Source organism: Amycolatopsis roodepoortensis (assembly GCF_024628825.1).
Lineage (GTDB): Bacteria > Actinomycetota > Actinomycetes > Mycobacteriales > Pseudonocardiaceae > Amycolatopsis > Amycolatopsis roodepoortensis.
Genome location: NZ_CP102415.1, coordinates 4,138,753 through 5,033,301, shown reverse-complemented (window position 1 = coordinate 5,033,301; position 894,549 = coordinate 4,138,753). Strand labels below are relative to the sequence as shown.

At 68.5% G+C, this 894,549-nt stretch carries 912 protein-coding genes, 12 tRNA genes, 1 other RNA gene and 8 pseudogenes (2 of these 933 cut by a window edge); 524 read left to right on the top strand and 409 right to left on the bottom strand.

The features are described 5' to 3' along the window. The 4 genes from NQK81_RS23955 to NQK81_RS23940 all read right to left on the bottom strand — a co-directional run. On the bottom strand, positions 1-13 hold the beginning of the coding sequence (locus tag NQK81_RS23955; RefSeq protein WP_126736232.1) for a flagellar basal body-associated FliL family protein. 803 nt of this gene lie to the left of the window's left edge; the window shows 13 of its 816 coding nt (coding positions 1-13); it begins with the start codon at positions 11-13; its stop codon lies beyond the left edge, outside the window. 187 nt (positions 14-200) lie between these two features. Next, positions 201-1,046, bottom strand: a complete 846-nt coding sequence (locus NQK81_RS23950) for a lysozyme (protein ID WP_257483335.1) — start codon at positions 1,044-1,046, stop codon at positions 201-203. Positions 1,047-1,238: 192 nt separating this feature from the next. Next, positions 1,239-2,054, bottom strand: coding sequence for a lysozyme (locus tag NQK81_RS23945; RefSeq protein WP_257483334.1), 816 nt, complete (start codon positions 2,052-2,054; stop codon positions 1,239-1,241). A 104-nt stretch (positions 2,055-2,158) separates the two neighbouring features. After that, a complete protein-coding gene (locus tag NQK81_RS23940) occupies positions 2,159-2,785 on the bottom strand; it encodes a type VII secretion system-associated protein (RefSeq protein WP_257489828.1) in 627 nt (208 codons plus the stop codon). A gap of 53 nt (positions 2,786-2,838) precedes the next feature. Here NQK81_RS23940 and NQK81_RS23935 point away from each other — a divergent pair, with 53 nt between their 5' ends. Further along, entirely contained in the window at positions 2,839-3,219 is a 381-nt protein-coding gene (locus NQK81_RS23935; protein WP_126736229.1) for a sterol carrier family protein, read from the top strand. A gap of 58 nt (positions 3,220-3,277) precedes the next feature. Here the strand turns inward: NQK81_RS23935 and NQK81_RS23930 are convergent, their stop codons facing one another. Then, complete coding sequence (locus tag NQK81_RS23930; RefSeq protein WP_257489827.1) at positions 3,278-4,075, bottom strand: SAM-dependent methyltransferase; 798 nt, start codon at positions 4,073-4,075, stop codon at positions 3,278-3,280. 202 nt (positions 4,076-4,277) lie between these two features. Here NQK81_RS23930 and NQK81_RS23925 point away from each other — a divergent pair, with 202 nt between their 5' ends. The 6 genes from NQK81_RS23925 (at position 4,278) to arfB (ending at position 9,552) form a co-directional block, all read left to right on the top strand. Continuing rightward, complete coding sequence (locus NQK81_RS23925) at positions 4,278-5,156, top strand: Sco1979 family transcriptional regulator (protein WP_257483333.1); 879 nt, start codon at positions 4,278-4,280, stop codon at positions 5,154-5,156. Between the two features lie 284 nt (positions 5,157-5,440). After that, positions 5,441-5,680: a DUF397 domain-containing protein gene (locus tag NQK81_RS23920; RefSeq protein WP_038521375.1), complete on the top strand. Its 240-nt coding sequence runs from the start codon at positions 5,441-5,443 to the stop codon at positions 5,678-5,680. Next, entirely contained in the window at positions 5,664-6,065 is a 402-nt protein-coding gene (locus tag NQK81_RS23915) for a hypothetical protein (RefSeq protein ID WP_257483332.1), read from the top strand. Before NQK81_RS23920 ends, NQK81_RS23915 begins: the two co-directional genes overlap by 17 nt. A gap of 273 nt (positions 6,066-6,338) precedes the next feature. Further along, the gene (gene purF / locus NQK81_RS23910) at positions 6,339-7,877 is read left to right on the top strand and encodes an amidophosphoribosyltransferase (RefSeq protein ID WP_007032554.1); all 1,539 of its coding nucleotides are present in this window, start codon (positions 6,339-6,341) and stop codon (positions 7,875-7,877) included. A 30-nt stretch (positions 7,878-7,907) separates the two neighbouring features. After that, positions 7,908-8,978 (top strand): phosphoribosylformylglycinamidine cyclo-ligase, encoded by a 1,071-nt coding sequence (gene purM / locus NQK81_RS23905; RefSeq protein ID WP_126736225.1) that lies wholly within the window; start codon positions 7,908-7,910, stop codon positions 8,976-8,978. Positions 8,979-9,120: 142 nt separating this feature from the next. After that, positions 9,121-9,552: an alternative ribosome rescue aminoacyl-tRNA hydrolase ArfB gene (gene arfB, locus NQK81_RS23900; protein WP_257483331.1), complete on the top strand. Its 432-nt coding sequence runs from the start codon at positions 9,121-9,123 to the stop codon at positions 9,550-9,552. On the opposite strand, the gene NQK81_RS23895 is transcribed toward arfB, so the two are convergent. The 5 genes from NQK81_RS23895 to NQK81_RS23875 form a co-directional block, all read right to left on the bottom strand. Continuing rightward, a complete protein-coding gene (locus NQK81_RS23895; protein ID WP_257483330.1) occupies positions 9,541-10,299 on the bottom strand; it encodes a GNAT family N-acetyltransferase in 759 nt (252 codons plus the stop codon). The two genes, arfB and NQK81_RS23895, sit on opposite strands and share 12 nt — an antisense overlap. Before the next feature lie 177 nt (positions 10,300-10,476). After that, the gene (locus NQK81_RS23890; protein ID WP_257483329.1) at positions 10,477-11,130 is read right to left on the bottom strand and encodes a VanZ family protein; all 654 of its coding nucleotides are present in this window, start codon (positions 11,128-11,130) and stop codon (positions 10,477-10,479) included. A gap of 222 nt (positions 11,131-11,352) precedes the next feature. Continuing rightward, a complete protein-coding gene (locus tag NQK81_RS23885; protein ID WP_257483328.1) occupies positions 11,353-12,252 on the bottom strand; it encodes a Gfo/Idh/MocA family protein in 900 nt (299 codons plus the stop codon). Between the two features lie 95 nt (positions 12,253-12,347). After that, on the bottom strand, positions 12,348-13,208 hold the full coding sequence (locus tag NQK81_RS23880) for a 3-hydroxybutyryl-CoA dehydrogenase (RefSeq protein ID WP_126736221.1): 861 nt from the start codon (positions 13,206-13,208) through the stop codon (positions 12,348-12,350). A gap of 88 nt (positions 13,209-13,296) precedes the next feature. Next, positions 13,297-13,482: a DUF3073 domain-containing protein gene (locus NQK81_RS23875; protein ID WP_007032561.1), complete on the bottom strand. Its 186-nt coding sequence runs from the start codon at positions 13,480-13,482 to the stop codon at positions 13,297-13,299. Between the two features lie 207 nt (positions 13,483-13,689). Here NQK81_RS23875 and NQK81_RS23870 point away from each other — a divergent pair, with 207 nt between their 5' ends. Then, positions 13,690-14,589, top strand: coding sequence for a DUF8083 family protein (locus NQK81_RS23870; protein ID WP_257483327.1), 900 nt, complete (start codon positions 13,690-13,692; stop codon positions 14,587-14,589). Here NQK81_RS23870 and NQK81_RS23865 read toward each other — a convergent pair. The 3 genes from NQK81_RS23865 to ygfZ all read right to left on the bottom strand — a co-directional run bounded on the left by NQK81_RS23865 (position 14,586) and on the right by ygfZ (position 17,716). Further along, complete coding sequence (locus NQK81_RS23865) at positions 14,586-15,533, bottom strand: asparaginase (protein WP_257483326.1); 948 nt, start codon at positions 15,531-15,533, stop codon at positions 14,586-14,588. The two genes, NQK81_RS23870 and NQK81_RS23865, sit on opposite strands and share 4 nt — an antisense overlap. Then, positions 15,530-16,093: an RsiG family protein gene (locus NQK81_RS23860; protein WP_007032564.1), complete on the bottom strand. Its 564-nt coding sequence runs from the start codon at positions 16,091-16,093 to the stop codon at positions 15,530-15,532. Before NQK81_RS23860 ends, NQK81_RS23865 begins: the two co-directional genes overlap by 4 nt. A gap of 495 nt (positions 16,094-16,588) precedes the next feature. Then, on the bottom strand, positions 16,589-17,716 hold the full coding sequence (gene ygfZ, locus NQK81_RS23855) for a CAF17-like 4Fe-4S cluster assembly/insertion protein YgfZ (RefSeq protein WP_257483325.1): 1,128 nt from the start codon (positions 17,714-17,716) through the stop codon (positions 16,589-16,591). A 30-nt stretch (positions 17,717-17,746) separates the two neighbouring features. Between ygfZ and NQK81_RS23850 the strand changes: the two genes are divergently transcribed. Beyond that, positions 17,747-18,601, top strand: a complete 855-nt coding sequence (locus NQK81_RS23850; protein WP_257483324.1) for an aminodeoxychorismate lyase — start codon at positions 17,747-17,749, stop codon at positions 18,599-18,601. Here NQK81_RS23850 and NQK81_RS23845 read toward each other — a convergent pair. The 9 genes from NQK81_RS23845 to NQK81_RS23805 form a co-directional block, all read right to left on the bottom strand. After that, a complete protein-coding gene (locus NQK81_RS23845; RefSeq protein WP_126736215.1) occupies positions 18,594-19,007 on the bottom strand; it encodes a hypothetical protein in 414 nt (137 codons plus the stop codon). The genes NQK81_RS23850 and NQK81_RS23845 overlap by 8 nt on opposite strands. Further along, a complete protein-coding gene (locus tag NQK81_RS23840) occupies positions 18,995-19,867 on the bottom strand; it encodes a 5-oxoprolinase subunit C family protein (RefSeq protein ID WP_257483323.1) in 873 nt (290 codons plus the stop codon). Before NQK81_RS23840 ends, NQK81_RS23845 begins: the two co-directional genes overlap by 13 nt. Continuing rightward, positions 19,864-20,475, bottom strand: a complete 612-nt coding sequence (gene pxpB, locus NQK81_RS23835) for a 5-oxoprolinase subunit PxpB (RefSeq protein ID WP_257483322.1) — start codon at positions 20,473-20,475, stop codon at positions 19,864-19,866. Before pxpB ends, NQK81_RS23840 begins: the two co-directional genes overlap by 4 nt. A 10-nt stretch (positions 20,476-20,485) precedes the next feature. Then, complete coding sequence (locus tag NQK81_RS23830) at positions 20,486-21,109, bottom strand: heme-binding beta-barrel domain-containing protein (RefSeq protein ID WP_034312615.1); 624 nt, start codon at positions 21,107-21,109, stop codon at positions 20,486-20,488. 228 nt (positions 21,110-21,337) lie between these two features. After that, a complete protein-coding gene (locus tag NQK81_RS23825) occupies positions 21,338-21,655 on the bottom strand; it encodes a DUF1416 domain-containing protein (protein ID WP_126736211.1) in 318 nt (105 codons plus the stop codon). Continuing rightward, positions 21,655-22,491: a sulfurtransferase gene (locus NQK81_RS23820; RefSeq protein WP_257483321.1), complete on the bottom strand. Its 837-nt coding sequence runs from the start codon at positions 22,489-22,491 to the stop codon at positions 21,655-21,657. Before NQK81_RS23820 ends, NQK81_RS23825 begins: the two co-directional genes overlap by 1 nt. Before the next feature lie 21 nt (positions 22,492-22,512). Beyond that, positions 22,513-22,947, bottom strand: a complete 435-nt coding sequence (locus NQK81_RS23815; protein WP_257483320.1) for a DUF4395 domain-containing protein — start codon at positions 22,945-22,947, stop codon at positions 22,513-22,515. A gap of 235 nt (positions 22,948-23,182) precedes the next feature. Further along, positions 23,183-23,602, bottom strand: coding sequence for a TlpA family protein disulfide reductase (locus NQK81_RS23810; RefSeq protein WP_257483319.1), 420 nt, complete (start codon positions 23,600-23,602; stop codon positions 23,183-23,185). Between the two features lie 7 nt (positions 23,603-23,609). Continuing rightward, positions 23,610-24,503, bottom strand: coding sequence for an LmeA family phospholipid-binding protein (locus tag NQK81_RS23805; RefSeq protein WP_257483318.1), 894 nt, complete (start codon positions 24,501-24,503; stop codon positions 23,610-23,612). 143 nt (positions 24,504-24,646) lie between these two features. On the opposite strand from NQK81_RS23805, the gene NQK81_RS23800 reads away from it, so the two are divergent. The 6 genes from NQK81_RS23800 to pstB all read left to right on the top strand — a co-directional run bounded on the left by NQK81_RS23800 (position 24,647) and on the right by pstB (position 30,516). Then, positions 24,647-25,399, top strand: a complete 753-nt coding sequence (locus NQK81_RS23800) for a winged helix-turn-helix transcriptional regulator (protein WP_257483317.1) — start codon at positions 24,647-24,649, stop codon at positions 25,397-25,399. Between the two features lie 62 nt (positions 25,400-25,461). Next, the gene (gene mshD, locus NQK81_RS23795) at positions 25,462-26,337 is read left to right on the top strand and encodes a mycothiol synthase (RefSeq protein ID WP_257483316.1); all 876 of its coding nucleotides are present in this window, start codon (positions 25,462-25,464) and stop codon (positions 26,335-26,337) included. 229 nt (positions 26,338-26,566) lie between these two features. Then, positions 26,567-27,691 carry a phosphate ABC transporter substrate-binding protein PstS gene (gene pstS, locus NQK81_RS23790; RefSeq protein ID WP_126736206.1) on the top strand — a complete coding sequence of 375 codons (1,125 nt, stop codon included), beginning with the start codon at positions 26,567-26,569 and terminating at the stop codon, positions 27,689-27,691. Positions 27,692-27,891: 200 nt separating this feature from the next. Continuing rightward, positions 27,892-28,809, top strand: coding sequence for a phosphate ABC transporter permease subunit PstC (gene pstC, locus NQK81_RS23785; RefSeq protein WP_126736300.1), 918 nt, complete (start codon positions 27,892-27,894; stop codon positions 28,807-28,809). Between the two features lie 2 nt (positions 28,810-28,811). Beyond that, a complete protein-coding gene (gene pstA, locus NQK81_RS23780) occupies positions 28,812-29,729 on the top strand; it encodes a phosphate ABC transporter permease PstA (protein ID WP_126736205.1) in 918 nt (305 codons plus the stop codon). Between the two features lie 10 nt (positions 29,730-29,739). Further along, positions 29,740-30,516 carry a phosphate ABC transporter ATP-binding protein PstB gene (gene pstB / locus NQK81_RS23775; protein ID WP_005152681.1) on the top strand — a complete coding sequence of 259 codons (777 nt, stop codon included), beginning with the start codon at positions 29,740-29,742 and terminating at the stop codon, positions 30,514-30,516. Positions 30,517-31,207: 691 nt separating this feature from the next. Here pstB and phoU read toward each other — a convergent pair. From phoU to NQK81_RS23735, 8 genes are all read right to left on the bottom strand, one after another. Continuing rightward, the gene (phoU, locus tag NQK81_RS23770) at positions 31,208-31,870 is read right to left on the bottom strand and encodes a phosphate signaling complex protein PhoU (RefSeq protein WP_016337999.1); all 663 of its coding nucleotides are present in this window, start codon (positions 31,868-31,870) and stop codon (positions 31,208-31,210) included. A gap of 80 nt (positions 31,871-31,950) precedes the next feature. Next, the gene (locus NQK81_RS23765) at positions 31,951-33,345 is read right to left on the bottom strand and encodes an LCP family protein (RefSeq protein WP_257489826.1); all 1,395 of its coding nucleotides are present in this window, start codon (positions 33,343-33,345) and stop codon (positions 31,951-31,953) included. A 799-nt stretch (positions 33,346-34,144) separates the two neighbouring features. After that, positions 34,145-34,873 (bottom strand): GGDEF domain-containing protein, encoded by a 729-nt coding sequence (locus NQK81_RS23760; protein WP_126737525.1) that lies wholly within the window; start codon positions 34,871-34,873, stop codon positions 34,145-34,147. Between the two features lie 65 nt (positions 34,874-34,938). Continuing rightward, entirely contained in the window at positions 34,939-35,550 is a 612-nt protein-coding gene (gene idi, locus NQK81_RS23755; RefSeq protein ID WP_126737526.1) for an isopentenyl-diphosphate Delta-isomerase, read from the bottom strand. A gap of 58 nt (positions 35,551-35,608) precedes the next feature. Further along, positions 35,609-36,442, bottom strand: a complete 834-nt coding sequence (locus NQK81_RS23750) for an alpha/beta fold hydrolase (RefSeq protein WP_257483315.1) — start codon at positions 36,440-36,442, stop codon at positions 35,609-35,611. 22 nt (positions 36,443-36,464) lie between these two features. Then, positions 36,465-37,610, bottom strand: a complete 1,146-nt coding sequence (dusB, locus tag NQK81_RS23745) for a tRNA dihydrouridine synthase DusB (RefSeq protein WP_257483314.1) — start codon at positions 37,608-37,610, stop codon at positions 36,465-36,467. A 45-nt stretch (positions 37,611-37,655) separates the two neighbouring features. Continuing rightward, entirely contained in the window at positions 37,656-37,925 is a 270-nt protein-coding gene (locus NQK81_RS23740) for a hypothetical protein (protein ID WP_257483313.1), read from the bottom strand. Positions 37,926-38,029: 104 nt separating this feature from the next. Continuing rightward, positions 38,030-38,245 carry a hypothetical protein gene (locus NQK81_RS23735; RefSeq protein ID WP_257483312.1) on the bottom strand — a complete coding sequence of 72 codons (216 nt, stop codon included), beginning with the start codon at positions 38,243-38,245 and terminating at the stop codon, positions 38,030-38,032. Between the two features lie 212 nt (positions 38,246-38,457). On the opposite strand from NQK81_RS23735, the gene NQK81_RS23730 reads away from it, so the two are divergent. Together NQK81_RS23730 and NQK81_RS23725 are read left to right on the top strand one after the other, a co-directional pair. Next, a complete protein-coding gene (locus tag NQK81_RS23730) occupies positions 38,458-40,449 on the top strand; it encodes a DUF2339 domain-containing protein (RefSeq protein ID WP_371878807.1) in 1,992 nt (663 codons plus the stop codon). A gap of 43 nt (positions 40,450-40,492) precedes the next feature. Beyond that, positions 40,493-40,894 carry a TIGR03667 family PPOX class F420-dependent oxidoreductase gene (locus NQK81_RS23725; RefSeq protein WP_126737533.1) on the top strand — a complete coding sequence of 134 codons (402 nt, stop codon included), beginning with the start codon at positions 40,493-40,495 and terminating at the stop codon, positions 40,892-40,894. Here NQK81_RS23725 and NQK81_RS23720 read toward each other — a convergent pair. Next, positions 40,891-41,442 (bottom strand): superoxide dismutase family protein, encoded by a 552-nt coding sequence (locus tag NQK81_RS23720; RefSeq protein WP_126737534.1) that lies wholly within the window; start codon positions 41,440-41,442, stop codon positions 40,891-40,893. The genes NQK81_RS23725 and NQK81_RS23720 overlap by 4 nt on opposite strands. A gap of 83 nt (positions 41,443-41,525) precedes the next feature. On the opposite strand from NQK81_RS23720, the gene NQK81_RS23715 reads away from it, so the two are divergent. Both NQK81_RS23715 and NQK81_RS23710 read left to right on the top strand, forming a co-directional pair. Further along, the gene (locus tag NQK81_RS23715) at positions 41,526-42,488 is read left to right on the top strand and encodes a DMT family transporter (RefSeq protein ID WP_126737535.1); all 963 of its coding nucleotides are present in this window, start codon (positions 41,526-41,528) and stop codon (positions 42,486-42,488) included. Beyond that, positions 42,433-42,897 carry a DUF6328 family protein gene (locus NQK81_RS23710; protein ID WP_126737536.1) on the top strand — a complete coding sequence of 155 codons (465 nt, stop codon included), beginning with the start codon at positions 42,433-42,435 and terminating at the stop codon, positions 42,895-42,897. The genes NQK81_RS23715 and NQK81_RS23710 overlap by 56 nt, the downstream gene beginning before the upstream one ends. Here NQK81_RS23710 and NQK81_RS23705 read toward each other — a convergent pair whose 3' ends face one another. Beyond that, entirely contained in the window at positions 42,898-43,425 is a 528-nt protein-coding gene (locus NQK81_RS23705; RefSeq protein WP_257483309.1) for a hypothetical protein, read from the bottom strand. Positions 43,426-43,503: 78 nt separating this feature from the next. On the opposite strand from NQK81_RS23705, the gene NQK81_RS23700 reads away from it, so the two are divergent. Beyond that, positions 43,504-45,318 (top strand): LamG-like jellyroll fold domain-containing protein, encoded by a 1,815-nt coding sequence (locus NQK81_RS23700; protein WP_257483308.1) that lies wholly within the window; start codon positions 43,504-43,506, stop codon positions 45,316-45,318. Positions 45,319-45,490: 172 nt separating this feature from the next. Next, complete coding sequence (gene helR / locus NQK81_RS23695; RefSeq protein WP_306855991.1) at positions 45,491-47,695, top strand: RNA polymerase recycling motor ATPase HelR; 2,205 nt, start codon at positions 45,491-45,493, stop codon at positions 47,693-47,695. A gap of 80 nt (positions 47,696-47,775) precedes the next feature. Here helR and NQK81_RS23690 read toward each other — a convergent pair whose 3' ends face one another. From NQK81_RS23690 to NQK81_RS23665, 6 genes are all read right to left on the bottom strand, one after another. Next, the gene (locus NQK81_RS23690) at positions 47,776-48,270 is read right to left on the bottom strand and encodes an Lrp/AsnC family transcriptional regulator (RefSeq protein ID WP_005167158.1); all 495 of its coding nucleotides are present in this window, start codon (positions 48,268-48,270) and stop codon (positions 47,776-47,778) included. Between the two features lie 168 nt (positions 48,271-48,438). Continuing rightward, positions 48,439-49,782, bottom strand: a complete 1,344-nt coding sequence (gene lysA / locus NQK81_RS23685; RefSeq protein ID WP_257483306.1) for a diaminopimelate decarboxylase — start codon at positions 49,780-49,782, stop codon at positions 48,439-48,441. A 283-nt stretch (positions 49,783-50,065) separates the two neighbouring features. Then, positions 50,066-50,224, bottom strand: a complete 159-nt coding sequence (locus NQK81_RS23680) for a DUF6307 family protein (protein WP_185927419.1) — start codon at positions 50,222-50,224, stop codon at positions 50,066-50,068. Between the two features lie 9 nt (positions 50,225-50,233). Then, complete coding sequence (locus NQK81_RS23675) at positions 50,234-50,419, bottom strand: RGCVC family protein (protein WP_126737541.1); 186 nt, start codon at positions 50,417-50,419, stop codon at positions 50,234-50,236. Beyond that, positions 50,416-51,441, bottom strand: a complete 1,026-nt coding sequence (locus tag NQK81_RS23670; RefSeq protein ID WP_126737542.1) for a fatty acid desaturase family protein — start codon at positions 51,439-51,441, stop codon at positions 50,416-50,418. The genes NQK81_RS23675 and NQK81_RS23670 overlap by 4 nt, the downstream gene beginning before the upstream one ends. A 433-nt stretch (positions 51,442-51,874) precedes the next feature. Then, positions 51,875-52,789 carry a dihydrodipicolinate synthase family protein gene (locus NQK81_RS23665; RefSeq protein ID WP_257483305.1) on the bottom strand — a complete coding sequence of 305 codons (915 nt, stop codon included), beginning with the start codon at positions 52,787-52,789 and terminating at the stop codon, positions 51,875-51,877. A 122-nt stretch (positions 52,790-52,911) separates the two neighbouring features. Here NQK81_RS23665 and NQK81_RS23660 point away from each other — a divergent pair, with 122 nt between their 5' ends. Then, positions 52,912-53,295: a hypothetical protein gene (locus NQK81_RS23660; protein WP_257483304.1), complete on the top strand. Its 384-nt coding sequence runs from the start codon at positions 52,912-52,914 to the stop codon at positions 53,293-53,295. A gap of 5 nt (positions 53,296-53,300) precedes the next feature. Here NQK81_RS23660 and NQK81_RS23655 read toward each other — a convergent pair whose 3' ends face one another. Continuing rightward, positions 53,301-53,771 carry a heme-degrading domain-containing protein gene (locus tag NQK81_RS23655; protein WP_257483303.1) on the bottom strand — a complete coding sequence of 157 codons (471 nt, stop codon included), beginning with the start codon at positions 53,769-53,771 and terminating at the stop codon, positions 53,301-53,303. A 33-nt stretch (positions 53,772-53,804) separates the two neighbouring features. Next, a complete protein-coding gene (locus tag NQK81_RS23650; protein WP_257483302.1) occupies positions 53,805-55,034 on the bottom strand; it encodes a M20 metallopeptidase family protein in 1,230 nt (409 codons plus the stop codon). A 76-nt stretch (positions 55,035-55,110) separates the two neighbouring features. Here NQK81_RS23650 and NQK81_RS23645 point away from each other — a divergent pair, with 76 nt between their 5' ends. The 3 genes from NQK81_RS23645 to NQK81_RS23635 all read left to right on the top strand — a co-directional run bounded on the left by NQK81_RS23645 (position 55,111) and on the right by NQK81_RS23635 (position 56,360). After that, a complete protein-coding gene (locus tag NQK81_RS23645; protein WP_197684721.1) occupies positions 55,111-55,593 on the top strand; it encodes a tRNA adenosine deaminase-associated protein in 483 nt (160 codons plus the stop codon). A 74-nt stretch (positions 55,594-55,667) separates the two neighbouring features. Then, positions 55,668-56,069: a nucleoside deaminase gene (locus NQK81_RS23640; RefSeq protein WP_306856063.1), complete on the top strand. Its 402-nt coding sequence runs from the start codon at positions 55,668-55,670 to the stop codon at positions 56,067-56,069. An 84-nt stretch (positions 56,070-56,153) separates the two neighbouring features. Then, positions 56,154-56,360, top strand: coding sequence for a CsbD family protein (locus NQK81_RS23635; protein ID WP_126737547.1), 207 nt, complete (start codon positions 56,154-56,156; stop codon positions 56,358-56,360). 47 nt (positions 56,361-56,407) lie between these two features. Here NQK81_RS23635 and NQK81_RS23630 read toward each other — a convergent pair. Together NQK81_RS23630 and NQK81_RS23625 are read right to left on the bottom strand one after the other, a co-directional pair. Next, a tRNA-Ser gene (locus NQK81_RS23630) sits at positions 56,408-56,495 on the bottom strand. 42 nt (positions 56,496-56,537) lie between these two features. Next, on the bottom strand, positions 56,538-57,083 hold the full coding sequence (locus tag NQK81_RS23625) for a DUF305 domain-containing protein (RefSeq protein WP_126737548.1): 546 nt from the start codon (positions 57,081-57,083) through the stop codon (positions 56,538-56,540). A gap of 94 nt (positions 57,084-57,177) precedes the next feature. On the opposite strand from NQK81_RS23625, the gene NQK81_RS23620 reads away from it, so the two are divergent. Continuing rightward, the gene (locus tag NQK81_RS23620; RefSeq protein ID WP_257483301.1) at positions 57,178-57,636 is read left to right on the top strand and encodes a limonene-1,2-epoxide hydrolase family protein; all 459 of its coding nucleotides are present in this window, start codon (positions 57,178-57,180) and stop codon (positions 57,634-57,636) included. 291 nt (positions 57,637-57,927) lie between these two features. On the opposite strand, the gene NQK81_RS23615 is transcribed toward NQK81_RS23620, so the two are convergent. Continuing rightward, positions 57,928-58,110, bottom strand: coding sequence for a hypothetical protein (locus tag NQK81_RS23615; protein ID WP_126737549.1), 183 nt, complete (start codon positions 58,108-58,110; stop codon positions 57,928-57,930). 125 nt (positions 58,111-58,235) lie between these two features. Continuing rightward, positions 58,236-59,564: a BNR-4 repeat-containing protein gene (locus tag NQK81_RS23610; RefSeq protein WP_257483300.1), complete on the bottom strand. Its 1,329-nt coding sequence runs from the start codon at positions 59,562-59,564 to the stop codon at positions 58,236-58,238. Positions 59,565-59,721: 157 nt separating this feature from the next. Here NQK81_RS23610 and NQK81_RS23605 point away from each other — a divergent pair, with 157 nt between their 5' ends. Continuing rightward, positions 59,722-62,199: a DUF8508 domain-containing protein gene (locus NQK81_RS23605; RefSeq protein WP_306855990.1), complete on the top strand. Its 2,478-nt coding sequence runs from the start codon at positions 59,722-59,724 to the stop codon at positions 62,197-62,199. 335 nt (positions 62,200-62,534) lie between these two features. On the opposite strand, the gene NQK81_RS23600 is transcribed toward NQK81_RS23605, so the two are convergent. The 6 genes from NQK81_RS23600 to NQK81_RS23575 form a co-directional block, all read right to left on the bottom strand. Next, complete coding sequence (locus NQK81_RS23600) at positions 62,535-62,906, bottom strand: hypothetical protein (RefSeq protein ID WP_126737551.1); 372 nt, start codon at positions 62,904-62,906, stop codon at positions 62,535-62,537. Next, positions 62,899-65,640 carry an FtsK/SpoIIIE domain-containing protein gene (locus NQK81_RS23595; RefSeq protein ID WP_257483299.1) on the bottom strand — a complete coding sequence of 914 codons (2,742 nt, stop codon included), beginning with the start codon at positions 65,638-65,640 and terminating at the stop codon, positions 62,899-62,901. The genes NQK81_RS23600 and NQK81_RS23595 overlap by 8 nt, the downstream gene beginning before the upstream one ends. Positions 65,641-65,655: 15 nt before the next feature. Beyond that, positions 65,656-65,901, bottom strand: a complete 246-nt coding sequence (locus NQK81_RS23590; RefSeq protein ID WP_016337967.1) for a hypothetical protein — start codon at positions 65,899-65,901, stop codon at positions 65,656-65,658. A 1-nt stretch (position 65,902) separates the two neighbouring features. After that, complete coding sequence (locus NQK81_RS23585; RefSeq protein ID WP_005167132.1) at positions 65,903-66,163, bottom strand: hypothetical protein; 261 nt, start codon at positions 66,161-66,163, stop codon at positions 65,903-65,905. A 140-nt stretch (positions 66,164-66,303) separates the two neighbouring features. Then, positions 66,304-66,388, bottom strand: a tRNA-Ser gene (locus tag NQK81_RS23580). Between the two features lie 72 nt (positions 66,389-66,460). Further along, on the bottom strand, positions 66,461-67,207 hold the full coding sequence (locus NQK81_RS23575; protein WP_257483298.1) for a PP2C family protein-serine/threonine phosphatase: 747 nt from the start codon (positions 67,205-67,207) through the stop codon (positions 66,461-66,463). A gap of 77 nt (positions 67,208-67,284) precedes the next feature. Here NQK81_RS23575 and NQK81_RS23570 point away from each other — a divergent pair, with 77 nt between their 5' ends. The 5 genes from NQK81_RS23570 to NQK81_RS23550 all read left to right on the top strand — a co-directional run bounded on the left by NQK81_RS23570 (position 67,285) and on the right by NQK81_RS23550 (position 76,628). Further along, complete coding sequence (locus NQK81_RS23570; RefSeq protein ID WP_257483297.1) at positions 67,285-68,955, top strand: N-6 DNA methylase; 1,671 nt, start codon at positions 67,285-67,287, stop codon at positions 68,953-68,955. A 21-nt stretch (positions 68,956-68,976) separates the two neighbouring features. Beyond that, the gene (locus tag NQK81_RS23565) at positions 68,977-69,861 is read left to right on the top strand and encodes a serine/threonine-protein kinase (RefSeq protein WP_257483296.1); all 885 of its coding nucleotides are present in this window, start codon (positions 68,977-68,979) and stop codon (positions 69,859-69,861) included. A gap of 93 nt (positions 69,862-69,954) precedes the next feature. Beyond that, complete coding sequence (locus NQK81_RS23560) at positions 69,955-70,605, top strand: L,D-transpeptidase (protein ID WP_257483295.1); 651 nt, start codon at positions 69,955-69,957, stop codon at positions 70,603-70,605. A 122-nt stretch (positions 70,606-70,727) separates the two neighbouring features. Continuing rightward, entirely contained in the window at positions 70,728-73,715 is a 2,988-nt protein-coding gene (locus tag NQK81_RS23555) for a PQQ-dependent sugar dehydrogenase (protein WP_257483294.1), read from the top strand. Positions 73,716-73,802: 87 nt separating this feature from the next. Next, complete coding sequence (locus tag NQK81_RS23550) at positions 73,803-76,628, top strand: PQQ-dependent sugar dehydrogenase (protein WP_257483293.1); 2,826 nt, start codon at positions 73,803-73,805, stop codon at positions 76,626-76,628. Between the two features lie 50 nt (positions 76,629-76,678). Here the strand turns inward: NQK81_RS23550 and NQK81_RS23545 are convergent, their stop codons facing one another. After that, entirely contained in the window at positions 76,679-78,202 is a 1,524-nt protein-coding gene (locus NQK81_RS23545) for a 3-hydroxyacyl-CoA dehydrogenase (protein ID WP_257483292.1), read from the bottom strand. Between the two features lie 169 nt (positions 78,203-78,371). Between NQK81_RS23545 and NQK81_RS23540 the strand changes: the two genes are divergently transcribed. Continuing rightward, complete coding sequence (locus NQK81_RS23540) at positions 78,372-78,566, top strand: hypothetical protein (RefSeq protein ID WP_126737559.1); 195 nt, start codon at positions 78,372-78,374, stop codon at positions 78,564-78,566. 9 nt (positions 78,567-78,575) lie between these two features. Beyond that, positions 78,576-79,199: a TetR/AcrR family transcriptional regulator gene (locus NQK81_RS23535; RefSeq protein ID WP_257483291.1), complete on the top strand. Its 624-nt coding sequence runs from the start codon at positions 78,576-78,578 to the stop codon at positions 79,197-79,199. Here the strand turns inward: NQK81_RS23535 and NQK81_RS23530 are convergent. After that, positions 79,183-79,872, bottom strand: a complete 690-nt coding sequence (locus NQK81_RS23530) for a TetR/AcrR family transcriptional regulator (protein ID WP_257483290.1) — start codon at positions 79,870-79,872, stop codon at positions 79,183-79,185. The two genes, NQK81_RS23535 and NQK81_RS23530, sit on opposite strands and share 17 nt — an antisense overlap. A gap of 117 nt (positions 79,873-79,989) precedes the next feature. Here NQK81_RS23530 and NQK81_RS23525 point away from each other — a divergent pair, with 117 nt between their 5' ends. Beyond that, positions 79,990-80,478, top strand: a complete 489-nt coding sequence (locus NQK81_RS23525; protein WP_257483289.1) for a nitroreductase/quinone reductase family protein — start codon at positions 79,990-79,992, stop codon at positions 80,476-80,478. Between the two features lie 780 nt (positions 80,479-81,258). On the opposite strand, the gene NQK81_RS23520 is transcribed toward NQK81_RS23525, so the two are convergent. The 3 genes from NQK81_RS23520 to NQK81_RS23510 all read right to left on the bottom strand — a co-directional run bounded on the left by NQK81_RS23520 (position 81,259) and on the right by NQK81_RS23510 (position 83,355). Then, positions 81,259-81,465, bottom strand: coding sequence for a hypothetical protein (locus NQK81_RS23520; protein WP_126737250.1), 207 nt, complete (start codon positions 81,463-81,465; stop codon positions 81,259-81,261). Between the two features lie 67 nt (positions 81,466-81,532). Next, complete coding sequence (locus tag NQK81_RS23515) at positions 81,533-82,189, bottom strand: response regulator (protein ID WP_126737249.1); 657 nt, start codon at positions 82,187-82,189, stop codon at positions 81,533-81,535. Next, positions 82,186-83,355, bottom strand: coding sequence for a sensor histidine kinase (locus NQK81_RS23510; RefSeq protein WP_257483288.1), 1,170 nt, complete (start codon positions 83,353-83,355; stop codon positions 82,186-82,188). Before NQK81_RS23510 ends, NQK81_RS23515 begins: the two co-directional genes overlap by 4 nt. Positions 83,356-83,407: 52 nt before the next feature. Between NQK81_RS23510 and NQK81_RS23505 the strand changes: the two genes are divergently transcribed. After that, positions 83,408-84,472: an AAA family ATPase gene (locus tag NQK81_RS23505; RefSeq protein WP_257483287.1), complete on the top strand. Its 1,065-nt coding sequence runs from the start codon at positions 83,408-83,410 to the stop codon at positions 84,470-84,472. Here NQK81_RS23505 and NQK81_RS23500 read toward each other — a convergent pair. Further along, positions 84,466-85,011, bottom strand: a complete 546-nt coding sequence (locus NQK81_RS23500; RefSeq protein ID WP_126737246.1) for a hypothetical protein — start codon at positions 85,009-85,011, stop codon at positions 84,466-84,468. The two genes, NQK81_RS23505 and NQK81_RS23500, sit on opposite strands and share 7 nt — an antisense overlap. A 169-nt stretch (positions 85,012-85,180) precedes the next feature. Here NQK81_RS23500 and NQK81_RS23495 point away from each other — a divergent pair, with 169 nt between their 5' ends. Further along, positions 85,181-85,930 carry a response regulator transcription factor gene (locus NQK81_RS23495; protein WP_125679704.1) on the top strand — a complete coding sequence of 250 codons (750 nt, stop codon included), beginning with the start codon at positions 85,181-85,183 and terminating at the stop codon, positions 85,928-85,930. Further along, on the top strand, positions 85,908-87,389 hold the full coding sequence (locus NQK81_RS23490) for a sensor histidine kinase (RefSeq protein WP_257483286.1): 1,482 nt from the start codon (positions 85,908-85,910) through the stop codon (positions 87,387-87,389). Before NQK81_RS23495 ends, NQK81_RS23490 begins: the two co-directional genes overlap by 23 nt. Here NQK81_RS23490 and NQK81_RS23485 read toward each other — a convergent pair. After that, entirely contained in the window at positions 87,367-88,257 is an 891-nt protein-coding gene (locus NQK81_RS23485; protein WP_257483285.1) for a serine/threonine dehydratase, read from the bottom strand. The genes NQK81_RS23490 and NQK81_RS23485 overlap by 23 nt on opposite strands. Before the next feature lie 46 nt (positions 88,258-88,303). On the opposite strand from NQK81_RS23485, the gene ffs reads away from it, so the two are divergent. Beyond that, an RNA gene (ffs, locus tag NQK81_RS23480) (signal recognition particle sRNA small type) lies at positions 88,304-88,398 on the top strand. 10 nt (positions 88,399-88,408) lie between these two features. On the opposite strand, the gene NQK81_RS23475 is transcribed toward ffs, so the two are convergent. Then, a complete protein-coding gene (locus tag NQK81_RS23475) occupies positions 88,409-89,242 on the bottom strand; it encodes a spermidine synthase (RefSeq protein WP_257483284.1) in 834 nt (277 codons plus the stop codon). Between the two features lie 29 nt (positions 89,243-89,271). Here NQK81_RS23475 and NQK81_RS23470 point away from each other — a divergent pair, with 29 nt between their 5' ends. Next, positions 89,272-91,299 (top strand): DNA polymerase III subunit gamma and tau, encoded by a 2,028-nt coding sequence (locus tag NQK81_RS23470; protein ID WP_257483283.1) that lies wholly within the window; start codon positions 89,272-89,274, stop codon positions 91,297-91,299. Between the two features lie 24 nt (positions 91,300-91,323). Here NQK81_RS23470 and NQK81_RS23465 read toward each other — a convergent pair whose 3' ends face one another. Beyond that, positions 91,324-92,280: an ArsR/SmtB family transcription factor gene (locus tag NQK81_RS23465; RefSeq protein WP_257483282.1), complete on the bottom strand. Its 957-nt coding sequence runs from the start codon at positions 92,278-92,280 to the stop codon at positions 91,324-91,326. A gap of 275 nt (positions 92,281-92,555) precedes the next feature. Beyond that, positions 92,556-93,419, bottom strand: a complete 864-nt coding sequence (locus NQK81_RS23460) for an N-acetylmuramoyl-L-alanine amidase (RefSeq protein WP_257483281.1) — start codon at positions 93,417-93,419, stop codon at positions 92,556-92,558. A gap of 68 nt (positions 93,420-93,487) precedes the next feature. Here NQK81_RS23460 and NQK81_RS23455 point away from each other — a divergent pair, with 68 nt between their 5' ends. Together NQK81_RS23455 and recR are read left to right on the top strand one after the other, a co-directional pair. Continuing rightward, positions 93,488-93,844: a YbaB/EbfC family nucleoid-associated protein gene (locus tag NQK81_RS23455; protein WP_007035126.1), complete on the top strand. Its 357-nt coding sequence runs from the start codon at positions 93,488-93,490 to the stop codon at positions 93,842-93,844. 1 nt (position 93,845) lies between these two features. Beyond that, a complete protein-coding gene (recR, locus tag NQK81_RS23450) occupies positions 93,846-94,442 on the top strand; it encodes a recombination mediator RecR (protein ID WP_005166260.1) in 597 nt (198 codons plus the stop codon). Positions 94,443-94,536: 94 nt separating this feature from the next. Here the strand turns inward: recR and NQK81_RS23445 are convergent, their stop codons facing one another. Further along, positions 94,537-95,649, bottom strand: a complete 1,113-nt coding sequence (locus tag NQK81_RS23445; protein ID WP_257483280.1) for a UDP-N-acetylglucosamine 2-epimerase — start codon at positions 95,647-95,649, stop codon at positions 94,537-94,539. A gap of 61 nt (positions 95,650-95,710) precedes the next feature. On the opposite strand from NQK81_RS23445, the gene NQK81_RS23440 reads away from it, so the two are divergent. Both NQK81_RS23440 and NQK81_RS23435 read left to right on the top strand, forming a co-directional pair. Continuing rightward, positions 95,711-96,727, top strand: a complete 1,017-nt coding sequence (locus tag NQK81_RS23440; RefSeq protein WP_257483279.1) for a glycosyltransferase family 2 protein — start codon at positions 95,711-95,713, stop codon at positions 96,725-96,727. After that, positions 96,724-98,007, top strand: coding sequence for a polysaccharide biosynthesis protein (locus NQK81_RS23435; RefSeq protein WP_257483278.1), 1,284 nt, complete (start codon positions 96,724-96,726; stop codon positions 98,005-98,007). The genes NQK81_RS23440 and NQK81_RS23435 overlap by 4 nt, the downstream gene beginning before the upstream one ends. Before the next feature lie 147 nt (positions 98,008-98,154). On the opposite strand, the gene NQK81_RS23430 is transcribed toward NQK81_RS23435, so the two are convergent. Continuing rightward, positions 98,155-100,206, bottom strand: a complete 2,052-nt coding sequence (locus NQK81_RS23430; RefSeq protein ID WP_257483277.1) for a DUF6541 family protein — start codon at positions 100,204-100,206, stop codon at positions 98,155-98,157. Positions 100,207-100,483: 277 nt separating this feature from the next. Here NQK81_RS23430 and NQK81_RS23425 point away from each other — a divergent pair, with 277 nt between their 5' ends. The 9 genes from NQK81_RS23425 (at position 100,484) to NQK81_RS23385 (ending at position 109,240) form a co-directional block, all read left to right on the top strand. After that, positions 100,484-101,185 carry a glycosyltransferase family 2 protein gene (locus NQK81_RS23425; RefSeq protein WP_257489823.1) on the top strand — a complete coding sequence of 234 codons (702 nt, stop codon included), beginning with the start codon at positions 100,484-100,486 and terminating at the stop codon, positions 101,183-101,185. A gap of 12 nt (positions 101,186-101,197) precedes the next feature. Further along, positions 101,198-101,635 (top strand): DUF2304 domain-containing protein, encoded by a 438-nt coding sequence (locus NQK81_RS23420; RefSeq protein WP_257483276.1) that lies wholly within the window; start codon positions 101,198-101,200, stop codon positions 101,633-101,635. 44 nt (positions 101,636-101,679) lie between these two features. Next, on the top strand, positions 101,680-102,180 hold the full coding sequence (locus NQK81_RS23415) for a uridine kinase family protein (protein ID WP_257483275.1): 501 nt from the start codon (positions 101,680-101,682) through the stop codon (positions 102,178-102,180). 338 nt (positions 102,181-102,518) lie between these two features. Further along, complete coding sequence (locus tag NQK81_RS23410; RefSeq protein WP_443092886.1) at positions 102,519-104,192, top strand: ABC transporter substrate-binding protein; 1,674 nt, start codon at positions 102,519-102,521, stop codon at positions 104,190-104,192. Positions 104,193-104,278: 86 nt separating this feature from the next. Further along, positions 104,279-105,280 carry an ABC transporter permease gene (locus tag NQK81_RS23405; RefSeq protein WP_126737231.1) on the top strand — a complete coding sequence of 334 codons (1,002 nt, stop codon included), beginning with the start codon at positions 104,279-104,281 and terminating at the stop codon, positions 105,278-105,280. Beyond that, positions 105,277-106,212: an ABC transporter permease gene (locus tag NQK81_RS23400; protein WP_126737230.1), complete on the top strand. Its 936-nt coding sequence runs from the start codon at positions 105,277-105,279 to the stop codon at positions 106,210-106,212. The genes NQK81_RS23405 and NQK81_RS23400 overlap by 4 nt, the downstream gene beginning before the upstream one ends. Positions 106,213-106,218: 6 nt before the next feature. Beyond that, a complete protein-coding gene (locus NQK81_RS23395) occupies positions 106,219-107,214 on the top strand; it encodes an ABC transporter ATP-binding protein (RefSeq protein ID WP_257483273.1) in 996 nt (331 codons plus the stop codon). Further along, positions 107,211-108,329: an ABC transporter ATP-binding protein gene (locus NQK81_RS23390; protein WP_257483272.1), complete on the top strand. Its 1,119-nt coding sequence runs from the start codon at positions 107,211-107,213 to the stop codon at positions 108,327-108,329. Before NQK81_RS23395 ends, NQK81_RS23390 begins: the two co-directional genes overlap by 4 nt. A gap of 269 nt (positions 108,330-108,598) precedes the next feature. Continuing rightward, positions 108,599-109,240 carry an SDR family oxidoreductase gene (locus tag NQK81_RS23385; RefSeq protein ID WP_257483271.1) on the top strand — a complete coding sequence of 214 codons (642 nt, stop codon included), beginning with the start codon at positions 108,599-108,601 and terminating at the stop codon, positions 109,238-109,240. On the opposite strand, the gene NQK81_RS23380 is transcribed toward NQK81_RS23385, so the two are convergent. Beyond that, the gene (locus NQK81_RS23380) at positions 109,233-109,796 is read right to left on the bottom strand and encodes a CGNR zinc finger domain-containing protein (protein ID WP_257483270.1); all 564 of its coding nucleotides are present in this window, start codon (positions 109,794-109,796) and stop codon (positions 109,233-109,235) included. The genes NQK81_RS23385 and NQK81_RS23380 overlap by 8 nt on opposite strands. A gap of 87 nt (positions 109,797-109,883) precedes the next feature. On the opposite strand from NQK81_RS23380, the gene NQK81_RS23375 reads away from it, so the two are divergent. Further along, positions 109,884-110,582, top strand: a complete 699-nt coding sequence (locus tag NQK81_RS23375; RefSeq protein ID WP_257483269.1) for an SDR family oxidoreductase — start codon at positions 109,884-109,886, stop codon at positions 110,580-110,582. Between the two features lie 183 nt (positions 110,583-110,765). Further along, complete coding sequence (erm, locus tag NQK81_RS23370) at positions 110,766-111,500, top strand: 23S ribosomal RNA methyltransferase Erm (RefSeq protein WP_257483268.1); 735 nt, start codon at positions 110,766-110,768, stop codon at positions 111,498-111,500. On the opposite strand, the gene NQK81_RS23365 is transcribed toward erm, so the two are convergent. Further along, positions 111,403-112,326, bottom strand: a complete 924-nt coding sequence (locus NQK81_RS23365; RefSeq protein ID WP_257483267.1) for an EamA family transporter — start codon at positions 112,324-112,326, stop codon at positions 111,403-111,405. The two genes, erm and NQK81_RS23365, sit on opposite strands and share 98 nt — an antisense overlap. Before the next feature lie 87 nt (positions 112,327-112,413). Here NQK81_RS23365 and NQK81_RS23360 point away from each other — a divergent pair, with 87 nt between their 5' ends. Next, positions 112,414-113,373 carry a LysR family transcriptional regulator gene (locus NQK81_RS23360; protein WP_192742625.1) on the top strand — a complete coding sequence of 320 codons (960 nt, stop codon included), beginning with the start codon at positions 112,414-112,416 and terminating at the stop codon, positions 113,371-113,373. On the opposite strand, the gene NQK81_RS23355 is transcribed toward NQK81_RS23360, so the two are convergent. After that, positions 113,309-113,914: a TetR/AcrR family transcriptional regulator gene (locus NQK81_RS23355; RefSeq protein WP_371878806.1), complete on the bottom strand. Its 606-nt coding sequence runs from the start codon at positions 113,912-113,914 to the stop codon at positions 113,309-113,311. The genes NQK81_RS23360 and NQK81_RS23355 overlap by 65 nt on opposite strands. Before the next feature lie 58 nt (positions 113,915-113,972). Between NQK81_RS23355 and NQK81_RS23350 the strand changes: the two genes are divergently transcribed. Continuing rightward, the gene (locus NQK81_RS23350; RefSeq protein ID WP_257483266.1) at positions 113,973-114,599 is read left to right on the top strand and encodes a peroxiredoxin-like family protein; all 627 of its coding nucleotides are present in this window, start codon (positions 113,973-113,975) and stop codon (positions 114,597-114,599) included. A 115-nt stretch (positions 114,600-114,714) separates the two neighbouring features. On the opposite strand, the gene leuA is transcribed toward NQK81_RS23350, so the two are convergent. Beyond that, on the bottom strand, positions 114,715-116,472 hold the full coding sequence (gene leuA, locus NQK81_RS23345) for a 2-isopropylmalate synthase (RefSeq protein ID WP_185927396.1): 1,758 nt from the start codon (positions 116,470-116,472) through the stop codon (positions 114,715-114,717). Between the two features lie 244 nt (positions 116,473-116,716). Here leuA and NQK81_RS23340 point away from each other — a divergent pair, with 244 nt between their 5' ends. Next, the gene (locus NQK81_RS23340; protein WP_257483265.1) at positions 116,717-117,082 is read left to right on the top strand and encodes a hypothetical protein; all 366 of its coding nucleotides are present in this window, start codon (positions 116,717-116,719) and stop codon (positions 117,080-117,082) included. Positions 117,083-117,095: 13 nt separating this feature from the next. Here the strand turns inward: NQK81_RS23340 and NQK81_RS23335 are convergent, their stop codons facing one another. Both NQK81_RS23335 and NQK81_RS23330 read right to left on the bottom strand, forming a co-directional pair. Beyond that, a complete protein-coding gene (locus tag NQK81_RS23335) occupies positions 117,096-117,695 on the bottom strand; it encodes a hypothetical protein (RefSeq protein ID WP_257483264.1) in 600 nt (199 codons plus the stop codon). A 159-nt stretch (positions 117,696-117,854) separates the two neighbouring features. Continuing rightward, the gene (locus NQK81_RS23330) at positions 117,855-118,685 is read right to left on the bottom strand and encodes a helix-turn-helix transcriptional regulator (protein ID WP_257483263.1); all 831 of its coding nucleotides are present in this window, start codon (positions 118,683-118,685) and stop codon (positions 117,855-117,857) included. Between the two features lie 103 nt (positions 118,686-118,788). Between NQK81_RS23330 and NQK81_RS23325 the strand changes: the two genes are divergently transcribed. Continuing rightward, positions 118,789-120,249: an MFS transporter gene (locus NQK81_RS23325; protein WP_257483262.1), complete on the top strand. Its 1,461-nt coding sequence runs from the start codon at positions 118,789-118,791 to the stop codon at positions 120,247-120,249. Here NQK81_RS23325 and NQK81_RS23320 read toward each other — a convergent pair. Further along, entirely contained in the window at positions 120,210-120,806 is a 597-nt protein-coding gene (locus NQK81_RS23320) for a nitroreductase family protein (protein WP_257483261.1), read from the bottom strand. The two genes, NQK81_RS23325 and NQK81_RS23320, sit on opposite strands and share 40 nt — an antisense overlap. Positions 120,807-121,033: 227 nt before the next feature. Here NQK81_RS23320 and NQK81_RS23315 point away from each other — a divergent pair, with 227 nt between their 5' ends. From NQK81_RS23315 to NQK81_RS23300, 4 genes are all read left to right on the top strand, one after another. Next, complete coding sequence (locus tag NQK81_RS23315; protein ID WP_125679736.1) at positions 121,034-122,299, top strand: aspartate kinase; 1,266 nt, start codon at positions 121,034-121,036, stop codon at positions 122,297-122,299. Further along, the gene (locus tag NQK81_RS23310; protein ID WP_257483260.1) at positions 122,299-123,339 is read left to right on the top strand and encodes an aspartate-semialdehyde dehydrogenase; all 1,041 of its coding nucleotides are present in this window, start codon (positions 122,299-122,301) and stop codon (positions 123,337-123,339) included. Before NQK81_RS23315 ends, NQK81_RS23310 begins: the two co-directional genes overlap by 1 nt. Before the next feature lie 136 nt (positions 123,340-123,475). After that, positions 123,476-124,666 carry an RtcB family protein gene (locus NQK81_RS23305; protein ID WP_034314834.1) on the top strand — a complete coding sequence of 397 codons (1,191 nt, stop codon included), beginning with the start codon at positions 123,476-123,478 and terminating at the stop codon, positions 124,664-124,666. A 73-nt stretch (positions 124,667-124,739) separates the two neighbouring features. After that, positions 124,740-125,111 (top strand): DUF8711 family protein, encoded by a 372-nt coding sequence (locus NQK81_RS23300; protein ID WP_257483259.1) that lies wholly within the window; start codon positions 124,740-124,742, stop codon positions 125,109-125,111. A 72-nt stretch (positions 125,112-125,183) separates the two neighbouring features. Here the strand turns inward: NQK81_RS23300 and NQK81_RS23295 are convergent, their stop codons facing one another. Continuing rightward, positions 125,184-126,326: an MFS transporter gene (locus NQK81_RS23295; protein WP_257489821.1), complete on the bottom strand. Its 1,143-nt coding sequence runs from the start codon at positions 126,324-126,326 to the stop codon at positions 125,184-125,186. 207 nt (positions 126,327-126,533) lie between these two features. Between NQK81_RS23295 and NQK81_RS23290 the strand changes: the two genes are divergently transcribed. Together NQK81_RS23290 and NQK81_RS23285 are read left to right on the top strand one after the other, a co-directional pair. After that, positions 126,534-127,976: a catalase gene (locus NQK81_RS23290; RefSeq protein WP_126737213.1), complete on the top strand. Its 1,443-nt coding sequence runs from the start codon at positions 126,534-126,536 to the stop codon at positions 127,974-127,976. A 433-nt stretch (positions 127,977-128,409) separates the two neighbouring features. Continuing rightward, positions 128,410-128,940, top strand: a complete 531-nt coding sequence (locus tag NQK81_RS23285; protein WP_257483258.1) for a hypothetical protein — start codon at positions 128,410-128,412, stop codon at positions 128,938-128,940. 102 nt (positions 128,941-129,042) lie between these two features. Here NQK81_RS23285 and NQK81_RS23280 read toward each other — a convergent pair whose 3' ends face one another. Further along, entirely contained in the window at positions 129,043-130,089 is a 1,047-nt protein-coding gene (locus tag NQK81_RS23280; protein ID WP_034314667.1) for an alpha/beta hydrolase, read from the bottom strand. Between the two features lie 148 nt (positions 130,090-130,237). Between NQK81_RS23280 and NQK81_RS23275 the strand changes: the two genes are divergently transcribed. The 6 genes from NQK81_RS23275 (at position 130,238) to thmT (ending at position 134,239) form a co-directional block, all read left to right on the top strand. Then, complete coding sequence (locus NQK81_RS23275) at positions 130,238-130,813, top strand: NADPH-dependent FMN reductase (RefSeq protein WP_257483256.1); 576 nt, start codon at positions 130,238-130,240, stop codon at positions 130,811-130,813. Between the two features lie 138 nt (positions 130,814-130,951). Beyond that, the gene (locus tag NQK81_RS23270) at positions 130,952-131,374 is read left to right on the top strand and encodes an organic hydroperoxide resistance protein (RefSeq protein ID WP_126737210.1); all 423 of its coding nucleotides are present in this window, start codon (positions 130,952-130,954) and stop codon (positions 131,372-131,374) included. 56 nt (positions 131,375-131,430) lie between these two features. Continuing rightward, positions 131,431-131,907: a Dps family protein gene (locus NQK81_RS23265; protein ID WP_125679743.1), complete on the top strand. Its 477-nt coding sequence runs from the start codon at positions 131,431-131,433 to the stop codon at positions 131,905-131,907. Between the two features lie 73 nt (positions 131,908-131,980). Further along, the gene (gad, locus tag NQK81_RS23260; RefSeq protein WP_257483255.1) at positions 131,981-133,354 is read left to right on the top strand and encodes a glutamate decarboxylase; all 1,374 of its coding nucleotides are present in this window, start codon (positions 131,981-131,983) and stop codon (positions 133,352-133,354) included. 62 nt (positions 133,355-133,416) lie between these two features. Further along, the gene (locus NQK81_RS23255) at positions 133,417-134,043 is read left to right on the top strand and encodes a TIGR03085 family metal-binding protein (RefSeq protein WP_257483254.1); all 627 of its coding nucleotides are present in this window, start codon (positions 133,417-133,419) and stop codon (positions 134,041-134,043) included. A gap of 10 nt (positions 134,044-134,053) precedes the next feature. Then, entirely contained in the window at positions 134,054-134,239 is a 186-nt protein-coding gene (gene thmT / locus NQK81_RS23250; RefSeq protein WP_101611157.1) for a 2-hydroxymuconate tautomerase, read from the top strand. A 13-nt stretch (positions 134,240-134,252) separates the two neighbouring features. Here thmT and NQK81_RS23245 read toward each other — a convergent pair whose 3' ends face one another. After that, a complete protein-coding gene (locus NQK81_RS23245) occupies positions 134,253-136,097 on the bottom strand; it encodes a prolyl oligopeptidase family serine peptidase (RefSeq protein WP_126737207.1) in 1,845 nt (614 codons plus the stop codon). A 39-nt stretch (positions 136,098-136,136) separates the two neighbouring features. On the opposite strand from NQK81_RS23245, the gene NQK81_RS23240 reads away from it, so the two are divergent. Next, the gene (locus NQK81_RS23240; protein ID WP_257483253.1) at positions 136,137-136,829 is read left to right on the top strand and encodes a class I SAM-dependent methyltransferase; all 693 of its coding nucleotides are present in this window, start codon (positions 136,137-136,139) and stop codon (positions 136,827-136,829) included. A 512-nt stretch (positions 136,830-137,341) separates the two neighbouring features. On the opposite strand, the gene NQK81_RS23235 is transcribed toward NQK81_RS23240, so the two are convergent. From NQK81_RS23235 to NQK81_RS23225, 3 genes are all read right to left on the bottom strand, one after another. After that, positions 137,342-137,415, bottom strand: a tRNA-Pro gene (locus NQK81_RS23235). Positions 137,416-137,444: 29 nt separating this feature from the next. Then, on the bottom strand, positions 137,445-138,371 hold the full coding sequence (locus NQK81_RS23230) for a metallophosphoesterase (protein WP_257489820.1): 927 nt from the start codon (positions 138,369-138,371) through the stop codon (positions 137,445-137,447). A gap of 275 nt (positions 138,372-138,646) precedes the next feature. Then, on the bottom strand, positions 138,647-140,815 hold the full coding sequence (locus NQK81_RS23225; protein WP_257483252.1) for a transglycosylase domain-containing protein: 2,169 nt from the start codon (positions 140,813-140,815) through the stop codon (positions 138,647-138,649). Between the two features lie 350 nt (positions 140,816-141,165). Between NQK81_RS23225 and NQK81_RS23220 the strand changes: the two genes are divergently transcribed. Beyond that, positions 141,166-141,483, top strand: coding sequence for a WhiB family transcriptional regulator (locus NQK81_RS23220; RefSeq protein WP_005166974.1), 318 nt, complete (start codon positions 141,166-141,168; stop codon positions 141,481-141,483). Between the two features lie 63 nt (positions 141,484-141,546). On the opposite strand, the gene bagB is transcribed toward NQK81_RS23220, so the two are convergent. From bagB to NQK81_RS23200, 4 genes are all read right to left on the bottom strand, one after another. Continuing rightward, positions 141,547-142,677 (bottom strand): ATPase BagB, encoded by a 1,131-nt coding sequence (gene bagB, locus NQK81_RS23215; RefSeq protein ID WP_126730022.1) that lies wholly within the window; start codon positions 142,675-142,677, stop codon positions 141,547-141,549. Further along, positions 142,677-143,681, bottom strand: coding sequence for an ATPase BagA (gene bagA / locus NQK81_RS23210; RefSeq protein WP_126730023.1), 1,005 nt, complete (start codon positions 143,679-143,681; stop codon positions 142,677-142,679). The genes bagB and bagA overlap by 1 nt, the downstream gene beginning before the upstream one ends. Before the next feature lie 22 nt (positions 143,682-143,703). Further along, on the bottom strand, positions 143,704-143,952 hold the full coding sequence (locus NQK81_RS23205) for a hypothetical protein (RefSeq protein ID WP_257483251.1): 249 nt from the start codon (positions 143,950-143,952) through the stop codon (positions 143,704-143,706). A gap of 83 nt (positions 143,953-144,035) precedes the next feature. Beyond that, on the bottom strand, positions 144,036-144,980 hold the full coding sequence (locus tag NQK81_RS23200) for an esterase/lipase family protein (RefSeq protein WP_257483250.1): 945 nt from the start codon (positions 144,978-144,980) through the stop codon (positions 144,036-144,038). A 129-nt stretch (positions 144,981-145,109) separates the two neighbouring features. Between NQK81_RS23200 and sp36 the strand changes: the two genes are divergently transcribed. From sp36 to NQK81_RS23165, 7 genes are all read left to right on the top strand, one after another. Then, positions 145,110-145,271, top strand: coding sequence for a Sp36 family protein (gene sp36 / locus NQK81_RS23195; RefSeq protein WP_005166970.1), 162 nt, complete (start codon positions 145,110-145,112; stop codon positions 145,269-145,271). Positions 145,272-145,283: 12 nt separating this feature from the next. Beyond that, the gene (locus NQK81_RS23190; protein ID WP_257483249.1) at positions 145,284-145,739 is read left to right on the top strand and encodes a RidA family protein; all 456 of its coding nucleotides are present in this window, start codon (positions 145,284-145,286) and stop codon (positions 145,737-145,739) included. Beyond that, the gene (locus NQK81_RS23185; RefSeq protein WP_016337887.1) at positions 145,739-146,368 is read left to right on the top strand and encodes a hypothetical protein; all 630 of its coding nucleotides are present in this window, start codon (positions 145,739-145,741) and stop codon (positions 146,366-146,368) included. The genes NQK81_RS23190 and NQK81_RS23185 overlap by 1 nt, the downstream gene beginning before the upstream one ends. A 38-nt stretch (positions 146,369-146,406) precedes the next feature. Next, the gene (locus tag NQK81_RS23180) at positions 146,407-147,552 is read left to right on the top strand and encodes a hypothetical protein (RefSeq protein ID WP_257483248.1); all 1,146 of its coding nucleotides are present in this window, start codon (positions 146,407-146,409) and stop codon (positions 147,550-147,552) included. Positions 147,553-147,641: 89 nt separating this feature from the next. Further along, the gene (locus NQK81_RS23175) at positions 147,642-148,454 is read left to right on the top strand and encodes an NUDIX hydrolase (protein ID WP_257483247.1); all 813 of its coding nucleotides are present in this window, start codon (positions 147,642-147,644) and stop codon (positions 148,452-148,454) included. Further along, on the top strand, positions 148,451-149,221 hold the full coding sequence (locus NQK81_RS23170) for an MBL fold metallo-hydrolase (protein ID WP_257483246.1): 771 nt from the start codon (positions 148,451-148,453) through the stop codon (positions 149,219-149,221). The genes NQK81_RS23175 and NQK81_RS23170 overlap by 4 nt, the downstream gene beginning before the upstream one ends. Next, entirely contained in the window at positions 149,218-149,469 is a 252-nt protein-coding gene (locus tag NQK81_RS23165; protein ID WP_034314716.1) for a glutaredoxin family protein, read from the top strand. The genes NQK81_RS23170 and NQK81_RS23165 overlap by 4 nt, the downstream gene beginning before the upstream one ends. Positions 149,470-149,711: 242 nt before the next feature. Here NQK81_RS23165 and dnaN read toward each other — a convergent pair whose 3' ends face one another. From dnaN to NQK81_RS23145, 4 genes are all read right to left on the bottom strand, one after another. Further along, complete coding sequence (gene dnaN, locus NQK81_RS23160; protein WP_257483245.1) at positions 149,712-150,776, bottom strand: DNA polymerase III subunit beta; 1,065 nt, start codon at positions 150,774-150,776, stop codon at positions 149,712-149,714. Between the two features lie 9 nt (positions 150,777-150,785). Next, positions 150,786-152,048: an MFS transporter gene (locus NQK81_RS23155; RefSeq protein WP_371878914.1), complete on the bottom strand. Its 1,263-nt coding sequence runs from the start codon at positions 152,046-152,048 to the stop codon at positions 150,786-150,788. 462 nt (positions 152,049-152,510) lie between these two features. Continuing rightward, a complete protein-coding gene (locus NQK81_RS23150) occupies positions 152,511-153,185 on the bottom strand; it encodes a Crp/Fnr family transcriptional regulator (protein ID WP_003081747.1) in 675 nt (224 codons plus the stop codon). A 159-nt stretch (positions 153,186-153,344) separates the two neighbouring features. Continuing rightward, entirely contained in the window at positions 153,345-153,596 is a 252-nt protein-coding gene (locus tag NQK81_RS23145) for a hypothetical protein (RefSeq protein ID WP_005166943.1), read from the bottom strand. 237 nt (positions 153,597-153,833) lie between these two features. Here NQK81_RS23145 and nth point away from each other — a divergent pair, with 237 nt between their 5' ends. Genes nth through NQK81_RS23125 form a run of 4 tightly spaced genes read left to right on the top strand, consistent with a single transcriptional unit; the run spans position 153,834 to position 157,005 of the window. Beyond that, positions 153,834-154,517, top strand: coding sequence for an endonuclease III (gene nth, locus NQK81_RS23140; RefSeq protein WP_126730625.1), 684 nt, complete (start codon positions 153,834-153,836; stop codon positions 154,515-154,517). Further along, positions 154,514-155,110 carry a TlpA family protein disulfide reductase gene (locus NQK81_RS23135; RefSeq protein ID WP_257483243.1) on the top strand — a complete coding sequence of 199 codons (597 nt, stop codon included), beginning with the start codon at positions 154,514-154,516 and terminating at the stop codon, positions 155,108-155,110. The genes nth and NQK81_RS23135 overlap by 4 nt, the downstream gene beginning before the upstream one ends. Then, positions 155,107-155,814 carry an NUDIX hydrolase gene (locus NQK81_RS23130; protein WP_126730037.1) on the top strand — a complete coding sequence of 236 codons (708 nt, stop codon included), beginning with the start codon at positions 155,107-155,109 and terminating at the stop codon, positions 155,812-155,814. The genes NQK81_RS23135 and NQK81_RS23130 overlap by 4 nt, the downstream gene beginning before the upstream one ends. A gap of 6 nt (positions 155,815-155,820) precedes the next feature. After that, positions 155,821-157,005, top strand: coding sequence for a MarP family serine protease (locus tag NQK81_RS23125; RefSeq protein ID WP_257483242.1), 1,185 nt, complete (start codon positions 155,821-155,823; stop codon positions 157,003-157,005). On the opposite strand, the gene NQK81_RS23120 is transcribed toward NQK81_RS23125, so the two are convergent. From NQK81_RS23120 to nhaA, 4 genes are read right to left on the bottom strand one after another with little or no spacing between them, the layout of a single operon-like run. Beyond that, positions 157,002-157,406, bottom strand: a complete 405-nt coding sequence (locus NQK81_RS23120; protein WP_257483241.1) for a DnaJ family domain-containing protein — start codon at positions 157,404-157,406, stop codon at positions 157,002-157,004. The genes NQK81_RS23125 and NQK81_RS23120 overlap by 4 nt on opposite strands. Then, positions 157,403-158,326 carry an alpha/beta fold hydrolase gene (locus NQK81_RS23115; protein WP_257483240.1) on the bottom strand — a complete coding sequence of 308 codons (924 nt, stop codon included), beginning with the start codon at positions 158,324-158,326 and terminating at the stop codon, positions 157,403-157,405. The genes NQK81_RS23120 and NQK81_RS23115 overlap by 4 nt, the downstream gene beginning before the upstream one ends. 15 nt (positions 158,327-158,341) lie before the next feature. Next, positions 158,342-158,845 carry a phage holin family protein gene (locus tag NQK81_RS23110; RefSeq protein WP_126730044.1) on the bottom strand — a complete coding sequence of 168 codons (504 nt, stop codon included), beginning with the start codon at positions 158,843-158,845 and terminating at the stop codon, positions 158,342-158,344. A 51-nt stretch (positions 158,846-158,896) separates the two neighbouring features. Next, positions 158,897-160,018 (bottom strand): Na+/H+ antiporter NhaA, encoded by a 1,122-nt coding sequence (nhaA, locus tag NQK81_RS23105; protein ID WP_257489819.1) that lies wholly within the window; start codon positions 160,016-160,018, stop codon positions 158,897-158,899. A gap of 286 nt (positions 160,019-160,304) precedes the next feature. On the opposite strand from nhaA, the gene NQK81_RS23100 reads away from it, so the two are divergent. Further along, complete coding sequence (locus NQK81_RS23100; protein ID WP_185926953.1) at positions 160,305-161,765, top strand: peptide MFS transporter; 1,461 nt, start codon at positions 160,305-160,307, stop codon at positions 161,763-161,765. A 202-nt stretch (positions 161,766-161,967) separates the two neighbouring features. Here the strand turns inward: NQK81_RS23100 and NQK81_RS23095 are convergent, their stop codons facing one another. Continuing rightward, positions 161,968-162,687 carry a VIT1/CCC1 transporter family protein gene (locus NQK81_RS23095; protein WP_257483239.1) on the bottom strand — a complete coding sequence of 240 codons (720 nt, stop codon included), beginning with the start codon at positions 162,685-162,687 and terminating at the stop codon, positions 161,968-161,970. Between the two features lie 111 nt (positions 162,688-162,798). Between NQK81_RS23095 and NQK81_RS23090 the strand changes: the two genes are divergently transcribed. Further along, the gene (locus NQK81_RS23090; RefSeq protein ID WP_257483238.1) at positions 162,799-163,251 is read left to right on the top strand and encodes an ATP-binding protein; all 453 of its coding nucleotides are present in this window, start codon (positions 162,799-162,801) and stop codon (positions 163,249-163,251) included. Between the two features lie 3 nt (positions 163,252-163,254). After that, a complete protein-coding gene (locus tag NQK81_RS23085) occupies positions 163,255-164,031 on the top strand; it encodes a tRNA(His) guanylyltransferase Thg1 family protein (protein ID WP_257483237.1) in 777 nt (258 codons plus the stop codon). Here the strand turns inward: NQK81_RS23085 and NQK81_RS23080 are convergent. Then, positions 163,995-164,675, bottom strand: coding sequence for a DUF2848 domain-containing protein (locus NQK81_RS23080; protein WP_257483236.1), 681 nt, complete (start codon positions 164,673-164,675; stop codon positions 163,995-163,997). The genes NQK81_RS23085 and NQK81_RS23080 overlap by 37 nt on opposite strands. Positions 164,676-164,782: 107 nt before the next feature. Between NQK81_RS23080 and NQK81_RS23075 the strand changes: the two genes are divergently transcribed. Beyond that, entirely contained in the window at positions 164,783-166,087 is a 1,305-nt protein-coding gene (locus NQK81_RS23075) for an MFS transporter (RefSeq protein WP_126730051.1), read from the top strand. Then, on the top strand, positions 166,084-166,419 hold the full coding sequence (locus NQK81_RS23070) for a cupin domain-containing protein (RefSeq protein ID WP_257483235.1): 336 nt from the start codon (positions 166,084-166,086) through the stop codon (positions 166,417-166,419). Before NQK81_RS23075 ends, NQK81_RS23070 begins: the two co-directional genes overlap by 4 nt. A 54-nt stretch (positions 166,420-166,473) precedes the next feature. Here NQK81_RS23070 and NQK81_RS23065 read toward each other — a convergent pair whose 3' ends face one another. From NQK81_RS23065 to NQK81_RS23055, 3 genes are all read right to left on the bottom strand, one after another. Beyond that, a complete protein-coding gene (locus NQK81_RS23065; RefSeq protein WP_126730054.1) occupies positions 166,474-166,959 on the bottom strand; it encodes a DUF6319 family protein in 486 nt (161 codons plus the stop codon). 163 nt (positions 166,960-167,122) lie between these two features. Continuing rightward, positions 167,123-169,093: an acetate--CoA ligase gene (acs, locus tag NQK81_RS23060; protein ID WP_257483234.1), complete on the bottom strand. Its 1,971-nt coding sequence runs from the start codon at positions 169,091-169,093 to the stop codon at positions 167,123-167,125. Positions 169,094-169,193: 100 nt separating this feature from the next. Next, positions 169,194-169,772, bottom strand: a complete 579-nt coding sequence (locus NQK81_RS23055; protein ID WP_257483233.1) for a GNAT family N-acetyltransferase — start codon at positions 169,770-169,772, stop codon at positions 169,194-169,196. A gap of 115 nt (positions 169,773-169,887) precedes the next feature. Between NQK81_RS23055 and NQK81_RS23050 the strand changes: the two genes are divergently transcribed. The 5 genes from NQK81_RS23050 (at position 169,888) to NQK81_RS23030 (ending at position 175,296) form a co-directional block, all read left to right on the top strand. Continuing rightward, positions 169,888-170,385 carry a phosphoribosyltransferase gene (locus tag NQK81_RS23050; RefSeq protein ID WP_126730058.1) on the top strand — a complete coding sequence of 166 codons (498 nt, stop codon included), beginning with the start codon at positions 169,888-169,890 and terminating at the stop codon, positions 170,383-170,385. Next, on the top strand, positions 170,382-171,113 hold the full coding sequence (locus tag NQK81_RS23045) for a Fic family protein (protein WP_257483232.1): 732 nt from the start codon (positions 170,382-170,384) through the stop codon (positions 171,111-171,113). Before NQK81_RS23050 ends, NQK81_RS23045 begins: the two co-directional genes overlap by 4 nt. Positions 171,114-171,201: 88 nt before the next feature. Further along, a complete protein-coding gene (locus NQK81_RS23040) occupies positions 171,202-171,960 on the top strand; it encodes a 3-hydroxybutyrate dehydrogenase (RefSeq protein ID WP_257483231.1) in 759 nt (252 codons plus the stop codon). A gap of 187 nt (positions 171,961-172,147) precedes the next feature. Then, a complete protein-coding gene (locus NQK81_RS23035; RefSeq protein ID WP_257483230.1) occupies positions 172,148-173,464 on the top strand; it encodes an MFS transporter in 1,317 nt (438 codons plus the stop codon). Then, on the top strand, positions 173,461-175,296 hold the full coding sequence (locus NQK81_RS23030) for a helix-turn-helix domain-containing protein (RefSeq protein WP_257483229.1): 1,836 nt from the start codon (positions 173,461-173,463) through the stop codon (positions 175,294-175,296). The genes NQK81_RS23035 and NQK81_RS23030 overlap by 4 nt, the downstream gene beginning before the upstream one ends. Here the strand turns inward: NQK81_RS23030 and NQK81_RS23025 are convergent. Together NQK81_RS23025 and NQK81_RS23020 are read right to left on the bottom strand one after the other, a co-directional pair. Further along, complete coding sequence (locus NQK81_RS23025) at positions 175,274-175,858, bottom strand: nitroreductase family protein (protein ID WP_257483228.1); 585 nt, start codon at positions 175,856-175,858, stop codon at positions 175,274-175,276. The genes NQK81_RS23030 and NQK81_RS23025 overlap by 23 nt on opposite strands. 4 nt (positions 175,859-175,862) lie before the next feature. Further along, positions 175,863-177,134: an alpha/beta hydrolase family protein gene (locus NQK81_RS23020; RefSeq protein WP_257483227.1), complete on the bottom strand. Its 1,272-nt coding sequence runs from the start codon at positions 177,132-177,134 to the stop codon at positions 175,863-175,865. Positions 177,135-177,249: 115 nt separating this feature from the next. Between NQK81_RS23020 and NQK81_RS23015 the strand changes: the two genes are divergently transcribed. Then, complete coding sequence (locus NQK81_RS23015) at positions 177,250-178,107, top strand: extracellular catalytic domain type 1 short-chain-length polyhydroxyalkanoate depolymerase (protein WP_257483226.1); 858 nt, start codon at positions 177,250-177,252, stop codon at positions 178,105-178,107. On the opposite strand, the gene NQK81_RS23010 is transcribed toward NQK81_RS23015, so the two are convergent. Continuing rightward, positions 178,084-178,389, bottom strand: coding sequence for an ArsR/SmtB family transcription factor (locus tag NQK81_RS23010; RefSeq protein ID WP_257483225.1), 306 nt, complete (start codon positions 178,387-178,389; stop codon positions 178,084-178,086). The two genes, NQK81_RS23015 and NQK81_RS23010, sit on opposite strands and share 24 nt — an antisense overlap. 52 nt (positions 178,390-178,441) lie before the next feature. Between NQK81_RS23010 and NQK81_RS23005 the strand changes: the two genes are divergently transcribed. After that, a complete protein-coding gene (locus NQK81_RS23005) occupies positions 178,442-179,611 on the top strand; it encodes an MFS transporter (RefSeq protein WP_257483224.1) in 1,170 nt (389 codons plus the stop codon). A gap of 95 nt (positions 179,612-179,706) precedes the next feature. Here the strand turns inward: NQK81_RS23005 and nicT are convergent, their stop codons facing one another. From nicT to NQK81_RS22970, 7 genes are all read right to left on the bottom strand, one after another. Then, a complete protein-coding gene (nicT, locus tag NQK81_RS23000; RefSeq protein WP_185926956.1) occupies positions 179,707-180,738 on the bottom strand; it encodes a Nickel transporter NicT in 1,032 nt (343 codons plus the stop codon). Between the two features lie 56 nt (positions 180,739-180,794). Then, positions 180,795-181,724: an N-acetylmuramic acid 6-phosphate etherase gene (locus NQK81_RS22995; RefSeq protein ID WP_257483222.1), complete on the bottom strand. Its 930-nt coding sequence runs from the start codon at positions 181,722-181,724 to the stop codon at positions 180,795-180,797. 17 nt (positions 181,725-181,741) lie between these two features. Then, on the bottom strand, positions 181,742-182,740 hold the full coding sequence (locus tag NQK81_RS22990; RefSeq protein WP_370641834.1) for a MurR/RpiR family transcriptional regulator: 999 nt from the start codon (positions 182,738-182,740) through the stop codon (positions 181,742-181,744). A 210-nt stretch (positions 182,741-182,950) separates the two neighbouring features. Further along, positions 182,951-184,726 (bottom strand): serine hydrolase domain-containing protein, encoded by a 1,776-nt coding sequence (locus NQK81_RS22985; RefSeq protein WP_257483221.1) that lies wholly within the window; start codon positions 184,724-184,726, stop codon positions 182,951-182,953. Between the two features lie 11 nt (positions 184,727-184,737). Continuing rightward, complete coding sequence (locus tag NQK81_RS22980; RefSeq protein ID WP_257483220.1) at positions 184,738-186,006, bottom strand: exo-beta-N-acetylmuramidase NamZ family protein; 1,269 nt, start codon at positions 186,004-186,006, stop codon at positions 184,738-184,740. Further along, positions 186,003-187,808, bottom strand: a complete 1,806-nt coding sequence (locus NQK81_RS22975) for a glycoside hydrolase family 3 protein (RefSeq protein ID WP_257483219.1) — start codon at positions 187,806-187,808, stop codon at positions 186,003-186,005. The genes NQK81_RS22980 and NQK81_RS22975 overlap by 4 nt, the downstream gene beginning before the upstream one ends. Positions 187,809-188,383: 575 nt before the next feature. Next, positions 188,384-189,181 (bottom strand): HAD family hydrolase, encoded by a 798-nt coding sequence (locus NQK81_RS22970; RefSeq protein WP_257483218.1) that lies wholly within the window; start codon positions 189,179-189,181, stop codon positions 188,384-188,386. Positions 189,182-189,757: 576 nt separating this feature from the next. On the opposite strand from NQK81_RS22970, the gene ssd reads away from it, so the two are divergent. From ssd to NQK81_RS22930, 8 genes are all read left to right on the top strand, one after another. Continuing rightward, positions 189,758-190,831 carry a septum site-determining protein Ssd gene (gene ssd, locus NQK81_RS22965; protein ID WP_257483217.1) on the top strand — a complete coding sequence of 358 codons (1,074 nt, stop codon included), beginning with the start codon at positions 189,758-189,760 and terminating at the stop codon, positions 190,829-190,831. After that, entirely contained in the window at positions 190,828-191,970 is a 1,143-nt protein-coding gene (locus NQK81_RS22960) for a TadA family conjugal transfer-associated ATPase (protein WP_257483216.1), read from the top strand. Before ssd ends, NQK81_RS22960 begins: the two co-directional genes overlap by 4 nt. After that, complete coding sequence (locus NQK81_RS22955; protein ID WP_257483215.1) at positions 191,967-192,710, top strand: type II secretion system F family protein; 744 nt, start codon at positions 191,967-191,969, stop codon at positions 192,708-192,710. Before NQK81_RS22960 ends, NQK81_RS22955 begins: the two co-directional genes overlap by 4 nt. After that, positions 192,704-193,282: a type II secretion system F family protein gene (locus NQK81_RS22950; protein ID WP_257483214.1), complete on the top strand. Its 579-nt coding sequence runs from the start codon at positions 192,704-192,706 to the stop codon at positions 193,280-193,282. Before NQK81_RS22955 ends, NQK81_RS22950 begins: the two co-directional genes overlap by 7 nt. Before the next feature lie 16 nt (positions 193,283-193,298). Beyond that, entirely contained in the window at positions 193,299-193,472 is a 174-nt protein-coding gene (locus tag NQK81_RS22945) for a DUF4244 domain-containing protein (protein WP_257483213.1), read from the top strand. Continuing rightward, positions 193,472-193,816, top strand: coding sequence for a TadE family type IV pilus minor pilin (locus NQK81_RS22940; RefSeq protein WP_126730089.1), 345 nt, complete (start codon positions 193,472-193,474; stop codon positions 193,814-193,816). The genes NQK81_RS22945 and NQK81_RS22940 overlap by 1 nt, the downstream gene beginning before the upstream one ends. Further along, complete coding sequence (locus NQK81_RS22935) at positions 193,813-194,169, top strand: Rv3654c family TadE-like protein (RefSeq protein WP_257483212.1); 357 nt, start codon at positions 193,813-193,815, stop codon at positions 194,167-194,169. Before NQK81_RS22940 ends, NQK81_RS22935 begins: the two co-directional genes overlap by 4 nt. A 419-nt stretch (positions 194,170-194,588) precedes the next feature. Beyond that, the gene (locus NQK81_RS22930) at positions 194,589-195,215 is read left to right on the top strand and encodes a bifunctional DNA primase/polymerase (RefSeq protein WP_126730092.1); all 627 of its coding nucleotides are present in this window, start codon (positions 194,589-194,591) and stop codon (positions 195,213-195,215) included. Positions 195,216-195,228: 13 nt separating this feature from the next. On the opposite strand, the gene NQK81_RS22925 is transcribed toward NQK81_RS22930, so the two are convergent. After that, positions 195,229-197,694, bottom strand: a complete 2,466-nt coding sequence (locus tag NQK81_RS22925) for a DEAD/DEAH box helicase (protein WP_257483211.1) — start codon at positions 197,692-197,694, stop codon at positions 195,229-195,231. A 318-nt stretch (positions 197,695-198,012) separates the two neighbouring features. Between NQK81_RS22925 and NQK81_RS22920 the strand changes: the two genes are divergently transcribed. The 4 genes from NQK81_RS22920 (at position 198,013) to NQK81_RS22905 (ending at position 202,293) form a co-directional block, all read left to right on the top strand. Continuing rightward, positions 198,013-200,307: a sodium-translocating pyrophosphatase gene (locus NQK81_RS22920; RefSeq protein ID WP_257483210.1), complete on the top strand. Its 2,295-nt coding sequence runs from the start codon at positions 198,013-198,015 to the stop codon at positions 200,305-200,307. Positions 200,308-200,418: 111 nt separating this feature from the next. Next, on the top strand, positions 200,419-200,970 hold the full coding sequence (locus tag NQK81_RS22915) for a hypothetical protein (protein WP_257483209.1): 552 nt from the start codon (positions 200,419-200,421) through the stop codon (positions 200,968-200,970). 92 nt (positions 200,971-201,062) lie between these two features. Continuing rightward, the gene (locus NQK81_RS22910) at positions 201,063-201,647 is read left to right on the top strand and encodes a hypothetical protein (RefSeq protein ID WP_257483208.1); all 585 of its coding nucleotides are present in this window, start codon (positions 201,063-201,065) and stop codon (positions 201,645-201,647) included. A 34-nt stretch (positions 201,648-201,681) separates the two neighbouring features. Then, positions 201,682-202,293 (top strand): hypothetical protein, encoded by a 612-nt coding sequence (locus tag NQK81_RS22905; RefSeq protein WP_257483207.1) that lies wholly within the window; start codon positions 201,682-201,684, stop codon positions 202,291-202,293. Positions 202,294-202,434: 141 nt separating this feature from the next. On the opposite strand, the gene NQK81_RS22900 is transcribed toward NQK81_RS22905, so the two are convergent. After that, positions 202,435-203,247, bottom strand: a complete 813-nt coding sequence (locus tag NQK81_RS22900) for a S1 family peptidase (protein WP_257483206.1) — start codon at positions 203,245-203,247, stop codon at positions 202,435-202,437. A gap of 269 nt (positions 203,248-203,516) precedes the next feature. On the opposite strand from NQK81_RS22900, the gene topA reads away from it, so the two are divergent. Then, positions 203,517-206,423, top strand: coding sequence for a type I DNA topoisomerase (gene topA, locus NQK81_RS22895; RefSeq protein ID WP_257483205.1), 2,907 nt, complete (start codon positions 203,517-203,519; stop codon positions 206,421-206,423). A 66-nt stretch (positions 206,424-206,489) separates the two neighbouring features. Here the strand turns inward: topA and NQK81_RS22890 are convergent, their stop codons facing one another. Genes NQK81_RS22890 through NQK81_RS22880 form a run of 3 tightly spaced genes read right to left on the bottom strand, consistent with a single transcriptional unit; the run spans position 206,490 to position 209,240 of the window. Then, positions 206,490-208,007: a carboxylesterase/lipase family protein gene (locus NQK81_RS22890; protein ID WP_257483204.1), complete on the bottom strand. Its 1,518-nt coding sequence runs from the start codon at positions 208,005-208,007 to the stop codon at positions 206,490-206,492. A gap of 11 nt (positions 208,008-208,018) precedes the next feature. Beyond that, positions 208,019-208,645, bottom strand: a complete 627-nt coding sequence (locus tag NQK81_RS22885) for a VC0807 family protein (protein WP_257483203.1) — start codon at positions 208,643-208,645, stop codon at positions 208,019-208,021. 4 nt (positions 208,646-208,649) lie between these two features. Then, a complete protein-coding gene (locus NQK81_RS22880) occupies positions 208,650-209,240 on the bottom strand; it encodes a TetR/AcrR family transcriptional regulator (protein WP_257483202.1) in 591 nt (196 codons plus the stop codon). A 112-nt stretch (positions 209,241-209,352) separates the two neighbouring features. Here NQK81_RS22880 and NQK81_RS22875 point away from each other — a divergent pair, with 112 nt between their 5' ends. From NQK81_RS22875 to NQK81_RS22850, 6 genes are all read left to right on the top strand, one after another. After that, positions 209,353-210,144, top strand: a complete 792-nt coding sequence (locus NQK81_RS22875) for an ESX secretion-associated protein EspG (protein WP_257483201.1) — start codon at positions 209,353-209,355, stop codon at positions 210,142-210,144. After that, a complete protein-coding gene (locus NQK81_RS22870) occupies positions 210,137-210,910 on the top strand; it encodes an ESX secretion-associated protein EspG (protein WP_126730107.1) in 774 nt (257 codons plus the stop codon). Before NQK81_RS22875 ends, NQK81_RS22870 begins: the two co-directional genes overlap by 8 nt. Positions 210,911-210,953: 43 nt before the next feature. Next, the gene (locus NQK81_RS22865; protein ID WP_257483200.1) at positions 210,954-212,174 is read left to right on the top strand and encodes a hypothetical protein; all 1,221 of its coding nucleotides are present in this window, start codon (positions 210,954-210,956) and stop codon (positions 212,172-212,174) included. A 4-nt stretch (positions 212,175-212,178) separates the two neighbouring features. Continuing rightward, positions 212,179-212,793 carry a hypothetical protein gene (locus tag NQK81_RS22860; RefSeq protein WP_257483199.1) on the top strand — a complete coding sequence of 205 codons (615 nt, stop codon included), beginning with the start codon at positions 212,179-212,181 and terminating at the stop codon, positions 212,791-212,793. Between the two features lie 146 nt (positions 212,794-212,939). Next, on the top strand, positions 212,940-214,994 hold the full coding sequence (locus tag NQK81_RS22855; protein ID WP_126730110.1) for a bifunctional MFS transporter/dTMP kinase: 2,055 nt from the start codon (positions 212,940-212,942) through the stop codon (positions 214,992-214,994). After that, positions 214,991-216,199 (top strand): DNA polymerase III subunit delta', encoded by a 1,209-nt coding sequence (locus tag NQK81_RS22850; RefSeq protein WP_126730112.1) that lies wholly within the window; start codon positions 214,991-214,993, stop codon positions 216,197-216,199. Before NQK81_RS22855 ends, NQK81_RS22850 begins: the two co-directional genes overlap by 4 nt. A gap of 358 nt (positions 216,200-216,557) precedes the next feature. Here the strand turns inward: NQK81_RS22850 and NQK81_RS22845 are convergent, their stop codons facing one another. Then, entirely contained in the window at positions 216,558-218,249 is a 1,692-nt protein-coding gene (locus NQK81_RS22845) for a hypothetical protein (RefSeq protein ID WP_257483198.1), read from the bottom strand. A 140-nt stretch (positions 218,250-218,389) separates the two neighbouring features. On the opposite strand from NQK81_RS22845, the gene NQK81_RS22840 reads away from it, so the two are divergent. Then, positions 218,390-218,463 (top strand) — tRNA-Thr (locus tag NQK81_RS22840). Positions 218,464-218,558: 95 nt separating this feature from the next. Here the strand turns inward: NQK81_RS22840 and NQK81_RS22835 are convergent. Next, a complete protein-coding gene (locus NQK81_RS22835; RefSeq protein ID WP_126730115.1) occupies positions 218,559-219,185 on the bottom strand; it encodes a TetR/AcrR family transcriptional regulator in 627 nt (208 codons plus the stop codon). A 44-nt stretch (positions 219,186-219,229) separates the two neighbouring features. On the opposite strand from NQK81_RS22835, the gene NQK81_RS22830 reads away from it, so the two are divergent. The 6 genes from NQK81_RS22830 to NQK81_RS22805 all read left to right on the top strand — a co-directional run bounded on the left by NQK81_RS22830 (position 219,230) and on the right by NQK81_RS22805 (position 225,468). Then, positions 219,230-220,156 carry an alpha/beta hydrolase gene (locus tag NQK81_RS22830; protein WP_257483197.1) on the top strand — a complete coding sequence of 309 codons (927 nt, stop codon included), beginning with the start codon at positions 219,230-219,232 and terminating at the stop codon, positions 220,154-220,156. After that, entirely contained in the window at positions 220,153-220,968 is an 816-nt protein-coding gene (locus NQK81_RS22825; protein ID WP_257483196.1) for an SDR family NAD(P)-dependent oxidoreductase, read from the top strand. Before NQK81_RS22830 ends, NQK81_RS22825 begins: the two co-directional genes overlap by 4 nt. Further along, on the top strand, positions 220,968-221,897 hold the full coding sequence (locus tag NQK81_RS22820; protein WP_126730118.1) for a ferritin-like domain-containing protein: 930 nt from the start codon (positions 220,968-220,970) through the stop codon (positions 221,895-221,897). The genes NQK81_RS22825 and NQK81_RS22820 overlap by 1 nt, the downstream gene beginning before the upstream one ends. After that, positions 221,894-222,379 (top strand): NAD(P)/FAD-dependent oxidoreductase, encoded by a 486-nt coding sequence (locus NQK81_RS22815; RefSeq protein ID WP_126730120.1) that lies wholly within the window; start codon positions 221,894-221,896, stop codon positions 222,377-222,379. The genes NQK81_RS22820 and NQK81_RS22815 overlap by 4 nt, the downstream gene beginning before the upstream one ends. After that, positions 222,376-223,863: a flavin-containing monooxygenase gene (locus NQK81_RS22810; protein WP_257483195.1), complete on the top strand. Its 1,488-nt coding sequence runs from the start codon at positions 222,376-222,378 to the stop codon at positions 223,861-223,863. The genes NQK81_RS22815 and NQK81_RS22810 overlap by 4 nt, the downstream gene beginning before the upstream one ends. Positions 223,864-223,935: 72 nt before the next feature. After that, positions 223,936-225,468, top strand: a complete 1,533-nt coding sequence (locus NQK81_RS22805) for a PstS family phosphate ABC transporter substrate-binding protein (protein ID WP_126730123.1) — start codon at positions 223,936-223,938, stop codon at positions 225,466-225,468. Positions 225,469-225,718: 250 nt separating this feature from the next. Here the strand turns inward: NQK81_RS22805 and NQK81_RS22800 are convergent, their stop codons facing one another. Then, a complete protein-coding gene (locus NQK81_RS22800; RefSeq protein ID WP_034310019.1) occupies positions 225,719-226,183 on the bottom strand; it encodes a GreA/GreB family elongation factor in 465 nt (154 codons plus the stop codon). 123 nt (positions 226,184-226,306) lie between these two features. On the opposite strand from NQK81_RS22800, the gene NQK81_RS22795 reads away from it, so the two are divergent. From NQK81_RS22795 to glyA, 6 genes are all read left to right on the top strand, one after another. Beyond that, a complete protein-coding gene (locus NQK81_RS22795) occupies positions 226,307-226,894 on the top strand; it encodes a TetR/AcrR family transcriptional regulator (RefSeq protein WP_034310021.1) in 588 nt (195 codons plus the stop codon). A gap of 115 nt (positions 226,895-227,009) precedes the next feature. Next, positions 227,010-228,236, top strand: coding sequence for a M14 family metallopeptidase (locus NQK81_RS22790; RefSeq protein WP_126730642.1), 1,227 nt, complete (start codon positions 227,010-227,012; stop codon positions 228,234-228,236). Positions 228,237-228,321: 85 nt separating this feature from the next. Beyond that, complete coding sequence (locus tag NQK81_RS22785) at positions 228,322-228,843, top strand: gamma carbonic anhydrase family protein (RefSeq protein ID WP_126730126.1); 522 nt, start codon at positions 228,322-228,324, stop codon at positions 228,841-228,843. Positions 228,844-228,876: 33 nt separating this feature from the next. Beyond that, the gene (locus tag NQK81_RS22780) at positions 228,877-229,308 is read left to right on the top strand and encodes an uL11 family ribosomal protein (protein WP_192743968.1); all 432 of its coding nucleotides are present in this window, start codon (positions 228,877-228,879) and stop codon (positions 229,306-229,308) included. Then, positions 229,305-229,724, top strand: a complete 420-nt coding sequence (locus tag NQK81_RS22775; protein ID WP_257483194.1) for a CGNR zinc finger domain-containing protein — start codon at positions 229,305-229,307, stop codon at positions 229,722-229,724. Before NQK81_RS22780 ends, NQK81_RS22775 begins: the two co-directional genes overlap by 4 nt. A gap of 111 nt (positions 229,725-229,835) precedes the next feature. Next, positions 229,836-231,104, top strand: a complete 1,269-nt coding sequence (gene glyA, locus NQK81_RS22770) for a serine hydroxymethyltransferase (protein ID WP_257483193.1) — start codon at positions 229,836-229,838, stop codon at positions 231,102-231,104. Positions 231,105-231,260: 156 nt separating this feature from the next. Here glyA and NQK81_RS22765 read toward each other — a convergent pair whose 3' ends face one another. Further along, positions 231,261-231,779: an inorganic diphosphatase gene (locus NQK81_RS22765; protein ID WP_034310036.1), complete on the bottom strand. Its 519-nt coding sequence runs from the start codon at positions 231,777-231,779 to the stop codon at positions 231,261-231,263. A gap of 167 nt (positions 231,780-231,946) precedes the next feature. On the opposite strand from NQK81_RS22765, the gene dacB reads away from it, so the two are divergent. From dacB to folK, 13 genes are all read left to right on the top strand, one after another. Further along, on the top strand, positions 231,947-233,944 hold the full coding sequence (gene dacB / locus NQK81_RS22760; RefSeq protein WP_257483192.1) for a D-alanyl-D-alanine carboxypeptidase/D-alanyl-D-alanine endopeptidase: 1,998 nt from the start codon (positions 231,947-231,949) through the stop codon (positions 233,942-233,944). A gap of 198 nt (positions 233,945-234,142) precedes the next feature. Further along, positions 234,143-235,171, top strand: coding sequence for an Rv3626c family coenzyme F420 biosynthesis-associated protein (locus NQK81_RS22755; RefSeq protein WP_257489818.1), 1,029 nt, complete (start codon positions 234,143-234,145; stop codon positions 235,169-235,171). Beyond that, on the top strand, positions 235,168-236,175 hold the full coding sequence (gene tilS / locus NQK81_RS22750) for a tRNA lysidine(34) synthetase TilS (protein ID WP_257483191.1): 1,008 nt from the start codon (positions 235,168-235,170) through the stop codon (positions 236,173-236,175). The genes NQK81_RS22755 and tilS overlap by 4 nt, the downstream gene beginning before the upstream one ends. 116 nt (positions 236,176-236,291) lie before the next feature. After that, a complete protein-coding gene (hpt, locus tag NQK81_RS22745; protein WP_093933323.1) occupies positions 236,292-236,855 on the top strand; it encodes a hypoxanthine phosphoribosyltransferase in 564 nt (187 codons plus the stop codon). Positions 236,856-236,999: 144 nt separating this feature from the next. Next, a complete protein-coding gene (locus NQK81_RS22740) occupies positions 237,000-237,362 on the top strand; it encodes a hypothetical protein (protein WP_125683481.1) in 363 nt (120 codons plus the stop codon). Positions 237,363-237,379: 17 nt separating this feature from the next. Then, a complete protein-coding gene (locus tag NQK81_RS22735; protein WP_257483190.1) occupies positions 237,380-238,744 on the top strand; it encodes a WXG100 family type VII secretion target in 1,365 nt (454 codons plus the stop codon). Positions 238,745-238,984: 240 nt separating this feature from the next. Further along, positions 238,985-239,779, top strand: a complete 795-nt coding sequence (locus tag NQK81_RS22730; RefSeq protein WP_126730137.1) for an ESX secretion-associated protein EspG — start codon at positions 238,985-238,987, stop codon at positions 239,777-239,779. Between the two features lie 195 nt (positions 239,780-239,974). Continuing rightward, positions 239,975-240,808, top strand: coding sequence for an ESX secretion-associated protein EspG (locus NQK81_RS22725; protein WP_126730139.1), 834 nt, complete (start codon positions 239,975-239,977; stop codon positions 240,806-240,808). A 189-nt stretch (positions 240,809-240,997) separates the two neighbouring features. Next, a complete protein-coding gene (gene ftsH / locus NQK81_RS22720; RefSeq protein WP_126730140.1) occupies positions 240,998-243,415 on the top strand; it encodes an ATP-dependent zinc metalloprotease FtsH in 2,418 nt (805 codons plus the stop codon). Then, complete coding sequence (gene folE / locus NQK81_RS22715) at positions 243,384-243,998, top strand: GTP cyclohydrolase I FolE (protein WP_257483189.1); 615 nt, start codon at positions 243,384-243,386, stop codon at positions 243,996-243,998. Before ftsH ends, folE begins: the two co-directional genes overlap by 32 nt. Further along, positions 243,995-244,837, top strand: coding sequence for a dihydropteroate synthase (gene folP, locus NQK81_RS22710; protein ID WP_257483188.1), 843 nt, complete (start codon positions 243,995-243,997; stop codon positions 244,835-244,837). Before folE ends, folP begins: the two co-directional genes overlap by 4 nt. Next, a complete protein-coding gene (gene folB / locus NQK81_RS22705) occupies positions 244,830-245,189 on the top strand; it encodes a dihydroneopterin aldolase (RefSeq protein ID WP_020632060.1) in 360 nt (119 codons plus the stop codon). The genes folP and folB overlap by 8 nt, the downstream gene beginning before the upstream one ends. Continuing rightward, entirely contained in the window at positions 245,186-245,674 is a 489-nt protein-coding gene (gene folK / locus NQK81_RS22700; RefSeq protein WP_257483187.1) for a 2-amino-4-hydroxy-6-hydroxymethyldihydropteridine diphosphokinase, read from the top strand. Before folB ends, folK begins: the two co-directional genes overlap by 4 nt. A 303-nt stretch (positions 245,675-245,977) precedes the next feature. Here the strand turns inward: folK and NQK81_RS22695 are convergent, their stop codons facing one another. After that, positions 245,978-246,919 (bottom strand): MerR family transcriptional regulator, encoded by a 942-nt coding sequence (locus NQK81_RS22695; RefSeq protein ID WP_257483186.1) that lies wholly within the window; start codon positions 246,917-246,919, stop codon positions 245,978-245,980. 60 nt (positions 246,920-246,979) lie between these two features. On the opposite strand from NQK81_RS22695, the gene NQK81_RS22690 reads away from it, so the two are divergent. From NQK81_RS22690 to NQK81_RS22660, 7 genes are all read left to right on the top strand, one after another. After that, the gene (locus tag NQK81_RS22690; protein ID WP_126730147.1) at positions 246,980-247,441 is read left to right on the top strand and encodes a DUF3180 domain-containing protein; all 462 of its coding nucleotides are present in this window, start codon (positions 246,980-246,982) and stop codon (positions 247,439-247,441) included. 69 nt (positions 247,442-247,510) lie between these two features. Then, complete coding sequence (locus NQK81_RS22685) at positions 247,511-249,490, top strand: DUF6779 domain-containing protein (RefSeq protein ID WP_257483185.1); 1,980 nt, start codon at positions 247,511-247,513, stop codon at positions 249,488-249,490. Positions 249,491-249,518: 28 nt separating this feature from the next. Next, positions 249,519-250,688 (top strand): PrsW family intramembrane metalloprotease, encoded by a 1,170-nt coding sequence (locus NQK81_RS22680; protein WP_257483184.1) that lies wholly within the window; start codon positions 249,519-249,521, stop codon positions 250,686-250,688. Between the two features lie 146 nt (positions 250,689-250,834). Next, a complete protein-coding gene (locus tag NQK81_RS22675) occupies positions 250,835-251,749 on the top strand; it encodes a Rossmann-like and DUF2520 domain-containing protein (RefSeq protein WP_257483183.1) in 915 nt (304 codons plus the stop codon). After that, positions 251,746-252,654: a pantoate--beta-alanine ligase gene (gene panC / locus NQK81_RS22670; protein WP_257483182.1), complete on the top strand. Its 909-nt coding sequence runs from the start codon at positions 251,746-251,748 to the stop codon at positions 252,652-252,654. Before NQK81_RS22675 ends, panC begins: the two co-directional genes overlap by 4 nt. Before the next feature lie 12 nt (positions 252,655-252,666). Next, entirely contained in the window at positions 252,667-253,161 is a 495-nt protein-coding gene (gene panD / locus NQK81_RS22665) for an aspartate 1-decarboxylase (RefSeq protein WP_126730155.1), read from the top strand. A gap of 4 nt (positions 253,162-253,165) precedes the next feature. Continuing rightward, positions 253,166-253,954 carry a type III pantothenate kinase gene (locus tag NQK81_RS22660; protein ID WP_257483181.1) on the top strand — a complete coding sequence of 263 codons (789 nt, stop codon included), beginning with the start codon at positions 253,166-253,168 and terminating at the stop codon, positions 253,952-253,954. Positions 253,955-254,070: 116 nt separating this feature from the next. Here the strand turns inward: NQK81_RS22660 and NQK81_RS22655 are convergent, their stop codons facing one another. Together NQK81_RS22655 and NQK81_RS22650 are read right to left on the bottom strand one after the other, a co-directional pair. Further along, complete coding sequence (locus NQK81_RS22655; RefSeq protein ID WP_257483180.1) at positions 254,071-254,832, bottom strand: class I SAM-dependent methyltransferase; 762 nt, start codon at positions 254,830-254,832, stop codon at positions 254,071-254,073. Beyond that, complete coding sequence (locus tag NQK81_RS22650) at positions 254,829-255,602, bottom strand: class I SAM-dependent methyltransferase (protein WP_257483179.1); 774 nt, start codon at positions 255,600-255,602, stop codon at positions 254,829-254,831. Before NQK81_RS22650 ends, NQK81_RS22655 begins: the two co-directional genes overlap by 4 nt. 96 nt (positions 255,603-255,698) lie before the next feature. Here NQK81_RS22650 and lysS point away from each other — a divergent pair, with 96 nt between their 5' ends. Together lysS and NQK81_RS22640 are read left to right on the top strand one after the other, a co-directional pair. Then, complete coding sequence (gene lysS / locus NQK81_RS22645) at positions 255,699-257,210, top strand: lysine--tRNA ligase (RefSeq protein WP_257483178.1); 1,512 nt, start codon at positions 255,699-255,701, stop codon at positions 257,208-257,210. Between the two features lie 151 nt (positions 257,211-257,361). Further along, positions 257,362-257,715, top strand: a complete 354-nt coding sequence (locus tag NQK81_RS22640) for a histone-like nucleoid-structuring protein Lsr2 (protein ID WP_005165380.1) — start codon at positions 257,362-257,364, stop codon at positions 257,713-257,715. Positions 257,716-257,721: 6 nt separating this feature from the next. Here NQK81_RS22640 and NQK81_RS22635 read toward each other — a convergent pair whose 3' ends face one another. Then, the gene (locus tag NQK81_RS22635) at positions 257,722-258,561 is read right to left on the bottom strand and encodes an AraC family transcriptional regulator (protein ID WP_126730163.1); all 840 of its coding nucleotides are present in this window, start codon (positions 258,559-258,561) and stop codon (positions 257,722-257,724) included. 66 nt (positions 258,562-258,627) lie between these two features. Here NQK81_RS22635 and NQK81_RS22630 point away from each other — a divergent pair, with 66 nt between their 5' ends. After that, the gene (locus tag NQK81_RS22630) at positions 258,628-259,209 is read left to right on the top strand and encodes a TIGR03086 family metal-binding protein (protein ID WP_257483177.1); all 582 of its coding nucleotides are present in this window, start codon (positions 258,628-258,630) and stop codon (positions 259,207-259,209) included. Here the strand turns inward: NQK81_RS22630 and NQK81_RS22625 are convergent. Continuing rightward, positions 259,206-259,964, bottom strand: a complete 759-nt coding sequence (locus NQK81_RS22625) for an iron-sulfur protein (RefSeq protein WP_257483176.1) — start codon at positions 259,962-259,964, stop codon at positions 259,206-259,208. The genes NQK81_RS22630 and NQK81_RS22625 overlap by 4 nt on opposite strands. Before the next feature lie 406 nt (positions 259,965-260,370). Here NQK81_RS22625 and NQK81_RS22620 point away from each other — a divergent pair, with 406 nt between their 5' ends. Continuing rightward, positions 260,371-262,929: an ATP-dependent Clp protease ATP-binding subunit gene (locus NQK81_RS22620; RefSeq protein WP_034310092.1), complete on the top strand. Its 2,559-nt coding sequence runs from the start codon at positions 260,371-260,373 to the stop codon at positions 262,927-262,929. Positions 262,930-263,450: 521 nt separating this feature from the next. Further along, positions 263,451-265,211, top strand: a complete 1,761-nt coding sequence (locus tag NQK81_RS22615; protein WP_257483175.1) for an Hsp70 family protein — start codon at positions 263,451-263,453, stop codon at positions 265,209-265,211. Here NQK81_RS22615 and pcp read toward each other — a convergent pair whose 3' ends face one another. Both pcp and NQK81_RS22605 read right to left on the bottom strand, forming a co-directional pair. Further along, on the bottom strand, positions 265,212-265,847 hold the full coding sequence (pcp, locus tag NQK81_RS22610; protein WP_257483174.1) for a pyroglutamyl-peptidase I: 636 nt from the start codon (positions 265,845-265,847) through the stop codon (positions 265,212-265,214). A gap of 26 nt (positions 265,848-265,873) precedes the next feature. Then, positions 265,874-267,289: a M1 family metallopeptidase gene (locus NQK81_RS22605; RefSeq protein ID WP_257483173.1), complete on the bottom strand. Its 1,416-nt coding sequence runs from the start codon at positions 267,287-267,289 to the stop codon at positions 265,874-265,876. Positions 267,290-267,485: 196 nt separating this feature from the next. On the opposite strand from NQK81_RS22605, the gene NQK81_RS22600 reads away from it, so the two are divergent. Next, positions 267,486-270,671, top strand: a complete 3,186-nt coding sequence (locus NQK81_RS22600) for an AfsR/SARP family transcriptional regulator (RefSeq protein ID WP_257483172.1) — start codon at positions 267,486-267,488, stop codon at positions 270,669-270,671. A 61-nt stretch (positions 270,672-270,732) separates the two neighbouring features. Here the strand turns inward: NQK81_RS22600 and NQK81_RS22595 are convergent, their stop codons facing one another. Both NQK81_RS22595 and NQK81_RS22590 read right to left on the bottom strand, forming a co-directional pair. After that, the gene (locus NQK81_RS22595; protein ID WP_257483171.1) at positions 270,733-271,533 is read right to left on the bottom strand and encodes an ABC transporter permease; all 801 of its coding nucleotides are present in this window, start codon (positions 271,531-271,533) and stop codon (positions 270,733-270,735) included. Further along, positions 271,530-272,507, bottom strand: coding sequence for an ATP-binding cassette domain-containing protein (locus NQK81_RS22590; RefSeq protein ID WP_126730179.1), 978 nt, complete (start codon positions 272,505-272,507; stop codon positions 271,530-271,532). Before NQK81_RS22590 ends, NQK81_RS22595 begins: the two co-directional genes overlap by 4 nt. A 135-nt stretch (positions 272,508-272,642) precedes the next feature. Between NQK81_RS22590 and NQK81_RS22585 the strand changes: the two genes are divergently transcribed. After that, positions 272,643-273,659 (top strand): endonuclease/exonuclease/phosphatase family protein, encoded by a 1,017-nt coding sequence (locus NQK81_RS22585; RefSeq protein WP_257483170.1) that lies wholly within the window; start codon positions 272,643-272,645, stop codon positions 273,657-273,659. A 25-nt stretch (positions 273,660-273,684) separates the two neighbouring features. Beyond that, positions 273,685-274,521 (top strand): beta propeller repeat protein, encoded by an 837-nt coding sequence (locus NQK81_RS22580; RefSeq protein WP_257483169.1) that lies wholly within the window; start codon positions 273,685-273,687, stop codon positions 274,519-274,521. On the opposite strand, the gene NQK81_RS22575 is transcribed toward NQK81_RS22580, so the two are convergent. Next, positions 274,514-275,326, bottom strand: a complete 813-nt coding sequence (locus tag NQK81_RS22575) for an SIR2 family NAD-dependent protein deacylase (RefSeq protein ID WP_257483168.1) — start codon at positions 275,324-275,326, stop codon at positions 274,514-274,516. The genes NQK81_RS22580 and NQK81_RS22575 overlap by 8 nt on opposite strands. Next, positions 275,319-275,627 carry an antibiotic biosynthesis monooxygenase family protein gene (locus tag NQK81_RS22570; protein ID WP_016337748.1) on the bottom strand — a complete coding sequence of 103 codons (309 nt, stop codon included), beginning with the start codon at positions 275,625-275,627 and terminating at the stop codon, positions 275,319-275,321. Before NQK81_RS22570 ends, NQK81_RS22575 begins: the two co-directional genes overlap by 8 nt. Positions 275,628-275,667: 40 nt before the next feature. Here NQK81_RS22570 and NQK81_RS22565 point away from each other — a divergent pair, with 40 nt between their 5' ends. Continuing rightward, positions 275,668-276,885: an FAD-dependent monooxygenase gene (locus tag NQK81_RS22565; RefSeq protein ID WP_257483167.1), complete on the top strand. Its 1,218-nt coding sequence runs from the start codon at positions 275,668-275,670 to the stop codon at positions 276,883-276,885. A gap of 305 nt (positions 276,886-277,190) precedes the next feature. On the opposite strand, the gene NQK81_RS22560 is transcribed toward NQK81_RS22565, so the two are convergent. Further along, positions 277,191-278,633, bottom strand: a complete 1,443-nt coding sequence (locus NQK81_RS22560; RefSeq protein ID WP_257483166.1) for a M1 family metallopeptidase — start codon at positions 278,631-278,633, stop codon at positions 277,191-277,193. Between NQK81_RS22560 and NQK81_RS22555 the strand changes: the two genes are divergently transcribed. Beyond that, the gene (locus NQK81_RS22555) at positions 278,632-279,414 is read left to right on the top strand and encodes an alpha/beta fold hydrolase (RefSeq protein WP_257483165.1); all 783 of its coding nucleotides are present in this window, start codon (positions 278,632-278,634) and stop codon (positions 279,412-279,414) included. The genes NQK81_RS22560 and NQK81_RS22555 overlap by 2 nt on opposite strands. On the opposite strand, the gene NQK81_RS22550 is transcribed toward NQK81_RS22555, so the two are convergent. From NQK81_RS22550 to NQK81_RS22535, 4 genes are all read right to left on the bottom strand, one after another. After that, positions 279,404-280,366, bottom strand: a complete 963-nt coding sequence (locus NQK81_RS22550) for a peptidoglycan recognition protein family protein (RefSeq protein WP_257483164.1) — start codon at positions 280,364-280,366, stop codon at positions 279,404-279,406. The genes NQK81_RS22555 and NQK81_RS22550 overlap by 11 nt on opposite strands. 88 nt (positions 280,367-280,454) lie before the next feature. Then, the gene (locus NQK81_RS22545) at positions 280,455-281,330 is read right to left on the bottom strand and encodes an iron-sulfur binding domain-containing protein (protein WP_126730188.1); all 876 of its coding nucleotides are present in this window, start codon (positions 281,328-281,330) and stop codon (positions 280,455-280,457) included. Between the two features lie 18 nt (positions 281,331-281,348). Then, on the bottom strand, positions 281,349-281,840 hold the full coding sequence (locus tag NQK81_RS22540) for a beta-class carbonic anhydrase (RefSeq protein WP_034310136.1): 492 nt from the start codon (positions 281,838-281,840) through the stop codon (positions 281,349-281,351). Between the two features lie 51 nt (positions 281,841-281,891). Further along, positions 281,892-282,992, bottom strand: a complete 1,101-nt coding sequence (locus NQK81_RS22535; protein WP_034310329.1) for a LacI family DNA-binding transcriptional regulator — start codon at positions 282,990-282,992, stop codon at positions 281,892-281,894. 200 nt (positions 282,993-283,192) lie between these two features. Between NQK81_RS22535 and NQK81_RS22530 the strand changes: the two genes are divergently transcribed. The 3 genes from NQK81_RS22530 to NQK81_RS22520 all read left to right on the top strand — a co-directional run bounded on the left by NQK81_RS22530 (position 283,193) and on the right by NQK81_RS22520 (position 286,014). Next, positions 283,193-284,125, top strand: a complete 933-nt coding sequence (locus NQK81_RS22530; RefSeq protein WP_257483163.1) for a metal ABC transporter solute-binding protein, Zn/Mn family — start codon at positions 283,193-283,195, stop codon at positions 284,123-284,125. Next, positions 284,125-284,958 (top strand): metal ABC transporter ATP-binding protein, encoded by an 834-nt coding sequence (locus tag NQK81_RS22525; protein ID WP_257483162.1) that lies wholly within the window; start codon positions 284,125-284,127, stop codon positions 284,956-284,958. The genes NQK81_RS22530 and NQK81_RS22525 overlap by 1 nt, the downstream gene beginning before the upstream one ends. A 174-nt stretch (positions 284,959-285,132) precedes the next feature. After that, positions 285,133-286,014 carry a metal ABC transporter permease gene (locus tag NQK81_RS22520; RefSeq protein ID WP_126730193.1) on the top strand — a complete coding sequence of 294 codons (882 nt, stop codon included), beginning with the start codon at positions 285,133-285,135 and terminating at the stop codon, positions 286,012-286,014. Between the two features lie 90 nt (positions 286,015-286,104). Here the strand turns inward: NQK81_RS22520 and NQK81_RS22515 are convergent, their stop codons facing one another. From NQK81_RS22515 to NQK81_RS22505, 3 genes are read right to left on the bottom strand one after another with little or no spacing between them, the layout of a single operon-like run. After that, positions 286,105-287,328 (bottom strand): DUF445 domain-containing protein, encoded by a 1,224-nt coding sequence (locus NQK81_RS22515; RefSeq protein WP_257483161.1) that lies wholly within the window; start codon positions 287,326-287,328, stop codon positions 286,105-286,107. Positions 287,329-287,378: 50 nt separating this feature from the next. Next, a complete protein-coding gene (locus tag NQK81_RS22510) occupies positions 287,379-288,605 on the bottom strand; it encodes a DUF445 domain-containing protein (protein WP_257489685.1) in 1,227 nt (408 codons plus the stop codon). 50 nt (positions 288,606-288,655) lie between these two features. After that, entirely contained in the window at positions 288,656-289,885 is a 1,230-nt protein-coding gene (locus NQK81_RS22505; RefSeq protein ID WP_257489684.1) for a DUF445 domain-containing protein, read from the bottom strand. A 123-nt stretch (positions 289,886-290,008) separates the two neighbouring features. Between NQK81_RS22505 and NQK81_RS22500 the strand changes: the two genes are divergently transcribed. Further along, positions 290,009-290,947 carry a coiled-coil domain-containing protein gene (locus NQK81_RS22500; RefSeq protein WP_257489683.1) on the top strand — a complete coding sequence of 313 codons (939 nt, stop codon included), beginning with the start codon at positions 290,009-290,011 and terminating at the stop codon, positions 290,945-290,947. 4 nt (positions 290,948-290,951) lie between these two features. Here the strand turns inward: NQK81_RS22500 and NQK81_RS22495 are convergent, their stop codons facing one another. The 4 genes from NQK81_RS22495 to NQK81_RS22480 all read right to left on the bottom strand — a co-directional run bounded on the left by NQK81_RS22495 (position 290,952) and on the right by NQK81_RS22480 (position 295,533). Beyond that, positions 290,952-292,391 (bottom strand): FGGY-family carbohydrate kinase, encoded by a 1,440-nt coding sequence (locus NQK81_RS22495; RefSeq protein WP_257489682.1) that lies wholly within the window; start codon positions 292,389-292,391, stop codon positions 290,952-290,954. Continuing rightward, positions 292,388-293,722: an MFS transporter gene (locus tag NQK81_RS22490; protein WP_257489681.1), complete on the bottom strand. Its 1,335-nt coding sequence runs from the start codon at positions 293,720-293,722 to the stop codon at positions 292,388-292,390. Before NQK81_RS22490 ends, NQK81_RS22495 begins: the two co-directional genes overlap by 4 nt. Positions 293,723-294,115: 393 nt before the next feature. After that, entirely contained in the window at positions 294,116-294,910 is a 795-nt protein-coding gene (locus NQK81_RS22485) for a DeoR/GlpR family DNA-binding transcription regulator (protein ID WP_126730204.1), read from the bottom strand. A gap of 5 nt (positions 294,911-294,915) precedes the next feature. Continuing rightward, positions 294,916-295,533, bottom strand: coding sequence for a histidine phosphatase family protein (locus NQK81_RS22480; protein ID WP_257489680.1), 618 nt, complete (start codon positions 295,531-295,533; stop codon positions 294,916-294,918). Between the two features lie 77 nt (positions 295,534-295,610). Here NQK81_RS22480 and NQK81_RS22475 point away from each other — a divergent pair, with 77 nt between their 5' ends. From NQK81_RS22475 to NQK81_RS22450, 6 genes are all read left to right on the top strand, one after another. Next, a complete protein-coding gene (locus NQK81_RS22475; RefSeq protein WP_126730207.1) occupies positions 295,611-296,297 on the top strand; it encodes an HAD family hydrolase in 687 nt (228 codons plus the stop codon). Beyond that, positions 296,294-297,979, top strand: coding sequence for a dihydroxyacetone kinase family protein (locus NQK81_RS22470; protein ID WP_257489679.1), 1,686 nt, complete (start codon positions 296,294-296,296; stop codon positions 297,977-297,979). Before NQK81_RS22475 ends, NQK81_RS22470 begins: the two co-directional genes overlap by 4 nt. Position 297,980: 1 nt before the next feature. Then, the gene (locus NQK81_RS22465; protein ID WP_257489678.1) at positions 297,981-298,436 is read left to right on the top strand and encodes a ribose-5-phosphate isomerase; all 456 of its coding nucleotides are present in this window, start codon (positions 297,981-297,983) and stop codon (positions 298,434-298,436) included. A 93-nt stretch (positions 298,437-298,529) separates the two neighbouring features. Beyond that, a complete protein-coding gene (locus NQK81_RS22460; protein WP_257489677.1) occupies positions 298,530-299,564 on the top strand; it encodes a 2-hydroxyacid dehydrogenase in 1,035 nt (344 codons plus the stop codon). Further along, on the top strand, positions 299,561-301,009 hold the full coding sequence (locus tag NQK81_RS22455; RefSeq protein ID WP_257489676.1) for an FGGY-family carbohydrate kinase: 1,449 nt from the start codon (positions 299,561-299,563) through the stop codon (positions 301,007-301,009). Before NQK81_RS22460 ends, NQK81_RS22455 begins: the two co-directional genes overlap by 4 nt. 2 nt (positions 301,010-301,011) lie before the next feature. Then, a complete protein-coding gene (locus NQK81_RS22450) occupies positions 301,012-301,662 on the top strand; it encodes a class II aldolase/adducin family protein (RefSeq protein WP_257489675.1) in 651 nt (216 codons plus the stop codon). A gap of 157 nt (positions 301,663-301,819) precedes the next feature. On the opposite strand, the gene NQK81_RS22445 is transcribed toward NQK81_RS22450, so the two are convergent. From NQK81_RS22445 to NQK81_RS22425, 5 genes are all read right to left on the bottom strand, one after another. Next, entirely contained in the window at positions 301,820-302,512 is a 693-nt protein-coding gene (locus NQK81_RS22445) for an HD domain-containing protein (RefSeq protein WP_257489674.1), read from the bottom strand. A gap of 66 nt (positions 302,513-302,578) precedes the next feature. After that, complete coding sequence (locus NQK81_RS22440) at positions 302,579-303,217, bottom strand: hypothetical protein (RefSeq protein WP_257489673.1); 639 nt, start codon at positions 303,215-303,217, stop codon at positions 302,579-302,581. Between the two features lie 40 nt (positions 303,218-303,257). Next, positions 303,258-304,304 carry a hypothetical protein gene (locus NQK81_RS22435; RefSeq protein ID WP_225949732.1) on the bottom strand — a complete coding sequence of 349 codons (1,047 nt, stop codon included), beginning with the start codon at positions 304,302-304,304 and terminating at the stop codon, positions 303,258-303,260. A 149-nt stretch (positions 304,305-304,453) separates the two neighbouring features. Continuing rightward, positions 304,454-305,059 carry a transglutaminase domain-containing protein gene (locus NQK81_RS22430; protein WP_257489672.1) on the bottom strand — a complete coding sequence of 202 codons (606 nt, stop codon included), beginning with the start codon at positions 305,057-305,059 and terminating at the stop codon, positions 304,454-304,456. Then, positions 305,056-305,616: a TetR/AcrR family transcriptional regulator gene (locus NQK81_RS22425; protein ID WP_257489671.1), complete on the bottom strand. Its 561-nt coding sequence runs from the start codon at positions 305,614-305,616 to the stop codon at positions 305,056-305,058. The genes NQK81_RS22430 and NQK81_RS22425 overlap by 4 nt, the downstream gene beginning before the upstream one ends. An 87-nt stretch (positions 305,617-305,703) precedes the next feature. Between NQK81_RS22425 and NQK81_RS22420 the strand changes: the two genes are divergently transcribed. Further along, entirely contained in the window at positions 305,704-306,423 is a 720-nt protein-coding gene (locus NQK81_RS22420) for an alpha/beta fold hydrolase (protein WP_257489670.1), read from the top strand. Here NQK81_RS22420 and NQK81_RS22415 read toward each other — a convergent pair. The 11 genes from NQK81_RS22415 to NQK81_RS22365 form a co-directional block, all read right to left on the bottom strand. Then, entirely contained in the window at positions 306,351-306,830 is a 480-nt protein-coding gene (locus NQK81_RS22415) for an HIT family protein (RefSeq protein ID WP_257489669.1), read from the bottom strand. The two genes, NQK81_RS22420 and NQK81_RS22415, sit on opposite strands and share 73 nt — an antisense overlap. Positions 306,831-306,839: 9 nt before the next feature. Next, positions 306,840-307,184, bottom strand: a complete 345-nt coding sequence (locus NQK81_RS22410; protein WP_257489668.1) for a hypothetical protein — start codon at positions 307,182-307,184, stop codon at positions 306,840-306,842. A gap of 13 nt (positions 307,185-307,197) precedes the next feature. Next, positions 307,198-308,631, bottom strand: a complete 1,434-nt coding sequence (locus NQK81_RS22405; protein ID WP_257489667.1) for an MBOAT family O-acyltransferase — start codon at positions 308,629-308,631, stop codon at positions 307,198-307,200. Between the two features lie 84 nt (positions 308,632-308,715). Continuing rightward, the gene (gene rlmB, locus NQK81_RS22400; protein WP_034310192.1) at positions 308,716-309,672 is read right to left on the bottom strand and encodes a 23S rRNA (guanosine(2251)-2'-O)-methyltransferase RlmB; all 957 of its coding nucleotides are present in this window, start codon (positions 309,670-309,672) and stop codon (positions 308,716-308,718) included. A gap of 35 nt (positions 309,673-309,707) precedes the next feature. Beyond that, positions 309,708-311,099 (bottom strand): cysteine--tRNA ligase, encoded by a 1,392-nt coding sequence (gene cysS / locus NQK81_RS22395; protein ID WP_126730230.1) that lies wholly within the window; start codon positions 311,097-311,099, stop codon positions 309,708-309,710. A 46-nt stretch (positions 311,100-311,145) separates the two neighbouring features. Continuing rightward, positions 311,146-311,832 (bottom strand): HAD family hydrolase, encoded by a 687-nt coding sequence (locus NQK81_RS22390; RefSeq protein WP_257489666.1) that lies wholly within the window; start codon positions 311,830-311,832, stop codon positions 311,146-311,148. Positions 311,833-311,939: 107 nt separating this feature from the next. Beyond that, on the bottom strand, positions 311,940-312,335 hold the full coding sequence (locus NQK81_RS22385; protein WP_034310197.1) for a PPOX class F420-dependent oxidoreductase: 396 nt from the start codon (positions 312,333-312,335) through the stop codon (positions 311,940-311,942). A gap of 22 nt (positions 312,336-312,357) precedes the next feature. Then, complete coding sequence (locus tag NQK81_RS22380; RefSeq protein WP_126730235.1) at positions 312,358-312,753, bottom strand: PPOX class F420-dependent oxidoreductase; 396 nt, start codon at positions 312,751-312,753, stop codon at positions 312,358-312,360. Between the two features lie 28 nt (positions 312,754-312,781). Then, positions 312,782-313,252 (bottom strand): 2-C-methyl-D-erythritol 2,4-cyclodiphosphate synthase, encoded by a 471-nt coding sequence (gene ispF / locus NQK81_RS22375; RefSeq protein WP_034310203.1) that lies wholly within the window; start codon positions 313,250-313,252, stop codon positions 312,782-312,784. Continuing rightward, complete coding sequence (locus NQK81_RS22370; protein ID WP_371878885.1) at positions 313,249-313,896, bottom strand: IspD/TarI family cytidylyltransferase; 648 nt, start codon at positions 313,894-313,896, stop codon at positions 313,249-313,251. The genes ispF and NQK81_RS22370 overlap by 4 nt, the downstream gene beginning before the upstream one ends. Positions 313,897-313,955: 59 nt before the next feature. Continuing rightward, positions 313,956-314,447, bottom strand: coding sequence for a CarD family transcriptional regulator (locus NQK81_RS22365; RefSeq protein WP_005165253.1), 492 nt, complete (start codon positions 314,445-314,447; stop codon positions 313,956-313,958). Positions 314,448-314,744: 297 nt separating this feature from the next. Here NQK81_RS22365 and NQK81_RS22360 point away from each other — a divergent pair, with 297 nt between their 5' ends. Together NQK81_RS22360 and radA are read left to right on the top strand one after the other, a co-directional pair. Next, positions 314,745-315,464: a copper chaperone PCu(A)C domain-containing protein gene (locus NQK81_RS22360; RefSeq protein WP_257489665.1), complete on the top strand. Its 720-nt coding sequence runs from the start codon at positions 314,745-314,747 to the stop codon at positions 315,462-315,464. 113 nt (positions 315,465-315,577) lie between these two features. After that, on the top strand, positions 315,578-316,936 hold the full coding sequence (gene radA, locus NQK81_RS22355) for a DNA repair protein RadA (protein WP_257489664.1): 1,359 nt from the start codon (positions 315,578-315,580) through the stop codon (positions 316,934-316,936). Here the strand turns inward: radA and NQK81_RS22350 are convergent. Continuing rightward, on the bottom strand, positions 316,933-318,075 hold the full coding sequence (locus NQK81_RS22350) for a CU044_5270 family protein (RefSeq protein ID WP_257489663.1): 1,143 nt from the start codon (positions 318,073-318,075) through the stop codon (positions 316,933-316,935). The two genes, radA and NQK81_RS22350, sit on opposite strands and share 4 nt — an antisense overlap. After that, positions 318,062-318,685 (bottom strand): RNA polymerase sigma factor, encoded by a 624-nt coding sequence (locus NQK81_RS22345; RefSeq protein WP_185926963.1) that lies wholly within the window; start codon positions 318,683-318,685, stop codon positions 318,062-318,064. The genes NQK81_RS22350 and NQK81_RS22345 overlap by 14 nt, the downstream gene beginning before the upstream one ends. A gap of 158 nt (positions 318,686-318,843) precedes the next feature. Here NQK81_RS22345 and NQK81_RS22340 point away from each other — a divergent pair, with 158 nt between their 5' ends. The 4 genes from NQK81_RS22340 (at position 318,844) to NQK81_RS22325 (ending at position 322,096) form a co-directional block, all read left to right on the top strand. Continuing rightward, positions 318,844-319,509, top strand: coding sequence for a C39 family peptidase (locus tag NQK81_RS22340; RefSeq protein ID WP_219147712.1), 666 nt, complete (start codon positions 318,844-318,846; stop codon positions 319,507-319,509). 92 nt (positions 319,510-319,601) lie between these two features. Beyond that, a complete protein-coding gene (locus NQK81_RS22335) occupies positions 319,602-320,558 on the top strand; it encodes a glycoside hydrolase family 6 protein (protein ID WP_257489662.1) in 957 nt (318 codons plus the stop codon). A 212-nt stretch (positions 320,559-320,770) separates the two neighbouring features. Beyond that, complete coding sequence (locus NQK81_RS22330; RefSeq protein ID WP_257489661.1) at positions 320,771-321,823, top strand: WD40/YVTN/BNR-like repeat-containing protein; 1,053 nt, start codon at positions 320,771-320,773, stop codon at positions 321,821-321,823. After that, complete coding sequence (locus NQK81_RS22325; RefSeq protein WP_126730248.1) at positions 321,824-322,096, top strand: MoaD/ThiS family protein; 273 nt, start codon at positions 321,824-321,826, stop codon at positions 322,094-322,096. Between the two features lie 112 nt (positions 322,097-322,208). On the opposite strand, the gene NQK81_RS22320 is transcribed toward NQK81_RS22325, so the two are convergent. From NQK81_RS22320 to NQK81_RS22305, 4 genes are all read right to left on the bottom strand, one after another. Further along, the gene (locus NQK81_RS22320; RefSeq protein ID WP_371878853.1) at positions 322,209-323,366 is read right to left on the bottom strand and encodes an IS30 family transposase; all 1,158 of its coding nucleotides are present in this window, start codon (positions 323,364-323,366) and stop codon (positions 322,209-322,211) included. 149 nt (positions 323,367-323,515) lie between these two features. After that, positions 323,516-326,044, bottom strand: coding sequence for a trehalose-phosphatase (gene otsB / locus NQK81_RS22315; protein WP_257489660.1), 2,529 nt, complete (start codon positions 326,042-326,044; stop codon positions 323,516-323,518). A 36-nt stretch (positions 326,045-326,080) separates the two neighbouring features. Then, positions 326,081-327,532 carry an alpha,alpha-trehalose-phosphate synthase (UDP-forming) gene (locus NQK81_RS22310; RefSeq protein WP_257489659.1) on the bottom strand — a complete coding sequence of 484 codons (1,452 nt, stop codon included), beginning with the start codon at positions 327,530-327,532 and terminating at the stop codon, positions 326,081-326,083. An 81-nt stretch (positions 327,533-327,613) separates the two neighbouring features. Beyond that, positions 327,614-329,188, bottom strand: coding sequence for a threonine/serine exporter family protein (locus NQK81_RS22305; RefSeq protein ID WP_257489658.1), 1,575 nt, complete (start codon positions 329,186-329,188; stop codon positions 327,614-327,616). A gap of 149 nt (positions 329,189-329,337) precedes the next feature. Here NQK81_RS22305 and NQK81_RS22300 point away from each other — a divergent pair, with 149 nt between their 5' ends. After that, entirely contained in the window at positions 329,338-330,909 is a 1,572-nt protein-coding gene (locus NQK81_RS22300) for an alkaline phosphatase D family protein (protein ID WP_306856057.1), read from the top strand. 44 nt (positions 330,910-330,953) lie between these two features. Next, positions 330,954-331,026: transfer RNA gene (locus NQK81_RS22295), tRNA-Thr, on the top strand. Positions 331,027-331,638: 612 nt separating this feature from the next. Here NQK81_RS22295 and NQK81_RS22290 read toward each other — a convergent pair. Further along, entirely contained in the window at positions 331,639-332,352 is a 714-nt protein-coding gene (locus tag NQK81_RS22290; RefSeq protein WP_257489656.1) for a TetR/AcrR family transcriptional regulator, read from the bottom strand. A 106-nt stretch (positions 332,353-332,458) separates the two neighbouring features. On the opposite strand from NQK81_RS22290, the gene NQK81_RS22285 reads away from it, so the two are divergent. The 3 genes from NQK81_RS22285 to NQK81_RS45280 all read left to right on the top strand — a co-directional run bounded on the left by NQK81_RS22285 (position 332,459) and on the right by NQK81_RS45280 (position 334,888). Continuing rightward, entirely contained in the window at positions 332,459-333,550 is a 1,092-nt protein-coding gene (locus NQK81_RS22285; protein ID WP_257489655.1) for an FAD-dependent monooxygenase, read from the top strand. Positions 333,551-333,577: 27 nt separating this feature from the next. Beyond that, on the top strand, positions 333,578-334,036 hold the full coding sequence (locus tag NQK81_RS22280; protein WP_257489654.1) for a DUF6640 family protein: 459 nt from the start codon (positions 333,578-333,580) through the stop codon (positions 334,034-334,036). A 468-nt stretch (positions 334,037-334,504) separates the two neighbouring features. Continuing rightward, entirely contained in the window at positions 334,505-334,888 is a 384-nt protein-coding gene (locus NQK81_RS45280; protein WP_306856056.1) for a hypothetical protein, read from the top strand. A gap of 212 nt (positions 334,889-335,100) precedes the next feature. Here NQK81_RS45280 and NQK81_RS22270 read toward each other — a convergent pair whose 3' ends face one another. The 13 genes and pseudogenes from NQK81_RS22270 to NQK81_RS22215 form a co-directional block, all read right to left on the bottom strand. Then, positions 335,101-335,409: a hypothetical protein gene (locus NQK81_RS22270; protein WP_257489653.1), complete on the bottom strand. Its 309-nt coding sequence runs from the start codon at positions 335,407-335,409 to the stop codon at positions 335,101-335,103. Beyond that, positions 335,369-336,190 carry an IS21-like element helper ATPase IstB gene (gene istB, locus NQK81_RS22265; RefSeq protein WP_257489652.1) on the bottom strand — a complete coding sequence of 274 codons (822 nt, stop codon included), beginning with the start codon at positions 336,188-336,190 and terminating at the stop codon, positions 335,369-335,371. Before istB ends, NQK81_RS22270 begins: the two co-directional genes overlap by 41 nt. After that, positions 336,190-337,807 (bottom strand): annotated as a pseudogene (istA, locus tag NQK81_RS22260) (IS21 family transposase). Before istA ends, istB begins: the two are co-directional and overlap by 1 nt. A gap of 487 nt (positions 337,808-338,294) precedes the next feature. After that, the gene (locus NQK81_RS22255; protein ID WP_257489651.1) at positions 338,295-338,558 is read right to left on the bottom strand and encodes a DUF4238 domain-containing protein; all 264 of its coding nucleotides are present in this window, start codon (positions 338,556-338,558) and stop codon (positions 338,295-338,297) included. A 176-nt stretch (positions 338,559-338,734) separates the two neighbouring features. Continuing rightward, a complete protein-coding gene (locus NQK81_RS22250; RefSeq protein ID WP_257489650.1) occupies positions 338,735-339,679 on the bottom strand; it encodes a hypothetical protein in 945 nt (314 codons plus the stop codon). A gap of 9 nt (positions 339,680-339,688) precedes the next feature. Further along, a complete protein-coding gene (locus NQK81_RS22245; protein WP_257483791.1) occupies positions 339,689-340,021 on the bottom strand; it encodes a hypothetical protein in 333 nt (110 codons plus the stop codon). Between the two features lie 373 nt (positions 340,022-340,394). After that, positions 340,395-341,237 carry a S1 family peptidase gene (locus tag NQK81_RS22240; protein ID WP_257483792.1) on the bottom strand — a complete coding sequence of 281 codons (843 nt, stop codon included), beginning with the start codon at positions 341,235-341,237 and terminating at the stop codon, positions 340,395-340,397. 697 nt (positions 341,238-341,934) lie between these two features. Next, entirely contained in the window at positions 341,935-342,891 is a 957-nt protein-coding gene (locus NQK81_RS22235; RefSeq protein WP_257483793.1) for a phosphotransferase family protein, read from the bottom strand. Between the two features lie 53 nt (positions 342,892-342,944). Continuing rightward, on the bottom strand, positions 342,945-343,859 hold the full coding sequence (locus NQK81_RS22230; protein ID WP_257483794.1) for an inositol monophosphatase family protein: 915 nt from the start codon (positions 343,857-343,859) through the stop codon (positions 342,945-342,947). 90 nt (positions 343,860-343,949) lie between these two features. Further along, complete coding sequence (locus NQK81_RS22225) at positions 343,950-344,657, bottom strand: 7-carboxy-7-deazaguanine synthase QueE (protein WP_257483795.1); 708 nt, start codon at positions 344,655-344,657, stop codon at positions 343,950-343,952. An 11-nt stretch (positions 344,658-344,668) separates the two neighbouring features. Next, the gene (locus NQK81_RS22220) at positions 344,669-345,232 is read right to left on the bottom strand and encodes a 6-pyruvoyl trahydropterin synthase family protein (protein ID WP_257483796.1); all 564 of its coding nucleotides are present in this window, start codon (positions 345,230-345,232) and stop codon (positions 344,669-344,671) included. 296 nt (positions 345,233-345,528) lie between these two features. Further along, positions 345,529-345,933, bottom strand: coding sequence for an RNA polymerase-binding protein RbpA (locus NQK81_RS45430; RefSeq protein WP_371878884.1), 405 nt, complete (start codon positions 345,931-345,933; stop codon positions 345,529-345,531). Continuing rightward, positions 345,934-346,125: a helix-turn-helix domain-containing protein gene (locus NQK81_RS22215; RefSeq protein WP_072029188.1), complete on the bottom strand. Its 192-nt coding sequence runs from the start codon at positions 346,123-346,125 to the stop codon at positions 345,934-345,936. Between NQK81_RS22215 and NQK81_RS22210 the strand changes: the two genes are divergently transcribed. The 3 genes from NQK81_RS22210 to NQK81_RS22200 all read left to right on the top strand — a co-directional run bounded on the left by NQK81_RS22210 (position 346,040) and on the right by NQK81_RS22200 (position 348,533). Then, positions 346,040-346,327 carry a hypothetical protein gene (locus NQK81_RS22210; RefSeq protein ID WP_257489990.1) on the top strand — a complete coding sequence of 96 codons (288 nt, stop codon included), beginning with the start codon at positions 346,040-346,042 and terminating at the stop codon, positions 346,325-346,327. The genes NQK81_RS22215 and NQK81_RS22210 overlap by 86 nt on opposite strands. Positions 346,328-346,749: 422 nt before the next feature. Further along, entirely contained in the window at positions 346,750-347,991 is a 1,242-nt protein-coding gene (locus NQK81_RS22205) for a helix-turn-helix domain-containing protein (RefSeq protein ID WP_257489649.1), read from the top strand. Next, positions 347,988-348,533, top strand: coding sequence for a flavoprotein (locus NQK81_RS22200; protein ID WP_257489648.1), 546 nt, complete (start codon positions 347,988-347,990; stop codon positions 348,531-348,533). The genes NQK81_RS22205 and NQK81_RS22200 overlap by 4 nt, the downstream gene beginning before the upstream one ends. A gap of 98 nt (positions 348,534-348,631) precedes the next feature. On the opposite strand, the gene NQK81_RS22195 is transcribed toward NQK81_RS22200, so the two are convergent. Continuing rightward, a complete protein-coding gene (locus NQK81_RS22195; RefSeq protein WP_257489647.1) occupies positions 348,632-348,916 on the bottom strand; it encodes a hypothetical protein in 285 nt (94 codons plus the stop codon). Between the two features lie 365 nt (positions 348,917-349,281). On the opposite strand from NQK81_RS22195, the gene NQK81_RS22190 reads away from it, so the two are divergent. Beyond that, positions 349,282-349,440, top strand: a complete 159-nt coding sequence (locus tag NQK81_RS22190) for a hypothetical protein (RefSeq protein ID WP_257489646.1) — start codon at positions 349,282-349,284, stop codon at positions 349,438-349,440. A gap of 230 nt (positions 349,441-349,670) precedes the next feature. Here the strand turns inward: NQK81_RS22190 and NQK81_RS22185 are convergent, their stop codons facing one another. From NQK81_RS22185 to NQK81_RS22115, 15 genes are all read right to left on the bottom strand, one after another. Beyond that, complete coding sequence (locus NQK81_RS22185; protein WP_257489645.1) at positions 349,671-350,294, bottom strand: PIG-L deacetylase family protein; 624 nt, start codon at positions 350,292-350,294, stop codon at positions 349,671-349,673. A 5-nt stretch (positions 350,295-350,299) separates the two neighbouring features. Then, entirely contained in the window at positions 350,300-351,115 is an 816-nt protein-coding gene (locus NQK81_RS22180; protein ID WP_257489644.1) for a 5'-3' exonuclease, read from the bottom strand. A gap of 41 nt (positions 351,116-351,156) precedes the next feature. Beyond that, a complete protein-coding gene (locus NQK81_RS22175) occupies positions 351,157-352,278 on the bottom strand; it encodes a glycosyltransferase family 4 protein (RefSeq protein WP_257489643.1) in 1,122 nt (373 codons plus the stop codon). Further along, entirely contained in the window at positions 352,271-352,834 is a 564-nt protein-coding gene (locus NQK81_RS22170) for a phosphoribosyltransferase (protein WP_257489642.1), read from the bottom strand. The genes NQK81_RS22175 and NQK81_RS22170 overlap by 8 nt, the downstream gene beginning before the upstream one ends. 15 nt (positions 352,835-352,849) lie before the next feature. Next, positions 352,850-353,389, bottom strand: a complete 540-nt coding sequence (locus NQK81_RS22165) for a helix-turn-helix domain-containing protein (protein ID WP_257489641.1) — start codon at positions 353,387-353,389, stop codon at positions 352,850-352,852. A gap of 68 nt (positions 353,390-353,457) precedes the next feature. Further along, positions 353,458-354,426 (bottom strand): radical SAM protein, encoded by a 969-nt coding sequence (locus NQK81_RS22160; RefSeq protein ID WP_257489640.1) that lies wholly within the window; start codon positions 354,424-354,426, stop codon positions 353,458-353,460. Beyond that, positions 354,423-354,737, bottom strand: a complete 315-nt coding sequence (locus NQK81_RS22155; protein ID WP_257489639.1) for a hypothetical protein — start codon at positions 354,735-354,737, stop codon at positions 354,423-354,425. The genes NQK81_RS22160 and NQK81_RS22155 overlap by 4 nt, the downstream gene beginning before the upstream one ends. After that, on the bottom strand, positions 354,734-355,768 hold the full coding sequence (locus NQK81_RS22150; RefSeq protein WP_257489638.1) for a glycosyltransferase family 2 protein: 1,035 nt from the start codon (positions 355,766-355,768) through the stop codon (positions 354,734-354,736). The genes NQK81_RS22155 and NQK81_RS22150 overlap by 4 nt, the downstream gene beginning before the upstream one ends. Further along, positions 355,765-356,253, bottom strand: coding sequence for a DUF6884 domain-containing protein (locus tag NQK81_RS22145; RefSeq protein WP_257489637.1), 489 nt, complete (start codon positions 356,251-356,253; stop codon positions 355,765-355,767). Before NQK81_RS22145 ends, NQK81_RS22150 begins: the two co-directional genes overlap by 4 nt. After that, positions 356,250-356,807, bottom strand: a complete 558-nt coding sequence (locus tag NQK81_RS22140) for a formylglycine-generating enzyme family protein (protein ID WP_257489636.1) — start codon at positions 356,805-356,807, stop codon at positions 356,250-356,252. The genes NQK81_RS22145 and NQK81_RS22140 overlap by 4 nt, the downstream gene beginning before the upstream one ends. A gap of 3 nt (positions 356,808-356,810) precedes the next feature. Continuing rightward, positions 356,811-357,590 carry a reverse transcriptase domain-containing protein gene (locus tag NQK81_RS22135; RefSeq protein WP_257489635.1) on the bottom strand — a complete coding sequence of 260 codons (780 nt, stop codon included), beginning with the start codon at positions 357,588-357,590 and terminating at the stop codon, positions 356,811-356,813. Positions 357,591-357,801: 211 nt separating this feature from the next. Further along, positions 357,802-358,509, bottom strand: coding sequence for a 7-cyano-7-deazaguanine synthase QueC (queC, locus tag NQK81_RS22130; protein ID WP_257489816.1), 708 nt, complete (start codon positions 358,507-358,509; stop codon positions 357,802-357,804). Next, positions 358,509-358,991, bottom strand: coding sequence for a hypothetical protein (locus NQK81_RS22125; protein ID WP_257489634.1), 483 nt, complete (start codon positions 358,989-358,991; stop codon positions 358,509-358,511). The genes queC and NQK81_RS22125 overlap by 1 nt, the downstream gene beginning before the upstream one ends. Positions 358,992-359,140: 149 nt before the next feature. Continuing rightward, a complete protein-coding gene (locus tag NQK81_RS22120) occupies positions 359,141-359,380 on the bottom strand; it encodes a hypothetical protein (RefSeq protein ID WP_257489633.1) in 240 nt (79 codons plus the stop codon). Positions 359,381-360,402: 1,022 nt separating this feature from the next. Further along, positions 360,403-360,645 (bottom strand): hypothetical protein, encoded by a 243-nt coding sequence (locus NQK81_RS22115; protein WP_257489632.1) that lies wholly within the window; start codon positions 360,643-360,645, stop codon positions 360,403-360,405. A 385-nt stretch (positions 360,646-361,030) separates the two neighbouring features. Here NQK81_RS22115 and NQK81_RS22110 point away from each other — a divergent pair, with 385 nt between their 5' ends. Further along, a complete protein-coding gene (locus tag NQK81_RS22110) occupies positions 361,031-362,359 on the top strand; it encodes a helix-turn-helix domain-containing protein (protein ID WP_257489631.1) in 1,329 nt (442 codons plus the stop codon). Then, on the top strand, positions 362,356-362,910 hold the full coding sequence (locus NQK81_RS22105; protein WP_257489630.1) for an NUDIX domain-containing protein: 555 nt from the start codon (positions 362,356-362,358) through the stop codon (positions 362,908-362,910). The genes NQK81_RS22110 and NQK81_RS22105 overlap by 4 nt, the downstream gene beginning before the upstream one ends. A 48-nt stretch (positions 362,911-362,958) precedes the next feature. Here NQK81_RS22105 and NQK81_RS22100 read toward each other — a convergent pair whose 3' ends face one another. The 4 genes from NQK81_RS22100 to NQK81_RS22085 form a co-directional block, all read right to left on the bottom strand. Next, complete coding sequence (locus NQK81_RS22100) at positions 362,959-364,131, bottom strand: FAD-dependent monooxygenase (protein WP_257489629.1); 1,173 nt, start codon at positions 364,129-364,131, stop codon at positions 362,959-362,961. Continuing rightward, on the bottom strand, positions 364,128-365,237 hold the full coding sequence (locus NQK81_RS22095) for an MAB_1171c family putative transporter (protein ID WP_257489628.1): 1,110 nt from the start codon (positions 365,235-365,237) through the stop codon (positions 364,128-364,130). The genes NQK81_RS22100 and NQK81_RS22095 overlap by 4 nt, the downstream gene beginning before the upstream one ends. After that, complete coding sequence (locus NQK81_RS22090) at positions 365,234-365,779, bottom strand: hypothetical protein (RefSeq protein ID WP_038520651.1); 546 nt, start codon at positions 365,777-365,779, stop codon at positions 365,234-365,236. The genes NQK81_RS22095 and NQK81_RS22090 overlap by 4 nt, the downstream gene beginning before the upstream one ends. A 65-nt stretch (positions 365,780-365,844) precedes the next feature. Next, positions 365,845-366,336, bottom strand: coding sequence for an XRE family transcriptional regulator (locus tag NQK81_RS22085; RefSeq protein WP_257489627.1), 492 nt, complete (start codon positions 366,334-366,336; stop codon positions 365,845-365,847). Positions 366,337-366,623: 287 nt separating this feature from the next. Here NQK81_RS22085 and NQK81_RS22080 point away from each other — a divergent pair, with 287 nt between their 5' ends. Both NQK81_RS22080 and NQK81_RS22075 read left to right on the top strand, forming a co-directional pair. Continuing rightward, positions 366,624-368,924, top strand: a complete 2,301-nt coding sequence (locus NQK81_RS22080) for a helix-turn-helix domain-containing protein (RefSeq protein WP_257489626.1) — start codon at positions 366,624-366,626, stop codon at positions 368,922-368,924. 400 nt (positions 368,925-369,324) lie between these two features. Then, the gene (locus NQK81_RS22075; RefSeq protein ID WP_306856055.1) at positions 369,325-369,684 is read left to right on the top strand and encodes a DUF6355 family natural product biosynthesis protein; all 360 of its coding nucleotides are present in this window, start codon (positions 369,325-369,327) and stop codon (positions 369,682-369,684) included. Between the two features lie 360 nt (positions 369,685-370,044). Here the strand turns inward: NQK81_RS22075 and NQK81_RS22070 are convergent, their stop codons facing one another. After that, entirely contained in the window at positions 370,045-370,692 is a 648-nt protein-coding gene (locus NQK81_RS22070; RefSeq protein WP_257489625.1) for a prepilin peptidase, read from the bottom strand. A gap of 141 nt (positions 370,693-370,833) precedes the next feature. Here NQK81_RS22070 and NQK81_RS22065 point away from each other — a divergent pair, with 141 nt between their 5' ends. The 11 genes from NQK81_RS22065 (at position 370,834) to NQK81_RS22015 (ending at position 379,605) form a co-directional block, all read left to right on the top strand. Continuing rightward, positions 370,834-371,487 (top strand): hypothetical protein, encoded by a 654-nt coding sequence (locus tag NQK81_RS22065; RefSeq protein WP_257489624.1) that lies wholly within the window; start codon positions 370,834-370,836, stop codon positions 371,485-371,487. Positions 371,488-371,651: 164 nt separating this feature from the next. Next, a complete protein-coding gene (locus tag NQK81_RS22060; protein WP_257489623.1) occupies positions 371,652-372,497 on the top strand; it encodes a hypothetical protein in 846 nt (281 codons plus the stop codon). A 126-nt stretch (positions 372,498-372,623) separates the two neighbouring features. Next, a complete protein-coding gene (locus tag NQK81_RS22055) occupies positions 372,624-373,331 on the top strand; it encodes an SAF domain-containing protein (protein ID WP_257489622.1) in 708 nt (235 codons plus the stop codon). Then, positions 373,331-374,257 (top strand): CpaE/TadZ family protein, encoded by a 927-nt coding sequence (locus NQK81_RS22050; protein WP_257489621.1) that lies wholly within the window; start codon positions 373,331-373,333, stop codon positions 374,255-374,257. The genes NQK81_RS22055 and NQK81_RS22050 overlap by 1 nt, the downstream gene beginning before the upstream one ends. Next, positions 374,254-375,630, top strand: a complete 1,377-nt coding sequence (locus NQK81_RS22045) for a TadA family conjugal transfer-associated ATPase (RefSeq protein WP_257489620.1) — start codon at positions 374,254-374,256, stop codon at positions 375,628-375,630. Before NQK81_RS22050 ends, NQK81_RS22045 begins: the two co-directional genes overlap by 4 nt. Beyond that, positions 375,627-376,556: a type II secretion system F family protein gene (locus NQK81_RS22040; protein ID WP_257489619.1), complete on the top strand. Its 930-nt coding sequence runs from the start codon at positions 375,627-375,629 to the stop codon at positions 376,554-376,556. Before NQK81_RS22045 ends, NQK81_RS22040 begins: the two co-directional genes overlap by 4 nt. Continuing rightward, positions 376,553-377,446, top strand: coding sequence for a type II secretion system F family protein (locus tag NQK81_RS22035; RefSeq protein WP_257489618.1), 894 nt, complete (start codon positions 376,553-376,555; stop codon positions 377,444-377,446). Before NQK81_RS22040 ends, NQK81_RS22035 begins: the two co-directional genes overlap by 4 nt. 51 nt (positions 377,447-377,497) lie before the next feature. Next, on the top strand, positions 377,498-377,695 hold the full coding sequence (locus NQK81_RS22030) for a hypothetical protein (RefSeq protein ID WP_257489617.1): 198 nt from the start codon (positions 377,498-377,500) through the stop codon (positions 377,693-377,695). A 2-nt stretch (positions 377,696-377,697) separates the two neighbouring features. After that, on the top strand, positions 377,698-378,150 hold the full coding sequence (locus NQK81_RS22025) for a TadE/TadG family type IV pilus assembly protein (protein ID WP_257489616.1): 453 nt from the start codon (positions 377,698-377,700) through the stop codon (positions 378,148-378,150). 52 nt (positions 378,151-378,202) lie between these two features. Next, positions 378,203-379,138 carry a hypothetical protein gene (locus tag NQK81_RS22020; protein WP_257489615.1) on the top strand — a complete coding sequence of 312 codons (936 nt, stop codon included), beginning with the start codon at positions 378,203-378,205 and terminating at the stop codon, positions 379,136-379,138. A gap of 62 nt (positions 379,139-379,200) precedes the next feature. Then, positions 379,201-379,605, top strand: a complete 405-nt coding sequence (locus tag NQK81_RS22015) for a TadE/TadG family type IV pilus assembly protein (protein WP_257489614.1) — start codon at positions 379,201-379,203, stop codon at positions 379,603-379,605. A 5-nt stretch (positions 379,606-379,610) separates the two neighbouring features. Here NQK81_RS22015 and NQK81_RS22010 read toward each other — a convergent pair whose 3' ends face one another. After that, complete coding sequence (locus tag NQK81_RS22010) at positions 379,611-380,135, bottom strand: M41 family metallopeptidase (RefSeq protein WP_257489613.1); 525 nt, start codon at positions 380,133-380,135, stop codon at positions 379,611-379,613. Positions 380,136-380,225: 90 nt separating this feature from the next. Between NQK81_RS22010 and NQK81_RS22005 the strand changes: the two genes are divergently transcribed. The 20 genes from NQK81_RS22005 to NQK81_RS21910 all read left to right on the top strand — a co-directional run bounded on the left by NQK81_RS22005 (position 380,226) and on the right by NQK81_RS21910 (position 396,049). After that, positions 380,226-380,615 (top strand): pilus assembly protein TadG-related protein, encoded by a 390-nt coding sequence (locus NQK81_RS22005; protein ID WP_257489612.1) that lies wholly within the window; start codon positions 380,226-380,228, stop codon positions 380,613-380,615. 34 nt (positions 380,616-380,649) lie between these two features. Beyond that, positions 380,650-381,069, top strand: a complete 420-nt coding sequence (locus NQK81_RS22000) for a hypothetical protein (RefSeq protein ID WP_257489611.1) — start codon at positions 380,650-380,652, stop codon at positions 381,067-381,069. Next, positions 381,069-383,984, top strand: a complete 2,916-nt coding sequence (locus NQK81_RS21995) for a BTAD domain-containing putative transcriptional regulator (protein WP_257489610.1) — start codon at positions 381,069-381,071, stop codon at positions 383,982-383,984. The genes NQK81_RS22000 and NQK81_RS21995 overlap by 1 nt, the downstream gene beginning before the upstream one ends. A gap of 941 nt (positions 383,985-384,925) precedes the next feature. Continuing rightward, entirely contained in the window at positions 384,926-385,090 is a 165-nt protein-coding gene (locus NQK81_RS21990; RefSeq protein ID WP_257489609.1) for a hypothetical protein, read from the top strand. Between the two features lie 175 nt (positions 385,091-385,265). Beyond that, entirely contained in the window at positions 385,266-385,427 is a 162-nt protein-coding gene (locus tag NQK81_RS21985; RefSeq protein ID WP_257489608.1) for a hypothetical protein, read from the top strand. A gap of 46 nt (positions 385,428-385,473) precedes the next feature. Beyond that, positions 385,474-385,800: a hypothetical protein gene (locus NQK81_RS21980; protein WP_257489607.1), complete on the top strand. Its 327-nt coding sequence runs from the start codon at positions 385,474-385,476 to the stop codon at positions 385,798-385,800. Between the two features lie 78 nt (positions 385,801-385,878). After that, the gene (locus tag NQK81_RS21975) at positions 385,879-387,078 is read left to right on the top strand and encodes an AAA family ATPase (protein ID WP_257489606.1); all 1,200 of its coding nucleotides are present in this window, start codon (positions 385,879-385,881) and stop codon (positions 387,076-387,078) included. A gap of 51 nt (positions 387,079-387,129) precedes the next feature. Further along, positions 387,130-388,887 carry a VWA domain-containing protein gene (locus NQK81_RS21970; protein WP_257489605.1) on the top strand — a complete coding sequence of 586 codons (1,758 nt, stop codon included), beginning with the start codon at positions 387,130-387,132 and terminating at the stop codon, positions 388,885-388,887. A gap of 92 nt (positions 388,888-388,979) precedes the next feature. Next, positions 388,980-389,210, top strand: a complete 231-nt coding sequence (locus tag NQK81_RS21965) for a hypothetical protein (RefSeq protein ID WP_257489604.1) — start codon at positions 388,980-388,982, stop codon at positions 389,208-389,210. Further along, complete coding sequence (locus NQK81_RS21960) at positions 389,210-389,758, top strand: hypothetical protein (RefSeq protein ID WP_257489603.1); 549 nt, start codon at positions 389,210-389,212, stop codon at positions 389,756-389,758. Before NQK81_RS21965 ends, NQK81_RS21960 begins: the two co-directional genes overlap by 1 nt. Next, entirely contained in the window at positions 389,755-390,396 is a 642-nt protein-coding gene (locus tag NQK81_RS21955) for a hypothetical protein (protein WP_257489602.1), read from the top strand. The genes NQK81_RS21960 and NQK81_RS21955 overlap by 4 nt, the downstream gene beginning before the upstream one ends. Then, positions 390,393-391,310 (top strand): hypothetical protein, encoded by a 918-nt coding sequence (locus NQK81_RS21950; RefSeq protein ID WP_257489601.1) that lies wholly within the window; start codon positions 390,393-390,395, stop codon positions 391,308-391,310. Before NQK81_RS21955 ends, NQK81_RS21950 begins: the two co-directional genes overlap by 4 nt. A gap of 31 nt (positions 391,311-391,341) precedes the next feature. Then, positions 391,342-391,812, top strand: coding sequence for a hypothetical protein (locus NQK81_RS21945; RefSeq protein ID WP_257489600.1), 471 nt, complete (start codon positions 391,342-391,344; stop codon positions 391,810-391,812). 43 nt (positions 391,813-391,855) lie between these two features. Next, positions 391,856-392,299 carry a hypothetical protein gene (locus NQK81_RS21940; RefSeq protein WP_257489599.1) on the top strand — a complete coding sequence of 148 codons (444 nt, stop codon included), beginning with the start codon at positions 391,856-391,858 and terminating at the stop codon, positions 392,297-392,299. Positions 392,300-392,361: 62 nt separating this feature from the next. Further along, positions 392,362-392,553 carry a hypothetical protein gene (locus tag NQK81_RS21935; protein ID WP_257489598.1) on the top strand — a complete coding sequence of 64 codons (192 nt, stop codon included), beginning with the start codon at positions 392,362-392,364 and terminating at the stop codon, positions 392,551-392,553. A gap of 13 nt (positions 392,554-392,566) precedes the next feature. Next, positions 392,567-393,055, top strand: a complete 489-nt coding sequence (locus NQK81_RS21930; RefSeq protein ID WP_257489597.1) for a hypothetical protein — start codon at positions 392,567-392,569, stop codon at positions 393,053-393,055. Further along, positions 393,052-393,864, top strand: a complete 813-nt coding sequence (locus NQK81_RS21925) for a hypothetical protein (protein ID WP_257489596.1) — start codon at positions 393,052-393,054, stop codon at positions 393,862-393,864. Before NQK81_RS21930 ends, NQK81_RS21925 begins: the two co-directional genes overlap by 4 nt. A gap of 40 nt (positions 393,865-393,904) precedes the next feature. Next, on the top strand, positions 393,905-394,258 hold the full coding sequence (locus NQK81_RS21920; protein ID WP_257489595.1) for a hypothetical protein: 354 nt from the start codon (positions 393,905-393,907) through the stop codon (positions 394,256-394,258). Further along, positions 394,255-394,587, top strand: coding sequence for a hypothetical protein (locus NQK81_RS21915; RefSeq protein ID WP_038520583.1), 333 nt, complete (start codon positions 394,255-394,257; stop codon positions 394,585-394,587). Before NQK81_RS21920 ends, NQK81_RS21915 begins: the two co-directional genes overlap by 4 nt. A 211-nt stretch (positions 394,588-394,798) precedes the next feature. Further along, positions 394,799-396,049 carry a DNA/RNA helicase domain-containing protein gene (locus NQK81_RS21910; RefSeq protein WP_257489594.1) on the top strand — a complete coding sequence of 417 codons (1,251 nt, stop codon included), beginning with the start codon at positions 394,799-394,801 and terminating at the stop codon, positions 396,047-396,049. Between the two features lie 308 nt (positions 396,050-396,357). On the opposite strand, the gene NQK81_RS21905 is transcribed toward NQK81_RS21910, so the two are convergent. The 13 genes from NQK81_RS21905 to NQK81_RS21845 all read right to left on the bottom strand — a co-directional run bounded on the left by NQK81_RS21905 (position 396,358) and on the right by NQK81_RS21845 (position 413,035). Next, complete coding sequence (locus tag NQK81_RS21905; protein WP_257489593.1) at positions 396,358-397,209, bottom strand: hypothetical protein; 852 nt, start codon at positions 397,207-397,209, stop codon at positions 396,358-396,360. Positions 397,210-397,581: 372 nt separating this feature from the next. Further along, the gene (locus NQK81_RS21900; protein WP_257489592.1) at positions 397,582-398,040 is read right to left on the bottom strand and encodes a hypothetical protein; all 459 of its coding nucleotides are present in this window, start codon (positions 398,038-398,040) and stop codon (positions 397,582-397,584) included. A 103-nt stretch (positions 398,041-398,143) separates the two neighbouring features. Then, on the bottom strand, positions 398,144-399,283 hold the full coding sequence (locus NQK81_RS21895) for a hypothetical protein (protein ID WP_257489591.1): 1,140 nt from the start codon (positions 399,281-399,283) through the stop codon (positions 398,144-398,146). 6 nt (positions 399,284-399,289) lie between these two features. Next, positions 399,290-399,805 carry a hypothetical protein gene (locus tag NQK81_RS21890; protein ID WP_257489590.1) on the bottom strand — a complete coding sequence of 172 codons (516 nt, stop codon included), beginning with the start codon at positions 399,803-399,805 and terminating at the stop codon, positions 399,290-399,292. A gap of 393 nt (positions 399,806-400,198) precedes the next feature. Then, entirely contained in the window at positions 400,199-401,173 is a 975-nt protein-coding gene (locus tag NQK81_RS21885) for a C40 family peptidase (protein ID WP_257489589.1), read from the bottom strand. A gap of 72 nt (positions 401,174-401,245) precedes the next feature. Then, entirely contained in the window at positions 401,246-402,334 is a 1,089-nt protein-coding gene (locus NQK81_RS21880; RefSeq protein ID WP_257489588.1) for a replication-relaxation family protein, read from the bottom strand. A 134-nt stretch (positions 402,335-402,468) separates the two neighbouring features. Further along, complete coding sequence (locus NQK81_RS21875; protein WP_257489587.1) at positions 402,469-405,030, bottom strand: type IV secretory system conjugative DNA transfer family protein; 2,562 nt, start codon at positions 405,028-405,030, stop codon at positions 402,469-402,471. A 68-nt stretch (positions 405,031-405,098) separates the two neighbouring features. Continuing rightward, entirely contained in the window at positions 405,099-407,069 is a 1,971-nt protein-coding gene (locus NQK81_RS21870; RefSeq protein WP_257489586.1) for a VirB4 family type IV secretion system protein, read from the bottom strand. A gap of 6 nt (positions 407,070-407,075) precedes the next feature. Beyond that, positions 407,076-408,323 (bottom strand): PrgI family protein, encoded by a 1,248-nt coding sequence (locus tag NQK81_RS21865; protein WP_257489585.1) that lies wholly within the window; start codon positions 408,321-408,323, stop codon positions 407,076-407,078. 13 nt (positions 408,324-408,336) lie between these two features. Further along, positions 408,337-410,574: a TrbL/VirB6 family protein gene (locus NQK81_RS21860; RefSeq protein WP_257489584.1), complete on the bottom strand. Its 2,238-nt coding sequence runs from the start codon at positions 410,572-410,574 to the stop codon at positions 408,337-408,339. Between the two features lie 153 nt (positions 410,575-410,727). Further along, on the bottom strand, positions 410,728-411,066 hold the full coding sequence (locus NQK81_RS21855; RefSeq protein WP_257489583.1) for an Mbov_0395 family pilin-like conjugal transfer protein: 339 nt from the start codon (positions 411,064-411,066) through the stop codon (positions 410,728-410,730). 182 nt (positions 411,067-411,248) lie between these two features. Further along, complete coding sequence (locus tag NQK81_RS21850; RefSeq protein ID WP_257489582.1) at positions 411,249-412,307, bottom strand: sigma-70 family RNA polymerase sigma factor; 1,059 nt, start codon at positions 412,305-412,307, stop codon at positions 411,249-411,251. A 542-nt stretch (positions 412,308-412,849) separates the two neighbouring features. Continuing rightward, complete coding sequence (locus NQK81_RS21845) at positions 412,850-413,035, bottom strand: hypothetical protein (protein ID WP_257489581.1); 186 nt, start codon at positions 413,033-413,035, stop codon at positions 412,850-412,852. On the opposite strand from NQK81_RS21845, the gene NQK81_RS21840 reads away from it, so the two are divergent. From NQK81_RS21840 to NQK81_RS21800, 9 genes are all read left to right on the top strand, one after another. Continuing rightward, positions 413,022-413,813, top strand: a complete 792-nt coding sequence (locus NQK81_RS21840) for a hypothetical protein (RefSeq protein WP_257489580.1) — start codon at positions 413,022-413,024, stop codon at positions 413,811-413,813. The two genes, NQK81_RS21845 and NQK81_RS21840, sit on opposite strands and share 14 nt — an antisense overlap. A gap of 68 nt (positions 413,814-413,881) precedes the next feature. Further along, entirely contained in the window at positions 413,882-414,991 is a 1,110-nt protein-coding gene (locus tag NQK81_RS21835; protein WP_257489579.1) for a TRM11 family SAM-dependent methyltransferase, read from the top strand. Positions 414,992-415,132: 141 nt separating this feature from the next. Continuing rightward, on the top strand, positions 415,133-416,089 hold the full coding sequence (locus NQK81_RS21830; protein ID WP_257489578.1) for a DNA cytosine methyltransferase: 957 nt from the start codon (positions 415,133-415,135) through the stop codon (positions 416,087-416,089). 105 nt (positions 416,090-416,194) lie between these two features. Continuing rightward, the gene (locus tag NQK81_RS21825) at positions 416,195-416,401 is read left to right on the top strand and encodes a hypothetical protein (protein WP_257489577.1); all 207 of its coding nucleotides are present in this window, start codon (positions 416,195-416,197) and stop codon (positions 416,399-416,401) included. Positions 416,402-417,097: 696 nt separating this feature from the next. Next, entirely contained in the window at positions 417,098-417,634 is a 537-nt protein-coding gene (locus NQK81_RS21820) for a recombinase family protein (protein WP_257489576.1), read from the top strand. 2 nt (positions 417,635-417,636) lie between these two features. Further along, positions 417,637-418,626, top strand: coding sequence for a hypothetical protein (locus tag NQK81_RS21815; RefSeq protein WP_257489814.1), 990 nt, complete (start codon positions 417,637-417,639; stop codon positions 418,624-418,626). Positions 418,627-418,910: 284 nt separating this feature from the next. After that, positions 418,911-419,072 carry a helix-turn-helix domain-containing protein gene (locus tag NQK81_RS21810; protein WP_306856062.1) on the top strand — a complete coding sequence of 54 codons (162 nt, stop codon included), beginning with the start codon at positions 418,911-418,913 and terminating at the stop codon, positions 419,070-419,072. A 79-nt stretch (positions 419,073-419,151) separates the two neighbouring features. Next, a complete protein-coding gene (locus NQK81_RS21805) occupies positions 419,152-420,639 on the top strand; it encodes a tyrosine-type recombinase/integrase (RefSeq protein WP_257489575.1) in 1,488 nt (495 codons plus the stop codon). 434 nt (positions 420,640-421,073) lie between these two features. Beyond that, positions 421,074-422,459: a hypothetical protein gene (locus NQK81_RS21800; RefSeq protein ID WP_257489574.1), complete on the top strand. Its 1,386-nt coding sequence runs from the start codon at positions 421,074-421,076 to the stop codon at positions 422,457-422,459. Positions 422,460-422,472: 13 nt separating this feature from the next. On the opposite strand, the gene NQK81_RS21795 is transcribed toward NQK81_RS21800, so the two are convergent. Next, entirely contained in the window at positions 422,473-422,970 is a 498-nt protein-coding gene (locus tag NQK81_RS21795; RefSeq protein ID WP_257489573.1) for a hypothetical protein, read from the bottom strand. A 1,176-nt stretch (positions 422,971-424,146) separates the two neighbouring features. Then, entirely contained in the window at positions 424,147-424,914 is a 768-nt protein-coding gene (locus NQK81_RS21790) for a DUF8832 domain-containing protein (protein ID WP_257489572.1), read from the bottom strand. Positions 424,915-425,143: 229 nt separating this feature from the next. On the opposite strand from NQK81_RS21790, the gene NQK81_RS21785 reads away from it, so the two are divergent. After that, positions 425,144-426,517 (top strand): MFS transporter, encoded by a 1,374-nt coding sequence (locus NQK81_RS21785; RefSeq protein WP_257489571.1) that lies wholly within the window; start codon positions 425,144-425,146, stop codon positions 426,515-426,517. A gap of 121 nt (positions 426,518-426,638) precedes the next feature. On the opposite strand, the gene NQK81_RS21780 is transcribed toward NQK81_RS21785, so the two are convergent. After that, positions 426,639-427,064, bottom strand: coding sequence for a MerR family transcriptional regulator (locus NQK81_RS21780; RefSeq protein WP_257489570.1), 426 nt, complete (start codon positions 427,062-427,064; stop codon positions 426,639-426,641). A gap of 28 nt (positions 427,065-427,092) precedes the next feature. Here NQK81_RS21780 and NQK81_RS21775 point away from each other — a divergent pair, with 28 nt between their 5' ends. Then, a complete protein-coding gene (locus tag NQK81_RS21775; RefSeq protein WP_257489569.1) occupies positions 427,093-427,878 on the top strand; it encodes a methyltransferase domain-containing protein in 786 nt (261 codons plus the stop codon). Between the two features lie 10 nt (positions 427,879-427,888). Here the strand turns inward: NQK81_RS21775 and NQK81_RS21770 are convergent, their stop codons facing one another. Next, positions 427,889-428,734 (bottom strand): class I SAM-dependent methyltransferase, encoded by an 846-nt coding sequence (locus NQK81_RS21770; RefSeq protein ID WP_257489568.1) that lies wholly within the window; start codon positions 428,732-428,734, stop codon positions 427,889-427,891. A gap of 129 nt (positions 428,735-428,863) precedes the next feature. Further along, on the bottom strand, positions 428,864-429,418 hold the full coding sequence (locus tag NQK81_RS21765) for a hypothetical protein (RefSeq protein ID WP_257489567.1): 555 nt from the start codon (positions 429,416-429,418) through the stop codon (positions 428,864-428,866). Between the two features lie 283 nt (positions 429,419-429,701). Between NQK81_RS21765 and NQK81_RS21760 the strand changes: the two genes are divergently transcribed. Both NQK81_RS21760 and NQK81_RS21755 read left to right on the top strand, forming a co-directional pair. Further along, the gene (locus NQK81_RS21760; protein ID WP_257489566.1) at positions 429,702-429,908 is read left to right on the top strand and encodes a heavy-metal-associated domain-containing protein; all 207 of its coding nucleotides are present in this window, start codon (positions 429,702-429,704) and stop codon (positions 429,906-429,908) included. 5 nt (positions 429,909-429,913) lie between these two features. Continuing rightward, the gene (locus tag NQK81_RS21755; protein WP_257489565.1) at positions 429,914-430,147 is read left to right on the top strand and encodes a CDGSH iron-sulfur domain-containing protein; all 234 of its coding nucleotides are present in this window, start codon (positions 429,914-429,916) and stop codon (positions 430,145-430,147) included. A 50-nt stretch (positions 430,148-430,197) separates the two neighbouring features. Here NQK81_RS21755 and NQK81_RS21750 read toward each other — a convergent pair whose 3' ends face one another. Continuing rightward, positions 430,198-430,479, bottom strand: a complete 282-nt coding sequence (locus NQK81_RS21750; RefSeq protein WP_257489564.1) for a metal-sensitive transcriptional regulator — start codon at positions 430,477-430,479, stop codon at positions 430,198-430,200. Between the two features lie 164 nt (positions 430,480-430,643). Between NQK81_RS21750 and NQK81_RS21745 the strand changes: the two genes are divergently transcribed. Genes NQK81_RS21745 through NQK81_RS21730 form a run of 4 tightly spaced genes read left to right on the top strand, consistent with a single transcriptional unit; the run spans position 430,644 to position 434,459 of the window. Then, on the top strand, positions 430,644-430,925 hold the full coding sequence (locus NQK81_RS21745) for a metal-sensitive transcriptional regulator (RefSeq protein WP_016331925.1): 282 nt from the start codon (positions 430,644-430,646) through the stop codon (positions 430,923-430,925). A gap of 21 nt (positions 430,926-430,946) precedes the next feature. Next, entirely contained in the window at positions 430,947-431,153 is a 207-nt protein-coding gene (locus NQK81_RS21740; protein WP_037346490.1) for a heavy-metal-associated domain-containing protein, read from the top strand. A 52-nt stretch (positions 431,154-431,205) separates the two neighbouring features. Then, the gene (locus tag NQK81_RS21735; RefSeq protein WP_257489563.1) at positions 431,206-432,177 is read left to right on the top strand and encodes a DUF8832 domain-containing protein; all 972 of its coding nucleotides are present in this window, start codon (positions 431,206-431,208) and stop codon (positions 432,175-432,177) included. Positions 432,178-432,203: 26 nt separating this feature from the next. After that, on the top strand, positions 432,204-434,459 hold the full coding sequence (locus NQK81_RS21730; protein ID WP_257489562.1) for a heavy metal translocating P-type ATPase: 2,256 nt from the start codon (positions 432,204-432,206) through the stop codon (positions 434,457-434,459). Between the two features lie 82 nt (positions 434,460-434,541). Here the strand turns inward: NQK81_RS21730 and NQK81_RS45580 are convergent. From NQK81_RS45580 to NQK81_RS21715, 4 genes and pseudogenes are all read right to left on the bottom strand, one after another. Next, a pseudogene (locus NQK81_RS45580) lies at positions 434,542-434,773 on the bottom strand (four-helix bundle copper-binding protein). A gap of 87 nt (positions 434,774-434,860) precedes the next feature. Further along, positions 434,861-435,658, bottom strand: a complete 798-nt coding sequence (locus NQK81_RS21725) for an alpha/beta fold hydrolase (protein WP_257489561.1) — start codon at positions 435,656-435,658, stop codon at positions 434,861-434,863. Positions 435,659-435,668: 10 nt separating this feature from the next. After that, the gene (locus tag NQK81_RS21720; RefSeq protein WP_371878883.1) at positions 435,669-436,205 is read right to left on the bottom strand and encodes a DUF4396 domain-containing protein; all 537 of its coding nucleotides are present in this window, start codon (positions 436,203-436,205) and stop codon (positions 435,669-435,671) included. Continuing rightward, positions 436,195-436,752 carry a carboxymuconolactone decarboxylase family protein gene (locus tag NQK81_RS21715; protein WP_257489560.1) on the bottom strand — a complete coding sequence of 186 codons (558 nt, stop codon included), beginning with the start codon at positions 436,750-436,752 and terminating at the stop codon, positions 436,195-436,197. Before NQK81_RS21715 ends, NQK81_RS21720 begins: the two co-directional genes overlap by 11 nt. 300 nt (positions 436,753-437,052) lie before the next feature. Here NQK81_RS21715 and NQK81_RS21710 point away from each other — a divergent pair, with 300 nt between their 5' ends. Together NQK81_RS21710 and NQK81_RS21705 are read left to right on the top strand one after the other, a co-directional pair. After that, positions 437,053-438,489, top strand: coding sequence for an MFS transporter (locus NQK81_RS21710; RefSeq protein ID WP_257489559.1), 1,437 nt, complete (start codon positions 437,053-437,055; stop codon positions 438,487-438,489). Positions 438,490-438,592: 103 nt separating this feature from the next. Then, the gene (locus tag NQK81_RS21705; protein ID WP_257489558.1) at positions 438,593-438,937 is read left to right on the top strand and encodes an STAS domain-containing protein; all 345 of its coding nucleotides are present in this window, start codon (positions 438,593-438,595) and stop codon (positions 438,935-438,937) included. A gap of 8 nt (positions 438,938-438,945) precedes the next feature. Here NQK81_RS21705 and NQK81_RS21700 read toward each other — a convergent pair whose 3' ends face one another. The 12 genes from NQK81_RS21700 to NQK81_RS21650 all read right to left on the bottom strand — a co-directional run bounded on the left by NQK81_RS21700 (position 438,946) and on the right by NQK81_RS21650 (position 447,776). Beyond that, complete coding sequence (locus NQK81_RS21700; RefSeq protein ID WP_257489557.1) at positions 438,946-439,881, bottom strand: M56 family metallopeptidase; 936 nt, start codon at positions 439,879-439,881, stop codon at positions 438,946-438,948. Beyond that, positions 439,878-440,240, bottom strand: a complete 363-nt coding sequence (locus tag NQK81_RS21695; RefSeq protein WP_257489556.1) for a BlaI/MecI/CopY family transcriptional regulator — start codon at positions 440,238-440,240, stop codon at positions 439,878-439,880. The genes NQK81_RS21700 and NQK81_RS21695 overlap by 4 nt, the downstream gene beginning before the upstream one ends. Before the next feature lie 37 nt (positions 440,241-440,277). Then, complete coding sequence (locus tag NQK81_RS21690) at positions 440,278-441,339, bottom strand: C40 family peptidase (protein WP_257489555.1); 1,062 nt, start codon at positions 441,337-441,339, stop codon at positions 440,278-440,280. Positions 441,340-441,494: 155 nt separating this feature from the next. Beyond that, positions 441,495-441,848, bottom strand: a complete 354-nt coding sequence (locus NQK81_RS21685; protein WP_257489554.1) for a hypothetical protein — start codon at positions 441,846-441,848, stop codon at positions 441,495-441,497. Between the two features lie 279 nt (positions 441,849-442,127). Continuing rightward, entirely contained in the window at positions 442,128-442,781 is a 654-nt protein-coding gene (locus tag NQK81_RS21680; protein ID WP_257489553.1) for a DUF305 domain-containing protein, read from the bottom strand. A 60-nt stretch (positions 442,782-442,841) separates the two neighbouring features. Then, positions 442,842-443,252 (bottom strand): DUF6153 family protein, encoded by a 411-nt coding sequence (locus tag NQK81_RS21675; protein ID WP_257489552.1) that lies wholly within the window; start codon positions 443,250-443,252, stop codon positions 442,842-442,844. Positions 443,253-443,301: 49 nt separating this feature from the next. Continuing rightward, complete coding sequence (locus tag NQK81_RS21670; RefSeq protein ID WP_371878882.1) at positions 443,302-444,558, bottom strand: MDR family MFS transporter; 1,257 nt, start codon at positions 444,556-444,558, stop codon at positions 443,302-443,304. Then, positions 444,555-445,673 (bottom strand): PLP-dependent cysteine synthase family protein, encoded by a 1,119-nt coding sequence (locus NQK81_RS21665; protein ID WP_257489551.1) that lies wholly within the window; start codon positions 445,671-445,673, stop codon positions 444,555-444,557. Before NQK81_RS21665 ends, NQK81_RS21670 begins: the two co-directional genes overlap by 4 nt. A 75-nt stretch (positions 445,674-445,748) precedes the next feature. Then, the gene (locus NQK81_RS45575; protein WP_503827235.1) at positions 445,749-446,105 is read right to left on the bottom strand and encodes a hypothetical protein; all 357 of its coding nucleotides are present in this window, start codon (positions 446,103-446,105) and stop codon (positions 445,749-445,751) included. A gap of 421 nt (positions 446,106-446,526) precedes the next feature. After that, positions 446,527-447,096, bottom strand: coding sequence for a TetR/AcrR family transcriptional regulator (locus NQK81_RS21660; RefSeq protein ID WP_257489550.1), 570 nt, complete (start codon positions 447,094-447,096; stop codon positions 446,527-446,529). 9 nt (positions 447,097-447,105) lie between these two features. Beyond that, a complete protein-coding gene (locus tag NQK81_RS21655; protein WP_257489549.1) occupies positions 447,106-447,612 on the bottom strand; it encodes a DUF2269 domain-containing protein in 507 nt (168 codons plus the stop codon). Then, positions 447,609-447,776 carry a hypothetical protein gene (locus NQK81_RS21650; protein WP_257489548.1) on the bottom strand — a complete coding sequence of 56 codons (168 nt, stop codon included), beginning with the start codon at positions 447,774-447,776 and terminating at the stop codon, positions 447,609-447,611. The genes NQK81_RS21655 and NQK81_RS21650 overlap by 4 nt, the downstream gene beginning before the upstream one ends. A gap of 136 nt (positions 447,777-447,912) precedes the next feature. Between NQK81_RS21650 and NQK81_RS21645 the strand changes: the two genes are divergently transcribed. The 3 genes from NQK81_RS21645 (at position 447,913) to NQK81_RS21635 (ending at position 449,772) form a co-directional block, all read left to right on the top strand. Further along, complete coding sequence (locus NQK81_RS21645) at positions 447,913-448,377, top strand: hypothetical protein (RefSeq protein ID WP_257489547.1); 465 nt, start codon at positions 447,913-447,915, stop codon at positions 448,375-448,377. A 99-nt stretch (positions 448,378-448,476) separates the two neighbouring features. Then, a complete protein-coding gene (locus NQK81_RS21640) occupies positions 448,477-449,532 on the top strand; it encodes an urease accessory protein UreH domain-containing protein (protein ID WP_257489546.1) in 1,056 nt (351 codons plus the stop codon). Positions 449,533-449,547: 15 nt separating this feature from the next. Then, on the top strand, positions 449,548-449,772 hold the full coding sequence (locus NQK81_RS21635; RefSeq protein WP_257489545.1) for a heavy-metal-associated domain-containing protein: 225 nt from the start codon (positions 449,548-449,550) through the stop codon (positions 449,770-449,772). Here NQK81_RS21635 and NQK81_RS21630 read toward each other — a convergent pair. Both NQK81_RS21630 and NQK81_RS21625 read right to left on the bottom strand, forming a co-directional pair. Beyond that, entirely contained in the window at positions 449,748-450,317 is a 570-nt protein-coding gene (locus NQK81_RS21630) for a VanZ family protein (RefSeq protein ID WP_257489544.1), read from the bottom strand. The two genes, NQK81_RS21635 and NQK81_RS21630, sit on opposite strands and share 25 nt — an antisense overlap. A gap of 111 nt (positions 450,318-450,428) precedes the next feature. Continuing rightward, the gene (locus tag NQK81_RS21625; protein WP_257489543.1) at positions 450,429-450,641 is read right to left on the bottom strand and encodes a zf-HC2 domain-containing protein; all 213 of its coding nucleotides are present in this window, start codon (positions 450,639-450,641) and stop codon (positions 450,429-450,431) included. 232 nt (positions 450,642-450,873) lie between these two features. Between NQK81_RS21625 and NQK81_RS21620 the strand changes: the two genes are divergently transcribed. Next, positions 450,874-451,314: a DUF2752 domain-containing protein gene (locus NQK81_RS21620; protein ID WP_257489542.1), complete on the top strand. Its 441-nt coding sequence runs from the start codon at positions 450,874-450,876 to the stop codon at positions 451,312-451,314. 11 nt (positions 451,315-451,325) lie between these two features. Here NQK81_RS21620 and NQK81_RS21615 read toward each other — a convergent pair whose 3' ends face one another. Together NQK81_RS21615 and NQK81_RS21610 are read right to left on the bottom strand one after the other, a co-directional pair. Beyond that, entirely contained in the window at positions 451,326-452,282 is a 957-nt protein-coding gene (locus tag NQK81_RS21615; RefSeq protein ID WP_257489541.1) for a M56 family metallopeptidase, read from the bottom strand. Next, the gene (locus NQK81_RS21610; RefSeq protein WP_257489540.1) at positions 452,279-452,638 is read right to left on the bottom strand and encodes a BlaI/MecI/CopY family transcriptional regulator; all 360 of its coding nucleotides are present in this window, start codon (positions 452,636-452,638) and stop codon (positions 452,279-452,281) included. The genes NQK81_RS21615 and NQK81_RS21610 overlap by 4 nt, the downstream gene beginning before the upstream one ends. A gap of 165 nt (positions 452,639-452,803) precedes the next feature. On the opposite strand from NQK81_RS21610, the gene NQK81_RS21605 reads away from it, so the two are divergent. Continuing rightward, positions 452,804-453,649, top strand: a complete 846-nt coding sequence (locus tag NQK81_RS21605) for a class I SAM-dependent methyltransferase (protein WP_257489539.1) — start codon at positions 452,804-452,806, stop codon at positions 453,647-453,649. On the opposite strand, the gene NQK81_RS21600 is transcribed toward NQK81_RS21605, so the two are convergent. Next, entirely contained in the window at positions 453,619-454,710 is a 1,092-nt protein-coding gene (locus tag NQK81_RS21600; protein ID WP_257489538.1) for a hypothetical protein, read from the bottom strand. The two genes, NQK81_RS21605 and NQK81_RS21600, sit on opposite strands and share 31 nt — an antisense overlap. A gap of 349 nt (positions 454,711-455,059) precedes the next feature. On the opposite strand from NQK81_RS21600, the gene NQK81_RS21595 reads away from it, so the two are divergent. The 3 genes from NQK81_RS21595 to NQK81_RS21585 all read left to right on the top strand — a co-directional run bounded on the left by NQK81_RS21595 (position 455,060) and on the right by NQK81_RS21585 (position 458,630). Then, entirely contained in the window at positions 455,060-455,647 is a 588-nt protein-coding gene (locus NQK81_RS21595; protein ID WP_257489537.1) for a M23 family metallopeptidase, read from the top strand. 55 nt (positions 455,648-455,702) lie between these two features. Beyond that, complete coding sequence (gene lnt / locus NQK81_RS21590) at positions 455,703-457,313, top strand: apolipoprotein N-acyltransferase (RefSeq protein ID WP_306856054.1); 1,611 nt, start codon at positions 455,703-455,705, stop codon at positions 457,311-457,313. Positions 457,314-457,595: 282 nt separating this feature from the next. Further along, entirely contained in the window at positions 457,596-458,630 is a 1,035-nt protein-coding gene (locus NQK81_RS21585; protein WP_257489536.1) for a prolipoprotein diacylglyceryl transferase family protein, read from the top strand. Here NQK81_RS21585 and NQK81_RS21580 read toward each other — a convergent pair. From NQK81_RS21580 to NQK81_RS21540, 9 genes are read right to left on the bottom strand one after another with little or no spacing between them, the layout of a single operon-like run. Further along, a complete protein-coding gene (locus tag NQK81_RS21580; protein WP_257489535.1) occupies positions 458,627-459,247 on the bottom strand; it encodes a TlpA family protein disulfide reductase in 621 nt (206 codons plus the stop codon). The genes NQK81_RS21585 and NQK81_RS21580 overlap by 4 nt on opposite strands. Next, complete coding sequence (locus NQK81_RS21575) at positions 459,244-459,798, bottom strand: hypothetical protein (RefSeq protein ID WP_257489534.1); 555 nt, start codon at positions 459,796-459,798, stop codon at positions 459,244-459,246. The genes NQK81_RS21580 and NQK81_RS21575 overlap by 4 nt, the downstream gene beginning before the upstream one ends. After that, the gene (locus NQK81_RS21570) at positions 459,795-460,271 is read right to left on the bottom strand and encodes a cytochrome c-type biogenesis protein (RefSeq protein WP_257489533.1); all 477 of its coding nucleotides are present in this window, start codon (positions 460,269-460,271) and stop codon (positions 459,795-459,797) included. The genes NQK81_RS21575 and NQK81_RS21570 overlap by 4 nt, the downstream gene beginning before the upstream one ends. Continuing rightward, positions 460,264-462,249: a heme lyase CcmF/NrfE family subunit gene (locus tag NQK81_RS21565; RefSeq protein WP_257489532.1), complete on the bottom strand. Its 1,986-nt coding sequence runs from the start codon at positions 462,247-462,249 to the stop codon at positions 460,264-460,266. The genes NQK81_RS21570 and NQK81_RS21565 overlap by 8 nt, the downstream gene beginning before the upstream one ends. Continuing rightward, positions 462,246-462,680, bottom strand: a complete 435-nt coding sequence (locus NQK81_RS21560) for a cytochrome c maturation protein CcmE (protein ID WP_257489531.1) — start codon at positions 462,678-462,680, stop codon at positions 462,246-462,248. The genes NQK81_RS21565 and NQK81_RS21560 overlap by 4 nt, the downstream gene beginning before the upstream one ends. Then, entirely contained in the window at positions 462,677-462,799 is a 123-nt protein-coding gene (locus NQK81_RS21555; protein WP_257489530.1) for a hypothetical protein, read from the bottom strand. Before NQK81_RS21555 ends, NQK81_RS21560 begins: the two co-directional genes overlap by 4 nt. Then, the gene (ccsA, locus tag NQK81_RS21550; protein WP_257489529.1) at positions 462,792-463,523 is read right to left on the bottom strand and encodes a cytochrome c biogenesis protein CcsA; all 732 of its coding nucleotides are present in this window, start codon (positions 463,521-463,523) and stop codon (positions 462,792-462,794) included. Before ccsA ends, NQK81_RS21555 begins: the two co-directional genes overlap by 8 nt. Beyond that, positions 463,520-464,188 carry a heme exporter protein CcmB gene (locus NQK81_RS21545; protein WP_257489528.1) on the bottom strand — a complete coding sequence of 223 codons (669 nt, stop codon included), beginning with the start codon at positions 464,186-464,188 and terminating at the stop codon, positions 463,520-463,522. The genes ccsA and NQK81_RS21545 overlap by 4 nt, the downstream gene beginning before the upstream one ends. Next, on the bottom strand, positions 464,185-464,874 hold the full coding sequence (locus tag NQK81_RS21540) for an ATP-binding cassette domain-containing protein (protein WP_306856003.1): 690 nt from the start codon (positions 464,872-464,874) through the stop codon (positions 464,185-464,187). Before NQK81_RS21540 ends, NQK81_RS21545 begins: the two co-directional genes overlap by 4 nt. Before the next feature lie 64 nt (positions 464,875-464,938). Here NQK81_RS21540 and NQK81_RS21535 point away from each other — a divergent pair, with 64 nt between their 5' ends. Further along, a complete protein-coding gene (locus tag NQK81_RS21535) occupies positions 464,939-465,583 on the top strand; it encodes a cytochrome c biogenesis CcdA family protein (protein WP_257489527.1) in 645 nt (214 codons plus the stop codon). A gap of 21 nt (positions 465,584-465,604) precedes the next feature. Here the strand turns inward: NQK81_RS21535 and NQK81_RS21530 are convergent, their stop codons facing one another. The 15 genes from NQK81_RS21530 to NQK81_RS21460 form a co-directional block, all read right to left on the bottom strand. After that, on the bottom strand, positions 465,605-466,072 hold the full coding sequence (locus tag NQK81_RS21530) for a hypothetical protein (RefSeq protein WP_257484916.1): 468 nt from the start codon (positions 466,070-466,072) through the stop codon (positions 465,605-465,607). A gap of 28 nt (positions 466,073-466,100) precedes the next feature. Beyond that, positions 466,101-467,639, bottom strand: a complete 1,539-nt coding sequence (locus tag NQK81_RS21525) for a multicopper oxidase family protein (protein ID WP_257489526.1) — start codon at positions 467,637-467,639, stop codon at positions 466,101-466,103. Between the two features lie 79 nt (positions 467,640-467,718). Beyond that, positions 467,719-469,494 carry an aa3-type cytochrome oxidase subunit I gene (gene ctaD, locus NQK81_RS21520; RefSeq protein ID WP_257484918.1) on the bottom strand — a complete coding sequence of 592 codons (1,776 nt, stop codon included), beginning with the start codon at positions 469,492-469,494 and terminating at the stop codon, positions 467,719-467,721. Positions 469,495-469,571: 77 nt separating this feature from the next. After that, positions 469,572-471,260, bottom strand: coding sequence for a VanW family protein (locus tag NQK81_RS21515; RefSeq protein WP_257489525.1), 1,689 nt, complete (start codon positions 471,258-471,260; stop codon positions 469,572-469,574). A gap of 191 nt (positions 471,261-471,451) precedes the next feature. After that, positions 471,452-472,867 carry an NADH-quinone oxidoreductase subunit N gene (locus NQK81_RS21510; RefSeq protein WP_306856061.1) on the bottom strand — a complete coding sequence of 472 codons (1,416 nt, stop codon included), beginning with the start codon at positions 472,865-472,867 and terminating at the stop codon, positions 471,452-471,454. A 13-nt stretch (positions 472,868-472,880) separates the two neighbouring features. Further along, positions 472,881-474,362 (bottom strand): complex I subunit 4 family protein, encoded by a 1,482-nt coding sequence (locus NQK81_RS21505; protein WP_257489524.1) that lies wholly within the window; start codon positions 474,360-474,362, stop codon positions 472,881-472,883. A 17-nt stretch (positions 474,363-474,379) separates the two neighbouring features. Beyond that, the gene (locus tag NQK81_RS21500; protein WP_257489523.1) at positions 474,380-476,215 is read right to left on the bottom strand and encodes an NADH-quinone oxidoreductase subunit 5 family protein; all 1,836 of its coding nucleotides are present in this window, start codon (positions 476,213-476,215) and stop codon (positions 474,380-474,382) included. Positions 476,216-476,219: 4 nt separating this feature from the next. Next, positions 476,220-476,525 carry an NADH-quinone oxidoreductase subunit NuoK gene (nuoK, locus tag NQK81_RS21495; protein ID WP_257489522.1) on the bottom strand — a complete coding sequence of 102 codons (306 nt, stop codon included), beginning with the start codon at positions 476,523-476,525 and terminating at the stop codon, positions 476,220-476,222. Then, a complete protein-coding gene (locus NQK81_RS21490; RefSeq protein WP_257489521.1) occupies positions 476,522-477,085 on the bottom strand; it encodes an NADH-quinone oxidoreductase subunit J in 564 nt (187 codons plus the stop codon). The genes nuoK (NQK81_RS21495) and NQK81_RS21490 overlap by 4 nt, the downstream gene beginning before the upstream one ends. Positions 477,086-477,102: 17 nt before the next feature. After that, entirely contained in the window at positions 477,103-478,029 is a 927-nt protein-coding gene (locus NQK81_RS21485; RefSeq protein WP_257489520.1) for a complex I subunit 1 family protein, read from the bottom strand. Further along, entirely contained in the window at positions 478,022-479,044 is a 1,023-nt protein-coding gene (locus tag NQK81_RS21480; RefSeq protein WP_257489519.1) for a hypothetical protein, read from the bottom strand. Before NQK81_RS21480 ends, NQK81_RS21485 begins: the two co-directional genes overlap by 8 nt. After that, positions 479,035-479,376, bottom strand: coding sequence for an NADH-quinone oxidoreductase subunit A (locus tag NQK81_RS21475; protein ID WP_371878881.1), 342 nt, complete (start codon positions 479,374-479,376; stop codon positions 479,035-479,037). The genes NQK81_RS21480 and NQK81_RS21475 overlap by 10 nt, the downstream gene beginning before the upstream one ends. Positions 479,377-479,666: 290 nt before the next feature. Continuing rightward, a complete protein-coding gene (locus NQK81_RS21470; RefSeq protein WP_257489518.1) occupies positions 479,667-479,906 on the bottom strand; it encodes an SHOCT domain-containing protein in 240 nt (79 codons plus the stop codon). Between the two features lie 20 nt (positions 479,907-479,926). Beyond that, on the bottom strand, positions 479,927-480,811 hold the full coding sequence (locus NQK81_RS21465; RefSeq protein WP_257489517.1) for a F510_1955 family glycosylhydrolase: 885 nt from the start codon (positions 480,809-480,811) through the stop codon (positions 479,927-479,929). 23 nt (positions 480,812-480,834) lie between these two features. Continuing rightward, positions 480,835-481,302: a heavy metal-responsive transcriptional regulator gene (locus NQK81_RS21460; RefSeq protein ID WP_257489516.1), complete on the bottom strand. Its 468-nt coding sequence runs from the start codon at positions 481,300-481,302 to the stop codon at positions 480,835-480,837. Positions 481,303-481,953: 651 nt separating this feature from the next. On the opposite strand from NQK81_RS21460, the gene NQK81_RS21455 reads away from it, so the two are divergent. Then, positions 481,954-484,239, top strand: a complete 2,286-nt coding sequence (locus NQK81_RS21455) for a heavy metal translocating P-type ATPase (protein WP_257489515.1) — start codon at positions 481,954-481,956, stop codon at positions 484,237-484,239. A gap of 162 nt (positions 484,240-484,401) precedes the next feature. Further along, a complete protein-coding gene (locus NQK81_RS21450) occupies positions 484,402-484,875 on the top strand; it encodes a TIGR03943 family putative permease subunit (protein WP_371878913.1) in 474 nt (157 codons plus the stop codon). Between the two features lie 434 nt (positions 484,876-485,309). On the opposite strand, the gene NQK81_RS21445 is transcribed toward NQK81_RS21450, so the two are convergent. Further along, positions 485,310-486,131: a thioredoxin-like domain-containing protein gene (locus NQK81_RS21445; RefSeq protein WP_257489513.1), complete on the bottom strand. Its 822-nt coding sequence runs from the start codon at positions 486,129-486,131 to the stop codon at positions 485,310-485,312. A 514-nt stretch (positions 486,132-486,645) separates the two neighbouring features. Continuing rightward, complete coding sequence (gene ctaD / locus NQK81_RS21440) at positions 486,646-488,424, bottom strand: aa3-type cytochrome oxidase subunit I (RefSeq protein WP_371878880.1); 1,779 nt, start codon at positions 488,422-488,424, stop codon at positions 486,646-486,648. Positions 488,425-488,580: 156 nt separating this feature from the next. Between ctaD (NQK81_RS21440) and NQK81_RS21435 the strand changes: the two genes are divergently transcribed. Continuing rightward, on the top strand, positions 488,581-490,572 hold the full coding sequence (locus tag NQK81_RS21435; RefSeq protein WP_257489512.1) for a bifunctional copper resistance protein CopD/cytochrome c oxidase assembly protein: 1,992 nt from the start codon (positions 488,581-488,583) through the stop codon (positions 490,570-490,572). A gap of 877 nt (positions 490,573-491,449) precedes the next feature. Here the strand turns inward: NQK81_RS21435 and NQK81_RS21430 are convergent. Then, the gene (locus NQK81_RS21430) at positions 491,450-491,956 is read right to left on the bottom strand and encodes an HXXEE domain-containing protein (RefSeq protein ID WP_257489511.1); all 507 of its coding nucleotides are present in this window, start codon (positions 491,954-491,956) and stop codon (positions 491,450-491,452) included. A 95-nt stretch (positions 491,957-492,051) separates the two neighbouring features. Here NQK81_RS21430 and NQK81_RS21425 point away from each other — a divergent pair, with 95 nt between their 5' ends. Beyond that, positions 492,052-492,996, top strand: a complete 945-nt coding sequence (locus tag NQK81_RS21425; RefSeq protein ID WP_443092895.1) for a cation diffusion facilitator family transporter — start codon at positions 492,052-492,054, stop codon at positions 492,994-492,996. A gap of 105 nt (positions 492,997-493,101) precedes the next feature. Beyond that, positions 493,102-493,842 carry a DUF305 domain-containing protein gene (locus NQK81_RS21420; RefSeq protein WP_257489510.1) on the top strand — a complete coding sequence of 247 codons (741 nt, stop codon included), beginning with the start codon at positions 493,102-493,104 and terminating at the stop codon, positions 493,840-493,842. 443 nt (positions 493,843-494,285) lie between these two features. Here NQK81_RS21420 and NQK81_RS21415 read toward each other — a convergent pair whose 3' ends face one another. After that, a complete protein-coding gene (locus NQK81_RS21415; RefSeq protein WP_257489509.1) occupies positions 494,286-496,256 on the bottom strand; it encodes a heavy metal translocating P-type ATPase in 1,971 nt (656 codons plus the stop codon). Next, positions 496,253-496,648, bottom strand: coding sequence for an ArsR/SmtB family transcription factor (locus tag NQK81_RS21410; RefSeq protein ID WP_371878912.1), 396 nt, complete (start codon positions 496,646-496,648; stop codon positions 496,253-496,255). Before NQK81_RS21410 ends, NQK81_RS21415 begins: the two co-directional genes overlap by 4 nt. Positions 496,649-496,704: 56 nt before the next feature. Here NQK81_RS21410 and NQK81_RS21405 point away from each other — a divergent pair, with 56 nt between their 5' ends. The 16 genes and pseudogenes from NQK81_RS21405 to NQK81_RS45425 all read left to right on the top strand — a co-directional run. Next, the gene (locus tag NQK81_RS21405) at positions 496,705-497,331 is read left to right on the top strand and encodes a class I SAM-dependent methyltransferase (protein WP_257489507.1); all 627 of its coding nucleotides are present in this window, start codon (positions 496,705-496,707) and stop codon (positions 497,329-497,331) included. Continuing rightward, positions 497,331-497,957, top strand: coding sequence for a methyltransferase family protein (locus NQK81_RS21400; RefSeq protein ID WP_257489506.1), 627 nt, complete (start codon positions 497,331-497,333; stop codon positions 497,955-497,957). Before NQK81_RS21405 ends, NQK81_RS21400 begins: the two co-directional genes overlap by 1 nt. Position 497,958: 1 nt before the next feature. Next, positions 497,959-498,720 (top strand): helix-turn-helix domain-containing protein, encoded by a 762-nt coding sequence (locus NQK81_RS21395; protein WP_257489505.1) that lies wholly within the window; start codon positions 497,959-497,961, stop codon positions 498,718-498,720. A 54-nt stretch (positions 498,721-498,774) separates the two neighbouring features. Next, positions 498,775-499,668: a sterol desaturase family protein gene (locus NQK81_RS21390; RefSeq protein ID WP_257489504.1), complete on the top strand. Its 894-nt coding sequence runs from the start codon at positions 498,775-498,777 to the stop codon at positions 499,666-499,668. Positions 499,669-500,371: 703 nt separating this feature from the next. Further along, the gene (locus NQK81_RS21385) at positions 500,372-500,815 is read left to right on the top strand and encodes a hypothetical protein (protein ID WP_257489503.1); all 444 of its coding nucleotides are present in this window, start codon (positions 500,372-500,374) and stop codon (positions 500,813-500,815) included. 96 nt (positions 500,816-500,911) lie between these two features. After that, a complete protein-coding gene (locus tag NQK81_RS21380; protein WP_257489502.1) occupies positions 500,912-501,907 on the top strand; it encodes a 3-oxoacyl-ACP synthase III family protein in 996 nt (331 codons plus the stop codon). A gap of 45 nt (positions 501,908-501,952) precedes the next feature. Then, on the top strand, positions 501,953-502,657 hold the full coding sequence (fabG, locus tag NQK81_RS21375; protein ID WP_257489501.1) for a 3-oxoacyl-ACP reductase FabG: 705 nt from the start codon (positions 501,953-501,955) through the stop codon (positions 502,655-502,657). Between the two features lie 45 nt (positions 502,658-502,702). Next, positions 502,703-504,847 carry an MMPL family transporter gene (locus tag NQK81_RS21370; RefSeq protein ID WP_257489500.1) on the top strand — a complete coding sequence of 715 codons (2,145 nt, stop codon included), beginning with the start codon at positions 502,703-502,705 and terminating at the stop codon, positions 504,845-504,847. Continuing rightward, a complete protein-coding gene (locus NQK81_RS21365) occupies positions 504,844-506,001 on the top strand; it encodes an FAD-dependent oxidoreductase (protein WP_257489499.1) in 1,158 nt (385 codons plus the stop codon). Before NQK81_RS21370 ends, NQK81_RS21365 begins: the two co-directional genes overlap by 4 nt. A 24-nt stretch (positions 506,002-506,025) precedes the next feature. Continuing rightward, complete coding sequence (locus tag NQK81_RS21360; RefSeq protein ID WP_257489498.1) at positions 506,026-506,910, top strand: alpha/beta fold hydrolase; 885 nt, start codon at positions 506,026-506,028, stop codon at positions 506,908-506,910. Positions 506,911-507,022: 112 nt separating this feature from the next. After that, a complete protein-coding gene (locus NQK81_RS21355) occupies positions 507,023-507,457 on the top strand; it encodes a hypothetical protein (protein WP_257489497.1) in 435 nt (144 codons plus the stop codon). Between the two features lie 122 nt (positions 507,458-507,579). Then, on the top strand, positions 507,580-508,245 hold the full coding sequence (locus NQK81_RS21350) for a TlpA disulfide reductase family protein (RefSeq protein ID WP_371878879.1): 666 nt from the start codon (positions 507,580-507,582) through the stop codon (positions 508,243-508,245). Continuing rightward, positions 508,242-509,021, top strand: a complete 780-nt coding sequence (locus NQK81_RS21345; protein WP_257489496.1) for a cytochrome c biogenesis CcdA family protein — start codon at positions 508,242-508,244, stop codon at positions 509,019-509,021. The genes NQK81_RS21350 and NQK81_RS21345 overlap by 4 nt, the downstream gene beginning before the upstream one ends. Positions 509,022-509,062: 41 nt before the next feature. After that, positions 509,063-509,740, top strand: coding sequence for a DsbA family protein (locus NQK81_RS21340; protein ID WP_257489495.1), 678 nt, complete (start codon positions 509,063-509,065; stop codon positions 509,738-509,740). Continuing rightward, positions 509,737-510,354, top strand: a complete 618-nt coding sequence (locus tag NQK81_RS21335) for a vitamin K epoxide reductase family protein (protein ID WP_257489494.1) — start codon at positions 509,737-509,739, stop codon at positions 510,352-510,354. Before NQK81_RS21340 ends, NQK81_RS21335 begins: the two co-directional genes overlap by 4 nt. Before the next feature lie 104 nt (positions 510,355-510,458). After that, a pseudogene (locus tag NQK81_RS45425) lies at positions 510,459-510,721 on the top strand (cadmium resistance transporter); the annotation flags it as partial. Here the strand turns inward: NQK81_RS45425 and NQK81_RS21325 are convergent. Next, positions 510,683-510,820 (bottom strand): hypothetical protein, encoded by a 138-nt coding sequence (locus NQK81_RS21325; protein WP_257489999.1) that lies wholly within the window; start codon positions 510,818-510,820, stop codon positions 510,683-510,685. The pseudogene NQK81_RS45425 and the gene NQK81_RS21325 sit on opposite strands and share 39 nt — an antisense overlap. 24 nt (positions 510,821-510,844) lie before the next feature. Next, positions 510,845-511,096, bottom strand: coding sequence for a hypothetical protein (locus NQK81_RS21320; protein ID WP_257489493.1), 252 nt, complete (start codon positions 511,094-511,096; stop codon positions 510,845-510,847). Here NQK81_RS21320 and NQK81_RS21315 point away from each other — a divergent pair. Then, positions 511,095-511,424, top strand: coding sequence for a L,D-transpeptidase (locus NQK81_RS21315; RefSeq protein ID WP_306856052.1), 330 nt, complete (start codon positions 511,095-511,097; stop codon positions 511,422-511,424). The genes NQK81_RS21320 and NQK81_RS21315 overlap by 2 nt on opposite strands. 27 nt (positions 511,425-511,451) lie before the next feature. On the opposite strand, the gene NQK81_RS21310 is transcribed toward NQK81_RS21315, so the two are convergent. After that, complete coding sequence (locus NQK81_RS21310) at positions 511,452-512,411, bottom strand: M56 family metallopeptidase (protein WP_257489492.1); 960 nt, start codon at positions 512,409-512,411, stop codon at positions 511,452-511,454. Next, positions 512,408-512,767: a BlaI/MecI/CopY family transcriptional regulator gene (locus tag NQK81_RS21305; RefSeq protein WP_257489491.1), complete on the bottom strand. Its 360-nt coding sequence runs from the start codon at positions 512,765-512,767 to the stop codon at positions 512,408-512,410. Before NQK81_RS21305 ends, NQK81_RS21310 begins: the two co-directional genes overlap by 4 nt. A gap of 102 nt (positions 512,768-512,869) precedes the next feature. Here NQK81_RS21305 and NQK81_RS21300 point away from each other — a divergent pair, with 102 nt between their 5' ends. Next, the gene (locus NQK81_RS21300; RefSeq protein ID WP_257489490.1) at positions 512,870-513,031 is read left to right on the top strand and encodes a hypothetical protein; all 162 of its coding nucleotides are present in this window, start codon (positions 512,870-512,872) and stop codon (positions 513,029-513,031) included. Positions 513,032-513,266: 235 nt separating this feature from the next. On the opposite strand, the gene NQK81_RS21295 is transcribed toward NQK81_RS21300, so the two are convergent. The 6 genes from NQK81_RS21295 to NQK81_RS21270 all read right to left on the bottom strand — a co-directional run bounded on the left by NQK81_RS21295 (position 513,267) and on the right by NQK81_RS21270 (position 520,090). Continuing rightward, a complete protein-coding gene (locus NQK81_RS21295) occupies positions 513,267-514,328 on the bottom strand; it encodes a C40 family peptidase (RefSeq protein WP_257489489.1) in 1,062 nt (353 codons plus the stop codon). Between the two features lie 259 nt (positions 514,329-514,587). Next, the gene (locus NQK81_RS21290; RefSeq protein WP_257489804.1) at positions 514,588-515,976 is read right to left on the bottom strand and encodes a DUF1996 domain-containing protein; all 1,389 of its coding nucleotides are present in this window, start codon (positions 515,974-515,976) and stop codon (positions 514,588-514,590) included. A 279-nt stretch (positions 515,977-516,255) separates the two neighbouring features. Beyond that, complete coding sequence (locus tag NQK81_RS21285; RefSeq protein ID WP_257489488.1) at positions 516,256-517,254, bottom strand: cytochrome c oxidase assembly protein; 999 nt, start codon at positions 517,252-517,254, stop codon at positions 516,256-516,258. Next, positions 517,247-517,531 (bottom strand): hypothetical protein, encoded by a 285-nt coding sequence (locus tag NQK81_RS21280; RefSeq protein ID WP_257489487.1) that lies wholly within the window; start codon positions 517,529-517,531, stop codon positions 517,247-517,249. Before NQK81_RS21280 ends, NQK81_RS21285 begins: the two co-directional genes overlap by 8 nt. Before the next feature lie 181 nt (positions 517,532-517,712). Further along, the gene (locus NQK81_RS21275; protein ID WP_257489486.1) at positions 517,713-518,972 is read right to left on the bottom strand and encodes an MFS transporter; all 1,260 of its coding nucleotides are present in this window, start codon (positions 518,970-518,972) and stop codon (positions 517,713-517,715) included. Next, positions 518,969-520,090 (bottom strand): PLP-dependent cysteine synthase family protein, encoded by a 1,122-nt coding sequence (locus NQK81_RS21270; RefSeq protein WP_257489485.1) that lies wholly within the window; start codon positions 520,088-520,090, stop codon positions 518,969-518,971. Before NQK81_RS21270 ends, NQK81_RS21275 begins: the two co-directional genes overlap by 4 nt. A 756-nt stretch (positions 520,091-520,846) precedes the next feature. Here NQK81_RS21270 and NQK81_RS21265 point away from each other — a divergent pair. From NQK81_RS21265 to NQK81_RS21235, 7 genes are all read left to right on the top strand, one after another. After that, complete coding sequence (locus NQK81_RS21265; RefSeq protein WP_257489484.1) at positions 520,847-521,887, top strand: multicopper oxidase domain-containing protein; 1,041 nt, start codon at positions 520,847-520,849, stop codon at positions 521,885-521,887. After that, positions 521,884-523,068, top strand: coding sequence for a ZIP family metal transporter (locus NQK81_RS21260; RefSeq protein ID WP_257489483.1), 1,185 nt, complete (start codon positions 521,884-521,886; stop codon positions 523,066-523,068). Before NQK81_RS21265 ends, NQK81_RS21260 begins: the two co-directional genes overlap by 4 nt. 686 nt (positions 523,069-523,754) lie before the next feature. Beyond that, positions 523,755-524,504 (top strand): DUF169 domain-containing protein, encoded by a 750-nt coding sequence (locus NQK81_RS21255; protein ID WP_257489482.1) that lies wholly within the window; start codon positions 523,755-523,757, stop codon positions 524,502-524,504. A 163-nt stretch (positions 524,505-524,667) separates the two neighbouring features. Continuing rightward, positions 524,668-525,099 carry an ArsR/SmtB family transcription factor gene (locus NQK81_RS21250; protein WP_257489481.1) on the top strand — a complete coding sequence of 144 codons (432 nt, stop codon included), beginning with the start codon at positions 524,668-524,670 and terminating at the stop codon, positions 525,097-525,099. Positions 525,100-525,131: 32 nt separating this feature from the next. Continuing rightward, positions 525,132-525,314 carry a hypothetical protein gene (locus NQK81_RS21245; protein WP_257489480.1) on the top strand — a complete coding sequence of 61 codons (183 nt, stop codon included), beginning with the start codon at positions 525,132-525,134 and terminating at the stop codon, positions 525,312-525,314. After that, entirely contained in the window at positions 525,311-527,584 is a 2,274-nt protein-coding gene (locus NQK81_RS21240) for a peptidase domain-containing ABC transporter (RefSeq protein WP_257489479.1), read from the top strand. The genes NQK81_RS21245 and NQK81_RS21240 overlap by 4 nt, the downstream gene beginning before the upstream one ends. Positions 527,585-527,957: 373 nt before the next feature. Next, positions 527,958-528,083 (top strand): bacteriocin, encoded by a 126-nt coding sequence (locus tag NQK81_RS21235; RefSeq protein ID WP_257489478.1) that lies wholly within the window; start codon positions 527,958-527,960, stop codon positions 528,081-528,083. A gap of 154 nt (positions 528,084-528,237) precedes the next feature. Here the strand turns inward: NQK81_RS21235 and NQK81_RS21230 are convergent, their stop codons facing one another. Then, positions 528,238-529,206, bottom strand: a complete 969-nt coding sequence (locus NQK81_RS21230; RefSeq protein WP_257489477.1) for an alkylmercury lyase family protein — start codon at positions 529,204-529,206, stop codon at positions 528,238-528,240. A gap of 95 nt (positions 529,207-529,301) precedes the next feature. Between NQK81_RS21230 and NQK81_RS21225 the strand changes: the two genes are divergently transcribed. Next, a complete protein-coding gene (locus NQK81_RS21225) occupies positions 529,302-529,697 on the top strand; it encodes a heavy metal-responsive transcriptional regulator (RefSeq protein WP_257489476.1) in 396 nt (131 codons plus the stop codon). A gap of 51 nt (positions 529,698-529,748) precedes the next feature. Here NQK81_RS21225 and NQK81_RS21220 read toward each other — a convergent pair whose 3' ends face one another. Together NQK81_RS21220 and NQK81_RS21215 are read right to left on the bottom strand one after the other, a co-directional pair. Continuing rightward, positions 529,749-530,345, bottom strand: coding sequence for a cadmium resistance transporter (locus NQK81_RS21220; protein WP_257489475.1), 597 nt, complete (start codon positions 530,343-530,345; stop codon positions 529,749-529,751). A gap of 180 nt (positions 530,346-530,525) precedes the next feature. Beyond that, positions 530,526-530,897: a hypothetical protein gene (locus NQK81_RS21215; RefSeq protein ID WP_257489474.1), complete on the bottom strand. Its 372-nt coding sequence runs from the start codon at positions 530,895-530,897 to the stop codon at positions 530,526-530,528. A 507-nt stretch (positions 530,898-531,404) separates the two neighbouring features. On the opposite strand from NQK81_RS21215, the gene NQK81_RS21210 reads away from it, so the two are divergent. Continuing rightward, positions 531,405-531,896 carry a hypothetical protein gene (locus NQK81_RS21210; protein ID WP_257489473.1) on the top strand — a complete coding sequence of 164 codons (492 nt, stop codon included), beginning with the start codon at positions 531,405-531,407 and terminating at the stop codon, positions 531,894-531,896. Positions 531,897-531,911: 15 nt separating this feature from the next. Further along, positions 531,912-533,003 (top strand): XRE family transcriptional regulator, encoded by a 1,092-nt coding sequence (locus NQK81_RS21205; protein WP_257489472.1) that lies wholly within the window; start codon positions 531,912-531,914, stop codon positions 533,001-533,003. A 313-nt stretch (positions 533,004-533,316) separates the two neighbouring features. On the opposite strand, the gene NQK81_RS21200 is transcribed toward NQK81_RS21205, so the two are convergent. Both NQK81_RS21200 and NQK81_RS21195 read right to left on the bottom strand, forming a co-directional pair. Further along, positions 533,317-534,231, bottom strand: a complete 915-nt coding sequence (locus NQK81_RS21200; protein WP_257489471.1) for a class F sortase — start codon at positions 534,229-534,231, stop codon at positions 533,317-533,319. A 69-nt stretch (positions 534,232-534,300) separates the two neighbouring features. Next, positions 534,301-535,455, bottom strand: a complete 1,155-nt coding sequence (locus NQK81_RS21195; protein WP_257489470.1) for a hypothetical protein — start codon at positions 535,453-535,455, stop codon at positions 534,301-534,303. 22 nt (positions 535,456-535,477) lie between these two features. On the opposite strand from NQK81_RS21195, the gene NQK81_RS21190 reads away from it, so the two are divergent. Further along, positions 535,478-536,086: a hypothetical protein gene (locus NQK81_RS21190; protein ID WP_257489469.1), complete on the top strand. Its 609-nt coding sequence runs from the start codon at positions 535,478-535,480 to the stop codon at positions 536,084-536,086. Here NQK81_RS21190 and NQK81_RS21185 read toward each other — a convergent pair. Both NQK81_RS21185 and NQK81_RS21180 read right to left on the bottom strand, forming a co-directional pair. Further along, positions 536,064-538,682, bottom strand: a complete 2,619-nt coding sequence (locus NQK81_RS21185; RefSeq protein WP_257489468.1) for a COG1361 family protein — start codon at positions 538,680-538,682, stop codon at positions 536,064-536,066. The two genes, NQK81_RS21190 and NQK81_RS21185, sit on opposite strands and share 23 nt — an antisense overlap. Before the next feature lie 393 nt (positions 538,683-539,075). Then, a complete protein-coding gene (locus NQK81_RS21180) occupies positions 539,076-540,068 on the bottom strand; it encodes a hypothetical protein (RefSeq protein ID WP_257489467.1) in 993 nt (330 codons plus the stop codon). A gap of 428 nt (positions 540,069-540,496) precedes the next feature. On the opposite strand from NQK81_RS21180, the gene NQK81_RS21175 reads away from it, so the two are divergent. Next, positions 540,497-541,084: a response regulator transcription factor gene (locus NQK81_RS21175; RefSeq protein WP_257489466.1), complete on the top strand. Its 588-nt coding sequence runs from the start codon at positions 540,497-540,499 to the stop codon at positions 541,082-541,084. Positions 541,085-541,249: 165 nt separating this feature from the next. On the opposite strand, the gene NQK81_RS21170 is transcribed toward NQK81_RS21175, so the two are convergent. The 3 genes from NQK81_RS21170 to NQK81_RS21160 form a co-directional block, all read right to left on the bottom strand. Then, on the bottom strand, positions 541,250-541,999 hold the full coding sequence (locus tag NQK81_RS21170) for an SDR family oxidoreductase (RefSeq protein WP_257489465.1): 750 nt from the start codon (positions 541,997-541,999) through the stop codon (positions 541,250-541,252). Positions 542,000-542,021: 22 nt separating this feature from the next. Next, positions 542,022-542,513, bottom strand: coding sequence for a carboxymuconolactone decarboxylase family protein (locus tag NQK81_RS21165; RefSeq protein ID WP_257489464.1), 492 nt, complete (start codon positions 542,511-542,513; stop codon positions 542,022-542,024). A gap of 103 nt (positions 542,514-542,616) precedes the next feature. Beyond that, entirely contained in the window at positions 542,617-542,877 is a 261-nt protein-coding gene (locus NQK81_RS21160; RefSeq protein ID WP_257489463.1) for a hypothetical protein, read from the bottom strand. 720 nt (positions 542,878-543,597) lie between these two features. On the opposite strand from NQK81_RS21160, the gene NQK81_RS21155 reads away from it, so the two are divergent. Further along, positions 543,598-543,930 (top strand): MerR family transcriptional regulator, encoded by a 333-nt coding sequence (locus tag NQK81_RS21155; protein WP_126732331.1) that lies wholly within the window; start codon positions 543,598-543,600, stop codon positions 543,928-543,930. A 119-nt stretch (positions 543,931-544,049) separates the two neighbouring features. Continuing rightward, positions 544,050-544,604, top strand: coding sequence for a dihydrofolate reductase family protein (locus NQK81_RS21150; RefSeq protein WP_257489462.1), 555 nt, complete (start codon positions 544,050-544,052; stop codon positions 544,602-544,604). On the opposite strand, the gene NQK81_RS21145 is transcribed toward NQK81_RS21150, so the two are convergent. From NQK81_RS21145 to NQK81_RS21130, 4 genes are all read right to left on the bottom strand, one after another. Next, a complete protein-coding gene (locus tag NQK81_RS21145) occupies positions 544,605-545,438 on the bottom strand; it encodes an SCO6745 family protein (RefSeq protein WP_257489461.1) in 834 nt (277 codons plus the stop codon). It lies immediately after the preceding gene. 94 nt (positions 545,439-545,532) lie between these two features. Further along, a complete protein-coding gene (locus NQK81_RS21140) occupies positions 545,533-546,258 on the bottom strand; it encodes a dienelactone hydrolase family protein (protein WP_257489460.1) in 726 nt (241 codons plus the stop codon). Positions 546,259-546,426: 168 nt separating this feature from the next. Beyond that, positions 546,427-547,635 carry an amidohydrolase family protein gene (locus NQK81_RS21135; RefSeq protein WP_257489459.1) on the bottom strand — a complete coding sequence of 403 codons (1,209 nt, stop codon included), beginning with the start codon at positions 547,633-547,635 and terminating at the stop codon, positions 546,427-546,429. A 60-nt stretch (positions 547,636-547,695) separates the two neighbouring features. Further along, positions 547,696-552,135: a DUF6531 domain-containing protein gene (locus tag NQK81_RS21130; protein WP_306856050.1), complete on the bottom strand. Its 4,440-nt coding sequence runs from the start codon at positions 552,133-552,135 to the stop codon at positions 547,696-547,698. Positions 552,136-552,348: 213 nt separating this feature from the next. On the opposite strand from NQK81_RS21130, the gene NQK81_RS21125 reads away from it, so the two are divergent. The 3 genes from NQK81_RS21125 to NQK81_RS21115 all read left to right on the top strand — a co-directional run bounded on the left by NQK81_RS21125 (position 552,349) and on the right by NQK81_RS21115 (position 555,073). Beyond that, positions 552,349-553,872, top strand: coding sequence for a nucleobase:cation symporter-2 family protein (locus NQK81_RS21125; protein ID WP_257489458.1), 1,524 nt, complete (start codon positions 552,349-552,351; stop codon positions 553,870-553,872). A 250-nt stretch (positions 553,873-554,122) separates the two neighbouring features. Beyond that, positions 554,123-554,326, top strand: a complete 204-nt coding sequence (locus NQK81_RS21120) for a cold-shock protein (protein ID WP_005149851.1) — start codon at positions 554,123-554,125, stop codon at positions 554,324-554,326. 102 nt (positions 554,327-554,428) lie between these two features. Next, positions 554,429-555,073: a GNAT family N-acetyltransferase gene (locus NQK81_RS21115; protein ID WP_126732325.1), complete on the top strand. Its 645-nt coding sequence runs from the start codon at positions 554,429-554,431 to the stop codon at positions 555,071-555,073. Here NQK81_RS21115 and NQK81_RS21110 read toward each other — a convergent pair. Together NQK81_RS21110 and NQK81_RS21105 are read right to left on the bottom strand one after the other, a co-directional pair. Continuing rightward, entirely contained in the window at positions 555,063-555,710 is a 648-nt protein-coding gene (locus tag NQK81_RS21110) for a response regulator (protein WP_257489457.1), read from the bottom strand. The genes NQK81_RS21115 and NQK81_RS21110 overlap by 11 nt on opposite strands. After that, entirely contained in the window at positions 555,707-556,909 is a 1,203-nt protein-coding gene (locus NQK81_RS21105; protein WP_257489456.1) for a sensor histidine kinase, read from the bottom strand. Before NQK81_RS21105 ends, NQK81_RS21110 begins: the two co-directional genes overlap by 4 nt. A 140-nt stretch (positions 556,910-557,049) precedes the next feature. Between NQK81_RS21105 and NQK81_RS21100 the strand changes: the two genes are divergently transcribed. Next, entirely contained in the window at positions 557,050-558,138 is a 1,089-nt protein-coding gene (locus NQK81_RS21100; protein WP_257489455.1) for an alpha/beta hydrolase family protein, read from the top strand. Here the strand turns inward: NQK81_RS21100 and NQK81_RS21095 are convergent. Next, positions 558,135-559,091, bottom strand: coding sequence for an SDR family NAD(P)-dependent oxidoreductase (locus NQK81_RS21095; RefSeq protein ID WP_257489454.1), 957 nt, complete (start codon positions 559,089-559,091; stop codon positions 558,135-558,137). The two genes, NQK81_RS21100 and NQK81_RS21095, sit on opposite strands and share 4 nt — an antisense overlap. A gap of 57 nt (positions 559,092-559,148) precedes the next feature. Between NQK81_RS21095 and NQK81_RS21090 the strand changes: the two genes are divergently transcribed. The 3 genes from NQK81_RS21090 (at position 559,149) to NQK81_RS21080 (ending at position 561,048) form a co-directional block, all read left to right on the top strand. Then, positions 559,149-559,541 (top strand): MerR family transcriptional regulator, encoded by a 393-nt coding sequence (locus NQK81_RS21090; RefSeq protein ID WP_126732320.1) that lies wholly within the window; start codon positions 559,149-559,151, stop codon positions 559,539-559,541. Positions 559,542-559,577: 36 nt separating this feature from the next. Beyond that, complete coding sequence (locus tag NQK81_RS21085; RefSeq protein ID WP_126732319.1) at positions 559,578-559,955, top strand: PPOX class F420-dependent oxidoreductase; 378 nt, start codon at positions 559,578-559,580, stop codon at positions 559,953-559,955. Between the two features lie 106 nt (positions 559,956-560,061). Then, positions 560,062-561,048 (top strand): MCE family protein, encoded by a 987-nt coding sequence (locus NQK81_RS21080; RefSeq protein WP_257489453.1) that lies wholly within the window; start codon positions 560,062-560,064, stop codon positions 561,046-561,048. A 111-nt stretch (positions 561,049-561,159) separates the two neighbouring features. On the opposite strand, the gene NQK81_RS21075 is transcribed toward NQK81_RS21080, so the two are convergent. Both NQK81_RS21075 and NQK81_RS21070 read right to left on the bottom strand, forming a co-directional pair. Continuing rightward, positions 561,160-561,570: a hypothetical protein gene (locus NQK81_RS21075; protein ID WP_185927053.1), complete on the bottom strand. Its 411-nt coding sequence runs from the start codon at positions 561,568-561,570 to the stop codon at positions 561,160-561,162. Beyond that, positions 561,563-561,928, bottom strand: coding sequence for a hypothetical protein (locus tag NQK81_RS21070; protein ID WP_034310381.1), 366 nt, complete (start codon positions 561,926-561,928; stop codon positions 561,563-561,565). The genes NQK81_RS21075 and NQK81_RS21070 overlap by 8 nt, the downstream gene beginning before the upstream one ends. 426 nt (positions 561,929-562,354) lie before the next feature. On the opposite strand from NQK81_RS21070, the gene lanKC reads away from it, so the two are divergent. From lanKC to NQK81_RS21050, 4 genes are all read left to right on the top strand, one after another. Further along, a complete protein-coding gene (gene lanKC, locus NQK81_RS21065) occupies positions 562,355-564,898 on the top strand; it encodes a class III lanthionine synthetase LanKC (RefSeq protein ID WP_257489452.1) in 2,544 nt (847 codons plus the stop codon). A gap of 39 nt (positions 564,899-564,937) precedes the next feature. Next, positions 564,938-565,081 (top strand): SapB/AmfS family lanthipeptide, encoded by a 144-nt coding sequence (locus NQK81_RS21060; protein WP_091598068.1) that lies wholly within the window; start codon positions 564,938-564,940, stop codon positions 565,079-565,081. Between the two features lie 239 nt (positions 565,082-565,320). Continuing rightward, complete coding sequence (locus tag NQK81_RS21055) at positions 565,321-566,988, top strand: ABC transporter ATP-binding protein (RefSeq protein ID WP_257489451.1); 1,668 nt, start codon at positions 565,321-565,323, stop codon at positions 566,986-566,988. Then, positions 566,985-568,721: an ATP-binding cassette domain-containing protein gene (locus tag NQK81_RS21050; protein ID WP_257489450.1), complete on the top strand. Its 1,737-nt coding sequence runs from the start codon at positions 566,985-566,987 to the stop codon at positions 568,719-568,721. The genes NQK81_RS21055 and NQK81_RS21050 overlap by 4 nt, the downstream gene beginning before the upstream one ends. Here the strand turns inward: NQK81_RS21050 and NQK81_RS21045 are convergent. Next, positions 568,677-569,096: an acyl-CoA thioesterase gene (locus tag NQK81_RS21045; RefSeq protein ID WP_081975695.1), complete on the bottom strand. Its 420-nt coding sequence runs from the start codon at positions 569,094-569,096 to the stop codon at positions 568,677-568,679. The two genes, NQK81_RS21050 and NQK81_RS21045, sit on opposite strands and share 45 nt — an antisense overlap. Next, complete coding sequence (locus tag NQK81_RS21040) at positions 569,090-570,376, bottom strand: hydroxyacid-oxoacid transhydrogenase (protein WP_257489449.1); 1,287 nt, start codon at positions 570,374-570,376, stop codon at positions 569,090-569,092. The genes NQK81_RS21045 and NQK81_RS21040 overlap by 7 nt, the downstream gene beginning before the upstream one ends. Before the next feature lie 156 nt (positions 570,377-570,532). Here NQK81_RS21040 and NQK81_RS21035 point away from each other — a divergent pair, with 156 nt between their 5' ends. From NQK81_RS21035 to NQK81_RS21020, 4 genes are all read left to right on the top strand, one after another. Continuing rightward, a complete protein-coding gene (locus NQK81_RS21035) occupies positions 570,533-572,155 on the top strand; it encodes a thiamine pyrophosphate-binding protein (RefSeq protein ID WP_063275110.1) in 1,623 nt (540 codons plus the stop codon). Between the two features lie 257 nt (positions 572,156-572,412). Further along, positions 572,413-572,583 carry a hypothetical protein gene (locus NQK81_RS21030; protein WP_185927051.1) on the top strand — a complete coding sequence of 57 codons (171 nt, stop codon included), beginning with the start codon at positions 572,413-572,415 and terminating at the stop codon, positions 572,581-572,583. A 248-nt stretch (positions 572,584-572,831) separates the two neighbouring features. Continuing rightward, complete coding sequence (locus tag NQK81_RS21025; protein WP_005163378.1) at positions 572,832-573,035, top strand: cold-shock protein; 204 nt, start codon at positions 572,832-572,834, stop codon at positions 573,033-573,035. A gap of 211 nt (positions 573,036-573,246) precedes the next feature. Further along, entirely contained in the window at positions 573,247-573,957 is a 711-nt protein-coding gene (locus NQK81_RS21020) for a hypothetical protein (protein ID WP_257489448.1), read from the top strand. On the opposite strand, the gene NQK81_RS21015 is transcribed toward NQK81_RS21020, so the two are convergent. Together NQK81_RS21015 and NQK81_RS21010 are read right to left on the bottom strand one after the other, a co-directional pair. Beyond that, positions 573,927-574,589 (bottom strand): response regulator, encoded by a 663-nt coding sequence (locus NQK81_RS21015; RefSeq protein WP_126732312.1) that lies wholly within the window; start codon positions 574,587-574,589, stop codon positions 573,927-573,929. The genes NQK81_RS21020 and NQK81_RS21015 overlap by 31 nt on opposite strands. Next, positions 574,586-575,845: a sensor histidine kinase gene (locus NQK81_RS21010; protein ID WP_257489447.1), complete on the bottom strand. Its 1,260-nt coding sequence runs from the start codon at positions 575,843-575,845 to the stop codon at positions 574,586-574,588. The genes NQK81_RS21015 and NQK81_RS21010 overlap by 4 nt, the downstream gene beginning before the upstream one ends. Positions 575,846-575,977: 132 nt before the next feature. Here NQK81_RS21010 and NQK81_RS21005 point away from each other — a divergent pair, with 132 nt between their 5' ends. From NQK81_RS21005 to NQK81_RS20970, 8 genes are all read left to right on the top strand, one after another. Beyond that, entirely contained in the window at positions 575,978-576,661 is a 684-nt protein-coding gene (locus NQK81_RS21005; RefSeq protein ID WP_257489446.1) for a DUF998 domain-containing protein, read from the top strand. Next, on the top strand, positions 576,612-577,484 hold the full coding sequence (locus tag NQK81_RS21000) for an ATP-NAD kinase (protein WP_126732309.1): 873 nt from the start codon (positions 576,612-576,614) through the stop codon (positions 577,482-577,484). The genes NQK81_RS21005 and NQK81_RS21000 overlap by 50 nt, the downstream gene beginning before the upstream one ends. Positions 577,485-577,556: 72 nt before the next feature. Next, entirely contained in the window at positions 577,557-578,816 is a 1,260-nt protein-coding gene (locus NQK81_RS20995; protein ID WP_257489445.1) for a GAF domain-containing protein, read from the top strand. A 67-nt stretch (positions 578,817-578,883) separates the two neighbouring features. Next, complete coding sequence (locus NQK81_RS20990; RefSeq protein ID WP_255432088.1) at positions 578,884-579,006, top strand: hypothetical protein; 123 nt, start codon at positions 578,884-578,886, stop codon at positions 579,004-579,006. A 7-nt stretch (positions 579,007-579,013) separates the two neighbouring features. Beyond that, on the top strand, positions 579,014-580,141 hold the full coding sequence (locus NQK81_RS20985; RefSeq protein WP_257489444.1) for a sensor histidine kinase: 1,128 nt from the start codon (positions 579,014-579,016) through the stop codon (positions 580,139-580,141). Then, positions 580,138-580,776, top strand: coding sequence for a response regulator (locus NQK81_RS20980; RefSeq protein ID WP_257489443.1), 639 nt, complete (start codon positions 580,138-580,140; stop codon positions 580,774-580,776). Before NQK81_RS20985 ends, NQK81_RS20980 begins: the two co-directional genes overlap by 4 nt. A gap of 106 nt (positions 580,777-580,882) precedes the next feature. Then, positions 580,883-582,277: a GlnX family signal transduction membrane protein gene (locus NQK81_RS20975; RefSeq protein WP_257489442.1), complete on the top strand. Its 1,395-nt coding sequence runs from the start codon at positions 580,883-580,885 to the stop codon at positions 582,275-582,277. Then, positions 582,277-583,242: a glutamate ABC transporter substrate-binding protein gene (locus NQK81_RS20970; protein ID WP_257489441.1), complete on the top strand. Its 966-nt coding sequence runs from the start codon at positions 582,277-582,279 to the stop codon at positions 583,240-583,242. Before NQK81_RS20975 ends, NQK81_RS20970 begins: the two co-directional genes overlap by 1 nt. 43 nt (positions 583,243-583,285) lie before the next feature. On the opposite strand, the gene NQK81_RS20965 is transcribed toward NQK81_RS20970, so the two are convergent. The 4 genes from NQK81_RS20965 to NQK81_RS20950 all read right to left on the bottom strand — a co-directional run bounded on the left by NQK81_RS20965 (position 583,286) and on the right by NQK81_RS20950 (position 586,622). Continuing rightward, positions 583,286-584,770 (bottom strand): hypothetical protein, encoded by a 1,485-nt coding sequence (locus NQK81_RS20965; RefSeq protein ID WP_257489440.1) that lies wholly within the window; start codon positions 584,768-584,770, stop codon positions 583,286-583,288. Between the two features lie 18 nt (positions 584,771-584,788). After that, the gene (locus NQK81_RS20960) at positions 584,789-585,352 is read right to left on the bottom strand and encodes a DUF3558 family protein (protein ID WP_257489439.1); all 564 of its coding nucleotides are present in this window, start codon (positions 585,350-585,352) and stop codon (positions 584,789-584,791) included. Then, a complete protein-coding gene (locus tag NQK81_RS20955; RefSeq protein WP_257489438.1) occupies positions 585,353-585,775 on the bottom strand; it encodes a hypothetical protein in 423 nt (140 codons plus the stop codon). It lies immediately after the preceding gene. Between the two features lie 94 nt (positions 585,776-585,869). Next, positions 585,870-586,622 carry an ESX secretion-associated protein EspG gene (locus NQK81_RS20950; RefSeq protein WP_257489437.1) on the bottom strand — a complete coding sequence of 251 codons (753 nt, stop codon included), beginning with the start codon at positions 586,620-586,622 and terminating at the stop codon, positions 585,870-585,872. 135 nt (positions 586,623-586,757) lie between these two features. On the opposite strand from NQK81_RS20950, the gene NQK81_RS20945 reads away from it, so the two are divergent. Then, the gene (locus NQK81_RS20945; RefSeq protein ID WP_257489436.1) at positions 586,758-589,433 is read left to right on the top strand and encodes a tetratricopeptide repeat protein; all 2,676 of its coding nucleotides are present in this window, start codon (positions 586,758-586,760) and stop codon (positions 589,431-589,433) included. A gap of 10 nt (positions 589,434-589,443) precedes the next feature. On the opposite strand, the gene NQK81_RS20940 is transcribed toward NQK81_RS20945, so the two are convergent. The 6 genes from NQK81_RS20940 to NQK81_RS20915 form a co-directional block, all read right to left on the bottom strand. Beyond that, positions 589,444-590,028, bottom strand: coding sequence for a PaaI family thioesterase (locus NQK81_RS20940; RefSeq protein ID WP_020633063.1), 585 nt, complete (start codon positions 590,026-590,028; stop codon positions 589,444-589,446). A gap of 9 nt (positions 590,029-590,037) precedes the next feature. After that, on the bottom strand, positions 590,038-591,453 hold the full coding sequence (locus NQK81_RS20935) for an MFS transporter (protein ID WP_126732299.1): 1,416 nt from the start codon (positions 591,451-591,453) through the stop codon (positions 590,038-590,040). Positions 591,454-591,667: 214 nt separating this feature from the next. After that, entirely contained in the window at positions 591,668-592,120 is a 453-nt protein-coding gene (locus NQK81_RS20930) for a hypothetical protein (protein WP_257489435.1), read from the bottom strand. 4 nt (positions 592,121-592,124) lie between these two features. Next, positions 592,125-592,682, bottom strand: a complete 558-nt coding sequence (locus tag NQK81_RS20925) for a SigE family RNA polymerase sigma factor (RefSeq protein ID WP_126732297.1) — start codon at positions 592,680-592,682, stop codon at positions 592,125-592,127. Then, complete coding sequence (locus tag NQK81_RS20920) at positions 592,683-593,036, bottom strand: hypothetical protein (protein ID WP_126732296.1); 354 nt, start codon at positions 593,034-593,036, stop codon at positions 592,683-592,685. Between the two features lie 265 nt (positions 593,037-593,301). Further along, the gene (locus NQK81_RS20915) at positions 593,302-594,543 is read right to left on the bottom strand and encodes a L,D-transpeptidase (protein WP_126732295.1); all 1,242 of its coding nucleotides are present in this window, start codon (positions 594,541-594,543) and stop codon (positions 593,302-593,304) included. Positions 594,544-594,964: 421 nt separating this feature from the next. Between NQK81_RS20915 and NQK81_RS20910 the strand changes: the two genes are divergently transcribed. After that, a complete protein-coding gene (locus tag NQK81_RS20910; RefSeq protein ID WP_003097368.1) occupies positions 594,965-595,168 on the top strand; it encodes a cold-shock protein in 204 nt (67 codons plus the stop codon). Positions 595,169-595,287: 119 nt separating this feature from the next. On the opposite strand, the gene NQK81_RS20905 is transcribed toward NQK81_RS20910, so the two are convergent. After that, entirely contained in the window at positions 595,288-595,707 is a 420-nt protein-coding gene (locus tag NQK81_RS20905; RefSeq protein ID WP_126732294.1) for a hypothetical protein, read from the bottom strand. Between the two features lie 514 nt (positions 595,708-596,221). On the opposite strand from NQK81_RS20905, the gene NQK81_RS20900 reads away from it, so the two are divergent. The 9 genes and pseudogenes from NQK81_RS20900 (at position 596,222) to NQK81_RS20865 (ending at position 601,410) form a co-directional block, all read left to right on the top strand. Beyond that, positions 596,222-596,479, top strand: a complete 258-nt coding sequence (locus NQK81_RS20900; RefSeq protein WP_020633070.1) for a hypothetical protein — start codon at positions 596,222-596,224, stop codon at positions 596,477-596,479. 234 nt (positions 596,480-596,713) lie between these two features. Beyond that, positions 596,714-596,786 (top strand) — tRNA-Glu (locus NQK81_RS20895). Positions 596,787-596,814: 28 nt separating this feature from the next. Beyond that, positions 596,815-596,888 (top strand) — tRNA-Asp (locus NQK81_RS20890). Positions 596,889-596,919: 31 nt separating this feature from the next. After that, a tRNA-Phe gene (locus tag NQK81_RS20885) sits at positions 596,920-596,993 on the top strand. Between the two features lie 795 nt (positions 596,994-597,788). Then, a pseudogene (locus NQK81_RS45420) lies at positions 597,789-597,983 on the top strand (hypothetical protein); the annotation flags it as partial. 273 nt (positions 597,984-598,256) lie between these two features. Continuing rightward, positions 598,257-599,015: a hypothetical protein gene (locus NQK81_RS20880; protein ID WP_257489434.1), complete on the top strand. Its 759-nt coding sequence runs from the start codon at positions 598,257-598,259 to the stop codon at positions 599,013-599,015. An 8-nt stretch (positions 599,016-599,023) separates the two neighbouring features. Next, complete coding sequence (locus NQK81_RS20875) at positions 599,024-600,160, top strand: DUF262 domain-containing protein (RefSeq protein WP_257489433.1); 1,137 nt, start codon at positions 599,024-599,026, stop codon at positions 600,158-600,160. A gap of 11 nt (positions 600,161-600,171) precedes the next feature. After that, entirely contained in the window at positions 600,172-600,849 is a 678-nt protein-coding gene (locus NQK81_RS20870; protein WP_257489432.1) for an MAE_28990/MAE_18760 family HEPN-like nuclease, read from the top strand. Between the two features lie 84 nt (positions 600,850-600,933). Further along, on the top strand, positions 600,934-601,410 hold the full coding sequence (locus NQK81_RS20865; protein ID WP_257489431.1) for an HD domain-containing protein: 477 nt from the start codon (positions 600,934-600,936) through the stop codon (positions 601,408-601,410). Here the strand turns inward: NQK81_RS20865 and NQK81_RS20860 are convergent. Together NQK81_RS20860 and NQK81_RS20855 are read right to left on the bottom strand one after the other, a co-directional pair. After that, positions 601,401-601,871, bottom strand: coding sequence for an NUDIX hydrolase (locus NQK81_RS20860; protein WP_257489430.1), 471 nt, complete (start codon positions 601,869-601,871; stop codon positions 601,401-601,403). The genes NQK81_RS20865 and NQK81_RS20860 overlap by 10 nt on opposite strands. A 10-nt stretch (positions 601,872-601,881) precedes the next feature. Next, the gene (locus tag NQK81_RS20855; RefSeq protein ID WP_257489429.1) at positions 601,882-602,766 is read right to left on the bottom strand and encodes a DUF5919 domain-containing protein; all 885 of its coding nucleotides are present in this window, start codon (positions 602,764-602,766) and stop codon (positions 601,882-601,884) included. Positions 602,767-602,927: 161 nt separating this feature from the next. Here NQK81_RS20855 and NQK81_RS20850 point away from each other — a divergent pair, with 161 nt between their 5' ends. From NQK81_RS20850 to NQK81_RS20820, 8 genes and pseudogenes are all read left to right on the top strand, one after another. Next, on the top strand, positions 602,928-603,386 hold the full coding sequence (locus NQK81_RS20850) for a hypothetical protein (RefSeq protein ID WP_125731890.1): 459 nt from the start codon (positions 602,928-602,930) through the stop codon (positions 603,384-603,386). Positions 603,387-603,928: 542 nt separating this feature from the next. Next, complete coding sequence (locus NQK81_RS20845; RefSeq protein WP_257489428.1) at positions 603,929-604,183, top strand: AMED_5909 family protein; 255 nt, start codon at positions 603,929-603,931, stop codon at positions 604,181-604,183. A 4-nt stretch (positions 604,184-604,187) separates the two neighbouring features. Further along, entirely contained in the window at positions 604,188-604,472 is a 285-nt protein-coding gene (locus NQK81_RS20840) for a helix-turn-helix domain-containing protein (RefSeq protein ID WP_257489427.1), read from the top strand. 335 nt (positions 604,473-604,807) lie between these two features. After that, positions 604,808-606,391, top strand: coding sequence for an FtsK/SpoIIIE domain-containing protein (locus tag NQK81_RS20835; RefSeq protein ID WP_257489426.1), 1,584 nt, complete (start codon positions 604,808-604,810; stop codon positions 606,389-606,391). After that, a complete protein-coding gene (locus NQK81_RS20830) occupies positions 606,388-608,043 on the top strand; it encodes a replication initiator (RefSeq protein WP_257489425.1) in 1,656 nt (551 codons plus the stop codon). The genes NQK81_RS20835 and NQK81_RS20830 overlap by 4 nt, the downstream gene beginning before the upstream one ends. Positions 608,044-608,055: 12 nt before the next feature. Further along, a complete protein-coding gene (locus tag NQK81_RS20825; RefSeq protein WP_257489424.1) occupies positions 608,056-608,268 on the top strand; it encodes a helix-turn-helix domain-containing protein in 213 nt (70 codons plus the stop codon). Further along, positions 608,268-608,372, top strand: a pseudogene (locus NQK81_RS45570) (hypothetical protein); the annotation flags it as partial. The gene NQK81_RS20825 and the pseudogene NQK81_RS45570, both read left to right, overlap by 1 nt. A 189-nt stretch (positions 608,373-608,561) precedes the next feature. Then, on the top strand, positions 608,562-609,395 hold the full coding sequence (locus tag NQK81_RS20820; RefSeq protein WP_257489423.1) for a tyrosine-type recombinase/integrase: 834 nt from the start codon (positions 608,562-608,564) through the stop codon (positions 609,393-609,395). Positions 609,396-609,637: 242 nt separating this feature from the next. On the opposite strand, the gene NQK81_RS20815 is transcribed toward NQK81_RS20820, so the two are convergent. Continuing rightward, complete coding sequence (locus NQK81_RS20815) at positions 609,638-610,417, bottom strand: S1 family peptidase (RefSeq protein ID WP_126732293.1); 780 nt, start codon at positions 610,415-610,417, stop codon at positions 609,638-609,640. Between the two features lie 157 nt (positions 610,418-610,574). On the opposite strand from NQK81_RS20815, the gene NQK81_RS20810 reads away from it, so the two are divergent. Next, positions 610,575-611,396 (top strand): arylamine N-acetyltransferase family protein, encoded by an 822-nt coding sequence (locus tag NQK81_RS20810; protein ID WP_257489422.1) that lies wholly within the window; start codon positions 610,575-610,577, stop codon positions 611,394-611,396. 4 nt (positions 611,397-611,400) lie between these two features. On the opposite strand, the gene NQK81_RS20805 is transcribed toward NQK81_RS20810, so the two are convergent. Next, on the bottom strand, positions 611,401-611,700 hold the full coding sequence (locus NQK81_RS20805) for a GNAT family N-acetyltransferase (protein WP_257489421.1): 300 nt from the start codon (positions 611,698-611,700) through the stop codon (positions 611,401-611,403). Continuing rightward, positions 611,697-614,474, bottom strand: coding sequence for an EAL domain-containing protein (locus NQK81_RS20800; RefSeq protein ID WP_257489420.1), 2,778 nt, complete (start codon positions 614,472-614,474; stop codon positions 611,697-611,699). The genes NQK81_RS20805 and NQK81_RS20800 overlap by 4 nt, the downstream gene beginning before the upstream one ends. Before the next feature lie 246 nt (positions 614,475-614,720). On the opposite strand from NQK81_RS20800, the gene NQK81_RS20795 reads away from it, so the two are divergent. Beyond that, entirely contained in the window at positions 614,721-615,242 is a 522-nt protein-coding gene (locus tag NQK81_RS20795) for a serine/threonine protein kinase (protein WP_257489419.1), read from the top strand. Here the strand turns inward: NQK81_RS20795 and NQK81_RS20790 are convergent. Beyond that, positions 615,239-616,588, bottom strand: a complete 1,350-nt coding sequence (locus NQK81_RS20790) for a nucleobase:cation symporter-2 family protein (protein ID WP_126732288.1) — start codon at positions 616,586-616,588, stop codon at positions 615,239-615,241. The two genes, NQK81_RS20795 and NQK81_RS20790, sit on opposite strands and share 4 nt — an antisense overlap. Positions 616,589-616,678: 90 nt before the next feature. On the opposite strand from NQK81_RS20790, the gene NQK81_RS20785 reads away from it, so the two are divergent. Next, positions 616,679-617,893 (top strand): NAD(P)/FAD-dependent oxidoreductase, encoded by a 1,215-nt coding sequence (locus NQK81_RS20785; RefSeq protein ID WP_257489418.1) that lies wholly within the window; start codon positions 616,679-616,681, stop codon positions 617,891-617,893. Positions 617,894-617,926: 33 nt separating this feature from the next. Then, complete coding sequence (locus tag NQK81_RS20780; RefSeq protein ID WP_126732286.1) at positions 617,927-618,646, top strand: Clp protease N-terminal domain-containing protein; 720 nt, start codon at positions 617,927-617,929, stop codon at positions 618,644-618,646. A 100-nt stretch (positions 618,647-618,746) separates the two neighbouring features. On the opposite strand, the gene gnd is transcribed toward NQK81_RS20780, so the two are convergent. Together gnd and NQK81_RS20770 are read right to left on the bottom strand one after the other, a co-directional pair. Beyond that, positions 618,747-620,186: an NADP-dependent phosphogluconate dehydrogenase gene (gene gnd / locus NQK81_RS20775; protein WP_257489417.1), complete on the bottom strand. Its 1,440-nt coding sequence runs from the start codon at positions 620,184-620,186 to the stop codon at positions 618,747-618,749. Positions 620,187-620,611: 425 nt separating this feature from the next. Continuing rightward, entirely contained in the window at positions 620,612-621,520 is a 909-nt protein-coding gene (locus NQK81_RS20770) for an MBL fold metallo-hydrolase (protein WP_257489416.1), read from the bottom strand. 219 nt (positions 621,521-621,739) lie between these two features. On the opposite strand from NQK81_RS20770, the gene NQK81_RS20765 reads away from it, so the two are divergent. From NQK81_RS20765 to NQK81_RS20755, 3 genes are read left to right on the top strand one after another with little or no spacing between them, the layout of a single operon-like run. After that, complete coding sequence (locus NQK81_RS20765) at positions 621,740-622,597, top strand: helix-turn-helix domain-containing protein (protein ID WP_126733165.1); 858 nt, start codon at positions 621,740-621,742, stop codon at positions 622,595-622,597. A gap of 1 nt (position 622,598) precedes the next feature. Further along, entirely contained in the window at positions 622,599-623,414 is an 816-nt protein-coding gene (locus tag NQK81_RS20760; protein ID WP_257489415.1) for an SAM-dependent methyltransferase, read from the top strand. A 14-nt stretch (positions 623,415-623,428) separates the two neighbouring features. Next, a complete protein-coding gene (locus NQK81_RS20755) occupies positions 623,429-624,286 on the top strand; it encodes an SAM-dependent methyltransferase (RefSeq protein WP_126733167.1) in 858 nt (285 codons plus the stop codon). 4 nt (positions 624,287-624,290) lie between these two features. Here NQK81_RS20755 and NQK81_RS20750 read toward each other — a convergent pair whose 3' ends face one another. Both NQK81_RS20750 and NQK81_RS20745 read right to left on the bottom strand, forming a co-directional pair. Further along, positions 624,291-624,554, bottom strand: a complete 264-nt coding sequence (locus tag NQK81_RS20750; protein WP_185927113.1) for a hypothetical protein — start codon at positions 624,552-624,554, stop codon at positions 624,291-624,293. 5 nt (positions 624,555-624,559) lie between these two features. Continuing rightward, a complete protein-coding gene (locus NQK81_RS20745) occupies positions 624,560-624,832 on the bottom strand; it encodes a hypothetical protein (RefSeq protein ID WP_034310462.1) in 273 nt (90 codons plus the stop codon). Positions 624,833-625,181: 349 nt separating this feature from the next. Here NQK81_RS20745 and NQK81_RS20740 point away from each other — a divergent pair, with 349 nt between their 5' ends. Further along, entirely contained in the window at positions 625,182-625,436 is a 255-nt protein-coding gene (locus NQK81_RS20740) for a DUF397 domain-containing protein (protein ID WP_126733169.1), read from the top strand. A gap of 58 nt (positions 625,437-625,494) precedes the next feature. On the opposite strand, the gene NQK81_RS20735 is transcribed toward NQK81_RS20740, so the two are convergent. The 5 genes from NQK81_RS20735 to NQK81_RS20715 form a co-directional block, all read right to left on the bottom strand. Next, on the bottom strand, positions 625,495-626,043 hold the full coding sequence (locus tag NQK81_RS20735) for a hypothetical protein (RefSeq protein ID WP_126733170.1): 549 nt from the start codon (positions 626,041-626,043) through the stop codon (positions 625,495-625,497). Next, positions 626,036-627,169 carry a hypothetical protein gene (locus tag NQK81_RS20730; protein WP_126733171.1) on the bottom strand — a complete coding sequence of 378 codons (1,134 nt, stop codon included), beginning with the start codon at positions 627,167-627,169 and terminating at the stop codon, positions 626,036-626,038. The genes NQK81_RS20735 and NQK81_RS20730 overlap by 8 nt, the downstream gene beginning before the upstream one ends. A gap of 20 nt (positions 627,170-627,189) precedes the next feature. Next, positions 627,190-627,594 (bottom strand): FixH family protein, encoded by a 405-nt coding sequence (locus NQK81_RS20725; protein ID WP_257489414.1) that lies wholly within the window; start codon positions 627,592-627,594, stop codon positions 627,190-627,192. Next, entirely contained in the window at positions 627,591-629,039 is a 1,449-nt protein-coding gene (locus NQK81_RS20720) for a DUF8832 domain-containing protein (protein ID WP_257489413.1), read from the bottom strand. Before NQK81_RS20720 ends, NQK81_RS20725 begins: the two co-directional genes overlap by 4 nt. 102 nt (positions 629,040-629,141) lie before the next feature. Further along, positions 629,142-629,999 (bottom strand): alpha/beta fold hydrolase, encoded by an 858-nt coding sequence (locus NQK81_RS20715; RefSeq protein ID WP_257489412.1) that lies wholly within the window; start codon positions 629,997-629,999, stop codon positions 629,142-629,144. A gap of 54 nt (positions 630,000-630,053) precedes the next feature. Here NQK81_RS20715 and NQK81_RS20710 point away from each other — a divergent pair, with 54 nt between their 5' ends. Beyond that, complete coding sequence (locus tag NQK81_RS20710; RefSeq protein ID WP_257489411.1) at positions 630,054-630,581, top strand: CGNR zinc finger domain-containing protein; 528 nt, start codon at positions 630,054-630,056, stop codon at positions 630,579-630,581. Positions 630,582-630,672: 91 nt separating this feature from the next. On the opposite strand, the gene NQK81_RS20705 is transcribed toward NQK81_RS20710, so the two are convergent. Genes NQK81_RS20705 through NQK81_RS20695 form a run of 3 tightly spaced genes read right to left on the bottom strand, consistent with a single transcriptional unit; the run spans position 630,673 to position 633,475 of the window. After that, positions 630,673-631,551: an oxygenase MpaB family protein gene (locus NQK81_RS20705; protein ID WP_257489410.1), complete on the bottom strand. Its 879-nt coding sequence runs from the start codon at positions 631,549-631,551 to the stop codon at positions 630,673-630,675. Further along, positions 631,548-632,096 carry a TetR/AcrR family transcriptional regulator gene (locus NQK81_RS20700; RefSeq protein WP_192747670.1) on the bottom strand — a complete coding sequence of 183 codons (549 nt, stop codon included), beginning with the start codon at positions 632,094-632,096 and terminating at the stop codon, positions 631,548-631,550. Before NQK81_RS20700 ends, NQK81_RS20705 begins: the two co-directional genes overlap by 4 nt. Beyond that, a complete protein-coding gene (locus NQK81_RS20695) occupies positions 632,093-633,475 on the bottom strand; it encodes an amidase (protein WP_257489409.1) in 1,383 nt (460 codons plus the stop codon). The genes NQK81_RS20700 and NQK81_RS20695 overlap by 4 nt, the downstream gene beginning before the upstream one ends. Positions 633,476-633,536: 61 nt before the next feature. Here NQK81_RS20695 and NQK81_RS20690 point away from each other — a divergent pair, with 61 nt between their 5' ends. Further along, positions 633,537-634,541: a D-cysteine desulfhydrase family protein gene (locus NQK81_RS20690; RefSeq protein ID WP_257489408.1), complete on the top strand. Its 1,005-nt coding sequence runs from the start codon at positions 633,537-633,539 to the stop codon at positions 634,539-634,541. A 78-nt stretch (positions 634,542-634,619) separates the two neighbouring features. Here the strand turns inward: NQK81_RS20690 and NQK81_RS20685 are convergent. Together NQK81_RS20685 and NQK81_RS20680 are read right to left on the bottom strand one after the other, a co-directional pair. After that, positions 634,620-635,090: pseudogene (locus NQK81_RS20685) on the bottom strand (DUF998 domain-containing protein); the annotation flags it as partial. Positions 635,091-635,224: 134 nt separating this feature from the next. Further along, positions 635,225-635,998, bottom strand: coding sequence for a protein phosphatase 2C domain-containing protein (locus NQK81_RS20680; protein ID WP_257489407.1), 774 nt, complete (start codon positions 635,996-635,998; stop codon positions 635,225-635,227). Between the two features lie 61 nt (positions 635,999-636,059). Between NQK81_RS20680 and NQK81_RS20675 the strand changes: the two genes are divergently transcribed. Further along, positions 636,060-636,269 (top strand): sigma factor-like helix-turn-helix DNA-binding protein, encoded by a 210-nt coding sequence (locus NQK81_RS20675; RefSeq protein WP_004559389.1) that lies wholly within the window; start codon positions 636,060-636,062, stop codon positions 636,267-636,269. Beyond that, positions 636,269-636,793, top strand: coding sequence for a Clp protease N-terminal domain-containing protein (locus tag NQK81_RS20670; RefSeq protein ID WP_257489406.1), 525 nt, complete (start codon positions 636,269-636,271; stop codon positions 636,791-636,793). Before NQK81_RS20675 ends, NQK81_RS20670 begins: the two co-directional genes overlap by 1 nt. A 226-nt stretch (positions 636,794-637,019) precedes the next feature. Here NQK81_RS20670 and yczE read toward each other — a convergent pair whose 3' ends face one another. Continuing rightward, positions 637,020-637,664, bottom strand: coding sequence for a membrane protein YczE (yczE, locus tag NQK81_RS20665; RefSeq protein WP_257489405.1), 645 nt, complete (start codon positions 637,662-637,664; stop codon positions 637,020-637,022). Between the two features lie 61 nt (positions 637,665-637,725). Here yczE and yczR point away from each other — a divergent pair, with 61 nt between their 5' ends. Then, positions 637,726-639,180, top strand: a complete 1,455-nt coding sequence (yczR, locus tag NQK81_RS20660) for a MocR-like transcription factor YczR (protein WP_257489404.1) — start codon at positions 637,726-637,728, stop codon at positions 639,178-639,180. A 451-nt stretch (positions 639,181-639,631) separates the two neighbouring features. Here the strand turns inward: yczR and NQK81_RS20655 are convergent, their stop codons facing one another. Then, on the bottom strand, positions 639,632-640,708 hold the full coding sequence (locus NQK81_RS20655; RefSeq protein ID WP_257489403.1) for a hypothetical protein: 1,077 nt from the start codon (positions 640,706-640,708) through the stop codon (positions 639,632-639,634). 365 nt (positions 640,709-641,073) lie between these two features. Between NQK81_RS20655 and NQK81_RS20650 the strand changes: the two genes are divergently transcribed. Continuing rightward, positions 641,074-641,547 (top strand): sigma-70 family RNA polymerase sigma factor, encoded by a 474-nt coding sequence (locus tag NQK81_RS20650; protein WP_257489402.1) that lies wholly within the window; start codon positions 641,074-641,076, stop codon positions 641,545-641,547. Positions 641,548-641,559: 12 nt separating this feature from the next. On the opposite strand, the gene NQK81_RS20645 is transcribed toward NQK81_RS20650, so the two are convergent. Next, on the bottom strand, positions 641,560-642,723 hold the full coding sequence (locus NQK81_RS20645) for a pyridoxal phosphate-dependent aminotransferase (protein ID WP_257489401.1): 1,164 nt from the start codon (positions 642,721-642,723) through the stop codon (positions 641,560-641,562). Between the two features lie 29 nt (positions 642,724-642,752). On the opposite strand from NQK81_RS20645, the gene NQK81_RS20640 reads away from it, so the two are divergent. Then, a complete protein-coding gene (locus NQK81_RS20640; protein WP_257489400.1) occupies positions 642,753-644,051 on the top strand; it encodes a DUF445 domain-containing protein in 1,299 nt (432 codons plus the stop codon). 267 nt (positions 644,052-644,318) lie between these two features. On the opposite strand, the gene NQK81_RS20635 is transcribed toward NQK81_RS20640, so the two are convergent. Beyond that, positions 644,319-644,786, bottom strand: coding sequence for a CGNR zinc finger domain-containing protein (locus NQK81_RS20635; protein ID WP_371878878.1), 468 nt, complete (start codon positions 644,784-644,786; stop codon positions 644,319-644,321). Positions 644,787-644,879: 93 nt separating this feature from the next. Here NQK81_RS20635 and NQK81_RS20630 point away from each other — a divergent pair, with 93 nt between their 5' ends. From NQK81_RS20630 to NQK81_RS20620, 3 genes are read left to right on the top strand one after another with little or no spacing between them, the layout of a single operon-like run. Beyond that, positions 644,880-645,248, top strand: a complete 369-nt coding sequence (locus tag NQK81_RS20630; RefSeq protein WP_126733186.1) for a VOC family protein — start codon at positions 644,880-644,882, stop codon at positions 645,246-645,248. A gap of 60 nt (positions 645,249-645,308) precedes the next feature. Then, positions 645,309-645,659, top strand: coding sequence for a zf-TFIIB domain-containing protein (locus tag NQK81_RS20625; RefSeq protein WP_255632272.1), 351 nt, complete (start codon positions 645,309-645,311; stop codon positions 645,657-645,659). Between the two features lie 2 nt (positions 645,660-645,661). Continuing rightward, entirely contained in the window at positions 645,662-646,318 is a 657-nt protein-coding gene (locus NQK81_RS20620) for an AAA family ATPase (protein WP_257489398.1), read from the top strand. On the opposite strand, the gene NQK81_RS20615 is transcribed toward NQK81_RS20620, so the two are convergent. Then, entirely contained in the window at positions 646,283-647,413 is a 1,131-nt protein-coding gene (locus tag NQK81_RS20615; RefSeq protein WP_257489397.1) for a methyltransferase domain-containing protein, read from the bottom strand. The two genes, NQK81_RS20620 and NQK81_RS20615, sit on opposite strands and share 36 nt — an antisense overlap. Positions 647,414-647,564: 151 nt before the next feature. On the opposite strand from NQK81_RS20615, the gene NQK81_RS20610 reads away from it, so the two are divergent. From NQK81_RS20610 to NQK81_RS20590, 5 genes and pseudogenes are all read left to right on the top strand, one after another. Further along, the gene (locus tag NQK81_RS20610) at positions 647,565-647,972 is read left to right on the top strand and encodes a helix-turn-helix domain-containing protein (RefSeq protein WP_126733366.1); all 408 of its coding nucleotides are present in this window, start codon (positions 647,565-647,567) and stop codon (positions 647,970-647,972) included. Then, entirely contained in the window at positions 647,969-648,643 is a 675-nt protein-coding gene (locus NQK81_RS20605) for a hypothetical protein (protein ID WP_126733190.1), read from the top strand. The genes NQK81_RS20610 and NQK81_RS20605 overlap by 4 nt, the downstream gene beginning before the upstream one ends. An 85-nt stretch (positions 648,644-648,728) precedes the next feature. Then, complete coding sequence (locus NQK81_RS20600; protein ID WP_034310520.1) at positions 648,729-649,022, top strand: DUF2516 family protein; 294 nt, start codon at positions 648,729-648,731, stop codon at positions 649,020-649,022. Positions 649,023-649,035: 13 nt separating this feature from the next. After that, positions 649,036-649,590 carry a YbaK/EbsC family protein gene (locus NQK81_RS20595; protein WP_257489395.1) on the top strand — a complete coding sequence of 185 codons (555 nt, stop codon included), beginning with the start codon at positions 649,036-649,038 and terminating at the stop codon, positions 649,588-649,590. Next, positions 649,587-651,014 (top strand): annotated as a pseudogene (locus tag NQK81_RS20590) (aromatic amino acid lyase); the annotation flags it as partial. The gene NQK81_RS20595 and the pseudogene NQK81_RS20590, both read left to right, overlap by 4 nt. Positions 651,015-651,016: 2 nt before the next feature. Here the strand turns inward: NQK81_RS20590 and NQK81_RS20585 are convergent. Both NQK81_RS20585 and NQK81_RS20580 read right to left on the bottom strand, forming a co-directional pair. Continuing rightward, positions 651,017-651,733 (bottom strand): ABC transporter permease, encoded by a 717-nt coding sequence (locus tag NQK81_RS20585; RefSeq protein ID WP_257489393.1) that lies wholly within the window; start codon positions 651,731-651,733, stop codon positions 651,017-651,019. Continuing rightward, positions 651,730-652,416, bottom strand: coding sequence for an ABC transporter permease (locus tag NQK81_RS20580; protein WP_185927127.1), 687 nt, complete (start codon positions 652,414-652,416; stop codon positions 651,730-651,732). The genes NQK81_RS20585 and NQK81_RS20580 overlap by 4 nt, the downstream gene beginning before the upstream one ends. A 175-nt stretch (positions 652,417-652,591) precedes the next feature. Between NQK81_RS20580 and NQK81_RS20575 the strand changes: the two genes are divergently transcribed. The 3 genes from NQK81_RS20575 to NQK81_RS20565 all read left to right on the top strand — a co-directional run bounded on the left by NQK81_RS20575 (position 652,592) and on the right by NQK81_RS20565 (position 655,195). Further along, positions 652,592-653,491, top strand: coding sequence for an ABC transporter substrate-binding protein (locus NQK81_RS20575; protein ID WP_371878911.1), 900 nt, complete (start codon positions 652,592-652,594; stop codon positions 653,489-653,491). A 171-nt stretch (positions 653,492-653,662) separates the two neighbouring features. After that, on the top strand, positions 653,663-654,097 hold the full coding sequence (locus NQK81_RS20570; protein ID WP_126733196.1) for an SRPBCC family protein: 435 nt from the start codon (positions 653,663-653,665) through the stop codon (positions 654,095-654,097). Between the two features lie 99 nt (positions 654,098-654,196). Continuing rightward, positions 654,197-655,195: an NADP-dependent oxidoreductase gene (locus NQK81_RS20565; protein WP_257489391.1), complete on the top strand. Its 999-nt coding sequence runs from the start codon at positions 654,197-654,199 to the stop codon at positions 655,193-655,195. Positions 655,196-655,250: 55 nt separating this feature from the next. On the opposite strand, the gene NQK81_RS20560 is transcribed toward NQK81_RS20565, so the two are convergent. The 5 genes from NQK81_RS20560 to NQK81_RS20540 form a co-directional block, all read right to left on the bottom strand. Beyond that, the gene (locus NQK81_RS20560; RefSeq protein ID WP_192747690.1) at positions 655,251-655,880 is read right to left on the bottom strand and encodes a pyridoxamine 5'-phosphate oxidase family protein; all 630 of its coding nucleotides are present in this window, start codon (positions 655,878-655,880) and stop codon (positions 655,251-655,253) included. Between the two features lie 15 nt (positions 655,881-655,895). Beyond that, a complete protein-coding gene (gene purU, locus NQK81_RS20555; RefSeq protein ID WP_192747691.1) occupies positions 655,896-656,780 on the bottom strand; it encodes a formyltetrahydrofolate deformylase in 885 nt (294 codons plus the stop codon). Next, positions 656,758-657,417, bottom strand: a complete 660-nt coding sequence (locus tag NQK81_RS20550) for a DedA family protein (protein ID WP_257489390.1) — start codon at positions 657,415-657,417, stop codon at positions 656,758-656,760. The genes purU and NQK81_RS20550 overlap by 23 nt, the downstream gene beginning before the upstream one ends. Before the next feature lie 63 nt (positions 657,418-657,480). Beyond that, entirely contained in the window at positions 657,481-658,278 is a 798-nt protein-coding gene (locus NQK81_RS20545; protein WP_257489389.1) for a class I SAM-dependent methyltransferase, read from the bottom strand. After that, positions 658,260-658,757, bottom strand: coding sequence for a DUF2505 domain-containing protein (locus tag NQK81_RS20540; RefSeq protein ID WP_257489388.1), 498 nt, complete (start codon positions 658,755-658,757; stop codon positions 658,260-658,262). Before NQK81_RS20540 ends, NQK81_RS20545 begins: the two co-directional genes overlap by 19 nt. Positions 658,758-658,783: 26 nt before the next feature. Between NQK81_RS20540 and NQK81_RS20535 the strand changes: the two genes are divergently transcribed. The 7 genes from NQK81_RS20535 (at position 658,784) to NQK81_RS20505 (ending at position 666,315) form a co-directional block, all read left to right on the top strand. After that, positions 658,784-659,836, top strand: coding sequence for a UDP-N-acetylmuramate dehydrogenase (locus NQK81_RS20535; RefSeq protein WP_257489387.1), 1,053 nt, complete (start codon positions 658,784-658,786; stop codon positions 659,834-659,836). Between the two features lie 179 nt (positions 659,837-660,015). Beyond that, positions 660,016-661,188: a L,D-transpeptidase gene (locus tag NQK81_RS20530; RefSeq protein WP_257489386.1), complete on the top strand. Its 1,173-nt coding sequence runs from the start codon at positions 660,016-660,018 to the stop codon at positions 661,186-661,188. A 132-nt stretch (positions 661,189-661,320) separates the two neighbouring features. Further along, positions 661,321-662,133 (top strand): alpha/beta fold hydrolase, encoded by an 813-nt coding sequence (locus tag NQK81_RS20525; protein ID WP_257489385.1) that lies wholly within the window; start codon positions 661,321-661,323, stop codon positions 662,131-662,133. A gap of 21 nt (positions 662,134-662,154) precedes the next feature. Then, the gene (gene mshA, locus NQK81_RS20520) at positions 662,155-663,459 is read left to right on the top strand and encodes a D-inositol-3-phosphate glycosyltransferase (protein WP_257489384.1); all 1,305 of its coding nucleotides are present in this window, start codon (positions 662,155-662,157) and stop codon (positions 663,457-663,459) included. Then, positions 663,456-663,971, top strand: a complete 516-nt coding sequence (locus tag NQK81_RS20515; RefSeq protein WP_034310547.1) for a type III secretion system chaperone family protein — start codon at positions 663,456-663,458, stop codon at positions 663,969-663,971. Before mshA ends, NQK81_RS20515 begins: the two co-directional genes overlap by 4 nt. 68 nt (positions 663,972-664,039) lie before the next feature. Then, on the top strand, positions 664,040-664,960 hold the full coding sequence (locus tag NQK81_RS20510) for a DUF4349 domain-containing protein (protein ID WP_257489383.1): 921 nt from the start codon (positions 664,040-664,042) through the stop codon (positions 664,958-664,960). Between the two features lie 605 nt (positions 664,961-665,565). After that, positions 665,566-666,315, top strand: a complete 750-nt coding sequence (locus NQK81_RS20505) for a phosphoglyceromutase (RefSeq protein WP_034310552.1) — start codon at positions 665,566-665,568, stop codon at positions 666,313-666,315. Between the two features lie 69 nt (positions 666,316-666,384). Here the strand turns inward: NQK81_RS20505 and NQK81_RS20500 are convergent, their stop codons facing one another. Both NQK81_RS20500 and NQK81_RS20495 read right to left on the bottom strand, forming a co-directional pair. Further along, entirely contained in the window at positions 666,385-667,302 is a 918-nt protein-coding gene (locus NQK81_RS20500; RefSeq protein WP_257489382.1) for a hypothetical protein, read from the bottom strand. Continuing rightward, positions 667,299-667,946, bottom strand: a complete 648-nt coding sequence (locus NQK81_RS20495) for a response regulator transcription factor (RefSeq protein ID WP_126733209.1) — start codon at positions 667,944-667,946, stop codon at positions 667,299-667,301. The genes NQK81_RS20500 and NQK81_RS20495 overlap by 4 nt, the downstream gene beginning before the upstream one ends. 271 nt (positions 667,947-668,217) lie before the next feature. On the opposite strand from NQK81_RS20495, the gene NQK81_RS20490 reads away from it, so the two are divergent. The 11 genes from NQK81_RS20490 (at position 668,218) to NQK81_RS20440 (ending at position 678,637) form a co-directional block, all read left to right on the top strand. Beyond that, on the top strand, positions 668,218-669,450 hold the full coding sequence (locus NQK81_RS20490) for a sensor histidine kinase (RefSeq protein ID WP_257489381.1): 1,233 nt from the start codon (positions 668,218-668,220) through the stop codon (positions 669,448-669,450). Continuing rightward, entirely contained in the window at positions 669,447-670,136 is a 690-nt protein-coding gene (locus tag NQK81_RS20485; RefSeq protein WP_034310560.1) for a response regulator, read from the top strand. Before NQK81_RS20490 ends, NQK81_RS20485 begins: the two co-directional genes overlap by 4 nt. Before the next feature lie 126 nt (positions 670,137-670,262). Beyond that, the gene (locus NQK81_RS20480; RefSeq protein ID WP_126733210.1) at positions 670,263-671,252 is read left to right on the top strand and encodes a Ppx/GppA family phosphatase; all 990 of its coding nucleotides are present in this window, start codon (positions 670,263-670,265) and stop codon (positions 671,250-671,252) included. 105 nt (positions 671,253-671,357) lie between these two features. After that, positions 671,358-672,926 (top strand): Rv0497 family membrane protein, encoded by a 1,569-nt coding sequence (locus NQK81_RS20475; RefSeq protein ID WP_257489380.1) that lies wholly within the window; start codon positions 671,358-671,360, stop codon positions 672,924-672,926. A gap of 22 nt (positions 672,927-672,948) precedes the next feature. Then, positions 672,949-673,746, top strand: a complete 798-nt coding sequence (locus NQK81_RS20470; protein WP_257489379.1) for a sugar phosphate isomerase/epimerase family protein — start codon at positions 672,949-672,951, stop codon at positions 673,744-673,746. A 141-nt stretch (positions 673,747-673,887) separates the two neighbouring features. Beyond that, positions 673,888-674,718 carry a thioesterase family protein gene (locus tag NQK81_RS20465; RefSeq protein ID WP_257489378.1) on the top strand — a complete coding sequence of 277 codons (831 nt, stop codon included), beginning with the start codon at positions 673,888-673,890 and terminating at the stop codon, positions 674,716-674,718. 24 nt (positions 674,719-674,742) lie between these two features. Then, on the top strand, positions 674,743-675,558 hold the full coding sequence (proC, locus tag NQK81_RS20460; protein WP_257489377.1) for a pyrroline-5-carboxylate reductase: 816 nt from the start codon (positions 674,743-674,745) through the stop codon (positions 675,556-675,558). Between the two features lie 193 nt (positions 675,559-675,751). Further along, positions 675,752-675,967: a helix-turn-helix domain-containing protein gene (locus NQK81_RS20455; protein ID WP_016330918.1), complete on the top strand. Its 216-nt coding sequence runs from the start codon at positions 675,752-675,754 to the stop codon at positions 675,965-675,967. A 145-nt stretch (positions 675,968-676,112) separates the two neighbouring features. Then, positions 676,113-676,214, top strand: coding sequence for a 30S ribosomal protein bS22 (locus NQK81_RS20450; protein ID WP_007030867.1), 102 nt, complete (start codon positions 676,113-676,115; stop codon positions 676,212-676,214). 285 nt (positions 676,215-676,499) lie between these two features. Next, positions 676,500-677,549 carry an NAD-dependent epimerase/dehydratase family protein gene (locus NQK81_RS20445; protein ID WP_192747705.1) on the top strand — a complete coding sequence of 350 codons (1,050 nt, stop codon included), beginning with the start codon at positions 676,500-676,502 and terminating at the stop codon, positions 677,547-677,549. Continuing rightward, complete coding sequence (locus NQK81_RS20440; RefSeq protein ID WP_192747706.1) at positions 677,546-678,637, top strand: lysophospholipid acyltransferase family protein; 1,092 nt, start codon at positions 677,546-677,548, stop codon at positions 678,635-678,637. Before NQK81_RS20445 ends, NQK81_RS20440 begins: the two co-directional genes overlap by 4 nt. Positions 678,638-678,893: 256 nt before the next feature. Here NQK81_RS20440 and NQK81_RS20435 read toward each other — a convergent pair whose 3' ends face one another. The 3 genes from NQK81_RS20435 to NQK81_RS20425 all read right to left on the bottom strand — a co-directional run bounded on the left by NQK81_RS20435 (position 678,894) and on the right by NQK81_RS20425 (position 681,789). After that, positions 678,894-679,796 (bottom strand): HAD family hydrolase, encoded by a 903-nt coding sequence (locus NQK81_RS20435; protein ID WP_192747707.1) that lies wholly within the window; start codon positions 679,794-679,796, stop codon positions 678,894-678,896. Positions 679,797-679,892: 96 nt separating this feature from the next. Continuing rightward, entirely contained in the window at positions 679,893-680,981 is a 1,089-nt protein-coding gene (locus NQK81_RS20430; protein WP_257489376.1) for a DUF5667 domain-containing protein, read from the bottom strand. Positions 680,982-681,090: 109 nt separating this feature from the next. Further along, on the bottom strand, positions 681,091-681,789 hold the full coding sequence (locus NQK81_RS20425) for a sigma-70 family RNA polymerase sigma factor (protein ID WP_126733218.1): 699 nt from the start codon (positions 681,787-681,789) through the stop codon (positions 681,091-681,093). Positions 681,790-682,082: 293 nt separating this feature from the next. Between NQK81_RS20425 and NQK81_RS20420 the strand changes: the two genes are divergently transcribed. From NQK81_RS20420 to NQK81_RS20390, 7 genes are all read left to right on the top strand, one after another. Continuing rightward, positions 682,083-683,567: an AMP-binding protein gene (locus tag NQK81_RS20420; RefSeq protein ID WP_257489375.1), complete on the top strand. Its 1,485-nt coding sequence runs from the start codon at positions 682,083-682,085 to the stop codon at positions 683,565-683,567. A gap of 11 nt (positions 683,568-683,578) precedes the next feature. Further along, positions 683,579-683,815 (top strand): glutaredoxin family protein, encoded by a 237-nt coding sequence (locus tag NQK81_RS20415; protein ID WP_257489374.1) that lies wholly within the window; start codon positions 683,579-683,581, stop codon positions 683,813-683,815. Positions 683,816-683,872: 57 nt separating this feature from the next. Beyond that, the gene (locus NQK81_RS20410) at positions 683,873-685,408 is read left to right on the top strand and encodes a molybdopterin-dependent oxidoreductase (RefSeq protein WP_257489373.1); all 1,536 of its coding nucleotides are present in this window, start codon (positions 683,873-683,875) and stop codon (positions 685,406-685,408) included. 253 nt (positions 685,409-685,661) lie between these two features. Next, on the top strand, positions 685,662-686,489 hold the full coding sequence (locus NQK81_RS20405) for a redox-sensing transcriptional repressor Rex (RefSeq protein WP_371878877.1): 828 nt from the start codon (positions 685,662-685,664) through the stop codon (positions 686,487-686,489). 1 nt (position 686,490) lies between these two features. After that, positions 686,491-687,888, top strand: coding sequence for a glutamyl-tRNA reductase (locus NQK81_RS20400; RefSeq protein WP_257489372.1), 1,398 nt, complete (start codon positions 686,491-686,493; stop codon positions 687,886-687,888). A gap of 85 nt (positions 687,889-687,973) precedes the next feature. Further along, on the top strand, positions 687,974-688,921 hold the full coding sequence (gene hemC, locus NQK81_RS20395) for a hydroxymethylbilane synthase (RefSeq protein ID WP_192747713.1): 948 nt from the start codon (positions 687,974-687,976) through the stop codon (positions 688,919-688,921). A gap of 60 nt (positions 688,922-688,981) precedes the next feature. After that, entirely contained in the window at positions 688,982-690,514 is a 1,533-nt protein-coding gene (locus tag NQK81_RS20390; protein WP_034310603.1) for a bifunctional uroporphyrinogen-III C-methyltransferase/uroporphyrinogen-III synthase, read from the top strand. Positions 690,515-691,073: 559 nt separating this feature from the next. On the opposite strand, the gene NQK81_RS20385 is transcribed toward NQK81_RS20390, so the two are convergent. Beyond that, positions 691,074-692,360: an Nramp family divalent metal transporter gene (locus NQK81_RS20385; protein WP_257489371.1), complete on the bottom strand. Its 1,287-nt coding sequence runs from the start codon at positions 692,358-692,360 to the stop codon at positions 691,074-691,076. A 121-nt stretch (positions 692,361-692,481) separates the two neighbouring features. On the opposite strand from NQK81_RS20385, the gene hemB reads away from it, so the two are divergent. The 4 genes from hemB to NQK81_RS20365 all read left to right on the top strand — a co-directional run bounded on the left by hemB (position 692,482) and on the right by NQK81_RS20365 (position 695,000). Further along, on the top strand, positions 692,482-693,453 hold the full coding sequence (gene hemB / locus NQK81_RS20380) for a porphobilinogen synthase (protein WP_257489370.1): 972 nt from the start codon (positions 692,482-692,484) through the stop codon (positions 693,451-693,453). Positions 693,454-693,638: 185 nt separating this feature from the next. Further along, complete coding sequence (locus NQK81_RS20375; RefSeq protein ID WP_126733224.1) at positions 693,639-694,190, top strand: hypothetical protein; 552 nt, start codon at positions 693,639-693,641, stop codon at positions 694,188-694,190. Continuing rightward, complete coding sequence (gene mce1N / locus NQK81_RS20370; protein ID WP_257489369.1) at positions 694,187-694,639, top strand: transport-regulating membrane protein Mce1N; 453 nt, start codon at positions 694,187-694,189, stop codon at positions 694,637-694,639. The genes NQK81_RS20375 and mce1N overlap by 4 nt, the downstream gene beginning before the upstream one ends. Next, entirely contained in the window at positions 694,617-695,000 is a 384-nt protein-coding gene (locus tag NQK81_RS20365) for a hypothetical protein (protein WP_257489368.1), read from the top strand. Before mce1N ends, NQK81_RS20365 begins: the two co-directional genes overlap by 23 nt. On the opposite strand, the gene NQK81_RS20360 is transcribed toward NQK81_RS20365, so the two are convergent. Then, a complete protein-coding gene (locus tag NQK81_RS20360) occupies positions 694,993-695,484 on the bottom strand; it encodes a TspO/MBR family protein (protein ID WP_257489367.1) in 492 nt (163 codons plus the stop codon). The two genes, NQK81_RS20365 and NQK81_RS20360, sit on opposite strands and share 8 nt — an antisense overlap. Before the next feature lie 122 nt (positions 695,485-695,606). On the opposite strand from NQK81_RS20360, the gene hemL reads away from it, so the two are divergent. The 7 genes from hemL to NQK81_RS20325 all read left to right on the top strand — a co-directional run bounded on the left by hemL (position 695,607) and on the right by NQK81_RS20325 (position 702,988). Continuing rightward, a complete protein-coding gene (gene hemL, locus NQK81_RS20355; RefSeq protein ID WP_257489366.1) occupies positions 695,607-696,911 on the top strand; it encodes a glutamate-1-semialdehyde 2,1-aminomutase in 1,305 nt (434 codons plus the stop codon). Further along, entirely contained in the window at positions 696,908-697,540 is a 633-nt protein-coding gene (locus NQK81_RS20350) for a histidine phosphatase family protein (RefSeq protein WP_126733229.1), read from the top strand. Before hemL ends, NQK81_RS20350 begins: the two co-directional genes overlap by 4 nt. Then, complete coding sequence (locus NQK81_RS20345) at positions 697,537-698,118, top strand: TlpA family protein disulfide reductase (protein ID WP_257489365.1); 582 nt, start codon at positions 697,537-697,539, stop codon at positions 698,116-698,118. The genes NQK81_RS20350 and NQK81_RS20345 overlap by 4 nt, the downstream gene beginning before the upstream one ends. Before the next feature lie 135 nt (positions 698,119-698,253). Then, positions 698,254-699,027: a cytochrome c biogenesis CcdA family protein gene (locus tag NQK81_RS20340; protein WP_034310635.1), complete on the top strand. Its 774-nt coding sequence runs from the start codon at positions 698,254-698,256 to the stop codon at positions 699,025-699,027. A 74-nt stretch (positions 699,028-699,101) separates the two neighbouring features. Then, a complete protein-coding gene (resB, locus tag NQK81_RS20335) occupies positions 699,102-700,601 on the top strand; it encodes a cytochrome c biogenesis protein ResB (RefSeq protein WP_257489802.1) in 1,500 nt (499 codons plus the stop codon). Positions 700,602-700,606: 5 nt separating this feature from the next. Beyond that, on the top strand, positions 700,607-701,575 hold the full coding sequence (ccsB, locus tag NQK81_RS20330) for a c-type cytochrome biogenesis protein CcsB (protein ID WP_257489364.1): 969 nt from the start codon (positions 700,607-700,609) through the stop codon (positions 701,573-701,575). 78 nt (positions 701,576-701,653) lie between these two features. Further along, positions 701,654-702,988 carry a MinD/ParA family ATP-binding protein gene (locus tag NQK81_RS20325; protein ID WP_257489363.1) on the top strand — a complete coding sequence of 445 codons (1,335 nt, stop codon included), beginning with the start codon at positions 701,654-701,656 and terminating at the stop codon, positions 702,986-702,988. Here NQK81_RS20325 and NQK81_RS20320 read toward each other — a convergent pair. Further along, positions 702,985-703,173, bottom strand: coding sequence for a hypothetical protein (locus NQK81_RS20320; protein ID WP_125788692.1), 189 nt, complete (start codon positions 703,171-703,173; stop codon positions 702,985-702,987). The two genes, NQK81_RS20325 and NQK81_RS20320, sit on opposite strands and share 4 nt — an antisense overlap. A 148-nt stretch (positions 703,174-703,321) precedes the next feature. Then, positions 703,322-703,534 carry a BldC family transcriptional regulator gene (locus NQK81_RS20315; RefSeq protein WP_005151795.1) on the bottom strand — a complete coding sequence of 71 codons (213 nt, stop codon included), beginning with the start codon at positions 703,532-703,534 and terminating at the stop codon, positions 703,322-703,324. A 249-nt stretch (positions 703,535-703,783) separates the two neighbouring features. On the opposite strand from NQK81_RS20315, the gene NQK81_RS20310 reads away from it, so the two are divergent. Genes NQK81_RS20310 through cds1 form a run of 3 tightly spaced genes read left to right on the top strand, consistent with a single transcriptional unit; the run spans position 703,784 to position 705,626 of the window. Continuing rightward, positions 703,784-704,257, top strand: a complete 474-nt coding sequence (locus NQK81_RS20310; protein WP_185927119.1) for an Lrp/AsnC family transcriptional regulator — start codon at positions 703,784-703,786, stop codon at positions 704,255-704,257. Between the two features lie 11 nt (positions 704,258-704,268). Continuing rightward, positions 704,269-704,547, top strand: coding sequence for a DUF4229 domain-containing protein (locus NQK81_RS20305; RefSeq protein WP_126733234.1), 279 nt, complete (start codon positions 704,269-704,271; stop codon positions 704,545-704,547). Next, on the top strand, positions 704,544-705,626 hold the full coding sequence (cds1, locus tag NQK81_RS20300) for an L-cysteine desulfhydrase Cds1 (protein ID WP_306856049.1): 1,083 nt from the start codon (positions 704,544-704,546) through the stop codon (positions 705,624-705,626). The genes NQK81_RS20305 and cds1 overlap by 4 nt, the downstream gene beginning before the upstream one ends. Before the next feature lie 357 nt (positions 705,627-705,983). On the opposite strand, the gene NQK81_RS20295 is transcribed toward cds1, so the two are convergent. The 4 genes from NQK81_RS20295 to NQK81_RS20280 form a co-directional block, all read right to left on the bottom strand. Next, positions 705,984-706,853: a 1,4-dihydroxy-2-naphthoate polyprenyltransferase gene (locus NQK81_RS20295; protein ID WP_257489362.1), complete on the bottom strand. Its 870-nt coding sequence runs from the start codon at positions 706,851-706,853 to the stop codon at positions 705,984-705,986. 306 nt (positions 706,854-707,159) lie between these two features. After that, a complete protein-coding gene (gene menE, locus NQK81_RS20290) occupies positions 707,160-708,284 on the bottom strand; it encodes an o-succinylbenzoate--CoA ligase (RefSeq protein WP_257489361.1) in 1,125 nt (374 codons plus the stop codon). 32 nt (positions 708,285-708,316) lie between these two features. After that, positions 708,317-708,694, bottom strand: coding sequence for a hypothetical protein (locus NQK81_RS20285; RefSeq protein ID WP_257489360.1), 378 nt, complete (start codon positions 708,692-708,694; stop codon positions 708,317-708,319). A gap of 97 nt (positions 708,695-708,791) precedes the next feature. After that, positions 708,792-709,715, bottom strand: coding sequence for a 1,4-dihydroxy-2-naphthoyl-CoA synthase (locus tag NQK81_RS20280; protein WP_257489359.1), 924 nt, complete (start codon positions 709,713-709,715; stop codon positions 708,792-708,794). A 57-nt stretch (positions 709,716-709,772) separates the two neighbouring features. On the opposite strand from NQK81_RS20280, the gene menD reads away from it, so the two are divergent. From menD to NQK81_RS20265, 3 genes are all read left to right on the top strand, one after another. After that, positions 709,773-711,449: a 2-succinyl-5-enolpyruvyl-6-hydroxy-3-cyclohexene-1-carboxylic-acid synthase gene (gene menD, locus NQK81_RS20275; RefSeq protein ID WP_257489358.1), complete on the top strand. Its 1,677-nt coding sequence runs from the start codon at positions 709,773-709,775 to the stop codon at positions 711,447-711,449. A 108-nt stretch (positions 711,450-711,557) separates the two neighbouring features. Then, positions 711,558-713,075: a M1 family metallopeptidase gene (locus NQK81_RS20270; RefSeq protein WP_257489357.1), complete on the top strand. Its 1,518-nt coding sequence runs from the start codon at positions 711,558-711,560 to the stop codon at positions 713,073-713,075. A 22-nt stretch (positions 713,076-713,097) separates the two neighbouring features. Then, positions 713,098-713,550 carry a DUF3592 domain-containing protein gene (locus tag NQK81_RS20265; RefSeq protein ID WP_192747732.1) on the top strand — a complete coding sequence of 151 codons (453 nt, stop codon included), beginning with the start codon at positions 713,098-713,100 and terminating at the stop codon, positions 713,548-713,550. 326 nt (positions 713,551-713,876) lie between these two features. On the opposite strand, the gene NQK81_RS20260 is transcribed toward NQK81_RS20265, so the two are convergent. Next, positions 713,877-714,707 carry an inositol monophosphatase family protein gene (locus NQK81_RS20260; protein WP_126733241.1) on the bottom strand — a complete coding sequence of 277 codons (831 nt, stop codon included), beginning with the start codon at positions 714,705-714,707 and terminating at the stop codon, positions 713,877-713,879. A 111-nt stretch (positions 714,708-714,818) separates the two neighbouring features. On the opposite strand from NQK81_RS20260, the gene NQK81_RS20255 reads away from it, so the two are divergent. From NQK81_RS20255 to NQK81_RS20155, 21 genes are all read left to right on the top strand, one after another. Then, a complete protein-coding gene (locus NQK81_RS20255; RefSeq protein ID WP_257489356.1) occupies positions 714,819-715,937 on the top strand; it encodes a glycosyltransferase family 4 protein in 1,119 nt (372 codons plus the stop codon). A gap of 3 nt (positions 715,938-715,940) precedes the next feature. Continuing rightward, a complete protein-coding gene (locus NQK81_RS20250) occupies positions 715,941-717,044 on the top strand; it encodes a glycosyltransferase (protein ID WP_257489355.1) in 1,104 nt (367 codons plus the stop codon). 69 nt (positions 717,045-717,113) lie between these two features. Further along, positions 717,114-717,884: an AfsR/SARP family transcriptional regulator gene (locus tag NQK81_RS20245; RefSeq protein ID WP_257489354.1), complete on the top strand. Its 771-nt coding sequence runs from the start codon at positions 717,114-717,116 to the stop codon at positions 717,882-717,884. A 69-nt stretch (positions 717,885-717,953) separates the two neighbouring features. Next, entirely contained in the window at positions 717,954-718,658 is a 705-nt protein-coding gene (locus NQK81_RS20240; RefSeq protein WP_257489353.1) for a demethylmenaquinone methyltransferase, read from the top strand. Then, positions 718,655-719,941, top strand: a complete 1,287-nt coding sequence (locus NQK81_RS20235; RefSeq protein WP_034310672.1) for a geranylgeranyl reductase family protein — start codon at positions 718,655-718,657, stop codon at positions 719,939-719,941. The genes NQK81_RS20240 and NQK81_RS20235 overlap by 4 nt, the downstream gene beginning before the upstream one ends. A gap of 550 nt (positions 719,942-720,491) precedes the next feature. Next, positions 720,492-720,899: an NADH-quinone oxidoreductase subunit A gene (locus NQK81_RS20230; protein WP_192748015.1), complete on the top strand. Its 408-nt coding sequence runs from the start codon at positions 720,492-720,494 to the stop codon at positions 720,897-720,899. A 6-nt stretch (positions 720,900-720,905) separates the two neighbouring features. Then, a complete protein-coding gene (locus NQK81_RS20225) occupies positions 720,906-721,454 on the top strand; it encodes a NuoB/complex I 20 kDa subunit family protein (protein WP_005151847.1) in 549 nt (182 codons plus the stop codon). A gap of 5 nt (positions 721,455-721,459) precedes the next feature. Next, positions 721,460-722,224 (top strand): NADH-quinone oxidoreductase subunit C, encoded by a 765-nt coding sequence (locus NQK81_RS20220; protein WP_257489352.1) that lies wholly within the window; start codon positions 721,460-721,462, stop codon positions 722,222-722,224. Beyond that, entirely contained in the window at positions 722,221-723,600 is a 1,380-nt protein-coding gene (locus NQK81_RS20215) for an NADH-quinone oxidoreductase subunit D (protein WP_257489351.1), read from the top strand. The genes NQK81_RS20220 and NQK81_RS20215 overlap by 4 nt, the downstream gene beginning before the upstream one ends. After that, positions 723,597-724,469 carry an NADH-quinone oxidoreductase subunit NuoE gene (gene nuoE / locus NQK81_RS20210; RefSeq protein WP_257489350.1) on the top strand — a complete coding sequence of 291 codons (873 nt, stop codon included), beginning with the start codon at positions 723,597-723,599 and terminating at the stop codon, positions 724,467-724,469. Before NQK81_RS20215 ends, nuoE begins: the two co-directional genes overlap by 4 nt. Continuing rightward, positions 724,469-725,749: an NADH-quinone oxidoreductase subunit NuoF gene (gene nuoF / locus NQK81_RS20205; RefSeq protein WP_257489349.1), complete on the top strand. Its 1,281-nt coding sequence runs from the start codon at positions 724,469-724,471 to the stop codon at positions 725,747-725,749. The genes nuoE and nuoF overlap by 1 nt, the downstream gene beginning before the upstream one ends. Further along, positions 725,746-728,214, top strand: a complete 2,469-nt coding sequence (locus NQK81_RS20200) for an NADH-quinone oxidoreductase subunit G (RefSeq protein ID WP_257489348.1) — start codon at positions 725,746-725,748, stop codon at positions 728,212-728,214. The genes nuoF and NQK81_RS20200 overlap by 4 nt, the downstream gene beginning before the upstream one ends. Continuing rightward, entirely contained in the window at positions 728,211-729,548 is a 1,338-nt protein-coding gene (gene nuoH, locus NQK81_RS20195; RefSeq protein ID WP_257489347.1) for an NADH-quinone oxidoreductase subunit NuoH, read from the top strand. Before NQK81_RS20200 ends, nuoH begins: the two co-directional genes overlap by 4 nt. Then, positions 729,535-730,074, top strand: coding sequence for an NADH-quinone oxidoreductase subunit NuoI (gene nuoI / locus NQK81_RS20190; protein ID WP_125678873.1), 540 nt, complete (start codon positions 729,535-729,537; stop codon positions 730,072-730,074). The genes nuoH and nuoI overlap by 14 nt, the downstream gene beginning before the upstream one ends. Further along, positions 730,071-730,916: an NADH-quinone oxidoreductase subunit J gene (locus tag NQK81_RS20185; protein ID WP_126733250.1), complete on the top strand. Its 846-nt coding sequence runs from the start codon at positions 730,071-730,073 to the stop codon at positions 730,914-730,916. Before nuoI ends, NQK81_RS20185 begins: the two co-directional genes overlap by 4 nt. Continuing rightward, positions 730,913-731,212 carry an NADH-quinone oxidoreductase subunit NuoK gene (gene nuoK / locus NQK81_RS20180; protein WP_005151882.1) on the top strand — a complete coding sequence of 100 codons (300 nt, stop codon included), beginning with the start codon at positions 730,913-730,915 and terminating at the stop codon, positions 731,210-731,212. Before NQK81_RS20185 ends, nuoK (NQK81_RS20180) begins: the two co-directional genes overlap by 4 nt. Before the next feature lie 10 nt (positions 731,213-731,222). Then, a complete protein-coding gene (gene nuoL / locus NQK81_RS20175) occupies positions 731,223-733,121 on the top strand; it encodes an NADH-quinone oxidoreductase subunit L (protein WP_257489346.1) in 1,899 nt (632 codons plus the stop codon). Further along, on the top strand, positions 733,121-734,671 hold the full coding sequence (locus NQK81_RS20170) for an NADH-quinone oxidoreductase subunit M (protein WP_257489345.1): 1,551 nt from the start codon (positions 733,121-733,123) through the stop codon (positions 734,669-734,671). Before nuoL ends, NQK81_RS20170 begins: the two co-directional genes overlap by 1 nt. A gap of 3 nt (positions 734,672-734,674) precedes the next feature. Further along, entirely contained in the window at positions 734,675-736,240 is a 1,566-nt protein-coding gene (gene nuoN, locus NQK81_RS20165) for an NADH-quinone oxidoreductase subunit NuoN (protein WP_257489344.1), read from the top strand. A 97-nt stretch (positions 736,241-736,337) separates the two neighbouring features. Further along, positions 736,338-737,144 carry an alpha/beta fold hydrolase gene (locus NQK81_RS20160; protein ID WP_257489343.1) on the top strand — a complete coding sequence of 269 codons (807 nt, stop codon included), beginning with the start codon at positions 736,338-736,340 and terminating at the stop codon, positions 737,142-737,144. Positions 737,145-737,245: 101 nt separating this feature from the next. Beyond that, complete coding sequence (locus NQK81_RS20155; protein WP_257489342.1) at positions 737,246-737,947, top strand: helix-turn-helix domain-containing protein; 702 nt, start codon at positions 737,246-737,248, stop codon at positions 737,945-737,947. Here the strand turns inward: NQK81_RS20155 and NQK81_RS20150 are convergent. From NQK81_RS20150 to NQK81_RS20135, 4 genes are read right to left on the bottom strand one after another with little or no spacing between them, the layout of a single operon-like run. Continuing rightward, complete coding sequence (locus tag NQK81_RS20150; RefSeq protein WP_126733256.1) at positions 737,900-738,652, bottom strand: ESX secretion-associated protein EspG; 753 nt, start codon at positions 738,650-738,652, stop codon at positions 737,900-737,902. The genes NQK81_RS20155 and NQK81_RS20150 overlap by 48 nt on opposite strands. Positions 738,653-738,679: 27 nt before the next feature. Next, entirely contained in the window at positions 738,680-739,948 is a 1,269-nt protein-coding gene (locus NQK81_RS20145; protein ID WP_257489998.1) for a PPE domain-containing protein, read from the bottom strand. Then, the gene (locus NQK81_RS20140; protein WP_257489341.1) at positions 739,948-740,565 is read right to left on the bottom strand and encodes a DUF3558 domain-containing protein; all 618 of its coding nucleotides are present in this window, start codon (positions 740,563-740,565) and stop codon (positions 739,948-739,950) included. The genes NQK81_RS20145 and NQK81_RS20140 overlap by 1 nt, the downstream gene beginning before the upstream one ends. Beyond that, entirely contained in the window at positions 740,565-740,987 is a 423-nt protein-coding gene (locus tag NQK81_RS20135) for a hypothetical protein (RefSeq protein WP_257489340.1), read from the bottom strand. The genes NQK81_RS20140 and NQK81_RS20135 overlap by 1 nt, the downstream gene beginning before the upstream one ends. 299 nt (positions 740,988-741,286) lie before the next feature. On the opposite strand from NQK81_RS20135, the gene NQK81_RS20130 reads away from it, so the two are divergent. The 3 genes from NQK81_RS20130 to NQK81_RS20120 all read left to right on the top strand — a co-directional run bounded on the left by NQK81_RS20130 (position 741,287) and on the right by NQK81_RS20120 (position 744,502). After that, complete coding sequence (locus NQK81_RS20130) at positions 741,287-742,435, top strand: hypothetical protein (protein ID WP_257489339.1); 1,149 nt, start codon at positions 741,287-741,289, stop codon at positions 742,433-742,435. Positions 742,436-742,577: 142 nt separating this feature from the next. After that, positions 742,578-743,765: an AAA family ATPase gene (locus tag NQK81_RS20125; protein WP_257489338.1), complete on the top strand. Its 1,188-nt coding sequence runs from the start codon at positions 742,578-742,580 to the stop codon at positions 743,763-743,765. Beyond that, a complete protein-coding gene (locus tag NQK81_RS20120) occupies positions 743,762-744,502 on the top strand; it encodes an HNH endonuclease (protein WP_257489337.1) in 741 nt (246 codons plus the stop codon). Before NQK81_RS20125 ends, NQK81_RS20120 begins: the two co-directional genes overlap by 4 nt. Here NQK81_RS20120 and NQK81_RS20115 read toward each other — a convergent pair. Together NQK81_RS20115 and NQK81_RS20110 are read right to left on the bottom strand one after the other, a co-directional pair. Continuing rightward, positions 744,478-745,113, bottom strand: a complete 636-nt coding sequence (locus NQK81_RS20115) for an SRPBCC family protein (RefSeq protein ID WP_257489336.1) — start codon at positions 745,111-745,113, stop codon at positions 744,478-744,480. The genes NQK81_RS20120 and NQK81_RS20115 overlap by 25 nt on opposite strands. A gap of 111 nt (positions 745,114-745,224) precedes the next feature. Next, entirely contained in the window at positions 745,225-745,884 is a 660-nt protein-coding gene (locus tag NQK81_RS20110) for a hypothetical protein (RefSeq protein WP_257489335.1), read from the bottom strand. A 179-nt stretch (positions 745,885-746,063) separates the two neighbouring features. Here NQK81_RS20110 and NQK81_RS20105 point away from each other — a divergent pair, with 179 nt between their 5' ends. The 3 genes from NQK81_RS20105 to NQK81_RS20095 all read left to right on the top strand — a co-directional run bounded on the left by NQK81_RS20105 (position 746,064) and on the right by NQK81_RS20095 (position 749,029). Beyond that, a complete protein-coding gene (locus NQK81_RS20105) occupies positions 746,064-746,369 on the top strand; it encodes a DUF6204 family protein (protein WP_034310717.1) in 306 nt (101 codons plus the stop codon). 305 nt (positions 746,370-746,674) lie between these two features. Next, positions 746,675-747,700, top strand: coding sequence for a polyprenyl synthetase family protein (locus NQK81_RS20100; RefSeq protein WP_126733377.1), 1,026 nt, complete (start codon positions 746,675-746,677; stop codon positions 747,698-747,700). A gap of 15 nt (positions 747,701-747,715) precedes the next feature. Beyond that, the gene (locus NQK81_RS20095; RefSeq protein WP_257489334.1) at positions 747,716-749,029 is read left to right on the top strand and encodes a sunset domain-containing protein; all 1,314 of its coding nucleotides are present in this window, start codon (positions 747,716-747,718) and stop codon (positions 749,027-749,029) included. 70 nt (positions 749,030-749,099) lie between these two features. Here NQK81_RS20095 and NQK81_RS20090 read toward each other — a convergent pair whose 3' ends face one another. The 4 genes from NQK81_RS20090 to NQK81_RS20075 all read right to left on the bottom strand — a co-directional run bounded on the left by NQK81_RS20090 (position 749,100) and on the right by NQK81_RS20075 (position 753,574). Continuing rightward, on the bottom strand, positions 749,100-750,167 hold the full coding sequence (locus tag NQK81_RS20090; protein ID WP_126733265.1) for a 2-oxoacid:ferredoxin oxidoreductase subunit beta: 1,068 nt from the start codon (positions 750,165-750,167) through the stop codon (positions 749,100-749,102). Continuing rightward, on the bottom strand, positions 750,164-752,071 hold the full coding sequence (locus tag NQK81_RS20085; protein WP_126733266.1) for a 2-oxoacid:acceptor oxidoreductase subunit alpha: 1,908 nt from the start codon (positions 752,069-752,071) through the stop codon (positions 750,164-750,166). Before NQK81_RS20085 ends, NQK81_RS20090 begins: the two co-directional genes overlap by 4 nt. A 290-nt stretch (positions 752,072-752,361) precedes the next feature. Further along, positions 752,362-753,114 (bottom strand): enoyl-CoA hydratase, encoded by a 753-nt coding sequence (locus NQK81_RS20080; protein WP_257489333.1) that lies wholly within the window; start codon positions 753,112-753,114, stop codon positions 752,362-752,364. Positions 753,115-753,127: 13 nt separating this feature from the next. After that, entirely contained in the window at positions 753,128-753,574 is a 447-nt protein-coding gene (locus NQK81_RS20075) for an Lrp/AsnC family transcriptional regulator (protein ID WP_005151923.1), read from the bottom strand. Positions 753,575-753,648: 74 nt separating this feature from the next. Here NQK81_RS20075 and ddaH point away from each other — a divergent pair, with 74 nt between their 5' ends. From ddaH to NQK81_RS20060, 3 genes are all read left to right on the top strand, one after another. Beyond that, positions 753,649-754,494 carry a dimethylargininase gene (gene ddaH / locus NQK81_RS20070; RefSeq protein WP_257489332.1) on the top strand — a complete coding sequence of 282 codons (846 nt, stop codon included), beginning with the start codon at positions 753,649-753,651 and terminating at the stop codon, positions 754,492-754,494. Positions 754,495-754,585: 91 nt separating this feature from the next. Continuing rightward, positions 754,586-755,242: a polysaccharide deacetylase family protein gene (locus tag NQK81_RS20065; protein ID WP_257489331.1), complete on the top strand. Its 657-nt coding sequence runs from the start codon at positions 754,586-754,588 to the stop codon at positions 755,240-755,242. 107 nt (positions 755,243-755,349) lie between these two features. Beyond that, the gene (locus tag NQK81_RS20060; RefSeq protein ID WP_257489330.1) at positions 755,350-756,015 is read left to right on the top strand and encodes a glycoside hydrolase family 75 protein; all 666 of its coding nucleotides are present in this window, start codon (positions 755,350-755,352) and stop codon (positions 756,013-756,015) included. Positions 756,016-756,129: 114 nt separating this feature from the next. Here the strand turns inward: NQK81_RS20060 and NQK81_RS20055 are convergent, their stop codons facing one another. Next, complete coding sequence (locus NQK81_RS20055) at positions 756,130-757,128, bottom strand: hypothetical protein (RefSeq protein WP_257489800.1); 999 nt, start codon at positions 757,126-757,128, stop codon at positions 756,130-756,132. A gap of 352 nt (positions 757,129-757,480) precedes the next feature. On the opposite strand from NQK81_RS20055, the gene NQK81_RS20050 reads away from it, so the two are divergent. The 12 genes from NQK81_RS20050 to NQK81_RS19995 all read left to right on the top strand — a co-directional run bounded on the left by NQK81_RS20050 (position 757,481) and on the right by NQK81_RS19995 (position 774,520). Then, positions 757,481-758,797, top strand: coding sequence for a nucleotide sugar dehydrogenase (locus NQK81_RS20050; RefSeq protein ID WP_257489329.1), 1,317 nt, complete (start codon positions 757,481-757,483; stop codon positions 758,795-758,797). Then, complete coding sequence (locus NQK81_RS20045; RefSeq protein WP_257489328.1) at positions 758,778-759,965, top strand: glycosyltransferase family 4 protein; 1,188 nt, start codon at positions 758,778-758,780, stop codon at positions 759,963-759,965. Before NQK81_RS20050 ends, NQK81_RS20045 begins: the two co-directional genes overlap by 20 nt. Positions 759,966-760,103: 138 nt before the next feature. Next, positions 760,104-761,402: an exopolysaccharide biosynthesis protein gene (locus NQK81_RS20040; RefSeq protein WP_257489799.1), complete on the top strand. Its 1,299-nt coding sequence runs from the start codon at positions 760,104-760,106 to the stop codon at positions 761,400-761,402. Next, a complete protein-coding gene (locus tag NQK81_RS20035; protein ID WP_257489327.1) occupies positions 761,399-763,018 on the top strand; it encodes a Wzz/FepE/Etk N-terminal domain-containing protein in 1,620 nt (539 codons plus the stop codon). The genes NQK81_RS20040 and NQK81_RS20035 overlap by 4 nt, the downstream gene beginning before the upstream one ends. Positions 763,019-763,033: 15 nt before the next feature. Next, entirely contained in the window at positions 763,034-764,935 is a 1,902-nt protein-coding gene (asnB, locus tag NQK81_RS20030) for an asparagine synthase (glutamine-hydrolyzing) (protein ID WP_257489326.1), read from the top strand. An 85-nt stretch (positions 764,936-765,020) separates the two neighbouring features. Next, positions 765,021-767,189 carry a bi-domain-containing oxidoreductase gene (locus NQK81_RS20025; RefSeq protein ID WP_257489325.1) on the top strand — a complete coding sequence of 723 codons (2,169 nt, stop codon included), beginning with the start codon at positions 765,021-765,023 and terminating at the stop codon, positions 767,187-767,189. Further along, positions 767,189-769,120: a heparinase II/III family protein gene (locus tag NQK81_RS20020; RefSeq protein ID WP_257489324.1), complete on the top strand. Its 1,932-nt coding sequence runs from the start codon at positions 767,189-767,191 to the stop codon at positions 769,118-769,120. The genes NQK81_RS20025 and NQK81_RS20020 overlap by 1 nt, the downstream gene beginning before the upstream one ends. Then, the gene (locus tag NQK81_RS20015) at positions 769,117-770,637 is read left to right on the top strand and encodes a right-handed parallel beta-helix repeat-containing protein (RefSeq protein ID WP_257489323.1); all 1,521 of its coding nucleotides are present in this window, start codon (positions 769,117-769,119) and stop codon (positions 770,635-770,637) included. Before NQK81_RS20020 ends, NQK81_RS20015 begins: the two co-directional genes overlap by 4 nt. A 64-nt stretch (positions 770,638-770,701) precedes the next feature. Beyond that, on the top strand, positions 770,702-771,883 hold the full coding sequence (locus NQK81_RS20010) for an O-antigen ligase family protein (protein ID WP_257489798.1): 1,182 nt from the start codon (positions 770,702-770,704) through the stop codon (positions 771,881-771,883). Next, complete coding sequence (locus NQK81_RS20005; RefSeq protein ID WP_257489322.1) at positions 771,880-773,073, top strand: glycosyltransferase family 4 protein; 1,194 nt, start codon at positions 771,880-771,882, stop codon at positions 773,071-773,073. The genes NQK81_RS20010 and NQK81_RS20005 overlap by 4 nt, the downstream gene beginning before the upstream one ends. Continuing rightward, entirely contained in the window at positions 773,070-773,702 is a 633-nt protein-coding gene (locus tag NQK81_RS20000) for a phosphatase PAP2 family protein (protein ID WP_257489321.1), read from the top strand. The genes NQK81_RS20005 and NQK81_RS20000 overlap by 4 nt, the downstream gene beginning before the upstream one ends. A 17-nt stretch (positions 773,703-773,719) precedes the next feature. Continuing rightward, positions 773,720-774,520 (top strand): class I SAM-dependent methyltransferase, encoded by an 801-nt coding sequence (locus NQK81_RS19995; protein WP_192747771.1) that lies wholly within the window; start codon positions 773,720-773,722, stop codon positions 774,518-774,520. Positions 774,521-775,024: 504 nt separating this feature from the next. Here the strand turns inward: NQK81_RS19995 and NQK81_RS19990 are convergent. From NQK81_RS19990 to NQK81_RS19920, 15 genes are all read right to left on the bottom strand, one after another. Further along, positions 775,025-776,494 (bottom strand): right-handed parallel beta-helix repeat-containing protein, encoded by a 1,470-nt coding sequence (locus tag NQK81_RS19990; RefSeq protein WP_257489320.1) that lies wholly within the window; start codon positions 776,492-776,494, stop codon positions 775,025-775,027. A gap of 55 nt (positions 776,495-776,549) precedes the next feature. Continuing rightward, positions 776,550-777,860 (bottom strand): glutamate-1-semialdehyde 2,1-aminomutase, encoded by a 1,311-nt coding sequence (locus NQK81_RS19985; protein ID WP_257489319.1) that lies wholly within the window; start codon positions 777,858-777,860, stop codon positions 776,550-776,552. A gap of 4 nt (positions 777,861-777,864) precedes the next feature. Then, positions 777,865-778,413 carry a dTDP-4-dehydrorhamnose 3,5-epimerase family protein gene (locus tag NQK81_RS19980; RefSeq protein WP_257489318.1) on the bottom strand — a complete coding sequence of 183 codons (549 nt, stop codon included), beginning with the start codon at positions 778,411-778,413 and terminating at the stop codon, positions 777,865-777,867. Continuing rightward, positions 778,410-779,645 (bottom strand): polysaccharide pyruvyl transferase family protein, encoded by a 1,236-nt coding sequence (locus NQK81_RS19975; protein WP_257489317.1) that lies wholly within the window; start codon positions 779,643-779,645, stop codon positions 778,410-778,412. The genes NQK81_RS19980 and NQK81_RS19975 overlap by 4 nt, the downstream gene beginning before the upstream one ends. Then, on the bottom strand, positions 779,642-780,583 hold the full coding sequence (locus tag NQK81_RS19970) for a glycosyltransferase family 2 protein (protein WP_257489316.1): 942 nt from the start codon (positions 780,581-780,583) through the stop codon (positions 779,642-779,644). Before NQK81_RS19970 ends, NQK81_RS19975 begins: the two co-directional genes overlap by 4 nt. Then, positions 780,580-781,830, bottom strand: coding sequence for an MATE family efflux transporter (locus tag NQK81_RS19965; RefSeq protein WP_257489797.1), 1,251 nt, complete (start codon positions 781,828-781,830; stop codon positions 780,580-780,582). The genes NQK81_RS19970 and NQK81_RS19965 overlap by 4 nt, the downstream gene beginning before the upstream one ends. Positions 781,831-781,886: 56 nt before the next feature. Beyond that, positions 781,887-783,167, bottom strand: a complete 1,281-nt coding sequence (locus NQK81_RS19960) for a DUF4910 domain-containing protein (protein WP_257489315.1) — start codon at positions 783,165-783,167, stop codon at positions 781,887-781,889. Then, entirely contained in the window at positions 783,167-784,189 is a 1,023-nt protein-coding gene (locus tag NQK81_RS19955; protein WP_257489314.1) for an NAD-dependent epimerase/dehydratase family protein, read from the bottom strand. Before NQK81_RS19955 ends, NQK81_RS19960 begins: the two co-directional genes overlap by 1 nt. Before the next feature lie 5 nt (positions 784,190-784,194). Next, entirely contained in the window at positions 784,195-784,848 is a 654-nt protein-coding gene (locus tag NQK81_RS19950) for a PIG-L deacetylase family protein (protein ID WP_257489796.1), read from the bottom strand. After that, positions 784,845-785,636 carry a sugar phosphate nucleotidyltransferase gene (locus tag NQK81_RS19945; protein WP_257489313.1) on the bottom strand — a complete coding sequence of 264 codons (792 nt, stop codon included), beginning with the start codon at positions 785,634-785,636 and terminating at the stop codon, positions 784,845-784,847. The genes NQK81_RS19950 and NQK81_RS19945 overlap by 4 nt, the downstream gene beginning before the upstream one ends. Further along, positions 785,633-786,868 (bottom strand): class I SAM-dependent methyltransferase, encoded by a 1,236-nt coding sequence (locus NQK81_RS19940; protein ID WP_257489312.1) that lies wholly within the window; start codon positions 786,866-786,868, stop codon positions 785,633-785,635. Before NQK81_RS19940 ends, NQK81_RS19945 begins: the two co-directional genes overlap by 4 nt. Before the next feature lie 431 nt (positions 786,869-787,299). Beyond that, complete coding sequence (locus tag NQK81_RS19935) at positions 787,300-789,177, bottom strand: DUF8729 domain-containing protein (protein ID WP_257489311.1); 1,878 nt, start codon at positions 789,175-789,177, stop codon at positions 787,300-787,302. Positions 789,178-789,360: 183 nt separating this feature from the next. Further along, positions 789,361-789,822 carry an acyl-CoA thioesterase gene (locus NQK81_RS19930; protein WP_257489310.1) on the bottom strand — a complete coding sequence of 154 codons (462 nt, stop codon included), beginning with the start codon at positions 789,820-789,822 and terminating at the stop codon, positions 789,361-789,363. 63 nt (positions 789,823-789,885) lie between these two features. Then, complete coding sequence (locus NQK81_RS19925) at positions 789,886-791,073, bottom strand: BtrH N-terminal domain-containing protein (RefSeq protein WP_257489309.1); 1,188 nt, start codon at positions 791,071-791,073, stop codon at positions 789,886-789,888. Between the two features lie 24 nt (positions 791,074-791,097). Further along, entirely contained in the window at positions 791,098-792,066 is a 969-nt protein-coding gene (locus tag NQK81_RS19920; protein ID WP_257489308.1) for a YncE family protein, read from the bottom strand. A gap of 133 nt (positions 792,067-792,199) precedes the next feature. Here NQK81_RS19920 and htpX point away from each other — a divergent pair, with 133 nt between their 5' ends. The 3 genes from htpX (at position 792,200) to NQK81_RS19905 (ending at position 795,583) form a co-directional block, all read left to right on the top strand. Next, complete coding sequence (gene htpX, locus NQK81_RS19915; RefSeq protein WP_257489307.1) at positions 792,200-793,066, top strand: zinc metalloprotease HtpX; 867 nt, start codon at positions 792,200-792,202, stop codon at positions 793,064-793,066. 135 nt (positions 793,067-793,201) lie between these two features. Then, positions 793,202-794,263, top strand: coding sequence for an LLM class flavin-dependent oxidoreductase (locus NQK81_RS19910; protein WP_257489306.1), 1,062 nt, complete (start codon positions 793,202-793,204; stop codon positions 794,261-794,263). A 3-nt stretch (positions 794,264-794,266) separates the two neighbouring features. Continuing rightward, positions 794,267-795,583: an NtaA/DmoA family FMN-dependent monooxygenase gene (locus tag NQK81_RS19905; protein ID WP_257489305.1), complete on the top strand. Its 1,317-nt coding sequence runs from the start codon at positions 794,267-794,269 to the stop codon at positions 795,581-795,583. On the opposite strand, the gene rfbA is transcribed toward NQK81_RS19905, so the two are convergent. Both rfbA and NQK81_RS19895 read right to left on the bottom strand, forming a co-directional pair. Beyond that, a complete protein-coding gene (gene rfbA, locus NQK81_RS19900; RefSeq protein ID WP_034324212.1) occupies positions 795,573-796,454 on the bottom strand; it encodes a glucose-1-phosphate thymidylyltransferase RfbA in 882 nt (293 codons plus the stop codon). The genes NQK81_RS19905 and rfbA overlap by 11 nt on opposite strands. Before the next feature lie 53 nt (positions 796,455-796,507). Further along, positions 796,508-797,656 carry a sialidase family protein gene (locus NQK81_RS19895; protein WP_257489304.1) on the bottom strand — a complete coding sequence of 383 codons (1,149 nt, stop codon included), beginning with the start codon at positions 797,654-797,656 and terminating at the stop codon, positions 796,508-796,510. Between the two features lie 184 nt (positions 797,657-797,840). Between NQK81_RS19895 and NQK81_RS19890 the strand changes: the two genes are divergently transcribed. Next, positions 797,841-798,497, top strand: a complete 657-nt coding sequence (locus NQK81_RS19890) for a hypothetical protein (protein ID WP_257489303.1) — start codon at positions 797,841-797,843, stop codon at positions 798,495-798,497. Between the two features lie 49 nt (positions 798,498-798,546). On the opposite strand, the gene NQK81_RS19885 is transcribed toward NQK81_RS19890, so the two are convergent. After that, positions 798,547-799,038, bottom strand: coding sequence for a YajQ family cyclic di-GMP-binding protein (locus tag NQK81_RS19885; protein WP_016331028.1), 492 nt, complete (start codon positions 799,036-799,038; stop codon positions 798,547-798,549). Between the two features lie 119 nt (positions 799,039-799,157). Here NQK81_RS19885 and NQK81_RS19880 point away from each other — a divergent pair. The 3 genes from NQK81_RS19880 to NQK81_RS19870 all read left to right on the top strand — a co-directional run bounded on the left by NQK81_RS19880 (position 799,158) and on the right by NQK81_RS19870 (position 801,293). Continuing rightward, positions 799,158-799,239, top strand: a tRNA-Tyr gene (locus NQK81_RS19880). Positions 799,240-799,332: 93 nt separating this feature from the next. Then, positions 799,333-799,905: a TetR/AcrR family transcriptional regulator gene (locus NQK81_RS19875; RefSeq protein ID WP_257489302.1), complete on the top strand. Its 573-nt coding sequence runs from the start codon at positions 799,333-799,335 to the stop codon at positions 799,903-799,905. After that, positions 799,902-801,293, top strand: a complete 1,392-nt coding sequence (locus NQK81_RS19870; protein WP_257489301.1) for an MFS transporter — start codon at positions 799,902-799,904, stop codon at positions 801,291-801,293. Before NQK81_RS19875 ends, NQK81_RS19870 begins: the two co-directional genes overlap by 4 nt. Here NQK81_RS19870 and NQK81_RS19865 read toward each other — a convergent pair. The 5 genes from NQK81_RS19865 to NQK81_RS19845 are packed head-to-tail and all read right to left on the bottom strand — an operon-like array spanning position 801,241 to position 804,978. Continuing rightward, complete coding sequence (locus NQK81_RS19865; protein ID WP_257489300.1) at positions 801,241-802,002, bottom strand: class I SAM-dependent DNA methyltransferase; 762 nt, start codon at positions 802,000-802,002, stop codon at positions 801,241-801,243. The two genes, NQK81_RS19870 and NQK81_RS19865, sit on opposite strands and share 53 nt — an antisense overlap. Before the next feature lie 54 nt (positions 802,003-802,056). Next, positions 802,057-802,626: a dihydrofolate reductase family protein gene (locus tag NQK81_RS19860; protein WP_257489299.1), complete on the bottom strand. Its 570-nt coding sequence runs from the start codon at positions 802,624-802,626 to the stop codon at positions 802,057-802,059. 40 nt (positions 802,627-802,666) lie between these two features. Next, positions 802,667-803,089, bottom strand: a complete 423-nt coding sequence (locus NQK81_RS19855) for a PPOX class F420-dependent oxidoreductase (RefSeq protein WP_257489298.1) — start codon at positions 803,087-803,089, stop codon at positions 802,667-802,669. Then, a complete protein-coding gene (locus NQK81_RS19850; RefSeq protein WP_257489297.1) occupies positions 803,086-804,300 on the bottom strand; it encodes a DUF4241 domain-containing protein in 1,215 nt (404 codons plus the stop codon). The genes NQK81_RS19855 and NQK81_RS19850 overlap by 4 nt, the downstream gene beginning before the upstream one ends. Before the next feature lie 39 nt (positions 804,301-804,339). Then, positions 804,340-804,978: a TetR/AcrR family transcriptional regulator gene (locus NQK81_RS19845; protein WP_257489296.1), complete on the bottom strand. Its 639-nt coding sequence runs from the start codon at positions 804,976-804,978 to the stop codon at positions 804,340-804,342. 97 nt (positions 804,979-805,075) lie between these two features. Here NQK81_RS19845 and NQK81_RS19840 point away from each other — a divergent pair, with 97 nt between their 5' ends. Together NQK81_RS19840 and NQK81_RS19835 are read left to right on the top strand one after the other, a co-directional pair. Beyond that, a complete protein-coding gene (locus NQK81_RS19840) occupies positions 805,076-805,219 on the top strand; it encodes a hypothetical protein (RefSeq protein ID WP_257489295.1) in 144 nt (47 codons plus the stop codon). 49 nt (positions 805,220-805,268) lie between these two features. Further along, entirely contained in the window at positions 805,269-805,649 is a 381-nt protein-coding gene (locus tag NQK81_RS19835; protein WP_257489294.1) for a VOC family protein, read from the top strand. A 54-nt stretch (positions 805,650-805,703) separates the two neighbouring features. On the opposite strand, the gene NQK81_RS19830 is transcribed toward NQK81_RS19835, so the two are convergent. The 4 genes from NQK81_RS19830 to NQK81_RS19815 are packed head-to-tail and all read right to left on the bottom strand — an operon-like array spanning position 805,704 to position 808,210. Then, positions 805,704-806,093 carry a VOC family protein gene (locus NQK81_RS19830; protein ID WP_306856048.1) on the bottom strand — a complete coding sequence of 130 codons (390 nt, stop codon included), beginning with the start codon at positions 806,091-806,093 and terminating at the stop codon, positions 805,704-805,706. Continuing rightward, entirely contained in the window at positions 806,090-806,380 is a 291-nt protein-coding gene (locus NQK81_RS19825) for an ArsR/SmtB family transcription factor (RefSeq protein WP_126733307.1), read from the bottom strand. The genes NQK81_RS19830 and NQK81_RS19825 overlap by 4 nt, the downstream gene beginning before the upstream one ends. A 43-nt stretch (positions 806,381-806,423) precedes the next feature. After that, the gene (locus tag NQK81_RS19820) at positions 806,424-807,068 is read right to left on the bottom strand and encodes a response regulator transcription factor (protein ID WP_257489293.1); all 645 of its coding nucleotides are present in this window, start codon (positions 807,066-807,068) and stop codon (positions 806,424-806,426) included. Beyond that, positions 807,059-808,210, bottom strand: coding sequence for a sensor histidine kinase (locus NQK81_RS19815; RefSeq protein ID WP_257489292.1), 1,152 nt, complete (start codon positions 808,208-808,210; stop codon positions 807,059-807,061). The genes NQK81_RS19820 and NQK81_RS19815 overlap by 10 nt, the downstream gene beginning before the upstream one ends. A 135-nt stretch (positions 808,211-808,345) precedes the next feature. Between NQK81_RS19815 and NQK81_RS19810 the strand changes: the two genes are divergently transcribed. Further along, positions 808,346-808,996: a DedA family protein gene (locus NQK81_RS19810; RefSeq protein ID WP_257489291.1), complete on the top strand. Its 651-nt coding sequence runs from the start codon at positions 808,346-808,348 to the stop codon at positions 808,994-808,996. 202 nt (positions 808,997-809,198) lie between these two features. On the opposite strand, the gene NQK81_RS19805 is transcribed toward NQK81_RS19810, so the two are convergent. The 6 genes from NQK81_RS19805 to NQK81_RS19780 all read right to left on the bottom strand — a co-directional run bounded on the left by NQK81_RS19805 (position 809,199) and on the right by NQK81_RS19780 (position 815,600). Further along, positions 809,199-810,359 (bottom strand): alkaline phosphatase PhoX, encoded by a 1,161-nt coding sequence (locus NQK81_RS19805; RefSeq protein ID WP_257489290.1) that lies wholly within the window; start codon positions 810,357-810,359, stop codon positions 809,199-809,201. Further along, positions 810,356-810,859, bottom strand: coding sequence for a helix-turn-helix domain-containing protein (locus tag NQK81_RS19800; protein WP_257489289.1), 504 nt, complete (start codon positions 810,857-810,859; stop codon positions 810,356-810,358). Before NQK81_RS19800 ends, NQK81_RS19805 begins: the two co-directional genes overlap by 4 nt. Beyond that, entirely contained in the window at positions 810,856-811,056 is a 201-nt protein-coding gene (locus tag NQK81_RS19795; RefSeq protein ID WP_126733312.1) for a hypothetical protein, read from the bottom strand. Before NQK81_RS19795 ends, NQK81_RS19800 begins: the two co-directional genes overlap by 4 nt. Positions 811,057-811,223: 167 nt before the next feature. After that, complete coding sequence (lon, locus tag NQK81_RS19790; RefSeq protein WP_257489288.1) at positions 811,224-813,626, bottom strand: endopeptidase La; 2,403 nt, start codon at positions 813,624-813,626, stop codon at positions 811,224-811,226. Between the two features lie 167 nt (positions 813,627-813,793). Further along, complete coding sequence (locus NQK81_RS19785) at positions 813,794-814,642, bottom strand: SAM-dependent methyltransferase (RefSeq protein WP_126733314.1); 849 nt, start codon at positions 814,640-814,642, stop codon at positions 813,794-813,796. A gap of 19 nt (positions 814,643-814,661) precedes the next feature. Further along, positions 814,662-815,600: a GNAT family N-acetyltransferase gene (locus NQK81_RS19780; RefSeq protein ID WP_257489287.1), complete on the bottom strand. Its 939-nt coding sequence runs from the start codon at positions 815,598-815,600 to the stop codon at positions 814,662-814,664. Positions 815,601-815,880: 280 nt separating this feature from the next. Here NQK81_RS19780 and NQK81_RS19775 point away from each other — a divergent pair, with 280 nt between their 5' ends. The 6 genes from NQK81_RS19775 to NQK81_RS19750 all read left to right on the top strand — a co-directional run bounded on the left by NQK81_RS19775 (position 815,881) and on the right by NQK81_RS19750 (position 819,918). Then, complete coding sequence (locus NQK81_RS19775; RefSeq protein WP_257489286.1) at positions 815,881-818,496, top strand: putative bifunctional diguanylate cyclase/phosphodiesterase; 2,616 nt, start codon at positions 815,881-815,883, stop codon at positions 818,494-818,496. A gap of 79 nt (positions 818,497-818,575) precedes the next feature. Continuing rightward, positions 818,576-818,648: transfer RNA gene (locus NQK81_RS19770), tRNA-Thr, on the top strand. Positions 818,649-818,697: 49 nt separating this feature from the next. Then, positions 818,698-818,770: transfer RNA gene (locus NQK81_RS19765), tRNA-Met, on the top strand. Between the two features lie 45 nt (positions 818,771-818,815). Then, the gene (gene rpmG / locus NQK81_RS19760; protein WP_005152047.1) at positions 818,816-818,980 is read left to right on the top strand and encodes a 50S ribosomal protein L33; all 165 of its coding nucleotides are present in this window, start codon (positions 818,816-818,818) and stop codon (positions 818,978-818,980) included. Between the two features lie 87 nt (positions 818,981-819,067). After that, the gene (locus NQK81_RS19755) at positions 819,068-819,517 is read left to right on the top strand and encodes a MaoC family dehydratase N-terminal domain-containing protein (protein ID WP_034304171.1); all 450 of its coding nucleotides are present in this window, start codon (positions 819,068-819,070) and stop codon (positions 819,515-819,517) included. After that, complete coding sequence (locus NQK81_RS19750) at positions 819,514-819,918, top strand: MaoC family dehydratase (protein WP_257489285.1); 405 nt, start codon at positions 819,514-819,516, stop codon at positions 819,916-819,918. Before NQK81_RS19755 ends, NQK81_RS19750 begins: the two co-directional genes overlap by 4 nt. 53 nt (positions 819,919-819,971) lie before the next feature. Here NQK81_RS19750 and NQK81_RS19745 read toward each other — a convergent pair whose 3' ends face one another. After that, the gene (locus tag NQK81_RS19745) at positions 819,972-820,907 is read right to left on the bottom strand and encodes an SGNH/GDSL hydrolase family protein (protein ID WP_257489795.1); all 936 of its coding nucleotides are present in this window, start codon (positions 820,905-820,907) and stop codon (positions 819,972-819,974) included. Positions 820,908-821,025: 118 nt separating this feature from the next. On the opposite strand from NQK81_RS19745, the gene NQK81_RS19740 reads away from it, so the two are divergent. Then, positions 821,026-821,241, top strand: coding sequence for a hypothetical protein (locus NQK81_RS19740; RefSeq protein WP_126733319.1), 216 nt, complete (start codon positions 821,026-821,028; stop codon positions 821,239-821,241). Positions 821,242-821,278: 37 nt separating this feature from the next. Here the strand turns inward: NQK81_RS19740 and NQK81_RS19735 are convergent, their stop codons facing one another. Together NQK81_RS19735 and NQK81_RS45535 are read right to left on the bottom strand one after the other, a co-directional pair. Further along, positions 821,279-822,175 carry a TIGR03619 family F420-dependent LLM class oxidoreductase gene (locus NQK81_RS19735; protein WP_257489284.1) on the bottom strand — a complete coding sequence of 299 codons (897 nt, stop codon included), beginning with the start codon at positions 822,173-822,175 and terminating at the stop codon, positions 821,279-821,281. Between the two features lie 206 nt (positions 822,176-822,381). Then, a pseudogene (locus tag NQK81_RS45535) lies at positions 822,382-822,680 on the bottom strand (hypothetical protein); the annotation flags it as partial. A 206-nt stretch (positions 822,681-822,886) separates the two neighbouring features. Here NQK81_RS45535 and NQK81_RS19725 point away from each other — a divergent pair. The 6 genes from NQK81_RS19725 (at position 822,887) to NQK81_RS19700 (ending at position 826,506) form a co-directional block, all read left to right on the top strand. Beyond that, a tRNA-Trp gene (locus NQK81_RS19725) sits at positions 822,887-822,959 on the top strand. Between the two features lie 27 nt (positions 822,960-822,986). Beyond that, the gene (gene secE, locus NQK81_RS19720) at positions 822,987-823,439 is read left to right on the top strand and encodes a preprotein translocase subunit SecE (RefSeq protein WP_007031001.1); all 453 of its coding nucleotides are present in this window, start codon (positions 822,987-822,989) and stop codon (positions 823,437-823,439) included. 76 nt (positions 823,440-823,515) lie between these two features. Continuing rightward, positions 823,516-824,355, top strand: coding sequence for a transcription termination/antitermination protein NusG (nusG, locus tag NQK81_RS19715; protein WP_257489283.1), 840 nt, complete (start codon positions 823,516-823,518; stop codon positions 824,353-824,355). 78 nt (positions 824,356-824,433) lie between these two features. Next, on the top strand, positions 824,434-824,868 hold the full coding sequence (gene rplK, locus NQK81_RS19710) for a 50S ribosomal protein L11 (RefSeq protein WP_005152062.1): 435 nt from the start codon (positions 824,434-824,436) through the stop codon (positions 824,866-824,868). 82 nt (positions 824,869-824,950) lie between these two features. Beyond that, positions 824,951-825,664, top strand: coding sequence for a 50S ribosomal protein L1 (rplA, locus tag NQK81_RS19705; protein WP_126733323.1), 714 nt, complete (start codon positions 824,951-824,953; stop codon positions 825,662-825,664). A 77-nt stretch (positions 825,665-825,741) separates the two neighbouring features. After that, entirely contained in the window at positions 825,742-826,506 is a 765-nt protein-coding gene (locus NQK81_RS19700; RefSeq protein ID WP_126733324.1) for an alpha/beta fold hydrolase, read from the top strand. A gap of 162 nt (positions 826,507-826,668) precedes the next feature. Here the strand turns inward: NQK81_RS19700 and NQK81_RS19695 are convergent, their stop codons facing one another. Next, a complete protein-coding gene (locus NQK81_RS19695; RefSeq protein ID WP_257489282.1) occupies positions 826,669-827,514 on the bottom strand; it encodes a hypothetical protein in 846 nt (281 codons plus the stop codon). 329 nt (positions 827,515-827,843) lie between these two features. Between NQK81_RS19695 and rplJ the strand changes: the two genes are divergently transcribed. From rplJ to NQK81_RS19630, 13 genes are all read left to right on the top strand, one after another. Further along, the gene (rplJ, locus tag NQK81_RS19690; RefSeq protein ID WP_192747811.1) at positions 827,844-828,395 is read left to right on the top strand and encodes a 50S ribosomal protein L10; all 552 of its coding nucleotides are present in this window, start codon (positions 827,844-827,846) and stop codon (positions 828,393-828,395) included. Positions 828,396-828,443: 48 nt separating this feature from the next. Then, on the top strand, positions 828,444-828,830 hold the full coding sequence (gene rplL, locus NQK81_RS19685) for a 50S ribosomal protein L7/L12 (RefSeq protein ID WP_257489281.1): 387 nt from the start codon (positions 828,444-828,446) through the stop codon (positions 828,828-828,830). 489 nt (positions 828,831-829,319) lie between these two features. Continuing rightward, positions 829,320-830,489, top strand: coding sequence for an ABC transporter ATP-binding protein (locus tag NQK81_RS19680; protein WP_126733327.1), 1,170 nt, complete (start codon positions 829,320-829,322; stop codon positions 830,487-830,489). Between the two features lie 38 nt (positions 830,490-830,527). After that, entirely contained in the window at positions 830,528-831,280 is a 753-nt protein-coding gene (locus NQK81_RS19675) for an MlaE family ABC transporter permease (protein WP_020633292.1), read from the top strand. A 3-nt stretch (positions 831,281-831,283) separates the two neighbouring features. Then, the gene (locus tag NQK81_RS19670; RefSeq protein ID WP_016331063.1) at positions 831,284-832,120 is read left to right on the top strand and encodes an MlaE family ABC transporter permease; all 837 of its coding nucleotides are present in this window, start codon (positions 831,284-831,286) and stop codon (positions 832,118-832,120) included. Beyond that, the gene (locus NQK81_RS19665; protein WP_126733328.1) at positions 832,117-833,454 is read left to right on the top strand and encodes an MCE family protein; all 1,338 of its coding nucleotides are present in this window, start codon (positions 832,117-832,119) and stop codon (positions 833,452-833,454) included. The genes NQK81_RS19670 and NQK81_RS19665 overlap by 4 nt, the downstream gene beginning before the upstream one ends. Beyond that, a complete protein-coding gene (locus NQK81_RS19660; RefSeq protein WP_257489280.1) occupies positions 833,451-834,482 on the top strand; it encodes an MCE family protein in 1,032 nt (343 codons plus the stop codon). The genes NQK81_RS19665 and NQK81_RS19660 overlap by 4 nt, the downstream gene beginning before the upstream one ends. After that, the gene (locus tag NQK81_RS19655; RefSeq protein WP_257489279.1) at positions 834,479-835,465 is read left to right on the top strand and encodes an MCE family protein; all 987 of its coding nucleotides are present in this window, start codon (positions 834,479-834,481) and stop codon (positions 835,463-835,465) included. The genes NQK81_RS19660 and NQK81_RS19655 overlap by 4 nt, the downstream gene beginning before the upstream one ends. Continuing rightward, positions 835,462-836,640: an MCE family protein gene (locus tag NQK81_RS19650; RefSeq protein ID WP_257489278.1), complete on the top strand. Its 1,179-nt coding sequence runs from the start codon at positions 835,462-835,464 to the stop codon at positions 836,638-836,640. The genes NQK81_RS19655 and NQK81_RS19650 overlap by 4 nt, the downstream gene beginning before the upstream one ends. A 23-nt stretch (positions 836,641-836,663) precedes the next feature. Continuing rightward, positions 836,664-837,911 (top strand): MCE family protein, encoded by a 1,248-nt coding sequence (locus tag NQK81_RS19645; protein ID WP_257489277.1) that lies wholly within the window; start codon positions 836,664-836,666, stop codon positions 837,909-837,911. Further along, a complete protein-coding gene (locus NQK81_RS19640) occupies positions 837,911-839,176 on the top strand; it encodes an MCE family protein (RefSeq protein ID WP_257489276.1) in 1,266 nt (421 codons plus the stop codon). Before NQK81_RS19645 ends, NQK81_RS19640 begins: the two co-directional genes overlap by 1 nt. Before the next feature lie 31 nt (positions 839,177-839,207). Next, positions 839,208-839,729, top strand: coding sequence for a hypothetical protein (locus tag NQK81_RS19635; protein ID WP_126733334.1), 522 nt, complete (start codon positions 839,208-839,210; stop codon positions 839,727-839,729). An 84-nt stretch (positions 839,730-839,813) separates the two neighbouring features. Beyond that, positions 839,814-840,770, top strand: coding sequence for a hypothetical protein (locus NQK81_RS19630; RefSeq protein ID WP_371878910.1), 957 nt, complete (start codon positions 839,814-839,816; stop codon positions 840,768-840,770). A 140-nt stretch (positions 840,771-840,910) separates the two neighbouring features. On the opposite strand, the gene NQK81_RS19625 is transcribed toward NQK81_RS19630, so the two are convergent. Beyond that, positions 840,911-842,089, bottom strand: a complete 1,179-nt coding sequence (locus tag NQK81_RS19625) for a hypothetical protein (protein ID WP_257489274.1) — start codon at positions 842,087-842,089, stop codon at positions 840,911-840,913. Between the two features lie 646 nt (positions 842,090-842,735). Here NQK81_RS19625 and rpoB point away from each other — a divergent pair. The 3 genes from rpoB to NQK81_RS19610 all read left to right on the top strand — a co-directional run bounded on the left by rpoB (position 842,736) and on the right by NQK81_RS19610 (position 852,192). Continuing rightward, positions 842,736-846,236 carry a DNA-directed RNA polymerase subunit beta gene (gene rpoB / locus NQK81_RS19620; protein WP_126733336.1) on the top strand — a complete coding sequence of 1,167 codons (3,501 nt, stop codon included), beginning with the start codon at positions 842,736-842,738 and terminating at the stop codon, positions 846,234-846,236. Between the two features lie 91 nt (positions 846,237-846,327). Further along, positions 846,328-850,239 carry a DNA-directed RNA polymerase subunit beta' gene (locus NQK81_RS19615; protein ID WP_257489273.1) on the top strand — a complete coding sequence of 1,304 codons (3,912 nt, stop codon included), beginning with the start codon at positions 846,328-846,330 and terminating at the stop codon, positions 850,237-850,239. 189 nt (positions 850,240-850,428) lie between these two features. Beyond that, positions 850,429-852,192 (top strand): hypothetical protein, encoded by a 1,764-nt coding sequence (locus NQK81_RS19610; protein WP_257489272.1) that lies wholly within the window; start codon positions 850,429-850,431, stop codon positions 852,190-852,192. Positions 852,193-852,583: 391 nt separating this feature from the next. On the opposite strand, the gene NQK81_RS19605 is transcribed toward NQK81_RS19610, so the two are convergent. Then, a complete protein-coding gene (locus NQK81_RS19605; protein WP_257489271.1) occupies positions 852,584-852,802 on the bottom strand; it encodes a M15 family metallopeptidase domain-containing protein in 219 nt (72 codons plus the stop codon). A 571-nt stretch (positions 852,803-853,373) separates the two neighbouring features. On the opposite strand from NQK81_RS19605, the gene NQK81_RS19600 reads away from it, so the two are divergent. The 6 genes from NQK81_RS19600 to NQK81_RS19575 all read left to right on the top strand — a co-directional run bounded on the left by NQK81_RS19600 (position 853,374) and on the right by NQK81_RS19575 (position 858,801). Continuing rightward, entirely contained in the window at positions 853,374-855,218 is a 1,845-nt protein-coding gene (locus NQK81_RS19600) for a selenium-binding family protein (protein ID WP_257489270.1), read from the top strand. Between the two features lie 80 nt (positions 855,219-855,298). Beyond that, entirely contained in the window at positions 855,299-857,059 is a 1,761-nt protein-coding gene (locus NQK81_RS19595; RefSeq protein WP_257489269.1) for a hypothetical protein, read from the top strand. Between the two features lie 32 nt (positions 857,060-857,091). Continuing rightward, entirely contained in the window at positions 857,092-857,325 is a 234-nt protein-coding gene (locus NQK81_RS19590) for a hypothetical protein (RefSeq protein WP_016331078.1), read from the top strand. A gap of 26 nt (positions 857,326-857,351) precedes the next feature. Continuing rightward, positions 857,352-857,585: a hypothetical protein gene (locus NQK81_RS19585; RefSeq protein ID WP_257489268.1), complete on the top strand. Its 234-nt coding sequence runs from the start codon at positions 857,352-857,354 to the stop codon at positions 857,583-857,585. 55 nt (positions 857,586-857,640) lie between these two features. Beyond that, the gene (locus NQK81_RS19580; RefSeq protein WP_257489267.1) at positions 857,641-858,126 is read left to right on the top strand and encodes a hypothetical protein; all 486 of its coding nucleotides are present in this window, start codon (positions 857,641-857,643) and stop codon (positions 858,124-858,126) included. 174 nt (positions 858,127-858,300) lie between these two features. After that, positions 858,301-858,801, top strand: coding sequence for a GNAT family N-acetyltransferase (locus NQK81_RS19575; protein ID WP_257489266.1), 501 nt, complete (start codon positions 858,301-858,303; stop codon positions 858,799-858,801). Positions 858,802-858,805: 4 nt separating this feature from the next. On the opposite strand, the gene NQK81_RS19570 is transcribed toward NQK81_RS19575, so the two are convergent. The 4 genes from NQK81_RS19570 to NQK81_RS19555 are packed head-to-tail and all read right to left on the bottom strand — an operon-like array spanning position 858,806 to position 862,336. Then, positions 858,806-860,242: a hypothetical protein gene (locus NQK81_RS19570; protein ID WP_257489265.1), complete on the bottom strand. Its 1,437-nt coding sequence runs from the start codon at positions 860,240-860,242 to the stop codon at positions 858,806-858,808. Positions 860,243-860,251: 9 nt separating this feature from the next. Beyond that, positions 860,252-861,415: a hypothetical protein gene (locus NQK81_RS19565; protein ID WP_257489264.1), complete on the bottom strand. Its 1,164-nt coding sequence runs from the start codon at positions 861,413-861,415 to the stop codon at positions 860,252-860,254. A gap of 13 nt (positions 861,416-861,428) precedes the next feature. Then, the gene (locus tag NQK81_RS19560; RefSeq protein WP_126733344.1) at positions 861,429-861,761 is read right to left on the bottom strand and encodes a hypothetical protein; all 333 of its coding nucleotides are present in this window, start codon (positions 861,759-861,761) and stop codon (positions 861,429-861,431) included. Beyond that, complete coding sequence (locus tag NQK81_RS19555) at positions 861,758-862,336, bottom strand: YbaB/EbfC family nucleoid-associated protein (RefSeq protein ID WP_257489263.1); 579 nt, start codon at positions 862,334-862,336, stop codon at positions 861,758-861,760. The genes NQK81_RS19560 and NQK81_RS19555 overlap by 4 nt, the downstream gene beginning before the upstream one ends. 171 nt (positions 862,337-862,507) lie before the next feature. Here NQK81_RS19555 and NQK81_RS19550 point away from each other — a divergent pair, with 171 nt between their 5' ends. The 40 genes from NQK81_RS19550 (at position 862,508) to truA (ending at position 887,574) form a co-directional block, all read left to right on the top strand. Continuing rightward, complete coding sequence (locus tag NQK81_RS19550; RefSeq protein ID WP_126733346.1) at positions 862,508-862,654, top strand: hypothetical protein; 147 nt, start codon at positions 862,508-862,510, stop codon at positions 862,652-862,654. A 454-nt stretch (positions 862,655-863,108) separates the two neighbouring features. Further along, on the top strand, positions 863,109-863,483 hold the full coding sequence (gene rpsL / locus NQK81_RS19545) for a 30S ribosomal protein S12 (RefSeq protein ID WP_003102113.1): 375 nt from the start codon (positions 863,109-863,111) through the stop codon (positions 863,481-863,483). Continuing rightward, on the top strand, positions 863,483-863,953 hold the full coding sequence (gene rpsG / locus NQK81_RS19540; protein WP_007031033.1) for a 30S ribosomal protein S7: 471 nt from the start codon (positions 863,483-863,485) through the stop codon (positions 863,951-863,953). The genes rpsL and rpsG overlap by 1 nt, the downstream gene beginning before the upstream one ends. Positions 863,954-864,016: 63 nt before the next feature. After that, a complete protein-coding gene (fusA, locus tag NQK81_RS19535) occupies positions 864,017-866,116 on the top strand; it encodes an elongation factor G (RefSeq protein ID WP_126733347.1) in 2,100 nt (699 codons plus the stop codon). Between the two features lie 124 nt (positions 866,117-866,240). After that, positions 866,241-867,434 carry an elongation factor Tu gene (gene tuf / locus NQK81_RS19530; RefSeq protein WP_016331088.1) on the top strand — a complete coding sequence of 398 codons (1,194 nt, stop codon included), beginning with the start codon at positions 866,241-866,243 and terminating at the stop codon, positions 867,432-867,434. 409 nt (positions 867,435-867,843) lie between these two features. After that, entirely contained in the window at positions 867,844-868,149 is a 306-nt protein-coding gene (rpsJ, locus tag NQK81_RS19525; protein WP_003102098.1) for a 30S ribosomal protein S10, read from the top strand. Positions 868,150-868,183: 34 nt separating this feature from the next. Next, positions 868,184-868,834 carry a 50S ribosomal protein L3 gene (gene rplC / locus NQK81_RS19520; protein ID WP_007031036.1) on the top strand — a complete coding sequence of 217 codons (651 nt, stop codon included), beginning with the start codon at positions 868,184-868,186 and terminating at the stop codon, positions 868,832-868,834. Between the two features lie 2 nt (positions 868,835-868,836). Continuing rightward, positions 868,837-869,523, top strand: a complete 687-nt coding sequence (gene rplD / locus NQK81_RS19515) for a 50S ribosomal protein L4 (protein ID WP_034304244.1) — start codon at positions 868,837-868,839, stop codon at positions 869,521-869,523. Then, a complete protein-coding gene (gene rplW, locus NQK81_RS19510; protein ID WP_126733348.1) occupies positions 869,520-869,831 on the top strand; it encodes a 50S ribosomal protein L23 in 312 nt (103 codons plus the stop codon). Before rplD ends, rplW begins: the two co-directional genes overlap by 4 nt. 16 nt (positions 869,832-869,847) lie before the next feature. Beyond that, the gene (gene rplB, locus NQK81_RS19505; protein ID WP_005166779.1) at positions 869,848-870,681 is read left to right on the top strand and encodes a 50S ribosomal protein L2; all 834 of its coding nucleotides are present in this window, start codon (positions 869,848-869,850) and stop codon (positions 870,679-870,681) included. A gap of 18 nt (positions 870,682-870,699) precedes the next feature. Further along, positions 870,700-870,981: a 30S ribosomal protein S19 gene (gene rpsS, locus NQK81_RS19500; protein ID WP_003102083.1), complete on the top strand. Its 282-nt coding sequence runs from the start codon at positions 870,700-870,702 to the stop codon at positions 870,979-870,981. Between the two features lie 29 nt (positions 870,982-871,010). Continuing rightward, positions 871,011-871,427 carry a 50S ribosomal protein L22 gene (gene rplV / locus NQK81_RS19495; RefSeq protein ID WP_007031038.1) on the top strand — a complete coding sequence of 139 codons (417 nt, stop codon included), beginning with the start codon at positions 871,011-871,013 and terminating at the stop codon, positions 871,425-871,427. Beyond that, positions 871,427-872,287 carry a 30S ribosomal protein S3 gene (rpsC, locus tag NQK81_RS19490; RefSeq protein WP_126733349.1) on the top strand — a complete coding sequence of 287 codons (861 nt, stop codon included), beginning with the start codon at positions 871,427-871,429 and terminating at the stop codon, positions 872,285-872,287. The genes rplV and rpsC overlap by 1 nt, the downstream gene beginning before the upstream one ends. Before the next feature lie 3 nt (positions 872,288-872,290). Beyond that, entirely contained in the window at positions 872,291-872,710 is a 420-nt protein-coding gene (rplP, locus tag NQK81_RS19485) for a 50S ribosomal protein L16 (protein WP_005166782.1), read from the top strand. Then, positions 872,710-872,958 carry a 50S ribosomal protein L29 gene (rpmC, locus tag NQK81_RS19480; RefSeq protein WP_007031040.1) on the top strand — a complete coding sequence of 83 codons (249 nt, stop codon included), beginning with the start codon at positions 872,710-872,712 and terminating at the stop codon, positions 872,956-872,958. The genes rplP and rpmC overlap by 1 nt, the downstream gene beginning before the upstream one ends. Further along, entirely contained in the window at positions 872,955-873,236 is a 282-nt protein-coding gene (rpsQ, locus tag NQK81_RS19475; protein ID WP_007031041.1) for a 30S ribosomal protein S17, read from the top strand. The genes rpmC and rpsQ overlap by 4 nt, the downstream gene beginning before the upstream one ends. A 79-nt stretch (positions 873,237-873,315) precedes the next feature. Beyond that, on the top strand, positions 873,316-873,684 hold the full coding sequence (gene rplN / locus NQK81_RS19470; protein ID WP_005166785.1) for a 50S ribosomal protein L14: 369 nt from the start codon (positions 873,316-873,318) through the stop codon (positions 873,682-873,684). Between the two features lie 3 nt (positions 873,685-873,687). Continuing rightward, entirely contained in the window at positions 873,688-874,002 is a 315-nt protein-coding gene (gene rplX / locus NQK81_RS19465; RefSeq protein WP_005166786.1) for a 50S ribosomal protein L24, read from the top strand. 2 nt (positions 874,003-874,004) lie between these two features. Beyond that, complete coding sequence (rplE, locus tag NQK81_RS19460) at positions 874,005-874,568, top strand: 50S ribosomal protein L5 (RefSeq protein ID WP_093938476.1); 564 nt, start codon at positions 874,005-874,007, stop codon at positions 874,566-874,568. A 4-nt stretch (positions 874,569-874,572) separates the two neighbouring features. After that, positions 874,573-874,758 (top strand): type Z 30S ribosomal protein S14, encoded by a 186-nt coding sequence (locus NQK81_RS19455; protein WP_005166789.1) that lies wholly within the window; start codon positions 874,573-874,575, stop codon positions 874,756-874,758. An 80-nt stretch (positions 874,759-874,838) separates the two neighbouring features. Continuing rightward, positions 874,839-875,237 (top strand): 30S ribosomal protein S8, encoded by a 399-nt coding sequence (gene rpsH, locus NQK81_RS19450; protein WP_007031043.1) that lies wholly within the window; start codon positions 874,839-874,841, stop codon positions 875,235-875,237. 16 nt (positions 875,238-875,253) lie between these two features. After that, the gene (rplF, locus tag NQK81_RS19445; protein WP_037314677.1) at positions 875,254-875,793 is read left to right on the top strand and encodes a 50S ribosomal protein L6; all 540 of its coding nucleotides are present in this window, start codon (positions 875,254-875,256) and stop codon (positions 875,791-875,793) included. A 2-nt stretch (positions 875,794-875,795) separates the two neighbouring features. Further along, on the top strand, positions 875,796-876,194 hold the full coding sequence (gene rplR, locus NQK81_RS19440; protein ID WP_007031045.1) for a 50S ribosomal protein L18: 399 nt from the start codon (positions 875,796-875,798) through the stop codon (positions 876,192-876,194). A 34-nt stretch (positions 876,195-876,228) separates the two neighbouring features. Further along, complete coding sequence (rpsE, locus tag NQK81_RS19435; RefSeq protein WP_007031046.1) at positions 876,229-876,873, top strand: 30S ribosomal protein S5; 645 nt, start codon at positions 876,229-876,231, stop codon at positions 876,871-876,873. A gap of 2 nt (positions 876,874-876,875) precedes the next feature. Then, on the top strand, positions 876,876-877,061 hold the full coding sequence (gene rpmD / locus NQK81_RS19430; RefSeq protein WP_007031047.1) for a 50S ribosomal protein L30: 186 nt from the start codon (positions 876,876-876,878) through the stop codon (positions 877,059-877,061). Further along, entirely contained in the window at positions 877,058-877,504 is a 447-nt protein-coding gene (rplO, locus tag NQK81_RS19425; RefSeq protein ID WP_034304258.1) for a 50S ribosomal protein L15, read from the top strand. The genes rpmD and rplO overlap by 4 nt, the downstream gene beginning before the upstream one ends. Before the next feature lie 214 nt (positions 877,505-877,718). Further along, the gene (locus tag NQK81_RS19420; RefSeq protein WP_257489262.1) at positions 877,719-878,486 is read left to right on the top strand and encodes a hypothetical protein; all 768 of its coding nucleotides are present in this window, start codon (positions 877,719-877,721) and stop codon (positions 878,484-878,486) included. Positions 878,487-878,536: 50 nt separating this feature from the next. Next, positions 878,537-879,169, top strand: a complete 633-nt coding sequence (locus NQK81_RS19415) for a LysE family translocator (protein WP_257489261.1) — start codon at positions 878,537-878,539, stop codon at positions 879,167-879,169. Positions 879,170-879,476: 307 nt separating this feature from the next. After that, positions 879,477-880,784, top strand: a complete 1,308-nt coding sequence (secY, locus tag NQK81_RS19410; protein ID WP_126733351.1) for a preprotein translocase subunit SecY — start codon at positions 879,477-879,479, stop codon at positions 880,782-880,784. Next, positions 880,781-881,335 carry an adenylate kinase gene (locus NQK81_RS19405; RefSeq protein ID WP_126733352.1) on the top strand — a complete coding sequence of 185 codons (555 nt, stop codon included), beginning with the start codon at positions 880,781-880,783 and terminating at the stop codon, positions 881,333-881,335. Before secY ends, NQK81_RS19405 begins: the two co-directional genes overlap by 4 nt. Positions 881,336-881,379: 44 nt before the next feature. Beyond that, positions 881,380-882,156 carry a type I methionyl aminopeptidase gene (gene map / locus NQK81_RS19400; RefSeq protein ID WP_257489260.1) on the top strand — a complete coding sequence of 259 codons (777 nt, stop codon included), beginning with the start codon at positions 881,380-881,382 and terminating at the stop codon, positions 882,154-882,156. 474 nt (positions 882,157-882,630) lie between these two features. Beyond that, a complete protein-coding gene (infA, locus tag NQK81_RS19395) occupies positions 882,631-882,852 on the top strand; it encodes a translation initiation factor IF-1 (RefSeq protein ID WP_005166804.1) in 222 nt (73 codons plus the stop codon). Positions 882,853-882,888: 36 nt separating this feature from the next. Continuing rightward, positions 882,889-883,002, top strand: a complete 114-nt coding sequence (gene rpmJ / locus NQK81_RS19390) for a 50S ribosomal protein L36 (protein ID WP_004558882.1) — start codon at positions 882,889-882,891, stop codon at positions 883,000-883,002. 205 nt (positions 883,003-883,207) lie between these two features. Continuing rightward, positions 883,208-883,588, top strand: a complete 381-nt coding sequence (gene rpsM / locus NQK81_RS19385) for a 30S ribosomal protein S13 (protein WP_005166805.1) — start codon at positions 883,208-883,210, stop codon at positions 883,586-883,588. Continuing rightward, the gene (locus NQK81_RS19380) at positions 883,585-883,770 is read left to right on the top strand and encodes a hypothetical protein (protein WP_005166807.1); all 186 of its coding nucleotides are present in this window, start codon (positions 883,585-883,587) and stop codon (positions 883,768-883,770) included. The genes rpsM and NQK81_RS19380 overlap by 4 nt, the downstream gene beginning before the upstream one ends. An 18-nt stretch (positions 883,771-883,788) precedes the next feature. Continuing rightward, positions 883,789-884,196, top strand: coding sequence for a 30S ribosomal protein S11 (rpsK, locus tag NQK81_RS19375; protein WP_004558885.1), 408 nt, complete (start codon positions 883,789-883,791; stop codon positions 884,194-884,196). 23 nt (positions 884,197-884,219) lie between these two features. After that, positions 884,220-884,825: a 30S ribosomal protein S4 gene (rpsD, locus tag NQK81_RS19370; RefSeq protein WP_007031054.1), complete on the top strand. Its 606-nt coding sequence runs from the start codon at positions 884,220-884,222 to the stop codon at positions 884,823-884,825. A gap of 127 nt (positions 884,826-884,952) precedes the next feature. Then, positions 884,953-886,026 (top strand): DNA-directed RNA polymerase subunit alpha, encoded by a 1,074-nt coding sequence (locus NQK81_RS19365; protein ID WP_005166811.1) that lies wholly within the window; start codon positions 884,953-884,955, stop codon positions 886,024-886,026. Between the two features lie 77 nt (positions 886,027-886,103). After that, on the top strand, positions 886,104-886,667 hold the full coding sequence (rplQ, locus tag NQK81_RS19360; RefSeq protein WP_034304270.1) for a 50S ribosomal protein L17: 564 nt from the start codon (positions 886,104-886,106) through the stop codon (positions 886,665-886,667). A 73-nt stretch (positions 886,668-886,740) separates the two neighbouring features. Further along, on the top strand, positions 886,741-887,574 hold the full coding sequence (gene truA, locus NQK81_RS19355) for a tRNA pseudouridine(38-40) synthase TruA (RefSeq protein ID WP_257489794.1): 834 nt from the start codon (positions 886,741-886,743) through the stop codon (positions 887,572-887,574). Here the strand turns inward: truA and NQK81_RS19350 are convergent. From NQK81_RS19350 to eccE, 3 genes are all read right to left on the bottom strand, one after another. Beyond that, positions 887,544-888,506: an endonuclease domain-containing protein gene (locus NQK81_RS19350; RefSeq protein WP_257489259.1), complete on the bottom strand. Its 963-nt coding sequence runs from the start codon at positions 888,504-888,506 to the stop codon at positions 887,544-887,546. The two genes, truA and NQK81_RS19350, sit on opposite strands and share 31 nt — an antisense overlap. 245 nt (positions 888,507-888,751) lie before the next feature. Continuing rightward, entirely contained in the window at positions 888,752-889,474 is a 723-nt protein-coding gene (locus tag NQK81_RS19345) for a hypothetical protein (RefSeq protein ID WP_126733355.1), read from the bottom strand. Next, entirely contained in the window at positions 889,471-890,652 is a 1,182-nt protein-coding gene (gene eccE / locus NQK81_RS19340; protein ID WP_257489793.1) for a type VII secretion protein EccE, read from the bottom strand. Before eccE ends, NQK81_RS19345 begins: the two co-directional genes overlap by 4 nt. A gap of 627 nt (positions 890,653-891,279) precedes the next feature. Here eccE and eccB point away from each other — a divergent pair. The 3 genes from eccB to NQK81_RS19325 all read left to right on the top strand — a co-directional run bounded on the left by eccB (position 891,280) and on the right by NQK81_RS19325 (position 894,358). Further along, on the top strand, positions 891,280-892,833 hold the full coding sequence (gene eccB, locus NQK81_RS19335) for a type VII secretion protein EccB (protein WP_257489258.1): 1,554 nt from the start codon (positions 891,280-891,282) through the stop codon (positions 892,831-892,833). A 68-nt stretch (positions 892,834-892,901) separates the two neighbouring features. After that, a complete protein-coding gene (locus NQK81_RS19330; RefSeq protein ID WP_034304288.1) occupies positions 892,902-893,216 on the top strand; it encodes a hypothetical protein in 315 nt (104 codons plus the stop codon). 5 nt (positions 893,217-893,221) lie between these two features. Then, positions 893,222-894,358, top strand: a complete 1,137-nt coding sequence (locus tag NQK81_RS19325) for a WXG100 family type VII secretion target (RefSeq protein ID WP_257489257.1) — start codon at positions 893,222-893,224, stop codon at positions 894,356-894,358. Positions 894,359-894,450: 92 nt separating this feature from the next. Here the strand turns inward: NQK81_RS19325 and mycP are convergent, their stop codons facing one another. Continuing rightward, positions 894,451-894,549 carry the 3' end of a type VII secretion-associated serine protease mycosin gene (gene mycP / locus NQK81_RS19320; RefSeq protein WP_257489256.1) on the bottom strand. It continues 1,554 nt past the right edge of the window, so 99 of the gene's 1,653 nt are visible here — the last part of the coding sequence; its start codon lies off the right edge, out of view — the gene reads right to left on this strand; its stop codon occupies positions 894,451-894,453.

Sequence of the window (894,549 nt, the reverse complement as noted above, 5' to 3'; positions counted from 1 at the left end):
GTGGGTAGGTCATCGGTCTCGCCTTCCGTACTGGGGCCTGAGGCTTCAGATCAGACGACCGGCGGTCAGCGCTGGTTCCGGATCCGCCCGTGCCAGGGATTTCAGGGGAATTCTGCCCGGAAGGTACCTTGCGCTGGAAGCGGAACGCGAAAGCGGCTCCCGGCCGGGGCCGGGAGCCGCCTGTTCACGGTATGCGCAGCTCAGCCGTTGGCCAGTGCCTGCAAGCGGTCGTAAGCGCCGTTGAAGGTGTTCTGGTCCAGCGGGCTGGAGGTGTACTGCCACACGGTGTAGTAGCCCCAGCCGTAGGGCAGCGCGCCCACGGTGGAGGCGTAGCGCGCGATCCACAGCGGAACCGTGCCACCGAAGTTCTGCGTGGTGCCGACGCAGGTGCTCCACCAGCTCGTCGAGGTGTAGATGACGGGCCAGCGGCCGGTGCGCGCCTTGTAGCGGTCGTGGAACGCCCGGATCCACGACCCCATGGCGGACTGGCTCAGGCCGTAACAGGTGGCGCCGTACGGGTTGTACTCCATGTCCAGCGCGCCCGGCAGGGTCTTGCCGTCCTTGGACCAGCCGCCGCCGTTGTTGATGAAGAAGTCGGCCTGCGCCGCGCCGCTCGAGACGTTCGGCAGGGCGAAGTGGTACGCGCCGCGGATGAAGCCCTGGTTGTAGGAACCGTTGTACTGCTGGGCGAAGTACGGGTTCTTGTAGCTCGTGCCCTCGGTGGCCTTCGTCCACACGAAGCGCTTGCCCTGACCCCACCAGTAGGCCCAGTCGACGTTCTTCTGGTAGCTGGCCACGTCCATGCCCGCGACGGTCGCGAGCACCCCGGCCTCGGGCTGCGGCTGCGCGGCCTTGGCCTTCGACTCGGGGGTGGAGGTGTCGCCTTCCACGCGCCGGATCTGCGATCCGATCGTGTGGTCGTTCTGCTGGAGATCCTGTTCGATCGACATGATCTCGGGGGATGGGGAGGCCGACGCCTGGACCGTGCTGCCGAGCAGGAGCAGCGCGGAGCCGACGGCGATGGCGATTCTTCGGGAAGTGCGCATCACGACAATCCCTTCACGGATAACCCTCGCTGAGGACGGCGACCTTGCAGGTGGTAGCCGTCCGGGCACGATTGTTGACGACGAGTGCCGGGTTTGTCACTAACTTCCGTGAAATTGGTACTACGCGTGGGTGATTTTCATTTCCAAGTAGCCCTGGTTATGTGATCTTGTAACGCCCACTCGGGTGAGTATTCAGCCGAGGGACAGCGCGCGCACCCGATCGATCGTGCCGTTGAACCAGTTCTGGTCACCGGGGAGGCTGCCCCTGTCCGCGAACTGCCAGATGGTCTGGTGCTTCCAGCTCGCGGGCAGCTCGCCGATCTGCGTGTTGTACCGCGCGAGCCACAGCGGGTTCTGCCAGAACGCGTTGCTGTTCCCCGTGCAGCGCTTCCACCAGCTCGTCGACGTGTAGATCGTCGGATGCCGCCCGGTACGGTGAAAATACGTCGTCGCGAAGGACGCCATCCAGGCGACCATCTGCGCCGGCGTCTTGCCGTAACAGGTTTCACCGTATGGGTTGTACTCGACGTCGAGCGCGCCCGGCAGCGTCTTGCCGTCCTTGGACCAGCCGCCGCCGTGGTCGACGAAGTAGTGCGCCTGCGCGGCACCGTCCGAGATGTCGGGGCGGGCGAAGTGGTACGCGCCGCGGATCAGGCCGACGCCGTAGGAACCGTTGTACTGCTGGGCGAACCGGGGATTGACGAAGCCGGTGCCCTCGGTCGCCTTCACGTAGACGAACTTCGCGCCGGTCCGGGCGGCGGCGGGCCAGTCGACCTCGCCCTGATGGCCACTGACGTCATGTCCGAGCGTCTGCCCTTCGCCGCCGTACAGCGGCCCCACCGACACGTTGACGCCTTCGTGCAACGCGATCTGGGAACCGGCGTAGTGCTCCTCGGCCCCGTCGTATCGCGGCCCGCTTTCCCGTGCGACGGCGGGGGTCTGCGCGAGCAGCAAAACCCCCGCCGTGAGGACGGCCCCCCAGCCTTTTGAACACACTCTGCGACTCATCACGTCGCCACGATCCCCCGCGGAAAGGGAATCAGCGACTCGAACATCACTCGAAAGAGTGGCGTTCGCCCTGAATAAATTGGGCCGAGTGGGTTAACCGGGCCCTATCGACGCTCGTCCGAAAGGGCTTTGTCGAGGTGCTCCGAGGGGATGATCGCGGTGAGCCGGTCGTGCGGATTGATCGTCACGGGGTGGCCGGCGAGCAGCGGGACCATGTCCCGGCCCAGCACCGCCCTGGCGTGCGGCCATTCGCGCGGCACCAGCGATTTGGCCGTGTACGCGGGAACGAGCACCTTGCCGTCGGTGTTGTGGAAGCCGATCACCGTGCGCTGCACCGGCGAAAGGGCGTAGACGAACAGCGTCGAGTCGAGGATGACGCGCGGCAGGTCGGCGGCCGGGCGGTGGTTCGTGCGCACCAGCTGGAGCAGCTGCTCGAGTTCGTTGCGCGGCTCGGGGAAACCGAGCGCCTTCGGCGAGGGACGGTAGCGGTCGTTGGGGTGGAAGTCCTCGACGATCTCGCCGCCGCCGTTCACCGGGTACGCGCCGACGACCGCCCAGGACGGGACCGGGCCGTCGGGGTCGAAGGCCTCGTCGATGACGTACAGCCAGCTGTTGGGGTTGGCCTTCGCGTTGGCGCGCATCTCTTCGGTGATCTTCGGCTTCGCCTGTTTCCGCTTGCCCGCCGGGCTCGACGCCAACCGATCCGCCTCGTCCCGCTGCGCCATCGCCATCCCCACGTTCCGGGTGCCTGAAGGTTTGTTCGCGCTCACTCTACTGTTCTCCCATGGCCTCTTCGCGTTCGGTCGACCCCGCTGAGTTACGAGCCGCGATCGCGGCGATTTCCCCCTGGTTGAGCGGATCCGGTCCGGATCCGGCCCGTCCGGAGCTGGCCGCGGCGGTGCGGCTGAGCCTGCGGACGCTGGCCGGGGACGCCCCGGGGAAGAGTGTCGAAGTGCGGGTGCCGCCGTTCGCGGCGGTGCAGTGTGTCGAAGGATTGCGCCACACCCGCGGGACGCCGCCGAACGTCGTCGAAACGGATCCGCGCACGTGGCTGGAGCTGGCGACCGGGCTGCTCGGCTGGGCCGACGCCGTCGAGTCGGGGCGGGTCACCGCCTCCGGGAGCAGGGCCGATCTGGCCCGCTGGCTGCCCTTGGTCCGCCTCTGAAACTTGAACGGGCCGTTCCTTGCGAGACTGGCAAGGAACGGCCCGTTCAGAGCTGGTTTCAGGCCTTACGGCCGATGCCGCCCGAGATCGTCCGCTGAGCCGCGTTCAGCTCCTTGATCCGCGGGCCGTCCGGCCACCAGTCGGCGCACAGCTGGACACCGGGCTCGACCATCTCGAGGTCGTGGAACAGCTCCTCGATCTCGGCCTTGGTGCGGAAGGTGCCCGAACCCATCGGGCTGTGGAGGAAGAACTCCTCCATCTTGCGGGCGATCTCGGACAGCTCGTCCTCCGGGTCGGAGAAGTGCGAGATCGCCACGTACGAACCCGACGGCAGCGCGTCGATGTACTTCTTCATGATCTTGGCGGGCTCGTCGTGCGGCCCGTTGTAGTGGTGCAGGGTCCCGAGCTGCAGCAACGCGATCGGCTGCGAGAAGTCGATGTGCCGCCGGATGTCCGGGTTCTCCATGATCCGCTCGGGCTCGAAGATGTCGTCCGAGACGAAGTGCGTGTTCTCGTTCTCTTCGAGCAGCGCGCGCCCGTGGGCGAGCACGACCGGGTCGTTGTCGACGTAGACGACCTTGATCTCCGGGTTGATCCGCTGCACGACCTGGTGCGTGTTCTCGGCCGTCGGCAGGCCGGATCCCAGGTCGAGGAACTGGGTGATGCCCGTCTGGCTGGCGAGGAACCGGCACGCGCGGATCAGGAAGCCGCGGTTCTCGGTCGCCAGGTCCTGCGCCTCGGGGGCCGCCTGCTGGACCTTGCGCAGCACCTCCCGGTCGATCTCGTAGTTGTCCTTGCCGAGGAGGAAGGCGTCGTACACCCGGGCGATGCTGGCCCGGGTCGGGTCGACACCCACGGGCACTCGTTCCGTCCGGGTCGGGGCGTCGGGCATCTTGAACCTCACAAAACTGTGTCGGAAGTCTCGGGCTCTACGTAGAGTAGAACCACGTACGCGACCGGTAAACCGAGCCATCCCTGTCGTGTCGAGGCCCAAACGTGTACTTTCAGTAATCGGCTTGTTCCCCTGTGAGTGTCGTCGTGCGAAAGGTCCCCGGTCGATGAACGCGGTCACCCCGCCTGGCGGTGAGCAGTCCCTGGGTCCCACCGCGCGACGGATGATCCTCGGCTCTCAGCTCCGCCGGATGCGCGAGGACGCGGGCATCACGCGCCAGGAGGCCGGCTACAGCATCCGCGGCTCCGAGTCGAAGATCAGCAGGCTCGAGCTCGGCCGCGTCGGCTTCAAGGAACGCGACGTCGCCGATCTGCTGACCATGTACGGGATGACCGATCCCGCCGAGCGGCAGCAGTTCCTCGACATGGTCAAGGAGTCGAACGAGCCGGGCTGGTGGCGCCGCTACGGCGACCTGATGCCGAGTTGGTTCAACGACCTCGTCGGGCTCGAAGAGGCCGCGGCCCGGATCCAGGTGTGGGAGCCGCTGTACGTCACGGGTCTGCTGCAGACCGAGGACTACGCGCGGGCGATCATGAGCCACGGCCGCAAGGACATGGTCAACGAACAGGTCGACCGCCGGGTCGCGCTGCGGATGCGGCGGCAGAAGATGCTGTCCCGGCCGGACGCGCCGCGGTTGTGGCTGGTGCTCGACGAGTCGGTGCTCTACCGGCCGATCGGCGACCGCGAGGTGCTGAAGGGCCAGATCGACCACCTGCTGGAGATGATCCAGCAGCCGAACATCTCGGTGCAGGTGCTCCCGTTCGACCGGAGCGGCTACTCCGCGGGCAGCGCGTTCTCGCTGCTCAGGTTCGCGGAAGAGGAATTGCCGAACATCGCCTACACCGAGTACCTGACCGGCGCGCACTACATCGACAAACGTGAAGAGATCGAGCGGTACAGCCGGGCGCTGGACATGCTCGCGGTCGACGCGGAGACGCCGGATCGCAGCCGCCAGATGCTGATGAAGCGCCGCGCCGAAATCTGAGCCGGTCACCGTTGTGGGGCTGGCCACCGTTCCGGGTCCCGCCGGTTTTTTCTTGCCTGCGCCCAAAATTCCGGCAACAAGTCGTAGTTGTTCACCCAACGGTGGCTCCGCTCGTCACCCTTTAGTGGGACGACTGAAGACCTGAGTCGTCACCGCCCGCGAATTCTGCAAAAACTTCTGCACGTGCATTTACCGCTGCAGTCACACGTGCTAACTTTGGGATCACAGGCAAATGCACATGCAGATGCATCGCCCGAAGTCTTCTGTCGGGGAAGGTGGGGACCATGGCTGAACAGTTCGACAACGGCATCCCGGCCGATCGTCTTACCGGCGCCCAATGGCGCAAAGCCAGCTACAGCAACGCGATCGGCAACTGTGTCGAGGTGGCGCCGCTCGCCTCCGGCGAGATCGCGATGCGCAACTCGCGTTTTCCGACCGGGCCCGCCCTGGTCTACACCCAGGCCGAGATGGCCGCGTTCCTCGCGGGTGCCAAGGACGGCGAATTCGATGACGTCCTCGGGTGACACCATCACCGCGGAGATCACCGATATCGAAAGCGGCCTGCAGGAACTGATCCACCGCGGGTACCAGTTCGTGCACCCGTGCGACGCGAACGGCGAGGTACTGGCCGTGGTCGGCGTGCGAGTCCACGACAACGTGGTCGACGTGGTCCGGCTCAACGCCGAGGACGACGTCGTCGCCACCCGCATGCCCGGGACCGAGGAGGACATCCTCGAACCCCAGGTCTGGCTGTGGCGGTACGCCGGCGACGCGGCGACGGCGCTGACCGAACTGCTCGCGCTGCCGGACGAGCGGACCCCCGGCTCGCTGTACGTCCCGGAGACCGCGGCCAAGGGCTGCTGGGTCCCCGGGCGCGGCGGCACGTCCAAGTGGCTTGCCGCCGGCTGACTCGTCTCGCTCCAGGTGGTCGTGAGTGGCGTTTCGGGTTAGAACCCGAAACGCCACTCACGACCACCTGGAGCCCCTAGGCACAGTCGACCGCCTCTGTCGAGGGGGAGCGGTCGGCTGGTCGGGGGTCGTGAGTGGCGGGCCTTGACACCCGCTCGTCACTCACGGTCATCACTCGAAGCGTGTCCAGTGCCACGTCGCGCGGCGCGTTGATCTCCTGCTCACCGTTTACACTGGTGGCGGCCTGCCCTCTTTCTCCCTGGGAGCACCTCGGTGGTTTCCGACCCGTCCCTCGCCGGACAGCCCGTGACCGACCAGCCCGATCCGGAACCCCGCGAGGAATGCGGTGTCTTCGGTGTCTGGGCGCCCGGAGAAGAGGTCGCGAAGCTGACCTACTACGGGCTCTACGCACTTCAGCACCGCGGCCAGGAAGCGGCCGGCATCTCGGTCTCCGACGGTTCGCAGATCGTCGTCTTCAAGGATCTCGGCCTGGTCAGCCAGGTGTTCGACGAGCAGGTCCTGCAGTCGCTGCAGGGACATATCGCCGTCGGCCACTGCCGCTACTCGACCACCGGCGCGACCATCTGGGAGAACGCGCAGCCGATCTTCCGCACCACCGCCACCGGTAGCGGGCTGTCCTTCGCGCACAACGGGAACCTCGTCAACACCGCCGAACTGCGGGATCGCACGGTCGAAGCCGGGCTCAAACCGCACGCGGGCCTGACCGGTTCGTCCAGCGACTCCGACCTGGTGTGCGGGCTGCTCGCGGCCAACGCCGCCGACAAGGGCATCGAAGCCGCCGCGCTGGAACTGCTGCCCACCCTCAAGGGCGCCTTCTGCCTGGTCTTCGCCGACGAGTCCACCCTGTACGCCGCGCGCGACCCGCACGGTGTGCACCCGCTGGTGCTCGGCAGGCTCGAACGCGGCTGGGTGGTCGCGAGCGAGACGGCCGCGCTGGACATCTGCGGCGCGTCGTTCGTCCGCGAGGTCGAGCCCGGTGAGCTCATCGCGATCGACGCCGAGGGCCTGCGCTCCTCGCGCTTCGCGAACCCCGAGCCCAAGGGCTGCGTCTTCGAGTACGTGTACCTCGCGCGCCCCGACACCTCGATCGCCGGCCGCAGCGTGCACGCCACCCGCGTCGAGATCGGCCGCAAACTCGCCGCCGAGCACCCGGCCGACGCCGACCTGGTCATGCCGGTGCCCGAATCCGGCACCCCGGCCGCCATCGGCTACGCGCAGGGCTCCGGCATCCCGTACGGCACCGGCCTGGTGAAGAACGCCTACGTCGGCCGCACCTTCATCCAGCCGTCGCAGACCATCCGCCAGCTGGGCATCCGGCTCAAGCTGAACCCGCTGCGCGACGTCATCCGCGGCAAACGGCTCGTGGTGGTCGACGACTCCATCGTCCGCGGCAACACCCAGCGCGCCCTGGTCCGCATGCTGCGGGAGGCCGGCGCGCTCGAGGTGCACGTCCGGATCGCGTCGCCGCCGGTGCGCTGGCCGTGCTTCTACGGCATCGACTTCGCCTCGCGCGCCGAACTGGTGGCCAACGGCGTCGACCTCGACGGCATCCGCCGCTCCATCGGCGCGGACACCCTGGGCTACATCTCCCTGGACGGGCTGGTCGCGGCTTCGGAGCAGCCGAAGTCGCGGTTGTGCACCGCGTGCTTCTCCGGCGAGTACCCGATCGCGCTGCCCGAAGACGCGCTGATCGGGAAGCACCTGCTGGAGAGCCTGGACTCGGTCAATGGCGCGGCGAAGCCCGTCAGCCCTGCCGGGTACGGTGCTGAGGACGCCATCCGGCGTCCCTAGACCTCACTTCCAGAGTTGGAGTCCGCTTCCGTGAGCGAGTCCACGAGCGCCACGTACGCCGCCGCCGGCGTCAGCATCGACGCCGGTGACAAAGCCGTCGAGCTGCTCAAACCGCACGCCGAGAGGGCCACACGGCCCGAGGTGATGGGCGGGGTCGGCGGTTTCGCCGGGCTGTTCTCCCTGAAGCTGGACAAGTGGAAAGAGCCGGTGCTGGCCTCGTCGACCGACGGGGTCGGCACCAAGATCGCCGTCGCGCAGGCGCTCGACAAGCACGACACGGTCGGCATCGACCTGGTCGCGATGGTCGTCGACGACCTGGTCGTCACCGGTGCCGAGCCGCTGTTCATGCAGGACTACATCGCCGTCGGCAAGGTCGTCCCGGAGAAGATCGCGGCGCTGGTCGGCGGGATCGCCGAGGGCTGTGTCCAGGCTGGTTGCGCGCTGCTCGGCGGCGAGACCGCGGAGCACCCCGGCCTGATGGGCGAGCACGACTACGACCTTTCGGGCACCGGCATCGGTGTCGTCGAGGCGTCGAACGTGCTCGGCCCGGAGCGCGTCCGCCCCGGTGACGTCGTCCTCGCGCTCGGCTCGTCCGGCCTGCACTCCAACGGCTACTCGCTCGCCCGGCACGTGCTGCTGGACATCGCGCGTATGCCGCTCGACGGGCACGTCGAGGAGTTCGGCCGCTCGCTCGGCGAGGAGATGCTGGAGCCGACCAGGATCTACGCGAAGGACTGCCTCGCGCTGGCCGCCGAGGCCGACGTCCGCACGTTCGCGCACATCACCGGCGGCGGCCTGGAGCAGAACCTCGCCCGCGTCATGCCGCGCGGGCTGGTCGCCCGGCTCGAACGCGGCACCTGGACCCCGGCGCCGGTGTTCGCGCTGATCGGTCACCGCGGCAAGGTCGAGCGCGCCGAGCTGGAGAAGACGTTCAACATGGGCGTCGGCATGGTCGCGATCGTCGGCGCCGACGACGTCGACCGCGCGCTGGCGATGCTGACCGCGCGGCACGTGCCGGCGTGGATCCTCGGCGACGTGCAGCCCGCGGAAGACCCGGACGGCCCGCGCGCCGTGCTCTCCGGTGACCACCCGCGCTTCTGAGTGTCTGTTGGTGAACCCGCGCCGCGATCGACGTCGGCAGGGCGCGACCTGGTATATCCCCGTTCCGGTGGGTGATCAGGGCGGGTTCACGCTCGCCAACAGGCACTGAATATTCTCTTGGCCCTGGTGGAACACTGGGTCCGTGGCTGATGACGTGGTGGTCGGCACCCGGTTCGTGATCCCGGGTGCCGAATTGAGCGAACGGTTCTCCCGGTCGTCGGGTCCGGGTGGGCAGGGCGTGAACACCACGGACTCGCGGGTCGAACTGTCCTTCGACGTGGCCGGTTCGGCATCCGTCCCGGAGCATCTCCGGGCCCGGATACTGGACCGGCTTTCTTCGCGCCTGGTCGACGGGGTCGTCACGATCACCGCGTCCGAACACCGCTCCCAGCTGATGAACCGGGAAGCCGCGCGGGCGCGGCTGGTGATGCTGCTGCTGGACGCGTCGGCGCCTCCGGCCGCCAAGCGGCGTCCCACCAAACCCTCACGAGGTTCGAAGGAACGCCGCCTGGCGTCGAAGAAGCGCCGCGGCGAGGTCAAGAAGTCACGCCGTGGCGGTTACTCAGACGACTGACAGGTGCACGCATTCGGCCGCCGTCTTGAACCCGACCCGGCCGTAGACGCGTTCCGCCTGCCCGGCGCCCGGCGTCAGGAACACCGACCGGCCGCCGCGCGCGTGGGCTTCACGCGTCAGGTACTCCGTCATCGCCGCGGCGATCCCGCGGCTCCGGTACCCCTCGACCACGCCGATCCCGGCGATCTCGGTCGCGCCGTCGAGGATCGCTGTCGCGACCCCGCCGCCGACGACCTCACCGGTCTCGGCCACGGCCATCACCGACATGGTCTCGCCGCTCAGCTGATCCGGTGACGGGTCGAGGTGGAGATCGGGATCGTCCTCCCCGAACGCCAAGTTCTGCGCGCGGATCATCTGCCGGAGCTCACCCTCGGTCTTCGGGGTGACCAGGCTGATCCCGGCCGGTTCCGGCTGGCCGACGACCTGCCCCGGAGAGCAGATCATCAGCGGGACCCGCCGCTCCAGCGTGTAACCGCACTCGACGAGCACGGCCTCGGCGGCCGGAACCGCTTCGGTGAGGAACTCCAGACGCGGCACGAGCCCGCGCTTACGGAACGCCTCGGTCAGCGCGGCGACGTCGTCCTTCGCGGGGACGGCGCCGTCGTCGGGGATCGCGTAGTTGAGGAACGGACTGCCGGACTCGAGGTAGTACGTGGCCAGGAACGGCCCGATCCGCTCGGTCTCCCGGAACTTCGCCGCGGTGAGGCGGATGTAGGACTGCAAAGCACGAATCGTCTCGGAAAGCACTGGTGGAAGCCTTTCGGGCAGAAGAAAGCGACGCACGGGAGGATCCGCGTGCGTGCTGGGGCTGGCGGGTGCGCCGGCTAGCTCGTGCCGACGCCACCGAAGGCGTCAGGCATGAGGCATCCCTCTTTCCTCGTACGTAGGGCTTTCGCGATCACTCTCGCACCGCGGTCAAGCCATTTACCTCCGCTGCGGATGCGCGATGCTCGAATACCGCTCGTCCCACGCCGATCTCGGGACCCGCAGCCGGACCGGGGCGGCGCACACCCGCCGGACCTGGACCGGGATCCGCACCGGCGGCCGGACGTCCAGGCGATGCCACAGCCGTTTGCTCAGCGCGGCACCCGCAACGGCGCCCAGCGTGTTCAGCAGGATGTCGTCGGCCGAGGTCACCCTGCCCGCCTGGATCAGATATTGCGTGCCTTCCACCAGCACCGAGACGGCCAGCGCGCCCAGCGCGATCCGGGCGAGCGACCGCAGGCGGCGGGACCGCACGGGGAGGAGGGCGCCGAGCGGGCTCAGCATGAGGACGTTGCCCAGCGCCTGCCAGAGGTTGGCGCTGTCGGTCAGGGCGAGCCGCAGGTCGGTGCCGGGTTCGAGGTTCAGCCTGCTGCCCTGTACGCCGGTCACCGGCATCGTGACCAGGCACAACACCAGGAAGCAGGCCAAGGCGAGAGTCATGTCGACGGCGGCCGTCGCCGACGCGGAGAAGGGGTCGGCACGTCGTCTTCGCCGTCGATGCGCCGCGAGGAGCGGCCAGCCGAGCAACGCGTAGGGAATCGCGATGATCGTCAACGGGATCATCCCGCCGAAAGCGTGGAGCAGCTCACCCATGGCCTTCCTTTCCGGAGCGCCCAAGATCACCTTCGCATCGCAAGATCGACTCGGCATGGCGGAGTCGGCGCACTAAGAGGTGATCTTTTCCGGTGGCGGAAAAGGTTTTCCCATGCTGGTGACCGTCCACAAAGGAACCTGTGGACAAACCTGTGGATGACCGCGAACTCTTCGGAAGAAGGCCTTATCGCGTAAGGAAAAGCCTTGTGGGTGACCTGTGTACTACTTGCCGTGTCCGGCGAGTTCCCGCGCGTGTTCGAGCAGCTTCTGCAGGTGCAGTCCGCGACGCACGTCACACGGGTGCGAGGTCGTCCCGCTCGCGGCCATCGCGGCGAAATCGTCAAGAAGCGCTGTGTACGACTCGCCCGCCGAGCCCGGCTTGCGCCCCAGAGTGCGGTAGCCGTGCTCGCCGTAGACGGCGACTTCGACGACCGTCGGCTGGATCGGCAGCCGCAGCGACAGGGTCGCCGTACTGGTCGCGCCACCCTCGTGGGCTAACAGCAGTTGCCACAGATCGTCATCGGTCCGGTTCGCGGCGAGCACGCCGGTGATCTCACCGAGCGCCGCGTCCAGCAGATCCAGGGCGTGCGGGCCGATGTCGGCGAGCGCGCCGGAGTCGTGGCGCCACGCCGAGGACTGGTACTGGCCGCCGAGCAGCGCGCCCGAAAGCCACCGCGCCCCGCCGCCGCGCCAGCCGCCCGCCTCCTTGATGCCGTCGAGCCACTCCCGGGTCATCGGCGAAAACCGCAGGATGAGGACCACGAGCGCCGCGACACCGGCGGCATCCACCGCGTCCGCGAGCCGCCGCGCGCCGTCGAGATCGGCGGCGATCGGCTTCTCCAGGATCAGGTGCTTGCCCGCTTCAGCAGCCTTGACCGCCAGCTCCGCCTGGACGGCGGGCGGCACCGCGAACGCGACCGCGTCCACCTGGTCGAGCAACTCGTCGAAACTGCCGACGGCCTGGGCGCCATGCGCCTCGGCCAGCTCCTTCGCGGCCTCGGGGCGCCTGGCCCAGACCGCGCGCAACGTCGTCCCGGGGTGATCGGCGAGACCTGGCGCGTGCACCGTCTTCGCCCACGGACCGGCACCGACCAGACCCGCGCGCAGCTGTCCCTGTCCCACGCCCCCGAGTCTAGGGCCCCGCGTTCAGTCCTCTGAATGCGGTAGTTGCGCGTGCAAGAACCGCATCCAGAGGACTAAACGCGTAGGGAGATCGATCAGGAGTAGCTGTAGAAACCGCGGCCGGTCTTCTTGCCGAGCAGGCCGGCGTCGACCATGCGCAGCAGCAGCGGCGGCGAGGAGTACAGCGGCTCCTTGAACTCGGCGTACATCGAGTCCGCGATCGCCTTGATGGTGTCCAGGCCGATCAGGTCCGAAAGCCGCAGCGGGCCCATCGGGTGCGCGGTGCCGAGCTCCATACCGCGGTCGATGTCCTCCGCCGACGCGAAACCCGACTCGATCATCCGGATCGCCGACAGCAGGTACGGCACGAGCAGCGAATTCACGATGAACCCGGCGCGGTCCTGCGACCGGATCACCGTCTTGTTCAACGCCGACGTCGCGTGCTCCTCGGCCCGGCGGGCGGTGTCGTCGCTGGTCAGCAGCGAGGGCACCAGCTCGACGAGCGGCAGCACCGGGACCGGGTTGAAGAAGTGGATGCCGACCACCTGCTGCGGACGGCCGGTGGCCATGCCGAGCTTCATGATCGGGATGGAAGAGGTGTTGGACGCGAACACCGCGTCCTCACGCTCGACGATCTTGTCCAGCGACCGGAACACCTCGACCTTGGCCTGCTCCTGTTCCAGGATGGCCTCGATGACGAGGTCGCGGTCGGCGAACTCGCCGATCTCGGTGGTGAAGCGGAGCCGTCCGAGCGCCGCGTCGGCGTCTTCCTGCGAGAGCTTCCCGTTCTTGACGCCGCGTTGCAGCGACTTCTCGATCCGCGCTCGCCCGGAGTCCAGCGCGGGCTGGTTGACCTCGGTGACGATCACGTCCAGCCCGGCCCGCGCGTGCACCTCGGCGATGCCCGAGCCCATGAGCCCGGCCCCGACGACACCTACTCGCGCTACGTCAGACATGGCACCTCCTCGTATTTTGGGCAGCACGCGACACGCGAGGGTGGTCTACCGGGCAAGCCCGGATCCACCCTCGCGTGTCACGCGTTGCTCAGCGGCGGTATTCGTCGTACCCGTCGTACGGGTCGTCGTCATACCGCTTGTCGTCCTCGTGCCTGTCTTCCGAGGAACTACTGGACAGCTCGCGCTGCAAAGCATCGAAGTCGGTTTCGTGCGAGCTGTACTTGAGCTCGCGCGCCACCTTCGTCTGCTTGGCCTTAGCCCGGCCGCGCCCCATGGCTCGACCCCCTCGCACAGGGGCGGGGCGGCCGGGGGAATCGGCGGCCCCGCATCGTCTCGACAATTCTTTCCTGCTGACACCGTACCGTGTCCGGGGGGTTGGATGCGACGTGGCACGGTGTGCCGGTGGCGACAGTGTTCACGGAACGCCGGTTACCGGCCGGTCGGTGGCGATAGTCGCAGGTCGGCGTGCCACGATGCTCGTGTGCCCCGTCCGTTCGCGGCTTATCTCCGCGTCTATGAGCCCCTGCTCGCGCTGGGGGATCCACCGGACGAACGCCTGCTCGAGGCCGTCGAAGCGGCCCGGCTCGATCGTTCGGCCGCGGGCGCGCGCGAGCAGGCATTGTGGCTCAAGTCACAGCATGTCGGCCGGTTGCTGCCCGCCGAGCTCGCGGACGGCAGGGCCGCGCCCAGTCTCGTCACCGACGTCCTCGTCCTGGATCCCGAAGACGTGCCGGAGGGTGAGCACGGCGACGCCGGCCCGGGGCCGCTGATCTGTCCGATGGAGATCCGCGCGCGCTCGGCCGCGGCACTGGTGACCTTCCTCGGCGACGCGCATCCCGCGTTGAAGAGCGCGGTGCTCGACGCGGGCGGCGCGTCACTCGACACGATCCGCTCGCGGGCGAAGTCCGCCATCGGCGATCTGTCCGCCTCGGCGTCTCACACGCTGTCGACGACGTGGACCGTCCCGCTTCCGTGGTTCGTGCTGTTCGACCCCGGGATGCGCAGGGTCAAACTCGGCAAGGGCCGGGACGACCCCGAACGCGAGGTGTCGTGGCGGGTCTCCATCGCCGACGCGCGGCATCGCGCCCGCGAGGTCGGCGACCTGCTCGAAGCGACCTTCGGCGACTCGGGCCCGGGCCGGGTGTTGCTCGAGACGCGGCGCTGGCTCGACAGCTTCCACCCCGGCTCCGCGGTCGAGCTCGACTACGGCGGTCTCGTGCAGCTATTCGCCGACCCGATCCTGCAGGCCGACACGACGGCCGAAGAGGTCCACGACATCCTGGACGCGCTCCGTACCGGCAATGTCGACGAGCTGGCGGAACTGTTCGCCGATCTGCGGGACTTCTGGGGCGACCTGGCCGCGCGGGAACGCGCGAACTAGCCGTAGAGGCCTTCGGCGACCCTCAGTTCGCCGACCGATTTCCCGCCGCCCAGCACCGCGTCGCGCGCGAGGGCGCCGGCTTCGTCGCCAGGATCGATGCCGAGGTGGCGCAGCGTCGCGAGCAGGAGCGGGATCCGGGCCCTGGCCGCGCCGTCGTCGATCTTCAGCGCGAGCGCCGTGCCGTCCGGGAGGGCGAACGCGTGCACTCCCTCGGCACCGCCCTTCGACAGAAGGCCATCGATGTTCCGCATCAGCACGGTGTCCTCGCGACCGGTGCCCGCGACCTGCCACGGATGCGCGCGGACCGCGTTCGCGACCCTGCGTTCGGGCCCGCCCATGGCCGTGACCAGCCTGCCGAACGAACGGGCGAGGCCGGTGAGGGAGAACGCGAACAGAGGCGCCCCGCAGCCGTCGACGCCGACCGTCTCGATCGTCTCGCTGGTGAGGTCGGCGACGGCGGCCTGGACGACCTTCTGCAGCGGATGGATCTCGGCCTCGTAGTCCTTGGTCGGCCAGCCGAGCTGCGCGCAGGTCATGAGCATCGCGGCATGCTTGCCGGAGCAGTTCATCGCGGCGCGGCGTTTCCCGGCCGAGGCCACGGCCAGCATGCTGGGCTCGTGCAACGGGAAGGCGGGCGGGCAGGCCAGCGCGTCCTCGGTCAGCCCCGCGTGGGAAAGCATCGCCAAGGCGCCCTCGACATGGCCCGGCTCGCCGTTGTGCGATCCGCAGCCGAGCGCGAGTTCTTCGTCGCCGATCGTGAGACCGGCGCGGAGCATCCCGACGGCTTGCAGGGGTTTGTTGGACGAACGCGGGTACACCGGCCGCTCGATGTCGCCGGCGGAGAACCGCACCGAGCCGTCCGGCGCGGTGATCACGAGCGCGCCGCGGTGCACGCTCTCCACGAAGCCGGATCGGACGACCTCGACCAGGACCGGATTCGTCACTCGGAGCCGCCGCGTTCGGTGTCGAGCAGGTCGTCGACCGAGGCCGTGCCCTTGCGGTAGCGGGTGGCGATCTCGGCGTTGATCGTGTCCATCACGCTCTGGACCTCGCGCCGGTACGAGGAGACCGAAACCTCTTCGTCGGCGTACCGGTTGAGGGCGTTGACCAGCTTCTCGTCCGACAGGGTGCTGACGTCGGAAAGGTCCGTGTCGCCGATGAGCGCCTCGGCGAACCGGCGGTGCTCACCCGCGCGCGACGGCTCCAGCCGCTGGTGCCTGCCCGAACCCGTGGCCGGGCCGATCGCGTTGTCCGCCAGGATCGCGGCCAGCCGCTCGACGACGCTGCTCTCGCCGCCCGAACTCCGGCGCTCCTGCTCGGCCCGCACGATGTCGATCCGCGCGTGCAGCAGGCGCCGCAGGTACGACAGGTCGGTCTCCTCCTGCGCGGCCTCGTCACGGCGCTCGCGCAGCACGGAAAGGGTCAGCTCGCCGAGGTCGCTGAGATACCCAGGGCCGAGCACGCGGTCGATACGACGGCGACCACCGGGCCGGACTTCGATCACCCGCGTAGCTTATCGCGCTCCAGCGGAAATGTTCCGCAGGGAGCGATACCACAAGGATCTCCGCCCCTCACGACACCCTCCGCCGGGCAGTCGCTCTTTCGGTCCCTTCCAAAGCGCGCCCCCCACCCGTCCCGGGGGCGGCCCCTGGTCCAGTCTACCGGGGGTGGGGCGGGAAAAGTGCTGGTCGGCGGAGTTGTCCACAGGTGGGCAACGTTGTGGACAACTTGTGGATGGGTGTGTGCAAGTACGTGAAGGCCCCCTTCATTGAGCTAGGCGCAATGAAGGGGGCCTTCACGTACTTGGGTCGTGAGCGAAGGGCGAGTTTCCAGCGCTCAGCCGAGGGAAGGGGGCCTTCACGCGCAGCCGCTGTGACCAGCGAGGCGGAAGCGGCCGGTGAGGCGACAGTGACGTATCCGCAGGTAGTGAAGGCCTCCTTCGGGGACCCAGAGTCCCTCAAGGTAGGCAAGGAGGCCTTCACGGAACGAGCAGCCGCACCTACCCCCGCAGTCGCTGAGCCGCTTCCCGCCCAGGCGCCGGAGCCTCACCAGGCACCGAGTCCGGATCGATGGTCGCCTGCACGACGCGATCCTCGGCACCCACCAGGAGTTCCGCGCCCGGCTGCGTCGAGCGTTTGACCAGCGCCAGCGCGATCGGTCCCAGTTCGTGGTGCTGCACCACGCTCCCGACGCGGCCGACCGTCCGCTCGCCCAGCACCACCGGATCGCCGGTTTCCGGCGTGATCTCCGGCGAACCGTCCAGGTGCAGCAGCGCCATGTACCGCGGTGGCCGCCCGACGTTGTGGACCTTCGCGACGGTCTCCTGCCCGCGGTAACAGCCCTTCGCCACGTGCGCGGCGGAGTCGACCCAGTTCACTTCGTGCGGGATCGTGCGCTCGTCGGTGTCGAGGCCCAGCCGCGGTCGCAGCGACTCGACGCGCAGCGCGTCGAACGTCCAGCTGCCCGCCGGTCGCGCGCCCGCGTCGGTCAGGCGCCGCCACCAGACGGCGAGTTCGGCGCGGGGGACGGCGAGGTCGACGCTGTGCCGTCCCGGCCACGGCATCCGCCGCGCGAAACCGCCGGGGATCGCCACGACCGAGTACGGGTCCGCGCCGACGGAAACACCGACGGCGTCCAGCACGCGGTCCGCGTCGGGGCCGAGGACGGTCAGCAACGCCAGCTCGTCCGAGACATCGCGGATGTCCACTTTGGACCAGAACTTCATCGCTTCGAGGTACTCGCGCAAAGTCTGCTTGCCACCGGACGGCAACGCGCTGGTGGCCACCGCGCCCCGGTCGCTGTCCAGCCACACCGTGCCGTCCGCGTGCGCGACGACCATATGCGTGTCGACGCGGCCTTGGCTGTCGAGCACGAGCGCCTCGGTGCCGGTGCCTTCGGCGAGCCCGGTGACGTGCTGCGAGATCACCAAATGCAGCCAGGACAGCCGTTCTTCCCCGGTCACGGCCAGGATTTCGCGATGCGAGCGGTCGATCACGACCGCGCCGCGCGCGGCCGTCCGTTGCTCGGCGAAGGGATCTCCCCAATGCCACGGGACACCCTCTTCCGGATGCCCGTCGGGTGCCGCGATCGGTCCGGGAAGGTCGAGCAGGGGGGAGCGGTAGGGCATGAAACCCATGCTAGTGAGTACCGTGTCCCCATGCGCGTGCTTGCCTTCCTCGACGGGACCCTGGCCGACCCCGAAGCCGCCCACCTGCGAGTAGACGACCTCGGGTTGCTTCGCGGCGACGGCGTGTTCGAGACGATCCTCGTCGTCGACGGACGGCCCCGTGAGCTCCGCCCGCACCTCGAGCGGCTGGCCCGTTCCGCGGCCATGCTCGACCTGCCGGAGCCCGACCTCGCCGCCTGGGAGCGCGCCGCGCAGGTCGTCATCGACAACTGGTCCGGCCCGGCCGAGATCGCGCTGAAACTGGTGTACACCAGGGGAATCGACGGCGATCCGGAGGCGAAGCCGTTCGGGTTCGCGCTCGGCGTGGAGATCGACGAGAAGGTCCAGCGGGCCCGCGTCGAAGGCGTCGCGGCGATCACCCTCGAACGCGGGATCGAGCCCGACCTCGCCGAGCGCGCGCCGTGGCTGCTGCTGGGCGCGAAGTCGATTTCGTACGGCGTCAACATGGCCGCGTTGCGGGAGGCCGGCCGCCGTGGCGCGAGCGATGTGATTTTCACCGCCGCCGACGGCACGGTCTTCGAAGGGCCGACTTCGACTGTCGTCCTCGCGAAGGACAAGACGCTCTACACGCCGCCGGCGACCATCGGCATCCTGCCGGGGACGACGCAGGCGGCGCTGTTCCGCGGCGCCGAGCGCGCGGGCTGGTCGGTCAAGGTCGAGCCGCTCAACGTCTCGGACCTCACCGAGGCCGAAGGGCTGTTCCTCGCGTCGTCGGTCCGCAAGCTGACCAGGGTGCACACGCTCGACGGCGTCGCGCTCACCGACTCCAGCGCGATCCACGCCGAGCTGGCCGCCGCGTACGAGAGCGAATACTCGATCAGTTGAGCGGGCTGATGATCAGCAGGTGCGGCAGGATCGCTTCTTCGCGGTAGGCGGCGATCTTGTGGTGCCCGTCGAGGATCACCGCCGCGTCGGTGGTCTCCAGCACGACGGCGACCGGCCGGTGCCCGCTCTTGATCGCCGTCCGGTAGTAGCCGACGCGGGAAACGTCGGCGGGCGGCCAGTCGGCGCTCGGCGTCAGGTAGCGGTCCTCGGCCAGCCGTTCGGGCCCGGCGACCTGGTATTCGCCGTCGGCGAAGAGATTCAGAAGCGGGCGGAGCGTGTCGCCGAGCGGGCGCCGCATCTGACCGGTGGCCAGCGCGATCCGCAGCGACTGCGGAAGCTCTGGTTGGGTGGGGACCGAATTCGTGTCGATGACACCCGTGCCACCGTCGACCTTTACCTGTTCCACATCCTCGTGGACGAGTGAAAGCGGAGAAGGGTTCCGGGTCTGGCCTGCGCGAGTGCCGGGAGTGACGCCTGTCTCACCACGGCCGCCACCGGATAACCACCGGTAGTTGGATGATCCGCCAAGAACACCACCGGCAACCCGTTCGGTGGGACCTGGACGGCGCCGGTCAGCAGGCCCTCGCTCGGCAGTTCCCGCTCCGCGTATCCAGCCGCGCGAGTCAGTGCGGGTCCGTCGAGCCGGAGGCCGACGCGGTTGGATTCCGCCGTCACCGTCCAGGTCTTCGCGAGCCCGGACGCCGGGTTCTCGAACCAGTGCGCCCGCGGCCCCGGATCGATCAGCACGACGAGCTCGGCCGGAGCCACGGTGGGCAGCACCACGTCGGCGCCGCCGGGCACCGACGGTGTGCCGAGCGGGAGGACGTCGCCCGCCTTCAGCGGCGCCGGCCCGATCTCCGAAAGGACGTCCCGCGACCGGCTGCCGAGTTCCTCTTCGACCGTGATCCCGCCGGAAACCGCCAGGTAGCACCGCAATCCAGATGCCGGGGCGCCGAGCGACAGGACCTGCCCCGCAGCCAGCCACACCGGCGCGTGCGAGCCGACGGGACGCCCGTCGACCTCGACCGGGACGGCCGGACCGGTCACCGCGATGGTGCAGGACGCCGTGGCGCGCAGCCGTAACCCGCCGAACAGGCACTCGACTCCCGCGGCGGCTTCGTCGTTGCCGACGAGCCGGTTTGCCAGCTTCAGCGCCGGAACGTCCAGCGCCCCGGACGGCGGCACGCCGAGATGCGCGAAACCGGGCCTGCCGAGGTCCTGTACCAGCGCGAGCGGACCTGTCCCGACCACTTCCACGGCCCTCATCCGGCGCTCCGGAACCGCACGCGGTCGCCGGGCGCCAGCAACGCGGGCGGATCGGCGCGCGGATCGAACAGGACGGTCCGGGTGTGGCCGATCAGCCGCCAGCCGCCGGGCGAGACGCGCGGATAAACGCCGGTGAACTCGCCGGCGATGCCGACCGAGCCCGGCGGCACGCGAGTTCGCGGGGCGGCGAGTCGCGGCTGCCGAAGTGGCTCGGGGAGGCCTGTCAGGTAACCGAATCCGGGCGCGAAACCGGTGAAGGCCACGGTGTAGACGGCGCCGGTGTGCAGCCGGACGACGTCCTCAGTGGACACTCCGGCGTCCCGCGCGACGAGTTCGAGGTCTTCGCCGTCATAGATCACGTCGAGGGTGATCTCGCGGGATTCGCCTTCGGGCGGATGTTCGAGGTCGGCGTCCGCGAGCAGTTCGCGGACGGCCGCGAGGGCGCCGGAACCCGGGATCTCCACCACGAGCAGGCTGCGGGCGCCGGGTACGAGCTCGGCGATGCCGGGCGGGCGCGCGGACGTGACCGTGGCGTGCGCCGCCATCGACTCGGTGAGGGAAGCGCAGTCGAGCAGGGCGGCGTGCTCGCCGTAGGCACGCCACCGCATGGGAAGAGGCTCAGCCCACCACGCGACGCAGCAGCGCCGACGTGTGCGGCTGCAGTTCCTGGCCCATCATCGCGCGCTCCTCGACGTAGCCGAGTTCGCCGTTGACGATGCCATAGAGCCGCTGCGAAGCCGTGACGTCCTTGGCAGTCGAAGTGCGGACGACCGCGTCGGTGCCGAGCTCCCAGGCCGGGACCGAGGCCTTGCCGCGCGGCTTGCCGTAGAAGAGTTCCACGATGCCGGTGTTGTGGGTCAGCAGCAGCTCGATCGTGTCGTCGGCCTGCGGACGCCAGAACCCGGACTCGCGCGCGGCGGGCCGGATGACCTTGCCGTCCTCGTCGAGCAGCCAGGCGCGTGCCTCGTGCGTGAGGAACGGGCGGCCGTCGTGCGCGATGGTCAGCTGCATGCCGAACCGGTACGGGCCGTCGATGGTCGGATAGTCGACCTCGCCCTCGCCGCGCCAGACACCGACGAGCGGCAGGAGCGCCAGGCAGGCGTCGTTGAGGTTCGCTCCTTCGCGCAGGTTCGCGGTATCGCCCGGGATGGGCATGTCGTCGAACTGCGGAAGGTTCCGGTCACGCGTGTTTTCCGCGCGCTTCTCCGCGGCCTGGATGGCCTCGTCGCCACTAGCCGTCATCGGTCAGCGCTGGTCCGCGTAAAGCCGGTAGACGACGTACACGGCGAACCAGGTGGTCGCGACGCCGGCGAGCACCAGCAGGGTCGTAAACAGGATTTCCACGTCACGCACTTTAGTCGCTACCTGCCCGGACAGGCCTGCCGAGGTCGCGTGGCAGTGCCCACACGCGCGTGAAGGCCCCCTTCCCTCGGCTCAGCCGAGGGAAGGGGGCCTTCACGCGCGAAAACGTCAGGCGACGGAGATGGCGAGCTGGTGCACGCCGGGTCCCTGCGCGGTGACGGAGGCCTCGCCGTTGCCGGAGCGGTGCAGCGCGCGCACCGTCCAGTCACCAGGGGCCGCGTAGAAACGGAAATCGCCGTCGGCCGACGAGACCACCTCGCCGGTGAAGTCGCCGCCGCCGTCCAGCAACCGCACGAAGGCGCCGCCGACGGGGCCCTCCGAACCGGTCACCTTGCCCGCCAGCACGACCTGGCCGCGGGTGTCGTAATCGGCGGGCGTGGCCTCCTGGGCCGGTGCGCCGCAGCTGTCAGTGTCGTTGCCAGCCATCACTTCGCTCCCAACTCGACCGGCACGCCGACGAGCGAGCCGTATTCCGTCCACGAACCGTCGTAGTTCTTCACCTGGTCGTACCCGAGGAGCTCGTGCAGCGCGAACCACGCGATGGACGAGCGCTCACCGATCCGGCAGTACGCGATGGTGGCCTTCGACTCGTCGAGGCCCTCGTCGGAGTACAGCTCCTTGATCTCTTCCTCGGTCTTGAAGGTGCCGTCCTCGTTGGCGACCTTCGCCCACGGGACGTTCAGCGCGCCCGGGATGTGGCCGGGGACCTGCGACTGCTCCTGCGGCAGGTGCGCCGGGGCGAGCAGCTTGCCGGAGAACTCGTCGGGCGAGCGCACGTCGACGTAGTTGCTCTTGCCGATCTCGGCGACGACCTCGTCGCGGAACGCGCGGATCGAGAGGTCCTGCTCCTTGGCCTTGTACTCGGTCGGCTCGCGCTTGACCTCGTCCGAGTTCAGCTCGCGGCCGTCGAGCTCCCACTTCTTGCGGCCGCCGTCGAGCAGCTGCACCTTGTCGTGGCCGTAGAGCTTGAAGTACCAGTACGCGTACGCGGCGAACCAGTTGTTGTTGCCGCCGTAGAGGATCACGCGGTCGTCGTTCGAGATGCCCTTCTCGGACAGCAGCTTCTCGAAGCCCTCCTTGTCGACGAAGTCGCGGCGGACGCCGTCCTGCAGGTCCTTGCGCCAGTCGAACTTCACCGCCCCGCGGATGTGTCCGTTGTCGTACGCGGTCGTGTCCTCGTCGACCTCGATGAACACGACACCCGGGGTGTCCAGGTTCTCCTCGGCCCACTGGGTGGTGACCAGGACGTCTTCACGGCTCATGGAGCTGACTCTCTTTCTGGGTTAGGACGCGCGAGGGCTGGGGCTGAAACGCTTGATGAGCAGGTACATCTCGCAACCGAGACAGAAGTTGAACGCCGCGTTGAGGAACGCCGCGAAGAGCGCGAACGCCGTCGCGACGAAGCCGAGCGCGGTCAGGCCGGTGGCGAAACCGACGGTGCCGACGACGGCGAACACGAACCCGACGGCCTGCGCGAACCGCAGCGGGGCGGCGTCCTCGCGTTCGGTCGTGGGGCCGAGCCGCGGCGCGACGAGGTAGCGATAGACCAGGGAGTACGGCGCCGGCTTCAGGCCGATGAAGGCGCCGATCGCGAACACCACCGCCTGCGCCGCGAGCAGTGGCCACCACTGGGTGATGAGCACGACCGCGAGCACGATCGTCGTCAGGATGGCGGCGAAACGCGGACCACGGGGGTCGACGGCCGGTCCTGCGGACATGGTTCCTCCTGCGAACGAGAGGGAAAAGAGATGCGTGCCGGAAGTGGCACGCGCGGCGGCTTCGAAAGCGCGATCAGCGAACCGGACACAGGCTGCTGCGAACGCGGCACAGGTCCACTGCGCGGCGCTGGGTCAGCAAGGTTCGGGGCAGCCGGTTCACGGGCACGAGGGTACGCAGAGCTCCCTCAGGTTGGGAACCGTGTTCACACCTTGGGACGCTTCCCGGAATCCGGGATCAGGCGTTCGCCAAATGGGGCTTCAGGGCGTCGAGAAGGTCCTGACCTCGGGGAACGCCGCCGACCCGGAAGACCTCACGGCCGTCCGCGGTCAAGGCCAGGGTCGTCGGGGTTCGCAGCACCGACAGCGCCTGGGCGACTTCGGGGGTTTCGGTGACGTCCAGATCGACGTGCGTGAGGCCGTCGGTCTTCTCCGCGAGCGCGGACAGGATCGCGCGGGTGTGGCGGCACGGCGCGCAGAACGTCGTGGAGATCTGGACCAGGGTGACGCCTTCGGCCGCGAGAGCGTCCGAGACGCGGCCGGGCAGTGTGGGCGCGGTGGACTTGGCCGCGCGGATGCGGCCGTTGCGCGCCCGCAGCAGCGCGCCCGCCACTCCGCCGAGCACCAATACGCCCAGCAGTACCCACACCCCGGTCATCCGCAAGTCACCCCTGAGGCTTCGCTCCGCTGAAGGCGACGTTCTTGCCCTCGCCCTTGATGGTCACCGAGCCGCTGTTCACCCGCACCGACGTCGGCGTCACCGAGAACGGCATCGCGCCGGTGTCGATGGTCGCGTTGAAGTTCGGCAGCAGCGCGTCCTGTACCGCCTGGGGAACGACGGTGGTCTCCTTGTCATTCCCGAACTGGAGCCGCTTCGGTTCGAGACGGATCTTCTGCCCGTCCAGTTCGATCATCGCGAAGCAGAAGATCTCCACCTTCTGCCCGGCGATCTGGACGTTGCCCGAAACCCGGATCCCGGTGCTGGCGGTGTCGACCGGCTCGCCGTTCTCGTTCGTCGCGGTCGGCTTCGTCTCGCCCTGCCCGCTGTCGCCGTTGCGGACGTAGTCCTCGGTGACCGGCTCGATCTTCAGGTTCTCGATCTTGTCCAGCGGCGCCTGCCGCGCGATGTCCGCGGCCTTGATCGTCACCTCGCCCTTGAGCGTGCCGATGACGATCGACTTCGTGTTGCCGGACGTCAGGTCGGACAGCGGGGCCGTGACGTCGCTCAGGTCGGCGTTGAAGTCCACGTCCCGCAGCCGCGGCGGGACGGCGACGCCCTGGGCGTTGATCGTGATGTGACTGTAGTCACCGGAAAGGGCCTGGGTCAGGAAGGGGAAACCGTGCACCGTGACCGCCGGATCGTTGGCCAGCTCCAGCTGTTGACGGGCCTTCTGGGAGATCGTGTGCTCGGCGTACGCCGCCGCCCCGAAATCGGCCCCGACCAGCAGCACCACCAGCACCGCGAGGGCGATGAGCCAGCCCCGGCCACGGCGCTTCCCTCGCTTGGCCGGCCGACCGGGAGACGGTCGGTCGTCACGCGCCACGGGCCTGCTCACCATTGTGTCGAATCTCCTTCGTAAACCTCTTTGGCCAGGTGTGATCGATCCAGCACGGGGTAGGTCCTCGGCCCGGCACCCGCTATTCTCACCAAGCACCGGCTGTAGCCACGTTCGAGGCGACCACGACTGAAGGCGGTGCGGCGATGAGCCTGGACCTTCTGGTACTGACCGCGGAAGCAGATGCCACCACGGTATTGCCCGCTCTGGATCTGCTGCCCCACACCGTACGCGTCCGTGCTCCGGAAGTGACCGCGCTGCTCGACGCCGGCCACCGCGACGTCATCGTCCTCGACGCCCGCAGCGATCTCGCCTCCGCGAAGAGCCTCTGCCGCCTGCTCAAGGGCGCCGGCGAGGACGAGACCTCCACGCCGGTCATCGCTGTCGTCGGCGAAGGCGGCCTGGTCGCGGTCAGCGCGGAATGGCGCACCGACGACATCCTCCTCCCGACGGCCGGTCCCGCCGAGGTCGACGCCCGGCTGCGGCTCGTCACCACCCGCGACGGCGGCGCCGCGCAGGTCGACGCCGAGCTCCGGGTCGGCGAACTGGTCATCGACGAGGCGACCTACACCGCGAAGCTCCGCAAGCGCACCCTCGAACTGACCTACAAGGAGTTCGAGCTCCTCAAGTACCTCGCCCAGCACGCCGGCCGGGTGTTCACCCGCGCCCAGCTGCTGCAGGAGGTCTGGGGTTACGACTTCTTCGGCGGCACGCGCACGGTCGACGTCCACGTCCGGCGTCTCCGCGCGAAGCTGGGGCCGGAGCACGAGCAGATGATCGGGACCGTGCGCAACGTCGGCTACAAGTTCGAGCGGCCGTCGAAGGGCAGCGCCGCCGCCAAGCAGGCCATCGCCCCGGACTCGAGCGTCTACGAGCCGAACGAGCTGTCCGCGCACTGAATCCCCTTTCTGCCTGACAAGACGTCCGGGCGGAGACCGGGTTCCCGGGTAGGGTCGATTTCATGCTCGATCTGGCTTGGACCGGTGAACCGGACACGGAAGAGATCCACGACTTCCTGCTCGCCGTGCGTGAGGCCGACGGGCGCCCGGAGGACACCGGTTTCGCCGGTGGACAGCACCTTCTGGGGCGCCTGAACGGTGAGTTGGTCGCGTACGCGCACCTGGACACCGAAGGCGATTCGCACGGCAACCAGGTCGCCGAACTGTTCGTTCACCCCGGGCACCGCCGTTCCGGGCACGGCAGGGCGCTCGTCAAGGCGCTCGTCGACCACGTCGCGGGGAAGCCGCTGCGGGTCTGGGCGCACGGCGATCACCCCGCCGCCGTCCATCTCGCCGGGACCGAAGGTTTCGAGCGTGCCCGCGAGCTGTTGATCCTGCACGCCGATGTCGAAGCCGCGGACTGGCCGGAGCCCGTGACTCGTGAGGGCGTCACGCTGCGGACGTTCGTCCCCGGCCAGGACGAGGAAGCGATGGTCCGCGTCAACGCGCGCGCCTTCGACTGGCACCCCGAACAGGGCGCACTGACCGCCGACGAGGTCCGGGCGACCGAGAAGGAAGCCTGGTTCGACCCCGAGGGCTTCTTCCTCGCGGAAGAGGACGGGAAGGTCATCGGCTTCCACTGGACGAAGGTCCACGAGGCCGTCCCCGGCCGCTTCGGCGGAGAGCCCGCGGGTGAGGTCTACGTCGTCGGCATCGATCCGGACGCACAGGGCGGCGGTCTCGGGAAGGCGCTCACACTCGCCGGGCTGCGGTACCTCCGTGATCGCGGGCTGGGCCAAGTGATCTTGTACGTCGAAGGTGACAACGCGCCCGCACTCGCCGTGTATTCGAAGCTCGGCTTCACCCGATACGAGGTAGACGTCCAATACGCTCGGTAGCGGCGTTCACACGTGCGGCACTTGACCGGTCACGGAGAGCAGACGCGCAGGTCACGGCTGGGACACAGGCCACTTTCGGAGTAGTCGCGCTGCTCACATCGGCTGCCTTGTTCACCTGTCGTTCACCCTTAGACGGCCGCCTGTCCACTGTCGGTGCTTAGTGTCCGGGTCCGGAAGGAACGCTCCCGTTCCACCGATCCGGCGAAAGTCTCCCAGTGGAGGAAATGCAGTGAAGATCATGCGGCCCGCGGGCGCGATCGGCATCGTGGCCACCGCCGCCCTCGTGCTCGGCGCCTGTGGATCCGACCCGGCGGCGACCAAGCCCGGCAGCACCGGTGCCGCCGCCGCCCCCAGCGGCGCGGCGAACGTCGAATGCGGTGGCAAGAGCCCGCTTTCGGCCGAGGGCTCGTCCGCGCAGAAGAACGCGATCGACATCTTCGTGCAGGCTTACGCCGCCAAGTGCTCCGGCCAGAAGGTGAACTACAACCCGAGCGGTTCGGGCGCCGGCATCAAGCAGTTCAACGCGAACCAGGTCGACTTCGCCGGCTCGGACTCGCCCCTCAAGGACGAAGAGGCCGAGAAGGCCAAGGCCCGCTGCGCCTCCGACGCGTGGAACCTCCCGCTCGTCGTCGGCCCGGTCGCCGTCGCCTACAAGCTCGCCGGGGTCGACAAGCTGACCCTGACCCCCGAGGTCACCGCCAAGATCTTCAACGGTGGCATCACCAAGTGGAACGACCCGGCCATCAAGGCGGTCAAGGGCAACGAGAGCCTGAACCTGCCGGACAAGGCCATCCAGGTCATCTCCCGCACCGACGAGTCGGGCACCACCGACAACTTCCAGAAGTACCTGAAGGTCGCGTCCAAGGGCGCCTGGACCCAGGGTGACGGCAAGAAGTTCAACGGCGGTGTCGGCAACGGCGCGGAGAAGTCCAACGGTGTCGCCAACGCCGTGAAGTCCGCCGACGGCGCGATCACCTACGTCGAGTCCGCGTTCGCGAAGGACGGCATCAGCACCGCCCTCATCGACAGCGGCTCCGGCGGTGTCGAGCTCAACGCGGCGAACGTCGCCAAGTCCCTCGACGCGGCGAAGTTCAAGAAGGAGGGCACGAACGACCTGGCCCTCGACCTGGACTCGATCTACTCCAGCAACGTGCCCGGCGCGTACCCGGTCATCCTGGCCACCTACGAGATCGTGTGCTCCAAGTACGCGGACCCCGAGGTCGCCAAGGCCGTCAAGGCGTTCCTGAACGTCGCCGCCACCGACGGGCAGAAGCCGCTCTCGGAAAAGGGCTACGTGCCGATCCCGCAGAGCCTGCAGGACAAGGTCCTGACCGCCGTCAAGGCCATCGCCTGATCCTTCCGGTTGAGCGGTAAAGACAGGCTGGACAGAAGTAGTCGATGAGCGATTCATCTTCGCCCAGAACGCCCACCGGCGACCCCGGTGGGCGTTCTGGCGTCCGCGAGACCTTCACGGAGGACCCGATTTCGGAGCAATCTGCCGCGTCACCGCCCGAGCAGTCCTCGGTGCGCCTCGCGAGCCCCAATTCCAGGACGGTGCGACCCGGTGACCGCATCTTCCAGATCCTGACCACCGGAGCCGGCGTCTTCGTCGTCTCGCTGATCGGCCTGATCGGGTTGTTCCTGCTGGTGCAGGCCATTCCGGCGCTCCAGGCCGACAACGTGAACTTCCTGACCAGCCAGGTCTGGCAGACCGATCCGGACGACATGCGGTTCGGCATCATGGGCCTGCTGCTGGTCACGGTGTACTCGTCCCTGCTGGCGCTGATCATCGCGATGCCGATCTCGCTCGGGATCGCGCTGTTCCTCACCCAGTACGCGCCGAAGCGGCTGGCGCGGCCGTTCGCGTACGTCATCGACCTGCTCGCCGCGGTCCCCTCGATCATCTACGGCCTCTGGGGCCTGATGGTCTTCGCGCCGGCGATCGAGCCCTTCTCGAAGTGGGTCAACGAGACCTTCTCGTGGATCCCGCTCTTCGCGGCGGGCAACGTGTCGCCGGACATGCGCGGCACCATCTTCACCGCGGGCATCGTGCTCGCCGTGATGATCCTGCCGATCATCACCTCGCTGTCCCGCGAGGTGTTCGAGCGGACGCCGACCCCGCATATCGAAGGCGCGCTGGCGCTGGGCGCCACCCGCTGGGAGGTCATCCGCACCACGGTGCTGCCGTTCGGCAAGGCGGGCTACATCGGCGCTTCGATGCTCGGCCTCGGCCGCGCGCTCGGCGAGACGATCGCGCTCGCGATCATCCTGACCGGCATCGTGGGCCGCGAGTTCACCTGGAGCCTCTTCGACGGCGGCGCGACGTTCGCCTCGAAGATCGCGGCGGACTACGCGGAACTCAACAACGAGATCTCGGCGGGCGCGTACATCGCGGCGGGTCTCGTGCTGTTCCTGCTGACGCTCGTCGTCAACTTCATCGCGCGATCCGTCATCGCCAAGAAGGGGGACTGAGCATGTCCACCACGCTCGAGAAGACCCCCGCCACCACCCCCGCCTTCCAGCAGGTCAGCATGGCGAGGAAGGTCAAGAACGGCCTCGCGACCGCGCTGATCTGGCTGTCGTTCCTGATCGCCGTCGTGCCGCTGGTGTGGCTGCTCGCCACCGTGGTCATCAACGGTGTCAAGCGGATCCCCTACAGCAACTGGTGGACCGAGGACTTCGGCTCGGTGCTGTCGGACGAGGTCGGCGGCGGCGTGGCCCACGCCGTCATCGGCTCGGTGCTGCAGGGCCTGGTCTGCGCGATCATCGCGGTCCCGATCGGCATGCTGGTCGCGATCTACCTGGTCGAATACGGCCGCGGCAAACTCGCGAAGATCACCACGTTCATGGTGGACATCCTCTCCGGTGTCCCCTCGATCGTCGCGGCGCTGTTCATCTACGCCCTGTGGATCACCACGTTCGGCCTTCCGCGCAGCGGTTTCGCCGTCTCGCTGGCCCTGGTGCTGCTGATGATCCCGGTGGTCGTGCGCTCCTCGGAGGAGATGCTGCGGATCGTTCCGGACGACCTGCGCGAGGCCTCCTACGCGCTCGGCGTGCCGAAGTGGAAGACGATCATGAAGATCGTCCTGCCGACCGCGCTGTCCGGCATCATCGGCGGCATCATGATGGCGCTCGCCCGGGTCATGGGCGAGACCGCGCCGCTGCTGGTCCTCGTGGGGTACTCGGCCTACGTGAACTGGGACATCTTCGGTGGCGAGCAGGCCGCTTTGCCGCTTCTGATGAACAACGAACGGGTCAGCAACCCGTTCGACGAAGGTACCGTCGCTTTCGACAGGATCTGGGGTGCGGCACTCACCCTGGTACTGATCATCGCGATCGTGAACCTCCTCGCCATGCTCTTTGCCCGTCTTGTCGCCCCGAAGAAGAAGTGAGCTGTTTGAGATGGCCAAACGAATCGACGTCAAAGACGTGGACATCTACTACGGCAAATTCCACGCCGTGGACGGCGTCACCCTCTCGGTGCCGCCGCGGAACGTCACCGCGTTCATCGGCCCGTCGGGCTGCGGCAAGTCGACCGTCCTGCGCACGCTGAACCGTATGCACGAGGTCATCCCCGGCGCCCGCGTCGAGGGTGAGGTGCTGCTCGACGGCGAGGACATCTACGGCGCCGGGGTCGACCCGGTGCAGGTCCGCCGCACGATCGGCATGGTGTTCCAGCGGCCCAACCCGTTCCCGACGATGTCCATCCGCGACAACGTCGTGGCGGGCCTGCGCCTCGGCGGCACCAAGGGCAAGAAGGAACTCGACGAGGTCGCCGAGCGTGCTCTGCGCGGCGCGAACCTGTGGAACGAGGTCAAGGACCGGCTGAACAAGCCGGGCGGCGGCCTCTCCGGTGGTCAGCAGCAGCGGCTCTGCATCGCGCGGGCGATCGCCGTGCGGCCCGACGTGCTGCTGATGGACGAGCCGTGCTCCGCGCTCGACCCGATCTCGACCCTCGCCATCGAGGACCTGATCGGTGAGCTCAAAAAGGAGTACACGATCGTCATCGTGACGCACAACATGCAGCAGGCGGCGCGGGTCTCGGACCAGACCGCGTTCTTCAACCTGGCGGGCGTCGGCCAGCCGGGTCGCCTGGTGGAGCTGAACGACACCGAGAAGATCTTCTCGAACCCGGACGAGAAGGCGACCGAGGACTACATCTCGGGCCGCTTCGGCTGAGTCTCCCTTTTTTGCGCGTGAAGGCCCCCTTCCCTCGGCTGAGCCGAGGGAAGGGGGCCTTCACGCGCTTGGGGTCTGCCGCCGGCGGCGGGTTCGCTCGCGTGACCGGGCGGCCGCCACACGTGTCTGGCCGGCCGCCACACGTGACTGCCTGGACGACACACGTGATCAGACGGACGACACGCGTGACTGGCCGGACGACACGCGTGATTACGCGGCCGACACACGCGACTGGACGACACATGCGACTGGACGACACATGCGACTGGACGACACATGCGACTGGACGACACACGCGACTGGACGACACGCGTGACTGGACGACACAGGTGATTGCGCGGCCGCCACGCGTGCTTGGAGGCCGCCACACGCGTCGGCGAGGCAAGGGCGGCGAGTCGTCCGTCTGGACACGCGTGTCGTCCAATCAGTCACGGGGGACTGCCCGGCAGGTACTCGACAACTGCCCCTCAAGGCCCGGGCGGGACGGCACGTGTCGCCCGGGCATGTCGCGAAAGCCACTTTCGGGACATCAGACGTCCCGAAAGTGGCTTTCGCGACATGTGCGCAGGGGCGGGGACGGGAGCGTGCGCAGGGTCGGGGCGGGAGAAGACGAAAGGGTCCTTCACCGCGTGAGATGCGGTAAAGGACCCTTTCGCTACGCGTCCTATGCGGGGAAAGCCCCCTTCGGCCCCTAGAGCTCGTCGGGTCCGTAGCCGGGCATCTTGCCGGTCACCACGAAGATCATCCGGCGCGCGACCGAGACGGCGTGGTCGGCGAAGCGCTCGTAGAAGCGGCCCAGCAGGGTGACGTCCACGGCCGCGGCGACGCCGTGGTCCCAGTTCCGGTCCATGATGACCGTGAACAGGTGCTTGTGGATCTCGTCGACCTCGTCGTCGTCCGACTCGATCGTGCGGGCGGCCTCGACGTCCTTGGACTTGATGACCTGCTCGACCTGGCGCGCCAGGCTGACGCCGACCTCGCCCATCTTGGCGAAGTCCGCCTTCACCTCTTCGGGGAGCACGGGGTCCGGGTGACGGCGGCGCGCGGCCTTGGCCACGTGCAGCGCCAGATCGCCCATCCGCTCCAGGCTCTCCGCCGCGTGGATCGCGGCGAGGACGGTCCGCAGGTCGGTCGCGACGGGTGCCTGCAGGGCCAGCAGCGCGTACGCCTGCTCCTCGCATTCGGCGCGCGCGTCGTCGACCTTCGCGTCGTCGCTGATCACCTGCTCGGCGAGTCCGAGATCGACCTCGAGCAACGCCCGGGTCGCCCGCTCCATCGCGTCGGCGACCTGGAGCGACATGCTCGCTAGGTTCTCGGCGAGCTGTTCGAGTTCGACATGGTAAGCCTCACGCATGGCCCAACCCTACGGGCAACAGGGTCCAAAAGCCGCATCCCAGAGTGAACCTGACGTGAACCCGGACTAACGAATGCTCCTCAGCCTGAGCTGCTGCTCTTCTTGGCGCCGCCGGACTTGGCGGAGCTGGTCGGAGCGGGCGTTGTGTCGCTCGCGGGCGGCGCCGGCGCCTTCTCCTCCAGCGGGGTGTTGTTGATCAACGCGTCGAAGACGGCCTTCGCCCGGCTCTGCACCAACACCTCGTTGCCGCGCTTGTTCGCCTCTTCGGTGGTGGGCACGGTGAGGAACTTGACCTTGTCCGAACCCATCCCGCGCATCGACTTCGCCAGCGTCATCATCTGGTTGATGCCGATGTTCTCGCCGAAGGTGGCCTTGGCGAACGCGTCGATGAACCCGCTGAGTTTGCCGGTGTCCAGGATGACGTCCTTCGACATCACCGTCTTCAGCAGCGCGCCGAGGAAGGCCTGCTGCCGTTTGATCCGGCCGTAGTCCGACGTCGGGTCGCCCTTGACGTGCCGGGCCCGGACGTAGTTCAGCGCCTGGTCGCCGGAGATCCGGACCTCGCCCGCCTGCGGGATGATCATGCCGAGCGTGGTGTCGTCGACCGGTTTCTCGTTGTACACGGTGACGCCCTGCACGGCGTCGACCATGGATTTGAAGCCGTTGAAGTCGATCCCGACGAAGTGGTTCATCTTCATGCCGGTGATCTGCTGGATGACCTTCGTGACGCACTGCGGGCCGCCGACCGCGTAAGCCGTGTTCAGCTTCGCGATCTTCTGCGCCGGCGCGGACTCTTCCGAGTACGACGACGTCGCCGGGTCCCAGCGCTTGCATTCGGGCCGGTTGATCTCGAGGTCGCGCGGGAAGGACACCATGACGACGCGCTGCCGGTCGGCGGGGACGTGCGCGATCATGACCGTGTCCGAACGGGCGCCCGGGGTGCCGTCGGCGTCGCCGACCCCGTCTTCGGCTGCCGCGCCGTCACGGGTGTCGGAGCCGACCATCAGGAAGTTCTCGTCGCCGGTCTGGCCCGCGGCGTCCTGGATGTCGGCCGAGTCTTCGTCGAGCGAGGCGACGGTGTTGAACTTCGCGTCGAACCAGGTCTGGGCGCCCCAGGCGGAGCCGATGGAGAGGAACACGAGCGCGGCGACCACGGCGGCGGCGATCCGGCCCGCCTTGGCGGTCTGCCTGGTCTTGCGTTCCTTCTTCTCCTGCAGACGGGTCTGCGGAGCCGACTCCTCCGCCGGCGCGGAATCGGTGGTCGTGACCACTCGCTGCAACGCCGTGCGGGTCTGCTCCAGGAGCGCGGCGGGGCGGGCGGCGAATCGTTCGCGGCGCTCGCGTTTCTTGGCCTCTTCGGCTTCGAGTTCGTCGTGCGCGGCGGAGAACCGGGCCAGCGTGTGGTCGATCTTGCGCTTGACGATCGTCGCGTCGTCGATCGCCTCGAGCTCGTCGGTCATCGTGAGCCGGTCCATTTCGGACCTCGGCGGGACCGGCGCCTGCTGCGCCGGCCGCTGCATCGGGCGGCGGGGACGACGCGGGGGCGGCGGGGCCGCGGGCTGCTGCTGAGCGCCCGGATTCACCAACGGCGGACGGCGCTGTGTAGGGGCTTCGGGGCTGGGCGCGGCCTGCGAAGTGCGGCGCGGCTGGCGCGCACGAGGCGGACGCGGAGTCTCGGTGGGCTGCGGGTTCCGCGGCGGTGTCTGTGCCCGTGGCGTGGCGGGTGCGGCCGCGCGAGGCGCGGGCGCCGGGTTCTCGGCGGGAGCCGCCGGACGAGGACGACGCGGTGCGGGCGGCTCCGTCCGAGCGGCGCGCACACCGGGTCTCGGAGGCTCGGGCGCCGGTTCGCTCTGCCGGAGGCGGCGCGGAGCCGGGGCCTCGGCGGTGGGATCGAAGACCGGGCGCTCACCGGTGTGACGTGCGACGACGTCCGAAACGCTGATACCGCCGTGGGTGTCCATCGAGCGGCGTCGAGCCCTGCGGCCGCGCTCACCGGTGCTCCTGTCGGTGTGACTGTGGCGACCGGTCCCCGGGTTGTGGTGCTCGTCGGGCACTCGGTCTCCTTTCACGACTCGTCGAAGCTCTTTCGTTATCGTACGGACACCTCGGGTTCGTGACGACAACCATCCCGGAATTTTCTTCACTCAAGGTACCGAGAAGCGCCGAACGGTCCATGCGATCGGGTGAGCGGTCGTGGTTAAAGCTGCGTTAAAAGGCGTGAAACCACTACACAGAGTGCGACGGCTGCCGGTGTGAGTGGCGGCGAGTGGTGGCCTAGGCGCCCGCGGACTCGGCGGCGTTCAGCGCCTGCGGAATCGTCCGCGACGATTCCGCGTCCTGATAGGCCACTTTGTTTCGCCCGGCCCGTTTCGCCATATACAACAAAGCGTCGGCGCTGCGCAACTGCCGTTCCGGTTCCGCCCCGATATCCGGCTCCGTGCGGCTTTCGTGCGCGAGCCCGACGCTGATCGTCACCGAGAGGCCGGGACGGATCCGGCGCCACGGATGGCGGGCCACCCGGATACGGGCGGTGTCGGCGATGCGCACGGCGCGGGCGGCGTCGACGTCGGGGATGACGAGCGCGAACTCTTCGCCGCCGTAGCGGGCGCAGAACGCTTCGGGTGGGAGCCCTTGCTGCAGGAGGTCGGCCACTTCGCGGAGCACCCGGTCGCCGACCAGATGTCCGAAAGTGTCGTTGACGTCCTTGAACAGGTCCAAGTCCACCAAAGCGATGGCCACACCGGGCGGGCCGCGGTGGTCGACGGCCGGGCCGTGCAGCCACTGATCGAGGTAGCGGCGGTTGTAACTGGACGTCAGGGTGTCCCGCAGGCTGCCTGCCCTGGCGAGGTCCAAAGCGGACTTGAGGTGGTGGTACGCGCGGCGCCAATCACCCTGCGTGGCGAGGACTCGCGCGATCGACTCGTGCAAGGTGAGCAGATCGGTGGTCGGCGCGCCCGATGGGAGCGCGGCCTCGTCGTCGGCTGCCACGCTCACCTCCGCCACGAATTGGTTTTCGTCGTATAGGAGGGATCTCTTGAGGTATGAGTACGGGCCAAAGCGAATATCGCTCAAGAGGACGACGGTTCGGCGCCATTGTCACGCACCGGAGTTCCGTTCTGTAAGGACGAAAAGGGCTCGGCGTCTTTGAGCTGCGAAAACTGATCTTTCGCCCAGTAACTCACGTCAGTCACATCGTCATTCAGCAACAGTGCGTAATCATTCCAGCTCAGCCAGCGCCAGTCGCCGACCTCGTCCGGATGCGGTTCCGGATCTTCGTCGACCCAGGCGACGAACACCGGGCAGAACTCGTTCTCGACCACGCCTTCGAACGGTGGCGTCGAGTAGCGATACGCCGGAAGGACGCACCTGAGCCCGTTCAGCCGGGGCAAACCGAGCTCGAACGCAGCCCTGCGCCGGACGGCCTCCTCGATCGGTTCACCCGGTGCGGGATGGCCGCAGACACTGTTGGTCCACACCCGGGGCCACACCTTCTTGGTGGCGGCACGGCTGGTGATCAGGAGGGCCTGGTCGCTGCTGCGCAGCAGATAGCAGGAGAACGCCAGATGCAGGCGGGTGTGCTCGTGGTGGGCGGCCAGCTTGGGCGCGGTTTCACCGGTCGGCTCGCCGTCCTCGGTGACGTAGACGATGCGTTCGGTGTCCACTTCGGTCATGTTGTTCATCCGCCCCACTGAACCAGTAGGCTCGCTGTAACCGGTACCGCGACCAGAGTTACCCCTGTTAGTGGGACGAAAGGTGCTCCACGAGCAAAGAAGTGACGGCCTCGGGCGCCTCCTCCACCACCCAGTGGGAGACGTCCTCGATCATCTCGAAGCGGTACGGGCCGGTGACCCGGTTCGCGGTGTCGAGCGCGGCCGTCGAGCCGAAGGCGGCGTCCTCGGTGCTCCAGATGTAGAGCGTCGGCACCTCGATCGGGCCGATCTTCCCGCCGGGGCGGCCGGCGCGATACCAGTTGAGCGCGGCGGTCAGCGCGCCCGGTTCGGACAGGCGCCGGACGTACTCGTCGACCTTGCTCGGCGGCAGTTTCCAGTCGAACATGCGGCGCAGCGCGTCGGCGTTGTTCTCGAGCATCCGCCGTTCGGTGACCCGGGTCTGCCGCCATTCGGTCATGTACGCGGACCGGAGATGCTGGTCCTCGTCGGTCTTCATGGCCTCCGCCAGCGCCGCCGGATGCGGCGTCGAAATCACCGCGAGACTGCGGAGCCTGCCGGGATGCGCGTCGGCCGTCCACCACGCGACAGCGCCGCCCCAGTCGTGTCCGATGAGATCGAATTCGTTCCACCCCAAGCGATCCGCGATCGCGATGACGTCACCGACGAGGTCGTCGATCCCGTACTCGGACGCCTGTTCCGGCCGGACGCCCGGGGAGTAACCGCGCTGATCCGGGGCCACCGCGCGATAGCCGAGCACGCCGAGCGTCGCGACCTGGTGCTCCCATTCGACCGCGGCCTCGGGAAAGCCGTGCAGCAGCAGGACGGGGCGGCCGTCTTCGGGGCCGGCCGCGATGGCGTCGAAGGAACCGGCCGCGGTGGGGATGCTCAGCTGCTCGATCACGACGCCGACTTTACGGGGACGGCTATCCGCCCGAATGCATGTCCTCGGCCTCGGGCACGCAGTCGTCGTCCGGGTCGTCGAGCCAGCCATGCGGCAGCGTCACCTTGCCCGGCGAACCCTGCCGCCCGCGCGGCCCGGTGGCGGCGCTGGGGAACGGGGCGTCGTGGTCGAGCTTGGCGATGAGATCGTCGAGTTCGTCCATGCTGGACAGCATCGCGAAACCGCGGCGAAGTTCGGAGCCGACCGGGAAACCCATGAAGTACCAAGCCATGTGCTTGCGGATGTCGCGCATGGCCTTGTCGTGGCCGTCGTGCTCGACGAGCAGTTCCGTGTGGCGGCGCAGCACCTTCGCGACCTCGCCGAGATTCGGCGGCGTCGGCTGCGGGCGCCCGGCGAAGGCCGCTTCGAGCTCGCCGAACAGCCAGGGCCTGCCCAGGCAACCGCGGCCGACCACGACACCGTCGCAACCGGTCTCGTCGACCATGCGCAACGCGTCTTCGGCGGAGAAGATGTCGCCGTTGCCGAGCACCGGAATGCTGGTGACCGCTTCCTTGAGGGCCGCGATCTTCGTCCAGTCGGCCTGGCCGGAGTAGCGCTGCGCGGCGGTGCGCGCGTGCAGGCTGACCGCCGCCGCGCCCTCCGCCTCGGCGATCCGCCCGGCGTCGAGGTACGTGAGGTGGTCGTCGTCGATCCCCACCCGGAACTTGACCGTGAACGGCACACCCGCCTCGGCCGCGGCCTTCGCCGACTCGCGCACGATGTCGGCGAACAGCTTGCGCTTGAACGGCAACGCCGCTCCGCCGCCCTTGCGCGTCACCTTCGCCACCGGGCAGCCGAAGTTGCTGTCGATGTGGTCGGCGAGCCCCTCGCCGGTGATGATGCGGACGGCCTCGGCCATGGTCTTGGGGTCGACCCCGTAAAGCTGCATGGACCTGGGCTTTTCGTTCTCGCCGAAGGTCATCATGTGCATGGTGCCGGGGTGGCGCTCGACCACCGCGCGGGCCGTGATCATCTCGCAGACGTAGATGCCGGCGCCGTACTCCTGGCACAGCTGCCGGAACGCGACGTTGGTGATGCCCGCCATGGGAGCGAGCACGACCGGCGGATCGACCTCGTAGGGGCCGATCTTCAGGCTGGGCTTGCTCAGGGTGGCTGTCACGCCATCCATTGTCGCCTGTGGTGTCTGTCACTCGCAGGTGGGCCGGTCGGAACGTCAGGAAGACTTCGCCAACTGGCTGACACGCTGGAACGACATGCCGAGCACTTCACCGGCTTCGCGTTGTGAAACTCCAAGAGCGAGCAGTTCTTGAACCGCCGCACGGTGTTCGGCGGCCGCTTCGGCCTGCTTGCGTTGAGCCTCTTCGCGCAGGACTTCGGCGCGGGCTTGGTGGTCCTTCACCGAACTCGGCAGGTGCACTTCGAGGTGCAAGTCGTATTCGTCGTTTCCGACGCCGTCCATGATTTCGATGAGTTCGTTGGCCATCGTCACGACGTCCTTGTAGCGGAGAGCCTGGGTCGAGCGGTCGATCTCGCGGACGCGGATCAGCCAGAACCTTCCATCGCGAGTGACTTCGGCGTGGTAGGTCTTCACTTCCTCCACCATCCTTTCCCGAGGACGCCCTCGCATTCCTTGAAAATGTCGACGGCGAAGACCTCGCCCAGTTCGGTATGGCGCGGGATGGGTATCACCACACCGTTCAAGGTGTAGATGGTGTGGTTGGCGCCTTCCCGTTCCAGGATCCACGCCGCGCGTTGCCGCCTGGCGGCGACAGCGATCTTCTTGATGACCTCTCGTCGTCTCACAGCGTATGTCTAGGCAGGGCTAGACGCAAGCGTCAATAGCGCCCTAGACATCTCCTGAGATGGGATGGAAAAGGTCGTCTCGTTGCGACTGTGCAATGCGGCGGATCCGGGCGTTCCGGGTGTGGGCCCGATCCCGATGATCTTGCAGGTCGCGACCACATCGTCATCACGATTGAGTAGTGCTACGGATCCCTCGGGGCTCTTCAGGCCGCATGCTGATCGCCATGACCACCGATGGGGATGTGCTCCTCAGGCTCGCCGGGGAGATCGACGACCTTGGGGCCCGCCTCGCGCGGGTCGGCACGGAGCTGCGGACCGTCCAGTCCGCGGCGGAACCGAAGCACGAAGAGGCGCCTGAGCAGGCCGATCAGTCCGCGCAGGAGACGCCACAGGCCGAGCAAGCGCAGCAGCAGGTGCCTCAGCAAGCCGAGCAGCCCGAGGCCCAGCCGCAGCCCGAGGCCCAGCAGCAGCCCGCACCCCAAGTGCCGCCTCAGGCTCAGCAGCCTCCGCAACCGCAGGTCCCGCAGCAGCCGTACCCCCACCCCCAGTACCAGCACCCGCAGCACGCCCACTACCAGCAGCAATACCAGCAGGCCCAGTACGCGCAGTGGCAGCAACAGCAGCAGTACCGCCAGCAGTATCAGCAGCCCTACCGCCCGTACCAGCCCGCCCCGAAGGTGTCCCTCGCCGAGAAGCTGGGCAAGGAAGGCGCGGGCAGCAGGCTGCTGGCCTGGATCGGCGGCGCGGTCACGTTGCTCGGCATCGTGCTGTTCCTCGTGCTCGCGATCCAGCGCGGCTGGTTCGGCCCGTTGCCGCGGGTGATCGGTGGTGCCGTGCTCGGCGCCGCGCTGGTCGGCATCGGCCTGAGGCTGCACCGCACGCCGGCGGGCCGCACGGGCGCGTTCGCGCTCGCCGCCACCGGTATCGGCGCGCTGTACCTCGACGCCATCGCCGCGACGACGATGTACGAGTACCTCCCGGCCTACGCCGGTCTCGCGCTCGGGCTGCTGATCGCGGTCGGCGGGTTGCTGCTGGCCGTGCGGTGGAAGTCGTCGCTGCTCGCGACGGCCGTCGTGCTCGGTTGCGTGGTCTGCGCGCCGATCATCACGCAGGGTTTCACCGCGCAACTGGTCGCGTTCCTGCTCGTGGTCCAGGTCGCTTCGACGCCGGTGCAGCTGCGCCAGTCGTGGCCGTCGGTCGCGGTCGCGGCGGGGATCCCGCCGCTGGTCGCGTCGGTCTTCAGCACGGCGTTCACCGGACTCGGCGGCAGCACCGCCAACACCGCCGCCGCGCTGGCGGTGGGAGGCGTGGGACTCGCGCTGGCCCTGATCGTCACCGCCAAGCGGCCGGGAGACGCCGCCGCGCTCGTCCTGCTCGCCTTCGCCCCCGCGCCTTCGCTGATCGCCGCCCTGTTCCTGCCGAAGACCCCGGCCGTGGTGGTCACGGCGTCGGTCGCGCTGGTGCTGCTCGCGGTATGGGCCGTCGGCAAGTGGCTCGACGGCTGGACGGGGGAGCTCGCGGGCGCCGCCGGGCTGGTCGCGGCCCTGCAGACGACGATGACGCTGTTCGACGGCAGCGCCCGGTCGGCGATCCTCATCGGCGAAGGGGTCCTGCTGGCGCTGGTCGCGCTGTGGACGAAGAAGCACGTGGCCCTCTTCGGCGGCCTCGGCTTCGCTGTCATCGGCGGCATGATCGCGCTGGTCTTCGACGTCCCGCTCACGCTCTTCTTCCTGATCCGCAACCGTCCGGACGCCGACCTCGCCGCCGCCTTCCTGGTGGCGCTGGCGATCCTGGCCGTCTCGATCACGCTTCCGTGGGTCGCGCACCGGCTCGGGCTCTTCAAGGCCGCGGCGGAGAACGTGGTGCCGTGGCTCTTCGCCGGGGTCTGCGGGCTCTACGGCGCGGGCGCGATGGTGCTGTGCGGCGCGATGCTGGTCGTTCCCGGCCGCTCGGGTTTCCTGGTCGGCCACGTGGTGATCACGGTGTCCTGGACGGTCGCCGCGCTGGTGCTGCTCGTCCGCGGCATCTCCGCGGTCAACCTGCGCGTGATCGGCTTCGTGCTGGTCGGCGCGGCGGTGCTGAAGCTGGTGTTGTTCGACCTCGCCGCGCTGGACGGCCTGGCCAGGGTCGCCGCCTTCCTCATCGCCGGTCTGGTGCTGCTCGGAGCCGGGTCGCGGTACGCGAAACTCGTCGCGTCCCGCTGAGCGGACGAGGAAGAAAAGCCGCGGGGTCGTGGTTGGTCGGTTCATGACCTACCAACCCGACCCACGGCTCGCCGAGCGGGCGAAGGAGAGCGTCGCCTGGCTGACCACGATCAGCCCGAAGGGACGCCCTTCGCCCCGACCGGTGTGGTTCGTCCTCGACGGTGACGACTTCATCGTCTTCAGCCAGCCGGATACGGCGAAGACCCGCCACATCGAGGCCAACCCGGAGGTCAGCCTCCACTTCAACAGCGACGAGCACGGGGGCTCGATCCTGGTGATCGGCGGCAAGGCCGAGATCCTGCCGGACGGTCTCGCGTCGGAGCAGCCTGGCTTCCTCGACAAGTACGAGAAGCACTACCCGGCGATCGACTACGACGTCCCGAAATTCGACCGGGAGTACCGCGTCCGGATCAGGATCCGGCCCGAACGTACCTGGGGCTTCTAGAAACCGACGGTCACGCAGGCCAGCCGGGCCCCCGCGGTCCCGGCGTGGCCCGGGTGGGTGTGGGTATGCGTTTCGTGGATCACGATGGAGTTCGCGCGCCGGTCGGTGAACGTCCAGTCCACTTTGGACACGGCGGCGCCGCGGCCGGTGGCGTCGGTGGTGAGGTCGAGCCAGATCTCGTTGCGGGGGTTGGCGTAGGCCGGGTCCACCGACGGCTTCACCGGGTCTTCGACGTTCTGGTAGTGCGGCCCGGCGAGGTCGCCGGTGGCGCCGCACGGCTTCGTGTGGGCGTGGGCGCCGTATTCGCGGTTGGGCAGCAGGCCGGTCACGAGGATCGCGGTCGAGGTGCCGTGTGCCTTGGACGTCAACCCGAAGACGTGCGCGCGGGCGCCGGGCGGCACCAGTTCGGGTTTGTAGCTCGTGAGACCGCTCTTGGCGGTGATCACGTGGACCCGGGAGCCGGGGACGGCGGTGGCCGGCCCGGCGCCGGCGGTCAGGGCCAGTGCGGCCGCGGACAGGACAAGCGAGAGTGCGGGGACGGGGCGCATGCCCCTTGCCTAGTCCGCACTAATCGGACACGCCAGGGTGGTCACTCGGTCGGGCGATCATTCTCAAACTATGGGCAGGAAATGTGAGTAGCAACCCTCCGGATCGCACTTGGCTGGTCGCGGTCGCCGCCGCTCTTTGGGGCACCGACGGACTTCTGAGGCTTCCGCTCGCCGAAGCCCTCCCGGCGGCCACGGTCGTTTTCTGGGAGCACCTGCTGGTCGTGCTCGTGCTGAGCCCCCTCATCCCCGGCGCCATCCGGGCGCTGCGCCGGACCGGCCCGCGGGAATGGCTGGCGGTGCTCGCCATCGGCGGCGGGTCCTCCGCGCTCGCGACGGCGATGTTCACCGCGGCCTTCAAACTGGGCGACCCCGTGACGCCGTTGGTGCTGCAGAAGCTCCAGCCGGTGTTCGCCGTGCTGGCGGCGTATTTCGTGCTCCGTGAGCGGGTCCGCCCGGGATACGCCTTGTTCGCGATCCCGGCGCTGCTCGGTGCGTGGCTGCTGGCCTTCAAGGATCCGCTGAACATCCAGGTCGCCGCGGCGAAGGCGGCCTTGCTGGCGATCGGCGCCGCCGCGTTGTGGGCGGCGGGCACGGTGCTCGGACGGCTGCTGTCCACCGAGCTGGCGCCGAAGGAGGTCACCACGCTGCGTTTCACGGTCGGGCTGCCGGTCTCGGCGGGGATCGTCGCTTACCAGGGCGGCCAGTTCGCCGTGGGCTGGGACAACGCGCTCGGGCTCGGCCTGCTGGCGCTGGTCCCGGGCCTGCTCGCGTTGAGCCTGTACTACCTGGGCCTGCGGTCGACCCCGGCCGCCAGGGCGACGCTCGCGGAGTTGGCGTTCCCCGTCACGGCGGCCGTTATCGGCGTATTGTGCTTGAACGCCGATTTGTCGGGTACTCAGTGGCTGGGCCTCGCCGTGGTGGTGGTGTCAGTGACTTCGCTCGGCTGGCATGAAAAGGTCAGGCGTCAACCGATGGTCTTGGAGCCGCTGAATGGTCGAGCACACCGGCGAGACGAAGAACGAACGCCTGACCCGCAACGTCAGTGAGCTCCTCCAGGAGCTGCGGGTCGCGCAGGCCGGTGTCCAGATCCTCTTCGGTTTCCTGCTCACGGTGGTGTTCACCGACGAGTTCCACCAGGCGAGCGGGTTCGAGAAATCCGTCCATCTGACGGCGGTCCTGCTCACGGTCTGCTCGACGGTGCTGCTGACGGCGCCCGCCGCGTGGCACCGGCTGCTCTTCCGCACCGGGAACCGTGAGCGGATCCTCACCGTCGGCAACAGGTCCGTCCTGGTCGGGCTCGGCTGCCTCGCGGCCGCCATCACGACGACCGTCGCGCTCATCGCCAAGGTCGTCTTCGGCCCGATCGCGATGACGATCCTCGGCGTGGTGACGGCGGTGCTGTTCGTCGTCATGTGGTTCGTGGTGCCGAAGAAGATCGACCGCAACGGCGACTGATCACCGTCCCGCGCGCACCGGGGTGCTTTCGGGCAGGCCGAAGGCGGCGGCCGACACGTTCCGAGGGTCGTCCGGGCTCGCGCCGTCGAGCACCCGGCGGGCGCCGACCCACGAGAACATCTCCTTGACCGAAGGCGAGTAGCCCGCCCCGTCCACCGCGACCTTCCGGTCGAGCACCCGGTACCCGCCGGGGGTGCGTTCGACGCGATAGACCATCGGCTGACGGCGGAATCCGCCGCGCGTGACCAGCCCGTCGCCTTCCTTTTCGACCTCGTCGCAGCTCGCGACCAGGCCGATCTTGACCCGTTCGCCGTCCGGCCGGGTCTCGATCACCTTCTGCGTGCATACCCAGCGGATTCCCGCCTCCCGGGCGCCGGCGAGCGAGCGCAGATGTTCGTCGATCGGCGGCAGCGCCTCACGCGCGACGGCGTCGTCCACCGACGGCATCTCGTCCACGATCCACCAGCCTGCCGCGGCCACCACCACACCGACCCCGGCGAGCACGGGCCAGCGTTTGACGTTCCCCATGGCACGAAGCTACCGAGCGGGGCAAGTGTTCATCCGCGGTTGGAGGACGCGTTGCCTCCGCGACCGTAGGTTGCGGCCGTGAACGACTCATCCAGACGGACCTTCCTGCGCGGCGCGGGCCTGCTCGGCGCCGGTGCGGCGGTCTCCGCGTTACCCGCGCTAGGTGCTCCCGCCGCTTCGGCGACCTTCGGCCATCACGGCCCGGACTTCGAAGACGGCCGCTTCACCCTCGCGGTGCTGCCCGACACCCAGTACCTCTTCGACGCCGACCGTGGTGACCCCGCGCCGTTGGACGCCACCCTGCGGTACGTCACCGGTGGCGACGAGAACATCGTCTTCCTGGCGCATCTCGGCGACCTCACCGAGAACGGGCAGCCCGGCGAGTTCGAGCAGATCAGCCGCTCGTTCCAGCACCTGGACCGGCGCCGGTTCCCGTACAGCACGCTGGCGGGCAACCACGACATCAAGTCCTCCACCGACGACCAGCGCGGCCGCACGCCGTACCTGGACGCGTTCGGGCCGCACCGGCAGCGTGGTTCGCGGACCTTCCGCGGCGCGAGCCCGGACGGCTACAACAGCCACCACGTCTTCCGCGCGGGCGGCCGCGAGTGGCTGCTGCTCGCGCTCGACTGGCGGCCGTCGGCGGGCGGGCTGGAGTGGGCGCGGTCGGTGCTCGCGCGGAATCCGCGGCTCCCGGCCATTCTGACCATCCATGAATTGGTATGGGCCGACGACGCGGGACAGGCACAGTTCTCGGAATTCGGGCAGAAGGTGTGGGACGAGCTGATCGACGGGAACGATCAGATCTTCCTCACCCTCAACGGGCACTACTGGCCGCCGGGCCGCACGGTGAAGCGGAACAAGGCGGGCCACGACGTCCATCTGCACATCACGAACTACCAGGACCGCTACTACGGCGGCAGCGCGATGATCCGGCTCTACCGGTTCGACCTCGCGCGCAACGTGATCGACGTCCGCACCGTCTCGCCGTGGCTGGCGGACCAGGCGCCACGGCTGAACGAGCTGCAACGGCAGGAGATCGAACGGACCGGCCCGGCCGACTACTTCAGCCTGGAGATCGACTTCGAGTCGAGGTTCGCCGGGTTCGCGCCGGTCCCGGTCCCGCCCGCGCGGCCCGCCGAACGGCAGCTGGTCCGCGGGACCGTGGCCTACTGGCGATTCGAGGGCCGGGAGGGCGTCCCCGTGGATGGGGTGCGTGACCTTTCGGGGCGCGGCAACGACCTGGTCCGCGTGACCCTGCCCGGCAGCGCGCCCGAGGCGCTGCGGTTCTCCGGCGAGTTCTCCGGACGGCAGCCGTCGAGGTCGAGCCTCCGGTTCGACGGCGGCAAGAAACCGGCTCGCGGCGGCTATCTGCGCACGGCGGACTCCGCGCCGATGAACGCGGAGACGTTCGCGCGCGGCTACACCGTCGAGGCGTTCGTCAAACTGCCGGCGGATTTCAAGGACGGCAAGCACGCCTGGGCCGCGATCTTCGGCAGGCAGGGCTCCGGCGGCAAGGCGGGCAAGACCGGCGACGATCCCGGCGAGCCTTCGGCCACACTGTCCCTTTCGGACGGTGCGGCGTTCCAGTGGGCGGTGTTCCCGGTGAACCAGAACGGGATCTCCACCTGCTGGGGGCACGAGCTGAAGCTGGAGGAGTGGATCCACGTCGCCGCGGTCAACGACGGCAGGCGGACGACGCTCTACGTCGACGGCTGCCCGGTGCTGCGGAATCCGAAGACGCCGGCCGCGGGGATCGCGAACCCCGGCGGCTCGTGGCTGATCGGCGCCTACGCCTACGACTCGATCGTCGAGCAGGCGTTCCACGGCTGGCTCGGCGACGTCCGGGTGGTGGGGCGCGCGCTGGACCCCCGCGAGTTCATGCTCGGCTGAGCGGATTGTGCGCGGTAATGGCGGATGTTCGTCCCCATTATCGCGCACGATCGTTCACCCGGGAATGCCGGGTCCCTCTTGACAAGCGGTGGACAATAAAAAATCGGCGCCTGATCAAAATCACTGATCAGTACGCCGAATGTGTTGTCAGTCTAACCGCTGTGAGGGGAACTTGTCAAATCAGGGGTACGACGAGGAATTGCGATCCGAACGGCAGTATGTCGCGTCGCTCTACCGGCGGCTGGACGCCGAACGCGCGCGGGTCAAGGAGGCGTATGCCGGTGCGCTGCGGGGAGAAGGCTTCGCGCTTTCCGACCGTGAGGTGTCGGTCGGTGCCAAGGCGCGCGAGATGGCGAGGCTGAAGATCGCCGACGAAGGTCTTTGTTTCGGCCGGTTGGACGCCCTTTCGGGAGAACGGTCGTACGTCGGCAGGATCGGCCTTTTCGACGAAGAGAACGACTACGAACCTTTGGTGCTCGATTGGCGGGCGCCGGCGTCGCGCGCGTTTTACTGCGCGACGGGCGCGTCCCCGGAAGGAATGGCGCGGCGCCGTCAATTCCGCACCCTCGGCCGCGACGTCCGCGACTTCGCCGACGAGGTCTTCGGCCGCCCGGAATCGGCGGGGGAACGCGGCGACGCGGCGCTGCTGGCCGCGGTCAACGCGCCGCGCGGCGAGGGGATGCGGGACATCGTCGCGACGATCCAGGCAGAACAGGACGAGATCATCCGGCTGGCGCACCCGGGCGTCGTCGTCGTGGAGGGCGGTCCGGGCACGGGGAAGACGGCGGTGGCGCTGCATCGGGTGGCGTACCTGCTGTACACGAAACGCGAGCGCATGGAACGGCGCGGCGTGCTCGTGGTCGGGCCGAGCAGCGGATTCCTCGACCACATCGGCCGTGTCCTGCCGTCGCTCGGCGAGACCAGCGTGGTCTTCGCGACGCCGGGTGACCTCGTCGCCGGTTTGCGCACCGAACGCGAGGATCCGCCGCCGGTACAGCGGCTCAAGGGCTCGCTGGCGATCCTGGACGTGGTCTCGGCGGCGGTGGCCGACCGGCAGGAGCTGCCCGCCGAGGCGGAACCGATCGAGCTCGACGACGTCACCGTGCCGCTGGACGCCGAGGTCGCGGTCGCGGCGCGCGAGCTGGCCAGGGAAAGCGGCCTGCTGCATAACGAGGCGAAGGCCGTCTTCGAGCAGGAGGTGATCACCGCGCTCGCCACCCGCGCGGTCGACCGGCTCGGCGCGGGGTGGCTGCCGTCGGACGACGAGCACACGCGCCCGGAGATGCTGAAGAACGCCCGGCGTGATCTCGAAGCCAGCGAGCAGCTCCGCGCGGTGCTCGACCGCCTTTGGCCGTCGCTGACGCCGCAGCGGCTGCTCGCGGACCTCTACGCCTCGCCGGAGCGGTTGCGGGCGGCCGGCGCCGATCCGGCGCTGTTCCGCGAGGACGCGGACGCGTGGACGGTCTCCGATGTGCCGTTGCTGGACGAGGCCGTCGAACTGCTCGGCCGCGACCGCACGGCCGAGCGCCGGGCGGAGGAACGGCAGCGGCGGGTACGGAGGGAGTACGCCGAGCGGGTGCTGGAGATCGTCGAGGTCGAGGAGGACCACGACGACTACGAGTTCGCGCTGCGGCCGACGGACGTGCTGATGGCCGAGGAACTGGCCGACCGGTTCGCCGAGCGCGACGAGCGGGATCTGGCCGAACGCGCCGCCGCCGACCGGGAATGGACCTACGGTCACGTCGTGGTCGACGAGGCGCAGGAACTGTCCGAAATGGACTGGCGGGTGCTGATGCGGCGCTGTCCCAGCCGGTCGTTCACCGTCGTCGGGGATCTCGCGCAGCGGCGGTCGCCGTCGGGTGCCCGGTCCTGGGACTCGATGCTCTCGCGGTACGTCGCCGATCGCTGGGTGTACCGGAAGCTGACCGTCAACTACCGGACGCCGTCGGAGATCATGGCGGTGGCGGCTTCGCTGCTGGCGAGTTTCGCGCCGGGCGCCGTTCCGCCGGAATCCGTGCGTTCGTGCGGGGTCCGGCCGTGGGCGCGCCGAGTGTCCGAAGTGGACATCCAGGAGGCCATCGCCGAGTTCGTCCGCGAGGAATCGGGTCGCGAGGGGACGTCGGTCGTCATCGGACCGCCGGGAGCGCCCGGCGCGATCGCGCCCGCCGCGACCAAGGGGCTGGAGTACGACGCCGTCCTGGTGGTGGAACCGGAGCGGATCCTCGCGGACGGCCCGAGCGGCGAGGCGGAACTGTACGTCGCGCTGACGCGGGCGACGCAGCGGCTCGGGGTCCTGTACCGCGGGACGCTGCCGAAAGTCCTCCGCGGTCTCGATTCCGGGCGGCGGACTCCCGACGCGTTCCTGCGCTGCGTCTGATCGCTCCCGCGAGCGCCATGAAAGGTCCCTTCCTCGCGCAATCTGCGAGGAAGGGACCTTTCATGGCACGGGACGTGCCGTCATCGGGTCAGGTTGCCCCAGGCGTATGTCTGTTTCGCGAGTTTCAGGTAGACCAAGGTCTCCGTGCTGACGACACCCGGGATGGGCCGGATGTCGTCGTTCAGCACACTCAAGAGGTGTTCGTCGTCCCGGCAGGCGACCTCGGCGAGCAGGTCGTAGCCTCCCGCGGTCAGCACGACGTAGTGGACGTCCGGCAATCCGGAGAGCTGGTCGGAGACCGCCCGCGGATCGCCTTGGACCCGGATCCCGACCATCGCCTGACGGCCGAGCCCGACGTTCGCCGGATCCGTGACCGCGACGATCTGCATCGTCTCGTCCCGCAGCAGCCGCTGGACGCGCTGCCGCACGGCGCCCTCCGACAGCCCGACGGCCTTGGCCAAGGCCGTGAACGAGGCCCGCCCGTCGACTTGCAGTAGAGCGATCAGCGTGCGATCGGTATTGTCCAAACCTCTAGGCGTGCGCTGCTCCATCTGCGCGCGTGGTTCGTCACCCATGCCGTCCCTCCCTTTGTTTCGGCATGTGATTCTTGTCGCGCAGCGTATCGATCAATGTCCAGAATGCTACCGCCGTTAAGTTGTTTGTCGCGATTCTCTTTCTCTGCCCCTTAGGGCAAAGGATTCTGTCGCGTGACAGGCCGGGTGCCGAGGATTTCGGACGGCGCCTCAGCCGAGATCGCGTTCGAGCAGGTCCTCCTCGGTTTCCCGGCGGACGAGCAGCGTCGCCCGACCTCGGGAAACACCGACCACCGGAGGCCTGCCGACGAGGTTGTAATTCGATGCGAGCGAGTGGTGGTACGCCCCGGTGCAGGGGACGGCGAGCAGATCGCCGGGGTGGACGTCGTCGGGGAGCGAGAGCCCGTCGGCGAGGACGTCACCCGATTCGCAGTGCCGCCCGACCACCGTCATCGGCCGCCTGGCCGCACGGCTGCGCCTGCCGATCAGGCGAGCGGTGTACGCCGCGCCGTAGAGCGCCGGCCGCGCGTTGTCGCTCATCCCGCCGTCGACGGCGACGAAAGTGCGCGAGCCGCGTTTCACCGCGCAGACCCGGTACACGGTGATACCCGCCGGGCCGACGATGGCGCGGCCCGGTTCGATCGTCAGTTTCGGCAGGGGGAAGCCGTGCGAAGAGCATTCGTAGGCGAGCGCGACCCGCAGACGGCGTACGTAACCGTCGATGTCGAAACCCGGGTCACCGGGCAGATAACGCACGGCGTGCCCGCCGCCGAGGTCCAGTTCGCGCAGGGTGACACCATGGGTCTCGCGGAGCGCGACGAGCACGCCGATCATCTTGCGGGCGGCCAGTTCGTAGAAATCCACCCGCGACACCTGGGAGCCGATGTGGCAGTGCAGCCCGGCCAGCCGGAGCCCGGGCTGCGCGAGCACCGCGGAGACGGCCCGGCCGAGGTTGTCGCGGACCTCCTCGCGCAGCGAGAAGCCGAACTTCTGACCTTCGGTGCCGGTGGTGATCGCCGCGTGCGTGCCCGCCGCGACATCGGGGGTCACGCGGATCAGCACCTGCTGCGCGCCGGTGGCCAGCGCGCCGAGCTGCTCGATCTCGTCGAGCGAGTCCACCACGATCCGGCGGACGCCGTAGGACAACGCCGCCTTGAGGTCTTCGGGGGTTTTCGCGTTGCCGTGCAGCAGGATCCGCTCGGCGGGGAAGCCGACCGACCGCGCCACCGCGATCTCCCCCGCCGAACAGGTGTCGAGGGAAAGCCCTTCCTCGGCGACCCAGCGCAGGACCGCGCGGGTGCACAGCGCCTTGCTCGCGTACGCCACCTCGGCGTCCGGTAGTGCCTTGCGGTAGGCGCGGGCGTTCTGGCGGACTTCGTCCTCGTCGAGCAGATACGCCGGTGTCCCGAACCTCGCGGCGAGGTGGGACACCGGCGCGCCGGCGAACAGCAGTTCCCCGCCGGGCCCGAGCCGGGTGCTCCGTGGCCAGACCCCGGGTTCGAGATGGTCGGCGGCCTCGCAGCCGAGGCTGGGCAGGAGCTCGGTGAGCGTCACGGTTACCTCCGCGTCGATCGGTCAGTGCCTTGTCAGCACAACTCCGATCGACCCGGCGGGGCCGTTCCGGCAACGTCTCCCTGACGCTTCGCGAGACCTCGCTGACGCCTTGTTAACGCGCGGGTAACCCCGGTCACGCTCGTGGGCGGTGATCTTGGGGGGCGTGCCGGCGGTCTCCGCACCCAGGTGTCGCGAAAGCCACTTTCGGGACGTCAGACGTCGCGAAAGTGGCTTTCGCGTCATGCTCCGGCCACGACCACCCAGGCGGCAGGAAGGACACCGCCTAGCGGACGGGCTCCGGCACGGTGTCGAGCGCCCGCACCATGTGCACGGCCAGTGCGAACGCCTTCTCGTTGTCGAGGTCGGTGTGTTCGTTGACGATCTTCTTCACGGTGTCCACCCGGATCTCGTACCGGGAGACGGGGACGGTGTCGGCGTTCATGGTGATCCTCTATTCGGTTGTTTCGGGTTTGGTGGCGCAGGTGCAGCCGCGGCTGAAGCCGCCGGCCGCGGTCGCGGTGCAGAAGCGGCGGGCGATCGCGTCGTGCGCGGACATCGGATGCGGGCAGCTCGGGCACCGGTCGCCGGCGGCGGGCTCGGTCACGACGTCGCCGAGGGAGCGGACGGAGGAGGTCATCGGACACCCACCGGTTGAGCACGCAGCGGCGCCCCGACCTCGTGCAGATGCCGGAGCACGTAGCCGTACGACGCCGCCCAGCCGCACTGCGCGTAGTCGATGCCGTGCTTCGCGCAGAACTCCCGCACGATCACCTGCGCGTGCTTGAGGTTCGGCCGCGCCATGCTGGGGAAGAGGTGGTGCTCGATCTGGTAGTTGAGCCCGCCGAGCGCGAAGTCCACCACCGGGCCGCCGCGCACGTTGCGCGAGGTGAGCACCTGCTTGCGCAGGAAGTCGAGCTTGTGCCCGGCCGACAGCGTCGGCATGCCCTTGTGGTTCGGGGCGAAGGAGCAGCCCATGTACACGCCCCACAGGCACTGGTGCACGGCGATGAAGACGAAACCGACACCGGGCGAGAGGACGACGAACACCGCGGTCAGGTACGCGGCGACGTGGGCCAGCATCAGCGCCGCTTCGAGCTTCCGCCGCTTGAACCCGCGCTGGAACATCGCCGTCACGCTCGAAACGTGCAGGTTCAGGCCTTCCAGCAACAGTAGCGGGAAGAACAGGAACGCCTGGTATTTCGCCATCCAGCGCAGGAAACCACGCCGTTCGGTGCCCTGAGCCTTGGTGAAGATGAGCGCGGCGAGGTTGACGTCGGGATCTTCGTCCTCGTGGTTGGGGTTGGCGTGGTGGCGGGTGTGCGTGCCGATCCACCAGCCGTAGCTCAGCCCGGTCAGTCCACCGTGGACGAAACCGGTGACGTCGTTCGCCTTGCGGCCGCGGAAGATCTGCTTGTGTCCGGCGTCGTGCCCGATGAAGGACAGCTGCGTGAACATCATCGCGAAGAACGCGGCGAGGAACAGCTGCCACCAAGAGTCCCCGAGATGTGCGAAGGCGACCCAGCCGCCCGCGAAAGCCAGCAGGTTCAAGGAGATCTTCACCGCGTAGAACTTTCGGCGCCGGTCGAGGAGGCCGGCGTCTTTGACCAATTTGGACAGTTCGGCGAAATCGCTGCCCTGTCTCGTCTGTGTGGAGGTCATGGTGCATCACACCGTTCTGGTTCGTGAAAGTGGACAATCCAGCAACGGGTTCACAAACACCGAAAGGGTCTGGTTCGGCCGAGAAGAGGCACTGGTACCACAACACGCCACGGTCGCTCCGTGGCCTGCCTCCAGTGTTCCACGGCGGCGGAGCGGAAGCAATTCACCAAAGCTGCACGATCTGGCGTACAGTCGAAGACATCGAGGGAAATTTCCCCCGGTTCCGTCCGGTCGCGAGAATCGATCGGAGACAGGAGCACCGGCCAGACATCGTTCTTCGCGCTCATGGTCCCACCGGCCTCGCCGGTGAGCAGCCGCCCGCCGCGCACCAGCGCGCCCCGAGGCGCCCATCCGGGCCACGCCGCGATCGTCGATGGCCACGACCTCTGACCTGTCACCGTGTCCGCACCCGCCCCAGTGGGTGCGGACGCGGTCAGAAAAACGTCAGCGCCGCGCGGACCCGCTCTCGTTCCGCGCCGGTCAGCGCGCGGCTCGGCGGACGGACGTCGGCGCGGCACAAACCCAGCTGTGCCAACGCTTCCTTCACCACGCTCACGTTGTTGGCGTTGCCGTCCGCGGCCCGTAACTCCTCGAACGGCCGGACGCGTTCCCAGCAGGCCATCGCGCCGCGGAAGTCACCATCGCGGAGTGTGCGGAACATCTCCAGCGAGAGCGACGGCGCGACGTTCACCAAACCCGACGTGAACCCCGTCGCGCCGACGGCGAAGTAACCCGGCGCCGACAGCTCCGCCAGCCCGGCGATCCACGTGAAGCGATCGATCCCGGCGTCCCGCGCCACCGACGCGAACCGCACCGGATCCGGCACCGCGTACTTCACCCCGATGACGTTCTCCGCCGCGTCGGCGAGCCTCGCCAGCCGCTCGCCGTCGATCCGCGCGTCGCGCACGTACGGCACGACACCCAGCTCCGGGACCGCCGCCGCGATGGCACGGTGGTACTCGACCCAGCCCTCCGCCGAGACATACGGATGCACCGGCTGGTGGATCATGATCAGGTCCGCGCCGGCTTCGGCGGCGTGCCGCGCCGCGGCGATCGCCGTCCGGACGTCGTGCCCCACTCCGGCGACCACGCTCGCCCGGCCCGCCGCGGCCTTGACCGTCAGCTCGAGGCAGAGCCGGGTCTCGGCCTCGTCCAGCGCGTAGAACTCGCCGGTGTTCCCGTTCGGTGTCACGACGCCGGCCCCGCCGTCGATCACCCGGTCCACCAGTTTCGCGTAGGCGTCCGGATCCACGGCACCGTCGGCGTCGAACGGCGTCACCGGGATGGCCACGACCCCGGACAGCCGCCGTTTCCGCTCGTCGAAGCGCGAAGAGGAGGTCACTGGCATGCCCTATCTGATATATGATGTGACATTCAACGGTAGCACGGGAGACGTGCCGGACGGTCGTCCCGAAGGTCGGGACAACCGTCCGAAGCAACCTCGAGGGCCGGTCCGCGCGTACTTCCGGTATGCGAAGACGGCGGCTCTGGGCGACCCCGGCGAAACTGGTGCTGTTCGGTCTGGTGCTCGTGTTCCTGAACGCCTCCTGGGGCCCGCCGGCGTTGGGCGACGCGTTCACGTTCCGCCTGGGCGCCTGGACGGTGCTTTCGGACGAAGACCTGCGCCTCGCCTATCTGGCGGTGCTGGACGAGCGGTGCCCGATCGGGGAGATGTGTGCTTCGCCGGGGCGCGCGATCGTGACGATGTCCTACGCCCGGCCGTCGACCGGCCCGGCGGTGTCGTTCACGATGGACGTGGTCGCGGCCGAGGGGGCGGCTTTCGGGGGCTACCGGGTCGACTACGCGGATCTCTCGCCCAGTGCCGACTTCCTCACCTTGCGCCTCGGCCGCTAGCCCGATCAGGACCGTTCGGCGAGGAAGATCTCCAGCTGCTCGACGACGAACGCGTGGTCCTCGGCCTGCGGCAGGCCCGAGACGCCGACGGTGCCGACCGGGCCGGCACCCTCGACGATCACCGGGAACACGCCGCCGTGCGCGGCGTAGAGATCCGGGTCGAGCCGGGAATCGGCCTCGAACGTCGTGCCCTTCGCGCGGAACTGCTCGCCGACGAGAAACGAGCTGTGCCCGTACCGGTCGACGACGCGGCTCTTGCGGTCGATCCACGCGTCGTTGTCGGCCGAGGTGCCCGGCAACGCCGCGTGGAACAGCCGCTGCCCGCCGCGGCGCACGGAGACCGTCACCGGGAGGGCGCGGTCCCGTGCGGCCGCGAGCAGGTGGGCGCCCAGCTCCAGCGCGGTCTCGTTGTCGAACCGGCGGAAGACCAGGCGCTCCTCCTGCGCGGCCAGGACGGCCAGGGTGTCATCGCTCATGCCACCCATTAAATCAACGCTGTTGTGTAATGGCTAGCGAAGGGCGTCCAGCGCGAAGGCGGCGTACATCGCGACGCCGTTGGCCATCGCGTCCTCGTCGAAGACCACGCGGTTCGAGTGGTTCGCCTCGACCGTGGCCAGGTCGGCGTCGGGCGGGCAGGCGCCCAGGAACGCGAAGGCGCCCGGAACCCGCTGCAGGACGTAGGAGAAGTCCTCCGCGCCCATCACCGGGTTCTCCATGACCTCGGAGTTGCGGGCGCCGAGGACCTCGGCCGCCAGGTCCAGCACGCGCGCCGCGACCTGGGGGTCGTTCACCGTCACGGGGTAGCCGGGGAGGACTTCGGCGCTCACGCGGACGCCGTGCGCCGCGCCGACCGCCTCGCACACCTTCGGCAGCTCCTCGCGGACGAACGCCTGCGTCCGCTCGGACAGCGTGCGGATCGTGCCCTCCAGGAACGCCGTCTCCGGGATGATGTTCGTCGTGGTCCCGGCCTCGATCCGGGTGACCGAGACCACCGCGGGCTCGAACACGCTGACCTTGCGGGTCACCATCGTCTGCAGCGCGCTCACCATCGCGGCCGCCGCCGGCACCGGGTCGATCGCCTGGTGCGGCGCCGAGCCGTGCCCGCCCCGGCCGGTGACGGTGACGTGGAAGCTGTTCGCCGACGCCATGATCGGCCCAGGCCGGGTCTGCACGATGCCCGACGCGACCTGGGTGAAGATGTGCAGGCCGAACGCCTTCTCGACGCGTTCGCCCGAGGCGTCGAGCACGCCCTCGTGGATCATGTGGCGCGCGCCGTGTTCGCCCTCCTCGCCGGGCTGGAACATGAACACCACCGACCCGGCCAGCTCGTCGACGTGCTCGCTGAGCAGCCGCGCGGCCGACGCCAGCATCGCGATATGGGTGTCGTGCCCGCAGGCGTGCATCGCGCCGTCGTCCTCGGAGGCGAAGTCGAGGCCGGTGTCCTCGTGCAGCGGCAGCGCGTCCATGTCGCCGCGCAGCAGGATCGCCGGGCCCGGCTTCCCGCCGCGGAGGACGGCGGTCAGCGAAGTGGTCGATTTGCCCTCGATGATCTCGAGCGGCAGGCCGTCGAGGGCCGCCTTGATCGAGGCCTGGGTTTTCGGCAGGTGGAGCCCGATCTCCGGATTCCGGTGGATCTCCCGGCGGAGCTCTACGGTTTTCGTCTGGAGCGCGCGGGCTTCCTCCAGCAATCCGGCGAAGCGGGCGTCGGGGAGGGTGGGCAGGTCGGTGGGTCCGGTCATGTCTCGATAGTGGCGCATGCGGCGCTTCGGGCGCACCGTGCGTGCGTTCCGAATGCGGGCGGAATACGGTGTGCGCATGGCGGTGCAAGAGCCGATCACGGGGTTCGCGGTGGCCGTGGTGCGGGAGGACGGTCGGTGGCGGTGCAGTTCCCTTGATCCGGGGGCGCTCGGCGAGCTCGACGCTGCGATCACCGAGCTCGGCAAACTGCGTTCGACAGGGGCCGCGTTCGGCCTGCTCGCGGTCGACGACGAGTTCTTCGTGATCGTCCGGCCGAGCCCGAGAGGGCCCTCCCTGCTGCTGTCCGACGCCGCCGCGGCGCTCGACTACGACATCGCCGCGGACGTCCTCGACGTGCTGAGAGTCGACCCCCCGGACGAGGACGACGACGCGGTCTGGCCGGAAGGCGACCTGGAGATCCTGTCCGACCTCGGACTCCCCGGGGCCGAACTGCAGGTGATCGTCGGCGAGGTCGACCTCTATCCGGACGAACAACTCCAGATGGTCGCGCAGCGGTGCGGATTCGCCGCCGAGTTCACGAAGATCCTGGACGAGATCTGAGCCCCGCAGCCTCCGCCGCCGACATCGCCGCCGTCCGGGCGGCGATCGCCGCGGCGCGAGGTGCGGGCGACGACGTGCCGATCGGCGCCGTCGTGCTGTCGCCGGACGGGACCCCGCTCGCCTCCGCGCGCAACGCCCGCGAAGAACTCGGGGACCCGACGGCGCACGCGGAGATCCTCGCGCTGCGGGCCGCGTCCGAGATCTACGGCGACGGCTGGCGGCTCGAAGGTTGCACGCTCGCCGTGACGCTGGAGCCGTGCACGATGTGCGCCGGCGCCCTCGTGATGGCCCGGGTCGCGAAGGTCGTCTTCGGCGCTTGGGAGCCCAAGACCGGGGCCGTGGGGTCGCTGTGGGACGTCGTCCGCGACCGGCGGCTCAGCCACCGCGCGGAGGTCGTCGGCGGCGTGCTGGAGGCCGAATGCGCGGCCCTGCTCGAAGAGTTCTTCCACGGGCAACGGGGTAACCGCACCGGGTGACAGATGTGTCGGATCCCGTGGCCCGGGTAACCCGGAGACAGGCGGTCGCAAACGGCGGCCGCAGTCGAAGGAGGAACATCCGCCATGAGCGTTTTCGACAAGGCGAAGGACAAGGCCGAACAGGCCATCGGCGCCGCCAAGGAGAAGCTCGGCGAGAAGACCGGCAACTCCGACCTCGCGAACTCCGGCCGGGCCGACCAGACCGAAGGCCAGGTCAAGGAGACCGGGCACGACCTGCGCGACCGCGCGGAAGGCGGCGTGCAGGACCTCAAGGACAAGTTCAACAAGTAGTCCCGGACGCAGAAGAGCCGGTCTCCGTGGAGACCGGCTCTTCGCTGCGGTGGCGGTGGGATTTGAACCCACGGACGGGTATTAACCGTCACACGATTTCGAGTCGTGCTCCTTCGGCCGCTCGGACACGCCACCGCCGAGAACAATACCGGAGGGTCTTCCGGGGCCTTCAGGGGGTCAAGGAAGCTGCGCGGTGATCTCGTCGATCGCCGCCGTCTGGTTCTCCACGATCTCCTGTGCCAGCGCTTTCGTCTCGGGGTGCTCGCCCGAAGACAGCACGGTCTTGGCCATCGCGACGCCGTTGCGCAGGTGTTCGGCCATCAGCGGGAGCCACACCTTGTCGAACTCGGCGCCCGACAGATTCTGCAGCGAGGCGACCTGCCCCTCGGTGATCATCCCCGGCATCGCGTGCCCGGCGTGACCCGCCGCGGGCAGGACGGCCGCGTTCCAGGACTGCAGCCAGCCGGTCATCGTCTGGACCTCCGCCGACTCGGCCTTGACGATCTTGGCGGCGGTGGCCTTCACGAACTCCGAGGCCGACCGGTCCGAGGCCAGGTTCGCGACCTGGATCGACTGCTGGTGGTGCGGGACCATCTGCTGGGAGAAGGTGATGTCGGCCTGGTTGGCGCCCGGTGCCGCCGGTGCGGCGCCCGTGGCCGTCGAACAGCCCGCGAGCACCCACACGACCAGCCCGAACAGTGCCATCGGCAGTCGCCGTCGCATCGATACCTCCGTAGTCAGGGGAAAACCGGCCCCTCCGCCCGGTGATACGGCTGTGACCTTCCGGCGGTTCAAAATCGGATTAGCCTTGGCAGGCATGACGGATCCGAAGACAGTGGTGACCGGTTTCCTTCAGGCCCTCGAAGAGTTCGACATCGATCGGGCGCTCGGCTTCGTGGCGATCGACATCGTCTATCAGAACGTCCCGCTGCCGCCCGCCCGCGGCCTTTCCGCGGTGGAGAAGCAGTTGCGCGCCATGGCCCGCTACGGCAGCGGGTTCGAGGCGCGCACCCACCACATCGCCGCCGACGGGCCGATCGTGCTGACCGAGCGCACCGACGTCCTGCGGCGTGGCTCGTGGGAGGCGGAGTTCTGGGTGTGCGGCACGTTCGAAGTGCGTGACGGCCGGATCGTGCTGTGGCGCGACTACTTCGACTGGACGACGTTCCTGGCCGCGAGCGCGAAGGGCGCGGGCAAGGCGGCGGTCGCCGGCGCGAAGTCGCTCATCGGGAAGTACAAGACGCGGCAGAACCTCGTGAGCGGTAAGGACGGTTAGAACCGTCCTTACCGCTCACGAGGCGGAACACAGGTTGCGGGCCCAGCCGCGGCACAGGCACGTTGCGAAAGCCACTTTCGCAACGTCCGTACGCCACCTGCCCCGAGCGCCGGGATGTCGCGAAAGCCACTTTCGGGACGTCAGGTGTCCCGAAAGTGGCTTTCGCGACATCCCGGCGGCTCGGACCGTCCTTGCCGCTCACAAGGCGGAAATGACACACCGCCGGTGTACGGGCCCCGTCCTCCCCCGACGGGTCCCGTGCACCGGCGGTGCGCCCCCAGTTCCCCCTGCTCACCCTCCCCGGTGAGCGTCGAGAAGCCGTTCGCTCAAGTCAGCCTCGCGCAGTACGGCGTCGAGCCGCGCGCCGCCGAAATGGGCCACCGGCCGTCCGCCGCGTTCCCGGTCGCGCAGATCGACGGCCAGTGCGATGCTCAGCAGCAGAACCAGTGCCGTACCGACGATGAGCCAGTTCATCGGACACCTCCTCCGGCGACGTGAGCCGAGGATTTGTGTCCTCGCTCACGTCGCCAAGGTAGCTCCGGAATTGCCGGGTTGTACCCCGACTTGAGGTTCATTTAAGGCAGCGGAACACCAATGGGCTATTTGCGCGGGGCTCCCGCGACATAAATGTCACCGTCGGCCACGGAGACGTCACGGGCACTGGACGCGCCGGTCGCCAGAATGCGGGCCGGATCCCGGAAACCGGTGATCACTTCGACGCGCTGGACCGGTTTCGGTGTGGTGATCAAGGTTTCCGGCTTCCAGACGCGGCCGTTCTCGAGCAAGAACGTTTCGATGCCCGGCTTTCCGTCACGTGTTCCGTAAACGCGCCAGGTGCCGCCATTGAGCTGTTCGATCTCGCGCAATCGGAGCCCGTTCGCGACTTCGCGCACTTCCCAGTTCCGGCCGTTCCACGCGCCCGCGAAATCGCGCGGCGAGCCGGCGGCGTCGAACTGGAACCAGGTGACGAACGGTTTGCCGTCACGCTGGGTGCCGACCTGCAGGATGTAGTCCGGCGACTTGAGCCCGCCGGGGAGTTCGAGCGGCGTTTCGACGACCTTGAGGTACCGCTCCTGTTCGGCGTCGTCCACCTGCGTGCCGAGGTCGTGGCCCGCGGCGGAGAAGAAGCGCAGGGTGCGGACGTCGAACGACAGGTAGTAGACGTTCCGGTGGTAGACGTCGTGCTTGTGCTGGCCGGGCCCGCCGCCCGCGAGCGTGTAGACGAACTGGATCCGCCCGGACGACGGCAGGTACCGAAGCTGCCCGACGTAGATCTCGTCCATGTGGTCGGCCCGGCCCAGCGAGCCGAACGCCCACGGCTTCCCGGTCAGCCGCACGGAGTTCTTCCACGTCTTACCGTGGTCGCGGGAAACGAGGTACTTCATCGGGCGGAAGTCGGAGTCCGCCGCCGGATCCAGTTCCTTCGTGGTCTCCCGGTAGAACAGGAACAGCGTGCCGTCGACGGTCTTCACCGGCATCGGGTAGCTCGCCGCGGCACCCTCGGGGACCTCGACGTCGGTCCAGGTGCCGTCGAGGGAATGCGCGAGCGGCGCGCGGCTGAGCACGGTCCGCTTGTTGTGCATGCCGCGGAAGATCAGCAGATGCCCGTCGCCGGCCAGCAGCATCGTGGGGTAGTTGTGCGGATCGGACTCGCCGTCGGCGATCTTCTTCGGCGCCGTCCAGGCGCCGGTCCGGTGGTCGTAGGCCTGGACGTAGGTGTCCGCGGCCTTGCCGGACCACGAGATGAAGGTCTTGCGCGCGACGGGGTCGAAGATCCCGCCCGCGTTCGGCCGCCGGTCGGTGCGCGACGCGACCGTGCTCGCCGGGGTCATCACTTCGAACGCCGCCTTTTCCGGTGGCTTGGCGGCCGCCGGGGGAACGGGGATCACGAGACCGGCCGCGACGATCGCGCAAAGCAGTCTGCGCATGAAGACGCCTCCTGGTGCGTAACAGGCGGCGGAGCTCGATCTTCGCACGCGAGGGTCCGAACGGGCTAGCGGTGACGAATCGTTGCCTTGTCGTCTTCCTCATTTCACTTGTTCGGGGGAGTATGCCTCGACCGATCTTGTGAAAAGGGGACTCAGCGTGACCATTTCCCGACGTGCCGCCCGGAGACGGGCCCTGACCGTGGCCGTCGCCTCCGGCCTGGTCGTGAGCGGCATCACCGCTCCGGCCGCGCTCGCCGCGCCCAGCGCCGACGCCGTGATCGCCGAGGTCTACGGCGGTGGCGGCAACTCGGGCGCCACGCTGACCAACGACTTCGTCGAACTCGCCAACCGCGGCACGGCCGCCGTGAGCCTCGACGGCTTCAGCGTCCAGTACGCGCCCGCGTCGGGGAACAGCTGGCAGGTCACGCCGCTGACCGGCAGTGTCGCCGCGGGCGCGCGCTATCTCATCGCGCAGGCGAAGGGCTCGGGCGGCACCGTCGCGCTGCCGACGCCGGACGCAACCGGCTCGCTGGCGTTGTCCGCCACCGCGGGCACCATCGCGCTCGTCCAGGGCACCGCGGCCCTGACCTGCAAGACGGCCGCCGACTGCGCGGCCGACACCCGGATCAAGGACCTGGTCGGCTTCGGCGCGGCCGCCGTCATCCGCGAGGGATCCACGGCGCCGGCGCCGTCCAACACCGCCTCCGTCGCCAGGGGGACGACGCTCGCGGATACCGACGACAACGCCGCCGACTTCACCTCGGGCGCGCCCACCCCGACCAATGCCAAGGGTGAGACGCCGGGCGAGACCGGCCCGCCGCCGGTCGACGCGAAGATCCACGACATCCAGGGCACCACCCGGATCTCGCCGTTCAAGGACCGGAAGGTCGCCGGGGTCACCGGCGTCGTGACCGCGATTCGGACCTTCGGTTCGGCGCGCGGGTTCTGGCTCACCGACACCGCGCCCGACGCCGACCCGCGTACGAGTGAGGGCCTGTTCGTCTTCACCGGCTCGACGACGCCCGCCGTGGCCGTCGGCGACGCGGTGACCGCGGGCGGCACCGTCCGCGAGTTCTACCCGGACGCTCCCGCGACCTCGCCGTACCAGTCCCTCACCGAGCTGACGAGTGCACAGTGGACGGTCCAGTCGAGCGGGAACGCTTTGCCCGCGCCGACCGTCGTCTCGCCGGACACGGTCCCGGACACCGTCGCCCCCGCGCCGGGCGGCAACATCGAGCCCCTGCCGCTGGAGCCGGCGAAGTACTCGCTGGACTTCTGGGAGACCCACGAGAGCGAGATCGTCAGCGTCTCCGACGCGCGCGTCGTCGGCCCGACGTCGTCGTTCAACGAGCTTTACGTGACCACCAAGCCGAAGCAGAACCCGAGCGTCCGCGGTGGTGCGGTGTACCTGGACTACGACCGGCTCAACACCGGCGTGCTCAAGGTCGCGTCGCTGATCCCGTTCGCCCAGCAGCCGTTCCCGAAGGTCAACACCGGCGACGTGCTCACCGGCGAGACCTCCGGCCCGGTCGAGTACAGCAACTTCGGCGGCTACACGCTGTTCGCGACGAAGCTGGGCGCCGCCAAGGACAACGGGTTGCAGCGCGAGAGCACCCGCGCGCAGCGCAGCGGTGAGCTCGCCGTGGCGACCTACAACGTCGAGAACCTGTCCGCTTTGGACAGTGCGGAGAAGTTCGGGGAGCTGGCCAAGGCCGTCGTCGGCAACCTGGCGAAGCCGGACATCCTGAACCTGGAAGAGATCCAGGACAACAACGGGCCGGCGAACGACGGCACCGTCGCCGCCGACCAGACGTTGCGGAAGTTCGTCGACGCGATCGTCGCCGCCGGCGGCCCGCGATACGAGTGGCGCCAGATCGACCCGGAGAACGGCAAGGACGGCGGCCAGCCGGGCGGCAACATCCGCGTCGGCTTCCTGTTCAACCCGGCGCGGGTGTCCTTTGTCGACCGGCCGGGTGGTACCGCGACCACGCCCGTCGACGTGGTCAAGGAACGCGGCAAGACCCACCTGACCGTCTCGCCCGGCCGGGTCGAGCCAGGGAACGAGGCGTGGGAAGCCAGCCGCAAGCCGCTGGTCGGCGAGTTCGTCTTCAAGGGCCGCACCGTGTTCGTCATCGCGAACCACTTCAACTCCAAGGGCGGCGACCAGCCGACCCACGGCCGCAACCAGCCGCCGGTCCGGAGCTCCGAGGTGCAGCGAGCCAAGCAGGCGACCGTGCTCCGTGGCTTCATCGACAAGCTGCTCGCGTCGGACAAGAACGCGAACATCGTCGTGGCGGGTGACCTGAACGACTACCCGTTCTCGCCCGCCGTCGAGACGCTGACCGCCGGTGGCGCGCTGAAGGACCTCATCGCGACGCTGCCCGAGAACGAGCGGTACAGCTACGTTTTCGAGGGCCAGTCGCAGGTGCTGGACCACATCCTGGCGTCGAGGGCGCCGCGCGGTCTCGACTACGACGTCGTCCACCTGAACGCCGAGTTCGCGAAGCAGGCGAGCGACCACGACCCGCAGGTGCTCCGGTTCCGGCCGAGCGCGGGCAACCCCGTCCAGGACGCGTTCCACGACCTGGCGGACTACCTGGAGAAGGTGCTCGGCCCTTACCTGCCGAAGCCGTAACTTTCCCGCGTGAAGGCCCCCTTCCCTCGGCTCAGCCGAGGGAAGGGGGCCTTCACGCGAGTTGCGCCCCGACCCACGCGAGTTACGCCCTCAATCACGCGAGTTACGCCCTCGAACACCCGTGTCGGCCGCCCAGTCACGTGTGTCGTCCGTCCGATCGCGAGTCTCCTCCATCGAGTACGCGTGATCGGAGGCGTAACACACATGATTGGGGACGTAACTCACGTGCTTGGAGGCGTAACTCGCGTGATCAGGGGGCGCACACTCGTGATTGGACGGCGAACTCGCGTGATTGGAGGGACGCCTCGCGTGATCGGGGGGACGACGCGCGGGGGTCAGGAGCGTTTGGCGCGCCAGCCGAGGGAAAGCACCGCCTGCACGAGTTCCTGGTAGCTCGGCTTGACCTCTTCCAGGTACTTCTCCAGGTAGCCGGGCCGCGCGGTCGGCACCGGGCGCGGGGCCTCGTCGTCGGGCAGCCACGAGAGGCCCTCGACGTTGTGCTGCGCCATCTTCCACCAGCGCGTGCACCGGTCGACGGCGCGCTGCTCGCGTTCGGCGGCGTCCGCGACGGCCTGGTGCGCCTCGGCCAGACGCGCCTCCAGTTCGTCCGCGCGGCCGATCTCCCAGTTGCGCAGGTTCTCCGCTGAAGCGCGCGCGAGGCCGACGATCTCCTTGTACCGCATGGCCGCGGTGATGCCGTCATCCATCGAGAAGTCCTTCCGGACGCTGGAACGGGATGATCACCTCAGGGGCACCGTGGGTGGTGCGGTCGAAGAACAGCGCCCGCCCCGGCCGCGGTGACCAGTGCACGACCTGGCCGGCGGCGAACGGCGACAGTTCGTTGCCCTGGACGTCCAACGCCGCCCAGGTCCCGATGTCGTCCGTGCCCGCGAAACCGAGCGTGTCCTTCAGCCGCGCGATGCTGCGCCACCAGCCGATGGTGTGGACGCCGTGCGTCGGGCCCTGCTTCAGCAAGACCCGCAGCTGATCCAGACCGCTCTTGAGCTGTCCGGGCGCCTTCGCCTCCAGCGCGGGGATCGACGCGTCGACGCCGTACAGCAGCAGTACCCGTGCTTTGTCTAAAGAGGACAGATTCTCCGCGATATCGATTACCCGGCCGGGCAGATCGTCGACAAGGGTGGCCTCGTGTCCGTCCGCGCGCAGCCGCTCGGCCAGCTCCTCCACGGCGGGGACGGACGCCTCGATGGGGCACGAGAGCACGAACTCCACCGAATCGCAGTGATACTGGCGGGCGAGCGATCGGGCGGCGGAGTCCATGATGGACAGTGCTTCCGCGGTCGCCGCACCGAGGACGGCGACGTTGCGTCCCGGAGCCTTCGGCAGCTCGACACCGCAGGCGGCCTCGTCGACGTCGATGGACTGCCCGAGCAGCGCCCGCGGCCGGTCGGTCGGCTTCAGGTCCGCGAACGCCGGGAACTGTTCCAGCACCGGGGAATGCGCCCCGTCGAACAGCCGTGGCCGCTTGAAAGACTCCGAGTATCGCTCCCAGAGCCGATGCTGCAGCTTGTTGAAGACGTCCTTGGTGCTCGCGTCCGGCACGTGGGCGAGCTGGTTCCCGTGCGCCACCCCGGAATCGTGGTTGATCACCGCGTGCCACTTGGGCGCCGAGACCGCCGCGTTGTTGGTCTCGGCCAGCACACGCCGCGCCTTCGGCATCGCGATCCGCAGCGTGCACTGCTCGAACACCGCCGGTTTGCCCCAGAAGGCCTCGATCCCGGCGACGTCCTGGCTCGCCAGCACCAGGTGGATACCCTGCGACCGGCCTCGCCGCGCGATGTCCTCCAGCAGCTGGGTCGCGGTCGCCGTCACGCTGTCGCGGCCGGCGAACAGGTACTGGAATTCGTCGATCACCGCGACGATCCGCGGCCAGTGCCCGCCGGGATCCTGTTCGCGCAGGTCCGAGAGGTTGGTGACCTCGTGCAGTTTCGCCGCGGCGGACCGGCGGCGCAGCTCGTCGGCGAGGAAGCGCAGCAGTGCCAGGCCGAACTCGCGGTCGGTGTTGACGTTGACCCCGATGAGCTTGGCGTGCGGCAGCCAGCTGGCGTCCCGCCGTCCCGGCGCGAGCCCGGCGAACGACACGCCCTCCTTGAAGTCCAGCAGGTACAGCGCGAGCTCGTCCGGCGAGTACCGCGCCGCGAGGCTGCCGAGCAGCGAGTACAGGAAGTTCGTCTTCCCCGAACCGCTCGGCCCGCCGATGAGCACATGCGGGCTGGCGTCGCCGATGACGACCTCCACCGGCTCACCCTCGAAGAACCCGACCGGCGCCCGCAGCTCCCGCGCCGAGCTTTCCTTGCCCAGTTCGGTCGGCAGGAGGTCGGCGAACGCGCGCGGCCCGCCCTGTTTGGCGATCAGCGCCTCGGCGATCCGGCCGGCGGCGCGGATGACCTGCCCGGACGGCATCGGCGGATCCAGGTCGACGACCAGGTCGGGGCCGGTCATGCTGCTCTTCGCGTGCCGCTCGTCGTACAGGCTCAGCGATTCGACCGAAGTCGACAGCATGGTCGGCACGTCGATCAGGATCAGGCAGATCCCGGCCGCGAGCGCCCCGGTGGCGACCCGTTTCAGTTCGCGGGCGCGTTCCGGTTCGAGCGTTTCGCCGTTGCCGTAGAGCACCGCGACGCGGAACGGTTCGACGCGCTGGCCGCTCGCCCGCCGGATCTCCCGCAGCGACGTGTGCCCCGCCTGCATCCCGGTCGCGTGGATCCGGCGGATGTGGCCGGCCAGTTCGTCGAGGAGGTCTTCGAGCCGTCCCGGGTCGTACAGCGTGAGCGCGCTCGTGCGGCTCAGCGGATACAGGTCGGGCAGGATCGCGGTCAGCTGCCCGACGTCCCACAGGTGGACGCGCACGGCGCCGGGTTCGAACGTGCTCAGGATCCGCATCAGCAGGTTCTGCACGATGCCGTCCACCGCGGCCCTGGTCTTGGGCGCCGACGTGATGGACAGATGCGACTCGTCGAGCAGGGGCACCGCGACGTCGAACGTGCGCGGGACGTCCTTGCCCGAAACGGTCGCCGAGCCGACGCGCCATAGCCCCGGCGCGGTGATGCCGGGATTCCCGCCGACGCGGCCGAGCCAGTTGCCAGGCGGCTGGCTCGCGGGCCCTGGCGCGTTGTGCGCGACGAGTTCGCGCAACGCGTTCGGGCCCGCTTCCCAGTCCGCGTAGAACTGGCCGCGCACGCTGCCGAGCAGGCCGAACACCTCGTTCGCGGCGGGATGCCGGGACCATTCGGCGTACTGGTCCGAGGTGGAGTTGTTCATCCCCACCCGGACTATGTGCTGCTCCAGTTCGAGTTTGGCCAGCTCCGCCTCGGCGGACTGGCGGGCGCCGGCGGCGGCGCCGAGGACGAGGCCGATCTGGTGCCGGACCCGCTCGAGCGCCGTAACGACGCGATTGCGCTGTTCACTCGCTTTGCTGCCCATACCGGCTCGCCGATCTCAGAGGCGGGATTGGTAACCGCTGACCAGGTCGTCAGCGGCGGAAAGGCGCGTCAGGAGGTTTTCCATTCCCTCGTCGGCCTGCGCCAGCTGCGGCGGCACCCATGGCACGGCTTGGGCCTGGGGTTCCACGATGGCGCGCCGGGACTCTTCGAGCAGGCTCCTGGCCCGCTCCGCGTGAGCGCGTCCGTCGGCGAGGCCGGTTTGGACGGCCGTCAGCAGCTGGTGCAGCTCCTCGAGGTACATGTCAGAGACGGGTCGAGTACGACTCGGCCGACGAGATGCCCGCCTGGATGGTGCTCTGCATCCCGGTGATGCCCTGCAGGGCCTCGGCGAGGAGCCCGTGCGCCTGGCTCACCTCGTGCTGGGTGCTGCCCTGGGTGGCCTGGGAAAGCGAAAGCTGGGCTTCTTCGAGAGACTGCGCTGCCTGCTGAAGTGCGGCGATGCTCGCGGATGCCTTCTCGTTCGCGAGCGCGATACCAGCGCGGATCTCTTCGACTCCGGCCATTTTGGCGGACTCCTTGGGACGTCGGGGGCTGGAACGACCACTGTTAAACTTAGCGTGATCAACTGACTCTGTTAAGTGAAGGTCCTGCTAAGTAATCAACAAGGCCCCGGACGTCGGAACGTCCGGGGCCTTGCTGACGGCGGAGGATACAGGATTCGAACCTGCGAGGGCGTGAACCCAACACGCTTTCCAAGCGTGCGCCTTAGGCCGCTCGGCCAATCCTCCGTGGGGAACTTTACCGGATGCCCTTCCGCCCCCTCGAAGGCGGGTCTGACCTGCGCTTGCGGCTTCGCGGGCTCAGGCGGGCGCGGGTGCGAGAACGTCGGCCACGACGCAGGTGATGTTGTCCGGCCCGCCGCCTTCGTTGGCCAGGTCGATCAGCCTCGGGACGGTCTCCGCGGGATCTTGGAAGGCGCCCAGGACCTCTTTGATAACGGTTTCGACAACCGTTGCCGTTAACCCGTCCGAGCACAGCAGGAGACGGTCTCCGGGCGCGGCGTCGAAGGTCCAGATGTCCGCTTCGCCGCTGCCGGTGCTCAACAGCGCCTTCATCAACAGCGAGCCGCGCGGGTGTCCCTCGACCTCCGACGGGTCGATGCGCCCGTCGTCCGCGAGGGCCTGCGCGAGCGTGTGGTCGCGGGTGAAGCGCTGAAGCGTGCCGCCGCGCAGCAGGTAGCCCTTCGAGTCGCCGATGTGGGCGGCCGTGAAGTGGGAGCCGTCGAACAGCACGGCCGTCAGCGTGGTGCCCATGCCCCGCGTCTCGGGCTCCTGCTCGGCCGTCGCCGCGAGCCGGTCGTCGATGGCGCGGAGGCCGCCGGTGAGGATCTCCACCAGGTCGACGTCCGCGAGGTCGAAACCGTGGAGGTCCTTGTCGAGCCGGGACAGGACGCCCACCGCCTCGGCGCTGGCCACCTCGCCGTGCGGCTGGCCGCCGATACCGTCGGCGACGGCCAGCATCCTGGTGCTGGCGTAGACCGAGTCCTGGTTGACCTGGCGGCGCCGCCCGACGTCGGAGCCGGCGGCGTACCGAAGGGTGTACCTCATGGGACCCAGTAAAGCAGTTGTGTACTGAGTTCACAAACAAAGGGCTGGAATAGTCCGCTGTCGGTTACGATGCGGCGATGGAGGAGCAAGCCACCGTCACCGCGGCGGACATCGCGCGGATCGCCGGCGTCGGCCGCGCCGCCGTCAGCAACTGGCGCCGACGTTACGGTGATTTTCCGCCGCCCGTCGGCGGGACGGCGTCGAGCCCCTTCTTTTCCCTGGTCGCCGTCGAAAAGTGGCTGCGTGAGCGGGGGAAACCGGTCGAGATCTCGCTCGGGGACCGGATCTGGCAGCGGCTGCGGAACCTCGGCGACGACCTGGCGCTCGGTGACCGGGTCGGCCGGGTGGGGTCGTACCTGTCGCGGCGGCACGCGTGGACCTTTTCGCCGCGTTACGACGACGCCGAGCTGCTCGAACTGCTGGACCGCTTCGCCGCTGAGCGGGGCGCGCGCGAGGCCTTCGAGTTCCTGTGCGAGCGCTACGTCGAGGCGCACTCCCGGCAGCTGTCCGTCACCCCGGAGCCGGTGGCCGAGCTGATGTCCCGGCTCATCGGTCCCGCGCCCGGCGTGGTGCTCGACCCGGCGTGCGGCTTCGGGACGCTGCTGCTCGCCTCCGGCGGGACCCGGCTGCTCGGCCAGACCGGCGATCCGGCGACCTCGTGCATCGCGGCGCACCGGCTGCTGCTCGCGGGCGCGGACATGGAGATGTACGGGGCGGACGCCCTGTCGATGGACTCCTTCGAGGGGGTTCTCGCGGACGCCGTCGTCTGCGATCCACCGTTCAACGAACGGGAATGGGGCTACGACGAACTCGTCGGCGACCCGCGCTGGGTGTACGGCCAGCCGCCGCGCGGCGAACCGGAACTGGCCTGGGTGCAGCACTGTCTCGCGCACGTGAAACCCGGCGGGCCGGTCGCGATCCGGATGCCGCCCGCCGCCGCCGGACGCCGCACCGGGCGGCGGATCCGCGGGAACCTGTTGCGGGCCGGGGCTTTGCGCGCCGTGGTCACGGTCGGCGGCGCGGATCTCTGGCTGCTGCGGCGTCCGGAACCCGGGGAGCGGCCGCCGTCCCGGCTGCTGCTGGCGACCGATCCGTCCACTGTGGAGGAATACCTGCGTGGCGTGGATGTGCCGGGCACGGTCCGGATCATCGATCTGCTCGACGAGGAGATCGACCTTTCCCCCGCGCGGTACCAGGATCGGGACGAACACGCGGGCGAAGCCTTTCTCGAGGTCCGCAGGTATTTCGAGGGAATCCGGCCGGAACTGCCGTCGCTCGCGGTGTCCGAAGAGAAGCCCTCGTACGTCACGATCGGCGAGCTGCTGAAGTCCGGCGTGCTCACCGTGCCGGAATCGGTGGAAGAGGGGGACGTGGTCGCGTCGCCCTCCGTGCCCGCGTATGTCCACAGTGGAGAGACGATCGAGGTCGAACCGACGATGTCGAAGTACCGCACCGATCCTGACCGGCTGGACGCCGCCTTCCTCGCCGGGTGCCTGCGCGCGGCGGGGCAGATCGCGCCGACCTCTTCGACGAGGATCGACCTCAAGCGCACCCGGATCCCGCGCCTGCCGATCGAGACGCAGCGCGCCCACGGGGTGGCGTTCACCCGGCTCGCCGCCTTCGAAGCTGCCCTGCGCGAGGCGGCGGAATCGGGCCTGGAGCTGGTGAGGCTAGGCTTGACGGGACTGACTGAGGGCCAGCTCAAGCCGGAGACTGGACAGGCGCCGGAAGCGAAGCTTCTCCATTGAGGGTGGTGGTGGGGGGACGAGGTGTTGATCGCGGACCGTTACGAACTCGACGAGCTGCCGCTCGGGCGAGGTGGGATGGGCGCGGTCTACGCCGGCCACGACCGGCATCTCGGCCGCCGCGTGGCGGTGAAGTTCCTCGGGCTTCCCGGCGGTCCCGACGCCGAGCTCGAACAACGGTTCATCCGTGAGGCGCGGATCCTCGCGACCTTGGAACACGCGGGCGCGCCGACGCTCTACGACTTCGGCACCTACGACGAGCGGTTGTACCAGGTCATGCAGTTCATCGAAGGCGTGACCGTCGCCGATCTCGCCGCCGAACACGGTCCGCTGCCGGTGCCGTGGGCGGCCGCGATCGCCGCGCAGGCGTGCGCCGTGCTGTCCGCCGCGCACGCGCTGTCCATCTGCCATCGCGATCTCAAACCCACCAACCTGATGCTGTGCCCCGACGGCAGCGTGAAGGTGCTCGACTTCGGGCTCGCGATGCTGCGCGAGACCGACGTCGCCCAGTTCACCCGCGCCGGGCAGATCCTCGGTACTCCCGCGTACATGGCGCCCGAGCAGATCCAGCGCGGGATCGCCGGGCCACGCAGCGATCTGTACGCGCTGGGCTGCGTCCTGCACGAAATGCTGACCGGCAGGCAGCTGTTCACCGGGCCGACGGCGTACGCGGTGTTCGAGAAACAGGTCAAGGAGAGTCCGGCCGAGGTGGACGGTGTCCCGCGTGGACTGAACGACCTGCTCGCGGATCTGCTGGAGAAGGACCCGGAACGGCGCCCCGCCGACGCGGACGAACTATTCGGCAGGCTGGCCGGATTCGCGCGGGACCTGCCGCCGCTGCCGGGATACCTGGACGAAGGCGCCAATCCGGGCCGGATGTACGCGCGGGTCGTCGGCCGCGTGCCCTGAGACGTGATCGTGACCATCCGATCAACAACCCCGGGCGGGTGAGCTCCGTCTTTACCCATGTCGGACGGACTACGGACAACGGGGGTACGGGTCGTGAAGAAGATCCTGGTGGGGGTGACCGCACTGGCCACCGCGCTGGTGCTGACCGCGTGTTCCGGCAACACCGGTGGCGGCGCGCCCGGCGGCGGTGGCGTCGCTCAGGGCGGGACCACGACCACGTCGGCGCCGTCTGTGTCGTCTCAGACACCGTCGACCTCGTCCGCGACGCCGACACCGACACCGAGCAGCAGCAGTTCCACGCCGAAGCCGACGCCTTCCAAGCCCAAGCCGACGCCGAAACCCACGCCGAAGCCGGCGCCCAAGCCCGCTCCGAACGCCGCCGACGTTCCCTGCAAGGCCGCGCTGGCCTCGCCGGGGGTGAGCGCGTGCGTCGACCTCTCGGCGCTGAAGACGTGGTTGCTGCAGGACGGCAAGGTCATCTACGGCCCGGTCAAACAGCTCCCCGGCAAGAAGGGGTACGCCACGCCGACGGGCGTCTTCCACGTTTCGGCCAAGGTCAAGAACTACCACTCGAAGCAGTTCGACGCGCCGATGCCGAACTCCGTGTTCTTCCTGCCGGGTATCGCGTTCCACACCGGCAGCCTCTCGGTGTATTCGCACGGCTGCATCCACCTGTCCGCGGCGGCTTCGCAGAAGTACTTCACGTTGCTGCAGAAGGGCGGCGTCGTACAGGTCGTGCCCTGATCGCTCCACCGCGTGACGATCATTGCGGTTCGATTGCTTTGAGATAAATGAAAGCTCCCGACGGCAATGACTTCCCCGCTTCCGGCGACGTGCCATGACACGCCGGAAGCAGGGAAGTACAGATGATCAGAAGCCGGGTACTCGTTCGCCTGTTCGCCGCACTGTCGGTTTCAATCCTGCTTCTCCCTGGATGGGTGGGCGCGCCGGAAGCGGCGGCGGCGCCCACCCTGCCGTCGGGTTTCGTGCTGCGTGACCAGCCGAGTGGTCAAGCCGCCTTCGATCTGACGGATTTCGCTTATCTGCCGGACGGTTCGGTGCTCAGCACCGGCAAGAGCGGCAAGGTCGCCTGGGTGCCTCCCGGTGGTCCGGCGCGGACGATCGCGAACCTTCCCGTCCACGACCACAGCGACCTTGGCCTCGTCGGCTTGGCCGTCGCACCGGATTTCGCCACCTCGCGCCAGATCTACCTCACGTGGTCGTTCGACACCTCCGGTGGCGGGTTCACCATGCGGGTGGCGCGCTGGACGGTGACCGGCACGGACGTCCCGACGGGGCTCGCGAACGAACGGGTGCTCGTCGACCTCCCCGGGTTCCACGAGGTCCACGGCATCAGCGGGCTCGTCGCGGCGCCCGACGGGACCTTGTGGATCTCCATCGGCGACGCCGCCGACTTCACCCGCGTGGATCCCGGCGCGCTGCGCTCGCTCGACCTCGATCAGCTCTACGGCAAGATCCTGCACGTCACCCCGGACGGCGCCGGCGTCCCCGGCAACCCGTACTACTCGGCCGCGGCGCCGAACGCCAATCGTTCCAAGGTCTTCGCCGGCGGTTTCCGCAGCCCGTTCCGGTTCTCCCTGGACCCGCGACTCGGCCTCCCGGTCGTCGGGGACGTCGGCTGGAACACCTGGGAAGAGGTGGATGTCGTGCGGCCGGGGGCGAACCACGCCTGGCCCTGCTGGGAAGGAAACGCCCCCACGCCGGGATATTCCGGGCTCGCCGGTTGCGCGGGAGTGGTCAACACGGCGCCGATCACCGCGTACCACCACGGTTCCGGTGCCGACGAAGGGAACAGTGTCACCGCCGGGATCGTCTACAGTGGATCGTCCTATCCGGACGAATACCGCGGCGCGTTCTTCTTCGGGGACTACGTCACGCAGAAGATCTGGACGATGACCTACGACAGCCAGGGCAGGCTCGTCCGCGCGCCCGAGCGGCCACCGAAGTTCACCGGCGTCGGCGGCCCGGTCAAGTTCGCGGCCGCGGCCAACGGGGACATCGTCTTCGCCGACATCCACACCGGGAACCTGCGGCGGCTCAGCTATCCGGGGACGAACGCCGAACCGGTGGCGGTGGCGGCGTCGAGCACCGAACCGTCGACGAGGACGGTGACCTTCGACGGCGCCGGTTCCTACGATTTCGACGGCGATCCGCTGACGTACCACTGGGATTTCGGCGACGGCACGAGCCAGACCGGTGCCCGCGTGACCCATGCCTACGGGGCCGGGGTCGAACGGGCGTCCGCGCGCCTCACCGTCACCGACCGGCTCGGCGCGTCCGCGAGCACCGACGTCGTCGTGGTGCCCGGAAACCATTCCCCGGAACTCGCGATGACGGATCCCGGTTCGCGGACGTTCGCCGTCGGGGAACCGGTCGCCGTCGAGGCGGCGGCCACGGACGCCGAGGATGGCGCGCTGCCGGTCTCGTGGACGACGCTGATCCGCCATTGCCCGGAGGAGTCGACCTGCCACGCGCATCCCGGTTCGCCGGGCGGCGGAACGGCTTTCACCGTGCCCTTCACCGAGCACCAGGACTCCCGGATCGAGATCACCGCGACGGTGACCGACAGCGCCGGCGTGACGGCGAGCAGGACCTACGTCGCCATGCCGCGCGAACACCGGTTGTCCCTTGCCTCGAGTGTCCCGGCGGCGGTGAGCATCCCGGCGGAAGGCGGGGTCAACACCGCGATGGTGACCGAAGGCGCGACGTTCGAGGTCGTGGCGGACGAGATCGCCGCCGACGGCGTTTCGAAGTTCGCGAGCTGGTCCGACGGGAGGACCACGCGCACGGTGACCGTCACCGTCCCGGCGGGCGACCTGACCCTGACCGCGAACTACCTCACCCCGATCGACCAGCGCTACCAGGCGGAACCCGCGCTGCGGCAACGGCTCGGCGCGCCCACCGGGCCCGAGGTCGCCGACGGGCCCGTGCGCTACCGGCCGTATGCGAACGGCAGGCTCTACTGGAGCGCCGAGACCGGAGTGAAGCAGATCGAGGGCGACATCCTGGCGCGGTATCTCGCGCTGGGCGGGCACCGGACGTTCGGGCCGCCCGCGACCGACGAGACCGCCACGCCGGACGGCGTCGGCCGGTACAACCACTTCCCGTACCGTCCGGGCCCGGGGCTGTCGTCGATCTACTGGACCCCGTCGACCGGCGCGCACGCGGTGTACGGACGGATCAGGGTCAAGTGGGCGGCGCTCGGGTGGGAGCACGGGCCGATGGGGTACCCGACGACTGACGAAATGGGTACGCCGGACGGTGTCGCCCGCTACAACCATTTCAGCAAGAACGCGTCGATCTACTACACGCTGCAGACGGACGCGCGTGCGGTCTGGGGTCGGATCCGGGTCAAGTGGGCCGCGCTCGGCTGGGAGCACGGTCCGATGGGATACCCGACCACCGACGAGACGGCCACGCCGGACGGTATCGGCCGGTACAACCACTTCACCAAGGGGGGGTCGATCTACTGGACGCCGTCGACCGACGCGCACGGGATCTACGGGGCGATCCGGCAGCGCTGGGCGGCGCTCGGCTGGGAGCACGGGCCGATGGGCTACCCGACCACCGACGAGTCGGGCACGCCGGACGGTGTCGGCCGCTTCAACGACTTCACCAAAGGCGGTTCGATCTATTGGACGCCATCGACCGGCGCGCAGGGGGTCTACGGGGCGATCCGGCAGCGCTGGGCGGCGCTCGGCTGGGAGCGGTCGTACCTGCGCTACCCGACGACGGACGAATTCGGCATCCCCATCGGACGGCGGAACAACTTCCAGGGCGGTTACGTCACCTGGAACCGGAGCACGGGCCAGGTGATCGACCGACGGTGGTGATTACGGTTCAATCAAGCCACTCGAAAGAGTGAAATGTCCAGGTGGGCCCGGTCGATGGGATGTTCGACTGGGGAAAGGGGCCCACGCATGCCTTCGAGATTCCGCGCGCTCTGCCAAGCCGTCGCGGTGGTGCTGCTGGCGACCTTGCTGGTGCCGTCGACGTCCACTTCGGCGTCCGCGGCGCCGCTGTTGCCGCCCGGCTTCGTCCTGCGTGACCAGCAGAGCGGGCAGGCGCCGTACGACCTGACCGACTTCGCCTACCTGCCCGACGGCTCGATCCTGACCACCGGGAAGGCGGGCAAGGTCGCGTGGGTGTCCACCACCGGCCAGATCAGGGAGATCGCGAACCTGAGCGACGTCCGGACCGCCAGTGACCTGGGCCTGACCGGTATCGCGGTCGCGCCCGACTTCGCCACCTCGCGCAAGATCTACACGGCGCGTGCGGTGAATCAGGCCGGTGGCGGGTTCGTCCTGCGGGCGTCGAGCTGGACGGTGTCCGGCACCGCGGAACCGACCGGGTTGACCGGGGAGAAGATCCTGATCGAAGGCCCCGGAAACACCGACGTCCACGGCATCACCGGGGTCGTCGCCGCCCCCGACGGCACGGTGTGGGTCTCGATCGGCGACAGCGCTCGCTTCCAGGGCGCGGCGGATCCGTTCGCGCTCAACGTGTACGACCTCGACACGATCTACGGCAAGATCTTCCACGTCACCGCCGACGGCGCCGGTGTTCCGGACAACCCGTACTACACCGCCGCGAACCCGGATTCCGTGCGCTCCAAGGTTTTCGCGACCGGTTTCCGCAGCCCGTTCCGGTTCAGCATCGACGCGAGCACCGGTCTCCCTGTGGTCGGCGACGTCGGCTGGGGCACGTGGGAAGAGGTCGGCTTCGTCCAGAAGGGCGCGAACCACGGCTGGCCGTGTTTCGAGGGAAACCAGCCGACCGACGGTTACTCCGCGATGCCACGGTGCGCTTCGGTCGTGAACACCCCGCCGATGCTGGCGATCCCGCACGGACAGGGCCCCGACAACGGCAATAGCGTCACCGGCGGCATTGTCTACAATGGAGAGTCGTATCCGGAGGAATACCGTGGTGCGTACTTCTTCGGCGACTACGCCACGCAGAAGCTGTGGACGGCGAAGTACGACACGCAGGGCCGCGTCGTCCGCCCGCGGGAGACGCCGCCGAAGTTCAGCGGTATCGGCGGCCCGGTCAAGTTTTCGGCCGCGGCCAACGGCGACATCGTCTACGCCGACATCTACACCGGCCTGCTGCGGCGGCTCAGCTACACCACCGGGAACAAGGCACCGGTCGCGGTCGCCACTTCCGAAACGAATCCCGGAACCCGCACGGTCTCCTTCGACGGCAGCGGTTCGTACGACTTCGACGGCGACCGGCTGACCTATGAATGGGACTTCGGCGACGGCACCACCGGCACCGGCGAGAAGGTCAGCCACACCTACGCGGCCGGGACCGAGAGGTTCACCGCCAAACTGACGGTGAAGGACGGCTTGCAGGCGTCCGGGAGCACGGATATCGCCGTGGCGCCTGGGAACCACTCGCCGAAGCTGACCATGACCGACCCCGGTGGCAGCCTGTTCGCGATCGGCGAGGAGGTCGAGGTCGGCGCGACCGTCACCGACGTCGAGGACGGCGATCTGCCGGTCACCTGGACCACCCTGGTCCGGCACTGCCCGGAGAACGCGGTCTGCCACGCGCATCCGGCCGAAAGCGGCACCGGCCCCGGGTTCGCCATGCCGTTCACCGACCACACGGACTCCAACCTGGAGTTCACCGCGTCGGCGACCGACAGCGCCGGGGTCACGGTCTCGAAGACCTACGTCGCGAAGCCTCGCGAGCACCGGCTGACCCTCACCGGCAACGTCGCCGCGGCGCTCGGCATCACCGCGGAAGGCGGGGCGGCGTCGGCGATGGTGGTCGAAGGCGCGACCGTGGAGATCCAGGCGGCCGAGGTCGCTTCGGACGGCGCGTCGACTTTCACCGGCTGGTCCACCGGGGTCGCCGACCGGCTGACCACCATCACCATGGGTGCCGCCGACCAGACGATCACGGCGAACTACAGCACCCCGATCGACAAGCGCTACCGCGACGAACCCGCGCTGGCGCAACGGCTCGGCGCGCCGACCGCGCCCGAGGCCGTCGACGGCACGGTCCGCTTCCGCGCCTACGAGCGCGGACGGCTGTACTGGTCGAAGGAAACGGGCGTGCGGCAGATCGAGGGCGAGATCCTCAAGATGTACCTCGCCGCCGGCGGGCACGTGAAGTTCGGCCCGCCCGCGACCGACGAGCAGTCCACTCCGGACGGTGTCGGCCGGTACAACCACTTCCCGGTCTGGCCCGGCGTCATGCAGGCGTCGATCTACTACACCGTCGGAACCGGCGCGCACGCGGTCTACGGCATGATCCGGCGGAAGTGGGCGGCGCTCGGCTGGGAGCACGGTCCGATGGGATATCCGGCCACCGACGAAATGGGTACGCCGGACGGTGTCGCGCGATACAACCATTTCAGCAAGAAGGCGTCGATCTACTACACGCTGCAGACGGATGCGCGTGCCGTCTGGGGCAGCATCCGCGTCAAGTGGGCGGCGCTCGGCTGGGAGCACGGCCCGATGGGATACCCGACCACCGACGAGACGGCCACGCCGGACGGCGTCGGCCGGTACAACCACTTCACCAAGGGCGGCTCGATCTACTGGACCCCGTCGACCGACGCACAGGGGGTCTACGGGGCGATCCGGCAGCGCTGGGCCGCGCTCGGCTGGGAGCATTCGTATCTGCGCTACCCGACCAGCGACGAGTTCTCCGTCTCCGGTGGACGGCGGAACAACTTCCAGGGCGGCTACGTGTTCTGGAACGGCACCACGGGCGCGGTGACCGACCGCCGCTGGTGATCCGTGCGTGAAGGCCCCTTCACTCGGATGGGCCTTCACGCTTCCGCGTCTCAGCGGAGCAGATCGGCGGGGGTGGTTCCGGTCGAGGCGAGCGGCAGGCCGAGCGCGACGCGTTCGGTGAGCCAGGCGCTCGGCCGGTAGCGCTGGTCGCCGGTGCTCGCGACGAGCCCGCGCAGGACCCGCAGCACGAGCTCGGCACCCGTTTCGTCGCCCCAGGTCAGCGGTCCGCGCGGGTAGCCGAGGCCGAGCCGGACGGCGGTGTCGATGTCCTCCGGTGTCGCGAGCCGCTGCCCGGCGATGAAGCAGGCGGTGTTGACGATCGACGCCAGCAGCCGCTGCGCGATCGGGGCGGGACCGTCGCGGACCACGGTCACCGGCAGGCCGGTCGCGGCGAGCGCGCCCCAGGCGGTGCGGCCGGCGGCCGGGTCGAGCGCGGGGTGGACCGAAAGAGTCAGGCGTTTCCCGTAGCCGCCGAGCGGGTCGACGCCGACGACCCGCTCCGCCGGGAGGCCTGCCGCGCGCGCGGTGTCCACAGTGGACGAACCGATCGGGCTGACGATCAGGACGGTGTCCGGGTAGGCGGAGTGCACGACCTGGATGCCCGCCGAAGAGAGCAGCGTGCCGAGCCGTTCGTCGTCGACCCACACCGGCGTGGAGGGGGCCTCCGGCGCGGCCGGTTCCGGCTCGACCTGCTGCTGTCCGTCGACATAGGAGTAGAAGCCTTCGCCGTTCTTGCGCCCGAACAGCCCGGCGGCGACGCGGGGGCGCGTCAGCCACGACGGCCGCAGCCGCGGTTCGCCGTGGAAACCGCTCCAGATGCTTTCGAGCACGGCGTGCGAGACGTCGAGCCCGGTGAGGTCGAGCAGCTCGAACGGGCCGAGTTTCAGGCCGAGCACGTCACGGGCGATGCGGTCCACCTCGGCCGGGCTCGCGATTCCTTCGGCGAGGATCTGCAGTGCCTCCGTGCCCAGTCCGCGGCCGGCGTGGTTGACCAGGAAGCCCGGCGCGTCGCGGGCGAGGACGGGTTCGTGTCCCCAGCCGCGGACGAGTTCGGTCACGGCGGGCGGCAGCCAGGCGGCGGTCCGAGCGCCGGGCACGACCTCGACCAGCCGCATCAGCGGGACCGGGTTGAAGAAGTGGAGGCCGAGCAACCGGCCGGGATCGGTCAGCGCGGCCCCGATCTCGGTCACCGACAGCGAGCTGGTGTTGGTGGCGAACACCGTGTCCGGTCCGCATACGCGCTCCAGTTCGGCGAACAGCGTGCGTTTGATCTCCAGGTCCTCGCGCACCGCCTCGACGACCAGGTGGACGCCGTCGGCGGGGGCCAGCGGGCCCTCGGCCGCGATCAGCCTGCCCCGGGCAGACTCGGCGGCTTCCTCGCTGATCTTGCCCTTCGCGGCGAGCTTGCCGAGCATCGCGCCGACGTGCTCGATGGCCTCGCCGACCGCGTCGGGCCGGGCGTCGGCGAGCTCGACCTCGAGCCCCGCCGTCACGGCGAGCTGGACGATGCCCCGGCCCATCACCCCGGTTCCGATGACCCGGATCCTGCCGACCTGCTCCGCCCACTTCTCCACCGCGAGCCGCCTTTCCCTCGAAGTCGTTCCGCTCGTGACGCTAGCCGCCACGCCGATATCTCGCCCGGAAGGGTGATCCGCACCCTGCTCGGCGTAAGGCCGCCTGCCCGGCGCGGTCTCCTCCGCGAAAACCGAGTGTTCCGCGCCCCACCCCGAAGGGAAAGCTCCCATGGCCACCGTCCCCGCCGCCGCAGCCGTCCGGACCACGCCGTTGCTCCTCGTCGCCGTTCTCTTCGGCGCCGTCGCCGCTTTCCTGGCGAGCCAGGCGTTGTGGTCGCTCACCGCGCTGGCCGTCGTGGTCGCCGCCGCCGTCCTCGCGGGCGGGGTGTGGCTGACCGGCCGGAAGGCGAACGCCGAACTCTAAGATCGCCGTGTGACGGCGAAACGCTTGACGCGGGAAGAAAGCCGCGAGCAGACCAGGCAGCGCCTGCTCGCGGCGGCCGCCGAGCTGTTCTCCGAACGCGGGGTAAACGGCACTTCCGTCGAGCAGATCGCCGAACGGGCCGGATTCACCCGCGGCGCCTTCTACGGCAACTTCGACGGCAAGCACGAGCTGGTCGTCGAGCTGCTGCGTCGCCGGACCCAGCGCGAGGCCGAGGAGGTCGCGGCGCTGCGAGACGGCGTCGGCTCCTTCGCCGAGATGATGGACCGGCTGCGCGCGTGGAACGTCGAGCGCGCCGAACACCTCGCCGGCTGGCTGACGCTGCGCACCGAGCTGGCGCTGTACGCGCTGCGGAATCCCGACGCGCGCCCGCTGGTCGGCGAAGGCGAGAAGTCGACAAGGGCGCTGCTGGAGACCTCGGTCCGGACCGAACTCGCCGCGCGCGGCGTGGAACCGCCCGCCGACCCGGCCTTTCTCGCGCTGATCCTGCACGCGCTCGAGGACGGTCTCCTGTTGCAGCGCTTCCTCAGCCCGGAGGGGACCGGCGACGAGGACGTGGTGGACGCCGTCCAGCTGCTGATGCGGTCGTGGACCGCGCTCAGCCGGTCATCTTGATCCCGGTGAACTCGGCCATCTGCCGGATCCCGTGCGCGAAGAAGTCGTCCGCCGGGTCCACCGAGCCGACGTACTGACCGAACAGCTCGAAGTTGATCATCCCGAACAGCTGCGTCCAGGCCATGATCAGCCGGGAGGCGGTCTCGGGGGCCAGGTTGATCTTGAGGATCCCGGTGAGGGCGTCGAGCTGGTTCAGGAGCGCGACGGGCATCTCGCCGACCTCCGTCTCGACTCGGAGGTTCGAGTCGCGCAGGACGGCGACCAGCGCGAACGCCACCCGTCCGGCCGGGGCCACGGTGTCCTGCGGTGCTTGGTAGCCGGGGATCGGCGAGCCGTAGATCAGCGCGTACTCGTGCGGGTGCGCCTTCGCCCAGGCGCGGACCGCGTGCCAGATCGACTCCCAGCGCTCCAGTGAGGTCTTCTTCGGGTCGTCTGCCGCCTCCGCGGCTTCGCCGACGGCGTTGTAGGCGTCGACGATCAGGGCGGTCAGCAGCTCTTCGCGGCTGGAGAAGTATCGGTAGAGCGCGGACGAGACCATGCCCAGCTCTCGCGCCACCGCGCGGAGCGACAGGCCGAGCGCGCCGACCTCGGCGAGCTGGCGGCGGGCTTCGTCCTTGATCTCGCGGGTGAGCTCGGCGCGGGCGCGTTCGCGCGCGGTCTGGGTGGCGGCCATGCTCTCACCATAGAGCATCGCACTTAAACGAGAGCACTGCTCTTGACACGATGCACTGCTCCGGTGTTCACTGCTCTTAACAGAGAGCACTGCTCTCGTAGACCTCGAGGAGACGAGATGACCACCGCCGCTTCCGCCGCCCCCACCGCTTCCGACAAGGCTGTCGGCAATGCCGCCCGCTATCTCAAGCCGGCGAAGGCGACCAGCGCGTTCAACGAATTCGTGCTCAAGCTGACGAGGCTGGGCGTCAGCGTCCTGGGGAGCCGGGTGCTCTCGGTCCGCGGCCGCAAGAGCGGCGAACTGCGCTCGGTCCCGGTCAACCTGCTGAAGCTGGACGGCGAGCGCTACCTGGTCGCGCCGCGTGGTGTCACGCAGTGGGTGCGCAACCTGCGCGTCGCCGGTGAAGGCCAGCTCAGCGTCGGGCGGCGCACCGAGACGTTCACCTACACCGAACTCGCCGACGCCGAGAAGCCCGAAATCCTGCGCGCGTACCTCAAGCGCTGGAAGTTCGAGGTCGGTGTTTTCTTCGACGGTGTCGACGCGAAGGCGTCCGACGAGAAACTGCTGGAGATCGCGACTGGCTACCCGATCTTCAAACTCGCCTGACCTCGCGACCCACGCCCCTTCACCCCGTCACACCCCCCCACCCACGTCCCGCCCCCACCCACCCAAGCCACGCGAGTTACGTCCCCACTCACGCGAGTTCCGCCCCCACTCACGCGAGCTACGCGCCCACGCACGTGAGTCACGTCCTCAATCACGCGAGTTACGCCTTCAAACACGCGAGTCGCGACCCCAATCACGTGAGTTACGCCTTCAACCACGTGGGTTACGACCCCGATCACGGGAGTCACCGCTCCGATCACCTGCGTCGCGTCTTCAATTCTGCGCCGACTGCCTGCCGCCGACGCGTGCCCAGCCAGCCGACTCGCGTGATTGACAGGACGGCTCGCGTGACTGGATGGCCGACACGCGTGATCAGACGGACGACATGCGTGATCAGACGGACGGCTCGCGTGATCGGAGCCGTAACTCGCGTGATTGAGGGCGTAACTCGCGTGATCGGAGGCGGAAGTCGCGTGGTTGGGGGCGTAACTCGTGTGTTCAGGAGGACGACGCAACCGTGGTCGGCCGAGCAAGGGTGTCGTCCGCTGAACACGCGTGTCGTCCGTCCAGTCACGCGAGCCGTCCCGCCGATCACGGGTGTCGGCCATCCAGGCACGAGGGTCGGTCGGCTGGGCACGCGTCGGCGGCGGGGGCGGCGGCCGGAGGAGTCCGGAAGCCGGAAACGGTAAGGAGAGGAGGAGGGGAGCGGAGGGGAGCGGAGAGGAGAGGAGGAGGAGAGGAGAGGAGGAGAGGAGAGGAGAGGAGAGGAGAGGAGAGGGGTCAGTCGTCAGTGGGTGCCCGTCGCGGTCGGCGGGCGGTGGCGGCCACCAGCACCACCCCGATCAGGAACGCGACCAGCCCGATCAGGAACCACAGTTTCTGCCCGGTCATGAAGCTGCCGGTCAGCACCCCGGCGCCCTGGAGCACCCAGACGCCGCCGACCAGCAGGAAGACCAACCCGACCGTGAGCGTGACCCAGCGTTTCATCCACAGCTCCCCGCCTCGACGTGCCCTGCGGCGATTCTGGCACCGGGAGCCCCGTCCGGCGAACCGATCACCGTCCGCCGACGAGACCGTTCCGGTAGGCGTAGACGACGGCGTGCACCCTGTCCCGCAGCCCGAGCTTCGCCAGGATCCGGGACACGTGGGTCTTCACCGTCTCTTCGCCGACGTGCAGATGCGCGGCGATCTCCGCGTTGCTGGAGGCGTCGGCGACGAGCAGGAGGACTTCGCGTTCGCGGGAAGTGAGCCGTTCCAGTTCCGCCGGTTCGGCGGCCGCGGGTTCGATGCTGGTGGCGAAGGTCGACACCAGCCGCCGGGTCACCGTCGGGTCGATCAGCGCGTCGCCGCGCGCGGCCACCCGCATGGCGGAGACGAGCTCTTCCGGGGCGAGGCTCTTCAGCAGGAACCCGCTCGCGCCAGCCCGAAGCGCGCGGTAGACGTACTCGTCCGAGTCGTAGGTCGTCAGCACGAGGACGCGGGTGTCGTTCCCGGGCGCGGACATGATCGCCTCGGTCGCGGCCAGACCGTCCAATTTGGGCATCCGGACGTCGAGCACGGCGACGTCCGGGCGCAGCGAGGCCGCTTGTGCGACGGCATCGCGTCCATCCGCCGCCTCGCCGACGCATTCGAAGTCCGCCTGGGTGTCCAGTACCGCGCGCATCCCGGACCGGAACATCGCGTGGTCGTCGGCGAGCAGAACCCGGATCACTGTGCCTCCAAAGGAAAACCGACGCGGACCCGCCAGTTCCGGCCGTCGTCGAGCGGTCCGCATTCCGCGTGCCCGCCGAACAACGCGACCCGTTGCCGGATGCCGGCGAGGCCGCGTTTCGTCGATTCGGCCGCCGTGTTCGCGCGGCCGATCTCGTTCGTGATCGTGATGACCACCTCCGTCTGCCGGTAGGCGAGATCGATCTCGACGATCCCGCCGGAGCCGTGCCGGAGCGCGTTCGTCAGCGCCTCCTGCGCGATGCGGTACAACGCGATGTCCACCGAACCGGGGAGTTCCCGCGGCCCGCCGTGGCTCGTCAGCCGCGCGGGCAGACCGGCGGTGCGGAGGTTGTCGAGCAGCTCGTCGAGGTTGTCCAGCCCCGGTTGCCGCTGCGCGTCGCCGTTCTCCTTGCCGTGCAACAGATCCAGCAGACGTCGCAGATCGGCCATCGCGGCCCGGCTCGACGATTCGACCGCCGAGAGCGAACGCCGCACGGCCGGTTCGCCGTCCGGCAGCCCGAGCCGCGCGGCGCCCGCGTGCACGCCGATCGCGCTGACGTGATGGGAGATCACGTCGTGCAGGTCGCGGGCGATCGTCGTGCGTTCTTCGGCGACGGCCCGGCGGACCGCTTCGGCTTCGTGCTGCTGCCGTTGTTCCTCCGCTCGCTGGAGGTCGGCGATGTACGCGCGCCGCGCGGTCGTGTACCGGCCGACCATCCACGGGAGCAGCCCGCTCACGCCGACGTCGATGAGCAGCAGCCGCCAGTCCCGGTCGGCCCGGTCGACCGGGATGATGTTGCAGGCGAAGAGCCCGGCGAGCATCGCCGCCAGTGCCGCCAGCGCGGGTTTGGCCGAAAGCCAGGCACCCGCGCGGTATCCGGCGATCAGCACGCCCGCGTTGGTGGCCTGCAGGTAATGGTCGTACGGGTACAGCAGGAGCGGCGCGGCGGTGAGCAGCGCGCCGTGCGCGGCCGAAACCCAGCCGGAATACCGCGAAGGCCCGGCGAGCGCGACGTTCGCGAGGATTCCGCCCAGCAGCACCACCCACGCCGTCCAGCCGAGCGAGAGCGGCGGGCCCGCGATGAGGAACAGCCCGGCGTCGGCGACCAGGCAGACGGCCGCGACCGCCCAGGCCTGTCTCGCCAGCGAACCACTGATGTCCCGCACGCGCTCAACTCTGCCCTATTTCGCTGGACAGGGGTTCCTAAGATCGAAAGCCATGGGGACCGCGAAGACGCCCGTGCTCTGGACGACCGGAGCGCCAGGCGCCGGGAAATCCACCACGGCCTGGGGTTTGTACCGCCGGATCGTGGAGGCGGGCGGCAACGTCGCGTACGTCGACATCGACCAGCTCGGGCTGATCGGGCCGCCGCCCGGCGGCGGGGACGCCGCGCACGCGATCAAGGCGGCCAATCTGCTGCGCGTGCTGGAAATCCTGCGTGCGCGGGGCACCGCGCAGCTCGTCGTGTCCGGGGTGGTGGACCCGGCGAAGCCGTACATCGAGGGCCACGGCTTCGATCTCACGCTCGTCCGCCTGACGTGTGATCGCGACGAACTCCGGAGCCGGTTCCTCGGCCGTGGCTCACCCGCCGCGGCCTTGCCGGACCTCTTCGCCGTGGCGGACGCCTACGACCGCGGCGGTTTCGGCGAGGAGATGGACACGACCGGCCAGCACCCCGACGAGACCGTGGAGGCGCTGTTCCATCGCTGCGTCGTGGACAACGGAAGCGTCCGGCCGCCGGAGCCCGGGCAGCCGCTGCCCGGACCGGTGACCGTGGTGACCGGTCCGACGGCGGTCGGCAAGTCGACGGCCGCGTTCGCCGCGCTCCGGGACCTGTGGGAGCGCGACCTGCCCCTCGCGTACGTCGATCTCGCGCAGCTCGGGTTCGCGCACCCCGGCCCGGATCCGGCGCTGGAAGCCGCACTCCTGTCGGCCGTCTGGCGCGGCTATCGCGACGCGGGCGCGAAGCACCTGATCGTCGTGGCCCGGGAATTCCGCCCGGAGCACCGGCGGGCCTTCGACGCGGTCACCGTCGTCCACCTCGACGCGGACGAACCGTCGCTCACCGAACGGGTCCGGCGCCGGGCCGAGGGCGAGTCCACGTTGCTGGCGGGCGACGAACTCCGCGGCGCGCCACCCGGCGTACGGGACCGGGTGGCCGCTCGCGCGATCGCCGAGGCGGCCCGGATGCGTGGTGACGCCGGTGACCGCGTCGTCCTCGACACCTCCGGACAGGAACCCGCCGAAACGGCCGCCGCGTTGCTCGCCGTCTTGGCTCAGTAGCGCCGCTGGCCGTCCTGGCCCTGTCCGGGCGGCCCTCCGCGCTGATTCTGCCCGGGTTTGGCGATAGTCGTCGCCGTCGCGGTGCTCCCGGTGACCTTGGCGTTCACCGTCACCGTCTCGCCGGTCTTGGGTTCACCGGTCTTCTTCGTCGACGCGTCGATCGTGTAGACCTGCTTGTAGCCGTCCTTGCTGGTCAGGCTGACGGACGTCGCGCTGATCTCGGTGATCTCCCCGGTCTGCGTCCGCTCGGTGCGGTAGCCACCGTTGCCGTCGGACACGACGAAGTCGCCGTGCAGCGTGTCGCGCGGCATGCCCCCGTCGGGACCGATGAGCACCCGGCCGCCGCCGGGGCCGCCCATCATCCCGCCCTGCTCGGCGCCGTTGGCGGCGGTCCCGGCCCAGATCGCGGCCCCGCCACCGGCGGCGATCACCACCGCCGCCCCGGCCGCGATCGCGGTCTTGCGGCCCGACCAGGTCTTCTTGGGCTCGCCTTCCGGGGCGGGCGCGCCCCATTCGGCGGGTTGGGTCGGTTCGGTCATCAGGTCGCCTCCGTGTACTCGGTTGCGGCCATGCTCGGCGCCGTCGCTGTGCGGGAGCTGTGCCACCGGTGGGCACGCGCTGTGATTCCTCCCCGGCAGGGTGATCGTTCACAGGAAACGCACAGGCGGCACACAGAGAAGCCTCATCGCCGCCGCTCACGATGGCACCATGACCAGTGTGAACGTCCCTTCGTCCGGTTCCGCGAAGGCCGGCCTGCGCCGTGCCGACGGCAGCCCCGTGCGGGTGCTGGTCGTCGACGACGAGGCGACCCTGTCCGAACTCGTGTCGATGGCGCTGCGCATGGAGGGCTGGGACATCCGCACCGCCGCGGACGGCACCGAGGCCGTCCGCGTCGCGCGGGAATTCCGGCCGGACGCGGTGGTGCTGGACGTCATGCTGCCGGATATGAGCGGGCTGGAGGTCTTGCGCCGCCTGCGGTCCGAGGTGCCGAACCTGCCGGTGCTGTTCCTGACCGCGAAGGACGCGGTGGAGGACCGGATCGCCGGGCTCACCGCGGGCGGCGACGACTACGTCACCAAACCGTTCAGCCTGGAGGAGGTCGCGTTGCGGCTGCGCGCGCTGCTGCGGCGCGCGGGCGGTGTCGCCGGGCCGAGCGGATCGATGCTGGTCGTCGGTGACCTGACCCTGGACGAGGACAGCCGCGAAGTGCACCGCGGCGGCGATCTGGTGCCGCTGACCGCGACCGAGTTCGAACTGCTGCGCTATCTCATGCGCAATCCCAAACGCGTGCTGTCCAAGGCACAGATCCTCGACCGCGTGTGGAGCTACGACTTCGGCGGCCAGGCCAACATCGTCGAGCTGTACATTTCCTATCTCCGCAAGAAGATCGACGCCGACAGGGAGCCGATGATCCACACGATGCGCGGCGCCGGGTATGTCCTCAAACCCGCGGGGTAGGCGGCCGTGGTCCCTGCGGCGGCGGCTGATCGCGCAGGTCGCGGGGCTGCTCGCGCTCGTCTGCCTGGTGGTGGGCGTGGTGACCGAACTGGCCCTGCGGGACTTCCTGATCGACCAGCTCGACGCGCGGGTCGCCGAGACCAGCGAACGCGCCAGCCGTCCGCCGCCACCGGGCCGTCCCGGCGGGGAACGGGTGCCCGAAGGCCTGCGCGCGTACGGCCAGAGCACCGGTTCGCTGTTCGTGAACATCCTCCCGGACGGCCGGGTGGTCGCGGCGGTGCTGCGGTCCAGTTACGACGCGAAGGTCGCGGACCCGTTTCCCCACGACCCGCTCGGCCCGGCCCAGCTCTCCGCCCTGCTGCGGTCGACGCCGAGCGACCGGCCCACCGACGTCGACCTCGGGTCGCTCGGGGAGTACCGCGTGATCGCCAAACAGGCGGCCAACGGCGGTATCGCGATCACCGGACTGCCCACAAAGGACGTCACGGACACCCTGTGGAACCTCGGTTTCATCTTCGGCGGGGTCGCCGTCGTCGGCATCCTGCTGGCCGGCGCGCTCGGCGCGGTGACCGTGCGGCGCACCATGAAACCCCTCGACCGCCTGGCCGCCACCGCGACCAGGGTCGCCGAACTCCCGCTCGACCGCGGCGAGGTCGCCCTGTCCGAGCGAGTGTCCGAAGTGGACACCGATCCGCGGACCGAGGTGGGGAAGGTCGGGTTCGCGCTCAACCGCATGCTCGGCCACATCTCGAACGCGCTTTCCGCCCGCCAGGCAAGCGAAAGCCGGGTGCGCCGCTTCGTCGCGGACGCCAGCCACGAACTCCGGACGCCGCTCGCGGCCATCCGTGGCTACGCGGAGCTCACCCGGCGCTCCGGCTCCGAGGTGCCGCCGGACATCGCGTTCGCGATGGGCCGGGTCGAATCGGAATCGACGAGGATGACCGGCCTGGTCGAGGATCTGCTGCTGCTCGCCAGGCTCGACTCCGGACGTCCGGTGGTGCACCAGCCGGTCGATCTCTCCCGGCTGGTCGCGGACGCGGTCGCCGACGCGCATGTCGCCGGGCCGGAGCACAAATGGCTCCTGGAGGTCCCGCCGGAGCCGATCACCGTCCTCGGCGACGCGGATCAGCTGCACCAGGTGGTGATCAACCTCCTCGGCAACGCGCGCACGCACACCCCGGCGGGGACCGAGGTCACCACCTCTTTGTCCATAGTGGACTCGACGGTGACACTGTCCATTGTCGACGGTGGCCCGGGGATCCCGCCGGAGATCCTCCCGGAGGTCTTCGAACGTTTCGCCCGCGGTGACGACTCGCGATCGCGGGCCGCCGGCAGCACCGGACTGGGGCTGGCCATCGTCGCGGCGGTCGTCGCCGCGCACGGCGGGCAGGTCGGGGTCACGAGCCGTCCCGGGCGGACGGCATTCCGGGTCGTGCTCAGGGCGTCCAGTCACTGTTAGCGCCGCACAGCACGACGCAGGGAAGCTCGCCCTCGGTGCGTCCCGCCAGCCACGCGGCGAACGGGACCGCGGCCGCCGGCTCGACCGCGAGGCGGAACTCGTCCCAGAGCCGGTCGCGCGCGGCGAGCAGTTCCGAGTCGCTGACCAGCACGGACGTCACGCGATCGCGGAGCACGGCGAACGGGACGTGCCCGATCCTGGTCGCGCCCAGCGCGGACGCGGCCACCGAGTCGATCTCCACGTCCACCGGCTCGCCCGCCTCCAACGCCGCGCCGAGCGCGCGGCACCGCTCCGGCTCGACGGCGAACGTGGGCACCCCGGACAGCGACGTCCCGGCGACCAACCCGCCACCGCCGACCGCGACCAAGAACGCGTCGACGTCCGGCGCGTCCTGGACCACTTCGGCCGCCACGGTGCCCTGACCGGCGACGACGGCGGGGTCGTCGTACGCGTGCAGATACCGCGTACCCGGCTCAGAAGCGGCTTCGAGCGCCTTCGCGGCCGCCTCCGCGTACGTCGCTCCGTGGCGGATCAGCTTGGCGCCGGCCGCTTCGATCCGTGCCGTCTTCGCCAGCGGAGCCGACTCCGGCACGTACACCGTCGCGGGCAGACCCAGCAGCGAAGCCGCCGTCGCCACGCCCAGCCCGTGGTTGCCGCCGGACGCCGTCAGCACTCGCTCCGGCAACGGACCACTCACCAGCGCGTTCACTGCGCCCCGCAGTTTGAACGATCCGCTCCGCTGCAGATGCTCCAGTTTGAGGACCAGCGGCCGCCCGTCGACCTCGGCGCGCAGCAGCGGCGTGTGTCGCACGAACGGGTGGACGGCCTCGGCGGCCTTGCGGACATCTGCCCAGGTCGGAGTGTTCATACCCCCCACTGTCCTCCATGCCGGGACGGGAGTGACTACACTGGTCCCCGGATCCCGCGCGGCGTCCATCTTGTGAACCTCCCCAGGGCCGGAAGGCAGCAAGGATAAGCAAGCTCTGACGGGTGCGCGGGATCCCCTTTTTTTGGGGGGGCTAGAAGATCCCGAAGACATCTTTCGGCGGCACAGGCGACGGCAGGGCTTCCGCGTCGGCGATGGGGCGCGCCTTGCCCTGGAGCTGCCGCAGGTCTTCTCCCGCGACGCAGCGCGCCGGGTACGCCGAGGAAGCCGCCCGGCGGGTCATCTCGGTCACCGGGAGTTCGACGCGGGAAGCGGCGACCACGATGTTCCCGAAGCGGCGGCCCCGGAGGACGCCCGGCTCGGCCAGGATCGCCAGGTGGGGGAACGAAGTCGCCAGTGTCGCCAGGAACCGGCGGAGGAACGGCAGGTTCGGCCCGTCGGAGACGTTGGCGACGTAGGCCCCGGCCGGGCGGAGGACCCGCGCGACCTCGCTCGTGAATTCGACGGTCGCGAGCCCGCCGGCGAGCACTCCACGTTCGAAAGCGTCCACGATGACCAGGTCGGCCGAAGCGTCGTACCTGCCGGAGACACCTTCGCGGCCGTCCCCGACGCGGACCTTCAACCCTTTCAGGCCCAGTTGCTCCCGGACGAGCGCCACGAGTTCGCCGTCGGCGTCGAAGACCAGCTGCCGCGAGCGCGGCCGTGCCGTGGCGATGTAGCGCGGGAGGGTGCAGGCCGCCCCACCGACGTGAAGCGCGTCGAGCGGGCCTTCGCCGAGACAGTCGACGACGTCGGCGATGCGGCGGATGTAGTCGAATTCGAGATCCTCGGGATCGTCGAGGTTGACATGCGACTGGGCGACGCCGTCGACCGAGATCAGCCAGGCGTTGGGGCGGTCGGCGTCCTGGAGCAGTTCGGCGGTGCCGAAGCGCACCGGATACCTGCCGGGGGTCGGTGCCGGTCTCACCTGTCGGGCCCTCCCGGTAGTCTCGCCGCGTGGCTCTAGCTCTATACCGAAAGTACCGTCCGGCTACCTTCGCCGAGGTCGTCGGGCAGGAGCATGTGACCGATCCGCTGCGCACGGCGCTGGCCGCCGGTCGCATCAACCACGCCTACCTCTTCTCCGGCCCGCGCGGCTGCGGCAAGACGTCCAGCGCCCGCATCATGGCGCGGTCGCTGAACTGCGCGAAGGGCCCGACGCCGGATCCGTGCGGCGAGTGCAACTCGTGCCGCAACCTCGCGCCCGAAGGCCCCGGCAGCGTCGACGTCACCGAGCTCGACGCCGCCAGCCACGGTGGTGTCGACGACGCCCGCGAGCTGCGCGACAGGGCCTTCTACGCCCCGGCGGACTCGCGCTATCGCGTCTTCATCATCGACGAGGCGCACATGGTCACCACGCAGGGCTTCAACGCCCTGCTGAAGATCGTGGAAGAGCCGCCGGAGCACCTGATCTTCATCTTCGCGACCACCGAACCGGACAAGGTGCTCCCCACCATCCGGTCGCGGACGCACCACTACCCCTTCCGCCTGATCCCGCCCAGTTCCATGCGCGAGCTACTGGAACGCAACGTCGCCGCCGAGGGCGCGAAGGTCGAGCCCGCGGTGTATCCGCTGGTCATCCGCGCGGGCGGGGGCTCCGCGCGGGACACGCAGTCGGTCCTGGACCAGCTGCTGGCGGGGGCCGGGCCGGACGGCGTCGACTACTCGCGCGCCGTGTCGCTGCTGGGTGTCACCGACGTCGCGCTCATCGACGGCATGGTCGACGCGCTGGCCGCGGACGACGCCGCCGGCGTGTTCGGCACCGTTGAGCGGCTCGCCGAGGCCGGGCACGACCCGCGCCGGTTCGCCACCGACCTGCTCGACCGCCTGCGTGACCTGGTGATGCTGCGTTCGGTGCCGGACGCGGGTGAGCGCGGCCTGGTCTCCGCGCCGGACGACGAACTCAAGAAGATGAAGGAGCAGGCGGGCAAACTGGAGCCCGCCACGCTCTCGCGCTATGCCGACATCGTCCACAATGGACTCCTGGAGATGCGGGGCGCGACCTCGCCGCGGCTGGTGCTGGAACTGCTGACGGCCCGGATGCTGCTGCCATCGGTCGCCGAGGGCACCGACGCGCTGCTCGCCCGGCTCGAACGGCTCGAACGCCGTGCCGCTTCGGGTCCGGCGCCCGTCGCCGCCGCTCCGGCGCCGTCCGCTCAAGCCGCTCCGGTGGCGCCGTCCGCTCCGGTCGCTCCGGCGGGCGAGCCCGTGCGGGAGTTCCAGCGGCCGTCGCAACGTGCCGCGGCGCCCGCCCAGCAGGCGCCTCCGGCGCAGCAGGCCGCACCGGCTCCCCAGCCCGCCGCACGGCCCGAGCCGGTCGCCGAGCGGCCCGCTCCGCAACGTCCGCCCGCTCCGGCTGCTCCCGCTCCGGCCGCGGCTTCCGGTGGCGCAGCGCCCGCATCCGACGTGGACGGGATCCGTGGCCGCTGGCCTCAGGTGCTCGCCGCGATCCGCAAGGTCCCGGGCGGCCGCAGCACCGAAGCGATGCTCACGCAGGCGAGCGTGGTGAGCGTCGAGGGCAGCGCCGTCACGCTCACGCACAGCGCCGAGCCGCTGGCTCGACGGCTTTCGGAGCCGCACAACGCGGAACGTGTCGCGACCGCGTTCAAGGAGGTCTTCGGCGGCGACTGGCAGGTGCGATGCGTCCACGGCGCCGCGCAGGCCCGGCAGGCGGCCGCGCCGAAGGCCGCGCCGCCGCCACCCGCGCCCGAGCGATCCTTCACCCGCCGGTCCGCCGAAGCGCCCAGCGCCCCTCCGGCGCCTCCCGCGCCGAAGCCGGAGCCCCAACGGCCGAAGGTGACGACGTCCGAGCCGGACATCCCGCTCCCGCCCGAGCCGGTCGAGGAGGACGAGGACCTCTACAACGAGGACGCGAGCCCAGCGCCGCCGCCTCCGCCGCTCCCGCCCGAAGAGGATCCGGAAGAGATCGCCCGGAAGCTGCTCGCGGACCATCTCAACGCGCGTCCCCTCGACGAACGCAAGTAGTCCTCTGGAGGACGAAACGCGGCGTCAGGGAACGGAGTCCCCGGTGAGCAGTGCCCTGCCGAGCCGGGTGAGGTGGTGCAGGATGGCGCTGCCCTGCCGGTCGCTGGCGACGAGGCCCGCTTCGCGCAGCACGGCGGCCTGTTTGCTCGCCGTGCCGATCGAGGTGCCGAGACAGGAGGCCAGCTTGCTGGTCGTGCGCGGGACACGCAGCGCGCCGAGGCTTTCGGCGCGGGTCCTGCCGAGGAGCGCCACCAGTTCGGGCGACACGGCCGCCGGGTGGGCGCCTGCCGCCCTTGCCGGGTAGAGCAGCACCGGCGGCAGCGCCGGATCGATGAACGTGACCGGGGTGTTCGCGCAGAACCGGCTCGGGATCAAGGTCAGCCCCCGGCCGTCGAGATGGACGGTCCGCTCCCGCGGGTACGCGATCTCCAGCACCTCGCCGTCCCAGCCGCGGACGCCGGGGATACCGCGCATCATCGCGCCCGCGCCCTCGGTGGCGAGCGTGCGGACCCGGCGGGCCCGGTCGGCGGCGACGGTCTCGCGCATGCTGTGCCAGAACGGCTCGATGACCAGCCCGTACGCGTCCCGCAGCGCGCCGACGACTCCGCCGACCTCTTCGCGATCGCCGTCGGCGAGCCGTTTCACCCAGGGTGGCGCGGCGCCGGTGAACACGGTCCGGAGGTCGGCGCGCAACCGCCCGCGAGGCGTGCACGCCACCGCCTCGAGCCCGCTTTCGAAGGAACCCGCCGTGGTGGGCGGGGTCAGGAAGTCGGGAAAGTTCCCCTTCGGCGGAACCAGGGTGAACAGCGTCTTCAGCGCTCGCGCCGCTCCTTCGTGCCGGCGCACATTCAGCCGGACCTGCTGCCGCCAGGCCGACGGGCGGTCCTCTCTCAGCTGATGCGAACCGAGGACCAGCTCCCACAGCGGGTCGGGTGCTTCGGCTATTCGGATCCCCTGGAGGTCCTTTCGATCGAAGATCATGCGCAAAGTCATGCCTCGTCCCCCTCAAGACGGCATTTCCTTCTCCGCCGGTAACTCAAACGTGCCGGGCGGGCCGGGACAAGCCATTCGGCCCAATCCGGGAGGGTGGGACGGAAACCCGTCTCCGACCTGCGGAGACACCGGCGCGTGAGACGGCGTGTTTTCGCTGGGACGAAAAGGTGTGTCCCCGCGCGGGCCCGTCGGTGACGCTTGGTAGGCACCATGCGGGGAGGGGAACGCGCGGACGCGGCAAGGGGAGATGTCGCGTCCGCGCCTCACAGCCTCGCGAGATAGTCCTCGATGGCCTTCGCGATGACGGCGGCGTACTTCTGACGTCCTTCTTCGCTCGCCATCGCCGCGGCTTCGGCGGCGTTGCGCATGTTCCCGCATTCGACGAGCGCCGCGGGCCGCGTCGAGAGGTTGAGCCCGCCGAGGTCGGCGCGCGGGGCGAGCCCGTCCGACCCGAGGTACGTCGACGTCGGGAAGCCGCCCGCGCGGAGACCGTCCCGCAACGCCGCCGCGAGTTTCACCGAAGGCTCACCCTGCTGGGCGTTCAGCGGCGGGGCCGAGTAGGCGACGTGGAAACCGTGCGCCCCGGCGGAATTCGAGCCGTCCGCGTGGATCGACACGACCGCGTCCGCCTGGGCGTCGTTCCCGATCGCGGCGCGCTCGTTGACGCAGGGCCCGACCCCGGTGTCGTTCTGCCGGGTGAGGATGACGCGGATTCCCTTGGCCGCCAACGCCTGCGAGATCCGCTGCGAGACATCCCAGGTGAACGCGTGCTCGGAATAGCCGGAATTCGTCGACGTTCCGGTGGTGTTGCACGGTTTCGTCTTGCCGCGCCCCGCCGGGACCTGCTTGTTGATTTCGCCCGGCCTGCCCGCGTTCCCGCCGTTGTGGCCGGGATCGAGCACGACGACCTTGCCTGTCTTCGGCGGCGGCGTGCTCGGAGGCGGCGGCGCGCTCGACGGCGGCGTGCTCGTGCTGGGGCTCGGCCGCGGAAGGGTGGTGAAGACCGTGGTGGTGCCAGGGGGAGCCGGACTCGACGGCGACGACGCTGGGGTGTCCACCCCGCACGCCGTGAACAGCGTCAATCCGATCGCCACCACCAGGCCAAGCCGTCGTCGCACGGCGCCCACGGTGCCACACACGTGACGGCTAGGCTGGGAGGCGGCACGGGATTTTCCAGGAGAGGACCGATCGGATCATGGTGCAACCCGGTGGCGGCTTCGACCTGTCGCAGATCATGCAACAGGCCCAGCAGATGCAGCAGAAGCTGGTCGAGGCCCAGGAAGAGCTGGCCAACACGGAGGTGACCGGTACTTCCGGCGGCGGCCTGGTCACCGCGACCGTGTCCGGCGACAGCCAGCTCAAATCGCTGTCCATCGACCCGAAGGTGGTCGACCCCGACGACGTCGAGACCCTGTCCGACCTGGTCGTCGCGGCCGTGCGGGACGCTTCGGCCAACGCGCAGAAGCTGACCGAGCAGAAGCTCGGCCCGCTCGCCGGCGGCCTCGGCGGCGGGATGCCGGACCTCGGCGGCTTCCCCGGGCTCGGCGGCTAGCTTGTACGAGGGTGTCGTCCAGGATCTGATCGACGAACTCGGGCGGCTGCCCGGCGTCGGTCCCAAGAGCGCGCAGCGGATCGCCTTCCACCTGCTGGCCGCGGATCCCGCGGATATCGCGCGCCTGCAGGAAGTGCTCGGCAAGGTCAAGGAAGGCGTGCAGTTCTGCGAGGTCTGCGGCAACGTCTCGGAACAGGAGACCTGCCGGATCTGCCGCGACACCCGCCGCGACCTTACGGTCATCTGCGTGGTCGAGGAGCCGAAGGACGTGCTCGCCGTCGAGCGGACGCGCGAGTTCAAGGGCCGCTACCACGTGCTCGGCGGCGCGCTGGACCCGTTGTCCGGCATCGGTCCGGAGCAGCTGCGCATGCGGGAGCTGCTCGCGCGGATCGGCGGCGCGGAGATCAGCGAGATCATCATCGCGACCGACCCGAACACCGAAGGCGAGGCGACCGCGACGTATCTCGTGCGGATGCTTCGCGACTTCCCTGGCCTGACCGTGACGCGGCTCGCGTCGGGGCTGCCGATGGGCGGTGACCTGGAGTTCGCGGACGAGCTGACGCTGGGCCGGGCACTCTCGGGCCGGCGGGCACTTTAGCTCGCCGGCCGCCGCGGTCGCGTGGGTCGTGAGTGGCGATTCGGGTTAGAACCCGAATCGCCACTCACGACCACGGTGACCCACGCGCGAAGCGTCAGCAGTAACCCAGGCGGGCGAGCGTGTCGACGATGATCTCCGACGGGTGGAACTTGTCGACCCAGGACTCGCCGCGGCGGTTCTGGTAGGTGTCGAGGAAGTTCTGCAGCTTGTCCCCGCGCATCTCGGTCAGCACGACGGTCTCGCCGAGGTGCTGCGGCGTCTCGGTGCGCTCGCGGTGCACGGCGCACGGCAAGCCGAGGTAGTAGCACTCGGCCGACAGGCCACCCGAGTCGGTGACCACGTACTCGGCGCGCGCGACCAGCGGCAGGAACTTCAGGTACCGCATCTTCGGCTGGATGATGAAGTTCTTCTCGTCGAACAGGTTCGCCAGGCCGAGCGAGCGGATCTTCTCGCGCTCGGGCGCGCCCGCCATGTAGAGGATCGGCATCTGCTTGCTCTGCTCGCGCAGGATCTCCAGCGCCTCGCGGTACTTCTCCGCGCGCGAGACCAGCTCGAAGCGGTGCAGGGTGGCGAGACCGAACTTCTCCGGCAGGCCCTCGACGTCGAGCGGACCGTTGATGGCCATCCGCATCGCGTCGATCGCGGTGTTCGCCTCGGTGTCGACGACGACGCCGCGCGCGTTGCGGAGGTTGTTCACCTCACGCGCGCTCGGCGCGAAGTGCATGTCGACGATCTTCGCGGCGATCTTCCGGTTCAGCTCCTCCGGCAGCGGCGACATGATGCTGCCCGACCGCGCGCCCGCCTCGACGTGCCCGACGCGCGACTTGAGGATCCGCTTCCCGATGAGCGAGCCGTACGGCGTGGTGAAGGTGTCGCCGTGCACCAGGACCAGCGGCGGGCGCCCGTCCTCGACCAGCGCGGCCTTCAGTTCGGCGCGGCGGCTCCACGCGGTGCGCAGCACCTGCGTGGCCCAGCCCGGCACCTGCGCGGGCGACTCCAGGTTGTGCGCCTTCTCCTTCGGCACGAGCCAGACGTCGGGCTCCGGGAGGTTCAGGTCGGCGAGAACGTCCGAGACCTCGTCGACGTGCTGCGCGGTGAACCAGATCTTCGGCCGGACCCCGCGTTCGAGGATGCCGTGGTAGACCGGCGCGATTTTGATCAGTTCCGCCGTGGTGCCGAGAATGAAGGAAATCACCGGAAGAGCCATTCTGTCGGGGTCTGCGGTGCCCGAAGGATACTGGTGGGCCGCGCAAGGTAGCCTCGCCGGGGTGAGTGCGAATTCGCTCCTTCCGGCCCTGTCCGTCGTGATCCCGGTCTACAACGAGCAGGACTGGATCGATCGCAGCGTCGGCGCGCTGATCGCGTCGGCAGAGGCGGCGAACTGGCCGGTCGAGGTCGTCGTGGTCGACGACGGCAGCACCGACGGCACCGGCGCCAAGCTCGCCAGGCTGCAGGAGCTGTACGGCATCACCGTCCTCACCCAGCCGAACAGCGGCCGGTTCGAGGCGCGCCGCGCCGGGATCGCGAAGGCTTCCGGGCGGCAGATCCTGCTGGTCGACAGCCGCGTGATCGTGGACACCGGCTCGCTCACCTTCCTCCGCGACCAGCTCGTCGACCATCCCGAGCGCACGGTGTGGAACGGTCACATCAACGTCGCGTCCGAACACAATCCGTACGCGGGATTCATGGCGGGACTGGTCAAGATCCCGTGGCGCCGTTATTGCGCGAACCCGCGGCTGATGTCGTTCGGTATCGATGAGTTCGACGTCTTCCCCAAAGGCACCGGATTCTTTTCCGCGCCGAAGGACGTTCTCGAGGATTCGTCCAACGCGTTCGAGTCGCTCTTCGAAGACGTCCGTTTCGCCAGTGACGACACGGGTGTTCTGCGCTGGATCGCCGAACGTCACCGCATCTTCCTCGCCCCGGAGTTCTCCGCGACCTACCACGGCCGCGATTCGTTCCAGAAGTTCGTCGGGCAGTCGTATTTCCGCGGCACCACGTTCGTCGATTCGTATCTCGCGTCCCCCGGCCCCGCGCGCAACGGCCTGTTCGCCGCGATGGCGGTCGGAGTCCTCGGCCTCGGTGTCGCCGCGAAGCGCCCGAAGACCGCCGTCGCGCTGGCCGCCGCCGGGTCGACGGCCGCCGGGTTCGCGGTGACGAAGTTCGGCGCGACCAAGGCCGAGGCCAAGGCCGTCGCCCGGCTCACGCCCGTGTTCGCAGCCGGCTTCGGCGCCGGCGCGCTCCGGGGTCTCTTCATGGCGCTGCGGGCCCGGCTGCGTAAATGAGCAACGCGGTGAGCAGCGAAGAGCTGGCCAAGGACACCGGGAAATCCGCCGGCCGCATCGGCGTCTACCTGCTGATCGCCATCGCGCTCGGCTACGTCCTCACCGTCGTGTGGGGACGGACGCTGTCGCCTGCCGACAACGCGGTCCTGCTCTCCTTCTGGGGCATGTTGATGGGGCTGGGCGCCGCCCTGTCCCCGCTCGAACAGGAGATCTCCCGACAGTCGGCGCATGCCGCGCTCGAAGGCCGCAAGGCGGGCCGCCCGGCGGTGATCGCCTTCGTCACCAGCCTGGTCGCGGTCGGCGTCGCGGCCCTTTTCACGCTCATCCCGCCGGTGACCGGCAAGGTCTACGGCGGCCAGTTCGCGCTCGCCGTGATCGTGCTCGCGGGCGGCCTTTCGTTCGCCTTCCAGTTCGCCGCGCGCGGCCTGCTGATCGGCCAGGACCACGTCCGGTCCTACTCGTGGCTCATCCTGGTCGAGGCCGCCGTGCGGATCCTCGTGGTCGCCGCGCTGGTGGTCGCCGGGCTCACCCAGCTGTACTGGTTCGCCATCGCCGCCGCGACCGGCTCGTTCGCCTGGCTGCTGTTCGCCCGCGGCGCCGCCAAGCTGGTCGACCCGAAGCTGGACGCCGACGAGCCCGCGAAGCCGGTCGTCACGAACATGCTGATGCTGCTCGCGGGCGCCGGGTTGACCGCGAGCGTCATCACCGGCTATCCGGCGCTGGTCAGCCTGCTCGCGCCCGGCGGTGACAAGGACGCGCTCGGCGTTCTCTTCCTCGCTCTGTTCGTGGCGAGGACACCGCTCACGCTGATGGCGCCGGTCCAGGCGCTGGCGGTCCCGACCGTGGTGCGCCTGTCCAGCACCGAGGAGGGCAAGCACCGGCTGCGGAGGCTGCTCGCGCTCGGCTCGGTGGGTGCGCTGGCGCTCGCGGCCCTCGGCGCGCTCATCGGCTGGCTGATCGGCCCGTGGGTGGTGCGCCTGGTCTACGGCGCCAAGAACGACCCCGAAGCCTGGTGGATGGCCGGGCTGGTCTGGTCGTCGGTGCTGCTGGCCGCGATGCAGCTGCTCGCCGCCGTCCTCGTCGCGCAGGCCAAGGCCACGAAGGTGCTGATCACCTGGGCCGCGGTCGTCGTCGCGACCGCGTTGGTGCTGCTGTTCTTCCCCGGCGACACGGTCGTGCGCGCCGTCGTCGGCCTCGCCGCCGGGCCGACCGTCGGCCTGCTGGTCGTCATGGCGTTCGTGGTCCGCGGCGGCCCCGAGACGACGAAGGCCGTCGACTAGGCCGTGTCCTGCAAGTCATGTTCGCGGTCTCCGCGCCCAGGCGCTCCCTGACGGCACGGGCGGGGACCCGGTACGAGGCCGACCCGCCCGCACCGTCAGGAACCACCTGGATCACGAAGCCCATCGAACAGACTTACAGGACACGGCCTAGCTCTGCGGCGGCAGGTCGAGCCGGTAAACGCTGACGCTGCCCGACGAGAAGGTCTTCGTCAGCCCCGGCAGCCCGGCCAGGTTGCTCAGCCCCGGCGCCAGCGCGAAGGACAGGTCGCCGCTCCAGTGGCGACCGTCGGTCCCGACCGTCGGGGCGACGGTGTCGACGTAGATCCAGCGCACGTTCTTCCGGCGCAGGATGTCCCGCACCTGCGAGTCGGCAGGGTAGGTGTTGAACCGCGCGAGCAGCAGCTCGTTCTCCTTGATCGGGCTGTGCCCGTCGGGAACGATGTTGACGATCGGCAGGTCGTAGTCGACATAGAGCAGTGTCGAGCCGTCGTTCGCGTTGTTGAGGATCGCTTCGCCCGGCGCCGCGTGCTCCTTCAGCCACTTCGCGGCGGCGTCGTCCTGATCGGAGTACCGCGTGAACTGCGGTGCGGAGTAGCGCTGGCTGAGGGAGTAGGCGGCGGTGTTCATGTAGCCGCGGAACGTGGTCACGGTGAGCGCGCCGAGCAGCACCACGGTCAGCCCGAAGGCGATCGCGGGCCGGGCGTTCGCCGGGATCGGGTTGCGCACCTTGCCCGAGACCAGCACCAGCCCGATCACCACGAAGATGACGCCGACCAGCGTCGGGATCAGCAGGTAGATGTGGCTGTCGATCCTGCTGGCCACCCGGTAGTAGTACCGGCCGACCATCGCGCCGAAACCGGAGTTGGGCGAATTATGGTAGGTCACGATGACGGCGGCCCAGAAGACCCAGGCGGTCACCAGCGTCCACGCGCGCCGCGAGAGCACCGCGAAGACCAGGCCGACCAGGCCGAGGACGCCGAGCGTCAGCTGGCCCAACGTGTTGCCGGGATCGAAGTAGCCGCCGTAGGGCAGCTTGGCGAGCACGCCGAAGGCGTCGCCGAGGGCGACCCCGCGGATGTTCGCGGGAGCGTCCGAAACCGTGCCGCCACCGAGCCGCAGCAGCGCCAGCACACTCGGGATCAGCAGCACGACGGTGACGACGGCGGCCAGCACCAGCGGCAGCAGCGAGCGGACGAACGCGAGCCTGCCGGACCGCGTGACCAGCAGGCCGAGCATGGCCGCGACGGTGGTGAACGCGATCGACGTCAGCGCGCTCGGGTGCAGGTTGAACGCCCCGGCCATGGCGACACCGATCAGCACGGCGCGTCCCCAGTGGCGCTTGCCGATCACCAGCATGACGGCGACGAGACCCGGGGTGATCGCCAGCGCGGCCGCGTTCGGCAGGACCCCGCCGTCGTGCGCGAAGGCGATGGCCGGGCGGTAGAGCTGCACGGAGACGAGCGCGGCGACACCGGCGGCGAGCTCGACCCAGCCGCGGCCGACGCGGCCGTGCCGGAGGACCGCGGCGGTGAACGCGGCCACCGAAAGCGGCATCACGATCACCGTGAACACGACGGTCACCAGGTTGATGGACAGCATCGTGTCGCCGAAGATGTCCGTCAGCAGCGCGCTGACGTCGGTGAAGCCCGGCGGGTAGTACTGGATGTTGGTGTCGTTGACGACGTCGATCGGCAGTACCTGCCACGGCGCCGCGCGCCCGGTGAAGTGCGTGTACGCGGTCAGCACGGCGTGCGTGACGGTGTCGTGCTCCTGCGTGGGGGTCGCCCAGGAACCGAGGCCCTTGTGCCACATGCGGACGCCGAGCACGACTCCGCCCAGCGCGATCACGGCGCCGAGGATCTGCGCGATCCGGGCGGGCCTGCCGGCCAGCGCGCGCAGCCGGTCGTCCTCGGCGGGCTCGGCGAGCTCGGCGGGCGGACGGCGGCGGACGATCAGCAGCCTGCCCGCGCCCGTCAGCAGCAGCACCACGACCAGCGCGATCACGACGGTGAGCAACCCGAAGCGCAGCCCGGTGACACCGGTGAAGAGCGACACCAGCAGGACGAAGCCCATGGTGAGCGGCGCCGAGAGCCCGGCGAGCCACAACCGCTCGCGCAGGCCGGCGGTGAGGAGGATCGCGAGCCCAGGGAGCAGTACGACGAGTGCGCCGACTGCGAGCTGGGCGGCTTCGGACAGCATGTCTTCTCCGATCGAAAAATGCCGCTGACGCGGCGAGTCTATGAGGGGGTATCGCGACGTCCCGGACGCGGGGGAGTGGCCGCTGACTTGCCCGGTTGGCGTCTTCGAGACCACTACCGGCGGGCACACCGCGGTTTCCGCTCTCATGGCTGATGGCGTCGCGCTCTCGGGGGAAGCAGCGAGTGATGGAGCGGGTAGCGGCCGCTCACGGCCAGTGAGAAGATAGAGTGATCCAGTGTCCAGTACGTCCGTGACCACCCGCCGCGTACTCATCGTGATGCCCGCTCTCAACGAGCAGGCCAGCGTCGGCGCCGTCATTTCCCAGGTCAAGCAGTCCCTGCCCGGCATGGACGTGCTGGTGGTCGACGACGGCTCGTCCGACGACACGGCCAAGCTCGCCCGCGCGGCGGGCGCGGAGGTGGCCCGCCTCGCGGTGAACCTCGGTGTCGGCGGGGCGATGCGCACCGGCTTCCGGTACGCGGCCGCCCGCGGTTACGACGTCGTCGTCCAGGTGGACGCGGACGGTCAGCACGATCCCGACGAGGTCGCCGCCCTGCTGGACGCGCTCGACGACGCCGACATCGCGATCGGCTCGCGGTTCGCGGGCAAGGGTTCGTACAAGGCGAGCGGCCCGCGGAAATACGCGATGGTCGCGCTCTCGGTCGTTTTCTCCCGGCTCGGGAAGACCAAGCTCACCGACGTGACCTCCGGGTTCAAGGCGATGGGCCCGCGCGCGATCAAACTGTTCGCCGCGTACTACCCGGCCGAATACCTCGGCGACACGGTCGAATCGCTGGTGATGGCGATCCGCGCCGAACTGAAGATCAAGGAAATCCCGGTGATCATGCGCGAACGGGCGGCCGGAACGCCGAGCCATTCGCCGGTGAAATCGGCCATCTACCTCGGCCGTGCCGGACTCGCCCTGCTGTTGGCGCTGGTGCGCCGCCGTCCCGCCGTCGACTCGTCGGATTCGGCGTAAAAGGAGCTGATTATGGCTGGCTGGCGCATTCTCAGCATCGTCGTCGCCTGTCTCGTGCTGTTCGTCGTCCTCGAGATGATGCGGCGGCGGAAACTGCGGGAAAAGTACGCGGGTGTCTGGCTCGTCCTCGCCGTCGGCGTGGTCGTGCTCGCCCTCGTTCCGCAGGCGGCCGACTTCATGGCGCGGATAACCGGCGTGCAAACGCCGTCGAACTTCGTATTCCTCATGGCCGGTGTGGTGCTGGCGCTGGTCGCGTTGCATCTGTCGACCGAGGTCGGGCATCTCGAAGAAGAGGTCCGGACCTCCGTCGAGGAGATCGCGCTGCTCCGCTGCGAACTCGCCGACGCCCAGCGCGACCTGGAGGAACGGGTCGCCGCGCTCGAAGCCAGGACGGCGGCCCCCGACGACGTCAAAGGGCTCCCCGAAGTGAGCCCCGCACGCGCACGCTGATCGACGCGCTTCTCGCGGCCCCGCCGAGGCTGGGCCCCGTCCGCGTGCTGGCCGTCGACGGCCCGTCCGGCTCCGGGAAGTCCACGCTGGCCGGGAAGATCGTGGCCGAACTGGCCGGCCGGGGCGTCCGGGTGGCGCTGGTGAGCACCGACGAGTTCGCCACCTGGGACGAGCCCGTTTCGTGGTGGCCGCGGCTGGAAACCGGCGTCCTGGATCCGTTGCGCGCGGGCCGGGCGGGCCGGTACCGGCGGGTGGACTGGTCCAGTGGTGTCCCGCTGCCGGGTGAAGAGGTCGAGATCCCGGTCCCCGAGGTGCTGGTACTGGAGGGCGTTTCCAGTGGCCGCGCGCGGATGCGCCCTTCGTTGTCCCTGCTGACCTGGCTGGACGGCGGGAGCGAGGCCGAACGTCTCGACCGTGGTGCCGAGCGCGACGGTGAGTCGTCCCGGGCGGATCTTCGGCGCTGGCAGCTGTTCGAGCGCGGGTGGTTCGCCGTCGACGGGACCAGGGCGGCGGCCGATCGTGTGGTCACCTCTCGTGAGTGGTAAGGACGGTTAGAACCGTCCTTACCACTCACGAGACGGGTCCAATGTCCTGCCGGTGTCTTGTTTTGTCCGGCACCCATTGGTCGTAGTGGTGGGCACCCATTTGAGTCAGTGACCCGGCACTCTGCGCGTTAGTGGTCCGGAATTGATTACACTCCGTCCGGAATTGCGGACACTTTGCGGTCGTATTGGCCGTCGTGTAGCGCGATCGTAACCTCGCGTGCTTAAGTGCGGGCTGAGTTCCCGCTAGTGTCGGCGGGCACACCGATCGTCCGTGGAGCTCGACTTTCCGACCGACCGGACGGTGCCTAAACACCGAAAATCTCCTCAAGGGGTGCCAGATGCAGCAACTGCGGGTGACCCGAGCACGCCGTGTGGCCCTGATCGGGCTTGCCGGCGCACTCGCGGTCTCCATTTCCGCCTGTGCCGAATCGAAGCGTGAAGAAGGCGCAGGGGGTGGCTCGGGAGGCACCATGGTCTTCGGTGCCGCCGGTAACCCGAAGACGTTCGACCCGCTCTTCAACGACGACGGTGAGACCTTCCGCATCATCCGCCAGATGATGGACACGCTGATCATGAACAAGCCGGGGACCGCGGACCTCGAGCCCGGTCTGGCGGAGAAGTGGGAAGGCAGCAACGAAGGCAAGACCTGGACCTTCACCCTGAAGAAGGGTGTGAAGTTCCACGACGGCACCCCGTTCAACGCCGAAGCGGTCTGCTTCAACTTCAACCGCATGTACAACATGAAGGGCGCCGCCGCCCAGAGCCAGATGATCTACTACGGCGACGTCTTCGAGGGCTTCGCCAAGAACGAGGGTGACGCCTCCGGCGCCCCGGTGTTCAAGGACTGCCAGGCCAAGGACGAGTCGACCGCCGTCCTGAACCTGAACAAGGCCAAGGGCGCCTTCCCGGCGGCCTTCACGCTGCCGTCGTTCTCGATCCAAAGCCCGGACGCGCTGAAGAAGTACAACGCCGACGCCGTCACCCAGAGCGGTGACTCGTTCTCCTACCCGGAGTACGCGCTGAAGCACCCGACCGGCACCGGCCCGTTCAAGTTCGAGAGCTGGGACCAGGCCAAGGGTGAGATCACGCTGGTCAAGGCCACCGACTCGCCGACCCAGACGGCCAAGCTCGACAAGCTGGTCTTCAAGGTCATCCCGGACGAGAACGCCCGCAAGCAGGCGCTCAAGGCCGGCGACATCCAGGGCTACGACTACCCGTCGCCCGCGGACTACGGCCTGCTGCGCAATGACGGCGAGCAGGTGCTCATCCGCCCGTCGTTCAACATCCTGTACCTGGGCATCAACCAGAAGAACAACCCGAAGCTGAAGGACCTCAAGGTCCGCCAGGCGCTGGCCTACGGTCTCAACCGCGACCAGTTCGTGAAGTCGAAGCTCCCCGAGGGCGCCGAGACCGCGTCGCAGTTCGTGCCGAAGGCGATCGACGGCTACAACGAGAACGTCACCAAGTACGAATACAACCTTCAGAAGGCGAAAGACCTGCTGAAGGAAGCCGGCGCCGAGGGCATGACGCTGAAGTTCTACTACCCGACCGAGGTCACCCGGCCGTACATGCCGAACCCGGCCGACATCTTCACCTCGCTGTCCGAGGACATGAAGGCCATGGGCATCAAGGTCGAGCCGATCGCCAAGCCGTGGAACGGTGGCTACAAGGACGACGTCCAGAAGGCGGGCAAGCACGACGTGCACCTGCTCGGCTGGACCGGTGACTACAACGACGCCGGTAACTTCGTCGGCACCTTCTTCGGTCGTGAGAAGCCGGAGTTCGGTTTCGAAAACGCGGAGCTGTTCTCGGCCATCTCCGCCGCGGACGCCGCGCCCGCCGGTGAGGCGCACACCAAGGCGTACCAGGAAGTGAACCAGAAGATCATGGAATACCTGCCCGCCATCCCGATCTCCTACGGCCCCCCGGCGATCGTCGTCGGCCCGAAGGTGAAGGGCCTGGTGGCCAGCCCGCTGACCGACGAGCGCTTCTACACCGTCACGGTCAACTGATCCACCACCACTGAGCCATCAGGGGGTGGGCGCTACCGCGCCCGCCCCCTGTGGCCCATTCCCGGGCTGGCAACAAAGGAACGCACGTGCTCCGTTTTCTCGTGCGTCGGCTGCTACAAGCGATACCGACGCTCTTGATCCTGTCCATTTTGATCTTCGCCTGGCTCCGGTCCCTGCCCGGCGGCCCCGCCGGCGCCCTACTGGGTGACAAGGCGACCCCGGAGAAGATCGCCGACCTGAACAAGCTTCTCGGCCTCGACGATCCGATCTTCGTCCAGTACTTCAAATTCCTCGGCCGGGCCATCACCGGCGACTTCGGCAACTCGCTGGTCTCCGCCCAGCCGGTCATGTCGGAGATCGCGAACTTCCTGCCCGCGACGATCGAGCTCGGTTTCTGCGCGATGCTCATCGCGGTGGGCCTCGGCATCCCGTTCGGTTACCTGTCCGCGCGGTTCCGCGGCGGGGCCGTCGACAACGTCATCATCGTGCTCAGCCTGGTCGGCGTCGCCGTGCCGGTCTTCTTCCTCGGCTACATGATGCAGGACCTGCTGGCCGCCCCGCTGGGACTTCCCTCGCAGGGCCGTCAGATGGCCGGTCTCGACGCCACCACCGTCACCGGGTTCGCGGTCTTCGACGGCATCATCACCCAGGAATGGGACGCCGCCTGGGACGCGCTCACCCACCTGATCCTCCCGGCGTTCGCGCTGGCCACGATCCCGCTCGCGGTCATCGTCCGGATCACCCGGGCTTCGGTGCTGGACGTGCTGAACGAGGACTTCATCCGCACGGCCAACTCGAAGGGCCTGACCCAGCCGATCGTGCGGCGCCGTCACGTGCTCCGCAACGGTCTGCTCCCGGTGGTCACCGTCATCGGCCTCCAGACCGGCGCGCTGCTCGGTGGCGCCGTGCTGACCGAGCGGGTGTTCAACTTCCGCGGCCTCGGCTTCCTGCTCGCCGAAGGCATCGAACGGCGTGACTACCCGCGTCTCCAGGCACTGCTGCTGTTCGGCGCACTGGTCTACGTGCTGGTGAACATGCTGGTCGATATCTCGTACGGGCTCATCGACCCGAGGGTGCGTGTCCGATGAACACCTTGCTGAACAAGAAGAAGGAGCCGATCGACCGGCTCGCGGCTTCCTCGGCGAAGGGGCACAGCCTCGGTGGCGAGGCGCTGCGCCGGATGATGCGGAGCCCGGTGGCCATCACCGGCGCCGTGATCACCGGCCTGTTCCTGCTGGTCGCGATCTTCGCGCCGCTCCTGGCGCCGAAGGATCCCTACGAGCGGTATCTGCAGAGCCAGGTCATCCTCGGCCAGGGCATCATCCCGGGCGCCCAGCCCGGATTCCCGCTCGGTGTCGACGACTTCGGCCGCGACTACCTTTCGCGGCTGCTGGTCGGCGCGCAGAACACGCTGCTGGTCGGTGTGCTCGCGACGATCATCGGCGTCGTGGTCGGCATGATCATCGGCGGCCTCGCCGGCGCCTTCGGCGGCTGGGTCGACACCGTGCTGATGCGGCTCGTCGACGTCATGCTGTCCGTGCCGTCGCTGCTGCTGGCGATCTCGGTCGCCGCGCTGTTCCAGAAGCCGAGCCAGTGGACGGTGATCGTCGCGGTCTCGATGGTCAGCGTGCCGATCTTCGCGCGACTGCTGCGCGGTTCGATGCTCGCGCAGAGAAACAGCGACCACGTGCTCGCGGCGACGTCGCTCGGCGTCAAACGCGGGGCGATCGTGTTGCGGCACATGCTGCCGAACTCGCTCGGCCCGGTCATCGTGCAGGCCACGCTGACCCTGGCGACCGCGATCCTCGAGGCGGCGGCGCTGTCGTTCCTCGGTCTCGGCGACCCGGACCCGAACCGGGCGGAATGGGGAATCATGCTGAGCCGCAGCGCTCGGCAGTTCCTCGACATCCGCCCCGAGCTGGCGTACTACCCGGCCATCGCGATCATCATCGTCGCGCTCGGGTTCACGCTGCTCGGCGAGTCCCTGCGGGAAGCCCTCGATCCGAAGAACAGGCGGTGATTTCTGATGGCACTCCTCGAAGTACGTGACCTCAAGGTCGTTTTCTCCCGACGCGGCGAAAAGCCGTTCACCGCGGTGGACGAGGTCAGTTTCGACGTCGAACCCGGCCAGACGGTCGGTCTCGTCGGTGAGTCCGGTTGCGGTAAGTCCGTGACCTCGCTGGCGATCATGCGGCTGCTCGCGAAACGCGGCAACCAGGTCAGCGGTTCGGTGTCGTTCGAAGGCACGGATCTGCTTCGCCTGTCGGACAAGGAAATGCGGGACCGCCGCGGCCGTGACCTCGGCATGGTGTTCCAGGACCCGCTGTCCTCGCTGAACCCGGTCATCCCGATCGGCCTGCAGATCACCGAGGTGCTGGAGCGGCATCGCGGGATGTCGCGCAAGGCGGCGTCGGTGGAGGCGGCGGAACTGCTGGACAAGGTCGGCATTCCCGACCCGGCACGGCGGCTTTCCGAGTACCCGCACCAGCTTTCCGGCGGGATGCGGCAGCGCGCGCTGATCGCGATCGCGCTGGCGTGCCGTCCGCGGCTGCTCATCGCCGACGAGCCGACCACCGCGCTCGACGTGACGATCCAGGCGCAGATCCTCGCGCTGCTGCGGGAACTGGTGCAGGACACCGGGACCGCGCTGATCATGATCACGCACGACCTCGGTGTCGTCGCCGGTCTCTGCGACCAGGTGAACGTGCTCTACGGCGGCAAGATCGTCGAGCGGGCGGAGCGGCACGCGCTGTTCGCCGAGCCGCGGCATCCGTACACGCACGGCCTGCTCGCCTCGATCCCGCGTCTCGACGCGGGCCGCGGCGAGAAACTGATCCCCATCAAGGGATCCGTCGCCGACAACATCCCGTGGGACGGCGGCTGCGCCTTCGCGCCCCGCTGCCCGAACGCTCTCGGCGTGTGCCGGGAGGTTTCACCGCAGCTGACCCCCGACCGCAATGGGCTGCTGCGCTGCCACAACCCGGTGATCCCGGCCGTGGCCGCACAAGGAGGGGTCCGATGACGCACACGGTTCCGCCGCAGGAAGTGCTGCTGGAGGTCAACGACCTCAAGGTGCACTTCCCGATCAAACGCGGCATCGTGATCGACCGGACGATCGGGTACGTGTACGCCGTGGACGGCGTCGATCTGGCCATCCGCAAGGGTGAGACCTACGGTCTGGTCGGGGAATCCGGCTGCGGGAAGTCCACTTTGGGCAGGGCGATCCTCCGGCTGACCGAGCTGACGAACGGCAACGTCGTCTTCGACGGCACCGACGTCGCGGGCCTCAAGGGCGAGGACCTGCGCAAGGCCCGCCGCCGGATGCAGATGGTCTTCCAGGACCCGATGTCCTCTTTGGACCCCCGGCAGTCGGTGGAATCCATTCTGACCGAAGGAATGAAGGCGCACGGCCTCGCCAAGGACAAGGAGGCGACGGCCAAGCGGCTGCGCGAACTCCTTGCCGCCGTGGGCCTTCCGGAGTCCTCGCTGCGGAAGTACCCGCACGAGTTCTCGGGCGGCCAGCGTCAGCGCATCGGTATCGCGCGGGCGCTCGCGGTCGAGCCGGACCTGATCGTCGCCGACGAACCGGTGTCCGCGCTGGACGTCTCCGTGCAGGCGCAGGTGGTCAACCTCCTGGAGGACCTGCAGGAGAAGCTCGGGCTCACGTACCTGGTGATCGCGCACGACCTCGCGGTGGTGCGGCACATCTCCGACCGCATCGGCGTGATGTACCTCGGCTCGCTGGTCGAAGAGGCCGACGCCGACACGCTGTACGAGAACCCGCTCCACCCGTACACGCGGGCGCTGCTTTCGGCGATCCCCGTGCCGGACCCGACGGTGGAGGACAGCCGGGAGCAGATCCTGCTCGCCGGTGACCTTCCCTCGCCGGCGCGGCCGCCGTCCGGCTGCCGGTTCCACACGCGGTGCCCGTGGAAGCAGCAGAGCCTGTGCGACACCGACCGCCCGCAGCTGCGGGAGATCGGCACCGGGCACCGGGTCGCGTGCCACTACGCGGAGGACATCCGCGACGGGCGGATCAAACCGCACGAGGTCAAGGCGGAGCTCGTCGGTGCCGGGGAGCTGAACCCGGACGTCGGCGGGCTGCCGGACGTCGGCTCGGCGGCGGAGATCCTCTAGACCCGAACGCGCGTGAAGGCCCCCTTCCCTCGGCTCAGCCGAGGGAAGGGGGCCTTCACGCGCTACGACCGCATTTAGTCCTCTAAATGTGTGCAGTCGGCGCGACCGGACGTGTTGCGAAAGCCACTTTCGCAACGTTGAAGGTTGCGAAAGTGGCTTTCGCAACACGCGGTCCCGTTGGCGAGGGCGCCGATCCCGCCGCAGTTAGCCGACTGCTTGCGGAGCGTGTGACCAGGCACGGGTCGCCGACTTCGGGCAGACTCGGTGTCATGCGGGTCACAGTGCTGGGTGCGTCGGGGCGGACGGGGATCCACGTGGTCCGGCTTCTGCGGGGTCGGGGGCATCAGGTGCGGGCGGGGCTGCGCAGCCGCCGCCGCGCGGACGAGGTCGCCGGCCTCGGCGCCGAAACCGTGGTCGCGGACGTCACCGCCGACGCGGAAGACCTCGTCGAGGCGCTCGCCGGTTCCGAGGTGGTGATCAGCGCGATCGGCGCACCGGATCCCGATCAGGCCTCGGTCGACCTCGTCGACCGCGACGGCGTGATCACCGCGATCCGTGCCGCCGAGAAGGCCGGTGTCTCCCGGTTCGTGCAGCTTTCCGCGCAGTTCGCGGATTCACCGGACCAGGGCGATCGCCTGGTGCGGTCGATCCTGATGGCGAAGCAGATCTCCGACAGCGTTCTCCAGCGCTCCAGCTTGAACTGGACGATCGTCCGGCCCGGCACACTGACCGACGACCAACCCGCCGGCCACGTCAAGATCGCCGGTCATCTCGAACCGGGCCGCGTCTCCCGCGCGGACGTCGCCGCCGTCCTGGTCGCCACGCTCGAGGAACCGCTCACCGAGAATCAGGGTTTCGACGTCATCGGCGGCGAGATCCCGATCCCCACGGCGCTGGCTTCGTTCAGCTGAGCGCCTTTTTCCGCTCTCGCGCGGCCCGCAGGTTCGCGACGTTCCCGCAGGTGCGCACGTCGTGCCATACCCCGCTGTTGTTGCGCGAGACGTCGTAGAAGGCCGAACGACAGCCGTCGAGACGGCACAGTTTCAGCCGCGGCCAGATCCCGGCCTGCTGCGCGAGCAGTGTCTCCGTCCACAGCGCCGACGCGAGCCACTGCCGTCCGGTGCCGGACGGGAACAGCCGGACGACGCCGTCCCGCAGTGTCAGATCCGCCTTGACCGGTTTGCCGAAGTCCGCGTCCCCGCCGTCCACGAGCGAAACGAACGTCTCTCGCAGGTCGCGAAGCGCGCGAAGGTCACCCGGCCCCAGCGTGATCTCGGGTACCTCGGCGTCCCGGGCGCGCGACCATTCCGCCAGCGCCTCGGCGGCCCAAGGCCGCGTCAGGTCGGGGTCGCTCAGCAGGTCGAGGCCGTACGTCTTGATCGCCTTCGTGTTGAGGAAGTCCTGAACGAGCGCCAGCCCCGAGGGGGCGGTGCGTAACCGGTACCGGTCCGTCGCGGTCCATGACATAGGTCAAGCGTACTTGACTCTGTCGGCCGGCGTCGCCATGCTGACGACAGAGGCAAAAGCCATACACTTCTGTCAAGGGAGCAAGTCATGACCTCCATCGAAGGCGCCGTGGCACTGGTCACCGGCGGGCAGCGCGGACTCGGCAAGGCGTTCGTCACCGAACTGCTCGACCGCGGCGCCGCCAAGGTCTATGCGACCGCCAGGTCGCCGCGCGAGGAGACCGACCCGCGGATCGTCCCGCTCCCGCTCGACGTCACCGACCCGGAGTCCGTCCGCGCGCTGGCGGAGAAGGCGGGCGACGCCACGATCGTCTTCAACAACGCCGGCGTCCTCGGCCTCGGCTCGCTGCTCACCGAAGACGTCGACGCGCACCGCCCGGTCTTCGAGACCAACGTCTTCGGCGCGCTGCGCATCGCGCAAGCGTTTGCGCCGCAGCTCAAGGACGGCGGCGCGCTGGTCAATGTGCACTCGATCCTGTCGTGGGCGGCCGGCTCGGGCTCCTACGGTGCGTCGAAGGCGGCTTTCTGGTCGCTCACCAATTCGCTCCGCATCGAGTTCGCCGAACAGGGCACCCACGTCGTCGGCGTCCACCTCGGCTACACCGACACCGACATGACCCAGGGCCTCGACGTCCCCAAGAACGACCCGCGCGACGTCGCCCGCCAGGTCGTCGACGGCCTCGAAAAGGGCGAGACCGAGGTGCTCACCGACGACCTCACCCGGCACGTCAAGGCCGCGCTGTCCGGCCCGGTCGAGCACCTCGGCACGAGCCGGATCGGCGCGTAGAAAACGGTTGGCGTGCCGCAGGCGGCCCGAGGTAGTTTCGCCGCCATGTGTGCTTCCGCGTTCACCAGGACCCGCCGCGCCTAGCGGCGGATCCCCGGCGTCAAGCAAGGAACCGCCGCCCGAGCGAGCCATCGCCGGGCCTGCCTCGTGCTGCCCGGCTCACCTCGAAGCCGCGGAGATCACTTGCGCACACAGCGTCCTGGCCGTCACGAACTCGGCCAGAACTTCCTCATCGACCGGAACACCGTCGAAACCGTCGTGCGGCTCGTCGCCGCGACCGGCGGGCCGATCATCGAATTCGGCACGGGCGACGGCGCGTTGACCCTCCCGCTGGAACGGCTCGGCAGGCCACTGACCGGCATCGAGATCGACGACCGCCGCGCCGCCCGGCTGGCGGGCCGCGTCCGGCCGTCCACGGAGATCGTCACCGCGGACTACCTGCGGTTCCCCCTGCCGCGGACACCACACGTACTGGTCGGCAATCTGCCGTTCCATCTCACCACCGCGACGCTGCGTCACGTCCTCGCCGCTCCCGGCTGGACGGACGCCGTCCTGCTCATGCAGTGGGAGGTGGCGCGCCGCCGGGCCGGGGTCGGCGGCGCGACCATGATGACCGCGCAGTGGTGGCCATGGTTCGACTTCCGGCTGGCGGGCCGGGTGCCCGCCGCGGCGTTCCGCCCGAGGCCCGGCGTCGACGGCGGTCTGCTCACCATGACCCGCCGCGAGCGGTCACTCGTCGACGACACGGATCGTGAGCGCTACCAGGACTTCGTGCGGCGGGTGTTCACCCGTCCCGGCAAGGGAGTCGTGCCCAAACGCCTCACCGCACACCAGTGGGCTGAGGCGTTTCGGCTTCGGCGAGGAAGTCCGGCTCGCGCACGCGGCGTTTCGTCGAACCGAACAGGACGCCGCCGATGACCACGGCCGCCGCGATGATCTCCACCAGCGAGGGGCGTTCGTCGAGGACCAGGAAGGCCATCGACAGTCCGACCACCGGCACCAACAGCGAGAACGGCGCGACCACGCCCGCCGGGTTGCGGCGCATCAGCGACGTCCAGATCCCGGACCCGACGATCGTGCCGAAAAGCACGACGTAGGCGAGGCCGCCGAGGCCGATCAGCCCGGTGGTGGTGCCGAGCGTGCTCAGTGAGTGCCCGATCTCGGCGGGCCCCTCCATGACCAGCGACAGCGCGAACATCGGCAGCGGCGGCACCACGGACATCCAGAGGACGAAGTTCAACGGGTTGTCCGGGGCCGCCTGCCGGGTGCTCAGGTTGCCGAATGCCCAGCTCAGGGCGCCGAGAAGGGTCAGGATCACCGGCAGCAGGGCGGCGTTCCCGGCCTGCTGCCAGGCGATCGTCGCCATCCCGGCGACGGCGAGCAGGATGCCGGTGAGCTGCCGTCCGGACACGCGTTCGCGGAGGAAGACGGCGCCGAGCAGGACGGTGAACGGCGCCGACGCCTGGAGCACCAGCGACGCGAGCCCGGTCGGCATGCCGGTGTCCATCGCGATGAAGAGGAACACGAACTGCCCGGTGCCGAAGCCCAGCCCGTAGCCGAGCAGGTGGCGGATCTTCACCTTCGGCCACGGCACGAACAGGATCGTCGGGATGGCGATGACCGCGAAACGCAGGCCGCCGGCGAAGACGGGCGGGAACTGGCCGAGGGTGGCGTGGATGGCGAGGAAGTTGCAGCCCCAGAGGACGGCGACGAACAGGGCGAGCAGGCGATCGCGGGCGGGCATGTCTTCACTCTTACGTGGCGCGACCCTTTAGGACCAGCGAGAATATTTGCAGCGATCGTTCAGTTCGGCTTCACATATGCTGGCGGTATGGACATCGGCCGGTTGCGGACCCTGCGGGAATTCGCCGATCGCGGCAGTGTGACGGCGGCCGCGAAGGCGTTGCACTGCACGCCGTCCGCGGTTTCCCAGCAGTTGCGCGCCCTGCAGAGTGACGTCGGTCTCGCGCTGACCGAACCGGCGGGCCGAGGCCTGCGGCTGACCGACGCGGGCCGCGCGCTGGTCGCCCGCGCGGACGACGTGCTCGCCGCGCTGGAACGCGCGGAGTCCGAATTGGACACTTATCGCAGCGCCCCGCGTGGCAGCGTCCGGGTGGCGATCTTCCAGTCCGCCGGGCTGATGCTGCTGCCCGGGCTGCTGCACCGGACGGCGGAGTTCGACGGGCTGGACGTCATCGTGCGCGACGTCGACATGACCCCGCCGGAGGTCCCCGGACTCGTCGCGGACTACGACATCGTGGTGGCGCACCGGGACGAGCACGCGCCGTCGCTCGGCTCGGACCGGCTGGAGACGCGGCATCTGCTGCGTGAACCACTCGACGTCGCGCTCCCCGCCGGGCACCGGCTGGCCAAGCGGCGCCGCATCGAGCTGGCCGAACTGGCCGACGAACGCTGGATCAGCGTCAACGCCGGTTTCCCGGTCGACGACATCCTCCAGTCGCTGATCATCCGCACCGGCGTACGCCCGCAGGTCGTCCAGCGCATCAACGATTTCCGTATCACCGAACGGCTCGTCGCCGCCGGGCACGGGATCGCACTGCTGCCCCGGTACACAATGGACACTCGACGCGGCAGCGGCCTCGTCGGCCGCCCGCTCGCCGGGATCAAGGCGGCGCGGCACGTGGAAGCGGTCTACCGGCTCGGGGCGGCTTCCCGGCCGGCGGTGGCGAAGGTGCTCGACGCGCTCGCCGAGGAGGTCGGCGCGCTCACGGGCGAGCGTGACTCTTCAGGTGGTCCAGCGCGATCTCGAGCGCGTCGGCGATCGGCGTGACGTCGTGGCGAAGGTGGGCCATCAGCAGGCCGCCCTGGACGCAGCTCATCGCCGCTTGCGCGAGCCTGGCCGGATCGGCGTCCGCGGCGAGTTTTCCCTGTTCCCGCAACGATTCCAACCCGCGCTGGAGATGTGACTCCCATTCGCGGTAGGCCTTGTCCAGCAGCGGCGCGATCTTGGGGTTGTCGCCGAGTTCGCCCGCGAGGTTGCCCAGCGGACAGGCGATCGGGCCCTTGGGGGTGGTCTGGATGGCCAGGATCTCGCTCGCCCACTGGTCGAAATCGGCCCAGTCGTGCAGCTGGAAGATCGTCGGCTGGTTGCCGAGGATGTTTTCGAGGAAGCGGGCGATGACCGCTTCGACGAGCTGATCCTTGTTCTTGAAGTAGTGGTACATCTGCGATTTCCCCGCGCCGCTCGCCGCGAGCACCTTGTCGACGCTCGTCCCGGCGACGCCGTTGACGTACATCAGCTCGGCCGCCGCGTCGACGATCGCGTCCCTCGTCATCCGCCCCTGCGGGGTCTTCGCCGGTTGACCACTCATGTACCGGATAGTACAGTCGGTTTCACTGTACCGATCAGTACAATCAAAGGAGCCGACCATGGGGGATCTCAACACCGACCTCGCCGAGCTGCGGGAATCCGTCGCGAGCCACGTCCCGGCCGAGGTCGCCGAGGTGCTCAAGGCCGACCGGGCGGCGTTCGTGGGGGTGGTCGCCGAGGCGGCCGCGAAGCCGGGAACGCCGATGCCGGACCTCGCGCTGCCGGACGCCGGAGGCGAGCGGGTCCGGGTCGCGGACGGGTCCGCGGTCGTGGTGTTCTACCGCGGCGCTTGGTGTCCGTACTGCAACCTCGCCTTGCGCACGTATCAGCAGGAATTGCTGCCGGAGCTGGAGAACCTGGGCGTGAAGCTGGTCGCGGTCAGCCCGCAGCTTCCGGACGGCTCACTGTCCACAAAGGATCTTGAGTTCGTCGTGCTGTCCGATGTGGACAACGAGCTCGGCCGCGCGCTCGGCATCACGTTCCGGCTGGCCCCGGAGACGAAGCCGGCTTTCGACACGCTCATCGGTGACGTCGAGAAGATCAACGGGGCGGCGGAGTGGGAGCTGCCCTATCCGACCGTCCTGGTCGTGGACGGCGAGGGGGTCATCCGGTACATCGACGTGCACCCGGACTACACCACGCGCACCGATCCGGCCGATGTCCTGGCCGCCGTGAAGGCCCTGTAGCCGCCACCTTCCGCGGCCTTCAGGCGTAACTCACGCGAGTTACGCCCCGGCGCGCGTGAAGGCCCCCTTCCCTCGACTCAGCCGAGGGAAGGGGGCCGTCACGCGCGAAGCGAAACTACCGGTGAGCCCGGTTCACCGCCGAGACGACGGCCCGCAGCGAAGCGGTCACGATCGACGGGTCGATCCCGATGCCCCAGTACACCCGGTCGGAGATCGCGCACTCGATGTACGACGCGGCCCGCGCGTCGTCGCCCGGCGAGAGCGTGTGCTCGCTGTAGTCCAGCAGCCGCAGGTCGAACCCGACGGTCGACAGCGCGTCGAAGAACGCCGCGATGGGGCCGTTCCCGCGGCCGGTGACCTCGTGCTCGTCACCCTCGACCCGCACGGTAGCGGTGATGTCGTACTCGCCGTCCCCGTTGTCCCGGACGTGCTGGCGCACCAGCTCCAGCGGCGTCTTCAGCTCCAGGTACTCGGCCGAGAAGGCGTTCCACATCGTGGTCGGGTCGACCTCGCCGCCCTCGGTGTCGGTGTGCCGCTGGACGACCTTCGAGAACTCGATCTGCAGGCGCCGCGGCAGGTCGAGCTGGTGCTCGGCCTTCATGATGTAGGCGACGCCGCCCTTGCCGGACTGCGAGTTCACCCGGATCACGGCCTCGTAGTTGCGGCCGATGTCCTTCGGGTCGATCGGCAGGTACGGGACCTCCCACGGGTGCTCGTCGACCGGCGTCCCCACCTTGTCGGCGGCGGCCTTCAGCGCGTCGAGGCCCTTGTTGATCGCATCCTGGTGGCTGCCGGAGAACGCGGTGAACACCAGGTCACCGGCCCACGGGCTGCGTTCGTGCACCGGCAGCTGGTTGCAGTATTCGACGGTCCGCTTGATCTCGTCCATGTCGGAGAAGTCGATCTGCGGGTCGACGCCCTGGCTGTACAGGTTCATGCCCAGCGCGACCAGGTCGACGTTGCCGGTGCGCTCGCCGTTGCCGAACAGGCAGCCTTCGATCCGGTCCGCGCCCGCCTGGAAGCCCAGCTCGGCGGCGGCGATCCCGGTGCCGCGGTCGTTGTGCGGGTGCAGCGACAGGATCACCGAATCGCGGCGTTCCAGGTTGCGGTGCATCCACTCGATCGAGTCGGCGTAGACGTTCGGGGACGCCATCTCGACGGTCGCGGGCAGGTTCAGGATCACCGGCTTCTCCGGCGTCGGCTGCCAGATGTCAGTGATGGTGTTGCAGACCTCGAGCGCGTACGACAGCTCGGTGCCGGTGTAGGACTCCGGCGAGTACTGGAACCGGAAGTCGGTGTCCGGCTGCTTCGCGGCGTAGTCGACGACCAGCTCGGCGGCCTGCGAAGCGATCTTCGTGATGCCGATGCGCTCCTCGCGGAACACGACGCGGCGCTGCAGGATCGAGGTCGAGTTGTAGATGTGGACGATCGCGCGCGGTGCGCCTTCGAGTGCCTTGAAGGTGCGCTCGATCAGCTCCGGGCGGCACTGGGTCAGCACCTGGATGCTGACGTCGTCCGGGATGGCGCCCTCGTCGATGATCTCGCGGACGAAGTCGAAGTCCGTCTGCGACGCCGCCGGGAAGCCGACCTCGATCTCCTTGTAGCCCATGCGGACCAGCAGGTCGAAGAACTTGCGCTTGCGGGCGGGCGACATCGGGTCGATCAGGGCCTGGTTGCCGTCACGCAGGTCGACGGCGCACCACAGCGGCGCGGTGTCGATGCGCTTGTCCGGCCAGGTGCGGTCGGGCAGCGAGATGTCCTCGACCAGGTCGTACCAGGGGCGATAGCGGTGTACGGGCATCGAAGTGCCGCGCTGGGTGTTCCACGAAGCCTGCTCGGAAGGGGCAGGACGGGTGGGCTTGCGGATGCTCATGAGGGGAGGGTTCTCCTGAAGAATCGGGTGCGACGACCGGCACCACGAAGCCCCGCGACGGGGAGCCGGTCCGATCAGGCCCCGTCGCGGCAGCGAAGCAGGAGAGCTCGAGCCACGACGTCACCTTAACCGCGCGATCTCCCGAAAGGAAACCCGGGCCGCGATCGAACCGTGACTCAAGTGGCGCCCATTCGGGTTACTCGCGGGTAGCAATCGGACCAGGCGGCGTGCCACACTGCCCGGCATGGGCGAGCACGCTGAAGAGAAGGAAACCGCTGATCAGCCGACCAGACGCAAGGTCGACTGGCGAGCGGGCGGCGGTCGCGCGGCCGGGATACTGGCGAGCGTGGTCCGCTGGGCCGGCTTGATCTTCGCGGCCATCCTCGTGTTGCACGTCGTCTTCGTGATCGGCGAGGCGAACCCGGACAACGGCATCGTGTCGTTCGTCCGCGGCTGGGCCGACGGGCTCCTGCTCGGCTTCAAGGACCTCTTCATGCCCGAGGACGCCAAGCTCCGCGTGCTGATCAACTACGGCATCGCGGCGATCTTCTGGATGGTCGTCACCGGGATCCTGGCCAAGATCATCCGTCGGGTCGGCGGCGCGAACTAGCGCATTTCGTCCTCTAAATGCGGTCGGGGGAAAGCCGTTCGTAGGCCTCGACGGCGGCTTTCGGGTCGTCCGCCTGGAACTTCACGACGCGGACGGTCTCGGTCGCGCCGAGCGGCCGGGTCACCGTGATCGGCTCGCGCAGTTCGGCGATCAGGTTGGTCTCGTAGAAGTTGTCGTGACTGAGCCAGGTTCCGTCGCGGAACTTCTGAGCCTTGAGCGGGTCGTGGCTCTCCTTCACATGCCGCAGCGCGACGACGTTCTCCCGAGGGATCCGTACGTCGTAGAAGGAGCTGTACCGCACCCGCACCTCACGCGACGAGATCACGTGCGGCCGGACGACGGTGCCGGCGTAGACCCCGAACACCAGCAGCGCCGAGTACACGCCGAGGGCGAGCAGCAGGAGATCGACGACGAGGCCGAAGTCGATCAGCCAGAAGAGACCCGCTTCGACGGCGCTCACCACCGCGAGCACGATGAAGATCGACTTGCCGTTCGCGCCATACGGCACCGCGACGGCGTCCCCGTCGACTCCGTCCTTCCGGCGCCTGAGATACAGCCAGAGTCCGGCCATCGTGCGGGATTCGTTGCGGAGAACGCTGCGAACTGCCCCCATGACCCCAGGTTAGCGACCGAATTGGGCGGGTTGCGAATGCGGCGGTCGTGAGTGGCGATTCGGGTTAGAACCCGAATCGCCACTCACGACCAACCCGGCCCAGCGCCGTACCGGCACTTTTCCTGCCGAAGTCTGTGAAGGCCACCTTCGCCCCACCGCTCAATAGCGAAGGATCTTCAGCGCGTCGGCGGAGCCCGGGTCCTTCGGCGTGTAGATCTCCAGCCGGTGGTCGGGGCTGTCGGGCTGCAGCCACACCTGATAGTCGACGTTCACCGCGCCGACCGTCGGATGCCGCAGATGCATGGCGCCGACGGTGCAGTCGGCGACGTCGCCGGTCGCCCACAGGGTCGCGAATTCGTCGCTGCGCATCGAAAGTTCGCCGATGAGCGCGGCGAGGCGGGCGTCGGTGGGGTACCGGCCCGCGGTCAGCCGCAGATAGGCGACGTGGATCGGCGCGAGTTCGGCGCGGCTCCGGTGAAGATCGCGGGTCAGCGGGTCGAGGAAGAACATGCGCGGCAGCGACGGCCGCCGTTCGGGATCCTGCGGCGCGTCGAAATCGAGGTGCTCGGCCATGAGCGTGTGCCCCGCGTGGTTCCACGCGAGCACGTCGCCGCGACGGCCGAAGACGAGGGCGGGCACGGCTTCGCCGAGGTTCTCCAGCAGCGCGAGGACCCGGGGGTGCGGGTCTTCCGGGCCCGGATCGGACATCTTCGGGAGCGAGGTCTGCCGGGCGAGGTTGTGCAGATGGCCGGTCTCGACGTCGTCGAGCCGGAGCGCGCGGGCGAGCGCGTCGAGCACCTGTCGTGAAGCGGTCTCGGCCAGTCCTTGTTCCAGCCGCGTGTAGTACCCGGCGCTCACTCCGGCGAGCTGGGCGAGTTCCTCGCGGCGCAGGCCGGGCACGCGGCGCGAGGTGCCGTAGGTGCGCAGGCCGATTTCGGCGGGGGTCACCCGATCACGACGGCTCTTCAGGTACCCGCCCAGGCTTTCCATGACTCCGAGCCTAAGTACTTCGCCCGCCTCGTGGGTGTACCCGCGAGGTGTACCCACAGCGAGGGGATGGCTGCTCTGCCGAAGCCGGTACAGCGTCGAAGGCATGACACGACAGCACTCCCGGGCCTGGTTCGGCCTGCTGGTGATCCTCTGCCCGGTGTTCCTGGTCTCCATGGACGGATCGATCCTGTTCCTGGCGATGCCCGCGATCAGCCGGGCACTGACCCCCACGGCCGATCAGGCGTTGTGGATCCTCGACGTCTACGGCTTCGCGGTCGGCTCGCTGCTGATCGCGTTCGGCAACATCGGCGACCGGTACGGACGGCTGAAGCTGCTGATGATCGGCGCCGCCGTGTTCGGCGCCGGCTCGGCGGGCGCGGCGTTCGCCCCGAGCCCGGAACTGCTCATCGCGTTCCGTGCCCTGATGGGGCTGGCGGGAGCGACCCTCCTGCCGTCCGCGCTCGCGGTGCTGAGCGAGCTCTTCCCCGACGCGCGACGCCGTGCGCGGGCCATCGGGATCTTCGCGGCCGCGTTCGCCGCCGGTTTCGCGATCGGCCCGGTCGTCGGCGGTGTCCTGTTGGAACGGTTCCCGTGGGGCTCGGTCTTCCTGGTCAATCTGCCGGTGATCGCGGTGTTCCTGGCGCTCGCGCCGGTCCTGCTGCGGGAGGTCCGTGCCGCCGGGAAGGGGCGCGTCGACGCGCTGAGCGTCGTGCTCTCCGCGGCCGGCCTGCTGCTCGCGATCTACGGGATCAAGCACGCCGCCGCCGACGGTCTGTCCGTCACCGCGGTCTCCGCGGCGATCGCCGGTGCCGGGCTCCTGGTGTGGTTCGCCCGGCGTCAGCGTGGTCTGGAGTACCCGCTGATCGAGTTCTCCCTGTTCCGCGACCGCGTCTTCACGATCGCGATCGTCACCGGGTTGCTGCCCTTGGCGGCGTGGTCGGCCTCCGCGTACCTGTCGGGGATCCTCCTGCAGTCCGTGCTCGGCCTGCCGGTCCTGCACGCGGCGTTGCTGGCGCTGCCGGGCGCGGCCGTGCTCACGATCATGTGCGTCGTCACGCCCGCGCTGGTCGACCGGATCGGCGCCCGCGCGGCGCTGATCGTCTGCCATTTCTCCATCGCCGCCGGGCTGGCGCTGCTGCTCATGACCGGGGTCGCGGGCGGGGTGGGCTGGTACGTCGCGTCGACGGTGGTCGCCGGTGCCGGCTACGGCATCTCGTTCAGCGTGGTGGCGGACACGGCCGTCGGCGCGGTGCCCGCCGAGCGCGCGGGAGCGGCGGGCGCGATCGCCGAGACGAGCAACGAGATCGGAAACGCGCTGGGGATCGCGCTCATGGGCTCGCTCGCCGCGCTGGTGTTCCGCCTGGCCGGACCGGACCTCGCGCCCACCCTCGGCGAAACCCTCGATATCGCGCCCGCGGCCGCTCTTGACGCGAAGACGGCCTTCGTCGCGGGACTTCACACCGCCGTCGCGGTGCTCGGCCTGCTGCACGTCGGGCTCGGGATCCTCGCCCTTCGCTGGCTCCCTCAGTCGGCGAAAGCGCTTGAGCCCCAGGTGTCGGCGTAGGCGAATTCAGCCAGCGGGACTCGTTCGCGCGGCGCCTTCTCGCGCTCGATGCGCCAGTCCTCTTCGAGCACGGAGGGGTCCGCGGGGTGACCGACCGCGATGGCGACCTTCGGGACGACGTCGTCGGGGAGGGCGAAGAAGTCCTTTGCCGCTTCCGCCGAGAAGCCCGCCATCTGGTGCGCGATCAGGCCGAGGTCGACGGCCTGGAGCACGAGGTTCTCGCTCGCCAGGCCGAGCCCGTACTCGGCGTACGGGACGTCACCCTTCTCGTTCGTGGTCACCATCACGCCGATCAGCAGCAGCCCGGCGCGGTGGGCCCACGCGCGGTTGCCCGAGTTGAGCGTCGAGAGGATGCGGTCGAACGACGGCGTGCCCCGCAGGCCGACCAGGTAACGGGCGGGCTGGGTGTTGCCGAACGACGGCGCCCAGCGGGCCGCTTCGAGCAGCGCGCGGAGCTGGTCTTCGGTGACGATCGCTGACTCGTCGTAAGCGCGCGGGCTCCAGCGATGGGCCAGGATCGACGCGATCGGGGTACTCGTGTCGGCGGGTTTCTTCACGACGGGACGATAACAAGGGGTGCTCTCCGTCACTAAAGTGAAAGCCCTCCGACTATTTCGTTGGTGTTAAGGAAGATTTACTTCGGGGAGTCCTCGAAGTGGTGGTCAGGACCACTTACGAGGGTGGCGAGCGTGCGCGACCCCGGTAGGCTTTCGCCCAAATAAGGGACGCGGGGGCTCCTCGGTGCCCACCAGGAGCACGCCCGGCCCGTCGAGGAGGTTCGGGCGTGGCCCTCGTGGTCCAGAAGTACGGCGGTTCGTCGCTGGAAAGTGCCGACCGGATCAAACGCGTCGCGGAACGCATCGTCGCCACCAAGAAGGCGGGCAACGACGTGGTCGTCGTCTGCTCCGCCATGGGCGACACGACCGACGAGCTGCTCGACCTGGCTCAGCAGGTCAACCCGGCGCCGCCGGAACGCGAGATGGACATGCTGCTCACCGCGGGTGAGCGCATCTCCAACTCCCTGGTGGCGATGGCGATTTCGGCGCAGGGCGCGGAGGCATGGTCGTTCACCGGCTCGCAGGCCGGTGTGGTGACGACGTCGGTGCACGGCAACGCGCGGATCATCGACGTCAGCCCCAGCCGGGTGACGGAGGCCCTCGACCAGGGCTACATCGCGCTGGTGGCGGGGTTCCAGGGCGTGTCGCAGGACACCAAGGACATCACCACCCTCGGCCGCGGGGGTTCGGACACCACCGCCGTCGCGCTGGCCGCCGCGCTGAACGCCGACGTCTGCGAGATCTATTCCGATGTGGACGGTGTGTACACCGCCGATCCCCGGGTCGTGTCCGACGCGCGCAAGCTCGACACCATCGCCTACGAGGAGATGCTGGAGCTGGCGGCGAGCGGGTCGAAGATCCTGCACCTGCGCTCGGTGGAGTACGCGCGCCGCTACGGCGTCCCGATCCGAGTCCGTTCTTCCTACAGTGACAAGCCGGGCACCACGGTGACCGGTTCTATCGAGGAGATCCCCGTGGAACAAGCGTTGATCACCGGTGTGGCGCACGACCGCTCCGAAGCCAAGATCACGGTGACCGGAGTGCCGGACCACGCCGGCGCCGCCGCCAGGATCTTCCGGGTGATCGCCGACGACGAGATCGACATCGACATGGTGCTGCAGAACGTGTCCAGCACCGTCTCGGGCCGCACCGACATCACCTTCACCCTGTCGAAGGCCAACGGGGCCAAGGCCGTGCAGTCGCTGGAGAAGATCAAGGACGAGATCGGCTTCGAGTCGGTCCTCTACGACGACCACGTCGGCAAGGTGTCGCTCGTCGGCGCCGGGATGCGCTCGCACCCCGGTGTCACGGCGACGTTCTGCGAAGCGCTCGCGCAGTCGGGCGTCAACATCGAAATCATCAACACCTCGGAGATCCGGATCTCGGTGCTGATCCGGGACGCGCAGCTCGACGACGCGGTGCGCGCGATCCACGAGGCGTTCGAACTCGGCGGCGACGAAGAAGCCGTCGTCTACGCGGGGAGTGGTCGCTGATGTCCGAAGGTTTGCGGGTAGGCGTGGTCGGGGCGACCGGTCAGGTCGGCGGCGTGATGCGCCGTCTGCTGGCCGAACGGGGTTTCCCGGTCGCCGAAATGCGGTACTTCGCCTCGGCGCGGTCCGCCGGGTCCAAGCTTCCTTGGGGTGACGGGGAAATCGTCATCGAGGACGCGACGACCGCGGATCCGTCCGGTTTGGACATCGCGCTGTTCTCGGCCGGAGGCGCGACCTCCAAGGCGCAGGCGGAACGGTTCGCCGCGGCCGGCGCCACGGTCATCGACAACTCGTCGGCGTGGCGGATGGACCCGGACGTCCCGCTGATCGTCAGCGAGGTCAACCCGGAGGCGGTCAAGGAGGCGCGCAAGGGGATCATCGCGAACCCCAACTGCACCACCATGGCCGCGATGCCGGTGCTCAAGCCGCTGCACGCCGAAGCGGGTCTGGTGCGGCTGGTCGCCAGCACCTACCAGGCCGTGTCCGGCAGCGGGCTCGCCGGCGTGGAGGAGCTGGAAGGGCAGCTCGCCGCGGCCGCGGCGAACGCGGGCGCGCTGACCCACGACGGCTCGGCGGTGGACTTCCCCGAGCCGAAGAAGTACGCGCGGCCCATCGCGCACAACGTCCTCCCGCTCGCCGGGTCCATTGTGGACGACGGTGAGTTCGAGACGGACGAGGAGAAGAAGTTCCGCAACGAGAGCCGCAAGATCCTGAGCATCCCGGAGCTGCTGGTCTCGTGCACCTGTGTGCGGGTGCCGGTGTTCTCGGGGCACTCGATCTCGATCAACGCCGAGTTCTCGCAGCCGCTTTCGGTCGCCCGCGCGACCGAACTGCTGACCAGTGCCCCCGGCGTGGAGCTCTCGGACATCCCGACGCCGCTGCAGGCCGCGGGCCGGGACCCGTCGTACGTCGGGCGTCTGAGGACGGATCCGGGCGTCGACGGCGGTCGCGGTCTGGTGCTGTTCCTGTCGAACGACAACCTGCGCAAGGGCGCGGCGCTCAACGCCGTGCAGATCGCGGAACTGGTCGCCGCGAACTCCTGACGTTTGCTCGCGCGTGAAGGCCCCCTTCCCTCGGCTCAGCCGAGGGAAGGGGGCCTTCACGCGCTAATTGCGTTTGTCGGAGGCCGTCGGTCAGTGCATGCTCTGTGGCGACAAACGTTTCCACGAAGGGAAAATCATGTACACGGCGGTCGAAGGCTCGCGGGTTCCGATCCGGATGTGGGCGGACCCCACATCGGTCGAGGACCAGGCCATGCGACAGCTGCACAACGTCGCCAACCTGCCGTGGGTGCACGGCGTCGCGGTCATGCCCGACGTCCACTACGGCAAGGGCGCGACCGTCGGCAGCGTGATCGCGATGCGCGACGCGGTGTCCCCGGCCGCCGTCGGCGTGGACATCGGCTGCGGGATGAGCGCGGTGCGGACCTCGCTCACCGCCGCCGACCTGCCCGACGACCTCCTGAAGCTCCGCCGCCGGATCGAATCGGCCGTCCCCGTCGGGTTCGGCCTGCACAAGACCCCGGTGAACCCGGCCAAGGTGCACGGTGTCGGTGGCTGGGACGCGTTCTGGAAGTCCTTCGGCGACCTGCATCCCGGCGTCCAGGATCTGCACGACCGCGCGTCGCGCCAGATCGGGAGCCTCGGTGGCGGTAACCACTTCATCGAGGTCTGCCTCGAACAGGGCGGCGAGGACGAAGGCCGCGTGTGGCTGATGCTGCACTCCGGTTCGCGCAACATCGGCAAGGAACTCGCGGAACGGCATATGGCCGTCGCGCGGAAGCTGCCGCACAACGCGGACCTGCCGGACCCGGATCTCGCGGTGTTCGTCGCGGGCACGCCCGAAATGCAGGCGTACCGGCGCGACCTGTTCTGGGCGCAGGACTATGCGGCGCGCAACCGCGCCACCATGGTCGCGCTCGTGAAGCAGGCGCTGAAGGACGTCGTGCCGCAGACGACGTTCGACGACGCGATCAGCTGCCACCATAATTACGTCGCCGAAGAGACCTACGACGGCGTCGACCTTCTGGTGACCCGCAAGGGCGCGATCCGCGCGGGTTCGGGCGATCTCGGGATCATCCCGGGCAGCATGGGCACCGGTTCGTACATCGTGCGCGGTCTCGGGAACGAGTCGTCCTTCCAGTCCGCGTCGCACGGCGCGGGCCGCCGGATGTCGCGGAACAAGGCGAAGAAGCTGTACACCGCCGAGGACCTCGCGGCGCAGACCGCGGGCGTGGAGTGCCGCAAGGACTCCGGTGTGGTGGACGAGATCCCGGCCGCGTACAAGGACATCGAAACGGTGATCAAGGCGCAGACGGATCTCGTCGAGGTGGTCGCGCACCTCAAGCAGGTCGTCTGCGTGAAGGGCTGAATTACCGGGCGGTTCGTGGGTGGTGGCCGGGGGAACCCGACATACCACCCACGTTCTCGCTACTGTGGTTCTCATGAAGAGGTTGGGAATCGCGGCGCTCCTGGCGGCCGCCGGGCTCGCGCTGGCGGGCTGCAGCGAGGTCACGAACGCGGTCGATCAGACGAACAAGGCGGCGACGAAGGTCAGCGCCTGCGCCGAGGCGCTCAGCCTCGCCGACCTCAATCCGGACCCGGCGACGCTCAAGGAGCGCGCCGCGGACAAGGAGAAGCGCCTGCGTGAGCTGGCGAACAGCGTCGGCGAGCAGAACGTGGCGACCGCGCTCACCGGCATGGCGGACTCGTACCTTCAGGTGCAGAAGGAGAACATCCAGGACGCGGGCAAGGTCGCCGACTGGACCAAGCGCAACCTCGAGCAGCTGGAAGCCCTCCGGAAGGTCTGCGCCTAGCTCCATCTCGCGTTTCGTCCTCTGGATGCGGTAGTTGCGTGTGCAACGACCGCATTCAGAGGACGAAACGCGTCAGGAGGAAGAGAGCGCGGGCACCTGGGCGGGCGTCCGGGACCGGCGCCAGAACAGGCCGACCGAAGCGATCGCCAGCGCGCCCAGCGCCGAGGCCGCGAATCCCCAGCCGGGGCTGGAGTGGTCGATCACGAACCCGATGATCGGGCTCCCGATCGCCAGCCCGATCCGGCTGGCCGCGTCCAGCAGGCCCATCGCCTCCCCGCGCACGCGGGCGGGCGCCGCGGCGCTGACCGTCTCCGTGCTCGCCGCGAGCGTCGGCGCGCACAGCACGTTGCTCGGGAAGAGCACGATCGCCAGCAGCCACCACGGCCCGGCGATGAGCCCGACCGGCAGCGTCAGCACCGCGAGCAGCAACATCAGCGTGCCCTGCGAAAGCGACCGCCGGACGGCGCCGTGGATCGCCCCACCGAGGACCGACGCGACGCACATGAACGTGATCAGCAGCCCGGACCAGGCGATGTCACCGCTCGCGCGCAGGGTCGCCAAGGCGGCGAGTTCCATGCCGACCAGGCAGAACAGCGCGCCGGCGGCGATGAACATCGCCATCACGAGCCGTCCGGTGAGCCAGCTCCGCACGGGCGGCCGCTCGCCGGTGAACACCTCGGCGTCGGCCTCGGCGCGGATCGGCGGGTTCTGCCGGTAGATCAGCGTCGCCGAAAGCGCGAAGCAGACCCCGATCCCGGTGAGCGCGTACACCGCGGGCAGCTGCGTGATCGCCATGATCCCGGCCGACGGCCCGATCATGAACGACGCCTCCACCAGGATCGTGTCCAGCGAGTAGGCGGCCCGCCGTTGTTCGAGCGGCACGAGCGCGGTGAGCACCAGCCGCGCGAGCGTCCCGGCGGGCACCGAAAGCACGCCGGCGGGGAGCGCGACCGCGAGCAGCACCTGATACGGCAGATGCGGCGCACTGATCCAGAACGTCGACGAGGCCAGCCCGCAGATCGCGACCACCGGCCGCAGCCCGTAGCGGTCGACGTACCGGCCGACGAGCGGTGCCCCGATCGCGCTGCCGAGCGTCGTTGCGGCGCCGATCAGCCCGGCCGCGCCGTAGCCACGGCCGAGATCGTTGACCACGTACAGCGTCATCGTCACGCCCATGGCCGTCATCGGGAGCCGGGCGAGGAACATCAGCAGCATCGAGCTGGGAACTCCGGGCACGGCTAACACGCGACGATACGGAGCGAGGGCCATACGTCCGATGAGAACGTAACTTGGTACGCACGTGCAAGTTTTTTTCGCGAGGTCCGGGTCACCCGGACCGGGGTGTTTTCTTGACTGATTCCAGATTAGGCGAGAGGGTGGGGAGGACCGACCGCTCACCACCACGAACCAGGAGGCACCGGCGTGACCCTGCCGACCACGAACAACGTGGGCATCCCCGTCGCGAGCGACAACGACTCCCTGACAGCGGGTGCCAACGGCCCGATCCTGCTCCAGGACCACTACCTGATCGAGAAGAACGCCCAGTTCAACCGCGAGCGGGTACCCGAACGGGTCGTCCACGCCAAGGGCGGCGGCGCGCACGGCTTCCTCGAAGTCACCGAGGACGTCAGTCAGTTCACGAAGGCCGCGCTGTTCCAGCCGGGCGTGCGCACCGAAAGCCTGGCCCGGTTCTCGTCCGTCGCCGGGGAGAACGGCTCGCCCGACACGTGGCGCGACCCGCGCGGCTTCGCGGTGAAGTTCTACACCTCCGAGGGCAACTACGACCTCGTCGGCAACAACACCCCGGTGTTCTTCATCCGCGACCCGATCAAGTTCCCCGACTTCATCCACTCGCAGAAGCGCCGCGCCGACAACCACCTGCGCGACCATGACATCCAGTGGGACTTCTGGACGCTGCGGCCCGAGTCCGCGCACCAGGTCACCTGGCTGATGGGCGACCGCGGCATCCCGTCGAACTGGCGGGAGATGGACGGCTTCGGCTCGCACACCTACCTGTGGGAGAACGCGGGCGGCGAGAAGTTCTGGGTCAAGTACCACTTCAAGACCGACCAGGGCATCGGCTACCTCACGCAGGCCGACGCGGACCGGATCGCCGGCGAGGACTCGGATTACTACATCCGCGACCTGTTCAAGAACATCAAGCAGGGCAACCACCCCAGCTGGACGCTGTACGTCCAGGTGATGCCCTACGCCGAGGCCGCGGACTACCGCTTCAACCCGTTCGACCTGACCAAGGTGTGGCCGAAGGGCGACTACCCGCTGATCAAGGTCGGCCGCTGGGTGCTCGACCGCAATCCGGCGAACTACTTCGCCGAGATCGAGCAGGCCGCGTTCGAGCCGTCCAACCTGGTGCCGGGTATCGGCCCGTCGCCGGACAAGATGCTGCAGGGCCGCCTGTTCGCCTACCCGGACGCCCACCGTTACCGGATCGGCGCGAACTACACGCAGCTGCCCGTCAACGCGCCGAAGTCCCCGGTGAACAGCTACTCGCGTGACGGCGCGATGCGCTACAACAACCCGGGCGACCCGGTGTACGCGCCGAACTCCTACGGCGGCCCGCACGCGAACGCGGAGATCGCCGCCGAGGCCGCTTCGGGCTACGGCGTCGAGGACGAGGTCATCCGGTCGGCGTACAAGCTCCACGCCGAGGACGACGACTTCGGCCAGCCGGGCACGCTCGTCCGCGACGTGATGGACGACGCGCAGCGCGAGCGGCTCGCGAGCAACATCATCGGCCACGCCTCGAACGACGTCTCGCGCCCGGTGCTCGAGCGGGTCTTCGAGTACTGGCGCAACGTCGACAAGGACCTCGGTGACAAGGTCGCGGACGCTTTCCGCGAGTAAAGGACCTCTTGCGAGAGGCTGCTCCCACCACGGAACGCCCCCGGTGCCCGCACCGGGGGCGTTCCCATGTCCCCACTCGCATGTGAAACCAGAAGAGGGCGTGGCGTGCGTGGGGGACACCCCGAGTGGAGCAGCGCGACACGCCTGTCCGACGGAGTGATGAAGCCAAACGATCACCGTTTACACCGCTGTGGGTGAACGAGCCGCACCACCGTGTCGGTCGGTCACAGGTGGTCATAAAACGGCGGGAAAAGGATGATCTTCAGGGGGAGGCGCAAGATTTCGCCGTTAATCAATTGCGGGGGTCTTCCTTCGGATTGAATCCGGCACGTAAGGGTTAGAAAAGTGTTCCAACCGGTGATCGGGTGGTGTTCGGCCGATACGGCGGGTATCGATTTACCTCGTCAGGTCCCAGAGGCCAGGAGGTAAGGGAATGAAAGGCAACATTGCCCGGACGATTGCCGCGGTCGCCGCAGGCAGTCTGTTGGCGGTGGCCTCGGCCGGCGCCGCTACGGCTAGCACCGATGGTGGGAAGGGCTCGTCCAACACACAGGCGCTCGCCGCGCAGGTGCTGCAGATGCGAGACGGCCTCACCAAGGTGGCCTACGCCGGCGACGTCGCCAAGACGCGGGCGGACTTGGACAAGCTCAGCCCCGTCCTCGGTGACATCGCCGCGGGCAAGCGCTACCAGATCCAGACCGAAACCCAGAAGCTCGGCGACCTGGCCCAGGGCCGCTCCGTCGAGTCCAGCAGGCTGCTGGCCGACCCGACGGCGAAGGCGCGTCAGCTGCCGCCGCTGCCGGTGCCGATCCCCTCGCTCCCGGACCTTCCCGGACCGCTGAAGATCGTCAGTGACCTGGTGAAAGCCCTGCTCACGGCCGTGACCGGCATTCTCGCGGGCCTGCTCGGCGGACTCCCTGTCCCGCCGCTGCCGACCCCGCCCGTACCGCTTCCCACGCCCTAGGAGACCGAGGGAGTCGTCAGGTTCCGCCGTGCAGGGCGGCGGGCCACGATATGGGGGCCGGAGCCCGAGTGGGGACATTTCTCCTCACTCGGGCTCTGGCTTTCACTTCGGCGCGAGACCCAGCCGCAGGGCTCCCGCCGCTTCGGCCGTCGCCTCGCGGAACCGCCGTCCGACGCCGAGGAAGTTGATGTACCCGTGGATCAGGTCCGGCTGGCGGCTGAGCGCCACCGGGACCCCGGCCTTCCGCAATTTCTCCGCGTAAGCCTCGCCCTCGTCGCGCAGCGGATCGAAACCCGCCGTCGCGATATACGCGGGCGGCAATCCGGAAACGTCACCGTGCAGCGGCGACAGTTTCGGGTTGTACAGATCGGTGCCCTTCGGCACGTAATGTCCTTCGAACCAGGTCATATCCGAATCGGTGAGGAACAGGTCCTCGGCGAACAATTCCCGGGAGCGGCGGCGCACGGTGAAATCCGTCGCCGGGTAGAACAGCAGCTGGAACGCCGGAACCCCGCCGCCGCGTTTCACCGCCTGCTGCGCCGTCACCGCGGCGAGGTTCCCGCCCGCGCTGTCGCCGCCGACGGCGATGCGCGCCGGGTCGGCGCCCAGGTCCCGCGCTTTCGCGAAGGCGTACTCGAACGCCGCGATCGCGTCTTCGGTGGCGCCGGGGAACCGCGTCTCCGGGGCGAGCCGGTATTCCACCGAAAGAACCCGCACGCCCGCCTGTTTCGCCAGGTAGCGGACGGTGTTGTCGTGGGAGACGCGGCTGCCGACCACCCAGCCGCCGCCGTGGAAGAACACCAGCAGCCCGGACGGATCCGGCAGTCCGGCCGGGGTGTAGAGCGTGGCGGGCACGTCGCCGTCACCCGTGGGGATGAGCAGCTCCCTGGTGGCGACCGGTTCGATCGTCGGCCCGCTGACCAGATGCCTGCTCGCCAGGAGCATGGTGCGCGACTCTTCGACTGTCCCCCGCACCAGCGACGCCTTCGCCAGCTTCTGCAGGCGGAGCAGGAGCTGGGCGTCCAGCGCGAGTTCCTGTCCGTCCAGGCGGAGGGGTGGTCCGGCGATGGCCCGTCTGACCGGCTTCGGGAGCCAGAACGCCAGCTGCGAAAACGCGGCCTCGGCACGGATCTGGAGCGGTATCGCCATGCTTCCTCCTGAGGGCTTCCCGTCAGGTTACTTTCGAGTAGGTAAGCCGTCCAGCGGGGAACGCTGGCCTTGCGGCGAACGGGTGTGACGCAGGCCTCCGTTCCAGATCCTGGTCCTCCACTTAAGTAGAGGGGTTAGCCTCGAAAGCGTGACTTCGACGAACGCGGTGCATGTCCTCGGTATCGGCGGCTCCCTCCGGGAGGGCTCGCAATCCGAGCGCGCGCTGCGTATCGCGCTCGGCGCCGCGGCCGAAGCCGGAGTCACCACCGAGCTGATCTCCGGGCCCGATCTGGTGCTGCCGTTCTACGACACCGCGTTGGCGGAGCGGCACGAGCGGGCCACCCGGCTGGTCGAAGCGATCCGCCGCGCCGACGGGATCGTCGTCGTCTCGCCCGGCTACCACGGCGCGCTGTCCGGACTGGTCAAGAACGCACTGGACTACGTCGAAGACCTGCGCGACGACGCCCGCCCGTATCTCGACGGCCGCGCGGTCGGCCTCGCCGCCGTCGCGTACGGCTGGCAGGCCGCGGTCACCACGCTGGAGCAGCTGCGCACGATCACGCACGCGCTGCGCGGCTGGGCCACCCCTTTGGGTGGTTCGATCAACACCGCGGAGACCAAGTTCGACGAAGCCGGCGGCGCCTCCGACGAGAAGAGCGTCCGCACGCTCCGCCTGATCGGAACCCAGGTCGCCGAGTTCGCGCTGAGTCGCGCCGGTCACTAGCCGTTTGCTCCGGTCTCCGTCCGGGTAGTTCCCGGACGTGATGCCTGCCATGGGGTGGCAAGGTTTCGCGGTTGCGGGACGTTGACACCGAAGAGACGCTCAACGGGGCGTGTCTTGAGACCAGGAGGTAGGCGAAGAATGGCTGAGGCTCTGTACACCGCTGTGGCCACCGCTCGCGGCGACGGCCGCAACGGTGAGGTCACGTCCTCTGACGGCGTCATCGACGAGTCGCTGGCGATCCCGAAGGAGATGGGCGGCCCGGGCGGGGACAAGACGAACCCCGAGCAGCTCTTCGCCGCCGGCTATTCCGCCTGTTTCCACTCCGCGTTGCAGCTCGTCGCGCGCCAGGCGAAGGTGACGCTGGACGGCTCCACCGTGACCGCCGAGGTCAGCGTGCTCAAGCAGGGCGAGGGCTTCGGTCTCGGCGTGGCGCTCAAGGTTTCGCTGCCCGGCCTGGAGCAGGCGCAGGCCGATCAGCTCGTCGAGCAGGCGCACCAGGTGTGCCCCTACTCGAACGCGACCCGCGGCAACATCGAGGTCGCACTGTCCGCGACGGTCTGATCCCGGCCGCGGCAGGTCCATTCCCGAACCGGCAGTTTCTGAAAGGAAGACCGAACATGGGCAAGTCTCCGATCAAGAGTCCGCTGAGCGAAGCCGACAAGGAGATCACCGGTAACGCCTTGCAGGCCACGCTGGTCGATCTGGTGGACCTGTCGCTGATCGCGAAGCAGGCCCACTGGAACGTCGTCGGCGCGAACTTCCGCAGCGCGCACCTGCAGCTCGACGAGCTGGTCGCCACCGCGCGCCAGTACGTCGACGAGGTCGCCGAACGCGCCAACGCGATCGGGATCTCGCCGAACGGCCAGGCGAAGGCCGTCGTCGAGAGCTCCGGCCTGCCGGACTATCCCGACAACTGGCAGTCCGTCGAGTCCACGGTCGCCGCGATCGTCGACATCCTCGCGGCGCTGATCGAGCGGCTGCGCAAGCGCATCGACGAGACCGACAAGAGCGACCTGGTCACCCAGGACCTCCTCATCGAGATCACCCAGGAGCTCGAAAAGGCGCACTGGATGTGGCAGGCGCAGCAGGCCTGACCCCCACCCCCTCGTGAGTGGTAAGGACGGTTCTGACCGTCCTTACCACTCACGAGCCGCTACCGTTCGACTCATGGTGCTGCACAAGGGATCCGCTCCCGATCCGGAGCGCAAGACCGGAGCCAACCCGCTGTACGCCGGCGCGTATCCCGCGCTCGCCGCGACCATCCGCCTCCCGCACGACAGCCTCGCCGAAGACCCGCTCCCGCCCGGCACCGCGCTCCAGCTGGTGCGCGACGAGCTGATGCTCGACGGCAACGCCCGGCTCAATCTGGCCACGTTCGTCACCACGTGGATGGAGCCGGAGGCCCGCGAGCTGATGGCCGAATGCGTCGACAAGAACATGATCGACAAGGACGAGTACCCGCAGACCGCGGAACTCGAGCGGCGCTGCGTGAACATCCTCGCCGATCTGTGGCACGCGCCCGATCCCGCCGCGATCATGGGCTGCTCCACCACCGGTTCGTCGGAAGCCTGCATGCTCGCCGGGATGGCGCTGAAACGCCGCTGGTCGAAACTGGGCCGCACCGGGAAACCGAATCTGGTGATGGGCGCGAACGTCCAGGTCTGCTGGGAGAAGTTCTGCGAATACTGGGAGGTCGAGCCGCGGCTGGTGCCGATGGAGGGCGACCGGTTCCATCTCACCGCCGACGAGGCGATCGCCCGTTGCGACGAGAACACGATCGGCGTCGTCGCCATCCTCGGCTCCACCTTCGACGGCAGTTACGAGCCGGTCGCCGAGATCGCGGCCGCGCTCGACGGCTTGCAGGAACGCTCCGGCTGGGACATCCCGGTGCACGTCGACGGCGCTTCGGGCGCGATGATCGCGCCGTTCCTCGACCCGGAGCTGAGCTGGGACTTCCGCCTGCCGCGGGTGGCGTCGATCAACACCTCCGGGCACAAGTACGGGCTGGTCTATCCCGGTGTCGGCTGGGTGGTGTGGCGCGACAAGGAGGCGCTGCCGGAGGAGCTCGTCTTCAACGTCAACTACCTCGGTGGCGACATGCCGACTTTCGCGCTGAACTTCTCCCGCCCCGGCGCCGAGGTGGCCGCGCAGTACTACACGTTCGTCCGGCTCGGCCGCGAAGGTTTCCGTGCGGTGCAACAGGCTTCGCGTGACGTCGCGACCCAGCTGGCGGACGGGATCGCCGAACTCGGCCCGTTCGAACTGCTGACGCGTGGCGATCAGCTGCCCGTGTTCGCCTTCACGACGAAGGCGGACGTCGAAGGCTTCGACGTCTTCGACGTGTCACGGCGGCTTCGCGAGCGTGGCTGGCTCGTCCCGGCGTACACGTTCCCGGAGCACCGGACCGATCTCGCGGTGCTGAGGATCGTGGTGCGCAACGGTTTCACGCACGACCTCGCCGACCTGCTGCTCGCCGGCCTCCGGCGCCTGCTGCCCGAGCTCGAACACGGCCCGCGACAGCGGACCGCGTTCCATCACTGAGCCGGGTGCCCTGCGTCACGCCGGATTTCCCCGCGCCCTACCGGCGCGTAACGTCGTGGGGTATGGGAGTCGCCGGAGACGAACGTCGTGCGTTGAGCGAGCTTTTCGAAGAGGTCGGCCCGGACGCGCCGACCCTGTGCGCGGGCTGGAAGACGCGGGATCTCGCGGCGCACCTGCTGGTCCGCGAGCGGCGGCCCGACGCGGCGCCCGGCATCCTGGTCCCGGCGCTGGCTTCGTACACGCAGCGCGTGCAGGATTCCTACGCCGCGCGGCCGTGGTCCGAGGTCGTCGGCAAGGTCCGCTCCGGCCCCGCCTGGTTCTGGCCGACGTCGATCGGCGCGCTCGACGAGCTGGCGAACAGCGCGGAGTTCCTGATCCACCACGAAGACGTCCGCCGAGGACAGCCGGGCTGGGAGCCGCGTCCGGCCGATTCCGCGCGGGACGCGGCGGCGTGGAAGTCGGCCAAGCAGGCCTCCAAGCTGAACCTGCGGAAATCACCGGTCGGCGTGATCTTGAAGACCCCCGAAGGCCGCGAAGCGCGGGTGAAGGAAGGCCCGGACACGGTGACCGTGATCGGCGCGCCGATCGAGCTGCTGCTGTTCGTCTTCGGCCGCGACGCCGCCCGGCTCACCTTCGAGGGTGACGCCTACGCGGTGGACAGGCTCCGGAAGCACGACCGCGGCCTTTAGAGTTCCCGCCATGCCGATGATCAGTGTTTCGATGTTCCCCGGCCGCACGGCCGAGCAGAAGCAGGCCCTCGTCCGCGAGGTGACCGATGCCTTTGTCCGCACCTGCGGCGGCAAAGCCGAAGGCGTCTGGGTGACGATCAACGAGATCCCCGCCGAACACTGGGCGTCCGGCGGGACTCTCTTCTCCGAGCGCTGACCCGCTCGCCGGGTCAGCGAAGCCCGACCGCCCGCTGCGCGAAGAACACCTCGATCGCGGTCTGCTTGATCGTCTCGGCGATCACCAGCGACCCGTGGCCCGCGTCGAACCGGTAGAACTCGAACGGGATCTCCCGTTTCGCGAGCCTGTCGAGGTAGTTCTCGACCTGCCGGATCGGGCAGCGCGGGTCGTTGTCCCCGGCGAGCACCAGCACCGGCGCCGTCACGGCTTCGACGTAGGTGATCGGCGAGCATTCCCGGTACACCGCCGGCACCGTCTCCGGCGAACCGCCGAACAGCGCCCTGTCGAACGAGCGGAGCTGCTCCATCTCGTCCTCGTACGCGGCGACGTAGTCCGCGACGGGCACTCCGGCGATCCCCGCCGCCCAGCGCGACGGCTGGGTGCCCAGCGCCAGCAGGCTCAGGTACCCGCCCCACGAAGCGCCGTTCACCACGCACTTCTCCGGGTCGGAGAGTCCACTTTGGACCGCCCAGTCGTGCACGGCGGCGACGTCTTCGAGTTCGGTCAGGCCTGGACGGCCTTCGATGGCGTCCCGCCAGGCCGAGCCGTAGCCGGTCGAACCGCGGTAGTTGACCTCGACGACGGCGAATCCCGCGTCGAGCCACACGGCGCGGTACGCGGAGAAGCGGTCCTCGTCGGCCGAATGCGGACCGCCGTGCAAGGAGAAGACCGTGGGCAGCGGACCGTCCGGCGCGTCTGCCGGACGTGAGACGAGCGCGTGGATCTGCCCGCCGATCCCGTCGACGAACGCGTCGGTGACCGGCACGGATTCCGGGGCACGCTCACCCGGCGGTTCGAGGAGCACCGAGTCTTCGCCGTCCGCCGTCCGCGCGCGCACGGCCGTCGGCTGCGCGGCACTGGACCACGAGTACTCGACGGTGCCGTCGGGCCGCACTCCCGCGCCGCCGATCCGGCCGGGCGGGGTGTCCAAAGAGGACAACTCGCCACTGGCGAGGTCGTAGCGGTGCAGGGAACTGCGGCCTTGGTGGAAGTGGACCACCAGCAGCGCCCGCGCGTCCTGGTACCAGCCGGCGACCACCTCGCCGGGCAGGTCCAGTTCGATCTCCTGCTCGGTGTCCGCGGCGGTGTCCCAGATCAGCAGTTCTTCGCGACCGCGCCGCTCGTGCAGCACCAGCAACCGCTGATCGCCCTCGACCGGGGAGAACTCCAGTGCGCCGAGCCCCTTGCCCTCGCCGTCCCATTTGTCGGCGACCGTCGTGAACCCGTCGGTCGACAGGACGCGAAGCGCGGGGTGTCGTGAATCACCGTGCTCGGAGTGGGAGATCACGAGCAGCGACTCGTCGCGGGACAGCGAGGCGATCCCGGCGTCGTCCTCGTGTTTGTAGAAGGAGGTGGTTTCACCGTCGATATGGGCGAAAAGTTCGCTTCCGTCGTCGGTCGAGACGCCGACGGCGACCAGCTTGGTGCCGATCTCGAGCCCGGCGGGGTAGCCGTCGTGGACGTCCGGCACCGCGCGCTCAGCGGCGGCCCCCGGCGCGAACGGTTCGCGGACCCAGGAGCCGAATTCGTCGCCGTCGGTGTCGTTGAACCACCAGATCCAGCGGCCGTCGGGGGACGGGGTCGCGTGCATCGTGCCGTTGGGCCGATCGGTGACGCGGCGGTGCTCGCCGGTCGACCGGTCCCAGGAGTAGACCTCCCACACGCCGCTGGCGTTGGAGACGTAGACGTTGGCGTCCGGGGCGTCGATGGCCCATTCGGGCACCGAAATGCGCGGCGCGCGGAAGCGGGCCCGCCACCTGGCCTCGGCTTCGGCGTCGTCGAACAGGCGGTCCGGGACCACCGCGGTCGGATATTCATTGCCTGGCTGCGTGCTCACCCCTCGATCCTGCCACCCCGGAGCCGTACTGTGTGCGGGGTGCTGGAGGGAAACGCGCCGCGCGCCGCGGTGTCCGCGCGGTTCGCGCGTCAGGCGGTCGAGCGGGCCGTGTTCGCGCAACCGCTGTTCGGGCCGGGGATGGGGTGCGTCGACGTCGGCTGCGGGCCGGGTTCGATCACACTGGGTATCGACGACGGGTGCAGAAAGTCCACAGTGGACTTTCTGGTGGCGGAGGCGTGCGCGCTGCCGTTCGCCGAAGCGTCGGTGGACGTGGTCTTCGCGCACGCCGTCTTCGAGCACCTGAAGGAACCGGGCGCCGCGCTGGCGGAGCTCCGGCGGATCCTCAAACCGGGCGGCACCCTCGCACTGTCCACATCGGACTGGAGCCGGGCGCGGCTGCGGCCGAAGACGGCGAACGTCGACGCCGCCCTCCGCGGTCACTATCTGCTGTGGCGCCGCGCGGGCGGCGACCCGTTCGCCGGACGCTCGCTGCCCGCCGCGGTCACGGCCGCCGGTTTCACCGACGTGCGAACGAAAATCCGCTACCGCACGGATATGACGTACCGGGCGCTGGCGACGTCCGTGGAGGCGCGTCTGGTGACGGCGCTGGAAACCGCGACGACCCCGGACCGCGACCAGCTCGCTTCGGCCGCCCGCTCGGCCTGGTCGTGGGCGCGCTCGGGGGACGGGGATTTCGCGCAGTGCTGGACCGAGCTGCTCGCGACCCGCTGAGGCGCTCGCTTCGGCTTCTCGGGTTGCTTCGGCTCCTCCGCCGCGCGCTTCGGCTCTGCCGCTGCTCGCTGTCCGGTTGCTTCGCCTCCTCCGCCGCTCACTCTCCGGTTGCTTGCGCCCTTCCGCCGGTGTCCCCAATGTCGCATTGGAGACGCTCAGTGTCCCCAATGCGACATTGGGAACCCCTCGGTGCCGACGCACCCTTCGGTTGTCCACACCCACCCACCGTTGTGGACAACCACCCCCACCACCCCCGCTTTCGCCCGGCTCGGACGCCCCTCGGCGATACGCTGGAGCCGGGGTCGCCCCCCTGGGAGTGGCGGGGGCTGCCCGGTGGCTGATGGGCTGGGCTGGCCGGGCTGGCGACACGCAACGGCGAGAGTTCCGCGATGGCGCTCCAGGCGGGGCACCGCCGCCGCTCGGCTCGCTAGGACATACAGAGACGGGCCCCAAGGCCCATAACGCGAAAGAGCCTTGCTCGCCAAAGCGAGCAAGGCTCTTTCGATTCAACGTCGGGGTGGCGGGATTCGAACCCACGACCTCCTCGACCCGAACGAGGCACGCTACCAAGCTGCGCCACACCCCGGGGTACTGCTTAACGGGTCGTGGAGAAGTCTAGCGGACGGTGTTCCGGGCTTTGCGGGGGGCCGCGTTCCGGCGATCGTCGCTGGTCGTACCCCGTGGGACGAGGGTCAGCAGGCTCGCCTCGGGCGGGCACGCGAAGCGGACGGGAGCGTACGGCGAAGTGCCCAGTCCGGCGGAGACGTGCAGCCACATCTGGGCGCCCCAGCGGGACGCGCCGCGGGCGCGTGTGCGGTCGAGTTCGCAGTTGGTGACGAGCGCGCCGTAGCCGGGGACGCGGAGTTGCCCGCCGTGGGTGTGCCCGGCGAGGACGAGGTCGTAACCGTCGCCGGCGAACTCGTCGAGCACGCGGGGCTCCGGCGAGTGCGTGACGCCGATGCGGACGGCGGCCGCGGTGTCCACCGGGCCGGCGATGTCGGCGTAGCGGTCCCGGTGGAGGTGCGCGTCGTCGACGCCGGCGGTGAACACGTACTGGTCGGCGACCTCGATGGTGCGGCGGACGTGCGTGAGGTCGTGCCAGCCGTGCTCGACGAAGGCCGCGCGGAGGTCGCGCCACGGCAGGTGCTCGCCGTGGATGCGCTTCTTCTTGCCCTTCGGCATGAGGTAGCGCGCGGGGTTCTTCGGCTTCGGCGCGTAGTAGTCGTTGCTGCCGAAGATGAACACGCCGGGCCGGTCGAGCAGGGGGCCGAGGGCGCGCAGCACCGAGGGGACGGCCTGATGATGTGACAGGTTGTCACCGGTGTTGACGACCAGGTCCGGTTCGAGTTCGTCGAGCGCCGCTACCCAGCGTTGCTTGCTCACGTGACCGGGCAGCATGTGCAGGTCCGAGATGTGGAGGATCGTGAAGGGCTTCGCCCCTGCCGCGAGGACCGGGAGCTCCGCGGTGCGAAGCGTCCACCGGCGCCTTTCGATACCGACCGCGTAACCGAGGGTCGCGGCTCCCAGGGCGGCGGTTCCCACGGCCAAGCGCCGTACCGTCGCCCCCGAAGTGCTTTTGTTACTGAGCGTGCTCACAATGTCCAGTTTACGTGCTCTTCGGTGGTGATCGTTCGCCCCCATTCCGGCGATCTCGGTAAATCGCTGGAATGGCCTCTTTTCTTCACTTTCCGTGGTCGGCGCGGGGTGTCGCGATCGGCCGACATGATCCCGTCGACCGATGTTCCCCGTTAGGCCGCCAGGTGCTCACTCAAAGTTAGAAGCGTGTGACGCATCGTGATTAGCGCTGGTGAACCTGGTCAGCGTCCGCCGCCCATGTACTTCGGGTCCGGCTGCGGCAACGGCAGGGCTTCCTGGCCTTCGAGGATCTTCGACATCGCCCCGAACCAGGTCTGCGCCGGCGTCTTCCCGCCGAACATGTTTTCGCAGCCGCGGGTGGTCACGTTACCCGGCCCGAGGTAGCAGAGGCCGCCGTTTCCACCCTTCGGACGGAACACCATCGCCGCGCCGGCGAGCTGCGGGGTGGCCCCGAGGTACGTTCCCGAGCCGTTGCTCTGGGTGGTCCCGGTCTTGCCCATCACCGGCCGGTTCCACTTGGCGCCGCTCGCGGCGCCGAACGACGTCCCGCCGGGCTGGCTGTCCCGGCTCATACCGACCGCGAGGGTGTTGGCGAGCCCTTCGGGGACCACCTGCTCGCAGGCGGCTTCCTTGACGGGCACCGGCTTTCCGTCCCGGTCGGTGACGCCGGACAGCGGGGTCGGCGGGCACCAGACGCCACCGCTCATGATCGTGGCGCCGACGTTCGCCAGCTCCAGGCCGCTCAACGGAGCCGGGCCGAGCGTGAACGACGCGTTTCCGGCCCAGCCGGGCCTCGGGCCGAAGGCCTGAAGCTGACTGGTGTTGGCGCCGGGGTTGTCGGACTTCGGATCCACGGCGCCACCGCCGAGGTTGCTGGCCATGGTGTCGCGCATACCGAGTTTGCGCGCCATCTCCACGATCGGCCCCGTGCTCCCGACCTTCTCTTCGAGGGCCACGAACGCCGTGTTCGGCGAAGTCGCCAGCGCCTGCTGCAACGACATGGTCCCGCCTGCCGGGTTGTAGTCACCCGCGTTGCCGAGGCAGTACCAGCGGGAGCGCAACGGCGGCCCGGTCGGGGCACACTTGGGGCCACCACCCGCGAACACGTGCGAGGTGTAGAAGTCGGGCACCGGCAAGGGGGAGTTGATCCCTGCCACGCCCGCTTCCAGCGCCGCGGCGGCGGTGAAGACCTTGTACGCCGACCCGGCACCACCGGTGTTGTAGACGCCGGAAGGCAGCGCGAAGGTCGTCTGTCCCTGGTCTTCGTGGAGCCCGTAGTCACGGTTCGCCGCCAGCGCAACGACTTCGTGCCGTTGCTTGCCCGGCTTCACCAGCGAGAGCGTGTTCGCGACGTTGTCCTGGGTCTTCTTGACCTGGGCTTCAGCCGACATCTTGGCTTCGTGGTTCGCCCGTTCGTCCAAAGTGGTCTTGATCTTGTAGCCGCCGGTGTAGAGGTCGTCCTTCGTCATCCCCGACTTGAGGAGATAGTCCTCGACGTACTGGCAGAAGAAACCGTTCTCCGGACCGGCTCCGGTGCAGTTCGACGCGGGCTTCTGCGGGCCGCCTTCGACGACGCCGAGCGGCTCGGCCTTGAAGCGTTCCGCGTCCACCTTCGCGAGCTTCTGGTTGTCGACCATGCGGTCCAGCACCAGGTTGCGGCGCTCGGTCGCCTTCGCGGGGTTCTTCCACGGGTCGTTGACGATCGGGTTGTTCACCAGACCGGCCAGCAGCGCCGCCTGCGGCACGGTGAGCTTCTCGACGGGCGTGTTGAAGTACGCGTTCGCGGCCGCGCCGACGCCGTAGATCTCGCGCGAGAACTCGACCACGTTCAGGTAGCCGGTCAGGATCTGCATCTTGTTCAGCTTGGTTTCGAGCTGGATCGCGATCCGGGCTTCCTTCAGCTTCCGGGCGACCGACTGCTCCTGTGCGCGCTTCTGCCCCGGCTTGTCGTCCCGGTAGACGACGTTGATCAGATAGTTCTTGACGTACTGCTGGGTCAGCGTCGACGCGCCCTGCGTGTCCCCGCCGGTGCTGTTGCTGACCGCGGCGCGCAGCGTGCCTTTCCAGTCCACCCCGTTGTGCTCGTAGAAGCGCTTGTCCTCGACTGAGATCAGCGCCCACTTCATGGCGTCGTTGATCTGCGTCTCGCTAGTGGGGATGCGGTACTGCTTGTAGAGCGTCGCGATCTGCTTGCCGGTGTTGTCGGTGATCGTCGTCACCAAGGGCGGCGGGATGTCCGCCAGATCCGAAGATGTCTTGTCGACGGTCTCGCTCGCCTGGTTCGACAGCACCCCCGCGGCACCCGCCACCGGGAACAACATCCCCGCGACCAGCACCCCCGCGAGCACACACAGGCCAATGAGCTTCAGCAGACCGTCTGTTTTGCGCACGCGGACCAGGGTACGCGGATCCCGTTAGCCCACCGTGACGTCACCTCGCTGTAAGTGGGTATTCGGTCACGAAATCGACCCCATGGGGTGACGTTAGGTAACGGCAGGCATTCTAGGGCTTGGCGGGGGGAACCGAGGGCCCCTACAGTCCGTCAACGTCTCACGTATGAAAAAGCCGACAGACGGGTGAGTGCGAGCGGCAGTCGCATTCGGCCGAACGGAGGCACCGGCACCGGGGAGGTGTCGGCTCAACCGACGTGAGCACACAGGGAGACACGCTCATGGGGGCAGGAGCGCAGGCTTTTCGTCCTCCCGTGGTGTGTCGAACACCAGGGTAGGGAGCTGGGGGTATGGAAACCAACCAGTCGAGCTGGCGAGTCAATGCGTCGTGCCGCGACACCGATCCGGACGGTTTGTTCGTCCGGGGGGCGGAACAGAACCGGGCCAAGGCGGTCTGCCTCGGTTGCCCGGTCAGGACGGAGTGCCTCGCCGAAGCGCTCGATGGCCGGATCAACTTCGGCATCTGGGGAGGTATGACCGAACGGGAACGGCGGGCGCTGCTGCGGCGGCGGCCGGACGTTTCCAGCTGGGCGGACCTGCTTGAAGCGGCGAAGCGCAGTTTCACCGGGATCGACGAAGAGGAAGACGTCCGCGTCCGAGTCTCGTGATCATGGTTTCGTGAACGGCCCCTTCCCTGAGTCCAAGGTAGGGAAGGGGCCATCCACGGAGATTCAGGACTGGGTGGCGAGCCTGGTCCCGATGTCGCGCAGGCCTTCGAGATCGTGCACGTCACTGGGGAGCGCGGGCACCCGCACCAGCGGGACCTCGGGATGCGCCCGCGTGAACCTGGCGAGCAGCCGCGTCTCTCGATCGGCCAGCGCGACCCGGTCCGCGTGCAGGCGAAGGACCGCTTCGGCCAGCGGAGCGCCGGCCTCGCCCTTCGCGAGCTGCTCGGCGGCCGCGATGGCTTCGGCGCTGGACAACGGCGCCAGCACCGGATGCGTCCGGTTCGCGACCAGCCCGGCCAGCGGCATGCTCTCCTCCGAGAGCCGCTCCACGAAGTAGGACGCCTCGCGCAGCGCGTCCGGCTCCGGCGCGGCCACCACCAGGAACGACGTACCGCCGGACCGCAGCAGTTCGGAGGTCTTGCGCGCGCGTTCGCGGAAGCCGCCGAACATGCTGTCGAAGGCCTGCATGAACGCCGAAGCGTCGGTCAGCAGCTGGCCGCCGATGATCGTCGAGACCGCCTTCGCGAACATCGAGAACCCGGCGTTGACGACCTTGCGCAGGCCCCAGCCGCCCGCCTTGGCCGGGCCGGTGAGCAGCCGGATCATCCGGCCGTCGAGCGCGCTGGAAAGCCGCGTCGGCGCGTCGAGGAAGTCCAGCGCGGACCGGCTCGGCGGCGTGTCGACGACGATCAGATCCCATTCGTCGGTGGCCGCGAGCTGCCCGAGCTTCTCCATCGCCATGTACTCCTGCGTTCCGGAGAACGACGTGGAAATGGTCTGGTAGAAGGGGTTCTGGAGCAGCTGCTCGGCGCGTTCCGGGCCGGCGTGCACGCGCACCATGTCGTCGAAGGTGCGGCGCATGTCGAGCATCATCGCCCAGAGTTCGCCCTTGGGCTCGAAGCCTTCGACCTGCACCTGCTTCGGGTGATTGCCCAGTTCGCGCAGGCCGAGCGCCTGCGCCAGCCGCCGGGCCGGGTCGATGGTGAGCACCACCGTCTGCCGTCCGCGTTCGGCCGCGCGCAACGCCAGCGCCGCCGCGGTGGTCGTCTTGCCGACCCCGCCGGACCCGCAGCACACGATGACCCGGCTTTCCGGATCGTCGATCAGCTTGTCGACCTCCAGGATGTCCGACATCAGCGCACCCCCTGCTCGGTCAGCGCTTCGGCGAGGTCGTAGAGCGCCGCGACGTCGACGCCGTCGGTCAGGTCCGGCAGTTCGAGGCCGGGCAAGTCCGCTTCGGCCAGTTGCTCGCGGGCGCGTTGTTCGGCCGCGACCCGCACGGCGTGCTCGACGGTCTCCTCGACCAGCGCGTCGAGGGTGCTGTCGGGCAGCTTCAGCCCGGCCGACGCGAGCCCGGCGCGGACGCGCGAGGCGTCGACGCGGCCGTCCGCGGCGGCGGTCACCGAGCGGGCGGGCAGGCGCGGCGGGCGGACCCGGTTGACCAGGACCGCGCCGGGGCGCAGGTCGGCGCCGTCGAGCTCGGCGACCGCTTCGACGGTCTCCCGCACCGGCATCTCTTCCAGCAGCGTCACCAGGTGGACCGCGGTCTCACCGGAGTGCAGCAGCCGCACGACGCCGTCGGCCTGGCCGCGGATCGGGCCGGTCTTGGCGAGATCGGTCAGTGCCTTGGTGACGTCGAGGAACTTCACGACCCGGCCGGTGGGCGGCGAGTCGACGACGACGGCGTCGTAGGTGTGGCGGCCGTCCGATTCGGTGCGGCCGACGCATTCCTTGATCTTCCCGGTGAGCAGGACGTCGCGCAGCCCCGGCGCGAGCGTGGTCGCGAACTCGATCGCGCCCATCCGCCGCAGCGTCCGCCCCGCGAAGCCGAGGTTGTAGAACATCTCGAAGTATTCGAGGAGCGCGGCTTCGACGTCGATGTGCAGGGCGCGCAGTTCGCCGCCGCCGGGGACGGCCGCGATGCGCTGCTCGGCGTACGGCAGCGGCTCGGTGTCGAAGAGCTGGGCGATGCCCTGGCGGCCTTCGACCTCGATCAGCAGCACCCGGCGCCCGCCTTTGGCGAGCGCGAGGCCGAGGGAGGCGGCGAGCGTGGTCTTGCCCGTCCCGCCCTTACCGGTGACGAAATGCAGCCTGGCTCTCGCGAGTTCGTCGGTCCAGCCGGCAAGGGATGTGCTCACCGGTCCCACCCTAATTGAGCGGTCAGCTCGCCAGCATCATGACGCCGAGCGCGGTCACGATGAGTCCCAGAAGACTCCAGGTCAGGACGCCGGGCAGCACCGTGAGCATCACCACACCGAGCAGCAGGAGGACGACGAAGGCCACCGCGCCGGTGATCGCGACCGTCCCCGAGCTGTCCGTGCGGTCCCGTGCCTTGGCCATGAGAACCAGCACCAGCGGCAGCCCGGCCGCGGCGAGCAGGACGGTCGCGACCACACGCCAGGTCTCCACGGGCCCACCGTATCGCCGCCGAACGCGCGTGAAGGCCCCCTTCCCTCGGCTCAGCCGAGGGAAGGGGGCCTTCACGCGCTTGGTCAGCTCCCGATGGGGGTCGCGGGCACGCAGGGGACCGGCTTCGCGTGCGCGGGGTCGAGCGCGTTGAGGACGTGCCCGGCCGCGTTCTTGTCGGCGGCGACGCCCGCGTGCTCGGCCAGGTCCAGCACACAGCCGTCCTGAAGCACGATGTTCTTCACGTTCGGCCCCTTGCCCATGCCGCTCGTGTACGGGATGACGGCTTCGTCGTAGCGGGTCATGATGTTCGTGTAGGTCACGCCCGGCTGGAAGACGCCGTTGCCGGACCGCAGCTTCGTGAGGAATTCCGAGCCGCGCAGGAACTGGCGGCACGAGCCGCAGGCCGGATCGAGGATGCCGTCGAACCCGGGCGCGAGTCCCAGCGCGGCGGCGAGCGCGTACAGATGCGAAGCGCCGAGCAAGGTCGTGCCGTCCCAGAGCGGGGTCAGGCTGACGTACTTGTCCACTTTGGACGCCCCGCCGAGGAACTTCACGTAATAGGAAGGCATCAGCGTGCCTTCGGAATGCCCGAGGATGTCCACCTTGGACGCGCCGGTGGCGCCGAGCACCTTGTCGACGAACGCCGAAAGCTCCTTCGCGCTCTGCTCCATCGGAAGGAGACCGCCGGGCTGGTAGACCGGCAGCGGTTTCCCGGGGATCCCGTAGGTCAGGGAGAAGACGCAGTACCCCTGGTTCTTGAGCAGCGGGGCGAACGTCTGCCAGTTCACCGTCTGGTTGGCGCCGAGGCCGTGGGTGAGCACCACCGGATTCGGATGGGCGTCGCTCGGACGGCAGCCGAAGTCGTTCGAGCCGGGCGGCGGGCCGCCGGGATTCGCCGCTTGCGCGGGCAGTGCCGCGGCCAGCGTCCACGGGACGGGGAGTTCCTCGTCGGCGTTCGCCGGTGAAGCGCAGATCAGGGCAAGGGCCGCGGCCAGGAAGGTGGCGGCGAGGGACTTCGTCGTCCGCATGTCGGCGTCCTATCTACTCCCGAGTAGGTGTGAAGTGAACCACATCGGCGGGAATTCGGCGAACCGGTCGCGAGAGGGTTTTCCGCATATGTGTCGGGCGAGCTTGCCGGTTTGGCTACGCTCCCGGGCATGAGCGCCACCAAGTGGGAGTACGCGACCGTCCCCCTGTTGATCCACGCCACCAAGCAGATCCTCGACCAGTGGGGAGAGGACGGCTGGGAGCTCGTCACCGTGCTCCCGAACCCGACCGGCGAGCAGCACGTCGCCTACCTCAAACGAGCGAAGAACTGAGGGATTGAAGCCATGACCTGGAGCGATCGACTCGCCGAGCTCGGGATCGAGCTGCCAGCCGTCGCCGCCCCGCTGGCGGCCTACGTGCCGGCCGTCCGCACCGGTTCGCACGTCTACACGGCCGGGCAGCTGCCCTTCGTCAAGGGTGAGCTCGAAGCGACCGGCAAGGTCGGCGCCGAGGTCAGCCCCGAAGAGGCGAAGCAGTACGCGCGGACGTCGATCCTCAACGCCCTCGCCGCGGTCGATTCGGTCGTCGGCATCGACAACGTCGTCCGAGTGGTCAAGGTCGTCGGTTTCGTGGCGTCCGCGGAGGGCTTCACCGGTCAGCCCGCGGTGATCAACGGCGCGTCCGAGCTGCTCGGCGAGGTCTTCGGCGAGGCGGGTATCCACGCCCGCTCGGCCGTCGGGGTCGCCGAGCTGCCGATCGGGGCGCCGGTCGAGATCGAACTGATCGTGGAGGTGAAGTGATGGACCCGGACATCGAACGGTCCTCGCACGAGCTCCTGCTCCGGCTGGCCGGACGGCTGCCGGACCAGCTCTTGTGGCGGTTCCGTGACTGGCTGGGCGAAGGCGCGATGGGCACCCTCGCGCGGACCCTGCCCAGGTCTTTGCTTAAGCACAGGATCGACCTTGATCAAACGGAGTATCGCCTGCTAGTCGCCGGGCTCATCCCTCACGGAGCCGACTGGCATCAGGTGAGTTCCACCCTGGGGGTAGACGACGTCACCGAGACCAGGTACACATTCACGCAGAGTGCGCCCGAATGGGTGAACTCCGTCGACTCTGTGTCCGTATTGATCCACGCAACGTTGCGGGGACGGCCGGATGTGGGTGAAGTGCGGCAAAGCTGGCGACACCTCGGTGTGGTCGGCGAGGGTGGGGCGAAACGAGTCCTCCTGGTCACGGCGACGAACGGGCTGCCGAGGCTGACCGGCGAACTGCAGCGCGTCCTGCGCGTGCTGGGTGACGAGGAGCCCGGCGTCGAGGTTCTCCCGCCGAGCATCGACCTCACCGGCTACCACCGCACCGCGCTCGCCAACTCCGAGCTGGTCTGTGTGGGCGCGGTGGACACGGGAAGTCGGCTGGTCGCCGCTTAACGCTCGCTCCACCAGGCGAGCCGGGAGGGAGCAGAGCAATGGTGGAGGTCCACGACGGCCCGCCCATGGACGGGTTCTCGGTGCCCCTGCGCCTGCACAACCTGTTACTGGCCCTGGCGGGTCGTATCGACGACAGTGCTTTGACCGAAGCGCGTGAGCTGATCGCGCGTGCGCACATCGACGAAGCGGTGGAGCTCACCACCGGCACCCTGATCGCGGGGAAGATCCCGGTGAGCTCGGCCGAACAGCGTGAACTCGCGCTCGTCCTCGAGATGAGCAGGTCCGACGCCACCCTGGCGAACGACCTGCTGGTCGTCGAGGAGGACGAGCCGGTGCTCACCCACCGGTTCACCGGTGAGAACCAGCCCGAATTCGGCCTCGCCGAGGCGCTCGACCGCACCCTGCAGGTGCTGCCGGACGTCCGCTCGGTGCACGCGGTGTGGCGGAACACGCCGGCGGGCAGTGTGCCCGGCGCGCTGCCGCAGCGGGTGGTCCTGGTCGAGATCGGCCCGGAGGGCAACCCGCCCGCCGTCGCGTTCCGCGTGGACACCGCGCTTCGCCGCGCGGGGATCCGTTCGGTCGTCGAGGTCGCGGGACCCGGCGTCGCGCGGTCCGCGTACCACCAGGCCGCGTCGTCGGCCGCGAGTCCTGTCTGGGTCACCGGGAGTACCCACTCCAGTGACTTTCGGTCCGAGCCGGTGACCCCGCCGCCCGCTCCCGCCCCGGCTCCCGAGCCGGTCAAGGAGCAGCCGAGCAGGCACGGGCTTCGGCCGGTCGGCAGCGGGAGCCACGAACCGGTCGAGCCGATCGCGCCGGTGGTGCCGATCGTGCAGCAGGCGCCCGCGGCGACGCCGTCGTCGTCCTCGTCGGAGTCGGCATCGCCGCGCAAGTCGCGGGCGGAGACCCGCGCCGAGCGCACGGCCGACCTGACGCCGGCCGAGGTGGCGCAGCTGCGCCAGGCGCTCAAGGAGGACCCCGAAAAGGGCCGCGAGATCGCCACGGGCAAGCCGAGCATGCACGAGGTCGTCGAGCTGCCCGCTCTCGACCTCGACGACCCCAGCCTGAGCGAGCGCGACCGCGCGCTCCTGCGTGAGCTGCACGCCGAGCTCGCCGAACGGGAGCGCGCCGAAGCGGCGAAGATCCGGCTGAACGGTGCTTCGCGCAGCAGCGGCTGGTCTTCCTGACCTGTTTTGAGCATTTCGTCCTCTGGATGCGGTGGTTGCACGCGCAACTACCGCATCCAGAGGACGAATTGCGATGTTAGGTTGCGAGGGTGGCTGAAGAACTGACATTCGACATCCCGGTGGGGGCCGGGGTGGGCACCCGCGCCAACGCCGACGGTGAGCCGGTGACGCCCAAGGACGCGGCGACCGTGATCCTCCTCCGGGACGGCGCCGACGGCGTCGAGGTCTTCCTCCAGCACCGGGTGAAGGGCATGCCGTTCGCGGGCGGGATGACCGTCTTCCCCGGTGGCGGCGTGGATTCCCGCGATGTCGACACCTCCGTCAGCTGGGCGGGCCCCAAGCCGGCGTGGTGGGCGGAGCGCTTCGGCTGCGACGAATCGCTCGCCCGCGCCCTGGTGTGCGCGGCCGTGCGGGAGACGTTCGAGGAGTCGGGTGTGCTGCTAGCGAGCGTCGGGGACGCCGTCGTCACCGATACGACGCCTTACCACGACGCCCGCGCGAAGCTGGTTTCCCGGGAGCTCTCGCTCGCCGCGTTCCTCGAAGCCAACGGCCTGACGTTGCGCGCGGATCTGCTGCGCCCGTGGGCGAACTGGGTCACCCCGCCGCAGGAGCCGCGCCGCTACGACACCTGCTTCTTCGTCGCCGTGCTGCCCGAGGGGCAGGAAGCGGACGGCGCCACCTCCGAGGCCGTCAGCTCCGGCTGGCAGCGGCCCGAGGAGGCCATCGCCGATGCCAAGGAGGGGCGCCGCATGCTCATGCCACCGACCTGGATGACGCTTTCGGAACTGGGCGAGTTCGACTCGGCGGCCGCGGCCCAGGCCGTCGAACGCGAGATCTCGAAGATCATGCCGACGCTGGTGCGCGAAGGCGACAAGGTCCGCGTCGTCCTGGACCCGGCATGAACGCCCCCGCGTACGGCGTGCTGCGCCAGGTGACGCCGACGGCTTCCGTGCTGCTGGAGCACAATCCGTCGTCGATGACGTTGGAGGGCACCAATTCCTGGGTGCTGCGCGGGCCAGACGCGTCCGGCTCCGTGGTCGTCGACCCGGGGCACGAGGACATCGAGCATCTGACGCTGCTGGCGGAGACCGGTGCCGTCGAACTGATCGTCCTGACCCACCACCACCCCGACCACGCCGAGGGCGCGCCCTGGTTCGCCGAGCGCGTCGGCGCCCCGGTGCGGGCCTTCGACGAGTCGCTCTGCGTCGGCAGAAAGTCCCTTGTGGACGGTGAAGTGATCGAGGCGGGCGGCGTCCGGCTGTCGGTGCTGCACACGCCCGGCCACACCGGCGACTCGATCTGCCTGGTGTCCGACGGGCAGATCCTGACCGGCGACACCATCCTCGGCCGCGGCACCACCGTGCTGCACGACCTCGGCGACTACCTGCGCTCGCTGCGGAAGCTCATCGGCCTGCCCGGCGGCACCATCGGCCTGCCGGGACACGGCCCCGAGCTGCCCGACCTGGCCGCGACCGCGCGCGAATACCTGGCGCACCGGGAAGAACGGCTCGACCAGGTGCGTTCGGCACTGGAGAAGCTCGGTGCGGACGCCACCCCGCGCCAGGTGGTCGAGGTCGTCTACGCCGACGTCGACAAGGCTTTGTGGGCGCCCGCCGAATGGAGCGTGCAGGCGCAGTTGGACTACCTGAGGTCGGAGGACGGCGAATGAGTGACGTCGAGGTCGAGTTCTACTGGCGCCCCGGATGCGGGTTCTGCGCCGCGCTGGAACGGCCGCTGTCGAAGAGCGGTTTCAAGGTGAAGCGGGTCAACATCTGGGAGGACCCGGACGCCGCCGCGCGGGTGCGTTCCGTGGCGAACGGGAACGAGGTCGTGCCGACGGTCTTCGTGGGCTCGAAGGCGATGGTGAACCCTTCGTTCGGTGAGATCGAGGCCGCGGTGAAGGCCGCTTCCGCCTAGGTTGTTCGGTACGGGGCGACGCGTCGAGTTGGGCGGCTTGGCCGGTGTCGCGAAAGCCACTTTCGGGACACCTGGTGTCGCGAAAGTGGCTTTCGCGACACCGGGCGAAGGGGAGGCGGTCGTCCTCGGCATGCCTCGCGCTCACCTCTACCGTGTTGCGAAAGCCACTTTCGCAACCTTCAACGTTGCGAAAGTGGCTTTCGCAACACGCGCCACGGCATGGGTCCCTTGTGGCGCCAGCGTCAGCGCGCCAGCATCGGCATCACGTAGTACGTCAGCTCCACATCTCCCGGCTCCACCGCCCGGATGACGCAAGCCCGCATCCCTGGCTGGATTTCGAGCCGCACCCGTTCCCCGGCGAAACCCTGCAGCGCGTCCAGCAGGTAGCGCGCCTGGAACGAGGGTGACGTCCGGCCGCCCGAAACCTCGGCCTTCAAGGTCTCCTCGGCCTCCCCGGTGTCCTGCTTCGAACTGGCCAGCCGGAGGTGCGAGTCGCCGACCTCCAGCGTCAGCACCCGGCGATCGTCCGCGTAGACGCCCACCCGGCGCACGGCGGCGGCCAGCGCGTCGGCGGCGACCTCGACCGTGGTGTCCACAGTGGACGATTCGATCAGCTTCTCCGACAGGAATCCCGCGTCGAGCACGGCGGTGGTGACGGTGACGCCGGCCCAGCTCAGCCCGAAGCGGGTCTTGTCACCATGCAGGCCGACGACGCCGCGTGCCTGCTTCGCCGTCTCCGCGAGCAGGCCCGCCGGGACGAGCGCGTCGATCGGCTCGCCTTCGGACCGCAAAGGCAGGGTGGCCACGGCCATCCGGTACCGGTCGGACGCCGTCAGCCGCAGCTCGCGGCTGAAGCTCTGTACCCGGACGCCGGTGAACATCGGCAGCGCGTCGTCCTTCGCCGCCGTGCCCGCGACCGTGCGCAACGCGGTCGCCAGCGCGTGACCGTCCACTTCGGACACCTTCGGCGGCATGTCCGGCAGTTCCAATTCGCGGCTCAGCAGAGGAAGCGCGTAACGGCCACCCTCCACCCGCACCGCCAGCCGCGAACCCTCGACGACCAGGCGCACCAGGTCGTCGTCGAGCATGCGCAGCGTCTCCGCGAGCGGCCCGGCGGGGACGAGGACCTCACCGTCGGTGTGGACCATGGCGTCACTGGTCAGGAGTACCGCCCGCTCACTGTCGCTGCCGCCGACGGTCAGCCCGTCCTTCCCGGCGCGCAGGAGCAGGCCGGAGCGGGCCGACAGCAGCCGGGCGGCGGCGGAGACGGCGGACGAGAGGGAGCGGGTGGCGGCAGTCAGGTCCATGCCCGCAAGCTAGCGGGCGGCACCGACAAGTTCGGGGGCTTCGGCGACGGCTCCGGCCGGCCGGGGGCGGAAGGTGCCGCGCAGCAGCCACACCACCGCGGCGAGCGCGAACCCGACACCGCCGGCGGCGAGGAACGCCGCTTCGTGTCCAGCGTGCTCGACGAGGTAGCCGCTGACCGACTGCCCGAACGCGAGACCGAGGGTCACCGCGGTGAGCACCCAGCCGAACGCCTCGGCCGCCGTGCCCTTCGGCGCGGCGATCTCGATGGCCGCCGAGTGCGTCGTCGACTGCGGCGTGATGAGCGCGCCCGCGGCGAGCATGGCGAGCGCGAGGCCCCAGAGCGAGCCGGGCAGCGCGAGCAGCGCCACCAGCGCGCCGAATCCGGCCAGCAGCACCGGCAGCCGCAGGCCCATCTGACGCGGCCACGGGCGCAGGCTGTACGCGACGCCGAACGCGACCGAGCTGACCGACCACGCCGAGAGCAGCAGACCGCCGATGGAGGTGTTCCCAGCCTCGGTGGCGGCAGCGGGGACGGCGACCTCGACGAACCCGATCACGGCGCCGAAGCCCAGCGCGGCGATCGCGAGCGTGCGCATCCCGGGGCTGGCCAGCGCGCCGAGCAGTTTGCCGCCCGTCGACGGCGACGGCCCCCACGCGCGCACGGTCGGGCTCAGTGCGAACAGCACGGCGCCCGCGATCATGGTCAGCGAGCCGGTCACGATGCCGGTGCCCGCCCACGGCGCGGCGATCAGCAGCCCCGCGAACCCGGGGCCGAGGATGAAGAAGACCTCCATGGAGATCGCCTCGTACGAGAACGCGGCGTTCCGCGTCGGCCCGGCGGGCAGCAGGCGTGTCCACAGCGCGCGCGAGGCCGAACCGACCATCGGCTCCGTGATCCCGGTGCCGAAGGCGAGCGGGACCAGCACGAGGGTCGGCGCGTGCGCCTCGATCGCGAACACCAGCGCGGTCATCGCCAGCGCGAAAAGCACGGTGGTGGTCAGCAGCGGCCTGGTCGGACCGAAGCGGTCGATGAGCCGTCCCTGCACGACCGCGCCCACGGAGACGCCCACCAGCGACCCGGCCGACACCAGTCCGGCCGCGGCGAAGGAGCCCGTCTCGCGCTGGACGTAGAGCAGCGCGGAGATGCCGATCATCGCGATCGGCAGGCGGGCGAGCAGGGACGCGATCACCGCCCCGCGGGATCCGGGCGCGGTCAGCGCGGCCCGGTAGTCGGCGAGGGAGGTGCGGTGGCTCTCGGCGGAAGCGGACACAGACTGGGACACGCGTACCAGTATGAACACTTTGGTACGCGAGTACCAGTTCCTTGGCGGTAAGTTTGGTCACCACCGGTTTTGGGTACTACGAGGGTCGAAGCGCTCCAGTTCGTCACGATCGGGTAACAGTCGGCCGATTCTGGGTCATTCGGGGCAACAAATCGACGCGTTCGGCGTCCTTGAGAGTGAAAGAGCTTGAGTTCACGGCCGATGGCCGTGGATGGTTGTACGACAATCACACAGTCTCCAGCTCCCTCCGGCATACGGGTCGGGGCCTTGTTCCGGAGGGCGGGGAGCGCGGATCGTCGGGGGATGGTCCGCGCACAGCGAAGAGCCGGTGCGCCACGTCGGGGGTGGCGCCCGGCTCTTCGTTGTGTCGAGCACGGTGTCGAGCACTAGTACGTGAAGGCCCCCTTCACTGCGTCTAGCGCAGTGAAGGGGGCCTTCACGTACTTGAAATCAACGGGCGCGGCGGGCCAGGCGCTCCGGGTCCAGGATCAGGACGCTCTTGCCTTCGAGCCGCAGCCAGCCACGGTGCGCGAAGTCGGCGAGAGCCTTGTTGACGGTCTCGCGCGAGGCGCCGACGTACTGGGCGATCTCTTCCTGCGTCAGGTCGTGCGTGACCCGGAGCAGACCGGCCTCCTGGCTGCCGAAGCGCTGCGCCAGCTGCAGCAGCGCACGCGCCACGCGGCCGGGGACGTCGGTGAAGATCAGCTCGGCGACCATGTTGTTCGTCCGGCGCAGCCGCCGGGCGACCACCCGCAGTAACTGCTCGGCGATCTCCGGGCGGGTGGAGATCCACTGCCGCAGCGCCGGGCGGTCCATCGTCACCGCGCGGACCTCGGTCACGGTCGTCGCGCTGGACGTCCGCGGGCCGGGGTCGAAAATGGACAGCTCGCCGAACATGTCGGACGGGCCGAAGATGCCGAGCAGGTTCTCGCGGCCGTCGGGTGACTTGCGGCCGATCTTCACCTTGCCGGACTGGATGATGTAAAGCTTGTCGCCGGGTTCACCCTCGTTGAAGATGACATGCCCGCGAGGGAACTCCACGGATTCCAAGGTCTGTGCCAGCGCCTCGGCGGCTGCCGGCTCAACACCCTGGAAAATGCCCGCTCGGGCCAGGGTTTCGTCCACCTCGGGTGCCTCCTCATCGAGATACGACGTCGATCCTCATTCTGCCGAGGACCGTGTCGTCGATCACTTTTCGCGTCAGTCTAGGTCGTGCGCGCGAGATCGCTCGTCGGCACGCCGAACGCGCGGGCGGCCGGGAACGATCTCGCTCGAACGTGGAGCCTAACTCCGCACGCGTCGCGCGCGAAGCCTGGCCGCCTTCCCGCCCAGCCTGCGCAGCCGGAAAAGCTCGAGCGCGCGCCCGATGCCGTGCCCGTAGAGGGCCCTGACCTCGTTGGGCTGAGCCTGCTCGAGGAACTCCTCGACCTCGTTCTCCTGCACCGCGACGTGCTTGAGCCTGGTCTCCACGCGTTCCATGAACAGCGCGAAGAACATGATCACCAGGGGGACCAGGATGACGAACCAGACGGTCATGAGCCCTGCCCAGGGAATTCGGAAAAGTTGTGCATTACTCCAGATCCTCGCTCATGGCGTCCTCGATCGAAGCGCCGAGGTGGTGCTCTGGCGTGTCGGCCGTCGACCGGCGGGTGCTCCCACTGGCTCGTCCGATGGCGCCCGTAGGCTATCGGGGTGCCTCCTGCCCCTGCCAATGCCCCCCGTGCGGGGGGCAAGGGTGAAAGCCGGCTCGCATTGGTGAGACGCGCCAGGCGGATGAAGCGTTGCCTCGACGACGAGTTCCCGGACGCGCACTGTGAGCTTGACTTCACCACTCCGCTCGAATTGCTGGTCGCGGTCGTGCTTTCGGCGCAGACCACCGACGTCCGCGTGAATCAGGTCACGCCCGCCCTCTTCGCCCGCTATCGGACGGCCGCCGATTACGCCGGCGCCGACCGCGCCGAACTCGAGGAGTACCTCCGGCCGACGGGGTTCTTCCGCGCCAAGGCGAACTCGGTGATGGGGCTGGGCGCGGCGCTGGTGGAGCGCTACGACGGCGAAGTGCCCGGCAAGCTGAAGGATCTGGTCACGCTGCCGGGTGTCGGCCGCAAGACGGCCAACGTCGTCCTAGGCGACGCCTTCGGCGTTCCCGGGATCACCGTCGACACCCACTTCGGCCGTCTCGTCCGCCGCTGGGGCTGGACCGAGGAGGAAGACCCGGTCAAGGTCGAGCACGCCGTCGGCGAGCTGATCCCGCGCAAGGAGTGGACGCTCCTGTCGCACCGGACGATCTTTCACGGCCGCCGCGTGTGCCACGCCCGCAAACCCGCCTGTGGCGCCTGTCCGCTGGCCAAGATGTGTCCCTCGTACGGAATCGGCCCGACGGAGTTCGAAGAGGCCGCGAAGCTGGTCAAGGGCGAAGAACGCGAGCACATCCTCGAACTGGCGGCCCGCCGGTGACCAGGGTCACCAAACTGGCCCTCGGCGCCGCCGTGCTGGTGGTGGCCCTGATCGTCGCGCTGCTCACGACGCGTGACGGCCAAGCGCCCGCCAAGACGTCGGGGGATCTCACGGCCGCGCGCGCGAAGGCCGCCCTCGCCCCCTGCCCGCCGCCTGGGCCGGGCGAGGTGGCGAAGCTGCGCGGAGTCGACGTCGAATGCCTCGGCGACGGCTCCCGCGTCGACCTCGCGAAGGTGGTCTCGGGCGGTCCAGTGCTGATCAACCTGTGGGCCTCGTGGTGCGAGCCGTGCCGCGCCGAACTGCCGTTGCTCCAGCAGTACGCGGCGTCGCCCGGTGCCGCGCGCGTGCTCCTCGTCCAGGTCGCGAGCTCCGGGGCCGACGGGCTTGCGCTGCTGACCGAACTGGGGGTCCGGTTGCCGTCGGTGTTCGACGGTGACGGTCAGTCGGGGCCGGTGCGGACGGCACTGAAGGTCCCTTCCTCCCTCCCGGCGACGTACCTGGTCACGGCGGGCGGCGACGTCCGGCTCATCGAGAACCCACGCGTCTTCCTGAACACTGACCAGGTGCGCGCCGCTGTGGAAGGGACACCATGACCGGCCCCCTCGTGGATCCGGAGGCCGTGCCCGCCTGGTTGCAGCCGCTGGTCAAGATCAGCGGCGAGATCGGCGCGGACGCGTTCAGCCGGTTCAGCGTGCCGCGGGACGCGACCTACCGGTCCGCGTCCGTCCTGATGCTCTTCGGCGAAGGCCCGCAGGGTCCCGACGTCCTGCTCCAGCGCCGCGCCGACACGCTCGGCTCGCACGCCGGTCAGGTCAGCTTCCCCGGTGGCGGCGCCGAACCGGAGGACGGCGGGCCGGTCGGCACCGCGTTGCGCGAGGCGGAGGAGGAGACCGGCGTCGAACCTTCGGGAGTGCTGCCGGTGGCGGTCTTCCCGGAGCTTTTCGTGCCGGTGTCGAGCTTCGCCGTGACGCCGGTGCTCGCCTACTGGCGGACGCCGTCGCCGGTGCACGCCGTCGATCCCGGCGAGACCGCGGCGGTGGCCAGGGTGCCGATCGCCGAGCTCACCGACCCGGCCAACCGGTTCCAGGTCAAACGCGCGGGCTACGACTGGAAGGGGCCCGCGTTCGACGTCGGCGGGATGTTCGTCTGGGGGTTCACGGGCGGCCTGCTGGCGATGACGCTGTCGCTCGGCGGCTGGGAACGGGACTGGGACCGAGGCGACGTCCGGGAGCTTGACGTAGCGTTGGCCGAACATCAGGCGCGGGTCGACGGGCGGCAAGTGCCGGAGAAGGAGTAGGCGCCGGTGAACTGGGTCGACGTACTGGTGATCCTCCTCGCGCTGCTGGCGGGCGTGTCCGGCGCGTTCCAAGGGGTGATCATCGCCCTCCCCTCGCTGGTCGGGGTGGTGCTCGGCGCGCTCGCCGGGATCAAGATCGCGCCGCTGATCGTCGAACTCTTCCAGCATCCGGCGGCGAAGGTCGCCTTCGCGGTGGCCACCGTGGTGTTCCTGGTCGCGCTCGGCGAGACCCTCGGGGTCTGGGCCGGCCGGAGACTGCGGCAGAAGATCAACCCGGACAAGCTTTCCGTCGTCGACAAGACGCTCGGCGCGGTCGTTCAGGCCGCCGTGGTGTTCGTGGTCGCGTGGCTGATCGCGACGCCGCTGACGGCCGTCTCGGGCGTGCCGGGGCTGGCGAAGTCGATCAACAGCTCGGTCGTGCTCGGCGAAGTGAACAACGTGATGCCGGAAGCGGCACAGGGCTTCCCGAGCGAACTGCGCAAACTGCTGGACGCGTCCGGTTTCCCGTCCATTGTGGACCCGTTCCAGAAGCCGAACGTCGAGGACACCAGCCCGCCGGACACCGCGCTGCAGGCGAGCGCGATCGTCAAACAGGTGCACCGCAGCGTGGTGAAGATCCGCGGCAACGCGACCTCGTGCTCGCGGGCGCTGGAGGGCAGCGGATTCGTCGTCGCGCCGCAGCGCGTGATGACGAACGCGCACGTCGTCGCGGGGACCGACGAGGTCGCCATCGAATCGACTTCCGGCAAGTTCCCGGCCAGGGTCGTCTACTTCGACCCCGAGGCCGACGTGGCCGTGCTCGCGGTGCCGCGGCTCCAGGCGCCCGTCCTGCCGTTCACGCCGCGGGTCGCGCGGGCGGGAGACAACGCGATCGTGCTCGGCTACCCGCTCGACGGCCCGTACACCGCGACGCCCGCCAGAGTGCGCGGCCGGATCAACCTGCGCGGACCGGACATCTACGAGGCGAACACCGTGCAGCGGGACGTCTTCACCGTGCGCGGGCAGGTGCGCAGCGGTAACTCGGGCGGGCCGATGATCAATCCCGAGGGCGAGGTCATCGGGGTGGTCTTCGGTGCGGCCGTCGAGGATCCGGAGACCGGGTTCACACTGACGTCGGAGCAGGTGCGGCCGGTGGTGGAGACGGCCCCGGCACTGAGCGCGAACACGTCGACGGGGCCCTGCGCGAACTAGCGGCCTTCGCGCCAGGAGGCCAAGACCTCGTCCACGTCCAGCGGCCGTGCCCGCAGCACCGGACCTCCGGCCGGACGCCGGTGCTCGGCGCGGATCCGTTCGTTCAGGTCCTCGACGATCTCCCGCACCCGCGCCTCACGACGCACCTTCGCGAGGGTGTCCGGTAGGTCGTCGAGCTCCTTCGCGATCGCCAGCGAAGGCGGCAGCAGCGCCGAAACGTCGTGGCCCTCGGCGCGGACCTTGTTCACCACCCAGGACAGGGCGGTGTCCTTGCCGTCCGTCTTCGGCAGCGGTTTTCCCGCGCCGGGCAGGTCGTCGAACTCGCCCTTCGCCTCCGCGGCGCTGATCTGCCGGTCCACCCAGGACTCGAACGACACGCCCGTCGGTTTGCGTTCGGTCATGGTTCCAAGATACGGAAGAAGTCCAGCAGCGCGGCCGACGTGCGCTCCGGGGCCTCCAGATGCGGGAAGTGCCCGATGCCGGGCCAGCGTTCGAGGCGGGCGTCCGGCGCCCAGCGCCGTGATGCCGCCGCGGTGTCGGGCAGGACGCACCTGTCCTCCTCGCCGTGCAGTTGCAGCACGCGGGGAGCGAAGCGGTCTTGCAGTGCTTCGCGGAACCGGCGGCCTTCGCCGCGAAACTGGGCGCGGAACGCCCATCGGTAGTACTCGAGCGCGCAGTGCGGCACTCCCTGCACCAGCATCGCCTGCCGGAACGTCCGCACCGTCTCGGTGAAGTCGGAGGTGTCCGTCCACTGTGGACCGGACCAGGCGCGGAAGAGCTCTTCGACGGCGAGCGCGTCGTCCTTGACCAGCCATTTTTCCGGCGCCATCGGCACCTGGAAACGGAACAGATGGCCCGAAGCACGCAGCTGCCCCGGCCGCCGGACGGCCCGGCGCAACGCCAGCGGATGCGCGCCGCCCAGCACGCTGACCGACGCCACCAGCCGCGGATGCAGCGCGCCGACCGTCCACGCGAGCATGCCGCCCCAGGCATGCCCGACGAGATGGGCCTTGCGCGCGCCGAGCGACTTGATCAGCCCGCCGACGTCGCCGGCGAGCGTCCAGGCGTCGTAGCCGCGCGGGGGTTTGTCGGAGTCGCCATAGCCGCGCAGATCGACCGCGACCACGCGGAAACCGGCGCCGGCGAGCGCCCTCAGCTGGTGGTGCCAGGCCCACCAGAACTCGGCGAACCCGTGCAGCAGCACGACCAGCGGCCCGTCGCCGAGTTCGGCGACGTGCAGCCGGATGCCGTTCGCCGAGACGTCACGATGAGTCCACGGACCGTCGATCCGGACGATCGACGGATCCGGTGTCGCCTGCACCGACTCGAAGACTTCTCAGTCGCGGACCGCGGCCGCGTCGTCCTCGGCGCTGTGACGCGGCTTGAACGCGGCGGCGGTGTCCTTGAAGCTGTTGATCGTCCGCTCCGGCGCCTTGATCTTCTTCACCTTGCGGTAGCCGAGGAAGCCCGCGGCCGCCGTCGCGACGAGCATCAGCCCGAACACGATCGCGAACGCCGCCCAGCGCATCAGCCACTCGGACAGCAGCTCGCCGAGGAAGAAAAAGAAGAAGAACGAGCTGTACAGCCCGATGACCAGCGCGACCAGGAAGAAGATGGCGCCCTTGAGGCCCTTCTTCGCCTCCGCGACGACCTCGGATTTGGCCAGCTCGACCTCGGCGCGGATCAGCGTCGAGACGTGTTGTGTGGCATCGCCGACGAGTTTCCCGAGGGACTGCTCGCTCGCTACCACGTCGTCATCGCTCGACAGGGGGAGGTAGGGCACGGCCCCCACGCCGTCGGGGCCGGTACGTTCGTGCTTGGGGCTGCTCACACCGGTCATCGTGCCACGTGCCCGGATCACGGGCGCGACGGACCGGCGAGTGTCGCCTACTCAATCCTCGCGCGCGTGCACCCGGCTGCGGTGCAGCAGCATCGCGGCGGCCGAAAGCGAGGCGATGGCCGAGGCGATCAGCACCGCCGCCTTCGCCAGCTCGACGGCCTCCCCGTCGAGCGCGAGGTCGGCGATCAAGAGGCTCACCGTGAACCCGACACCGCCGAGCATCGACAGCGCGCCGATGTCCCGCCAGCCCATGCCCTGGGGTTTCTCCGCGAGCTTGAACTTCACGGCGAGCAGGCTGGCGCCGAAGATCCCGACGAGCTTCCCGCCGACCAGGCCGATCAGCACGGCCAGCGGCAACGCCGTGGTGAACACCGCGCCGAGCGATTCGGCGTCCACCTTGATCCCGGCGGCGAACAGCGCGAACAGCGGCACCGCGACCGCGGCCGACCACGGCTGCAACCGGTGTTCGAGCCGGATGGCGGGCGCGTGCTCCTCGCCGTCGTCGGCGCGGACGCGGGTGAGCAGGCCGAGCGCGACGCCGGCGATCGTGGCGTGGATGCCCGCCGAATGCACCGCGACCCAGGTGATCAAGGCCAGCGGCACGTAGATCCAGGCGCTGCGGACGCGGCGGTGCTGCAGGTAGGCGTACAGCGCGAGGGCCGCGACCGCGACACCGGCGGCGACGAGGTCGAACTTCGCGGTGAACAGGATCGCGATGAGGAGGATCGCGCCGAGGTCGTCGACCACCGCGAGCGAGAGCAGGAAGACGCGGGCGCTGCTCGGCAGGTTCGACGCGGTCAGCGCGAGGACGCCCAGCGCGAACGCGATGTCCGTGGCGACCGGGACGGCCCACGCGCGCTCGATGCCCGGCGTTCCCCAGCCGACCGCGAGCGCGACCAGCGCCGGCACGATCATGCCGCCGATCGCGGCGACCACCGGCAGGATGGCCTGCTTGAACCGCGAAAGCTCACCGACCACGAGTTCGCGTTTGAGTTCGAGCCCCGCGACGAAAAAGAACAGCGCGAGCAGGCCGTCTTTCGCCCAGTCTCCGATGGTCAGATTCAGGTGGAGGAATTCGGGACCGAGCCGGAAATCGCGGATCGCACGGTAAATGTCGTCGATGGGCGAATTGGCCCAGATGAGGGCGATCGCGGTGGCGCCGAGCAGGATCATCCCGCCGGTCGTCTCCGTGCGGAGGTAGCGGGCGAATTCGGCGACGGCTTTCGCGGGACGGGTGGGGCCGGTGCTCACGGCATCCTCCGGGTTTCGGCAACGACGAATACTGTTGCCGACCAGACTTCCCGGCGCACCTTGACGTGATTTTAACGCCTCAAGCTGCGGAAATCTCGCGTTCATGACAGCTGCCACAGAGATCATGCGGACGTCGGTGTCCCGTCCACATGCTGGGCTTCTAGCATGTCAACCGGAAACCGACAACGATGTCTTCACAAAGGACGGCATGGTGAGTACCTCTACCGAGGTCCAGCGAGACACGAGGTTTTTCGGGCACCCACGAGGGCTCGCGAACCTCTTCGGCGTCGAGATGTGGGAGCGTTTCTCGTTCTACGGGATGCTCGGCATCCTCCCGATCTACCTCTACTACGAAGTCAGCCAGGGCGGCCTGGCCCTGCCGAAGGCCTCCGCGCTCGGCATCGTCGGCGCGTACGGCGGCATGGTCTACCTGTCGGCGGTGATCGGCGCCTGGGTCGCGGACCGGGTGCTCGGCTCGGAACGCACGCTGTTCTACAGCGCGATCCTGATCATGATCGGCCACATCAGCCTCGCCGTGCTGCCCGGTCTCGCGGGTATCGGTGTCGGCCTCGTCTGCGTGGCCGTCGGCAGCGGCGGGCTGAAGTCCAACGCCACCGCCATCGTCGGGACGCTGTACGCGCCGGGCGACGAGCGGCGTGACGGCGGTTTCACGATCTTCTACATGGGCGTGAACGTCGGTGGCTTCGTCGGTCCGCTCCTGACCGGGCTCGCGCAGAGCGAGATCGGTTTCCACGTCGGCTTCGGGCTCGCCGCGTTCGGGATGGCGCTCGGCCTGATCCAGTACACGATCGGCCGCAAGAACCTCGGAGAGAAGGCAAGCGAGGTCCCCAACCCGCTGCCCGCGTCGCAGCGGCCGCTGGTCTTCGGCGGCACCGCGGTGGGCGTCGCCGCGATCGTGCTGCTCGTGGTCTTCGGCGTGATCAACCCGGCGAACCTGGTCGACGTCGTCGTCTGGGCCGTCGCGATCATCTCGGTGATCTACTTCGTGGTGATCATCGGCAGCAAGAAGATCACCTCCGAGGAACGCAGCCGGGTGTACTCGTTCATCCCGATGTTCATCGCGAGCGCCGCGTTCTTCTCGCTGTACCAGCAGCAGTTCACCGTGGTCGCGGCCTACACCGACGAACGGCTGAACCGGACGATCTTCGGCTGGGAGATGCCGGTCGCGTGGGTCAACTCGATCAACCCGGTGTTCATCATCCTGTTCGCGCCGGTGATCGCCGCGATCTGGACCAAACTGGGTTCGCGGCAGCCGTCCTCGCCGATCAAGTTCGTGCTCGGCACGGTCACCATGGGCGTGGCGTTCCTGCTGTTCCTCCCGATGGTCGGCAGCGGCAAGAACGCGAGCCCGCTGCTCGCGCTGGCAGGCATCCTGTTCGTGTTCACCATGGCGGAACTGATGCTGTCCCCGGTCGGTCTCTCGCTTTCGACCAAACTCGCGCCGGAGGCGTTCCGGACGCAGATGGTGGCGCTGAACTTCCTGTCCATTTCGCTCGGTACGGCGATGTCCGGAAAGCTCGCCGAGTTCTACACGGTGGACGACGAAGCGCCGTACTTCAGCATCGTCGGCGGGGTGGCCATCTTGGTCGGTGTGGCGCTCCTGGTGGCGACGCCGATGATCCGCAAGCTGATGAAGGGCGTTCACTGACGCGCTTCATGCCGCACTGACGAGCGATCCTCGAACGTGCTGAAAGGGCCCTTCACCGCATAGGAAGCGGTGAAGGGCCCTTTCGCTGCGTCTGCCGCTCGTTGGGCGAGGTCGGCGGCGGCTTGTGGTCGGTCCAGGTGGTCGTGAGTGGCGATTCGGGTTCTAACCCGAATCGCCACTCACGACCACCTGGACCGATTGCCTACCCGACGGTGGTCCCGAACAGCACGCCGACGTAGTAGGTCACCAGCATCGTCAGCGCGCCGACGCCGACGTTCCGCGCGATCGCGCGGCCCACGCGCGCGTCGCCCAGTTTCGCGCTGATGAACCCGGTCAGCACCAGCCCGACCACGACCGCCGACGCGCACGCCCAGACCCGCGCGGAGGTCGGCGTCCACACGATCGCCAGCAACGGCAGCAGCGCGCCCACGGTGAACGCCACCAGCGACGCCCACGCCGCCTGCCACGGGCTGGTCAGATTGTCCGGATCGATGCCGAGTTCGGCCTCGGCGTGCGCCTGCAACGCGTCCTTTTCGGTCAGTTCCCGGGCGACCTCGGCGGCGAGTTCCGGCGAAAGGCCCTTCTCCTCGTAGATTTCCGCGAGTTCCCGTTCTTCGGCTTCCGGCATCTCTTTCAGTTCGCGCTTTTCCAGCCGCAACTGTGCGCGTTCGGTGTCGCGCTGTGTGCTCACGGAGACGTATTCGCCGCCCGCCATCGAAAGGGCGCCCGCGACGAGCCCCGCGATTCCCGCGGTGGCGATCGTGGTGGAGTCGGTGGTCGCGCCCGCGACGCCGACCACGATGCCCGCCACCGAAACGATCCCGTCGTTCGCGCCGAGGACCCCGGCGCGCAGCCAGTTCAGCTTGCCGCTCAGATCCGCATGCGGTTCGTGCGGATGTGAAGTCGATACGGTATCGGTCACCTTTTCAGTGAAACACAAAGAACGGTACCCGGCGAGCGAAGACCTTTTCGGTTAATAGAGGCAATCCTTATTGACTATTGCCTTACCTAACCCATCGGCTACGTTGTGTCCGTGACAGCGGTGGTGATCCTGATCGGGCTGCAGGCGTCCGGGAAGTCGACGTTCTTCCGGCGCGAGTTCGCGGGAACGCACGTCCACGTCAGCAAGGACACCTTCCCCAACGCCCGGCGGCCGCAGGCCCGGCAGTTGCGGATGCTGGCCGAGGCGCTCGAAGAAGGTCGTTCGGTGGTCGTGGACAACACCAACCCGTCACCGGAGGAGTGGGCGCCGCTGATCGAGGTCGCCAGGCGGTACGGCGCGCGCGTCGCCGGGTACTGGTTTCCGCCGGATCTCGAGGGCTCCCAAGAGCGCAACGCGCGCCGGAAAGGGAAAACCCGGGTGCCCGACGTCGGTCTGTATGCGACGCTGAAACGCCTCAGGCGCCCGAGCGCCGAAGACGGTTTCGACGAGCTGTACACCGTCGGTTTCGACGGGGAAGGCGGTTTCGTCGTCGAGCGGGGGTGAACCATGGACGCCGGTGATTTCGAGGCACGGCAACGGGAACGCGAGTGGTTCCACAACCTGACCGTGCCACCGGGTGCCTGGACGGTGCTCCGCGTCGACGGCCGGGGTTTCTCGAAGTTCACCGAAGCGCGGTTCGAGAAGCCGTTCGATCCCCGGTTCGCGGACTGTATGGCCGAGACGGCGAACGCGTTGATGGCGGAATTCGCTTCGCCTTACGTGTACACGGAAAGCGACGAGATTTCGCTCGTCCTCCCGCCCTCCGCCGACCTCTTCGGCCGGGGTGTGGAGAAGCTCGTGTCGATCTCCGCCGGCATCGCCTCGGCCGCGTTCACCCACGCGGCCGGGGTGCCCGCGCACTTCGACGGCCGGGTCTGGCTCGGCACGACGCTGGACGACGTCGTCGACTATTTCTCCTGGCGCCAGGCGGACGCGGCCCGCTGCGCGCTCAACGGCTGGTGCTACTGGATCCTGCGCAAGGCGGGGAAATCGGCGAGTGAGGCCGGAGCGGCTCTCGAAGGCACTGGCGTCTCCGAGAAGAACGAGCTGCTCTTCGCGCACGGCGTCAACTTCGCCGAAGTCCCCGCCTGGCAACGGCGCGGCGTCGGGCTGTACTGGGAGTCCTACGAGCGCACCGGATTCGATCCGGTGCGCGAGGTCGAAGTCTCCGCGACCCGCCGTCGCGTCCGCGTCGATCGTGAGTTGCCCATGAAGGGCGAGTACCGGGCCTTCCTCGGTGAACTGCTTCAGCCGATCGGTTCGGGCAGCCGCCGCACGGTGTAGGCGAGTTCGATCGTCTCGCCGGTCGCCGGGTCGCCCAGTTCCACGCGCCACGAGCCGGCGAACTGGTCGACGCCGTGCACCATCGGGATGGTTCCGGAGATCAGCACGGTCCCCGGGGCGTAGAGGTCACGCTCGCGCAGCACGTCCAGCCAGTACGACGGCGGCAGCAGTTCCGCGAGTTTCCCTTGCTGGATCAGGGTTTCCCCGGCCCAGGCGGACAGCGTGAGCTCGTCGAGCCGGTCCTGGACGTCCACGAGCCGCCACGCCTTGGTGGCGAGGACGTCGGGGCCCGCGTTCTTGCTCCACGCGACGCCGTGCGCTTCGAGCGCGCGGTCGGTGTGGTCGCAGGCGGCGGTCAGGAGGACGTCCTCGGGCGCGGGACCGGTGATGACGACGGCCCATTCGGCCTCGCCGGAGGTCCGCTCGTGCTGCACCGGGACCTCGTCGGTCTGGCTCGCCAGATACGGCGCGACGGGGTACAGCGCCGGGATCACCGAAGGCGCGGGGACGCCGAGTTCGGCCAGCTCGGCCACGTGGGCGGCGACGTCCTCCTGGCTGCGACCGGCGTATCCGGCGTTCAGCAGCGTGTGGACCTCGGTCCGCCGCTCCTGGCCGTCGGGAAGGGTGAAACGCAGCTCAGGCATCTGTCCTCCGAGATTGGGGGTTGCGCATACAGCTTGTATACAAGGAGTATATCCGCAATTCAACCCCTCCCGGCGGGGTTGCGGATCTCCTACGGACGGATGTGGACATGACCTCACCAGCCGGTGACCGGCGTTCGTTGCACAAGGCCTTCGCGGCCAGCCTCTCGGGCACGGCGCTCGAGTGGTACGACTTCGCGGCCTACTCGGTGGCGGCCGCGACGATCTTCGGGAACCTCTTCTTCCCGTCGGAAGACCAGCTCGCGAGCACGATGGCGGCGTTCTCCACCTACGCCGTCGGCTATCTCGCCCGGCCGCTCGGCGGGTTCCTGTTCGGCCGCCTCGGCGACGTGCTCGGCCGCAAGCGCATCCTGGTCATGACGCTCGTGCTCACCGGGGTGGCGACGTTCCTCATCGGTGTCCTGCCCACGTACGAGACCATCGGCGGCTTCGCGGCGGTGCTGCTCGTGGCGCTGCGGTTCGCGCAGGGTGTCGGTATCGGCGGCGAATGGGGTGGCGCCGTCCTGCTCTCGAGTGAGTTCGGCGATCCGAACAAACGCGGCTTCTGGGCCTCCGCCGCCCAGATCGGCCCGCCCGCGGGCAACCTGCTCGCCAACGGTGTCCTCGCCGTACTGGCCGGGCTGCTCACCGAGGACCAGTTCAACAGCTGGGGCTGGCGGATCGCGTTCCTGCTGTCCGGCGCGCTGGTCGGGTTCGGCCTGTGGATCCGGCTCAAGCTGGAGGAGACCCCGGTCTTCAAGCAGATCCAGGAGCGTGGCGAACGTCCGTCGGCGCCGATCTCCGAGGTCTTCCGCACCGAACGCCGCGCGCTGGTCGCGGCCGTGCTGATCCGCGTCTGCCCGGACGTGCTGTACGCGCTGTTCACCGTCTTCGTCCTCACCTACGTCACCACGCACACCGACCTCTCGCGCGGCGCCGGGCTGGCCGCGGTGATGATCGGTTCGGCGTTCCAGCTGATCCTGATGCCGCTGTTCGGCGCGCTCTCGGACCGGGTCTCCCGGCGCAAGATGTACCTGGTCGCGACCATCGCCGCCGGGATCTGGCCGTTCGTGTTCTTCCCGATGGTCAGCGGCGGTTCGTTCGCCATGTTGGCGATCGGCATCGTGCTCGCGCTCGTCATCCACGCGGCGCTCTACGGGCCGCAGGCCGCGCTCGTCACCGAGCAGTTCTCGCCGCGCCTGCGCTACACCGGCAGTTCGCTGGCGTACACCCTCGCCGGCGTGATCGGCGGAGCGCCCGCGCCGCTGCTGTTCACGGCGCTGCTGGCCGGTTTCGACACCTGGGTCGCGATCGGGGTCTACTTGCTCGCCACCGCCGTCGTGACCGTCATCGGTGTCGCGCTCGCCCGTGACCCGGACCGCGAGGAGGCCGCCGCCATGGAGTCCGTGCGATGACCTGGACTCCGATGTCCACAGTGGAGGGTCTGCCGCTGATCGGCGGGCAGGGCCGGTTCCGGACGCTCGCCACGGCGGAAGGCGGGCTGGCGTACGAGATCTCGTACCCGGCGGGTGTCGCTTCTCCCGTGCACAGTCACGATCACGACAGCATCGTGTACCTGGTTTCGGGTTCGCTGCGCGGCACGCTCGACGGCCGGGAAGTGACCCTCGAAGCCGGCGGCACGATCGTCCACCCGCGCGGTGTTCCGCACAGCGTCGAGGCCATTGTGGACAGTCGATGGGTCGAGTTCAAGACGCCGCTGCCCTCGCGGCCGCCGATCGCGGAATGAAAAAACCGGGGCGGACACTGATTTCCAGCGTCCGCCCCGGTCGGGAGGAAAGTCTTACGCGTCCAGCTCGGCCAGCGCCAGCTTCGCCTTCTCCAGCTCGGCTTCGAGCTGAGCGACCTTCGCGGCCTGCAGCTCGCGGGCGGCGTTGATGACCTCGTCGATCGGGCCGGACAGGTCGGCGTGCAGTTCCTTGGCGGCGCGGGACACGGCCGCGGCCGGGATCTCCAGGCCCTTCGCGACCCACTTGGCGCCGTTCTTGAGCTCGGCCTGCCACTCGCCGTCGGCGGTGCCGGTGACCGTGAGGGTCAGCTCGACGGTGCGCGTCTTCTTCGCCGTCGTGGCGACCTTCGGGCGGCCACGCTTGGGCTTGGGGGACTCCGCCACTGCCTCTTCGGCAGCGGGCTCCGGGTTCTCCGGAGTCTCGGTCTTCGCCTCGGCCGGGGCTTCGGCCGTCTCCGCCTGCGGCGTCGAGTCGACGGGCGCTTCGGTAGCCGCTTCTTCGGACACGGCGTCAGTGCGTGTCAAGGCATCCACGGTCATCGTCGGTGTCGTCTCCTTGCCCGGGTATGGGGTGGTACCCGGCACATCCTAGAACAGGCGTTCGAGTAGAGCGAACCGGGGTGTGGTAGGCGTGTCGATGTCAGGAAAGGGTCTTTCAGGACGGAATATGTCCTGAAAGACCCTTTCCTGACGTTTTGGGGCGCTACTCCTCGGTCTTGCCGGACTTCAGACCCGAAGAGATCAGGTCCATCACCGACGAGTCGGCCAGCGTCGTCACGTCGCCGACCTGGCGGTTCTCGGCGACGTCGCGCAGCAGGCGGCGCATGATCTTGCCGGACCGCGTCTTCGGCAGCTCCTGCACGACCAGGATCTGCCGCGGCTTCGCGATCGGCCCGATCTCCTTCGCGACGTGGTTGCGCAGCTCCTGCACGGCCTCGTCTCCACCGTCGACGGCGTTGCCGCGGAGGATGACGAAGGCGACGATGCCCTGCCCGGTGGTCGGGTCGGTCGCGCCGACGACGGCGGCCTCGGCGACCGTCGGGTGCGAGACCAGCGCGGACTCGACCTCGGTGGTCGAGATGCGGTGCCCGGACACGTTCATCACGTCGTCGACCCGGCCCAGCAGCCAGACGTCGCCGTCGGCGTCGTACTTCGCGCCGTCACCGGCGAAGTAGTAGCCCTGGTCGGCGAAGCGGGACCAGTAGGTGTCGCGGAACCGCTCCTCGTCGCCCCAGATGCCGCGCAGCATGCCCGGCCACGGCTTGTCGAGCACCAGGTATCCGCCGCCGCCCTTGCCGACCTCGACGCCCTGGTCGTCGACGACCTTCGCCGAGATGCCCGGCAGCGCCTTCTGCGCCGAACCCGGCTTCGTCGCGGTGACACCCGGCAGCGGCGAGATCATGATCCCGCCGGTCTCGGTCTGCCACCAGGTGTCGACGATCGGCGCCGAGTTCGCGCCGACGTTCTCGCGGTACCAGATCCACGCCTCGGGGTTGATCGGCTCGCCGACGCTGCCGAGCACGCGCAGCGACGAGAGGTCGTACTTCTGCGGGATCTCGTTGCCCCACTTCATGAACGTGCGGATCAGCGTGGGCGCGGTGTAGTAGATGGAGACCTTGTGCTGCTGCACGATCTCCCAGTGACGGCCCTCGTGCGGGGTGTTCGGCGTGCCTTCGTAGACGACCTGCGTCGTCCGGTTCGCCAGCGGCCCGTACACGATGTACGTGTGCCCGGTGATCCAGCCGATGTCGGCGGTGCACCAGTAGACGTCTTCGCCGGCCTTGTGGTCGAAGACGTTGTGGTGCGTGTACGCGGCCTGGGTCAGGTACCCGCCGGAGGTGTGCAGGATGCCCTTCGGCTTCCCGGTGGTGCCGGAGGTGTAGAGGATGAAGAGCGGGTGCTCGGAGTCGAACGCCTGCGGCGCGTGCTCGGCGGACTGGCCGTCGACCAGTTCGTGCCACCAGATGTCGCGGCCTTCGGTGATCGGCACCTCTTCGCCGGTGCGGCGGACGACGATGACCTTCTCGACCGATTCGGCGCCTTCGAGCGCTTCGTCGACGTTGGCCTTCATCGGGGCGGCCTTGCCGCGGCGGTACTGGCCGTCGGTGGTGATGACGATCCGCGCCGCCTGGTCGTCCACCCGGGAACGCAGTGCTGTCGGGGAAAAACCACCGAAGACGACACTGTGCAGGACGCCGATCCGGGCACACGCGAGCATCGCGACGATCGCTTCGGGCACCATCGGCATCTGGATGGCGACCCGGTCGCCCGCCTCGAGCCCGAGCGACTCCAGCGCGTTCGCGGCCTTGGAGACCTCGTCCTTCAGCTGGGCGTAGGTGATGTCACGGCTGTCGCCGGGCTCGCCGACCCAGTGGATGGCGACCTGGTCGCCGTGCCCGGAATCGACGTGGCGGTCGACGCAGTTGTACGCGACGTTGAGCTTCCCGCCCACGAACCACTTCGCGAACGGCGCATTGGTCCAGTCCAGTACCTGCGACCACTTCGTTTCCCAGTGAAGGCGCTCGGCCTGCTTGGCCCAGAACGCTTCCCGGTCGGCGTCGGCTTCGGCGTAGAAGTCGGCGGTGGCATTCGCTTGCGCGCTGAAAGCCTCACTCGGGGGGAAGGTCCTGCTCTCCGTGAGCAAATTGTCCAGCGCCGGCGACTGCTCGGTCATGGTGCGATGCCTCCTGTGATTCGCGTGTCTTCACGCCCGTTGGCACGCTATCGACGTTACGACGCGAAGTAAAAGGTTGCATCGTGGTTGCGCGCGGCATTCACACGCTTGAGGACAGAGCGGTACGGACCGCCGGCCATTCTGGTCCGGTGAGGGAGTAGACGACGGTGTCGCGGACGGTTCCGTCGGGCCGCACGCGATGCGCGCGCAGCACCCCTTCCCGTTGCGCGCCGAGACGTTCGATCGCCTTCTGCGACTTGAGGTTCCGGATGTCGGTCTCCCACGAGACGCGGTTCGCGCCGAGGTCGTCGAAAGCGTGGCGCAGCAACAGGAGTTTCGACTCGCGGTTGAGTCCGGTCCGCTGCCATTCGGAACCGATCCAGGTGTGGCCGATGGAAACGATCTTGTGGCGCGCGTTCATCGCGTAGAACGACGTCGTGCCCGCGACCTCGCCGGTGCGCGCGTCGATCTGGGCCCAGGCGCGGCGGTCGGCGTCGGCGAGGATGTCGTCGACCATCGCTTCGGTCGCGGCGAGGTCCTGTGGCTGCCGGAGGCTGAGCCAGGTCCAGATCGCCGGGTCGGAGCCTGCCGCGTACAGGCCTTTGGTGTGGTCGCGGGTGAGCGGTTCGAGGCGGACGCGTTCGCCGGTCAAGGTCACATGGGCGTTCCAGTCGGTCACGATCTTGACGGTACGACCGGCAATGGCCCTACTGGATAGCCAGTTTCGAAGCATTCGAGAAGGCCACTACCCCGTTGCCTATGCTCGCGGGAACGATCGACGAAGGCGAGGCGGCATGGCCGAAGAGCGGGAAGAGCTCACTTGGGAGTTGTTCGGGACGGCCAGCAGGGAGCTCGCGCAGGCCGTCGCCGACGACGGCTTCGAGCCGGACCTGATCCTGTCGATCGCGCGCGGCGGGCTGTTCGTCGCCGGTGCGCTCGGTTACGCGCTGGACGTCAAGAACCTGCACGTGATGAACGTCGAGTTCTACACCGGCGTCGACCAGCGGCTCGACCTGCCGGTGATGCTGCCGCCGGTGCCGAACGTGGTCGACCTGACGAAGAAGAAGGTGCTCGTCGCCGACGACGTCGCGGACACCGGCGCGACCTTGAAGCTGGTCCGCGACTTCTGCGCCGACCACGTCGCCGAGGTGCGCTGCGCGGTGGTCTACGAGAAGCCTCGCTCCGAGGTCAAATGCGAGTACGTCTGGAAGCACACGGACCGCTGGATCAACTTCCCGTGGTCGGTGCAGGCGCCCGTGGTGCGGCGCGCGGGCCAGGTGCTGGACGCGTGACGGATCCGCTGAAGCCGCTGCTGGACCTCGAAGGGGTCACCGCGGCCGCGAAATCGGCTCAGGACGCGGTGTTCGCCGTCCACCGGCTGCCCGCCAACCTGCGCGGCGGCGCGGCGACGGCCGCCGAAGCCTCCGTGCGGTCGGCGCGGGCGTCGGCCGGGATCGAAGGCGCCGCGCCCGAACTGCCGGAATCCGGTGAAGTGACCGATCCGGTTTTGGCTGGCGCGCTGCGGGTCGCGGAAGCGCTGGAGGGCCTGCTCCCGACATGGCGGCGCGCGCCGTTGCAGGCGTTGGCGCGCTTGCACGTTCTGGCCGCGTCGGATCTGGTGACGGACTCCGACGCGCTGGGACGGCCGCGGTCGTCCGGTGACGTCGGGCCGCGGCTGGAGATGCTGGCGCAACTGGTCACCGGCGCGACGTCGGTGCCGGGGCCGGTGCTGACCGCCGTCGTGCACGGGGAACTGTTGGCGCTCAAGCCTTTCGGCTCCGCGGACGGTGTCGTCGCGCGGGCGGCGGCACGGCTTTCGGCGGTGGCGACGGGGCTCGACCCGAAGGCGCTGACGGTGCCGGAGGTGGCGTACTTCCGGCGGGTGCCGAAGTACCTCGAGGCCGCTTCGGCCTTCAGCTCCGGGACCCCGGAGGGCGTCCGGAGTTGGTTGCTCTTTTCGTGTGAAGCGTTCGAGGCGGGCGCTCGCGAGGCGAAGTCCATCTCCGACGCCGCCGGCTGACCCTGGTGAGATCCCACACGGGATCTTGAGTAGGTCTGGGGCGTAGCCACATGGCCTAAGCGGGCCGGGCGACCTAACGTCGTCCGGCATGAGTGGTGCGTATCACAGCGATCTGGCCGGTAAGTCCGCGCTGGTCACGGGCGCGGCGAGCGGGATCGGCCTGGCCTGCGCCGAAGCGCTCGCCGAGGCGGGGGCCAAGGTCCACCTCGCCGACATCGACGACGCCGTCGAGAAGGCGGCGGCCGACGTCAACGGCATCGCGCACGTCGTCGACCTCACCGACGGCCAGGCCGTCGAGACCCTGCCCGCCGAGATCGACATCCTCGTCAACAACGCCGGTTTCCAGCACATCGCGCCGATCCACGAGTTCCCGCCGGAGACGTTCACCCGCATCCAGGCGCTCATGGTCACCGCGCCGTTCCTGCTGATCCGCCGCGCGCTGCCGCATATGTACGACCGCGGCTGGGGGCGCGTGGTCAACATGTCCAGCGTCCACGGCCTCCGCGCGAGCCCGTTCAAATCCGCGTACGTCACCGCGAAGCACGCGCTCGAAGGCCTCTCGAAGGTCACCGCTCTCGAAGGCGCGGAGCACGGCGTGACCAGCAACTGCGTCAACCCCGGCTACGTCCGCACGCCGCTGGTCACCGGCCAGCTCCAGGCACAGGCCGAGGAGCACGGCCTCGAACGCGACGCGGTGATCGAACAGGTCCTCCTGCGCCGTTCCGCGATCAAGCGGCTCATCGAACCCGCCGACGTCGCCGCGTGCGTGCTCTGGCTGTCCGGCGAACACGCCGCCCATGTCACCGGTACCTCGATCCCCCTCGACGGCGGCTGGACCGCCGCGTGAACCCCAGTGTCTCCCGAGGAACCCGCGACCGCGATCGACGTCGGCAGGGCGCTGCCTGGTCGTCCACTCACGATGGCGATAGGTCGCCCTGCCACCGCGATAGCGGGGCCTTCGGCCGGGCGGGTTCACGCTCGGCCGTCTTCCGGATCCAGCTCCGCCAACAAGTTCTCACGAAAGGACGTCTTCGGTGACCACCCAGAACCGTGGCTCGATCGCGAAGGTCGTCAGCGCCAGCCTGATCGGAACGACGATCGAGTGGTACGACTTCTTCCTCTACACCTCCGCCGCGGCGCTGGTGTTCGGGAAATTGTTCTTCCCCTCCAACGATCCGCTCACCGGCACGCTGCTCGCGTTCCTGACCTACGCCGTCGGTTTCCTCGCCCGCCCGATCGGCGGTCTGGTGTTCGGCCACTTCGGCGACCGCGTCGGCCGCAAGAAGCTGCTGGTGCTGAGCCTGTTGCTGATGGGCGGTTCGACCTGCGCGATGGGCATCCTCCCGACGTACGCCACGGTCGGGGTCCTGGCGCCGATCCTGCTGACGCTCCTGCGGCTCGTGCAGGGTTTCGCGCTCGGTGGTGAATGGGGCGGCGCGGTGCTGATCGTCTCCGAGCACGGCGACGACAAGCGGCGCGGATTCTGGGCGTCCTGGCCGCAATGCGGTGCTCCCGGCGGCAACCTGCTCGCGACGGCGGTCTTGGCGATCCTCGCGGCGACGCAGTCCGACGAGGCGTTCCTCAGCTGGGGCTGGCGGATCCCGTTCCTGCTCTCGGGTGTCCTCGTGGTGATCGGGCTGTGGATCCGGCTCGCCGTCAGTGAGTCGCCGGTGTTCCTCGCGGCGCAGAAGAACAACGCGACCACGCACGCCCCGGTCGTCGAGGTGTTCCGCAAGAGCTGGCGCGCGGTGCTGATCACGATCGGTTCGCGGATGGCGGAGAACGTCTCGTACTACGTGATCACCGCGTTCATCCTCGTCTACGTCACCACCGGGCTGGGCCTGCCGAAATCGGCGGGACTCAACGCGGTGCTCATCGGTTCGGCCGTGCACTTCCTGACCATTCCCTTGTGGGGCATGCTCTCCGACCGGATCGGCCGACGGCCGGTGTACCTGTTCGGCGCGATCGGCATGGCGCTGTGGAGTTTCGCGTTCTTCGCGATGCTCGACACGAAGAACCCGGCCGTCATCATTCTCGCGGCGACCGTCGGGCTGGTGCTGCACGGCGCGATGTACGGCCCGCAGGCCGCGTTCTTCTCCGAGCAGTTCCCGACGCGGGTGCGTTACACCGGCCTTTCGGTCGGCGGTCAGCTGTCGTCGATCGCCGCCGGTGCGGTGGCGCCGCTCATCGCGGTCGCGTTGTTCAAGGAGTTCGGCAGCACGATCCCGGTCTCGCTCTACGTGGTCGCGATGTGCGTGCTGACCGTGATCGCCCTGCTCGCCGCCCGCGAGACCAAGGGCGAGTCCCTGCACTCCGAAGTTCTCACGGAGCGCGGTCGCGTGTCAGCATGACCCTTGTGGACAGTTCCGCACAGCTGCGCCGGCTGCTCGAACTGCTCGCCTCCGGGGCGGGCAGCGAGCAGCTGGCGCACGTCCCCGTCGACCCGAAGGCCACCGAGCTGGCGCTGCGGATCCGGGACACCGTCGCCGAGCACCGTCGGCGTGAGGCGGAGCTGGCCGCGCTCTTCGACACGGCCAGCGACCTCGCCCGGCTGGACGACCCGGACGCCGTCCTGCGGTCGATCGTGCGGCGTGCGCGGGCGTTGCTCGGCGTGGACGTCTCGTATCTCAGCCTCAACGACGAGACCGAGGGCAAGACCTACGTCCGCGTGACCGACGGCTCGGTTTCCGCGCTGTTCCAGGACATCGTGCTGGGCATGGGCGAGGGGCTCGGCGGTCTGGTCGCGCAGACCGCGCGGCCGTACGCGACGGCGGACTACTTCAACGACAAGCGGTTCCGCCACACCACCTCGATCGACACCGGGGTGCTCGACGAGGGGCTGACCGCGATCCTCGGGGTGCCGCTGGCGATCGGCAGCAAGGTCATCGGGGTGCTGTTCGCCTCCGACCGGAGCACCCGCGAGTTCTCGCCCGACGAGGTCGCGCTGCTGTCGTCGCTGGCCGACCACGCGGCGATCGCGCTGGACAACGCGCATCTGCTCGACGAGACGCGCCGCGCGGTCGCCGAACTGAACGCCGCCAACGCGACGATCAGCGCGCATAACGACGCGATGCGCCGCGCCGAGGACGCCCACGACCGGCTGATGGATCTCGTGCTGCGCGGCGGTGATCTGGCCGAGGTCGCCGCCGCGGTCGCGGACGTGCTCGGCGGCGCGATCGCCGTCTACGACGCCGACGGTGTCGTCCTCGCCCGGACCGGCGGCGAGCTGAACCTTTCGCGTGCGGCGGTTTCCGCGTCCAGGACAAGCGGGCGCGCTGTGTCCACTGAGGACGGTTGGCTGTGCGCGGTCCAGGCGGGGCAGGAATTCCTCGGCAGCCTGGTGCTCGGCGGCGGACGGTCGCTCGGCGAGGCCGACCGGCGGCTGTTCGAGCGGGCGGGCGTGGTCACCGCGGTGCTGCTGATGCAGCGGCGTTCCGTCGCACGCGCCGAGGACGAGGTGCGCGGGGAGCTGCTGTCGGACCTGCTCACCGCGCCGGGCCGCAATCCAGCCGCGCTGCTGGCTCGTGGTCGACGCCTGGGGGTCGATTTGTCGACATCGCACGCGGTGCTGGTCGCGCACGCCGACGACGTCTCCCGGCGGCGGCTGGCCGCGGCGGCTTCGCGGCACGCGGACCTGGTCGGGGTGCACGCCGACCAGGTGGTCCTTCTGGTTCGGGGCGCGGAGCCCGGCGCACTGGCGCGATCCGTGGCCGCGGAGCTCGCGTCCACAATGGACTGCCCGGTGACGGTGGGGGCGGCGGGGCCGGCCGCGTCACCGAGGGAGCTGGCCCTGGCACACGCCGAAGCCGCGCGCTGCGTCGCGTCTTTGCTGGCGCTGGGCCGGGCGGGGGAAGGCGCGAGCATGGCCGACCTCGGGTTCGTCGGGCTGCTGCTCGGCGAGCACGCCGACCTCGGCGCGTACGTGACCGCCACGATCGGGCCGGTGCTCGACTACGACGAACGCCGCGGCACGGATCTGATCGGCACCCTCCGCGCGTATTTCGCCTGTGGCGGCAACCTGACGCGGGCGAAGGACCTCCTCCACGTGCACGTCAACACGGTCGTGCAGCGGCTGGACCGCATCGCGTCGCTGCTGGGCGAGCAGTGGCAGGCGCCCGAGCGCGCGCTGGAACTCCAGCTCGCGCTCAGGCTGCACCGCCTCACCAATGACCGAAACGGATGACGTCGTCGAAGTCGCGGCGAGGGATCTTGGTCGCCGAGGAGCCGGGCGACGGCCCGGATTCCGCACCGTGGCCGAGCGCCACGACACCGATCGGGTCGTGATCCTCCGGTACGCCGAACTCGTTGTGGAGCCGCTCCACGCTTTCCGGCGCGAGCCCGAAGAAGACCGCGCCGAGGCCCTCGTCGACGGCCGTCTGGAGGATCAGCATCGTCGCCATCCCGGTGTCGACGTCCCAGTACGGCACGCGCCACCACGAGTCGTCGCGGTCGGCGACCCCCTTGTCCGGCTTGGCATAGCGGTCGAGGTACGCGTTCTTGACCGAGAGCGGCACGATCGCGACCGGCGCCGTGGTCACGGTTTCGGGCGCCCAGCTCGCCCCGAACTCCCAGAATTTCGCGAGTTCCTCGCCGGTGAGGACGAGAAACCCTTGTCCCTGTGAGAAACCGGCCGAGGGGCCTTTGAGCGCGTTGCGCAGGATGCGCCGCAGGCTCGCCTCGGCGACGGGTTCGCCGGTGAACTTCCGGACCATGCGACGGCGTCGTACGACGTCCTGGAATTCCATCAGATCAGCTTAGTGCGCAAGTGGTTGCCAGGTCACCGCTCGCGCGTGGGATCGTCGCCGAAGCGGGCGGGCGGACGCCGTCGAGCCAGCCTTCGAGCGCGGTGAACGCCGTACGGAAACACGGGCCGATAGGCCGCAGCTTGGCCGGGTACGCGTCGTACAGCCCGTCGACGTGGGTGCCGTCGACGATCCGGTAGTAACGCTGGAGCCCGGCGCGGCCCTGGTCGGCGATCATCCGCTGGTAGACGTCGGAATCGCGGGTGATCGGCAGGAGCGTGTCGAGAGTGCCGTGCAGGGTGATCAGCGGTTTGCCGATCCGGCCGGTCAGCGAGATCCGTTCCACCGCGCGGTGCACCGACGCCGGACGAGTGGCGTAGTCGTAGTCGGTTCCGGTGAACGACGGATCGAATTCGGCCTGGTAGATGCGCTGGGTCAGGCCCCAATAGACGTCGTTGTGGTACGGCCAGAGGAACTCCGAGCCCGGCGCGAAACCGGCGTCGAGAATTTCCTGGTGGGCTTGCGCGGAACCGGCGACGTACGCGGGATAGGCCTTGATCGCGGGCGGCAGAAAGGTGAACAGGTTCGGCCCGTCTTCGTGCCAAAGCGTGCCCTCCCAGTCGATGCCGCCGTCGTAGAGCCATGGCCGGTTTTCGAGCTGCCAGCGGACGAGGTAGCCGCCGTTCGACATCCCGGCCGCGAGGGTGCGGCTCGGCAGGCGCCCGTAGCGGTGCGCGACGGCGGCCTTCGCGGCGATCGTCAGCTGGGTGACCCGCGAGTTCCATTCGGCGAGCGCGTCACCGGGGCGGCGTCCGTCGGTGTGGAAATCCGCACCGGTGTTGCCCTTGTCGGTGGCGGCGAACGCGTAGCCGGCGGCGAGGACCTGGTCACCGATGGCGCGATCGTTCGCGTACTGCCGTCGCACCCCGGGCGACCCCGAGACCACGAGGCCGCCGTTCCAGCGATCGGGCAGCCGCAGCACGAACTGCGCGTCGTGATTCCAGCCGTGCGTCGTGTTGGCGGTCGACGAATCCGGGAAGTAGCCGTCGATCTGGATGCCGGGAACACCCTTGGGGGCGGGGAAACCGGCGGAGGTCAGCCCGGCCCAGTCGGCCTGGACGGTGTGCCCGGTGACCAGGGTGCCGGTGGTCGTCAAATCGTCCAAACAGGACAGTTGTTGTTTCGCGGCCCCGGGAACGCGTACGTTCCCGCAACCACTTGCCGCCTGGGCGGGGGTGGCCAGGGCCAGCATCATCGCGAGGACCAGTAAGAGCCGCATCGGGCGACGATAAGCGGCGTCTTCGCGTGCCGGTATCCGTTGTGACCACACAAAACGGGCCGCCGCTGTGGTGTTCTCCCACGTGGGATGCGGATGCCGTCGGTTTTACCCTGAAATGATGCGAAAACTCCTCATCGGCGCGGTGGTTTCGGCATTGGTCCTTCTTTTCGCGACTCCGGCACAGGCGGCGGCGATCCGCCCGGTGACCGGGTTCGGGAGCAATCCCGGTGCGTTGCAGATGTTCGAATACGTTCCCGACGGGTTGCCGCCCGGACGTCCGGCGGTGGTCGTGCTGCACGGCTGCACCCAGGACGCGGCCGGATACGCGCGTGGCTCCGGCTGGGTCGGGCTCGCGGACCGGCTGCGGTTCAAACTCGTTCTGCCACAACAGGTTTCGGTGAACAACTTCAGCAAATGCTTCAACTGGTTCCAGGCGGGCGACATCAAGCGAGGATCCGGGGAGGCCGAGTCGATCGCGCAGATGGCGCGGTTCTCGGCCGGGAGCCGGACGTACGTGACCGGCCTGTCGGCGGGTGGCGCGATGACTTCGGTGATGCTGGCGGCGTACCCGGAACTGTTCTCGGGCGGCGGTGTCGTCGCGGGGCTGCCTTACGGCTGCGCGACTTCGATGATCGACGCGTACTCCTGCATGAACCCCGGCAAGGACCTGACGCCGAAGCAGTGGGGCGACAAGGTGCGCGCCGCGGGCACGGGGCCGCGTTCGCCGGTCAGCGCCTGGCACGGGACCTCGGACCACACGGTCGCGCCGCTGAACATGCGCGAGCTTTCCGAGCAGTGGACCGACGTCGGCGCGGCCGTCGACACGCACGCCGTCACCGGGATGGGACACGGTCAGCCGATCGCGCCGGGAGCCGGATGTGGGCAGGCGGGGCCGTACCTGCTGGATGTCGGCGTGTGCGCCGCGGGCGAGCTCGCGGCGAAGTGGCGGCTAGGCGAGGATGGCGTCCAGTAGCCCGGGGAAGCGCGCGTGGACGTCCTCGGTGCGTAGCTCGACCCAGCGGGTCCGGCCCTCGACGAACGTCGTCGTGAGGCCGGCCTCGCGCAACACCTTCCAGTGATGGGAGAGCGTCGGCGCGCTGATCTCGACGTCGTACTCGGAGATGGCGCAGCTTCGCGGCGAAGGATTGCTTCGCAGGGCGCGGATCAGCTCCAGGCGCACGGGGTCCGCGAGCGCCTGGAGCACCGGCACGATCTCGATCTCGTCGATCGACGGCTGCGGCAGCGTGCTGCTCACGGCACTCCAAACTATTTGACAGTCATCGAATAGTCCCACCACTATACCTCGCATGACGATTCGACGATCATCAAATGATCGGCTTGCTCTGGGGGCTCTGCTGGTACTCGCCGTCGGGACGTTCACCGTCGGCACCGACGGGTTCGTCCTGAACGGGCTGTTGCCCACCATCGCCGCCGACCTGCGCGTTTCCGAAGCGGTCGCGGGCCAGCTGACCACTGTTTTCGCGGTGACCTACGCGGTCTCCTCGCCGCTCATCGCGGCCTTCACCGGACGGCTCGACCGGCGCTGGGTGCTCGGCGCGGGGATGGTGCTGTTCACGATCGGCATGGCCGGGCAGGCGCTCGGCGAGTCCTTCGCCGTGGTCGCCGTCGCGCGTGTGCTGGCCGCCCTCGGCGCGGCCGCGTTCCAGTCCAACGCCTATGTCCTCGCCGGCGCGCTGGCGTCGGACGAGCGACGCGGCCGCGCGCTGGCCACGGTCTCCGCCGGCATGAGCGTGTCGATGGTGCTCGGCGTCCCGATCGGGGTGCTGGCCGGGAACTGGTTCGGCTGGCGCGCGGTGATGTGGGGGATCGGTGCGGTGGCGCTGGTCGTGATGCTGCTCGTGCCGCTTCTGCCCGGCCTGCGGATGCCGACGGTGTCGTTGCGCGACAGGCTCGCCGTCGTCGTGCGGCCGCCTATCGCGCGTGTGCTCGGTGTGAGCGTTCTCGGTACCGCCGCGGGCTTCGCGGCCTTCGTGTACTTGCCGGTGCTGGTGGCTCCAGTGGCGGCGGGCGTGATGATCTCTTGGCTGCTCGTCGGTTTCGGGATCGGGCAGATCGCGGGCAACGCCTTCGCTGGCCGGGCCACGGATTCACTGGGGCCCGCGCGCGTCCGCACGATTTCGCTGATCGGGACGGTCGTGACGCTGGCGCTGCTGGACGTCGCCGTGCTGAGCCTCCCCGGCGCACTGATCCTCGCGCTGGCATCGGGCGTGTTCGGCGGAATGCTGATGGTGCCGCAGCAGCACCGGCTGTTCTCGCTGGCGCCTGACGCGCCGACGGTCGCCTTGGGACTCAACGGTTCCGCGATCTACGCCGGTGGCGCCCTCGGGGCCGCGCTGGGTGGCGTCGTCCTGTCCTCGGCGGGGGTTTGGTGGGTCGGCCCCGTTGCCGCCTTCGTCGCTCTGCTGGGCTTCGCGCTTTCGGTGCCTTCGCGGGCGAAGGTGGCCCAGCCTGCCTGACCAAAGTGGGAGCAAGGGACCTTTGCTACCACTTGTCTCAACGTCGAGAGAAGTGGTAGCAAAGGTCCCTTGCTCCCTTTCCGCAGGTCAGGGAGCTATTCGACCGACCAGCGCTCCTCGATACGCCCGAAGCGCCACACGAGGAGCGCGAAGACCCACGTAAGCACGAAGAGTGCGACGACCGCGTAGCCCACGTAGTCCAGGCTCAGCGACCCGATCGCCGCGAGTGGCCCGGTCGTGATGCCGAAGCGTTCGGTGATGATCGAGATGACCTCGATCGTCCCGATGAGCAACGCGACCGCGACGGAAAGCGCCGTCACGGTGAGGTTGTAGTAGATCTTCCGCACCGGCTTCGCGAGGGCCCAGCCGTACGCGTAGTTCATGAAGCAGCCATCGGCGGTGTCGAACAGCGTCATCCCCGCGGCGAACAGGATCGGCAGCACCAGGATCGCGTACCAAGGCAGCGAAAACGCGGCCGCGCCGCCGGCGAGCACCAGCAGGCTGACCTCGGTCGCGGTGTCGAAGCCGAGGCCGAACAGCACACCGATGGGGTAGATGTGCCAAGGCTTGCGCACCGCTTTGGTGGCGCCTCGGAGCAAGCGGTTCATGAAGCCGCGGTTGTCGAGCTGCCGCTCCAGCGCCGCTTCGTCGAGCTCGCCCCGCCGCATCCGCCGGAACACCTTCACGATGCCGACCAGCACCACCAGGTTCATGATCCCGATGAGGTACAGGAACACCGCGGAAACCGACGTCCCGATCAGCCCGGTCGCCTCGTGCAGCGCCGACGAGTCGTCCTCGACGGCGCCGGCCAGCGCCCGCACGCCGAGCGACAACAGCAGGCACAGGGCGAACACGATCGTCGAATGGCCGAGGGAGAACCAGAAACCGACCGAAAGCGGCCGTTGCCCGTCGGCCATCAGCTTGCGGGTGGTGTTGTCGATCGCGGCGATGTGGTCCGCGTCGAAAGCGTGCCGCATCCCGAGCACGAACGCCGTGACACCGAGGCCCACCCCGAACACGCCCGTGGCGCCGAGCTCGTACTGGCGCGGCGCCACGAAAAGCGTCAGGACCCCCCAGCCGATGACGTTGAGCAGCAGGATGAACCCGGCCATCCCGGCGACGGACACCCGTTCGCGTCGCGTGAGCGCGAGGCGTCGGGATGAACGGGTCTGTCCGCCGGTGTTCAGCTCGCGCGCACCCGGAGGGAGTCGAGAGCCTTGCGTACGTGGCCATCGTTGGCCGCCAGCGCCTTCGCCGCACTCGCGACGTCCTCGCCGGACAGCAGATGGACCAGCGCGACCTTGAGGTCGCCGTCGGCCTCGGTGAGCGCGTCGGAGCAGTCCGCCATGCTCATTCCGGTGGCCTCGCGCAGGATCCGGATGGTCCGTCCGCGCAGCTTGGCGTTCGTCGCCCGCATGCTGACCATCAGGTTCGAATACGTACGGCCGAGCTTGATCATCGTCGCCGTCGAGAACGCGGTGAGGATGATCTTCTGCGCCGTGCCCGCCTTCATCCGCGTCGATCCGGCGATCGCCTCGGGGCCGGTGTCCACCGCGATGAGGACGTCGACACCCGGCGGCGTCACCGTCGCCGGATTGCCCGACACCAGTGCGGTGCGGGCACCGAGACGGCCGGCCGCGGCCAGCGCGCCGAGGACGTAGGGCGTCCGGCCGGAAGCCGTCAGCCCGAGCACGAAGTCGCCGGGCGCGACGGACTCGGCCACCTCGGCGGCTCCGGCCTTCGCGTCGTCCTCGGCGTCTTCGACGGCTTGGCGCAGCGCGCGTGCGCCGCCCGCGTGATGCGCGATGAACCAATCGGCGGGCACGTTGAACGTCGGCACGAGCTCCGCCGCGTCCAACGTCGCCAGCCTGCCGGAGGTGCCGGCCCCGAAGTAGTGCACGCGGTGTCCCGACCGCAGCGCTTCCACGGCGAAGTCGACCGCCCGCGCCACCTGCGGCAGCACCGCGGCGACGGCTTCGGGGACCCGGCGGTCCTCGGCGTTGATGGCGCCGAGGATGCCCATGGTCGACATCAGGTCGATGTCGGTCGTCCGTGGATTGCGCTGTTCGGTTGGCGAATCGACGTGCACCACCTGGCGTGGGACGGTCATCATGCGCCTCACTTTTTCGCTCATTTGCCGGTTTCCCGCGGCCGCCGCCTGCCGTCGGGCCGGACGCCCAGACGGTGCGAGCCAACCGCGTCCCTGGTCGCGTCGAGAGCGTTGACCGACGCGTCCATGTGCCGCTGCGCGACACCGATGAACAAGCAGTCGATGACGGTCAGCTGCGCGATGCGACTGGCGGTCGCACCCGAGCGGAACGTCGTCTCCCGCGCGGCCGTGGTCAGTACGTGGTCGGCGACCTCGGTGATCGGCGAACGCGGGAAGTTCGTCACGGCGACGGTGATCGCGCCGTGCTCACGGGCCACGCGCAGCGCCTCGACGGTGTCCGTGGTCGCGCCCGTGTGCGAGATGCCGATCGCGACGTCTCCGGGGCTCAGCACGGCGGCCGAGGTCAGCATGATGTGCGTGTCCGACCAGGCGAAGCTGACCCGGCCGATGCGGTGCAGCTTCTGCTGCAGGTCCGCGGCGACGAACGCGCTCGCGCCAACGCCGTAGACGTCCACGCGGCCCGCGCCGGCCAGAACGTCGATCACCCGCTGTAGCGACGGGATGTCGAGCTGGTCGGCGGTCTCTTCCACGGCACGGGCATCCGCGAAGCTCACCTTGCCGATGACCGCGGCCAGGTCGTCCTCCGGGCCGATCTCGCCGCCGAGGTTGCGGGACGACCGCGCCTCGGAGCGGGCGGTGTCGGCCGCCAGTGCGATCCTGAGCTGCGGATACCCGCCGACGCCGACCGCCTTGCAGAACCGCGTGACGGTGGTTTCGCTCGTGTTGGCCGCGAGCGCGACCTCGGTGATGCTGCGCCGCGCGACCGTCGCGGGGTCGTCGAGGACGACCTTCGCGACACGCTGCTCAGCCCGGGCGAGCCCGGGCAGGAGGGAGCGAATCCGGACGAGCGGGCTCGCGTCAGCGTCCCGTGTCGGCTGCGCCGGCACGGCCTCGGACGGTGCGGCCGCGATTACGGAATCGGTATCGCCCACCGTGGGAAAGTTACTAACCGTTGGCATCTGCGACAAGGCTACCCACACCCTTCGGGAAGATCGCAACCTATCCGTGTCTGCGGATTCGATTTGCGATTAATCGTTGACCAGAAAGTCGCTAACCAGGTCGAGGCCGTTAACGAGGTCGAGCTAACGACTTGGCAACTTAGTGTCGCGATGCAAGGGGCTGTGTCCCGGTCAACGGGGTGGTCCGGTCAGCGGATCGGAGCTGGCCGGTTACCTAGTGCTCAACTTCCACCCGGTAGCGACGAAAGTAGGGGGATTATGCTCACTGTCCAGCAGTGTGCGGCCGCGTTCAGTGACTTTCACACCGTCCAAGGAAATTCCCCGGCCGGTGTAACGGGCATCGGTCGTGTAACGCCAGCGGAGGGTGATTTGTGAGCTTTGCGACACCTCTGCCGCCGCCCGCCACCAAGCTCGATGACCGTGCCCGCCGAGACCGGGTTGGTCCCCGACGGGAGCGCCTGGTCCGTTTGCACGCACAGTAATCGTTTTCCAGGTGGCTCCGCCGTCGGTACTTATTTCCAGGAACAGCGAGTCCGACGGGCCTTCGGTGTCCACGAAGGTGTCGAAGGAGACCTTCAGCGGCCCACCGCGCGTCTGCAGCACCGGAGTCGTGAGCGTGGCCGTGGAGACGTCTCCGGCGCCGCTGAACCACGCGTCGCGGCCGTGCGCCGGGCGGACCGCCATCGCTTTGGCGAGCGAGCTCGCCCATGTCTCCCTGGCGATGTTGATCGAGCCCCAGTTCCGTGTCGGGTGCACGCGGTTGGTGAGCAGGATCGCGAACGACCGCGACAGCGGGTCGATCACCAGCGAGGTCCCGGTGAACCCGGTGTGCCCGGCCGTCGAGGGCGCCGACAGAGCGCCCATGTACCAGGGCTGGTCGAGCTCGAAGCCGAGGCCGTGCGCGTTGCCGGGGAACTTGTGGTTGTAGTTCGTCAGCATCGCCCGCACGGTCTCCTCGCGCAGGATCCGCTGGCCTTGGTACGCGCCGCCGTTGAGGATCGTCTGCGCCAGCACCGCCATGTCGGCGGCGGTGGAGAACACGCCCGCGTGCCCGGCGACGCCGCCCAGCGACCAGGCGTTCTCGTCGTGGACCTCGCCGCGCACGAGCCCCCGCGGCGGCTTCGCGGCGTACTCGGTCGCCGCGACCCTGGCGAGTTTCGACGCGGGCGGGTTGTACCCGGTGTCCACCAGGCCCAGCGGGGCCGAGATGCGGTCTTGGACCACCTTGTCCAGCGGAGCCCCGGCCACCTTCTCGACCAGGAAACCGAGCGTCAGCAGGTTGATGTCGGAGTAGAGGTATGTACTTCCCGGCGCGTTCTTCAGCGGGCTGTCGAGGACGGCCTTCCGGCGCGACGGGATGTCCGGGTAGCCCTCCCACAGCGACGGGAGCGGTGTCGCGGCGAAGCCCGAGACGTGCGTTAGCAGCTGCTGGACGGTGACGGCCTCCTTGCCGTTCACCCCGAACTCCGGCAGGTACCGCGCCACCGGCGCCGAGATGTCCAGCTTGCCCGCCTCGGCCAGCTGCATCAGCGCGATGGAGGTGAACAGCTTCGAGATCGAGGCCATGTCGAAGATGGTGTCCGCGCGCATCGGCACCTGCTGCTCGGGTGGCAGTTCGGTGCCCTTCGCGTCGGCGTAGCGGACAGCGCCACCGACGGCTTGGCGCTCGACGACCACGCCGTCGTGCGCGAGGAGGCCGACCGCTCCGGAGAAATGCGGATGCCCGGTGGCGTCCGGCTTTGTCCAGCTCTCGATGAACTGCTCGGCCGCCTTGATCGGCGCCGGGTCGAGACCGACGTCGGACGGCGCGCCGTCACGCAGGACGGTGGACGCGGGCGCGAAGCCTTCGCGCGGCTTGTCGAACCGGCCCGCCGCGCGGTCTCGCTGGGCTTCGCTCCCCGGAATCGCCTGTGCTCCCGCCGTCGACAGCGTGGTCGCCGCGACCAGTACGGAGACGGCCGCGATCAGGATCTTCCTAACACGCAAGGTCGTTCCCCTCAGCGATAGATGAGATGGCGACGGCGTTTCCGGTCGAACTCGGCCAGTTCGGCCTGCCAGGACCCGACGATCTCGTCCACTCCGGCGCCCTTGTCGATCATCGTGCGCAACCTGTCGGAGCCGGACAGCTTGTCGAGGAAGTTGTCGGGCCGCCACTTGAACTTGTCCGGGTGCACCTGCTTCGCGGTGACGAACATGGTGACCGCGGTGTGGATGGCGTCGAACGACCGCGGGTCCGTGACGGTCACCTGCACGCCACCGCAGGGCTCGTTGACGAACTTGCCGAACGTCGGCACGAAGTACGCCTCGCGGAACTTCACCCCGGGCAGCCGCTGCTCGCCGAGCTTCTCGCGCCAGCGCCAGTCGAGGCCCGGCGCGCCGATGATCTCGAACGGCCGGGTGGTGCCCCGGCCTTCGGAGAACACGGTGCCCTCGAACATCCCGGTGCCGGGATACACGAGCGCGGTGTCCGGCGTCGGCATGTTCGGGCTCGGCGGGACCCACGTCAGCCCGGTGCGCTTGAAGAGCTGGTCACGTCGCCAGTCCCGCACTTCGACGATTTCGAGCTTGCCCGGCGTGACGCCCTCGGCGGGCAGGAACTCGGCGGCGAAGAACCGCGCGAGCTCGCCGACGGTCATGCCGTGCTGCTGGACGATCGGCTTCCGGCCGACCCCCGAGGAGAACGCCGGGTTCAGCATCGGCCCGGCGGCCTTGCCTCCCAACGGGTTCGGCCGGTCCAGCACGACGACCGCCGCGCCGACCTTCGCCGCCGCGACCATCGCCGTGTACAGCGACCAGATGTAGGTGTAGAACCGCGCGCCGACGTCCGCGATGTCGAAGACGACGGTGTCGACGCCCGCCTTCGTGAACATCCCGGCTAGCTTCGTCGCGTCGGCGCCGTACGCGTCGTAGACGGGCACGCCGGTGCGGGGATCGGTGTAGTCGCCCTCGGAGCCGCCCGCCTGCGCGCTGCCGCGGAAACCGTGCTCCGGCCCGAACGCGGCGAGCGGCCGGACGCCGGCGGCGACCATCGAGTCGACGATGTGGTCGCCGCTCGCCAGCACACCTGTCGGATTCGACAGCACGCCGAGCTTGCGGCCGGACAGCGGCGCCCAGCCACGGGCGGCGAGCACGTCCGCTCCGGTGCGGGTGAGCGAGGGACCTTTGCTCTCGCTTTGCGGCTGGGCCCCCGCGACCGAGGACCCGGCCGTCAGCGCGGGGACCGCGAGCGCGCCGGTGGCGAGGAAGTGGCGGCGGTTGAGGTTCACCAGGTCAGCCCGTGGCCGAAGGGGTACTTCACCGTGCCGACGTCCTTGCCGGCGGGGACGTCCACCGGCAGCTTGCCCTGCGGCGTCACCTTCCCGAGGATCACCTTCGCCAGCGCCTCGAGCGAAGGCGAGATGTAGCCGTACGTGGCGAGCCACGTCTTGATCGGGTTCTCGTAACCGGCGTCGTAGGGGATCTGGGCGGCGACCGCGACGACGGGTTTCCCGGTGTCGGCCAGTGCCTGCAACAGCTTGCCCTGCAACGGATACGTGCCGACGTTGTTGGTCAGCACGACGACGAGGTCGACGTTCTTCGCCGCCGCGACGGCCTGCGAGATCTGCGCGTCGGTCGGCGTCTGCCCGGTCTGCAACGCGGTCGCCTGCGTGCCGTGCGCGGTGAGCTTCGCCGCCAGGGACGCCGTCGTGCTCACGCCCCAGCCGGTCACCAGCGTCTTCGCGGGCTGCTGCTTGAGCGGAAGGACGCCGCCGTCGTTACGGATGGCGGTGACCGACCGGTCGGCGATGCCCTGCGCGGTCGCGAGGTTGGCCGGGGTGCCGACCTTCGTCATCACCTTGGCCGGGTCGACGAACGGCGAGGTCAGGATGCCGCGGTTCAGCTTGAGCTTGAGCACCCGCAGGACGCTTTCGTCGATGCGCTGCTCGGTCAGCTCACCCTTGCGGACGGCGTCGAGCACGGAGTTGATCGCGAGTTCGAGGTTCACCGGCATGAGCAGCTGGTCGATGCCCGCCTTGAGCGCGAGCACCGGGATCTCCGCGTCGGTGTGCATCTCGCGCACGGCGTCCATCGACAGCGAGTCGGTGACGACGACGCCGCGGTACCCGAGCTCCTCGCGCAGCTTGCCGGTGAGGATCGGCTTCGACAACGTGGCAGGCTCGCCCGACGGGTCGAGGCTGGGGAACTGGATGTGCGCGCTCATGATCGAGTCGATGCCCGCCTTGATGGCGGCCTTGAACGGCGGCACGTCGGTCGCGCGCCAGCTTTCCTCGCTGCGGTCGATCCTGGGCAGCTCGTGGTGGCTGTCGGTGGCCGCGTCGCCGTGGCCGGGGAAGTGCTTCGCGGCGGCGGACACCGTATCGGAGCGTCGTCCGGAGTTCTGGAAGCCCCTGACCTGGGCCTCGACGAACTGGCTCGCCAGCTCCGGGCGGCCGGAGAACGACCGGACGCCGATCACCGGGTTGGCCGGGTTGGAGTTCACGTCGGCGTCGGGGGCGAAGTCCTGGTTGATGCCGACGGCGCGCAGTTCGTGCCCGAGGATGCGGGCGGCCTCCTGGGCTGCCTTGGTGTCACGGCCGGCCGAGATCGCCATCGCGTTCGGCAGCTCGGTGGCGGGGGCACCCATCCGGGTGACCGTGCCGCCTTCCTGGTCGGTCGCGATCTGCAACGGGATGCGGGCGCCGCTGCGGAGCGCGGCCCGCTGGAGCCCGTTGGACAGCTTGGCGACCTGCACCGGGTCGTCGAAGTTGTCGCGGCTGTCGTTGTTGAAGTAGATGACGCCGCCCAGGTGGTACTTCTCGATCACCTGCGCGGGGGTGTCGACGCCGAAGTCGGCCTTGTTCTTGGCGTTGACCTCGTCGGCGGACTTCCCGTTCACCCACGTGACGAACAGCTGCCCGACCTTCTGCTCCAGGGTCAGCCCGCGCAGCGTCCGCTGCGCCTCGACGTCCGCCGTCACCGGCTGCGCGGTCGCCGGAACCGCCGCGACACCCAGGGTGAGCAGGCCCGCGAGGGGCAGGGCGAGCGCATGGATCCTCCGATGACGGGCGTGCGCGGTTCGGGTCGTCACCTCAAGCCTCCCAGATTCGTGCCTGACTCTCAGATGGAAAGAAGTCCACCTGGAAGCACTGATATCCGGAAGCTACCCACGAGCACTTTGCTTGTCCATCGGCCACCCGCACGAACGGTCCGTTCATACACAAAGGGACGCGAAGGGGCCTGTCACGCTTGAAATCGGGGGCAAACACTGGCGGCGCCCGTCGGCAAGAAGCCGGCGGGCGCCGCCAGTCAGTGCGGACCACTCGGGCGACCAAGCGTGCAACTCTGGTCGTACCTTCATGGACTCGGCGTCCGGCGTCCCGGTACGCAGTCCCTAGACGACGAGCCTCCCGCGGCGCGCTGCGCGTGGGTACCCGGTGTCCGCACACGGAGATTCGCCGGGGTGGAACAGGCTTCTCTTCTACCTGTTCCCTGGCCGACCGAACGTCCGCACCTACTTTCTACGCCGTGAGCCGGGTCACTTCAAGTGCGCAGACGGGTGCACCGGTACAGAGGCTCGATCTAGTGACACGGGCACCCTCCGCGACGGACAATTCGCGGCCCTGACTGCGAAAACCGGCCCGGTACCGCCGTGTGGGTGTGCGCTCATCGGGTGCGTTTGCGCCGGTTGTAGCCGTACCAGGTGGCCCCCGCGGCGACGGCGCCGAGCGCGACCAGCCCGGCCGACCGCGCCGGGATCCGGGTCCGCAGCGACATCGGGTGTTCGAAGGCGAGGATCTCCCAGCCCTGTTCCGTCGCGTGCTTGCGCAGGACGCGGTCGGGGTTGACCGCGTGCGGCCGGCCGACGACTTCGAGGAGCGGGATGTCGGTGCTCGAATCGGTGTACGCGTGGCACTGGGTGAGGTCGTAGCCGTAGGTCGCCGCGAGTTGTTTCGCGGCGACGGCCTTGTTCTCGCCGTAGCAGTAGAAATCGACTTCGCCCGAGTAGCGACCGTCCACAATCTGCATCCGCGTGGCCACGCTGCGCGTCGCGCCGAGCATTTCGGCGACCGGCGCGACGACTTCCTCGCCGGTCGCCGACAGCACCACGACGTCGTGCCCGTCCGCGCGATGCGAGGAGATCAGTTCCGCCGCTTCCGCGTAGACGAGCGGGTCGACGACGTCGTGCAGCGTTTCGCGGACGATCGCGGACACCTGCGCGACGTCCCATCCGGTGCACAGCGCGGAAACCTCGGCCCGCATCCGCTCGGTCTTCGCCGCGTCCGCGCCCGCGAGGGAGAAGACGAGTTGGGCGTACGCGCTGCGAAGCGCGGCTCGGCGGTTGATGAGGCCTTCGCGCAAAAGCGGCTTGCTGAAGGCCAACGCGCTCGATGACGCGATGATCGTCTTGTCGAGATCGAAGAACGCCGCGACCTGGTTTGGCGTCGTGCTGGGTCGGTCCACCCGCCAAGGATAGGAGAGCCGGACCGGCGCGCGCCGGTTGGTCGACCACGATCGTGCCGTCGCGGTGGAAAATTCACGACCGCCCACTCGATCGGGCGCGTCGTGCCGTTATCGAATTGTGGGTGCGGAGGTCGCCCGCAACGGGCCGGTGTCGGAGTTACAGTGAGATTGCCCGGTGTTGCACCGGGCCCAGGTTCAGTCCGACCCCCCGGGGCTGAACCCCAGGCGGCCCTCGTCCCTCCCCCCTGGCGAGGGCCGCCTCCTCGATCCCTTGCGGTGTCAGTGGTTCAGACCTCGACGGCCGCGGAAACCCCGCCCGGGCAACGCAGGAACCGGCCGGAGTTCGTTAACTTTCTTTTCTCTCAACCATTTTCTTGCTCGTTTCCGGCTGCGAACAGAGTCGTGGGTTCGTAGTGGAAAGGGACCGACAAAACCGCGGGAAACCGGTTTCCCGCGGCGGAGTTGTCCACAACACCCCGGTTGTCCACAGGTGGGGCGGAATGGCGTTGTGCGCGGCGGGCGACCGGCGCGACCGTGGAGTCATCACCCGAGTCCGACCGAATCACTGGGGGAATCATGACCGTGGAACATCCGCTCGTCGTCGCAGGCGACGACATCCTGCTCGACGAGATCCTGCGCGTGGCCGCCGCCGCGGGCTGCGAGGTCGAACGCGCACCCGATCTGGACGCGGCGCGCGGAAGATGGGCCCGCGCGCCGCTCGTGGTCCTCGACGAGGAAGCCGCGAGCGCGCCGAACCGCCTGCTGCGGCGGAACAAGGTCCTGCTGATCTGCAAGGGCGCGCCGACACCGGTGACGTGGGAGCGTGCCTTCAACACCGGTTCGGAGAAGGTCCTTTCGCTCCCGGACGAGGAAGCCGACCTCATCGGCGAATTCGCCGACGTCGTCGACGGGCCGGCGCGTGACGACGGCGTCGTCATCGGGATCATCGGCGGGCGTGGCGGTGCCGGGGCTTCCGTGCTGGCGGCCGCCGTCGCGTATCAAGCGGAGAAGTCCGGCACCGGCGGGCTGCTGGTCGACTGCGACCCGCTCGGCGGCGGGGTCGACGTACTCCTCGCCGCCGAACGTGATCGCGGGCCCCGGTGGCCGGAGCTCGACCTCGGCGGCAGGGTGTCCATGGCCGCGTTGAGCGAAGCCCTGCCGCGAAAGAAGTACTCGACCGGCTCACTGTCCTTTGTGTCCTATGGGCGGGAAGGACGCGGCCCCGGGCCCGAGGCGATCGAGGGCGTGCTGAACGCCGGACGGCGCGCGGGGCGGACCGTCGTCTGCGATCTGCCGAGGTATTTCGGCCCCGAGACGTCCGCCGTGATCGGGCTTGCCGATCTCGTCGTGGTCGTCGTCCCCGCGGAACTCCGTGCCTGTGCCGCCGCGAAACAGGTCCTCGCCAGGCTCGAACCCCACGCGACGAGGATCGGTGTCGCGGTCCGCGGGCCGTCGCCCGCCGGGCTGATCCCCCAGGAGATCGCCGACGCCGTCGGCGTCCCGCTCATCACGTCGATGGGCCGTGAGCGGTCCCTCTCGGTGGCCCTCGACCGCGGCGAATTCGTCCCGAGACATCGCGGGCACCTGGCGACGGCCGCCACCGAAGTCCTCGCGGCGGCGCGCGGAAACCTGGCCGGTGCTTCGAGATGACCGAAGACCTGGTCGAGCGGGTCCGGCGGCGGCTGGCCGGATCGGACGCCCCGGCGGATCCGGTGAGCGTCGCGCGGGCTGTCCGCGCCGAAGCGGGCGGCGCGCTCGGTCAGGACGCCGTCCTCGGAGCGGTCCGGCTGGCCCGTGACGAGTTCGTCGGCGCCGGCCCCCTCGCACCGCTTCTCGAAGAGCCCGGCGTCACCGACATTCTCGTCACCGCTCCCGACGAGGTCTGGATGGACACCGGTAAGGGTCCCAAGGCGACGGACATCCGTTTCGCCGACGAGGAAGCGGTCCGCAGGCTGGCCCAGCGGCTCGCCCTCGCCGGCGGGCGGCGGCTGGACGACGCGCAACCGTTCGCCGACTGCTGGCTGCCGGGAGTGGGGCCGCAAGGCCGGGTCCGGATGCACGCGGTACTCCCGCCGCTCGCGCCCGCCGGGACCTCCCTCTCGCTCCGCGTCCTCCGGCCGGCCACCCATGATCTCGCCGAACTCCGGTTGCGCGGGGTGTTCGGCACCAGCGGCGCGGATCTGCTCGACTCGGTCATCCGGCGACGGCTCGCGTTCGTCGTCTCCGGCGGGACCGGGACGGGCAAGACGACCTTGCTCGCCGCGTTGCTCGGCGCCGTCCCGCCGTCCGAACGCATCGTCTGCGTCGAGGACGCCGGAGAACTGCAACCGGACCATCCGCAGTTCGTCAGCCTGCTCACCCGCCCGGCCAACGTCGAGGGCGCGGGCGAGATCGGGCTGAGCGAACTGGTGCGTCAGGCGCTGCGAATGCGTCCGGACCGCCTGGTCGTCGGAGAGGTGCGCGGCGGGGAGGTGATCGCGTTGCTGAACGCGATGAACACCGGGCACGAGGGTGGCGGCTGCACCCTGCACGCCAATTCCTCGGAGGAGGTCCCCGCACGGATGGAGGCGCTGGCCGCGCTCGGCGGACTGAAACGGGACGCGTTGCACAGCCAGCTGACGGCGGCGGTGCGGGTGGTCCTGCACATGGTCCGGCTGCCGAGCGGGATCCGGCGGCTGGACGAGGTCGGTGTACTCCGGTCCTATCGAGGCGAGGCCAAGGTCGTTCCGGTCTGGAGCAAAGGCACCTGGATCGGCGACGAGACTCCGTTCGAGGAGCTGGCGGCATGAACCCGTGGTTCCTGCTCTCCTGCGGCGCGGGCCTGGCCTGCTGGCCGAAGCGTATGGCGCGCGCGCCGATCGCCTGGCGTCCGCCACGGGCGCTTCGGAGGGGTTGGTGGCCTCTGCCGGCGCTGCTCGTCCTGCCGTTTCTCGGGATCGGCTGGGCCGTCGCGGTACTCGTGCTCACCGTGACCATCCGCCAGGAGGTCCGGTCGCGAGCGCGGGCGAACGCGGCGCTGGCCGAAGCCGAGCTCACCGCGTCGGTTCTGCGGACGATGATCGGTGAACTCCGCGCGGGCGCCCATCCGGTGACGGCGGCCGAAGCCACCGCGGAGGCGATCCCCGCGGCGTCCGAGCGGCTGCGCGGGCTCATCGCGGCCGCCCGGCTCGGTGGTGAGACCGCGGCCGATCCGGACGCGCCACCGGCACTGGTGAACGCATGGACGCTCGCGAACCGGTTCGGGCTCCCGATGGCCGACGTGCTCGACGCCGCGAGACGGGACGCGGAGGCCGGGATCGGCTTTCGCCGCCGGCTCAAAGCCAAGATGGCCGGTCCCCGGGCGAGTGCCGCCGTACTCGCGGCCCTTCCGCTGCTGTGCCTGCCGCTCGGCGAGGCGATGGGGGCGGGCCCGGTCCACGTCCTCACGGGGACGGGCGCCGGTCAGTCGCTGCTCGTCGTGGGCAGCGGGCTGATCTGGGCGGGTACGGCTTGGTGCCGGGCCCTCACCGGGCGGGTGGCGTCGTGCTGACCGGTGCGGCGTTGATCCTGCTGGGCGGTGCCGTCTTCTGTTGGCCACGCGTCGCGGCCGGAGGCGTAGCGCGGCCAGGCCGGCTTCTCACGCGGCTTCGGACGCGGCCGCCCCGGGACAACGGCGTCTTCGAACTCGTCCGGTCCGCGGCCACCCTCGACCTGCTGGCCGCCTGCCTGGCGGGTGGGCTGCCGGTGCCCGTCGCGCTCGAGGCCGTCGCACCGACAGCCTCACCGAAGACCGCGGCGGCTCTGCGTGCGGTGGCGTCGCATCTCGCCGTCGGCATCGGGCCGGCGGAAGCCTGGGTGCCGGTCCGCGACCGGCCCGGCCTGACCGAACTGGCCGTCGCCGCCGTCCGGACGGCGCGGGCGGGCACCGCGCTCGCCACGCACGCGAAGGACCTCGCGCGAAGGCTGCGCGAGTCGCTCTCCGCCGAGGCCGAGGAACGCGCGGAACGGGCGGGAGTACTGCTGGCGGCACCGATCGGCCTGTGTTTCCTTCCCGCGTTCCTCTGTCTCGGTGTCCTGCCCGTCGTGCTCGGCCTCGCCGGGCGGCTCGACGGCGTCCTCTGATCGAAAGGCGAATCCCTTGAACAAGCTCCCCACCTTCCGCGAAGACGACGGCATGGCGACGATCGAATACGCCATCGCCACCATCGCCGCCGCCGCGCTGGCGGCCCTCCTCTATGTGGTCATCGACAGCGAAGCCGTCCGAGCCGGGCTCACCGCACTCATCGAGCGGGCCCTGTCGGTGAAGTTCTGATGCGCGGCGAAGACCGCGGCTCCGTCACGGTGGAGGCCGCGCTCGGCATCGGTGCTCTGACCTTCGTCTCGGCCCTGCTGCTCGCCGGGATCGGGGTCGCGTCCGATCAGCTTCGCTGCACCGACGCCGCCCGCGAGGCCGCCAGGCTCCTCGCCCGCGGCCAGCCCGCCCGTGCCGAACAGGCGGTCCGGGAGATCGCGCCGTCCGGCGCCCGGCTGGACGTCGTCCGCGAAGGCGACACCATCACGGCCGGCGTCGAGGCCGAGCCGGTCGCCGGGCTCCTGCCGGGTATCCGGCTGCGCTCCAGCGCCTTTGCCGTCGCCGAGCCGGGGAGCGGGCCGTGACCGCGGACGATCGCGGTGTCGCGACCGTGTGGACCGCCTCGATGGTCGCGGTCCTGGTCTGCGCGGCCGCGATCGCCTTCTGGATCGGCGCCGCCGTCACGACCCGGCACCGTGCCGAGGCCGCCGCGGACCTGGCGGCGCTCGCGGCGGCCTCGCACGCGTCGGACGGTCCCGCCGCGGCCTGCGAACGGGCCCGGCAGGTCGCCGTCCGGATGTCGGTCACGCTGCTGACCTGCCAGTGGGAACGAGGTGACGCCCTGGTCGAGGTGCGCTCGGAGCCCTCGGGCCGTCCGACGGTCACCGGGCGGGCGGAGGCGCGGGCGAGGGCGGGGCCGGTCGACCGGTCGCCGTGACTGAGGTCGCACGGGGAACGGTCGCCGGCCGGTGACCGGCGAGTAGTACGCGCGAGTAACCGCTGGGCGCGAGCAGCGGTCGTTGACGCGCGGCGAGCGGTCGAAGCCATGATCAGCTCACCGCCGAACGGCCGCCCGCCGCTCACCGCGAGCGCCGTCACGCAGGCGGGAAGCCCAGGTCGGCTGCGACGAACGGCTCCATACCGGTCGTGCGGGCCCGATAACCGGACGTCCGGCGTTCGGTCCGTCCGGTCGCACTACCGCGCGTTCATCGCTAAGTAACCGCCGGTTGTCGCGTGAGGTCTTCTCCCGATGTGCAACTTGCCGTTTATTGAGATGTGCGCCACTTCGAAAAGTTCGCCGAGGCCGGTGCGACAGAGACAGACACAGGACAGAGTTGACCTGAGGCAGGGACAGTAATGTTGGACGCGAATTGGCCGGACAGCTGGCGGGGCGCCTTCCGCATCGAAATGCGTGCGGAGGCGATCGGTCTCGCCTGGCGTGGCTGGCCGGTGCTCCCGGGCGCCGAGCCCGCGGCGCTCACCGCCGACGGTGACGACCTCACCTGGCGGCGTCCGGTCCCGGCCCAGGACAACTGGCGTGAACTGACCGAGACCCACCCCCACGAGGTCGCCACCTGGTTCGGCGACGACACGCACAGCCTGCTCGTCGCCACCGGCACCGTGCTCGACGCCATCGAGGTCGACGACGAACTCGGGAAGGCCGCCGCCCGCCTGCTGCGCGCCACCGGGCACCCCGCCCCGATCGTCGCGATGCCGAACGGCCGCTGGCTGTTCCTCACCACCGTCGCCACGAGCATCCCGCGGGAACTGGCCGACCAGGCCTCGATCCAGTGGCACGGCGCGAACGGCTACATCCCGCTGCCCCCGTCGCCGTTCCAGCACGGTGTCGTGCACTGGCGGGTCAAGCCCGAGGTCTGGGGCTGGCAGCTGCCCGAGGCCACCGACGTGCACGACGTGCTCGTCCGTGCGCTGGCCGGTGGCCAGGCCGTCGCCCCTGTGGCGAGCCTCAGCACCGCCGCCTGATCAACCCACAATTTCAAGCCACCCCGTGGCCGGACACGGACCCGTGCTGACGCAAAGCCCCGAGCACGGTGTCCAGAACGGCCACCGCCCCCGCCTTGTCCAGCGGATCGTTGCCGTTCCCGCACTTCGGCGACTGGACGCAGGACGGGCAGCCGGCCGGGCACTCGCAGGAAACGATCGCCTCCCGCGTTGCGGCCAGCCAAGGGACAATCGCGGCAAATCCGCGGTCGGCGAATCCCGCACCCCCGGGATGGCCATCGTGCACGAACACCGTCGCCTCCCCGGTGTCCTCGTGCCACGCGGTCGACACCCCGCCAATGTCCCAGCGGTCGCAAGTAGCGAACAGCGGTAGCAGGCCGATCGCCGCGTGCTCGGCGGCATGCAGGGCACCGGGGACGCGCGCCGGATCCAACTCGGCGCCCGTCCCCGGTGCCCCGCCAAGTTCCTCGGTCCCCACCCTGGAGCCTCCGGTCCCCACCGGCTCCAGAGCTTCGGTCCCCGTCCGATGGCCTCCGGTCCCCGCCACGCCATCGGACGCGCCGAGCAGTTCGGCCGAGATCGTGTACCAGACGGCACGGGTGTGCAGGCTCTGCTCCGGCAGATCCAGCGGAGTCTGGTCCAGCACCTCACCGGACGGACGTCTCCGCAAGTAGCCGACCACTTGCGAGCTCACCGAAACCTCGCCGAGGTTCACCGTGACCCCGCCGTGCACTCGCTTCTCTTCGGTGCGCAGCACGCTGATGTCGACGATCTCGCGCGGTGACGTGGTCCAGTCCGGATCCTCCGCGTGCACCAGGGCGAGCCCGGTCTCCAGATCCAGTTCGTCGACCACATAGGACGAACCCTGGTGCAGGTACACCGCACCGGGATGGACCGCGTAGCAGGCTGAACCCGGGTCGACCGTGCCGAGCATCCGGCCGGAATCGGCTTCCACCACCGCGATCTGCTCACCGCCGGAGCCCCGGATGCCGACCTCGGCGTGCGGCCGGTCGCGCGAGGTCCAGTACCAGCCGCTCGTGCGGCGGCGGACGATCTTCTCCTTGACCAGGTCGGCGAGCACGGCGCGCGCCGGGTCCCCGCCGAAGGCCGCGACCTCCGGCTCGGTCAGCGGGAGTTCGGCGATGGCGCACGCCAGCTGCGGCCCGAGCACGTACGGATTCGACGGGTCGAGGACGGCGGCCTCCACCGGCCGGTCCAGGATCGCGGACGGATGGTGCACGAGATAGGTGTCCAGCGGGTCGTCGCGGGCCACGAAGACGACCAGTGCCGCGTCGCCCGCGCGCCCGGCCCGGCCGGCCTGCTGCCAGAACGACGCGAGCGTGCCCGGATAACCCGCCAGCACCACCGCGTCCAGTCCGGCGATGTCGACCCCGAGTTCGAGCGCGTTCGTCGTCGCGACACCGAGCAACCGCCCGGACAGTAGCGCCGCTTCGAGGGCTCGCCTTTCCTCCGGCAGATACCCGGAGCGGTACGCGGCGACCGATTCCGCCAGCGCACCGTCCACTTCGGACAGAATGCGCCGGGCGCCGAGCGCGGTCAGCTCAGCGCCTCGCCGAGACCGGACGAACGCCAGCGAGCGGGCGCCTTCGATGACCAGTTCGGCGAGGATCCGGGCAGCCTCGGCGCCCGCCGAGCGCCGCACCGGTGCCCCGTTCTCGCCCGAGAGTTCCGACAGCAGCGGGGGTTCCCACAACGCGACCGTGCGGGCGCCGCGCGGCGAGCCGTCCTCGGTGACCGGGACGCAGTCCTGCCCCGTGAGCTTCGACGCGAACGCCGCCGGATCCGCCGTGGTCGCGGACGCGAGGACGAAGACCGGCGAAGCGCCGTAGTACGCCGCGACCCTCCGCAGCCTGCGCAGCAGCAGCGCCACGTGGGAACCGAAGACACCGCGATAGCTGTGGCACTCGTCGACGACGACGAACGAGAGCCGCCGGAAGAACCGGGACCAGCGCGCGTGCGACGAGAGGATCCCGCGGTGCAGCATGTCCGGGTTCGTGAACACCCAGTTCGCGTGTGCGCGGACCCAGTCCCGCTCCTCCATCGGGGTGTCGCCGTCGAACGACGCCGCCCGCGCCTTTTTGATGTCCAAAGAGGACACCGCGCGCAACTGATCGGCGCCGAGCGCCTTGGTCGGCGACAGGTACAGCGCCGTGGCCCGCTCGTCCTCGACCAGTGCCGAGAGCACCGGCAGCTGGTACGCGAGCGACTTGCCCGACGCGGTGCCTGTCGAGATCACGACATGCTCGCCTTCGCGGACCAAGGACGCGGCTTCCGCCTGATGCCGCCATGGCGCCTCGACCCCGTTCGCCTTCAGCGCCTCGACGACGGGACCCGCCACCCAATCCGGCCAGTCCACGAAATCCGCCGGACGAGCCGGCAGCTCGGCCACATGGGTGACCGGGTACAGCGAAGCCGGGATCCCCGCCGTCGCGCGGTCGAGAAGCCGCCGGCCCTTGCCGGATCGCACCGTGCCGTCCACCTTCGGAAGCTTCGCACAGCGCACCGACAGAAACGGTCCGCCGCCGGACGGAACAGGCACTGGAAGCGGCCGCTGATGATCGATACAGTGACCAGCCTCACAAGATTACGGAACGTACGGTGGCGGGGACGCCTTGCCGCCCGCCATCCCACTACCAATACACTCCCGCAATCCACACCGTCTGTGGCGAGCGTCATGTGAGACGTGCCTTGCAGTGCGACTAGCGTGACGTTCGGCTCAGCTCCCCATGCCAACGTCGGAACGCCGGCTCCATCGGCGGATCGTCGTTGGCCAACGGCGACGTCTCCAGGAGGACGAATGTCCCGGCAGTTCCTCGCGGAGGGCGAACTCACGCTCTCCGGAGGTGGTTACACCATCGTCGGTGTGATCGCCGTGGTCGCCCTTGCCGCACTGGTCATCGGCTACGTTCTGATGAAGGAGGTCCTGGCCGCGGGCCAGGGCACCTCCAAGATGCAGGACATCGCGAAGGCAGTGCAGGAAGGCGCGGCTGCCTATCTCAAACGGCAGCGCAACACTCTCGCGATCTTCGGCGCGATCGTTTTCGTGCTGCTCTTCGCTTTGCCGGCCGATGACTGGAACGAGAAGATCGGCAGGTCCATCTTCTTCTTGGTCGGTGCCGGATTCTCCTTCGCGATCGGCTATCTCGGCATGTGGCTGGCGACGCAGGCGAACCTGCGTGTCGCGGCCGCTTCGCGCGAGGCGGGCGGTCGCGAGAAGGCGATGCGCCTGGCCTTCCGCACCGGTGGCGTCGTCGGCATGATCACCGTCGGTCTCGGCCTCTTCGGCGCCGCGGTGGTCGTCCTCGTCTACACCGGACAGGCCCCGAAGGTGTTGGAGGGCTTCGGTTTCGGTGCCGCGCTGATCGCGATGTTCATGCGTGTCGGCGGCGGTATCTTCACCAAGGCCGCCGACGTCGGCGCGGACCTGGTCGGCAAGGTCGAGCAGGGCATCCCCGAGGACGACCCGCGCAACGCGGCCACCATCGCCGACAACGTCGGTGACAACGTGGGCGACTGCGCCGGGATGGCGGCGGACCTCTTCGAGTCGTACGCGGTCATGCTCGTCGCGGCGCTGATCCTGGGTAGCACGGCCTTCGGCGTGCACGGCCTGATCTTCCCGCTCATCGTTCCCGCCATCGGCGTGATCACCGCGGTCATCGGTGTCTACATCACCAAGGCCAAGGCGGGTGAAGGCGGCCTGGTCACGATCAACCGCTCGTTCTACATCTCCGCGGGGATTTCCGCGGTGCTCTCGACGATCGCCGCGTTCGTCTACCTGCCCGGTTCGTTCTCCGAGCTGACCAGCGGTGCCACCAGCGAGCCCGGCAACCCGGCGCTGATCGCGACCATCTCGGTGCTCATCGGCATCGTGCTCGCGGCGGTCATCCTCAAGCTCACCGGCTACTACACCGGCACCGAGCACAAGCCGGTCAAGGAGGTCGGCAAGTCTTCGGAAACCGGTGCGGCGACGGTGATCCTGGCCGGTATCTCGGTCGGTTTCGAGTCCGCCGTGTACACCGCGCTGGTCATCAGCGCGGCCGTGTTCGGCGCGTACCTGCTCGGTGGCGGCGTCGCGCTGTTCGCCGTGGCGCTGGCCGGTACCGGTCTGCTCACCACGGTCGGCGTCATCGTCGCGATGGACACCTTCGGCCCGATTTCGGACAACGCGCAGGGCATCGCCGAGATGTCGGGCGACGTCGACGAGGACGCGGCGCAGATCCTCACCGAACTCGACGCGGTCGGCAACACCACCAAGGCCATCACCAAGGGCATCGCGATCGCCACGGCGGTCCTCGCGGCGACGGCGCTGTTCGGGTCCTATCAGGACGCGATCAGCAAGGCGCTGAAGTCGATCCCGGAGGCGGCGCAGGCCAGCGCGTCCGCGCTGAACTTCTTCGTCAACGAAGTGGTCAGCCCGAACACCCTGGTCGGTGTCATCATCGGTGCGGCGGTCGTGTTCCTGTTCTCCGGTCTCGCGGTCAACGCGGTGTCCCGTGCCGCCGGCGCGGTCGTCTACGAGGTGCGCCGCCAGTTCCGCGACATCCCGGGGATCATGGAGGGCACCACCCGTCCCGAGTACGGCCGGGTCGTCGACATCGTCACGCGCGACTCGCTGCGTGAGCTGACCACGCCCGGTCTGCTCGCGGTCTTCGCCCCCATCGCGGTCGGCTTCGGCCTCGGCACCGGCGCGCTCGCCGGTTACCTGGCCGGCGCGATCGCTTCCGGCACCCTGATGGCGATCTTCCTCGCCAACTCCGGTGGCGCCTGGGACAACGCGAAGAAGCTCGTGGAGGACGGAAGCCACGGCGGCAAGGGGTCGGACGCGCACGAGGCCACCATCATCGGTGACACCGTGGGTGACCCGTTCAAGGACACCGCCGGTCCCGCGATCAACCCGCTGATCAAGGTGATGAACCTGGTGTCGGTGCTGATCGCCCCGGCGGTCGTGCAGTTCTCGATCGGCGCGGACGCGAACGTCGGCATCCGCATCGCGATCTCGCTGGTCGCCGTCGCGATCATCGTCGCGGCGATCGTGGTCTCCAAGCGCCGCGAGTCGGTTCTTTCCGAGACCCCCGCGCAAACGAAGGCGTAGCGGTTTCTTTACCGCCGGGCCCGTCACGATCTTTCGTGGCGGGCCCGGCGTCTGTCCGGCGCAGGCTAATGTCTGCCCGTCACGCCGATCCGATCCGGGGGAGTCCCTGCCATGAGGCGTCCGATCGTGCTGTTCGCCGTCGTTTTCCTGCTGGCGGGCTGTGGTGGCGCCGAGCGGACGGCCGCTCCTTCTCCTTCTTCTCCCGCCCCCGCGGCCGGGAGTTCCTGGATGGACGGTTTCTGCGGTTCGCTGATCGACTTCGCCAAGATCGGCGATTTCCGGCTGCCCGACTTCGAGCAGGACGACGTCGTCAGTGCGCGGAAGGCGATGGACGAGGCCTTCGGGGTGTTCGCGCCCGGGTTCGACAACGCGGTCACCGGATTGGGGAAGCTCGGCCAGGCGCCGAGCGCGGAAGCCGACGCGGCGCGCAAGAGCATCGTCGACACGCTGACGCCCATCCGGGACAAGGTGCTCGCCGCGAAGTCCGCCCTCGACGCGGCACCGAAGGACGACAAGGCCGCCGTTGCGGCCGCCGCGGTTTCCTTCCGGCGAATCGGAGCCGACATCAACGACATGCCCGACCCGTTCCAGCAGCTGGAAACGAACGTTTCGTTGAAAACGCTGGCCGCACAGGCCCCGAACTGCAAGAAGCTGCCTTCCTGACCGTTCTTCGGTGTCGCGTTGATTTGCATTGCCCCCCGGTATCGGTACCGTCGGGGGCCAGCCGGGAAGTCGTCAGGTCGGGAGGTGTTTTCGTGCGGCCGCGGTTCACCGTCCTTGCCGCGCTAGCAACAGGTATCGGACTCGGCCTCGCCGGGTGCGGGCAGCAGCCCGCGGTGACTTCCCACGCCAGACAAGAAGGTCTCGCGACGGTCAGCGCGTCGGAGGCCGACCCCGCCTCCGCATGGACGGAGGGGTACTGCGGCGCGGCGGGCGGCCTCGTCCGGACGCTGGCGACGCTGCCCAGCGTCGATCCGAGCACGCCACAGCAGGCTTCCCGTACCTCCAGCGAACTGATGGCCTCGGTCGTCGAAGGGCTGGACCGGACCTCCGCCGCCATGGCGAACCTCGGGCCGGCGCCGGTCGCGGGCGGTGACTCCGCGCGCACGTCCGCCGTCGCCCAGCTCGACGGCATCCGGGCCCGCGCCGACGACGTCCGCCACCGCCTCGACTCCTCAAGCGACCCCGAAGCGACGAAAACGGCGCTTCGCGACGCGAGGACGTCCCTCGACGAACTAGACCGCCTCGACCTCCTCAGGGGCCTTAACGACGTCCCTCAGCTCGCCGCGGCGAGCAGCCGGATCCCGAATTGCCAGGATTTGGTCAAACAACCTCGCTGAGTCACCGCCTCATCACTGGCCATGAGTCGAACTTGTGTTCTATTCTGTCCGGGTGGACGGGACGATCTCGCTCTTCTCGGCGGAGGCGAGCGGGCCGGGGCTCGCCGACCTCGCCGGAGTGCTGTGCGGGCCCGGGCGGATGACGGGTTTCGGGCGGACGGCCGCGCGGCTGTCCGCCGTGGTCGACGAGCCGTGGCGGGCGGGTGCCCTCGCCAGGGAATGCCGTCGTCGCGGCGCGGAGGCGCAGGTCACGGCCGCCGAATGCGGGCGGCCGCTCGTGAGAACGCCGTTCCGGGTCGATCTGCTGCCACTTGAGCAGCGCTGGAACCGTGGTGAAGAGAAGGTCCTGCCGGAGGGCTTCCGGCTCGATGGGGCCATGTTGAGGATGTGGGCGCTGGCGGCGGGCAGTCCGCAGGGCAACGGCTACCTGCTCGCGCTGGATCCGGAGGCGCCGGAGACGCATGAGCGGCTGATCACGGCGCTGGCCCAGCTGGGCGTCCCGGCGAAGGTGCAGAAAGGTGAAGAGGCGCTGCTGCGGGTCACCGGCCGGAGGCGGCTCGCGCACGTGCTGGAGCTGATCGGAGACGCGCCGGCGGGTGCCGAGCCCGCTTGGCCGAGCCTGGTGCCCGTGGTGCGCGCCGTCTGACGCTCGTGAGTGGTGAGGACGGTTCTAACCGTCCTCACCACTCACGAGGCAAGAAGCCCCGGCCGCGCTCGTGTCGTCCATCCAGTCACGCGTGTCGTCCGGTCGATCACGTGACCTCGCCGGTGCGCGAGGGTCAGGCGGTCAGGGTTTCGGAGCCCGGCAGTCCGGGTTCGAAAGGTCCAGTTCACTGTGCGAGAGACAGGAGGTCAACTGGTAGGTCTGCTGCCCGTAGTTGATGCCCTTCCGCACGGTCACCTTCCCGGTCGCGTCGACCTCGCACGGGTTGTTCATCGTGCACCGCTGGCCGCTCTCGTTGCCGGTGTTGTTGACGCCGACGACCTTCCCCGTGGCGGTCTCGATGATCGGCGACCCCGAGGTTCCGCCGATCGTCTTGCACGCCGAGGTGTACCTGATCGAGTCCTTCCAGACCCAGTTCGCCTCGCGCAGTTCGTGGACGAAGCCGTCGACGTTGCAGGAGTAGATCTTCTTCCAGTAACCCGACACCACGTCCATCGCGATACCCGCCGACGGACGGGTCGGCGAGAGCGTCAGCGGGGCGATACCGTAGGCCGACTTGATCTTGGCGTAGCTGGTGTCGAGCTGGTAGAGCGAGACGTCGGTGTCGGTCATCGTCGCGTAGAGCAGCTTCTTCGCCTTGAGCGTGCCGAGCGAGGAGCGGCCGTCCTTGGACAGCAGGCTGAAGGTCCGCGTGGACGGCTTGTCGACGATTACTTCCCCGGGGTCCGGGAAACCTTCTTGCAGGCAATGCCCGTTGGAAAGGACGAGGGCCGGGTCGTCGAGGCTCGCCTCGGGCGGTTTGACCACCGACCCGGAGCAGTTCGACAACGCCACGGTTCCGGCGAAGGTGGTCGTGGCCGCGTGCGCCGGCGCGATGCCGACCAGGGCGGACGCGGTCAGCATGGCGAACAGTGTGCCGAGGAGTCGTCGGGTCACGTGGAGTCCTTTCGGGTCGGCGTGGACATCAAGTGAAGCGTTGGCGGGAGGTGAGCCACCACCGTCGAACGGAGGGTGTTCGCCCCGTCACGCGGGACCCCAGGCGGACGTGTCCGACATCACGTGCTAGGTGTTGAAAGGAAACATCGACGAGGTCAGCGGCGATGCGCTGGACACACGATCGGCGGCGTGTTGCACCACCTAGCCGTGGTCCGGGCGGTGCGAGCGTGCACACTGACGGGTCGAGAGGCGGCGCGAAGGCGCCGAAGATGAGCGGAGAGCAGGACAGCGTGGCAGGAGCACGGACGAAGAAGACCGCGGCGTCGGACGACGGCGCGGGCCGTCGTCGGCTGGTGATCGTCGAGTCGCCGACCAAGGCCCGCAAGATCGCCCCGTACCTCGGCGGTAACTACGTCGTGGAGTCCTCCGTCGGACACATCCGCGACCTCCCTCGCGGCGCGGCCGACGTCCCCGCCCAGTACAAGGGCGAGTCTTGGGCGCGGCTGGGTGTCGACGTCGACAACGACTTCAAGGCGCTCTACGTCGTCACGCCGGACAAGAAGTCCAAGGTCACGGAGCTGAAGGGCCTGCTGAAGGACGTCGACGAGCTCTACCTCGCCACGGACCCCGACCGCGAGGGCGAAGCCATCGCGTGGCATCTGCTGGAGACCCTCAAGCCGAAGGTCCCGGTGCGCCGGATGGTCTTCCACGAGGTCACCGAGCAGGCGATCCGCGCCGCGGCCGACAGCACCCGCGAGCTCGACGGCGACCTGGTCGACGCGCAGGAGACCCGCCGCATCCTGGACCGGCTCTACGGCTACGAGGTCTCGCCCGTGCTGTGGAAGAAGGTCATGCCGAAGCTTTCGGCGGGCCGCGTGCAGTCCGTGGCGACCAGGATCGTGGTCGAGCGGGAGCGCGAGCGCATGCGCTTCACCTCGGCGTCGTACTGGGACATCTCCGCCACGATGGACGCGGGCGCCGACGCGTCGCCGCGCAACTTCCCGGCAAGGATGATCGCCGTCGACGGCGCGCGCCTGGCCACCGGCCGTGACTTCGGCTCGGACGGGCAGCTCAAGACTGGCACTTCATCGAACACCGAGATCCGCGTGCTCGCCGAGGCCGACGCGGTCCGGCTGGCCGAGGCCCTGAAGAACCGCGACTTCAAGGTCGCGAGCGTCGAGGAGAAGCCGTACACGCGGAAGCCGTACGCGCCCTTCATGACCTCGACTCTGCAGCAGGAGGCGGGCCGCAAGCTGCGGTTCACCTCCGAGCGCACCATGCGGATCGCGCAGAAGCTGTACGAGAACGGGTACATCACTTATATGCGTACCGACTCCACGACGCTGTCGGAGTCGGCGATCTCGGCGGCGCGCAGCCAGGCGACGCAGCTGTACGGCAAGGAGTACGTCTCGCCGTCGCCGCGCCAGTACACCCGCAAGGTGAAGAACGCGCAGGAAGCCCACGAGGCGATCCGTCCTTCGGGCGAGGTCTTCCGCACGCCGGGCCAGGTCGCGAAGGATCTGGACACCGACGAGTACCGCCTTTACGAGATGATCTGGCAGCGCACGATCGCGTCGCAGATGGCGGACGCGAAGGGCACCACGATGTCGGTGCGCATCGTCGGCACCGCCACCAGCGGCGAGGAGGTCACCTTCGCCTCGTCGGGCCGCACGATCACCTTCGCCGGGTTCCTCAAGGCGTACGTCGAGGCCGTCGACACCGAGAGCGGTGGCGAGGCGGACGACAAGCAGAGCCGTCTCCCGCAGCTGGTCAAGGACCAGGCGCTGACCGCGACCGAGCTGAGCCCGGACGGGCACACCACGTCGCCGCCGGCGCGGTACTCGGAGCCGAGCCTGGTCAGCAAGCTCGAAGAGCTGGGCATCGGCCGCCCGTCGACGTACGCGTCGATCATCAAGACCATCCAGGACCGCGGCTACGTGTGGAAGAAGGGTTCCGCGCTGGTGCCGTCCTGGGTCGCGTTCGCCGTGATCGGCCTGATGGAGCGGCACTTCGAGCGGCTGGTCGACTACGACTTCACCGCCGGTATGGAGGACGAGCTCGACCGCATCGCCGCCGGTGACGAGCACCGCACGCAGTGGCTGTCGAAGTTCTACTTCGGTGGCGACATGGGTGTCGACGGTTCGGTCGGCCGTCTCGGCGGGCTGAAGAAGCTGGTCGGCTCGGGTGTCGAGGACATCGACGCCCGCGAGATCAACTCGATCCCCCTGTTCACCGACGCCGACGGGCACACCGTCGTCGTGCGTGTCGGCCGCTACGGCCCGTACCTCGAGCGCGAGGTCGACGGGACGTCGCAGCGGGCGAACCTGCCCGAGGACCTGCCGCCGGACGAGCTGACCAAGGAGATCGCGGAGAAGCTGTTCGCGACGCCGCAGGAAGGCCGCGTTCTCGGCAAGGACCCGGTCAGCGGACACGAGATCGTGGCGAAGGAAGGCCGCTTCGGCCCGTACGTCACCGAGCTCCTGCCCGAGCCGGAGCCGCTGCCCGAAGGCGCGACGGCCGCGCAGAAGAAGGCAGCCAAGGCGAAGCAGCCGAAGCCGCGGACGGGCTCACTGTTCAAGTCGATGTCGATCGAGACGATGACCCTCGAAGACGCGCTGAAGCTGCTCTCGCTGCCGCGCGTGGTCGGCAAGGACCCGGAATCCGGCGACGAGATCACCGCGCAGAACGGGCGCTACGGGCCGTACCTGAAGAAGGGCACGGACTCGCGTTCGCTCACGACCGAGGACCAGCTGTTCTCGATCACGCTCGAAGAGGCGCTGAAGATCTACTCGGAGCCTAAGCAGCGTGGCCGGTCCGCGACCGCGAAGCCGCCGCTCAAGGAACTGGGCGACGACCCGGTGTCCGGTAAGCCGATGGTGGTCAAGGACGGCCGCTTCGGTCCGTACGTGACCGATGGCGAGTACAACGCGACGCTGCGGAAGTCCGACAGCATCGAGGAGCTGACCGCCGAGCGCGCCGCCGAACTGCTGGCGGAGAAGCGCGCGAAGGGGCCGGCGCCCAAGCGCAAGGCTCCGGCGCGGAAGACGGCGGCGTCGAAGACGACGGCCACCAAGACGACCGCGGCCAAGAAGACCGCCACGACCAAGACGGCGGCTACCAAGACCGCGGCGGCGAAGAAGCCCTCGACACGCTCGACGGCCACGAAAACGAAGTAGCTCCCTGAGCGCTATGAACGGGCCGTTCCCTGCAAATCTCGCAAGGAACGGCCCGTTCGACGCTCGTCAGGGGTGAAGGCCCGTCCAGAAGCCGCACCGGTGATCGGCCGCATGAGCGACCGGACGGATCGCGTCCGGCGCGAGCGACAGCACGACATCCCGATCCCAGCGGGGTGACCCTGGCGAGTTCGGGTCACCTGTGCGCATGAACGCGGTCCAGTACGCGATCATCTGCTCCGAAAGGCGCTTCTGTCCCTCGTCCAGCGACTTTTCGACCCCGCTGAGCTCGAACAGATAGACCAGATCGAGGGCGTGCGCCGCGCCGTGCGGCACCGTGGGCACGTCGTTGCCGTTGACGTCGGGCGCGTTCTTGTCGTCGAACTCGTAGGCGTACAACGGAGTTCGCCGCGAAAGCAGCCTGTTCCCCTCGGCCGTCGGGCAGGCCCATGACCGGTCCGTGGTGACCGTCGCCCAGGCCAGGGCGGGCGAAAGGTGGTTGCGCGACGGGTATTCGGCCGCGACCTCGTCCGCGTGCTCGCCGAACGTCTTGTGCAGGAACTCCTGATAGCGCTCCTCGGTGATCGGCTTGAGCTTCTCGACACCGGCGATGAACGCTCGCATCTCGTCGTGCGTGCCGCCCGAAAGCACCGGCACCCGGTGGAAAGCGCCCCGCCGCACGGCTTTCGCGGGGTCGAGCGGGAGCAGCTGCGTCCCGTAGGTCAGATGATTGGCGAAGGACTGGTGGTCCTTCAGCAACTCCGCGGCCGGGAGACGACGCAGGCAGCCGAGCGCGTCCGGGCCCTCGCAGCCGTGGCTCGCGGCCATCGTGGCGCCGTCGGCTTCGGTCTTGACGAGCGGCGAGTACGGGGTCTGCGCGGGCTGATTCGGGATGAGACCGCCGGGAGGCCAGTTCAGCAGGCAGGAGCCGGACATGATCGCGGCCTTGTGGAACAGGCCTGCCGCGGCGGGCGAGGTGAGCAGTGCGCAGGTGCTCATCCCGCCCGCGGACTGCCCCGCCAGCGTGACGTTCCGCGGGTCGCCGCCGAACGCGGCGATGTTGCGCTGGGTCCAGCGCAGCGCGGAAAGCTGGTCCATGAGCCCGAAATCGCCGGAACCCGCGAGGCCGGGAAGGCCGAAGTAGCCGAAGACGCCGAGCCGGTAGTTCGTCGTGACCACGACGACGTCGCCCTGGTCCGCCAGCCGCTGCGCGCCGTAGAGGCTGCCCGCGTCCATCGTGTAACCGCCGCCGTGCAGCCAGACGAGCACCGGCAGGCGACGGTTCCCCGCGTCACGCGGCACTGTGACGTTCAGGAAGAGACAGTCCTCGGCGCTGTCCGGCAGATACTGGGTGCAGGCGGGGCCGGGTTTCGTGGCGTCGGCGACGTCCTTCCACGGTTCCGGTGGGCGCGGTGGCTTCCAGCGGTCCTCGCCGACGGGTGGCGCGGCGAACCTGATCCCGTTGAACGTCCTGGTCAGGCCGGATTCCACGCCGCGGACCGGGCCGGCGTCGGTGCGCACGACGAGCGGGTCCGCGGGGGCGACGATCGCGAGGAGACCGGTGACGATGGCCAGCAGGAGATGCATGAGCGGTCCTTTCAGGAGGCCGCGAGGTGGCGCCACAGCCCGACGCGGCGGAAATAGAGGTGTTGCAGTACCTGCACGGCGACGAACGTGACGCCGTACAGCGCGGTGCCGAGGGCGGGAACGGAGTCCACCGGCAGCGTGTACGCCAGCAGGACCCGCCCGGCGGCATCGGCGATCAGGGCGACGCCCCACAGGACGGTCGCGACCCGCCAAGCCCGCCGGAACCACTCGTGCCGTGGCCACAGCTCGTCCCAATCGCGGACGCGCAGGGTGTCCGCGAATCGGCTCTTCGCGACCATCGAGCGGGCCATGCCGTACGCGAGCGGCCTGGAGAACAGCAGCGAAACGAGGAATCCGGCGCCGATCACCCCGGTGACCCAGCCCGCCTTCGCCAGCATGAACCGCGGGCTGCCGGTGACGAAGGAGAAGCCGACGCTGACCGCGAAGATCGTCAGCACGAAGATCGCGAGCGTGTCGATCTTCCGCCACCGGACCGCCCGGTAGAGGACGAAGAGCACGGTCGGCAGGGCGCAGAGGGCGAGCGCGAACAGCGCGCCGACGCCGAAGCCGCGAAGCACGTAGTACCCGGCGACGGGCACGACGACCTCGAGCAGCACCACACCCCACTGCCGGATCACGGGATCACTGCCTTCGGGTCGCGAGATCGAAGAGGGTCACCAGTTCGGCCGCGTAGGTGGTGAGGTCCGGCTCCGGCGTTCCGGCGAGCAGGAACACCGGGCCCTCCACCGAACGCCGGATCGTCGTCGCCATCACGTGGACGTCGAACTCGCGGAACTCGCCCGACTCCTGGCCCCAGCGCAGGATGCGTTCGACCGGTTCCAGCGCCGCCCGCTCGTTCGCCGGGTCGTAGTCGAGGGCGCCGCCCAGAAAGATGTTCAGCAGTGCGCGCATCCGGGTCGGCTGCGCGGCGGCGAATTCGAGGTTCGCCTCCAGGTACGTCCGCAGCGCCTCGCTCGCGGACGCGGGCTCGCTCATCCGCTCGGCCATGAACGCGCCGATCTCGCGGAAGACGTCTTCGAGGACCGTGCGGACGAGTTCCTCCTTGTTCGCGAAGTGGTACGAGATGAGTCCGGTGCTCGACAGCTTCGCCTGTTTCGCGATCCGGGCGAACGACGCGCGGGTGTAGCCGAGCTCGGCGATCGTCTCGATGGCCGCGGCCACGATCTGTGCGCGTCTCGCACTCTCGGTGAACGTCTTCGCTTTTGCTTGCATGAGCAAAAAATAGCTCAGACGAGCAAAACTGTCGACCGGAAACCGCTCACCGACCGCTCGCCGAACGACCTCACCCGTTCGAACAAAAGTTCTAAAAATTGTCGGTACCAGGGTGTTCAATGGTCAGGTGAGCACTTCAACGACCGCTGTCTTCGACGTCATCGACGAGGTCATCGCCCCGCTGGCCGCCGAGGTTCCGGAGCGTCCCTCGGTGATGGAGTTCTACGACCCGGAGCTCGCCGTGCCGCCGGTGCTGGCCGACGAGGAGCCGACTCCAGGGCTCACCCTGGCCGAGGAGGTGGAGCAGTACACCCGGTTCGTGAGCGGGATGGCGACCATCGGGCTGGCCCCCGGCGGTGAGGTCACGCCCGAGGCCGTCGGGCTGTATCGCGCGCTGCGCGGCGGGTTCATCCGCGGCGTGGTGACCGGTGTGTTCCCGTCGCGCGCGGAGCCGTGGGAGGTGCGGTTCTTCGGCGACGAGGACTACACGACGGTGCTGAACAAGCTCGGCAAGCGGGCGCGGCTGCGGTCCGGATTCCTCAGCGCGCTGCCGGGCTGGGTGTTCGACGGGCTGCCCGACCATCCGCCCGGCACCGGCGAGACCGTGCGCATCGAGACGGACGCGGGCGGGCTGATCCCGGTGCGGGCGCGCGATGCCGTCGAAGTGATCCGCGAGGGGGCTTCGCGGCCGCGGCACGGCACGGTCCTCGTCGATCTCGCGGTGCGGAACGCCATCCTCGCCGAGTATCCGCACGGCGCGTTCGGCCTGGTGGACAACGACCTCGGCCGGTACCAGTTCAGCGCGGCGATGGACGCCGACGGCCGCTGGACGCTCACCTGGGGCCCGGCCAGCCGGTCGACGGCCGAGCAATGGATCGTGAAGGCGGTGCAGAACCATGCGTGAACCGGCGACCGTGAAGGAACTGATGAGGCGCGCCGCCGAGCCGGTGCTGCGCGCCGTGCCCGAGCGGCGGAGCGTGTACCTGGGCTACGACCCGGAGATCACCGACGACGAGATCCGCCGCCTGTGCCCGTCCTACGACGGGCCGGCGGATCTCGTCACCCAGGCCGAGCGGTACGCGGCCAAGGCGGCGATGCTCGAAGAGGCCGGGCTGATGGAGAACGGCGAGATCCATCCGGCCGCGGTCCGGATGCACGGCGTGATGCTGCGGGGTTCGGTGCGAGGCGTCCTCACCGGCGTCTTCGCGTCCGCGCCCCGTTCGGTACGCGTCGATTGCTACGGCGACGGGCAGCAGGCGGTCGTCTGGCGGATGAGGTCGGGGCGGCGGACCACGTTCAGCCTGAGCGATTTCGGTGAGCTGGGCGCCCGCGTCTTCGGCGGGCTCCCACACGTTCCCGCCGGTGAGACCGAGCCGATGCGCATCAGGATCGACGAGCACGGTGTGCCGTTGCCCGGCCAGGACGAGGAGGTCGGCCTGGTCGCCGACACGCTGAGCCGTCCGCGGACCGGCACGGCGATCCTCGACCTGGTCGCCTTCGGCGGGCTGAACGCCGAGTACCCGGACTACGGCTTCGTGATCGTCGACAACGATCTGGGGAGGTTCGTGTTGTACGCCGCCCCTTCCGAAGGGTGGCTGATGTTCGGTGGAATGGACCGCCGGGCACTGGCGGGCTGGCTGCACGAGGCGGTGGACATGAGCCGTACATAGTGCCGCTGGCGCCTTGGGCGATGAACGACTGGGGAGGGCGGGCATGGACCTGGACCGGCGCGCGGCCGACGCGTGGTTCCGGCGGCGAGGGCTGCCGATGGTCATCCACCGGCGGAGGCGTGGGGCGGCCATGTTGCGCCGGTCCACGCCAGGGCTGGTGTTCCTGTGCCTGCTCGACCTCCTCCTTGCCGGGCTGCTGAAGCTGCTCGACGTCCCCGAGGACGTGCTCGCGGCCAGGATGCGCAGCAGCGGCGTCGGTTACGTCCTCGGCGTGCTGGCGCTGACGTTCGCCGTGGTCGTGGTGCCGGTGATCGCGGGCCGCCTGATGGCGAAGCTGCTCCGCGTGCTCAGCCGCACCAGGGTCCGGTTGGCCGTCATGGCGGTGACGATCGGCTTCTGGTTGTTCGTGCTGCCGCTCGGCGAGCGGTTCACCGGGCTGGTGGCCTGGGACAACCCGCTGTGGGTCGCCGTGCTCGCCAACCTCGCCGCGCTGGGCGTGCTGATGCTGCTGGTCAGGATCGGCGTCGGTTCGATCCTGACCTGGGCGGCGCGGAGCGCGGTCGCGCAGGTCAGAGCCATCGGAACGCTGGCTTCACGGGCGTTGCCGCTGCTCCTGCTGGTGGTGATGTTCAGCTTCTTCACCGCAGAGCTGTGGCAAGCGGTGGAACGGCTGACGCCCGGCCGGTTGTGGCTGGTGGCCGGCTTCCTCGTGCTGATCGGCGCGGTGTTCCTGGCGTCGATGCTGTCGGACGAGATCAAGGAGCTGAAGTCCTGGACCGTGGAACCCGGGGCGGCCGTCCTGCGCGGCACGCCGTTCGACGACGACACGCCTCCGCCGGAGCGGCGCGCCCTGACGAAGACCGAGCGCCTGAACATCGCCTTGGTGCTGTTCTTCGCCCAAGCCGTGCAGATCGTGGCGTTCGGGGTGCTGGTGTTCGCCTTCTTCGTCGTGTTCGGGGTGCTGATCCTCAGCCCCGAGGTCGTGACTGAGTTCGCCGGCCGTGAATCGGCGCCCGGAACACTGTTGGGTGTCCCCCTTCCGGTCAGTTCCGCGCTCGTCAACGTCTCCGTCTTCCTCGCCGTCTTCTCCGGTCTGTATTTCGCCGCATCGACCGCGACGGATGCCCGGTACCGGCGTTCTTTCTTCGAACCTTTGCTGGAGGATGTGAAGATCAGCCTCGCGGCGCGTGACATTTATCTGGCCCATTGGGCGGATGTGCGGCGGGCCGAGGTGGTTACCCTGGAAGCAGAGGACATTCCGTAGTGAGGTGGTCACCATGAGCGGGAAGGGCGAGACTCCCTTCTTCGATGCCCCCGACTTCGTGAAAGGCGACGGCACTCAGGCAGATCCTCCAGGCGACAGGTTCGCCGACCCGCTGTCCGGGCTGGTCACGACGGCCCCGGCGTCCCCTTCGGCGGGGGCCGACGACGTCCACGTGCAGGTGCCGGGACCGGTGCAGCCCGACCCCGAAGTCGTGAGCCGGATGGTCAACGCGGCCATGCTCGCGGACGAGCGGCCCGCCGAAAACCCGGGCCCCGAGCAGACCGCCGCGCAGCCGCCCGCGAGGGTCGTCAGCACGGTCGGTGAGCAGGGCGCTGCGCCGATCGGGATCCTGCCCCAGCAGCGCACCTGGCCGTCGAGGCCTTCCCAGCTGATCCGTCCGCCCCGGCGGGTGAAGCAGGAAGAGCCTGTCGACGTCGACGAAGAGGCCGAAGTCGAAGTACGGCGGGCAAAGCGCTCCATGCAGATGCCGCGGCTCGGTAAACCGTCGTCGAACGCGGCCGGTGTCATGATCGCGATCGCCCTCATGATCATCTTCGCGTTCCTGGCCATCCAGCTGCTGGCCAGCCTGTTCAACAGCATCGCGGGGATCTTCGGGTAACCCGTCCGGCGGATACCGCCGGACGGGGCCGTCCGTCCAGACGTCACCCATCGGGATACCCTGGCCCTACGGTCGGGGTACCCGGTGTTGACCCGGGTCGCACCCCGGCGCCGCGTGACTAGTGGGGTGGGCGTATCAGCGAGGGCGTGCGGTCGGTGCCCGAAGCGGGCACGGGTGATTCGGCGGGGCGTGACGCTTCCACCATGCACCGGGTGCGGCGGGTGCTGGCGATCAAGCCGTTCCGCCGGATCTGGGGTGTCTCCTACCTGTGCAGCGTCGCGGACTGGCTGAACCTCCTGACGCTGACCGGTCTGGTCACCAAGCTGACCGACAACTACGCCGCGCAGAACTTCGCGTTCGTCGGGGTCGTGCTGACCTCGCTGCTGCCGGGGCTGCTGTTCGCCCCGCTCGGCGGGCTGCTCGCCGACCGGTTCGACCGGCGCAAGGTGATGGTGCTCTGCGACCTCGGCCGGTGCGGGTTCCTGCTGTCGATCGCGTTCGTCGGCACGCCGTGGTGGGTGTTCGTCGGCAACTTCCTGGTCGGCTGCTGCTCGATGATGTGGATCCCGTCGAAGGACGCGGCGGTGCCGAACCTGCTGCGCCGTCCGGACCAGGTCGAGACGGCCAACCAGCTCGGCATGGTGATGACCTACGGCTTGGCGGTGATCACCGCGGCCGGGGCGAACGCCGTGCTCACCGGTAGCAACACGACGTTCCACTTCTTCCAGGGCGACGCCCAGCTCGGTATCGCCAAGGTCGCCGTCGTCATCACCGGCCTGCTGTACCTGACCAGCGCGATCGTGATCGCGACCCGGATCCCCGAGCTGTCGCTGCGCAACGTCCACGCGGTCGAGAAGCCCAAGGTCAAGGCCGCCGACGAGGAGAAGTTCGGCTTCCGGCAGATGATCGCCGACGGCGCCCGCTTCGTGCGGACGACGCCGCTGGTCCGCGGGCTGATGATCGGCGCGTTCGGTGCCTTCGCCGCCGGTGGCGCGGTGATCGGTTCGGCCAAGCCGTACTCGTCCAGCCTGCTCGCCGGTGACGCGGCGTTCAACCTGCTCGTCCTCGCCGTCTTCCTCGGGCTCGCCACCGGGATGGCCGTGGCCCCGAAGCTCGCGCGGCGGCTCGCGCACGACCGGCTGTTCGGGATCTCGATCGTCGCCGCGGGCCTGTGCCTCGTCGTCGTCGCGCTGTCGCCGCATCTCGCCGTTTCGCTGGTCGCGGTCGCCGCGGTCGGGGTCTGGGCCGGAACGGCGTTCCTGACCGGTGTCACGATCATCGGTTCGCGGATCGAGGACTCCATCCGCGGCCGGATCAACGCGATCTACCAGTCGCTGATGAAGATCGTGCTGTTCGGCTCGACGGTGCTCGTGCCCGTGCTGATCAGCCTGGTGCAGCCGACCGCGATCTCCGTGTGGGGGAGCACGATCACGATCGACGGGACGCGGCCGGTCATGATCGGTGGCGGCATCCTCGCGCTGCTCGCCGGCATCTTCGCGTACCGGCAGATGGACGACCGGCGCGCCGAGCCGATCCTCGCCGACCTCCGCAACGCCTTGCGCCGCAGTCCGCGTCGCGTGAACGGGCTGCTGATCGCGCTGGAGGGGACGCGGGCGATCAACACCGAGACCCAGGCCGCGCGGCTGGCCGAATGGCTGCGCGCCGGTACGCGTCCGGTCGTGCTGGCCGCGGATCCGGCGCTGGACGATCAGCGGCTCGCGAAACTCGTCTCCGGTGCATCGCTGTCCGGTGCGCGGGCGCAGGCGCTGGCCGCCGCCGCGGTGCGGGCGGACATCGTCGAACGGGACATCCAGCCGGCGCTCGACGCCGGGTCCGTCGTGGTGATGGAACGGTTCGTGGACTCGCCGCTGGCGCATCTGTCCGCGGTCGCGGGGCTGGACAGCCAGGAACTGGAAGGGCTCGCCGACTGGGCGACCGGCCGGTTGCGGCCCGACATCACCATCCTGCTCGACGCCGATCCCGGCACGGTGATGCGGAAGTCCGCGTCGCTGGACGCGCAGTGGCGGGTGCAGCATCTGCTCACGGAGATGGCCGCCGCCGACCCGGACCGGTATGTCGTGGTCGACGCGGAAGGTACCGAGGACGAGGTGAGCGAGCGGGTGCGGACCGCGATCCGCGCGGTGCTCGTCGGCAGGCTCGCCGGGCTCGCGCCGGCGGAGGAAAAGGTCGAGGTGAGATGACGGAAGCCCCTGCGCTGATCGGTGTCTGGAAGCAGCTCGTCGGCCAGGAGCCCGCCGCGCGCACGCTTTCCACGGCGTCGGCAGCGGCCGCGCGGATCGTCGAGAACCAGCCCGTCGCGCCCGGCGCGATGACCCACGCCTGGCTGGTCACCGGCCCGCCGGGTTCGGGGCGCTCGACGGCCGCGCGGGTCTTCGCGGCGGCGTTGCAGTGCAGCACCGGCACCGGCTGCGGCGAATGCCCCGGCTGCCGCACCGTGCTGGCCGGGACGCACGCGGACGTCAAACTCGTCGTGCCGGAAGGCCTTTCGATCTCCGTCGCGGAAATGCGTTCGCTGGTGCAGGCCGCCGCCCGCCGCCCGACCACCGGGAAGTGGCAGGTGGTGATCATCGAGGACTCCGACAGGCTGACCGAAGGCGCGTCGAACGCGTTGCTGAAGGCCGTCGAGGAGCCGCCGGACCGGACGGTGTTCCTGCTGTGCGCGCCGTCGGATCACCCGGACGACGTGTCGGTGACGATCCGCTCGCGGTGCCGTCTGGTCACGCTGCGGACGCCGCCGCCGGAGGCGATCGCGCAGGTGCTGATGGAGCGCGACGGCATCGATCCCGAACGCGCGCGGTGGGCCGCGTCCGTTTCGAGTGGACATGTCGGCCGCGCGCGGCGGCTCGCGACCGACGAGGCCGCCCGGCAGCGGCGGGCGACCGTGCTGCGGATCCCGCTCGGCCTGCGGCGTCCGTCCGATGTGTTCACTTGCGCCGATCAGCTGATCAGCGCCGCGGAGGCCGACGCGGGCGAGGAGAGCAAGGTCCGCGACGAGGCCGAACGTTCCGAACTTCGCACCGCGATGGGCGGCGACGGCATCGGGAAGGGCGTCGCCGGGGCGAAACGAGCCGCCGAAGCCGCCGTGAAGCAGCTCGAGAAGCGCCAGAAGTCCCGCGCGACCCGAACCCAGCGGGACACCCTCGACCTCGCGCTGGTGGACCTGGCCGCGTTCTACCGGGATGTGCTCGTGACCGCGAGCGGCGCGGGCGCGACGCTGAACCACCCCGACCACGCCTCGGAGATCGCGCAGGCCGCCTCCGCCTGGGCGCCGGACTCGATCCTGCGGCGGCTCGAAGCCGTCCTGGAATGCCGCGAGGCCATCGACCTGAACGTGAAGCCGAGGATCGCCGTCGAAGCCATGGTCACCACCCTGCGCCAAGGCTGATCGGCGCTTCGCTCACCACCCCAGCCCCCCGCCCGTCCCAGGGGGGCGACCCCGAGTCCAGTCTACCGGGGGTGGAGGGGGAAAAGGGCTGGTCGTGGGAGTTGTCCACAGGTGGGGATGGTTGTGGACAACTGCTGTGGGTAAGTGAAGGTGGTTCGGGTTCGGTGGGAACACCGCGGGCCCGAAGTCACGAAGGCGCGGGGGCGCCGGGCGACTGTGTGGATTTCAGGTCGTCTAACGCACTGAAATCCACACAGTCACCGCAAGGCGAAGGCCCCTGAAGACGATCAAGGTACGAACGGTCCTTCCACGCCGGTGCATAACGTGAAAGGACCGTTCATCACCCTCCTCGCCCCGTCTAGTCCTCCGAGTCCAAGGAGCGCGGACGCGGCGAAGGTTTGAACGGCTTCTTCGCTTCGACAGGAACCGGAACCATCGCGAGCCGTCGCCGTCCCGGCATGGCCGCCACGAGCACCACGCCGATCAGCAGCATCGCCGTACCCGTCCAGAACATCGGCACCGTGTCGTAGGCCGCGTTGGTGTAGGCCAGGTTCTTGACCGGCCCCTTCGGCGCCGCACCACCGTTGTTGCCGGCGGGAGGTGCCTGAGCCGTGCCGCATTCGACACCGCCTGCCGGAGCGTGCGCCCGGGCGATCTGCTCGCCGAGCGAGATCTGCGCCAGTGACGACGGCAGGTTCTTCGCGGCCTCCGGCGGCAGCGCCTTCTGGAGCGCGGTCGTCGGGAGGATCTGCAGGTCCAGCAGCCGTGCCGAGGCACCCAGCTGGAAGCCCTTGAACGGCGTCGTCGTGTCGCTCGACTTCTGGTTCAACCCGGCGATCGACAGCTTCAGCACCCCGAGGTCGAGCGTGAGCCCGTTGCCGGCCTCACCGCCCGGAAGGTGCTTGGTGGCACCGTCCATCATCTCGGCGAGCCCGCCGACGACCGGCACGTTCTTCAGCTGCTCGAAGCCGGGGGTCTGCTTGAGCGCCGGCAGCGGGATGCCGATCGGGATGTCCTTGGTCGGGTTGTTCGCGTCGAGGGTGAACAGCACCTTGTCGCCGCGGACGATCTGCAGCACCGGCGCGGTGTACTCGACCTTCGACGTCTTCTTGTCACCGGTCGAGGTGACCCGCAGCGTCGGCTGGCTGGCGACCTTGATCGTCAGGCCGAGCGGCGTGCCCTTCAGCAGCTCGATGTTGGCCGCCTGCAGCGTCGACGTCGACTCGACCGCCTTGTTCTTCGAGCCGGGGATGTCGACCAGCCGCACGACCGAACGCGACGACAGCGTGTTCGGCAGGCTCAGCACGGCGCCCTTGCCGTCGGCGTTGGTGCTGGTTCCCGAAAGCAGCCCGCCGAGGTTCGCCAGCGAGCCGAGCGCGGACAGGCCCGTCTTGAGCTGTTCGCTGGCCTGGGTCAGCTGCTTAGCGTCCGGGATGTTCGGGATGGTCGGCAGCAGCGCGAGGTTCGCGATCGACGTGCTCGAGTCGGCGATCGTGCCGACGCACGGCCCGAGCGTCGGGCTCCAGCGCGCGTGCGCCTCACCGTTCAGCAGGCCGAGGTTGAACAGCGGGTTCGTCGGCGCGTTGAGGCCGCCGCTGATCGGCTTCGGGTTGTCCGGCAGCGCCGTCTGCACGAGGCTGCCCGGCGTCTGCGGCGCGTTGCCCGCGGCGGACAGGCCGAACGGCGACGACTGCGCGATCGCCTTCTCGTAGCTCAGGTAGGCCTCGGAGTTGGCCTGCGCGCTGGAAAGACCCATCCCGGCCTCGAGCGCGGACTGCTTCGGCAGCAGCTTGTCCGCCCCGGGCAGGATCGCGCTCGTCGGCACCGCGTTCGGCAGCAGCCGCAGCACGCCCAGCGCCGCTCCCGCGTCACCGACCGCCTTCCCGAGCGGCTGGGGGCCGATCGGCGCCGACATCGGCGGCTGCCCCGGATTGGCCGGATCGGGGATCGGCGTGGTCGGGATGTCCTGGGCGATCGCCGGGGCCGCGGTCAGCAGGAGCAGGGCCGCGGCGGCCGGAAGCGCCAGCACACGGGGCAGTCGTTGCCGCATGAACAGGTCCTCCAGTGGGGATGGGCCGATCTTGGGGGACTGAGACCGGCGTCATAGGACCTTAACGACGGTGGCCCTCGAAGGTGACGTTCAAGCCTCCGCTACACTTGTCCCCGTCATCGGGTGCGAGCCCGATGTCCGCCGCCTTAGCTCAGTCGGCCAGAGCGATTCACTCGTAATGAATAGGTCAGGGGTTCGATTCCCCTAGGCGGCTCCGCAGGTCAGGGCCTCATTCGGACCACTCCGGATGAGGCCCTGACTCGTTTCCGGGCCGGCGAAGAGCTCACGCCGGAAGTTCACCCGTTGGTGTCACCCCTTGAGGAACATCCGGGACAGCGAAGTGCCCACTCCGGTGAGGTGGCCGACCAGTGTGTCCGCGTCCGCGTCGAGCAACCCGGAGCGCCACGCGAGCATGATCTCCACGAAGCCGCCGATGCCCAGCAGGACGTTGACCCGGAACTCCAGCCCGTCCACGTCCGGCTTCAGATGCGGCCGCGCGAGTTCGATCAGCAGGCCGGTGGTCTCCTGGACGGTCTGCCGCCGCAGTTGCTCCAGCACCGCGCTGCCCGAGTGGTCGCCGAACAGGATCTGCGCGCGGGCGGGCTCCTCTTGCACGTGGTGCACGACGACGTCGACGGCGGCACGGAGCTGCTCCAGGGCCGGTCGCTCGATGTGAGCGGCGACGGCGTCGAGGACCATCCGCAGGGTTTCGTCGCGGACCTGTTCCCAAGCGGTGGCGAGCAGCGCGTCGCGGTTGGCGAAGCTCTCGTAGAAGTACCGGTCGGTCAGGTTCGCCCGCGCGCAGACGCCCCGCATGGTGACCGCCGCCCAGCCTTGTTCCTGCCAGATGTCGAGTGCGGCGCCGAGGAGGGCGAGCCGTCGTTCGGCGCGGCGTTCGTCGGCGGTCTTGCCGCTGTAGCGGCGGGACGCGGTCACCTCCCCATCTTGACAGCAGGTGCCCTCAGATTCATTCTGAGGGCATGCGACCGCAGAATGGCCTGCGCACCGGTTTGGCCGCCGCGCTGACGTCCGCTTTCGTGCGGCCGATCGCCAACGCGATCCCGGCCAACCGCGCCGGCGTCGCGTTCTCCCGCGCTTTCATCGCGAGCAGTCTGTGGCTTGCCTCGCCGCCGTTGAAGGGGAGCCGCGTCGAGCCGGGCATCCGCGGCGAGTGGGTCCGCGCGCCCGAGGTGACCGAGGGCAACGCCGTGGTCCTCTACATCCACGGCAGCGGTTACGCGCTCTGCTCGGCGCGCACGCATCGCGGGCTGACCACGCGGGTCTCCGCCGGCACCGGGCTGCCGGTCTTCGCCTGCGAATACCGTCTCGCGCCGCGGCACCGCTTCCCGAGCGCCGCCGACGACGTCCGCGCGGCCTACGACCGGCTTCTCGGAGAGGGTTACCGCCGGATCCTCGTCGCGGGGGATTCCGCGGGCGGGCATCTCGCGGTCGACCTCGCCGCGCAGCTGATCCGCGAGCACCGAGAACCGCCCGCGGCGTTGGCGCTCTTCTCGCCGCTGTTCGACGTGACCTTCGGGCTGGCCGCCGAAAGAGAACGCATGAGCCCGGACCCGATGATCTCCGCAGCCGCGGCCGCGCGGCTGGTCGGTCTGTACACAGTGGACGCGGACCTCGCGTCGGCTCGGCTGCGGTTCGCCTTCGACGACATCAAGGGGTTCCCGCCGACGATCATCCAGGCGGGCGGGCTGGAAATGCTCGCCGCGGACGCCATCGAACTCGCCAGGGCATTGCGCCGCGCGGGGGCCGACTGCGAACTCGAAGTGGTCCCCGGCCAGATGCACGTCTTCCAGGCATTGACCCGCTTCATCCCCGAAGCGGCACCGGCGATGGAGCGGGCCTGCCGCTTCCTCACCGGCAACCTTCCGGCGAGCGTGAGGGCGGCATGACCAAACGGACCCATGGGGCACATGCCGTCGTCACCGGCGCCGGCAGCGGGATCGGCAGGGCGATCGCGGCCGAACTAGTCCGGCGCGGCAGCCGCGTCGTCTGCGCGGACATCGACCTCGAAGCGGCCGAAGAAACCGCGAAGACGCTCAAGGACGCGGTCGCCATCGCCTGCGACGTGTCCGATGTGGACGAAGTCGCCGACCTGGCGAACCAGGCGCGGTCCTGGTTCGGCCGCGAGCCGGACCTCGTCGTCAACAACGCCGGGATCGGCGCGGGCGGCAAACTCGTCGGGGAGAGCCCGCTGTCCGATTGGCGGCGCACGCTCGGCGTGAACCTGTGGGGCGTGATCCACGGCTGCCACACCTTTGTCCCCGCCATGCGGGCGGCGAAGGCAGGCGGCGTCATCAACGTCGCTTCGGCGGCCGGCTTCACCGCCGCGCCGAGGATGGCCGCGTACAACGTGAGCAAGGCGGGCGTCGTCAGCCTTTCCGAAACGCTGGCCGCCGAACTGTCCGGCACCGGCGTCGCGGTCACCGTGCTGTGCCCGACCTTCGTGCGCACCAACATCTTCGGCGGCGAACTCATCGAAGACGGGGCGCGCGGGCTCGCCCAGCGGGTCTCCGACGTGGTCGGGTTCTCGCCGGAGCGCGTCGCCCGGATGACGCTCGACGCCCACGATCGCGGCCGCCTGTACGTGGTGCCGCAGCCCGACGCCCAGCTTCTGTGGCACGCCAAGCGTTTCGTGCCCGTCCCGTACACGCGGATCGCCGGTCTGCTCGGCCGGTTCCTGCCCGCCGAAAAGGAGAAGTGATGGCCTACGACTTCGCGGCGATGCTCCAGACGATCAAGGACAAGCAGTGGTCGCTGGCCGACATCGACTGGGACGCGCCCGGCGCCGAGACGATGACCGACGAGCTCCGCGCCAAGATGCGGCCGTTCATGGCCGATCTCGTGTGGATCGAGCACGTCGGCGCCCGCGGGTTCGCGTCGCTGGCCAAGAAGGCGCCGACCCCGGTGATCCAGGAGATCTACCGTTACTTCCACGCGGAGGAACAGAAACACGCCAACGCGGAACTGGCGTTGATGAAACGCTGGGGCATGCTCGACGAGCACGGTTCGATGCCCGAGCCGAACATCAACGTCAAGCTCGCCATCAAGGTCCTCGACGACTACGGCGACACACTGCCGCTGACGGCGCTGGCCACGCTCATCCCGCTGCTGGAATGCGCGCTGGACGGCGCACTGGTGAAGTTCCTGCTGGAAGAGGTCTCCGATCCGGTGTGCCATCAGGTGTTCCGGCACATCAACTCCGACGAGGCCCGGCACATCACGGCCGATTTCGAGGTGCTGGAGCTGATCGGCGCCGGTTCCACGACCAAGCTGCTCACCGAATCCGTCGGCTCGCTCAAACCCCAGATCGTCCTCGGCCTGATCGTGGTGTTCGTCCCGCTGATCAACAAGATGCGGGACAACATCGTCGCGATGGGCCTGCCGGAGAAGAAGCTGTACAACGCCGTGAAACGGTTCTCCACCATCGGCGGGCGCGGCGAGTTCACGAAACGGATCCCGGCGTACCACGTGCTCAAGGCGCAGGCGGCGATGATCGTCGACCGCTCGCACGTCTACCACCGGCTGCTCGCCGACCCGATGGTGAAGATGACCCGGCTGATCCCCGCGCGGCTGCTGGGAAAGCCGCAGTCGTGGACCGAGGAGATCACGCACGAACCGGTCGCGTCATGAGCCTCGGCGAATTCCGGGGCGAGGTGCTGCGCGGCACCGAGTGGTTCGGGCACGACTTCTCCGGGCAGCGGGTAGCCGTGGTCGCGCCCGGCCGCGAGGCGGCGCAGATCGTGCCCGAGGTCGCGGCCACCGCGCGTGCGGTGAAGGTGTTCCAGGAAGAACCCGACTGGGTGGTGCCGATGCCGGTCCCCGGGCCGAAGGTACTCGGCATCACCGTGGCCCGGGTTTTCCTGCGCTGGCAGGTGAAAGACCCGTGGATCCGCAGGCTCCTGACGCCGGACAGGCGCTTCGGCTCGCGGCGGACGGCGCCGGGTCTCGGCTACTACGGCGCGCTGCGGCGGCCCGGCTGCAAGCTCATCACCTGGCCGATCTACGCCTTCGCGCCCGACGGCATCCGCACCGCCGAAGGTATCGAGCACCAGGCGGACGTCGTCGTGCTCGGCGCCAGTTCGCTGTTCGCCAAGGAAGGACTTCCCGCATGAAGCCGGACCACGAGATCGCGATCATCGGCGGAGGGTTCTCCGGTATCGGCGCCGCGATCCTGCTCCACAAGGCGGGTTTCGAGGACTTCCTGATGCTGGAGGAGGGCGACGGCGTCGGCGGCGCCTGGCACTGGAACACCTATCCCGGTGTCGCCGTCGACATCCCGTCGTTCAGCTACCAGTTCTCGTTCGAGCAGATCTCCGGCTGGTCGCGCGTCTACGCGCCCGGCCGCGAGCTGAAGGCGTACGCCGACTACTGCGTCGACAAGTACGACATCCGCCGCCGCACGCGCCTCGGCAGCAAGGTCGTCTCCGCGACCTTCGACGACGAAACGCACTTGTGGCGGCTGGAAACCGCCGAAGGCTGGTCGATGACGGCGCGGTTCGTCGTCGGTGCCACCGGCGTGCTCACCCAGCCGAAACCGCCGGACATCGCCGGGCTCGACGCCTTTCAGGGCACGGTCATGCACACCGCGCGCTGGGACCACTCCGTCGACCTGCGGGGCAAACGCGTCGCCGTCGTCGGCACCGGGGCCTCGGCCGTGCAGGTGATCCCGTCCATCGCGCCGGAGGCGGGTCACCTGACGGTGTTCCAGCGCACGCCGATCTGGTGCCTGCCCAAACCCGACGCCGTCCTGCCGCGGCCGGCCCGGCTCGCGCTGCGACGCCTGCCGGGCGCGAAACTGGTGTCCCGGCTGGCCAGCCAGGCACTCGTCGAGGTGACCTTCCCGCTGGCCGCGCATTTCCACAACCTCCTGCCGACCGCGGGCGCGGGGGAGCGGATCGGGCGCGCGCATCTGCGCCGTGCGGTGAAGGACCCCGTGACCCGGGAGAAGCTCACGCCGCGTTATGCCTTGGGGTGCAAGCGGCCGAGCTTCTCCAACGAGTACCTCCAGACGTTCAACCGGGACGACGTCACGCTGGAGACCACGGGCATCGACACGATCACCGAATCCGGCGTGCGCACCGCCGACGGCACCGAGCATCCGGTCGACGTCCTGGTGCTGGCGACCGGGTTCAAGGTGTTCGAGAAGGGCAACATGCCCGCCTTCACCGTGCGCGGCGCGGGCGGCGCCGATCTGGAGAAGTTCTGGGCGGAGAACCGGTTCCAGGCCTATCAGGGCGTCAGCGTCCCCGGTTTCCCGAACTTCTTCACCATTCTCGGACCGTACGGCTACAACGGTTCCTCGTACTTCAACCTGATCGAGACTCAGACCGCGCACATCGTCCGGTGTCTGCGCAACGCCAGGAAGACCGGCGCGACCCGCGTCGAGGTCACGAACGAGGCCAACGACCGGTACTTCCGGAGCATGCTGGAGCGCCGCAAGCACCAGGTGTTCTTCCAGGACAGCTGCTCGCTGGCCAACAGCTACTACTTCGACGCGAACGGGGACGTGCCCTTCCGTGCCTCGCCCACCCTGGAAACCATGGTGACGAGCCGGTTCTTCGACCTCGACGACTACGCCTTCGCGGACGGCCGGTGAACACTGGCTGAAGTCCGCCGTCCGCCGCCGGGATGAGCCATAGGTTCGATACCCCGAACCTGGAGGCTGGTCTTGGAAGGCTTTCCCTGGGACGTCCTGCTCGCGGTGGCCGGGATCGGCGTCCCGGCCGTCGCGTTCCTGTGGGAGTTCGTGCTCGTCGGCCGCAAACGGCTCGGCTACCGCGTGCAGATGGACACCCCGACGGCGTCCGGGCGCGGGTTCGCGCCGACCGCCGACGCGCTGGCGCAACTGCAGCACGAGAACGGGGAGCGGCTCGTCGACCCGTCGTTCGTGCTGCTGCGCATCGAGAACAACGGCACCACCGACATCGACACCGACGACTACGCGGTCAACGCCGACGACCCCGTCGGCATCCGCGTGAAGTTCCCCGGCCGCACCGTGGCCGGGATGGTGGTGACCGAGCTCAGCTCGCCGCATCTGCACGAATGTTTCGGTGACGACTCCGGTTTCGGGGCGCGCGACGAGAATCCCGCGCGACCGTCCGGCGTGATCGACCTGCCGAGGGTGCCGCTGAACCGCGGCGCGCACTACAAGATCCTCGCCGTGCTCGACCGGGTCCCCAACGGCTCGCCCGACGCCTTCGACGAACCTCAGGTGATCGGCGAGATCAAGGGCGGCAGCCTCCGCGAGACCAAGAGCCGCACCGGGCCGACGGGTTCGGTGATGGCGCTGATCCTCTTCCTCGTCGTGGTCAGCATCTTCCAGCTGACCCGGTCGCTGTTCTTCGACGAGAAGCCGCCGCCGCTGGACTGCGCGTCCGGGAAGCTCACGATCACCGGATCGACGGCCTTCGCGCCGGTGCTCAGGGAAGCGACGGCTTCGTACACGAAGACGTGTCCGGGCGCGTCGTTCGTCTTCGACAGCAGGGGGAGCGCCGAAGGGCTCGGGAGCCTGAACCAGGCTGCGAACGATGGCATGCTGGCGTTCTCCGACGGCGCCAAGGGGGAGGGTTACCCGCAGCTGCTTCCGCGTCCGGTCGCGTTCTCGCTGTTCACGCTCGTGATCAACAAGGAGGCGGGCGTCCAGGATCTCTCACTCGCGCAGATCCGCGACGTCTACGACGGCAAGATCGCGAACTGGCGGGAGATCGGCGGCAAGGACCAGCCGGTCCGGCTCGTCGACCGGCATTCCGACTCCGGCACGCGGCGGACGTTCGAGGCCCAGATCCTGGCGGGCAAGCGGGAACCCGGCGACAACTCCGACGACTGCCTCAAACCGGCGCCGGGCGCTCAGCCGGGAGTGGCGCGGTGCGCGAAGCCGTCCACGAACGACGTCCTCGACGCGGTGTCGCGGGTGCCGGGCGCCCTCGGCTACAGCGAACTGGGCGCGGCCACGAAACGCGAGGACGTGCTGCCGGTGCGGATCGACGGCCACCAGGCGACGCTCGAAGGCGCGATCCACGCGGCGTACCCGTTCTGGGAGACCGAGTACGCGTACACGTTCGGCGAGCCGAAGGCCGACTCGCTCGTCGCGAGCTTCCTGCGGTACCTGACGAATCAGGTCGGCAAGGACATCGTGCGGTCGCATGGGCACCGGCCGTGCGCGGAGCTGGCGAATCCGGTGCTGTGCCGTCCGGGTGCGTGACCGGGCGCTTGCGCTGGGGGTGTCGCGAAAGCCACTTTCGGGACATCAGGCGTCGCGAAAGTGGCTTTCGCGACATGCGTCCAGACGGCCTGGGCAGGTCGCTGACGTTGCGAAAGTGGCTTTCGCAACCTTCAACGTTGCGAAAGTGGCTTTCGCAACGCGCCCTCTTCGACCTTCCCCTCGACAACGCGCGTGAAGGCCCCCTTCCCTCGGCTCAGCCGAGGGAAGGGGGCCTTCACGCGCGGACGAGTCAGGCAGGCGGCTTCAGCGTGACGACGGTGGCGCTGGTCTCGCCACGCGGCGTCCGGTACGTGATCTCGTCGCCCTCCTTCGCGCCGACGAGCGCGAGCCCCAGCGGGCTGTCCGAGGTCACCGTGGAGGCGTCCGCGTCCTCCCCGGGGATCGTGACGATGTGGAGCTCGTCTTCGTCGCCGTCGGCGAACCTGAGGGTGACGGTGGTGCCGTCGGGGAGCAGGCCCTTGCTGTTCCGGCCGCCGTGTTCGAGCTTCGCCGCGACGTCGGCGATGCGCCGGTCGAGGTAGGCGGCGGCCTCCGCGCGGTCCAGCACCTCCGCCTGGTCGGCCGCGTCGCCGGTTCGTTCCTGCTCACCGACGAGCGGCGCCATCGCGTCGCGCTGCGCACGCAGATCGGCGAGTTCCTTCTCCAGCTGCCGCCGCGCGGCCGGGCTGAACCCGTTGTCCCCTGAGGTCACCATGTCGCGCATTGTCCGCTACGGATCGACGGCTAGCCACCTAGATTTTTCACCCGCTGTGATCGGCCAGGACGGTTGCCCTAAGCTTCAGGGCTCCCGTCCTGACTACTTGGTGTAAGGAACTTCGTGACCGCCGTTCCCGGCCGCAGCGCGCGGCTCTCCCCCAATCAGCTGCAGAAACAGGAGCAGATCGTCGAAGCGGCGCGTGTCGTGCTCGCCAGGGACGGGCTCGCGGGTTGCACCGTGCGCGCGATCGCGGACGCCGGACCGCTCACGAAGAGTGCGATTCATTACTACTTCGCGGATATCGACGTCCTGATCGACCGCGCGATGGCGGCGCACATCACAACGTTCATCGCCGATTTGCGCAAAATTTCGGCGAAACACGATCACCCGTCCGAGCGGCTCTTCGCCGCGCTCGAAGCCTTCCTCGGCGAGTTCTCCGGGCGCCCGAACGCGGCCTTCCTCTGGTTCGAGTACTGGATCGCCGCGGGCCGCGCGCAGCATCCTCAGGCCATCGACGTGATGCTGACGTCGATCACCGAACTGCTCGCGGAACTCCTCGCCCCGCTCGACGTCGAAGACCCGCGGGCCAGGGCGCGGGCGCTGCTGTCCTACCTGCTCGGCGCGATCGTCCAGCAGCGCGTCCGGCGGCGGCCGTTCGCCGCACTGCGTGGCGACATCGAAGCGCTCTGTTTCGCGAACTACGGCTAGAAATACGCATTAGATCCGTACCGTTACGGATTGTTCGCCCTTCCCGCTCCGGCCATGGTGAGGTTCCCCTTCCCTGCCTGAGAGCTAGGAGACGACGATGCGCATAAGACGGTGCATGGCCGTGGCGATCGCGGCCGTCGCGGCGTTCACCATCCCGGTCGCCGCGAGTCCGGCGACCGCGGACCAGCAGGCCGAGGACGCGCAGGTCCAGATCTACGAGGTCTTCGGGACCGGGACTTCGCAGCAGCGCACCCAGATCTCCCGGCTCGGGGTCGACGTCCTCGGCTCGGCGGGCGGCACGACCACGGTCATCGGCGAGGCGCGGGACGCGGCGAAGATCCGTTCGCTCGGCTACCGCGTCGAGCAGCGCGGCGTCGTCGACCGGTCGGAGAAGGTCGGCACGAACGCGATCAACGACTTCCCGCCGTCGGACTCCGGCTACCACAACTACGCCGAGGTCACGACCGAACTGCGCAACGCCCAGTCGAACTTCGGCTCGATCGCGCGGCTGAGCAGCGTCGGCAACTCGTACCAGGGCCGCGCGCTGAACCTGCTCAAGATCAGCGACAACGTGGCGACGGACGAGAACGAGCCCGAAGTCCTCTTCACCTGCAACCAGCACGCCCGCGAGCACCTCACCACCGAGATGTGCCTGCGGATCGTGAACCGCTTCACCCAGGGCTACGCCTCCGACCCGGCGATCAAACGCTTCGTCGACAGCGTCGAGATCTACGTGATCCCGAACGTCAACCCGGACGGCTCGGAGTACGACATCTCCGGCGGCAGCTACAAGTACTGGCGCAAGAACCGGCAGGGCAACGGCACCGACCCCAACCGCAACTGGGCCTACAACTGGGGCTGCTGCGGCGGTTCGTCGGGCTCGACGACCAGCGAGACCTACCGCGGCCCCTCGGCGTTCTCCGCGCCCGAGACCCGCGCGGTGTCGAACTTCGTCAACTCGCGCAAGATCGGCGGCGTCCAGCAGATCAAGGCGAGCATCGACTTCCACACCTACTCGGAGCTCGTGCTGTGGCCGTTCGGCTTCACCTACAACGACACCGCCCCCGGAATGACCGCCGCGGAAGCGCAGCGGTTCCAGACGGTGGGCCGTCAGCTGGCGGCGACCAACGGCTACACGCCGCAGCAGTCGAGCGACCTGTACATCACGGACGGGACGATCGACGACTGGATGTGGGGCACCCACAAGATCCTGAGCTTCACCTTCGAGATGTACCCGCGGGGCTCGAACCCCGGTTTCTACCCGCCCGACGAGGTGATCGTCCGGGAGACCACCCGTAACGACAAGGCCGTGGACCTCCTGCTGAACACCGCCATCGGCTGACCTCTGTAGCGCGTGAAGGCCCCCTTCCCTCAGCTCAGCCGCGTGAAGGGGGCCTTCACGCGCTAGGACGCATAGGGTGCGGGGCATGCCGATGTTCGAATTCGAGGGACACCGTCCCCAGGTGGATCCCGAAGCGTGGATCGCCCCCACCGCCACCCTGATCGGCGACGTCGTCGTCGAAAAGGGCGCCTCCGTCTGGTACGGCGCCGTACTGCGCGCCGACTTCGGGAAGATCCTCATCCGCGAAGGCGCCAACATCCAGGACAACTCGGTCATCCACGTCAACGGCGGCGTGACCGAGGTCGGCAAGAACGTCACCGTCGGGCACCAGTGCCTCGTGCACGACTGCACGATCGGCGAGCAGGCGCTGATCGGGAACGGCTCGACCGTGCTCGACAAGGCGCAGATCGGTGCGAAGGCCCTGGTCGCGGCCGGCGCCACGGTGACGCCCGGGATGGTCATCCCGCCGGAGACGGTCGCCATGGGCAGCCCGGCGAAGAAGCACGTCCCGCTCGACGGCACCGCCCGCGGCTGGGTCGAGCACAACGCGGCGATCTACCAGGAGCTGGCGCGCCGTCACGCGGAAAGCGTCAAGCCGATCGATTGACTCTCCAGTAACTGGAGATCATAGCTTCGGCGCATGGCACCGAAGTCGAAGAAGAAAACGCACCAGGCGACGCTCGAGTTGACCGCCGGCAACGCGCCGGTGGTCGACCTCGGGAAGACGCTCGGGCAGACCGGCGTGAACCTCGTCGAGGTCAAGAAGGCCTACGACGCGGCGACCGCCGCCCAGCGCGGCGACATCGTCCCGGTGGTCGTGTCGGTGTTCGAGGACCGCTCCTTCGAACTTCGGCTGAAGACCCCTCCGACGTCGTTCCTCATCAAGAAGGCCTTGGGCGGCAAGGGATCCAGCCGTCCGGGACACGAGGTCGCCGGGAAGCTGAGCCAGGAACAGCTGCGCGGCATCGCGGAGCGGAAACTGCCGGACCTCAACACCGGAGACCTCGGCGCGGCCATGCGCACGGTCGCGGGCACGGCCCGCTCGATGGGTGTCGCGATCGAAGAACCGTGACGCGCAAGCATGTGATCGTCCCGCCGTTCCGCGACCTCGACCCGGCGCTCGAGGTCGCGGAAAGGCTGCTGGCGCAAGGGAATCCGCGGCTAGTCGAAGTCTTTTCGGCACTGCCGGACGAACACGCCGCCGCCGGCCGGCTCAACCGGATCCTCGCCGGGACCGGCGCCTCGCCCCGGCTCGTCGAAGTCGCGAACGGCTGGCGTCTGGTGCAGGTGGCGTCGTGGCCGGGCTGCGGTGACCTGGTCGCGGGCGCCTCCGGGCTGGCGGAACTGGTCGCGTTCGGCGGCTGGCGGCGGCTCAAACGCTGCGTCGTCTGCGCGCGGGCGTTCTGTGATCGCACGGCCGGATGCAGCCGCCGATGGTGCGCCGCGCATCGTCCGCACGCCGAGGCCCGCTCCGGCGGAGTGCTCTAGTCTGGTCCGCACCAGCGACTGGCGCCATTTGAGGTGGAGCACCACCGGGAAGCGACGACGAGGCCGGTACCGCGCGCCTGGGTCCGGCCGTCTCTGGCAGGAGTACGTCCGATGACACACCAGCCCGAACTTTCCGCGCTCGCCGCCGCCGACCCGCAGATCGCGGGGCTCGTGGAGGACGAGGCGAAACGCCAGCACGACAAGATCCGCCTGATCGCGTCCGAGAACTACGTCTCACAGGCCGTACTGGAGGCGACGGGCACCGTCCTCACCAACAAGTACTCCGAGGGCTACGCCGGCAAGCGGTACTACGAGGGCCAGCAGCTCATCGACCAGGTCGAGAACCTCGCAATCGAGCGCGCGAAGGCCGTCTTCGGCGTCGACCACGCGAACGTGCAGCCGTACTCCGGCTCCCCGGCGAACCTGGCGGTGTACCTCGCGTTCGCCCAGCCGGGCGACACCGTGCTCGGCATGGCGCTGCCGGACGGCGGCCACCTCACGCACGGCTGGAGCGTGTCCGCGACCGGCAAGTGGTTCACCCCGGTCCGCTACGGCGTCCGCAAGGAGACCGGCCGCGTCGACCTCGACCAGGTCCGCGAACTCGCGCTGAAGCACCGGCCGAAGCTGATCTTCGCGGGTGGCACCGCGATCCCGCGCACCATCGACTTCCCGGCGTTCGCGGAGATCGCCCGCGAGGTCGACGCCGTCCTGGTCGCCGACATCGCGCATATCGCCGGGCTCGTCGCCGGTGGCGCGCACCCGTCGCCGGTCGGGCACGCGCAGGTCATCACCACGACCACGCACAAGACGCTGCGCGGTCCCCGTGGCGCGATGATCCTTTCCGACGCCGACCACGCGAAGGCCGTCGACAAGGCGGTGTTCCCGGGGCTGCAGGGCGGCCCGCACAACCACACAACCGCCGCGATCGCCGTCGCGCTGGGCGAGGCGCAGAAGCCGGAATTCTCCGAGTACGCGCACACGATCGTCGCGAACGCGCGGGCGCTGGCGGAGGCGCTGGTGGAGCGCGGTTACGACCTCGTGTCCGGCGGCACCGACAACCACCTGCTGCTGATCGACCTGACGAACAAGAACGTGCCCGGCAAGCCCGCCGCACAGGCGCTGGACCGCGCCGGTATCGAGCTCAACTACAACACCGTGCCGTTCGATCCGCGCAAGCCGTTCGACCCGTCCGGAATCCGGCTCGGCACCTCCGCGATCACCACGCGCGGGCTCAAGCCGGAGCACCAGACACAGGTCGCGGAGTGGATCGACCGCACGATCACCGCGGCGGCCGGCGAGGAACAGTCCGCTTTGGACACCATCGCCGCCGAGATCCGCGAGTTCCTGGCGCCGTTCCCGATCCCGGGCTACTCGGCCTAGGCAGGTGCGTCCGGTGGGTCGTGAGTGGCGATTCGGGTTCTAACCCGAATCGCCACTCACGACCACCTCGACCCACGCGGCACCGGCACTCCCCAGACGCGAAGGGGCCCTTCACCGCATCCCGTGCGGTGAAGGGCCCCTTCGGCGCTTGAACGACTAGTGAGCCGCCGGACCGTCGATGGCCTCCTTGGCCAGCCGGTCGGTCTCGCGGTCGAGCGAACGCTTGATCTCGGCCTCGGCCTCGGAGCGCCCGACCCAGCTCGAACCCTCGACGCTCTTGCCCGGCTCCAGGTCCTTGTACACCTCGAAGAAGTGCTGGATCTCGAGCTTGTGGAACTCGTTCAGGTGGTGGATGTCGCGCAGGTGCTCCAGCCGCGGGTCGTTCGTCGGCACCGCGAGGACCTTGTCGTCCGGGCCCTTCTCGTCGGTCATCCGGAACATGCCGATCGCGCGGCAGCGGATCAGGCAGCCCGGGAACGTCGGCTCCTGGACGAGCACCAGCACGTCGAGCGGGTCGCCGTCCTGGCCGAGGGTGTCGTCGATGAACCCGTAGTCGGCGGGGTACTGCGTGGCGGTGAACAGCGTCCGGTCGAGTTTGATCCGACCGGTCTTGTGGTCCACCTCGTACTTGTTGCGCTCCCCCTTGGGGATTTCGATAGTGACGTCGAATTCCACGCCGGCCTCGCTGCTCTCGTCTTTGGTACGCCCCGCCGTCGCGGACGGCTCACCGAGTTCATGGTCTTGTCTTCACTAGTGTGGACCACGGGGTCCCGGGTGGTCGCATCGATGTGGTCGTATGTGAGCTTGGCCCCTTCCCCGGACGGTGGATGAAGGAGCGTTGAGTGCCGGAAAACGATGCCCCGAGGTGGCCGTCGGACGACAAGGACACCTCATCCGCCGAGCCCAAGGCCGCCAAGGGGGAGGGCGAGGCCACGATGTGGCTGCCCATGTCGGGGATGGCGAACGGCAAGACCGAAGAGCTGTCAGTGCCGAAGGTCACACCCGAAAGTGGCTCCTGGTTCGAGCCGGTCGTCGAGGTCGAGGAGGAACCGGACGTCCCGGAGACCCCGACCCCGAAGTGGTCCGCGTTCGAACCGGTGACGCCGGTCGAGCCGAAGGAACCCGAAGCGCCGAAGACGGTCTTCGTGCAGCCCGTCCAGCCGCAGCCGACCGACAAACCGGACTGGGACCAGTTCGATCGGGTCGCCGAGCCCCCTGAACCCGAGCCGAAACCCGAGCCCCCGCGCCGCCCCGAGCCGACGCGGGTCGAGCCGCCGGCGCCCGCGCCGGTCCCGTCCGCGAGCATGCACGCCCGCCCGGTCCGCATCGAGCCCGCCGAAGAGCGCTTCGACGCCGAAGCGACCGTCGGGATCCAGCGGCCCGAGCCGCCGTCCCAGGAACCCCCGGCCGCCGAGACCGAGGCCGCGCCCGCGCCGAAGCCGAAACGCAAGCGCAAGGCCCTGCTGATCACGACCCTGGTCGTCGTCCTGCTGCTCGCCGGGATGGGCGGCGCCGCCGCGATGCCGAAGGTGTCGAACCGCCTCGGCCTGCCCTGGGCGCCGAACGCGCCGAAGGGCGAGATCCCCAAACCCGCCGGGGTCACCCGCGTCCTGCACGGGCCGGACATCAACGGCGCCGGGCCGACGAAGGAAGGGCTCGCGGCCGCGTTGGCGGGCCCCGCCGGTTCCCCGGACCTGGGCACGCTCACCGGCACCGTCGTGGACGCGGCGTCCGGTGAAGTCCTGTGGGACAAGAACTCCGGCACCCCGCTGACCCCGGCGTCGACCACGAAGATCCTCGTCGTCGCGGCCGCTCTGCTGTCGATGGACCACGGGACGCAGTTCTCGACGAAGATCGTCCAGGGCGCGGAGCCGGGCACGGTCGTCCTCGTCGCGGGCGGCGACCCGTCGCTGACCTCGCTGCCGCTGGGCACGGACTCGCCGCTGTACCCGGGCGCGGCCCACGTCGACGACCTCGTCGCCCAGGTCAAGAAGGCCGGAGGCGGCAAGATCTCCAAGGTCCAGCTGGACATCAGCCTCTTCAAGGGACCGACGTCCGCGAAGGGCTGGGACCCGGAGGACACCGCCGCCGGGAACACGTACATGGCGCCGGTCCTCCCCGTCATGGCCGACGGCGGCCGCACCGACCCGAAGAACGACCACTCGCCCCGCGTCGCGAACCCGGCGGCCGCGCTGACCCAGAAGATCGCGGGCAAGCTCGAAGCCCAAGCCGGCGGTACGACGACGGCGCCGAAGGACGCGAAGGTGCTGGGCGAGGTCAAGTCCCAGCCGCTCGCGGAGTTCGCCAACTCGCTGATGCAGCTTTCGGACAACCTGATGGCCGACGTCCTCGCCCGCCAGCTCGCGCTCGCGAAGGGCGCCGAGGCGTCGTTCACCGGCGGCGCGACCGCGACGATGAACGTGCTCAAGGAGGCCGGGTTCGACCTCACCGGCGTGCAGATCAACGACGGCAGCGGGCTGTCCGACCAGAACAAGATCCCGGCCAAGGTGCTCAGCGAGATCCTCGCGGTCGCGGCGGCGCCGGACGGCAAGGATCCGAGGACGCCCAAACTGCGGCCCCTGCTGGCCGGTCTTCCCGTCGCGGGCGGCAGCGGGACGCTCGAGAAGCGCTACGGCGATCCGGCGTCGGCCGCTGGCCGCGGCTGGGTTCGCGGCAAGACCGGGACGCTGTCCGGCGTGAACACCCTGGCCGGCGTTGTGCTGGACACCGACGGCCGGATGCTGGTGTTCGCGCTGATGTCGTCCGGTTCGGACCAGAACAAGGGCAGGGCCGCGCTCGACGTCGTCGCGGCGACGCTGCACAAGTGCGGCTGCCGATGATTTCGGTGAACCCGGCGATCGCGTCGCCAGGGCGGGTTCACGTCGTAGTCGGTCGGTCTTCGTTCGTTCGCACCTGCTCCGCCGTCCGGCTCCGGTGAGCGACCGGAATCGGAGCGTGAGGAAGTCGGGACGGAATCCGGTCTTCCAGCGGGTAGCGTCATAAGAGTGACTGAGGAAACGCCGACCAAGACACGTTCGATGGTCGACTGGTCCCTGGCCGCCTCGACGGGCGCCCTGCTGGTGCGCGGCGGTCCGGCGGTCGACCGCGAAGAGGCCGAAGAAGCCGTCGCAGATCTCCGTGACCTGACCGGCGAAGCGGAGGGGCACGTCCGCGAGCTGACCGGGCTCGGCCTCGATCTGCCGCTGCTGCCCGCCGATGTCGTCGACAGACCCGGCTGGGTCCGTTCGGCCGCCGCGGGGCTCGACGCGCTCACCGGCCGCGCGCTGCCGGAAGCCCAGGGCGGCCCGCTGGCGCCCGTGCTGGCCGGCGGCGCGGGTGTCCAGACCGGACTGGTGCTCGCCTTCCTGGCTTCCCGCGTGCTCGGCCAGTACGACCCGTTCGGCGGGCCGGACCGCGCCGGTCGTCTGGTGCTCGTCGCGCCGAACGTGGTCGCCGCCCAGCGTGCGATGGACGTGCCGGGGCACGACTTCCGGCTGTGGGTCTGCCTGCACGAATGCACCCACCGGCTGCAGTTCACCGCGGTCACCTGGCTGCGCGACTACTTCGCCGACGAGGTCGAGCGCCTGATCGGCGGGCTCGCCGGCCGTGACGCGGACGGGCTGAGCGATCTGGTCGGCCGCCTGCCGGACACCATCAAGCAGATCGGCAAGGGCAAGGCGGGCGGCGCCGGTCTCGCCGAACTCCTGCAGTCGCCGGGCGAGCGAGCGGTGTTCGACCGGCTGCTGGCGCTGTCCACCCTGCTGGAGGGGCACGCCGACTTCGTGATGGACGCCGTCGGGCCGCAGGTCGTGCCGAGTGTCGAGCTGATCCGCTCGCGGTTCACCGCCCGGCGCAAGGGCGGCGGCCTGATCGACCGCGTGCTGCGCAGCCTCCTCGGCGTGGACGCGAAGCTGCGCCAGTACGAACAGGGCGCGAAGTTCACCAAGCACGTCGTCGACGCCGTCGGCATGGACGGCTTCAACGCGGTCTGGACGTCGCCGAACACGCTGCCGACCAGGGCCGAGATCAGCGATCCGGCGGCCTGGGTGCGGCGACTGCACGGGTGAGCGGACCGGATCCGGCGATCGCGGCCGTGCGGACGGCCGTGCGGGACTTCCTGGCCTCGTCAGGGGCCGCCGACGAGATCTGTGTCGCGGTCTCCGGCGGCGCGGACTCCTTGGCGCTGGCCGAAGCGGCGGCGTTCGTGGGGTCGCGTGCCGGGCTGAAGGTGCGGGCGCTCGTCGTCGACCACGGCCTCCAGGAGGGTTCCGCCGAAACCGCCGCCCGAGCCGCGAACACGGCGCGGGAACTGGGCGCCGACACGGCCGAAGTCCTGAAGGTGCGCGTCGAGGGCGCGGGCGGACCGGAAGCGGCGGCCCGCCGGGCCCGTTACGGCGCTTTGCGTTCGGCGCTGCCCGATGGACGCGGCGTCGTCCTGCTCGGCCACACCCTCGACGACCAGGCCGAAACCGTCCTGCTCGGCCTCGGCCGGGGTTCCGGGCCGCGTTCGCTGGCCGGGATGCGCCCGCACGACCCGCCATGGGGACGGCCGCTGCTCGGCGTCACCCGCGCCACCACGCGGCAGGCGTGCCGGGCGCTCGGCGTCGACCCGTGGCAGGACCCGCACAACGAAGACCCGCGCTTCACCCGTGTCCGGTTACGGACCGAAGTACTGCCCCTTCTGGAGGATGTGCTGTCCGGCGGTGTCGCAGCGTCGCTCGCCCGCACGGCGGCGCAACTGCGCGAGGACACCGAGGCGTTGGACACACTCGCGGACGAGGTCCACCTGCGCGCCTTCACCGGCGAAGGGCTCGACGTCGCGGTGCTCGCCGCCGCACCGCCCGCGCTGCGGCGACGCGTCCTCCGCAGGTGGCTGCTGGACTCCGGCGTCCGCGAACTCACCGACGCCCACCTGCGCTCGGTCGACGCGCTGGTGGGGAACTGGCGGGGTCAGGGCGGGGTCTGGCTACCCGGCGACTTGGTGGCCGCGCGGGCGCATGGCAGGCTCACGGTGTCGCTGCCTGGTCGTCCACCTCCCGGAGGTGGATCGGGTGTCCCGCCACCGCGATAGCGGGGCCTCCGGCCGTGGCGGGTTCACGCGTATCGTGACCATCCATCGACACGACCCGGCTCCGCGAAAAGGCTCAGCCGAAGCACCCCAGTCCACCACCTAGAGGGGATCGTCCCGTGTACGAAGGCGAGATCGCCTCCGTGCTCGTCACCGAGCAGCAGATCAACGACAAGATCGCCGAACTGGCGGCCAAGGTCGCAGCGGACTATCCGGCCGACGGCCCCGGCTCCGGGCAGGGAGACCTCCTGCTCGTCGGCGTGCTCAAGGGCGCGGTGATGTTCATGACCGACTTCGCCAGGGCGCTCCCCCTTCCCTCCCAGCTCGAGTTCATGGCGGTCTCCTCCTACGGCTCGGCGACGTCGTCGTCCGGCGTGGTGCGGATCCTCAAGGACCTCGACCGCGACATCGCCGGCCGCGACGTGCTCATCGTCGAGGACATCGTCGACTCCGGGCTGACCCTGTCCTGGCTGCTGAAGAACCTCGCGAGCCGGAACCCCGCTTCGCTCGAGGTCGTCTCGCTCCTGCGCAAGCCGGAGGCGGTCAAGGTCGACGTACCGGTCAAGTACATCGGGTTCGACATTCCCAACGAATTCGTAGTCGGATACGGCCTGGACTACGCGGAGCGTTACCGGGACCTGCCCTACATCGGAACTCTGGATCCCCACGTCTACACGTCCTGAGAACCGCTTGCCCGGGTGTGCGGGAATACGGAACCCTGAGCACGGAGAACGCGTCATAGGCTGCGATCGAGTGCGTTAACCTATGCGAAGACCTTTGCCACGCAGCCGTCGTGGCCTGGCCCGGGGGAAACGGAGAGAGCTCAGATGGGGAACAGCTTGGCGGACGCGAACGCGTTCAAGAACGCCGCGGCCCAGGGTCAGGTCGGGATCGACCCTGACGCGGCCCAGACCGTCCTGAACAAGATCCGCACCGGCAAGGACGCCATCGAGGCCCTCCTGCAGCGGGCCGGCGACCTCGGGCAGGCGCCGAAGCTGGGCAACAACCCGGTCGGCAACGCGATCGCCGCGAAGGTGGCGAACCGTGCCGACGGCGGCGGCGACTCGTACGCGGCCGCGCTCCAGAACCTTTTCCAGCAGTACGAGGCCGCCGAGTCCGGCATCGTGACCGCGATGGCCCGCTACCACGAGATCGACCAGGCCGCGGCCGAGCCGTTCCGTAACGTCTGAGGGGGAGTCAGAAAGCCATGCCACCGAAGCACAGCGCCGACTCTTACGGCGAGAGCAACACCAGCGGCACCCCGGTGCAGCTCGGCGACAACTCGGAAGCCGCGAACATCGTGTCGTCCGCGCGCGGCCGCTCCGACGGGTTCGACATCGGCGCCGACCGCGCCATCACGAACCCGCCGAACTGGGAGAGCGCGCCGAGCAGCCAGGACCTGTGGAACCAGGCCAACATCGGCAACGACCCCAGCACGGCGACCGCCATCAGCCAGTCGTGGGGCTCGCACGGCGCCAAGCTGAGCCAGGCGTCGAACGACCTCTACAACGCGATCTCCGAACTGGGCGCCGCCTGGATCGGGCAGGGCGCCGCGGCCGCGCAGGGTTCGCTGGTCGCCATCGCGAACTCGGGTTCGCAGGCGTCCGAGGCCGCGCACACGATGTCGGACAGGCTGCAGAAGCAGGCCGACGCCGCCACCAAGGTCAAGCTCATGCCGAAGCCGACCGACTACAGCCCCGAGAAGGCCATGGGCCAGGCGCTGGCGGCGGGCCCGATCGGCATGATCACCGACCAGAAGCCCCTCGCCGACCAGGACAAGGAAGTGCGGGCGGAGCAGGCCAGGTTCCTCGAGGCCTACACCAAGGAGATGAGCGAGGTCGACAGCTCGACCCCGAGCTTCGGCCCCGAATCCCTCGGCATGAAGCCGACCGCGACGCACAACAGCGCCGGGTTCAGCGGCGTCGGCAACATCGGCGGCGCGGGCCTCAACTCCGGCGCCGTCTCCGGCACCCCCGTCTTCGCCGGCACGCACGGCTACGGCGCGCAGGGCAGCGGCGCGGCTCCGGTCCACGTCGGTCCGGACTCGGGCGTGTTCTCGCAGGCCGGCTACAGCCCGGCCGCGAGCCCGGCCGCCGGTGTCGCGCCGGGTGCGGGCGTCGCGTCCGGCGCCGGTGCCCCGATGACCCCGCACGCCCCGGCGAGCGGCGGCAACGGGCTCGGCCAGGCCCTCACCGCGGCCGCGCTCGGCGGCGGCCTCGGCTACGCGGGCGCCAAGGCGCTCGGCCAGGGCAACAAGTCCGGCGCCAAGGACACCGACAGCACCGACGCCGCCGCGACCGAGAAGGGCGGGCCCGCGCAGAGCGCCGCGTCCCAGGCCGTTCCGCAGCAGGGCATCGTGTCCTCCAGCGGCACCATCGGTGGCGCCACGCCGCCGATGCACGGAATGGGCGGCGGCATGGGCATGGGCGCGCACGGCGCGCAGGCCGAGCAGGAAGAGGAGCACACGCACGCGTCGTTCCTCATCGAGCCGGACCCGGACGACGCCTTCGGCGCCAACGAGGCGACCCCGCCGCCGGTCATCGGCGCGTGGACCGAAGACGACGAACGCTAGAGCGGTTTCCCACCGGGCGCGCGGCCGATCCGGCCGCGCGCCCGCTGACTTGTGCGAGAGCCTGTCGGCGGAGCCGAAGTTGGATGCCGAAGGGCGACCACACGTGAACCCGCCCGGCCGAAGGCCCCGCTATCGCGGTGGCAGGACACCCTGTACGCGGTCGCGAGACAGCTGACCAAGCAGTGTCCTGCCGACGCCGATCGCGGACGCGGGTTCACCAACAGACACTAGGGGCGGATGATGGCGAACGGTGACCTGCTCACCCCGGTCGAGCTGGACTTCCTGTGGGAGAGCGCGAACGCCGGTGAGCTGCCGTACCCGCTGCGGCTCCGCTCGCACGGGGCGACGATGGACGAGCGCGGCGCACTGCGGACGCAGACGCTCCAGTCGCTGAACCAGCGCCGTCTCGCCGACGAGCGCGGACGCCCCGAGCCGCATATCGAGGACTACTTCGGCGTCCTCGCGAGGCCGGACCTGAGCCTGGACTGCGTCCAGCTCAACAACCCCGGCACCGAACCGCTGCTCGCGGTCGCGTCGGTGCTCGGCGGACAGGGCCTGCTGACCGTGCAGGACCCGCGCGGTTTCCACTTCCACCCGATCGCCCCGGACGGCCTCGCGAGCGCGATCGTCTCCCTGCTGCCGCCGGGTTCGCGCGGCACGGAGAAGTCGATCACCCTCCCGCTCGACGGGCTTGTCGGCGCTTCGGGCGCGGACTTCCTCCAGCGCCGTCAGCCGCAGGTCGACGGCTCGGCGACGTCCGACGAGGACCGCAAGGCCCTGTCGAGGCTCCAGGCGCAGCCGCGGCTTCGCGGTGGCCAGTTCGGCGCCAACGCGCGCAGCAAACACGGCACGCGGAGCCGGTCTTCGGTGCTGAGCTGGTTCGACACGCAGTCCGGCCGGTACTTCACCCAGGCCACCCGCGGTTCCGACGGACGGGACTGGATCACCGTCGCCCCCGCGGACCCGGCGACGCTGCGCCAGCGGCTCACGGAGCTGCTGGGGAAGATCGCTTCCGACGCCTCCCTCGCGCACTGAGCTATCGGGCCCCGTGTCGCGAAAGCCACTTTCGGGACATCAGGCGTCGCGAAAGTGGCTTTCGCGACACGCTTCCCTGCCAGGCGCCGGCATGATCCGCGATCCGGACGCCGGCTGTCGTACCCCTTCGCTATCGTGAACCTCTGGGCGTCCCGAGGCCCATGAAGCCGAGGTGCCGGGAGGGCACGGAGCAAAATGCACCAGGAACACTTCACACCGATGGCGTTCGACTTCCTCTGGGAGTCCGCCGAGCTCGGCGACCTGCCATACCCGCTGCGCGTCCGGTCGCACGGAGCGACCGAGCTCGAACGCCGGGCACTGCGCCAGCGCGTCGACAACGAACTCCAGGCCCGCGGCATCCGCGACGGCCGGGGAAGGCTGGAGCGGCGGATCGAGGACTGGCTGTACCTCCTCGCCCGCGGCTCGCTGACCATCGACGCGCTCCACATCCCCGAATTCCAGGCGCCGACGATCGCCGTGCTCGGCGCCACCGACGGCCGCGACGCGGTGATCGCGATCCAGGACCAGTCCGGGATCTGGCTGCGCGAAGCACCCGCCGACGGGCTCCCGACGGCGGTCGTCGACCTGCTGCCCCCAGGACAGCGCGGCTCGGAGGCGTCCGTCACGCTGCCGATCGACGACGCCCGCCGCACCGAGCCGATCCGCGCCGCCATCAACCCGACGAAGCAGGCCGAGGAGCCCGAAGCGGCGAAGAGCCGTCGCAAGGACAAGCCGCGCGTCTCGCTCAGTGAGCGCATCGCGGCGGATCCGCGCGAGGCGTTCGGCAAGCTCACCGGCCAGCCGAGGCTGCGCGGCGGTCAGCTCGCAGCGAACAGCCGGTCCCACGTGGGCGCCAAACAGCGGTCCCGCGTGCTCGGCTGGTTCGACACCGCCAGCGGTCGCTATCTCAGCACGTCACAGGCCGGTCCGGACGGGCGCGAGTGGGTCACCGTCTCGCCCGCCGACGTCAAGACGCTCCGGACGCGGCTGGGCGAAATGGCCGCCGGTGTGGCGGTCGACACACGCTAGGGTCCGGCTCCGGGAACCCTCGCGCGACGTCCGCCGTTTACGTCCGAGAGGCTCACCACCCTCATCCGTCCAGGCGGGCGGTATCCTGAGGGGCGGGTGTCGGAGCACCATGGGTCGTCAAGATCGTGATGGCGGGTATCACATGAGCCGCCCAACCAGGAAGGGTCGAGGCCACCAGGGCCGAGTCGTATGAACCGGAAGAGCGTGCTCAGGAACCCAGTGCTCTGGATTCTCGCGGCGGTACTGGCGTTTCTCGCATACAACACGATCTTCGACAGTGATCGTGGCTACACCCAGGTGCCGATCTCGATCGCGAACCAGCAGATCACCGCGAACAACGTCAAGGAAGCCTCGCAAGAGGACAAGGAGCAGCAGATCAAGCTGCTCCTGAACAAGAAGATCGAGGTCGACGGCCAGCAGGTCGACCAGATCATCGCGCAGTACCCGGCGAACGTCGCGGGCACCATCTACGGCCAGCTCATCGGCCTGAAGAGCGGTGACAACCCGGTCAAGTTCACCACCAAGGTCACCCAGCAGAACGTCCTCACCCAGATCCTGATCTTCGCCATCCCGCTGGCGCTGGTGCTGGGCCTGCTGATGTGGATGATGAACAACGCGCAGGGCGGCGGGAACCGCGTCCTCAACTTCGGCAAGTCGAAGGCCAAGCAGCTCAACAAGGACATGCCCAAGACGACCTTCGGGGACGTCGCGGGCGCCGACGAGGCCGTCGAAGAGCTGTACGAGATCAAGGACTTCCTGCAGAACCCGGCGCGCTACCAGGCGCTCGGCGCGAAGATCCCCAAGGGCGTCCTGCTCTACGGGCCGCCCGGTACCGGTAAGACGCTGCTCGCGCGCGCCGTCGCCGGTGAGGCGGGCGTGCCGTTCTACACGATCTCCGGTTCCGACTTCGTCGAGATGTTCGTCGGTGTCGGCGCCTCGCGAGTCCGCGACCTGTTCGAGCAGGCCAAGCAGAACGCGCCCTGCATCATCTTCGTCGACGAGATCGACGCGGTCGGCCGCCAGCGCGGCGCCGGCCTCGGCGGCGGCCACGACGAACGCGAGCAGACGCTGAACCAGCTCCTCGTCGAGATGGACGGCTTCGACGCGCGCGGCGGCATCATCCTGATCGCCGCGACCAACCGTCCCGACATCCTCGACCCGGCGCTCCTGCGCCCCGGCCGCTTCGACCGCCAGATCCCGGTGTCCGCGCCGGACATGCGCGGCCGCAAGGCGATCCTCGAGGTGCACGCCAAGGGCAAGCCGATCGCACAGGGCACCGACCTGAGCAGCCTCGCCAAGCGGACCGTCGGCATGTCCGGCGCGGACCTGGCGAACGTGCTCAACGAGGCCGCGCTGCTCACCGCCCGCCAGAACGGGCACGTGATCACCGACGCCGCGCTGGAGGAGTCGGTCGACCGCGTCGTCGGCGGCCCCGCCCGCAAGAGCCGGATCATCTCCGAGAAGGAGAAGAAGATCACGGCCTACCACGAGGGCGGGCACGCGCTCGCCGCGTGGGCGATGCCGGACATCGAACCGGTCTACAAGCTGACGATCCTGCCGCGCGGGCGCACCGGCGGTCACGCCCTGCTCGTCCCGGAGGACGACAAGGAGTTGATGACCCGATCGGAGATGATCGGGCGCCTGGTCTTCGCGATGGGCGGCCGGACGGCGGAGGAGCTCGTCTTCCACGAGCCCACCACCGGTGCCTCCTCCGACATCGAGCAGGCGACCAAGATCGCCCGCGCGATGGTCACCGAATACGGCATGAGCGCCCGGCTCGGCGCGGTCAAGTACGGCCAGGAGCAGGGCGACCCGTTCCTCGGCCGCTCGGCGGGCCGCCAGGCGGACTACTCGCTCGAGGTCGCGCACGAGATCGACGAGGAGGTGCGCAAGCTCATCGAGACCGCGCACACCGAGGCGTGGCACGTGCTGAGCACCTACCGCGACGTGCTGGACGAGCTGGTCATCGAGCTCCTCGAAAAGGAGACGCTGACCCGCAAGGACCTCGAGCGGATCTTCGCGACCGTCGAGAAGCGCCCGCACATCACCATCTTCAACGAGTTCGGCGACCGCAAGCCGTCCGACAAGCCGCCGATCAAGACCCCCGGCGAGCTGGCGATGGAACGCGGCGAGCCGTGGCCCCCGCCGGAGGAGAAGAAGGAGCAGCCGGTGCTGCAGCCGGCGCCGACCCCGGTCGGCACCGCGCAGGGCGGCGGCGACCTTCCCGGTGGCCCGCCGTACGCGCAACCCGCTCCGCCGCCGGACCCGAACGCGAACCCGTACGCCCCGCCGCCGCCGGGCGCCTACCCCAACGGTGGTCGCCCCAACGGTGGGCCGAACGGCACCGGTCACTGGCCCCAGGCATATGGTGGGCAGCAGCCGGGTGGTCCGGCAGGCGGTTACCAGGGTGGGCCCGTTGGCGGCCCGCCGAACTACGGGGCTCCTCCCGGCTGGACCCCGGCCACGCAGCCGGGCGGCCAGCCGAACCAGCCCTGGCGTCCCGCCGAAGACCGCCCGCGTGACGGCTGGTTCGCTGACCAGCCCGGCGGTCAGCAGGACGAAGGACAGCAACGGCGTGACGACGGACAGGACGACACCAAGCGGTAACGGCGTAAGCCCGGTCTTCGACCAGGACCGGGCCGAGAAAGCCGTACGCGAACTCCTGCTCGCCTGTGGTGAGGACCCGGACCGGGACGGTCTCTTGGAGACCCCGGCCCGGGTCGCTCGCGCTTACCGGGAAATGTTCGCCGGGCTCTACACCGAACCGGACCACGTCCTGGACCGCACGTTCGACGAGGCACACGAAGAACTCGTGCTCGTGACGGACATCCCGATGTTCAGCACCTGTGAACACCACCTGCTGTCATTTCATGGCGTCGCCCATGTCGGCTACATCCCCAATGAGCACGGCAAGGTCACCGGCCTGTCCAAACTGGCCCGCCTCGTCGACCTCTACGCCAAGCGCCCGCAGGTCCAGGAGCGCCTGACCTCCCAGGTCGCCGACGCGCTCATGCGCAAACTCGAGCCCCGCGGCGCGATCGTCGTGGTCGAGGCCGAGCATCTCTGCATGGCCATGCGCGGTATCCGCAAACCCGGCGCCAGGACGACGACGTCCGCCGTGCGCGGTCTGCTGCAGTCTTCGGCGTCCTCGCGGGCGGAGGCGCTGGATCTGATCAAGGGCCGTCGATGACCGCCCTGCCCCGGCCCGGCCGGTGCGCGGTGATGGGGATCCTCAATGTCACCCCCGATTCCTTTTCGGACGGTGGCCGCTACCTCGGCGTCGAGCAGGCGCTGGAGCACGCGCACGAGATGTGGGCGCGCGGCGCGGATCTGATCGACGTCGGCGGGGAGTCGACTCGGCCGGGAGCGTCCAGGGTGGACGCCGGGACCGAGATTTCCCGGATCATGCCGGTGATCCGCGCGCTCGCCGCCGACGGTGTCGCGATGTCCGTGGACACTACGCGGGCCGAGGTCGCCCTCGCCGCGGTCGAGGCGGGCGCGTCCGTCATCAACGACGTCTCCGGTGGGCTGGCCGATCCGAACATGGCGAAGGTCGCCGCCGAGACGGGTGTCCCTTATGTGCTGATGCACTGGCGCGGGCACAGCAAGGACATGAACGCGCTGGCGTCCTATGAGGACGTCGTCGCGGACGTGCGCGCCGAGCTGCTGTCCCGAGTGGACGAAGCGCTCGCCGCGGGTGTCGACGCCGATGCGATCGTGCTCGACCCCGGGCTGGGGTTCGCGAAGAACGCCGAGCACGACTGGGCGTTGCTGAACGGCCTGGATACCTTTCTGTCACTGGGTTTCCCGGTTCTCGTCGGCGCTTCGCGCAAACGGTTCCTCGGGCGCCTTTTGTCCGGAAAGGACGGAAAGCCCGCTCCGCCGGACGGCCGCGAGAACGCGACCGCGGCCGTGTCCGCGCTCGCCGCGGCGGCCGGCGCCTGGGGAGTGCGGGTGCACGAGGTCGGCGCGAGCATCGACGCCGTGACCGTCGCGGCGGCTTGGCGGAAGGGGAGTCCCGTTGTCTGACCGGATCACGTTGACCGGCTTGAGGGTCTTCGGCAGGCACGGGGTCTTCGACCACGAGAAGCGGGACGGGCAGGAGTTCGTCGTCGACATCGTGGTGTGGCTGGACCTCGGCCCGGCCGCCGCGTCCGACGACCTGACCAAGACGCTGCACTACGGCGAATTGGCGGAGCTCGCCGCCGGGATCGTGGCGGGCGAGCCGTACGACCTCATCGAGAGTGTCGCCGGGAAGATCGCCGACGAGGTGCTGCGCGACGAGCGGCTGACCGCCGTCGAGGTGACGGTGCACAAGCCGTCCGCGCCGATCCCGCTGAACTTCGACGACGTCGCGGTCACGGTGCGGCGGGAGCGATGAGCCGCGCGCTGCTTTCGCTCGGCTCCAACCTGGGGGACCGGCTCGCGTATCTCCGATCCGCCGTCGACGCGGTCCGGCCCGCGGTCGTCGCGGTGTCGTCGGTCTACGAGACCAAGGCGTGGGGTGTCGAGGACCAGCCGGACTTCCTCAACGCCGTCGTCCTGGTCGACGACCCGGCGCGTGATCACTGGGACTGGCTGCGCACCGGGCAGGCCGCCGAGCAGGCGGCGGAGCGCGTGCGCGAACTCCGGTGGGGTCCGCGCACGCTGGATGTCGACATAGTGACCGTGGACGGGGTTCGCTCCGACGACCCCCAGTTGCTGCTTCCGCATCCCGGCACGCCGGAGCGCGCGAGCGTGCTGATCCCCTGGCTGGAGATCGAGCCCGACGCGGTGCTTCCCGGCCACGGTCCCGTCGCCGACCTCCTCGCCGCCCGCCCCGCCTCGGACCACGACTCCGTCCGCCTCACGCATTTCGTCCTCTGAATGCGGTAGTTGACGATACGAACCACCGCATCCAGAGGACGGTCCCGGAAGTGGGGGACCGTGTGGATTTCTGGTCACCTGACGCCCCAAAACCCACACGGTCACGGCCAAGCCCCCAGTGGTTCGTGATGCGAACCACCGCGTTTGGTCGCCTGATTGCGAGGGGCGGCGACCCCGGAGAGGTTGCGAAAGCCACTTTCGCAACCTTCAGCGTTGCGAAAGTGGCTTTCGCAACGCCCACCCGGCGCCCGTCGGCCAGGCAATCAGTCGGCTAAACGCGGGAGTGGTAGCAAAGGTCCCTTGCTACCCCAGCGCCGAGCGCAGGGCCGCGATGATCCACTCCGCCTGCGGCATCTGCGAGGGGAACGACGGCCAGCCGTTGATCTTCCCCAGCAGCAGCCAGTACCGCTCGGCCCGCGGGTCGGAGCTGATCGCCATCCCGTCGGTCAGCCGCTTCCGCCAGGCCGGGTCGGCGGGGTCACGGCCGTTCCGCGAAGACTCCGTGAAGATCGTCTCCGCCAGTTCGCGGCCCTCGGCCGAGTCCGGCGCGAGGCCGGCTTCGAGCGCTTCGGTCGCCCGAGCGCTCCACGCCATCCACAGCTCCTGCTGCTTCGCGCCGAAGTCCGCTCCGTCCTGCTTCCGGAGCTGCGAGTGCCACTCGCTCATCCGGCGGATGGACGCGCGGAACTCGTCGTCCTGCACGAGTTCGGCGAACTCGATCCAGGCCTCCAGTTGCTCGGGCGTCGGGTCGTCGGGCAGCTCCGGTTTCGCCGAGCGCATCCGCTCGTAGAACTCCGGGTCCAGATCGAGCCCTTCGACCATGTCCGCCCAGAACTCGTCGAGCAAACGTTTGCGGTCCTCGTCCGACATCGACGCGAGTTTGTTCATCAGTTCGACCTCCTCCAGTGGTGAGTCCCGTTTGGCCACCGCTCGCAGGACCGCGCGGCGCAGTTCCAGCCGCCGGATCTGCTCGTCCAGGGCGGCGACGTGCTGGACCGCGAGGTCCCCGATGGTCGCTTCCCTGGTCAGCGCCCGCTCGACGTCGGCGAGGCCGAGCCCGAGTTCCCGTAGCGTCCGGACCAGCTCGAGACGCGCCATCGCGGTCGCGTCGTAGAGCCGGTAGCCCGAATCGGTGCGGTCGGTCGGGGGCAGGAGCCCCTCGTCGGAGTAGAAGCGGATGGTCTTCACCGGCAGGCCGGTCCGTTTGGCCAGCTCCCCGATGGTGAAAACCGATGCGGTGCCCATATGCCTCATCGTCGACTCTCCAGTTGGTGGAGAGTCAAGCCTGCCAGGTAGCGTTGGACCATGCACTTCACCCGGCCACGTGAGCTGGCGGTGGCCGGCCTCCTGGGATTGGTCCTGGCCTATCTGCTCTTCCAGGTCGCCTACGGATCCATCCCCGCGCTTCCGCTCTTCGCCGGAATCACGCTGCTCGTCCTCGCGCTCTGCGAGTTCGTGCTCGCCTTCATCATCCGGTCGCGGATCAAGGAGGGCCGCGTGCTCTCCGCGATCTCCGTCGCTCGATCGGTGGCCCTCGCCAAGGCCTCTTCGCTCGCCGGATCCGCGATGACGGGCGTCTGGCTCGCGGCTTTCGCGTATCTTTTTCCGCGACGTGACGAACTCCTCGCGGCGAGCGGCGATCTCCGCTCGGCCACGGTCGGGATCGTCAGCTCGGCGGCGCTGGTAGCTGCGGCTTTATGGCTCGAACACTGCTGCCGGACCCCCGAGGGCGGTGATCGGGACACCGATCCCGAGCCGACCGGTTAACGCTCGGGAGCCACCGCTCGAAGTACCGACTAGGTCTCGTTCGGATTACTAGAAGGTACGGTGTTGGGCATGACCGGGGTGGGTGACGACTCGCGCGGCCGCCTTGCGGGTAGGCCGTGGCTTGTCGTCGGCTTGGTTCTCGCCGTCGGCGCGACTCTCGCATTGGTGCTTTCCGACGACCTCCGCTACTTGCGTCTGGGGATCGTCGCGGCGCTGTGGGCCGCCTTGATCGGTGCGTTCCTCGCGGTCCGCTACCGCAAGCACGTTTCGCAGAGCGAGGACGCCGTCGCCGAGGCGCAGGCCGTCTACGAGCTTGAGCTGGAACGCGAGATCGCCGCCCGCCGCGAGTTCGAGCTGGAGATGGAGGCGGAGACCCGGCAGGCCGCCGAGAGCCGCTCCCAGGAAGAGCTCGAAGCGCTCAGAGCCGAGGTGAGCGCTCTGCGTGAAAGCCTCCAGTCGCTCTTCGGCGGCGAAGTCCTCCTCGAACGCGTCGCGCTCACCGCGCAGGCCACCCGGATGCGGTCCCTCGACAACAAGCAGCTGATGAGCGCGGGGTCCGAGAACGGCAACGGCAAACCCCAGCTCATGGCGGCCAAGAGCACCACGATCGACGTCGACGAGCGTGACCGCGAGCGCCCGACCGAGATGATCGACCGCGTCCTCGAACCCGCCGCGATGCGGGCTCCGGCGCCGCCCGCGGCCCGCCGCAAACCGGCGAACGGCCAGGTCAACGGCGCAGGCGGCTACGGCCAGAGCAATCAGGTCCAGCGGCCGAAACCGGTCGACGAGTCGACTCGCCGCAGTATGCGCAAGGCCGACGCCCGCGCCTCCAAGGCCGCCGAGGCGCTCGCCGCCGAGGCCGCCCGCCGCGAGCGGATGGAGCTGTCGAACCCCGGGATGTCGCCCGCCGAGGTCTCCCGCCCGATGCCCAGGGTCGACGCCCAGCGCAAGACCCCGCCGCCGGTGACCCCGGCCGAGGTGTCCCGCCCGTCCATGCCGGGTGTGTCGCGCGCCGAGGCCTCGCAGCCCTCGATGCCCACCGTCGCCCGCCAGCCCCAGCGCAACGAACCGCCTCGCCGCCCGCAGCAGCCGTCGCTGCAGCAGCGGCTCGACGCCGGCACCGTTCAGCGTCCTCCCGCGCCGCGGCCCGAGGAGCAGACGCGGAAGCAGACGCCGCCGGTGAAGCCGCCCGCGCCGGCGAAGCCGGTCAAGAAGGTCGAGCCGGATCGTCCCCGGCCGAACCGCGAGCTCGGTTTGACCCGCCCCGGTATGAAGCCGGTCGAGCGGTCCCGTCCGGCCGGCGGCACGCCGCCGCCCGCGAACAAGCCCGCCACGCCGGAGCCGATGGAGGCCACCGGCGAGTGGAAGCCGTCGTGGACGCAGGAGCGCCCGGTCTCCGACCTGAGCGCGGCGTTCCCCAGGAAGGACGACTTCCAGGACCGGCTGCGTCCCAAACCCCAGCAGCCGCAGCCTTCGGCGTCCCAGCCACGGCCGGAGCCGCGTCCCGAGCCTCGTCGTGAGCCCGAGCCGCCGACCCCGCCGTCGATCCCGGCCGTTTCCGAGCCGCCTCGCCGGGCCGAGCCCGTGCGGAAGCCGGAGCCCGAACCGGTGCGCCGTCCGGCGGCCGAGGCGCCGTCGCGGCACAGCTCGCCGCCCGTCGAGGAGCCGCCCGCGGTCAACCCGACGTTGCCCGAAGAGATCCGCCTGTCGCAGAACGGCGGCGGCGGACGCCGTCGCCGCGCGGCGGAAGACTCCTCGGCCTCGCTCACCCCGGCCCCGAACGTTCCCGAGCCCACCGGTGGCGGCCGTCGCCGTCGCCCGGACGGGGAACCCCCGGCTTGGCAGAGCACCGAGTCCTCTGGCGGCCGTCACGGCGGCAGGCGGGCGAAGCCGGACGACGAGACGCCGTCCCGTAACGGGTCTTCGCACAGCCGTCCCGAGACTTCCGAGGCGGGTTCCCACGCGTCCGGCCGGTCGGTGATGGATCTGCTCGCCGCCAACGGCGCGAACGAATCCACTCCGCGGCGCAGGCGGCGTGCCGAAGACTGAACCCGTACCGACGGTAGGGTGACCCGCTGTGAGCGAGCCTTCCTCCCCTGCGCCCGGCCCCGACCGGATCCGCCGGTCCCGGTCGATCACCGTGCTGCTGCCGGTGCTCGGGCTGATCGCCGTCGCGCTGTGCGGGTTGTTCGTCTTCGGCACGGTGACCGAAAAGGTCGGCCCGCTCGCGGTGGGGATCGGTGTGCTCGCGGCACTCGTCCCGGTCGCCGTGGTGGTCACCGCGTTCCTGTGGGTCGACCGCTGGGAGCCCGAACCGCCGAAGCTCCTGCTGCTGTCCTTCGTCTGGGGCGCGTGCGTCGCGACGATCATCGCGCTGCTGCTCAACAGCGGCGCCGAAGCCGTCGGTGATCTGCTGCTCGGCACCGGCGTCGGCGGCAAGATCAGCGGGCTGGTCTCCGCGCCGCTGGTCGAGGAGGCCGCGAAGGCCGCTTTCATCCTGCTGCTGTGGTGGCGCCGCCCGATCGAGTTCGACGGCGTCGTGGACGGCATCGTCTACGCCGGGTTCACCGCGGCGGGTTTCGCCTTCACCGAGAACATCTATTACTTCGGCCGCGCCTTCGCCGAGCACGGCTTCGGCGACGGCACGAGCGCCGGTGTGCTCGCGGCGTTCTTCCTCCGCGGCGTGCTCTCGCCGTTCACCCATCCGCTGTTCGCCGTCATGACCGGGATCGGGCTCGGCATCGCCGCGAGCAGCAAGGTGCGCTCCCTGCGGATCCTGGCGCCCATCGGCGGTTACGTCGTCGCGGTGCTGCTGCACGCGCTGTGGAACGGTGCCGCGCTGCTCGGTGGCGCGAAGACCTTCCTGAACGTCTACTTCCTGATCATGGTGCCGCTGTTCATCGGGGTCTTCTCGGTGGTGGTCATGCAACGACGGCGTGAGCAGCGGATCGTCGCGGCGGCGCTGCCGATGATGGTTGATGCACGCTGGATCGCCCCCTCCGAGGTCGCGCTGCTGGCCAGTCTCTCCGGGCGGCGGTCGTGGCGGAAACAGGCGCGGAAGCAGTCGGGGCGGGAGGCGGCGAAGGCCGTCGGCCGCTACCAGGCCAGCGTGACCGAGCTCGCGTTCCTGCGGCGCGGCCGCAAGCTCACCGACGACGCGAAACAGCGGCAACGTGAGCTGCTCCAGGTGCTCAAGACGTCGCGGGCCGAGGCCGTGCGGCTGGCCGACGGCGCGCCGCGCGGATGACCACTGTCAGGTGAAGCTGGTCACGGGGGCCGGTTCAGACCCGTGCCGGAGGGTTACCCTCGCGCCGTCGTCTGGTACCCGCGACCGCAGAGCGGGACTGGAACGAGTTGAGGAGTTTCGACCATGAGCGTCCACTGGCGCACGCCATGATGAGGCCCGCTCGCCTGGCGGTCGGCGTCGTTTCCGCGGGGCGCGTCGGCAGTGTCGTCGGCGCCGCGCTCACCAGGGCCGGGCACACGGTCGTCGCCGCTTCCGGCCTTTCCAACGCTTCGGTGCGCCGAGCGGAGCAACTGCTCCCCGACGTGCCTCTCCTGCCTCCCGACGAGGTCGCCCGCCGGGCCGATCTGGTCCTGCTGGCCCTGCCGGACGACGCGCTCGCCGGGATGGTGCGCGGTTTCGTCGCCACCGGATCGCTGCGGCCGGGGCAGATCGTCGTGCACACCTCCGGCGCGCACGGAATCGACGTCCTCGCTCCCGCCGCCAAGGCAGGCGCGCTGCCACTGGCCCTGCACCCCGTGATGACCTTCACCGGCCGCGCCGAAGACCTCGACAGGCTGGCCACCTGCAGCGTCGGTGTCACCGCGACGGAGGGTGACGAAGCGGCGTGGAACGTCGGCGAAGCGCTGACCGTGGAGATGGGCGCGGAGCCCGTCCGGGTCCCTGACGAGGCGCGAGCGCTCTATCACGCGGCGTTGGCGCACGGCGCGAACCACCTGATGACAGTGGTCGCCGACTGCGGGGAACTGTTGCGGGAGGCGGGAATCGCCCAGCCCGAACGCCTGGTGGCTCCGTTGTTGTCGGCGGCGTTGGATAATGTTCTCCGACACGGGGACCGGGCGCTGACCGGGCCGGTGGCCCGTGGTGATCTCGGCACCGTGCGTAAGCATCTCGCGGTGCTGGCCGAACGTGGCCCCGACATCGCCCCGAGCTACCGCGCGCTGGCCAAGCGCACGCTGGCGCGCGGCGACGCCGCCGGGCTCCTGGACGCGTCGGCCGCCGCCGAGCTCACCGAACTCCTGAGTGATCCCGCAGACCCCGCCGAAGGGCAGCAAAACCAGTGACCACACCGAAATTCGCCCGAGGCACGCTGCACACCTTCCAGCCGCCCGAGCAGGTCAGCCAGGTGACGCGTGCCCTGCACGGCGTCGGCCGCAAGGTCGCGCTCGTGCCAACGATGGGCGCCCTGCACGCGGGGCACCGCGAGCTGATCCGCCGGGCGAAGCGGCTGCCGAACACGGTCGTCGCGACGTCGATCTTCGTGAACCCCCTGCAGTTCGGGGAGGGCGAGGACTTCGAGGCGTACCCGCGTCCGCTGGACAAGGACCTCGAAGTGCTGAAGGAGGACGGCGTCGAGCTGGGCTTCCTGCCCAAGGCGTCGGATCTGTATCCCGAGGGGGCCACCGTCACGGTGCATCCCGGCGCGCTCGGCGACGAGCTGGAAGGCGCGGCGCGGCCGGGGCATTTCGCCGGCGTGCTGACCGTGGTGGCGAAACTGTTCAACATCGTGCGGCCGGACTACGCCTTCTTCGGGGAGAAGGACTACCAGCAGCTGGTGTTGATCAAGAAGATGGTGCGTGACCTGAACTTCGACACCCGCGTCATCGGGGTGCCGACGGTACGGGAACGCGACGGGCTGGCGTTGTCCTCGCGCAACGTCTATCTGACCCCGGAACAGCGCGAGGACGCGATCGTGTTGTCGGCGGCGCTCACCGCGGGTGCCTTCGTCGGACGCGACGGCGCGGAAGCCGTGCTGGCGACCGCCAGGCAGACCCTCGCCGCGCGGCCCGCGGTCGAGGTCGACTATCTGGAATTGAGGGGAACCGACCTCGGGCCCGCGCCCGTGGACGGTGAAGCGCGGTTGCTGATCGCGGCCAGGGTGGGGAGTACCCGGCTGATCGACAACGTCGGAGTGATGCTCGGCGCCGCCGTCGACCATCCGGAGAACGCGCTGGACGCAGGGGAATAGGGAGAGTCCACGATGTACCGCACGATGCTCAAATCGAAGATCCACCGGGCGACGGTCACCCAGGCCGACCTCCACTACGTCGGCTCGGTGACCGTCGACGAGGACCTGATGGACGCGGCCGATCTGCTGCCGGGCGAACAGGTGTCCATTGTGGACGTCACCAACGGCGCCCGGCTCGAAACGTACGTGATCGCGGGCGAACGCGGCAGCGGGGTGCTCGGCATCAACGGCGCCGCCGCGCATCTGGTGCACCCGGGCGATCTGGTGATCCTGATTTCGTACGCGCAGATGGAGAACGCCGAGGCGGCCGCGTTCCGGCCGCGGGTCGTCTTCGTCGACGCGGACAACCGGATCGTCGAGAAGGGCGCCGACCCCGGGCACGCGCCGGAGGGTTCCGGTCTGCTGAGCGGCACCGTGACGCTGGCCGACGACGACACGATGACCTTCCCGGTCGCCGAAACCGCCGACGCCCGCCGTCTCGACGCGCTGCTGCACGCCGAAAGCTGAGCCCTTGCTGCTCACGGTCGACGTCGGCAACACCAATATCGTTCTCGGGCTGTACTCGGGAAACGAGCTGATCGGCGACTGGCGCATGCGCACCGACGCGCGGATGACCGCCGACGAACTCGCGCTGACCATGCGCGGGCTCCTCGGTTCGCACGCGGACTCGATCACCGGGATCAGCGCGTTGTCCACGGTTCCCGCGGTGCTGCGGGAGCTGCGCGTCATGCTTTCGCGGTACTACGCCAAAGTGCCGAAGATCGTCGTCGAGCCGGGGGTGCGCACCGGCGTGCCGCTCCTGGTCGACAACCCCAAGGAGGTGGGCGCGGACAGGCTGGTGAACACCCTCGCCGCGCACCATCTGCACCCGGACACCGCTTGTGTGGTGGTCGATTTCGGGACTTCGACCAATGTGGACGCCATCTCCGCCAAGGGCGAGTTCCTCGGCGGCGCCTTCGCGCCCGGTATCGAGATCTCGGTCGACGCGCTGGCCGCGCGGGCCGCGGCGCTGCGCAAGGTGGAGCTGGTGCCGCCGCGGTCGGTGATCGGGAAGAACACCGTGGAATGCCTGCAATCCGGCATCCTCTACGGTTTCGCCGGCCAGGTCGACGGCCTGGTGAAGCGGATCAAGCGCGAGCTCTCGCCCGGCGGGGCGGAGCCGGTCGCGGTGATCGCGACGGGTGGCCTCGCGCCCCTGGTGCTGGAGGAGTCCGAGACGATCACCGAACACGTCCCGGATCTGACGCTCATGGGCCTCCGGCTGGTCTACGACCGGAACCGCGCCACGTCCCGCGCGTGATCAGAGCCGTAACTCGCGTGATCAGACACGTAACTCGCGTGATCAGAGCCGTAACTCGTGAGTTACGCCTTCAATCACGCGAGTTACGTGTCCAATCACGCGAGTCACGCCTTCCGTCACCGGCGTGAGGCGACCATCAGCACCCGCCGCGTCATCAGATCCTGGTTCCGCAGCGTCTGTTCGAGGCTCGCCCGCAGCTGCGCCGGATCCTGCCCCGATTCCCCGGCCAATTCCTCCACCCGCGCGAGCGAGAGCTCCACGGTCCGCCGTTGCCGCGCCCGCAAGTCCGGCGTCTCCTCGTAGGAGAGGACGTCGAATCCCGCCGCTTCCAGCAGCGGCCGGTGGTCGGCCACCTGGGGCGGCCGGTTCACCGGCTGCCCGTCGAAGTCCCAGGTCGTGACGAGCAGACGCCCGCCGGGCACGAGGATCCGCGCGAACTCCGCGCAGGCACGCCGCTTGTCGGGCGCGAACAGCAGCGCGTCGACGCTCATCACCGCCTCGAACGACGCGTCGTCCAGTCCGGTGTCCTGAAAGTCGCCGACCAGGAACTCGGTCGCTTCGACGTCCATCAGCTCCGCGCGACGCCGCGCCGACGCCAGCGCCGTCTCCGCGATGTCGACTCCGGTGAGCGTCGCGTACGTGCGTGCGGCGACCCACAGCCCGGGACCGCCGCGCCCGCAGCCGATGTCGGCCAGCCGCCCACCCGGCTCCAGACGCGCTTCGGCCGCGATGCGGCGCAGGTCGGTGCGGGTCACGAAGCTGTAGGTGTCCAGCTCGGCGGGGTACTCGTCGCCGTACACCTCGGCCCAGATCCGTGCGGACACCGCCGACGCGGGAGCGCCGAACGTCGCGGTGAACGTCGCCTTCCAGTCGGTCATCGCTTACCCGCCCGGAAGACGGTGGTGGTGATCGGCAGGTCGAATTCCCCCGAGGCGGTTTCCGGATTCCGGTCGAGGAATTCCCGCGCCGTGCGAAGTTTGGCTTCGCGTTCCTCCGCCGGGGCCACCAGCATGTGCGAATGGGTGGCGAGAGTCGCCACCAGGGTCTCCGCGGTCCTCGGCTGTTTGTGACCGAACGTCTTCTTCTCGAACGGCTCGAAGGCCTCGTGTTCCGGCAACGATTCGTAGTCGCTCAGCCAGCGCCTGCTCGCCGAGGTCTTGATCAAGGCGTTCAACTCGGCCAGCCAGCCGGACGACTCGTCGTCGTGATTCCACAGCGCGGCGACGACGCCTCCCGGTTTCAGCACCCTGGCCATCTCCGGATAGGCCCGGTCGAGGTCGAACCAGTGGACGGCCTGGCCGACGACCACGGCGTCCACGGAGCCGTCGGGCAGCGGGATGTCCTCGGCCGTCCCGATGAGCGGGGTCACGGAGGGGAACGCCTTCTTCAGTTCCGCGAGCATCTTCTCGTCCGGCTCCACCGCGGTGACCTCGACACCCAGCGCGAGCAGCCCTTCGCTGACCTTGCCGGTCCCGGCCGCGAGGTCCAGTACCCGTTCCGGCGCGTGCCGGGCACCGGCCAGCCCCCAGGCCAGTGCCTTTTCCGGATAGTTCGGCCGATGCGCGGCATAGGCGGCCGCTGTCGCACCGAACGAGGCGGCGCGGCGGGCGTGCAGTTCGGGTTCGATGCCGGGACCGGATGAGTTCACGCGCTCAAGGTTAATGGACAGAAAACCGGCCGGTCCCGACCCGGAAAAGGTAATCCGGTTGGCGTAGGGAAGCGGCGGGTTCGTACGCTGTGCGCCATGACTGAAATCCCCGCATCCGAGGGCGTGAGCCCCGACGAAGACCTGCCGGAACAGATGCGGGTGCGCCGGGACAAGCGCGACCGGATAATCGCGGAGGGTATCGATCCGTATCCGGTAGAGGTGCCCCGGACGCACTCACTGGCCGAAGTGCGCGAGAAGCATTCCGGTCTTCCCGCCGACACGGCCACCGGCGAGATCGTGGGCGTCACCGGCCGGGTCATGTTCATGCGGAATACCGGCAAACTGTGTTTCGCGAGTCTCCGTGAAGGTGACGGGACCGAGTTGCAGGCGATGCTCAGCCTGGCGAAGGTGGGCGAGGACGCTCTCGCGGCCTGGAAGTCCGATGTCGATCTCGGTGATCACGTATTCGTCTCCGGCGAGGTCATCACCTCCAAGCGCGGTGAGCTTTCCGTGATGGCGGACTCGTGGCGGATCACGTCGAAAGCATTGCGCCCGTTGCCCGTGGTGCACAAAGACCTCGCCGAGGAAACGCGGATCCGGCAGCGTTATGTCGATCTGATCGTGCGTCCCAAGGCGCGGGACGTGGTCCGGACCCGCGCCGGTGTGCTGCGTTCCCTCCGTGACTCGTTTCACGGCCGGGGATTCCTCGAGGTCGAGACCCCGATGCTGCAAACGCTGCACGGCGGCGCGGCGGCAAGGCCATTCGTCACGCATTCGAATGCCTTCGACCTCGACCTCTACTTGAGGATCGCGCCGGAGCTGTACCTCAAGCGTTGTGTGGTCGGCGGTATCGAGAAGGTCTTCGAGATCAACCGGAACTTCCGGAACGAGGGCAGCGACTCGTCACACTCGCCCGAGTTCGCCATGCTCGAGTACTACGAAGCGTATGCGACCTATGACTCCAACGCGGTGATGACGCGGCAGCTCATCCAGGAGGCGGCGCAGAACGTTCTCGGTACTCAGGTGGTCACTCTGGCCGACGGTTCGGAGTACGACCTGTCCGGCGAGTGGACCACACTCGGAATGTACGAGTCGTTGTCCGAGGCGTTGTCGGAAGAGGTCACTCCCGAGACATCGGCGGACAAGCTGCGTTCCTATGCCGAAGCGCGAGAGCTGGAGCTCGACCCCAAGTTAGGCCACGGCAAACTCGTCGAAGAACTTTGGGAACATCTCGTCGGCGATCATCTCCACGAACCTACTTTTGTCCGTGATTTTCCGGTCGAGACATCCCCGCTGACCAGGCAACATCGCAGCAAGCCGGGGGTCGCCGAGAAGTGGGATCTGTACGTGCGCGGATTCGAACTGGCCACCGGATACTCCGAGCTGGTCGATCCCGTGGTGGAGCGTCAGCGGCTGGTGGAACAGGCTCGGCTGGGTGCGCAGGGCGATAGTGAGGCCATGAACCTGGATGAGGATTTCCTCCGTGCGCTGGAGTACGGAATGCCGCCGAGCGGTGGTGTCGGAATGGGGATCGACCGGTTGCTGATGGCGCTGACCGGCCTTGGTATCCGGGAGACCATCCTGTTCCCGCTCGTCCGACCCGAATAACCCGTCCGCGTGACAGATACCTCGATCGTTCTCGTAAACAAGATTTGCGTTATGTCTCGGTAGCGGGTATTAATGTCGCTAGACAAAGTCTTCTGTCCGGGGCATGCCCCGTACCAGATCATTCGTGTAAGCCCCCAGCAGGAGGAAACAGATGGCACAGAAGGTGCTCGTCTCGCTCGTCGACGACCTCGACGGCACCGAGGCGGAAGAGACCGTCGAGTTCGGTTTGGACGGTGTGAGCTACCAGATCGACCTTTCCGCGGAAAACGCGGAAGAGCTTCGTGACGCGCTGGCCCAGTATGTGGAGCACGCCCGTCGCGCGGGTGGCCGTAAGCGCACCGCCATTCGTCCGGTCGCCGGCGTGAAGGCCGCCGCCCGTCCCGCGACCGTGGACCGCGAGCAGAACCAGGCCATTCGTGCCTGGGCCCGCAAGAACGGCTTCCAGGTTTCCGACCGCGGACGTATCCCGTCCGAGGTCGTGGAGGCCTACCACAAGAAGAACTGAGGTCTTTCAGACCTGACGGCCGCCGGGAATCCGTTCCCGGCGGCTTTCTTGTTCTTGTACACGGTTCAAGCGGGCGTACTCGGTGGGCGCCCATCCGGTCACGGAGCGGAAATCCCGGATGAAGTGCGCTTGGTCGCTATAGCCCAGCGCGGTCGCCAGTTCCGCGTAGTCCGGCCGTTCCTCGGCGGCGATCCGTGCCGCCGCCTCGTTCAAGCGGTATACCTGAATCGCCCATTTGGGGGCGGCGCCGACATGTTCGGCGAACAGGCGTTGCAGGCTTCGCTGAGACAGGCCCGTCCGGCTTGACAGCTCGCCGACTCTGGTAATGGCCGGATCGGCCGCGATTGTTTCCACCGCTTCGACGGCCGTCCTGGCCGCGGCGGTCAGCACCGGATCTTTCGCGAGGAGCAGTTCCTCGCAGCGGCGGACCATTTCGAAGTCGTCCGTCGCATTCCGTACCGATTCCGTCACTCCTCCGGCACCGGGGAAGAGATCGGTGAGCGGAACGGAACCGCCGGAGATCATCGAGACCGGACCGGTGAGGAATGCCCGGAAAGCCCCCGGCCGGAATCGCACGCCGATACCGTGGTCCGTGCCCGCGACGGTGTAGCGGAAAGGTCGTTTCCCGGGGCCGAACGCGCCGGCCGCGTCGCGGAAGAACGTGACGTTCACCGCGAGATTGGGCAGGACCACCTGTTCCTGGGATGGGCGGCCGCTCAGGTCCCAGCGCAGCACCCAGTGGTGATCGACGAACGGGCGCAGCTCCGGCGCGGGGCGATGCCGGACGAGGCTGAACTTCGCCTGCCGCGCGTTGACGATCCCCGCCGGGATCCGGTGCCCGCTCACCGGATCAACTTAACCTTGTCGCGTTTCTTCAAGACAGCGCGCCGGGTTCCGTGAACTCATGCCCTCATGTCCGAACACGCTGCCCTGATCGCCCCCGCCGCCGCGGAATTCGCCGGAATCCTGCGCGGGATCGGCGAGTCCGACCTCTCCGCGCGCACCCCGTGCGCCGAATACGACGTCCGCGCGTTGCTGAACCACCTTCTCTACTGGGGCCCCTGGCTCGAAGCCGCCGGACGCAAGGCGCCGCCGCCCGAGGTGTCCTCCGGCGAGGCCGAGGCGGACCTCGTCGGCGGCGGCTGGCTCGCCGACATCGAGAAGCAGACTGCGCGGCTCGTGGACGTCTTCGGGACGCCGGAGGCGTGGCAGGGGCAGACCACCTTCGGCGGCAACCCGATGCCCGCGTCGATGGCGGGATACATGGTGCTGGACGAGTTCGTCTTCCACGGCTGGGACCTCGCCAGGGCGACGGGCTCGAAGTTCTCCGTCCTCCCCGAAGTCGCCGACGCCGTGTACGCCATCGCGCTGGAGATCGGCGATCAGGCGCGCGCGATGAAGGTGTACGGCGAAGAAGTGGCCGTCGCGGACGGCGCGACGACGTTCGAGCGCGCCTTGGGCGCGACGGGGCGTGATCCCGGCTGGACGCCTTAACGAACTCTCGGGCAGCCGCCGCATTCCGATTCCGTGGGAAGCAGATAGTTGAAACAGCAGCCCTCGCGGTTTCTCGTCCACTCGCGGCGTCCGTCGGCTCCCGTGGTCAGCGTCAGCTTCGACGGCGAGGTCAGCGGCGGGAACCGGGCTTCGAGGACCAGGGCGGCGTCCGCGACGCCGGCGCCCTCGGACTCCGGGCTCCCGCCGAGGCGCCCCGCCGACCACAGCGCGTTGTCGAGCGCGTCCGTGGCCGCCGCCCACAACTGCCGTCGCCCTAGCCTCGTCAGCGGCCCGTAGACGTCGATGAACCGGCTCGCGTGGGCGACGTACCTGCCCCGCAGCACCGTTGCCAACGCCCGCTCGTCCGGGACCACGACGGCCCGCGGATGCGCCGAGTCCGGGTCGGTCGGCAGGCAGTGGAAGCCGTCACCGAGGACGGCGACGGAGTCGGGGTGGGGCCGGTCGGCGCCGATCCGGAACGCCAGCGCGGACGGCGCCAGCGACGGGACGCGGCGTGCGTGATGGAGCAGCATCGCGCCGGCCAGCGCCGGGACGTGCAGGTACCAGGACAGGATCCAGCTCGCCGGGGTCCGCTCGGGGATCCCGGCTGCCTCCGGATACGTCTCGGCCAGCCAGCCGGTGAGCCGCTCCCGCCATCGCACGAGCCTGGCAGGCTCGGCGAGCAGGTCGCCGCAGCGGACCCAGCCCGGCTCGTCCGCGGGGACGTCCGCGCGGAGACGGGCGTCCCCGGGCATCCTGGAGAGGGAGGCCCGGAGCCCGTTCGGCGGGGACGCGAGAGCGTAGTGTCGTGACACACCGGCCTCCCGTCATTAGGTACGCCTTACCTTACATACGGTCCGTGACTACTCCGGACGGGTGTCCATCCACTGGGCAGACCCGTGTTCGCGCTCAGCGGACAACGCTCGTCCGGCGGAATCCGAGGGCGCCTTCGCACGTTGGGCTTGACGTAAAGGTGCAGGGCAACCGGAAGATGAAAGAGCGCACGGCCGGAGAACGGCCGGGGCGCGAACGGGCCGCAATCAGCCGTAGTGGTACGCCAGCGCGACCGCATGGCTACTAGAGTGGTCTCACGGTGCTGAATCCATCGCGGTGAAAGCACGATGGAAACGGGCCGCCGTCGCAGCAGTCGAGGGAGTGCACATGTTTGAGAGGTTCACCGACCGCGCGAGGCGGGTGGTCGTCCTGGCCCAAGAAGAGGCCAGGATGCTCAACCACAACTACATCGGCACCGAGCACATCCTCCTGGGTCTGATCCACGAGGGTGAAGGTGTCGCCGCCAAGGCGCTGGAATCGCTGGGCATCGCGCTGGAGGGCGTCCGCCAGCAGGTCGAGGAGATCATCGGCCAGGGGCAGCAGGCCCCGAGCGGGCACATCCCCTTCACCCCGCGGGCCAAGAAGGTGCTTGAGCTGTCCCTGCGCGAAGCGCTGCAGCTCGGCCACAACTACATCGGCACCGAGCACATCCTGCTCGGGCTGATCCGCGAGGGTGAGGGCGTCGCCGCACAGGTGCTCGTCAAGCTCGGCGCGGACCTCAACCGGGTGCGTCAGCAGGTCCTGCAGCTGCTGTCGGGCTACCAGGGTGGCAAGGAGTCGACCGAGACCGGCTCCGGACGCGGTGAAGGCACCCCGTCGTCGTCGCTGGTGCTCGACCAGTTCGGCCGCAACCTGACCGTGCAGGCCCGCGAAGGCAAGCTCGACCCGGTCATCGGCCGGGGCAAAGAGATCGAGCGGGTCATGCAGGTGCTGTCGCGGCGCACCAAGAACAACCCCGTCCTCATCGGCGAGCCCGGCGTCGGCAAGACCGCCGTCGTCGAAGGGCTCGCGCAGAACATCGTCAAGGGCGAGGTGCCCGAGACGCTGAAGGACAAGCAGCTCTACACCCTCGACCTCGGCTCCCTGGTCGCCGGTTCCCGGTACCGCGGTGACTTCGAAGAGCGCCTCAAGAAGGTGCTCAAGGAGATCAAGACCCGCGGCGACATCATCCTGTTCATCGACGAGCTGCACACGCTCGTCGGCGCGGGTGCCGCCGAGGGCGCGATCGACGCCGCGTCGATCCTGAAGCCGATGCTGGCCCGTGGTGAGCTGCAGACGATCGGCGCGACCACGCTCGAGGAGTACCGCAAGTACATCGAGAAGGACGCCGCGCTGGAGCGCCGCTTCCAGCCGATCCAGGTCGGCGAGCCGTCGCTCGAGCACACGATCGAGATCCTGAAGGGTCTGCGTGACCGGTACGAGGCGCACCACCGCGTCTCGATCACCGACGGCGCGCTGGTGCAGGCGGCGACCCTCGCGGACCGCTACATCAACGACCGCTTCCTCCCGGACAAGGCGATCGACCTGATCGACGAGGCCGGCGCCCGGATGCGCATCCGCCGCATGACCGCGCCGCCGGACCTGCGCGAGTTCGACGAGAAGATCGCCGACGTGCGCAGGGACAAGGAGTCCGCGATAGACGCGCAGGACTTCGAGCGCGCCGCCCGCCTCCGCGACGAGGAGAAGACCCTCCTCGGCCAGAAGGGCGAACGGGAGAAGCAGTGGAAGGACGGCGACCTCGACGTCGTCGCCGAGGTCGACGAGGAGCAGATCGCCGAGGTCCTCGCCAACTGGACCGGTATCCCGGTGTTCAAGCTCACCGAGGAGGAGACCACGCGTCTGCTCCGCATGGAGGACGAGCTGCACAAGCGGATCATCGGCCAGGAGGACGCGGTCAAGGCCGTCTCCCAGGCGATCCGCCGCACCCGCGCCGGCCTGAAGGACCCGAAGCGCCCCTCCGGCTCGTTCATCTTCGCCGGCCCGTCCGGTGTCGGTAAGACCGAGCTGTCCAAGGCGCTCGCGGCGTTCCTGTTCGGCGAGGACGACGCGCTCATCCAGATCGACATGGGCGAGTTCCACGACCGCTACACCGCTTCGCGGCTCTTCGGTGCCCCTCCGGGCTACGTCGGCTACGAAGAGGGCGGCCAGCTGACCGAGAAGGTGCGGCGCAAGCCGTTCTCGGTGGTGCTGTTCGACGAGATCGAGAAGGCCCACCAGGAGATTTACAACACGCTCCTGCAGGTCCTCGAAGACGGCCGTCTCACCGACGGCCAGGGTCGTACGGTCGACTTCAAGAACACCGTGCTCATCTTCACCTCGAACCTGGGTACCTCGGACATCTCCAAGTCCGTCTCGCTCGGGTTCTCGTCCGGCGGCGACACCGCCAACCGGTACGAGAAGATGAAGCAAAAGGTCAACGAGGAAATGAAGAAGCATTTCCGGCCCGAGTTCCTGAACCGGATCGACGACATCATCGTCTTCCACCAGCTGACCAAGGACCAGATCATCCAGATGGTCGATCTGATGATCGCCAGGGTCGAGACGCAGCTCAAGGCCAAGGACATGGAGCTCGAGCTCACGCCCAAGGCCAAGTCGCTGCTCGCCAAGCGCGGCTTCGACCCGGTGCTGGGCGCGCGGCCGCTGCGTCGCACGATCCAGCGCGAGATCGAGGACCAGCTGTCGGAGAAGATCCTGTTCGGCGAGGTCCAGCCCGGCCAGATCATCCTGGTCGACGTCGAAGGCTGGAACGACGAAGAGGGCGAGAAGGACGACAAGGCGCACTTCGTCTTCCGTGGCGAAGCCCGGCCCTCGTCGGTCCCGGACGCCCCGCCGGTGAGCATCGGTGCCGGCTCGACCGAAGAGAACGGTGAAACCGAGGGCGAGTAAGTCCCTTTCGGTTCCGGAAGTGCCCGTCGCGGGTTCGCCCGCGGCGGGCACTTCCGCGTCCGCGGCCGTGTCGTCCCTCTGATCACGCGTCGTCCCTTCGATCACGTGTGTCGGCCTCCCCATCACGCGAGTTCGCCTTCCAGTCACGCGAGTTACGTCCCTAATCACGTGAGTCACGCCTTCAAGCACGCGAATTACGTGTCCGATCACGCGAGTTACGCGTTCAAGCACGTGAGTTCGCCTTTTCCCGCACAGGGGCCTGTGTGCGTGATGGTGAACTCGCGTGATCAGACGGACGACACACGTGATCAGACGGACGGCACACGTGATCAGACGGACGGCACACGTGATCAGACGGACGACACACGTGATTGAGCGGACGGCACGCGTGACCAGGCGGGGAACTCGCGTGATTGGGGGCGTAACTCGCGTGATTGGGGGCGTAACTCGCGTGATCGGACGCGGAACTCGGGTGATCGGGCGGCGTGAGACGATGCCCTTCGGGTCCGGGAGGGGGTCAGGTGGACGTTCTGGCGATCGATTTCGGTACCTCCAGCACGGTGGGGGTGCTTTCGATCCACGGCAGGGGGACGCAGGTCGTCGAGATCGACGGGTCGGTGACGATGTCGTCCGCGATCTACGCCGACAAGGACGGCACGGTCTTCGTCGGTCGTGACGCCGAACGCCGGGCCCGGTTGGATCCGAGCCGGTTCGAGGCGAATCCCAAGCGGCGCATCGACGAGGGCGCGCTCCAGCTCGGTGACGTCTCGCTTCCCATCGCCGACGCCTTCGCCGCGGTCCTGCGCCGGGTCGGCGAAGAGGCCGAGCTGATACTCCAGCGTCCGCCCGCCCAGGTGCGCATTTCGCATCCCGCGGGCTGGGGTCCGGATCGCAAGCAGATCCTTCGCGACGCCGCGCTCAAGGCCGGTTTCGGCACGACGGTGCTCATTCCCGAGCCGGTCGCCGCCGCCGCGCATTACGCCTCGCTCAACAACGGTCACCGGCCGCCCGGGCCCATCGCGGTGTACGACCTCGGGGCGGGCACCTTCGACTGCGCGGTGGTCGGTGTCAGCGCGCAGGGGTTCGCCGTGCTGGCCGAGGACGGCCTGCCCGATCTCGGCAGTCTCGACATCGACCAGGCACTCCTGGTGCACATCGGCCGCGAGGTTTCGCATTCCGAACCCGCGCGCTGGCAACGGATCCTGCGCCCGCAGTCGGTCAGCGACCGACGGACGCGCCGGTCGTTGCTGCAGGACGTCCGTGACGCCAAGGAAAGCCTGTCCCGCCATCAGCAGACCGAGATCCCGATGCCGGAGCCGTTCGGCGACGTGCGGGTGACGCGGATGGAGCTCGAGGCGCTCGTCCGGCCGAGTTTCCTGCGCAGCGCCGAGCTTCTGGCCACCACGATCCGCCGTGCCGGGCTGTCCCCGGACCGCCTCGGCGGCGTCTACCTCGTCGGCGGGCCGAGCCGGATGCCGTTGCTGGCGAGCCTCCTGGCGAATCAGCTCAGGATCGCGCCCACGACACAGGATCAGCCGGAGACGGCGGTCGCGTTCGGCCTGCACCACGTGCCGGCCGGTGGCGAAGACTCCCAGCTGACGGTGCCCGCCTTCGCGCCGGTCACCCCGCCGGTCCGGCAGCAGCCGGTGCAACAACAACCGCCGCGCCGTCCGCAGCCGCCGCGCTGGACGCCGCCCCCGCCGGCGCCGGGCCGGAACTGGCAGAAGCCCACGACCTACGGCGTCGTCGCGCTCGCCCTCGCGGCGATCGTGACGACGATCGTCTTGCTCAGCGGCGGCGAAGACGAGCCGGTCGCCGCGCCCGCCCCGGCGAAACCGGTGAGCTGCGATCAGCCCGGGCCGAAAGACGCGCAGGGGTTCACGGACTGTCTCCGCCGGATCGCCGCCGTCATCCCGCAGCGGGACGAGTGCCGGGACGCGCCCGACGCCGCCACCACGGTGGGCGCGGCGTCGGCGGTCACCTGCGTGTTCAAGGACGACAAGGGATCGAACGCGATCAACTACTACCAGGGCGTCGCGATGACCGGCCTGGAGGACGGCGTCCGGCAGCGCATGACCAAGGGTAAACACGTCGAAGGCACCTGGGCGGCCGACGGGCTCCGGGGGCGCTACTTGGCGGGTGTGGGCGCGCGAAGCGGCATCGTGCTCTTCGGGACCGAAGACGCGCCGTTGAGCGCGATGCTCGTCTCGACACGCAGCGACGGCTCCGCACGGACGACCGCGGAGATGGTCGAGTTCTTCACCGCGCAGCTCAAGCCTTGATCAGTGCAGGGTCCCCGCCGGCGTCGAGAGATCCTCGGTCACCGAAAGCGAGGTCTCCACGATGATCTCCAGCGCCTCGGCGGCGCGGTGCACGGCAAGGCTCGGCGCGGTCGTCCGCGCGGCCTGCTCCGGCGTGTACGGCACGTGCACGAAACCGCCGCGCACTCCGGGAAAGTCGTTGTCCAGCAAGTGCATCAGCCCGTAGAAGACCTGGTTGCACACATACGTCCCGGCGGTGTGCGAGACGGACGCCGGAAGCCCCGCGGCCTTGATCCCCGTGACACAAGCCTTCACCGGCAGCGTGGTGAAGTACGCGTTCGGCCCGCCGGGGATCACCGGGACGTCGACGGGCTGTGAGCCCGCGTTGTCCGGGATGCGGGCGTCGATCAGGTTGATCGCGACCCGCTCCGGGGTGACGTCGGGGCGCCCGCCCGCCTGGCCGACGCAGATCACCAGTTCCGGCCGGTATTCGTCGATCGCGTCGCGCAGGGTGACCAGCGAACGCGAGAACACGCACGGCAGTTCGACGGCGACGGTGTCGTGCCGGCGGCGGGTGAGCAGGGAAACCGCCTGCCACGACGGGTTCACCCGCTCACCGCCGAACGGTTCGAAACCGGTGAGGAGCACTGACGTCATGCCCTCACCCTAACGTGTGACGCGCTTCAGGCGGCCGGCTTGAGGTCCCCCGGGTAGAGGAACTCGGGCGCCGGTTTGGTGTTGCCGTAGAACCACGCGTCGAAGAAGCCCTGCAGGTTCTTGTGCGCGACGCGTTCGGCGAACTTCTGGAACTCCGGCAGGCTCGCGTTGCCGTCGCGGTGGATGGCGGGCCACGTCTTCAGGATGCGGTCGAACGGCGCCGCGCCGATGTAGTTCTTCAGCGCGTGCAGCGCCACCGGGCCCTTCGAGTACACGTACGTGAATTCGTTGCCGGGACCCATGTCGTACAGCTTCCCGGCCCAGAAGCGGTCCGTCGCCTTCTGCACGGCGGTCAGGTAGCGCGCCTTGAGGTCCTGCCCGGACTTCGCCTCGGACCAAAGCCATTCCGCGTACGAGGCGAAGCATTCGTTGAGGCAGACGTCCTTCCACTTGTCGACGGCGACCGAGTCGCCCCACCACTGGTGGGCGTTCTCGTGCACGATCGTCGGGACGTTGCCCGCCGCGCCCGAGTAGATCGGCCTGCTCAGCGTCTCCAGCGAGAACCCGATCGGCTCGGCGAGGAAGATGCCGCCCGCCGCGTCCACCGGGTAGCGCCCGAACTTCGACGACAGGAAGTCGATGATCTCCGGCAGCCGCGCCTCGGCCTGCTTGGTCGACGCCGGGGTGCCGGGGGCGTAGGCGTTGACGACCGGGGTGCCGTCGGACAGCTTCGTCCGCTCGAACTCCCATTTGTCGATCGCGACCGTCGTCATGTACGGCACGGCCGGGGTCTCTTCGGCCCAGACGTACGTGGTGTTGTCGCCCGAAGCGAACTTCCCGCGCTCGCGGCCGTTCGAGATGACGCCCCATTCCGAGGGCACGGTGACGGCGAGGTGGAAGGTCGCCTTGTCCCGCGGGGTGTCGTTGACCGGGTACCAGGTGGTCGCGGATTTCGGCTCGCCCGCGACGAACGCGCCCCCGGATTTCGCGTACTGCCAGCCGTTCTCGCCCAGCGCCGGATCCTCGATCGGCTGCGGGACGCCGTGGTAGGCGACCTCGGCGGTGAACCGCTCGTGGTTCCGCAGCGAACGCGCCGGGGTGATCACGAGTTCGTGGTCGCCGGTCCGCGTGAAGGTCGCTTTCCGCCCGTTCACCTTGACCGAGTCGACGGTGAGCCCGCGCAGGTCGAGGTTGAACGAGCTCAGTGCCTGGGTGGTCCGGCCGGTGATCGTCTGGTGGCCGGTGAGCTGCCTGGCGGCGGGCTCGTAGCCGATCTTCAGGTTGTAGGCGGCGACGTCGTAGCCGCCGTTACCGTCCTGCGGGTAGTAGCTGTCGCCCGCGCCGTCGGCGCCGGGTTTCCCGGTGTCGGCGAGGGCGGTCCCGCCGCCGAGGACACTCGCGGCCAGAACGGCGGCGATGACGGCCGTACTCCGGTACCTCATTCACGCTCCCAGTCGATCGGCTGTGACTCGGTCACGAACGTAGCGCCGTGGCCCCGGCCGTCCGCCCGGAAAGATCCTTCGTGCCCGGATAATCCCCACTTCCGTCGCCTGATCGAGGTCTGGAGTCCGAGAGCGCGCTCTGAGAGACACAGCCTGGACGGGGTAAGCGTTTGCGGCTTCTGGAAAGCTGGGGGTCGTGCGTGTGACGCTGCTGGGCCCGGTCGGAGCGGAGGCCGGTGACGGCACCCCGGTCGACATCGGCGGTGTCCGCCTCCGCATGCTCCTGGCCAGGCTCGCGCTGGAGCCCGGCCGCGCCGTCCCCGCCGCGGCCCTCATCGACGGTCTTTGGGGCGCGGAGCCACCCGCGGACGCGGCGAACGCGCTCCAATCCCTGGTCTCGCGGTTGCGCAAGGTGCTGCGTGCCGACGACGTCACCCTGGACTCGGGGCCCGGTGGATACCGCCTGGACATCGCCCGCGAGGACGTCGACGTGTGCCGCTTCGAGCGGCTGGCGGCGGAGGGGCGCGCGGAGCTGGCGGCAGGCCGGGACGCCGGAGCGGCCGCGATTCTCGCCGAAGCGCTCGGCCTTTGGCGTGGTCAGGCGCTGTCCGACGTACTCGATGCCCCTTTCGCGCAGGCACCGGCGACCCGCCTGGAGGACCTGCGCCTCGAAGCCGCCGAAGACCGTTTCGAGGCGGAGATCCGGCTGGGCGGGCACGACCGGGTGCTCGCGGATCTCAAGGAGGCGGCCGCGCGGCACCCGCTGCGTGAACGGCTCGCCGGGCTGTGGATGCGGGCGTTGTGCGCGGCGGACCGGCAGTCCGACGCCCTCGCCGTCTACGAGGAGGTCCGGGCGGCGCTGGCCGACCAGCTCGGCGTCGACCCGTCGGCCGAACTCCGGGAGATCCATCTCGCCGCGCTGCGCGGTGAACTCGGCCCACCGCCCGCGGCCGCCGATCATCTCCCGGTCCGGCTCACCAGTTTCGTCGGCCGGGACGACGAGTTGAAACTGGTCGCCGAGCTTCTCGCGGGTGCGCGGCTGGTGACGCTCGTCGGGCCCGGCGGCGCCGGGAAGACACGGCTGGCCACCGAAGTCGCGACACGGCATCCGGCGCACGCGCGCGGACGCGTCTGGTTCGTGCCGCTCGCCGGCGTCCGCGACCCGGGAGACCTGCCCGGCGCGGTCTTCGCCGCACTGGAGCTGTGGGATCTCGGTCTTTCGCACGGTGGCGATCCGATGCGCCGCCCGGTGGACGCGCTGGCCAGGGTCGTGGAGACGCTCGGCGCCGGTGAATCGGTGCTGGTGCTGGACAACTGCGAGCATCTGGTCGACGCGGCCGCGGAGCTGACGAACACCCTGCTGCGCCGCGTGCCGACCTTGCGGATCCTCGCGACGAGCCGGGAAGCGCTGGCCATCGACGGCGAGACGCTGTGCCCGCTCGGCCCGCTGTCCGTCCCGGAAGGCACGCCGACCGTCTCCCAGGCGGCCGAGGCGGGCGCGATCCGGCTGTTCGTCGACCGAGCGGCCGCCGTGCGCCCGGACTTCGTGCTCGACGAGTCCACTGTGGACGACGTCGCGCAGATCTGCCGCAGGCTGGACGGGATGCCGCTGGCGCTGGAACTCGCCGCCGCGCGGCTGCGGTCGATGACCGTCGCGCAGATCTCGCAGCGGCTCGACGACCGGTTCCGCCTGCTGACCTCGGGCAGCCGGACGGCGTTGCCGAGGCAGCGCACGCTGCGGGCCGTCGTCGAGTGGAGCTGGGACCTGCTCGACGACGCCGAACGTGTGCTCGCCAGGCGGCTGTCGGTCTTCGGGGCCGGCGCCGAGGTGGAAGCGGTCGAAAGCGTCTGTGCCGGCGACGGCCTGCCCGCTGAAGACGTCCTGTACGTCCTCGGCTCGCTCGTCGAGAAGTCCATTGTGGACGCCATCGCCGGAGACCACGGCGAGCCGCGGTACCGCATGCTGGAGACCATCCGGGCCTACGCGGCGGAACGGCTCGACGAGGCGAGCGAGCGGGACCGGCTGACCAAGGCCTACCACCGCTACTACGCCCAGCTCGCCGAGCGGCTGGAACCGATGCTGCGGACGGCGGATCAGCTCGTCGCCATCTCGCGCTACGACGCGGAGCACGGCAACATCGTGACCTCGCTCCGCCAGGCCATCGACGCGGGTGACGTGGAAATGGCGACGCGGCTGTTCGGCGGCACCTTCTGGTACTGGCTGGTCAAAGGTGACAACGACCGGAGCGAGTCCTTCGTCGACGAAGTGCTCACGTTCGGAGACCGCCTGGAGGAGGATTTCGCGGCCGCGTTCCGGGCGATGCGGGCGATCACCGGCATGGTGCCGGGCGTCGGCGATCCCGAGGCCGTCCGGGAGCTCATCGACGACTGTGTGCGGACGAACGCGCACACCCGGTTCGCCGGGCTGGCGATCGGCCTGCCCATGCTGGCCTTCTTCAGCCAGAACAAGGAACTGGCGCACCGTGAGGTCGAGCGGGCGCTGGCGAGCGCGGACCCGTGGGCCAGGTCGGCGGGGTCGTGGGCGCAGAGCTTCCTGCTCGCCGACGACGGGGACCCCGAGGGTGCGGAGAAGGCCAGGGACAAGGCCTACGAAGGGTTCACGGCCGTGGGCGACCGCTGGGGCACCGCGATGGCCGTGGGCATGAAGGCGAGCGACATCTCGATGTCGGGCGATCACGACGCCGCGATCGCGCTGTACCGGCGAGGCCTCGCCCTCGCGCTCGAACTGGGCTCGCAGGACGACGTGATCCAGCAGCGCTGGCGCCTCGCGACGGAGTACGCGCGGGCCGGTGACCTCGAGACGGCGATGCGCGAGATGCGCGACGCGGAGCGCTACGCGATCGACACGGGCAACGACCAGCTCGCGGTGATGGTGCTGGTGGGCAAGGCCGATCTGCTCAGCCGCGCCGGGCGGATCGACGAGGCACGCGCGGTCGGTGTCCGGTTCCGGGAGCGGATGGCGACGGTGCCGATGCCGGGCCTCTTCGGCGACGAATTCGGCGGCTACATCGACACCGAGATCGCGCTGGCCGCCGGGGATCTGGCCGCGGCCGAACGCGGGGCCGCGGTGGTCGTGAAGTCCACCGCGCAACGCGGTGACATGCCCGACCTGGGCCGGATCGTGGAGGTCTGCGGCCTGATCCGATTCCGGCAGGGGAGGCCCGAGACGGCCGTCCGGCTGCTCGGCGCGGCGAAGCTGTTGCGCGGCAGGCTGGACCTCGGGGAACCCGGCATCCGGCAGCTCATCGACGACCTTCGCGAGCATTTCGGCGAAGAGCGTTACGAAGAGCTCCTCGTCCAGGACGCCGGTCTGTCCCGTCCGGACCTGGTCGCCTGGATCTGTCAGGAAGCGAGCGCGTGAAGAAGGGCTCCTCGCCCGGCAGAGGCGAGGAGCCCTTCACGCGCGTTCCCCCTGACCCCCGTCAGACGCGCTTCCGGTAGGCCCAAGTGGCGAGCGGGAAGAAGACCGCGATCGCGGCCGCCATCCAGATCAGCGAACCGGTCAGCGGACCGGCGATCGGCCCGCCGTTCATCAGCCCGCGCAGGACGTCGGACATCTGTGTCACCGGGCTGATGTCGGCCCACGCCTTCAGCCAGCCGGGCATGGTGCCGGTCGGGACGAAGACGTTGCTGCCGAAGGTCAGCGGCATCAGCACCACGAACATCAGGCCCTGCACCGCGCCGGGGCTCTTCACCAGCATCCCGACGAACACCGATGCCCAGCAGAACGACAGCGCGAACGCGATGACGAGCGCGATCGCCAGCGCGAACTCGGCCGGCCCGGTCTGGACGCGGTAACCCATGATCGTCGCGACGACCATCAGCACGACCAGGCACACCAGGTACCGCACGATGTCGGCGAGCACGGCGCCGATCAGCGGCGCGGACCTGGCGATCGGCATCGCGCGGAACCGGTCGAACACACCCTTGGTGACGTCGGTGTTCAGCTGGACGCCGACGGTCATGCTGGCCTGCAGGATGTTGAACACCATGATGCCGGGCACGATCATCTGGAGATAGCCCTCGGTGCTGCCCATGATCGCGCCACCGAACAGGTAGACGAACATGACCAGGAAGATGATCGGCGCGATGGTGACGTCGGCCAGCTGCTCCGGGTTCTTGCGGATCTTCAGGATGCCGCGCCAGGCGAGGGAAAGCCCGTGCCGCACGCCGCTCGACGGTGAGACGCGCCGTGGTGGTGCGGGCATCGCGATGGTCGTCATACCAGGCTCCCTTCCGGAGTAGTGTCCTTTGTGGACTCGTCGGTCTTCTTGCCGGTCAGCGCGAGGAACACCTCGTCGAGGCTGGGCAGCCGCAGCGCCAGCTCGTCCGCGGTGATCCCGGCCTCGTCCAGCTTGCGGACCAAAGTGGACAGCAGCACCGGGTCGGCGACGGGCGCGGTGAGCAGGCCGGTGTCGTCGTCCCGGTTCGGCCGGACCCCGGTGAGCCCGGCCAGGATGCGCTCGACGGCGTCGAGGTCGGCCAGCGCGGACGGCCGCACCTGCAGCGTCTGGCCGCCGGTCCGCCGCTTGAGCTCGTCGGCGCGGCCGTTCGCCACGACGTGCCCGTGGTCGAACACGGTGATCGTGTCGGCCAGCTGGTCGGCCTCCTCCAGGTACTGCGTGGTGAGCAGCACCGTCGTGCCGTCCGCGACCAGCGTGCGGACCACGGCCCAGACCTCGTTGCGGGCGTGCGGGTCGAGCCCCGTGGTCGGCTCGTCCAGGTAGAGCACCTTGGGACGGCCGACCAGGCTCGCGGCGAGGTCGAGCCGCCGCCGCATCCCGCCCGAGTAGGTCTTGATCGCGCGGCCGGCGGCGTCGGTCAGCTCGAACCGCTCCAGCAGATCGGCCGCGCGCTTCTTCGCGTCCGCCCTCGAGAACTCCAGCAGCCTGCCGATCAGGACGAGGTTCTCCGTACCGGAAAGGTCCTCGTCGACCGACGCGTACTGCCCGGTCAGCCCGATCATGCTCCGGACCGCCATCGGGTTCTTGACGACGTCGTAGCCGAAGACGCTCGCGTGGCCGCGGTCCGGCCGGATCAAGGTGGCCAGGATCCGGACGGCGGTCGTCTTCCCCGCGCCGTTCGGCCCCAGCACCCCGACCACCTTGCCCGCCGGGACCTCCAGATCGACCCCGTCGAGCGCCTTCGTCTCCCCATAGTGTTTGACCAGGCCCTCGGCCCTGATCGCGTGAGTCATCGTTCCTCCTGTGGATCTCGCCCCGCCGATCAAGGTGCACCCGGCGCCTGGCAGACCGCGCACAGCGCGCTGGCAGCGGCTGACAGGAGCTGATAAGCGCTGGTAGACGTGGTGTGAGGAGGTTGTGAAGGTGTTGTGGAGACGGCCGCCGCCACGCTGGTGATCGGCATACTCGACGGCATGGTGATCGAAGAACGCGTGGTGCCGCGAGGTGCCGGGCGAAAGCTGGTCAGCGGGCTGCTCATCGGGGCGGTCGTGCCGTTCGCGGTGCTGACGGCGTTACGGCTCGTGGGCTACGACGGCAACACGTACACGATCGCCGCGCTCGCGCTCACGCCGTACGCCGGGATCGCGACGCTGGTGCTCGGCCTCCTCGCGCTGGGGCTGCGCCGCTGGTGGATCGGCGTGGTCGCGCTGGTGCTGACCTGCACGATCGCGTCCCTGGTGCTGCCGCGGGCGTTCGCGAACGAGCAGAAGGCGCTCGACGGGAAGCACGTGCGCGTGCTGGCGTCGAACATGCTCGGCGGGCAGGCCGATCCGGACCGGATCGTCGGCTACGTGAAGGAGCACCGGGTCGACGTCCTGAGCCTGACCGAGATGACACCCGAGGCGATCGCAGGACTCGACCGGGCCGGATTGTTCCAGGTCCTGCCGTACCACGTGCTGCACCCGGCCGAGTGGGCGTCGGGCTCCGGGCTGGTGTCGAGGTATCCGCTGACGCCGCTGAAGCTGAGCGGCGCTTCGGACTACAAGCAGCCCAGCGCGAGCGTGGACCTCGGAGACGGCGTCCGGATCGAGGTCGTCGCGGTCCATCCGGCGGCGCCGATGTGGGACCGGCACGCTTGGGTCGACGAGGCGAAGGACCTGCCGTACGCCGACGCCGAGCACGACATCCGGATCCTGGCGGGCGACTTCAACGCGAGCCTCGACCACGCGCTCTTCCGTGAGCTGCTGACCAGGGGATACGTGGACGCGGCCGATCAGCTGGGGAAGGCGCTGGAGGGCACCTGGACGAACGGGCTGGTGCCGCCGGTGCCGATCGACCACGTGCTCGCGGACAAGCGGACGGCCATCGCGGACTTCAAGGTGCTGGAGACGCCGGGCAGCGACCACGACGCCGTCTACGCGGAAATCGTTCTGCCCGGAAAGTGACCTTCCGCTGGCAGGCTTCCCGCTCATGAGGAAGCTCTGGGGAGTGCTCGTGATTTCGCTGGTCGCGGCGTGCGTCCCGGGGCAGCTGCCGCCGGCCGAGGCGAAGAGCGCGCTGGGCTTCGCCGCCCGGCCGGGCGAGGCGCGATCCCTCGGCGTCCAGGATCCCGTCGCCGAGGCCGAGCGGCTGTTCCGGCCGGGTCCCGACCGGCGAGCGGTGGGGCTGGCCCGTGCGGGCCGGAACGCGATCGGTGTCGGGGTCCGTGAATTCCGCGGTGAAGAGCGGTCCGAGCCGATCGCGTGGGTGACCGAAGACGAAGGTCGCAGCGTGCGCGAGATCGTCCTGCCGCAGGACCGGCCAGGGCGCTGGTCACCGACGGCGGTCGCGGCCGACGATGATCGGGTCCTCGTGGTCGGGTCGCTCGGCGGGGACGTGCGGGTGTGGGCCTCCGGCGACGCGGGCGCGACCTGGACGGTGTCGCCGGTGCTGGTGTGGGGAAGCGACCTCTGGTTCTCCACGGTGCTCCGGACAGGCGGGGAATGGCTGCTGGCCGGGGGTTCCGCGGCCGGGGCGCTGGTGGTGACCGGTACGCCCGGTGTCTGGGTGACCGCTTCCCTCGGGGACGGCCGGATCCTCGGCGGGACGGTCGGCAAGGCGGGAGAGCCGGTGCTGTTCGGCGACCGCGTTGAATGGAACCAGGCCCGGACCTCGAACCGATCGTGCCTGGTGGTGTGGGTCGCGGAAGGCGGTTGGCAGCGGGGTGAACTGGGTTGCCCGGCGGATCGGCTCGTCGCCGCGGTGACCCTCGACGACGGACGGGTGATGCTGAGGGGCGACCGAGACCTGTGGATCCGCCCTAGCTGAGCAGCGCGTCCAGCGCCTTGAGCGTTTCGAGGCCGTTGGCCGCCAGGGAAACGCCGCGGCCGTGCCGGACCTGTGGCTCGCGCGGGTTGATCCGGATCAGCGCGCCGGTCGCGGCGCTGGCCAGCTCCGAGTACCGCCGCACCGTCGGCACGGCCTGCCCGGCGCCGAGCTCCACCACGACGAGGTCGCGATGCTCGCGGCGCCACGCGTTCAGCTCGTCGAGCTGGGCCTGGCTGCGCTGCCCGAGCCAGTCGTAGTCGCCGAACATCAGGATGTTGGGCCGGGCGAGGCCCCCACAGCGCGGGCAGGACGGCAGCGGTTCGAGCGCGCGCATGCTGTCTTCGTCGATCGGGACCGAGACGTCGTCCGCGGGCCAGATCTCCTTGGTGCACCTGTCGAGGCACTGCAGGTGGTGGATGGACCCGTGCGCCTCGGCGACCCCCGGGTAGCCCGCCTTCTGGAACTGTCCGTCCACATTGGACGTGAACGCGCGCGTGCCGCCCGGTTTGCGCGCTCCCCAGGACAGCAGGAGCCCGAAGCCGTCGTGCGGGACGGTGGCGCGGTACAGCGCGAGCCGGTGCCCGTAGAAACCCCAGGCCAGCTCGGGATCTTCGGCGAAATGCCGCGGGTCGGCGAGCTCGACGAAGCTGATGCCCAGCCGCTCGTACGGCGGATACGCCTTCCAGAAACCTTCGTCGCCCCGGAAATCGGGCAGGCCGGAGTCGACGCCCATCCCTGCACCGGCGCAGACGAGCAGCGCGCCGGCGCCGTCGATCAGTTCCGCGGCTCGTTCGAGCTCACTCACCCGGCTTCGAAGCCTGGACGACCTCGAATTCCAGCAGGTTCGCGCCGGTGGAAACCGGCTTCGCGCGCTCGCCCGCGTGCGCCTCACGCGCCGGGCCGGACGCCCACGCCTGGTACGCCTCCTCGGACTCCCACTTGGTGTAGACGAAGTAGCGCGACTCGCCGGAGACCGGGCGGAGCAGCTCGAAGCCGAGGAAGCCGGGCTGGTTGTCGACGGCGTGCAGCCGCGCGGCGAACCGCTTCTCCAGCTCGGGGCCTGCGCCCTCGGGGACCTCGATCGCGTTGATCTTCACGACAGCCATGCCGCCAGCCTACGACGAAACTCTTTTGCGCCGCGATGTGATGCGTGGGACCTTCCCAAGGGTGGCCGACACCAAGATCCTCATCTCCGGAGCGAGCGTCGCCGGGCCGGCGCTCGCCTTCTGGCTCGCCCGGTACGGCTTCCGGGTGACCGTCGTGGAGCGCGCGCCTTCGCTGCGCCCCGGCGGCCAGGCCGTCGACCTGCGCGGAACGGCCAAGGAGGTCGCGCGCCGGATGGGCCTGGACGAACGCATCCGCGCCGCCTGCACGGACACCAAGGGCGAGACGCTCGTCGACCGTAAGAACCGCACGAAGGCCACGATCCGCGCCGACGACTTCGACGGTGACGGCGTCGTCGCCGAGATCGAGATCCTGCGCGGTGACCTGACCGAAGTGCTCTACGAAGCGACCAAGGAGACGACGGAGTACATCTTCGGCGACCGGATCACCGCGCTGGACGAACGGGCCGACGGCGTCGACGTCACCTTCGCCGGCGGTGCGCGGCGGACGTACGACATGGTCATCGGGGCGGACGGGCTGCACTCGGGAGTGCGGGCGCTGGCCTTCGGCGAGGAGTCCCGGTTCGTCCGGCATCTGGGCTCGTACCTGGCGTTCTTCACCGTGCCGAACCGGCTGGGCCTGCGAAACTGGGCCGTCGGCTACGACGACGTCGGCCGGTCCGCCGGGATCCGCGCCGTCCGCGACGGCGACGAGGCGATGGCCTACTTCGGGTTCGCCGCGGAGAAGGTGGATTACGACTATCGCGACGTCGAGGCGCAGAAGGCGCTGGTGCGCGAGTTCGCGGCCGGGATGGAGTGGGAGGCGCCCTGGCTGCTGGACCGGATGGACGAGGCACCCGACTTCTACTTCGATTCGTGCGCGCAGGTGATCATGGATTCCTGGTCGCGCGGCCGCGTCGGGCTGCTGGGTGACGCCGCTTTCTGCCCCTCGCCGCTTTCCGGGCAGGGCACGAGCCTGGCGTTCGTCGGCGCGTACGTCCTCGCCGGGGAGCTCGCAGCCGGGCTCGACACCGGACTCAAGCGCTACGAGGCGGTCATGCGCGAGTTCGTCGAGAAGACGCAGGAGATGGGGCGGGAGAACGCGGCGTCGATCTTCGCGAAGTCGCGTGGCGCGCTGCGGATGCGTTACGTGATGATGCGCGTGATGCGGCTGAAGCCGTTCGCCGCGCTGGCTTCGCGGAAGATGCGGGACGTGGTGAACGGCATCGACCTGCCGGACTACCCCGCCTCCCGCATTTAGAGGACTAAACGCGCCGGGCACACATCACCCGCGGGCAGTGTCGCGAAAGCCACTTTCGGGACGTCGGGTGTCCCGAAAGTGGCTTTCGCGACACCCGACGTCCCCGCCTACGCGCGCGAAGGCGACCGCGCCCCCGCATTTAGAGGACTAAATGCGGGGGGGCGACCCACCCTGCCGACGCGCGCAGCCGGGAAGGGTTGCGAAAGCCACTTTCGCAACCTTGGGCGTTGCGAAAGTGGCTTTCGCAACGCGCTCGCGCCACGCAGGCGATCCCGGCCGCATTTAGAGGACTGAACGCGGGGGAGTCAGCCTCGCAGGGTGCCGGGCAGGAGTTCGGCGTCCGGCGGGATCGACGTGCCGTGGAACCACGCGTCGAAGAACGGCCGCAGGTCCTGCTCCGAAAGCTTGATCGTGAACGCCTCGAAATCCGCCCAGGAGGCGTTGGCGTTCCGGTACGTCGCCGGCCACTCCTTCAGCAGCCGCGTGAACGCCCCTTCGCCGATCTTCCGCCGCAGCGCGTGGACGGCCAGGATCCCCTTGTCGTAGACGCCGCGGAACTCCTGCCCGGCCCCCATGTCGACCAGTTTCGACTGCCAGAAATCCTGGCTGCCGCGCATGATCTCGAGGGCGGCGCGGTAGCGGTCGTCCAGGTTCTCGTGGTCCCGCGACTCCTGCCACAGCCATTGCGCGTACGACGCGAGGCATTCGTTGAGGCAGATGTCGGACCACGATTTCAGCGTCACCGAATCGCCGAACCACTGGTGCGCGGTTTCGTGCACCACGGTGATCAGGTCGGCCCATTTCGCGTAGGTGGGCCTGGTCTGGGTCTCCAGCGAGAAATGGATGTCCTCGTCGAGATAGATGCCGCCCGCCGCGTCCACCGGGTACGGCCCGAACTTCGAGCTCAGGAAGCCGATGATCTCCGGCAGCCGCCTGCCGGTGTCGCGCCGGTCCTCGGCGCCCGGGGCGTACGCGTTGACCACCGGCGTCCCGTCCGGGAGCGCCATCCGGTCGACGGTGAACTTGTCGATCGCCACCGTGGTCAGATACGACGCCACGGGCGTGCGCTCCTGCCAGGACGTCGTGGTCCAGCCGTTCGCCGAGGTCTTCTGGATCTCGCGCCCGTTCGAGATGACGGTCCAGCCGTCCGGCGTCCGCGCGGCCAGGGTGAACATCGCCTTGTCACGCGGGGTCTCGTTGACGGGATACCAGAACGACGCCGAATGCGGCTCGCCGACGATGAACGCGCCGCCGTCCTTCGACTTCTGCCAGCCGTTCTCGCTGCCGCCCGCCTTGGGCGTCGCCGACGGGTCGCCGCCGTAGAGGACCTTCGTGCGGAATTCGGTCCCCTTGCGGATCGGCTCGGCGGGCGTCACCACCAGCTCGAAGTCGCCTTCGCGCGCGAACTTCGCCGGTTTCCCGTCCACTTCGACGGATTGCACGGTCAAGCCGCGTAAGTCCAGGTTGTACCGATCGAGGTCTTGGGTCGCTTTCGCGATCACCGTGGTGTCGCCGTCGAGACGCCCTTTCGCGGGGTCGTAGGTGATCCCGACCTGGTACTCGGTCGCGTCATAACCGCCGTTCCCGTCCATCGGGTAGTACGGATCGCCCGCGCCCGAAGCGCCCGGAGCCGGGTTCATCGGCGGCGGCGGTGGGGGCGCGGCCGGAGCGGGATCGGCGGTGCATCCGATAATCAGGGCGCAGACGGCCCCCATGACCAGACCGGCGGCGGGGACACGGCTGCGCATGGAGGGGAGCTTAGTGGTGATCCAGCGCGACGGGTTGATCACTTTCGGCGGCGACGGGCCGCCGATCGTCCTTCTGCACGGGCTGATGGGCAGGGCGACGACGTGGTGGCGGGTCGCGCGGAGGCTCCAGCCGTACGGGCGTGTCCACGGGCTCGACGCGCGAGGTCACGGACGCGGACCGCGCGGTGGGCCCTGGCGCACCGAGCGGTTCGCCGACGACGTCGCCGCGGTGCTGCGGACCTTCGACGAGCCCGCGGTCCTGATCGGACATTCGATGGGCGGCCTGCACGCCTGGGTCACCGCGGCCACCCATCCCGGCCTCGTCCGCGCCGTGGTCTGCGAGGACTTCGCCCCGGACCAGCGCGGCCGGACCGTGGACACCTGGCGCGGGTACTTCGAATCGTGGCCGGTCCCGTTCCGTTCACTGGCCCACGTGCGCGAGTTCTTCGGCGACACCGGCGACTACTTCATCGAATGCGTCGAGGAGCGCGAAGACGGCTACCACCTGATCGCCTCGCTCCCGGACCTGTACGAGATCGCGGCCGAATGGGGCAGGCGCGACTTCTGGGAGTTCGTCGAACGCGTGAAATGCCCGTTGCTCGCGATCGAAGGCGAACGGACCGCGATGCCTGCCGGGCAGCAGGCCGAGCTGGCCGCACGCGTGCCCGGCGGCCTCGGACGGCACATCGTCGTCCAAGGCGCCGGGCACGTGGTGCACGACGAAGCGCCGGAAACCTACCTCGGCGCCGTGGAAGCCTTTCTCTCCGACGTCATCCGTTGAGTTGTGCTTTCAGTGCCCGGAGATCGGTGCCGGACCCGACGATGAGGGGCCAGACGTCGGAGCCGAGGAAGCCGGTCTCGTCGGTCGCCGCCGTCGCGCCGCAGGTGTCGCGCTCCAGCCCGTGCCGTGCCGCAACCGCGGCGACGGCGTCCTTTGTGGACTGTCCGAAAAGGCCATCGGTGGGAACGGCGAAACCGCGTGCCCGCAGGAGTTCCTGCGCCATCCGCACCCGCGGCCCGCTGTCGCCGGGTTTGAGCAGCGGCCACTCCGGCAGGTCCACCCTCGGTGACGAGGAGCCAAGCAGCTTCCCGACCTCGGCGCGCAGCTCCGGAAGCCGGTTGTACAGCACGGTGCCCGGGCATTCGGTGGAGTTGAAGTCGCGGTGCCCCTTGATGAATTCCGGCGAGATCCCGTACTGCGAAGCCATGTACGCGACCAGCTTCACCAGCGAGTCCCAGAGCGCGGGCGTGACGTCCTCTGTGCTGTAGAGGCCTTCGTTCTCGATCCCGATGCAGGTGCTGTTGTTGTTGCCCACGTTCGCGCCGAGCACGTGCCGGGTGCCGCCGCGCAGGATCTCCAGGCTGCGGTGCCGCCCTTCGGTGATGTGCCCGCCGCGGCTGTTCGTGAACTGCTGGCCGGTGTCGATCCAGCCACGGGTGTCCATGTGGAAGTTCTGGATCGCCCGGGATGCCCAGAAGGCGTGTTCGAGGCTGTAGTCGGTGACGTTCCCCGGTTCGACCGTGTGGTGCACGACGATGTACGTCGGCTTGTGGTTCTGCACCTCGATCGTCCCGCTCGGCGGCCGCGCGTTCCACGCGGCCGTTCCGTGGATCTTGGGTTCTGTCACCCCGGACGCCGCGTCGGCGGCGGAAATCGTTGCTGTCCCCAGTAGCCCGACGGCGCTTGCCGTCAGGCCGCCCTTGAGCGCGGTACGTCGGTCGAAGTCGGCCACGGGCGTAACTCCCATCATGCGCGTTGGCCGGAAAACTAACCCGCCATCGCGCCGATGACAACCATTGACCAACTTTTGTCGTAATGCGTTAGTGTTCGCCAGGGAGTGCGAACAGGCCGTCCCCGGTCTGTTCGAGCAGTCCGTCCACCAGCAGGGAGTCGAGGCAACGGTCGCGCTGGCCGGATTCGTGCCAGACGAGGTCGAGCCGCGCCTTCTCCACCGGGCCTTCGCTGCCGCGCAGCACGTCGAGCAGTAGCCCGCGCACCTGACGGTCGGTGCCGGCGAACTTCTGGACCTGCTTCGCGGGCCCGGCGTACGCGGGCCTTCCCGCGTGCTGCCACGCGCAGTCGTCGTAGATCGGGCAGTCCGCGCAGCGCGGCGAACGCGCGGTGCAGACGAGCGCGCCGAGTTCCATCAGCGCGGCCGAAAGTTTCGCGGCGGGCGCGTCTTCCGGCGGCAGCAGCGCCTCGACGTCGGCCATGTCGCGGGTGTTCGAGGGCGGTCCGGCGTCACCCGCGCCGTGCACCGCCCTGGCCACCACGCGCCGGACGTTCGTGTCCACCACCGGCGCCCGCTTGCCGTAGGCGAAGGCCGCGACGGCGCGCGCGGTGTACGCGCCGATACCCGGCAACGCGAGCAGAGTGTCCACATCGGACGGAACGACGTCGCCGTGTTCGGCGGCGATGACGGCCGCCGCGGCGTGTAGCCGCAACGCTCGCCGCGGGTAGCCGAGTTTCCCCCAGGCGCGCACGACCTCGCCCTGCGACGACGCCGCCAGCGCCGACGGCACCGGCCAGCGCGCCATCCATTCGAGCCAGATCGGCTGCACGCGCGCGACCGGGGTCTGCTGCAACATGATCTCGCTGACGAGCACACCCCAGGCGGTGCATTCCGGCTCACGCCAAGGGAGGTCGCGCCCCACCTCGTCGAACCACCCGGTCAGCACATCCGCGTCGACGCCCACCGGGCCAGCTTAAAACCCTTACGCGACCTCGGTCAGGCGGCCCAGCTTCACGTCGTAGACGAACCCGCGCACGTTGTCGGTGTGCGGGAGGAAGTCGCTGCGCCGGACACGCTGCACCGACCGGCGCACGCTGTCCTCCACCTCCCGGAACGCCTCGACCGACCACGTCGGGCGCAGTCCGCTGGCGGCTTCGAGTTCGTCCTTGAAGTCGTCTTCGGTGACCATGGAAAGGCCGCAGTCGGTGTGCTGCACGATCAGCACCTCGCGCGTGCCGAGCTTCCGCTGGCTGAGCGCGAGCGAGCGGATCATGTCGTCGGTGACGACCCCGCCCGCGTTGCGGAGGATGTGGGATTCGCCCTGGATCAGGCCGAAGATCTCGAACACCCGGATACGGGCGTCCATGCAGGTCAGGATCGCCACCTGGAGTGATGGCCTCGGAGACGAGCGGTCACCAGGAGTGACATCACCCAGCTCCTGGTTGCGCTTGAGCAGTACGTCGATTGAGGTCACACGCTCATTGGAACCGACACACCGGGGGAGAGCAACGCGAGCGGACGCAGATCACGGCCCGAACCAGCGTTCTTCGGCCGTTCGTGGCGGCGCCGAGGTGCGGCCGACCCGCAGTTCCGTGTGCAGGGTGATCACCTTCGGCCCGACCCGGTCGGCCGAGCTGAGCAGCAGCTTGCCCGCCGCCTTGCCCTTTTCGAGCACCGGCTGGTGGACCGTGGTGAGCCCGGAGCGTTCGGCCTCGGTGATGCCGTCGAATCCGGTGACCGTCAGATCCTGCGGCACGCGCAGGCCCCGGCGCTCCGCCTCGGCCAGCGCGCCGAGGGCGAGGATGTCCGAGGTGCAGATCACCGCGGTGACCTGCGGATACGCGTCGAGCAGCTGACGCGCGGCCGACGCGCCGTCGTCCACCGTGTGGTCGAAGCGCTCGACCACCGGCACCGTCGCCCAGTCGACCCCGGCCGCCGAGAACGCGGCGGCCAGCGCCTCCAGGCGGATGCGCTGGACGTGGAAGTGCGCGGCGCTCTGCCGCTGGATGGAGACGAAGTCGTCGTTGCGCTCGCGGGCCAGCCGCATGCACAGCACGCCGATCTGCCGGTGGCCGAGGGAGATGAGGTGTTCGGCCATGGCGGTGACCGCGGCCGCGTCGTCCGGACCGACCCGGTCGACGCCGTCGACGCGGGGCTGGTCGACGATCACCGTCGGCACCGGGCGTTCCAGCACGGCGCCGAGATGCGGGTCGTCGTCGGGCACCGAGTAGACGACGAAACCGTCGACACCGGCGCGGTGCACGGCCGCGACGTCCTCCCTGCCCGGGCTCGCCGGGACCAGGTGCAGGCCGACGCCCGCGTCCTCACAGGCCAGCGCGAGCCCTTCGAGCACGCCGACGGCGGCGGGGTCACGGAAGGCGTAGGAGAGGTTCTCGGTGAGCAAAAGACCGACAGCGCCGGCTTTGCGCGTCCGCAGTGAACGGGCCACCGGGTCCGGGCCCGGGTAGCCGAGGCGGCGTGCGGTCTCGAGGACGCGACGGCGCAGCTCAGGGGACAACTGGTCCGGTCGGTTGTAGGCGTTCGAGACGGTGGTCCTCGACACACCGAGCTCTGCGGCCAACGACGCCAGTGTCGCCTGCCTCCTGGTGCGGATAGGACGGCCCATCCGCAAACCGTAACGGTTCAGAACGTTTTGCAGAAGCATCACCCGACGTGTGGCAGGTCTCGATTCAGAGTGACCCTGGGTACAGCTCGGACCAGGACCGGAGGCGTCGTCATCCGGATGGGGTACAGTTGAATCTGACAACGGTTTCCATTACCCGGCATTGGGGACACCTGGCCAGGGCATCCGCAGGAGTGCAGTAAATGAATTCCCGCCGTACCAAGAGTGTTTTCGCGGCCGTGTCGGCCCTGGCCGTCCTCGCGCTCGGCGCGACGGCCTGCGCGTCGAGCGACAAGGCGTCGACGGGCACCGGTTCGCAGAACGCGTCCGCCGCGAACCCGGGCGGCGGCGAGAAGATCAAGGTCGTCGCCTCGACCGACGTCTGGGGCAGCGTCGTGACCGCCGTCGGCGGGGACAAGGTCGAGGTCACCTCGATCATCCACGACCCTTCGGCCGACCCGCACTCGTACGAGACCACCGCGAGCGACGCCGTCGCCGCGAAGAACGCGAAGCTGACGCTGTCCAACGGCGGCGGCTACGACGACTTCTTCTCCAAGCTGGCCGATCAGGCCACCGGTGCGCAGAAACTGGTCGCCGTCGACATCGCCGCGACCGGCAACGAGAACGAACACGTCTGGTACAGCCTGCCGGGCGTCGAGAAGGTCGCCGACCAGGTCGCCGCGAAGCTCGGCGAGATCCAGCCCGCCTCGAAGGACGCCTTCACCGCCAACGCGACCGCGTTCAAGGGCAAGACCCAGGAGCTCCTGAAGAAGGTCTCGGGCCTGGGCGCCTCGGGCGCGAAGGTCGTCGCGACCGAGCCCGTCGCGCACTACCTGCTCGACAGCGCGAAGGTGACCGACGCGACGCCTCCGGCCTTCGCCGAGGCCGTGGAAGCGGAGCAGGACGTGCCCGCCGCCGCGCTCAACGAGGTCAAGCAGCTGATCTCCGGCAAGCAGGTCAAGGCGCTGGTCAACAACGCGCAGACCACCACCCCGGTCACCCAGCAGGTCGTCGGCGACGCCAAGAACGCCGGTATCGCGGTCGTCGACGTCACCGAAACGCTGCCCCAGGGTGTGACCGACTACATTGCATGGATGACCAAGGAAGTGGACGCGCTGGCCGGAGCACTGAAGTAGTGACCTCCGTACCTGCCGAAGCTCGCCCCGCGGTCCGTGTCCGCGGGGCGAGCCTCGCGTTCGGCCCAAGGACCCTCTGGTCCGGGCTCGACCTCGACGTCGAGCCCGGCGAGTTCCTCGCGATCCTCGGGCCGAACGGCTCCGGGAAGAGCAGCCTGCTCAAGGTGCTGCTCGGCCAGCAGGGGCTGCCCGAGGGCACGGTCGAGATCGCGGGGCGGCGCCCCGGCGGGACGAACCGGCGGATCGGCTATATCCCGCAGCAGCGCGCCCTCGACGAGGGCCTGACGATGCGCGGGGTGGATCTGGTCGGCCTCGGCCTGGACGGGCACCGGTGGGGCACTGGGCTCTTCGGGATCTCGAAGCGGCGTCAGCTGGTGTCGCGGGCGATCGAGTCCGTCGGCGCGCAGGCGTACGCGAAGCAGCCGGTCGGCCGGCTTTCCGGTGGCGAGCAGCAGCGGCTGCGCGTCGCCCAATCCCTGGTCGGCGACCCCGAGGTCCTGCTCTGCGACGAGCCGCTGCTCTCCCTCGACCTCGCGCACCAGCGTGCGGTCAGCGAACTGATCGACGAGCGGCGGCGCTCCGCCGGGACGGCCGTCCTGTTCGTCACCCACGAGATCAACCCGATCCTGTCCTATGTGGACCGGGTGCTGTATCTGGTGAACGGCCAGTTCCGGGTCGGCAAACCGGACGAGGTGATGAACTCGGAGACCCTGTCGGAGCTGTACGGCACCCGCATCGAGGTGCTGAAGGTCGGCGGGCAGATCCACGTCGCCGGTGCGCAGAGCGCGCTGTGCGAGGACGAACCCCACCACATCGACGAACAGGCCAGCTAGCACCGTGGTAGACGAAGTGAGGTCATTCGTGCGGCCCGGACCACACGTGGAACCCGCCCTGGCCGGAGGCCTCGGGATCGGGGCGGCAGGGCGCCTCGGCAGGCCGGCTCGACCGACGGCGCGAACTCGCGCCCTGGCGACGCGATCCCGGTCGCGGGTTCTTGGATAGACACCGTGGACAAGATGTTCGACTTCGCCCTGACCGGCGAACTCCTCGGTCTCGATTTCGTTCAGACGGCGTTGCTCGCGGCCGCCGTCCTCGGCCTGGTCGCCGGGGTGCTCGGCCCGCTGGTGGTCATGCGGCGGATGTCGTTCGCCGTGCACGGCACCGCCGAACTGGCCTTCACCGGTGCTGCCGGCGCGCTGCTGCTGGGGGTCGGCGTCGAACTCGGCGGCCTCGCGGGCGCGGTCATCGCCGCCCTGCTGATCGGGCTCCTCGGCGGCCGCGAGTCCGAACGCGACTCCGTGATCGGCGTGATCCTCGCCTTCGGCCTCGGCATGGGCGTGCTGCTGCTGTCGTTCTACGAAGGCCGCAGCGCCAACAAGTTCGGCATCCTGGTCGGGCAGATCATCACCATCGACTCGACCAACCTGAACCTGCTCGTCGGCGCCTCTGTCGTCGTGCTTGTGGTGCTCGCGGTGATCTACCGGCCGTTGCTGTTCGCCACGGTCGACCCGGCGGTCGCGACCGCGCGCGGCGTGCCGGTGCGGCTGCTGTCGCTGATCTTCGCGGTGCTGGTCGGGATCTCGAGCGCGCTCGGCGTGCAGATCGTCGGCGCGCTGCTGGTGGTCTCGCTGATGGTCACCCCGGCAGCGGCGGCCGCGCGGGTCACGGCGAGCCCGTGGAAGGCGACCGTGCTGTCGATCGTGTTCGCGGAGATCGCCGCGCTCGGCGGGATCATTCTTTCGCTGGCGCCGGGGAAGCCGGTGAGCGCCTTCGTCACGACGATCTCGTTCGTGATCTACCTCGTCTGCCGTCTCATCGCGTGGCTGCGCGGGCGCTCGTCGCGGGTCCGCGTCGAGCCGACGGCAGTGGCGCAGCCCGCCGTGCCCTAGCGGATCGGGTGCTCACGCCCAAATCGCGTTTAGCCCGCTAAACGCAGGTGCGCGCGGACCTGCGTTTAGCGGGCTAATCGCGATCCGGCGTCAGTGGAGCATCAGGAGGACCTGCAGCTCACCGACCACGAAACCGATGACCCCGCCCACCGCGATGAGCTTCCATTCGTCCTGCCGGAACGCCGGCCTCAGCAGCCCCTCGAACTCCAGCGGCGTCAGCCCGAGCATCCGCCGCTCCACGATCTTCGCGACGTCCATCGCCTCGGTCAGGTAGCCCTCGGCGTGGCGGATCGTCGGCGGCAGCCGCTCCAGCGCCTTCCGCGCGGCCGCCTGTTTGATCTCCTGCAGCCGCTGCCCGCCGACGGCCATCGCGACCACCGGTTTCGCGACGCTCGCCTGTTCGTCGACGGCCCGCGCCACGAGCCGCTCGACCAGCGCGTACAGCCGATCCGATCGCGGCCCCCGCAGGACGGCGTCGAGCAGGTTCGGCACGGTGAGGATCTCGTTCGCGATCATCTCGCCGTACTGATGCGCGACCTCGGCCCGCCGCCGCTGGAACTTGCCCTGCAGGATCACCCGGCCGAACCGCACCGGCTCACGCGGCACGAAGATCAGCTTGATCGCGAGCCAGTCGGTGAACAGCCCGATGCACCCGCCGAAGATCGGCAGCACCCACGGCTCCTTCGTCAGCGCCCAGACGAACGCCTGCACGATCCCGAGCCCGAAGCCGAAGTAGATCCCCGTGCGCGCGATGAACGCCATCTCCGGCCGCGACGTCTCGCGGATCAGCCGGACGAGCAGCTTCTTGTCCCTGGTGAGGCGCTGCACGGTCATGTGCTGGAAGTCGAGCACCTCGTCGAGGTTCTCGGTCATCTCCGCCATGAACTCGCGCACCAGCCGCGGCGTCGACGCCTGGACCTGCTTGATCAGCAGCTCCTGCGCCATCGTCGGCATGACCTCCCAAAGCCTGGGATGGTGCTTTTCGAGCACTTCGCGGGCGACCTCGTCCACGGCCCGCAGCAGCGGCTGCTCGATCTCGCGCGTGATGATCGCCGGGTCGATCCGCCGGAAGACCTCCTTGACGTCCAGCAGGTTCGACGTCAGCAGTTCGGTCGCGACGGCGGCCATCCGCCCGCCGTGTTTGGGCACCACGCCCTGCCAGCCGAGGAACGGTTTGATCCCGACGAACTCGAGCGGTTTGAACATCATCTCGATGGCGACGCGTTTGGTGACGTAGCCGATCAGTGCGGCGACGAACGGGATCGCGGCGTACAGCCACCAGTGCCGCGCGAGGTCGTCCAGGACGGCGTCCACTCGACCTCCTCGCTTCGCTCAGGGAAGGGGGAAACGGTATCGGGTGGCCGTCAGTGAAGCAGCAGAAGCACCTGAAGTTCACCGACGAGGCCCCCGATCACCGCGCCGACGGCGATCAGCTTCCACTCGTCCTGCCGGAACGCCGGGCGCAGCAGCTGCTCGAATTCGAGCGGGTTCAGCCGCCGCATTCTGTCCACAATGGTGTTCCGGACGTCGAGCGCGTTGACCGCGTAGCTCTCGGCGTGGCGGATCGTCTCCGGGATCCGTGCCGCCGCCTTCGCCGCCGCCGTCCGCTTCATCTCCTGGAACCGCCTGCTCCCGACGGCCAGCGCGACGAACGGCTTCACGACGCTCGCCTGTGCGTCGATCGTCCGCTGCACCTCGCGGGTGATCATCGTGAACAGCTTGTCCGACTTCGGCCCGCTCAGCACGGCTTCGAGCAGGTTGGGGATGGTGATGATCTCGCGCGCGATCATGTCGCCGTAGTCGGCGGAGACCTGGTCCTTGCGCTTCTGGAAGACGCCTTGCCAGGTGTAGAAGCCGAAGAACCGCTTCGGCTCCCGCGGCAGGAAGATCATCTTCAGGGCGATCCAGTCGGTGAACCAGCCGATGCCGATCCCGAACAGCGGCAGCACGATCGGCGACTTCGTCAGCGCCCACACCAGCAGCTGCACACAGCCGAGCGAGAACCCGAACACGATCCCCGACCGCGCGATGAACCGCATCTCCGGCCGTGAGATGTCGCGGATCAGCCGGTTCAGCAAGGCCTTGTCGCGCACCAGGTTCGTCACGACCATGTGCTTGAGGTCGAGTACGTCCTCGATGTTCTCCGCGATCTCGCCCATGATCTTCGTGATCGCGCGCGGCGCCTCGGCCTGCACCCGTTTGAGCAGCAACTGCTGGGCGGTGTTCGGGAGCACTTCCCAGAGCCTGGGCTGGTACTGCTCCATGACCTCGCGGGTGACGTCCTCGACGATCCGCAGGAGCGGCTGCTCGATCTCCTTCGCCACCTGGGCCGGGTCGAGCCTGGCGAAGATCTCCTTCGGGTCCACGAGGTTGGTCGTCAGCATTTCGGTGGCGGTCGCGGCCATGCGCTCAGCGTTGGCGGGCAGCACTCCCTGCCAGCCGAGGAACGGCTTCACGCCGACGAATTCGACCGGTTTGAACATCATCTCGATGGCGACGCGTTTGGTGACGTAGCCGATCAGCGCGGCGATGAACGGCATGCTGACGTACACCGGCCAGTGCTCGCCGAGATCGGCGATGACGGCGTCCACTTTCCAGCCCCTCCCGCGTCGCGCTTGAGGGGCAACCTAGCCGCCTGTCCTCAATGGAGGAGTAGCAGGACCTGAAGTTCACCCACGAGCCCGCCGATCACCGCGCCGACCGCGATCAGCTTCCATTCGTCCTGCTGGAAGGCGGGACGGAGGATCCCCTCGAACTCGAGCGGGGTCAGCTGCTGCATCTTCGTGACGATGGTGTTGCGGACGTCGAGCGCGTCAGTGGCGTAGCTCTCGACGTGTTTCACCGTTTCGGGGAGATACGCGATGGCCTTTTCCGCCGCGGCCTTCTTCATCTCCTGGTACTGGACCCCGCCGACGGTGAGCGCCACCAAGGGTTTCGCGATGCTCGCCTGCGCGTCGATGGTGCGCTGCACCTCGCGGGTGATCATCGCGAACAGCTTGTCCGACTTGGGTCCGGTGAGCACGGCCTCCATCACGTTCCGCACGGTGAGCACCTCGTCCGCGATCAGCGCGCCGTAGTCCTTGGCGACCGCCTGGCGGCGTTTCTGGAACATGCCCTGCCAGCTGAAGAACAGGAACCGGCGCGGCTCGCGCGGGTAGAAGATCATCTTCAGGGCCAGCCAGTCCGTGACGAAGCCCGTGACGAAACCGAAGATCGGCATGATCAACGGCTGCTTCGTCAGCGCCCACACGACGAACTGGACCAGGCCGATGACGAACCCGAACCAGATACCGGACCGGGCGATGAACCGGAGCTCCGGGGTCGCGACCTCCTTGATCAGGCGGCAGGTCAGCGATTTGTCGCGGACCATCGCGTTGATCAGCATCTCGTTGACGTCGAGGACCTCGTCGATGTTCGTCGACACCTCGCGCATCAGCCTCGCGACGACCTTCGGCGCCTGCGCCCGCACCTGGTCGACCAGCATGCGCTGCGCCCGGGTCGGCAGCAGTTCCCACAGCCTGGGCTGGTACTGCTCCATGACCTCGCGGGTGACGTCTTCGACGGCCTTGAGGAGCGGCTCCTCGAGTTCCTTGACCACCTCCTCGGGATCGAGCCGGGAGAAGATCTCCTGCGGATCGACGAGGTTCTTGGTCAGCAGGTCGACGGCGGTGGTCGCCATCCGGCGCGAGTTGGCCGGGATGACGCCCTGCCAGCCGAGGAAGGGTTTGATCCCGACGAACTCCAGTGGCCGGAACATCATCTCGATGGCGACGCGTTTCGTGATGTACCCGATCAGCGCGGCGATGAAGGGCATCGTGGCGTAGACGTGCCAATGCTCGCGGATGTCTTCGAGGATCGCCGAGATGTCCAACCAGGCCTCCCCTGCTTACGAGCCGTCAACAAAGCAGGATGCCATGTGATCGCCCTGCCGCACGCCGAGTGCAGCCGTTTGGCGGTACTGCCGCACGGGTCCCCGCTCATTAAGGTGGCCGCCATGGTCGCTCCTGAGAAGACGGCGCCTCAGGCGCCCTCAGCGAAATCGTCCCAGTTCGCGGGCGCTGTCCGCGGTTACGACAAGCGTCAGGTCGACGAGCGTCTCGCCGAGCTGGCGGCCGAAATCAAGCAGGCCTCACGCAGCCGCGACGAGGCCGTGGCGACCGCCGGTGAGCTCACCAAGGCGCTCGGCCACGCCCAGAAGGAACTGGACGAGACCAAGGCCGCCCTCGTGCGGATGAGTTCGAGCCCGTCCGGCGCCGGCGCGATGGCCGAACGCGTCCGCATGATGATGCAGCTCGCCGAGGAGGAGATCGCCGACCTCAAGGCCGCCGCCGAAGCGGACGCCAAGTCGACAAGGGCCGAAGCCGACAAGTACGCCCACGAAACCCAGCGTGCGATCGACAAGGCCGCCAAGGACGCGCAGGCGGAGCGGGAGAAACTGCTCGCGGACGCCAAGGCCGAGATCGAACGGCTGAACTCCGAGGCGGCGCAGAAGCGCAAGGAACTGGACATGGAGAGCGTCCGGACCCGCGCCGCGGCGGACAAGAAGGCCGAGGAGGCATCGGCCGCTCGCCGCGCGGAGGCGGAGAAGGCGTCCGCGGACAAGATCGCGGAAGCCGACCGGGTGTCCGCGGCCAAGCGTGCCGAAGCCGAACGGATCTCGGCGGAGAAGATCGCCAAGGCGGAGAAGGCTTCGGCGGAGGACATCGCCGCGAAGCAGGAGCAGGTCGCGGAGGCCCTCGCCGACGCGAAGACCCAGCAGGCCGAAGCTCAGCAGGCGAGGAAGCTCGCGCTGGAACTCCGGTCGAAGGTCGCCGACCGGCTTTCCGCCACGGACGTCGCCGTCCAGGAAGCCATCAAGCTCCTGGCTCCCGCCCCCGACGCCGAGGCGCCGAAGCCTGCTCCTGACAAGACCAACGGCCCACGTCCTTCCTGATCTCTCACCGCTGGGCGACGGCGAACAATTCGTCGTCGATCCAGCCCCGGGTGTGCAGCTCGGTGCAGAACCGCCGGTACGACTCGGCGAGCGCGGCGCTTTCGCGCTCGTCGGGTTCGACCAGCACCCCCTGGCCGAGCCCTCCGGACGCCTCCGCGAGCCCGCCCGGCAGGACTCCCGCCGCGGCGAGCAGCGCGGCGCCGTACCCCGTTTCGGCCTGTGGTGACACCCGCAGGCCGAGACCGGTGACGGTCGCCCGGATCCGAGTCCACAAAGGACTCTTGCTGCCGCCGCCCGCCGCCAGCAGCGGATCGGTGATCGTGACGCCGAGGCGGCGCAGGTGATCCAACGCCAGCCGCTCGAGGTAGGCGACTCCCTCCAGCCGGGCCCGGTGCAGCTCGACCTCGTCGGCTTCGCCGGACACGAAACCTTCGGCGTCCGCGCTGGCGAACGGGAAGCGTTCGCCCTTGCGCCGCAACGGGTACGCGACGATCTCGGCCGGGCCCCGGGAGGCCGCCGCCGCGTCGAGTTCGGGAAGGCGCTCCTGCCCGGCGACGGCCTCGCCGCCGGTGTTCGACGCGCCGCCAGGGAGCCACCAGCCGTCCGGATGACGGTGGCTGTACATCGCCCCCGTCGGATCCGGCACCAGCTCTTCGGTGACTCCCTTGAGCACATAGGTCGTGCCGAGGATGCCGACGAAACTCCCGGGGGTGATCGCCCCGGCCGCGAGCTGGCCCGCGCAGCCGTCGGTCATCCCGGCCACGACCCGGCAGCCTGCCGGAAGCCCGGCGACCGGACGGGCCACCTCGCCCAGCACGGTGGCCGGTGCGACCACCGAGGGCAGCAGGCTCTCCGGCACTCCCAAGGCATCGAACACCTCGCCCGGCCATTCGAGGGTGAGCGGGTCGTAGCCGCTTTTCAGCGCATGCGACCAGTCGGCCGCCACCGGCCCGCCGGTGAGTTCGGCCGCGATCAGCTCGGGCGTGTGCCGGATCCCGGCGACGCCGGGGACGTGCCCGGCCAGCCAGGCGATGCGGCCGAGCGCGGCCGTGGCGGACACGCCGAAACCGAGCCGCCGCCAGCGCTCCGCGCCGAGTTCGGTGGCCTCGCGGTTGAGCTCCGCGCCACGCCTGTCGTCGTACATCAGCGCGGGTGTGACCGGTTCGCCCGAGGTGCCGACCCCGACGATCGTCCCCGACGTCGCGGCGACGGCCACCGCGGCGACCTCGCCGCCCCTGCCCGGCAGCTCGCCGGTGACCTTCGCCAGCACCGTCTTCACCGCGGGCCACCAGGACCGGGCGTCCTGCTCGCTGCGCCCACGGCCGTCGCGGACCGGTGCGGGCAGCGGCGCGGCGGCCGAAGCGAGGACGGCGCCGCCGCGTACCGCGAGGGCACGGACCCCCGCGGTGGCGACGTCGATGCCGATCGTGACGGGTTGGTTCACGTGGTGACGACCTTCTCTCCGACTTCTTGCAGACTCTTGTCCTCTTCGATCGCCTTCGCCGTCTCCTCGGGCAATTTCAGGTAGCGCACCATGACCGCCGCGACCAGGTACAGGGCGGCGAAGACGATCACCACTCCGGCCGCGCCCAGCGGGCCGAGGAACAGGCTGACGATCGCCGGCCCGACGAACGCCGCCGCGCCCGCGCCCAGGTTCAGCAGCGCCATCGCACCGCCCTTGTTCTCCGGGGCGAGGGAGGGGAGCAGCGCCGAGATCGGCACGAACCCGGCGAGCGTGGCGCCGTACAGCGCGCCGACGAGCAGCGCGAGCCAGTAGTACTCGGCGCCCATGGCGATCGGGACGAAGTACAGCAACAGGATCGAGATCGCGCAGCCGATCGCGCCGAACCAGAAGATCGTGGTGCGCCAGCCGATCCGGTCGCTCAGCACGCCGAAGATCAGGTTGAAGAAGATGTTCGTCCCGTAGATGACCGAGACCAGGAGGAGCCAGCGGCTCTCCCCGAACCCGATGTCCTCGATGAAGATCGTCGGGAAGAACACCAGCATCCCGAACTCGGGCGCGGTGTTGATGACGCGGACGAGCATCCCGACGCCGACGCGGGGCTTCTTCCACGCGATCGACACGCTGGACACCAGGCTCTGCACCGGTTTCACGTCCGGCGGCGCGAGCCGCGTGTACCCCGTCCGCTGCCGGACACCGAAGATCGCCAGCACGCCGCCGAGCCCCAGCAGCGCCACCGACAACCAGAGCGTGCCGTACTGGCCCAGCACCGGGTTCGTGAAGCTCGCGACCAGCGCGCCCAGCGTCGGAAGCCCGCCGGTGAACGCGAAGTAGAACCAGCCGACGGCCGCGCCGAGCCTGGCGACCGGCGCCACCGCGGTGATCCAGACCAGGAAACCGAACGCGAACATCGGATAGCCGAAACCGCGGAGACCGTAGAACACCAGCATCAGCGGGTAGCTCTCACCGGAGACCGCGACCGCGAGGAACAGCACGTCGAACACCAGCCAGATGGCCAGGCCGATCATCATCACGCGCCGCGGCCCCCACAGATCCGACAGCGCGCCCGACAACCACGACGCCAGCATCACGGCGACGCCGTACACGGTGATCACGTACGAGGCCTTGATCTCGGTGCCCGCGCCGTTGTCCGCCATGAACGGCGCGATGAAGCCCGACTCGACCCCGTCGCCGATCATGAACAGCAGCAGCCCGGCGTAGCCGAGGAACAGCGGGGCGGGCAGGCCCCAGCGGTTCAGGACACGGGCGAACCCGCTCTCGGGTCGCGATAACGGCGATGTTACCTGGTTCATGCACGCCTCCATGACGTCGTGTTCAGCGTATCATGGATCGTGTTAACTTAACTTTCAAGATGTTACATCGGTCGATTTTCGTGTTAGCCTCGCGCGCCCGGGCGGGTTGGGTGGTGGCGCGTGAAGGCCCCCTTCCCTCGGCTGAGCCGAGGGAAGGGGGCCTTCACGTCCGTCCAGGCACGCGTGTCGTCCGTCCAGTCACGCGAAACGTCGGCATCGGTACAGGGGTCGTGAGTGTTTTGGGTCGGCAGAACGACCCGAAACACTCACGACCACGCTGGCGAGGCAGCCGTCGAGGTTCTCCACTTTGTGAGCTGCATGTACTCCGGGGGGCGTTTTCTCGGCTGAGCCGAGAGAAGGAGGCCTTCACGTACTTCGGGCCGGCCTGAGGCCTCAGAGCTCAGCGATGTCCACTTCCACCTGGCTCCGCATCTCCTCGGCCAGATGCTCTTCCACCCCGTCGTCGACGATCAGCACATCGAAGTCGCTCAGCGGCGCCAGCCGGTGCAGTGCCGCGCGTTCGGTCTTGCTGTGGTCCATCAGCAGCACCTTCGTCCGGGCGCTGGCCAGCATCGCGCGTTTCAGCATCACGATCTCCGGCTCCTGGTGGAACGTCATCCGCGTGTTCATCGCCGAGGTCGAGACGAAGGTCGCGTCGACGTTGATCCGCTCGATCGCCTCCAGGCTCTGCATGCCGAGGAACGAGTCGTGGGTCGCCGAATAGTCGCCGCCGATGCAGATGAGCCGCAGGTCGGGGACGCCTTTGAGCAGTTCGATGGCGCCGAGGTAGTTCGTCGCGACGGTCAGCGGGGTGACCCGGTGCAGCATCTTCGCCAGCGCGAGCGCGCTCGTGGAGTCGTCGAGCAGGATCGACATCCCCGGTTCGACGCGGGCGAGCGCGTGCGCGGCGATGGCCATCTTCTCCTCCGAATGCACGTTCATCCGGTAGTCGGCGTTGCTTTCGAAGACGGTCGACGGCATGGCCGACACGCCGCCCCGGTACTTCCGGAGCAGGCCGCGCCGGGCCAGTTCGTCGACGTCGCGGTGCACGGTCATGGTGCTGACGCCGGTGAGTTCCACCAGTTCGGCGATGCTCGCGGAGCCGGTCGTGAAGACGTGTTCGGTGATCAGCTGCTGACGCGTGTTACGAGAGTGTGCGCTCGCACCGGCCGTCTTCTCATCGCTCATACCGTTCAGTATCGCGTGCGCGCCGGCTGGTTGAGGCGCAGCAGGCCGGTGCGCGTGCCGTCGATCGCGATCTCGGTGACGGCCGCGTTGTCCAGTCGCGGGAACACTGTGCGGTAGGTCTCGAGCGGGATGCCGAGCAGCGCGCACAGGGTCAGCCTGATCAGCGTGTTGTGCGCGACGACCAGCACCGTCTCGCCCGGGACCTCGGCGGCGATCCCGCGCAAAGCCGCGGCTCCGCGGGCGGCGGCCTCCGCTGGAGGCTCCGAACCCGGGAAGGCGCCGGTCACGGGATCGGCGAGAAATCGCGCGACCGCCTCGGGATCCGACGCCGCCAGCTCGTCCCTGGTGCGCCCTTCCATCAGTCCGAAATGGACTTCACGCAGGCCGTCGACCACTCGCAAGGGCAGACCCAGTGCCTCGGCCGAAGGTTCCGCCGTGCGACGGGCCCGGCTCTGTGGCGAGCAGAAGACGGCCGACGGCTCGATCGCGGCGGCGAAACCGGCGAGTTCGTCCGCCTGGCGCAGCCCTTCCTCGGTCAGCGCGACGTCGCTGCTGCCCGCGTACCGGTTCTCGGCGTGCCATTCGGTCTGGCCGTGCCGTGCCAATAACAACCGTGCGACCACGGGATCCCTCCTCAGGGCTTGTCCAGATCACATCATCGATGTTAACTTAACAGCATCGATGTGAAAGGAGATGCCGGATGGCACTCGCCGCGGTGGTGTTCGACCTGGACGGTGTCCTCGTCGACAGTGAACACCTTTGGGAGGAGAACTGGGTGGCGTACGCCGCCCGGCACCGCACCGAATGGACGGCTGAGGACACCGCGTCCGTGCAGGGGATGAGCGCGCCCGAATGGGCCGCGTACCTCGCGAAGCGGTCCGGCACCCCGGAAAGCGCGGCCGAGGTCGAGCGTGCCGTGGTGGACGGCATGATCGCCGCGATCGAGGCGGGGGAGGCGCCCTTGCTGCCGGGCGCCGGGGAGATGGTCCGCGAGGTGAGCGCGAAGGTGCCGGTCGCGCTGGCGTCGTCGGCCGCCCGCCGGGTGATCGACGCGGTACTCGGCAAGCACGGGCTCACCGGCGAGTTCTCCGCGACCGTGTCCAGTGCCGAGGTCGCCAGGGGCAAGCCGAGCCCGGACGTCTACCTCGAAGCCGCGGCCAGGCTGGGCCGGTCCGGCGAGGAATGCCTCGGCGTCGAAGACTCCAGCAACGGCATCCGCGCCGCCGCGGCGGCCGGGCTCACCGTGATCGCGCTGCCGAACCCGGTGTACCCGCCGAAGCCGGACGCGCTGGAGCTGGCCGCCGAGGTCGCGGAGAACAACGACGACGTGCGGCGCAAGCTGCTCGCGTACCTGTCCGGCGAATTCGCGGAAGCGAGCGGGCGATGACGGTCCTGGGTACCGCGGAGACGTTCAAACGCGACTGGCTGGACGGGTTCGTCACCGCCTACGGGCGTTCGGTGCGCAAGGTGCCCGATGCCTACGGCGTGCTGCGCCGGGAGGAGTCCGCGCCCAAGGTCGCGGTGGTGATCGGCGGCGGCTGCGGGCACTATCCCGCGTTCGCCGGGCTGGTCGGTCCCGGTCTCGCCGACGGGGCCGTGGTGGGCGACGTGTTCACCAGCCCGAGCGCCGAGCAGGTCTACCGCACCGCGCGAGCCGCGGAGAGCGGCGCCGGCGTGCTCTTCGGTTACGGCAACTACCAGGGCGACGTGCTGCATTTCGGGCTCGCCGCGCGCAGGCTGGCCGCCGAGGGCGTCGAAAGCCGGACGATCCTGGTCACCGACGACATCGCCAGCGGTCCCGCCGACGCGCCGGAAAAGCGCCGCGGTGTCGCCGGAGACTTCCTGGTCTTCAAGATCGCGGGTGCCGCCGCCGAACGCGGTGACGATCTGGCCGCCGTGCACGCGGTGGCGGAGAAGGCGAACGCGAACACCCGGACCTTCGGCGTCGCGTTCGGCGGGTGCACCCTGCCCGGCGCTTCCGCGCCGTTGTTCACCGTCGGCGAGAGCGAGATGGAGCTGGGGCTCGGCATCCACGGCGAGCCCGGCGTGCGCACGGTCGGCAGGCTGAGCGCGCGGGAACTGGCCGACGAACTGGTCGACGGCCTCCTCCCGGAGCTGCCCGCCGGCGACGGCCGGGTGGTGGTCCTGCTGAACGGGCTCGGCCGCACCAAGTACGAGGAGATGTTCGCGACCTACACCCGCGTGCACGAGCGGCTCGCCGCGGCGGGGCTCAGCCCGCTGCACACCGAGGTCGGCGAATTCGTCACGTCGCTCGACATGGCCGGGGTCTCGCTGTCGATCCTGGTGCTGGACGACGAACTCGCCGAGCTCTACGCGGCTCCTTGCGACACCCCTGGCTACCGGAGCACCGGTGCCGCGCTGACGCCGGTGCCACTGGAGTCCACAGTGGACTCGCTGCTGGCCGATATCGCGCCGGGCGAGGGCATCGTGGACCGGGCGTTGACGGCGGCCCTGCGCGATATCGAGGCCAACGAGGCCGAACTCGGCAGGTTGGACGCGGTCGCGGCCGACGGCGACCACGGGCTGGGCATGACGAGGGGGATGCGGGCCGCGGTGGCCGCCGCACGGCGTGACGAAGACTCGCTGTCCACCGCGCTCCTGGCCGCCGGGACGGCGTTCGCCGACGCGGCGGGCGGTGCGTCCGGAGCGCTGTACGGGGTCCTGCTCGCCGAGACCGGTGCGGGGCTGCGCGGCCGGTCTCCGGGCGAGGTGACCACGGCGGCCCTCGCGGACGCCGTCGACGGTGCCGTGGCGGCGTTCGTCGAACTGGGCAAGGCCGAGCCCGGCGAGAAGACCATGCTCGACGCCATCGAGCCGTTCAGGCTGGCGTTGCGCGAACAGGCCGAGGCGGGCGCCGACGTCCCGCAGGCCTGGCAGAAAGCGGCGCAGGTCGCGGTGAGCGCGGCCGAGGCCACGGCGGACCTGTTGCCTGTCAAGGGGCGGGCGGCGCGGTTGGCGAAGCGGAGCGAAGGGCATCCCGATCCCGGGGCCACTTCGTTCGCGTTGCTCGTCACCGCGGTCGGCCAGGCTCTGGGAAAGGAAGACTGAAATGCGGATCGTGGTGGCGGCGGACAACGCCGGGGTCGCCCTCAAGGATCAGCTGCGTGATCTGCTCCTCGCCGATGACCGGGTGGACGAGGTCACCGACCTCGGCGTGGCCGACGGCGCCGACGACAAGGCGTATCCGCTGCTCGGCCTCGCGGCGGCGGAGAGGATCGCGCGAGGCGAGGCGGATCGCGGCGTGCTGGTCTGCGGGACCGGGATCGGCATGGCCATCTCGGCGAACAAGGTCCCGGGGGTGCGGGCCACGGTCGCGCACGACTCGTACTCCGCCGAGCGTTCGGTCAAGTCGAACGACTGCCAGGTGATCACCTTCGGCGCCAGGGCGATCGGGCCGGAGCTGGCGAAGAAGATCGTCGCCGAATGGGTCGGCTACCGCTTCGACCCGACGTCGGCCAGCGCGAGCAAGGTCGCGCACATCACCGAATACGAGCAAGCGCACTGAATCGGCAGGCAGAAGCCGGCGTCGATTGCGGTGGCGGGTTCACCAACAGACACTGAGAAGCGCCCGATGCGGGCACGGAGAGAGGACGCAGAGTTGCGGATACTCGCTGCGGGAGACCATTTCGTCGGCACCGGCCTGCTGGCCGGCGCCGTCCGTGCCGAGATCGGCGCCGGGCACGAGTTCTCGGAACTCACGCTGCCGTGGCCGGTGGAGCCGTTCGGTCCGGTCGCGAACGTGCACGAGGCCAGCGGCACCGAGGAGCAGGTGATCGAGGCCTTGGCGGGAGCCGAGGTCGCGGTGACCCAGATGGCGCCCTTCACCAAACAGGTGTTCGCCGCCGCGCCGGGCCTCAAACTCGTGTCGGTGTGCCGGGGAGGTCCGGTCAACGTGGACCTCGCGGCGGCCACCGAGGCGGGTGTCGCGGTGACGTACGCGCCCGGCCGGAACGCCGGCGCCGCCGCCGAGTTCGCGGTGGGGATGATCCTGGCCGCGATGCGCCGGATCTCGACGTCCTCGGCCGAGCTGCTGGGCGGCACCTGGCGCGGCGACTACTACGCCTACGACCAGACCGGTCTCGAACTCGACGGCACCACCGTCGGCCTGGTGGGGTACGGCGCGATCGGCGCGCGGGTGGCCAAGGTGCTCATCGCGTTCGGCGCGAAGGTGCTGGTCTCGGATCCGTTCGCGGACCCCGCCAAGATCGCCGCCGACGGCGCGGAGCTCGTCGAGCTGGACGATCTGCTGCGTCGCAGCTTCGTGGTGAGCCTGCACGCCCGGCTCACCGAGGAGACCCGGCATCTGATCGATGCAGCCAAGCTCGCCCTCCTGCCCGAAGGCGCCGTACTGGTCAACACGGCGCGCGGGGGCCTGCTCGACTACTCGCCGCTGCCGGAAGCCCTGCGTTCGGGACGGCTCGGCGCACTCGCGCTCGACGTGTACGACGTCGAGCCTCCGCCTGCGGACTGGGTGTTGCGGGACGCGCCGAACGTGATCGCGACCCCGCACCTGGCCGGAGCCAGCAGGCAGACGGCGGAGCGCGCGGCGAGCATCGTCGCCGCCGAAGTCGGCCGGTACGTCCGTGGGGAGGCGCTCGCGAATCTGGCGAACCCCGAGGTCCTGCGGCCATGATCATCGGCGTCGACATCGGCACGTCACTGACGAAGGCGGTCGTCTTCGACAAGGCCGGGATGTCCGTGGCGAGCGCGTGCACCACGTCCGAGGTGCACCACCTGCCGGGCGGACTGGTCGAACAGGACCTCGACCAGGTACTCGGCACTGTGGCGACGGTGGTGCGCGAAGTCGCCGCCGGGCTCGACGGCCCGGCCACCGCGTTGGCCCTCACCGGTCAGGGCGACGGATTGTGGCTGCGCGACGAATCCGGCGAGGCCGTCCGCCCGGCGATCTCCTGGCTCGACGGCCGGGCGAACTCGCTGCTCGCCGAATGGCAGGCCGGCGGAGTGACCAGGGAAGTGTTCCGCCGCACCGCGTCGGGAATGTTCCCGGGTTGCGCCGCGGCAATAATGTCCTTTTTGGACACTCATGAGCCGGAGTCGCTGGACAGGGCGGCGGTGGCGGGTTACTGCGTCGACGCGGTGCTCCAGCGGTTGACCGGTGAGATCACCGTCGACGCGTCGGACGCGTCGCTGCCCTTCCTCGATCCGGCGACCCGGCGTTACGACGAGGGCGCCATCGCGGCCGTCGGGCTCTCCCACCGCCGTAGCCTGTTCGTGGAGCCCGCCGCGCCGAAGACGGTCTTCCGGCTGGATGAACGTGGAGCCGGGCTGCTCGGTCTTCCCGTTGGGCTGCCGGTCACCGCGGGTCCGTTCGACCTGCCCGCGAGCGCCATCGGCGCCGGCGTACGACGTCCGGGCGATGGCATCCTCACGGCGGGCACCACCCTTGCGTGCCAGGTCCTGACGGACTCGGCGGAGTTCGATCCGGAGGGCGAGCCGGCGGGCATGTTCCTTTGCACGCCCGAAGAAGGGGAGTTCCTGCGGGCGATGCCCGCGATGGTCGGCACCGCGGGCATCGACTGGGTGTGCCGCCTGTTCGGCATCGCGGTCGAGGAGATCGGTCCGCTGCTCGACACGAGCAGGCCGGGTGCGGGTGGTGTTCGCGCGCTGCCGTTCCTCTCCGCGTCGGGTGAGCGAGCCCCGTTCGTCGACGCTTCCGCGAGGGCGCAGTTCTCCGGGCTGAGCCTGGAGAGTGAACGCGGCGACATCGTCCGGGCGCTGTGCGAGTCGATCGCTTACGCGGCAAGGCATTGCTTCGACGCCGCCGGGCTCACCGGCACGTTGTACGCCTGTGGCGGCGGGGTCCGCTCGCTCGAGTGGACCCGGATCTTCGCCGACGTTCTCGGGCGGCCCATCGTCATCCCCGGCGATCCCGGGGTCGGCGCGCGGGGTGCGGTGATCGTCGCGGCGGACGCCCTCGGCGAACCGGTCGACAGGGAGCTCTGGGCGGAAAGCGCACGCGTCGTCGAGGTCCGGCCGGAGAACGTAGAGTTCTACGAGCAGGGCTACGCCGACTATCAGGCCTCACTGGCCGCGGCCCGCGGACTCTGGAGGTTGTGACGGTGATCCTGGCCAAAGAACGCTTGGCGGTCTGCGAATTCGCCCGCCGGATGACCACCGACGGGCTCGTGGTCGGCACCTCCGGTAACGTCTCCGCGAGGCAGGGCGACCTGATCGCGGTGACCCCGACAGGCGTCGACTACGCCGGGCTGCGGCCGGAAGACGTACCGGTCGTCGGCCTCGACGGGGAGATCGTGGAGGGCACGCTCAAACCGACGAGCGAACTCCCGATGCACCTCACCGTGTACCGGCAGGCCACGGATCCAGACGGCAAGCCGGTCTCCGCCGTGGTGCACACGCATTCCGTGCACGCCACGGCGGTCTCGACCCTCGTCACCGAGGTGCCACCGATCCACTACATGCTCGCCGCGATCGGCCCGACAGCCCGCGTCGCGGCCTACGCGACGTACGGCACCGAAGAGCTCGCCAAGGTGATGCTGGAAGCGCTGGAAGGCCGCCGCGGCTGCCTACTGGCGAACCACGGCACCGTCACCTTCGGCGACAGCCTCGGCTCCGCGTACAGCCGGGCGCAGCAGCTCGAGTGGGTCTGCCAGGTGTGGCTGACGGCCCGGGCGGCGGGAACACCGACCCTGCTCCCGCCCGCCGAGATCGAGCACGTCGTGGAGAAACTTCGCGGCTACGGCCAGCGCTGAACGTCACGCGAGTTACGCCTCCGATCACGCGAGTTACGCCTCGAATCACGCGAGTCGCGCCTCTGAGCACGCGAGTTACGCCTCGAATCACGCGAGTCGCGCCTCTGAGCACGCGAAATCCGCCGTTCGCCGGCCGACGAGCGAGCGTCACGCGGGATCAGGAAGCGGCGGGCTCGGCCTCGAAGTCGGTGGCGTCCACGGCGTGTACCGCGTCGAGGAGTTCGACGACCGTCGGATCGTCGACGGCCTCCTTGATGCACTGCCACAACTGAAGATTCGCCAGTGCCCAGCGGGAGTAGTTCTCCGCCGCCTTGGGGTTGTAGAAGTAGTAACCACTGTCGTGGACATCGCACTGTTCGCCGACGATCTTGTCCGCCAGCTCGCGGAGGCTCAACCCGTTCTCCCGCAGATAGCGGTGGGCGAGTACGACAGGCGTCACCGGCAGCGCCTTGAACAGCGTGTCGGCATCGCTCAGTGCTTGAGCCTCGAGCGAGATGTGACGGCCTCTGGTGGCCATCTCGGCTTCGTCGATGATTTCGTCGATCCACTGGGCGACGGATTCCTCGACACCGCATTCCCGCAGGATGCCCATCCGGAGGTCTCGCCCGGCGGCCGCGGGGGAGTTCCGGTGCACGATGTAGTTCACGTCGTGCACCAGCGCCGCCACCTCGACGACGGCGCGATCCGCACCGTTGTGTTCGGCGAACCCCGCGGCCTTCGCCCGGACGAAACTGACGTGGTGCCAGCCGTGGAACTGCAGTTTGTCCGCATAACGCCAGCACAGTCGCCGGACATGGTGTTCGACGGCTTCGATGGTCTGCGAAGGAATCGTGCTCTTTCGCGCGCGCATATACCTCTCCGATCCCGTTTACGGACGGGTGGAGCAAGGGTATGCGCCTTCGACGGCGGTGTGTAGTCAGATACGGCCCGCGAGGTCCCCCAATCGGACCTCGACCGGAACGTGACGATGCCCGATTCCGGTTTTCGGGTCGAAGGAAAGACTGAACTCGCTCACCGGACGTGATTTCACCAGAAACGTCATAGTCCCTTCGGTGGCCTCGGGAATCCGATGGAACTCGTCCGCGTACATGACGCCCGCCGACCCTGTCTGGCACAGGGTGCTACGTCGTAACCGAACCGATGTGATCAATCCGGAAAGTTGATCTCGCAGGGTCGAATATCGCTCGTGGACGTAGTTGCCACGGAGGATCGTGGTGCAGAAGTGATATCTGTGATTGTGCACGGAATCGGCGTACCCCTCGCGCCAGTCCGACGGCGCCTTGTACTCGTGTAGCCAGATCGAAAAGGGATCGGTCGGGCAATCGAGCAGGCACCAGGCGAAATGGGTGGTGGTCTCCCGGGACCGCTCGAGTACCGCGCTCGCCTCGTCCGGGCTCAGCGAAGCCAAATGCCGCCGGAGGTCGTCGCGCAGCTCTGGTCTCGACGTCCAGTCGCGGAAGATCCCGTCGACGATCTGCCAGTGCTGCGTCAGCGGCAGGTCCGTGGTCCGGAGCAGCGCGGAGAGCTGGGTGAGGGGGGACAAGCGAGTGAGCAACTTCAGCTCCTCAAATCTAGTGCCGTGCGACGCCGAGAGGTCAGGGGTTCAGCTCGGCGATTGTGGTGAACTCCTTCCGGAAGGTGTGGAATTTCCCTTCCAGTTCGAGGAAGTTCTCTTCGGACAGGGGAGAACCGGTGATCTTTTCGTACAGGGCGAGGAAATCCGCCCTCGTCGTCGTGGTCGAGATGCGGAAGTGCCGTCCGGAGCGCGATTGCGACACGCGCAGGAACTCGGAGCGTTCCTTGTTGTACAGGAACGAACCTTCGCTGAACCGCAGCGTGCGCGGATACAGCGTGGTCGCGCCGCGGATGTCGCTGTACAAGGTCACCCAAACGCTCTCGTCGAACACTTCGAGCCGGTCCAGTGGCGGGTCGGCGACGACGGTGATGTCCACCAGCGAGCACCGGCTGCGCGCCAGGAACAGCCCGACGAGGCCGATGCTGATCTCGTCGTTGAGCCGCTTCTGGATCGTCTCGTAGTCCATTCCCGCTTCTTCGCTGCGCAGGAGATAGCGCGCCCTGCCGCCGATCGCGCCCTCGTCGCGTGGGTCGGCGATGACCACGCGAAGCTCCCTTTCGGTTCGGGACAACAACAATCGGGCGGCGGCGTGCCTGCCGGAGAAGCCGCGGAAGAAGTAGTGCCTGGTCGCGTCGAGGTCTTCGGTCATGACCCGGTTGAACATCGGGTCCGGATCGGTGGTCGCCTCGAAGACGTGGGTGGGGAAGAATTCCTTGTTGAGCGAACGGTATTCGGCGCTGAGCGCTTCCAGCGCCCGGCGGCTCTCCTCGATCACCGGGGTCACCATCGCGCGCTGCGACGCGGTGGCGGTGATCAGGGTCTGGCCGAAGCCGACCACCGCGGAGATCAGGGTGCCGGTGCCCACCGAGGTGAGCAGTGTCTTGCCGGCGCCGGGATCCATCATGCTGGAGATCCACAGGCTGAGGCCCGCGACGACGACCAGTACGGTGAGCAGCAGACTCGTCCTGGTCCAGAAGATCTCTTGCAACGGGGTACGGCGGAGCCGATCGGCTTCCGCGGGCACGAAGGTCACCTCCTTGATCAGCACTCGAACGGACGAACGCAGTGCGTATCTGTTCGAGTGCGGGGAGTTACTCTACGCGCATCGTGACCAGCCCGAAATAAGAAATTCGGGGGAAAGCGACCGACAACGAATGTGACGCTCGGCGATGCCGGTTTCGCATCGGAGGTTTCGCCGGAACACGGAAAAACCACTCACGGAGCGTGCGGAAGTATTCCTTCGTACCAGGCGGGTCCGGGCTTCGCCGACGACAAGGTTTCGACGACCGCCGAAGACGGTGCGGTGTACACCGTGGGGAAGTCGATCTCGCCCTTGCCCGGGTCCAGTGTCCACGCCAGCCGCTCATCTTCCGGCAGGCTCGCTTGTATCAAAGGAAAGTGCGCGTCCGCACCGTTTTTGTTGCCTCTGGGATCGAGCCGGATCCACCGGTCCAGACTTGCGAGGTACACGCCGTTGAGCCCGTGCAGAACGCCGATCCGCTGATAACAGAACCCGGCCGGGATGCCTTGGCTGCGAAGCAAAGCGGCCAGAAGGTGGGCCTTCGCGTAGCAGAGCCCGACTCCCTCGCGCAGAACGTCGGAGGCCATAAGAGTGACCCGGGAATCGGCGGCGTCCACCGTATGGTCGATCTCGTCGCGCACGAAGTGAAACATCGAACGAATCACGTCGACTTCGGTGCCACCGGTCGGTGACAGGCTGTCAGCCGTTTCGCGGATCAGAGGGTGATCGTGATCGACGATCGCGTCGGCGGCGAGATAATCTTCGAGGCGCTCGGATTCGATCTTCAACGTGATTTTCACGCGGCACCACCCAGTACGGTATCGACGGCTTCTTCGAGGAATTTCGGGCCGGCGTCGCCGCCGCGCAGCAGCAACCGGAACCAGATCGCCCCCGCGAGCAGATCCATCACCAGAACCGGATCGACGCCGGCGCGCAGTTCGCCTCTCGCGGTGGCGCGTTCGAAGATCGGCTCTTCGCGTGCCATGCGGTCGGCGAAGAAACTCCGTGCCACGTCACCGAGTTCGGGACGCCGGGTGCCCGCGGTCAAGGCCGCCGTGACGACCGGCGCGGTGTGCTCCGAGGTCAGCAGCCGGTGGATTTGCGTTGCCATGGCGAGAAGGTCGCCGCGCAGGCTGCCGGTGTCGGGGATGTCGAGGGCGAACAGGTCCGAGTCGCGCAGCGCGGCGGCCAAGAGTGCGTCCTTCGACGGCCACCATCGGTACAGCGTCGTCTTGTTGACGCCGGACCGGGCGGCAACGGCCTCGATGGCGAGCTTGTCGTAACCGTGCTCGGCCAGCAGTTCGAGAGTGGCGGCGAAGATCGCCTCGGCCTTGCGCGGACCGTTCTGGGTGGTCACCCGGCAACAATACAACGCACCGTTGCGTTGCGCACCGAGGGCGCGTACTTTGCAACGCAACGGTGCGTTGCATTCAGGAGGTAGTCCATGGTCCCCATCGTCTTCGTCCACGGCATCCGGCTCAGCGGCGCCGCGTGGACCGAGCAGCTCGAAGTGCTCGGACAGGCCGCGAAGGCAGTCGATCTCCCAGGCCACGGCACCCGCCGGGGAGAGCGGTTCACCTTGGACGACGCGGCGGACGTGATCGCCGAAGCCATCGACGAACCCGCGCTGGTCGTCGGGCATTCCCTCGGTGGTTACGCCGCCATCGCCGCGGCCGCGCGGTATCCGGAGCGCGTGGCCGGACTCGTCGTCGCGGGCTCGACCTTCCTGCCCGGCCGTACGCTGGAAACTCCGTTCCGCGTGGCGCACCGCTTGCTCATGCGGCTGCCGGGCCAGGGCGAGCGGCTGAGCCGCTGGCAGTTCCGAAGCGTCCTGCCGCCGAAACTCGCCGAAGCGGTGATCGGCGGCGGCATCGCGACGGAGGTGATCCCGGACGTCGCCGAGGCCTTCGCGGACTTCGACGTGCTGGCGAAACTCGCGGCCTATCCGGGCCCCACTTGGCTCATCAACGGCTCACACGATCACATCCGCCGCCATGAACGCCGCTTTCTCGACGCCTGCGCCGACGGGCGCCTCGTCACCGTTCCGAAAGCCGGGCACTACCTGCCGATGGTGCGCGGCAGGGAGTTCGCTCAGCTCGTGGTCGACGCGGCTCGCAGCCTGTCGATCTCCGCGGTCAGCTCGGAACGCAGCGAATCGTGCTGAGGCCCCAACGAAGAGGCCCAGTTTTCCACCGGATACAGCCAAACCGGCCGTCCGACCACCTCGGCGGGCTCCCAGTCGTAACGCGGCCAGACGTGCGCGTGCAGGAACGGATCCGTGTTGCCGAGAATCTCCAGGTTCACCCGGCGGAAGCCCGGATCCCTACGCGCGCAGACGTTTTCGACGGCTTCGCCGAGTAGCTCCAGGTCCGACAGGAACTTCAGCCGTCGCGGCCGCGGTAGGTCGGTCAGCCTGCCGACGGCCGGGGAATCGGTCAGCAGGACACAGTAGCCCGGCAGGAACTGCGTATCGCCGATCACCGCGAACCCCGCGTCCAGCCGCCGCAGCACCGTCGGGTTCTCCCCGCGCAGCGCCGAACCGATCCGATCCCGCTTCCAGTCGCCGGTCATGCGGCAAAGCTAGCCGACCGGGAACATCGAACCGCCGGATCCGGTGAACTGGGCGGTCAGGCGGACCGGCTCCGGATGGGGTGCCAGCACGATCGAGGCGAACGGTGTCGCGGCGGCCTGTGACCCGTAATTGGTGTGCAGATGCGCGCTGACGTGGACGTTCCGGTCGGCGGGGATCTCGAACGTGACCGCACCCCACGAGACCAGGAACTGCCTGCCGTCGATGCTCACGAACGGGGCGTACGGCACCGAGCTGGAGGGGAACGGCCGCAGTTCGACGGTGAGCAGCCGGCGCGGCCCGTCGTGGGCGTCCACGTACGGGATCACGCCGGGCTGGCTGGACAGGTCCGTCATTCTCGGGGCTCCCTCAGAACTGGTAGTAGAGGAACGGGCTGAACGTCCCGGTCGCGATCAGGATGGCCGCGTACACCAGTCCGACGGTCATCACGCCGATCCGCAGCGCCGTCGCCGGGCGGCTCCGCGAGGACTCCAGCAGCGGCCCGGTCACCGGATGCGCGGGCAGGAACACGATCGCCAGCGCGCACAGCAGGATGATCAGCCGTTGGTTGGTCACCGCGCTCTCCACGACGTCGGTAAGGCCCGTGAAGTCCGGCAGCACCATGTGCCCGATCATGCCGAGCGCCTGCGGCAGGTCCTTGGCGCGGAAGAACACCCAGCCGAACACCACCAGCACGAGCGTCAGCGCGCGGCGCCCGATGCGCGCGGCCTGGGACTTGGGGGCGGTGTCGTAGCCGAACGCACGCTCCACGATCAGGAGCGCGCCGTGGTAGACGCCCCAGATCAGGAACGTCCACTGCGCGCCGTGCCAGAACCCGGTCAGCACGAAGACGATGCACAGGTTCCGGTACGTGCGCCCGGCGCCGGCGCGGTTGCCGCCCAGCGGGATGTAGACGTAGTCGCGGAACCAGCGCGACAGCGACATGTGCCAGCGCCGCCAGAACTCGGTGATCGTCACCGACGAGTACGGTCTCGCGAAGTTCTCCGGGAGCCGGAAGCCGAGCATGCGGCCGAGCCCGATCGCCATGTCGGAGTACCCGGAGAAGTCGAAGTACAGCTGCAGGGTGTACGCGATCGCGCCGAGCCAGGCGATCGCGAAGGTCATCTGATCCGGTGGTGTGTTGAAGCAGGTGTCCACCAGCGGGCTGAGCGAGTCCGCGATGATCGTCTTCTTGCACAGCCCGAGCGCGAACCGCGGGAAACCGGCGGCGATGTCGTCGAGGCGGTGGGACCGCTGCTGCGGCAGCTGGCCCGCGATCTCCCGGAACCGCACGATCGGTCCGGCCACCAGCTGCGGGAACATCGCGATGTACGCGGTGAACGCCACGGGGTCGCGCAGCGCGCGGCGTTCACCGCGGTAGATGTCCACCACGTAGGAGATGTGGTGGAACGTGTAGAACGAGATGCCGATCGGGATGACCAGTTCGGCCACCGGGAAATCGCCGCCGAACCAGTGCGTCACGGCCGCGATCTGCTGCGTCGCGAATCCCGCGTACTTCCAGATCAGCAGCATGCCGACGTTGAGGCCGATGACCCCGATCAGCAGCCGCTTGCGCCGCTTGTTCTGCAGGTCCCAGGCGTTCGGCTCCAGCGCGGGCCCGGCCAGGAAGTTGACCACCATGCAGCCGAGCAGCACCAGCGTGTACGGGCCGGCACCGGTGGCGTAGAAGATCAGGCTGCCGACCGCGACGATGCCGTTCCGCCAGCTGCGCGGGCACACCAGGACGGCGAGCAGGATCGCCGGCATGAAGTACCACAGGAACAGCGGTGAAATGAACGACATCGGTGCGGGTCCCCCAGGGCGGTTACGCGTTAGCCGCTGGTGACCTTAGCCTGAGGTTCCCGCACCGTGTGACGAAGTGCGGGGTCAGACGCGTCCCGCGAGCCGCCGCCGGCGCGCCACCTCGGCCAGCAGCACCCCGGCCGCGACCGACGCGTTGAGCGACTCGACGCCCGCCGCCATCGGGATCGACACGGTCGCGTCGCAGGTCTCGCGCACCAGCCGGGACAGGCCGCGGCCCTCCGAGCCGAGCACGATGACCAGCGGATCCGCCGCGAGGTCGAGTTCGTCGATGTCCACCGAGCCGTCCGCGTCGAGGCCGACGACCATCAGGCCGTCGTCCTTCCACGCCTTCAGCTGACGGGTGAGGTTGGTCGCGACGGCGATCGGCAGCTTGGCCGCGGTGCCGGCGGAGGTCCGCCACGCGACCGCGGTCATGCCCGCGCTGCGCCGTTCCGGCAGGAGGACACCCTGCGCGCCGAACGCGGCGGCGGACCGGATCACCGCGCCGAGGTTGCGCGGGTCGGTGACGCCGTCGAGCGCGACGAACAGCGGGGTCTGCCCGGAGTCCTTCGCGACGGCCATCAGGTCGCGCGGGTCGGCGTAGACGAACGGCGGGACCTGCAGGCCGAGGCCCTGGTGCATGGCCCGGTTGGTCTTGCGGTCCAGTTCCTCGCGCGGGATCTCCAGGATCGAGATGCCCTTGTCGCCGGCGAGCCGGACGGCCTCGTTGACGCGGTCGTCGATCTCGATGTTGATCGCCACGTACAGCGCGGTGGCCGGCACGTCGGCGCGTAGCGCCTCGACCACCGGGTTGCGCCCGGCGATCAGTTCCGGCTTGTCGGCCTTCTTCTGCCGCGCCTGGTCCTTGCGGTCACGCGCGTTGGCCATCCGGTACGCCTTGTGGCCGGGCCGGTCCTCGGCCTTGGGCGTCGGGCCCTTGCCTTCGAGGCCCTTCCGGCGCTGGCCGCCGGAGCCGACGACCTGACCCTTCTTCGTGCCGGGCTTGCGAATAGCGCCCTGGCGCCGGGAGTTGCCTGCCATCAGTGAGAATCCTTGAGCTAGAGACCGAGTAAGGGTCAGACGTCCTTGACGGTCCACTGTGGACCGTTCGGGGTGTCCTCCACCACGATGCCCGCCTGCTGGAGGCGGTCACGCGCGGCGTCCGCACGGGCGAAGTCCTTCTCGGCGCGGGCCTGCTGCCGTTCGGTGAGCAGCCCTTCCACGAGTTCGGACAGTGCCTGCCGGGTGGGCGTCTCATTACCGCCCGCCTCGGACCAGCGCGCGGAGAGCGGGTCGAGGCCGAGCACGTCGGTCATCGCGCGCACGGAGGCGGCGATTTCGAGTGCCTTGGAATTGTCGGACGCGTCGAGGGCCGCGTTACCGTCGCGGACCGTGTTGTGCAGCACTGCGAAGGCCTGCGGAGTGGCGAGGTCGTCGTCGAGCGCGGCCGCGAACCCGTCCGGGATCTCGCCGAGGTGGACCGTGCCGGCGATACCCGCCGTGCGGCGGAGGAACTGCTCGATCCGCCGGTAGCCCTGCGCGGCTTCGGCGAGCGCTCCGTCGGAGTACTCGATCGTCGACCGGTAGTGCGGCTGGACCAGGTAGTACCGGAGTTCGGGCGCCCGGTAGTTCTTGAGCATCTCCGGGATCGAGACCGTGTTGCCCAGCGACTTCGACATCTTCTCGCCGGACAGGGTCACCCAGGCGTTGTGCAGCCAGAACCGCGCGAACGGGTCACCCGCCGCGTTCGACTGGGCGCGCTCGTTCTCGTGGTGCGGGAACACCAGGTCGACGCCGCCGCCGTGGATGTCGAACTCCGCGCCGAGGTACGTGGTCGCCATCGCCGAGCATTCGAGGTGCCAGCCGGGACGGCCGGAGCCCCACGGCGTCGGCCAAGACGGCTCGCCCGGCTTCGCGGCCTTCCACAGCGTGAAGTCGCGCGCGTCGCGTTTGCCCTCGCCGAGGCTCTCGCCCTGCTGGACCTCGTCGAGCTTCTGGCCGGAGAGATCGCCGTAGCCGTCGAACGCCTTGACCGAGAAGTACACGTCGCCGCCCGAGGCGTACGCGTGCCCGCCGTCGATCAGCCGCTGCATCAGCTCGACCATCTGCGTGACATGCCCGGTCGCCCGAGGAGCGATCGAAGGCGGCAAGCAGCCCAGCGCTTCGTACGCCGACTCGAAGGCGCGCTCGTGCGTGGCCGCCCACTCCCACCACGGGCGATCCGCCGCGGCGGCCTTGGTGAGGATCTTGTCGTCGATGTCGGTGACGTTGCGGACCATCAGCACGTCGAGTCCACTGTGGACGAGCCAGCGACGAAGGACGTCGTAGTTCAGCGCGCCGCGGACGTGGCCGATATGGGGAACACCCTGCACGGTGGCACCACACACGTACATGGACGCCGTTCCGCTACGGGCGGGATGGAATTCCCGCACGCTCCGGGTCGCCGTGTCATAGAGGTGTAGTGCCACCCTAAAAGGGTACGGGGTCGGCGTGAGCGGTGTCGCAGTGACCGTATTACAGCACGTTGTGGGCGCGCATGACGTTGAGCAGGGCGTCCGGCCGCTCGGTCGTCGGCAGCGGCTCTACCAGCGCGAACGCGCAGCCGATCTCGCGCGCGGCGCCGTCGGCCTCCTCGCTGTCGCCGACCATGAGCGTTTCCGCCGGGTCGACCCCGAGCCGCTCGACGGCCGCGCGGAAGATCTCCGGCTCCGGCTTCACCGCTCCGACCTCGAACGACAGGATGAACTCGTCGACGTAGGCGTCCCAGCCACGGCGGCCGAACGCGGGCCGGATGTCGAAGGCGATGTTGCTCAGCACCCCGATCTTCACGCCCTTGCCGGAGACGCCCTTGAGGACGGCTTCGGTGTCCGGGTACGGCGTCCACTGGGTGGGATCGATCAGCCGGGTGTAGAGCGCGACCGCCTGGTCGGCGTGCGGCACCCCGGACTGCTTGAGGACCTCGAGGTACACCTTCCGGTGCAGCACCGGGTCGCGGTCGCGGTGGTTCCAGGCGTGCAGGTGCTCCTCGTCGAGATCGACGACCTGGCCGACCGGCGCGGTCATCCGGCGCATCAGTTCGGTCTGGGCCTCGATGTCCAGGCTCTCGCCCTCGTGGTCGGTGAGGTCGGCGAGCCAGGTCTCGTCCTGTTCGAGCCGGAAGACCGTGCCGGAGAAGTCGAACAACACAGCGCGAAAGGTCACGAGCCCCACATTAGCCACGATCGTGGGGGTTCCGCCGCTCCTCGCGTGTGAGATGAACGGTCCGTTTCTTGCAAATTTCGCAAGGAACGGACCGTTCATGGCGCGCGTCAGGCGGCGTTGCCGGTGATCTTGGTGGGCGTGATCCGGACCAGCACGCGGACGACGTCCGCCGGCTCCTCCGGGTAGTCCTTGCCGAGGTACTTGTGCGAGAGCTCGTTGATCAGCTCGCGCCCGCCCTCGTCGGTCATCTCCACGGTCCCGCGGATCTCGACGTAGTCGTACGGGTTCTCCTGGTCGAAGACCGAGACGGACACCCGCGGGTCCCTGGCCATGTTCCGCTCCTTGAGACGCCCGCGGACGGTCGCGAAGACCACCGTGTCGCCGTCCCGCTTCGCCCACAGCACGGACGTCTGCGCGGAGCCGTCGGCGTTGATGGTCGCCAGCACCGGGAAGTTGTTGCCGTCGAGGAGTTTCTTGGTCGCGTCGTTGAAGGTCACACCCATGGCTGAATCCTAGGCAGCCTGATCACCGGACGTTCCCGGCGATCCGTTCGACGCGCAGGCGGACGATCACCCGCTCGACGTCGTCGCCCTCCGGCGGCGGGTCCTGGCCGAGGTACTTGTGGCTGAGCGTCTTCGGCAGCGTCTTCCCGGGATCCGGGGTGATCGTGACAGTGCCGCGCAGTTGCGTGTGCCGGTACGGGTTCTCCGCGTCGGTGATCGACACGCTCGCGCGAGGATCGCGACGCAGGTTCCGGACCTTCAGCCGGTCTTCGGTGGCGCTGAAGACGAGATCGCCGTCGTCGAGGCCCACCCAGATGACCGAGGTCTGCGGGCCGCCGTCGGCGTCCAGCGTGGCCACGGTCGCGAAGTTCTTGCCGTCCACCAGTTCGCGGACCGGTTCGGGAAGTGTGACTGCCATGACAGCCGGAACCGGCGCCCGGCGGCGGCTATTCCTGCGAGGGCAGGAGCAGTGCCGTCGCGAACGCCGCGATGCCCTCGCCGCGTCCGGTCAGGCCGAGGCCGTCGGTCGTCGTCCCGGAGACGCTCACCGGCCCGCCGACCGCTTCGCTCAGCACCTTCTGCGCCTCTTCGCGGCGCTTCCCGACCCGCGGCGCGTTGCCCACGATCTGGACGGTCGCGTTCCCGACGGTCCAGCCGCCCGCCTCGACCAGCCGCCGCGCCTCCGCGAGGAACTCGACGCCGTGCTTGCCCGCCCAGCGCGGATCGCCGGTGCCGAACACCGCGCCGAGATCACCGAGCCCGGCCGCGGACAGGAGCGCGTCGCACAACGCGTGCGCCGCGACGTCGCCGTCGGAATGGCCCGCGCAACCGTCGACACCCGGCCAGAGAAGACCGGCGATCCAGCATTCGCGGCCCGCCTCGACGGGGTGGACGTCGACGCCGTTCCCGATCCTCACAGCACTTCCTCTTCCCCGGCCCGGGCGATCGCCTCGGCCAGCTTCAGTTCGAACGCGTTGGTGACGCGCATCGCGTCGGGATGGCCCGGGACGGTGTGCGCGCCGTCGAGAGACGGCTCGCCGGCATACGAGAGAAAAGTCTCACGCGTGAAGCCGAGCGGGGTCTGGGCGGTGCGCAGGTATGTGCGGTCTTCGGTGCCTGTGATTACCTTCGCCGCATCGGTCACCTTCACGGTGTCCGCCATCGGCAGTACGGGAACCACGAAAGGCGAGCCCGCGCGGACCGCGTCCGCGACGGCCCGGACCTTGTCCGCGGGGGTGAAGGCGCGCAGGGCGTCGTGCACGAGGATCACCGGATCCCCGGCGATCTCACTTTCGATGGTGTCGAAGGCATGCGCGAGTGACGCGCCGGGTACTATCCGGCATCGCTCTTCGAAGCCGCGCAAAGCGGCCGAAAACGAATCAGCACACCGCTCGGGGGCCGCTACGACCACCAGATCGAGATCCGGCAGAGCGAGCAGCCCCCGCACAGTGTGCGTGAGTAACGCTTCACCATTGACCGGCGCGAGAGCGAGCTCCGCGTCGGAGGCATGGTGACGAACGACAGTGACGAACACGATCGTGCTCATAAGGACGGTGCTCATATGTGCGCGATCGTAGAGGTGTCCCCCGCAGCCTCACCTGGCGTGGGACATCCGCCGGTTCAGACTGCCGCGGTTTCCAGAACTTCGTCGAGGAGGACTTCAGCCTTGTCCTCGTCGGTGCCCTCCGCGAGCGCCAGCTCGCTGACCAGAATTTGCCGCGCCTTCGCCAGCATGCGCTTCTCGCCGGCTGAAAGTCCGCGGTCCTTCTCTCGCCGCCAGAGGTCGCGCACCACTTCGGCCACCTTGTTCACATCGCCGGAGGCGAGCTTCTCGAGGTTGGCCTTGTACCGACGAGACCAGTTGGTGGGCTCTTCGGTGTGCGGAGCACGCAGAACGTCGAAAACCTTGTCCAGTCCTTCTTGCCCGACGACATCACGAACGCCGACGATCTCGGCGTTGTCAGCGGGCACGCGAACCGTAAGATCCCCTTGCGCGACTTTGAGGACGAGGTACTTCTTCTCCTCGCCCTTGATCACGCGGGTCTCGATGGCTTCGATGAGTGCGGCACCGTGGTGCGGGTAGACGACGGTCTCTCCGACCTTGAAAACCATGTGTCCTCTGCCCCTTTCGCTGAATTCATCTTAGCACGTGCCGACGAGGCCCACCTAGCGGCCCGCGATCGTCGTCGCAGGTCAGCGGCCTGACGGTGCTCCGCCCGGGGGTTGACAAACCCAATTCGCCCATGCTCACGCTGGTGAGAAGCGAACGATTTCCAAATCCTTTGTGGACGGTTGATCTTGGGCGCGTCGCCGCATTGATGGGGTGCCAACACGCACCGGGTTCTCCGGCCGCCGAGGCGCCCGGCTAGTCTTCGCGGTGAAGAGGCCGTGAGATGGAAGGACTCCGACGTGAGGCTGCAGAATCGTCGCGTGTTCGGCGCAGGTGTGCTGGCGCTCGGCGCCGCGCTCGTGCTCGCCGGCTGCGGTGCTGGTCAGATCACCCAGACCGACTCGCAGCAGCCCGCGGTCAACGGGACGTACGCGCAGGCGAAGGACCTGGTGCTGCGGAACGCCGCGCTCCAGTTCCCGACCGAGGGCCAGGCGTACCCGGCCGGTTCCGCCGCGCCGCTGACGCTGACCATCGTGAACCAGGGCAAGCTGGACGACGAGCTCGTCTCCGTCTCCTCCGAAGCCGCCGCCGGCGACGCCAAGATCACCGGGTCCAAGGTCGTCGCCGCGGGCCACGCGCTGGTGATCGGTCCGTCCGACTCGGTCGAGTCGACCAAGGAGGTCGCCCCGACGAGCGTCCCGTCCTCCGCGCCGGCGTCGTCCTCGGGCGCGCCGTCGTCGTCGGGTGCCCCGTCGTCCTCCGGTGCCCCGTCGAGCTCCGCCGGGACGGTCACGCCGTCCGCGGGCCCGGAGACGACCAACGCGCCGGACCAGGTGGGCAAGGCCACGATCGAGCTGCAGGGGCTGAAGCAGCCGGTGTGGGCGGGCCAGACCATCAAGGTCACCTTCGTCTTCAAGAACTCCGGCTCGATCACGGTGGACCTGCCGGTCGCGGCGCCGTCGCACCCGGGCAGCCGGGCGCCCGCGCCGGAGAAGGAAGCCAAGGGCGGCGGGCACTAAAGCCCTCAGAAGTACGTGAAGGCCCCCTTCACTGCGCCAGGCGCAGTGAAGGGGGCCTTCACGTACTTGCGTCGTTGCCGGGGTTTGTCGGTGGTGGCCGCTAGCCTCGCGGGGTGGTCAAGAAAGGCAGCACCTACCGCTGCGGTGAATGCGGATACGAAGCGCCGAAGTGGGTCGGGCGCTGCCCCGAATGCCAGGCATGGGGGACCATCGAGGAACGCGGCGACGCCCGCCCCGCGATAGCCAGGGTCGTGGCGGGAGCGCCGAGCGCCCCGGCGCGCCCGATCGGCGAGGTCGACGTCGAGACGGCGCGCGCGAAGCCCACCGGTGTCTCCGAGCTGGACCGGGTGCTCGGCGGCGGGTTCGTGCCGGGCGCGGTCATCCTGCTCGCGGGCGAGCCCGGTGTCGGCAAGTCGACCCTCCTGCTGGAGGTCGCCTACCAATGGGCGGCCACCGCGGGCCGGGCGCTCTATGTCACCGGCGAGGAGTCGGCGGGGCAGGTGCGCCTGCGCGCCGAGCGCACCGGCAACGTCCACGACGAGATGTTCCTCGCGGCCGAGAGCGACCTGTCCGCGATCCTCGGGCATGTCGACGCGGTCAAACCGGGGGTGCTGATCGTCGACTCGGTCCAGACCATGGCCTCGCCGCAGGTGGAGGGCGCGCCGGGCGGCGTCACCCAGGTCCGCGCGGTCACCTCCGGGCTGGTCGCGCTGGCCAAGGAGCGCGGGCTGCCGATCGTGCTGGTCGGCCACGTCACCAAGGACGGCTCGGTCGCCGGGCCGCGCGTGCTGGAGCACCTGGTCGACGTGGTCCTGCAGTTCGAGGGCGACAAGCATTCGACACTGCGAATGCTGCGCGGCATCAAGAACCGGTTCGGCGCCGCCGACGAGATCGGCTGCTTCGAGCTGGTCGAGGAGGGCATCGTCGGCGTGCCCGACCCGTCGGGGCTGTTCCTCAGCCACACGGCGGAGCCGGTCGCGGGCACCGCGGTCACGGTGACCATGGAGGGCAAGCGGCCCCTGCTGGGCGAGGTGCAGGCGCTCGTGTCGGCGACCCAGTCACCGCAGCCCCGGCGCGCGGTGAGCGGTCTCGATTCGGCACGCGTCGCGATGGTGCTGGCCGTGGTCGAGAAGCGGGCGAACATCAAGGTCGGCGACAAGGACGTCTACGTGGCGACGGTCGGCGGCATGAAGATCACCGAACCCGGGATCGATCTCGCGGTGGTGCTGGCCCTGATCTCCTCGGCGAGGGACACGCCGCTCTCGCCCAAGCTGGTCGCGATGGGCGAAGTCGGGCTGTCGGGGGAGGTCCGGCGGGTGCCGAGCGTCGGGCGGCGGCTCGCGGAGGCCGCCCGGCTCGGCTTCACCTACGCGCTGGTGCCGCCGGATTCCGGCAAGATCCCGCCGGGCATCCGGGTGCTGGAGGTCCCGGACGTCGGAAGCGCGCTCAACGCCGCCAAGCACGCGCGCTAGCTGGGCTTGGGGCCGCCGTCGTCGGTGATCACCACCGAGATCGACGTGTCGAACAAGGTCAGCCCCGGCCAGCCCTCGTCCTGTCCGTTGGACCGCACGGCGCGGTTCCCGATGACGGCCGCCGTCGCCTGGTCGACGACGAACGTCCGCGTCCGGTCCGGCAGCGCGACCGTGAAGGACACCGCGGGCCGTCCGCCGGGAGCGATCAGGCTCGCCACGGCGATGCCGGGCATCCTCGCGAGCGCTGTGCACAGCGCCACCCGCATCGCCCCGAAGCCCTGGGACGAGCGGAGGACGTTGAAGGCCATCTCGAACATCTCGGGTACGGAGTTCAGCTGCTCCGGTGAGCGGCCGTCCGGCCAGAGGCCGTCACGGCGGAGCCGCTCGGACAGCTTCGCCGGGTCGGCGGGCAGTTCGGCGAGAAACTCCGGGGTGGGGTCGGTCCAGCCGCTTTCCGACGGCAGCAACCGATCCGGCGGGCCCGGCTCGGAGGTCTTCACCGGAGGAGGCACCTGTGGCGTGGTGCGCGGCGGCCGCCCCTCCGCCAAGGTGACGTGGGACGACGGGCCCGGAAGTGTTTCGCCGTGGGACTTGGCCGTCTGGTAGTCGCCCTTGATCCAGCGGATCTCGCCGGTTCCGGTGAAGCGCGTCTTGACCGGCATCCAGCTGTGCGGCGGCAGCCACCGTTCGAGGATCTCGTTGGTCTGGTACACGAGCCCCTTGTCGGTGACATGCGTGGTCCAGGTGGACTCCGTGACGAGCCGGTACTGGCCGTCCCGGATCGGGAAGTCGTCGCCGTGGAGGCCCTCGACCGCGTCTTCGCCCCGGGTGACGGTCGAGTGGGCCGCGGGGTCCGGGCCGTCGTCGGAGGTGAAGACGTTCGTCGCCACGATCCCTCCGCCGGACACCAGCGCCGCGGCGGCCGCTGCCGCGATCCACCGCCACGAACCCGGCCGCTTCCGCACCGGGCGCGCGGCCACGGGGAGGAGTTCGTCCTCGACATCGCCGGCGGCACGCAGGAGCGCGGCCCTGGCGCGGGAGAGTTCGTCCCGCCGGGTTTCGGGCCCGGCGTGGAGGTCGGCGAGCGCTTCGTCGAGTTCGGCCTCGGACCACACCTTCCGGATGTTATCGCCGTGCACTTCCGCCGCCCTCCTTTGTGGACTCCGTGGTGATCTCCGGTGCGTTGGCACGCAGCCATCTCCGGATCCGGTGCAGCCGTGATCTGACCGTCCCGGCGGGAATTCCCAGCGCCTCGGCGACCTCGCCGGCGTCCAGCCCCGCCCACGAGACCAGCAGCAGGGTGTCGCGGTCCGCGACGCTCAGTTCGGCCAGTGCTCCCGCGAGCTGGGCCGCGCGGGATTGGGCGTCGACCCGTTCGGCGACGCGGCCGTCGTGCCCGGCCGAGACCGTCTGTCCCGCGGCCGCGAGCCGGGCCGTCGCGTGGAGCGCCCGGGTCTCCGTGCGGACGTGGTGGCGCAGCAGGTTCGTCGCGATCCCGTAGAGCCACGCGCGTGCCGTGCCGGCCTCGGGGCGATACGTCTCGCGTCGCCGGAGCGCCACGAGGAACGTCTCCGCGACGAGGTCGTGCGCGGTCTCCGTGCCGACGCGGCGCGCGAGATAGCGCTGCAGCGGGGCCGCGTGGGCGTCGAAGAGCAGGCCGAAGACGGGTGCGGGATCCGGACCACCGAGATCCGGCCTGTCCAGCCCGCGCGTGCCGGCCTGCTCGTGATCGTCTTTCATCACCTGCACGATCGCTATTGCCCGATGGCCCCCGGAGCGTTCATCCGATCCTACTTTCGTCGTGGGCCGATCGGGGAAAGCGCAGGTGACGCCGCAGACAAAAGCCGCCGGACCGGAGATCCTGTTCAGGATTCACTATTCAGAAGTGAAACTGGGGAAGGATTACCATGCGCCGACTCAGGACCGCGGTCGTGGCCGCGCTCGCGGTGTCCGCACTGATCACCGCTCCGGCGGCCGCCGTCGCCCAAGGTGAGTACGTCGTACCCGCGCCCGACTTCGTGAAGTCGATGGCGCCGCCCGCCAAGGTCGAAGGGGTCAGGGCGGCCGCGGAGCTCAACATCCAGTACCAGATCCAGGAGACCGGGTACTGGTGCGGCCCGGCCGCCACCCGGATCGCCATCTCGGCCAAGAACGGCAACCCGCCGAGCCAGCAGCAGCTCGCGAACGAGCTCCCGACCAGCACCAACGGCACCGACTGGATCGGGCAGGTCACCCGCGTCCTCAACAACCACGTCGCCGGCGGCTGGTACGAGACCAAGGAGATGCCGAACGACCCGCCGACCCAGGCGCAGCGCGACCTCCTGTGGCGCGACATCGTGCTGGACGTCGACAAGGGTTACGCGATCGTCGCGAACATCGTCGCCCCGGCGAACAACCACCCGCCGGGCTACCCGAACTACACGATCTACCACTACTTCACGATCATCGGCTACAACAGCGACAACATGACGGTGAAGATCGCCGATCCGGCCAACTTCGGCGGCAACCAGATCTACTGGCTCACCTTCAACCAGCTCGCCACCCTGATCCCGCCGAAGGGTTACTCGGCCTGATCCCCCGCCGCGTTTCGTCCTCTGGACGCGTCCAGAGGACGAAACGCGTGGGTTGTACGAATCTTGTACGGGAGAGCTCGAAGCTGGTGGACATGCGCATCAAGACGCTCGGTCTGCTGGCCGCCTCGCTGCTGGCGCTGGTCGCCACGCCGGCCCAGGCCGCCGACGGCAACCCCCTCGAGAAGACCAACGGCTTCTACGTCGACCCGAACTCCAACCCCGCGGTCTGGGTGCGGGATCACCCGGGCAGCACCGCCGACAAGATCAAGGCCGCCATCTCCACCAAGGCGGGCGCGCGCTGGTTCGGCAACTGGAGCGGGAACGTCAAGACCGCCGTCGACGGCTACACCTACGCCGCCGACGTGGCCGACAAGCTGCCGATCCTGGTCGCCTACAACATCCCCGGCCGAGACTGCGGCGGTCACTCCGGTGGCGGCGCGGGCAGCCCGGAGGCGTACCGGACCTGGATCTCGAACTTCGCCGACGGTATCGGCGGCAAGCCCGCGGTCGTCGTCATCGAGCCGGACGCGCTCGCGCAGGTCGACTGCCTGCCCGCCGGCGAGCGTCAGACCCGCCTCGACCTGCTCAAGTTCGCCGCCGAGCAGTTCGCCGCCAAGGCCCCGAACACCTGGGCGTACATGGACGGCGGCAACTCGACCTGGATCCCCGCCGCGACCATGGCCGACCGGCTCAACGCCGTCGGGGTGAAGTCGGTCCGCGGTCTCGCGATCAACGTGTCGAACTACAAGACCACCACCGACTCGGCGAACTACGGCAAGGCCGTCAGCGCCGCGCTGTCGAGCAAGTACGGCTACACCAAGCCGTTCGTGATCGACACCAGCCGCAACGGCAACGGCCCGCTGGGCTCCGAATGGTGCAACCCGGCCGGGCGCAAGCTCGGCGCGACCTCGCAGACCGGCGGTGGCGCCGAGATGCTGCTCTGGGTCAAGGTGCCCGGTGACTCCGACGGCAAATGCGGCATCGCGCCGAACGTCGAAGCCGGTCAGTTCAGCCCCGATCTGGCGCTGCGCCTGATCAGCGGGACCTGACCGCCCCGCCAAGCCCGTCGCGCCGGCTGTTCGTCTGTGACCCTCGTTCTCCCGAGAAGGCGAGGGCCACGACCCCTTGGACAGCAGCCGGCGCGACGCCTCCAATTCCCGTGAAGGCCCCCTTCCCTCGGCTCAGCCGAGGGAAGGGGGCCTTCACGCGCCTCCGGTAGTACGGTGACCTGAGTCACAGTGTCGACCGAGAGGATGGCGTCGTGGAGTTCCAGCTGGGGATCGGTACCAGGAAGGGCTTGTTCCTCGCCCGCAGCGAGGACCGCGTGAACTGGGAGATCTCCGAACCGAAGTTCCCCATGGAGGCCGTCCGGGCGGTCGCGCTGGCCCCCGCCAAGATCTACGCGGCCGCGGTCAACGAACACTTCGGCCCGACGATCGCGACGTCGGAGGATTTCGGCGAGACCTGGTCCCAGCCCGATCACGCGCCGGTCGCCTTCCCCGCCGACACGGAGACCGCGCTCGAAGGCATCTGGCAGATCGTGCTCGCCGGGGACGTCGTCTACGCCGGTGTCGAGCCGTCGGCGCTGTTCCGCTCCCAGGACGGCGGCGAGACCTTCGAACTCGTCCGAGGGCTTTGGGACCACGAGCACCGTCCACACTGGACTCCCGGTGGCGGCGGCCAGATGATCCACACGATCCTGCCGCATCCCACGGATCCCGGGCGGATCACCGTCGCCATGTCGACGGGCGGGGTCTACCGCACCGAGGACGGCGGCAAGAGCTGGACGGCGGCCAACCGCGGCATCAGCGCCGGTTTCCTGCCCGACGAGGAACCCGAATTCGGGCAGTGCGTGCACAAGGTCGCGATGCATCCGTCGCGTCCCGAGCGGTTCTTCCTGCAGAACCACGGCGGCGTCTACCGCAGCGACGACGACGCGAAGACCTGGCGGTCGATCGCCGGTGGCCTGCCGAACGACTTCGGTTTCGCCATGGTCGTCCATCCGTCCAAACCGGACACCGTCTACAACTTCCCCTTGGTGGCCGACGTTCTCCGTTTCCCGCCAGAGGGCCGTTGCCGGGTCTACCGCAGCGAGGACGCCGGCGAGACCTGGACGGGTCTCGGGAACGGCTTGCCGGACAAGGGGTTCTACGCGGGAGTGCTGCGGGACGGGATGTGCGTGGACTCGCGGGACGGCATCTACTTCGGCACGCGATCCGGTGAAGTGTGGGCGAGTCCCGACGAAGGCGACACCTGGCATCAGGTCGCCGCGCATCTGCCGGACGTGCTGTGCGTGCGGGCCCAGGTGGTCTAGGTGGTCCGGGTCCTGTTGCCCGCGATGCTGCGACAACTCGCGGACGGCCGCGGCGAGCTCGAAGTCGAGGCTTCGACGCTCGACGGCGTCCTGGACTCGCTCGGCGCCGGGTATCCCGCGCTGGAACGCCGCCTGCGCGACGAGACCGGCGCGCTGCGACGTTACGTGAACTTCTATGTGGACGGTGAGGAGTGCCGCCGTCTCGACGGTGCCAAGACTTCGCTCGCGGAGGTGAAGGAAGTCCAGATCATCCCGTCGGTCGCCGGCGGCTGACGGGGACTTTCACGCGTCGCCCGCGGTCCGGAGGTGTCGCGAAAGCCACTTTCGGGACGTCAGATGTCCCGAAAGTGGGGCGGATTCATGCGGTGGTCGCAACGTGCTCTGTTTAGGACAGTAGCGTGGTGAGTTTTTCGAGTGGGGTGTGCCAGTCCAGTGTTTTGCGGGGGCGGCTGTTGAGTCGTGCGGCGACTGCGGTGAGGTGTTCTGCGGTGTGCTGGTGCAGGTTGGTCCCTTTGGGGAAGTACTGGCGAAGCAGGCCGTTGGTGTTCTCGTTCGTCCCGCGTTGCCATGGGGAGTGCGGGTCGCAGAAGTAGATGGCCAGGTCGGTGGCGAGGGTGATGTCGGCGTGACGGGCCATCTCGTTGCCCCGGTCCCAGGTCAGTGACCGCCGCAACTGGTGCGGGAGGGTCTGGATCGCGTCGATCATCGCGTCCCGGACCTGGATCGCGTCGTGGCCGTGGGGCAGGTGCAGCAGTACGACGAACCGAGTGGAGCGTTCCACGAGGGTGCCGATCGCGGACTTGTTACCGGCACCGGTGATCAGGTCGCCTTCCCAATGCCCCGGGACTGCCCGGTCCTCGGCTTCGGCCGGCCGTTCGCTGATCTCGACGAGGTCAGGGATCCGTGACCGTCGTGCCTGTGCTTGCTTGCGCGGGCGGCGCAGCGCCCGTCCTGTCCGTAAACACGCGGTGAGCTCGCGGCGCAGCGCTCCCCGGCTCTGCACATACAAGGACTGGTAGATCGTCTCGTGTGACACTCGCATCTCCGGCCGGTCGGGGAACTCCATCGCCAGCCTGGCTGTGATCTGCCCCGGAGACCACTCCTGCAGCAACCGCGCCTGCACATGATCCCGCAACTCGCGATTACCGGCCTCGGCCAGCTTCGCGGTCTTCGGCCGCCGGGCCCGATCCCGCGCCGCCGACTCCGCCCGATGTGCTCGATACCCGCCCCGGCCACCATTGTTCGTCACCTCCCGGCTGATCGTCGACGGGGCCCTGCCCAGCTGCCGAGCGATCTCCCGATACGAGAGATCCCCGGACAGACCACGAGAAATCTCCTCCCGCTCAGCCAAACTCAGATAGCGCTCACCCAACGAGCCAGGTGCGTTCCCGATCACCCCGCCAGCCTGCGCGAACCACCGCCGCCCGGTCTCGTGCGACACATCCACCAAACGGGCTGCAGGCTTGGGCAGACACCCCGCCCGCACCGCATCCCAGAACCGCACCCGCACCACACGCGGCAACACCAACCCACCAGCCACCACAACTCCCAGCTCACGAAGGATGTTGCAACGACCCCATGAATCCGCCTGGCTTTCGCGACGCTCGCCTCGGGCGTGCCTGACCCCGGATGTCGTGAAGGCCTCCTTCGCTACCTTGAGGGTAGGGAGGCCTTCACGGCACCGTGAGCGAGTTACTGGGAAAGCAGGTTCGCGCAGCGGATCAGCCCGATGTGCGAGTACGCCTGCGGGTGGTTGCCCAGCGAGCGCTCCGCGATCGGGTCGAACTGCTCGGGCAGCAGCCCGGTCGGGCCCGCGGCGTCGACGATCTGCGTGAACAGTTCCTCGGCCTCGGTGCGCCGCCCGGTGAGCAGGTACGCCTCGATGAGCCAGGCCGCGCAGATGTGGAAACCGCCCTCGCCACCGGGAAGGCCGTCGTCGCGGCGGTAACGGTACACAGTGGACCCACTGCGCAGTTCCGCCTCGATCGCGGTCACCGTGGACTGGAAGCGCGGGTCGGCCGGATCGATCAGCCCGGTCAGCCCGACGAACAGCGAGGCGGCGTCGAGATCCGTTCCGTCGTACGCCGTGGTGAAGGCCTGGACCTCTTCGTTCCAGCCCTTCTCCAGGACGTCCGCGGCGATCTCGTCACGCAGCGTCGGCCACGCGCCCGGCACCGCACGGCCGTAGACCTCGCCGAGCTTGATCGCCCGGTCGATGGTCACCCAGCACATCACCCGCGAATACACCCGGTGGCGCGGCACGTGCCGCTCTTCCCAGATGCCGTGGTCCGGCTCGTTCCAGCGCCGCGTGACGGCCTCGGCCATCGCGCGCACCATCTGCCAGTCCTCGTCGCGGAGTTCGCCGCGCGCCGCCGCCAGCGTCTGCACGAGTTCGACGACGGGGCCGAACACGTCCAGCTGGACCTGGTGGTTCGCCAGGTTGCCGACGCGGACCGGCCGCGAACCGGCGTACCCGGGCAGCGACTCGATGACCGCTTCGGCACCGATCACGCTGCCCGCCAAGGTGTACAGCGGGTGCAGCCGCTCCGGACCGGCCAAAGTGGACAGCACGCCGTGCAGCCAGCGGAGGTAGCCTTCGGCCTCCTCGGTCGAGCCGAGGTGGACCAGTTCGCGCACGGTCATCGCCGCGTCGCGGATCCAGCAGTAGCGGTAGTCCCAGTTCCGGACGCCGCCGATCTCTTCCGGCAGCGAGGACGTCGCCGCGGCGAGCACGCCGCCGGTGTCGGTGTTCACCAGCCCGCGCAGCGTGAGCGCCGAGCGGCCGACGAGGTCGGTCTGGACGCTGGGCAGCTTGAGCGTCCGCGCCCAGCTGCTCCAGTAGTCGCCCGCGCGGGCCCGACGGTCCACTTCGGACAATTCGTGCGCGCCGAGATCCGAGGTGCCGCAACGGAGTTCGAGCACCACCGGGTTGTCCGGGGTCGGGGTGACGAGCGCCGTCGCGGTGTCGTTCATGCCGTCGGAGGTGATCTCCCACTCGACGCCGGGCGAACGCAGCGCGAACGGCTCCGAGGTGCCCTGCACCAGGAGCCCGTCGCCCTGGGCGACCAGCTTCACCGGCACACCACCGAATTCGGGCCGCGGCGCGAACACGATCTCCGCCGCCGCCTCGCCCGAGATCACCCGGACGAGATCCGTGCGGTGCGCGGGGCTCTCCGGCTCGAGGTAGTCGGTGACGAGCAGCCGCGACCAGCGGGTCTCGACCGTCATCGTGTTCGGCAGGTAACGCTGCCCGAGCGGCAGGCCGTTGCGGTGCGGTTTGATCGAGAAGTGGCCGGCGCCGGCACCGCCGAGCAGGTCCGCGAAGATCGCGGGCGCGTCGGGGCCGGGGTGGCACAGCCAGGTCAGCCGGGCGTCCGGCGTGACCAGCGCGACCGAGCGTTCGTTGGCCAGCATGGAAAGCCGCTCGATCGGCGGAGCCTGCTCGCCGTACAGCCAGTTGCGCCGCTCTTCGAGGAGGAAGGCGAGCGCCATCGCGACGTCGACGGTGTCCGGGACCCGGTACTGCGCGAGGCTTTCGCCGTCGCCGACCTTCACGCCGAGGTCCGGGCCGGAGATCCGGGCGAACGCCTTCTCGTCGGTGACGTCGTCGCCGAGGAAGACCGCGGCCGTCGCGCCGACCTGGTGGCGCAGGGTGTCCAGCGCACGGCCCTTGTCCGTCTGGACGACCGCGAGCTCGACGACCTCCTTGCCGTCGGTCGTGGACACGCCCTCCCACTGCGCGGGTCCATTGTGGACGTCGCGAAGGACCCGGCGGCCCGCCTCGTGCTCGGCGCGGCGGACGTGCACCGCGATGCTCGCGGGCTTGACCTCGAGTGAGACGCCCGGCACGTCGAGCACCAGGTTCTCCAGTTCGGCTTCGAGGCGTCTGTGCAGCTCGCGGGCCTTGTCGTCGAGCGCGTGGATGAAGCCGATGTCGAATTCGGACCCGTGGCTGCCGACCAGGTTCACCTCGGCCGGGAGACGGGACAGGGTGGCGAGATCACGCAGCGCGCGGCCGGAGATGACCGCGGTGGTCGTCTCGTGCAGGCCGGCCAGCGACCTGAGCGCGCCTACCGATTCGGGCAGCGGCCGGGCTTCGTCCGGGTTGGCCGTGATCGGAGCCAGCGTGCCGTCGTAGTCGCAGGCGACCAGCAACCGCGGGGTGCGCGCGACCTGGACGATCGCGCGCCGCAGCTCGGCGGGCAGTGCCTCGGCGGTCAACGATTTCTCCTCGGGAACGTAGCGGGGGATGGGGAATCAGTCGGCCGGTTCGGCGCCGAGCGCTTGGAGGAACGAGCGCGCCCAGCGGTCGACGTCATGCGTGAGGACCTGTCGACGCATGGCGCGCATACGGCGGCGTCCCTCTGCGGGGTCGAGCGTAATGGCAGTCTCCAAGGCGTTCTTCACCCCGTCCAGGTCATGGGGGTTGACCAGGAGCGCGCTGGTGAGCTCCGCCGCGGCGCCGGCGAACTCCGAAAGCACGAGCGCCCCGCCCAGGTCGTGGCGGCAGGCGACGTACTCCTTGCAGACGAGGTTCATCCCGTCACGCAGGGGAGTGACCACCATGACATCGGCCGCGGAGAAGAACGCGGCCAGCTCCGTCCGGTTCACGGACTGGTGCAGATAATGCACGACCGGGTGACCCACGCGGGCGAACTCCCCGTTGATCCGCCCGACCATCTGCTCGATGTCCCCGCGCATCCGCTGGTAGTGCTCGACGCGTTCGCGGCTCGGGGTGGCCAGCTGGACGAACGTCACGTCCTCCGGCCGGACGCGGCCTTCGTGCAGCAGCTCGTGCAACGCCTGCAACCGCAGGTCGATGCCCTTGGTGTAGTCGAGCCGGTCGACGCCGAGCAGGACCTTCTTCGGGTTGCCGAGGTCACGCCGCAGCTGGGCGGCGCGTTCGGCGACGCCCTTGGTCTTGGCGAGTTTGTCGAGGCCGATGGCGTCGATGGAGATCGGGAACGCGCCGACCCGCACCGTGCGGTCGCCGACCTGCATCAGGCCGGGGCGGGTGCGGATGCCGACCGCGCCGCGGCTGGACTCGAGGCCCGCCAGCTGCCGCGCCAGCCAGAGGAAGTTCTGCGCGCCACCCGGCCGGTGGAACCCGACGAGGTCGGCCCCGACCAGGCCGCGGACGATCTCGGTCCGCCACGGCATCTGCATGAACAACTCGACCGGGGGAAACGGGATGTGCAGGAAGAACCCGATCCGCAGGTCGGGCCGCAGTTCGCGGAGCATCGCCGGCACCAGCTGCAGCTGGTAGTCCTGGATCCACACGGTCGCGCCCTCGGCGGCGACCTTCGCGCTCGCCTCGGCGAAGCGCCGGTTCACCCGGACGTAGGACTCCCACCAGCTCCGGTCGAACACCGGCCGCTCCACCACATCGTGGTACAGCGGCCAGAGCGTCGCGTTGGAGAAGCCCTCGTAGTAGTCGCGGACGTCGTCCGACGTCAGGGAGACCGGGTGCAGCACCAAGCCGTCGTCGTCGAACTCCTCGACGTCGACGTCGGGCACACCCGGCCACCCGACCCAGGCTCCCTTGCGTGACCGCAGGAACGGTTCGAGCGCGGACACCAGCCCGCCTGGGCTCGCCGTCCAGCGCCTGCTTCCGTCGGCGGTCCGTTCGAGGTCCACCGGGAGCCTGTTCGCGACCACCACGAAATCCGCGGAGGCCGTTCTGCTCGTCTCGGCAATCACTTCGTCCACCAGCCGCTCCCTCGATTCGCGGGTCGCTGCCCTAAGCGGAAACCCTATCGCGCGAGGAGGCCACGGCCGGTCGGCGAGCGATCACTCCAAGCGTCGTTCGGCGGGTTCCATCGGGCCCGCCATCCTCGGCCCGGCGAACTTGCGTTCGAGCCTGCCGAGGCCCGTGCGCACCGGCTGCGCGAGGTATTCGCCGAGTACCACACCCGCTGCCAGGGCAAGCCCGATCGCGACCGCGGTCATCAGCGTCGAGATGTTCCCGCCGGGCTCGACGCCCAATTGGTATAGACCACGATAGGTGGAGAGACCGGGGAGGAGCGGCGTGATGCCGGACACAGCCACCACCAGGGGGGTCACCTTGAGCCGCCTGGCGAGCACGCCGCCGCAGAAACCGACCAGCGTGGCGGCCACGGCGGACGAACTGACGGCCTGGAAGTCGGTCAGCATCAGGGCGCCGTAGACGGCGCCGCCGATGGCGCCCGCCGCTCCCGCGACGATCATCGCGCGCAGCGTCGAGTACGAGGCCAGCGCGAAGCAGGCCGACGCGCCGACGCTGCCCAAGATGATGATCGGCAGGTCCTGCGGCGTCGACGAGACGACCTCGGGCAGCGGCGTCAGCGGAAGACCGAGCAGTACCGCGATCTTCAGCGCCAGCACCACGCCCGCGATCAGCCCGGCACTCATCAGCGCGGTTTCCATCGTGCGCCCGGCCGCCGTGACGTAATAGCCCGTGATGGCGTCCTGCACGGCGGAAACCGTGGAGAGACCGGACAGCAGCACCGTGACGGCCGCCGCGACGACCAGCGTGGGTTTGTCCGTGGTGAGCAGATTGCTGCTGACTATCGCCATCGCCGACAGGGTCGCGACCAGTCCGCCGATCACCTGCTGGAAGAAGAACGGCAGCGCGAAGCGGTTGAGGAACCGGCCGAGCCGGTCGATGACCGCGCTGATCACGAGCGCGACCAGCGCGACGTCGATGCTGCCGCCGAGGATCAGGGTGATGAACGCGGCCAGCCCGCCCCAGGCGGCCGTGGCCACCCAGCGGGGGTACGGGTGCGGCGCGGAGGTGATCCGCTGGAGGACCTGCTGGGCCTCTTCGGCGCCGATGTTTCCCCGGACGATCCGGCGGACCAGCGTCTCGGTCTGGGTGAGCCGCGTGTAGTCGAGGCTGCGCGAGCGGACCACGCGCAGCGCCGTCACCGGGGCCATGTCGGTGCCGCGGTGGCAGGTCACCGTGATCGACGTGAAGATCACGTCGACCTCGCAGTGCGGGAGGCCGAGCGCGGAGGTCAGCGCAATGATCGTCGCCGTGACGTCGGAGGCGCCGGCGCCGCTCGACATCTGGACCTCGCCGATGCGCAGGGCGAGGTCCAGGACGAAGTTGACCGTCGAGTCGTCGGGCGGCTTCGGGCCCATCGCCTCGTCGGCCTCGACCGCGGGCTGCTCCGCCGTCGGCGCCTCGAGGATCTGCCAAGCGCGGCGGCGCAGCAGATTGGGCCGGTGCGAGCGGGCCTGGGGGATCGATCGCTCTCCGTCACGTTGGCGCGGCGCTTCCAGCAGCCATTCGCCACGTTCGGGTGTTTCGTCCTGGTTCTTTTCGGCACTGTGCCCGCTCTGTTCGCCCCGCTGGGCTCCCGTGGTGTGCTCGTTGATCTTCATGATCGATCCACCTCCTCACTCTGGTTCGAGGAACTTTCCCGAGGAGCATCGGGGCCGGTGCCTCGACCGTTGCAGGAAACCCGAAGTGGCGTCCACCACGTCGGAGGAAGATCATCGCGGGCTCGCCGGTTTACGGCACACTGCATGCCATGGCGCCCTCTGTGAGCAGGAGATCCGTTCTTCGCGCGGCCGGGGTCACCGCCGCCGGAACAGCGGCGGCATTCACCCTTTCGGGTGCATCTAGCGGGGCGGAGGCCCCGGTTTTCGCGCACGGGGTGGCGTCGGGCGATCCGATGCCCGATTCGGTGCTCCTCTGGACCCGTGTCACCCCCTCGCCGGACGCGGTTCCGGGATCCGGAAAAGGGATGCCCGTGGGCGTCCGGTGGGAGGTGGCCGACGACGCCGGATTCACGCGCGTCGTCGCTCGCGGTCACGTCCGGACGGGGCCGGAACGCGACCACACGGTGAAGGTGACAGCGGGCGGGCTGTGCGCGTCGACGGCGTATTGGTACCGCTTCACGGCTCAGGGGGAGGTCTCGCCGGCCGGGCGGACACGCACTGCGCCTTCTCATGACCAGGACGTCGCGAGCCTGCGGTTCGGCGTGGCCTCGTGTGCCAACTGGGCTGTCGGTCACTTCGCCCCCTACGGCTGTTTGGCCGACCGTGACGACCTCGACGCCTTCATCCACCTGGGTGACTACCTCTATGAGGGGAATCCCAACCCTGCAAGTGATCTCCGCCCTTCGGTGCCGCCCAACGAGTTGATCACCCTGGGGGACTACCGGCAACGCCACGCGATGTACAAGACGGACGAACACCTCCGGCGGCTTCACGCCCGTCACCCGATGGTCGCGACCTGGGACGACCACGAGGCCGCCGACAACGCCTGGTCCGGCGGGTCGCCGTCACACGACCCGGCGACCGAAGGCGATTGGGCGGACCGGATGCGGGCCGCGCACCAGGCGTACTTCGAATGGATGCCGGTGCGGCACCGCGGCGACCGGCTGTACCGGCGGCTGAAGTTCGGGAAGCTGGCCGACCTCACCATGCTGGACCTGCGGACGTACCGGACCCGGCAGCCCGGCCCGGCTCCGGGGACGGGCGGCACCATCCTCGGCGCCGAGCAACGCGAGTGGTTCCTCGACGGCCTCGCCCGCGGGACCGCGTCCTGGAACCTGATCGGGAATTCGGTGATGGTCACGCCGATCGAGATCCCCGCGCTGCCCACCCGCGAGCGGCTCGCGCTCGACGACCTGCTCGACGGCCAGCCGACCACGGTGAACACCGACCAATGGGACGGCTACACCGAGGATCGTCGCCGGGTCCTCGACACCATCGCGGCACAAGGCCGGGGCAACACGGTGTTCCTGACCGGCGACGTCCACTCGTCGTGGGCGAACGACGTGCCGCGCGACGGGACGAGCGTCGCCGTGGAGTTCGTCTGCCCGTCGGTCACCTCGGACAACATCGACGAACAGCTCGGCGTCCCGCCGCGGACCGGCTCGCTGAAGGTCGAGGCCGCGATCCGCGTGCTGAACCCGCACGTGCGCTTCGTCGAACTCGACTCGCACGGCCCCGGTGTCCTCGAAGTGACCCCGGAAGCCGTCCGGATGAACTGGTACTACGTCGCCGACCGCCGCGACCCGGCGACCGCCGTGACGTTCGCGCACGCCTTCCGGACGGTGGCCGGTGACCCCCGGGTGCGCCCTGCGGACGGCTGAACGGGCGCCGATATACTGGCCTTGCCCAGGCTGTCCTGGGCAAGGCCGCTATAGCTCAGCTGGTAGAGCATCTGTCTTGTAAACAGAAGGTCAGGGGTTCGAGCCCCCTTGGCGGCTCAAGATCAACATAGCCTTTGACCTGCTGGTATGACGCGTTATGTGAGTCCTGTTCGCATTATTCTCGGCGTCATTGGGCTCCGTTTCGTCTCCGTTTTCACAGGCGTGCCGATTTCGGGTCGAGTCTGCCTGCGGTACGGGCGATGTCTGGGCAGGATGAGGCTGGCGAGGCATGCTGTCTCGCATGGGCAGAGGTCCACGCGAGGAGTCCGAACGGCTCGCGAAGTGGTTCTTCGATCTTCACCGGTAACGCGGAAGAAGGGTGACGGCGTTCGTAGTCCGGTGCCCGGCGAAGGCCGGGTGTTCCGGCGAGGAGACCCACAGGCGGGTCCGTTACGTCTGGCTGGGCGATTCGGTCCCTGGCCGGGATGCGGCGGCCATCGCGTCCATTGGGCTTGGGACGGCGGCCGTGGCTCGAAGGACTTCATGTTCGCGAGCTGCGGACACGGAACGGGACGCATCCAGCTCGGGTTGCTCATGGGCATGGCCGAGGCGCTGGATTCCCGAAGACAGCGACATATCCCGGCGTGGTCTGAAGATTCGAATGTCACAGCAATGCCGCGCCGATGTGGACGCGGCGGCGCTCCACCGATTCTTGCGGCGCCTCGCGCGTCACGACTTCTGGTCGAGGCCGAGGATCCCGGTCAGCTCGCGAAGGCATTCCTCGTACACGGGCTCCAGGTCGGAGTAGGCGAAGTCCAGCTGGTGCAGGACTTCCATGCAGAGCAAGCCGTACAGCCGGGTCCAGCAGGACAGGAAGACGTGCGCGGCCTCGGGTGGGAGTTGTCCTCCGATGGTGGCGGAATAGGCGGTCAGCTGCTCCCACAATGACTCGGGCAGGTCACCCCGCTCGGGTACCGCGAACGGGCGGGTCCGCCACAACTCGACCGTGAGGTCCCGCAACACCTGTTCGAACCGTTGCGCGGCTTGGTGGCGTTCTGAGTCCGGCCGCCGATTCGACGGGGTGATCGGACTGGCGAAGATCCAGCGGAACTCGGCCGGATGGGCGACGGCCCAGGTGCGCATGGCACGGCAGACCGCGAGGATGCGCTCGCCCACCGGTGCGTCGGCGAGAGTGTCGCGGGCGTTTTCCATGGTGGCGGCCAATTCGAGGAAGAAGTCCGCGGTCACCGCGCCGATGAGCTCGTCGTGGCCGCTGTAGTAGTGGTACAGCGCCGGGCCGCTCATGCCCACCTGCCTGGCGACGGCGTTGATGGTGACCGCGGCCGGCCCCTTTTCGACGAGGAGTTCGCGGACGGCCTCATGGATTTCCTTCAGGGCCGCCTTGCGCTGCCTCTCCCGCCTGTTGCCGGTCTGTGCGGACATCCTCACCTCTCGGTCGCTCCACTGGCCCCTTGACACTCTAGACCATCTATGTTTCCTTAATGACTCTAAGTCAGCCTAGAGTCATTAAGGAGATCCTGTGGGGAAAGTGACCATCGTGGGAGGCGGTATCGGCGGTCTGACCGCGGCCGTCGCCTTCCAGCAGCGTGGCTGGCAGGTCGAGGTCCTCGAACGTGCTCCCGAGTTCACCGAGATCGGTGCGGGGGTGTCGATCCAGCCCAACGGTCTTCACGCGCTGGACGCCCTTGGCCTGGGCGATCCCCTGCGCGCGAGCGGCTTGGCCGATCCCCTCGCGGGTATCCGCCGCAAGAACGGTGACTGGCTGATCCGCAACGACGTCGGCGATCTGAAACGCCGCTTCGGCCAGTGGGTGACTGTGCACCGCGCCACTCTCGTCGACCTGCTGCGCTCGGCCGTGGCCGAATCGGCTCTGCGGTCGGGCACCTACGTGCACCTGGTGCAACCCGATGGCACGGTGCTCCACAGTGGAGGGACGTCCACCGCGGATCTCGTGGTGGGCGCGGACGGCGTGCACAGCGTGACCCGGCGATCGGTCTGGCCACACATCCCGGGTCCGCGCTACGTCGGATACACCACCTGGCGTCTCATCGCGCCGCCTCGCCCTGTCGAGGCGAGCGTGGAAACCTGGGGCAAGGGTGAGCGATTCGGGCAGGTGCCGATGCCCGACGGCCGCGTCTACTGCTACCTGATGGCCAACGCCCCGAGCGGCTCCCGCGTGGGCCTGGACAGCCTGCGCGAGCGGTTCGCGGACTGGCACGACCCCATCCCGGCAATGCTGGAAACCGCGAGCGAAGTGCTGCAGCACGACACCTACGAATTGCCCGAGCTGGACACCTACGTCTGCGGGAACGTCGCGCTCCTCGGCGACGCCGCGCACGCGATGACCCCCAACCTGGGGCAGGGTGCCTGCCAGGCGCTCGAGGACGCGGTGACCCTCGCCGCGGCGGTGGACACCCTCGGCGTGCGCGACGGACTGGCGGAATACGACCGTGTCCGCAAGCCACGCACCCAGCTGATCGCCCGCCGTTCCCGGCAGGCCGGTGCTCCCGCGCATTGGACGTCCCCGCCACTGACGGTGTTACGCGACGTGGTTCTTCCCCTCCTGCCGAACTCGGTCTTCGCCCGCTCGGCCACTGCCGCCTACGGCTGGACGCCCTGACTCCCCGACGTTCGAAAGGCGAACGAAATGCTCTTCCCCCGGATCGTGATCGGCCTCGTCGCGGTGATCACCGCCGTCGGCGCCGTACTCGCCGATCTGGTCATCCCCGGCCTGGCCGCGCAGCACGCCTTCAACCCCGCATGGCCTCCTCACGCCAAATTCCATGACGCCCAGTACATGGTGATGACCGTGCTCCTCGGCATCATCGGACTTACCCTCGTCCTGCGGCGAGCCGGGAACCCGCGAGGACGGCTGCTCTGCGCTGCGGCGATCCTGGCCACTCCCTGGCTCGGCATGGCCGGCGCGTTCCTGTTCCCCGGCACCGCCACCTACGATCCCGAGTTCGCCGGCCAGACCCGGTTCGTTCTCGGCATGCACGGACAGGTTTTCCTGGCGATCGTCCTGCTTCTGGCCCTGGTCGTCGCGATCCTGGCGACACTGCGTACTCCCGCGGAATCCAGTTCGCGCGGAGGTGATCGACTCTGACCCCATTACGGCCGTGCAGCGCGTCCACTGGCTCGACGTGGAGTCCCCCGATCACCTTCTCCGGGCGGCATCGGCAGCCCACGTCCGTCGACGGCCAGGTGGATCTTGGTGCTCAGCACCGCCGCGGGACAGTCGATTTCCTTTTCCGGCTCCGGCGAAGTGCCGGTGCGCCCGGACGCCGCTGGAGTCCACGAGACGACCCACTCCTGTCCAGCTCACCGACGAAGAGGCGCTCGCCGTGCTGCTCGCCCCGCTCGATCGGACGTTCGCCATCGAACGGCCCGGCGAGTTCGCCGAACGGGCCACCGGGATGGACGAGAAACGCCCCCGTCCACCCGGACGCCGACGAGACCTTCCGGATCAGCCTCGACTTCCTGCTCGACGGTATCGAAGCCGGTCTCTCGCGCTGACGCGTCGTGTCAGCGCCGTGGCCGCCCCGTGTCAGCGCGGCACACGAACGTGGTCACCATGAACACTTCACTGAGGGGCACCAAGAACATCTTCCGGCGGGTCGGTGTCACCGCGCTGGCCGCCACCCTGCTGACCGGCGTGGCCGCGACGACGGCCACCGCCCAGGAGGATCGGCCGGAACTGCGGCAGGCCGTCCAGGAGTTCGTCGTCGACGAAGCGGCCGATGAGAGCGCCGAACGTCTTTCGATCCTCTTCGGACCAGTCGTTCAGGGTATCGGCGAACCAGCCGAGCATGGTCTTCAATATCCGTCGGCCATCGACGTTCCGTCCGGCGTCAGTTCGACATGGACGGCACCGAGCGTCGCACCGAAGTCCAACGCTACCGCGAACTTGTCACACACTTCTTCGCGGACTTGTGACACCCAGCGCGCCGAATTCTAGTCCAACCCGGCCACGAGCCGTCGCCTGCAAGGCAAGCCAAGGCCGTCTCCGATTGGGCTCCGTTGCCGCCGTAGAGCCCGACACAGCTCGACACTCGGATGGGTGATTGTGACTGTGTGAACTGACCGCAGATGTTCGTGTGTTGTGACCGCACTTGCGGACCGATTTCATGATCAATGTCGATGAGAATTGACCGCACTCGGCAGGCGATGTCAGGGGTCGTGGGGCCAGCGGCTGTCGGCGAGGGGCGTTCCGGGGTCGTAGCGCAGTTGCGCATCATCGGGGCTGGTGGCGAGGGCGTGGGCGATCTCCTGCCATGTGTGGCCGCCTGCGCGGGCGTCGTGCACGAGCTGTGGCAGGAATCGTTCGGCCTGCTCGATTAGGCTGCTGACCAGACCGATGGCGGTGAGGTCGTCGCCGAGCCAAAGCCCGCGGCGTTCGGCGAGGGCGGCCAGGGCGTTGTCGACCAGGTCGTAGGTGTCATCGCCGCTTCGTGGACTTGGATTGTTGTTGCTGGTCATGGGTTTCTGCCTGGGCTCGGCTGTGGGCGAGGCGGTAGGAGTCGGTGCCGGTTTCGATGATGTTGCCGCCGAAGGTGAGCCGGTCGACGATGGCGGCGCAGAGCCGTGGGTCGGTGAAGGTCTTGGTCCAGCCGCCGAAGCTTTCGTTGGACGCGATCGCGACGGACGCCTTCTCCTCCCGTTCGGTGAGGACTTGGAAAAGCAGTTCGGCGCCGCGGCGGTCGAGCTCCATGTAGCCGAGTTCATCGATGCATAGAAGATCGACACGCCCGTAACGGGCGATCGTCTTGGTCAGCATCAGCTCGTCGGCAGCCTCGACAAGTTCGTTGACCAGCTTGGTGGCCAGGGTGTATTTGACCCGGAATCCGGCCATCGCGGCCTCGGTGCCCAGGGCGATGAGCAGGTGCGATTTGCCGGTTCCGGAGTCACCGATGAGGCAGAGCGGCAGGCCCTTCTTGACCCAGTCGCAGGTGGCGAGGGTGTGGATGACTGCGGGGTCGACGTTGGGGTTCTCGTCGAAGTCGAACCCGCGCAACGACTTCTCGCGGGGGAAGTTGGCGGCTTTGATGCGGCGTTCGGAGCGGCGACGGGCGCGGTCGTCGCATTCGGCCATGAGCAGCTCGGCGAGGAAGCCGCGGTAGGACATCTGCTCGCGGGCCGCGGCCTCGGCGATGTCGGGATACTGGCTTCGGATGGTCGGCAGCCGCAGGACGCGGCAGGCCTGGTCGACGGCGGCGTCGGCGGCTTGCTCGGTGAGTCCCCGGTGGCGTTTGGTGGGCATCAGCGTGTTCCTTTCCTGCGGCGTCGGCTGGGCAGCAGCTGGTCATAGACCGCGACCGAGGGCAGCGGCCGGGTGTCGGACGGCAGCTGCGCGAGCCGCCGCAGCGTCAGCGAGGTAACCGACGCCGCCGGTTCTGCGGGCAGCGCGAGGTCGGCTCCGGTGTCGTTCTCGACGGCTTTGCGGGCTTCCAGCGCGACGGCGTCGGCGGTGAGCGCGCCCGCGCGCAGGGCGGCGGCCAAGCCGGCCACGACGTGTTCGTGGGCGAGGTGGCGGTGCAACAACATCACCTCGATCAAGGCGCGGGTGCCCTCCGCCTCGCCATGGGCTTTGCGGGCCGCGGCCCACCAGGCGTCGTGAACCGGGGTGAACTTCCCGGCGGCGCGGGCCTGCTCGAGCGCGGTCGCGCCGGGCAGCGCCCCGGGTTTGCGCAGCAGCGCTTCGAGATAGTGGTCCAGATCGACCCGTGAGCCGCTTTTGCCCAGCAGCCGCTCGTGCCGGGCGGCCTCACTGCGGCCGTCGAAGACGACCAGCTCGGAAGCGTGCAGCAGGACTCGGACCGGGTGGCCGATCAGCCGGACCGGGACCGAGTACTGGTTCGTGCGGACGCTGATGAGCGAGTAACGGTTGACCCTCGGGGTGAACCAGCGCCCGGTCTCGAACGGCTCGGTCGGCAGCGGCCGCAGCAGCGGTGCTTCGAGCGCGAACATCTGGCCGATGGTGCGCGGGCGAGTGCCGATGCGGCGGTGGTCGTCGGCGACGTCGAACTCGTCGATCATCGCGTTCAGTTCGGCCAGCGATTCGACCTCCGGGACCGGGACCAGGTGGTTGCGGCGGAACCAGCCGATCTGGCCCTCGACACCGCCTTTCTCGTGCGCCCCGGTCAATCCCGGCTGGCAATAGAAAGGTTCGATGCCCCAGTGGGATCTGAACGCGACCCATCGTTCGGTCTCGACGCGCTGGCGGGAAAACCCGATCACCTGCGCGACAGCGGCCTTCAGGTTGTCGTAACGGATCTGGCCCACCGGGACCCCGCCCAGAACGCGGAAAGCGTGCTCGTGGCCCTCGAAAAACGCCTCCTGCCCACCTGAGGCCGACACCCGATGCACCGACTTCCCCGAGAACGAGCAGCGCAACGCGAACAGGAAACACGTCACCGTCGTGCCGCGCAGCCGGACCGCGATCTCACCGAAGTCAACCTCGGCCTCCATCCCGGGCCCGGTGCTCCTGCGGGATGAACGCCGAAGCTGGGCCGCGCCCGGCCTCGGCCCGGATCTCCGCCCGCCGGGTCGCGACATAGGCGCGCACCACCTGATAGGACACGTCGGTCATGCCGTGCTCGTCCATCAGCCGGGCAAAGATGCGGGTGACGGTGTGGCGCTGCTTGCGCGGTGCGTCCAGATCCGCCCGCAGGAACTCGTCGATCACCGGCTTGAACGGATCCAGCTTCGATCCCCGCGGCGGCAGCTTCTTCCGCTGCTCCGGCCAGGCCGAGGACAGCGCCTTCACCACCGTCCGGCGCCCTACGTTGTACTTGCCCGCCAACGCCCGCCCCGACATCCCCGACCGGGCATCCCGGCGGATCGCGGCGTACAGCTCGACCTTCGACTGGGCAGGCATCCCATGCTCCCTCACCTGAAGCACATGCATCCTGCCACCGCAAGCACCAAGTGCGGTCAAAACTCACGGATACAAACACCCCGACCACACACAGTGCGGTCACCAGCCGCCGACAACTGCGGTCACATCACACCGACAAAACCAGATGGGCCGGGAGGCCCGCGCTCACCTGCGCAGATGGTCGAAATTCGACACATCGCGGCACTGGCTGACACCTTTTAATCCGTAGGTTCTGCGTTCGAGCCCCAGGCGGCCCACAACATCAACATCCCCGCTGACCTGCGGGGATGTTGGTTCTATGTGCCATGTTGCCTCGACGAGGACGGCGATTGGGCTCCGTTTCGTCTCCGTTTGCTCTGGTGCGCCGATGTCGATGCCTGGGTTGACCTGCGGCTGGTGGCGACGCTCTGAACCGGCGCGCGTAGTTGCCCGCCCGGGCAGGACCCTCCGCCAACCACGATCTGAGTGTGGTGCGCCTAGGTAGCCGTCAGCGGCCGGCCGCCGCAGCCGCCTCGACCTCCGACAGCTGATCCTCGAAGGCATCGGAGGGAGCACCGTTCGCGGTATGGGTGAGGTAGAAGTCCGTCTCAACAGTCGCCGAGGTCACCGATATCGGGTGCCGCTTCGTGCCGGGCAGCTCGACACGCGTTAGCTGTGGATGCCCGCGTCGAGTGCGTAGTGGGCGCGCGAACCGGACGAGGTGGGAACGGGGAACGGTGTGATGGGCCCGCTTACGCTGCTGATCGGTCACTGAAGTTCCATTCGACTCGCCGGTGTCAGCCCAAGTATCCGCCGGTCTCTCGTGACATGACCAGAACGCCGCTGTGAGGCGACCTGGATAGCAGCCCGACAGCCCTCCCCCTCGCTGTCCTCCCTTTTCATGGTGCTTGCAGCCGACCTCTAGCTGCCGACGCGGCTCCAGGCCCCTTAGAAGTCGGTGTCGCCGAGCGGGAAGTGCTCTTTGTCCCATTGCCGACGTAGCACGATCAGGGCGGCTCGATTGAGAACCGTGATCTCGGGCTTGTTCTCGTGTGTCGTTCGGGCGATGAGTCCTTGTAGCTCGAGGTAGGTGAGCGACCTGCGGAGCCGGTGGGTGGTGTAGCGGCCGTTGTGTTTTGTTGCTGCGACTTTTGCGGCGGGTGAGTGAATCAGGTCCGGGGTTCGCTGGTGCCAGAGTTCGACAAGTCGGGTGCGGTCGCAGGTCGGCTGGGCGTGGTCGGTGATCTCGAGGAGGAGGTCGGCGACGTCCACGGTTTCACCGGTGACTGGTGTGCCTTGGAACTCTATGAGTCCGTTCTTGATGCGGCGAGCGGCACCGCGGCGGCCTCGTTCGGCGGCGACCGCGTCAGCGAGCCGGTAGCTGGCGTTGGCTGAGTTGGGCCAGGGGAGGAGCTGTAGCCGGGCCCAGAGTGCGATGTCGGCGAGTGATTCCTCGCCGGCGTGGGCTTGGCGGTGGTCGTCGACCGCGACCGCCAGCGCCAGGAGCGAGTGCCGCAGGGACTCCACGACGCTGTCGCGGTGGATTAAGCGGAAGCGGTCGGCGGCTAGGGCGAGGTATTGGTGGAGGACGGTGTTGAAGCCGCTGGCTCGTTCACGCCAGGCGATGAACTCGCGATACTGGCTGGTGTGCTCGACAGCGGTCATGAGACCGGCGTCGTGTTGCTTCTCGGCGAGCTTGATCTGGTCGCGGCGGCATGTGGCCGTGTGGCTCGCCTGGGCTTCAATAGTTTTGAGTACGCGGTAGGTCTGAGAGACGCGGTCGTCGGCGAGTAGGGCTTCCCACCTGTCGCGGTGAGATGGGGTGAAGGCTTCGCGGATGTAGTGCTCGGCGTCTTCGTCGTTCGCTAGGTCGTACGGGAGCGAGTTCGGCACGGTTGTCCCTCACGGGGTGGTCGGTTCACGGTGGCAATCGGCGCAGAGTTGCGCGTTCGGCGGCAGGGGAGCGTCGACGAGGCCGATGCGTGCGCATCGAGTCAGGACCGCGGTGTACTCCCCGGACTTGGTCGGTATCGGCTTCTCGCTGACCTGATGCACGACATACGGGGAAGTGACGCCGATACATGGCTGGCCTGGAGTAGCTGCCGTGACGAGCTGGCCGGCGCCCGGCTCGTGCGGTAAGTCGAGGTCGCAGGGTGGCCAGAACAGCGCGTCCACGCCGAGCTGCGGCTCTGAAACGCGGCCGGGCGTGTGCAACGGGTGCACGGTCGCCAGCATCGCTGTTCCCGCTCGTACGGGATGCCGGTCCGCTGCCGCAGTGGCGGACACCGATGAGGTTCGGACTCTGCGGCCAGGACGACGGATCTGGACTCCGTCCGCGACCAGGAAGGCGCGCACGGCCCGGACGGACAAGTGGTATACAACCGCGAGGTCGCGCAAGGTGGCGCCAGCCTGGTAGCGGACGCTCAGCCCTAACGGCGGACGTGAGTCTCGGCGACATCGTGACGAGACGGCGCGCGCAGTCCGGTAACCCATCTCCGTCCCTGTCCGTCGGGTGGTGTTCTGGTTGAGACGTTCATCAACGCCGATGTCCTGGAAGGTGGGGTGTGCCGCCCCCTTTCGAGAGGAGGCGGCACCCCGAGATCGGTGGCTAGGTGGCGTTGCCGGTGCGGGCGACGTGATAGATCCAGTCCCGCAGCTCCGGGGAACTGGTGAAGACGTCGGGTGTGACGCCGCAGAATTGGGGGTCGGCGGAACGACTGGCGTTTCCGACGAGCTGGGGTACTCCGTCGATGGTGGCCAGGGCAGGTGTTCCGGAGTCTCCGAAGCAGCTGCCGTCGGTGCCGCTGGGATTGTCGGTGCAGATCTCTCCGGCGGAGATGAACGCTGCAGCGCAGCGCGACGGCGCGGTGACACGAGTGTCGAGCTTCTGCAGGCGCCTCGGCAGGCCGGAGCGGGTGCTGTCAGGTTCGGTCACGCCCCACCCGTACAAGGTGACTTTGTCACCACGTCGGGCGGTGTCGCGGGTGAGTTGCACGGTCGGCTGCTGGAGCAGATGGTCGAGCTTGAGCATCGCGGCGTCGACGACCTTCTTCTTTGGCGCGCCCTGTCCCCACTGCCAGCCGGGGTGTACCACGATCTTGCTGACGGTCGCGGTCTCGCCGCCGGAGAGCCGGTCGAGGCTGCCGACCCGGACGTGGAATCGCTTGTCCGCGGTCGGAATCGGCGCGTCATCAGTGTTGAACCACTGACTTGCCGTCGATCGAGCCGCAGGTCCCGCGGGCGGATCCGTGACGCAGTGCGCGGCGGTGAACAGCCAGCCACGGAACACCAGGCCGCCGCCACAGGTGTGGTAGTCGACGTACTTCTCACCGTGTTCGGGTGCGTCGTACTGCAGCGAGGCGATCCCCGGCGGCGCGCTCGCGGCCGGGTGACCACCGATCAGCATCGGCTCGACCCGCGGGGGTGGAGTGTCGGCGACGGCCGTCGTCACGGGGGCAGTCAACGCGGTGGCGATGCTCACCGCTACGGCGGCTGCGAACGACAAAGTCTTTCTGTGCAAGGAGCTGTCTTTCTAGTCGATGAAGGGGCTGAACTGTGCAGTGAGGAGTCGCTACGTGCGTGTGGCGGCCCGCGTCCGGAGTGGTCTACGCGCGGCGGAGGAAGGCTCACCTAGCCCACCGCCTGGCCGCGGGCGGGGACAGAATGCGGTGCGTGAGGCGTTACTAGCGCGTCCTCGGACTGGGCCTTCGTCGTGTCTGAGGCGTAAGAATGCGGGGCAGCTGGAGGGTCTGCTGCTCGTGATTCGCGGTGGTTCGCCGGAGGTCGCGGTCGGACGCGGGCCAGGCCGGGCGAGGTTGCTGATGCTCGGCCGCGATGCGTGCGGTAATACCCGCTACCGAGTCTGGGCGGGAGTTCCAGCGCCGACGCCGTTGGCGGGCGCGGGTGCGCAAGGCGAGCACCGCGCCAGCTAACAGCAGGACAGTCACGAGGCCGACGGGCAGGGCCGGGTTCATCGCCGTTCCGGTTGCTATGGGTCATCAGGCACTCGTCCAGTTGTGGATAGCGGTTGTTCCAGGCTGTGTCCGGCGCGGGTGCACAGGCTCGAAGGACCTGCACGCGCTCGGATAATCGAGGCGTTGCCTAGGCGGGCTTCCCACGAGGTGAAGGTCCTTGGTCAACGTTCTTCCTCACAGGAAGTCGTGGTCCAGAAGGTTCCGTACTCGTGTGCGTTGGGCTTCGAACTCTTCGGCTCGTGCGACGCGGCGCTGCCACAGGCGGCTGAGCCAGTGGAGTGCAACGGTGCGCTGGGCGGCAAGGAACCGTCGGCGGCTGTCCTCGTCACTGACGCGGAGGTCGGGTAACAGGGAGATCCACCGGGCGTCGTCGATTGCGCGGGCACTGGGGTGCTCGATGATGTCCGCGGCGTCGTAGGCGGCTTCGCTGTATCCGGCGAACTCCCAGCCGGCCACTCGGGCGGTGGATCCGTCCCAGAGCCAGTTCGACAAGTTGGAGTCGCCTCGGGAGAAGATCCTGGGTGCCGGGTCGAGAAGCGTCGTCACGGCGCCGCACTCACTCCAGGCGTCGAGGATCGCGCGCATGTCGTAGGTGTCCGGATCGTCGAGGTGATCATCGAGCTGACCGGACCATGTGCCCATGAGCCGGTGCACGATGTCCCTCGCCGCGCCGGCTCGTGGGGTGTCGGCGAACGGTCCGGCCGGGACTCTGCGCACATCGGAGAGGACAGCGACCATGGCGCGCAGTGCGCTGACCGGCTCGTCAAGTCCAGGCACCGCCAGGCCAGGCAGCATCGTCGTAGCCACAGCGGGGAGTTCCGGGTCTGGGTCGTGCCACAGCGGCTGTGGTACCGCCCTGATTCCCGAATCAGCGAGATGGACCAGCGCCCGATACTCACGGACGGCGCGATCATGATCGCCGGATGCGTACAGCTTGAGGCAGATCTCGTCACCTGGGCCGTCCCAGGCGAAGGAGCGATTCCTGCGGCCACCAGATAGTCGGCGCATCCGTAGTCCGGGCAGATCGTCGTCCAGCATGCCCGGGCTTCGCTGATGGAAAATGCGCAATTCAGCGAGCAGTGCAGAGGGTATTGATGTGGCTTGCAGCAAAGCGATTACCTCGGCGTTCATCGAAAAATGTTTGGAAGAACGTCACCCGCGTTTGCGTCCGGCGGCAGCGGTCCCTATGTGACAGTCGGGCTGGGTCTTGGCGTTTCGTTCGTAGGTCCAGAGCTGTCTTCCGCTGCTGTGCACGCAAGGCTGCCGTGGTCGGCCTGATCGCTGCCGGGCCAGAATCGGCTGCCGCGCAAGGGGTGTAGCAGGGGTAGCACTTCCTCGGAGAGTCCTGGGCTGACCGCTACGACGCAGCGGGAACGCACGGAGTGTGGGCTGGCGTCCGAGTCGAGAACCCGTGCTCCGGCCTCACGGGCGATGACAGCGCCGCCTGCGGTGTCCCAGGTCCGGTTGCCGAGCAGAATGCAGGCGTCGAGGGTTCCGTCGGCGACCCAGACCAGGTCGAGCGCGGAGGATCCATAGCGGCGAAGTCCCTGTGCGCGTGCGGTAAGGGAGTGGTCCAGGGACGCGCACAGGACGTCACGCAAGCCCGTGTCAGTACCACTGCCATAGTCACTGAAGCCAATCAAGGCTTTGTTGAGCCTGTCGGTATTCGATGTTGTGATCGGCTCGTCGTCACGGAAGGCGCCGCCGCCTTCCGTTGCCGAGTATCGGTGCCCGAGAAAGGGCAGTGCGGTGACTCCTAGTACTGGTTGCTCGTTGTGTACCAGACCGAGTGCGATCGCGCAGAGTGGGTTGCCGTGCTGGTGGTTGATCGTGCCGTCGATGGGATCGAGAACCCAGTAGGTGTCACGGTTTCCGACTGGGCCCGTCTCCTCGCCAAGAAACCCAACGTCGGCGCCGCCCGCGCCTGCCAAGCACTGGTGTATCAGGCGCTCGACCGTCTCGTCGACGTCCGAAACAGGATCGCGGTCACCCTTGTAGCGGATCTGACGTGGAGGGTGGCGAAGCACATGCTCCACGGCGAGATCCATGGCGTTGTGCGCAGCCGAGAGTGCGAACGTGAGATCAGGTCGCTGCGCCATCTGAGCCCTTCAGATGCTTCGTTGCTGACGGATACCGTCGGGCCGTTCCCTTTGTGACCGTTGAATAGGCGTGGATCAGTGAACTCGGTATCAGTGGCCACGATCGTTCTCCCATAGCAGGGTGTGAAGTCGGGTAGATAGGTGCCACCGGCGGGACAGCACTGGCTCGGCCAGCAGTCGCGTCCGTGCCAGCACAGTGGCGCTGTCGGTGCCCTCCGGCATGATCCAGACCGGCTTGAGGTCGTAGGTCCCGACTAGCTCTTGGACCTCGTCCAAGTCGTTGGCCTCTTGGACGACGAACTTCCAGATGGCTTTCCCGGTGCCGGCGAAGTGACGCAGCACTGCTGGGCGGACGCGTTGATGGCGGCGCAGCCCCGAATGCGCGAGCTTCGGTGAGACGTTGAACCGTGTCACTGCCGAGGTGAGGAAGTCCGTGGGCGAGATGGTGCCGGAGGTTTCGATCTCGATATCGGCGGCGAGCGCGCGCTCCCGAATCTCGTGCACCAGCAGCTCCAGGACACGCGGCTGTAGCAACGGCTCGCCGCCCGTGATCACCAGCAGCTCGGCGGGAGTAGAGGCAAGCCAGGACAGGATGTCGTCGATCGAGAGAACTCGCTGCTCGGCGGCGAGATCGTACCGGGCTGGGTCATGGGTTTGGGGGGTGTCGCACCACGCGCAGGACAAGTGACAGCCGAAGAGGCGGATGAAGTGCGCGTACCTGCCAGTGCTGGGACCCTCACCTTGAAAGGTGGGGCCGAAGGTTTCGTTGACCACGAGGTCGCGGGCTACATCGGACACAGCGGGTGGCTTCACAGGACGTCCGCCGGTCCGTAGCTCGCCGCGTTGAGGTGCGTTTCACGTACGAACACCCGGCCGACCGAGGCTTCGGGAGCACAAGGCAACCCGACGAGTACGGCCTGGCTCGCTCGCCGCAGCAACACCGCCACTGCTTCGACAGTCGGCCAGGGCAAGTCGGCAGCCAGCACTTCCTCACTGCCGACCGCCTCACGGTTGTTCGCGCCGAAGCGGAAGACTTTGGAACCCGCAGTAGCAAGGTGCATAGCGAGCGGATCCCGGATCCCGAGCATGGTTCCGTGATCAAGGTGGGTGTCGATCCATTGCCGAACTCCGGCTTTAAGGGCGCCGAACTCCACGACAGTGCCGTCGCTACTCAGAGCGGGAGCGCAGACGGATACGGTGACCCGCCAGGAATGTCCGTGCAGGCTGGTGCACTTGCCGTTCAAGTGCGGTAGCCGGTGCGCGGTTTCGAAGGTGTGCTCGATGCTGATCAGATGGGCCGTCGGCGCAGCAGCGGCCATGGTGGGCTTCTCCTGGTCGGCGATGATCTGCCCGTTTGCCTCCATGTCGTACATCGCGAGTGCCGGATCCTTTCGCCGCGAGCGCGCACAGCACACGCGTTTCGCTAAACGGGAAGTGGGTGTGGTGTGCGGCGGAAGGTCGAGGGGCGTGAGGTGCCTTCCGCCGCACACCACGCCTCAGTCAATGCCGGATGATCGACGCGATCCAGAGCGCCAATGAGGCGCCAATGAGGCGTGGACACTGCGTCGCTCACCCTGACCAGGGAAGCGATGCGACGCCACTGGGCCTCAGCAGTCGGCACGTGTTCACCAGGTCGGGGTCCTCAGATGATCCGGCTGGGTGAACGCGGTCAACTGCTGTAGCTGAACGAGTACGTCCTGTCTCCGAGGTAGACGCAGCCAGGCCGCGGACCTCCCTGCCGTTCGATCGCCGCAAGTGCCTCGGCGAGTAGCGTCTCCAGTTCGGCTACCGTGCGCCGTTCGTGCAGCTTTGCCAGGTGTGTCCGAGCCGGCTTCGTCTCCCGGTCCCCGGACGAGTCGCCGGTGGATGACCGGAATCGGGCGCAGTCCTCGAGCCCATGCTGTCGGCAGCTCCAATGCGGCGGAAGGACCGCATCCGCCGCGAAGCGCACGGTGAACACATGTCCACGTGAACACGTGAACCTGGCTGCCACTCGGTCTACGGGGTCATCGTCGCGATCAGACTCCACGCTGGCGCGACCCCAGCGGTAACCGCGCAACACTGCTCGTCGCATCTATTTGGCGCCGATCTGACGATTGCTGCGGCGCCTGGGCGAGCCGGTGAAAGGCCGGCCGCCTCGCCCACGCAGCTGCACACCGGACTCAAGCAAGAGTCGGTGAATGAAGCCGTACGAGCGGCCAGTCAGCTCGACCAAAGCTCGGATGCTGGAACCGCGTTCGTACTCTTCCCTCAGCTTCGAACGCACGCGGATTCTTGCAGCCCCGGTGACCTGCTTCCTTTTTGTGAGCTTCGAGACCGATGTCATGGGTCAGCCTCTCTGCCCGCGGCAAGTGGTCATTCTCGTTCCAGTTGCAGGCGACGCGAGAAGCGGCTGGCTGCGAGCGGAGACGAAAATGCCCATGCTGCAGCGTCGTGTTTTCGGAAAGAGCGCAATCATTGTCTATTGAGTCCCTTCATGTTCTGTCGTTGGCGATTTGCTGGCTAGTCATTAGTGTGCGGTCAATTTTTGCCAATGAAAATGGTGAAATTGACTCTAAGAGGAATGTTCATGTGTGGACTGGAGGGATTGCGGGGCAGGGGTTTCGTGTCGCGCAGATATTGGCGAACGCCAGTAGAACGCCTGCCGCTTTGTGTTGCCAGAGCGCGTATGGAGCGGTCATAGGGCGCCAATGCGGCGTTGGCTGTTATGAGCTGCGTCGTTGAGTTGGGCAGTGTCGACGGTTGCGCACGATGAGGTGAAGGGTTAGCGATCCCTCGACCAGCTTGCTGGAGTGTGGTAGTCCGAACGGGTGCAGCTCGTCGAGGAGGTGCTCGGCCTTGATCAGTAGCCGGTTATCGTGGCGGTGACCGGCGAGGCAAGGTGACAGTGATGGGTATGCAGCGAAAAGCCTTCGCGGCTCGGCGCGAGGCGCTCGGCTTCACCCAGGAAACCTTCGCCCAGCAGCTCAAGGTAGAGCTGTCGACGGTCGGGCGATGGGAGCGCGGAACACTGACACCGCACGCCTGGAGACGTCCTCGCATCGCTGAGTTACTTCGAGTGTCTCTTGACGAACTTGCAGTCCTCCTCAACCCGTCGGTGGCGAAGCTTGTCGTCAGGCAGCCCTCGTCCACGCAGCGCGAGGTCATGGTGGATGCGGCCCTTGTCGCTGGCGGGGCAGCCATTGACGTGCTGGGCAGGCGTAGCGAGGAATCGCTGTGTCGCCGGATGGACCGAGCGGGAGTGTCGGCACGAGTTGCGGATCTCCATCGGAGATATCAGGCCGCCCGCTACGCCGATGCTGCCCGGCGATTGCCGTCTGTCAGGGGAGCTGTCGGTGCTCTGATCGACAACGGGCCAGCGCAAGGGCGGCAGGAGGCGCTGAGGCTCCAGTGCAGTGTGGAGATCGTCGCGGCCAAGCTGGCGACGAAGGGGGGCGACGGCGAGGCCGGTTTAGCCGCGGCTGAGCTGGCGCGCGTAGCGGCTGAAGAGGCTGAGGACACCTTCGGTGTCGCTGCGGCGGCATATCAACGAGCCTGCGCTCTGCTGCGCTCCAGCAGCACAGAGGGCGTTGAACAGATTAATGACGCTGAGAAGCTAGCGGTCTCCGCCGCCACCGCTCTGCGAGGTCAAGACCCACAGAGTGTGACCTGGCGGGGCGCGTTGACCCTGATCGGTTCTGTTATTGCCGCGCGCCGCGCCGACCATGTTGAAGCGGATGAACGGCTCAAGCACGCTGATGAACTCGCACAGCGGCTCGGCGTCGATGGCAACATCGGGTGGACCGCGTTCGGCCCGTCGAAGGTGCTGATCCACCACACGTCCGTCGCAGTCGCTCTGGACGATCCCCATCGCGCGCTCGCGACGGCGGAGCAGCTGGACATCACTGGACTACCGGCCGGGCTGAACGGCCGCCAAGCTCAGTTCCACTTGGACAGTGCGTGGGCGCACACACAGCTCGCCGAGGACCCACAGGCAGTAATCCACCTGCTGGAGACCGAGCGTGTGGCTCCAGAACTGGTTCGAACCAACCCGAACGCACGATCGCTGATCGCGGATTTGCTGGCCCGGGAGCGCCGCCAAGAGGTGCCAGCTCTACGTGGTCTCGCGTTGCGAGCAGGGGTCGCGGTGTGACCCCTGCTCGACAGCATCTCTACCTGGTCGCCTCGGCAGCACCCCCGGTGTTGCGACTCGAGGAATTCATTCCCCACCTGTCCGCCGACGGCTGGGCCGTGTGCGTGATCGCGACACCGACGGCTGCCTGCTGGATCGACCTTGACGATTTGGCAACGGCAACAGGATGTGTGACACGGGTGCAACCGCGGCCGCCCCGCCAGAGGGAGAAGTCACTTCCGCGAGCCGACGCAGTTCTGGCCGCGCCACTGACCTTCAACTCGATGAACAAGTGGGCGTCGGGTATCAGCGACACGTTCGCGTTGGGCGTGCTCAACGAGATGCTCGGCACCGAAGTACCCATCGTCGCCGCTCCGTGTGTCAAAGCCGTCCTTCGTCGGCACCCCGCGTATGCGGACAGCGTCGCTCGACTGACGAAGGCCGGTGTGACGCTGCTCGACCCGGACGCGATCACCACCCGCGCCGAGGATGGCCTGGCCACCTTCGACTGGTCGTACGTCACCTCCGCCCTGCGCACTGCGGTCACGCCCAATTATGGGTAGATGAGGCGGAGCGACGTTGGCCATCTAGTACGTGGCCAGGTAAGTCAAAGTCCCAGGTCAAGCACCTAAAGCGTGTCAGGACAGGTCGCGGTCGTCGGTCAACTCGGCGGATCGGGGTCGGCCAGCTTGGGCGGCTCCACGGCAGGCGGGCGCTGCTCCGGGTTCTTGCCGTCGGCGTCCTCGGGTGCTGGCGGCGACGCGGGCGGACCAGTTTCGATGGAGAAGATCAGCGACTTGATCCGGACATGCTCGCCGGGCTTCGCTTGCTTGAGGATCAGGCGGGTGACGAACCACTTGCCAAAGATCACCATCAGAAGGATGCAGGGGAGAGCCCAGAGGCTCGACACGGACGCCGTCACGACGCGGAAGATGTTCTCGTACACACGCTGCCCTCACCGCTAGCGGACTCGGGGCATCCCCCCAGCCGACAAGGATGGCGTACGCATGTAACTCACGTCGGGCGGTGCCGACTACATCATTCAGCTACGAACCGGCCCCAGCGGTGCGTGGGTGCGCACCGGACGGAACGTAGGTGGTCGCTCTCAGGCAGACCTTATTGGGTGGTCCCACTAATGGGACCGTGCACAGCTTTTGTTCACTAGACCGATTTTCGTGACTTGTAACCAGCCGGTACGAGGAGTCTCCTCCTGTCCGACTCGGTCCCTGAGTCACGTGACACTCATCATACCGTAGGCATCCGGGCGGGGTGTGGCACCCACTGTGACTTGAAGCTGACATGGGGCGTCACATGATCGAACCCGCGTTCGGTCGCTCCACGTCTGACGGTCCACCGGGAGAGATGACCTGGGACGGCCTCATCGGCAGCATCCTCGGCGGCAGCGGCAGCGGTGACCTTCCCGGCGAGGTTGACCTTGTAGGCGGCGGCCTCCTCAACGGCCTTGTCTAGGATCGTGTAAACGCAAAAAGGCCCCGCCTCGCAAGGGAGACGGGGCCTTACGCGTGTCGATCATTCAGGGGACTTCGCCCAGCCGACCCAGTTGAGGCGCTGGCCGAAGAACAGCGTCCCGGCGAGCTTGGCGAGGCGCCGGAAGGCCGCGTTCTCGCAGCCCGGACCGCCAGTCACGTCGGAGGCGATGGTCGGGTAGGGGAGTCGCTCACACAATGTGGTTAGGCCGATCACATGGTGGGAGCGGCTGGGAGTCTTCCGAGTACGGGCATCGGTACGAAGTTCTCCGCATGGTTCACGCCGATGCGGCTTCCCCATAGGCGTGCGAGTGTCTCGGCCATCGGCCCGAAGTGGTCGGTGATTGGCTGGGAGGCGTGCGCCGCGAGGGCGCGTTGTTTTTGGTCGTAGGTATCGGTGATGTCGATGATGGTGTGCGCGGGAATGGGACCGTCGAGGGTGAGGCTGTTGTAGGAGTCGGCGGTGTAGACCCGGTGCGGATGCCCAGTGGCGATGACGACGTCGGGCAGGGCCGCAACAAGTGTGTCGGCGACCGCGCGATGGTCGGGGTGGACGTCGCGAAGCGGGTGGGTGATGACGACCTCGGGCCGCACGGCGAGCAGTAGTTCGCGCAGCGACGCCACGGTGGGCTGGTCGTACTGGTACAGCGTGGCTCCCAGGATCGCCGCGCCTGCTGCGGCTTCGGTGTTCCGTTCTGGTTCGGCGTGGCGCGGGACGGCGATGGTGACGGCGGCCCCGGAGGCGGAGCAGCGTGCGAGGGTTCCGCCGGCCCAGAGCTCGGCGTCGTCGGGGTGGGCCATCACGGTCAGCACGGACGCTGGCGTGGTGAACGGCACGCCGCTCACCACAGTCCGAGTTTCTCGATGACGTCGGCGGGCCTGGGCAGTTCTCGAGTGGGATCGCCGGTCGGGTGGTGTGGGAGGGTGAGGTCGGTGCGCATCCGGATGAGCTCGCGCCAGACGAGTACTTGTTCCCAGGTCTCCGCGACCTTGGTCTTCCTCGCGCCGGTCAGTCGTCCGGAGTCCGGGAGCTGGTCGAGGTGCAGGCCGCCTGCCAGGAGCTTGGCCGCCGTGCCTTCGCCGATCCCTTTCACACCAGGGATGTTGTCCGCAGGATCGCCTTTGAGGGCGCAGAAGTCGGGCCACTGCCCCGGAGTGACGTTGTAGCGTTCGGTGACCTCGGACGGGCCGATGTGCCGTCGGCCCCGCTTCATGACGGTGTTGAGTGCGTGGACGTGCTCGTCGACGAGTTGGTAGAAGTCGCGGTCGCCGGACATGATCCAGACCCGTCGGCCGGGCTCCCGTTCGCGGGTGGTGGCGACGAGGCTGGCGATGACGTCGTCGGCTTCGGCAGTGTCGATCTCGATCCAGTGGATGCCGTAGCCGGACAGGGCCCGCTGGACGTGCGGGATCGCGCGCAGAGGTTTGAGGGCGGCCTCGTCGATGACACGGTTGGCCTTGTAGTCGGCGTCGCTGTCCTTGCGGTCGGCGGTGCCGTGCTCGCCGTCGAACACGACGAGGACCTCCGGTGGTTCCGGTATCTCCTCGCGGATCGCGACGCGGAGCAGGGCGAAGAAACCGAACTCGGCTGTGAGATCGCGGGTTTTGTCGCGGGAGAGGATCGCGGCGGGGAACCCGAACGCCGCGCGCCAGAGCAAGTTGTGACCGTCTACGAGGAGCAAAGGGACGCCAGCAGGCATCACCGCACCGCCTTTACGAATGTCTCGGCGACTGTGGTGGGCAGATAGTCCCGCGAGCGGTAGTACGCAGCCCTGGATAGGTGCGCGTAGCGTACTGGATCCGCGAGTAGCTGTTCGGCGGCGCGCCAGAGACCGTGCTCGCCCCACGATCGGGGGACGATCACTCCGCCCGCGTCGTCACTGGTGCCGACCAGGGCGGGCAGGTTACCCACGTCGAACGCGACGACCGGGGTCCCGACACCCATGGCCTCCAGCGCTACCAGCCCGAAGGTCTCCCGTAGCGAGGGCACGATCACCACCGCGGCCTGCGCGAGCCAGGATGGCACCCGGTCCCAGTCGAGGCCGCCGCCGTGGACGGTGGCGAGGGTGAGGTGGGCCGCGGAGTAGCGGCACTGGTCCAGTTCGGCCGCCTGGCCGCCGACGGTGGCCTCGAACCCGGCCTCGCCGACGATCACCTCGACCGTGCGGTCGACCAGGCGTCCGGCGTCCAGCAAGGCCCGGACGTTCTTCTCCGGCCCGAGCCGGGCCAAGATTCTGATGGGGCCGTGCCGTCGCAGAGCCTCGCGTCGCGAGTCGGATGGTGGTGCCGGGTCGTGCAGCAGGGCGTTGGGCACGACCTGCCAGCCGCCGGTGTCATAACCGCGATCGTGCGCCTGAACGAGCACCGTCTGAGACGGTGCGATGACCAGCTCGGCACGGTCCAGGGCGGGCTCGAGGTCCTGGTGATGCCCGACGACGTGCATGGCCAGCACCGAGCGCGCCTGGCCGATCGGTGCGGCTCTGCCGAGGCCCCATAAGCCGTCGGCGTAGACGGCGACATCGACCTGGTACTCGCGGTACACCTCGCGTAGTTCGGCGGCGAGCAGGGCGTCCTGTCCATGGGTGCTGATCGCGTCGCGCAATTCGTCGTCGTCGCAGGGGAAGGTGACGCCCACTGAGCCCACCCGCATCACGGTGTCATCCGGAGTGGCGACCGGGGCGGCGGTGAGGATGAGGCTGCGGTGGCCGAGTTGGCGCAGGCCGTGAGCGAGGGCGGCGGTGGCGCGTTCGATCCCGGCCGGCGCGTTCGGGGTGTAGGAGGCCAGGACGAACGCAACGGTCAGCGGGGGCGCGCTAGACATGGCGGAGGACCTTCTTCGGCGGCGGCAGCGTTGTGGTGGCGTGGTCGGCGGGTGGCTTTTCCCAGGGAAAGACGACCCAGTCGGAGACGGTCCAGATCGAGTAGTCGGGCAGCGTGGTCGCCCCGGTGTTGAGGCATAGGACCGCGGTCAGGATCTGGGCGTCCGGGCCAAGTAAGGGGGTGAGGTCGTCGTGGACGCGGCGAAGGGTGGCACCGCTGCCACAGATGTCGTCCACCACCAGCACGCGGCCCCTGAGCCTTTCGCCGTTGAGGCTGCGGGTCAACGGGGCGAGATCGAGGGACACGTTGCCGGTGGCCTGCTGGTAGGCGTCGTCGCTGCTGTTGTGGCGGGCGCGGACGATGCGGGCGTTCAGCCTCAGCGTGGAGGCGACGAGGTGGGCGGGCGAGACACCGCCGTTGGCGATGCCGATGACGCGCTCGACCGACGAGTGATCACGCAGGACCGCGTCAGTCAGAAGGTTGGCGGCGTCGTGGAGAGCTTCCGGTGTCACGCGCCAGATCCGGTGGTGATCGAAGTCGCGCTGTGCTGTGGTCATTCGCGGGTCGATTCCTTACAGAGCGGGGGATATCGCGTCAGCGAGGTGGATGCCTGTGTCGTGGGCGGTAGGGAGCTCTTGCAGGGCTTGTACGAGGTCGTATTCGGTGGTTCCGGCGATGCCGGCCATCGCTGACAACGCGGTAGCGTCGAGCTCTTCGACCAGGATTCGTTCCGCCGGGGATTGCTGGGCACGGACCTGTGCCCATCGTCGGAGAGGCCGCAGCCTGGGATCGGTGGTGTGTGCGAGGCCAAGGAGGTCGACCTTGATGCGAGTGCCGTAGTGACCGCTGAACGCGAGGGTCGTCGCGCGGCGCAGTAGCTCGTCTGGTTGCTTTTTCAGCACAGCGCACACTTCGACCAGCCGCTCGACAGATATCCGGCGCGTACCGAGTTCATAGCTGGCGAGCGTTTGCAAGGAAAGTTCGTCGTCGCCTGCGCACATCGCGGCACGCATCTGTTTGCGGGTCCAGCCGCGTTCTCTCCGCGCGGAACGCAGCAATTCGCCCAGAGCGCGCGCGAACTGGTCGAATTGATCACTCGTCGGCGTGTTCATGGTCTGTCCTCCGTAATGCGGCGCGTGCTTGGGAGCTGGGCCGATTTCGACGTCGTCCGCGGAGCTGTTCACGCTGAGCCATCGCGTGCGGTCAGCGCGAGGTCGCTGGTCGTGCGCAGGAGGTGAAGGGAGCTGATGGCGTGCGCGCCGGGCTGGTTGCGCCAGATCTGGCCGTCGGCGCGGATCACCGTGAAGCCTCCGGCCGCCTCGCGAGTACGCAGTCGCACGGGTACGTCCGCGATGGAGCTCAGTTCGGCGAGGAGAGCGAGAGCTTCGTCATCGGTCAGCTGCTCGTCGTCGGCCATCGCGGCGCCTTCACCGATGGGGAGCACCTGCAGGAAGGTCACTCCGCTCACCCCCAGGGTCGCGGCCAGGGCAACCATCGCTCGGATGCTGACCCGGGCCGTAGAGCGCAGGAGCACAGCCTGAATCTGTGTCGGGATTCCCTGGGCGATTGCCTCCCGGATTCCAGCGATGGCCTGATCGAAACTGCCTGCACCGCGCCACCGGTCGTGGCGTTCGGCGTCCGGGCCGTCCAGGCTTACCCGTACGGCGTCCACGCGGGCGGCCAGGGCTTCGGCGCGGCGGGCCAGGTGTGTTCCGTTGGTGGTCACACTGACCGCGCACCTGCCTGCGACGAGTACGTCGATCAACTCAGGCAAATCGCGCAGCAGCAGCGGTTCGCCGCCGGAGATATCCACACCCAGGACCGCGGACTCGGCGAGAAGGTTCGCGATGCGGTAGCGCTCGGCCCGGCCCAGTTCGAGGACGGACTTGTCGTCCAGGCAGTACGGACAGGTCAGGTTGCAGCGCACCAGGGGCGACCAGCAGACGCTAATCGGCACGTCCGCGTGCACGGCTGCCGGGTGGATTTCAGGCCAAGAACCGACGTCAGTGCCGGACAACCGGACGCGCCCGGAGCCGAGGGCGGTGCTGGCGCGGTGGGTCAGTCCGGTGAGCGGATCATGGATGACGCTCTCGTTGCCCTGTGTTCGCGTCGCAAAGGTACGTGTCGTGGTCGTGCGTGGTGCCGTCATGCTGTGTCCTGCGGGGGCAGTATCGGCGAGACGAAGAGTTCCTCGAACGGCTTCGGGCCGACATACTGACGGCAGGTACAAGCAACCCACTGGTTGCCGATGTAGATGCCACTCGTGCTGCGCGCGTCCCTGTGCAGGATCTCGCCGCGGCACTCTTTGGACTCGGGGTCGTGGTGTTCAAGCCCGTGAGAACACCCGCAGACTGGTTTCGTCGCCGCGTCTGCCGGGGTGCGGCGGCAGGTCAGCCTGCCGACCAGCATCCCGGCGACGAAGAGGCAATAGCCAAACGTCAACGCCATCGGGCCATTCATCGCAATACCTCGCAAAGGTGCAGGAGTTTGGTCATTCCGGCCATGAATGCTTGGGAGCGGCCGGTTGGGGCGGGGCGCCGCATGAGGTCCCAGTAACGGGCGAGAGTGCCGGGCCAGCTGGCGAGTTTGTGCTGCCATTGCTGGTCGGCGTCCGGGGGATCGAGGTGGAACCCGACGGCCTGCCGGAGCGGTATGACCAGCAATCCCGACGCGATCAGGCACGCGCCAAGGTAGGTGTCTTCCATCCCCCAGCCGATTCGACCGAAATCGGGGTCGAACCCTCCGACGTTGAGGACGGCGGTGCGGGGAACGGCGACAAGGGCGGTGACGACCATGCGGGGGAGGTCCCAGTCGACATAGCGCCGGCCGTAGCCGAGGTCGAGGAAGTCGTGGGTGTGATCCAGCGGGCGGCCGTCGAAACGCTTATCCAGGGTGATGCCGGTGTAGAGCAGCGGCCGGCCGACCGGTGGCCGCCAGACGACTCGGTGGTCGGCCGCGAGGTCCGGGTGATCGGCGAGCACTCCCCGCCCGCCCTGGTGCAGGTCGTAGGGGAGGTTGTGGCGGAATCCGACGAGCACCGTTGTGTCGGTCGCGCGGGCGGTGATGTCGGTGATCACGTGCGGGGGCAGGACCATGTCGCCGTCGAGAAAGAGGACGGTTTGCCCGCTGGCGAGCGCGGTGCCGAGGTTGCGTGCGGTGGCCGCGCCCGCGCGTTCAGGGATCCGCAGGACGGTGGTGACGATCGGATGCACGGCGGCGATGGCGGCTGTGGTGTCGGTACTGGCGTCGTCGACGACGATGACCTCGAACCTGTACCGGTGGTGCTGGCCTTCCAAGGCGTCAAGCACGGAGGAAAGGCAATAGCCGACGTTGTGGGCCGGGATGACGACCGAGAGGGTACGCACGGCGGCCAGCGGAAGACCTGACGGCGTGGGCTCGTGCCAGCCGATTCCGGACACGGCTTCCCAGCTTCGGGTGCTGCTGGTGTGAAAGTTGTTGCGGCGCAGTAATTCCTGGTGCAGCGTGGTCACGCCCACCCCCAGTCCCGGAGGTGGGGCACTCCGTCGCTCCATGCCCTCGCATCCGGAATGATCGTGAGCTGCCCGAATCGGGCGGGATGGTCGAACACACGTTGTAGAGCGTGCAGATACAGCGGCTCGACCAGGATCAGCACGTGCCGCAGCGACGGTGCGTCGGCGAGTTCGGTGTCCAGTTGCGCGGCGACCGTCCGCTCGTGCAGCCGCGCGGCAGCGGCCCGCGTCGTGAGCCGGTGGTCGTAGGTGCTGATCAGCGTCTCAGGGCGCAGCAGGCCGTAGGCGCCGGACAAAATCCGGATCCGAGCTCGGCGAGCGGGATCAGCGGCGAAATGTTCACGCGCGCTCGGGACGCATCCGCCCTGGTAGAGGTCGAGCGCCGCTACCGGCGCGGCGGTGACAAGCTTCCTCCGTGAGCAGTTGAGGATGATCAACCCTTGGGCGGGTGCGAGGACGCGAGTGGTGGGCGGCTGAAGAGTCATAGCTCGCGCACCACCCGCATGCCGATGCCACGCGAGCGCAATTCCGCGGGAGCGGCGTTGAGGAACGTGCATTGCGCGTACAACGGCGGCGCCGCGTAGGAACCGCCCCGGATGAGGACTCCCTCGCTCATCACGGTGCTGGCGGTCCACTCCCACACGTTGCCCGCGACATCGAGCATGCCCTCGGGTGTGGCACCGGCGGGATGCGTGTCGACCGGGGTGACCGTGTCGTGCAGGGAATCACGCAGGTTCGCGAACGCCGGCTGCCAGGGTGCGGCGCCCCACGGCCAGCGACGGCGGCCGGGTCCGGCGGCCATCCACTCCCATTCCGCCGAGCGCGGCAGTCGGCCGCCCAGGCGACCGGCGATCTGGGTCGCCTCGGCGTGGCTGATCTCGGTGATGGGGTACCGCGGCCCGAGACCAGGGTGCTCGCTCGGCAGGTGTCCGTAGGCGAGCGGGGTGCGTGTCCACAACAGGGCCGGGACCTTGACCGGGCGCCCGGCGTCCCCGTATGCGCAGATCCCGCCGGTGATCTTGATCCATTCCAGGTGCATGGCTCAGCCGCCGATCAGGAACAGGTCTTCGACATTGGCGTCGTTCCGGATGCGGCTCTTGCGCTCGTTGGGACGTAACCGAAGCCGCAGGAGCGCGTCGCTGATGGTGTCGAAGGCCCCGTGCGCTTCCTCGCAGGTCGGGGCAAAAGCGGCATAGTTGTCGGCGAAGCGGACGACCCGAAGCTGCGGAAGTTGTGTGTCCACTTGGGACAACCGAAGGTTGATCAGCAGGGGCGCCAGGCCTGAGCCCGCCGCGATCGGGCTCGGCATCGCGGAGAGCGCCGTACGCAGGCGGGCCAGGAAGGTGCCGTCGTGGATGTGCTCGGCGTGCCAGTCGATGACCTCGTCGATCGTCGCGCCTTCGGACACCGACGCGACATCGAGATCGGCGATCCAACGGAAGCCTGCTTGATGATGCACGGCGGCCTGCCGCAACGAGGTTATGCGATTTCGGCGTGGGCGGAATCCCGAGACCCAGTCGTGGAAGGCGCTCGCTTCCAGCACTGGCTCCAACGCGGTGCGCAGCGCGCGGTGCACCAGGCGGTCCCGCACGGTGGGGATGAAGGTGTGCATCTGTTTGCCGGTATAGGTGGGCAGCTGGACCTCCCGGACAGGTCCGGGCCGCCAGGTGCCCTCGGCGAGCTCGAGGGCCAGTTGCGGCAGCATCACGTGGGCCTCGCTGCGTAGCCGGCCCCAGGTCATGCCGTCGGCACCGGGGGTGGAGGCCCGCCTGCCGCACTGGCGCAACGCGCGGCGCAGACGCGGCTCGGACAGCAGCGGCATCAGTGAGTGCGATTGCGGTCCGGAGGCCGGGGACGCTGGCGCGGTTACGTCCGGGTGCGCTACCGTGCTGGGTGCTTGGGCGGCAGGAACGATCCCCTCGCCACGCTGTACCGGCTCGCTACCCGACACGCGCGAGCTGTAGCGGTGGGAACGACGGCCCCGCCCAGGCCCTGCCGGTGATCCGAACTCCGCGTCCGCCATCGTCATCTCCTCACGCGCTGCCGTAGTTGGTGGGGTCGGGGATGCCGTTCTGCTGGAACGCTTCCTTGCGTTCGGTGCAGGTCCCGCACTTGCCGCAGTGCGTCGTTCCGCCCCGGTAGCACGACCACGTTTTCTCGAACGGCACGCGGAATGCCGCGCCGAGACGGACGATGTCGGTCTTGCTTTGGGTGATAAACGGGGCGAGGATCTCGAAATCGTCGTCCAGAAGTCCGTCGTTGGCGACGCGGGCCGACCATGCGTACCGCTCGACGAACTCCGGGCGGCAGTCCGGGTAGACGGCGTGGTCACCCGCGTGGGCGCCGAACGCGACCACGTCGGCCTTGCGGACAACGGCTAGCGAGACCGCGATGTCGAGCATGATCGCGTTGCGGTTCGGGACGATCGTCGCCCGCATCGACTCGTCGGTGTAGTGGCCGTCTGGCACCGGCACGTCGGCGTCGGTCAGCGCGGAACCAGCCAGCAGGCGACCAAGCATCGCCAGGTCAACGATCTCGTGTGGACAGTCAAGCAGTCGCGCGATCTCAGCCGCGTATTCCAGTTCGACCCGGTGCCGTTGACCATAATCGAAGGACAAGAGCGTCAGCTCTGCTCCGCGCTGGGCTAGCCAGTACGCCAGCACAGTGGAGTCCAGACCTCCGGAAGCGATCACAATGGCGTGCCGCGGGTGCCGGTGAGCAGGCGAGCCGATCGGCACGATCACCACGTCCCGCACGGTGAGGACGCCCGGCGGGCAGCGTCGGCCACTGTGGTCCACGGCGGAAGGGTCATGTGTGGTTGTGGCGGCTCAAGCCACCGGACGCCCTCCTTCACGTTGTCCGACGCGGGAAGCAGAACAGCGTCGCCGTGCCGTTTCCAGCCGATCTGAGTGCGCACCAGATCACCCCACGACGACATGCGCATGGTCGTGCGCGGCTGGGTAAGGAAAATCCAGTCATTGGGATCACCTGGAACCACGATGATGGGCACCCGCAACGTGTGCCGCGCAAGGAAGTTGTTGACCTCCGCGCCGGACCCGGCGCGCATGATGAGCGCGTCGACGGTGGTGCCGAGCTGGAGGTAGGCGTCGCCGGAGACGCTGTCGATGGTGGTTGGCCACGCGAATACGTCGCGGTAATTCCGCACACGTTGGCCGGGTTGCTGTTCGGTCTGGGTGGGTGGGGCGTCGATGACGGTGGTCATGATTCGTTTCTCCTAGAGTGAGTTGGGCGTTGGGCGCGGCCGAACGGGAGGCGTCGAGTAACCACTCCCGCCCGGCCGCAGTCGGTGTCGCGGACGTGCTCAGCCGATAGGGCACCTCGGGATAAGCCGACCTAGCCCGCGAGGTCTGGCTAGACGGCCCCCGCTCGGTGCGATGGTTGATCCGCGAGCAGGACGTCGCGCAGTGCCGCACGGAGCTGCCCGGCCTCGACGTTGGTCAACCGGGCGAGTCGCCCGCCCGGCAGCTCGATCTCGACGTCCGCGGAAGTACGTCGTCGTAGGTGCAGCGCGGAGCGCTGGCCGTCGCCGTCGCGGCAGTCGACCCTGCGGTGCTGCCAACCCAGCCGACGAAGCAAGGCGGCGGCGGGCACGGTGTGACATGGTCGCCTCATGGGCCTTCGGCCTTCCTGATCAAGCCGAGGCCGTGGGTCCCGGCGGTCGCGATCGCGTACCGCAGGACTCGGTTGGGGGGCTGGCGTGGCGCGCGGCGGTGCGAACCTGCATAGGCGGACTCGGCTTGCTGCCGTCGCCGCCACGCCATACGCAGCAGGCAACAGATGAACGTCAGCGCAGCGCTCGCCGTGATGCTCAAGGGGATCATGCGTCCTCACCCCTGGAGGCGGGGATCGCGGCGGGACCAGATATCGGGGTCGTGGTCCCGCCGCGACATGGTGACAGAGCAGGGCGCTCCTCGGCGGTTGGGGGAAGACCGCCTAGGTTCTGCTCCGCCGTGCTCGCCGTGTCCGTGGTCGTGACGGCGCCAGATGTGGTCGGCACGGGTGTGGCCGCCACCTCGGCGACTTTCATAACGGCAGAGCGGAACTTCGCGGCGGCCTCGTAGTCGAAGATCGAGTTCTCTCCTGGGGGAGCCACGACCACGACTTCCGAGTCGCGCAAGGCAACACACAGCGTCCCTTCACGGCCGTTCACGTCACGGCACGCGATGGACCAGGGGCCGGTGTTCGTCATGCGGCCACCACCTCGCGCGGTGTCCCTACTCCATTCCCGTCGACACACCGGCTGCACGAACAAACACGGCACAGCGAGCTGAGTCTTTGGGTATCGTGACGCGCGTGGCGCCACGAATCGCTGGAAGAGCATAATTACTCCAATAGTCAGCGAGTCCCTATTTGGTTGGCTGCGCCGGATTGTCAGCCGCGCAGTTGGTCAAGCGTTCTCGTTAAGCCTCGCGGTGTACAGCCGGTACGTACCGGTGTAGCAGCGGTCCGTAGGCGATAATTAGCTAAACGTCGGCAATAGGTCCCGGTCCAGAGCGGCTACGTGGCGTCAATGCGGCGTTCATAGATCGTTGCCCACGCTGACCTGCCCGAAGTCCGGAGCGCTGCCGTGCTTGGCGGACGGGAAAGCAGAACCGCGCGGCTTGCCGCCCAGTTCAATGCGCCCCCCTTAGGAGACGCGGTTTGTCAAAGCGCTGATAATAGATTTCGAGATAGAGACGTTCGTCGGATTCGATGTACAGCCGACCTTGTTGGTCGAGCTCAAGGCTCCATACCGCCACGTCGGCTTGGGCCGGCGCGGCGAACCACGCGGCAGCGGCGGTGAACACGTCGGCATAGTCGACGCCGCTGACGGTGTGAAGCTGAGCCGTGTTGACGGCATCGAGCGGGTGGGGCATGGAACGACTCCTCCGTAACGGCGGGCGGACGCCAGCGCTATACGCACGCCTGCGACCGATTCCGGTCGTCAGACAGGCCGCTGTGGGTGCACCCGCTGTTGGTCTGGAAAGCGATACACCCACATCCGCGGACGCCGCGCGTCCACCCCGCGCGGCGCGCGGCCCGTCCGGATTGCAGGGAAGCTAGTGAACGCTCGGTGATCAAGCGGCAGCCAGAGCGGCAATGAAGCGGCAATGAGGCGGCTATGAGGCGCCACTAGGCCTGACCTGCGCAAACGACTCATTTCAGGTTTGTAGTCCGAACGGGTGCAGCTCATCGAGTGGGTGATCAGACTTGACGGATAGCTGGCTATTGTGACGGTGACCGACGGGTGAGGTGATGTTCATGGGGGAGCGGCGAGTTGCCTTCGCTGACCGGCGCGAGCAGATGGGCTACACCCAAGAGAGCTTCGGTAGAGCGGTGGGGGTCGAGTTCTCTACCGTCGGGCGTTGGGAACGGGGCGAGTTGACTCCGCAGCCGTACCGGCGGCCGCGCATCGCTCAGGTGCTCAAAGTGAGCCTGGCCGAGTTGGAGGTCTTGCTCTCGCCGTCCCGGCGGACTCCGTCATTAGAGCTGACGACGTCACCCCACTACGCCCCGTCGCTTGATGATGCGTTAAGTGCCTTGGAAGCAGTAGCTCATGCTGACAACGGGGTGGACACGAAGCCCGGTATGCGTGTATTTGAGGGGCGACTGCCCGCGCAGGCGGTCCGTGCTTGGCGTTTCGGTGCGGAGGATTTCGATGTGCCGACAGCCGGAGCCCCGGCAAGTGTGCGAGACATCGACGAAATTAAAGCGACGACCACAGCGCTTGATCAGCTCGACCGCCAGTTTGGTGGAGACTACTGCCGCGGGCTAGCAGTGAAGTATCTGACGAGCCGTGTGCTGCCGACCCTTCGGAGGCCTGCATCTGATTCGGTGCGTGTTGAGCTATTCCAGGCCTCGGCAGTATTGGCCGAAGTTATCGGATACATGGCTTATGACTCTCAGCTTCACCGTCTCGCGCAGCACTATTTTATCCACTCCCTCCGGCTTGCCAAAGAAGCGGGCAGCCCTGCGTACGGATCGTTCGTTTTCGCCACCATGAGCCATCAGGCGTTGTACCTTGATCGACCTGACCAAGCGTTGGCACTTGCTCGGGCTGCACAGGAGGCTGCTTCGTCCGGCTCCTTCGCGGCAGTGAAGACCGAGGCAGCCATGCTCGAAGCAACTGCATCCGCGGCCCTTGGTGATCACAGGGGTAGCACTGAGGCCTTACGTCGAGGTGAGAAGTCGTACGACCATCACGGTTCGGCAGATGAGACGCCCTACTGGATGGCGCACTGGGATGACGCGGTGTTCGCGAGCTTCGCCAGCTCGGCATGGCTCGATCTAGGAGATGTTCGCGCGGCGGAACCGTACCTGCAGCTCCTGGCGGACAGGGCCCAGGGGCAGGTTCGTCGCGAGGTTTTCGCGGCTGGGCAACGCGCCAAGGCTGCCCTGCTCGAACAGGATGTGGAGCGATGTGCTCACTATGGCACGATGGCGGCCAAAGCCGCTGCGGCCGCCGACTCGAAGCGCTCGCATCACATCGTCCGCGACCTGCTCAGCCAGCTTGAAGGGCACCGGCAGCTGCGGCCTGTACGCGAGTTGACAGAGACGGTGGCCACGCTCCTACCAAGTGAGGCACCTTGACGCATGAGCAGCCCAACCACCGCGGTAATCGCACAGTCTTCCAGCACGACTTGAAGGACGAGGGCGATCCAGAGCCCGAGTTCAACGTGGGAATCGCCGAACAGCTGCCGCGAAAGAACGTTGCAGCAGGTGTGCTCATCCGTGACGATTCGGGTCGGATCCTCTTCATATCACCGACCTACAAGCCGTTTCTGGACATACCGGGAGGCTTGACCGAGGATGAGGAATCGCCGCTAGCCGCTTGCTACCGCGAGGTTCGGGAGGAACTTGGGGTCGACTTGCAGATTGGCCGGCTGTTACTCATTGACTGGATGCCGACTCATGGTGTGTGGCGTGACAGTGTCCAGTTCATCTTTGACGGCGGCGTCCTCAACGTCGAACAGATCGAGGCGATTCGCCCGGCGGCCAACGAGGTCAGTCGCCTTGAGTTCCTCCACGTTGACGCTGCCAAACAACACCTTCGCCCATCAATGGCTCGGCGAGTTAGCCTGGCGCATCGAGCACTTCAGGACGGCTCGACGTATTACGCCGAATTCGGTCGAACCCCGTAGGGTTGCAGCAGAAATAGAAGTAGGACAGATAGTGGTGGCAGAAGTTGCTTAGTCCCAAGCGATTTGGTGCTCGTGTAACCACGCTGGTGGATCCATGGCGCCGCTTTGAGCTGCCTGGGCAATTCTGCGATCGCGGCTTCGCTGTTCGATCCACCGCGGCGTGCCGCGTCGGTGCGTCGTGCGGCTGCGGCGGCTAGCCCCAGCTCGAATGACTCTTTCACGTCGCATGGCCTCGAAGGCTTCGAGTGCCTTCGCTGCCTCTTCGTTGCTGCGAAGTTGTTGAGCTAGAACAACTGCGTCTTCGAGGGCTAACGCGGCGCCTTGCTCTGTAGCTGGTGGGACGGCGTGGGCTGCGTCGCCGATGAGGATGAGCTGGTTTCTGCGCCATGTCGGCATGGTGTCGAGGGTGCGCGTGTTGGAGGGCAGGATGGAGGTCGCGGCTCGGATGATGTCCACGGCTGGCGTACGGTCGCGCCGAAAGAGCTTCACGAGGCGTTTGCGCCAGGTTTCGGGGTCGCGCGGTTCCTCCGTAGATAGTGGCTCTGGCGAGGCGATATTGGCATACCAGTAGATGTCGCCGCCAGCGGTCGTATAGCCAAACGTCGCCTTCCGCCCCCAGTAGATGTGAAAGGCGTCCGGCGACGGAGGAGCGGCGGTGCTCGCGGGGGCGTAGCCGTAGACGAGGTGGGTTCCGGCGTAGCGAGGTTTTGGTGCGGCGGGAAAGGTCAGCCGGCGGGTTGTGGAGTTGAGTCCGTCTGCGCCGATGAGCACGGTTCCTTCGGCTGTGGATCCGTCGTCGAAAGTTGCTAGGACGCTCTCGGAGCGGCTCGTCGCGGCTATCAGGCGCTTGTTCATGGTGACGGCCGCTCCGCGGTCGGCGGCCGCGGAGCGCAAGACGCGGGCGAGGCGGGCGCGGGGCATCGTGCGGGGGATGTCGTTGGGTTCGTTGCCGGTGAAGGAGACCGTGCCGAGGTGTCGGCCGGTGCCTGAGCTGAGTTCCGTGTTGGCGACTGGGTAGGAGATGTCGGTGACGATGTCGTGTGCGTCGATGGCGCGCAGGGCGTTGAGACCGTTGCGTGGAAGGCGTAGTGCGGCTCCGCTGTAGTCGCCTCCGTCGTGCCGAGCTTCATAGACTTCGGCTGTGATGCCAGCTTTGCGCAGAGCTAGGGCAGCTGCGGATCCCGCGATGCCGCCGCCGACGATGATCGCGTGATGGGTCACGCGGCCCTCCTTGAGGTAGCTGAGTGTCTGGCAGCAAAGGCACGTGAGAGCGCTACGAGTTCGTCGACCTCGTCGTGCGCCGAGTTGGTATCCGGGATTGCGAGAGGGACGGCCCGCTGATGGCCGCCGTGGTCGTCAGGGGAGCCCTGGAGCGCTTCGGCAATGAGGTCTGACAGCGACGTGTCGGCTGGATGGTCTTCGCGGAGTTTCGCTACGCGTGGGCTGATTCGGACGAGTCCGTCTCGGCATTCGATCATCCGCCGGTAGTAGCGCCGGTGCACGTCCCATACGCGGAGGGAGTCCCACGGCGTGGTGGAGGCGCGGAGAGATTCGTCTTCAGGGAACGCGTGGTGCAGCGCTGTCCACAACGGCTCAAGTGCTTGGTAGGCCTGACGTTGCCGCCACCAGATACGTATGGCGGTCAGTCGCATGCGGGCCGCCGGATAGAGGAGGCCAACCACGATCGCGACGATGCCGGTGAACGACAGTGTCCCGTTCACGCCGATGATGTTCATGAACAGGGTTCCGGTGAACCAGTACTCGACGTCGATCGCGGCGAATATTACGCTGGTTACGGCTGTCAGCGCGAAGCCGACCGCCGCGACGCGGAGTCCCAAGGCCAGCCGCCGCTCGGCCTGGCGCGCGTAGCGCAGTGCTGAGATTGCACAGGCGGCCAGCGCGCAGCCCATGAATGCGTTCGCGGCGAAGTAGATGACCGACATATACGGGATGGACATCGGCGCGGGCGCCAGGATGGCGGCACCGATCATGACGACTTCGGCGGCGAGGAGGACCAGCACGTTGCGACGGGTGCGGCGTTTGGCCACCTGGCGAGGCAGCGTCGCCGCATCGAAGAAGAACAGCAGGGAGAGAACGGCGGCCGACGTGGGAGCGTGCCATGCGACGGCGGACCACACCGGGCCCCCGCGCACGAGCGACGCGTCGCCGACGACGTCACGAAGGATGCGCCCAATGAGCGCGAAGGCGAGGAAGCCGACGATGCCTTGTAGGGGGAGGTTCCAGGGTTGCCGACTGAGCTGATAGCCCTTCCAGACCAGGCCGCCGAGGAGACAGCAGATCAGTGCGACGCTGATGAGCCAGCTCATAGCCAGCCGATCCGGGCGCCGAGAGCGGTGTCCATGCCGCGCGCGGCGCCGTCAGAGGGCCGCGGGGCCGCGATGTTCAGGATGGACGCCCACTCGAGGATGATCGTCGCGACAGCTTCGGCCTCCCGTTCGTGGTCGGTGTCGTAGGCAGTTCTCCGAAGCGCCCGTTTCACCGCGTCATCGCCGATATCCGGGTACTGCTCGCTCAGCGATCGTGTGTCTGGCGTCGTGAGCCCGTCGGGAAGGACGTCGCTGTCGAGAGCACCCTGGTGGCCGCCGAGGATGTGGCCGAGTTCGTGCAGGACGATGTGGTCCTGGTGCAGTTTGGACGTTTCCTTCTGGAAGAGGATGTAGTCCGCTTCTCGTGTGGAGATCCACATGCCGAAAGGGCCGGGGACAGGGATGGGGTAGGCGATCAGGCGGATCGGTTTGCCGCGGATCTCGCCCATCTGACGGCATAGCTCGGTGACGTCCAGGGGCGGGCGAATATCGAGCTTGCTCAGCATCTCACGGCATTGTCGGCGTATGCGCCGTTCTGACACCCGCACCCTCCCTTCGCAGCAGCGACTTCAGGCAGCATCGCAGAAATCGCTATGGCCAGTCCGTTCTAGACGCCTGGAAGCCCTCCATCGGGTGGCGTGGGCCTCTCGGCTCGCTCTTGCTGGTAGACGAGTTCGAGCATGTCCTTCACCAGCTTCAGTCGTTCGGGTGACAGCTGGCCGGCGCGCATCGCCAGCAGCTGAATCTCCTCGTCACCGGACAAGCTGGCCATCCTGGCGCGCTCCGCCTTCAGCGCTTCCAGCTGTTGGTCGACTTGCCGTACCAGCTCGTTGTCGTCATCGAAGAAGTACGCGACCGGGACCTCGAAGAAGGCAGCTAGCCCTTCCAGGTAGCTCTTCGTCGGATTGGTCTTCGTGCCGTTACGGAGTCCCCAGATGTAGCTCTGAGATGCCGTCCTGGCGTATCCGCCAGCGACAATGAATTCGGCGACCTGCTCGTTGCTGTACTCCTTGCCGTCCGGTCGCTTCTTCGTCGCGAAGAGGTCGTTCAGCTTCGCGGCGAGCGTTCGCGTCGCTTGCCCTGCCACCCAGGCCTCCATGACAGCCGCCGTGTCTTCACTGATGAGACACCCAATCGGGTGATCACTTTCTCGTCAGTTGAAAAGAACTTTCTCCTGAGAATAGTCTCGAGTCCACGAAGCCTCAACTGAGGAGAAAGTTCGCCACCCAGGTGGGCTAGCGGGCGTGGAGCCTCAAGGTCGGAGGAAGTTGATGGTGACCGCAGTGGTGCCAGTGCGGGAGGCAGGTCCGGGCTCGCCCCGGCGCAGCGGGGCAAGAGCGGCTCGCGTCTAGCGTGGTCGATTGCTCTGCGGATGGGGAGACGCAGATGCGACAAATCAACAGCTTTGCCGAGGCGGTGCACCGGCTGCGCCGTGAGCGGGGAATGAGCCTGGGTGACGTGGCCGCGAAAGCCCGCTACAGCCCGAGCTACCTATCCAAGCTGCTTCACGGGCACCGGCGCCTTCTGCCGGAAGTCGTGCGCCAGATCGATGCGGTCCTCGACGCGAAGGGGCAGCTCGAGCGCCTCGCCGAACAACAACGTTCCGAAGGCTCGGCGGGCGGGGGCAAGCCGATGCAACTGCCCGCCGACGTCCCAGGCTTCGTCGGACGCACAGACGTCCTGCGGACGATGGACGCCGCACTTGCGAGCCAGGCGAACGGGGGCGCCCATACGATCGTGATCGAAGGAGGCTTCTGGGTCGGGAAAACGGCCCTGGCCGTGCACTGGGTTACTCGAAATCTGGATCGCTTTCCCGGCGGCTGTCTCTTCGCCGATATGCGCGGGCTCGGCCCCGGTGCACCCAGGACGCCGGAGGAGGTACTCGATGGCTTCTTGCAGGCATTGGGCGCCGGTCAGGCAGACCTGAGCGGCGCACTTGAGGTCCGGGCCGCGCGGTTCCGATCGATCCTCGCCGAACGCCCCGCCGTGGTGGTCCTCGACAACATCGCTGACTACAGCCAGGTGCGGCATCTGCTGCCCGGCGGCGGCAGCGTCGTCGTCGCTACCAGCCGCGAGCACCAAGCCAGCCTGCTGCTGCGGACCGGCGGCGTGTCGATCGACTTGCCCGCCCTGCCGGTCGCCGACGCACTGACCTTGCTCGCCAGCCGCGCCGGCCGTCATCGGCTAGCCGCGGACCCCGTTGCCGCGGAAGCGGTCGTACGGCGCTGCGGCCGGCTTCCCATGGCGGTCCTGATCGTCGCGGAACACCTCCAGCAGCGTCCCGACAGCACGCTGGGCAAGATCGCCGCCCAGCTGGCGACCGACCGCCACCGGCTGGACCTCTTCACCTCGCCGGACCCTACGGTCGACATCCATGGCGTGATCGACCTGTCCTACCTCGCTCTGCCGCCGGCCGCGGCACGGCTGTTCCGTCTGTTGGGGATCTGTCCCGCGTACATCGTCAGCGCGGACTCCGCTGCCGTGCTCGCCGGCATCGAACCCGACCTTGCGGAGTCACTTCTCACCGTGCTTCGGGAGGCTCACCTGGTAACGCCCATGCCGGATGGCCGCTACTGCATCGACTACCTCCTCCGGGCGTACGCACATCAGCGTGCGCTGGTCGAGGAGCACCTCCGGGACGTCGAGAAGGCCCAAGACCGGGTTCTCCGGTGGTACACGGCGCGGGCGCTTTCCGCCAACAACTCGCTTATCCCGAACTGGCGTGACTCGACGATCGATAGCCTGCTCGCGAACTTCGACCAAGGCAGCCCTGGCTTCGATGAGGCGATGTCCTGGTGTCAGACCGAGGTCGCGACCGCCCTGCGAATCGCGAAGAACACCCGCAGCCACCTCGCAAAGGACCTCCTGTGGGTCCTGCCAACGGCATTCCTCCCGTACTTCGCCATCACTCGAAGCTGGACCGACTGGCTCATTGCCGCCAACGACGGGCTCGACGCCGCGATCGCGGCGAAAAGCACTGCGGGCACTGCTCGTAGCCTGCAAGTCCTCGGCTGGGCCGAGCGGGACCTCGGCCGGACGTCTGAAGCCATCTCGCATCTCACGCAAGCCCTCGAGCTATTCGTCGAACTCGGCGACGAGCTGCCCGCGGCATGGACCGCACACGGCTTGGCGCTCGCTCTCGCCGATAGCCAGCGGCACGGTGAAGCGATCGCCCACTTCCTGGCGGCGGACGACCGGTTCCAGGCACTTCACCACGGCATCGGCGTCGTCATGAACCGGGCAGCACTCGCCCTTGCCTTCCATGAGGCCGGTGATCGCGAGCGAGCCGTCGACACTGCGCGCGAGGCGCTGAGTCTCGCTCAAAGGCGTGACTCTGATGACATCCACAGCTTCGTGCACCACAGCCTTGGCCTCCTGCTGCAGCGCAGAGGCGAACATAGGGCGGCTCTTACGCACTTCGATGCCGCGGTCTCCCTTCGCCAGCGTCCGTGGCAACGATGGAACCTCGCTGACACACTGATCGCCCGAGCGGACTCCCTGCTAGCCCTGGGATTTCGTCCGCAGGCCACAGCCGCCTACGAAAAAGCCGCCGAAATGCTGGAAAGCCTCCGCGATTCCCGGGCACACGAAATTCGCGCGCGCGCCGCGTTGGGCGGAAAACCTGAGTGGGCAGCGAAGAACGAGCCAGCTGGTACAGTGCCACTCTTTCCTTCGTGGGCACGATAAAGCATTTGTAGCCACGGTTGAATGCGATGGCTCGAGCCTGTCGTGCGGCTAAGCAGGCATGCGCTCTCTGGTTCATGAATTTGGTATTCAGTGTGAGCCCAGTCAGGCTAGATCTGGCTGGGCTCACACTGGTTTCGGCGCCTGGTGGCACGTGTCTTCCTGGGCACTAGAAGTCTTCGTGGTTAATGAAAACCATTGCCATCTTGACAGGGTCATGACAAGATCAACACAGAATCGGCACAACGTTGTGCTCGCCTGAAGGGTTCCCGCTCAACTTGCGGCGGTGGATAGTGAATAGTAGAACAACGCAACCCGCCACAGATCGATTTCATCGGTCTCGTGGATTATCAGTGGCTCGTCGTTCGACTATTCGGTTCCATTACTCTTAAGGGTTGAGGATATGATTGGAATTTCGCGGACTCGTGCGGTTCGATACGGTTTGGCTGGAGCGGTCGCAGCGCTCGCGGTCGCGGGGTCGGGTGTGACGGCAAACGCTGCCATGGCAAGGGAAGCAGCGGCTGGCGGTCCTGTCACCGTCAGCGAGGGATGTGGCTTTCTCGGCTGGGGAAAGTATCGGCACTGTGATGGCGGTACCGGGTCCACTGTGATGCTGGACGTCGAGGATATCTTTGGTGGTCTCTTCCGCTACTGCGTCGGGCCAGGTACGACCGATCTCCAGCCGGTCATCAGATGGCGGGTGACTGGTGCCTGGTGGAACGGGGGCTTCGGCTGTATTCCGGGCTATTACGGCCCAGCGTGATCGAGACTCGCCAGAGTTGTCATCGCCGGCCCGGGACTTGCTGATCGGCGGTTGCCCTGGTGCTCCGGGGAGGTCAGCGCCCCGGACGCGGCGTGGCGGGAATCCAAGCTCTCCGCCCCAGTTTGGCCCGTCACGCCGCACCCCAACTAGCCGTTCAGCGGCAAGCGCTCCGTCGGTGTCATCGAGGGATCGACGGAAGCCGCCGGGGTGGCGCCCCTCCCCTCAAGCGCCACCCCGGCAACCCCGCAAGCGCACAGAGCCAGCAGGTAGGACAGTCCCGCTACGACGTTGTCAGGGAAGCAGGGAAGAACGATGACGAGCCGGGCACCCGTGGAGTCACATCACACGACGACAGGCGTTCTAACCGTTCGCCAGCACCATAACCAGCGTGCCGGCCAGAAGGCACGGCCCGAACGGCACCACCACGGCGCCGTCTTCAGCATGGCGTCGGATGCCGGGCGCAGCGACCATGACCAGCGCGAGCAGCGAGGCCGTCAGCAGCGCCCCGGCGACCTCGGCCCAGCCGATCCAACCGGTCACCAGTCCGACCACGGCGGCGGCGCTGACGTCCCCGGCACCGACACCCCCGCTGGTGGCCACGGCGAGAATAAGGAACAGTCCACCCGCCGCGGCGAGTGCGACAAGCGCTCGTACACCCGGCGCGGGGTCGCGACGGACCAAACACAGCACCGCGAAACCCGCCATGGCACCGGCAAGCAGAGGCCACATCAAGACCCGGGGAAGCCGGTGTTCGCACCAGTCGATTACCGCCAAGGGAACCGCCACCACGGCCACGAACCCGTAGACGGCGAGTTCGCCGCGCCCTCCCACACTCCAGCCCAGCAACCCGAGGGCGGCCGCCGTGAGCACCGCGCCGAACCACCATGCCTCGGCCAGCCTCCGCTCCTGTCGCAGGAACCGGCGCGTGAGTCCGCTCGCCGCCGCACCGAGCACCAGGCCGACGGCCGCACTGCCACTCCACCACCAGCTGCTCGCCGTCAGCTGCACAACTCCTCCGCCCCTCACCTGATCACCTTGTACGCCATCCTGCCCGCCCGATCTTCCGGCCGACCGGCTCTCAAACCAACGGGTGATCTTCACGCGAGAGCTGCTGCCCGGAGCGCCATTACCACGAAAGTCGGTCGTGAGGTGAACCCGCTGCAATGGAGCGTCACGGCGGTGCGGCTCGCCCACACTGATCTGCGATCGTCGATGAAACGGGGGACCGTAATGACCCACTACCGCAGTACCCTCGCCCTGACCGGCCTTGCCGCTGCGGCCGGACTTGGCTTGATCGCCTGCAGCTCGGACGACAGCGCAACCCAGCCTTCCGTAACGCCAGCCCCGCCAATCGCTCCCAGCACCACAGCCGTCTCGCCCGCCGACATCGCCAAGCAGAAGGCCACTGACGCCTATCTGGGCATGTGGAGCGACATGGCCGAAGCCGCGACGACCTCGGACTGGCAAACACCAAAACTGGCTCAGAACGCGACAGGCGAGGCGCTGCAGACCATTTCCCGAAGTTTGTACGCCGATCACTACAATGGCCTGGTCACCAAAGGGCAGCCCGTCAATCACCCGAAGCCGGCTTCGGTAGAGCCACTGGACAACCCGACTTCGGTCACGCTCACCGATTGCGGCGACTCGACGAACTGGCTCAAGTACCGGGCTGACAATGGCCAGCCAGCCAACGACGGGCCAAGCGGACGCCGACAGATCGAGGCCTTGGTGAAGAAAGCCGTCGATGGCTCTTGGAAAGTGACGACCTTCGCGGTACACGAGGTCGGATCATGCACCGGGTAAGCAGGACCGCACTTACAGCGGGCGCGGCGATCGTGCTTTCTCTCGCTGCGGCAAGCCCGGCTTTGGCCGATGGTTGGGGCAACGTCAAGTGCGGTGAAGCCGGAAACCCGTCCTGCGATCTCGGCGCTGGTCGCGGCGGCCACTCCGCTCCTATCCCGGGCCCAGTGCCCGGCCCGAAACCTGGTGGCCCGAAGTCGCAGGCAGGCGAACAGGGCAAAGCCGCTCCGCCGCCCGGCGACCGGGTTGTCGGCGGCGACGACAACCAAGCCGATTGCTCGTACGTGCGCAGCAACTACCAGCCACCGGCGAACGGTGTGCAGACGATCCGCTTCCACCCACGCCGCTCGGATTCCGGTGGGGTGCAGTTCGTGTCGCTGGCCCGTCCGCGGCCCCAAAGTGTGGTGCTGGCACAAGGTCCAGGGCCGGGCGGCGCGTGGTACGTCTATCAGTGTTCCGGTCAGGGGCAGCGGGACGCGCTCTACCGGGCGCCGGTGTGGATCCCCGATGGTCAGGCACCAGGTGCCGCGCCGCTGCCCTCGCCAGAAGAGTTGGCCGAGCAGGCGCGGTCGCAGCTGCGATTGCCGAGTCCGGTGATCGCGTCGAGCCCGGCCGGAACCCAGCTGGTGCAGCTGCCGACGTGGCTGTGGTTGGACCGGGCGATGTGGCGGGCGCAGTCGGCGACGGCTTCGGTTCCAGGGGTGTCGGTCACCGCGACCGCGACCCCGGCCTCGGTGTCCTGGGCAATGGGCGATGGCAGCACCGTGTCCTGCGCTGGACCGGGCACACCGTTCCCTACCCACGGGGATCCGCGGTCGGCATCCCCAGATTGCGGCCACTCCTACCAGCGTTCGTCGGCCGGTGCGCCGGGCGAGCGGTTTCCGGCCGTGGCGACGGTGTCGTGGCGGATCACGTGGTCAGGCGCCGGGGCATCGGGCACCTTCCCGGACATGACCACCAGCGCAGCGGCGTCCTTCCGGGTCGCCGAAGCTCAAGCCTTGGGCATCGGATAACCCGGACGACGTTCCCAACTGAATCAGCAGTTTTTCTCTTTCCTTTTCCTGACCGTGTATTCGCGGCGGCATTTGCTGGCCGGGTGAATACGTGGTGCGGGTGAGCTATGCCTGGAGGGGTTTCTCGTGACCAGTACTGACAGTTCCGCGCGCGGCGACAGCGCGACCGGCGAAGCCCGGCCGGTGTCGTGGCTGGATTCCTCGGGTTCGCCATCGAGGTCGGCTGCGCGCCGCGGTCGGCGCCGGTTGCCGCATCTGGTGGCGGGGGTGCTGCTGGTGGTGCTGTGTGTCGGTGGCGCGGTGTGGTGGACGATCAGCACCCAGGACCGGGTTCCGGTGCTGGCGCTGGCGAAGCCGGTACCGCTCGGGCATGTGCTGACGCCCGCGGACCTGCGCAGCATCGACGTGTCCGCCGCGCCGGGCGTGGCACTGATACCGGCGGATCGGGCGGCGAGCGTGCTGGGGCGGCCGATAGCGACCAGCCTTGGCGCGGGAACGCTGCTGACGCCGGACGCGGTGGGCGCTGCCGCGATCCCAGCGGTGGGCAGGGCGGTGGTCGCGGTCGTCGTGAAGCCGGGGCAGGCCCCGCCCGAGCTGGCCGCCGGAGCCCCGGTGACCGTCGTCGTGACCGCCGCCACCGCGGCAGGAACCTCGGCCACCGGACAAGCACCAGGAACGTCCTGGCGTGCCACGGTCGTCGGGGTCACCCCAGCAGGAACGGATCAGACCACCGTGGTGTCGCTGGAAATCGACACCACCGCGGCGTCACAGCTGGCTCAGGTCCCGGCCGGCCAGCTGGCGTTGGTGATGCAACCGGCGGGCGGTGAGCGGTGATGCTGATCGCCTTGTGTTCGGTGAAAGGCTCGCCGGGCGTGACGACCCTGGCTGTCGCGCTGGCCATGACCTGGCCGCATGCCGAGTGCATGCGCCGTCTGGTCGCCGAGGTCGACCCGTCCGGAGGCGATCTGGCGATGCGGTTCGGCCTGCCGGCCGCCCCAGGGCTGGTGAGCCTCGCCGCCGCGGCACGCCGCACCCGTGATCCCGCGGTGGTGTGGGACCACACCCAAGCGTTGCCCGGCGGCGCCCGCGCGCTGGTGGCCCCGCCGGGTGGCACGCACGCGCGCGCCGCACTGTCGACCCTGGCCACGGCCCCGGACGGGCCGCTGCTGCCCGTCGTGGCCCGCGACGAGGGTGTGGTGGTGTTCGCGGATTGCGGGCGGGTGGATCCCGGATCACCGGCCGAGGCGATCGCGCGCTGCGCCGATGCTCTGGTGTTAGTGATTGGTTCTCAGGGCGACGACCTCGCCCACGCCGCGGCGCGGCTGGGGGAACTGGCGCGCTGGACGCCACGCCCCGGCTTGTTGCTGACCGGTGATGGCTATCCGACCGTGGATGTCGAGCGTGAGCTGGGGGTACCCGCGATCGGGCGCCTCCCGCACGACCCGGCCGCTGCCGCCACGCTGACCGGTCATCGGCCGCCATCCGCTCGCCGCCGCGGTGACAACGGTGGCCTTGCCCGCCACGCTGCCGCTCTCGCCCGCACCCTGGCCGAACCCGCCACTCCCATCGCCTCACCACCGGCGACCATACCGCCCGGTGTCCCGGGTGTACCTGCCCAGCAGGTGCGCCGGCCCGGTGGCGTGCTCATCAGCCCGCCCGGCCTCGGGCCACACCCGGCGTCCGCGCCGCCGCCGCAGGTGAGGGATCCGCGACACAACGGCCATCAGCCCAGCTCTGCCGGGAAGGAGCAACGCGCATGACAGAGGCCGACCACCCCGCCATGTCCGCCGCCGCGACCGGCCCGAGGGATGCCGAGCAGCGGTTACGCGCCCGGCTCCGGCAGGCGTTGACCACGGACCTGCCCGGCCGGGTCGAGACCGTGTCCCGGACGAGCGGCGGTGCGTTGAGCGTGGCGCGGCGTCGCGAGATCGGCCGCGAGGTCCTCGACACCGCGGTCGCCGCACACAGTGAGACCGAACTCCTGGCCGGGCGTGCCCTGGTGGATTCGGCTACGGAGCAGCGGGTCGTCGACCAGGTCTTGGACGAGGTGTTCGGCTTGGGCGGGCTGCAGCCGCTGCTGGCGGATCGCTCGGTGGAGACGATCGCGGTCAACCGCTTCGACCGGGTGTTCGTGCAGTACAACGATGGTCGTCGTGCCCAGGTGGCGCCGGTGGCGGCGTCGGACGTGGAGTTCACCGACCTGATCCGCACTCTCGCGGCTCGGGCGTCGTCGGAGGAGCGCCGGTTCGATCGTGGCAGTCCGGCGCTGAACCTCCAGCTTCCCGGCGGCGAGCGGCTCTTCGCGGTCCTCGGTTTGACGGCGGGTGGGGTGACGGCGTGCACGATCCGCCGGCACGGCTACCTCACCGCCACCCTCCCGCAGTTACGTCGCCGCGGCACCCTCGACATCGGTCTGGAACGGTTCTTGCGCGCGATGGTGCGGGCGCGGAAGAACGTGCTGATCACCGGCGGAACCGGCGCCGGGAAGACCACGCTCCTGCGGGGCCTGGCGGCGGAGATGGACCCGCTGGAGCGGATCGTCACGGTCGAGGACGCCTTCGAACTCGGTCTCGACCGGGATCCAGAGCTGCACGCCGACGTCACCGCCCTGCAGGCCCGCGAACCCAACGTCGAGGGCGAGGGCGCCATCGATCAGGCCGAGCTGGTTCGCTGGGGCCTGCGGATGTCCCCGGACCGGGTCATCGTCGGCGAGATCCGCGGGTCTGAGGTCATTCCGATGTGCAACGCCATGTCGCAGGGCAATGACGGCTCCATGGCCACCCTCCACGCCAGTAGTTCGAAGATCGCGTTCACCCGCCTCGCCTCCTATGCCGCCCAGGGGCCGGAGCGGCTCCCGTTGGAGGCCACTGCGCTGCTCGTCGCGTCTGCGGTGCATTTCGTGGTCCACCTCGACCGCGCCACCGACCGGACGACACGGGTGATCGCCTCGATCCGGGAGGTGATCGACGCCGAGGACGGGGCGGTGATCTCCAACGAGGTCTACCGCCGCGGCCCGGACCGCCGCGCCGTCCCGGTGGCCGGCGCTCTGCGTGCCGACACCCTCGACGACCTCACCGCAGCCGGATTCGACCCCGACCTGCTGGCCCGTCCGGAGGGGTGGTGGACACCATGAACATCCACACCACCATGCTCGCCGCCGCTCTCGGCTTGGGGGCGGGCGTCGGTCTGCTGCTGATCGTGGCCGCCTGGCGCCGGCCCGCGGCAGTGCCGTCGTCCTCGCGTCCTCACACGTTGCCGCGCGCCGCACGCGACCGGGCCGGAGGCCGACGGGTGCTGCTGCGCCTGGCCGTGGCGGTCGGCGCGGGCGCGCTGACCGGGGCCGCGACCGGGTGGGTGGTCGGCGCGGTGCTGGCCGCCGCTGCGGCGTGGTTCCTGCCCCGCCTGGTCGGCCCGGACCGCGCCCACATCCGACGGGTCGCGCGGATCGAGGCGATCGCGTCGTGGACGGAGATGCTGCGCGACGTCCTGTCCGCCGCGGCGGGGCTCGAGCAAGCCATCCTCGCCACCGCCCCGCTCGCGCCCGCGGCCATCCGCGACGAGGTCACCACCCTCACCGCGAGACTGGAAAGCGGGCAGCGCCTGGCGCCGGCCCTGCGAGCACTCGCGCGCGAGCTGGACGACCCGACCGCAGACCTCGTCCTGGCCGCTCTCGTCCTCGCGGCCGAGCACCAGGCCCGCCAGCTCGGCGACCTGCTCGGCTCCCTGGCCACCACCGCCCGCGAGCAGGCCGCGATGCGGATGCGCGTGGAGACCGGCCGTGCCCGGACCCGGACCTCGGTGCGGGTCATCGTCGCCACCACCCTCGCCTTCGCCGCCGGGGTCGTGCTGTTCAACCGGGCCTACCTCGACGTCTACAACACCGCCACCGGCCAGCTCGTCCTGCTGCTCATCGGGTCCCTGTTCGCCGCCGGGTTCGCCTGGCTCGCCCGGATCGCGACCGGCGGACGGCAACCACGGGTCCTCGCCCTGGACACCCCAGAGGCGACCCGTCCGCGAGACGGCGAGGGCGTGACCGTCGGGGGAGGTGAGCGTTCATGATCCCGGCACTCGTCTTCGGCTCCGGTGCTGGCGCCGGGCTCTGGCTGCTCCTGGCCTGGGCCGTGCCGCCTCGCCCGGCGCTGAGCGACCAGCTCGCCAAGGTCAATGCCAGGCGGCCGGCCACGTCGATCGTCCTCACCGGCGACGCCGCGTGGGTGCGCGCCTGGGGCCGACTTTTGGTGCCCGGCCTGCGGATGCTCGGGCTCCCCGGTACCAAGATCGAGGCCGATCTGCGGGTCACCGGCCGCGGCGTCGACACCCACCTGGCATCCAAAGCCGTGCTCGCCATGGCCGGACTGCTGGCGCCGTGGCTCTTGCAAGCCGTGCTGGCACTGGGCGGACCGTCGCTGGGTGTGGAGGTGCCACTGCTGGCTGGGCTCGTGCTCGCCGCGCTCGGCTTCCTGGCCCCGGACCTCGAGGTCCGCGCCAAAGCCACCCGGTCGCGGCGAGAGTTCCGCGACGCACTCTCGGCCTTCCTCGACCTCGTCTGGATCACCCTCGCCGGAGGAGCTGGGGTCGAGGCCGCCCTCGGTGACGCCGCGGCCGTCGGGACAGGCCCGGCGTTCGACAAAATCCGCCGCGCGCTGCACGCCGCCCAGCTGACCCGCACCACCCCCTGGGCCACACTGCGCCGGCTCGGCGAGGAACTCGACATCACCGAACTCGCCGAACTCGCCGCGTCGATCTCCCTGGCCGGGACCGAAGGTGCTCGCGTCCGCGCGTCCCTGGCGGCGAAAGCCCAAGCACTGCGGACTCACCAGGTCACCGACGCCGAAACCGACGCCCAGGCTGCCACCGAGCGCATGGCACTCCCGGTGACGTTGCTGTTCCTCGGATTCCTGGGATTCATCGCCTATCCCGCTGTCATCCAGGTCCTCAACGGGCTTTAGCCCGCGCGGAGTCGCAGCGAGAAGCCTTGCACGGAAACGAAAGAAGGAGCCATGAAGCAATACGTCCGTACGATATGGACAGTCGTGGCGGCGAGGATCGCCGTGCTGCGAGCAGAACCTGAGCGTGGTGAGATCACCACCACCGTCATCGTCACCGCGCTGATGGCCATCGCCGCGATCGCGATCATCGCGATCATCGTCGCGAAACTGACCGAAAAGGCCAACTCGATCAACCTCGGGATCGGCTAACCATGCCGACCCGAAACCGCTCACCGCGGCGACCGCGCGGCCCGCTGGCTCACCGCGCCCGACACGCCCTGTCCGGGGATCGGGGCGAGGTCACCGTCGAGCTGGTCATCGCGACACCGTTGCTGCTGCTGGCCTTGCTGGCGATCATCCAGTTCGCCGTGTGGTCCCACGCGACCCACGTCGCCCAGACCGCCGCCTCACAAGCCCTCGCCGCGGCCCGCGTCCAGCACGGCACCGCCGGCACCGGCCACGCCGCGGGACAGCGGCTGCTCGACGACCTCGCCGCCGGCCCACTACGCGAGCCCCAGCTCACCGTGACCCGTGACGCGACCTCAGTGGCGGTGAGTATCCGTGGCGAGGCCGCCACGGTCCTGCCCGGTGTGCAGCTGCACGTGCACGCCGAAACCGCTGGCGAGGTCGAACGCTTCGTGCCCGACACGGGCACCACGCCCTGACTTTTCCTTATCCAGAGCCAGATTCTGGTGCGAGACCGACAGGAGTCTCCTAATGGGCAACCTCAGGCATTCGCCGGTGCTCGACGGCGTGTTCCCGGACGGGCCGGACACCGTGCTGCTTCATCCCGCCGTTACCGCACGCCGCTGGCGGCGCCGGCAGATTGCCGCCGCGGTGCGACCGGGCACTGTCCTGAAAGGACTGGTCGGCTCGGCTGTCGTGGGATTCGCGCTGGTGGCGGGAAACGGATTCGCCGGGAAGTTCATTTTCACCGCCGTGGTCCTGATCGTCGTGCTCGCCGGATGGCGTGCTACGTGCGTGGCCCGCGAGGGGCGGGGGCCGCACGGTGATACTCCCGGTACCCGGTTGCGTCACAGTGAGGGTTGGCGCAGCAGGGACTTCGCCGACCTCGGGGCCGACACCGCGAGGTTGGTGCGGGAATTGCTGGCCGGAGTCGACGAGCTGCACCGCACACCGGCCCGTGCCTGGATCGACCCCGCGCTGCCCGGTGAGGCGCACCGGGTGGTGTGGCAGGCCCTGTGCTGTCTCGACCGCAGTCGCGACGCGCGCGCCCTCGCCGAGGAACTCGCCCCCGATCCCGACGCTGGCGAGGATTTGGCGGCCGCGGCACGCCAGGCGGTCACCACGATCGACCACGGCCTGGGCGAGGTCGCCCGGCATCTGCATGGCTGCCTGCTGCTGACCCGAGCGTGGGAAGCGAAACTGCGGCGCACCGACCTGACTCGCCGCACCGGCAATGTTCTAGCCGCTCTGCCCGGCCACGACCACCTTCGCCGACTGACCCAGGCCGCGGAAGTGCTGCCGCAGAACGTGTTTGCTCATGTCACCGCGGCCCGCGACCTCACCCAGGCCGGGGAATTCCCCTGGGAACGGCCATCCACGGAGTGGCCCCGGCTGACGCTGGTCCCACCTCACCGTGCGACCGCACCGCGTGGCGCCGGCGGCCCGGCAGGGGAGGGCTTGTCGTGACGCGGCGAGAGAGCCGACAGGTGGGAAGGATCCGGGTCTGGTGGTGTGCTGAGCGCGGCTCGGTGACTGCCGAAGCCGTGCTGGTGACGCCGGTGCTGGTCATGCTGCTGGTGTTGCTGGCCGTGGTGGTGCACCGTGGTGTCGACGCCCGGCTGCGGCTCGACGACGCCGCCCACCAGGCCGCTCGCGCCGCCACCCTGCACCGCTCCACCACGGCCGCCGCCACCGCCGCTCGCGACACGGCCGGCACCGCGCTGGCTCAGGCGGGTGTGGTGTGCCGCGAGGTGACCACCACGCTGTCGGGCACGCTGGTTCCCGCCAGCGCGGTGACCGTGCACGTCAGGTGTTCCGTCGACTTTGGACAAGCCACGCTGCTCGGCGTCCCCGGCGAGAAAACCCTGGAATCGTCCGCCAGCGAAGTGGTGGACACCCACCGGTCCCAGACCCGCCCTGGCGGTGCCCGATGACGTCGTCAGCGCGTGATTGGAAGCCCCGGCACGAGAGCGCGGAGCTGGGCGCCGGTCAGCGTCCGGTGCTCGAGCAGCGCCTCGGCGATACGGCTGATGTCCGTCCAGTGCCGGTCGACGAGGTCCTGCGCGATCTCGGCCCACAGATCGGGCTGATCGTCGGCGAGTCCGTACGCGCGGCGGGCTTCGACAATCAAGGCGAGGTCGTCGTGCCCGCCGTGCAGGTAGGCGCCGAGACGAACATCCGCCGCGGTCACGCCCTCATGCAGCCGTTCAGCCGCGCTCGTCACCTCGAGGACATGACTCGCCTGCGCGAGCGGCCCGGCGTGCGCGACGACCGCCACCGACGACATATCGACGCGGCGCGGCCGGACAGCGGTGAAACCCACGCGCCCGATGCCACGGGGCCGCAGCGTCACGTAGCGCAGCGACCGGCCCTGCAGCAGATAGACGACCGCGTGCCCAGCCTCATGCCACGCGGTCACACGATCCTCGCCCAGGTCGGGTGGTTCCGTCTCGGGCGCGGTCACGCCGCCCATTCTGCTCACCCAGCAGGCACGCCGGGCAGCGGCACGTCCGTGTACCGCTTGCGCTGGTGGTGGCGGGCGGAGGAAGGCCGGGTGACCGCGTTCGTGCTCGCCCTTCTGCTTGGGCTGCTCGCCCTGACCGGGCTGAGCCTGGACGGCGGCCTCGCCCTGGCGACCAAGGTCCGCGCCGGCGGACAGGCCGAGTCCGCCGCCCGCGCTGGCGCTCAGGCGCTCGACCTCGCCGCGTATCGCGCCAACGGGGTTGTCCGCATCGATCCGGCACGGGCATGCGACCTCGCGCAGCGATACCTGGCCAGCGTCGGCGCCACCGGCACCGTCACGACCACCGGGGACACGGTGACCGTCGAGGTCACCGCCGTCTACCGGACCCAGCTGCTGTCGCTGGCCGGGATCGACGACATCCACACCCACGGGCGGGGCGCCGCCCATCCGCAGCGCGGGGTCAGTGGCATCGACCCCTGAACCAGCCTGCACGTACTGGAGGGAGAGCACCGGCATGGTCACCACCGACGACGAGATCACCCGCCGCCTCGAGGAGCGAGATTCCGCACGCAGCGCGCGCCGCGCCCAGGCGGCCGGCACCGTGGGCGAGCTGGCCCGCCGGCACGCCGACCTGGCCGGGCAGCTTTCCGACCTGGAACGCGAGCTCGGCGAGGTCCTCACAGCGGCCGGCGACGTCATCGACGTGCCCGAGCTCGCCGAGGTCACCGACGTCCCCGCCGCCGACCTCACCCGCTGGCGCGACCAGGTGACCAAGCCCGCCCGCGGTGGCAAACGCAAACGCCCCGGCACTGCGACGAACAACCGTGTCCCAGGCACCCCCGCGGCCACCGAAACCCGCACCGCTCAGCCCGCCGCGCCTGCACAGGACGCTGTCCGCCGCAGCAGCGCAGCGGTCGGCGCGGCGAGTAGCTGATGTTCGGCCGTGCGCCGCTCACGCGCACCGCACGGTTGCTGGGCCGGGCGGTGCGCGGGCTGCTCGCCGCAGTCGTGCTGGCCGCGCTGGTGGCCGGGGTTCCGTGGGCGCTGGTCCACGGTGTGGGCTGGCCGTTGCCGGATCACCTGCCGAGCCTGGACGAGATCGGCACGGCGCTGATGACACCCATGTCGGCACGGTTCCTGCTCGACGCCCTCGCCTGCCTGGCCTGGCTGGTGTGGCTGGTGTTCGTCCTCGACCTCGCCGCGTGCGCGGCCGACGTCGCCCGCGGCGGGCTGCCCGACCTGAAACGGCAGACAGGCCCGCTGCGGCGCGTCGCGGCCGTGCTCGTCGGCGCCCTGCTCGTCGCCGTGCTGGGCCGCACCGCCACCGCTGCACCCCTCAGCCCCGCCGACATCGCGCATCCCGCCGGTCACGTTGAGGTGGCCGTCACCGCTCCCGTCTCCACGACACCGGTCGTCGATGAGCAGCTTCCGGCCCAGTCCGGGACGGAGCGGGTCCGGCCACCGGAGAACGGGGTGTACGACTCGCTGTGGAGGATCGCGCAGCGCTGCCTGGGCGAGGGTGATCGCTGGCCGGAGCTCTGGGCCCTCAACCGCGGCAGTGTCCAGCCCGGAGGACGGATCCTGACCAATCCGAACCTGATCCACCCCGGCGACACCCTCCACCTTCCCGCCACCAGCCGGCCGCCCGACCCGCCGACGCCGCCCCAACCGGAGCCGCGCGCATCCTCGTCGTCCCCGCCCGAATCAGCACCACCGGCACCGAGTACGACCACGCCACCCTCCTCGCTAACTCCTCCGGTCACGACGTCCCGCCCGACGCCAACGGCCGTCCCTGCCGCAGATGGACCTGCCGGGGGAGCGGTGAGCTGGGGGAGCGGTGAGGTGTTCGTCAGCCTGGGCCTGGCCGCGGCGGTCAGTGCCCTGCTCGTGCTCGCGCGACGGCGGCGCCACGCGCACTACCGGCCCGGCAGCGGCTGGCGCGACGACGACCTGCCGGTCGCCCCGGTGGTGTATCAGCTGCGGCTGGCCCATCTGCGCGCCCGACACCACGACGAAGACCTCGACCTGAATGTCGACACCGCGATCGGCGACCTGGCCGGTCGTGAGCATGGTCGTGAACCTGGTGGCGGAGACCTGGCACCGCGGTCGACCACCGCACCAGAAGGAGCTGGTGACGAGGGTCGGCTGAGGGTGCTCGCGCCTCGTGTCCGCCGCGTGATCGGCGCCCCCGGGACCGGCGTCGGACCGGCGACGCTGCCGTCCGTGGTCGACATCGCGCTCGACGCCACGCCCCCTGACCTCGACGGCAAGGCCGCCGCAGCAGGCGAGGAGAACCAGGTCGCCCTCGACCTTGCCCGTGTCCACGGGCTCGGCCTGGTCGGCCCAGGCGGTTACGCCGCGGTCCGCGCCCTCCTGCTCACCCTCCTGGCCACCTGCTCCGAGAACGCACCCACGCTCAGGGTTTACGTGCCCGGCGCAGACGTGGCCCGCCTGCTCGGTGTGCCAGGAGCGGCCACCGACCTGCCCACATCGATCACAGTGGTGGACGACCTGGACACCGCCCTGACCGCCTTCAACGCCGCGGCGCCGCCGCGGCGCGCTGTCGTGATCGCAACCCCACCCGGTGACCCTGGGCAGCAGTTGCGGCTGCAGCACCTGCTCGACAACCACGGCCAGCACGGGATCACTGCGCTGCTGCTGGGCCAATGGCGCGCTGGCGTGACCGCCTACGTCACCGCCGGCGGAGTCATTTCGGCCACCGATCCCGGACTCGGCGAACCCCTGCGAGGAACCCGCGCCTTCACCCTGCCCGAGACCGCGACCCGAGACCTCCTGGCCTTCCTCCGCACCACCGCACCCCACAGCAGCGGCACCACCGACGCGGCCCCGGCCCGTGACAACCCCGCACCTGGGAAGACAGTGACACCACCGGGCACGACGCCCCGGGCCGCGCCGCAGAACGCCGCAGGCGACCCGCGACGACTGGAGATCACTGCAGGACCGCCCGCGCCGGATTCACCCCCGGCCAGCGAACCGGGCGAGGAACCACGCTCACATGTGGCCGGCAGGGATCCGAGCCCACCGGCGCCGCTCGCGCTGACAGTGTTCGGTGCCCCTGCCCTGCACTGGCGCTCCGACCCTCGCAAGGCCGAGGGGGAGCTGCGCGACGTGTCCGGCGCGCTGAGCAACCGCCCGCTCGAACTGCTGGTCTTCCTCGCGGTACATCCCGGAGGGGTGTCCCGGGATGCGATCGTCGACGCTCTCTGGCCGAACGACCCGCCCCGCAATCCCGCCAGCGTGCTGCGCACCGTTCTGTCCCGCGTCCGCCGCGCCCTCGACACCGCCACCCGCGGCACCGTCGGCGACCTGGTCCTGGCCGAGCACGGCCAGTACCGGCTCGACCCGGCCGTGGTGGAGGTGGACTACTGGTCCTTCGCCGACGCGGTGATCCGCCGCCGCACCGCTGCGGCTGAGCGACGCACCGACGCCTATGAGTCGATCGTGGCGCACTACGGCGGCGCCCTGGCCGACGGCCTGGACTCCGACTGGCTCATCGCCGCCCGGGAAGCGACGCGGCGCGACGCGCTCGACGCCGTGGCCGCGCTCGCCCGCGTCCGCGTTGAGGCCGACCCCGACTACACCTTGGATCTGCTGGAAACCGCGCGGGCGTTCGATCCGCACAACGAACTGATCTACCGCGACATCATGCGCCTGCAGCACACACTCGGCCGGCACGACGCCATCTCCCGCACCCTGGACCTCCTGCGAACCCGCCTCGCCGAAATCGACACCACGCCCACCGCGGACACCGCCGACCTCGCCCACCGGTTACGCGCCCGCGACACCGGGATACCGGTCGGGGACTTCTCCCGATCCACGGCGCCATGAATGAACACGCCACCGGTTCACGAACACGCCATGTCCATTCGGGATCGAGGCGCGTTTCCCGTGCGGTAAAGGTATTTGCGCGGAACAGCGAAATACCTCGATTTCCCGCCGCGATTCCGCCCGCGCCGATGCTAGCGTCGACCGTGGCAGCACAACCATCGAGGCCAAAGAAAAAGAACTTCGTGGGCACACAATCGCATTCCCCTGCACCTCTGACATCGACTCTCGTCGAGTGTTATCGGCGACTCTCGCGCGCCATAAAAACACTCCGGCGTCACCGTGGCGACGCGAATATCTGGCGCGCGGACACCACCTTGAATACCAGGCCCGAGCCGTCGGTGCGGTCACTCGGTGCCGCCCTCGTCGCCTCCAGCTATGCGGAGAGTGACTGCCAACCGTGGGACCGCCGACCCGGCCTATCAGCCTGGTCCTCCGGTATCCGCTTAAGGCGGATCCCCCCGTGTCAGCCGTTCCCGCAGGTCACGTCCCCTGAAGGGGGATCCACCGGTATCCCAGACTCGCTTGACACCAAGCAGGTGAACACATCAGGCCCGGCGGCGATGTCACGCGGCTTCCTCATCGTTTCACCAGCGATCACCCTTGCATCTCACTCACCTGCCTCCTTTCTTCCGTTCTCTTTCTCTCTTTTATTAAAACAAACTGCATTTATCCGCGGTTTCAGCTGTAGCCGGCTGTGTCCTTCTTGGGCAATTTGCAGACGTCTGACCTGCGCAAACATGTCCGTGAAATCGCGCGCATTCACGCGAAAATATAGGCAAAATTCCCCGAAATTGACCCTGGAAAACTATTGCGCGGCGCCCGGGGTCGAGTTACGTTTGTTGTGTCACCGGGAAGACCGGAAATCATCACAAACCACCGCACCGGGCGCGAATGGTCCCCCGGAAAGCGGAAACCCGGCAAACACGTGATTGGGGATTGCTATGTGCTACGCCGACACCACCGACAACCCGGACGGCACCGCCGCCGCGCACTGCTATTGCGGTTGGTCCAACACCTACCCCGACCACGACGCCGCCGACGCGGCCGCCGAATCCCACACACGCGACGCCGAAGCGGCGGAAGCCGAATTCGCGGCCACCCACTGACCACGCCCACCGTGCCCACCGCGAAAGGGGCCGAACACCATGAACCACAACCCCCGCCACGCCGCACCCGGACGTGCCGACCATGCGCGCGGCCACCGTCGCCACGATCACCGCCCACGACTGCGAACGCTGGGTGTGCGTGTGCGGGAACACGCCACACAGTAGCGGTTTTTGCATGATCGACAGCAACGGCGATGACGTCGCCCACGCCCCCGGACGGTGGGTCGAACCCTTGTACAAGTGCGACGGATGCGGGCACGTGATCGACGCCGCGACCTACGACGACACCACCCACACCGTCGCCGTCGTCGGCCGACTTCCCCACCGCGCCCACTGATCACCCGACCGCGAAACCGCGACACCGCAACGAAAGGGGCAACACCATGAACCACGACGACAACCAGCCGGAACGCGTGGTGTACGTGGTCGACCCGACCATGAGCCGCGACGTGCAACCCGAAGTGGTGACCCGCACCAATACCGAAAACGACTGCACCGTCACGGGTGTGTTGATCGACCCCGCCGACCGTCAACAACTGTTGTACGGCACCGTAACCGGTCCCGACGGGCGTTTCATCGGTAGCTACTTTCCCGCCGATATCGTGCGGCAATCCGAATGGCGGGTGGTGACCGCCGACGGCACCGAATACCCCGCCCCCAGCGAAGGCCACGCCGTGGTCGCGCTCATCACCACGTTGCGCCGCGCGTAATCCACCCGCGCCACCCCACCCCGGTCCCCGCCGCGCTATGACCGCCGAAACCCATTGCTGTGAAGGGAAACCAGCACGATGACCACGAACGCCACGACTCCGGCCACGGGCGCCGCGCCCGCCGCCCCGGGCGCGGCACACCGGTTGCCCAATGGCGAACTCCGTCGCATGGTGGCCGAACTGCTCACCCGGCAACCCGCCAACGCCGGACTGACGGCTGGCGCCGCCGCCCGACTCCTGAACCGGTCATCCGGCGCGGTGGGCAACGCCCTGGAAACCCTGGTAACGCGCGGGGAAGCGGACTACATGGGGCAACCGTCCCGCGCCTACCGCGCCAACGCCAACACCCCCACCGCCGCCGCGACCGCCGTGATCAGCACACGCACCACCGACCCCGCGACAGGCGACGTCGCCACGCCGCCCGCGCCCATCGCACCGAAACGCCGCCCCGGCCCGAAAAAGGCGACCGCGCCCGCGCTGGTGACCGCACCGGTACGGCGCCCGAACGGGCAGCTTTACCACCCGCGCAAGCTTGCGGGCAGTTCGGATGTGACGGTGTTGCGTCGGTTGCGGCAGAACCAGATTCCCTCGCTGCTGTATGGGCCCCCGGGGACGGGCAAGACGTCGCTGGTCGAGGCCGCGTTCGGTGACGCGGTGACGTTGCCGGGCGACAGTGACACCACGGTGGACGACATCGTGGGCGGGTACGTGCCCACCCCGGGCGGAAGTTACGCGTTCGCGCACGGGCCGCTGGTGACCGCGATGCGTGAGGGGCGCGCGTTCTTCATCGACGACTTCACCCTCATACCGGCGCCCGTGCTCGCGGTGGTGTACCCCGTCATGGACGGGCGCGGGCACATCACGATCAAGGCCAACAACTGGGAGCGTGTAGACGCCGCCCCCGGGTTCTACGTGGTGGGCGGGCACAACCCCGGGGTGCACGGCGCGGTACTGAGCCCCGCGTTGGCGTCGCGGTTCCGGGTCAAGATCGAGGTGACCACCGACTACGACCTCGCCGCGCGGATCGGGGTCGACCCGAAAGTGGTGCGGGTCGCGAAAAATCTCGCCGGACGGCAGAAGAAGGGCGAGATCGGGTGGGCGCCCCAGATGCGCGAACTCCTCGCCGCGAAAGACACCGCCGCCGCGCTGGACCCGATGGTCGCCGCCGGGAACCTGATCGCCGCCGCGCCGGAAGAAGACCAGGACATCGTCGCCGACGTGGTCCGCAACACCTTCGGCGCCCACGTCGCCCCGCTCACGGTCGGCGAACAGTTTTAGCCGCGTCCCCACCGGTTTCTGCCGCCCGTGACCGTCCGGAAAGGACATACGATGACCGCGCACATCGCCGCACCCGCCGCCACGCCGACCGCCGTGTTTCCCGCCGCCCCGGGATGGCTGACCCTGTCGGCCCGGTTCGGGGACGAGGTCCCCGCCATCGCCGACCGCGACGACCTCGTGGTCACCGTCGCCCCCGGTGCGGGACACGACGCCCCAGCGTGTTTCTTCCCCGACCTCGCCGCCATCGAAGTCGACGGAATCCACCTCCCCAGCGGGGTCGACCCCGCCACCGTCGAACCGCACCGGGTCGGGGACCGCAAGCGCTACCGCACAGCATGGGGGCTGCTGACCCACGAATCCGCCCACGCGAAACACTCTGTATGGCGTGAACCTCCCGGGGCGCCACCGGGCGCGGCGGCGGCCGCGATCCTGTTGGAAGAGTCCCGGATCGAAGCCGCGCAGTTGCGGCGCCGCCCGCAGGACCGGTACTGGCTGCGTGGCAGCGCGACGAAGCTCATCCTCGCCGACACCCGGGCGAACGACCCGGCCGCCGCACCGACCATGACGAAACAGGATGCCGCGCAGTCCGCCGCGCTGCTGCTGGCACGTGTGGACGGCGGTGTCCTCAACGGTCGGGAAGTCGCCCGGGTCGAACGGGTCGTGCGCGGCATTCTCGGCGACGACACCCTCGCCCAGTTACGGGCTATCTGGCGTACGGCGCACCGTGTCGCCGACGACAACGCCACCGCCATGATCGAACTCGGGCGCCGCTGGTGCGAAGCCCTCGGCGACGACCCCGACCAGCCGCCGCCCCAGCGCGGCGCCGCCGACCCGGGCGCGCAGCCCGGTAGCGGGAACGGTACGCCGTCACCATTGGCGCAAGCGATCACCGCCGCCGCCATCGCCATCGTCAACTCGGCTACCGCCGACCCCGCGCCCACCGACCCCGTCACCGACGCCATGGAGGCCCGTGCCGCCGAGGACGCCGCCCGCGCCAGCGCGGCCAGCGCGGCGAACAAAACCTTCGGGAGCGGGACCAGCCCGAACGCCAACCACATCACGGGCACCCGCCCCCCGACCACGGCCGAACGCACCGCCGCGCGGCACCTAGCCCGCGCGCTGACCACCGCCGGAGTGCGTGACCGCACCACCACCACGACCACCTCGGCCATCCCACCCGGACGGCTCCGGGTGCGCGGGGCGATGACCGCCGCCGCGCAACGCGCGGCGGGCGCCATCCCCACCGCCGAACCCTTCACCCGCACCACCCGCAAAACCGTGCCCACACCACCACTCCGGCTCGGCATCGCCTGCGACGTCACCGGGTCCATGAAGGCGTACAGGAAACCGGTCGCCTCGGCCGCGTGGATCCTCGCCCACGCCGCCCACCACACCGACGTGCCCGCCACCACCGCCACCGTCACCTTCGGCTCAGGCCGCATCACACCGATCACCCACCCCGGCACCACCCCCGCACGGGTCACCGAATTCACCACCGGTTACGGCGGACACGCCATCGACGACGCCACTGAGGCCCTCGACGGCGCGCTGGAATTGTCCCGCCCAAACGCCGCCCGCCTCCTGGTGATCATCTCCGACGGCATCTTCGAAAAACAGACCCGCGAACCGGGCCAGCGGCTCCTCGATCGCTTACGCGCCACCGGATGCGCGGTCCTGTGGCTGCTACCCGACGACGACCCGCGCAATCAGCCGATGGACGGCGTCACGCTGCACACCCTCACCGACCCCGCCGCCACCGCCCGCGCCATCGGACAAGCCGCCACCGCCGCACTACGAGCCACACGCTAACCACCCACAGACCCCGGGCGGGGCGGACACCCTCCCCCTCATGCCCGCCCCGCCCGGGCCCACAACCACCCGCGAACTGGAGATGACCACCGATGACCGACACCACCATCGCCACCGTCGGCGAGCTGATCGCCGCCCTCGACCACTACGACCCCGCCGCCCCCGTACGGCTCGCGACACAACCCGCCTACCCCCTGGAAAACCTTCTCGCGCGGATCGTGTGCACCCAGGATCGCGCCGATCAGCCCGTGGTGTGGCTAGGCGCGAGCGACCAGGTCGGATACGTGCCCGCGCCCGTCACCGACGCGCTGGGGTGGTCGTGATGACCACAGACGAAACACCCAGCAGGACACCTGCCTCGCTGGCCGACCGCGCGATCACCGTCGCCCGCCTTCACCGCGCCATCGCGCCGCGCGCGTTCGCCGATCGCCACGGTGCCCAGTCGTCGTGGAATCGCCGCGCGATCACCACAAGCCATATCGCGGCCGCGCTCGGCGTCGGTGCCGACACCGTGCTCGTGCGGGACGACCCGGACCGCCACTACGGCACCGGGGCCCTCACCCCGGGAGATTTGATCGAGGTCACCAACGACGGCCGCCGCTGGTACTTCATCCCCGACCTGTCCGGGTTCGTGATGTGGTCCTGGCTGCTGCTCGGCCCGTGCCCGGACTGCGAGGCACCGCGGGTCCCCATCGCGCGAGTCGCCGGCCTCGCCGACCTCGGCGCCCACCTCGACCCCGAGTCCGAGGAGCCTTTCTGCGACACCGCACCCTTCGAATTCCACGGCGACCCCGCCCATCACCCGCACTGCCTCTACTCCGCGAACGCGTCGGAACTCCGCGCGGGACACCGAAAGGAGCCCCTGTCATGACAACGACAGCCGTCGAGACCGCTGACAAACCCGCACGCATCAGCAAAGAAGATCGGGTGGCTCTTGCAGCGATCGATGTCGCGACCGCGCTACCGGGCAAGTGGACGGTTGGCCGTGGCCGAAACCGAGACCAGGTCGCCGACGTCGTGTGCTTGGCCACCGGAGTCAGTGTCGGGTTCCAACCGGTACCAGGGCCGGGCGCGTGGTGTTACCAGCTCGTTCCCGGGGACCTCCCGCGAGAACTTGACGATGTCTTCCTTTGGCACCGCCGAGACCCATTCCCTGTTGTCAGGTTCGCTGTCGGTGCCCCGGCCGCCGAGGTCGCGACCCACATCCACCAGCGACTGATCCCGGCATTCCACCAGTGGCTCGACCGCGCCCAGACCGCCCGACGCGAACGCCTCCAAGCCCAAACGCGCCAATACAAAGCTCAGCGCGAGATCGCCGACCAGTTGGAAAGCGCGTTCCCGCAGGCACCCGAGCCCGCCCGCATCTACTGCCTGAGGGGCGACCGCATGAGCATCACGCTGACCATGTCGGTCGACGACGCGCTCGCCCGCATTCCCGCGCTCGCACAGGCACTCCGGTCCGACACCACCACACCATCCACATCGACGGAAACCCAGGAGACGACATGACCGCGATCAACGCCACCCTCACAGGCCTGCGCTCCCGCAATAGTCACAAGGTCTCCCGCGTTGAGGTCTTCCTCGGCACGGGCCCAGGGACCCAGTACGTCGGCTACCTGGAATCCGCATACCCGGACGGGACACCCGATCCCGCGACCGTCGCCTTGCTGCCTGTCGGACGGCGATTCCTGACCGCTGCCACCGAGACCGACTTCTATGCCGCGCTGGACACCCTGGCTGAGGCATGGTCGATGTGCGGGTTCGGGCCAGCGGTGTCCGGCTGCAACCACGACCTCGCGACGTGGAAGACGTGGCGGCGCAGGAACCTCCACGTGGGCGGCGCATACACCTTCGACGGCCGTCGAGTGTTGTACCTGCCCGACGTTGTTCGCGGCATCGACAACGTCGAGAATGACTGGCACAGCATCACTCTTCACAGCGAGAGGCCTCCGGCTTGCCGAGGTACCACGCTTGCCGGGCGCGCTCGCGAGGCCTTCGACCGGGCCCGCCGACAAGACCCGGGTTCTGACGTCGGCCGTGATCCCGCCTACCTCAAGCGTGCCGCCCTCCGCCGCACCTTGGGGCGTGACGTGGCCGAGGAGTTCGGTGTGGCGAGGACGGCGGTGACGGTGACCGATGACCCCGACCGTCAGCACGGCGGGTGGCACTGGTTTCTGGTGACCATCGCCGACGGCGGCACCGAGTACCGGTTGACCTGTTGCAACGGCACGGTGGACGACCTGCGTGTCCTCGGGCCGTGCCCGGAGTGCGGTGGCGAGGTGCCGCTGCTCGCGGCCAACGACCCTGCCGCGCTGGGCCGCTACCTCGACGCACGGGCCACGGGCACCTCAGTGCCGTGCCCGCCCGGACTGACCTTCGGCGTAGGCCACACACCTGGATGCCCCGTCCGCGAGGACCTCTGACCCAGCAAGCCCGCCAGGAGAGGACTTCGTGATGGTCACGCGCACCGACTTCTACCTCGGCACCGGACCTGCAGCGCACTGGCTGGGTTCGCTGCAGTTCGCCTGCCACCCCGACAACCTCCTCAAGTTGTCCCACGGCCGCGCCACACTGACCGCGCGCGAGCCGCCGGCGTACCGGGCGGCGGTGAAGGACCTGCTGCTGATGTGGGCGGTCGGGGGACTCGGCGCCGCGCACGAACCCCGGAACGGGTGGCCGTGGGACTGGGAATCCAGCCACAGCAACGACTGGATCATCACCCACTTCGACGGTGCCGCGCACATGACGGCGGGTGGTGGCGACCGCTGGAATTGCCTCGACCCTGCCGACCCGCGCCCGCCGTTGCGGTGCGGCCCGCCGGACTTCGCGACGTGGCTACGCGACCCCCGTGCGGCACCAGCGGTCCCGCTCCCGGTGCACCGCCCGCCCGATACACCCGCCACCGACTACTCGCATTTGCTCTGACGCAAATCCCACGACCTCAGAGTCCAGAAAGGACAGACCAACGATGACTACGTTCCTGCCTATTCCCCACGACCTCTACCGTCACGCCGAGCCCGAAGCGGGCGAGATCCTGCCCGCCCTGACCGGACGGGATAAGCGGTACCGCCCGGTCGAGCGATTCGACCCGAACTGGGGTTACATCCTCTCCGGTCGCGCGTCGACTGTCGCGGTGGTGTCCGCGCTGTATTGCGGCGAGCTCGACGTGCCCGAGCGCGCGTGGCCCGAGGTACTGCGCCTGTATTGCCCGGACGCGTGGCGGATCCTCACCGAGGCGGAGGTCTCGTTCGAGCAGTGGGCTAGCGGCCGTTGCGAGGCGGTGCTGGGCAGCCGGGTCGGGGCCACCGCCAACACCGAACTCGGCGGCTACGCCGTGTTCGTGGTGATGGACGTGCCCGCCGTCGTGGCCGAGGTCGTCGGCACGCTGGGCGCGATTCCCACCTTCAGCTGACCAACCCATTTTCCGAACTACAGAAAGGGCGACACATCATGCGTGACAGGAAGAAGCGTCTTATGTGGACAGTACTGGCTGTGATGCTGCCCGGCCCGTGGACCCCGGTGATCGTGCTCGCTTACATCCTCGGCCGCGCCACCGAACACGACCAGGACGCCACCCACGACGGCGACGCTCCACCATATCCGCCGCCCGATCCGTACGCCTGTGTCCCGGCACCCGTGAGCCCGAACCCCCATGAGTCACGATAAGGAGGACTTGGCGATGTCGAGCAACACCGACTTCTACCTCGGGCGGGGCGAGGACGCGGAGTGGATCGGCTCCCTGCAGGGGGAGTGCTATCCCGAGAACTTCCTCGCTGTCCCACCGGTGCGGCTGGCGGTGACCGCGACCACCGAGGCCATCTTCCGCGCGGCCGTGGCCGACGCTTTCGATGTGTGGGAGGAGGAACGTCTCGGCCGTGCGTATCGGCGCGAGGGCGGCTGGCCGTGGCCGTGGTATTCCAGCCACAACAGCAGCTGGATCATCGCCTTCGACTCCGGCGACGGCGCGGTGTTCGCCACGGTGGGCGGTGGTGTCCGCTGGCACCGTATCGATCCGCGCAACCCGTGGTTTCCCGAGCGGGACGACCCGCTCGGGCCGCCTGATTTGTACGCGTGGCTGCGTGATCCGGCCGCGCCACCGTCGGTGCCGATGCCGCTGATGCGGGAGAAACCCGCCGACATGCCGATCATCGGCGGTGACGCCGGATGAGCAGCACGACGCACGACTTCTACCTCGGACGCGGCCCGGACGCCGACTGGCTCGGATCGGTCCACCTCGGCACCCGCAACGGCCGCTGGCTCGACGAGATCACGCGAGCCCGGTCCGCGGGCGGATTCATCACCCTCGTCGCCCTCTTCCTGCGCACCGCCGAGATCCACGAAGCCGGCGAGGTGACGCTCGGAAACCATGAGTGGCCGTGGCCCTGGCCCACCAGCCACGGCACCGACTACGTGTATGCCTTCGACACTGACGCGGTGTGGACCGCGCGACGAGGTGACCGGTGGTCGCTGCGCGCCGACGAGTACATCCCACCCGGGCCCGACGAGACACCACTGGCCTTCCCGCACATGCGCGACAGCTGCGGCTACACCGGGATCGACGCCGCCGACACCACCGCCCGCCGCTACGGCCCACTGCTGGGCGACACCTATCAACACGACCTAACCCAGCTCGGACTGCGGATCCTCGCTGATGTCACAGGACCACCCGGTCCGGGCGAACCCGCCGCCCTCACCGAGCTCCGGGCACAGCTGCCGCCGCACCTGCGCTACGCCCTCACTGCCGACGAGAGGGACGTGGAGCTGGCATTCGAGGTCTTCGGCTACCACGACGGCGATCCAGCCGCCGAAGCCATCGCACACGCGCTCGCCCAGCTACCGGCCCTCTACGGATGGACCGACCCCTCCGGCGGGCCGCCCCGCTTCGGCGTGCGAGTCCGCATCGCCACCGACGAGCGCCACACCCCGCACCTGGTGCTGGACGACCTCCGCGCACGCGCAGTGCTCACCACCTACTGACCTCCGTCTCCCAGAACCACAACCTGAAGGAGAAGACACCATGTCACCGGACACCGCACCCGCCGACTCCGCCGCCACGGAGGCGGGGGAGCCGCGCAGCGCTGCCAAGCACTGCGCCGCCGCAGCGGCCCTCTTCGCCCGGGCCCGCGCGATCTACCCGACGTTGAGCAGCCGCGCCGTCGACCAGGGCGAATACCGGCGCTGCCTCGATTGGGCGCATCTGCATCTTCGGCTCGCCGAGGCCATCACCTCCGGAGCCGGAGTGGTCTACGCGCACCGTCACCTGCTCGCGAACCCCGATGTGCGCCTGCATGACACCTACGTGAGCGGCGAAACACAGGAGTGGAACGAGTACTTCGAAAGCCAGCACAACGCGACCAGGAGGTCGGCATGAGCACCCAGCCCACGACCCCGTCGCTGGAGCCGTCATGCCCGGACTGTCACGCCGAGATCGGCCATGTTCACCACGAGTGGTGCGACGTGGCCCGCTGTCTGGCCACCGGGCTGCAGCGCACAGGCCACGACGAAGCATGCCCATGCCCGAAAGACACCTGGTCCGGGCGATGGCCCGGCGCGGCCGAATGCTTCGAGTTCGGCTGGACATACGGGGAAGGGCTCCCCGACCTCAACCGCTTGATGACCACCGCCACCTGGGACCCGGACACCCACCGCTGGATTCGTCCCGGCCACCAGATAACGACCGTCGAAGCAGAACCGCGATGACCCACACTCTGCACCGCCGCGGGCTCGCCCGGCGCACCCGACCTCGCTCGCTGGGCGAGCACCAGATCCCGTCTCGGAGAAATCCGAGGGTAGGGTGCGCCCGGCCGCGACACCGCCGCCAGAGCAGGTGACGGATCCGGTGGAGGTGTGGGCCGACGTCCTGAGACCCTGACGCACGTTCGTCTCACCAGTGAGGAGGACCGAACTCATCATGCCGACCGCAGGATCCCCCTCGCGCCCCGCGGCGCCCACGCTGTTCGATCTCGCGGCCCGCTCACTCACCCACGTCGACGTGTTCGCCCTGTCCGACGATCAGCAAACCGTCCTCGACCACGTGCGACGGTGCCTCGCCGACAAGGACGGCCCGAGGGCCGTTGTGGTGGTCGCCGCCGCTGCGGGCACAGGCAAGAGCGCCCTCGCGCTGACTCTGCTCGGCGAGGCGGTGCGCGCCGGCTACCTGGCCCGCCACGCCACCGGCTCGCAGGCGTTCACCACTGCGCTGCGCAAGACCGCCGGACACGGCTCCCGTGCCACCCAGAAGCTCTTCCAGTACTTCGGCACCGCCACGGACACCGAGCCCGACGGGCTGGACCTGCTGGTGTGCGACGACGCGCACCAACTGCGTGCCACCTCGAACACCCGCTACACCCCTGTCTCACGCCGCAGTGACCGCACCCAGGCCGCACAGCTGCTCGAGACCGCCCGTGTCGTGGTGTTCCTCCTCGACGAGGACCAGGCGATCCGTCCCGGGCAAATCGGCACCCGCGACTACCTCGCGACAGCCGCCCGAGCCTGCGGCACCACCGTGCGCATCGCCGAGCTGACGAGCCAGCACCGCCATCACAACGTCCGCTACGACAGTTGGGTCCGTCGCCTACTCGGCCTCGACGACCCACTCAGCCCGCCGACCTCCTGGAGCGGGGACAAGGACGCCGCGCCGCGGTTCGAGCTGCGGGTGGCCGACAGCCCCTGCGAGCTGGAGCAGTTGCTGCGTCCGAAGACCGAGGTCGGGGCGAGCGCCCGGATCACGGCCGGGTTGTGCTGGCCGTGGAGCGACGCGAGTCCAGGAAATCCGTTGGTCGAGGACATCGTGATCGGCGACTGGCGCCGCCCGTGGAGTGTGAAGGGCCAGCGCTCGGTCAACGGGCTGCCGCCCTCGCCATTGTGGGCGATCGATCCCGCGGGCGCCGGCCAGATCGGCAACGTCTACAGCGCGCAAGGCTTCGAGTACGACTACGGCGGCGTCATCCTCGGCCCCGACCTCCTGTGGCGCGACGACCGGTGGATCACCGACCCCGCCGCCACCCGCGACGACGCCCTCGACGGCGCGATGGCCGCCGACGTCGACTTATGGGTGCGCCGCACCTACCGCGTGCTGCTCACTCGCGCCAAGGCGGGCACCGTGCTCTACTCCACCGACGCCGAAACCCGCGCCCTGCTGCACGCCATCATCGACGCGTAGCGGACAGGCGCCCGCTGTCACCAGTGCATGGGATGCGGCCCATCGACGGTATGGGGCAAGAAAAGAAACAACCACGTTCGTGCCCGTGGGGCGGGGAACGATGCCGCCAGTGGGCGGCCGGAATAGTGCCACCGCCATACCGGACGGGCGCGGTCGAGGTTATCGCTGGCCATCGCCCGCTTAACCCGTGGCGTAGGCGGTCGCGGCGCTAACGGGGGGCTGGACTAGCGCGCCGGAGTTATGAGAAGTCTGCGCGCAGGACCGGTTGCCCAAGGGGCGGTCCTGCGCGCGGACTAGGCGGGCGGGCGTCAGGATTTCAGCGCGGGCTTGGTGGCATCGTCGCTCGTGTTCGGGACGTCGGTCTTGTCCGGGTTGATGGCGAACCGCTTCGGTGCCTCGCAGGTTTTGCGCGCGTACCCGTCGGCGACGAGCTTCTCTAGGGCGTTGTTGACCGCGCCGCCCGAACGGCCGAGGTCTTTGCCGATTTTGGCGGGCCCGAAGTCCTCGCCCGGGTGTTCGGTCAGGTACTCCTCCACCATGGCTCGCAGCCCGCCCTTGGGCAGTCGGTCCTTGTCCGGGCGTGCGGTGTCGGTGGCCGCAGGCGACCCCGTCACAGACCGTTCGGGTTTGGTCGCGCCGTCCGTCGGATCCTCTGGAGCCGTGTCGGGCAAGGGAGTGGTTCCGGCGTCGTCGGCTGCAGTAGTCGGACCGGCATCGTCCTGGGCGGTGTCCGTGGCGGTGGATTTCGGGGCGTCGTCGGCGTCGGATACGGTCTTCGTCGCTTCGCTGCTTTCGGCGGTGTTGCCCGCCGGAGCGTCCGGCTGTGCGTCGTCGGTATCGGGCGCGGTGGTGTCCCGGTCCGACGGGGCGAGCGTCCATGTGTCGGGGTTGCGCGGGCCGTCTCCGGCGGTCCGGATCGCGGTGCCGTCGCGTCCCCAGCGGGCCAAGATCTTCGCGGCGGTCGAACGGCCGACTTCGGCGGCCATCGCCAGTGTGGCGGTCGTGGAGGCGGGATTGGCGGTCAGCGCGGCCAGCACTTTGTCTTCCGTGGTGGGCGTGTTCTGTGTGCTGGGTGCATCGGACACGGCGTGCAGGTGGCGGTCGCTGTCGGTGGCATCGGGGACCGGGGCGGTGCTGATGTTGCGGTTCTTGCGGGACATGACGGACTCCATGCGTTGGGGTATGGAATGGGATGGTCATGCCCCGGCCGGGGCGTTGGCCCGCCGGTGCGCATCCGGTTGTTCGGGCTACACGTCTATGGACGCTTCGTCACCGCGCCATTGTCAAGCGATCCGTCAAACAAGACACGTGTCTCATGTGGACACATTGTGTTTTAGTGTTTGCACAATACGAACGGCCCACGTATGGGCGGCCGCCGTCAGCTGTTTCGGCGTTTCGCGATTCGCTCCGGGTGTCACGCAACTGGGGCGGCACTCTGTGTAGGCGACGGTGTCCGTAGCTAACGACCCATTACGGGGCGCGGCCCGTGGTGGCCGCGCCCCGTAATGGGCATGTTGTCGTTTCGGGGCGGGTCAGGTCTGGGGCAGCGTGCCCCAGAGACCGATGCCGCCGACGCCTTCGGCGTAGACGGTGCCGCTGTTGTGGACGGCTTGGATGACCACGAGGTACCGCAGCTGGTAGGGGCTGCTGACGAACCGGTTGTAGTGGCTGGCGAGTGCGAATGCCGACCGGAAGACGTCCCGCGTCAGGTCCATGGTCGGCGCGTCGGCGGTGCCGTGGTCGCTGTGGGGCAGTCCGGTGATCGTGATGCGGATCTGGTTCTGCGGACCGGATTCATCCGCCGCGACGGCGAACTCCGCGTCGGCGTGGATCATGTCGTCTTCCTGGATCGCGACGAGGTCCTCGCGGATGCGGGCGGCGATATCCCGGAGCGGCAGCTCGGCGGTGTCGTCGTGAAAATCGCCCACGATCGCCACGGGGGCCGGAGTTGGTTGGGTCACCGGGGTGCCGATGCTTTCTGTGGTGGTCATGTTGCGGGTTCCTTCCCATTGTTTCTCAATCGCCTGCGGGTGCAGGTCGTCTGTTGTGGACAGTCGCGGCGCGCTCGTCTCACGGCGGGTGGCTGTGTCCGGGTTAGCGGCGCAGGACGTGGACGCGTTCGCCGCCGATGAGGGGTTTGTCTTCTGGTCCGGCGAGGTGGTCGGCGATCCAGATGGGGCGATGGTCGTCTCGGCTGCGGTAGTACTGGTTGCGCCAGTGGCCGCTCACGATCCAGCTGTGGTGGTATTCGCGTGTGCCTTGGCCGAAGGCGTCGCTGTGGCGGTCGGCGGGTGTGGTGCGGGCGCGGCGCAGGTCGACGAGCCGGACGCCCTGATTGAGGGCGGGGTCGTAGCGTTCGATGCGGCGGCGGGCGGCGCGGGGCGCGGCTATCCGTTCGGAACGCACGAGGGTCTGGCCCATCAGGAGCCAGGTGGTGAGGATGGTGCGCTGCAACGCGAGCTGCGCGTCGATCGTGGCGGCGGAGGTGCCTTCGGTCAGTGCGCTGGGCCAGCCCTTCATGTCCGTGAACGTCATGGGGGTGATACCGCACCATTGGTAGCCGTGTGGCGGGGAGAAGCTCGGCGGGATCGGTGCGCGTTCGGTATTGCTCATGAATGTGGCTAGGAGGTGTTTGGCGGCTTGGTCGACGGCGTCGTCGTGGCTGGAGGGTTTGTTGTCCAGGGCGGGTAGCGGCAGGTTCAGCGCGGCGGCTTTCCGCATCTGGGACAGGGCGTAGTCGCGGGGTAGCCGGGCGAGCTTGCGGCCCACATCGACCGCTGTTGGCAGGGGATCGGGGATAGTGCCCCAGGTCTGCACCCACAGGCCGCCACGCCCGGGACCCCACGACACGAGGGAGACGTCGTTGTGTAGTGCGTTGGCGGTCTGGGTGACGGGTGGGTGTTCGTAGACCATGAGTCCCACGGGGGCGGGCAGGTCTTCGGGATGGAGTCGGTAGTCGGCCAGCGTGGTCGCGGCGTGGCTGGCGAGGTCGGTCAGGTTGGCCGAGACGTAGAACAGTTCGGCGGCCGGGATCTGGGCTCGGAGTGTGTCCGCGATCGTGGCGCCGACGTCATCCAGTGGCGGGAAGGCGGGTTCTCCCGCCGAGTCCTCGGGCCGGGTGCCGACGAAGAACCGATACCAGTTGCCCGCGCCGTCCAGGCCGGGGTCCCGGGTCCATTCGGTCATGCGGGCCCGGATCTCGGGGACGTCGTAGGCCGTGACCACCGCTGTCATCGGTGGTCACCGGTCCAGGTCAGTGGCGAGTTTCGCCAGCGCGGTCTCGATGTTGCGCCGTAACGACAACGGCGCACCGGGATGATCGGTCAGGTACGCCACCATGTGCGGGACGGGGGCCGGAGTGTCGTCGCGTGCCAGCGTGACCAGCGCGTCAGGATGCCGCTGATACAGCTCGCCGACCGCCGCCGGGGCGACGGGGTACCACAGGTCACGGATCTCGTAACGGCCGTCGTCCCCGGGCCGGATCACGCGCGGCGGTGAACCGTCGGCGTCGCCCCAGGGGCCGCCGTCGTGGATTTCCAGGGCGTCCCCATACCAGGTGAAGCGGTAGTCGGCGTTGCTGTAGAACGATTCCAGATGGATTCCGATCCAGCGCGCGACGGTCGGGCGGCACCGCAGTCCGACCTCGGCGTCGTTGTTTAGGTTGTGCAGGGCGGGGAACCGGGTCTGGTCCTCGATGACGCCCGGTGGTGTCTCGTCGGCGGGGATGATGCCGGGGAATGCCGGTTTGTACGGCATCGCCACCCACCCCTCGCCTTCCGGCAACGCCGCGGCACAGCCGGGAACGGTAGCGTGTAGTCCGTCCATAAGAGACACATCCCTGTGGCAATGCGGTGCGCGATCCGCGCTATGACATGTCCAGGGACGCTCCATACACGTCGGGATGTCAAGCCAGGTATAGGTTTTGACTCGACGCATCCGTGTAATATCACGGGATCGGGAATTCTCGGCGATAGCCTCGACGGTAACGACGGCGCGCATTTGACATTCGCGACAGGTCAAGCGTGGATGGCGTTATGAAACCAGCCGAAAGCAAAGCCACGCGTACGATCCGCCGACCTCGAAGGCTGCTTTGTACTGCGACTTGAGGCACAAGATCCGCGCGGGCAGCAGAGCTCGCTTGCAGCGAGATCACTGTGCGGGCCGTGTGGCGCCCGCGTAGTCGTCGCCGGGATGGCGGTAGTCGTCGATTCGCACGACTTGACCGAAGTCCGGGGCGTTCACTATCTTCCCGGCCCCGATATAGAGTCCGACGTGCCGGATTTTCGAGAGTGTGCCGTAGAAGACGAGGTCGCCCGGCAGGAGCTGCCCGTCGGGTACTCCTGGCCCGGCGTGGTATTGAGTGTGTGCGGTGCGGGGAAGCGAGATTCCGGCCGCGTTGTAGGCGGCCTTGGTCAAGCCTGAGCAGTCGAATCCGCTGTCGCCGTTCAACGGACCGTTGCCGCCCCACACATACGGCAACCCTCGTTGCCCGCACGCATAGTTGATGGCGGTCATCGCGGCAGCGTTCGGCGCCTGGATGTCGTTGCAGTCACCAGTTCCGGCCGTAGTGGGCGCGGGCTGACAGCGCACCCCGGACACAGCCGCGACGACCGCATGCGCCATGTCCTCGTGCTGTGCGTAAGCATTGGGGAACCCTGAGCCCTGCACGGTCTGTGCGGCGTCGTTGACGCTCATGCTCTGCCAGTTCGGTATGGCATTGAGGCGCTCGAAGAACTTGGCCGCCGCGTAGGTCGGTGTGGTGATCTGTTGCGGGGTGCCCCAGCCCATCGAGGGGCGTTGCTGGAAAAGTCCGAGGGAGTCGCGGTCGCCGTAGTGCAGGTTACGGAGCTTGGACTCCTGCATCGCGGCGGCGATCGCGACCACCCAGCCCGGCTCGGGTATCGCCATCTGTCTGCCGACCGCGACGATGGTGGCGGCGTTGCCCATCTGCTCGGCGGTCAGGCCCGCCACCGTGGCGGTCATCGCCCCGTCGGGTGTGCAGATCAGCGAACTCGCGCCGTTGCCGCCGGACAACGAGCTGACGATGCCGGCGACACCGGCGCCGATGAGCAGCGGAATGGCGAGGACCACGGCGGCGACGGCGGCCCCGAGTTTGCTTCCCATGACTGGATCGAACTCCTTTCACGGCGACAGGTGGCAACGGGACCGCGTTGCGGACGAGCTGTCGCTGCCAGGTCAGTTCTCGCCGCGCGCGATCCGGTTCGGCGTTGCCCGCGGTGGGATTGGACTCGGTGGTGGCAGTCGGTACGGCGAGGCCGCCGCCGCCGCCGCGGCGGCCTCGCCGTCACCGTCCTCGGTGCCGGGGCCGGCCGGTGGTTTCAGGCCGGGCCAGGCGTCGGCAAGGTCGGCGAGGTTGTAGCGCGGGCCGGCGCGATCGGTGCGGGCCGAGGTCAGTGGTAGCCAGACCGCCTCGGCCGGGCTCGGATGCGGCGAGGCGGGGTCGAGCAGGTCGGCCGCGGCGGTGGCTACCGGCACCGTGCGAGGGGCGTCGAGTCCGGCGTGGACGCGGGCCAGGGCGGTGCGGGCACCGGCTTCACGACGGGTGGTCGGTAGCCACATCAGCACCGGCGTCGCGATCCCGGTCGACTCGGCCAGCCGCGCGTAGCCGGCCAGCTTGCGGCCGACCTTGGTGAGGGACTCGGTTCCGGTGTCGAATTCGAGGAACCACTCCACCTCCTTCGTGGTGCCGTGGTGGTGGGTGCGCCAGCGGCCGTAGCCGTCGGGGATGACGAGGTCGCCGAAGTGACGGGCGCAGCGGGATTCCGACCACCAGGCCGTCACCGCCTCGTCGGCCTTGGTGTGGCGGGTGCGGGCGATGAGAGAGGTGAAGAAGTCGTTGACGCCGACGGTGTGGGCGAGGCGCTGGTTGTGGGCGATGGCCATGGCGCGGTCGTGCCGGTAGCCGAGTTCCTTGACCTCGAGGCCGTGTTCGGCGGCGAGCACGGCGGCGCCGGCCGGGCCGAGGACGTAGTGCATCGGGGCGGAGCCGAGTTGCTGGAACGGCCGGAACCGGGAGATCGCGCGCCAGAGATAGAGGTCGAGCACCCGCTGGCGTGCCGACCGACCGGAGGGGAAGGCCGCGTCCTGGATCTGGAAGCTGGTCAGGACCCGGTGCTCGTGCAGCAGGGCCAGGAGCCACTTGTCGCGGGCGGTGAGGCGGGAGGCGAGCATGGCTTGGTGCTCGACCGAGCTGGCGGCGCGGGCGGTATGACGTCCGGGCAAATGATCCCGCAAAGTGTGCTGGCGCGTAGTGGTCGTGATCAACGAACGCTCCCTTGATTGTCAACAGGCTGTGGACAATTGCTGTGGGCAGACCGATGCAGGCCACGGATGAGAACCGGGGCGGCAGCGGACTGTTTCCGTGTGGCGCGAAGGCAAATCCGCGTCCGGCGGGCCGCCTAGGGACGGGTACGGCGTGGGTCGGTCCGGGGCGGCCGGGGCGGGGAGACCCGGCGCTCTACCCGCGTCGCGGTGGTGGCGGCCGCTGGGCTTCCGGCGCGGGAGGTCGTGCTGGTTGCGGTGTTGTGTGCGCGGCGCTGGGCGCGGAGCACGGCCCGGATTTCGCGTGCCCGCCCGGGGATCGGGTCGGGCAGGGGTGTGGTGGCCATGGTGAAGGGCTCGGTTTCCTCGCCGTGCACGACCAGGCGTGCGGCGGCGTGGTAGACGCCGAGGTGGGACAGGTCGTGTTCGGAGAGCCGGGGTGTGGTGTGGCGGGCGAGTTCGCGGGCGTCTTCGGGTGATGAGGAGTAGATGATTTTGTTGCGGGCGTTGGTGGAGAGGCCTTCTTTCAGTTCTCTCGATAGCTGGCCCAGGTGCTGGTGGGCCAAGATGAATCCGTTCCGGAACGCTCGGGCTTCGGCGAGCATGTCTTCCATGGGGTAGGGGAGATGCAGGAAGTTGTGGCACTCGTCGATCACGGTGTGCGCGTCGGGGCGCAGGCGCTGCGGGACGCTGGCGCGGGCGGTGGTGGCCTGCCAGGTTCGTGCCACGACCAGAGACCCGACCAGCCGGGTGGTCTCTTCCCCGAGGGAGCCTTTGGGGATGCGCACGAGGCAGATCCCTCCCTCGTTGAGCACCTGTGACATGTCCACTGTGGAGCGTCCTCCGGCAATGGCTTCTTTTACAAAGGGGCGCAGCAAGAACGCACGGAGTTTGTTCATCAGCGGCGAGATCACCTGGGATCGGGAGCTGTCGGTGAGTTCGTCGTACCACTCCCAGAATCCGCGTAGCACGGGGTCGGTGAGGCCGGTGGTGATGCGGGATCGGAAGGCTTCGCTGGTGAGGAGTTTCGGGAGGTCGGCGAGGGTTGGTACGGCTTCTTGAGCGCGCAGGGTGAGGCAGGCGGCGCGCATGAGGTCGTCGGTGCGCGGTCCCCAGAACGCCGAGTACACGCGGCGGAAGACGGAGACGAGGTTGTCGACCTCACGGTCGGTTTCCCCGCCCTCCAGCGGGTTGAGGATGGGTGGTCGGTGCCGGGAGTCGGCGTCGAACAGCACCACCCGCTCGGCCGCGCTGCGGGGGAGCCGGTTGAGGATGTCGGTGACCAGGTCGCCTTTCGGGTCGATCAGGACGACACCACGCCCGTTGTCGACGTCGTCGAGGATGATCTGGCCGAGCAAGGTGGACTTCCCGGAACCGGTCGGCCCGATCAGGTGCAGGTGGTAGCGGCCGTCAGCGAGCCGCAGCCCGACCGGCCGGGCATGCCCGGTGTCGGAGTGCCCCAGCGGCATCACGCCCGGACCCGGGGCGGGGATGCCGGGCGGTGGGGCGACGGCTTTGGCACCGGCGCGTTCGACGCCGGGGATCTCGGCGTCGGTGGGCAGATGCGCGAGCGCCGCGAGTTCAGGCACGGAGAGTAGGTCTCCACGGCCGAGGCGCCGGTCGGCGAGCGCGCGGGCGGGCCGGTGGAGGCGGGTGCGGGTGTAGTGGTTGTGGTCGGTGTAGGCGGCGAACGCGGCGGCCAGCGCGTGCGCCCGCCCGCGCGCGGTGTCACGGGCTTGCCGTGCCAGGTCGTCGGTAGCGTCGGCGGGGAGGTCGGTGGTCACGGCGTACCGGATCACCGTCTCGTACTGCGAACCGCGCTGTTTGTTCACGATCGCCTTGTTCTGTGTCGAATATTCCAGCGACAGCTGCGGATCCTGGCTGATGCGTCGCGAGTCCGAGGTCCGGCGAGTGCGGGTGGCGTTCGCGCCTGGGGTGATCGCGTCGAGGATCCGTCCCCCGAGCCGTCCCGAGGAGCCGTGGTGGACCCGGCGGGCGGCGCGGCGGGCTTGGGCGACGCGGCGGCCGGTGACCGGGCGGGCGAGGATCTGCACGCAAGCCCGCTCGTCGCGGCTGAGTCCGACCGGCGCGCCGAGCAGACCGCGGATCGGGTCGGCGTCGAACGCCGTGCGGATCGGGAGGGCCTCGGTGCGGGCGAGGCGTAGCTGGCCGCCGACGGTGATCCGCCGGCGCCCGGTCTCCAGCGCGGGGAAGGGTGAGGTGGCTGGGTTGGTGCGGGTGTGGGCGCCGGGCCAGGCGGCCTCGACCGCCCGTTCCACCAGTGAGGGTGGGATAAGGCCGGGGACCCAGAATTGCACGGTGACGCCGTGCTCGCCGAACACGTACTCCATCGCCAGATGAGGTTGCCCGGCCCAGAACCGCCGCCAGGCGGGGCGGAGGAGACCGACGAGATTGGACCAGACCGCGGCCCCGCCAGCGGGATCGACGGTCGGCGGGGCGAGAACGGTGATCCGGCGAGCATCGGCCAGCAGCGCGGCGTGACGGCGACTACGCCACCAGCGGCGCGCGACAACAGCGCCCGCCAGGGCGACGGCCAGGGCCGGGACGATGACCGGTCCCCAGGTCAGTGCCCAGTCGCCTGCGGCGGTGAGCAGGCGACCGGTGACGCCGCCGGGGTCGCGCAGATAGTCACTCACCCCGTTCTGCGTCACCGGGGATGCCGCGTTGTGTACGGACATGACGGAACTCCATTCCGGGAAAACTCCTGTGAGACGAGGGAAAGCCGGGAAGCGGCACGGGGCCGGGATCACGCGGTGTCGAGGTCGACCTGTCTTGCGTCGTCGAACCCGTCGTCGATGTCGGCACTGCCGGCCTCGTAGACAGAGCCGGTGGTCTCGGTGGGGCCGAGGTCGATGTAGGCGTCGGCGAGGCCGCTGTCGGTGGCATCCGGGTCCTGTTCGGCGAACCGGGCCAGTTCGGCGGGATCGGTGGTGATCAAGAAGTTCTCTGTGGGCGAGGCCAGTGACTGGACCGCCACTCGCAGCGTGCCGGAGCTGAGCAGGCCTTGGCCGCGGTCGGCCGACAGCAGGAACCGCCGCTCTCCAACGGAGAGGTCGAAGGTCTCGGCGATCTCGTCGATCGCCTGCGGCGCCGCGCGAAGGAGCACCTGGGTCGCGGCGTTGCTCACGATGGCTTTGCCCAAGTCGCTGCCGAGCAAATCAGCTGCGTCCTGGGTGGCGGTGGTCAGCCCGCACCAGTGTTTGCGGGCGGCTTTGGCCAGGCGCAGTAAGAACAGTGCCGCCTCCTGCTGGCGCATGAGGACTCCGGCTTCGTCGACCACGACCAGCCGGGGACGGCGGTCAGCCGGGTTCGAGACACGCCGCCAGACGGTGTCGAGCACGAGCAGGGTGCCGATCGTGCGTAGCTCGTCGGGCAGGTCGCGTAGGGAGAACACCACGAGGTGCCCGTCCGGGGTGGTCGTGGTGGGTCCGTCGAAGAGGTCGGCGAACGAGCCATCGACAAACGGGTGCAGCCGGGCGGCGAGGTCGGCGGCCATCGCGTCACCACCGTCGCCGGTGGCGGCGAGCACGTCGCGCAAGTCGCGCAGCAGTGGCGCCGGGCGCGTCCAGGTGCGGGCGTCACCGGTGATGCCCGCGCGGTGGTAAGTGGCGGTGATCGCGGTGTCGAGCACGGCTCGTTCGGCGGCGGTGACCTCCGCGCCGAACAGCACAGCCAAGACGGTGTGCAGGAACAAGCTGCGCCGCTTGAGGGCGTCCTGTGGCGCGGTCCGGCGTCCGTTCGCGCCGAGGTGCACGGGCAGGTCGAACGGGTTCAGCCGGACTCCGCCCGCGCCGAGGTGGACGTAGGTGCCGCCGACTTGGGAGGCCAAGCGGGCGTATTCGTCTTCGGGGTCGATGACGAATGCCTGGACTCCGTGCGTGGCCCACCCGTTCTCGGTGTCGCCGAGCCGGCGGTAAAGGCTGCGCAGGGTCTCGAGCTTGACGAAGTACGACTTGCCCGCGCCCGACCTGCCGAGGACGACGGAGTTGTAGTTGTCGCAGGCGAACCGGTCCCAATGCACCAGCCCGGAGGAGCCGACGTTGTAGCCGTAGAGGACCCCGGACGGTGCGGACGTGGTCGGGTCGGTCGGCGGGAGGTCCGGCGAGGTGAACGGGTAGGCGGCGCTGACCGCGGCGGTGTCGAACGTCCTTGTCAGACCGAGCGGGTCGAGTCCGAGCGGCAGGGTGCTCACCCAGCCCTGCAAAGCCCGATAGGTCGCGGGTTTGGCGTCCAAGAGCAGGGACGCGCACAGCGACCGCAGCGCGGAGACCTCCTCAGCGAGGGAGGTTTCGTCCGGGGCGTGCACGGTCAGGTACAGCCCGAAGCGGAACAGGCGTCCGTCGCCGCGGGCGATGCTGCGCGAGAGGTCGGCGGCGTCCTCGGCGGCGGCGTCGAGGTCTGGGTCGTCGAGCCGGTCATGCTTGGCGTTGTGGCGGCGGGACGATTCGAGTTTGGCGCGTTGCTTGCGCAGTCCGCTGGCCGCGGTCGCCGGGTCGACGGGCTGGACGTGGACCGAGACATCCAAGCGGGCGGGGTAGGTCAGCAGCGGGGCGAGCCAGCCGGGGTAGACCTCCTGCGGATAGCCCGTGACGCCGAAGCTCGCGACGAATTCGTTGCCGACCTCGAGGTGCCGGGCGGACACCGACAGCGCGTCCGGGGTGAACGCTCCCGCCGACCCGGACCGGGCCACGGTGCTGTGGTTTCTGGTGCGTGCCATCAGGGGTTACCTGCTTTCGATCTCGTCGTCGTAGTCCCAGTCCTCGTCCTCAGCCAGCCACGGGCCCGGCGCCTGCGAGCGACCGGAGCGCGGCGCGACAGTGGATGGACGCGGCGGAGCCGGATGAGACGCCGCCGCGAGATCGGCATCGCCGGCGGGGTCGTCGGGGCCGTAGAGGTCGGTGAAGGTGGTGGTGGAGGTGACGACCTCGTCGGCCCCCGCCAGTGCGGCCGAGGGCGGCAGGAAGGTGTCGGGGTTGCAGGCCGCCGCGAGAACGCCGGTCGCGGCGGCGGCGTCGAGCGGGGTGGCCACGATCCCGGCCGGGATCAGCAGCTCTACGGCCTCGTCCAGGCGGCGCACCAGGCGTTGCTCGGCTGCCTGCCGTATTCCGTTCTCCACCGATCCGTTGTCGCGGCGGTGGTGTCGCCAGGGCAGCACGCTCGACGCGGCGGCGGGGGCTGGGCCGGTGCGCAGCGGTTCGCGCAACACCAGCAGCACTTGGCGGCGGAGTAGATCCGCCTGGGCGGTGAGCTCGGCGAGGTAGTCCGCGTGGTCCCGCGCGGCCGCTTCCAAAGCGGGGTGCGGGAGCCCGCCGGCGTGGGTCCGGAGTTCGGCGATCTGCGGGGCGAGGTCGAGCCGTTCGGCGCGGATGAGGATCTGCACGGGCGCGGTCAGTGAGTGTAGGTAGCGCGCGAAACTGGCGACGAGCGCCTCTTGTTCCCCGGGTGTGCGCAGCGAGAAGTTGACGGTGCTGCACACGGCGATGACGGCGAGCCCGTCGGCGCCGAGGTCGACGATCCCGGCGTGTGCGCCGGTGTCGGCGACACCGTGGGCGGGCAGCTCCAACGGTGCCGGGGACACCGGCTCGGTCCCGGCCGGTGACCGACGCCGTCCGTCACGGCTACGGGCGCGGGTGTCGGAGTGCTGGGCGGTGAGCCAGGCCGGGGCCGTGCGGACGCCTTCGGGCGCGGCGACCCGGTGCCGCGGCGACAGGTGCTGGCGGATCGCGGCGAGCGCGAGGCGGTCCAGGGGCAGCCCGTCACGCTGTCCAAGAGCTAGCACGGTGGCCGTGATCCCGACCGGGATGGCGACGATGAGGAACACCGGCAGCGGCACGAATCCACGGGTCAGCGAGTACAGGCCGTAGAGCAGGAGGCCGGTGACGCCGAGGATCGCGAGTTGCCGGGCTGTTAATGGTCCGAGCACCCGGTCCGGGCGGTCGACGTCGGCGGGCACACGCACAGGAGAAGTCATGGCGAATCGGTCCTCACTTCGTCTTCGGGCCCCGCCGGGCGGGCAGGTCCAGGGGCAGGCGTAGTTGCGTTCCGGCTCGCCGTTTCGGCGGAGGTGAAGCGCTCGTCCCGCTGGCAGGCGGCGGGGGTGTGGGCTGGCGCCGGACGCCGAGGGGAAGCGGGTACTGGCCGGAGGCGAGTGGCCGGTTGCCGGTGTAGGCATCCCGTGCCGGACGACGCGAGGAGCGGGCCGCGCGGTTGATCTGGCCGGACGGGGTGATCAGCCCAGGCCCGGTTTGCCGCGGTGGGCTGGCCGGCGCCGGGTTGGCGAGGTCGTCGGCGAGCGACCGCCGAGGCGTAGCCGGGCCTGCTGGACGCAGGTGGATCGGCAGCATCCCGGCGCTCGGCGCGATCAGCGCGCGGGGAAGATGCGCGGGCGGGCGGGCGTTGCGGTTGACCCGCCCGTCCGAGGTGAGCAACCCGGGCTGGGGCACCGGCGGCGGCATCCCGGCGCCTCGTGCGGCGAGGTCGTCGGCCAGGGACCGGCGTCCGACCCGGTCGGGGTTCCTGCGTGTGGTGATCGGCAGCCCGAGCTGGTCACGGGGCAGCGCGCCGGGCAGGGAGTCCGGTGGGAGCGCCCGCGGGTTCGCCGCGACTGTCTGCTCGTCCCCGGAGCCACTCGTGGTGAACAGCGACAGCTGTCCCTGTCCGGGTTTCCTCCCCGCTCCGGCGGCGGTGTCCGTCATCTCACCCAGACGCGGGGAGCGCCCGGGAGCGGGGCGTGTGCGGCGGACCCGTATCGGCAGCATGAACTGGCCCGAACGGGTCGACGGCGGATCCGCGGGTGCGGTGTCGCGTCCGCGCGCACGATGTGCCGGGCCGGGCTTGCGGCCCTTGCCACCAAAGAGAGAGCCGGCGCCGCCGAGCAGCCCCAGGGTCTTGTAGGCGATCGCGCCGCGCACCAGCGACCCGAGCAGCGAGCGCCGACCATTCCCACGCAGAGGTTGCAGGCACCAGAACGGGATCTTGACCAAAATCCACATCAGCGCGACGCAGAACAGAAGATTGGTCACCCCGTTCAGCGTCGGCCCGAAGATGGTGAAACCGCCGGGGGTGAAGAACACCCGCAGCGCCGCACTCAGCGCACCGGCCTGTCCGATCGGGATGATCAGCAGCAGACCGTAGGCCTTCCACCAGAACACGGCGACGCCCTCGGTGTGCGGCAATGCGTGCCACATCAGCACGAACGGCGCGGCGGCGATCAACAGCATCGTCGCGAGGACCCGCAGGATGAACGTCAGCAGAAGAACGACGAGCAGCGCGGCGAGCGCGAGCCCGATGAACAGCAACCAGCCCTGCCCGCCGTTGAGCGAGCCGAGGATCATGTCGGTCATCGCCTTGGCGGCGGTGTTCGGGTTGACCGCGTCGGTCATCAGCGCCGAGCTGACCGCGTTGGAGATCTCGATGCCCTGGGTCGCCAGGAACAGCGACAGCGTCCCGGCAAGGAACCCGGCCGCGAGCCGGGGCGCGATCTCCTTGATCGTGTAGCGGGTCTGCAGGGTTTCGTAGGCCATCAGGATCAGGCCCGCGATCACGACGATGCTCCCGTAGAAGGCGAGCATCAGGTGCCAGGACTCGGTCCAGGCCTGGCCGATGCCGGGCAGCAGGCTCGGGTCCGGTGTGGACAGCACCGTCTTGCCCAGCAGATCGAGCAGCGGGTTCAGTGCGCCGATCACCAGGCCACGGAAGAAGGTGTCGATGGCCTCGGTGACACACGCGACCGGGTCGGTGAACCCGCACTCGCTGTCGTCGTCGCCGGGGTCGCGGGGTACTGGCTGTGGGATGCAGTTCGGTCCGTCGCACGGCTGGCTCGTGGGCGGCTGGGTGGGGAGATTGCCGCACTCGGGCAGCACCGAGCCTGGGAAACACGACACCGGCGCCGACGGGCCGGGAATCAGCGGTGTACTCGGCGGGCCCGTCGGCGGCGCGGGTCGCGGCGACGACGTCCCTGGCAGAAGGCACGCCGGTTCGGCAGAGCCTGGCACGCAGCTGGGATTGGGCGGCAGCGGCAGTACCGGTGGCTGCGCGGGCGCCACCGGTGCCGCCGCTGCCCCGGGCGCGGGCGTGGGCCCGGGTGCGGCCGAGGCGGTCAGCGCGATTCCGGCGACGGTCACCAGCAGCGGCACCAGCACCGCGAGCGCGCGGGCCCACTGCCGCTGGTGCAGCCAGCGTCCGCGACGGCGCCGGGCGGGTGCTGCCGGTGGTCCGAGCATGAGCCGATCGCCGCGCCCCGACCTCGTGTCCGTGCCGTCATGGTGAGGACTGGAATCGGCACTTCGGGCGGGGCGCACGGTCGGTGCCGCCGGTCGGCGCAGGGCGGGGTCGCGTGGACGGAAGGACGGTGTGTGGTGTGGGGTGGTCATCGCTCACACCCCGCCCACGATGCCCTTGAGGATCTCGACCACGAGCGGGGCGAGTGCGGCGAGCCCGAAGCCGATGCCGGCGGCTTTGAACGCGCCCTTGGCTTTCTCGATTTCGCCGGGGTCGCCCGAGGCCATCAGGTAGCGCAGGCCGCCGATGGTGATGAACACGACCGCGACCCCCGCCAAGATCCCCATGATCCAGTTACGGATGTTGTTGAGGACCTGATCGACGGTCGCCGCGAGCGCGACATAGTGGACGGTCTCCGCCCGCGCGGCCGACGATGTCAGCAGGACCCCGGTGGCGACCAGCCACCCCAGCAGCACTAGTCGACGACGGGTCACACAGTGACGAAGCCGGGGCCGCGTAGTGGCAGACCGGGCACTGTGGCATGGCCGATCGGGAGCGGGCATCCTCGTCCGAGGACGCGCCTCGCCGGTGCACACGGTGGTGGCCTGGATTCCGCCGCGGCGGAATGCGACGCGGCGGACCGGCTGGTGGACGGAACGGGACAGACGGGGTGGTGTCAGTCGCATGAGTTCACCTCCCGGCCGGTCTGCGCGAGCGCAGCGGAGCCGATACGGCGAGTGTGGAAACGGGGTTCCGCGGGCAGCTGGGTTCCGCGCGAAGCGAGGTCCGATCGCGGCACGGGAGCGTCGGCAAGTCGTGGAAGACAGCGGAGCCAGGCAGGGATCAGTAGCGATGCCTGGCGGACGCGCGGCACTGATACAGCAGGGTTGTCCTCGTGTCCGGTCAGGTCGGAAATCAGGCGCTGTTCAGCGCGGCTGCGTACCTTCCGGATCGCCCACCCGTCACGGCCGAGAGGCCCTCCGGCGTCCTCGATCGGCACGTCGCCGAAGCGGGTGTCCCAGATCAGGGCGGCCTCCTCGAAGGTGATGACACCGTCGCGGACGGCGGCCATCAGCAAGTCCTCGGGATGTCCGCCCAGTCGCTGAGGCGGTGCCGAGCGGAAACGAGCGGATCTCGCCGCGAGTTCGTCCAATTCCTCGGTCAGCAGCGGGGCGTCGAGAGCCTCGCGCAACGCGAGATAGCCGCAGCGGAAAGCCGCCCACCGCAGACGCGCGAGGATCGCCGGCCGGTCCAGATCGACCTCGTTCAGCCACTGCAGGAACCCGGTCAAGACTTCGGCGTGGATGTCGTGCTTGTCGCCACTGAACCATTTGGTCAAGGCCGCCGCGACAGGCAGCAGAACGGGCAGCGCCAGCCCGACGCACGCGACGGTCCACGTGCCGCGCTCGGTTCGCGCGCGGGTGATCAGATAGGTCCACGCCGCGTCCCGCACGTCCTGCGTGCACTCCTCGGCCACCAGCACCGCACCCAGCTCATCCAGCGGCACCGGCCGAGCGGGCAGACCCGCGATCTCGGCGCCGTTCACACACACCGGACGCGGGCCGGTCACCAGCCACTCAAAGCTGACAGCCGCGACATCGAACACCCCGCCCTCTATGCCTGTGCCCCGACGGACAGAGCAAGAGCCCGGTTCGGGCTCGACGTTCGATAACGATGAGTCCATGTCGGCCACACTCCCTAAAAGGCGAAATAAGGACGCCTCGAAGAAAGCCATAATCGGCGCCTCAAAACCGCCTCCAAACCGCCTCAAGACCGCTTCGCGGGCGCCTCAAAAGCGCCTCAATGCTCGGAGTCGCGAGCAAAGGTCAGCGTGCTTCCTGGCGCGAGAATCCCATCACGAGGCGCCGTCTTCGACGGAGAGCAAGGGGATTGAGCTGCACATGCGAGCTGTTCGGTTCAGGTTTCGCGCGGCGGCGCCTCAAGCTTCCAGCTCGACAGGTGCGCGGTCGGGCGGCGCAATGAACCCTCAGTGCGCAATCAGATTCTGAAAGCGTTGACGCATTCGGCGCGCCGCGAGCCGGTTTAGCAAATTAATCTGAAAATTTCCGATACCACATGTCCAAAATCGACGTTTTTTGCGGAGTTAGGGGGTGACAGCGCCACACACCGAATACGTGGTGGCAACTCGTGCTCGGAGGTCCTGATGTCCCCTCGTCCGCAGTCGCCGGACGGCCGCCCCGGTCGCCGCACAGACTCAACTCGCCCGCCGCGCCCCCGGCGCGGCGGCGACCGCGCTCCCTACCCCGGAGCCCGCGTTCACAGCACCACGGCAGGTGCTGGCGGGACCGACAGCACCTCGCGTCCCGAGGGCACTCCGACCTCGTCGCGCCGGCGCCCGGCGCCGTCGTCGACCGCGCCGACGCCAGCGACGGTGTGGACGTGCGGGCCGGACCCGATCGACGCGCACGCGGTGTGGCCGGTACCGATCGTGGAGTCCGTCACGGCGGCGTTCACCGACCCCGGTGCGCACGTCGTCCTGGTAGACCTCGACCCCGCTCCGGCCGCAGCACTGAGCTCCGGTGCGGACGGCTCGGCGACGACCGGCGAGGCGTCGTTGGTGGCGGCACGGGAGGCGGTGTGCGCGCTCGGCCGCACCGCCGACACGGTCACCTTCCACAGCTGCGACGGCGGCTCCGCCGTGTCGTCGCGCCCGTTCTGGGCTGACCTCGTCACCGAGGCGACCGACCCGTCCGCGGAGCTGGCCGGAACACCGCCAGCCCCGGCGCGCACCGGTTCCCCCGCCAGCGCGGAAGGACCGGAGTCCGAGCGCGGCGCGCGTGCGGATCTCGTGATCGTGTCCCTGCCCGCCCATGCCGCCGCGTCGGTGTCGCTGGACCGGCTCGCGCTACTGGCGGCGAACCGTCTGCGCCAGGGCGGCATCCTCGCGGTGTACACGCACAGCGACTGGACGCGGGGTCTGCTGGTCGATCCGACGGGCGCGATCGTCGCCGCTGCGCAGCACGCCGATCTGCTCTACCTGCAGCACATCGTCACGTTGCACGCTCCCGTGGAGAAGGGGCGCCTGCGGGCCGCGCCGAGCGCGGCGGTGGCCGTCGAGTACGACCGCGCCCGGCATCGCGCGGCGGTGCGCGGACTGCCCGCCCCGCATCTGCGCGCGCATGGCGATGTCCTCGCGTTCGCGCAACCGGCCGATCCCGGCGCACCGCCCTCCGGGACCGGTCCGGCGACCCCCGTGCCCGGCGCTGGAGGTGGCCAGTGACCCCGCACCTGCCGCGCCCGGCCGAGCCGTCCCCTGCCGCTCCCGCACCAGCGAAAGGCAGCGCCCTCATGTCCCACCAGCACTCCGCAACATCGACCGCCGCCGACGCGACCAGCTCGACCACCCACAGCAGCGCCGACCCGACCGTGCCGATCTCCCGCGCGCTCATCGACACCCTCGACAACGCCAGTGACACCAGCCCGGCGCAGACGGGCATCGTGACCGGACACGGCCCCGCCAGCCCGACCGGTGCGTTCGATGCCGGCGACCTGCCGTTGTCGGTGTGGGCGACCGCGCAGACCTCCCCGGCCTCTCAGCGCAAAGGCCGCTATGTGAGTGCCTCCACCGCACACCCGGCGAAGATGCTCCCGGCCGTGGCCACGCACGCCATCCACGCCTATACCCGCCCCGGGGACCTTGTCTTCGACCCGATGGCCGGATCCGGCACCACGCTCGTGGAGGCGATCGACGCCGGGCGCCGCGCGGTCGGTGTCGAGTACGAACCGCATTGGGTCAGCGTCGCCCGAGCGAACCTCGACCTGGCCCGGGAACGCGGCCACGACCACGACGGCGAGATCGTGCACGGCGACGCCCGGCAGCTGCCGTCCCTGTTGCCCGCGAAGTACCGGGGACAGGTCGCGCTCGTGATCACCTCCCCGCCCTATGGGCCGTCCACGCACGGGCAGGTCGTCACCGCCAGCACCGACTCCGACGACGGGAAGGTCCACAAGTACCACCACCGCTACGGCAGCGCACTGGATCGCGGGAACCTCGCCAACGTCGGCCATCACCGGCTGCTGGCCGGCTTCACCCGCATCCTCACCGGCTGCGCGGCCGTGCTGCGCCCCGGCGGCCACATCGCGATCACCGCGCGCCCGTGGCGCGAGCATTCGGAGCTCATTGATCTGCCCTCGCAGATCATCGCCTGTGGCCAGGCCGCAGGGCTGGCGCCGGTCGAACGCTGCGTCGCTCTGCTGGCCCGCGTCGCCGACCGCGAGCTGGTCGCCCGCGGGAGCTTCTTCCAGCGCGACTTCATCCGCAAACAGCGTGAGCAGGGCCTGCCCTTGCATCTGATCGCGCACGAGGACGTCATCGTCATGGCCAAGCCCCTCACGCCCAGCGGCACGTCGGCCTCGTCGGGCGACTGGGACGCGAGTCGTGAGCGGTGGGCGTCGTGAGCACGCGGGTGCACTGCCGGGACTGCGGCTGGGACGCGCACTTCCGGCATCCCACCACAGCCCGGCGCGCCGCCACCCGACACCGCTGCCCGCCGCCGGGCAACGACTCGGACCGGCGACCCTTGGCGCGGGAGGCACAGCATGCCTGAGCGCCACACCGACACTGAGGATCCGCTGCGGTTCGTCGCGACCGAAGGCCCGGTGATCGGGTCGCTGTGCACCGGCGTGGCCGGACTCGACCTCGGCGTCGCCGCCGTGCTCGGCGGGCGCATCGCCTGGTACTCGGAGGCCGACCCGCACGCGGCCGCGATCCTCGCCGCGCGCCTGCCCGGCGTGCCGAACCTGGGCGACCTTCGCGAGGTCGACTTCACCTCCGTCGCCTCGGTCGAGGTACTCACGGCGGGCTTCCCCTGTCAGGACATTTCCGCCGCCGGTCGGCGCGCGGGCATCGAGAAAGGCGCTCGCAGTGGACTGTGGCACACCATCCTGGACGCCATTCGCGTACTACGACCCCGCCTCGTCGTCGTGGAGAACGTCGCCGCCCTCCGCTGGAAAAACGGAGGCCTCGACCGTGTACTCGCAGGGCTGGCCGAAGCGGGGTATGACGCGGTCTGGCGTTGCGTACGAGCCGCCGACATCGGCGCCGCCCACCGCCGCGAACGCGTGTTCCTGTGTGCCGTCCCCGCCCCGGGACGGGATGCGGATGATGCCGACCCCGCAAGCCCGCGACGGCGAACCCCGCGGCCCCGTCGATCCAGCACAGCGGCGCGCGGGCGGACACCAGGTCAACCTCAACGACGCGGTCGACTCGGTCGTCAAGCCGTCGCAGCTACTGCCAACCCCGACGGCGGCGGACTCGCGGTCGGCGGCGATCCAGACCGTGCGGAAACCGGGCCGCCCGATCCCGGTCGGCTGCGTGACGCTGACCGACTCGGTGCGGCTGCTGCCGACCCCGACCGCCTCGGACGCGAAGAACTGCACCCACGACACGCACGACGGCGGACCGTCGCTTCCCGACCGCGCCCGCGCCCTGAGCACCCCGACGCCACCACCGGACGGACCGTGGTGCGCCGCGGCTCACAGCGCAGGGATCGATAGCTGCCTTTCCACCGGTGCGTGGGGCCCTGCCGCCGACGCCCGACCGCGCACGGCGGTTCGTCCACCGACATCTCCGCCACTCCCATGACAAGGAGATCCAGCCTCATGGACACTCCACGACTTCTGCCAACCCCGCGCGCGACCGACGGCACCAAAGGCTGCCCGGCACAGCGCGGCTCGAAGGGCGATCTGATGCTGCCCTCGGTCGTCATCGCCGTCACCACACCCGCACCGAAGTCCCGAGCGCGGAAGGAGGTGAAGGACCGTGACGACCGCCCGTGCACCGCGCGCCCGCCGCACAGCACTCGGTGAACCCGGGCCTGTGAACTGGGGCGAGTACGCCGCTGCCGTGCACCGGTGGGAACTCATCACCGGCCGTGCAGCGCCGTACCCGACCCAGCCCGGCCGTCACGGACGTCCCGTGCTCGCGCCGCCGTTCGTCGAGTGGCTCATGGGCCTACCGCCGGGCTGGGTCACCGCCACGCACCTCGAGCTGCCCCGCACCGCGCAACTTCGCGCTCTGGGCAACGGCGTCATGCCCCAGCAGGCCGCGCGGGCACTACGCCACCTGCTGGACGACCTCACACACCTCCACCATCCGCCCTGCCACCCGCCGACCAGTCCGACGCGGGACAGGCCCTCCCGCGTGAGTCGACCGGCCCGAGCGGGCGGTGCCGTGACGCGGCCGAGGCCTGGTACCACCCAGGCCTCGGCCGCTGCACGTCCCCGCCGCAGCTGTACCCGCTCGCGTCGCTGAACCTGTGGCGCTCCGGGGCGAGGACACCGCCGAGCCCGCCCCGGAGCGCCACGCTCCACCCGCTTCCCCAACTCGACTTCCTGAAAGGGCTCTTCGCCATGCCCACACACAGCAGGACACGCCGCACCGCGACCCACCTGCGCCACTGGGTCCGTACCGCCCGCCATCGCCTCCGGCTGCGATACTGGCGGCCACTGAACCGAGCACTCGCCAGTCACACGCTTTCCGGTGTTCGGTCTGCGCAGCATCCGGTGACCCGACGGTCGGCCGAAGCGATCGCGGTTCTGATCCGCGAGGGATGGAACGTTCACCACCCGCCCTACGGCTACACCACGATGACCGTGACCGGAGCGCAAAGCCGCCGCGGAACACCTCGCACCCGCCTGACACCGGACCCTCGCCGCGCCCCGGTGGTGCAAGACGTCTTCTACTGGCGCGCGATCACCGGCCTGTCGGTCGAGCACATCACCGCGCGGCTCGACGCCGACCACGACCGCTATCCACCGCCCGGGACACACACCTCCTGGCCGCCCGCAGCGGTCGACACGATGTTGACCAACATCAAGTACACCGGCTACCAGGCCACCGGCACTCGCGACGAACACGGCGCCTTCCGCCCCGTCGAGCACTGGGTGCTCTCCGACCAGCCCGCGCACCGCGCCCTGGTCACGCCCGCGCTGTTCTGGGCCGCTCAAGATCCCGCGACCAGCGTGCGGCGCATCCCGCACCGGCTCCTCGCCCCCGTCCAAGGATTCGCCACCAGCAGTGACGGGAAGGAGGAGCGGTGAGCATGACATCGCGTCCACCGTCCGCAGCGCGTGCCGCCACCTCACGCCCACCGACACAGTTATCAGCGCGCCGCCGTCCGCCCACGACACCGGCGGCCCGCCGATCGGGCACGCCGCGCCGCGAGCGCTACCCCGGCCGACCACGCGGCCGATACCTGAGCCTCGGCGCCGGCGTGCAAAGCCTGTGCGTGTTCCTGCTCGCCTGCGACGGTGAGATCCCGCCCTTCGACGCCGCCCTCTTCGCCGACACCGGCTGGGAACCCAAACAGGTCTACGCCCAGCTCGACACCGCGCGCCGCATCGGCGCGCAGGCAGGGATTCCCGTCCTGACCATGTCGAACGGCAACATCCGCCACGACGCCCTCAAACCAGAGTCCCGGTTTGTCACCATGCCGCTGTTCGTGAAGAACCCTGACGGCACGAGGGGGATGGCCCGCCGGCAATGCACTGGCGAGTACAAGATCAAGCCGCTCAAGAAAGCCATCCGTCAGATCCTCGGCTACCCGCATCCCACGCGAGTGCCCCGTGGCGTGTTCGTCGACCAGGCCATCGGCATCTCCACCGACGAGTTTCACCGCGCCAAGGACTCCGACGTCAACTACACGCGCAACATCTTCCCGCTCCTCGACCTCGGGTTATCGCGCTCGGACTGCCTGACGCTCCTGCGCGAACGCGGCATGGGCACAGTCGTGAAAAGCTCGTGCATCGGTTGTCCCTACTCGGGAAACTCGCGGCTGCGGTTCATCCGGGACACCGATCCTCACGCGTGGGCCGACCTGGTCGAGTTCGACAAAGCGATCCGTCACGGTAGCCCGCGCGCCAACGCCAACGGCAAACCGCTGCGCGGCCAGTTCTTCATCCACCGCTCGCTCCGGCCGCTCGACCAAGTCGACCTCGAAGCCACGCGCGGCACCGCCAACGCCGAAGAAGACGACCCGGACGGCTGCAGCCCGTTCTCCTGCCGCAGCGGACCTCCCACCACCACGCCCTGAAGCCCGCGCTGCTGCTCAGATCGCCGTACCGGGACCGACAGTCCCGCTGACACCGCCTACCGGGCCGCCCCGGAACCCCAACGGCCAGAACCCGTCGCAGTGCCCAGCTACGGCCATCTACGAGAAGCGACTATCCCACCCTGCCCTCGTGCCAGGAGGCCACCGTGCACCACAAACCACAGCTCGTCATCGACGCCCACACCGAGAGCTCCGCGGTCATCGACGAGGACCGCCCTGCCTGGTCGCGCGAGCACGTCCGCGGCCTCGGTGTCACCACCACTCTCATGACCGCCGCCAGCATGCTCGGCATAGGACGAACGACGGCGTACCGCCTCGCACGGAAAGGCGACTTTCCAGTGCCTGCCATACGGGCCGGACGTAACTACCGCGTTCCCGTGGCGCGCTTGGTCGAGCTTCTCGGACTGGACGAAGAGCCTCGTAGCTAGTCCTTCCTCTCTGTCCCCATTGGAGCGTCCATAGCCGTGATCCGAACCACGCCTGCGGATTTCGGGAGGAACGAATCCGATGCAAGAATTCTCCGCCAACACTTTCAAACGCTGCACCTGCAAGCATCCCGGAACCGGGCAACAGCTCGGTGCGAAATGCCAGAAACTCAAACGCCGCAACGGGTCCTGGAGCTCCGATCACGGAACCTGGTACTTTCAGGCCGAACTTCCCCGCCGTAGCGACAGAACTCGTCGGACCCGGCGACGCGGGGGATACGCAACACAGACCGATGCACAAACCGTGCTCGACAAAATGGCCGCCCTGGTCGAGGTAGCGCAACCACACGGCGACACCGCCGTCGTCGCCATCGGTGACCTCATCGACACCTGCCTCAAGAGCGGACAACCCTTCCCCACAGCGGAAAGCATCACCCAAGAACTAGAGTCAGGTGACACGTCGAGCCGCGTACCGACCGTCGAAGAGTGGCTGCACACCTGGCTGGCCAGCCGCAAGAAGCTACGCAGAAGCACCAGGCTCTCCTACAGTCAGCACATGAGACTCTGGCTCATTCCACACCTCGGGCACTACCGCATCGACGCGCTAACCGTCGAACACGTCGCCGCGATGTTCGACGCCATGGCCGAGCGCAACGACTTCATCACCGCCGCAAAAGCCAACGACGACCCCGACATCCGCAAGAGTGTCCACGGCCTGCGGATCATCAGCGCCGCCACCATGCAGCGCTACCGCGCGACCCTGCGCGCCGCGCTCAACGCCGCCATCCGCGACCCCAAGATCCCTCTTCAGTTCAACCCAGCCTCCCACATCGAACTACCTTCCGGGCGCCGACCCAAAGCACTCCTGTGGACCCCGGAACGGGTTGAACGATGGCAACGCACAGGAGAGCGGCCATCGCGGGTGATGGTGTGGACACCCGAGCAGACCGGCACTTTCCTCGACCACGCCGAGGGTCACCCCCACTACGTACTCCTGCACCTCATCGCCTACCGAGGTCTCCGCCGTGGCGAAGCCTGCGGACTGCCCTGGTGGGACATCGACCTCGCGAACCAGAGCGCCACGATCACCTCAGCCCTCGTCCAGATCGGCTGGGAGATCGAGTTCGGCGAACCGAAGAGCGAAGCCAGCGGTCGCGTCATCGCTCTGGACAACGTCACCGTCGATGTGCTCCGCGCGCAGAAACGGCATCAGGCCGACCTGCGCGACGCGGCAGGCGGCCGCTGGGTCGAACACGGCCTGGTCTGCACGGAACTAGACGGAAGTCCCCTGCACCCGGCCAAACTCACCGACAGCTTCCAAGCGATCGCCGAGGCGGCGGGCCTGCCACCCGTACGCCTGCATGATCTCCGCCACGGAGCGGCCACCCTCATGCTCGCGGGCGGCGCCGACCTCAAAGAAGTCCAAGAACTCCTCGGGCACTCCAGCATTGCCATCACCGCCGATACTTACACCCACGTACTCCCAGAACTTGCCCGCGAATCCGCAGAGGCTGCCGCGTCTCTCGTGCCCCGTCAGACACGGCGCAAGCTTCCCCCCGCCGCCGCATAGCGGCGCCTCAGGTGCGTGACAGGTGATGTCTGGCCCTGCTTGCGACATCAAGTTTCGTGGAGCCTCAAAAATTGGGTGCTTGAAGCGAACTTGGGCCTGTCCGGGGTATCGCCCGGACAGGCCCGCGAGGTAGACAAAGTCCTCGGCTGCTAACTGTAGCCGCTCTTCTGAGCGACGTCTTACAAGGCGGCGAAGGACGTTAGCCTGAGTCTTGCTGCCATGGATCCGGACCCGTGATCACGGCTACCTGGCTGCACAACCCGCCCCCTTGGAACCAGGGGGAGGCCCGGATTCCTGCCCTCGGGTGCACCCTGAGCCCACTGCACACAGCTCCCGGACGACGAAAGAGCCTCAGCGCTAACCTTGGCGAGCTGGGCCGTAGCGTTCTGGGCTCGCCTGACGAGGTACAGCTGTGGTCGAGGGAGGTGGCGCATATGGCAGCGGATCTGGAGACACTGATCGCACAGGTGTGGAGCCCGGAGGTGCGACCACTCGCCGAGGAGGCGCTGCGTTGCTACAACGCCGGCGCGGTTCGATCGAGCATCATCGCGTCCTGGGCGGCGGTGGCTGCGGACATCATCGTGAAAGTGACACGGCTTGCTGATGAAGGCGACACACAGGTCAAGTCGTTCTGGGAAAGAATCGCGGAGGCGCAGCAGCAGGGCCTGAACCGCGCAGGTGTGCAGCTGATGCAGAGGATTGAAGCTGACCTGGTGGACAAGGCGGTGGAGTTCGAGCTGATCGACACCATCGGCCAGCGAGAGCTTGACCGGATCAGGGAAGACCGCCACCTGTGCGCGCACCCTTCCCTGCGGGCCGAGGGCGAGGTCTACATCCCACGGCCGGAGATGGCGCGCGGTCACCTCGCTGTCGCGTTGACCACGTTGCTGATTCACCCACCCACCCAAGGCCGCAAACTGGTTGAGAAATTCAAAGACCACGTATGCGACCCACTCTTCACGCCGTCTATTCCGTACTTGCAGGCCACCTTTCACGATCGCGTGCGAGAAGCGACCCGCAAAGCGATCATCACCGTCGCGGCCAAGGCCGCAATGCTGGAACTCGATCCGGGCGGTCGGATGTCCGCAGCCGCGCACGCCGACCGGATGGCTATCACGCTTCTCGCCTTCGCCGGTCGCGCCCGTCAGACTGTCAGCAATGCCGTCGTCCAAACTCGTGACCGCTTCCAGCTGGCCAGCGGTGACGTGCAACTGCGAACCCTGGTGCGGATGGCCGACCAGGACTACTTCTGGGACACGGTCGATCCAGGAATGGCCAGTAAGCTCGAAGCGATGATCAACTCTCCGATCACGGTCGGCGAGTACGAGCCGTTGCCTGCTGAGATCGCCACCAGCACTGCGCTTGTCGGTAGTAAGTACGCGCGCGATCGGATGCCAACCTTGCTGGCTCGATTCGACGGCTTGTCCATGCAGCAACGTATATCTGTCATGGAAGCCCGGCCGAGCGGCTACTTCGTTCCGACGATCACTGAACTTCTCGCCTCGATACGGGGATTCCGGTTCGCCGAGCAGATCGGTCGCCTGGCTGTGCAGCATGCCCAGTTCCTGGAGTCCGAAACGCTGCGATCAGTCCTTGCGGCCTGGTTCGACAACTACCAGTGCCGACGTGCTTCGGACATGCCGCAGCTCGCAGTTCAGCTTTTTCACGCCACAGCGCACCTCGGGCCGGCGCGAGGGAACGACTTCGTTGAGTTCCTGGCCAAATGCAAACGTGATGCGGAAACGGACAACGACCACTACTACAGCTACCCGGCCTTGGAGACCACCTTGCGGACGGCGGGCGTCATCACCTCAAGCTAGAGCCGGACCCGGCTCAGAGAGTGAACGTCTGAATCGTATACACGATCAGCAGCAGCAGAACGACGATCAAGATCGGTGCCGTAACCGCCCAGCTACCGACGTTCGACAGCGCGATGGGGACCGACACCACGACCGGGGAGCCCGCGATCAGAGCCAGCGGGAACCGAAAGTTGAGCGTCTGGAGGCCGAACCTGTAGGCGATGCGCATGTTCGAGGTGTGCCACCCGACCTGCTTGTGCCGCGGGGCGAGGAGTGGGTCGTTGAACCGCGTACGCAGGTAGTCCGAGGCCATGCCGATCTGCGAATTGGTGAACAGGATGAGGATGCCTAGCAGCAGCGACACCAGCGGTGACACCAGTAGCAGCGGTGCGCTCTTGCGGTCGATCCCGAAGCCGAGCACGGCGGAGCTGACCGTCACCGAGCACACCACCAGGGCCGTCCGATGATCCATCTTCTTCACGATCTCATCGCGTAGTGCCCTGTACGCTGCGAGAAGCAGCTCAGTGGCCAAGCCCTGGTCGTCTACACCTTCGGCGGCTCGGCACCGGTTCCGTGTGATTCGCATCGTTTCCTGTCACGTTCATCCCCGTTCCCGTTGTCGTCTGAACACGAGGAGCTCGGGTGCACCCCTGAGCGTGTTACAGCGGAGCGCTCATCCAGCCGGGCGCTGCAAGTTGGCGGAAACAGTGTCAACAGAATGGTTCCCTGCGCAGCGTCACGGGTCGCGAGCCGGCTATCACGGGCACTTGGCGGTCTCGCGTCAGCCACGCCGCTGGACGAACTCGGGTTTGGACAGCGGCGGTGTTCTCCTGCCCGGTCGCGGTGATGCCCGTCAGACTCGGCTTCTGTAGGCAGCCTGCCGATTCCTCGGGTGTGATGCTGGGGCCGCTGCGGTGAAGGGGACATCCCAAGGAGCCGCCGGTTCCGGTTGATCGAAGGCAGGTCGAGGCAGGCGCGATGTCGAACCGCGGCTGCAGCACCTTCGCGTCGGCGCGAGGACTTCGCGGACTCTCGTAGCGGTGGTTCGTCGCGAGAACGCGCCAGTGGATACCACCGGCCAGGCGTAACGGTGTGGTCTCGATGCGGGCAAGTGACAGACGGCGGCCGCCGCTTAACGAGTCGTTCGCAGGCGAGTTGCTCCCAGTTTGGTGGGTTCCCCTGTCCGGTGCGCGCCCGCGGGGCTCATTCGGTTCGTTGCGCGCGCAGAGCGTAGGGACACGAGCAGGTTTACTTGGCGGATCGCGCCGAGCGACTACGAGAGCCGCGCAGCAGACCAGACTCGCGGTCGTCCATGCCGCGTTACGTGTTGAGCAGCTCGGTACGAGCGTCGAGATCTGCAGGAAGGTCGCAGTGCTGGTCGACACGTCGAGGACGTCCTCGGCAGTGAACACCAGCTGGGTGGGGTGGCGTCAGGCGGCACCCGCCAGACGGGCGATTAACCGCGCTTTCGCGCCCGCCGACCCGTGGGCTCACCTGGCGTATCGGGCGAGTCGACAGTGACGCTGTTCTTTCCCCCGGCGCCGGACATCTGGAGCTGCTGGCCGAGGACATCCGCGACTTCTTCCTCGCCCTGCTCAAGCAGAGACGGTGCGACGAAATACCACTGACCAAACCGGCCCACGGCATCTGCGGAAACGGACCGGCGTGGGCAAGCCGGGGCGCCAGAACATGCCGGTACCCCCGCGGGCTACTCGGCGACAAGGGTGAACTGGGCGGTGCGGACCACGTCCTCGTGTTTGAAGTCCAGGAACAGCCGGTAGGTTCCCGGGCCGGGAACGTGGGCCTGGAAGGCGATCTCTGGACCCGGCTGCGTCTCGCCGTCGCCGGGGGTGCCGTCCGGGTGGACGTGGACGTATGCGAGGTCTCCCAGCCGCAGGGTGACAAGGTGCCCGTAGGCGCCGAGGTAGGGCTGCAGATCCGTGACCGGTTCACCGTCGCGGTGCACCGCGAGCACCAGCTGGTTGGTTTCCTCGGGCCGCAATTCGCCCTTGATGGCGACCTCGTAGCCGTCGATCTCGAACACGGTGGCCGGCTGGGGCACCGGGCGCGGCTCGTAGGCACCCGCCACGGCCAGGTCCGCGCCGAGCGTGAGTCCCTTTTCCGCCCCGTCCGGCCAGAAGTCCGCGAACACCCGGTACTCGCCCGCCTCCGGCAAGTGCAGCCGGACCGTCCAAACACCGTCGCCCAGCTCGGCGGGGTGCAGGTGCCAGAACCCGGTGAGGTCCCGGCGGGCGACGATCAGATGGATCTTCTTCTCGTGGGTCTCGGCGAAGGCGGTCAGCGGAGCGCCGTCCTTCCCGAGAATCCGGAACCGGTAGTCGACCTCCTCCCCGGCCGTCAGCCGCAGTGTCTCCGGAACGAGGACGTAGCCGTCCTTGGCGATCTGCAGCCCCTCCACGGCGGCACCGCCGTGGCCGTGGTGAGCGTGGTGGGCCTGGTGCGTTCCCATGTTCATCGCGATCCCCTTTTCACATACCCCTGGGGGGTGTGTTGTCCGATGCCAGAAACAGTGCCCGCAACCCGGTGGAAGTTCAACGTGTTCTAGCCCTCACTACCCCGTAGGGGTATGAGCCCCGATCGCTGTTGACACATACCCCCTTCCCGCATATAAACATCCCGGCACATATACCCCCTGGTGGTATATGGAGGAGTGCTTGGCAGTGCTTGCCCGGGAGGAGAAGGACATGGGATTGTTCGCGATTCGCGACTACCGGCGGCTGTTCAGCGCTCAGATCATCGCGTTGTTCGGTACCGGCTTGGCCACCGTCGCGCTGGGGCTGCTCGCGTACGGGCTCGCAGGTCCGCGTGCCGGCGCGGTTCTCGCCACCGCGCTGACGATCAAGATGGTCGCCTACGTCGTCGTCGCACCGCTCGCGGCCGCCTACGTCGATCGGCTGCCCAGACGCCTGTTCCTCACGATCCTCGACGCGGTGCGCGCGCTGGTGGTGATCGCGCTGCCGTTCGTCACCGAGGTGTGGCACATCTACGTCCTCATCGGGGTGCTCCAGACCGCGTCAGCGGCCTTCACCCCGACTTTTCAGGCGGTCATCCCCGACATCGTGACCAAGGAGGCCGACTACACCCGCGCCCTGTCGGCATCACAGGTGGCCTCCACCATGGAGAGCCTGTTGAGCCCCGTGCTCGCGGCTGTGGCACTGACCTTCATGTCATTCAACCTGCTGTTCCTCGGCACCTCCGTCGGGTTCGCGGTGTCCGCGCTGCTGGTCCTGTCCACGCGCATCCCCAACGCGCGCCCCAGCTCGCACACGAACGCCTGGGACCGGGCCATGGCCGGGATCCGCACGTTCGCGGCCACCCCGAGTCTGCGCGGCGTCATGGCACTGAACCTCGTGGTCGCCGCAGCCGGCTCCATCGTGGTCGTCAACACCGTGAACTACGTCCGCGACGTACTCGACGGAACCCAATCCGACGTGGCCTGGATGCTGGCCGCGTCCGGTACGGGGACGCTGCTGGTCGCCGTCGTCCTCCCGCGTGTCCTGGACCGGGTGGCGGACCGGTCCGTGATGCTGACCGGTGCCGCGGTGCTGGTGCTCGCGGCAGGCGCGGCGGTGACGATGTCCGCGGCGGGCATCGCCGCGACACTTCCGACCGGGGTGATCTGGGTGGCGATCGGCGGCGGGATGGCGCTGATCATCACGCCGACCGGCCGGGTGCTTCGCCGGACGGTCGATCCCGCCGGCATTCCCGAGGTCTTCGCCGCCCAGTTCTCGCTGTCCCACCTGGCCTGGCTGGTCACCTATCCCATCGCCGGCTGGGTCGCCACGAACGCGGGCTTCACGACCACCTGGACCGTGCTGGCGGGCCTCGCGGCGATCGGAGCGGTCACCGCACTGGCGGTCTGGCGGCGCGACGAGAAGGCCGAGGCCGGAGAGCAGACGGTAGTGGCGGTCCAGCCACACACCGGGAAGGCCGAAGCCGGAGGCCGCGCCGCGATCGCGGTCGCCTCCGGCGGGACCGAGGTCGCCACGAGGGAAGCCGCGAAGGCCGCGGAGGGCACGCTCGCGGCAGGCCAGTGCGCCTGCGTCCGCACTGTCTGAGGTCGCCGTCCGGAGATCATCGGGTCGCCCAGGGCGGCGATGGCGCCCCAGATTCCCCAGTACTCTGGCCAGTGTGGCCGAGGTGCGTGGCCGCTCCGAGCGGACGAACGACCGGAGCGCTTCAGATCAGGGCGTTCGGCGCTGATGGCGGGTTGATCCGGGCAGTCACGGCAGCCTGGAAATGCGGGCAGCTGACGATGTCTTCGTGGTCGCAGTCCAAGGCGCAGTCGATCAGCTCCAGCGACGCCTGCGCCGCGGCGATCCGCGCGGCCAGCTCGGTGCGATGTCGGCGCAGGAGCCCGGTGCGGGCGGCCGGGTCTCGTGCGTCGAACAGCTCGCGGATGTCCTCCAGACCGAACCCGGCCTCCTTCGCCCGGAGGATCACCGCGACCCGGTAGATGTCGTCGGAACCGTAGCGGCGACGGGACGCGGTGGCTCTGGCGGGGGCGAGTAGGCCCATCGACTCCCAGTGCCGCAGCACGTGAGTGGCCAGCCCGAAGCGTTGTGCGACCTCGCCGATGCTCGGATCCGTGGCGCTTGACTTCATGTCGCCATTAAGTCGCAGCATGGCGGCCATGTCCAACGACACGAGCACACAGCCTGAGACCACCCAGCCTGATGACGCGACCGAGTCCCTGATCCGGATGCTGGACGTCGTCGACAACCTGCCCGGCGCCGCCGAGTTGCGCTCCCACACCTACGACCTCCTCGCTCTGGCTCCTGGGCAGGCGGTCGTCGATGTCGGGTGCGGCGCGGGACGGGTGGTCGCCGAGCTCGGCGACCGAGGTATGCGTGCGGTCGGGATCGACCCGGATCCGCAGATGATCGCCGTCGCCCGTCGGCGCTGGTCCGAACGGGAGTTTCGCCTCGGCACCGCCGGTGAGTTGCCGCTGGACGACGGCTCGATGGCCGGATACCGGGCGGACAAGGTGTTCCACGCCGTCCCCGATCCCGCTGGCGCGATGGCCGAGGCGCGCCGTGTGCTGGCCCCGGGCGGCCGGATCGTGCTCATCGGCCAGGACTGGGACACCTTCGTCATCGACTCGGACGACACCGAGCTGACTCGAACCATCGTCCACGCCCGCGCTGGCAGCGTCCCGAGCCCGCTTGTCGCACGTCGCTACCGCAATCTCCTGCTGGACAACGGGTTCGCCGACGTCACGATCGATGTGCGGACCGTGGTCTTCACCGACGGGCTGATGCTGCCGATGCTGACCGGGTTCGCCGAGTCGGCCTGTGCTGTCGGCGCCATCGATCGCGGTCAAGCCGACACCTGGATCGCTGACCAAACTCGCAGGGCCGAGGTCGGACGCTTGTTCGTGGCTATTCCGCTGTTCCTTGCCGCGGCCACGCGTCCTTGACGACCTGGGTTCACCTGTTGGACAGGAAGAAATACGCGTAACGCTCGTCGAGTTCATTTCGTGGGACGAGGTGAACCGCTTCCGGAGTAAAACCGCAGCGGGCCGCGATCTGCCAGAACTCCTCGATCCGGTAGGTCGTCATGTCCGCCAGGCCTCTCGCGTAGGACCGCCGTCGAGGTCTGGTACGCCAGGTGCCGGCGTCGTACTTGATCTGAATCAGGGCCAGCCCGCCGGGTGCGAGGAGTTCGTGAGCGATGCGTAGCAGTCGCTCACCGTATTCCGGGGTCGGTACCAGTTCGAAGACGTAGAAGGACAGGAACACGTCGCACTCGCCGTCGATCTTGTCGAGCGCGGCCTCTGGCTCCGCCACCTCGATGGTGACCGGCAGGAACGGGGTGTCGCAGGCGTTCGCGACCTGCTTGCCGCATTCGGCGAGCGTCTCTGCGGAGATGTCGACGCCGATGAACTCGCCGGCACGGGGAGCGAAGCGCACGGCATTGGCGCCGCCGCCACATCCCCATTCGACGACTCGCTTCCAGGAACGGGTGAACTCTGCCAGGCGAGCACCTGCCTCGAACAGGGCGAGGTGTTCCTGGCCGATCTTCTGCCACAGGCCGTTGCCACGAAACGCCGATGAGTCCTGCCAATGCGAGTCGGCCGACCAACGGGGGCCGGAGGGCCGGTCCCAATAGTTCTGGGCGTCCGCTGAGATTCTCGATTCGGGCTGGCGGAGCCCAGCTGTCACCAATGCGCGCTGGAGGATGTCCTCCGCGGTGACAGCGAACCGCTTGCCTCGGGTGGTGAAGGTGGAGAAGTGTCTTCGGATCATGTCGGCAGGTGCTGGTTTGCCTGGCATGGAGAAACCTTTCGCTGAGTCGTTTCGTGGGTGCTGTCCGATGCGGGGCGTGGAGCGGAGGCTCGACACTGCAATCCGGATCGGCATAAGTGCCGTCGCACTAGTGGCAGCGACGGTCAAGAGAGCGCTTCAGCGTGTGGCAGGTGGCCCGCGACGTGGCCGTGAGCGACGGAGAAGGACTTCTGTCGCAGTACTTGGCGCGACCGCACGCGTGACCGGCGTCCAAGGCAAGGCACGTGGCGGAGTGGGCGCTGCCGTCACCCAGTGCAGCGTTCGCCATACGAGTCCGCACAGCGCCCGCACGGCCGTATCGGCCTGGGTGAGCAGGACCCCGAGCAACACGATCGCCAGTACTTGCGAGCTGAACTCGGCGACCGGGTCCAGACCGGTGAGAACGGGCGTGACATGCGAATGAGTCACGCGGGAGGGCGCCAGGAGAACGGCGTGCAGGATGAGCTGCGCCGCCGTCAGCGCGCCGACCGCCGCGACAACGCTTCGGCAGCGATCGGCGACGGCGAGACCGACCGAACCGGCCAAGCCGCCGATGATAAGGGTCATCCCGGCATTCGGAACCGTGCCGTCGCCGAGAACCTGAGCCGCCATGCCAAGGGTCGCGGCTGCGACGGCCAGTACGACACCTCGGGCGGCATACACCGCCGAGGAAAGTTCAGTCGCCGCGGTCACCAGCGCAGTTTAGAGGCTTGGCCGAGGTCGTGGTTCCGCCGTGCGCATCAGATTTCTTCGTCGAACACGGTCCGGCATGCGTCCCTGTTCGTGGGAAATGACCTGAGAACTTGTGTGGTCGAGACGTTGATCGTCGTCGGCGCCCAGCTTGGGAGTTCGATCCTTGTTGTGGGACAAGGGCAACAGCTTCTTTGCATACCCTACGGGGGTAATGTTAGTGTGGCGGCCGGACGGCGAAGGGATCGCCGCGGAACAAAGTTGTCGAATCGAAGGGTGAGAGCTGATGGACACCACCGTGTACGCGGTCAAGGGCATGACCTGCTCGGGTTGCATGAACAAGGTGACGACGGCGGTGAACGGTGTCGCTGGGGTCAGTGAAGTGGACGCGGACATCGCGACCGGTGAGGTCACCGTCGTGAGCGAGGGGCCGGTCGACGCGGAGCTGGTGCGAGCCGCGGTCAAGGAAGCGGGCTACGAGGTGGTCGGCTGACGTCGATGACCGAGGAGACCGGAGCTGAACCGGCTGTCGTCATCAAGGTCGTGAACAACGGGCCGTATCAGGTGAAAGGGCCCGTTCGCCTGGTCGACCATGACGGTGAGGAATACGAACTGACCGGCCGCACGCAGTTGCTGTGCCGGTGCGGGCATTCGGCGAAAAAGCCGTTCTGCGACGGAGCCCATGTCCGGACCGGGTTCTCGGCGACCAGGGCAGTCGTTGAGGCGGAATAGAAGCGGGCGGGTGACGTGAGGTCACCCGCCCGCTCTTCGTGTTACAGGCGTCAGGAGCGCACCAGGCGTGCGATCGCTTCGGAGGCTTCCCGGATCTTCCTGTCGGCCTCGGGGCCGCCTTTCGCGGCGGCTTCGACGACGCAGCCGGCCATGTGCCGCTCGAGGAGTTCGAGCGAGAACGATTGCAAGGCGCGGGTGGCCGCGGAGACCTGGGTGAGGACGTCGATGCAGTACTTGTCCTCTTCGATCATCTTCTGCAGCCCCCGGATCTGCCCCTCGACGCGTCGCAGGCGTTTGAGCTGGCGCTCCTTGTCGTCGCCGTGATCGGCCACGCTCACTCCTCGAGTCGGGATTCGCGGACGTCCCAATCATGCCCGCCCGGGGGCGGTGCGTCGAAGGCGGCTGCCGTGCGAGCGGGTGGTGACATACGCCACCGGGGTATGCGTATTGCCCTACCCCCCTAGGGTATGTAGAGTCCTCCTCAGGAGGACGAGAGATGCACGGATACACGCAAGGCAAGGACGAATACCTGACCCGGCTGCGGCGGATCGAGGGTCAGATCCGGGGTCTGCAGCGGATGGTCGAAGAGGACAAGTACTGCATCGACATCCTCACGCAGGTGTCCGCGGCCACGAAGGCGTTGCAGTCGGTGTCGCTGGGGTTGATGGACGAGCACCTCAGGCACTGCGTGTCCGACGCCATCGCCAAGGGCGGCGACGAGGCCGACGAGAAGATCAAAGAGGCGAGCGACGTCATCGCCCGCCTCGTCCGTTCCTGATATCCCGCAAGGAGAAGAACGATGAGCGAGACCACCTACACCGTCACCGGCATGACCTGCGACCACTGCGTCCGTTCCGTCACCGAAGAGGTCGGCAAGATCGACGGCGTCACCGGCGTCCGGGTGGATCTGCCCACCGGCGCGGTGACCGTGACCGGCTCCCGGGAGCCCGCGGTCGCGGATGTGCGCGCGGCCGTCGAAGAAGCCGGATACGAGCTGACCGCCTGATTCGCGGTCCGGCTCCCGATGGCGGGGATCATCCCGCACTAAGGACTTCACGATGAACACAGTTGCGAAGCTCTCCGCCTACGGTGTGGCGCTTGCCCTGGTCGCCGGTGGCGCCTGGGTCGCAGGCACCGCTGTCGGTCCTTTCGCCGGCGCTGCCGGCCTTCCCGGTGGCGAGGACGCCGGGCATGGGGACGCTCACAGCGGCACCGTCGCGGAGGCGGCGCGGACCGACGAGCCCGGCGGGCTCGCGTCGTCCAGGGGCGGCTACACCCTCACGCCCACCACCACGACGCTCACCGCGGGCACGACCCGACCCTTCTCCTTCAAGATTCTCGGCCCGGACGGCAAACCGGTCACCGCTTACGACGTCGAACACGAAAAGCGGATGCACCTCATCGTGGTCCGTCGCGACACCGCCGGTTTCCAGCACATCCACCCCGAACTCGACCCCGACGGCGTGTGGAGTGTCCCGCTGGCCCTTCCCCAGGCCGGCAGCTACCGCGTCTTCGCCGATTTCAAGCCGACGGGCGGCTCCGCCTCGACACTCGGCGTCGACATCGCCACCGCCGGAGATTTCAAACCCGCCGAGTACCAGCCGTCACGCGTCGCGGACGTCGACGGCTACCAGGTCCGCCTGGACGGCGACCTGACGCCGGGCAAATCGTCGAAGGTGACCTTGACGGTGACCAAGGACGGCCGCGAGGTGACCGACCTGCAGCCGTACCTCGGCGCTTACGGGCACCTGGTGGCGTTGCGCGGCGGCGACCTCGCGTACCTGCACGTCCACCCGGACGGCGAGCCCGGTGACGGCCGCACGAAACCCGGCCCCACGGTGACCTTCTTCGCCGAAGTCCCGTCGAACGGCACTTACCGCCTGTTCCTGGACTTCCAGCACCAGGGCAAGGTCCGCACCGCGGAATTCACCGTCGCCACCACGGGCACACCCGCCCCGGCCCCGGCTCCCTCGGCTACCCAGAACCCCACCCCATCCCCGGCCGATGACGGACACGGCGGACACGGCTGACGCGAGCGTCGAAAGGAGTGAGCACGATGACATCCGACGTGGACCAGACGCGGACGACCGAAGTCGAACTCGCGATCAGCGGGATGACCTGCGCGTCGTGCGCGATGCGTATCGAGAAGAAGCTGAACAAGCTCGACGGCGTCACCGCGACCGTCAATTACGCCACGGAGAAGGCGAAGGTCACCTACAGCGGGGACGTCGAGCCCCAGCGGCTGATCGAGCAGGTGGAGGCGGCCGGTTACGCGGCCGCCCTGCCCGCTTCGCCGAAGCAGGAGCAGCCGGACGGGCCCGTCGAGGAGGCTGATCCGATCGCGCCGTTGCGGCAGCGGTTGATCGGTTCCGCGGTGCTGTCGGTGCCGGTGATCCTGCTGGCGATGGTTCCGGCGCTGCAGTTCACCTACTGGCAGTGGATTTCGCTGACGCTGGCGGCGCCGGTGCTGGTGTGGGCGGCGTGGCCGTTCCACAAGGCGGCGTGGGCGAACCTGCGCCACGGCGCGGCGACCATGGACACGCTGATCTCGATGGGCACGCTGGCGGCGTTCCTGTGGTCGTTGTACGCGTTGCTGTTCGGCAGTGCGGGAACGCCGGGGATGACGCACGCTTTCGAGCTGACCGTGGAGCGGATGGCGGGCGACGGCAACATCTATCTCGAGGTCGCTGCCGGGGTGACGACGTTCATCCTCGCCGGGCGGTACTTCGAGGCGCGTTCCAAGCGCCGGGCCGGTGCCGCGCTGCGGGCGTTGCTGGAACTGGGTGCGAAGGACGTCGCCGTTCTCCGCGACGGCAAGGAAGAGCGAATCCCGGTCGACCGGCTGGCCGTGGGCGATCTGTTCGTCGTGCGGCCGGGGGAGAAGATCGCCACCGACGGCGTGATCACCGAAGGCAGCTCCGCGGTGGACGCGAGCATGCTGACCGGGGAAAGCGTGCCGGTGGAAGTCGCGCCGGGTGACGCGGTGGTCGGTGCGACGGTCAACGCGGGCGGGCGGCTCGTCGTCCGTGCGACGCGGGTCGGCTCGGACACGCAGCTGGCCCAGATGGCGAAGCTGGTGGAGGACGCGCAGACCGGCAAGGCGCAGGTCCAGCGGCTGGCCGACCGGGTTTCGGGTGTGTTCGTGCCGATCGTGATCGCGCTCGCCGTCGGCACGCTGATGTTCTGGCTCGGGGCCGGTGGTTCGGTCGCGGCGGCGTTCACCGCGGCGGTGGCCGTGCTGATCATCGCCTGCCCGTGCGCACTCGGTCTGGCGACGCCCACCGCGCTGCTGGTCGGCACCGGACGGGGCGCGCAGCTCGGAATCCTGATCAAGGGCCCGGAAGTGCTGGAGTCCACCCGCGCGGTCGACACGGTCGTGCTGGACAAGACCGGCACGGTCACCACCGGACGGATGGCGCTGGTCGAGGTCCACGTCGCCGACGGTGTCGACGCCGACGAGGCGTTGAGGCTCGCAGGTGCGCTGGAGAACGCTTCCGAACACCCGATCGCCCAAGCCATCGTGGCCGGCGCTCGGGACCGGGTCGGCGAACTCCCGGCCGTCGAGGACTTCACGAACGTCGAAGGCCTTGGTGTGCAAGGGATCGTCGGCGGCAAGGCGGTGCTGGCCGGACGCAGCTCGTTGCTGGAGGACTGGGCGCATCACCTGCCGGAGGCTCTCGCCGAGGCGAAGGCCGCTGAGGAGAAGGCGGGCCGGACCGCGATCGTGGTCGGCTGGGACGGCGCGGCCCGCGCGGTCCTGGTGGTGGCGGACACGGCGAAGCCGACCTCTGCCGAGGCCATCACGCAGTTGCGGGCGCTCGGGCTGACGCCGGTCCTGCTGACCGGGGATAACGAGGCCGTTGCTCGCGCGGTGGCGGCGGAGGTGGGGATCACCGAGGTGATCGCGGAGGTCCTGCCCAAGGACAAGGTCGACGTGGTCAAGCGGCTGCAGGGCGAGGGCAAGGTGGTCGCGATGGTGGGCGACGGCGTCAACGACGCGGCCGCGCTGGCACAGGCCGACCTCGGGCTGGCCATGGGCACCGGGACGGACGTCGCCATCGAGGCGTCGGATATCACCCTCGTCCGCGGTGATCTGCGGGCGGCGGTGGACGCGATCCGGCTCTCGCGGCGGACGTTGCGCACCATCAAGGGCAACCTGTTCTGGGCCTTCGCCTACAACGTCGCGGCGCTGCCACTGGCCGCGGCCGGGCTGCTCAACCCGATGATCGCCGGCGCCGCGATGGCGTTCAGCTCGGTCTTCGTGGTCACGAACAGCCTGCGACTCAAAGGATTCCGCAGCACAGCGAGCTGACACTCGCTCGACACGAGGCGCTCGTGCGGCACTTTCAGTGCCGCACGAGCGCCTCTTTGTCGGCCCTGGGCCGTGAGCGTGATCAGCTCAGGGTGCTGATCACGCTCACGGCCCAGGGCTGTTCGCAGCGACGGCACGCTTCGGCGCATACGCGGCAGTGTTCGTGCATGCTCGCGTGTCCCTGGCACTCGTCACCGCACGTTTTGCATGCGGCGGCACATCCCTCGAGGATGGCCCGTGTGCCGGGATAAGACCCGTCCTGTGGTCGCGCAGATGCCCGCGCAATCGAGATTCGTGCGCACGCGCTTGACCAGCTCGGCGACGCTCTCTTCGCTGAGGCATGCGGCCGCGCACGCCGTACAGGTTTGGAGTGGATATAAACCCGTGCACCACTATGTCGCCTAGTAGGCGTGGTGCTCGGCCAGGAACCGGAGGATGGCGGGCGCGAAGGTCTCGGCGAGGTCTTCGGCGGTGCGCAGAGTGCTCGACAGGGAAACGGGCGCGAGATGGCCGTTGGGTAGGACACGGGCGGCGTTCTCCGCCAGCGCGGCCGGATGCCGTTCGTCCATGCCGGGGAAGACCAAGGTGGGGGCCGTGATCGCGGCGAGTTCGTCGACGGACCGGAACGGGCGGTCGTGGCCGATGGTGGCCGCGGCGGCGATGCTCGCGGGGTCGGAGCGCGGGATGGCGTCACGCACGAGCGCGCCGATGACCGGTGCGAGGTCGGGCAGGATCGGCGCCCAGGCCGCTTCGATACCGTCGGTCCGGACACGGTCGGCGAACGCGTCCATGAACGCGATCTCGGCTTGCTTCGCTTCGTCGTCTTCGATGTCTTCGACGCTGATCAGGATGGCGGCGCGAATCCTGCCGGGATGTTCGAGGCAGGTGCGCTGGGTGATCGTGGCGCCGAGCCCGGTTCCGCCGACGGCGGCGCGCTGGAAACCGAGATGGTCGAGTAGCGCCGCGACGTCGTCGGAGTACTGGGTCCAGGTGTGCCGGACGGGGTCGGTGCAGATCGATCGGCCGTAGCCGCGCACGTCCGGGAGAATGACCGTGTGCCGGTCCGCCAGCCGCTCGGCCAGCGGGATGAGGCTGTGATGATCAGGGCCACCCCCGTGCAGAAGCACAAGGGGTGGCCCGGAACCGAGGGAGACCGCGTAGAGCGGACAGTCGTCGCCGCCGTGATACGTGATCTCCATTGTGGACACCTTAGTGGTGGTAGGCGTGCACCACCGCGTGTCCGGAGCCGCGGCCGATGAGCCACTTGTTGACCGGCGTGGTGAGCAGGAAGGCGACGAAGAGCGCGAACGCGAGCGCGCCCCAGAACAGCCAGCTCGCGAGGCCGGCTTCCATCGCGCCGGGGACGACGACCATCACCGCGTTGTCGATGATCTCCATGACGAGGATCGACACGGTGTCCGCCGCGAGGGCGACCTTGAGGGCCTGCTTGAAGCCGACGCCCGCGCGGAGCACGCCGCGCATGGTCAGGGCGTAGCCGAAGACGAACGCCAGCGCGACGGCGAGCACGATGGTCGCGACGTTGCCCCAGCCCAGTGCGGTGCCGATCACCATGCCGAGCACTTCGCCGATGGCGCAGCCGGTGAGGCAGTGCAGGGTGGCCGACGCCGCCATACCCCAGGAGACCTTGCCCGGCCGGTGGTGCTCGTGGCCCCCACTACCCGCATGGCCCCCGTGGTCACCGTGGTGCTGGTGTTCGTGGTGCGAGTGGTCGTGCTCAACCGACATGGTCGTGTTTCTCCTTTGTGGACTGCTCGGCAGGCGCGGGTTCGAGTCCTGCGACGAGATTGAACGAACCGGTCAGCAGGTTGAGCGACACCAGTCCCACCGTGTCGGCGATGATCTGATCGCTCCAGCCGTGCTTTCGCAACTCGGCGACGTCCTCGTCGCCGATCGACGCCGGTTCGGCGAGGACCCGCACGGCATACGCGATCAGCGCGGCCTCCCGTCGATCTGTGGAGGTGCCCTGCTGGGCCAGCGCGACGTCGGCCTCGGTGAGCCCGGCCTTCAGCGCGGCGCGGGTGTGAGCGTCCAGGCACAGCGCGCAGCCGATCCACTCCTGCAGCGCGAGCGAGATCTTTTCGCTCAGCGGCCGCGGGATCTTGACCCGCTTCATGGCCCGCGAGAAGTCGAGGTACCCCTGAAGGAGCGCGGGGGAGTTGGCCATCGCGGCCACCATCGGGCCTACCGAGCCGCGCCGTTCGACGATGTCGCCGAGTAGCTCGGCGGACTTCGCCGACGCGTTGGCCGGATCAAGCGACTGAAGACGCTGCACGGCTCCTCCTTGTACTGATGGTCGGTCACAGGAACTTTATACCCGTAGGGGGTATCCGTCCAGCGTCGATGGTTCGACGTTGACCAAGAGCGCGGCTCGCCCTGGCGATCTTCTGGTGAAGTCTTCGATGTTCTACGTGACGACTCTTTGTCGCGCAACGGGTTTTGCCATGAAAACGACACCTGTGACGATCGCGACACCGATACCCCCTAAGGGTACTTGCGCACCGTCGTGAACCGGTCTACGTTCATGTCCTCAATACCCCCTAGGGGTAATATGATCCCCGAAAGGACGGTCGTCATGGCGGAGACAACCCCGGACCCACGACGGTGGTGGGCGCTGGGACTCATCGCGTTGGCCCAGTTCATGGTCATCATGGACACCTCGATCATCGGCGTCGCACTCCCCGCGATGCAGCAGGACCTCGGGTTCTCCCCGGGGGATCTGTCGTGGGTGTTCAACGCCTATGTCATCGCGCTCGCCGGGCTGCTGCTGCTCGGCGGACGCCTGTCGGACCTGTTCGGCGCGCGGAAGATGTTCACCGCGGGCTGGGTGGTCACCCTCGGCGGCTCGGTGGTCGCCGCGGTCGCGGGTACCGCGTGGGTCGAACTGCTCGGCCGGGTACTCCAGGGTGCCGGTGCCGCACTGATCGCGCCGTCCGCGCTGACCCTGTTGATGATGCTGTTCGGCGCGCGTCCCCGTGAGCTGACCAAGGCGCTCGCGCTCTACGGCGCGGCCGCGCCCGCCGGTGGTACCGCGGGCGTGTTCCTCGGTGGTGTGATCACCGAATGGCTGTCGTGGCCCTGGATTTTCTGGCTCTACGTCCCGATTTCGCTGCTCGCGATCCTGGCAACCGGCAAGTTGATGCCGTCCGCGCCCGCCCGGCGTGGTTCGGTCGACGTCGCCGGCGCGATCGCGGCGACCGCGGGTCTCGGGCTGACCGTGTTCGGTGTCGTCCGGGCGCCGGAGGCGGGCTGGGACTCGGTGGGCACGTGGGGTGCGCTCGTGGGTGGCGTCGCGCTGCTGGCGGTGTTCGTGCTGATCCAGCGGAAGCGTGAGGTGCCCCTGGTACGGCTGGGGATCTTCCGGACGCCGAACCTCGGCGGCGCGAACCTCGCGCAGTTCCTGCTCGGTGCGGCGTGGATCCCGATGTGGTACTTCCTGAACCTGTACCTGCAGCAGGTCCTGGGGTACGGGGCCTTCGCCAGCGGTGCCGCGTTGCTGCCGATGACGGTGCTGATCGTCGTGCTGATGGTCGCGGTCGCGCCGAAGCTGATCGGCCGGTTCGGGCCGAAGAAGATGATCATCGGTGGTCTGTGGGCGCTCGCCGCGGGGCTGGTGTGGCTGTCGTTCGTCAGCCCGACCGGCAACTTCGTGGTCGACGTCCTGCCCGCGTCACTGGTCGCGGCGCTCGGTCAGGCGCTGGCGTTCATCCCGTCGCTGGGCACCGCGATCTCCAGCGCGAAACCGGAGGAAGGCGGACTGGCGTCCGGCATCGTGAACACCTCGTACCAGATCGGCTCGGCACTCGGTCTCGCCGCGATGACCGCGGTCGGCGTGTCCTTCGGCGCGGGACGGATCGGGGATCCGGTCGCGCTGACCGGCGGCTACTCGGCCGCGTTCCTCGGCGCCGCGGGCGTCGCGATCGCGGGTGGCTTCCTGGCCATGGCCACCCTGCGCTTCCCCCGGAGCGCACCGAGCGAAGTCACCGGAGGTGACCCGGCGGTCGTGCGATGACCGGCTGTACCACCGCGTGGAGGGCGAGACCGGTTCGAGGTCTGCCCTCCACGCGGCGTTTCACCTGGCCTTGCGATATTTTCGAGGCGGCCCAAGGGAAGGAATGACGGTGTCAGGCGCAGACGGCGGTGACAGGGCGGAGCCGCTGTCGGTGGTGACCACCAGGGCAGACCCGGGGCACGTGATCATCACCGTGTCCGGCGATCTCGATCTCGCGACGACCAAGTTCCTCGATGCGGAGCTAAACCAGGCACTCGACCCGGTACCGAGCAGCGTGGTTGTCGATCTGAACGGGGTGGCCTTCTGTGATTCCACTGGCCTGTCGACTCTGATCGGTCTCAACAATCGTTGTGCCGCTGACCGCATCGACCTTCGGTTCCTGCCCTCGGCGACGATCCGCCGGTTGTTGCGGCGTACTGGACTGTCGGGCCTGTTGCCGATCGGCTGAGCCGGCTATCAGCAGAAGGCCAGGCTGAACGCCCCCATGAGGGCGACGGCGACGACTGCGGGGGCGGTCAGGCAGGCGGCACCGCCGATGACGCTGGTCATGCCGGACCGCACGGGCAGCCGTTGACGATCCTCGAGCCGGCTGATCCGGATCGAGGTGTCACCGCCGGACATCGCGAGCGCTTTCTTCGGCCCGCCAGTGGCCCCGATGGTGAGCAACGCCGATCGCACTGGATCGGCTCCACATTCCGCGGCCGCCGTCCGATCGGCGGCCAGCTCGACGAAGAGGCTGATCGCTTTCGGCAGTTCGCGCATGAGCGGGACGAAGCGCAGCGTCCTGCCCAGCACGTCGGCACAGCCGGTGAGCAGGTGATGACGGCTCCGGACGTGAGCGTTCTCGTGGGCGAACACCGCCTGCAGTTCGGCGGGGGTGAGCCGGGTTCGCAATCCGTCGCTCGCGACGATCATGGCGCGGCGTCCGCCCAGGCTGTAGGCGATCGGGTGCTCGTGAGGTAGCCACAAGGTCCGGACGCGATCCGATGACCGGGATCCGGACAGCCGCAAGGCGTCGAGATGCCGCTCATGCAGCTGGTTGCGGCGCTGACGACGCCTGACCGAGGACAGGAGCAGCTGGAGGAGCGCGAACGTCAGCAGAACTCCGGCCGTACCGCCGACCACAAGGTCAAGGGACGGTATCCCGTCGTGACTGATCGTGGAGAGGCAGGCGTCGATCAAGCGAGTGATCTGATCCGCGGGGCCATGACCGGGCAGAGCGAGAAGGAGTACGCCGCCGACCGTGCCGACCAGCAGGCCGAGCGCGGTCATGAGCCACCAGGTGATCGCCGCCGCCGGGCTGCCCTGCGGCGTCCCGAACCTCGCCAGTACCGGTGGGGAACACCAGCCGACGATCAGGACGCCGAGGAGGAGCGCGGCGGCGGGGATCACCGCTTTCGCTGCTTTCGGCGTAAGGCGCGGCGCAGGATGTCCGACTCTTCCTCGGAGACCGACTGCGCGAAGTGCAGCAGCACCGATTCCGGGTCACTCGCCGAGTCGAGCACGTCACGAAGAGTCTGAGCGGTGGATTCCTCACGCGAAGTGATCGCTCGGTAGCGGTACGCGCGGCCTTCCATTTCGCGGACGACCCATTCCTTGCGATACAGGTTGTCCAGCACGGTCATGACCGTGGTGTACGCCAGTTCCCGCTCTTTGGCGATCTCCTCGAGCACCTCGCGGACCAGCATGGGTTCCGAACCGCGCCACAGCACGTCCATCACCGTGGCTTCAAGCTCGCCCAACCGACGCATGACACCTCCTGGCAGGAAGGATACCGTCCTGCCCTGGTCAGCCGACTATGCGCCTCGCGCCGATCAGGTGCCCGTCACCCTTCATGGACCGGACGTCGACGAGCTGTCCTTCGGTCGGCGCGTCGACCATTTTCCCGCTGCCCACGAACATGCCGACGTGGTGGATGGCACCGGGATTGCCGGTCCCGTCGTCATAGAACAGCAGGTCACCAGGCTGCAACTGGTCGAGCGAGACCGGCTTTCCGGCCGTGTACTGCTGACGGCTGGTGCGGGGGATGTTGACGCCCGCCTGGCGGTAGGCCCAGGAGGTCAGGCCGGAGCAGTCGAACTCGGCGGGGCCGGTGGCACCCCATTCGTATTGCGAGCCCCTTTTGGACAGCGCGGCTTGCAGTGCGTCGTTCGCCGCTCCGGGCGGACCGAGATAAGAACCACTGTCCTGGACCTTGCCGAGTTTGGCCTTGTCCTGCGCCGGGAGTGCTCCCAGTGCCTGACGAACCTGCTTGATCTGCCGGTCGAGGTCGGTCTTCCTGTTGGTGACCTGGTCCACCGCCCACTGCGCGGCCGCTGTTGCCTCGCTCGCCCGTTTCTGGGCTTCTGTCGCCTGTGCCCGGCCTTTGGCGGCCTGATCGAGCACAGTCCTCAGCCCGGCGAGCGCGTCCGCCTTCTGGCCGGACAGGAGAGAGATGGCCGCGGACTTCTGCAGGAATTCCGTCCGGCTGTTGCTGTCGAGCAAGGCCGCGAGCTGATTGACTGAAGACGCTCCCTGGAAATTCGCGGCGACGAGTTTGTCGACCTCGCCCCGGAACTTCGTGATGGAGCCCTCCGCGTCCGCCAACGCCTTGTTGGCGGCGGCGAGATCGGCGTCAGCCCTGGCGCTTGTGGCTTTCCGCGCGGCCAGGTCATCCTGCGCGGCGGAGAAATCCTCTTCGGCCTTCGCGGCGTCGGCGCCGAGGCGCTGATAGCGAGACATCGGATCCTGCGCCTCGGCGGGTGGCGGCGCCGGCTGCGCACTCGCGGGGAGCGTGCTCAATCCGAGCGGGAGAACAATGGCGGCGGTCAGGACGCGCAGTGAAGCCGTACGGCGTCGGTGCGGTGTCACGGGTGCTGGATCTCCTGTCGTGTTTTCTTGAGCTGGTCGCGGACCGCCCCGAAGGCCCGCGGGTCACCGTAAGGTAACGAGCCGCACTTGTCCACTATTTCACTTAGTACTAGGTGGGTGGCATAGAGTAGCGAGAAGCCGGAATGTGATGGCCGCTACTGCTTGCGCCGGTACAGGCTCACCAAGGTCTCTTCGTGGGAGTCTTCGATGAGCTGAGAACGGTGCACGCGACGCAGTCCGGCCATCTCGGCGATCAGATCGAGCTCGTCGGCGATGTGGATGTGCGCGCCGTGCCGTGGCTCGATTCGCGCGGGCGACGTCGCTGGACGCACTTCCGCGAGAACGATGCCGTCCGGTGTGACGTGTTCGGCGGCCTTGCGCAGCAAGTGAATCTGAGAGCGCAGACTTTCCCTGCTGGTCAAGGCTTCCGGGCTCAGCGAGATCGAGTCGAAGTAGGTTCCGGCGGGCAAGGTGATGTCGAGATCGTCCACGTTGGTCGTGACGGTCAACAGAAATCCCGCATCCGCGAGAGCTGCCTTCAGATCCTCGCCTGCCACGCCGATGTGCAGAACGCGAGGCTCCTGTGTCCATGAGTGCAGGAGCTGCACGAGGTTGCTTCGGGTCGGTGTGACGATCCGGAGCGCATGACGCGACATCGATCACCTGTGGTCCGAGTCGGAAGAGATCTACAGCAAGTAGTACTAGACGTAATAGTACCTACTGGCGAGGGATCCCGTCGAGACCCGGTGAGCGGCCGCCGGGCGCGGAAAGCGCCCGGCGGCGATGAATCAGCCCTGCGGGAGCAGCCCCTGCATCTCGCGGATCTCGGCCTCTTGGGCGTCGATGATCTTCTGGGCGAGTGCCTTGGCGTCGGCGTTGGAACCCTTGGCGAGTTCGGTCTTCGCCATGTCCACAGCGCCCTGGTGGTGCCGGATCATCATGCCGAGCCACATCTTGTCGAAGTCGGCACCCTTGGCCTGCTCGAGTTCCTTCATTTCGGCCTCGGTCATCATGCCGGACATCGAGCCGTGGTCCATGCCGGAAGTCGGCGCGCTGGGGGTCGTCGACATCGATCCGTGGTCCATGGGCATGCTCGAGCTCGCAGCGGGGCTCGCGCCCCAGGCGGTCAGCCACGCCTTCATCTGCTGGATTTCCGGGTCCTGAGCCTTCTCGATGCGGCTCGCCAGGTCGATGACCTGAGGGTTCGTGCTGCGCGACGGCACCAGCTTGGACATGTCCAGTGCCTGGCTGTGGTGTTGAATCATCTGCTGGGCGAAGGCGATGTCATCCGCGTTCTGGCCGGCCTGCTGTCCCGACGACGGAGCCGCCGACGAGTTGTTGTTGTGGTCCATGCCGGACATTCCGGCGTCGTTGCCGCTGCAGCCCGCGAGAACAAGCGCGGCGGCCATGGCGACACCGCTGACGATCAGTGTTTTGCGCATGGTGAATACATCCTTGTTTGTCTTGCTGAAATGAGTGTGGTCGACGAGGAAGCCCGTCCATCACACGCGCAACACGCACAAGGAGTTCAAAATCTGCCTGCCGGGCCGGTCCGGAGGTCTGGACGGTGGCGGCGGGGCGCGGGGGCTGGCCGGTTCGGCCGCCCGGTACACCGGGTGGGCTCGGCGGAACCGGAAAAGCAGTCCCAGTCCGGCGATCAGGGCTCCGATCGCGCCGAGTACGGCGAGGCACAGGTGCAGAAAGCCGTGGTCGTCGTGCGGGGAGGTGGGATGGTCGCCATCCTGCTCGGTGGCCGCGGTTCCGTCACCGTGCCCGGCGCTGGTGACCTGTGCTGCCGGAGCCATCTCCGGCATGCCGGTCGACGTCGTGAGGTGGTGCATCGCCATGAGGCAAAAGGCGAGCACGCCCAGCAGGAAGACCTGCTGGGTTCTGCTGAGCGCGCTCGCCGTCATGACCCAAGGTTACCTATCCGCTTAGGCGGATGCGGCGGGGTCACGGCTTTCACACCGCCACCGGGGTGAGGCGTTCGGCCTTGTCGAGCGCACGCAGGCACCAGGCACAGCCGGCTCCGATAACGGCGAGGACGGCCCATGGTGCCGCTGGTACACCGGCGTTTCTCGCGAGATCCAACGCGGTGCCGGTGAGCAGATTGCCCAGCAGGATGCCCACGCCGACCACGGTGTTGTAGAGCCCATAGTGCGTCGCGACCAGCTTGCCGCCGGAGAGAGCGACGATCGTGTCCATTTCGAACGGGAAGACCACGATGGTCCCGAGTGCGAGCAGCGCGGCGGAAAGAATCAGCGATGCCCAGCTCAACGGCGCCGGGGCGGACGTCGCGCCTGAGGTGAGCATGGGCGGGAGAAACGCCGATCCCATGAGCAGGAGACCGACGGCGAGGCACTTGCCGGATCCCCACCGTCGCCTGCACCACGCCGTGATCCGCAATTGTCCGGCGATCGCCAGCCCTCCGGACACCGCGAACAGCAGCGCCACCAGGGTGGTTCCCGCCACTCCGGGCCCGCCGACCTGGCGAGCTTCGAGCGGAAGTGCGAGGTAGACCTGGAACGACAGGACGTATGAGCCGATCATCGCGAGCGAGAACAACACGAACGAGCGGTTGCCGAACGCGGTCGCCCAGTCCTGCCGGATCGAGGTCCGCGCGGCCGGGTCGCTCTTGGTACGCGAACGAGGCGGCAGGGACCGGATCTGCAGCACGGTCAGGACCGCGAATACCGCGGCGGCGACGAGGCACGTGACCTGGAAGGCGAAACTCGTCAGTACCAGTCCGACGACCGGGCCCAGCAGGATGCCCGCCTGGTAGAACACGTTGAACAACGCGAAGGCTTCGACCCTTCGCTCCTCACCGGCGTCTTCGGCGAGGTAGGCCCGCACCGCGGGATTGAACAACGCGCCCGCGAATCCGGTGGCCGCCGAAGCGATGATCAGTGCCGGAACCGAATCGACCAGGCCGAGCAGGGCGAACCCGCCCGTCCGCAGCGCGCAGCCGGCGACGATCAGCGGTTTGTAGCCGAGCCTGTCGGCCAGCGTGCCACCGATCAGGAACATGCCCTGCTGGGAGAAGTTCCGCACGCCAAGGATGAGGCCCACGGCCCAGCCCGCCAGCGCGAGATCCGCGGACAGGTGCCCGGCGAGGTAGGGCATCAGCATGTAGAAGCCCAGGTTGATGGTGAACTGGTTCAGCATCAACAGCTGGGAAGGCCGGTCGAACGACCGGAACTTGACGGCCAGATCCTTCACGCCCGCACCTCGGACGGGTCGATGACGTGGGCGCAGCGTGTCCACCGCTCGACGACCTGGTCGGCCGGATCGTCGACGACGTCGGGCTCGTCCGCCGGGGTCTGTCCGAGCAGGCCGTTCGCCGCGCAGTAGTCGTCGTTGTAGACGGTGTCGAAGTAGCGGTGGGGGCCGTCGGGGAAGATCGTGACGATCCGTGTGTCGGCGGCTTCGGTCCTCGCGAGCCAACCGGAGACGAGTGCGACCGCTCCGACGCTCCACCCGCCGGTCGCGTGGTGGGACGCGGCGAGCCGTCGGCAGGTCCACACCGCCTCGGCCGGTGCGACCCAATGGACTTCGTCGAAACCGCCGTAGTCCACATTGGACGGATAAATACTCGAGCCGAGTCCGCGCATCAACCGGGGGCGCGCCGGTTGCCCGAAGATCGTGGAACCGATGGTGTCGACGCCGACGACCTTCATCCGCGGGTAGCGCTCGCGCAGGACCCGCGAGACCCCGGCCGAGTGGCCGCCGGTGCCCACCGAGCACACCAGGACATCGACGCGGTCGAGCTGGTCCACCAGCTCCAGCGCGAGCGGCTTGTAGGCGTCCACGTTGTCCGGGTTGTTGTACTGGTCGGGGCAGTACGCGCCGGGCTCTTCGGCCAGGAGCTGCCGCACGCGGTCCCGGCGGGCCTGCTGCCAGCCCCCGGTCGGATGCGGCGCGGTGACGAGCTCGACACGGGCGCCGTGCGCGGCCAGCATCCGGTGCACGATGGGTTCGAGGCCAGGGTCGGTGACCACGGTGACCGGGTGGCCGTAGACGATTCCCGCGAGCGCGAGGCCGAGTCCCAGCGTGCCGCTGGTCGACTCCACGATCCTCGCGCCCGGAGCCAGGTCGCCCCGCTCGCGTGCGCGGGCGATCATGTGCAAGGCCGGGCGGTCTTTCATGCCGCCGGGATTGAATCCTTCGAGCTTCGCCCAGAAGCCGCGGCCCGGCGCCGCGTCCGGTTCATCGATCCACAGCACCGGGGTGTTGCCGACCGCATTAGCCGGATTGCGGCCGTGCGTGATGGTCCGTTGGCCGGGGAGGGTGGTCCCGGACACGGTCGAGCCACTGGCGGACAAGGGTGTCCTCATCGAGATCTCTTTCAGTGAAACGTCGCGGGGCGCGACGGTCGAACGGAACGGGGTCGGCTGGGTCGTTCAGCCCGATCACGTTCGCGTGACACAGATCTCGATGAGCAGAGCACGTCCGGTGGAGCACGGATCCCGTCCTGGACTCCCATGGCCAGTGGAATGAACCGGTGAGCGGAATAATCCGGTAAACGTATTCTCGACGGGAATTGCCGGCCACGTCGTATCCGCCGTTCCTCGCGTACCGCGATGAATGGCGTCCGTGGTCGTCTGTTGCTGGTGCGCGTGGTGCTCGGGCTCGCAGTCGCCGGCCAGTGGGGCATGCGTCGCGGCGCTGGTGGCGACATGCGCGTCCGCGTGGGCATGTGCTTGCGGGAAACATTGGCCCAGCTGCAATGAAAGAAGCCAAAAGAGCAGAGTGACGAGCCACAGCATTGGCTTCACTCTGCGACGCGGCGTAGTCGGATAGCCCCTCACGGTTACCGGACCGTATCAGCAAAGAACTTCCGTCTGCCACCTTCGATCGTACTAGTTCTACTAGTAGCGAAGAATTCACTCGATTTCACGTCTGACTACTACCCATGGTAGTTGTTGGCGAACTTTAATTGAACGCAGTGTGATCGAGTGATCTGGCATGTCCCGAGATGCGGGAATGCCGATTAATCAGATTGAGTATATTGTGTCAGTGATAGGAAAAGGCGGATGCGGGGCCATGCGGGACCCCGCACCCGCCGACGCGCGTCGCCAGGGGGGAGGGACGACGCGGGCGGTGCTGAGCGCCACGAGAGCGCTCTGGCGATGTTGATACTAAGTGTAATAGTAGTTCTTTGGCAAGTCTTTACCTTGCCGCCGTTGTTCACGGGTGGCGAAGCAGTCCGGCCAGGGTGACCTGGACAAGTCGCCGGACGGCGGCCTTCGATTTCATCCCGTCGGCCGCGGTGAGCGCGTGCAGGCAAAAGGTGGCGAGTTCGGCGGGCGGGACGTCCTCGCGAAGATCGCCGGACCGTGCTCCGTCGGCGATCAAAGCCTCGACGAAACCCCTGAGATGCTCTCTGGCGTGTTCGACGTGCTCGCCCCGGTGGAGCAAGGCCGCCAGTTCCGTGCCGTGGTGTTCATGGGAGATCAGGGCATAGGTCTCAAGTGCCGCTGTGAGCCGGTCCAGCGGGTCGGTGGCGCGATCCTTCGCTGCGGTGAGCAGGTTCAAATGGCGAGCGATCTGGCGCTGGTGCCAGGCGATCAGGATCGCCTCGACGTCGGAGAAGTACTTGTACAGCGTCGCGCGGCCGATTCCGGCGCGCTCGGCGATGTGCGACATCGTGACGCCGGTCAGGCCACGCTCTCCGGCCAGGGTGGCGGCGGTGTCCAAAGCCGCGTCCCGCACTGCCTGCCGGTGCGTTTTGATCGACTCACTCCAGATCTTGGGCACGTGATCAGCCTACGCGCGCGCCTTGCTTTTGCGCTGCCCGTAGCGCGTCAGGCCTCGCGGTTTGTAGACGGCCAAGGCCGTGGTCGCGAGCAGGATCAGGATCGCGGCGGCGGCGTCGACGACGAGCTGGGTCCGCATGCCGGACAACGGCTCCAGCGGCAAGGAAGGCTGCGCGGCTGTTTCGGCGACGTGGTCGATCACCTGCGTGTGCACCAGTAAGACGATCGTGGCCAAGGTCGTGAGTAGCAGCTTGAACGTCACCCAGTAGTGCCGTAGTAATCCCCACGCGGTTCCCCAAGACTGGATCAGGCCCGAGAGCAGGGCGGCGAGGCTCAGTGGCACGATCACGAGCCACGACACCATCTCGGTCGCGAGGTACGCCGCCCGTGCGGACTGGATGTCTTCGGTGGTCAGGCCGACGATGGCGAGTGCTAGAAACGCCGCCACGGCACCGAGCCAGCCGAGCGACGTCGCGATGTGAACCGTGAGCGACAGCTTGCGCAGTCTCGGAGTCATCGGTGCCCGCCGATGCTGATGCCGGCCAGGTGCAGGACCACGAAGACGACCAGCAGTGTGATCGCGACCGCCGCGACCGCGAGTACCCAGCGGGGCCTTGGCCCCGGACGATCCGCGGGTTCGGTGTCGGCTGGAGTGTCCGGACGGTCGGGTGGTGTGGTCACGGCGGCGTCCCTTCGGTGGATTCGAGCGCACACGCTAGCTTTTTGGAGACACTCTGTCTACATCTAGAGACGAAGTGATCGACGTAAGCGGGAGCCGAACACGGAATTGACGACCGGGCTCCGTATCATCGCCGTCGTGACGCGGACAGCCCACCAGACGACAGCCGTGCGAGGACAGCTCGCGCGGTTTGTCGCCGTGCTGGCCGTCCTCGCTGGGGTGGCGTTCGCGGTCGGGTTGCAATGCACCGAAGGCATGGTCATGCCGATGGCGCACGGCATGGGCCAGGCAGAGACGCACATCGCCTGCGATTCCGCCGCGAGCCACGAGGGATCATCAGCGGAGATGCGGGTTGCCGCCCCTTGCGCGGCCGAAAGCGGCGGAATGCTCGACCATCAGGGTTTGGGTGGGACGCTGGCGACCTGCCTTGCCTTCCTCTTCGCGGTCTTCGCGGTCTTCGCGGTCTTCGCGGCCGTCGCGGCGTTGCCGCCTTCACGGTTGCGGGGCCTGGTGACCGCTTTCAGGCGAGTACGCACTGTGGTGGTCCCCGCTGTCTGGTCTCGGGCCCCGCGGCTCGAGGAACTCTGCCTTCTGCGCGCGTAGGAGAAGTCTGCCCGCACCACGGCTGACCGCTCGCTCCGGTCGCTGTGCCGGGCTAGCGATCATCGGCTTCTCTCTACTTCCTCGCAGGAGGCTTTTCGCATGAATCTTGCTGCTGTCCTCGTCACCGGCCTGTTCGCCGGTGGTGTGTCCTGTGCCGCGGTCCAAGGTGGACTGCTGACCGGGCTGATCACCCGCCAAAAGGCGGCGACCGCCCCAACGGTTCGCCGCGCCCGGTCCGACCAAGAGGTGGATCAGCGGGGTTGGCGCGCCCAGCTCGGTGACGACCTCGCGCCGGTCGGAGGGTTCCTCGCCGGCAAACTGGTTTCGCACACGCTGCTCGGAGCGCTCCTGGGAGCTGTCGGCGGCGCCGTCGAACTGTCCGTCGGCGCCCGCACCTGGCTCCAGATCGGCGCCGGTCTCTTGATCATCGTCTTCGGGCTGGCGCAGCTCGGCGTGCCTGGATTTCGCCGGGTGGTCGTCGAACCGCCGATCTCGTGGATGAAGATCATCCGGAACCGAGCTCGGTCCCAAGCCGCGCTGGCACCGGCACTGCTCGGCCTGGCCACCGTCCTCATCCCGTGCGGGGTGACCTTGTCCGTAGAAGCCCTGGCGCTGACCTCGGGCAGCGCGCTCGCCGGCGCGGCGACGATGGCGGTGTTCGTACTCGGAACCGGTCCGCTGTTCGCGATCCTCGGCTACGCCGCCCGCAAGGCCGCGACCGCCTGGCAGGGAAGGCTCGCCCTGGTGACCGGGCTCGTGGTGCTGGCGATGGGCTTCTACACCCTCAACGGAGGCTTGGAACTCGCCGGATCACCACTGGCCGCCAGCCGCATCACCCAAGCCGTCGGCGGCTCGGACGCCGACGCCGACACCGGAGCCGCATCCACAGTGGACGGGAAGCAGACCGTGGTGATCACCGCGCGCACCGGCTCCTACAGCCCGGAGAACGTTCAGGCGAAATCCGGGGTACCCACCACACTGGTGGTCAAGACGGAAGGGGCACAGGGCTGCGTGCGGTCGTTCGTCATCCGGGACGAGCAGAAGATCCTGCCCGTCAGGGGCGAGACCCGGATCGATCTGGGTGTCCTTCAGCCTGGGCGGCTGGATTACGCCTGCAGCATGGGCATGTACACCGGCGCCATCACCGTCGTCTGAATCAAGGAGTCCACCATGGCATCAACCGAGAAGGTCACCTTCCAGGTCGACGGCATGCACTGCGGCAGCTGCGCACTGCTCATCGACGACGCGCTGGAAGACCTCCCCGGCGTGCTGAGCACACAGACGACCGTGAAAAAGGGAATCAGCACCGTCGAGCTGGACTCGGACCGAAGCAGTGTCGACGACGTGGTCAAGGCGATCGAGGGGCTGGGCTACCGCGCCTCTCCACGGCCCTGATCGTGGGCCTGCTCGGGCGTGGCGTCATCGGATCCATGCCTGCTCGCTCGTCGCAGCAGCAGGTAGCCGAGCGCCACGCCCAGCACGGCGCCGACCGTGTTGGCGGCCTGGTCGGACAGGCTGCAGTAACGGCCTGGGATCAGCGTCTGCAACGGCTCGATGAGCGCGGGGAGCAGGAACGCGAAAAGCAACATCGGCAGCGCCCGCCTGGTCGCCAGGGTTGCCGCGCAGGTCAGGGGTAGCAGCAGCAGAGCGTTGAGTAGAGTGCCGCCGAGTCCGCCGCCGGAATGCAGGAGACCGTCGATCGGGTCCGCGGTACCGAGCGACAGGCACGGGTGGAACTCGTAGACGCCCGAGTCTTCACCGGGAGTCAGGGTGATGGCCAGGCTGGCGGCGAGCAGCATGAGCGTCGCCAAGGTGGCGTTCCTGCGCCAGCCGGTGCGCGCCGCGAGCAGTTTGGCCAGCGGCACGCTGGCCAGGCAGCCGACGACCAGGGCGACCAGTGTCCAGCCCGAAATGGGCACGTGGGTGCCGAAGACCGTCACGGTCGCTCCTCGCTGTCGTCCGCGTGGTGAGGTCGGATCACACGCCGACCTCACTACTACGGGCTCTAGTAGGTAGATCGCCGGTGTGGCGTTCGTCGTTTCAGAGGAGGCTCAGGGGCTCCGAGCAGGACGGCCCCGCTTCTTCGTCGCGATGTCGGCCTTCATGGCTTGGAGCAGTCGGACGACCGGCGTCAGGTCATCGACTTCCTGGCGGCAGCTCCGGCAAAACCGGATGTGTCGTTCGAAGTCCGCGCGTTCGGTCTCATCGAGGATGCCGATCAGATAGGCCGCCGCTGAGATGCCGAGTGGGCAGAAGTTGGCCATCGCGCCTCCTCGGTCTAGTACCCGCGCTCTACTATACTCCTTAGTAGAGTGCTGGCGAGTGGAAGAGGGGTGACGATTGCGCGTTGGGTACTATCGTGGTTAGTATTCCACTCGTGCGAGTTTCCCTGCTGGTCACTCGTTACGGCGCGGCGGGTGCGGGCCTGGTTCCTGTACCCCAGGTTCGCACCCGCCCGTTGCCGGTTTCCCGTTCCAGAGAATTGATGGCGCGGCCGTGATCGATCATGTTCTCGTTTCCCGGGATCGCGACCATCATCGTGGATTGACCATCGCGGCCGCTGCCTTAGTGGTGGGGGCAGTGACGTTGCGGGTGGTCGGCGTGCCGACGATCGACCTTCACGGACCGCTGCACTATCTGGGCATCATGGACCCGTTGTGTGGCGGTACGCGAGCGACTTTCCTTCTGCTGACTGGGGATGCGGTTGCTGCTGCCCGCTACAACCCGATGGTCTTTCCGCTCGTCGCCGCGGTTGTCTGTGTGCTGGTCCGCTCTGGAGTCGGGTTGGTCGCCGGCCGTTGGCTGGAGATCCGGTTGCCGCGCCGATGGCGACGTGGCGCCATCGTGATTCTCATCGTCGCGATGGCCGCCTTGTCGCTTCGCCAGCAGTGGAACGCCGAGCTGCTGATGCAGTCGTGGCCGGTGGCGCGATCCTGAAACCGAGGCGCTCAGGCCCCGGTCAGCGGGCAAGCGACGACAGCGATCGAGAGCAGAACGCCGGCCCCGGTGATCATCGGAAGAGCGGTCATCGTCGCCGCGGCTAGTACGCACCTCAGAGCCCGCTTCACCGGTCCCGCGGGTGCGTTCCCGTTCGTCAGTGCGGCGAGCCGTAGCTCCACGCCGCTGCCGCCCATGGCCAGCGTGCCGTCCGGAGTGCCGTGCCCGGCTACGCTGAGTAGCGCCGTCCGCACCGTTTCGGCGCCGTGTTCGCGTACCGCGGTGACATCCGCGGCCAGCTCGACGAGCTCGCGCACGGCGGAAGGGGCCTGGCGGAAGAGCGGGAGGAACGGCAGGGCTTTCGCGAGGGCGTCCACCCAAGTGATCACGTGATGATGGTTGCCGCGCAGATGTGCGCGCTCGTGGGCGAGTACGGCGGCGACCTCGGCGGCCGACAGATGCCGTTCGAGACCTTCGGTGGCGACGATGACCCCCTGGCGATAGGCATAACTGAACGCCATCGGTTCATCGTGGTCCAGCCACCAGGTCTGCGGGCATCGGTCGTCGCAGCGTGCGGCCATTTGCAGGATCCCGAGGTGGTGTCGACGGGTGCGAGCACGTCGTCGAGCGAATTGCACGACGATGACGGCGAACCGGAGGGTCAAGAGCGAGACGAGCGCGATACCTCCCAGGCCCGCGAAGACCTCGGCGCGTGGGGGAGTGCCGTGGGAGATCGCCGCCAGGCACTCGTTGACGATCGCCATCACGGTGGTGCCGGCACCGTGGCCTGGAGACAGCAGTAGCACGGTGCCGGCGACGGTCGCGGCAAGGACGCCGACGGCGGCCAGCAACCAGGCGACGAGGAGTGCTACGGGGTCTGCCCGGGCCGGGTCGATCCTGTTCAGCAGGCCGGGCGTGAGCCAGCCGGTCAGGGCCGCTCCCAGCAGGAGCGCCAGAGCCGCGGTCATCCGCGGGCCGTTCTGCGCAAACCCTTGCGCAGTACCGCTGATTCCTCAGGTGAAACTGTCGTGGCGAAGTGGAGAAGGACGGCTTCGGGATCGCCTGACTCGTTCAGGACCTCTCGTAGCGACTTCGCGGCCGCCTGAGCACGGCTCTGTGCCGGGTGGTAGGCGAACGCCTTACCCTGCCGTTCGCGTTCCGCCCACTGCTTGCGGTGCAGGTTGTCGAGCACCGTCATCACCGTGGTGTAGGCGAGATCCTTGCCGGTGTCGAGTTGCTCAAGTACTTCACGGACCTTCAGCGGGGTGTCGGCACGCCACAGGATGTCCATCACCGCACTCTCGAGATCGCCGAGACCGCGCATAAGACCTCCTTGTTGGCCGCCGAGTCCGCTGTCTACTAGGGCTGATCGTACCACCCGGTGGCAGCGACACCGTACGTACCGAATCGCCTTGTTCTTCCTCCTATCTTTGATAGTAGATTTGCTACTATCAAAGATAGTTGACCCGAGTTGCGGGGAGGTTCGGAAGTGAAGGTTCACTACCGGGACCGGGGTGCCGATCCGGACGGCCTACCCGGCCGCGCGGAGATCCACGCCCGGTTCGATGATCCGTCGTTCGCGGCCTCCTATGCCGCCTCCTACCATGAGACGGGACCGGCTGAGCGGTACTTCTCGTCGAGACTTCACGCCGTGTTCGAGGTCATGGACCGATGTCCGGGTGGTGACCTTCTTGATGTCGGTTGCGGACCGGGAGTGTTCGTCCGGCGTGTGCTCGATGCTCGTCCTGGTGATTTCCGGATCACCGCCGTCGACCGATCGCCTGCCATGATCGTCGAGGCCGCGGGTAACACGGCGGATGCCGAGGTTGACCTGGTGGTCGGCGTGGCCGAAGCGTTGCCGTTCCCCGATGCCGGCTTCGATGTCGTGGTCGCGATGGGGGTGCTGGAATACTGCGACCCTGTCACTGTGTTGCGAGAGCTCGAACGCGTTGTGCGTCCAGGCGGGATCGTTCTCGTCAGCATGCTGAATCCGCTGAGCCTGTACCGGTTGTTCGAGTGGGGTGTTTACTGGCCGCTTCTTCGGCTGCTCGGTCGGGTCGAGGGTTTGCTCGGCCGCTCAGCCGAGCGGCGACACAGTGTGCCGAGGTCCGGCATCCGGACTCTCCCAGCAGGGTGGCTGTGGCGACGGATGCGAGAAGCTGGACTTCATCCCCTCGACGTCGTCCACTACGACCTGACGCCGGCGGTTCCGCCGTTCGATCGGCTTCTGGGCAAGTGGACCCGTCGGCGTGAACGGCCTGCGGACACTGTTACGCGCGGATTCCGCCGCTGGATGGGCACCGCTTACCTCGTCGTGGCGACCAGCTCTCGGTGATCGTCGAGCAGGGTTATCACGACCGACACCATCGCCGACACGACGACCACGCCGCCGGTCAGTTCGGCAGACCACTGAAGGCCGCGCGTCAACTCCAAGGTGAGCATCAAAGCCGACCACAGCAGGATGGGAATGGCGGCGGCCGTCGCCAAGGCCAGGGCACGTGAGGAGGCCCCCGATCGACGCATGATGTCCAGCGTTGTGTCGGCGATGAGGCCCGCGGCCGCTGCCGCGACGATGGGCCAGGCCCCGATGAAGCCGAAATCGACCACAGTGGACGCCAGGGCGGCATGCGCCACGACGAACACGGTCACGACACCGAAAGGCAGCCGCCAGATGCGGAGCAGATAGAGCAACGGCAGCACGATCACCAGTGAGGTCACGACAAAGCTGCCCAGACCGGCCACCGCCCTCGATTCGGTGGCGACGTGTTCCGGTGTCCCTTCGGGGAAGTCGCCCACTGCTTGCAGGGGCGAATCGGTGAGGAACGCCGACAGGAAGCTCAACGCGAACGCGGCCACCGCCGATAGCGCGAGAACAGCCACCACGATCGGCAGAAGCCGTGTCTTCGGCTGGTCGTTCTCCTTGGCCCGCGCGGCCAGCACTGGGCCTGAAAGGAGCAGGCCCGCGCCTGCGAAAAGCAGGAGGTGCGACGGGCTCAGCAGGGCGTCGATCCCCGCCTCGATACCGAAGATCTCATGCCAGATCATGTCCGCGGCGCCGCCCGCCGCGAACACGGCTGCGCCGATCAGGGCCCAGCCGTATCCCCGGGGAGGCGCGAAGGCTGCGGCCAGTCCCGAAGTCGTCCGCCGCCGCCAGCCCATCACGACGAGCCAGCCGCCGAGCGCTGTCAGCCCGCCATAGAGTGCTCCGTGCCACGGAGTGAAGAAGGAGTCCGGCAAGCCGAGCCAGTGCGCCCGGCCGTCGAGGAAAACGGCGACGACGATCCACAGACCGAGCAGGGCGGCGCCGATGTCCTCCCACTGTGTACTCGCTGTGCGGCCGCCCGGTGAGGTGCGACTCGTGGACCGATCGGCCGACGTTGTCTCTCGCGTGACCATGATTGCCTCCTCGATATACGGGCGGAGGGTATAAGTGTCGTCAGAATATACCCCCAGCGGGTAATCGACAATCGGCCAGTTTTCGCTCTCGTACCAGGCGTATTTGCGAAGTGTGCGACCTGGCTCACTACCTACTATCCACCATAGTGGTAGCGTGCCGCGGCGGTGAGCTTGTTCCCGACCGAGAGGTGTTTTCGTGGCCGGCTATCACTCCGGAACTGGAGTCCGCGTTCGGACGGCGTGGCGGGCGGGAGTGTTCCTCTTCGGTCTCAGTGCGGGCGCCGCTGCGGCCGCGACGCAAACCGGAGTCGACGATGGTGGGGCTTCGCCTCCTCCTCGGGAGCCGGTGATGAACGCGGCGCTGGCGGCCGGGGGTGGGGGCTCTCCGGCCGGCATGTTGTTGCCCGTCGTCGCGAGACCTCAGCACGACGAGGTCGCGGTCCTGCGGACTGCCGAGCGCGTCCGGCAGGACAGGGTGGCGCGCGAGAAATCGGCGAAGGAAGAAGCGGCTCGCAAGCAGGCCGAAGAGGCTGCGCGGAAGAAGGTGTATCCGCCGGTGACCGGCGTGATCACCTCGAACTTCGGCCCGCGGTGGGGCAGTACCCACTATGGGCTGGACATCGCCAACAAGATCGGCACTCCCATCCGGACTCCGCTGCGAGGAATCGTGATCGACGCGGGGCCTGCCAGTGGGTTCGGGTTGTGGGTTCGCATTCGGCACGACGACGGGACGATCACCGTCTACGGTCACATCAACGACTACGGCGTGCGTGTCGGGCAGCGTGTCGAGGCGGGGCAGGTGATCGCCGAGGTGGGGAACAAAGGGATCTCTACTGGGCCTCATCTGCACTTCGAGGTCTGGGAGCCCGGTGGCCGAAAGGCGGATCCGTTGCGGTGGTTGAAAGATCGCGGTGCGGACGTTAGCGACGAACGGTGAGTACGGCTGAAGCGCCGTGCTCGTAAGGATCTACTATTCAAGGTAGTATCACGATGTGTGGCGACGAGACCTGAGGATTGCTCGACCCCTGCGGTGCGCGCTGCGCTCAGGCGTTCCGGCGGTATTCGCCGGATTGATCCTCTACCTCAGCTTGGCGCCGCGGACCTGGTGGTGGTCGGCGCCGGTGGCGTTCGCCGTGCTCGGACTCACTTTGCACGGTTGCCGGTTTCGGCAAGGCGCTGGTCGCGGATTCCTTTTCGGACTTGCTTTCTTCGTTCCGCAACTGTCCTGGTTGCAGGATTTCCTCGGCGACGACTTCGGGCCGTGGCCCTGGCTGGCGTTGTCGGTGATGATGGCGCTCTACTTCGCTCTCGCCGGTGGCCTGTGCGCCGTGGTGCAGCGTCTCCCCTGGGGAGCCGTCTGGATGGCGGCGGTGGTCATAGCCATGGAGACGCCGCGCATGTGGTTCCCGTTCGGGGGATTTCCCTGGGGGCGTATCGCCTTCACGCAGCCCGAAGGGTTCTTCCTGCCGTTGGCTTCCTTCGGTGGCGCCCCGTTGGTGGGGTTCGCGGTGGTGCTCTGTGGTTTCGGGCTGTCGAGACTTGTGCTGCGCTCTCGGGAGATCGGATGGCGATTTCGCCGTGTCCTCGTCGGGCCCGTACTGGCTGTGGTGCTCCCGGTGGTCATCGGGATGGGGGCGTGGACGAGTGTCGATGACAGCGCGAGGGCGGGCGACCGGACGGTCGCTGTCCTGCAGGGCAACGCCCCGGATCGTGGGCTGGCCCTGCTCGGCGAGCGGGATGTTCTGCGCGACAACCATTTCGCCGAGTTTCGACGGCTGACCGAACAGGTGCGCGCAGGTCAAGTCCCGAAACCTGACCTGGTCGTCTGGCCTGAGACTTCGGTCCGGATGCCCGCTGATGGCGACCGGCTCGGCGAACTGGTGAACGAACTCGGTGTCCCGGTGCTCGTCGGCGCACTCGAGCGCCTGCCTGATGGACGCAACCAGAACGTCGCCATCGTCTGGCAACCTGGCGAGGGGCCTGGGCAACGCTACGCGAAACAGTGGCTGGTGCCGTTCGGGGAGTACATGCCCGCACGGGAGATCGCCCGGCTGGTCACTCCCTTTGCCGATAGTGGCGAAGACATCTCGCCGGGAACCGGGGGCCCGGCGGCGTTGCGGCTGGGTGGGACGGTCGTCGGTGCATCGATCTGCTATGAGGTCGCTTACGACCAGGCAGGCCGCGACGCGATCCGTGCGGGGGCTGAAATGCTCGCCGTGCCGACCAATAACGCGTGGTATGGACGAAGCGAAATGACCTACCAGCAGCTCGCCATGGCGAGGTTGCGGGCGGTCGAACACGGTCGCACGGTGCTGGTCGCCGCGACCAGCGGGGTCAGCGCCATCATCCGGCCTGACGGCACGGTCGCCCGTGCCTCCCGCCAGTTCACCGCGACGACGCTGATCGACACGGTCTCGCTGCGACGGGATCTCACCATGTCCGACCGGCTGGGGCCTTGGGTCGAGCAGGTGCTGATCGCGGCGGCGACCGGGGCTGTTGCCGCCGCGCTGGTCCTGTGGGTGAGGTCCCGGTCGTCGGAGCGGCAGGCTTCCGGGCTTCTCCGGCGGCGAGGCAAGGTCGACACGAATCACTACAAGAGCTAGTACTATCGAGAGTAGTAGTTGGTTCGACTCGTGAGGAAGTGCGTCGCTGTGGGCAAAAAGGCACGGAACAAGTCGGCGAAGACCATGACCCGCCCGGCGCAGCGCACGGAGCCGACACATCAAGAGGCGGGTCCCGCGCGGACCGGAGGCGTCCTGCCGCCCGCACTGGCTCGCCCACGGTCGGCCCCATCCTCGCCAGCGGCTGTCAAAACCAGGCCCGAGACCGATCCGACCGAGGCTGGAGGGCGCACAGGACAAGGTCGCGCGGCGGCGGTGGGCTGCATGGACGGCGTCGCCGCGGAGGTGCTGCCACACGGGGTCGCGGCCACCTACTGGTTCGACGCCGCCGCTTCGGGCGACCCCTACACGGCGGTGATCCGATTCACCGGAGTGCGGACCGACGTCACGGGCAAGCCACGCCCCGGCGACCGGTTCGACGTGATCGAGCGCCTCGAGATCATTCCGGGTAGCGGACGGATAGCCCTCACGGCGAAAGTGCCGGGCGTCAACCCGGGCGCCTGGCGAGTCACGGCGAGGCCGGACACGGCGACGGGACGAGGCTCAGCCGCGTCGAGACACCTGCCGAGACGGGTCGTCGACGTGGTCGCGCGACCGGGCGTCCTCGGGCAGGGCCCAGGAGTGCGGTTGCTGTCCTGGCCACTGCTGGTCGGCCTGGGCGCGGTGGTGGCGCTGGCGCTCCAGGCTGTCCTGGTCGCTCGATCCGGGTACGGCGTCGTGGGGGTGCTCGCCGTCTCGCTCATCGGCTGTGCGCTCGGGTTCGTCGGGGCGAAGGCCTGGTACCTCGCCTTGCATCGACGGCATCCGCGCACGTTCATGAACTCCGGTGCTTGTATTCAGGGCTTCCTTCTCGTCGCGCTGGCCGTGGTGGCGCTGGGTGCCGTGGTGGTGGGCATCCCGATCGGGAGACTCCTGGACTTGACGACGCCAGGCGTCTTCCTCGGTATGGCCGTAGGCCGGCCTGGCTGCTTTCTCACCGGATGCTGCGCGGGGCGGCCGACGAGTTCCCGATGGGGCTTGTGGTCCTCCGACCGGAGGTTGGGAGTTCGCAGGCTCCCGGTCCAGCTCGCCGAGGCGGCCGTCGCGCTAGTGATCGGAATTGTCACGCTGAGTCTGGTACTCGGCGTCGAGCCTGGGGTCGACGGGATGCTCTTCGCGGGGGCGGTCGCGGCCTATACGTTCGCCCGGCAACTCCTGTTCCCCTTGCGCAACGATTCGCGAACCGCGGTCGGTCGCGCCGTGACGATGGCCGCGTGCGGGCTGGTGCTCGCGGTGGCGGCCATTCTGGCGGTGGCTTAGGAGGGCTCGGACTGCACGGGTCCGTCGGTGCGGGATCGCGGCTGGCGACCCGCTTGGATGTCGTCGAGCGTGCTCGCGAGCAGCGGAGGGTCGGTCGGCCCGGTGATCTTGGCGACGAGGGTCCCGGTCCGGTCGATGAAGAACGTCTCCGGAATGCCGATGACACCGAAGTCCATTGCAGCGCGGGAACCAGGATCGGTGACGTACTGGTAGCCCTTGCCGCGGCCGAGCTCGTCGAGGAACCCGATCGCGGGTTTGCGCTGATCCTGATAGCTGATTCCGACGAAGGTCACGCCCGCCTCGCCGTACGCGTCAGCCGCCGCCACGAGGGTCGGTTGCTCCTCACGGCAGGGGACGCACCACGACGCCCAGAAGTTGATGACGACGATCCGGCCGCGTAGCGACGCGAGGTCCAGCTCTCCCTCGCGTTCCAGGTACGGCAACGAGAGCTCAGGCGCGGGCTTGCCGATCAACGGGGTGTCCACCAGTGTCGGGTCCTTGCCGAGCCGGGTGCCGAGCAACGCGCCGACGGCGACCGCGGCGATGGCGGCGGCGAGGGCCACCCAGCGCAGCCATCGCATCGTCGACGTGCGGGCGTCCACGGATTCGGCGCTCATCGGCCGCTCCTGTCGAGTTCGCGGCGGGCGGTGGCGATCAGGGCCTCGACGTCCTTGCGGGTTTCGGGGAGCAGATCGGGCCGGGCCTGGAGTTGCTCAAGGGTGCGGAGCGCGGCGGCCGGATCGTTGCGGCCGAACAGTTCGACGTTGGCCCGCATCCACAGGGCCGTTCCCGCCGCGTCGCCGCCGGCGGGCAACGGCGGTGCGGGCGTGCTGGTCTGCGTGACCTCGTTGCCGGTCACGAAACCGTTCTCCGGCCTGGGCTGTACCGCCCCGGGGAGGACAACGGCCGCGGCGAGCCCGGCGACCAGCACGGTGACGACGTAAGCGAGCGTCCGGGCGACACTGACCCGGGACGGTGTGCGGGTACCGGGTTCATCGAGGCCGTCGAGCCGGGCCATCGCGTCCGCGGCGGCTCGTTCGTACTCCGTGCGCAGCCGTTGCCCGGCCTCGGCCGGGATCTCGCCGGTGCGGATCTGCACCTCCAGCGCCAGCAGATCCCGGAGCGCTTGCTCGCGCTCTTCCTCGAGGCGTTCTCGTTCACGAGTCACAGGAGATCCTCACGACGGTATCGGGCACGCGTTCGCTCCAAGGCCTGTGCGATCTGATCGCGCTGGTCCTCCGGTACGACGAGGACCACTTGTCGACGTCGCAGGAAGACGCCGAGCCCGGCGGCGCCCGCGAGTACGCCCGCCACCGGCAGGAGCCACAGCAGCAGCGTCGGGCCGTGGGCGGGCGGATCGAGCAAAACCCAGTCGCCGTACCGGGAGCGGAAGTAGCCGACGATCTCCTCCTCGTCGCGGCCTGCGGCGACCTGCTCCTGCACGACCTGCCGCATCGCGGTGGCGGTCTCGGAGGGTGACTCGGCGATCGAGACGCTCTTGCACACCGGGCAACGCAGCCGTTGCTCGAGTTCGTAGGCTCGGTCTTCCTGCCCGCCGGTGTTCACCAGCTGGGCCGCCACGATGCCCAGCAGGATCAGCACGCCGGCGATACAGGCGAGACTGACGACCCGGCTACGCATCGGCTTTCGTCTCCTGCGAGGGAGCCGTCTCGGCCGCTGACTGCTCCAGGCGGCCACGCCGTCGCCCGGTCAGCGCCCAAAGCCCACCGGCGGCGATCATGAACCCTCCGACCCAGAGCCACGACATCAGCGGATAGCGGTAGAGGTTCACCGTCACGCTCTCCGGGGTGAGCTGGGCGAGCGCCACGTAGATGTCCCGGCCCGCCGTGCTCCACACGGTCGGCGTGCCGACCGCCTGCGGCTGGTTGACGAAGGTCTCGAGCCGAGGCTCTGCCGTCCATACGACTTGGCCGTCTTCGCGGAACACGAGGTGCGCGTCGCGCAGCGTCCGGTCGGGTTCGACGTGCTGCTCGGTGGTGTCGAGGGTGACGGTGTACCCGGCGAACTCCGCCGTGCCTCCCGGAGCGAGGGTCACGGTGGCCCGGCTCGTGGTGGCGCCGGAGACGGAGATCGCCACGGCGACGACGGCGACACCGATGTGCGCGAGCTGCCCGCCCCAGTACGCACGCTGCCCGGTGACCAGCCGCCACAGCCCTCGCGGCCGCCGGTTCGGCGCGGCGACCAGCAGCTGCCGGACACTCGCCGCGGCGATCGTCACCGCCAGAAGAACCACGGCGACGGCGCCGACCGACCGGAGACCCGCGGCTGTCACGACCGCGGCCGCCGCGCTGCCGAGCAGAAGCGGTACGCGTAACCGCGTCCACAGTAGACCCGGCGTCGCCCAGCGATAGGGCGTGAACGGTCCCGCGCCCATCGCCAACAGCAACGCGAACGACAGCGGCACGGCCATCCGGTCGAAGAACGGCCGCCCCACCGACACCTGCCCGCCGCTGAGGGCTTCTACGAAGATCGGGTAGAGCGTGCCGAGCAGTACGACGAAGGCGAACAGGCACAGCAGAAGGTTGTTCACCAGGAACAGGCCCTCGCGACTGCCGAGTCGCAGGGATCGTGTTCGCGTGGCGATGTCCTCGCCGCGCAGTGCGAACAGCGTGAATCCGGCGACCACCACCACGACGAGGAATCCGAGCAACGCGGGGCCGACACCGGACTGCGTGAACGAGTGCACCGACGCGACCACCGACGAGCGGGTGAGGAACGTGCCGAGGATGGTGAGCGCGAAGGTCGCGAGTGCCAGTACGAAATTCCACGCCTGCAACGTTCCGCGTTTGACCTGCACCACGGAGGAGTGGATGAACGCCGTGGCCACCAGCCAGGGGATCAGCGCGGCGTTCTCCACCGGATCCCACGCCCAGTAGCCACCCCAGCCGAGGACTTCGTACGACCACCAGGCGCCCACGATCAGGCCCGCGGTCAGGAAGGTCCACGCCACGAGATTCGCCCGGCGGGTTCGCACCAGCCAGTCGACACCGCCGCGCCGGAGCACCAATGCCGACATCGCGTAGGCGAAGGACACCGTGAAGCCGACGAAGCCGAGATAGAGCAGCGGCGGGTGAATCGCCACCATGATGTCATTACGCAGCAACGGATTCGGGCCTGGCCCGTCGATAGGTGGAGTGGCCAGGATCTTGAACGGGTTGGCGACCGTGGTCACCATTCCGAAGAAGAACGCGGCGACCAGTCCCATGACACCGAGTGCACCGGTCCCGAGCCGGTCGTCGGCTCCGGTGAGCTTTCGACCGGCGACGAAGATGTAGCCGGCGAGTACCAGCGTCCACAGCACGATACTGCCGCCGAGTCCGGACCACGCGCTGGTGATCGTGAACAGCAGCGGGGTCGCGCGCGCGTGGGTCTCCGCGACGTACGACATCGCGAAGTTGTCGGTCAGCAGAGCGGTTTCGAGAGCCGCCATGGACAAGACCGCGCCACCGGCCATCACCGAAGACGCAGCCCGCAACTGGCCGATTCGCACCGTGCCGGGGCGGTGTTGCGCGCGGAAGCCGTACAAGGCGAGGACAAGCGAAGCGGCCAGGCCGAGCAACGCGCCACCCCAGCCCGCGGCCGGAACCACCTGCGTCATCGAGGGTCACCTCCTGTGCCCGGCTGCGGCGCCGGGCCCGGCGGACGGTAGTTCTCGTCGTGCTTGACGATCATGGTGTCCGAGAGGAATTCCGTGCCACGCCACGAGCCTTCGACCACCACCCCGATGCCAGGCTGGAAAAGCTGCGCCACCGGTCCGGTATGCAGCACGACGACCGCGGCGCTGTCCGGGCGCACTTCGGCGGTCACGACGAAGGCGAGCCCGTCGGCGGTGCGCCGCTCGCTTCCCGGGCGGACGAATCCGCCGAGCTGGAAACGCCGGCCTTCGGCGTAGTCGGCGTGCTTGGCCAGCGCTTCATTCGGTGTGAGGTAGTAGACGAGGTTGCCGTTCAGGTTGCCGAAGACGAGGACGCCGACGAGCACCGCGACGACGCCGATTCCCGAGACGGCGAGCAGCCGGTATCGCTTCACCGGTCACGCCCCAACTCGCGCTGGACGGCCCTGGTCCGCTGGATCAGCTTGACCGTGTACGCGGTGAGAACGCCGAAGGTGACTACGAAGCCGATGATCACCCAGGTCCATTCAGACATCGTTCGCCGGTCCTTCCAGCCGTGGTGCGGCCACCGCGAGGCCGGCCAGCCGGTTGTCCGCGGTGGCTTGGGCGGTGGCGAGGTCCTCCTCCAGCGAGGACAAGCGAGTGCGGGCTCGCAGCAGGGTGATCGCGAGCAGGGTGAACCCGAGCACGTTGACCAGCAGCACCAGCAGCATGCGGTGGTCGATGGACGGGTCGCCCGGTTTCAGGACGGTCGGTGGCTGGTGCAGCGCCCGCCACCACACCACGGACAGGTGCACGATCGGTACCTGCACGAACGCGACGACGCCGAGCACGGCCGCGCGCCGTGCCCGCGCGACAGGGTCGAGCGTCGCGCGCCGGAGGGCGAGATAACCGAGGTAGGCGAAGAACATCAACGCGGTCGTGATCAGCCGGGGATCCCAGGTCCACCAGACGCCCCAGACCGGTTTGCCCCACCAGGAACCCAGCGCGATCGTCAGACCGGTGAACAGCACGCCGACCTCCGCGCTGGCGGCCGCGAGCCGGTCGAAGCGGTCTTTCCGTCGCCACAACCACAGCCCGCTCGCCACGAAGGTGATCACGAAGCACAGATAGGCCGTCCACGCCGTCGGAACGTGGAGGTACATCAAACGCTGGTACTCGCCCTGGATGCGATCCGGCGGCGCGAGTACGGCGCCGGCCAGCCCAGCGGCGAGCACGATGACGGTGGCGACCGGCAGTCGTCGTCCGAGCGGGTTCATGTGTTCTCCTCACAGGCGTTCGCGCTCAGCAGCAGGCCGAGCCAGCCGATCGCGGTGGTGGTGACCAGTAACAGGAGCCAAGGCCACGGATTCCGTCCGTAGGCCGCCGTCTTGATCACTTCCGTGGCGCCGAGCAGCAGCGGAAGCGCGAGCGGGCAGACCAGCAGGGGGCCGAGCGTGCCGCGCCCGGCGAGCCCGCGGACGACGGCCCCGGCGAGCGTGCCGAGCGCGGCCAGTCCCGCGGCGGTGACGGGCAGGACGGCCGGTAGCCACGCCCAGCCACGCATCGGCGGCTGGTAGAACACGACCAAGGCGGGCAGCAACAGCATCTCGAAAGCCAGCAGCGCGACCGTGGTCGCGGCCGCGCGACCCGCGAGCCGGGCCGTCGGCACGACTCCTACCAGCCGCAGCATCCCCAGGTGTTCCGGTGAATCGGTCGTGGATTGCCGGAGGGTGACGAGCAGGCCGAACAGCAGCACCACGACCCAGTACATCCCCAGGCCGAGCTGCGCGAGCATCGGGCGGTCGGCACCGACGGCCAGCGGCACGAGCAATAGCGCCACCGCCCCGAACGGCGCGATCACCCAGAGCGTCTCACCGGCCCGGCCCTCGATCCGCAACTCGGTGCGGGCGACGGCACGGGCTTGCCGTAGCGGCGTGGTCATCGGTGCTCACCTTCCGGTGCGAACTCGTGGACGCACGGAACCAGCCGCCCGCCCTCGAGGAGAGCGAGCCGGTCGGCCAGCGACGTCAGCCGCGGGATGTCGTGCGAGACCACGACCGCCGCACCGCCGCGGATACGGACCCGGTGCACCACCAGATCGACCAACCCGAACGACGCGGGGTCCAAACCGGCGTGGGGTTCGTCGAGCAGCAGCAGCTTCGGAGCGGTCAGGACGACCCGTGCGAGGTCGGCGCGCCGGAGCATTCCCTGTGAGCATTGGTTCGCCCGCCGGTGAGCCGCCTGGCCCAAACCCACCAGGTCCAGCGCGGCGGTGACCGCCGGCTCCGGCCGTCCGGTCAGCGTGGCCAGGTAGCGCAGGTTCTCTTCCAGCGTCAGCAGCGGATGCAACGCCGACTGATGCCCGACGAGCGCGATCGACGGCCTGACGTCCTGGGCCTCCGGGGTGCCGAGCCGCGCGCCGAGCACGGTTCCGAGCCCTCCGGCCGGTCGCAGAAGGGTGGCCAGGACGCGCAGCAACGTGCTCTTTCCCGAGCCGTTGGGGCCGAGGACACCGAACACTTCGCCGGGGCGCACCACGAGGTCGAGTCCGCGCAGGACAGGACTGCGGTGGACGCGGACGTCCAGATCCGTCACGGCCACCACGGCATCCTGCTGCTCTACTAACATTGCTAGTAGATTACAGTCGGCTGGAGCCGACCACTCATCTGGGTTCCGACAGGCAGGTTCTGACGTGGAGTTGTACGCATCGCTGTCGCTGGCCATTGTGGCGGGGATCATCTCGTGCACTTCACCGTGCGTGCTTCCGCTGCTACCCGGCTATGTGTCCTACATGTCCGGAGTCGGACGGTCCTCTGTGGACGGGACGACCACTACGCTGAGCAAACGTCGTGTCGCTGGCGCCTCGTTGTTGTTCATCCTCGGCTTCACCGCGGTGTTCGTCGCGCTCGGGATGACGGCTTCGGCGCTGGGTTTGCTGCTGGCACAGCAGAAGCAGACGTTGACGGTCATCGGCGGCGTGCTGGTGATCGCGATGGGACTGCTCATGCTGGGGGTCGTCCGGATTCCTTTGCTGCGCAGGGAACTTCGGTTCGACCTGCGTCGTGTGCGCGGCGGTCCGGCCGGAGCGGCCGTGCTGGGCGTGGCGTTCGGGCTGGGGTGGACACCCTGTGTGGGGCCGGTGCTCGCGTCCATCCTCGCGACCGCGGCGAGCACGGCGACTGTCGGTACCGGCGCGTTGCTGCTGTTCGCCTACTCGATGGGACTCGGTGTGCGCCGTTCCTGCTCGTGGCGTTCGGCGTGGTGCGGGGGCAACGCGGCCTGGGCCGGCTGCGCAGGCATACGAGGAAGATCGAGATTGTCGGTGGCGCTTTGCTGATGGCGATGGGTATCGCGATGCTCACGGGTGGCTGGACGCTGCTGATGAGCCGGATGCTGGCGTGGTTCGCCCGGCTGGGCTGGCCTCCGTTGTGAATCCCGGCGCGCAGGCTTCCGTGGTGCACTCTCGCTGCCGCCAGCGAATCGCCACGGCGGCGCCCAGGGCGACCACCGACAGTGCGGCGAGTACGGGCTGAACGGGTGCCCACAACCCGAGCGCACCGGAAACACCGAGCAGTCCCACGACGATCTTGTTGCACACCGGGCATCCGACGGCGAACACCGCGGCGGTCACCGAGCCGATCACCCTGCCACGCCCCCGGGTGTCGCTTTGGGGACGTGGAATGGACACCCAGAGCCCGGTGAGGACCGCGGTCAGGGCCAATACGGGGTATTCCCACCAGCGGATCGGTGTCATGCGGGTGAAGTAGGACGTGTCGATGACGTCGGTCGGCACCCCGACCGCGAGCGCGCTTAGCGCCGCGGCCACCACCGCGACCGTCCATCGACGGGTCCGTTCACTCCACATAGGACACAACGGCCATCATCCCGGCCTCGCCGTGGTAGATGTTGTGGCAGTGCGTGAGCCACTGCCCGGGATTGTTCGCGTCGAAGTCGACTTCCAAGGTCGTGCGAGGGAGGACGATCGCGGTGTCCTTGCGAGCGCCGAGATCGTTCTGGCCGCGAACCTGGAACGTGTGGCCGTGCAGGTGCATCGGGTGGTACATGTCCGAGTCGTTCACGAAGCGCAGCCGGACCCGCTGCCCTTGCCGGATCGGCAGGCCGTCGTCGGGATTGAAGGGCTTGCCGTTGATCGTCCAGTCGTACTTGGCGCCCGGCCCGGCCAGGACCATGTCATGGACGACATCCGGATTCTTGGCAGGCAGGGCGACTTCAGGCGTGGCCTGGAAGTCGGCAAGGCTTTGCACCGGCCGCGCTTTCAGGGCTGCGACCGCGGCGTCGTTCGCTGTCGCTGCTTTGCTGCCGCCGGAATGCAAAAGGATCTGGGCGTAGGCGTTCTTTCCTTCGGCGATGGCGATGACGGGAACACCCTTGTCCGGGAGCGTGATCACGGCGTCGACCCGTTCTCCCATGCCGATCAGGACCGTCTCGGCCGGATTCCGGGTGGTCGCGGGGAAACCGTCGGTGTGGGTGACCCGCATCGGCACACCGGGAACACCGACCCGGAACACCGTGTCCCCACCTGCGTTGATCAACCGGAGCCGGATCCGTTGCCCGGGCTTGCCGTCAAAGGAACGAGGGGCGGTGGCGAGCCTGCCGTTCGCCAGCATATGCGGGTAGACCACGTCTCCGGCGTCGCCGCCGAGGACATCCGACTTCGGCATGCCGGCCATTTCCGACATGCCCGGCATCGAGTGACCCATGGCCATGCCGTTCTTCTTCAGATTGTCCAGGACCGCGTCCGGATCGGTGCCCGTTCCGTCGATCCAGTCGTCGAGCACGATCACCAGTTCGTCGTCGTAGTCCTTGCCGTCGGCCGGATCTTCGACGATGAGTGGGGCGTAGAGCCCGCGATCGAGTTGAACGCCGACGTGCGGATGGAACCAGTACGTCCCCGCGTCGGGCACTGTGAATTCGTAGGAGAAGTCCGCGTTCGCCGCCACGGCCTGTTGCGTGACATCGGGTACGCCGTCCATGTCGTTGCGGAGAGCGAGGCCGTGCCAATGGATGCTCGTCGGCTGCGGGAGCCGGTTGCCGAGGTTGGCTTTCAGTACCTCGCCCCGTTTGAGTCGTATTTCCTTGCCAGGCAGTTCTCCGCCGTATGTCCACGTCCTGACCGGTACGCCGCCGAGGTCGACCTCGCCCACCGTCGCGGTCAAGTCCGCCGTCGTCACGGTGGTGTTCGCCGCACGCCGTGCCTGCTCGGCCCTGGCGACCAGTGGCGAGGTCGGTCCGACCTTGGCCGGCGCAGGCGTGCCGCCGCCGGACGAACAGGCGGACAAACCCAAAGCCGCGGCGGTACCGGTGCCCAGCACCAGAAATCCGCGCCGGCTCATCCGGCGGTTCGGGAACGGCAGGTGCTCGGCAGGTGTCATGACTCCCTCACGGTCCAGAGGTCTACGAAGTTAGATAGTACATGGATTTTCCGGCGACACCTCGCGACGTGGCGAGCCGTCACTCGCTGGAGTTGTCCTTGGAGTGGTCACCCGGCATGGCCGCCTCGGTGAGCACCTGGGACGGCGCCCGGTGGGTGTTGACCTTCTGCTTCCCGAAGAAGCCGATCTCACCCTCCTTGTGGATGCGCTCCATCATGTGCGGGTAGTGCAGCTCGAACGCCGGCCGCTCGGACCGGATCCGCGGCAGCTCGGTGAAGTTGTGCCGCGGCGGCGGGCAGGACGTCGCCCATTCGAGCGAGTTGCCGTAGCCCCACGGGTCGTCCACCGTGACGATCTCGCCGTACCGGTAGCTCTTGAAGACGTTCCAGATGAACGGCAGCGTCGAGGCACCGAGGATGTACGCGCCGATCGTGGAGATCGTGTTCAGCGTGGTGAACCCGTCGGACTGCAGGTAGTCCGCGTACCGGCGCGGCATGCCTTCGGCGCCGAGCCAGTGCTGCACCAGGAACGTGGCGTGGAAGCCGATGAACGTGGTCCAGAAGTGCCACTTGCCGAGCTTCTCGTCCATCATGCGGCCGGTGATCTTCGGGAACCAGAAGTAGATCCCGGCGAACGTGGCGAACACGATCGTGCCGTAGAGCACGTAGTGGAAGTGCGCGACGACGAAGTAGCTGTCGGAGACCTGGAAATCGATCGCGGGGGCCGCGAGCAGCACCCCCGTGAGCCCGCCGAACAGGAAGGTGACCATGAACCCGACGCTGAAAAGCATCGGCGTCTCGAAAGTCAGCTGCCCTTTCCACATCGTGCCGATCCAGTTGAAGAACTTCACGCCGGTCGGGACCGCGACGAGGAAGGTCATGAAGGAGAAGAACGGCAGCAGTACCGAGCCGGTCGCGTACATGTGGTGAGCCCATACCGAAACGGAGGTGGCCGCGATACCGATGGTCGCCCAGATGAGTCCTTTGTAGCCGAACACGGGTTTGCGGCTGAAGACCGGAAGGATCTCCGACACGATCCCGAAGAACGGTAGCGCGACGATGTAGACCTCTGGATGGCCGAAGAACCAGAATAGGTGTTGCCAGAGGATCACGCCGCCGTTCGCCGGGTCGTAGACGTGTGCGCCGAGCCTGCGGTCGGCAAGCAAGCCGAACAGGGCCGCGGTCAGGATCGGGAACGCGATCAGGATCAGGATGCTGGTGACCAGGATGTTCCAGGTGAAGATCGGCATCCGGTACATCGTCATCCCGGGGCAACGAAGGCATACCACGGTGGTGATCATGTTGACCGCGCCCAGGATGGTGCCCAACCCGGAGACGAGGAGGCCGGTGATCCAGAGGTCGGCCCCGACGCCGGGGGAGTAGATGGCATTGGACAGTGGCGTGTAGGCGAACCAGCCGAAGTCGGCCGCACCTCCCGGGGTGAGGAAGCCGGACATCACGAGCAAGCTGCCGAACAGGTAGAGCCAGTACGAGAACGAGTTCAGGCGAGGGAACGCCATGTCCGGGGCGCCGATCTGCAGCGGCAGGATGAAGTTCGCGAACCCGAAGATGCTCGGTGTCGCGTACAGCAGCAGCATGATCGTGCCGTGCATGGTGAACAGCTGGTTGTACTGCTCGTTGGACAGGAACTGCATCCCCGGCCGGGCCAGTTCGCTACGCATCAGCATCGCGAGTGCGCCGCCGACCATGAAGAACGCGAACGACGTGACCAGGTACATGATGCCCAGCTGTTTGTGATCGGTCGTGCGCAGCAGGCGAAGGAGAACGGAGCCCTTCGGCGGCACAGTGCGTTCCGAGCCGGGTCGCAGCGCGATGGGAGCGGGTTTGACGACCATGGGGCCTCCGTCCGAGTAACTACTAGGTAGCATAGTAGATACTTGGATGGACGCGAGAGGTCAGGCCTGTCGTGGCGTCAGTCGGAGCCGGAGCAGACGATGGTGGGCTCGGGTTCGTAGCGGACATTGTGGGTCGTGCGGGAGATCTCGGCGCCGCTCAGGTCGCGGATCACCCGCGTGTCCGATGTCGTGAACCCGGACTTACCCTTCGCGGGCCGGCAAGAGCTGGCCGACTTGGTGACGGTCGGCGGGCTGGTGTAGCCGTGTTTGGGGCCGGGGATCGATTCGACGGTGACGTGCTTCGTGCCCCAGAGTCGTACGGTGATCGACGAGTTCGTCCAGATCGTCTGGATCGCTACACCGGTCGGCGCGTCGTTCTTGAACCTCAGGTCGATGACACTGCTGCCGTCCGGATTCTGGAAGACGGTCGCCTCTCGCGCGGCCGGGTAGCGGCTGATGTGGAAGCTGTGCTCTTTGTGGCCGCCGTCGGTCATCCCGGCGAAATACGAGGCGTTGTAGAGCGTCGTGGCGAACTGCGAGATCCCGCCGCCCACGGCCCGCGCGGGCACACCCTCCTCGATCACGCCCGCCTCGACGTAGCCCTGCGCGCGGCCACGCGGACCCGTGTAGTCGTTGAGGCTGAACGTGCTTCCTGGCTTGACGATCGCGCCGTTGACCTTCTCGGCGACCACGCGGATGTTGACCCCGGAGTCCCGGGCGAAACCGCGGGTCGTGAACTCCCCGACAACTTCCTTGATGCCGAGCTTGGCGATCTCCTCGGTGGTGACCTGGGCCTGAGTGTTCCGGTACTCGGCGACGGCGACCCGGTTCCCGTCCTTGGAGATGGCCTCGACGAGTGCGGGCAACGTCTTGTCCCAGTCGACCACGCGCCCTTCGCTGGCGGGAACGACCTGGGGACGATCGCCCTCGAAGGTCATCCGCGCGTCTTGGCCGGGCTTTTCGGTCGGGGCTAGCTGCTCGGCGAGCTCCTCGAGCTTCGCCTTGTCGAGACTGGGCATCAACTTCCCGTCCTCGGACGGGGTGAACGTCAGCGCCTCCGCGATGGTCGACGCGGACACCGTGGACTCCCGGCCATCGCCCCGTACGGTCGCCGGTCCGGACACCGCGGTTGCCGCCACCTGCTCGATCGCCACCCGCACGCTCTCGGCGGTTACTTCGGGCCGGACTGTCTCGACCGGCAACTGGATACGGTCTGCGGAGGCCCATCCGCTCAGCAGCGCCTGACGCGACGCCGCCGGGTCCAGCCGTCGCCCTTCCTGCGGTAGCACGGGAACGGGAGTCAGCCCCTCGAAGCGGACGTTCCCCTCCACGAGCGCGCGGTCGACGCCGGTACGCAGCTCGTCGATGGTCGCGGTCAGCGCCTTGTCGTCACCGCTCGCGACGACGGGGAAACTCTCGCCGGAGAACAAGGAGGTGAAGCGTGTCCAGGGATTGAGGGGCGGTGTCCCTGCTTGGGTGACCGAGGCCGCGAAATCGACAGTCACGCCCGCGGAGTCCGGGACGAACGCGGTCTCGTGGCCGTCCACCACGACCTGGACCGGCTTGGAGAGTCGTGGCGTTATCGCCTCCCGGAGCGTTTGCTCCGCGACGGCCGGCGTGAGCCCGCCAATCGAAACGCCACCCACTGACGTCCCCCGGGGAACCTCGCCTGCCGTCAACGCGACGTCGAGGCCATAGAGCACGGCCAGGCCGCCGAGGACTCCGGCCGCGATGATCGTGGCAGTGCGCCGCCACCATGGGTGCACATTCCGGTCGGTATCCGCTGGGGGCTCGACCTCGAGCTGGGTGGTGGTTTCTCCAGCACTTTCCCCTGATGGAACCACAACTTCCCCCGGTCTTCTCGCCGCGTCACGTGTTCCGGAGCCGCATCGTCCGGAACGTGACTTAGCCTACTATTGAACCTAGTTGACCTTGTCGCCGGAGGTACGTTCGCCGGTCAGAACAGGGCCAGCTCGCCGTGCAGTGCTCCCAGAACGAGTCCGGCAAGCGGGCCGAGGGCGATAGACGTGATCGTTGCGGCGTAGGCGGTGTTCGCGGCCCACCGGTCGACGGCGGGTGCGTCAGTGTCCTCTGTGGACCGCATCGCGGGGGCCATCCAGCGGAGGTAGTAGAAGACGCTCGCCACCGTGTTGACCGCCGCGACGACGACCAGCCAGGCGAATCCGCCGTCGAAGGCGGCGGTGAAGACGGTCAGTTTCCCGACGAAGACCGCGGTCGGTGGCGTGCCGATCAGTCCGAGAAGACAGACCGCGAGGCTGACCGCCAGCCACGGCCGGCGTCGCACGAGCCCTCGGTAGTCGTCGATCAGCTGTGCCTTCGGCAGGGCGCACACCACGGCGAACGCGCCGAGGTTCGTCACCGTGTAGGCGCCGACGTAGAACAGGAGGCCCGGCAGTGCCAGGGGGCTGCGCGTCGCGACGACGACGGCCATCAGCAGATAGCCGACCTGGCTGATCGTCGAGTACGCGAGCAGCCGCCGGACGTTCCGCTGGAAGAACGCGGCGAGGTTACCCAGCGTCATCGTCACGGCGGCGACGATCGCGATCAGTAGTGGCCAGTCGACGGCGGTCTCGGACATGCCGGAGGCGCCGAGCCGGTAGGCAGCGATGACACCGCCGATCTTGGGCACAGTGGTCAGGAAGGCCGCTACCGGAGGCCGGGTGCCCTCGGTGACGTCGGGCACCCAGAAATGCGCCGGGGCCGCGCCCATCTTGAACAGCAGCCCGGCGAACACCCCGACGAAGCCCACCGCCACCGCGGCGCCGGGTGCCGACGCCAGCGGTTTGGCGATCTCCGCGTAGGCGGTGGCACCTCCGACGCCGAACAACAGGGTGGCACCTGCCAGCATCGTGATCCCGAGTAACGCTCCGAGCAGGTAGAACTTGAGCGCGCCTTCGGTGCCGGTGTCGTCCTTGGCGAATCCGGCCATCGCGTACAACGGGATGCTGGCCAGCAGGAACGCGGCCACCAGCAGCAGGAGATCGTTGGCGCCGGTCAGCAGGACCGTGCCCAGCGCGGCGAGCAGCACGAGCACATACAGCTCGCTTTCGCGGGACGATGACCGGAACTCGCGCGCGCTCACGCCCAAGGTCAGCACCACGGCGATGAGGACGATCGCGCGTCCGGCGTTGGTGGCGACGTCGATGGCGTACGTGCCGCCGAACACCGTCCTATCCGGCCCGGCCCACGCCAGGACGGTGGCGACCAGACCGCCGGTGCAGGCAAGGAAGGTGAGCAGCCGGACCGGCCACTGGCGCTCTCGCGGAAGGTACGACCCGAGCAGCAGCGCGACCACGGCGGCCACCGCCAGGATGATCTCGGGCAGCAGCGCCGACGGGTCTTCGTCCATCATCTCCACGGCGCGCTCACCGGGCCAGCAGCGTCAGGATCGACCGGGAAACGGGTTCGATCGCGTCGAGCAGAAAGCGGGGGAAGATCCCGATGACGACCGTCAACACCAGCAGCGGCGCGATCGACACCGCCTCCGGGACGATCAGGTCGGCTGCCGGAGCCGCTTGCGACGGCCCGAGGAACACCTTTTGGAACGCGCGCAGGAACAGCGCGGCGATGATCAGGATCCCGAGGAATGCCACGATCGTGGCCACCGGCGCGGCACCGAGCGAGCCGGTGAAGATCTGGAATTCGGCGATGAACCCGGAAAATCCGGGCAATCCCAGGGACGCGAACGCCGCGACGGCGGTCAATCCGGCGAACCGGGGCGCCGACTTCGCGAGCCCGCCGTAGCGGTCCATGTCGTAGGTGCCGCCTCGTTCGTACAGCACTCCGGCGAGCAGGAAGAGCGCGCCGGTGATCAGGCCGTGGCTGACCATCTGCGTCACGGCGCCGGTCACCGCCAGCTGCCGGGCCTCGATGGCCGAGTCGGCCACCAAGCCCGCCGCGCCGATCGCGAGGACGATGTATCCCATGTGGTTGACCGAGGTGTAGGCGATCATCCGCTTGAAATCCCGCTGCGCCAACGCGACCAGCGCGCCGTAGACGACGCTGACCACACCGACGATGACGAAGACGAGCGCGTAACGGCGCCAGGCCTCGGGCAGGATCGGCATGGCGATCCGCACGAAGCCGTAGGTGCCCATCTTCAGCAGCACCCCGGCCAGGATCGCCGAGCCCGCGGCGGGCGCTTCGGTGTGCGCGGGCGGAAGCCAGGTGTGGAACGGCACCGTCGGGGTCTTGATGGCGAACCCGATCCCCAGCGCCAGCAGGACCAGCCCGGCGGCCCACCCGCTGCCCGTCATCGGATTCTGCCGGGTCAGCTCGACGATGTCGAAGGTGTGCGGCGACGCGGCGAGGTACAGCGCGATGAACCCGACCAACAGCGCCAGCGAGCCGAGGAAGGTGTACAGGAAGAACTTGACCGCGGCACGTGCGGCATCGCGGTGTCCCCAGCCCGCGATCACGAAGTACATGGCCACAATGGACAGATCGAAGAAGACGAAGAAGAGGATCAGGTCGAGCGCGACGAACAAGCCGAGGCTCACCGTCTCAAGGAACAGGAACAGTGCGGCGAAGGAGCGCACACGTTTGTCCTGGCGCAGCGAGTACACCGCGCAGGCGAGGAAGAGGCCGCCGGTGAGCGCGATGAGCGGAAGGCTCAACCCGTCGACCCCGATGTGATATCCGGAGCTGACGCTGGGGATCCAGCGCAGGTTGACCTCGTAGGCGTAGCCGTCGGAAACCGGTGCCGCCACCCAGAGGGCCACGATCAACGCGAACTCCACCGCGGAGACGCCGACCCACCACCAGCGGGCGAACCGGGCGGAGACGCGCGGCACCGCGAACAGGACGACCGCCGCCACCAGCGGCAGGAACACCACGACGCTGAGCACGCTCTACCTCACGTTCTTCACAGGATCATCAACAGCACGGCGAGGACACCCAACGCGACCGCGGCCTGGGCGTAGTACTGGTGCAGCTGCCCGGTCTGCGCCTTCGGCACGAGCCGGCCCAGCGCACGGGCCGTCCGCGCGACGCCGCGGACCGCGCCTTCGATCGACCACTCGACACGGACGTCCGCCAGCCGCCCGAGCGCGGTGCCCGTCGCCGCGGCAAGCCGGACGCCGCCGTCGACGACGTGATCGTCGAACCGCGCCAGGGAACTCGCCAGCCGCATCGTCGGCCTCGCGACCACCAGGTCGGTCACGCGTTCCAGCCGTAGCCAGTCCGCGAGCACCCGGTTTCGGGATCCGGACAGCGTGGGCCGCGACCGTGTCCAGACGCCCGCCGCGACCACGCCGACCACCGCGACCACACCCGATACCAGCAGCTCCCCGACGTTGGGCGCCGCCATGGGCGGACCACCACCCACAAGGTCGGCGAACCAGGCGGCCGGGCCGGGCAGCCCGCCGATACCCAGCAGGACGGCCGCCGCAGCGAGGACCGGCAACGGCGCGAGAAGCAGTGGGCGCAACCGCGTCGTCAGAGCCGCCTCCGTGGGCAACCACAGCAACGCCAGCACCCGGCCGACGTAAGCGCCGCTCAGCAGCGCGGCAGCCAAACCGGCGACGTACAGGGCGGGAGAGTCGGCGAGTGCCGAGGCGAGAACCGCGTCCTTGCTGACCCAGATGGACAGTGGCGGCACCCCGGCCAGGCTCAGCGCTCCGATGGTGAACACCACACCCAGGAAAGGGGATCGACGTGCCGCACCGCGGAGCCGGTCGAGGTCCTTGGTGTCGAGCGCTAGCAGCCAGGCTCCCGCACCGAGGAAGAGCAGGCATTTGGTCGCGGCGTGCGCCACGAGTTGCCCGGTCCCCGCCGCCGGTCCACCGGCACCGGCCGCGAGCACCATGAAGCCGATCTGGGAACAGGTCGACGCGGCGAGTACCTGCTTGAGATCCCGTTGCACGAGCGCCACGGCACCGAGCACGACCGCCGTGCTGACGCCTATCCACGCGACGACGTCGGCCGCCCACCCCGTCGAGGCGAGGAGCGGCTCCACTCGCACGAGCAGGTAAGCCCCAGCCGCGACCATGGTCGCCGAGTGCAGCAGAGCCGAGACGGGGCTCGGGCCGCCCATCGCGCGGGAAAGCCAGAAGCTGAACGGAAGCTGGGCAGACTTTCCGATCGCGGCCAGCACGATCCCGGCCGCGATGACGTCGCGCCAGCTGGCCGCCGCTTCAGGCAGTCCGGCGAGCGTGAGACCGCCGACCCCGCCTGCCAGCGCGGCGCCGGCCGCCAGGTACAGGCCGAGGTCGGCCGATCGGGTGGTCAGCAACGCGATCGTTCCCGAGTCGACGCGGCGGGTCTCGCGCCACCAGAAGCCGATCAAGGCGTACGAGCACGCCCCCATGACCTCCCACGCCATCAGCAGCACCACGAGATCCCTGGCGCAGACGGTGACGAGCATCGCTCCCGCGAAGACCAGCATCAGCCCGTGGAAGCGGGCACGGGACTCGTCGGCGCCCAACTCGGCGGACGCGAACACGAGTACCGCCACCAGGATCACGGTCACCGTGATCACCATGACCGCCGACAGCCCGTCCACGGCCAGGCCGACACGCAACCCGGCGAGCAGGGGCGCCGAGACGTCCGGCCGGGTGATCGCCGCGACCACCGCCAGCACCGCGGTCAGGGCGGCCGATCCGACGCAGAGGGCAGGTGCGAGCCGGTCGGCCGGGTGACCGGCCACGAGAAGGACACCGCCGACAACGAGGGGAAGCGCTACAAGCAGCCACAGGATCATCGGCTCAGCCCTTGAGATCCGCGGCGGAGTCGGTCATGTCGACGTCCCGTCGCCGGAAGATCGCGGTCGTCACCGCGAAGCCGACCGCCATGTCGAGCGCCATCAGCGTGACCGCCACGAGTACGACGACCTGCCCGTCGGGCCGCATGGGCGAGACGAAGTACCAGAATGCCGCGCCTGCCACGATCACCGCGTTGGCCATCAACTCCAGACCCATCATGATCATGACGATCGACTGCTGGGACAACGCGCCGTAAAGCCCGACGCTGAACAGCGCCGCCGCCAGGTAGAGAAACAGTTCAAGGGTCACCGGTTCAGGCCCCCTCGCACCGGGTCATCCGGGTGCTTCGCGTCAAGCCGATCGCCGTAGCGGTCGTATCGGCCTCGGTTCGTGGCCAAGATGACCGTCGCGACCATCGTGGCGAACAGGCACAGCCCGATCACCATCATCACCAGCATCTTCGAACCCATCAGTGCCTCGCCCAGCGCGCGCGTCGGGTCGGCAGGGCGCGCGGCGTCCGACGATGGCCAGTGGACCAGCGAGATCCCCACGGCGAGCGCCACGAACACGCCGCCTGCGATGGCCAGCGACCCTTTCTGGTTGTGCACCATGGTCATCGGCATCAGCCCGGCGGGATTCATCATGTACATGATCATGAAGACGACCATGACGACCATCTCCATGATCATCATCAGGATGACCAGGACACCGAGGTAGGCCAGGTTCAGCAGAAAGACCGTTCCCGCGGCGAAGATGAACGACGCCAGCAGAGCGAAGGTCGCCCGTGCCATCGAATCGACCCGGAACACGGCCATGCCGGTGGCCACGGCCCCGACGGCGCACACCCAGAAGGCGATCTGTGTCCACATTCAGCCGGGCTCCTTCCTCATCGGACGATCACCACGATGGCGACGACGAGTGCCTGCAGAAGGGTCAACGGGATGAGCACCATCCACGCGACCTCTTCGTACCGCTCCATCCGCACCGTCGGGATCCGGCGCCGGATCCACACCAGTAGTCCGAGCACGGCCAGGGTCTTCAGCAGCGTCCACAACCACGAGGGGAGCAACGGTCCGGCGCCGCCGCCGAGGAACAGCGGCACCGCGAACGCGGCGCCGGAAACCAGCAGCAGCCACCGGCCCGCGGCGAACACCAATCGGTCCACTCCGGACAGTTCCGCCATCGCCCCGCCCGCGATATCCGCGCCGACCGCTTGGTCGAACGGGCCCCAGAACGACATCGCCAGCACCGACAGCAGGTACACGACGAAAGCGATCGGCATCCACACGACGAACCACAGCGAGTCCTGCGCCGCGACGACGTCGGCCACCCGCAACGATCCGGCCCCCAGCGCCGCGGTGATCAACGCGAACATATGCGGTAGTTCGTAGGCTAGTCCCAGCGCGATGAACCGGTAGCCGCCGATGAGGCCGTACACGGAGTTCGCGCCCCAGCCGACCAGCCACACCGCCGCCCAGGCGACGACCTCCATCGCGTTGAACCAGACGATCCCGATCGAGAGGTCGGCCACCGCCCATCGCCCGAACGGCGTCACCAGCGACGCGAGCACCCCGGCCACTACGAGGGCGAAAGCGCCACCACGCCACAACATGGTGTCCGCCGCCAGCGTGCGACGCCGTTGCTGGACCAGCAGACCACCCGCCTCACGGAATGGCGACGTGAGCGCCGATCTGGCGTTCGCGCCGCTTGTCCGCGCGGACAGCAGCGAGTCCCAGGACGCCGCCGCGGCGACCAAGACGCCCAGCGCGAAGGGCAGTACGAGACCGCCCCACCAGGGCAGCACGTCAACCATGGGCCACCCGCGGACGCTCGAGGTCGGGATCGAGACTCGCGACGATCAACCGCGCCGTGGCGAACTCGGCGCCGGTCAGCAGCCGGGGCAGCGCGTCCAGGATCGCGGCCGGGTCATCTTCCGTCGGATTCGAGGATGTCCACCGCGTCAACCGGTCGTACGCGTCGCCAGCCAGCGGTGAGTCCGTCCACTTCGGACCATCCAGGACGCCCAGGCCGGTCAAGGACCACCGCAGCGTCCGGGAACGGCGAACCCGGCGTGCCCATCGCGTGACATCGCTCTCGACGTCCTTCTCCATGAGGATGTCGTCCCGCAACCGGGCCGCGGTGGCAGCCGCGTCTTCCCAGCCCGCCACCGTCAACAGCCGTACACAGCTGTCGAGCCGGCGCGCACGCTGTCGTTTCGCGCTCGCCCAGTACGGCTCCGTTCCCGCCGTCGGTTCACCGAGTACCTCGACCGCGGCCTCCTGGATCACGTCTCCCTGCAGCTTGGCCCGGATGAACAGACCGGTCGGCCAAGCGGGCAGTCCTGGTCCTAAGGGGACAGTGAGCTGGTCGAGCTTGAGTTCGTCGCGGTCCGGTGCGCGGTCTGCCATCGGTATACCGCCGGGCATCTCCATACTGCTCATGTCGTGCCCGGCGTGCTCGTGGTGGGGCATCGGTGTTTCGTGCTCTTCGTGAGCCGTACTGACTTCAGCCTCTGGTTGTCCGACCGCCGAACGCACCAGATCCGCACCAGAGGTGAGTCCTGTTTCGACCGCCGCCGGCTCATCGAGGTGGATTCGCGCCTTGGGGGCGGGGATCTGCTTCCACATCGAGTCGAGGAAGGGTGCCGTCGTCGGATCGGCCGGCCCGGCAACGACCAGCAGGTTCGCCTCCGCTGGACTCAGGGCGGGCCGCCAGCCGCGGATCCGTGTAGCGCGCTCGGCGGCGAGCCGCACGTCCGTACCACCCAATGTGGTGACGATCAGCGGACGTATCGGCGTACGCCGGAGCAACCAGGTTCTCACGTCCATCGGAACGCGCCTTCTCGCCAGGCGTACCACACCCCGGCGGCCAGAACAGCGAGGAACAGGAACATCTCCACGACAGCGGGCGTCCCGACCTCGGCGACGACGAGCGTCCACGGATACATGAAGACCATCTCCATGTCGAACGCGAGGAAGACCATCGTGATCGTGTACCAGCGGACGTGATACCGCGAGACCGCGTGCTCGACAGGTGAACCGCCGGAGAGAAACGGTGCCACGTCCCGGACCATCGGTGCCAGCCTGATCAACCTGGCGAACCCGTAGACCGCGGCGACGAGCACGACCACGGCACCGAATGCTGCCACCGCACCCAGCACGGTCTCACCTCACTCGACGTGGGATCTACTACGGAGGCTAGCGGAGCGACCGCATCTCGGCTGGGTGACCAATCACCTGTCATGTCACCAGATCGGCGAACGCCTGCACTCGGCGGAGGAACCGCTCAGGCCTGATCGGCACCCTCGCCCGGACCCGTGTTCATCGGCAAGCTCGCCGTGCACCGCCAGGCCCATGCCTGAAGGCCGCGCGGCGTGCCGGAAACGCTAGACACGAATCGCCGCTCACAGCCCTCCGCGCGCAGCCGCTGCCGGGCGTAGGGCGCAGGTGGCTATTGCCGCAGGCCGGTCAGGCGTTCATGGTATTCCTCGCCGCTGATCTCCCCGGCGGCGTAGCGGCGGCGAAGCTCCAACTCGGCCGAGTCCTCGCCCTCGGCGGTACTGCGGCCAGGTCCGGACAGTGAACGCACCAGCCGGATGATGCCGAGCGCCGCCAGCGCGAGCACCGCCAGTCCGATCAGGCCCCAGAGGGCCATCCACCAGCCCATGCCGTTCATCATGTTGTCCGTCATCGTCATCGCCTCCTCGCCGGTCAGTTCACCGGCTGACGCAAGGTGAACGTGCGGCCTCCGTCGCTGGAGGTATGGATGCCCGTCTCGGTGGCGACGTAGACCTCGTTGATCCCATTGGCGGCCACCGCCTGCGGTCGGCCGGGAACCTGGCCGCGCCGAACCCACCCGGCACCGCCGTCTGAACTGACATGCACCGACCCGTCCGGGGCGACGCCGTACAGAGTGTCGGCAGCGGGCCAATCCAGAAGCATCAACGAGGGCGCTGCCTGGACCGGGGTGAACGTGCGGCCACCGTCGACGCTGCGTGCCAGTCCCTGCGGGGTGGTGGCCAGCAGCTCATCGCGCTGTGCCGGGTGCACGGCGAAGTCCGCCAACGGGAGCCGGGCTCGTCGATCCCAGTTCTGCCGGTCGGCGCTCACCATGAGTTGCCGGGTTTGGCTGTCCCAGCCGTACACCAACCCGTGTTCAGCCTCCAGCGCGTGGAAGTCCGCCTTGCCCGCGAGCGACAAGCTCCGCCAGGTCTGCCCTGCGTCGGTGCTCTCGATCAATCCCAAGTGGACGGGCTGGCCGGTGTCACGAGGGTCGGGGTGCCCGCTGCCTAGGAAGTGGCGTGCCCCGGCCACGGTGAATCCCATCGTGTCCTGCCGCCGGTCGCCGACTCGCTCGGCCTGGCTGTTCGCCGGGAGGCGGAACGCGCCGTGATGGCTCGCCGCGTACAGGGTGCCGTCGGCCGGGTCGACGCCCAAGCCATGCACGTGCGCCAGGCCGGGATCGGCCCCGCCGTGCTCCCCGCTGGTCTGCGGTCCGGGGGACTGGCCACACGCGGCCGACACCATCGCTGCCACGACAAGCGGGATCAGCCGCCATGCCATGGTGCGGTTGTTCGCGTCCGCTTTTACGTTCACGGCGCATCCTCCTGCCGGTAGCGCTATGTCGACGACGCAGCTCCGTTACTGATCGCGGGCGCACCCGGCGTCGGCGTGGGCCGGTTCTGGCCAGGGTCGCTTTCCAGGATCCAGCACACGCCTGAGCCATCGTGCTCGGTCGGCTCACCCTGCTCGGCGTGCGCCAGCAGTGTGCCGAGGTGGCTTTCCAGGGTGACCAGCTCGGCGATCTGTGCCCGCACCTGGTCCAGCCGGTCACGCAGGACCTGCCGGACGTGGCCGCACGGTGCGTCACCTTGATCGTGGATGGTCAGGATCTGCCGGACTTCCCGTAGGGCCAGCCCAGCGGCCTGGGCTCGGCGGATGAAATGCAGCCGGTCGATGAATTCCGGGCCGTAGTCGCGGTAACCGCTGGGTCTGCGGTCGGGCTCGGGCATGAGGCCGGCCTGCTCGTAGAAGCGGATGGTCTTGGATGTCGTGCCGCTCGCGGCGGCGAGTTCGCCGATCTTCATCGCGCCTCCTTGACTTTACATCGTACTGGAAGGTTGAGACTGGGGTGAGACCCGCGAGTCGCGCGGGTGAACCGGTCCGGAGTGCGACGTTGAACCTGTCCAGCTACACCGTCCTTGGCATGACCTGCGGTCATCACGCCGATGCGGCTATGACCGAAGCAGCCTTCGGACTGGTCACATGAAGACCCCGGTGAAGCTGACCGGCTACAGCTTGGCGCTCCTGGCCGTGTTCGCAGGCGCGGGGGCTCTCGGGAGTGCGGTGGTTCTCCCCGGTCTGACCGCGCCGACCGGCGGCGGACGTCATCATCCGGCGCAGGCCGACGATCGTGATGATGCCGCGCCGTCCGCGACCGTGCCCCCGCCACGACCGACAGACCTGGTACCGGAGGCGCAACCCACAGTGATGCCTGCGCCGCTGTCAACAGCGCCCGCGGCGAGGCTGCCGACGGCCAGCGTGGTGGGCGCGCCTGTCCAACCACCAAGTCAGATCGGGATGCCGCCTGAGCCGGCTGCTATCGGTGAACCTGCCCAGGCGCGCGGCGCGCCGCATGCCCACCGCGTGGACCAAGGTGGCCGTCACACAGGCCATGGGAACGGTGCCGACAACCGTCGACACGATCACCGGCCGGAGCGACGAGGAGAGGGGCACCGATGAGTTCGACGGTGCAGGATGCCGCCCACCCCTTGCCGGACACGCGGCAGGTCGAGTTGGTGATCGGCGGGATGACCTGCGCGTCGTGCGCGGCGCGGATCGAGCGGAAGCTGAACAAGCTCGACGGCGTGGCCGCTACGGTCAATTTCGCTACCGAGAAGGCGAAAGTCGCCATCCCCGGTGGACTGTCCACAGAGGACGTAATCAAGGTTGTGGAGGACACCGGCTACACGGCCACGTTGCCGAAGGCCGCTCCCTCGACCAAGGGGGAGGGGCCTGCGGGTGAGGAGTACGACGAGCACACTCGCTCGCTGCGGCAGCGGATGCTGGTGTCCGTCGTCCTCTCGGTGCCGGTGATCGTGCTGGCGATGGTGCCGCCGTTGCAGTTCACCAACTGGCAGTGGCTCTCGCTCACCCTGGCCGCCCCGGTGGTCGTGTGGGGTGCCTGGCCGTTCCACCGGGCCGCGTGGACGAACCTCAAGCATGGTGCGGCCACGATGGACACGTTGATCTCGGTCGGGGTGACGGCGGCGTCCCTGTGGTCGCTGTACGCGTTGTTCTTCGGCGACGCCGGGGTGCCGGGGTTGAGGCACGGGTTCTCGCTGACGGTGGAACGCGGGATGGCCGGGCAGAACATCTACCTGGAGGTGGCCACCGGGTTGACCGCGGCGATCCTGGCGGGCCGGTTCTTCGAGGCTCGCTCGAAACGCCGCGCGGGCGCGGCATTGCGGGCGCTGCTGGAGTTGGGTGCCAAGGATGTAGCGGTCCTGCGCGAGGGCCGCGAGGAGCGCATTCCGATCGAGGCGCTCGCGGTGGGCGACCGGTTCGTGGTGCGGCCTGGCGAGAAGATCGCCACCGACGGCGTGGTCACCGATGGCAGCTCGGCGGTGGACGCGAGCATGCTCACCGGCGAGTCCGTTCCGGTGGAGGTCTGCCCCGGTGATCCCGTGGTCGGCGCGACGGTCAATGCCGGCGGTCGGCTGGTGGTGCTGGCGACCAGGATCGGGTCGGATACCCAGCTGGCGCAGATGGCCAAGCTGGTCGAAGACGCGCAGAGCGGCAAGGCGGAGATCCAGCGCCTGGCCGACCGGGTCTCGGCGGTGTTCGTGCCGATCGTGATCGCGATCGCCGTGGGCACCCTGGGATTCTGGCTGGGCGCCGACGTGGGGTCGGCGGCGGCGTTCAGCGCCGCGGTCGCGGTGCTGATCATCGCCTGCCCGTGCGGGCTGGGGCTGGCCACGCCGACCGCGCTGCTGGTCGGAACCGGCCGCGGTGCGCAGATGGGGATTCTGATCAAGGGGCCGGAGGTGCTGGAGTCCACCCGCCGCGTCGACACGGTGGTGTTGGACAAGACCGGCACCGTGACCACCGGCAAGATGAGCCTGCTCGCCGTGCATGCTGGCCTCGATGTCGACGAGGCGGAGGCGCTGCGGCTGGCCGGCGCACTCGAGCACGCCTCTGAGCACCCGATCGCCAAGGCCGTCGCCACCGGCGCCCAGGACCGCGTCGGCGATCTGCCCGCGGTCGAGGACTTCGCCAACCTGGAAGGACTCGGCGTGCAGGGTGTGGTTGACGGACACGCCGTGCTGGTCGGGCGCGCCTCGCTGATGGCCCAACGGAGCATCGAACTGCTCGAAGACCTGGAGGTCGCCAAGAAACAGGCTGAATCGCAGGGCCGGACCGCTGTCGTCGTGGCCTGGAACGGGACGGCTCGTGCGGTGCTGGTGGTCGCCGACACGATCAAGCCCACCTCGGCCGAAGCCATCCGCGGGCTGCGGGCGCTCGGACTGCGGCCGGTGCTGCTCACCGGGGACAATGACACCGCCGCCCGCGCGGTGGCAACCGAGGTCGGAATCGATGAGGTGATCGCCGAGGTGCTGCCGAAGGACAAGGCCGATGTGATCACCCGGTTGCAGGGCGAGGGCCGGGTGGTGGCGATGGCCGGCGACGGCGTCAACGATGCCGGCGCCCTCGCCCAGGCGGACCTGGGCCTGGCCATGGGCACCGGCACCGACGTCGCCATCGAAGCCAGCGATCTCACCCTGGTTCGCGGGGACCTGCGGGCCGCGGTCGACGCGATCCGGCTGGCCCGCCGCACCTTGCGCACGATCAAGGGCAACCTGTTCTGGGCGTTCGCCTACAACATCGCCGCGCTGCCGTTGGCCGCGCTCGGGCTGCTCAACCCGCTGATCGCGGGGGCGGCGATGGCGTTCTCCAGCGTGTTCGTGGTGTCCAACAGCCTGCGCCTGCGCCGATTCCGCAGCACCACCGGCCAGCAGGCGTGACGGATCCGATTAGCAGGTCGCTGTGATCTTCTTCGAAGGCGCGGGGTGAGCACGGCGAAGCCTTGGCCCGTGGCGGGTCGCCAGGCGAGTTCGCCGCCGTAGAACTTGTGCAGGAACGGGATGCACTGGTGGTAGCAGAACACCGACGACACGGTGCCGACGATGCCGCAAGTAATGGACGGCGGTTCGCAGCTGGCCGGTCGTGGGTTCGGTACCTGGTGGCAGACGTTTGTCCAGCACCCAGCGAGACGCTTCCAGGCAGGCTGTCCGAAAGCCGGGATCGCCGTCGAACAAGGTGACCTCGATGCGGCTCGTGGACGTGGTCAGCCGCGCCGGATGGGACAGCGCCGGCACGCTAGACGACCGGATCGTGCGGATCACCGGGTTCGTCGTGCACAGCAAGTCCGGCAAGCCATTCTCGCCCGGAGCACCGCCTCCTGCTGCGCGGCCGACGCTTTTCCCATCCATGCGCGGCTCGTCGGCGACGACCTCGCTCGCTATCGCGATGATCAATGGCTCACCGTCGAGGGCACCGTCACGCCTTACAGCGCGACCAAGGTCAACGGCTACACCCCCACGCTCACCGTGCGGAGCGCTCAGCCGATTCCCGCGCCGGCCGAACCATACGAGTATTGACGAGCCTGCGTCCATTTCGGACGAGGAGGCGAGCCCGCTCGAAACTTCGTCCGCCGGCATGGGCACCGGTGTCAAGATGCTGATCGCCGTGGTGGTGGCGCTGGCGCTGGGCGATCGGGCTGGCCGTTGGCGATGTCGAAGGCTAGCTGTCACAGACCGCGGTCGGTGGACCGCTCGCGTTCCCGGTTCGCCATGCTCACCGGGCACGGACATGTCCTGGGCGAACCCGACCTCGACTGAACCACGACCTGGTGTGGTGTCGTGCTCCTCCAGTGAGTCCGTGACGGAGATCCCGACGACAGCGCCGAAAAGTACGGGCTTGAGCATCGCTGCCCCGATGATTGCCTTCGTGCCCAGTGCGGCCGCATGGCTTCGCGTGGGTTGCGGGACACGGCCGCGCCCTCGGTGGTTTCGTACTCGGTCGTCGCGGGGGTTCAGCCTCCCGGCCGCGGCGTCACCGGGGGCTGCCCCGGCGGTGTCTGGTCCTGCGCCGCGCCTTCGGAACCCTTGTAGTCCATCGGCTTGGCGTCCGAACCTGGCGGAGTGGGATCGAACGGCGGTAGCTGCTCCGGCGCCACCGAGTCACAGGTAGCGCCGACTTCCGGGTACACGCCGTTGGGGTTCTGCCGTAATGCGACGATGAACTGGTCGATCCGCTGGTCGTCGACCGAATCGACCTTCAATTGGTGGCCCCAGGACTGCAGTGAAATCGGCTTGTCCAGGCCGGGGTAGGGCGACATCATGCTGAATGGCTTGCTCTGGACACGGCTCTTGAGCTTCTCCAGTGCGTCGCCGCTGAGCAGTTGAGGGTTGTAGGCGATCCAGACAGCACCGTGCTCGAGTGAATGCACCATGTTCTCCGTGCGCACCGCGTTCGGGTACACCGTGCCGGTACACGTCGCCCAAGTCCCATCATGAGGGCCGCCGACCGGTGGAGACCTGTCGTACTTGACCCGCTCGGGTGGCCGCAAATGCGCTCGGCCGGCGTAGTCACCCTTGAACACGCCGTCGATCTTGTTCGAGGGGTCCGGGTTGCTCGCCGAGGGCACGAATGCGGCAGCGGCTTCCTCGCGCGCAGCCTGCTCGCGTTTTCCTGCGGTCTTCACGAAGTAGTATCCGCCCACGGTACCGGCGAGGGCCACGATGCCGGCGACCGAAAGGATGGTCAGCCAGGGCACGCCTTTTTTGCCCACCACCGATGCGCCGCGAGCCGCCCTGACCGTTTTCGAGGGTCGACGCTTCTTCTTGCTGGCCATTCACTCCCGCATTCCTTGAGTTCCGCGCCTCCTCGGGGCTTGCTGGCGAACAAGCCACCGGGCACCGAGTCAGGCTGTTGTTAACGCTCCGCATCCGGCAGGGTCGGCGCGGACTGCGGTAGCGGCGCCGATGTTAGGCTACTACTATTACGAGTAGTATCCTAGAGGGTACGCCTCTCACGCAACGACTTGCCGGAACTCGCCGCCGGCTATCCAGTCGGGCGACTGAGCCAAATGCGATTCGGAGTTTGAGTTAGTTGGCGGCGATCCAACGGAAGTGGTAGGAAGCGCTCGCCGCCGTGTTGGCCGCTGAAAAGACGGCTGGCCAGGCGAATCCGCGGTCTAAAGGGGGTGAAACACGATCAGCTTTCCGCCGACGACGACCGCCGTCGGCGGAATGGCGAAGAACGTGTCGACATCACCGTGCCGTTCGGCCGATCCCGGATCAGTTCGCCAACCAGGCTCTGGCCGAGGCCGCATGCGCGAACCGGGGCGCTCCGTGACGGGCACATTGTCAATGGGTTTCGTCCCTACCGTTTTCGACCGCCTGGGTGACTTTCTCTGACGGTGCTGCTGCGGCCTGTACATGGGGGATCGTTTTGCCGGTGAAGGTGATGTGTCCTTCGTTGTTGATGCGCTCGACCATATGCGGGTAGTGCAGTTCGAACGCCGGCCGCTCGGACCGGATCCGCGGCAGCTCGGTGAAGTTGTGCCGCGGCGGCGGGCAGGACGTCGCCCATTCGAGCGAGTTGCCGTAGCCCCACGGGTCGTCCACCGTGACGATCTCGCCGTACCGGTAGCTCTTGAAGACGTTCCAGATGAACGGCAGCGTCGAGGCACCGAGGATGTACGCGCCGATCGTCGAGATCGTGTTCAGCGTGGTAAATCCGTCCGATGGCAGGTAGTCCGCGTACCGGCGCGGCATACCTTGTGCACCCAGCCAGTGCTGCACCAGGAACGTCATGTGGAAGCCAAGGAACGTGGTCCAGAAGTGCCACTTGCCGAGCTTCTCGTCCATCATGCGGCCGGTGATCTTCGGGAACCAGAAGTAGATTCCGGCGAACGTGGCGAACACGATCGTGCCGTAGAGCACGTAATGGAAGTGCGCCACCACGAAGTAGCTGTCGGACACGTGGAAGTCGATCGCCGGTGCGGCTAGGAGCACCCCCGAGAGGCCTCCGAAGAGGAACGTGACGATGAAGCCCATCGAGAAGATCATCGGCGTCTCGAACGTGAGCTGGCCCTTCCACATCGTGCCGATCCAGTTGAAGAACTTCACGCCGGTCGGGACCGCGATCAGGAAGGTCATGAAGGAGAAGAACGGCAGCAGCACGGCGCCGGTCGCGTACATGTGGTGCGCCCACACGGCCACCGACAGCGCGGCGATCGCCAGCGTCGCCCAGACCAGGCCCTTGTAACCGAAGATCGGCTTGCGGCTGAAGACCGGGAAGATCTCCGACACGATCCCGAAGAACGGTAGCGCGACGATATAGACCTCTGGATGGCCGAAGAACCAGAACAGGTGCTGCCAGAGGATCACGCCGCCGTTCGCGGGGTCGAACACATGCGCCCCGAGATGCCGGTCCGCCAGCAGGCCCATCAGCGCCGCGGTCAGGATCGGGAACGCCAGCAGGATCAGGATGCTGGTGACCAGGATGTTCCAGGTGAAGATCGGCATCCGCCACATCGTCATGCCGGGGGCGCGCAGGCAGACCACGGTGGTGACCATGTTGACCGCACCGAGGATGGTACCCAGGCCGGACACGAGGAGTCCCGTGATCCATAGGTCGGCGCCGACGCCGGGCGAGTAGATCGCACTGGAGAGCGGGGTGTAGGCGAACCAGCCGAAGTCGGCGGCGCCACCCGGGGTCAGGAAGCCGGACATCACGATCAGGCCGCCGAAGAGGTACAGCCAGTACGAGAACGCGTTCAGCCGCGGGAAGGCGACGTCGGGCGAACCGATCTGCAGCGGCAGGATGAAGTTCGCGAAGCCGAAGAGGATCGGCGTCGCGTACAGCAGCAGCATGATCGTGCCGTGCATGGTGAACAGCTGGTTGTACTGCTCCTGCGAAAGGAACTGCTGCCCGGGACGCGCCAGCTCGGAGCGGATCAGCATCGCCATCGCGCCGCCCACCATGAAGAAGGCGAACGACGTGACCAGGTACATGATGCCGATTTGCTTGTGGTCCGTCGTGCGGAACAACCGCAGCAGGTACGAACCCTTCGGCGCGACCTGGACGGGTCGAACAGCGATCGGGCGAGCCTTCACGACCATCTGGCCGGCCTCCTGCATGCACCAAGGTCAACACCGGGACCTCTCTACTATGCCACATAGTGGAAGCTTGGCCCCGGTCGCGCTGCAGCGGTCAGAGCGACTTAGGCTGCGGGTGTGTCCCCAAGCGCACCGGCCTCTGCAAAGCCTCGTCTCCGTATAGGCGTCGCACCATTGGTGGCCATCGGTGCCGTCCTTGCCGTGTTCGTCGCCGTCTTCCTGGTTGCTCTGACCGGCGGAGCGGGCTACCCGATCGCCGGTCTGTCCGATCCTGGTGTGGTCACCCGCTACGGGATCACGGTGGTCCGGGTGGTCGCCCAAGGTTCCGCGGTGATCTGCGTGGGAGGCCTTTTGCTTGCGGCCTTCCTGGTAGCGCCGCAGCGAACTGGAATCCTCGGTGCCAACGGTTACGCCGCCGTGAGCGCCGCGCGGAATGCGGCATGGGTGTGGTTTGTGGCCTCGGTCGCATCGATGTACTTCACCGCGGCTGAGGCCGCTGGGTGGCCGGTTACCGAGGTGATGGTTCCGCAGACGACCGTCGAGCTGCTGAGCGCGATCGAGCAGCCCAAAGCGTGGCTCATCACTGCGGCGGTCGCCTTCGTGGTAGCAGTCGGCTGTCACTTCGTGCTGACTTGGGGATGGACCGCCACGCTGTTCCTCGTCGCGGTGCTCGGGCAGGTGCCTGTCGCGGTGACCGGTCATTCGGCGAGCGGAGGCTCTCATGACGTGGCCACCAACAGCCTGCTCTTCCATTTGGTGGCCGCGACCCTATGGGTCGGCGGACTGATCGCGGTAGTCGCGCTCGGCTACCGGGAGGGGAACGACCTCCTGCTGGCGGTCCGGCGATTCTCTCGGCTGGCGTTGGTGTGTTGGCTGACGATGGGGGTGTCCGGAGTCATCAACGCGCTGGTTCGGATGTCGGCCGCGGACCTGCTGCGCAGCGGCTACGGGCTGTTGGTGCTGGCGAAGGTCGTCGCGCTCGCGCTGCTGGGGTTGTTCGGTCACCAGCAGAGGGCCCGCACCATCCGTGCGCTATCCGATCGTCGCGACCGTATGCCGCTGATACGCCTCGCCGCGGTCGAGGTGCTGATCATGTCTGTCACCATCGGGCTCGCCGCAGCCTTGGCGCGAACGCCTCCACCGGCGACCGGGGCCGCGGAACCGTCGACGATGCAGGTGCTCATCGGGTACGACCTGGACGGGCCTCCGACTCTGCTCAGGCTGCTGTTCGCCTGGCGTTTCGATCTTGTGTACGGCACGGCGGCGATCGTCCTGGCCGGCCTCTACGTGGCGGGAGTCCGGCGCCTGCGTCGGCGGGGGGACACCTGGCCACCCGGGCGGACCACGGCCTGGTTGTGCGGTTGCGCGGTCCTGCTGCTCGCCACGTCCTCGGGTATCGGCCGGTACGCCCCGGCCATGTTCAGTGTCCACATGGGTACCCACATGCTGCTGGCGATGGTCACTCCGGCGCTACTGGTCCTCGGAGGACCGGTGACGCTCGCGCTACGGTCCTTGCCAACCGCCGGTGGTGACAATCCGCCCGGGCCGCGGGAGTGGCTGGTCGCGTTCGTCCACTCGCCGGTGTCGAAGACACTCGCGCATCCTCTGGTCGCCTTGGTGTTGTTCGTCGGCTCGGTCTACGTCTTGTATTTCTCCGGTCTCTATGGCGCCGCGTTGAACTACCATTGGGCTCATTTGGCGATGAACGCCCACTTCCTGCTGGTCGGCTATCTTTTCTACTGGCCGGTCATCGGTGTCGACCCGGCTCCGCGACCGATTCCACCGCTCGCGCGGGTAGGCCTGGTCTTCGCTTCGCTGCCGTTTCACGCGTTCTTCGCGGTCGCTCTGATCGGCATGAAAACGGTTATCGGCGCCACGTTCTTTCGTTCCTTGCAGCTTCCGTGGGTAAGCGACCCTCTCGCGGACCAGCGCCTCGGTGGCAGCATCGCTTGGGCGTCAGGGGAACTCCCTGTGCTTATTGTGCTGATCGCCTGTCTTGTGCAATGGGCCCGCAGCGACCAACGCGAGGCGCGTCGGAGAGACCGGCGCGAGGAGGCTACCGGCGACGCGGACCTCACCGCCTACAACGCGATGCTGCAGCAGATGGCCAACGGGCAGGCCTCGCCCGATAGCTCCGCCCCGCCGGTGCGAGGCTCTGGCTCGACGTAGCCCCTGAAATGCGGTACCCAGGGATAGTGTCACAGGTGCCGGGTCCGGTGGAAAGGATCGCAGGAAACAAAAGTAGGCCGCGCCTGCGGAAGCTGCTGCCGCCTTTGTGTCTTCGTCGGGGCAGGGGGCCAGCGGCGACTTTCTCGAGCTACGACGGCTGGCGAGCCGGAGCAGGATCAAGCCGGGAATGACCCGCATGAGAAGCGCGATGATCAGGAACCCGCCGCGGCCGGTGCTTCTGGCGTCTGTGGAGCGATCAACGACATTTGTTGTTCGACCACCGGCTTTGAGTCACCGCGACACCGGGCCGATATGGACCGTCTTCCAAAGCCTTATCTAGTCGAAGACAGGCGGTCATGGCCTGGTTGCCATGGATCGTACGAGCGTGCTCCGCGTACCTGCGCGGCGAAGCCGTGCACCTTGCCGTGAGCCGCCCGTAGCCGGTTGGCAAAGACCATGTCGTAATCTGTGCCCTCGGCCTTGGACAGTTCGTCGAGTCAGCCCTGCCGTTCGCTGGCGAGTTTATCCGACACGGCCACGTTGAGTCCGCCCGCGATGTCGCGGACCATGTTGTCCAACAACATATCGCCGTCGATCAGATGCGCGACCTCCTCTACCTTGCTGTCGCTGAACTTCTCGATCGACTGGCGTCCAGTCGGCCGTTCCCGGAGACTTGCCTGTCATACCTTCACGAGAAAGTCACGGTGGGCCGCGCCGAGCGGGCCCACTGAGCGGCGACGACGACGTTCTGGCCGTCGGTCGATCCCGGCTGTACGTTCTGCGTGCTTCACCGGCAGCTACGATGCGAAGCAGTAGAGGGATCACCGAGATGTCGTCGTTGTCATTCTGACACCGCCGCAGGCGCTTGCACCGGTGTTCAGCCGAGGAACAGCACGCCGATAGCCGCTCCGGCGATCGCGGTACCCAACAGGAGCGCGCCGGCGAACTGGCCGTTGGTGAGGTGGCGATGGCGGCGCAGCCATACGAGATAGAACCCTGTGGCAGGCAACGCCACCGTCGCCGCCGTGACCATTCCAGGCGAGTACTCCCCGAAAGTGACCCCTGTCCCCAGATGGAACACCGCGTTCACCGCGAACTGCCACTGGAACGCCGTCGCCATCACGACCCAGCCCGTCGACGCCTTCGGACGCGAGGCCCGCCACGAGGACAACAGCACCAGCAAGATCAACGGGATATGGCTGACCGCGAACTTTTCCGTCGTCAGATGTGCGAAGTGCGACGACACCCATGACGCGAACCCGGGCATTTCCTCGAGCGTGTGTACCACGAACACCGCGAACGGCGCGTAGAACGCCAGTCGGGCGCCTGTCCATCCAGGCGAGACATGCCCGTCGGGTGTGGATCCCGTCGACTGAATGGCCATGACTACTACCTCCAGTTATTCCATCAAGATATGCGCATGTTACTATATGTTTTCGTTGGGGTGAACCGGTGCTACGCGGGTTGCACGTGGCCGGTATGGAGCGGGAGGTTGGCCTGGTGGGACAGGGGCATGGTCACGGGGTATCACCCGCGGAGGCGGGCAGCGCTTCAGGCAAGTACGTGCGCCGGTTGGCGATCGCGATCGGGCTGGGGCTGGTCACCTTCGTGATTCAGCTTGTGGTCGGGCTGAACACGTCGTCGCTGGCGTTGCTGTCGGATTCGGCGCACGTCTTCACCGACGTGTTCGGCGTCGCGATGGCGTTGGTGGCGATCCTGATCGCTCGTCGCGCTGTGGGGCGTAGCGACCGCACCTACGGGATGTACCGGGCTGAGGTGTTCGCTGCCCTGTTCAACGCCGTCTTGTTGTTCGCGGTCGCGGGCTGGGTGCTGTACGAGGCGATCGGGAGGCTGGCCGATCCGCCGGACGTGCCGGGATTGCCGGTCGTCCTGGTCGCGGTGGTCGGTCTCGGAATGAACGTGGCCGCGCTCTTGGTGCTCAAGAGCGGCGCGAAGGAAAGCCTGAACGTCCGGGGTGCCTACCTGGAAGTCCTGGCCGACATGCTCGGCTCGGTTGGCGTGCTGGCCAGCGGCCTGATCACGCTGCTTACCGGCTGGCGCTATGCCGACCCGGTGATCGGTGTCGCGATCGGCTTGTTCGTTCTGCCGCGGGCCTACAACCTGGGCAGGCATGCGCTGCGGATCCTGTTCCAGCACGCTCCGCCCGGCCTGGACGTCGCGGACATGTCGGCTGCGCTGAGCGCGCTGGCAGGAGTGCGTCAGGTCCATGACCTGCACGTGTGGACACTGACCTCGGGCATGGAGGTCGCCTCCGCCCATCTGACGATCGACGTGGACGCCGAGCCTGCCGCGGTTCTGACCGAGGCGCAGCAGGTCTTGGCGGACAAGTTCGGCCTGCACCACGCGACGCTGCAGATGGAGCCCCCCGACATGACCGATCGCTGCCAGCGCATGTCATGGTGACCACCAGACGCGATATCGTGTCAGTTCCGTGAAGCGGGCTGGCCTACCTGCCGCACCATTCCCGCCAGGACAGGGCGCGGCGCCCTGTGGAAGGACAGTTCGACCATGGCAACTGAATCACCGGACGTTTCAGATTCCACAGTGGACAGTGAGGAAGCAGGGACGCCCGAAACCGTCGGTACGCGCACTGGTGCCAAGGTGTTCATCGGTGTCGTGGCGGCGCTGGCGCTGCTGATCGCCGGTGCCACGGCCGGGACCTTGATCACTCGGTCTGAAGTGGAGGAGAGCACGTCGCCGGCAGTCGACGCGATCGACGTCGGATTCGCCCAGGACATGTCCGTGCATCACCTGCAGGCGGTATCGATGTCCGGTATCGCTCGGGAGCGTAGTACCGATGCCGAGGTCCGGACGCTGGCATTCGACATCGAATCCTCCCAGTTGCGGCAGATCGGCAATATGCAGGGCTGGCTACAGATGTGGAACAAGCCCACTTTGCCTTCCGGTGGCTATATGGCTTGGATGGGCAACTCGGGGCAGCACGGAAGCCACGGCGGTATGTCCGGTGAAGCGGCGTCGGCTCGGGAAGGGCTCATGCCTGGAATGGCGACACCGCAGGAAATCGCCAAGCTACGGTCCTTGTCGGGACGCGAGTTCGACGTGTATTTCCTGCAGTTGATGTTTCGCCACCACGGCGGCGGCGCACCGATGGCCCAGTACGCCGTCGAACGCGCCGGGCAGAACGTAGTGCGGACGCTCGCGGACAGCATCTTCAGATCCCAGTCCGCGGAGATGGGCAGCATCAAGGACATGCTCGCCTCACGTGGGGCGGCGCCGTTGCCGCAATGAGCGGAGGCGGTTCCGTCAGTCGCGGTCGGCCCCACCACCAGCCGAGGGTGGTGTTGATCCCGAGTCCGGCCAGGACGGTGACGGAGAGAGCGTTGAACACCCAGGTCTCGGAGACCGGGCAACGAGCACCGGGTTGTTCAAAGCGCGTCCGGTGTGCCGTTGGACGACCGGGATGGGGCGCAGCGCGGGTTGCTGCCGGAGGGCGGCCTGGAACTGTAGCTGTCAGATCACCACGACGGCGGCGAAAACCTCGATGGCCGAGTCGATGCCCGAAGCCGACCAGGGCGATGGAGTCCGTCAAGAGGTCGGCGGTCCCAGCATCGCCTTCGTCGGTGGGGAGCCGGAGGTGATGACAACCTCGGTGAGGTTAGAGGTTGCGGGACTGCAGGCCAGGGCAACCCGAGTACGGGTCACCCCAGCCTGCAGCGCGGAGCAGCCGGTGGTTACGAGGACGCGCCCACCGCGCTAGGCGTCGACGGCGTCTGGCTGCGGATCCCTGCGAGCTGCAGGGTTTTGGCGCGGCCGGCGCGGACGCCGTTGGCGATGACGACGACCTCGGCCAGTTCGTGCACCAGCACCACCGCGGCCAGGCCGAGAATGCCGAACAACGCGAGCGGCATCAACGCGACGATCAGCCCGAGGGACAGGCCGACGTTCTGCAGCATGATCCGGCGTGCGCGGCGGGCGTGGGTGAACGCCTGCGGCAGGTGCCGCAGGTCCTCGCCCATGAGCGCGACGTCGGCGGTCTCGATCGCCACGTCGGTGCCCATGGCGCCCATGGCGATGCCCAGGTCGGCGGTGGCCAGGGCGGGTGCGTCGTTGACGCCGTCGCCGACCATCGCGGTGGAGCGCTGCCCGCGCAGTGTCTGGATCAGGCGGGCCTTGTCCTCCGGGCGGAGTTCGGCGTGCACGTCCTCGGCGTCGATGCCGACGTCCTTGGCGAGCGCATTGGCGGTGGCGTGGTTGTCGCCGGTGAGCATCGCGACGTGGTAGCCGTCCCGGCGCAGCTGGGCCACGACCTCGGCGGCTTCCGGGCGCAGCTCGTCGCGGACCGCGATCGCCCCGACGATCTGGCCGTTGTCCTCGACCAGCACGGCGGTCGCGCCGGCCTGCTGCATCCGCTGCACGTCCGCGGCCAGTGCGCCGGGGTCGAGCCAGCCGGGGCGACCCAGCCGGAGGGTGCGTCCGTCCAGGCGGCCGGTGAGCCCGGCGCCGGTGACGGCTTCCACGTCCGAGGCCGGGGTGACCTCGTCGACGGCGGCGAGGATCGCGCGGGCCAGCGGGTGTTCGCTGCGCGCTTCCAGTGCTGCCGCCAGGTGCAGGACCTGGTCGCGGCTGGCACCGTTCGTGGTGGCGACCTCGATGACGGCGGGCCGGTTCGCGGTGAGGGTGCCGGTCTTGTCCAGCGCGACCCCGCGGACCGCGCCGAGGGCTTCCAGCGCGGCGCCGCCCTTGACCAGCACGCCGAGTTTGCTTGCCGCGCCGACCGCGGCGACCACGGCGACGGGGACGGAGATCGCCAGGGCGCAGGGGGAGGCAGCGACGAGTACGACCAGGGCACGCTCGATCCAGGTGACCGGGTCGCCGAGCAGGCTGCCGATCACGGCGATCAGCGCGGCGGCGATCATGATGCCGGGCACCAGCGGCTTGGCGATGCGGTCGGCGAGGCGCTGGGAGGCGCCCTTGCGGGCTTGTTCGGCTTCCACGATCCGCACGATCCGGGCGAGGGAGTTGTCCTCGGCGGTGGTGGTGACCTCGACTTCGAGCACGCCGGTGCCGTTGATCGACCCGGCGAACACCTCGCTGCCGGGTCCGGCCTCGACCGGGACGGACTCGCCGGTGATCGCCGAGACGTCCAGCGCGGTACGGCCGTCGCGGATGGTCCCGTCGGTAGCGATCCGCTCGCCGGGTTTGACCAACATCCGGTCGCCGACCCGCAGTTCGGCGGGGGATACGGTGGTCTCGGTGCCGTCGCGCAGGATGGTGGCCTGCGCGGGAACCAGGGACAGCAGGGCGCGCAGGCCGCGGCGGGTGCGGGCCAGCGAATATTCCTCCAGGCCCTCGCTGATGGAGAACAGGAAGGCCAGCATCGCGGCCTCGCCGACCTCGCCGAGGATGACCGCGCCGACCGCGGCGATGGTCATCAGGGTGCCGACGCCGATCTTGCCCTTGACCAGCCGCTTGAGAGTGGAGGGGACGAAGGTGTAGGCGCCGGCCAGCAACGCCGCCGCCTCCAGCGCCAGCTCCACCGGCTGCGCCGTGTCGGCCCAGCCGGCGATCAGCGCGGCGAGCAGGAAGACCCCGGAGACAGCGGCGAACTGTAGTTCCTTGACTTGCCAGAGCCGTTCCGGCTCGTGCTCCTCGGCCTTCTCGCCCACAGGTTCGTCGGGGCCGCAGCCGCACGCGTCACTCATCGAGCACTCTCCTTACTGTCCTGATCCGCGTCGGTCGGGGCGTCGGTGCCGTAGTTCGGGCACAGCGCCACCGCGTTGCCGGTCGCGGCCAGCAGCGTCTCCGCCGACGCCAGCAGGTCCATCAACTCCGGCCGGGCGAGGCTGTAGAACACCTGCCTGCCCTGCGGCCGGCCCACCACCAGCGCGCAATCACGCAGGCACGCCACATGCGCCGACACCGTGGACTGCGCCATGCCCAGCTCGGCCACCAGGTCGGCGACTCGCGCCTCACCGTGGGCCAGGCGCTGCACGATCGCCAATCGGGTGGCGTCGGAGAGGCTGTGGAACAGCGCCACCGCTGGGTCCAAACCCGCACCCGTGCTCGACGCGAGACATCCATCCGTGCTATTCATCGTCACATGGCGATGATAGCAGTCGTGCTCGATTGAATCGAGGTAGGTCGATGTTGATGAACAAGGTTGAGACCGCGCTGGTGAATTCCCTTCCCCGGCGTTGGCTGCAGCGCTTCTACGAGATCCAAGTGCTGTTGCGGTTCGGTGGCAGGCAGGTCCCCGGGGCGCGAGCGCTGGAGATTGGCTGTGGCTCCGGGTACGGGACGCAGCTGGTGCTGGAGCGGTTCGGTGCCGCCAGTGTGGACGCCCTGGATTTGGACCCGGCTATGATCCGCCGTGCCCGCCGGCGTCTCGCTGCTTACGGCGACCGGGTTCGGCTGGCTCCCGGCAGCGCGACAGACGTCCGCGCGGCCTTGGGTACCGAGGACGGCAGCTACGACGCGGTGTTCGATTTCGCGATCATCCATCACATTCCGGACTGGCGAGCGGCCATCGCCGAAGCCGCGAGAGTGCTCAAGCCGGGCGGGCGGTTCTACTTCGAGGAGGTCACCGCTCACGCCCTGGCCCGCCCCACTTACCGGCGGTTGTTCGATCATCCCGCTGGGGACCGGTTCACCGCTGAGCAGTTCCTCGACGAGCTGGCCCGCCACGGGCTCGTGGTTCTCGGGTCGGTCACCCGGGTCCGCGGTGACTACCTGCTCGGTGTGGCCACTAAGCCGTGTCCGGCAGGGAGCGTCGGGTGATGGCTGTCGTCGCTCTTGTCCTGTTCGTGGTCATGATGCTGGTCATCGGCGGGGTCCGCACGCTGATCCAGCGGCGTCGCACTGGCAATACCGGGAATCGGCGTAGCTCGGTGTCACGTGGCTCGTGGGAATGGTGGGGTCTGGCGATCGCCGACGTCGGTTACCTGATGGTGGGGGTCGGTGCACCGACCGCGGCGTTGGCCGGGGTGCCGCCGGTCGCCATCCTTGACCAGTCCGGTGCCCGTATCGTCGGCGTCGTGGTGGCAGCGCTGGGCATCCTCGGGACCTTTGGCGCCCAGATGGCGTTGGGGGCGTCGTGGCGCATCGGCGTCGACCAGAACGAGCGCACGACCCTGGTGACCACCGGGGTGTTCCGGCTGATCCGCAACCCGATCTTCACTGCTGTCGCCGTCGTGTTGACGGGATTGGTGTTGCTGGTGCCCAACCTGATCGCGCTCGGGGGCTTGCTCGTCGCGTTCGTCGGGGTCGAAATCCAGGTGCGCCGGGTCGAGGAGCCTTACCTGCGCCGGGTGCACGGAACCTCATATACCGGCTACGCGTCACGTACCGGCCGATTCCTGCCCGGCCTCGGCCGTATCCGGTACGAACACCAGCGCAGGATTTGAGATGTGGCAAGGAACGGTCACACTCCAGCCCGGGCTGCTCATCTACACAGGACAGTTGGGCGCCGCGCACCGCCACCGGCACGCGGCTGTGCAGGTGGTTGTCGCGCAGGATGATCCGGTGCGGCTGCGTGACGAGTCCGGAACCTCGTGCCGTGGCCGCGCCGCCGTGATCCCGTCCGGGGTGGAACACGAGACCGCCGGTAGTTCGGCGGGCATGCTGGTCTGGGTCGACGCTGACGGGATGCTCGGCCAGGCGTTGACCTCTCGTGTCCGGCGCACCGGGCTCCCTGCTGACACCGCCACCGCATGGGTGGCCGCGGCGGACCCGCTGGACGTCGACAGAGTTATGGCGGGGGGCAATCCGCGCGCGCTGGCCGATCTCATCCTCGGCGAGCTCGCCGATGCGGGCACGCTCGACGCGACGCCGGCTCATCCCGCGGTGCGGCAGGCGGTCGCCGTGCTCCCGGCCATGCTGGATGACACCGTCCACCTTGGACAGATCGCCAAGGAGGTCGGGCTCTCGGCCAGCCGTCTCGGCCACCTGTTCAGTGACGAACTCGGCCTGCCGTTCCGCGCCTACGTGCGCTGGGCGCGCCTGCGCAGGGCGATCGACCATGTCAGGGCTGGCGGGACGCTGACCGAGGCGGCTCACGCGGCCGGGTTCGCCGACAGCGCGCACCTCACCCGCGTCTGCCACGAAATGTTCGGGCTCGCACCCTCACTTCTGGCCGGCGGCATGGACTGGCAGGAATCGGTGGTGTGAGGTCAGCGAGTTTGTTCAAGCCGCGACCCGTGTCCGGGCAGCAGGCTCGGGGGCATGCGCACACTCGTCCGGTACGGCTACGTGCCGTTCATGCTCCTGGCCGTCAACGGCACCGGTATCGCCATCGCCGCCTCCGGTGGTTCCAAGCTCTGGCTGCTGGCCCTGCTGGTGCTCGCCATCGCCTGCTCGTTCGGCGCCGAACGGGTCCTGCCCTACCACGATGAGTGGAACACCCCACACGACGACGACTGGCGCGACACCGTCCACGCCGCGGTGAACGAACTCCTCACCCTTGGCAGTGTCGCCGCCCTGCCCGTGCTCACCGCCGTCGCCTCGATCGAGGGCGTCTGGCCCCACGAATGGCCGTTCGTGCTGCAGGTGCTGGGCGCGGTGCTCGTGGCCGACCTCGGCATCACCCTGGTTCACCTGGCCAGCCACAAGATCCCCGCCTTGTGGCGGCTGCACGCCGTCCACCACAGCGTTAAACGTGCCTACGGCTTCAACGGCCTGATGAAGCACCCACTGCACCAAACCCTGGAAACCGCGGCCGGTGTCGCACCTCTGGTCCTGCTCGGCCTGCCGACCACTGTCGCCTACGCGCTCGCGCTGTGCGTCGCCGTCCAGCTTCTCCTTCAGCACTCCAACGTGGACTATCGCGTCGGACGACTGCGCGCCGTGCTCGCGCTCAACCAGGCCCACCGCTTCCACCACCTGAAATGGGCCGGCATCGGCGACGTCAACTTCGGGCTCTTCACCCTGCTCTGGGACCACGTCCTGCGCACCTACTCCTACGACCCGGAACGGCGCTTCACCAGTGACGACCTCGGCATGGCCGCCAAACCCGACTACCCCAACGCCTATCTCGCCCAGCTCGCCGAGCCCTTCCGGCGCAGTGGCGCCTGCGCGGCGGATGACGCCGACGCCGTCGCCCCGCCGCGAACCAAGTGACCAGTGCCGGGAGGCGGGCCATGCTCCGCTGACGTCCGGGAGAGCGCCGGTAGGTCGGAACGGAGCGGGTCATTCCCTGTCCGCGACGGAGTCACCGACCAGCGGCCCGGACTGCAATCGGGCGGCTGGTGGACGCTGGGAAGGGCCGGAAGCTTCCAGGTGAGGCTTCGAAACGGGGCAGAGCACCAGGGGGCGGTGAGTCACGCATATCTGCGGCCTTTTCTGTCGCCTGACCGGCATTCGACCCGTCCGACTGAATGAACTGCACGTGTCCATGTTTCGGCGCCGGACATTTATCCATCGCGGTTACCTCCCGGTATTCATCGAAACTTGGCGATGACATCCGCTAGCCTGGATGTACGCGTCGGGGAGACGCGTTAGGGGAGATCGACTGCACCGCGCTTGGCGACGTCCAGGCGTGATTTGCCGTGCCCGAAATCGCCGCGTGGGATCGACGTCTGGTCCACGCGACGCGGTAACGCCTCATGAGGTGATGTCGGCGCGGTATGGCTGCCCGATGCTCGCCTATGGGGTCTGCCAAACGGGTGTCTTCGGGAGCGGTGTCCTCAGTGTTCGACGAAACCTCTCGACGACACGCGGACGACCGTGATAGAACATCGTCTTGTAGCGATAATATCGTCCGTAGGCGATTGGTGTGATCGTGTCCGAAGCGTGGGAGCGAACCCATCGGCGTCAGGACTGCGTGACCGAGGTCTTGGCGGCCGTCAGTCGCGGCGGGCCGGTGGCCGTTCGTGGCTATACCGAACGGATCGTGCGGGATTTTGGGAGTATGGAAGCGTTCCTGTGCGATCTGCAGCGACGGTGGTTCACCGCGTTCGACGCCAGGCTTGACGCCGTCCTGGAGGGCCTGCCTGGCGATCCGCTGCGGGAATTGGTCACCTTGTCGCGTGAACTGGAGGGCGCGCTTCCGCACGTGGCCGCGGTGCTGGACGCCTATGCGGGGCATCCGGCGTTGAAAGCGGGCGAGATGCGGCATGCGCACGCTCTGCTGCAGGCCACGGGCATTGAATATCACCTCGTGGTGGCCGAGCGGTCGAGGATCCCCCGACCTCGTCGGGGCGGCGGAAAGACTCGCGCTCGGCGACGTGCATTCCTGGTCGTGCCGCCGACCGAGAACGGTACCTAGGCCTGACTGAGGCTTCTTGACTGGCCGCAGGAGGGGTGCGGCCGCAACCGACGCACTGTCGATTGTGGACACTATGTAATTACTTGGGGAGTAAGTATGAACGTCAGTGTCGGATTGGCTGGTCTGGGGCATGCCCTGGGGTCGACGATCGTGAGCAATGTGGATTTGGCCAAGTCACTGGGGATGCCGCCGGACTGGTTCGTCGAGCACACCGGTATCGAGCAGCGCCAGATCTGCGGTGAGGGCGAGGATGTGTTGTCCCTGGCGATGTCGGCGGTGACCGCGGCGTGCGACGATGCGTCACTCGACATGCACGCACTGGGGCACGAGACCGTTTTGATCCACGTACAGAACGGTTTCACCCATTTCACGCCGCCGGCCGCCGTGGTTCTGGCCGGGCAATTGGGGCTCAACGGTGTCCGGGTGATGGGGCTCGACGGCGTGTGCGCGGAACCCATCGCGGCGTTGGAGACCGGTCTGATGTTGCTGCAGGCCGGCCGGTGTGAGCGGGTCATCATCTCCGCCGCGGTGGACTTCATGTCGTATGTGGATCCGAAGGACCGGAACACGGCAGGGCTGTTCGGCGCCGGGGCGGGCGCCATCATCCTGTCGAACGACACCCAGCGCGACGAGGAGATCCAAGTACGAGGGCTGCACTGGGAAACCCATGCCCAGCATTGGCAGATGGGTGAGGTGGAGGTCAAGCGGCAGCGGAAGACCGACACCGGCGTCGATCTCGAGACCGGCTTCTACGAGATGCAGGGGCAGGCGCTGTATCGTGCCGCGTTGCGCACGTTGCCCGCTGTGATCGACAAGACGCTGGCGCAGGCGGAGTGGAAGAACGAGGACATCGAGCTGATCGTCATCCACCAGCCGAACGCCAAGATGCTGGAAATGGGCGGTCGCCGGCTGGGCCTCAATCTCGATGTCATGCCCCTGCCCGTGCGGCGGCTGGGAAACATGGGCCCGGCCAGCCTGCTGGTCAACCTGTCACTTGCGCGCAAGGAAGGGAAGGTCATTCCGGGAACTCCGGTGCTGCTGCTGGCCTTCGGGCTTGGCTTCTCGTGCGGCGCCGCCGCCATCGAGTTCTGATGTCCGCTGACCGTGGTTGATCCGTCATCATCTGGTGGAGGTGTGGTGAACCGTCGCGTTCTCGTGACCGGTGGCAACAGGGGAATCGGGCTGGCGACCGCCCGCCGATTTCTGCTTTCTGGCGACACGGTCGCCGTCACGTATCGCTCCACGCCTCCACCAGAGAATGTGCCCGGCATTCGGTGCGACGTCACCGATACGACGTCGGTGGATCAGGCGGTGGCCGAGTACGAGGAGCGTTTCGGCCCGGTCGAAGTGCTCGTCGCCAACGCGGGAATCACGGTGGACCGCTTGATCGTGCGGATGTCCGAGGAAGAGTTCCTCTCCGTCCTCAACACCAACCTCGCAGGGGTGTTCCGTGCCGCGAAGCGGGTGAGCATGGGGATGATGAAAGCCCGGTGGGGTCGCATGGTGTTCATTTCCTCTGTAGGGGCGTTCTTCGGTGCGCCAGGGCAGGCCAACTACGCGGCCACGAAAGCGGGTCTGGTCGGCTTCGCCCGGTCCCTGGCGTGGGAATTCGGCACGCGCAACATCACCGCGAACGTCGTGAGCCCGGGCCTCATCGACACCGACATGACCCGGGACCTCAATCAGAAGCGCATCGACTTGCTGCTAAGTATCACGCCGCTGGGCGTCATGGGCGAACCCGACGACGTGGCCCACGTGGTGCGCTTCGTCGCCTCGGAGGAAGCCCGCTACGTCACCGGCGCGGTCATCCCCGTGAGCGGTGGGCTGGCCATGGGCCAGTGACCCGGCAGCCCTACCCGATGTCACTGAGTAGATCGGACTGAAGCAATGTGGAAACGGTGGAGCGAGCTGGCGTCGCGCCGGGCAGCGGCGGTCCTGGCCGTGCTCGCCGTGGCACTGATCGGGCTGGCGATCCTCGGCGCGACGACGAACTCGGAACTGAGCAACGGCCTGCGGTCGCTGGAGGATCCCGGCTCCAGCAGCGCCGAAGCGCGCCGCGTCGTCGAAGAGGCGACCGCCGCCGGCCCCGAACCGGAACTGCTCGCGCTGATCTCGACACCCGACGGCACGGAGTCACCGCAGGCGCGGGCACGGGTCGACGCCCTCGCGCAGCGGCTGAGCCAGGCCCCGATCGTGTCATCGGTGCTCACGCCCGCGGATCCAGGACGCGAGTACCTCCGCGGAGTGGACGGCCGGTTCGCGATAGTCGCGATCACCTTGCGCACGGCTCCGGATCACGAGCGCCGTGCGGGCATCGAACAGCTCCAGCGGGAACTCGGCGGCGAGGAGGGGGTGCGGGTCAGCGGGTTGGGTGCCCTGGAACAGACGATGACCAGCCAGCTCGAAGATGACCTTCGCACCGCTGAGTTCGTGGCGTTTCCGTTGCTGTTCCTGGCGTCACTGTGGGTCTTCCGGTCCGTGGTGGCCGCGACACTGCCCCTGGTGGTAGGTGGTGCGGGGCTGCTGGCCACGCTCGCGTTGGTCCGCGCGGCGAACAGTGTGGTGAGTTTGTCGTCGTTCGTGACGAACCTCGTCATCATGCTGACGCTCGGGCTGGCGATCGACTACTCGTTGTTCTTCGTCAACAGATACCGGGAAGAACTGCGTCGTCACGGCGACATTCCAGCCGCCCTCCGCACAACGCTGCGGACCACCGGCCGCACCATGCTGTTCAGCGCACTGCTGGTTTCCGCCGCCATGGGATCGCTGCTGGTGTTCCCCGTGCAGTTCGTGTACTCGATGGGCGTGGCCGGGCTCATCGCCCCTCTGGTGGCGGTCATCGCGGCCCTGCTGATCCTGCCTCCACTCCTGGGGTTGCTGGGTGAGCGGGTCAACGCCCTGACGCCCCGGTGGCTGAAGCGGTCGGCAGAGCGGGAAACCAAGGTGGTGGAAACCGGGTTCTGGTACCGGCTGGCCGAGTTCGTCATGCGCCGGCCGGCGAAGGTCGCCATCGCCGCGTCGCTGGTTCTGCTGTTGCTCGGTGCTCCGGCGGCAATACTGAAGATCACCGGGTTCGCCCCTGAACAGTTACCCACCTCGATGACCATGCGGCAGGCCCACGACGACCTCACCCAGGCCGCGCCGTCGCTGACCTCAGCGCGCTTCTACGTCGTCGTGACCGCACCCAGCGCCACACGGGCGCAGCTTGACGCCTACGCCGCGCAGCTGGCCACGACTCGCGACGTGGCCGCGGTGTCCCCACCACAGCAGCTCGCCGCGCACACCTGGCGGATGGACGTGACCAGCACGGCCGACGACCTCACGACCGAGGCCCAGCGCGTGGTGGCCGACATCCGGTCGGTTCCCGCGCCTGGACAGGCCCACGTCGGGGGACTGACACCGGCGTTCGTCGACGAACTGGCATCGCTGCGGCAATGGTTGCCGTACTCCTTGCTGATTCTGGTGGCGGCGATGCTGCTTCTGCTGCTCGGATTCACGAGATCGGTCCTGCTGCCCCTGAAAACGCTGCTGATGAACCTGCTGACGTTGGCCAGCTCCGTCGGCATCTTGGTGATCGTCTTCCAGTGGCTGGGAATCGGGCAACCACCGGGAGCGCTCTCCGCGCTGGAAGTCAGCACCTTGATCATCACCGTCACCACCGCCTTCGGGCTGGCCACCGATTACGGGGTGTTCGTCCTCGGCCGCATCGCCGAAGGCCACGACACCGGGCAGCCGGACCGGCGAGCCATCGCCGTCGGCATGGAACGCACCGGGCGGCTGGTGTCCTCGGCCGCGCTGCTGTTCGCGATCGCCGTCGGTGCCTTCGCCAGCTCACAACTGGTGTTCGTCAAGGAACTGTCCATCGGACTGCTCGTGGCCGTGCTCATCGACGCCACCCTGGTCCGGGCCTTCCTGGTGCCCGCGCTGATGCGCCTGCTCGGTTCCGCCAACTGGTGGGCACCCCACTGGCTACGCCGCCGTTCCAACCCCGAACTTGTGTCTACTCCTGAGGACTTGGTGAGGAAACCATGACCGATCTCCACGACCAGCCGATCGCCATCGTGGGCGGGGGCGCGGCCGGGATCGCGACCGCGCTCGCCTTCGCCAGCCGTGGACAGCGCTCCCGGGTATTCGAACGCGCCGGCAACGCCACCGCGATCGATCGCGGTGACATCCTGCATCCCGCGACCTTGCCGCTGCTGCGGCAATGGAACGCCTGGGACGCCGTGCGGGACAGCAAACCACTGCAGTTCGCCGACTTCCGCATCATTGACGGCGATGGCCGCTCCCTGCTGACGGCGAACACCCAAAAGCTACTCGGCGCCGACTACCGTCTCACCGCGCTCCGGCACCCCGACATCGTCCACGCCCTGCACGCCGCGGCGGACGCCACCGGCCTCATCGAGCGACACGACAGCGAACCCGTCACCGAGCTGCTGACGCAGCGAGGACGCATCCGCGGGGTCCGTACCGCGCGCGACGACTACCCCGCCATGCTGACCGTCGTCGCCGCCGGCACCCGCTCGAAACTGCGCGCGCAACACTTCGGTGGCCACCAGGCGATCGACTACGGCACGTCGTTCTACAACGCACGGGTCACCGCCCTGGACAACTACCGCGACTGCGGCTACTACGTTCTCGACCGCGCCGGGCTGCTCGTGATGGTCGCCCTGCCCGGCGACGAACTGCGCATCGGCATCCAGTTCCGCACCCACAACCGCGACGACCGCCCTTCACCCGCCAACTTCGCCGCGCACGCCCGGCGCATCCTGCGCCCGCTGCGCGACGAGCAACTCGACTTCATCGACGGCCACACCTACCGCCTCGAAGGAATCCTCGCCCGCACGTGGTGGACACCCGGCGCCGTGCTGGTCGGCGACATCGCCCACACCGTGCATCCGACCGGCGGCCAAGGCATGAACCTCGCCTTCCAGGACGCCGACATCCTTGCCGCCCAGCTCACCGGAACCCGCGGCCCCGATGCCATCGATGACGCGTGCCGCACCTACGCGACGATCCGCCACAAGCACGTCCGCCCGGTCTTCCGCCGCGCTCACCTCGGCGGCACCGCGGCCTCCTTCAGCCACCCCGCCACCATCGGCGCCCGCCGCGGCCTGCTCCGGGCGGTCGACCACGTGGCGCCGCTCAAACGTGCCGCCATCCGACGTCTCGTCGAAGTCCGCTGACCGACAAGAGGGGGACCACGCTCCATGCCCAGGCCAGATCTCGACGCTTTGAACAAGCGCGTCGACCACGACCGTGCCGCGATCGACACCGCGATGACGACCCAGGAAACCCCGGACGGCAGCACCATCCGCATCGCGCGAATCGGCACCGGACCCACCGTCGTTTGCCTGCCGATGATCACCGAACTCAATTTCGTCTACCTGCCCCAGGTCCAGGCATTGTCTGACCAGTACGAGTTCGTGATCTACGAACCACGACTCAGCCGCACCCACAGGGTCAGCGCCGCCGACCGGGCACGCGAACTCCGCACCGTCATCGACACCGTCGGCGCGGAATCGGCGCACCTGCTGGCCTGGAGCGACGCCGGCTCCGCCGCCTACCTCGCCTGCCGATGGTGGCCGGAACGAATCCGGTCCGCCGTGTTCCTCGGCCTCGCCGACCACTACACCTTCCCCCAGCCCATTCAGATGCTCACTCACGCACTCGACCGATTCCCCATCGAGAAAGCCTTCCCGCCACCTGTGCTGGGCAGGCTGATCAGCCACTATCTCGGCGGCAGCAAAATCCCTCCGCGCTGGGTGTACTCCGAGACCCGCCGCATCCCACAGCTACGCCAGCTGTTCAAATACTCCGTCCTGCCGTGTTTCCGCGACCACCAACCGGACTCCGAACCCTTTCCCGTGCCCGCGCTGCTCATCGGCGGCGACAAGGACGCACTCGTCACACCGGCACAAATGCGGAACATGGCCCGACTGCTCAACCCCGACCGCGAAGCCGTGATCGTCCCCGGCGGCGAACACATCCTCGGCTACGCCACTCCCGAACCGGTCAACGACGCCGTCCGTGACTTCTACAACGTCGTCGATGCCCGCGCCTCGCGCACCCAGGAACGCCACGACCACCCGTAGCCTGAAAGGGCATGCGGTCGGTTTTCCCGCGCCGGGACGCTCAGGAGCAGGGCGTGGAGCGACCTCTCGGGGTGCCTCAGGGCGCAGCCGCAGTCCCCTTTAGCCTGGTGGCATGCCCGGCAGGCGACACGCCACACCAGTCGCGCGAGGAAGTCTCGCGCGGCTGGTCGCCGTGATCGGCGCGCTGGTCGGCCTGGTCGTCCTGCAGGGTTCGCCCTGCCCGGACGAGTTCCATGCCCTCGGCTACGACCCGTTGTGCGCGACGACGACCATCGAGCCAGCCGGCCTCACCATGCCGGATATCGCGCACGAGGCCGGCCCGCCGGGCGATCAGGGCGCTCTGACTCCGCAGGACTCGCAGGACCTCCCGACAGGGGTGGCCGAGCTGTGCCTGGCCCTGCTGGTCGCCGTGCTGCTCATCGCGACAGGCCTGATGCGTCCCGGTCTGTTCCCGGCTACGACGCCACGCGCCGGGCAACCGCTGGCTCCGCAGGGCCGGCGCCCTCGCGCACCGAGCCTCGCCACGCTCTGCGTGCTGCGCACCTAAGCCGAAGTCCGTACCCGTAACCACACTCCGCCGCGCCGTCCGTGGTGGGTGTGGTCGCCGTCGACTTCCGCTTCGTACCCGCAGCCGGAGGCTTGCGTTCCATGTATTCCGATCGTGATGTCTTGTCCACTGGCGTCCGCGCCAGGTCCGAATCCCCGTCGCGGTTGGTTCCGCGACGCCGTCTCCTCATCGCTGTCTACGCCACCGTGGCCGTCCTCATCGCCGGTGGATGCAGTACCGGCACGGACGCCGTCGTATCCGGCGGCAGCTTCGAATTCATCTCACCCGGCGGGCAGACCCGCATCTTCTACGACCCGCCCGAGCAGCGCGGCACCATCACCGGAATGTCCGGGGAAAGCCTGACCGAACCCGGCCGCCAGATCGCGCTGCAGGACTACACCGGCAAGGTCGTGGTCCTCAACATCTGGGGCTCCTGGTGCGGCCCCTGCCGTGCCGAGACCGCGGCACTGGAAGCCGTCCAGCAGGAGACCAAGGCCACCGGTGTCGAGTTCCTGGGCATCAACGTGCGCGATCAGCGCGACGCCGCCGCCGATTTCGTCCACAACTTCAAGGTGAGCTACCCCTCCCTGTTCGACCCCGCGGGACGTTCGCTGATGGCCCTGACGGGTTTTCCGCGCAGTGTGGTGCCCTCGACGATCGTCATCGACCGCAGGCAACGGGTCGCCGCCGTGTTCCTCACCGCTCTCGGGCGGGATGACCTGCTCCCCGTCGTCCAGCGCGTCGCGGCCGAACCCGACCAGGCCCTCTCGAGCCGGGCGACGCCATGAACCCGACCGACATCGCGACCTCGGGACCGCTGCTGCTCGCCGCGCTGATCTCGGTGGCCGCCGGGACGATCTCCTTCGCCTCACCGTGTGTGATCCCGTTGGTCCCCGGCTACCTGGCCTACCTCGCCGGTCTCGTCGGTGCCGACGCCCCCACGGCGGACGCCGAGGACACGGCCAGGCGCCGTGCGGATCGCTGGCGGGTCGCGGGTGCCGCTCTGCTGTTCGTGCTCGGGTTCGCCGTGGTGTTCGGCGCCGCCGTGCTCACCGTCCTCGGCGTCTCCGACGCCTTGCTGGCCAACGAACAGCTACTGCAACGCCTCGGCGGCGTCGTGACCATCTTCATGGGACTGGCCTTCCTCGGCTTCATCCGGCCGCTGCAACGCGACGCGCGCCTGCACCACCGGCCCCGCCGGGGAATCTGGGGCGCCCCTGTGCTCGGCGCGGTCTTCGGCCTCGGCTGGACACCCTGCCTCGGCCCCACCCTGGCCGGAGTCATCGCGCTGGCCAGCGGCACCCAAGCAGGCCCGCCGATCTGGCGCGGCCTGATCCTGGTCACCGCCTACTGCCTCGGACTCGGCCTGCCTTTCGTGCTGCTCGCCCTCTCCGCCCGCTGGGCGGTCACCACCGCCGGCTGGCTCAAAACCCACACCCGCGCGGTACAGATCACCGGCGGCGTCCTGCTGCTGGCCGTCGGCGCACTGCTCGTGACCGGCCTCTGGGGCGACGCCATCGCCTGGCTCCGCGGCCCCATCTCCGGATTCAGCACACCGCTGTAACACCCGATTCCCAATCCATTGAATCGAAGGACGACGAGAACATGACCCCGAACACGAAGGCGTCCCTGACCGTAGCGGCTGTGGTCGTCGTGGTGGCGGCCGCGCTCATCCTGCTGACACGCCCGGACCGTCCCGCCGAGGTCACCCAGGCCGGGCCGGAAGGCGCGGCACCCACCGCGCCCGCGTCGGTGCTGGTGCGCCCGGACAGCCACCGCCTCTCGACCGCCGCCGACGGCAAGGTGACCGTGGTCGAGTTCCTCGACCTCGAGTGTGAAGCCTGCGGGGCGGCGTTCCCCGGCGTGGAGAAGCTCCGCGCCGAATACGGGGACAAGGTCACCTTCGTCATGCGGTACTTCCCGATCGCCAGTCACCGCAACGCCGAACTCGCCGCCCGAGCCGTCGAAGCCGCCGGCCAGCAAGGGAAACTCGAGCCGATGTACCGGCTGATGTACGTGAACCAGCCGCAATGGGGCGACCAGGACGTCTCTCACCGCGACACCTTTCTCGGCTACGCCCGCCAGCTCGGACTCGACATGCCCGCGTTCGAAACCGCCCTCGATGCTCAGGCCACCATCGACCGGGTCATGGCCGACCAAGCGGACGGCACCACGGTCGGTGTCGAAGGCACACCGACGTTCTTCATCAACGGCGTGAAGTTCACCGGCAGGCCCACCTACGACGCCCTCAAGAGCGTCATCGACCGCGAACTCGCGAAATGACCGTCGCCGCCGACAACGAGAGAGGGCCGTTCGCCAGCCGCCTCCTGCCCTGGCTGCTCGCCGGGGCGGGCATGGTCGGGCTCGCCGCGGCGCTGATCCTCACCGTCGAGAAGATCGCGCTCCTGCGCGACCCGGACTACATCCCCACCTGCAGCATCAACCCCGTGCTCAGCTGCGGCTCGATCATGAGCACACCCCAGGCCGAGGCGTTCGGATTCCCCAACCCCCTGCTGGGCATCGCCGGGTTCGCCGTCGTCACCACTGTCGGCGTCGGGATCCTGGCCGGTGCACGGTTCGCTCGCTGGTTCTGGCTCGGCCTCCAAGCAGGCGTCACGTTCGGTGTCGTGTTCGTGCACTGGCTGATCTACCAAAGTCTCTACAAGATCAGCGCGCTGTGCCCGTACTGCATGATCGTCTGGGCGGTGACGATCCCGATCTTCTGGTACACGACCTTGTACAACCTTCAGCACGGGCATCTGCCGGTTCCTGACTCGTGGCGAGCAGCCGTGCGGAAACTGGCCGGATTCCACACCGTCGTGCTGACGGTCTGGTACCTGGCCATAGCCGTGGCGGTCCTGCAGGCCTTTTGGGACTACTGGATGACCCTGCTCTGATCCGGCGAGCCGCTGACCTGGCAACTGCGCCGAAGATTTGTGAGCTTTCAGGGGGACACTCAGTACCGGAAATCCCCGAGGACGGCGGCCCGAGGATGATCGAGGTCGCCGCTGTCACGTTCGCCAACGGCGGGGACAACATCGGCGTCTACGTCCCCGTCCTCGCTGCCGCTGGCCTCGGAGGCATGAGCGTCTACGTCGCGGTCTTCTCGTCCTGGTCGGCGTCTGGATCGCCGCCGGACGGTTCTTCGCCACCCGCCCGGTGATCGCGAAGGCACTCACGTGCTGGGGTCACGTACTGCTTCCGGCTGTCCTGATCGGCATCGGGCTACTCATTCTCATCGAAGGCGGCGCTTTCGGGCTGTAGAACCACACGCCCGCGCTGCTCGGCGAGCACCTCACGGCCGGCCTTGCCGGAACCGTGCAAAGCCTGGCTGCAAGCTTCCTTCGGCACGATGGTCTGCACGCTGGGACTCTGCGGCGTCCCCGGTCACCATGCCGTGACCGCCGAAGTGCGCTTCCGAAGCCCGTCAGCACTGGAAGCCGGCACGGCATCAAGATGTGCTGCAACGGAGTCTTCGGGGAGACCGACCGCCGGATCGCGTTCCAGATCGGGCCGTCGATCGTGTCGAAGGTGTCCGACACCGACAAGCAGTTGCGCGCGTACAAGGACGGTCAGCTCGCGCTGACCGCGCCTCGGCAAGCAATCTGCCAAGAGCTTGTCCGGCACGCTGCTGATCATGACGGTGCAGTCTCCGTACACCATGGACTCGGGAACCTACGGCGTCCCGTCCGATTCACCGGGCGGCTACCGCACGACCGTCCAGTACGCGCTCCGGCTGTCCAATTCGGGGCAGTTCCTGCATTCGGCGCCCTGGTCGATCGCCGACCAGGGACGGAGGAACGTCTCAAACGGGTGCCTGAACGTCAGCCCGGCGAACGCGAAATGGTACTTCGGGAACTCGCACCGCGGCGACGTCGTCGTGGTCAGCGACACCGGCGACACGGTCAAACCGGGGGACGGCTGGACTGACTGGCGGTTCAGCTGGGAGGACTGGACGCGGAAATGAGCTGGGCGGGCCACTTTCCCGAAGGCATCAGAGATGCAGTAGCGCTGGGGAGACGAGAAATGCCGCTGCCGTCACGGTCATGAGGGTGACGGCGAGCGGGATCACGGCGGTAGTGACAACCGCGAAGGCGGCGTGGATCAGCGTGGTGCGTCGTGCTGTATCGGCCCGGAGATGACGCAGCCGTAGCTCCACGAAATCGTCGGCCATCCCCAGCGATGCAGCTGGGCGTGCGCCAGGCGTGTTTCCGGTCATGCTCCGCAGCGCCGCTTCTACCGTCGCGGAACCATGGCTGAGCGACGCTGTGGCGTCCGCGCACAGCTCGACCGCCGCGGCGACGAAGGCGGGCGACCTGCGGGCCAGGGGAAGCCACGGCAGCGCGGTCGCAAACGCGCGAGCGGCGCCGACGAGCATGTGGTGATGCCCCCGGACATGGGCCCGTTCATGGTCAAGCACAGCTTCGAGCTGCGCGGACGACAGCTGCCGCGCCAAGCCGTCGGTGGCCACGATCAGGGCGGGGACGCCGGCGATGCTGTAGGCGATGGCACCTGGGAGCGGCAGCCACCACGTATGGATCGGCCCGGACTCGCGCCTGGACACGGCCGACAACGCGTTGATGTGCCGTCGATGCAACCGGCCTTGGCGGCGGCGATGCCGGGCCAGTGCGACGGAGACGGCTGCGGTGACTCCACCGGCCAGCAGTGTGGCGCCGGTCCCGGCCACCTCGTCGATGCGGGGCATCGACCCGTGCTGAAGTGTTTTCAGGCAGCCGTGGAGCAGGTTGATGAGCTGCAGGGCCGGCCCGTGTCCTGGCAGGACCGCCACGATCGCGGCCATGATGACGGAGCCGAAGAAACCGGCCACCAGGAGCAGCCAGATCACCAGTCGCGCGGACGCTGTGACGCGAGCGATCAGGATCCTCTCAAGCAACATCGGGCCGAGGACGCAGACTGTCAGCGCACCCAGGAGCAACGCGGCGGCCAAAATCATGGGCGAGGTCGTTTCCGTAGGCCGCGACGCAGCGCGTCCCGCTCACCGTCCGATGCGGACGCGGCGAAATGCAGCAGAACGCTCTCGGGATCGTCGGTGTCGGCCAGCAAGGTGCGCAGAGCTTGCGCGGCGGCCTCTTCGCGCGACATCACCGGGGTGTACAGGTAGGCGCGGTTCTGCATGCTGCGCGAGACCCACTCTTTGCGGTGCAGGTTGTCCAGCACGGTCATCACCGTCGTGTAGGCCAGCTCACGCCGTTGGTTCACCACGCCGAGCACGCCGCGCACCGTGAGCGGGCCCTCGGCCTGCCACAAAACGTCCATCACCGCCGACTCGAGCTCACCCAGACCCTGCATGACACCTCCTTGGCGAGCACACGTCGCCTGCCGATCCTACCGGGCGGGATTTCAGCCACCCCGGTCGTCTACTATAATCCTTAGTAGAAGGGTGCGTGAGACGTGTTCTCGGTCGATTACCTGGAGCAATTCGTCATCCTGGCGGTCCTGGCCGTGGCGGTGCTGCTCGCCGGAACCGCGGCGGGAGTGCTGTTCGTTCGACGGCGGTCGGCTGCGGCCCCCGCGGTGCCGGCGGACGACCTTGAGCTTGTCGGGGATTTGTAGGCTCACCTGCGGGAAGGAGTCGATCTGGGGCGGCTGGGCCGTGAGGTCTGCGTCGCTCCCCGACTGCGGGACCTGAGCACGGCCGCGGTCGAGGAAGAAGTGGAGCTGGCCGGCCGGATACGGGGCTGGATCGACGTGTGGCGGGCGCTGGGTCAGGTCTTGATCCGGGTACGCCGCGCAGCAGCGCACCCGGATGTCGGTAAGACATCAGAACTTCAAAGCTGAACCAGGCAGGTCAGCCGACGATACGGCGGGCGCCCATCAGGTGGCCGTCGCCCTTGCTCGACCGGACGTCGACGACCTGTCCTTCGGTCGGCGCGTCGACCATCTTTCCCTCGCCCACATAAATGGCGACGTGATGGATGGCGGCGGGATTCCCCGTTCCGTCGTCATAGAACAAGAGGTCGCCGGGCATGAGCTGGCTGAGCGAAACCGGTTTTCCGGCGGTGTACTGCTGGCGGCTGGTGCGGGGGAGGGACACACCGGCTTGTTTGTAGGCCCACGAGGTGAGTCCTGAGCAGTCGAAGGTATTCGGGCCGGTAGCGCCCCATTTGTACTGTGAGCCTCGTTTGGACAACGCGGCCTGGAGTGCGTCGTTGGCGGCGCCGGGCGGCCCGAGGTAGCTGCCGCTGTCCTGCACCTGTCCGAGCTTCTGCCGGTCCGCCGACGGCAGCTGGCCGAGCGCCTTGCGAACCTCCTTGATCTGCTTGTCGAGATCGCTCTTTCGTTTGCGGACCTCTTCGACGGCCGCCGTCGAGCCGTCCGCGGCGATCTTGGCCCGTCCCTGGGCGTCGGCGGCACCGGCGCGCGCGGCCTCGGCTTTGCCCATGGCGTCCCGCAGGCCGCTCAGCGCTTCTTCCTTCTGGCCCGCGATCAGAGCCAGGGCCGCGGAACGGTCAAGGAATTCCTGCCTGCTTCCGCTGTCGAGGAGCACCGAAGCACCGGTGAGCTGCTGTCCGACGAATGCGGCCTCGGCGATCTTGTTCACATCAGTGCGGAACGTCTCAATGGCCGCCTGAGCTTTCGAGACCTCTTCATTCGCCTTGGTCAGAGCGGCATCAGCCTGCTTGCGTTCTGCCTCACGAGCCTTTTGTTGTTCCTGAGCCGTCAGCATGTCCTCGTCGGCCTTCGCGGCCTGTGCGCCCAGCTCTTGGTAGCGCTGCATCGGGTCCTGGCTGCCAGAGGTCGGCGGGTCGGCGGGCTGGGCGCTCGCTGGAATGACGCCCAACCCGAGAACGACGGCGACTGCTGCTGCGATGAGAGGCGGGCGCGCGTAAGGGCGCCGGTGCGATGTCACGGGTCCTGAATCTCCTGTAGCGCTGGGGATCGATCGTGGGGCCCCCGACGGCCCGGCGGTCACGGTAGGGTAACGAGCTACCGCCTGTCTACTATTACTTTTAGTACTAACGTGATCCGTGTGAGTGTCCGGTGAGACGCGGGTCGGATCCGGCATTGGCCTGGGAGGAGCACGTTGTCGCCGTGTCGAAGCTCACGTACGTCGTCGCGCGCGGGAGGGCTCGCCGTCGGCGAGCTTCGACACGGCACGGCCGGAGCTCCTACTCTCGGCAGGTCTTGTTCTTGTTGATGCAGTTCACGACCCGGTTCATGATCTTCTGCGGCATGACGTTGGCGAAGTCATCGTGGTCGGAGAGTGGGTTGTGTTCCTCTTCGGGGAAGGCGTCAACGGCATAGCGCCGCTCGCGTTGGGCTTGCTGCGGGATGTTGTAGACCAACGTGACCGTCAGCTTCGGAACGGTCCGGAAGCCTTGTGCGCATTTGCCAGCCGCGTTCGGGTAGACGATGTGGTCGCGGTGGTTGGCGCTGTCGATGTTCTTGCCGTCCCAGCAACTCGGGAACTCGTGGATGCGTTCCACCTTGCTGCCGCCCGGGCAGATCGGGTACTTGTCGATGAGGCGATCCTCGAACCCTGTGCACGTCCACGAAGCGCGGGCGTTTCTCGTGCCGTTGGTGGACACCTTGGCGTCGCCGTACAGGATCCGCAGGAACTTCGGCATCGCCTGAACCTTGCCGACCGGACTGCCTTCGAAGGTCAGCTTCACGACTTCGGGTCGCTGGATCTCGCCTTCGTTCCCAGGAAGTTCGTTGTTCTGATCGGCGCCTTGCAGAGTGGCTTTCTGGCCTGAGAACACTTTGTCGTTGGCCTTGCTCGCTTTGCAGCCGGCGAGCCGGTCGAGGCCCGCGCGTTGGGCCTCACGGCCGATCGCGTCGGCCATCTGCCGGAGGGTGGTGGCACGGCGATCTTGGAGCGAGGTCAGGACGGAATCCGGTACTGCTCGTTGTCCGGAGGCGGCGAGCTGCCGATTGGCCTGCTCGACTTGGTCGTCGAGGGAGCCGAGAGCCTTGTCCACTTGCTGCTGGGCTTGTTCAGGGACGTCGGGCAGTTCGGGTGCCACGTCTGGGCAGTTCACGACCTCGTCGTTGCGAGATCGCTGGTCGCGGTCACCGGCATTCTTCGGTGGCTTGTTCGGTGCCTCGGCGTCGCCGTTCTCGTTTATGCGGATCACGGGCCAGAAGTACGCCGACTTGTCACCGTTGCGGCACGTGGTGCCCGAGGCAAGCAGGCTCTCGTTGGTCGAGTCGGCGTTCGTGGACAGGTTGCCGACGTAGTCGTGGAGGTGCTGCGCTCCGTTGCGGACGCCGGGCTGGGCGATGAAGTTGTCCGGGTTGAAGTGGCCGTTCTCGTTGCGGCCGCAGTCCACGGTGAAACTGCCTTTGGTGGCGGCACGTTTCTGATCGGGCTTCTGCACGTTGGGCTGCACGGTGGTGATGTCGACGTAGTCGTCGGCATTGCCCTGACCATCGGCCAGTGCCGCGCCGACGCCGCCGGATGTCGCGATCAGCACCGTCGTCGCGACGGCGATCACGGAGCCCATCGCCGCGGCGGTAAGGCGGACCTGTTTCTTCGACAGTCTATGTCGTGCCATTTCTGCACCTTTCACGTCGGAGACAGCAAAAAGGCATGGGGTAGCCAGGTGGGAATGGTGAGTACAGCGAAAGCGGTCAAGGTCGTGACCGAGTGGAGACTCCACCGTCCGAACAGGACGGACATGATCGATCAACGAGGTGATCTAAAGGTTCATCTCGGACCCTCCGCTTCGTCGGCTTGGCCGGGTGAGGCCTCACCGATAGCTACGAAGCCGAGTAGTAGAGGGATCAAAGCGAAGCGTCTTCGTTATTGTTCCGTAATATTCGGCGTCTTGAGGTCAGGGGCGTGGCCGACGGGTTTTTCGGTCAGGTGGCGCCGGTTTGAACCTGGAGGCCAGGTCGGGGTCGTCCTCCCACCAGGGGCGCATGGTCGCGGGCAGTGGACGGTCTTTCCCGATGCTGCCGGATTCCGCGCGCTGGCGTTCGTCGAGTTCGCGGTCGATCTCGGCGGCGTGCGCGCTTTCCCGGCGCCTCAACTGGTTGAGAGACAGGATCAGGAAGGGCACGAGCGCGAGGTCGCCGAGACCCCACAGGACGGCGGCGCCGGTGGCCTGGTCGGTTTCCACGCTGAGCCCGCCGGCTCCGTTGAGGCCGAGGTAGTAGTCGGCCGCCACGAGAGTGCCGGACATGAGCAGGCCGAGCGGGATGACGACGTCCAGGGCGACCTCGGCGAAGGTGAGTGCGACGGAGACATAGTGCGGGTAGAGCTCCGGTACCGGATCACGTTGCAGGCGGGTCCAGAAGTAGTGCCCGCCGGCGAGCAGGAGAATGAGCTGTGTGACCTCGTTGAGGATGGGATTCTGAAGGCTGGCCTCGTACCAGCCGCTGCCGTACAGGGCGATCGGGGTGCCGAGCAAGACCACGGCCCCGACCATCGGATGGGTGATCACGCGTGACGTGCGCGAGTGCAAAATGCCGCTGAGGCGGGCTCGCGTGGCGGCGCTGACGGTGTCACGGGCGAGTCGGCCGGGCAAGGCGTGGGCCAGAAACTGCGGCGTGATCATCAGCAACGTGGTCACCTGAATGGCACGAATGCTGAACAGCATGGATTGGTAGGCGCCGATCGCGGAGAGCGTGACCAGCGCGTAGGTGCCCAGGCCGGTGTACCACCAGACGATGCGCACCGTCGGCCAGGCCTGGCCGGCACGCCAGAGTTTCCGGACACCGCGGCCGTACCAGATTCCGAGGATCAGGATCAGGACGACGGGGACCGGCGCCCAGACCCACTCGGTCACGGCGGCCGACCAGTTCAGCGGAGGGAGCGAGCGGTCATTCACGGTGTTCGGGTTGCTGATCGTGATCGACGGGGTCCGGTGCGCCGGGCGCCTCATCCGCGGTGGGCGATGAGGTGCTGGTCGTCGCGGCAGCCGTATCCTCCGGCGGTGCCGGGCGACGGGCGGGATCGCGGGCCTGGGCGATGCCGATTCCGGTGAGTACCACGACGAGCCCGACGGTGATGGCGATCAACGTCCAGACGCCGGCGCTGCCGGATCCGGCAGCCAAGGTATGCACAACCGGGGTGTCTGCCCGGTTGACGACGGTTTCGATGAACAAGAGGCCCGTCCCTCCTCGCGTTCGGTTCAGGATCCAGCGGTTGCGGGCGCGCAGGACTTGAGTCAGCACATCGACGGTAGACTACTAATGCTGGTAGTAGGCGAGCTGGGGTGGCGAAACCTCTCTCCTTGACCGGGCACACCGGACGACGGTCTGCCGTCGTCCGGTGTGCCGAGGAGACTTATGCCTTTGCTGACACGGCCGGTGTGAGGTGCTCGGCCTTGTCCAGCGCGTACAGGCACCAGGCGCAGCCGGCCCCGAGCACGGCGAGGACTCCCCAAGGGGCCGCGGGTGCACCGGCGTTTCTGGCGACATCCAGTGCTGTACCGGTGACGAGATTGCCGAGCAGGATGCCCACGCCGACCACGGTGTTGTAGAGGCCGTAGTGCGTGGCGACCAGTTTGCCTCCGGACAGTGTGATGATCGTGTCCATTTCGAACGGGAACACCACGATGGTGCCGATCGCCAGCAGGGCGGCGGAAAGGAGCAGGGATGCCCATCCGAACGCGGCACTCGTGGCGCCGGCGGTGAGCATGGGCGGCACGAACGCGGCTCCCATGAACAGGAGGCCGATGGTGATACATCGTCCCCGCCCCCACCGCTGGCGGCACCACGCGGTGATCCGCAGTTGCCCGGCGATCGCCAGGCCGCCGGACACCGCGAAGAGCGCCGCCACCAACGCGGTTCCCGCGACGCCCGGCCCGCCGACCCGGCGAGCCTCGAGCGGCAGCGCGAGGTAGATCTGGAACGACAGGACGTACGAGCCGATCATCGCGAACGAGAACAGCAGGAACGAGCGGTTGCCGAACGCGGTGCTCCAGTCCTGACGGATCGACGTCCGAGCGGTTTTCTCGCCCGTCCCAGATGAACGAGCGGGTAAGGACCGGATCTGCAGGACGGTCAGGCCCGCGAACACCGCCGCCGCGACCAGGCAGGTCATCTGGAAGGCGAGGCTCGTCAGTACGAGGCCGACGACCGGCCCGAGCAGGATCCCGGCCTGGTAGAAGACATTGAAGAGGGCGAACGCCTCGACACGCCGTTCCTCGCCTGCGTCTTTGGCGAGATACGCGCGCACAGCGGGGTTGAACAGCGCGCCCGCGAACCCGGTCGCCGCCGAGGCGATGATCAACGCCGGCACCGAATCGACCAGGCCGAGTAGTACGAAGCCGGCGGTCCGCAACGCGCAGCCGGCGACGATCAACGGTTTGTACCCGAGCCGGTCGGCCAGCGTCCCTCCGATCAGGAACATCCCCTGCTGAGAGAAGTTCCGCACCCCCAGGATGAGGCCGACGGCCCAGCCGGCGAGGGCGAGGTCCGCGGACAGATGCCCGGCCAGGTAGGGCATCAGCATGTAGAAGCCGAGGTTGATGGAGAACTGGTTCACCATCAACAGCTGTGATGGCCGGTCGAACGAGCCGAACTTGGAGATCAGGTCCTTCACGCCCGCACCTCGGACGGGATGGCGACGCGCGCGCACCGGGTCCACCGCTCCACAACGCGGTCGCCGGATTCGGCGATGACGTCCGGCTCGGCGGCCGGGGCCTGATCGAGAAGTCCTTGTGCCGCGCAGTAATCATCGTTGTAGACGGTGTCGAAGTACCGATGCGGACCGTCGGGGAAGATGGCGGCGATCCTGCTGCCGGCTGGGCCGGTCCTCGCGAGCCACCCTGCGACGAGCGCGACCGCGCCGACGCTCCAGCCACCGGTCGCGTGATGCGACGCCGCGAGCCTCCGGCAGGTCCACACGGCCTCGGCCGGTGATACCCAATGGACCTCGTCGAAGCCGCCGTAGTCGACATTGCGGGGGTAGATGCTCGATCCCAGCCCCCGCATCAGCCGGGGGCGCGCGGGTTGCCCGAAGATCGTGGACCCCACGGTGTCGACACCGACCACCTTCAGCTGCGGGAAATGTTCACGCAGGACTCGGGACACTCCGGCCGAATGCCCGCCTGTCCCCACGGAACACACCAGTACGTCGACCTGGCCCAGCTGGTCGATGAGTTCCAGGGCGAGCGGCTTGTAGGCGGCTACGTTGTCCGGGTTGTTGTACTGATCGGGGCAGTAGGCGCCCGGTTCCTCGGCGAGAAGCTGTTGCACGCGCTCCCTGCGGGCCTGCTGCCACCCGCCTCGTGGATGCGAGGTGGTCACGAGCTCGACGCGGGCTCCGTGGGCGGCCAGCATCCGGTGCACGATCGGCTCAAGGCCTGGATCGGTGACCACGGTCACCGGGTGCCCGTAGACGATGCCGGCGAGGGCGAGACCGAGCCCGAGAGTGCCGCTGGTCGATTCCACGATCCTCGCCCCTGGCGCCAGGTCGCCGCGCTGCCGAGCCCGCGAGATCATGTGCAGCGCGGGCCGGTCTTTCATGCCGCCGGGGTTGAAGCCTTCGAGCTTGGCCCAAAAGCCGCGGCCCGGCGCCGCGTTCTGGTCGTCGATCCACAACACCGGCGTGTTGCCGACCGCGCTCGCCGGATTCCGGCCGCGTGAGGTGGCCCTGACCTGTTCCGGGAGGGCGCCCTCGGGCAGGGTCGAATCGTTGGCGGACAAGGATGTCCTCATCGAAGTCTCTTTCATGTGTCGCCGCGGTACGCGACGGGTCAACGGACGTGATCAACGGGTTGCCACGCCGGTCACGTCCGGGCGACACAGAGTTCGATGAGGAGCCCCCGACCGCGTACGCAGAAATCCTGCCCCTGACCCCGATAGCCACGTGAGAGCAAGGGAAGGGACGTAGTGCCCGCCGATGCCAACACCGCGTGGACGGGCGAGACGGGCCACGTCTCGTCGATTGTCCCCCGAGCCGCCCGGCTGAGCGTGTCGGCCGCAGTGGATTGCGTGTGACCGTGGTGCGAGAGGTCGCAGCCATCGCCAGTTTCCGGCGATGGAGTCGCAGCGGCGGCAACAGAAGCGACGGCGTGCAGATGATCATCAGGCCCGTGTGAAAGACACTGCCCCAGATGCAGTGAGAGGAAGCAGAGGAGCGCAAAGACCGGCCACGCCAGCGTCATCGCCCTGCGACGCCTCGTAGTCGAATAGCCCCTCACAGTTACCAAACCGTAGCAGCGATGATCTTGGCGCGGCCACATCCAGGCGCGGTGAAGCCATAATTTGTCAGAAATTCACCCGATTCGATCTGCCTACTACGTTCCGTAGTTGCCGGGTGTCGCGGTTGATGGCCTCCGTCGAGACTCTTGTATTCGGCGTGCCTGAGACCTAAGTTTGGTGCAACGAAATTCTGTCCAATCTGCGGTCTGACCCCCGAGCGCGAAGGTGAGCGATGAGGACGCACAGCGGTCCAAGCCAGAGGCGCACCTGATGGCGCCGGCGTCACGACGCCGCTTCTTGGTGGGCGGTGGCGCTTTGCTCGGCGCGGCGGGAACAGCTTTCGGTGCCCACGCTGCGTTGGCCTTGCCCGCCGAACAGCCACCCGGCGGGCACCCTGGCTCCGACGGGCATGGCGGTGGTGTCAACGGACCGACCTTCCGCAAGGGCGGCGTCGTCGACCACCGCGCCAACGGCTTCCATCCCGCTGAGATCCTGCGGGACTTCGACTACGGCCGCGTGACGACGATCGCCGGAGGCAGGACTCTGCGTGAGTGGGAGATCTACGCGAGCGACGAGGACATCGAAGTCGCACCCGGCGTACGGTTCCCCGCCTGGACGTTCAACAGCCGGATCCCTGGTCCCACCCTGCGTTGCCGCGAAGGCGACCTGCTGCGCGTCAAATTCACCAACGGCTCGGCGCATCCCCACACCATGCACTTCCACGGCATTCACCCGGCGGAAATGGACGGCGTCCCCGGCATCGGACCTGGCGTCATCCAGCCAGGGAAAAGCACGGTGTACGAGTTCGACGCCAAACCGTTCGGGCTTCACCTCTACCACTGCCACGTCGGTCCGCTGGCCGAACACATCGCCCGAGGGATGTACGGCACGTTCATCGTCGACCCGCCGGAGCCTCGCCCGCCCGCGGACGAGCTAGTGATGGTGATGCACGGCTACAACACCACCTTCGACGCGCAGGGCAATCAGCTCTACGCGGTCAACGGGATCCCGTTCCATTTCATGTACGAACCGGTCCAGGTGAAGCGCAACGAGCTGATCCGGATCTACCTGGTCAACATTCTCGAGTACGACCCGATCAACAGCTTTCACCTGCATGGCAACTTCTTCGACTACTACCCGACCGGGACCCGGCTGGAACCCGCCGAGTACACCGACACCGTCGTGCAAGCACAGGGACAACGCGGTATCTGCGAAGTACGTTTCCCCTATCCCGGCAGATTCATGTTCCATGCACACAAATCGGAGTTCGCCGACCTCGGCTGGATGGGCATGTTCGAGGTGACCGAATGACCGGCGACAAGGTGACACGAACGCGGGTATGGATCGCCGCGGTCGGTGCCATCGCCCTCATCGGCATCGCGCTGACCGTCCTCGCCGTACTCGGCGGCAAGACCTTGCCGGAACGGACCGGCCCACCGGTCGAGCAACTCGCGGTGGAGCGCACGGAGCTGATTTCCGGAAGGATCATACTCACCGTGCGCAACGCCGGCGCGGACCCCGTTCACGTCGCGCAGGTGTTCGTCAACGACGCCTTCGTCGACTTCGCCGGTAGCGCCGCGCCGATCAGACCACTCGCCAGTGACACCCTGCGCCTGGACTACCCGTGGCAGGACGGCCAGCCGTACATCGTCTCCCTGCTCACCTCGACCGGCCTGGTGATCGAACACGAGATCCCCGCCGCGGTGACCACTCCACATGCTGACGGCGGCTTCTTCGCCGTGATGGCACTGCTCGGTACCTACGTCGGGATCATCCCTGTGGTGCTCGGCATGCTGTTCCTGCCGGTGCTGCGCCGAATCGGCCGCCGCGGTGTCCGAGTGGTTCTCGCGGTGACCCTGGGATTGCTCGTTTTCCTGGGAATTGACGCCACCCTTGAGGGCTTCGAACTCGCCGAGCGATCCGGCGGAGTGTTCGGTGGCCAGGCTTTGGTCGTGCTGGGCGCCGTTCTTGCCTTCCTCGCGCTGACCGCGGTGGACCGGATCCTCCAGCGCCGCCGCACGGTCGAGGCGGCAGAGGAACCGGCGGGGATCCGGTTGGCGGTCATGATCGCGATCGGCATCGGGCTGCACAATCTGGGGGAAGGCCTGGCGATCGGTGCCGCCTACGCCATCGGCGAGCTTGCTCTCGGTACCGCGCTCGTCGTGGGATTCACCATCCAGAACACCACCGAGGGCCTCGCCGTCGTCTCGCCACTGACCGAGCGACGTCCGGCGGCCCTTCGGTTGCTGGGCTTGGGAGTCATCGCCGGCGCACCGGCCATCCTGGGCGCGATCCTCGGCGCCACGGTGAACAACGCCGAACTGTCAGCTTTCCTTCTCGGTATCGGCGTCGGCGCGATTGCCCAGGTCCTCATTCAGATTGTTCCCTCCCTCCGAGGCAAGGAGGGACGTCTGCTCGAACCCGCCACCATCGGAGGCGTGGCGGCGGGCCTGCTGGCGATGTTCCTCACGGGCCTGCTGGCCACCGCCTGAGCATCAGCCGGGTCGCCTTCGGCCCAGCCGCGTGCCAACGGTGCTGGGCGCACCGCGCCGCCTGGCCGCGACGCAGGAAGAACACGCGGGGCGTCTGGAGGGCCTCCCCTCGTCGGCAGGGCACCGATGACGGTGCGTCGCCACGGATTCCGTAGGCGGAGTTGCACGTACAGCCGCACTTCGGCTTCCGCGGCTGCGCCCGTCATCCCGAGGGCTTGCTGGATGAGGCGGTTTGTGTGGGCGCGAAGCCTAGAGCAAATTTAGCGGAGCTAATCAAGTTTCCACAGGTCCATTCGTAGCATATGAAACCATACTGTCCGGTATTCGTAGGTGGCTGGAGAAGCCTGATAAATGTGACGCGACCATACGGGTTGCCAGCTGGATCTTTGTTGCACCCGAGTGGGCGACGCGGTGTCGGCTCTAGAGGGGGCAGGATTTATCGGCTACCTGGGGTTCGTGAGTCTCTCCTGAACATCGCGGCCCGAGGTCCGGGTTTGTAGTGCGCAGTTCGAGGAGTGGGGACCAAGTCGTGGCTCGTACCGCAACGACGTACGTCGAACGCTCCCTTTCTCCTGTCTTGGCGAGGGCGAGTCTGCGTGTTGTTTCCCGGTCGGCGCGAAGGAAATCTGGGAACGCCGCATTACTGGGCTGTCGTCATATCACGCAGAAGGAAAGCCGCCGGCCTGGTGATCGAGTTCCGCCACCATCAGATGACCAGCGAAAGGCGTAAAATGGAGCACGCTCACGCAGCTGCACGAATCACGGAACTGCTCTCGGTGGATCTGCCGCCGGTGGCGATGACGTTCGCCGACACACCACCCGACGGCGTCGCCGTGTCGACCGAGGCTGTGCCCTCGAGTTGTAACTTCTGGCGTGTCGCGGAGAAGGGGGTGTTCTACGCCTCCGCCGAACAGCATTTCAACTGCCCGGTCGGAGCGATGGTGATGGGTTTCGAGTTGCCCGAAGCAACAGGTGAGCAGCTCGGGGGCCTGGTGCAGTCGATGTGCGATGCCCGCTATCTGGATCCCGAGGAGGCGGCGAACATCCCGTCGGTGGGGAAGAAGAGCGCGGGGATCGTGTACGGGCCGCTGGCGGAGTTTCCCGTCGAGCCCGACCTGATCCTGCTGTGGCTGACACCGGTGCAGGCGATGATCTACAACGAGGCAGCGGGGAACGCCAAGTGGACCGAGTCTCCGATGGACGTCTCGGGCCGGCCCGGCTGCGCGGCGCTGCCGCTGGCGTTGAAGAGCCAGACGCCGCGAATGGCTCTGGGGTGTATCGGCATGCGCACCTTCACCGACATCGCCGACGACCGCATCCTCGCCGTGCTGCCCGGCGGCAAGGTTGAGGAGTTCGTCACGGCGCTGGAGACCACGGTGACCGCCAACGCCGAGATGAAGAAGTTCTACGAGACCGCGAAGGCCGGCTTCGTGTGAGCCCGACACTTCTTTGTTGACGTGCGTCGCGACAGCCCCTGCCTCCGGTGGTTGGACCATTCCGGTGGCGGGGGTTGTGTGCTGAACCACGCGCCTCGTACGGTCGGACACATCGAAGAACCTGGATCTAGTACATCGAGGTAGCTCGATTTAGGGGGCTGATGTGGCGCAAGGGGAGCGGACCGCGGTGGTCACCCCGTCCGAGGCCGAATGCGCCCCGATCCCGTCCTCGGGAGTGCCGCTGTGCAGCGTTCCCTTGACGACGCCGCGGCTGCCCGCGGATGAGGCCACGCAGATTTCCGTGCTGTTCAAAGCCCTCGGGCATCCGCACCGGGTGCAGCTGATGAACCTGCTGGCACGCCAAGGCACCCCGGTGTGCGTCTACGACATCACCATCGCGATGGACCTCGCGCAATCCACCGTGAGTCACCACCTCAAGCAACTCGTCTCGGCCGGGCTGCTGCGCCGGGAGCAACGCGGGATCTGGGCGTACTACTCGGTCGACCGCGCAGCGACGAAACACTTGTCCGCGGTGATCGATCTGGATGTCGCACCGCAACGCAACGAACGCGACACGGCCGCCGCGCGAGCCTGACCGACCTGCAGGACCGGAGGGGTGGAGAACCGTTGGGGGCGAACGAAAAACGTACGGTGTTCACCGACGAAGCCGCCCGAGTGCTCGCGGGTCGTGAACGCGACATCCTCCCGCCTTCGGTGCGGGCACCGGCCTTGCGGGTGTTGTGGGTGTCGCTGGTGGTCGCCGCGGCCGGCCTCGGAATCCTGGCGATCGTGATCGGGCGGCTGCTGTGACACGCAAGACGCGGCTGACCGGCCGGGTCCCGCTGGTGTTGCAGTCCAGCAACGCCGAATGCGGTCTCGCGTGCCTGTCGATGATCCTGGGCTACCACCGACGTCCCACCCCGGTGCGGGAACTGCGCGAGCTGAGCGCTCCGGGGCGAGACGGGGTCAGCGCGGGCGGGCTGCTGCGCGCCGGGCGCGCCTGCGGACTGCGGATGACCGGCTACGCCGCCACACCCGAGGCGTTCGGGAGCGTCGAGCTGCCCGCGATCGCGCATTGGGAGGGCAACCATTTCGTTGTCGTGGAACGGTTGTCACCACGACGGGCCGATATCGTGGATCCCCGCCGCGGACGTCGACGCCTGACGCCTGAGGAGTTCAGTGCTGGGCTGGGACGGGCTGTGCTCAGCGCCGGGCCCGGTGAAGAGTTCGCGCCGCGAGCGGCGTCCGGGGAGCACTTCTGGCGTATCTACGCGCGATCGCTGTGGCAGCTGCCCGGCACGGTGGCGCTGCTGTTGCAGGTGCTCGCGGTCAGCATCTTCGCCCAGGCGCTGGTGGTGGCGATGCCGCTGGCCACCCGCACGGTCGTCGACGACCTGCCTGCCTTGCGGTCCACCGAGTTGCTGCCGCTGATGGGCATCGGCATCGCGGTGGTGGCCCTGGCACAGTTGGTCACCACGTTGCTGAGGTCGTCGCTGCTGGTTCATTTGCAGGGCCGTCTCGACACCGCCGCGCTGCTCGGGTTCAGCGCGCACCTGTTCCGGTTGCCGCTGCGGTTTTTCGAGCAGCGCAGCACCGGCGACCTCGTCACCCGCTTCGGCAGCATCGCGATGCTGCGCGACCTGATGACCGGCCAAACCCTCGGATCCTTGCTGGACGCTGTGCTGGTCTTGGCCTACCTCGGCGTGCTGGCGGCCCTCGATCTGCCGGTGGCACTGGCGGTGCTGGGTGTCCTGGTGGCCGTGGTGGTGCTGCTGATCGCCACGACCCGCTCGGTCCGGGAACGGATGGCCGCGGATCTGGCTACGCAGGCCGAGACGCAGGGCTATCTCGTCGAGTCCTTGGAAGGGATCGCGACCTACAAGGCCGCCGCGGCCGAAGACCGCGCGCTCGGCCGCTTGGGACACCTGCTGTCGGGGTGGATGAGCGCCACCTTGGGCCGGACCTACCTCGCGGCTGTCGTCGACGCCGTCACCACGGCGCTGCGGGTGCTGACGCCGCTGCTGGTGCTGTGGTTGTGTGCGACCCGTGTGCTCGCCGGAACGATGACGCCCGGGACCATGCTGGCGGTCGCCTGGCTCGCCTCGGCCATCGTGTCCCCGGTGGCGACGGTCGTGGCCAACGGGCAACGGCTGCAACTGGCCGGTGCTCAGCTGCAACGGCTCGCCGACGTCCTGGACAGTCCGCCCGAACGCAGCGACCCCGCAGCCGCGGGCCACCGGCTGCAGGGCCGGATCGACCTGGCGAAGGTCGGCTTCCGCTACGACCTCTACAGCCCTCCTGTCCTACACGACATCAGCGTCTGTGTCTCGCCCGGCGAGAAGGTCGCAGTGGTCGGGGCCACCGGGTCGGGCAAGACCACGCTCGGCATGGTGCTACTCGGTCTCTACAGTCCCACCAGCGGGGAGATCCGCTTCGACACCATCGGCGCCGGGGGTCTAGACCCCCGCGCGCTGCGCGCTCAGATCGGTGTCGTGCCCCAGGAACCTTTCGTGTTCGCCGGCACCATCGCCGACAACATCACCCTGCGCGACTCCAGCGTTCCCTCCGAGGAGATCGAACGCGCGGCCCGGCTGGCGTGCCTGCACGACGAGATCACCGCGATGCCGATGGGCTACGGCACCCAGCTCGCCCAACGCGGCAGCGGACTCTCGGGCGGGCAACGGCAACGACTCGCCCTCGCCCGTGCCCTCGTGCGCGAACCGCGGATCCTGCTGCTGGACGAGGCCACCAGCCACCTCGACGCGGCCACCGAAGCCCGCATCCACCACAACCTCGCCGGACTGCGCTGCGTGCAGATCGTCATCGCGCACCGGCTGAGCACCGTCCGCGACGCACACCAGATCCTCGTCCTGCACCAGGGCCGCATCGCCGAACACGGCACCCACATCGACCTGCTCGCCCACGGCGAGTACTACGCCCGGCTCGTCGCCGCCCAGATCGACCAGGCACCCAACGGCGGTGGCGCCGGCGTCACCCCGGTGCCGGCCACCTCGGTTTCCCAGCTCACCGCTCCTGCTGGCGGCGAGAACCACACTCCAGCAGATACCGAAAGGAGGTGAACCACCATGGAGGACACCATCGTCGTGCCCGAACTCACCGAAGCCGAACTCGAGGAGATTCAGGGCGGCCATGACGGCGGCCCGTGCTGCGTCCTGACCGCCGACGGCGGCTGCGGCTGCTGACCCGGTTATGCGAGGAGAACCGGGTGGTGGGCGGGCCAGTCGTACCCTGGCCCGCCCACCACCTGGCCATCTCACGCCCGCCACCACAGCGGGCGCAACAGTCATCCTGCCGTGAAACCCGATCGGCCGCGTAACCGTTGCACGCCGGACGTCCGGTGCGAGCGGGGGCCACCGGCCTGTCGCGGGTTCTCGACGCTCACGCCACACCCGGCGCTGAGACCGCATCAGCACGCGACAGGAGGTGACACACATGGAGATCACGACTGCCCCGCCGAAGGAACTCACCGAGACCGAACTCGACGAGATCCAGGGCGGCCAGGGCGCGCAGGTATGCGCGAGCAGCGTGGACGGTGACTGCATCTGCAAGCCCGAATAGATGCAGGTGTCCGCGATGACCGTGGACGGATGAAGGTGTGGTGAGCGGACCAGTCTTACCCTGGTCCGCTCACCACACCCTGTGCACGCCCGCGTGAACGGGCGCAATACGCATCTTGCCGCGACACCCGTCCGTGCCGCCGACCGAGCCCTGATCAGACCAGCAGCGAGCCGAAGATCTCACGTCCCAGCTGTCCGGCCTCGACCACGCTGAGAATCGTGCCGGGCACGTCAGGATGTGCCGCGGCCCAGTCGACGGCGTCGGCGTGACTGGTGAAGAAGTTCAGATGGCCGCAGCACACTTCCGCGGCCGGCCCCGCGTCACAGCCGGTGCCGGCGAAGACCACCACCGCCGTCGACGGCTCGGCCTCGGGACGCCCGCCGTGTACTGCGACGACGACGTCGGCGCCGTCCGGTGTGGTCGAGACGATCTCGGCGTCGGTGGCCAGCATCGCCGGGATCCCGAGTGCGTCGACCGCGCACATCGCGAACACCCTCACCCCGCCCGCCAGTGTGACCCGATGCCGGGTCGGGAGTGCCGAGAACGGATAGGCGGCGGTGATGCGCCCGGCCTCGTCCAGCCGGAGAAAGTCGCCGCGATGCAACGCGGCCAGCACCTGCGGGGCCGTGGTCGAGGACTCCGCGGCCACCCGAGCCAACTCGTCCATCGTCGGAGGACACCCCGTCGCAGAGAAGGAACGCAGGACCGCCTGCTGGATCGCCCTCTGTCCCCGCTCTTGCGGAGCAGGGCGCCGCTGTCCGTCGACACCCAAGATCTCACGCAGCCGCGGTGGCAGACTCACCCGCGGTGGCTCTGTCCCACTCGCTTGGGCGAGCGCGGCGACCAAGACAGCTTCCGACGGCGCGGGCCGCGCCTGGCCGTGCTCGTCACGGAACAGCCGGCACGACACACTCGGCTGCGACCCCGGCTCGGCGAACGGGTCGGTCCCGTTCACCAGCAGGGTCGGCGAACCGCGCATGCCTTCCCGCTCGGCCTGGTCTTGGTCGAGGACCTCGCGGTGAACCACCCGGACGCCCGGGCGATCGGCGAGCACAACCCGCAGCAAGTCGTCGACGAGCGCGACATGTGGACAGTCCGGAACGGACAGTACGACCAACTCCATGACACCCGTCCTCTGCTGCGTGGCACGTGCGATGAACTCGATGACGACCGTAAACCCTCCCCTCGACTGGAAGGTCAAGGCGTAAGGTCGGCACCATGCGCATCGGCGAACTCGCCCGGACCGCCGCGGTCAGCACCAAGACGATCCGGTACTACGAGCAAGCCGGCCTGCTGCCCGAACCACCGCGCACATCCAGCGGTTACCGCGACTACGACCCCGGCGCCGCGAACCGGCTCGAGTTCATCCGCACCGCCCAGACCGCAGGGCTCTCCCTGGCCGAGATCAGGGACATCCTCGCCATCCGGGACACAGGTCAAGCCCCGTGCGAACGCGTCGGCGAACTCATCGACCGCCACCTCGGCAACGTCCGCCGCCGCATTGCCGACCTGCGCGCGGACGAGCACGACCTGGACCAGCTCAAGGCACGAACCGGCACCTTCACCGCCGCTTCCTGCACCAGCACCGCCGTCTGCGGCATCTTCACCCGCTGACTCGAATCCACCGCGCCAGCGAGTCGGGGACCGCTTCGGAGACCCGAACGGTTAGAGCCCGAACGCGCCGCCTTCGACGAGGATGAGCAAGCCGATGCCGATCAGGACGACAGGCAGCAGGACATGCCCCCACTTCGACAACGCCTTCGCGATGGCCGGGCGGGTGGCGAAGTACCGGCCCGCCGCGATCCAGACCGCGAGCAGGAGCATGAACACGACCACATAGACGGTCATGCCGCCGATGCCCGCGGTGGCGAAGACAGGTACGTAAACCCCGATGTTGTCCCCGCCGTTGGCGAAGGTCACGGCGGCCACGGCGAGGACCTTCGGGCCACCGTCCTGAGTGGCCTTGTCGTCATCGGAGTCGTTGCGGTGCCGCCACGCCTGTACCACGGCTTTGATCCCGAGCGCGAGCGGCAGCAGCCCTAGGTAGGGAATGACGTCGTCGGGAAGGAAGGTGGCGCCGAACGCGGCGGGCAGGGCGACGGCGAGGATGAGGGCGAAGCCGAGGTACTGGCCGATGGTGATGGCGCGTGTCGCCCCGCGGTGTCCGGCGCCTTGGGCGAAGAAGAGTGCCAGGACGACGATGTCGTCGATGTTGGTGACGGCGAACAGCGCGGCCGCCTGACCGATGGTGCTCACGTTCACGGCCGACCCGCCTTCCGGACGGCGGGTGACACGGTGATCGGCTCGGTGTTTCCGCTGGTGTGGCAGAACACTGCCGACGATGATTGCATGATCACCCTTGGGGTTCGTGGTCGGCTGGTGGCGTCAGAGCACACCGGGTCCGGTGGATCTCCGGTCGGCCCGTGCGTGCGGTGCGCCTGATCAGCAGCGGCGAACTTGAACGAAACTCAGCGTGGACCGCTGACCGCCAAGACTCGCGATCAGCAGCGACCCGGACCGGCGCGTGGGTACTGCATCGGACGAGCTTGAGATGACACACCCGGCCGCGGCGTGGTCGCGGCCGGGGTCCGAAGGTTGCGGCAGGACAGTGGCCCGCCCGAGCACGGTCACTTCATCGGAGGTGAGCCCGGCCTGGCCGGTGCCGTCGTGACTGGCCGATACCGGTACAGCTGCCAAGGGTGACGGTACGAACTGGTGGGCCGTCACCTGCGTGTCGGCGATCGCGAGAGGAGAGTCCGGCATCACCAGGTAGACAAGAAAGGCAGTGGCCATCAGCACGATGACCGTCCGCACCCGTCGTGTCACTCGTCCTCCGAAGTCGGACGGCTCTGCCTCAGAGCAGCATGGCATATGCCGCCACCCCAGGATCCCTCCAGCGGACGATCACCATGTGGCGGTGGATGTTCGTGCTGGCACCGCGTGGTTGTCGAGGCCAGATGCCAGTGCGCGGCCGTAGTCGACGAGGACGGGGTGCAAGTGAGTCCACGAGCCGTGCTCTCCGGTCGGAGTGGCGGAAGCAGTACTTCCCGGTGGGACCAGTAATCCCGTGCAGCCCCGTGGCGCATTGGAGTGTCGACGGCCAACGGAGTCGACAACTCTGTTATTTTCCTAGTGATATTTGCCAGGAGACAGTGACAGGTGGTGGTGAGTGTGGCGCATGCGCGACGTACACAGGATGGGATCCTCGCTCGAGGCGTAGCCCGCCGCGTCCTTCGCCCGTACCTCAAGCTCCTTGCGATTGTGATCGCAGAGGCTTGGGCGACCTGGAATCAGCTTGGCACGGCCGCTCCTGGAGTGCGAATGCAGCTCGGGCGTGGGGCGCGGGCGATCGCGGTGAGCGACTTCATCAAAGACCAGATCATGCGCCGCTTCGAGCGTGTCGGCGGCTGCGAGGTCGTCTTTGAGTACGGACGGCCGGTCCTCGTGTTCGCAAGTGGGGACTTGAAGCTGAGGCTGGGCAAGGTCGAGCCCGGGATCGTCCCGGCGCCCCGCAATGAGCGCCAGCTGCGCATCTGGGGCCAGGCGGATGCCGCGTTGTTCACCCTGCCGGGAATGCCCAGTGGAACGTGGGCTCGGTGTGGATACGTGCTCGACTCCACGGAGACCGTCGTCGAGAGCATCCAGGTGCTCTGCGAGATGAACGGCGAGCACAAGTGGGACATCGCCGTTCCTGTGCCGTGGTCTGTCACTAAGACTCCGACCCCACTCACCACCACTGTCGTGCCGCCAGCGAAGATCGCCTCGGCAATCCCGCAGGCAGGCACACGGCCCACGCTTGCGTCGTCCGACTAGTGAAGAGGTGAGAGTGTGTCGGCCAACCCGCAGATGATCTCGCTCGTGCGGGAACTAAGGCGCATGACGCAGACGCACCTTGCAGAAGCGGTAGGGGTCCGCCAGGGTTTCATCTCGATGATCGAAGCTGGTGTACGAGACCCGAGCGACGATGTGGTTCGGCTCATTGCGAACGCGTTGGACTGCCCCGTCACGCTGCTAGAGGAGCAGGCCCCAGTGCGCGGTGGCGAAGCTCAAGACCTGCACTTCCGTCGGCGCAAAACGCTGCCAGTGACTGAGCGGCGTCGTATGGAGGCCAAACTTCACCTCAGCTATCTCACGGTCCGAGGCCTGCTGAGCGGCATTGACTATGAGCCGTCCCTGCTGATGCCGTCGCTCGACATTGACGATATCGACAGTCCTGCCGAAGCAGCGCGTCTGGTTCGACGGCTATGGCGGATCCCCACAGGGCCGATTCCTGATCTGACCGCCTACCTTGAAGCAGCTGGGATCTTCCTGATCCCGTGCAGTGCGCCGAGCAAGATCGACGCGGTCACCCGTCGCTGCGAGGAAGGCTGGCACGTCACCGCCTACAACAAAGGCATGCCCGTAGATCGTGACCGGCTGACCCGTGCCCATGAACTTGGCCACTTGATACTTCATGAGCGATACAGCGGAGCCGACGCCGAAGAAGAGGCCAATGAGTTCGCCGCCGAACTTCTCGCGCCAGCCGACGAGATCTACCCGCACCTCGCCGGCATCACCACACGCGATCTAGGCAAGCTCATCGACCTACGGATGCACTGGAAGGTCAGCGTGCCCTTTTTCGTGCACCGCGCAGCCGACCTCGGCTGTATCTCCGAACGCCAACAACGATCCTTCTACCAACTTCTCAACAGTCGCGGTTTGATGCATCAAACCGTGGACCACCAACTGCCGCCAGAACAACCCACACTCCTGACACGGATCATCGACGTCCACCGAACGACTCACGAGTACACCCTCGACGACCTAGCTGAGTCCGCACGCATGACACCTCAGCGCTTCGGAGCTAAGTTTGGGCAGCCACAGCACGAAGCTGCGGAGGAAACAACTTTGCGATCGTCGAAGTTGAAGATCGTGCGCTAAGTACTCTCGCCCATGCGACGGTGTGCTCCGCAGGACGCTTCTCGCTGCGTCGCTAGGCCACGACGTCTCCGATTGGGCTCCGTTGCCGACGTAGAGCCCGTCACGGCTTGACATGTCGCGACACTCGGACATGGCCTGAAGTCACGCTGACCTGCACGAACTGGCAGAATTCGGCACTGTGCGACACCGGCCGACACAGCTGAGTTGTGGACTTTTAATCCGTAGGTTCTGGGTTCGAGCCCCAGGCGGCCCACTCACAGATTTCCGCTGGCTGGCGGAAATCGCCGATTCGACGGCCAGGTCGCCTCATCGGCTAACTCGACGGCACTGAAGCCCTGAGCGGACCGTGCGTGTCGTGTCCATCGCCGGCGACGCGGCTGCTGCCTTCTTCCAGCTGGGCGAAAACGATCACGTTGTCGCGGTAGGAGCGCACGGTCCGGTCGAAGGAGCCGCCGCAGGTGATCAGCCGCAGTTCCGGGCCGCCGGTGCGCCCGTAGACCTCCTTGGTGGGGAAGCGATCTTTGGCGACGCGGATGGTTCGGTGCACCACGAAGGTGACGACGGAGCCGTCCGCGCGTTCGACGGTGACGCGGTCGCCCGCCGCGAGTTCATGCAGCCGGAAGAAGATGCCGGGCTGGGCCGCGCCGTCGACGTGGCCGACGATCACCGCGGGCCCGGTCTGTCCGGGCGCCGGTCCCGGCTCGTACCAACCGGCCTGCATCGGGGTGGCCACCGACGGGATCTGCATCCGCCGGTTCGCGTCGAGGCCGAGCTTGATCAGTGACGAGTCGGCGTCGATCTTGGGGATGTGCACCGCGATCGGGGCCACCCGGACCGCGGGGTCGACGGCCGGCGGCGACGGCGGTGAGGCCGACGGTGAGGCCGGAGCGGCGTGCGTCGTGCCGGGCGCGGCGGCTATCGCGGCCGGCGACGGCGTCATGTCCGTGGTCAGGCCGATCACCAGTCCCAAGGCCGCCGCGGCGGCCAGGGTCGCGGTGATCGCGCCGAACGCGGGACGTGGCGTGGGGCGCGGCCACTCCTTGTCCCGGCGCAGCTGCCGGCCGGCCTGATAGAGCGGCTCCCAGCTGACCGCGACGATGATGACGAGGGACGCGCTCACCACGGCGAAACCGGTATTTTCCGGCAGGACCGTGACGGCGGTCAGCATCCACGACAAGCCGAGCAGCACGAGCAGGGTGAGCCGGGTCTGGATTTCGGACACGGTCATGACCCACTCCAGTCGAACAGGAGGGATGGTGTGGTGTGGCCGGGGCTTGGCCACACCACACCGTTCCCCCTAGCGGAGGTGACGACGGCGCGCGGATACCGCCGTCACCATGAGCAGGGCGATCACCAGAACCGCCAGTCCGCCACCGACGATTCCGCCGATGACGCCCTGGTGATCTCCGGCGGTGCCGCCACCGCCGGCCTCGACCGCGCCGGCCGGCACCGGGTATCCGGCGTCGACGTGCTCGCCCGAGGACCCGTGCGTGGCCGCTGCCACCGAACCGCTGTGCGCTCCGGCTTCGTGGGCGCTGCCGACCGCCGACGAAGTGAGACCGCCGTGACCGCCACCTACCGGGTGGCCGGTCGCGGTACCGGTGGTGCCGTGCGCGGTGCCACCGGTCTGGTGACCGGCGGTTCCGCCGGTGCTGCCACCGGACGGCGAACCCGGGTGGGTTCCGGGCAGGTTCCCGGAGCCACCGTGCGGGTCACCGGTGCCAGGTGCCGGTGCCGGAGCCGGAACAGGTGCCGGTACCGGTGCCGGGCCGGCGGGGGCGAGGTAGGCGGTGCCAGTGGCGCTGGCCTGCTCTCCGTTCGCCGTGGTGCCGGTGACCGTGACGGGTGCCACGGTGGTGTCCGCGGCCGGTGTGACCGTTCCGGTGCACAGGGTGCTTTCCTTGGCGGCCAGCGTGCTGTCAGCACAGGTCATCGCACCAATGGAAGTGGCGCCGGAGACGTTGCCGACGGTGCTGGTGCCGGTGTTGGTCACCGGCACGGTCACCGTCGCCGGTTGGCCGGCGGCGACCGGTACGGCGTTGTCCGGTGCTCCGGCGTTGGTGCCGTTGACCGTGGGCGTGCCCATGGTCAGGTGACACGAACATCCGGTGTCACTGCCGTTACCCGCCGGATCGGGTGCCGGGGCGACGTAGGCGGTGCCGGTGGTGCCGGCCTGCTCTCCGTTCGCCGTGGTGCCGGTGACGGTGACCGGGACAGCGGTGGTGTCCGCGGCCGGTGTGAACGGCCCGGTGCACACGGTGCTTTCACTGGCGGTCAGCGTGCTGTCGTAACAGGTCATCGCACCGCTGGGGGTGGTGCTGGTGACGTTGCCGACGGTGCTGGTGCCGGTGTTGGTCACCGGCACGGTCACTGTCGCCGGTTGGCCGGCGGCGACCGGTACGGCGTTGTCCGGTGCTCCGGCGTTGGTGCCGTTGACCGTGGGCGTGCCCATGGTCAGGTGACACGAACACCCGGTGTCGGCCGGTGCCGACGTCTCCGGGCCGGTGGTCGTCGCACTGGCGGTGCTGTCACCTGTGCCGGTACCGCTGGCGGAGGTCGCCGGCATTGTCTTGGCGACGCTGGTGGCTCCGCTTGGCGCGAGCCCTCCGGTGATCGCCGAAGTAGCGGCGGTCACCGGGCTGGACAAGCCCGATCGTGCGGAGCTGACCGGCTCGAGGACTCGTGTCACGGAGGTGTCCGATCGAGTCGCCGATCCGCTGCCCGCCGACGTGGTCGAGCTGGTCGAATGGGCGCCGGTCGTCGTCGCGGATGCCGAGGTCGTGCTGGTCGATGCCGCCGTCTGCGGCTGCACGAGTCCCGACACCAGCGACGTCACGGTGTTCAGCGGACTGGTGCCCGCGGTCGTCTGGTTACTTGTTCGCGGTGGCTCGGTGGCCTCCTCGGCGTGGGCCACACCCACACCGAGGAGCATCAAGCCACCTGCGAGTAACCCGGTCTGGATGGACCGTTTTACCCAGGTACGCATGAGAAACCTTTCCAAGCTCTGCTGGGGCCGATCAGTGATCTCGGCGGTGTCCGGCCGTCGTCAGCCGATATCCGTCAGTGCGTGCTCGCGCCGGTGAGCGCGGACAGCGGCGACGCGGCGGACAGCGGCGACGTGGTCGAGCCGGTCGACGTGGTCGACGCAGCCGATCCGGTCGAGGTGGTCGACGTGGCCGACTTGGCCGACACAGCCGACTTGGTCGACGTGGTCGAGGCGGCCGTGGTGGCCGAGTTGGCCGGGACGCACGTGCACACACCGGTGGTGGTGTAGCGCTGCGAGAACCCGACGGTCGAGGTGTTGCCGGCGGCGTCCTTACCGGTGAAGGTGGCCTTCACCGTCTTGGCGCCGGTACCGGCGGTGAACCCGATCGTGCACTGGGTGCTGGCACCCGGGGCGAGCGTCGTGCTGCCACAGGTGACCCGGCCGTTCTGCGAGGTGCCCCGCAGATCGGTGATCGGCGCGCTGCCGGTGTTGGTCATCTGCACCTTGATGGTGGACTTGCTGCCGGCAGGCACGGTCGCGGTCGAGTTCGAGCCGATCACGGCGCCGTTGACCGTGGGGTTGCCGGTGATGGTCAGCTTGCCGGCGCCCGCGGGCGTACCGGTGTAGAAGACCCGGCAGGCCTTGCTCTGCTGGGTGCCGTTCGGACCCGACACGGTGAAGTTGAACTGCGCGGTGTTCGAGCCCGGCCGCGCCGTCGTGGTGACGGTGCAGCGGGTGGTGCTGCCCGGTGCCAGCTGGCCCGAGCCACAGTTCAATTTGCCGAGCGAGGTGTCGCCACCCAGCCCGGACACCGGGACGGTGCCGTTGTTGGTCACCGGAACTGTGATGGTGACCGTGCTACCCGACGGAACGTTCGGGCCGGGAGCGGTGCCCGCGGCCTTCCCGTTCACCAGCGGAGTGCCGACGGAGATGCTCGCCGACGGCTGCGGCTGCGGCTGTGGCTGCGGAACCGGGACCGGCGTCGGCTGCGGCGTCGGGTGCGGAACCGGGACCGGGTGCGGAGCCGGCTGCGGGGCCGGGGTCGGTTGCGGGACAGGAACCGGGGTCGGTCGCGGAACCGGCTGCGGGTTCGTCCCCGGCACCACGTTGCCGAGCAGACCGGTCACCGGCGAGAGGATCCCGCCGATACCCGGCAGACCCGGAAGCGGAGACTCACCCGGCTGGCCGGCGCCGGGAAGACCCGGAAGCGGCAGGCTCGGCAGACCCGGAAGGGGTGCGCCCGGCGTGCCAGGGGCAGGCGTGCCGGGAGCAGGCGTGCCGACGTAGCGGATCGTCGTCTCCGAGCTGATGGTCGAGCCGTTCGGCTTGGTACCGGTGATCGTCAGCTTCGCGCTCTGCGAGCCCGGCTTCGCCGGGGCCGTGAACGTGTAGGTGACGGTGCCGCCCGGCGCGACCGAGGTCGCGGACGGGGTGACGGTGCCGCCGGGGAACGAACCGCTCAGGTTGGTGAGCGGCTCGGTGCCCTTGTTGGTGAAGGTGACCGAACCCGAGACCGGCGAGCCGGCCGGGATGGCCGGACCCTCGCCCGAGATCGGCTTGCCGCCGATGGCCGGGACGCCCGGTTGCATCGGCGTCGAGCCGGCAGGCGAACCGCCGAGCGCGCCTCCGACGATCGGCAGGCCGCCGGTCGGGAGGCCGCCGGTGAGGGTCTCGCCGCTCGAGCCGGGCAGGCCAGGAAGGCCGAGCGACTGGAGCGTCTTGATGTTGTCGGTGATCTTCAGGACGTCCAGCATCGCGGCCGGGTCGCCGCTGCTCATCTTGTCGAACGCGGTCTGCCACAGCAGGCGCATCGCGTCGAAGTTGTTGCCCGCGAAGGACAGGTACTCGTCCGGGGTGAACACCGTGTCCGGACCGAGCCGGTTCATGATCTCGGCGACCTGGAGGGTGTTGTAGAGGTAGTCCGGTGCCAGGACCTTCGCCGGGTCGGGAATGCTCGGCATCCCCTTCTGGACGAAGGCGGCCACCTTGTCCGGCGTCGGCAGCCGGGACATGTCGACGGCCATGGTCTTGGTGTCGATGGGCAGGCCCATGCCGCCGCACCCGGTCGCCATCGTCAGATAGTCGGTCCCGTGGCCCCGCACGTGCGAGGGGTTGAAGATCGGGATCCAGCCCAGCGGTCCGCCGTAGGCGTCGACGACCGGCATGTGCGAGTTCCCGATCGCGCCACTGGCCATCGACAGGATCAGGTTCTTGTACGCCGGGTCCGTGTGGTAGGTCAGGGCGTGCGAGTTGCTGCCGAGCAACGGAATCCCGTCCTCGTTCTTCCACATGTGCTGCAGGAAGAAGTCGCACGCGTCGCCGCCGCCCTCGTGGGAGGTGTCCCCGGTCGAGTGGCCGGCGCCGGACTGGTTCGGGTCGACGGACGTCTGCTTGGTCTCGCCTCCGAACAGGCCACCGGTGAAAATGCCACCGCTGAGCACGTCGCCGCTGAGGAACTTGCCCACGGTCGGGATCTGCGCGGTCGGGAGGTCCCCGGTGGCCGACGTCGTAGAGGGCTGGCCGCTGGTGGTGCCGCTCGTCCCGGAAGCACTCACCGGCGAGCTGGGCTGAGAGCTCGCGAACAGTGAGGTGGTGTCCGTTCCGGAAAGGCCAAGGCCATCCAGGCCCGGCAAGGAGGCGGCAGCGGCGTTGGCGGTCAAGCCGATCAGCGCGAAGGTCGCGGTGATCGACATCGCGGCCGCGTTGCGCAGCGTGCGACTCGACCGGCGGGAACATGGATTCGCGAGGGAAAGGCCGATGGGGGCCCTTCCGCTGGGGACATCGGCGCGATGGCGCCGAGTCCGACGTGTGAATTTCATTTCAACGCTCCAGTTGATGAGCGCCTGCCGATAACATCGGCGCGGCGGTTGACGTGTCTGCTGTGAAACGGGTGTTGTTCTTTGCCGACAGCCCTTGGACACCAGCCGTTGATGGAGGTAGTGGCAGCGGGAACCACCGACTTGCGATTTCAGCCCTGAGTTCGCGAGCCGGCCGCCGAGTTGCACCTCGACGGTCCTGCTGTCGCTACCGATCAATGGATTTGCTTCGCGATCGCTTTCGCGTGAATCGCGTTGGCAGCCGACACGTCAGTCCGGCGACACCGAAGGATCATCCGCACGCATACGGAGCGGGAGATGGTGATCCGAGACCGGCTCGCCGATCGTGAACCGCGAGCCGATCGGTCCGCCGTCGAAGATCGCGGCGGAAGTCGATGAACCACCCTGTGCGGCCGACGTGCCCGACGAGGGGGCGCTACCGGGCAGCACCGCCGGCGAGATCGGGACGATCGGCGACAGCGGCGACAGCGGCGATGGGGTGGCGGGGTTGGTCAAGCGAGGCAGTGCGTGATCGGCCGCCGGAGCCGGCGAAAGCGGCGCCGCGTCGGTCACGCCGACGGCCGCGGCCGCGAAGTCGGCCGTGGGCACCGGCGCGTCAGCGGCCGGTTCCGGCGCCGCGACCGGAGCGATGTCCGGCATCGCCGGGACGAACGACGTGGCCTCGGGGTCGGGTGTCTTCGGTGAGATCACCGAGGTGACCGTCACCGTGACCCAGCCGACCGTCCGTTGCGCCGCCGACTCCGTCACGGTCAACGGTGCGGCCACCTCGGAAACCGTCTGGACCGCGGGCGCGACCAGAGCCGAACCCGTGTCGGTCACCGAGCGGACGGTCCGCGTCGTCGTCTCCAGCACCGGCTCCGTCAAGGCGGTGACCGCCTCGCCGGCGGTGCCGACGACGGCGGCCGCGGTGTTCGCCGTGCCGAGCACCTGGTGTGTCGCCGCGACGGCGTCCGAGGTGACCTCGCGGACCGTCGTCCGCACCAGGTCTCCCACGTTCGTCGGCGGCGGAACCGGGATGGATCGCGGCGGGTATTCCGGAGAGTCTTCGGCCGGTGAATCAGCGGCGACCGGGAGAGGGGAAACCTCCTCCGCGGTGGCCGAACCCGCCAGGACGGCGGCACCGGCGAAGCCGGCGATCGTCAGTCCGCCCAGCGTGCCGAAACGGAGCAAGGCGCGCCCGCGACGACCGTGCGAAACGGGCGACGCGCCCGTTTCACCCCGAGTCGTTCGCAGCCACACCATCGCACTCCACCATTTCCGGTTTGCTCGAAGGTTGCCCCAACAGACGACAGTAAGGACCCGTCAGGCGATAGGGAATTGCCACTTACGGGACCCGCCGTCGCCACTCCATACAGTCGGCGGCTCCCGCATGAACCACTTTCCGTCGGTGTCGAAATGCGGGCGCCCGACCCAAAGTGCACGATCGGGTGAATCGGAAATTCGTTGATCAACCGCTTGTCGCGATCTGGACTTCGTGGCACATTGGATCGATCGTCACGATTCGATAACGGCGCGTCGTTGTGGCTGGTAGCAGCGGCGGAACCGGCGCCGTGATCGACTTCATAACGTTTTGCCCATCCCGCGTAAGGGAATGGACGGACCGACGTTCCCGGGGCATGGAGGCCGTGTTCAATCCCCGAAACGAGCGCGATCGCGAAGAACCTTCGGAAATGGCCGCCGCGGTGGAGATCCTGGTCTACGCCGACCGGCTGAATACGCGTCATGGGGTCGCGCGATCGCTGCAGGGCGCGCCGGGAATCGGGCGCGTCGAATGCGCGGCGACCGGCGACGAACTCGTCAGCAGGTACGTCCGGTCGCCTGCCGACGTGGTGTTCGTCGCCGTCCGGCCGGGCGAGCCGTCCGGTCCCGCGGCCGCGGCGACCTTGCTGTCGGTCGCGCCCGATGCCGCGGTGATCATGTTCGGCTCGCCCGGCACGGTCGCCGCGGCGAGCAGCGCCCTGGTGCCCGGTGTCGGCGGATTCCTCCAGAATCACGACGGCCTGTACCCCGAGCTGACCATCGCTGTCACGCCCCATGACATCGCACCGCCCGCCGTCGAACGTCCACATCTGTCCGAACGCGAGCTTCAGATCCTCTGGGGTATGGCCCAAGGCAAGCGGAACCTCGATATCGGCGCCGATCTCGCCCTCTCCGAGGACAGCGTCAAAACTCATTGCAAGCGGATCTTCCGCAAATTGGGTGTCCACGACCGAGCCGAAGCGGTCGCTGCGGGCTTTCGTGCCGGTTTCCTCTCCTGACGCCGTGTGCGGTGGATCAAGCTCGCGGGGCTACCCGGCGCGGAGTTGCCGACCCTGGCCTGGGCCGACGACGTCGATCCGGCGAACACGAGGCCCGTCCGGCCGCCGCCGCGACCGGGACGAGCCCGTTCCTTCACATGTGAAGCGGCATTGCTTCGGTCATTTTCAGCCTTTCTGGGCGTCGAGCCACTCGGCGAACGTGGGGCCCGCGAGCTTGGCGTGCGGACCCGGCAGGAAAGCGCCGGCCGCCGCGATTTCGGCGTCTGGCATGCCGGCGCCGTCGACGCCGACGACCTCGATGCCTCGGCGGGCAGCGAGGAGACGGGCCGCGTCCGCCATGATTTCCTTGCGGGGCCCCGCGATTTCGGGGATCGGCGGTCCCGGGTCCTGCTGGGCGACGGCGAGGTCGACCAGTTCCTCCGCGACGGTGCGGCAGGCCACGAGCTGAGTGGGCAGGGCGGGCAGGTGGACGACGTCACCCTGCTGCCAGTCCAGGAGCTGGCCGACGAACTCGTGGAACTGCGCGGCCCGCAGGAGGCGAACGGGGAGAGGGCCCGCCAGGAGGAGTTCCTCGTGCACCTTCTTGGCGGCGAGGAAACCGGCGGTGGCCTTGTCGGCGCCGATGATCGACGCCGCGGTGATCCGGGCGACGCCCGCCTGACGGCCGGCTTCGTGCAGATTGCGGGCCGATACACGGAAGAATTCCGTCGCCGCCTCCTGTTCGGAGCCGTGCCACGAGGCGACGTCGATGATGCCTTCGGCTCCGGCGAGTGCTTCGGCGAGTCCTTCGCCGGTGACGATGTCCACGCCGGTGGCCCGGGACATCGGCACGACGTGGTGGCCTCGTTCGGTGAGGACATCGACGACGTGCCGTCCCAGCCTGCCGGTCGCTCCGGCCACTGCGAACTTGCTCATGTTTCGAACCTTTCTGGGAAAGTCAGTCGGTGTAGTTCTGGCCGGGCGGCATGCCGGGAATCGGCTTGGCGATGAGCGCGGCGGGGGCGAAGAAGCCGATATGCGCGATCGCCATGACGAGCGTCCAGAGCGCCTTGGCGTCGTAGCAAGCGGATGCCTTGGCGTACAACGAATCGGGGACTCGTTCGCCGGACGGATTCGGAGTGAAGACCGCCTCCACGAGTTCCAGCGCGATCCGTTCGGGGTCGGTGAAGCAGGTGGCGTCCTGCCAGGTCGCCACCGCGGTGATGCGTTCTTCAGGCTCCCCGGCCTGCCGGAGAGCGCCGGTTTCGCGGATCGTGAAGTACGTGCTTCCGAGCAGTTGCCCGGCGCGCAACTGCAGCAGCGCGATGGTCGTCGGGGGAATGGCGCCGTTCTTGAGGACCTTGTGCAGACCGCCCGCGACCTCGGCCATCTCGGGGACGAAAGGGATCGGGTTGGGCATGCGCGATCGCGGGCCCGCCGTCGTCGACATGGGGATGGGGTTTCCTTTCTCTTGGCGTCGTGCCCAAGAGATCCCGGCGACCCGATTCCCGTGACAGAACGGCCTTGTGACACAGGCCACTGGGTTTCCGCGTTCAGGCGCCCAGGCGGTTGTAGATCCGGCTGGCCAGGGAAGCGGCCAGCTGGTTCAACGGGCTCCAGGGCTCGCTGAGCGCGAACCGGCCGAGCAGCTCCGCCACCGCGTAGGCCTCGGCTTCCGAGAGCAACGTCGCGCGCTGGTCTCGCAGCCCCTGCTCGGCCAGGCGGGTGAGAGCTTCGGCGTACTCGTCCAGGTCACGCACCTCTGCCAGGCCGTACCGCTCGTCGAGCGAATCTCCCGCGAGGTCGTCACTCATGGCCCTGGTGCTCCTTCTGCTGTCGTCCAACCGGCGCGCTGCAGAAAATCTATGGTGGCCGGGGTAGACATTCAACGGCGGGTGTGTGTAATGTTCTCCTTGTACCGAGAAAGACAACGTCAAGCAGGCGCGGGAGATGACGTAACTACCCGCGAGATGTGAGATGAGCCGGCCAGGCGGGCGCTTGGCCGGGAGCAAGATCTCAGGGCCGGGTTGTGAAGAAGGTTCGACCAGGTAGTGCCGGCCCTGGCGGAAGTGCACGAAGCGGGCGGAGCACGTGCGCCCGTGAAGAACACGTAGTTGTAGTCAGTCAATGCAGTTGCAGGACCGGTCAGGTGGCCGGAGCCGATCAGTGACGGGGCTCCGGGCAGTGACCAGCGGCGTCAGCGTGCTGGGACCGATCAGTGGAAGGGTTCCCGCCGGTGTCGTCCGTAGCAGGTGAAGTAGCAGTACCCAGTAAGTGGAAAACACAGGAAAGAAGGGAACGGCAACATCATTGGATCGCCCGCAGCGGCAAGGTAGCGCCGCGCGGGTGCCGTAGTTCCATCGAGTTCGGAGGTGGTTCGCGGTCACGAATGAGCGATCCCCGCGAGGTCCGGCTTCCCAGCGGACGCGGGTGCAAGAGGCCGGCGGTCACGTCGGTTGACAATGGTGAAACCCAACCCTGAGGACCCCGGGTGCCGTGCTGGCACCCGGGGTCCTTTGTGATGTGGAGGTGGAATGATCCCTGCCCAGAACGGACCGGCCTCGCCCGACGGGGCCGACAAATTCGATGACGAGCACTACCCCGCCTACACGATGGGCCGGGCCGCCGACATGCTCGGCGCCACCCAAGGCTTCCTGCGCAGCCTCGACGAGGCCGGGCTGATCACCCCGCAGCGTTCCGCCGGCGGCCATCGCCGCTACTCCCGGCACCAGCTCCGCCTGGCCGCCCGGGTGCGGGAACTGGTCGATCAGGGCACCGCCGTCGAGGCCGCCTGCCGCATCGTCACCCTCGAAGACCAGCTCCACGAAGCCCAGCGCCTCAACGCCGAACTCCGCGCCGACGACTGAAATCCCCGCCCTGTGAACGCCCTTGTCCGGATCGGGCAAGGGCGTTCGTGCGTGGATGTCGAGACGGCCGAGCCCGCTCCGACCCCCTTCCGGAACACCGGAGCGAAGGAGGTCTCGCGATGAGCAAAGTGGTGCTGGACGTGTCGATGTCGCTGGACGGTTTCACCGCCGGGCCGAATGTCCGGGCTGAAGAGCCCATGGGCGACGGCGGGGAACGGCTGCACGAGTGGATGGCCGGGGAGGGCCCCGACGCCCGCGTTTTCGAGGAGGTGAACGCGAGGGTCGGGGCCGCCGTCATCGGCAGGCGCACCTTCGACCTCGGTCTTCGGCCGTGGGGCGGGACGCCGTGGCCCGGTGTCCCCAGCTTCGTGATCACCCACCGGACCGGGGAAGACCTCCTTGGCGACAACGGAGGCACGTTCGCCTTCGACGGGCTGGAGGCCTCGGTCCGGCGTGCCAAGGACGCGGCAGGGGACAAGGACGTCCTCGTGCTCGGGGCCGACGTCGCCGGGCAACTGCTGGCCGCGGGCCTGCTCGACGAGGTCCACCTCCACCTCGCCCCCGTGGTGCTGGGCCGGGGGACCTCAGTGTTCGGCGGGCGTCTTGGCGAGCTCGTCCCCCTGGGTGAACCTGTCGCGGGCGCCGCCACCCACCTGCGTTATCGCGTCCGGTGACTACCACGGGATGGTGGCCCGGATGGCGGCCGAGATCGGTTCGAGGTCGGCCACGAGGCGATCGAGTTCGCCGGGGCTCAGGGCGTTGTAAGGCGCCTCCGCGAGCCGGTCGGTCATCGCCTCGACGCGCTCCTTCGTGGCCCGGCCCGAGTCGGTGAGCCGGTCGTCGGACCCGATCAGGCCGCGGTCGCGCATCCCGTCCACGACCGCGGCCAGCTGCGCGGCGGGGAGATGCCAGACCCGGCCGAACTCGTTCGCGGGGATGCCGACGGACAGGGCGTGGAGCACGTGGCATTCCGTCCCGCCGACACCCTCGGCCACCAACGCGACGGTGTGGCCGTCCCCGCGGTGCTCACGCAACAGGGTGGCCGCGTGCCACAGCCGGGCCACGGGTTCCTCCGGGACCGGGAGCGTCCGGACGGCGGCGAAAAGGGCCCGTCCCTCGACGGGTGCGCTGGTCGCCGCTTTCAGCAGGAGTTCGCCGGCGCGGGTGACGCCGGGGTCGTCGGCGAGGTCACCGAGGATCCGCCGAATCCCCGCGACGCAGCCCCGTTCGCGGGCGGCCAGCGCCGCTTCGGGCGTGGTCAGCTCCCAGACCTTCGGGAGATGCCGTGCCACCTCGCCCGGGGCGAAGTTGTAGAAGATCGCGTGGATCACCTCGGCGGGCACCGACCGGCCGAACGGCGCGGCCCGTCCGGCGAAGTAGGCGTCCCACTGGTTGCGCAGGCCGAGCGCGATCAGCGCCTCGTCCGACTCGTCGGCGAAGTAGGGGATCAGGCCGATGGGCTCGACCAGGTCGTACATGCGGCGGGCGACGGGTTCCGGGTGCGACATCTCGTCTCCTGTGGTCGTGGCGGGGCGCCCTCGTGGCGACCCTCTCGACCAGGCCACGAACGCCGCACCCGGAAATCGACATCGGCTCCGCGACCTATTTCAGGTGCCGGGCGATGAACCGGCCCGCCGAGTCTCCCTCGAAGTGCGGGACGCCGGTGTGCCCGCCCATGTTGGCGTGCAGCGTCTTCTCCCGCGAACCGAAGGCGTCGAACAGGTCGAGGGCGTGCTGCCGGTCGTTCCCCTCGTCGTCCCACTGCAGCAGGACGAGCAGCGGGATGGTGACCTGCCGCGCCTCTTCGAGGATGCTTCGCGGCACGTAGCTCCCGGCGAACAGGACGGCGGCCGCGATCCGGGGTTCGACCCTCGCCAGCCGGGTCGCGATGGCGATCACCCCGCCCGAGAACCCGACCGGACCGCCGATCCCGGGCAGCGTGAGAAGGGCGTCCAGAGTGGCCCGCCATTCCGGGACCGCCGCGTCGACCAGCGGGAGGACGAGCCGGTCGACGATGTCGTCGCTGACGGGCTCCCCGGCCTTCAGTGCGCTCAGCAGGTCGGCGCGGGCTTCGTCGACGGCGGGGAAACGGGGCCGGTCGCCGGCTCCCGGGAGTTCGATGGTGGCCGCGGCGTAGCCCGTCGCCGTGCAGGCCAGGGCCCTGGCCGCGAGCCGGGGATACATCCTGCCGAGTCCGCCGGGGTGCCCCATCAGGATCAGCCGGGCCGGTGCCGCCGATTCGGGCGTCCACAGGATTCCGGGGATGTCGCCGAGGGTGAACTCGCGCTCGAGGGCACCTTCGAGGCGTCGTTCGGAAGTGAACTGCATGGTCGTGCCTTTCGGGAGTGCTCGTGAAACGGCGCTCCCGGACGACCTATCGCCCGGCCGTGACCCCTGAGGGGAGCACCCTGGTCGGAATGTCCACGGGTACCACCTCCTCGTTCGTTCGCACGGCCTCCGGCAAGGTAGCAGCGGCCGCGATCCCGCGCCAGCGCTTTACCCGATGACCGAAAGCCCGTCCGCCACGACGACGCCGTCGTGCAGCACCGTGCGGTCCTTGCCGCGGTCCATCACCGCGCTCGTCGGGGTCTCGCCGTCCACCAGCACCAGGTCGGCGCGGTCGCCGACGGCCACTCCCGACCGGTCGTCGATACCCGCCAGCCGCGGGACGTCGTGGCTCATGATCGACGCGCCGCCCATCGTCGCGACGGCCAAGGCCATCTCGATCAGGTCGTCGCGGCGGAAGCCGTTGGTGAAGGCCAGCTGCCAGGTGCGGTCGAGCAGGTCGCAATTGCCGTACGGGCTCCAGTAGTCCCGCTGGCCGTCCTCGCCGAGGCCGACGCGCACGCCCGCGGTCGTGAGGTCCGCGAGCGACAGCTGTCCGTCGGTGGACGGCGCGACGGTCGCCATCGCGATGTCCAGCTCGGCGAACGTGTCGATCAGGCGGCGGCTCACCGATTCCGAGATCGAGCCCAGTTCGTACGCGTGCGACATGGTCACCTTGCCGCGCATGTCCAGCGCCCGGACCCGCTCGATCACCAGGTCGGTCGAGAACACGCCGAGGTGGCCGGGCTCGTGCAGGTGGATGTCCACCTCGACGCCGTACTTCTCGGCGAGCCCGAACACGACGTCGAGATGTCCCTTGGGGTCCTTGTCCAGCGAGCACGGGTCGATCCCGCCGACGACCGTGGCGCCCGAGCGCAGCGAAGCCTCCAGCACGTCCACGGTGCCGGGCTCGCGCAGGATCCCGGCCTGCGGGAACGCCATGATCTCGACGTCCGCGTGCTTGGCGAAGCGTTCCTTCGCGGCGAGGACGGCTTCGAGCTTTTCGAGCCGGCAGTCGACGTCCACCTGCGCGTACGTGCGCACGCGGGTGGTGCCGTTCGCGATCATGCGCTCCAGCGTCCCGGCGACGCGTTCGGGCAGCGGGACCTCGGCTTTCCGCCAGTTCTCGCGGTCGTTCAGCATCATCGCCCAGACACCGGGCGCGCCGGTGTGCGGCCGGAACGGCAGCCCGATCCGCGTCGAGTCCAGGTGGACGTGCACGTCGCTGAACGACGGGAACAGCAGCCGCCCGCGCCCTTCGACCGTGTCCGGCGACGGCGCGGCGGCGGGATCGTGCGGCCGCACCGCGGTGATCCGGCCGTCGGCCACCTCGACGTCGCTGCGCTGTCCACCCCAGGGGCGGACGTCACGGATCAACACGGGGACACCTTTCTCGCCGGACTCTCTTTGGTATACCAAATCCGGTGAGCGGCGGCAACGTCACTTGGTGTGCCGGTACGGGCGCGTGTGCCCAGTCTCCGCGTTGTGCTTGGTGATGTGGTCGATCCCCATCGCTTCGAGCCTCGGGTACTCGGTCACGTCGAACACGTTGTCCTCGCGGCGATGCGGGTAGACGTCGTGTCCCTTGCCCGGCCAGTAGGGGAAGACCACGTGCGTGTCCTTGTTGGAGTTCTTGGCGAAGGTTTCGGAGACGTAGTCCCATTTCTCCTGGACGAGCGGCTTCCTCGGGTCGTTGGGATCGTTGATCCACCCGGGCATCTTGATGTTGTTGTCCTTGAGGGTTCCCTCGAGGGTGTTGCCGCCGTTCTGCTTCGCGATCTTGGTCGCCTTCTCCTCGACCGAGCCGAGGTACTCGTCCTCTTCGCCGCGTTTGCGTTTCTTGGTACCGCCGGACCAGAAGAAGTGCTTGTCCGCCTTCAGGATCTGGTCGAGCTTCGGCTTGAACTTCTCGAACTCCTCCTTCGACATCTTGTCGACGTCGATGGGAGGCTTCCGCGGGCTCCGCCGCAAGGGCTGGGGTTGCCCGCTGGGCCCGACCGGCTGAGGTCGCTGCTGGCTGCCCGGACCGCTTCGCCCGCAGGGCGGGACGAGGCCGAGCGGGTCCCCGATGAGCAGCGGCTGGTCGACGTAGCCGACGGGGTTCGGCGCGGCGGCGAGGCCGAGCGGGTCCTGGCTGAGATAGCGCGACGTCCTGGGGTCGTAGTACCGGAAGACGTTGTAGTGCAGCCCGGTCTCCTCGTCGCGGTGCTGGCCGGGGAACGCCAGCGGCATCGACGCGGTGTCGGCGCCGGGCAGCGGCACACCCCAGAAACTGCTGCGGTCCTGCCAGACCAGCGTGCCGTGTTCGTCGAGCAGTTCGGTCGGCGTTCCCGCGGGCGACGTGATCACGGCACGGAACACGGCGTCCTCGAGGGCGCCGGTGCGCTCGATCTGCACGACGGGGCGGTCGTCGTCGTAGCGTTCCCAGGTCAGGAGCCGGTAGGACTCGTCGGCGGGGTCGTAGTCCATCCGCTCGACCACGGTCATCCCGCTCCACAGGAACCGGACGTCGTGCGTGAGCTCGGCCTCCCCTTCCGGGCCGATCAGCCAGCGGCGTTTCGCGAACCGCCGCCCGAGCGGGTCGTAGTGGTAGGTCCAGAACGCGCCGTCGGGGGTGCGCACGGAGCGCAGCCGGTCGAGGTGGTCCCACTCGTAGGCGCAGGACTGGTCCGCGACGACCCGGCCCCGCTCGTCGCCGCGGTAGACGTCTTCGCCGATGGTGATGGTCCCCGCGGCGTCGTGGGTGAACCGCTCGACCCCGGCGGGTCCGCGCGCCTCGCTGACGCGGCCCGCGGTGTCGAAGGTGAGCCGCCAAGGCCGGATCGCGTCGTCGACGGCGGCGAGCCTGCCGTCCGGCCGGTAGCCGTAGACGCGCTGCCCCACGCCCGCGATGTGCTCCTCGGCGAGCCGGTCTTCGGCGTCGAACCGCCGCCGGAGCACCACGGTGCCGTCGACGCTGCGCGTGATCTCCCGTTCGGCGTCGTCGTAACCGAACTCGACTTCGTGGCCGGCGATCCGCAGCGAGCGCGGCAGCCCGGACCCGGTGAACCGCCACTCACTGTCCACACCGGACGACGTCCGCCGGACGAGCACGTCGCCTTCGTGGCGCCAGCACACCCCGAGCCCGTTGATCGTGTCGACGACGACCCGGTCCCCGTCGTCGTGGACGAACTCGACCCGCGATTCGGTGTTCTCGGCGACGGTCATCCGGCCGAGCGCGTCGTATTCGTACCGCGTGACGTCGTCCGGGGTACGCCTCGCCACGACGTTGCCCTGGATGTCGTAGTCGTACTCGGTCGCGTCACCCGTACTGCTGGTCATGCGCAGCAGTTGCCCCGCCGCGTCGTAGGTGTAGCCGATCCGGCGGCCGTCGTAGTCGACCTCCTCGACGAGCCTGCCCGCGGCGTCGCGGACATAGCGCCAGGTGCGGCCGTTCGGGTTGGTCACCGAGGTGAGCCGCAGTTCGCCGTCGTAGGTGAACAGCGTGCGCGCGCCCGCGGCGTCGGTCTCTTCCAGGACGAGGCCGAACGGGCCGTACTTGCGGCGACGCGCGGCACCCGCCGCGTCGCGGTGCTCGACGACGTGGCCTTCGGCATCGTGCACCCACGTCTCGCGGCCGCCGTCCGGACCGAGGCGCCAGGCACGGCGCCCGTCGGCCGTCCAGCCGAGCCGTGCCGCGCCGCCGGAGGCCGTGTACGCGAGGCGGGGGCGGCCGAACAGGTCGCGGTCGCCGGGACGGTCCGTCACGGGGGCGTCGGTCAGCGGGTCGGGCGCGTCCGGGATCTCCACCGGCATCCCGGTGCCGACCAGGGTGGTGGCCGGGTCGAACGCGGGGACCGTCCGCCGGACGTCGCCCGCCGACAGCCGGACCTCGCCGTCGGCGTGTGTCACCAGCACCGTCGATCCGCCGGGGCGGTGGACGGCGACCAGCTCGCCGTCTTCGTCGTACTCGTAGCCGGTCTCCCGGCCGATTTCGTCCACTGTGGACAGCAGCTCGTCGCGCCGGTTCCAGGCGTAGCGCTGGGAGTTGCCCAGCGGATCGACGCGTTCGACCAGCTGCCTGGCGGCGTTGAGGCGGTACGTCCACGTGTGGCCCGCGGCGTCGGTGTGCCGCGTCGTGCCGGGTTCGTAGACGAACGTCGCGTTGTAGTAGCCGCTCGCCCCGACCGCGCGGACGCAGCGGCCGGCGTCGTCGTAGACGTAGCGGTACCAAGTGCCCGTGCGGTCCTTCCAGCCGACGAGCCGGTGACTGAAGTCGTAGTCGAGGGTCATCGGGCGGCCGGCGTAGTCCGAGACGACACTCAGCTGGCCGAGCCGGTTGTACGAGAAGCGCACCAGAGGCGGCTGTCCCGGCGCGCCGATGGTGACGATCCGCCCGTTCGCGGTGCCGATCGCGAGTTCGACGCCGTCGTCACGGCGGAGCCGCGCGGGCGTTCCGTCGGGCGCGTAGGCGAATTCGGTGCGGGCGCCGTTCTGTTCGATGGCCGTGAGCGGAAGGATCCGGCCCGCGCCGGCGAAGAGCAGTTCACGATCGCCCATCGACAGCCGGTAGCCGTCCGCCGCGCGGCGCAGCCGGTGCCGTGGACCCTGCATCGGCAGGACGGGGAGACCCGCCGGGACCGGATAGGTCAGCACCATGCCGTCTTCGGCGTAGAACAGGATCCGGTCGCGCTGTACCGCCAACCGCTGGTCCATTGTGGACGTCCAAGATGGACCGAACCAGCGGCCGGCGGTGTAGGACGACAGATGCGTCCGGGAGAGTTCGAGTTCGGCCGCGTCACCCGGCAGCGTCACGTCGACCTGCTTCATGACGACCTCGCCCGTCGCGACGTCGACGGGGTCACCGCAGTAGTTCTTGGAATCCGACGACGTCGAGCGGTCGCCGTTGCCGTCCTTCTTGGTGGTGTCGGTGTTGCCGCCCCGGTCGCGGGTGCCACCGCCGCCGCCCGTGCCGCTGGTGTTCGTCTGGTCGTTGTCGCTCTTGGTGTTGGTGCTCTTGTCGTTGGTGTTGCCGTCGTTGCCGCCGGGCTTACCGCCCCCATCGGCGCTGGAGCTGCTGGTGCCTTCGTCGATCCCGCGGTCGTTGCCGCCCTTGGTCTTGGGCGGTGGGGGCGCGTCCACCTTGCCGCTCTGCAGCTTGCGCAGGGCCTTGGCGGCGTCGTCGAAGAGCGTGTCCGCCCGCTTGAGCAGCGGCATCAGGCCCTTGAGCGCCTTGACGAGCTTGGTGGTGAGGTCGGCAATCTTCGCGGCGGTCTTGGCGACCGCGGTCACCACCTGCGGCACCACCCAGGTCAGGCCGATGCCGAGGGTGAACAGCACCTGCAGCGCCCAGCTGATCAGGTGACCGACGAGTTCGGCGATGATGTCGCGGACCAGGGTGCGGACGGCGGCGACGACCTCGCCCGCGGTCTTGACCCCGCTGGACGCGCCCTCGCAGCCCTTCTGCGCGGCGGTGAGCACGGTGACCGTGTCCTGCGACCGCTCGCGGTAGCGGTCCGCGGCGTCACCCGCCCACGTCCGCAGGTCGGCCTTGACCAGGTCGGTCAGATCCGTGCCGATGGCACCGAGTTCCTTCGCGATGTTGGACCAGGTCTCGGCCTGCGCCTTGATCTGATCGGCGTCGCCGGTCAGGGCGTCGAGCGCGTCGGAGAGCGGGCCGACGTGTTCGAGCAGCCAGCCGACGCCCGCGGCGAGGATCGAACCGAAGGGGTCCATGGCCATCGACAGCGCGTCGAGAGCCGTGCCGACGGCACCCATCGCGACCGCGGCCCAGTCGCCCTTCTCGATGCCTTCCTTGAGGTCGATCGCGGATTCCAGCAAGGGGACACCGGAGTGCGCCTTGGTGGAGTCCTGGCGCTCAGCGACCAGCGGATTCGCCATGTATGCCGTCTTTCCTGCCTCGGGAACCTCACCGACTGGGCAGCCGATTTCTACCATCGCAGCGCCGGGGCCTCCCCGTGCGGAACGGATCTTTGTCCGGCCGCCGCAAGGACGACCCCTACGGGCAGGGTCTTGCAAGTTCTGCTATGTGGAAGTTAACCTCCGCAGATTGAAATTGCCCGGCATCGCTCGCTTCTATCGAGAGGCGGATCCATGGTGAAGAGGACGCGGGCCGAAGCGGCCGCGAGCGGCAGGCCCGAGGACGAACGGCTCGGGATCGGCAAGAGTTTCACTTACGGCATCCAGCACGTCCTGACGATGTACGGCGGGATCATCGCGCCGCCCCTGATCATCGGCGGCGCCGCGGGCGTCTCGACCGCCGAGATCGGGCTGCTGGTCGCGTCGTGCCTGTTCATCGGCGGTCTGGCGACGATCCTGCAGTCGTTCGGCATCCCCTTCTTCGGCTCCCGGCTGCCGCTGGTCCAGGGCACCTCCTTCGCGGGCGTGGCGACGATGACCGCGATCGTGGCCGACGGCGGCTTGCCCGCCGTGTTCGGCTCGGTGATCGCGTCCGCGGTGCTCGGCCTGCTCATCACGCCGGTGTTCTCCCGGCTGGTGAAGTACTTCCCGCCGGTGGTCACCGGGACGGTGATCACCGTGATCGGGCTCAGCCTGATGCCGGTCGCGGCCCAGTGGGCGATGGGCAACAACACCAAGTCGCCGGAGTTCGGCTCGGTCTCCAACATCGGCCTTGCCGCCATGACGCTGGCGATCGTGCTGCTGCTCAGCAAGGTCGCCGTCCCGGCCATCTCCCGGCTCTCGATCCTCCTGTCGATCGTGGTCGGCACCGTACTGGCCGCCGTGCTGGGCAAGGCCGACTTCTCGCGGGTCTGGGACGGCCCGATCTTCGCGGTACCGACCCCGTTCGGTTTCGGCGCGCCGACCTTCGACGTCGCCGCGATCGTGTCGATGTTCATCGTCGTGCTGGTGACCCTCACCGAGACCACGGCCGACATGCTCGCGGTGGGGGAGATCGTCGGGACGAAGGTCGGCAAACGCCGGATCGGCGACGGGCTGCGCGCCGACATGGCCTCCTCGGCGGTCGCGCCGGTCTTCAACGGGTTCATGCAGAGCGCGTTCGCCCAGAACGTCGGGCTGGTCGCGATCACCGGGGTCCGGAGCCGGTTCGTGGTGACCGCCGGCGGCGTGATCCTGCTGGTACTGGGCATGCTCCCGGTACTCGGCCGGGTCGTCGCCGCGATCCCGTACCCGGTGCTGGGCGGCGCCGGGCTCGTGCTGTTCGGCACGGTGGCGGCGTCCGGTATCAAGACCCTGTCCAAAGTGGACTACAACGGGAACATGAACCTGGTGATCGTCGCCGCGTCGGTCGGGCTGGGGATGGTCCCGATCGCGGCGCCGGAGTTCTACCACCACTTCCCGGCGTGGGTCGGCACGATCTTCCACTCGGGGATCAGCTCGGCCGCGCTCATGGCCGTCGTGCTGAACCTGCTGTTCAACCACCTGAAACCGGCCAAGGCGGGCAGCGACCCGTCGGTGTTCGCGACCGCGACCAGGGTGATCGACTACTCCGATCTCAAGGCCTTCTCGCGGCTCAAGGACGGCGACCGGATCGTCGACGGCAAGATCGTGGACGCCGAGGGCAAGCCGGTCGAGGTGTGCGACGAGGACGGCAAGCCGGTGCCCTACCGGATCGGGTCCGAGCCGGACGGCCACTGACGCGGCGGGAACACCACGCCGATCGCTCGATCGGGACGCTCAACGTCCCCAAGGTCACATTCGGGACATCCCGGGCCGGAAATCGGCGGTCAACCCCCTCCTGGTGACCCGCCGAGGGTGACCTTGACCTGGCGATCTGCACGAATTTGAGACGGCGACGTGTGTTACCGGGCAAGACCTGCGAGAATGGTCCACGAGATCGGGGCATCGAATGAGCTCAGACTCGCTATGAAGAGCAGGTAGAAAAAGTATGGCTCAGGGCAGCGTTAAGTGGTTCAACGGCGAAAAGGGCTTCGGCTTCATCGCTCAGGACGACGGCGGACCGGACGTTTTCGTGCACTACTCGGAGATCCAGGGCAGCGGTTTCAAGTCCCTGGACGAAGGGCAGCGCGTCGAGTTCGAGATCGGCCAAGGTCAGAAGGGCCCGCAGGCCCAGCGCGTCGTCGCCATCTGACTTTCTTCACGCCGAAGGCCTCCATCCGGACCGGGTGGGGGCCTTCGGGCGTTTCGGGACCCGATATCGTCGTTGCATGCTTGTGATCGTTCGTGAGCACCCGTGCGGCCGGACGCGGTGAGCCGCTCCGCCCTGGAGCCGGAGCAGGTCGGGCGGAAGGTGCGGTTGCGCGAGGTCGGGCTGGGGGATCGCCGGGTCCTGATGGGCTTCGACCGTGACATGGCCCGCGAGGCGACGCCGCTGATCGGCGGCGGGCACCGCCACTGGGCCTCACACCGTTCGGGATCCTCCGGCGACGACATCCACTTCGGCATCGAGACGGTGCGCGGCCGGATGCTGGTCGGCTCGGTCTGCACCATCGGCGCCGACCCGGTGACCGGCCGGTTCGGCTACGGCATCGGGATCGCCCCCCGCCACCAGCGCTGCGGATACGCCACGGACGCCATCACCGTCCTCCTGGCCCACATGTTCGGGCAGCGCGGCTTCCGCAAATGCGAGGTCACCGTGTACGGCGGCAACCTGGCGTCGCTGTCGCTGCACGGCGGTCTCGGCTTCCGCGAGGAAGGCAGGCTGCGCGACACCGAGGTGGTGCGCGGCGAGATCAAGTACCTCGTGCGGATGGGCATCACCGCCGAAGAGTTCGCCGCGCGTCCCGTGGACAGCCTCGCCGACCTCGGCAGGCGTGGCCAGCACCGGCGGCCCCGGCGCGGCAAGCACTGGCGCACGCCCGCCGCGATCAGCGGCTGATCATCCCGGATTCGTAGGCGAAGACGACCGCCCGGACGCGGTCGCGGAGGCCGAGTTTCGTGAGGATGCGGCCGACGTGGGTCTTCACCGTCCCGGGCGAGAGGAACAGCAGCTCGGCGATCTCGGCGTTGGACAGGCCGCGGGCCAGGTGCTGGAGCACCTCGTGTTCGCGGCCGGTGAGCAGGGCGAGCCGGTCGTCCGGCGGCGACACGGGCAGGCCGGTGACGACGCGGTCGAGCAGCCGCCGGGTGACGGTCGGCGCGAGGGTCGCCTCGCCGGAGGCGACCACACGGACACCGGCGAGCAGATCCGGCGCCAGCGCGTCCTTGAGCAGGAAGCCGCTGGCCCCCGCCTGGAGCGCGGCGTAGACGTATTCGTCCAGGTCGAACGTGGTCAGCACCAGGACGCGGGTGCGATGGGCCGCGGCGATCGCGGCGGTGGCCTCGACGCCGTCCATCTCGGGCATCCGGATGTCCATGAGCACGACGTCGGGATCGAGGTCCGCCACCAGCGCGACGGCCTCCGCGCCGTCGCCCGCCTCGCCGACGACGTCGATGTCGTCCGCGTTGTCCAGGATCATCCGCAGTCCGGTGCGCACGAGCGCCTGGTCGTCGGCGATGACCACCCGGATCGTCATGACGGCAGGGTCGCGCGGACGGCGAAGCCGCGCTCCGGCCGCGGTCCCGCGTCGAAGGTGCCGCCCAGTACGTTCACCCGTTCCCGCATCCCTTCGAGGCCGTGCCCGGTGCCGGACGGTGGTTCGGCCGCGACGCCGTCGTCGGTCACCTCGATCTCCAGCGTGCCGGGGCCATAGCGCATCACGATAGTCACCGACGCGGCCGGACCGGCGTGTTTCAGCACGTTCGTCAGCGCTTCCTGCACGATCCGGTAGGCCGCAAGGTCCACTGTGGACGGAAGGGGCCGGGGTTCCCCTTCGACGCGGAACTCGACCGGCGTGCCCGCCGACCGGATGTCGGCGGCCAGCCGCGGCAGGCGTTCCGCACCGGGCCGGGGCTCCCAGTCCGGCTCGTCCTGGCCGAGCGCGCCGAGCAGCCGCCGGATCTCGCTCAATGCGGTGCGCCCCGTGTCGACGATGGCGTCCAGCGCCTCCCGTGACCGTTCGGGTCGCCGTTCCAGCTCCGCTTGCGCGCCCTGTGCCTGCAAGACCACCACGGAAAGGGCGTGCGCGACGACGTCGTGCAGTTCGCGGCTGATGCGGCCGCGTTCGGCGGCCACGGCCAGCGCGGCCTGGGTGTCGCGTTCGCGTTCGAGGTCGGCGGCCCGCTGCTCCAGCACCGACAGGCGGATCCGGCGCTGCCGCGTGTTCAGCCCGGCGAGCCACGCCACGCCGAGCGACAGGCCGATGGCCGGAAAACCGCCCCAGTCCTGCACCTGGTGGTCGTCGGCGTCGGTGGCGACCGGGGCCAGCCGATCGATGACGATGATCCGCGGCGGCATCGGGACGGGGGTCCGCGTGTTCGCTTCCGATGCATAGAACGACCACGCCCCGGCGACGAGCAACCCCGCGGCCAGCAAACCGGCGGAACGCCGTCGCGACCCCCAGGCCGCGACGGAGAAGAGACCGATCAGCGCCACGACGTCGACCGGTTTGAGGTCGTTGCCCATGACCAGATGCAGGAGTGAGGCCGTCCCCCCGGCCGCGAAGGTGATCGTGGGATTCCGGTGCCGGACGAGCAGGGAAGCCAAGGCCACCAACGAGACCAGCCACCACTCGAAGCCCTCCGGATCGTCCGCCGAGACCACAGTGGACAGTCCGATGAGGATGGTCAGGCCGCGGTCGACGGCTCTCGGGTGATTCCTGAGGAAGGCCAGCACCAGCCGAGCGTAATCGGAGGAGCGGGCGGCGCGAATCCCTCTCGCGGCAGACCCAGGGATACGACCTGCGGCAGACGCGCGAACACGGCGGCGGGCTCCAGCCTGGTCGCAGGAAGATCCTCGACAGAAACGGAAACCTCATGAGAAGGCTTCTCGTCGCGCTGGCCGCCCTCGCCGGCATGGTGTCGTTGGCGAGCCCCGCCACCGCGGCCCCGCGCCTGACGCTGCCGCCGCCGACCGGCTCGTATCCCGTCGGCTCCACCGACCTCCACCTCGTCGACAGCTCGCGTCAGGACCCGTGGGTGCCGTCCGGGCCGCGCGAGCTGATGGTGTCGATGTTCTACCCCGCGCCGGCGCCGATCGGCCCGAAACGGCCCTACCTCACCTTGGCCGAGGCCAAGGCGTTCCTGACCGAATCGGGCCTTCCCGACATCGACCCCGCACTGGTCGCCGGAACCCGCACCAGCGCCAGGGTCGACGCCCCGCGCCTGCCGGGGAAGCGCGCGCTCGTCGTCCTGTCGCCGGGATTCGGCAAACCGCGCACGACGCTCACCGGGCTCGCGGAAGAGCTGGCGAGCAAGGGGTTCGTCGTCGCGCTGATCGGCCACAACTACGAGTCCCACGGCACCGCCTTCCCCGACGGACGCGTCACCGAATGCGCCGCGTGCGGATCCGACTCGACACTCATTCCGCCGATCCGTTCCGCGGACGTCTCGTTCGTCCTCGACACGCTGACCAGGCCTTCGTCGCGCTGGTCCCACCTGATCGACCGGACGCGTATCGGGATGGCGGGGCATTCCATCGGCGGATACAGCACGCCGACCGCGATGATCGACGACTCGCGGATCCGCGCGGGCGCCGACCTGGACGGCAGGCTGTGGTCGCCGATCCCCGCGTCCGGGATCGACCGGCCGTTCCTGCTGCTCGGCCGCGAAAGCGAGTACACCCCGGCCGGCCTGGACACGACGTGGGCGGGCAGCTGGCCGAACCTCACCGGCTGGAAGCGCTGGATCAGCGTCGCGGCGGCCGGGCACGCGTCCTTCACCGACGTCGGTGTCCTCGGTGAACAGCTCGGGCTCGGCAAACCCGAGCTGCTCGGCGGCGAGCGAGGAATGGCGCTGACCAGGGCGTATGTGTCCGCGTTCTTCGACAAGAACCTGCGCGGCGGGCGTCAGCCGCTGCTGGACGGGCCGGTGCCGGGTAACCCCGAGATCAAGTTCTGGAACTAGGCGAGGACGGTCCCGGTGAGGTCGCCGGAGAGCTTCCAGAGCCGCGCGGCCTCGCCGGGATCGATCGCGTACGGGCGCACGCCGACCCACTCGCCCTCTTCGGGGGCGAGCTCGGCGACGTCGCAATCCTCGCAGTAGAGCCCGCCCATCCCGTCGAGCATCGGTGACGTCGCCGCCCAGACCTGGGTGGCCGCGCCCTGCTCCGGCGTTTTGAAGTCCGGGTCGGCCTGGTTCCCGTGCTCGTCGATCCAGCCGCGTTCGACCATCTCCTCCGGCCGCAGATGCCGCTGCAGGGGAGTGAGGATCGCGCCCGGATGCAGGCTGAACGCGCGGATCCCGTGTTCGGCGCCGAGCGCGTCCAGCCACACCGCGAACAGCGCGTTGGCGGTCTTGGCCTGGCCGTACGCGAGCCAGCGGTCGTAGCCGCGCTCGAACTGGACGTCGTCCCAGCGCATCGGCGAGGAATGGTGACCGGCGGAGGACACCGAGACGACGCGGGCACCACCGGCCGCCTTCAGCGCGGGCCAGAGCCGGCTCACCAGGGCGTGGTGGCCGAGGTGGCAGATCGCGAAATGCGACTCCCAGCCGGGGCCCACCCGTCGTTCCGGCGCGGCCATGATCCCGGCGTTCGCGATCAGCAGGCCGACCGGGCGGCCGGTGGCGAGGAACCGCCGGGCGAAGGCCTCGATGCTCGCCGGATCGGCGAGGTCGAGCTCGTCGACCTCGGTACCGGAGATCCCGGCGAGGGCGGCCTCGGCGTCGGCCGGGCGGCGCGCGGGGACGACCACGTGCGCGCCCGCGTTCGCCAGCGCGCGCGTGGTTTCCAGGCCCAGCCCCGAATAGCCGCCGGTGACGACGGCGAGCTTGCCGGAGAGGTCGATCCCGTCCAGTACCTCGGCGGCGGTGCTGCGCGCGCCGAAACCGGAGCCGATCTTGTGTTGTGCGTTGGTCATGAGGCGGACGCTAGGAGCTAGAGGGCGCTCTAGGTCAAGGGCGCTATCGTCGGTGCGGTGACGGAACTCGCGATCGGCCAGGTCACCGCCCGGACGGGCCTCAGCGTGCACGCGCTTCGCTTCTATGAGAAGGAAGGGCTGCTCGCGGCGCCGGTGAAACGGGACGCGGGCGGCCGCCGCGTGTACACCGAGCAGGACGTGGATTGGCTGGTGAACTGCACGAAGTTCCGGGCGTCCGGGATGCCGCTCGCCACCATCCGCGAATTCGCCGGACTCGTCCGGCAAGGGCCGGGAAACGAGGAAAAGCGGCTGGAGCTGCTGCGGGAACATCAGAAGACCGTCCGGAATCGGATCGCCGAACTGGCCGATTGCCTGGAGCTGATCAGCCGGAAGGTCGAGATCTACGAGGAGCATGTCGCGCGGGGGACGGCGGACGGGCTCTGGCGCTAGCCGTCACGTTTCGCGCGGCGGTCTCGTCACAGGGACATGACCACGAAACTCGCCAGGTTCACGGACCAGAAGACGATCCTGCTGAAGACTTTCAAGCGGGACGGCACGCCCATCGGGACGCCGGTCAACATCGCCGTCGAAGGGGATCACGCGTACATCCGTACGTATGACGCGGCGTGGAAGGCCAAGCGCTTGCGGAACGATCCGCGGATCGAGATCGCCCCGTCGACGTTTCGCGGCACTCCGACCGGGGAGCCGGTGCGCGGGCGGGCCCGTCTGCTCGAAGGTGAAGAGGCCCGGCACGCGGCCGCCCTCCTGGCCGGGAAGCATCGGCTCCTGCACGGGTTCTTCGTCCCGCTCGTGCACCGGCTGAAGAAGTACAAGACGCTCCATTACGAGGTACGGCTCGATTAGAGTCCATAATGGACAGACGTTGCCACCCGATCGGTGCAACGTTTCGCCTGGCGATGGGCGTGAGCGGCCCTTAAGCTTTTCCGCTTGTGACCTGCGAGGTGAGACGATGAGGTCCTTCGGTGCGGTGGATCCGATCAAGCTCGCGCTCGCCGGGCTCACCACCATGGCGCTCGGGATGGCGGCGGCGCTCAACGCCGACGCGCTGCCGGTCATCGGGGGCGGCACCACCTATTCCGCCGAATTCTCCGACGCGGGCGGGCTGCAGGCGGACAACGACGTCCGGATCGCCGGGGTGAAGGTCGGCAAAGTGTCCGAGATCGACCTCGAAGGCGACCGCGTGCTCGTGTCGTTCCGGGTGAAGGACGCCTGGGTCGGCGACGCCACGAGCGCGTCCATTCGGATCAAGAACGTGCTGGGGCAGAAGTATTTGGCGCTCGATCCGCACGGCGAAGCGGTCCTCGATCCCGGAGATCCCATTCCGCTGCGGCGGACCACCGCGCCGTATGACGTTCTTGAAGCGTTTCGGGATTTGTCGAAAACCGTCGACGCCATCGATGTCGGCCAGCTCGCGAAAAGCTTCGACACGATTTCGGCGACCTTCGCCGATACGCCCGCCGACGTCCGCTCGGCGCTGGACGGGATCTCGAAACTGTCCGGCACCATCGCCTCCCGCGACCGGCAGCTCCGGACGCTGCTCGCGAACACCCGGCAGGTGTCGCGGACCCTCGTCGACCGCGACACCGAGGTCCAGCGGCTGATCCAGGACGGCAGCGCGCTGCTGCGCGCGATCTCCACCCGGCAGCAGGCGATCAAGGATCTGCTCGACGGATCTAAACGGCTCGCGACCGCGCTCGACGGCATCATCGCCGACAACGACGGCCAGCTCGGGCCGGTGCTCGAACAACTCGACCGGCTGACGTCGATGCTCCAGCGCAATCAGGATTCGCTGGCCAAGGGGATCGCCGCGTTCGCGCCGGCGATCCGGGTGCTCACCAACGTCGCGGGCAACGGGCGCTGGATCGACGGCTACCTGTGTGGGCTGGTGCTGCCCACGTTCGGTCCGCTCAACGAAAAGGGCTGTTTCGACTCGTGATGGAAGGCGTATCTCGCGTGATTGGAGCCGTAACTCGCGTGATCAGAGGCGGAACACACGAGTTACGCCTTCAATCACGCGAGATACGCCTCTGATCACGCGAGTTGCGTGTCAGGGCTTCGTCCGCCGCAACCAGTACAACCCGATCACCGGCAGCACCAGTGGGATGAAGAGGTATCCCTGGCCGTAGACCGACCACACGGTGGCGTGCGGGAAGGCCTCGCGGTCGAAGAGGCTGAAGGTGCCGATGGTCAGCACGCCGAGCAGTTCGACGGCGCAGGCGACCAGCGCGATCCGCCACCAGCCCGCGCCGCGGCGGGCCAGCGCGACGGTGGCCAGGAGATAGACGAGGGCCGCGAACGCGGAGAGGGCGTAGGCCAGCGGCGCTTCGTGGAATTTGGTGCTGATCTGCACGGCGGCGCGTGAGGTCGCCGCCAGCGCGAAGATCGCGTACACGGCGACCAGGATCCGTCCCGGGCCGGAAGCCTTGTCCACCGTCTTCTCCTCGGTTTCCTCACGCACTGGCGCCCGCCCAGACCTCGTGCAGCCGCAGGACCATCACCGGGATCGCGAGACAGGCGATGCCGAGGATCACGGTGCTCGACCGGGTGCGCTCGGCCAGCGCCCAGACCGTCCCGAGCGGGAGCACGACGAGACAGCCGATCAGGTAGGCGAGATAGGTGGCCATGCTGCCGGGATTGCCGCCGCCGATCAGCAGCACGACCCCGATCACGAGCTGGGCCACCAGCAGGAGTTCGACCACGGCGAGGCCGGCGAGCAGTGCGTTGTCCGGCAATTTCCTGCGCGCGGCCTGGACGAAACTCCACGCCGCGACCAGCGTCGCGCAGATCGCGACGGTCACCGCGAAGCCTGTGATCACGTCGGCCTCCTTACCTGCTCCACCGGCGACAACGTACCTCCGGGCGGATCACCGCCGACGGGCGACCGGCAGGGTGCGTGGCGGGCGCCACGCACCGGCGCACTGGTCCAGACCTCGGGTGAATAGATCACGAAGCGCGTTCGGTTGGCGCTCTGTCAATTCGGTCGAGCGATTTTGTGTTGGCCACCTGGACCAGGGATTACCTCGCCGGTTCGTTCCTGTTACACACCGACCGGGTGGTTGAAATACGAGTTGATCTCACGCTGGGTACCCCTACCATTCGGTAGATTTCGAATTCACGTCCCTGAACAGCCCATCCGAACCCCCGATATGGCGGATTGGCCGTTCGGTGTCCGGCGGGTGGAATATTCTCCATCGCGATGGTGCACATGGCCCATCCGATTGGTGCCAAGGAGGGGGCGCTCGATGGACGTCCGGTACGAAGCGTATTGCTTCGCCGATCCACTGTTCTTCGATGAGCAGCGGGAAACCGGGGACGCCGCCGACGATTTCGCCTCCCTGCTGCCGGCACCCGAGGCGGGCTGGCGCACCGGAGTGCGCGGAGTGTGGCGGCTGTTGCACCCTGTTGCTCGAAACCTTCCCTTGCAGGGCTGGAAAATCCACGTTTCGGCAGGTTTGGGCAACGCCGAGCGGGTGCTCGTGAAGGTGCACGAGCATTGTGTCGAGCACGGCGTGTCCTACAAGCATCTCCGCTCGCGGAGCACCCTGCTGGCAAGGAATTCGAAATATGCCCCGCGTGACGGAAGCGGTAAGTTACTGACTCTTTATCCGGCTGACAACAACGAGCTCGAGCGCGTTCTCGCCGAGTTGTCGGCGAAGCTCGACGGCGAGCCGGGGGCATACATTCTCAGTGATCTTCGGTATGGTGCCGGGCCGCTCTACGTCCGCTACGGCGGATTCGCCGAGCAATGGGTCGAACTCGACGGCAAGCGGGTCCTCGCGGTGCGCAAACCGGACGGGACGCTGGTCCCGGACAAACGCGAGCCGACCTTCTCCGTCCCCGACTGGGTGACGATTCCGGAGTTCCTCGCGCCTCATCTCGCCGCTCGCAAGAGCGGCGGCGCGGATCAGTTCCCCTATCAGGTGAAGAGCTCGCTGCACTTCTCCAACGGCGGCGGCGTGTACCTCGCCGACCGGAAGACCGACGGCGAACGGGTGGTCCTCAAGGAGGCGCGGCCGTTCGCCGGCCTGGATCGCGACGAGGTCGACGCCGTCGAACGCCTCCGCCGTGAGCACGAGGTGCTGGAGCGGTTGAAGGGCATCGACGGCATTCCCGCCACCTACGACCGCTTCACCGTCTGGGAGCACCACTTCCTGGCGATGGAGTTCATGCCCGGCGTCTCGCTGGGCAACTGGCTCGCCCGCAACTACCCGCTCACCAGGCGCGACACCACCGAGGCCGACATCGCCGCGTACACCGAACGCGCGCTGGCGCTGGTCCGGCGGGTGGAGGCGATGGTCGGCGAGGTGCACGGCCGGGGGATCGTCTTCGGCGACCTGCACTCGCTGAACATCCTGGTCGACGAAGACGCCGACACGGTCTCGCTGATCGACTTCGAGATGGCGGCCGACGTCGAAAGCGGCAAACGGCCCGCCCTCGGCGCGCCCGGTTTCCGCGCCCCACGGGACCGGAACGGCTTCGAGGTCGACGAGTACGCGCTCGCCGTCCTGAAACTCTGGATCTTCCTGCCGCTCACCACGCTCCTCGAACTCGCCCCGGCGAAGCTGCGCGGGCTCGCGGACTTCGTCCAGCAGCGTTTCGACGTCCCGGAGGGTTACGCCGACTCGATCGTCGCCGAGCTCGCGCCCCGGGATGTGCCGCCGCTGACGAGCGCGACCGAGCTGGACCAGGACAAGCCCGACTGGGCGCTGGTGCGCAAGCAGATCACCGAAGCGATCCTCGCCAGCGCGACCCCCGAGCGCACCGACCGGCTCTTCCCCGGCGACATCGAGCAGTTCCGCGTCGGCGGAGCGTGCTTCGGCTACGGCGCGGCCGGCGTCCTCTACGCACTGAAAACGACCAGCGGCGAGCGTCACCGGGAGCACGAGCGCTGGCTGCTGGACTCGATCCGCCGCGACCCCCCGGGCCGCCCGGGGTTCTACGACGGCTCGTACGGGATCGCGTACGTCCTCGAAGAACTCGGGTACCGGGACGAGGCCACCAAGCTGCTGTCGGCGTCGGCGACGCTGGTCGAGCAGACCACCGACCACGGCCTGGAAGGCGGCCTGTCCGGGATCGGGCTCACCCAGCTGCACTTCGCGGTGTCCCGCAAGGACAACGAGTTCGGCAGGCAGGCGCTCGCCACCGCCGTCCGGCTGGCCGAAGCGCTCGAAACCGCCGCCCCGCCCGGAGACTTCGGCAGGGCCGGGCTGCTCAACGGCTGGTCCGGTCCGGCGCTGCTGTTCGTGCGGCTGTTCGAGCGCACCCGCGAAGAGGGCTGGCTGTCCTTCGCGGATCAGGCGCTGGAGCGGGACATCGAGGAGTGCGTCGAGTCCGACGACGGCTCGCTGCAGGTCCGCGACGGCGAGACCCGGACGTTGCCCTACGTGGGTGTCGGCAGCGCAGGGATCCTCATGGTCGCCGAGGAGCTGGCGAAACACCGTCCCGACGCGAAGGCGTTGAAGAGCCTTCCCGGCCTGCGTGAGGCGTGCCGCGGCGAGTTCGTCATCCACCCTGGTCTGCTGTTCGGCCGCGGCGGGCTGATGACCGCGCTGGCCATGGGCGCCGAACCGGACCAGCGGGTCCGCGACGCCATCGACCTGCATCTTTCGCGGCTCGCCTGGTACGCGGTGCCGTACAAGGGCGGCCTGGCGTTCCCCGGCAACCAGCTGCTGCGGCTGTCGATGGACGTCGTCACCGGCGGCGCGGGCGTCCTGCTCGCACTGGCCGCCACCCTGGACGGGAAGGCCGCGCTGCCCTTCCTGTCCTCCCGAACTGCTGTCCAGTGAGGACAGCGGACCAAGAGATAACTAGTGAAAGGGAACACCATGGAACTGGTTCTCGACCTGCAGGCTCTGGAAACCCCCGAGGTCCTCGAAGGCGGCGGCGGTGGCAGCCACGGCGGCGCGAGCAACCTCAGCCTGCTGGCCTCCTGCGCCAACAGCACCGTCAGCCTGCTGACCTGCCACTGAGTCACGGCTGAACACTGAGGGCGCGGGAGCGGCACAGGCCAAGTGCGCCGCTCCCGCGCCTTTATTTTGCCTTCCGGTTCGTCTCGTTGGGATCACGTTGTAAGGAGTGGGATGCGGAGCCGGTCGGGTGGGTCGTGAGTGGCGATTCGGGTTAGAACCCGAATCGCCACTCACGACCCACGCGACCGACGTGCCACCGCATGCCGGAAGACCACTGAACCGAGTTCGTAAGGAGTGGGATGGCGGGTTCAGCCGATCGCCTGCTGGTCACCGTGACCCTGCTCGATCGCCCCCGCCTGATCGGGTTGATCCTGAGCGCGCTCGCCGGGACGGCGGCGGGACTGCTGCTGCCCGGCGCGCTCGCCGCCGCGGTGGACGCCGTGGTGGCCGGGCGGCCCAGCCTTCCCGAGGTCTCCTGGCTGATCGTCCTCGGTGTCACCGAAATCGCCGTCGGCCTGATCGGCGGCATCCTCACCGCGCGGATGACCGCGTCCGCCACCGCTTGGCTGCGCCGGAAACTCGCCGACCGCTATCTCGCACTCGGCACCCGATCCACCTTCGCCGACGGCGACGCGATCAGCAGGCTCACCGGTGACTGCACCGGAGCGGGAATGGTCGCCTCGGTCGTCGTCCAGCTCGGCTCGACCACTCTGATCTCCGGCGGAGCGGTCGTCCTGCTCGCCCTGATGGACTGGCGGCTCGCGCTCGTCTTCCTCGGCAGCATTCCGTTCGGCCTGATGCTCGCGCGCACCCATCTGAGGAACACCGCGGACGACGTCCTGACCTATCAGGAGGTGTCCGGCGAACTCGCGGCCAGGATGGTCGACGCCGTCGCCGGGCTCCGCACGATCGCCGCGTCGGGCACCGCAGACCGCGAAGCCGAACGGGTCCTGCGGCCCCTGCCGAAAATGAGCCTCGCCGGCCGCGGGATGTGGCGGACACAGGCCAGGATGGTGTGGCGCTCCGGGCTGCTGCTGCCCGCGGTGGAAATCGCGGTACTCGCCGCCGCAGGATTCGGTGTGCTGGACGGCAGGCTGACCGTCGGCCAGGTCCTCGCGGCGCTCGGCTACGTCGCGCTCGGCATGGGCCTGATCACCCAGATTCCTTTGCTCACCACACTTTCCCGCGCGCGGTCGTGCGCGCGGCGAATCAACGAGGTGCTGGACTCGCCGGTCCCCGAACCGGGCGACCTCGGGGTCGTCCCCGGCCGGGGCACGCTCGAACTGCGCGGAGTCACCGTCGAAGGCGCGTTGGCCGACGTCGACCTGCTCGTGCCGGGCGGCCGGTTCACCGCCGTCGTCGGGCGCTCCGGCTCGGGGAAGTCCGCGCTGGTCAACGTCCTCGGCGGACTGCTGACCCCGGACGAAGGAGCGGCGCTGCTCGACGGCCGCCCGCTGGAGCGGCTGCGGCCGAACGAGCTCCGCGCGGTGGTCGGGTTCGCCTTCGAACGGCCCGCGCTGCTCGGGGCGACCATCGGTGACGCCGTCGGCTACGGCTCGTGGGCCGGCGAGGCCGCCGTCCGCGCCGCCTGCCGGTCCGCCCAGGTCGACGACCTGATCGTCCGGCTGCCGGACGGCTACCGGACGCCGCTTTCGGAAACCCCGCTGTCCGGCGGGGAGGCGCAACGGATCGGGCTGGCGCGCGCGATCGCGCACGCGCCGCGGGTGCTCATCCTCGACGACGCCACCGCCAGCCTCGACACGGTCACCGAAGCCGCGGTCGAAGAGGCGATCGAGCGCACGCTCCCCGGCCGGACCCGGGTGGTGGTGACGCATCGCGCGGCCACCGCGTCGCGGGCGGACACGGTGGTGTGGCTGGAAGACGGCCGCGTCCGCGCGGTCGGCGCGCACGACGAGCTGTGGCGGGATCCGGCTTATCGGGCGGTTTTCACCGAGGGCGCGCAATGAGCGTCTGGGGGCTCTACCGCTCGGCGCTGGCCGGGCAGTGGCGCGGCGGGCTGGTCCTGCTGGCCTGCTCCGTACTGGAAAGCGCGCCCGCGTTCTTGTCCGGTCGCCTGGTCGAGCTCGCGGTCGACGAGGGGTTTGCCGCGGATCGGCCAGGCACCGGACTGCGTTGGCTCGCGATCTTCGGGCTGGTCGCCGTGATCGGCGCGTTCGGTTCACGGCTGGTGTGGCATCAGCTCGGCAAGGTCGTCGAGCCGCTGCGCGACGCGCTGGTGACGGCCGTCGTGCGCGGGGTCCTGCACGACCCCGCGCCGCCGCGGAACCAGCCGGACGCCAGCGGCGTCGCCCGCATCACCCAGCACGTCGAAGTCGTCCGCGACGCCACGGCCGGGCTGCTGGTGCAGGCGCGCGGGATGATCGTGACGACGGTGGCGGCGCTGGCCGGACTCTTCACCGTCGCCGGTTCGCTCGCGCTGATCGTCGCGATCCCGGTGGTGGTCGCGGTCGCGGTGTTCGCCTGCCTGCTCCCGTCGCTGGCTCGCCGTCAGCGCGCGCTGGCGCTGGCCGACGAGCGGACCGCCGAGGTCGCGGGCGCGTCGCTGTCCGGGATGCGCGACGTCGTCGCCTGCGGCGCGGAACCGCTGGCCGCGCTGGAGCTCTACGACGCCATCGACACGCAGGCCGCGGCGGCCGTGCGGGTGGCGCGGTCCGGGGCGGCCAGGACGGTGGTGATCGCGACCGGCGGGTTCGTGCCGCTGCTCCTGGCGTTGCTGGTGGCGCCGGGCATGGTCAGGGACGGGGTGCTCACCGCCGGCGCCGCGCTCGGCGCGCTCGTCTACCTCGCGACGACGATGCAGCCGGCGTTGCGAGGGCTGGCCGCGACCGCGAGCACCGTGGTGCTGCGGCTGATCGTCGCGCTGCGGCGGCTCGCGGAGACCGCACAGGCCGAGCCCGAGCCCGACGGCACGGCCGAACCCGACGGGACCGCGATCTACGTGCGCGACCTGACCTTCAGCTGGGGCGCGGCGGCGCAGCCGGTGGTGCGTGGGCTCGACCTGCATCTGCGGCCCGGCGAGCGGCTCGCGGTGGTGGGGCCGAGCGGTATCGGCAAGTCGACCTTGGCCGGGCTCCTGACCGGAATGCTCGAACCGCAGGGTGGCCGGGTGCTGCTCGGCGGCGTGCCGGTCCGGGAGGTGCCGTCGGCGCTGCGGCACCGGATGATCGCGCTGATCCCGCAGGAGGCCTACGTCTTCGCGGGGTCGGTGCGGGACAACGTCGGCCTGTTCGCGCAGACCGCGATGGACCGCGAACTCCTGGCGGCGGTGGCGGCCGTCGGCGCGGAACCGCTGGTCACGCGGCTGGGCGGGCTCGACGGCGAGATCGGGCACGGCACGCTGTCCGCCGGCGAGGCGCAGCTGATCGCGCTCGCGCGCGTCTACGCGAGCGAAGCGGGCGTCGTCATCCTCGACGAGGCGACCTCGCACCTCGACCCGCCCGCCGAAGCCCGCGCGGAACGGGCGTTCGCCGAGCGGGGCGGGGTGCTGGTGGTGATCGCGCACCGGCTGTCGTCGGCGTTGCGCGCGGACCGGGTCCTGGTGATGGACGGCAAGGAGACCGCGCTGGGCACCCATCTCGAACTCATGGACCGGTCCACGCGCTACGCCCAGCTCATGCACGCGTGGTCGCCGCGGCTACCCCAGCCCAGTGCGCAGTTCTTCGAGCGCGCTCCGGAGTAAACCTTCGACGGGGACGGGCCGCCTGGACTCGCGATCGACGAAGACGTGCACGAAATGGCCTTCCGCGATCACCGTCTCCTTCGAGTACATCCCGACCTCGTAGCGGACGCTGGACCGGCCGAGGTGGCCGACCCGCAGGCCGACCTCGAGTTCCCCCGGGAACGACACCGAAGCGTGGTACTTGCACTGCGATTCCACGCACAGCCCGATGACCTCACCGGTTTCGATGTCCAGGCCGCCGCGTTCGATCAGCCACGTGTTGATCACGGTGTCCATCACCGAGTAGTGGACGACGTTGTTGACGTGCCCGTAGACGTCGTTGTCCTTCCACCGCAACGGAACCGTCTGCCAGTGCGGGTACTCGGCGTTCACCACAGCGTCACCGACTCGCGCAGGATGACGGCGAGATCGGCTTCGGACGCCTCGCGCGGCGCCGTCGCCAGCAGCCGTTGTTGTTTCACCGTGCCGGAAACCAGTGAGTCCACATCGGACTCGGTGTAGCCGACGGCGCCGATCCCGTTGGGGATCCCGATCTCCCGCATGATCTGCCCCAGCACCGCGGGCAGGTGATCCCGCAGGTCGCCCGGCCATTCGTAGTCCGGCGCGAGCAGCCTGGCCACCCGGATGTGCCGGTCCGGCGCGGCGTCGAAGGTGAACCGGAACGCCGCGGGCGCCGTCAGCGAGACGGCCATCCCGTGCGGCACCATCGCTTCGTCGCCCGGATACCCGGACGGATGGAAGTCCCGGACCTGCCCGGCGATCGGATACGCGTTGGCGTGCGGGATGTGCACGCCGGCGTTGCCGAAGCCGAGCCCGGCGAACGTCGCCGCGAGCGCCATCGCCTCGCGCGCCTTCATGTCGGAGCCGTCCCGCACGGCGGCGGGCAGCGCCCACGACAGCAGCCGCAGCGACTGCTCGGCGAACATGTCGGCCAGCGGATTCGAGCCACAGTAAGGGACCCGGTCCTCCGGGCGCTTCCGGTCGAACTCGGTGTACGGCTTGGCCGTGTAGCTCTCCGCGGCGTGGCAGAGGATGTCCATCCCGCTCGCGGCGGTGACCTCCGGCGGCTGCGAGACCGTCAGCCGCGGGTCGACCACGGCGAGGCTCGGCCGCATCCGGAGATGGCTGATGCCGCTCTTCACGCGCAGTGACAACACGTCCAGCACGCAGACCGTGGTGCTCTCCGAACCCGTCCCGGTCGTGGTCGGCACCGCGACCAGCGGTTTCAGCGGCGCGCTCGGCGCGCGGCCGCCGCCGACCGGCGCGTTGACGTAGTCCAACAGGTCGCCGTCGTTGCTGGTCAACAGGTTCACCGCCTTGGCGGTGTCGATGGCCGACCCGCCACCCACGGCGACGAAGGCGTCCCACTCGCCCTGCCCGCGGGCGAAGTCGACGGCCTTCCGCATGCTGACGTCGGTCGGCTCGACGTGCACGCCGTCGAAGACGACGGCTTCGATGCCATAGGTCTCGATACCTTCGGCGATCCGTTGTGGCCAGCCCGTCGCGGCGACACCCGCGTCGGTCAGGACGAGCACGCGGCGCGCGCCGTACTGGGTGAGGTCGTAGCCGATCTCGTCGCTCGACCCGGTGCCGTATTTCAAGGCCGGCGCCCCGTAGGTGAAAACAGTTTCACGTCCGGCGGTGGCTGAGGTCACGTTTTCGTGCTCCCTTGCTCGAACACGTTCCGAATATCGGACATTCCGCCGCTCCGGGGTTGCCGGAATCGGAAGATCGCTTGACGGCACCGATCACCGCCCGCCTAAGCTCTTCTCATTAGATACCAACCGGGAGCGTCCGTCGCCCAGACGGCCGTGAGGATCCTGACCGAGGCGCAGATCCACCGCGTGTACGCGGTGGTGGGTGAGTCCTTCCTGGATCTGCTCGACGCGCTGCAACGCGAGCGTTCGATCACCTTCGTCTCGGCGAGACACGACTCCGGCGCGGCCTTCATGGCCGAGGCCGAAGGCAAGCTGACCGAGCACCCCGCGGTGCTGCTGGCCGGCCGCGGCCCGAGCGCGGCGAACCTCGCGATCGGCGTCTCCACGGCGTACCAGGACGAGAGCCCGATGGTCGTCCTCCTGGAGAACCCGCCGCAGGATCCGGGGCCGACGAGCGAGCTGCCGACCGCCGACCTCACCGCGATGTTCGAGCCGATCTCGAAGTGGACCGGCCGCGCGGAATCGCCGGATGAGGTTCCCGGCCTGCTGGTCGAGGCGCTGACCCGCTGCCGGGAAGGGCGGCCGGGGCCCACCGTCGTCGCCGTCCCCGCCGACTTCTGGGGGGTCCCGTTCGATTCGGCCAAACCGGTGGCCGCCGTGCGCCCGCCCGCCACCGGCGCGCTCGGCCGGACCGCCGAGGCGGTCGCGCAGCTGGTCGACGAGGCCCGCTACCCGGTGGTGATCGTCGGCGGCCGGGCCCGCGCCGCGCGGGACGAGCTGATCGCCGTCGCCGACGAGCTCGCGTTGCCGGTGTACAACGCGTTCCGCCGTCAGGACGCCTTCCCCGAGAACCACGCGCGCTACGCCGGCCACCTCGGCATCGGCATCCCCGCGCGGCAGCTCGACGCGCTGGAGCGCGCGGACCTCGTGCTCGCGCTGGGCACACAGCTCGACGAGGTCACCACGCAGTCCTTCCGCTACCCGACGCCGTCGCAGACGCTGGTGCTGGTCGGCACGGGGATCGAGCCCGCCCGCCGCGGCGGCCTGACCTTCCGGGTCGACTCCGAGGTCGAGCCCTTCCTGCGTGAACTGCGCAATGTCGCCTCGCCACGGCAGCGGCGCGCGTCGGCCGCGAACGCCGCCGTGCACACCTTCATGACCCCGCCCGACACCAGCGGCGCCACCCGCGTCCACCCCGCCGACGTCATCCGGGCGGTGCGCAAACTCGCGCCCGAGGACGCGATCGTGACCAGCGACGCGGGCAACTTCGCCCAGTTCATGCACCGCTACTGGTGTTTCACCGCGCCACGCAGCCAGCTCGGGCCGAGCAACGCGGCCATGGGGTACGCGGTCCCGGCGGCGGTCGCGGCGAAACTCGCCGAACCACGCCGGACGGTGATCGCGATGGCGGGCGACGGCGGCGCGCTCATGACCGGGCAGGAGATCGAGACCGCCGTCCGCTACCGCGTACCGGTGACCGTCCTGGTGTTCCAGAACGGAGTGCACGGCCCGCTCGCCGTGCACCAGGCGCGCAAGCACGGACGGCTTTCGGGCGTCACCGTCCCCATCACCGACTTCGCGTCGTGGGCACGCGGGCTCGGCGCCGCCGGGTACACCGTCGACGACCGGGAAGAGCTGGAGCCGATCATCGCGAGCGCCCTGGTGCGGCAACGGCCGTGCGTGATCGACATCAGGACGGATCCGGACGTGGTGACCCCGGACATCCGGCTGACGAGCCTGCTGGGCGCCGCGAGGCCGCAGCAAGGCGGCCAGTAGGGGCCGCCGCGCCGGACGACCGGGCGGAACTTTTTCTCAGGGGATACACAGAAACCCTTGTGGGGCCGCCTTCACCTGCTCCAAAGGGTGGGAAACCGGTGACGACTCGGCCGACTTTCGGTCGCGGAGACCGGATTTTGTCGGTCGGCCGTGGCACAATCGCCGCAACACCGAGGGTCCGATATGGACCGGAGCGATCACCGGTGAAGTTGTTGGCACGCAGTACTTAGAGCGTTGTGTTGACACTGGGAGAAAACATGGCTGACGAAACGAAGCCACAGGACAAGTCCGTTTCCGGCGTGGTGCCGGTGCAGTTCAGCGCGGACGCCGAGACCCACGACATCGCCGTCGTGGCCACGAACCGGGAGGCGTTGCGCCGTTCGCCGTTCGGCACCGAGGTACCCCTGCGCGCTGCGAGCGGCGAATAGCCCGGACGGCGGAGGCCCTGGCCGGAGAGGTACAGTGCGGCTGCGCACACCAGGGTGAAGACGCTTGTCGGCCTGCGTGAGGTGTGCTTTACTGATTCAGGTCTCGTTTTTTGTGTTCGTGTTGGTTCACGCTCGCAGAACTCAGCGGGCGTAGTGTCTCCTCGTGTTTCCGGGGAAGCAAACCGTCTGGTCAAGACCCGGGCTGCCGACGTGGCTTCCTGTTTGTTTGTGTTGCATATGGAGATTTTATGACTCAGGGCACTGTGAAGTGGTTCAACTCCGAGAAGGGGTTCGGCTTCATCACTCCCGACAACGGCGGCGGCGACGTCTTCGTGCACTACAGCGAGATCAAGGGCAACGGCTTCCGTACCCTCGAGGAGAACGCCCGCGTGGAGTTCGAGATCGGGCAGGGCGCGAAGGGTCCGCAGGCCACCTCGGTCACCGTGATCTGATCCAAGCTTTCCAAGCAGGGCCGTCATCCCTTCGGGGAGGCGGCCCTGCTGCTTTTCCGGGCTCGGCCCGGTCGTGAGTGGCGATTCGGGTTAGAACCCGAATCGCCACTCACGACCCGCCGGACGCAGCCCCCGAACCTGACGAAAGTCGAGGCTCTCGCCTTACCTTCGCCCGCTGCCCCGTGCCCTCCCCATCGGCGACGCTTGCGCCATGAACGGGAAAACCGGCCGATGGATCGGCGGAGTGGCACTGATTCTCGCCCCGCTCGTGTGGTGCGCGGGCCTGTTGCTGCGGCATCTGGTGCTCAAGGACTTCACGCCGGAGCAAGTCGCGTGGTTCGACCAGCAGCCCTTCGCCGCGCCCGGACAGCTCGCCGCGTACGCCGCGAACCCGGGCTTCGTGACGGCCGCGTACTCGCTCTTCCTGCTCGGAGCGGTCCTCCTGCTGCCGGCTTTCCTGATGCTGGCGAAAATCGTCGCGGCGAAGGCGCCGGCGTTGGCCGCGTGGGGATTCCTGCTGCTCGCGTTCGGTTTGTTCGCACGGGTCTACTTCGCCGGTGTCGAGCTGACGGCCTTCGAGCTCGTCGACAAGCTCGGTCTGGACCACGCGACGAAGCTGGTGATGGACGACTACGTCGACCTGTCCTACGGGCTGTGGCGGATCCCGGTCACCGCGTCGGTCGGCCAATACGCCGGCGGACTGCTGCTGGCCATCGGGGCGTTCCGGGCGGGCACCTTCGGCATCGTGCGGGCGCTGCTGTTCCTCTGGCCGTGCACGCTCTGGATGGGGGTGCTGAAGGAAAGCGAGCTCCTGAGCGTCTTCACCGCGGTGGCCCTCGGACTGGCGCTCGTCCCGCTCGGCGTCCGCGTCCTGACGAGGCCCGCCGACCGTCAGGCGGGGGAGACGAGTCCAGCCTCGTAGGCGAGCACGATCGCCTGTGCCCGGTCCCGTAACCCGAGTTTCGCCAGTATCCGGCCGACATACGTCTTGATGGTCTGTGCCGAGAGCACCAGATCCGCGGCGATCTCCGGATTGGAGCGTCCTTTGGCGATCAACCGCAGTACTTCCCGTTCGCGTTCGGTGAGGACGTCGAACCTCGCCGGGGAAGGCCGCGGAACCGGTGCGCTCGCCACGAAGTTCGCGATGAGCCGCTTCGTGACGGCGGGGGAGAGCAACGCGTCACCGGCGGCGACCACTTCGATGGCGTTGATCAGTTCGGCCGACGGCGCGTCCTTCAACAGGAACCCGCTCGCGCCCGCCCGCAGCGCCTCGTAGACGTAGTCGTCCAGATGGAACGTCGTCAGGACGAGCACTTTCGGCTTCTCGCCGTCACCTTCGAGCAGCCGCCTGGTCGCTTCGAGCCCGTCCATCACCGGCATCCGGATGTCCATCAGGACGACGTCCGGTGGCGTGGCCAGCGCGGCGATGTCCGTGAGCGCCGCGATCCCGTCGCCTGCCTGGCCCACCACGTCCAGACCCGGCTGCGCGTTCAGCAGGCCGGCGAAGCTCTCCCGCACCAAGGCCTGGTCGTCGACGATGAAAACGGTCGTCACGCGTCGTCCACCCCCGGGAGATCCAGCTTGACGGCCACGCGGAAACCGCCGTCGGCCCGCGGTCCGGCCTCGTGGGAACCGCCGATCAGGGTAACGCGTTCGGCGATCCCGGCGAGGCCGGTGCCATCACCGGCCGAAGGTGCGGCAGGCCTCGTGGGCGGCCCGTTCTCGACGAGGATTTCGAGCCCGTCGGGTCCTCGCCGCACCTCGACGTCCACTTCCGCGCCGGGGCTGTGCCGTGCCGCGTTGCTCAGCGCCTCCTGGAGAATCCGGTACGCGGCGAGTTCGATCAGCGCGGGGACGTCGTCGCAGGCCGAGATCTCCGCGCGGATCCCGATCCCGGAGGCCCGGCAGCCGTCGATCAGCGACGGCACCTCCGCGAGCCCTGGCTGCGGTTCGTGCTCGGGTTCGGCCTCCGTGTCACGCAGTACGCCGACCAGCCGGCGGGCCTCGTCGAGCGCTTCCCTGGCCGCGACCCCGATGGCGCGGAACTCCTCCTCCGCGGCCTCGGACACGTCCGGGACGCGGTAGCGCGCGCTGTCGGTCCGCAGCGCGATCAGGGAGAGGTGATGGCCGATGATGTCGTGCAGTTCCCTGGCGATCAACGCGCGTTCCTGCAACGAAGCCCGTTTCGCCCGCTCCTCGACCGTCGTGCGCTCGGCCGCGTCGACCTGCTCCAGCGCCCGGCGGCGTTGCTGCATCCCGTATCCCGCCGCGATGGTCGCGGCCACCACGATCAACGACCACACCAAGGTCTTCGTACCCGCGCGCGGTAACTGCGCGACGCCGACCCCGACGGCCAGCGTCACGGCGATGATCGAGATCCCCCTGCCCTGCCCGGGTTTCGTGCGGGCGAGCGTCATCGCGAGCACCGGGAGATACGGCAGGACGTGGACCTGCAACGGCCAGTCCGACAGCGTCGGGCCGAACAGCGTGGGCCCGGCGGGGAAGAGGACCGCGATGATCGCGCAGACCATCCCCGCCGCCGCCACCCGGACGGCGGTCAACGGACGTTTGACGACCAGCAACGGCGGCACGATCTGCAGGGCCAGCAGGAAGAAGACCAGCGGCGCGCTGTTACCACCGAGGTAACGCGCCCAGGTGCCGTAGGTCAGGCCCACCAGCACCACGAGCGCGGATCCGGCGAGGAGCGTCTTCACCCAGACCGGGCCGCGCCACCAGCCCGACGGCGGTTCCAGATCGGCGTCGCGTCCGGTGAGGAGCGCCCACCCCAGTGAACCGCCGTACGAATCCATGGCTCGACGCTAACGACGCCGCGGACCGGGCACATCCCCTCGTGGGGGACACCGGGAGTCCCCCACGAGGTGACGCGGACTGCTCGCCCGGGCGGGATGTGCCGGACGGTGCCCCGCGGTCAGGCTCGGTCCATGAACGACATCAGAGTGCTGATCAGGCTGTCCGCGTACGCCTGGCTGGCGGCGGGGCTGGTCATCGCGGTCTACGTCGAGATCGTCAACGCCGGCGCGGTCGACCCGCTCGCCACCACCTTCAGCGAGTACGTCCACGTCGGCCAGGGCACACGGCTCGTGGGGGTCGCCATGCTGGCCGTCGGCTTCGGCGCGCTGACCATCGCGGGCGGCGTCCGCCTGTCCGGCGCGGTGTGCGCGGCCAGGCTCGTCGCCTTGTCCGGTGTCGCGCTGTGCGTGCTCGCGGTGTTCCCGCAGGAGCCGATGGACCAGCCGCTGACCTGGCACGGCGCGATCCACCGGCACGCCGCGCTCGTCGCTTTCGCCGCGTTGCCGCTGGCAGGACTGGTCCTCGGGGCGGCCCGGCGGACGTCCTACGCCGCATTGGCCGCCCTGGTGGTCTTCGTCGCGACGTTCCTGGTCGACGCCCGCGCGGTGAGCGGATTGGCCGAACGGATCCTGCTGATCCTCGAACTCGCGCTGCTGGTCGCCCTCACCCGCCGCGGTGGCTTTGCGATGCAACCTCGTGCAACTCTTTCTTTCGCGGCCCGGACGTCGTTTCCTTGTAGTGACTTGGCGCGGCAGCGGAGGACATGTGGGCGAAGCGGTTGCGGGGATCGTGGCGAACCCCGCTTCGGAGCGTGACATCCAGGGCCTGCGTTCGGCACTGAGGGTGGCCGGCGTCGGCCGCGTGATGGTGTGGACCGACGCGGGGAAGATCATCGGCACCGTCCGCCGGATGGTGGACGCGGGCGCGAGCGTGATCATCTGCCTCGGCACCGCGACCATGATGCGCGCGGCCGCGGCCGCCTGCGGTGACGTGCCGCTGCTGATGCTGCCTGCCGGAGGCGCCGACGAATCCACCGTCGCCGGGCTCGCCGCCGGGCTGGTGGCCACCCATCAGGTGGACACGGACCTGGTCACGAACCGTGCGACCGTGCTCGAGGTCGTCACGAAGGCCCGCCGGGAGATCGCGCTGACCGACGTCAGCGTGTGCTCGGAGAGCCGGTGGGATCCCGCGTCGCTGACCGAGCTGTACTGCACGTTCGCGGTCCCGGACGGGGTCGGGCTGTCGAGTATCCCCGGGCGGCTGTGCCCGAGCCCGAAGTCCACTGTGGACGGTGTCGCGGTCTCGCTCGGGCCGGTCGACGAAACGCCGTACGTCGTCCAGGCGCCGATCGCGCCCGGCGAGGTCCGGGCGGTGGGTGTCCGCGGCTGGAGCGTGCTGCACGCCGGGGTCCGCGTCGACCTCGCCGCCGCCGGCGGCTCCATCGCGCTCGACGGCCAACCGCATTTCGTGCTCAAGCCGGGAGAGAGCGCTTTCGTGGAGTTGAAGCCCGACGGCCCGTGGTGCGTCGACGTCCGCGCCGTGATGGCCGAGGCCACCCGGACCGGGCTGCTGCTGGGCCGGAAGCCCGCCGAGGTCCTGCCGAGGCCCCGCCTCGCGGACGCACCCTTCCCCGGGTAAGCCGCGCCCAGGTCACAGAGACCTTCCGCTCCCCGGGACGTCCGGGCACACTGGCCTGAACAGAGCAAAGGAGTGGGCCAGGTGCAGCTGGAGGCGGCGCTGCCGGTCGGCGCGGATCCGCGGCGGCACGCACGCGCCCTCGCCGAGGTGCGCGAGGCGGCGCTCGCCGGGACCACGCTTCCGAGTGCTCCGCGAGCGGTCATCGGCGCGTCCTGGCAGCGGATGCGACGTCTCGGCCTCGACCCGGATCGCGGCTCGCCGTCGTCCGCGCTCACCCCGGACCAGCTGGAAACCCGCCGCCGCGGAAGCGGTCTCGCGGCCGTCCTGCCCGTTCTGCGCGGCGGCCTGATCAGTCTCGCCGAGCAGGCCGCGCACATCATGGCCGTCGTCGACGCCGACGGCCGTGTCCTCTGGCGCGACGGCAGCACCGCGGTCCGCCGCCGCGCCGACGGCCTCGGCTTCGTCGAAGGGGTCGACTGGCACGAGCGCGCCGCGGGCACCAACGCCATCGGCACGGCGCTGGTCGCCAGGCATCCGGTCCAGGTCTACTCGGCCGAGCATTACGTCAGCAACCAGCACGATTGGACCTGCGCCGCGGCGCCGCTGCACGATCCGAGGGACGGCAGGCTGCTCGGCGTCGTCGACCTCTCCGGACCGGCCTCCACCGTGCACCCGACGACCCTCGCGCTGGTCGATACGGTCGCGAAGCTCGCCGAAGCGCATCTGCGGACCAGCCATCTCTCCGAGCTCGAACGGTTGCGCGGTCTGGCCACACCGCTGCTCGCCAAGGTGAAGGGCCGGGCGGTCATCGCCGACCCGCACGGCTGGATCGCGGCCTCGGCCGGTCTCGTCCCGGTCGGCCGGATCGCGCTGCCGAACGACGCCGCTCCCGGCCGCACCTGGCTGCCGGCCTACGGCGAATGCCTGCTGGAGCCGCTGCCCGGCGGCTGGCTCGTCCGGTTCACCGAGGGGGAGGACGCGCCGCCGACGCGCGTCGTGCTCGATCTGAGGTCTTCGCGGGAAAGCACGCTCCGCGTCTCGGGCGCGGCGGGAACCTGGTCGCATCGGCTGAGCCCGCGACACGCGGAGATGCTGTACGTCCTCGCACGGCATCGCGAAGGCAGGTCGGCGTCGGAACTGTCGCGCGACCTCTTCGGCGACGCCGGCCGGACCGTCACCGTCCGCGCGGAGATGTCCAGAATGAGGCGGCATTTCGGTGGGTTCCTGCTGGCCAGGCCGTACCGGTTCGGCGACGACGTCGAGGTCGTGGTCGAACGGCCGTCCGACGGCGAGGTGCTCCCGCATTCGGTCGCGCCCGCCGTCCGCGCCTGAATCTCCACCCCCGCCTCGACCCGGCGGGGGTCCCGGTCCACCCCGCCGCGTGCCTAACGTCCGTGACATGGGAAAGATGAACGTGAAAGGCCTGGTGGCGCTGGTCGTGGTGGGGGTCGTCGTCCTGCTCGGGTTCCTGGCCTACCGGCTGATCCTGGTGGAGATGATCACGCGGTTGAGCGAGCACTGAGGGAGCCATGGGGAAGCGGAGCAAGCCGCTGCTGCCGGACACGATCGCGCCCAGCTGGCTGGTGGTCCAGCTGCTCGGCACGGCCGCGATCGTGGTGGTGTTGCTGACCGCTCGCGAGTCCAGTGCGTGGATCTGGACGGCGTACGGCGTCAGCGCGGTCTGCTGGCTGGGGTTCGTGGTGGTCTCTCCGCGGTTGCCCCGGGTGGCGACCGTCCTGCTCGCGGTGGCGAGTGTCGCGCCGTCGATCACCCTCGGCTGGGCGGAGGACTCCTCCGCCATCGTGCTGGCCGTGGTCACGGTCAGCCGGTTCGCCTCCCTGACCGAGCCGTCGGTGGCCGCCATCATGGGGGTGGTGGGGCTCGACGCGGGCCTCGCGGCGGCCACCGGCCTGGTCGCCGGTGCGGCCGGACCACTGGTCTTCGGCAACGTCGGCGTGCTGCTCGTACTGATGCTGCTGGGCTTGAACCGGCGGCAGTACGAGGTGCAGGCGGCGCAGGCGGCCGCGTTGCTGGAGCAGACCAAGCTGGCGCGGAAGGAACACGCGCGGGCCGCCGCGCTGGACGAGCGCGCGCGGATCGCCAGGGAGATCCACGACGTCCTCGCGCATTCGCTGGGAGCGCTGGGAGTCCATCTGGAGGTCGCCGAGGCCCTGCTGACCGAGAAGTCCGATGTGGACGGTGCGCTCGCCAGGGTCCGGTTGTCGCGGCGGCTGGCCGCGGACGGGCTCGCCGAGGCACGCGACGCAGTCGCCGCCCTGCGCAGCGATGTCCCGTCGCTGGCCGAAGCCCTGCGGCAGCTGGCGGACGCGCATCATGGCGGAGCGTACTTCGAGGTCGTGGGGGAGGAGCGCCCGCTGCCGTCCGCCGAGGTGGTCTCGTTGGTGGGGGTGGCGCGGGAAGCCTTGACCAACGCGGCGAAGCACGCCGCCGGGCGGCCGGTGTCGCTCCGGCTGCTCTTCACCCGGGCGGAGGTTCGCTTGCGGGTGTGGAACGAACTCGGCGAAACCGTCCGCGCGGAGGACACCGGCGGATTCGGCCTCACCGGGATGAGGGAGCGGCTCGCGCTCGCCGGTGGCACGCTGACCGCGGGCCCCGGCGACGGGCGCTGGACGGTTGAGGCGGTGGTGCGGGCGTGATCCGGGTGGTCGTGGTCGATGACCAGCAGGTCATGCGCGAAGGGCTCGTCGCGCTGCTCGGCTTGATCGACGGGATCGAGGTCACCGGCGCGGCGGGCGACGGCCGCCAGGCGCTCGACCTGCTGAGCCACACCGCGGCCGACGTCGTGCTGATGGACCTGCGCATGCCCGTGCTGGACGGAGTGGCCGCGACCAGGCTGCTCCGACGCGATCACCCGGAGGTCGCGGTCGTCGTCCTCACGACGTACGCGGACGACGCTTCGATCGCCGACGCGGTGCGCGCCGGAGCCCGCGGTTACCTGACGAAGGACGCCGGACGCGCCGAGATCGGGGCGGCCGTCCGCTCCGCCGCGAACGGGCAGGCGATCTTCGCCGCCGAAGTTGCCGACAGGCTCGTCGCCGCGCTCGATTCGAGAACGGCCACCAGGGTCAAGACGGAGCTCCCGGACGGGCTCACCGCACGCGAAGCCGAAGTGCTCGGCCTCATCGCGCGCGGGCTGTCCAATCCGGAAATCGCCGCCGAACTGTTCATCGGCGAGGCCACCGTGAAAAGCCACATCAATCACGCCTTCGCCAAGATCGGTGTGCGCAATCGTGCGGAGGCCGTCCGGTACGGCCTGGAAAAAGGCCTCTGACGCGGCCGGGAGATCACGTGCCGATGACACACACCGGTGTCACTGGCTGCGCTGATCCCGACTCGGATACCTTCTTTGCGGGTAGAGCCAATGGGGAGGATCGGCGATGACGAGCACAGTGACCCGGCCGGGGGCGCCGGGGAGCCCCGAGCCACCCCCTGCGCCGGGAGGTCGCGGAGGGATCGCCGGGCTGCTCGAACTGCCGGGCAACGGGATCCGCGCGATCGTCCGGTCCGCGGCGACCACACCGGGCAGGCTGTCGGTGATCGCGATCGGGCTCGTCCTGCTGTCGCTGGTCGCGGGCCTGTTCGGCACGCTGGCCGCGCAGGACAAGAAGGACACGATCAACGGCCTGATCGACCACCGCGAACCGCTCGCCGCCGCCGCGCAGCAGGTCTACCGCGCGCTTTCGGACGCCGACGCGACAGCGGCCAGCTCGTTCCTCTCCATCGGCACCGAGCCGCTCCCGATGCGCCAGCGGTACGAACGCGACATCGCGGAGGCCGGGGCGGCGCTGGCGAAGGCGGCATCGGACTCCTCCGGTGTCGGTGAGGCTGCCCAGCAGATCAACATCCTCAGCCGCGAGATCCCCGTCTACACAGGACTGATCGAGACCGCGCGCACCTACAACCGGCAGGGTTTCCCCGTCGGTGCCTCGTATCTCCGTGAGGCGTCGGAGCTGATGCGGTCGAAAATCCTTCCCGCCGCACAGGAGCTCTACCGGACCGACACCGACCGGCTCGCCGCCGAACAGGACGACGCGACCGGATTCCCTTGGCTGGCAACGGCTTTGGTGCTCGCCCTGCTCGCCGCGTTGATCGTCACCCAGGTGCACCTGACCCGGAAGACCAACCGGCTGCTGAACGTCGGGCTGGTCGTCGCGACCGTGTCGGTGGTGGTGGCCCTGCTGTGGGGCGCGGCCGCGCTGATCGTGCAGAGCTCCCTCGTCGGCAGCGGTGAAGACGACGGCTCGCACCAGGTGGACGTCCTCGTTCGCGCCCGGATCGCGGCGCTGCAGGCGCGGGCCAACGAAACACTGACCCTCGTCGCCCGGGGTGACGGCGCGGCGTACGAAAAGGACTTCATCGATCTCGCCGGGCAACTCGGCGGGACGGACGGCCAGGGCGGCCTGCTGGGTGAGGCCCGCGGTCTCGCCGCGGGCGGCGCGGCCGCGGACAAGGTGGACGCGGCCATCCAAGCGGCGTCGGCCTGGTTCAAGGCACACGGTCAGGTGCGGAAGCAGGACGACGACGGCTCCTATCAGGACGCCGTCGACACCGCCATCCGTGACGACCTGAAGGACGGCGCCGCTGTGGCGTTCCTGCGGCTCGACGAGAACCTGGTGGCAGCGATCAACGTGGGACGACAGGAATTCCTCGACGACACCCGCGGCGCCGACCGCGCGCTGACCCTGCTCGCGCCGGGTATCGCGGTACTGGCGCTGATCGCGGCGGCAGGGGCCGCGTTGGGAATCCGTGAACGGCTGAGGGAGTACCGGTGATGCGGAACGGTCTGCGAACGGCCGTGCTCGGCGCGGTCTTGGTGCTGGCGACGGCTTGTGGCAGCGCGGGGACGCCGGTGGACCCGGCGCCCGTCGGTGAGGTCGCGCCGCCGCTTCCCGCGAACGTCGGCGGTGCCGACAACGCCGGCGGTGGCGGAACGACCGACACCAGTTGCAACCCGCTGGCCAGCCTGCGGCCGACCAGCGGTACGTCGATCACCAGTGGTTCGACGATGGCGAAGATCAAGGAGAAGGGCAAACTCGTCGCGGGCGTCGACCAGACGACGTTCCTGTTCGGTTTCCGGAATCCGACCTCGGGCCAGCTCGAAGGCTTCGACATCGACATGGTCAACGAGATCGCGAAGGCGATCTTCGGCAGTGCGGAAGGGCGCGTCCAGTTCCGCGCGATACCGTCGAAGCTGCGGGAAGATGTGCTCGAGAAGAAGCAGGTCGACATCGTGGTGCGGACCTACAGCATCACCTGCAGCCGGCTGAAGAAGGTCAATTTCTCCACCGCGTATTACCAGGCCGGGCAACGGATCCTGGTCGAATCCGGCTCGAAGGTCGCGAACCTGTCGGACCTCGGCGGGCGGCGTGTGTGCGCGACCAAGACGTCGACCTCGCTGACGAAGATCGCGGCCGATCCGTCGAAACCGGTGCCGGTCTCGGTGGACAACTGGTCGGACTGCCTGGTGATGCTGCAGCAGAAGCAGGTCGAAGCCGTGTCCACGGACGACGTGATCCTCGCCGGAATGCTCGCGCAGGACCCGACGCTGAAGATCGTGGGGGAACGGTTCACCCAGGAGAACTACGGCATCGGTGTCCCGAAGGAGAACGAGGACATGGTGCGGTTCGTGAACGCCGTGCTGGAGAACGTGCGCGGTGGCGCGTGGCAGGCGAGCTACGCGAAATGGATCGGGAGCAAACTCGAGGGCGGGACGCCGCCTCCGGCCCAGTACAAGTGAGAACGGGCCGTTCGGGATTCGCTCCCGAACGGCCCGCTTCGGCTCAGGGGGACTTCTCGCCGATCACCGGCGGCACCGGCTTCGTTTCGCCGTCGTGGCCGCCGAACAAGACGTCGGCGTCTTCCTCCTGCAGGTAGTTCGGGGCCTTCTTTTCCTTGTCCTCTTCCTTCTGGCCGCGGCCACCGGGAGCACCGCCTGCCCCCATCGCACCAGGCCCGCCGGTCTTGCCCGCGGCGGCCGCGCCACCCCGGGTGATCCGCTCCTCCGGCAGCTTGCCCGCCCCGGACCCGCCGCCCTTGCCCGCGAGCTTTTCGGCTTCACCGGCCGAAACCTTGCCGCCCGCGAGCCGCTCGGCGACATTGCCCGAGCCGCCGTTGCGCCCGAACCCGCCGCCTCCACCACCACTGGTCAACCGGCTCGCCGCGCTACCGCCCGGCCCGCTCGTCGTCCGGCCGGGCTTGCCGCGATACTGCTCGCTGCCCAACCGGCCGAGACCGCTGGGACCAGGCGTGTTGAGCGCCGCCAGCCCCGGCGTCGGCCCAGGCCGGAAAGTCCCCGGCTGCTGCCCGCCGACCGGCTGACCCGGCGCCGGCACCCCGGTATGCCCGCCACCCGTGGTGATCCCCGGCGCCGGCGCGTTCGGACCACCCGTTCCGGGCATCCCCGGCCCAGGCCCGCTGTTGGGTCCCGGCCCGCCGCTGAAGCCCCTGGCCTCCGTACCCCCGGAGAACCCGGATGCCGTCGTCGACTCGCCCATTTCCGGCGGTGGGGCGAAGGTGGGCTGCTTGGAGTTGACGTCGAAGAGCGACTGGTCGTAGGTGTGCATCACCTGCGCGGCCTGCTGATGCGCCTGGAACGACTGCTCCTGCTTGGCCGAAATGTTGCCGACCGTGTCCACCGCGCCAGCGAGATTCCCCGTCGCGAGCTGGTTGAGGGCGTTCTTGTACTCGGCGTTGCGATCGAAGGGGACCTCTTCGGGCATGGAGTTCTTCGCGGTGGTGGCCGCTGCGGCGGACTGGGAGAACCGGTTGGACGCGAGATACGCGCCATCGCCCGCGGTGTCGGCCCACTTGCTGAGGTTCTTGAAGAACCCGTGCGCCGCCTCGGCTGAGGTCCCCTGCCAATGGGCGCCCTCTTTACTGGCGGCGGAGCTCAGTGCGCTGCTGAAGGTGTTCAGCGCATCGCCCTGCTTGTTCCAGATCTCGCCCTTTTGGTCGATCTTCTCGGCGGAAAGATTGTTGGTGACCATACCGATCAGGTCACTGTGGGAATTGCCCTCGTAGCGCTGGTCCGATGGCCCAAGCCCGGCTCGGAACTGCTGGCCTTGGGCGAGAGCTGCGGCCTGATCACTCGAATACTGACCGGCCTTCGCCTCCGCCGTCAGCCGCGCGGTCAGGGAGTTGCCGCCTGGCCCCTGGTTGACCTCGTCGTAAGTCTCCGCGTAGCGCTTGCCTTCATACGTCCGGCGCGCTTTGCCGTCGAGGTTCAGCACCGACTCGACGTTGTCCTGACCGGCGTTGTCCGCCATGTCCCCTCCCTGATCTGATCAGCCGCTTTGGGGAAGCTTCGGTGCGATTTGTTCAGCGATGGACTTCGCATCTGTGCAAGCTTGTTCCGTCGTGCCGCTGTTCGAAAGCCCGAGGTTCACCGTCGCCCTGGCCTTCTCGGCGACTGAGATCCCGATCAAACAGGCGCCCTTGCCCGCGCTTCCGGGCAACTCGACCGCCTTGCGCCCACCGACAGTGATTTGATTTACCTCGCCGGTGTCGGTCTTCAGATCCGCGATGCCCGCGTTGGGCACGAGATAGACCGCTACGGTTCCGTATCGGGGTTTGCTCGAGCCGCAACCGTTGTCACTCTCATAAGTCTCGACGGCCGGAGGCTCGAAACCGAGTGAAGAAGCGACCGGCTCCAGTAGATCGCAGGCCTTCAAGTCGCCGAAGGCATCTTGTGGGGAGCTGCTGGCGTTCTGGCCGGACGTGGATGGCGCTGGTATGGACGGGGTGGGATTTCCGGGCTTTTCGGTCGTGCACCCCGCGAGGGCGAACGGTAGAGCTACGAGCGCGATCGGAAGAGAACGCTGCAGGAATTTGGCCCCGTACTGGCTCATCTAGTGGATTTCCTTGCCGATGTCGGACAGATCCTTGCTGGCCGCGTGGTCACTGGCTTGATACTTGCTGATCGCCGTGTCGATTGCCGCCTGCGCGCGTTCGACGACAGCCTGGAGGGTTTCGAGTTGGGTTTTCGCGGATTGATCGTCACCTGCCGCGACCATCGTCATGTGTCGCCCGATTTGCTCCGTATAGGGGCTCGTTCCGAGCTCTGGAGAATTCGCCAGGCTGTCGAAGTGGATCTTGTTGCCAGTCCAACTGTCCAGGTAATCCTGCAACGCTGTTTTGTACGCCTCGCCCATTTCGGGACTGACCGCGAACTGCCCCTCGTTCGCGGCCTTCACCATCGCGTCGGCCTGCGCCGAGAAGTCGCCCAGGATGTTCGAGAAGTTGCCCGGCGGTCCGCCGGCGCCGTCAGTCATGGTCTCTCCCCTGCACCAAGTCCCGGTCACTCGTTGCGCTCGTCAGATCACGATATCAGCGGAAACGGCCCCGAAGCCCGCCTTCCGGCGAGGATCACGCGCTGCCGACGCGGGCGGCTTCGACCAGGTCGTGGACCCATCGTGCCAGGTGAGAGCCACTCGTCGGGGTGAACGTGCGGCGGACTTCGCCGTCGGGGAAGCGGTCTGTGGCGAGCATGAAGCGGCCCTGGACGCTGTCGAACCACTGGACGCTCTTCTGCTGCGGTTTGCCCCGGTCGTCGCGCAGGGTGACGCTGACCGTGCCCAGTCGCGCGAGTGGGTGTTCGAAGAAGTGGGCGGCGGCGCCCAGACGCAGGTTGTCCGGGTCTTCGTCGAACGGGTCGTCCGGTCGCTTGGACGGGGGGAGGGTGCTGGACGTCGTCACCCGCGCGGGGAACGGCTGCAGTGACGGCAGATAACCGAGCAGGGTCGCGACCACCTGTTCGGGGTAGACCGGCTCGAAGAGGATGTCGAACCCGCGTTGCTGGCTCACGACGCCCAGACGGCTGTTCCAGGCGCCCCGGTAGAGGTACTCGGCGTCCTGCTCGACCTCGTGCGCCTCCATGGTGAGGACGAAGTCGCCGGTGGCCCAGAGCCGGAGGGTCTGGTCGTAGTCGCGCAGCAGCTCGCGATCGCGCGCGAAGCCTCGATCGGCCAGTCCGGCCCAGATCTCTTCGCAGTGCCGCTCGCGTTCGGAGAGGGTGGTTCCGACGGTCGGGATCTCGAAGGGCAGCACGAATCTGCCGAGCCCGAGATCCTCGAGTACGACGTCGAGCTGGGCCATCGACATCGAAAATGACGCAGGCACCGGTCCCTCCCCCTCATCACCTGCTGAATCGGTTCTCCACCGCACCGTAGCGGGTTCGACCCGGCGCGGACACGACCTGCCTGCTCACCACTAGGATCGGGGACGACGCCGTCGCGGGGATTTCGGGAGGTACCAGTGTCGGAAGAGCCGCGCCGTCCTCGGCACGCAGCGCCGGACGACGCCACGCCGGACCGTGAGGCGGAATCCGCCTCCTGGACGCCGCCGGCGCCGGTCCGCTGGGAAACGCCCGAACCGTCCATTTCCGGCAGGCTCGATCTGTCCGAGCCGTCGCGGCCCAAGCAGGAGCCGCGGCCGGAGAAGGACGCCGAGCGCACGGCCATCCACGCGCCCGTCCAGCGTCCGGGGACTCCGCCGCGCGGTCAGCAGCGGCCGATCCCCGGCGCCGAGGACCCGACGCGCCCGCCGGGTGACATGGCCCCGGTGAGCCCGAAGACGCAGGTCGTCCGCCCCGACTGGCAGGCCCCCGCCGACGCGCCGCAGCCGACCAGCGTCCTCGCCTCACCGGCGCCGGAGACGCAGAGCATCATGCCGCCGACGCCGCGCGTCGACAGCGGGCCAGGGCCGCTTCCGGACCCGGGCACGGAAAGCGTCCTCCCCGAACGCTCCAGCGAGAGCCGCGGAACCGGGACAGGTACCGGATCGGGCAGCCGGGGCACCGGTACCGGCACCGGAACCGGCTCGTTCCCCGGCACCGCGCGCCGCACGTCGTCCCGCACGTCGCGCCGTGGCCGTCTCGGCGCCGGGCTCGTCGACGTGCCGCAGGTGCCGTACCGCGACCCGGCGTCAGCGGTCCTCGAGAACCCGATGGTGTCGGAGGAGAAGCGCTTCTGCGGTAGTTGCGGCGCCAAGGTCGGCCGCGGCAAGGACGGCAAGCCCGGTCCGCCCGAGGGCAACTGCGAGAAGTGCGGGAACCCGTTCTCCTTCGTCCCGAAGCTGCGGCCGAACGAGATCGTCGGCGGCCAGTACGAGGTCCTCGGCGCGCTCGCGTACGGCGGCCTCGGCTGGATCTACCTCGCGCAGGACCACAACGTCAGCGACCGCTGGGTCGTCCTCAAGGGCCTGATCGACACCGGTGACGCCACCGCGATGGCGGCCGCCGCCAACGAGCAGCGGTTCCTCGCCGAGGTCGAGCATCCCAACATCGTCAAGATCCACAACTTCGTGCAGCATCCGGACGGCGACACCGGCAACTCGGTCGGCTACATCGTCATGGAGTACGTCGGCGGCCAGTCGCTGCGCCAGCTCGCGCTCGCGCACCACCGCGAGACGAAGCGCCCGGAGCCGCTGCCGATCGGCCAGGTGATCGCCTACGGGCTCGAGATCCTGCCCGCCATGGGCTACCTGCACGGCCAGAACCTGCTGTACTGCGACCTCAAACCCGACAACGTCATCCAGACGCACGAACAGCTCAAGCTGATCGACCTCGGCGCGGTCCGCCGCATCGACGACTACGAGAGCCCGCTGTTCTTCACCACCGGCTACAGCGCGCCCGAATTGGCCACACACGGCGCTTCGGTGGCGTCGGATCTCTACACGGTCGGCCGCACGCTCGCCGTCCTCAGTTTCGAATTCTCCGGCTACACCACCAAGTACAAGACGACCCTGCCCGGCCCGGACGTCGTCCCGCTGTTCGCGCTCTTCGGTTCCTACTACCGGTTCCTGAAGCGCGCGACGCATACGGACCCGGATCGCCGGTTCATCGCGGCCGAGGAGATGGCCGACCAGCTGACCGGTGTGCTCCGCGAGATCATGGCGCTGGGTACCGGGAAGCCGCGTCCCGGCGCTTCGACCGTGTTCGGCCCGGAGACCCGCACGTTCGGCGTGGACATGGTCGTCCCGGAGCACGGCGGGAGCGTGCCGCTGCCGGATGCCGGCGAGGTGGTCGCGGGTCTGCCCATCCCGCAGGTCGACACGGACGACCCGGCGGCGGGCGTGCTCGCGTCGACGGTCGCGCTCGATCCCAAGGGCGCGATCGAGTCGCTGGCCGGGGCGCCGCGCGAGTCGATCGAGGTCCGGCTGCGTATCGTCCGCGCCCGGATCGAGCTCGGTGAGCTGGTCGAGGCCCAGCGGCAGCTGCAGGCCGCGCAGTACCTCGCGATCAAGGCCGGTTTCCCGCACGACTGGCGGATCGACTGGTACCGAGGGCTGATCGAGCTCGCGGGTGGCCGGTCCCGCGTCGCGCACGTCGCGTTCGGAGCGGTGTACGACGACCTGCCCGGCGAGATCGCGCCGAAGCTGGCCTTGGCCGTCAGCGCGGAGGGGGTCGGCGACTACTTCGGCGCCGCGCGCTACTACGAGCTGGTGTGGCGAACGGACCGGTCATACGTCAGCGCAGCCTTCGGCCTCGCTCGCGTGTACCTCGCGCAGGGCGCCAGGGCGAGCGCCATCGAGGTGCTCGAGGCCGTCCCCGCGTCGTCGTCGCATCACGTCGCCGCGCAGGTGGCCGCGATCAAGATCAAGACCAGGGTCAACGGCGGCGGCAAGGACCCGGTGATGGTGTCCGAGCGGGATCTCGTCGACGCCTCGACCAGGCTGGAGCGGCTGCAGCTCGACGCCGAACGTCGCACGCGTTTGTCGGCGGAGGTCCTCGAAGCGGCCTACGGCTGGCTCAACTCGCAGAACCGGCCGACGCCGGGGACGAAAGTGCTGGGCTGCGCCCTGGAAGAACGAGACCTGCGGTTCGGGCTCGAGCGCTGCTATCGGACGTTGGCCCGGTTGGCCGGGTCGGTCGACCAGCGGGTCGAGCTCGTCGACAAGGCGAACGCGATCCGGCCGAGGACCCTTACCTAGCACGAAATGCTCAGGGGTTGATGTCCCACTCGCGTTCGCGCTTGGCCTTCTCGTGCGCGGCGGCGAGCTTCTGCAGCGCCTCGGGATCCCCGTGGGTGCTGAAGTGCTCGAATTCGACCCGTACGAACAGCGCCCGCGCGCGCACCGCGACCGGGCCGTCTTCGGCGTCGAGCCGTCCGTCGGCGCTCACGTAGATCTTCCGGCCGGCGACGCCGTCCAGTTTCGTGGCGATGTACAGGGTCGAGCCGACGGGAACCGGCCGGAGGAAATCCGTCTCCAGCTTCCCGGTGACGGCGGGGCGGCGCAGCAGGTTGCCGACGGTCGCGCCGAGCGCCTCGTCGAAGGCGCAAGCCAGCAGGCCGCCATGGGCGAGGCCGGGCGCACCCTGGTGGGCGGAGGTGACGGTGAACTTGGAGTACACCGTCGTCCCTTCGCCCACCGTCGAATGCAGGTGGAGCCCGGCCTCGATCTCGTCGCCGCACCCGAAACACTCACCGAAGTGGATGCCGAGGTGACTGCCCGGCTGCGGGGCTTTCGGGTGGACGGTCGCCGGTTCGACTTCGACCGGCGGCCACGGCTGCGAGATTCGGCTCATGGAAAGACGTTAACTCGCCGGTAGCTCCGAGGCGCCGCCGGGAGTGGCCGGTTCCGGCTTCCGGCGCCGGATGATCCGCGAACTCACGATGCGACGCAGCGACACCCCCGCCGTTTCCGGCAGCAGCAGGATCGGGATGGCCGCGATGGCCGCCGCGCCCATCAGGTAGTACGCGGGCCACAGGTTGTCGCCGGTGGACTTCACCAGGCTGCCGATGATGTACGACGCCGTGCCGCCGAACGCGGCGGTGGAAACGCTGTACCCGATGGAGAAACCGCCGTAGCGCTCCTGCGTCGGGAACATCGCCGGCAGCGTCGCCGCCAGCACGGCCAGGATCAGCACCAACGGCACCGCGATCATCAGCACGCCGAGGGCGAGCTGCCAGCCGTTCTGGTCGTCCGCGGCCGCGCCCATCAGCGAGAACGCGGGGATCGGCAGCACCAGGAAGCTCGCACAACTCGCGATCAGGATGGGTTTTCGCCCGATCTTGTCGGACAGGATGCCGACCGGCACGATCAAGATCAGCATCAGCGCGATGGTCGCCAGGATGATCAGCAGCGGCGCGTGCCCGCTGAACCCGACCACGTCCTTGAGGTAGGTCTCCAGGTAGGTGATCACGATGTAGTCGGCGACGTTCAGCATCACCACGATGCCGATCAGGTGCAGGATCGACGTCCAGTGCTTCTTGAGCAGCGCCTTCAGCGGCGACTTCTCGACCTGGTTCTTCTTCTCGATCTCCTGGAACAGCGGAGTGTCCTCCAGCTTGTTCCGCAGGTAGAGACCGACGATGCCGAGCGGCCCCGCGATCAGGAACGGCAGGCGCCAGCCCCATTCGCGCATGGCCTCGTCACCGAGGACGACGGTGAAGATCGTGACGAAGCCGGCGCCCATCGCGAATCCGACGAGCGTGCCGAATTCCAGCCAGCTGCCCCAGAAACCCCGGCGCCGGGCGGGCGCGTACTCCGCGATGAACGTCGCCGCGCCACCGTACTCACCGCCCGCCGAGAAGCCTTGGATGGTGCGCAACAGGATCAGCAGGACCGCGGCGGCCGGGCCGATCGTCGCGTAGGACGGCAACAGGCCGATGATGAACGTCGACCCGGACATCAGGATGATCGTCAGCGCGAGTACCTTCTGGCGCCCGATCTTGTCCCCCAGCGGACCGAACACGAAGCTGCCGAACGGCCGCACGATGAAGGTGATCGCGAGGACCGCGAAGGTCGCCAGCGCACCTTCCGAAGTGCTCGAAGCGTTGAAGAAGACCTGCCCAAGGATGGCGGGCATGAAGCCGAAAACACCGAAGTCGTACCACTCGATGCAGTTACCCATCGCCGCTCCGGCGACGGCCTTTCTGATCTGCTCAGGTGGGGCCTCCGCCGGTTCCCCTTTTTCCTGATGTGACGCGCTCAGCGCCTCTTCGGCCATGGGTTTGACCTCCCGACCCACCCGTTTACTTACCCATCGTCGAGGGTTTGTTCCCTCGACCGTAGGCGTTCAAACGTCCGGGTTCAGCGCTTTGGATCGGTCGATCGAACGCCGTTCCCCCGAATCGGTGACGAAGCACCAGGTAAACCTGATGTCGGAGAATTTCCGATTACTTTGGGTCACACTTCGGGAATCGGACGTTCCGGGCGGAAGGTCAGCGGGTCGTGACCGCCGTCGGCGGTTCGCTCGGCTGCTTCGTCGGAGTGGGCCCCGGCGGGACGGCCGTCGTCGTGCGGCCCGGCTGGACGGTCCGGGGGACCGAACGGGTCTGCCCGGGTTTCGGCGCCGTCTCCGAAGCGGGCGGTTCCTGCGGTGCGACCTCCGGCCGGGGAGTCTCGGAAGGCGCGGGCGAGACCGGTGCGGGGGAGATGGTCGACAGGCCGGGGCCCGCCGGCTGAACCGGCGCGGACCCCTCACCGCCGCGACCGCCGACGGCGAACGCGCCGAACACGATCACCGCGACCGTCGCCAGCGAACTCCCCGCCACCGCCAGCCGTTTGCGCCGACGCCGGATCCGGCCACCCCGCTCGATGATGTCCGCCGCCCTGATACCCAGCGGGGGACCGCTCACCCCGTGCGACAGCACGCCTTTGATGTCCTCGTCCATCTCCTCACCTCCCATCGTCGTGCGCTCCGCTCAAGGCCAGTTCGCTGAAATGCGGTCCGAGCCGCTTGCGCAGGGTCGCCAGACCCCGCGCGGCCTGGCTCTTCACGTTCCCGGTGCTGCAGCCCAGTGCCGCGGCCGTCTCTTCGACACCGAGATCTTCGAAGTAGCGCAGCACCAGCACGGCCCGCTGCTTCGGGGCGATGCCGGACAGGGCGTGCCTGACCAGCATCTCCTGCTCCGTGCCGCCCGCCTCGCCCGGGACGTCGGGAAGGGCGTCGGTGAGCTTCTCCCGTTTGCGCCACACGCGCCGATGCTCGGAGAGGAAGGTCCGCAGCACGATCTTGCGGGCGTAGCCGTCGAGCGCGTCGTGCCGGGAGAGCCTCGGCCAAGCCAGGTACAGCTTCAGCAGCGCGGCCTGGGTGATGTCCTCGGCCTGGTGCCAGTCGCCGCACAGGAGGTACGCGGTGGCACGCAGGCTGTGCGCGCGCTCGTCGAAGTACCGGGCGAACTCGCCGTCCCACGGCGAGCCCGTCCCGGTCTTCGACGAGCGGCTCGGCGACACCTAGTTACCGGCTCCTTCGACGATGGCGGGGAGGTGCAGATCCCCGGTCGGCCCGGCGGGAACGGCCTTGGGCACCCGGTGCTCGCCCGGCTTCACGACGCCGGGGCGGGTCGTCTGCGGGGCGGGCTCCGGACGCGCCGGGGCGGTGGTGGCGCGGGTCGGCTCGCCCGGTGCCGCGGTGGGCGCCTTGGTCGGCGGCTGGGGCGCCTGAGTGGCCGTCGGTGACGGCGCGCTCTGGTCGGCCGACGCCAGCGACGTGGTCGCGAAGGCGGCGCCGCCCGCCAGCAGCAGCGCGCCGAGGGAAAGAGCGATACGAGTACGCAAGAGTGTCTCCTCGATCCGGGCGCCGCTCATTGGCCGCGGCGCCTTACGTCGTTAGACATGCGCCCCGCCCCGCGGATGGTTGCAGTGACTTTTCCGCGCGCTGGCGGAAAAATCCCGCCGGGCGCTCGACCGCAGGTCAGCGGCGGTTCACGACTCAGGCCTCCGGACAAAGGAGGCGCGCGCGGGGTGAAGTCTTCCCAGCGCGCTGACGCGCTCCCGGAAGACAGGTTCTCGGTCAAGCACGAACGGCCGGAGACCGCGAAGGTCTCCGGCCGCCCGGTTCCATGGAAGTCGTTCAGCTCGCGAGAGCGGACAGCTTGGTCCACTCGTCCCAGGAATAGGTCCAGTCGCTGTAGTCGCGCGCCCGGTTGATCTTCACCGTGCTGCCCTCGATCTCGACGGGGTCGCCGACCAGGGCGCCGTCCATGTACGCCTTGGCGTTCGCCGGCGCCAGATTCACACAGCCGTGCGAGATGTTCTTCTTGCCCTGCGCCCAGATCGAGGGCGCGTAGCCGTGGATGAACTCGCCGTTGGTCGAGAACCGCACCGCGGACGGGACGACGATGTTCTCGTAGTCGTAGCGCTCGTTGGTCATCGAGTACGTGTCGTGCTTGGACATCACCACGTGCGTGCCGCTCGGCGTGACGCGGCCCGGGTCGGCGTCGAGGCCGTAGCTGGCCGGGTAGTCCGCGATCTGCTGCCCGTCGCGGATCACCACGAGCCGGTGGGTCTGGGTGTTGCCCTTGACGATCTGCGAGCGGCCGATCGTGAAGCTCGCGGAGCGGTCTTCCTTGCCGTACACGCCTTCGCCGATCTTGACGCCGTAGATCTTGGCGTTGAACTTCACCGTGGTGCCGGGCTGCCAGTAGGCCTTCGGCCGCCAGTGCACCGAGGTGTCGTCGTGGACCCACGCCCAGGACCCCTCGGTCTTCGGCGTGGTCTCGACCGACAGCGCCTTCTCGACCGACGCCTTGTCGGTGACCTTGCTCGGGAACGTCAGCGTGATCGGCATGGCGACGCCGTACGTCTGTCCGTCGAAGACGTTGATGTTCGCGCCCACCTGCTTGCGCGGCTTGACGGTGGTGAAGGTCCCGCCGATCTCGACGGGTTTGCCGTCGGTGCCGGTGGCCTTGCCTGACCACGTGTACGCCTTGCCGTAGCCGAGCTGTTCGGTGGTGACCCAGCTCTTCTTGTCCTCGGACGGCTGGCCCGCGACCTGCTTGCCGTCCGGGTTGGTCAGCACGACCTGGTCGAGCGTGCCGTCGGCGACGCTGACCTTGATGGGCTGCCCCGGCGCGACGTCCTGCGCGCCCGCCGCGGGCTCGTACGTCAGTTTGGCCGGCGCGGGCGCCTGCCCGCCGGTGTCACTGCTGACCGGCCCGCCGCCGTCCGGCCCGCTGGCCGAGACGGTCGGCTCGCTGCTGCACGCCCCCAGCGTCAGAACGGCCACCAACCCCAGTGCCGCGAACGCCGCCCGGCGGCGCGCGGTTTCCGAAAACCTCAAAGCTTCCCCTTTGCTCCCCTGTACACCGACCATGACGTCCGGACGGCCCCTTAAGTTGATCCCACGGAGAGTGATGCGAGTCACAATCGGGTGGGCCGTGGTTCACGATCGGGGCATGACCGACTTCGGTCCGTGTCCGGCGATGACCTGAGGTCGGCGTGCGGCGACAGGGTAGCGACGGGGTCCGACAGAACCCGGATCGGCGTACGACGTTCCGGTGACCTTGGTACTTGGGGGTGCCCAGAGTCCGATCACGGGCTTCAAATATGGCCAGATCCCGGTACTCTGCCATCAGGCCGTCGTTTTGCGTGTTCGTGGCTTCACACTCGCGGAACTTCTGACGCGAGCCATGAGCCGGTGACGCGCTCTTCGCTCGACTCGTTGGAACCGCCCGGGACGGTCTGGGTGTCGCTTCGGAGGCACTCGAAGCGGATGTGCAACGAGGAGTACAGCGGTGGCGCAAGGCACTGTGAAGTGGTTCAACGCGGAGAAGGGCTTCGGCTTCATCGCGCAGGATGGCGGCGAGGGCGACGTCTTCGTTCACTACTCGGAGATCGAGGGTCGCGGGTTCCGCACGCTCGAGGAGAACCAGCGAGTGGAGTTCGAGGTCGGTCAGGGCCAGAAGGGCCCGCAGGCCCAGAAGGTCCGCGCGATCTGAGTCCGCCCTTCAGGCGTTGCTCAGACTGATCAGAAAAGCCCCCGGCGATCTCGCCGGGGGCTTTTTCTCTTGCCGTGAAAGCTTCTTCTGTTGTGCTGTTCCGTTCCGGGTGACGGGGATCAGCGAGGGACGGGCTGCTCCCACGCGTTGGCGTCGAAGTGGAATTCGTCGGTGTGGGCTTCTTCGTGGCGGCGCTGCTGGGCCGAGTTGGCCTGCGATTCCCACGAGAGGCGCTCGAGGATCCATTCCTGCGCCAGCGCCTGCGGCGACAGGTTGCGCTCGGCGGCGGCGTCCTTGAGCTGTTCGCAGGCGATGAGGTTCATCCGCAGCTGGAACACCTGCGCCTCACCGAAGCGCTTGCCGGTGCCGGTGCTCTCCGGGTCGTTCTCGGGGGCGAGGGCACGAAGGTAGCTGGTGAGCTCCGTGTCTTCGACGACCGCTTCGGCCTCCTTGGAGGCGGAGTTGCGGTGACGACCGGGGTTGACCGGCTTCAGGTTCGTGCGGCTGCCGCTACGACGGCTCAGGGAAGGAAGGGGCACCGGGCCACGATAACGGTTCGGTCTCGGCAAACCAACCACAGTGAGCCACGACACACCCTTTTATTTCTCCCGAACGGCCCAATCCCCACAAGAAAACCTTTTCCCATGATCACAACCCGCAACTGGAAGAGGAAATATCAACGGGACCGGGCCTGGGCTGCCAACCGCCGCCACTGGGAACCTGGGGTCTGGGGGTGGCCCCCAGAAAACGGAGCGACCCCCGCGCCAGGGGGAGGAACGCGGGGGTCGGAGGGGATCTCCACAGGCGCTGACCGGGGGTGTGTCAGCAAATCGATTGTTGCACGGTTTGCTGAGAAGGGCGAGTGGGCGCGGGCAGAATTCCGGCCAGGGCGCCACCTGTGGTTCGCCTGGGGTTCATGTGGCGCGGGCGTACGCGTGATCGCTCTGCGTTGTGCGGAGCGTGGCGACAGGTTCACTCTCCGGGGGGCTGTGTGCCGCGGCCGGCCCTGGTTAGCCTCGCGGCCAAGCTGTTCGTTGGCCGTCTGGAGGAACCATGGGTGGGTCTGTGGAAGTTCGACAGTTCCTCCTTCGGTACGAAGGTGCCGATGGGGGAAGCTCGACGACGTTGGCCGGTGGTCTGCCGGCGCAGCGCACGGGTCAGGGGGACGCGCAGCGCGTCTCCGACGACCAGGTGCGCCGTGCCCGGCTGGCGGTGGCCAACGGGGCGTTGGGTGTCGATGACTGTGTCCAGCTGCTGGACATGCTGGGGTTGACGCTGGACGAGGACGGGCAGGCGCCCGTTCAGCGCTGAGTTCGTTCACGGAGCCCGGGCGCGCGGGGTGTGCCGCGCGACCGGGCTCCGTTCTAGGCCCGGGCGGCCGCTCGGGCCTGATATCCTGAAGTCACCGCGTTCTCGCAGGTCCCAGCCCTGTGAACAACTAGGGGACCCCCTGTGCGAAGCCCAAAACGGGTGTGTCCTATAGTTATGTTCGCTCCCGGGGACACCGGAGAGCGCGGGTCGGTCGGTTCGCCGAAACCGAACCGGGCTCCCATCGTCCAGCGGCCTAGGACTCCGCCCTTTCAAGGCGGCAACGCGGGTTCGAATCCCGTTGGGAGTACGCAGTACAGTTGGAAAGCAGTATGCAAGGCCCTGTGGCGCAGTTGGTTAGCGCGTCGCCCTGTCACGGCGAAGGTCGCGGGTTCGAGTCCCGTCAGGGTCGCAAGATCGTTCGGCTCCTCGCCGGCGTTCCCGGCCAGGTAGCTCAGTTGGTACGAGCGTCCGCCTGAAAAGCGGAAGGTCGCCGGTTCGACCCCGGCCCTGGCCACCGCTCTTGAAACCGTCTTGACCCAGGTCAAGGCGGTTTTTTCATGTCCGGGGTCGATCTTGAGTCTGTCCACTGTTGACCTTGGTTGACCCGCTTTGGCCGCCGCTTGTCGCACGTATGTTGCACGCCTCGGGGCTGCTGTCGCTGGCTTCGCGTGCCTGTTCACTCCGTTTCCCTCGCCCCTGCCATCTCTAGCGCCGGTTCGGTCGTGTCAAGGCACGCTTTCCCGCCTTGATGCGGGCGGGCCGGTGTTAGACGCTGAGAAGCGAGGGACCACCTGGTGACCACTGCGCGTCGGCTGGGTGGGTCGGGTGATCTCGCCGTGTGGCTCCTGGGTCTCCGTCGTCGTTGGCGGCGCGCTGCGGGTGCTGCCCTGCGGCGGGCTCGCCCGGCGGCGCCTGCCGGAGCGGAGCGGGAGGCCGGCGTCGCCTCTTGGGCGTAGCCCGCCGGACGGGTGGTGACCCGCGCGCCGCCGACGGCGGCGCCTTGATCCCATAGAGCCAAATTCGGCAGAGGTTCAAGCCACAGCGTCGAATGATGATGCGATGTCGTCGGCGGCTCGGCTGTTCCCTCAGGGCAAGCGCAAGCTGTGATCAAGACGGGTACCCCCGTTCGCGGGAACATGCAGGTCAATAGGCACATTTGGCATGCCATAGGCATGTCGCTCCACAGCAACATCTGGTGTTCGAGACCGACCCCTGCCTCGAGTAAGGTGATCGTTGCTGTAGCACACGGAAGCAGAGGTAGGGATCAAGAGTGGCGTACGACCGAACGGAGGGTGATGGTCAACATGAAATGTTCGCTCTCGGCACTCTTGCTCGAACTTCCCGTCCGAAGCTTTCCCCAAAACGCCCGCGCGTCGAAGTCGAGGGCCTAGCGGACGTCTTCCCCTACTACGCAGGTTTCTCCTTCGAATGGGCAAAGGATCACCTGAGGCACGCCGCTACCTCGGAGACAGACGTCATTCTCGACCCGTGGAACGGTAGCGGAACGACCACACTCGCCGCTCAGGATATTGGAATTCGGTCTATAGGCTTGGACCTTAATCCGATCGCGAACGTGGTTGCGAGACTGCGATCGAACGCCGCTGAAGGCGTAGCGATATCTGCGGTGCCTGCGAGAACAACGTCTCGCAAAAGGAGTGGTGATCCACTCATGTCATGGCTAACTCCACGTGCGGCCAATCGTGTTCGTTCTTGGGTGCACTCCCTGGATGGTCTAGCTTATTCAACTTCGACGTTGGGTGTTGTTTCGCTTTTTCGGGTGGTTCGCCAACTGACTAGAAAGTTTGAAGGCAGCAACCCTACGTGGGTTCGGCGAGCTGGTAATTACGATGAACTTGTTGACATTAGCCCTCGCGATCTGGATGACCTGATAATTTCAGATCAATACATGCTAATGGAACGCCTTAAGAATAGTCGAGTGCAGTCTAATGCTGCCGTCAGCTTGCTGACCGGATCTTCGGCGAGACTGCCTTTGCAAGATGACAGCGTAGACTTGGTTCTAACCTCTCCGCCGTATCTGACGCGTATCGACTACGCGGTTTCTTATTCGCGGGAGCTCGCGGTCTTGGGCGTGGATATATCTGTCGATCGACGGCTTAGGTCTTCTCTTATGGGCACGACATTGATTCGCCCTTCTGCAACTGAATCCACTTTATATGGCGATCTTGCAAATGATCTAGTTCGACAAGTTTCCGAACATAAAAGTAAAGCGTCATCGGGCTACTATCGCAAGCAGGTGGTGCAGTACTTGGACGACCTTGTCGGCAGTTTGAGTGAAATAGATAGAGTGTGCAGAAAGGAATCGACGCTAATTCTTGTGGTACAAGACTCCTACTACAAGGACGTCGCGGTTCGACTTGCCGATATATGTGAAGACGAGGTTCGCTCCCGCGGTTGGTCGATTTCTGGCAGAGAAGAATTTGAGGTAAGCCGTAGCCTTACTACGGTAAACAAGGCTGCTCAAGCCTACGTTAAGGGTAAGGTGTCTGAGACGGTTCTCACACTCAGAAAGGAGTAAGTCCTCGCATGGCGAAACCAGATGAGTCAGAAGACATCATCGGTGAGGTTGACGAGAAGATTACTGCTGTTCGCACCAGTTCGATTGATTTTTCGTTCAACGAATTGGCGGACATGCATGCGTCTGGTGAGCTCATCATCGATCCCGAGTTTCAGCGAATGTTTCGCTGGAATGAGGGGGCGCAGTCGCGCTTCATCGAATCTCTTTTGCTTGAATTGCCGATCCCGCCTATCTTTCTGATTGAACGGGAAGATCGGATTTACGAGTTGATCGATGGGCTACAGCGCTTGTCGTCGTACCTGCACTTCACTAGTAGGTTGGCGCCTGAGGGAGAGCCGCTGCCCCCACTTGAACTTTCCGATTGCGATATTATTGAAAAGCTTAACGGGTACTCTTACGAGTCACTCCCCCGTCCTCTTAAAATTAAGCTGCGACGAAGCTACGTCCGCGCAGAAATCTTGCGCAAAGAAAGCGATCCGCGGCTGCGTTACTATATGTTTAAGCGCTTGAACACTGGCGGCGAACTACTGTCTCAGCAAGAAATTCGCAATGCGACGATCAGGCTGCTGTCTAATGAGTTCAACAGCTTTATGATTGATCTTAGTCAAAATCCCGATTTCGTCGCGTGTACAAGCATAATATCTACCGATGCGCGAAACAGGAAGTTTGACCAAGAGTTGGTCCTGCGATTCTTCGCATTAAAGAACGACTTCTTAAGCTATGTTCATGACGTAAGCGAATTCTTGACAGACTACATGGAGAAAGTCTCGGACCCCGACGATTCAACGGCTTTCGATTTTGACTCTGAGCGTGCCGTATTTGCCAAGACCTTCTCGATCTTGAAGAAGATTAGCGATATCCTGAATATAGATTCCAGGATCTTTGGTACGATTGGCAGGGGAAACGAACCGCGAAGTCAGTTCTCCGTTTATCATTTTGAAGGCCTGTCGCTCGGCTTGCAAAGTGTTTTATCGATCGTGGATCTAGATGATGCTGAGCAGCTCGAGAAATTGGCCGCAGTTGCGCGCAAAGGTAAGTCGGATCAAGAGTTCTTGAAGCATGGCGGAGCAGGAAAGAACTATAGAACGCCCACTAGGGCTCGAATCGCATATTTCGCAGATAGATTCTCGGCGGCACTCCGTTGAACATAGAGGACTTGCGCACCGCCCTGGAGGAGGACCTTGCCTGGCGCTTGGACGAATTGCGCCATTTGAGAAACGAGCTTTTGGGTCGCCGTGAACCGGACGACTGGCCTGCGTCTGCGTTGCGTGCGATCCTCGTAATGCAGTACGCTCATCTCGAGGGGTTCGCGCGAAATGCTTTCTCCTTGTATGTCTCGGCCATAAATTCGAGGTCCTTGCAGTCGGATGAGGTTCATCCGCAACTGGCAGCTTCATCGTTGATAGCTGAATTTGACGCTCTGAGGCTTGGAAATGTGCCGGAGCAAGAGAGTGAGTCCGGTCGATTAAGCCGCCGCGCCAGGCAGCAGGTTGAATTTATCGAGAAGATGCGCGATGCGTATCGATCTCCGGTGAACATAGATGCGGATGCTGCGGTGTCTATGGAAATGAATTTCGGGAGCGATGTTCTTCGCAGAACGTTGTACCGGTTGGCTATTCCTGACGATAAAGTTGACAAGAGTTACTATTCATCGCTTGAGTTTGTGCGGAATGCTCGAAATGATATTGCGCACGGTAGTCGTAAAGAAAGAATCGCGGCGGGCCTCTTCGAGGCGCATAGAAAAAAGTGTGAAAACTTCATGAATGATCTAGCTAGGTTGATAACCTCAGCTGTACGAGAGGAATGGTTCAGAGTGGTGGAAGCGGCGAGTTAGATGCGATCGCTGGAGTGGGTCAGGGAGCTCGCGGCTAGACGACTCAGTGAGGAGCTACCGCGTCGTTGGAAACATTCCTGCGGAGTGCGCGAGCGGCTGAGGGCAGTGGAGCGGTTGTTTTCCGCAGACGATGCGAAGATGCTCGCTGCGGCTGGGCTGGTTCACGACATCGGGTATGCGGAGAAGCTGGCGGTTACGGGACTGCACGCGTTAGACGGTGCTCGGCATCTGCGGGGGGTCGGGGCTCCGGAGCGGTTGTGCGCGTTGGTGGCGCACCATTCGGCGGCGCACGTAGAGGCCGACCTGCGGGGCCTGGCTGACGAGTTGGCCGCGTGGGCTGACGAGCGGACGCCACTGAGAGACGCTCTGTGGTGGGCAGACATGACCACGTCGCCGGATGGTGAAGTCGTCACCTTCGAGGAGCGCGCGAAGGAGATTCAGGAGCGGTACGGACCAGATGACGTCGTGTCGACGTTCATCCAGGTAGCGCGGCCGGAGCTGGCGGGCGCAGTCGAGCGGACAGAAGCCCGGTTGCGGGCGGCTGGCATCAACTACGTGTAGAACGGCTGGTCAGCACCCTCGAAACCGCGGGCGATCCTGAGCCGGATGGCGGGATGGATATTGAGGCCGTCCAGCTTGGCTGGTTCGACCCACAGAACCTCTTTGCTCTCGCTGCTCGTGCGCAGGTCACCGGACAGAGGGCGGGCGCGGAAGCAGAGCGAGAACTCCTGACGGACCTCGCCGTCGTCGTACTCGATGACGTAGTCGGGGTCGGAGAAGATCCCGATGAAGCCAGTGACGTCGACAGTCAGGCCTGTCTCTTCCTCGACCTCGCGGACCACGGCCTGTGCCACTGACTCGCCGAACTCCTGGCCGCCGCCAGGGATGGCGTACCGGTCGTTGTCGGTGCGCCGGATCATCAGCAGCCGGCCAGCCTCGTCCAGGATGAACGCGCTGACGGCGACCCGCAGTGAGTTCGCCTCCGGCGCGTTCGATTCGTGGTAGTGGTCTCGGCGTGCCATAGCTCCTTGCCTACCAGGTCAGCGGCTTGGCGGCAGCCCAGACGGTCTCGAAGCTCTCCATGTACGTCTCGAACATGTCGCCCTTCGGCGTCTGCCGGAGGTGCAGAGCGGGGGCGTGTGCTCCTGGAAGGCCGTACACATGGGTGTTGATGACCATCTCGTCGTCGAACCGGAACACCGAGTTGTACAGCGTGGTGGTGTGCAGCCGTGCCTCTACGCCGGGTATGCCATCGAGCGGGCGTAGGAACGCTAGTGCGTTGCGGATGCGAGCGGAAACCGTGCGTGCGTCGAGCCGTTCCTCTTCGCTGCGCTTGGTGGCCTCGTCCGCGTCGGGATCGCCGAACAGAAGCCGAATTTTGGCCCCATCACTGGCTTTCTGTTTGATCTGCTTCGCAAACGTCGGTCGTTCAACGAGGAACAGGGCGGCCAGGCAAAGAATGTCGATGCGTTCCCCGCTGTCGTCCAGCAGCCGAGTCCACAGGTCGGCAGGGATCGCGTTCCGGTGCGAGAAGACTTCGACGACTTCCGGGTTGCCGCGCGGTTCCATCGCGGAGCTTGGCGGATTAATGGCCTGGCTCGTCGGCGACGTAGTCGGTTCGGGGACGAACTCGATTCCACCGTCGTGAAACTCGAAGAGTTGTTCGGCTTGCCAGCCGGGAAGCATTGCTTCAAGGATTCGGCAGTGGTCGGCGTAGGGCAGGCCGACGAGTTCGCCGGACAGCCATCGGTAGAACTGGGCTTTGCTGGGAAAGCTGCCCCTCAGGCTCTTGTCGACCTTCTCGGCCACCTTGTCGTACTCGCGGCAGAACGCGCGGTAGCTCTGCAAGTGTCGTCCTCTGAGCAGGACTTTGAGGACGATCGGCCGGGCTTCCTGAGCTGTGGTGTCGGGGCTCATGAGACCAACGTAGCACGGGAGACGAGACAAGACGAGACAAGGTGAGTGCGAGACGCTGTGAGGCGAGACCTAGACGGTGTCGTGACGGGACACTCATTTGGCCGATTGTTGTAGGTACGCCGGTAAAGGCGTATCCGACAAGCGGGAAGGTTCACTACGACATGGCGATCGAAAAGGGCATCCGATTCAGCGTTGACCACGATGACGCGTTTCCGCAGGGTCTTGTGATGGTGGGCGAAGTGTCGCCGGACAACGAATATCAGTCGCGTGAGGAGAGGGCGCAGGGGCGGCCGACGAGGCAGCGGGTGGACGAGGTGACCGGTAAGCGGCAGTGGAAGTTCATGGCGACCGACCCCGGTGAGACGAAGGCGAAGCGGGCTTCGTTCGAGATCACGCTGCTGGCCGACGTGCAACCGGTGCCCACGACGGGTGAGGTGATGCCGGGTATGCGCCCGGTGGAGCTGGACGGGTTGACCGCTGAGCCGAAGGTGGCCGGGCAGGGTGAGTACAAGTACCTGTCCTACGTGTTCCGCGCTACCGGATTCAAGGCGGCGGGAAGTGGCGCGGGCGGGAAGGCTTCCCGGTCGACGGCGGGTGAATCCTCGGCCAAGGCCGCGTGACGGCACTGACTTCTAGAGGGAAGTGGTGTCGTGACGTCGAAAAAGCAGGTGTCCGCGTGGGAGTCGGCGTATCGCGTTTATCGGGACGCGGCGGACGTGGATGCACGGTCGCGGGGCGCGAATCCGGATGTTGCGCGAGAGATGGCGGCGGCGTCGCGGTTGGTCGCTCAGGCATGGCGAGCGCTGGGCAGTGATCCCGACCTGCCGTGGTGGGTGGTCGCCGCCGTGGGGTCCGCTGCGCAAGCCTTCGAGGACCAGGCACGGCAGTGGGAACGCAAGGCGGGAGGTGACGAGTATGCGGGAGGGGTTCGGCCCAACGTGGGTGATCAGCCCGTGGGACGAGGTGACGGTGGAGGAAACTGGTTCGGGTCCGGGGTCGCCCCCGGCGCTGGTGCTGTCGGGCACAGCGGGATCGCTGACGATCCGTCCTCCCGAACATCGGGGCGACTGGCTGAGCCGGGCCGTCTTCCTTCGCCGACTCCGCGATTGCGCGGACGAACTGGCGGCACTGCTCGAAAGCCGCGCACGGACCGGGGCCTGTGATGACGACTCCGGGAAGGAATGAGCCGCAAACACTCAAGGATGCGCACGACGTTGCGGCAGCGACTCGCCCGCTGCCAGGGGCAAGCCTGACGACGTGGCTCAAATGGCGGCAGGCCAACGCCAAAATGTATCGCGCTGTGTCCGATGTGGACCGTTTCCATCACCACGAGATTCGGTACTGGGTCGCGCACGAGGACGGCAAGGCGGAAGAACTGGCCGCGAGGATTCGGGCGGAGAAATCGGATGCCAAGTAGACGCGTGCAGGAATGGGGAGGCAACGGCGACGGCTCGATGCTGAGCGGCAAGACGGCGGCGCAATGGCTGCGGCGGGCACGTCGATTTCGGCGGTTGACCCAAGCTCAACTTGCCGCACGATCCGGCATCAGCCCTCGGCACCTCGGCCAACTGGAGCGGGGCGAACGGCCGTTGACCACTGTGACTACAGCGGTCCGCCTGGCGGATGGCCTGGATATCGCACGGGAGCACGTGTGGTTGGTCGCGCTTCGGGAGTTCGAACGCAAGGAGCGTGCACAAAAGAACTGATCAGATAGGCGAGAACTGAAGATCGACGATTTTCGCACGTGGGGACGTGCGGCGTATAAACGCGTCCCCACGTGGCTAAAAGTGTCCCTTAAAACGCAGAACCGGCCCTTGGCTACCAACCTGTTCCGGTTCTGCGCCTGTCCACTGGAGCAGTGAACAATGACGAAGATAAATGACGGCACACAGTGCGAGTCAACGGGGGTCACCCGAACGCGCTGTACGGAATGCAAACGGTTCGCTCGGCTGCTGCCGGGTGAGGAGAAGTGCTCCCCGTGCCTGGGGATGCTGCCGCTGTCGATCGTGGTTCCCGCTGCTGGTCTGCGGGGTGGTCGGTGATGAACACGCAGGAGGTCATGACCACCCTTGCGGTCGGCGGGGGCCTGGCGGTGGTGTTGTGGGTGCTGGCGAAGGTCGGCCGTGTGCTGGCAAGTGTGTTCGAGGCTCTGGCCGCGTTGGCGGTGCTCGGTGTGGCGTTGTGGGGTCTGCTGCGGGCGGTCGGCTGGGTTGTTCGGCAACTCGTCGGGCACTGGCGTACCTGTCTGGCGCTGCTGGGTTTGTGGGCCTGGTGCACGGTGCTGGGCTGGGTGTCCCTCGTCGTCACGGTCGGCGTGTTGGCGGCGGTGCTGCTGGTGTGGTGGCGGTTGGACGAGGTGGGCTATGACCTGTGGTGTGGGCGGTGGCTGCGGGCGTGGTGGCTGCGCTGGGCGCTCTACGGGCGGAAGCTGGCCGGGTGGCTGCACGCCTGCGGCCTGACGGTGCGCGATGACGCGATCCCGGTCGACGTGACGGTGAACCTGGTGTCCCGTCGGCGCAAGCGTGAGGCGGTCGCGAAGGCGCGTCAGGCGTCCGGGGTGGCGGTGCCGAAACTGCTGTCGGTCCGCTCCGGTCCGTCGTGGGATGAGGTCCGGGTCCGGCTGGTCGCTGGGCAGAAGCCGGAAGACTTCGATGAGGTCGCGCGAGAGCTGGCGGTGGCGCGCAAGGTCGCGCGGTGCCAGGTGCGGGAGCTTGAGCCGGATGTGGTGTCCATCGACTTCATGCGCCGTGATCTGCTCGACGCGGCGGTGACGTGCCTTCCGGTCCCGGAGATGGTGTCCGTGGACGGCTCGGGAGTGGATCTGAGGGCGGTCTATGCGGGGTCGACGGAGTACGGCATTCCGTGGACGCTGCCTCTCGTTGGTGGTGGCGCGCACACGCTCGTGGCTGGTGCGTCGGGGTCGGGGAAGGGCTCGGTCCTCTGGGCTCCGCTGGTGTCGGCTGCGGCACCGATCCGCGCCGGTCTCATCCGGGTGTCCGGGATCGGCCCGAAAGCGGTGGAACTCGCTTACGGGCGCGGGATCTTCGCCCGCTACGGCGTGTCCGGCAAGGAGGCCCTGGACGTCCTGGACGCGCTGATGGAGGAGCTGGAGAACCGTAAGCGCGTCTTCGCCGGACACACCCGTCAGGTCCCGGTTTCGACGGAGTATCCAGTGGAGCTGCTGGAGTTCGACGAGATCGGCGCTCTGACCCGCTACACCGACCGCAAGACCCGTGACGCGATCGTGGAACGGGTCGCGATCCTGACCACCCAGGGGCGGGCGCTCGGGTTCGCGATCCGGGGCTATGTCCAGGAACCGACCAAGGAAACGGTTCCGGTGCGGGAGCTGTTCACCCGCCGTATCTGCCTGCGGGTGACCGCGAAGAGTCAGGTCCCGATGGTCCTCGGGGACGGCGCCTACGAGCGTGGGGCGTGGGCGAACCGGATTCCCGAGTCGGCGGCCGGTGTCGGCTACGTCTGGGGCGAAGGCATCCGCGAACCGCTGCGGGTCCGGGCCGGGTGGGTTCCGGACCAGACCGTCAAGCATCTGGAGCACTACGTCACCAACGGCGGTGCCTCGGTCATCCACCTGTCAGACCGGCGCGGCGAGAGGGGGACGGCATGACCAGCACAACCACAGATCCCCAGGTCGAGGACACTGCGGCAAGCCCGCCGGCCACGAATGGACGAATCCGCGGTGCCTTGTCGACAGAGGTCGTGAAGGCCACCGCGGAAAAGCACGGCGTGTGCGTCCGGCCCTTCACGATGGAAGTGGGAGACACCGAAACCGGCGAGATCCGCTACGTACCCGTGCCCTGTGGGGCGACGGTCGAATCGGTGTGCCTTCCGTGTGCTCGCAAGGCAAAGGCGCTTCGTCAGGCGCAATGCCGTGAAGGCTGGCACATGACCGAGGAACCTGTCATCGCCCGCGAGACGCCGTCGAAGACCCAAACGGAGCTGGTGGCGTTCCGGGCTGATCTGGCGGCGGCCTATCGGGATGCGCTGGCAGTCGGTGATGAGGTCGAGATGGAGGAGCTGCGGGCAGAGGTCGCCTCGGTGGACGAGGAGCTGCGGGCGTCCGGGATGACGGGTCGCCTGCCCGCTCTCGACGTCCCGGAGAAGCGTCCAGTGAAGCGGTCGACCAAGCGACGGCAGGACGCTCCGAACCTGCCACGCCGCAAGGTCACCAAGACCACCGTGGGCCGTGAGTACGCGGGGAAGTTCCGACCGTCGATGTTCGTCACTCTCACCTGCGACACCTACGGCCCGGTCCGGTCCGACGGTTCGCCAGTGAACCCCTCGACGTACGACTACCGGCGGGCGGCTCGGGACGCGGTGCACTTCTCCGCTTTGGTGGACAGGTGGTGGCAGAACCTGCGGCGCGTGGTCGGCTGGGACGTGCAGTACTTCGCCACCGTGGAACCCCAACGGCGGGCGGCCCCGCACCTGCACACCGCCCTACGCGGCTCCATCTCCCACGAAGTCATCCGGATGGTCACAGAGGCCACCTATCACCAGGTGTGGTGGCCCAACCATGACGAGATCGTCTACACGGACCGGGAACCGTTGTGGGACATGAATTCCCGGACGTTCGTGGACCCGGACACTCGGGAAGCGCTGCCGTCGTGGGATGAGGCCGTGGAGGAGGTGGAGGAACCGGCGCACGTGGTCACGTTCGGCCGTCAGGTGCACTCCAAGGGGATCTTGGGCGGCACGGAGGAATCCGGGCGACACATCGGCTACCTCACCAAGTACCTGACCAAGTCCACGGGTGAGGTGGCCGACGCCGATACAGCCGCCCAGCGGGATCACCACGACCGGCTTCACGCTGAACTGTCGGTGACCCCGTGCTCGCCTCGGTGCGCGGTGTGGCTGCTGTACGGCATCAACCCCAAGGGAGCCAACGGAAAGACCGTCCCCGGACACTGCAAGGGACGCGCTCACCGTCGAACGACGCTCGGGCTACCGGGGCGGCGGGTGCTGGTGTCGCGGAAGTGGTCGGGCAAGACCGTGGCCGATCACAAGGCAGACCGGAAGGGCTTCGTCCTGGACGCGCTGGCCGCTGTCGGCATCACCAAGGAACAACCCGAACCGGACCGGTTCGTCTGGCGCAAGGTCGAACCCGGAGACACCCACTGCCCACCACGGGACCACCTCGTGATGCGCGCCATCTCCGAACGGATCACCTGGCGGGCCGAGTACGACCGGGCGTTACTCGCGGCACAGGGGCCACCCGGTGAAGGTCCGGAAACTTCGGCAACTCGACAAGCGGCCTAGGAAGGGGGAGACGTGGAGAAGAACTATCTGACAGTCGATGAAGCGGCTGAGTACCTGAACACGGGTGTCCGGTTCGTGCGGCGGCTGATCGCGGAACGGCGGATTGCCTTCCACAAGGTCGGCGTTCACGTTCGGCTGGCGGTCGCTGATCTGGATGCGTTCGTGATGGCGGGACGCGTCGAGCCGGTACAGGTGAGCTGGTCCGCTGGTCGGGCGGTGGCGTGATGGCGAAGAAGCGGAGGCGGTTCGGGTCGGTTCGGAAGCTGCCTTCCGGCCGGTTTCAGGCATCGTTCCTCGGTCCGAACGGAGTGCGCCAGTACGCGCCGGACACGTTCCGGACCAGGACCGACGCTGATCGATGGCTGGTCGGCGTAGAGGCGGACATCAACAAGGGCGCCTGGCTGGACGACAAGCTAGGACGAGAAACGTTCGGCAACTACGCGGGTGCCTACCTGCGCGACAGTCCGAACATCGGGGACAGGTGGGAGGAGACGTGTCGGCGGAACATGCGCCTTCACATGACTGAGCTGCTGGACCTCCCGCTGATCGCGATCACCCCGCCGGTGGTGCGGAGCTGGTACGCCAAGGCCCTGCTCGGGAAGGGCGGGAAGACGTCGATCGGGCAGTCGTACCGCTTCCTCCGTGCCGTGATGAACTCGGCCAAGAGGGACGGGGCGATCGTGATCAACCCCTGCCAGATTCCCGGCGCGGGCTCGGACAAGGCCAAAGAGCGGGGCATCGCCAACCCTGGGCAGATCGTTGAGCTTGTCGAGGCGATCACTCCTCGCTACCGGGCGGCTGTGCTGCTGGCGGCCTGGTGCGGTCTTCGTCGCGGTGAGGTCTGCGGCCTGCGGACGGCTGACGTGGACCTGGTGGACGGCGTCGTGTGGGTCCGGAAGAACCGGGTGGAGCTTCTGGAGAGTCCGAAGAAGTACGACAAGGACCCCAAGACGGACGCGGGGCGTCGGCCGGTGTCGGTCCCTCCGCACGTCATGCCGTACCTGCGGGATCACATGAAGGAGTGGGCGGGGCGGGATCGGTTCTTCGTCGGCAGGGACGGGCAGCCGATGCGGGGGAACGCGGTCTATCAGGCGTTCGTCCGGGCACGGGTGAAGGTCGGCGTGGATGTGAGCTATCACGACCTGCGGCACACGGGCCAGACACTCGCGGCGAGTGCGGGTGCGACGCTGGCTGACCTCAAGAAGCGGCTCGGGCACGCGTCGGCGGCTGCGTCCCTCCGGTATCTCCACGCGGTCGAAGGGCGGGACAAGGAGGTAGCCGACCAACTGAGCAAGCTCGCTGCTCACGGGAACGCTGCCAAGCTGCCCAAGACCATCATCGTGAAGCACTGAGGCGCGATGTTGCACGGGGGTTGCACGCGGCACTGGTGCAACCCCCGTGACCAGCGGAAACGTCTGTGCCTGAAAAGCGGAAGGTCGCCGGTTCGACCCCGGCCCTGGCCACCGCTCGACGAACCGCCTCGATGCACATCGAGGCGGTTTTTTCATGCCTGGCAAAGGGTTCACGCCAACGCGCGGTGGCGGCCGATGTCGCAGGTGCATCGGGCGCCACCGCGCGGGGCGGGACCTGGCGGCTACTGACCGGTCTGCTGCTTGATCCAGTCGCCGAACGCGGTCACGTCGGTGTAGATACCCGGCATCTCCGGGCAGCTGGCGGTCTGGCCGCGGCTCGTGGCACCGACCAGCGTCCACTTGTCGCCCGACTTCACCACGGCGGGGCCGCCCGAGTCGCCGTAACAGGCGCTCGCCTTGCCGCCCTGGTTGTCCATGCACAGCTCGGTCTGCGCGTCGTAGGCCCCGGAGCCGGAACAGCCGGAGTCTTCGGCGACCTTGGTGTCGAGCTGCTGGAGAACCACCGGTGCTTCACCGCAGCCGCGCGTCGGACAGGTCAGCCCCCAGCCGATCTCCCGCACGTCGGTGCCCGCCGCCGGCGACTGGCCGATCTCGATCGGCGCCGCCTCCGCGGGCTTGCTCAAGTGCACCAGGGCGATGTCGTACGGGCCGGAGCCGTCGTACTTCTCGTGGACCACGAACTTGTCCACCTCGGCGACCTCGCCGCCCTTGGTGTGGTCGGTGGTGTTGAGGCGGTACTGCCAGTTCGACGGCTGCTCGCCCTCGACGCAGTGCGCGGCGGTCACCAGCCACTCCGGCGTGATCAGCGACGCGCCGCAGTTGTGGTCGCCGCTCTTGGTCTGCATGGACGCCATGAAGCTGTAGGTCTCGGTCGCGTCCACACCACCCACGATCAGCGGCTGAACGCCCGAGGGCGGTTCGGCGGCGGAAGCCGGCATCGCCAACCCGAGTACGGCGGCCGCTCCGGTCAGCAGACCGGCGACGAGGGAACGAGTCCTCATCTGCTTTCTCCTTCCACACCGGTGTGTTTCACCGGCTCACTCCGGAAGGGTGGCCAATCGTCACTCGTCCGTGGAAGTGACGAAAGTCGGTGGCCGTTGCCAGTTACCAGTTGGGCGGCCTTGACTTCGAGTTAGGTGGAGGTGTCAATCTCGCAGCATGACAATCGCACCTGAGCAGGTCGACGAATGGACCGTCGGCACCCTCGACCTCGACGCCTATCTCGGCCGGATCGGCCAGGACCGCGCGAAACCTTCCGCCGCCGCGCTGCGTGAGCTGGCGAAGGCGCACGTCTTAGCCATTCCGTTCGAGAACGTCGACGTCGTTTTGGGGCAGCACAAGGGAATCGTGCTCGAAGACGTGATCGGTAAACTCGTCCGCCGCCGGCGTGGCGGCTACTGTTACGAGCACGGAAGCCTTTTCGCGGCGGCCGCCGAACAGCTCGGCTACCCCGTACGCCGCTTGGTCGCGCGGGTGCAGCCGCAGAAGAACGGGCCGTACACGCATATGACGCTCGTGGTGGAGGCCGACGGTGTCCCGCATCTGGTCGACGTCGGATTCGGCGCCGGGATGCTGGTGCCGATGCCGCTGGTCGACGGCGCCGTCGTGGACCAGGCGGGCTGGCCGCACCGGCTCGTCGCCGACGGCGACTGGTGGCGCCTGCAGAAACGGGAGGGCGACGACTGGACCGACCTGCACGCCTTCACACTCACGCCGATGCACCGGATCGACTACGAGGTCTACCACCACTACACGTCGACGCATCCGCGGTCGCCGTTCACCGGGCAGCTCGTGGTCATGCGGCTGGAGGAAGGGCTCAGCCGCAAACTGGTCGGCGAGGAGTTCATCGTCGAACGCCCGGACGGGACCAAGGAGACCACCACGATCCCGCCCGAGCGGCTCGACGCGACACTGCGCGAGCTGGACGTCGTCCTCACCGAGGACGAGCTCGCGAAACTGCTGACGATCTATCCGGGCTGAGCGCTCAGAGTTCGAATTCGGCGCGCTTGTCCTCGGGGACGAGATCCTCGTACTCACGGTGCTTCGCGATGAACGAGCGCACGTACGGGCAGTAGGGCAGGACGGACCCGCCCTGCGCCCGGACGTCGTCGAGCGCCGCGGTCACGAGCTTGCCCGCCAGGCCCTGTCCCGCGTACTCGTCCGAGATCTCGGTGTGCAGGAACAGGATCGCGTCCGGGCGGGTGCGGGTGTCCAGGAACCCGGCGGTCTTCCCGTCCACCACGATGTCGTAGCGGTCTTTACCGGCTTTGATCTCGACACTCATCCCACGGCTCCGAAAAGTTCGTCCGGCGGCGCGGGGCGACCGAGATGGAAGCCCTGCGCCTGGTCACAACGCAGCTCGCGCAGGATCGCGAGCTGCTGTCCGTCTTCGACGCCTTCGGCGACGACGATCAGGTCGACCGCGTGCGCCATCGCGATGATGCTCTTGACGATCGCCGCCGCGTCGCGCGATTCCGCGATGCCGGTGACGAAGGTGCGGTCGATCTTGAGCGTATCCAAGGGGAGCCGTTGCAGCTGGGCGAGCGACGAGTAGCCGGTGCCGAAGTCGTCGATCGCCAGTGAGACACCGAGATCGCGCAACGACGTCAGGACTTCGGCGGCCGCGGCCTGGTCCCGCATCAGCGCGCTCTCGGTGACCTCCAGGGTCAGCGCGTGCGGCGGGAGCCCGGTGGTCTTCAGCGCGTCCTGCACCCCGGCGACCAGATGCGGGTCGTCCAGCTGCCGGGCCGAGAGGTTCACCTTGAGGTTGAGGTCGATGCCGAGCTGCTCGCGCCGCCTGGCGATCTCACGGGTGGTGGTGCGCAGGACGTACTTGCCGATCAGGTTGATCAGGTCACTTTCCTCGGCCAGCGGGATGAACTCGGCGGGCGAGATCGTGCCGTGCGCCGGATGTTTCCAGCGCAGCAACGCCTCCACGGCGACCATCTCGCCGGATTCGATGTCCACGACCGGCTGGTACGCCGTCCAGAGTTCCTCGTTCTGCAACGCGTCGCGCAGGTCCTGTTCCATCCGGAGCCGCCGCTGCATCCGCTCGCGCAGCTCGACGTCGAAGAACTCGTAGCGCGCCCGGCCGAGCGTTTTCGCTTGGTACATCGCGACATCCGCGTCGCGCAGCAGGTCTTCGGCGGTCCTGGTGTCGTCGTTGGCCGCGGTGACGATGCCGATGCTGGCGTCGATGTGCAGCTGCCTGCCGTTGACGGTGATCGGTTCGGTCAGCGCTTCGCGCAGATGCTCGGCCAGTGCCTTGATCTCGTGCGGCTCGGTGATTTCCGCGGTCACGACGACGAATTCGTCGCCGCCCAGCCTGCCGACGAGATCGTTCTCGCCGATTCCACGGCGCAGCCGTTCGGCCGCGATGCGGAGCACCTTGTCACCGACCGAATGCCCGAGGGAATCGTTGATCACCTTGAACTTGTCGAGATCGATGAACAGCAGCGTGGTCAGCTCGGCGCGGCCCGCGCCGGACAGCGCCTCGGCGAGGCTGTCCAGCACGAGCGTCCGGTTCGCGAGTTCGGTGAGCGGGTCGTGCGTGGCCTCGTGGGCGAGCCGTTCACCGATGGCGCGGCGTTCGGTGATGTCGGTGAACGAGGCGACCACCGCCAGGGCCGACGGGTCCTCCGGGGTCAGCAATCGCGAGGTCAGCGAGATCCAGACGTCGTCGCCGGCGGGCCTCCGCAACCGCAGCACGAGACCGGTCAGCGTGGCCCCGGTGCGGCGGGTGATCACCGACGGCATCCGGGCGGGCGGGATCCGGCCCTGTTCGTCGTACAGCTCCAGCGTCACGCACGGGACGCCGATGAGGTCGTCGTGGCCGACGCCGATGATCCGGCACGCCGCGGGGTTGGCCGATTCGATGAGGCCGCCGGGGCCGATCACGACCACGCCTTCGTCGAGCGAGGCGACCACCGTGCTGTAGTGCTGTTCGGCGCGCCGCCGGGCCGTTTCGTCGGCGCAGACCAGGACGAAGCCGTCGTTCATCTCCGCGGCCGAGACGCGGATGGCCAGGGTCGAACCGTTGCGATGGCGGTGGGTCGTCTGCATGACGCCGCCCCGGCGCAGCACCGTTTCCGGGTCGAGCGCCGCGCCGACGAGGTCGCTGACCGTGCGGCCGATCGCCTCGCCCGCCGTCCAGCCGTAGACGTTCTCGGCGGCGGGGTTCCAGCTGGTCACCACGCCGGTGCCGCTGGTCGCGATGATCGCGTCGCTGACGTGGCTGATCAGCGCGGCCTGGTAGCGCAGGGTCGCTTCGGCGGCCTTCTGCGCGCTGATGTCGCGCATGATGACCTGGAACGCGGGCCTTCCTTCCCAGGTCGTACGTACCGAAATGCTCTGGACCAGATACTTCGTGCCGTCGAGCCGGAGCATGACGGTGTCGGCGGGGTCGGTCGACGCGCCTTGGCGGTGGAGCGACGCGATCCTGTCCAGCAGGGCCGGGAGCGATTCGTCGGCGACGAAATCCATGATCGGCCGCCCGATCAGCTCGGCCGTCGAAGACGCTCCGAGCGCGGTGACGGCCGCTCTGTTGACGTAGGTGACAACGCCGGCTTCGTGGACACAGACCGCGTCGGGGCTGAGTTCCACCAACAGCCGGTAACGGTCAGTGAGATCTTCGAGGGCTTGCCGGTTCTCGCGGACGTCGGTGACGTCGGTGGCGATGCCGAGCAGCCCCGTCGAGCCGTTGTCGTCGCCGATGGTGCGGGCGCGCAGCCGGATCCAGCGGACCTCGCCCGCCGGGTTCCGGAACGACTGCTCGAGTTCGAACTCGCGCCACGGCGGGGAAGTGCGGGTGCCGGAGGTCAGCGGGGCCACCAGATCGGCGAGCCTCGACTCGATCTCGGCTTCGGTGAGGACGCCGCCACCCAGCAGGTTCTCCAGTCCGGGCAGCCAGGACAGGGTCTCGTGCTCGAAGTCGTACGACCAGATGGCGGCGTGGTCGCCCGCGAGGCCGAGATCGCCGACCGGCCCGTTCCCGAACGGGGCGTCTGCCGGGCGACCGGGATTACCGGCTCCGGGCACGGCGAGGGCGTCAGCCTCCATGATCCGTCCGAACCCCCTCTTCCGGTGCTGGCACCGTCGATTACACCACCCGCCGGGGGCGCTGTATACGCGAACCGAAGGTCGGTCACCGCCGATATACGCGGGAGCAGATGAATACACGCTGTGTGACTGGCCTACGCTGGCGTGTTCCATCGGGTGAATAATTTTTGGTTAACTTCACCCATTCGGCGGTGAGTTGCGGTAAAACTACTCTTCGCTCGTTCCCGGTGCGAAAGGTTTCAGCTGGTGGATGACGACGACGTTTCGGTCGCCGACCTGCTTATTCGCGAGGGCTGGGACGACCACGAGGAGTCACGGGCAAAGTCACGCTGGAGAGTTATCGCGGTGGTGATCGCCGTGGTCGTCGCCTGCGGTGCGGCGGCTGTCCTCGTCGGATTCGATTCGGAGCCCGAACCGAATGCGGCGCCGAACCAGATGAGTGTCATCGAGATGCCGAAGCGGCCTTCGGACAACGGGGGAGCGGGCGGGACATCAGCGGTCCCGTCCACCGAGACGGTCGAAACCGGCGAGGGGGAGCCTTCGTCGCGGCCCAGCCGGACGACGTCCAGCCGCCGCACGTCGAGTTCGGCCGTACAGACGTCCGACTCCCCGGACCCCACCACCGCGCCGACGTCGTCGAACGCCCCCGCCGATCCCCCGCGGACGACCGGGTCGACCGTCATTCCGCAGCCGCCCAACCCGACTCCGCCGCCTTCGACGACGCCGACCGAAGAGTGCAAGCTGTGGCCGAAGTGGCTCTTCTGTTAAGGCGCTTGCAGTAGATCCGGGTCTCGGCGTTTGCCGAGGTGGTTGAACAGCAGGTTGAGGGTGAAGGCGACGATCGCGGCGACCGTGATCGGGCTGCCGCAGATGGTCTGAAGCCACGCCGGGAAATGCTGGAAGAAGATCGAGTTTCCGAACTGGTTCGTGGCGAACGCGGGCAACAAGCCGACCCCCACCGACACCGCGACGATGAAGGTGTTGTGGTTGCCGGAGAACTCCACCTTCTTCAGGTTCTGCACGCCCACCGCGGCGACCATCGCGAACATGACCACCGCGACCGCGCCGATCACCGGCTCGGGTACGGCCGCGACGAACGCGCCGACCTTCGGCACCAGGCCCATCAGCACGAGCAGGCCGCCCGCCATCGCGACCACCCATCGGCTGCGCACCCCGGTCATCTGCACGAGGCCGACGTTCTGCGCGAAAGCCGTGTCCGGGAACGAGTTCATCGCGCCGCCGAGGATGGCGGAAAGGCCGTCGGTGGCGAGGCCGCGCGCGAGGTCGGAGTCCGTCGCGGGCCGTCCGGTGATCTCGCCGACGGCGACCAGGTCCGCGGTGGATTCGGTGTAGGTCACCAGCATCACGACGCACATCGAGAGCACGGCCGCGATCGGGAAGGTCGGCGGTCCGAAGTGGAACGGTGACGCGAGGCCGAACCAGCCGGCGTCGGCGATGCCCTTGAAGCTCACCAGGCCCATCGGGATGGCCGCGACCAGGCCGATCAGCAGCGCCAGCAGCGGGCCGATCTGGCTCGCGAACCCGCGCAGGACCCGGGTGAACAGCACGATCACCGCGATCACGCCGAACGCGAGCGCGATGTTGGCGGGCCTCGCGTAATCCGGTGACCCGGTGTCGTGGCCGGCGATGAGGCCGACGCCCGGGCCGATGAGCGAAATACCGATGACCATGAGCAGCGTGCCCGAAACCAGCGGCGGGAAGAACCGGATCATCTTCGCGAACGGCTTCGCGATGAGCAGCCCGAAGACACCCGACGCGATCATCGCGCCGTAGACGGCCTGCATGCCGTACTGGGACGCGATCATGATCATCGGGTTGACCACGGTGAACGTCGCACCGGCCACCACCGGCAGCCGGATGCCGAAGATCTTCCCGATCCCGACCGCCTGTATCAGCGTCGCGATGCCCGCGACCAGCAGATCCGCGTTGACCAGCAGCGCGATCGTCGCCGCGTCCAGGTTCAGCGCGCTGCCCACGACGAGCGGGACGGCCACCGAGCCCGCGTACATGATCGTCATGTGCTGCAGGCCGAGCAAAGTCAGCTTCGGCAGCGGCGGCCGGGCGTCGACCGGGTGGATTTCGGGCCTGCTCATGGAACCGACCGTAGCGCGTCCACCGCGTGAGGATCATGGTGCGAAGGGGCGGTGTTGAATGGACATCGGGGTACAACGGAAGGAGCGCCGATGGAGACCGTCCTCGTCGTAGGGGCCGGGCAGAGCGGGTTCGGAGTGGCGACCTCGCTGCGGGACAAGGGGTTCGACGGCCGGGTGGTGCTGATCGGTGACGAACCCGGCCTGCCGTATCAGCGGCCTCCGCTTTCGAAGGGTTACCTCGCCGGGACCGCGGGGGACGCCCAGTTGCGTCTGCGGCCCGAGGACTTCTTCGCGGAGAAGGACATCGAGCTGATCCCCGGCCGTGTCGCGACGGTGGATCGCGACGCTTCGCAGGTGGTGCTCGAGGACGGGAGCGCTCACGAGTACGACCATCTCGTCCTCGCGACGGGCGCGGACAACCGTGTCCTGCCGGTCCCCGGCTCCACTTTGGACGGTGTGTTCACCCTGCGCACCAAGGACGACGCCGACGTGTTGCGGGCCGCGCTGGAAAGCGCGGCGAACGTGGTGGTGGTCGGGGGCGGGTTCATCGGGCTCGAATTCGCCGCGCACGCCGGACGGCCGGTGACGATCGTGGAGGCGCAGGACAGGCTGATGGCCCGCGTCGCGACTCCCGAGGTCTCGGCGTACTTCGCGGCTCTGCACGAAGGGGCCGGGCACACGATCCTGCTCGGCACGGGCGTCGCCGCATTGCACGGTGACGGCCGGGTGTCCGAGGTGGAACTGAGCGACGGCAGCCGGCTGCTCGCCGACCTGGTGCTGGTCGGCGTCGGAGTGGTGCCGCGGACACGGCTCGCCGAAGAGGCGGGGCTCGCCGTGGCGAACGGTGTCGTCGTCGACGAGCATCTGCGCACGAGCGATCCGAAGATCTCGGCGGTGGGGGACTGCGCGAACTTCCCGTGTGTCCAGGCGGGTACGGCGACCCGGCTGGAGTCGGTGCAGAACGCCGTCGACCAGGCGCGGGCCGTCGCGGCCGTCATCGCCGGTGAACCCGCGCCCTACGACAGCCTGCCGTGGTTCTGGACCGACCAGCTCGGCGCGAAACTGCAGATCGCCGGGCTGCTGACCGGGGCGGACAAGACCGTCGTGACCGGGGACCGGGAGGGCGGGAAGTTCTCGGTGCTGTCGTTCCGCGACGGCGTGCTCGTCGGGGTGGAGTCGGTGAACCGGCCGCCGGACCACATCGCCGCGCGCCGCCTGTTCGCCGCGGACCCGGAACCGCGGTTCGAGACGCTGGAGGCCAACGGCTTCGACCTCAAGGCCACCTTGGCGTCAACCCAAGGTTGACGATCGTGGCTCCGTCAACCTAAAGTTGACGGCATGACGAATCCAGTACGGCTAGACGACCTCATCTCCCATATCAAGCAGCAACATCCCGACGGTGACGTGCTCGGCCAGCTGTCCGACGCGGTCTTCCTCGGCGAACACCTCGGCGAAGTGGCCGACCATCTGATCGGTCACTTCGTCGACCAGGCGCGGCGGTCCGGCGCGTCCTGGACCGAAATCGGCAAGAACATGGGGGTGTCCAAACAGGCCGCCCAGAAGCGCTTTGTCGACTCCAGTGGCTCTTCGCTCGAAGATCTGGTGAAGGTGTTCAGCCGCTACACCGATCGCGCGCGGCACGTCGTCGTCGCGTCACGGGACGCGGCGGTGACGGCGAAGAGCCCGCAGATCGAGCCCGTGCACCTGGTCCTCGGCCTGCTCTCGGAACCGGCCGCGCTCGCCGCCGGGGCGATCGTGGCGCAGCAGGTGACCCTCGAAGCCGTCCGCGAGGCCGCGGAGGCGAGGCTGCCGGAACCCGCCGGCGAACCGGTGGAGGCGGCGAAGATGGCGTTCGGTGCGCAAGCCAAGAAGGCGCTGGAACTGACCATGCGGGAGTCGTTGCGGCTCGGGCACAACTACATCGGCACCGAGCACATCCTGCTGGCCCTGTTCGAGCTCGGCGACGACCTCCTGACCGGGCTCGGGCTCACCAAGGAGAAGACCGAGAAGCTGATCCTGCAGGCGCTGACGGAGATCGTCGCGGCGCGCGGGACATGACGCGGGTCGCGCTGGCCGTCCTCGTGTTCGTCGCCCTCGTTCTGTTGGCCGCGTGATGGCCCCTGGTAGCGGAGGCCATCACGCGGCCTGTCAGCCCCTGTCAGGCGGAGGACTCGGGACGGCCGTCGGCCGCCCAAGCGGTGTGGAACGAACCCTCGCGGTCGACGCGGCGGTACGTGTGGGCACCGAAGTAGTCCCGCTGCCCCTGCACCAGCGCGGCGGGGAGCCGCTCCGCGCGCAGACCGTCGTAGTAGGCCAGGGCGGTCGAGAATCCCGGGGTCGGGATGCCGAGCCGCACCGCCGTCGAGATCACCGAACGCCAGGAGTCCTGGGCGTCCTCGACGGCCCTGCGGAAGCCGCCTGAGGTCAGAAGCGTCGGCAGCGCGGGCTCTTCGGCGTACGCGGCCGTGATGTCGTTCAGGAACTTCGCGCGGATGATGCAGCCGCCGCGCCAGATGGACGCCACCTTGCCGAGGTCGATGTCCCAGCCGTATTCGGCGCCGCCCGCCTGGATCTGGTTGAAGCCCTGGGCGTACGCCACCACCTTCGACGCGTACAGCGCCTGCTCGACGTCGTCCGCGAAAGTGTCCAAAGCGGACCCTGTCAGCGGAGCGCGCGAGGGGCCGCCGAGCCCGCGGGAGGCCGCGCGCAGGCTCGACGAGCCGGACAGCGAACGCGCGAAGACGGCCTCGGCGATGCCGCTGATCGGCACGCCCAGGTCGAGTCCGATTTGGACGGTCCAGCGGCCGGTGCCCTTCTGCTCCGCCTGGTCCGCCACGACGTCGACGAACGGTTTGCCGGACGCGGCGTCGGTGTGGGCCAGTACCTGCGAGGTGATCTCGATCAGGTACGAGTCCAGCCTGCCCGAATTCCAGGTGCGGAAGACCTCGGCGATCTCGGCGGGGGAGTAACCGCCCGCGCCGCGCAGGAGATCGAACGACTCGGCGATCAGCTGCATGTCCGCGTACTCGATGCCGTTGTGCACCATCTTCACGAAATGCCCGGCGCCGTCCGCGCCGACGTGCGTGCAGCACGGCTCGCCGTCGACCTTCGCCGAGATGTCCTCGAACAGCGGTCCGAGCGACTGGTACGACTCCTTGGACCCACCGGGCATGATGCTCGGCCCGTGCAGCGCGCCCTCCTCGCCGCCGGATACACCGGTGCCGACGAAGTGGATGCCCTTCTCGCGCAGCGCGGCCTCGCGGCGCCGGGTGTCCGCGAAGTGCGCGTTACCCGCGTCGACGATCACGTCGCCCTTCTCGAGGAGCGGGACGAACTCGTCGATCACCGCGTCCGTCGGCGCGCCTGCCTTGACCATGATCACGACCTGGCGCGGCCGCTCCAGCGCGTCGACGAACTCCTGCGCCGAATACGCCGGGATGAAGTCGCCTTCGTCGCCGAACTGCTCGACCAGTTCCTTCGTCCGCTGCTCGGAACGGTTGTGCAGGGCCACCGTGTGCCCGTGCCTCGCGAGGTTCCTGGCCAGGTTGCGGCCCATGACCGCCAGGCCGGTGACCCCGATGCTCGCCTTCTTGCTCATCCGCACCCTTCCGCTTCGATTCCCGTGCCGAGCCTATCCCCGTCGAGGGATACGGCGCCGGGGCGAGAAGGGATCAACCGGGAGTTGTCCACAACCCGGCCCGCCTGTGGACAACTCGGCGCGCGCGGCCTGGTGCGGCACTTGCGGCGGTACGCTGGGATCGGGGTCGCCCCCCCAGGGACGGGTGGGGGCTGCTTGTGGCGCTTCGGGGTGCGGTGAGCAGGGGTTTCGAGTGTTTGCTCTGTCGCAATTGGGACGCTGAGGGTCTCGAATGCGGCATGGGGAACGCGTGCGGCGGGCATGAAGCGAGCGAGAGCGCGAGCCCGGGGGAGCGTTGCGAAAGCCACTTTCGCAACCTTCAACGTTGCGAAAGTGGCTTTCGCAACACGCGGCAGGCGAGGCGGGCGCGGAGGTGCGCGAGGCCGTCAGGAGAAGCAGCGGATCGGGGCGCCGTTGAAGGTGACCATGTCCGCCAGCGCGGCCCCCAGATCGATCGGCGCACCCCACTCCAGCCCGTCCAGTTCGGCGTAAGCCCGGTGCAGGTTCGCCGGAAGCCGTTCCTGTTCGGACAGTGCCGCGTAGGGCCCGAGATCCGCTTCGCGAGCAGCCTGCAGCGGCGTCAGCCCGGCGGCCTTCCCGTATGAAGCGAGTTTCTGCAGGAAACCCAGGTATCCGTCGACGACGTCGATCGCTTCGGGGCCGCAAACCGGCCCGTGGCCCGGCACGATCGTCTCCGGCTCCAGTTCGCGGACCAGGTCCAGCGCCTTCCGCCAGCCGGCGGGCGAGCCCATCAGCGCGAAGGGGCTGCCGCCGTTGAAGATCAGGTCGCCGACGAACAGCACCCGCCGTTCCGGCAGCCAGACGAGTACGTCGTTGGTGGTGTGCGCCGCGTGTCCTGGGTGGATCAGCTCCAGCCGGACGTCGCCGGCGTGCACGGTCAGCCGGTCGTCGAACAGCACTTCGGGCGGCCGCAGTTCCAGATGGCCCCAGTCGTTGCCGGTGAACGAGTTCTCGTAGGTGTTGATCCCGGTCGCGACCATCACCTCGCGCGTCTTCCGGTGCCCGATGATCGTCGCGCCGGCCGCCAGGTAGTTGCCGTTCGTGTGGTCGCCGTGGTGATGCGTGTTGACCACGGTGGTCACCGGCGCCCCGCCCACCGACTCCGCCGTCGCCAGCAGCGCCCTGGTACGCCGTTCGGTCGAACAAGTGTCGATCAGCACCGTGTGCTCGCCCGCGGCGACGAACCCGCAGTTGTTGATCCACCACGAGCCGTCCGGCTGAAAGTAGCCGAAGACACCATCGGTGACCTGGCTGGCGAAGGGGGATTGGTCCACTCGGTCACTATGCCCGAGCGGCGTGCCCGAAATGTGACGAGATCGCTCCGCCACCAGGGTGACGTACCAGGTGACTGGTGTTTTCGGCCGTTTCCTGGAACGCTGCGCAATGTCATCATCGAACCCCTCAAGGTGAAGTACCCTGGGTGGGTTCGAGTATTCGCGCGCAGGACCGCGGGCAGCCGCGGTCCTGGTTATGTGGTCCGGGAGAGCAAGGCGATGGCCAGCACCGTCACCTCGCGCCGGAAGCAGCTCGGGAACGAGCTCCGGCATGCCCGCAACGCCGCGCGGATGACACAGCAGCAGGTCGCCGAGGTTCTCGGCTGCACCCAGGGCAAGGTCAACAAGATCGAGTCCGGTGCCGTCGGGGTCAAGCTCGGGGATGTGCGATCCATGCTGAACGCGTTCGGGATCAACGGCGACGAGGCCGACACGTTGATGAACCTCGCCCGCGCCGCGGCCGGGCAGCGCGGCCACTGGTCCGGCTACCGATCCGTGGTGCCGCACTGGTTCCGCACCTTCACCGACCTCGAACCCGCGGCCGCGGAGATCCTCACCTGGCACGGCGAGCGCATCCCCGGCCCGTTGCAGTCCGAGCACTACATGCTCAAGCAGTTCACCGAAGCGGGCGCCACGGACGTCACGTCCCTGGTGCGCAACCGGCTGGACCGCAAGGCCGTCTTCGAACAGCAGCAGCCGCCTTACTACCGGTTCATCATCAGCGAAGGCGCCTTGCGCCGCGCTCCGGGCGGCTCCGCCCCGGCGGTGATGCTGGACCAGGTCGAGCATCTGCTGGCGCTGGACAAGCATCCGCGCGTGTACGTGCACGTCCTGCCGTTCGGCGCGCGCCTCGCCGCGGTGCCCAACGACTTCACCATCATGCGGTTTCCCGATCGCACCAGGGATTTCGTCTACATCGAACATTCCGCGGGCGGGCTGTATCTCGACGACGTCAAGGACTTCAACATCTTCGTCGACTCCTGGGACAGGCTGCGCGGTGCCGCGCTGGAACGCCAGGAGACCCGGCAGTTCCTCAAGGAACTCGCCGAGCTGTACAGAACCCAGATGCAATCCTGAGATGGACCCGCGGTTCCTGCCCGACGGCGTGGATCTCGAGCGGCCCAACGCCGCCCGGATCTACGACTGGGCGCTCGGCGGAACCGCGAACTGGGCGGTGGACCGGGAATTCGGCGAGCAGCTGGTCAAGGCGTTCCCGCTCATCCGCTCGCTCGCCAGGGCCAATCGCGCCTTCCTCGGCCGCGCGGTGCGGTACTGCGCCGAGCACGGCGTGAACCAGTTCCTCGACCTCGGCTCCGGCGTGCCCACGGTCGGCAACGTCCACGAGATCGCCGGCGACGCCGACGGCGACAGCCGGTGCGTGTACGTCGACAACGAGCCGGTCGCCGTGGCGCACGCCAGGATCCTGCTGGAGAAGAACGGGAACCCCGCCAGGCACGCGGTGCTCGGCGGCGACCTGCGCGACGCGGACGACATCTGGGAACGCGCCATCGACACCGGCGTGCTCGATCCGGCGAAACCGGTGGCCCTGCTCACCGTCGCGGTCCTGCATTTCGTGCCGGGCCCCGAGCTCGCCGCCGTCGTCGCGCGCTACCGGAGGCTGCTGCCCGCGGGCTCCTTCTACGTCCTGTCCCACGTCACGATGTCCGACGTGGAGGGTGACGAGCTGGGACAGGTCCAGCGCGTGGTGAAGCAGTACGAGCAGTCGAGCACGCCCGTGTCCTTCCGCGACAAGGAAGAGATCCTCGGTTTCTTCGGCGATTTCGACCTCGTGGCACCGGGTCTCGTCCCGGTCGGCGCATGGCGGCTGGACGACCCCCACTCGCCTGCGCTTAACTGCGCCATCGGCGGGGTCGCCCGCAAACCCGGTTTCTGACGAGGTGTGACGGTATGACGACGCAGCACGACCCCAGTGACCCCGCGGCTCCCGAAGGTGTCGATCTCGAACGACCCAACGTGGCCAGGGTGTACGACTGGTTCCTCGGCGGTTCGGCCAACTGGGCCATCGACCGCGAGTTCGGCTCGCAGGTGCTGAAGCAGTTCCCGGAGGTCAAGACGTTCGCCCGCGTCGGCCGCGACTTCCTCGGCCGCGGCGTGGGTTACCTTGCCCGCCAGGGGATCACGCAGTTCCTCGACATCGGCTCCGGCGTGCCCACCGTCGGCAACGTCCACCAGATCGCGAGCGCGATCAATCCCGAAAGCCGGGTCGTGTACGTCGACATCGAGCCGGTCGCCGTCGCGCATTCCCAGCTGCTGCTGGAACGGGAGGGGCTGCTCGGGCGGCACGCGGTCCTGCAGGGCGACGTACGGGATCCCGCCGACATCTGGAAACGCGCCCTCGAGACCGGAGTGCTCGACCCGCGGCAGCCGATCGGGCTGGTGCTGGTCGGCCTGCTGTACTTCCTCGGCCCGGAGGAGCCCGTGCACGAGATGGTCCAGCGGTATCTCGATTTCCTGCCGTCGGGTTCGTACTTCCTGTCCTCGCATCTGACCGAGGACGGCGTCACCCGCAAGGAAGGCGACAACCGGGAGAACGTCCAGGAGCTGTACAAGAAGACGAGCGCGCCGTTCCATCTGCGGTCCCGCGCGGAGTTCGCCGCGTTCTTCGACGGCCTGGAGATGGTGGAGCCGGGTATCGACTGGATGGCCACCTGGCATCTCGACGAAGCGGATTCCCGGGCGAGCGACCGGTTCGCGGACGACCCGACCTTCACCGGCGGGCTCGGCGGGCTGGGCCGCAAGCCCTGAGCGATCAGGCCCGGCCGGTCAGATGCCCGACCATGGGTGTCAGGTCGAATCGACCTTCGAGCGGCCGGCCGGTTCTGATCGGGTCCCGGTGCGCGCCGGGCGCGTCGATCTCCGAGTTCCATGGCGGCTGTTTGCGCAGCGGCGCCTGGATGAGGCTGAACCCGAACCGCTGACGCAGTTCGAGCCCGATGGTGCGGTGGTGGTGCTTCGCCGAGGCCAGGCGTTCGTCCTCACGGCGGAACAGCAGCGTGGTGAGACGGACGGCCATGGCGGTCACACCCCCCGGCTCGGACGCGGCAACCGCGCCTGGTCGGCCGAACCGGCGAGGCCGAGACAACGCTCACAGGGCATCCCCGAACCGACGGGAACCCATTCCAGGTGGTCGTACGGCATCGCCGCGCCGCAGCGGGCGTGCAGGAATTCGGGGTGCGAACCCCCGGTGTGCAAGTCGAAGAGATGCGCGGAGCGGCGGCTTTCGCCCGCCGTCCCGGCCATGAGCCTGCCGACGGCCAGTACCGTCGCCGGCATGGTGTCCTGAATGATCACGCTGATCCTCCCCCACGAGGTCGGCGGTGGGTGGTCATGCGCCGCGGGGTGGGTGTTCCCGCCGGTCACCTGCCGTCGGTGTCCTGCCGGAACGGCGAAACTCCCTGCTGACGCACCCGGTGACGCCGTCGCCGGGGTGTCCGCGTGCTGCGAGCGAATCACCAACAACCGAGCCCCGGCCGCTGCGATTAATCCTACTCCTGGAATAATCTTCATGTCGAGGGTGGGCGGAGTTGATCACCCACTTGGCCGTGCGGGATAGTCCCGTTGAGGCAGGGAGAAGCCGGGACGGTGACGGTTCGCGCAGGTCGCGGCCCGCACCCCCGACCGACGTTCGGAGGTACGACCAATGGCCGATTATCCATCGGCGTCGGATTACGATCCGACCACGGCCGTGTCGCTGTTCGACGACTCCGCGTGGGAGAAGTCCTTCGCGAGTGAGCCCAACGGGGGGAACTGCGTCGAGGTCAACCTCGCCCGTGAAGGCCTGGTGGGAGTGCGTGACACCAAACTGGCCAACAGCCCCGTCTTCGTCTTCGATTCCGGTGAGTGGAACGCCTTCCTCGTGGCGGTCAAGGCCGGACAGTTCGATTTGAGCCCATGACGAACGGCTCGCGTGCCCATCGGGACACGCGAGCCATCCGATCTTCGGTCACTTCGAGTCATACCGTGGCGGGGAGCCCGTTCCCGCGCAGCCTGGATTTCGTCCTACGCCAGGCGACGGCGATCAGCACGGCGAGGACGATCAGCGGGATCAGGCTGATCGACCAGCTCACCGCCATCGGCGGCCCTGGCTGTTCGAGCACCGCCAGATCCCGCAGTTCTCCCGTGCCCTTGCCCGCGGGGCCCTCGATCTCGAACCGGAACGTCCACGAGCCCTCTGTCTGCAGGGCGCGGATGTCCAGTCCCCACACCTCCAGTTTCCGCGGATGCTTCGCCAGCGGCTGCGGACGGCCCAGCCGCCCGGTCTCCGGATTGAGGAACGCGAGCGTCCCCGACTTCCCGGCGATCCCGTCGTCCGGGATGAACGTGAAGTCCAGCGACTGCATGGCGCGCAACGGCCAGGTGCTGAAGCCGACCGTCATCCCGTACGGACCGACCTGGACCCGTTCGGTGTGGACGATGTTCACCGGTTCGTAGGCGTTCGCCGCGGGCGTGGTCGCGAACAGCAGACCGATCGCCGCCGCCAGTGCCAGCAGTGTCTTACGCATGCGCGTTGTCCCCCTTCGCCGGGGCCAGCAGCCCCAGCATCCCGCCGAAACGCCAGCCGGCGAACCCGCCGAGCAGCCCGATCACCGCGCCGGCGGCGCCCGTCGCGAACACGACCGCCCACGGCATCCGGTCGGCGTCGTAGACGATCGCGTTCTGGATCGGCATGCTCGCGCCGACCAGGAGCCCGCCGATCCCGCCCGCCAGCACCGAAACCCGGCCCGCGGACCAGCCGCGCCGGGAAAGCAGGTAGACCGCTTCGAGCACGGCCGCGATGGGCAGCAGCGCCATCGGCATCATCGAGGGCATCGCGGGAACACCGTCGATGTAGTCGCGCATCGGCAGGCCGACGGCGCCCGCGTACGCCTCGGCGGCCCACGGCGAGAACCACCAGGTGATCGCCTGGATGACAGCCAGTGCCGCGGCGACTCGGACCGCTCCGCCGGGCCGCGCCCAGAAGCCCGCGCCCGCCGAGACGAGTAGCACCGAAAGCAGCGCGATGCCGACGGAGACGACGTCGAGCCCGTCGACGTCGATCTGCTGCAACCCCAGTACGGTCACCGTGCTGAACGCGATCAGCACGCCGAGGCTGCCGACCACGCCGACGGTGCCCCACCGGTGTTCCCGCGCGGCCGCGAAGACCATGACCGTGCCGATGATGCTCAGCGTGATCGACAGCAGCAGCCCGATATGCGGCGGCGAGTCGATCACCGCGTCGAAGCCGTAAAGACCGTGCCACCACTGGTCCCACAGGCCGTACAGCAGGAACATCGCCGCGCCCGTGCCGGTCACCAGGTAGCCGGCCGGTGCGGCGAAGACCTTGCCGAAGACGTTGATCGCCCGGCCACCGACGCGCGCGTCGATCGGGCGGCCCGCCCGGCGCGCGGCCGTGGTCATCAGCACGACCACGAGGCTCGCGAGCCCGGAGATCGCGCTGCCCGAATACAGGAACAGGTGCGGCATCGTGAAGAACGTGTCCGGGCCGACGTCGCCGTGCCACTGGATGTCCCAGGTCAGCCCGATCAGCGAGATCACCGAACCGGCCAGCACCGTGCCCGCCGGTACGAGACCGGTGCGTTCACTGCGTGCCACCGAGACGGCCCTCGCTCCTCCCGCGGTGAGATCCATACCCCCCGACCTCCCTCTCTTTACTTGACCAGCAAAGGAAAAACGTGCTGCGTGGCGCCGGACGGCCCGCGCAGTGAAACGGTGATCTCCCATTGCCCCGACATGGGCAGCAGGACGTCGCCGGTGCGGAACTTCCCCGGTGCCTCCGCGATCGCGGGCGACGGGGCGAGCGCGTGCCCCATCTGCGGCATCACGGGTTCGAGGGTGACGACGTCCGGCGTGGCGCCCGTGACGGTCAGGGCGAAGACGTTCCCGCCCTGGTGCGGGTCTTCGACCGACAGCTGCACCGTGTACGGGCCCTGCGTCGATCGCTGCACCTGTGCCCCGCCGCTGCTCGGCCAGACCAGCCAAGTCGCGATCGCCACAGCGAGTAGTGAAACCACGGAAATCAGCAGGACTGGCCTTCGTCTGTCCACTGTGGTCATTGCGGCGCCCCTTCCGCCGGGACCTCGATCTGCATGGGCACGGTCAGCACCGTGTACTCGCGTTCGGCCTGCAACCAGATCCGGTACTTGCCGGGCGCGGAGAAGGTGTAGGTGAACGGGACGTCGGGGCCGTACGCGGCGACGGTCTCGTCCGGCTTTCCCGGCATCCCAGGCGATTGCGGGATCATCGAATGCACATGGGCCCAGGTCGGCGCGGCAGCGGCATCCGCGCCGACCCGGTGGTCGCCGGTGATCGGGCCGACGACGATCAGGTGGCCGAGCATGCCCAGCCAGGGTTGGAGATCCGCCTTCCCGAACCGCGCGGTGATCGTGGTCGGCTTCCCCTGCCGGACCTCGACATCGACCGGGTTGCCTTGCACGACCCGCTTTCCCGCTCCGGCGGGAACGGGTTCGGCGGGGGAGTCCGTTCCGCTCGCGACGCTCAGCGTGGTGCGGGCCAGCTGCACGCCGCCGCCTCGCCGGGCGAGTTCCGCGGCGACGGCGTAGGTCCCGGCCTCGGGCGGGGTGAACTTCACCCGGTAGTCACCGGGGCCGACCCGCACCGGATGCAGATGCCACAGCCTGCCCGTCGGCGAGATGACGACCAGGTGGATCAACGCGTTGTCGTGCACCAAAAGGTCGTCGACGGGGCGGCCGGTCGCGCCGTCGGCGACGGCGATCCGGACCTCGGCGAGGCCGCCCGATCGCGCGTTCGGCGAGTGCACGGCCAGATTCACCGGCGGCCGGGAGAAGTCCACAGTGGACATCTGCGTGTTCGCGTACGGGTCGCGGATGTTGTCGATCGTCGGATCCAGCTCCGCGCCGGGCGCGGGCGGCGGCGGGGTGGACGCGGAGAGCATCGCGCCGGTGATCGCGACCGCGAGCGCGGCGACCATCCCGCCGGCGGGGATCAGCGCGAGCTGCGGACGGCGCACGCGCATCGCGATGACGAGACCGAGCACCAGGAAGACGCCCGCGGCGACGAAACCGCCGAAGGTGGCCTTCTCCCACGGCGGGATGACCCTGGCCGGGACGATGAACGGGATCGACGCGGTGTCCGTGCCGTCGTCGAGGCCGAGCTCCCATGGCCCCGGTTGGTCGACCTGGAGCCGCGCGGAATGCGCGCCGGGTTTGCCGTCCAGCGGCACGGTGGTCTCGGAAAACGTCGTCCCGGCGGTCGACGCGCGTAGTTTCAGCGTTCCCGGCGCGCTTCCGGTGTGCGTGACGACGTCGACGTGCAGCGGCCCGGGCGCGATGTCCATCCGGCGCAGGATGACCGTGAGGTCCCGGGTGCCGAGCGTCTGCGCGACCTGGACGTCCGCGCCGCTCGACACGCCGTCCGCCTGAGCGGTGCCGGACAGCAGAACGGACGCCAGCGCGCAGAGCACGAGTACGCGGGCGATGACCAACGGCGTCGTGCGCCGCCCCCTCGGTGAATTCCCCATCCCGGCCGAAGTTAACGACGACGGTCTCCGAAAGCGTCACGGCGCGGGGTGAACCGGGGTCCCCCGTAAAGGGGACCGCGCCCCTTACCGCAGGTGGGGGTCTCAGCCGAGAAGAAACGGTTTCAGGTTTTCCAGCAGGGCCTGAGGGCGTTCTTCGGCGAGGAAATGGCCGCATTCTTCGATCGCCGCACCGGAGACGTCGTTCGCGTAGTCCTTCCAGATCTCCAGCGTCGGCAGCTTTCCCAGGAGACCGCTCGCTCCCCACAGCGCCAGCACGGGGAGTTCGAGCCGGCGACCGGCGTCGAAATCGGCGTCGTCGGCTTCCGCGTCGTGCGGGAAGGACGCGCGGTAATCGTCGAAGCCGGCCCGCAGGGCGCCCGGCGCCGAGAACGCGCGGACGTATTCGTCGACGGCCTCCCGGCTCAGCCCCTGCCGCTGATGCGTCCAGCGCTCGAAGAAGTAGCCGAGGTAGGCGGCGATGTCCCGGCCGGCGAGCAGTTCCGGCAGATCCGGCTGAAGGTGGAACAGCCAGTGCCAGTAGGCGCGGCCGATCCCGGTATCGAGGCGTTTCCAGAGTTCCCTGGTGGGGATGATGTCGAGGACGGCGAGCCGGTCGACCTGATCGGGCCGGTCCAGTGCCCAGCGGTGCGCGACCCGGCCGCCGCGGTCGTGCCCGACGACGGACACCCGCTCGAAACCCAGGTGGGTGGCGAGGGCGGCGACGTCCGCCGCCATCGTGCGCTTGTCGTAGCCCTCGCGGGGCTTGTCCGACTTTCCGTAACCGCGCAGGTCGGGGGCGATGACGGTATGCGTTTCGGCCAGTTCGCCGATGATCTCGTGCCAGCAGAAGGACGTCTGCGGCCAACCGTGCAGGAGGAAGAGCGCGGGGCCCTCTCCGGCACGCAGGTAGTGCAGGCGGATGCCGTTGACCGAAGCGGTCTCGCTTTCTAACCGGTTCATAGGGTTAGAAGGTAGACCGACGTCCTAACCGATGACAAGGGTTAGAATCATCGGATGGAGTGGGTCTTCGACGGCGGGCGACCGTGTCTCGACCTCGTGAACACCGTGCGCGAGCGGCACGAGGACGGCCGGGAGCTGCTCACCGACCCCGCCGCCCTCGCGGAATGGCTGCGGCTTATGGGTTTCGCCATCACTGAGGCGAGCGCGGGCGAACTGTCGGCCGCGCGGGCGCTGCGGGAAGCCGTCGACAAAGTGCTGTTGGGTGAGCCGCGGAGCGCGGATGTCCTTCTGGTCAACGAGATGGCGTCCGGCGCGCCTTCGCCGTGGCTGCGTTACGACGACGGCAAGCCGGTGAAGGAACTGAGGCCGGTGTCGGTCGTCGCCGCTCTCGGCGCGCTCGCGGCCGACACGATCGACCTCGCGACCGAGGAGATCGCGGTCCGGATCTGCGCCGCCGACGACTGTGGCCTGCGGTTCTGCGACGCCTCGCCGAGGCGGTCGCGCCAGTGGTGCTCGATGGCGCGCTGTGGCAACCGGGCGAAGGCCCGCGCCCACTACGCCCGCACCCGAAAGCGCGATTAGCGGACTAACCGGTGTCCTGTCGCGAAAGCCACTTTCGGGACGTCAGGCGTCGCGAAAGTGGCTTTCGCGACCTGTCACTTTGCCTACCGCACTAAAGGCGGGCACTTCCGGGGCCGGTGGTGCCGCCGAGGAAGCGATACGCGCGCGGATGCGCCCGGAACCAGACGTTGAGCCTGCCGATCCGGCGCACGAGCGCGGACCGCGACGTCACCGGCACCAGCCCGCCGGCCAGCCGCACCGCCGCGCGGAACCGGTCGAACCGGCGCTGGTCCCGATCCGTCCACTGTAGACCGAGGCGATCGCGGAACGCGGGCGGCAGCGTGGCGCGGATGACGAACATCTGGCCCCGATGCTGCCACCGCTGGAGCCGCACCCATCGTTCGTCGGGCAGCCATCGCCACGGCTTCTTCACCGTGCGGATCGTTTCGAACAACGTCGAGATCGTCTCGTTCGGGCCGAAGCCGTCGATCATCTCCGCGTAGTACCGCTCGAACTCCGGCCACGTCGGCGGCATGTCCCGTTCGCGCAGGCCGAGGAGCCGTCCGACGTCGCACATCTGCGCGTAGTACTCGTCCAATTCGGACGGTGTCATCGGCGTTCCATAGAACCGTTGTGTGTCAACGGGAACCATGACGAGCGTGGCGTGCACCCAAGCGTAGGCGTGCGGGTTCAGCGCGCTGTACCGGCGGCCGTCGTCGACGCCGGTGAACGAGCGGTGCAGTGCGCGCAGCCGGTCCGCTTCGTGGCGCGCGCCATCCGGGCCGCCGTAGATGTAGATGGACAGCGACGCGGCCGTGCGCATGAGCCGGGTCCACGGATCTTCGACGTAGTCGGAATGATCCCGCACCCCGGCCGCGACCACCGGATGCGCGACCTGCAGCACCAGTACCTGGCCCGCCAGCAACCCGGCCCGGAAGTCGCCGAAGTACTTCCACGCCGCCGTCCCCTTGACGATCGGCGGACCGCTCATGACGCGCCGCGGACGAGCATCATCAACGACTGCGCCACGCCGACGCCGTCGTCACCCGTGGCCAGCCGACGCAACTGGAGGCCGGCGATCAGCGCGACGACGGGGCCGGTCAGCCGTTCCGGGGAAGGCACGCCGAGCGTTTTCAGGATCACCAGCGCCAGTTCGTCGTAGGCGGCGAAACAGCGGGCGGCCGCGTCCTGGAGCCCGGGGTCGCGCGCGGCTTGCAGGTACAGCTCGTGCGCGCCGAGTTCGTCGGTGCCGAAGGGCAGCTGCGCGATGACCTGCTCGACCACCGACGCGGCCTGCTCGACGCTCAAGCCCTGCTCGCGGTACGCGTCGACGAATCCGGTCAGCTTCGTGGTCTCTTCCTCGACGAACAGCAGCATCGCCTCGCGCAGCAACGCGGTCTGGCTGGGGAAGTGGTAGGTCAGCGTGCCGAGCGAGACTCCGGCCGCGGTCGCGATCCGGCGGTTGGTCAGCCCGCCGACGCCCTGTTCCCCGACCACCTTGAGCGCGGCGTGGAGAATGGCTTCGCGGGTGTTCACCAAGCGGTCTCGGGTTTGCGGTCCTGCCACCGTTCGACCTCTTCCAGTTGCGCGGCCAGCGAGATCAGCCGTTCCTCGGCGTGCGAGGGGCCGAGCAGCTGCCCGCCGAGCGGCAGGCCGTCCGGGCTCAGCCCGGCGGGGACGTTGACCCCCGGCCAGCCCAGCACGTTCCACGGCCAAGCGTAGGGGCACGCGGCGATCATGGCCTGGTCGGTCTGCCAGCCGGTGAGCTTGTCGAAAGTGCCGATCCGGGGTGGCGGCGTGGCCGTGGTCGGCGTGAGGACGACGTCCACCCGGCCGAACACCGAGCCGATCTGCCGTTGCAGCAACGGTTCCGCGGCACGCGCGAGCCGCAGCGCCGGACCGGCCAAGGCCGAACCCTGCCGGGCGTTGGCGCGCGTGCGCGGGTCGAGCCGTGCCTGGTCCGGGACACGACGGGACCAGTCGCGCACGCCGACGAGCGAACGCGGCAGGAAGGTGAGGCCGATCAGCCGGTAGTCGGGTTCGATCTCGACGATCTCGTGGCCGAGTTCGGCGAACCGTTCCGCGAGCCGGACGACGGCCGCGTGCGCCTGCGGATCGAGCCGCGTTTTCGTCGCGGTGAACGGGATCCTGGTGGACAGCCCGATCCGCATCCGGCCCGGTTCGCGGCGGGCGGCCGCCTGGAACGCGGTGCCGGTGCCGGCGGCGACGTCGAGCAACAGGGCCGCGTCGGCTACCGTGCGCGCGAGCGGGCCGACCACGGTCAGGCCGTGGAAGAGTTCGCGTTCGGTCGGGACGCGGCCGCGCTGCGGTTTGATCCCGACCAGATCGGTCCACGCGGCGGGGATCCGGATCGACCCGGCCCCGTCGGAACCCAGCGCGGCGGCGATCACCCCCGACGCGATGGCCGCCGCCGCGCCGCCGGAGGAACCGCCCGGAGTGCGCTCGGTGTCCCACGGATTGCGGGTCGCGCCGAACGCCGGGCCTTCGGTGAACGGCCACTGGCCGAGTTCGGGGGTGTTGGTCTTGCCGATGAGCACCGCGCCCGCCCGGCGAAGCGCGGCGACGGGCGGGGAGTCCGCGGTCGCGACGGAGAAGTCGCCTTCGCAGCCGAACGCCGTCGGCAGCCCGGTGACGTCGAGGTCGTCCTTGATGGCGGTGGGGACGCCGAGCAGGGGACCGGTCTCGCCGGCGGCGAGCCTCCGGTCGGCCTCCTCCGCCTCGCGAAGGGCTTCTTCGGCGCGAAGGCATTTGAAGGCGTTGAGAACGGGCTGGCTGGCCTCGGCCTTTTCGAGCGCCAAGCGCGTGAGCTCGACCGACGTCGTGGCTCCGGTGGCGAGCATCGAGGCCTGTTCGGCAAGGCCGGTGAACGCGAGGTCCGCCTTCGAGGTGGTCATGGGATCCCCCTGCACGTCTCGTTCGTTCAAACGAACGATACCACCGGGTAGCGTGACGCGCATGAACCTCGATCGCTTCCCCCGCGTCGACCTCGGCGGCTATCCCACGCCGCTGCATCCGGCACCCCGGCTGGGTGAGGCCCTCGGCCTGCCGAACCTGCTGCTCAAACGGGACGACGTCCATCCACTCGGCGTTGGCGGGAACAAACTGCGCAAACTCGAGTTCCTGCTCGGCGCGGCGATCGAAAACGGTGCCGACACGGTGATCACCTTCGGCGCGCTGCAGACCAACCACGGCCGCCAGACCGCCGCTGCCTGCGCGAAGCTCGGATTGCGGTGCGAGCTCGTGCTGACGGCGAAGGTCCCCCGCGAAGGTGACGCGTACGAACGGTCCGGCAATGTCTCCCTCGATCACCTCTTCGGGGCGAACGTGCACATCTGCCGCGACGGCGAGGAGACCGGCAGGACCTACGAGCGGCTGATCACCGAGGCCGCGGCCGAGGGCCGCGAGGTGGCCACGTTCCCGGTCGGCGGTTCCGACGGCGTCGGCGCGCTCGGGTACGTGGCGGCCGCGCGGGAGCTCGCCGGGCAGCTCGGCGAGCTGGGCATCACCAGGGCGCGGCTGGTCGCGCCGCACGCCAGCGGCGGGACGTCCGCCGGGCTCGTCGTCGGGACCGCGGACCTCGACTGGCTGACACTGGACATCGCCTGCGTCAGCCATCCGGTCGACGAAGCCCTCGACAACCTGGCCGACCTCACCATCGCGGCCTCGGTACTGCTGGGGAGTGAACCGCCGTCACTCGAAGGTCTGCACATCGACGACCGCACGATCGGTCCCGGGTACGGGATCCCGACCGCCGGAACGTGGGACGCGGTGCGGCTTTTCGGCCGTACGGAAGGGATCGCGCTCGACCCCGTGTACACCGGCAAAGTGGGTGCCGCGCTGGTCGAGTGGGCCGCCGAAGGCCATTTCGCGGCCGACGAGCACGTTGTCTTCCTGCACACGGGCGGGCTGCCCGGCCTCTACGGCTACGCCCCCGAATTCGCCGACGCGGTGCGCCACTGACGCGACCTTCAGCATCCCGGCGATCAGGATCACGTGTGCCACCAGCGAAATCCGCTGCATGACGCCGACCGGCGCGATGTCGGTCAGCGTCATGAAGAACGGGATGTCGGACAGGCGCACGAAGATGAAGCTGAGCCCGAAGACGATCAACCCGGCCGCGCTGCCCCACGCCAGGCGGCCGACCAGCTTGGCCGACGGCGTGCCGCGCAGGTTGTCGCGCAGGGTGAAACCGGCGGCGGGCAGGCTGAGGAACGCGATGAGGCAGGCGTACAGGTGGATCTCGCCGCTGACCGGATCCGGGAACTCGGGGTAGCTCGCCGGGAAGATCGCGGCGGCCGCCAGCCCGAGCGACCACAGCACGAACAGCAGCTTCGTGGTGCGGCTGAGCGGGATCCCGGCCGCGGCCAGCGCGCCGAGCGCGGTGAGCGAGCCGATGGACAGGGAGAGCACGCTGGCGCCGAGCATGCCCGTGCCGCGGTCGACGTAGGCGTAGCTGGACAGCGTGTCGAACACCGGATCGCGTGAGCTGATCAGGTGGAGCACGACCATGGTGAACAGTGCCCAGCCGATGGCCGCGGCCGACGCGATCAGCCAGGGCTTGGCCCGCGATCTCTCCCCAGGGAACGTCATGCGTCCAGCGTGCTCGCGCGGGCGGGGATTTCCGATCCGGGAAGCCCCCGGTTTTACCCTGGGGCTACCCCGAAGTCGACGAGTACCAGTAGCTGGTCATCGTGCCTTTTCGCGCGGGGCCAGCGCTCGCCGTCCGGGTCCTGTTTCTCCGCCGTGCGGACCGCGTCGAGGACGGCGTCCGGACCACGCTCCCGGCTGATCGCGAGCACCTCCGGCCAGTCGAACAGGTCGTACTCGTCGACACCGATCGAGACGCCGTCGGTCGCCAGCAGCAGGGCGTCGACCTCCGCACGCGGCCAACTGCGGCGGACGGCCTCGGCGGCGGCCTTCGGTTCCGCCTCGGCGACCCAGAAGCCGTCCGGCGCGTTGCGTTTCGCGCGGACGTCGGCGCCGGTGCGGAGCTGGCCGCCTTCGCGCAGCGAGACCAGCCTGTCGTCGGTGAGCGGATCGGCGCCGGACGGGCCGAAGGCGACGATCGGGCTGTCGGCGAGTACCAGCCCGTCGACGGTGTCGTCCGTCCAGCGCGCGATCGCGACCGTGCTCGACGGCGATCGTCCCGGTTCGAGGCCTTCGCGGCGGGCGACGTCGGCGATCGACTCGGCCAGCAGCACCCCGAGATCCGCTTGGGGTTCCGCGCTCAACGCCCGCGACAGGCTGTGCACGAGCAGGCTCGCGTACCAGCCGCCGGACGGCAGATCCGGCCGCGGCGCGGTCGCCCCGTCGAGCACCACCACGGCGTTGCCGAGTACGGCGACGTGGTCTTCGGTCGGGCGCGTCGCTCCGTCCGCGCCTACTCCGTCCCTTTCGGCCACTGCGATTTCGACCATGACCCGACCCTAACTGTCAACTGAGGTTGACGCGGGCGGGATGTCAACGTAGGTTGACGTCATGACGGAAGCGACAGATCTGGCCGCGCGAGCCGGCGACCGCGATCCCCGGGTGGGATTGCGCGCCGTCGCCGCCTTGCGCCGGCTGTTGGAACAACTCGAGGCCGTGCAGGTCCGCAGCGCGCGGGTGCACGGCTGGTCCTGGCAGGAGATCGCGGCCGAGCTGGGGGTCAGCAGGCAAGCGGTGCACAAGAAGTACGGGAGGCACTGATGTTCGAACGCTTCACCACCGAAGCCCGCGATGTCGTCGTCGGGGCTCAGCGCGTGGCGTCGGACGAGGGATCGGGGAACGTCGACGCGTTGCACCTGCTGACGTCCATCGCGCGGCACACCGGCGTGCTCACCGCGCTGGGCTGCCCGGCGGACGAACTGGCCGACGACCTCCGGCGCGTCCGGCGGCGTGGCGGGATGAGCGACGCCGACGTCGAAGCCCTGAGCGGTTTCGGCATCGACGTCGAGCACATCGTCGAGCGGGTCGAGCAGACCCACGGCCCCGGCGCGCTGACCGGCGGCCGTCGTGCCGGGCGCGGTCATCGGCCGTTCACGCCGGAGGCGAAGAAGGTGCTGGAGAAGAGCCTTCGCGAAGCCATCGATGTCGGCAGCAAGCGCATCGAAGGCGAGCACCTGCTGCTCGCGATGACCGCCGTCCCCGGTGCCGCGGCCGACGTGCTCGCGCAGCGGGGCATCGACTACCTCGCCGTCCGGCGCCTGCTCGAACAGCGGGAGGCCAGCTGAGGGGGAGGCGGGTCGCGAAAGCCACTTTCGGGACATCAGACGTCGCGAAAGTGGCTTTCGCGACACCCGCCGGCCTCACCGTCCGGCGGCAACGTGAAGCCCGCTTCGCGCAACTCGCGTGATCAGACGCGTAACTCACGTGATCGAAGGCGTAACTCGCGTGCTTGGAGGCCGCACACGCGAGTTACGCCTCTGATCACGCGAGTTACGCCGCCGAACACGCGAGTTACGCCGCCGAACACGCGTGGGCGCGCTCCCGCCAGATGACGTACGGCAGGAAAGCCTGCGTCAGCGGCCCGATCGCGAGCGCGTAGAGGACCGTGCCGACACCGACGGTGCCGCCGAGCAGCCAGCCGGCGGCCAGGACGGTGAGCTCGATGAGCGTCCGGACGAGACGGATCGACTTGCCCGTCCGCGCCGAAAGGCCGGTCATCAGCCCGTCGCGCGGGCCGGGGCCGAGCCGCGCGCCGACGTAGACCGCGGCGCCGAGACCGTTGAGCACCACGCCGGCGACCAGGTTGAGGATCTGCCAGCCGAGCACGTCCTGGTCGGGCAGGAAGAGCCGGACGAAGTCGACGGTGAGCGAGATGACCACGATGTTGGCGACGGTGCCGATCCCCGGCCGCTGCCGCAGCGGGATCCACAGCAGGAGCACCAGCACCGACGCGATCGCGGTGACCGTGCCGAACGAGAGCCCGGTGATCTTCATCAGCCCTTCGTGGAACACGTCCCACGGGTCGAGGCCGAGCCCCGACCTGGTCAGCATGGCCATGCTGCCGCCGTAGAGGACGAGCCCGGCGACGAGCTGGACCGACCGGCGGGTGGTGTCCTGGGAGATACCGACGGGTCGGAGATCGAGTTTGAGTGCCACGCCTCCACCATCAGGGGTAAGTGGCTACCTTGACCATGGCCAATCTGGAACAATTGGCCTTATGGAACCGCTGATCCCGCTGACTGGACGCGTTTCGGGCCCAAAATTGGCCATTTTGCTGGGAAACTGGCGGCAGAGTGGTTCTCGACACGGTGCCGCGGACCTGGCGGCCGCCGTCGAGCTGCTGGTCCTCGACGGCAGGCTCCCGCTCGGCACGAAACTCCCGGCGGAACGCGAGCTCGCCGACGCGCTGGAGGTCAGCCGCACGCTGATCGGCGCCGCGCTGGACAAGCTGCGGGCCGATGGCCTGGTCGCCAGCCGCCGTGGGGCGGGTTCGTGGATCGCGTCGCCCGGCGGCCGGGGCCGGGAGACGGTCCTGCCGACCGGCGAGGACCTCATCGACCTCGCCCAGGCTTGCCCGCCCGCCGTCGCGGGCCTGGTCCCGGCCGTGGACGCCGCGCGCAAGGCGCTGGTCGACCATCTCGGCGAGAACGCCTACCAGGTACGCGGCCTGCGGATCCTGCGTGAGCGGATCGCCCGCCGCTACACCGAACGAGGGCTGCCGACCAACGCCGATCAGGTGATGGTCACCAACGGCGCGCATCACGCGTTCGTACTGGCCCTGCGGATGCTGGCCGGTCCGGGCGACCGGGTGCTGGTCGAGCAGCCGACGTACCCGAACTCGCTGGAGGCCGTCGGCGCCGCGCACGCCATCCCGGTGCCGGTACCGCTCGATCCGGCCACCGGCTGGGACATCGTCGGGATCGAGGCCGCGCTACGGCAATCCGCGCCGAAGCTCGCGTATTTCGTCGCGGACTTCCAGAACCCGACCGGCCTGCGCATGGACGCCGACAGCCGTCAGCGCCTCGGGGCCGCGCTGAGCCGCGCTCGCACCCCGGCGATCGTCGACGAGACGCTGGTCGAACTGGACCACGAAGGCGATCCGGCCGACGGGCCGCCGCCACTGGGCGCGTACCTGGGCGACCTCGGCATCACGATCGGCTCGTCGTCCAAATCGCATTGGGCGGGCCTGCGGCTCGGCTGGATCCGCGCCTCCGAAGACGTCATCGGCAGGCTGATCGCGGCCCGGTTCGCCGTCGACCTGGGATCGCCGGTCTTCGAGCAGCTCGTCCTCGCCGAACTGCTCGACGACGGCGGAGCCGCGTTGGCGCACCGCCGTCAGGAGACGCTGGCGCTGCGTGACGCGTTGACCGGGGCGCTGAACTGGTACTGCCCGGAATGGACGTTCACCGTGCCGTCCGGCGGGCTTTCGGTGTGGTGCCGTCTGCCGGAGCCGATGAGCACGCGGCTGGCCATCGCGGCCGCGGGACACGGCGTACAGGTGGCGCCGGGCTCACGGTTCGGTGTCCACGGTGGACTGGAGCGCTGGCTGCGGCTGCCGTACGCGCTTCCGGCCGACCGGCTTTTCGAGGCCGTGCGGCGGCTGGGCGCGGCCGCCGCTTCGCTGGCCGCGACCCCCGCCGCGGCCGCCCCGGCCACCGTCCAGGTCACCTGACCCCGGCTGGAAACGGAAATAGCCGGTGCGCCGGCGGGGCGCTCGATGCTCCAGGGAGGGCATCGGCGCCGCGCGACCAGCGCACCGGCTATCCGGCCCGCCCCGAGACCGGAATCTCGGGACGGGCACCGCGGCGGTTACCCGGCACAGCCCCTCGACGTGCCGGGAACCGCCCGCGGTTCAGGCGGGCTTCGAGCTTGACCGGCTCCTGCTCGGCGCGGTGAGCAGAAGCCCCCGAAGTCCACCCGGTGCTGGTCCCGGCGCCGCAGGGGCAGCGCGGCGCCGGGGCCGGGATCCGAACCGGCCGGGCGCGGTCGGCCGTTCGGAAAGACAAAGGGGATGCCTGAAAGAGGGGCAGGCGAAAAGCGGCTTGTGCCGGCGGGATCAGCAGACGTCGAAACCCGAAGTTGATCTTGGTTTGGACGTGGTTCTCCCCGGCGACCCGGTCAGGTCAGTCGGGGGAGGTGGCGGGAAGCGCGGCTTCCCTGCCGGTGCGCTCGCCTTCGTGGTCGCAGCCGGTTCCGATGAGCTTCAGCTGCGTGGCGGGCATTCCGGCGTCGAGCACGGCGAGCGGCCCACGGCCGCCGCCGGTGTTGTCGTGGCCCGGCTGGGCGGTCGTCGTGGGCGCGATCGGGGCCACCGGGGTGCTCGGCAGGCCACCGCCACCGCCGGAGCCGCCGCCGTCCGGGGACGCGTGCGTGTCGGATTCGGCGGGCGCGGCCGGAACGGGCTGGGCGTCGGTCTTGACCCGGACGGGCAGCGCGACGCGGTGGTTCTGGCTCGCCGTCGCCGGAGCGGGGCTCTCGGCGGGGACGGCCGGACGCGGGGCCGGAGCGGCAGGCGCGGGGGCGTTCTCCGTGACGGCCTTGGCCGGGACGGCGATGGTGACCGAGCCGCCCGCCGACTCGCCGGAGCCACCGCCGAAGACGGGGTCGAGCATGTCGCCGGTGCCCGGCAGGATCACCGGAGCACCCGCGCCGCAGCACGGATCCGGCGTGAGGATCGGCGTGACGACCTGGTCGCCGATCCCGTCAACGACGCCGACGACCCCGCCGACGGTGTGGACGACGCCGCCGACCGTAGTGGTGACGACATTCAGCACGCCGCCGATGAGGCCGCCCAGCAAGCCGTTGGACGTCTGGGCTTTCGCGGTCTTCGTGGCCGGTTCCGGAGAAGAAACCGACTCTTCCTCCACAGTGGCCTCAGGCTCCTCGTGCGCAACGGGAGCGGGCTCTTCCTGAGAGGTCTCAGCGGGTTTCGCGGTTTCGGTCGCGGTGGAGTCCGAATTGGACTCAGTGGACTCAGTGGACTCGGCGGGCTTCTCGGGAGTAGTCGTTTTCCCGGATCCGGTTTCGTCCGCGGGCTGCACGACGGAGGTCTCCGGCGTCGCGGATGGCTCTTCGTCGGCCGAAGCCGTCGTGCTCAGCACGGCGCCGAGGAGCCAGCCGGTGAGCACGAGCCCTCCTGCGAAAAGGATTCGCTTCGGGGCGGTGAGGCCGCCACGGCGCACGACTGCCGTACCACTCATGGCAATCACCACCGTCCGCGCCTGAAACCCACGTTTTCCGCGTGAGTTCGATCTTTCTTGGGGTCTCTTCCGGCCAGGTCGCAGTTCCCCCGGGGCTGCACCAGTTTTAGCACCGGAGGGGAGTGTTTCACTTCAGCCGCCGCCGATCCAGCCCGTTAGGCGGAACGACGCAACCGGCTCCGGTGCCTGGAGTACCGGAGTTGATCACTCTCGGTATGTACCCGGCGGCCATCCGGGGAGGGGTGGAACTACTCAAATCATCGGTGACCTGACCTTTTCCGGATCCCGGATGCGGTGTGTGCCGTCCAAGTCGCGTTCGGTGATCGGTGCGGCGAGCGCAAGCCGCTAGGAGGGGAAGGTCCGGGATGTGGGACGTGAACGCGTTGTCCGCGGCGGTGCTCAAGACCCTGAAGGCGTACCGGCTGAGCGAAGCCGACGCGCACGACGTCTGTCAGGACGCGTGGCTGGAACTCCTTCGCGCACCCGGCGCGCTACGCGACGAAGCGAAGCTCGCCGCTTGGCTGACGACCACCGCGCGGCGCCGCGCGCTCCGGATGATCACCAGGAACAGGCGCGAAACGCCGCGTCCGCTGCCCGGCGCGGAGCCGACCCCGGAGGCCGAGGTCGTCCGCGCCGAACGCGACCGCGCGCTCTGGGCGGCGGTCGATCGCCTGCCGGACTCGCATCGGCGGATGATGCGGCTCCTCGCGTACCGGCCGGAGCTGTCCTACGCCCAGCTCGCGGGGGAGCTGGGCATCAGTCCGGCCAGCGTCGGCAGGCTCCGACGGCGGTGTCTGGACCGGCTCAGACGGGCACTCGAGAAAAGCGGCTGGGCGTGAACATCGGACGAGTCACCGGAGTTTGCGCAATCGGGTGACCGCTTCGTCGATGACCTCGTTGCGTTTGCAGAACGCGAAACGCAGGAGGTGTTTCCACTCGTCCGGGTGATCGGTGAACACCTTTACGGGCACGGCCGCCACCCCCACCCGTTCGGGGAGTTCCCAGGCCAGTTCCGCGGCGTCGTCGAAACCGAGCGGCCGGACGTCGACGCAGACGAAGTACGTCCCGGCGGTCGGCCGGACCGCGAATCCGGCCTCCGCGAGACCCGCCGCGAGCCGGTCCCGTTTGCCCTGAAGGCTCGTGCGCAGGTCTTCGGCCCACGCCAGTTCGTGGTCCAGTGCGTGGGCGACGGCGGGCTGGAACGGGCCGCCCGAGACGAAGGTGATGAACTGCTTCGCCGCCTTCACCGCCGCGACCAGCTCGGGGCTGGCGCAGACCCAGCCGATCTTCCAGCCGGTGCAGTTGAACGTCTTGCCCGCGCTGGAGATCGAGATGGTCCGGTCGCGCATGCCGGGGAAGGTCGCGAGCGGCAGATGCTCGGCGTCGTCGAAGACCAGGTGCTCGTACACCTCGTCGGTGATCGCGATCAGGTCGTGCTCCACGCAGAGCGTGGCGACGGCTTCCAGTTCGGCGCGCGTGAACACCGTGCCGGTCGGGTTGTGCGGGGAGTTGATCAGGATCGCCCTGGTCCGGCCGGTCACCGCGGCGCGCAGGCCCTCGACGTCCAGCGCGAACCGGCCGTCGCGTTCCACCAGGCCGACGACACGCCGCTCCGCGCCCGCCATGGCGACCGCGGCCGCGTACGAGTCGTAGTACGGCTCGATGACGATCACCTCGTCGCCCGTCTGGGTCAGCGCGATCAGCGACGCCGCGATGGCCTCGGTGGCGCCGGCGGTGACCAGGATCTCCGTGTCCGGGTCGTACTCGACGCCGTAGCGGAGCCGATGCCGCGCGATCGCCGCGCGCAGCTCCGGCCGCCCCGGACCCGGTGGGTACTGGTTCGCGCCCCCGAACAGCGCGTTCTTGGCGGCCTCGAGCATTCCGGCGGGTCCGTCGGTGTCTGGGAAACCCTGGCCGAGGTTGACGGCTTCGTGGCGGACGGCCAGTGCCGTCATCTCCGCGAAGATGGTCGACGTGAAGGGCTGGAGGCGGGGTACGAGGACAGGTTCGCGCACGATCAGCCATCCTCACGGACAATGGCCGTGTGGAGCAACTGACGCCCGCCAAGGTGACCCCAGCCGATCCGCCCGGTGGAACCGCCGCCGAGGAGGAGAAGCGCCGCGGCCTGCGCAAGATGAAGATGGTCGCGCTGTCGTTCCTGCTCGGCGCGACGGTGATCTTCCTGCTGACCAGCTGGGCCGAAGCCGCCGGCTGGCCGGCCTGGGTCGGCTACGTCCGCGCCGCCGCCGAAGCCGGGATGGTCGGCGCGCTCGCCGACTGGTTCGCCGTGACGGCGCTGTTCCGGCATCCGTTGCGGATCAAGATCCCGCACACCGCGATCATCCCGAACAAGAAGGACGCGCTGGGCAGCAGTCTCGGTGACTTCGTCGGCTCGAACTTCCTTTCCGAGACCGTGATCCGCGAGAAACTGAGCCGGGTCGAGGTCTCGAAGCGGCTCGGCGGCTGGCTCTCGCAGCCCGCCAACGCGGAGCGGGTGACGTCGGAGCTGGCCACCGTCGTGCGGGCGGCGGTGAAGGTGCTCCGCGACGAAGACGTCCAGGCGATCATGGAACAGGCCGTGGTCAAGCGGATCGTGGACAAACCGTGGGGTCCGCCGCTGGGCAAGATCCTCGAAGGCGTGTTCGCCGACGGCGCGCACCACAAGCTGGTGGACCTGATGTGCGACCGCGCCTACGAATGGGTGCGCGACAACCACACGACGATGCTGCGCGTGGTCTCGGACCGGGCGCCGAGCTGGTCGCCGAAATTCGTCGACGAGATGCTCGCGGACAAGGTCTACGGCGAGGTGCTGTCGTTCGTCTGGGCGGTGAAGACCGACGTCAACCACCCCATGCGGCTGGCGCTGGACAAGTTCCTCGGCGAGTTCGCCCAGGATCTGCAGACCGACCCCGAGGTGATGGCGCGCGCCGAACAGGTCAAATCCCAGATGCTCGGGCACGACGAGGTGCAGAAGCTGATCGGCTCGGCGTGGGCGACGGCGAAGGAGATGCTCCTCAACGCCGCCGAGGACCCGTCGAGCGAGCTGCGGCGCCGCGTGCGCACCGGCCTGGAGACCCTCGGCGGGCGGCTGGTCTCCGACGACCACATCCGGTCCAAAGTGGACACCTGGGTGGAGGGCGCGGCGGCCTACGTGGTCACGCACTACTCCAAGGAGATCACCACGATCATCACCGACACCGTGGAGCGCTGGGACGCCGAGGAGACCTCGCGCAAGATCGAGCTCCAGGTCGGCCGGGATCTGCAGTTCATCCGGATCAACGGCACGGTGGTCGGCGCGCTCGCCGGGCTGGTCATCTACACGGTCGCGCAGCTGCTCTTCTGAGTGGCCGCGCGTATACCACACTCCGGAGGGCTTACCGGGAGTTGTCCACAGGAAGTGGAGTCATCCCCAGGGTTATCCACAGCTTTTCACGTTTTTGGCCTAACGGTGTGCACAACCCCTGGGGGTAACTCGGGGGTGGGTGACACCAGAAGTTGTGGTCGTTCGGGTGCCTCGGGTTCCCCGGGGTGGGGCGGCGCCGGGGGTTGCGAAAGCCACTTTCGCGACCTCTGATGTCCCGAAAGTGGCTTTCGCGACGTCGCCGTGGGCTCAGGTCGAGATGTCCGCCGTCCGTGCCCGCCAGGCCCGCGCCTTCTCCCGGTTCCCGCAGGCCCGCATCGAGCACCACGTCCTCGACCGGTTCCGCGATTCGTCGTAGAACGCCCAAAGGCAGTCGTCCGCCGGGCAGATCTTGAGCCGGATCCACTCCCCGAGCACGGTCAGCCGCGTCGACGCCGCCATCACCGCCTCGCAGACCGTTTCCGAGACCAGTAGCGGACCTTCCGGGCCGAGGACGATCTCCGCCGGCGCGCGCAGGCCGAGCCGGGGCAGCCGGGGGTCGCCGATCGCGGCCCGCAGCGCGTCCCGGGTTTCGCGCGCGGCCGCGGGGGTATCCGCGCGAAGCCGATGATCCCGGGCCCAGTGTTGCCAGGACTCCAGATCGTCCAGGAGGTCGGTGCCGCGTTCGACGTTCACCGTGTTCAGAAACTCGACCACCAGGGACGCGTCGGTGTTCACCTTCCCCAGTGTACGGGCGGCACCGGTTGTCATCGGCCCTGATAACCCGCATACTCAGTTCACTGGTTACTCGATCATTCTGGAGGCTGAACCATGGGTGCGGTACCGACCTTCGGCGCGGTGGCCCTCGACTGCCCGGACCCGGTCGCGCTGGCGGAGTTCTACCGCGAGCTGCTCGACTGGCAGGCGGCCGAAGTCGCCGAAGACGGCCATTGGGTGACCCTGCGGAACCCGGAGGGCGGCGCGCGGTTCTCGTTCCAGCGCGTGCCCGACTACCGGCCGCCCGCGTGGCCGTCCGCCGAGAACCCGCAGCAGGCCCACGTCGACCTCGACGTCACCGACATGGAGGCCGCTCACGAGCGCGCGCTGAAGATCGGCGCGAAGCTGCTCGACGACTCCCCGGAGACCTTCCGGGTGTACGCGGATCCGGTCGGGCACCCGTTTTGTCTGTGCGCCTGCTGACCTCGGACCCGAAAAATGCGTAATCTCTGATACGTGATTTGTCCGAAGTGCCAGAACGTCATGAAGACCGTCGACAAGAACGGCATCCACATCGACCAGTGCCAGGGGTGCCGCGGCATCTTCCTGGACAGGGGTGAGCTGGAAGCCATCGCCGGTGCCGAGAACTCGTACTACGGCGGAGGGCACCAGCCGCCCCCGCCGTATCAGGGAGGTGGACACGCGCCGGCGCCGCACTACGGACGGCCGGACTCCCCGCGGCCGCATCGCGGCGGCTACGCGGACTCGCCGAAGGGCTACCGAGGCGGTTACGCCGACTCGCCCAAGGGGTACCGCGGCGGCTACGCGGACTCGCCGCACGGTTACGGCCACAAGCGTCGTAAGGGCGGCTTCCTCGAGGGCCTCTTCGACTGACCGTGGTCCTCGATCTCAAGATCTGCCCGGCCTGCGGTGATCGCGCCGAACGGCCACGAGTCGAGAACGGGCTGCTGGTGTGCGCGGTATGCGCGCACCAGTGGCCGTTCCGGCGCCTTCCGCTCTTCGCGCTGACCGGCCCGAGCGGCGCCGGCAAGTCGACGGTCGGGCCGCGGCTCGCGGAACGCCTCGGCGATCTCGCGCTCGTGGTCGAGCAGGACGTGTTGTGGACCGGGGCGCTGCGGGACGACGTCCCCGGCCATCCCGCGTTCCGCTCGACCTGGCTGCGGATGGCGGCGATGCTGCACCAGAACGGGCGGCCGGTCGTGCTCTGCGGCACCGTCGCGCCGCCCGAATTCGAGCGTTTGCCCGAGCGCGTCTTCTTCTCCGACATCCACTACCTGGCGCTCGTCAGCGAGCCCGAAGCGCTGCGCAAGCGTTTGCTCGCGCGGCCGGCCTGGCGCGAGTGGGACGAGGAGCGCGTCGAGGAGATGCTGGAGTTCAACGAGTGGCTGCAGGCGGAAGCGCCCTCGATGGATCCGCCGGTCGAGTTGTTCGACACCACCCACATCCCGGTGGACGACGCCGTCGACCACGTCGAGAAGTGGGTGCGAGGCCTGCTTTCAGGGACGCAGCGGCCAAACGCGGCCATCGGGTGAATCCAGCCAGATCACCTGGTCTTCGCCGTCGAGGCTGAGCCCGAACCGGTCCCGCCCTGGCTCCCCGAGGCCGAGCCAGTCCTCGTGGGCCGCCTCGACGATCTCCCACAGCCGCCGCGGGCCGCCTTCGGCCACCTCGAACTCGCCGCCCCGCTGCCGATGCCGCATCCATGAGCTGTCCGGGTGGACCAACGTGGTGCTCTGGCCCGCTCGCGCGGCCGTCACGCCGGGGAGGTGGAGCCCGGCGAAGAACTCGAAGCGGCTGCGGATTTCGGTGATCACTCCCATCGGCAGCTTGGTCGGCCGCCAGGAGACGTCGCCTTCGAGCGCCTTCGACGGCTTGAAGCGGTGCGCGCGCAGCGGCATGAAGCGACCGTCGCGGGCGAGCACCCGCCCGTGTCCCGTCGCCCCTTCGCCCGCGACGATCCGGACGAGCCCGCCGCCGATCGGCCGGTTCAGCGTGGTGACGATCAGCCCGCCCGGCACCGTCTGCTCCAGCCACGCGGGCGGGATCGACGAAACCGAACAGGTGCACAGGACCCGGTCGTAGAGCACGCCTGCCGGGAAGCCCTCGGCGCCGTCGGCCGCCGCGCACGATGGCGCGTACCCGATCTCCGCGAGACGTTCGCGCGCGGCGTCGACCAGTTCCGGATCGATGTCCACTGTGTACACGAGCCCGGAGCCGAGCCGATGGCACAGCAGGGCGGTGTTGTAACCGGTGCCCGTGCCGATCTCCAGTACGCGATGCCCGTCGGCGACCCGGAGCTCTTCGAGCATGATCGCCATGATCGACGGCTGGCTGGACGAGCTCGTCGGCGTTCCGGGCTGGGCGCCGAGATAACGCGCCCGTTCCCAGAGCCCGGAGTCGTCGTCGAGCTGGACGACCAGCACGTCGGGGGAGTACACGCGCCGGAGCCACTCCTCGTCGCCGCTTTCGACCGCGGCCCAGCCGTTCGCCGCCGGGACGAAGAACCGCGGCAGGAAGACGTGTCTCGGCACGGAGCGGAACGCGGTCATCCAGCGCGCGTCGTGCAGCACGCCCTCGGCGAGCAGATGCTCGACGAGGCGCCGCCGCAGCCGCGTCGCGTTCGACATCCCTCCACGGTAGCGGGGTGAGCACCAACACACCCGATGGTTGCAAGCAGAGTGCTTGCAATTGCTAGCACCCGCGCGTAGCGTTGAAGACGTCGCGAGGAGGTGACCGATGTCAGACATCGACCGGGATCAGCCCGCATCGGGTGGGCCGATGGAGAAGGTCGCGGACATCGCTTCCGACATCGGCGAGTACATCCGCCAGCAGCGCAGCAACGCGAAGATCTCCTTGCGGCAGCTGTCGAAACTCGCCGGCGTGTCCAATCCGTACCTGAGCCAGATCGAGCGCGGGGTCCGCAAGCCCAGCGCGGAGATCCTGCAGCAGATCGCCAAGGGCCTGCGCATCTCGGCCGAGGCGCTCTACGTGCAAGCGGGAATCCTCGATCTGCCCATGGGCGGCCCGGTCGGCGACGCGATCCGTGCCGACACCGAGCTGACCGAACGGCAGAAGCAGGTCCTGCTCGACGTCTACGAATCGTTCCGCCGAGAGAACGCCGCCGCGAAGCCAGAGCCGGTGGCGCCAACCCGAGAACAAGCCGCCGAATCCAAGGAGTCAGCATGACCACCGCCACGAAGAACGACCGCAAGCACACCGCCCTCGACCAGGTCCGCACGCCGCTGCTGGCGGCGCTGGGCGCCGGCAACCTGGCGGGCCAGGCCGTCGTCGACGCCGTGGCCAAGGCCAAGGAGAAGGTCGTCGAGGGCAGCGAGAGCGCCCGCAAGAACATCGAGGAGCTCCCGCACGACGTCGAGGGTCTCCGCGAGAAGCTGGACCCGGCCGAGCTGCGCAAGGTCATCGACGAGTACACCGAAGCCGCGCTGAAGCTGTACAACAAGCTGGCCGAGTCCGGTGAGCAGGCGTGGGACAAGATCGCCGCGCAGCCGCAGGTCAAGAAGGCCATCGAGCAGCTCGAGGACGCGATCAGCACCGCGCAGGACCGCGTCGAGGGTGCGACGACCGACGCCCGCGAGCGCATCGACACCGTGCTCGGCAAGGTCACCAAGGGCACCCGTTCCGTCGGCGAGAAGACCGCCCGCAAGGTGACCGAGGTCGCCGGCGAGATCGCCGACGAGGTCGAGGAGATCGGCGACGACCTCGCGCACGAGACCCGCTCGGCTTCGCGCAAGGTCGCCAACAAGACCGCGCCGAAGACCACGGCCCCCGCGCGCCGCACCACCACCAGCCCGGCCGCCAAGAAGCCGGCCACCGCGCCGAAGACCACCGAGAAGTAAGGTCCGCGTGAACTCCTGGGCCCCCGGCACCGCCTTCGGTGCCGGGGGCCCGGGTCATTCGCCCGGTTTGACGTAAGCTGAGTTCGTGTTCGTTGCCACCTGGATCCTCATCGCCATCCATTGGGGCGGCGCGCTGACGGGGCTGTTCGCTTTCGTGCATGCGCTGTTGCAGCGCGCGGACGCGTATTCGGCCGCCGATCGGAAGACCAAGCCCATCTGGATGCTCATCACCGGCGGATCCACCGTGGTGCTGACCTTCTTCCAGTTCTACGGCGGCGGCATGATCCTGTGGCTGCCCGCGCTGGTCGCGGTCCTGGTCTACCTCGTGGACGTCCGCCCCAAGCTCATCGAGGTGCAACGCGGCGGCCGTAACTGGTGATTAGGGTGGGCCTGTGACCACTTGGACCATCGCCGGAAGCCTCACCGTCGTCCCCGCCCTCTCCCGCACGGACCTCCTCGCCGAGCCCGTCGCCAAGGCGCTCGCCGCCCTGCCCGATCCGGACGCCGTCGGCGTCGTCGAGATCGACGCCGAGCTCGCCGACACCGCCGCCTTCTGCGAGGCGTACGGTTCCCCGCTTTCCGCGTCCGCGAACTGCGTCGTCGTCGCCGGCAAACGCGCCGGTGAGGTCCGCTTCGCCGCCGCGATGATCCTCGCCACCACCCGCGCCGACGTGAACGGCGTGATCAAACGCCGTCTCGACGTCCGCAAGGCCTCCTTCGCCCCGATGGACGAGGCCGTCTCGCTCACCGGAATGGAGTACGGCGGCATCACGCCGGTCGGACTGCCCGCGGAATGGCCGATCCTGATCGACCAGCGCGTCGCCGACCAACCCGAACTGGTCATCGGCAGCGGTATCCGCGGCGGCAAGCTGCTGATCCCGGGCCCGGTCCTCGCGTCCCTGCCGGGTGCCGAGATGATCGACGGGCTCGCGCGCCCCGTCGAGTGAGGCTGTCCACAAAGGACTTCTCGCTGGCTTCGGCCTTCGAGGCCGGGGCACTGGAGATCGATCCCGCGTTGCTGGCGAAGCTCGGGGAGAACCGCGCCCGTGTCCTCGCCGCGCTGGACGAGCGCCCCGTCTACGGCGTGAACACCGGGATGGGGCGGCTCGCGGGGATCGCCGCGCCCGCGTCGAGCGCGCACCAGCGGAACCTGCTGATCGGCCGTGCCGTCGGCGGTCCGCCGTGGCTCTCGGCAGGCGAAGTGCGGTGGCTGCTGCTGGTGCGCCTGCGGGACCTGCTCGCGCCGGAGGCGGGCGCGAGCCCGGAGCTGGTGACGTTCCTCGTCGACCGGCTGAACGAGGGGTTCACCCCCGCCGTGCCGCGGACGGGGCTGGGCAGCGCCGGCGAGATCATCCCGCTGGCGCACGCCTTCCAGACGTTCCTCGGCGTCGGGACCGTGCTGGTGGACGGCGTCGAGACGCCGGCGGCGGAGGTGCTGGCGGAGCCGTACGAGCCGGGACTCAAGGAGGCCGCGACCCTCATCCAGGGCTCGCCGCTGGCGGAGACGCTCGCGGCGTTCGCGCGGACCGAGGTCCAGCAGGTGGCGGACCTCCAGACGCTGGCCGCCGCGATCGCGATCGACGTTCTCGGTGCGCCGCAAGCGGTCTATCGCCCCGCGTCGGCGGGAGACGATCGGGTGCTGGAGTCGGTGCTGTACGAGATCGGCGGCCTGCTCGACGGTGCCACGGAGCGCCACGGAGTCGTCCAGGCGCCGGTCTCGGTGCGGGTCGCGCCGCGGGCGATCGCCCATCTGACGCGGGTGAACGGTGAGCTGGGTGAGGTCCTGCGGCGTTCGGCGCCGACGGACTCGCCCGCCTTCCTCGACGGCGAATTCGTGTCCACGACGGGATTCCACGCCGTCGAACTCGGGCTGCGGATGGACGCGGTGACGGCGGCGCTCGTGCATCTGGGCGAAGTGAGCGTGCAGCGGACGCACCGGTTGCTCGACGAACGGTTCAGCGGCCTGCCCGCGCAGCTCGCGGTGGCACCGGGGCCGCAGGCGGGGCTGATCCCGTTGCACAAACGCGCGGTGGGGGAACTGCACGCCCTGCGGCGGCTGGCCACACCCGCGACCCTGGGCTCCGTCGACACTTCCGGCGGACAGGAGGACGTGCAGGCGTTCGCCTGGGCGGCGGGGAATCAGCTCCGTGACGCATGCGCGCGGATGTTCGCCATCACCGCCTGCGACCTGATCACGGGTTCGCAGGCGCGGTGGCTGGCGGCCGGTGACGGCTCGCCCCGGCTTCGTGCCGCTTACGAGTGGCTGAGTGGGCTGGTGCCGCCTGTCGAAGAGGATCGGTCCTTGGGGCCGGAGGTGGCGGCTTTGGTCGCCGTGCTGCGGGATTCGTACTTCAACGACCTGAAGACATTGGACTAGGTGCGGGCATCCGCGCGGGACTGGATCGCCAGGCCGCGCGGAGTCACCCAACGCGTGACGAGCGCGAAAACGCCTTCGCAGACCAAAGCCAGCACGACGACCGCGATGCCACCCGCCAGGATCTCGCCGTGACCGGGTTCGCCGAGGGCGAAACCGTCCACAATGTACCGCCCGAGCCCGCCGCCGTCGTTGACGATCGCGCCGATCGCGACCGTCGCCACCAGTTGCAGGAACGCGACGCGGGCACCCGCGAGGATGACCGGAGACGCGAGCGGCAACTCCAGGCGCAGCATGATCTGCCACTCGCGGTGGCCGGTGCCGCGCGCGGCGTCGACGGTTTCCTGCTCCAGCTGGATGACGCCCGCGTAGGTGTTCGTGAACAACGGCGGCAGCGCCAAGGCCACCAACGCGAGCATCAACGGCCAGAAGCTCGTGTCCGCTTCGAGGCGGGCGGCCAGGAACCAGAACAGGATCACCAGCCCGAAGCTGGGGATCGCGCGGCCGATGTTCACCGCGCTCGTGGCGAGGAACTGCGCGCGGCGGTAGTGCGCCAGCCACAACGCGGGCGGGATCGTCAGCACGGCGGAGATCGCCAGCGCCAGCAAGGAGAACTGGAGATGCTCGATCGTCCGGTACGGCACGCCCGCCGGATCGGTCCAGCTCCAGCGGTTCGGTTCGCCGAACCACTCGATGGTCTGGTCGATGATGCTCATCGCGACGCCGCCTTCCGCGACCACGGTGCCAGCGCGCGCCCGCCGAGCCACAGCAGCAGATCGACCACCACGGCGAGCACCACCGAAAGCCCGACGCCGACGATGATCGACGTCGGATTCGGCGTCGCGGTCTGGATGCCGTTGCGGATGAAGTACCCCAGGCCGCCCTTGCCGAGCATGGAAGTCACCGTCACGAGCCCGATCGTGGTCACCGCCGCGACCCGCAGGCCCGCGATCACCACCGGCAGCGCGAGCGGGAGTTCGACCTGCCACAGCAGCCGCGCACGCGTGAAACCCATGCCTATCGCGGCTTCGCGGACTTCCTTGGGCACCTGTTCGACGCCGGTGACGATGTTGCGGATGAGGATCAGCAACGTGTACGTGGCCAAGGGAATCACCGCGGTGGTGAAGGACGTCAGCCCGGTGAAGGGCACCAGTACGGCGAAGGCGCCGAGGCTCGGGATGACGTACAACGAACCCGCCGTGCCCAGCGCGATGACGTAGAACCACCTGCGACGCAGCGAAACCACGGAAACACCGATCGACACCACGAGCCCGATGGCGAGCGCCGCCGCGGTCAGCGTGATGTGCTCACCGAGCCGCTCGAAGATCTCGTCGAGGTTGCGGTCCACCCACCGCCACTCGAAGAGCGGCCGTCCGCCTTGGGCGGGAACGGGGAACACGGAGGATGCTCGCACCGGCCGACCTTACCCCGATCGGGCGGCCGGATTCCGTTCTCTGGGAGCGGACGGGGTGCAACTCTCAAAATGTGGATTCTTGTCGTGGCCCGGGGATACGGTTCTTTCCTCTGACGAGTCATAGGAGTGTGTGCACGTGCGCTGGACACGGAATGTTCGAGTGGGCGCGGTGCTCGCCGCCGCCATCCTCGGTATGACCGCCTGTGGGGGCGGCGGAGACGACGCGGCGGCCCCGCCCGCGCCGAGCAAGGGCGGGGCGCCGATCGTGGTGGCGTCCTTCAACTTCACCGACAGCGTGATCCTCGCCGAGCTGTACGCGAACGCGTTGGAGGCCGAGGGTTTCCCGATCACTCGCAAGCTGAACCTCGCTACGCGCGAGCTGATCTACCCGGCGCTGAAATCCGGCGAACTCCAGTTCATCCCGGAATACCAGGGCGCCGCCATCACAACCGGATACGGGAAGGAAGCCGCGAAGGACGCGGCGGCCGAGCACGAGCAGCTCAGGAAGTTGTTCGAGCCCGACGGCATCGCCCTGCTGGAACAGTCGCCGGCGGAGAACAAGAACACCTACATCGTGAAGGCCGACCTCGCCAAGGAGAAGGGCCTCGCGAAGATCAGCGACCTGTCCAAGGTCGACAACGTCATCGTCGCGGGCGGGCCGGAGTGCGCGGAGCGGCTCCCCTGCTTCAAGGGCTTCACGGACGTCTACAAGCTGAAGGCCACCTTCCAGGCCGTGCAGGAGGCGGGCCCGCGCGTGGAGCAGCTGCGGTCCGGCAAGGTCACCGTCATCCCGGTCGACTCGGTGAGCCCGCTCGTCGGCGACCCGCAGTTCGTGGCGCTGGAGGACGACCTCGGCATCGTGCCGACCGAGAACGTCGTGCCCGCGGTGAACAAGAAGGTCCTCGACGAACGCGGCGCCGACTTCGTGGCCGCGGTCAACGCGGTGAGCAAGGCCCTCGACACCGCGCAGCTGCGTGAGCTGAACAAGCGCGTCGACTCGGACGGCGAGAAGCCGGCTGACGTCGCGAAGGAGTGGCTGAAGGAGAAGTCCCTCATCTGAGCCCTCGCGCGATGAAAGGTCCCTTCCTTGTGAAACTCGCGAGGAAGGGACCTTTCATCGCGTCCGGGGCCGCTCTGCGCCGCCGTACTCGCCGAGGGGCCGCCCGTTCCCCCTGCGAGCACCGGTGGAATCGTGGACGCTGTCGTTGCACCACGGGTGAAAGGGAGTGGGATGGGAAAGGTCACGGCCATCGCGGAGCGCACCATCGAGGCGCCGGCGGACAAGGTCAGGGCGCTCGTCGCGGACTACGCCGAAACCCGGCCGAAGCTGCTCACCGAGCACTACCGCGACTACGAGGTCACCGAAGGCGGGGTCGGCGCGGGCACGAAGGCGCGCTGGAAGCTGCAGGCCACGTCGAAGCGCGTGCGTGACGTCGCGGCGACGGTGACCGAGCCGTCCGAAGGCACCATCGTCGAGACCGACGCGAACTCCAGCATGGTCACCACCTGGACCGTCCGCGAGGTGCCGGACGGCAGCGTCGTCCGCATCGAGACGACCTGGGACGGCGCGGGTGGCATCGGCGGCTTCTTCGAGAAGACCTTCGCGCCCGGCGGGCTCAAGCGGATCTACGAGGGAGTCCTCGGCAAACTCGCCGAGGTCGTGTAGTCCTCACCACAACCGGAATGGTCGCCCCGGTTCGCTCGTTGTACTCGGCGTGCATACGGGGCGATCGCCCCGCTTGAGCGACAGACTTGGAGTTACCTCGTGAACGCAACCGAGATCCGGCTCGCCTCCCGTCCGCACGGCGTCCCCACGCTCGAGAACTTCGAGATCGCCGACGTCGAGATCCCGGTGCCGGGCGAAGGGGAGATCCTGGTCCGCAACCAGGTGCTGAGCGTCGACCCGTACATGCGTGGCCGGATGAGCAGCGCGAAGTCCTACGCCGAACCGTACGAGGTCGGCAAGGTCATGCACGGCGGCGCCGTCGGTGAAGTCCTCGAGTCCACCGTGGACGATTTCAAGCCCGGCGACATCGTGTTGCACGGCCTCGGCTGGCGCTCGCACGCCGTCGTCGCCGCGAAGCACGCGGTGAAGGTCGACCCCGAAGCCGCGCCGATCACCGCGTACCTCGGTGTCCTCGGCATGACCGGTCTCACCGCGTACGCCGGACTGCTCGACGTCGCGGAGTTCAAGGAGGGCGACACCGTCTTCGTGTCCGGCGCGGCGGGCGCCGTCGGGTCCGTCGTCGGCCAGCTCGCGAAGCTGAAGGGCGCGAAGCGGGTCATCGGCAGCGCGGGCACCGACGAAAAGGTCAAGTGGCTGACCGACGAACTCGGTTTCGACGCGGCGTTCAACTACAAGGACGCCCCGGTCGTCGAGCAGCTGCGCGCGGCGGCGCCCGAAGGCATCGACGTGTACTTCGACAACGTCGGCGGCGAGCACCTCGAAGCCGCGATCGACTCGATCAACCTGCACGGCCGGATGGCGATCTGCGGGATGATCTCGGTCTACAACAACACCGAACCGGCCGCGGCGCCGCGCAACCTCGCGTCGATCATCGCGAAGCGGTTCACCATGCGCGGCATGCTGGTCGGCGACCACTTCGCGCTGCAGCCGCAGTTCGTCAAGGAGGTCGCGCCGCTGGTCGCCTCCGGTGAGCTCAAGTACTCGGAGACCATTGTGGACGGTATCCGCAACGCGCCGCAGGCCTTCCTGGACCTGCTGGGCGGGGCGAACACCGGCAAGATGCTGGTCCGCGTCTGACCTGGAGCCAAAGGACGCTTTCCCTGCGTCTCATGCGAGGAAAGCGTCCTTCGGCTCAGTACTGCGTCGTGAGCGCGCCTTCCGTCAGCGCGGCGTCCAGCGCCTCCGCCGACATGTCCAGCTTCATCTGGTCGCGGAAGATCTGGCCGGCGGTCGGCAGGCTGGAGCGCTCCGGCCAGGTTTCCGGCTTCCACAGCGAAGACCGCAGGAAAGCCTTGGCGCAGTGCATGTACAGCTCTTCGACCTCGACCATGATCGCCAGCGCGGGGCGCTTGCCCTTGACCACGAGGTCGTCGAAGAACGGCGCGTCCGCGACCAGTTTCGCGCGGCCGTTGATCCGCAGCGTCTCGTTCATCCCCGGGATCACGAACAGCAGCCCGGCGTGCGGGTTCTCGAGGATGTTGGTCTGGCTGTCGAGCAGCTTGTTGCCCGGGCGGTCCGCCAGCACCAGCGTCCGGTCGTCGAGCACCTTCACCGAACCGGCCGGGTCGCCCCGCGGGGAGACGTCACAGGTCCCGTCGGACGACGCCGTCGCCAGCAGGTAGAACGGCGAGTGTTCGATCAGCGTGCGCGCGTGCGGATCGAGGAAGGGGATGATCTTCCCCTTGGTGCGCTCGGCCGGATGGCCGAGGTGCTCACGCAGCGCTTCGCGCGTCTCGATCACTTTGATCTCTGAGGTCCCCATGACCCCAGTCAACCATCAGAAGACGACAGTCCTGTTCCCGTGCACCAGCACGCGCCCTTCGAGGTGCCACCGCAGTCCGCGCGCCAGCGTCACCTTTTCGATGTCGCGGCCCTTGCGGACCATGTCCTCGACGGAGTCGCCGTGGTCGACCCGGATGACGTCCTGGTCGACGATCGGGCCCGCGTCGAGGTCCGCGGTGACGTAGTGGCAGGTCGCGCCGATGAGCTTCACCCCGCGCGCGTGGGCCTGGTGGTACGGCCGCGCGCCGACGAACGACGGCAGGAAGCTGTGGTGGATGTTGAGCGCCCGCCCGGCCCACGCCTCGCACAGTTCCGGCGGCAGGACCTGCATGAACCGGGCGAGGACGACGGCGTGCGGGTCGTGCTCGTCGACGAGCTTCCGCACTTCCGCGAAGGCCGACGCCTTGGCCGCGGCGTCACCGGCGGGGAACGGGACGTGGTGGAACGGGATGCCGTGGGCGCGGGTGATGTCGCCCAGCGACGCGTGGTTGCCGATGACGGCGGCGACGTCGACGTCCAGTTCCCCGGAGGCGACGCGGCCGAGGAGGTCGTAGAGGCAGTGCCCGGCCTTGGAGACGAGGATCACGGCGCGACGCCGCTCACCGGTGTCGCTGACCTGCCAGCTCGACTCGGCCGAAAGGGACTTCGCGACGTCGGCGAAGCGGGTGCGCAGTTCGGCGGCGTCGAACGGCAGCGAGTCGGCGCGGACGACCTGGCGGGTGAAGAACCAGCCGGTGTCGGGGTCCGTGTGGTACGCCGCCTCGACGATCCAGCCGCCGTGTTCGGCGAGGAAACCCGAGATACGGGCGATGATGCCGGTGCGGTCGGGGCAGCCGAAGGAGATCACATAGCGACGTTCAGGGTTCGACACGGACCCCATTGTCGCTGGTCTCGGCCGCCGCGCGGCGCCGGGTCAGTATCCGGACGCGGACCCGCCGCCCGACCTCGATCGCCGCGACCAGCAGCAGGCCGAGCGCGAAGGACAGCAGAAGGCCCTTCTCCGGCTCGTCCGCGAAGGCCGCTCCGCCGACGAGACCGATGAGGACGCTGTACACCGCCCAGATGCTCGCGCCGAGGGCGTCGAGCGGGACGAACTTGCGCGGCGGGTAGCCGAGGCTGCCGTTGGCGAGCCCGCTCGCGACCCGGCCTCCGGGCAGGTAACGGGCGGCGAGGATCAGCAGGACGGCGTTGCGCCGCACCTGGATCTTCGCCCATTCGTAGCGCCGGACCCCGTCCGGGCCGCGCTGCAGGCGGGCGAGCGCTCGCGGACCCGCTGCCGCGCCGACGGTGTAGCCGAGGCAGTCGCCCAGCCAGGCCCCGAGCGCGGCGATCAGCGCGAGCAGCGCCAGCTGGGGGAAGTCCGTGCCGATCAGGACGGCGACGGTGATGACCGTGGTCTCGCTCGGCATGAACGGCAGGAGCGCGTCCAAGCCGGACACGAGGAACACGATCACCCACAGCCAGGGCGATCCGAGCGTGCCCTCGAGCAGCCCGGTGACGTACTCCAGCAGTTCCACGGTTCCATGGTGATCACCGCAGGTCGCTTTGGGGTGACGGAGCGGGGTTCGACCGGTGAATTCCTAGTCCGGGGCCACCGACGACCACGGCACGGTGAGTTCACCGAGCCGCCACCGCGACGGCCGGTTCAGCACCGGCCAGCCCCGCGCGGTGAGCAGGTGGACGGCGTGCGCCCAGCGGGCGCGGACGCCGAAGTTCTGGTGCGGCGCCGCCGTCGCCCAGCAGATGTCCAAAATGGACAGTAGTTCGTGGACCCGTTCGCCGGGAACGTTGCGGTGAATGAGGATCTTGGGCAGTCGTTCGGCCACTGTGGACGGACGTTCCAGGCTGGCGAGATGGACGGACAGGGTCAGGCTGCGTGGCCCGCCGGAGCCGACCGCGACCCACGTGCTGAGCCGCCCGATCTCGTCACAGGTGCCTTCGACGAGCAGTCCGCCCGGCGCCATCGCGTCCAGCATCAGCGACCAGGCGCCCGGGACCTCGGCCTCGTCGTACTGGCGCAGCACGTTGAACGCGCGCACCAGCACCGGCCGCGTCCCGGCGAGTTCGAAGCCGCCGCGCCGGAAGTCCAGCCACGGCCGGTCGACGGCGGTTTGCGCGACGGCGACCCGTTCGGCGTCCAGCTCCAGGCCAAGGACCCGGACGTCGCGCCGGACGGAGCGCAGCCGGCGCGCCATCTCGACCGTGGTCACGGGTGAGGCGCCGTAGCCGAGGTCCACCACGAGCGGTTCGTCCGCGCGATGCAGCAACCCGGTCACGCCAGCGTCGCTCGCGAGCCAGCGGTCGACGCGGCGGAGCCGGTTGGGGTTGGTCGTGCCCCGTGTCGGTGCCCCGACCGGTTTCAGCGCTCGGCCAGCCACTTCGCGACGAATTCGGCCTCGCGTTCCAGCAGCTTGGTGACCTGTTCGGCGATCACGCCTTCCAGCTTCCCGCCGACGAACGGGATCCGCACCTTGACCTCGCCGCTGTTGACCAGCGTCGTCCGCTCGCCTTCGCCGGTCAGCGACGTCTTGGCGGTGATCTCGCCCGGCACGCCCGAGACCGACGCCGTCGCGGTGCCGGTGTAGCCGGATCCGGCGGCCTTCCAGGTCTGCTCCCGCTCGACGATCAGATCGCCCCGGTGCAGCGTCCGCACGGCCGACGGGAGCTTGTCCGAGCTGATGCCCTGGCGCAGCTTGTAGCGCACGCCGTCCCCGGCCGGGACGTACTCCAGCAGCTCCGCGTCGTCGCCACCGATCTGCTCCAGCCTCGCCCGCAGCGCCGCCTCGCCGGCGACCGCGTCGAACGTGGTCGCGAGGTCTGCGGAGAACGTCGATCGGTGCTCGATACGGGAGGCCATGGCGCCAGACAGTACCGTTCACGGGCGTGAGCACTGCCGAAACTCCCACCCTCGCCGACCACACCACGTTGCGCCTCGGCGGTCCGGCACGGCGTTATGCCGAGGCGAAGACCGTGGAGGCCCTGGTCGACGCGGTCCGCGAAGCCGACGACGCCGGTGAGCCCGTGCTGCTGCTCGGCGGCGGCTCGAACCTCGTCGTCGCCGACGACGGCTTCGACGGCACGGTGCTGAAGGTCGGCACCACCGGCTGGACACGTGACGGGGATCTCGTCGAGGTCGCGGCGGGGGAGAACTGGGACGGTTTCGTCGAGGACCTGGTCGCGAAGGGCGTCGGCGGGCTCGAATGCCTGTCCGGGATCCCCGGTTCGGTCGGCGCGACACCGATCCAGAACGTCGGCGCGTACGGCTGCGAGGTGGCCGAGTCGCTGGTCTCGGTCGACCTCTACGACCGCGCCACCCGCGAGATCCGCACGCTGAGCGCCGAGGAGCTCGGCTTCGGCTACCGCACGTCGATCCTGAAGGGGACCGACGCGGGCGTCGTGCTCACCGTGCGTTTCAAGGTCACCGAAGACGGCCTCTCCGCCCCGATCCGCTACGCCGAACTCGCTCGCACGCTCGGTGTCGAGATCGGTGACCGGGTCCCGGCCGCCGAAGCACGCGAAGCCGTCCTCGGGCTGCGTCGCAGCAAGGGCATGGTCCTGGACGCCGACGACCACGACACGTGGAGCGCTGGCTCGTTCTTCACCAACCCGATCATCGGGGAGGCGCGGCTGGCGAAGGTGCTGGCGGGGATCGTGGAGGTGGTCGGCGAGGACGTGCGCGTGCCGCAGTACCCGGCGCCCGGCGGCACGAAGCTGTCCGCCGCGTGGCTGATCGAGCGGGCCGGGTTCGCGAAGGGGCACGAAGGGCCCGGCGGCAGGGTCTCGCTGTCGACGAAGCACACGCTCGCGCTCACGAACCGGGGCAAAGCCTCGACAGAGGACCTTCTCGCTCTGGCGCGCGAAGTGCGCGACGGCGTCGAAGCTCGCTTCGGCGTTTCGCTGCACCCGGAACCCCTTTTGATCAACTGCTCGCTCTAGCCCTCGCCCGCATTCAGCGGACGAAATGCGGGAGGGTGAACAACCCCGTGCCGGTCTTGCGCGTCTATCCCCGTGAGGGGCGCGGGTGACTTCCGTCGCCGCGGGTAACGTCGGAGAGGTTCCCAGCGCTGAGCGGGTAGGGGCTCGCGGGGAGACGGGGATCTTCATGGGAGGTACACGTGATCGAACGGCGCACGGTGTTCAAGGCCGCGCTCGCCGCGGGGGCGGCCGCGCTGGCCGCTGCCTGCTCCAGCGGAGAAGGCGGTAACGCCAAGCCCGAAGGCAGCGGCGGGGAGCAGAACGCCGCCCCGGTCGCCAAGATCACCGCCGAACCCGCCGCCGACGCCAAGGACGCCTCCGTGGTGACGCCGGTCGTCGTGAAGGTCGCCGACGGCAAGCTCACCGAGGTCAAGGTCACCGGGGACGGCGGCAAGGACGTCAAGGGCGAGCTTTCCCCCGACGGGCTCACCTGGACCAGCACCGAGGTCCTCGGCTACGGCAAGACGTACACGTACGCCGCGAAGGCCACCGGCAGCGATAACAAGCCCGCCGAGTTCAAGGGTTCGTTCAGCACGGTCAAACCCGCCAAGGAGGTTCGCGCCACGCTGAACCCGACCGACGACGCCGAGGTCGGTGTCGCGATGCCGATCAGCGTGAAGTTCGCGTCCCCGGTCAAGGACAAGGCGGCCGCCGAGAAGGCGCTCACGGTGAAGACCGACAAGGACGTCGAGGGTTCCTGGGGCTGGCTGTCGGACACGCAGGTCGACTGGCGGCCCAAGGAGTACTGGCCCGCGAACATCAAGGTCAACGTCGAGGCGAAGCTCTACGGCGTCGCGCTCGGCGGCGGCGCGTACGGCAAGGCCGACGTGACCACCGAGTTCAAGATCGGCCGCAACCAGGTGGTCAAGATCAACACTCCGGACCACGTGATGAAGGTCTACCGGGGCGGCGCGGAATCGGCGAGCTACCCGTGCTCGAACGGCCTCGACTCCGACGTTCAGCGCAACACCCCGAACGGCACGTTCATCGTGATGACGAAGGAGCCGACGGCGCGGTTCGACAACGCGCGCTACGGCTACACCAACGTCAACAAGAAGTGGGCCTGCCGGATCTCGAACAACGGCGAGTACATCCACGAGAACCAGGACAACGCGGCGAACATCGGCAAGGCCAACACCTCGCACGGCTGCGTGAACCTGCTCGACTCGGACGCGAAGAAGTACTTCGACTCGGCCATGATCGGCGACCCGGTCGAGATCACCGGTTCGAAACTGGGCAGCCCGACCAAATCGGACGTCAAGGACTGGTTCTACGACTGGAAGTCCTGGAAGGCCCTTTCCGCGATCAAGTAGCCAAGTGACATCAAGTAGCCAAGTGACAAGGGCGCCGGTGGCCGTTCGGTACAGGTGGTCGTGAGTGGCGTTTCGGGTTCTAACCCGAATCGCCACTCACGACCAACCCGGCCGACCTCATAAAGTGCGGGCATGAAGACCGAGGTAGTCGGCTACGGCGGGACCCGCATCGGCTTGTGGGTCGAGGGCGCCGAGAACACCCGTCCGATCGTGTTCGTGCACGGCTGGGCCCAGTCCGCCAAGGCCTGGGCACCGCAGCTGGCGGATCCCGCGCTCAGCGAACGATTCCGCCTGGTGGCGATGGATCTGCGCGGTCACGGCGACTCCGAGGTGCCCTCCGCCGGATACGACGATCCGCGCGTCTGGGCCGAAGACCTCGCCTCGGTCCTCGACTTCGCCGGCGAGGACGCGATCGTCGTCGGCTGGTCCTACGGCGGCCTGGTGATCACCGACTACCTCCGCGTGCACGGCTCGTCGAGGCTCGGTGGCATCGTTTTTGTGGGCGCCATCACAGAAATCGGCAAGAACCGGCCCGGCGGCAAGGTCGGGCCCGCCATGCGTGAGGCCATCCCGGCGGTGCTTTCGGACGATCCGGCGGTCGCGATTCCCGCGTTGGTGCAGTTCAGCGAGCGGATGACGGCAGCTCCGGTGTCCGGCACGCTCGCCCAATCGTTGCTCGGCGCCTGTCTCTCGACCCCGCCCGCGGTGCGCACCGCGCTGTTCCGGCGCGACATCGGGAGCGAGGACGTACTTCGCGATCTGGACAAACCGACACTTATCGTCCATGGTCTCGCGGACGCTGTGATCGATCCGACGTCCGCGGAATACGCGGCGGGGAAGATTCAGGGGGCTGTCGTGCGTTGGCTACCTGAGGTGGGGCATCTGCCGTTCGCCGAAGCGGCGGACGAGTTCGGTGATCTACTGCGCCGGTTCGCCGATCAGTAGGACTTCGGGAGTGTTGACCAGGTGACGATCCCCCTGTACGGGTTCGACGCCGCGCCCAGGCGCGTCGCGGTGCTGTCGTTGCACACCTCTCCGCTGGAGCAGCCGGGCACCGGCGACGCCGGCGGAATGAACGTCTACGTGAGCCAGACCGCCACCGAGATGGCCCGCCGCGGCGTCGAGGTCGAGGTGTTCACGCGGGCGACGTCCTCGGATCAGCCGCCGATCGCCGAGCTGGCGCCCGGCGTGCTGGTCCGGCACATCCCGGCCGGGCCGTTCGAGCCGCTGGGACGCGACGAGCTGCCCGCGCAGCTCTGCGCGTTCACCGCCGGGATGCTGCGGGCCGAGGCGTTCCACGAGCCGGGCTACTACGACCTCATCCATTCGCACTACTGGCTTTCCGGCCAGGCGGGCTGGCTCGCCCGCGACCGCTGGGGTGTGCCGCTGGTGCACACCGCGCACACCCTGGCCAAGGTCAAGAACGCCGCGCTCGCCGACGGCGACACCCCGGAGCCGCGCACCCGCGTGATCGGCGAGGAGCAGGTCGTCGAGGAGGCGGACTGCCTGGTCGCGAACACCCGCGTCGAGGCCCGCGAGCTGATCGAGCTGTACGACGCCGACCCGCATTCCGTGCACGCCATCCCGCCCGGCGTCGACCTCGACCGGTTCACCCCCGGATCCCGGCCCGCCGCGCGCCGGGCGCTCGGGCTGCCGCAGGACGCGATCGTGCTGGCCTTCGCGGGCCGCATCCAGCCGCTGAAGGCGCCGGACGTCCTTCTGCTTGCCGCGGCCGAAATGCTGCGCGAGCGGCCGGAGCTGGCGTCGCGGCTGGTGGTGCTGATCGTCGGCGGCCCGTCCGGGACCGGGCTGGAGCAGCCGCAGGCCCTGCGCGAACTGGCCGTCTCCCTCGGGATCGGGGAGCAGACCCGGTTCATGCCGCCGCAGCCCGGCCAGTCGCTGGTCGACGTCTACCGCGCGGCCGACATCGTCGCCGTGCCGAGCTACAACGAGTCGTTCGGGCTGGTCGCGCTCGAAGCGCAGGCCTGCGGGACGCCGGTGATCGCGGCCGAGGTCGGCGGGCTGCCGGTCGCGGTGCCGCACGGGGTTTCCGGGCTGCTCGTGCCGTCGCACGACCCGAAGGACTGGGCCGGAGCGCTCGCGAACGTCGCGCTACGGCCCGGCTGGCGTGCCGAACTTTCGGCCAACGCCGTCGTCCACGCGCGGCGCTTCTCCTGGAGCCGTACGACGGACCGGCTGCTGGACACGTACGCTCAGGCGACCGGCGCGTTCCGGCGTGCCCTCGAACAGCGCGCGGAGGTGGCGGTTTGACGCTCGACGAGACCTTGCGGTCCTCTTTGGACAATGCGGGCCTGGAATACGAAAGGCGTGGCGAGGGAAAGTACTTCGTCACCCTGCCCGGTACGAAGAAGCTGCAGACCAACTGCTGGCTGGTCGCCGGGGACCACGCCTTCGCCGTCGAAGCCTTCGTCTGCCGCCGTCCCGATGAGTCCCATGAGGACGTTTACCGGTTCCTGTTGCGCCGCAACGCGAAGCTGTACGGCGTGCACTACACCGTGGACGCGATGGGCGACATCTACCTGGTCGGCCGGTTCGGCCTGGACACGGTCACCGAGTCCGAGCTGGACAAGATCCTCGGGCAGGTGCTGGAGGCCGCCGACGGCGATTTCAACACGTTGCTGGAGCTCGGTTTCGCGGAATCGATCAAACGCGAATGGGATTGGCGCGTTTCCCGTGGCGAATCGCTCGCGAACCTTCAGGCGTTCAAACATCTCGTCGAACCTTCGAACGGACACGAACCCGGAGCCTTGACCGACTCGTGACCCGAATGGTGCAACGGGTCTGAGCCCGGCTCCGTCTCTTTCCGCGACACTGGAGGGAGACGGTCTTGATGCGCAAGCGAATGAGATGGGTCGCCGCCGCCGGCATCGTGCTGGCACTGGCGGGCTGTTCGGCGAACGATTCCGGCGGCAGCAGTGAATCCGCCGGGATGCCGATGTCGGCCGACAGTAAGCAGGCCGTGCCGAACCAAGGGCCGGCGAACAAAGAGGGCACCGACAGCAAGGCGGGTTCGGGCAAGGCCCCGGCGCCGGCGGGGCAGCCGGGCATCACCGACCGCAAGCTGGTTCGCACGGCGAGCCTGGAGCTCACCGCGCCGAACGTCGCCGACGTGATCTCGCAGGTACGCGTCATCACCCAGGGCGCCGCCGGCTACACGGGGCAGGAGAGCACCCAGGAGAAGCGGGCTTCGGTCAACGTCATCGTGCCCGCCGAGCGTCTCGACGGCGTGCTGGACCAGCTGGGGAAGCTCGGGAAGCAGGTCAAACGCGAGGTCACCGCGACGGACGTGACCGAGCAGATGGTCGACGTCGATTCGCGACTGGCCACCCAGCGGGCGAGCGTCGAGCGCATCCGCGCGCTGCTCGCGAGGGCGACGTCGGTCTCGGAGATCGCCTCGGTCGAGAGTGAGCTGACGAGCCGGGAGGCCGAGCTCGAGTCGCTGCAGAAGCGGCGCGAAAGCCTGGCCGGAAGTGTCGCCATGTCGACCATCTCCCTGCAGGTGAAGGCGGAGACCGTCGCGGCGGCGGAGGAATCCCGTAGCGGGTTCCTCGGCGGGCTGGGCGACGGCTGGGACGCGTTCCTGACCTTCGGCGGCGGCCTGCTGACCGTGCTCGGCGCGATGGTGCCGTTCCTGCTGGTCTTCGGTGTACCCGCGGCCGCGCTGGTGTGGTGGCTCCGCAAGCGGCGCCGTCCGGCGGAGCCCGCGATGGCAACCGCTTCGGATCTGCCGTCCGCGCCCCCACTGGACTGAGAGCCGATCATGCGTGGTTGAAGCCGTAACACGCGTGCCTGAAGCCGTAACTCGCGTGATCGGGGCCGTAACGCGCGTGTCTCGGGGCGGAAGTCTCGAGGGCGTGAGTTACGGCCTCAAGCACGTGAGTTACGGCTTCAATCACGCGTGTTCGGGGCTGCAGCCCGAGAAGAGAACAGGCGGGACGGCTCGAGGGAGGGGGGAGTCGCGATCTCGAGCCGCCCCGCTGAAGTTCCCGCCAAGGTGGACCCGGTGACGAGGGGGATGCCAACGGGGCCGGCGGGCGCCGCGACTCGGCAGGGGGGAGACGAGTCGCGGTCGTCACCCGCGTCGAACCGGGGAGTGCGTGGAATCCGGCCGCGCGGGACGTAGTCAACCTGTCAGATCTCCACCTGTAATCACAAGACTACCGGTTACTCCGTTCGAGTGAACTTGGAAAACGGGGATAACGGAGTGCAGCCTGATTTCCGGGGAACTGGACTTGTTGGCAGCCCGTCTTCTGGACGGGTGAAGGTGTTACTCGCGGGTAACGCACTCTCCGTAGAAACAAAGCGAAGCGCGGCCCTCTGACCGGCGCTTCCGCTCGCTCTGGCAGGCTGAACCCCATGGCTGAGCTTGGGACTCTGGTGCTGCTGCGTCACGGGCAGAGCACGTGGAACGCCGAAAACCTGTTCACCGGCTGGGTGGACGTGCCGCTGTCCGAGCAGGGCGAGCAGGAGGCCCGCAAGGGCGGGCAGCTCCTCGCGGAGTCCGGTCTGCTGCCGGATGTCGTCCACACGTCGCTGATGCGCCGGGCGATCTCGACCGCCAACCTGGCGCTCGACGCCGCCGACCGGCACTGGATCCCGGTGAAGCGCGACTGGCGCCTCAACGAGCGGCACTACGGCGCGCTGCAGGGCAAGAACAAGAAGCAGACCCTCGACGAGTTCGGCGAGGAGCAGTTCATGCTCTGGCGCCGCTCCTACGACACCCCGCCGCCCCCGATCGACCCGGCCGACGAGTTCAGCCAGGTCGGCGACGCGCGCTACGCCGACCTCGGTGACGCCGCCCCGCTGACCGAATGCCTCAAGGACGTCGTCGCGCGCCTGCTGCCGTACTGGGAGTCCGCGATCGTGCCGGATCTGCGCGCGGGCAAGACCGTGCTGGTCGCCGCGCACGGCAACTCGCTGCGCGCGCTGGTGAAGCACCTCGACGGCATCTCCGACGACGCGATCGCCGGGCTCAACATCCCGACCGGCATCCCGCTGCGCTACGACCTCACCGAGGACCTCAAGCCGGTCACCGCCGGCGGGACCTACCTGGACCCGGAGGCCGCCAAGGAGGCCGCGGCCGCCGTCGCCAACCAGGGCCGCTAGACCCACGCATTTCGTCCTCTGGATGCGGTAGTTCGCTCTCGAACCACCGCATTCAGAGGACGAATTGCGTCAGGGGAGGGGCTGGACCGACTCGACCCCCGCGGCCTTCCAGCCCTCGGGCAGCCGCTGGAGGCGCAGGACGATCGGCAGGTATCGCTTCGTCGTCTGCCCGGCCGCGTCCTTGACGTCCGTCGTCGCGAAGAGCAGCACGCTCGCCTTGTCGTCCACGACCTCCATGACCGCGGTCGCCGGGTTCGGCGCCAGCGACGTCTTCGTGCCGCTGGACCGGATCTGGTTCAGCCGCGCCGCCTTGTCCTGCTGGAACTGAGTCAACAGCTGCCCGGTCGACACGGACTCGTAGCGGGCGTACGTGCCTTCGGGGTCGGCCGAGTCCACGTTCAGCAGGGCCTCCGCGGCGCGGAGGGCGCCGTCGCGGGCGGAATCCCGCGTCCTCGCGAACACCCGGTCGCCGGCGCCCGGTTTCTCCGCCGCGGGCGGCGGTACGGACGGGTTCACCTCGACCTTGCCGATCCGCCACCGGTCGCCTTCGCGCACGGCCGCGAGCAGCACCGACGCGATGCCCTTGCTGGTGGCTCCGGCCCTGGAGCTGCTCTGGTCGAGCACGGTCAGCACCCGCGCCTTGTCCGGCGTCTCCTCGACCGCCGCCGAGACGATCACCTTGGTCACGAGCTTGATCGGCTCGGCCGACTTCCGGACCTCGGCGAACAGCTTCGCCAGCTCTTCGCGCGCGCTCGGCGTCAGATTGTCGGCGAGCGCCTTCTCGTAGGCGGGCACGGCCGTGCTGTCGTAGGAGAACACCGCTTCCGCGGCCGTCTTCACCGCCGTGAGCACGGACGCCGTCTTCGCCGGATCGACGAGCGCGAGGTTCGCGGGCGGGCTTTCCGGTTCGGGCTGGGCGGTGCCGGAAACCGTGGTGGTGCAGCCAGCGAGCGCGAGCAGCAGGGCGAGCCCCGTCCAGCGTTTCACAGCAGCCCGAGTTCCCGCGCCCGCGCGTCGACCTGGAGCCGCGACGTCACGCCGAGCGCGACCAGCAGCTCCGAGACACGACGCTGATAGGTGCGCACGCCCATGCCGAGACTCTTCGCGGCCTTCTCGTCCTTGCAGCCGGTGGTCAGGAACTCGAGGATCTGCGGTGCCTCCATCCGGATGTCGGCGAACCGCGCGTCGAACGTCTCCAGGGTGGTGGACGCCAGCCAGGCGGTCTCGAACAGCGACAGGATGCCCTGCACCAGCTCGGGGCGCGAGATGACGCTGTACGAGCGCACCGCCTTGCCCTCGTCGCCCGCCATGATCGCGACCCGCTCGTCGAGCAGGATCGTCTCGTTGATCTCCTCGGTGCCGATCCGGATCTGCGCGCCGAGTTCGGACAGATGGTGCAGGTGCCGCGCGGTCTGCTCGTTCAGCAGGACGCCGGGGCGGTACAGCTTGCGGATCCGCTTGTCGCGGACCAGCCGTTCGCCCTGCCGCGTGAGCGACGGCCGGGAAAGCGCCCAGGTGTAGAGGTCGTCGGCCGCGCACGCGATGTCGGTCGCCGCGACGAACAGATGAGCCGTCCGGTCGAACAGCTCTTCTTCTCCGCGAATCAGGGAGATGTCACTGACGAGTTCCACGGCGACAGTCTTCCAACATTCCCCGGCACCCGTGACGGGAACGTCGCTATTCACCGGTGAGCGGGTTCGGAAGGTCACGACGAAAGTCGGGATCCGGGCACGGGACGGTACCGATGTCCCCGTTTCGGGTGACCCGCCTCACCCAGGAGGTCTCGGCCACGTGAACGAGGCCTGACCTGCAGGCGAACAGGGTGTCCCCAGGTGTCATAGGCATCACGAGTACGCGGCCGGGACTAGGCCAAAAGGCTACCCGCACGCTTACGATTCCCCTGTGACCACGCCTGTTGCACTCGCCCTGGCCATCGGCGGACTGATCGTCGGTGTGGTTTTCGGCTTCCTGATCGCGAGGGGCCGCACCCGCCGCGAGGAGCGGCGGCCGACCGGTCCCACCGTGGCCGAACTGCTCGAACGCCTCGTGCGGTCCAGCAACAACGGCGTCGTCGTCCTCAACAAGTTCGGCGACATGGTCCTGCACAACCCGCGTGCCTACGAACTCGGGCTGGTGAAGGTCAACCAGGCCGATCCGCGGGCCCGCAAGGCCGCCGAGCAGGTGGTCGAGACCGACGAACCGATGGAGATCGACCTCTCCCCGCTGGAGGCGAGGGGGCGCCAGCCCGAGGCCGTCCTCGGCGAGGTCCGCCCGCTCGGCGACGGATTCACCGTGGTCGAGGCCGTCGACCACTCCGAGGCGATCCGGCTCGAAGCCGTCCGGCGGGACTTCGTCGCGAACGTCAGCCACGAGCTGAAGACGCCGGTGGGCGCGATCGCGCTGCTCACCGAGGCCGTCCTCGACGCCGCGGAGGACACCGAGGAGGTCCGCCGCTTCGGCGGCAAGATCCTCCGCGAATCGACGCGGCTCGGCCAGCTCGTCACCGAACTGATCGCGCTGTCGCGGCTCCAGGGCGCCGAGCGGCTGCCTGACCTGAACGTCGTCGAGGTCGACGCCGTCGTCCGCGAGGCGCTCGGCAGGACGACGCTTTCGGCGGAATCCGCCGAGATCACCATCACCACCGACGCGGCCAGCGGGCTCCTCATCGAGGGCGACCGGACGCTGATGGTCACCGCGCTGTCGAACCTGCTGGAGAACGCCGTCGCGTACTCGCAGCCGGGCAGCCCGGTGTCGATCAGCAGGCGGCTGGTCGACGGGAAGGTCGAGATCGCGGTGACCGACCGCGGTATCGGTATCGCCGAGGACGAGCAGCAGCGTGTCTTCGAGCGGTTCTACCGCGCGGACAAGGCACGGTCGCGGGCGACCGGCGGCACCGGGCTGGGGCTGGCGATCGTCAAGCACGTGGCCGCCAACCACGGCGGTTCGGTCGGCCTGTGGAGCCGCCCCGGCACCGGGTCGACCTTCACCCTGCGGATCCCCGCGCACATCCCCGCCGAACCGGCCGCGCCCGCGAAACAGGCTCCGCCGGCGTCCCGGCCGGAGAAGACCCCCGAGCGGACACCCCGTCTCGTGGCAACAGGGCAAGAAAGCCCCGACCATGGAGGAAACCTGTGACGAGGGTTCTCATCGTCGAGGACGAAGAGTCGTTCGCCGACCCGCTCGCGTTCTTGCTCCGCAAAGAGGGCTTCACCGCCGCCGTCGCCGTGACGGGGCAGCAGGCACTCGAGGAGTTCGACCGCAACGGCGCCGACATCGTCCTGCTCGATCTCATGCTCCCCGGGATGAGCGGCACCGACGTCTGCAAGCAGCTCAGGCAGCGTTCCGCCGTGCCGGTGATCATGGTGACCGCGCGCGACAGCGAGATCGACAAGGTCGTCGGCCTGGAACTCGGCGCCGATGACTACGTCACCAAGCCGTACTCGGCCCGCGAGCTCATCGCGCGGGTGCGGGCGGTGCTGCGCCGCGGCGGTGAGCCGGGCTCCGAAGGCGATCTGGCGCCGCTGGTGCTGGCCGCCGGGCCGGTGCGGATGGACGTCGAGCGGCACGTGGTGACCGTCGACGGCCAGGAGGTCTCCTTGCCGCTCAAGGAGTTCGACCTGCTCGAGTACCTGCTGCGCAACGTGGGCCGCGTGCTCACCCGCGGGCAGCTGATCGACCGGGTGTGGGGCGCGGACTACGTCGGCGACACCAAGACGCTCGACGTCCACGTGAAGCGCCTGCGGTCGAAGATCGAACCGGACCCGGGTTCGCCCCGGCACCTGGTCACGGTGCGTGGCCTCGGCTACAAGTTCGAGACGTGAGATAGCGCGTGAAGGCCCCCTTCCCTCGGCTCAGCCGAGGGAAGGGGGCCTTCACGCGGAGCCGTGCGATACAGATCACGGTTACGGTTTCGTGACCTGACGTGGGGGCGGGTACCGTAGACGCTCGTGCGCCTAGGGGTACTCGACGTCGGTTCCAACACCGTCCACCTGCTCGTGGTCGACGCCCACCGTGGCGCCCACCCGACCCCGATGCATTCCGAAAAGGCCGTCCTCCGCCTCGCCGAGCAGATCACCCGCAACGGCGACCTGAGCCGCGCGGGCGCGGACAGCCTCGTGCGCGCGGTCGAATCGGCGAAGGCGGCCGCGGCCCGCCTCGGTTGCGAAGAGGTCATGGCGTTCGCCACTTCCGCGGTCCGCGAAGCCAAGAACGCCCCGAAGGTGCTGGCGAAGGTCCAGGAACAGACCGGCGTCGAACTCCGGGTGCTTTCCGGGATCGACGAATCCCGGCTCACCTTCCTCGCCGTCCGCCGCTGGTTCGGCTGGTCGGCGGGAAAACTGCTGGTCCTCGACATCGGCGGCGGCTCGCTGGAGGTCGCGATGGGCCGCGACGAGGAGCCGGATCTGGCCGAATCGCTGCCCTTGGGCGCGGGCCGGACCACCAGGACGCGGTTCCAGCACGACCCGCCCACCCGGTCGGAGCTGATCGCGACTTCGGCGTGGCTCGAAGAACAACTCGCCCCGCTCGCGAAGAAGGTCGCCAAATTGGGTGAACCCGATCGTGTCGTGGCGACGTCGAAGACGTTCCGGTCGCTCGCCCGGCTGACCGGAGCGGCGCCGTCGGCCAGCGGGCCGCATGTGCGCCGTACCCTGACCGACACCGCGTTGCGCCAGCTCATCGCGTTCATCTCCCGGATGACCGCCCATGACCTGGCACAACTCGAGGGGGTCAGCGCGAGCAGGGCGCATCAGCTGGTGGCGGGCGCGCTCGTCGCACAAGCCACCATGCGGGCGCTTTCCCTGGAAGAACTGGAGATCTGTCCGTGGGCGCTGCGAGAAGGTGTCATCCTTCGACGGCTGGACCATTCGAACGGTGCGGACGAGACTGTGGGCGGCAGCGCCCGACTGGACTTAGTCGACGGAGAACGGGCACGGTGAAGAGGTGACGGAAATGCGGATGACGGTGGATAGCGCGCGCGACGCCGCCCATGCCCCGTCGCGTGCCGGTTCGCAACGGCCGGAGCGCGCATTGGACTGCACGGTATGACGGACGAGACAGAGAGCGGCCAGCCACAGAAGACCGTGGCGGAGCTGCTCGCGCAGCACGGAGCCCAGCCCGAGGGCGGGCGCCGCAGGCGACGCCGCGCGGCCGACGACGACGAGGCTCCCGAGCCCGCCCGCGGACGGCGCGCGCCGTCCCCGAGCGACACCGCGCCCCAGGCGATCATCGACAGGGTGTCCGGCGACACCCCGCCGCCGCTCAACCGTCCGCCGCGCCGCTCGCGGCCGCAGGACTCCGCACCGCGTCCGCTCCCGCAGCCGCAGCAGGACTCCGGTCCGCGTCCGCTTCCGCCGCAGGACTCCGCGCCGCTGCCGGTGCCGCCGGACGTCGCGTCCACCCCGACCCGGCAGACGCCGCCGGTGCGCCCGCCGCAGGAGCAGAGCGGCTATCAACAGCGTCCGCCGCAGCAGTCGGGTCAGTTCGCGCGGCCGACGCCGCCGCAGGAGCAGAGCGGTTACCAGCAGCGTCCGCCTCAGCAATCGGGTCAGTTCGCGCGGCCGACGCCGCCGCAGGAACAGTCTGGCTACCAGCAGCGTCCGCCGGACTCCGAGGGGCTGCCGCCGCGTGGCCGTCCCCGTCCGGAGGAGACCCGCGGCGCGGTGCCGCCGGTCCGCCGCCGCCCCGAGCCGCCCGCCGGACCTCCGTCGTCCGGGCTGTCGGCGAGGCTCGACGGCGCCCTCGGTGGCCCTGATGCCCCGGCCGAAGACGTGCAGGACCAGCCGGGCCCGATGGCCAGCGGCGCGTTCGCGACGCCGCCCGCCCAGCCGGCGCGGCGCCGCCGTCCCGCGGCGCGCCCGCCTCAGCCGAAGGCCGAGCCGAACACCGAACAGTTCGCCGCGGTCGGCGACGAGACTCCGGCCGAACCCGAGGCACCCGCACCGGTGGAACCGCCGGCACCGCCCGCCGGCCTCGCCGGATGGCGCAAGCGCAGGCAGAAGGTGCAGTCCGAGGACACCGAGGTCGGCGGGATCCCGCCGGTGCCGCCCCCGGTCGCGCCCGTCGAGCCGGACGCCGACCCCGAGCCGGACCCGTTCGACGCGGGCCCCCCGACCATGGGGCATCCCGCGCCGATGCCCTTCGTGCCGCCGCATTCGCTCGACGACCGCGACCGGCAGGACAACCTCGACGAGTACGAGCGCGAGTTCGCCGACCCGGCGTACCCGGACGGCGGCCCGGACTTCGGCCGCGACGACTACGGCTACCGCGCCGACGACTACGAGGACGACTACGACGACAGCGTCGACGATGTCGTCGAGGACGAGCCCGCGGCGCCCGCCGAGAAGGTCTCGCCGGGCAAGCAGTGGCTGGCGCTGGCCGGTCAGCTCGCCCTCGGCGTCGTCGGCGGCGCCGGGGTCTGGCTGGGCTTCAACTGGCTGTGGGTGAACATCCCCGCCGCCGCGCTGGTCGCCGCGCTGCTGGTGATCGTCGCGCTGGTGTGGATCGTCCGGAAGATCCGAAAGGCGGAGGATCTCCAGACCCTGGTGCTCGCGGTACTGGTCGGACTGGTGGTGACGGTCTCACCGGCCGCACTCCTGCTGGTCGCGCGTTAGCGGCCTCGGGAAGGATGCCGGAATGGTTCCGCAGATTCCGGTAGGTCTCTCGACGGCGTCCGTCTGGCCGTTGCGGGCGGGCACGGCGTTCGAGCTGGCCGCCGACCTCGGCTACGACGGTGTCGAGGTGATGGTCTGGGCGGACCCGGTCAGCCAGGACATCTCCGCGCTGCGCCGCTGGTCGCGCCGCACCGGTGTGCCGGTGCTGTCGATCCACTCGCCCTCGCTGCTGATCACCCAGCGCGTGTGGTCGCCGGATCCCGAGGTCCGCCTGCGGATGTCCGTGGATGCGGCGCAGGAGCTCGGCGCGCGCACGGTCGTGGTGCATCCGCCGTTCCGGTGGCAGCGCCGCTACGGTGACGCGTTCGGTGACCTCGTAGACGAGCTCGAAGAGGCGAGCGGGATCGAGATCGCGGTCGAGAACATGTTCAAGGTCCGCCCGCCCGGCGGCTCTCGGACGTCCCGCGTGTCGGCGTTCCGGCCCTCGATCGACCCTACGGACGTAGGGTTTCGCCACTACACGCTCGACCTGTCCCATACAGCGGCAGCCGGGATGGACGCCCTCGCGCTCGCCGAACGGATGGGGTCCGGGCTCGCGCACGTCCATCTGGCCGACGGCACGGGCCTGCCAAAGGACGAGCACCTGGTGCCCGGACGCGGCATCGAACCCTGCGCCGAACTGCTCGAAAAGCTCGTGAACAGCGACTTCTCCGGACAGGTCGTGCTGGAGATCAACACCCGGCGCTCGCCGAGCGCGGCGCGGCGGTCGCGGGATCTCGCGGAGTCACTCCTGTTCGCGAGGCTTCACCTCGGTCAGTGACAAAGATCGTCTCCGGGTGCGGAGATTCATTCCTCACTGCGCCCGAGGCGCTGGTACACGTAAAGTTCCGACCGTGAACCAGCTGCGCTTGTTGATCTCCCGCACCCCGATGGATCGGCTCGTGGCCTGGGTCAGTGCTCGGTGAGCGCGGCCGACGAAACGAGCACCTCCTTCGACGCGGCGTGCGCGACGAGATCGCTGGGTGACGGCACTTTCACGGCGGTCCTGCGAACCGAATGGTCGATCGGTGGACACCCCCACGGCGGCTTCCTGATGGCCCTGATGGCGCGGGCCGCTCTCACCTTCCTCCACGAGCGCGGCGAGCCGCCGTCCGAGCCGCTGGCGATCAGCGCGGAGTTCCTGCATCCGCCGGCGGTGGGGCCGGTGCTGCTGCGCATGGACGTCCGGAAGGTCGGAAGGCGCGCCTCGGTCGTCGCGGTCACGCTGGAGCAGCGGGGCCGCAGTTGCGTCGAGGCCAGGGTGACCACCGGGCGGCTGCCGATGCGGCGTCCGGAGTGGACCGACGTCCCCACCATGCCCGCGGAGCCGCCACCCGGCGCGGTACCCATGACCGGTGAGACCTCCGAAGGCCTGTTCAACCTCGCGAAGGGCTGCGAGGTCCGGCTCGATCCCGCGAGCGTCGGCTACCTGCACGGCCGGATCGGGGACCCGCCGAGGATCCGGCTGTGGGTCCGGCCGAGGCACGGGCTCGCGGATCCGTTCTTCGCCCTGCTCGCGAGCGACGTGAACCCGCCGGTGGTCTACAACCTCGGGCGGGTCGGCTGGGCGCCGACCGTGCAGCTGACCGCGTTGCTGCGCACGCGTCCGGCGCCGGGCTGGCTGCGGGTGATCGTGCAGAGCCAGTCGGTGCACGAGGCGTGGTTCGACTCGGACGCGCTCGTGGTCGACTCGCAGGGCAGGCTCGTCTGCCAGGCGCGGCAGCTGGCACTTGCCCCGGCGCCTGGCGGCTGACGGCGGTTTGGCACGCTGAATGACATGAGTGTGATCGCGGTTCTGGGTGCCGGGAAGATCGGGGAGGCCCTGCTCTCGGGCCTGCTGCACGGCGGGCACAGCCCCGCCGACCTGCTGTTCACCGAGCGGTATCCGGCGCGCGCGGCCGAGCTGACCGAGCGCTACGGCGTGCACGGGGTCACCGTCGCCGACGCCGCCCGCCGGGCCGACGTGCTGGTCGTCGCGGTCAAACCGCAGGACATCGAACCGGTGCTGGACGAGCTCGCGCCGCTGCTCGGCAAGGAGTCACTCGTGGTCTCGCTGTGCGCGGGCCTGCCGACCGCCCTGTACGAGCGCAGGCTGGCCGAGGGCGTCCCGGTGGTGCGGGTCATGCCGAACACCCCGATGCTCGTCGGAGAGGCGATGAGCGCGGTCTCCGCGGGGGCGCACGCGACCGCCGAGCACATCGCGGTGGTGAAGGACCTGCTGTCGCACGTCGGGCAGGTCGTCGAGGTGCCCGAGTCGCAGCAGGACGCCGTCACGGCGCTGTCCGGTTCCGGGCCCGCGTACTTCTTCTACCTGGTCGAGGCCATGATCGACGCCGGCATCCTGCTCGGCCTGCCGCGCGCGCTCGCCGGGCAGCTGATCATCCAGTCGGCGGTCGGGGCGGCGAAGATGCTCGCCGAATCCGACGAGCACCCGGTGCTGCTGCGCGAAGCCGTCACCTCGCCCGCCGGGACGACCATCAACGCCATCCGCGAGCTGGAGAAGCACGGCGTCCGCGCGGCGCTGCTGGCCGCCATCGAGGCCGCGAAGGACCGCTCGACCGAGCTGGGAGCCGCCCACGAACCCCGCAGTTAGTCCTCTGGATGCGGTAGTTCGCCGTCTGACTACCGCATCCAGAGGACGAAATGCGTAGTCGTACGGGCCCATCTCGGTGACTCGCGTCGCTTTAGCCACACGTGTCCCGCTACTCTCAGGAGAGCACGTGCGTGTCGATACCACAGGTGGGGAAGCCTCGTGGCGCGACACGTGTCGAAGGACACGGTGAATCATGCCGCCGAACAAGAAGGATGACCTGCCTTCAGTGGGCCAGGTCCAGTTCCTGACGGTCGCCGAGGTGGCCACGCTGATGCGGGTCTCCAAGATGACCGTCTACCGCCTCGTTCACTCGGGCGAGTTGCCCGCGGTGCGCGTCGGGAAGTCGTTCAGAGTGCCCGAAAAGGCCGTTCACGAATATCTGCAGGGCGCGTACTTCGACGTGGGCTGAGGCCCGTTTCGCGGAGTACGACGTGCCCGCCCGAGGGCGTCTTCCGGGGCGCGAGTACCCTGGAAGACCGCTCGTGCCTGTGCGCTCCACCCGTTGGACGCTGCGCCGGGCAGCGTGACCGACGACGAAGGAAGGAGCGCTCACGATGGGCTCTGTGATCAAGAAGCGCCGTAAGCGCATGTCGAAGAAGAAGCACCGCAAGTTGCTGCGCCGGACGCGCGTTCAGCGTAGGAAGGCCGGCAAGTAAGACACAGCCGGTGAGTGGCCCGTCCAGTTTCTGGACGGGCCATTCCCATTTCGTGGGCGGTTTCCGCCCATTCGAGTGAGACGTGCATCCCCTCTGCGAGCGGCTGGTTAATAGCATGTAAGCGCTGGCTCGACTACCCCTAATGAGCGGTAACATCTCAAGGGCAGCCGCGCGATGCTTCCAATGAGTGCAGGTTCGCGCACACACGGTCGATGGACCAGCGCTCAAGGTCATCAGGACCCCGTGATCGAAGTCCGAGAACCGCCCAAGCCCGCAGGGAGTCCTATGCCGTCGAACATCGTGCTCGTGACCGGGGTCGGGGGAGACCTTGGCGGGAAGCTGCTCGCCAGACTCGGCAACAATCCGGAGTTCGAGCGGGTGATCGGCGTGGACACCACGCCCCCTCGCAAGGCCGTCCTGCAGCGGATGGGGCACGCCGAGTACGTCCGTGCCGACATCCGCAACCCGCTGATCGCCAAGGTGATCAGCACGGCCAAGGTCGACACCGTGGTGCACGCGTCCTGCACCGCGCATCCGGCGGGCCCCGCTCGCCGCACGGCGATCAAAGAGGTCAACGTCATCGGCACGATGCGGCTGCTGGCGGCCTGCCAGCGCTCGCCGCTCGTGCGCAAGCTCGTGGTGAAGTCGACGGCCGCGGTGTACGGCGCCGGAGCGCGCTCCCAGGCCGTCTTCACCGAGGATTCCGAACTCATCCCCACCTCGACCAGCGGCTACGTGAAGGACGCCGTCGAGATGGAGGGATACGTCCGCGGGCTCTTGCGCCGTCGCCCCGACATCACGACGACCCTGTTCCGCTTCGCCAACATCATCAGCCCGGAGATCGACACCGTGCTCTCGCGCTACTTCGCGCTGCCGGTCGTCCCTACCGTCTTCGGCTACGACGCGCGGATCCAGCTGCTGCACGCTTCGGACGCGCTGTCCGTGTTCGAGCAGGCGACGCTGAACGACAAACCCGGCGTGTTCAACGTCGGTTCGGAGGGGGTGCTCACCCTTTCCCAGGCGATCCGGCGAGCGGGCCGCGTCGGACTGCCGATGCCCAGTGGCGTCGTGCCGTCGGTCGGCAAGGTGCTGCGCGGAGCGAGGGTCGTCGACTTCTCCGCCGACCAGGTGCGGCTGCTGAACTTCGGCCGCGTCGTGGACATCACGAAGCTCAAGCAGGACTTCGGCTACACCCCGCGCTGGACGACGCGGGAAGCGTTCGACGACTACATCACCGGCCGCGGGCTCCGGCCCGTGGTGGACGGCGGCAGGCTGGCCGGTTTCGCGGGCAAGGTGCTGGTGGCCGCGGCGACCGGACAGGCGACCCACCGATGAGCAGACCGCACGAGAACTCTCACGAAGGCGAGGCGGAAAACGTGAGCGGCGCTGAAGCGCAGGTCATCCCGTTGCACGGCCCCGGCAGAGAGAAGCCGGACCCGGCCGTCCAGGCGGAACGGGATCTTCGCGAGTCGGAAGAAGCGCAAGAACATCTGGAGCGGGAGCGCCGGGCGGACGCGCCCGTCGTCGACTTCCCCGGGGCGGCGCGCGTCGCGCCGGCCAGGACCCGTCCGGCCGACGCGGATCTCCTCCCGGCCTCACTCAGGACGGCGCTGGGCTTCCTGCGTGACCGGTTGACCGGTGACTACACCGTCGACGAGTTCGGCTTCGACGCCGAGCTCACCGAGACCCTGCTGTTGCCGCCGCTGCGCGCGCTGTACGAGAAGTGGTTCCGCGTCGACACCTTCGGCGTCGAGAACCTGCCCGCCGACGGCGGCGCGCTGCTGGTGTCGAATCACTCCGGCACGTTGCCGCTCGACGCGCTGATGACCGCCGTCGCCGTGCACGACCACGTTCCCGGCGGCAGGCATCTGCGCGGCCTCGGCGCGGATCTGGTGTTCCAGGTGCCGCTGGTGGGCTCCTTCGCCCGTAAGTCCGGGCAGACCCTCGCCTGCAACGCCGACGCGGAACGCTTGCTGCGCAAGGGAGAACTCGTCGGCGTCTGGCCGGAAGGGTTCAAGGGGATCGGGAAACCGTTCTCGTCGCGGTACAAACTGCAGCGGTTCGGCCGCGGTGGTTTCGTTTCGGCCGCACTGCGGACGGGCGTGCCGATCATCCCCGTGTCGGTCATCGGCGCCGAGGAGATCTACCCGAAGATCGGGGACATCAAGCTCCTCGCGCGCGTGCTCGGCCTGCCGTACTTCCCGGTGACGCCGTTCTTCCCGCTGCTCGGCCCGCTCGGCGCGATCCCGCTGCCGACGAAGTGGAGCATCGAGTTCGGGGAGCCGATCCGCACGGACACCTACGACGCGGACGCCGTCGACGACCCGATGCTGGTCTTCACGCTGACCGACCAGGTGCGGGAGTCGATCCAGCAGTCGCTGTACAAACGCCTTTCGCAGCGGAAGAGCGTCTTCAAGGGCTAGAACCGCGTCACTCGTGATCAGACCCGTAACTCGCGTGATTGGGGCCGTAACTCACGAGTTACGGCCCCAATCACGCGAATGACGGCTTCAGACACGCGAGTTTCGGTCTTGAGCACGCGAGTGCCGGGTCGGCGCTTCGCGTTGGGCAAGGTGGCGGGTTGCGAAAGCCACTTTCGCAACCTTCAACGTTGCGAAAGTGGCTTTCGCAACGTCGTCGAAGGCCTGGACCCGCATCCAGAGGACTGAATGCGTGGGTTCAGCGCTTCCGGTACGCCATCCCGGCCGCGACGGCGCCGGCCACGGCACCGACGCCGAGCACCGAGGGCACGCCGATCTTCGCCGCCTTGCGCCCGGTCCGGAAGTCGCGGATCTCCCAGCCGCGCGCGCGTGCGACGTCGCGAAGGCCGCCGTCCGGGTTCACCGCGACCGCGGTCCCGACGACCGACAGCATCGGGACGTCGTTCTGCGAGTCCGAATACGCCGTGCAGCGCTTGAGATTCAGCCCTTCGCGTGACGCCAGCGCCCGGACGGCGTGGGCCTTCGCCCGGCCGTGCAGCAGATCGCCGACGAGACGGCCGGTGTAGACGCCGTCCTTGGTCTCCGCGACGGTGCCCAGCGCGCCGGTGAGGCCGAGGCGCCGCGAGATGATGGCGGCGAGCTCGATCGGGGTGGCGGTGACGAGCCAGACGCGCTGGCCGGCGTCGAGGTGCATCTGCGCGAGCGCCCTGGTGCCGGACCAGATCTTGTCCGCCATCAGCTCGTCGTAGATCTCTTCGCTGATGTCGGTCAGTTCCTGCACGGTGCGGCCGGCCACAAAGGACAGTGCGCGCTCGCGGTGGGTCTTGATGTCCTCTTTGTTCTCCCGGCCGCCGAGCCGGAATTTCACCTGCTGCCAGACGAATCCGGCCAGATCGGCGGAGGTGAAGAACTTGCGCGCGGCCAGGCCGCGGGCGAAGTAGAAGATCGACGCGCCCATCATCATGGTGTTGTCGACGTCGAAGAACGCGGCCGCGGTCAGGTCCGGCGGTGCGGGCGGCGCGGGCGGTTCGAGTGCTTCGGCGGACGCGGTCGCCATGGCGGCCTCGGCCGACGCCTCGCCCGCCAGCTCGGCCAGTCGTTCGAGCTCTTGACTCTTATCCTTGCCCCGCCAAACTGACACGCACACCGCCTCCGGAATCCCAGGTGCCTGTGCACAGCGTAGCGAGCGGCCGAGCACGCTGTCCCGGGTGTGGTGCCTGCCTCACGTGACACCGAGTCAGCCGATGGTTATCGGCGGTAATCCCGGAATCAGCGGCGGAATCGAAATGAGCGGCGGCTTCGGCGTGGTGGGGGTCGTCGGCAGCGGCGGCAGGTTCGTGGGGCCGGGGACGGGTACCACGGGCGGCGGCGTGCCTCCGGTCGGCGGCGCGATCGGTCCGGTCGGGGCCGCGGTGTCCACGGCGGACGACGGCGGCGCGGAGGACACCGGCGCCGGCGACCCGGTCGGTGCCGACGACGGCGGGGAAGACGTCACCGGCGGCAGGACCGCGTGAGGGGAATCGGGGTCGCGGACGCAGTCACCGGCGGCCGGGACCGCGCCCAGTTCGTCGGAAGAGCCCGTGGTGATCGTGTAGCAGACCAGCCGCGAGCCGAGATCCGTCGTGCGTTCCTGGACCTTGTCGAGCAGGGCACGGGCAGCGGAGAACTTGTCGCGCGCCTCGGCGGGCGCGTGCTCGACCTGGAGACCGAGCCGGTCGGACTGGTTCCGCGCCCAGGTGCGGAGTTCGGCGAGCCGGGTCTGGCCACCCTGATCGGTGACGAGCGCGGTCAGCCGCGAGACACCGGCGCGCAGATCCGTCTCGAAATCGGTGAGGCCGGTGAAGTAGGCGTCGGTGGGCGCGCCCTGTCGGGTCAGCTCGTCGAGCTCGCCGACGCGGTTCGCGGCGAACTCCAGATGCTTCTTGGCCTTGTCCTGCTCGTCGAAGGTGAGCCCGAGCGCGGCCGATTCACCCGCTCGTTTGATGCCGTACAGCGGATCGCCCGGCAGCGCGTCCTTGGACAGCAGCAGGGTGATGCCGCCCAGGGCCAGCACGAGCGCGACGGCGGCCGCGGCGAGGTTGGCGACAACGTGACCGCGGCGCTTCGGCGCGGCTTCGGCCTCAGCGAGCCGTCCGGCGATCTCGTCACGGATGCGTTGCCGTGTCTCCGCGTCGGGAGCGCCGCCGGCGCCCAGTTCACGCAAGCCGCCGACGAGCGCGAGTTCGAGCGCGAACTCGTCGTCCTCCGGGGACGCGGTGCCGTCGACAAGATCGGCGAAGCGGTCACCGTCCGCCCGCTCCCGCGCGAACCATCCCGGCACGCCCACGGCGAAGTCTCCATCTGCTCAGCCCGGTCCTGACACCGGTCTGGCTGAGAAAACGAGCGGGGACGCCCAAGGGTTACGGCAAGGCCCGGTGAGGGACAAATATGGGACTTTAACGCAATCCGGTGGGCAGAAGTTGTGCCAAACGGCGTACCGCGCGGTGCTGAAGGGCCTTGATGGCTCCTTCGTTGCGCTTCATGATCGCCGCGGTCTCGGCGACCGAAAGCCCCTGCATGAACCGCAGCACGATGCACTCGCGCTGATCCTCGCCGAGTTCGGCGACGCAACGCAGCAGTTCGGCCCGGGTGGCGCGGCTGATGGCCTGCTGTTCGGGACCCGCGACCGCCTGCACGCCGACGTTCCCGATCGGCGCGCCGTTGGGCTCGGCGACCTCGTCGGTGACCACTTCGAGGCGGAACCGGCTCGACTTCACGTGGTCGAGGATGATGTTGCGCGCGATCGTGACGAACCAGGCGCCGACGTCACGCCCCTGGTAGCTCACCGACGTGATGCGGCGAAGCGCGCGGAGGAACGTCTCGCTGGTGACGTCCTCGGCGAGGTCCCGGTCGCCGAGGCGGAACAGGACGTAGCGGTAGACGACGTCTACGTAGCGGTCGTAGAGCCGCCCGAAGGCGGAGGTGTCGCCGCCCTGCGCGGCGCTGACCAGCTCCCACGCTTCGGCTTTCGCGGCTTCGGCGGCGTCTGAGCCTTCTTCCGCCTTGGGCCGGGCCGCGGGCGCCGCGGGGAACCCGCTGCGGCGGAGGATGTGGCCCGCCAGCATCGAGACGGGGTTCGGCGCGGGAAGAGTCACGGTCCACCTCCCGTTCCGGACAGGGATGACCGGCCCGCATGTCCCACCGCCGCGTGGGCCTGCAAGATCTGCACGTCCGGACTCCCTTTCTCACCATCGAGTGATCAACACCACTCGACGACGCCCAGCAGCATACGTGTAGTTACCGCGAAGTAGGTAGCGGTGCCGGGGTTACGGAACTGCGACGAAAGCGAGTGACACCCATGACGGTGGCCGAGATGACAAACTGACAACGCCGTTTCACCGAGGGAAGAGGTTCGCAGTTGAGCGCGGAGCAGGTTGCCGAAGGAAGCGTGCCCACCTTGCTCGCCGAGGCCGCCCGTCAGTGGCCTGGCAAGGCGGCCGTCCAGGAGACCGGCGGCGGGGTCGCGCTGACCTGGTCGGAGCTCGACAACGCCGCCCACGCGCTGGCCCGCGCCCTGCTCGACGCGGGAATCGAGCGCGGCGACCGGGTGGCGCTGCGGCTGCCGACGTCGGCCGCGTTCGCCGTCTCGCTGTTCGGGGCGCTCCGGGCGGGCGCGGTGGTCGTGCCGATCTCGCCGCAAGGCCCGGCGGCGGAGCTGAAGGGGCTGCTGGAGCACAGCGGCGCACGGCTCGTCCTCGAACGCGAAGTCACCGAGGATCTCCCCGATGGAGTGACAAGCCTCTCACCGCCGGTTACCTCTGATGGAGCAGTCGAACCGGTCGACGCGTCCGGCGCGGGCGAGGACATAGCGGTCATCTCGTACACCTCCGGCACGACCGGCCCGCCGCGCGGCGTGATGCTGTCGCATCGGGCGCTGCTGGCGAACCTCGACCAGCTGAGCCGGATCGTCCCCACACCGCTCGTGCACGGCGACCGCGTGCTCATCACCATCCCGTTGTTCCACGTCTACGGCCTCGGTCCCGGTCTCCTGCAGACCACGGCGGTCGGCGCGACGGCGATCCTGTCCGAACGGTTCCTCGCCGAGCGCACGCTGGCCGACTGCGCCGAGTACCGGGTCACGTCGATCGCCGGCGTGCCCGCGATGTACGCCGAATTCGCCGCGATGGACCCGGAAGAACTCGGCCGGGGCCTGTCCACCGTCCGGCGGATGACCTCGGGTGCGGCGCCGCTGCACCCCAAGATCCTCACCGCGCTCCGCGGCGCCACCGGCCTCGATGTCTACGAGGGCTACGGCCTCACGGAATGCGCGCCGGTGGTCACCACGACGCTGGTCACCGGCTACCCGAAGCCGGGTTCGGTCGGGCGGCCGCTGCCCGGCGTCGAGCTCCGGCTGGTCGACAGCGACGGCGACGCCGAACCCGTCCCGCTGGACCCGGACGATCTCGGCGACGCCTTCGACGAGGACGGCGGCACCGGCCTGGTGTCGATCCGCGGCGCGAACCTGTTCTCCGGTTACTGGCCCGACGGCTCGCACGGTCCCGACGAGGACGGCTGGTTCCGCACCGGCGACGTCGGCTACCTCGACACCGACGGCGACCTGCACCTGGTGGACCGCGCCAACGACCTGATCATCGTCAACGGTTTCAACGTCTTCCCGCACGAGGTCGAGAACGTGATCTCGATGCTGGACGAGGTCGTCGAGGCGGGCGTCGTCGGCGTCGTCGACGAGCGGACCGGCGAAGCGGTGAAGGCCGTGGTCGTCCCCGCGCCCGGGGCTTCGCTGTCGGAGCAGCAGGTCGTCGAGCACTGCGCGGAGCATTTGGCGGGGTACAAGGTGCCGCACACCGTCGAGTTCGCGGAGTCCCTGCCGCATTCGGCCACCGGGAAGCTGCGCAGAATGCGCCTCAGGTAAAGATTGAACGCATGGTGCACCACGTGACCGTCATGACCCGCACGGGTTGCCACCTGTGCGAGGTCGCGGAACAGGACATCGAGCGGATCTGCGGCGAGCTGGGCGTCGCCTGGTCGGCGCAGGACGTCGACAGCGACCCCGAATGGCGGGCCGAATACGGCGACCGCGTGCCGGTGATCCTCGTCGACGACGCCGAGCACGGCTACTGGCGTGTCGAAGAGGACAGGCTCCGGAAGGCGCTGGCGTAACACACTCGTAAGGGCGATCGGGCGACCTGAAGGCCCGTTCGCTCCGAAGATGGAGTCGTGGACGACGAACGCAGGCTCACCTCTTCCCAAGCCGCGCTGACCGGCCTTCTGTCGCTGGCGGCCGCTCTCGGCGTGGGGCATCTCGTCGCGGGTTTCGTGGGATACACTGCCTCGCCGTTCGTCGCCGTCGCGAACTTCGTCATCGACCACAGCCCGCACGCGGTGGTCGCGTGGGCCGAGCAGACGCTGGAAACGTGGGACAAGTTCGTCCTCAAGATCGGCCTCGCCGTCGTGCTGGTGCTGTTCGCGCTGCTCGCCGGACAGCTCTCGCGCCGCAATCCGCTGCCGGGCCAGGTGATCGTCGGCTTGCTCGGCGCGGCGGGCGTGGCCGCCGTCTTCGTGCGCACCGACCTCGGGCAGATCGCGCTGCTGGCGCCGGTGATCGCCACCGTCGTCGCGCTCGTCGTGTTCACCCGGCTGCATTCGTTCTTCCGCCCGAAGGTGTTCTTCGACGACCGCGAAGGCGAGGGTCCGGACCGGCGGAAGGTGCTGATCACCGGGGCCTCCGTCGCGGCGGGGGCCGGTGTCGCCGCGCTGACCGGCCAGATCGTCGGGACCAGGAAGAACGCCGAGGAGTCGCGGGCCGCCGTCGGCAGGCTCGTCGCGGCGAAGACCGCGCCGCCGATCCCGCCCGACGCGGACTTCGCGAAGCTCGGCACCCCGCCGTACCTCACTCCTTCGAAGGATTTCTATCGGATCGACACGGCGCTGGTGGTCCCGCAGGTCCGCACCGAGGACTGGAGCCTGCAGATCCGCGGGATGGTCGACCGCGAGGTCACCTATCGGTATGAAGATCTGCGCTCGCGGCCGCTGATCGAACGCGACGTCACCCTGTGCTGCGTGTCCAACGAGGTCGGCGGCCCGTACATCTCCAACGCCCGCTGGATCGGCATCGACCTGCGCGACCTGCTGAACGAAGCGGGCGTGAAACCGGGCGCCGAGCAGATGTTCGCGACCAGCGTCGACGGCTGGACCTGCGGTACCCCGGTCGAAGCCGCCCTGGACCCGCGTCGCGGCGCGATGCTCGCCCTCGGCATGGACGGCGAACCGCTCCCGATCGAGCACGGCTTCCCCGCGCGGATCGTGATCCCCGGGCTCTACGGCTACGTGTCCGCCACCAAATGGGTCACCGAACTGGAGATCACCACCTGGGAGGAGCGCCAGGCGTACTGGCTCGGCCGCGGCTGGGCCAGGGAGGCGCCGGTGAAGACGCAGTCGCGGATCGACGCGCCCGGCTCGGCGGTGAACGCGGGCAAGGTCGTGGTTTCCGGGACCGCGTGGGCGCAGCACACCGGCGTCGCGAAGGTCGAGGTCCGGGTCGATCAGGGGCCGTGGCAGGAAGCCGTCCTGTCGGCGGAGACGTCGAAGGACACCTGGCGGATGTGGTGGACCGAAGTCCAGGTCGCCCCTGGTCAGCACGAGATCGCCGTCCGGGCGACGGACCAGTCGGGCTACACGCAGACACCGGAGCGGGCCGGAACCGTGCCCGACGGCGCCACCGGCTGGCACACGGTGTCGGTCAACGCGCGCTGAGGCCTCGGTCACCGTGGTCGTGAGTGGCGATTCGGGTTAGAACCCGAATCGCCACTCACGACCGAGTGGGCAGTGTGGGGTGCGTCATCCCCTCTACCTGTGACTTTGTGCCTGCGTTCACAAGTGGCTACCGTAGATACGTCGCCTCCGAAAGCGCCCGGCATCGAACCGGACTCAGCGCCGCGGGTCAAGAGCCGATTTCCAGGTTCGGGCGATTCATGTCGTCAGCAGGGACCAGAGGGAGCGGACAAGCGTGGTGTCGCAACGAGGCCGGCGCACCCGGGTGACACCGGACGCCGACAACGCGCCCACCGCGGAGATGCCGGCCGTCGAGGCCACCGCCGAACCCGAAGCGGTCCGCGCGAAGTCGATCCCCGAAGCCGCCGTCGCCCGCCTCGCCGTGTACCTCCGTGTCCTCTCCGGGCTGGCCGAGCAGGGCGCGACGACGATCTCCAGCGAGGAGCTTTCGCAGGCCGCGGGCGTCAACTCCGCGAAGCTGCGCAAGGACCTGTCCTACCTCGGCTCCTACGGCACCCGCGGCGTCGGCTACGACGTCCAGGTCCTGGTCAGCCAGATCGAGCGGATCCTCGGCCTGACCCGCAAGCACAAGGTCGCCGTGGTCGGTATCGGTAACCTCGGGCACGCGCTGGCCAACTACGGCGGGTTCCCCGGCCGCGGGTTCCCGGTCGAGGCGCTGTTCGACCTCGACCCCGATCTGGTCGGCGTCCCGGTCGGCGGCCTCCCGGTCTCGCATCTCGACGAGATCCCCAAAGTATGCGCCGAACGGCAGATCTCCATCGGCGTCATCGCCACTCCGCCCACCGCCGCGCAGTCCGTCTGCGACCGGCTCGTCGCAGGTGGCGTGCAGTGCATCCTGAATTTCGCCCCGGTGGTGCTGCAGGTTCCGGCACATATCGAGGTGCGCAAGGTCGATCTCGCGGTCGAGCTGCAGATCCTGTCGTTCCACGTCGCTCGCCGCGCCGATCTGGCCGCTAACGGCAACGGCGGAGGAGACGGTGGCCCCGGGGGCGCCGACAATGGCAGCGTGAACGGCCACGGCAACGGAATGGTGGTGCGCTGAAATGAGCGTGTTGGCGGTCGGGCTCTCGCACCGCAGTGCCGAGCTGAGCACCCTGGAACGTGTCGCGGTCCCCGCGACCGACGTGACCAAGGTGCTCCACGAACTGCAGCAGGCCGAGCACGTCAGCGAGGCGATCCTCGTCTCGACCTGCAACCGCATCGAGGTCTACGCCGTTGTCGAGACCTTCCACGGCGGTCTGAACGACGTCTCCGACGTGCTGGCCCGCCAGGCCGGGATGCAGCCCGCGGACCTTTACGACTCGCTGTACGTGCACTACGCGGGCGCCGCGATCGAGCACCTGTTCTCGGTCACCTCGGGGCTGGACTCGATGGTCGTCGGCGAGACGCAGATCCTCGGCCAGATCCGGTCCTCGTACGCCACCGCGCGTGAGGCGGGCACCGTCGGCCGCACGCTGCACGAGCTGATCCAGACCACGCTGCGCGTCGGCAAACGCGTCCACACCGAGACCGGCCTCGACCAGCTGGGCGCGTCGGTGGTCTCCGAGGCGCTGGCCGCCGCGGGCGACATCGCCGGCAAGCGCGCGCTGATCGTCGGCGCCGGGTCGATGGGCGCGTTGACCGCGTCCCAGCTGCGGAAATCCGGGATCGGCGAGATCACCATCGCCAACCGCACCGAGGCGAGGGCCGCCCGCCTCGCCGCCGCGAGCGTCGAGCAGGGCGTGCCCGCCAAGGCCGTCCAGATGAGCGGCATCGCGGACGCGGTCGCCGAGGCGGACGTCGTCGTCTGCTGCACCGGCGCGCAGGCCGCGGTCTTCACCGCCGCGCACGTCCCGGCTCGCGCCGGACGCCCGCTGGTCGTCTGCGACCTCGGCCTCCCGCGCGACGTCGACCACGACGTCGCCGAGCTGGCCGACGTCACCGTGGTCGATCTCGAGACCATCCAGCGCCGCATGCGGGAAGCGGGCACCCCGACCACCGAACGGCAGACCGCGAAGGCCACCGGCATCGTGCTCGACGAGGTGCGCGAGTACCTCGCAGGCCAGCGCAGCGCCGAGGTCACCCCGACGGTGACGGCGCTGCGGCGCCGGGCGGCCGAGGTGGTCGACGCCGAGCTGCTGCGGCTGGACAACCGCCTGCCGGATCTCGAACCCGGGGTCCGCGAGGAGGTCGGCCGCACGGTCCGCCGCGTGGTCGACAAGCTGCTCCACGCGCCGACGGTGCGGGTCAAGCAGCTGGCCGCCGAGACGGCCGACACCGATTACGCCAACGCGCTGCGCGAGCTCTTCTGTCTCGACCCGCAGGCGCCCGCCGCGGTGGCGAGTCCCACCGCGCCGAAGGGTGCCGGCGGTGAGCGCGGCCCGATCCCGGCCTCGGGAAACGACCCGTCGCGCGCGCTCCGGGCGGAGGCCCCGCCATCGCGACGGCGGGGCGCCGAGTAATGACAAGCGAGTTCCAAGTGCACGGGCGCCCTGGCGGCGCGATCGCGGTCGCGCGCCGCACCGCGAAAAAGGACAGTGATCATCAGTGAGCAGAGTCATCCGCATCGGGACGCGCGGCAGCAAACTCGCCCTCGCGCAGACCGGCACCGTCGCCGACGCCCTGCGCGCCACCGGGGCCGAGGTCGAGCTCGTCACCGTGACGACCCCTGGCGACAAATCGTCCGCGCCGATCCCGACGATCGGGGTCGGCGTCTTCACTTCCGCGCTGCGCGAAGCCCTGCTGCGCGAGGAAGTGGACGTCATCGTGCACTCGTACAAGGACCTGCCGACGAAGCCGGAGCCGGGCATCACGCTCGCCGCCGTGCCGCCCCGCGAGGACCCGCGCGACGCGCTGATCGCCCGTGACGGGCTGACGCTGGGCGAGCTTCCGCCCGGTTCGACCGTCGGCACCGGCTCGCCGCGGCGGACCGCGCAGTTGCGCGCGCTCGGTCTCGGTTTGGAAATCGTGCCGATCCGAGGCAATATCGACACCCGCATGCGCAAGGTGAGCGACGGAGAGCTGGACGCCGTCGTCCTGGCGCGTGCCGGACTGGCCAGGATCGGCCGGGCGGAGGAGATCACCGAGACCCTCGACCCGATCCAGATGCTGCCCGCGCCCGCACAGGGCGCGCTGGCGGTGGAGTGCCGGACCGGTGACGTGGACATCGAGCACCTGCTCGGGTCCACAGTGGACGATGAAGGCACCCGTGCCGTGGCGACCGCCGAACGGGCGTTGCTCGCGGCGCTGGAAGCCGGGTGCAGCGCACCGGTCGGAGCGCTGGCGGAGATCGTCGAGGACCTGGACGCCGAAGGGCGGGTCGTCGAGCGGATCTCGTTGCGGGGCACCGCCGCCGTCGAAGGGGACGGGGACGCGGTCGACATGGTGCGCGCTTCCGCGCTCGCCGACAAGAACGAAGCCGATCAGCTCGGCCGGACACTGGCCGCCGAGCTGCTCGACCTGGGGGCCGGCGCGCTGTCCGGCCCCGCCCAGTGAGTCAGAACGTTGAAGGTAGGGCCGCGCTCGACTGCGGCCGCTCAAGAGGAGAACGCACAGATGACCCCCGCGCGTAAGACCACCGGGCGTGTCGCCTTCGTGGGCTCGGGCCCCGGTGACGCCGGTCTGCTGACCGTCCGCGCTCAGGAGCTGCTCGCCAAGGCCGAGGTCGTGGTGACCGATCCGGACGTCCCTGCCGGTGTCCTGGCCTTCGCCGCCGAAGGTGCCGAAGTGCGCCCCGCCGTCGGCGAGGCCACCGAGGTCGCCAAGGACCTGGTGAACGAGGCCAAGGCCGGACGGCTGGTGCTCCGGCTCATCGCCGGTGACCCGCTGACCCAGCCCGCCGTCGTCGCCGAGGTGCAGGCCGTTTCCCGGACCAGCGCCGTGTTCGACATCATCCCGGGCGTCTCGCCCGGCGCGGCCGTCCCGGCGTATGCCGGTGTCGCTCTCGGTGGCACGCACACCGAGGTCGACGTCCGCGGCGACGTCGAATGGGCCGCACTGGCCGCCACCCCCGGCCCGATCGTGCTGCACGCGACGTCGGCGCACCTGGCCGAGGCCGCGTCCGCGCTGACCGAGCACGGGCTGGCGCCGACCACCCCGGTCGCGGTGACGTCCAACGGCACCATCAACACCCAGCGCACCCTGGACACCACGCTGGCCACCGTCGCGAACGAGGCGGGCGAGCTCGTCGGCCCGCTCATCGTGACCATCGGCCAGGCCGTCGGCCAGCGCTCGAAGCTGTCGTGGTGGGAGTCGCGCGCGCTGTACGGCTGGAAGGTCCTGGTGCCGCGCACCAAGGAGCAGGCCGGTGAGATGGCGGAGCGGCTTCGCGGCCACGGCGCCACCTCGCACGAGGTCCCGACCATCTCGGTCGAGCCGCCGCGCAGCCCCGCGCAGATGGAGCGTTCGGTCAAGGGTCTCGTCGACGGCCGCTACCAGTGGATCGTCTTCACCTCGACCAACGCCGTCCGCGCGGTGTGGGAGAAGTTCGAGGAGTTCGGCCTCGACGCCCGTGCCTTCTCGGGCGTGAAGATCGCCTGCGTCGGCGAATCGACCGCCGCGAAGGTGCGCTCCTTCGGCATCATCCCGGAGCTGATCCCGGAGGGCGAGCAGTCCTCGGAGGGCCTCCTCGCCGAGTTCCCGCCGTACGACGACGTCCTCGACCCGGTCGACCGCGTGCTGCTGCCGCGGGCGGACATCGCCACCGAGACCCTTTCGGCAGGCCTGCGCGAACGCGGCTGGGAGATCGACGACGTGACCGCGTACCGCACCGTCCGGGCCGCCCCGCCGCCCGCCGAGACCCGCGAGATGATCAAGACCGGCGGTTTCGACGCGGTCTGCTTCACCTCGTCCTCGACCGTGCGGAACCTCGTCGGCATCGCCGGCAAGCCGCACACTCGCACGCTGGTCGCGTGCATCGGCCCGAAGACCGCGGAGACCGCCGTGGAGTTCGGGCTGCGGGTCGACGTCCAGCCCGAGAAGGCCGACGTCCCGCACCTGGTCGACGCGCTCGCCGAGCACGCCGCCCGGCTCCGTGCCGAAGGCGCGCTTCCGCCGCCGCGCAAGGCGAAGCGGGCCCGCCGCTCCTGACGGTCGCTTGAAGTACGTGAAGGCCCCCTTCACTGCGCTAGACGCAGTGAAGGGGGCCTTCACGTACTTAGGGAAACTTCGCCGCGTGGGTAGTGGCCGGTCATAGCGTCGGTGATTCCGGCAGTCGCCGGGGAGTGATCATGAAATCTCTCGTTCTCGCCGTCGCCGCCATGGGTGCCGTGGCCTCGGATTTCCGGGTACGGCGGGCGCCGCCACCCCCTTCGAGGTCTGCACTCCGGCCGGTTGCGCGGTCCAAGGTGTCCGACAGTTCTCCCGTCGCCGCCCTCACCGTGTGGTTCACCGAGTCCCCGGTGGGCAGGAAGCTCCAGATCGTCGTCGATGACGGGGTGAGATGGATCGACGCCGGGTTGTCGACCAGTGCGACCCGCTTGGTTCTGTTGAGGGTGTGTTGAGTGTCCCTATTTCCACACACCCCTCCTGAACCGGTCGTGACAGGGACGGTCGCGCCGGACCGTGTGGATTTCAGGTCATCCAACGCACCGAAATCCACACAGTGACACAGTGAAGGACGCGGTCCGGCACCGCGCCAGAACACGGTTCAGCTGAAGAACTTCACGACCTCCGTGTACGCCAGGTACGCGAACATCGCCAGGCACACGCCCAGCAGCCCGTTCGAAAGCCACCGCGAGCGTCCTTCCCGTGGCACCCGCGAAGTGTTCAGCAGCACCAGCAGGGTCGCCGCCAGGAACGGCATGAACAACGCGCCCAGCACGCCGTAGATCACGGTGAGCTGGAAAGGCTGGTCCAGGAACAGCAACGCCATCGGCGGGAAGGTCAGCCACAGCACGTATCCCCGGTACGCGGCACTGCGCTCGCCGGCCTTCTTCTCATACGTCTCAACGCTTTCCGTCGCGTCCTTGGGCAGCCGCAGGATGCGCCACCAGTCCGCGAAGAGCAGGCTCACGCCGTGCCAGACACCGATCACCGACGTGAACGAAACGGCGAAGAAGCCGATGAGGAACGGGATCCGCGCCCATTGCCCGTAATCCGCGGCGAGGGTGTCGCCGAGGAACAGCAGGCCCTTGTCGCCCGAGATGATCTTCTGGCCCATCAGCAGTTCCGCGCCGACGATCAGCATGGCGATCACGAAGATCCCGGTCATGACGTACCCGACGGCGTTGTCGGTGCGCATCATCGGGAGCCACTTCGACGAGCGCCAGCCCTTCGCGAGCGTCCAGTAGCCGTACGCCGCCATGGTGATCGTGCCGCCGACGCCGCCGACCAGGCCGAGGACGTAGACGAGCGAGCCGTCGGGCAGGGTCGGGACGGCACCCTTGAACAGTTCGGCGAAGTTCGGCACGACGAGGATCGCGGTCCCGACCACGGTCACGAACATGACGCCGGTGAGCACCGTCATCAGTTTCTCGATGATCGCGTAGCGCCCGAACCACACCAGCGCGAAGCCGAGCAGACCGCAGATCATCGCCCAGTACCGCACCGAAAGCGCGGGGAAGAGGGCGTTCAGCGGCAGGCCCGACGCGGACATCGCGGTCGCGCCGTAGACGAAGCCCCAGATCACCGCGTAGATCCCGAAGTAGATCAGCGCCCAGATCCCCAGCGTCCGCCAGCCGGACAGGATCGTCCGGCCCGAGGTCAGATGCCAGCGGCCGACGGCTTCGGCCAGCGCGAGTTTGAAGATCGTGCCGACGAGCACCGCCCACAGCAGCGTGTACCCGAAGCGCGATCCGGCCACCATCGTCGCGACGAGGTCGCCCGCGCCGACCCCGGTCGCCGCGGCCATGATCCCTGGCCCGACCTGGCGCAGCCGTGCGCGCCAGCCGACGGGCGGTTCTTCCAGTTGGTCGGTCACCGTTGAGCTCGACATGCAGGGGAAGGTAACCCACGTCACACCGCACGGGAATCGGACAAAGGTGACTCTTTACCGATCCTTAGGAAAGGTTCGGCCGTTCACCGCCTCTCAAGCGGGCGGGAGTACCGTCGTAGGGGTGTTCCCCGAACATCGTCCCCGCAGGCTCCGTACCACTCCGGCCATGCGCAGGCTGGTCGGTGAGACGACGCTGCGCCCGCGCCAGCTGATCCTTCCCATGTTCGTGGCCGAGGGCATCGACACGCCCCGCCCGATCTCCAGCATGCCCGGCGTCGTCCAGCACACCCGCGACACGCTGCGCAAAGCCGCCGTCGACGCGGTCAACGCCGGGGTCGGCGGCCTGATGTTGTTCGGCATCCCGAAGACGCGCGACGCCGAGGGCTCCGGCGCGATCGACCCGGACGGCATCCTCAACGTCGCCCTGCGCGACCTGAGGTCCGAGCTCGGCGACGCGACGGTCCTGATGGCGGACACGTGTCTCGACGAGTTCACCGATCACGGCCACTGCGGCGTCCTCGACGCCGACGGCGGTGTCGACAACGACGCGACCCTGCGCGTGTACGCGGAGATGGGTCTGGCGCAGGCGGAAGCTGGGGCGCATCTGCTCGGCCCCAGCGGCATGATGGACGGTCAGGTCGGCGTCATCCGCGCCGCGCTCGACCGCGCCGGCCGTACCGACACCGGCATCCTCGCGTACTCGGCGAAGTTCGCCAGCGCGTTCTACGGCCCCTTCCGCGAGGCCGTCGATTCGCAGCTGAAGGGCGACCGGAAGACGTACCAGCAGGATCCGGGCAACGTGCGTGAGGCGCTGCGCGAGATCGAGCTGGACATCGCCGAGGGCGCCGACATGGTCATGGTCAAGCCCGCGCTGTCCTATCTGGACGTCATCAGGGCCGCCGCCGAGACGTCGACGGTTCCCGTCGCGGCGTACAACATCTCGGGGGAGTACGCGATGGTCGAGGCCGCCGCGGCGAACGGCTGGCTCGACCGCGAGCGCACGATCCTCGAGGTGCTGACCTCGATCCGCCGCGCCGGCGCGGACATGATCCTGACCTACTGGGCCGCCGAAGCCGCAGCTTGGCTGGACTAGGCAGTATCTCTCGAGGCGCGCTTTCGGATTTCCGTAGCCGGGCCGCGGCCGCGGGCGAGCACTCACCCAGCCGTGTCGGCGGCCCGCCTCCGCAAACCCGAGGCCTCCGGCCAAACAGAAACGCGCGCGCGTGTCCTCACCCGACCGGTCGACGGCGGTCTGAGCCACCCTCTAGGCTGCCCAGCGTGAGCGACAGCAGAGCCGACGAAACGGACGACGAGCGCCGCAAGCGGGGGATGTCACCGGATCCGATCCTGCCCGGCCAGAAGCCACCGAAGATCACGGTGCCGAAGCCGGTCGCGATCTCGTTCTGGCTGTGGATCCTCGCCGGCGTCGTCCTCGTGGCCGGGCAGATCGCCCTGCTGGTGCTGAAGGACGAGCTGACCGAGGGGATCCTCAAGCAGATCAGGGAGAACCCGGTTCCCGGCCAGCCCGCCGATCCGGCGCAGGTCGCCTCCGGCGTGAACACGCTCCTCTGGATGCTGTTCGGCGGCGCGCTCACCTTCGCGGTCCTGTTCGCGCTGTTCGCGTACAAGGCCCGTGAGGGAACGCGGTCGGCCAGGACGGTCCTCACCGTGGGCGCGGTCTTCCTTGTCCTGGTGGAACTGCTGATCCTGCGCGGTTCGCTCAACGTGTTCCTGCTGGTTTCCACCCTGCTGGTGGCGATCGCGCTGGTGCTCATGTACCTGCCCAGCGTCGCGGACCACTTCCCGAAGGTCGGGCGCACGCTGCCATGACCGCCGAGCCGTCCCTCTACGACGAACCCGGCGTGGGCTGGACGGCTTTGCTCTGGGCGCCGCTGTTCGCGCTCGCCGGGCTGCTCGCGGAACTGGCGACGGGCGGCCCGGTCCATTGGCTCGCCTGGATCCTGGTCGCGGCAGGGCTGGTGGCGATCACCGTGCCTTGGGTGTACGCGCGCCGCCGGTACCTCTCGCTCGAAGTCACCGCGGACGGCTACCGCCAAGGCCGGGAAACGCTCGAGGCGGCCCGGATCGCCGAGGTGCTCGAAGACGAGGCCCCGGTCGGCTCGCGGGTCCTCGGTGGAGGCTGGACGATCCCCAAGAAGTACGGCGAAGTCGGGTTGAAACTCGAAGACGGCGTTTTCGTGCGCGCCTGGGCCAAGGATCCGGACGCCCTCCGTGCGGCTCTCGGGGATTTGGTGCGTGCCCGCACCACAGAGTCATGAGAAACTGCTCACCGTGATCGACCTTCCCCAGCCGACCGGCGCCGATCTGTGGCCACCGGAGGACTCCCGGCGCGAAGCCCGGCTGCACAAACCCCTGCGCGCCGTGGTGGGGGCGGTCGAACTGATCCTCGCCGCGCTCGCCGTGTGGGGTGCCTTCGCCTGCTGGAAGGCCGGTGTCGTCCCGGTCGTGATCTCCTACGGCGAAACGACGCTGGAATCGCAGCGCTACTTCGGCGGCCCGCTCGCCGGCGCCATCGGGCTGGGCGTGCTGGCCGCGATCCTGGTGGTGGACGCGATCCGCCAGTTCCTGCTCGCCGTCCGGGCCAAGGGCCGCAAGCCCAAGGAACCGAAGCTCAGTTGAGGAACACGACCGCGGCGTTGACCGCGGTCGAGAACAGCAGCCACAGCAGATACGGCACGAGCAGCCAGGCCGCGAGTTTCGACCGGCGGCCGAACTCCGCCATCGTGACGGGCACGACGAAGTCGAGCACGACGACGTCGGCCAGCGCGAGGACGTGCGCGCCGCCGGCGAAGAACAGCGGCGTCCACAGCAGGGTCAGCAGCAGGCAGACGCCGTAGAAGGCGAAGCCGCGCGTTTCGCCGTCGGTGCGCCAGTAGAACCAGCCCGCGAAGGCGACCATGAGCAGCAGGACCGACCACATCGGGCCGTAGAGCCAGCCCGGCGGCGCCCACGACGGACGGGCCAGCGCGTTGTGCGTCTCGGTGCGGGTGGCCACCGCCAGCCCGGCCACGATCCCCACGATCGCCGCCATGGCGATGAATCCCGCCAAGGCTTGCCAGCGCAGGCGACGGTGGTGGGTCGGTGGTGACGGCACCGTGGGCACGTGGATTCCTCCGCGAGGGTTTCGACGCCGAGTGCTCCCACCCTAGTGGGCCTGGTCACGCCATGCCCGGAACGGCGAGGACTCGGCGGCGGGTGTCCCCGGCGATTTGCGAGACTGGGGACGTGACTACCGGAGTCGATCAGTCCAAGGCATGGTTCGAACGAGCGAAGGCCGTGGTCCCGGGCGGGGTGAACTCCCCGGTGCGGGCCTTCAACTCCGTCGGCGGCACCCCGCGGTTCATGGTGCGCGGTGAGGGTCCGTACCTCTGGGACGCCGACGGCAACCGCTACGTCGATCTGGTCTCGTCGTGGGGCCCGATGATCCTCGGGCACGCGCATCCGGACGTCGTCTCCGCCGCCCGCGAAGCCGCTGTCGACGGCCTGTCTTTCGGCACGCCGACGCGCGGTGAGGTCGAGCTCGCCGAGGAGATCATCGGCCGCGTCGAGCCGGTGGAGCAGGTGCGCCTGGTCAACTCCGGCACCGAGGCGACGATGAGCGCGATCCGGCTGGCCAGGGGGTTCACCGGCCGGGCGAAGATCATCAAGTTCGCGGGCTGCTACCACGGCCACGTCGACGCGTTGCTCGCCGAAGCGGGCTCCGGCGTCGCGACCCTCGGCCTCCCGACGTCGCCCGGGGTCACCGGCGCGCAGGCGGCCGACACGATCGTCTTGCCCTACAACGACCTCGACGCGGTCCGGAAGTCCTTTGTGGACAACCCGGACGCGATCGCCGCGATCATCACCGAAGCCGCCGCGGGCAACATGGGCGCCGTCGCCCCGGCCGACGGGTTCAACGCCGGGCTCAAGGAGATCGCGCGCGAGCACGGCGCGCTGCTGATCATGGACGAGGTGATGACCGGGTTCCGCGTCTCGAAGGCGGGCTGGTTCGGTCTCGAAGGCGTCGCCGGTGACCTGTACACCTTCGGCAAGGTGATGTCGGGCGGGCTGCCCGCCGCGGCCTTCGGCGGCCGTGCCGACGTGATGGCGAAGCTGGCCCCGGGCGGGCCGGTGTACCAGGCGGGGACGCTGTCGGGGAACCCCGTCGCCGTCGCCGCCGGGCTCGCGACGCTGCGCGCGGCCGACGACGCCGTGTACGCGGCCCTCGACGCCAACGCGAAGCGGCTCGGCGACCTGTTCGGCCGGGCGCTCACCGAGGCGGGTGTCACGCACACCGTGCAGTACGCGGGCAACCTGGTCAGCGTGTTCTTCAGCGAGAACCCGGTGACGAACTACCCGGGCGCGCAGGCCTCGGAGACCTGGCGGTTCCCGGCGTTCTTCCACGCGCTGCTGGACAACGGCGTGTACGCGCCGCCGAGCGCGTACGAGGCGTGGTTCGTCAACGCGGCCATGGGCGACGCCGAGTTCGAGATCATCGAGTCCGCGTTGCGCGTCGCCGCCCGCGCCGCCGCCGAGGCGGTCCAGGCGTGAGCGCGACGACGATCGTGCACCTGCTCCGCCACGGTGAGGTGCACAACCCGGACGGGATCCTGTACGGCCGCCTGCCCGGCTTCAAGCTCTCCGACCGCGGACAGCGTCAGGCGCTGACGGTCGCCGAAGCCGTCGCGACGCACGACATCACGCACGTGGTCGCTTCGCCGCTTCAGCGCGCGCAGGAGACCGCGGCGCCGATCGCCGCCGCACACCGCCTCGACGTCGACACCGACGATCGGCTCATCGAGGCGGACAACCAGTTCGAAGGCGAGCGGGTCGCCGTCGGCGATGGCGCCCTTCGCCAGCCGAAGCACTGGCCGAAGCTGGTCAACCCGTTCCGGCCGTCCTGGGGCGAGCCGTACGTCGAGATCGCGCACCGCATGCTCGGCGCCATCCACCGCGCGCGGCGGGCGGCCGAGGGGCACGAGGCGCTGTGCGTCTCGCACCAGCTGCCGATCTGGACGGTGCGGCGCTTCCTGGAGGCGAAACGGCTCTGGCACGACCCGCGCAACCGGCAGTGCTCGCTCGCGTCGCTGACCAGCCTGGTCTTCGAGGGCGAGGAGCTCGTGCGGATCGTCTACAGCGAGCCCGCCGGCACGACCGACCCGAAGGTGACCGGGGCATGAAGCGACTCGTGGCGGCCGTCGTCGGGCTGGCGCTCGTCGTCACCGGCTGCACCACCGGCAAGGACGCCGTCGTCACCGGCGGTTCGTTCAACTTCGTTTCGCCGGGCGGGAAGGTCGACATCACCTACGACGTCGCGGACCGCCAGCCGTCGCCGACGCTGTCCGGCGACGACCTGATGAACGAAGGCAAGCAGCTTTCGATCGCGGACTTCCCCGGCAAGGTCATCGTGCTGAACCTGTGGGGCCAGTGGTGCGGGCCGTGCCGCGTCGAGGCGCCGGAGATGCAGAAGGTCTACGACCAGACCAAGGCGTCGGGCGTCGAGGTGATCGGCATCGATCTGCGCGACAACGACCGGAAGCCGCCGCAGGACTTCATGCGGGACCGGAAGCTGACGTACCCGTCGATCTACGACCCGTCGGGGCGGACGCTGCTGCAGCTTTCGGGTTATCCGCGCAACATCATCCCGTCGACGATCGTGCTGGACAAACAGCACCGGGTCGCGGCGGTGTTCCTGCGGGAACTGCTGGCGTCGGACCTGCTGCCCGTCGTCCAGCGCCTGGCCGCCGAACCCGCCTGACCCCCGCCCGGATCGCGTTTAGCCCGCTAAACGCGATCCGCCGACCGGGACCAAGGTCCTGACCGGGTGCGACGTAGGTCCCGTTCGGCCAGCCCCGGCGCTTTCACGCCGACCACACTGCCTACGCTCCTTTGCGTGAACGGTGTTACCGAGCTGGCGCTCTCAGGGCCGCTGCTGCTCGCGGCGGGCGTGGCGCTGCTGGCCGGGACGATCTCCTTCGCGTCGCCGTGCGTCGTGCCGCTGGTGCCCGGGTACCTCGCGTACCTGGCGGCGCTGGTCGGCGCGGACGCCCCCGCGGTCAGCCCCGACGAGGGGCGCAAGAAGGGCCGCTACGCCGTCGTAGGCGCGGCCGCGTTGTTCGTGCTCGGGTTCACCGTCGTCTTCGTGGTGACGCTGGGGACGCTGGTGTGGATCGCCGACGTCGTCCAGCTCAACATGGACCTCCTCCAGCGCCTCGGCGGCGTGCTGACCATCGCGATGGCGCTGGTGTTCCTCGGCTGGATCCCGGGCCTGCAGCGCGAGTTCCGCTCGCACCACGTTCCGCGCGGCGGGCTCTGGGGCGCGCCGGTGCTCGGCGCGGTCTTCGGGCTCGGCTGGACGCCGTGCATCGGTCCGACGCTGTCCGCGGTCATGTCGATGGCCAGCGCCACCGGCGGGGCGGCGGCGCGCGGGTACGTGCTGATCCTGGTTTATTGCCTCGGCCTCGGTCTGCCGTTCCTCATCATCGCGTTCGGCGCCCGCTGGGCCGTCCGCGCCACCGACTGGCTGCGCCGCCACGGCCGCCAGGTGCAGGTCTTCGGCGGTGTCCTGCTGCTGGTCGTCGGCGTCCTGCTGGTGACCGGACTGTGGGGCGACCTGACCGGCTGGATCCGCAACACCCTCGTGAACGACATCAGGCTGCCCTTGTGACCACTCGATACCGCCCGACGCCGCTCAAGCGCGCCTTCGCCTTCCTGCGCAACACCTGGCGCGGACTGACGTCGATGCGCACCGCGCTGGTGCTGCTGTTCCTGCTCGCGCTCGCCGCGATGCCCGGCGCCCTGCTGCCGCAGCGGAACCTCAACGTCGCCAAGACCGACGAGTACATCGCCGCGCACGGCTGGTGGGGCGAACTGCTCGACCGCCTTCAGTTCTTCGAGGTCTACGGCAGCGTCTGGTTCTCGGCGATCTACATCCTGCTGATGGTCTCGCTCATCGGCTGCCTCGCGCCGCGCAGCTTCGAGTACGCGAAGGCGATGCGCGCGAAGCCGGTGCTCACGCCGCGCAAGCTCTCGCGGATGCCGCATCACGTGTCCACCACGACCGACCGGGCCCCCGAGACGGTCTTGAAGGACACCCACACGCTGCTCAAGGGCTGGCGCCGTGTCGAGCGCGAAGAGGCCGACGGAAGCCGGAGCATCTCCGCCGAACGCGGGTACCTCCGCGAGACCGGCAACCTCGTCTTCCACTTCGGCATGCTCGGCCTGATCATCTTCTTCGCGCTGGGCAAGCTGTTCGGTTACGAAGGCCAGGTCATCGTCCAGGCCGACGGCAGCCCGTGGTGCAACTCCGGGATCCTCGGCTACGACACCTTCAACGCCGGCCTGCGCGTCGACGGCACCGACCTCAACGCGTTCTGCATCCGCCTCAAGGACTTCGAGGCGCGCTACACCGAGTCCGGCCAGGCGAACTACTACCACTCCAACATGGAGTACCAGTCCGGTGAAGACCTGCAGACCGGCGCGTGGAAGCCGTACGGGCTCGAGGTCAACTCGCCGCTGCGCACCGCTGGCGACCGCGTCTACCTGCTGAACTTCGGCTACTCCCCGAAGTTCACCGTGACCTTCCCCGACGGCACCGTGCGCACCAACATCACTCCGTGGCGTCCCGCCGACGAGCCGACGAAGCTCTCCGAAGGCGCGACGAAGATCGACCAGCCCGGCATCACCGACCCGATCGAACGCCGCACCCGCCAGCTCGCGATCACCGGCCTCCTCGCGCCGACCGCGTTCATGCACGGCAACGTGCTGACGTCGTCGCGGCCCGAGGCGAACAAGCCGGCCGTGGCCGTCGACATCTACCGCGGCGACCTCGGCCTCGACGCCGGCCGCGGGCAGTCGATCTTCCAGATCGACCAGTCGCTCGTCGCGGACGGCAGGCTCAAGAAGCTCACGCGGCAGAACCTCGACCAGGGCCAGGAGACCGTGCTGGACGACGGCACGAAGGTCCGCTTCGACGGCGTCCAGGAATGGGTCGCCATCCAGGTCTCGCACGATCCGGTGCAGGGCTGGGTGCTGGTCTGCGCGGTCGCGATGCTGATCGGGCTGGCGGGATCGCTGCTGGTCAAACGGCGCCGGGTGTGGGTCCGGGTGACCCCGGCGCGCGAAGGTGAGCCGGGTACCGTGATCGAGGTCGCCGGGCTGGCGCGCACCGATCAGGCGGGCTACGGCGAAGAGTTCCAGCGGATCAGCGACAAGCTGGTCCAGGGGCAGAGAGGCAACTAGAGGTCATGCCGATCAACGAGACGCTGTCCCAGTACAGCGACTACTCCTACACCACCGCGGCGGCGATCTACGTCCTCGCGCTGATGTTCGCCCTCGTCGAGCAGGGCTTCGGTGCGAAGGGCCGTCTGGCGGCCGAGCGCAGCAAACAGAAGGCGCGTGAACTGGTCGGCGCCGGCGGTCCGCCGGCATACGGGACGCCCGTCGAGGCCCCGCGCGAGGTCGGCCGCCCCGAGCGCATCGGCCGCATGGGCGCCGCGCTGCTGGTGCTGGCCGCGCTGCTGCACCTGGCCGCGATCGTGCTGCGCGGGCTCGCCGTGCACCGCGCGCCGTGGGGCAACCTCTACGAATACGGCATGGCGACGACCTTCATCGCCGTCGTGACCTGGATCGTCATCATGCGGAAGTTCCCGGTCCGCCACCTCACCGGCTTCCTGCTGCTGCCGGTCGTGATCCTGATGTTCGTCAACGGCACCATGCTGTACACGACGGCCGCGCCGGTGCAGCCCGCGCTCCAGTCGTACTGGCTGATCATCCACGTCTCCGCGGCGATCATCGGCTCCGGTGTCTTCCTGGTGCCGGGTGTCGCGAGCGTCCTTTACCTGTTCCGCGCCGCCCACGACGACAACCCGGCGAAGTTCGCCAAGTTCGGCCCGAAGCTGCCCGCGGCGGACGTGCTCGACCGCATCGCCTACCGCACCACCATCTTCGCCTTCCCGATCTTCACCTTCGGCGTGCTCTGCGGCGCGGTGTGGGCCGAGGCGGCGTGGGGCCGGTTCTGGGGCTGGGACCCCAAGGAGACCGTCGCCTTCGTGGCGTGGGTCGTCTACGCGGCGTACCTGCACTCCCGCGCGACCGCGGGCTGGCGTGGGAAGCGGGCCGCGATCATCAACATCGTCGGTTTCTCCGCGACGATCTTCAACATGTTCTTCGTGAACCTGGTGACGTCGGGTCTGCACTCCTACGCCGGGGGCTGACCGCCGCCTCTGCGCGCGCGACGACTACCGTCAATACTGAGGTATGGGGGTAGACGTGCGCGGAGGAGGAATTCAGCGGTGACCGGACCCAGCGAAGAATCGGCTCCTGGCCACCCCGAACCGACCGAGAGCGTCCAGGCCTCGGAGTTGTTCTCCGAGGACCGGACGGATTCGGCGCCGCATCCGACCGCGGGGGGTTTCGAGGCCGAGCCGACCCAGGTCGTGCAGCCGCAGTATCCGCCGCAGCAGGCCCAGTATCCGCAGCAGCAGCCCGCTCCCCAACAGCAGCCGCCGCTGCCGCAGCCGTCGCAAGGGCAGTATCAGCAGCCTTACGACCAGAACCTGCCGCCGCTGCACCCTCAGCAAGCCCAGCAGGCGCCGCCCCAGCAGGCCGCCCAGTACCCGCCCCAGCAGCAGTACGCGCAACCGCAGCAGGCGGTGCCGGGGCTTCCGCAGCCGCAGGGCAGGCACGCGCTCCCGGACGAACTCGCCACCGCGAGCCTGGTGAAGCCGCAGAAGCGCAAGCCGCAGTCGGGCTGGCGCAAGGCGCTTTACGTGGGCACCGGCAAGCTGGTCAACCCGGGCGAGAGCCCCAAGGACACGCGTAAGCGGGAGCTGATCGCGCAGATCAACCAGCCGCTGCGCGGGTGCTACAAGATCGCGATGCTGAGCCTCAAGGGCGGCGTCGGCAAGACCACCACGACGACCACCCTGGGCTCGACGTTCGCGTCGCTGCGCGGTGACCGCGTCGTCGCCGTCGACGCGAACCCGGACCGCGGGACGCTTTCGCAGAAGATCCCGATCGAGACCACCGCGACCGTCCGGCACCTGCTGCGGGACGCGGACAAGATCACCAGGTACAGCGACGTCCGTTCGTACACCTCACAGGGTGGGAGCCGGCTGGAGATCCTCGCCAGCGAGCAGGACCCGGCGGTTTCGGAGGCCTTCTCCGAGGACGACTACCGGCGCACGGTCAACCTGCTGGAGCACTTCTACAACATCGTGCTCACCGACTGCGGGACCGGATTGATGCACTCGGCGATGAAGGGCGTCCTCGACGTCGCGGACGCGCTGGTGGTGGTCTCCTCCGGCTCCGTCGACGGGGCGCGCAGTGCGTCGGCCACGCTCGACTGGCTGGAGGCGCACGGCTACGGCGACCTGGTCAAACGGTCCGTCGCGGTGATCAACTCGGTGCGGCCGAAGGGCGGCTCCGTCGATCTCGACAAGCTGTCCGCGCACTTCGGCGCGCGCGTCCGATCGGTGTGCCGGATCCCGTTCGACCCGCACCTGGAAGAGGGCGCGGAGATCGAACTGGACCGGCTCGACGCGGACACCAGGCTGGCGCTGCTGGAACTGGCGGCCACCGTCGCCGACGGCTTCGGTGGCCAGCCGTACCAGCCGATCCAGGCCTAGTCTTTACCTTTGTCCTCGTCTTTACCCTTGCGCTGCTGCTCACCGAGCTTGCGCAGGAAGTCGGGGTCGTCGTCCGGGGCCAGTGTCGGTCGCGACGAGGGCACCCCGACACGCTCGATCCCGAACGCGCGCCACAAGACCACGGCGACGGTGAGCGCTCCGATGGCCGCGAGCAGATAGATCATGCTCGGTCCCTTCCGCGTGGAGGACGTTCCTCAGTCCCACGAGGCTAGCCCCTTTGCCGCGCGTGGGGGGACTCATGGATACCCCAATGTGACGAAGGGCGGTTACGGGCCCTTCGTCACTGGAGTCCTATTTGAGGGAAATGCCTGCTCAGACCTTGCGGGCGGGCTCGCTGGCGTCGGTGGTGAGCTCGGCGAGGAGTTCGTTCACCTCGGCCTCGCGGAACCGGCGGTGCCCGCCGGGAGTGCGGATCGAGCCGATCCGGCCCGCGGTCGCCCAGCGGGTCACGGTCTTGGGGTCGACCCGGAACAGAGCCGCCACTTCGCCGGGGGTGAGCAACCTGCCGCCCATGGTCGCGGTCATTTTCCGCCTCCTTCACGGTTCCAGTGCTAAACCGGAGGGCGGGCCCGATGCCCGTCGTGCCGGGTAGCCAACGCGGCAATCGTTGCATCTCACCCGTCAGGTACTCGAACGGTTGTCCATAGGTAAAGAGCCCTTAAAGGTCAAAACCGACAACCGCGACATACGCGTTCCGGCCCCGCGGTCTTGTCACGGATGTATGAAAACGCGCCCTGATCACGCGAATCGGGCCGTGGCACCTAAGGTGTAGCGGTGGACCAGGTGGATCGGAAGATCATCGCGGCATTACGGGAGAACGGGCGGGCTACCTACGCCGACCTCGGCCGGTCTGTCGGACTCTCGGCTTCATCAGTGCACGAACGCGTCGGCAAACTCGAGGCCGCCGGCGTGATCACCGGCTACCACGCCATGGTCGACCCGAGCACGGTCGGACTCGGGGTGACGGCGCTGGTCGGCATCCACCCCACCGACACCGCGACCGAGGACGACGTCGCGGAGGCGCTCGGGGCGCTGGACGAGGTCGAAAGCTGCTACGCCGTCGCGGGCGACGAGGCCTTCGTCGTCAAGGTGCGGGTGGCGACCGTCGATGATCTGGAGCGGACCCTCGGCAGGCTGCGGCGGATCCCCGGCGTCGGCCGCACGAACACCACCGTCGTGCTCTCCACCCGCTTCGAAGGACGGCCCAACAACGCGGGCCTGGACGACGGCCGCGACGGCAACGCGTAGCCTGCGTGGGTGTGAGCGATAATCACCTGCCCCGTGACCTGACGCTGTACGTGCTGGCCAGGTTCGTCCTGGTCGGGGTCATCGCAGGCGGGTTGCTGCTGGCCAACGTCCCGCTGCTGGTCGCGTTGGTGATCGGCCTGGTCGTGGGGCTGCCGCTGGGCCTGCTGCTGTTCCGCCCGCTGAACGCGCGCGTGACCGCCGGGCTCGCCCGCCGCAACGAAAAGCGCGCCCGCGCCCGTGCCGAGCTGCGCTCGCAGCTGCGCGGCGACCGGGTGGACGGTGCCGCGTGAGCCTCCTGCACAGCCGCAGCTGGGTCCGCGAAGCCGTCCGCATCATCGAGGCCGACGCGAACCGCAGCGCCGACACGCACCTCCACGTCTTCCCGCTGCCCCCGGAATGGGGCGTGGACCTGTACCTGAAGGACGAGTCCGTCCACCCGACCGGCTCGCTCAAGCACCGGCTCGCGCGTTCGCTGTTCCTTTACGGTCTGGTGAACGGCCAGATCGGGCCGGACACCGTGCTCGTCGAGGCGTCCAGCGGTTCGACGGCGGTTTCGGAGGCGTACTTCGCGCGAATGCTCGGGCTGCGGTTCATCACCGTGGTGCCGCGCAGCACGTCGCCGGAGAAGATCGCGCTCATCGAGTTCTACGGCGGCGAATGCCACTACGTCGACCGCGCGCCGGACATGTATCCCGAGGCCGAGCGGCTCGCTTCGGAGTGCAACGGCCACTACCTCGACCAGTTCACCTACGCGGAGCGCGCGACGGACTGGCGCGGGAACAACAACATCGCCGAATCGGTGTACGCGCAGATGCAGTCCGAGCGGCACCCCGTGCCGACGTGGATCGTCGTCGGCGCCGGGACCGGCGGCACGAGCGCGACGTTCGGCCGCTACGTGCGCTACAAGCGGCACACCACGAAGATCGCCGTCGTCGACCCGGAGAACTCTTCGTTCTTCGGCGCCTGGCAGACCGGGGCGCTCGACTACAGCACCGGCATGCCTTCGCGGATCGAGGGAATCGGGCGGCCGCGCGTCGAGCCGTCGTTCGTGCCCGGCGTGATCGACGAGATGTTCCAGGTCCCCGACGCCGCTTCGCTGGCGGCCATCCGCGTGCTGCGCGAGCGGACCGGGCACTGGGCCGGCGGCTCGACCGGGACGAACCTCTTCGGTGCTTTCACGCTGATCTCGCGGATGGTCTCGGAAGGCCAGGCGGGCAGCGTCGTCACGCTGCTGTGCGACGGCGGGGAACGGTACGCCAACACGTACTACGACGACGCTTGGCTGGCGCAGAAGAACATCGACATCGCGCCTTACCTGGAGAAGTACCGGGAGTTCCTGGTGAGCGGGAAGCTCGCCCCGGAGGCCTGAGGGCTTCGGGTGGCGTCGCGAAAGCCACTTTCGCAACCTTCAACGTTGCGAAAGTGGCTTTCGCAACGTCGGCTGGGCTGCCTACCTCAGATTCGCCGGATCACCAAAAGAGCAAGGGACCTTTGCTACCGCCTGGGCCGCATGTAGCGACCGCGCCCACGCCTGATCACTACATATGGTGGCGTGAACCGGGAACTCAAGGGATGAACGGTCCGTTCATCGCCTCCGAGGCCGACGCGCACCGTCCGGTGGTCACAGGTCCGTTCGCGCCGCACTGTGTGGATTCCGGGTCATCCAACGCCCCGAAATCCACACAGTCCCGCATCAAAGGTCCGGTGACGCCTCACAGCGCCAGGCTCACAGCGCCAGCGCGACCGCGGTCAGCACCGCCCACCCCAGCATCGCGAACCCGGTGTCCCGCAACGCCGGGATCAGCGCCCGCCCCTGCGCCCCGCCGCCGACGGCCTTGACCGACTTCAGCAGCAGCGGCGCGGTCAGCAGCCCCAGCAGCGCCCACGGCGTCACGAAGGCGAGCAGCACGCTCACGACGTACGGCACCGCGACCAGCACCAGGTAAAGCCGGCGGGTCCCGCCATCACCGAGCCGGGTCGCGAGCGTGCGCTTGCCGGACTCGATGTCGGTCGGGATGTCGCGGAGGTTGTTGGCGGTCAGCACGCCGGTCGAAAACGAGCCGACGGCGATCGCGCAGCCGAGCGCGGTCCAGCTGACCTGTCCCGCTTGGACGTACACGGTGCCGAGCACGCCGGCCAGCCCGAAGAAGACGAAGACCGCGATCTCGCCGAAACCGTAGTAGCCGTAAGGCTTTTTGCCGCCGGTGTAGAACCAGGCGCCGAGGATGCAGACAGCGCCCATCGCCAGCAGCCACCACAGCCCGCTGATCGCGACGAGCACGAGCCCGAGGACGCCGGCGAGCCCGAGGGCCGCGAGTGCGGCCGCCAGGACGGCCTTCGGCTTCGCGACTCCGGAGCCGACCAGCCGCAGCGGGCCGACGCGGTTCTCGTCGGTGCCGCGGATGCCGTCGGAGTAGTCGTTGGCGTAGTTGACGCCGACGATCAGCGCCAGCGAGACGAGCAGCGCGAGAATCGAGCGGGCCCAGGAGAAGCCGTCGAGCGCGATCGCCGCGCCGACTCCGGCGACCACCGGCGCCACCGCGTTGGGCAGCGTCCGCGGGCGCGCCCCTTCGATCCATTCACCAGCAGTCGCCATGCCGCCATTCTGGCCCTGGCCACTACCGGCCGGTATGCGGGGCTCGTCACCTGCCCGCGCCCTCGCGAGCAGGTGACGAGTCGCGCTATTTGAGGTCGTCGATCGTGTCTTCCAGGGTCCAGGTGAGCGTGCCGCTGTTCGGAACGGCGGTCTCCGGTTCGTCCGCCAGCGCGGGCCCGGCCAAAGCGACCAGTCCCATCGTGACGGCGGTGCAGGCCAATACTGTGCGTGTCCAGCGCGTCATAAGTAGACGTAAACCCGCGGGTAATGACTGTGTCAACAACGTCCCGGTAATCGGTGGGGAATTCACGACCTTCGTAGGAGATTCCTGACGGCCGCCCTGTCGACCTTCCCGGGGCCTCGCAAAGGGAGCTCTTCGGCGAATTCGACCCGCTTCGGAGCGGCGGCCGCACCGGCCTCTTCGCGGCACGCGGCACGCAGCGATTCGACGTCGCAACCAGCGCCGACGACGAGCGCGACGACGGCTTCGCCCCACTCGGGGTCGGGCACTCCGACCACGCACGCGTCCCGGATTCCGGGCTGGGCGGTCAAGATCCGCTCGACGGCCGCGGCGGCCACCTTCACCCCGCCGGTGTTGATCATGTCGTCGATCCGCCCGAGGATCTCCAGCCGCCCGTCGGTCGTCCACCGGCCCCGGTCGGAAGTGCGGAACCGGCCGTCCTCGAAGGCCTCCGCGGTCAGGCCGGGGCGCAGCCGGTAGCCGTGCGCGAGGACGTCACCCGTGATACAGACCCGCTCGTCCTCGAGTTCGACGCGTACTCCGTCCAGCGGTACACCGTCGTAGACGCAGCCGCTCGCGGTCTCGCTCATGCCGTACGCGGGCACGATCTTCACGCCCGCTTCGGCGGCGCGCTCGCGGAGATCCGCCGTCGTCGCCGCGGCGCCGACGATGATCGCGTCGAAGGCGCGCGCCGCCGCCAGGCCGGGGCCGCCCGCGTCGAGCAGCCGCCCGAGCTGGGTCGGCACGAGCGCGGTGTAGCGCGGCCCGTCCAGGGACAGCAGCGGTGCGGCGGCTTCGGCGAAGTCGTCCGGCCGGAAACCGGAGGCGTGCAGCACGGACGGCGTCGTCCCGGCCAGCAGTGAGCGCACCAGCACCTGGAGCCCGCCGATGTAGTGCGCCGGGGTCGCGAGCAGCCAGTGGCCCGGCCCGCCGAGCCTCTTGTGGGTCGCGTGAGCCGACGCGGTGAGCGCCGACGCCGACAGCAGGACACCCTTCGGCTCACCGGTGGAGCCTGAGGTGGCGATGATCACCGCCGTCCCGGGTTCGGCCGGGCGCGTCGGCTCCATCGCGTCCCGCAGGGGCTCCGACGAGTAGGGGAGGACGGCGGGGCCGCCGTCGAGCGCCTCGGCCAGTGCCGCGGTCAGCTCGACGATCGACTCCGGACTCCCGTCCACCCCTACCGCACGCATCCCGCCAGGCTAACGCCGAAAGGACACTCGGCTCAGCAGTGCTTCGTGGCGCCGCCGTCACTGAGGTAGTGGTCGGAGAACCAGCCTTGCTTCTGCGTGCCCGCGATCCGGCCCCAGGTCCAGAAAGGGTTGCCGTTGACTTCGGTGCCGGTCGTGTAGCAGTGGTAGTAGATCAGCGTGCCCCCGGCGACCCACCCGTACGAGGAGCAGTTGGTGTGCGGGCCGGAGCGGTAACGCATCCTCTCCTTCGTCCGGCCTTCACCGCTGTCCTTGTTCGAGTGCCCGTGGCTACAGCTCAGGGTCTGCACCGGGTCGGCGGGTGCCGCGTCGGCGACCCCGCCGACGCCGAGCAGCCCCGCCGCGACGACGCCCGGCAGCGCCAGAGCAGCTCTTCGGAGTGACTTCTTCATCGTTGGTCCCCTCGAAATAGTCGGGTTTCGCTTTCGAGGGGAAACGTAAGCGCCGCCGAACTCCCTGCTCCAGGCCTTTTCGCCTGGTCGAAAAGGGTCAGTAGTAGTACGGGAAGGCCGACCAGTCGGGGGAGCGCTTCTCCAGGAAGGAGTCGCGGCCTTCGACGGCCTCGTCCTGCATGTACGCCAGTCGGGTGGTTTCGCCGGCGAAGAGCTGCTGGCCGACCAGACCGTCGTCGGTGAGGTTGAACGCGTACTTCAGCATCCGCTGCGCCGTCGGCGACTTGCCGTTGATCGCCCACGCCCAGTCCAGCGCCTCGGCCTCGAGCTGCGCGTGCGGGACGGCGGAGTTGACCGCGCCCATCGCCTGCATCTGCTCGGCGGTGTACTCACGGCCGAGGAAGAAGATCTCCCGCGCGAACTTCTGCCCGACCTGCTTGGCCAGGTACGCCGAGCCGTAGCCGCCGTCGAAGGAGCCGACGTCGGCGTCGGTCTGCTTGAAGCGCGCGTGCTCGGCCGAGGCGAGCGTGAGGTCGCACACCACGTGCAGCGAGTGCCCGCCACCGGCCGCCCAGCCGGGGACCACGGCGATGACCACCTTCGGCATGAACCTGATCAGCCGCTGGACCTCGAGGATGTGCAGCCGTCCGGCCCTGGCGGGATCGATCGTGTCGGAGGTCTCCCCTTCCGCGTACTGATACCCGGAGCGTCCGCGAATACGCTGGTCACCACCGGAGCAGAACGCCCAGCCGCCGTCCTTCGGCGAAGGGCCGTTGCCGGTGAGCAGGACGCACCCGACGTCCGAGCTCATCCGCGCGTGGTCGAGCGCGCGGTAGAGCTCGTCGACGGTGTGCGGGCGGAAGGCGTTGCGGACCTCGGGACGGTCGAACGCGACACGTACGACACGTTTGCCTGAGCGGCTCTCAGAGGAGCGGTGATAGGTGATGTCGGTGAAGTCGAAACCTTCGACCTCGGTCCACAAGGCGGGGTCGAACAGCTCGGAAACCTGGGCGTCATCCACGTTTGGGAGAATAGGACGTGTGGCCGTGAGTCGTAGTGTGAAACCCGAGGTCTGCCGGTGAATCCTTCCACCGCGCAGGCCAGGGTCATCGTCGACGAACTCGTCCGCAACACCGTCTCGCACGTCGTCCTCTGCCCGGGCTCACGCAACGCCCCGCTGTCGATCGCGCTGTACGACGCGGCGGCCGCCGGACGCCTCCAGCTGCACGTCCGCATCGACGAACGCGGCGCCGGATTCCTCGCCCTCGGCATCGCCGCGCGCACCGGCCGCCCCGTGGCGGTGCTGTGCACCTCGGGCACCGCGGCCGCGAACTTCCACCCCGCCGTGCTGGAGGCCGACCGCGCGGGGGTGCCGCTGATCGTGCTGACCGCCGACCGGCCGCCCGAGATGCGGGCCGCCGGCGCGAGCCAGGTCATCGACCAGCACCAGCTCTACGGCAACGCCATCCGCTACTTCGACGAGCTCGCCGTCGCCGAACGCCGCGCCGGGCAGAACTCGTACTGGCGTGGCCAGATCTGCCGCGCCTGGAACGCCGCGTACGGCGAATGGCGCTGCGGGCCGGTGCACCTGAACATCCCGTTCCGCGAGCCGCTCGTGCCCGATCTCGACGATGACGGCGAGTGGTACGAGTCACTCGAAGGGCGTCCCGACGGCGCTCGCTGGACGGAGCTCCCGGACTTCGGCGCGCTTCCCTCTTTCGTGGTGCCCTCGGCTCGCCACGGCCTGGTCATCGCGTGTGACACCGGGGTGCAGGCGGCCAGCGAGTGGGCCGAGCTGCACGGCTGGCCGGTCGTCTCCGAGACCGGCGGTATCGGGATGGCGGGCGCGACCGCGATCTCGTCCGGCGCCTGGCTGCTCGGCGTCGAGGAGTTCATCTCGCGGCACAAACCCGAGCAGGTCCTGTGCATCGGGCGTCCGACGGTGTTCCGGCAGGTCCAGCGGGTGCTGTCCGATCCGGACGTCGAGGTGCTGCTGGTCCGGCCCGATTCGGACTGGCCCGCGCCCGCGCACAACGTCCGCCAGGTCGGCCAGTGGTTCGACGAGCCGACCAAACCGGCCGATCCGGAGTGGCTCGCGAGCTGGCAGCGCGCGGACAAGGCGGCGGCGGGGGCGGTCACCGAAGCGCTGGCCGACGAGCCGTGGCCGAGCGGGCTGCGCCTGGCGACCGAGCTGGTCGACGCGGTCCCGGAGGGGTCGCTGCTGGTCGTCGGCTCGTCCAACCCGACCCGCGACGTCGCCCTCGCCGGACGCCTGCGGCCCGACGTCCTCGTGCACCGCAACCGCGGCGTCGCCGGGATCGACGGCATGGTGTCGACCGCGATCGGCGCCGCGACCGTCCACAGGGGACATTCGTACGCCCTGCTCGGCGACCTGACGTTCCTGCACGACGCGAGCGGCCTGCTGACCGGGCCCGCCGAACAGCGCCCCGACCTGACGATCGTGGTGCTCAACGACGACGGCGGCGGCATCTTCTCCCTGCTGGAGCAGGGCGCGCCCGAGCACAACGCCAGCTTCGAGCGGGTCTTCGGCACGCCGCACGGCGCCGACCTCGGTGCCCTGTGCGCCGGTTACCGCGTGCCGCACGTCGTCGCCGAGACGCTCACCGAGTTCCGCGCGGCGCTCAAGCCCGCGCCGGGGCTGCGCGTGGTGGAGGTCCGCGTGGACCGAACGCGTCACCGCGAGCTGCACGCGCGCCTCCGTACGGCGGTGTCGTCGGCCGTACGCGCTGTCTAGCCGATTTTGATCTCAGTCCAGAGGCTAGGAACCCCTCCTTCGGACGTGTCTCCGCGTCGATCGGCTGGCTACGTTCGAGCGCGCTGACAAATCCTGGGAGGATTCGCAATGCGCTTGAAGACTCGCGCCGGCTTCGCCGGATTGACCGCGGGCGTCGTCTCGGTGCTGCTCGCCGGCAGCGCGGCCGCCGCACCCGCGCCCGGCTCGATCGGCATCGGCGACCCGTACTACCCGCACGCCGGGAACGGCGGCTACGACGTCGGTCACTACGACCTCCGCCTGACCTACCAGCCCGCCACGGACCTGCTGTCCGGCGCCACGACGATCCTGCTCACCGCGACGCAGGACCTCTCGGCGTTCAACCTCGACTTCGGGCTGAAGGTGTTGAGCGTCCGGGTCAACAACCGGCCCGCGAAGTTCGCGACGTCGACCGACGGCACCGGTGAGCTCACCGTCACGCCGGCCTCGCCGCTGAAGAAGGGCCAGACGGCGACCGTCGTCGTCGCCTACGCGGACACCCCGTCGAAGGTGAAGATCGACGGCTTCACCGCCTGGAAGAAGACCCCGGACGGCGCGCTGGCCGTCGATGAGCCGCAGAGCGCGGCCTGGTGGTTCCCGTCCAACGACCACCCGACCGACCTGGCCACCTACGACGTCTCGGTCGAGGTCCCGAACGACGTCGCCGCGCTGTCGAACGGCACGCTCGTCCGCAAGACGGTGCAGCGGCCCGGCTGGACGCGCTGGAACTGGCGCAGCACCAAACCGCAGGCGACGTACCTCACGTCGCTGGAGGTCGGCAAGTTCGAGGTGAACGAGCAGACCACGCCGGACGGCAAGCCGTTCATCACCGCCTACGGCGCCGACCTCGGCGAATCGCTCGGCGCGGCCAAGGCCAGCATCGAGCGGACGCCGGAGATCACCGAATTCCTCGCCTCGAAGTTCGGGCCCTACCCGTTCGAGGCGCAGGGCGGCGTCGTCACCACCGGCATCACCTTCGCGCTGGAGAACCAGACCCGGCCGGTGTACGGCGCCAGGGCCTTCCGGAGCGGCTCCAACACCTCGATCGTCGCGCACGAGCAGGCGCACCAGTGGTTCGGTGACAGCGTCACGCTCGGCAAGTGGAGCGAGATCTGGCTGAACGAGGGCTTCGCCTCCTACGGCGAGTTCCTGTGGTCGGAGGAGAGCGGCGAGGGCACAGCCGACGAACTCGCCCAGTACATCTACGACTCGATTCCGGCCGAGGACCCGTTCTGGCAGGTCCTGCCCGCCGACCCCGGTGCGGACAACCAGTTCGACGCGGCCGTCTACGACCGCGGCGCGCTCGCGGTGCACGCGTTGCGCAAGGCCGTGGGCGACGACACGTTCTTCCGGATCCTGCAGACCTGGCAGCAGGTGAAGAAGGCCAAGTCGGCGGTGATCCCGGAGTTCATCGCGCTCGCGGAGCGGATCTCGGGCAAGCCGCTGTACGACCTGTTCCAGACGTGGCTGTACACCAAGGGCAAGCCCGCCGTGGGCCCGAACGGTGCGCAGGCGGCATTGCGGGCCGCTGTGGCCCCGGTCGCACCGAAGTCGTACCCGCAGATCAAGGCGACCCATGAATTCCTCGCCGAGCGACACGCCCACTGACGGGTAGCGATACGCTCGCGGCGTGACGGCCAAAGCGGAGCGGGTGAGGCGCATCGGGTGGTATGCCGCCCTCGTTGTCGCCTCACTCGTCACCGTGCTCGGCGTCTCGCTGCTGTTCGCCGCCATCCGGAACGACAGCGCGATCGAAGCGGAGCTCGGGCAGGCGACCGCGCAGGTCGAGTCGGTGGCCTTCGACCGCACGATCATCAACTACGCGACCCCCGACGGCATCATGCACAGCCCGGCCAACGGGGTGCTCTACCCCTCCGGCCTGGCCGCCGGGCAGCTGGTGAACATCGAGTACGACGTCGGCGACCCGGAACTCGCCCGGGTGGCCGGGCGCTCGGCGGCGAACACACTGCTGCCGCTGGGGAGCATGATCTTCTTCACCTGGCTGATCGCCGGCCCGCTCCTTTGGTGGATCCGGCGGCAACGGCTGGCCTACCGGCGCTCGCTCGCCGAGTCGTCCGCCTGATCACGCGTGTCGTCCCTCTGATCACGCGAGTTACGCCCCCAATCACGCGAGTTACGTCCCCAATCACGTGAGTTACGCCCCCAATCACGCGAATCTCGCGCCCAATCACGTGAGTTCCGTGCTCAGTCGCGCGAGCTTGCCGCGCGGAACCGGCGAACACGTGTGATCAGACGGCGCACTCACGTGATCAGACGGCGCACTCACGTGATCAGACGGACGACACGCGTGATTGAACGGACGACACGCGTGATCGGATGGCGCACTCGCGTGATCAGGGGCGTAACTCGCGTGCTTGGAGGCGTAACTCGCGTGTTTGGAGGCGTAACTCAGCCCACCGACTCCTGCCACCAGCCCAGGACCTCGTCGGCCACACCGGGGGCCGCGACCAGGAGCGCGTCGACCGGCAGGGCCGTCCCTTCCCCGTGCCGGTCCAGGACCACGGCACCCGCCTCGATGGCCAGCGCGACCGATCCGGCGACGTCCCATTCGCGGTAGCTGTGCAGCACCGCCGCGGCCGCGTGCCCCAGCGCGACCTGCGCGATCGCCAGCGCCGCCGAGCCGAGCACCCGGACGCCGGCGTGCGCGGCGGCGGCCCGTTCGATGAACTGGCCCATCCCGGGCCAGACACCCTTGCGCGTGAGTTCCGTGCAGACGATCGCGCCGGCGGTCCCGCATCGGTCGGTGAGCGTGATCGGCTTGCCGTTCGCCCGCGCGCCGCGGCCGCGGGCGGCGGCGTAGATCTGGGCGCGGTACGGGTCCGCGACCACGCCGACCACCGGGCCCGAAGCGTCGATCAGGGCGAGGCTGTACGCGCACCAAGGCACCCCGGCGACGTAGTTCGCGGTGCCGTCGACCGGGTCGACCACCCAGCGGTATTCCGCGACGTCGGCACCGTGGTCGGCACCGAATTCACCGCCGACGACGGGGATGCCGGGGAATTCCGCGGTCAGCACGCGCCGGGTGTGGCGTTCGAGGATCCGGTCGGTGTCGGTGACCCAGTCGAAGGGTGAGTCCTTCGGATCGGGCTGGGCGCCCCGGCCCGCGGTCGCGGTGATCACGTCGGTCGCGTCGTTGGCCAGCCGCCCGGCCACTTCGAGGGCCCTCGACACCAGCCCGGGCTCGACGGGCTGAGGCGGCCTAGACGACAGGAGGGTCATGCCTGACTAGTGTGGCCGAGCCTGGTTTACGGAACACGACCTTGAGATGACATGTCGTCTGTTCCGTTTTTGTTGGCGTGGGTGTCACAACCGGATGCGACAGTGATCCGCGTGCGAGTCGCGATAGTCACCGAAAGTTTCCTGCCCCAGGTGAACGGCGTGACCAACTCCGTGCTCCGCGTCGTGGAACACCTCCGCGACCGCGCGCACGACGTGCTGATCATCGCCCCCGGGCCGGGTCCCGTGGAGTACCTCGGCGCCCCGGTCGTGCGCATTCCCGCCCTCGATTTCCCCGGCGTGAACTCCCTCCCGGTCGGCGTGCCGACCAGGACGGTGCTCACCGCACTGGCCGATTTCGGGCCGGACGTGGTGCATCTGGCGTCGCCGTTCGTGGTCGGCGCCCGCGGGCTCGCCGCGGCCCGGCGGCTGCGGGTGCCGTGTGTCGCGGTGTACCAGACCGACATCGCCGGTTTCGCCGCCGCGTACGGCTTCGGTATCGCCGCCCGCGCGGCCTGGCGCTGGGTGCGCCGCCTGCACTCGCGGGCCGACCGCACGCTCGCGCCGTCGACGGACTCGGTGGATCAGCTGAAACTGCACGGGATCCCGCGAGTGCACCGATGGGCGCGCGGAGTCGACATCGAGCGGTTCTCCCCGGTCCACGCCGATCCCGCGTTGCGCGCCGAGCTGGCGCCGAACGGTGAACTGCTGGTCGGTTTCGTCGGCAGGCTCGCGCCCGAGAAGGAGGTCGAGCGGCTGACCGCGCTCGCCGGGGTCGACGGGATCCGCGTGGTCGTCGTCGGTGACGGGCCGGAACTGCCGATGCTGCGCGAACGGATCCCGGGTGCTGCATTCCTCGGCGCCCGATACGGCGAAGAGCTCTCCGCCGCGTACGCGAGCCTCGACGTGTTCGTCCACACAGGACCGTACGAGACGTTCTGCCAGGCCATCCAGGAGGCGATGGCGTCCGGGCTGCCGGTGCTGGCGCCGAACGCGGGCGGTCCGAAGGATCTGGTCCTGCCCGGCCGCACCGGGTACCTGTTGCCCGCCGACCGGGCCGGGTTCGCGACGGCACTGGTGGACAAGGTCAACGACCTGCGCGACGAAGCACTCCGGGCCCGGCTAGGGGAGAAGGCGCGCAAGGTCGTTCTGGGCCGGACCTGGCCCGCCGTCTGCCACGAACTGGTCGGCCACTACGAGGCCGTCCAGGGCAAAGTCGCGCGCGCGGCCTGACCAATGCACATCGTCCAGCTGGCCAACTTCTACGGACCACGCTCGGGCGGGCTCCGCACGGCCCTGCACCACCTCGGCGCCGGATATGTGGCGAGCGGCCATCAAGTGACCCTCGTGGTGCCAGGGCGGCGCTACGCGGACGAGACGCTGCCCTCGGGCGTCCGCCGGTTTTCCCTTCCCGCACCGCAGATCCCCGGCACCGGCGGCTACCGCGCGGTCGATCCGCATCGCGTGCGCGCGGTACTGGAACGTCTGGAGCCGGACAGGCTGGAAGTGTCCGACAGGCTGACCTTGCGCGGCATGGGCGTCTGGGCGCGGCGCAACGGCGTGCCCAGCATGGTGATCTCGCACGAGCGGCTGGACAGGCTGCTGGAGCAGTTCCTCATGCCGGAACCCGTCGCGCGGCGCGTCGCCGACGTCGCGAACCGGCGGATGGCGCGCCGCTACGACACGGTCGTCTGCACGACGGCGTTCGCCCGCGCGGAATTCGACCGGATCGCCGCACCGAACGTGCGCCGTGTCCCGCTCGGTGTCGACCTCGCGACGTTCACCCCGGCCCGGCGCGACGACGGCTGGCGGCACACGCTGACCGGGGACGCCGACGCGCTGATCGTCCACTGTGGACGTCTGTCGCCGGAGAAACACGTCGAGCGCAGCGTGGACACCGTCGCCGAGCTGACCGAGGCAGGGCACCGCGTGCGGCTGGTGATCGCCGGCGACGGCCCTCGGCGGCGTGCGCTGGAACGGCGGGCGCGCGGGCTTCCGGTGACCTTCCTCGGCTTCCTGTCCGGACGCGGCGACGTCGCGCGGCTGCTGGCCAGCGCCGACGTCTCCCTCGCGCCCGGTCCACACGAGACGTTCGGACTCGCGGCGCTGGAGGCGCTCGCTTCGGGCACTCCGGTGGTGGTTTCGGCGTCGTCCGCGCTGCGGGAGATCGTGCGACCCGGCTGCGGCGAGGCCGTCGACGATCGCGCCCCGGCGTTCGCGGGCGCCGTCACCGGTCTCCTGGAGCGCCCCGAGGACGCGCGGCGGGCGGCGGCGCGGGCGCGAGCGGAGGAATTCGCCTGGCCACGATCGGTACAGGGAATGCTCTCCGCGCTCGCTTGATCACTTTGTATCCATTTTGTACAACGGGCATTCATCGTCCCCTCACGCCATCGAGCGAGAGGACGGCACGTGAGGTTCGAAGTACTGGGCACGTTCAGCATCTCTTCCGGATCGCGGTCGGTCCCGCTGCACGGCCGGATGAGGAGAACGCTCCTCGGCGTGCTGCTGGTCCGCGCGAACACCTTCGTCCCGGTGAACGTGCTCACCGAGGCGCTGTGGGACAGCAAGTGGGAGCCGCGGGCGGTGCCGAAGCTGCACTGGCACGTCCACAAGCTGCGGCAGGCCCTGCCTGAAGGCGATCGGCTCGCCTTCGACAACGGCGGCTACCGCTTGGAGGTCCACCCCGGCGAACTCGACGTCGAGACCTTCGAGACGCTGGCGGGCCAAGCGTTGAAGGCCGCGGACCCCGCGCAGCGCGCCTCGCTGATCCGGCAGGCCCTCACGCACTGGCACGGCGCACCCTACGAAGGCCTCGACGTCCCGCTGCTTTCGGACGAGACGATGCGTCTCTCGGAGCACCGGCTGGTCCTGCTCGAAGAGCTCTACCAGGCCGAACTTGACCTTGGGCGGCACGCGAGCGCGGCCGTCGAGCTGGCGGATCTGGTGCGGCGGAACCCGCTGCGGCAGCGTGCCCAGTACCTCCTGATGGACGCTCTTTGGCGAGCCGGGCGCACGTCCGACGCGCTGGCGGCGTACCGGCGTGCGCGCCGGATCTCGGTCGATCAGCTCGGCCTCGAACCGGGGCCGGAACTGCGGTTGCTGGAGCGGAGGATCCTCGCCGGCGAGGTCGCGGGGGCCGGTGCGCACCGTGCCCCGGCGTTGCTTCACCGGGCCAGGTGAACCTACGGCGCGTCGCTTTGCTCCCGCTTGGGTGACCTGTCTCAGAACTCCGGGGTTAGGGTTCGAGGTATGTCCCGAGCGAGTCTTGACAAGGATCCGCACGAAGTCGCCGCCATGTTCGACGACGTCGCGGACGGCTACGACCGCGCGAATTCGTTCATGACCTTCGGCTTCGACCGCCGCTGGCGCACCATCACCGGCCGGGTGCTGGACGCCAAACGCGGCGAGAAGGTGCTGGACCTCGCGGCGGGCACCGGCGTGTCCACGGTCGAGTACGCGCGCAACGGCGCGTGGTGCCTCGCGGCGGACTTCTCGGTCGGCATGCTCAAGGCGGGTAAGCACCGCGGCGTCCCGATGGTGGCCGCGGACGCGATGAAGCTGCCGTTCGCCGACGAGAGCTTCGACGCGGTGACCATCTCGCTCGCGCTGCGGAACTTCGTCGACACCAAGGCCGCGCTCACCGAGATCGCGCGCGTGGTCAAACCGGGCGGCCGTCTGGTGATCTGCGAGGTGTCGACGCCCACATTCGGCCCGATCCGGTTCCTGCACCGGAAGTTCATCGCGAAGCTGCTCACCTGGGTCGGAGCCAGGACCTCGTCGAACCCCGAGGCCTACTCCTACCTGGCCGAATCCATGCTCGCGTGGCCGGATCAGCGGACGCTGGGCGAGATCATCGCGAGCGCCGGGTGGACCGAGGTGGAGTGGCTGAACCTCACGTTCGGCGTCGTCGCCATCCACCGCGCGAAGAAGCCATCCGTAAACTCGCGCGCATGACCCGTCGCAATGCTGACCACGACGCCGAAGTCATCGTCGTCGGTGCCGGACCGGCCGGCTCCACCGCCGCCACGTACCTCGCCCGCGCGGGCGTCGACGTGCTGCTGCTGGAGAAGACCGAGTTCCCGCGCGAGAAGGTGTGCGGCGACGGTCTGACCCCGCGCGGCGTCAAGCAGCTCATCGACCTGGGGATCGACACCAGCGAGGACGCGGGCTGGGTGCACAGCCGCGGCCTGCGGATCCTCACCGGCGAGCTCACGCTGGAGCTCGACTGGCCGGACCTGACCAGCTACCCGCCGTACGGCGTTTCGCGGACCCGTCAGGACTTCGACGACCTGCTCGCGAAGACCGCGGTCAAGGCGGGCGCGCGGCTCTACGAGCGCACCACCGTCACGGGCGCCATCACCAGCCCCACCGGCCGCGTGATCGGCGTCGAGGCGAAGGTCGGCCCGGAGAAGACGCCGGTGAGCTACCGCGCTCCGCTGGTACTGGCGTGCGACGGCGTCTCCGCGCGGCTCGCGCTGAGCGTCGGCATCCAGAAGAACGAGAAGCGCCCGATGGGCGTCGCGGTGCGGCAGTACTACAAGAGCCCGCGCCACGACGACCCGTTCATCGAGGGCCACCTGGAGCTGTGGGACCGCTCGGACCCGCGCGACCCCAAGCTGCTGCCCGGCTACGGCTGGGCGTTCCCGCTCGGCGACGGCACGGTGAACGTCGGCCTCGGCATGCTGTCGACGTCGGCCGCGTTCCGCAGCACCGACTACCGCGCGCTGCTGCGCCAGTGGCTCGACGGGACGCCCGAGGAATGGGGCTACCGCGAGGAGAACGCCATCGGCAAGGTCGGCGGCGCCGGTCTCCCGATGGGCTTCAACCGCACCCCGCACTACCGCGACGGCCTGCTGCTGCTCGGCGACGCGGGCGGCATGGTCAGCCCGTTCAACGGCGAGGGCATCTCGGCCGCGATGGAGTCCGCGCAGCTGGCGTCGGAGTTCGTCGTGCAGGCGCTGGCGCGTCGCGAAGGCCCTTCGCGTGAGCGTGCGCTGGAGGGCTACCCGCGCGCCGTCGCGGAGCTGATGGGCGGCTACTACCGGCTCGGCAACGTGTTCGCGAAGCTGATCGGGAAGCCGAAGGTCATGCACGCCGCGACGAAGTACGGGCTGCGCATCAACTCGATCCTTCCGTTGGTGTACAAGGGACTTTCGGGCTGCTACGACGCCAAGGGCGGGGACGGCGTCGACCGTCTGATCGCCGCTCTGGCGCGCGCCACCCCCTCCCCGCGCTGACGCTTTCGCAACTCGCGTGAAGGCGAGGCGGCGGCGGTGCGACCTGGGGCGCGTTGGTCGTGAGTGGCGATTCGGGTTCTAACCCGAATCGCCACTCACGACCCGCTGGACCCATGCCCACCTGCACCACGCCACACGTCTGGACCAGTCACGGGTACTCCGGGCAGTGGTATCGGTCACAGGACAAATGTGGTCAAACAGCCCCTCGAAGCCGATCTTGGGAACGACGTCGCAGGTCATCGGTACCGCACGCCGGAAGTAACCGTACTGGCCGTGCGGTCAAGTTAGGGCAGCCTTATAGCACGGGGCCTAGGGACAAGAATGTGAGTCACGTCCTACACTCGCCCCATGCTTTGTGAATCGCTTCACATCCTCGACGGGAGGCTTGTGAACTATTTCACAAGCAAGGGGGCCGTCATGCACGGCCCGTAAGGGTTGCCTTACCCCCGGCGGTGTGACCCAGGTGACTTAGGGTGCCGACCGAGGGAAGCGGTGAACCCCGACTCGAAAACCGCAGCGGCGCGGAAAGGATGGCGAAAACCCCGTGCTGATGTTGCCCGTGCTGACCCAGGCGAGCACCCCCTCGGTGCCCAACCTGGACATGTACCTCCCCCTGGTCCTCTTGTTCGTCCTCGCTCTCGCGTTCGCGGTGCTGTCGGTGCTGCTCGGCCCGCTCGTCGGCCCGAGCCGCGCCAACAAGGCGAAGCTCGCGGCCTACGAATGCGGTATCGAACCGTCGCCGCAGCCGGTCGTCGGCGGCGGCCGGATGCCGGTCGCGTACTACATCACCGCGATGCTGTTCATCCTGTTCGACATCGAGATGGTCTTCCTCTACCCGTTCGCGGTCTCCGCGGACGCGCTGGGCATGTTCGGCCTGGTGGAGATCGTGCTGTTCATCGCGACGGTCGGTTTCGCGTACGCCTACGTGTGGCGTCGCGGCGGCCTGGATTGGAACTAGAGAAGCATGGGCCTCGAAGAAAAACTCCCCAACGGCATCCTCCTGGCCAGTCTCGAAGGCCTGGTGAACTGGGCCCGCAAGAACTCGATGTGGCCCGCCACCTTCGGTCTCGCCTGCTGCGCGATCGAGATGATGACCGTCGGCGGTTCCCGTTACGACATCGCGCGTTTCGGCATGGAGCGCTTCAGCGCGACGCCGCGCCAGGCGGATCTGATGATCGTCGCCGGCCGCGTCACGCAGAAGATGGCGCCGGTGCTCCGCCAGATCTACGACCAGATGGCCGAGCCCAAGTGGGTGCTGGCGATGGGCGTCTGCGCCTCGTCCGGCGGGATGTTCAACAACTACGCCGTGGTGCAGGGCGTCGACCACATCGTCCCGGTCGACATGTACCTCCCCGGCTGCCCGCCGCGCCCCGAGATGCTGCTCGACGCGATCCTGAAGCTGCACGCCAAGATCCAGGACGAGCCGATCAACGCCCGCCGGGCCGCGATCCGCGCCGCCAGCGGTGAGCGCACCGAGCTGATCGCCTCCTCGATCAAGTACGCGAAGAAGTGAGCGACGTGCCCGAAGAAAACTCCCCCGAAACCCCGGAAACCGGCGGCGAGCAGTCCAGCGCCGACCGTCCCGAAGGTGGCCTCGAGCCGAAGGGCACCCGTCCGGCCGAGCCGGTCGTCACCGGTAAAGAGCGCCAGGGCATGTTCGGCGTCAGCGGCACCGGTGACACCTCCGGTTACGGCGGCGTCCGCCTCCCCGCGTACAGCCCGCCCCCGGCGGAGCGCCCGTACGGCGGCTGGTTCGACGAGTTCGCCGACGAGTTCTACGCGGCCTTGGCGGACAACAAGATCCCGGCGAACGCGATCCTGCAGACCACGGTCGACCGCGGCGAGATCACCTTCTACGTCTCACGCGACCACCTCGTCGAGATCGCCAAGGTCCTGCGCGACGACACGGGTCTCCGCTTCGAGCTGCTCAGCTCCGTCTCCGGCGTGGACTACGGCGTCGACGTCCCGCAGCGGCTGCACTCGGTCTACCACTTCACGTCGATGACGTACCGCCGCCGCATCCGGCTGGAGGTCACGCTCGACATCGAAGACCCGCACGTCCCGTCGCTGGTCGGGGTCTACCCGACGGCCGACTGGCAGGAGCGGGAAGCCTGGGACATGTTCGGCATCGTCTACGACGGCCACCCGGCGCTGACCCGCATCCTCATGCCGGACGACTGGGACGGCCACCCCCAGCGCAAGGACTACCCGCTCGGCGGGATCCCGGTCGAATACAAGGGCGCGGAGATCCCGCCGCCGGACCAGCGGAGGTCGTACTCGTGAGCACCGAAAACCTCTCCGACGTCACGACAGGCACCGCCACCGGACCCCGAGGCGCGGACAGCACCGACGACGTCAACTACGCAGACTCCCGCGACACCACCGAAGGCCGCGTCTACACCGTTTCCGGCGGTGACTGGGAAGACCTCATCGAGGACTCCCGCCACGACGAGCGCATGGTCATCAACATGGGCCCGCAGCACCCGTCGACGCACGGCGTGCTCCGGCTCGTGCTGGAGATGGAGGGCGAGACCGTCACCCAGCTCCGCTCGGTCATCGGCTATCTCCACACCGGGATCGAGAAGAACTGCGAGTACCGCACGTGGACCCAGGGCGTCACCTTCGTGACGCGCATGGACTACCTCGCCCCGCTGTCGACCGAGATGGCGTACTGCCTCGGCGTCGAGAAGCTGCTCGGCATCCAGGCCCCGCGCCGCGCCGAGCTGCTGCGCGTGATGCTGCTGGAGATCAACCGCATCGGCTCGCACCTGGTCTACATCGCCACCGGCGGCATGGAACTCGGTGCCACCACGGCGATGACGCTCGGCTTCCGTGAGCGCGAAGAGGTCCTGCACCTGCTGGAGCACCTCACCGGGCTCCGGATGAACCACGCGTTCATCCGCCCCGGCGGTCTCGCGCAGGACATGCCGGACGACTACCAAGAGGTGGTCAGCGCGTTCGTCAAGACGATGGACGAGCGGCTTCCCCTGTACGACAAGCTCTTCACCGGTCAGCCGATCTGGCGCAACCGGCTCAAGGGCGTCGGATACCTGCCGGTCGACGCTTGCCTCGCGCTCGGCGTCACCGGCCCGGTGCTGCGCAGCGCCGGTCTCCCGTGGGACATGCGCAAGACCGAGCCGTACTCGCGCTACGACGAGTTCGAGTTCGACATCCCGACCTCGACCGAGGCGGACTGCTGGGCGCGCTATCTGCTGCGGGTCGAGGAGATGCACCAGAGCCTGCGGATCATCAAGCAGTGCCTGAAGAAGCTCGAGCCGGGCCCGGTCATGGTCGAGGACAAGAAGGTCGCCTGGCCGGCGCAGCTCTCGATCGGCAGCGACGGCATGGGCAACTCGCTCGAGCACGTCCGCAAGATCATGGGCCAGTCGATGGAATCGCTGATCCATCACTTCAAGCTGGTCACCGAGGGCTTCAAGGTCCCGCCGGGCCAGACCTACACGTCGGTGGAATCGCCGCGCGGCGAACTCGGGGTGCACCTGGTCTCCGACGGCGGCACCAGGCCGCTGCGGGTCCACGTGCGCGAACCGAGTTTCGTGAACCTGCAGTCGATGCCCGCGATGGCCGAAGGCGGCCTGGTGGCGGACGTGATCGCCGCCATCGCCTCGATCGACCCCGTCATGGGGGGAGTGGACCGTTGAGCACCCAGCCCGGAACGACACCGACGCCCGAGCCCGGCACCAGCCTGGCCGAGCAGACCCACGTCGCCGCCGGTGGCGACGTCGACGTGATCGCGATCGCGCCGGATCCCGCCGAGGCGGAGGGGATCCTGGAGAACGCGAAGCTCGAAGACATCTTCGACGCCGACACCTACGCCAAGGCGCGGAACCTGATCGCGCGGTACCCGCAGTCGCGGTCGGCGCTGCTGCCGATGCTGCACCTGGTGCAGTCGGTGCAGGGTTACGTGAGCCAGGAGGGCATCGCCTTCTGCGCGCGGAACCTTGACCTGTCCGACGCCGAGGTCAGCGCGGTCGCGACGTTCTACACCATGTACAAGCGCCGCCCGTGCGGCGAGCACCTGGTGAGCGTCTGCACGAACACGCTGTGCGCGGCCATGGGCGGCGACGCGATCTACAAGAAGCTCCAGACGCACCTCGGTTCCGAGGAGAAGCCGTTGGGGCACAACGAGACCGCGGGCACGCCGAACGAGCCAGGCTCGATCACCCTCGAACACGCCGAATGCCTCGCGGCCTGTGACCTCGCTCCGGTCATCCAGGTCAACTACGAGTACTTCGACAACCAGACCGAGGAAAAGGCCGTCGCGCTGGTCGACGCGTTGCAGGCGGGCAAGAAGCCGGCCCCGACGCGCGGCGCGCCGCTGACGAACTTCAAGGGCGCCGAACTGCAGCTCGCCGGGTTCTTCCCGGAGGACGCGCAGCAGTACCGCACGGACGTCGACGGTCCTTCGCAGGCCGTCGAGACCCTGCGGGGAGCGCAGGTCGCGCGGGACCGCGGCTGGACCGCGCCCGCGATGAAGGACGTTCCGCTTCCGGAAGTGGAGAAGAAGTAATGGCCGATCCCATCACTCCGGTCCTGACGAAGCGCTGGCTTTCGCCCAACTCCTGGACGATCCAGTCCTACGAAGCCCTCGAGGGCTACACCGCGATCCGCAAGGCGCTCAAGGCCACTCCCGAGCAGATCGTCCAGCTGATCAAGGACTCCGGCCTCCGCGGCCGTGGCGGCGCGGGCTTCCCGGCCGGCATCAAGTGGTCCTTCATGCCCCCGAACGAGGACAAGCCGCACTACCTCGTCATCAACGCGGACGAGGGCGAGCCGGGCACCTGCAAGGACATCCCGCTGATGATGGCGGACCCGCACTCGCTGATCGAGGGCTGCATCATCGCCTCGTACGCGATGCGCTCGCACCACTGCTTCATCTACGTCCGCGGCGAGGCGCTGCACTGCATCCGCCGTCTCAACGCGGCCGTGCGCGAGGCATACGAAGCGGGCTACCTCGGCAAGAACATCCTCGACTCCGGATTCGACCTCGACATCACCGTGCACGCGGGCGCCGGGGCGTACATCTGCGGCGAGGAGACGGCGCTGCTGGACTCGCTGGAAGGCCGTCGCGGCCAGCCGCGGCTCAAGCCGCCGTTCCCGGCCGCCGCCGGTCTCTACGCCGCGCCGACCACGGTGAACAACGTCGAGACCATCGCCAGCGCGCCGTACATCGTCAACGGTGGTTCGGACTGGTTCCGCCAGATGGGCCGCGAGAAGTCGCCCGGCCCGAAGATCTACTCGATCTCCGGCCACGTCGAGAAGCCCGGCCAGTACGAATGCCCGCTCGGCACCACGCTGCGCGAGCTGCTGGACATGGCGGGCGGCATGAAGGACGGCATCCCGCTGAAGTTCTGGACGCCGGGTGGTTCGTCCACGCCGATGTTCACCGCGGAGCACCTCGATGTCCCGCTGGACTTCGAGGGCGCGGCGGAAGCCGGGTCGATGCTGGGCACGACGGCCGTGCAGGTCTTCAACGAGACCGTTTCCGTGCCGTGGGCCGTGATGAAGTGGACGCAGTTCTACGAGCACGAGTCCTGCGGCAAGTGCACGCCGTGCCGCGAGGGCACGTACTGGCTGGCGCAGATCCTGGAGCGCATGGTCGAGGGCCACGGCACCGAGGAGGACATCGACACCCTGCTCGACGTCTGCGACAACATCCTCGGCCGCTCGTTCTGCGCCCTCGGCGACGGCGCGGTCTCGCCGATCCAGAGCGGGATCAAGTACTTCCGCGAGGAATTCCTCGCACTGTGTGAAACCAACAAGCGCGAACTGGTGGGGGCGCAGGCATGACGATCGCACCCGACAAGCCGGGAACGTCCACAGAGGACACTCCGGTCCCCGAAGGCCACGTCAAGCTGGTCATCGACGGTGAAGAGGTCATCGCGCCCAAGGGCGAGCTGCTGATCCGCACCGCCGAACGGCTCGGCACGGTCATCCCGCGCTTCTGCGACCACCCGCTGCTCGACCCGGCGGGCGCCTGCCGCCAGTGCCTGGTCGAGGTCGAAATGGGTGGCCGCCCGATGCCGAAGCCGCAGGCCTCGTGCACCATGACGGTCGCCGACGGCATGGTCGTGAAGACCCAGCTGACCTCGGCCGTCGCGGACAAGGCCCAGCAGGGTGTGATGGAGCTGCTGCTCATCAACCACCCGCTGGACTGCCCGATCTGCGACAAGGGCGGCGAATGCCCGCTGCAGAACCAGGCGCTCGCGCACGGCCGCGCGGACTCCCGCTTCGTCGACACGAAGCGGACGTTCCCGAAGCCGCTGCCGATCTCCTCGCAGGTCCTGCTCGACCGCGAGCGGTGCGTGCTCTGCCAGCGCTGCACCCGGTTCTCCCGCGAGATCGCCGGCGACCCGTTCATCGAACTGCTGGAACGCGGCGCCCACCAGCAGATCGGTACCGCGGAGACCGCGGACGTGCTGGACCTGGCTTCGCGGACGACGTCGGGCCAGCCGTTCCAGTCGTACTTCTCCGGCAACGTCATCCAGATCTGCCCGGTCGGCGCGCTGACGTCGGCCGCGTACCGGTTCCGTTCGCGGCCGTTCGACCTGGTGTCCTCGCCGAGCGTGTGCGAGCACTGCTCTTCCGGCTGCGCCGAGCGGACCGACTTCCGCCGCGGCAAGGTCATGCGGAAGCTCGCGGGCGACGACCCCGAGGTCAACGAAGAGTGGATCTGCGACAAGGGCCGGTTCGCCTTCCGTTACGCCACCGCCGACGACCGCATCCGCCGTCCGCTGATCCGCAACGCCGACGGCGTGCTCGAAGAGGCTTCCTGGACCGATGCGCTGCGCGCGGCCGCGGCCGGGCTCGCCGAGGCGCGGGACGGCAAGGGCGCCGCGGTGCTGACCGGTGGCAGGTTGACTGTCGAGGACGCCTACGCGTACTCGAAGTTCGCGCGGATCGCCTTGGGCACCAACGACATCGACTTCCGCGCCCGCCCGCACTCGGCCGAGGAGCTGGGCTTCCTCGCCTCGCACGTGGTCGGGACGACGCCGGAAAGCGGCGTCACGTTCCGCGAGATCGAGCGGGCGCGCACGGTGCTGTGCGTCGCGTTCGAGCCGGAGGACGAGGCGCCGATCGTGTTCCTGCGGCTGCGCAAGGCGGCCCGCAAGAACCGCACCCGCGTCGTCCACTTGGGACAGTGGACCACCTCCTCGGTCCGCAAGACCTTCGGTGAGCTGCTGGCCTGCGCGCCGGGCGCCGAGGCCGCCGCGATCGACGGGATCGCGCAGCACGCGCAGGACGTCGACCAGGCACTGGCCTCGGAAGGCGCCGTGATCCTCGTCGGCGAGCGTGCCGCCGAGGTTCCCGGCCTGTTCTCGGCCCTGCACCGGCTGGTGGAGCGCACCGGCGCCCGGCTCGCGTGGATCCCGCGTCGCGCGGGTGAACGCGGTGCCTTGGCGGCGGGCGCGGCGCCGACGCTGCTGCCCGGTGGCCGCCCGGTCGCCGACGCCGCGGCTCGCGCCGAGGTCGAAAAGGCTTGGGGCGTCACCCTTCCCGCCACGGAAGGCCGCGACACCACCGCCATCCTCAAGGCGGCCGCCGAGAACGGCCTCGACGGCCTGCTGGTCGGCGGTGTCGACCCGGACGACCTGCCGGATCCCGGCCTGGCGTTGCGGGCGCTCGTGAACGCGAAGTTCGTGGTGAGCCTGGAGCTGCGGCACAGCGCGGTCACCGAGCACGCGAACGTCGTCCTCCCGATCGCCCCGGCGGTCGAGAAGGCGGGCAGCTACCTGAACTGGGAAGGCCGCCGCCGCGAGTTCGCCGTCACCCTCGAAGGCACCGGCGCCCTGCCGGACTGCCGGGTGCTCGACACCCTCGCCGTCGAGATGGACGCGGACATCTTCACGCAGACTCCGGCCGCTTCCGCCGCTGATCTGGCAAAGCTGCCCGTTAGGACCGAGCCCGCGACCTTCGAACCGGTGGCGGCCGCCGCCGCGAGCGCGGGGAACGGCAAGGTCCTCCTCGCCACCTGGCGCCAGCTGATCGACAACGGTTCGCTGCAGGACGGCGAACCGCACCTCAAGGGCACGCAGCGCGAGGTCGTCGCCAAGCTCTCGGCGAAGACCGCCGAAGGCTTGGGCAAGACCGTGAAGGTCTCCACCGAACGCGGTTCCATCACGTTGCCGATCGAGGTCGCGGACCTGCCGGACGGCGTCGTGTGGCTCCCGGGCAACTCCGACGGCTCGGCCGTCCGCGCCTCCCTCGGCGCGGGACACGGTTCGGCCGTCACCCTCACCGGAGGTGAGAAGTGACTCCGTTGCTCAGCCAGATGCCGGACGCCGCCGAGCGGGCGGCGCTGCTGGCCGACGACCCGTTGTGGCTGATCCTGATCAAAACGGTCGTCATCCTGCTGATCGGTCCGATCCTGACGATCTTCCTGATCGTCTGGGAGCGCAAGGCCGTCGGCCGGATGCAGAACCGTCCCGGCCCCAACCGGGTCGGGCCCGGCGGCTACCTGCAGTCCCTCGCGGACGCGATCAAGCTGCCGTTCAAGGAACAGATCATCCCGGACACCGCCGACCGCAAGGTGTACTTCCTCGCGCCGGTGATCTCCGCGGTGCCGGCGCTGATCGCGCTGGCCGCGATCCCGTTCGGCCCGGTGGTCTCGATCTTCGGTGAGCGCACCACGCTTCAGCTGGTCGACCTGCCGGTCGGCGTGCTGGTGATCCTGGCCTGCTCCTCGATCGGCGTGTACGGACTGGTGCTGGCGGGTTGGTCCTCCGGCTCGCCGTATCCGCTGCTCGGTGGGCTGCGAAGCGCGGCTCAGGTGATCTCGTACGAGATCGCGATGGGTCTCTCCATCGTCGGCGTCATCCTCTACGCGGGTTCGATGTCGACCTCGCAGATCGTCGAGTCGCAGCAGACCGGCTGGTACTTCTACCTGCTGCTGCCGAGCTTCGTGATCTACCTGATCTCCATGGTCGGCGAGACCAACCGCGCGCCGTTCGACCTCCCCGAGGCCGAATCCGAGCTGGTCGGCGGTTTCCACACCGAGTACAGCTCGATGAAGTTCGCGATGTTCTTCCTCGCCGAGTACGTCAACATGGTGATCGTCTCGGCGTTCGCGACGACGTTGTTCCTCGGTGGCTGGAAGTTCCCGTTCGTCGGCGCCGACCACGCGCTGAACCAGGGCTGGCTCCCGCTGATCTGGTTCTCCGCCAAGCTGTTCATCCTGCTGTTCGGCTTCATCTGGCTGCGCGGCACGCTGCCGCGGCTGCGGTACGACCAGTTCATGCGGCTGGGCTGGAAGGTCCTGGTGCCGGTCAACCTGGTCTGGATCGTCGTGATCGTCACGGTCCGCGCGATCAAGAACTCGGGCGGCCTGTCCACCCCGCAGATCCTCATCGGCGGCGGCGCGCTCATCCTCGTCGTCGTCATCCTGAGCCTGCTGCTGCCGGACAAGAAGGTCCCGGACGACGACTACGTCCCGGTGACCGGCGGCGGGTTCCCAGTGCCGCCGCTCGACCTGCAGGTTCCGGAGAAGACCCCGCGTCAGAAGGCCATCGCGAAGGCCGAAGCCCGGGCTGCCAAACGCAAGCCCGCGGCGGTTTCCAGTGGAAGGGAGGCCGGCGATGGGGATGTTTGATCCCATCAAGGGTTTCGGTGTCACCTTCGGCATGATGTTCAAGAAGGTCGCCACCGAGGAGTACCCGGAGGCAGGCGCCCCCGCCGCTCCGCGCTACCACGGCAGGCACCAGCTCAACCGGCATCCGGACGGGCTGGAGAAATGCGTCGGCTGCGAGCTGTGCGCGTGGGCCTGCCCGGCGGACGCGATCTTCGTCGAAGGCGGCGACAACACCGAAGAGGCGCGTTACTCGCCCGGTGAGCGGTACGGCGCCGACTACCAGATCAACTACCTGCGCTGCATCGGCTGCGGGTTGTGCGTCGAGGCCTGCCCGACCCGGTCCCTGACGATGATCAACTTCTACGAGCTGGCCGACGACGACCGGCAGCGGTTGATCTACACCAAGGAAGACCTCCTCGCGCCGCTGCTGCCCGGTATGGAGCAGCCGCCGCACCCGATGCGGCTGGGCGACAACGAGCAGGACTACTACGTCAACGGCCCGGAACTCGCACGGAAGCCCGCTGAGCCGAAGGAGCCGGTCCAGTGATCACGGCTTTCCTCGCGCAGACGGACGTTTCGGCAGGCATCACCACCGGCGAGACCATCGCGTTCTGGGTGCTCGGCCCGCTCGCGCTGCTCGGCGGGCTCGGCATGATCTTCTCCCGCAACGCCGTGCACTCGGCGCTGTGGCTGGTCCTCACGATGCTGTGCCTCGGCGCGCTCTACATGATCCAGCAGGCGCCGTTCCTCGGCTTCACGCAGATCATCGTCTACACCGGCGCGATCATGATGCTGTTCCTGTTCGTGCTGATGCTGGTCGGCCGGGAGAGTTCCGACTCGGTCGTCGAAGTGCTGCGCGGACAGCGGGTCATGGCGACCCTGCTCGGCATCGGCGTCGGCGGGCTGCTCGCCGCGGGTCTCGCCCGCGCGATGGCCAACGTGACCCCGGCCCTGCCGGTCGACCCGGCGAACGTCGACGGCGGCGGCCCCGGTGGGCTGGGACGGCTGATCTTCACGAAGTACCTGTTCCCGTTCGAGCTCACCTCGGCGCTGCTGATCACCGCCGCGCTCGGAGCGATGGTGCTGGCGTTCACCGACCGGCACGCCAAGGGCGGCAAGAAGAACCAGAAGGAACTCGTCGTCGACCGGTTCACCGGAAAGCACGACCGGCCTTCGCCGCTGCCCGGCCCCGGTGTCTTCGCCACGGCCAACTCGGTCGCCACCCCGGCGCTGCTGCCCGACGGCTCGATCGCCAGGGAGTCGCTCTCGGAGATCATCGAGTCGACTTCGGCCGCGCAGCTGGAAACCGAGCGCAAGCAGGTCGCCGGAACGGATCAAGGCCCGGACGCCCACGCGCTCGTAGGTAAGAAAGAAGGGGACGAGGAATGACCCCGACGTACTACCTGCTCCTGTCCGCGCTGCTGTTCGCCATCGGCGCGGTCGGGGTGCTGGTGCGCCGCAACGCGATCGTCGTGTTCATGTGCATCGAGCTGATGCTGAACGCGGCGAACCTGTCCCTGGTCACGTTCGCCCGGATCAACGGGTCGCTGGACGGCCAGGTGATGGCGTTCTTCGTGATGGTCGTCGCCGCCGCGGAGGTCGTGGTGGGGCTCGCGATCATCATGGCGATCTTCCGCACCCGGCGCTCGGCCTCGGTCGACGACACCAACCTGCTGAAGTACTAGGAGCACCGAGTTGACCGCATCATCGTGGCTGCTGGTGGCTTTTCCGGCCCTCGGCGCCCTTATTCTCCTGCTGGCGGGCAAGCGGGCCAGGGGCTGGGGACACCTCCTCGGCAGTGCGACCGTCTCGCTGTCCTTCGTCTACGGCCTGATCCTCTTCTTCACGGCCGACACGAAGGCCACCGCGGACGTCAAGCTGTTCTCGTGGATCCCGGTTTCGGCGCTGCAGGTCGACTTCGGGCTCCGGATCGACGCGCTGTCGCTGACGTTCGTGCTGCTGATCACCGGCGTCGGCATGCTGATCCACTTCTACTCGATCGGCTACATGGCCGAGGACCGCGACCGGTCGAGGTTCTTCGCGTACCTCAACCTGTTCGTCGCCTCGATGCTGATCCTGGTGCTGGGCAACAGCTTCGTGACGCTGTACCTCGGCTGGGAGGGCGTGGGTCTCGCGTCGTACCTGCTCATCGGCTGGTACCAGGACCGCCCGTCCGCGGCCACCGCGGCGAAGAAGGCGTTCCTGATGAACCGCGTCGGTGACGTCGGGCTCGCGCTGGCGATCTTCCTGATGTTCAAGTACGTCGGGAGCACCGGCTACGCCGAGGTCTTCGGCGCCGTCGGCCAGATCCCGACCGGCGCGGTCACCGCCATCGCGATCCTGCTGCTGCTGGGCGCCTGCGGTAAGTCCGGCCAGTTCCCGCTGCAAGCGTGGCTTCCGGACGCGATGGAGGGCCCGACCCCGGTCTCGGCCCTCATCCACGCGGCGACGATGGTCACCGCCGGCGTCTACCTGGTCGCCCGCGCGCACGAGATCTTCAACGCCACCGCGGACGGCCGCCTGATCGTCACCCTCGTCGGTACGGTCACGCTGCTGATCGGGTGCATCATCGGCTGCGCCTACGACGACATCAAGAAGGTCCTGGCGTACTCCACGGTCAGCCAGATCGGTTACATGATGCTGGCCGTCGGCCTCGGCCCGATCGCCTACGCGCTCGGCATCATGCACCTGGTGGCGCACGGTTTCTTCAAGGCCGGGCTGTTCCTCGGGGCCGGTTCGGTCATGCACGCCATGAACGACGAGGTCGACATGCGGAAGTTCGGCGGGCTGCGCAAGCACCTGCCGGTCACCTTCTGGACCTTCGCCCTCGGCTACCTGGCGCTGATCGGCATCCCGCCGCTCTCGGGCTTCTTCACCAAGGACGCGATCATCGAAGCGGCGCTGAGCCAGGGTGGCTGGCGTGGCTGGGTGATGGGCGGCGCGGCACTCCTCGGCGCCGGGCTCACCGCGTTCTACATGACGCGCCTGATGGTGATGACCTTCTTCGGCAAGGAACGCTGGAAGGAGATCAAGTCCAGCGACGGCCGCGACTTCCACCCGCACGAGTCTCCGGCGATCATGAAGTGGCCGATGATCATCCTGGCGATCGGCTCGATCGGCGCCGGCGCGTTCTTCGCCCTCGGCGACCGGTTCGCCGAATGGCTTTCGCCGGTGGTCGGCCCGCTCGAAGAGGGTGGCCACAGCGTCATCCCGCACGCGCTGGTACCGATCCTCACCGTGGCGCTCTCGGTGCTCGGCGCGGCGGCGGCGTGGCTCTTCGTCGGCCGTAAGGACGTTCCGGTGGAACGCCCCGAGCGGGTCTCCGCCGTGGTCAAGGCCGCACGCAACGACCTGTACGGCAACACCCTGAACGAGACGCTGGTCGCCCGCCCGGGCACCTGGCTCGCCCGCGCGCTGGTCTACGTGGACAACCGCGGGGTCGACGGCGCGGTCAACGGCCTCGCCGCCGGGCTCGGTGGCGGATCCGGGCGCCTGCGCCGCCTGCAGACCGGCTTCGTCCGCTCGTACGCACTGTCCATGCTGGGCGGCACATTCCTGCTTCTGGCGGCACTCCTGCTGGTGAGGTTCTCCTGATGACCTGGGTACTCGCATCCATCCTGCTGCCGCTGGTCGGCGCCGCGGTCGTCGCGGGGATGAAGAAGAACGACAGGCTGGCGACGCTCACCGCGCTCGTGGTGTCGCTCCTGACGTTCCTGCTGGTGATCCCGATGTGGGCGAGCTATTCGCCTTCGGGGGACCGGATCCAGCAGAAGTCCTCGATGGACTGGATCCCGAACTTCGGCATCCACATCTCGTTCGGCATCGACGGCATCGCGCTGGTGATGATCGCGGTCATCGGTCTGCTGGTGCCGATCGTGGTCGGCGCGCTGGGCCTGACCGACAAGCTCCCGGCCGGGCGCTCGGCGGGCGGGTTCCTGTCGCTGATCCTGATGCAGGAGGCGCTGACCATCGCGGTGTTCGCCGCGACCGACGTCTTCCTGTTCTACGTGCTGTTCGAGATCATGCTGATCCCGATGTACTTCCTGATCGGCGGCTACGGCGGCGCGAACCGGCAGTACGCGGCGGTCAAGTTCTTCCTGTACTCGTTCCTCGGCGGCCTGATCATGCTGGCCTCGGCGATCGGGGCGTTCTCGCTGGCGTCGGACGAGCTCGGCAAGGGCACCTTCGACTGGGAAACGCTCGTCACGGTCGTCCGCGACGCTCCGCTGGGCACCCAGATCTGGCTGTTCATCGGGTTCTTCCTCGCGTTCGCGATCAAGGCCCCGCTGGTGCCGTTCCACACCTGGCTGCCGGACGCCGCGGGCCAGGCGCCCATCGGCGTCGCGGTCCTGCTGGTCGGCGTGCTGGACAAGGTCGGCACGTTCGGGTTCCTGCGCTACTGCCTCCCGATGTTCCCGGAGGCGAGCAAGGAACTCGCGCCATGGGTGCTGGTGCTCGCCGTCGCGGGTGTCCTTTATGGATCGATCCTCGCGGCCGGGCAGCGCGACATGAAGCGCTTCATCGCCTACGTGTCGATCGCCCACTTCGGATTCATCGCGCTGGGCATCTTCACCTTCAACGAGCAGGCGATGGTCGGCTCGGTGTCGTACATGCTCAACCACAGCCTCGCCACCGGCATGCTGATCGTGGTCGTCGGCCTGATCGTGATGCGCGGCGGGTCGACGCGGATCTCCGACTACGGCGGCATGGCGAAGGTGACCCCGCTGCTCGGCGGGATGCTGCTCATCGCCGGTCTGTCCACTTTGTCCCTGCCCGGCACGAACTCCTTCATCAGTGAGTTCCTGGTGCTGCTGGGGTCCTTTGTGGACTACCCGGTGTACACGATCATCGCGACGGTCGGCATGGTGCTGGCCGCGGCGTACGTGCTCTGGCTCTACCAGCGCGTCATGCAGGGCCCCGTCCGCGGTGACGCCCTGATGGCCGCGGGTGGCGGGCCGGGCACGGCCATCGCGCCCGAACTCGGGGCGACCAAAGCCATCAAGGACCTCGGCGGCAAGGAGATCGCGATCCTGGCGCCGATGGTCGTGCTGATCATCGCGCTCGGGTTCTATCCCAAGCCGGTGCTCGACACGATCACCCCGTCGGTGCAGGCGACGATGTCGTCCGTGCAGGGAGGCAAGTAAACCGTGCACTTCTTGACTCAGACGCCGGCGGTGCAGCTGCCGTCGATCGACTACTTCGCCGTCACGCCGATCCTGATCATCCTCGGGGCCGCGTGTGTCAGCGTGCTGTTCGAAGCCTTCTTGCCCAAGCACATGCGGTGGCCTTCGCAGGTCTTCCTCTCCCTGGTCGGGATCGGCGCGGCGGGCGTCTTCCTGGTCTGGTACGCCAGCTCCTCCGCACCGAAGAACGGCATCACGACCTTCAGCGGCGCGATCGCCGTCGACCGGCCGTCGCTGTTCCTTTGGGGCACGCTGCTGGCGCTGGCACTGGGCGCGCTGCTGCTGATCGCGGACCGCTCGGTCGAGCCCGGTGGCGCGTTCGTCGCGCAGGCCGGTATCCGCCCGGGCACGGTCCAGGACCGCGCGCAGGTCGGCACCACCGGGATGCAGACCGAGGTCTTCCCACTGACGCTGTTCGCGCTCGGCGGCATGATGGCGTTCGTCGCGGCCAACGACCTGCTCACCATGTTCATCGCGCTCGAAGTGCTGAGCCTGCCGCTGTACCTGATGTGCGGGCTCGCCCGCCGTCGCCGCCTGCTCTCGCAGGAGTCGGCGGTCAAGTACTTCCTGCTCGGCGCCTTCTCGTCGGCGTTCTTCCTCTACGGTCTCGCGCTGCTCTACGGCTACGCGAACTCCGTGAAGCTGTCGGACATCGCCAACGCCGCCGCCGGTTCGGACCGCTCGGACACGCTGCTGTTCGCCGGGCTCGGGTTGCTCGCGGTGGGCCTGCTGTTCAAGGGTTCGGTCGGCCCGTTCCACACCTGGACCCCGGACGTCTACCAGGGCGCGCCGACCCCGGTCACCGCGTTCATGGGCGCCTGCACCAAGGTCGCCGCGTTCGGCGGGATCCTGCGGGTGTTCCAGGTGGCGTTCGAGTCGACCAGCTGGGAATGGCGCGGCGTGCTCTGGGGTGTCGCGATCATCTCGATGCTGATCGGCGCGGTGCTGGGCCTGACGCAGACCGACGTGAAGCGCATGATCGCCTACTCGTCCATCGCGCACGCCGGGTTCCTGCTGGTCGGTGCCATCGCGATGACCGAGGACGGCCTGTCGAGCACGCTGTTCTACCTGCTGGCCTACGGCTTCACCACGCTCGCCGCGTTCGGTGTCGTTTCGCTGGTGCGTGACGCGAACGGCGAGGCGACGCACCTGTCCGCCTGGGCCGGGTTGGCGAAGCGGTCTCCAGTGCTGGCCGGGGTGTTCACCTTCCTGCTGCTCGCGCTGGCCGGTATCCCGCTGACCAGTGGCTTCGTCGGCAAGTTCGTGGTGTTCTCGGCGGCCCTGTCCGACGGGATGGCACCGCTGGTCGTCGTCGCCCTGATCTTCAGTGCCGTCGCCGCGTTCTTCTACCTGCGGGTGATCGTGCTGATGTACTTCTCCGAGCCGGCTCCCGACGGCCCGACCGTCACCGTGCCCGGCGCGTTCACCACCACGGCGATCACGCTCGGCGTCATCGTCACGCTGGTGCTCGGGCTGCTCCCGGCGTTCGCCCTCGACTGGGCGGGCTCCGGCGGTTTCGCCCTCAAGTAGTCCCGCTTCGCGAAAGGCCCCCTCGCTGACGTGAGGGGGCTTTTTCGTGTCAGTGCGACGTCAGAGCGATGTCAGGCCGGACCTCGATAGTTACCTCATGACCAAGAACAGCACTGCCACGATCACCGCCCCCTGGACCGGAATGGTGCCGGTCGACGACACCGCGCTCGCCGTCACCGACACCGGTGGCACCGGCATCCCCGTCGTCTACATGAACGGCCAGTTCGCGACCCAGGGCTACTGGCGGCGGGTCCTCGCCGACCTGGGCTCGGACTTCCGCCACATCACCTACGACGAGCGTGCCCGCGGCAAGTCGCGGCGTTCGGCCGACTACTCCTTCGAAGCCGCCGTCCGCGACGTCGACGCGGTCCTCGCCGCCAGGGGAGTGGAGCGCGCGCTGGTGGTGGGCTGGTCCTACGGCGCGGTCGTCGCGGCGCACTGGGCCGCCCGGAATCCGGAGCGCACCATCGGCGCGGTCCTGGTCGACGGCGCGTTCCCGTACGACTGGCTCGACGACGCCATGGAGCAGCGGATCCGGAAGATGTTCAAGCGCCTCAACCTGATCATGCCGCTGCTGCGCCCGACCGGCCTTGCCCCGCGGATGACCGCCGCGCAGCAGGCGGAGAGCAACATCGAGCTCGGCAAGCTCTCGCGGGAGGCCGAACTGGGCCCGGTGCTCAACGGCATCACCGTGCCGACGCGATACGTGCTCGCCTCGGGAACCTCCTTCGGCAGCAAGGCGGACGAGCAGGAACAGATCCGGACCGGGCTCGACGCGGTGACCGTGCGCAACCCGAACATCAAGGTGAGCGCGAAGGTCGAGAGCAACCACGGAGCCTTGCTGCGCAAGGACTTCCCGGCCATTTCCGAAGCCGTTCGCGAGGTCGCCCGGCTCGGCGAATGACTTGCTCCGCCGCACCGGGCAGGGTACTCCCGATGCCGAAGCCCACACCCCAGGCGAGAGCCCTCGCCGACGGACTGCGCGCCGCGCGGAAGGCCGTCAGATTGGCCGCGACCGAGGTGGCCGACAAACTGGCGTGGTCCCAGTCGACGATCAGCCGGATCGAAACCGGCCTGCGCGCGGCGCCCGCGGAGGAGGTGTCGGCGCTGCTCGCGGTGTATCAGGTGACAGGGGAGCGTCGAGAAGCGCTGCTCTCGCTGGCTCGTGACAGCGGGCCGTGGTGGTTCGCCGACGCTTCCCTCCAAGTGAACACGCTCGCACAGTACGAAAAGGAGGCCACCAAGATCGTTGCCTTCGGGGCGACGCTCCTACCCGGTCCGCTTCGCACGCCTGCCTACGCGAGGGCTGCGAACTCTTCCACCGCAGCGCTGGGCGAGAAGAGATTCGTCGCCTATATCGACGAAGCGGCGCTGCACCGTCAGGTCGGTGGGCCGCTGGTGATGGCGAATCAGCTTCGGCATCTCGTTTCGATGGCCGAGCGGCCCACCGTCGAACTCCGGGTCATCCCGTTCGCCGCCAGAGCATATGCGGGCGATGCCCACGTTCTGCTGGAATTCGGCGACGCACCGCCGGTGGTGTACCTGGAACATCGGCGGTGCGGGCTTTTCCTGCACCGGCCCTGCGATGTCGAGCCCTACCTCCGGTCCACTGTGGACGCCGTCGCGCTGGATCCGGCGCGGTCGGTGCGCCTGATCGAGTCAGTGGTCGAGGCTCGCTCGCAACGCGGCGACCTTCTGAGCAAGTAACGTGGGTTCGCCGGGCAGGACGGTGATGTACCGGTTCCGGGGAGAACCGCTCACGTGCATGGCCACGCGTCCGGAGTCGAGGTCGAGATAGGACAGACCGTCCGTGGCCTCGGTGCGTTTCCCCCCATCGGGACGCATGGCCGCGGCGAAGAAACCGACGCCGAAATAGGGCTGCTCGAAGACTTCGTCGAGCTGCCGCGCTTCGCGGCTCCGGGCCTCGGGCTCGTCGTAGAGACCGTCTCCGCCGCTGCCGTTGAAGTCGTCCTGGGGCAAGGAGAACGGGGCGAACCGCGCGGGCGGGTACTCGGGCAGGTTCATCACGAGCGCCGCCGCGCGATCGGCGGTCCGCACGCCTTTCAGCCACACGCGGTTGCCCTCGCAGATCGCGGTGACCGCGGCGCGGCCGCGTACGGCGACGAGCACGTTGTACTGCTCCGCCTCCGTCCGCAACGTCGCGTAGTACTCGGTGTTCGGCCGGTCGAGTATGTGCAGGACGTCCTCGAAGTCGCTGGTCAGCCGCTTGCCCTCGGTGAACCCGAGCTCGCCGAGCTCCTCGAACGCCGCCCTGTCCTCGCCGTTTCGCGACGACGGCGGGATGTAGCGCAGCCCGCCCGCGAAGATCAGATGCGGATCGCCGCAGCCGGCGTGACGGAACGCGGTCAACAAGGTGTCGAGCGTGATCTCGACCGGGCGCGCGAGCACCACGTGCCTCCCTCCCCTGGGACTGTGGTGCTACTTCTTCTTCTCGCCGATCACCGGCGGCATCGGCTTTTCGATGTACCCGCCGAAGGTCTCGTCGGGGTCCGGGTTCTGGAGGTACGTCGGAGCCTTCTTCTCCTTGTCCTCCTCGCCCTTCCCGCGAGCGGCGCCAGGCGCCATCGGCATCCCGTTCGCCCCGCCACGACCGGCGGCGCCTGCCGTTCCCGCCGCACCACGGCCTGCCACGCCCTCACCGGGCATCCCGGCGCCGCTTCGGCCACCCATACCGGGCTGCTGTCCGGGCCCGCCGACTCCGCCTGTCCCGCCTGGTCCGCGGAAACCACCGCCGCCCGGCCCGCCTGGTGACCTGACGCCCGACCCCGGGACCCCGGGGCCGCTCGTTCCCGGGCCGTACCCGGGCGGGAAGGCGCCGGGCGTGTTGTACGTCGGGTTCGGCTTCCCGTTCGGCCCGAAGTCGAGGTTCGCCGCCGGCGGCACGACCGGAGTGGTCTGAGGCGGTGTGTACGAATTCGCGCGGGTTCCGTCGTCCGGCTGCTGGAAGCCGGGGTGGTGCTGACCTTGCTGGGGCCCTTGCCCAGGCTGCGGACCACTGTCGGTTGCGCTCGGCCCGCTGGGGCCGCTCGGCCCGCCGGGAGTGCTGGGGCCGCTCGGACCACTCGGCCCTCGGTAGGGCTCGCCGACTCCGTATTCGCGCCCGTCGGAACCGTCACCGAACCCTCTCGCCGCCGGCCTCCCGCCGCCACCCTCGTCCAGGGCGACGCTGCCACCGGGGTCGGTGAGCTGCGCGTACTGGGCGGGCAGCTCGTCACCGTTGGCGGTGCTGGCGGAGTGGTAGCTCGCGAAGGTGTCGATGTTGTGCTGGCTGTCGGCCTGGTACCCCTTGACCTTGCTCCAGTAGCTGACCAGGCCGCCGCTCATGGCGGACTTGACGTCCTCGGCCGTCGGCGCGGGCTGCTCGGGCGGAACCGGCTTGACCGAGTTCTTGGCCGTGCCGAACGCGTCCATCTGGCTAGTCATGGCGTTCTGGGCGATCGTCACGTGCATCGCGTCGTCTGCGGCGGCATCGACGAGCGGCCGAGTCGCAGCAACAGCCGCATCGCTGGCACTGCCTTGCCAGCCGCTGGCGGTCTTCTGGCTGAGGGCCGTGATCCGTTGCAAGCGTTCCACGTGTTTGGACGCCAGGTTGTAGGCACTCTCCTGCGCGCGAGACAGTGAACCGGTGCCTTCGCCGCCGGTGATCTGCTGGTAGATCTGGGTGGCGGTGAGCGATCCTGCCGCCATTAGTTACCCCCTCGGATGGTGGCCAGCACCCGGATCGCGGCTTCCCTCGCGACCTTGCACGGATCTTCCGTGCCGACCTTAGCTTCGGACTGAACCAAGTTGACGCTGACGGTCTGGGTGTCGCTGGTCCCCAACGCAACCGAACACTGGCCTTCAGCGCGATTGTCTTTGTCGCCGTATGCGGTCACTGGGTAGTTGTCAATCGGTTCGAGCGGTTCGAGAAGTTTGTAGGTCGTACCTTTGGCTGCATAGAACTTCGCGGTGCCGCTGTCTCCGAAATCGCTGACGATCACGTGGACGCGGGGTTGAGTGGTGGAGGGAATGGACCACCGGCAGGAAGGTCCACTCGCACCGTCCGTTCGCTTGGCTTCGGCCCTGGGGCCCAGGAGCTCGTCGACCCGGGGTTTGGTGAGTGTGGCGCAGGGGTCTTGTTTGAACCGTGCCACGTCGATCGGATGCTCTACCTTGGGGACGTCGGGTGGCAACCCGGCCGAACTTGGCGGGGCAGAGCTCGGTCCGCCGCTGGTCGGGGTGGCGCTGCCGTCGACGGGCGGTGTCGAGCACGCGGAGAGAGCTGCGACCGCGGCTGCGGTGAGAATCAAGGTGGCGCGTCGCATCAGGCGAGGCCCTCCGGCTGCTGGTTGATGGCGATTTTGGCGTGGTCCTCGGCGGTGGCGTACTTGCCGAGAGCGGTGACGTATTTCTTGGCCATGTTCTCGCAGTAGGCAACGCGTTCGTTCAGGGCCTTGACGAGCGCTTCGCCGGACTTGCGGGTAAGTAGGGCGTTGTCATCGCTCGCGAAATCCAGCCCAGGAGGCTCGGCTACGGCAATATTGCGTGCATGCTCAAGGTCGTCCATGTACTCCTGGGCCAGGTCACGCCACTCTTTCACCAGCTCATGGAGGGTCGCCTCGTCGTACTTGAACCCCGCGCCCGCCGGGACTGGTGCCCCGTAGGAGCCGCCAGTAGGCGGGGCTTTGCAGACCGAGCCCGGGTTGAAGCCTGGTTGGTAGACAGGGGTCCCCTCAGGCACGGCCATGCACCCCCATAGCGCCGAACCGTTCCCCGCTGAATAGCCAAAGCCGCCCCGAAGTCACCGTCGTCATCTGCCCCTCCCGTGGCTACAAGGCGCGTCTCCCCGATGCACCCTGCGTAATCCGACGCCGGGAAGATTACCAGGGTTCCCGGGGCGGTGAACCCGGCTGCATAAAGTCCCGTTCCCCGCTGAATAGCTTCGGCGAACCTGGTGACTATCCGTGAAAATCAATCGTGTGAACTTCCCCCTGGAAACCGGGTTCTTCCTGGTGGAGCCGATGGCGAATTCGCACACTCTGCGTAATGAAGTTTCGAAGAGTGATTCTCGGCGCAGTGCTCCTCGGGCTGCTCGCGGCTTGTACGGATTCCGTGGATACGCCCCCGTCGCCACCGCAGTTTCCGAAATGGCAGCCCAAGCAGCCGCGCCCCGCGGATCGTGAAGCAAAGGCCGTCGACGCGGCGCTGGCCGCTCTCGACTTCTGTGAGCTGATCGACCTGGCCGCCTACGACCGAAGGAAGGGCGGCGATACCCGGCCGGTGACACGCGAGCCCAAGGTGAAGTACGGCCGGAAGACGTGCACCCTCTTACGCGCTGGCTACGAGGACCTCGTCTACGTCCAGGACGTGGACCCGGGCCACGCGGCGCTCCGGAACGACGGGGCCGTCATCGACCTCGCCGGGGTGAAGGCCTACCAGGTCGAATCCCGCCGCGAAGGCTCGGTCGACGGCTGCGCGATCACCGTCCCGGTCAGCTTCCAGCGCGCGGTCAAGTTCGAGCTGGGGATCCTGAGCCGGAGCAAGGACTGCGGGCTCCTCCGCGACTTCGCCGCCGCCGGGGCCGCGAAGCTGCCCCGTGACCTCGTCTACCCGCCGGACGCCCAGGACAGCGCCCGGGTCGGCGCCTGCGCGAACTGGGTCTCCACCAGCAAGGGCGAGACCTGCGATCCGGCGGTCGAGGCCCAGGTGCCGACGGGTGCCGAGGTGATCTTGGCCGCCGGTGCCGCCGACCCGAACGTCGAATGCGCGGTGTTCCGGAATGCGGTCGCGAAGACCTTCGGGCCGGAGTTCGAGCCGATCGCCACGCCGGGCGCCTGCTACTTCGTCGAACCACGCCATCGGGTGCAGATCGAGGCGGGGGCCACCGCGAACGGCGGCGCCCCCGGTGATTGGCACGCCGACCCGAACGGCACCTTCAAAGACCATCGTCAGCACTCGTTCAGCGGGAACCCGGGAGTCACCCTCCGCAACAAGGACGAGAGCGATTTCCTCATGTACGTCTCGCCGGTCGGGGATCTCGGCTCGCGCGGGCATGTCCGGTTGCTGATTTCGTCGCAGCGGGAGCGAGGGATCGACGAATGGCCGCGGTCCAGGGCGCTCCCGGCGGTGGAGGTCGCCAAGGCGCACGCCGTGATGGAGCTCGTGATGGCGACCCACTTTCGGGGGCCCAGGTGACGCCCGCGCGAACCCGCGACCGTGATCGACGTCGACAGGGCGCCCTGCCACCGCGATAGCGGACCTTCGGCCGGGTGGGTTCACGCATATGGTCCCTTTCCGGACACATCTCAGCTCCGCCAACAGGCATTAAGCTTTCTCCATGTACATCGAGCGGGTCCGGCTGGAGAACATCCGCGGCTTCAGCGGCGCCCGCGCCGTCGACCTCCGGCTGCCCGGCCCCGGCTGGGTGGTCCTGGCCGGGCGCAACGGTTCCGGCAAGACCTCGCTGCTGCGCGCCATCGCGGTCGCGGCGGCGCCGGACGTCGCCTGGGGGCTGCTGTCGGACGCCGGCAGCTGGATCTCCAACGATCAGACGTCCGGGTCGATCGAGCTGTCGGTGATGCGCGAAGAGGGCCCGGCGCCGGTCGAGGTCCGCTGGCTCGACTCCGGCCTGCTGCCGATCTCCGGGCTTCCGCCGGGCCAGCCGTTCTGCGCCGCGTACGGGCCGTTCCGGCGGCTCGCGGGCGGCAGCGGCGAGGCCGAGTCCTGGATGCGCGGCGCGGGATCGCTGGCGCGGATGGCCAGCCTCTTCCACGAAGACGCTTCGCTCGCCGAGGGCGTCACCTGGCTGATCAACCAGCATCTCCGTGCCCTGGAAGGAAAAGCGGGCGCCCGTGAGCTGAAGGACGCGGCGCTGGAGATCCTCGGTGACGGCCTCCTGCCCGGCGGCTACCGGATCCGGGACGTCGATTCGGACGGGCTCTGGGTCGAGTACCGGGGCGACCGCTTCCCGTTGCGCGAGATGAGCGACGGCTATCGCACGGTGACCGCGCTCGTGGTCGACCTGCTCAAACAACTCGACAGCGCGGGCCTCGACCACGAGAGTCCCGGTGTCGTGATCATCGACGAGGTCGACGCTCATCTCCACGTGTCGTGGCAGAAACGCATGGGATCGTGGTTCAAGGCGCATTTCCCGCGGATCCAGTTCATCGTCACCACGCACAGCCCCTACGTCTGCCAGGCCGCCGACCCGGGCGGCCTCATCCGCCTTTCGGGGCCCGACGAGGACGTCCCGCCGCGCGTGGTCTCCGAGGAGCTGTACGAGCGGGTCGTGTTCGGTTCCGGCGACGACGCCGTGCTCTCCGACCTTTTCGGCCTGGACACGCCGTATTCGCCGCAGGCGGTCGAATTGCGGGAGCATCTGGCCGAGCTCGAGTTCCAGGTCGCTTCCGGCCGCGCGGACGCGAACGGCGTCCGGGAATGGGAACGCCTTCGGGGCATGCTCAGCAGTTCGCCGCCGAGCCGGGTCGACGAGGTGGCCAGGCGGTTCGAGACCGACGATCGGTGATCGCGATCCGCCGGATCGCGCTGCCGGAGCGGGTGGTGGCCGATCTCGAAGAGCTGACCGCGCGCATCCCTCCCGGTGACACGAAAGAAGCCCGGCGGCTCTGGCGGGTTTCGCGTGCCGTGCGGCGTTCTCTGCGGGCGGGCCTCGACGTGATGGCCGCCGGCCGCGGCTACTGCATGTACTGCGGCGACGGGCTCGGGTCCACTGTGGACCATTTCGAGCCGATCGCGCGGAATCCGGGGCGCGCGTTCGACTGGCTCAATCACGTGCTCGCCTGCGAGTTCTGCAACAGCCACCACAAACGCGACCTGTTCCCGGTGGACGAAGACGGCACCAGCCTGCTCATCGATCCGACCGCCGAAGACCCGCTGGAGCACCTGTTCCTCGTGCTGTCGATCGGGACCTACCGCGCGCTGACCGAAAAGGGCGAGCAGACCATCAAGGTGTGCGGGCTGAACCGCGCGCAACTGGCGCGTGGCCGGGAAACGGCGGTCAACCAGGTGAGCGCGCTCGTCATGGGCTGGTGGGCCGCGCGCGCACTGGGGGACGACGGGAAGCGGCGCGCGATGGTCTGGACCCTGCTCGACCAGCCGCACGCCGACGTCCTCCACGCGATGCTCCGGCAGGCGGGGATGCCGGGAGCCCGTGCCGTGTTCCGGGCGGACGACGAGCTCATCGAGCTGCTACGCGCCCCGGAACTCGCCGAAGATCTTCAGCTCTCCGGCGGCGCGGTGTAGGCGGCCAAGGTGGCGTCGGCGCGGGTGCGGGCGGTGGCCGCGTCCGTCCCGTTGGCGACGTCGGCCTCGTACCAGGCCTCGTTGCTCAGTGTCATGAACCGCACGCCCTCTTCGCCGGTCATCCAGGCCATGGCGGCCTCGGGGTCGACGGCCTCGCCGGATTCGAGGTGGAGCGCGAGCCCGTGCAGCATCATGTCCCAGCCGATGCCCACGGCACCGGGACCGAACTGGTTCCAGTGCTCGCCTGCGACGGCGGTGTGGTCGAGTTCGAACCGGGTGCGCCCGTCGGCTTCGGGGCTCAGCCGGAGCTCGATCCAGCTGACGTCGCCGCCGTACTCCCAGGTCGCCGCGAAACCCTTCGGCGGATCGCAGCGCTCGATCGTTCCGCCCGCGTTGCCTTCGAGCTGGTACTTGCCGCCGACGCGCAGATCGCCGCTGATCGGCAGGAACCAGCGCGGGATGCGCTCGGGATTGGTGCAGGCGTCCCAAAGGTCGTCGAGGCCGGTGTCGTAGACCTGGCTGACGGTGGCCGTCACCGCCTCGCCCGCTGCGACCACACGCTTGCCCAGCCTGCGCTGGACGGAGTTGATCTGGCTGGTCACGTCGACCATCGGTGTCCTCCTCGGCTCGGATGCCGACAAGGTATCAGCCACGGCTTATATAAGCCAGAATGGAAAAGGGGCGCCCGGTGGATCCGGACGCCCCTTTCCCGGCGGGATGGCTTACGGAGTGGGGGAGCAGGCCGTGCGGCCGACGACTACTTCGCCGGTGATGTTCGACCCGGGGGCGAACTTGATTCGCAGCATGGTCAGCCCGATGCTGCCGTCGCCCGGCAGCGTCTGCTCGTTGAAGATCGCTTCGGCGAGCAGGGTGCCGTTGGACTTGGTGATCGGCTTGACGTAGCCGACCGGCACCGGCGACGGCAGGGTGCCGAGCCCGGTCGCGCCGCCGTAGGTCCAGCTCGCGTTGGTGCTGGTCTGGGTCGCCGTGCAGCTGACCGAGTAGGACCTGATCTTGATCCGCGGCCCGCCCGACGAGACCAGGGCCGACAGCTCGAAGTTCTGTCCCTTGGCCTCCGACTTCGTCGTGGTGACGTCGTTCTCGGGGTCGACGACGGTGGTCGTGCACGTCGACGTGCCGCCACCGAACGTGATCCCGGTCCTGGTCACGACCCCGGACGAGTTGCTCGTCGGTCCCTCGACCGCGCACTCGGCGATCGAGGCGATCGAGATCGGCGCCGAGGTCCCCTTGGTGAAGGCGGCGGAGCCGAGCGAGGCGACGCCCGCGGGGTTCGACGCCGCCGCCGGGCTCACCCCGGCGCTGAGACCTGCCAGCAGCAGGGCGCCGACAAGGCCTGCCCGGCTTGCGATGGTGATGCGCATTCCACGTCCTCCTCACGTGACGGAGAGCGAGCCGGTTGGCCGTTCTTCCTTTGTCATCACTATCTGCGTGTCGGATTCGCCCGTTGCGTGCGTGACGGTCGTTTCACTCGACCGTGGATCATGGGCACCCGTCCGATATTCGGATTCGTATCCGGATACAGGTCTGTATATTCGGACGTATGCCGACCTACCGCGTCCTCGTCAACGGCAAGTTCGACCACCCCGACGCCGAGACCCGCGCCCGGCTGCTCGCCGAGCTCGACCGGCACCAGTCGATGGGGTTCACCGAGGACGGCCTGCTCACCTACAGCGCGCACCTCGGCGCGTTCACCTTCCGCATCACGCTGCGGGGCGAAGAGGAGCGCGAGGTGCTCGACGAGGCCGAGCTGAAGGTCATGGAGCTGCTGGACGCCAAGGGCTACCCGTATCGCGACGTCGCGGGCAAGGCGACCTGCATGGACGACATCAAGATCCGCCGCCGCTGACTCAGGCCGCCTGCCACGGTCGGCATCACCGCCATGAACACGGCGAAGAGGACGACGGTGATCCACACCGTCGAACGCTGCTCGCGGTGGTCTTCGGCGGGAGGTCTCCACGCCGGTCTGTCGCCGGAATCGTCCGGACTTCCCATGGTGTTCCCCCAGTTCGCGCCGAAGTGGGCAGGACACTCGGCGGGGGTGTCATCTTCGTCACCGTTTCCCCTGGACAGCACGTCAACAGGCCTCAGCTGCTAGCCACTACGCTGGGAGCAACCCCGAACGGTGTCAAAGAGAGCGGAGCCGACGTGTCTGTGTCTTCACCTGCCCCAGGTGGTGCCATCGAGGACCTGCGCGCGTCCGTGGGACTCCAGATCGCCGACGAGCAGCTCCTGCGCACCCTCGCGACCGGTCTCGCCGACGTCGAGACCCTGCTCCGCGAGGTCGTCCGCAGTGACGTCAAGGCCGTCGAGGACGCCGCTTCGCACCTGGTCGAGGCGGGTGGCAAACGTTTCCGTCCGCTGTTCACGCTGCTGGCCTCGCAGTTCGGGCCGAAGCAGGGCGACCAGGTGGTCACCGCCGCGGCGGCGGTCGAGCTGGTGCACCTCGCGACGCTGTACCACGACGACGTGATGGACGAGGCGACGATGCGCCGCGGCGCGGAGAGCGTCAACGCCCGCTGGGACAACACCATCGCCATCCTGACCGGCGACTTCCTGTTCGCGCACGCCTCGCGGCTGGTCGCCGACCTCGGCACCGACGCGGCCCGGATCATCGCCGAGACCTTCGGCGAGCTGGTCACCGGCCAGATGCGCGAGACGGTCGGCCCGGCCGACGGCGACGACGCGGTCGAGCACTACCTCACGGTCATCGCGCAGAAGACCGGTTCGCTGATCGCCACCTCCGGCCGGTTCGGCGGGATGATGTCCGGCGCGCCCGACCACTACATCGACGCGCTCCGCCGGTTCGGCGACATCATCGGGACGGCGTTCCAGATCTCCGACGACGTGATCGACATCGCGTCCGCCTCGGACGAGCTCGGCAAGGCACAGGGAACGGACCTGCGCGAAGGCGTCCGCACGCTTCCGATGCTGTACGCGCTGGCCGACCCGGCCACCGACCCGCGCCTGGTGGAGCTGCTTTCGGGCCCGATCTCCGACGACGCGCTCGTCGCCGAGGCCCTGGACCTGCTGCGTGCCTCGTCCGGACTCGAACGCGCACGCGAAACTCTTTCCGACTACGCTCGTCGGGCGCGTGCCGAGCTCGCGGCGCTGCCCGCGTCGCCCGCCCGGGACGCCTGCGAATCGGTCGCCGACTACCTGGTCGCGCGAACGCATTGACAAAGGGCAGGTTAGATGTCCATTTTCGGACAGGTTTGGCTGTGGAGTCTGCTGGCGTTCGTCGTCGGCGCGCTGCTCACCTGGCTGGTGCTGGTACTCCCGGCGCGCAAACGCATCCGTGAGCTGGAAAGCTCGCTGGCCACCGCGCACGCCGAGACGTCGAGACTGCCGGCCGGGGTGAGCCTCGGCGCGGGTGCCGCGGCGGTCGCCGGCGGGACCGCGTACCTCGCGAAGCCGTCGCACGACGAGCTGGACGAGGAGTTCGCGGCCGTCGAGGAGCCGTCGAAGCCCGCGTACCCCGAGACGCTCACCGAGCAGGAGCCCGCGCAGCAGTGGACCGAGCCTGCCGAGGAGCCCGTCAAGGACGCTCCCGAGGACGTTCACGAGGAGCCGGAGCACTCCCCGACGCAGGTTTTCGAGCCCGAAGAAGAGTACGAGGCCGAATACCGCACCGCGCCCCAGCCGGACCCGGAGCCCGAGCCGGACCAGGAGCACCCGGCCGAGCGGACGCAGTTCATCCCGGCGGCCTTGCCGGAGCCGGAACCCGAGCCGGAGCCGGAGCCCGCGAACCCGTACGTCGCCGCGGCGACCGACTACCTTCAGCCCGCCTCGAAGCTGGACGTCGAGCCGGAGCCGGAACCCGAGCCGCAGCCGCCGGCGCCGGCCGAGGGGCCGTACCGGTCCCGCCTGGAGATGCAGCTGGACCCCGAAGGCGCCGAGACGCAGCCGGAGCCGGTTTCGCTGTTCAGCCCCGCGTCGCGTGTGGAGACCGAGCAGGCTCCCGTCGAGACCAACTGGTTCGAGCGGGAAGAGGAACTGCACGACCCGCCCGCGTACGCCTTCGGATCCGACGAAGAAGCGAAGGCCGGTCTGCTCGACTCGGAGCCCGAGACGCCCGCCGAGGCCACCCAGGTGCTGCCCAAGCGCACGCCGCGAGGCGCGGTGCGCGGTGGTTTCGAGCCGCCGCAGCCGATCCAGCCGTCGATGCGGGCGATCGAACGTCGTGAGCCGGAACTGTCCGGTGGGCAGAGCGGCTCGCTGTTCGAGCCCGCCGTCCAGCCCGGCGACGCGATGCCCGCTCCGGAGCCTCCGCCCGCGCGGCAGGTCGCTCCGGTGGCGGAATCCGTCCCGCCCGGTCCGTTCGGGCCCGGTTCGGCGATGCCGCGGCCGGGCGGTGGCCGTCCCGCCGACGACTTCGCGGTCAAGGCCAGCGTGACGGCGCTGCGGTACTGCACGGAGGACTCTCCGCAGTTCCCCAAGATGGTCGCCGAGGTCTGGTTCCGGACCGCCGCCGACGCGGAGCGCGTGGGCTTCCGCCCCCTGACCTGATGAAGCGCGTGAAGGCCCCCTTCCCTCGGCTCAGCCGAGGGAAGGGGGCCTTCACGCGCTTGAGGACCGGCTAGCTGACGACGGTCCAGGTGTCCTTGCCGCGCAGAAGGCCCTGCAGGTCGGGCTTGCGGGCGGCCTGTGCCTCCGCGACCTGGGCACGCGCCTGGTCGTCGTAGGTGGGCCGTTCGACCTGCCGCAGGATGCCGGTCGGCACGTGGTTCAGGTTCTGGTCGCCGATCCGCGAAAGCGCGAACGCGTACGAGGTGTCCTCGATCGCCGGGTCGTGCACGACGAGGTTCTCCTCGCCGATGTTCGCGACCTTCCCGACCTCCAGGCCGGCCCAGCCGCTCCGCGTGACGCCGTATTCGCCCTGCGGCCCGAACTTGATCGGCTCGCCGGCCTTCAGCGGGATGAGCCGGCTCGCGGCCTCGTCCTTGTCCTTGAGGACCTCGAAGGCGCCGTCGTTGAAGATCGGGCAGTTCTGGTAGATCTCCACCAGCGCCGACCCGCGGTGTTTCGCGGCGGCCTCCAGCACCTCGGTCAGGCCCTTGCGGTCCGAGTCGAGTGCGCGGCCCACGAACGACGCCTCGGCGCCGATCGCCAGCGAAAGCGGGTTGAACGGGGTGTCGACCGAGCCCATCGGGGTGGACTTCGTGACCATGCCCGGCCCGGACGTCGGCGAGTACTGGCCCTTGGTGAGGCCGTAGATCCGGTTGTTGAACAGCAGGATCTTGATGTTCACGTTGCGCCGCAACGCGTGGATCAGGTGGTTGCCGCCGATGGACAGCGCGTCGCCGTCACCGGTGACCACCCACACCGACAGATCCGGCCGCGCGGTCGCGAGCCCGGTGGCGATCGACGGCGCCCGGCCGTGGATCGAGTGCATGCCGTAGGTGTTCAGGTAGTACGGGAACCGGGACGAGCACCCGATACCCGAGATGAACACGATGTTCTCGCGCTTGAGGCCGAGCGTCGGCAGGAACGACTGCACGGCGTTGAGCACGACGTAGTCCCCGCAGCCGGGACACCAGCGGACCTCCTGGTCCGACTTGTAGTCCTTGGCCTTCTGCGGTTCGGTCTCGGTCGGCACAAGGTCCAGGCCGCCGAGGGTGGGGATCCCCAGATCGATCGCGGTCACTTCGTCCCCTCCGTACTGGTGATGATCTCCGTGAAGACGCCTTGGAGCTCTTCGGCCTTGAAGGGCAGCCCCGCGACCTTCGTGTACGACTTCACGTCGACGAGGTACTTGGCCCTCAGGAGCATCGAAAGCTGGCCGAGGTTCATTTCGGGGACGACGACGGTGTCGTACGAACGGAGTACGTCGCCGAGGTTGCCCGGGAACGGGTTGAGATGGCGCAGATGCGCCTGCGCGATGGGCATGCCGTCCTTGCGGACCCGGCGGCACGCGGCGCCGATGGGGCCGTAGGAAGAGCCCCAGCCGAGCGCCAGCACCCGTGCCTTGCCGCCGCTCGGATCGTCGACGACGAGGTCCGGGACGTCGACGCCGTCGATCTTGGCCTGGCGCAGGCGGACCATCTTGTCGTGGTTGTCGGGGTCGTAGGAGATGTGGCCGGTCTTGTCGGCCTTCTCCAGCCCGCCGATGCGGTGCTGCAGACCGGCGGTGCCCGGCAGCGCCCACTCGCGGGCGAGGGTCTCGGGGTCGCGTACATACGGCCAGAATTCCCCGGAACCGTCCTCGGCATTCGGCTCGGTGGCGAATTCCACGCGCAGATCCGGCAGGTCCTCGACGTCCGGGATCAGCCACGGCTCGGAGCCGTTCGCGATCGCGCCGTCCGAAAGCAGGAACACCGGGGTGCGGTACTTCAGCGCGATCCGGGTGGCCTCCAGAGCCGCGTCGAAACAGTCGGCGGGGGAGAGCGGCGCGACGATCGGCACCGGCGATTCGCCGTTGCGGCCGAACATCGCCTGCAGCAGGTCGGCCTGCTCGGTCTTGGTCGGCAGGCCGGTCGACGGGCCGCCGCGCTGGACGTCGACGACGACCAGCGGCAGCTCGGTCATCACCGCGAGACCGATGGCCTCGGACTTCAGCGCGACACCGGGCCCGGACGTCGAGGTGACGCCAAGGGCGCCGCCGTACGAGGCGCCGAGCGCGGCGCCGATCCCGGCGATCTCGTCCTCGGCCTGGAAGGTGAGGATGCCGTAGTTCTTGTGCTTGGACAGCTCGTGGAGGATGTCCGACGCCGGGGTGATCGGGTACGTGCCGAGCAGGATCTGCAGGCCGGACTGCTGCCCGGCGGCGACCAGCCCGTACGCCAGCGCGGTGTTGCCGGTGATCTGGCGGTACGTGCCCTGGTTCAGCTTCGCGGGGGCGACCTCGTACGTCGTCGCGAACGACTCGGTCGTCTCGCCGTAGTTCCAGCCCGCGCGGAAGGCCAGGATGTTGGCCTCGGCGATGTCGGCCTTCTTCGCGAACTTCTCGCGCAGGAACCGCTCCGTACCCTCGGTCGGCCGGTGGTACATCCACGAGAGCAGGCCGAGCGCGAACATGTTCTTCGCGCGTTCGGCGTCCTTTTTGGACAGACCGGTCTCTTCGAGCGCGCCCCTGGTCAGCGTCGACATGGCCACCCGGTGGACCTGATAGGCCGAAAGGGTGTCGTCGTCGAGGGGGTCGTTCTCGTAGCCGACCTTGACCAGGTTTCGCTTCGAGAACTCGTCGGTGTTGAGGATGATCGTCCCGCCTGCCGGGACGTCGGCGACGTTCGCCTTCAGCGCGGCGGGGTTCATGGCGACCAGGACGTCCGGCCGGTCGCCCGGCGTGAGGATGTCGTAGTCGGCGAAGTGCACCTGGAAGCTCGAGACGCCGGGAATGGTGCCCTGCGGCGCGCGGATCTCCGCGGGGAAGTTCGGCATGGTCGACAGGTCGTTGCCGAAGGCGGCCGCTTCGGAGGTGAACCGGTCGCCCGTCAGCTGCATGCCGTCACCGGAGTCACCGGCGAACCGGATGACCACCCGGTCCAGCTTGGCGACCTCGGTGGGCCTGACGGCCGACAAGGAGCCGTTGCCGTTCGCACTCGTGCTCATAGGTCAGGGATTCCCTCTCTCCCGACGTGCGTCGTCCCCGGCCGTGCCGGGGATCGGCGTGCCTCGCCCGGCGATGTCGGCCAGGTCACAGGTGCCATGTCCCGAGGTTAGTCCTCGGCACACGTTCCAGGTTGCCGTAAAAACGGTCTGGACCTACTCCTCGAGTGTCCTGAGCTCGCCGCTGAGCGGGGATTATCCGGTTTATCTGTTACCGATGGTAACGGTCGGCGATGCGGCCCGATTGTGAGCCGTATCTCCTTCCAGCGTAGTGAAGTCCGGTCGAGGAACGGTCATCGGCCGGTAATGGCCGCGCGCAACTCGGTGAGCCGTTCGGCGAACGCGGGCCCGGTGAGCGACGCGATCTGCGGCTCGATCTCCGCGTCGACGGCGGCCGAATGGTCGGTCAGTCCCGCGGTGTGCCGGAGCGTGCGCTTGGTCGCCAGAAGGACGTCGCGCGGGGCACCGACGGCGGGTTTCGCCAGTTCACGGGCGGCCTCGACCAGATCCCCTTCGGCGAGCCGGAGCGCGAGCCCGCATTCGACAGCGGCTTCGGCGCCGACGACTTCACCGAAGAGCGTCATCGCCGCGGCCTTCTGCGGTCCGACGAGCCGCTGGATCATCCACGTCATCCCGCCGCCGGGGTGAATGCCCAGATCGAGAAATCTGGCCACGAATTTCGCCTTCGGTCCCACGATGCGGACGTCCGCGGCGAGCGCGAGGTTCAGTCCGGCACCGATGGCGGCGCCGCCGACCGCGGCGATCGTCGGCAGGGAACACCGCGCCACCGAGAGGAATCCGTCGTAGATGGCGCGGAGCCCGTCTTCGCTGGCGCGGGCCAGCGTGTCCAGATCGGCGCCCGCGCAGAACGCCGGCGGTGCGCCGGTGATGACCACAGCGTGGACACTTTCGTCGGCTTCGGCGTGCGAGACGGCCTCGGCCAGCTGTGCGGAGAGGTCGAGCGTCAGGGCGTTGCGGGTCGCGGGCGCGTCGATGGTGAGCACGGCGACGCCGCCGTCGTGGCTGGAGCGGATCTGATCGGTCACGGGGACGAGGGTGTCACGCTTCGGGTGTCGGCGGGCGTTCCAGCAACCGGGACAGGACGACGGTGGACACCGTGCGGTCGACGATCTCCAGCCCGCGCAGCCGCTCCAGCGCGGTCTCCAGATGATGGATGTCCGACGCGCGCAGATGGACGATCGCGTCGGCCGCCCCCGACACCGTGTACGCCGCGACGACCTCCGGCAACGGCTCCAGCCGGGCGCGGATCCGGGCGGGGGTGATGTTGCCGTTGCAGGTCATCTCGACGAACGCCTCGGTGCCCCAGCCCAGCGCCTCGGGGTCGACGACCGCGGTGAACCCGCGCAGGACCCCGGTTTCGAGCAGTCTGTCGACCCGTCGTTTCACCGCGGGCGCGGACAGGCCGACGACCTTGCCGATGTCGGCGTAGCTGGACCTCGCGTTGGCCATCAGGCATGAAACGATTCGCTGGTCGATGGTGTTCACACGCAATGTTTAGCAGGTATACGCGCAGCGAACAGCGATTGATTGCGGAATTAGGTGAGCCTTACCCTTCGGGTATGCCGGAACTGGAGCAGCAGCCCCGTGTACCCACGACGCGCCGCTACCTCATGTGTCCGCCGCGGTACTTCGCGGTGGACTACGTCATCAACCCGTGGATGGACCCGTCGGTCCCGGTCAGCGTCGACACCGCGATGGCGCAATGGACCGAACTCCGCGACACCTATCGGCGTCTCGGCCACACCGTCGAGGAGATCGACCCCCAGCCCGGCCTGCCCGACATGGTGTTCGCCGCGAACTCCGGCACCGTCGTCGACGGCCGTGTCCTCGGCTCGCGGTTCCGCGCGCCGCAGCGCACCGCCGAGGCCGAGCACTTCCGCCGCTGGTTCGTCGAGCACGGCTACCGCGACATCACCATGCCCGAGAAGATCAACGAGGCCGAGGGTGACTTCGCGTGGACCGGCAAGGTTCTGCTCGCCGGCACCGGCTTCCGGACCGACCCGGCCGCGCACGCCGAAGCGCAGGAGGTCCTCGGGGTGCCGGTCGTGTCGCTGCGGCTGATCGACCCGAGCTACTACCACCTCGACACCGCGCTGTTCGTGCTCGCCGAGGCCACCGACACCATGCCCGCCCAGATCGCCTACTACCCGGACGCCTTCTCGGCCGGGTCGCGGAAGGTACTGGAGCGGATGTTCCCGGACGCGGTAATCGCGGACCGGGCCGACGCGGAGTGCTTCGGCCTGAACGGGGTGTCCGACGGCCGCAACGTCGTCCTGCCGGTCGAGGCGACCGGATTGGCGTCGCGGCTGGCCGAGCGCGGTTACGAAGTCGTCTTCCTGGACATCTCCGAGCTCAGGAAGGCGGGCGGCGGCCCGAAGTGCTGCACCCTGGAGATCCGCAAGTAATCCATTAGTGGACACCTTGCGGGATCATGTAACTACTCCATTCGCCAACTCGATTAATCGGGAAACGAACTCGGTCCCGAATGAGGCGCGGATGGTGATCCTGGCGATAGGCGGCGTGGGCAGACCCGTGCGCGCGCTGGATCCAGGCGAAAACGAAACATGGGTGACGGTCGAGCAGTTCGAGCGGGTGCTCGACACCGTGGCCGGACGCGAAGACGTCGGCCTCACGTTCGACGACGGCAACTCCTCGGACGTCGAGATCGCGCTCCCCAGACTGGTGGAGCGCGATCTCACGGCCGAGTTCTTCCCGCTGGCCGGCCGGATCGGGCAGCGGGGTTTCCTGGACGCCGACGGCCTTCGCGCGCTGGTCGAGGCGGGGATGTCGATCGGTTCGCACGGCTGGGAGCACCGCGACTGGCGGCGGCTGGACGACCGGAACGCCCGGCGTGAACTGGAAACCGCGCCGAAACTGCTCGCGGAACTGAGCGGGAAACCCGTGCGCGCGTACGCGCCGCCGTTCGGCGCCTACGACCGGCGGGTGCTCAGCAGGCTCCGGCGTTCCGGCGCGACGAGGGTTTACACGACCGAAGGCGGCGCGGCTTCGCGCGACGGCTGGCTGCGGCCGCGGATCGAGCTCCGGCACGACGTCGACCAGGAGTGGATCGACGGTGTGCTCGGTGAGCGGGAAGGCCTGTACCGCCGAGCGGGACGGATCATGGCGCGGGTCGCCAGACTTGCCCGCCTTTGACCGTTTTTCTTTGTGCGGTGGGAAAATAACCCTTGAATCGAAGCCGTCGGCGACGGCATCCTGAGCACCCTCGATAAAGAAGTCTTATTAACAAAGGGGTGTTCGGTATGCGGAAACTGCTCCTGTTCTCGGCGATGGTGGTGGCCGCCGGCCTGGCTCCCGCGGCGACGGCCGCGGCTTCCCCTTCGATGCAGGCGGCCCCGACAGCCCAGCAGTTGCTGGCGAAGACCACCAGTTGCAAGCAGGTGTCGAACGGTAAGTACAAGACCGACGACGAAACCGGCCGGACCGTCGCGGTCTGCGACGCGGGAAGCGCGGTGTTCTGGAAGGCCGACATGGACATCGACTGCGACGGGCAGCCGACCGCGCGCTGCAACAAGAACACCGACCCGTGGTTCCAGGACGGTACCGCGTACCCGCGCTCCGACGGCAAGGCGCTGATCGCCGACCAGACGCCGTATGTCGTCGTGCCGAGCATCAGCAGCACGTGGAACTTCGAGAAGGCGGGTCTCAAGGGCGCCGGTTCGTGCGCGGTGATCTACAACGACAAGGTGCTTTACACCGTCATCGGCGACACCGGCCCGAAGGACATCATCGGCGAGGCGTCCTACGCGGCCGCGAAGGCGCTGGGGATCAACCCGGACCCGAAGAACGGCGGCGTCGACTCGGGGGTCACGTACATCTGCTTCAAGAACTCGAAGGTGTCGCCGATCGAAGACCACGGGAAGTCGACCTCGGTCGGGCAGGGCTTGGCGGCGAAGTGGGTCGGGTAACCGAGTGAGGGTTAGGTAGGCGCTGGGTCGGGGTGGTCGTGAGTGGCGATTCGGGTTCTAACCCGAATCGCCACTCACGACCAACCTGACCCAGCGCTCACTGCCGCCCTCTTCTCACCTCCCGCACCGCCGGCACGTCGGGGCGCGGCTGCCGGTCGGATCCCAGCCCTCTCGAACCAGAACCATGCGGACCTCCTCGGCAACTTCGCACGGTGACGTTCGCACGTCGTGCCAGCCGTAGACGAGTCGCGCTCGATCCGCGAGTTCCGCCGCGTTGTCCCGCATGCGATCGCGGAAGGCGACATCCGCCATCGCATGGGTGGCACGGCCGTCGAGCCTGACCGTTACCGCGGCTCCGTGCGGGTCGTAGGTCACGTCCTCCCAGAGGACTTTGCCCTTCACCTCGAAAGGTGTCTGGCGGTTGCCTTGCGGGAGACCGTGCGCGTCTTCGACCGCTTCCTTGTATTCCACTTCCAGTGCTGACATCAGTCCTCCGCCGAGCAGCGCGAGGCCGTGCCGGATTGCGGGACGGTAGCGGAACGGAGGCCGGAGAAATACGCACTCCTCCATTGCCCGCAAGGAGACTCGGCTTCGACTGGCCAGATCGATCACCGTGTTGGTGGCCAGTTTCGGGGTTCTCTGCGAGGTGGCCAGATCGACGATCGTGTCCGTCAGACGTGTCCGGGGCGGCACCGTGCCTGCCGCGATATGCGGAAAGGCGCGCGACCGGTGCACGATCACCAAGGGTGGGCACGAGACAGCCGAAAACGTGTACGGCACCGTGATCTCGACCGGACCTTCGACAACAGGTACGAGCCTCCACTCCTCGGCGGCAGTGCGGTGACTCAACACCGCATGGCCGCCGCCGTACTTCAACGCTGCGTGGATCTTGGCCGTCCTGGACAAGGCCCCGGTGAACATCGCATAAACGCGCGGTAGTACTCGTTGCCAGCGGCCGGCCTCGAGATTGGCTTCGATATCGGCCACGGTGTGGCCATAGGCACGAAGCTGACGCGTGTCGACGATTCCATGTTGCTCCGCTAGAAGGACCGGCCAGCTCGGGCGTTGTTCGACCGGGATCGATTCCTCAGACCAACGTTTGTGAAGAGGCACCTCTCGACGATCAACGATGAACCACATCTGTGGAGGGCCTGAAGCGGATCTGTGGATAAGCGGGCGGAGAGGAGCGGTGGCTGTGGATAACTGGGTCGGGGTGGTCGTGAGTGGCGATTCGGGTTCTAACCCGAATCGCCACTCACGACCACGGTGACCCAGGCCTCACCCCCGCCCTCAAGACTCACGAGATCGTTACGCGACCCTTGTAGCGTTTCGCGCTCCTCGGACGATGAGTAATTCCCTTGCCGCACAGGCATTCCGCCAAAAGCAGGCGAACGACGGACACCGGTAACGAACCCGGCCGTCCCGCCGACCAACGGGCAGCGGAACGCGGCTGGAGGAATTCGTCATGAAGATCAGCGTCTTCGGGCTCGGTTACGTCGGTTGCGTGTCGGCGGCGTGCCTCGCCGGCCGCGGGCACGATGTCGTCGGGGTCGACGTGAACCCGGTGAAGATCGAACTCGTCTCCAGCGGCAAGGCGCCGGTGGTCGAAGAGCGGATCGGCGAGCTGACCGCGGAGGTCGTCGCAGCGGGCAAGCTGAGAGCCACGACCGACGTAAGACAGGCGATCGCGGACAGCGAAGTCTCCCTGATCTGCGTCGGTACCCCGTCGGCGCCGAACGGCAGCCTGTCGACGGCGTTCCTTGAGCGCGTCGCCGAGGAGATCGGCGAGGCGCTCAAGGACAAGACCGAACGTCACACCGTCGTCTTCCGCAGCACCATGCTCCCGGGCACCTGCCTGGATCTGCTCGTCCCCATCCTCGAGAAGTCGTCCGGCCGCACCGCGGGCGTCGACTTCGGCGTCGCGGTGAACCCCGAGTTCCTGCGCGAGGGCAGCAGCGTCAAGGACTTCTTCGACCCGCCCAAGACCGTCATCGGCGAGCTCGACGCGGCCAGCGGTGACGTCGTCGCGGCACTCTACGAAGGCCTTCCCGGCGAGGTCTTCCGCGTCGCGATCCCGGTCGCCGAGATGACGAAGTACGCCGACAATTCCTTCCACGGCCTCAAGATCGGCTTCGCGAACGAGCTCGGCGCCATCTGCCGCGCGCTGGGGCTCGACTCGCATCAGGTGATCGACGTCTTCCTCGCCGACCGCAAGCTCAACATCAGCCCCGCCTACCTCCGCCCCGGGTTCGCTTTCGGCGGCTCGTGCCTCCCCAAGGATCTGCGCGGCCTGGTCTACGCCGCGCACCGCGCGGACGTCGCCGTCCCGATCCTGTCGCACGTGCTGCCCTCCAACGACGAACACCTCCAGCGCGCCTTCGACCTGGTCGCGCGCACCGGCAAACGCAAGGTCGGCCTGTTCGGCCTGTCGTTCAAACCCGGCACCGACGACCTGCGGGAGAGCCCTCTTGTCGAGCTTGCCGAGCGCCTGCTCGGCAAGGGTTACGACCTCCGCATCTACGACGCCAACGTCAGCCTTTCGCGGCTGATGGGCGCGAACCGCGAGTACATCGAGGGCAGGCTGCCGCATCTCGGCCAGCTGCTCGCCGGTTCCATCGGCGAGGTCGTCGACCACGCCGACGTCTGCCTCGTCGGCTGCACCGATCCGGAGGTCCTCGCGGCCCTCCCAGCGGGCGGCGGCCACACCATCATCGATCTCGTCCGCGTACCCGACGCCGACCGTCGCCGGGCTGAAGAGGGATATGTCGGTCTTGCCTGGTAAAGCTCTCATCCTCGTCGAGAACCTGTCCGTCCCCTTCGATCGCCGCGTCTGGCAGGAATGTCAGACACTTCGCGACGCAGGCTGGGAAGTCCACGTCATCTGTCCACAAGGGACGAAGCGGGACACCGAAGCCGAAGTCACCATCGACGGCGTCCACATCCTGCGGTACCCGCTGAAGGCCGCCACCGGTGGCCCGGCCGGGTACGTCCAGGAGTACGGCTCCGCGCTGTGGCACACGCTGCGGCTCGCCCGCAAGGTCGGCCGCGTGGACGTCGTGCACGCCTGCAACCCGCCGGACCTGCTGTTCCTGGTCGCGCTGTACCTCAAGCGCCAGGGCGCGAAGTTCATCTTCGACCAGCACGACCTCTGCCCCGAGCTGTACCTCTCGCGTTTCGACCGCGGCGAGGACTTCCTGTACCGCGCGGTCTGCGCGCTGGAGCGCCGCACGTACAAGACGGCCGACGTCGTCATCGCAACCAACGAGAGCTACAAGGACGTCGCCGTGAAGCGCGGCGGCAAGTCGCCGGACGACGTCTTCGTCGTGCGCAGCGCGCCGGTGGTCGAGCGGTTCCATCAGGTGCCGGTGGAGCCCGAGCTGAAGAAGGGCAAGCCGCATCTGCTGGCGTACCTCGGCGTAATGGGCCCGCAGGACGGCGTCGACTACGCGTTGCGCGCGCTCGCGTCGCTGCGTGACGCCGTCGGCCGCACCGATTGGCACGCCGTGTTCATCGGTTCCGGCGACGCTTTCGACGCCATGGTGGAGTTGTCCAAGGAATTGAAGCTCGACGACCAGGTCGAGTTCACCGGCCGGATCTCCGACGAAGACCTGCTGCGCTACCTGTCCGCGGCCGACGTCTGTCTTTCGCCGGATCCGTTGAACCCGCTCAACGACGTGTCGACCATGAACAAGATCATGGAGTACATGGCGATGAGCCGTCCGATCGTCTCCTTCGAGCTGCGGGAGGCCAGGGTTTCGGCCGGGGAGGCCGCCCTTTACGCCCCGGCGAACGACGAGCCGGAGTTCGCGAAGCTGATCGCGCATCTGCTCGATTCGCCGGACCAGCGGGCCGCCATGGGTGAGCTGGGACGGGCGCGCGTCGCCGGTCCCCTCTCGTGGGAGAACTCCCAGAAAGCCCTGCTCGCGGCCTATGCGGCCGCGGTTCGTTGATCGATTTCCCGGTCGCGTTTCGAACAAGAGTCGGGCAACCCTGTAACCAACGCGGTGGCCGGTCCGACGGGATTCATGCACACCCCCACGCACCGGACGGAGATCCCGGCTTTGACTGACGACACGGTGCGCCTGTCCATGATCGGGCAGGTCTTGCGCGGGAGGTGGCGGACCCTGGTGGTCCTGGCCCTCCTCGGCGCCCTGGTCGGCGCGGGATCGTCGTTGATCCTTTCTCCCGGTTACCGGACGACGTCCAACGTGCTGCTGCAGGGCCCGCGTGAGGCGGACGAACTGCTCACCCAGGCCGAGGTGGCGACCAGTTCGGTGGTGCTCGACCGGGCCGCCGCCGTCCTCGGCCGCGGCAGCGGCGCCGACCTGCGTGACCGGGTGAGCACCACGGTCGCGCAGGGCAACGTCATCACCATCGCCGCGACCGACGACTCCGCCGAGCACGCGCAGCAGGTCGCGGATCAGGTCGCCCAGGAATTCGTGAAGTACTCGACGCAGGTCCTCGCCAGCACCGGCGACGCCGCGGTCAAGGTGGCGCAGGAACGCCGCGAGACCCTGCGCCAGCAGGTCGCGCAGACGAACCAGCGGATCACCGAACTGACCGAGAAGGTCTCCGACGGGACGACCTCGGTGGAGACCGTCCAGCTGCGCACCGAGCTGGCCGCGCTGCGGTCGTCGATCGAGCAGGCGATGTCGACCCTCAACGCCACCGACACCACGAGCGGCGGCCTCGGCAGCATGGTCGTCATGGGCGCGGCCCAGCGGCCGACTTCGGCGGCGGCGCCGACGTTGCCGCAGCTCGCCCTCGGCGGCGCGGCGCTGTTCTTCGTGTTCGGCCTGCTCGGTCACCTGTTCGCCGCCCGCACCGACCGGCGGTTGCGGGACGAAGAGGAGATCGGCGCGGCGCTCGGCGGCCCGGTGCTGGCCACTGTCGACATTCCCGACATCGCCGACGAGGCCGATCCCGAAGCGGAGCGGAGCCTGCGGGCGAAGCTGCTCGGCGACGACCGGCCGTGGAACATCCGGCGGATCGACGTCACCCCCGAAGAGATCGACGGCGACGTCCACTATCGCCGCCTCGTGTCCCGGCTTCCGCAGCGGCGGCTGCTGGTGCTGGTGGCCGACGGCGATCACGCCGCGCGGACCGCGGCCGCCAGGATCGCCGAACTCGCCGGCCGCCGGTTCACCGTCGTCACGGTGGCACCGGGACGGCCGGTCGTGGAGGACCAGGCCGCCGAAGGTGTGCTCGTCGTGCTCGGTCTGGGCACGCGGACCGCGTGGGAACTGGTCGGTGTCGCCGAGGCGTGCGCCGACGCGGGGCTGGCCGTGGTGGGGGCGGCTCTGATCCGTCCCGTGCGGCCGACCCGGCCCCCGAAGCCCGGGAAGCAGGCTGGGAAAGATCGAGAAGCACTGGCAGGTACACCGTGACGACCGCCGAAAAAGAGAAGTCCGAGCCGCTCATCGATCTCCAGCGGCTCGTGGTCTCGGTCCGGCGGCGTCGTCGCCTGTGGCTGGCCACCGCCCTCGCCGGGCTCATCGCCGGTGGGCTCGTGGCGACGTTCCTGCCGTCGCCGCCCACGGCCGTGGCGAAGATCCTGGTCGTCCACGCGGACGATTCGCCCAGTGACAGCGGCACCCTGATGGAGACCGACGTCGCCGTGCTGCAGACGACGAAGATCGCCGGAGACGCCCTCAAGAAGCTGAACAGCACGCAGCCGCCCGAAGAGTTCCTCAAGGACTACACCGGGCTCGGCGTGACGAACAACGTCCTCCAGGTGACGGTCAAAGGCAAGGACAACGCCGACGCGGTCGCCCGCGCGCAGGCGCTCTCCGACGCCTTCATCGCCGAGTACGTCGCGCGCAACCAGGCCGGCGCGGCGGCCGAGCAGAAGGCCTTGCTCGATCAGCGCAATCAGGCGCAGACCGAGCTCGCCGGTATCCAGAACGACATCGTCGCCGAAGAGGCGAAGCGGAACCCCAACCCGGCCCAGCTGGAGCGGCTGTACTCCCGCCGCGCGGAGCTGACGTCCAAGATCTCCGACTACGACGGCCGCGCGCAGGAGGCGGGCATCGGCACGCCGAAGGTCGGCGCGGGGACGCAGATCGTGGACGCGCCGCGGATCCTGCCGAAGTCGCTGCTGAAATCCGCGGGCACCGCCGCCGGGATCGGCCTGGTGCTCGGCCTGCTGGCGGGTCTCGTGCTGGCCGCCATCGGCAGCGTGGTGAAGGACCGGCCGGTGCTGCGGCGCGAGATCTCCCGCCATCTCGGCGCGTCGGTGATCGCGCAGCTGCCGAAACCGCCGCGCTGGTTCCGGAAGGGCCGTGCGCTGGAGCAACGCAAACGGGTCGCGACGACGCTGATCCGCACGATCCGCGAGGACGACGGGACGGTGTCGCTGCTCGACCTCGGGGCGCGCGCCACGACGGCCGCGCTGGCCGCCGACATCGCGAACGAGCTCGCGGAGCAGGGCCCGGTCGCGCTGGTCGACGAACTGCCGAAGGCCGGTCTTCGCGCGCTGGCCGCCGGAGGCAAGATCCGCGTCCTGGACCGCGACGAGCCCAAGGTTCCCGGTGAACGCCGCATCGGCGTCGGTTCGATCGAGCCCGGGACCGCGTGGACGGATCTCGAACACCTCGGCGCGGAAGCGATCCTCGTCGTGCGTGCCGGGCAGGCGAACACCGAATGGCTGCACACCGTCGCGCGTCAGCTGGCCGAACGGCGGATCCCGATCATCGGGGTCGTACTGGTCGACCCGGATCCGCGCGACCACACCGACGGCACCCTGTGGGACGGCCTGCACACCGCGCTGCGCGGCCGGGCCGCCGCGCCCGCGCGGGCGCCCGAGCCCGCGCGCCGTCCGCAGCCGAAGCCGGTCGAGATGTTCCCGGACGACGAGCCCACCGTGCGGCGGCTCGCGGTGGCGCCACCCGAGACCGCCCCGCGCCGCACGCCGACACCGTACAAACGGGCCGAGGAGAACGCCGCCGACCAGCCGACCACCCGATTCGCACCGGTCACGCAGGACAACGCCGAAGCCTTGTAAGGGGAGCGAAAGCAGATGTGCGGTATCGCAGGGGCCTACCACTGGCCGGACGGGGGACCGCTACGGGATCGGCTCACCAAGACCCTCGCCCACCGGGGCCCGGACGGTTCCGGCCGATACGACCACGGAGATGTCCACTTAGGACACCGGAGGCTGTCGATCGTCGATCTGACCGAGACCGGCGCGCAGCCGATGGTCAAAGACGGGCTCGCGCTCACCTACAACGGCGAGCTGTACAACGCGCCTGAGCTGCGGAAGGAACTCGAAGCCACCGGTGTGCGCTTCCGGGGCACGTCCGACACCGAGGTCCTGCTGGAAGCCTGGCGCGCCTGGGGCACCGATGGCTTGCACCGGCTGCGCGGCATGTTCGCCTTCGGTGTTTTCGACGAGCGTTCCGGCGAGCTGGTGCTGGTGCGCGACCAGCTGGGCATCAAGCCGCTTTTCCTGGTGCGCCGCGGCAAGGGCGTCGTCTTCGCGTCCGAGCTGAAGGCTCTGGCCTCTGAGCTGGGCGGCTCGCTGACCGTCGACGACACCGCGCTCGTCGCGTCCCTGCTCTACTACTGGGTCCCGGACAGCCGCTGCGCGTTCAAGGAGGCCGAGAAGCTGCCGCCGGGCAGCTGGGCGCGGTTCCGGCCGAACGGCGACGTCGACCGCGGCACCTTCTGGTCGCTGCGCCAGGTCGCCGAAGAAGGTGCGGCCTACGAGGGCGACTTCGACCTCAACGCCGTCATCGAAGACTCCACGCGCAAGCACCTGATCGCGGACGTGCCGGTCGCGACGTTCCTCTCCGGCGGGCTCGACTCCAGCTACCTGACCGCGATCGCCGCGCGCGAGCGACCGGGGATCTCCGCGTACACCATCGGTTTCCGCGCCGAAGACGCGAAGTTCGAGGCGATGCCGGACGACCTGATGTACGCGAAGAAGGTCGCCGCGAAGTTCGGTGTCGACCTGCACGAGATCGAGATCGCGCCCCAGGTGCTGGATCTGCTGCCGCGGATGACGTACCACCTCGACGAGCCGATCGGTGACCCGGCGGCGATCAACAGCTACCTGATCTGCACCGCCGCCCGCGAGGCGGGCGTCAAGGTGATGCTCTCGGGTATGGGCGCCGACGAGCTGTTCGCCGGGTATCGCAAGCATCTGGCGAACAAGATCGCCGTTCAGTACCAGCGGGTTCCGGGTCTCGTCCGGCGTCCGGTGGAGTCCCTTGTGGACAGACTGCCGGTGGCGACGTCGAAACGCGGCTTCCGGTCGGTCCGGTTCGCCAAGCGGTTCCTCTCGTTCGCGGAGCTGCCGGAGGAGACCGCGTTCCGGCGCAGCTACACGATGTACGACCAGGCCGAGCTGGCCGGTCTGCTGAACCCGGACCTCGCCGGCGCGGTCGACGACGTGATCACCGAGCACGCGGACACCTACCACGACAACACGTTGTCGGACTTCGTGAACCGCATGTGCCTGGCCGATTCCCGGCTCTTCCTGCCGGGGCTCAACCTCGCCTACACCGACCGGTCCAGTATGGCGGCCTCCACCGAGGTGCGGACGCCGTTCGTCGACGTCGAGGTCGTGAAGGCCGCGTTCCGGATCCCCGGTGACCGGAAGATCGTGAAGCGCCAAGGGAAGATGGCGCTGAAGGAAGCGGCGCTGTCCATTCTTCCCGCCGAGATCGTGCACCGGCCGAAGGGCCTGTTCAGCGCGCCGCTGCGGGCCTGGATGAGCCGCGACCTCGCGCCGCTGGTGCGCGAGGTGACGAACGAAGGTGAACTGGTGAAGGCCGGGTTCCTCCGTCGTGAGGCCTTGCGGAAGCTCGTGGACGAAGACGCGTCCGGGCAGCAGGACCGGTCCAAGCACCTCTGGCACATCTTGACCCTCGAGTACTGGTACCGGGGCGCCGTCACAGCTCGGTCCAGCGGGTCGTGAGTGGCGATTCGGGTTAGAACCCGAATCGCCACTCACGACCAACCGGACCCACACTCGACCGCCACCCTGATCGCTGAGGAGCGACGTGAAGCAGGTAGTGCAGAACTACAAGAGCGGGGAGCTGGCGCTCCTCGACGTCGAAGTGCCCGCGTGCAAACCGGGGGGTGTGCTGGTCCGCACCGCCTACTCGCTGATCTCCACCGGCACCGAGATGATGAAGGTGTCCGAGGCGAGCCTTTCGCTGGTGGGCAAGGCGAAGGCCCGGCCGGATCAGGTCGCGAAGGTGATGCAGAGCGTCGCGACGAACGGCCTCGGCGCCACGTACCGCAAGGCGATGAACAAACTCGACTCGTACACGCCGCTGGGGTACTCGCTGTGCGGTGTCGTCGAGGAGGTCGGCGCGGGAATCGACGACGTCGCCGTCGGGGACTACGTGGCGTGCGCGGGGAACGAGCACGCGCTGCACGCGGAACTGAACTGGGTGCCCAAGAACCTCTACACCAAGGTGCCCGGCGGGGTCGATCCCCGGCACGCCGCGTTCGGCACGGTCGGTTCGATCGCGATGCAGGGTGTCCGCCAGGGCGAACCGCAGATCGGCGACATCGCGCTGGTCATCGGGCTCGGCCTGATCGGTCAGCTGGTCGTGCAGCTGCTGGTCGCCTCCGGGGTCCGCGTGGTCGGCGTCGACCCGGACCCGGCGCGCTGCGAGCTCGCCGAACGGCTCGGGGCGCTGAAATGCGGGGACCCCGGGTCCGGCGTTGTCGACACCGCGGTCGCGGAGATCAGCTCCGGGCACGGCGTCGACCAGGTGTACCTCGCCGCGGGCGGCAGTACGAACGAGCCGGTGGAGCTGGCCGCGAAGCTGGCCCGCGACCGCGGCCGGGTGATCGACATCGGCAAGTGCTCGCTGAACCTGCCGTGGAACGCCTACTACGAAAAGGAACTCGACGTCCGGTTCTCCCGTTCGTACGGCCCCGGCCGCTACGACCCGGAGTACGAACTCGAAGGCCGCGACTACCCGATCGGCCAGGTCCGCTGGACCGAACGACGCAACCTGGAATGCGTCGTCGACCTGATGGGCAGCGGCCGTCTCGACGTCGAGCCGCTGATCTCGCACGTATCGGCGTTCTACGACGCCGTCGAGACGTACCGGAAGCTCGACGAGGGCGAGCTCAAGGCCGTCGCGGTGCTGTTCGAGTACGAGAAGCGCGCCGCCGCCACCACCGAGCCCGTCACCTCGGTTTCGCTGCCCAAGCCCGTCACGAGCCGCGCGGTGCCGAAGATCGACACCCTGCGGGTCGGCTTCATCGGCGCCGGCAACTACGCGTCCTCGATGCTCCTCCCGCATCTCGTGCAGATGGAGTACATGGACCTCTTCGAGGTCGTCACCACGTCCGCGCTCTCGGGCGCGAACGCCAAGCGCAAGTTCGGCTTCGCCCGCGCCTCCACCGACGTCGACGCGATGCTCGAAGACGAGTCGATCCACGCCGTGTTCATCGTGACCAGGCACAGCTCGCACGCCGAGCTGACCAGGCGCGCGCTGCTCGCGGGCAAGGCCGTCTTCGTCGAGAAGCCGCTCGCGCTGTCGGAGAAGGAACTGGAGATCGTGCTCGGCGCGATCGAGGAATCCGGCAACGACCGGCTGCAGGTCGGCTTCAACCGCCGGTTCGCCCCGCTGCTGAACGAGGCGATGCGCAACTTCGGCCCGCGGATCGGCCCGGCGTCCGTGCGCTACCTGGTCAACGCCGGTCAGCTCGACGCGAACAGCTGGTACAACCAGGCCGACAGCGAGGGTTCGCGGTTCGCGGGCGAGGGCGGCCACTTCATCGACACGGTCAGCTGGCTGCTGGGCTCCGACCCGGTTTCCGTGTACGCGACCGCGACGCCCGGGCACCAGGACCTCCAGATCCTGCTGCGCTACCCGGACGGCTCGACGGCGTCGATCGCGTACACCACCAGCGGTTCGTCGGCGTTCCCCAAGGAAACGATCGATCTCACCGCCGACGGCAAGGTGCTGAAGTTCGACGACTTCGCGCGCGCGTCGGTGTTCGGCCGCAAGAAGTGGGCCAGCTCGCGTATCCCGAAGGGCCGGGACAAGGGGCAGGAAGCCGAACTCGAAGCGTTCGTCGACGCGCTGAGCACCGGTGTCGCGATGCCGGTCTCGGTCGAGTCGCTCGTTTCGACGACGCTGGCCACCCTCGCGGTGAACCGCAGCCTGGAGACCGGGATGCCGGTCCGGATCGGACTCGGCTGATGGATCCGTCCTGGTACCTGCGAAGACTGTCGCGGATGGGGCCCGCCGAGATCGCCGGCCGGGTCACCGACGTCGTGCGCAAACGTCAGTGGCGCGGGGTCGCGGGGGAGAAGCCGACCTGGCTGCCGGTTCGCCGGTTCGTGACGGTGCCCGGTGAAGACGTCCTCGCCGCCGTTTCGGGCGAAGCCGTGAAGGATCTGCTCGTGGCCGCCGACCGGCTGATGGACGGGCGCGCCGAGTACTTCGGCGTCGAGCGGGACGACCTCGTCGCCCCGGACTGGTCGTACGACCCGAAGACCGGCCGCCGCGCGCCGTCCGACGTGTACTCCTTCGACATCCCGTACCGGAGCGAGGACGCCGTCGGCGACATCAAGCAGATCTGGGAGCCGTCCCGGCACCAGCACCTCACCGTGCTGGCCGCCGCGTACGCCCTGACCGGCGAGGATCGGTACGCCGAACGCGTCGCCGCGCACCTGAAGTCGTGGTGGGCGGCCAACCCGCCGATGCGCGGGGTGCACTGGGTGAGCGGGATCGAGCTCGGCATCCGGCTGCTGTCGTGGGTGTGGGTCCGGCGCCTGCTCGACGGCTGGGAGCGGACTCCGTCGCTGTTCGAGGACAACCCCGTGGCGCTCGGCCAGATCTGGCACCACCAGCGCTGGCTGGCGGCGTTCCCGAGCCGGGGTTCGTCGGCGAACAACCACGTGATCGCCGAGGACGCGGGGCAGCTCGCCGCGGCCTGCGCGTTCGCCTGGTTCCCGGAATCCGCGCGATGGCGGGAAGCGTCGATGGCGTCGCTCGACAAGATGCTGCGGCACAACACCTTCGACTCCGGGCTCAACCGGGAACTCGCCACCGAGTACCACGGGCTCGTGCTGGAGCTGGGGCTCGCCGGGGCGCTGGAGGCGAAGGCCGCCGGCGTCGCGGTGCCCGAGTCGACCTGGCTCGTGCTGCTCCGGATGACCGACACGCTCGCGTCCATTGTGGACAATAAGCTGCGCCCGCCGAGGCAGGGCGACGCGGACGACGGCTTCGGGCTGATCGTCGATGGTGACGAGACGAGCCGCTGGGCGTCGCTGCTCGACACCGGATCCGTCCTTTTCGGACGGTTGGACTGGTGGCCGGAGACGCCGGGCGGTGACGTCCGCACGCAGCTCTTCTCCGCGCTGGGCAAGGACATTCGGGTCGACACGCGGCGCCCGGCGCGGCGGCGGGACGACTTCGCCGACGCCGGGATGACCGTCCTGCGGGACGGCGACGTCTGGTGCCGTTGCGACGGCGGGCCGCACGGCTTCCTGTCCATCGCCGCCCACGCGCACGCGGACGCGCTCTCGGTGGAGGTCCGGCACGACGGCGTCGACATCCTCGCCGACCCCGGGACCTACTGCTACCACGGCGAACCGGAGTGGCGGTCGTACTTCCGGTCCACGGCCGGGCACAACACGCTCGAACTCGCCGGCACCGATCAGTCCGTCTCCGGCGGCCCGTTCCTGTGGACGAAACACGCCGTCACCACCGTGCTCGCGGCGGGCACGCCGTCACGCTGGAGCGCGGAACACGACGGCTACACGCCGTCGATCCACCGGCGTTCGGTGGAACTCGACGGCGCTGAGCTGCGGATTCTCGACGAGGTCCGCGGTGGGATCCGGCCGTGCCGTCTCGCGTTCCACTTCGGCCCGGCCGTCGAGGTGATCCTCACCGGAGCGACGGCGAAGTTGTCCTGGACGGCCGATGGCCGGGAACGGAGCGCTTCGCTGGAACTACCGTCGCAGCTCAGGTGGTCCGCGCACCGCGGCGAGACCACCCCGCCGCTCGGCTGGTACTCGGCCGGGTTCGGCCGTCGCGAGCCCGCGTGGACGCTGATCGGCGCCGGGACCGCCTCGACCGAGATGACCACCGTGCTCACCTTCGACGCCGAGGGGCCTCCGTTGTGACGGTTCGACCGCACCGCTTCCTGCCGATCCTGCTGGCCGCGGCGGCCTTGGCCGCCTGCACCTCGGGCCCCGCCGACGAGGCGGGCGCACCGCCCGACCCCGGGCGAGCGCCGTCCGGCGGCGTGGCCCAGGTGTGCGGCAAACTGCCGCCGGGTCCGGCGGCGGCACCGGCGGGAGCGGTGACGGTCGATCCGGCCGTCGCGGGCGATCTCGTGGCGAAGACCAGGGCGAACGGCCCGGGGACGACGTTCTGGCTGGCATCCGGCACCCATCGGCTCGGCGACGACCGCTTCGACCAGGTCCAGCCGAAGGCCGGGAACGTCTACCTCGGCGCGCCGGACGCCGTTCTCGACGGCCGGAAGATCAACCAGTACGCCTTCTCCGGCAGCGCCGCCGACGTCAAGATCCAGTACCTCACGGTGCGGGGCTTCCTGGCCCCGCGCGACGAGGGCGTGGTCAACCACGACTCGGCCCCCGGCTGGATCATCGAGCACAACACGGTGCAGGACAACGAAGGCGCGGGCCTGATGGCGGGCGCGCGGCAGCAGGTGCGGGGGAACTGCCTGCGGAACAACGGGCAGTACGGGATCAACGCCTACGAGGGGAAGAACGGGATCACCGGGCTCGTCGTCGAAGGCAACGAGATCACCGGGAACAACACCGGCGACTGGGAGAAGAAGGTCGAAGGCTGCGGCTGCACCGGCGGCGTGAAGTTCTGGTCCGTCGACGGCGCCGACGTCCGCGGCAACTGGGTGCACGCCAACCGCGGCGTCGGGTTGTGGGCCGACACGAACAACAACGACTTCCTGATCGAGGGCAACGTCGTCGAGGGCAACGACAGCACCGGGATCATGTACGAGACCAGCTACAACGCCGTCATCCGCGGCAACACCCTCCGCCGCAACAACGGAGTGGACGGCAAGTCCTACATCGACCGCGGCGACAGCTTCCCGGTGGCGGCCATCTATGTCTCCGAATCCGGCGGCGAGCCGAGGGTGAAGGCGCGCACGGACAAGGTCGAGATCGCCGGGAACGTCCTCGAGAACAACTGGAACGGCATCACGCTCTGGGAGAACTCGGACCGGTTCTGCAACAGCCCTGCCAACACCTCGTCCGGCGCGTGCACGCGGCTGGTGCCGGACCACGAGACCTGCGCCCGGCCGTCGATCGCGTCCGGCCCGCTCTTCGACGACTGCCGCTGGAAGACCCAGCGCGTCGAGATCCACCACAACCGGTTCGTCCTCGACCCGGCCGTCGCGGGCTGCGAGAACACCTGCGCGCGGATGGCCGTGCTCGCGAACTTCGGCACGTATCCGGACTGGTCGCCGTACCAGGGCGAGGTCGTGCAGCAGGCGATCACTTTCGCCCAGGGCAACAAATGGCACGACAACACCTACGTCGGCCCGTGGAACTTCGTCGCCTTCGAACCGAGCCGGAACCTGAGCATCGGAGAATGGCAAGGCGGCCCGTACAACCAGGACGCCGGATCGACCTACAGCCGTCAAGGGGGAGGCTGACATGCGGCAGAGAACCCGCTTCCCGCATCTGCCCCGGGGAGAACGCCCCTCGCAGTCGCCGGACATGCCGAAGGCGGTCGCGTTCGTATGGGCGCTGCTGATCCTGAACACGCTGGGCTCCACCGGCGCGACGACGGTCATCCCGATCCCGCGTTCGGTGATCCAGCTGGTCACCATGGGTTCGCTCGTGCTGGCGTTCTGCATCGCGCTCGCGCTGAACGCCCGGCTCCGGATCCGGCCGAGCGCGTACCTGCTGCTGCTCAGCATCCTGGTGGTGCTCAGCCTGCTGGCGAGCCTGAACCTCGAAGTCGGGTACGGCGCGCTGTTCCGCTGCTTCCGGTTCGGTGTGTTCGTCAGCACGCTGTGGCTGCTGACCCGGTGGTGGGACGGCGGGATCCGGCTCGTGCGGCACCACATCCGGACGTACTCGGTGGTGCTGCTGACGGTCGTCATCGGGCTGGCCGCGTCACCGGGGATCGCGCTGGCGGAGGAGTACGGCGGACGGCTGACCGGCACCATCTGGCCGCTGACGCCACCGCAGGTCGGGCAGTACTCGGCGGTGGTCATCGGGCTCACGCTGCTGCTGTGGCTCGGCGGTGAACTCGACCGGCTGAACGCGCTGATCGTCATCGTCCCCTCGATCGGCATCCTGCTGCTGACCCACACCCGCACCGCGACGCTCGGCCTGGTCGCCGGCGTGCTGATCGCACTGCTGTCCCTCTGGATGTCGAGCGCGCGGGCCAGGAAGGTGTTCGCCGGCGTCGCGCTGATCGGCGCGGTGTCCGCAGTCGTCCTCGGTTCGCTGCTGCAGGCCTGGTTCCTGCGCGGCCAGAGCTCGGAGAACTTCTCCAGCCTCACCGGCCGCGCGAAGGTGTGGGACGCGCTGCTGTCCGACCCGCGCACCCTCGGCGAGTACGTGTTCGGCGTCGGGCTGACGAACAAGTCCTACATCGGCCTGCCCATCGACAACAGCTGGCTCGCGGTCTACCACGAACAGGGCTACGTCGGGATCGCGATCGTCGCGGCCTTCATGCTGGTGCTGATCGTGGTCGCCGCGCTGCGGCCGCCGTCGCTGGCCAGGGCGTGCGCGATCTTCCTGATCACCTACTGCGTTTCGGCGTCCTACACCGAGGCGGGTCTCGGTGACGCGTCGCCGTACCTGCTGCATCTGGCGCTGGCGGCGTCGCTGCTGGTGAGGGTGCCTGCCACCGAGAAGAATTTCGTCCCGGCCAAGGAGCCTGCGTGAAGGTCCTCGTGGTCCACAACCGCTACCGGTCCGAGCAACCGAGCGGGGAGAACAACGTCGTCGACCAGGAGGTCGCGCTGCTCGCGGCCGCCGGGCACGACGTCGGCCTGTTCGAACGGCGCAGTGACGACATCTCCGCGATGTCGTTGCCGCGCAAGGCCGCCGTCCCACTCCAGGTGCCGTGGAACCGGGCGGCGCGCGCCGACCTCGCCCGGCGGCTGGCCGAAGACCGGCCGGACGTCGTCCACGTCCACAACACGTTCCCGCTGCTGTCGCCGTCGGTGCTGGCGGCGTGCGCGGACGCGCGTGTGCCCGTCGTCGCGACCGTGCACAACTACACCCTGATCTGCCCGCCCGGCACGCTTTACCGCGACGGGCACGTGTGCACGGACTGCGTCGGCCGGACACCGGTGCCCGCGGTGCGGCACGGTTGCTATCGCGGGTCGGCGGTCGCGACCGTGCCGATGGCGGCGAGCCTGGTGCTCAACCGGCGTCGCTGGTGGTCCGGGGTGTCCCGGTTCTTCTGCATCTCGAAGGCGCAGCGCGAGGTGCTCGTCGCCGCCGGGATGCCCGCCGAACGGCTGGCGGTGAAGTACAACTTCGTCGCCGATCCCGGCATCCGGCGTTCCGGCACCGGCGAGCACGTGCTGTTCCTTGGACGGATCACCGCGGAGAAGGGGATCGGGCTGCTCATGGCGGCCTGGGACCGGATCGCCGCGACCGGCGGGCTCGGTCTTCCGCTGGTGATCGCGGGCACCGGCCCGATGCAGGACGAGGTCGCGCGCTGGGCGGAGGGCCGCGACGACGTCCGCTACGAAGGGCTGCGGAGCAAGGCGGAATGCGCCGAGCTGGTCACTCGCGCGGCCGTGGCCGTGGCACCGTCGGAATGGCTGGAGACGTTCGGGCTGGTGGTCGTCGAGGCGATGGCCGCCGGGGTCCCGACCGTCGCGGCCGCGCACGGCGCGTTCCGCGAACTGGTCGAGGACGGCGTGACCGGGCTGCTGCACGAACCCGGGGACGCCGAGTCGCTGGCGCGGCGGCTGCGGGAGGTCGTCGGCGATCCCGGCCGGAACCTCGAATTCGGCAAGGCGGCGCGGCTGGTCTACGAACAGGAATTCACCCCGGAAGTGGGGCTGGAGCGGCTGATCGGCGGCTATCGGGACGCGATCGGGCGGGTGGCCGCGGAGTGAAACCGGCCCTGCCGCCGGTGCTCCGCCCGGCCGCGTTCGTCCTGGCCGTGACAGGCGGGCTCGGCGCGCTGGTGCTGGGCCTGGTCTACGCCGGCACCTCCGCGCCGACCGGCCTGGACGCGACGCTGGTGCACGCGCTCGCCTGGTCCGGCGACCCCTGGTGGACGATCGCGACGGTGATCGACTTCGTCGGTGAACCGGTCGGCGCCATCGTCACCATGGTCGTGTTCCTCGGCTGGTGCTGGTTTTCGCGGCGGCCGCGCACCGCCGTCACCGGAGTGGTGGCCGCGTTGGTCACCGTCGGCCTGACGAGTGGGCTGAAACCGCTCACCGGCCGGTACATCCACGGCGAATTCCTCGCGTATCCCAGCGGGCACACCGGTTTCGCCGCCGCGTTGACCTTCACCGCCGCACTGGGCGTGCTCGGCGGGCTCCGGCGCTTCCCGGCGTCGGTGGTTCTGGTCGTCGCGGTTTTCGTCGCCGGGGCCGCGATGGGCTGGGCGCAGGTAACGATGGGCGCGCACTACCCGACTGACACGCTGGGCGGCCTCGGTGTGGCGCTCGCGGTGGTTCCGGCGACCGCGCTGCTCATCGACGAAGGGGCGACCCGGTCCTCGAACACCGCATAGCGAAAGGAACGGTTCCCATGCCCCTCATCGATACCGCCAAGAAGATCGCCGCACGGGCGGAAGACCTCGGCCAGCGCGCACTGGCGACGGTCGGCGCCAAACAGTCCGAATCCGCCATCTCGGCCGACGCACAGGGCTATTGGAACTCGCCGGATGAGAAGAGATGGAAGGACAATTCGCACTGGCGCGAGTCCGACACCTTCGACGGCAACGATCTCTGGTCGGAAATCGGCAAGCGGCACCTCGACATGTTCGAGGGCGGCGCCCGGTTGGCGGGCTTCGACCGGCCGTGGAACCGCGTCGTCGAATGGGGCTGCGGTGGTGGCGCGAACGCCATCCACTTCGCCCCGCGTGCCCAGGAATTCATCGGCGTCGACATCTCCGCCGAGACACTCGCCGAATGCGAGAAGCAGGTCGCGAACGTCTGCGACACCTCCTTCCAGGCCGTCGACATCGACGTCGCGAATCCCGAAGCCGCGCTCTCGATGGTGAAGGAACCCTGCGACGTCTACGTGAGTTTCTACGTTTTCGAGCTGATCCCGACGCCGGAATACGGCGAACGCCTGCTCCGCATCGCGCGGGAACTGCTCGTCCCCGGCGGGCTCGCGCTGATCCAGGTCAAGTACGACCCCGGCACGTGGCGGACCCGGCCGCGCCGCCGCTCGTACCGCTCGGGGCTGGCGGCGATGACGACCTATCGCGTCGACGCCTTCTGGCAGCTGGCGGAGCGGTGCGGCTTCACGCCCCAGGCGATCCAGCTGGTGCCGAAGAACGAACTGGACGAGCGATACGCCTACTTCTTCCTGACGAAGCCCTGACTTCCGCGTTCAGCCGACTAACTGCGCCGCTTTGGTGCCGGGGCCCGGCGTCGCGAAAGCCACTTTCGCGACGTCTGATGTCCCGAAAGTGGCTTTCGCGACACCGCCTAGGACCGCGTTCAGCCGACTAACTGCGTGACCGAAAACGCAACTCGCGTGATTGAGGACGTAACTCGCGTGATCAGGCCCGTAACTCACGTGATCCGAGGCGTAACTCACGTGATCAGATGGACGACACGCGTGATCAGACGGACGACACGCGTGCTTGCGCGGACGACACGTGCACACGGCCCGGGCCACCACGAGTCGGCTGTCTGGACACACGTGTCGTCCCTCCAATCACGCGTGTCGTCCATCGGATCACACGCGTCGTCCGTCCAAGCACGCGAGTTGCGCCTCCAAGCACGCGAGTTACGGCTTCGATCACGCGAGTTACGGCTCCAATCACGCGAGTTACGTCTCTGATCACGTGAGTGCGGCGCTTGATCACGCGAGTCGCGCGAGTCACCGAGCCGGGCAGCCGCCGGCGCCGTCGAAGGTGCTGCAAGGGTCCTGCCCGTAAGGAGCCGCCCGCCAAGCGGCCACCTCCAGCGACCGCGACGCGTCATGCGCCACGAACGACCAATGCCCGACGTAGGTGTTCGAGAACCACTCGTTGTCCTGATGGAACGTCACCGCCTCGGACACGACGTTCCCCCGATACGGCGACCACGACGGATAAGTGCCGTAGTTCGACAGCACCGCCATGCGCCCGCACAGCCCCGTGCAGTCGGGAGCGCTGCGGAAGACGTTGTCGTGCACGTTGACCCGCTGTGTCTTCCACCGGCAGTCGTCGTACGCCGGTGGCCGCGCGATCGTTTCGGGCGCGCAGTCCGACGGCGAGGCGACCGCCCGGGTGCAGGTCCCGGTCGAGGTGTTCGAGGGACTGTTGCAGAACCGGTCGGCGTTCTCCCACAGCGTCAGGCCGCCCCAGTTGTCCACGAACTCGTTCTCCGCGATCTCGATCATGTCGGTCCGTGCCCAGATCCGCGGCTCGCCGCCGGATTCGCTCAGATACACCGCGGAGATCGGGAAGTTGTTCCCCCGCGCGGCGAAATCGCGGCCCAGTTTCAGGGCGTTGCGGCGGAACATGTTGCTGCGGATGATGAGGTTGTAGCTGATCTCGTAGAACAGTCCCTCGGCGTCGTTGTCCTCGATCAGGTTGTCTTCGACGATGAAGTCGTTGTTGTTCGTGTCCGCCCAGAGCCCGACGCCGTGGTTGTGGTGCACCCAGTTCCCCCGGATGTCCGCCCCGTCCACGGCCCAGAACTTCGCCCCGCCGCTGCAGCCGCAGCCGGGCTGTTTCTTCTCCCAGTCTTCGGTGTTGTTCCCGGCGATCTCATTGCCCTCCACCACGAGTCCGGTGATGCCGCCACCCGCGCGGTAGGCGTTGATCCCGTACTGCCCGTTGTTCCGCAGACAGTTCCCGAGCACCTCCTGCCGCGGTCCGGCCATCATCGCGGCGCCGCGGTTGTCCTCGATGACGTTGCCCTCGATCACCCAGTGCTCGCCGGAATCGTGGTTCACCACGCCCTGGTCCTGCGGCGCGGCGAAGCGGCGGATCGTCAGCCCGCGGATCACGACGTCCTTGGCGTGCTGGGTGAACGCCGTCCGGTTGATGCCGCGACCGTCCAGCACCGCGCCGGGCGCGCCGATGTAGACGTTGCCGTCCTTCGGGATCACCTGGCTGTACACGTCGTCGGCGAGGGTGTGCGTCCCGGTGCTGAGCCAGAACGTCGTCCCCGGCGGATGCGCCGAGGTCTCGATCGCCAGGTGTTCGCCCGGATCGACGACGACGGCGTTCTCCGGCTTCGGGAAACTCGCCGGTCCGGACGCGCAGACGGCCGGCGCCTCGGCCGCCGATGCCACGGCGGTGAAGGAGCCGGCCGTCAAGACCACCGACAGCGCGAACGCCGTCGTTCTCGCCCAATTCATACGATTCAAGGTAAGTCACCGCGCACTGCAGAGGAGGGACACGAACGAGTGGTCCTCAGACGTACTTGCGGAAAACCGGTTTCACCGGACGGCCACCCGTCCATTGCGCCGGGTCCTGGAATTCGAGGGCCTTCCGGTACGTGGTGCAGGCCCGCGAGACGACGTCGATCGTCTTGTCGATGTCGGCTTCGGTCAGCCCGGCACTGACCACGAACGACGGCCCGATCACCCCGCCGATGATCAGTTCCCGCAGGAACAGCGTCCGGTACGGCTGCGACGGCTCGCCCTGTTCGTCGAGCGTGGCGAAGACCAGGTTGCTCGCCCTGCCGCGCACGAGCACGTGGTCGCCGACCCCGGCGCTCGCGGCCACCTCGCGGACCCCGGCCGCGAGCCGGTCGCCCAACGCGTGCAGCCGCGCGGTGATCCCTTCTTCGGCGTAGGTGTCGAAGACGGCGATCGCCGCGGCGAGGGAATGCGTCTCGGCGCCGTGTGTGGTCGAAAGCAGGAAGACCCGTTCGCGGTGATCGCGCAGCCCGCCGAGTTCCAGGTACTCCCGTTTGCCCGCCAGCGCCGAGACCGCGAACCCGTTCCCCAGCGCCTTGCCGAACGCCGAGAGGTCCGGTGTGACGCCGTACAGCCCCTGCGCCCCGGCCTCCGACCAGCGGAATCCGGTGATCATCTCGTCGAACACCAGCAGACAGCCATACCGGTCACACAGGTTCCGCAGCCCGGCGAGATACCCCGGGGGCGGCTCGGTCTGGGTCGCGGCTTCCAGGACGAGGCAGGCGACTTCGCGCGACCGCAGCAGCTCTTCCGTGGCCACGAGATCGCCGTAGGGGAAGGAGACCGTCAATTCCGTCGTCTCGCCCGGGATCCCGGCGGACATCGGCGTGGTCCCGATGAACCAGTCGTCGGTGGAGAAGAACGCGTGATCGCGGCAGATCGCCACGAGCGTCCGCCCGGTCGCCGCCCGCGCCAGCCGGATCGCGGCCGTGGTCGCGTCCGAGCCGTTCTTCGCGAATTTCACCATCTCCGCGGTCGGCACGGCGGCGAGGAACCGTTCCGCGGCTTCGGCCTCGATGATGGACGGCCGGACGAAGTTGCCGCCCTTCTCGATTTCGGTGCGGACGGCCTCCAGGACCCGCGGGTGCGCGTGCCCGAGGCTGACCGCGCGAAGCCCTGAGCCGTATTCGATGTATTCGTTGCCGTCGACGTCCCACACGTGGCCGGCGAGGCCGCGCGCGATGACGGGCGAGTAGTCGTCGGGGTACTGGTCCTGGCCCTTGGCATAGGTGTGCGCACCACCGGGGATCGCCCGGTGCAGTCGTTCGTTCGCCTGGTCGGAGCGCGGCAAGGGGCGGTTCACGGAATCACCTCGTGGTCGTCAGTGCGGCGGCTAGAGGGGGAGCGTGAGCGTCACGTTCGGACACCGCGCTGACCGGGAGCGGCCACGGGATGGCCAGCTCCGGATCGGCGTACGAGATCGCGATGTCCTCGGCCGGATCGTGCGGCCGGTCGATGCGGTAGGAGATGTCGGCGGGGTCGGTGAGCGCCTGGAACCCGTGCGCGCAACCCGCCGGGATGTACAGGGAGACCTGGGTCTCCCCGGACAGTTCGAACCCTTTCACGGTGCGGAAGGTGGGGGAGTCCGGCCGCAGGTCCACGATGACGTCGAAGATGGCCCCGGCCGAGCAGCGGACCAGCTTGGCCTCGCCGCGTCCGCCGCGCAGATGCATCCCGCGCACGACTCCCTTGCGCGACCGCGAAAGGCTGTCCTGCGCGAAGCCGCCGGGGTCGATGCCGACCGACGCGACGACCTCGCTGTCGAAGGTGCGGCTGAAGAACCCGCGCTCGTCGGCGAACGGTGTCGGCGTGAAGAGGTAGGCGCCTTCGATTTCGGGCACCGCTTCGACCTTCATCGGATCTCCTCGGACGTGCGGAACAGCGTCTTGTCGAGAACGTCGTACTGCTTCTCCAGCAGTTTCCGCTTGGCGGCGCTCCGATCACGCAGGCGCTGCCAGAACTCGTCGGGTTTGGCCTCGAGTTCGGCGAGCTGCCGGACGAGCAGGTCGACGTCGACGGCGCGGGCGGACTGGCAGTACTCCGCCAGCCCCATGTTCGCCATGATGCTGTCCATCTTCTGCGAATAACTGATCGAGATCGTCGGCTTCGCTAGCTTCAGCGAGCACAGGACGTTGTGATAGCGCGTCCCGACGACGGCGCCGAGCGCGGCGATCTCGGTGATGAGGTCACCGAGCGTCGGCAGTTTCGCCGCGGTCACCCGGTTCGGTTCGAGGTCAGGCCGGTGTTCGCGCAGATCGGCGAAGATCTCTTCGACGACGGGGTCGTCGATCTCGTCGCCGGTGAGCAGCCGGATCTCCCGTCCGTCGTCGACCAGCCTGCGCACGAACCGTTTCATCGCGTCCACATAGGACGAACGGATCTGCTCGCCGCGGCGCCGGTCGTCGTTGCCCCCGTGGAATTCCATCACCCCGACCCCGACGACGTCCGACGGCCTCCCCGCGGGGATCGGCAGGGCGAACGCGAGGTCCGGGTAGAGGTCGTCCTTCGCGGTGTCGAGCCCCATCTCGCGCCAGGCGTCGCGGGACAGCTCGTCGCGGAAGGAGCGGTAGTGGGCGGAGCGGGCGGCGATCCGGTAGAGCCGCCGCGTGGTCCGCTGGCGGATGACGTTCGAGCCGACGTTGAGCAGCGCGACCCGGGTCCCCCACAGCCTGCCCGACACCCCCAGTAGTGCCATCGCGTATGGAAAACCCCAGGGCCGCAAGGGAAGCGTTGTTTCGAGGACGCCGGCGCCGGGGACGATCACCACGTCGCACCGCCGTGTCCAGGAAAGGATCTTGAGCGTGTCCGCGACCTTGCCGACGGCCTTCAGCATGGCCGCGAGCACCCCCGTCGTGTCGCGGTTGCGCGAGTAGTACCAGAGCAATGACTCCGCTTTGACGCCGTAGCGTGCCTCGACCAGTTCCGGTCCGGAGCAGAGGCAGCTGAGTTCCGCCTCCGGATGTCGTCGCCGTACGTACTCGAGTACCACTTCGAGTGATCCGTCATTGCCGATGTTCCCTGCCCCCAGCAGCCCGAAGAAGCCGACCCGGGGATGTCTTCGTTTTCTCGCTCCGGAGCGAGAGGTCACGACGTCCTCCTCTGCCGTCCAGGGACCACGGCGTCGATGTTCATTCCGTCGATTTCGGGTTCGGCGTCCTCGGCGCGGTCTTCGTTCCGGCCGCGGGACCGGTCGGCCAGCCAGGCCGCGAGGTGCCGGTAGCACTCGCGCCGGTCGGCCGACGAGAGCGGCGCCCGGCGGATACCGCCGACGAAGCCGCCGATGTACTCGCCGATCAGCCGCGGCATCGGGTTCCGCACCGGGTCGGCGCGCCGCGGGTCGAGGTTCGAGCAGCGCTTCCGGATGCTCGGGTTCGCCCGCTCGGCTCGGCCGGGGTGGTCGCGGCGGAAGTACTGCACCTCGGGGACCTGGTGGAACGGGCCGTGGAGGCTCAGTTCGGCGACATAGGTGCGGTCGGCGTGGTGGTAGCTGTCGAGCGGTTTGACCCGGCGGAGCACGTTCGTGCGCATCACGCCGTAGAAGTCGTCGCCGCCCGTTTCGAACAGCAGGCTGCGGAACCGCGTCGGCGCGTGCGGCGAGTCCGTCGCCAGCGGGTAGTCGAGTTTGTGGGTCACCGCGCCGTGGTCGTCGATGATGGCCTGCCAGCTGTGGGCGACGATCATCTCCGGCCGCTCGTCGAGCGCCTCGATACACAGTTTCAGCAGGTCACGGCCGTAGAGATCGTCATGTGACGCCCATTTGAACAGCTCGCCGCGGGCCTCGTCGAGGACACGGTTGTGGTTCGGGGACGCACCGACGTTCTTCGGCAGCCGCAGGTACCGGATCCGGGCGTCGCGGCGCTCGTAGTCCCGGCAGATCTCCTCGGTGCCGTCCGTCGAAGCGTTGTCCGAAATGATCAGCTCGAAGTCCTCGTGGCTCTGGCCCAGCAGGGCGTCGAGCGATTCGGACAGGTACTCCTCGCCGTTGTAGACGGGCAGACCGATGCTGAGCCGCGGAATCCTGGTCATACCATTCCCACCTCTTCGTCGTTGGTGCGTGGCGCGGCCGGCCGGTACTCGCGATACGCGACACGGAGCTGGTACCACCACATCGCGGCGCCCAGCCAGACCGAGAGCATCGAGCCCCACGCGGCACCTTCGGCGCCGTCGATGTAGGCGCCGATGATCCCGAAGACCACGTAGCCCACCGAAGCGACCAGCTGGGCACGGAGGCTGCGTTTGGCGTTGCCGAGGGCACGCAACCCGGCGGCCGCGCCCGCGGTGAAGCCAGCAGCGGTGACCGACAAAGTGACCGGCAGGATCAGCGGCTCGGCCGCGTCCCAGACCGACCCCATGATCCAGCGGCCGACGTCGTGCGGCACCAGGATCAGCAACCCGAGCCCCCACAGCAGGGCCGCCCCCGCCTGTCCGCCGCCGAGCACCACGCAGAAATGCTTCAGCCGGTGCGGGGCGCGGTGCAGGACACGGGCGCCTTCGGCCACCGTGGTGAGCGAAAGCCCCATCAACAGCGCGAGGAACGGCCCGAGCAGCTGTTCCGCGCCGCGGACCGCACCGACCGCGGTGATCCCCGCGATCGCCCCGAGTCCGTACGCGCGCAGCTGCGACGAGCCGGCGTTGCTGACGTTCTCGATCAGGTAGCGCACGCTCAGGTCGCGCTGCTCCTTCACCCAGCCCGTCATCGCGGAGATCCTCGGCACGATGCCGGTCTGGAACAGCCCGTAGACCGCCGCGACCGCGCCGGCCAAGCCCCAGGCCAGGACGAAGGCGACCACGGTGCCGAAATGCGAGGCGATGGCCAGCGCCGGGATCAGCGCGACACCCCACACCGTGTCGTTGACGAAGGCCTTCTTGCCGTCGCCCTTGGCGAACAGCGCGAACCGCCACGCGTCCTGCAGCATCAGGCCGGGGAGCACGGCGCCGAGCGCAACGAACACCCCGCCCAGCGGCTGCACGGCGAGGAAGCCGACGATCACGCTGATCAGACCGGTCGCCAGGCCGACACCGATCGCCGTCCCCGCCGCCCTCGCCACCGCCCGGCGCCAGGCGTCCTCCGACACCGCGGAGAAGCGCACCATCATCGGGTCGGTGGCCATCCCGCGCGAGAGGTTGAGCACCACGCCGTAGGTCACCCACGCGAGACTGAACATGCCGAAGGCGAAAGTCCCGAGCGAACGCGCGACGAACAGCCCGACCGCGAAGTTGGTCAAGCTCGAAACCGCCTGGTCGCCGAGGCCCCAGCTGAGCCTGCCCGCCATGGCGCGTACGGCCCCGGAGGCCAGTGTCGCCCGATGTCTCCCGCCCGCCACCCGCGTCACTCCTTCAGCAATCCGGCGCCCTGCAGCGCGTGAGCGGCGGCGACGACGGAATCGAAGGGGAGACCGGATCGCTGTGCGACGTCGAGCAGGCTGTGCTCGCCGTCCGAAAGGTTGAGCACCCAGAGCATCGCCATCTGGGCCGCCTTGGCGTCACTGCGGCCGCCGAGGGAGTCGTAGAGCCCGCGTTTGCCGAGCTGCGGCTCGCCGTACGGGCTCAGGTTGACGTAACGGCGGTTCCGGTCCAGCACGGAGAACGCCTCGCCCAAGGTCGCGAGGGTGTCCTCCATCGCCTCGGTGGACACGAACTCCAGGTTGTCCGCCGAGGTGTGGTACTCGGGATAGCCGGCGTACGGCGTCCTGGTCAGGGAGCCGACGCCGAGATTGAACCCTGGCGAGCAGAACTGCCGCTCGTCGTAGCCGTACGGCGAGAAGTCCAGGACCTTGTGCGGTTTGCCGGCGAGGACGAATTCGAGCACCCTGTCGATCTCGGCGTCTCCGCGACGGCTTCGCTTGTAGGTCAGCGATCCGGGGTCGCCCGCGCAGGCGAGCACGATCCCGGCCTTGACCTTGCCGAGCCGTTCGGTGTTGCGCGCGAGCCAGGTGATCGCGCCGATCGTGCCCGGCATGAAGAGGAACCGGTACGTGAAACGCAGTTTCCCCGCGGCCAGCCGCTGCGCGAGCGCCGCGGCGACGGCGATTCCCGCGAGGTTGTCATTCGCCAGCGACGGATGGCAGGTGTGGCACGACACCAGCACCTCGTCGGTGACCTCGCCGGGGACCACGTGTTCGGCGTAGGTCAGGTGCCCGTCGTCCAAAGTGGACTCGATGCGGACCTCGTAGTCGCCGTCCGGCAACGCGTCGAGGGTGTCCTGCGCCAGGCAGAAACCCCACGCCGGCGCGTAGTAACTCGTGCGGTACGGCACCAGCGACGGCTGCTCGGGCAGCGTGTGGAGATGCTCGCGCAGCTCCGCCAGCGGCATCGTCTCGGCCACCGGGACGCTGTAGCCGACGACGTGCAGGTTCGACTCCCGGAAGTCGACGACCTTCCGGCCCGCCGGGTCCTTCACCCAGGCGTCGCGGATGTTCCACTCCTGGGGAACGGTCCAGTCGAGCACCTGGGTCCCGGTCGGCACCTCGTGGACGTCGAGCGGGAGGTGCTCGCCGAGGATCTCCAGCGTGGCGCGGACGCCGTCGCCGGTGATGCTGCGGCAGAGCGGATACAGGCGCTCGACCAGCTCCCGCAGGTCGGCGCCCGTGTCCAGTGGCTTGCGCGTCATCACCGTCGCCGCAGGGTTTCGTCGATCTCGCCCGCGGCGGTCCGCGCGTTGAGCGTGGCCAGCCTGGTGAAGGTGTTCTTGAAGTCGTGCGCGGTCAGGCCGTGCGTGCGGTAGGCGTAGATCAGGTCGAGCGCGCCGTCCTTGACCGACCAGTCGCATTCGAAACCGGGGATCGCGTCGCGGAAGCGGGAGAAGTCGACGCGGTAGGAACGCGGGTCGCCCGCGGACTCGCCGGTGATCCGCAGCTTCGCGCTGGGGACGGCCTCGACGACCTGCTGCGCGATCTCGGCCACGGTCACGTTGTTGCGTTCGGTGCCGATGTTGAACGCCTTGTCGTGGACGGCCTCCTTGGGGGCGACCAGTGCGGCCTCGAAGGCGCGCGCGATGTCCTTGGCGTGCACCAGCGGCCGCCACGGCGTCCCGTCCGACAGCACCAGGATCTCGCCCGAGACGTGCGCGTGCGCGGTGAGGTTGTTGAGCACGATGTCCGACCGCAGCCGCGGCGAGAAGCCGAACGCGGTGGCGTTGCGCAGGTACACCGGGGTGAAATCGTCGTCGGCGAGCTCGTGGAGGTCGTCCTCGACCCGCACCTTCGACTCGGCGTACGGCGTCACCGGGCGCAGCGGCGCGTCCTCGTCGACCAGGCCGTCTCCGCCCGAAGCGCCGTAGACCGAGCACGTCGAGGCGTAGAGGAACCGCTTGACCCCGGCCTCCTTCGCCAGCTTCGCGAGCTTGACCGAAGCGTGGTGGTTGATGTCGTAGGTGAGCTCCGGCGCCAGCGATCCCAGCGGGTCGTTGGACAGCGCGGCGAGGTGGATCACCGCGTCCACCCCGGTCACGTGCTCGGCCGTGACGTCGCGGAGGTCGACTTCGTAACCTTTGGGGTCGTCGGGTTTCGGGCCCAGCACGCAGGTGTCGAAGAGACCGGAGTCGAGGCCGACGACCTCGTGGCCTTCGGCGGCCAGCACCGGGGCCATCACCGTGCCCAGGTAACCCTTGTGCCCGGTCAGCAGCACACGCATGGCTTTCAGCCTTTCGGAGTGAGGTCGAGCGTCAGTTTCTTGAGGTCGAAGGCCTCCGCGTAGCGCTGCCCGCATTCGATTCCGCGAATGCGGGCGAGGCCGAGGAAGGCTTCCCGGTCGTACCAGGGCCGGTGCCGTTGAGAGGCGTAGTGCTCCTGCAGCAGCCGGACCTTCTCTTCGGCGAGCTCGGGGGTGAGCGGCACGTACGCGGTGGGTTTGGCGAGGTCGCCGTCCCATTTCGCGATCTCGTACTCCAGCTGGAGATGGGTGCGGAACACCGTCGGCACCAGCTTCGCCAGCCCGCGGTGGTCCTGATGCGCGTCCGCCGTGCGCGGGGAGAGGACGAGGTCCGGGTCGGTGCGGCGGCGCAGCTCTTCGAGGGCGTTCTTGGCCTCTTCCCAGTGCGAGGGGAACCGGCCGTCGGGCAGTTTGAGCACGGTGACCTCGACGTCGACGCCGGGGCAGAAGGCCGCGAGCGCGGCGTGCTCCTCGGCCTCGCGTTCGGTGCCGCCGCCGGAAAGGACGAGCGCGTCCACGCGGAGACCCGGGTTGGCGGCGCAGAGGGCGAGCAGTGTGCCGCCCGCCCCGATGGCGATGTCGTCACAATGCGCGCCGAGCGCGACGACCCGCTGGACGCCGCCCGTGCCGAGTCCGATCACGCCGTGCTCGCGGGTTCGCGTTCCCAGCGCGCCCACGGACGGTCGCCGTGCGCGTAGGCGTCGTCCAGCTGGACGCGTTCCTTGACGGTGTCGGTCGGCTTCCAGAACCCGCGGTACGGGTACGCGAGCAGCTTGCCCCGCTTGGCGAGCTCACCGCAGCCGTCGGCCACCAGGTCGCCGCCCTCGGGGATGTGGTCGAAGATCTCCTGGCGCAGCACGAAGTACCCGCCGTTCTCCCACAGCGGCATCTCGCTGACCGGGGTCAGTGCGCCGATGCGGCCGTCCTCGCCCATCTCGACGCAGTGGAACGACGACTGCGGCGGCACGACCATCATCGACGCGCCGGCGTCGGATTCGGTGAACCGTTCGATCATGTCCGGCAGCGGGGCGTCGGTGAGGACGTCGGCGTAGTTGGCGAGGAACATCTCGTCGCCATGGAGGTACGGGCGCACCCGGCGCAGGCGCTCGCCGATGGCCGATTCGAGACCGGTCTGCACGAAGGTGATCGACCAGTCCGCGATGTCGGTCGACAGCAGTTCCGCCTTGCCGTTGCGCAGGACGAAATCGTTGGAGGTGGTCTCCTCGTAGTTGAGGAAGAACTCCTTGATGTGGTGCGCGCCGTAACCGAGGCAGAGGACGAACTCGGTGTGCCCGAAATGCGCGTAGTAGCGCATCACGTGCCAGATCAGGGGTCTGGGGCCGACCATGGCCATCGGCTTCGGCACGTCGGACGCGTCACCGTTGCGCATCCGCATGCCGTAGCCGCCGCAGAAGAGGACTACCTTCACGACTTCACCTCGACGATTTCCAGGTGCGGGATGGGGAAGACCAGTTTCCCGCCCCATTCGTCCACATAGGACAATTGGGCGGTCAGCTCCTTCCGGAGGTTCCACGGAAGGACGAGCACGTAATCGGGTTTGTCCGCCGCGATGCGTTCCGGCGGCAGGATCGGGATCCGGGTGCCGGGGGTGAACCGGCCGTGCTTGTACGGGTTCCGGTCGACGGTGTACCGCAGGACGTCCGGGCGGATACCGCAGTGGTTCAGGAGCGTGTTGCCCTTGCCGGGGGCGCCGTAACCGACGACGGTCTTGCCTTCGAGCGCCGCGTCGGTGAGGAACTTGTTCAGGTCGAGCCGGACCTTGGTGACCCGCTCGGAGAATTCGGTGTAGCCGGACATTTCGTGCAGCCCGGCGGCTTTCTCGGCGTCGAGGACCTGAGTCATCCGCTCGCTCGGCTCACCGGCGACGGCCTCCGGACGCGCCCACAGCCGGATCGAACCGCCGTGGGTGGGCAGGAGTTCGACGTCCACAACGGACAATCCGCCGCGCGCGAGGGCCCGGCGCGCGGATTCCACCGTGTAGTACTGGAAATGCTCGTGATAGATCGTGTCGTACTGGTTGTCCTGGATCAGCGTCAGCAGGTGCTGGACCTCGATGCTGACCCAGCCGTCGTCGGCGACCAGGGCGCGGAGCCCATGCGTGAAACCGATGATGTCCGGGATATGCGCGTAGACGTTGTTCGCCACGACGAGGTCGGCGGGACCGTGTTCGTCGCGGACCTCTCGCCCGGTCTCGGGGCTGAGGAAAGCGGTCTTCGTCGGCACCCCGGCGTCACGCGCGGCTTGGCCGACGTTCACCGAAGGTTCCACGCCGAGACAGCGAATGCGCTGCGCCACAACGTGTTTGAGCAGATATCCGTCGTTGCTGGCGACCTCGACGACGAACGACGAATCGTCGAGCCCGAGCCGCTCGACCGCGCCGTCGACGAACGTCTTCGCGTGCTCGACCCAGGAAGCGGAATATGACGAGAAGTACGCGTATTCGGTGAAAGTCTCTTCAGGGGTGATGAGCGGCGGGATCTGGGCGAGCCAGCATTCGGTGCAGACCCGCAGGTGCAAGGGGTACGTCGGCTCCGGCTCCGCGAGCTGCTCCGCGGTCAGGAACCGTTCGCACGGCGGCGTCGCCCCGAGGTCGACGACACTGGCGAGATGGGCCGAGCCGCAGAGTCGGCAGGTGGTCATCGAGAGGCTCCTTGGCTCGCGTCACGTATCCCAGACGTCGGCACCTCGGGTCGCCTCGTTACATGCTTCCAGGGGTCTCACGCTTCCGTCTCACAACCGAAACCTGTCGTCTCTCCCATCGGCGCAGACCCCTCCGCCATCCGGGCGCGGGCAACCGGCCGGGTCGCGTTTAGCGGGCTAAACGCGACCCGCGATTCCGGCCCGGACGTCGCGAAAGCCACTTTCGCGACGTCTGATGTCCCGAAAGTGGCTTTCGGGACACCAGATCGCCGCGCCGCCTCCGCCCGACCGGATCGCGTTTAGCCCGCTAAACGCGATCCCCTCCCGATCGCCCGACTCCGCGTGAAGGCCCCCTTCCCTCGGCTGAGCCGAGGGAAGGGGGCCTTCACGGACTTCCCGGAGCCGACCCACCGGCCGAGTCCGTCAAACCGTCAAGAAACCACCAGCGCGTAGTCCGCATCGGTCGCCGAAGTCTCCGGGTGACCGTCGGCGTTCACCTGCGTCGCCACGACCTCCACCGTCCAGGTACCCGCGGCCGGCTTCTCCAGGATGACGTTCTCCACCGTGTCGACCGTGTTCGGCGACCCGCCCGCGGTCGAGAAGTTGCCCGCCTTCAGCCCGTTGTTGCCGTAGTAGACGGTCCCGTTCGGCGCGGTGACCTTCAGGGTCAGGTCGTTGACCCTCGCGACCGACGCGCTCGGCGAACCCGCCGGGTCGGTGTAGGCCAGCGTCGCCTTGAACTGCTTGGTCCCGTTCACCGCGACCGTGTACTTCTTCGACTGCCCGGTGCCCAGCAGGTCGGTCTCGTTCACCAGCACCGGCAGCTTCCACCCGTTCGCCTTGGCCTGGTCGTGCAGGTACCGCACGTTCGCGGTGCCCCAGCCCTGATGCGTCCTGGTCATGTCGTGCGCCGTGCCGCTGAACGCGAACTGGTCGGCCCCGTTGACCAGCAGCGCCTTCGCGGTCGCCGCGTGCGGGCGGCTCGTGAAGACGTCCCGGCCCTTGCCGGGGCCGCCGTCGAACACACCGTCGGCCCACATCTGGAACAGCAACCCGGCGTTCCCGCAGGTGATCGGGGTCGCGCCGCTCGTGCCGCCGAACGACGTCGTGTACGAGGTGTCACTGCTCGAAGACGTGGTGTCGATCCGGTCGTAGTAGTTCGACAGTTCCGGTTTGATCCGCCCGTCGGCGGCCGGGCCGATGCTGGCGCCGCCGCTCCACTTGTCGTCGGTGCGGCCAAGCGTGTTGTAGTGGTACTGCCCGCCCACCGAGAGCACGTTCTTCGACCAGGCCTGCGGCCGCGACTGCTGGGTGCCCGCGTTGCTCTGCGACTGGCAGATCAGCAGGTCGTGGTCGAAGACGATCTTGTCGAGCTCGGCCGAGACGGAGTTGTAGGCCGTGGTCAGCCCGCCGCCCCAGCTGTTGCTCTGGAACACCGCGCGGTACTTGCCCGCCGGGTCGACCAGTTCCTTGGTGTGGGCGTAGCGGTCCGGCTTGTTGTAGGTGGCGAAGATCCCCTGCGCCTCGGGCAGCAGGCCACGCTGCGGCGCGCTCACGCCCGACGCGAAGATCTGGCCGTAGGTCGAGGTCCCGTGGCTGGTGCTGGTGGAGTTCGAGCCGTGCATCACCGTCGGCCGCGCCTTGAACTCCTGGTGCGTGACGCGCAGCCCGCCGTCCATCACCTCGCCGCGGACGCCCTGACCGCGGTAGCCGCCGACACTCTCGATGTAGTTCGCGCCCCCGCTCTCCCTGGCGTTGGCCATGTCGGTTTCGGGGGCGGTGATCGCGCCGACCGCGAGCACCTCCGCCCCCTGCACCACGGCGGCGGCCTGCCCGGAGCCGAGTTTCGCGACGATGTGCTGCCCACTCTGCGAAATCGCCTCGATACCGCCGCCGAGCCGCAGGATCCGCTCGGCCACGGCGCGCTGGTCCCGCGCGTCCGGCTCGACCAGTGTCACCAGATGGCTGCCGGTGGCGGCCGTCGACATCTCCATCTTGTCGTCCGGCCGGTATTCGCCGAGCCAGCGGACGAAAGCCAATTCCGCCACCGATTCGCGGTTCTCCGGCTTCAGCCGGACCACGTAGGCGAAATCGGGAATATAGGTTCCGATCCGCACGCCGAGTGAGCGCAATTTCCCGCGTTGCGCGTCGGTCAGCGCGCTTCGGACCTGGAGCAGATACGCGCCCTTCCAGTCCTGGCTCGCCGCCGTGCGCTGGCTCAGCGGGTCGAAGGTCCTGCTGGCCAGACGGATGAACTGGGGGTCTTCGGCGGCAGGGGCGGCGACGGCCGCCCCGCTCGTCAGTAGCATCGCGCCGACTAAGGGCGCGAGGAAGCGGACAGACTTCGGCCGTGGCATGAAATACCTCCGGGGAGCTCTGCAGGGGAGAGGTCTTTCGAAGGTACCGGCCGAAAAGCGTGATGATCAGCCGCTGAACGGCCCAGCCGTTTTCCGGTATTGCGGGAAATGGAGCATAAACGGTTAAAAACTGATTCAGGAGATCTCGTCGATCGCCCCGCTGAACCGCGTCAGCCGCTCGTGTTCCTCCACGTCGAGCCGCCGCGCGCTGCCTTCGGGCAGGGTGCACGCGACCCAGATGGTGCGGCAGCGCGCGTAGACGGCCCGATCGTCGCGCAGCCTGCTGTTCACCACGACGTCGCAGGTGCCGATCCGGCCGACCACGGTCTCCACCTCGATCGGATGGTCACGGAACGTCAGCCTGCGCAGATAGCTGATGTTGTGCTTCGCGATCAGGTACGCCGGTCCCTTGGCCTGGAAAAGATGCTCGCGGCGAGGGTCGAGCAACGCGATCTGGGCTTCCTGGAAGTACTCCAGCAGCCGCACGTTCCCGACGTGGCCGAGACAGTCCAGGTCGGCGACACGCAGACGATGGCGGTGGAGGTGGATCTCGGGAGCGGGACGCGCACTGGTCGTCCCCAGCGGATGTGCGTGCACGAAGTGGATCTTCAACGATCGCGTGGGGTTACGGCCGCGCGGCGCAACGGAGGTCGGCCCGGTTCACTCCATCAGGGTTTCGGAGAGCTCGCGGATCGCGGCGGTCTCGGCGGTGTGGATGTCCCGGATCAGGGCGCTCATCGTGCCGAAGAGTTCACGGGCTTCACCGTCGGTGAACGGTGTTTCGTCGTTGTAGTGCGCGCGAAGCTTCCACATTTCCGCACCGGCCGCCGCGGCGGCGTCCTGCCCCGCGTCGCCCTCCCGGACACCCGCCGACACCGCGCTGACCAGCCCGCGCACCCAGGCGAACTCCGCGTTCGACGCCGGGACGGCCGTCTCGGCCAGTTCGGCCCAGCGTTCGCCGATGCCGCGCCAGGTCGACGCCTGTTCGGCCAGCGCCGGCAACTCGAGCAGGCCGGAGGCTTCGGTGAGCGCGTCGGCGAACAGCCCGCGCAGATGCCCGCCCTCCATCCCGGCCGGGGTGACGCTCTCCCAGACGTTGAACAGCGCCCCGACGAGCCCGCGCCGCTCGCCGAACGCGCGCGGCCAGCCCTTCGGGTCACGTTCGTCGGTCATCGCCTTCGCCCAGCGCCCCCACGCGGGCAGCGAGAACGACTTCGACGGCGCCGAGAGATTCCGGACGCAGTCCGTCAGCCCCTCGCGCACGGCCGTCCGCCAGTCGGAGACCTCGCCGGGCCGGATGGTCGCGAGCAGGTTCTTGTACGAGCCGACGCGGCCGCGCGCGGCGTCGAACGTCTTCCGGTCGACCGTCAGCGGGGCGAGGTTGCGGTCGTCGACCAGCACCCGGCCGTCCTCTTCGCCGTACGCGACGACGAAATGGCCGCCACCGCCGGACATCTCCGGCGGCAGGTGCCAGTAGCCGAGCGACTCGCGGTCAGGGAGGACGATCACCGGCCGCCCGGCTTCGAGGTCGGTGGTGAGCCGTTTGGCGGCGGCGCGTTTGCCGCCGGTGGTGTGGAGATCGATGCCGAGCCCCAAACGGTCCACTGTGGACTTGAGCCATTCCTGCGGATACTGCCAGCGCGCGCGGAAACCGAACACGATCATCGACATCGTTTCGTGCGCGAAGTCCCACAGGATGTAGCCGGCCCCGATCCCGCCGGACACGGCGAAGACCAGCGCCTCGCCGGGCGCCTTCCCGTCCGGCCCTTCGACACCGTGATGCGCCAGTACGGCGGCCACGGCCGAGACGTCCGGCTGCAGCCCGCCGCGCAATTCGTACTCGGTCACCCCGCCATCATGCCCGCTCCGGCGTCAGAAGTCCCGGATCAGGGAAACCCTGCCGCGCAAGGGATCCGCGACGTACACCATCCTGGTGCGCTGGTCGATCGCGACGGCGCCGGGGTTCACGCCGAGTGACAGGTCGCCGGTGAGCAGGCTGGTCCTGCCGTCGATCCTGGCGAGACCGTTCGGTCCGCCGTTGGCGTAGACGGTGTTCGATCCTTCGTGGACCGCGAGCGCCGAAGATTCCGAGCGCAGCAGCACGGTCGCTTTCTCCTTGCGCGTGCCCGTGTCCACGATGGACAGATGATGGATCGCCGAATTCGCGACGAACACCGTCCCGGACGCGCTGTGCACGGCGACTCCGGTCGGTGACTTGCCGACCGGGATCCCGCCGGTGAACCTCCCCACGCCGATGTCGAAGATTTCCAGTGAGTCGGTGGCCGTGCTGGTGCAGTACGCGAGCTTGCGCCCGCTGTCGACCGCCGTCGACGACAACCCTCGCGTGGGGCCGGGGACAACGTCCAGCAGGCGGCAGCCGACGCCGTCGATGACGGCCAGCGTCCCGGTGAGGGCACTGGCCGCGTAGATGCGGTTCGCCTGCTCGTCGACGTCGACACTGGACGCGCCGGGGCCGGCGGGTACCACGCTGACGACTTCGTTGGCCCGCCCGTCCAGGACGAGGACGGTCCCGGCGGGCGGGTTCGCGACGAAGACCCTGTTCGTCACGGTGTCGACGGCCAGCCCGGCGGGTTCGCCGCCGACCGGGATCACGTCACCGACCGTGCCGGACCGCGAGTCGAGGACGACGATCGTGCCGGTGGACGGATCCGAGACGTACGCGAAGCCGGTGACGGAATTCACCGCGACCGCCTCCGGGGTGCCTCCGACCTCGACGAGAAGCACTTTTTCGGCTCTGGCGGCCGGCGCGAAGGCGACCGCGGAGGCGCCGGCCGCGGCCAGCGTGAGCAGGGCTCGGCGGCTCAGTTCGGGTCCTCGCACAGGCGCCTCCCGATGATCGTTCCGAGATTCGACGATAACCCGCGAGCCGAGCACGCGAAGGAACTTCGCGTCCCCCGATCGCGTTGTTTCCGATGAGTAACCCCACCCCGGAGAAAGGAAGGAGCAGGACGCCGTGCACAAACACCAGAACGGGCTCAAGACCGTCGTCCTGCTCGGCCTGCTGTCCGCGCTCATCGTCGGGATCAGCGGTTTCTTCGGGCGGGGCGCGCTGGTCATCGGGCTGGTGGTGGCGCTCGGGGTCAACGCGTACGCCTATTTCAACTCCGGCAAGCTGGCGCTGCGGGCCATGCACGCCCGTCCGATTTCGGAGGCCGAGCACCCGGCGATGTACCGGATCGTGCGGGAGCTGGCCACCACCGCACGGCAGCCGATGCCGCGGCTCTACGTCAGCCCCACGCAGGCGCCGAACGCCTTCGCCACCGGCCGCAGCCCCCGGCACGCGGCGGTGTGCTGCACCACCGGCATCCTCGACCTGCTCGACGAGCGCGAACTGCGGGCGGTGCTCGGGCACGAGCTGTCCCATGTCTACAACCGCGACATCCTGATCTCGTGTGTCGCGGGCGCGCTGGCGAGCGTGATCAGCGTGATCGCCAACATCGCGATGTTCACCAGCGTCTTCGGCGGCGGCAACCGCGAGGACGGCGACAGTCCGCTGGTCGGGCTGCTCTTGGTCGTGATCGGGCCGATCGCGGCAGCGGTGGTGAAGCTCGGGGTGAGCCGCTCGCGGGAGTTCCAGGCCGACGCGTCGGGCGCGGAGCTCACCGGAGACCCGCTCGGCCTGGCATCGGCGCTGCGGAAGCTCGACGAGGGGACGCGCGCGGCGCCGCTCGTGCCGGAGCCGAAGCTGGTCTCGCAGTCGCACCTGATGATCGCGAACCCGTTCCGGCCAGGCGGCGGCCTCACGAAGCTCTTCGCGACCCACCCGCCCATGGCTGAACGCATCCGGCGCCTGGAAGAGATGGCCCGCCACCCCCACTGACCAGCCGGATCGCGTTTAGCCCGCTAAACGCAGGTCGGCCGCCAGATCGCGATTAGCCCGCTAAACGCAGGTCGGCCCGGGCGTCTCACCCCGTGGGAGCGGGAATCGGGGGACGAGGGCGCGAGTTCCCCGGGCATGGGTTCTGCACAGCAGTTGCACCTCGGGGTCGCGCTCGACGGGGCCGGCCGGCATCCGGCCGCCTGGCGGGTCTCCGACGTCCGCCCGGCCGCCTTGTTCACCGCCGCCCACTACTTAGCCCACGCGAAGCTCGCCGAAGCGGCTTCGCTCGACTTCGTCACCCTCGACGACACCCTCGCGCTCCAGCCCGGCGGCGAGGAGGTCGTCCGCGGCCGGCTCGACGCCCTGCTGACCTTCGCCGCGATAGCCCCGCTGACCAGCCGAATCGGCCTGGTCCCGACGGTCACCACCACGCACACCGAGCCGTTCCACATCTCGACGGCCGTCGCATCGCTCGACTTCGCGAGCCGCGGCCGCGCAGGCGTCCTCGCGGTGCCTTCGCGCACCGAAGCCGAGGCCGCGCACTTCGGCAGGCGCACCCTCCCGTCCGAAGCGGACGCCGAAGCGGAAAACGCCGAGGTCATCGACGTCATGGCGCGCCTCTGGGACAGCTGGGAGGACGACGCGATCATCCGCGACGAGCCGACCGGCCGCTTCATCGACCGCGAGAAGCTCCATTACGTCGACTTCGAGGGCCGCTTCTTCAGCATCAAGGGACCTTCGATCACGCCGCGCCCACCGCAGGGCCACCCCGTCGTCGCGGTGTACGGCGACTCGCCGTACGCGCACGGCGCCGACGTCGTCCTGATCGACGAGCCCCGCGAGCGCTTCCCGGACGCCAAGCTCTTGGCGGGCCTGTCGATCGTGCTCGCCGAGACCGAGCAGGCCGCCCTCGACCGCCGCCGGACGCTGGAGACCTACGCGCCTTTCCCGCCCGGCCTGAGTTTCACCGGTACTCCAGCCGACCTCGCCACCGAACTGCCCCGCCTGGCGGCGGCCAACGGTCTCGACGGCTTCCACATCCTGCCCGCGGTCCTGCCCGACGATCTGGCGCTCTTCACCGCCGAGACCGTCCCCGCGCTCCAGGCCGCGGGCGCGTTCCGGCGGACCTACACCGGCACCACCCTGCGCGACCATCTCGGCCTCGGGGTCGCCGCCAACCAGTACGCGGAGGCGTGACAGATGCCCAAGCAGGTCAAACTCGCCGCACACTTCCCGGGCGTCAACAACACGACCGTGTGGAGCGACCCGCGTTCGGGTAGCCAAATCGACTTTTCGTCCTTCGAACATCTCGCGCGCACGGCCGAGCGGGGCAAGTTCGACTTCCTCTTCCTCGCCGAGGGCCTGCGCCTGCGCGAACACGCGGGCAAGATCCTCGACTCCGACGTCGTCGGGCGGCCGAACACCACCACCGTGCTGGCCGCGTTGTCGGCGGTCACCACCAGGCTCGGGCTCGCGGGCACGCTGTCGTCGACCTTCAACGAGCCTTACGAGGTCGCGCGGCAGGTCGCGAGCATCGACCATCTCTCCGGCGGCCGCGCCGCCTGGAACGTCGTCACCTCACCGGACGCGTGGACGGGACAGAACTTCCGCCGCGGTGGCTTCCTGAAACGCGAGGACCGCTACCGCCGCGCGGAGGAATTCCTCGCCACCGTGCGCGAGCTCTGGGACAGCTGGGCGCCCGACGCGCTGGTGGGGGACAAGGAGAACGGCGTCTTCGCCCGCGGCATCGAGCGCTTCGTCCACAGTGGACCGCAGTTCGACATCCGCGGTGAGTTCACCGTGCCGAGGACCCCGCAGGGGCAGCCGATCGTCATCCAGGCGGGCGATTCCGACGAAGGCAGGGAGTTCGCCGCCAAGACCGCCGATGTCATCTTCAGCCGCCACGGTTCACTGGAAAGCGGCAAGGAGTTCTTCACCGACGTCAAGCGGCGGCTACCCGCCTACGGCCGCGAGCCCGGCGAACTGCTGATCATGCCCGCGGCGACCTTCGTTCTCGGCGACACCCAGGAGGAGGCGCACGAGTACGCCCGCGAGATCCGTTACCAGCAGGTGCGCCCGGCGACCGCGATCCAGTTCCTCGAACAGGTCTGGAGCCGTGACCTCTCCGCCTACGACGCCGACGGCCCGCTCCCCGAGATCGACCCGGACCCCGACGCCGAGCCGCTGACCTGGGGCCGCGTCCGGCACGAGAAGGATCCTCTCGCCGTGGCCGCGAAATGGCGGGCGATCGCGGAGGAGAAGAAGCTCTCCATCCGCGAACTCGTCATCGAGGTGACCGCGCGCCAGCAGTTCGTCGGCACCGCCCGGCAGGTCGCGGAGTCGATCGACGAGTACGTCCAGAACGACGCCGCCGACGGGTTCGTGCTCGTACCGCATCTGACCCCGGGTGGGCTGGACGCGTTCGTCGACGACGTCGTGCCGCGGCTGCAGGAACGGGGTGTCTTCCGGACCGACTACACCGGCGACACCCTGCGCGAGCACCTGTTCAGCCGGTAGCACCCTGCGTGCGCGCGACGTTCATCAGATATTCGCCGTAGCCGGACTTCGCCAGCTTCGCGCCGAGCGCGTAGCACTGCTCCGCGTCGATGAAGCCCATACGCAGCGCGACTTCTTCGAGACAGGCGATCCGGACACCCGTCCGGTGTTCGAGGACCTGCACGAACTGGCCCGCCTCCAGCAGCGAGTCGTGTGTACCGGTGTCGAGCCAGGCGAACCCGCGGCCGAGGTCGATCAGGGTCGCGCGGTCTTGGCGCAGGTAGGTGAGGTTGACGTCCGTGATCTCCAGCTCCCCGCGCGGCGAGGGCTTGAGGTCACGGGCGATCTCGACGACCTGGTTGTCGTAGAAGTACAGGCCGGTGATGGCCTTGTTCGACTTCGGCTTCTCGGGTTTCTCCTCGATGGAGAGGAGCTTGCCGTCGGCGTCGATCTCGCCGACGCCGTACCGCTGCGGGTCCTTGACCGGGTAGCCGAACAGCACGCAGCCGTCGAGCGAGGTCGCCGCGGCCTGCAACCTGCTGGAGAACCCCTGGCCGTAGAAGATGTTGTCGCCGAGCACGAGCGCGACGTCGTCGTCGCCGATGAAGTCCGCGCCGATGACGAACGCCTCGGCCAGCCCGTTCGGAGCGGCCTGCTCGGCGTAGCTGAAACTGAGCCCGAACTGGCTGCCGTCGCCGAGCAACCGCCGGAAATGCGGCAGGTCGACGGGGGTCGAGATGATCAGGATCTCGCGGATCCCGGCGAACATCAGCACCGAGATCGGGTAGTAGATCATCGGTTTGTCGTAGACCGGTAGCAGCTGTTTCGATATCGCCTGGGTGATGGGATGCAGACGCGTCCCACTGCCCCCCGCCAGCACGATGCCCTTCATGCGATGCCCCCGCTTCGTAGCCGATCGCTCGGGACCTCACACTACCGGGTGGCTCAGAACGCCGGGCCCTTCGCGAAGTACGCCTTGCAGCCGGCGTTGTTCTCGGTGGAGATCTGCAACACGTTCTTGCCGCCGTCGACCGGCAGCAGCGTCGAGCTGTAGTTGGGGCAGAAGTTGTCGTGGATCCCGGTGATGTGTACCGGGGCCGGAAGTTCGTACCAGTGCCCGCTGCCGAAGTTGTCGTTGGCCAGCAGCACCTTCCCGTTCTTGCTCTGCGGCACCCCGGCGGCGTTGGTGTAGATCTGCCCGACCATCACCAGCCGCACCCCGTTCGGGCCGCCGGGGAACAACGTGACCGTCTGGGCGTGCTGGAAGTAGTTGCCGTTCGCGGTGGTGACGCGGGTACCGGGGTCGAGGGGGTCGCCCCAGTTGGCGCCGTCGGAGGAGATCTTGAAGTACGGGTCGCAGAAGCGGTCGCGGTAGTTGCAGATCTCGTAGGCGAGGTAGTACCGGCGGTCGGGGAGGCGGCGGATGATCGGCATCCCCGGCCGCACCCGATGCGGCGGGATGGCCATCGTGCGCTGCTTGGTGCCCCAGTTCACCCCGTCGGTGGAAGCTACCCGGTTCATCACCTGCGCGTGCTGCGGCGCCTCGGTCTCGTCGGCGTAGTGCAGCCACAGCGTGCCGCCCGCGTCGACGACGAACTCCGGCTCCCAGATGCCGTCGTGGTTGTGCGAACGCGCAGCCTCGGACAGGAAGCCCCATGTGCGGCCGGCGTCGCGGCTGGACCAGATCCGGATGCCGATGCGCCGCTCCGGACCGGCGTTCTGCCGGTAGCTCGCGGCCCACAGCAGGGTGCCCGCGCGGAGCCTGCCGACCCGTTGCGGCAGTTCGTACAGCGTTCCGCAGCACATGCCGCGGCGGCCGTCGCGGTCGCGGATCTCGCCGATCTTGTGGAAGCTCTGGCCCTCGTCGGTGCTCTCCATGATCGGGGTGAACTTGCCGTTCGCGTCCTCGCTGGTCAGCGACGCGATGATACGGCCGCGGCCGATCGGGGAGTGCTCCAGCCGGATGAGCCGCGGGTACGAGCCGTAGCCCGGAACGAGCTGCTGGCGCTCGGCGGCCTGCGCGGGGGTGAACAGGGACGCGATCACCGTGAGTGACAGCGCGAAGGCTAGTGCGGAGCTGAAACGGCGCTTCATCGTGACCTTCCTCGAACGCGATCGCCGGATTACAACACGGGCTTTTGTCCCTTTCGGACTCCCGCGAAGGCGTTTGCGACGGAAACCCACTTCCGAGTGGCCTGAATCGCTCGGCCGAGTGGTCCGGTAACGCTGGGCTATCGGCCGGCGAAGATCCGTTGACGGTTCGACTAGGGGGAAACACGTGATCAGGCGCTTGTGCGCGGCTGTGCTGCTGACCGTGGGCCTGGTGGCCTGCTCGTCGCCGAATCTGGGCCGTGTCGTCCCGCAGGCGGCCGCCCCGGAAGGGCTGGCACCCTCGCCGGCCCCCACGACCAAGCCGAGCCCCGTTCCTCAGCCGGAGGAGAAGCACTCGGGTAAGGGGAACGCGTCGGTCCCCATGGCCTGGCCGGCGCGCCTCGGCTTCGTGACCTTCGACTGTCCGAAGTGCTCCGGCCACGTCGCGGTGAACACCGAGAACGAGCTGATCGTGAACGACGTCGGCCCGTACAAGGGCACGCAGTGGATCAACGACATGCCCGGCCGCCAGGCGAAGACCTTCACCATCAAGGCAAACGCCGCCTGGACCCTGACCATCACCGACGAAAGCGGCCTGCCCGCCCTGGAGCCGGGCAAGCCCCTGTCGGGCAAGAGCGAAGCGGTGTTCGCCGTGCCCGACGCCGTCACGTCGGTCGCCGTCGCCACCAAGAACAGCGGGCGCACCGCGGTGTGGGTGCACAGCGGCGACTACTCGGAACTTCCGGTGAACCAGCTCGGCGACTACACGGGCAGCGTGCCCGTGTCCGGCCCGGCCTTCGTCTCGGTGGAAGGCGACGGGAGCTGGACGGTCACCGCGTCCTAGACATGACGAAGGCCACCTTCCGCGGAAGGTGGCCTTGTCGTCGCCGTGCTCAGCGGTAGTTCGTGAACTGCAGCGCGATCTCGAAGTCCTTGCCCTTCAGCAAGGCGATCACGTCCTGCAGCTGGTCCTTCTTCTTGCCGGACACCCGCAGCTGGTCGCCCTGGATCTGCGCCTGGACCCCCTTGGGGCCCTCGTCGCGGATGAACTTGGCGATCTGCTTCGCCTTGTCCGACGCGATCCCCTGGAGGATCTTGCCGCCGATCTTGTAGATCTTGCCGGACAGGGCCGGCTCGCCCGCCTCGAAGGCCTTCAGGGAGATGCCTCGTTTGATCAGCTTCTCCTTGAACACCTCGACCGCCGCCAGCGCCCGCTCCTCGGTCTCGGACTCGATCGCGATCGCCTCCTCGCCGGACCAGTCGATCTTGGTCCCGGTACCCCGGAAGTCGAACCGTGTACCGAGTTCCTTGCTGGCCTGGTTCAGGGCGTTGTCCACCTCCTGGCGATCGACCTTGCTCACCACGTCGAAAGAGGGATCCGCCACGTGTTCTCACACCTCGTACTCGCTTGTCAGGAGCTTCCACCCTAGCCCTGTGGAACCCGGTTGACCGGCCCGCCACGGCATTGGGTATTCTTTCGTCTCGGCCGGGGACACCCGGCCACGGCGAGTTGCCCGAGCGGCCAAAGGGATCTGACTGTAAATCAGACGGCACTGCCTTCGGGGGTTCGAATCCCTCACTCGCCACACAGGAGCGGCCCCGTGACCTAGTCACGGGGCCGCTCCTTTTTCGTGTGTTCCGGTCTTTAGTTAGTGGTTAGTAACTAGTAACTTGAGGGCATGGCTGGACGGATGAGCGGACCCGAGCGACGTGCCCAGGTGCTGGCCATCGCCGCGGAGGAGTTCGCGGAGCACGGGCTGCACGGGGCATCGACGGAGACGATCGCGAAGACGGCGGGGATCACGCAGGCATACGTCTTCCGGATGTTCGGGACGAAGAAGGCCCTGTTTCTCGAACTGGTCCAGGCCGCGTTCGAGCGGCTCAGCGACGCGATGCGGGACGCGGGCGCGGGGGAGACCGGGCTGAAGGCGCTCTCGGCGATGGGCGCACAGTACTTCGACCTGCTGACCGACCGGACCGGGTTGTTGCTGCAGCTTCAGGGCTTCGCCGCGTGCGGCGACCCGGAGGTGCGGGACGTGGTGCGGTCGTGTTTCGCGCGGATGTGGGACACCACCGAGAACGGCACCGGACTCGACCCGGTGACCGTGAAGACGTTCCTCGCCTTCGGCATGCTGCTGAACGCCGGAGCCGCGATGGACGTCGAGCAGGTCGACGAGCTCTGGGCCGAGGGGGTTCGCACCCGGATCCAGCCGGGTCTGTTCACGCACGTCACCACCGAGACGAACCGATGAGCGCCCCCGTCCGGCGGGACGGGCGGCTGAGCGCGGCACTGGTGTGCACGGCGTTGGCGGGCGCAGTGATCGGCAGCGTCGGCGCGCCGCTGATCACCCCGGTCGCCACGGGGCTGCACGTATCCCTCGACGCGGCACAGTGGACGTTGACGGTGACGCTGTTCAGCGGCGCGATCGCGGGACCGGTCCTTGGCAGGCTCGGCGGCGGCCCGTACCGCCGCACCACGATCCTGATCACCCTGGCCATGGTCACGACGGGCGGGTTGCTGACGGTGCTTCCGCTTCCGTACGTGGCGTTGCTGATCGGACGTGGCTTACAGGGGCTTGGGGTCGCGGCCGGGGCACTGTTGATGAGCGTCGCCCGCGCGCACCTGCCGCCCGAGCGCTCGCCCTCGACGATCGCCGCGCTGTCGGTCGCGTCGACCGTCGGCATCGGGGTCGGCTACCCGGTGGTCAGCCTCCTTGACCAGCTCGCGGGCCTGCGCGCCGCATACGGCTTCGGATTCCTCCTCTCCGTCGTCGCGTTCCTCATCGCCTGGCGCATGCTGCCTGCCGAGACGCCCGGTCGGCCGCCCCGGATCGATGTCCCCGGCGCGTTGCTCCTCGCGCTCGGCACACTCGGGGTTCTCCTGCTCATCGCCGTGCCCTCCCTGTGGTCGACCGTGTGGCTAGCCGGTGGTCTGCTCGCCGGTACCGCCGCGGTCCTGGCCGCGTGGGCCTTCGTCGAACTGCGCACCACGGAGCCGCTGGTGGACCTTCGGCTGCTCGGCCGAGGACCCGTCTTCCGCGCGAACCTGGCGATTCTCGTGGCCGGGGCGGGTCTGTACCTGCTGTTCAGTCTCTTCACCCGCTACGTGCAGACACCCGCGGACGCCCCGTACGGATTCGCGCTGCCCGGTGTCGCCGCGGGCGCGGCGTTGATCCCGTTCTCCCTGCTCGGATTCGTTGCGGGGAAAGCGGTTCCGCGTATGGACGAGCGGTGGACGTACCTGGTTTCGACCGTGATCGCGGTCGCGGGCGCGCTGGTGTTCGCCGTCGGAAGTCAGTCGTTCGTTCTCGTCCTCCTGTCTATCGCCCTGCTCGGGTTCGCTGTCGGCGGCATCTTCGCGGTGATGCCCAGACTCGTGCTCGTCGGTGTGCCGCAAGGGGAAACGGCCAGCGTGCTCTCGATCAACCAGATCGCGCGCAGTATCGGCATGGCCGTGGGCAGCGCCCTCGCCGGGTTGCTGCTCGCCGCGGCCACCCCGGACGGCGCCCTCCTCCCCACCCGCAACGGCTATCTCACGACGGCACTGTGGGCACTGCCCCTGCTCGCCGTCGGCGCGATCATCATCTTCACGGACGGGCGCGTTCCCACACGGACACGTGCTTCGTACTCTCGGCGGTGAACTCCGAACGGTCCCAGTCCGCCCAGCGGTACTTCAGGCGCATCCCGGCGATGCGCGCCATGAGGTCCATTTCAGCCGGCCACGCGTACCGGAAGGGAATGCGGCGGAAGCGCCCCTGCCCATCCGGCGACACCGTGACGTGGTTCGAAGTGAACTCCTGCGTAACGACGTTGTACTGGTCGAACCCGACGTAACCGCTCTCCATCGCGAACGGCACGATGTCCTGCCCAGGCGGCAAGCGGCGCAGCTCCGGCAGGCCGACCTCGACGACGAACAGCCCGCCCGGCCGCAGGTGCGCGGCCGCGTTGCGGAACACGTCGACCTGACCGTCCTGCGTGGTCACGTTGCCGATCGTGTTGTACACCAGGTAAACCAGCGAGAATTCGCCCTCCACTCGTGTCTTCGTCATGTCGCCGATCGTGACCTCTACGGCGTCACCGCCCGGCTTGTTCATGATTCGGTCCGCCATCGCGCGGCTCAGTTCGATACCGCTCACCGGCACACCGCGCGCCGCGAGCGGGATCGCGATCCGTCCGGTCCCGACGGCGAACTCGAGCACCGGACCGTCGGCCAGGTCTTCGAGGACGTCCACCGCGGGCGTCACGACTTCGGGCGCGTTCGCGCCGCCCGGCTCGTCATAGCCCGCGGCCACACTCTCGGGGAACCAGCCGTCCGCCGGGTCGTCTCCCGTATCCGTCTCACTGATCACGGCCGCCGACGCTACGCCCGCGACCGTGCGCTCCTCATCCCGTTTTCGGTGGCGTCAGCTCGACGCGGCCCGATAACGCAGCAGCACGATGCCCGACGCGAACGTCCGCTCCTCCACCAGTCGAAGCTTCGGGACGCCGGTGGCACCCTCGAACAACCGGCGGCCTTCCCCGGCCACGACGGGATAGACGAACAGCCGGTACTCGTCGACGAGGCCCTCGGCGATGAGTGCCCGCACCAGCGAGATACTGCCGGTCGTCACGATGTCCTTGCCTTCGGCGGCCTTCAGGTTCTCGATCTCGGAACGCAGCTCACCGGAGAGCACCGTCGTGTTCCGCCACTCCGGCTCGGTCAGCGTCCGCGAGACCACGTATTTGTCCACTGAGTCGAGATAGGCCGAAATCCCCGTCGTGTCGTCGGTTTGCTTCGGCCAATATCCGCGCATGTCTTCGAAGGTGACGCGTCCGAGGAGGAACGCGTCGGCGTTCTCACGTTGTTCTTCGAGCACGGCCAGGACGTCCGACCGGTCCACGTCCGGATCGGTGTCACCCGGGCTGAACCAGTCACCCGCCAGTTCGATCACGCCGTCGATCGTGCAGTTCTCCGTGACGATCAGCTCCCGCATGGACGAGACCGTACCGCCGCCCACCGACAAAAACGGCGCGTCACGCCTCGCCGTGCACCGCTCGCCTCGACGGATACCACGTCTCGCCGGCGGGTTCGCCCGCCATGTTCCAGCTCCACGACACCTTCGGCGTCACGCGCGCGTAGATGCCCGGTCCGACCATGCCGACCCGTTCGATCGGATCGGCGGCCTCGCCGTAGACGCGGATACCGCGGGCGATGAACGGGTCGAACGAGACCGTGTCGTCGATGACCAGTGCGACTTTGCGCCGTCCTGCCCGGATGTTGCGGAACTTCCGGGTCGTGAGAACCGAAGCGCCCACTCCGCCGACCCAGAAATGCGTGCCGTCGAACTCGAACGCCAGCGGGACGACATCGGGCTGTTCGCCGTCCTCGGAGAGGGTCGCGAAGCGGGCCAAAGGCTGCGAGCGCAGGTACGCGATCTCATCGTCGGTAAAGGTCATGACGCCATCATCCGGGCGCGGTTGAGGACCAGCATGTCGGTGACGAAGCAGACCGGCGTGCCGTCGGCCGCCCGGCCGATCCACGTCGGGTAGCTGCCGTCACCCCAGCCGGTGGTGAACGCGATGATGTTGCCTTCGGCTCCGTCCGGAGTGACGTCGATGTACGGGTCCACCTCCTCGAACTTCTCCAGAAGGTCGTCGTCCATCTCCTCGGGGAGGGCGGCCGCGTCGGCGAAGCAGCCCGTGCCGCTGTCCACGCCGTAGCCGTAGAACTCCCCGTCCCCCAGGAAAAGCGCGTTCTGTCCGGGCCAGAGCGCGGTTTCCCAGGTGACGACGGGCTCGTCGGCGACGACGAGTTTGGCGGCCGCGACCCGTTCGTGGGCGGGTTCGTCGACGAACCGGATCACGGAGATTTCGACCCGGTGTTCACCGGGCGGCACGGTGACCGTGAAGTGCTCCGCGTCGGCGTCCAGGAACGCCGGGTCCGCCGCGACGAGCCTGCCGCTGGGCATGCGGAGCTTGCCGGCGTCCCGGAGCTCGACCTCGACGAGGCCGTGGTCGCCGCTCAGCGAGAAGCGCGTGCCCGAGGTGAACATCTCGTCCATGCCGGAAGGGCGCAGCGGAACGGACGGCCGCCAGGGACGTTCGTCGGCGGGCAGCGACGGATCGGCATCGGGAGCATCCGGTGTCCGGAGGGTCAGCGGCCCCGAATTCGCGAGAGGCTCCCAGTCGCCGAAGGCGGGCTTCGGCATGGCCAGCTCCGACACCTGCTTACTCACCTGACCGCTGCTGGAGCCGCCGCCGTAACCCTGGGGCGCCTGATGCATCCAGCCCTTGCCATCCGGGCCGAAGGACATCTCCAGATGGCCGGCGCTCTTCTTGTCGAACTCTTCCTGATCTTCGAACCGGTAGGTCCACTGCTCGATCTTCATGAGGAAGAGCGAGCCGTCCTCCAGCACCCGGAACTCGAAGAAACCTCTGCGCCTGCCCAGTTCATCGAACTGCACCGTGCGGGCGAAGCAGTGCTTCCACGCGATTTCGAGCAGAACCAGCGGCATCCCGGTGCCAGGGCGCACCAAGGCGACGGCGTACTGCTCTCCGGCGGCGTCGCGCCCGCGCGCTGTGCCGGAGGAGAGCCTCCCGATCACCGCGCGGGCGGCCGGATCCCAGCCTTCGCAATAGACGACGTCCAGCAAGGTCCCCTCAGACATGCAGCGGAACCTAGCGGGAACCCCCGACAAAACCCAGGGCTATTCGCGGATCGCGTAGTCCCCGAAGGCCGGTTCCAGCAACTCGAAAGCCCGTTGGGTCGCCTTCGTCAGCGCGGCGGCGATCTCTTCGTTGCTTTCGCCGGCGTGCGAGCGCCGGAGGACCTCGCGGAAGAGGACGCGGTCGATCGCGTTGAGCTCGGCGGCGGCCATGACCGGGGTGACGTCGTCCGCGTCGGCTCCGGTCTCGCTTGCGAGCAGTTCGGCGAGCGCCGCTTCCCGCAGTTCGTGCAGTTCACGCAGCCGGGCGGTCAGGGTCGGGCTCTCCAGGACCATTTTGGCGAAGACCGGCCCGGTGAAGCCGATCACGGGCGAGTGCTCGGCCACCGCGTCCAGGAAGGTGCGCCGTAGCGCGGCCAGCGCCGACTCACCCGGCTTCCGGTTCCGGACGGCGTTCGCCAGCCCGTTCGTGAACTCCTCGTGCTGGTCGAGTGCCAGGTCCTCCTTGCGTGCGAAGTAGTTCGTGACGGTCTTCTTCGCGACTCTCGCCGCCGCGGCGATCTCGGCGATCGTGGTCTCCTCGAAGCCCTTCTCGATGAAGAGCAGCGTCGCCTGGTCGGAGATCAACTGCCGTGTCTCCTGCTTCTTGAGCTCCCGCAAACCCACATCCGTGCCGGTCATGCGCGAAGTTTACCACCGTCGTAAAAATATCCTTGACTTACCGTGCGACGGATGTAAACTTACGTCCGTACTACCGAACAGCGAGAGAAGAGGCTCCTTGATCGCTCGAATCCCCCAAGGCAACGAAGGCACCAACCGCGCCCAGGTCCGCCGGAACGACCGCCGCCACCAGCAGCCGTTCCCGGGCCGCTCGATGCCGGTGCGCCGCTCGACCGGCGTCCCGCGCCGCCGGTCGTACTGACCGGCCCGCTTCTCCGGAAACCCACCCGCCGACCCGAAGGGGATAGCCTATGAACGTCCTTGCCTCCACCGTCTCGCTGACCGTCGACGACGTCGCCACATCCAGCCGTTTCTTCACCGAGCACTTCGGTTTCACCGAGCAGATGGCCGCGGAGGGTTTCGTCTCCCTCGGGCATGAGACCGCGAAGATGACCATCGTCCTGCTTCAGGCGGGAATCGAGGTCCTGCCGGAGAATCTGCGTCAGCAGCGTGCGTCCGGTGTGATCGTGGCCTTCACGGTCGAGAACCTCGAAGCCGAGGAGAAGCGCCTGCGCGACGAAGGTGTCGAGATCACGTTGCCGCTGCGGGAAGAGCCATGGGGAGAGCGCCTCCTCATGGTCACCGACCCGAACGGCGTGCCCGTGGAACTCGTGGAATGGGTGCAGCAGTAGGAAGTTCTCACGGCGGGGCTTGGTCCACAGTGGACCAAGCCCCGCTTTTCGTTGCTACTTCATCGTGGCGAGCTGGATCAGGTTGCCGCAGGTGTCGTCGAAGACGGCGGTGACCACGGGCCCCATGTCGACGGCGTCCTGTGTGAACTCGACGCCCAGGCCCTTGAGCCGGTCGACCTCGGCGTACACGTCGTCGACGGCGAACTGGGTGAAGGGGATGCCGTCGTCGGTCAGCGCTTTCTTGAACGGCTTCGCCGCGGGGTGACCGTCCGGTTCCAGCAGCAGTTCGACACCGTCGGGGTTGGCTGGTGAGACCACGGTGAGCCAGCGGGCCTCGCCGGCGGGTACGTCGGTTTTCTTGATGAATCCCAGTTTCTCGGTGTAGAACTCCAGCGCCTTGGCCTGGTCGTCGACGAAGACGCTGGTGATGTTGATCCGGATCACGGGTTGGATTCCTCTCGGTCGATGGGCCACCGCTCGACGATCGACCGCAGCGGGCTCGTGTCGATGTGGTGGAACTTGTAGCGGCCCTGCCGCCGGGTGTGCACCAGGCCTGCCTGTTCGAGCATCGCGAGATGCTGCGAGATGGCCTGCCGCGACGAGGCGAGGCCATGTTTCATGGTCAGCCTGCCGCAGATCTCGAACAGGGTCTGACCGTCCTTTTCGGTCAGCTCGTCCAGGATGGTGCGTCGCGTCGCGTCGCCGATCGCCTTGAACAGGTCGCCGTCCACGACTCCGTTATAGGCAAGTCGTCACTTGCCTGTCAACTTGGGCTCAGGACCCGAGGTAGCGCAGGACCGCGAGGACTCGGCGGCTGTATCCGGCGGTGCTGGCCAGCCCGAGCTTGTCGAAAATGGCGTTCACGTGCTTCTCGACGGCGCTCAGCGACACGAACAGCGAGCCGGCGATCCCGGCGTTCGTGTGGCCCTGCGCCATTTTCTCCAGTACTTCGCGCTCGCGGACGGTCAGGTTCCCGAGCGGATCGGTATGGGTGGTCCGCGCGAGCAGCCGCCGGACGACCTCCGGATCGAACGCCGCCCCGCCCGCGGCGACACGGTCGAGCGCGTCCAGGAATTCGCCCACTTGGGCGACCCTGTCCTTGAGGAGATAGCCGACGCGTTCGACGTCGCCGGTGATCAACTCGGCGGCGTAGCGCTTCTCGACGTACTGCGAGAGCACCAGTACCCCGATCTCCGGCCAGCGGTTCCGGATCTCGAGCGCCGCGCGCAGACCCTCGTCGGTATGGGTCGGCGGCATGCGGACGTCGGTGACGATCACGTCCGGCCGGTAGGCGGCCGTCGTCGAGAGGAGCGCGTCACCGTCGCCGACCGACGCGACGACCTCGTGCCCCTCTTCGACCAGTAGCCGGGCCAGCCCCTCTCGCAGGAGCGTCGAATCCTCGGCGAGGATCACTCGCACGGCAGCACCGCCGTCACCACGGTCGGGCCGCCGAGGGGACTGTCCACAGTGAACTGCCCGTCCGCGGCCGCGACGCGCCGCGCTAGGCCGGAAAGACCGCCGCCGGACTCCCGCGCCCCACCTGTGCCGTCATCGGTGATCCGCACCCGCACGCTGTCCCCCTCTCGCTCGGCCTCGATGTCGATCCGCGTCGCCGCGGCGTGCTTGATCGTATTGGTGACCGCTTCGGACGCGACGAAGTAGATGACGGTCTCGACGGCCGCCGGTGGTCGTTCCGGCAGGTCGACCCGCAGGTGGACCGGTATCCCCGAGCGTTCCGCGAGTGCTTCGAGCGCGGGATGCAGCCCGTCCGCGTCCAGCGCGATCGGATACACCCGCCACGACACCTCGCGCAGGTCGACGAGGGCGCGCTGGGATTCCTCGTGCGCTTGCCGCAGCAGATCCGACGCGCGGTCCGGGTCGGTGGCCCGCCGTGCCCGGCCGAGCAGCATGCCGAGCGCGACGAGCCGCTGCTGGACGCCGTCGTGCAGGTCCCGCTCGATCCGGCGGCGCTCGCCGTTGACCGCCTCGACCACCTCTGCCCGGCTGGTCGTGAGTTCGGAGAGCCGCCGGCGCAACTGTTCGTTCGTACTGGGACCGAAAAACCGCCTCGCCAGCCTGGCATCCAGCGTCGCGGCTCCGATCAGTCCTTGCAGGCACAGAAAAACGAGGATCCCGCCGAAGAGGAGAGTGGTGACCGGGTCGTACCAGTCGGCAGGCGCTCCCCCACCGGGGGACTGACCGTCGAGGAGCTGGGCGGCGATGATCAACCCGGATCCACCGCCCAGCAGGACGATGAGGAAGATCGCGGCGCAGAGCAGGCCGATGACGCACCGCGGGACGAGATAGGCCATCGCGCGCCGATCGGTGTAGTCCGCGGCGTTCTCTTCGCCGAAGTACTTCTCCAGTCTCCGTCGTTCCACTTCGGACAGTGCCCGCGCACCGGCGAAAACAGGTCGCCGCAGCGCGGGGACGGCGAGCGCCATTCCGCCGAAGAGCACGTAGAGGAACTCCGCGACCGCTGTCGTGGCGCCGATCGCCAGGCCCAGCGTGCCGCGGAGACTCTTGCGCAGATAGCGGCGCATCGCTGCCGGGACAGGCATAACGCCAGGTTAGCGGGGTATCCGAAAACGGGTACTGCGGTTTTCCTCAGTGATCTGTGCCGCTTAACCCCAGGGTGCGGAACCCGGGTGATTCGTACGTTCGTTGGCAACTGCAGACGACCACGAAAGGCCGCCATGAACCTCCTGCTCGCCCAAACCGCCAGTGAACCGATGGGAGGACTCGCCGGCTGGGCGGTGTCACTGATGGACGCGCTGGGTGGTCCGGGCGCCGCGATCATCGTCGGCCTGGACAACCTGTTCCCGCCGATCCCCAGCGAGCTGGTGCTCCCACTCGCCGGGTTCTCCGCCAGCCAGGGCACGTTCACCCTGGTGGAAGCGCTGGTGTGGACGACGTTCGGCTCGGTCGCGGGCGCGATCATCGTGTACTACCTCGGGCTGCTGCTCGGCCGCGACCGCACCCGCCGCTGGATGGCGAAGATCCCGCTGGTCAAGACCTCCGACTTCGACAAGACCGAGGCCTGGTTCCAGAAACACGGCACCAAGGCGGTGTTCTTCGGCCGGATGGTGCCGATCTTCCGCAGCCTCATCTCCCTGCCCGCCGGGATCGAGCGCATGCCGTTCTGGCGGTTCCTGGCCCTGACCACGGCGGGCAGCCTGATCTGGAACACGGTGTTCGTGCTGGCCGGCTACGGCCTCGGCGAGAGCTGGCACCTGGTCGAGAAGTACGCCGGGTTCTTCCAGTACTTCGTGATCGCCGCCGTCGCGGTCGCGTTGACGCTCTTCGTGGTGAACAGGCTGCGTGAGAAGAACCGCACCAACGCCTGAGCCGGTGCGGGGCGCCCGGCCGGGCGCCCCGCACGCGGTGTCGGAGCCTGTTGGCGGAGCCGACGTCGGACTCGGAAAGGAGACACGACTGTGTGAACCCGCCCGCCATCGCGGTGGCAGGGCGCTCTTGCCGGTCAACGGGAGAGGGTTGACCAGGTCGCCCTGCCGACGTCGATCGTGGTGCGGGTTCACCGCCAGCCACTCAGGACCGGAAGGGGCCGGTCACCTCGTAGGTGATCCCGCCCGAGGACGAACCGGAGGTACCGCGTTGCGACGAGAAGTACAGCCGGTTCCCCGCCGGGGTGAACGCCGGGCCGCAGATCTCCGACGAGCTCTGGCCGTTGATCCGCAGGAACGGCGCCACGATGTCGTTCGGCGTGATGATGCAGATCTCCATGTTGCCGCCGTCTTCGGCGACGAACAGGTCACCCGAGGAGGTTCCCGTGACGTTGTCGACGCCGGTCAGCGGGGCCGAGCCGGGGCTGACCAGCGAGTCGTCGTAGGCGAGTTCGTAGGTGTTGTTCGTGAGGTTGAGCTGCCAGACGCGGTTGTCACCCTTGGTGGTGAACCACGCGGTGTCGTTGGCGTAGTGCAGTCCTTCGCCGCCGCTGAACCGCTTCGCGCCGGACACCTGGTTGCGGGTGGCGGTGGGGGAGCCGTCTGGGTCGGGCACGTTCGCCCAGGTGAAGCTGCCCGAGGTCGCCGTGCCCGCCTTGAGCACCTGCAATGTCCCGGCGGAAAGATTGCCCCAGGTCGTCGGGACGAAGCGATAGAAACAGCCGTCCGAGGTGTCCTCGGTCAGGTAGACGACCTTGCGCACCGGGTCGGCCGCCGCGGCCTCGTGCTTGAACTTCCCCATCGCTGGCCGCTGGACGGCGGCCGTGGCCGGGCCGTTCGGCTGGCACTCGTAGACGAACCCGAGGTCGATCTCCTCGCAGGAAAGCCAGGTGTTCCAAGGAGTCTTGCCGCCCGCGCAGTTCTGGCGCGTGTTCGAGAGGATGCGGTGGGCGCCGGTGATGTTCCCGCTCGCGTCGAATTTGATCGCGCTCGCCCCGCCGCCGGGAGTGATCTCCGAATTCGACACGTAGATCCAGCCGCTGCCGTCGGCGAACACCGCGCCGCCGTCCGGGGCGCTGTGCCAGGTGTACCCGGTGTTCGCGACCTTCTGGCCGGACCGCGCGATCACGCGGCTGGTGAAGCCCGCCGGCAGCTGGATCCCGTTCGCGTCGGCCGCCTGGAGCGCGCCGTACGGGCTGGGTCCGTTCTGGGCGGGCGCGGCGAGGGCCGCTCCCGAGAGCCTGTTTCCGAACGCCGTGACACCGGCGCCGACCACGGCCGCGCGCAGGAAATTCCGTCGCTTCACTCATGCCTCCGAGACATCCGCTGATGTGGTGGTGCGGGAAGGAGCGGGTCGGAGAGTACGGGCGGAACGGGACTTCCAGGTGAATTCGCGGCATATTCAGCGCGAGAAGGGAACTTTCGTAGGGAACCCTCGCTCAGCACAATTTCCCGGGCTTTGCGGAGTCCCGGGGCGTCGGCCCCGCCGCGTTGTTCCGCGACGGCCAACGCGAGCAGTATCCGATCGATCGGCGCGTATCCGCCATTGCGGTGGTGACGACGTCCGATCAGGTGACGCCAGTCGGCGAGATACTCGTCGACTTCCGGCTCTCCGGGAACCACCCGGAGTAGGGCGCACAACAGCGCCCGCAGCTGTTTTTCGTTGCTAGGCAAGGTGTTCCGGGCCAGCGTGTCGGCCAAGGTGCTGCGGGACCAGCCGGTCGCGGCGGCCAGCGCGCGGATGCTGAGGCCGCTTCGGTCGCGCAGTTCACGCAGTCGCGCCATGAACTCGGATTCGGTGTTCATCGGTGTGCCCTGGCGGGCACGGGGTGGCGGAGAACGGCGCCGAACAGGGCGATGGCGATGCCCGCGGCGATCGAGGCGCTGGTGCCGGCGAAGGTCAGCGCCGCGGTGAAACCGGTGAGAATGCTCAGACAGACGATCTGACCGGCCGAAACGCACCTGCGCCTCGGCCGCAACGGGGAAAGAATTCCTTGACTCATGACCTTGCCCTCTCAAGGATCACGCACCCCGGCTGGGTGGCACGCAATACACGTTATCAAAACGTGATAGGGAGTTTAAGGCTGAGCAATGTCCGGGTTCGTCCGGATCTTGGAAAGCCGGAAGCCCCGGATCCTTGGCAGGATCCGGGGCTTCAGGGCTCGCGTCGTTACGCCGCCTGGGCGACCGGGGCCGTCGCCGGGGCCAGCGCGATGTCCAGCACCTCGCGGACGTTCGCCACGGCGTGGACGTCCAGCTGTGCCAGCACCTCGGCCGGGACGTCGTCCAGGTCGGGCTCGTTGCGCTGCGGGATGATCACCGTCTTCATCCCCGCCCGGTGCGCGGCCAGCAGCTTCTGCTTGACCCCGCCGATCGGCAGGACCCGCCCGGTCAGCGACACCTCGCCGGTCATCGCGACGTCCGACTTCACGACCCGGCCCGAAAGCAGGGACGCCAGCGCGGTCGTCATCGTGATGCCGGCGCTCGGCCCATCCTTGGGCACCGCGCCCGCGGGGACGTGCACGTGGATGCCGCGGTCCTTCAGGTCTCCGACCGGCAGTTCCAGCTCGGCGCCGCGCGAACGCAGGTACGACAACGCGATCTGCACCGACTCCTTCATCACGTCACCCAGCTGGCCGGTCAGCGACAGCCCGGTCGAGCCGGACTCCGGATCCGCCAGCGACGCCTCGATGTAGAGGACGTCACCGCCGGCGCCGGTCACCGCCAGCCCCGTCGCCACGCCCGGGGTCGACGTGCGCTGCGTCGACGCGGGCAGTGAGGACTCCGGCAGGTGCCGCGGGCGGCCGAGGTAGGTCTCGAGCCCGTCGGCGTCGATCGTCAGCGGCAGCTCGACCTCGTCCAGCGCGACCTTGGTCGCCACCTTCCGCAGAACCTTCGCGATCGTCCGGTTCGCGTTGCGCACCCCGGCTTCCCGCGTGTACTCGGCGGCGATGCGGCTGAACGCGCCGTCGGTCAGCGTGACGTCGTCCTTGCCGAGCCCGGCGCGCTCCAGCTCGCGGGGGAGCAGGTGGTCGCGGGCGATGGTGACCTTCTCGTGCTCGGTGTAGCCGTCGAGGGTGACCAGCTCCATCCGGTCCAGCAGCGGGCCGGGGATGGTCTCGAGCGCGTTCGCCGTCGCCAGGAACACGACGTCGGACAGGTCGAGCTCGACCTCGAGGTAGTGGTCGCGGAAAGTGTGGTTCTGTTCCGGGTCCAGCACCTCCAGCAGCGCGGCCGTCGGGTCGCCGCGGTAGTCGGCGCCGACCTTGTCGATCTCGTCGAGCAGCACGACCGGGTTCATCGAGCCCGCTTCCTTGATGGCTCGGACGATCCGGCCGGGCAGCGCGCCGACGTACGTGCGGCGGTGACCACGGATCTCGGCCTCGTCGCGGATGCCGCCGAGCGCCACGCGGACGAACTTGCGGCCCATCGCCTTCGCCACGGACTCGCCGAGCGACGTCTTGCCGACCCCGGGAGGGCCGGCGAGCGCCAGCACCGCGCCCGAACGACGGCCGCCGACCGGGCCGAGCCCGGACTCCGCGCGACGCTTGCGCACGGCCAGGTACTCGATGATGCGTTCCTTCACGTCGTCGAGACCGGCGTGGTCGGCGTCGAGGATGTCACGCGCGGCGGCGATGTCGTGGACGTCGGTGGTGCGCTCGTTCCACGGCAGTTCGAGGACGGTGTCCAGCCACGTGCGGATCCAGCCGCCCTCGGGGGACTGGTCGGAGGTCCGCTCCAGTTTGTCCACTTCGGACAGTGCGGCCTTCTTGACCGCGTCCGGCAGTTCGGCGGCCTCGACGCGGGCGCGGTAGTCGTCGTCGTTGGCCGTGCCGTCGAGTTCGCCCAGCTCCTTGCGGATCGCTTCGAGCTGGCGGCGCAGCAGGAACTCCTTCTGCTGCTTCTCCATGCCCTCCTGGACGTCCTTGCGGATGGTGTCGGTCACTTCGAGCTCGGCCAGCTGCTCGCGGCTCCATTCGAGCGCCTTCTCCAGCCGGGTGGAGACGTCGAGCGTGGTCAGCAGTTCGAGCTTCTGCTCGGTCTTGAGATAGGACGAGTTGCCCGCGAGGTCGGCGACCGCGGACGGGTCTTCGACCTCCTGGACGGCGTCGATCATCTGCCAGCCGCCACGCTGTTGGAGGATCGCGATGACGACGGACTTGTACTCCGACGCGAGTTTCGCGGCGTTGTCGTCGCTGGTCTCGGTGGCGACCTCGGCGTGCACCCAGCGGGCGGCGCCGGGGCCGTCGGCGATGCGGCCGACGACGGCGCGACGCGTGCCGCGCAGCAGCACCGCGGTCTTGCCGCCGGGCACGCGCCCGATGCGCTCGACGGTCGCGATGGTGCCGAGTTCGGCGTATTCGCCGTGGACGCGGGGGACGATCAGCACTTCGGCCTTGGTGGCGGCGCTGGACCGGATCCCCGGGAAGGAAGCCTGGGCAGGCGTGTTGGCCTGGGCGGACTCCACCGCGGCGCGCGTCTCCGTGTCGGCGAGGTCGAGCGGGACGATCATGCCCGGCAGCACGACGTCGTCATCGAGCGGGAGGACGGGCAGGAGGCGGTTGTCGGTCATCTGTGCACTCCTCGGTTAGTTGAGTCTGTCTAGCTCAACTCTCCGATCGACCCGTTTGTTTCCTCCGCGCGTTCGCCGTCAGCGATCACCCTCCCCTCCGACCTCAAACGCCCAACACGTCGCGTTTAGCGGGCTAAACGCGACGCGTTGCGGCGATAGGTCGGATGTCAGGGGTGGACGGCGACCCCGCACCACGCGAACGGCCGGGCACCTTCCTCGTCCCGCCGCAGCTCCCGCACCGGTCGCCAGTCGGGCAGGTGGACGACGCCGGGCTCCAGCAGCGGCCAGTCCCCGAAGAGCGGCTCGATCTCTTCGCGGTCCCGCATCCACACCGGATTGCTCGTCTTCCGGTACTGCTCGACCATCCAGTGCAGCCCGTCCGCGTCCTCGCCCGTCTGGCCGCCGAAGCTCATATGCGACAACCCCAGCCAGCTGCCCGGCGCCAGCGCGTTCCGGTACGCCGCGACCAGCGCGGGCGGATCGTCGTGCGGTCCGGCGAAATGCAGGACGGCCATCATCATCAGGCACACCGGCTGGTCGAAATCGATCAGCCGCAGCGTCTCCGGATGCCGCAGGACGTCCTTCGGCCGCCGCATGTCCGCCTGGATGATCCCGGCCCACTCGGTCGCCTCGTGCCGTTCGAGGATCAGCTCCGCGTGCGCCACCGCCACCGGCTCGTAGTCGACGTACACGACCTTCGCCGTATCGCCCGGCTCCAGTTCCTCCTGGACGATCTCGTGCACGTTCCCGGCGGTCGGGACACCGGAGCCCAGATCGATGAACTGCCGGATCCCGGCGTCCAGCGCCGCGCGCACGACCCGGTTCATGAACTCGCGGTTGTGCCGCGCGCCTGGTTTGACCCATCGCCACTGCTTCTCCAGCGCCCGGGCGAACTCACGGTCGACCGCCCAGTTGTGGGTCCCGCCGAGGAACCAGTCGTAGATCCTCGCCGCGGACGGCTTCTCGGTGTCGACCCCGGTCGGCGCCACCGGGGCCGCGTCCTCGTCCTTCTTCACGAAAACGAGCCTATCGGGATCAGGGCACCGCCGGTCGCCGCTGCCAGTACGTCCAGAGCGGCCGGTAGCCCTGCGCGTACCAGAACGGCGTCGAGCGCGGGTTGGCCAGCGCGTGGTGCAGCAGCACGGCTTCGGTGCCGCATTCGTCGAAGACCTGGTGCGCGTGCGCGGCGAGCGCCGTCCCCACCCCGCTCGACCGCGCCGGTTCGGCCACCGCCAGCGAAGACAGGTAGCCGACGCGCTCGGCCGCGACCCGGCCGTCGATCCACCCCGTCTCGCCGGGGAACTGCACCCGGACCATGCCCAGCGGCCGTCCGTACAGTTCGGCGATCCACAACGTCGGATTTTCGCGGCCGACGTGTTTCGACAGCTCCGCCCTGATCGTTTCCTCCGCGCCCTCGCGCAAAGTGACAGAACCGAACTGCGCGTCATAGCGCTGCAATTCCAGTTCGAGTCCGACGGCGGTTTCGAGATCATCCGCTTCGGCGGGCCGGATGTGCACCCCGGGCGTGGCGGGCGGCCCCGTCGCGGCGAGCCGGTCGGCCGGGCGGACCGCGATCACCAGCACCGGCGCGAAGCCGCGGCGCAGCAATTCGGCCGAGCCGGGGGAGTCCCGGCTCGGCCGCACGACGGTCGCCGCGGTCTCGACATCCCCAGGTGGGGCCACGGTCTTCAGATGTTCATCCCATCGGGTGAGTAATGCGTCAAGGGCCGCTTCCGGGCGGGGACCGGTGAGCCGCGCTTCGAGGCGATGCTCGACGAGGGCCCGCCACGGAGAGTCAACGGAATCGGGACCCGCCTCGGTCCGTACCGACAATCCGGCGGCGGCCGAGTCGCCATCCGTCGCGGAGAGTGACACGGAGCCCTCCGCAGGCTCCAGTGCAGGCATTTCGGGGAGCAGGGCGTCCACGGTGGCGAGCCGCTCGGCGTGCCCGGCGGCGATGGCGTGGCTATTCATAGGGCTATTCAAGCCCCTACTCACGGGTCCGCCGGGAACTTCACGAGATTGGCCGGGGCGTGGCGTCAGGTGACTTCCGGTAGTCGGAAGGAACGCGAATAACGCTCCCATTTCACCCCTTGGTCCACGCAGGTCAGCGCGACGCGCCCATTGTTAACCCTGGGGTGATCTCATACTGTCTCGAATGGGACTCGGGTACGCCCTCCGGGGTACTGTATTGCCCTCGTCCCCGAGGTCGCGGTAGGACAAGACCGGTTGGGCAGCCGGGAAGGAAGGTCGGATGCCGGACACGAACGGCAGGCCCGGGAGCGCCGCACAGGCGACAGCGGGCAAGGGAGGCGCCGTTACGGAGGCTCGTACCGACGAGCGACGATTCCGCGTCTACACCTTCGCGGTACTCACCATGGGCATCGCCGCCGCGGCCGCGGTCAGCCTCTGGCTGGACTTCGAGGCTTCGGACGACCTGTTGTGGATCGGGCCGATCCTCGCGCTCGCGTTCCTGCTCGCCGAACAGCTCGGCATCAACGTCGACGTCCGCAGCGGCATCTCGTGGACGATCTCGTTCACCGAGATCCCACTGGTCATCGGATTCTTCGTCGCTCCCTTCGAAGTCGTGCTCGCCGCCCATCTCGCGGCGGGCATCGGGACACTGCTGGCCCGCAAGGTCGCGGGCCGCGTGCTCTACAACGCCGGCGCCTTCCTGCTGGAGATCACCGGCGCGTTCGCCGTGGCAGGACTGGTGAAGCAGGCCTCCGGCGCCCACGACATGACCTGGATCGCCGCGCTGGCGGGCACTTTGACCGCGCCGCTGGTCAGCACGCTGCTCGCGCTCGCCGCCGTCCGCGTGCTGCGCCGCCGCATGCGGGTCAGCACCGCGATCCGGCTGACCGGCCGCATCCTCGTCGTCGGCTTCGTCAACGCTTCGGTCGGTCTTTCCGGATATTTGGTCATTTCCGGGACGCCGAAGGCCTGGCCGCTCGTGCTGGCCGTCTTCCTCGGGCTCACCGCGCTGTACTGGGCGTACTCGGATCTTCTGCGCGAGCAGCGCGACATGGAAGCGTTGTCCGACGTCAGCCTGATGGTCGCGCGCTCCGGTCAACAGGCCGCCGCGCGGCCTGCCGGGCGCGCGGACGAACTCGTCGGCGGTGTCGACGTCCGCGAGTGGGCGACCATCGCCGAACGCATCAAGGACCAGCTGGCCGCCGGCCGCGTCGTGCTCAGGCTCCGGCTGGAACCGAAGGACACCATGCGGATGGTCGTCGCGGGCGACGAACTGCCGCCCGTCGACCCGGCCGCCGACGACCCGCTGCTGCGCCTGCCCGGCGCGCACGTCCGGCACTTCCGGATCACCGAAGCCAACCCCGACGTCCGCTCCGCGTTGCTCGACCGCGGCGCGCAGGAGGCGCTGGTCGTCCCGCTGCGCAGCGCGAACCAGCTCCTCGGCGTCGTCGAAGCGCACGACAGGCTGTCCCGCTGGCGCGGGTTCGGCAAATACGACGTCCAGTTGCTCGGCACGATGGCCAGCCACCTCGCGACGTCGCTGGACAACCGGCGCCTCCTCGCGACCCTGCGCCACGACGCCTACCACGACCCGCTGACCGGACTGCTCAACCGGCCGGGCTTCCGCCAGGTCGCCAAGGAACCGTTGCGGGAACAGGTCGACGCGGTCGTCCTCCGGATCGACCTCGACGTCTTCTCCACCGTCAGCGACGCGCTCGGTTACGTGTGGGCCGACCGGATGGTCATCGCCGCGGGGCGCCGGATCCGCGACGCGCTCGGCCCCGACGTCCCGCTCGCCAGGCTCGAAGGCGCGTCCTTCGCGGCGCTCCTCGTCGGCTGCGCGCCGGAACGCGCCCAGGCCGCCGCGGAACTCCTTCGCGCGGAGCTCGTGGCGCCGTACCCGGTGGACCGGCTTTCCGTCGAAGCCAACGCGATGATCGGCTACGCCACTTCGTCCGCGGAGGACGAGGACCAGGTCGACGTCGACGGGCTCCTGCAGCGTGCCGACGTCGCCGTCCGCGCCACGAAGGGCGGCGAAGAGGTCCGCGGCTACATGGCCAGCATGGGCCAGATCTTCATGCGCCGGTTCCAGATGGTCACGCAGTTCCGGCAGTCGCTGGAAGAAGGCCAGCTGAGCGTCCACTACCAGCCGAAGATCACCTTGCCGAACCGGCAGATCCAAGGCGTCGAGGCGCTCGTTCGCTGGGTGCATCCGGAGTTCGGCAGGCTCGGGCCCGACGAGTTCGTCCCGGCGATCGAAGCGGCAGGCCTCATCGGCGTCCTGACGTCGTTCGTGCTGGAAGAGTCGTTGAAGCGTGTCCGCAAGTGGCTCGACGAAGGCCTGCGCATCTCCGCCGCGGTGAACCTTTCGGTGCGGAACCTGGCCGACGAGGACTTCCCGACGAAGGTCGCGCGCGAACTCGACCGCTTCGGCATCCCGCCGGAACTGCTCACCTTCGAGCTCACCGAGTCCGGTGTGATGTCCGACCCGCAGAAGGCGCTGCCGATCCTGCGGGAGCTGCACTCGCTGGGCATCGTGCTCGCCGTCGACGACTTCGGCACCGGCTACTCGTCGCTGGCGTACCTGCGGCAGCTCCCGGTCGACCAGGTCAAGATCGACAAGAGCTTCGTCCTCGGCATGGGCACCGACCTTGGCGACCTCGCCGTCGTGCGCTCCATCGTCGAGCTTGGCCACTCGCTCGGCCTCACGGTCGTGGCGGAGGGCGTCGAGGAGGACGTCGCGCGGGATCAGCTCGAAGCGATGGGCTGTGACGTGGCGCAGGGCTACCTCATCTCGCGGCCGCTGCCGGAGGATCGCCTGGAGGCGTGGCTGCAGGCCCGGACGGCCCGCTCGCCGGGGCGGCACTCCGAGACCGTCCTGACCCTGCTGACCTGAGGTTTTGCGGTAAGGGGACCCCCCTGAAATCGGGGTCCCCCGAAGTTGGTAATCTTTCCAAGTCCTCGCGAGAGGCAAGGCCCCTTTAGCTCAGTCGGCAGAGCGTCTCCATGGTAAGGAGAAGGTCTACGGTTCGATTCCGTAAAGGGGCTCGCGACCTCAGCCGCGTCACGTAAGCGTGTCGCGGCCAGGTTCATGTAAGGCGGTGTAGCTCAGCTGGCAGAGCAAGCGGCTCATAATCGCTGTGTCGCCGGTTCAAGTCCGGCCACCGCTACGCGGTAATCCTGGGTATCCCAGGCCTAGTAGAGAAGGAAATGCTGTGGCTGCCACTGACGTGCGACCGAAGATCACGCTCGCGTGTGAGGAGTGCAAGCACCGCAACTACATCACCAAGAAGAACCGGCGCAACAACCCGGATCGCCTGGAGATGAAGAAGTTCTGCCCGAACTGCGGTACGCACCGGACTCACAAAGAGACCCGCTGAGCGTCTAGCGGTTCTACCTGTCTCACCCGAAGCCGTCCTGGTCACCAGGGCGGCTTCGGGTTTTTCCGGGTTCGGTAGCCTGCCCGGGTGGCCTTGGACCAGTCGTTCACCGGGCGGGTGTACCCGCCGACCAGTACCTATGAAGTGAGTCGCGAGAAGATCCGGGAGTTCGCCGACGCGCTCGGCGACGCGAACCCGCTCTATCGCGACACCGAAGCGGCGAAGGCGGCCGGCTACCCCGACGTCATCGCGCCGCCGACGTTCCTGACGATCATCAACCTCGCCTCGATCAACGCGATCGTCTCGGACCCCGAGCTGGGGCTCGACTATTCGCGGATGGTCCACGGCGACCAGCGGTTCACCTACACGCGGCCGGTGCACGCGGGCGACGTCCTGTCGCTCACCACGTACATCGACAACATCATGACCCGCGCCGGGAACGACTTCATCAACCTGCGCGCCGAGATCTCCGGCGCCGACGGCGGCCCGATCGCCACCACGAACGCCCAGCTCGTGGTCCGAGGGGAGGACGCGTGAGCACGTTCACCGCCGGGGAAGAACTGGCCCCGCTGACCATCGACGTCACCCGCGACCAACTGGTGCGCTACGCCGGCGCGTCGCTGGACTTCAACCCCATCCACTGGAACGAGGCCTTCGCGAAGGAGGTCGGGCTGCCCGACGTCATCGCGCACGGGATGCTGACGATGGCGCTCGGGGCGCGGCTCGTCACCGACTGGCTCGGCGACCCCGGCCGTCTCGTCGACTACTTCGCGCGCTTCACGCGCCCCGTGGTCGTGCCGAACGACGGCGCGGCGACGATCGAGTTCACCGGGAAGGTCGCCGTGGTCAACGACGACGGCACCGCCCGCGTCGACATCACCGCCAAGTTCGAGGGCAAGGCCGTTCTGGGCAAGGCGCAGGCGATCGTCCGCAGCTGACCTCGGTACAGGTGGTCGTGAGTGGCGATTCGGGTTCTAACCCGAATCGCCACTCACGACGCCAGCTTCAGCAGCTTCTCGATGACCTCCGCCATCCCCTCCGCGCCCCGTGCGTTCGGATGCAGCGGCGCCGCGGGCACGGAAGGAGCGGGGCCTTCCACCCAGCGCCGGTTCGCGGCGCTGCACATGTCCCGCCCCTTGCTCGCTGTCGACATATCGGCGAAGCCCGCGTCGTGCTCCTTCGCCGTCTCCTGCAACGCCTCGTTCAGTCGCTTCAGCGAGTCGCGGAAGTAGGCCACGTCGCCCGCGCCGACCGGCAGGACCGGCCAGCAAGCGGCGTCGTCGTCCGGAAGCACCGTCGGGTACCCCACGACCACGATGCGTGCCGAAGGAGCTTTCGAGCGGATCTGGTCCAGAATCCCGCCGAGCCTGCCCGCCGCGGCGGCGATCCGCTCGGCCAGCTGGTCGCGCCCGCCAGCGGTCAGCTGGGTCTTGCAGGGCGAAGCGGTCTGCACCTGCGTCGCGCACTGGCTCGCGAAGCCGACGAAGCCCACGTCGTTGCCGCCGATCCCGACGGTCACCAGAGTCGTCTCGGCGTCGATCACGTCGAGCTGCGGAGCGTTCGTGCCGTCCCGGGTCTTCTGCTCGCCGGTGAGGTGTCCGGTCGTGGCGCCACCGCAGCTGGCGTCGACGAACTCGGCCGGACGCAGCTTCGCGGCGAGCAGGCTCGGGTAGTTGTTGTCCGAGCGGTCGCAACCCGGCGGCTCGCCCACAGGCCGTCCGGTGCCCGGCGAAGCCGTGTAGGAATCGCCCAGCGCCACGTACCGGCCCGCACCGTCCGAAGTGGTGACTCCCGCAGGTGTCACCGACGTCCCGCGCTCCCACAGGTGGTACGCGATCCCCAGGACGGACAGCACGATCACCAGGAAGAGGCAGCCGCCGCCCGTTCTTCGCCGCGTCACTCGTTCGTTGTACGCGACCTGGGTCACATTTGTCATCGGTCCGCTCGTCGGTGAACGACGCGTGAACGGGTGATCTCCGGTTGCCTGAGACGTGGATCACGTTCAAGGTGGTGCGCGTAGTTGCCCCGAGGAAAGGCGAAATCACGTGAGCCTGAACCTGAACAAGCTGGTCGACAAGGCGTGGGAGGACAAAGGCATCAACGAGGTGCTGGACGCTCCGCCGTCCGCGCTCGAGGGCCTGACCAAGAAGCACGACGAACTCCTCGCCGAGCTCAAGATCAAGACCATCCGGGACCTCGGCAACTGGAAGTACGCGGCGAAGGCCCACGCGCTCGTCCAGCTCGCCGACGGCGAATCCTGACCCGTTGAGGGCCCTTCCCGGCGAACGGGGAGGGCCTTCAGCCGCGGGGGACGAGGTCGCGCAGCTCGGCGGCGAGATCGAGGGCGTGGCCCACGTCCCGCGCGAGGTAGTGCGGGTCGACGAAGGCTTCGGCGATCCCGGTCTCGGCGGCCGCCTTCAGCTGCGCGGCGACGTCTTGGAGATCGGTTCCGGGCTTCGGGTTGATCCGCAGGACCCGCCGCAACGTGCCGGGGTCGCGGCCCGCCTTCTCGGCCGAGCTCACCACGGTCTCCCAGAGCTTCGCCAGATACGGCGCGGGCAGCCCCGCGGGCAGCCAGCCGTCCGCGCGGCGGCCCACGCGGTCCAGCGCCACCGGCGACAGCCCGCCCAGCAGCACCGGCGGATGCGGGCTCTGCACCGGTCGCAATCCCACCTTCGCCGCCGGGACCCGCCAGCGTTCGCCTTCGTGCTCGACCGGATCCCCGGTCCAAAACTTCCGAAGGACGTCGAGAAGCTCCTCCAGTTGCGCGCCACGCCCCTTCCAGGGCGTGCCCGTCGCCGTGTACTCGTCGCGAAGCCAGCCGATGCCCAAGCCGACGTCCAGGCGGCCACCGCTCACCTGATCCAGTGATGTGAGCATCCGGGCGAGCACGACGGCCGGATAGACCGTTCCGGTGAGCGTGCTGGTGCCCAGCCGGACCTTGTTCGTGACGCTCGCGGCGACGGTCAGCAGGATCAGCGGATCGCCGAAGGTGACGAACTCGGGCGGGTACGGCCGTTCCGGCGTGCCGCCGGGGTAGAAGTCCGACGGCGACACCGGGGCCAGCACGCGATCCCCGACCCACAAGGACTCGTACCCGAGCTCCTCGGCGGCCGCGGCGAAACCGGTGACGGCGTCCAGCGACGCGAGGGGGCCGTACTGTGGAAGAGCGATTCCCAGGCGCATCACGGTCACCGTGCGTCCGCGAGCAGAAGATCCATCGTGGTGATCCCTTCGGCGAGATCGTTTTCGTCCAGCGCATAGGAAATCCGGAAGTCTCCCGGCGTCCCGAACGCTTCATCGGCTGCGCGCACTCCGCGAATTTCCTTGTCTGGCAAGGCTTCCATCGGCGGGTAGACGTAAAAAGCACCGAGTGGCGCCAGAGTTTCCACATCCGGGATCATCTCGTCGGTGATGACCCAGAGACCGTTTTCGTGTGCCGGTCGCCCGGTCGCCTCGACCCGCTCGACGGTGATCGACTCCGAGTACGTCGCCCAGTACGGCGCGAGCAGCGTCGCGAACGCCGAGTGGACCGCCCGTTCCGGGAGTCCGCCCGCGGCCGGCTGCCCGGCGCCGAATCCGATCACCGGACGCCCCGCGCCTCGAGCTCCCGGGCCTTCGCGTCGACCGCCGGCGTGATGCCGCCGACGCGAGCCGAGACGCGGTCGGCCGTCGAAGGCGAGGGTGCGGGAGCGCTCATGGCGACATCGTGGCACGATCATGGGGTCGGCCGTGGGGGAGTTTCCCCGCGGAAGGCTGCTCCGCGCCGCTTTGAGGGGCGCGGTTGCGAAGCTGTTCGGGGGTTGCCGTAGACTTCTGGTCTCGGAACGCACTACGGTCATCCCCGCCACGGCGGTGGGGACGATGGAATGCGTCCTCGGGAGCTCCAGAGCATCGGGGTTCCAAAGGGGTGTAGCTCAATTGGCAGAGCAGCGGTCTCCAAAACCGCAGGTTGCAGGTTCAAGTCCTGTCACCCCTGCGTTAGCGAACTGGTGAAGGCGGAGGAGTGGTCGTGAGCGACAGCGACGCCAGCGGTGAGAAGGCGCAGGACGGCGCCGGGCAGAAGCCCGACGAGCAGTCCCGCCCGGTGACCGCCGCTGCCCGGCGTGAGCGCCGTGCGTCCGCGCGCCCGTCCGGTAAGGCCGACGCCAAGTCGGACGACAAGACCCGCCCCGCCGGCAAGGCGAAGGCCGGGGACAAGACCGAGAAGTCCAAGGACGCCAAAGGCACGGCGACCCCGAAGCGCGACCGCAAGCCGAAGCAGGCGTCGATCTTCGCCCGGCTGATGCGCTTCATCCGTGAGGTCTGGGCCGAGCTGCGCAAGGTCATCTGGCCGAACCGCAAGCAGATGGTCACCTACACCGCGGTGGTGCTGGTCTTCGTGGTGTTCATGGTGGCGCTGGTGAGCGGCCTCGACCTGGCCTTCAAAGAGGTCGTCGGTGCCGTCTTCGGCAGCTGAGGCAGCCGTTCGCGGCGCCTGAGGGCACCGTACGGAGGCCTGCGCCACGGCAACCGATCAACTGAGAGGACGGAACGTGACCTCCGACAACGGCACAGCAGCCGGTCATGAGCTGACCGAGCTTTCCGACGAGCAGGTGCACGCGGCACTCGGCGACGAGCAGTCCGAGCACCTGGACTCCGTCGAGGTGCCCGCCGCAGGCGACGAGGTCGACGAAGCCGGAGATGCCGCGGAGGCCGACGAGGCGTCCGCCGAGACCGACGACACCGCCGCCGAGCCCGAGGCCGACGAGGACGTCGACCCGGTCGCGAAGATGCGCGCGGAACTCAACGCCGCTCCCGGTGAGTGGTACGTCGTGCACTCGTACGCGGGTTACGAGAACAAGGTGAAGACCAACCTCGAAACCCGGACCCAGACGCTGGACGTCGAGGACTACATCTTCCAGATCGAGGTCCCGACCGAAGAGGTCACCGAGATCAAGAACGGCCAGCGCAAGCAGGTGCAGCGCAAGGTGCTGCCCGGCTACATCCTGGTCCGCATGGACCTGAACGACGCCTCGTGGAGCGCGGTGCGCAACACGCCGGGCGTCACCGGGTTCGTCGGCGCCACCTCGCGTCCGTCGCCGCTGACCGTGGACGAGGTGCTCAAGTTCCTCGCGCCCAAGGTCGAGACGGCCGCCCCCGCCAAGCCCGGCAAGGGTGAGTCCGCTTCCGCCGAGTCCCAGCTCGGTGCGCCCGCGGTCGAGGTCGACTTCGAGGTCGGCGAGTCGGTCACCGTCATGGACGGCCCGTTCGCGACGCTGCCCGCGACGATCTCCGAGGTCAACGTGGACGGACAGAAGCTGAAGGTCCTGGTGTCGATCTTCGGCCGGGAGACCCCGGTCGAGCTGTCGTTCAACCAGGTCTCCAAGATCTGACGGCCGCCAGACGGCCGGCAGTCCCCGCGTACTGGCAGGTGTGCGGGGGACTCAAGTCAGTAAGAAGGAACAAACGAAATGCCACCCAAGAAGAAGAAGCTTGCGGCGATCATCAAGCTGCAGATCAAGGCGGGTGCGGCCAACCCCGCGCCGCCGGTCGGCCCCGCGCTGGGTCAGCACGGCGTCAACATCATGGAGTTCTGCAAGGCCTACAACGCCGCGACCGAGTCGCAGCGCGGGGACGTCGTCCCGGTCGAGATCTCCGTGTACGAAGACCGCACGTTCGACTTCAAGCTCAAGACGCCGCCGGCCGCGAAGCTGCTGCTGAAGGCCGCGGGCGTGGAGAAGGGTTCCGGCGAGCCGCACAAGACCAAGGTCGCCAAGGTCACTTGGGACCAGGTCCGCGACATCGCGAAGACCAAGGAATCCGACCTGAACGCGCACGACATCGACCAGGCCGCGAAGATCATCGCCGGCACCGCCCGCTCGATGGGCATCACGGTCGTCGACTGAGTTCCACCCCGCACCACCGTGGGAGAGCCAAGTGCTGGCTCCAACACCACACTGATCCGTTGAAGAGTTAAGGACAGAAGCAATGCCCAAGCACAGCAAGGCCTACCGTCAGGCTCTTGAGCTGGTGGACCGCGAGCGGCTCTACGCCCCGCTCGAGGCCGCGAAGCTGGCCAAGGAGACCTCTTCCAAGAAGATGGACGCCACCGTCGAGGTCGCCATGCGCCTCGGTGTCGACCCTCGGAAGGCCGACCAGATGGTCCGCGGCACCGTGAACCTGCCGCACGGCACCGGTAAGACCGCCCGCGTCATCGTTTTCGCCGTTGGTGACAAGGCCGCCGAGGCCGAGGCCGCCGGCGCGGACGTGGTCGGCACCGACGAACTGATCGAGCGCATCCAGGGTGGCTGGCTCGAGTTCGACGCCGCGATCGCGACGCCGGACCAGATGGCGAAGGTCGGCCGTATCGCCCGCATCCTCGGCCCGCGTGGCCTGATGCCGAACCCGAAGACCGGCACCGTGACCCCCGCGGTCGCGAAGGCCGTGACGGACATCAAGGGCGGTAAGATCAACTTCCGCGTGGACAAGCAGGCCAACCTGCACTTCGTCATCGGCAAGGCCTCGTTCGACACCGAGAAGCTGGTGGAGAACTACGCGGCCGCGCTGGACGAAATCCTCCGCGCCAAGCCCTCGTCGGCGAAGGGTCGCTACCTGAAGAAGGTCACGATCTCCACGACGATGGGCCCGGGTGTCCCGGTCGACCCGGCCCGGACCCGCAACCTCCTCTCCGAGGACGCGTGAGTCTGAGTTAGACATCACTGAGAAGGGGGCGGTCCCGCTACGGCGGGGCCGCCCCCTTTTCGTGTTTGCTTGAGGGCATGCCTACCTTCGCGTCGTTCGACGGGCTTCAGCTGAACTACACCGTTTGGGAAGGCGGAGGACGTCCGGTTCTGCTGCAGCACGGCTTCGCCGCGGACACGAACGCCAACTGGATCGCGCCGGGCGTCGTCGACACCCTCCAGGACGCGGGACTGACCGTGATCAGCCTGGACGCGCGCGGCCACGGGCGGTCGGCGAAACCGCACGACGAGGCGAGCTACGCGGACGACGCGATGGTCCGTGACGTCTCGGCGCTGCTCGACACGCTGAACCTCGACGAGGTGTCGATGGTCGGCTACTCGATGGGCGCGATGATCGCGCTCGGCGCGGTGGCCGCCGACCCGCGGATCCGGTGTCTCGCGATCGGGGGCGTCGGTTCGGGGATCGTCGACTTCGGCGGCGTCGACACCCGCGTCGTCACGCCGGAGGCGATCAGCGAGGCTTTGCTCGCTTCGGACCCCTCGACGCTTCCGCCGTCTTCGGCGCCGTTTCGTCTGCTGGCCGACGCCCTGCGGGCGGACCGGATCGCGCTGGCGGCCGTCGCACGCGGGACGGCGAATCCGAAACTGGACCTGACGGCGATCGCGGTGCCGACCCTGATCCTGGCCGGGGACACCGACCCGCTGGCCGCGGAACCCGAACGCCTGGCCGCCGCCATCGCCGGCGCCCGCCTCGTCCGCGTCCCGGGCGACCACATGGCCGCCGTCATGCACCCCGCCTTCGGCTCCGCGCTGACCGGCTTCCTCACGTCGCACGACTTCTGACCGGACGTGCGTTTAGCCCCCTAATCGCGATCCGGCGCGCGACCTGCGTTTCGCGGGCTAATCGCGATCCGGGCCGCGCGTCGCGTTTCGCGGGCTAAACGCGATCCGGTGGGCACGTGCGTTTAGCCCCCTAATCGCGATCTGGGGGTGGAAACACCCAGGTCAGTTGCCGGTGGGCGGGGCGGGGCAGGGGTCAGGGGAGTTGGCGTGCCCGGTGATCAGCCATTGGCCCATCTCGACTTCCTGCAGGGTGAAGCTGCCCAGCAAGGGACCACCGCGGATGCTGTACCAGCACGAGTGGATCGTCATGTTCTGCCGCGGGACAACGCTGGACATCGGACGCACCGCGTAGATGTACTGCGTGATGTCGGTGACCTTGGCGTTCAGGGCGGGGACGGCAGTGGCGCAGTCCGGATAGCCGAGGTTCCTGGCGAACTGAGCTTGGGCTTGTTCGGTCATTGCCAGACATACCGTTTCAATCCGGACGTCTCGCGGATACGGCTTGCCGATTGTGTCGTAGATGGCCCGCACGGCCTCCCATGGATTGGTGGAAAGGATATGGTTGGTGCGGTGCTTGCCGCCGCCGCCTTGGACGAACGTCGCCGTGTCCTGTCCGGCGTCGCTGGGGAAGATCTGCCGGTAGGCGATGGTCGCGCCGATGCAGATCAGCAAGATCACGATGATCCAGGCGAGCAGCTTCCCACCCAGACGTCGCAACCAGCGCGGCATGCGCGGCCGAGGGGCCGGCACGAGCTCGCCGGGCGGCGGTCCCGGAGGCGCCGGAGGCTGACCTCCGTAGTGCTGGATCATGGGTTGCGCGGGTTGCGATGGCACGAGGCCCTGCTTCTGCGCCTCAGTGAACTTCAGATAGTCCTGGAACTGCTGAAACTGCTGGAACTGACGCAGTTGCTCGTCGTCCAGCCGGGGCGCGGGCTGACCTCCCGCCTTGGGCTCGATGTCCGTGCCGGGCTCGTTGTCCGGCTTTCCGTCATCACGCTGCTCCGCCACGTCACCATGATGCCTCGCGAGCCCTCCATCGCACTCCGCCGGTCGCGTTTAGCCCGCTGAACGCGACTTGAGAGGGGGGCCGTGCCGGGGGCGAAACAGGGTCACGTATTCTTGTCAAGGTTCTACCGAAGACCGCTGGTCTTCTCCTGGTCATCTGACTCGGAGAACGAAGGCCCCGCTAGGGCGGGCGACCCGCGCAGGAGGAACGAGGCTCGCTCGCGACGTACTCCGTCGTTCGCCCTGACGCCCCGCGCCTGTCTGCGCTGGGGCGTTTCGTCGTTTCAGGGCTCTCAAGGCCAGTGGACCACTAGCCAAGAGAGGAGGCGACCATGGCGAAGCCCGACAAGGAGGCGGCCGTCGCCGAGATCGCGGAGCGCTTCCGCACCAGCTCGGCCACAGTCGTTACCCAGTACACCGGCCTCTCCGTGTCCCAGCTGTCCCAGCTGCGCCGCGCTCTCGGCACCAATGCCAAGTACCGGGTCGCGAAGAACACCCTCGTCCAGCGTGCCGCCACGGACGCCGGAATCGAGGGTCTCGAGGACCTGTTCGTCGGCCCGACCGCGATCGCCTTCGTCGAAGGTGAAGCTGTTGACGCCGCGAAGGCGCTTCGCGACTTCGCGAAGGACAACAACGCGCTTGTGATCAAGGGCGGCTACATGGACGGCAAGACGCTGTCCGTGGACGAGATCAACCAGATCGCCGATCTCGACAGCCGTGAGGTCCTGCTCGCCAAGGCGGCGGGCGCGTTCAAGGCGAAGCTGTCCCAGGCCGCCGCGCTGTTCCAGGCGCCGGCGTCCCAGGTCGCCCGCCTGGCTGCCGCGCTGGAGGAGAAGCAGCGCAACGCCGGTACCGAAGCAGCCGAAGCACCCGCCGAGAGCTGAACACCCCCCACCCCGAACTTTTAGTTCGTTTCAGAGAGGAAAGCCACCATGGCGAAGCTGAGCACCGCCGAGCTGATCGACGCCTTCAAGGAGCTCACCCTTCTTGAGCTGTCCGAGTTCGTGAAGGAATTCGAGACCACCTTCGACGTGACCGCGGCCGCCCCGGCTGCCGTCGTCGCCGCCGCCCCGGGTGCCGCCCCCGCCGCGGCCGCCGAGGAGCAGGACGAGTTCGACGTCGTCCTCGAGTCCGCCGGTGACAAGAAGATCCAGGTCATCAAGGTCGTCCGTGAGGTCGTCTCCGGTCTGGGCCTGAAGGAGGCCAAGGAGCTGGTCGAGGCCGCTCCCAAGGCCCTCCTGGAGAAGGTCGACAAGGAGGCCGCCGACGCCGCCAAGGAGAAGCTCGAGGCCGCCGGCGCCAAGATCACCATCAAGTGATCCCGGGCGCGTCAGCGCCTAACGCAGCACCGCCGAAGGGGCGGGCATCCACTCGGATGCCCGCCCCTTCGCTGTCTCCGGCCACGACCTGCGTTTAGCCCCCTAATCGCGACGCGTAGCCACGCTAAGCATCAGGGCGCCGGATCGCGTTTAGCCCGCTAAACGCGATCCGGCCGGCGCGGAGGGCGCAGGGGCCCTGACCTGCGTTTAGCGGGCTAAACGCGATCCGGGCCGGGCGGCGCCCGCTGTGGATCTGCGCCCGGGAGTGACGTGCACTACGGTGCTGCAAGCGGTGCACGGGCAGGCGGCGGGCTGCGCGAAAAGTTACCCGCGGGTCTGGCCAGAAAAGAAAACTGGTGAGTAACCTGTTCGCACTCAGCTCGTTGCACCTGGTTGACGCGGGTATCGCTGCGCGAACGCATGCGTCCTCCCGGGCCAGTGGCACGGGACGGCAGTGCGCGACGACGCGGAACAGCTCCTGGAGGTGCGATGGGTGCCGAGGTGGTCATCGAAGGTCTTTCCAAGTCCTTCGGTAAGCAGGCCATCTGGCGGGACGTCACGCTGACCCTGCCTCCGGGCGAGGTTTCGGCGATGCTCGGCCCGTCCGGAACCGGTAAGTCCGTCTTCTTGAAGTCGATGATCGGTCTGCTCAAGCCGGACCGTGGCCGGTGCATGATCAACGGCGTCGACATCGTGACGTGCTCCGAACACCAGCTCTACGAGGTGCGCAAGCTCTTCGGCGTCCTCTTCCAGGACGGCGCGCTCTTCGGCTCGATGAACCTCTACGACAACGTGGCGTTCCCCCTGCGCGAGCACACGAAGAAGTCGGAGACCGAGGTCCGCCGGATCGTGCTCGAGAAGCTCGAGATGACCGGTCTCAACGGCGCCGACAAGAAGCTGCCCGGCGAGATCTCCGGCGGTATGCGCAAACGCGCCGGCCTCGCCCGCGCTCTGGTGCTGGACCCGCAGATCATCCTGGTCGACGAGCCGGACTCCGGTCTCGACCCGGTCCGCACCACCTACATCTCCCAGCTCTTCCTGGACGTCAACGCGCAGATCGACGCGACGTTCCTGATCGTCACGCACAACATCAACCTCGCCCGCACCGTCCCGGACAACCTCGGCATGCTCTTCCGCAAGGAACTGGTCATGTTCGGCCCGCGCGAGGTGCTGCTGACCAGCGAGGAGCCGGTCGTCAAGCAGTTCCTCAACGGCAAGATGGACGGTCCCATCGGCATGAGCGAGGAGAAGGACTCGGCCCAGCTCGCCGCGGAGCGCGCGATGTTCGAGGCCGGGCACCACGCGGGCGGTGTCGAGGACGTCAGCGGGGTGCCGCCGCAGATGCAGCCGACGCCCGGCGTGCCGACCCGGATGGGCGCGGTCCGCCGCAAGGACCGCGTCATGCAGATCCTGCACGGTCTCCCGGCCGAGGCGCAGCAGAGCATCATCGAGTCGCTCTCCCCGGAGGAGCAGCAGCGCTACGGCGTCCGCCCGCAGCGCCTCGCGACCGCCGGCCACCGGTCGTCGCCCGCCGAGAGTTCGATCCCGAACCACCACCAGGGCCAGTTGCCCGACGACCAGGTCGCCCACATCCCGCATCCCGGGAGAGCGGGCAACCATCGCTTGCGGCCACAAGATCCGGGGTCAGGTGGCGCGTGAGCTCTTCCGCTTCATCGGCGAAGATTCCCGGGATCGGCATGCTGCGCGAGACCGGGAACCTGTTCGCTCTCGGCCTCGACATCGTTCGTGGCATCTTCCAGCGCCCGTTCCAGCTGCGGGAGTTCATCCAGCAGGCCTGGTTCATCGCGAGCGTCACGATCCTCCCGACGGCGCTCGTCGCGATCCCGTTCGGCGCGGTCATCTCGCTGCAGTTCGGCTCGCTGGCCCGCCAGCTCGGCGCCCAGTCCTACACGGGCGCCGGGTCGGTGCTGGCCACCGTGCAGCAGGCCAGTCCGCTGGTCACGGCGCTGCTGGTCGCGGGCGCCGGCGGTAGCGCGGTCTGCGCGGACATCGGCGCGCGGACGATCCGCGAAGAGATCGACGCCATGGAGGTGCTCGGCGTCTCCGCGGTGCAGCGGCTGATCGTGCCGCGCGTGCTCGCGATGATGCTGGTGGCGCTCCTGCTGAACGGCATGGTCAGCGTCATCGGCGTGCTCGGCGGGTACTTCTTCAACGTCGTCCTCCAGGGCGGGACGCCGGGCGCGTACCTGGCGAGTTTCTCCGCGCTGGCCCAGCTGCCGGACCTCTGGGTCGGCGAGCTGAAGGCGCTGATCTTCGGCTTCATCGCCGCGGTCGTCGCCTCTTACCGGGGACTGAACCCGTCCGGCGGCCCGAAGGGCGTCGGGGACGCGGTGAACCAGTCGGTCGTCATCACGTTCCTCATGCTGTTCGTGGTGAACTTCGTGATCACGCTGATCTACCTGCAGATCGTGCCCGGAAAGCTGGACTGACGCATGACCTTCCTCCAGGGCGCCAAGCGGGTCGCCAACCGTCCATTGCAGACTCTGGACAACCTCGGTGACCAGATGTCGTTCTACGGCCGCGCGTTGCTGTGGACGCCGAGGACACTTCGCCGCTACATGAAAGAAGTTCTGCGGCTGCTGGCCGAGGTGAGCTTCGGTTCCGGCTCGCTCGCCGTCATCGGCGGCACGGTCGGCGTGATGGTCGGCCTGACCCTGTTCACCGGTGTCCTCGTCGGTCTTCAGGGTTACTCGGCGCTGAACTCGATCGGCACGTCGGCCTTCACCGGCTTCCTGACCGCGTTCTTCAACACCCGGGAGATCGCCCCGCTGGTCGCCGGGCTCGCGCTTTCGGCGACCGTCGGCGCCGGGTTCACCGCCCAGCTGGGCGCGATGCGGATCTCCGAGGAGATCGACGCGCTCGAGGTCATGGGCGTGCCCAGCCTGCCGTACCTGGTGACCACGCGGATCATCGCCGGTTTCGTCGCGGTCATCCCGCTGTACGTCATCGGCCTGCTGAGTTCGTATCTCGCGTCCCGGTTGGTCGTTATCTACATCTACAACCAGTCAGCGGGTACCTACGACCATTACTTCGACCTGTTCCTACCACCACAGGATGTGTTGTATTCGTTCATCAAGGTGCTGTTGTTCAGCGTCTTGATCATCCTGTCGCATTGTTATTTCGGTTACCGGGCCTCCGGTGGCCCCGCCGGTGTCGGCGTGGCCGTCGGTAAGGCGGTCCGGCTGAGCATCGTCACGGTGTCCATCATGAACTTCTTCATCGGTTTCGCGATCTGGGGAACCGACGTCACGGTGAGGATCGCAGGATGATCGCGACAATCCGGCGCAGGCTGCTCGGCCTGCTTCTGGTCGCCGTGCTCATCGGCGGGGTGGCGCTGAGCATCGCGCTGTACCAACGGGCGTTCACGCCCGTCGTCAGCGTGAAGCTCCAGTCGGGCAACATCGGGAACCAGTTGCTGAAGCAGTCCGACGTGAAGGTCCGCGGGCTCATCGTCGGCTCGGTCAAGGAGATCACCGCGACCCCGGACGGCGCCGAACTCACGCTCGCGCTGAATCCGGAGTCGGCGAAACTGATCCCCCAGAACGTTTCGGCGCGATTCCTGCCGAAGACGTTGTTCGGTGAGCGTTTCGTTTCCCTCGAGATCCCGGACGTGCCTTCGGAGAAGACGATCGCCGAGGGCGACGTGATCACCCAGGACCGCACGTCCGGCGCGGTCGAGCTGGAGCAGGCGTTCGCCCATCTGATGCCGGTCTTGCAGGCCGTGCAGCCGCAGAAGCTGTCGAGCACGCTTTCGGCGATCTCGACCGCGCTCAACGGCCGCGGCGACCAGCTCGGCGACACGCTCGCGCAGCTCGGCACCTACGTCGGGGAACTGAACCCGCACGAGCCCAAGCTCCAGCAGAACCTCAAGGAACTCGCGAAGTTCTCCGACAACCTCAACGCCGTGGCCCCGGACCTGGTGCAGACCTTGGACAACCTGAGCACCACCACCCGCACCGTGGTGGACCAGAAGATGAACCTGGCGAACCTCTACGGCAGCGTCACCCAGGCTTCGGTCGACCTCCAGACCTTCCTGCGGAACAACGCCGACAACCTGATCCGGCTCGCCGACACCGCCCGTCCGACGGCGGAGCTGCTGGCGAAGTACTCGCCGTCGTACCCGTGCGTGATCGGGCAGATGGCGGACAATCTGCCGAAGATCGACAAGGCGCTCGGCAAGGGCACCGACCGGCCCGGTCTGCACGCGACCATTGAGGTCACCGTCAACCGCGGGCCGTATCTGCCCGGCAAGGACGAGCCGCGGTTCGAGGACAAACGCGGCCCGCGCTGCTACGACCTGAAGCAGTTCCCGGACCCGTTCCCGCAGTACCCGCCGGACGGCCCGATCAAGGACGGCAGCACGGTCAAACCGCCGGCGCGCTCGGCGAACGACGGCCTTTCGCCTTCGAACGGTTTCGCGAACGTCGGCGGTTACAACGGCGGGGGAGCGCCCGGCGGTAGCCCGTCGTACAGCGCGTCCGAATCGGACTTCCTCGCGCAGCTGGTCGCCCCGCAGGTCGGCATGGCCGCCTCGGACGTGCCCGGCTGGGGCTCGCTGCTCGTCGGTCCGCTCTATCGCGGGGCGGAGGTGCACGTCAAATGAGGGGTCTGCTCGCACCGCTGATCAAACTCGGCGCCTTCATCGTCGTCACCGTGCTGTTCACGACGATCCTCGGGATCAGCATCGCCAACGTGAACACCACCAGCACCAACGCCTACAAGGCACGGTTCAGCGACGCGACCCTCGTGCTGCCCAACGACGACGTCCGCATCGCCGGCGTCCGGGTCGGACAGGTCAAGGAGGTCCGCATCGTCGACCGGCGCCAGGCCGAGATCGAGTTCGAAGTGGACGCCGGCCGCAAGCTGCCCGCCGGGGTGACCGCGCAGATCAAGTTCCGGAACCTGGTCGGCCAGCGCTACCTCTCGCTCGGGCAGGGCACCGACAGCTCCGGCAAGACGCTGGAGCCGGGCGGGAACATCCCGCTGGAGCGGACCACGCCCGCGCTCGACCTGACGCAGTTGTTCAACGGGTTCAAGCCGCTGTTCACCGCGCTCAACCCGGACGACATCAACAAGCTGTCGTACGAGGTCATCCAGGTCCTGCAGGGCGAGGGCGGCACGGTCGAAAGCCTGTTGAAGCACACCGCGTCGCTGGCCACCACGATCGCCGACAAGGACAAGGTGATCGGCGAGGTCATCGACAACCTGAACTCGGTACTCGACACGGTCAACGCGCACACGCCGCAGCTCAACGACCTGATCGTCAAGCTGCAGCAACTGGTCTCCGGGCTGGCCGCGGACCGCGAGCCGATCGGCGACGCCATCGAATCGCTCGGCACCCTCGCCCAGACGACCTCGGGGCTGCTCGGTGAGGCACGCGAGCCGCTCAAGCAGGACATCGCCGCGCTCGGCACGCTGTCGAAGAACCTCAACGACAGCCAGCCGATCGTCGAGCACTTCATCCAGTTCCTGCCGCAGAAGGTGACGGCGCTGACCCGCACCGCCGACTATGGCTCCTGGGTCAACTTCTTCGCCTGTGAGATGACGGGAGCCGTCGCCCTGCCTCCGCTGATCAACGAGCCGATCAACCTGCCGCTGCTGCCGGTGAACCGGGCGAGGTGCACGGCATGAAGTCGTTCCAGAAACGCAATCCGATCCCGATCGCGCTGGTCGGCATCTCGGTGCTGCTGCTCGGTTTCATCGCCGCACTCAACTCCGACGACCTGCCGGTCATCGGCGGCGGCACGACGTACTCCGCCGACTTCAGCGAGGCTTCGGGCCTGCAGGAGGACAACGACGTCCGCGTCGCCGGGGTGAAGGTCGGCAAGGTCTCCGAGATCAAGCTCGACGGGGACAAGGTCCGGATCTCGTTCAAGGTCAAGGACGCCTGGCTGGGCGACAAGACCAGCGCGGCCATCAAGATCAAGACCGTGCTCGGCCAGAAGTACCTGGCGCTCGACCCGCAGGGACAGCGCACGCTCGATCCGAGCGCGACGATCCCGCGTGAGCGCACGATGTCGCCGTTCGACGTCCTCGACGCCTTCCGCGGGCTTTCGCAGACCGTCGACGACATCGACACGACGCAGCTGGCGAAGAGCTTCGACGTGATCTCGGAGACCTTCGCGGACACACCGGCCGACGTGAAGGGCGCGCTGACCGGCCTCTCCCGGCTTTCGGACACGATCGCCAAGCGTGACTCGCAGCTGTCGAGCCTGCTCGCGAACACGCGGCAGGTCTCGCAGACGCTCGTCGACCGCGACGCCGAGTTCCAGAAGCTCCTGGCCGACGGCAACAAGCTGCTCGGCGAGGTGGCCAAGCGCAAGGACGCGATCTCCGCGCTGCTGGACGGCTCGCGCAACCTCGCCACCCAGCTCAAGGGCCTGGTCGACGACAACGACGCGCAGCTTGACCCGGTGCTCACCCAGCTCGACCAGCTGACCTCGATGCTCCAGCGCAACCAGGACGCCCTCGGCCAGGGCATCGCGCGGTTCGCGCCGTTCATCCGGGTGTTCACGAACACGATCGGCAACGGCCGCTGGTTCGACAACTACATCTGCGGGCTGGTCCTGCCGTCGTTCGGCCCGATCAACGAGAAGGGGTGCTACGACAAATGAGTACCCGTCTCGGAGCCGGCCTCGCGCGCGGCTTCACCATCGCGATCGTGCTCGCGCTGGTCGTCGCCGGCGCGCTGTGGTGGACGCTCAAGGACGCGGGCCGCAATCACGTGACCGCGTATTTCGCCGGCACCGTCGGCCTCTACGAAGGCAACAGTGTCCGGATGCTCGGCGTCGACATGGGCACGGTCACGAAGATCCAGCCGATGGGCAACCAGGTCCGCGTCGAACTCGAGTACGACCGTTCGGTGCCCGTGCCCGCCGACGCGAAGGCGATCATCGTGTCGCCGTCGCTGGTCAGCGACCGCTACGTGCAGCTCGCCCCGGCGTACAAGGGCGGCCCGCGGATCGCCGACGGCGCCGTCATCGGGCTCGACCGCACCGAGGTCCCGCTGGAGGTCGACGAGCTCGCCGCCAGCCTCTCCCGGGTCAGCCAGTCGCTCGGGCCCAACGGCGCCAACAAGAACGGGTCGCTGTCGAACCTGCTCGACACCGCCGCGAAGAACTTCGACGGCAACGGGCAGGCGCTGCACGACACGATCACGAAGCTCGGCCAGGCCGCGGGCACGTTGTCCGGCAACAAGGACGACCTGTTCAAGACCGTCGAGAACCTCGGCTCCTTCTCGCAGACGCTGGTGAACAGCGACAAGCAGGTCCGCGACTTCGAGCGGCAGCTCGCCGACGTCAGCGGCTTCCTCGCAGGGGAGCGGGAGAACCTTTCGGCCACGGTGAAGCAGCTCTCCGACACGCTCACCGCGGTGCAGGCGTTCATCGAGAAGAACCGCGACCGGCTCAAGTCCAATGTGGACAAGCTGGCCAGCGTGACCAAGGTGCTCGTGGACCAGCGCGGCGCGCTCGCCGAGATCCTCGACGTCGCCCCGGTCGGCCTCGGGAACCTGGTGAACACCTACAACGCCTCGTCCGGAACGCTCGACGCGCGGGCCAACCTCAACGAGCTCACCCAGCCGCCGCTGGTGATGGTGTGCAACCTGCTCAAGCAGACCCCGGAGGCGCTCGACGCACTGGGCGACGCGTGCAAGGGGGTCGCCGGACTGGTCGACGGGCTGGTGCCGCTGCCGTCGATCGCGCAGGTGATCCAGTCCTCGCAGGCGGGCCAGCTGCCGCCGCTGCCGCTCCCGATCGCGGGTCAGCTCTACGGAACGGCGGCCAAGTGATGAGCTGCGAAGAAACAGGACTCATGGCGCAGAGCTCAGCTGACGAGCACGGAGTGCCGCGAAAGACACTGAACAAGAAACTCGCCCTCGCGGCTGTCGGAACCGTCGCGGCGCTGACGTTGAGCGGCTGCGGGTTCAACGGGATCTACGACGTCCCGCTGCCCGGTGGCGCCGAACTCGGCGACCACCCGTACACGGTCAAGGTGCAGTTCCGGGACGTGCTCGACCTGACCCCGCAGGCCGGGGTGAAGGTCAACGAGGTCGCCATCGGCCGCGTCGAAGCGATCGGGCTGACCCCGGACGGCTGGAACGCCGAAGTCACCCTCCGGGTCAACGGCGACGTGAAGCTGCCGGCGAACGCCCTCGCCAACGTCAAGCAGTCGAGCCTCCTCGGTGAGAAGTACGTCGAGCTGGCGGCGCCGGCCGACGGACAGGGCAAGCTCGCCGACAACGCGGTGATCCCGCTGGCCCGCACGAACCGCAGCGTCGAGGTCGAAGAACTGCTCGGCGCGCTTTCGCTGCTGCTCAACGGCGGCGGGGTGGAACAGCTCAACACCATCACCAAGGAGCTCAACAACGCCACCCACGGCCGCTCGCCGGAGCTCAAGGCGTTGCTGAACAACACCAACGAGCTGGTCACGAACCTGGACAAGCAGTCCGCGAACATCACGCGCGCGCTCGACGGGCTGAACCGGCTCTCGCTCACCCTGAACGGCCAGAAGGACAAGCTGGTCGGCGCGGTCGACAACCTCGGCCCCGGCCTCGGCGTGCTGGAGCAGCAGCGCGGTCAGCTGGTGACGATGCTGAACGCGCTCAACCACCTCTCCGGTGTCGCCGTCGACACGGTGAACAAGAGCAAGGAAGACCTCGTCGCCGACCTCAAGGCCCTGCAGCCGACGCTGCAGAAGCTCGGCGAGGCGGGCTCGGATCTGCCGAAGGCGCTGGAGATCCTGCTGACCTTCCCGTTCAGCGACGCCGCATACGACGGCGTCAAGGGCGACTACTTCAACCTGTTCGCGAAGATCGACCTGAACCTGAACGAGATCCTCAAGAACCTCGGCCGCAGCCGCGAGAACCCGCTGAAGGACGCCATTCCGGTGCCGGGTCTGACCGGGGGCACCGAGGGGCCGGGCGCGAACCCGCCGCTGCCGATCCCGGACAGTGTCGGCGGGGTCGCCGGCAGCCAGGCGAGCGCGCCGCAGGGCGGCGGACAGCCGCAACAGACCGGACCCGCCGGTATCTTCGGCGTGCTGTCGGGAGGTGCCGGCTGATGCTGGTCCGTAGGACGAAGATCCAGCTGGTCGCGTTCGCGATCATCTCCGTGGTCGCCATCGTGTACGCGCTGATCCGGTTCGCCGGGCTCGGCCAGGTCTTCGGCGACGAGGGCTACACGGTGAAACTGCAGCTCAAGCAGTCGGGCGGCATCTTCCAGAACGCCGAGGTCACGTACCGGGGCTTCAACATCGGCCGCGTCGGCGAGCTGCGCCTGACCAAGACCGGGCTGGAGGCCGACCTCAACATCTCGCCGGACGCCCCGCAGGTGCCCGCCGATCTCGACGCCGTCGTCGCGAACCGGTCGGCGGTCGGCGAACAGTTCGTCGACCTGAAGCCCAAGAGCGAGAAGGGGCCGTTCCTGAACTCGGGTTCGGTCATCCCGGCCGACAGGGTCAAGACGCCCGTGCCCACCGAGCAGCTCATCGGCGACCTCGACAGCCTCGCGGCCTCGGTGCCGACCGACTCGCTGCGCAAGGTCGTCGACGAGTCGTACAACGCCTTCAACGGCACCGGCCCGGATCTGCAGCGGCTGCTCGACACCGCGCGGAGCTTCACCGCGACCGCGCAGGAGTATCTGCCGCAGACCGTCCAGCTGCTGGAAAAGGGCGGGCAGGTCCTCGAAACGCAGAACGACATGGCGAGCTCGATGAAGTCGTTCAGCGCGGACCTCAACAAGCTCTCCGGCACGCTGAAGAACTCCGACGCCGACATCCGGAAGCTGATCGGGATCACCCCGCAGGTGGCGAACCAGATCAGCTCGGTGCTCGCCGAATCCGGGCCGGGGCTGGGCGCGCTGACGGCGAACCTGCTCACGACGTCGAACCTGCTGGTGACCCGGCTCGACGGGCTCGAACAGGGCCTGGTGACGTATCCGATGCTCGCGGCCGGCGCCAACACCGTCGCCAACGACGGCACCGCGCACCTGGGTCTCGCGCTCAACCTGTTCAACCCGCCGTCGTGCACCAAGGGCTACATGGGCCTGGACAAGTACCGCGAAGGCACCGACACGACGCCTCGCGCGCCGAAGGACGACGCGTACTGCGCCGAGCCGAAGGGCAGCCCGATCAACGTGCGCGGTGCGCAGAACGCGCCGTACAACGGGGTCCCGCAGATCCCGTCGGAAGGCGACGTCGCGGCGAACGCCGGCCGCTCGGCCGAGGAACTGGCCAGCCTGCGCGCGGCGCAGGGCATGCCGAGCGTCCTGCAGAGCCCCGGGGTCAGCCTGCCCACCCTCGGCACGCTGCTGGGCCTGCCCGGCTGACGCCGAGACCGTATATCTAACCTGGAGTGTCATGAGTTCTTCCCGATCGCGGACCCTGGTCCTCGGGGCGGCGGCGTTCGCGCTCGCCGCCTTCGTCGCCGCGGCGATCTTCGGTGTCATGTGGGCCGTGGCCGCGTCCGACGACAACGCCGACCTGGCGCGCTCGCGGGACGAGGTGGCCAAGGCGGGCGGCACCGCGATCAAGGCGTACACCGAGGTCGACTTCGAGAAACTCGACGAGTTCTTCGCCAAGCAGAAGGCCGTCTCCGACGACAAGATGAGCCAGCAGCTGGCCCAGCTGGAGCCGACCTACCGCAAGGCGCTCGGCGACGCGAAGACCAAGGTCGTGACCACCATCCAGGACATCGCGGTCGAGGAACTCGACGACCACGAGGGCAAGGCGAGCTTCCTCGCCGCCATCTCCACCCAGGTCACCCAGGGCGACAAGGCGAGCTCGAAGGCGTTGCGCCTGGAGGTCTCGATGACCCGGGTGGGCGATGAGTGGAAGCTGTCCGGGATCGACAACGTGCCCCTCGTCGCGGCCGGTCAGTAAGAGCGTCACCTAGAACGGAGCCACGTAGTGCCCCCCTCCCGTCGCCAGCCCCCTCGCAGCACTCAGCCGGTGCGCCGCCCCCGGGTGGCCGGCCTGCGACGGCCCGGTGCGTCTCCTACTCCCGCTTCTCCGGAAGCCGCTGCCACAGAGGTCTCGGAGGTCTCGAAGGTCGCCGAAACGCCGGCGCCGGTCCGCCGGCCGTCGCCGCGGCCTGCTCCGCGTCCTGCGCCTGAACCGGAGCCTGAGCCTGAGGCTGAGGCCGTTGAGGTTGCTGAGGTCGCTGAGCCTGAGGTGGCCGCTGTCGAGGCTCCTGAAGAGCCCTCGGTCGCCGAAGAGGTCGTCGAGAAGCCGAGCCCGCGTGCGAAGGCCCGTGCGGCCGCCGAAGAGAAGCCGGACGACCTTGAAGAGGCCGAAGCCGAGGTCGCTTCCGACGAGTCTGACTCTTCGGAACCCGAGAAGAAGCCGGGCTCCCGGCAGCTGATCCTGGCGGGCGCGCTGGTCGTCGTCGGACTGCTGCTGGCCGCGACCGCGGTGCTGTTCAAGATCCAGGCCGACGAGGTGTCCAGCTCGACGAACAACACCGCGCTGCTGGACGTCGCGAAGACCGCGCAGGTCAAGGACCAGGTCGCGAAGGCGACCGAGGCGCTGTTCTCGTACGACTACAACAACATCGCGAAGACCGAGTCCGCGGCGGCCGATCTGCTGGTCAACGACGAGGTGCGGGCGAAGTACAACCTGCTGATGGGCGAGGTCAAGCGGCTGGCGCCGCAGCAGAAGATGGTCGTGACGTGCAAGGTCACCCGCAGCGCCGTCATCCGGCTGGAAGGTGACCGGGCCGACGTGATGGTGTTCGTCGACCAGAGCTCGACGCGGGCCGACACGAACAAGACGACCGCCGGGAGCGCGCAGCTGCACTTGAACGCGGAGCTGCAGGGCGACAAGTGGAAGATCACGGCGATGAACACCTACGCCGCCCCGCCCAACCCGGCCGCTTCCTCGGCTCCCGCCTCACCCCCCGCTTCCCCGGCCCCCTCGAAGTGACCCACCCCCGGATCGCGTTTAGCCCGCTAAACGCGATCCGGGCGCCGACCTGCGTTTAGCCTCCTAATCGCGATCCGGTCCGCGACGTGCGCCCTCTCGCGGCTTTCCGGCACTCCCGCCCCCGACCTGCGTTTAGCGGGCTAATCGTGACGCGTCCGCGCGCCGCTCGACCGGAGCTTGAAACTCGCCGTGCGCGCCTTCTTGGCCATCTTCCGGTCCGGATGGCTCGCGCCGACGACGCTCAGAAGTTCGAGCCGGTCCGGATGGCCGGAGGACGTCAGCAGGTCCACGACGTCGAAGCCGTCGTCCATGTCGGCGAGCTGATGGACGAACGCGCCGAGCGCGTTCATCGCCGCGTAGTGGTCGGCCATCCCGAGGGTGACCTCATCGCGAGTGATCGTTTCCCGGTCGACCGCGCCACGTTCGGACAGCCACATCGCGGCGGCCGCGCCGGCCAGACCGCCTTCGGCTCGGATTCCCGCAGCGGTCTCGAGGCCGATCTCCCCGGTTTCGCCGAGCGCGATCAAGGCAAACAGTCGTTCTTCGGGAAGCCGTGCCGTGCGGAGGAACTCACTCGCCTCTGCTGCCGCGTCGGAGGGCGACCGGTGCCGGGTCCAGGCCTTCAGCTCCGCGTCGATGATCTCCGGCGCGGACTCGGCGAGGCGTGGGCTCAGCTCGCCGAGACTCTTCTCCGCCGCCTCGCCGATGACCGGTGCGTCCATTCCGGCCTCGCGGAGCGCCCTGTTGATCGCCCAGACGGCGATCGGGGTGAGGCTGAGGACGTACGGAGAGGGATCGGGTTTCCCGGCGATCTCGGCGATCAGCGCGAGCCCGGCCGGGTCCGCGGTGCGCTTCTCGAGCGCGCCGAGCCGTTCCAACAGGTCCACCGCGACGCTGGTCGCGTACCGCGTCGATTCGTCCGGCGCCTGCCCGAGCTCGATGGCTTCGAAAAGGAGCTCGACCGGCACAGCGACCTGACCCGACCGGTAGAGCGTGAGTGTGATCGTGGCGACCAGTCCGAAGGGCAGAGACTCAGCCTCGCCGATCGTCGAATACAGCCGCTCCCAGAGCCGGAGAGCGTCATCGGCGAGCGTCGCGTTCTCCTCGACGGGCACGTGCTTGCCGTCGACGACGCGGACCAGCCCGGACACGTCCGCCCACCGGGCGATCAGCGGATCGCCGGCGTCCGACCCGGCGACGTAGCCGCGGACCTCGTCGAGGAGGGGGCACCGCTCCGCGGCCTTCCGCAGCTCGGATTCCGGCCGTAAGAGGACCGGGGGCATCTCGGAACCGGCGTCCTGCTCCCACGTTTCGCTCACGCCCCCAGTCTGGCAGCGTCCGCCCGGCGCGCGTCGCGATTAGCCCGCTAAACGCAGGTGCGCCGCCCTGCCTGTGCGCCGCACCAGAAGGCCCACCGGTCACAACGGTCACACGGGCCGAGTTCGTCCGAAGCGCCCCGCCGCGAGCCTGGCCCGACCCGGTGACCGTCCGGGAAGTCCCGCCGGCCGGATCGCGATTAGCCCGCTAAACGCAGGTCGGCGCGCCGGGGCCGTCACCTGCGGGTACCGGGCGGTAACCAGGATGATCGTCCTGTGAAGCACCCCGCCCGGGGCTACTTCCACGCTGCGCCAACCGGCGGGACCACCGCGCGGCATCTTGACTCAGAGCCCCTGTGGGGTCACGCTTACTGGCAACGGTGAGAACCGGCGGTGCCCTTGCGGGAGGGACGGTCCGGGGAGGCCGAGGAGAGGCATACCTGAAGACGTCGCGATGCAGGCTGGGCCCCATCTGGAGCGCCCCCTGGACAGACCGCGGCGTTCGGGCTAGACTGCTTCTTTGCGCTGCCCTCTTTCAGGCTGCCCGGAGCCGGTAGTTAGGATAGTGGGCACACGGCACCCTTGACAGATCGCATCAGCTGTTGCTGACGCGGCTGCTCACCGCTCATTGTCCCCGGAAGGACGCATCTTGGCAGTCTCTCCCGCGAACCAGGCCACTGCTGCGACCACCTCGGCTGTATCTCGCTCGGAGTCCACGGGAATCCCGGGAGCCCCCAAGCGGGTCTCCTTCGCAAAGATTCGCGAGCCGCTCAGCACCCCGAACCTGCTCGACGTGCAGATCAGGTCCTTTGAATGGTTCACCGGCGACGAGGCGTGGTTCGAACGCCGCGTCGAAGAAGGTGAAGAAAACCCGGTCGGTGGCCTGGAAGAGGTCCTCAACGAGATCTCGCCGATCGAAGACTTCTCCGGATCCATGTCGCTGTCCTTCTCCGACCCGCGCTTCGACGAGGTCAAGGCCTCCGTCGAGGAGTGCAAGGACAAGGACATGACGTACGCGGCCCCGCTGTTCGTGACCGCCGAGTTCGTGAACAACAACACCGGCGAGATCAAGAGCCAGACGGTCTTCATGGGCGACTTCCCGGTGATGACCGACAAGGGCACCTTCGTCATCAACGGCACCGAGCGTGTCGTCGTGTCCCAGCTGGTCCGTTCGCCGGGTGTGTACTTCGACACCAGCGTCGACAAGACCACCGACAAGGACGTCTTCAACGTCCGCGTCATCCCGAGCCGGGGTGCCTGGCTGGAGTTCGACGTCGACAAGCGCGACACCGTCGGCGTCCGCATCGACCGCAAGCGCCGCCAGCCGGTCACCGTGCTGCTGAAGGCGCTCGGCTGGACCACCGAGGCGATCCGCGAGCGTTTCTCCTTCTCCGAGACGCTGCTCGCCACCCTCGAGAAGGACCACACCGCCGGCACCGACGAGGCGCTCCTCGACATCTACCGCAAGCTGCGTCCGGGCGAGCCCCCCACGAAGGAGAGCGCGCAGACGCTGCTGGAGAACCTGTTCTTCAAGCCGAAGCGCTACGACCTGGCCAAGGTCGGCCGGTACAAGCTGAACAAGAAGCTCGGCCTGACCACGCCGTACGACACCGGGACGCTGACCGAAGAGGACATCGTCTCGACGATCGAGTACCTGGTCCGCCTGCACGCGGGCGAGGACAAGGCGACCGTCGGGGACCAGGTCATCCCGGTCGAGACCGACGACATCGACCACTTCGGCAACCGTCGTCTCCGCACCGTCGGCGAGCTCATCCAGAACCAGATCCGCGTGGGTCTGTCCCGGATGGAGCGCGTCGTCCGCGAGCGGATGACCACCCAGGACGTCGAGGCGATCACGCCGCAGACCCTGATCAACATCCGTCCCGTCGTGGCGGCGATCAAGGAGTTCTTCGGTACTTCGCAGCTGTCGCAGTTCATGGACCAGAACAACCCGCTGTCGGGGCTGACGCACAAGCGTCGTCTGTCCGCCCTCGGCCCGGGTGGTCTGTCGCGTGAGCGCGCCGGCATGGAGGTCCGTGACGTCCACCCGTCGCACTACGGCCGCATGTGCCCGATCGAGACGCCGGAAGGCCCGAACATCGGCCTGATCGGTTCGCTCTGCTCGTACGCGCGGGTCAACCCGTTCGGTTTCATCGAGACCCCGTACCGCAAGGTCGTCGAGGGTCGCGTCACCGACCAGGTCGACTACCTCACCGCGGACGAGGAAGACCGCTACGTGAAGGCGCAGGCGAACGCGCCGATCTCGGAAGACGGCACCTTCGTCGAAGACCGCGTCCTGGTCCGTAAGAAGGGCGGCGAGGTCGAGCTGATCGACCCGCTGGACGTGGACTACATGGACGTCTCGCCGCGGCAGATGGTCTCGGTCGCGACGGCGATGATCCCGTTCCTCGAGCACGACGACGCGAACCGCGCGCTCATGGGCGCGAACATGCAGCGTCAGGCCGTTCCGCTGCTGCGCAACTCGGCCCCGCTGGTCGGCACCGGCGTGGAGCTGCGTGCCGCGGTGGACGCCGGTGACGTGCTCGTCGCCGAGCAGGCCGGTGTGGTCGAGGAGCTCTCGGCCGACCTGATCACGATCATGCACGACGACGGCACGCGGAAGAGCTACGGACTGTACAAGTTCCGTCGCTCGAACCACGGCACCTGCTTCAACCACCGCCCGATCGTCAACGAGGGCGACCGGGTCGAGCAGGGTCAGGTCATCGCCGACGGCCCGTCCACCGAGAACGGTGAGATGGCGCTCGGCAAGAATCTGCTCGTCGCGGTCATGCCGTGGGAGGGCCACAACTACGAGGACGCGATCATCCTCTCCGAGCGCCTGGTGCAGGACGACGTGCTCACGTCGATCCACATCGAGGAGCACGAGATCGACGCCCGCGACACCAAGCTGGGCGCCGAGGAGATCACCCGGGACATCCCGAACGTCTCCGAGGAGGTCCTCGCCGACCTCGACGAGCGCGGCATCATCCGCATCGGTGCCGAGGTCCGCGACGGCGACATCCTGGTCGGCAAGGTCACGCCCAAGGGTGAGACCGAGCTGACCCCGGAGGAGCGCCTGCTCCGCGCGATCTTCGGCGAGAAGGCCCGCGAGGTCCGCGACACCTCGCTGAAGGTGCCGCACGGCGAGACCGGCAAGGTCATCGGCATCCGCGTGTTCTCCCGCGAGGACGACGACGAGCTGCCCCCGGGCGTCAACGAACTGGTCCGCGTCTACGTGGCCCAGAAGCGGAAGATCCAGCCGGGCGACAAGCTCGCCGGCCGCCACGGGAACAAGGGTGTCATCGGCAAGATCCTCCCCGCCGAGGACATGCCGTTCATGGAGGACGGCACGCCCGTCGACATCATCCTGAACACCCACGGTGTCCCGCGTCGTATGAACATCGGCCAGGTCCTGGAGCTTCACCTGGGCTGGCTGGCGTCGCAGGGGTGGAAGATCGAGGGCAACCCGGAGTGGGCGAAGAACCTCAACGAGGAGCTCTACGACGTCGACCCCGGCACGAACACCGCCACCCCGGTGTTCGACGGCGCGAAGGAAGAGGAGCTCACCGGGCTGCTCGGCGCGACCAAGCCGAACCGCGACGGCGAGCGCATGGTCAAGCAGAACGGCAAGGCCACGCTGCTGGACGGCCGCTCCGGCGAGCCGTTCCCGTACCCGGTCTCCGTCGGCTACATGTACATCCTGAAGCTGCACCACCTGGTCGACGACAAGATCCACGCCCGGTCCACCGGTCCGTACTCGATGATCACGCAGCAGCCGCTGGGTGGTAAGGCGCAGTTCGGTGGCCAGCGGTTCGGCGAGATGGAGTGCTGGGCGATGCAGGCGTACGGCGCCGCATACACCCTGCAGGAGCTCCTGACGATCAAGTCGGACGACGTGGTCGGCCGCGTCAAGGTGTACGAGGCCATCGTCAAGGGGGAGAACATCCCCGAGCCGGGTATCCCCGAGTCGTTCAAGGTGCTCCTGAAGGAGCTCCAGTCGCTCTGCCTCAACGTCGAGGTGCTGTCCAGCGACGGCGCCGCGATCGAGATGCGCGACTCCGACGACGAGGACCTCGAGCGTGCCGCGGCCAACCTCGGCATCAACCTGTCCCGCAACGAGTCGCCCTCGGTGGACGACGTCGTGCACTGACCCGCGATGAGGCGGGAGCCTGCCTCCCGTGGGCTCCCGCCTCCGCTCGCCAACTCCTCTAGTCGCATCAACCCCAAGGGGATGTAAAGACGTGCTGGACGTCAACTTCTTCGATGAGCTCCGCATCGGCCTCGCCACCGCCGACGACATTCGTCAGTGGTCCTTCGGCGAGGTGAAGAAGCCGGAGACCATCAACTACCGGACGCTCAAGCCCGAGAAGGACGGCCTCTTCTGCGAGAAGATCTTCGGCCCGACCCGGGACTGGGAGTGCTACTGCGGTAAGTACAAGCGGGTCCGCTTCAAGGGCATCATCTGCGAGCGCTGTGGCGTCGAGGTCACCCGCGCCAAGGTGCGTCGTGAGCGGATGGGCCACATCGAGCTGGCCGCTCCCGTCACCCACATCTGGTACTTCAAGGGTGTTCCCTCCCGCCTGGGCTACCTGCTCGACCTGGCGCCGAAGGACCTCGAGAAGATCATCTACTTCGCGGCCTACGTGATCACCGGTGTGAACACCGAGCTGCGGCACAACGACCTCCCGACCCTCGAGAACGAGATCGGTGTCGAGCGCAAGAACCTCGAGACCAAGCGTGACGCGGACATCGAGGCACGGGCGCAGAAGCTGGAAGCCGACCTGGCCGAGCTGGAGGCGGAGGGCGCCAAGTCCGACGTCCGCCGCAAGGTCAAGGAAGGCGGCGAGCGCGAGATGCGTCAGCTGCGTGACCGCGCCGGTCGCGAGCTGGACCGTCTCGAGGAGGTCTGGACGACCTTCACCAAGCTCGACACCCGCCAGCTGATCGCCGACGAGCTGCTCTACCGCGAGCTCGTCGACCGCTACGGCGAGTACTTCACCGGCGGCATGGGCGCGGAGGCCATCCAGAAGCTGGCCACCGAGTTCGACGTCGCCGCGGAGGCCGAGAGCCTGCGCGACACCATCCGCAACGGCAAGGGGCAGAAGAAGCTCCGCGCACTGAAGCGGCTCAAGGTCGTCGCGGCCTTCCAGGCCACCGGCAACGACCCGCGCGGCATGGTGCTCGACGCCGTCCCGGTGATCCCGCCGGACCTGCGCCCGATGGTCCAGCTCGACGGTGGCCGGTTCGCCACCTCCGACCTGAACGACCTCTACCGCCGGGTCATCAACCGGAACAACCGGTTGAAGCGGCTGATCGACCTCGGCGCGCCCGAGATCATCGTCAACAACGAGAAGCGGATGCTGCAGGAGGCCGTCGACGCGCTGTTCGACAACGGCCGCCGCGGCCGCCCGGTCACCGGTCCCGGTAACCGCCCGCTGAAGTCGCTGTCCGACCTGCTCAAGGGCAAGCAGGGCCGGTTCCGTCAGAACCTGCTCGGCAAGCGTGTCGACTACTCCGGCCGTTCGGTCATCATCGTCGGTCCGCAGCTGAAGCTGCACCAGTGCGGTCTGCCGAAGGACATGGCGCTCGAGCTGTTCAAGCCGTTCGTCATGAAGCGGCTGGTCGACCTGAACCACGCGCAGAACATCAAGTCCGCCAAGCGGATGGTGGAGCGGTCGCGGCCGCAGGTGTGGGACGTGCTCGAAGAGGTCATCACCGGCCACCCGGTGATGCTGAACCGTGCGCCGACCCTGCACCGCCTCGGTATCCAGGCCTTCGAGCCGCAGCTGGTCGAAGGCAAGGCCATCCAGCTGCACCCGCTGGTCTGTGAAGCGTTCAACGCGGACTTCGACGGTGACCAGATGGCCGTGCACCTCCCGCTGTCCGCGGAGGCGCAGGCCGAGGCCCGCATCCTGATGCTGTCGGCGAACAACATCCTTTCGCCGGCGTCGGGCCGTCCGCTCGCCATGCCGCGTCTGGACATGGTGACGGGTCTGTTCCACCTGACCCGCCTGACCGAGACCGCCGAGGGCGCGGGCAACGCGTACTCGTCGCCCGCCGAGGCGATCATGGCGTTCGACCGCAAGGCGCTGAGCCTGCACGCCCCGGTCAAGATCCGCATCACCGACCGTCAGCCCGCCAAGGCCGACGAAGCGGCGCTCGCGGAGAAGGGCTGGGAACCGGGCAAGGCGTGGCTGGCCGAGACGACCCTGGGCCGCGTGCTGTTCAACGAGCTGCTGCCGGCGGACTACCCGTTCATCAACGAGCCGATGCCGAAGAAGCGTCAGGCCGCGATCGTGAACGACCTCGCCGAGCGCTACTCGATGACCCAGGTCGCGCAGACCCTGGACCGCCTGAAGGACGCCGGTTTCTACTGGGCGACCCGTTCGGGCGTCACGGTCGCGATCTCCGACGTGCTCGTCCCGACCGGCAAGAAGGCCATTCTGGACGAGTACGAAGGCAAGGCCGACCAGGTCGAGAAGCGGTACCAGCGTGGTCAGCTGTCGCACGCCGAGCGCAACAACGAGCTCGTCAAGGTGTGGACGCAGGCCACCGAAGAGGTCCACAAGATCATGGAGACGGCGCTGCCGGACGACAACCCGATCGCGATGATCGTGAAGTCGGGCGCGGCGGGCAACATGACGCAGGTCCGGTCGCTGGCCGGCATGCGTGGTCTGGTGTCGAACCCGAAGGGTGAGTACATCCCGCGTCCGATCAAGGCCAACTTCCGTGAAGGCCTGTCGGTGGCGGAGTACTTCATCGCGACGCACGGTGCCCGTAAGGGTCTGGCGGACACGGCGCTCCGTACCGCCGACTCGGGTTACCTGACCCGTCGTCTGGTGGACGTGTCGCAGGACGTCATCGTCCGCGAGATCGACTGTGGCACCACCCGCGGTATCAACATGCCGATCGGCGAGGACATCGGCGACGGCAAGGTCCTGCGCGACCAGCACGTCGAGACCAGCGTGTACGCGCGGAACCTGGCGACCGACGCGGTCGACGCCAAGGGCAACGTCGTGCTCAACGCCGGTGACGACATCGGTGACCCGGCGATCGACAAGCTCATCTCGAGCGGGATCTCCAAGGTCAAGGTGCGCTCGGTGCTGACCTGCGAGTCGGCCGTCGGTATCTGCGCCACCTGCTACGGCCGGTCCATGGCGACCGGTCAGCTCGTCGACGTCGGCGAGGCCGTGGGTATCGTCGCGGCCCAGTCGATCGGTGAGCCGGGTACGCAGCTGACGATGCGTACGTTCCACCAGGGTGGTGTCGCCGGTGACGACATCACGACCGGTCTGCCCCGTGTCCAGGAGCTGTTCGAGGCCCGGGTCCCGAAGGGCAAGGCGCCGATCGCCGACGTCGATGGCCGCGTGCGCATCGAGGAGAGCGAGCGGTTCTGGAAGATCACGCTGATCCCGGACGACGGCAGCGAAGAGATCGTCTTCGACAAGCTGTCCAAGCGTCAGCGGCTCGCGAACACCCCGAACGGCCCGCTGGGCGACGGTGACCGCGTCGCGGTCGGCCAGCAGCTGCTCGAAGGCACGCCGGACCCGCACGAGGTCCTGCGGGTCATGGGGCCGCGCGAGGCGCAGATGCACCTGGTGGACGAGGTCCAGAAGGTGTACCGGGCGCAGGGTGTGTCGATCCACGACAAGCACATCGAGGTCATCGTGCGGCAGATGCTGCGCCGCGTGACGATCATCGACTCCGGTGCCACGGACTTCCTGCCGGGCGAGCTGCCCGAGCGGACCAAGTTCGAGGCGAAGAACCGCGCGTCGGTCGCCGAAGGCGGCGAGCCTGCCTCGGGTCGCCCGGTGCTGATGGGGATCACGAAGGCCTCGCTGACCACGGACTCGTGGCTGTCGGCGGCCTCGTTCCAGGAGACCACGCGTGTCCTGACCGACGCGGCCATCAACGGCCGCTCGGACAAGCTCGTGGGCCTCAAGGAGAACGTGATCATCGGTAAGCTGATCCCGGCCGGTACCGGGATCAACAAGTACCGCAACATCCAGGTGCAGCCGACCGAGGAGGCGCGGGTCGCCGCTTACGCGATCCCGTCCTACGACGACGGCTACTACACCCCGGACGTCTTCGGCTCCACGCCGGGCGCCGCGGTGCCGCTGGACGACTACGACTTCGGCCGCGACTTCCGCTGACCGAAGCGAAATCCACGAGAAGGGCCCCCGCCGATCCGGCGGGGGCCCTTCCCGTTTCCCGGAATGTTCCAATTCGGCTCCCTTCACCCGAAACGGGTACGCACCCTCCTCAGCGCTCGCTAAATTGATCGGGTTCCACGCGGCTCGGGGGCTGTGCGCATTCCATTGGGTTATCTGGGGAGACTCTGCGTGAGCAAAAGACCTGGCGCGAGATCCATCGCGCGTACTGCGGGGATCTATCTTGCGACGATCGCCGCCGGCGCGGCACTGACCGGTGTGTTCACCGCGCCCGCCGTGGCGGATCCGGAGCCTTCGGCCCCGACCTCAAGTGTGCCGACGACGTCCGAAGCGCCGAGTAGTGCTCCGGCCCCGACGTCGAGCGCGCCGCCGGTCGAGACCCCTTCGTCCGCGGCGCCGAAGCCACAGGCCGCGAGCGACAAGCTCGAAGCTTCGGTCACGTTCGAAAAGTCGTCTTACCGGACCGACGAAGACGTTCGATTCACCTTCAAGGTCAAGAACGTCAGCGGAACTCGCGTGACCGGCCTTCAGCTGAACTATTTCTTCGGCGAACCGGGCGCCCTTTCGATCCCCTATGAGCCTGGTTGGCGGGAACTGGGTCGCTCGCCGGGGGTGAGCCTCGAGCCGGCGGGAGCCATCGAGATCCCCGTCACCGGACAGGTGGCGGACCTCGACAGTGACGTCGTGAACGTTCGTGGCTTCCTTTACGACGATTCTTCGTTGAGCATCGGCCAGTTCAAAGCCAGCGTCCCCGTCACGAAGGTCGTCGGAGGCGCGGAGGGGGTCGTGTTCGGCGACAAGAACGGCAACGGCAAGCTCGACGACGGCGAGCAGCTCGCCGGTATCCCGCTCACCTTGCGCCACACCCTTGGCACCAAGGAGTACAAGGCCACCAGCGACGCCGACGGGAAGATCGACTTCGGCGACGTCGCGGCCGCCCGGTATCTCCTCGGCGGCGGCGAGGCGATCAAGGGTTGGCTCTTCCCGACCAGGGTCGTCCAGGTCGGCGCGGACACCACGAACCTGCCCATCCGCGGGGTGCAGCCGTTGAACGGCGCCCTCAAAGCGTCGGTGTCCTTCACCAAGGACACGTACAAGGCAGGCGAGCTCGCCCACCTCACCGTCACGCTGTCGAACTCCGGATCCATCCCGCTCTCCGGCATCGTGGCGGGGTGCAATCGCGTCGGAACGGACTTCGGCCTGAGGGGTAACGGTCCCGGTTGGGGAGAGCTCGCCTACTTCGCGGGCGGGGTGACGATCGCTCCCGGCGAGACCAGCACCTTCGACGTGTCCGAAAAGGTCCCGGACGCCGCACTGAACCATGGCCGTGTCGCGGTGGCTTGTGACTTCGGTTATGCCGAAGTCGACATCGAACGCAACCCGTCCGCGGTCGACGAAGCGGCGGTGCCGGGTGGGATGGCCACCCTCGCGGGACAGGTCGCCGACGACTCCGATCCGAGTAAGCCGGGGCCGGGGATCGCCGGCGTCAAGCTCATCCTCTCTTCCGACGGCGACTGTCCGACCATCGTCGAGACCACGACCGACGCGGACGGGAACTTCAAGATCGAGAATGTGGTGCCGGGGCCGAAGTACCGCCTGTTCTTCGCGCCGCCGAAGGGCTGGCGGATCAAGAACGAGAACCCGACCTCGATCTACGTCGTCGGTCCGCCGGACAACCCCGCCCGGCTGCACGTCGGAGCGGAGAAGGGCGAGGAACCGCCGGTCACCATGCCCACCCGGCGTCCTGGCTGTGACGCGTCTGGAACCACTACGCCAGCACCCGGTGCGCCGGGTCAGCAAGGTTCCGGCGGCGGAACGGGCCTGGCCAGCACCGGTGCCGACGTCCTGGGCCTCGGTGCCCTCGCCCTGGCGGCTTTGGCCCTCGGCGGGGGTCTGGTCTTCACCTCGCGCCGCCGTCGCCGCCAGGCCGACTGACCTGCGTTTAGCCCCCTAATCGCGATCTGCCACCTGCCCGCGCCCGATGCCACCGGATCGCGTTTAGCCCGCTAAACGCGATCCGGTGGCACTTGCGTTCAGCGGGCTAATCGGGATCTGCCCCGCCGCCCGCCACCGACCTGCGTTTCGCCCCCTAATCGCGATCCGGCGGGAAGGAGCGCAGGTCAGGGGGCCGGTGATGGGGAGCCGAAGTCGGTGTCGGGGAATGCGCCCCCAGTGAGGTTCCGGACCCGGCCTCCGCGAGCGTGCCCTTGAGCAGCTGCCGGTTCGCCCGGGCCTCGCCGGTGATTCTCGGGTCGTCGGTGTGCGAGAGCGTGACGAAGCATTACCCAATGCCCGTGTTCGGGAACCGGTCCGGCGGGATGACGGCTCACCTGGCCGATCCGGGCGCCATGATCGTCAGGCCCACCGTGCTCCTGAGGCTGTGGCCGGACTCCTCCGCGATGTACCCGTCATGTTCGGAGAAGAACTCCACCTTCATCTTCTCGTCCGCGGGGTCCTTGGCCCGCCGGACGAAGTGGTCGACGGCAGGCTGCGGCCGGTAGCAGTCGAACACCTTGAGCATGTAGCTCGCCGCTGGGCCGGCCAAGGTACGACGCCGGACGCTCGTCTGTATCACAGCCCGGGTGGGCAGCAGAGTTCCCGGGAAAGTGTAACGAAACCATAACGGCCACCGCGCTGCCGGATGCGGGTTACTGGTCCGTTGTGACCTGCCGTAGCGCCGCCAAGTGGCCTAATTCCCAATGCTCGGAAAACCGCCACCCGTTCGGCCCAATGGCCCATCCGCATCGTGGGAAATTCACCCTGCCGTGGCACGTCTCATTCTTTGATCACGAGATTGACACTCCGGTGGGTTCACACGAGTATTTCGCCCATGCAATCCCCAGTCGCCTTGGTGTGGCGCCGGCACGTTGACTTGCGGCAGCAAGCCAGCGCGCTGTGTATGGATTCCTGACCCTTTCCGGGCTTACTCGATCAGCGTATTCGCAACGGCTGCGACGTTTCCTCGTGCGCTGACGCTTTCCGCTGTGCCGCAACGGTTCTCCGCTGGAACCGGCGGTTGATTGCTTTCCCTTTGATTCGTGCCGGTGACGCCTGCGCGGAAAGGGGAGAGGTGTGCCAATTGTCTGGCGCTTCGGTAGCGAAAACAGGGAGAAAGAATGCTATCCAACTCGCCCAAGTGGCGAAAAGTGGTGATCGGCGCCTTGGCGGCGGCGCTCGCCGTGGGCACGGTGACCTACACCGGCTCCGCGACGAGCGCCTACGCCGACGTCCAGGTCGTCAAGGACGCGAAGAAGGCGGCCGACGGCAAGGAGTACTGGGTCCAGAACCACCTGGTGTCCAGGGACGTCGCGGCGTCCCGGAGCGCGGACGGCAAGCGCAAGAAGTGGCTGCTGGTCTGGGCCGGTGACGAGAACATCGCCGACACCCTGGTCAAGGACGTCAAGAATCTGCCGGGTTCGCTCGGCGGCGGCCTGAACAAGATCAAGAACGCGTTGCCCGGTCCGGACTTCCTCGCCGTGATCGACGCGACGCAGGGTTCGCCGACTTACGGCAAGGTCGTCAACACCGCCACCGTCGGGCCGCTCGTCGAGAACGAGCCACACCACATGCAATACGTGTGGCACAAGGGAGACACGATCTACGCCGGCGCGCTGTTCGCCGCCGCGACGTACGCCTTCGACGTCTCCGCGTTGCCGCAACTGAAGCTCAAGGGCGTCAGCCTCCCGACGCAGACCCTCGGCGGCTCCGTGCCGGACGCGTACTGGGTGCTCAAGGACGGCACCGCCTACGGCACCTACATGGGCGGCCCGGTCGTGCCCGGCCCGCACACCTACGCCAACGGTTCGACCGTGGTGGGCAACGGTTTCGCGGGCAGCCCCGGCGAGGTCGTCCGCTTCGACCAGAACGCGCAGGTGCTTTCGGAGTCACCGGCGGCAACGCCGCAGGGTGACAACAAGAAGCTGTGCGACAACCTCCCGCAGCTGGACAAGCCGACCTGTGCCAACCCGCACGGCATCCAGGCCCGCGAGGACCTCAACACGCTGGTCACCAGTGACTACGCCGAGCCGCGCAACATCATCCTCGACCCGGTGAAGCAGCCGTCGCCGTATCTGCGGCGGCCGACCGTCCGCACGTGGGACATCTCCGACCGCAACAAGCCGAAGCTCAAGGCGGTCTCGTACCTGCCGGACGGTCCTCGCGCCGATCCCGCGGACCCGCTGCACGCGGAAAGCCGCGCGGTCATGGAGACCACGGTGACCAACCTGCCCGGCCACAAGGGCGCGTTCGCCCAGACCATGCAGGGCGGCGCGGTGTTCTACACACCGGACATCACGGCTAAGGAACCGCACTGGATCCAGGTGTTCGACGACGGCGCCGCCAACAAGGCGATCCACCCGAACAACGACTCCAACGGTGGTGGCTCCAACGGCGGCTGGATCCAGACCAGCCCCGACGACAAGTACCTCTACCGCGCGATCACCGGACGCTCCAAGGGCGCGCTCGGCCCGGACGACCCCGGCACCACCGGCGGCGTGTATGTCCTCGACATCCAGAAGCTGGTCGCCGCCGGCGACAAGGTCGAGAACATCAAGGGTCGCATCGACACGAAGGAGAAGTCCCAGCAGGGCGGCGGCGGCGACCTGCCGACCGTCGTCGGCGCGGCGTCGATCAATCCGGGTACACCCGGCGGTGGCCCGCACTGGGGCGCGTACGACAACTTCGTGCTCGGTGACGACGGGTATTACCACGAAACCGACAAGCCGCAGCACCTCGCGGTGTCGAACTATTTCGTCGCCCGGTCCGGTTTGGACGGTGACCACAAGGTCAACCTGCTGAACCTCGGCGAGGACGGGAAGGTCGCGGTCGACCAGAACTTCCGGGACGAGTTCACCGGACAGGTCGGGATCAACTTCAACCGGAAGACCTGGCCGCACGGGTCCTTCGGCAACGCCAAGCCGCACTCCGAACTGTTCGTCGTGGCGGACGCGGATCTCAAGTAACCCTGCTCGGCGTGGAAGGTCGTGGGTGGCGGGCGCACTCCGCCACCCACGGCTCCGCCGATCTGTTCGGAGAAGGTCCCATGGATCACCACGTCATACCGGCGAGCTCGGGTTCGGCCGGCGTCGACATCGCCCTTGTCCTGCTCCGGCTCGGACTTCTGCTGGCGACCGCTTTTCTCGCGGGCACAGGCATCCTGCGTCCGCTGGTGGGTGAACTGCCTCGCCGGCTGTACCTCACAATCGCCGCCCTCGGCGCGGTTTCTGCCACGCTGGCCGCGGTTTCCGCTTTCGCGACCGACGTCAACGTCATCGCGTTGATCGTGCATCTCGTGCTCGCGCTGGCCATTCCCGTACTGATCCGCTGGCCGTCGGTGGGCCGCTGGGCCGCATTGGCGCTCGCCGCACTGGTCGTGCTCGAAACCTCGCTCGGGCGGACGGGTGTCGAATTCGCCATCGACACCGTCTACGTCGCGGCCGCGGCCTTGTGGTTCGGCGTCACCGTTCTCTCCGTCTGGGTGCCCGCGGAGCAGTGGCGCCAGACGAACTTCCGGCTCGGCCCGCTTTCCCTGACCCTGGGCGGACTTCTCGCCGTCGCGGGCGCGGTCCAGCTGTTCTCCTCCGGTCTGGGTTTCGACCGCAGGATCTACGGCACGCTCTTCGGGCTGACGTTGCTGGCAATCTCCTTGCTGCCGGTCTTCGCCACGGTGGTCGCGGGATTTTTCTTCTCGGGTAAGGAATCCACCCGTGTCTACCGGCTCGGCGCGGCCGCTGTGGCCATCGGTTTCGTCGCCTGGAGCGCCCTCGCGGCCATTCCCAAACCGCCCGAGCTCCCGGTTCCCGGTGTCGCGCTGCTCGCCGAGGCCGCCCTGGGTGAACAGCGACTCCCCGTGCTGGTGAGCCCGCAGCGGCCCGGCAAGAACCTCGTCCATTTTCCTGCGAGCGCGGGAGGGGACCTGTCCGCCGGAATCGAAGGCGGCCTGATCGGCAAGGCCATCGTGCGGCCTGGCGCCGAGGGCACCTGGGCCGAGGTCGACCTGCCGAAGGGGCGTAGCGACCTGGTCATCAGCCGCGGTGAGGAGAAGACGTCGATCGAGGTCGACGCCGGGGAGGAGCCAGGCCCCGCCATCGAGGACGCGGACGCGCCCGAGTGTGCTTCGGCGGCACTGGGTGGCCTGATCGCGGACCGTCGCGAAGTCCTCACCTCATGCCCGGCGGACGCGCTTTCGAGTGAGGACAGCGGTTCTCTCGTCAAGCTCGTCGAATTCCTCGCCGGGCGCAAACCTTCCGCGCTCACCCTCGTCGAGGACACCTCGCCGCGCAGTGCGGCCGCCGCGAAGCTGGTCCGCGAGACCGCCGCGCGTTCCGGTCTGCCGGTGCAGGCCGAGGCGGGCCCGAACACCGCGCTGGTCGTCGTGTCCGGCTGGGCGGGCGGCTACACGGCGATGACCCGCGCAGCCGAGTCCCAGCGGCTCAAGCCGACCCATCAATACGGCCTGTACCTGGCGCCGTGGCTGCTGAACGGGCCGATCGTCAACTCCGTCGCGAGCTCCTCGGTGCCGCTGAGGTTCGACCCGCGCGAACAGGTCGCCGTGAGTTTCGCCGTCGCCGCGGGCAACGCCTTCGGCGGCGAAAGCCCCACGCTCGGCGGGTTCCGGAGCTGGCTGGGCGATCAGTGGAGGTCGATCAACGGCGACGTCCAGATCTTCGCGGCGGCGCAGGTCAACGCCATGCCGATGTACCCGGGCGAACCGCACGCCGTCGGGATGATCGCCGACCGGAACTACGCGGGGCAGTGGATCCCCGACGGCACGATCGTGCCGGTCAGCTCGGTACTGCGGTGAATTTCGATTTCAACGAAAGAATGGGAGAAGAAATGAAGCGAATCGCGGCCCGTGTGCTGCTGCCGCTCGCCGTCGCGGGCGCGTTGTCCGGACTCGCCGGAGGGGTCGCCTCGGCCGACCCGCTGCCGGGTCTGCCCACCGGCGGCGGCAATCCCGCCGTCTGGCTGATCCCCGGCCTCGACCTCGGCGGATTGCTCGGACCGACCGTCCCCGTGCCCACCGACGTCCTCGCCCCGATCTACGGGATCATCACGCCCATTTCGTAAAACCGTTACCAGCAAAGGAGAATCTCATGAAGAAGACCTTCGTCCGCGCGGTCACCGGTGCCGCGCTCGCCGGACTCGTCGTGCTCGGCTCGGCCGCCCCGGCGCTCGCCGCGCAGGACGCGCCGAACGAAGTCGTGGTCGTCGACGAACCCGACACGAGCGACCTGCACAACATCTGGACGTTCGCGCCCCTCGGCGTCCCGGTGCTGGGGCTCGTCCAGTCGCTCAACGGCGTCCCCGGCCGGCTGCTGCCGTCCTGACTTCCGCGGCGGCGCGGCTCCCGGGCCGCGCCGCCGCTCTCGGCGAGGAGGGCCGATGGCCGACAGACAGCTGATCGGGCGGATCGCGATCGCGGGGATCGTGGTGGCCGCGCTCGCGACCTGCGTGGTGCTGCTCAACGGCGGTGAGGAGCCGCCGGCCGAGACCGTGGCCGTGGTCGGCGCGCCGGCCGAGGCCGCGCCGTCGCGGGGGCCTGACCGCACGATCACCCGGACGCTCAGCCAGGCGCAGCCGGTGTCGAACGACTGGCGGATCGCGTACGAGCTCGCCGGGGCGGGGACCGCGACCGTGGTCTACGACTCGAACGGGCTCGGGCTCGTGCACCAGGAGCTGCAGGTGACGCTGCCGTGGCGCAAGGAGCTCACGTGGAAGAACACCGGCACCCCGCCGACCGTCCAGCTGATGGGGCAGGGCGAGGGCGCCGTCGAATGCCGGGTGGCCGTTGGCGGCGCCGTCGTCACCTCGGAGAAGTCGGCCCCCGGTGAGGTCGCCACCTGCGCCGGCCGCCTCGCCCCCTCCTGACCACCGCGCCGACCTGCGTTTAGCCCCCTAATCGCGATCCGGGGCCCGACGCCCACGTCGCCTTTAGCGGGCTAAACGCGATCCCGGGCGCCGGGCGCGGACCTGCGTTTAGCCCCCTAATCGCGATCTGGTGGCGGAGCGAAAACCGGTGGCCAAGCTGGGCAGAATGTAGCCATGACCTGGAGCTTCGAAGTCACCCCCGTCGATCACCCGGACGCCGCCCAGCTGCTGCGCGAGTACCTGGACGAGATCGCGTCGCGCTACTACGAGCGCCAGGTCACCGAAGCGGAGCTCGACGCTCTGCTCCAGGAGCAGCACAGCCGGGACATGGTCCCGCCGACCGGCGCCTTCCTCCTCGCGTGGCGCGACGGGGTACTGGCCGGCTGCGCCGGGCTCCGGGTGATGACGCCCGAGATCACCGAACTCAAACGCGTCTTCCTGCGGAAGTCCGAACGCGGCAAGGGCGGCGCGGCGCTGCTCGTGGCAGCCGCCGAAGACGTCGCCCGCGGCCTCGGGGCCACGACCATCCGCCTCGACACGCGCGACGACCTCGTCGAGGCGAGGGCCTTGTACGCGCGCCTCGGCTACGAGACGGTCGAGCCCTTCAACGACGACCCCTACGCGCACCACTACTTCGCGAAGTCCCTGGCCCCGGCCGTGCCGGATCGCGTTTAGCCCGCTAAACGCGACGCGGGCGCGGGCGGAAGGTGGCCTTGGCGAGCAGGGCACCGGCGAGGAGGGGGGCGAGGCCGATCAGCAGCAGGAAGACGCCGGTGTCCTTGCCCTCGATCAGCGGATGCCACCACAGCGGCGTCACGGCGATGTCGACGACGTCACCCCGTTCCGGGAAGTTCCCGAAGGACATCCACCGCAGGTCCTTGACCTCGTGCGTCACGCCGTCGAGTTCGTAGGTGCCGTCCACCAGGTTGCCGTTGCCGCAGCTGGTGCAGCTCGACGTGCTCGCCTCCGCCCGCTGCGTCGCGTTCACGGTGAGCCGCGCCTCTGGGGCGAGCCCGGTCAGCGCGGTCAGTGAGTTCACCGCGAGCGCCAGCCCCGGCAGCACCAGCGCGAGCGCGACGACCGTGCGCGCAACCAGCGACAGCGTCGACAGCGGCTGACGTCCGGCCGCTTCCCGGCGCCGGTTGAGCGGGCCGCGGAGCCCGGCGAGCGGGCCTTGCCGTCCGTCGAGCCATCCGGCGTCGCTGGTGTCGGATCCCGCCGCCACCGAACGGAAGCCCGCGTCGTCCCAGTCCACTGTGGACGCCAGGACGGCCAGGCGGCGGGAGTCGGCGAACATCATCTCTTCGGTCAGCGTCCCGGCCTCGGAGGTCCACAGTGAACCGCCGTGGAAGACGACCTCGCGGACCCGGAACCACGGATCGCCTTCGAACAGCGCGCGGACGCCGGGGGAGAGCAGCGCCTCGGCGAACTCCGGATCGGACGTCGTCACGGTGAACCGCCGGTCGAACTCCGTACCGGTCTCGAACCGCTGCAACAGGGCGTCCGGCTTCGGCGCCCCGATGGTGTTCCGCGTGATGCGCGCGTCCTCCAGCGGTGTGAACCGTTCCGGCTCGAAAGCACCCGTCACGGGGGTGATGACGACCGACGGCACGACCGGCGTCCGCAGCTGGATCAGGGCATACGTCCCATCAGTCAGGTCGGCTGTCCTGGACAGGTCCGGCAACTCCGCCGAGCCGCCGAGCCGGTACTCGACCCCGAGCAGACGATGCCCGTTGTGGTCGAACTCGACCGCGGTCACCATCGAATCGGGTGACGCATGGGTGACGGCGATCCCCCGCGAGGGGAGTACGCCGAAGCTCGGCTCGCCGGACCCGTCGAGCCTGCCGGTCCACGTCTTCTGCCGATACCCCCGCCAGGCCGCCAGAGCCGCGATGAACAGCGGGAACGCGAACCACAGCCAGCCGGGCACCGCGCTGCCCGACCCCGCCGAGAGCCAGTACAGCGACGTCTCGGAGACGAGGATCCCGCAGAGCGCGTAGCAGACGGCGGCCGCGGTGGGCCGCCGTCCGTCGAAGCGCCCGCCGAGCAGCAACAGCGCCAGGGCGAGGGTGTACCCACCGGCGATGAGCCACGGCCCGGCCAGCTGATCGTCCATCGGGCGACCCTACTGGTCCATGTCGAGGTTCTCGCGGGTCTCCTCGTCGCTGTGGCGGCCGCCGGTACGGCCGTACTCCTGCCCGGCGGTGATGTTCTTGGTGTTGTCGATGACCTTGTTCGCGACGTCGAACGCCGCCTTGCCCTGATACGCCGAACCCTTCGACAGGTCGGCGGGATTGACCCCGACCACCTGCTTGATCGCCTGGTTCGGCACACCCTTGAGGACGTCCTTCGCGGCGTCGCCGAAGGTGCCTAGCTGGGATCCGGTGCCCTTCGCGAACGCGCCGACGATCGCCTTCTCCTGGCCGGGGGTCATCCCGACCTTGCCGGCCTTCGTCAGCTTCGAACCCTGTTTGATCAGGTCGTCGGTCCACTTGGCCATGAAGCCCATGAACTTGTCGAGCAGCTTGCCGAGCCGCCCGAGGTGCTTGGTGATCTTGCTCATCGCGCTCGCGGCCTTGGCGATCGTCGCGGTCATCGCGGCGGCGACCGACGAGCCGAGGCTCACGACGGAAGCGGCCAGCGCGGGCAGCCAGATGTAGATGGCCCAGGTGACCAGCTCGGAGATGATCGATTTGACGACCTCTTCGATGACGGTCATCACCATCGACCACATCTGCAGCGTCTCGGCCACCGTCCCGGCGCTGTTGCCGATGCCCTTGATGCCGACGGCGAAGTCGCCGAGCGCGTTCCTGGCGGCGTCGCCCGCGTCGCCGACCCAGTCCTTCAAGGACTCGTCGCCGGTCTTGACGAAGTCGTCGGCCAGCGTCACGAAACCCTTGGCGATGTTGCCGAAGTTACCGGCCGCGGTCTTGAGCGCCGGGCCGTCACCCGTGACGAAGTGCAGGGCGTCCTGCAGCGGCTGGATCAGCTCGATGAGGATGTTGAGGCCGTTGCTGACCAGCCAGCCGACCGGGTCGAGCACGAAGCTCGCCACGTCCGCCCCCGCGCCCGCGATGAATCCGGCGCCGTCCTGCACCAGCTGCCCGCCGGCGGCCACCACGTCACCGGGGCCCTGCGCGGTACTGAACTTCTCGTAGGCGTTGGCGACGGTGGTGACGCCCTTGCCCGCGATCGGCACCTTCTTGGCCGCGTCCAGCGCGTTCTTGCCGAAGCTGTCGTCACCCGTGATCTTGACGCCGGCGGCGATGCTCGCCTTCTCGTCGGTCATGCCGTCCCCCAGCTCACTTCGGTCCGTCGATCTTGGCTTCGTACTTCCCCAGTGTGATCGTCGCGTCGTTTTCGAAGCCGTTGTAGATCGACGCCGCCTGGGTCATCTTCCCGGAGAACGAGTCGACCCCGGTCTTCAGGAGTTCGAGCAGTTCACGCAGGTCGGCGAGTTTGCCGGTGTACGTCTGCTTCACCGCGAGCCCGATCAGGCCCCACGACTTGTCCGTGACGTCGGCCTGGTCGACGAGATCGCCGAACTTGCCCGCCTCGTCCTTGTAATAGCCGAGCTTGTTCGCGTAGTCGGTCAAGGCCTGCGTCTTGACCGCGTGCCCACCCGGTCCGGTCATCGGTGATCCTCCTCGTCGAACAGGTTCTTGAGGAACTGGTCACCGGCCGAGTTCCCGCCGGACGGCGCCGGCCCGGGAGTCGGTTCGTCCGACCGCCGGAGCACCGTCTCCTCGCTGAAGTCGTCTTCGTTCCGAGGGCGGCGCGCGGGGTTCTGTGGTGGCTCCTCCGACATCTGAGACCGCAGATCGTCCGCCGTGGTTCCCAGTGCTTCCGCCTGGGCTTCGAGAACCTGTTCTTCGACGTTCAGGTGGAACGCCCCACCGAACTGCGCGTCGACGATCCCCGCCTGCTTCCGCGCCGCGTCGGCCACCGCGGTGTGCAAAGTGGACAGAATGGTGGCGGAGAGCTGTTGTGGTTGCTGCCGAAGGGCTTCCGGGCTGAGACGAATGTCCTTCACGGACCCGCCGGGCCCCGCGACGACGGTGACCGAGCGGTCCGGCGACGTCGCCACCGACTCCAGTTCGGCCAGCTCGCCCTGCATCTCGCCGACCTTCGCGAACTGCGTCTCGGCCTGTTTGATCTTGGATTGGAACTTCTCGAACTCGGCGACCAGCTGTTCGAACTCGGCCGACATGGAGCCTCCCCGTGCGAAGTGCGTGTGTCCGCTATCACCGCGGCCATCGTGACCTATTCACTCGTTGGACGCGATGGTGTGCTTTCCGGATCCATCCGGCTCACCCGATAGGGGAATAGGTAGCGTGGTCCGCCGAGCAGGGCGGTAACAGTACGAACGAGGGGAGGCGTCGTGGACGCCGAGAAGCAGGAAAGCAGCGAAGAACCCAGGCGGGGGAGTCACGCGGCGCCGGAGGGGGCACCAGTGCATCCGTTGATCGACCTCTCGCGGGACCCGCATCCGGGCCGGGCGGATCACGCCAAGCCCGACGAGGACTGAGTCCCCTACCGGGAGGGGCGGCGCAGAGGCCAGCGAGGAGCGGGGCCCCTGCCGGGAGGGGCCCCGCCAAGCCCGACGAGGAACGGGGCCTCTGCCGGGAGGGGCGGCGCCAAGGCCGACGAGGGAATAAGAGCGGCCCGAAACGCCGTTCCATCAGGGTCGCCGCGGCGTGACGCCCGGCACGATATAGTTACAGACCCCCCGATTTGGCCGGTCCGGAAGAGGCCGGGTATCTTTGGAGACCGTGCCCGGCAGGCGTCGGGCCGTCCCGTGTGCCGTGCGGCATGAACGGGGTGCTCAGGCATCCGGTTCCAAGGCTTCGCCCACGCGGGATCCGACGGAAAATCCCTACGGGAAGTTACCGGTCGCAAGACCGTGACGCGGGCCGACACGCCCGACCGCGGGGGCCGGAGACAACACGTAGTAGCAAGATCGCGAACAGAAAGCTGGTCCATTGCCCACGATCCAGCAGCTGGTCCGTAAGGGCCGCCAGGACAAGGCTGCCAAGCAGAAGACCGCGGCCCTCAAGGGGAGCCCGCAGCGGCGTGGCGTGTGCACTCGCGTGTACACCACAACCCCCAAGAAGCCGAACTCGGCGCTTCGCAAGGTCGCTCGTGTGAAGCTGACCAGCGGCATCGAGGTCACCGCCTACATTCCCGGTGAAGGCCACAACCTGCAGGAGCACTCGATGGTGCTCGTGCGCGGTGGTCGTGTGAAGGACCTGCCGGGTGTCCGTTACAAGATCATCCGCGGTTCGCTCGACACCCAGGGTGTCAAGAACCGTAAGCAGGCGCGCAGCCGGTATGGCGCGAAGAAGGAGAAGAGCTAATGCCCCGCAAGGGTCCGGCCCCGAAGCGGCCGCTGATCTCTGACCCCGTCTACGCATCCCCGCTGGTCACCCAGCTGGTGAACAAGGTGCTGAAGGACGGCAAGCGGTCCCTGGCCGAGCGCATCGTCTACGGCGCCCTCGAAGGCGCTCGCGAGAAGACCGGCACCGACCCGGTCGTCACGCTGAAGCGCGCCCTTGACAACGTGAAGCCCACCATCGAGGTGAAGAGCCGCCGCGTCGGTGGTGCCACCTACCAGGTGCCGATCGAGGTCAAGCCGGGACGTTCCACCACGCTCGCGCTTCGCTGGCTGGTCTCCTTCTCGCAGGCTCGTCGCGAGAAGACCATGATCGAGCGTCTGCAGAACGAGCTCCTCGACGCGAGCAACGGCCTCGGCGCCAGCGTGAAGCGGCGTGAGGACACGCACAAGATGGCCGAGTCCAACAAGGCCTTCGCGCACTACCGCTGGTGATATCCGCCCGGCTGCCGATCAAAGCCTTGCCGGGCCCCAATTTTGAGACAGGGGAACACTCTCGTGGCACGTGAAGTGCTGACCGACCTGAACAAGGTCCGCAACATCGGCATCATGGCCCACATCGACGCCGGTAAGACCACCACCACCGAGCGGATCCTGTTCTACACCGGGGTCAACTACAAGATCGGTGAAGTCCACGATGGCGCCGCCACCATGGACTGGATGGAGGAGGAGCAGAAGCGGGGTATCACCATCACCTCGGCTGCCACCACCACTTTCTGGGCCGATCACCAGATCAACATCATCGACACGCCGGGCCACGTCGACTTCACCGTCGAGGTGGAGCGCTCGCTCCGCGTGCTCGACGGTGCCGTCGCCGTCTTCGACGGCAAGGAAGGTGTCGAGCCGCAGTCCGAGCAGGTCTGGCGTCAGGCGGACAAGTACGAGGTTCCTCGTATCTGCTTCGTCAACAAGATGGACAAGCTCGGCGCGGACTTCTACTTCACCGTCCGCACCATCGAGGAGCGCCTCGGCGCCCGCCCGCTGGTCATCCAGCTGCCGATCGGCGCCGAGAACGAGTTCGAAGGCGTCGTCGACCTGGTCCGCATGAAGGCGCTGACCTGGCGCGGCGAGGTCCAGAAGGGCGAGGACTACGCCGTCGAGGAGATCCCGGCCGAGCTCGCCGACAAGGCGGCCGAGTACCGGGAGAAGCTGGTCGAGGCCATCGCCGAGACCGACGACTCCCTGATGGAGAAGTTCCTCGAAGGCGAGGAGCTGTCCGAGGCCGAGATCAAGGCCGGCATCCGGAAGCTCACCGTGAACCGCGAGGCGTACCCGGTGCTCACCGGTTCCGCGTTCAAGAACAAGGGCGTGCAGCCCATGCTCGACGCGGTCATCGACTACCTTCCGTCGCCGCTGGACGTCCCGGCCGTCGAGGGCACGCTGCCCGACGGCGAGACCGTCGTGTCGCGCAAGCCGTCGACCGAGGAGCCCTTCTCCGCTCTGGCGTTCAAGATCGCCGCGCACCCGTTCTTCGGCAAGCTGACCTACATCCGGGTGTACTCGGGCAAGGTCGCCTCCGGCGCGCAGCTGATCAACGCCACCAAGGAGCGCAAGGAGCGCATCGGGAAGCTCTTCCAGATGCACTCCAACAAGGAGAACCCGGTGGACGAGGCCCAGGCGGGCCACATCTACGCGGTCATCGGCCTGAAGGACACCACCACCGGTGACACCCTCGCCGACCCGCAGAGCCCGGTCGTCCTCGAGTCGATGACGTTCCCGGCGCCGGTCATCCGCGTCGCGATCGAGCCGAAGACCAAGGCCGACCAGGAGAAGCTGTCCCTGGCGATCCAGAAGCTGGCCGAAGAGGACCCGACGTTCCAGGTCAACCTGGACGAGGACACCGGCCAGACGATCATCGCCGGTATGGGCGAGCTGCACCTCGAGGTGCTGGTCAACCGCATGAAGTCCGACTACAAGGTCGAGGCGAACATCGGTAAGCCGCAGGTCGCCTACCGCGAGACGGTGCGCAAGACGGTCGAGAAGCTCGACTACGTGCACAAGAAGCAGACCGGTGGTTCCGGTCAGTTCGCGAAGGTCATCGTCAAGCTCGAGCCGCTCGAGTCCACCGACGGTGCCCTCTACGAGTTCGACAACAAGGTCACCGGTGGCCGCGTGCCGCGGGAGTACATCCCGTCGGTCGACGCGGGCGCACAGGACGCCATGCAGTACGGCGTGCTGGCCGGCTACCCGCTCGTCGGGTTGAAGTTCACCTTGTTGGACGGCGCGTACCACGAGGTCGACTCTTCCGAAATGGCCTTCAAGATCGCCGGCTCCATGGCGATGAAGGAAGCCGCGAAGAAGGCCGGTCCGGTCATCCTCGAGCCGCTGATGGCCGTCGAGGTCACCACGCCCGAGGACTACATGGGCGATGTGATCGGTGACCTCAACTCCCGCCGTGGCCAGATCCAGGCCATGGAGGAGCGCGCCGGTACCCGTGTCGTCAAGGCACTGGTCCCGCTGTCGGAGATGTTCGGTTACGTCGGTGACCTGCGTTCGCGTACGCAGGGACGTGCCAACTACTCCATGGTGTTCGACTCCTACGCCGAGGTTCCCGCGAACGTCGCGAAGGAAATCATCGCGAAGGCGACGGGGGAGTAGTTCCCGTCCGCTCGCGGGCATAAGGAACACTCCTGAACGTCCGCAGCATCCGTCAAGAAACGAATCCCCGTCCGACAGCCACGTTGGCCGGTGAGTAAGCAAAACAGTCCAGGAGGACATTCCAGTGGCGAAGGCGAAATTCGAGCGGACCAAGCCGCACGTCAACATCGGGACCATCGGTCACGTCGACCACGGTAAGACCACTCTGACCGCGGCGATCACCAAGGTTCTGCACGACAAGTACCCCGAGCTGAACACCGCTTCGGCGTTCGACCAGATCGACAACGCGCCGGAAGAGAAGCAGCGCGGTATCACGATCAACATCTCGCACGTCGAGTACCAGACCGAGAAGCGTCACTACGCCCACGTGGACGCCCCCGGTCACGCGGACTACATCAAGAACATGATCACCGGTGCGGCGCAGATGGACGGCGCGATCCTCGTGGTCGCGGCGACCGACGGCCCGATGCCGCAGACCCGTGAGCACGTGCTGCTCGCGAAGCAGGTCGGCGTGCCCTACATCGTGGTCGCGCTGAACAAGGCCGACATGGTCGACGACGAGGAGATCCTGGAGCTCGTCGAGCTCGAGGTCCGCGAGCTGCTGTCCTCCCAGGACTTCCCGGGTGACGACGCTCCGGTCATCAAGGTCTCCGGCCTGAAGGCCCTCGAGGGCGACGCCAAGTGGGGCGAGAGCGTTCTCGAGCTGATGGAAGCCGTCGACGAGAACGTGCCGGACCCGGTCCGCGAGCTCGACAAGCCGTTCCTCATGCCGATCGAGGACGTCTTCACCATCACCGGCCGTGGCACGGTCGTGACCGGTCGCATCGAGCGCGGCCGCGTCAACGTGAACGAAGAGGTCGAGATCGTCGGCATCAAGGAGAAGTCGACCAAGACCACCGTCACCGGTGTCGAGATGTTCCGCAAGCTGCTGGACACCGGCGAGGCGGGCGACAACGTCGGCCTGCTGGTCCGCGGTATCAAGCGCGAGGACGTCGAGCGCGGCCAGGTCGTCGTGAAGCCGGGCACCACCACCCCGCACACGGAGTTCGAGGGCTCGGTCTACATCCTGTCGAAGGACGAGGGTGGCCGTCACACCCCGTTCTTCAACAACTACCGCCCGCAGTTCTACTTCCGTACCACGGACGTGACCGGCGTCGTCACCCTCAAGGAGGGTGTCGAGATGGTCATGCCGGGCGACAACACGGACATCAGCGTCGTGCTGATCCAGCCGGTCGCCATGGACGAGGGTCTGCGTTTCGCCATCCGCGAGGGTGGTCGGACCGTCGGCGCCGGCCAGGTCACCAAGATCATCAAGTGATTTAGGCGCCCCGCCCGGGGGCAATACACCCCCGGGTTAGGGGCGTCAAATCACGTGTGCGACACTATTCAGGTTGCTCGTCCTGGGGCGGCCGAACTCGTACTTCTCACGAAGACAGGTTCCGGCCGCCCTGGTATGAGCGGCCACGGTCCGCGGAGCACTTCCTTCGGGTGAGGCTAGCGGGCAAGGGCGTTTGAGACGGCGATAAAGCTTTTCCGCCGGCTCGATGCCTCCTCACGTTGAGGAAGACCAGGCAAGACGAAGATCCCGCGGGATCCGTCTGTGCGTCGGGCACGACACGCCCGACCGCGTGGACCGGGGACAGGGCCGTTGAACTGGGAAAACCTCAGTCAGACTGAGGTTTGAAAAGACAAAAGCGGCACGAGACGACAAGGAACGAGCAGCCACCATGGCGGGACAGAAGATCCGCATCCGGCTCAAGGCCTACGACCACGAGGCGATCGACACCTCGGCGCGCAAGATCGTCGAGACGGTCACGCGCACCGGCGCCCGTGTTGTCGGGCCGGTGCCGCTGCCCACCGAGAAGAACGTTTACTGCGTCATCCGCTCGCCGCACAAGTACAAGGATTCGCGCGAGCACTTCGAGATGCGCACGCACAAGCGTCTGATCGACATCCTCGACCCGACGCCGAAGACGGTCGACGCGCTCATGCGCATCGACCTGCCGGCGAGCGTCGACGTCAACATCCAGTAGCAGCGGCTGGCGAGCGGCGGAGAGTAAGAGACTCATGTCTGACAGGCAAGTGAAGGGCATCCTGGGCACCAAGCTCGGCATGACCCAGGTCTTCGACGAGAACAACCGGGTCGTCCCGGTGACCGTCGTCCAGGCCGGGCCGAACGTGGTCACCCAGGTTCGGACCCAGGAGAACGACGGCTACAAGGCCGTGCAGCTGGCTTTCGGCGCGGTCGACCCGCGTCGCGTGAACAAGCCGCGCACCGGCCACTTCGACAAGGCGAGCGTGACCCCGCGCCGTTACCTTGCCGAGCTGCGTACCACCGACGCCGAGACCTACGAGGTCGGCCAGGAGATCACCGCCGAGGTGTTCGAGGCCGGTATCGAGGTCGACGTGACCGGTACCAGCAAGGGCAAGGGCTACGCCGGTGTCATGAAGCGTCACGGCTTCAAGGGCCAGGGCGCGAGCCACGGTGCCCAGGCCGTGCACCGCAAGCCCGGCTCGATCGGTGGCTGCGCCACCCCGGGCCGCGTCTTCAAGGGCCTGCGCATGGCGGGCCGGATGGGCAACGACCGGGTCACCACGCAGAACCTGACCGTGCACGCGGTGCGTGCCGAGGACGGCCTGCTGCTGATCAAGGGCGCCGTGCCCGGTCCCAAGGGCGGCCTGCTGTTCGTTCGCAGCGCCGCGAAGGGTGGTAACTGAACATGACCAGCGTCGAGCTGAAGACCCCGGCCGGTAAAGCCGACGGCACGGTCGAGCTCCCCTCGGAGATCTTCGACGTGCAGGCCAACGTGCCCCTCATGCACCAGGTCGTGGTGGGCCAGCTGGCCGCCGCGCGCCAGGGCACGCATGACACCAAGACCCGCGGTGAAGTCCGCGGTGGTGGCAAGAAGCCGTACCGCCAGAAGGGCACCGGCCGCGCCCGCCAGGGTTCGACCCGTGCGCCGCAGTTCACCGGTGGTGGCGTCGTCCACGGCCCCACGCCGCGTGACTACACCCAGCGCACCCCGAAGAAGATGAAGGCCGCCGCCCTGCGTGGCGCCCTCTCCGACCGGGCCCGCGCCGGACAGCTGCACGTCGTCACCGAACTGGTGACCGGCGAGAAGCCGTCCACCAAGTCCGCCAAGGCCGCCATCGCCGCGGTGACCCAGGCCAAGCGCGTTCTCGTGGTGCTGCACCGCGACGACGAGCTGAGCTGGAACTCGCTGCGGAACCTGGCCGAGGTCCACATCATCACGCCCGACCAGCTCAACACCTACGACGTGTTGGTCAACGACGACGTGGTGTTCACCAAGGCCGCTTACGACGTGTTCGTCGCCGGCCCCGTCCGGGGCAAGGGCGCGAAGGCTTCGGCCCGGTCGAGCGAGGTTGAAGGGAGTGACGAGCAGTGAGTGCGATCGCCATCCCCGATCCCCGCGACATCTTGCTCGCGCCGGTGATCTCCGAGAAGTCCTACGGGCTGCTCGAAGAGCACAAGTACACGTTCATCGTCCGCCCGGACGCCAACAAGACCCAGATCAAGATCGCGGTCGAGAAGGTGTTCGGCGTCAAGGTGGTCAGCGTCAACACGGCCAACCGCCAGGGCAAGCGTAAGCGGACTCGCGCCGGCTTCGGCAAGCGCAAGGACACCAAGCGCGCCATCGTGACTCTTTCGGCTGAGAGCAAGCCGATCGAGATCTTCGGCGGACCCACCGCGTAAAGGACTGAGCTGACACATGGGCATCCGCAAGTACAAGCCGACGACCCCGGGTCGTCGCGGTTCCAGCGTCTCCGACTTCGCCGAGATCACTCGGTCCACCCCGGAGAAGTCGCTGCTGCGTCCGCTGAGCAAGTCCGGCGGCCGTAACTCCAGCGGCAAGATCACCACCCGCCACAAGGGTGGTGGCCACAAGCGTGCGTACCGGCTGATCGACTTCCGCCGGAACGACAAGGACGGCGTTCCCGCCAAGGTCGCGCACATCGAGTACGACCCCAACCGGTCCGCTCGTATCGCGCTCCTGCACTACGCCGACGGCGAGAAGCGCTACATCATCGCCCCGGAGAAGCTCAAGCAGGGTGACACGGTGGAGAACGGCCCCCGGGCCGACATCAAGCCGGGTAACAACCTGCCGCTGCGCAACATCCCGGTCGGCACCGTGATCCACGCGATCGAGCTCCGCCCCGGTGGCGGCGCGAAGATGGCGCGGTCCGCCGGTGCCAAGGTGCAGCTGGTGGCGAAGGACGGGCCGTACGCCCAGCTTCGTCTCCCGTCGGGCGAGATCCGCAACGTCGACGTGCGCAACCGCGCCACCATCGGCGAGGTCGGCAACTCCGAGCACTCCAACATCAACTGGGGCAAGGCGGGCCGTAACCGCTGGCGCGGCAAGCGCCCCACCGTCCGTGGTGTCGTCATGAACCCGGTCGACCACCCGCACGGTGGTGGTGAGGGTAAGACCTCCGGTGGTCGCCACCCGGTGAACCCGAACGGTAAGCCCGAAGGCCGCACCCGCCGCCGCAAGGCTTCCGACGCCATGATCGTCCGCCGCCGGCGTACCGGCAAGAAGCGCTGAGCAGGGAGGTAGAAGAACATGCCACGTAGCCTCAAAAAGGGCCCCTTCGTGGACGACCACCTGCTCAAGAAGGTGGACGCTCTCAACGAGTCGGGCAAGAAGACCGTGATCAAGACGTGGTCCCGTCGGTCCACGATCATCCCGGATTTCCTGGGTCACACGATCGCGGTGCACGACGGCCGCAAGCACGTCCCGGTGTTCGTCACCGAGGCGATGGTGGGTCACAAGTTGGGCGAGTTCGCCCCGACTAGGACCTTCAAGGGCCACATCAAGGACGACCGCAAGTCGCGCCGCCGCTGAGCGGGCACGAGAGAACAAGGAAGCTAGCGATGAACGCCCAGAACGACGTGGCCGAGGCTCTGCCGACGGCTTACGCGCGGGCTCGCTTCGTCCGGGACTCGCCTACCAAGGTGCGCCGGGTGATCGAGCTGATCAAGGGACGTAGCGCCGCCGACGCCTTGGCCGTGCTCCAGTTCGCCCCGCAGGCGGCAAGCGAGCCGGTCGCGAAGGTGCTCGCCAGCGCCATGGCCAACGCCGAGAACAACCTCGATCTCGACCCGGACACCCTCTGGGTCAAGAACGCCTACGCCGACGAGGGTCCGACCCTCAAGCGCATCCGTCCGCGGGCCCAGGGCCGCGCGTACCGGATCCGCAAGCGGACCAGCCACATCACCGTCGAGGTGGAGTCGCGTCCGAAGGCCGAGGCCAAGAAGGCACAGGGCAAGAAGAAGGCAGGTGGCCGGTAGTGGGCCAGAAGATCAACCCGCACGGCTTCCGCCTGGGTATCACCACGGACTGGAAGTCGCGTTGGTACGCCGACAAGCAGTACGCGGAGTACGTGGCCGAGGACGTCAAGATCCGGAAGCTGCTGTCCACGGGCATGGAGCGCGCCGGGATCTCCAAGGTCGAGATCGAGCGCACCCGTGACCGGGTCCGCGTCGACATCCACACCGCCCGGCCGGGCATCGTCATCGGCCGTCGCGGCGCGGAGGCCGACCGCATCCGCGGCGCGCTGGAGAAGCTGACCGCCAAGCAGGTCCAGCTGAACATCCTCGAGGTCAAGAACCCCGAGGCCGACGCCCAGCTCGTCGCTCAGGGTGTCGCGGAGCAGCTGAGCAACCGTGTGGCGTTCCGCCGCGCGATGCGCAAGGCGATCCAGACCTCCATGCGTTCGCCGCAGGTCAAGGGCATCCGCGTGCAGTGCGGCGGTCGTCTCGGCGGTGCCGAGATGTCCCGCTCCGAGCACTACCGCGATGGTCGCGTCCCGCTGCACACGCTGCGTGCCGACATCGACTACGGCTTCTTCGAGGCCAAGACGACGTTCGGTCGCATCGGCGTGAAGGTGTGGATCTACAAGGGCGAGCTCGTGGGTGGCCTCAAGGCCAAGGAGGCGCGTGACGCCGCCGCGGCCGCCGAGCGCGCCCCGCGCCGTGACCGTGGTGACCGTCCGTCCCGCCCGCGCCGTTCCGGCGCGTCGGGCACGACGCCGACCTCGACCGAAGCCGGTCGGGCCGCTGCCGCCGCCAAGAGCGACGACACCGCCCCCAAGGGTGGCGCTGCCACCGAAGCCCCGGCTGCTGAGACTGCAGAAAAGACGGAGGGCTGACACGTGCTTATCCCGCGCAGGGTCAAGCACCGGAAGCAGCACTCCCCGAAGCGCCACGGTGCCGCCAAGGGCGGTACGAAGGTGAACTTCGGCGAGTACGGCATCCAGGCGCTTGAGCACAGCTACGTGACCAACCGGCAGATCGAGTCCGCTCGTATCGCCATGACGCGTCACATCAAGCGTGGCGGCAAGGTGTGGACGACCATCTACCCGGACCGCCCGCTGACCAAGAAGCCGGCGGAAACCCGCATGGGTTCCGGTAAGGGTTCGCCCGAGTGGTGGATCGCCAACGTGAAGCCGGGCCGCGTGATGTTCGAGATCTCGTTCCCGAACGAGGAGACCGCCCGCGAGGCGCTCCGTCGCGCGATCCACAAGCTGCCCATGAAGTGCCGCATCGTGACCCGTGAAGGTGGTGAGTTCTGATGGCGAAGGCAGGTGCCGCCCAGGCATCGGAGCTGCGTGAGCTCACCGCGGAAGAGCTCGTTCTGCGTCTGAAGGAATACAAGGAGGAGCTCTTCAACCTCCGCTTCCAGATGGCGACCGGACAGCTCGACAACAACCGCCGTCTGCGCACCGTCCGTACGGACATCGCGCGGATCTACACGGTCATGCGCGAGCGTGAACTCGGCCTGTCCGTTTCCCCTGACGCCGAGAGTGAAGGTGCCGCATGAGCGAGCAGCCCAACGCTGAGGCGGCCCCCCGCAACGACCGCAAGGTCCGTGAGGGTTACGTCGTCTCGGACAAGATGAACAAGACGATCGTGGTCGAGCTCGAAGACCGCAAGAAGCACCGTCGCTACGCCAAGGTTCTCCGCAGCACCAGCAAGGTCAAGGTGCACGACGAGAACAACGAGGCGGGCGTCGGCGACCGGGTCACCCTGATGGAGACCCGCCCGCTGTCGGCGACCAAGCGCTGGCGTCTGGTGCAGATCGTGGAGAAGGCCAAGTAAGTAGGGCTCTTTTTGAGTCCCTTAGTTCCGCAAGGCTCGCGCTTCACCGCGAGAACCAGCGCGACATACAGGAGTAGACGTGATCCAGCAGGAGTCGCGGCTTCGGGTTGCCGACAACACGGGCGCGAAGGAGATCCTTTGCATCCGCGTTCTCGGTGGCTCGGGGCGGCGCTACGCGGGCATCGGCGACATCATCGTCGCCACCGTGAAGGACGCCATGCCGGCCGCCGGCGTGAAGAAGGGTGACGTCGTCAAGGCCGTCATCGTTCGCACGCGCAAGGAGCGCCGTCGTCCGGACGGTTCTTACATCCGCTTCGACGAGAACGCTGCTGTGCTCATCAAGAACGACAATGAGCCCCGCGGCACCCGCATCTTCGGGCCGGTCGGCCGCGAGCTGCGCGACCGAAAGTTCATGAAGATCATTTCGCTCGCGCCGGAGGTGTTGTAGAGCATGAAGGTGAAGAAGGGCGACACGGTCGTCGTCATCGCCGGCAAGGACAAGGGTGCCAAGGGCAAGGTCATCCAGGCCTACCCCGAGCGCGAGCGCGTGCTGGTCGAGGGCGTGAACCGGATCAAGAAGCACACGCGGATCTCCCAGACCCAGCGCGGCGCGCAGTCCGGCGGCATCGTCACGCAGGAAGCGCCCATCCACGTCTCGAACGTGATGGTCGTCGACTCCGACGGCAAGCCGACCCGGGTGGGCTACCGCATCGGCGAGGACGGCAAGAAGGTCCGGGTCTCGCGCCGGAACGGTAAGGACATCTGATCATGACCACCGCAGAGAACATCGCCCCGCGCCTCAAGGTGCGGTACCGCGAGGAGATCAAGGGACAGCTCCAGCAGGAGTTCTCCTTCGAGAACGTCCACCAGATCCCGGGCGTCGTCAAGGTCGTCGTGAACATGGGTGTCGGTGACGCCGCCCGTGACAGCAAGCTGATCGAAGGCGCCATCCGCGACCTGGCCGCGATCACCGGGCAGAAGCCCGAGGTTCGCAAGGCTCGCAAGTCCATCGCGCAGTTCAAGCTGCGTGAGGGCCAGCCGATCGGCGCGCGCGTCACGCTGCGCGGCGACCGGATGTGGGAGTTCCTCGACCGGCTGCTGACCATCGCGCTGCCGCGTATCCGTGACTTCCGCGGGCTTTCGCCGAAGCAGTTCGACGGCAACGGCAACTACACGTTCGGTCTCAACGAGCAGTCCATGTTCCACGAGATCGACCCGGACGCCATCGACCGCCCGCGCGGTATGGACGTCACTGTCGTCACCACCGCCAACACCGACGACGAGGGCCGCGCGCTGCTTCGCAAGCTCGGCTTCCCGTTCAAGGAGAACTGAGTCGATGGCCAAGAAAGCACTGGTCCACAAGGCCGCGAAGACGCCGAAGTTCAAGGTTCGCGGTTACACGCGTTGCCAGCGGTGCGGTCGCCCGCACTCGGTGTTCCGCAAGTTCGGGCTCTGCCGGATCTGCCTTCGCGAGATGGCACACGCGGGCGAGCTGCCCGGCGTCCGCAAGTCCAGCTGGTAAGAGTCTTTTTTAACTCCCACTTCGCCACAGGCCCTGCAGTGAGTGCAGGGAACCAGGGCGAGAAAGGTTGACAGGTCACCATGACGATGACCGACCCCATCGCAGACTTCTTGACCCGTCTGCGTAACGCGAACTCGGCGTACCACGACGAGGTCGTGCTTCCCCACTCGAAGATCAAGGCGAACATCGCCGAGATCCTCAAGCGCGAGGGTTACATCTCGGGCTACCGCGACGAGCCGGGCGAGAAGCACAAGAACCTCGTCGTGGAGCTGAAGTACGGCCCCAACCGTGAGCGCAGCATCGCCGGCCTCCGCCGCGTGTCCAAGCCCGGTCTGCGGGTCTACGCAAAATCGACCGAACTGCCGTCGGTTCTCGGTGGCCTCGGCGTCGCGATCATCTCGACGTCGTCCGGCCTCCAGACCGACCGTCAGGCCAAGCGAAACAGCGTGGGCGGCGAAGTCCTCGCCTACGTCTGGTAAGGAAGGGGGCAAAGACATGTCACGCATTGGAAAGCTGCCGGTCGCCGTCCCCTCCGGGGTCGAGGTGACCATCGATGGTCAGCACATTCAGGTCAAGGGGCCCAAGGGCACCCTTGAGCACACCATCGCCGAGCCGATCACCGTGGAGCGCGCCGAGGACGGCACGCTGCAGGTGAAGCGTCCCGACGAGGAGCGCACCAGCCGTGCCCTGCACGGTCTCACCCGGACGCTGGTCAACAACCTCGTCGTCGGTGTGACCGAGGGCTACGAGAAGAAGCTCGAGATCCACGGTGTCGGTTACCGCGTGCAGGCCAAGGGCTCGGACCTCGAGTTCGCCCTCGGCTACAGCCACCCGGTGAAGATCGAGGCCCCGGAAGGCATCACCTTCAAGGTCGAGACCCCCACCCGGTTCTCGGTCTCGGGCATCGACAAGCAGAAGGTCGGCCAGATCGCCGCGGTCATCCGCAAGCTGCGCCGCCCGGACCCGTACAAGGGCAAGGGCCTGCGCTACGAGGGTGAGAAGATCCGCCGCAAGGTCGGAAAGACGGGTAAGTGATCATGAGCGACACGACTACGAAGCGCAAGCCGGTCGGCAAGGACATCTCGACCCGCCGCCGCGTCGCGAAGGCCCGTCGGCACTTCCGCCTTCGCAAGAAGATCAACGGCACGGACCAGCGTCCGCGCCTGGTCGTCAAGCGTTCGTCGCGGCACATCGCCGTGCAGCTGATCGACGACCTCGCCGGCAAGACCCTGGCGTCGGCGTCCACCCTCGAGGCGGACGTCCGCGCGCTGGAAGGCGACAAGAAGGCCAAGGCCGCCAAGGTCGGGGAACTCGTCGCCGCCCGCGCCAAGAACGCCGGTGTCTCGACCGTGGTGTTCGACCGTGGTGGCAACGCCTACCACGGCCGCATCGCGGCGCTCGCCGACGCCGCGCGTGAGGCGGGGTTGGAGTTCTGATGCAGCAGATGCTCGTGAATGGAAGGAAAGCCTGATGCCGGGACGTACACGGCAATTCGGCGGTGGCCAGGGCGGACCCGGCGGACAGGGCGGCAACGACCGCAATGACCGTCGCGACCGCCGTGACCGGCGCGACAGCGGCCGTGGCGGGGCCGGCCAGGAAAAGACCCCGCACCTCGAGAAGGTCGTGACGATCAACCGCGTCGCCAAGGTCGTCAAGGGTGGTCGTCGCTTCAGCTTCACCGCCCTGGTGGTCGTCGGTGACGGCGACGGTCAGGTCGGCGTCGGCTACGGCAAGGCCAAGGAAGTTCCCGCGGCCATCGCCAAGGGCGTCGAGGAAGCGAAGAAGAACTTCTTCCGCGTTCCCCGCGTCGCAGGCACCATCCCCCACCCCATCCAGGGTGAGGAAGCCGCCGGTGTCGTGCTGCTCCGTCCGGCCTCGGCCGGTACCGGTGTCATCGCCGGTGGCCCGGTGCGCGCGGTGCTGGAGTGCGCGGGTGTCCACGACGTGCTGTCGAAGTCGCTCGGCTCCGACAACGCGATCAACATCGTGCACGCGACCGTGGCGGCCCTGAAGGGTCTGCAGCGTCCCGAAGAGGTCGCGGCCCGCCGCGGTCTCCCGCTCGAGGACGTCGCTCCGGCTCGCATGCTGCGTCAGCGCGCGGGTCAGGGGGTCTGATCATGACTCAGCTCAAGGTGACCCAGGTCAAGAGCAAGATCGGCACGAAGCACGCTCACCGGGAGTCGCTGCGCACCCTCGGGCTGCGCAAGATCCGCCAGAGCGTCGTGCGTGATGACACTCCCGAGGTGCGCGGCCTTATCCACACCGTCCGCCACCTGGTGGAGGTCGAGGAGGTCAAGGCATGACTGCCATCAAGATCCACCACCTTCGTCCGGCTCCGGGCGCGAAGCGCGACAAGATCCGCGTCGGCCGTGGTGAGGGCTCGAAGGGCAAGACCGCCGGTCGCGGTACCAAGGGCACCAAGGCCCGGAAGAACGTGCCCGCCGGTTTCGAGGGTGGGCAGATGCCCATCCACATGCGGCTCCCGAAGCTTCGCGGCTTCAAGAACCGCTTCCGTACCGAGTACCAGCCGGTGAACGTGGGCGACATCGCCCGCGTCTTCCCGGAGGGTGGCAAGGTCGGCGCCGAGGAGCTCGTCGCGAACGGTCTCGTCCGCAAGGGCAAGCTCGTGAAGGTGCTCGGCAACGGCGACGTGAACGGCGTCAAGCTGGACGTCACCGCCGACGCTTTCTCCGGCTCCGCCAAGGAGAAGCTCTCCGCTGCCGGTGGCTCCGCCACCACGCTCTGAGCCTTCTTCGCTCGCTTCACCGAAAGGCCCGCCCGGCTCCGCCCGGCGGGCCTTTCGCTTGCGCTCCCGCGCCGACCTGCGTTTAGCGGGCTAATCGCGATCCCGGTGCGGGCAGGCCGTCCGGCCCCCGACCTGCGTTTAGCCCCCTAATCGCGATCTGATGCTGGAGCCGCGGGGCGTGGCGGAAGGGGCCCTGTGCTGGAAGGATCGCGAGGTGGCCACACCTCCCGGGCAGGATCCGCAGCCCCCTCAGCAGCCGGACGCCCCGCCGGTGATCGTGTCGATTTCCGGGCCCACTGACCCTGTGGGCGAGCCGGTACGGCCGGGCCGGCCTGAGCCCCGCAGACTCGTCGCGGCGGGATTGGCCGCTCTGGCCATGCTGCTCGCCGTCCTGGGCTGCCTCTTCCCGTTCTTCAGCATCGAGCATCGGTTTTCTTTCGATCGCAGCGACGCCGTCGTGGTCGTGTTCGTTCAAAGCGCGTGGGATACGAAGGTCCTTCAGCCGAACGATCCCCCTTTCAGCGCACCGTCCACACCTGTCGGTATTCCGGTCCTGATCGCCGCGGCGATCCTTCTGGCGGCCGTGATCGTCAGTGCCCGTGCCTCCCGCCTGCGGCGCCCGGGCGCTTTGGACCGATGGCTCACCACCATCGCGGCGGTGTTCCTCACCGGAGTCGTCGCGACCGCCGCCACTTTGAGTTTCGGGCGCACGATGGGCGAGTCCATCGAGACGACGACGACACTGGGCGCGGGTATGTGGGCCCTCTTCGCCGCGGTAGTCGCCGCGGCGGGCGCGGCCGTCATGAGCCACCGCGTCCAGGACGACGAGGTCCCGGTGAGCGGCGACCCGAGTCTCGCGGACATGCCCACACCGAAGCACGGCATCTCCGTCGCGGTCCTCCCACCGGACCCTCAGCCGGAGAAACCGGACTACTCCGCTTTCGCGCCTCCGCCGGATCCTGGCGCGAAAGAGCGCGATTAGCCCGCTAAACGCGCTCGCGGCCGCCGATACGGTGGGGGAGGAGGTGGCCGATGACTTGGGCGGTGGTCTTTTTCGGAGCAGCGGTCCTCGTGGCTTTTACGCCAGGGGCGAACAATCTGCTCGGCATGCATCACGGCATGACGCAGGGAGCCTGGAAAGGGCTCGCCGGGCTGTTAGGCCGATTGGCCGCATTCACGGTGCTCATCGCGGCCGTCGCCGCTGGACTCGGACAGCTCCTCGCGGCGTCGGAGCTTGCACTCACAGTGATCAAATGGGCCGGCGTCGCCTACCTGGTCTGGATCGGCGGGCGCCTGCTGTGGTCGACGTTCCGTGGCGGGGAAACCGCGCTGGTCCAGGCGCCGCGAGGCACCGAATCCGTACCCGCGCTCCGGATCGCGAGGAAGGAATTCGTCGTCGCGATCACCAATCCGAAGGCGATCCTCATCTTCACGGCGTTCGTGCCCCAGTTCATCGACGCAGCTCACGGCTCCTTTCCCATCCAGATCGCGATTCTCGGCGCCGTCTACCTGCTCGCCGAGTTCGTGGCGGGCGCGACCTACATCGGGGCGGGCGCGCTCGTGAAGTCGCTCCGGTTATCTCGCCGGGCGACTCGCAACGTCGACCGCGGTACCGGCGTCGTGCTCCTCGGCATGGCTGGCGCGCTCGCCACTTCAAGCTCCTGATCACGGTGCGTTTAGCCCCCTAATCGCGATCCGGTGGTCGGAAAAGTGAGGAACGGCAAGGCGATCTGTCAAGATCCCGGAGCGAGAAGCGGCGGTCGATCAACCCCGCGGACCAACCTTCGTCCGGAAAACCCACACGCACTGCGGACACGCCCTGTGAAGCTGTTAGAGTCGGCGACACGCTTCGGGACGAGTGTGCCCCGAAGCGTTCCTGGCTTGTGCCAGAAAGCTGTGTGTTCCCGCCGGCCCCAGGCCGGCCAAGCCGATCGTCGGTAAGACAGCCGACGACGCCGAGGAGGTTCCCCGCGTGCTCAGCGCCTTCCGCTCGGCTCTAGCGACGCCGGATCTACGTAAGAAGATCCTGTTCACGCTAGCCATCGTCGCGGTCTACCGAATCGGTGCCACCATCCCGGCCCCGGGCATCTCGTATTCCGCCGTGCAGCAATGCACGGAGACCGGGTCGCAGGAGGGCGTCTATCAGCTGCTGAACCTGTTCAGCGGCGGTGCTCTGCTGCAGCTGTCGCTGTTCTCGACCGGCATCATGCCGTACATCACGGCGAGCATCATCGTCCAGCTCCTCACCGTGGTCATCCCGCGGTTCGAGGAGCTGAAGAAAGAAGGACAGGCCGGTCAGGGCAAGCTGACGCAGTACACCCGGTACCTGACGATCGCCCTCGCGGTCCTGCAGGCGACCGGTGTGGTGGCACTCGCCGACCGCAAGCAGCTCTTCCCGCAGTGCGACACCGCGATCATCCCGGACAACAGCGTCTACACGCTGGCCATCATCGTCATCACGATGACCGCCGGTACCGCCGTCATGATGTGGCTGGGTGAGCTGATCACCGAGCGCGGCGTCGGCAACGGCATGTCCGTCCTCATCTTCCTGAACATCGCGGCCCGCATCCCGATCGAGGGTGGCAACATCCTCAGCAGCGCCGGCCCGGTGGTCTTCACCCTGATCTGCGTGTTCGGCCTGGTGATCATCGCCAGCGTCATCTTCGTCGAGCAGGGCCAGCGCCGGATCCCGGTGCAGTACGCCAAGCGCATGATCGGCCGCCGCATGTACGGCGGGACGTCGACCTACCTGCCGATCAAGGTGAACCAGGCCGGTGTCATCCCGGTCATCTTCGCCTCGTCGCTGCTCTACCTGCCGGACCTGATCAGCCGCCTCGTCGGCGACGCCAACAGCAACGCGGGCTGGCAGGTCTTCATCCAGAACTACATCGTCAACCAGTCCAGCTGGGCGCACGTCCTGCTGTACTTCGCGTTGATCATCTTCTTCACGTACTTCTACATCACGATCACGTTCAACGTGGACGAGCGTGCGGAAGAAATGAAGAAGTTCGGTGGCTTCATCCCGGGTATCCGCCCGGGCCGACCCACCGCGGAGTACCTCAGCTACGTCCTCGGCCGGATCACCCTGCCGGGCTCGCTGTACCTGGGCATCATCGCGATCCTTCCGAACTTCTTCCTGTCCGTCACCGGCAGCGGGAACAACCAGAACTTCCCGTTCGGTGGCACGGCTGTGCTGATCATGGTCGGTGTCGGTCTCGACACCGTGAAGCAGATCGAAAGCCAGCTGATGCAACGTAACTACGAAGGGTTCTTGAAGTGACGCGCCTGGTTCTCGTTGGCCCTCCTGGCGCGGGCAAAGGTACTCAGGCGGTAGCACTGTCGGAGAAGCTCCGGATCCCGCACATCTCGACCGGCGATCTGTTCCGCGCCCACGTGGGCGAGCAGACGCCGCTGGGCCAGGAAGCCAAGCGCTACCTGGACTCCGGCGAACTCGTGCCCGACTCGGTCACGAACGAGATGGTGCGCGAGCGCCTCGCGGAACCCGACGCCAAGGCCGGTTTCCTGCTCGACGGGTTCCCGCGGAACACGAAGCAGGCCGACGTCCTCGGTGAGATCCTCGGCGAGGTCGACACCAAGCTCAACGCGGTCATCCAGCTCCAGGTCTCGGAAGACGTCGTCGTCGATCGGCTGCTGTCCCGCGGCCGATCGGACGACACCGAAGAGGTCATCCGCCGCCGTCAGCAGATCTACGTGTCCGAGACCGCTCCGCTGCTCGAGTACTACGCGGACATCCTGGTCACGGTCGACGGCGTCGGCACGGTCGACGAGATCTCCGCCCGCGTGCTGGAAGCGCTGCGCGACCGCACGTGAATCTCGGAGGACTGCGTGTACTGCAACGGCTTCGTCGTGGGCGCATGATCGAAATCAAGACCCCTGGCGAGCTCCAGGCGATGCGGGCCGCCGGACTGGTCGTCTGGCGCACCCTCACCGCGGTGCGTGAGCTTGCCAAACCGGGGGTGACCACGGCCGACCTCGACGAGCTCGCCGAGCAGACGATCCGTGACGCCGGCGCGGTGCCCTCGTTCAAGGGGTACCACGGCTTTCCGGCGTCGATCTGCGCTTCGGTGAACGAGCAGATCGTGCACGGCATCCCGTCGAAGACCCAGGTCCTGAACGACGGCGACATCATCTCGGTGGACTGCGGTGCCATCCTCGACGGCTGGCACGGCGACTCGGCGGTCACGCTCGCGATCGGCGAGGTCTCGAAGGCGGATCTCGCGCTCTCGGCCGCCACCGAGGCGGCGATGTGGGCGGGGATCGCCGCCGTGTCGTCGGGTGGCAGGCTCACGGACATCTCGCACGCGGTGCAGACCGCGGCCGAGAAGGCGAGCCGGGAAGACGGCATCGACTACGGGATGATCGTCGAGTACGGCGGCCACGGCATCGGGCGCCAGATGCATATGGACCCGTTCCTGCCGAACCTGGGCAAACCGGGCAAGGGACCGCGGCTCAAGACCGGGATGGCGCTCGCGATCGAGCCCATGCTGACCGGTGGCGGCGGAGAGACCGTCGAGCTCGAGGACGGCTGGACCGTCGTGACCGCCGACGGCTCGCGGGCCGCGCACTGGGAGCACACCGTCGCGATCACCGACGACGGCCCGTGGGTGCTCACCGCCCCCGAAGACGCCTGACCTCGCCCTTCGCCCTCCAGATCGCGTTTAGCCCGCTAAACGCAAGTGCGCCCCCGGATCGCAGTTAGGCCGCTAAACGCAAGTGCGTCCGCTGGTCGGCGGAGCGCCCGGCGCCGCCGTTGAGGCGCCCGCCCGCTGCCTCCATCGGGTGCACCTCGCCCGCCGGTCGTCCCCAGGTCACGGGCCCACCGGATCGCGATTAGCCCGTTAACGCAGGTCGGCGAGGGCGTACGATGGTGGAGGCCAGATCAGGCGGGCTCGAGGGGTCACCTAACACAGTCACCCCCGTTTGGGGCTCGCGACACGGGTTGCGTACACTGTCAAGTCGGTGTACTCATCGCGCCCGGATCCTGCGCGCTCGTGAACTCTCGCGAACGGACATTGGACCCGGGCAGGAGTGTGCCGATGCACCACCCAGCCAAGCACTCAAGCTTTGACTGATCACACAGTGTAGCGACAGGAAATGCGGAGGACATGGGCAAGAAAGACGGGGCCATCGAGGTCGAAGGCCGCGTAGTCGAGCCGCTCCCCAACGCGATGTTCCGCGTCGAGTTGGAGAACGGCCACAAGGTCCTTGCACACATCAGCGGCAAGATGCGGCAGCACTACATCCGCATCCTGCCCGAGGACAGGGTTGTCGTGGAGCTCTCGCCCTACGACTTGTCACGTGGTCGCATCGTCTACCGCTACAAGTGATCACGACGAGTTAGCACAAGCAGGAGAGCAGGAGACGTGAAGGTCCAGCCGAGCGTCAAGAAGATCTGCGACAAGTGCAAGGTGATCCGCCGTCACGGCCGGATCATGGTGATCTGCGAAAACCTGCGGCACAAGCAGCGGCAGGGCTGATCACTCGCACTCGTACAGAGTGGATTGACGGCTACACAATCTCCCCGCACCTGCCGGGCCGTGCGAACGGCCCGGTTCACCCTCGGACTTCAGGCCGAGGCCGGGACACCCGAAGCGCAAGCAGAGGGCACGACAGGCGAGTCGGTCCCGGGACCGGACGGGGAGCAGACCTGAAGATGAATTCTATGAAGGAGCATCAACGCCAATGGCACGACTCGCTGGCGTAGACCTCCCCCGCGAAAAGCGGTTGGAGATCGCGCTGACCTACATCTACGGCATCGGCCGTACCCGCTCGAAGCAGCTCATCGCGGCTGCCGAGCTCAACGCGGACACTCGCGTCAAGGATCTGAGCGATGACGACCTCGCCAAGCTGCGGGTCTACATCGAGGAGAACTTCAAGGTCGAGGGTGACCTTCGCCGTGAGGTGAACGCCGACATCCGTCGGAAGATCGAGATCGGGTGCTACGAGGGCCTTCGCTGGCGTCGCGGACTTCCCGTCCGCGGTCAGCGCACCAAGACGAACGCCCGCACCCGTAAGGGTCCGAAGAAGACGGTCGCCGGCAAGAAGAAGGCTGGCAAGAAGTGAGCGTCCAGGGCAAGAAGGTCGTGCGTATGGGCGGCGTCCACCGCCGCGGCTCGGCTTGTGTCTCGCCCAAGGCGCTCTACGCCCGCCCGATGGCGCTCCGCAACCTGTACACCGACGCCGGTTCGATCATCCGGCGCGGCCAGGCCGAAGCGGTCGCCGCTCACCAAGAGAACGCGCGCTAACAGGAGAACCCTCAGAACATGCCACCGAAGTCTCGTACTGCGGCGGGGGCCAAGAAGGTCCGCCGCAAGGAAAAGAAGAATGTCGCGCACGGTCACGCGCACATCAAGAGCACCTTCAACAACACCATCGTCTCGATCACGGACCCGACCGGTGCCGTGATCGCGTGGGCGTCGAGTGGTCACGTGGGCTTCAAGGGCTCGCGTAAGTCCACCCCGTTCGCCGCGCAGATGGCCGCCGAGAACGCCGCCCGCAAGGCTGCCGAGCACGGCATGAAGAAGGTCGACGTCTTCGTGAAGGGCCCGGGTTCGGGTCGCGAGACGGCGATCCGCTCGCTGCAGGCGGCCGGCCTCGAGGTCGGCACCATCCAGGACGTGACCCCGCAGCCTCACAACGGCTGCCGCCCGCCCAAGCGGCGCCGGGTCTGAGGAACGGGGAGGAGTAAGAAGAAATGGCTCGTTACACCGGCCCCGCGACGCGTATTTCGCGTCGCCTCAAGGTTGACCTCATCGGCGGCGACCAGGCTTTCGAGCGTCGCCCCTACCCGCCGGGCCAGCACGGCCGCGGGCGCATCAAGGAGTCCGAGTACCTCCTGCAGTCGCAGGAGAAGCAGAAGGCTCGCTACACCTACGGCGTTCTCGAGCGTCAGTTCGTCCGGTACTACAAGGAAGCCGTCCGGCGTCCGGGTAAGACCGGTGAGAACCTGCTGCAGATCCTCGAGTCCCGGCTGGACAACGTGATCTACCGCGCCGGCATCGCCCGCACCCGCCGTCAGGCGCGTCAGCTGGTGAGCCACGGCCACTTCCTGGTCAACGGCGTCAAGGTCAACGTCCCGTCCTACCAGGTCACGAAGTGGGACATCATCGACGTGCGGCCGAAGTCGTTCGCGATGCTGCCCTTCGTCGCGGCCAAGGAGTCCTTCGGCGAGCGTCCCGTTCCCGCGTGGCTCCAGGTCGTTCCGTCCAACCTCCGCGTGCTGGTCCACCAGCTCCCGGAGCGCGCTCAGATCGACGTTCCGGTCCAGGAACAGCTGATCGTCGAGCTCTACTCGAAGTGATCCACCATCGGGCCGGGGTTTCCCCGGCCCGATGTGGGCACGGGCGGCGGCGCCCGGAGTGCGCCGCCGTTTCGCCATCCCTTTCGGTGTCATATGGCGGGCGCCGTTTGGAAAGGAATTAGGAAAGATGCTGATTTCCCAGCGACCGGCTCTCGGCGAAGAGACGGTCAACGAGACCCGCTCCCGGTTCACCATCGAACCGCTGGAGCCCGGCTTCGGCTACACGCTCGGCAACTCGCTGCGGCGCACGCTGCTGTCGTCCATTCCGGGCGCGGCCGTGACGAGCATCCGCATCGACGGCGTGCTGCACGAGTTCACCACCGTTCCCGGGGTGAAGGAAGACGTCACCGACATCATCCTGAACCTCAAGGAGCTCGTGGTCTCCTCGGAAGAGGACGAGCCGGTCACCATGTACCTGCGCAAGCAGGGCCCTGGTGAGGTCACCGCCGCCGACATCGTGCCCCCGGCCGGTGTCACCGTGCACAACCCGGATCTGCACATCGCGTCGCTGAACGGCAAGGGCAAGCTCGAGATCGAGCTCGTCGTCGAGCGCGGCCGCGGTTACGTTCCGGCCCTGCAGAACAAGCAGGCGGGCGCGGAGATCGGCCGGATCCCGGTCGACTCCATCTACTCCCCGGTGCTGAAGGTGACCTACAAGGTCGAGGCGACCCGTGTCGAGCAGCGCACCGACTTCGACAAGCTGATCCTGGACGTGGAGACGAAGCCGTCGATCACGCCGCGGGACGCTGTCGCGTCGGCCGGTAAGACGCTGGTGGAGCTGTTCGGTCTCGCGCGCGAGCTGAACGTCGACGCCGAAGGCATCGAGATCGGCCCGTCGCCGCAGGAGGCGGACACCATCGCCGCCTACGCGATGCCGATCGAGGACCTGGACCTCACCGTCCGGTCGTACAACTGCCTCAAGCGCGAGGGCATCCACACCGTCGGCGAACTGGTCTCGCGCAGCGAGGCCGACCTGCTGGACATCCGCAACTTCGGTGCGAAGTCGATCGACGAGGTCAAGCTCAAGCTCGTCGGTCTCGGCCTCGCGCTGAAGGACAGCCCGCCCGGGTTCGACCCGACCGCGGCCGCGGCCAGCTACGACGGTGAGGGCTGGTCCGAGGGCGTCGACAGCATCACGGACGGAATTTCGGACAACGGCCACGACGATGGCCAGGACTACGCAGAGACGGAGCAGCTGTAAGGCCAGCTACGGCTCCCTCACACCAGTAGGGGTGGGGGAGCGACGGCCTCCAGCTGTGAGCTGAACGAGGAGAACCGATGCCCACCCCCACAAAGGGACCCCGTCTCGGCGGGTCGCCCGCGCACGAACGGCTGATCCTGGCCAACCTGGCCACCCAGCTGTTCGAGCACGGCAAGATCACGACGACCGAGGCGAAGGCCCGGCGGGTGCGCCCGCTGGCCGAGAAGCTGATCACGAAGGCGAAGCGGGGCGACCTGCACAACCGTCGTCAGATCCAGCGCATCGTGCGCGACAAGGACGTCGTGCACAAGCTGATCGCCGAGATCGGTCCGTTCTTCGCGGAGCGCCCGGGTGGCTACACCCGGATCACCAAGACGATGGCGCGTAAGGGCGACAACGCCCCCATGGCCGTCATCGAGCTGGTGGCCGAGAAGACCGTCACCGCCGAGGCCGAGGCCGCGCGCAAGACGAAGTTCGCCAAGGACGAGCCGAAGGCTGCCGCCCCGGCCGCCGAGGAGACCACCGACGCCCCTGAGGCTGCCGACACGGCCGCCACCGAGGCTCCGGAGGCCACCGAGGCTCCCGCCGCCGACGAGGCCGCTGAGGCCCCCGCCGCGGACGCGGACAGCAAGAAGGACTGACGTTCTGACGGCACCGAACACCCCGGACGAGCCCGCCACTCCCACTGCGGAGGGCGGGCTCGTTCGTCTGCGTCTGGATGTCTCCTACGACGGCACGGATTTCTCCGGCTGGGCGCGGCAGCCCGGGCGGCGCACGGTGCAGGGGGTCCTCGAAGAGGCACTCGCGAAGCAGCCTCCAGGAGCTTCGGTCCCGAAGTCCGTCGTCGTCGCCGGCCGCACGGATGCCGGTGTGCACGCGGCGGGCCAGGTGGTCCACGTCGACGTGTCGCCTTTAGCGGGCAAAACGCGATCCGGCCGTCTGGAACTGGACGAGCAGGGCATTCCTGACCTGGGGCGGATGCGTCACCGCTGGAATCGGTACCTGCCGGGCGACGTGCGGGTGCTGGATGCCCGCGTCGCGCCGCCCGGGTTCGACGCGCGGTTTTCGGCCGTGCGGCGTCACTACCTCTACCGCGTTTCGGACGCGCCGTGGGGCGTGGATCCGTTGCGGCGTCACGACACTCTGGCCTGGGGCCGCCCGCTTTCGGTCGACGCGATGAACGAGGCGTCGGAGGCTCTCCTGGGCCTGCAGGACTTCGCGGCCTTCTGCAAGCAGCGCGAGGGCGGGACGACCATTCGCGAGCTGCAACGGCTTGTCTGGCGGCGGACCGGGCCGCACGCGGTCGAGGTCGCCGTCTCCGCCGACGCGTTCTGCCACTCGATGGTGCGCAGTCTGGTGGGGACACTGCTCTTGGTCGGGGACGGCCGCCGTCCACTGGGCTGGCCCGGCGACGTCCTGGAGAGCCGGACTCGCGACAGCGCGGTGGCTCCCGCACACGGCCTGACGTTGATGGCGGTCGATTACCCGCCGGACGCCGAACTCGCCTCACGCGCCGATCAAACGCGCGCCATGCGCAGCCCCTCCTGACCCGGCCGCGGCGCGGTTAGCGGGCTAATCGCGCTCCGGCGGCGGGCCCGCCAGACGGACTCGACGATGCCTTTGAAGTCGTTCGCCAGGTCTTCCGCGGTGACGATGACGAAACGCCAGCCCTCGGCCTCCACGCGTCTTCGGCGCTTGCGATCATGGGCTCGTTGCTTCGGGGTGTTGTGCCAGCGGCCGTCGTATTCGACGGCGACCTTGAACTGCTCGTCCCCCAGGTCGAGGCGAGCGAGGAAATGACCGGTTCGGGCGGTGACCTCGAGCTGAGGCGTCGCCGTGATGCCGCCGGCGGCCAGCACGATGCGGAGCTCCGATTCCGGAGGCGACTCCGCGCGAGGATCGGACAATCGCAAAGCATGTCTGGCCAAACGGATTCCCCTGTTGCGGCGACCGTAGAACTCCCTGTTGAGATGTAGGTCGGTGAGTTTCTCGGCTCTCAAGAACTGGTCCAGGTCCGGCACGCCGATGCGGAGCCGGCGCACCCAGCCGGATTTACGAGGAGAAAGCCGGAGGAGCAGATCGAGCGCGGTTCGGCTTTTCCGCGCGATCCGAATGCCGTTCCAGGGCCTCGATTCCTCGGGTTTGACTTCGGTACGCCGAACCTTGATACCGACTATCGGGCCGAAGCGATTCTTCTCCGGGACGATCATCTCGACCGGATCGTGAGGTTTGGCCAGCTCGACGCCCTGAACGGTCGCGGCCGATCGCCCGGTCAGCACTGCTTCGGGAGGAGCCAGCAACGCGGCTCCTCGGCATCGCAGTTCATGCGTGACCTCGACATCGGCGCGCGTGTAGACGTCCTGGAACAGCCGTCGGACGCTTGATCCGCGAAGCTGGCTGGCCGTGATGAGGCCTGCCTTGCGAGCTTCCGAGCCGCGGAATACGTCGGGAAGATGAGATGAATCGAAGGGTTTGGCCATATCGACACAGTGATCGACAAGACCGACAACCCATGGCCGTGACTGCCAATTCGAGAGTGTTTATCCACAACCCCCGGCCTATCCACAGCCTGCGCGATTACCCCCTTGACGGCCAGGCCCCGCGACCCGGATCGCGTTTAGCGGCCTAATCGCGACGCGGGCAGGACGCAAAACGGGGGCACCGTCCGAAAAGGACAGTGCCCCCGCAGAGCACGATTAGCCCGCTAAAGTCGACGCGGGCCGGGCTAGTCGCCGCGGCGCACGGGGCCCAGGATCTGCTGCTCCTTCGCCGTGGTGACCAGGCGAAGAGGGCGCCAGAGGTTCCGGCCAAGGGCGACGACCTGGTCGTCCTTCAGCGTCGTGAGCTGCTTCATCATCTGGGGCGGGAGCCGCCAGATCCGGGCGGCCAGCTCGGCCTGTCCCGGCGGGAGCCGCTGCATCAGCACCAGGTCGGCGGCGTTCGCGGTCGCTCCGGCCTGCGGGTGCAGGTACGGCAGCACGTAGACCGTCGTCTGCCACGGCGACCGCGGCGGGAACAGATCCTGCGGCGTCGGGCCACCATCGGTCACCACGAGCAGCGGCGCGTCCTCGGAGGGCCGCGGAAGATCCACCGGCGACAGCCGCCGGATCTGCACCAGCGGCGAAGGCCTGCCGTTCGGCTGGGTCCCCGCGGCCTGGGGGAGCACCTGCCACGCGGCCGGACGTCCCGTCGCGACGACGACCCACGCTCCGACCGCCATCGCCCGCAGCGCCACCTGACGAGCCAGGTAGAGACCACCGACCAGCACGATCCGGGTCGGGGTCGAGCGCAGCGCCGAGATCGTCAGCGGCTCGCCCTTGAGTCCGGAGCCGAGAACGATCCCACCACGATCACCGGATGGGCTGATCGCGTCGAGCATCGCCGGGTCGACGGTGAATTCCGGGGCGACACCGGCGCTCTGGCCGGCGTCGCGCATGCGGGTGCTCATGCCGTGCCTCCGATCGGCAAAGTCGCGGAGAACCCGGAGATCTGCAGGCCGCGCAGCGGCGTCAGCGTCACACCCAGCCGGTCCGAGATGCCCTGCAGCCGCTGGTCGGCCGCGTCCAGTTCACGCGGGTTCCGCGCGCTCAGGCGCACGATTCCCCGCAGGCCGATCTTGCCCTCGTCCGCGGACGGCGAGATCGACATCGCCACCGTCGCCGACAGCGCGCGGACACTGGTCAGCGCGTTCAGGCTGCCGCTGATCTTGCCCTTCGGCCAGCTGGTGATCGCGTAGCTCGCGTGGCCGATACCGGCGGCGGTGACTCCGGTCCAGCGCTCCTGCAGACCGACCTTCCCCTGCGAACCGGCGACCGCGGTCAGCTCGGCGGCCGAAATGCTGGACCGCAGCAACTCGTCCGGGTCGAGCGGCCGGGTCGGCACGCCCTGCGATTCCAAGGCGTTGCGCACCCGCGAGAGCGCGCCGATCAGGGCGCGATGCGCACCCACGACGCCGCCACCGCGTTCGCGGATGGCGGCCGGGCATCGGCGCGGGTCGAGCCGGATGGCGACCCAAGTCGTCCGCCGCGCCGCCGCGGGGAGCGGGCCGAGCACCTCCATGTAGGAGCTGAGTGCGGGCGAGTCCGACGGAAGCGCGGCGCTGCCCGGGTAGCAGTGCCAGATCATCTGGATCGAGTCGAGGACCACGCCACGGTCTTCGAGGCACGGCGCGAGCGCGGACAGCGGCAGGCTCGGCGCTCCACCCGCCTGGGTGATCAGCGCGGGCGCGGGTTCGACGAGCAGGACGGCGGTCCACGTCCCGTCGTTCCACGCGATGCCGACCTGCTGGCGCTCGTGGTCGACACCGTGCGCGACGACGAGATCGGGAACGGCGAGACGAAGCAGGTTCACGCGGGCGTCGTCGGGACCGGTGACGGCGTCCTCTTCGGCTGCGAGCGACTCGATGCTGCTCGGCGGAAGCGGATTCGCCACCCGATCGTGCGAACGGAGCATGTACCGCATGGTGAGTCCAGCCCATTGGGTGAACCAGCGGCCGCCCCAGCGCAGGAACGCGATGATGATCGCGAACGCGAGCACGCCGATCGCGACGTACTTCAGCTCCATGTCGATCGCGAGCAGGACGAGACCGATCGCGAGCCCGAGTTCGAGCACGACCAGGTTCGCCACGGGCAGCGGGCCGAGGTTGATCCCGCCGGTACGGCGTCGCGCGGGCGCGGCGATCCGTGCCACCGGAGCCGGCGGGGGACCGGACTGCGGGCCGGGGCCGCCGGACGGGGGACCGCCTGGTCCACCGGGCCCTCCAGGTCCACCGGGGCCTCCCGGACCACCAGGCCCGCCGGGGCCCTTGGGCCCTCCTGGACCACCGGGGCCGCCAGGACCCTGCGGTCCGCCAGGCCCTCCAGGCCCTCCAGGGCCGCCTGGGCCCCCGGGACCGCGAGGAACACCGGGACCTCCCGGGCCTCCGGCCGGGCCGCCCGGACCACCCGGTCTGCCGGGCCTTGGCGGCGGTCCCGGCGGACGACCAGGAGGTTGCGGCCCCGGAGGGCCGGGCGGACGTGGAGGAGTGGTGACGGACATCCGCGCTTTCTCTTCCCCTCGTGCTTGCTGCGTACCCGGAAAGCCGGTCCCGAGGAACTTGACACTAGCTGGAGTTGGTAGAAACCCCACACCAGACGGTCCCCGTACGGCTATCCTGCGGAACCGTACCGCGACGGGGAGGACTGTAGGTCGAGAATGCCATCAACACCGACTACTAAGTCTCAAGTTCAGGCTTATCAGTTCGTTCTGCGACGGATGCAATCCGCGCTGGTCCGTCGCGACGCCGTCATGCTCCACGACCCGATGCGCACGCACACGCGGGCCACCATCGTGGGTGTCGTGCTGGCCGCGCTGGGCGTCCTGGTCTTCGTCATCTGGGGCCTGCTGAGCCCGAAGCCCGCCGTGCCGGAAGCGGGCAACATCGTCATCGGCGAGCAGTCCGGAACGGTTTACGTCGTGGCCGGGAACCCGAAGAAACTGATCCCGACCTTCAACCTCGCCTCCGCGCGGCTGCTGATCATCGCGCAGTCGAAACAAGGGGCACAGCAGGCGGGCGCCAAGCCTTCCGGGCCCACGCAGGCCTCCGAAGTGAAGAACCCCACAGTCGTCTCGGATGAACAGCTGAAGAACATCCCCCGCGGTCAGCTCATGGGTATTCCGAACGGCCCGCAGCTGATGCCGACGGACACTCAGCGGGTCTCCCCGGAATGGGGTGTGTGCGACGAGGTCATGTACGACCCGTCCGTGCCTCAGCCGGACCTCACGAAGACCGAGACGACCGTCTACGCGGGCGTGAAGCAGCTCGGAAGCCGTGAGCTCGGCCAGAACGAAGCCTTGCTGGCCAAGGGCGCCAACGGCCGCGAGTACCTGATCTACCGGCAGAAGCCGGACCCGAACGTCCGGAACGCGAACGCCGTCAAGGCCGAGATCCAGCCTGACGCCGACGCCGTCCGTTCCGCCCTGAAGCTGCCCAATCAGCCCCGCGGTATCTCGCAGGGTCTGCTGGACGCGATCCCCGAGGTTCCGGAGCTGAAGCTCCCGGACGTCCCGGGCAAGGGCGAGAGCCCGAGCTACGAGATCGAAGGCATGAAGGTCGGCGACGTGTTCTCCACGGAGCAGGCCGAAGGGCGGAAGGACTTCTACCTCATCACGCGCGAAGGCATCCAGGCCATCTCGCCCGCCGTCGCGGACATCGTGAAGACCGGGAAGAACGACGGCAGCACCTCGGTCACGTCCGTGCCGCTGGCCGCGATCCGCAACCTCAACCGGGTTTCCCAGGTCGTCGAGCTCGACGCGTATCCCCAGACCGTGCCGACGGTGCTCAACGCGACTCAGGGCTCCCGGGTCTCCTGCCTGAGCTGGTCCATCACCGGCGAAGGCGGCTCCCGGGACGCGCACACGGCCGTGTTCGTCGACGACAAGCTGCCGAAGGGCAGGAACGCCGACGGATCCGCGCCCGGCGTCAAGATCGGTACCCCCGGCCCGGTCGGCGCGCCGATCAACAGCTTCTACATGGAGCCCGGCTTCGCGGCGGTCGTCCAGTCGGCGACCGGCAAGGAGACCTTCGACAAGGGGCCGATCCAGCTGATCTCCGATCGCGGGATCCGGTACGGCGTCCCCGACGCGGTCACGGCGGATTCGATCGGGCTCAACAAACGGGTTCCCGCGCCCGAATCCATCGTCAGGATCCTGCCTACCGGCGCTTCGCTGAACACGCAGGACGTGCTCCGGACGTTCGACACGGTGCCGATCGACGATCGGGCCGGTTCGGTCGCCACGCAGTCGCAGCAGGCTCCGGCGGGCAACTGAGCACGGGAACCCCTCGGACGGCGCGAGCGTCTCAACGCCCGAGCGGAATCGGGTGAGTGGAGGGTGCAGTGGCCGGCCTGAAGATCGACGGCGACGTCGTCGGTGACTATGCGAAACGGGTGGACGCGGCCGCCGGAGAGCTCGACCTGGCGGCCGCGGAGGTGACGGGTGAGGGCGTCACCGTCGAATCCCACGGCACGCTGGGCGAGGAGTTGGGCCTCGGCGCGTCCTATGGGCGTGCGGCCGAGGCCATCCGGCGTCAGCTGGTGGAAGGCGCGGCCGCGCTGAGGTCGGCGTCCGAGGCCCTGCACACGGTGACCGCGCGGCACGCCGGGCACGACGACGAGGCCGCGCAGACGATCAAGCGCGCAGTGGAGCTCTGAACCGCATGATCGCCGAATCGGAGAACCCGACGGATTCCATCCCGCACCCGATGGCGGCCGCACGTCCCGCGGCTCCCGAGGCGCCCCCGATCGCGTTTAGCCCGCTAAACGCGACGGGGGCGGGCGGTGAGGAGCTGATCGAGGCCGCGGCACCGCATCTCGCCTTCGTTTCGGAGCTGTCCGGCCAGCTGGGGTTGATCGATCCGGTCGAGACCTACCTGACCCCGCTGGCCGGGCGCTGGGAGGACTTGAAGGTCGAGGCGGACCTGCTCCGGAAAGCGGCGAAGACCGCGGGCAACGTCTCGAAAGAACTGTCGGAGGACCTCGGCCGTCTCGACGCCGGGTGGTCCGGCAAGGACGCTGACGCCTTCGTCGCGTACATCGTGGACATCAACGCCGCGGGCTCCGACGTCGAAGACGCCCTCAGCACGCTGGCGAGCTCGCTCGACGAGCTGGTGCTGTCGATCCGCCGCATCCTGACCGACCTCGTCGAGGTCCTGGTCGACACGGCCGAACTGACCTCCGAGACCGCGATGCTGCCGGTCGGTGGCGTCCGGCGGGCGCGGACCCAGCTGGAGGAGGCGCAAGAGTCGGCCAAGGCGCTCCATGAAGCCGCTCGTAACGTCCTCGAGGGCTTCGTGCGGTTTTGCGACGGCGTCGACGATCCTGACGCAGGCTCGCGGAGCATCGAAATCACTCACCGGTACCCGCAGGACGAGTTCAAGCTTCACGACGAGTCCGAGGCGCAGGGCGCGCCGGTGCCCGAAAAGGCCCCCGTTGAGGCGGATTCCGGTGCGGCGTCCGACGATCAGTCGACGTCGCCGTCCGCTGCCGACGGCAGGCAGACCGGGGCGAATGAACCGCCGATCGAGCAAGGGCAGGCGCTGGTCCCGGAGGTCGCGCCCGTTCAGGCCGCTCCGGCGCATGGGCACGGGGTCGCCGGGGCAGGATCGGCGATGATGCCGATGGGGATGGCGCCGATGATGGGGATGGGCGGCATGGGCGGAGGCCAGACGGCGCATCAGTCCAAGACGCGGCCCGCCTCGAAACCGTCCGATGTGGTCGGTGAGCCCGGCCAGGTCGTCCCGCCCGTGATCGGCGAGGACGAGAAGCCGGCTCCGAAGCCCAAGCCAGCCAAGTAGAGTCCCCGCGCCGAGCGACTTTAGCGGGCTAATCGCGATCTGGGCGGCCCTCAGGCGAGCCCGGATCGCGATTAGCCCGCTAAACGCAGGTGCTACGGGGTCTTGCGGCCCGGTGAGGTGGTCGGCCGGTTGCGGCGGACGGAGTGCACCACGAACAGCGTGACGAGTAGCGCCACCAGGCCCCCGCCGGT

What these genes read in the sequence shown, in the direction of transcription:
- NQK81_RS21110 (WP_257489457.1), bottom strand. Translation starts at nt 555,710, where the DNA reads ATGACGATCCGGGTGGTCATCGCCGACGACCAGGCGCTCGTGCGCACC.
- pstA (WP_126736205.1), top strand. Translation starts at nt 28,812, where the DNA reads ATGTCCACCACGCTCGAGAAGACCCCCGCCACCACCCCCGCCTTCCAG.
- NQK81_RS23550 (WP_257483293.1), top strand. Translation starts at nt 73,803, where the DNA reads ATGCCTTCGAGATTCCGCGCGCTCTGCCAAGCCGTCGCGGTGGTGCTG.
- lon (WP_257489288.1), bottom strand. Translation starts at nt 813,626, where the DNA reads ATGACCGACAACCGCCTCCTGCCCGTCCTCCCGCTCGATGACGACGTC.
- NQK81_RS21615 (WP_257489541.1), bottom strand. Translation starts at nt 452,282, where the DNA reads ATGACCGCGGCTCTGGCGCTCCTGCTGGGAGCGGCCCTGACCGGCTGG.
- NQK81_RS23595 (WP_257483299.1), bottom strand. Translation starts at nt 65,640, where the DNA reads ATGGGCAGCAAAGCGAGTGAACAGCGCAATCGCGTCGTTACGGCGCTC.
- NQK81_RS21710 (WP_257489559.1), top strand. Translation starts at nt 437,053, where the DNA reads ATGGCGGAGACAACCCCGGACCCACGACGGTGGTGGGCGCTGGGACTC.
- NQK81_RS22110 (WP_257489631.1), top strand. Translation starts at nt 361,031, where the DNA reads ATGGGGGAGCGGCGAGTTGCCTTCGCTGACCGGCGCGAGCAGATGGGC.
- NQK81_RS21570 (WP_257489533.1), bottom strand. Translation starts at nt 460,271, where the DNA reads ATGCGTAGCCGGGTCGTCAGTCTCGCCTGTATCGCCGGCGTGCTGATC.
- NQK81_RS23300 (WP_257483259.1), top strand. Translation starts at nt 124,740, where the DNA reads ATGAAGAGGTTGGGAATCGCGGCGCTCCTGGCGGCCGCCGGGCTCGCG.
- NQK81_RS20115 (WP_257489336.1), bottom strand. Translation starts at nt 745,113, where the DNA reads ATGGTCGACGTGACCAGCCAGATCAACTCCGTCCAGCGCAGGCTGGGC.
- NQK81_RS21490 (WP_257489521.1), bottom strand. Translation starts at nt 477,085, where the DNA reads ATGTGGACACAGATCGCCTTCTGGGTGTGCGCCGTCGGGGCCGTGGCC.
- NQK81_RS20105 (WP_034310717.1), top strand. Translation starts at nt 746,064, where the DNA reads ATGCCGACCTACCGCGTCCTCGTCAACGGCAAGTTCGACCACCCCGAC.
- NQK81_RS22620 (WP_034310092.1), top strand. Translation starts at nt 260,371, where the DNA reads ATGTTTGAGAGGTTCACCGACCGCGCGAGGCGGGTGGTCGTCCTGGCC.
- NQK81_RS23490 (WP_257483286.1), top strand. Translation starts at nt 85,908, where the DNA reads ATGTCCTCAAACCCGCGGGGTAGGCGGCCGTGGTCCCTGCGGCGGCGG.
- NQK81_RS20670 (WP_257489406.1), top strand. Translation starts at nt 636,269, where the DNA reads ATGTTCGAACGCTTCACCACCGAAGCCCGCGATGTCGTCGTCGGGGCT.
- NQK81_RS19895 (WP_257489304.1), bottom strand. Translation starts at nt 797,656, where the DNA reads ATGAAGCGCCGTTTCAGCTCCGCACTAGCCTTCGCGCTGTCACTCACG.
- NQK81_RS19590 (WP_016331078.1), top strand. Translation starts at nt 857,092, where the DNA reads ATGAAGCGAATCGCGGCCCGTGTGCTGCTGCCGCTCGCCGTCGCGGGC.
- NQK81_RS19845 (WP_257489296.1), bottom strand. Translation starts at nt 804,978, where the DNA reads ATGACCGGCACGGATGTGGGTTTGCGGGAGCTCAAGAAGCAGGAGACA.
- NQK81_RS20505 (WP_034310552.1), top strand. Translation starts at nt 665,566, where the DNA reads ATGGCTGAGCTTGGGACTCTGGTGCTGCTGCGTCACGGGCAGAGCACG.
- NQK81_RS21335 (WP_257489494.1), top strand. Translation starts at nt 509,737, where the DNA reads ATGACCGTCGCCGCCGACAACGAGAGAGGGCCGTTCGCCAGCCGCCTC.
- NQK81_RS21305 (WP_257489491.1), bottom strand. Translation starts at nt 512,767, where the DNA reads ATGCAGGGTCTGGGTGAGCTCGAGTCGGCGGTGATGGACGTTTTGTGG.
- leuA (WP_185927396.1), bottom strand. Translation starts at nt 116,472, where the DNA reads ATGAGCATCCGCAAGCCCACCCGTCCTGCCCCTTCCGAGCAGGCTTCG.
- NQK81_RS22305 (WP_257489658.1), bottom strand. Translation starts at nt 329,188, where the DNA reads ATGAAGATCAACGAGCACACCACGGGAGCCCAGCGGGGCGAACAGAGC.
- NQK81_RS21885 (WP_257489589.1), bottom strand. Translation starts at nt 401,173, where the DNA reads ATGGGAAGCAAACTCGGGGCCGCCGTCGCCGCCGTGGTCCTCGCCATT.
- NQK81_RS23610 (WP_257483300.1), bottom strand. Translation starts at nt 59,564, where the DNA reads ATGCGCAGACTGCTTTGCGCGATCGTCGCGGCCGGTCTCGTGATCCCC.
- NQK81_RS23085 (WP_257483237.1), top strand. Translation starts at nt 163,255, where the DNA reads ATGGACGCCGGTGATTTCGAGGCACGGCAACGGGAACGCGAGTGGTTC.
- NQK81_RS20525 (WP_257489385.1), top strand. Translation starts at nt 661,321, where the DNA reads ATGAAGACCGAGGTAGTCGGCTACGGCGGGACCCGCATCGGCTTGTGG.
- NQK81_RS23840 (WP_257483323.1), bottom strand. Translation starts at nt 19,867, where the DNA reads ATGAGGGCCGTGGAAGTGGTCGGGACAGGTCCGCTCGCGCTGGTACAG.
- NQK81_RS21055 (WP_257489451.1), top strand. Translation starts at nt 565,321, where the DNA reads ATGGCGGGTTCAGCCGATCGCCTGCTGGTCACCGTGACCCTGCTCGAT.
- NQK81_RS22695 (WP_257483186.1), bottom strand. Translation starts at nt 246,919, where the DNA reads ATGGGCACCGCATCGGTTTTCACCATCGGGGAGCTGGCCAAACGGACC.
- NQK81_RS20065 (WP_257489331.1), top strand. Translation starts at nt 754,586, where the DNA reads ATGGTGATCCTGGCGATAGGCGGCGTGGGCAGACCCGTGCGCGCGCTG.
- rfbA (WP_034324212.1), bottom strand. Translation starts at nt 796,454, where the DNA reads ATGAAGGGCATCGTGCTGGCGGGGGGCAGTGGGACGCGTCTGCATCCC.
- NQK81_RS23810 (WP_257483319.1), bottom strand. Translation starts at nt 23,602, where the DNA reads ATGACCGGGGTGTGGGTACTGCTGGGCGTATTGGTGCTCGGCGGAGTG.
- NQK81_RS21940 (WP_257489599.1), top strand. Translation starts at nt 391,856, where the DNA reads ATGACTACGTTCCTGCCTATTCCCCACGACCTCTACCGTCACGCCGAG.
- NQK81_RS22880 (WP_257483202.1), bottom strand. Translation starts at nt 209,240, where the DNA reads ATGCAAGCAAAAGCGAAGACGTTCACCGAGAGTGCGAGACGCGCACAG.
- NQK81_RS20570 (WP_126733196.1), top strand. Translation starts at nt 653,663, where the DNA reads ATGGGAAAGGTCACGGCCATCGCGGAGCGCACCATCGAGGCGCCGGCG.
- NQK81_RS20705 (WP_257489410.1), bottom strand. Translation starts at nt 631,551, where the DNA reads ATGAGCGGTCCGCCGATCGTCAAGGGGACGGCGGCGTGGAAGTACTTC.
- NQK81_RS20680 (WP_257489407.1), bottom strand. Translation starts at nt 635,998, where the DNA reads ATGGTCGAAATCGCAGTGGCCGAAAGGGACGGAGTAGGCGCGGACGGA.
- NQK81_RS22000 (WP_257489611.1), top strand. Translation starts at nt 380,650, where the DNA reads ATGGTCACCACCGACGACGAGATCACCCGCCGCCTCGAGGAGCGAGAT.
- NQK81_RS21510 (WP_306856061.1), bottom strand. Translation starts at nt 472,867, where the DNA reads ATGATGGACGAAGACCCGTCGGCGCTGCTGCCCGAGATCATCCTGGCG.
- NQK81_RS20160 (WP_257489343.1), top strand. Translation starts at nt 736,338, where the DNA reads ATGACCAAGAACAGCACTGCCACGATCACCGCCCCCTGGACCGGAATG.
- NQK81_RS22755 (WP_257489818.1), top strand. Translation starts at nt 234,143, where the DNA reads ATGGTCGACTGGTCCCTGGCCGCCTCGACGGGCGCCCTGCTGGTGCGC.
- NQK81_RS23620 (WP_257483301.1), top strand. Translation starts at nt 57,178, where the DNA reads ATGACGGATCCGAAGACAGTGGTGACCGGTTTCCTTCAGGCCCTCGAA.
- infA (WP_005166804.1), top strand. Translation starts at nt 882,631, where the DNA reads ATGGGCAAGAAAGACGGGGCCATCGAGGTCGAAGGCCGCGTAGTCGAG.
- NQK81_RS20850 (WP_125731890.1), top strand. Translation starts at nt 602,928, where the DNA reads ATGGCGATCGAAAAGGGCATCCGATTCAGCGTTGACCACGATGACGCG.
- NQK81_RS23075 (WP_126730051.1), top strand. Translation starts at nt 164,783, where the DNA reads ATGACCTCACCAGCCGGTGACCGGCGTTCGTTGCACAAGGCCTTCGCG.
- NQK81_RS22655 (WP_257483180.1), bottom strand. Translation starts at nt 254,832, where the DNA reads ATGACCGACTGGAAGGCGACGTTCACCGCGACGTTCGGCGCTCCCGCG.
- NQK81_RS23170 (WP_257483246.1), top strand. Translation starts at nt 148,451, where the DNA reads ATGAACGCCCCCGCGTACGGCGTGCTGCGCCAGGTGACGCCGACGGCT.
- NQK81_RS20560 (WP_192747690.1), bottom strand. Translation starts at nt 655,880, where the DNA reads ATGGGGACCTCAGAGATCAAAGTGATCGAGACGCGCGAAGCGCTGCGT.
- glyA (WP_257483193.1), top strand. Translation starts at nt 229,836, where the DNA reads ATGACACACCAGCCCGAACTTTCCGCGCTCGCCGCCGCCGACCCGCAG.
- NQK81_RS22845 (WP_257483198.1), bottom strand. Translation starts at nt 218,249, where the DNA reads ATGCGGCAACGACTGCCCCGTGTGCTGGCGCTTCCGGCCGCCGCGGCC.
- NQK81_RS23935 (WP_126736229.1), top strand. Translation starts at nt 2,839, where the DNA reads ATGGCCTCTTCGCGTTCGGTCGACCCCGCTGAGTTACGAGCCGCGATC.
- NQK81_RS23180 (WP_257483248.1), top strand. Translation starts at nt 146,407, where the DNA reads ATGGTGGAGGTCCACGACGGCCCGCCCATGGACGGGTTCTCGGTGCCC.
- NQK81_RS21720 (WP_371878883.1), bottom strand. Translation starts at nt 436,205, where the DNA reads ATGTCGGTTGAGCACGACCACTCGCACCACGAACACCAGCACCACGGT.
- NQK81_RS20170 (WP_257489345.1), top strand. Translation starts at nt 733,121, where the DNA reads ATGACCTGGGTACTCGCATCCATCCTGCTGCCGCTGGTCGGCGCCGCG.
- NQK81_RS19660 (WP_257489280.1), top strand. Translation starts at nt 833,451, where the DNA reads ATGAGGGGTCTGCTCGCACCGCTGATCAAACTCGGCGCCTTCATCGTC.
- nuoI (WP_125678873.1), top strand. Translation starts at nt 729,535, where the DNA reads ATGGGGATGTTTGATCCCATCAAGGGTTTCGGTGTCACCTTCGGCATG.
- NQK81_RS23335 (WP_257483264.1), bottom strand. Translation starts at nt 117,695, where the DNA reads ATGGGGGCAGTTCGCAGCGTTCTCCGCAACGAATCCCGCACGATGGCC.
- NQK81_RS22990 (WP_370641834.1), bottom strand. Translation starts at nt 182,740, where the DNA reads ATGCCAACGGTTAGTAACTTTCCCACGGTGGGCGATACCGATTCCGTA.
- sp36 (WP_005166970.1), top strand. Translation starts at nt 145,110, where the DNA reads ATGAGCGCCACCAAGTGGGAGTACGCGACCGTCCCCCTGTTGATCCAC.
- rplF (WP_037314677.1), top strand. Translation starts at nt 875,254, where the DNA reads ATGTCACGCATTGGAAAGCTGCCGGTCGCCGTCCCCTCCGGGGTCGAG.
- NQK81_RS22165 (WP_257489641.1), bottom strand. Translation starts at nt 353,389, where the DNA reads ATGAACACGCCGACGAGTGATCAATTCGACCAGTTCGCGCGCGCTCTG.
- NQK81_RS21380 (WP_257489502.1), top strand. Translation starts at nt 500,912, where the DNA reads ATGAACGTCAGTGTCGGATTGGCTGGTCTGGGGCATGCCCTGGGGTCG.
- NQK81_RS21455 (WP_257489515.1), top strand. Translation starts at nt 481,954, where the DNA reads ATGAGTTCGACGGTGCAGGATGCCGCCCACCCCTTGCCGGACACGCGG.
- NQK81_RS21500 (WP_257489523.1), bottom strand. Translation starts at nt 476,215, where the DNA reads ATGATCCTGTGGCTGCTTGTAGCGCTTCCCCTCGTTGTCGGCGGTGTC.
- NQK81_RS22300 (WP_306856057.1), top strand. Translation starts at nt 329,338, where the DNA reads ATGGCGCCCTCTGTGAGCAGGAGATCCGTTCTTCGCGCGGCCGGGGTC.
- NQK81_RS23815 (WP_257483320.1), bottom strand. Translation starts at nt 22,947, where the DNA reads ATGTCCGCAGGACCGGCCGTCGACCCCCGTGGTCCGCGTTTCGCCGCC.
- NQK81_RS22780 (WP_192743968.1), top strand. Translation starts at nt 228,877, where the DNA reads ATGGCACCGAAGTCGAAGAAGAAAACGCACCAGGCGACGCTCGAGTTG.
- NQK81_RS21915 (WP_038520583.1), top strand. Translation starts at nt 394,255, where the DNA reads ATGAGCACCCAGCCCACGACCCCGTCGCTGGAGCCGTCATGCCCGGAC.
- eccB (WP_257489258.1), top strand. Translation starts at nt 891,280, where the DNA reads ATGCAATCCGCGCTGGTCCGTCGCGACGCCGTCATGCTCCACGACCCG.
- rpsG (WP_007031033.1), top strand. Translation starts at nt 863,483, where the DNA reads ATGCCCCGCAAGGGTCCGGCCCCGAAGCGGCCGCTGATCTCTGACCCC.
- NQK81_RS23325 (WP_257483262.1), top strand. Translation starts at nt 118,789, where the DNA reads ATGACACGACAGCACTCCCGGGCCTGGTTCGGCCTGCTGGTGATCCTC.
- NQK81_RS23110 (WP_126730044.1), bottom strand. Translation starts at nt 158,845, where the DNA reads ATGACCGGTGTGAGCAGCCCCAAGCACGAACGTACCGGCCCCGACGGC.
- NQK81_RS22810 (WP_257483195.1), top strand. Translation starts at nt 222,376, where the DNA reads ATGAAGCCGGACCACGAGATCGCGATCATCGGCGGAGGGTTCTCCGGT.
- NQK81_RS22590 (WP_126730179.1), bottom strand. Translation starts at nt 272,507, where the DNA reads ATGACTCACGCGATCAGGGCCGAGGGCCTGGTCAAACACTATGGGGAG.
- mshD (WP_257483316.1), top strand. Translation starts at nt 25,462, where the DNA reads ATGCTCGATCTGGCTTGGACCGGTGAACCGGACACGGAAGAGATCCAC.
- NQK81_RS22920 (WP_257483210.1), top strand. Translation starts at nt 198,013, where the DNA reads ATGTCCCGGCAGTTCCTCGCGGAGGGCGAACTCACGCTCTCCGGAGGT.
- NQK81_RS21010 (WP_257489447.1), bottom strand. Translation starts at nt 575,845, where the DNA reads ATGGATTCGTACGGCGGTTCACTGGGGTGGGCGCTCCTCACCGGACGC.
- NQK81_RS19595 (WP_257489269.1), top strand. Translation starts at nt 855,299, where the DNA reads ATGGATCACCACGTCATACCGGCGAGCTCGGGTTCGGCCGGCGTCGAC.
- NQK81_RS45430 (WP_371878884.1), bottom strand. Translation starts at nt 345,933, where the DNA reads ATGCGACGAGCAGTGTTGCGCGGTTACCGCTGGGGTCGCGCCAGCGTG.
- NQK81_RS21860 (WP_257489584.1), bottom strand. Translation starts at nt 410,574, where the DNA reads ATGCTCGGACCACCGGCAGCACCCGCCCGGCGCCGTCGCGGACGCTGG.
- NQK81_RS19815 (WP_257489292.1), bottom strand. Translation starts at nt 808,210, where the DNA reads ATGCCTGTCCCGGCAGCGATGCGCCGCTATCTGCGCAAGAGTCTCCGC.
- NQK81_RS20755 (WP_126733167.1), top strand. Translation starts at nt 623,429, where the DNA reads ATGACGACGCAGCACGACCCCAGTGACCCCGCGGCTCCCGAAGGTGTC.
- NQK81_RS23525 (WP_257483289.1), top strand. Translation starts at nt 79,990, where the DNA reads ATGACCACCGCCGCTTCCGCCGCCCCCACCGCTTCCGACAAGGCTGTC.
- nhaA (WP_257489819.1), bottom strand. Translation starts at nt 160,018, where the DNA reads ATGATCCTGCTCGGCGCCACCGCGATCGCCCTCATCTGGGCCAATTCG.
- NQK81_RS20900 (WP_020633070.1), top strand. Translation starts at nt 596,222, where the DNA reads ATGGGTGGGTCTGTGGAAGTTCGACAGTTCCTCCTTCGGTACGAAGGT.
- NQK81_RS21920 (WP_257489595.1), top strand. Translation starts at nt 393,905, where the DNA reads ATGTCACCGGACACCGCACCCGCCGACTCCGCCGCCACGGAGGCGGGG.
- rpsK (WP_004558885.1), top strand. Translation starts at nt 883,789, where the DNA reads ATGCCACCGAAGTCTCGTACTGCGGCGGGGGCCAAGAAGGTCCGCCGC.
- NQK81_RS23590 (WP_016337967.1), bottom strand. Translation starts at nt 65,901, where the DNA reads ATGTACCTCGAGGAGCTGCACCAGCTGCTGACGGCCGTCCAAACCGGC.
- map (WP_257489260.1), top strand. Translation starts at nt 881,380, where the DNA reads ATGATCGAAATCAAGACCCCTGGCGAGCTCCAGGCGATGCGGGCCGCC.
- NQK81_RS21950 (WP_257489601.1), top strand. Translation starts at nt 390,393, where the DNA reads ATGACCGCGATCAACGCCACCCTCACAGGCCTGCGCTCCCGCAATAGT.
- rpsJ (WP_003102098.1), top strand. Translation starts at nt 867,844, where the DNA reads ATGGCGGGACAGAAGATCCGCATCCGGCTCAAGGCCTACGACCACGAG.
- NQK81_RS20780 (WP_126732286.1), top strand. Translation starts at nt 617,927, where the DNA reads ATGACGAATCCAGTACGGCTAGACGACCTCATCTCCCATATCAAGCAG.
- NQK81_RS22570 (WP_016337748.1), bottom strand. Translation starts at nt 275,627, where the DNA reads ATGGCTGTCGTGAAGATCAACGCGATCGAGGTCCCCGAGGGCGCAGGC.
- NQK81_RS19835 (WP_257489294.1), top strand. Translation starts at nt 805,269, where the DNA reads ATGAACGTCCTTGCCTCCACCGTCTCGCTGACCGTCGACGACGTCGCC.
- NQK81_RS21775 (WP_257489569.1), top strand. Translation starts at nt 427,093, where the DNA reads ATGTCCAACGACACGAGCACACAGCCTGAGACCACCCAGCCTGATGAC.
- NQK81_RS20975 (WP_257489442.1), top strand. Translation starts at nt 580,883, where the DNA reads ATGACGAGCACAGTGACCCGGCCGGGGGCGCCGGGGAGCCCCGAGCCA.
- NQK81_RS20695 (WP_257489409.1), bottom strand. Translation starts at nt 633,475, where the DNA reads ATGACCACCTCGAAGGCGGACCTCGCGTTCACCGGCCTTGCCGAACAG.
- NQK81_RS23575 (WP_257483298.1), bottom strand. Translation starts at nt 67,207, where the DNA reads ATGAGGTACACCCTTCGGTACGCCGCCGGCTCCGACGTCGGGCGGCGC.
- NQK81_RS19875 (WP_257489302.1), top strand. Translation starts at nt 799,333, where the DNA reads ATGGCTGGACGGATGAGCGGACCCGAGCGACGTGCCCAGGTGCTGGCC.
- NQK81_RS23365 (WP_257483267.1), bottom strand. Translation starts at nt 112,326, where the DNA reads ATGCCCGCCCGCGATCGCCTGCTCGCCCTGTTCGTCGCCGTCCTCTGG.
- istB (WP_257489652.1), bottom strand. Translation starts at nt 336,190, where the DNA reads ATGCCCACCAAACGCCACCGGGGACTCACCGAGCAAGCCGCCGACGCC.
- NQK81_RS21270 (WP_257489485.1), bottom strand. Translation starts at nt 520,090, where the DNA reads ATGAGGACATCCTTGTCCGCCAACGATTCGACCCTGCCCGAGGGCGCC.
- NQK81_RS21755 (WP_257489565.1), top strand. Translation starts at nt 429,914, where the DNA reads ATGACCGAGGAGACCGGAGCTGAACCGGCTGTCGTCATCAAGGTCGTG.
- NQK81_RS23040 (WP_257483231.1), top strand. Translation starts at nt 171,202, where the DNA reads ATGAGTGGTGCGTATCACAGCGATCTGGCCGGTAAGTCCGCGCTGGTC.
- NQK81_RS21810 (WP_306856062.1), top strand. Translation starts at nt 418,911, where the DNA reads ATGACCGCCGCCAGCATGCTCGGCATAGGACGAACGACGGCGTACCGC.
- NQK81_RS21230 (WP_257489477.1), bottom strand. Translation starts at nt 529,206, where the DNA reads ATGGAGTTGGTCGTACTGTCCGTTCCGGACTGTCCACATGTCGCGCTC.
- rplC (WP_007031036.1), top strand. Translation starts at nt 868,184, where the DNA reads ATGTCTGACAGGCAAGTGAAGGGCATCCTGGGCACCAAGCTCGGCATG.
- NQK81_RS19700 (WP_126733324.1), top strand. Translation starts at nt 825,742, where the DNA reads ATGCCTACCTTCGCGTCGTTCGACGGGCTTCAGCTGAACTACACCGTT.
- NQK81_RS21425 (WP_443092895.1), top strand. Translation starts at nt 492,052, where the DNA reads ATGGAGCGGGAGGTTGGCCTGGTGGGACAGGGGCATGGTCACGGGGTA.
- NQK81_RS23665 (WP_257483305.1), bottom strand. Translation starts at nt 52,789, where the DNA reads ATGCCAGTGACCTCCTCTTCGCGCTTCGACGAGCGGAAACGGCGGCTG.
- ccsA (WP_257489529.1), bottom strand. Translation starts at nt 463,523, where the DNA reads ATGAACCCGCTCGGACGACGACTGCCGGTCGCCACCGTCATCGTGCTC.
- NQK81_RS22485 (WP_126730204.1), bottom strand. Translation starts at nt 294,910, where the DNA reads ATGAGCGATGAGAAGACGGCCGGTGCGAGCGCACACTCTCGTAACACG.
- NQK81_RS22160 (WP_257489640.1), bottom strand. Translation starts at nt 354,426, where the DNA reads ATGACGGCACCACGCACGACCACGACACGTACCTTTGCGACGCGAACA.
- NQK81_RS21830 (WP_257489578.1), top strand. Translation starts at nt 415,133, where the DNA reads ATGCCTGAGCGCCACACCGACACTGAGGATCCGCTGCGGTTCGTCGCG.
- NQK81_RS21565 (WP_257489532.1), bottom strand. Translation starts at nt 462,249, where the DNA reads ATGACGCAGGTGGTTCCGGCCGCGGGCTGGGGTGGCGCGTTGCTCGGC.
- NQK81_RS20400 (WP_257489372.1), top strand. Translation starts at nt 686,491, where the DNA reads ATGAGCGTGTTGGCGGTCGGGCTCTCGCACCGCAGTGCCGAGCTGAGC.
- NQK81_RS20935 (WP_126732299.1), bottom strand. Translation starts at nt 591,453, where the DNA reads ATGGCCGAAGAGGCGCTGAGCGCGTCACATCAGGAAAAAGGGGAACCG.
- nuoK (WP_005151882.1), top strand. Translation starts at nt 730,913, where the DNA reads ATGACCCCGACGTACTACCTGCTCCTGTCCGCGCTGCTGTTCGCCATC.
- NQK81_RS21415 (WP_257489509.1), bottom strand. Translation starts at nt 496,256, where the DNA reads ATGAGTGACGCGTGCGGCTGCGGCCCCGACGAACCTGTGGGCGAGAAG.
- NQK81_RS23800 (WP_257483317.1), top strand. Translation starts at nt 24,647, where the DNA reads ATGAGCCTGGACCTTCTGGTACTGACCGCGGAAGCAGATGCCACCACG.
- rplA (WP_126733323.1), top strand. Translation starts at nt 824,951, where the DNA reads ATGCCCAAGCACAGCAAGGCCTACCGTCAGGCTCTTGAGCTGGTGGAC.
- rpsQ (WP_007031041.1), top strand. Translation starts at nt 872,955, where the DNA reads ATGAGCGAGCAGCCCAACGCTGAGGCGGCCCCCCGCAACGACCGCAAG.
- NQK81_RS20040 (WP_257489799.1), top strand. Translation starts at nt 760,104, where the DNA reads ATGATCGGGCAGGTCTTGCGCGGGAGGTGGCGGACCCTGGTGGTCCTG.
- NQK81_RS22050 (WP_257489621.1), top strand. Translation starts at nt 373,331, where the DNA reads ATGCTGATCGCCTTGTGTTCGGTGAAAGGCTCGCCGGGCGTGACGACC.
- NQK81_RS20135 (WP_257489340.1), bottom strand. Translation starts at nt 740,987, where the DNA reads ATGGCCGTGCCTGAGGGGACCCCTGTCTACCAACCAGGCTTCAACCCG.
- NQK81_RS22020 (WP_257489615.1), top strand. Translation starts at nt 378,203, where the DNA reads ATGGGCAACCTCAGGCATTCGCCGGTGCTCGACGGCGTGTTCCCGGAC.
- NQK81_RS20990 (WP_255432088.1), top strand. Translation starts at nt 578,884, where the DNA reads ATGGGAAAGATGAACGTGAAAGGCCTGGTGGCGCTGGTCGTGGTGGGG.
- NQK81_RS21315 (WP_306856052.1), top strand. Translation starts at nt 511,095, where the DNA reads ATGACGGTGCAGTCTCCGTACACCATGGACTCGGGAACCTACGGCGTC.
- NQK81_RS22170 (WP_257489642.1), bottom strand. Translation starts at nt 352,834, where the DNA reads ATGACCACAGCACAGCGCGACTTCGATCACCACCGGATCTGGCGCGTG.
- nuoF (WP_257489349.1), top strand. Translation starts at nt 724,469, where the DNA reads ATGGCCGATCCCATCACTCCGGTCCTGACGAAGCGCTGGCTTTCGCCC.
- NQK81_RS20820 (WP_257489423.1), top strand. Translation starts at nt 608,562, where the DNA reads ATGACTGAGCTGCTGGACCTCCCGCTGATCGCGATCACCCCGCCGGTG.
- NQK81_RS23730 (WP_371878807.1), top strand. Translation starts at nt 38,458, where the DNA reads ATGCTGATCGCCATGACCACCGATGGGGATGTGCTCCTCAGGCTCGCC.
- rplJ (WP_192747811.1), top strand. Translation starts at nt 827,844, where the DNA reads ATGGCGAAGCCCGACAAGGAGGCGGCCGTCGCCGAGATCGCGGAGCGC.
- NQK81_RS21340 (WP_257489495.1), top strand. Translation starts at nt 509,063, where the DNA reads ATGACCCCGAACACGAAGGCGTCCCTGACCGTAGCGGCTGTGGTCGTC.
- NQK81_RS22045 (WP_257489620.1), top strand. Translation starts at nt 374,254, where the DNA reads ATGACAGAGGCCGACCACCCCGCCATGTCCGCCGCCGCGACCGGCCCG.
- NQK81_RS22025 (WP_257489616.1), top strand. Translation starts at nt 377,698, where the DNA reads ATGCCGACCCGAAACCGCTCACCGCGGCGACCGCGCGGCCCGCTGGCT.
- NQK81_RS21480 (WP_257489519.1), bottom strand. Translation starts at nt 479,044, where the DNA reads ATGGACGTGAGAACCTGGTTGCTCCGGCGTACGCCGATACGTCCGCTG.
- NQK81_RS20010 (WP_257489798.1), top strand. Translation starts at nt 770,702, where the DNA reads ATGCCGAAGGCGGTCGCGTTCGTATGGGCGCTGCTGATCCTGAACACG.
- NQK81_RS20475 (WP_257489380.1), top strand. Translation starts at nt 671,358, where the DNA reads ATGACGGACGAGACAGAGAGCGGCCAGCCACAGAAGACCGTGGCGGAG.
- NQK81_RS20060 (WP_257489330.1), top strand. Translation starts at nt 755,350, where the DNA reads ATGCGGAAACTGCTCCTGTTCTCGGCGATGGTGGTGGCCGCCGGCCTG.
- NQK81_RS21730 (WP_257489562.1), top strand. Translation starts at nt 432,204, where the DNA reads ATGACATCCGACGTGGACCAGACGCGGACGACCGAAGTCGAACTCGCG.
- NQK81_RS23820 (WP_257483321.1), bottom strand. Translation starts at nt 22,491, where the DNA reads ATGAGCCGTGAAGACGTCCTGGTCACCACCCAGTGGGCCGAGGAGAAC.
- NQK81_RS23030 (WP_257483229.1), top strand. Translation starts at nt 173,461, where the DNA reads ATGACCCTTGTGGACAGTTCCGCACAGCTGCGCCGGCTGCTCGAACTG.
- rpsE (WP_007031046.1), top strand. Translation starts at nt 876,229, where the DNA reads ATGCCGGGACGTACACGGCAATTCGGCGGTGGCCAGGGCGGACCCGGC.
- ftsH (WP_126730140.1), top strand. Translation starts at nt 240,998, where the DNA reads ATGAACCGGAAGAGCGTGCTCAGGAACCCAGTGCTCTGGATTCTCGCG.
- NQK81_RS20270 (WP_257489357.1), top strand. Translation starts at nt 711,558, where the DNA reads ATGCGCTTGAAGACTCGCGCCGGCTTCGCCGGATTGACCGCGGGCGTC.
- NQK81_RS22790 (WP_126730642.1), top strand. Translation starts at nt 227,010, where the DNA reads ATGGCCGTGGCGATCGCGGCCGTCGCGGCGTTCACCATCCCGGTCGCC.
- NQK81_RS23570 (WP_257483297.1), top strand. Translation starts at nt 67,285, where the DNA reads ATGGAGGAGCAAGCCACCGTCACCGCGGCGGACATCGCGCGGATCGCC.
- NQK81_RS23645 (WP_197684721.1), top strand. Translation starts at nt 55,111, where the DNA reads ATGGCGGTGCAAGAGCCGATCACGGGGTTCGCGGTGGCCGTGGTGCGG.
- lanKC (WP_257489452.1), top strand. Translation starts at nt 562,355, where the DNA reads ATGGACGTCCGGTACGAAGCGTATTGCTTCGCCGATCCACTGTTCTTC.
- NQK81_RS21170 (WP_257489465.1), bottom strand. Translation starts at nt 541,999, where the DNA reads ATGAGCAAGTTCGCAGTGGCCGGAGCGACCGGCAGGCTGGGACGGCAC.
- NQK81_RS20450 (WP_007030867.1), top strand. Translation starts at nt 676,113, where the DNA reads ATGGGCTCTGTGATCAAGAAGCGCCGTAAGCGCATGTCGAAGAAGAAG.
- NQK81_RS21680 (WP_257489553.1), bottom strand. Translation starts at nt 442,781, where the DNA reads ATGCGCAAAACACTGATCGTCAGCGGTGTCGCCATGGCCGCCGCGCTT.
- NQK81_RS21805 (WP_257489575.1), top strand. Translation starts at nt 419,152, where the DNA reads ATGCAAGAATTCTCCGCCAACACTTTCAAACGCTGCACCTGCAAGCAT.
- NQK81_RS23725 (WP_126737533.1), top strand. Translation starts at nt 40,493, where the DNA reads ATGACCTACCAACCCGACCCACGGCTCGCCGAGCGGGCGAAGGAGAGC.
- NQK81_RS20965 (WP_257489440.1), bottom strand. Translation starts at nt 584,770, where the DNA reads ATGGCGGACAACGCCGGTCAGGACAACGTCGAGTCGGTGCTGAACCTC.
- NQK81_RS22190 (WP_257489646.1), top strand. Translation starts at nt 349,282, where the DNA reads ATGATCGAACCCGCGTTCGGTCGCTCCACGTCTGACGGTCCACCGGGA.
- NQK81_RS19670 (WP_016331063.1), top strand. Translation starts at nt 831,284, where the DNA reads ATGACCTTCCTCCAGGGCGCCAAGCGGGTCGCCAACCGTCCATTGCAG.
- NQK81_RS21930 (WP_257489597.1), top strand. Translation starts at nt 392,567, where the DNA reads ATGTCGAGCAACACCGACTTCTACCTCGGGCGGGGCGAGGACGCGGAG.
- NQK81_RS19640 (WP_257489276.1), top strand. Translation starts at nt 837,911, where the DNA reads ATGCTGGTCCGTAGGACGAAGATCCAGCTGGTCGCGTTCGCGATCATC.
- NQK81_RS20605 (WP_126733190.1), top strand. Translation starts at nt 647,969, where the DNA reads ATGACCACCGCCACGAAGAACGACCGCAAGCACACCGCCCTCGACCAG.
- ctaD (WP_371878880.1), bottom strand. Translation starts at nt 488,424, where the DNA reads ATGCAGGAGGCCGGCCAGATGGTCGTGAAGGCTCGCCCGATCGCTGTT.
- NQK81_RS21345 (WP_257489496.1), top strand. Translation starts at nt 508,242, where the DNA reads ATGAACCCGACCGACATCGCGACCTCGGGACCGCTGCTGCTCGCCGCG.
- panD (WP_126730155.1), top strand. Translation starts at nt 252,667, where the DNA reads ATGTACCGCACGATGCTCAAATCGAAGATCCACCGGGCGACGGTCACC.
- NQK81_RS21005 (WP_257489446.1), top strand. Translation starts at nt 575,978, where the DNA reads ATGAACGACATCAGAGTGCTGATCAGGCTGTCCGCGTACGCCTGGCTG.
- NQK81_RS21100 (WP_257489455.1), top strand. Translation starts at nt 557,050, where the DNA reads ATGAGAAGGCTTCTCGTCGCGCTGGCCGCCCTCGCCGGCATGGTGTCG.
- NQK81_RS20760 (WP_257489415.1), top strand. Translation starts at nt 622,599, where the DNA reads ATGGACCCGCGGTTCCTGCCCGACGGCGTGGATCTCGAGCGGCCCAAC.
- NQK81_RS20445 (WP_192747705.1), top strand. Translation starts at nt 676,500, where the DNA reads ATGCCGTCGAACATCGTGCTCGTGACCGGGGTCGGGGGAGACCTTGGC.
- pxpB (WP_257483322.1), bottom strand. Translation starts at nt 20,475, where the DNA reads ATGCGGTGGCGTGCCTACGGCGAGCACGCCGCCCTGCTCGACTGCGCT.
- NQK81_RS22290 (WP_257489656.1), bottom strand. Translation starts at nt 332,352, where the DNA reads ATGTCCGCACAGACCGGCAACAGGCGGGAGAGGCAGCGCAAGGCGGCC.
- NQK81_RS22155 (WP_257489639.1), bottom strand. Translation starts at nt 354,737, where the DNA reads ATGAATGGCCCGATGGCGTTGACGTTTGGCTATTGCCTCTTCGTCGCC.
- nth (WP_126730625.1), top strand. Translation starts at nt 153,834, where the DNA reads ATGAAGCGTTGCCTCGACGACGAGTTCCCGGACGCGCACTGTGAGCTT.
- NQK81_RS20625 (WP_255632272.1), top strand. Translation starts at nt 645,309, where the DNA reads ATGAAGACCGTCGACAAGAACGGCATCCACATCGACCAGTGCCAGGGG.
- rplR (WP_007031045.1), top strand. Translation starts at nt 875,796, where the DNA reads ATGAGCGACACGACTACGAAGCGCAAGCCGGTCGGCAAGGACATCTCG.
- NQK81_RS20415 (WP_257489374.1), top strand. Translation starts at nt 683,579, where the DNA reads ATGGTGCACCACGTGACCGTCATGACCCGCACGGGTTGCCACCTGTGC.
- ygfZ (WP_257483325.1), bottom strand. Translation starts at nt 17,716, where the DNA reads ATGCCCTACCGCTCCCCCCTGCTCGACCTTCCCGGACCGATCGCGGCA.
- NQK81_RS21400 (WP_257489506.1), top strand. Translation starts at nt 497,331, where the DNA reads ATGGCTGTCGTCGCTCTTGTCCTGTTCGTGGTCATGATGCTGGTCATC.
- NQK81_RS21905 (WP_257489593.1), bottom strand. Translation starts at nt 397,209, where the DNA reads ATGTCCCGCAAGAACCGCAACATCAGCACCGCCCCGGTCCCCGATGCC.
- acs (WP_257483234.1), bottom strand. Translation starts at nt 169,093, where the DNA reads ATGACCGAGCAGTCGCCGGCGCTGGACAATTTGCTCACGGAGAGCAGG.
- NQK81_RS22365 (WP_005165253.1), bottom strand. Translation starts at nt 314,447, where the DNA reads ATGGTTTTCAAGGTCGGAGAGACCGTCGTCTACCCGCACCACGGTGCC.
- NQK81_RS23025 (WP_257483228.1), bottom strand. Translation starts at nt 175,858, where the DNA reads ATGGAATTCCAGGACGTCGTACGACGCCGTCGCATGGTCCGGAAGTTC.
- NQK81_RS20260 (WP_126733241.1), bottom strand. Translation starts at nt 714,707, where the DNA reads ATGACCCTCCTGTCGTCTAGGCCGCCTCAGCCCGTCGAGCCCGGGCTG.
- NQK81_RS23350 (WP_257483266.1), top strand. Translation starts at nt 113,973, where the DNA reads ATGGGGGATCTCAACACCGACCTCGCCGAGCTGCGGGAATCCGTCGCG.
- mce1N (WP_257489369.1), top strand. Translation starts at nt 694,187, where the DNA reads ATGACCGCCGAGCCGTCCCTCTACGACGAACCCGGCGTGGGCTGGACG.
- NQK81_RS21640 (WP_257489546.1), top strand. Translation starts at nt 448,477, where the DNA reads ATGAATCTTGCTGCTGTCCTCGTCACCGGCCTGTTCGCCGGTGGTGTG.
- yczR (WP_257489404.1), top strand. Translation starts at nt 637,726, where the DNA reads ATGGAACCGCTGATCCCGCTGACTGGACGCGTTTCGGGCCCAAAATTG.
- NQK81_RS19980 (WP_257489318.1), bottom strand. Translation starts at nt 778,413, where the DNA reads ATGAAGGTCGAAGCGGTGCCCGAAATCGAAGGCGCCTACCTCTTCACG.
- NQK81_RS19350 (WP_257489259.1), bottom strand. Translation starts at nt 888,506, where the DNA reads ATGGCCAAACCCTTCGATTCATCTCATCTTCCCGACGTATTCCGCGGC.
- NQK81_RS22490 (WP_257489681.1), bottom strand. Translation starts at nt 293,722, where the DNA reads ATGAACCAGGTAACATCGCCGTTATCGCGACCCGAGAGCGGGTTCGCC.
- resB (WP_257489802.1), top strand. Translation starts at nt 699,102, where the DNA reads ATGCGCACCGCGCTGGTGCTGCTGTTCCTGCTCGCGCTCGCCGCGATG.
- NQK81_RS21910 (WP_257489594.1), top strand. Translation starts at nt 394,799, where the DNA reads ATGCCGACCGCAGGATCCCCCTCGCGCCCCGCGGCGCCCACGCTGTTC.
- NQK81_RS21705 (WP_257489558.1), top strand. Translation starts at nt 438,593, where the DNA reads ATGACGGTGTCAGGCGCAGACGGCGGTGACAGGGCGGAGCCGCTGTCG.
- NQK81_RS21875 (WP_257489587.1), bottom strand. Translation starts at nt 405,030, where the DNA reads ATGTCCGTACACAACGCGGCATCCCCGGTGACGCAGAACGGGGTGAGT.
- NQK81_RS21800 (WP_257489574.1), top strand. Translation starts at nt 421,074, where the DNA reads ATGGCAGCGGATCTGGAGACACTGATCGCACAGGTGTGGAGCCCGGAG.
- NQK81_RS22145 (WP_257489637.1), bottom strand. Translation starts at nt 356,253, where the DNA reads ATGACTCTTCAGCCGCCCACCACTCGCGTCCTCGCACCCGCCCAAGGG.
- NQK81_RS22605 (WP_257483173.1), bottom strand. Translation starts at nt 267,289, where the DNA reads ATGAGGTACCGGAGTACGGCCGTCATCGCCGCCGTTCTGGCCGCGAGT.
- NQK81_RS23305 (WP_034314834.1), top strand. Translation starts at nt 123,476, where the DNA reads ATGTACACGGCGGTCGAAGGCTCGCGGGTTCCGATCCGGATGTGGGCG.
- NQK81_RS23255 (WP_257483254.1), top strand. Translation starts at nt 133,417, where the DNA reads ATGGGAGTCGCCGGAGACGAACGTCGTGCGTTGAGCGAGCTTTTCGAA.
- NQK81_RS21970 (WP_257489605.1), top strand. Translation starts at nt 387,130, where the DNA reads ATGACCGCGCACATCGCCGCACCCGCCGCCACGCCGACCGCCGTGTTT.
- NQK81_RS22955 (WP_257483215.1), top strand. Translation starts at nt 191,967, where the DNA reads ATGAACCCGTGGTTCCTGCTCTCCTGCGGCGCGGGCCTGGCCTGCTGG.
- NQK81_RS20725 (WP_257489414.1), bottom strand. Translation starts at nt 627,594, where the DNA reads ATGACCACAGTGGACAGACGAAGGCCAGTCCTGCTGATTTCCGTGGTT.
- NQK81_RS21370 (WP_257489500.1), top strand. Translation starts at nt 502,703, where the DNA reads ATGTGGAAACGGTGGAGCGAGCTGGCGTCGCGCCGGGCAGCGGCGGTC.
- NQK81_RS21695 (WP_257489556.1), bottom strand. Translation starts at nt 440,240, where the DNA reads ATGCGTCGGTTGGGCGAGCTTGAAGCCACGGTGATGGACGTGCTGTGG.
- NQK81_RS21890 (WP_257489590.1), bottom strand. Translation starts at nt 399,805, where the DNA reads ATGCCGTACAAACCGGCATTCCCCGGCATCATCCCCGCCGACGAGACA.
- NQK81_RS20920 (WP_126732296.1), bottom strand. Translation starts at nt 593,036, where the DNA reads ATGAGCGGCGCCCGGATCGAGGAGACACTCTTGCGTACTCGTATCGCT.
- NQK81_RS21420 (WP_257489510.1), top strand. Translation starts at nt 493,102, where the DNA reads ATGGCAACTGAATCACCGGACGTTTCAGATTCCACAGTGGACAGTGAG.
- NQK81_RS22625 (WP_257483176.1), bottom strand. Translation starts at nt 259,964, where the DNA reads ATGCCCGGGGACGCCCGTCTCCGCGCGGACGTCCCCGCGGACGAGCCG.
- NQK81_RS20970 (WP_257489441.1), top strand. Translation starts at nt 582,277, where the DNA reads ATGCGGAACGGTCTGCGAACGGCCGTGCTCGGCGCGGTCTTGGTGCTG.
- NQK81_RS21935 (WP_257489598.1), top strand. Translation starts at nt 392,362, where the DNA reads ATGTGGACAGTACTGGCTGTGATGCTGCCCGGCCCGTGGACCCCGGTG.
- NQK81_RS22915 (WP_257483209.1), top strand. Translation starts at nt 200,419, where the DNA reads ATGAGGCGTCCGATCGTGCTGTTCGCCGTCGTTTTCCTGCTGGCGGGC.
- NQK81_RS20200 (WP_257489348.1), top strand. Translation starts at nt 725,746, where the DNA reads ATGACGATCGCACCCGACAAGCCGGGAACGTCCACAGAGGACACTCCG.
- NQK81_RS22825 (WP_257483196.1), top strand. Translation starts at nt 220,153, where the DNA reads ATGACCAAACGGACCCATGGGGCACATGCCGTCGTCACCGGCGCCGGC.
- NQK81_RS20240 (WP_257489353.1), top strand. Translation starts at nt 717,954, where the DNA reads ATGTCCCGAGCGAGTCTTGACAAGGATCCGCACGAAGTCGCCGCCATG.
- NQK81_RS22115 (WP_257489632.1), bottom strand. Translation starts at nt 360,645, where the DNA reads ATGCCCCACCCGCTCGATGCCGTCAACACGGCTCAGCTTCACACCGTC.
- NQK81_RS20720 (WP_257489413.1), bottom strand. Translation starts at nt 629,039, where the DNA reads ATGGGGAATTCACCGAGGGGGCGGCGCACGACGCCGTTGGTCATCGCC.
- rplE (WP_093938476.1), top strand. Translation starts at nt 874,005, where the DNA reads ATGACCACCGCAGAGAACATCGCCCCGCGCCTCAAGGTGCGGTACCGC.
- purU (WP_192747691.1), bottom strand. Translation starts at nt 656,780, where the DNA reads ATGGGGTCCGTGTCGAACCCTGAACGTCGCTATGTGATCTCCTTCGGC.
- NQK81_RS22800 (WP_034310019.1), bottom strand. Translation starts at nt 226,183, where the DNA reads ATGGTGACCTCAGGGGACAACGGGTTCAGCCCGGCCGCGCGGCGGCAG.
- NQK81_RS21740 (WP_037346490.1), top strand. Translation starts at nt 430,947, where the DNA reads ATGAGCGAGACCACCTACACCGTCACCGGCATGACCTGCGACCACTGC.
- ctaD (WP_257484918.1), bottom strand. Translation starts at nt 469,494, where the DNA reads ATGGTCGTCAAACCCGCTCCCATCGCGCTGCGACCCGGCTCGGAACGC.
- NQK81_RS23945 (WP_257483334.1), bottom strand. Translation starts at nt 2,054, where the DNA reads ATGAGTCGCAGAGTGTGTTCAAAAGGCTGGGGGGCCGTCCTCACGGCG.
- NQK81_RS23425 (WP_257489823.1), top strand. Translation starts at nt 100,484, where the DNA reads ATGCCCGCTCTCAACGAGCAGGCCAGCGTCGGCGCCGTCATTTCCCAG.
- rplV (WP_007031038.1), top strand. Translation starts at nt 871,011, where the DNA reads ATGAACGCCCAGAACGACGTGGCCGAGGCTCTGCCGACGGCTTACGCG.
- NQK81_RS21395 (WP_257489505.1), top strand. Translation starts at nt 497,959, where the DNA reads ATGTGGCAAGGAACGGTCACACTCCAGCCCGGGCTGCTCATCTACACA.
- NQK81_RS23555 (WP_257483294.1), top strand. Translation starts at nt 70,728, where the DNA reads ATGATCAGAAGCCGGGTACTCGTTCGCCTGTTCGCCGCACTGTCGGTT.
- NQK81_RS23690 (WP_005167158.1), bottom strand. Translation starts at nt 48,270, where the DNA reads ATGGGTGACGAACCACGCGCGCAGATGGAGCAGCGCACGCCTAGAGGT.
- NQK81_RS23940 (WP_257489828.1), bottom strand. Translation starts at nt 2,785, where the DNA reads ATGGCGATGGCGCAGCGGGACGAGGCGGATCGGTTGGCGTCGAGCCCG.
- lysS (WP_257483178.1), top strand. Translation starts at nt 255,699, where the DNA reads ATGACTGAAATCCCCGCATCCGAGGGCGTGAGCCCCGACGAAGACCTG.
- NQK81_RS23915 (WP_257483332.1), top strand. Translation starts at nt 5,664, where the DNA reads ATGACGTCCTCGGGTGACACCATCACCGCGGAGATCACCGATATCGAA.
- rplX (WP_005166786.1), top strand. Translation starts at nt 873,688, where the DNA reads ATGAAGGTGAAGAAGGGCGACACGGTCGTCGTCATCGCCGGCAAGGAC.
- NQK81_RS22865 (WP_257483200.1), top strand. Translation starts at nt 210,954, where the DNA reads ATGGACCTGGACCGGCGCGCGGCCGACGCGTGGTTCCGGCGGCGAGGG.
- NQK81_RS20125 (WP_257489338.1), top strand. Translation starts at nt 742,578, where the DNA reads ATGTACATCGAGCGGGTCCGGCTGGAGAACATCCGCGGCTTCAGCGGC.
- NQK81_RS20650 (WP_257489402.1), top strand. Translation starts at nt 641,074, where the DNA reads ATGTGGGACGTGAACGCGTTGTCCGCGGCGGTGCTCAAGACCCTGAAG.
- phoU (WP_016337999.1), bottom strand. Translation starts at nt 31,870, where the DNA reads ATGCGTGAGGCTTACCATGTCGAACTCGAACAGCTCGCCGAGAACCTA.
- NQK81_RS21925 (WP_257489596.1), top strand. Translation starts at nt 393,052, where the DNA reads ATGAGCAGCACGACGCACGACTTCTACCTCGGACGCGGCCCGGACGCC.
- NQK81_RS21965 (WP_257489604.1), top strand. Translation starts at nt 388,980, where the DNA reads ATGACCGACACCACCATCGCCACCGTCGGCGAGCTGATCGCCGCCCTC.
- NQK81_RS22410 (WP_257489668.1), bottom strand. Translation starts at nt 307,184, where the DNA reads ATGACGGACCTGTCCAGCCAGCCCGGCGTGATCCCGTACGTGGACGCC.
- NQK81_RS23805 (WP_257483318.1), bottom strand. Translation starts at nt 24,503, where the DNA reads ATGGTGAGCAGGCCCGTGGCGCGTGACGACCGACCGTCTCCCGGTCGG.
- NQK81_RS22890 (WP_257483204.1), bottom strand. Translation starts at nt 208,007, where the DNA reads ATGCATCTCCTGCTGGCCATCGTCACCGGTCTCCTCGCGATCGTCGCC.
- NQK81_RS21975 (WP_257489606.1), top strand. Translation starts at nt 385,879, where the DNA reads ATGACCACGAACGCCACGACTCCGGCCACGGGCGCCGCGCCCGCCGCC.
- thmT (WP_101611157.1), top strand. Translation starts at nt 134,054, where the DNA reads ATGCCGATGATCAGTGTTTCGATGTTCCCCGGCCGCACGGCCGAGCAG.
- NQK81_RS22340 (WP_219147712.1), top strand. Translation starts at nt 318,844, where the DNA reads ATGCGCCGACTCAGGACCGCGGTCGTGGCCGCGCTCGCGGTGTCCGCA.
- NQK81_RS23270 (WP_126737210.1), top strand. Translation starts at nt 130,952, where the DNA reads ATGGCTGAGGCTCTGTACACCGCTGTGGCCACCGCTCGCGGCGACGGC.
- pcp (WP_257483174.1), bottom strand. Translation starts at nt 265,847, where the DNA reads ATGACGTCAGTGCTCCTCACCGGTTTCGAACCGTTCGGCGGTGAGCGG.
- rplO (WP_034304258.1), top strand. Translation starts at nt 877,058, where the DNA reads ATGACTGCCATCAAGATCCACCACCTTCGTCCGGCTCCGGGCGCGAAG.
- NQK81_RS22555 (WP_257483165.1), top strand. Translation starts at nt 278,632, where the DNA reads ATGGAGGGGAGCTTAGTGGTGATCCAGCGCGACGGGTTGATCACTTTC.
- NQK81_RS23600 (WP_126737551.1), bottom strand. Translation starts at nt 62,906, where the DNA reads ATGGATGACGGCATCACCGCGGCCATGCGGTACAAGGAGATCGTCGGC.
- NQK81_RS20540 (WP_257489388.1), bottom strand. Translation starts at nt 658,757, where the DNA reads ATGGCCTCCCGTATCGAGCACCGATCGACGTTCTCCGCAGACCTCGCG.
- topA (WP_257483205.1), top strand. Translation starts at nt 203,517, where the DNA reads ATGAGCGGAGAGCAGGACAGCGTGGCAGGAGCACGGACGAAGAAGACC.
- NQK81_RS21675 (WP_257489552.1), bottom strand. Translation starts at nt 443,252, where the DNA reads ATGACGGCGAGCGCGCTCAGCAGAACCCAGCAGGTCTTCCTGCTGGGC.
- NQK81_RS20085 (WP_126733266.1), bottom strand. Translation starts at nt 752,071, where the DNA reads ATGAGCACGAGTGCGAACGGCAACGGCTCCTTGTCGGCCGTCAGGCCC.
- NQK81_RS23190 (WP_257483249.1), top strand. Translation starts at nt 145,284, where the DNA reads ATGACCTGGAGCGATCGACTCGCCGAGCTCGGGATCGAGCTGCCAGCC.
- NQK81_RS20095 (WP_257489334.1), top strand. Translation starts at nt 747,716, where the DNA reads ATGTCCATTTTCGGACAGGTTTGGCTGTGGAGTCTGCTGGCGTTCGTC.
- NQK81_RS23710 (WP_126737536.1), top strand. Translation starts at nt 42,433, where the DNA reads ATGGTCGAGCACACCGGCGAGACGAAGAACGAACGCCTGACCCGCAAC.
- NQK81_RS23165 (WP_034314716.1), top strand. Translation starts at nt 149,218, where the DNA reads ATGAGTGACGTCGAGGTCGAGTTCTACTGGCGCCCCGGATGCGGGTTC.
- NQK81_RS20455 (WP_016330918.1), top strand. Translation starts at nt 675,752, where the DNA reads ATGCCGCCGAACAAGAAGGATGACCTGCCTTCAGTGGGCCAGGTCCAG.
- ssd (WP_257483217.1), top strand. Translation starts at nt 189,758, where the DNA reads ATGACCGTGGAACATCCGCTCGTCGTCGCAGGCGACGACATCCTGCTC.
- NQK81_RS22125 (WP_257489634.1), bottom strand. Translation starts at nt 358,991, where the DNA reads ATGACCACCGTCATCGACGCCCCACCCACCCAGACCGAACAGCAACCC.
- NQK81_RS22870 (WP_126730107.1), top strand. Translation starts at nt 210,137, where the DNA reads ATGCGTGAACCGGCGACCGTGAAGGAACTGATGAGGCGCGCCGCCGAG.
- NQK81_RS19795 (WP_126733312.1), bottom strand. Translation starts at nt 811,056, where the DNA reads ATGAGTCAAGGAATTCTTTCCCCGTTGCGGCCGAGGCGCAGGTGCGTT.
- gad (WP_257483255.1), top strand. Translation starts at nt 131,981, where the DNA reads ATGGTGCTGCACAAGGGATCCGCTCCCGATCCGGAGCGCAAGACCGGA.
- rpsM (WP_005166805.1), top strand. Translation starts at nt 883,208, where the DNA reads ATGGCACGACTCGCTGGCGTAGACCTCCCCCGCGAAAAGCGGTTGGAG.
- NQK81_RS23465 (WP_257483282.1), bottom strand. Translation starts at nt 92,280, where the DNA reads ATGATCTTCGATCGAAAGGACCTCCAGGGGATCCGAATAGCCGAAGCA.
- folP (WP_257483188.1), top strand. Translation starts at nt 243,995, where the DNA reads ATGACCGCCCTGCCCCGGCCCGGCCGGTGCGCGGTGATGGGGATCCTC.
- NQK81_RS21365 (WP_257489499.1), top strand. Translation starts at nt 504,844, where the DNA reads ATGACCGATCTCCACGACCAGCCGATCGCCATCGTGGGCGGGGGCGCG.
- NQK81_RS20140 (WP_257489341.1), bottom strand. Translation starts at nt 740,565, where the DNA reads ATGCGACGCGCCACCTTGATTCTCACCGCAGCCGCGGTCGCAGCTCTC.
- NQK81_RS23655 (WP_257483303.1), bottom strand. Translation starts at nt 53,771, where the DNA reads ATGAGCGATGACACCCTGGCCGTCCTGGCCGCGCAGGAGGAGCGCCTG.
- NQK81_RS20045 (WP_257489328.1), top strand. Translation starts at nt 758,778, where the DNA reads ATGTCGGTCTTGCCTGGTAAAGCTCTCATCCTCGTCGAGAACCTGTCC.
- NQK81_RS22560 (WP_257483166.1), bottom strand. Translation starts at nt 278,633, where the DNA reads ATGCGCAGCCGTGTCCCCGCCGCCGGTCTGGTCATGGGGGCCGTCTGC.
- NQK81_RS20830 (WP_257489425.1), top strand. Translation starts at nt 606,388, where the DNA reads ATGACCAGCACAACCACAGATCCCCAGGTCGAGGACACTGCGGCAAGC.
- NQK81_RS23380 (WP_257483270.1), bottom strand. Translation starts at nt 109,796, where the DNA reads ATGTCATGGACCGCGACGGACCGGTACCGGTTACGCACCGCCCCCTCG.
- NQK81_RS21060 (WP_091598068.1), top strand. Translation starts at nt 564,938, where the DNA reads ATGGAACTGGTTCTCGACCTGCAGGCTCTGGAAACCCCCGAGGTCCTC.
- NQK81_RS19575 (WP_257489266.1), top strand. Translation starts at nt 858,301, where the DNA reads ATGACCTGGAGCTTCGAAGTCACCCCCGTCGATCACCCGGACGCCGCC.
- NQK81_RS19565 (WP_257489264.1), bottom strand. Translation starts at nt 861,415, where the DNA reads ATGACCGACGAGAAGGCGAGCATCGCCGCCGGCGTCAAGATCACGGGT.
- NQK81_RS22210 (WP_257489990.1), top strand. Translation starts at nt 346,040, where the DNA reads ATGAAGCCGTACGAGCGGCCAGTCAGCTCGACCAAAGCTCGGATGCTG.
- NQK81_RS19665 (WP_126733328.1), top strand. Translation starts at nt 832,117, where the DNA reads ATGATCGCGACAATCCGGCGCAGGCTGCTCGGCCTGCTTCTGGTCGCC.
- NQK81_RS23145 (WP_005166943.1), bottom strand. Translation starts at nt 153,596, where the DNA reads ATGACCGTCTGGTTCGTCATCCTGGTCCCCCTGGTGATCATGTTCTTC.
- NQK81_RS20810 (WP_257489422.1), top strand. Translation starts at nt 610,575, where the DNA reads ATGACAATCGCACCTGAGCAGGTCGACGAATGGACCGTCGGCACCCTC.
- NQK81_RS21145 (WP_257489461.1), bottom strand. Translation starts at nt 545,438, where the DNA reads ATGTCGCACCCGGAACCCGTCGCCCGCCGCATGTACGACCTGGTCGAG.
- NQK81_RS23670 (WP_126737542.1), bottom strand. Translation starts at nt 51,441, where the DNA reads ATGACCTCCACACAGACGAGACAGGGCAGCGATTTCGCCGAACTGTCC.
- NQK81_RS20145 (WP_257489998.1), bottom strand. Translation starts at nt 739,948, where the DNA reads ATGGCGGCAGGATCGCTCACCGCCACCCAGATCTACCAGCAGATCACC.
- rpmC (WP_007031040.1), top strand. Translation starts at nt 872,710, where the DNA reads ATGGCGAAGGCAGGTGCCGCCCAGGCATCGGAGCTGCGTGAGCTCACC.
- NQK81_RS20230 (WP_192748015.1), top strand. Translation starts at nt 720,492, where the DNA reads ATGTTGCCCGTGCTGACCCAGGCGAGCACCCCCTCGGTGCCCAACCTG.
- NQK81_RS23070 (WP_257483235.1), top strand. Translation starts at nt 166,084, where the DNA reads ATGACCTGGACTCCGATGTCCACAGTGGAGGGTCTGCCGCTGATCGGC.
- NQK81_RS23635 (WP_126737547.1), top strand. Translation starts at nt 56,154, where the DNA reads ATGAGCGTTTTCGACAAGGCGAAGGACAAGGCCGAACAGGCCATCGGC.
- NQK81_RS21225 (WP_257489476.1), top strand. Translation starts at nt 529,302, where the DNA reads ATGCGCATCGGCGAACTCGCCCGGACCGCCGCGGTCAGCACCAAGACG.
- NQK81_RS21030 (WP_185927051.1), top strand. Translation starts at nt 572,413, where the DNA reads ATGGCTGACGAAACGAAGCCACAGGACAAGTCCGTTTCCGGCGTGGTG.
- NQK81_RS23015 (WP_257483226.1), top strand. Translation starts at nt 177,250, where the DNA reads ATGATGCGAAAACTCCTCATCGGCGCGGTGGTTTCGGCATTGGTCCTT.
- NQK81_RS20960 (WP_257489439.1), bottom strand. Translation starts at nt 585,352, where the DNA reads ATGAGCCAGTACGGGGCCAAATTCCTGCAGCGTTCTCTTCCGATCGCG.
- NQK81_RS23625 (WP_126737548.1), bottom strand. Translation starts at nt 57,083, where the DNA reads ATGCGACGGCGACTGCCGATGGCACTGTTCGGGCTGGTCGTGTGGGTG.
- NQK81_RS20250 (WP_257489355.1), top strand. Translation starts at nt 715,941, where the DNA reads ATGCACATCGTCCAGCTGGCCAACTTCTACGGACCACGCTCGGGCGGG.
- NQK81_RS22415 (WP_257489669.1), bottom strand. Translation starts at nt 306,830, where the DNA reads ATGACCGGCGACTGGAAGCGGGATCGGATCGGTTCGGCGCTGCGCGGG.
- NQK81_RS23435 (WP_257483278.1), top strand. Translation starts at nt 96,724, where the DNA reads ATGAGCAACGCGGTGAGCAGCGAAGAGCTGGCCAAGGACACCGGGAAA.
- NQK81_RS21655 (WP_257489549.1), bottom strand. Translation starts at nt 447,612, where the DNA reads ATGACTCCGAGACTGCGCAAGCTGTCGCTCACGGTTCACATCGCGACG.
- NQK81_RS21155 (WP_126732331.1), top strand. Translation starts at nt 543,598, where the DNA reads ATGATCCCTGCCCAGAACGGACCGGCCTCGCCCGACGGGGCCGACAAA.
- NQK81_RS22535 (WP_034310329.1), bottom strand. Translation starts at nt 282,992, where the DNA reads ATGGGCCGTCCTATCCGCACCAGGAGGCAGGCGACACTGGCGTCGTTG.
- NQK81_RS21450 (WP_371878913.1), top strand. Translation starts at nt 484,402, where the DNA reads ATGCCGCAAGTAATGGACGGCGGTTCGCAGCTGGCCGGTCGTGGGTTC.
- NQK81_RS21460 (WP_257489516.1), bottom strand. Translation starts at nt 481,302, where the DNA reads ATGAAGATCGGCGAACTCGCCGCCGCGAGCGGCACGACATCCAAGACC.
- NQK81_RS21125 (WP_257489458.1), top strand. Translation starts at nt 552,349, where the DNA reads ATGGTGAAGAGGACGCGGGCCGAAGCGGCCGCGAGCGGCAGGCCCGAG.
- NQK81_RS22850 (WP_126730112.1), top strand. Translation starts at nt 214,991, where the DNA reads ATGACGGAAGCCCCTGCGCTGATCGGTGTCTGGAAGCAGCTCGTCGGC.
- NQK81_RS19850 (WP_257489297.1), bottom strand. Translation starts at nt 804,300, where the DNA reads ATGTCTGAGGGGACCTTGCTGGACGTCGTCTATTGCGAAGGCTGGGAT.
- NQK81_RS22500 (WP_257489683.1), top strand. Translation starts at nt 290,009, where the DNA reads ATGGTCGCTCCTGAGAAGACGGCGCCTCAGGCGCCCTCAGCGAAATCG.
- NQK81_RS20020 (WP_257489324.1), top strand. Translation starts at nt 767,189, where the DNA reads ATGGATCCGTCCTGGTACCTGCGAAGACTGTCGCGGATGGGGCCCGCC.
- NQK81_RS21835 (WP_257489579.1), top strand. Translation starts at nt 413,882, where the DNA reads ATGTCCCACCAGCACTCCGCAACATCGACCGCCGCCGACGCGACCAGC.
- NQK81_RS22690 (WP_126730147.1), top strand. Translation starts at nt 246,980, where the DNA reads ATGCACTTCACCCGGCCACGTGAGCTGGCGGTGGCCGGCCTCCTGGGA.
- NQK81_RS20630 (WP_126733186.1), top strand. Translation starts at nt 644,880, where the DNA reads ATGGGTGCGGTACCGACCTTCGGCGCGGTGGCCCTCGACTGCCCGGAC.
- NQK81_RS20815 (WP_126732293.1), bottom strand. Translation starts at nt 610,417, where the DNA reads ATGAGGACTCGTTCCCTCGTCGCCGGTCTGCTGACCGGAGCGGCCGCC.
- NQK81_RS21355 (WP_257489497.1), top strand. Translation starts at nt 507,023, where the DNA reads ATGCCCGGCAGGCGACACGCCACACCAGTCGCGCGAGGAAGTCTCGCG.
- NQK81_RS20845 (WP_257489428.1), top strand. Translation starts at nt 603,929, where the DNA reads ATGACGACTCCGGGAAGGAATGAGCCGCAAACACTCAAGGATGCGCAC.
- NQK81_RS23005 (WP_257483224.1), top strand. Translation starts at nt 178,442, where the DNA reads ATGACGATTCGACGATCATCAAATGATCGGCTTGCTCTGGGGGCTCTG.
- NQK81_RS21025 (WP_005163378.1), top strand. Translation starts at nt 572,832, where the DNA reads ATGACTCAGGGCACTGTGAAGTGGTTCAACTCCGAGAAGGGGTTCGGC.
- rplQ (WP_034304270.1), top strand. Translation starts at nt 886,104, where the DNA reads ATGCCCACCCCCACAAAGGGACCCCGTCTCGGCGGGTCGCCCGCGCAC.
- NQK81_RS19990 (WP_257489320.1), bottom strand. Translation starts at nt 776,494, where the DNA reads ATGAATTGGGCGAGAACGACGGCGTTCGCGCTGTCGGTGGTCTTGACG.
- NQK81_RS21165 (WP_257489464.1), bottom strand. Translation starts at nt 542,513, where the DNA reads ATGTCGACGACGGCGGGCCCGCGATCGCGCATGCCCAACCCGATCCCT.
- NQK81_RS23495 (WP_125679704.1), top strand. Translation starts at nt 85,181, where the DNA reads ATGACCAGTGTGAACGTCCCTTCGTCCGGTTCCGCGAAGGCCGGCCTG.
- gnd (WP_257489417.1), bottom strand. Translation starts at nt 620,186, where the DNA reads ATGAGCAAGAAGGCGAGCATCGGGGTCACCGGCCTGGCGGTCATGGGC.
- NQK81_RS19965 (WP_257489797.1), bottom strand. Translation starts at nt 781,830, where the DNA reads ATGGCGGGCAGGCTCAGCTGGGGCCTCGGCGACCAGGCGGTTTCGAGC.
- NQK81_RS22030 (WP_257489617.1), top strand. Translation starts at nt 377,498, where the DNA reads ATGAAGCAATACGTCCGTACGATATGGACAGTCGTGGCGGCGAGGATC.
- bagB (WP_126730022.1), bottom strand. Translation starts at nt 142,677, where the DNA reads ATGTCGGACATCCTGGAGGTCGACAAGCTGATCGACGATCCGGAAAGC.
- NQK81_RS20955 (WP_257489438.1), bottom strand. Translation starts at nt 585,775, where the DNA reads ATGACTGACGGCGCCGGCGGACCGCCGGGCAACTTCTCGAACATCCTG.
- NQK81_RS23950 (WP_257483335.1), bottom strand. Translation starts at nt 1,046, where the DNA reads ATGCGCACTTCCCGAAGAATCGCCATCGCCGTCGGCTCCGCGCTGCTC.
- NQK81_RS21430 (WP_257489511.1), bottom strand. Translation starts at nt 491,956, where the DNA reads ATGGCCATTCAGTCGACGGGATCCACACCCGACGGGCATGTCTCGCCT.
- NQK81_RS21600 (WP_257489538.1), bottom strand. Translation starts at nt 454,710, where the DNA reads ATGGTCACGCGAGAGACAACGTCGGCCGATCGGTCCACGAGTCGCACC.
- NQK81_RS22995 (WP_257483222.1), bottom strand. Translation starts at nt 181,724, where the DNA reads ATGATGACCGTCCCACGCCAGGTGGTGCACGTCGATTCGCCAACCGAA.
- NQK81_RS22455 (WP_257489676.1), top strand. Translation starts at nt 299,561, where the DNA reads ATGATCATCGGCGTCGACATCGGCACGTCACTGACGAAGGCGGTCGTC.
- NQK81_RS23825 (WP_126736211.1), bottom strand. Translation starts at nt 21,655, where the DNA reads ATGGCTGGCAACGACACTGACAGCTGCGGCGCACCGGCCCAGGAGGCC.
- NQK81_RS23120 (WP_257483241.1), bottom strand. Translation starts at nt 157,406, where the DNA reads ATGACCGAACGCAAACCGACGGGCGTGTCGTTCGAGTCCTGGGTGGAC.
- NQK81_RS19560 (WP_126733344.1), bottom strand. Translation starts at nt 861,761, where the DNA reads ATGACCGGACCGGGTGGGCACGCGGTCAAGACGCAGGCCTTGACCGAC.
- NQK81_RS20610 (WP_126733366.1), top strand. Translation starts at nt 647,565, where the DNA reads ATGGAGAAGGTCGCGGACATCGCTTCCGACATCGGCGAGTACATCCGC.
- NQK81_RS22580 (WP_257483169.1), top strand. Translation starts at nt 273,685, where the DNA reads ATGAGGAAGCTCTGGGGAGTGCTCGTGATTTCGCTGGTCGCGGCGTGC.
- NQK81_RS22380 (WP_126730235.1), bottom strand. Translation starts at nt 312,753, where the DNA reads ATGGCAGTCACACTTCCCGAACCGGTCCGCGAACTGGTGGACGGCAAG.
- NQK81_RS20390 (WP_034310603.1), top strand. Translation starts at nt 688,982, where the DNA reads ATGACCCCCGCGCGTAAGACCACCGGGCGTGTCGCCTTCGTGGGCTCG.
- NQK81_RS21235 (WP_257489478.1), top strand. Translation starts at nt 527,958, where the DNA reads ATGGAGATCACGACTGCCCCGCCGAAGGAACTCACCGAGACCGAACTC.
- NQK81_RS22335 (WP_257489662.1), top strand. Translation starts at nt 319,602, where the DNA reads ATGCGCATCAAGACGCTCGGTCTGCTGGCCGCCTCGCTGCTGGCGCTG.
- NQK81_RS21265 (WP_257489484.1), top strand. Translation starts at nt 520,847, where the DNA reads ATGGCGCCGGCGTCACGACGCCGCTTCTTGGTGGGCGGTGGCGCTTTG.
- NQK81_RS21985 (WP_257489608.1), top strand. Translation starts at nt 385,266, where the DNA reads ATGATCGACAGCAACGGCGATGACGTCGCCCACGCCCCCGGACGGTGG.
- NQK81_RS21020 (WP_257489448.1), top strand. Translation starts at nt 573,247, where the DNA reads ATGAACGGGAAAACCGGCCGATGGATCGGCGGAGTGGCACTGATTCTC.
- NQK81_RS23220 (WP_005166974.1), top strand. Translation starts at nt 141,166, where the DNA reads ATGGAAACCAACCAGTCGAGCTGGCGAGTCAATGCGTCGTGCCGCGAC.
- NQK81_RS20585 (WP_257489393.1), bottom strand. Translation starts at nt 651,733, where the DNA reads ATGAGCATCATCGACCAGACCATCGAGTGGTTCGGCGAACCGAACCGC.
- NQK81_RS20225 (WP_005151847.1), top strand. Translation starts at nt 720,906, where the DNA reads ATGGGCCTCGAAGAAAAACTCCCCAACGGCATCCTCCTGGCCAGTCTC.
- NQK81_RS23720 (WP_126737534.1), bottom strand. Translation starts at nt 41,442, where the DNA reads ATGCGCCCCGTCCCCGCACTCTCGCTTGTCCTGTCCGCGGCCGCACTG.
- NQK81_RS21945 (WP_257489600.1), top strand. Translation starts at nt 391,342, where the DNA reads ATGGTCACGCGCACCGACTTCTACCTCGGCACCGGACCTGCAGCGCAC.
- rplB (WP_005166779.1), top strand. Translation starts at nt 869,848, where the DNA reads ATGGGCATCCGCAAGTACAAGCCGACGACCCCGGGTCGTCGCGGTTCC.
- NQK81_RS21960 (WP_257489603.1), top strand. Translation starts at nt 389,210, where the DNA reads ATGACCACAGACGAAACACCCAGCAGGACACCTGCCTCGCTGGCCGAC.
- NQK81_RS23680 (WP_185927419.1), bottom strand. Translation starts at nt 50,224, where the DNA reads ATGAACGCCGACACCGTCCCCGTCTCCCGGTACGAGATCCGGGTGGAC.
- NQK81_RS19585 (WP_257489268.1), top strand. Translation starts at nt 857,352, where the DNA reads ATGAAGAAGACCTTCGTCCGCGCGGTCACCGGTGCCGCGCTCGCCGGA.
- NQK81_RS22280 (WP_257489654.1), top strand. Translation starts at nt 333,578, where the DNA reads ATGCTCTTCCCCCGGATCGTGATCGGCCTCGTCGCGGTGATCACCGCC.
- NQK81_RS23585 (WP_005167132.1), bottom strand. Translation starts at nt 66,163, where the DNA reads ATGGCCGGAGTCGAAGAGATCCGCGCTGGTATCGCGCTCGCGAACGAG.
- idi (WP_126737526.1), bottom strand. Translation starts at nt 35,550, where the DNA reads ATGAACAACATGACCGAAGTGGACACCGAACGCATCGTCTACGTCACC.
- NQK81_RS22220 (WP_257483796.1), bottom strand. Translation starts at nt 345,232, where the DNA reads ATGTACGACATGGAGGCAAACGGGCAGATCATCGCCGACCAGGAGAAG.
- NQK81_RS23615 (WP_126737549.1), bottom strand. Translation starts at nt 58,110, where the DNA reads ATGAACTGGCTCATCGTCGGTACGGCACTGGTTCTGCTGCTGAGCATC.
- NQK81_RS21585 (WP_257489536.1), top strand. Translation starts at nt 457,596, where the DNA reads ATGGACGGCGTCGCCGCGGAGGTGCTGCCACACGGGGTCGCGGCCACC.
- NQK81_RS19650 (WP_257489278.1), top strand. Translation starts at nt 835,462, where the DNA reads ATGAGTACCCGTCTCGGAGCCGGCCTCGCGCGCGGCTTCACCATCGCG.
- NQK81_RS20730 (WP_126733171.1), bottom strand. Translation starts at nt 627,169, where the DNA reads ATGGATCTCACCGCGGGAGGAGCGAGGGCCGTCTCGGTGGCACGCAGT.
- NQK81_RS19555 (WP_257489263.1), bottom strand. Translation starts at nt 862,336, where the DNA reads ATGTCGGCCGAGTTCGAACAGCTGGTCGCCGAGTTCGAGAAGTTCCAA.
- NQK81_RS23400 (WP_126737230.1), top strand. Translation starts at nt 105,277, where the DNA reads ATGAACACCTTGCTGAACAAGAAGAAGGAGCCGATCGACCGGCTCGCG.
- NQK81_RS23925 (WP_257483333.1), top strand. Translation starts at nt 4,278, where the DNA reads ATGAACGCGGTCACCCCGCCTGGCGGTGAGCAGTCCCTGGGTCCCACC.
- rplD (WP_034304244.1), top strand. Translation starts at nt 868,837, where the DNA reads ATGACCAGCGTCGAGCTGAAGACCCCGGCCGGTAAAGCCGACGGCACG.
- NQK81_RS23445 (WP_257483280.1), bottom strand. Translation starts at nt 95,649, where the DNA reads ATGGCTCTTCCGGTGATTTCCTTCATTCTCGGCACCACGGCGGAACTG.
- NQK81_RS21095 (WP_257489454.1), bottom strand. Translation starts at nt 559,091, where the DNA reads ATGACCAACGCACAACACAAGATCGGCTCCGGTTTCGGCGCGCGCAGC.
- NQK81_RS19415 (WP_257489261.1), top strand. Translation starts at nt 878,537, where the DNA reads ATGACTTGGGCGGTGGTCTTTTTCGGAGCAGCGGTCCTCGTGGCTTTT.
- NQK81_RS20855 (WP_257489429.1), bottom strand. Translation starts at nt 602,766, where the DNA reads ATGAGCCCCGACACCACAGCTCAGGAAGCCCGGCCGATCGTCCTCAAA.
- NQK81_RS21260 (WP_257489483.1), top strand. Translation starts at nt 521,884, where the DNA reads ATGACCGGCGACAAGGTGACACGAACGCGGGTATGGATCGCCGCGGTC.
- dnaN (WP_257483245.1), bottom strand. Translation starts at nt 150,776, where the DNA reads ATGGACCTGACTGCCGCCACCCGCTCCCTCTCGTCCGCCGTCTCCGCC.
- NQK81_RS21410 (WP_371878912.1), bottom strand. Translation starts at nt 496,648, where the DNA reads ATGAATAGCACGGATGGATGTCTCGCGTCGAGCACGGGTGCGGGTTTG.
- NQK81_RS22205 (WP_257489649.1), top strand. Translation starts at nt 346,750, where the DNA reads ATGGGTATGCAGCGAAAAGCCTTCGCGGCTCGGCGCGAGGCGCTCGGC.
- NQK81_RS23185 (WP_016337887.1), top strand. Translation starts at nt 145,739, where the DNA reads ATGGACCCGGACATCGAACGGTCCTCGCACGAGCTCCTGCTCCGGCTG.
- NQK81_RS20690 (WP_257489408.1), top strand. Translation starts at nt 633,537, where the DNA reads ATGAACCTCGATCGCTTCCCCCGCGTCGACCTCGGCGGCTATCCCACG.
- NQK81_RS21320 (WP_257489493.1), bottom strand. Translation starts at nt 511,096, where the DNA reads ATGATCAGCAGCGTGCCGGACAAGCTCTTGGCAGATTGCTTGCCGAGG.
- NQK81_RS21770 (WP_257489568.1), bottom strand. Translation starts at nt 428,734, where the DNA reads ATGCCAGGCAAACCAGCACCTGCCGACATGATCCGAAGACACTTCTCC.
- pstB (WP_005152681.1), top strand. Translation starts at nt 29,740, where the DNA reads ATGGCCAAACGAATCGACGTCAAAGACGTGGACATCTACTACGGCAAA.
- NQK81_RS23705 (WP_257483309.1), bottom strand. Translation starts at nt 43,425, where the DNA reads ATGGGGAACGTCAAACGCTGGCCCGTGCTCGCCGGGGTCGGTGTGGTG.
- NQK81_RS20110 (WP_257489335.1), bottom strand. Translation starts at nt 745,884, where the DNA reads ATGCGCATCACCATCGCAAGCCGGGCAGGCCTTGTCGGCGCCCTGCTG.
- NQK81_RS21290 (WP_257489804.1), bottom strand. Translation starts at nt 515,976, where the DNA reads ATGGCACGACATAGACTGTCGAAGAAACAGGTCCGCCTTACCGCCGCG.
- NQK81_RS22370 (WP_371878885.1), bottom strand. Translation starts at nt 313,896, where the DNA reads ATGAGCACCGTCCTTATGAGCACGATCGTGTTCGTCACTGTCGTTCGT.
- NQK81_RS22820 (WP_126730118.1), top strand. Translation starts at nt 220,968, where the DNA reads ATGGCCTACGACTTCGCGGCGATGCTCCAGACGATCAAGGACAAGCAG.
- NQK81_RS19675 (WP_020633292.1), top strand. Translation starts at nt 830,528, where the DNA reads ATGCTGCGCGAGACCGGGAACCTGTTCGCTCTCGGCCTCGACATCGTT.
- NQK81_RS20715 (WP_257489412.1), bottom strand. Translation starts at nt 629,999, where the DNA reads ATGAACCGGTTAGAAAGCGAGACCGCTTCGGTCAACGGCATCCGCCTG.
- NQK81_RS20385 (WP_257489371.1), bottom strand. Translation starts at nt 692,360, where the DNA reads ATGTCGAGCTCAACGGTGACCGACCAACTGGAAGAACCGCCCGTCGGC.
- NQK81_RS19935 (WP_257489311.1), bottom strand. Translation starts at nt 789,177, where the DNA reads ATGCTACTGACGAGCGGGGCGGCCGTCGCCGCCCCTGCCGCCGAAGAC.
- NQK81_RS21825 (WP_257489577.1), top strand. Translation starts at nt 416,195, where the DNA reads ATGGACACTCCACGACTTCTGCCAACCCCGCGCGCGACCGACGGCACC.
- NQK81_RS19680 (WP_126733327.1), top strand. Translation starts at nt 829,320, where the DNA reads ATGGGTGCCGAGGTGGTCATCGAAGGTCTTTCCAAGTCCTTCGGTAAG.
- NQK81_RS22785 (WP_126730126.1), top strand. Translation starts at nt 228,322, where the DNA reads ATGCCGATGTTCGAATTCGAGGGACACCGTCCCCAGGTGGATCCCGAA.
- NQK81_RS21625 (WP_257489543.1), bottom strand. Translation starts at nt 450,641, where the DNA reads ATGGCCAACTTCTGCCCACTCGGCATCTCAGCGGCGGCCTATCTGATC.
- NQK81_RS23920 (WP_038521375.1), top strand. Translation starts at nt 5,441, where the DNA reads ATGGCTGAACAGTTCGACAACGGCATCCCGGCCGATCGTCTTACCGGC.
- NQK81_RS21390 (WP_257489504.1), top strand. Translation starts at nt 498,775, where the DNA reads ATGCGCACACTCGTCCGGTACGGCTACGTGCCGTTCATGCTCCTGGCC.
- NQK81_RS23500 (WP_126737246.1), bottom strand. Translation starts at nt 85,011, where the DNA reads ATGACCGAACCGACCCAACCCGCCGAATGGGGCGCGCCCGCCCCGGAA.
- NQK81_RS22740 (WP_125683481.1), top strand. Translation starts at nt 237,000, where the DNA reads ATGGGGAACAGCTTGGCGGACGCGAACGCGTTCAAGAACGCCGCGGCC.
- proC (WP_257489377.1), top strand. Translation starts at nt 674,743, where the DNA reads ATGAGTGTGATCGCGGTTCTGGGTGCCGGGAAGATCGGGGAGGCCCTG.
- NQK81_RS21085 (WP_126732319.1), top strand. Translation starts at nt 559,578, where the DNA reads ATGACCACGAAACTCGCCAGGTTCACGGACCAGAAGACGATCCTGCTG.
- NQK81_RS21360 (WP_257489498.1), top strand. Translation starts at nt 506,026, where the DNA reads ATGCCCAGGCCAGATCTCGACGCTTTGAACAAGCGCGTCGACCACGAC.
- ddaH (WP_257489332.1), top strand. Translation starts at nt 753,649, where the DNA reads ATGCCGGAACTGGAGCAGCAGCCCCGTGTACCCACGACGCGCCGCTAC.
- NQK81_RS19955 (WP_257489314.1), bottom strand. Translation starts at nt 784,189, where the DNA reads ATGCGTGTGCTGCTGACCGGGCACAAGGGTTACCTGGGCACGGTGATG.
- NQK81_RS23100 (WP_185926953.1), top strand. Translation starts at nt 160,305, where the DNA reads ATGGTGAGTACCTCTACCGAGGTCCAGCGAGACACGAGGTTTTTCGGG.
- NQK81_RS23065 (WP_126730054.1), bottom strand. Translation starts at nt 166,959, where the DNA reads ATGACCGTGGATGCCTTGACACGCACTGACGCCGTGTCCGAAGAAGCG.
- NQK81_RS23385 (WP_257483271.1), top strand. Translation starts at nt 108,599, where the DNA reads ATGCGGGTCACAGTGCTGGGTGCGTCGGGGCGGACGGGGATCCACGTG.
- NQK81_RS23740 (WP_257483313.1), bottom strand. Translation starts at nt 37,925, where the DNA reads ATGGCCAACGAACTCATCGAAATCATGGACGGCGTCGGAAACGACGAA.
- NQK81_RS23360 (WP_192742625.1), top strand. Translation starts at nt 112,414, where the DNA reads ATGGACATCGGCCGGTTGCGGACCCTGCGGGAATTCGCCGATCGCGGC.
- NQK81_RS21725 (WP_257489561.1), bottom strand. Translation starts at nt 435,658, where the DNA reads ATGGAGATCACGTATCACGGCGGCGACGACTGTCCGCTCTACGCGGTC.
- NQK81_RS22675 (WP_257483183.1), top strand. Translation starts at nt 250,835, where the DNA reads ATGATGAGGCCCGCTCGCCTGGCGGTCGGCGTCGTTTCCGCGGGGCGC.
- NQK81_RS22385 (WP_034310197.1), bottom strand. Translation starts at nt 312,335, where the DNA reads ATGGGTGTGACCTTCAACGACGCGACCAAGAAACTCCTCGACGGCAAC.
- NQK81_RS22230 (WP_257483794.1), bottom strand. Translation starts at nt 343,859, where the DNA reads ATGGCGCAGCGACCTGATCTCACGTTCGCACTCTCGGCTGCGCACAAC.
- NQK81_RS19855 (WP_257489298.1), bottom strand. Translation starts at nt 803,089, where the DNA reads ATGACCTTTACCGACGATGAGATCGCGTACCTGCGCTCGCAGCCTTTG.
- NQK81_RS23485 (WP_257483285.1), bottom strand. Translation starts at nt 88,257, where the DNA reads ATGAACACTCCGACCTGGGCAGATGTCCGCAAGGCCGCCGAGGCCGTC.
- NQK81_RS23200 (WP_257483250.1), bottom strand. Translation starts at nt 144,980, where the DNA reads ATGCGGACGACGAAGTCCCTCGCCGCCACCTTCCTGGCCGCGGCCCTT.
- NQK81_RS20440 (WP_192747706.1), top strand. Translation starts at nt 677,546, where the DNA reads ATGAGCAGACCGCACGAGAACTCTCACGAAGGCGAGGCGGAAAACGTG.
- NQK81_RS22725 (WP_126730139.1), top strand. Translation starts at nt 239,975, where the DNA reads ATGCACCAGGAACACTTCACACCGATGGCGTTCGACTTCCTCTGGGAG.
- rpsD (WP_007031054.1), top strand. Translation starts at nt 884,220, where the DNA reads ATGGCTCGTTACACCGGCCCCGCGACGCGTATTTCGCGTCGCCTCAAG.
- NQK81_RS22475 (WP_126730207.1), top strand. Translation starts at nt 295,611, where the DNA reads ATGGCACTCGCCGCGGTGGTGTTCGACCTGGACGGTGTCCTCGTCGAC.
- NQK81_RS19940 (WP_257489312.1), bottom strand. Translation starts at nt 786,868, where the DNA reads ATGACCACCTGCCGACTCTGCGGCTCGGCCCATCTCGCCAGTGTCGTC.
- NQK81_RS20130 (WP_257489339.1), top strand. Translation starts at nt 741,287, where the DNA reads ATGAAGTTTCGAAGAGTGATTCTCGGCGCAGTGCTCCTCGGGCTGCTC.
- rpmD (WP_007031047.1), top strand. Translation starts at nt 876,876, where the DNA reads ATGACTCAGCTCAAGGTGACCCAGGTCAAGAGCAAGATCGGCACGAAG.
- NQK81_RS20235 (WP_034310672.1), top strand. Translation starts at nt 718,655, where the DNA reads ATGACCCGTCGCAATGCTGACCACGACGCCGAAGTCATCGTCGTCGGT.
- NQK81_RS23390 (WP_257483272.1), top strand. Translation starts at nt 107,211, where the DNA reads ATGACGCACACGGTTCCGCCGCAGGAAGTGCTGCTGGAGGTCAACGAC.
- NQK81_RS20915 (WP_126732295.1), bottom strand. Translation starts at nt 594,543, where the DNA reads ATGGTCGGTGTACAGGGGAGCAAAGGGGAAGCTTTGAGGTTTTCGGAA.
- NQK81_RS19905 (WP_257489305.1), top strand. Translation starts at nt 794,267, where the DNA reads ATGCCCAAGCAGGTCAAACTCGCCGCACACTTCCCGGGCGTCAACAAC.
- NQK81_RS20790 (WP_126732288.1), bottom strand. Translation starts at nt 616,588, where the DNA reads ATGAGCAGGCCCGAAATCCACCCGGTCGACGCCCGGCCGCCGCTGCCG.
- NQK81_RS20875 (WP_257489433.1), top strand. Translation starts at nt 599,024, where the DNA reads ATGGCGAAACCAGATGAGTCAGAAGACATCATCGGTGAGGTTGACGAG.
- NQK81_RS21785 (WP_257489571.1), top strand. Translation starts at nt 425,144, where the DNA reads ATGGGATTGTTCGCGATTCGCGACTACCGGCGGCTGTTCAGCGCTCAG.
- NQK81_RS22080 (WP_257489626.1), top strand. Translation starts at nt 366,624, where the DNA reads ATGCGACAAATCAACAGCTTTGCCGAGGCGGTGCACCGGCTGCGCCGT.
- NQK81_RS21140 (WP_257489460.1), bottom strand. Translation starts at nt 546,258, where the DNA reads ATGCAGTTCACTTCCGAACGACGCCTCGAAGGTGCCCTCGAGCGCGAG.
- NQK81_RS21120 (WP_005149851.1), top strand. Translation starts at nt 554,123, where the DNA reads ATGGCTCAGGGCAGCGTTAAGTGGTTCAACGGCGAAAAGGGCTTCGGC.
- NQK81_RS21310 (WP_257489492.1), bottom strand. Translation starts at nt 512,411, where the DNA reads ATGATTTTGGCCGCCGCGTTGCTCCTGGGTGCGCTGACAGTCTGCGTC.
- rpsS (WP_003102083.1), top strand. Translation starts at nt 870,700, where the DNA reads ATGCCACGTAGCCTCAAAAAGGGCCCCTTCGTGGACGACCACCTGCTC.
- NQK81_RS21175 (WP_257489466.1), top strand. Translation starts at nt 540,497, where the DNA reads ATGGCCGCCGCGGTGGAGATCCTGGTCTACGCCGACCGGCTGAATACG.
- NQK81_RS21870 (WP_257489586.1), bottom strand. Translation starts at nt 407,069, where the DNA reads ATGGCACGCACCAGAAACCACAGCACCGTGGCCCGGTCCGGGTCGGCG.
- NQK81_RS19860 (WP_257489299.1), bottom strand. Translation starts at nt 802,626, where the DNA reads ATGCGGGAGCTGATCGTCACGGAGAACTGCACGATCGACGGCGTGATC.
- NQK81_RS21790 (WP_257489572.1), bottom strand. Translation starts at nt 424,914, where the DNA reads ATGAACATGGGAACGCACCAGGCCCACCACGCTCACCACGGCCACGGC.
- NQK81_RS23830 (WP_034312615.1), bottom strand. Translation starts at nt 21,109, where the DNA reads ATGACGGCTAGTGGCGACGAGGCCATCCAGGCCGCGGAGAAGCGCGCG.
- NQK81_RS22530 (WP_257483163.1), top strand. Translation starts at nt 283,193, where the DNA reads ATGAATTCCCGCCGTACCAAGAGTGTTTTCGCGGCCGTGTCGGCCCTG.
- NQK81_RS21955 (WP_257489602.1), top strand. Translation starts at nt 389,755, where the DNA reads ATGACAACGACAGCCGTCGAGACCGCTGACAAACCCGCACGCATCAGC.
- ccsB (WP_257489364.1), top strand. Translation starts at nt 700,607, where the DNA reads ATGCCGATCAACGAGACGCTGTCCCAGTACAGCGACTACTCCTACACC.
- rpsH (WP_007031043.1), top strand. Translation starts at nt 874,839, where the DNA reads ATGACGATGACCGACCCCATCGCAGACTTCTTGACCCGTCTGCGTAAC.
- NQK81_RS21900 (WP_257489592.1), bottom strand. Translation starts at nt 398,040, where the DNA reads ATGACCACCACAGAAAGCATCGGCACCCCGGTGACCCAACCAACTCCG.
- NQK81_RS21130 (WP_306856050.1), bottom strand. Translation starts at nt 552,135, where the DNA reads ATGGCGAATCCGCTGGTCGCTGAGCGCCAGGACTCCACCAAGGCGCAC.
- NQK81_RS23520 (WP_126737250.1), bottom strand. Translation starts at nt 81,465, where the DNA reads ATGAAACGCTGGGTCACGCTCACGGTCGGGTTGGTCTTCCTGCTGGTC.
- NQK81_RS23375 (WP_257483269.1), top strand. Translation starts at nt 109,884, where the DNA reads ATGACCTCCATCGAAGGCGCCGTGGCACTGGTCACCGGCGGGCAGCGC.
- NQK81_RS23295 (WP_257489821.1), bottom strand. Translation starts at nt 126,326, where the DNA reads ATGCTGCTGATGTTCCTCGCCCGGCTCCCGATGACGGCCATGGGCGTG.
- NQK81_RS19800 (WP_257489289.1), bottom strand. Translation starts at nt 810,859, where the DNA reads ATGAACACCGAATCCGAGTTCATGGCGCGACTGCGTGAACTGCGCGAC.
- NQK81_RS20050 (WP_257489329.1), top strand. Translation starts at nt 757,481, where the DNA reads ATGAAGATCAGCGTCTTCGGGCTCGGTTACGTCGGTTGCGTGTCGGCG.
- NQK81_RS21470 (WP_257489518.1), bottom strand. Translation starts at nt 479,906, where the DNA reads ATGACGGACAACATGATGAACGGCATGGGCTGGTGGATGGCCCTCTGG.
- NQK81_RS19810 (WP_257489291.1), top strand. Translation starts at nt 808,346, where the DNA reads ATGAACCTCCTGCTCGCCCAAACCGCCAGTGAACCGATGGGAGGACTC.
- NQK81_RS20345 (WP_257489365.1), top strand. Translation starts at nt 697,537, where the DNA reads ATGAAGCGACTCGTGGCGGCCGTCGTCGGGCTGGCGCTCGTCGTCACC.
- NQK81_RS21050 (WP_257489450.1), top strand. Translation starts at nt 566,985, where the DNA reads ATGAGCGTCTGGGGGCTCTACCGCTCGGCGCTGGCCGGGCAGTGGCGC.
- NQK81_RS22930 (WP_126730092.1), top strand. Translation starts at nt 194,589, where the DNA reads ATGTTGGACGCGAATTGGCCGGACAGCTGGCGGGGCGCCTTCCGCATC.
- NQK81_RS23650 (WP_257483302.1), bottom strand. Translation starts at nt 55,034, where the DNA reads ATGACCGGACCCACCGACCTGCCCACCCTCCCCGACGCCCGCTTCGCC.
- rplL (WP_257489281.1), top strand. Translation starts at nt 828,444, where the DNA reads ATGGCGAAGCTGAGCACCGCCGAGCTGATCGACGCCTTCAAGGAGCTC.
- NQK81_RS22095 (WP_257489628.1), bottom strand. Translation starts at nt 365,237, where the DNA reads ATGAGCTGGCTCATCAGCGTCGCACTGATCTGCTGTCTCCTCGGCGGC.
- NQK81_RS19580 (WP_257489267.1), top strand. Translation starts at nt 857,641, where the DNA reads ATGGCCGACAGACAGCTGATCGGGCGGATCGCGATCGCGGGGATCGTG.
- NQK81_RS19325 (WP_257489257.1), top strand. Translation starts at nt 893,222, where the DNA reads ATGATCGCCGAATCGGAGAACCCGACGGATTCCATCCCGCACCCGATG.
- NQK81_RS23675 (WP_126737541.1), bottom strand. Translation starts at nt 50,419, where the DNA reads ATGACCTCCTCCGTCCGCTCCCTCGGCGACGTCGTGACCGAGCCCGCC.
- NQK81_RS22630 (WP_257483177.1), top strand. Translation starts at nt 258,628, where the DNA reads ATGTCCGAACACGCTGCCCTGATCGCCCCCGCCGCCGCGGAATTCGCC.
- NQK81_RS23410 (WP_443092886.1), top strand. Translation starts at nt 102,519, where the DNA reads ATGCAGCAACTGCGGGTGACCCGAGCACGCCGTGTGGCCCTGATCGGG.
- NQK81_RS22420 (WP_257489670.1), top strand. Translation starts at nt 305,704, where the DNA reads ATGGTCCCCATCGTCTTCGTCCACGGCATCCGGCTCAGCGGCGCCGCG.
- NQK81_RS21445 (WP_257489513.1), bottom strand. Translation starts at nt 486,131, where the DNA reads ATGGCCAGCAAGAAGAAGCGTCGACCCTCGAAAACGGTCAGGGCGGCT.
- NQK81_RS19910 (WP_257489306.1), top strand. Translation starts at nt 793,202, where the DNA reads ATGGGTTCTGCACAGCAGTTGCACCTCGGGGTCGCGCTCGACGGGGCC.
- NQK81_RS23505 (WP_257483287.1), top strand. Translation starts at nt 83,408, where the DNA reads ATGGGGACCGCGAAGACGCCCGTGCTCTGGACGACCGGAGCGCCAGGC.
- NQK81_RS19345 (WP_126733355.1), bottom strand. Translation starts at nt 889,474, where the DNA reads ATGAGCACCCGCATGCGCGACGCCGGCCAGAGCGCCGGTGTCGCCCCG.
- NQK81_RS22830 (WP_257483197.1), top strand. Translation starts at nt 219,230, where the DNA reads ATGCGACCGCAGAATGGCCTGCGCACCGGTTTGGCCGCCGCGCTGACG.
- menE (WP_257489361.1), bottom strand. Translation starts at nt 708,284, where the DNA reads ATGCGTGCGGTAGGGGTGGACGGGAGTCCGGAGTCGATCGTCGAGCTG.
- folK (WP_257483187.1), top strand. Translation starts at nt 245,186, where the DNA reads ATGAGCCGCGCGCTGCTTTCGCTCGGCTCCAACCTGGGGGACCGGCTC.
- NQK81_RS21760 (WP_257489566.1), top strand. Translation starts at nt 429,702, where the DNA reads ATGGACACCACCGTGTACGCGGTCAAGGGCATGACCTGCTCGGGTTGC.
- NQK81_RS20675 (WP_004559389.1), top strand. Translation starts at nt 636,060, where the DNA reads ATGACGGAAGCGACAGATCTGGCCGCGCGAGCCGGCGACCGCGATCCC.
- NQK81_RS23130 (WP_126730037.1), top strand. Translation starts at nt 155,107, where the DNA reads ATGACCGGCCCCCTCGTGGATCCGGAGGCCGTGCCCGCCTGGTTGCAG.
- NQK81_RS20740 (WP_126733169.1), top strand. Translation starts at nt 625,182, where the DNA reads ATGGCCGATTATCCATCGGCGTCGGATTACGATCCGACCACGGCCGTG.
- NQK81_RS21780 (WP_257489570.1), bottom strand. Translation starts at nt 427,064, where the DNA reads ATGAAGTCAAGCGCCACGGATCCGAGCATCGGCGAGGTCGCACAACGC.
- NQK81_RS20800 (WP_257489420.1), bottom strand. Translation starts at nt 614,474, where the DNA reads ATGGAGGCTGACGCCCTCGCCGTGCCCGGAGCCGGTAATCCCGGTCGC.
- NQK81_RS22040 (WP_257489619.1), top strand. Translation starts at nt 375,627, where the DNA reads ATGAACATCCACACCACCATGCTCGCCGCCGCTCTCGGCTTGGGGGCG.
- NQK81_RS21990 (WP_257489609.1), top strand. Translation starts at nt 384,926, where the DNA reads ATGTGCTACGCCGACACCACCGACAACCCGGACGGCACCGCCGCCGCG.
- NQK81_RS21525 (WP_257489526.1), bottom strand. Translation starts at nt 467,639, where the DNA reads ATGACACCTGCCGAGCACCTGCCGTTCCCGAACCGCCGGATGAGCCGG.
- NQK81_RS21185 (WP_257489468.1), bottom strand. Translation starts at nt 538,682, where the DNA reads ATGTCGATCACCGCGACCTTCGCGCTGATCGGCTTGACCGCCAACGCC.
- NQK81_RS20835 (WP_257489426.1), top strand. Translation starts at nt 604,808, where the DNA reads ATGAACACGCAGGAGGTCATGACCACCCTTGCGGTCGGCGGGGGCCTG.
- NQK81_RS20320 (WP_125788692.1), bottom strand. Translation starts at nt 703,173, where the DNA reads ATGATCTATCTGCTCGCGGCCATCGGAGCGCTCACCGTCGCCGTGGTC.
- NQK81_RS22465 (WP_257489678.1), top strand. Translation starts at nt 297,981, where the DNA reads ATGCGGATCGTGGTGGCGGCGGACAACGCCGGGGTCGCCCTCAAGGAT.
- NQK81_RS22235 (WP_257483793.1), bottom strand. Translation starts at nt 342,891, where the DNA reads ATGAACGCCGAGGTAATCGCTTTGCTGCAAGCCACATCAATACCCTCT.
- NQK81_RS23850 (WP_257483324.1), top strand. Translation starts at nt 17,747, where the DNA reads ATGCGCGTGCTTGCCTTCCTCGACGGGACCCTGGCCGACCCCGAAGCC.
- NQK81_RS19995 (WP_192747771.1), top strand. Translation starts at nt 773,720, where the DNA reads ATGCCCCTCATCGATACCGCCAAGAAGATCGCCGCACGGGCGGAAGAC.
- NQK81_RS19645 (WP_257489277.1), top strand. Translation starts at nt 836,664, where the DNA reads ATGGCGCAGAGCTCAGCTGACGAGCACGGAGTGCCGCGAAAGACACTG.
- NQK81_RS21980 (WP_257489607.1), top strand. Translation starts at nt 385,474, where the DNA reads ATGAACCACGACGACAACCAGCCGGAACGCGTGGTGTACGTGGTCGAC.
- NQK81_RS23080 (WP_257483236.1), bottom strand. Translation starts at nt 164,675, where the DNA reads ATGCCTGAGCTGCGTTTCACCCTTCCCGACGGCCAGGAGCGGCGGACC.
- NQK81_RS23355 (WP_371878806.1), bottom strand. Translation starts at nt 113,914, where the DNA reads ATGAGTGGTCAACCGGCGAAGACCCCGCAGGGGCGGATGACGAGGGAC.
- NQK81_RS21745 (WP_016331925.1), top strand. Translation starts at nt 430,644, where the DNA reads ATGCACGGATACACGCAAGGCAAGGACGAATACCTGACCCGGCTGCGG.
- NQK81_RS21200 (WP_257489471.1), bottom strand. Translation starts at nt 534,231, where the DNA reads ATGACCGTGTCCGAAATCCAGACCCGGCTCACCCTGCTCGTGCTGCTC.
- NQK81_RS20750 (WP_185927113.1), bottom strand. Translation starts at nt 624,554, where the DNA reads ATGGCCGTCCGTCTCACCACGCTGCTGTTCCGCCGTGAGGACGAACGC.
- NQK81_RS19775 (WP_257489286.1), top strand. Translation starts at nt 815,881, where the DNA reads ATGCCGGACACGAACGGCAGGCCCGGGAGCGCCGCACAGGCGACAGCG.
- NQK81_RS20930 (WP_257489435.1), bottom strand. Translation starts at nt 592,120, where the DNA reads ATGGACGAGGACATCAAAGGCGTGCTGTCGCACGGGGTGAGCGGTCCC.
- NQK81_RS23765 (WP_257489826.1), bottom strand. Translation starts at nt 33,345, where the DNA reads ATGGACCGGCTCACGATGACCGACGAGCTCGAGGCGATCGACGACGCG.
- NQK81_RS23430 (WP_257483277.1), bottom strand. Translation starts at nt 100,206, where the DNA reads ATGCTGTCCGAAGCCGCCCAGCTCGCAGTCGGCGCACTCGTCGTACTG.
- NQK81_RS22085 (WP_257489627.1), bottom strand. Translation starts at nt 366,336, where the DNA reads ATGGAGGCCTGGGTGGCAGGGCAAGCGACGCGAACGCTCGCCGCGAAG.
- NQK81_RS20470 (WP_257489379.1), top strand. Translation starts at nt 672,949, where the DNA reads ATGGTTCCGCAGATTCCGGTAGGTCTCTCGACGGCGTCCGTCTGGCCG.
- NQK81_RS21485 (WP_257489520.1), bottom strand. Translation starts at nt 478,029, where the DNA reads ATGGTTGACGTGCTGCCCTGGTGGGGCGGTCTCGTACTGCCCTTCGCG.
- asnB (WP_257489326.1), top strand. Translation starts at nt 763,034, where the DNA reads ATGTGCGGTATCGCAGGGGCCTACCACTGGCCGGACGGGGGACCGCTA.
- NQK81_RS21635 (WP_257489545.1), top strand. Translation starts at nt 449,548, where the DNA reads ATGGCATCAACCGAGAAGGTCACCTTCCAGGTCGACGGCATGCACTGC.
- NQK81_RS21815 (WP_257489814.1), top strand. Translation starts at nt 417,637, where the DNA reads ATGACATCGCGTCCACCGTCCGCAGCGCGTGCCGCCACCTCACGCCCA.
- NQK81_RS21735 (WP_257489563.1), top strand. Translation starts at nt 431,206, where the DNA reads ATGAACACAGTTGCGAAGCTCTCCGCCTACGGTGTGGCGCTTGCCCTG.
- NQK81_RS21545 (WP_257489528.1), bottom strand. Translation starts at nt 464,188, where the DNA reads ATGACCACGCCGCTACGGCAAGCCCGTGCCGTCGCCCGCACCGAGTTG.
- NQK81_RS19600 (WP_257489270.1), top strand. Translation starts at nt 853,374, where the DNA reads ATGCTATCCAACTCGCCCAAGTGGCGAAAAGTGGTGATCGGCGCCTTG.
- NQK81_RS22735 (WP_257483190.1), top strand. Translation starts at nt 237,380, where the DNA reads ATGCCACCGAAGCACAGCGCCGACTCTTACGGCGAGAGCAACACCAGC.
- NQK81_RS21405 (WP_257489507.1), top strand. Translation starts at nt 496,705, where the DNA reads ATGAACAAGGTTGAGACCGCGCTGGTGAATTCCCTTCCCCGGCGTTGG.
- NQK81_RS20710 (WP_257489411.1), top strand. Translation starts at nt 630,054, where the DNA reads ATGGAGTGGGTCTTCGACGGCGGGCGACCGTGTCTCGACCTCGTGAAC.
- NQK81_RS21150 (WP_257489462.1), top strand. Translation starts at nt 544,050, where the DNA reads ATGAGCAAAGTGGTGCTGGACGTGTCGATGTCGCTGGACGGTTTCACC.
- NQK81_RS22075 (WP_306856055.1), top strand. Translation starts at nt 369,325, where the DNA reads ATGATTGGAATTTCGCGGACTCGTGCGGTTCGATACGGTTTGGCTGGA.
- NQK81_RS20285 (WP_257489360.1), bottom strand. Translation starts at nt 708,694, where the DNA reads ATGAAGAAGTCACTCCGAAGAGCTGCTCTGGCGCTGCCGGGCGTCGTC.
- NQK81_RS21895 (WP_257489591.1), bottom strand. Translation starts at nt 399,283, where the DNA reads ATGACAGCGGTGGTCACGGCCTACGACGTCCCCGAGATCCGGGCCCGC.
- NQK81_RS22140 (WP_257489636.1), bottom strand. Translation starts at nt 356,807, where the DNA reads ATGCACCTGGAATGGATCAAGATCACCGGCGGGATCTGCGCATACGGG.
- NQK81_RS22470 (WP_257489679.1), top strand. Translation starts at nt 296,294, where the DNA reads ATGACGGTCCTGGGTACCGCGGAGACGTTCAAACGCGACTGGCTGGAC.
- NQK81_RS20510 (WP_257489383.1), top strand. Translation starts at nt 664,040, where the DNA reads ATGCGCAAGCGAATGAGATGGGTCGCCGCCGCCGGCATCGTGCTGGCA.
- dusB (WP_257483314.1), bottom strand. Translation starts at nt 37,610, where the DNA reads ATGGATGGCGTGACAGCCACCCTGAGCAAGCCCAGCCTGAAGATCGGC.
- NQK81_RS19780 (WP_257489287.1), bottom strand. Translation starts at nt 815,600, where the DNA reads ATGAATAGCCACGCCATCGCCGCCGGGCACGCCGAGCGGCTCGCCACC.
- NQK81_RS21210 (WP_257489473.1), top strand. Translation starts at nt 531,405, where the DNA reads ATGCAGCTCGGGCGTGGGGCGCGGGCGATCGCGGTGAGCGACTTCATC.
- NQK81_RS23540 (WP_126737559.1), top strand. Translation starts at nt 78,372, where the DNA reads ATGGCCACCGTCCCCGCCGCCGCAGCCGTCCGGACCACGCCGTTGCTC.
- NQK81_RS22245 (WP_257483791.1), bottom strand. Translation starts at nt 340,021, where the DNA reads ATGCTGGCGACCGTGCACCCGTTGCACACGCCCGGCCGCGTTTCAGAG.
- NQK81_RS23395 (WP_257483273.1), top strand. Translation starts at nt 106,219, where the DNA reads ATGGCACTCCTCGAAGTACGTGACCTCAAGGTCGTTTTCTCCCGACGC.
- NQK81_RS21865 (WP_257489585.1), bottom strand. Translation starts at nt 408,323, where the DNA reads ATGACTTCTCCTGTGCGTGTGCCCGCCGACGTCGACCGCCCGGACCGG.
- NQK81_RS21595 (WP_257489537.1), top strand. Translation starts at nt 455,060, where the DNA reads ATGAACGCGGCGCTGGCGGCCGGGGGTGGGGGCTCTCCGGCCGGCATG.
- NQK81_RS22730 (WP_126730137.1), top strand. Translation starts at nt 238,985, where the DNA reads ATGGCGAACGGTGACCTGCTCACCCCGGTCGAGCTGGACTTCCTGTGG.
- NQK81_RS22595 (WP_257483171.1), bottom strand. Translation starts at nt 271,533, where the DNA reads ATGACGACCATCGCGATGCCCGCACCACCACGGCGCGTCTCACCGTCG.
- NQK81_RS23660 (WP_257483304.1), top strand. Translation starts at nt 52,912, where the DNA reads ATGCGAAGACGGCGGCTCTGGGCGACCCCGGCGAAACTGGTGCTGTTC.
- NQK81_RS22960 (WP_257483216.1), top strand. Translation starts at nt 190,828, where the DNA reads ATGACCGAAGACCTGGTCGAGCGGGTCCGGCGGCGGCTGGCCGGATCG.
- NQK81_RS20295 (WP_257489362.1), bottom strand. Translation starts at nt 706,853, where the DNA reads ATGGCGACTGCTGGTGAATGGATCGAAGGGGCGCGCCCGCGGACGCTG.
- NQK81_RS19455 (WP_005166789.1), top strand. Translation starts at nt 874,573, where the DNA reads ATGGCCAAGAAAGCACTGGTCCACAAGGCCGCGAAGACGCCGAAGTTC.
- NQK81_RS23890 (WP_257483329.1), bottom strand. Translation starts at nt 11,130, where the DNA reads ATGGGTGAGCTGCTCCACGCTTTCGGCGGGATGATCCCGTTGACGATC.
- NQK81_RS23420 (WP_257483276.1), top strand. Translation starts at nt 101,198, where the DNA reads ATGGCTGGCTGGCGCATTCTCAGCATCGTCGTCGCCTGTCTCGTGCTG.
- NQK81_RS20655 (WP_257489403.1), bottom strand. Translation starts at nt 640,708, where the DNA reads ATGAGTGGTACGGCAGTCGTGCGCCGTGGCGGCCTCACCGCCCCGAAG.
- NQK81_RS20805 (WP_257489421.1), bottom strand. Translation starts at nt 611,700, where the DNA reads ATGAGTGTCGAGATCAAAGCCGGTAAAGACCGCTACGACATCGTGGTG.
- NQK81_RS23455 (WP_007035126.1), top strand. Translation starts at nt 93,488, where the DNA reads ATGGTGCAACCCGGTGGCGGCTTCGACCTGTCGCAGATCATGCAACAG.
- NQK81_RS22135 (WP_257489635.1), bottom strand. Translation starts at nt 357,590, where the DNA reads ATGCCGCTGCTGTCCGAGCCGCGTCTGCGCCGCGCGTTGCGCCAGTGC.
- NQK81_RS21195 (WP_257489470.1), bottom strand. Translation starts at nt 535,455, where the DNA reads ATGGGCACGCCCACGGTCAACGGCACCAACGCCGGAGCACCGGACAAC.
- NQK81_RS23280 (WP_034314667.1), bottom strand. Translation starts at nt 130,089, where the DNA reads ATGGCGATACCGCTCCAGATCCGTGCCGAGGCCGCGTTTTCGCAGCTG.
- NQK81_RS23020 (WP_257483227.1), bottom strand. Translation starts at nt 177,134, where the DNA reads ATGCGGCTCTTACTGGTCCTCGCGATGATGCTGGCCCTGGCCACCCCC.
- NQK81_RS21580 (WP_257489535.1), bottom strand. Translation starts at nt 459,247, where the DNA reads ATGAGCGCCGAATCCGTGGACGCCCGCACGTCGACGATGCGATGGCTG.
- NQK81_RS19570 (WP_257489265.1), bottom strand. Translation starts at nt 860,242, where the DNA reads ATGGACGATCAGCTGGCCGGGCCGTGGCTCATCGCCGGTGGGTACACC.
- NQK81_RS22445 (WP_257489674.1), bottom strand. Translation starts at nt 302,512, where the DNA reads ATGCGCGCGCGAAAGAGCACGATTCCTTCGCAGACCATCGAAGCCGTC.
- NQK81_RS22035 (WP_257489618.1), top strand. Translation starts at nt 376,553, where the DNA reads ATGATCCCGGCACTCGTCTTCGGCTCCGGTGCTGGCGCCGGGCTCTGG.
- rplK (WP_005152062.1), top strand. Translation starts at nt 824,434, where the DNA reads ATGCCACCCAAGAAGAAGAAGCTTGCGGCGATCATCAAGCTGCAGATC.
- NQK81_RS23265 (WP_125679743.1), top strand. Translation starts at nt 131,431, where the DNA reads ATGGGCAAGTCTCCGATCAAGAGTCCGCTGAGCGAAGCCGACAAGGAG.
- NQK81_RS21665 (WP_257489551.1), bottom strand. Translation starts at nt 445,673, where the DNA reads ATGAGGACACCCTTGTCCGCCAGTGGCTCGACCGTGTCCGGGACCACC.
- NQK81_RS23530 (WP_257483290.1), bottom strand. Translation starts at nt 79,872, where the DNA reads ATGGCCGCCACCCAGACCGCGCGCGAACGCGCCCGCGCCGAGCTCACC.
- NQK81_RS23050 (WP_126730058.1), top strand. Translation starts at nt 169,888, where the DNA reads ATGGCCGAAGAGCGGGAAGAGCTCACTTGGGAGTTGTTCGGGACGGCC.
- NQK81_RS23285 (WP_257483258.1), top strand. Translation starts at nt 128,410, where the DNA reads ATGAAAGGCAACATTGCCCGGACGATTGCCGCGGTCGCCGCAGGCAGT.
- NQK81_RS22815 (WP_126730120.1), top strand. Translation starts at nt 221,894, where the DNA reads ATGAGCCTCGGCGAATTCCGGGGCGAGGTGCTGCGCGGCACCGAGTGG.
- NQK81_RS21160 (WP_257489463.1), bottom strand. Translation starts at nt 542,877, where the DNA reads ATGAGTGACGACCTCGCGGGAGATTCGCTCGACGAGCGGTACGGCCTG.
- rlmB (WP_034310192.1), bottom strand. Translation starts at nt 309,672, where the DNA reads ATGGCAGGCAACTCCCGGCGCCAGGGCGCTATTCGCAAGCCCGGCACG.
- NQK81_RS20315 (WP_005151795.1), bottom strand. Translation starts at nt 703,534, where the DNA reads ATGACCGCGACCATGGGCGGCAGGTTGCTCACCCCCGGCGAAGTGGCG.
- NQK81_RS22270 (WP_257489653.1), bottom strand. Translation starts at nt 335,409, where the DNA reads ATGACCAGCAACAACAATCCAAGTCCACGAAGCGGCGATGACACCTAC.
- NQK81_RS45575 (WP_503827235.1), bottom strand. Translation starts at nt 446,105, where the DNA reads ATGCTGTGGCTCGTCACTCTGCTCTTTTGGCTTCTTTCATTGCAGCTG.
- NQK81_RS21180 (WP_257489467.1), bottom strand. Translation starts at nt 540,068, where the DNA reads ATGGTGTGGCTGCGAACGACTCGGGGTGAAACGGGCGCGTCGCCCGTT.
- NQK81_RS21080 (WP_257489453.1), top strand. Translation starts at nt 560,062, where the DNA reads ATGAGGTCCTTCGGTGCGGTGGATCCGATCAAGCTCGCGCTCGCCGGG.
- NQK81_RS22685 (WP_257483185.1), top strand. Translation starts at nt 247,511, where the DNA reads ATGACCGGGGTGGGTGACGACTCGCGCGGCCGCCTTGCGGGTAGGCCG.
- NQK81_RS23330 (WP_257483263.1), bottom strand. Translation starts at nt 118,685, where the DNA reads ATGGAAAGCCTGGGCGGGTACCTGAAGAGCCGTCGTGATCGGGTGACC.
- NQK81_RS21540 (WP_306856003.1), bottom strand. Translation starts at nt 464,874, where the DNA reads ATGTTAGTAGAGCAGCAGGATGCCGTGGTGGCCGTGACGGATCTGGAC.
- NQK81_RS21610 (WP_257489540.1), bottom strand. Translation starts at nt 452,638, where the DNA reads ATGCGCGGTCTCGGCGATCTCGAGAGTGCGGTGATGGACATCCTGTGG.
- NQK81_RS21850 (WP_257489582.1), bottom strand. Translation starts at nt 412,307, where the DNA reads ATGGCTTTCTTCGAGGCGTCCTTATTTCGCCTTTTAGGGAGTGTGGCC.
- NQK81_RS20785 (WP_257489418.1), top strand. Translation starts at nt 616,679, where the DNA reads ATGGAGACCGTCCTCGTCGTAGGGGCCGGGCAGAGCGGGTTCGGAGTG.
- NQK81_RS45280 (WP_306856056.1), top strand. Translation starts at nt 334,505, where the DNA reads ATGAACACTTCACTGAGGGGCACCAAGAACATCTTCCGGCGGGTCGGT.
- NQK81_RS20985 (WP_257489444.1), top strand. Translation starts at nt 579,014, where the DNA reads ATGGGGAAGCGGAGCAAGCCGCTGCTGCCGGACACGATCGCGCCCAGC.
- NQK81_RS20860 (WP_257489430.1), bottom strand. Translation starts at nt 601,871, where the DNA reads ATGGCACGCCGAGACCACTACCACGAATCGAACGCGCCGGAGGCGAAC.
- NQK81_RS22565 (WP_257483167.1), top strand. Translation starts at nt 275,668, where the DNA reads ATGCGTGGGACCTTCCCAAGGGTGGCCGACACCAAGATCCTCATCTCC.
- NQK81_RS19365 (WP_005166811.1), top strand. Translation starts at nt 884,953, where the DNA reads ATGCTGATTTCCCAGCGACCGGCTCTCGGCGAAGAGACGGTCAACGAG.
- NQK81_RS19970 (WP_257489316.1), bottom strand. Translation starts at nt 780,583, where the DNA reads ATGACCAGGATTCCGCGGCTCAGCATCGGTCTGCCCGTCTACAACGGC.
- NQK81_RS22175 (WP_257489643.1), bottom strand. Translation starts at nt 352,278, where the DNA reads ATGTCTAGCGCGCCCCCGCTGACCGTTGCGTTCGTCCTGGCCTCCTAC.
- NQK81_RS20735 (WP_126733170.1), bottom strand. Translation starts at nt 626,043, where the DNA reads ATGCGTAAGACACTGCTGGCACTGGCGGCGGCGATCGGTCTGCTGTTC.
- NQK81_RS19635 (WP_126733334.1), top strand. Translation starts at nt 839,208, where the DNA reads ATGAGTTCTTCCCGATCGCGGACCCTGGTCCTCGGGGCGGCGGCGTTC.
- NQK81_RS22940 (WP_126730089.1), top strand. Translation starts at nt 193,472, where the DNA reads ATGCGCGGCGAAGACCGCGGCTCCGTCACGGTGGAGGCCGCGCTCGGC.
- NQK81_RS19870 (WP_257489301.1), top strand. Translation starts at nt 799,902, where the DNA reads ATGAGCGCCCCCGTCCGGCGGGACGGGCGGCTGAGCGCGGCACTGGTG.
- NQK81_RS20615 (WP_257489397.1), bottom strand. Translation starts at nt 647,413, where the DNA reads ATGTCGAACGCGACGCGGCTGCGGCGGCGCCTCGTCGAGCATCTGCTC.
- NQK81_RS20765 (WP_126733165.1), top strand. Translation starts at nt 621,740, where the DNA reads ATGGCCAGCACCGTCACCTCGCGCCGGAAGCAGCTCGGGAACGAGCTC.
- NQK81_RS23340 (WP_257483265.1), top strand. Translation starts at nt 116,717, where the DNA reads ATGGGCGAGCACGCTGAAGAGAAGGAAACCGCTGATCAGCCGACCAGA.
- NQK81_RS23310 (WP_257483260.1), top strand. Translation starts at nt 122,299, where the DNA reads ATGTCCGAAGGTTTGCGGGTAGGCGTGGTCGGGGCGACCGGTCAGGTC.
- NQK81_RS20940 (WP_020633063.1), bottom strand. Translation starts at nt 590,028, where the DNA reads ATGAGCCGAATCTCGCAGCCGTGGCCGCCGGTCGAAGTCGAACCGGCG.
- NQK81_RS22640 (WP_005165380.1), top strand. Translation starts at nt 257,362, where the DNA reads ATGGCACAGAAGGTGCTCGTCTCGCTCGTCGACGACCTCGACGGCACC.
- NQK81_RS19655 (WP_257489279.1), top strand. Translation starts at nt 834,479, where the DNA reads ATGAAGTCGTTCCAGAAACGCAATCCGATCCCGATCGCGCTGGTCGGC.
- NQK81_RS21995 (WP_257489610.1), top strand. Translation starts at nt 381,069, where the DNA reads ATGTTCGGCCGTGCGCCGCTCACGCGCACCGCACGGTTGCTGGGCCGG.
- NQK81_RS19960 (WP_257489315.1), bottom strand. Translation starts at nt 783,167, where the DNA reads ATGACGCGCAAGCCACTGGACACGGGCGCCGACCTGCGGGAGCTGGTC.
- NQK81_RS21555 (WP_257489530.1), bottom strand. Translation starts at nt 462,799, where the DNA reads ATGTCTGAATGGACCTGGGTGATCATCGGCTTCGTAGTCACCTTCGGC.
- NQK81_RS22405 (WP_257489667.1), bottom strand. Translation starts at nt 308,631, where the DNA reads ATGTCGTTCATTTCACCGCTGTTCCTGTGGTACTTCATGCCGGCGATC.
- NQK81_RS23875 (WP_007032561.1), bottom strand. Translation starts at nt 13,482, where the DNA reads ATGGGGCGCGGCCGGGCTAAGGCCAAGCAGACGAAGGTGGCGCGCGAG.
- NQK81_RS23880 (WP_126736221.1), bottom strand. Translation starts at nt 13,208, where the DNA reads ATGTCTGACGTAGCGCGAGTAGGTGTCGTCGGGGCCGGGCTCATGGGC.